Source organism: Microbacterium mangrovi (assembly GCF_000802305.1).
Classification (GTDB): domain Bacteria; phylum Actinomycetota; class Actinomycetes; order Actinomycetales; family Microbacteriaceae; genus Microbacterium; species Microbacterium mangrovi.
This window is the reverse complement of record NZ_JTDK01000006.1, coordinates 171,002-1,085,661: the sequence shown is the minus strand read 5'-3', so window position 1 is coordinate 1,085,661 and position 914,660 is coordinate 171,002. Positions and strand designations below refer to the sequence as shown.

Annotated in this window: 856 protein-coding genes, 9 tRNA genes, 7 pseudogenes and 2 riboswitches (1 of these 874 cut by a window edge); of the genes and pseudogenes, 513 read left to right on the top strand and 359 right to left on the bottom strand. The window is 69.4% G+C overall.

Features of this window, described 5'->3' with window-relative positions:
• Nucleotides 1-114: 114 nt before the first annotated feature.
• Genes LK09_RS08970 through LK09_RS08960 form a run of 3 tightly spaced genes read right to left on the bottom strand, consistent with a single transcriptional unit; the run spans nt 115 to nt 2,721 of the window.
• Nucleotides 115-654, bottom strand: a complete 540-nt coding sequence (locus tag LK09_RS08970; protein WP_039397974.1) for an MOSC domain-containing protein — start codon at nt 652-654, stop codon at nt 115-117.
• Nucleotide 655: 1 nt separating this feature from the next.
• Nucleotides 656-1,519, bottom strand: a complete 864-nt coding sequence (locus tag LK09_RS08965; protein WP_039397972.1) for a PhzF family phenazine biosynthesis protein — start codon at nt 1,517-1,519, stop codon at nt 656-658.
• The gene (locus LK09_RS08960) at nt 1,516-2,721 is read right to left on the bottom strand and encodes an MFS transporter (RefSeq protein ID WP_052226564.1); all 1,206 of its coding nucleotides are present in this window, start codon (nt 2,719-2,721) and stop codon (nt 1,516-1,518) included. The genes LK09_RS08965 and LK09_RS08960 overlap by 4 nt, the downstream gene beginning before the upstream one ends.
• Nucleotides 2,722-2,775: 54 nt before the next feature.
• Between LK09_RS08960 and LK09_RS08955 the strand changes: the two genes are divergently transcribed.
• The gene (locus LK09_RS08955; protein ID WP_231562989.1) at nt 2,776-3,093 is read left to right on the top strand and encodes an ArsR/SmtB family transcription factor; all 318 of its coding nucleotides are present in this window, start codon (nt 2,776-2,778) and stop codon (nt 3,091-3,093) included.
• A 16-nt stretch (nt 3,094-3,109) separates the two neighbouring features.
• Here the strand turns inward: LK09_RS08955 and LK09_RS08950 are convergent, their stop codons facing one another.
• Together LK09_RS08950 and LK09_RS08945 are read right to left on the bottom strand one after the other, a co-directional pair.
• The gene (locus LK09_RS08950; RefSeq protein ID WP_039397971.1) at nt 3,110-4,492 is read right to left on the bottom strand and encodes an NAD(P)/FAD-dependent oxidoreductase; all 1,383 of its coding nucleotides are present in this window, start codon (nt 4,490-4,492) and stop codon (nt 3,110-3,112) included.
• An 89-nt stretch (nt 4,493-4,581) separates the two neighbouring features.
• Complete coding sequence (locus LK09_RS08945) at nt 4,582-6,129, bottom strand: helix-turn-helix domain-containing protein (protein ID WP_039397969.1); 1,548 nt, start codon at nt 6,127-6,129, stop codon at nt 4,582-4,584.
• A gap of 90 nt (nt 6,130-6,219) precedes the next feature.
• Between LK09_RS08945 and gabT the strand changes: the two genes are divergently transcribed.
• The 6 genes from gabT to LK09_RS08915 all read left to right on the top strand — a co-directional run bounded on the left by gabT (nt 6,220) and on the right by LK09_RS08915 (nt 13,899).
• Nucleotides 6,220-7,575 carry a 4-aminobutyrate--2-oxoglutarate transaminase gene (gabT, locus tag LK09_RS08940; protein WP_039397967.1) on the top strand — a complete coding sequence of 452 codons (1,356 nt, stop codon included), beginning with the start codon at nt 6,220-6,222 and terminating at the stop codon, nt 7,573-7,575.
• Between the two features lie 15 nt (nt 7,576-7,590).
• Complete coding sequence (locus LK09_RS08935) at nt 7,591-8,949, top strand: flavin monoamine oxidase family protein (RefSeq protein ID WP_039397965.1); 1,359 nt, start codon at nt 7,591-7,593, stop codon at nt 8,947-8,949.
• Nucleotides 8,946-9,824 (top strand): universal stress protein, encoded by an 879-nt coding sequence (locus LK09_RS08930; RefSeq protein WP_039397963.1) that lies wholly within the window; start codon nt 8,946-8,948, stop codon nt 9,822-9,824. Before LK09_RS08935 ends, LK09_RS08930 begins: the two co-directional genes overlap by 4 nt.
• A 63-nt stretch (nt 9,825-9,887) precedes the next feature.
• On the top strand, nt 9,888-11,354 hold the full coding sequence (locus LK09_RS08925; RefSeq protein WP_039397961.1) for an NAD-dependent succinate-semialdehyde dehydrogenase: 1,467 nt from the start codon (nt 9,888-9,890) through the stop codon (nt 11,352-11,354).
• A gap of 19 nt (nt 11,355-11,373) precedes the next feature.
• On the top strand, nt 11,374-12,735 hold the full coding sequence (locus tag LK09_RS08920; protein WP_039397959.1) for an NAD-dependent succinate-semialdehyde dehydrogenase: 1,362 nt from the start codon (nt 11,374-11,376) through the stop codon (nt 12,733-12,735).
• A 360-nt stretch (nt 12,736-13,095) separates the two neighbouring features.
• Nucleotides 13,096-13,899 (top strand): glycosyltransferase family 2 protein, encoded by an 804-nt coding sequence (locus LK09_RS08915; protein ID WP_039397957.1) that lies wholly within the window; start codon nt 13,096-13,098, stop codon nt 13,897-13,899.
• On the opposite strand, the gene LK09_RS08910 is transcribed toward LK09_RS08915, so the two are convergent.
• Nucleotides 13,850-14,776, bottom strand: coding sequence for an alpha/beta hydrolase (locus LK09_RS08910; protein WP_052226562.1), 927 nt, complete (start codon nt 14,774-14,776; stop codon nt 13,850-13,852). The two genes, LK09_RS08915 and LK09_RS08910, sit on opposite strands and share 50 nt — an antisense overlap.
• Before the next feature lie 35 nt (nt 14,777-14,811).
• Nucleotides 14,812-15,573 carry a hypothetical protein gene (locus tag LK09_RS08905; protein WP_052226561.1) on the bottom strand — a complete coding sequence of 254 codons (762 nt, stop codon included), beginning with the start codon at nt 15,571-15,573 and terminating at the stop codon, nt 14,812-14,814.
• A gap of 263 nt (nt 15,574-15,836) precedes the next feature.
• On the opposite strand from LK09_RS08905, the gene LK09_RS08900 reads away from it, so the two are divergent.
• The 5 genes from LK09_RS08900 (at nt 15,837) to rplA (ending at nt 18,562) form a co-directional block, all read left to right on the top strand.
• Nucleotides 15,837-15,909 (top strand) — tRNA-Trp (locus LK09_RS08900).
• 46 nt (nt 15,910-15,955) lie between these two features.
• On the top strand, nt 15,956-16,234 hold the full coding sequence (gene secE, locus LK09_RS08895; RefSeq protein WP_039397955.1) for a preprotein translocase subunit SecE: 279 nt from the start codon (nt 15,956-15,958) through the stop codon (nt 16,232-16,234).
• 39 nt (nt 16,235-16,273) lie between these two features.
• Nucleotides 16,274-17,299 (top strand): transcription termination/antitermination protein NusG, encoded by a 1,026-nt coding sequence (nusG, locus tag LK09_RS08890; protein ID WP_039398438.1) that lies wholly within the window; start codon nt 16,274-16,276, stop codon nt 17,297-17,299.
• 127 nt (nt 17,300-17,426) lie between these two features.
• Nucleotides 17,427-17,858 carry a 50S ribosomal protein L11 gene (gene rplK, locus LK09_RS08885; RefSeq protein ID WP_039397953.1) on the top strand — a complete coding sequence of 144 codons (432 nt, stop codon included), beginning with the start codon at nt 17,427-17,429 and terminating at the stop codon, nt 17,856-17,858.
• 14 nt (nt 17,859-17,872) lie between these two features.
• On the top strand, nt 17,873-18,562 hold the full coding sequence (rplA, locus tag LK09_RS08880) for a 50S ribosomal protein L1 (protein WP_039397951.1): 690 nt from the start codon (nt 17,873-17,875) through the stop codon (nt 18,560-18,562).
• Between the two features lie 49 nt (nt 18,563-18,611).
• Here rplA and LK09_RS08875 read toward each other — a convergent pair whose 3' ends face one another.
• Nucleotides 18,612-18,896, bottom strand: a complete 285-nt coding sequence (locus LK09_RS08875; protein WP_197060998.1) for an acylphosphatase — start codon at nt 18,894-18,896, stop codon at nt 18,612-18,614.
• 1 nt (nt 18,897) lies between these two features.
• Between LK09_RS08875 and LK09_RS08870 the strand changes: the two genes are divergently transcribed.
• Complete coding sequence (locus LK09_RS08870) at nt 18,898-19,314, top strand: iron chaperone (RefSeq protein WP_231562988.1); 417 nt, start codon at nt 18,898-18,900, stop codon at nt 19,312-19,314.
• 76 nt (nt 19,315-19,390) lie between these two features.
• On the opposite strand, the gene LK09_RS08865 is transcribed toward LK09_RS08870, so the two are convergent.
• Nucleotides 19,391-20,059 (bottom strand): LysE/ArgO family amino acid transporter, encoded by a 669-nt coding sequence (locus LK09_RS08865; RefSeq protein WP_039397947.1) that lies wholly within the window; start codon nt 20,057-20,059, stop codon nt 19,391-19,393.
• Between the two features lie 71 nt (nt 20,060-20,130).
• Between LK09_RS08865 and LK09_RS08860 the strand changes: the two genes are divergently transcribed.
• Complete coding sequence (locus LK09_RS08860; protein WP_039397945.1) at nt 20,131-21,033, top strand: LysR family transcriptional regulator ArgP; 903 nt, start codon at nt 20,131-20,133, stop codon at nt 21,031-21,033.
• A gap of 7 nt (nt 21,034-21,040) precedes the next feature.
• Here the strand turns inward: LK09_RS08860 and LK09_RS08855 are convergent, their stop codons facing one another.
• The 3 genes from LK09_RS08855 to LK09_RS08845 all read right to left on the bottom strand — a co-directional run bounded on the left by LK09_RS08855 (nt 21,041) and on the right by LK09_RS08845 (nt 24,111).
• The gene (locus tag LK09_RS08855; RefSeq protein WP_052226560.1) at nt 21,041-21,541 is read right to left on the bottom strand and encodes a MarR family winged helix-turn-helix transcriptional regulator; all 501 of its coding nucleotides are present in this window, start codon (nt 21,539-21,541) and stop codon (nt 21,041-21,043) included.
• A 2-nt stretch (nt 21,542-21,543) separates the two neighbouring features.
• Nucleotides 21,544-23,277 carry an MDR family MFS transporter gene (locus LK09_RS08850; RefSeq protein ID WP_156138690.1) on the bottom strand — a complete coding sequence of 578 codons (1,734 nt, stop codon included), beginning with the start codon at nt 23,275-23,277 and terminating at the stop codon, nt 21,544-21,546.
• 153 nt (nt 23,278-23,430) lie between these two features.
• A complete protein-coding gene (locus LK09_RS08845) occupies nt 23,431-24,111 on the bottom strand; it encodes a YqaJ viral recombinase family protein (RefSeq protein ID WP_039397943.1) in 681 nt (226 codons plus the stop codon).
• Nucleotides 24,112-24,377: 266 nt separating this feature from the next.
• Here LK09_RS08845 and LK09_RS08840 point away from each other — a divergent pair, with 266 nt between their 5' ends.
• Nucleotides 24,378-25,649 carry a multidrug effflux MFS transporter gene (locus tag LK09_RS08840; RefSeq protein WP_231563001.1) on the top strand — a complete coding sequence of 424 codons (1,272 nt, stop codon included), beginning with the start codon at nt 24,378-24,380 and terminating at the stop codon, nt 25,647-25,649.
• A 24-nt stretch (nt 25,650-25,673) separates the two neighbouring features.
• Here the strand turns inward: LK09_RS08840 and LK09_RS08835 are convergent, their stop codons facing one another.
• Nucleotides 25,674-26,006, bottom strand: a complete 333-nt coding sequence (locus tag LK09_RS08835) for a hypothetical protein (RefSeq protein ID WP_039397941.1) — start codon at nt 26,004-26,006, stop codon at nt 25,674-25,676.
• A 40-nt stretch (nt 26,007-26,046) separates the two neighbouring features.
• Nucleotides 26,047-27,219: a DUF4192 family protein gene (locus tag LK09_RS08830; RefSeq protein ID WP_197060997.1), complete on the bottom strand. Its 1,173-nt coding sequence runs from the start codon at nt 27,217-27,219 to the stop codon at nt 26,047-26,049.
• Nucleotides 27,220-27,430: 211 nt separating this feature from the next.
• Between LK09_RS08830 and msrB (LK09_RS08825) the strand changes: the two genes are divergently transcribed.
• The 3 genes from msrB (LK09_RS08825) (at nt 27,431) to LK09_RS08815 (ending at nt 30,881) form a co-directional block, all read left to right on the top strand.
• Nucleotides 27,431-27,913 (top strand): peptide-methionine (R)-S-oxide reductase MsrB, encoded by a 483-nt coding sequence (msrB, locus tag LK09_RS08825; protein ID WP_039397937.1) that lies wholly within the window; start codon nt 27,431-27,433, stop codon nt 27,911-27,913.
• Nucleotides 27,910-28,455: a peptide-methionine (S)-S-oxide reductase MsrA gene (gene msrA / locus LK09_RS08820; protein ID WP_039397936.1), complete on the top strand. Its 546-nt coding sequence runs from the start codon at nt 27,910-27,912 to the stop codon at nt 28,453-28,455. Before msrB (LK09_RS08825) ends, msrA begins: the two co-directional genes overlap by 4 nt.
• Nucleotides 28,456-28,574: 119 nt before the next feature.
• Complete coding sequence (locus LK09_RS08815; protein ID WP_039397934.1) at nt 28,575-30,881, top strand: FdhF/YdeP family oxidoreductase; 2,307 nt, start codon at nt 28,575-28,577, stop codon at nt 30,879-30,881.
• Between the two features lie 6 nt (nt 30,882-30,887).
• Here LK09_RS08815 and LK09_RS08810 read toward each other — a convergent pair whose 3' ends face one another.
• Genes LK09_RS08810 through LK09_RS08800 form a run of 3 tightly spaced genes read right to left on the bottom strand, consistent with a single transcriptional unit; the run spans nt 30,888 to nt 32,916 of the window.
• On the bottom strand, nt 30,888-31,151 hold the full coding sequence (locus LK09_RS08810) for a DUF6457 domain-containing protein (protein ID WP_039397932.1): 264 nt from the start codon (nt 31,149-31,151) through the stop codon (nt 30,888-30,890).
• Nucleotides 31,148-31,735, bottom strand: coding sequence for a molybdenum cofactor guanylyltransferase (gene mobA / locus LK09_RS08805; protein WP_039397930.1), 588 nt, complete (start codon nt 31,733-31,735; stop codon nt 31,148-31,150). The genes LK09_RS08810 and mobA overlap by 4 nt, the downstream gene beginning before the upstream one ends.
• On the bottom strand, nt 31,732-32,916 hold the full coding sequence (locus LK09_RS08800; protein ID WP_039397928.1) for a molybdopterin molybdotransferase MoeA: 1,185 nt from the start codon (nt 32,914-32,916) through the stop codon (nt 31,732-31,734). Before LK09_RS08800 ends, mobA begins: the two co-directional genes overlap by 4 nt.
• A 37-nt stretch (nt 32,917-32,953) precedes the next feature.
• Here LK09_RS08800 and fdhD point away from each other — a divergent pair, with 37 nt between their 5' ends.
• The 3 genes from fdhD (at nt 32,954) to rplL (ending at nt 34,944) form a co-directional block, all read left to right on the top strand.
• Entirely contained in the window at nt 32,954-33,808 is an 855-nt protein-coding gene (gene fdhD, locus LK09_RS08795; RefSeq protein ID WP_039397926.1) for a formate dehydrogenase accessory sulfurtransferase FdhD, read from the top strand.
• A 217-nt stretch (nt 33,809-34,025) separates the two neighbouring features.
• Complete coding sequence (gene rplJ, locus LK09_RS08790; protein ID WP_039397923.1) at nt 34,026-34,514, top strand: 50S ribosomal protein L10; 489 nt, start codon at nt 34,026-34,028, stop codon at nt 34,512-34,514.
• Between the two features lie 49 nt (nt 34,515-34,563).
• The gene (gene rplL / locus LK09_RS08785) at nt 34,564-34,944 is read left to right on the top strand and encodes a 50S ribosomal protein L7/L12 (RefSeq protein ID WP_039397921.1); all 381 of its coding nucleotides are present in this window, start codon (nt 34,564-34,566) and stop codon (nt 34,942-34,944) included.
• 73 nt (nt 34,945-35,017) lie between these two features.
• Here the strand turns inward: rplL and LK09_RS08780 are convergent, their stop codons facing one another.
• Nucleotides 35,018-36,022, bottom strand: coding sequence for a LacI family DNA-binding transcriptional regulator (locus tag LK09_RS08780; protein ID WP_039397919.1), 1,005 nt, complete (start codon nt 36,020-36,022; stop codon nt 35,018-35,020).
• A gap of 278 nt (nt 36,023-36,300) precedes the next feature.
• Here LK09_RS08780 and LK09_RS08775 point away from each other — a divergent pair, with 278 nt between their 5' ends.
• The 5 genes from LK09_RS08775 to LK09_RS08750 all read left to right on the top strand — a co-directional run bounded on the left by LK09_RS08775 (nt 36,301) and on the right by LK09_RS08750 (nt 42,744).
• The gene (locus tag LK09_RS08775) at nt 36,301-37,629 is read left to right on the top strand and encodes an ABC transporter substrate-binding protein (RefSeq protein WP_039397917.1); all 1,329 of its coding nucleotides are present in this window, start codon (nt 36,301-36,303) and stop codon (nt 37,627-37,629) included.
• 78 nt (nt 37,630-37,707) lie between these two features.
• The gene (locus LK09_RS08770; RefSeq protein ID WP_082008133.1) at nt 37,708-39,045 is read left to right on the top strand and encodes a carbohydrate ABC transporter permease; all 1,338 of its coding nucleotides are present in this window, start codon (nt 37,708-37,710) and stop codon (nt 39,043-39,045) included.
• Nucleotides 39,045-40,022, top strand: a complete 978-nt coding sequence (locus tag LK09_RS08765) for a carbohydrate ABC transporter permease (RefSeq protein WP_039397915.1) — start codon at nt 39,045-39,047, stop codon at nt 40,020-40,022. Before LK09_RS08770 ends, LK09_RS08765 begins: the two co-directional genes overlap by 1 nt.
• A 122-nt stretch (nt 40,023-40,144) precedes the next feature.
• Nucleotides 40,145-42,070, top strand: a complete 1,926-nt coding sequence (locus tag LK09_RS20720; protein ID WP_052226559.1) for a hypothetical protein — start codon at nt 40,145-40,147, stop codon at nt 42,068-42,070.
• Between the two features lie 59 nt (nt 42,071-42,129).
• Complete coding sequence (locus LK09_RS08750; protein ID WP_039397914.1) at nt 42,130-42,744, top strand: GNAT family N-acetyltransferase; 615 nt, start codon at nt 42,130-42,132, stop codon at nt 42,742-42,744.
• 6 nt (nt 42,745-42,750) lie between these two features.
• Here the strand turns inward: LK09_RS08750 and cydC are convergent, their stop codons facing one another.
• The 5 genes from cydC to LK09_RS08725 form a co-directional block, all read right to left on the bottom strand.
• On the bottom strand, nt 42,751-44,385 hold the full coding sequence (gene cydC, locus LK09_RS08745) for a thiol reductant ABC exporter subunit CydC (RefSeq protein ID WP_039397912.1): 1,635 nt from the start codon (nt 44,383-44,385) through the stop codon (nt 42,751-42,753).
• Entirely contained in the window at nt 44,382-46,055 is a 1,674-nt protein-coding gene (gene cydD, locus LK09_RS08740) for a thiol reductant ABC exporter subunit CydD (protein ID WP_052226558.1), read from the bottom strand. The genes cydC and cydD overlap by 4 nt, the downstream gene beginning before the upstream one ends.
• Entirely contained in the window at nt 46,052-47,062 is a 1,011-nt protein-coding gene (cydB, locus tag LK09_RS08735) for a cytochrome d ubiquinol oxidase subunit II (RefSeq protein WP_039397910.1), read from the bottom strand. Before cydB ends, cydD begins: the two co-directional genes overlap by 4 nt.
• A gap of 13 nt (nt 47,063-47,075) precedes the next feature.
• Entirely contained in the window at nt 47,076-48,503 is a 1,428-nt protein-coding gene (locus LK09_RS08730) for a cytochrome ubiquinol oxidase subunit I (RefSeq protein WP_039397908.1), read from the bottom strand.
• 150 nt (nt 48,504-48,653) lie between these two features.
• On the bottom strand, nt 48,654-49,004 hold the full coding sequence (locus tag LK09_RS08725; RefSeq protein WP_039397906.1) for a hypothetical protein: 351 nt from the start codon (nt 49,002-49,004) through the stop codon (nt 48,654-48,656).
• Between the two features lie 56 nt (nt 49,005-49,060).
• On the opposite strand from LK09_RS08725, the gene gnd reads away from it, so the two are divergent.
• A complete protein-coding gene (gene gnd, locus LK09_RS08720; protein ID WP_039397905.1) occupies nt 49,061-50,107 on the top strand; it encodes a phosphogluconate dehydrogenase (NAD(+)-dependent, decarboxylating) in 1,047 nt (348 codons plus the stop codon).
• A gap of 69 nt (nt 50,108-50,176) precedes the next feature.
• Here the strand turns inward: gnd and LK09_RS08715 are convergent, their stop codons facing one another.
• Nucleotides 50,177-51,655 (bottom strand): APC family permease, encoded by a 1,479-nt coding sequence (locus LK09_RS08715; RefSeq protein WP_052226557.1) that lies wholly within the window; start codon nt 51,653-51,655, stop codon nt 50,177-50,179.
• A gap of 166 nt (nt 51,656-51,821) precedes the next feature.
• On the opposite strand from LK09_RS08715, the gene LK09_RS08710 reads away from it, so the two are divergent.
• Both LK09_RS08710 and LK09_RS08705 read left to right on the top strand, forming a co-directional pair.
• The gene (locus LK09_RS08710; protein ID WP_197060996.1) at nt 51,822-52,406 is read left to right on the top strand and encodes a TetR/AcrR family transcriptional regulator; all 585 of its coding nucleotides are present in this window, start codon (nt 51,822-51,824) and stop codon (nt 52,404-52,406) included.
• Nucleotides 52,407-52,429: 23 nt separating this feature from the next.
• Nucleotides 52,430-52,816, top strand: coding sequence for a hypothetical protein (locus tag LK09_RS08705; protein WP_052226556.1), 387 nt, complete (start codon nt 52,430-52,432; stop codon nt 52,814-52,816).
• A 147-nt stretch (nt 52,817-52,963) separates the two neighbouring features.
• Here the strand turns inward: LK09_RS08705 and LK09_RS08700 are convergent, their stop codons facing one another.
• Nucleotides 52,964-53,986 (bottom strand): LLM class flavin-dependent oxidoreductase, encoded by a 1,023-nt coding sequence (locus LK09_RS08700; RefSeq protein WP_039397901.1) that lies wholly within the window; start codon nt 53,984-53,986, stop codon nt 52,964-52,966.
• 77 nt (nt 53,987-54,063) lie between these two features.
• On the opposite strand from LK09_RS08700, the gene LK09_RS08695 reads away from it, so the two are divergent.
• Entirely contained in the window at nt 54,064-54,444 is a 381-nt protein-coding gene (locus tag LK09_RS08695) for a DUF3054 domain-containing protein (RefSeq protein ID WP_039397899.1), read from the top strand.
• Nucleotides 54,445-54,473: 29 nt separating this feature from the next.
• Entirely contained in the window at nt 54,474-55,556 is a 1,083-nt protein-coding gene (locus LK09_RS08690; RefSeq protein WP_039397897.1) for a DNA glycosylase AlkZ-like family protein, read from the top strand.
• A 12-nt stretch (nt 55,557-55,568) separates the two neighbouring features.
• On the opposite strand, the gene LK09_RS08685 is transcribed toward LK09_RS08690, so the two are convergent.
• Nucleotides 55,569-56,996, bottom strand: coding sequence for an O-antigen ligase family protein (locus LK09_RS08685; RefSeq protein WP_039397896.1), 1,428 nt, complete (start codon nt 56,994-56,996; stop codon nt 55,569-55,571).
• Between the two features lie 217 nt (nt 56,997-57,213).
• Here LK09_RS08685 and LK09_RS08680 point away from each other — a divergent pair, with 217 nt between their 5' ends.
• The 3 genes from LK09_RS08680 (at nt 57,214) to LK09_RS08670 (ending at nt 61,898) form a co-directional block, all read left to right on the top strand.
• Nucleotides 57,214-57,537 (top strand): WhiB family transcriptional regulator, encoded by a 324-nt coding sequence (locus LK09_RS08680; RefSeq protein ID WP_082008132.1) that lies wholly within the window; start codon nt 57,214-57,216, stop codon nt 57,535-57,537.
• A 66-nt stretch (nt 57,538-57,603) separates the two neighbouring features.
• Complete coding sequence (locus tag LK09_RS08675; protein ID WP_039397894.1) at nt 57,604-60,498, top strand: glycosyltransferase; 2,895 nt, start codon at nt 57,604-57,606, stop codon at nt 60,496-60,498.
• Entirely contained in the window at nt 60,495-61,898 is a 1,404-nt protein-coding gene (locus LK09_RS08670) for a DUF5719 family protein (protein WP_039397892.1), read from the top strand. The genes LK09_RS08675 and LK09_RS08670 overlap by 4 nt, the downstream gene beginning before the upstream one ends.
• A gap of 38 nt (nt 61,899-61,936) precedes the next feature.
• Here the strand turns inward: LK09_RS08670 and LK09_RS08665 are convergent, their stop codons facing one another.
• Nucleotides 61,937-62,380 carry a hypothetical protein gene (locus LK09_RS08665; protein WP_331454265.1) on the bottom strand — a complete coding sequence of 148 codons (444 nt, stop codon included), beginning with the start codon at nt 62,378-62,380 and terminating at the stop codon, nt 61,937-61,939.
• Between the two features lie 97 nt (nt 62,381-62,477).
• Between LK09_RS08665 and LK09_RS08660 the strand changes: the two genes are divergently transcribed.
• Both LK09_RS08660 and ahcY read left to right on the top strand, forming a co-directional pair.
• Complete coding sequence (locus tag LK09_RS08660; RefSeq protein ID WP_039398413.1) at nt 62,478-62,684, top strand: DUF3499 family protein; 207 nt, start codon at nt 62,478-62,480, stop codon at nt 62,682-62,684.
• Between the two features lie 44 nt (nt 62,685-62,728).
• The gene (gene ahcY, locus LK09_RS08655; RefSeq protein ID WP_039397890.1) at nt 62,729-64,186 is read left to right on the top strand and encodes an adenosylhomocysteinase; all 1,458 of its coding nucleotides are present in this window, start codon (nt 62,729-62,731) and stop codon (nt 64,184-64,186) included.
• 7 nt (nt 64,187-64,193) lie between these two features.
• Here ahcY and LK09_RS08650 read toward each other — a convergent pair whose 3' ends face one another.
• Nucleotides 64,194-65,003: an RDD family protein gene (locus tag LK09_RS08650; protein ID WP_039397888.1), complete on the bottom strand. Its 810-nt coding sequence runs from the start codon at nt 65,001-65,003 to the stop codon at nt 64,194-64,196.
• Nucleotides 65,004-65,017: 14 nt separating this feature from the next.
• On the opposite strand from LK09_RS08650, the gene LK09_RS08645 reads away from it, so the two are divergent.
• From LK09_RS08645 to katG, 3 genes are all read left to right on the top strand, one after another.
• Nucleotides 65,018-66,013 carry a stage II sporulation protein M gene (locus tag LK09_RS08645; protein WP_039397886.1) on the top strand — a complete coding sequence of 332 codons (996 nt, stop codon included), beginning with the start codon at nt 65,018-65,020 and terminating at the stop codon, nt 66,011-66,013.
• A 78-nt stretch (nt 66,014-66,091) separates the two neighbouring features.
• Nucleotides 66,092-66,523: a Fur family transcriptional regulator gene (locus LK09_RS08640; protein ID WP_039397884.1), complete on the top strand. Its 432-nt coding sequence runs from the start codon at nt 66,092-66,094 to the stop codon at nt 66,521-66,523.
• 138 nt (nt 66,524-66,661) lie between these two features.
• Nucleotides 66,662-68,911, top strand: coding sequence for a catalase/peroxidase HPI (gene katG, locus LK09_RS08635; RefSeq protein ID WP_039397883.1), 2,250 nt, complete (start codon nt 66,662-66,664; stop codon nt 68,909-68,911).
• 57 nt (nt 68,912-68,968) lie between these two features.
• On the opposite strand, the gene LK09_RS08630 is transcribed toward katG, so the two are convergent.
• The 6 genes from LK09_RS08630 to LK09_RS08605 all read right to left on the bottom strand — a co-directional run bounded on the left by LK09_RS08630 (nt 68,969) and on the right by LK09_RS08605 (nt 75,162).
• The gene (locus LK09_RS08630) at nt 68,969-69,745 is read right to left on the bottom strand and encodes an aquaporin (protein WP_052226554.1); all 777 of its coding nucleotides are present in this window, start codon (nt 69,743-69,745) and stop codon (nt 68,969-68,971) included.
• A 78-nt stretch (nt 69,746-69,823) separates the two neighbouring features.
• The gene (locus tag LK09_RS08625) at nt 69,824-71,134 is read right to left on the bottom strand and encodes a DUF58 domain-containing protein (protein ID WP_039397881.1); all 1,311 of its coding nucleotides are present in this window, start codon (nt 71,132-71,134) and stop codon (nt 69,824-69,826) included.
• A complete protein-coding gene (locus LK09_RS08620; protein WP_082008159.1) occupies nt 71,135-72,118 on the bottom strand; it encodes an AAA family ATPase in 984 nt (327 codons plus the stop codon).
• Nucleotides 72,078-73,271 carry a DUF4350 domain-containing protein gene (locus LK09_RS08615; RefSeq protein WP_052226553.1) on the bottom strand — a complete coding sequence of 398 codons (1,194 nt, stop codon included), beginning with the start codon at nt 73,269-73,271 and terminating at the stop codon, nt 72,078-72,080. The genes LK09_RS08620 and LK09_RS08615 overlap by 41 nt, the downstream gene beginning before the upstream one ends.
• Nucleotides 73,268-73,921, bottom strand: coding sequence for a DUF4129 domain-containing protein (locus LK09_RS08610; RefSeq protein ID WP_039397877.1), 654 nt, complete (start codon nt 73,919-73,921; stop codon nt 73,268-73,270). The genes LK09_RS08615 and LK09_RS08610 overlap by 4 nt, the downstream gene beginning before the upstream one ends.
• Nucleotides 73,921-75,162, bottom strand: coding sequence for a hypothetical protein (locus LK09_RS08605; protein ID WP_052226552.1), 1,242 nt, complete (start codon nt 75,160-75,162; stop codon nt 73,921-73,923). The genes LK09_RS08610 and LK09_RS08605 overlap by 1 nt, the downstream gene beginning before the upstream one ends.
• A 178-nt stretch (nt 75,163-75,340) precedes the next feature.
• Between LK09_RS08605 and mtrA the strand changes: the two genes are divergently transcribed.
• The 6 genes from mtrA (at nt 75,341) to LK09_RS08575 (ending at nt 82,366) form a co-directional block, all read left to right on the top strand.
• Nucleotides 75,341-76,021, top strand: coding sequence for an MtrAB system response regulator MtrA (mtrA, locus tag LK09_RS08600; RefSeq protein WP_039397875.1), 681 nt, complete (start codon nt 75,341-75,343; stop codon nt 76,019-76,021).
• Between the two features lie 42 nt (nt 76,022-76,063).
• Complete coding sequence (mtrB, locus tag LK09_RS08595; protein WP_052226603.1) at nt 76,064-77,755, top strand: MtrAB system histidine kinase MtrB; 1,692 nt, start codon at nt 76,064-76,066, stop codon at nt 77,753-77,755.
• Nucleotides 77,752-79,452 carry a GerMN domain-containing protein gene (locus LK09_RS08590; protein WP_082008131.1) on the top strand — a complete coding sequence of 567 codons (1,701 nt, stop codon included), beginning with the start codon at nt 77,752-77,754 and terminating at the stop codon, nt 79,450-79,452. The genes mtrB and LK09_RS08590 overlap by 4 nt, the downstream gene beginning before the upstream one ends.
• 109 nt (nt 79,453-79,561) lie before the next feature.
• Nucleotides 79,562-80,266, top strand: a complete 705-nt coding sequence (locus LK09_RS08585; protein ID WP_052226551.1) for a ComF family protein — start codon at nt 79,562-79,564, stop codon at nt 80,264-80,266.
• 134 nt (nt 80,267-80,400) lie between these two features.
• Nucleotides 80,401-81,063, top strand: coding sequence for a ribosome hibernation-promoting factor, HPF/YfiA family (hpf, locus tag LK09_RS08580; RefSeq protein WP_039397871.1), 663 nt, complete (start codon nt 80,401-80,403; stop codon nt 81,061-81,063).
• Nucleotides 81,064-81,160: 97 nt separating this feature from the next.
• Nucleotides 81,161-82,366 (top strand): amidohydrolase family protein, encoded by a 1,206-nt coding sequence (locus LK09_RS08575; protein WP_039397869.1) that lies wholly within the window; start codon nt 81,161-81,163, stop codon nt 82,364-82,366.
• Nucleotides 82,367-82,521: 155 nt separating this feature from the next.
• Here LK09_RS08575 and LK09_RS08570 read toward each other — a convergent pair whose 3' ends face one another.
• The 4 genes from LK09_RS08570 to LK09_RS08555 all read right to left on the bottom strand — a co-directional run bounded on the left by LK09_RS08570 (nt 82,522) and on the right by LK09_RS08555 (nt 88,573).
• The gene (locus LK09_RS08570; RefSeq protein WP_039397867.1) at nt 82,522-84,309 is read right to left on the bottom strand and encodes a DEAD/DEAH box helicase; all 1,788 of its coding nucleotides are present in this window, start codon (nt 84,307-84,309) and stop codon (nt 82,522-82,524) included.
• A 156-nt stretch (nt 84,310-84,465) separates the two neighbouring features.
• Nucleotides 84,466-87,141 (bottom strand): ABC transporter permease, encoded by a 2,676-nt coding sequence (locus tag LK09_RS08565; RefSeq protein ID WP_039397865.1) that lies wholly within the window; start codon nt 87,139-87,141, stop codon nt 84,466-84,468.
• Nucleotides 87,142-87,233: 92 nt separating this feature from the next.
• Complete coding sequence (locus tag LK09_RS08560) at nt 87,234-87,956, bottom strand: ABC transporter ATP-binding protein (protein ID WP_039397863.1); 723 nt, start codon at nt 87,954-87,956, stop codon at nt 87,234-87,236.
• On the bottom strand, nt 87,953-88,573 hold the full coding sequence (locus tag LK09_RS08555) for a PadR family transcriptional regulator (protein WP_039397861.1): 621 nt from the start codon (nt 88,571-88,573) through the stop codon (nt 87,953-87,955). Before LK09_RS08555 ends, LK09_RS08560 begins: the two co-directional genes overlap by 4 nt.
• Nucleotides 88,574-88,763: 190 nt before the next feature.
• Here LK09_RS08555 and secA point away from each other — a divergent pair, with 190 nt between their 5' ends.
• Nucleotides 88,764-91,559 (top strand): preprotein translocase subunit SecA, encoded by a 2,796-nt coding sequence (gene secA, locus LK09_RS08550; protein WP_039397859.1) that lies wholly within the window; start codon nt 88,764-88,766, stop codon nt 91,557-91,559.
• Between the two features lie 62 nt (nt 91,560-91,621).
• On the opposite strand, the gene LK09_RS08545 is transcribed toward secA, so the two are convergent.
• The 3 genes from LK09_RS08545 to LK09_RS20715 are packed head-to-tail and all read right to left on the bottom strand — an operon-like array spanning nt 91,622 to nt 95,515.
• Nucleotides 91,622-93,043, bottom strand: a complete 1,422-nt coding sequence (locus LK09_RS08545) for a YlbE family protein (protein WP_052226550.1) — start codon at nt 93,041-93,043, stop codon at nt 91,622-91,624.
• Nucleotides 93,043-94,590: an acyl-CoA synthetase FdrA gene (gene fdrA, locus LK09_RS08540; RefSeq protein ID WP_039397857.1), complete on the bottom strand. Its 1,548-nt coding sequence runs from the start codon at nt 94,588-94,590 to the stop codon at nt 93,043-93,045. The genes LK09_RS08545 and fdrA overlap by 1 nt, the downstream gene beginning before the upstream one ends.
• A gap of 31 nt (nt 94,591-94,621) precedes the next feature.
• Nucleotides 94,622-95,515, bottom strand: coding sequence for a DUF2877 domain-containing protein (locus LK09_RS20715; protein WP_052226549.1), 894 nt, complete (start codon nt 95,513-95,515; stop codon nt 94,622-94,624).
• A gap of 138 nt (nt 95,516-95,653) precedes the next feature.
• Here LK09_RS20715 and LK09_RS08530 point away from each other — a divergent pair, with 138 nt between their 5' ends.
• Nucleotides 95,654-96,610 carry a carbamate kinase gene (locus LK09_RS08530; RefSeq protein ID WP_039397855.1) on the top strand — a complete coding sequence of 319 codons (957 nt, stop codon included), beginning with the start codon at nt 95,654-95,656 and terminating at the stop codon, nt 96,608-96,610.
• A gap of 61 nt (nt 96,611-96,671) precedes the next feature.
• On the opposite strand, the gene LK09_RS08525 is transcribed toward LK09_RS08530, so the two are convergent.
• Complete coding sequence (locus LK09_RS08525; protein ID WP_039397853.1) at nt 96,672-96,887, bottom strand: hypothetical protein; 216 nt, start codon at nt 96,885-96,887, stop codon at nt 96,672-96,674.
• A 214-nt stretch (nt 96,888-97,101) separates the two neighbouring features.
• Between LK09_RS08525 and LK09_RS08520 the strand changes: the two genes are divergently transcribed.
• Together LK09_RS08520 and LK09_RS08515 are read left to right on the top strand one after the other, a co-directional pair.
• Nucleotides 97,102-98,328 (top strand): pyridoxal phosphate-dependent aminotransferase, encoded by a 1,227-nt coding sequence (locus LK09_RS08520; protein ID WP_039397851.1) that lies wholly within the window; start codon nt 97,102-97,104, stop codon nt 98,326-98,328.
• Between the two features lie 73 nt (nt 98,329-98,401).
• Entirely contained in the window at nt 98,402-98,989 is a 588-nt protein-coding gene (locus LK09_RS08515) for a hypothetical protein (protein ID WP_039397849.1), read from the top strand.
• Nucleotides 98,990-99,016: 27 nt separating this feature from the next.
• Here the strand turns inward: LK09_RS08515 and LK09_RS08510 are convergent, their stop codons facing one another.
• Nucleotides 99,017-99,298, bottom strand: coding sequence for a helix-turn-helix domain-containing protein (locus LK09_RS08510; protein WP_197060995.1), 282 nt, complete (start codon nt 99,296-99,298; stop codon nt 99,017-99,019).
• Between the two features lie 99 nt (nt 99,299-99,397).
• Between LK09_RS08510 and LK09_RS08505 the strand changes: the two genes are divergently transcribed.
• The 3 genes from LK09_RS08505 to LK09_RS08495 are packed head-to-tail and all read left to right on the top strand — an operon-like array spanning nt 99,398 to nt 102,809.
• Entirely contained in the window at nt 99,398-100,060 is a 663-nt protein-coding gene (locus LK09_RS08505; protein WP_052226602.1) for an SAF domain-containing protein, read from the top strand.
• Nucleotides 100,057-101,292, top strand: a complete 1,236-nt coding sequence (locus LK09_RS08500; protein ID WP_052226548.1) for an AAA family ATPase — start codon at nt 100,057-100,059, stop codon at nt 101,290-101,292. Before LK09_RS08505 ends, LK09_RS08500 begins: the two co-directional genes overlap by 4 nt.
• A gap of 26 nt (nt 101,293-101,318) precedes the next feature.
• A complete protein-coding gene (locus LK09_RS08495; protein WP_039397847.1) occupies nt 101,319-102,809 on the top strand; it encodes a sensor histidine kinase in 1,491 nt (496 codons plus the stop codon).
• 61 nt (nt 102,810-102,870) lie between these two features.
• Here the strand turns inward: LK09_RS08495 and LK09_RS08490 are convergent, their stop codons facing one another.
• A complete protein-coding gene (locus tag LK09_RS08490; protein ID WP_039397845.1) occupies nt 102,871-103,119 on the bottom strand; it encodes a WhiB family transcriptional regulator in 249 nt (82 codons plus the stop codon).
• Between the two features lie 249 nt (nt 103,120-103,368).
• On the opposite strand from LK09_RS08490, the gene LK09_RS08485 reads away from it, so the two are divergent.
• Nucleotides 103,369-103,779, top strand: coding sequence for a hypothetical protein (locus tag LK09_RS08485; protein WP_039397843.1), 411 nt, complete (start codon nt 103,369-103,371; stop codon nt 103,777-103,779).
• Nucleotides 103,780-103,807: 28 nt separating this feature from the next.
• On the opposite strand, the gene bcp is transcribed toward LK09_RS08485, so the two are convergent.
• The 3 genes from bcp to aroA are packed head-to-tail and all read right to left on the bottom strand — an operon-like array spanning nt 103,808 to nt 106,732.
• On the bottom strand, nt 103,808-104,275 hold the full coding sequence (gene bcp / locus LK09_RS08480) for a thioredoxin-dependent thiol peroxidase (protein ID WP_039397841.1): 468 nt from the start codon (nt 104,273-104,275) through the stop codon (nt 103,808-103,810).
• A gap of 51 nt (nt 104,276-104,326) precedes the next feature.
• Nucleotides 104,327-105,373, bottom strand: coding sequence for a ribosome small subunit-dependent GTPase A (gene rsgA, locus LK09_RS08475; protein ID WP_039397839.1), 1,047 nt, complete (start codon nt 105,371-105,373; stop codon nt 104,327-104,329).
• A gap of 12 nt (nt 105,374-105,385) precedes the next feature.
• Nucleotides 105,386-106,732, bottom strand: coding sequence for a 3-phosphoshikimate 1-carboxyvinyltransferase (gene aroA / locus LK09_RS08470; RefSeq protein ID WP_039397837.1), 1,347 nt, complete (start codon nt 106,730-106,732; stop codon nt 105,386-105,388).
• A gap of 36 nt (nt 106,733-106,768) precedes the next feature.
• On the opposite strand from aroA, the gene LK09_RS08465 reads away from it, so the two are divergent.
• Together LK09_RS08465 and LK09_RS08460 are read left to right on the top strand one after the other, a co-directional pair.
• The gene (locus tag LK09_RS08465; protein WP_039397835.1) at nt 106,769-107,470 is read left to right on the top strand and encodes a sigma-70 family RNA polymerase sigma factor; all 702 of its coding nucleotides are present in this window, start codon (nt 106,769-106,771) and stop codon (nt 107,468-107,470) included.
• Complete coding sequence (locus tag LK09_RS08460; RefSeq protein WP_039397833.1) at nt 107,467-107,709, top strand: zf-HC2 domain-containing protein; 243 nt, start codon at nt 107,467-107,469, stop codon at nt 107,707-107,709. Before LK09_RS08465 ends, LK09_RS08460 begins: the two co-directional genes overlap by 4 nt.
• Nucleotides 107,710-107,728: 19 nt before the next feature.
• Here LK09_RS08460 and LK09_RS08455 read toward each other — a convergent pair whose 3' ends face one another.
• Both LK09_RS08455 and LK09_RS08450 read right to left on the bottom strand, forming a co-directional pair.
• Nucleotides 107,729-108,610, bottom strand: a complete 882-nt coding sequence (locus LK09_RS08455) for a YegS/Rv2252/BmrU family lipid kinase (RefSeq protein ID WP_269430928.1) — start codon at nt 108,608-108,610, stop codon at nt 107,729-107,731.
• Between the two features lie 23 nt (nt 108,611-108,633).
• Entirely contained in the window at nt 108,634-112,332 is a 3,699-nt protein-coding gene (locus LK09_RS08450) for a multifunctional oxoglutarate decarboxylase/oxoglutarate dehydrogenase thiamine pyrophosphate-binding subunit/dihydrolipoyllysine-residue succinyltransferase subunit (protein ID WP_039397830.1), read from the bottom strand.
• A 170-nt stretch (nt 112,333-112,502) separates the two neighbouring features.
• Here LK09_RS08450 and guaB1 point away from each other — a divergent pair, with 170 nt between their 5' ends.
• The 8 genes from guaB1 to LK09_RS08410 all read left to right on the top strand — a co-directional run bounded on the left by guaB1 (nt 112,503) and on the right by LK09_RS08410 (nt 120,512).
• Nucleotides 112,503-113,963: a GMP reductase gene (guaB1, locus tag LK09_RS08445; RefSeq protein ID WP_039397828.1), complete on the top strand. Its 1,461-nt coding sequence runs from the start codon at nt 112,503-112,505 to the stop codon at nt 113,961-113,963.
• A gap of 251 nt (nt 113,964-114,214) precedes the next feature.
• The gene (locus LK09_RS08440; protein ID WP_039397826.1) at nt 114,215-115,528 is read left to right on the top strand and encodes a hemolysin family protein; all 1,314 of its coding nucleotides are present in this window, start codon (nt 114,215-114,217) and stop codon (nt 115,526-115,528) included.
• On the top strand, nt 115,525-116,586 hold the full coding sequence (locus LK09_RS08435; RefSeq protein ID WP_039397824.1) for a hemolysin family protein: 1,062 nt from the start codon (nt 115,525-115,527) through the stop codon (nt 116,584-116,586). The genes LK09_RS08440 and LK09_RS08435 overlap by 4 nt, the downstream gene beginning before the upstream one ends.
• Nucleotides 116,583-117,485 carry an ADP-dependent NAD(P)H-hydrate dehydratase gene (locus tag LK09_RS08430; RefSeq protein WP_052226546.1) on the top strand — a complete coding sequence of 301 codons (903 nt, stop codon included), beginning with the start codon at nt 116,583-116,585 and terminating at the stop codon, nt 117,483-117,485. Before LK09_RS08435 ends, LK09_RS08430 begins: the two co-directional genes overlap by 4 nt.
• A gap of 37 nt (nt 117,486-117,522) precedes the next feature.
• Nucleotides 117,523-118,758 (top strand): DUF2029 domain-containing protein, encoded by a 1,236-nt coding sequence (locus tag LK09_RS08425; RefSeq protein WP_039398391.1) that lies wholly within the window; start codon nt 117,523-117,525, stop codon nt 118,756-118,758.
• 9 nt (nt 118,759-118,767) lie between these two features.
• On the top strand, nt 118,768-119,070 hold the full coding sequence (locus LK09_RS08420; RefSeq protein ID WP_039397822.1) for a thiamine-binding protein: 303 nt from the start codon (nt 118,768-118,770) through the stop codon (nt 119,068-119,070).
• A 4-nt stretch (nt 119,071-119,074) separates the two neighbouring features.
• On the top strand, nt 119,075-119,800 hold the full coding sequence (locus tag LK09_RS08415) for an NUDIX hydrolase (protein WP_039397821.1): 726 nt from the start codon (nt 119,075-119,077) through the stop codon (nt 119,798-119,800).
• Nucleotides 119,801-119,900: 100 nt separating this feature from the next.
• Entirely contained in the window at nt 119,901-120,512 is a 612-nt protein-coding gene (locus LK09_RS08410; protein ID WP_039397819.1) for a hypothetical protein, read from the top strand.
• A 9-nt stretch (nt 120,513-120,521) separates the two neighbouring features.
• Here LK09_RS08410 and metX read toward each other — a convergent pair whose 3' ends face one another.
• Together metX and LK09_RS08400 are read right to left on the bottom strand one after the other, a co-directional pair.
• A complete protein-coding gene (gene metX / locus LK09_RS08405) occupies nt 120,522-121,727 on the bottom strand; it encodes a homoserine O-acetyltransferase MetX (protein ID WP_039397816.1) in 1,206 nt (401 codons plus the stop codon).
• A 141-nt stretch (nt 121,728-121,868) separates the two neighbouring features.
• On the bottom strand, nt 121,869-122,297 hold the full coding sequence (locus LK09_RS08400) for a hypothetical protein (protein ID WP_156138687.1): 429 nt from the start codon (nt 122,295-122,297) through the stop codon (nt 121,869-121,871).
• Nucleotides 122,298-122,536: 239 nt separating this feature from the next.
• Here LK09_RS08400 and LK09_RS20710 point away from each other — a divergent pair, with 239 nt between their 5' ends.
• Both LK09_RS20710 and LK09_RS08390 read left to right on the top strand, forming a co-directional pair.
• Nucleotides 122,537-123,070 (top strand): hypothetical protein, encoded by a 534-nt coding sequence (locus tag LK09_RS20710; RefSeq protein ID WP_052226545.1) that lies wholly within the window; start codon nt 122,537-122,539, stop codon nt 123,068-123,070.
• 10 nt (nt 123,071-123,080) lie between these two features.
• Nucleotides 123,081-124,022, top strand: coding sequence for a hypothetical protein (locus LK09_RS08390; protein ID WP_039397813.1), 942 nt, complete (start codon nt 123,081-123,083; stop codon nt 124,020-124,022).
• Nucleotides 124,023-124,088: 66 nt separating this feature from the next.
• Here LK09_RS08390 and LK09_RS08385 read toward each other — a convergent pair whose 3' ends face one another.
• Nucleotides 124,089-125,408, bottom strand: a complete 1,320-nt coding sequence (locus LK09_RS08385) for a bifunctional o-acetylhomoserine/o-acetylserine sulfhydrylase (RefSeq protein ID WP_039397810.1) — start codon at nt 125,406-125,408, stop codon at nt 124,089-124,091.
• A 109-nt stretch (nt 125,409-125,517) separates the two neighbouring features.
• Here LK09_RS08385 and LK09_RS08380 point away from each other — a divergent pair, with 109 nt between their 5' ends.
• From LK09_RS08380 to LK09_RS08355, 6 genes are all read left to right on the top strand, one after another.
• Nucleotides 125,518-126,291 carry an SDR family oxidoreductase gene (locus tag LK09_RS08380; protein WP_039397808.1) on the top strand — a complete coding sequence of 258 codons (774 nt, stop codon included), beginning with the start codon at nt 125,518-125,520 and terminating at the stop codon, nt 126,289-126,291.
• Nucleotides 126,292-126,431: 140 nt separating this feature from the next.
• Complete coding sequence (locus LK09_RS08375; RefSeq protein ID WP_039397806.1) at nt 126,432-126,722, top strand: DUF6611 family protein; 291 nt, start codon at nt 126,432-126,434, stop codon at nt 126,720-126,722.
• An 81-nt stretch (nt 126,723-126,803) separates the two neighbouring features.
• Nucleotides 126,804-127,463: a type 1 glutamine amidotransferase family protein gene (locus LK09_RS08370; protein ID WP_052226544.1), complete on the top strand. Its 660-nt coding sequence runs from the start codon at nt 126,804-126,806 to the stop codon at nt 127,461-127,463.
• On the top strand, nt 127,460-127,960 hold the full coding sequence (locus tag LK09_RS08365; protein ID WP_039397804.1) for a phosphoribosyltransferase: 501 nt from the start codon (nt 127,460-127,462) through the stop codon (nt 127,958-127,960). The genes LK09_RS08370 and LK09_RS08365 overlap by 4 nt, the downstream gene beginning before the upstream one ends.
• Before the next feature lie 14 nt (nt 127,961-127,974).
• A complete protein-coding gene (locus LK09_RS08360) occupies nt 127,975-128,667 on the top strand; it encodes a uracil-DNA glycosylase (protein WP_039398386.1) in 693 nt (230 codons plus the stop codon).
• Nucleotides 128,668-128,701: 34 nt separating this feature from the next.
• Nucleotides 128,702-129,307, top strand: a complete 606-nt coding sequence (locus tag LK09_RS08355) for a GNAT family N-acetyltransferase (RefSeq protein WP_039397802.1) — start codon at nt 128,702-128,704, stop codon at nt 129,305-129,307.
• Between the two features lie 4 nt (nt 129,308-129,311).
• Here the strand turns inward: LK09_RS08355 and LK09_RS08350 are convergent, their stop codons facing one another.
• From LK09_RS08350 to LK09_RS08300, 11 genes are all read right to left on the bottom strand, one after another.
• Nucleotides 129,312-129,617 (bottom strand): protealysin inhibitor emfourin, encoded by a 306-nt coding sequence (locus LK09_RS08350; RefSeq protein ID WP_039397800.1) that lies wholly within the window; start codon nt 129,615-129,617, stop codon nt 129,312-129,314.
• On the bottom strand, nt 129,614-130,663 hold the full coding sequence (locus LK09_RS08345; protein ID WP_039397798.1) for a M4 family metallopeptidase: 1,050 nt from the start codon (nt 130,661-130,663) through the stop codon (nt 129,614-129,616). The genes LK09_RS08350 and LK09_RS08345 overlap by 4 nt, the downstream gene beginning before the upstream one ends.
• Nucleotides 130,664-130,717: 54 nt before the next feature.
• Entirely contained in the window at nt 130,718-131,521 is an 804-nt protein-coding gene (locus tag LK09_RS08340; RefSeq protein ID WP_039397796.1) for an ABC transporter ATP-binding protein, read from the bottom strand.
• Nucleotides 131,518-132,312, bottom strand: coding sequence for an ABC transporter ATP-binding protein (locus LK09_RS08335; RefSeq protein ID WP_039397794.1), 795 nt, complete (start codon nt 132,310-132,312; stop codon nt 131,518-131,520). The genes LK09_RS08340 and LK09_RS08335 overlap by 4 nt, the downstream gene beginning before the upstream one ends.
• The gene (locus tag LK09_RS08330; protein ID WP_039397792.1) at nt 132,309-133,208 is read right to left on the bottom strand and encodes an ABC transporter permease; all 900 of its coding nucleotides are present in this window, start codon (nt 133,206-133,208) and stop codon (nt 132,309-132,311) included. Before LK09_RS08330 ends, LK09_RS08335 begins: the two co-directional genes overlap by 4 nt.
• Nucleotides 133,205-134,155, bottom strand: a complete 951-nt coding sequence (locus tag LK09_RS08325; protein ID WP_039397790.1) for an ABC transporter permease — start codon at nt 134,153-134,155, stop codon at nt 133,205-133,207. The genes LK09_RS08330 and LK09_RS08325 overlap by 4 nt, the downstream gene beginning before the upstream one ends.
• Nucleotides 134,152-135,663 (bottom strand): ABC transporter substrate-binding protein, encoded by a 1,512-nt coding sequence (locus LK09_RS08320; protein ID WP_039397788.1) that lies wholly within the window; start codon nt 135,661-135,663, stop codon nt 134,152-134,154. The genes LK09_RS08325 and LK09_RS08320 overlap by 4 nt, the downstream gene beginning before the upstream one ends.
• A gap of 171 nt (nt 135,664-135,834) precedes the next feature.
• Nucleotides 135,835-136,740 (bottom strand): alpha/beta fold hydrolase, encoded by a 906-nt coding sequence (locus LK09_RS08315; RefSeq protein ID WP_052226600.1) that lies wholly within the window; start codon nt 136,738-136,740, stop codon nt 135,835-135,837.
• 62 nt (nt 136,741-136,802) lie between these two features.
• A complete protein-coding gene (locus tag LK09_RS08310) occupies nt 136,803-137,180 on the bottom strand; it encodes a hypothetical protein (protein WP_039397784.1) in 378 nt (125 codons plus the stop codon).
• A 74-nt stretch (nt 137,181-137,254) separates the two neighbouring features.
• Entirely contained in the window at nt 137,255-138,070 is an 816-nt protein-coding gene (locus tag LK09_RS08305; protein ID WP_039397781.1) for an arginase family protein, read from the bottom strand.
• A gap of 10 nt (nt 138,071-138,080) precedes the next feature.
• A complete protein-coding gene (locus LK09_RS08300; RefSeq protein WP_039397779.1) occupies nt 138,081-138,866 on the bottom strand; it encodes a PspA/IM30 family protein in 786 nt (261 codons plus the stop codon).
• A 181-nt stretch (nt 138,867-139,047) separates the two neighbouring features.
• Between LK09_RS08300 and LK09_RS08295 the strand changes: the two genes are divergently transcribed.
• From LK09_RS08295 to LK09_RS08275, 6 genes are all read left to right on the top strand, one after another.
• A complete protein-coding gene (locus LK09_RS08295; RefSeq protein WP_039397777.1) occupies nt 139,048-139,881 on the top strand; it encodes a DUF3097 domain-containing protein in 834 nt (277 codons plus the stop codon).
• A 141-nt stretch (nt 139,882-140,022) separates the two neighbouring features.
• The gene (gene trmB, locus LK09_RS08290) at nt 140,023-140,775 is read left to right on the top strand and encodes a tRNA (guanosine(46)-N7)-methyltransferase TrmB (protein WP_052226543.1); all 753 of its coding nucleotides are present in this window, start codon (nt 140,023-140,025) and stop codon (nt 140,773-140,775) included.
• Between the two features lie 40 nt (nt 140,776-140,815).
• Nucleotides 140,816-140,880, top strand: a riboswitch (guanidine-III (ykkC-III) riboswitch).
• A gap of 10 nt (nt 140,881-140,890) precedes the next feature.
• Entirely contained in the window at nt 140,891-141,211 is a 321-nt protein-coding gene (locus LK09_RS08285) for a DMT family transporter (protein WP_039397774.1), read from the top strand.
• A 114-nt stretch (nt 141,212-141,325) separates the two neighbouring features.
• Nucleotides 141,326-141,472: a hypothetical protein gene (locus tag LK09_RS21440; protein ID WP_156138686.1), complete on the top strand. Its 147-nt coding sequence runs from the start codon at nt 141,326-141,328 to the stop codon at nt 141,470-141,472.
• A gap of 119 nt (nt 141,473-141,591) precedes the next feature.
• Nucleotides 141,592-143,184, top strand: a complete 1,593-nt coding sequence (locus LK09_RS08280) for an AMP-binding protein (protein WP_082008127.1) — start codon at nt 141,592-141,594, stop codon at nt 143,182-143,184.
• Between the two features lie 51 nt (nt 143,185-143,235).
• Nucleotides 143,236-143,308 (top strand) — tRNA-Arg (locus LK09_RS08275).
• A 260-nt stretch (nt 143,309-143,568) separates the two neighbouring features.
• Here the strand turns inward: LK09_RS08275 and LK09_RS21125 are convergent.
• Nucleotides 143,569-144,735, bottom strand: a complete 1,167-nt coding sequence (locus LK09_RS21125) for a site-specific integrase (protein ID WP_082008126.1) — start codon at nt 144,733-144,735, stop codon at nt 143,569-143,571.
• Nucleotides 144,728-145,354, bottom strand: a complete 627-nt coding sequence (locus tag LK09_RS21120) for a hypothetical protein (protein ID WP_156138685.1) — start codon at nt 145,352-145,354, stop codon at nt 144,728-144,730. The genes LK09_RS21125 and LK09_RS21120 overlap by 8 nt, the downstream gene beginning before the upstream one ends.
• Before the next feature lie 115 nt (nt 145,355-145,469).
• On the opposite strand from LK09_RS21120, the gene LK09_RS08260 reads away from it, so the two are divergent.
• From LK09_RS08260 to LK09_RS08225, 9 genes are all read left to right on the top strand, one after another.
• The gene (locus tag LK09_RS08260) at nt 145,470-145,697 is read left to right on the top strand and encodes a helix-turn-helix transcriptional regulator (RefSeq protein ID WP_052226540.1); all 228 of its coding nucleotides are present in this window, start codon (nt 145,470-145,472) and stop codon (nt 145,695-145,697) included.
• Nucleotides 145,698-145,700: 3 nt separating this feature from the next.
• Nucleotides 145,701-146,918: a hypothetical protein gene (locus tag LK09_RS21435; protein ID WP_156138684.1), complete on the top strand. Its 1,218-nt coding sequence runs from the start codon at nt 145,701-145,703 to the stop codon at nt 146,916-146,918.
• A gap of 93 nt (nt 146,919-147,011) precedes the next feature.
• The gene (locus tag LK09_RS08250) at nt 147,012-147,290 is read left to right on the top strand and encodes a hypothetical protein (protein WP_039397768.1); all 279 of its coding nucleotides are present in this window, start codon (nt 147,012-147,014) and stop codon (nt 147,288-147,290) included.
• A 198-nt stretch (nt 147,291-147,488) separates the two neighbouring features.
• Nucleotides 147,489-147,782: a hypothetical protein gene (locus LK09_RS08245; protein WP_039397766.1), complete on the top strand. Its 294-nt coding sequence runs from the start codon at nt 147,489-147,491 to the stop codon at nt 147,780-147,782.
• 396 nt (nt 147,783-148,178) lie between these two features.
• Nucleotides 148,179-148,454, top strand: coding sequence for a hypothetical protein (locus tag LK09_RS08240; protein ID WP_039397764.1), 276 nt, complete (start codon nt 148,179-148,181; stop codon nt 148,452-148,454).
• Entirely contained in the window at nt 148,447-149,316 is an 870-nt protein-coding gene (locus LK09_RS08235; RefSeq protein ID WP_082008125.1) for a zeta toxin family protein, read from the top strand. The genes LK09_RS08240 and LK09_RS08235 overlap by 8 nt, the downstream gene beginning before the upstream one ends.
• Before the next feature lie 236 nt (nt 149,317-149,552).
• Complete coding sequence (locus tag LK09_RS21115; protein ID WP_082008124.1) at nt 149,553-150,614, top strand: protein kinase domain-containing protein; 1,062 nt, start codon at nt 149,553-149,555, stop codon at nt 150,612-150,614.
• Nucleotides 150,615-151,699: 1,085 nt separating this feature from the next.
• Entirely contained in the window at nt 151,700-152,098 is a 399-nt protein-coding gene (locus tag LK09_RS22220) for a hypothetical protein (protein ID WP_407939158.1), read from the top strand.
• Nucleotides 152,099-152,508: 410 nt separating this feature from the next.
• Nucleotides 152,509-155,265, top strand: a complete 2,757-nt coding sequence (locus LK09_RS08225) for an AAA family ATPase (protein WP_039397758.1) — start codon at nt 152,509-152,511, stop codon at nt 155,263-155,265.
• A 104-nt stretch (nt 155,266-155,369) separates the two neighbouring features.
• Here LK09_RS08225 and LK09_RS08220 read toward each other — a convergent pair whose 3' ends face one another.
• The 3 genes from LK09_RS08220 to LK09_RS21420 form a co-directional block, all read right to left on the bottom strand.
• A complete protein-coding gene (locus LK09_RS08220; RefSeq protein ID WP_039397756.1) occupies nt 155,370-156,113 on the bottom strand; it encodes a potassium channel family protein in 744 nt (247 codons plus the stop codon).
• A 198-nt stretch (nt 156,114-156,311) separates the two neighbouring features.
• Nucleotides 156,312-156,452 (bottom strand): hypothetical protein, encoded by a 141-nt coding sequence (locus LK09_RS21425; RefSeq protein ID WP_156138682.1) that lies wholly within the window; start codon nt 156,450-156,452, stop codon nt 156,312-156,314.
• Between the two features lie 9 nt (nt 156,453-156,461).
• Nucleotides 156,462-156,635, bottom strand: a complete 174-nt coding sequence (locus LK09_RS21420) for a hypothetical protein (protein ID WP_156138681.1) — start codon at nt 156,633-156,635, stop codon at nt 156,462-156,464.
• A 97-nt stretch (nt 156,636-156,732) separates the two neighbouring features.
• On the opposite strand from LK09_RS21420, the gene LK09_RS08210 reads away from it, so the two are divergent.
• Entirely contained in the window at nt 156,733-157,053 is a 321-nt protein-coding gene (locus LK09_RS08210) for a hypothetical protein (protein ID WP_039397754.1), read from the top strand.
• Nucleotides 157,054-157,125: 72 nt separating this feature from the next.
• On the opposite strand, the gene LK09_RS20690 is transcribed toward LK09_RS08210, so the two are convergent.
• From LK09_RS20690 to LK09_RS08150, 12 genes are all read right to left on the bottom strand, one after another.
• The gene (locus LK09_RS20690) at nt 157,126-157,572 is read right to left on the bottom strand and encodes a single-stranded DNA-binding protein (RefSeq protein ID WP_052226538.1); all 447 of its coding nucleotides are present in this window, start codon (nt 157,570-157,572) and stop codon (nt 157,126-157,128) included.
• A gap of 36 nt (nt 157,573-157,608) precedes the next feature.
• Nucleotides 157,609-158,097 carry a hypothetical protein gene (locus tag LK09_RS20685; RefSeq protein ID WP_052226537.1) on the bottom strand — a complete coding sequence of 163 codons (489 nt, stop codon included), beginning with the start codon at nt 158,095-158,097 and terminating at the stop codon, nt 157,609-157,611.
• On the bottom strand, nt 158,094-158,483 hold the full coding sequence (locus LK09_RS08195) for a hypothetical protein (protein WP_052226536.1): 390 nt from the start codon (nt 158,481-158,483) through the stop codon (nt 158,094-158,096). Before LK09_RS08195 ends, LK09_RS20685 begins: the two co-directional genes overlap by 4 nt.
• Nucleotides 158,480-160,279: a type IV secretory system conjugative DNA transfer family protein gene (locus LK09_RS08190; RefSeq protein WP_082008156.1), complete on the bottom strand. Its 1,800-nt coding sequence runs from the start codon at nt 160,277-160,279 to the stop codon at nt 158,480-158,482. Before LK09_RS08190 ends, LK09_RS08195 begins: the two co-directional genes overlap by 4 nt.
• A gap of 27 nt (nt 160,280-160,306) precedes the next feature.
• Complete coding sequence (locus LK09_RS08185) at nt 160,307-160,978, bottom strand: hypothetical protein (RefSeq protein WP_039397752.1); 672 nt, start codon at nt 160,976-160,978, stop codon at nt 160,307-160,309.
• Nucleotides 160,979-160,989: 11 nt separating this feature from the next.
• Entirely contained in the window at nt 160,990-162,330 is a 1,341-nt protein-coding gene (locus LK09_RS08180; RefSeq protein ID WP_039397750.1) for a MinD/ParA family ATP-binding protein, read from the bottom strand.
• Nucleotides 162,327-163,931: a hypothetical protein gene (locus LK09_RS08175; protein ID WP_052226535.1), complete on the bottom strand. Its 1,605-nt coding sequence runs from the start codon at nt 163,929-163,931 to the stop codon at nt 162,327-162,329. Before LK09_RS08175 ends, LK09_RS08180 begins: the two co-directional genes overlap by 4 nt.
• Nucleotides 163,931-165,424: an SCO6880 family protein gene (locus LK09_RS08170; RefSeq protein ID WP_039397747.1), complete on the bottom strand. Its 1,494-nt coding sequence runs from the start codon at nt 165,422-165,424 to the stop codon at nt 163,931-163,933. Before LK09_RS08170 ends, LK09_RS08175 begins: the two co-directional genes overlap by 1 nt.
• Nucleotides 165,421-166,848 (bottom strand): hypothetical protein, encoded by a 1,428-nt coding sequence (locus tag LK09_RS08165; RefSeq protein WP_039397745.1) that lies wholly within the window; start codon nt 166,846-166,848, stop codon nt 165,421-165,423. Before LK09_RS08165 ends, LK09_RS08170 begins: the two co-directional genes overlap by 4 nt.
• A 139-nt stretch (nt 166,849-166,987) precedes the next feature.
• Nucleotides 166,988-167,281, bottom strand: a complete 294-nt coding sequence (locus LK09_RS08160) for a hypothetical protein (protein WP_039397743.1) — start codon at nt 167,279-167,281, stop codon at nt 166,988-166,990.
• Between the two features lie 24 nt (nt 167,282-167,305).
• Nucleotides 167,306-167,947, bottom strand: a complete 642-nt coding sequence (locus LK09_RS20680; RefSeq protein WP_082008123.1) for a M23 family metallopeptidase — start codon at nt 167,945-167,947, stop codon at nt 167,306-167,308.
• Between the two features lie 6 nt (nt 167,948-167,953).
• On the bottom strand, nt 167,954-168,661 hold the full coding sequence (locus tag LK09_RS08150; RefSeq protein WP_156138679.1) for a hypothetical protein: 708 nt from the start codon (nt 168,659-168,661) through the stop codon (nt 167,954-167,956).
• Nucleotides 168,662-168,926: 265 nt separating this feature from the next.
• On the opposite strand from LK09_RS08150, the gene LK09_RS08145 reads away from it, so the two are divergent.
• The 20 genes from LK09_RS08145 (at nt 168,927) to LK09_RS08050 (ending at nt 190,702) form a co-directional block, all read left to right on the top strand.
• Nucleotides 168,927-169,178, top strand: coding sequence for a helix-turn-helix transcriptional regulator (locus LK09_RS08145; RefSeq protein WP_039397740.1), 252 nt, complete (start codon nt 168,927-168,929; stop codon nt 169,176-169,178).
• Nucleotides 169,179-169,424: 246 nt separating this feature from the next.
• Nucleotides 169,425-169,847 carry a hypothetical protein gene (locus LK09_RS08140; protein ID WP_039397738.1) on the top strand — a complete coding sequence of 141 codons (423 nt, stop codon included), beginning with the start codon at nt 169,425-169,427 and terminating at the stop codon, nt 169,845-169,847.
• An 87-nt stretch (nt 169,848-169,934) separates the two neighbouring features.
• Nucleotides 169,935-170,369: a hypothetical protein gene (locus LK09_RS08135; protein ID WP_231562986.1), complete on the top strand. Its 435-nt coding sequence runs from the start codon at nt 169,935-169,937 to the stop codon at nt 170,367-170,369.
• Nucleotides 170,366-171,382 (top strand): hypothetical protein, encoded by a 1,017-nt coding sequence (locus LK09_RS08130; protein ID WP_197060993.1) that lies wholly within the window; start codon nt 170,366-170,368, stop codon nt 171,380-171,382. Before LK09_RS08135 ends, LK09_RS08130 begins: the two co-directional genes overlap by 4 nt.
• Nucleotides 171,379-172,557, top strand: coding sequence for an alpha/beta hydrolase family protein (locus tag LK09_RS08125; protein WP_197060992.1), 1,179 nt, complete (start codon nt 171,379-171,381; stop codon nt 172,555-172,557). The genes LK09_RS08130 and LK09_RS08125 overlap by 4 nt, the downstream gene beginning before the upstream one ends.
• 91 nt (nt 172,558-172,648) lie before the next feature.
• Nucleotides 172,649-173,365, top strand: coding sequence for a GntR family transcriptional regulator (locus LK09_RS08120; protein ID WP_039397736.1), 717 nt, complete (start codon nt 172,649-172,651; stop codon nt 173,363-173,365).
• Nucleotides 173,362-173,955, top strand: coding sequence for a short chain dehydrogenase (locus LK09_RS08115; protein WP_039397734.1), 594 nt, complete (start codon nt 173,362-173,364; stop codon nt 173,953-173,955). The genes LK09_RS08120 and LK09_RS08115 overlap by 4 nt, the downstream gene beginning before the upstream one ends.
• Before the next feature lie 3 nt (nt 173,956-173,958).
• Nucleotides 173,959-174,963: an Ldh family oxidoreductase gene (locus tag LK09_RS08110; protein WP_039397732.1), complete on the top strand. Its 1,005-nt coding sequence runs from the start codon at nt 173,959-173,961 to the stop codon at nt 174,961-174,963.
• A gap of 190 nt (nt 174,964-175,153) precedes the next feature.
• The gene (locus LK09_RS08105) at nt 175,154-177,043 is read left to right on the top strand and encodes an APC family permease (RefSeq protein WP_197060991.1); all 1,890 of its coding nucleotides are present in this window, start codon (nt 175,154-175,156) and stop codon (nt 177,041-177,043) included.
• 214 nt (nt 177,044-177,257) lie between these two features.
• Nucleotides 177,258-178,142, top strand: coding sequence for a substrate-binding periplasmic protein (locus LK09_RS20675; RefSeq protein ID WP_052226532.1), 885 nt, complete (start codon nt 177,258-177,260; stop codon nt 178,140-178,142).
• A gap of 13 nt (nt 178,143-178,155) precedes the next feature.
• Nucleotides 178,156-178,896 (top strand): amino acid ABC transporter permease, encoded by a 741-nt coding sequence (locus LK09_RS08095; protein ID WP_052226531.1) that lies wholly within the window; start codon nt 178,156-178,158, stop codon nt 178,894-178,896.
• Complete coding sequence (locus LK09_RS08090) at nt 178,893-179,729, top strand: amino acid ABC transporter ATP-binding protein (RefSeq protein WP_052226530.1); 837 nt, start codon at nt 178,893-178,895, stop codon at nt 179,727-179,729. Before LK09_RS08095 ends, LK09_RS08090 begins: the two co-directional genes overlap by 4 nt.
• Nucleotides 179,730-179,799: 70 nt before the next feature.
• Nucleotides 179,800-181,044 carry an NAD(P)/FAD-dependent oxidoreductase gene (locus LK09_RS08085; RefSeq protein WP_039397731.1) on the top strand — a complete coding sequence of 415 codons (1,245 nt, stop codon included), beginning with the start codon at nt 179,800-179,802 and terminating at the stop codon, nt 181,042-181,044.
• 36 nt (nt 181,045-181,080) lie between these two features.
• Nucleotides 181,081-181,986, top strand: coding sequence for a dihydrodipicolinate synthase family protein (locus tag LK09_RS08080; RefSeq protein ID WP_039397729.1), 906 nt, complete (start codon nt 181,081-181,083; stop codon nt 181,984-181,986).
• Nucleotides 181,983-183,071 (top strand): proline racemase family protein, encoded by a 1,089-nt coding sequence (locus tag LK09_RS08075; protein ID WP_052226529.1) that lies wholly within the window; start codon nt 181,983-181,985, stop codon nt 183,069-183,071. The genes LK09_RS08080 and LK09_RS08075 overlap by 4 nt, the downstream gene beginning before the upstream one ends.
• Nucleotides 183,072-183,102: 31 nt before the next feature.
• Nucleotides 183,103-184,137 carry a proline racemase family protein gene (locus LK09_RS08070; protein WP_039397727.1) on the top strand — a complete coding sequence of 345 codons (1,035 nt, stop codon included), beginning with the start codon at nt 183,103-183,105 and terminating at the stop codon, nt 184,135-184,137.
• 62 nt (nt 184,138-184,199) lie between these two features.
• Nucleotides 184,200-184,964, top strand: coding sequence for an SDR family NAD(P)-dependent oxidoreductase (locus LK09_RS08065; RefSeq protein ID WP_039397725.1), 765 nt, complete (start codon nt 184,200-184,202; stop codon nt 184,962-184,964).
• The gene (locus tag LK09_RS08060) at nt 184,964-185,740 is read left to right on the top strand and encodes an SDR family NAD(P)-dependent oxidoreductase (RefSeq protein ID WP_039397723.1); all 777 of its coding nucleotides are present in this window, start codon (nt 184,964-184,966) and stop codon (nt 185,738-185,740) included. Before LK09_RS08065 ends, LK09_RS08060 begins: the two co-directional genes overlap by 1 nt.
• A 91-nt stretch (nt 185,741-185,831) precedes the next feature.
• Nucleotides 185,832-187,208, top strand: coding sequence for an aldehyde dehydrogenase family protein (locus LK09_RS08055; protein ID WP_039397721.1), 1,377 nt, complete (start codon nt 185,832-185,834; stop codon nt 187,206-187,208).
• A 95-nt stretch (nt 187,209-187,303) separates the two neighbouring features.
• Nucleotides 187,304-190,702: a pyruvate carboxylase gene (locus LK09_RS08050; protein WP_039397719.1), complete on the top strand. Its 3,399-nt coding sequence runs from the start codon at nt 187,304-187,306 to the stop codon at nt 190,700-190,702.
• Between the two features lie 72 nt (nt 190,703-190,774).
• On the opposite strand, the gene LK09_RS08045 is transcribed toward LK09_RS08050, so the two are convergent.
• Both LK09_RS08045 and LK09_RS08040 read right to left on the bottom strand, forming a co-directional pair.
• Entirely contained in the window at nt 190,775-191,227 is a 453-nt protein-coding gene (locus LK09_RS08045) for an SRPBCC family protein (RefSeq protein WP_039397717.1), read from the bottom strand.
• A 42-nt stretch (nt 191,228-191,269) separates the two neighbouring features.
• Complete coding sequence (locus tag LK09_RS08040) at nt 191,270-192,151, bottom strand: MBL fold metallo-hydrolase (protein ID WP_052226528.1); 882 nt, start codon at nt 192,149-192,151, stop codon at nt 191,270-191,272.
• A gap of 87 nt (nt 192,152-192,238) precedes the next feature.
• Between LK09_RS08040 and LK09_RS08035 the strand changes: the two genes are divergently transcribed.
• The 6 genes from LK09_RS08035 (at nt 192,239) to LK09_RS08010 (ending at nt 198,773) form a co-directional block, all read left to right on the top strand.
• Nucleotides 192,239-192,661: a MarR family winged helix-turn-helix transcriptional regulator gene (locus tag LK09_RS08035; RefSeq protein ID WP_039397715.1), complete on the top strand. Its 423-nt coding sequence runs from the start codon at nt 192,239-192,241 to the stop codon at nt 192,659-192,661.
• Nucleotides 192,662-192,902: 241 nt separating this feature from the next.
• Entirely contained in the window at nt 192,903-194,510 is a 1,608-nt protein-coding gene (locus LK09_RS08030; protein WP_082008120.1) for an ABC transporter substrate-binding protein, read from the top strand.
• Nucleotides 194,495-195,457 (top strand): ABC transporter permease, encoded by a 963-nt coding sequence (locus LK09_RS08025; RefSeq protein ID WP_156138678.1) that lies wholly within the window; start codon nt 194,495-194,497, stop codon nt 195,455-195,457. Before LK09_RS08030 ends, LK09_RS08025 begins: the two co-directional genes overlap by 16 nt.
• A 3-nt stretch (nt 195,458-195,460) precedes the next feature.
• Nucleotides 195,461-196,354, top strand: coding sequence for an ABC transporter permease (locus LK09_RS08020; protein ID WP_052226527.1), 894 nt, complete (start codon nt 195,461-195,463; stop codon nt 196,352-196,354).
• On the top strand, nt 196,320-198,029 hold the full coding sequence (locus LK09_RS08015) for an ABC transporter ATP-binding protein (RefSeq protein ID WP_231562985.1): 1,710 nt from the start codon (nt 196,320-196,322) through the stop codon (nt 198,027-198,029). Before LK09_RS08020 ends, LK09_RS08015 begins: the two co-directional genes overlap by 35 nt.
• A 129-nt stretch (nt 198,030-198,158) precedes the next feature.
• Entirely contained in the window at nt 198,159-198,773 is a 615-nt protein-coding gene (locus tag LK09_RS08010) for a TetR/AcrR family transcriptional regulator (protein WP_082008119.1), read from the top strand.
• A 428-nt stretch (nt 198,774-199,201) separates the two neighbouring features.
• On the opposite strand, the gene LK09_RS08000 is transcribed toward LK09_RS08010, so the two are convergent.
• Nucleotides 199,202-200,527, bottom strand: coding sequence for a flavin monoamine oxidase family protein (locus tag LK09_RS08000; protein WP_039397703.1), 1,326 nt, complete (start codon nt 200,525-200,527; stop codon nt 199,202-199,204).
• 249 nt (nt 200,528-200,776) lie between these two features.
• Between LK09_RS08000 and LK09_RS07995 the strand changes: the two genes are divergently transcribed.
• The 4 genes from LK09_RS07995 (at nt 200,777) to LK09_RS07980 (ending at nt 206,157) form a co-directional block, all read left to right on the top strand.
• The gene (locus LK09_RS07995; protein ID WP_052226525.1) at nt 200,777-202,360 is read left to right on the top strand and encodes a class I adenylate-forming enzyme family protein; all 1,584 of its coding nucleotides are present in this window, start codon (nt 200,777-200,779) and stop codon (nt 202,358-202,360) included.
• A gap of 69 nt (nt 202,361-202,429) precedes the next feature.
• Nucleotides 202,430-203,647 (top strand): acetyl-CoA C-acetyltransferase, encoded by a 1,218-nt coding sequence (locus LK09_RS07990; protein ID WP_039397701.1) that lies wholly within the window; start codon nt 202,430-202,432, stop codon nt 203,645-203,647.
• A 12-nt stretch (nt 203,648-203,659) separates the two neighbouring features.
• Nucleotides 203,660-204,421: an SDR family oxidoreductase gene (locus LK09_RS07985; protein ID WP_039397699.1), complete on the top strand. Its 762-nt coding sequence runs from the start codon at nt 203,660-203,662 to the stop codon at nt 204,419-204,421.
• A gap of 71 nt (nt 204,422-204,492) precedes the next feature.
• Nucleotides 204,493-206,157, top strand: coding sequence for a CocE/NonD family hydrolase (locus LK09_RS07980; protein ID WP_039397697.1), 1,665 nt, complete (start codon nt 204,493-204,495; stop codon nt 206,155-206,157).
• Nucleotides 206,158-206,394: 237 nt separating this feature from the next.
• Here the strand turns inward: LK09_RS07980 and LK09_RS07975 are convergent, their stop codons facing one another.
• From LK09_RS07975 to fabG, 4 genes are read right to left on the bottom strand one after another with little or no spacing between them, the layout of a single operon-like run.
• A complete protein-coding gene (locus LK09_RS07975; RefSeq protein ID WP_039397695.1) occupies nt 206,395-207,627 on the bottom strand; it encodes an acyl-CoA dehydrogenase family protein in 1,233 nt (410 codons plus the stop codon).
• A 6-nt stretch (nt 207,628-207,633) separates the two neighbouring features.
• On the bottom strand, nt 207,634-208,644 hold the full coding sequence (locus LK09_RS07970; RefSeq protein WP_039397693.1) for a phosphotransferase family protein: 1,011 nt from the start codon (nt 208,642-208,644) through the stop codon (nt 207,634-207,636).
• Nucleotides 208,641-209,093: a MaoC family dehydratase gene (locus LK09_RS07965; protein ID WP_039397692.1), complete on the bottom strand. Its 453-nt coding sequence runs from the start codon at nt 209,091-209,093 to the stop codon at nt 208,641-208,643. Before LK09_RS07965 ends, LK09_RS07970 begins: the two co-directional genes overlap by 4 nt.
• The gene (gene fabG / locus LK09_RS07960; RefSeq protein ID WP_039397690.1) at nt 209,090-209,851 is read right to left on the bottom strand and encodes a 3-oxoacyl-ACP reductase FabG; all 762 of its coding nucleotides are present in this window, start codon (nt 209,849-209,851) and stop codon (nt 209,090-209,092) included. Before fabG ends, LK09_RS07965 begins: the two co-directional genes overlap by 4 nt.
• A 208-nt stretch (nt 209,852-210,059) precedes the next feature.
• Here fabG and LK09_RS21110 point away from each other — a divergent pair, with 208 nt between their 5' ends.
• Entirely contained in the window at nt 210,060-211,409 is a 1,350-nt protein-coding gene (locus tag LK09_RS21110; RefSeq protein ID WP_082008118.1) for an enoyl-CoA hydratase-related protein, read from the top strand.
• A 52-nt stretch (nt 211,410-211,461) separates the two neighbouring features.
• Here the strand turns inward: LK09_RS21110 and LK09_RS07945 are convergent, their stop codons facing one another.
• The 6 genes from LK09_RS07945 to LK09_RS20665 all read right to left on the bottom strand — a co-directional run bounded on the left by LK09_RS07945 (nt 211,462) and on the right by LK09_RS20665 (nt 217,588).
• Entirely contained in the window at nt 211,462-212,277 is an 816-nt protein-coding gene (locus LK09_RS07945) for an SDR family NAD(P)-dependent oxidoreductase (protein ID WP_052226523.1), read from the bottom strand.
• Between the two features lie 110 nt (nt 212,278-212,387).
• Nucleotides 212,388-213,197, bottom strand: coding sequence for an ABC transporter ATP-binding protein (locus LK09_RS07940; protein ID WP_082008117.1), 810 nt, complete (start codon nt 213,195-213,197; stop codon nt 212,388-212,390).
• A complete protein-coding gene (locus LK09_RS07935) occupies nt 213,194-214,183 on the bottom strand; it encodes an ABC transporter ATP-binding protein (protein WP_039397686.1) in 990 nt (329 codons plus the stop codon). The genes LK09_RS07940 and LK09_RS07935 overlap by 4 nt, the downstream gene beginning before the upstream one ends.
• A complete protein-coding gene (locus LK09_RS07930) occupies nt 214,180-215,040 on the bottom strand; it encodes an ABC transporter permease (RefSeq protein ID WP_039397684.1) in 861 nt (286 codons plus the stop codon). The genes LK09_RS07935 and LK09_RS07930 overlap by 4 nt, the downstream gene beginning before the upstream one ends.
• On the bottom strand, nt 215,037-216,017 hold the full coding sequence (locus LK09_RS07925; RefSeq protein WP_197060990.1) for an ABC transporter permease: 981 nt from the start codon (nt 216,015-216,017) through the stop codon (nt 215,037-215,039). Before LK09_RS07925 ends, LK09_RS07930 begins: the two co-directional genes overlap by 4 nt.
• A complete protein-coding gene (locus LK09_RS20665; RefSeq protein WP_052226522.1) occupies nt 215,978-217,588 on the bottom strand; it encodes an ABC transporter substrate-binding protein in 1,611 nt (536 codons plus the stop codon). The genes LK09_RS07925 and LK09_RS20665 overlap by 40 nt, the downstream gene beginning before the upstream one ends.
• Before the next feature lie 322 nt (nt 217,589-217,910).
• Between LK09_RS20665 and panB the strand changes: the two genes are divergently transcribed.
• Nucleotides 217,911-218,831, top strand: coding sequence for a 3-methyl-2-oxobutanoate hydroxymethyltransferase (gene panB, locus LK09_RS07910; protein WP_082008115.1), 921 nt, complete (start codon nt 217,911-217,913; stop codon nt 218,829-218,831).
• Here panB and LK09_RS20660 read toward each other — a convergent pair.
• Together LK09_RS20660 and LK09_RS07900 are read right to left on the bottom strand one after the other, a co-directional pair.
• Nucleotides 218,828-219,889 (bottom strand): amidohydrolase family protein, encoded by a 1,062-nt coding sequence (locus LK09_RS20660; RefSeq protein WP_052226521.1) that lies wholly within the window; start codon nt 219,887-219,889, stop codon nt 218,828-218,830. The two genes, panB and LK09_RS20660, sit on opposite strands and share 4 nt — an antisense overlap.
• A 15-nt stretch (nt 219,890-219,904) precedes the next feature.
• Nucleotides 219,905-222,304 (bottom strand): glycoside hydrolase family 3 N-terminal domain-containing protein, encoded by a 2,400-nt coding sequence (locus tag LK09_RS07900; RefSeq protein WP_039397676.1) that lies wholly within the window; start codon nt 222,302-222,304, stop codon nt 219,905-219,907.
• Nucleotides 222,305-222,620: 316 nt separating this feature from the next.
• On the opposite strand from LK09_RS07900, the gene LK09_RS07895 reads away from it, so the two are divergent.
• From LK09_RS07895 to LK09_RS07875, 5 genes are read left to right on the top strand one after another with little or no spacing between them, the layout of a single operon-like run.
• The gene (locus LK09_RS07895; RefSeq protein WP_039397674.1) at nt 222,621-223,922 is read left to right on the top strand and encodes an ABC transporter substrate-binding protein; all 1,302 of its coding nucleotides are present in this window, start codon (nt 222,621-222,623) and stop codon (nt 223,920-223,922) included.
• Nucleotides 223,916-224,860: a carbohydrate ABC transporter permease gene (locus tag LK09_RS07890; protein ID WP_039397672.1), complete on the top strand. Its 945-nt coding sequence runs from the start codon at nt 223,916-223,918 to the stop codon at nt 224,858-224,860. The genes LK09_RS07895 and LK09_RS07890 overlap by 7 nt, the downstream gene beginning before the upstream one ends.
• On the top strand, nt 224,857-225,744 hold the full coding sequence (locus LK09_RS07885; protein WP_082008114.1) for a carbohydrate ABC transporter permease: 888 nt from the start codon (nt 224,857-224,859) through the stop codon (nt 225,742-225,744). Before LK09_RS07890 ends, LK09_RS07885 begins: the two co-directional genes overlap by 4 nt.
• Nucleotides 225,741-228,365, top strand: a complete 2,625-nt coding sequence (locus tag LK09_RS07880) for an alpha-L-rhamnosidase (RefSeq protein WP_052226520.1) — start codon at nt 225,741-225,743, stop codon at nt 228,363-228,365. Before LK09_RS07885 ends, LK09_RS07880 begins: the two co-directional genes overlap by 4 nt.
• On the top strand, nt 228,362-229,435 hold the full coding sequence (locus tag LK09_RS07875) for a LacI family DNA-binding transcriptional regulator (RefSeq protein WP_082008113.1): 1,074 nt from the start codon (nt 228,362-228,364) through the stop codon (nt 229,433-229,435). Before LK09_RS07880 ends, LK09_RS07875 begins: the two co-directional genes overlap by 4 nt.
• A gap of 7 nt (nt 229,436-229,442) precedes the next feature.
• Here the strand turns inward: LK09_RS07875 and LK09_RS07870 are convergent, their stop codons facing one another.
• Nucleotides 229,443-230,498: a LacI family DNA-binding transcriptional regulator gene (locus LK09_RS07870; protein WP_052226519.1), complete on the bottom strand. Its 1,056-nt coding sequence runs from the start codon at nt 230,496-230,498 to the stop codon at nt 229,443-229,445.
• Between the two features lie 144 nt (nt 230,499-230,642).
• On the opposite strand from LK09_RS07870, the gene LK09_RS07865 reads away from it, so the two are divergent.
• Nucleotides 230,643-232,163, top strand: coding sequence for a glycoside hydrolase family 43 protein (locus tag LK09_RS07865; RefSeq protein ID WP_082008112.1), 1,521 nt, complete (start codon nt 230,643-230,645; stop codon nt 232,161-232,163).
• Between the two features lie 75 nt (nt 232,164-232,238).
• On the opposite strand, the gene LK09_RS07860 is transcribed toward LK09_RS07865, so the two are convergent.
• The 5 genes from LK09_RS07860 to LK09_RS07840 are packed head-to-tail and all read right to left on the bottom strand — an operon-like array spanning nt 232,239 to nt 236,512.
• On the bottom strand, nt 232,239-232,913 hold the full coding sequence (locus LK09_RS07860) for an SDR family NAD(P)-dependent oxidoreductase (protein ID WP_039397670.1): 675 nt from the start codon (nt 232,911-232,913) through the stop codon (nt 232,239-232,241).
• Entirely contained in the window at nt 232,910-233,956 is a 1,047-nt protein-coding gene (locus LK09_RS07855; RefSeq protein WP_052226518.1) for a zinc-dependent alcohol dehydrogenase, read from the bottom strand. Before LK09_RS07855 ends, LK09_RS07860 begins: the two co-directional genes overlap by 4 nt.
• Entirely contained in the window at nt 233,953-234,813 is an 861-nt protein-coding gene (locus LK09_RS07850; RefSeq protein ID WP_039397668.1) for a fumarylacetoacetate hydrolase family protein, read from the bottom strand. Before LK09_RS07850 ends, LK09_RS07855 begins: the two co-directional genes overlap by 4 nt.
• Complete coding sequence (locus LK09_RS07845) at nt 234,810-235,718, bottom strand: SMP-30/gluconolactonase/LRE family protein (protein WP_231562983.1); 909 nt, start codon at nt 235,716-235,718, stop codon at nt 234,810-234,812. Before LK09_RS07845 ends, LK09_RS07850 begins: the two co-directional genes overlap by 4 nt.
• A complete protein-coding gene (locus LK09_RS07840) occupies nt 235,715-236,512 on the bottom strand; it encodes an IclR family transcriptional regulator (RefSeq protein ID WP_052226517.1) in 798 nt (265 codons plus the stop codon). The genes LK09_RS07845 and LK09_RS07840 overlap by 4 nt, the downstream gene beginning before the upstream one ends.
• 78 nt (nt 236,513-236,590) lie before the next feature.
• Between LK09_RS07840 and LK09_RS07835 the strand changes: the two genes are divergently transcribed.
• From LK09_RS07835 to LK09_RS07775, 13 genes are all read left to right on the top strand, one after another.
• Nucleotides 236,591-238,309, top strand: coding sequence for an IlvD/Edd family dehydratase (locus tag LK09_RS07835; RefSeq protein WP_039397664.1), 1,719 nt, complete (start codon nt 236,591-236,593; stop codon nt 238,307-238,309).
• On the top strand, nt 238,296-241,157 hold the full coding sequence (locus LK09_RS07830; RefSeq protein ID WP_052226516.1) for an FAD-binding and (Fe-S)-binding domain-containing protein: 2,862 nt from the start codon (nt 238,296-238,298) through the stop codon (nt 241,155-241,157). The genes LK09_RS07835 and LK09_RS07830 overlap by 14 nt, the downstream gene beginning before the upstream one ends.
• On the top strand, nt 241,154-241,897 hold the full coding sequence (locus tag LK09_RS07825; RefSeq protein ID WP_039397662.1) for an SDR family NAD(P)-dependent oxidoreductase: 744 nt from the start codon (nt 241,154-241,156) through the stop codon (nt 241,895-241,897). Before LK09_RS07830 ends, LK09_RS07825 begins: the two co-directional genes overlap by 4 nt.
• 81 nt (nt 241,898-241,978) lie before the next feature.
• Complete coding sequence (locus tag LK09_RS07820) at nt 241,979-242,959, top strand: LacI family DNA-binding transcriptional regulator (protein WP_052226515.1); 981 nt, start codon at nt 241,979-241,981, stop codon at nt 242,957-242,959.
• A 99-nt stretch (nt 242,960-243,058) separates the two neighbouring features.
• Nucleotides 243,059-245,158, top strand: coding sequence for a beta-galactosidase (locus LK09_RS07815; protein WP_039397658.1), 2,100 nt, complete (start codon nt 243,059-243,061; stop codon nt 245,156-245,158).
• A 35-nt stretch (nt 245,159-245,193) separates the two neighbouring features.
• A complete protein-coding gene (locus tag LK09_RS07810; protein ID WP_231562982.1) occupies nt 245,194-246,543 on the top strand; it encodes an ABC transporter substrate-binding protein in 1,350 nt (449 codons plus the stop codon).
• A 60-nt stretch (nt 246,544-246,603) separates the two neighbouring features.
• Nucleotides 246,604-247,515 (top strand): carbohydrate ABC transporter permease, encoded by a 912-nt coding sequence (locus LK09_RS07805; protein WP_052226514.1) that lies wholly within the window; start codon nt 246,604-246,606, stop codon nt 247,513-247,515.
• Nucleotides 247,512-248,474 (top strand): carbohydrate ABC transporter permease, encoded by a 963-nt coding sequence (locus tag LK09_RS07800; RefSeq protein ID WP_231562981.1) that lies wholly within the window; start codon nt 247,512-247,514, stop codon nt 248,472-248,474. The genes LK09_RS07805 and LK09_RS07800 overlap by 4 nt, the downstream gene beginning before the upstream one ends.
• A complete protein-coding gene (locus LK09_RS07795; protein WP_052226512.1) occupies nt 248,471-249,952 on the top strand; it encodes a glycoside hydrolase family 43 protein in 1,482 nt (493 codons plus the stop codon). The genes LK09_RS07800 and LK09_RS07795 overlap by 4 nt, the downstream gene beginning before the upstream one ends.
• The gene (locus tag LK09_RS07790; RefSeq protein WP_052226511.1) at nt 249,949-250,893 is read left to right on the top strand and encodes an ROK family protein; all 945 of its coding nucleotides are present in this window, start codon (nt 249,949-249,951) and stop codon (nt 250,891-250,893) included. The genes LK09_RS07795 and LK09_RS07790 overlap by 4 nt, the downstream gene beginning before the upstream one ends.
• 95 nt (nt 250,894-250,988) lie before the next feature.
• Nucleotides 250,989-252,572, top strand: coding sequence for a beta-N-acetylhexosaminidase (locus LK09_RS07785; RefSeq protein WP_039397651.1), 1,584 nt, complete (start codon nt 250,989-250,991; stop codon nt 252,570-252,572).
• A 127-nt stretch (nt 252,573-252,699) separates the two neighbouring features.
• Complete coding sequence (locus LK09_RS07780) at nt 252,700-255,075, top strand: glycoside hydrolase family 2 TIM barrel-domain containing protein (protein ID WP_231562980.1); 2,376 nt, start codon at nt 252,700-252,702, stop codon at nt 255,073-255,075.
• A 52-nt stretch (nt 255,076-255,127) separates the two neighbouring features.
• Nucleotides 255,128-256,699: an apiosidase-like domain-containing protein gene (locus LK09_RS07775; RefSeq protein ID WP_052226509.1), complete on the top strand. Its 1,572-nt coding sequence runs from the start codon at nt 255,128-255,130 to the stop codon at nt 256,697-256,699.
• A gap of 60 nt (nt 256,700-256,759) precedes the next feature.
• Here LK09_RS07775 and LK09_RS07770 read toward each other — a convergent pair whose 3' ends face one another.
• A complete protein-coding gene (locus tag LK09_RS07770; RefSeq protein WP_039397647.1) occupies nt 256,760-258,220 on the bottom strand; it encodes an MFS transporter in 1,461 nt (486 codons plus the stop codon).
• Between the two features lie 142 nt (nt 258,221-258,362).
• Here LK09_RS07770 and LK09_RS07765 point away from each other — a divergent pair, with 142 nt between their 5' ends.
• Complete coding sequence (locus LK09_RS07765; RefSeq protein WP_039397645.1) at nt 258,363-259,031, top strand: TetR/AcrR family transcriptional regulator; 669 nt, start codon at nt 258,363-258,365, stop codon at nt 259,029-259,031.
• Between the two features lie 117 nt (nt 259,032-259,148).
• Here LK09_RS07765 and LK09_RS07760 read toward each other — a convergent pair whose 3' ends face one another.
• Nucleotides 259,149-261,800: a GH116 family glycosyl-hydrolase gene (locus LK09_RS07760; protein WP_082008109.1), complete on the bottom strand. Its 2,652-nt coding sequence runs from the start codon at nt 261,798-261,800 to the stop codon at nt 259,149-259,151.
• A 302-nt stretch (nt 261,801-262,102) separates the two neighbouring features.
• Here LK09_RS07760 and LK09_RS07755 point away from each other — a divergent pair, with 302 nt between their 5' ends.
• From LK09_RS07755 to LK09_RS07730, 6 genes are all read left to right on the top strand, one after another.
• Entirely contained in the window at nt 262,103-263,155 is a 1,053-nt protein-coding gene (locus LK09_RS07755; RefSeq protein ID WP_197061006.1) for a LacI family DNA-binding transcriptional regulator, read from the top strand.
• A gap of 48 nt (nt 263,156-263,203) precedes the next feature.
• The gene (locus LK09_RS07750; RefSeq protein ID WP_039397640.1) at nt 263,204-264,208 is read left to right on the top strand and encodes a LacI family DNA-binding transcriptional regulator; all 1,005 of its coding nucleotides are present in this window, start codon (nt 263,204-263,206) and stop codon (nt 264,206-264,208) included.
• A gap of 96 nt (nt 264,209-264,304) precedes the next feature.
• Nucleotides 264,305-265,012 carry an L-ribulose-5-phosphate 4-epimerase gene (locus LK09_RS07745; RefSeq protein WP_039397638.1) on the top strand — a complete coding sequence of 236 codons (708 nt, stop codon included), beginning with the start codon at nt 264,305-264,307 and terminating at the stop codon, nt 265,010-265,012.
• On the top strand, nt 265,012-266,592 hold the full coding sequence (locus LK09_RS07740) for a xylulokinase (RefSeq protein WP_039397636.1): 1,581 nt from the start codon (nt 265,012-265,014) through the stop codon (nt 266,590-266,592). The genes LK09_RS07745 and LK09_RS07740 overlap by 1 nt, the downstream gene beginning before the upstream one ends.
• A gap of 112 nt (nt 266,593-266,704) precedes the next feature.
• Complete coding sequence (gene araA, locus LK09_RS07735; RefSeq protein ID WP_039397634.1) at nt 266,705-268,207, top strand: L-arabinose isomerase; 1,503 nt, start codon at nt 266,705-266,707, stop codon at nt 268,205-268,207.
• Nucleotides 268,208-268,535: 328 nt separating this feature from the next.
• Nucleotides 268,536-268,757 (top strand): helix-turn-helix domain-containing protein, encoded by a 222-nt coding sequence (locus LK09_RS07730; protein WP_156138676.1) that lies wholly within the window; start codon nt 268,536-268,538, stop codon nt 268,755-268,757.
• 182 nt (nt 268,758-268,939) lie between these two features.
• On the opposite strand, the gene LK09_RS07725 is transcribed toward LK09_RS07730, so the two are convergent.
• The gene (locus tag LK09_RS07725; protein ID WP_052226508.1) at nt 268,940-270,217 is read right to left on the bottom strand and encodes an MFS transporter; all 1,278 of its coding nucleotides are present in this window, start codon (nt 270,215-270,217) and stop codon (nt 268,940-268,942) included.
• 139 nt (nt 270,218-270,356) lie between these two features.
• Here LK09_RS07725 and LK09_RS07720 point away from each other — a divergent pair, with 139 nt between their 5' ends.
• Both LK09_RS07720 and LK09_RS20655 read left to right on the top strand, forming a co-directional pair.
• Nucleotides 270,357-271,325 (top strand): GlxA family transcriptional regulator, encoded by a 969-nt coding sequence (locus LK09_RS07720; protein ID WP_039397630.1) that lies wholly within the window; start codon nt 270,357-270,359, stop codon nt 271,323-271,325.
• A gap of 111 nt (nt 271,326-271,436) precedes the next feature.
• The gene (locus LK09_RS20655) at nt 271,437-272,102 is read left to right on the top strand and encodes a hypothetical protein (protein WP_052226507.1); all 666 of its coding nucleotides are present in this window, start codon (nt 271,437-271,439) and stop codon (nt 272,100-272,102) included.
• A 13-nt stretch (nt 272,103-272,115) separates the two neighbouring features.
• Here the strand turns inward: LK09_RS20655 and LK09_RS07710 are convergent.
• A pseudogene (locus tag LK09_RS07710) lies at nt 272,116-272,378 on the bottom strand (aspartate 1-decarboxylase); the annotation flags it as partial.
• Nucleotides 272,379-272,692: 314 nt separating this feature from the next.
• Here LK09_RS07710 and LK09_RS21415 point away from each other — a divergent pair.
• The gene (locus LK09_RS21415; RefSeq protein WP_156138675.1) at nt 272,693-273,415 is read left to right on the top strand and encodes a hypothetical protein; all 723 of its coding nucleotides are present in this window, start codon (nt 272,693-272,695) and stop codon (nt 273,413-273,415) included.
• A 1,415-nt stretch (nt 273,416-274,830) separates the two neighbouring features.
• On the top strand, nt 274,831-276,519 hold the full coding sequence (locus LK09_RS21105) for an SIR2 family protein (RefSeq protein WP_082008106.1): 1,689 nt from the start codon (nt 274,831-274,833) through the stop codon (nt 276,517-276,519).
• A gap of 1,295 nt (nt 276,520-277,814) precedes the next feature.
• Here the strand turns inward: LK09_RS21105 and LK09_RS21950 are convergent.
• The 4 genes from LK09_RS21950 to LK09_RS07680 all read right to left on the bottom strand — a co-directional run bounded on the left by LK09_RS21950 (nt 277,815) and on the right by LK09_RS07680 (nt 281,133).
• The gene (locus LK09_RS21950) at nt 277,815-278,321 is read right to left on the bottom strand and encodes a tyrosine-type recombinase/integrase (RefSeq protein ID WP_052226506.1); all 507 of its coding nucleotides are present in this window, start codon (nt 278,319-278,321) and stop codon (nt 277,815-277,817) included.
• Complete coding sequence (locus LK09_RS21945; RefSeq protein WP_231562979.1) at nt 278,318-278,806, bottom strand: hypothetical protein; 489 nt, start codon at nt 278,804-278,806, stop codon at nt 278,318-278,320. The genes LK09_RS21950 and LK09_RS21945 overlap by 4 nt, the downstream gene beginning before the upstream one ends.
• Before the next feature lie 106 nt (nt 278,807-278,912).
• Nucleotides 278,913-279,761 (bottom strand): aldo/keto reductase, encoded by an 849-nt coding sequence (locus LK09_RS07685; protein ID WP_039397626.1) that lies wholly within the window; start codon nt 279,759-279,761, stop codon nt 278,913-278,915.
• 13 nt (nt 279,762-279,774) lie between these two features.
• Entirely contained in the window at nt 279,775-281,133 is a 1,359-nt protein-coding gene (locus tag LK09_RS07680; RefSeq protein WP_231562978.1) for an MFS transporter, read from the bottom strand.
• A gap of 181 nt (nt 281,134-281,314) precedes the next feature.
• Between LK09_RS07680 and LK09_RS07675 the strand changes: the two genes are divergently transcribed.
• The 3 genes from LK09_RS07675 to LK09_RS07665 are packed head-to-tail and all read left to right on the top strand — an operon-like array spanning nt 281,315 to nt 283,639.
• Nucleotides 281,315-282,220 carry a helix-turn-helix transcriptional regulator gene (locus tag LK09_RS07675; protein WP_039397624.1) on the top strand — a complete coding sequence of 302 codons (906 nt, stop codon included), beginning with the start codon at nt 281,315-281,317 and terminating at the stop codon, nt 282,218-282,220.
• A 14-nt stretch (nt 282,221-282,234) separates the two neighbouring features.
• Nucleotides 282,235-282,429, top strand: coding sequence for a hypothetical protein (locus tag LK09_RS07670; protein WP_039397622.1), 195 nt, complete (start codon nt 282,235-282,237; stop codon nt 282,427-282,429).
• Nucleotide 282,430: 1 nt separating this feature from the next.
• On the top strand, nt 282,431-283,639 hold the full coding sequence (locus LK09_RS07665) for an MFS transporter (protein ID WP_082008104.1): 1,209 nt from the start codon (nt 282,431-282,433) through the stop codon (nt 283,637-283,639).
• Between the two features lie 27 nt (nt 283,640-283,666).
• On the opposite strand, the gene LK09_RS07660 is transcribed toward LK09_RS07665, so the two are convergent.
• From LK09_RS07660 to LK09_RS07645, 4 genes are all read right to left on the bottom strand, one after another.
• A complete protein-coding gene (locus LK09_RS07660; RefSeq protein ID WP_052226504.1) occupies nt 283,667-284,128 on the bottom strand; it encodes a 3-methyl-2-oxobutanoate hydroxymethyltransferase in 462 nt (153 codons plus the stop codon).
• Nucleotides 284,129-284,483: 355 nt separating this feature from the next.
• Nucleotides 284,484-285,854, bottom strand: a complete 1,371-nt coding sequence (locus LK09_RS07655) for a DHA2 family efflux MFS transporter permease subunit (protein ID WP_082008102.1) — start codon at nt 285,852-285,854, stop codon at nt 284,484-284,486.
• Nucleotides 285,851-286,882, bottom strand: a complete 1,032-nt coding sequence (locus LK09_RS07650) for a zinc-dependent alcohol dehydrogenase family protein (protein WP_039397618.1) — start codon at nt 286,880-286,882, stop codon at nt 285,851-285,853. The genes LK09_RS07655 and LK09_RS07650 overlap by 4 nt, the downstream gene beginning before the upstream one ends.
• A 1-nt stretch (nt 286,883) precedes the next feature.
• Nucleotides 286,884-287,225: a carboxymuconolactone decarboxylase family protein gene (locus LK09_RS07645; RefSeq protein ID WP_039397616.1), complete on the bottom strand. Its 342-nt coding sequence runs from the start codon at nt 287,223-287,225 to the stop codon at nt 286,884-286,886.
• 141 nt (nt 287,226-287,366) lie between these two features.
• On the opposite strand from LK09_RS07645, the gene LK09_RS07640 reads away from it, so the two are divergent.
• The 6 genes from LK09_RS07640 to LK09_RS07615 all read left to right on the top strand — a co-directional run bounded on the left by LK09_RS07640 (nt 287,367) and on the right by LK09_RS07615 (nt 291,497).
• Complete coding sequence (locus LK09_RS07640) at nt 287,367-288,254, top strand: helix-turn-helix transcriptional regulator (RefSeq protein WP_039397614.1); 888 nt, start codon at nt 287,367-287,369, stop codon at nt 288,252-288,254.
• Entirely contained in the window at nt 288,251-288,667 is a 417-nt protein-coding gene (locus tag LK09_RS07635; RefSeq protein WP_039397612.1) for a (R)-mandelonitrile lyase, read from the top strand. The genes LK09_RS07640 and LK09_RS07635 overlap by 4 nt, the downstream gene beginning before the upstream one ends.
• Nucleotides 288,664-289,632, top strand: a complete 969-nt coding sequence (locus LK09_RS07630; RefSeq protein ID WP_039397610.1) for an aldo/keto reductase — start codon at nt 288,664-288,666, stop codon at nt 289,630-289,632. Before LK09_RS07635 ends, LK09_RS07630 begins: the two co-directional genes overlap by 4 nt.
• Nucleotides 289,633-289,708: 76 nt before the next feature.
• Nucleotides 289,709-290,317: a GAF and ANTAR domain-containing protein gene (locus LK09_RS07625; protein WP_052226503.1), complete on the top strand. Its 609-nt coding sequence runs from the start codon at nt 289,709-289,711 to the stop codon at nt 290,315-290,317.
• The gene (locus LK09_RS07620; RefSeq protein ID WP_052226502.1) at nt 290,314-291,072 is read left to right on the top strand and encodes a GAF and ANTAR domain-containing protein; all 759 of its coding nucleotides are present in this window, start codon (nt 290,314-290,316) and stop codon (nt 291,070-291,072) included. The genes LK09_RS07625 and LK09_RS07620 overlap by 4 nt, the downstream gene beginning before the upstream one ends.
• A gap of 65 nt (nt 291,073-291,137) precedes the next feature.
• A complete protein-coding gene (locus LK09_RS07615) occupies nt 291,138-291,497 on the top strand; it encodes a hypothetical protein (RefSeq protein ID WP_039397608.1) in 360 nt (119 codons plus the stop codon).
• Nucleotides 291,498-292,055: 558 nt separating this feature from the next.
• On the opposite strand, the gene LK09_RS07605 is transcribed toward LK09_RS07615, so the two are convergent.
• The gene (locus tag LK09_RS07605) at nt 292,056-292,598 is read right to left on the bottom strand and encodes a PadR family transcriptional regulator (RefSeq protein WP_039397604.1); all 543 of its coding nucleotides are present in this window, start codon (nt 292,596-292,598) and stop codon (nt 292,056-292,058) included.
• 70 nt (nt 292,599-292,668) lie between these two features.
• Here LK09_RS07605 and LK09_RS07600 point away from each other — a divergent pair, with 70 nt between their 5' ends.
• The 3 genes from LK09_RS07600 to LK09_RS20645 all read left to right on the top strand — a co-directional run bounded on the left by LK09_RS07600 (nt 292,669) and on the right by LK09_RS20645 (nt 295,358).
• Nucleotides 292,669-293,280, top strand: a complete 612-nt coding sequence (locus tag LK09_RS07600; RefSeq protein ID WP_039397602.1) for a DUF998 domain-containing protein — start codon at nt 292,669-292,671, stop codon at nt 293,278-293,280.
• A 207-nt stretch (nt 293,281-293,487) separates the two neighbouring features.
• Entirely contained in the window at nt 293,488-294,426 is a 939-nt protein-coding gene (locus LK09_RS07595; protein ID WP_156138674.1) for a helix-turn-helix domain-containing protein, read from the top strand.
• On the top strand, nt 294,426-295,358 hold the full coding sequence (locus LK09_RS20645; RefSeq protein ID WP_052226501.1) for a helix-turn-helix domain-containing protein: 933 nt from the start codon (nt 294,426-294,428) through the stop codon (nt 295,356-295,358). The genes LK09_RS07595 and LK09_RS20645 overlap by 1 nt, the downstream gene beginning before the upstream one ends.
• A gap of 21 nt (nt 295,359-295,379) precedes the next feature.
• On the opposite strand, the gene LK09_RS07585 is transcribed toward LK09_RS20645, so the two are convergent.
• Nucleotides 295,380-295,838 (bottom strand): SRPBCC family protein, encoded by a 459-nt coding sequence (locus LK09_RS07585; RefSeq protein WP_156138673.1) that lies wholly within the window; start codon nt 295,836-295,838, stop codon nt 295,380-295,382.
• 89 nt (nt 295,839-295,927) lie between these two features.
• On the opposite strand from LK09_RS07585, the gene LK09_RS20640 reads away from it, so the two are divergent.
• Nucleotides 295,928-296,575, top strand: coding sequence for a helix-turn-helix transcriptional regulator (locus LK09_RS20640; protein WP_052226500.1), 648 nt, complete (start codon nt 295,928-295,930; stop codon nt 296,573-296,575).
• Between the two features lie 14 nt (nt 296,576-296,589).
• Here the strand turns inward: LK09_RS20640 and LK09_RS07575 are convergent, their stop codons facing one another.
• Nucleotides 296,590-297,810: an FAD-dependent monooxygenase family protein gene (locus LK09_RS07575; RefSeq protein ID WP_039397596.1), complete on the bottom strand. Its 1,221-nt coding sequence runs from the start codon at nt 297,808-297,810 to the stop codon at nt 296,590-296,592.
• Nucleotides 297,811-297,909: 99 nt separating this feature from the next.
• Nucleotides 297,910-299,358: an NAD(P)/FAD-dependent oxidoreductase gene (locus LK09_RS07570; RefSeq protein ID WP_082008100.1), complete on the bottom strand. Its 1,449-nt coding sequence runs from the start codon at nt 299,356-299,358 to the stop codon at nt 297,910-297,912.
• Between the two features lie 215 nt (nt 299,359-299,573).
• On the opposite strand from LK09_RS07570, the gene LK09_RS07565 reads away from it, so the two are divergent.
• The 4 genes and pseudogenes from LK09_RS07565 (at nt 299,574) to LK09_RS22245 (ending at nt 303,740) form a co-directional block, all read left to right on the top strand.
• Nucleotides 299,574-301,031 carry an aldehyde dehydrogenase family protein gene (locus LK09_RS07565; protein WP_039397593.1) on the top strand — a complete coding sequence of 486 codons (1,458 nt, stop codon included), beginning with the start codon at nt 299,574-299,576 and terminating at the stop codon, nt 301,029-301,031.
• 29 nt (nt 301,032-301,060) lie between these two features.
• Nucleotides 301,061-301,576 (top strand): Lrp/AsnC family transcriptional regulator, encoded by a 516-nt coding sequence (locus tag LK09_RS07560; protein ID WP_052226499.1) that lies wholly within the window; start codon nt 301,061-301,063, stop codon nt 301,574-301,576.
• A 133-nt stretch (nt 301,577-301,709) separates the two neighbouring features.
• Nucleotides 301,710-303,200 (top strand): APC family permease, encoded by a 1,491-nt coding sequence (locus LK09_RS07555; protein WP_052226498.1) that lies wholly within the window; start codon nt 301,710-301,712, stop codon nt 303,198-303,200.
• A gap of 211 nt (nt 303,201-303,411) precedes the next feature.
• A pseudogene (locus LK09_RS22245) lies at nt 303,412-303,740 on the top strand (DUF7882 family protein).
• Nucleotides 303,741-303,756: 16 nt separating this feature from the next.
• Here LK09_RS22245 and LK09_RS07545 read toward each other — a convergent pair.
• A complete protein-coding gene (locus LK09_RS07545; protein ID WP_039397589.1) occupies nt 303,757-304,956 on the bottom strand; it encodes a trans-sulfuration enzyme family protein in 1,200 nt (399 codons plus the stop codon).
• A gap of 93 nt (nt 304,957-305,049) precedes the next feature.
• Here LK09_RS07545 and LK09_RS07540 point away from each other — a divergent pair, with 93 nt between their 5' ends.
• Nucleotides 305,050-305,493: an Lrp/AsnC family transcriptional regulator gene (locus LK09_RS07540; protein ID WP_039397587.1), complete on the top strand. Its 444-nt coding sequence runs from the start codon at nt 305,050-305,052 to the stop codon at nt 305,491-305,493.
• Between the two features lie 9 nt (nt 305,494-305,502).
• Here the strand turns inward: LK09_RS07540 and LK09_RS07535 are convergent, their stop codons facing one another.
• From LK09_RS07535 to LK09_RS07525, 3 genes are read right to left on the bottom strand one after another with little or no spacing between them, the layout of a single operon-like run.
• Nucleotides 305,503-306,888 carry an aspartate ammonia-lyase gene (locus tag LK09_RS07535; protein WP_039397585.1) on the bottom strand — a complete coding sequence of 462 codons (1,386 nt, stop codon included), beginning with the start codon at nt 306,886-306,888 and terminating at the stop codon, nt 305,503-305,505.
• A complete protein-coding gene (locus LK09_RS07530) occupies nt 306,885-308,300 on the bottom strand; it encodes an aldehyde dehydrogenase family protein (RefSeq protein WP_039397583.1) in 1,416 nt (471 codons plus the stop codon). Before LK09_RS07530 ends, LK09_RS07535 begins: the two co-directional genes overlap by 4 nt.
• Entirely contained in the window at nt 308,297-309,352 is a 1,056-nt protein-coding gene (locus LK09_RS07525) for a homoserine dehydrogenase (protein ID WP_039397581.1), read from the bottom strand. The genes LK09_RS07530 and LK09_RS07525 overlap by 4 nt, the downstream gene beginning before the upstream one ends.
• Nucleotides 309,353-309,631: 279 nt before the next feature.
• On the opposite strand from LK09_RS07525, the gene LK09_RS07520 reads away from it, so the two are divergent.
• Genes LK09_RS07520 through LK09_RS07510 form a run of 3 tightly spaced genes read left to right on the top strand, consistent with a single transcriptional unit; the run spans nt 309,632 to nt 313,129 of the window.
• Nucleotides 309,632-311,164: an amino acid permease gene (locus LK09_RS07520; protein WP_039397579.1), complete on the top strand. Its 1,533-nt coding sequence runs from the start codon at nt 309,632-309,634 to the stop codon at nt 311,162-311,164.
• 31 nt (nt 311,165-311,195) lie between these two features.
• Nucleotides 311,196-312,377, top strand: a complete 1,182-nt coding sequence (gene alr, locus LK09_RS07515; protein ID WP_052226497.1) for an alanine racemase — start codon at nt 311,196-311,198, stop codon at nt 312,375-312,377.
• Complete coding sequence (locus tag LK09_RS07510) at nt 312,374-313,129, top strand: IclR family transcriptional regulator domain-containing protein (protein ID WP_039397577.1); 756 nt, start codon at nt 312,374-312,376, stop codon at nt 313,127-313,129. Before alr ends, LK09_RS07510 begins: the two co-directional genes overlap by 4 nt.
• On the opposite strand, the gene LK09_RS07505 is transcribed toward LK09_RS07510, so the two are convergent.
• Nucleotides 313,126-313,914, bottom strand: coding sequence for an IclR family transcriptional regulator (locus tag LK09_RS07505; protein WP_039397576.1), 789 nt, complete (start codon nt 313,912-313,914; stop codon nt 313,126-313,128). The two genes, LK09_RS07510 and LK09_RS07505, sit on opposite strands and share 4 nt — an antisense overlap.
• A gap of 90 nt (nt 313,915-314,004) precedes the next feature.
• Here LK09_RS07505 and mmuM point away from each other — a divergent pair, with 90 nt between their 5' ends.
• The gene (gene mmuM / locus LK09_RS07500) at nt 314,005-314,898 is read left to right on the top strand and encodes a homocysteine S-methyltransferase (protein ID WP_039397574.1); all 894 of its coding nucleotides are present in this window, start codon (nt 314,005-314,007) and stop codon (nt 314,896-314,898) included.
• Nucleotides 314,899-314,901: 3 nt separating this feature from the next.
• Here mmuM and LK09_RS07495 read toward each other — a convergent pair whose 3' ends face one another.
• Nucleotides 314,902-315,741: an ADP-dependent NAD(P)H-hydrate dehydratase gene (locus LK09_RS07495; RefSeq protein ID WP_039397572.1), complete on the bottom strand. Its 840-nt coding sequence runs from the start codon at nt 315,739-315,741 to the stop codon at nt 314,902-314,904.
• Nucleotides 315,725-316,450 carry a histidine phosphatase family protein gene (locus tag LK09_RS07490; RefSeq protein ID WP_039397570.1) on the bottom strand — a complete coding sequence of 242 codons (726 nt, stop codon included), beginning with the start codon at nt 316,448-316,450 and terminating at the stop codon, nt 315,725-315,727. The genes LK09_RS07495 and LK09_RS07490 overlap by 17 nt, the downstream gene beginning before the upstream one ends.
• Nucleotides 316,451-316,566: 116 nt before the next feature.
• Between LK09_RS07490 and LK09_RS07485 the strand changes: the two genes are divergently transcribed.
• A complete protein-coding gene (locus LK09_RS07485) occupies nt 316,567-316,911 on the top strand; it encodes a hypothetical protein (protein ID WP_052226496.1) in 345 nt (114 codons plus the stop codon).
• Nucleotides 316,912-316,914: 3 nt separating this feature from the next.
• On the opposite strand, the gene LK09_RS07480 is transcribed toward LK09_RS07485, so the two are convergent.
• Nucleotides 316,915-317,376 carry a MarR family winged helix-turn-helix transcriptional regulator gene (locus tag LK09_RS07480; RefSeq protein WP_039397569.1) on the bottom strand — a complete coding sequence of 154 codons (462 nt, stop codon included), beginning with the start codon at nt 317,374-317,376 and terminating at the stop codon, nt 316,915-316,917.
• Between the two features lie 159 nt (nt 317,377-317,535).
• Between LK09_RS07480 and LK09_RS07475 the strand changes: the two genes are divergently transcribed.
• From LK09_RS07475 to LK09_RS20635, 4 genes are all read left to right on the top strand, one after another.
• Complete coding sequence (locus LK09_RS07475; protein WP_039397566.1) at nt 317,536-317,856, top strand: DUF7882 family protein; 321 nt, start codon at nt 317,536-317,538, stop codon at nt 317,854-317,856.
• Entirely contained in the window at nt 317,856-318,203 is a 348-nt protein-coding gene (locus LK09_RS07470) for a DUF7882 family protein (protein WP_039397565.1), read from the top strand. The genes LK09_RS07475 and LK09_RS07470 overlap by 1 nt, the downstream gene beginning before the upstream one ends.
• Before the next feature lie 189 nt (nt 318,204-318,392).
• Nucleotides 318,393-318,965, top strand: a complete 573-nt coding sequence (locus LK09_RS07465; RefSeq protein WP_039398281.1) for a hypothetical protein — start codon at nt 318,393-318,395, stop codon at nt 318,963-318,965.
• A gap of 266 nt (nt 318,966-319,231) precedes the next feature.
• Nucleotides 319,232-320,194, top strand: coding sequence for a helix-turn-helix transcriptional regulator (locus tag LK09_RS20635; RefSeq protein ID WP_197060988.1), 963 nt, complete (start codon nt 319,232-319,234; stop codon nt 320,192-320,194).
• Nucleotides 320,195-320,212: 18 nt separating this feature from the next.
• Here LK09_RS20635 and LK09_RS07455 read toward each other — a convergent pair whose 3' ends face one another.
• The gene (locus LK09_RS07455) at nt 320,213-321,538 is read right to left on the bottom strand and encodes an NtaA/DmoA family FMN-dependent monooxygenase (protein ID WP_039397563.1); all 1,326 of its coding nucleotides are present in this window, start codon (nt 321,536-321,538) and stop codon (nt 320,213-320,215) included.
• A complete protein-coding gene (locus LK09_RS07450; protein WP_052226494.1) occupies nt 321,535-322,893 on the bottom strand; it encodes an O-acetylhomoserine aminocarboxypropyltransferase/cysteine synthase family protein in 1,359 nt (452 codons plus the stop codon). The genes LK09_RS07455 and LK09_RS07450 overlap by 4 nt, the downstream gene beginning before the upstream one ends.
• Before the next feature lie 156 nt (nt 322,894-323,049).
• Here LK09_RS07450 and LK09_RS22125 point away from each other — a divergent pair, with 156 nt between their 5' ends.
• Nucleotides 323,050-324,531 (top strand): aminotransferase class I/II-fold pyridoxal phosphate-dependent enzyme, encoded by a 1,482-nt coding sequence (locus LK09_RS22125; protein ID WP_039397560.1) that lies wholly within the window; start codon nt 323,050-323,052, stop codon nt 324,529-324,531.
• A gap of 25 nt (nt 324,532-324,556) precedes the next feature.
• Here LK09_RS22125 and LK09_RS07440 read toward each other — a convergent pair whose 3' ends face one another.
• From LK09_RS07440 to LK09_RS07420, 5 genes are read right to left on the bottom strand one after another with little or no spacing between them, the layout of a single operon-like run.
• The gene (locus LK09_RS07440; protein WP_039397558.1) at nt 324,557-326,137 is read right to left on the bottom strand and encodes an NAD-dependent epimerase/dehydratase family protein; all 1,581 of its coding nucleotides are present in this window, start codon (nt 326,135-326,137) and stop codon (nt 324,557-324,559) included.
• A 26-nt stretch (nt 326,138-326,163) separates the two neighbouring features.
• Complete coding sequence (locus LK09_RS07435) at nt 326,164-326,661, bottom strand: DUF6328 family protein (RefSeq protein ID WP_039397556.1); 498 nt, start codon at nt 326,659-326,661, stop codon at nt 326,164-326,166.
• Between the two features lie 54 nt (nt 326,662-326,715).
• Entirely contained in the window at nt 326,716-327,837 is a 1,122-nt protein-coding gene (locus tag LK09_RS07430) for a carboxylate-amine ligase (RefSeq protein WP_052226493.1), read from the bottom strand.
• A 20-nt stretch (nt 327,838-327,857) separates the two neighbouring features.
• Nucleotides 327,858-328,052, bottom strand: coding sequence for a CDGSH iron-sulfur domain-containing protein (locus LK09_RS07425; protein ID WP_039397554.1), 195 nt, complete (start codon nt 328,050-328,052; stop codon nt 327,858-327,860).
• Entirely contained in the window at nt 328,049-329,095 is a 1,047-nt protein-coding gene (locus tag LK09_RS07420; protein ID WP_039397552.1) for an iron-containing redox enzyme family protein, read from the bottom strand. The genes LK09_RS07425 and LK09_RS07420 overlap by 4 nt, the downstream gene beginning before the upstream one ends.
• Before the next feature lie 204 nt (nt 329,096-329,299).
• On the opposite strand from LK09_RS07420, the gene LK09_RS07415 reads away from it, so the two are divergent.
• Nucleotides 329,300-329,506, top strand: coding sequence for a hypothetical protein (locus LK09_RS07415; RefSeq protein WP_039397550.1), 207 nt, complete (start codon nt 329,300-329,302; stop codon nt 329,504-329,506).
• A 13-nt stretch (nt 329,507-329,519) separates the two neighbouring features.
• Here LK09_RS07415 and LK09_RS07410 read toward each other — a convergent pair whose 3' ends face one another.
• The 3 genes from LK09_RS07410 to LK09_RS22170 all read right to left on the bottom strand — a co-directional run bounded on the left by LK09_RS07410 (nt 329,520) and on the right by LK09_RS22170 (nt 331,596).
• Complete coding sequence (locus tag LK09_RS07410) at nt 329,520-330,533, bottom strand: glycosyltransferase (protein ID WP_052226492.1); 1,014 nt, start codon at nt 330,531-330,533, stop codon at nt 329,520-329,522.
• Between the two features lie 167 nt (nt 330,534-330,700).
• Complete coding sequence (locus LK09_RS07405) at nt 330,701-331,186, bottom strand: YciE/YciF ferroxidase family protein (protein WP_039398271.1); 486 nt, start codon at nt 331,184-331,186, stop codon at nt 330,701-330,703.
• Between the two features lie 83 nt (nt 331,187-331,269).
• The gene (locus tag LK09_RS22170; protein ID WP_331454264.1) at nt 331,270-331,596 is read right to left on the bottom strand and encodes a DUF1345 domain-containing protein; all 327 of its coding nucleotides are present in this window, start codon (nt 331,594-331,596) and stop codon (nt 331,270-331,272) included.
• Between the two features lie 194 nt (nt 331,597-331,790).
• Between LK09_RS22170 and LK09_RS07395 the strand changes: the two genes are divergently transcribed.
• Complete coding sequence (locus LK09_RS07395; protein ID WP_039397546.1) at nt 331,791-332,687, top strand: SDR family oxidoreductase; 897 nt, start codon at nt 331,791-331,793, stop codon at nt 332,685-332,687.
• A gap of 38 nt (nt 332,688-332,725) precedes the next feature.
• Here the strand turns inward: LK09_RS07395 and LK09_RS07390 are convergent, their stop codons facing one another.
• The 4 genes from LK09_RS07390 to LK09_RS07375 form a co-directional block, all read right to left on the bottom strand.
• The gene (locus LK09_RS07390) at nt 332,726-333,235 is read right to left on the bottom strand and encodes a glutathione peroxidase (RefSeq protein WP_082008098.1); all 510 of its coding nucleotides are present in this window, start codon (nt 333,233-333,235) and stop codon (nt 332,726-332,728) included.
• A 28-nt stretch (nt 333,236-333,263) separates the two neighbouring features.
• Nucleotides 333,264-333,698, bottom strand: coding sequence for a MarR family winged helix-turn-helix transcriptional regulator (locus LK09_RS07385; RefSeq protein WP_039397544.1), 435 nt, complete (start codon nt 333,696-333,698; stop codon nt 333,264-333,266).
• Nucleotides 333,699-333,766: 68 nt separating this feature from the next.
• On the bottom strand, nt 333,767-334,612 hold the full coding sequence (locus LK09_RS07380) for an SDR family oxidoreductase (protein ID WP_039397541.1): 846 nt from the start codon (nt 334,610-334,612) through the stop codon (nt 333,767-333,769).
• Nucleotides 334,609-335,019: a nuclear transport factor 2 family protein gene (locus LK09_RS07375; RefSeq protein ID WP_039397540.1), complete on the bottom strand. Its 411-nt coding sequence runs from the start codon at nt 335,017-335,019 to the stop codon at nt 334,609-334,611. The genes LK09_RS07380 and LK09_RS07375 overlap by 4 nt, the downstream gene beginning before the upstream one ends.
• A gap of 52 nt (nt 335,020-335,071) precedes the next feature.
• On the opposite strand from LK09_RS07375, the gene LK09_RS21745 reads away from it, so the two are divergent.
• The 3 genes from LK09_RS21745 to LK09_RS07360 all read left to right on the top strand — a co-directional run bounded on the left by LK09_RS21745 (nt 335,072) and on the right by LK09_RS07360 (nt 338,338).
• Nucleotides 335,072-335,707: a TetR/AcrR family transcriptional regulator gene (locus tag LK09_RS21745; protein WP_197060987.1), complete on the top strand. Its 636-nt coding sequence runs from the start codon at nt 335,072-335,074 to the stop codon at nt 335,705-335,707.
• Between the two features lie 33 nt (nt 335,708-335,740).
• Complete coding sequence (locus LK09_RS07365; RefSeq protein ID WP_039397536.1) at nt 335,741-336,628, top strand: LLM class flavin-dependent oxidoreductase; 888 nt, start codon at nt 335,741-335,743, stop codon at nt 336,626-336,628.
• 189 nt (nt 336,629-336,817) lie between these two features.
• On the top strand, nt 336,818-338,338 hold the full coding sequence (locus tag LK09_RS07360) for an HNH endonuclease (RefSeq protein ID WP_052226490.1): 1,521 nt from the start codon (nt 336,818-336,820) through the stop codon (nt 338,336-338,338).
• A 22-nt stretch (nt 338,339-338,360) separates the two neighbouring features.
• On the opposite strand, the gene LK09_RS22120 is transcribed toward LK09_RS07360, so the two are convergent.
• Nucleotides 338,361-338,483 carry a hypothetical protein gene (locus tag LK09_RS22120; RefSeq protein ID WP_269430926.1) on the bottom strand — a complete coding sequence of 41 codons (123 nt, stop codon included), beginning with the start codon at nt 338,481-338,483 and terminating at the stop codon, nt 338,361-338,363.
• Nucleotides 338,484-338,781: 298 nt separating this feature from the next.
• Here LK09_RS22120 and LK09_RS07350 point away from each other — a divergent pair, with 298 nt between their 5' ends.
• The 5 genes from LK09_RS07350 to LK09_RS07330 are packed head-to-tail and all read left to right on the top strand — an operon-like array spanning nt 338,782 to nt 344,021.
• A complete protein-coding gene (locus tag LK09_RS07350; protein ID WP_269430931.1) occupies nt 338,782-340,521 on the top strand; it encodes an IlvD/Edd family dehydratase in 1,740 nt (579 codons plus the stop codon).
• The gene (locus LK09_RS07345) at nt 340,518-341,396 is read left to right on the top strand and encodes a fumarylacetoacetate hydrolase family protein (protein ID WP_231562977.1); all 879 of its coding nucleotides are present in this window, start codon (nt 340,518-340,520) and stop codon (nt 341,394-341,396) included. Before LK09_RS07350 ends, LK09_RS07345 begins: the two co-directional genes overlap by 4 nt.
• Nucleotides 341,393-342,439, top strand: a complete 1,047-nt coding sequence (locus LK09_RS07340) for a LacI family DNA-binding transcriptional regulator (RefSeq protein WP_039397530.1) — start codon at nt 341,393-341,395, stop codon at nt 342,437-342,439. The genes LK09_RS07345 and LK09_RS07340 overlap by 4 nt, the downstream gene beginning before the upstream one ends.
• 2 nt (nt 342,440-342,441) lie before the next feature.
• A complete protein-coding gene (locus tag LK09_RS07335) occupies nt 342,442-343,509 on the top strand; it encodes an NAD-dependent epimerase/dehydratase family protein (RefSeq protein WP_231562976.1) in 1,068 nt (355 codons plus the stop codon).
• A 14-nt stretch (nt 343,510-343,523) separates the two neighbouring features.
• Nucleotides 343,524-344,021 carry a hypothetical protein gene (locus LK09_RS07330; protein WP_039397528.1) on the top strand — a complete coding sequence of 166 codons (498 nt, stop codon included), beginning with the start codon at nt 343,524-343,526 and terminating at the stop codon, nt 344,019-344,021.
• Between the two features lie 9 nt (nt 344,022-344,030).
• On the opposite strand, the gene LK09_RS07325 is transcribed toward LK09_RS07330, so the two are convergent.
• The gene (locus tag LK09_RS07325) at nt 344,031-344,384 is read right to left on the bottom strand and encodes a hypothetical protein (RefSeq protein WP_052226489.1); all 354 of its coding nucleotides are present in this window, start codon (nt 344,382-344,384) and stop codon (nt 344,031-344,033) included.
• Nucleotides 344,385-344,505: 121 nt separating this feature from the next.
• Nucleotides 344,506-344,934, bottom strand: a complete 429-nt coding sequence (locus tag LK09_RS07320) for a VOC family protein (protein ID WP_052226488.1) — start codon at nt 344,932-344,934, stop codon at nt 344,506-344,508.
• 287 nt (nt 344,935-345,221) lie between these two features.
• Between LK09_RS07320 and LK09_RS07315 the strand changes: the two genes are divergently transcribed.
• On the top strand, nt 345,222-345,980 hold the full coding sequence (locus tag LK09_RS07315; protein WP_052226487.1) for a patatin-like phospholipase family protein: 759 nt from the start codon (nt 345,222-345,224) through the stop codon (nt 345,978-345,980).
• A 5-nt stretch (nt 345,981-345,985) separates the two neighbouring features.
• Here the strand turns inward: LK09_RS07315 and LK09_RS07310 are convergent, their stop codons facing one another.
• Nucleotides 345,986-346,810, bottom strand: coding sequence for a hypothetical protein (locus LK09_RS07310; protein ID WP_039397527.1), 825 nt, complete (start codon nt 346,808-346,810; stop codon nt 345,986-345,988).
• Between the two features lie 74 nt (nt 346,811-346,884).
• A complete protein-coding gene (locus tag LK09_RS07305) occupies nt 346,885-347,532 on the bottom strand; it encodes a TetR/AcrR family transcriptional regulator (RefSeq protein WP_039397525.1) in 648 nt (215 codons plus the stop codon).
• Between the two features lie 40 nt (nt 347,533-347,572).
• On the opposite strand from LK09_RS07305, the gene LK09_RS07300 reads away from it, so the two are divergent.
• A complete protein-coding gene (locus LK09_RS07300; protein WP_197060986.1) occupies nt 347,573-348,424 on the top strand; it encodes an alpha/beta fold hydrolase in 852 nt (283 codons plus the stop codon).
• Nucleotides 348,425-348,428: 4 nt separating this feature from the next.
• Here LK09_RS07300 and LK09_RS07295 read toward each other — a convergent pair whose 3' ends face one another.
• The 7 genes from LK09_RS07295 to idi are packed head-to-tail and all read right to left on the bottom strand — an operon-like array spanning nt 348,429 to nt 355,071.
• Nucleotides 348,429-349,322 carry a TIGR01777 family oxidoreductase gene (locus LK09_RS07295; protein WP_039397521.1) on the bottom strand — a complete coding sequence of 298 codons (894 nt, stop codon included), beginning with the start codon at nt 349,320-349,322 and terminating at the stop codon, nt 348,429-348,431.
• Between the two features lie 48 nt (nt 349,323-349,370).
• Nucleotides 349,371-350,555 (bottom strand): prenyltransferase, encoded by a 1,185-nt coding sequence (locus LK09_RS07290; protein ID WP_039397519.1) that lies wholly within the window; start codon nt 350,553-350,555, stop codon nt 349,371-349,373.
• Nucleotides 350,552-350,926: a lycopene cyclase domain-containing protein gene (locus LK09_RS07285; protein WP_039397517.1), complete on the bottom strand. Its 375-nt coding sequence runs from the start codon at nt 350,924-350,926 to the stop codon at nt 350,552-350,554. Before LK09_RS07285 ends, LK09_RS07290 begins: the two co-directional genes overlap by 4 nt.
• On the bottom strand, nt 350,923-352,521 hold the full coding sequence (gene crtI, locus LK09_RS07280; protein ID WP_039397515.1) for a phytoene desaturase family protein: 1,599 nt from the start codon (nt 352,519-352,521) through the stop codon (nt 350,923-350,925). Before crtI ends, LK09_RS07285 begins: the two co-directional genes overlap by 4 nt.
• Complete coding sequence (locus LK09_RS07275) at nt 352,518-353,432, bottom strand: phytoene/squalene synthase family protein (RefSeq protein WP_039397513.1); 915 nt, start codon at nt 353,430-353,432, stop codon at nt 352,518-352,520. Before LK09_RS07275 ends, crtI begins: the two co-directional genes overlap by 4 nt.
• Nucleotides 353,429-354,523 carry a polyprenyl synthetase family protein gene (locus LK09_RS07270; RefSeq protein WP_039397511.1) on the bottom strand — a complete coding sequence of 365 codons (1,095 nt, stop codon included), beginning with the start codon at nt 354,521-354,523 and terminating at the stop codon, nt 353,429-353,431. Before LK09_RS07270 ends, LK09_RS07275 begins: the two co-directional genes overlap by 4 nt.
• Nucleotides 354,520-355,071 carry an isopentenyl-diphosphate Delta-isomerase gene (gene idi, locus LK09_RS07265; RefSeq protein WP_039397509.1) on the bottom strand — a complete coding sequence of 184 codons (552 nt, stop codon included), beginning with the start codon at nt 355,069-355,071 and terminating at the stop codon, nt 354,520-354,522. The genes LK09_RS07270 and idi overlap by 4 nt, the downstream gene beginning before the upstream one ends.
• Nucleotides 355,072-355,233: 162 nt before the next feature.
• On the opposite strand from idi, the gene LK09_RS07260 reads away from it, so the two are divergent.
• From LK09_RS07260 to LK09_RS07175, 18 genes are all read left to right on the top strand, one after another.
• Nucleotides 355,234-355,821 (top strand): MarR family winged helix-turn-helix transcriptional regulator, encoded by a 588-nt coding sequence (locus LK09_RS07260; protein WP_039397507.1) that lies wholly within the window; start codon nt 355,234-355,236, stop codon nt 355,819-355,821.
• A 28-nt stretch (nt 355,822-355,849) separates the two neighbouring features.
• Complete coding sequence (locus LK09_RS21740) at nt 355,850-356,593, top strand: class I SAM-dependent methyltransferase (RefSeq protein WP_052226486.1); 744 nt, start codon at nt 355,850-355,852, stop codon at nt 356,591-356,593.
• Nucleotides 356,594-356,738: 145 nt separating this feature from the next.
• The gene (locus LK09_RS07250; protein WP_039397504.1) at nt 356,739-357,068 is read left to right on the top strand and encodes a PadR family transcriptional regulator; all 330 of its coding nucleotides are present in this window, start codon (nt 356,739-356,741) and stop codon (nt 357,066-357,068) included.
• Between the two features lies 1 nt (nt 357,069).
• Nucleotides 357,070-357,420 carry a DUF1048 domain-containing protein gene (locus LK09_RS07245; protein ID WP_039397503.1) on the top strand — a complete coding sequence of 117 codons (351 nt, stop codon included), beginning with the start codon at nt 357,070-357,072 and terminating at the stop codon, nt 357,418-357,420.
• 28 nt (nt 357,421-357,448) lie between these two features.
• Nucleotides 357,449-358,249, top strand: coding sequence for an ABC transporter ATP-binding protein (locus LK09_RS07240; RefSeq protein WP_039397501.1), 801 nt, complete (start codon nt 357,449-357,451; stop codon nt 358,247-358,249).
• Entirely contained in the window at nt 358,246-359,034 is a 789-nt protein-coding gene (locus LK09_RS07235) for an ABC transporter permease (protein WP_039397500.1), read from the top strand. Before LK09_RS07240 ends, LK09_RS07235 begins: the two co-directional genes overlap by 4 nt.
• 51 nt (nt 359,035-359,085) lie before the next feature.
• Nucleotides 359,086-361,563, top strand: a complete 2,478-nt coding sequence (locus LK09_RS07230) for a phosphoketolase family protein (RefSeq protein WP_269430930.1) — start codon at nt 359,086-359,088, stop codon at nt 361,561-361,563.
• A gap of 58 nt (nt 361,564-361,621) precedes the next feature.
• Complete coding sequence (locus LK09_RS07225; protein WP_039397498.1) at nt 361,622-362,419, top strand: transglutaminase-like domain-containing protein; 798 nt, start codon at nt 361,622-361,624, stop codon at nt 362,417-362,419.
• Between the two features lie 27 nt (nt 362,420-362,446).
• Entirely contained in the window at nt 362,447-364,111 is a 1,665-nt protein-coding gene (gene argS / locus LK09_RS07220) for an arginine--tRNA ligase (protein ID WP_039397496.1), read from the top strand.
• A gap of 17 nt (nt 364,112-364,128) precedes the next feature.
• A complete protein-coding gene (locus LK09_RS07215; RefSeq protein ID WP_039398253.1) occupies nt 364,129-364,905 on the top strand; it encodes an LmeA family phospholipid-binding protein in 777 nt (258 codons plus the stop codon).
• Nucleotides 364,896-366,281 (top strand): LmeA family phospholipid-binding protein, encoded by a 1,386-nt coding sequence (locus LK09_RS07210; protein WP_039397494.1) that lies wholly within the window; start codon nt 364,896-364,898, stop codon nt 366,279-366,281. The genes LK09_RS07215 and LK09_RS07210 overlap by 10 nt, the downstream gene beginning before the upstream one ends.
• A gap of 146 nt (nt 366,282-366,427) precedes the next feature.
• Nucleotides 366,428-367,864 (top strand): diaminopimelate decarboxylase, encoded by a 1,437-nt coding sequence (lysA, locus tag LK09_RS07205; protein ID WP_039397492.1) that lies wholly within the window; start codon nt 366,428-366,430, stop codon nt 367,862-367,864.
• Nucleotides 367,861-369,162 (top strand): homoserine dehydrogenase, encoded by a 1,302-nt coding sequence (locus tag LK09_RS07200; protein ID WP_039397490.1) that lies wholly within the window; start codon nt 367,861-367,863, stop codon nt 369,160-369,162. Before lysA ends, LK09_RS07200 begins: the two co-directional genes overlap by 4 nt.
• A 1-nt stretch (nt 369,163) precedes the next feature.
• Entirely contained in the window at nt 369,164-370,234 is a 1,071-nt protein-coding gene (gene thrC, locus LK09_RS07195; RefSeq protein ID WP_039397484.1) for a threonine synthase, read from the top strand.
• Entirely contained in the window at nt 370,231-371,163 is a 933-nt protein-coding gene (gene thrB / locus LK09_RS07190; RefSeq protein WP_039397482.1) for a homoserine kinase, read from the top strand. The genes thrC and thrB overlap by 4 nt, the downstream gene beginning before the upstream one ends.
• 238 nt (nt 371,164-371,401) lie before the next feature.
• Entirely contained in the window at nt 371,402-373,504 is a 2,103-nt protein-coding gene (gene rho, locus LK09_RS07185) for a transcription termination factor Rho (RefSeq protein WP_039397480.1), read from the top strand.
• 8 nt (nt 373,505-373,512) lie between these two features.
• The gene (prfA, locus tag LK09_RS07180; protein WP_039397478.1) at nt 373,513-374,592 is read left to right on the top strand and encodes a peptide chain release factor 1; all 1,080 of its coding nucleotides are present in this window, start codon (nt 373,513-373,515) and stop codon (nt 374,590-374,592) included.
• 37 nt (nt 374,593-374,629) lie between these two features.
• Complete coding sequence (locus LK09_RS07175; protein WP_231562975.1) at nt 374,630-375,550, top strand: ion transporter; 921 nt, start codon at nt 374,630-374,632, stop codon at nt 375,548-375,550.
• Between the two features lie 9 nt (nt 375,551-375,559).
• Here the strand turns inward: LK09_RS07175 and LK09_RS07170 are convergent, their stop codons facing one another.
• The gene (locus LK09_RS07170) at nt 375,560-376,237 is read right to left on the bottom strand and encodes a response regulator (RefSeq protein WP_039397476.1); all 678 of its coding nucleotides are present in this window, start codon (nt 376,235-376,237) and stop codon (nt 375,560-375,562) included.
• A complete protein-coding gene (locus LK09_RS07165) occupies nt 376,234-377,499 on the bottom strand; it encodes a sensor histidine kinase (RefSeq protein WP_039397473.1) in 1,266 nt (421 codons plus the stop codon). Before LK09_RS07165 ends, LK09_RS07170 begins: the two co-directional genes overlap by 4 nt.
• Nucleotides 377,500-377,648: 149 nt before the next feature.
• Here LK09_RS07165 and LK09_RS07160 point away from each other — a divergent pair, with 149 nt between their 5' ends.
• Nucleotides 377,649-379,013, top strand: a complete 1,365-nt coding sequence (locus LK09_RS07160) for a cation:dicarboxylate symporter family transporter (protein ID WP_052226482.1) — start codon at nt 377,649-377,651, stop codon at nt 379,011-379,013.
• Nucleotides 379,014-379,066: 53 nt separating this feature from the next.
• Here the strand turns inward: LK09_RS07160 and LK09_RS07155 are convergent, their stop codons facing one another.
• On the bottom strand, nt 379,067-379,675 hold the full coding sequence (locus LK09_RS07155) for a TetR family transcriptional regulator (protein WP_039397471.1): 609 nt from the start codon (nt 379,673-379,675) through the stop codon (nt 379,067-379,069).
• Nucleotides 379,676-379,784: 109 nt separating this feature from the next.
• Between LK09_RS07155 and LK09_RS07150 the strand changes: the two genes are divergently transcribed.
• Nucleotides 379,785-380,570: an SDR family NAD(P)-dependent oxidoreductase gene (locus LK09_RS07150; RefSeq protein WP_039397469.1), complete on the top strand. Its 786-nt coding sequence runs from the start codon at nt 379,785-379,787 to the stop codon at nt 380,568-380,570.
• A 161-nt stretch (nt 380,571-380,731) separates the two neighbouring features.
• Here the strand turns inward: LK09_RS07150 and epsC are convergent, their stop codons facing one another.
• Both epsC and cysK read right to left on the bottom strand, forming a co-directional pair.
• Nucleotides 380,732-381,283, bottom strand: a complete 552-nt coding sequence (epsC, locus tag LK09_RS07145) for a serine O-acetyltransferase EpsC (RefSeq protein ID WP_039397467.1) — start codon at nt 381,281-381,283, stop codon at nt 380,732-380,734.
• A gap of 20 nt (nt 381,284-381,303) precedes the next feature.
• The gene (cysK, locus tag LK09_RS07140) at nt 381,304-382,245 is read right to left on the bottom strand and encodes a cysteine synthase A (protein WP_039397465.1); all 942 of its coding nucleotides are present in this window, start codon (nt 382,243-382,245) and stop codon (nt 381,304-381,306) included.
• Between the two features lie 112 nt (nt 382,246-382,357).
• Between cysK and prmC the strand changes: the two genes are divergently transcribed.
• From prmC to LK09_RS07075, 13 genes are all read left to right on the top strand, one after another.
• On the top strand, nt 382,358-383,242 hold the full coding sequence (gene prmC, locus LK09_RS07135; protein ID WP_039397463.1) for a peptide chain release factor N(5)-glutamine methyltransferase: 885 nt from the start codon (nt 382,358-382,360) through the stop codon (nt 383,240-383,242).
• A gap of 56 nt (nt 383,243-383,298) precedes the next feature.
• Nucleotides 383,299-383,988 (top strand): L-threonylcarbamoyladenylate synthase, encoded by a 690-nt coding sequence (locus LK09_RS07130; RefSeq protein ID WP_039397461.1) that lies wholly within the window; start codon nt 383,299-383,301, stop codon nt 383,986-383,988.
• On the top strand, nt 383,985-385,139 hold the full coding sequence (locus tag LK09_RS07125; protein WP_039397459.1) for an MraY family glycosyltransferase: 1,155 nt from the start codon (nt 383,985-383,987) through the stop codon (nt 385,137-385,139). The genes LK09_RS07130 and LK09_RS07125 overlap by 4 nt, the downstream gene beginning before the upstream one ends.
• Entirely contained in the window at nt 385,136-385,630 is a 495-nt protein-coding gene (locus LK09_RS07120; protein ID WP_052226481.1) for a hypothetical protein, read from the top strand. Before LK09_RS07125 ends, LK09_RS07120 begins: the two co-directional genes overlap by 4 nt.
• 107 nt (nt 385,631-385,737) lie before the next feature.
• The gene (gene atpB, locus LK09_RS07115) at nt 385,738-386,583 is read left to right on the top strand and encodes a F0F1 ATP synthase subunit A (protein ID WP_231562974.1); all 846 of its coding nucleotides are present in this window, start codon (nt 385,738-385,740) and stop codon (nt 386,581-386,583) included.
• A 48-nt stretch (nt 386,584-386,631) separates the two neighbouring features.
• Nucleotides 386,632-386,853 carry a F0F1 ATP synthase subunit C gene (gene atpE, locus LK09_RS07110; protein WP_039397457.1) on the top strand — a complete coding sequence of 74 codons (222 nt, stop codon included), beginning with the start codon at nt 386,632-386,634 and terminating at the stop codon, nt 386,851-386,853.
• Nucleotides 386,854-386,883: 30 nt separating this feature from the next.
• On the top strand, nt 386,884-387,432 hold the full coding sequence (locus LK09_RS07105; protein ID WP_039397455.1) for a F0F1 ATP synthase subunit B: 549 nt from the start codon (nt 386,884-386,886) through the stop codon (nt 387,430-387,432).
• The gene (locus LK09_RS07100) at nt 387,432-388,223 is read left to right on the top strand and encodes a F0F1 ATP synthase subunit delta (RefSeq protein ID WP_039397453.1); all 792 of its coding nucleotides are present in this window, start codon (nt 387,432-387,434) and stop codon (nt 388,221-388,223) included. The genes LK09_RS07105 and LK09_RS07100 overlap by 1 nt, the downstream gene beginning before the upstream one ends.
• A 62-nt stretch (nt 388,224-388,285) precedes the next feature.
• Nucleotides 388,286-389,929 carry a F0F1 ATP synthase subunit alpha gene (atpA, locus tag LK09_RS07095; RefSeq protein ID WP_039397451.1) on the top strand — a complete coding sequence of 548 codons (1,644 nt, stop codon included), beginning with the start codon at nt 388,286-388,288 and terminating at the stop codon, nt 389,927-389,929.
• A 5-nt stretch (nt 389,930-389,934) separates the two neighbouring features.
• Nucleotides 389,935-390,831 carry a F0F1 ATP synthase subunit gamma gene (locus LK09_RS07090; protein WP_039397449.1) on the top strand — a complete coding sequence of 299 codons (897 nt, stop codon included), beginning with the start codon at nt 389,935-389,937 and terminating at the stop codon, nt 390,829-390,831.
• Between the two features lie 21 nt (nt 390,832-390,852).
• Nucleotides 390,853-392,304: a F0F1 ATP synthase subunit beta gene (atpD, locus tag LK09_RS07085; protein WP_039397448.1), complete on the top strand. Its 1,452-nt coding sequence runs from the start codon at nt 390,853-390,855 to the stop codon at nt 392,302-392,304.
• Between the two features lies 1 nt (nt 392,305).
• Nucleotides 392,306-392,569, top strand: coding sequence for a F0F1 ATP synthase subunit epsilon (locus tag LK09_RS07080; RefSeq protein WP_039397446.1), 264 nt, complete (start codon nt 392,306-392,308; stop codon nt 392,567-392,569).
• Nucleotides 392,570-392,691: 122 nt separating this feature from the next.
• Nucleotides 392,692-393,450: a YaaA family protein gene (locus LK09_RS07075; protein WP_039397444.1), complete on the top strand. Its 759-nt coding sequence runs from the start codon at nt 392,692-392,694 to the stop codon at nt 393,448-393,450.
• A 33-nt stretch (nt 393,451-393,483) separates the two neighbouring features.
• Here LK09_RS07075 and LK09_RS07070 read toward each other — a convergent pair whose 3' ends face one another.
• The 4 genes from LK09_RS07070 to LK09_RS07055 form a co-directional block, all read right to left on the bottom strand.
• Nucleotides 393,484-395,019: an APC family permease gene (locus tag LK09_RS07070; protein ID WP_039397442.1), complete on the bottom strand. Its 1,536-nt coding sequence runs from the start codon at nt 395,017-395,019 to the stop codon at nt 393,484-393,486.
• A 124-nt stretch (nt 395,020-395,143) separates the two neighbouring features.
• Nucleotides 395,144-396,508 carry an NAD-dependent succinate-semialdehyde dehydrogenase gene (locus tag LK09_RS07065; RefSeq protein ID WP_039397440.1) on the bottom strand — a complete coding sequence of 455 codons (1,365 nt, stop codon included), beginning with the start codon at nt 396,506-396,508 and terminating at the stop codon, nt 395,144-395,146.
• A 106-nt stretch (nt 396,509-396,614) separates the two neighbouring features.
• Entirely contained in the window at nt 396,615-397,322 is a 708-nt protein-coding gene (locus LK09_RS07060) for a PDC sensor domain-containing protein (RefSeq protein ID WP_156138671.1), read from the bottom strand.
• Entirely contained in the window at nt 397,300-398,073 is a 774-nt protein-coding gene (locus tag LK09_RS07055) for a FadR/GntR family transcriptional regulator (RefSeq protein ID WP_039398242.1), read from the bottom strand. The genes LK09_RS07060 and LK09_RS07055 overlap by 23 nt, the downstream gene beginning before the upstream one ends.
• Before the next feature lie 125 nt (nt 398,074-398,198).
• Here LK09_RS07055 and LK09_RS07050 point away from each other — a divergent pair, with 125 nt between their 5' ends.
• From LK09_RS07050 to LK09_RS07040, 3 genes are read left to right on the top strand one after another with little or no spacing between them, the layout of a single operon-like run.
• On the top strand, nt 398,199-399,356 hold the full coding sequence (locus LK09_RS07050; RefSeq protein WP_039397437.1) for a CaiB/BaiF CoA transferase family protein: 1,158 nt from the start codon (nt 398,199-398,201) through the stop codon (nt 399,354-399,356).
• Entirely contained in the window at nt 399,353-400,561 is a 1,209-nt protein-coding gene (locus tag LK09_RS07045; RefSeq protein WP_039397435.1) for an acyl-CoA dehydrogenase family protein, read from the top strand. Before LK09_RS07050 ends, LK09_RS07045 begins: the two co-directional genes overlap by 4 nt.
• Nucleotides 400,562-400,572: 11 nt before the next feature.
• Nucleotides 400,573-402,012, top strand: a complete 1,440-nt coding sequence (locus LK09_RS07040; protein ID WP_039397433.1) for an aldehyde dehydrogenase (NADP(+)) — start codon at nt 400,573-400,575, stop codon at nt 402,010-402,012.
• Nucleotides 402,013-402,018: 6 nt separating this feature from the next.
• On the opposite strand, the gene LK09_RS07035 is transcribed toward LK09_RS07040, so the two are convergent.
• Nucleotides 402,019-402,423 (bottom strand): DUF4870 domain-containing protein, encoded by a 405-nt coding sequence (locus LK09_RS07035; RefSeq protein WP_082008095.1) that lies wholly within the window; start codon nt 402,421-402,423, stop codon nt 402,019-402,021.
• 60 nt (nt 402,424-402,483) lie between these two features.
• Here LK09_RS07035 and LK09_RS07030 point away from each other — a divergent pair, with 60 nt between their 5' ends.
• The 3 genes from LK09_RS07030 to LK09_RS07020 all read left to right on the top strand — a co-directional run bounded on the left by LK09_RS07030 (nt 402,484) and on the right by LK09_RS07020 (nt 405,578).
• Nucleotides 402,484-403,422, top strand: a complete 939-nt coding sequence (locus tag LK09_RS07030) for an aldo/keto reductase (RefSeq protein WP_407939150.1) — start codon at nt 402,484-402,486, stop codon at nt 403,420-403,422.
• A gap of 23 nt (nt 403,423-403,445) precedes the next feature.
• Nucleotides 403,446-404,681, top strand: a complete 1,236-nt coding sequence (locus tag LK09_RS07025; protein WP_039397428.1) for an amidohydrolase — start codon at nt 403,446-403,448, stop codon at nt 404,679-404,681.
• A 168-nt stretch (nt 404,682-404,849) separates the two neighbouring features.
• Entirely contained in the window at nt 404,850-405,578 is a 729-nt protein-coding gene (locus LK09_RS07020) for a sulfurtransferase (RefSeq protein ID WP_039397426.1), read from the top strand.
• Between the two features lie 4 nt (nt 405,579-405,582).
• Here the strand turns inward: LK09_RS07020 and LK09_RS07015 are convergent, their stop codons facing one another.
• Nucleotides 405,583-406,140, bottom strand: coding sequence for a TetR/AcrR family transcriptional regulator (locus tag LK09_RS07015; RefSeq protein WP_082008151.1), 558 nt, complete (start codon nt 406,138-406,140; stop codon nt 405,583-405,585).
• Nucleotides 406,141-406,297: 157 nt separating this feature from the next.
• Here LK09_RS07015 and LK09_RS07010 point away from each other — a divergent pair, with 157 nt between their 5' ends.
• From LK09_RS07010 to LK09_RS06955, 12 genes are all read left to right on the top strand, one after another.
• Nucleotides 406,298-407,038, top strand: coding sequence for an enoyl-CoA hydratase/isomerase family protein (locus LK09_RS07010; protein WP_039397422.1), 741 nt, complete (start codon nt 406,298-406,300; stop codon nt 407,036-407,038).
• Entirely contained in the window at nt 407,038-407,883 is an 846-nt protein-coding gene (locus LK09_RS07005) for a 3-hydroxyacyl-CoA dehydrogenase family protein (protein WP_039397420.1), read from the top strand. The genes LK09_RS07010 and LK09_RS07005 overlap by 1 nt, the downstream gene beginning before the upstream one ends.
• On the top strand, nt 407,880-409,898 hold the full coding sequence (gene paaZ / locus LK09_RS07000) for a phenylacetic acid degradation bifunctional protein PaaZ (RefSeq protein ID WP_052226478.1): 2,019 nt from the start codon (nt 407,880-407,882) through the stop codon (nt 409,896-409,898). The genes LK09_RS07005 and paaZ overlap by 4 nt, the downstream gene beginning before the upstream one ends.
• Nucleotides 409,899-409,926: 28 nt before the next feature.
• Nucleotides 409,927-413,211: an AfsR/SARP family transcriptional regulator gene (locus LK09_RS06995; RefSeq protein WP_039397416.1), complete on the top strand. Its 3,285-nt coding sequence runs from the start codon at nt 409,927-409,929 to the stop codon at nt 413,209-413,211.
• 44 nt (nt 413,212-413,255) lie between these two features.
• Nucleotides 413,256-414,242, top strand: coding sequence for a pyridoxamine 5'-phosphate oxidase family protein (locus LK09_RS06990; RefSeq protein WP_039397414.1), 987 nt, complete (start codon nt 413,256-413,258; stop codon nt 414,240-414,242).
• A 187-nt stretch (nt 414,243-414,429) separates the two neighbouring features.
• Nucleotides 414,430-417,030, top strand: a complete 2,601-nt coding sequence (locus LK09_RS21735; protein WP_052226477.1) for a hypothetical protein — start codon at nt 414,430-414,432, stop codon at nt 417,028-417,030.
• 70 nt (nt 417,031-417,100) lie between these two features.
• Nucleotides 417,101-418,087, top strand: coding sequence for a dipeptidase (locus LK09_RS06980; RefSeq protein WP_052226476.1), 987 nt, complete (start codon nt 417,101-417,103; stop codon nt 418,085-418,087).
• Between the two features lie 71 nt (nt 418,088-418,158).
• Nucleotides 418,159-418,914 (top strand): amino acid ABC transporter ATP-binding protein, encoded by a 756-nt coding sequence (locus LK09_RS06975; RefSeq protein WP_039397412.1) that lies wholly within the window; start codon nt 418,159-418,161, stop codon nt 418,912-418,914.
• A 1-nt stretch (nt 418,915) separates the two neighbouring features.
• Nucleotides 418,916-419,560, top strand: a complete 645-nt coding sequence (locus LK09_RS06970; protein WP_039397410.1) for an amino acid ABC transporter permease — start codon at nt 418,916-418,918, stop codon at nt 419,558-419,560.
• Entirely contained in the window at nt 419,557-420,279 is a 723-nt protein-coding gene (locus LK09_RS06965; RefSeq protein ID WP_052226475.1) for an amino acid ABC transporter permease, read from the top strand. Before LK09_RS06970 ends, LK09_RS06965 begins: the two co-directional genes overlap by 4 nt.
• A 68-nt stretch (nt 420,280-420,347) precedes the next feature.
• Nucleotides 420,348-421,214 (top strand): substrate-binding periplasmic protein, encoded by an 867-nt coding sequence (locus LK09_RS06960; RefSeq protein WP_052226474.1) that lies wholly within the window; start codon nt 420,348-420,350, stop codon nt 421,212-421,214.
• 74 nt (nt 421,215-421,288) lie between these two features.
• Nucleotides 421,289-421,984 carry an IclR family transcriptional regulator gene (locus LK09_RS06955; protein WP_197060985.1) on the top strand — a complete coding sequence of 232 codons (696 nt, stop codon included), beginning with the start codon at nt 421,289-421,291 and terminating at the stop codon, nt 421,982-421,984.
• Nucleotides 421,985-422,005: 21 nt separating this feature from the next.
• Here LK09_RS06955 and paaK read toward each other — a convergent pair whose 3' ends face one another.
• Nucleotides 422,006-423,319, bottom strand: a complete 1,314-nt coding sequence (gene paaK / locus LK09_RS06950) for a phenylacetate--CoA ligase PaaK (RefSeq protein ID WP_039397406.1) — start codon at nt 423,317-423,319, stop codon at nt 422,006-422,008.
• 38 nt (nt 423,320-423,357) lie between these two features.
• Entirely contained in the window at nt 423,358-423,765 is a 408-nt protein-coding gene (gene paaI, locus LK09_RS06945; RefSeq protein WP_039397404.1) for a hydroxyphenylacetyl-CoA thioesterase PaaI, read from the bottom strand.
• A gap of 88 nt (nt 423,766-423,853) precedes the next feature.
• On the opposite strand from paaI, the gene paaA reads away from it, so the two are divergent.
• From paaA to LK09_RS06895, 10 genes are all read left to right on the top strand, one after another.
• Nucleotides 423,854-424,852 (top strand): 1,2-phenylacetyl-CoA epoxidase subunit PaaA, encoded by a 999-nt coding sequence (paaA, locus tag LK09_RS06940; RefSeq protein ID WP_039397403.1) that lies wholly within the window; start codon nt 423,854-423,856, stop codon nt 424,850-424,852.
• 64 nt (nt 424,853-424,916) lie between these two features.
• The gene (gene paaB, locus LK09_RS06935; RefSeq protein ID WP_039397401.1) at nt 424,917-425,237 is read left to right on the top strand and encodes a 1,2-phenylacetyl-CoA epoxidase subunit PaaB; all 321 of its coding nucleotides are present in this window, start codon (nt 424,917-424,919) and stop codon (nt 425,235-425,237) included.
• Nucleotides 425,234-426,076, top strand: coding sequence for a 1,2-phenylacetyl-CoA epoxidase subunit PaaC (paaC, locus tag LK09_RS06930; RefSeq protein WP_039397399.1), 843 nt, complete (start codon nt 425,234-425,236; stop codon nt 426,074-426,076). Before paaB ends, paaC begins: the two co-directional genes overlap by 4 nt.
• A complete protein-coding gene (gene paaD, locus LK09_RS06925) occupies nt 426,070-426,543 on the top strand; it encodes a 1,2-phenylacetyl-CoA epoxidase subunit PaaD (RefSeq protein ID WP_039398230.1) in 474 nt (157 codons plus the stop codon). The genes paaC and paaD overlap by 7 nt, the downstream gene beginning before the upstream one ends.
• Before the next feature lies 1 nt (nt 426,544).
• Complete coding sequence (gene paaE, locus LK09_RS06920) at nt 426,545-427,645, top strand: 1,2-phenylacetyl-CoA epoxidase subunit PaaE (protein ID WP_039397397.1); 1,101 nt, start codon at nt 426,545-426,547, stop codon at nt 427,643-427,645.
• Nucleotides 427,646-427,669: 24 nt separating this feature from the next.
• On the top strand, nt 427,670-428,455 hold the full coding sequence (locus LK09_RS06915; RefSeq protein ID WP_039397395.1) for an enoyl-CoA hydratase/isomerase family protein: 786 nt from the start codon (nt 427,670-427,672) through the stop codon (nt 428,453-428,455).
• A gap of 119 nt (nt 428,456-428,574) precedes the next feature.
• Nucleotides 428,575-430,305: an ABC transporter ATP-binding protein gene (locus LK09_RS06910; RefSeq protein ID WP_039397393.1), complete on the top strand. Its 1,731-nt coding sequence runs from the start codon at nt 428,575-428,577 to the stop codon at nt 430,303-430,305.
• A gap of 17 nt (nt 430,306-430,322) precedes the next feature.
• The gene (locus LK09_RS06905; protein ID WP_039397391.1) at nt 430,323-432,251 is read left to right on the top strand and encodes an ABC transporter ATP-binding protein; all 1,929 of its coding nucleotides are present in this window, start codon (nt 430,323-430,325) and stop codon (nt 432,249-432,251) included.
• 75 nt (nt 432,252-432,326) lie between these two features.
• A complete protein-coding gene (locus tag LK09_RS06900; RefSeq protein WP_039397389.1) occupies nt 432,327-433,160 on the top strand; it encodes a PP2C family protein-serine/threonine phosphatase in 834 nt (277 codons plus the stop codon).
• Between the two features lie 78 nt (nt 433,161-433,238).
• Nucleotides 433,239-436,121 (top strand): FtsK/SpoIIIE domain-containing protein, encoded by a 2,883-nt coding sequence (locus LK09_RS06895; RefSeq protein WP_052226473.1) that lies wholly within the window; start codon nt 433,239-433,241, stop codon nt 436,119-436,121.
• 24 nt (nt 436,122-436,145) lie between these two features.
• On the opposite strand, the gene ald is transcribed toward LK09_RS06895, so the two are convergent.
• Both ald and LK09_RS06885 read right to left on the bottom strand, forming a co-directional pair.
• Entirely contained in the window at nt 436,146-437,261 is a 1,116-nt protein-coding gene (gene ald, locus LK09_RS06890) for an alanine dehydrogenase (protein ID WP_039397386.1), read from the bottom strand.
• Between the two features lie 45 nt (nt 437,262-437,306).
• A complete protein-coding gene (locus LK09_RS06885; RefSeq protein WP_052226472.1) occupies nt 437,307-438,296 on the bottom strand; it encodes an asparaginase in 990 nt (329 codons plus the stop codon).
• A gap of 54 nt (nt 438,297-438,350) precedes the next feature.
• Here LK09_RS06885 and LK09_RS06880 point away from each other — a divergent pair, with 54 nt between their 5' ends.
• Entirely contained in the window at nt 438,351-438,827 is a 477-nt protein-coding gene (locus tag LK09_RS06880; protein ID WP_039398223.1) for an OsmC family protein, read from the top strand.
• Between the two features lie 10 nt (nt 438,828-438,837).
• On the opposite strand, the gene LK09_RS06875 is transcribed toward LK09_RS06880, so the two are convergent.
• From LK09_RS06875 to LK09_RS06860, 4 genes are all read right to left on the bottom strand, one after another.
• Nucleotides 438,838-439,470 (bottom strand): DUF6518 family protein, encoded by a 633-nt coding sequence (locus tag LK09_RS06875; protein ID WP_052226471.1) that lies wholly within the window; start codon nt 439,468-439,470, stop codon nt 438,838-438,840.
• A gap of 216 nt (nt 439,471-439,686) precedes the next feature.
• Nucleotides 439,687-441,201, bottom strand: coding sequence for a glycerol kinase GlpK (gene glpK, locus LK09_RS06870; RefSeq protein WP_039397385.1), 1,515 nt, complete (start codon nt 441,199-441,201; stop codon nt 439,687-439,689).
• A gap of 79 nt (nt 441,202-441,280) precedes the next feature.
• Entirely contained in the window at nt 441,281-442,042 is a 762-nt protein-coding gene (locus LK09_RS06865; RefSeq protein ID WP_197060984.1) for an MIP/aquaporin family protein, read from the bottom strand.
• A gap of 126 nt (nt 442,043-442,168) precedes the next feature.
• Nucleotides 442,169-443,938 carry a glycerol-3-phosphate dehydrogenase/oxidase gene (locus LK09_RS06860; RefSeq protein WP_082008094.1) on the bottom strand — a complete coding sequence of 590 codons (1,770 nt, stop codon included), beginning with the start codon at nt 443,936-443,938 and terminating at the stop codon, nt 442,169-442,171.
• A gap of 112 nt (nt 443,939-444,050) precedes the next feature.
• Between LK09_RS06860 and LK09_RS06855 the strand changes: the two genes are divergently transcribed.
• Nucleotides 444,051-445,085: a sugar-binding transcriptional regulator gene (locus tag LK09_RS06855; protein WP_082008093.1), complete on the top strand. Its 1,035-nt coding sequence runs from the start codon at nt 444,051-444,053 to the stop codon at nt 445,083-445,085.
• Here the strand turns inward: LK09_RS06855 and LK09_RS06850 are convergent.
• From LK09_RS06850 to dhaK, 4 genes are all read right to left on the bottom strand, one after another.
• Nucleotides 445,054-445,758: a lysophospholipid acyltransferase family protein gene (locus LK09_RS06850; RefSeq protein WP_231562997.1), complete on the bottom strand. Its 705-nt coding sequence runs from the start codon at nt 445,756-445,758 to the stop codon at nt 445,054-445,056. The genes LK09_RS06855 and LK09_RS06850 overlap by 32 nt on opposite strands.
• 147 nt (nt 445,759-445,905) lie before the next feature.
• Nucleotides 445,906-446,631, bottom strand: coding sequence for an HPr family phosphocarrier protein (locus tag LK09_RS06845; RefSeq protein ID WP_039397380.1), 726 nt, complete (start codon nt 446,629-446,631; stop codon nt 445,906-445,908).
• Nucleotides 446,628-447,269, bottom strand: a complete 642-nt coding sequence (gene dhaL, locus LK09_RS06840) for a dihydroxyacetone kinase subunit DhaL (protein ID WP_197060983.1) — start codon at nt 447,267-447,269, stop codon at nt 446,628-446,630. Before dhaL ends, LK09_RS06845 begins: the two co-directional genes overlap by 4 nt.
• Before the next feature lie 2 nt (nt 447,270-447,271).
• Nucleotides 447,272-448,264 (bottom strand): dihydroxyacetone kinase subunit DhaK, encoded by a 993-nt coding sequence (dhaK, locus tag LK09_RS06835; protein WP_039397378.1) that lies wholly within the window; start codon nt 448,262-448,264, stop codon nt 447,272-447,274.
• Nucleotides 448,265-448,475: 211 nt separating this feature from the next.
• On the opposite strand from dhaK, the gene LK09_RS06830 reads away from it, so the two are divergent.
• The 3 genes from LK09_RS06830 to LK09_RS06820 all read left to right on the top strand — a co-directional run bounded on the left by LK09_RS06830 (nt 448,476) and on the right by LK09_RS06820 (nt 451,313).
• Complete coding sequence (locus LK09_RS06830) at nt 448,476-449,408, top strand: FKBP-type peptidyl-prolyl cis-trans isomerase (protein ID WP_231562973.1); 933 nt, start codon at nt 448,476-448,478, stop codon at nt 449,406-449,408.
• 80 nt (nt 449,409-449,488) lie between these two features.
• On the top strand, nt 449,489-450,580 hold the full coding sequence (gene dxr / locus LK09_RS06825; RefSeq protein WP_039397374.1) for a 1-deoxy-D-xylulose-5-phosphate reductoisomerase: 1,092 nt from the start codon (nt 449,489-449,491) through the stop codon (nt 450,578-450,580).
• A gap of 43 nt (nt 450,581-450,623) precedes the next feature.
• Nucleotides 450,624-451,313, top strand: coding sequence for a hypothetical protein (locus LK09_RS06820; protein WP_039397372.1), 690 nt, complete (start codon nt 450,624-450,626; stop codon nt 451,311-451,313).
• A gap of 18 nt (nt 451,314-451,331) precedes the next feature.
• On the opposite strand, the gene LK09_RS20625 is transcribed toward LK09_RS06820, so the two are convergent.
• The 4 genes from LK09_RS20625 to LK09_RS06800 form a co-directional block, all read right to left on the bottom strand.
• Nucleotides 451,332-452,561, bottom strand: coding sequence for a GTP pyrophosphokinase (locus LK09_RS20625; protein ID WP_052226470.1), 1,230 nt, complete (start codon nt 452,559-452,561; stop codon nt 451,332-451,334).
• A gap of 13 nt (nt 452,562-452,574) precedes the next feature.
• The gene (locus tag LK09_RS06810; protein WP_039397370.1) at nt 452,575-454,242 is read right to left on the bottom strand and encodes a Mur ligase family protein; all 1,668 of its coding nucleotides are present in this window, start codon (nt 454,240-454,242) and stop codon (nt 452,575-452,577) included.
• A 71-nt stretch (nt 454,243-454,313) separates the two neighbouring features.
• Nucleotides 454,314-455,030 (bottom strand): DUF1775 domain-containing protein, encoded by a 717-nt coding sequence (locus tag LK09_RS06805; protein WP_052226469.1) that lies wholly within the window; start codon nt 455,028-455,030, stop codon nt 454,314-454,316.
• A 138-nt stretch (nt 455,031-455,168) separates the two neighbouring features.
• On the bottom strand, nt 455,169-455,768 hold the full coding sequence (locus LK09_RS06800) for a hypothetical protein (protein ID WP_156138667.1): 600 nt from the start codon (nt 455,766-455,768) through the stop codon (nt 455,169-455,171).
• Nucleotides 455,769-455,832: 64 nt separating this feature from the next.
• On the opposite strand from LK09_RS06800, the gene LK09_RS06795 reads away from it, so the two are divergent.
• Nucleotides 455,833-457,158 (top strand): M50 family metallopeptidase, encoded by a 1,326-nt coding sequence (locus LK09_RS06795; protein ID WP_039397366.1) that lies wholly within the window; start codon nt 455,833-455,835, stop codon nt 457,156-457,158.
• A gap of 18 nt (nt 457,159-457,176) precedes the next feature.
• Here LK09_RS06795 and LK09_RS06790 read toward each other — a convergent pair whose 3' ends face one another.
• Together LK09_RS06790 and LK09_RS06785 are read right to left on the bottom strand one after the other, a co-directional pair.
• Nucleotides 457,177-459,060 carry an anthranilate synthase family protein gene (locus LK09_RS06790; RefSeq protein WP_039397364.1) on the bottom strand — a complete coding sequence of 628 codons (1,884 nt, stop codon included), beginning with the start codon at nt 459,058-459,060 and terminating at the stop codon, nt 457,177-457,179.
• 166 nt (nt 459,061-459,226) lie between these two features.
• Nucleotides 459,227-460,486 carry a low temperature requirement protein A gene (locus LK09_RS06785; protein ID WP_039397362.1) on the bottom strand — a complete coding sequence of 420 codons (1,260 nt, stop codon included), beginning with the start codon at nt 460,484-460,486 and terminating at the stop codon, nt 459,227-459,229.
• 102 nt (nt 460,487-460,588) lie between these two features.
• Between LK09_RS06785 and ispG the strand changes: the two genes are divergently transcribed.
• Together ispG and LK09_RS06775 are read left to right on the top strand one after the other, a co-directional pair.
• Complete coding sequence (ispG, locus tag LK09_RS06780; protein WP_039397360.1) at nt 460,589-461,719, top strand: flavodoxin-dependent (E)-4-hydroxy-3-methylbut-2-enyl-diphosphate synthase; 1,131 nt, start codon at nt 460,589-460,591, stop codon at nt 461,717-461,719.
• The gene (locus LK09_RS06775) at nt 461,716-462,597 is read left to right on the top strand and encodes an alanyl-tRNA editing protein (protein WP_039397358.1); all 882 of its coding nucleotides are present in this window, start codon (nt 461,716-461,718) and stop codon (nt 462,595-462,597) included. Before ispG ends, LK09_RS06775 begins: the two co-directional genes overlap by 4 nt.
• Nucleotides 462,598-462,603: 6 nt before the next feature.
• Here the strand turns inward: LK09_RS06775 and LK09_RS06770 are convergent, their stop codons facing one another.
• Nucleotides 462,604-463,437 (bottom strand): methylase, encoded by an 834-nt coding sequence (locus tag LK09_RS06770; protein WP_039397356.1) that lies wholly within the window; start codon nt 463,435-463,437, stop codon nt 462,604-462,606.
• A 60-nt stretch (nt 463,438-463,497) separates the two neighbouring features.
• On the opposite strand from LK09_RS06770, the gene LK09_RS06765 reads away from it, so the two are divergent.
• On the top strand, nt 463,498-464,244 hold the full coding sequence (locus LK09_RS06765) for a phosphoglyceromutase (RefSeq protein WP_039397354.1): 747 nt from the start codon (nt 463,498-463,500) through the stop codon (nt 464,242-464,244).
• Nucleotides 464,245-464,334: 90 nt separating this feature from the next.
• Here the strand turns inward: LK09_RS06765 and phoU are convergent, their stop codons facing one another.
• Nucleotides 464,335-465,003, bottom strand: coding sequence for a phosphate signaling complex protein PhoU (gene phoU, locus LK09_RS06760; RefSeq protein WP_039398208.1), 669 nt, complete (start codon nt 465,001-465,003; stop codon nt 464,335-464,337).
• Between the two features lie 153 nt (nt 465,004-465,156).
• On the opposite strand from phoU, the gene LK09_RS06755 reads away from it, so the two are divergent.
• Nucleotides 465,157-466,353 (top strand): sensor histidine kinase, encoded by a 1,197-nt coding sequence (locus tag LK09_RS06755; protein ID WP_039397352.1) that lies wholly within the window; start codon nt 465,157-465,159, stop codon nt 466,351-466,353.
• A 2-nt stretch (nt 466,354-466,355) separates the two neighbouring features.
• Nucleotides 466,356-467,039, top strand: a complete 684-nt coding sequence (locus LK09_RS06750) for a response regulator transcription factor (protein WP_039397350.1) — start codon at nt 466,356-466,358, stop codon at nt 467,037-467,039.
• Between the two features lie 64 nt (nt 467,040-467,103).
• On the opposite strand, the gene LK09_RS06745 is transcribed toward LK09_RS06750, so the two are convergent.
• Nucleotides 467,104-467,628, bottom strand: a complete 525-nt coding sequence (locus LK09_RS06745) for a hypothetical protein (RefSeq protein ID WP_039397349.1) — start codon at nt 467,626-467,628, stop codon at nt 467,104-467,106.
• A gap of 145 nt (nt 467,629-467,773) precedes the next feature.
• Here LK09_RS06745 and LK09_RS06740 point away from each other — a divergent pair, with 145 nt between their 5' ends.
• Both LK09_RS06740 and ispD read left to right on the top strand, forming a co-directional pair.
• On the top strand, nt 467,774-468,256 hold the full coding sequence (locus LK09_RS06740; RefSeq protein ID WP_039397345.1) for a CarD family transcriptional regulator: 483 nt from the start codon (nt 467,774-467,776) through the stop codon (nt 468,254-468,256).
• Nucleotides 468,257-468,317: 61 nt separating this feature from the next.
• Nucleotides 468,318-469,538 carry a 2-C-methyl-D-erythritol 4-phosphate cytidylyltransferase gene (ispD, locus tag LK09_RS06735; RefSeq protein WP_039397343.1) on the top strand — a complete coding sequence of 407 codons (1,221 nt, stop codon included), beginning with the start codon at nt 468,318-468,320 and terminating at the stop codon, nt 469,536-469,538.
• On the opposite strand, the gene LK09_RS06730 is transcribed toward ispD, so the two are convergent.
• Entirely contained in the window at nt 469,531-469,995 is a 465-nt protein-coding gene (locus LK09_RS06730; RefSeq protein WP_039398206.1) for a GNAT family N-acetyltransferase, read from the bottom strand. The genes ispD and LK09_RS06730 overlap by 8 nt on opposite strands.
• Before the next feature lie 95 nt (nt 469,996-470,090).
• On the opposite strand from LK09_RS06730, the gene cysS reads away from it, so the two are divergent.
• From cysS to LK09_RS06715, 3 genes are all read left to right on the top strand, one after another.
• A complete protein-coding gene (gene cysS / locus LK09_RS06725) occupies nt 470,091-471,497 on the top strand; it encodes a cysteine--tRNA ligase (protein ID WP_039397340.1) in 1,407 nt (468 codons plus the stop codon).
• The gene (rlmB, locus tag LK09_RS06720) at nt 471,490-472,473 is read left to right on the top strand and encodes a 23S rRNA (guanosine(2251)-2'-O)-methyltransferase RlmB (protein WP_039397339.1); all 984 of its coding nucleotides are present in this window, start codon (nt 471,490-471,492) and stop codon (nt 472,471-472,473) included. The genes cysS and rlmB overlap by 8 nt, the downstream gene beginning before the upstream one ends.
• Before the next feature lie 106 nt (nt 472,474-472,579).
• On the top strand, nt 472,580-473,221 hold the full coding sequence (locus tag LK09_RS06715) for an NAD(P)-dependent oxidoreductase (protein WP_039397337.1): 642 nt from the start codon (nt 472,580-472,582) through the stop codon (nt 473,219-473,221).
• A 12-nt stretch (nt 473,222-473,233) separates the two neighbouring features.
• On the opposite strand, the gene LK09_RS06710 is transcribed toward LK09_RS06715, so the two are convergent.
• Both LK09_RS06710 and LK09_RS06705 read right to left on the bottom strand, forming a co-directional pair.
• Nucleotides 473,234-474,553, bottom strand: a complete 1,320-nt coding sequence (locus LK09_RS06710; RefSeq protein WP_039397335.1) for a DUF4032 domain-containing protein — start codon at nt 474,551-474,553, stop codon at nt 473,234-473,236.
• A gap of 77 nt (nt 474,554-474,630) precedes the next feature.
• On the bottom strand, nt 474,631-475,731 hold the full coding sequence (locus LK09_RS06705) for an ABC transporter ATP-binding protein (protein ID WP_039397332.1): 1,101 nt from the start codon (nt 475,729-475,731) through the stop codon (nt 474,631-474,633).
• A 310-nt stretch (nt 475,732-476,041) separates the two neighbouring features.
• Between LK09_RS06705 and LK09_RS06700 the strand changes: the two genes are divergently transcribed.
• A complete protein-coding gene (locus LK09_RS06700) occupies nt 476,042-477,022 on the top strand; it encodes a DsbA family protein (protein WP_039397330.1) in 981 nt (326 codons plus the stop codon).
• 7 nt (nt 477,023-477,029) lie between these two features.
• On the opposite strand, the gene LK09_RS06695 is transcribed toward LK09_RS06700, so the two are convergent.
• Nucleotides 477,030-477,830: a DUF7507 domain-containing protein gene (locus LK09_RS06695; protein WP_039397328.1), complete on the bottom strand. Its 801-nt coding sequence runs from the start codon at nt 477,828-477,830 to the stop codon at nt 477,030-477,032.
• Nucleotides 477,831-477,975: 145 nt separating this feature from the next.
• Here LK09_RS06695 and LK09_RS06690 point away from each other — a divergent pair.
• The 3 genes from LK09_RS06690 to LK09_RS06680 all read left to right on the top strand — a co-directional run bounded on the left by LK09_RS06690 (nt 477,976) and on the right by LK09_RS06680 (nt 479,080).
• Nucleotides 477,976-478,048 (top strand) — tRNA-Thr (locus LK09_RS06690).
• 34 nt (nt 478,049-478,082) lie between these two features.
• On the top strand, nt 478,083-478,667 hold the full coding sequence (locus tag LK09_RS06685) for an AAA family ATPase (RefSeq protein ID WP_197060982.1): 585 nt from the start codon (nt 478,083-478,085) through the stop codon (nt 478,665-478,667).
• A 98-nt stretch (nt 478,668-478,765) separates the two neighbouring features.
• The gene (locus tag LK09_RS06680) at nt 478,766-479,080 is read left to right on the top strand and encodes a DUF7882 family protein (RefSeq protein ID WP_039398202.1); all 315 of its coding nucleotides are present in this window, start codon (nt 478,766-478,768) and stop codon (nt 479,078-479,080) included.
• Nucleotides 479,081-479,101: 21 nt separating this feature from the next.
• On the opposite strand, the gene msrB (LK09_RS06675) is transcribed toward LK09_RS06680, so the two are convergent.
• Nucleotides 479,102-479,503, bottom strand: coding sequence for a peptide-methionine (R)-S-oxide reductase MsrB (gene msrB, locus LK09_RS06675; RefSeq protein ID WP_039397326.1), 402 nt, complete (start codon nt 479,501-479,503; stop codon nt 479,102-479,104).
• Between the two features lie 71 nt (nt 479,504-479,574).
• On the opposite strand from msrB (LK09_RS06675), the gene LK09_RS06670 reads away from it, so the two are divergent.
• From LK09_RS06670 to groL, 3 genes are all read left to right on the top strand, one after another.
• Nucleotides 479,575-480,588, top strand: coding sequence for a DUF2332 domain-containing protein (locus LK09_RS06670; RefSeq protein WP_039397324.1), 1,014 nt, complete (start codon nt 479,575-479,577; stop codon nt 480,586-480,588).
• A gap of 9 nt (nt 480,589-480,597) precedes the next feature.
• Nucleotides 480,598-480,915 carry a DUF3263 domain-containing protein gene (locus LK09_RS06665; protein ID WP_231562972.1) on the top strand — a complete coding sequence of 106 codons (318 nt, stop codon included), beginning with the start codon at nt 480,598-480,600 and terminating at the stop codon, nt 480,913-480,915.
• A gap of 148 nt (nt 480,916-481,063) precedes the next feature.
• Complete coding sequence (gene groL / locus LK09_RS06660; RefSeq protein ID WP_039397322.1) at nt 481,064-482,683, top strand: chaperonin GroEL; 1,620 nt, start codon at nt 481,064-481,066, stop codon at nt 482,681-482,683.
• Between the two features lie 66 nt (nt 482,684-482,749).
• Here the strand turns inward: groL and LK09_RS06655 are convergent, their stop codons facing one another.
• The 5 genes from LK09_RS06655 to LK09_RS22115 all read right to left on the bottom strand — a co-directional run bounded on the left by LK09_RS06655 (nt 482,750) and on the right by LK09_RS22115 (nt 487,378).
• Nucleotides 482,750-483,037, bottom strand: coding sequence for a WXG100 family type VII secretion target (locus tag LK09_RS06655; protein WP_039397320.1), 288 nt, complete (start codon nt 483,035-483,037; stop codon nt 482,750-482,752).
• A 133-nt stretch (nt 483,038-483,170) separates the two neighbouring features.
• On the bottom strand, nt 483,171-484,787 hold the full coding sequence (locus LK09_RS06650; RefSeq protein ID WP_052226590.1) for a sensor histidine kinase: 1,617 nt from the start codon (nt 484,785-484,787) through the stop codon (nt 483,171-483,173).
• Between the two features lie 137 nt (nt 484,788-484,924).
• The gene (locus LK09_RS06645; RefSeq protein WP_039397317.1) at nt 484,925-485,620 is read right to left on the bottom strand and encodes a response regulator transcription factor; all 696 of its coding nucleotides are present in this window, start codon (nt 485,618-485,620) and stop codon (nt 484,925-484,927) included.
• Between the two features lie 92 nt (nt 485,621-485,712).
• On the bottom strand, nt 485,713-486,666 hold the full coding sequence (locus tag LK09_RS06640; RefSeq protein ID WP_039397315.1) for a DUF389 domain-containing protein: 954 nt from the start codon (nt 486,664-486,666) through the stop codon (nt 485,713-485,715).
• 58 nt (nt 486,667-486,724) lie between these two features.
• Complete coding sequence (locus tag LK09_RS22115; protein WP_039397313.1) at nt 486,725-487,378, bottom strand: helix-turn-helix transcriptional regulator; 654 nt, start codon at nt 487,376-487,378, stop codon at nt 486,725-486,727.
• Between the two features lie 81 nt (nt 487,379-487,459).
• Here LK09_RS22115 and folE point away from each other — a divergent pair, with 81 nt between their 5' ends.
• The 5 genes from folE to LK09_RS06610 all read left to right on the top strand — a co-directional run bounded on the left by folE (nt 487,460) and on the right by LK09_RS06610 (nt 492,931).
• Complete coding sequence (gene folE, locus LK09_RS06630) at nt 487,460-488,056, top strand: GTP cyclohydrolase I FolE (protein WP_039397311.1); 597 nt, start codon at nt 487,460-487,462, stop codon at nt 488,054-488,056.
• On the top strand, nt 488,053-489,273 hold the full coding sequence (locus tag LK09_RS06625; RefSeq protein WP_039397309.1) for an NAD(P)/FAD-dependent oxidoreductase: 1,221 nt from the start codon (nt 488,053-488,055) through the stop codon (nt 489,271-489,273). The genes folE and LK09_RS06625 overlap by 4 nt, the downstream gene beginning before the upstream one ends.
• The gene (gene folP, locus LK09_RS06620; RefSeq protein ID WP_052226468.1) at nt 489,270-490,196 is read left to right on the top strand and encodes a dihydropteroate synthase; all 927 of its coding nucleotides are present in this window, start codon (nt 489,270-489,272) and stop codon (nt 490,194-490,196) included. Before LK09_RS06625 ends, folP begins: the two co-directional genes overlap by 4 nt.
• Nucleotides 490,196-490,906 (top strand): pyrimidine reductase family protein, encoded by a 711-nt coding sequence (locus LK09_RS06615; protein ID WP_052226467.1) that lies wholly within the window; start codon nt 490,196-490,198, stop codon nt 490,904-490,906. The genes folP and LK09_RS06615 overlap by 1 nt, the downstream gene beginning before the upstream one ends.
• Nucleotides 490,907-491,059: 153 nt before the next feature.
• Nucleotides 491,060-492,931 carry a bifunctional metallophosphatase/5'-nucleotidase gene (locus LK09_RS06610; RefSeq protein ID WP_231562971.1) on the top strand — a complete coding sequence of 624 codons (1,872 nt, stop codon included), beginning with the start codon at nt 491,060-491,062 and terminating at the stop codon, nt 492,929-492,931.
• Between the two features lie 98 nt (nt 492,932-493,029).
• Here LK09_RS06610 and LK09_RS06605 read toward each other — a convergent pair whose 3' ends face one another.
• A complete protein-coding gene (locus LK09_RS06605; RefSeq protein ID WP_039397307.1) occupies nt 493,030-493,578 on the bottom strand; it encodes a TetR/AcrR family transcriptional regulator in 549 nt (182 codons plus the stop codon).
• A 70-nt stretch (nt 493,579-493,648) separates the two neighbouring features.
• Between LK09_RS06605 and LK09_RS06600 the strand changes: the two genes are divergently transcribed.
• Nucleotides 493,649-494,065, top strand: a complete 417-nt coding sequence (locus LK09_RS06600) for a hypothetical protein (RefSeq protein ID WP_039397305.1) — start codon at nt 493,649-493,651, stop codon at nt 494,063-494,065.
• Between the two features lie 28 nt (nt 494,066-494,093).
• Nucleotides 494,094-495,260 carry an FAD-dependent monooxygenase gene (locus LK09_RS06595; protein WP_039397303.1) on the top strand — a complete coding sequence of 389 codons (1,167 nt, stop codon included), beginning with the start codon at nt 494,094-494,096 and terminating at the stop codon, nt 495,258-495,260.
• A 7-nt stretch (nt 495,261-495,267) separates the two neighbouring features.
• Here the strand turns inward: LK09_RS06595 and LK09_RS06590 are convergent, their stop codons facing one another.
• The 3 genes from LK09_RS06590 to LK09_RS06580 form a co-directional block, all read right to left on the bottom strand.
• Nucleotides 495,268-496,923: a DNA repair helicase XPB gene (locus tag LK09_RS06590; protein WP_039397300.1), complete on the bottom strand. Its 1,656-nt coding sequence runs from the start codon at nt 496,921-496,923 to the stop codon at nt 495,268-495,270.
• An 88-nt stretch (nt 496,924-497,011) separates the two neighbouring features.
• Nucleotides 497,012-498,733, bottom strand: coding sequence for a helicase-associated domain-containing protein (locus LK09_RS06585; protein WP_039397298.1), 1,722 nt, complete (start codon nt 498,731-498,733; stop codon nt 497,012-497,014).
• A 1-nt stretch (nt 498,734) separates the two neighbouring features.
• Nucleotides 498,735-498,998: a hypothetical protein gene (locus tag LK09_RS06580; protein WP_039397296.1), complete on the bottom strand. Its 264-nt coding sequence runs from the start codon at nt 498,996-498,998 to the stop codon at nt 498,735-498,737.
• A gap of 118 nt (nt 498,999-499,116) precedes the next feature.
• On the opposite strand from LK09_RS06580, the gene LK09_RS06575 reads away from it, so the two are divergent.
• Together LK09_RS06575 and LK09_RS06570 are read left to right on the top strand one after the other, a co-directional pair.
• Nucleotides 499,117-499,497 carry a cold-shock protein gene (locus LK09_RS06575; protein WP_039397294.1) on the top strand — a complete coding sequence of 127 codons (381 nt, stop codon included), beginning with the start codon at nt 499,117-499,119 and terminating at the stop codon, nt 499,495-499,497.
• Nucleotides 499,481-500,047, top strand: coding sequence for a DUF3027 domain-containing protein (locus LK09_RS06570; RefSeq protein ID WP_039397292.1), 567 nt, complete (start codon nt 499,481-499,483; stop codon nt 500,045-500,047). Before LK09_RS06575 ends, LK09_RS06570 begins: the two co-directional genes overlap by 17 nt.
• Before the next feature lie 70 nt (nt 500,048-500,117).
• Here the strand turns inward: LK09_RS06570 and serC are convergent, their stop codons facing one another.
• The 5 genes and pseudogenes from serC to LK09_RS06545 form a co-directional block, all read right to left on the bottom strand.
• Entirely contained in the window at nt 500,118-501,248 is a 1,131-nt protein-coding gene (serC, locus tag LK09_RS06565; protein WP_039397291.1) for a phosphoserine transaminase, read from the bottom strand.
• 9 nt (nt 501,249-501,257) lie between these two features.
• Nucleotides 501,258-502,418, bottom strand: coding sequence for an N-acetylglucosamine-6-phosphate deacetylase (locus tag LK09_RS06560; protein WP_039397289.1), 1,161 nt, complete (start codon nt 502,416-502,418; stop codon nt 501,258-501,260).
• Nucleotides 502,419-502,422: 4 nt separating this feature from the next.
• The gene (gene nagB, locus LK09_RS06555; RefSeq protein ID WP_156138665.1) at nt 502,423-503,214 is read right to left on the bottom strand and encodes a glucosamine-6-phosphate deaminase; all 792 of its coding nucleotides are present in this window, start codon (nt 503,212-503,214) and stop codon (nt 502,423-502,425) included.
• A gap of 17 nt (nt 503,215-503,231) precedes the next feature.
• Nucleotides 503,232-504,176, bottom strand: a complete 945-nt coding sequence (locus LK09_RS06550) for an N-acetylglucosamine kinase (protein ID WP_197060981.1) — start codon at nt 504,174-504,176, stop codon at nt 503,232-503,234.
• Nucleotides 504,173-505,648, bottom strand: a pseudogene (locus tag LK09_RS06545) (sugar porter family MFS transporter); the annotation flags it as partial. The pseudogene LK09_RS06545 and the gene LK09_RS06550, both read right to left, overlap by 4 nt.
• Before the next feature lie 127 nt (nt 505,649-505,775).
• On the opposite strand from LK09_RS06545, the gene LK09_RS06540 reads away from it, so the two are divergent.
• The 6 genes from LK09_RS06540 to LK09_RS06515 all read left to right on the top strand — a co-directional run bounded on the left by LK09_RS06540 (nt 505,776) and on the right by LK09_RS06515 (nt 514,312).
• Nucleotides 505,776-506,501 carry a GntR family transcriptional regulator gene (locus LK09_RS06540; RefSeq protein WP_197060980.1) on the top strand — a complete coding sequence of 242 codons (726 nt, stop codon included), beginning with the start codon at nt 505,776-505,778 and terminating at the stop codon, nt 506,499-506,501.
• 63 nt (nt 506,502-506,564) lie between these two features.
• Complete coding sequence (locus tag LK09_RS06535; RefSeq protein WP_039397283.1) at nt 506,565-507,290, top strand: metal-dependent transcriptional regulator; 726 nt, start codon at nt 506,565-506,567, stop codon at nt 507,288-507,290.
• Nucleotides 507,291-507,547: 257 nt separating this feature from the next.
• Nucleotides 507,548-508,369, top strand: coding sequence for a M23 family metallopeptidase (locus LK09_RS22110; protein WP_269430922.1), 822 nt, complete (start codon nt 507,548-507,550; stop codon nt 508,367-508,369).
• Between the two features lie 209 nt (nt 508,370-508,578).
• Nucleotides 508,579-509,313: a hypothetical protein gene (locus tag LK09_RS06525; protein WP_231562970.1), complete on the top strand. Its 735-nt coding sequence runs from the start codon at nt 508,579-508,581 to the stop codon at nt 509,311-509,313.
• A 1-nt stretch (nt 509,314) separates the two neighbouring features.
• A complete protein-coding gene (locus LK09_RS06520; protein ID WP_039397279.1) occupies nt 509,315-510,853 on the top strand; it encodes a DNA polymerase Y family protein in 1,539 nt (512 codons plus the stop codon).
• A gap of 33 nt (nt 510,854-510,886) precedes the next feature.
• A complete protein-coding gene (locus LK09_RS06515; RefSeq protein WP_039397277.1) occupies nt 510,887-514,312 on the top strand; it encodes an error-prone DNA polymerase in 3,426 nt (1,141 codons plus the stop codon).
• A 36-nt stretch (nt 514,313-514,348) separates the two neighbouring features.
• Here the strand turns inward: LK09_RS06515 and LK09_RS06510 are convergent, their stop codons facing one another.
• The 7 genes from LK09_RS06510 to LK09_RS06480 form a co-directional block, all read right to left on the bottom strand.
• Nucleotides 514,349-515,242, bottom strand: a complete 894-nt coding sequence (locus tag LK09_RS06510) for a carbohydrate ABC transporter permease (RefSeq protein ID WP_082008088.1) — start codon at nt 515,240-515,242, stop codon at nt 514,349-514,351.
• A gap of 1 nt (nt 515,243) precedes the next feature.
• Nucleotides 515,244-516,131, bottom strand: a complete 888-nt coding sequence (locus LK09_RS06505) for a carbohydrate ABC transporter permease (protein ID WP_039397275.1) — start codon at nt 516,129-516,131, stop codon at nt 515,244-515,246.
• A gap of 75 nt (nt 516,132-516,206) precedes the next feature.
• Nucleotides 516,207-517,457 carry an extracellular solute-binding protein gene (locus LK09_RS06500; protein WP_039397272.1) on the bottom strand — a complete coding sequence of 417 codons (1,251 nt, stop codon included), beginning with the start codon at nt 517,455-517,457 and terminating at the stop codon, nt 516,207-516,209.
• A gap of 104 nt (nt 517,458-517,561) precedes the next feature.
• Nucleotides 517,562-518,494: a carbohydrate ABC transporter permease gene (locus LK09_RS06495; protein WP_197060979.1), complete on the bottom strand. Its 933-nt coding sequence runs from the start codon at nt 518,492-518,494 to the stop codon at nt 517,562-517,564.
• A complete protein-coding gene (locus LK09_RS06490; protein ID WP_039397270.1) occupies nt 518,491-519,480 on the bottom strand; it encodes a carbohydrate ABC transporter permease in 990 nt (329 codons plus the stop codon). The genes LK09_RS06495 and LK09_RS06490 overlap by 4 nt, the downstream gene beginning before the upstream one ends.
• A gap of 21 nt (nt 519,481-519,501) precedes the next feature.
• Nucleotides 519,502-520,830 (bottom strand): sugar ABC transporter substrate-binding protein, encoded by a 1,329-nt coding sequence (locus LK09_RS06485; RefSeq protein WP_039397268.1) that lies wholly within the window; start codon nt 520,828-520,830, stop codon nt 519,502-519,504.
• Nucleotides 520,831-520,985: 155 nt separating this feature from the next.
• Entirely contained in the window at nt 520,986-522,101 is a 1,116-nt protein-coding gene (locus LK09_RS06480) for an ROK family transcriptional regulator (protein ID WP_039398183.1), read from the bottom strand.
• A gap of 242 nt (nt 522,102-522,343) precedes the next feature.
• Here LK09_RS06480 and LK09_RS06475 point away from each other — a divergent pair, with 242 nt between their 5' ends.
• Complete coding sequence (locus LK09_RS06475) at nt 522,344-523,252, top strand: ROK family protein (RefSeq protein WP_039397266.1); 909 nt, start codon at nt 522,344-522,346, stop codon at nt 523,250-523,252.
• Nucleotides 523,253-523,261: 9 nt separating this feature from the next.
• On the opposite strand, the gene LK09_RS06470 is transcribed toward LK09_RS06475, so the two are convergent.
• On the bottom strand, nt 523,262-524,245 hold the full coding sequence (locus LK09_RS06470) for an EamA family transporter (RefSeq protein WP_052226464.1): 984 nt from the start codon (nt 524,243-524,245) through the stop codon (nt 523,262-523,264).
• Nucleotides 524,246-524,286: 41 nt separating this feature from the next.
• Here LK09_RS06470 and LK09_RS06465 point away from each other — a divergent pair, with 41 nt between their 5' ends.
• On the top strand, nt 524,287-524,832 hold the full coding sequence (locus LK09_RS06465; protein ID WP_039397264.1) for a CGNR zinc finger domain-containing protein: 546 nt from the start codon (nt 524,287-524,289) through the stop codon (nt 524,830-524,832).
• Between the two features lie 14 nt (nt 524,833-524,846).
• On the opposite strand, the gene LK09_RS06460 is transcribed toward LK09_RS06465, so the two are convergent.
• Together LK09_RS06460 and LK09_RS06455 are read right to left on the bottom strand one after the other, a co-directional pair.
• Nucleotides 524,847-525,542 (bottom strand): response regulator, encoded by a 696-nt coding sequence (locus LK09_RS06460; protein ID WP_039397262.1) that lies wholly within the window; start codon nt 525,540-525,542, stop codon nt 524,847-524,849.
• Complete coding sequence (locus tag LK09_RS06455) at nt 525,539-526,705, bottom strand: sensor histidine kinase (protein ID WP_052226463.1); 1,167 nt, start codon at nt 526,703-526,705, stop codon at nt 525,539-525,541. Before LK09_RS06455 ends, LK09_RS06460 begins: the two co-directional genes overlap by 4 nt.
• A gap of 218 nt (nt 526,706-526,923) precedes the next feature.
• Between LK09_RS06455 and LK09_RS06450 the strand changes: the two genes are divergently transcribed.
• Nucleotides 526,924-527,556, top strand: a complete 633-nt coding sequence (locus tag LK09_RS06450; RefSeq protein ID WP_039397260.1) for a hypothetical protein — start codon at nt 526,924-526,926, stop codon at nt 527,554-527,556.
• 173 nt (nt 527,557-527,729) lie between these two features.
• Nucleotides 527,730-528,506 carry a G1 family glutamic endopeptidase gene (locus LK09_RS06445; protein ID WP_039397258.1) on the top strand — a complete coding sequence of 259 codons (777 nt, stop codon included), beginning with the start codon at nt 527,730-527,732 and terminating at the stop codon, nt 528,504-528,506.
• Here LK09_RS06445 and LK09_RS06440 read toward each other — a convergent pair.
• The gene (locus LK09_RS06440; RefSeq protein WP_197060978.1) at nt 528,460-529,710 is read right to left on the bottom strand and encodes an MFS transporter; all 1,251 of its coding nucleotides are present in this window, start codon (nt 529,708-529,710) and stop codon (nt 528,460-528,462) included. The two genes, LK09_RS06445 and LK09_RS06440, sit on opposite strands and share 47 nt — an antisense overlap.
• Nucleotides 529,711-529,780: 70 nt before the next feature.
• Between LK09_RS06440 and LK09_RS06435 the strand changes: the two genes are divergently transcribed.
• The gene (locus tag LK09_RS06435; protein ID WP_231562969.1) at nt 529,781-530,647 is read left to right on the top strand and encodes a LysR family transcriptional regulator; all 867 of its coding nucleotides are present in this window, start codon (nt 529,781-529,783) and stop codon (nt 530,645-530,647) included.
• A gap of 6 nt (nt 530,648-530,653) precedes the next feature.
• Here the strand turns inward: LK09_RS06435 and LK09_RS06430 are convergent, their stop codons facing one another.
• From LK09_RS06430 to LK09_RS06420, 3 genes are all read right to left on the bottom strand, one after another.
• Nucleotides 530,654-531,637 (bottom strand): TIGR03557 family F420-dependent LLM class oxidoreductase, encoded by a 984-nt coding sequence (locus LK09_RS06430; RefSeq protein WP_039397257.1) that lies wholly within the window; start codon nt 531,635-531,637, stop codon nt 530,654-530,656.
• Nucleotides 531,638-531,967: 330 nt separating this feature from the next.
• Nucleotides 531,968-532,690 carry a Pr6Pr family membrane protein gene (locus LK09_RS06425; RefSeq protein ID WP_197060977.1) on the bottom strand — a complete coding sequence of 241 codons (723 nt, stop codon included), beginning with the start codon at nt 532,688-532,690 and terminating at the stop codon, nt 531,968-531,970.
• A gap of 72 nt (nt 532,691-532,762) precedes the next feature.
• Nucleotides 532,763-532,834, bottom strand: a tRNA-Arg gene (locus LK09_RS06420).
• Between the two features lie 223 nt (nt 532,835-533,057).
• Between LK09_RS06420 and LK09_RS06415 the strand changes: the two genes are divergently transcribed.
• A complete protein-coding gene (locus tag LK09_RS06415) occupies nt 533,058-535,919 on the top strand; it encodes a choice-of-anchor D domain-containing protein (RefSeq protein ID WP_052226461.1) in 2,862 nt (953 codons plus the stop codon).
• A 14-nt stretch (nt 535,920-535,933) separates the two neighbouring features.
• Here LK09_RS06415 and LK09_RS06410 read toward each other — a convergent pair whose 3' ends face one another.
• A complete protein-coding gene (locus LK09_RS06410; RefSeq protein WP_039397255.1) occupies nt 535,934-537,160 on the bottom strand; it encodes a MalY/PatB family protein in 1,227 nt (408 codons plus the stop codon).
• A gap of 70 nt (nt 537,161-537,230) precedes the next feature.
• On the opposite strand from LK09_RS06410, the gene LK09_RS06405 reads away from it, so the two are divergent.
• Both LK09_RS06405 and LK09_RS06400 read left to right on the top strand, forming a co-directional pair.
• On the top strand, nt 537,231-537,716 hold the full coding sequence (locus tag LK09_RS06405) for an Lrp/AsnC family transcriptional regulator (RefSeq protein WP_197060976.1): 486 nt from the start codon (nt 537,231-537,233) through the stop codon (nt 537,714-537,716).
• A 126-nt stretch (nt 537,717-537,842) separates the two neighbouring features.
• A complete protein-coding gene (locus LK09_RS06400) occupies nt 537,843-540,410 on the top strand; it encodes an MDR family MFS transporter (protein ID WP_231562968.1) in 2,568 nt (855 codons plus the stop codon).
• Between the two features lie 64 nt (nt 540,411-540,474).
• Here LK09_RS06400 and LK09_RS06395 read toward each other — a convergent pair whose 3' ends face one another.
• Nucleotides 540,475-540,828 (bottom strand): histone-like nucleoid-structuring protein Lsr2, encoded by a 354-nt coding sequence (locus LK09_RS06395; protein ID WP_039397253.1) that lies wholly within the window; start codon nt 540,826-540,828, stop codon nt 540,475-540,477.
• A gap of 146 nt (nt 540,829-540,974) precedes the next feature.
• Complete coding sequence (locus tag LK09_RS06390) at nt 540,975-541,490, bottom strand: methylated-DNA--[protein]-cysteine S-methyltransferase (protein WP_039397251.1); 516 nt, start codon at nt 541,488-541,490, stop codon at nt 540,975-540,977.
• Between the two features lie 206 nt (nt 541,491-541,696).
• On the opposite strand from LK09_RS06390, the gene LK09_RS06385 reads away from it, so the two are divergent.
• Together LK09_RS06385 and LK09_RS06380 are read left to right on the top strand one after the other, a co-directional pair.
• Complete coding sequence (locus LK09_RS06385) at nt 541,697-545,401, top strand: AAA family ATPase (RefSeq protein WP_156138662.1); 3,705 nt, start codon at nt 541,697-541,699, stop codon at nt 545,399-545,401.
• Complete coding sequence (locus tag LK09_RS06380; protein WP_039397247.1) at nt 545,391-545,585, top strand: hypothetical protein; 195 nt, start codon at nt 545,391-545,393, stop codon at nt 545,583-545,585. The genes LK09_RS06385 and LK09_RS06380 overlap by 11 nt, the downstream gene beginning before the upstream one ends.
• 30 nt (nt 545,586-545,615) lie before the next feature.
• Here LK09_RS06380 and mscL read toward each other — a convergent pair whose 3' ends face one another.
• The 3 genes from mscL to LK09_RS06365 are packed head-to-tail and all read right to left on the bottom strand — an operon-like array spanning nt 545,616 to nt 547,006.
• On the bottom strand, nt 545,616-546,041 hold the full coding sequence (mscL, locus tag LK09_RS06375; RefSeq protein WP_039397244.1) for a large conductance mechanosensitive channel protein MscL: 426 nt from the start codon (nt 546,039-546,041) through the stop codon (nt 545,616-545,618).
• A 60-nt stretch (nt 546,042-546,101) separates the two neighbouring features.
• Nucleotides 546,102-546,395, bottom strand: a complete 294-nt coding sequence (locus LK09_RS06370; RefSeq protein WP_039397242.1) for an FmdB family zinc ribbon protein — start codon at nt 546,393-546,395, stop codon at nt 546,102-546,104.
• A gap of 14 nt (nt 546,396-546,409) precedes the next feature.
• Nucleotides 546,410-547,006, bottom strand: a complete 597-nt coding sequence (locus tag LK09_RS06365) for a 5-formyltetrahydrofolate cyclo-ligase (RefSeq protein ID WP_039397240.1) — start codon at nt 547,004-547,006, stop codon at nt 546,410-546,412.
• Between the two features lie 65 nt (nt 547,007-547,071).
• Here LK09_RS06365 and galU point away from each other — a divergent pair, with 65 nt between their 5' ends.
• The 4 genes from galU to LK09_RS06345 all read left to right on the top strand — a co-directional run bounded on the left by galU (nt 547,072) and on the right by LK09_RS06345 (nt 549,802).
• Nucleotides 547,072-547,956, top strand: coding sequence for a UTP--glucose-1-phosphate uridylyltransferase GalU (galU, locus tag LK09_RS06360; protein WP_039397238.1), 885 nt, complete (start codon nt 547,072-547,074; stop codon nt 547,954-547,956).
• A 17-nt stretch (nt 547,957-547,973) separates the two neighbouring features.
• Nucleotides 547,974-548,612, top strand: coding sequence for a GNAT family N-acetyltransferase (locus tag LK09_RS06355; RefSeq protein ID WP_039397236.1), 639 nt, complete (start codon nt 547,974-547,976; stop codon nt 548,610-548,612).
• Nucleotides 548,613-548,688: 76 nt separating this feature from the next.
• Entirely contained in the window at nt 548,689-549,678 is a 990-nt protein-coding gene (locus LK09_RS06350; RefSeq protein ID WP_039397234.1) for a hypothetical protein, read from the top strand.
• Nucleotides 549,679-549,726: 48 nt separating this feature from the next.
• Nucleotides 549,727-549,802 (top strand) — tRNA-Ala (locus LK09_RS06345).
• Between the two features lie 78 nt (nt 549,803-549,880).
• Here the strand turns inward: LK09_RS06345 and LK09_RS06340 are convergent.
• Complete coding sequence (locus LK09_RS06340) at nt 549,881-551,446, bottom strand: SLC13 family permease (RefSeq protein WP_039397232.1); 1,566 nt, start codon at nt 551,444-551,446, stop codon at nt 549,881-549,883.
• A 41-nt stretch (nt 551,447-551,487) separates the two neighbouring features.
• Complete coding sequence (locus LK09_RS06335; RefSeq protein WP_269430921.1) at nt 551,488-552,912, bottom strand: flavin monoamine oxidase family protein; 1,425 nt, start codon at nt 552,910-552,912, stop codon at nt 551,488-551,490.
• A 200-nt stretch (nt 552,913-553,112) separates the two neighbouring features.
• Here LK09_RS06335 and LK09_RS06330 point away from each other — a divergent pair, with 200 nt between their 5' ends.
• Nucleotides 553,113-553,850, top strand: coding sequence for a TetR/AcrR family transcriptional regulator (locus tag LK09_RS06330; protein WP_197060975.1), 738 nt, complete (start codon nt 553,113-553,115; stop codon nt 553,848-553,850).
• Nucleotides 553,851-553,866: 16 nt separating this feature from the next.
• Nucleotides 553,867-554,985, top strand: a complete 1,119-nt coding sequence (locus LK09_RS06325) for a M24 family metallopeptidase (protein ID WP_039397231.1) — start codon at nt 553,867-553,869, stop codon at nt 554,983-554,985.
• Between the two features lie 24 nt (nt 554,986-555,009).
• Here LK09_RS06325 and LK09_RS06320 read toward each other — a convergent pair whose 3' ends face one another.
• Nucleotides 555,010-555,876, bottom strand: a complete 867-nt coding sequence (locus LK09_RS06320; protein ID WP_039397229.1) for an LLM class F420-dependent oxidoreductase — start codon at nt 555,874-555,876, stop codon at nt 555,010-555,012.
• A gap of 88 nt (nt 555,877-555,964) precedes the next feature.
• Between LK09_RS06320 and LK09_RS06315 the strand changes: the two genes are divergently transcribed.
• From LK09_RS06315 to LK09_RS06305, 3 genes are all read left to right on the top strand, one after another.
• Nucleotides 555,965-557,062, top strand: coding sequence for a C45 family autoproteolytic acyltransferase/hydolase (locus tag LK09_RS06315; protein ID WP_052226460.1), 1,098 nt, complete (start codon nt 555,965-555,967; stop codon nt 557,060-557,062).
• A gap of 48 nt (nt 557,063-557,110) precedes the next feature.
• Complete coding sequence (locus LK09_RS06310) at nt 557,111-558,283, top strand: cation:proton antiporter (protein ID WP_039397227.1); 1,173 nt, start codon at nt 557,111-557,113, stop codon at nt 558,281-558,283.
• A 68-nt stretch (nt 558,284-558,351) separates the two neighbouring features.
• A complete protein-coding gene (locus tag LK09_RS06305; protein WP_039397225.1) occupies nt 558,352-558,876 on the top strand; it encodes a hypothetical protein in 525 nt (174 codons plus the stop codon).
• A gap of 4 nt (nt 558,877-558,880) precedes the next feature.
• Here LK09_RS06305 and LK09_RS06300 read toward each other — a convergent pair whose 3' ends face one another.
• Nucleotides 558,881-560,473 carry an AMP-binding protein gene (locus tag LK09_RS06300; protein ID WP_156138697.1) on the bottom strand — a complete coding sequence of 531 codons (1,593 nt, stop codon included), beginning with the start codon at nt 560,471-560,473 and terminating at the stop codon, nt 558,881-558,883.
• A gap of 371 nt (nt 560,474-560,844) precedes the next feature.
• On the opposite strand from LK09_RS06300, the gene LK09_RS06295 reads away from it, so the two are divergent.
• Nucleotides 560,845-561,057 (top strand): heavy-metal-associated domain-containing protein, encoded by a 213-nt coding sequence (locus tag LK09_RS06295; protein WP_039397221.1) that lies wholly within the window; start codon nt 560,845-560,847, stop codon nt 561,055-561,057.
• Here the strand turns inward: LK09_RS06295 and LK09_RS06290 are convergent.
• Nucleotides 561,033-562,913: a heavy metal translocating P-type ATPase gene (locus LK09_RS06290; protein WP_039397219.1), complete on the bottom strand. Its 1,881-nt coding sequence runs from the start codon at nt 562,911-562,913 to the stop codon at nt 561,033-561,035. The genes LK09_RS06295 and LK09_RS06290 overlap by 25 nt on opposite strands.
• Nucleotides 562,914-562,947: 34 nt before the next feature.
• On the opposite strand from LK09_RS06290, the gene LK09_RS06285 reads away from it, so the two are divergent.
• A complete protein-coding gene (locus LK09_RS06285) occupies nt 562,948-563,424 on the top strand; it encodes a YbaK/EbsC family protein (RefSeq protein ID WP_039397217.1) in 477 nt (158 codons plus the stop codon).
• Here the strand turns inward: LK09_RS06285 and LK09_RS06280 are convergent.
• The 3 genes from LK09_RS06280 to LK09_RS06270 form a co-directional block, all read right to left on the bottom strand.
• On the bottom strand, nt 563,411-564,652 hold the full coding sequence (locus tag LK09_RS06280) for an MFS transporter (protein WP_052226459.1): 1,242 nt from the start codon (nt 564,650-564,652) through the stop codon (nt 563,411-563,413). The genes LK09_RS06285 and LK09_RS06280 overlap by 14 nt on opposite strands.
• Nucleotides 564,649-565,227: an ArsR/SmtB family transcription factor gene (locus LK09_RS06275; RefSeq protein WP_039397215.1), complete on the bottom strand. Its 579-nt coding sequence runs from the start codon at nt 565,225-565,227 to the stop codon at nt 564,649-564,651. The genes LK09_RS06280 and LK09_RS06275 overlap by 4 nt, the downstream gene beginning before the upstream one ends.
• A gap of 89 nt (nt 565,228-565,316) precedes the next feature.
• Nucleotides 565,317-566,081 (bottom strand): IclR family transcriptional regulator, encoded by a 765-nt coding sequence (locus LK09_RS06270; RefSeq protein WP_039397214.1) that lies wholly within the window; start codon nt 566,079-566,081, stop codon nt 565,317-565,319.
• A gap of 61 nt (nt 566,082-566,142) precedes the next feature.
• On the opposite strand from LK09_RS06270, the gene hutH reads away from it, so the two are divergent.
• Genes hutH through hutI form a run of 5 tightly spaced genes read left to right on the top strand, consistent with a single transcriptional unit; the run spans nt 566,143 to nt 572,979 of the window.
• Nucleotides 566,143-567,699, top strand: a complete 1,557-nt coding sequence (hutH, locus tag LK09_RS06265) for a histidine ammonia-lyase (protein ID WP_039397212.1) — start codon at nt 566,143-566,145, stop codon at nt 567,697-567,699.
• On the top strand, nt 567,696-569,360 hold the full coding sequence (gene hutU, locus LK09_RS06260; RefSeq protein WP_039397210.1) for a urocanate hydratase: 1,665 nt from the start codon (nt 567,696-567,698) through the stop codon (nt 569,358-569,360). Before hutH ends, hutU begins: the two co-directional genes overlap by 4 nt.
• Nucleotide 569,361: 1 nt before the next feature.
• On the top strand, nt 569,362-570,591 hold the full coding sequence (locus LK09_RS06255; RefSeq protein WP_039397209.1) for an allantoate amidohydrolase: 1,230 nt from the start codon (nt 569,362-569,364) through the stop codon (nt 570,589-570,591).
• Nucleotides 570,588-571,817: a formimidoylglutamate deiminase gene (locus LK09_RS06250; RefSeq protein WP_052226458.1), complete on the top strand. Its 1,230-nt coding sequence runs from the start codon at nt 570,588-570,590 to the stop codon at nt 571,815-571,817. The genes LK09_RS06255 and LK09_RS06250 overlap by 4 nt, the downstream gene beginning before the upstream one ends.
• 4 nt (nt 571,818-571,821) lie before the next feature.
• Complete coding sequence (gene hutI / locus LK09_RS06245) at nt 571,822-572,979, top strand: imidazolonepropionase (RefSeq protein WP_039397206.1); 1,158 nt, start codon at nt 571,822-571,824, stop codon at nt 572,977-572,979.
• Between the two features lie 34 nt (nt 572,980-573,013).
• On the opposite strand, the gene LK09_RS06240 is transcribed toward hutI, so the two are convergent.
• The 3 genes from LK09_RS06240 to LK09_RS06230 form a co-directional block, all read right to left on the bottom strand.
• Nucleotides 573,014-573,493 (bottom strand): SixA phosphatase family protein, encoded by a 480-nt coding sequence (locus LK09_RS06240; protein ID WP_039398154.1) that lies wholly within the window; start codon nt 573,491-573,493, stop codon nt 573,014-573,016.
• Between the two features lie 122 nt (nt 573,494-573,615).
• Complete coding sequence (locus LK09_RS06235) at nt 573,616-573,927, bottom strand: GIY-YIG nuclease family protein (protein ID WP_039397204.1); 312 nt, start codon at nt 573,925-573,927, stop codon at nt 573,616-573,618.
• A gap of 241 nt (nt 573,928-574,168) precedes the next feature.
• Complete coding sequence (locus LK09_RS06230; protein ID WP_039397202.1) at nt 574,169-575,446, bottom strand: DUF445 domain-containing protein; 1,278 nt, start codon at nt 575,444-575,446, stop codon at nt 574,169-574,171.
• Nucleotides 575,447-575,487: 41 nt separating this feature from the next.
• Here LK09_RS06230 and LK09_RS06225 point away from each other — a divergent pair, with 41 nt between their 5' ends.
• On the top strand, nt 575,488-575,763 hold the full coding sequence (locus tag LK09_RS06225) for a metal-sensitive transcriptional regulator (RefSeq protein ID WP_039397200.1): 276 nt from the start codon (nt 575,488-575,490) through the stop codon (nt 575,761-575,763).
• A gap of 21 nt (nt 575,764-575,784) precedes the next feature.
• Here the strand turns inward: LK09_RS06225 and LK09_RS06220 are convergent, their stop codons facing one another.
• From LK09_RS06220 to LK09_RS06210, 3 genes are read right to left on the bottom strand one after another with little or no spacing between them, the layout of a single operon-like run.
• Nucleotides 575,785-576,885 carry a Gfo/Idh/MocA family protein gene (locus LK09_RS06220; RefSeq protein ID WP_039397198.1) on the bottom strand — a complete coding sequence of 367 codons (1,101 nt, stop codon included), beginning with the start codon at nt 576,883-576,885 and terminating at the stop codon, nt 575,785-575,787.
• On the bottom strand, nt 576,882-577,631 hold the full coding sequence (locus tag LK09_RS06215) for a ThuA domain-containing protein (RefSeq protein WP_039397196.1): 750 nt from the start codon (nt 577,629-577,631) through the stop codon (nt 576,882-576,884). Before LK09_RS06215 ends, LK09_RS06220 begins: the two co-directional genes overlap by 4 nt.
• 11 nt (nt 577,632-577,642) lie before the next feature.
• On the bottom strand, nt 577,643-578,800 hold the full coding sequence (locus LK09_RS06210; RefSeq protein WP_197060974.1) for a Gfo/Idh/MocA family protein: 1,158 nt from the start codon (nt 578,798-578,800) through the stop codon (nt 577,643-577,645).
• A gap of 154 nt (nt 578,801-578,954) precedes the next feature.
• Between LK09_RS06210 and LK09_RS06205 the strand changes: the two genes are divergently transcribed.
• The 6 genes from LK09_RS06205 (at nt 578,955) to LK09_RS06180 (ending at nt 586,698) form a co-directional block, all read left to right on the top strand.
• A complete protein-coding gene (locus LK09_RS06205; protein WP_082008084.1) occupies nt 578,955-580,007 on the top strand; it encodes a LacI family DNA-binding transcriptional regulator in 1,053 nt (350 codons plus the stop codon).
• A gap of 225 nt (nt 580,008-580,232) precedes the next feature.
• Entirely contained in the window at nt 580,233-581,549 is a 1,317-nt protein-coding gene (locus LK09_RS06200) for an ABC transporter substrate-binding protein (protein WP_039397194.1), read from the top strand.
• Nucleotides 581,550-581,595: 46 nt separating this feature from the next.
• Entirely contained in the window at nt 581,596-582,579 is a 984-nt protein-coding gene (locus tag LK09_RS06195; RefSeq protein WP_039397192.1) for a carbohydrate ABC transporter permease, read from the top strand.
• On the top strand, nt 582,576-583,475 hold the full coding sequence (locus LK09_RS06190) for a carbohydrate ABC transporter permease (RefSeq protein ID WP_039397190.1): 900 nt from the start codon (nt 582,576-582,578) through the stop codon (nt 583,473-583,475). Before LK09_RS06195 ends, LK09_RS06190 begins: the two co-directional genes overlap by 4 nt.
• Nucleotides 583,462-585,540, top strand: coding sequence for a GMC family oxidoreductase N-terminal domain-containing protein (locus LK09_RS06185; RefSeq protein ID WP_052226457.1), 2,079 nt, complete (start codon nt 583,462-583,464; stop codon nt 585,538-585,540). Before LK09_RS06190 ends, LK09_RS06185 begins: the two co-directional genes overlap by 14 nt.
• Before the next feature lie 27 nt (nt 585,541-585,567).
• Complete coding sequence (locus tag LK09_RS06180; protein WP_039397188.1) at nt 585,568-586,698, top strand: aminotransferase class V-fold PLP-dependent enzyme; 1,131 nt, start codon at nt 585,568-585,570, stop codon at nt 586,696-586,698.
• A 15-nt stretch (nt 586,699-586,713) separates the two neighbouring features.
• Here LK09_RS06180 and LK09_RS06175 read toward each other — a convergent pair whose 3' ends face one another.
• From LK09_RS06175 to LK09_RS06165, 3 genes are read right to left on the bottom strand one after another with little or no spacing between them, the layout of a single operon-like run.
• Nucleotides 586,714-587,874: an acyl-CoA dehydrogenase family protein gene (locus tag LK09_RS06175; RefSeq protein WP_039397186.1), complete on the bottom strand. Its 1,161-nt coding sequence runs from the start codon at nt 587,872-587,874 to the stop codon at nt 586,714-586,716.
• A complete protein-coding gene (locus LK09_RS06170) occupies nt 587,871-588,626 on the bottom strand; it encodes an alpha/beta fold hydrolase (RefSeq protein ID WP_039397184.1) in 756 nt (251 codons plus the stop codon). Before LK09_RS06170 ends, LK09_RS06175 begins: the two co-directional genes overlap by 4 nt.
• 22 nt (nt 588,627-588,648) lie before the next feature.
• Nucleotides 588,649-589,806 carry an MFS transporter gene (locus tag LK09_RS06165; RefSeq protein ID WP_052226581.1) on the bottom strand — a complete coding sequence of 386 codons (1,158 nt, stop codon included), beginning with the start codon at nt 589,804-589,806 and terminating at the stop codon, nt 588,649-588,651.
• 424 nt (nt 589,807-590,230) lie between these two features.
• On the opposite strand from LK09_RS06165, the gene nrdH reads away from it, so the two are divergent.
• From nrdH to nrdF, 4 genes are read left to right on the top strand one after another with little or no spacing between them, the layout of a single operon-like run.
• Nucleotides 590,231-590,464, top strand: a complete 234-nt coding sequence (nrdH, locus tag LK09_RS06160; protein WP_039398146.1) for a glutaredoxin-like protein NrdH — start codon at nt 590,231-590,233, stop codon at nt 590,462-590,464.
• A gap of 33 nt (nt 590,465-590,497) precedes the next feature.
• A complete protein-coding gene (gene nrdI, locus LK09_RS06155) occupies nt 590,498-590,986 on the top strand; it encodes a class Ib ribonucleoside-diphosphate reductase assembly flavoprotein NrdI (protein WP_039397179.1) in 489 nt (162 codons plus the stop codon).
• Nucleotides 590,968-593,124, top strand: coding sequence for a class 1b ribonucleoside-diphosphate reductase subunit alpha (nrdE, locus tag LK09_RS06150; protein ID WP_039397176.1), 2,157 nt, complete (start codon nt 590,968-590,970; stop codon nt 593,122-593,124). The genes nrdI and nrdE overlap by 19 nt, the downstream gene beginning before the upstream one ends.
• 37 nt (nt 593,125-593,161) lie before the next feature.
• Nucleotides 593,162-594,136, top strand: coding sequence for a class 1b ribonucleoside-diphosphate reductase subunit beta (nrdF, locus tag LK09_RS06145; protein ID WP_039397174.1), 975 nt, complete (start codon nt 593,162-593,164; stop codon nt 594,134-594,136).
• 114 nt (nt 594,137-594,250) lie between these two features.
• Here nrdF and LK09_RS06140 read toward each other — a convergent pair whose 3' ends face one another.
• Together LK09_RS06140 and LK09_RS22105 are read right to left on the bottom strand one after the other, a co-directional pair.
• Nucleotides 594,251-595,012, bottom strand: a complete 762-nt coding sequence (locus LK09_RS06140; RefSeq protein ID WP_231562965.1) for a tyrosine-type recombinase/integrase — start codon at nt 595,010-595,012, stop codon at nt 594,251-594,253.
• Between the two features lie 189 nt (nt 595,013-595,201).
• Nucleotides 595,202-595,258, bottom strand: a pseudogene (locus LK09_RS22105) (Arm DNA-binding domain-containing protein); the annotation flags it as partial.
• 326 nt (nt 595,259-595,584) lie between these two features.
• Between LK09_RS22105 and LK09_RS06135 the strand changes: the two are divergent.
• From LK09_RS06135 to LK09_RS06120, 6 genes are all read left to right on the top strand, one after another.
• Nucleotides 595,585-596,046, top strand: a complete 462-nt coding sequence (locus LK09_RS06135) for a hypothetical protein (RefSeq protein WP_039397172.1) — start codon at nt 595,585-595,587, stop codon at nt 596,044-596,046.
• A gap of 302 nt (nt 596,047-596,348) precedes the next feature.
• Nucleotides 596,349-599,876: a beta strand repeat-containing protein gene (locus LK09_RS06130; protein WP_156138661.1), complete on the top strand. Its 3,528-nt coding sequence runs from the start codon at nt 596,349-596,351 to the stop codon at nt 599,874-599,876.
• Between the two features lie 20 nt (nt 599,877-599,896).
• Nucleotides 599,897-600,781, top strand: a complete 885-nt coding sequence (locus tag LK09_RS21400; RefSeq protein ID WP_156138660.1) for a hypothetical protein — start codon at nt 599,897-599,899, stop codon at nt 600,779-600,781.
• A gap of 549 nt (nt 600,782-601,330) precedes the next feature.
• Nucleotides 601,331-601,543, top strand: coding sequence for a helix-turn-helix domain-containing protein (locus LK09_RS22205; protein WP_407939147.1), 213 nt, complete (start codon nt 601,331-601,333; stop codon nt 601,541-601,543).
• A 246-nt stretch (nt 601,544-601,789) separates the two neighbouring features.
• The gene (locus LK09_RS06125; protein WP_156138659.1) at nt 601,790-602,320 is read left to right on the top strand and encodes a hypothetical protein; all 531 of its coding nucleotides are present in this window, start codon (nt 601,790-601,792) and stop codon (nt 602,318-602,320) included.
• 119 nt (nt 602,321-602,439) lie between these two features.
• A complete protein-coding gene (locus LK09_RS06120; protein ID WP_039397167.1) occupies nt 602,440-602,928 on the top strand; it encodes a hypothetical protein in 489 nt (162 codons plus the stop codon).
• A gap of 238 nt (nt 602,929-603,166) precedes the next feature.
• Here the strand turns inward: LK09_RS06120 and LK09_RS06115 are convergent, their stop codons facing one another.
• The gene (locus LK09_RS06115; protein WP_156138658.1) at nt 603,167-603,907 is read right to left on the bottom strand and encodes a hypothetical protein; all 741 of its coding nucleotides are present in this window, start codon (nt 603,905-603,907) and stop codon (nt 603,167-603,169) included.
• A gap of 238 nt (nt 603,908-604,145) precedes the next feature.
• Nucleotides 604,146-605,378 (bottom strand): hypothetical protein, encoded by a 1,233-nt coding sequence (locus LK09_RS20620; protein ID WP_052226455.1) that lies wholly within the window; start codon nt 605,376-605,378, stop codon nt 604,146-604,148.
• Between the two features lie 136 nt (nt 605,379-605,514).
• Between LK09_RS20620 and LK09_RS21090 the strand changes: the two are divergent.
• Nucleotides 605,515-605,616, top strand: a pseudogene (locus LK09_RS21090) (Lsr2 family DNA-binding protein); the annotation flags it as partial.
• A 205-nt stretch (nt 605,617-605,821) separates the two neighbouring features.
• Here LK09_RS21090 and LK09_RS06105 read toward each other — a convergent pair.
• The 4 genes from LK09_RS06105 to LK09_RS06095 all read right to left on the bottom strand — a co-directional run bounded on the left by LK09_RS06105 (nt 605,822) and on the right by LK09_RS06095 (nt 610,774).
• On the bottom strand, nt 605,822-606,262 hold the full coding sequence (locus LK09_RS06105; protein WP_039397163.1) for a DUF6941 family protein: 441 nt from the start codon (nt 606,260-606,262) through the stop codon (nt 605,822-605,824).
• Nucleotides 606,259-606,636, bottom strand: a complete 378-nt coding sequence (locus tag LK09_RS06100) for a hypothetical protein (RefSeq protein WP_156138657.1) — start codon at nt 606,634-606,636, stop codon at nt 606,259-606,261. Before LK09_RS06100 ends, LK09_RS06105 begins: the two co-directional genes overlap by 4 nt.
• On the bottom strand, nt 606,636-607,025 hold the full coding sequence (locus LK09_RS21395; protein WP_156138656.1) for a hypothetical protein: 390 nt from the start codon (nt 607,023-607,025) through the stop codon (nt 606,636-606,638). The genes LK09_RS06100 and LK09_RS21395 overlap by 1 nt, the downstream gene beginning before the upstream one ends.
• Nucleotides 607,026-607,174: 149 nt before the next feature.
• Nucleotides 607,175-610,774: a phage tail tape measure protein gene (locus LK09_RS06095; protein WP_082008083.1), complete on the bottom strand. Its 3,600-nt coding sequence runs from the start codon at nt 610,772-610,774 to the stop codon at nt 607,175-607,177.
• A gap of 204 nt (nt 610,775-610,978) precedes the next feature.
• On the opposite strand from LK09_RS06095, the gene LK09_RS06090 reads away from it, so the two are divergent.
• Both LK09_RS06090 and LK09_RS06085 read left to right on the top strand, forming a co-directional pair.
• On the top strand, nt 610,979-611,272 hold the full coding sequence (locus tag LK09_RS06090; protein ID WP_039397157.1) for a hypothetical protein: 294 nt from the start codon (nt 610,979-610,981) through the stop codon (nt 611,270-611,272).
• A gap of 290 nt (nt 611,273-611,562) precedes the next feature.
• A complete protein-coding gene (locus tag LK09_RS06085) occupies nt 611,563-611,781 on the top strand; it encodes a hypothetical protein (RefSeq protein WP_039397155.1) in 219 nt (72 codons plus the stop codon).
• A gap of 21 nt (nt 611,782-611,802) precedes the next feature.
• Here the strand turns inward: LK09_RS06085 and LK09_RS22200 are convergent, their stop codons facing one another.
• From LK09_RS22200 to LK09_RS06070, 4 genes are all read right to left on the bottom strand, one after another.
• A complete protein-coding gene (locus tag LK09_RS22200; RefSeq protein ID WP_407939157.1) occupies nt 611,803-612,243 on the bottom strand; it encodes an NINE protein in 441 nt (146 codons plus the stop codon).
• Between the two features lie 282 nt (nt 612,244-612,525).
• Nucleotides 612,526-613,137, bottom strand: a complete 612-nt coding sequence (locus tag LK09_RS06080; RefSeq protein WP_052226454.1) for a hypothetical protein — start codon at nt 613,135-613,137, stop codon at nt 612,526-612,528.
• Nucleotides 613,138-613,165: 28 nt separating this feature from the next.
• A complete protein-coding gene (locus LK09_RS06075; RefSeq protein WP_039397153.1) occupies nt 613,166-613,954 on the bottom strand; it encodes an SRPBCC domain-containing protein in 789 nt (262 codons plus the stop codon).
• A 4-nt stretch (nt 613,955-613,958) separates the two neighbouring features.
• Nucleotides 613,959-614,426 carry an SRPBCC family protein gene (locus LK09_RS06070; RefSeq protein ID WP_039397151.1) on the bottom strand — a complete coding sequence of 156 codons (468 nt, stop codon included), beginning with the start codon at nt 614,424-614,426 and terminating at the stop codon, nt 613,959-613,961.
• Between the two features lie 102 nt (nt 614,427-614,528).
• On the opposite strand from LK09_RS06070, the gene LK09_RS06065 reads away from it, so the two are divergent.
• Nucleotides 614,529-614,981: a MarR family winged helix-turn-helix transcriptional regulator gene (locus LK09_RS06065; RefSeq protein WP_052226580.1), complete on the top strand. Its 453-nt coding sequence runs from the start codon at nt 614,529-614,531 to the stop codon at nt 614,979-614,981.
• Nucleotides 614,982-615,142: 161 nt separating this feature from the next.
• On the opposite strand, the gene LK09_RS06060 is transcribed toward LK09_RS06065, so the two are convergent.
• Nucleotides 615,143-618,088: an aminotransferase gene (locus LK09_RS06060; protein ID WP_231562964.1), complete on the bottom strand. Its 2,946-nt coding sequence runs from the start codon at nt 618,086-618,088 to the stop codon at nt 615,143-615,145.
• Nucleotides 618,089-618,156: 68 nt separating this feature from the next.
• Here LK09_RS06060 and LK09_RS06055 point away from each other — a divergent pair, with 68 nt between their 5' ends.
• The 4 genes from LK09_RS06055 to LK09_RS06040 all read left to right on the top strand — a co-directional run bounded on the left by LK09_RS06055 (nt 618,157) and on the right by LK09_RS06040 (nt 623,448).
• Entirely contained in the window at nt 618,157-618,960 is an 804-nt protein-coding gene (locus tag LK09_RS06055) for a hypothetical protein (protein ID WP_039397149.1), read from the top strand.
• Between the two features lie 60 nt (nt 618,961-619,020).
• Complete coding sequence (locus LK09_RS06050) at nt 619,021-621,570, top strand: ATP-dependent Clp protease ATP-binding subunit (protein ID WP_039397146.1); 2,550 nt, start codon at nt 619,021-619,023, stop codon at nt 621,568-621,570.
• Nucleotides 621,571-621,646: 76 nt separating this feature from the next.
• Nucleotides 621,647-622,669: a 1-aminocyclopropane-1-carboxylate deaminase gene (locus tag LK09_RS06045; protein ID WP_039397145.1), complete on the top strand. Its 1,023-nt coding sequence runs from the start codon at nt 621,647-621,649 to the stop codon at nt 622,667-622,669.
• 11 nt (nt 622,670-622,680) lie between these two features.
• Nucleotides 622,681-623,448, top strand: coding sequence for an LLM class flavin-dependent oxidoreductase (locus LK09_RS06040; RefSeq protein ID WP_039397143.1), 768 nt, complete (start codon nt 622,681-622,683; stop codon nt 623,446-623,448).
• Between the two features lie 53 nt (nt 623,449-623,501).
• Here LK09_RS06040 and LK09_RS06035 read toward each other — a convergent pair whose 3' ends face one another.
• The 8 genes from LK09_RS06035 to LK09_RS06000 form a co-directional block, all read right to left on the bottom strand.
• Nucleotides 623,502-624,767, bottom strand: a complete 1,266-nt coding sequence (locus tag LK09_RS06035) for a sugar ABC transporter permease (protein WP_039397141.1) — start codon at nt 624,765-624,767, stop codon at nt 623,502-623,504.
• Complete coding sequence (locus LK09_RS06030) at nt 624,764-625,549, bottom strand: ATP-binding cassette domain-containing protein (RefSeq protein ID WP_039397139.1); 786 nt, start codon at nt 625,547-625,549, stop codon at nt 624,764-624,766. The genes LK09_RS06035 and LK09_RS06030 overlap by 4 nt, the downstream gene beginning before the upstream one ends.
• 76 nt (nt 625,550-625,625) lie before the next feature.
• Nucleotides 625,626-626,699 (bottom strand): sugar ABC transporter substrate-binding protein, encoded by a 1,074-nt coding sequence (locus tag LK09_RS06025; RefSeq protein ID WP_039397137.1) that lies wholly within the window; start codon nt 626,697-626,699, stop codon nt 625,626-625,628.
• A gap of 174 nt (nt 626,700-626,873) precedes the next feature.
• A complete protein-coding gene (locus tag LK09_RS06020; RefSeq protein WP_052226453.1) occupies nt 626,874-628,082 on the bottom strand; it encodes a sugar ABC transporter permease in 1,209 nt (402 codons plus the stop codon).
• Nucleotides 628,079-628,981 (bottom strand): ATP-binding cassette domain-containing protein, encoded by a 903-nt coding sequence (locus LK09_RS06015; protein ID WP_082008081.1) that lies wholly within the window; start codon nt 628,979-628,981, stop codon nt 628,079-628,081. Before LK09_RS06015 ends, LK09_RS06020 begins: the two co-directional genes overlap by 4 nt.
• Before the next feature lie 8 nt (nt 628,982-628,989).
• Nucleotides 628,990-630,051, bottom strand: coding sequence for a sugar ABC transporter substrate-binding protein (locus LK09_RS06010; RefSeq protein ID WP_039397135.1), 1,062 nt, complete (start codon nt 630,049-630,051; stop codon nt 628,990-628,992).
• A 14-nt stretch (nt 630,052-630,065) separates the two neighbouring features.
• Entirely contained in the window at nt 630,066-631,253 is a 1,188-nt protein-coding gene (locus LK09_RS06005; protein WP_197060973.1) for an ROK family transcriptional regulator, read from the bottom strand.
• A gap of 66 nt (nt 631,254-631,319) precedes the next feature.
• A complete protein-coding gene (locus tag LK09_RS06000) occupies nt 631,320-632,186 on the bottom strand; it encodes an NYN domain-containing protein (RefSeq protein WP_039397132.1) in 867 nt (288 codons plus the stop codon).
• A gap of 21 nt (nt 632,187-632,207) precedes the next feature.
• Between LK09_RS06000 and LK09_RS05995 the strand changes: the two genes are divergently transcribed.
• The gene (locus LK09_RS05995; protein WP_039398128.1) at nt 632,208-632,582 is read left to right on the top strand and encodes a PLD nuclease N-terminal domain-containing protein; all 375 of its coding nucleotides are present in this window, start codon (nt 632,208-632,210) and stop codon (nt 632,580-632,582) included.
• 6 nt (nt 632,583-632,588) lie between these two features.
• Here LK09_RS05995 and LK09_RS05990 read toward each other — a convergent pair whose 3' ends face one another.
• Nucleotides 632,589-633,917 (bottom strand): O-acetylhomoserine aminocarboxypropyltransferase/cysteine synthase family protein, encoded by a 1,329-nt coding sequence (locus LK09_RS05990; protein WP_039397130.1) that lies wholly within the window; start codon nt 633,915-633,917, stop codon nt 632,589-632,591.
• A 68-nt stretch (nt 633,918-633,985) separates the two neighbouring features.
• Here LK09_RS05990 and LK09_RS05985 point away from each other — a divergent pair, with 68 nt between their 5' ends.
• Entirely contained in the window at nt 633,986-634,813 is an 828-nt protein-coding gene (locus LK09_RS05985; protein WP_052226451.1) for a sulfurtransferase, read from the top strand.
• A gap of 6 nt (nt 634,814-634,819) precedes the next feature.
• Here the strand turns inward: LK09_RS05985 and LK09_RS05980 are convergent, their stop codons facing one another.
• The 3 genes from LK09_RS05980 to hrpA all read right to left on the bottom strand — a co-directional run bounded on the left by LK09_RS05980 (nt 634,820) and on the right by hrpA (nt 640,712).
• The gene (locus LK09_RS05980; RefSeq protein WP_039397127.1) at nt 634,820-635,758 is read right to left on the bottom strand and encodes an EamA family transporter; all 939 of its coding nucleotides are present in this window, start codon (nt 635,756-635,758) and stop codon (nt 634,820-634,822) included.
• Nucleotides 635,759-635,763: 5 nt separating this feature from the next.
• Complete coding sequence (locus LK09_RS05975; protein ID WP_039397125.1) at nt 635,764-636,705, bottom strand: quinone oxidoreductase family protein; 942 nt, start codon at nt 636,703-636,705, stop codon at nt 635,764-635,766.
• Nucleotides 636,706-636,782: 77 nt separating this feature from the next.
• Nucleotides 636,783-640,712, bottom strand: coding sequence for an ATP-dependent RNA helicase HrpA (gene hrpA, locus LK09_RS05970; RefSeq protein ID WP_039397123.1), 3,930 nt, complete (start codon nt 640,710-640,712; stop codon nt 636,783-636,785).
• Between the two features lie 78 nt (nt 640,713-640,790).
• On the opposite strand from hrpA, the gene LK09_RS05965 reads away from it, so the two are divergent.
• From LK09_RS05965 to LK09_RS05950, 4 genes are all read left to right on the top strand, one after another.
• The gene (locus tag LK09_RS05965) at nt 640,791-641,621 is read left to right on the top strand and encodes an aldo/keto reductase (protein WP_039397121.1); all 831 of its coding nucleotides are present in this window, start codon (nt 640,791-640,793) and stop codon (nt 641,619-641,621) included.
• 165 nt (nt 641,622-641,786) lie between these two features.
• The gene (gene hisC / locus LK09_RS05960) at nt 641,787-642,875 is read left to right on the top strand and encodes a histidinol-phosphate transaminase (protein WP_052226579.1); all 1,089 of its coding nucleotides are present in this window, start codon (nt 641,787-641,789) and stop codon (nt 642,873-642,875) included.
• A complete protein-coding gene (locus tag LK09_RS05955; protein ID WP_039397118.1) occupies nt 642,872-644,287 on the top strand; it encodes an amino acid permease in 1,416 nt (471 codons plus the stop codon). The genes hisC and LK09_RS05955 overlap by 4 nt, the downstream gene beginning before the upstream one ends.
• A complete protein-coding gene (locus tag LK09_RS05950) occupies nt 644,287-644,766 on the top strand; it encodes an Lrp/AsnC family transcriptional regulator (RefSeq protein WP_039397115.1) in 480 nt (159 codons plus the stop codon). Before LK09_RS05955 ends, LK09_RS05950 begins: the two co-directional genes overlap by 1 nt.
• An 18-nt stretch (nt 644,767-644,784) precedes the next feature.
• Here LK09_RS05950 and LK09_RS05945 read toward each other — a convergent pair whose 3' ends face one another.
• Entirely contained in the window at nt 644,785-646,359 is a 1,575-nt protein-coding gene (locus tag LK09_RS05945; protein WP_039397113.1) for a dolichyl-phosphate-mannose--protein mannosyltransferase, read from the bottom strand.
• Between the two features lie 23 nt (nt 646,360-646,382).
• On the opposite strand from LK09_RS05945, the gene rsmI reads away from it, so the two are divergent.
• The 3 genes from rsmI to LK09_RS05930 are packed head-to-tail and all read left to right on the top strand — an operon-like array spanning nt 646,383 to nt 649,721.
• Nucleotides 646,383-647,201, top strand: a complete 819-nt coding sequence (gene rsmI, locus LK09_RS05940) for a 16S rRNA (cytidine(1402)-2'-O)-methyltransferase (protein WP_039397112.1) — start codon at nt 646,383-646,385, stop codon at nt 647,199-647,201.
• A 54-nt stretch (nt 647,202-647,255) separates the two neighbouring features.
• Entirely contained in the window at nt 647,256-648,830 is a 1,575-nt protein-coding gene (metG, locus tag LK09_RS05935; RefSeq protein ID WP_039397110.1) for a methionine--tRNA ligase, read from the top strand.
• Nucleotides 648,831-648,836: 6 nt separating this feature from the next.
• On the top strand, nt 648,837-649,721 hold the full coding sequence (locus tag LK09_RS05930) for a TatD family hydrolase (RefSeq protein ID WP_039397108.1): 885 nt from the start codon (nt 648,837-648,839) through the stop codon (nt 649,719-649,721).
• Here the strand turns inward: LK09_RS05930 and LK09_RS05925 are convergent.
• The 3 genes from LK09_RS05925 to LK09_RS05915 all read right to left on the bottom strand — a co-directional run bounded on the left by LK09_RS05925 (nt 649,700) and on the right by LK09_RS05915 (nt 654,311).
• Nucleotides 649,700-650,974 carry an MFS transporter gene (locus tag LK09_RS05925; RefSeq protein ID WP_039397106.1) on the bottom strand — a complete coding sequence of 425 codons (1,275 nt, stop codon included), beginning with the start codon at nt 650,972-650,974 and terminating at the stop codon, nt 649,700-649,702. The two genes, LK09_RS05930 and LK09_RS05925, sit on opposite strands and share 22 nt — an antisense overlap.
• A gap of 89 nt (nt 650,975-651,063) precedes the next feature.
• The gene (locus LK09_RS20615; protein WP_052226450.1) at nt 651,064-652,503 is read right to left on the bottom strand and encodes an HNH endonuclease signature motif containing protein; all 1,440 of its coding nucleotides are present in this window, start codon (nt 652,501-652,503) and stop codon (nt 651,064-651,066) included.
• Between the two features lie 353 nt (nt 652,504-652,856).
• Nucleotides 652,857-654,311 carry a sugar porter family MFS transporter gene (locus tag LK09_RS05915; protein ID WP_039397104.1) on the bottom strand — a complete coding sequence of 485 codons (1,455 nt, stop codon included), beginning with the start codon at nt 654,309-654,311 and terminating at the stop codon, nt 652,857-652,859.
• Nucleotides 654,312-654,395: 84 nt separating this feature from the next.
• Here LK09_RS05915 and rsmA point away from each other — a divergent pair, with 84 nt between their 5' ends.
• The 8 genes from rsmA (at nt 654,396) to LK09_RS05875 (ending at nt 661,660) form a co-directional block, all read left to right on the top strand.
• Nucleotides 654,396-655,238 (top strand): 16S rRNA (adenine(1518)-N(6)/adenine(1519)-N(6))-dimethyltransferase RsmA, encoded by an 843-nt coding sequence (gene rsmA, locus LK09_RS05910; protein ID WP_039397101.1) that lies wholly within the window; start codon nt 654,396-654,398, stop codon nt 655,236-655,238.
• A gap of 64 nt (nt 655,239-655,302) precedes the next feature.
• On the top strand, nt 655,303-656,409 hold the full coding sequence (locus LK09_RS05905; RefSeq protein WP_052226449.1) for a DUF2235 domain-containing protein: 1,107 nt from the start codon (nt 655,303-655,305) through the stop codon (nt 656,407-656,409).
• Between the two features lie 10 nt (nt 656,410-656,419).
• Entirely contained in the window at nt 656,420-657,496 is a 1,077-nt protein-coding gene (locus LK09_RS05900) for an aldo/keto reductase (RefSeq protein ID WP_039397099.1), read from the top strand.
• Entirely contained in the window at nt 657,493-658,428 is a 936-nt protein-coding gene (locus LK09_RS05895) for a 4-(cytidine 5'-diphospho)-2-C-methyl-D-erythritol kinase (RefSeq protein ID WP_039397097.1), read from the top strand. The genes LK09_RS05900 and LK09_RS05895 overlap by 4 nt, the downstream gene beginning before the upstream one ends.
• Before the next feature lie 52 nt (nt 658,429-658,480).
• The gene (locus LK09_RS05890) at nt 658,481-659,350 is read left to right on the top strand and encodes an ABC transporter ATP-binding protein (RefSeq protein WP_052226448.1); all 870 of its coding nucleotides are present in this window, start codon (nt 658,481-658,483) and stop codon (nt 659,348-659,350) included.
• The gene (locus LK09_RS05885) at nt 659,347-660,033 is read left to right on the top strand and encodes an ABC transporter permease (RefSeq protein ID WP_039397096.1); all 687 of its coding nucleotides are present in this window, start codon (nt 659,347-659,349) and stop codon (nt 660,031-660,033) included. The genes LK09_RS05890 and LK09_RS05885 overlap by 4 nt, the downstream gene beginning before the upstream one ends.
• Entirely contained in the window at nt 660,030-660,746 is a 717-nt protein-coding gene (locus tag LK09_RS05880; RefSeq protein WP_039397094.1) for an ABC transporter permease, read from the top strand. Before LK09_RS05885 ends, LK09_RS05880 begins: the two co-directional genes overlap by 4 nt.
• Nucleotides 660,743-661,660, top strand: a complete 918-nt coding sequence (locus tag LK09_RS05875) for an ABC transporter substrate-binding protein (RefSeq protein ID WP_039397092.1) — start codon at nt 660,743-660,745, stop codon at nt 661,658-661,660. Before LK09_RS05880 ends, LK09_RS05875 begins: the two co-directional genes overlap by 4 nt.
• A 75-nt stretch (nt 661,661-661,735) precedes the next feature.
• Here the strand turns inward: LK09_RS05875 and LK09_RS05870 are convergent, their stop codons facing one another.
• Nucleotides 661,736-663,565: an ABC-F family ATP-binding cassette domain-containing protein gene (locus tag LK09_RS05870; RefSeq protein WP_039397090.1), complete on the bottom strand. Its 1,830-nt coding sequence runs from the start codon at nt 663,563-663,565 to the stop codon at nt 661,736-661,738.
• Between the two features lie 6 nt (nt 663,566-663,571).
• The gene (locus LK09_RS21390) at nt 663,572-664,348 is read right to left on the bottom strand and encodes a TetR/AcrR family transcriptional regulator (RefSeq protein WP_052226447.1); all 777 of its coding nucleotides are present in this window, start codon (nt 664,346-664,348) and stop codon (nt 663,572-663,574) included.
• A gap of 127 nt (nt 664,349-664,475) precedes the next feature.
• On the opposite strand from LK09_RS21390, the gene LK09_RS05860 reads away from it, so the two are divergent.
• Nucleotides 664,476-665,843 carry a flavin monoamine oxidase family protein gene (locus LK09_RS05860; protein ID WP_039397088.1) on the top strand — a complete coding sequence of 456 codons (1,368 nt, stop codon included), beginning with the start codon at nt 664,476-664,478 and terminating at the stop codon, nt 665,841-665,843.
• A gap of 76 nt (nt 665,844-665,919) precedes the next feature.
• Nucleotides 665,920-666,936 (top strand): flavin reductase family protein, encoded by a 1,017-nt coding sequence (locus LK09_RS05855; protein WP_197060972.1) that lies wholly within the window; start codon nt 665,920-665,922, stop codon nt 666,934-666,936.
• 58 nt (nt 666,937-666,994) lie between these two features.
• Here the strand turns inward: LK09_RS05855 and LK09_RS05850 are convergent, their stop codons facing one another.
• Nucleotides 666,995-668,965 carry a primary-amine oxidase gene (locus tag LK09_RS05850; protein ID WP_052226446.1) on the bottom strand — a complete coding sequence of 657 codons (1,971 nt, stop codon included), beginning with the start codon at nt 668,963-668,965 and terminating at the stop codon, nt 666,995-666,997.
• Between the two features lie 130 nt (nt 668,966-669,095).
• The gene (locus LK09_RS05845) at nt 669,096-669,593 is read right to left on the bottom strand and encodes a MarR family winged helix-turn-helix transcriptional regulator (protein WP_039397087.1); all 498 of its coding nucleotides are present in this window, start codon (nt 669,591-669,593) and stop codon (nt 669,096-669,098) included.
• 67 nt (nt 669,594-669,660) lie between these two features.
• Between LK09_RS05845 and LK09_RS05840 the strand changes: the two genes are divergently transcribed.
• From LK09_RS05840 to LK09_RS05815, 6 genes are all read left to right on the top strand, one after another.
• Nucleotides 669,661-669,732 (top strand) — tRNA-Gln (locus LK09_RS05840).
• Nucleotide 669,733: 1 nt separating this feature from the next.
• Nucleotides 669,734-671,197 carry a bifunctional UDP-N-acetylglucosamine diphosphorylase/glucosamine-1-phosphate N-acetyltransferase GlmU gene (gene glmU / locus LK09_RS05835; RefSeq protein ID WP_039397085.1) on the top strand — a complete coding sequence of 488 codons (1,464 nt, stop codon included), beginning with the start codon at nt 669,734-669,736 and terminating at the stop codon, nt 671,195-671,197.
• Nucleotides 671,181-672,221, top strand: a complete 1,041-nt coding sequence (locus LK09_RS05830; RefSeq protein WP_039397082.1) for a ribose-phosphate diphosphokinase — start codon at nt 671,181-671,183, stop codon at nt 672,219-672,221. The genes glmU and LK09_RS05830 overlap by 17 nt, the downstream gene beginning before the upstream one ends.
• 111 nt (nt 672,222-672,332) lie before the next feature.
• Nucleotides 672,333-672,809, top strand: a complete 477-nt coding sequence (locus LK09_RS05825) for a hypothetical protein (protein WP_039397079.1) — start codon at nt 672,333-672,335, stop codon at nt 672,807-672,809.
• 4 nt (nt 672,810-672,813) lie between these two features.
• Nucleotides 672,814-673,665, top strand: a complete 852-nt coding sequence (locus LK09_RS05820) for an FAD:protein FMN transferase (RefSeq protein WP_039397077.1) — start codon at nt 672,814-672,816, stop codon at nt 673,663-673,665.
• Nucleotides 673,662-675,233, top strand: coding sequence for an FAD-dependent oxidoreductase (locus LK09_RS05815; RefSeq protein WP_039397075.1), 1,572 nt, complete (start codon nt 673,662-673,664; stop codon nt 675,231-675,233). Before LK09_RS05820 ends, LK09_RS05815 begins: the two co-directional genes overlap by 4 nt.
• On the opposite strand, the gene LK09_RS05810 is transcribed toward LK09_RS05815, so the two are convergent.
• Both LK09_RS05810 and LK09_RS05805 read right to left on the bottom strand, forming a co-directional pair.
• Nucleotides 675,227-676,780, bottom strand: a complete 1,554-nt coding sequence (locus LK09_RS05810) for a sensor histidine kinase (protein WP_039397073.1) — start codon at nt 676,778-676,780, stop codon at nt 675,227-675,229. The genes LK09_RS05815 and LK09_RS05810 overlap by 7 nt on opposite strands.
• Complete coding sequence (locus LK09_RS05805; RefSeq protein WP_039397071.1) at nt 676,777-677,511, bottom strand: response regulator transcription factor; 735 nt, start codon at nt 677,509-677,511, stop codon at nt 676,777-676,779. Before LK09_RS05805 ends, LK09_RS05810 begins: the two co-directional genes overlap by 4 nt.
• A gap of 159 nt (nt 677,512-677,670) precedes the next feature.
• On the opposite strand from LK09_RS05805, the gene LK09_RS05800 reads away from it, so the two are divergent.
• The 7 genes from LK09_RS05800 (at nt 677,671) to LK09_RS05770 (ending at nt 685,294) form a co-directional block, all read left to right on the top strand.
• Nucleotides 677,671-679,140 carry an ABC transporter permease gene (locus LK09_RS05800; protein ID WP_039397068.1) on the top strand — a complete coding sequence of 490 codons (1,470 nt, stop codon included), beginning with the start codon at nt 677,671-677,673 and terminating at the stop codon, nt 679,138-679,140.
• A gap of 37 nt (nt 679,141-679,177) precedes the next feature.
• Entirely contained in the window at nt 679,178-679,900 is a 723-nt protein-coding gene (locus LK09_RS05795; protein WP_052226445.1) for an ABC transporter ATP-binding protein, read from the top strand.
• A gap of 199 nt (nt 679,901-680,099) precedes the next feature.
• Nucleotides 680,100-681,335, top strand: a complete 1,236-nt coding sequence (locus LK09_RS05790) for a branched-chain amino acid ABC transporter substrate-binding protein (protein ID WP_039397067.1) — start codon at nt 680,100-680,102, stop codon at nt 681,333-681,335.
• Between the two features lie 102 nt (nt 681,336-681,437).
• Nucleotides 681,438-682,460: a branched-chain amino acid ABC transporter permease gene (locus LK09_RS05785; protein WP_039397065.1), complete on the top strand. Its 1,023-nt coding sequence runs from the start codon at nt 681,438-681,440 to the stop codon at nt 682,458-682,460.
• Nucleotides 682,457-683,644, top strand: coding sequence for a branched-chain amino acid ABC transporter permease (locus LK09_RS05780; protein WP_082008078.1), 1,188 nt, complete (start codon nt 682,457-682,459; stop codon nt 683,642-683,644). Before LK09_RS05785 ends, LK09_RS05780 begins: the two co-directional genes overlap by 4 nt.
• A complete protein-coding gene (locus LK09_RS05775; RefSeq protein WP_082008077.1) occupies nt 683,641-684,594 on the top strand; it encodes an ABC transporter ATP-binding protein in 954 nt (317 codons plus the stop codon). Before LK09_RS05780 ends, LK09_RS05775 begins: the two co-directional genes overlap by 4 nt.
• Nucleotides 684,581-685,294 (top strand): ABC transporter ATP-binding protein, encoded by a 714-nt coding sequence (locus tag LK09_RS05770; RefSeq protein ID WP_039397063.1) that lies wholly within the window; start codon nt 684,581-684,583, stop codon nt 685,292-685,294. The genes LK09_RS05775 and LK09_RS05770 overlap by 14 nt, the downstream gene beginning before the upstream one ends.
• 115 nt (nt 685,295-685,409) lie before the next feature.
• On the opposite strand, the gene gndA is transcribed toward LK09_RS05770, so the two are convergent.
• Entirely contained in the window at nt 685,410-686,867 is a 1,458-nt protein-coding gene (gene gndA, locus LK09_RS05765) for an NADP-dependent phosphogluconate dehydrogenase (RefSeq protein ID WP_039397061.1), read from the bottom strand.
• A gap of 119 nt (nt 686,868-686,986) precedes the next feature.
• Here gndA and LK09_RS05760 point away from each other — a divergent pair, with 119 nt between their 5' ends.
• Together LK09_RS05760 and LK09_RS05755 are read left to right on the top strand one after the other, a co-directional pair.
• Nucleotides 686,987-688,045 carry a D-2-hydroxyacid dehydrogenase gene (locus tag LK09_RS05760; RefSeq protein ID WP_039397059.1) on the top strand — a complete coding sequence of 353 codons (1,059 nt, stop codon included), beginning with the start codon at nt 686,987-686,989 and terminating at the stop codon, nt 688,043-688,045.
• Nucleotide 688,046: 1 nt separating this feature from the next.
• A complete protein-coding gene (locus LK09_RS05755; protein ID WP_039397057.1) occupies nt 688,047-688,544 on the top strand; it encodes a gluconokinase in 498 nt (165 codons plus the stop codon).
• Nucleotides 688,545-688,557: 13 nt separating this feature from the next.
• Here the strand turns inward: LK09_RS05755 and LK09_RS22100 are convergent, their stop codons facing one another.
• Entirely contained in the window at nt 688,558-688,680 is a 123-nt protein-coding gene (locus tag LK09_RS22100; RefSeq protein WP_269430918.1) for a hypothetical protein, read from the bottom strand.
• A gap of 201 nt (nt 688,681-688,881) precedes the next feature.
• Between LK09_RS22100 and LK09_RS05750 the strand changes: the two genes are divergently transcribed.
• The 4 genes from LK09_RS05750 (at nt 688,882) to LK09_RS05735 (ending at nt 694,609) form a co-directional block, all read left to right on the top strand.
• Nucleotides 688,882-689,493, top strand: coding sequence for a 50S ribosomal protein L25/general stress protein Ctc (locus tag LK09_RS05750; protein WP_039398108.1), 612 nt, complete (start codon nt 688,882-688,884; stop codon nt 689,491-689,493).
• A gap of 69 nt (nt 689,494-689,562) precedes the next feature.
• Nucleotides 689,563-690,147: an aminoacyl-tRNA hydrolase gene (pth, locus tag LK09_RS05745; protein ID WP_039397055.1), complete on the top strand. Its 585-nt coding sequence runs from the start codon at nt 689,563-689,565 to the stop codon at nt 690,145-690,147.
• A 45-nt stretch (nt 690,148-690,192) separates the two neighbouring features.
• Complete coding sequence (gene mfd / locus LK09_RS05740; RefSeq protein WP_039397053.1) at nt 690,193-693,807, top strand: transcription-repair coupling factor; 3,615 nt, start codon at nt 690,193-690,195, stop codon at nt 693,805-693,807.
• Between the two features lie 40 nt (nt 693,808-693,847).
• A complete protein-coding gene (locus tag LK09_RS05735; RefSeq protein WP_039397052.1) occupies nt 693,848-694,609 on the top strand; it encodes an SDR family NAD(P)-dependent oxidoreductase in 762 nt (253 codons plus the stop codon).
• Nucleotides 694,610-694,627: 18 nt separating this feature from the next.
• On the opposite strand, the gene gdhA is transcribed toward LK09_RS05735, so the two are convergent.
• Nucleotides 694,628-695,983, bottom strand: a complete 1,356-nt coding sequence (gene gdhA / locus LK09_RS05730; RefSeq protein ID WP_039397050.1) for an NADP-specific glutamate dehydrogenase — start codon at nt 695,981-695,983, stop codon at nt 694,628-694,630.
• Between the two features lie 70 nt (nt 695,984-696,053).
• Between gdhA and LK09_RS05725 the strand changes: the two genes are divergently transcribed.
• The 3 genes from LK09_RS05725 to LK09_RS05715 are packed head-to-tail and all read left to right on the top strand — an operon-like array spanning nt 696,054 to nt 699,283.
• Nucleotides 696,054-696,653: a gamma carbonic anhydrase family protein gene (locus tag LK09_RS05725; protein ID WP_039397048.1), complete on the top strand. Its 600-nt coding sequence runs from the start codon at nt 696,054-696,056 to the stop codon at nt 696,651-696,653.
• A gap of 53 nt (nt 696,654-696,706) precedes the next feature.
• The gene (locus LK09_RS05720; RefSeq protein WP_039397046.1) at nt 696,707-698,392 is read left to right on the top strand and encodes an MFS transporter; all 1,686 of its coding nucleotides are present in this window, start codon (nt 696,707-696,709) and stop codon (nt 698,390-698,392) included.
• A gap of 48 nt (nt 698,393-698,440) precedes the next feature.
• Complete coding sequence (locus LK09_RS05715) at nt 698,441-699,283, top strand: class I SAM-dependent methyltransferase (RefSeq protein WP_082008076.1); 843 nt, start codon at nt 698,441-698,443, stop codon at nt 699,281-699,283.
• A gap of 15 nt (nt 699,284-699,298) precedes the next feature.
• Here the strand turns inward: LK09_RS05715 and LK09_RS05710 are convergent, their stop codons facing one another.
• Nucleotides 699,299-701,971: a phosphoenolpyruvate carboxylase gene (locus tag LK09_RS05710; protein WP_039397044.1), complete on the bottom strand. Its 2,673-nt coding sequence runs from the start codon at nt 701,969-701,971 to the stop codon at nt 699,299-699,301.
• Between the two features lie 66 nt (nt 701,972-702,037).
• Between LK09_RS05710 and LK09_RS05705 the strand changes: the two genes are divergently transcribed.
• From LK09_RS05705 to LK09_RS05695, 3 genes are all read left to right on the top strand, one after another.
• Nucleotides 702,038-703,174 carry a Na+/H+ antiporter NhaA gene (locus LK09_RS05705; protein WP_039397042.1) on the top strand — a complete coding sequence of 379 codons (1,137 nt, stop codon included), beginning with the start codon at nt 702,038-702,040 and terminating at the stop codon, nt 703,172-703,174.
• Nucleotides 703,171-703,818: a MazG nucleotide pyrophosphohydrolase domain-containing protein gene (locus tag LK09_RS05700; protein ID WP_039397040.1), complete on the top strand. Its 648-nt coding sequence runs from the start codon at nt 703,171-703,173 to the stop codon at nt 703,816-703,818. The genes LK09_RS05705 and LK09_RS05700 overlap by 4 nt, the downstream gene beginning before the upstream one ends.
• Before the next feature lie 93 nt (nt 703,819-703,911).
• On the top strand, nt 703,912-705,162 hold the full coding sequence (locus tag LK09_RS05695) for a histidine--tRNA ligase (protein ID WP_039398105.1): 1,251 nt from the start codon (nt 703,912-703,914) through the stop codon (nt 705,160-705,162).
• A gap of 6 nt (nt 705,163-705,168) precedes the next feature.
• On the opposite strand, the gene LK09_RS05690 is transcribed toward LK09_RS05695, so the two are convergent.
• Complete coding sequence (locus LK09_RS05690; RefSeq protein WP_039397038.1) at nt 705,169-705,675, bottom strand: VOC family protein; 507 nt, start codon at nt 705,673-705,675, stop codon at nt 705,169-705,171.
• Between the two features lie 71 nt (nt 705,676-705,746).
• Between LK09_RS05690 and LK09_RS05685 the strand changes: the two genes are divergently transcribed.
• The 10 genes from LK09_RS05685 (at nt 705,747) to LK09_RS05640 (ending at nt 714,600) form a co-directional block, all read left to right on the top strand.
• Nucleotides 705,747-706,523: a helix-turn-helix domain-containing protein gene (locus LK09_RS05685; RefSeq protein ID WP_039397036.1), complete on the top strand. Its 777-nt coding sequence runs from the start codon at nt 705,747-705,749 to the stop codon at nt 706,521-706,523.
• A gap of 88 nt (nt 706,524-706,611) precedes the next feature.
• A complete protein-coding gene (locus LK09_RS05680) occupies nt 706,612-707,898 on the top strand; it encodes a threonine/serine exporter family protein (protein ID WP_052226444.1) in 1,287 nt (428 codons plus the stop codon).
• A gap of 58 nt (nt 707,899-707,956) precedes the next feature.
• The gene (locus LK09_RS05675; protein WP_039397034.1) at nt 707,957-708,409 is read left to right on the top strand and encodes a YdeI/OmpD-associated family protein; all 453 of its coding nucleotides are present in this window, start codon (nt 707,957-707,959) and stop codon (nt 708,407-708,409) included.
• A gap of 31 nt (nt 708,410-708,440) precedes the next feature.
• Nucleotides 708,441-709,139: an O-methyltransferase gene (locus LK09_RS05670; RefSeq protein ID WP_039397032.1), complete on the top strand. Its 699-nt coding sequence runs from the start codon at nt 708,441-708,443 to the stop codon at nt 709,137-709,139.
• Between the two features lie 38 nt (nt 709,140-709,177).
• Nucleotides 709,178-710,458, top strand: a complete 1,281-nt coding sequence (gene eno / locus LK09_RS05665; protein WP_039397030.1) for a phosphopyruvate hydratase — start codon at nt 709,178-709,180, stop codon at nt 710,456-710,458.
• A gap of 44 nt (nt 710,459-710,502) precedes the next feature.
• Complete coding sequence (locus LK09_RS05660) at nt 710,503-711,090, top strand: FtsB family cell division protein (RefSeq protein ID WP_082008074.1); 588 nt, start codon at nt 710,503-710,505, stop codon at nt 711,088-711,090.
• A gap of 53 nt (nt 711,091-711,143) precedes the next feature.
• Entirely contained in the window at nt 711,144-711,686 is a 543-nt protein-coding gene (locus LK09_RS05655; protein ID WP_039397028.1) for a DUF501 domain-containing protein, read from the top strand.
• A gap of 16 nt (nt 711,687-711,702) precedes the next feature.
• Complete coding sequence (locus tag LK09_RS05650; protein ID WP_231562962.1) at nt 711,703-712,962, top strand: S8 family serine peptidase; 1,260 nt, start codon at nt 711,703-711,705, stop codon at nt 712,960-712,962.
• A gap of 22 nt (nt 712,963-712,984) precedes the next feature.
• Nucleotides 712,985-714,454: an NAD(P)/FAD-dependent oxidoreductase gene (locus LK09_RS05645; protein ID WP_039397024.1), complete on the top strand. Its 1,470-nt coding sequence runs from the start codon at nt 712,985-712,987 to the stop codon at nt 714,452-714,454.
• A 73-nt stretch (nt 714,455-714,527) separates the two neighbouring features.
• A tRNA-Leu gene (locus LK09_RS05640) sits at nt 714,528-714,600 on the top strand.
• Between the two features lie 26 nt (nt 714,601-714,626).
• Here LK09_RS05640 and LK09_RS20610 read toward each other — a convergent pair.
• Nucleotides 714,627-716,258, bottom strand: coding sequence for a glycosyltransferase family 2 protein (locus tag LK09_RS20610; RefSeq protein WP_052226443.1), 1,632 nt, complete (start codon nt 716,256-716,258; stop codon nt 714,627-714,629).
• A 147-nt stretch (nt 716,259-716,405) separates the two neighbouring features.
• Here LK09_RS20610 and LK09_RS05630 point away from each other — a divergent pair, with 147 nt between their 5' ends.
• From LK09_RS05630 to ilvA, 6 genes are all read left to right on the top strand, one after another.
• Entirely contained in the window at nt 716,406-717,641 is a 1,236-nt protein-coding gene (locus LK09_RS05630; RefSeq protein WP_039397022.1) for an alanine racemase, read from the top strand.
• Nucleotides 717,638-718,951, top strand: a complete 1,314-nt coding sequence (locus LK09_RS05625; RefSeq protein ID WP_039397020.1) for a D-arabinono-1,4-lactone oxidase — start codon at nt 717,638-717,640, stop codon at nt 718,949-718,951. The genes LK09_RS05630 and LK09_RS05625 overlap by 4 nt, the downstream gene beginning before the upstream one ends.
• 82 nt (nt 718,952-719,033) lie before the next feature.
• The gene (locus tag LK09_RS05620) at nt 719,034-719,603 is read left to right on the top strand and encodes a LemA family protein (RefSeq protein ID WP_039397018.1); all 570 of its coding nucleotides are present in this window, start codon (nt 719,034-719,036) and stop codon (nt 719,601-719,603) included.
• Nucleotides 719,604-719,698: 95 nt separating this feature from the next.
• Complete coding sequence (locus LK09_RS05615) at nt 719,699-720,598, top strand: M48 family metalloprotease (RefSeq protein WP_039397016.1); 900 nt, start codon at nt 719,699-719,701, stop codon at nt 720,596-720,598.
• Nucleotides 720,599-720,624: 26 nt separating this feature from the next.
• The gene (locus LK09_RS05610) at nt 720,625-721,824 is read left to right on the top strand and encodes an AI-2E family transporter (RefSeq protein ID WP_039397014.1); all 1,200 of its coding nucleotides are present in this window, start codon (nt 720,625-720,627) and stop codon (nt 721,822-721,824) included.
• Nucleotides 721,821-723,047, top strand: coding sequence for a threonine ammonia-lyase (gene ilvA / locus LK09_RS05605; protein WP_039397013.1), 1,227 nt, complete (start codon nt 721,821-721,823; stop codon nt 723,045-723,047). Before LK09_RS05610 ends, ilvA begins: the two co-directional genes overlap by 4 nt.
• A gap of 63 nt (nt 723,048-723,110) precedes the next feature.
• Here ilvA and greA read toward each other — a convergent pair whose 3' ends face one another.
• Together greA and LK09_RS05595 are read right to left on the bottom strand one after the other, a co-directional pair.
• Complete coding sequence (gene greA / locus LK09_RS05600; RefSeq protein ID WP_039397011.1) at nt 723,111-723,602, bottom strand: transcription elongation factor GreA; 492 nt, start codon at nt 723,600-723,602, stop codon at nt 723,111-723,113.
• A gap of 77 nt (nt 723,603-723,679) precedes the next feature.
• Nucleotides 723,680-724,078 (bottom strand): DUF4307 domain-containing protein, encoded by a 399-nt coding sequence (locus tag LK09_RS05595; protein ID WP_039397008.1) that lies wholly within the window; start codon nt 724,076-724,078, stop codon nt 723,680-723,682.
• 73 nt (nt 724,079-724,151) lie between these two features.
• On the opposite strand from LK09_RS05595, the gene LK09_RS05590 reads away from it, so the two are divergent.
• Nucleotides 724,152-724,385: a hypothetical protein gene (locus tag LK09_RS05590; RefSeq protein WP_156138653.1), complete on the top strand. Its 234-nt coding sequence runs from the start codon at nt 724,152-724,154 to the stop codon at nt 724,383-724,385.
• Between the two features lie 35 nt (nt 724,386-724,420).
• Here the strand turns inward: LK09_RS05590 and trhA are convergent, their stop codons facing one another.
• A complete protein-coding gene (trhA, locus tag LK09_RS05585; protein WP_082008071.1) occupies nt 724,421-725,134 on the bottom strand; it encodes a PAQR family membrane homeostasis protein TrhA in 714 nt (237 codons plus the stop codon).
• A gap of 99 nt (nt 725,135-725,233) precedes the next feature.
• On the opposite strand from trhA, the gene LK09_RS05580 reads away from it, so the two are divergent.
• From LK09_RS05580 to LK09_RS05570, 3 genes are all read left to right on the top strand, one after another.
• Nucleotides 725,234-726,019 (top strand): isoprenyl transferase, encoded by a 786-nt coding sequence (locus LK09_RS05580; RefSeq protein ID WP_039397004.1) that lies wholly within the window; start codon nt 725,234-725,236, stop codon nt 726,017-726,019.
• A 21-nt stretch (nt 726,020-726,040) separates the two neighbouring features.
• Nucleotides 726,041-727,171, top strand: coding sequence for an aminotransferase class V-fold PLP-dependent enzyme (locus tag LK09_RS05575; protein ID WP_039397002.1), 1,131 nt, complete (start codon nt 726,041-726,043; stop codon nt 727,169-727,171).
• Between the two features lie 242 nt (nt 727,172-727,413).
• On the top strand, nt 727,414-728,760 hold the full coding sequence (locus LK09_RS05570; protein ID WP_052226576.1) for a PhoH family protein: 1,347 nt from the start codon (nt 727,414-727,416) through the stop codon (nt 728,758-728,760).
• A 30-nt stretch (nt 728,761-728,790) separates the two neighbouring features.
• On the opposite strand, the gene LK09_RS21385 is transcribed toward LK09_RS05570, so the two are convergent.
• The 8 genes from LK09_RS21385 to xseA all read right to left on the bottom strand — a co-directional run bounded on the left by LK09_RS21385 (nt 728,791) and on the right by xseA (nt 735,953).
• Nucleotides 728,791-729,219 carry a hypothetical protein gene (locus tag LK09_RS21385; protein WP_156138652.1) on the bottom strand — a complete coding sequence of 143 codons (429 nt, stop codon included), beginning with the start codon at nt 729,217-729,219 and terminating at the stop codon, nt 728,791-728,793.
• 324 nt (nt 729,220-729,543) lie between these two features.
• Nucleotides 729,544-730,197, bottom strand: a complete 654-nt coding sequence (locus LK09_RS05560) for a response regulator transcription factor (protein WP_039396996.1) — start codon at nt 730,195-730,197, stop codon at nt 729,544-729,546.
• Entirely contained in the window at nt 730,194-731,708 is a 1,515-nt protein-coding gene (locus tag LK09_RS21725; protein WP_039396994.1) for a sensor histidine kinase, read from the bottom strand. Before LK09_RS21725 ends, LK09_RS05560 begins: the two co-directional genes overlap by 4 nt.
• A 34-nt stretch (nt 731,709-731,742) precedes the next feature.
• Entirely contained in the window at nt 731,743-733,131 is a 1,389-nt protein-coding gene (locus tag LK09_RS05550) for a class II fumarate hydratase (protein ID WP_039396992.1), read from the bottom strand.
• A 45-nt stretch (nt 733,132-733,176) separates the two neighbouring features.
• Nucleotides 733,177-733,830: a carbonic anhydrase gene (locus tag LK09_RS05545; protein ID WP_039396990.1), complete on the bottom strand. Its 654-nt coding sequence runs from the start codon at nt 733,828-733,830 to the stop codon at nt 733,177-733,179.
• On the bottom strand, nt 733,827-734,465 hold the full coding sequence (locus tag LK09_RS05540; RefSeq protein ID WP_039396988.1) for a DUF4245 family protein: 639 nt from the start codon (nt 734,463-734,465) through the stop codon (nt 733,827-733,829). The genes LK09_RS05545 and LK09_RS05540 overlap by 4 nt, the downstream gene beginning before the upstream one ends.
• On the bottom strand, nt 734,465-734,692 hold the full coding sequence (locus LK09_RS05535) for an exodeoxyribonuclease VII small subunit (protein WP_039396986.1): 228 nt from the start codon (nt 734,690-734,692) through the stop codon (nt 734,465-734,467). Before LK09_RS05535 ends, LK09_RS05540 begins: the two co-directional genes overlap by 1 nt.
• A gap of 10 nt (nt 734,693-734,702) precedes the next feature.
• The gene (gene xseA, locus LK09_RS05530) at nt 734,703-735,953 is read right to left on the bottom strand and encodes an exodeoxyribonuclease VII large subunit (RefSeq protein ID WP_039396984.1); all 1,251 of its coding nucleotides are present in this window, start codon (nt 735,951-735,953) and stop codon (nt 734,703-734,705) included.
• A 65-nt stretch (nt 735,954-736,018) separates the two neighbouring features.
• Here xseA and LK09_RS05525 point away from each other — a divergent pair, with 65 nt between their 5' ends.
• Genes LK09_RS05525 through LK09_RS05515 form a run of 3 tightly spaced genes read left to right on the top strand, consistent with a single transcriptional unit; the run spans nt 736,019 to nt 738,199 of the window.
• Nucleotides 736,019-737,053, top strand: a complete 1,035-nt coding sequence (locus tag LK09_RS05525; protein WP_082008144.1) for a 4-hydroxy-3-methylbut-2-enyl diphosphate reductase — start codon at nt 736,019-736,021, stop codon at nt 737,051-737,053.
• Nucleotides 737,050-737,622 (top strand): DUF6264 family protein, encoded by a 573-nt coding sequence (locus LK09_RS05520; RefSeq protein ID WP_039396981.1) that lies wholly within the window; start codon nt 737,050-737,052, stop codon nt 737,620-737,622. The genes LK09_RS05525 and LK09_RS05520 overlap by 4 nt, the downstream gene beginning before the upstream one ends.
• A 25-nt stretch (nt 737,623-737,647) precedes the next feature.
• Nucleotides 737,648-738,199: an MOSC domain-containing protein gene (locus tag LK09_RS05515; RefSeq protein ID WP_039396978.1), complete on the top strand. Its 552-nt coding sequence runs from the start codon at nt 737,648-737,650 to the stop codon at nt 738,197-738,199.
• Between the two features lie 73 nt (nt 738,200-738,272).
• Here LK09_RS05515 and fbaA read toward each other — a convergent pair whose 3' ends face one another.
• Nucleotides 738,273-739,304 carry a class II fructose-bisphosphate aldolase gene (gene fbaA, locus LK09_RS05510; RefSeq protein ID WP_039396977.1) on the bottom strand — a complete coding sequence of 344 codons (1,032 nt, stop codon included), beginning with the start codon at nt 739,302-739,304 and terminating at the stop codon, nt 738,273-738,275.
• 202 nt (nt 739,305-739,506) lie between these two features.
• Between fbaA and glpX the strand changes: the two genes are divergently transcribed.
• Nucleotides 739,507-740,493, top strand: a complete 987-nt coding sequence (gene glpX, locus LK09_RS05505; protein WP_039396975.1) for a class II fructose-bisphosphatase — start codon at nt 739,507-739,509, stop codon at nt 740,491-740,493.
• Nucleotides 740,494-740,571: 78 nt separating this feature from the next.
• The gene (locus tag LK09_RS05500; protein ID WP_052226442.1) at nt 740,572-740,823 is read left to right on the top strand and encodes a hypothetical protein; all 252 of its coding nucleotides are present in this window, start codon (nt 740,572-740,574) and stop codon (nt 740,821-740,823) included.
• Here LK09_RS05500 and LK09_RS05495 read toward each other — a convergent pair.
• Entirely contained in the window at nt 740,776-742,122 is a 1,347-nt protein-coding gene (locus LK09_RS05495) for a DNA recombination protein RmuC (RefSeq protein ID WP_039396970.1), read from the bottom strand. The genes LK09_RS05500 and LK09_RS05495 overlap by 48 nt on opposite strands.
• Before the next feature lie 46 nt (nt 742,123-742,168).
• Nucleotides 742,169-742,765 carry an exonuclease domain-containing protein gene (locus LK09_RS05490; RefSeq protein WP_052226441.1) on the bottom strand — a complete coding sequence of 199 codons (597 nt, stop codon included), beginning with the start codon at nt 742,763-742,765 and terminating at the stop codon, nt 742,169-742,171.
• A gap of 82 nt (nt 742,766-742,847) precedes the next feature.
• On the opposite strand from LK09_RS05490, the gene LK09_RS05485 reads away from it, so the two are divergent.
• From LK09_RS05485 to LK09_RS21380, 7 genes are all read left to right on the top strand, one after another.
• The gene (locus tag LK09_RS05485; RefSeq protein WP_039396968.1) at nt 742,848-743,474 is read left to right on the top strand and encodes a LysE family transporter; all 627 of its coding nucleotides are present in this window, start codon (nt 742,848-742,850) and stop codon (nt 743,472-743,474) included.
• Between the two features lie 27 nt (nt 743,475-743,501).
• Nucleotides 743,502-744,266, top strand: coding sequence for a class I SAM-dependent methyltransferase (locus tag LK09_RS05480; protein ID WP_039396967.1), 765 nt, complete (start codon nt 743,502-743,504; stop codon nt 744,264-744,266).
• An 11-nt stretch (nt 744,267-744,277) separates the two neighbouring features.
• The gene (gene ychF, locus LK09_RS05475) at nt 744,278-745,351 is read left to right on the top strand and encodes a redox-regulated ATPase YchF (protein WP_039396964.1); all 1,074 of its coding nucleotides are present in this window, start codon (nt 744,278-744,280) and stop codon (nt 745,349-745,351) included.
• 80 nt (nt 745,352-745,431) lie between these two features.
• Complete coding sequence (locus LK09_RS05470) at nt 745,432-746,184, top strand: hypothetical protein (RefSeq protein WP_156138651.1); 753 nt, start codon at nt 745,432-745,434, stop codon at nt 746,182-746,184.
• 379 nt (nt 746,185-746,563) lie between these two features.
• Nucleotides 746,564-746,884, top strand: coding sequence for a hypothetical protein (locus LK09_RS05465; protein WP_039396960.1), 321 nt, complete (start codon nt 746,564-746,566; stop codon nt 746,882-746,884).
• Nucleotides 746,881-747,210 carry a YchJ family protein gene (locus LK09_RS05460; protein WP_039396958.1) on the top strand — a complete coding sequence of 110 codons (330 nt, stop codon included), beginning with the start codon at nt 746,881-746,883 and terminating at the stop codon, nt 747,208-747,210. The genes LK09_RS05465 and LK09_RS05460 overlap by 4 nt, the downstream gene beginning before the upstream one ends.
• Nucleotides 747,211-747,259: 49 nt before the next feature.
• Nucleotides 747,260-747,397, top strand: a complete 138-nt coding sequence (locus tag LK09_RS21380; protein WP_156138650.1) for a hypothetical protein — start codon at nt 747,260-747,262, stop codon at nt 747,395-747,397.
• A gap of 39 nt (nt 747,398-747,436) precedes the next feature.
• Here LK09_RS21380 and LK09_RS05455 read toward each other — a convergent pair whose 3' ends face one another.
• Nucleotides 747,437-748,933 (bottom strand): MDR family MFS transporter, encoded by a 1,497-nt coding sequence (locus tag LK09_RS05455; protein WP_407939145.1) that lies wholly within the window; start codon nt 748,931-748,933, stop codon nt 747,437-747,439.
• Between the two features lie 120 nt (nt 748,934-749,053).
• Between LK09_RS05455 and LK09_RS20605 the strand changes: the two genes are divergently transcribed.
• Nucleotides 749,054-749,695, top strand: a complete 642-nt coding sequence (locus tag LK09_RS20605) for a DUF1345 domain-containing protein (protein ID WP_231562961.1) — start codon at nt 749,054-749,056, stop codon at nt 749,693-749,695.
• On the opposite strand, the gene LK09_RS05450 is transcribed toward LK09_RS20605, so the two are convergent.
• The 6 genes from LK09_RS05450 to LK09_RS05425 are packed head-to-tail and all read right to left on the bottom strand — an operon-like array spanning nt 749,670 to nt 756,215.
• Nucleotides 749,670-750,587 (bottom strand): glycosyltransferase family 2 protein, encoded by a 918-nt coding sequence (locus tag LK09_RS05450; protein WP_052226439.1) that lies wholly within the window; start codon nt 750,585-750,587, stop codon nt 749,670-749,672. The two genes, LK09_RS20605 and LK09_RS05450, sit on opposite strands and share 26 nt — an antisense overlap.
• Nucleotides 750,584-751,729 (bottom strand): cysteine desulfurase family protein, encoded by a 1,146-nt coding sequence (locus tag LK09_RS05445; protein ID WP_407939144.1) that lies wholly within the window; start codon nt 751,727-751,729, stop codon nt 750,584-750,586. The genes LK09_RS05450 and LK09_RS05445 overlap by 4 nt, the downstream gene beginning before the upstream one ends.
• 5 nt (nt 751,730-751,734) lie before the next feature.
• Nucleotides 751,735-752,595 carry a carboxylating nicotinate-nucleotide diphosphorylase gene (gene nadC / locus LK09_RS05440; RefSeq protein ID WP_039396956.1) on the bottom strand — a complete coding sequence of 287 codons (861 nt, stop codon included), beginning with the start codon at nt 752,593-752,595 and terminating at the stop codon, nt 751,735-751,737.
• The gene (gene nadB, locus LK09_RS05435) at nt 752,589-754,118 is read right to left on the bottom strand and encodes an L-aspartate oxidase (RefSeq protein WP_039396954.1); all 1,530 of its coding nucleotides are present in this window, start codon (nt 754,116-754,118) and stop codon (nt 752,589-752,591) included. Before nadB ends, nadC begins: the two co-directional genes overlap by 7 nt.
• Nucleotides 754,115-755,458: a quinolinate synthase NadA gene (gene nadA, locus LK09_RS05430; protein WP_039396952.1), complete on the bottom strand. Its 1,344-nt coding sequence runs from the start codon at nt 755,456-755,458 to the stop codon at nt 754,115-754,117. Before nadA ends, nadB begins: the two co-directional genes overlap by 4 nt.
• A 37-nt stretch (nt 755,459-755,495) precedes the next feature.
• On the bottom strand, nt 755,496-756,215 hold the full coding sequence (locus LK09_RS05425; RefSeq protein WP_039396950.1) for an NUDIX hydrolase: 720 nt from the start codon (nt 756,213-756,215) through the stop codon (nt 755,496-755,498).
• A 99-nt stretch (nt 756,216-756,314) separates the two neighbouring features.
• Between LK09_RS05425 and LK09_RS05420 the strand changes: the two genes are divergently transcribed.
• From LK09_RS05420 to gcvP, 4 genes are all read left to right on the top strand, one after another.
• Nucleotides 756,315-757,493, top strand: a complete 1,179-nt coding sequence (locus LK09_RS05420; RefSeq protein WP_039396948.1) for a MarP family serine protease — start codon at nt 756,315-756,317, stop codon at nt 757,491-757,493.
• Nucleotides 757,494-757,547: 54 nt separating this feature from the next.
• Nucleotides 757,548-757,640, top strand: a riboswitch (glycine riboswitch).
• 222 nt (nt 757,641-757,862) lie between these two features.
• Nucleotides 757,863-758,960: a glycine cleavage system aminomethyltransferase GcvT gene (gene gcvT, locus LK09_RS05415; RefSeq protein WP_039396945.1), complete on the top strand. Its 1,098-nt coding sequence runs from the start codon at nt 757,863-757,865 to the stop codon at nt 758,958-758,960.
• A complete protein-coding gene (gene gcvH, locus LK09_RS05410; protein ID WP_039396943.1) occupies nt 758,957-759,340 on the top strand; it encodes a glycine cleavage system protein GcvH in 384 nt (127 codons plus the stop codon). Before gcvT ends, gcvH begins: the two co-directional genes overlap by 4 nt.
• A gap of 53 nt (nt 759,341-759,393) precedes the next feature.
• Nucleotides 759,394-762,216, top strand: coding sequence for an aminomethyl-transferring glycine dehydrogenase (gene gcvP / locus LK09_RS05405; protein ID WP_231562993.1), 2,823 nt, complete (start codon nt 759,394-759,396; stop codon nt 762,214-762,216).
• A 24-nt stretch (nt 762,217-762,240) separates the two neighbouring features.
• Here the strand turns inward: gcvP and LK09_RS05400 are convergent, their stop codons facing one another.
• Nucleotides 762,241-763,023 carry a CPBP family intramembrane glutamic endopeptidase gene (locus LK09_RS05400; protein ID WP_039396938.1) on the bottom strand — a complete coding sequence of 261 codons (783 nt, stop codon included), beginning with the start codon at nt 763,021-763,023 and terminating at the stop codon, nt 762,241-762,243.
• Between the two features lie 285 nt (nt 763,024-763,308).
• Between LK09_RS05400 and LK09_RS05395 the strand changes: the two genes are divergently transcribed.
• From LK09_RS05395 to LK09_RS05385, 3 genes are all read left to right on the top strand, one after another.
• Nucleotides 763,309-765,114: an ABC transporter family substrate-binding protein gene (locus LK09_RS05395; RefSeq protein ID WP_039396935.1), complete on the top strand. Its 1,806-nt coding sequence runs from the start codon at nt 763,309-763,311 to the stop codon at nt 765,112-765,114.
• A 211-nt stretch (nt 765,115-765,325) separates the two neighbouring features.
• Entirely contained in the window at nt 765,326-766,858 is a 1,533-nt protein-coding gene (locus tag LK09_RS05390; RefSeq protein ID WP_039396932.1) for an ABC transporter permease, read from the top strand.
• Complete coding sequence (locus LK09_RS05385; protein ID WP_407939143.1) at nt 766,855-768,006, top strand: ABC transporter permease; 1,152 nt, start codon at nt 766,855-766,857, stop codon at nt 768,004-768,006. Before LK09_RS05390 ends, LK09_RS05385 begins: the two co-directional genes overlap by 4 nt.
• Nucleotides 768,007-768,074: 68 nt before the next feature.
• Here LK09_RS05385 and LK09_RS05380 read toward each other — a convergent pair whose 3' ends face one another.
• Entirely contained in the window at nt 768,075-768,683 is a 609-nt protein-coding gene (locus tag LK09_RS05380; RefSeq protein ID WP_039396925.1) for a PH domain-containing protein, read from the bottom strand.
• A gap of 44 nt (nt 768,684-768,727) precedes the next feature.
• Here LK09_RS05380 and LK09_RS05375 point away from each other — a divergent pair, with 44 nt between their 5' ends.
• Nucleotides 768,728-770,440: a dipeptide ABC transporter ATP-binding protein gene (locus LK09_RS05375; protein ID WP_039396922.1), complete on the top strand. Its 1,713-nt coding sequence runs from the start codon at nt 768,728-768,730 to the stop codon at nt 770,438-770,440.
• Nucleotides 770,441-770,552: 112 nt separating this feature from the next.
• On the top strand, nt 770,553-772,463 hold the full coding sequence (typA, locus tag LK09_RS05370) for a translational GTPase TypA (protein WP_039396920.1): 1,911 nt from the start codon (nt 770,553-770,555) through the stop codon (nt 772,461-772,463).
• A gap of 141 nt (nt 772,464-772,604) precedes the next feature.
• Here typA and LK09_RS05365 read toward each other — a convergent pair whose 3' ends face one another.
• Nucleotides 772,605-773,153, bottom strand: coding sequence for a helix-turn-helix domain-containing protein (locus tag LK09_RS05365; RefSeq protein WP_039396916.1), 549 nt, complete (start codon nt 773,151-773,153; stop codon nt 772,605-772,607).
• Between the two features lie 66 nt (nt 773,154-773,219).
• Here LK09_RS05365 and LK09_RS05360 point away from each other — a divergent pair, with 66 nt between their 5' ends.
• The 8 genes from LK09_RS05360 to ddaH all read left to right on the top strand — a co-directional run bounded on the left by LK09_RS05360 (nt 773,220) and on the right by ddaH (nt 778,969).
• On the top strand, nt 773,220-773,993 hold the full coding sequence (locus LK09_RS05360) for an AzlC family ABC transporter permease (protein ID WP_052226438.1): 774 nt from the start codon (nt 773,220-773,222) through the stop codon (nt 773,991-773,993).
• Nucleotides 773,990-774,304 (top strand): AzlD domain-containing protein, encoded by a 315-nt coding sequence (locus LK09_RS05355; RefSeq protein WP_039396911.1) that lies wholly within the window; start codon nt 773,990-773,992, stop codon nt 774,302-774,304. Before LK09_RS05360 ends, LK09_RS05355 begins: the two co-directional genes overlap by 4 nt.
• A 23-nt stretch (nt 774,305-774,327) precedes the next feature.
• Nucleotides 774,328-774,720 carry a hypothetical protein gene (locus LK09_RS05350; RefSeq protein ID WP_052226437.1) on the top strand — a complete coding sequence of 131 codons (393 nt, stop codon included), beginning with the start codon at nt 774,328-774,330 and terminating at the stop codon, nt 774,718-774,720.
• A gap of 9 nt (nt 774,721-774,729) precedes the next feature.
• Nucleotides 774,730-775,050 carry a ferredoxin gene (gene fdxA / locus LK09_RS05345; protein ID WP_039396909.1) on the top strand — a complete coding sequence of 107 codons (321 nt, stop codon included), beginning with the start codon at nt 774,730-774,732 and terminating at the stop codon, nt 775,048-775,050.
• Nucleotide 775,051: 1 nt separating this feature from the next.
• Nucleotides 775,052-776,158: a succinyldiaminopimelate transaminase gene (gene dapC / locus LK09_RS05340; protein WP_039396906.1), complete on the top strand. Its 1,107-nt coding sequence runs from the start codon at nt 775,052-775,054 to the stop codon at nt 776,156-776,158.
• A 106-nt stretch (nt 776,159-776,264) separates the two neighbouring features.
• Entirely contained in the window at nt 776,265-777,563 is a 1,299-nt protein-coding gene (locus tag LK09_RS05335) for a citrate synthase (RefSeq protein ID WP_082008067.1), read from the top strand.
• Between the two features lie 3 nt (nt 777,564-777,566).
• Nucleotides 777,567-778,172 (top strand): flavin reductase family protein, encoded by a 606-nt coding sequence (locus LK09_RS05330; protein WP_039396903.1) that lies wholly within the window; start codon nt 777,567-777,569, stop codon nt 778,170-778,172.
• A gap of 35 nt (nt 778,173-778,207) precedes the next feature.
• Nucleotides 778,208-778,969: a dimethylargininase gene (ddaH, locus tag LK09_RS05325; RefSeq protein WP_039396901.1), complete on the top strand. Its 762-nt coding sequence runs from the start codon at nt 778,208-778,210 to the stop codon at nt 778,967-778,969.
• A gap of 61 nt (nt 778,970-779,030) precedes the next feature.
• On the opposite strand, the gene LK09_RS05320 is transcribed toward ddaH, so the two are convergent.
• Nucleotides 779,031-780,470 (bottom strand): MFS transporter, encoded by a 1,440-nt coding sequence (locus tag LK09_RS05320; RefSeq protein ID WP_039396900.1) that lies wholly within the window; start codon nt 780,468-780,470, stop codon nt 779,031-779,033.
• A gap of 150 nt (nt 780,471-780,620) precedes the next feature.
• Between LK09_RS05320 and LK09_RS05315 the strand changes: the two genes are divergently transcribed.
• Nucleotides 780,621-781,187, top strand: a complete 567-nt coding sequence (locus tag LK09_RS05315; protein ID WP_039398084.1) for a TetR/AcrR family transcriptional regulator — start codon at nt 780,621-780,623, stop codon at nt 781,185-781,187.
• Nucleotides 781,188-781,229: 42 nt separating this feature from the next.
• Here the strand turns inward: LK09_RS05315 and dapD are convergent, their stop codons facing one another.
• Complete coding sequence (gene dapD, locus LK09_RS05310; protein WP_039396898.1) at nt 781,230-782,171, bottom strand: 2,3,4,5-tetrahydropyridine-2,6-dicarboxylate N-succinyltransferase; 942 nt, start codon at nt 782,169-782,171, stop codon at nt 781,230-781,232.
• A 62-nt stretch (nt 782,172-782,233) separates the two neighbouring features.
• On the opposite strand from dapD, the gene dapE reads away from it, so the two are divergent.
• The 4 genes from dapE (at nt 782,234) to LK09_RS21065 (ending at nt 786,080) form a co-directional block, all read left to right on the top strand.
• Nucleotides 782,234-783,310, top strand: coding sequence for a succinyl-diaminopimelate desuccinylase (gene dapE / locus LK09_RS05305; protein ID WP_039396897.1), 1,077 nt, complete (start codon nt 782,234-782,236; stop codon nt 783,308-783,310).
• Nucleotides 783,292-784,527, top strand: coding sequence for a hypothetical protein (locus LK09_RS05300; protein WP_231562960.1), 1,236 nt, complete (start codon nt 783,292-783,294; stop codon nt 784,525-784,527). The genes dapE and LK09_RS05300 overlap by 19 nt, the downstream gene beginning before the upstream one ends.
• Before the next feature lie 61 nt (nt 784,528-784,588).
• Nucleotides 784,589-785,827: a glycosyltransferase family protein gene (locus LK09_RS05295; RefSeq protein WP_039396890.1), complete on the top strand. Its 1,239-nt coding sequence runs from the start codon at nt 784,589-784,591 to the stop codon at nt 785,825-785,827.
• An 82-nt stretch (nt 785,828-785,909) separates the two neighbouring features.
• Nucleotides 785,910-786,080, top strand: coding sequence for a DUF3117 domain-containing protein (locus LK09_RS21065; RefSeq protein WP_082008066.1), 171 nt, complete (start codon nt 785,910-785,912; stop codon nt 786,078-786,080).
• 68 nt (nt 786,081-786,148) lie between these two features.
• On the opposite strand, the gene LK09_RS05290 is transcribed toward LK09_RS21065, so the two are convergent.
• Nucleotides 786,149-786,787 (bottom strand): O-methyltransferase, encoded by a 639-nt coding sequence (locus tag LK09_RS05290; protein WP_039396889.1) that lies wholly within the window; start codon nt 786,785-786,787, stop codon nt 786,149-786,151.
• 76 nt (nt 786,788-786,863) lie between these two features.
• Between LK09_RS05290 and LK09_RS05285 the strand changes: the two genes are divergently transcribed.
• On the top strand, nt 786,864-787,253 hold the full coding sequence (locus LK09_RS05285; RefSeq protein ID WP_039396888.1) for a Sec-independent protein translocase family protein: 390 nt from the start codon (nt 786,864-786,866) through the stop codon (nt 787,251-787,253).
• A 31-nt stretch (nt 787,254-787,284) separates the two neighbouring features.
• Here LK09_RS05285 and LK09_RS05280 read toward each other — a convergent pair whose 3' ends face one another.
• Genes LK09_RS05280 through LK09_RS05270 form a run of 3 tightly spaced genes read right to left on the bottom strand, consistent with a single transcriptional unit; the run spans nt 787,285 to nt 790,228 of the window.
• On the bottom strand, nt 787,285-788,424 hold the full coding sequence (locus LK09_RS05280; protein WP_039396885.1) for a P-loop NTPase: 1,140 nt from the start codon (nt 788,422-788,424) through the stop codon (nt 787,285-787,287).
• Nucleotides 788,421-788,939, bottom strand: coding sequence for a DUF1003 domain-containing protein (locus LK09_RS05275; protein ID WP_039396882.1), 519 nt, complete (start codon nt 788,937-788,939; stop codon nt 788,421-788,423). The genes LK09_RS05280 and LK09_RS05275 overlap by 4 nt, the downstream gene beginning before the upstream one ends.
• The gene (locus LK09_RS05270; protein ID WP_039396880.1) at nt 788,939-790,228 is read right to left on the bottom strand and encodes a magnesium transporter MgtE N-terminal domain-containing protein; all 1,290 of its coding nucleotides are present in this window, start codon (nt 790,226-790,228) and stop codon (nt 788,939-788,941) included. Before LK09_RS05270 ends, LK09_RS05275 begins: the two co-directional genes overlap by 1 nt.
• A 68-nt stretch (nt 790,229-790,296) precedes the next feature.
• On the opposite strand from LK09_RS05270, the gene LK09_RS05265 reads away from it, so the two are divergent.
• On the top strand, nt 790,297-790,956 hold the full coding sequence (locus LK09_RS05265; protein ID WP_052226435.1) for a general stress protein: 660 nt from the start codon (nt 790,297-790,299) through the stop codon (nt 790,954-790,956).
• Complete coding sequence (locus LK09_RS05260) at nt 790,953-791,624, top strand: alpha/beta hydrolase family protein (protein ID WP_039396876.1); 672 nt, start codon at nt 790,953-790,955, stop codon at nt 791,622-791,624. The genes LK09_RS05265 and LK09_RS05260 overlap by 4 nt, the downstream gene beginning before the upstream one ends.
• A gap of 9 nt (nt 791,625-791,633) precedes the next feature.
• Here the strand turns inward: LK09_RS05260 and LK09_RS05255 are convergent, their stop codons facing one another.
• From LK09_RS05255 to LK09_RS05245, 3 genes are all read right to left on the bottom strand, one after another.
• On the bottom strand, nt 791,634-793,361 hold the full coding sequence (locus LK09_RS05255) for a gamma-glutamyltransferase family protein (RefSeq protein ID WP_082008141.1): 1,728 nt from the start codon (nt 793,359-793,361) through the stop codon (nt 791,634-791,636).
• A 62-nt stretch (nt 793,362-793,423) separates the two neighbouring features.
• The gene (locus LK09_RS05250; RefSeq protein ID WP_039396872.1) at nt 793,424-794,842 is read right to left on the bottom strand and encodes an aminopeptidase P family protein; all 1,419 of its coding nucleotides are present in this window, start codon (nt 794,840-794,842) and stop codon (nt 793,424-793,426) included.
• 45 nt (nt 794,843-794,887) lie between these two features.
• The gene (locus tag LK09_RS05245; protein WP_039396869.1) at nt 794,888-795,907 is read right to left on the bottom strand and encodes an endonuclease/exonuclease/phosphatase family protein; all 1,020 of its coding nucleotides are present in this window, start codon (nt 795,905-795,907) and stop codon (nt 794,888-794,890) included.
• A 58-nt stretch (nt 795,908-795,965) separates the two neighbouring features.
• On the opposite strand from LK09_RS05245, the gene LK09_RS05240 reads away from it, so the two are divergent.
• The gene (locus LK09_RS05240; RefSeq protein ID WP_039396867.1) at nt 795,966-796,826 is read left to right on the top strand and encodes a PHP domain-containing protein; all 861 of its coding nucleotides are present in this window, start codon (nt 795,966-795,968) and stop codon (nt 796,824-796,826) included.
• A 16-nt stretch (nt 796,827-796,842) separates the two neighbouring features.
• Here the strand turns inward: LK09_RS05240 and LK09_RS05235 are convergent, their stop codons facing one another.
• Nucleotides 796,843-798,342 (bottom strand): DEAD/DEAH box helicase, encoded by a 1,500-nt coding sequence (locus tag LK09_RS05235; protein WP_039396857.1) that lies wholly within the window; start codon nt 798,340-798,342, stop codon nt 796,843-796,845.
• A gap of 178 nt (nt 798,343-798,520) precedes the next feature.
• Here LK09_RS05235 and LK09_RS05230 point away from each other — a divergent pair, with 178 nt between their 5' ends.
• Entirely contained in the window at nt 798,521-799,234 is a 714-nt protein-coding gene (locus tag LK09_RS05230; RefSeq protein ID WP_039396855.1) for a ferritin-like fold-containing protein, read from the top strand.
• A 33-nt stretch (nt 799,235-799,267) separates the two neighbouring features.
• Here the strand turns inward: LK09_RS05230 and LK09_RS05225 are convergent, their stop codons facing one another.
• Together LK09_RS05225 and LK09_RS05220 are read right to left on the bottom strand one after the other, a co-directional pair.
• Entirely contained in the window at nt 799,268-799,558 is a 291-nt protein-coding gene (locus LK09_RS05225) for a hypothetical protein (RefSeq protein ID WP_039396851.1), read from the bottom strand.
• Nucleotides 799,558-799,782: a DUF3107 domain-containing protein gene (locus LK09_RS05220; protein WP_039396850.1), complete on the bottom strand. Its 225-nt coding sequence runs from the start codon at nt 799,780-799,782 to the stop codon at nt 799,558-799,560. The genes LK09_RS05225 and LK09_RS05220 overlap by 1 nt, the downstream gene beginning before the upstream one ends.
• 158 nt (nt 799,783-799,940) lie before the next feature.
• On the opposite strand from LK09_RS05220, the gene LK09_RS05215 reads away from it, so the two are divergent.
• From LK09_RS05215 to LK09_RS05165, 11 genes are all read left to right on the top strand, one after another.
• Nucleotides 799,941-801,281: a replication-associated recombination protein A gene (locus LK09_RS05215; protein WP_231562959.1), complete on the top strand. Its 1,341-nt coding sequence runs from the start codon at nt 799,941-799,943 to the stop codon at nt 801,279-801,281.
• Nucleotides 801,282-801,486: 205 nt separating this feature from the next.
• Nucleotides 801,487-802,116: a 30S ribosomal protein S4 gene (rpsD, locus tag LK09_RS05210; protein WP_039396848.1), complete on the top strand. Its 630-nt coding sequence runs from the start codon at nt 801,487-801,489 to the stop codon at nt 802,114-802,116.
• Between the two features lie 89 nt (nt 802,117-802,205).
• The gene (locus LK09_RS05205; protein ID WP_039396846.1) at nt 802,206-802,409 is read left to right on the top strand and encodes a hypothetical protein; all 204 of its coding nucleotides are present in this window, start codon (nt 802,206-802,208) and stop codon (nt 802,407-802,409) included.
• A gap of 58 nt (nt 802,410-802,467) precedes the next feature.
• A complete protein-coding gene (alaS, locus tag LK09_RS05200) occupies nt 802,468-805,128 on the top strand; it encodes an alanine--tRNA ligase (protein WP_039396845.1) in 2,661 nt (886 codons plus the stop codon).
• Nucleotides 805,125-805,601, top strand: a complete 477-nt coding sequence (gene ruvX / locus LK09_RS05195) for a Holliday junction resolvase RuvX (RefSeq protein WP_039396842.1) — start codon at nt 805,125-805,127, stop codon at nt 805,599-805,601. The genes alaS and ruvX overlap by 4 nt, the downstream gene beginning before the upstream one ends.
• The gene (gene mltG, locus LK09_RS05190) at nt 805,594-807,147 is read left to right on the top strand and encodes an endolytic transglycosylase MltG (protein ID WP_039396840.1); all 1,554 of its coding nucleotides are present in this window, start codon (nt 805,594-805,596) and stop codon (nt 807,145-807,147) included. The genes ruvX and mltG overlap by 8 nt, the downstream gene beginning before the upstream one ends.
• A complete protein-coding gene (locus LK09_RS05185) occupies nt 807,147-807,989 on the top strand; it encodes a shikimate dehydrogenase family protein (protein WP_039398078.1) in 843 nt (280 codons plus the stop codon). The genes mltG and LK09_RS05185 overlap by 1 nt, the downstream gene beginning before the upstream one ends.
• Nucleotides 807,990-807,993: 4 nt before the next feature.
• The gene (gene aroC / locus LK09_RS05180; protein ID WP_039396837.1) at nt 807,994-809,220 is read left to right on the top strand and encodes a chorismate synthase; all 1,227 of its coding nucleotides are present in this window, start codon (nt 807,994-807,996) and stop codon (nt 809,218-809,220) included.
• Nucleotides 809,207-809,761 (top strand): shikimate kinase, encoded by a 555-nt coding sequence (locus LK09_RS05175; protein WP_052226433.1) that lies wholly within the window; start codon nt 809,207-809,209, stop codon nt 809,759-809,761. The genes aroC and LK09_RS05175 overlap by 14 nt, the downstream gene beginning before the upstream one ends.
• Nucleotides 809,758-810,837 (top strand): 3-dehydroquinate synthase, encoded by a 1,080-nt coding sequence (gene aroB, locus LK09_RS05170; RefSeq protein ID WP_039396836.1) that lies wholly within the window; start codon nt 809,758-809,760, stop codon nt 810,835-810,837. The genes LK09_RS05175 and aroB overlap by 4 nt, the downstream gene beginning before the upstream one ends.
• A complete protein-coding gene (locus tag LK09_RS05165; protein ID WP_039396833.1) occupies nt 810,834-811,376 on the top strand; it encodes a GNAT family N-acetyltransferase in 543 nt (180 codons plus the stop codon). The genes aroB and LK09_RS05165 overlap by 4 nt, the downstream gene beginning before the upstream one ends.
• Before the next feature lie 70 nt (nt 811,377-811,446).
• On the opposite strand, the gene LK09_RS05160 is transcribed toward LK09_RS05165, so the two are convergent.
• The 3 genes from LK09_RS05160 to LK09_RS05150 all read right to left on the bottom strand — a co-directional run bounded on the left by LK09_RS05160 (nt 811,447) and on the right by LK09_RS05150 (nt 814,394).
• Complete coding sequence (locus tag LK09_RS05160; RefSeq protein WP_052226432.1) at nt 811,447-812,775, bottom strand: MFS transporter; 1,329 nt, start codon at nt 812,773-812,775, stop codon at nt 811,447-811,449.
• A 12-nt stretch (nt 812,776-812,787) separates the two neighbouring features.
• On the bottom strand, nt 812,788-813,663 hold the full coding sequence (locus LK09_RS05155) for a shikimate dehydrogenase (protein WP_039396831.1): 876 nt from the start codon (nt 813,661-813,663) through the stop codon (nt 812,788-812,790).
• 104 nt (nt 813,664-813,767) lie between these two features.
• On the bottom strand, nt 813,768-814,394 hold the full coding sequence (locus LK09_RS05150) for a TetR/AcrR family transcriptional regulator (RefSeq protein WP_039396828.1): 627 nt from the start codon (nt 814,392-814,394) through the stop codon (nt 813,768-813,770).
• A 70-nt stretch (nt 814,395-814,464) separates the two neighbouring features.
• Here LK09_RS05150 and LK09_RS05145 point away from each other — a divergent pair, with 70 nt between their 5' ends.
• The 21 genes and pseudogenes from LK09_RS05145 to LK09_RS05045 all read left to right on the top strand — a co-directional run bounded on the left by LK09_RS05145 (nt 814,465) and on the right by LK09_RS05045 (nt 839,965).
• Complete coding sequence (locus LK09_RS05145) at nt 814,465-816,303, top strand: bifunctional sugar phosphate isomerase/epimerase/4-hydroxyphenylpyruvate dioxygenase family protein (RefSeq protein WP_039396826.1); 1,839 nt, start codon at nt 814,465-814,467, stop codon at nt 816,301-816,303.
• Nucleotides 816,304-816,340: 37 nt separating this feature from the next.
• Complete coding sequence (locus tag LK09_RS05140) at nt 816,341-816,802, top strand: type II 3-dehydroquinate dehydratase (protein ID WP_039398073.1); 462 nt, start codon at nt 816,341-816,343, stop codon at nt 816,800-816,802.
• 122 nt (nt 816,803-816,924) lie between these two features.
• Nucleotides 816,925-817,485 (top strand): elongation factor P, encoded by a 561-nt coding sequence (gene efp, locus LK09_RS05135; RefSeq protein ID WP_039396823.1) that lies wholly within the window; start codon nt 816,925-816,927, stop codon nt 817,483-817,485.
• 7 nt (nt 817,486-817,492) lie between these two features.
• Entirely contained in the window at nt 817,493-817,903 is a 411-nt protein-coding gene (gene nusB, locus LK09_RS05130; protein ID WP_039396819.1) for a transcription antitermination factor NusB, read from the top strand.
• Between the two features lie 23 nt (nt 817,904-817,926).
• Nucleotides 817,927-821,259, top strand: a complete 3,333-nt coding sequence (locus LK09_RS05125; RefSeq protein WP_039396816.1) for a DEAD/DEAH box helicase — start codon at nt 817,927-817,929, stop codon at nt 821,257-821,259.
• Nucleotides 821,260-821,328: 69 nt separating this feature from the next.
• Complete coding sequence (locus LK09_RS05120) at nt 821,329-822,906, top strand: Rieske 2Fe-2S domain-containing protein (RefSeq protein WP_039396814.1); 1,578 nt, start codon at nt 821,329-821,331, stop codon at nt 822,904-822,906.
• A gap of 74 nt (nt 822,907-822,980) precedes the next feature.
• Nucleotides 822,981-823,703 carry a DUF5995 family protein gene (locus tag LK09_RS05115; RefSeq protein WP_039396811.1) on the top strand — a complete coding sequence of 241 codons (723 nt, stop codon included), beginning with the start codon at nt 822,981-822,983 and terminating at the stop codon, nt 823,701-823,703.
• Between the two features lie 110 nt (nt 823,704-823,813).
• Complete coding sequence (locus LK09_RS05110; RefSeq protein ID WP_039396808.1) at nt 823,814-824,341, top strand: DoxX family protein; 528 nt, start codon at nt 823,814-823,816, stop codon at nt 824,339-824,341.
• 87 nt (nt 824,342-824,428) lie between these two features.
• Nucleotides 824,429-825,019 (top strand): annotated as a pseudogene (gene pyrR, locus LK09_RS05105) (bifunctional pyr operon transcriptional regulator/uracil phosphoribosyltransferase PyrR); the annotation flags it as partial.
• Nucleotides 825,016-825,969, top strand: a complete 954-nt coding sequence (locus LK09_RS05100) for an aspartate carbamoyltransferase catalytic subunit (RefSeq protein ID WP_039396803.1) — start codon at nt 825,016-825,018, stop codon at nt 825,967-825,969. The pseudogene pyrR and the gene LK09_RS05100, both read left to right, overlap by 4 nt.
• Nucleotides 825,970-825,971: 2 nt before the next feature.
• A complete protein-coding gene (locus LK09_RS05095; protein ID WP_039396798.1) occupies nt 825,972-827,264 on the top strand; it encodes a dihydroorotase in 1,293 nt (430 codons plus the stop codon).
• On the top strand, nt 827,261-827,773 hold the full coding sequence (locus LK09_RS05090) for a PH-like domain-containing protein (RefSeq protein ID WP_039396795.1): 513 nt from the start codon (nt 827,261-827,263) through the stop codon (nt 827,771-827,773). Before LK09_RS05095 ends, LK09_RS05090 begins: the two co-directional genes overlap by 4 nt.
• 2 nt (nt 827,774-827,775) lie before the next feature.
• Nucleotides 827,776-828,924 carry a glutamine-hydrolyzing carbamoyl-phosphate synthase small subunit gene (gene carA, locus LK09_RS05085; RefSeq protein ID WP_039398071.1) on the top strand — a complete coding sequence of 383 codons (1,149 nt, stop codon included), beginning with the start codon at nt 827,776-827,778 and terminating at the stop codon, nt 828,922-828,924.
• Nucleotides 828,924-832,211 carry a carbamoyl-phosphate synthase large subunit gene (carB, locus tag LK09_RS05080; RefSeq protein ID WP_039396792.1) on the top strand — a complete coding sequence of 1,096 codons (3,288 nt, stop codon included), beginning with the start codon at nt 828,924-828,926 and terminating at the stop codon, nt 832,209-832,211. Before carA ends, carB begins: the two co-directional genes overlap by 1 nt.
• The gene (pyrF, locus tag LK09_RS05075) at nt 832,208-833,065 is read left to right on the top strand and encodes an orotidine-5'-phosphate decarboxylase (RefSeq protein WP_039396790.1); all 858 of its coding nucleotides are present in this window, start codon (nt 832,208-832,210) and stop codon (nt 833,063-833,065) included. The genes carB and pyrF overlap by 4 nt, the downstream gene beginning before the upstream one ends.
• A complete protein-coding gene (gene gmk / locus LK09_RS05070; protein WP_039396788.1) occupies nt 833,034-833,930 on the top strand; it encodes a guanylate kinase in 897 nt (298 codons plus the stop codon). The genes pyrF and gmk overlap by 32 nt, the downstream gene beginning before the upstream one ends.
• A 112-nt stretch (nt 833,931-834,042) precedes the next feature.
• Entirely contained in the window at nt 834,043-834,297 is a 255-nt protein-coding gene (gene rpoZ / locus LK09_RS05065) for a DNA-directed RNA polymerase subunit omega (RefSeq protein ID WP_039396786.1), read from the top strand.
• Between the two features lie 102 nt (nt 834,298-834,399).
• Nucleotides 834,400-835,593, top strand: a complete 1,194-nt coding sequence (metK, locus tag LK09_RS05060; RefSeq protein ID WP_039396783.1) for a methionine adenosyltransferase — start codon at nt 834,400-834,402, stop codon at nt 835,591-835,593.
• Between the two features lie 43 nt (nt 835,594-835,636).
• Nucleotides 835,637-837,634: a primosomal protein N' family DNA-binding protein gene (locus LK09_RS05055; protein ID WP_039398069.1), complete on the top strand. Its 1,998-nt coding sequence runs from the start codon at nt 835,637-835,639 to the stop codon at nt 837,632-837,634.
• 37 nt (nt 837,635-837,671) lie between these two features.
• Nucleotides 837,672-838,595: a methionyl-tRNA formyltransferase gene (gene fmt, locus LK09_RS05050; protein WP_039396780.1), complete on the top strand. Its 924-nt coding sequence runs from the start codon at nt 837,672-837,674 to the stop codon at nt 838,593-838,595.
• Nucleotides 838,592-839,965, top strand: a complete 1,374-nt coding sequence (locus LK09_RS05045; RefSeq protein WP_039396778.1) for an RsmB/NOP family class I SAM-dependent RNA methyltransferase — start codon at nt 838,592-838,594, stop codon at nt 839,963-839,965. Before fmt ends, LK09_RS05045 begins: the two co-directional genes overlap by 4 nt.
• Before the next feature lie 15 nt (nt 839,966-839,980).
• Here the strand turns inward: LK09_RS05045 and LK09_RS05040 are convergent, their stop codons facing one another.
• Nucleotides 839,981-841,171, bottom strand: a complete 1,191-nt coding sequence (locus LK09_RS05040) for a hypothetical protein (protein ID WP_039396775.1) — start codon at nt 841,169-841,171, stop codon at nt 839,981-839,983.
• Between the two features lie 101 nt (nt 841,172-841,272).
• Between LK09_RS05040 and rpe the strand changes: the two genes are divergently transcribed.
• From rpe to LK09_RS20600, 15 genes are all read left to right on the top strand, one after another.
• The gene (gene rpe, locus LK09_RS05035; RefSeq protein ID WP_039396773.1) at nt 841,273-841,941 is read left to right on the top strand and encodes a ribulose-phosphate 3-epimerase; all 669 of its coding nucleotides are present in this window, start codon (nt 841,273-841,275) and stop codon (nt 841,939-841,941) included.
• 21 nt (nt 841,942-841,962) lie between these two features.
• The gene (locus LK09_RS05030) at nt 841,963-842,226 is read left to right on the top strand and encodes a phosphoribosyl-ATP diphosphatase (protein ID WP_039396770.1); all 264 of its coding nucleotides are present in this window, start codon (nt 841,963-841,965) and stop codon (nt 842,224-842,226) included.
• A gap of 32 nt (nt 842,227-842,258) precedes the next feature.
• Entirely contained in the window at nt 842,259-843,098 is an 840-nt protein-coding gene (hisG, locus tag LK09_RS05025) for an ATP phosphoribosyltransferase (RefSeq protein WP_039396768.1), read from the top strand.
• Nucleotides 843,098-843,862, top strand: coding sequence for an imidazole glycerol phosphate synthase subunit HisF (hisF, locus tag LK09_RS05020; RefSeq protein WP_039396766.1), 765 nt, complete (start codon nt 843,098-843,100; stop codon nt 843,860-843,862). The genes hisG and hisF overlap by 1 nt, the downstream gene beginning before the upstream one ends.
• A 41-nt stretch (nt 843,863-843,903) precedes the next feature.
• Entirely contained in the window at nt 843,904-844,242 is a 339-nt protein-coding gene (gene hisI, locus LK09_RS05015; RefSeq protein ID WP_407939155.1) for a phosphoribosyl-AMP cyclohydrolase, read from the top strand.
• A complete protein-coding gene (locus LK09_RS05010; protein WP_039396761.1) occupies nt 844,239-844,832 on the top strand; it encodes a Trp biosynthesis-associated membrane protein in 594 nt (197 codons plus the stop codon). The genes hisI and LK09_RS05010 overlap by 4 nt, the downstream gene beginning before the upstream one ends.
• 96 nt (nt 844,833-844,928) lie before the next feature.
• Nucleotides 844,929-845,159, top strand: a complete 231-nt coding sequence (locus LK09_RS05005) for a DUF6704 family protein (protein WP_039396758.1) — start codon at nt 844,929-844,931, stop codon at nt 845,157-845,159.
• Nucleotides 845,156-845,932 carry an indole-3-glycerol phosphate synthase TrpC gene (gene trpC, locus LK09_RS05000; protein ID WP_039396755.1) on the top strand — a complete coding sequence of 259 codons (777 nt, stop codon included), beginning with the start codon at nt 845,156-845,158 and terminating at the stop codon, nt 845,930-845,932. The genes LK09_RS05005 and trpC overlap by 4 nt, the downstream gene beginning before the upstream one ends.
• 1 nt (nt 845,933) lies before the next feature.
• Nucleotides 845,934-847,199, top strand: coding sequence for a tryptophan synthase subunit beta (trpB, locus tag LK09_RS04995; RefSeq protein ID WP_052226429.1), 1,266 nt, complete (start codon nt 845,934-845,936; stop codon nt 847,197-847,199).
• Complete coding sequence (gene trpA, locus LK09_RS04990) at nt 847,196-847,978, top strand: tryptophan synthase subunit alpha (RefSeq protein WP_039396754.1); 783 nt, start codon at nt 847,196-847,198, stop codon at nt 847,976-847,978. Before trpB ends, trpA begins: the two co-directional genes overlap by 4 nt.
• Nucleotides 847,979-848,001: 23 nt before the next feature.
• Nucleotides 848,002-848,982, top strand: a complete 981-nt coding sequence (gene lgt / locus LK09_RS04985; protein WP_039396752.1) for a prolipoprotein diacylglyceryl transferase — start codon at nt 848,002-848,004, stop codon at nt 848,980-848,982.
• A 65-nt stretch (nt 848,983-849,047) separates the two neighbouring features.
• Entirely contained in the window at nt 849,048-853,637 is a 4,590-nt protein-coding gene (gene gltB, locus LK09_RS04980; protein WP_039396750.1) for a glutamate synthase large subunit, read from the top strand.
• Nucleotides 853,630-855,096, top strand: a complete 1,467-nt coding sequence (locus LK09_RS04975; RefSeq protein ID WP_039396748.1) for a glutamate synthase subunit beta — start codon at nt 853,630-853,632, stop codon at nt 855,094-855,096. The genes gltB and LK09_RS04975 overlap by 8 nt, the downstream gene beginning before the upstream one ends.
• A 53-nt stretch (nt 855,097-855,149) precedes the next feature.
• Complete coding sequence (gene pyk / locus LK09_RS04970) at nt 855,150-856,598, top strand: pyruvate kinase (protein WP_039396746.1); 1,449 nt, start codon at nt 855,150-855,152, stop codon at nt 856,596-856,598.
• Nucleotides 856,599-856,801: 203 nt separating this feature from the next.
• A complete protein-coding gene (locus LK09_RS20600) occupies nt 856,802-860,557 on the top strand; it encodes a CHAP domain-containing protein (RefSeq protein WP_052226428.1) in 3,756 nt (1,251 codons plus the stop codon).
• 51 nt (nt 860,558-860,608) lie between these two features.
• Here the strand turns inward: LK09_RS20600 and LK09_RS04960 are convergent.
• Nucleotides 860,609-860,691, bottom strand: a tRNA-Leu gene (locus tag LK09_RS04960).
• 68 nt (nt 860,692-860,759) lie between these two features.
• Between LK09_RS04960 and LK09_RS04955 the strand changes: the two genes are divergently transcribed.
• On the top strand, nt 860,760-861,377 hold the full coding sequence (locus tag LK09_RS04955; protein WP_039396744.1) for an ANTAR domain-containing response regulator: 618 nt from the start codon (nt 860,760-860,762) through the stop codon (nt 861,375-861,377).
• A 60-nt stretch (nt 861,378-861,437) separates the two neighbouring features.
• Here LK09_RS04955 and LK09_RS04950 read toward each other — a convergent pair whose 3' ends face one another.
• Nucleotides 861,438-861,863, bottom strand: coding sequence for a hotdog fold thioesterase (locus LK09_RS04950; RefSeq protein ID WP_039396742.1), 426 nt, complete (start codon nt 861,861-861,863; stop codon nt 861,438-861,440).
• Nucleotides 861,864-861,916: 53 nt separating this feature from the next.
• Between LK09_RS04950 and polA the strand changes: the two genes are divergently transcribed.
• Nucleotides 861,917-864,574, top strand: coding sequence for a DNA polymerase I (gene polA, locus LK09_RS04945; protein WP_039396738.1), 2,658 nt, complete (start codon nt 861,917-861,919; stop codon nt 864,572-864,574).
• 68 nt (nt 864,575-864,642) lie between these two features.
• Entirely contained in the window at nt 864,643-866,316 is a 1,674-nt protein-coding gene (locus LK09_RS04940; RefSeq protein WP_039396735.1) for a DUF885 domain-containing protein, read from the top strand.
• A 6-nt stretch (nt 866,317-866,322) separates the two neighbouring features.
• Here the strand turns inward: LK09_RS04940 and LK09_RS04935 are convergent, their stop codons facing one another.
• Complete coding sequence (locus tag LK09_RS04935) at nt 866,323-866,961, bottom strand: phosphoribosyltransferase (protein ID WP_039396732.1); 639 nt, start codon at nt 866,959-866,961, stop codon at nt 866,323-866,325.
• Nucleotides 866,962-867,044: 83 nt separating this feature from the next.
• Between LK09_RS04935 and LK09_RS04930 the strand changes: the two genes are divergently transcribed.
• Nucleotides 867,045-867,824, top strand: coding sequence for an SGNH/GDSL hydrolase family protein (locus tag LK09_RS04930; RefSeq protein WP_197060970.1), 780 nt, complete (start codon nt 867,045-867,047; stop codon nt 867,822-867,824).
• On the opposite strand, the gene LK09_RS04925 is transcribed toward LK09_RS04930, so the two are convergent.
• The 9 genes from LK09_RS04925 to LK09_RS04885 all read right to left on the bottom strand — a co-directional run bounded on the left by LK09_RS04925 (nt 867,803) and on the right by LK09_RS04885 (nt 876,056).
• Nucleotides 867,803-868,366, bottom strand: a complete 564-nt coding sequence (locus tag LK09_RS04925) for a dihydrofolate reductase family protein (protein WP_039396724.1) — start codon at nt 868,364-868,366, stop codon at nt 867,803-867,805. The genes LK09_RS04930 and LK09_RS04925 overlap by 22 nt on opposite strands.
• Before the next feature lie 35 nt (nt 868,367-868,401).
• Nucleotides 868,402-869,157: an amino acid ABC transporter ATP-binding protein gene (locus LK09_RS04920; protein WP_039396722.1), complete on the bottom strand. Its 756-nt coding sequence runs from the start codon at nt 869,155-869,157 to the stop codon at nt 868,402-868,404.
• Nucleotides 869,154-870,020: an amino acid ABC transporter permease gene (locus tag LK09_RS04915; RefSeq protein ID WP_039396719.1), complete on the bottom strand. Its 867-nt coding sequence runs from the start codon at nt 870,018-870,020 to the stop codon at nt 869,154-869,156. The genes LK09_RS04920 and LK09_RS04915 overlap by 4 nt, the downstream gene beginning before the upstream one ends.
• The gene (locus LK09_RS04910) at nt 870,017-870,874 is read right to left on the bottom strand and encodes an ABC transporter substrate-binding protein (RefSeq protein ID WP_039396716.1); all 858 of its coding nucleotides are present in this window, start codon (nt 870,872-870,874) and stop codon (nt 870,017-870,019) included. Before LK09_RS04910 ends, LK09_RS04915 begins: the two co-directional genes overlap by 4 nt.
• A gap of 32 nt (nt 870,875-870,906) precedes the next feature.
• A complete protein-coding gene (locus tag LK09_RS04905; protein ID WP_039396713.1) occupies nt 870,907-871,338 on the bottom strand; it encodes a cupin domain-containing protein in 432 nt (143 codons plus the stop codon).
• Nucleotides 871,335-872,696: an amidohydrolase family protein gene (locus LK09_RS04900; protein WP_052226427.1), complete on the bottom strand. Its 1,362-nt coding sequence runs from the start codon at nt 872,694-872,696 to the stop codon at nt 871,335-871,337. Before LK09_RS04900 ends, LK09_RS04905 begins: the two co-directional genes overlap by 4 nt.
• Nucleotides 872,693-874,132, bottom strand: a complete 1,440-nt coding sequence (locus LK09_RS04895) for an adenosylhomocysteinase (protein WP_052226426.1) — start codon at nt 874,130-874,132, stop codon at nt 872,693-872,695. The genes LK09_RS04900 and LK09_RS04895 overlap by 4 nt, the downstream gene beginning before the upstream one ends.
• A gap of 31 nt (nt 874,133-874,163) precedes the next feature.
• A complete protein-coding gene (locus LK09_RS04890; protein ID WP_039398060.1) occupies nt 874,164-875,474 on the bottom strand; it encodes an MFS transporter in 1,311 nt (436 codons plus the stop codon).
• A 93-nt stretch (nt 875,475-875,567) separates the two neighbouring features.
• Entirely contained in the window at nt 875,568-876,056 is a 489-nt protein-coding gene (locus LK09_RS04885; protein ID WP_039396710.1) for an FBP domain-containing protein, read from the bottom strand.
• 246 nt (nt 876,057-876,302) lie between these two features.
• Here LK09_RS04885 and LK09_RS04880 point away from each other — a divergent pair, with 246 nt between their 5' ends.
• Entirely contained in the window at nt 876,303-876,599 is a 297-nt protein-coding gene (locus tag LK09_RS04880) for a GNAT family N-acetyltransferase (protein ID WP_269430929.1), read from the top strand.
• A gap of 37 nt (nt 876,600-876,636) precedes the next feature.
• Entirely contained in the window at nt 876,637-877,359 is a 723-nt protein-coding gene (locus tag LK09_RS04875) for a transporter substrate-binding domain-containing protein (protein WP_039396707.1), read from the top strand.
• Nucleotides 877,360-877,373: 14 nt separating this feature from the next.
• Here the strand turns inward: LK09_RS04875 and LK09_RS04870 are convergent, their stop codons facing one another.
• Nucleotides 877,374-877,826: a MarR family winged helix-turn-helix transcriptional regulator gene (locus tag LK09_RS04870; RefSeq protein ID WP_039396704.1), complete on the bottom strand. Its 453-nt coding sequence runs from the start codon at nt 877,824-877,826 to the stop codon at nt 877,374-877,376.
• A gap of 93 nt (nt 877,827-877,919) precedes the next feature.
• Here LK09_RS04870 and LK09_RS04865 point away from each other — a divergent pair, with 93 nt between their 5' ends.
• Nucleotides 877,920-878,486, top strand: coding sequence for an isochorismatase family protein (locus LK09_RS04865; RefSeq protein ID WP_039396701.1), 567 nt, complete (start codon nt 877,920-877,922; stop codon nt 878,484-878,486).
• A gap of 56 nt (nt 878,487-878,542) precedes the next feature.
• Here LK09_RS04865 and LK09_RS04860 read toward each other — a convergent pair whose 3' ends face one another.
• Nucleotides 878,543-879,274 carry an alpha/beta hydrolase family protein gene (locus LK09_RS04860; protein ID WP_039396699.1) on the bottom strand — a complete coding sequence of 244 codons (732 nt, stop codon included), beginning with the start codon at nt 879,272-879,274 and terminating at the stop codon, nt 878,543-878,545.
• 452 nt (nt 879,275-879,726) lie between these two features.
• Nucleotides 879,727-880,239: a DUF2087 domain-containing protein gene (locus LK09_RS04855; RefSeq protein ID WP_052226425.1), complete on the bottom strand. Its 513-nt coding sequence runs from the start codon at nt 880,237-880,239 to the stop codon at nt 879,727-879,729.
• Between the two features lie 128 nt (nt 880,240-880,367).
• Here LK09_RS04855 and LK09_RS04850 point away from each other — a divergent pair, with 128 nt between their 5' ends.
• Nucleotides 880,368-882,422, top strand: coding sequence for an acyltransferase family protein (locus LK09_RS04850; protein WP_231562957.1), 2,055 nt, complete (start codon nt 880,368-880,370; stop codon nt 882,420-882,422).
• 54 nt (nt 882,423-882,476) lie between these two features.
• Here LK09_RS04850 and LK09_RS04845 read toward each other — a convergent pair whose 3' ends face one another.
• Nucleotides 882,477-882,818 (bottom strand): DUF7882 family protein, encoded by a 342-nt coding sequence (locus tag LK09_RS04845; protein WP_039396696.1) that lies wholly within the window; start codon nt 882,816-882,818, stop codon nt 882,477-882,479.
• A 252-nt stretch (nt 882,819-883,070) separates the two neighbouring features.
• Here LK09_RS04845 and LK09_RS04840 point away from each other — a divergent pair, with 252 nt between their 5' ends.
• From LK09_RS04840 to LK09_RS21720, 5 genes are all read left to right on the top strand, one after another.
• Nucleotides 883,071-883,790: a hypothetical protein gene (locus LK09_RS04840; RefSeq protein WP_052226423.1), complete on the top strand. Its 720-nt coding sequence runs from the start codon at nt 883,071-883,073 to the stop codon at nt 883,788-883,790.
• Nucleotides 883,768-884,181 carry a phage holin family protein gene (locus tag LK09_RS04835; protein WP_039396693.1) on the top strand — a complete coding sequence of 138 codons (414 nt, stop codon included), beginning with the start codon at nt 883,768-883,770 and terminating at the stop codon, nt 884,179-884,181. The genes LK09_RS04840 and LK09_RS04835 overlap by 23 nt, the downstream gene beginning before the upstream one ends.
• Nucleotides 884,178-884,753, top strand: a complete 576-nt coding sequence (locus tag LK09_RS04830) for a DUF3618 domain-containing protein (protein ID WP_039396690.1) — start codon at nt 884,178-884,180, stop codon at nt 884,751-884,753. The genes LK09_RS04835 and LK09_RS04830 overlap by 4 nt, the downstream gene beginning before the upstream one ends.
• Nucleotides 884,754-884,817: 64 nt before the next feature.
• On the top strand, nt 884,818-885,855 hold the full coding sequence (locus LK09_RS04825; protein ID WP_039396687.1) for a YihY/virulence factor BrkB family protein: 1,038 nt from the start codon (nt 884,818-884,820) through the stop codon (nt 885,853-885,855).
• A 2-nt stretch (nt 885,856-885,857) separates the two neighbouring features.
• Nucleotides 885,858-886,850 (top strand): helix-turn-helix transcriptional regulator, encoded by a 993-nt coding sequence (locus LK09_RS21720; protein WP_197060969.1) that lies wholly within the window; start codon nt 885,858-885,860, stop codon nt 886,848-886,850.
• Here LK09_RS21720 and LK09_RS20590 read toward each other — a convergent pair.
• From LK09_RS20590 to LK09_RS04805, 4 genes are all read right to left on the bottom strand, one after another.
• Nucleotides 886,802-887,209: a hypothetical protein gene (locus tag LK09_RS20590; protein ID WP_052226421.1), complete on the bottom strand. Its 408-nt coding sequence runs from the start codon at nt 887,207-887,209 to the stop codon at nt 886,802-886,804. The two genes, LK09_RS21720 and LK09_RS20590, sit on opposite strands and share 49 nt — an antisense overlap.
• A gap of 45 nt (nt 887,210-887,254) precedes the next feature.
• A complete protein-coding gene (locus LK09_RS04810; RefSeq protein WP_039396684.1) occupies nt 887,255-887,656 on the bottom strand; it encodes a nuclear transport factor 2 family protein in 402 nt (133 codons plus the stop codon).
• 281 nt (nt 887,657-887,937) lie between these two features.
• On the bottom strand, nt 887,938-888,075 hold the full coding sequence (locus LK09_RS21375; RefSeq protein ID WP_156138648.1) for a hypothetical protein: 138 nt from the start codon (nt 888,073-888,075) through the stop codon (nt 887,938-887,940).
• Entirely contained in the window at nt 888,072-888,929 is an 858-nt protein-coding gene (locus LK09_RS04805) for an SDR family oxidoreductase (RefSeq protein WP_039396680.1), read from the bottom strand. Before LK09_RS04805 ends, LK09_RS21375 begins: the two co-directional genes overlap by 4 nt.
• A gap of 132 nt (nt 888,930-889,061) precedes the next feature.
• On the opposite strand from LK09_RS04805, the gene LK09_RS04800 reads away from it, so the two are divergent.
• The 3 genes and pseudogenes from LK09_RS04800 to LK09_RS21055 form a co-directional block, all read left to right on the top strand.
• Nucleotides 889,062-889,958 (top strand): helix-turn-helix domain-containing protein, encoded by an 897-nt coding sequence (locus LK09_RS04800; RefSeq protein WP_039396678.1) that lies wholly within the window; start codon nt 889,062-889,064, stop codon nt 889,956-889,958.
• 76 nt (nt 889,959-890,034) lie between these two features.
• Nucleotides 890,035-891,234, top strand: coding sequence for an MFS transporter (locus LK09_RS04795; RefSeq protein ID WP_052226420.1), 1,200 nt, complete (start codon nt 890,035-890,037; stop codon nt 891,232-891,234).
• 681 nt (nt 891,235-891,915) lie between these two features.
• Nucleotides 891,916-892,128 (top strand): annotated as a pseudogene (locus tag LK09_RS21055) (site-specific integrase); the annotation flags it as partial.
• A 308-nt stretch (nt 892,129-892,436) separates the two neighbouring features.
• Here LK09_RS21055 and LK09_RS04785 read toward each other — a convergent pair.
• The 11 genes from LK09_RS04785 to LK09_RS04735 form a co-directional block, all read right to left on the bottom strand.
• Complete coding sequence (locus LK09_RS04785) at nt 892,437-893,666, bottom strand: IS481 family transposase (protein WP_039396672.1); 1,230 nt, start codon at nt 893,664-893,666, stop codon at nt 892,437-892,439.
• Nucleotides 893,667-893,792: 126 nt separating this feature from the next.
• Nucleotides 893,793-894,221 (bottom strand): SRPBCC family protein, encoded by a 429-nt coding sequence (locus LK09_RS04780; protein WP_156138647.1) that lies wholly within the window; start codon nt 894,219-894,221, stop codon nt 893,793-893,795.
• Between the two features lie 67 nt (nt 894,222-894,288).
• Entirely contained in the window at nt 894,289-897,030 is a 2,742-nt protein-coding gene (locus LK09_RS04775) for an AAA family ATPase (protein ID WP_052226418.1), read from the bottom strand.
• 128 nt (nt 897,031-897,158) lie between these two features.
• Nucleotides 897,159-897,578: an arsenate-mycothiol transferase ArsC gene (locus LK09_RS04770; RefSeq protein WP_052226417.1), complete on the bottom strand. Its 420-nt coding sequence runs from the start codon at nt 897,576-897,578 to the stop codon at nt 897,159-897,161.
• A complete protein-coding gene (locus tag LK09_RS04765) occupies nt 897,575-898,969 on the bottom strand; it encodes an FAD-dependent oxidoreductase (RefSeq protein ID WP_039396669.1) in 1,395 nt (464 codons plus the stop codon). The genes LK09_RS04770 and LK09_RS04765 overlap by 4 nt, the downstream gene beginning before the upstream one ends.
• Nucleotides 898,969-899,709 carry an aquaporin gene (locus LK09_RS04760; protein WP_039396666.1) on the bottom strand — a complete coding sequence of 247 codons (741 nt, stop codon included), beginning with the start codon at nt 899,707-899,709 and terminating at the stop codon, nt 898,969-898,971. The genes LK09_RS04765 and LK09_RS04760 overlap by 1 nt, the downstream gene beginning before the upstream one ends.
• Nucleotides 899,706-900,368 (bottom strand): arsenate reductase ArsC, encoded by a 663-nt coding sequence (locus LK09_RS04755; RefSeq protein ID WP_039396663.1) that lies wholly within the window; start codon nt 900,366-900,368, stop codon nt 899,706-899,708. The genes LK09_RS04760 and LK09_RS04755 overlap by 4 nt, the downstream gene beginning before the upstream one ends.
• On the bottom strand, nt 900,365-900,781 hold the full coding sequence (locus LK09_RS04750; RefSeq protein ID WP_039396660.1) for an arsenate reductase ArsC: 417 nt from the start codon (nt 900,779-900,781) through the stop codon (nt 900,365-900,367). Before LK09_RS04750 ends, LK09_RS04755 begins: the two co-directional genes overlap by 4 nt.
• Before the next feature lie 48 nt (nt 900,782-900,829).
• A complete protein-coding gene (locus tag LK09_RS04745) occupies nt 900,830-901,726 on the bottom strand; it encodes a metalloregulator ArsR/SmtB family transcription factor (RefSeq protein WP_082008061.1) in 897 nt (298 codons plus the stop codon).
• 46 nt (nt 901,727-901,772) lie between these two features.
• Nucleotides 901,773-902,264 carry a GNAT family N-acetyltransferase gene (locus LK09_RS04740; RefSeq protein WP_039398038.1) on the bottom strand — a complete coding sequence of 164 codons (492 nt, stop codon included), beginning with the start codon at nt 902,262-902,264 and terminating at the stop codon, nt 901,773-901,775.
• A 14-nt stretch (nt 902,265-902,278) separates the two neighbouring features.
• Nucleotides 902,279-903,601, bottom strand: a complete 1,323-nt coding sequence (locus tag LK09_RS04735; RefSeq protein WP_039396657.1) for an NAD(P)-binding domain-containing protein — start codon at nt 903,599-903,601, stop codon at nt 902,279-902,281.
• Nucleotides 903,602-903,691: 90 nt separating this feature from the next.
• Here LK09_RS04735 and LK09_RS04730 point away from each other — a divergent pair, with 90 nt between their 5' ends.
• Nucleotides 903,692-904,060 (top strand): ArsR/SmtB family transcription factor, encoded by a 369-nt coding sequence (locus LK09_RS04730; RefSeq protein WP_039396654.1) that lies wholly within the window; start codon nt 903,692-903,694, stop codon nt 904,058-904,060.
• Between the two features lie 84 nt (nt 904,061-904,144).
• Here the strand turns inward: LK09_RS04730 and LK09_RS04725 are convergent, their stop codons facing one another.
• Both LK09_RS04725 and LK09_RS04720 read right to left on the bottom strand, forming a co-directional pair.
• Nucleotides 904,145-904,726, bottom strand: a complete 582-nt coding sequence (locus LK09_RS04725) for a carboxymuconolactone decarboxylase family protein (RefSeq protein WP_039396651.1) — start codon at nt 904,724-904,726, stop codon at nt 904,145-904,147.
• Entirely contained in the window at nt 904,713-905,045 is a 333-nt protein-coding gene (locus LK09_RS04720) for a hypothetical protein (protein WP_039396649.1), read from the bottom strand. Before LK09_RS04720 ends, LK09_RS04725 begins: the two co-directional genes overlap by 14 nt.
• Before the next feature lie 218 nt (nt 905,046-905,263).
• Between LK09_RS04720 and LK09_RS04715 the strand changes: the two genes are divergently transcribed.
• From LK09_RS04715 to LK09_RS04700, 4 genes are all read left to right on the top strand, one after another.
• Entirely contained in the window at nt 905,264-906,244 is a 981-nt protein-coding gene (locus LK09_RS04715; protein WP_039396647.1) for an arsenic resistance protein, read from the top strand.
• Nucleotides 906,245-906,254: 10 nt separating this feature from the next.
• Complete coding sequence (locus tag LK09_RS04710; protein WP_039396644.1) at nt 906,255-906,569, top strand: hypothetical protein; 315 nt, start codon at nt 906,255-906,257, stop codon at nt 906,567-906,569.
• Nucleotides 906,570-906,651: 82 nt separating this feature from the next.
• Nucleotides 906,652-906,996: an ArsR/SmtB family transcription factor gene (locus tag LK09_RS04705; protein ID WP_039396641.1), complete on the top strand. Its 345-nt coding sequence runs from the start codon at nt 906,652-906,654 to the stop codon at nt 906,994-906,996.
• Complete coding sequence (locus LK09_RS04700) at nt 906,993-907,655, top strand: cation transporter (RefSeq protein ID WP_039398036.1); 663 nt, start codon at nt 906,993-906,995, stop codon at nt 907,653-907,655. Before LK09_RS04705 ends, LK09_RS04700 begins: the two co-directional genes overlap by 4 nt.
• 2 nt (nt 907,656-907,657) lie before the next feature.
• On the opposite strand, the gene LK09_RS04695 is transcribed toward LK09_RS04700, so the two are convergent.
• The gene (locus LK09_RS04695) at nt 907,658-908,191 is read right to left on the bottom strand and encodes a TetR/AcrR family transcriptional regulator (RefSeq protein ID WP_197060968.1); all 534 of its coding nucleotides are present in this window, start codon (nt 908,189-908,191) and stop codon (nt 907,658-907,660) included.
• Nucleotides 908,192-908,512: 321 nt separating this feature from the next.
• On the opposite strand from LK09_RS04695, the gene LK09_RS04690 reads away from it, so the two are divergent.
• Complete coding sequence (locus LK09_RS04690; RefSeq protein WP_197060967.1) at nt 908,513-908,995, top strand: DUF2269 domain-containing protein; 483 nt, start codon at nt 908,513-908,515, stop codon at nt 908,993-908,995.
• 6 nt (nt 908,996-909,001) lie between these two features.
• Here LK09_RS04690 and LK09_RS04685 read toward each other — a convergent pair whose 3' ends face one another.
• Entirely contained in the window at nt 909,002-910,255 is a 1,254-nt protein-coding gene (locus LK09_RS04685; protein WP_039396632.1) for an APC family permease, read from the bottom strand.
• 261 nt (nt 910,256-910,516) lie between these two features.
• On the opposite strand from LK09_RS04685, the gene LK09_RS04680 reads away from it, so the two are divergent.
• Entirely contained in the window at nt 910,517-911,701 is a 1,185-nt protein-coding gene (locus tag LK09_RS04680; RefSeq protein ID WP_039396629.1) for a site-specific integrase, read from the top strand.
• A 57-nt stretch (nt 911,702-911,758) separates the two neighbouring features.
• Here LK09_RS04680 and LK09_RS04675 read toward each other — a convergent pair.
• From LK09_RS04675 to dnaG, 4 genes are all read right to left on the bottom strand, one after another.
• Nucleotides 911,759-911,831, bottom strand: a tRNA-Asn gene (locus LK09_RS04675).
• 56 nt (nt 911,832-911,887) lie between these two features.
• Complete coding sequence (locus LK09_RS04670; RefSeq protein ID WP_039396626.1) at nt 911,888-912,661, bottom strand: ATP-binding cassette domain-containing protein; 774 nt, start codon at nt 912,659-912,661, stop codon at nt 911,888-911,890.
• 58 nt (nt 912,662-912,719) lie between these two features.
• On the bottom strand, nt 912,720-913,277 hold the full coding sequence (locus LK09_RS04665; RefSeq protein ID WP_039396623.1) for a GNAT family N-acetyltransferase: 558 nt from the start codon (nt 913,275-913,277) through the stop codon (nt 912,720-912,722).
• A gap of 7 nt (nt 913,278-913,284) precedes the next feature.
• Nucleotides 913,285-914,660 carry the 3' portion of a DNA primase gene (dnaG, locus tag LK09_RS04660; RefSeq protein WP_039396620.1) on the bottom strand. Its footprint extends 493 nt past the window's final position, so 1,376 of the gene's 1,869 nt are visible here — the last part of the coding sequence; its start codon lies off the right edge, out of view; the stop codon is at nt 913,285-913,287.

The window sequence follows — 914,660 nt, the reverse complement described above, 5'->3', positions numbered from 1 at the left end:
ACCCTCCCCGCCTTCACCCTCCCACCCGACCCCCCACCACCCTTCTGAGAACGCGACCCGCTCCGGCCCGTTCAGCGCCCTGAGCCTGTCGAAGGGCGCAACCCCGAGCGGTGATCAGACGCGCGTCAACGGGAAATGCGGGAGTGGGGGCAGCTCGACCTCGACGGTGTCGCCGGGGGCCACCGCGCCGGTGCGCGACACGATGCCCATAACGCCGGCGAGCCTGATCACGTGGCCTTCGGCGTCCGTTGTGACGAGCTGCTTCAGCAGACCCGGCTGAAACTCGTTGATCTGCTGACAGGGGTTGCGCAGACCCGTCACCGTCACGACCGCGTCGCCGAACCGCAGTCGCGCGCCGACGGGCAACGCCAGGAGGTCGACATCCCGCGTCGTGATGTTCTCACCGAGCTCCCCGGGCGCCACGACGTGACCCGCCTCGCGCAGTGCGTCGAACAGCTCTGCGTGGATCAGATGCACCTGGCGCAGGTTCGGTTGCGACGCGTCGACCGCCACGCGGGAGCGATGCTGCACGGTCGCACCGAAATGCGCATCGCCTTCGACGCCGAGCCCCTCGCGAAGCATGATCGCATCGCGGGCCGATTTGCTGAACTCGTGTCCTGCACTCGTGTGGACAGCGACGACGCGGCCGGCCATATCAGTCGAGAACCGAGGCGGTACCGGTGACGGTGATGCCGCCCTCCGCGGGGATGTCGACCTGCAGGATGCTCGGCCGGCCGACGTGCCGCCCCTGGTGGATCGTCACGTGCGCCGGGGGCGTGATGGCGCCGATCGCCCGGAGATAGGCGCCGAGCGCAGCCGCCGCCGACCCGGTGGCGGGGTCTTCGGTCACCCTGCCCACTGGGAACAGGCTGCGAGCCTCGAACTGGTCGAACGTGTCGGTGAGCGCGTGCACGATCGGAACCGCCCCGGTCCACAGCTGTGCGTCCATGAGTTCCCGCACGGCTGTCGGGTCGAAGGAGAACCCGTCGAAGACGGCCTGGTCGCGCACGGCGACGATCGGATGCCAGTTGCCGGCGAACGACTCCTTCAGCGGCAGACGCTCATCGAGGTCCGTCTCATCGAGTCCGAGGAGCCCCAGGAGGGTCGCTCGGATGTCGTCCGCGAGATCACGCTGGTCGGGCCGGACGCTCGTGAAGGATGCCGTGACGGTGTCGCCCGTCTCCTCGGTGGAGATGGTCACCGGCCCCACCATCGTCTCGAAGAGGAACTCTCCGGCCCCCCGCTCGCCCGCCAGCAGGACGGCCGTCGCGATGGTCGCATGCCCGCAGAACGGGACCTCCGCTCCGGGGGAGAAGTAGCGCATCCGGACGTGCCGCGGGTCGTCGCCGATCGCCGGTTCGACCACGAACGCCGACTCCGCGTATCCGAGTTCGGCGGCGATCTGCTGCATCCGATCCTCGGAGAGGGTCGAGGCATCCGGGACGACCCCGGCGGGGTTTCCGCCGCCGGGCTCCGCGGCGAAGGCCGTCATGTGAAGCACGCGCGCGTCGTTCGTCATGATTCCAGACTGGCACGGGATGCCGCGCCGAGGGCAGTCCGGCCCCGATGGCCGGCGAGGAACAGGATGACGGCTCCGGCCGTGGCCACGGCCCCGGCGATCGGGATGAGCACGGCGCCGCCGACGGCGTTGGCGGCGTTCCCGAGCGGGGGAGCGATCGCGATGCCGAGGTACATGGCCGTCGAGAACCACGACAGCGTGAAGCCGGCCGAATCGGGCGCCAGCGACACCAAGCGGTGCTGGATCGGGATGGTGATGGCGAACGCGGCTGCGCCCCACACAGCGAAGACCACGACCAGACCCCAGAACGAACCCTCCAGGGGTGCGATGACGGCCAGGCACACCAACTGGACGAGAAGGGCGCCGACCGCCGCCGCGCGGCTGCCGAGGCGGTCCGTGAGGCCGCCCGCGACCGCGTTCCCGACGACGCCCGCGACGCCGTAGACGAGCAGGAGCAGAGCGAGCAGGCTCCCCGATCCTCCGGTCGCATGCTGGGCGATCACCGAACTGAAGATGTACACGATGTTGAAGGCGGCGACCGTGAGCACGACCGAGACGAGGGTGAGAGCGATGCGGGCGTCGGTGAGCGGGGCGAACCGGGCCCGGATGCTCGCTGCTGCCGGTCGCGGCGGTAGGCGGAACAGCAGCAGCAGCGGAAGCACCGCGACCACGCCGAGGGCGGCGAGGATCCACAGCGGCGTGCGCCACCCCAGGCCGGTGCCGAGGACCGTGCCGAGCGGAGCGCCGAGCGCGGTCGCCAGCGTGAAGCCGGCGCCGACGATCGCGAGAGCGCGTCCCCGGCGCTCGGCGGGGCCGAGCTGCGCGGCGACCGCCGTGGCGACCGGGACGAGGGCGGCCCCGCCGAGCGCGGCGATCACGCGGCCCGTGGCGAACCAGGAGAGCGAGCCGCCGGCGGCGGTCGTCGCCGTGCCGACGGCGAACAGCAGCGCCCCGCAGGCCATCAGCGCGCGCTGCGGAACCCGGGGCAGCAGGATCGCGAGCAGGGGCGCCGCGACGGCCACCACGAGTGAGTATCCGGTGATCGTGTAGCTCACCTCGCCGGCCGAGGTGCCGAGCGACGCGGCGATGTGGGGGAGGAGCCCGGCGATCACGAAGGCGTTGGTGCCGACGAGGAAGAGCGCGCCGGCGAGCACGATCAGACGCGGCAGAGTCCCGCGGTAAGATTGTTCGATCGTCGTCATACGATCAAGGTAGAGCATCGTTCGATGCATGTCAAACAATTAGCGGAGGATGCCGTGGCCGCCGAGACTGCAGAGCCCTATCCCGTTCCGGACATCGGTGAGATCCAGCTCGTCGACGTGCTGCGGGCCGCGGCCGATCCCGCACGTCTCGCGATCATCAGGGTCCTCGCCGACGGCGAACCGCACGCCAAGACCGCCGATCTGTGGGGCCTCGACATCCAGAAGTCGACGCTGTCCCACCACTTCAAGACGCTGCGCGAGGCGGGGCTCACCCGCACGATCGTCACCGGGCGGACGCACTCGATCCAACTGCGCCGCGTCGAACTCGACGACCGCTTCCCGGGGCTGATCGACGCGCTGCTGACCGACTGAGCGGACCCGCGCCCACTCAGTGCTCGCCGGCGATGGCGTCGGCGATGCGGGCGGGCCAGGCGTCCCGGTCCGACCGGCCGGACGCCTCCATCCCGTCGGCCCAGCCGTACGCGGTGTAGATCGCCTGCACGGCCGTCCAGCGCAGCGGCTCCGGCTCCCAGGCCTTGGCGCGGTGGTTCACCCACGGCAGTCGCGTCCGGTCGGTGTCGTTCTTCAGCACCAGGTCGGCGAGGGTGCGCCCGGCGAGATTGGTCGCGGTGACGCCCGTGCCGACGTACCCGCCGGCGTGGCCGAGCCCGCGCACCCGGTCGAACGACACCGTCGCCGACCAGTCCCGCGGAACGCCCAGAACCCCCGCCCAGGCGTGGTCGACCGGCACGTCGGATGCTGCGGGGAAGAACTCCCGCAGGAGCCTCGTCAACGCCGCGATGGTGCGCTTCTGCGTTCGCCCGTCGCTGTCGACGCGCGAACCGTACCGGTACGGGACCCCGCGTCCGCCGAAGGCGATGCGGTCGTCGGCCGTGCGCTGCGCGTACATGTACACGTGCGCCATGTCGCCGAGCGTCTCCCGTCCGTCCCACCCGATCTGCTCCCAGACCTCCACCGGAAGCGGCTGCGTCGCGATCATCGACGAGTTCATCGGGAGCCACGTGCGGTGCTGATCCTTGAGGTTCGCGGTGAACCCCTCGGTCGCGCGGATGACGGCGTCCGCGCGCACCGTGCCGTGCTCGGTCGTCGCGAGGCCCGGCTGGATCTCGGTGACGCGGGTGCCCTCGTGGATGACGACGCCCAGGCGTTCGACGGTCGCCGCGAGTCCCGACACCAGCTTGCCGGGGTGGATGCGCGCGCAGTGCGGATGCCACGCGGACGCGATCGCCCCGGACACCCGCAGACGCGCGGCTGTCTCCGGGGTGTTGTGCACCTCCCAGTCGGTGTGCGGCCACGCCGCCTCGGACGCGATCATCGCGCGCAGACGCGCCAGCTGCGCGGGATTGCGGGCGACGGTCCGCTCTCCGCCCTTGACGATGTCCGCCTGGATGCCCTCGCGCTCGGTGACGGCGATGACCTCGTCGACCGCGTCGTTCAGCGCGACCTGCTGGGCGACGGCGGCATCCCGCCCGTGGGTCTTCGCGTACCGGGCGCGTCCGCCGGTGACCGAGTTCGTGAGCCATCCGCCGTTGCGCCCGGAGGCGCCGTAGCCCGCGAAACGCTGCTCGAGGATCACGACCCGCAGGTCGGGCTGCAGCGTCTTCAGGTAGTACGCGGTCCACAGTCCGGTGTACCCCGAGCCGACGATGCACACGTCGGCCTCCATCGAGCCCGCCAGGGCCGGCCGCGGGGCAGGCGGACCGCCGAGCGTCCGCCACCAGAAAGAGACTTCGCCGTTGATCGTCGTCACCGGTCCAGGCTACGCGCGGTGCCCGGGCCGGGCACCGCGCAGGGTGTCCGGCATCCGGCCCGAGGCGGACGGACTGTGACCGGGACCGATCACTCCACCGGGGGCGAGTCCACCTGCAGCGCGGCCCAGAGCTCGGCCCGGGCGGGGAAGGTGCCGAGGTCGACGCCGAGCAGGCGCTGTGCGAGTGCGACCCGCGCGCGCACCGTGTGCCGATGCACGCCGAGCACTTCCGCGGCGGCGTCGTAGCGGGCATCCTGCTCGAGCCAGGTGTGCAGGGTCTCGACCAGGGCGGTGCCCTCCTCCTCGTCGTTGCGGCGCAGCGGCTCGATGGCGGCGCGAGCCAGAGACCTTCCGGCGTCGTTGCCGAGGGCGGAGAGGATGCCGGATGCCGCGACGTCCGCGAACCGGGTGACGGCGCCGACCGTGAAGGTGCCGCCACGGGTGCGCGCCACCCGCGCCTGGCCGAGCGCGCGGCTGAACTGGTCGTAGCCCGTCCCGCTCGACACCCCGATCCGCGTCCCGAAGGTCTCGGCGAGGTCGTCGAGCACCTGGTCCCGGTCCTCCGGGACGACGAGCACCACGCCCTCGTCGGTGCGGGCGAAGAAGAGGGTGCCGGGTGTCTCGTCCACCCGGAGTTCCAGCCATTCGATGGCCGCGTCGGTCAGGGCCGGGGCGTCCGTCACGGCCACGAGCACGGGCGCCGGCGGCATCCCGCCCCACATCTGCTCGGCGATCCGCTCCGCGAGGCTCGCGTCGTCGCTGAGCAGCGACTGCAGCACACCCGTCCGCAGCAGTGCCCGGGCGCGCTGCAGGCCCTCGTTCTGTTCGAGGGCGAGCCCGGCCATCGCGATCACGGCGGTGACCACGCCGCGTCCCTCCTGGTCGAGGGCCCCGGCGGCGATCGCGATGACGCCGCGCAGGTGTCCGCCGCGGCCGAGGGTCTGCAGCGTGAAGGGGGTGTCGCCGAGGTGCAGCGACGACCCGGCACGCGCGCCGCGGCGGAGCACCCGGCCGACCTCCTCGCCCAGCGCGGTGCGAGTGGCCGCGTCCAGGGCCCCGGCCGGATGCTCGTTCACCAGCGACCCGGCCGGATCGAACAGCCCCACCCAGGTCTCCAGCTGCCGGGCGAGCTCTGCGAGCGTCGCGGTCAGGCCGTTCGGGCGCAGGGCCGCCAGCGAGATGGCCCGCTGGGCGGCCAGCGCCCAGCTGCGGCGGGCGAACGTCTCGGCGGCGATCGCCTCGGCGTTGGCGCGGGCCACCGCGATGAACGGGGTGCGGTACGGCACCTCGAACAGCGACATGCGGGTGGTCCGGCACGCGGCGACGAGCATCGGCGGGATGCCGTCGCGCACCACCTCGGTGCCGAAGCCGAGCGCGACGACGCCGCGCACGGAGAGCCGGTGCACGTACTCCTCGAACGATCGCCGCTGCCAGCCGGCCATCTGCGTGCCCGTGGTGAGCAGCACGAGGCCGTCCGAGAGGAAGGGCGTCGGGTCGGTGAGGTCGGAGTTGTGCACCCACCGGATCGGCGCGTCCCACGCGCCCTCGGTGAGGTTCTCCTCCGCGATCGCGGGGGTCAGATGCAGGTCGCGTCGGGCGAGCAGGGCGCGCAGCGTCGGGGCATCCATCACGGCCATGGGTTCTCCTGTACTTCGCGTACATGAACAGTCGAAGAATGTACGCAAAGTCTAGTGCGAGGGTGGGATACCGCGCTTACTGTCGATCACATGACCATTGCTGACACCACTACGCCCGTCGGCGGCCCCACCCTCCCGCAGGAGCGCCGCCTCGTCACGGCCATTCCCGGCCCCCGCTCCCAGGAGGTCCTGGACCGCAAGTCGGCCGCGGTCTCAGCGGGTGTCTCCCACTCCGTCCCGATCGCCACCGTCGCCGCCGGCGGCGGGGTCATCGTCGACGCCGACGGCAACTCGCTCATCGACCTCGGCGCCGGTATCGCCGTCACCACGGTCGGCAACGCCCACCCGAAGGTCGTCGCCGCGGTGCAGCAGCAGGTCGCGCAGTTCACCCACACCTGTTTCATGGTGTCCCCGTACGAGCAGTACGTCGACGTCGCCGAGGCGCTCAACCGCCTCACCCCCGGCGACCACGCCAAGAAGTCGGCGCTGTTCAACTCGGGCGCCGAGGCCGTCGAGAACGCGATCAAGATCGCCCGCAAGTTCACCGGCAAGACCGCCGTCGTCGCGTTCGACCACGCGTACCACGGCCGCACCAACCTCACGATGGCGCTCACCGCGAAGAACATGCCGTACAAGGACGGCTTCGGCCCGTTCGCGTCCGACGTGTACCGCGCCCCGCTGTCCTACCCCTACCGTGACGGCGGCCTCTCCGGCGCCGAGGCGGCCAAGAACGCCATCACGATGATCGAGAAGCAGGTCGGCGCCGCCAACCTCGCAGCGATCATCATCGAGCCCATCCAGGGCGAGGGCGGCTTCATCGTCCCGGCCGACGGCTTCCTGAACGCGCTCGTCGAGTGGTGCCGCGCCAACGACGTCGTCTTCATCGCCGACGAGGTCCAGACCGGCTTCGCCCGCACCGGCACCATGTTCGTCAGCGAGCAGTTCGGCATCGTCCCCGACCTCATCACCACCGCCAAGGGCATCGCCGGCGGGATGCCGCTGGCCGCCGTGACCGGCCGCGCCGAGATCATGGACGCCACCCACGGCGGCGGACTGGGCGGCACCTACGGTGGAAACCCCGTCGCGTGCGCCGCGGCGATCGCGACCATCGAGGTCTTCGAGAGCGAGGACGCCCCCGCGCGCGCTCGCGCCATCGGCGACATCCTGCTGCCGCGTCTGCGCGAGATGCAGGCCGCCGACCCGCGTATCGGCGACGTCCGTGGCCGCGGTGCGATGGTCGCCGCCGAGTTCGTCGACCCCGCCACCGGTGAGCCGGATGCCGCGCTGACCGCCGCGGTCGCGAAGAAGTGCATCGCCGAAGGCGTCGTCGTGCTCACCTGCGGCACGTTCGGTAACGTCATCCGCTTCCTGCCGCCGCTGTCGATCTCCGACGAGCTGCTGCGCGAGGGTCTGGACGTCGTCGCGGACGCGCTCGCCAACAGCTGACCGCCGAGGGTTCGATTGCGAGACATCACACGCGATGTCGTCGTCGTGGGTGCCGGCGTCGCCGGCACCACGGCGGCGAACGAGCTGCGGAGGGCGGGCCTGTCCGTCGCCGTGCTCGAGGCGCGCGACCGCGTGGGCGGGCGCCTGCGGACCGACACGATCGAGGGCGCGATGCTCGAGATCGGCGGTCAGTGGGTCTCGCCGCACCAGGACGCCCTGCTGCAGGTGATCGCCGACCTCGGACTGGAGACCCTCTCCGGGCACGATGACGGCGACAGCGTGTATGTCGGTCGCACCGGCGAGTCGTCCCGCTTTACCGGCGGGGCGCTCCCGGTCGCCGAGTCCACGCGTGCCGAGATGGTGGCGATCACCGCACGGCTGGAAGAGCTCGCCGCGTCCATCGACCCGGCGGCGCCGTGGGATGCCGCGCACGCGGTCGGGCTCGACGAGATCTCGTTCCAGCAGTGGCTGCGCGCGCAGACCGACGACCGCGAGGCATCCGACGCGATCGCCCTGTCGGTCGCCGGCTCGATGCTGGGCAAGCCCGCGCACACGTTCTCGCTGCTGCAGGCGCTGCACGCGGCGGCGTCGGCGGGCGGATTCGGGAATCTGGCGGTCGCCGGCGCCCGCAGCGCTCGGCGGGTCGCCGGAGGGATGCAGCAGGTTCCGCTGCTGCTGGCCGAGCGGCTCGGCGAGGACGTGCTGCTGGAGCAGCCCGTGCACGAGCTGCGCTGGGACGCCGACGGCGTCTCGGCGGTCGCGGAGTCGGTCACGGTGCACGCCCGCTGGGCGGTGCTGGCCTATGCACCCGTGCTGCACGAGCGCATCACCTTCGTCCCGCCGCTGCCGCGGCACCAGCAGCAGCTCCACCAGCACCTCTCGATGGGATCGGTGCTCAAGGTGCATGCCGTGTACTCGTGCCCGTTCTGGCGGGAGGACGGCCTGTCCGGCACGGCCGTCAGCCCCTACGAGGTCGTGCACGAGGCGTACGACGACACCCGCCCGGGGGAGGCGCACGGCACGCTGGTCGGGTTCGTGTCCGACGTCCGCGCCGACGCCCTGCTGCACCTCGACGCGAACCACCGGCGGGAGCGGGTGCTGGCGTCGCTCGCGCGCTACTTCGGCGATCGGGCGCTGAGCCCGGTCGTGTACCACGAGAGCGACTGGGGGGCTGCGGAATGGACGCGCGGAGCCTACGCCGCTAGCTTCGACCTCGGCGGACTGCACCGGTACGGTGCGGATCTGCGCACCCCTGTCGGACCGGTGCACTTCGCCTCGAGCGATCTGGCCGGAGAAGGCTTCCAACACGTCGACGGAGCGATCCGGACGGGCCGCGATGCGGCCGCGACAATCATCGAAAGGGCACGTTCGTGAGCCACCACATCGTCGTGGGCTACACCCACACCAAGTCCGGCAAGGACGCCGTCGCGCTGGGCGCCCGCCTGGCGCGCGCCACCGGCGCCGTCCTCGACCTCGTCATGGTGCTGCCGACCGACTCGGGCACGCTCGTGCCCCCGGATGCCGCTTTCGACGGCTACCTGCGCGACCAGGCCATGAAGTGGCTGGCGGCGGGCGCCAAGAAGATCCCGGCCGGCGTCGAGCACGCCGAGCACGTGGGCGTCGCCGAGTCCTACGCAGAGGGACTCAGCACCGCCGCCGCGGAGCTCGGGGCATCCCTCATCGTCGTCGGCGCCGCGAACGGAGGCCCCCGCGGCCACCACCGCGTCGGCTCGACGGCTGCCGCCCTGCTGCACTCCGCCGATGTGCCGGTCGCCCTGGCGCCGGCGGGGGAGCGGAAGACGGATGCCACCGCCGCGCTGTCGCGGATCACCGTCGCGATCGGCACCCGTCCCGGCGCCGAGTCGCTCATCGACTCGGCCGTCACCGGCGCGACGCTCACCGGTGCGCCGGTGCGCATGGTGTCGCTGGTGACCGTCGACCTGCCGAGCTCCGTCGACACCGGCGTCATCCGCATCGCGGGCGCCGCACACGCCGAGGACGTCCTCGCCCAGGCTCGCGAGGCTCTGCCCGAGGCGGTCGCGGTCGACGTCCTGGTCGGTCGCGGCGAGAGCGTCGAAGACGCCGTCCGAGACCTCGACTGGCTTCCCGGCGAGGTGGTGCTGGTCGGTTCCAGCCGCCTCGCACAGCCCAAGCACATCTTCCTCGGCTCCACGGCCACCAAGATGCTGCACGAGCTTCCCGTGCCCATGATCGTCATCCCGCGCCGGGCCGCCGGCGCGGAGGCCTGAGCTACACCGAAGAACCTTGCGAACGGCGCCCGCGGGCACCGTTCCGACCCGAAAGGAATCCCCATGACTGCTGCGAACGAGACGGCGCTGCTGGAGCAGGTCAACACCGGCCTGTTCATCGGTGGCGAGTGGGTCGAGGCTGAGGGTGGTCGCACCCTCGACGTGCACGACCCTTCCACGAACGAGGTCATCCGCACCATCGCGGACGCGTCGCCGGCGGACGGCATCCGGGCCCTGGATGCCGCGGTCGCCGCGCAGGAGGAGTGGGCGAACACCCCGGCGCGTCGCCGCAGTGAGATCCTGCGTCGCGCGTGGGAGCTGCTCCAGGAGCGCAAGGAGGACGCCGCGCTGCTGATGACCCTCGAGATGGGCAAGCCGATCGCGGAGGCGCGCGGCGAGGTCGCGTACGGCGGCGAGTTCGTGCGCTGGTTCTCCGAGGAGGCGGTGCGCATCTCGGGCCGCTACGGGATGAACCCGGAGGGCACCGGTCACATGGTGGTCTCGCAGCGCCCGGTGGGTCCGTCGTTCTTCATCACGCCGTGGAACTTCCCGCTGGCGATGGCGACTCGCAAGATCGCGCCGGCCCTGGCGGCCGGGTGCACCGTGGTGATCAAGCCCCCGGCACTGACCCCGCTGTCGACCATCTTCTTCGTGCAGCTGCTCGAAGAGGCGGGCCTGCCCAAGGGTGTCGTGAACGTCATCCCGACCTCGACCAGCGGCAAGGTGTCGGCGCCGATCATCGCCGACCCGCGTCTGCGCAAGCTGTCGTTCACGGGGTCGACCGAGGTGGGCCGTCGCCTGATCGCGCAGGCCGCCGAGGGCGTGCTGCGCGTGTCGATGGAGCTCGGCGGAAACGCGCCGTTCGTCGTGTTCGAGGACGCCGACCTGGACAAGGCGGTCGACGGGGCGATGGCGGCGAAGTTCCGCAACATCGGCCAGGCCTGCACCGCGGCGAACCGCTTCATCGTGCACGAGTCGGTCGCGGACGAGTTCGCCCGCAAGGTCACCGAGCGCGTGAACGGCATGAAGATCGGCCGCGGCACCGAAGAGGACGTCAACATCGGCCCGCTCATCGACACCGACGCGGTCGCGAAGGCGAAGGAGCTCGTCACCGACGCGGTCGGCCGCGGCGCCGAGCTGCGCACCGGCGGCGAGGCGCTTGCGGGTGTGGGCACCTTCTTCCAGCCCACCGTCCTCTCGAACGTGCAGCCGGGCAGCGAGATCCTCCGCGAGGAGATCTTCGGACCGGTGCTCGCCATCGCGACGTTCGCCACCGAGGACGATGCCGTGCGCCTGGCCAACGACACCGAATACGGCCTGGTGTCCTACGTGTACACGCAGGACCTGCAGCGCGGGCACCGGATGATCGAGAAGCTCGAGACCGGCATGATGGGACTGAACGCCGGTGTGGTGTCCAACGCCGCGGCCCCGTTCGGCGGTGTCAAGCAGTCCGGCATCGGCCGCGAGGGCGGCTCCGAGGGCATCCACGAGTTCCTTTCCACGAAGTACACCCTGATCCCTGCCGAGTAAGCAGAAAGAACAGATAACAATGAGCGACTACGCAGTCGTGAACCCGGCCACGGGCGAGACCCTGGCCACGTACCCCACCGCCACGGACGCCGAGATCGCGCAGGCGCTGGATGCCGCGGCATCCGCCTACGCGTCCTGGCGCGAGACCCCGGTCGCCGAGCGCGCCGCGCTCATCCGCCGCGTGGCGCAGCTGCACCGCGAGCGCCGCGACGAGCTCGCCGCGATCATCGTGCGCGAGATGGGCAAGCCTCTGTTCGCCGCGTACGCCGAGGTCGACTTCGCCGCCGACATCACCGAGTTCTACGCGGACAACGCCGAGAAGATCACCGCCGACCAGCCGCTGGACATCCTCGCCGAGGGCACCGCGGTCATCCGCAAGGCTCCGATCGGCGTCCTGCTGGGCATCATGCCGTGGAACTTCCCCTACTACCAGGTGGCGCGGTTCGCCGCTCCGAACCTGGTGCTGGGGAACACGATCATCCTCAAGCACGCCCCGCAGTGCCCCGAGTCCGCGGCCGCGATCGAGAAGATGTACCTGGATGCCGGACTCCCGGCCGGCGCGTACGTCAACGTGTACGCGACGAACGAGCAGGCGGCGGTCATCATCGGCGATCCTCGCGTGCAGGGCGTCTCGGTGACGGGTTCGGAGCGCGCCGGTGCGGCGGTCGCCGAGCTCGCCGGCCGCAACCTGAAGAAGGTGGCGCTGGAGCTGGGCGGGTCCGACCCGTTCATCCTCCTCTCGACCGACGACATCGACTCCGCGGTGGCGGGTGCTGTGGATGCGCGCCTGGACAACAACGGTCAGTCCTGCAACGCGCCGAAGCGCTTCATCGTGGTCGACGGGCTGTACGACGCCTTCCTCGAGAAGTTCACCGCGGCGATGAAGTCCCAGGTCGTGGGCGACCCGTTCGCCGACGACACGACCGTCGGCCCGCTGTCGTCGCTGCCGGCCGCCGAGCGTCTGGCGGCGCAGGTCGACAACGCGGTCGCGCAGGGCGCGACGCTGGTGACCGGCGGCACGCGTGACGGGGCGTTCTACGCGCCCACGGTGCTCACCGACGTCACACCGGACATGGACGTCTACCGCGAGGAGCTGTTCGGCCCGGCGTCGGTCGTCTATCGCGTGGCGGACGAGGATGCCGCGGTGCAGCTGGCCAACGACACCAGCTTCGGGCTGGGCTCGTACGTGTACACGACCGACCCGGCCCAGGCCGACCGCGTCGCCGACAAGATCGACGCCGGCATGGTCTACGTCAACGTGACCCTCGCGGACAGCCCCGAGCTGCCCTTCGGCGGCGTGAAGCGCTCCGGCACGTCGCGCGAGATGGGCCTGCTGGCCGCCGACGAGTTCGTCAACAAGAAGCTGATCCGCGCCAACTGACGCGGCTGACCACAACGGGCTCGGGAGCACGCTCCCGAGCCCGTTTCCCGTGCGGAATGCGCCGACGAGTGTCGTGCGCATGCACAACGAGGCGGGCGTCTCCTTGACCGTGCATCCCGCAGGAGGCCACCCCGGCGTCGCGTTCATCTTCCGCACCGACGAGGTGCCGGCCACCCACGCGGCCCGCGTCGCTGGAACGCTACGAGCGCGAGCACCGTCCGGCCGCCGAGCGCGCGCAACGCCGCGCGGCGCTCGGGGCGTCCTTCCTGGTGCCCAGAAGCGGGGCGGGCGTCGCGATGCGCGATCTGCTCGCGCGGATCATGCGCACGGTGTGAGCGCGGCCCCACTATCCTGATGCCGATGAGCACCCTCAGCATCGTCATCCCGTCGTACAACGATGCCGCGATGCTGCGCGAGTGCCTGACGGCGGTGGCCGCGCAGACGCGGCCTCCCGACGAGGTGATCGTCGTCGACAACGGCTCGACGGACGACACCGCGGCCGTCGCGCGGGCCGCGGGGGCGCGGGTGGTCCTCGAGCCCGTCCGCGGCGTCCTGCACGCCACCGCGGCGGGATTCGACGCCGCCACCGGCGACCTCATCGGCCGGCTCGATGCGGATTCACGTCCGGCGCCGGACTGGGCGGCCCGCGTAATGCACGACTTCGAGGCCGATCCCGGGCTGGACGCGGTGACCGGCAGCGGGGACTTCTACGACTGCGGCCCGTTCTGGCGCTTCGTCGGCAAACGGCTCTATCTGGGCGGCTACTTCACCGCGGTCGGGGCGATCATCGGCCGCGTGCCGCTGTTCGGGTCGAACTTCGCGATCCGGCGTTCGGCGTGGGAGCGCGTCCGGTCCCGGGTCCACCTGGAGGATCCTCGCGCGCACGACGACCTCGACATCAGCATGGTGCTCGAGCCCGACATGACCACGCGCTACGACGGCGCGCTTCACGTGGGGATCTCCGCGCGGCCGTTCGCCACGTTCGACGGGTTCGGCCGCCGAGCGTCGTGGGCGTTCCACGTCATGGGCGTGAACCTGCGCGAGGTCGGCTGGCCGGAGCGTCTCGCGCAGGCGGCACACCGCCGGAAGCGGGCGCGTCAGCGCGTGGCGCTCGTCACGCGGGCTCCGGACGCGTCCGGAACAGATCCAGCATCGCCGCAGTGAGCTGATTCGGAGCCGTCTCGCACGGGCTGTGCCCGGTGTCCAGAACCACCAGCCGCGCGTGGAGATCGGCCGCATACGTCCGGTGTGCGGCCGTGTGCCAGACGTCGCCGGTGCCCGCCACGACCAGCAGGGGGATGCCGGTGGCGCGCAGCGCCGCGGTGCGGTCCGGGGTGTGCTGCATCAGATCGAGGATGTCGCCGACGCTGGACCTTCTGGTCAGATCGAACCGCGCGGCCACGAAGGCGGCACGCTCGGCCGGAGCCCGGTTGACGTTGTGGCACAGCGCCCAGATGAACAAGCCTCCGAGGGTGCGGCCGGACACGAAGGGGCTGATCGGACCGAGCAGCTTGAACCCGCGCAGGGAATTCCCCGGCAGCGGGGGAGAGGACAGCAGCGTGAGGGTCACGAACAGCTCCGGGCGTCGGACGGCCGCCTCGACCGCGACGGTGCCGGCGAACGAGTAGCCCAGCACGTGCACCGGGGACGGGCCGTCGGCGAGGACGGCCAGCAGATCGTCGACGAAGAGGTCGAGCGTGTAGCGATGGCGCTCGGGGTCGATGTGCTCGGGGCCGGCCTGGAACGACTCGTACTGCCCCGCCAGATCGTAGGACTCGACGCGGCAGCCGGCTGCCGCCAGGGCCGGCATCATCAGCGTGAAGTCCTCCTTCGACCCGGTCGCACCCGGGACGAGCAGCACCCGCGGTCCGTCCGCGGGTCCCATCCGCACGCGGGCCAAGCCGCCGCTGGGCGCGTCGAGCACGTCGCGTTCCGCCTCAGCGGGCAGCACGCTCCAGTCGATGGCGCCCAGCTGCGCGTCGCGCCGCGCGGCGTCGGCCAGGAGCACCGCGAACCGGTCGTCGTCGGGCAGCACGCTCACGTCGGCATCCTATTGCCGACGTGAGCGTGCTGTCTTCAGGCCGAGGTCACCGCGGCGAGGTCGGCTTTCAGCTGGGCCATGTTGAACCCCTCGGGGCTCTTGCCGTTCTTGAGGTACTCCCGCGAGACGTAGGCGTAGCTCTCGTCGTTGTACTCCGTGAGGAAGGCGTCGGTCATCGGCTGCTCCTTGCCCCACGTCACGATCACGAGCCGCCCGTCCCGGCGCGCCACGGCGCTGATGTAGTGGCCGCCCTCGATCGGGGAGCCGGGAACGACGTCCCAGGGCTGTCCGGCGTTGAACTGGTCCATCGCGCTCTTCGGGAACCGCACGCCCACGCCGACAGCGCCGAACAGGTACAGCGCCAGCAGGTGCTCCTGCACGTCGCCGGGCGTGAGGGCGAGGTACGCCCCGATCCGGTGGTGCTTGCCGTTCGCGTCGACGATGCCGGTCTTGCGGCGGTAGCTGGCCGCGACGGCCGGGTCCGTGCCCTGGTCCGAGTTCGGATCGGAGGGGTTGTAGCCGGTGATGGCGGAGTAGTTCTTGAGCGCCGCGTCGGTCGACACGGGGATCTCGGAGCTGCCGATCGAGGTCCACAGCATGGTCTCGTGCAGGGCGCCGGCGATCACGCAGTCGCCGACGGAGTCGTTGCCGAGCATCTCCCAGGCGCCGACCTGGCCGTCATGGCCGAAGACGTCGGGCGGCGTCGGCAGCTGTGCGGGCTGCAGGTACGTCGCGAGCTTGAGCTTGACCGCGCCCGGCCGGGCGGGGAGCTTGCCGAGTTTCAACTGTCCAGCCATGACGACCTCCTGGTGTGAGCTGACGAGAGTAGGAGGACGCGCCCGGGCGTCCTGATACGTCCGGATGCCTGCGATCTCACCGATCGCACGGCCCGCGCCGCGCCCGGGCGGGGGGCCCGGTTCGCGACCGGTCGGGGCATGCCGTAGACTTGATCGTGCAGTGATTGTCTGCATTCTTTCGCCGTGCCCGCCATCGGGAGCGGCTCCCGTTCCGGATACGAAGCGGGGTGGGATGCCGGCAGCCTCGAGATCCCCGGGTCTCTAGGGCGGTAGCTCAATTGGCAGAGCAGCGGTCTCCAAAACCGCAGGTTGCAGGTTCGATTCCTGTCCGCCCTGCGCATCAGCACACGCTGGTACAACGAAAGCAATTCAGGTGGGTTCGATGGTCCAGGACGGGTCGAAGGGTGAGGTCGTCACGACGAGTGACGCGCCGCGCGAGAAGAAGCCGGGCGCTTTCTCTCGTATGGCCCTCTTCATCCGCCAGGTGTTCGCCGAGCTTCGCAAGGTCGTCACTCCGACGCGCCAGGAGCTGCTGAAGTACACGGCGGTCGTCCTCGGCTTCGTCGTGGTCATGATGGCCCTCGTCTACGGTCTGGACGTTCTCTTCGTCTGGGTGACGACGGTGGTGTTCGGCACTCCGGGCACCGTCACCGGCGGCTGACGGGCCGGCATCCGACCCCCGAAGGAAAGAGTGACGCACGTGTCCGAACGATATGTCGACGACGCCGACTGGGCGACCGCGGCTGAGCAGTCCAGCGAGGACGACGAGGCGCAGGAGGGCAACGTCCTGCACGCGCAGGAGCGCTCCGTGGACCCCGCCGAGCACTCCGCCCTGCATGTCGTGGACGAGTCCGACGAGGACGAGGGCGACAACGAAGAACTTGACGACATCGAAGACCCGGAGGCTGACGCGATCGTGAACGACGCTCTGAATCTCGACGAGGCTGCGGAGGCGGAGGCCGCCGCAGAGGTGATCAACGACTCCATCGCCGAAGAGGCCGACGAGCGCATCGCCGCGGCATCCGCCGAGGTCGACGCCTACGACGGCCCCGACGTGAACGGCGACGAGGACCGCCCCGGCGTCGGCGAAGACGACGACGAGGACGCCGACCCCTACGACGCCTTCCGCGCCGAACTGCGCTCCCTCCCGGGCAAGTGGTACGTCATCCACTCCTACGCCGGCTTCGAGCGCAAGGTGAAGGCCAACATCGAGCAGCGCAAGTCGACGCTCGAGGTCGAGGAAGACATCTACCAGATCGAGGTCCCGATGGAGGACGTCGTCGAGATCAAGAACGGACAGCGCAAGATGGTCACGCGCGTCCGGATCCCCGGCTACGTGCTCGTGCGCATGGAGCTCAACGAAGACACCTGGTCGGTCGTGCGCCACACGCCGGGCGTCACCGGCTTCGTCGGCAACGCGCACAACCCGACTCCGCTGCGGTTCGAAGAGGCCTTCAACATGCTGAAGTCGCTCGTCGAGGTCCGCGAGGTCGCGACCAGCAAGGCCGGTGCGCCCAAGGCCGCCGCCGCCGCGCAGCGCTCGGTGGTCACCGAGGTCGACTTCGAGATCGGCGAGACCATCACCATCAAGGACGGCTCGTTCGCCGGCCTTCCCGGGTCGATCAGCGAGATCAAGCCCGAGAGCGGCAAGCTCACCGTGCTCGTGTCGCTCTTCGAGCGCGAGACCCCGGTCGAGCTGTCGTTCGACCAGGTCACCAAGCAGTGAGCTTGATCCGGTAAGATAGTTCGGTTGGCCTTTTCGGCCGACGAATCCCACACCACTCCCAGGAACCGCCTGGTCGTGGAAGCGCGCTCGCGGCATCAGCTCCGAGCGCTCGACAGAAGGAAGCACAATGGCACCGAAGAAGAAGGTGACCGGCCTGATCAAGCTTCAGATCAACGCCGGTGCAGCCAACCCGGCGCCGCCGATCGGCCCCGCGCTCGGTCAGCATGGCGTCAACATCATGGAGTTCTGCAAGGCGTACAACGCCGCGACCGAGTCGCAGCGCGGCAACGTCATCCCCGTGGAGATCACCGTCTACGAGGACCGCAGCTTCACCTTCATCCTGAAGACCCCGCCGGCCGCCGAGCTCATCAAGAAGGCCGCCGGTCTGCAGAAGGGCTCCGCCACCCCGCACACGGTCAAGGTGGGCAAGCTCACCAAGGACCAGGTCCGTGCGATCGCCGAGCAGAAGCAGCCCGACCTGAACGCGAACGACATCGAGGCCGCCTCGAAGATCATCGCCGGCACCGCCCGTTCCATGGGCATCACGGTCGAGGACTGAGGGGAATAACGACTATGGCTACCAAGTCCAAGGCCTACCAGGCCGCCGCGGCGAAGATCGACGCCGACAAGTTCTACAGCACCACCGAGGCCGTCGCGCTCGCCAAGGAGACCGGGTCGAAGAAGTTCGACTCGACCGTCGAGGTCGCGCTGAAGCTCTCGGTCGACCCCCGCAAGGCCGACCAGATGGTGCGCGGCACCGTCATCCTGCCCCACGGCACCGGCAAGACCGCCCGCGTGATCGTCTTCGCGACCGGCCCGGCCGCTGAGGCCGCCATCGCCGCGGGCGCCGACGAGGTCGGCGGCGCCGAGCTCATCGAGAAGGTCGCCGGCGGCTGGACCGCGTTCGACGCGGCCGTCTCCACGCCCGAGCTCATGGGCCAGGTCGGTCGTCTGGGTAAGGTCCTCGGCCCCCGCGGCCTGATGCCGAACCCCAAGACCGGCACCGTGACCCCCAACCCGGCCAAGGCCGTCGAGGAGATCAAGGGCGGCAAGATCGAGTTCCGCGTCGACAAGCACGCCAACGTGCACTTCGTCGTCGGCAAGGCCTCGTTCTCGGCCGAGCAGCTGCACGAGAACCTCTCGACCGCTCTCGAGGAGATCATCCGCCTGAAGCCGTCGAGCTCGAAGGGCCGCTACATCCAGAAGGGTGCGGTGTCGACCACGTTCGGCCCCGGCATCCCGCTGGACGTCAACGCGTTCTGACGCTCGCACTGAAGAGGCCCCGCCGTTCGGCGGGGCCTCTTCTGCATGTTCAGGCGGTCGGCAGGATGTCGAAGCCGTCCGCCCCGGTCGGCGGGACGTCCGTCGTTCGGACACTGGCCGGGCGCGCGAAGTGCGGTCCGTGCCGCATCCAGTCGACCATCGCCTCGACCTGCGAAGCGGTCCCCTCGATCTCGGCCTCGACGCATCCGTCGGGTCGATTGCGCACCCAGCCCGCGACGCCGGTCTCGTCGGCGACCCGCCGCATCGAGTAGCGGTAGCCGACCCCCTGGACCTCGCCGGTCACGATCGCGTGCACTCTTCTCACCCTTGCCATTGTGGACCCCGCCACCGGGGACTGGCAGGATGCCGCCATGGGCACGATCGACGACTACCTCGGGACCCTCGCCGAGTCCGACCGGGCGGTGATCGCACACGTGTACGCGGTGGCCGGGGAGGGCATCGAGACCGAGCAGGGAACCAGCTACGCGATGCCGGCGCTGCTGTACCGCGGAAAGGCCCTCCTCGCCGTCATGCGCACCAAGAAGCATCTCGGGCTGTATCCGTTCAGCGGTCGCGTCCCGCTGGTGGTGGCCGACGAGCTGGATTCCCTTGCGGATGTCGGGGTGGAACGGGAGAAGGGGACGATCCGCTTCCAGCCCGAGCATCCGCTGCCCGACGACGTGATCCGCCGGATCGTCGCCGCCCGCATCGCCGAGATCGAAGACCCGGGCCTGCGGCGCTCGCGTCCGTGAGCCGCCCTCCCGGTCCCTGAGCCGCGGCCCCGGTCCCTGAGCGAGCGAAGCGAGACGAAGGGACCCGGCGGTCACATCACGCCCCGACGACGAGATTCACCGCGATGACCGTCATGACGATGGCGATGATCCCGTCCAGGATGCGCCACGCTCGCGGCGTCGACAGCCAGCGACCGAGGAATCGGGCGCCGTAGGCGAGCGCGAAGAACCACAGGGCGCTCGCGCACACGGCCCCCAGCGCGAACCACCCTCGGTCGGCACCGTGGGTCGATGCGATCGATCCGAGGAGGAAGACGGTGTCGAGGTAGACGTGCGGGTTGAGCCAGGTGAGCGCGAGGCACGTGGTCAGCGCTGCGGCCAGACCCGTGCGGGACGCCACCGCCGTCGCACCCGGGCGGGATCCCGTGTCGGCGCGTCCGCCCGCCTGCTCCACGTCGTCGGCCACCGCGAGGGCCTCGCCCGACGGCCGCCAGGCGCGGCGGGCGGCGAGCACCGCATAGCCGAGGAGGAAGACGGCGCCCGCCCACCGCGCCACGGTCAGCAGCCAAGGAACCGTCTGCAGCGCCAGGCCCACGCCCGAGACCCCGAGCAGAATCAGGGCGGCATCCGACAGTGTGCAGACCAGCGCCACCGCCAGCACGTGCTCGCGGCGCAGCCCCTGTCGCAGCACGAAGAGGTTCTGGGCGCCGATGGCGACGATGAGCGAGAGTCCGAGGCCGAGACCGGCGAGGGCGGCGGTGAGCATGCTTCGACGCTACGAGCGGGGACGGAACAAGTACAGCTCATGATTCTACAGATGCATTAGCCTGGCTGTCGATGAAGATCGCGCTCGAGCTTGCCGAGACCCTGGCCGCCGTGGTGGACGAGGGAACGCTGGATGCCGCCGCACGGCGACTGCACATCACGCCGTCCGCGGTGAGTCAGCGCATCAAGACCCTCGAACGGGAACTCGGCCGCGTGCTGCTGGTGCGGTCCAAACCCGCCCGTGTCACCGATGCCGGTGCCGTCGTCGTGCGACTTGCGCGGCAGCTGACGCTCCTCGAGCACGATGCGCGCGCGGCGCTCGGAGCAGAGGAGGACGGCCAGGATGCTCCGGTGACCGTGCCGCTCGCGGTGAACGCCGACTCGCTGGCCACGTGGTTCCTCGCACCCCTCGCGCGGCTCGCCGTCGAGCATCCGGTCTGCTTCGAGCTGCACCGCGACGATCAGGAGTACACCACCGGCCAGCTGGAGGAGGGTCTCGTGATGGGGGCGGTCACCTCGCAGGCCGAGGCCGTGGCGGGATGCAGCGTCACGCCGATCGGAACCATGCGCTATCGGGCGGTGGCCGCGCCGGCCTTCGCCGCCCGCTGGTTCCCGGACGGCGCCACGGCGGGCGCTCTCGCGGCGGCTCCCGCGGTGGACTTCAACCGGAAGGACGAACTGCAGACCGACTGGCTCGTCGCGCGCGGCGTCGACCCGTCCGTTCCGCCCCGGCATCAGGTGCCGTCCTCCGCCGACTTCGCCACCGCCGTCCGGATGGGGATGGGCTGGGGGATGCTGCCGCCGTTCCAGTGCGACCAGGACCTGGCGACGGGAGCGCTGACGTCGCTGGGCGACCCGCCGATCGACGTTCCGCTGTACTGGCAGCAGTGGAACCTCCGCTCCGGCCTGCTCGACGCGGTCGGGGCGGCCATCGTCGCCGAGGGCCGCCGTGCCCTCGCGGACCCCGCGGGCTGAGTGCGGGTCAGGGTGCGGTCGGCGGGGTGGCCGTCCGGAGGGCGTGGAGCAGGCGGGTCAGGGTGCGGATGTCTTCGACGTCCCACAGCTCCAGCGCGTCGATGAGGCTGTGCTGGTGGGGATGCCGGGCGGCGTCCAGCTTCGCGAGCCCGACGGCCGTGGGAGTCACCAGGCTCACGCGGGCATCCGCGGGGTCGGGCGTGCGGTCGATGAGACCGTGCTCCTGCAGCCCGCGAAGGATGCGCGAGATCTGCCCCTTGTCCATCAGCAGTTCGTCGGCGAGCGCCGTCGCGGTGACCGACCCGGCCCGCACGATCGCCGTGAACACCTTGTAGTCGCCGGGCATGAGGCCGGGGCTGAGCCTGGTGGCGGTCTCCGCCACCAGGCGCTGGATCTGGCCCATCAAGGCCGAGAACTCCGCCTCCAGGGTCTGTGCGGCCTCCGTCCGTGCCGGAGACGGCGCCGGCGCGGGACGGGGCGCCGTCTCCGGGGGCGTGTGCGTCAGCATGGTCACTCCGCGCTGAGGCCGGCCTCGCGCGCCTCGCGGCGGGTGAGGGAGATCGGACCCGTGGCGGTCAGCTCCTGCATGGCCTCGGGCACCGAGACCGTCGCGAGATCGGCCTCGGACGCCTGGAGGCGCTCGGAGGTCGTCATCCGGGTGAGGGGCTTGTTGGGCAGGAAGCAGATCGCGATGAGGCTGATGATGGCGAACGGCACCGCGATGAGAAACGAGTGCGAGATGCCCTGCGCGTAGATGTCCTCGAAGATGACCCGCAGCGCCTCCGGCATCGCGGACACCTTCGGGAGGGACCCCGACTGCAGCTGCGCGGCCCAGTGCGGGGCATCCGCACCGAGCGAGAGGAGCGCCTGGGCGAGATCGGCCTTCGCGGCGCCGAGGAGCTCGGCCACCTTGGCGGCGAGCGCGGCGCCCATCACCGAGACGCCGATCGTGCCGCCGAGGCTGCGGAAGAACGTGACGCCCGAGCTGGCGACGCCGATCTTCGACGGGTCGGTGCTGTTCTGCACGACGAGCACGAGGTTCTGCATCGTCATCCCGACGCCGGCGCCGAGGAGGAACATGTACAGCGAGACGAGGGCGAAGTTCGTGTCGTAGTGGATCGTCGACAGCAGCCAGGCGCCGGCGATGAGCAGGACCGACCCGACCACGAGGTACGACTTCCAGCGACCGTACTTGGTGACCAGTCCGCCGATGCCGACGGACGCCAGCAGCAGGCCGGCGATCATCGGGATCGTCATGAGACCGGCCTGGGTGGGCGTGGCGCCCCGCGCGAGCTGCATGTACTGGCTGAGGAAGACCGACGCGCCGAACATCGCGATCCCGGTGGCGATGGAGGCGACGACGGCGAGCGTGAACGTCCGGCTCTTGAAGAGGTCGAGCGGGATCAGTGGCTCCGTGACCACGAGTTCGACGATCACGAAGAGGATGCCCGCGAGGATCGCGCCGCCGACCATGAGCAACGTCAGCAGGCTCCACCAGTCGTTGTTACCGAGGTCCGACCAGTTGTCGAGCTTGTGCGTGCCTGCGTTGGTGACCCAGATGAGAAGGAGCGACACGGACACGGACAGCAGCACGATGCCGAGGTAGTCGATCGAGGTCTTCTTCTTCGGGCGGGACGGGATGTGCAGTGTCTTCTGCACGATGATGAGCGCCACGATCGCGACCGGGAGGGACACGAAGAAGTTCCAGCGCCAGCCCCAGGCATCCGTGATCACGCCGCCGAGCAGCGGGCCGCCGATCGTGGCGAGTGCCATCACCGCACCGAACAGGCCCATGTAGCGACCGCGCTCGCGCGGGCTGATGATGTCCGCCATGAGCACCTGGCTGAGCGCGGCGAGGCCGCCGGCGCCGATGCCCTGGACCGCCCGAGACGCGATCAGCATCTCGGGGTTCTGTGCGAAGCCGGCCGACGCCGTGGCGACGACGAAGATGACGATCGCGAGCTGATACAGCACCTTGCGGTTTGTGAGGTCGGCGAGCTTGCCCCAGATCGGCGTGGAGATCGCCGTGGTGAGGAGGGTCGCGGTGACCACCCACGTGAAGGCCGCCTGATTGCCGTCGAGGTCGTGGACGATGACCGGAAGGGACGACGACACGACGGTGGAGGCGAGCATCGAGACGAACATGCCCAGCAGCAGGCCGGTGAGGGCCTCGAGCACCTGCCGGTGCGTCATGGGCTTGGGTGCGGCGTGCGTGCGATGAGCGCCGGTGGAGGGGGAGGGCATGCGGATCCTTCGTGACGTGGGGCGGATGCCGCGGCGACGCTGACGCGGAAGAAGTTGACGAAAGCAACTGTTGAGCTGAGTCAACTATAGGGCAGTTGTTGATGCGCGTCAACTATCGCCGCCGGCACGGCGCGTGCGACGCGTGCGGCGTCGTCAGTCGGCGAGGGCGAGCGCGCGGTAGGCGTCGCGCGTGGCCTCGCGCTCCGTGCGCCGGGACGACGCCGGAACCCGGTCGGCGTACACGCTGCGTCCGAGTTGCGTGCGACTGTAGAGCTCGTCGATCAGGCAGGTCGCGAGCTTGACCAGCTTGGCGATCTCCACGTCGTCACGGTCGACCCACATGCACCGGGGCTCGTCGTCGACCGGCACGAAACCGTCGTGCTCCTCCCATGCCACGAGGGTCCGCTCCGCCCCGATGACATGCTGCTGCCACCACACCTGGCGCAGATAGTTGCGGGGGATCGACCGCCAGGTCTTGTTGGTGGTCTTGATCTCGGCCAGGATGATGCGTCCGGCGGAATCCTGCTTGATGCCGTCCGGTGTCGCGAGGTGACGCTTCTCGATGACGGCGTGAAAGAGCGCGGAGGACGGTTCGATGCCGTGGGTCGCCGCGACCCAGCGGGCGATCTCGGGCTCACGACGCCGACCGTGGTCGGTGTACGCGTTGCCCGCGAACCCGGATCCGTTCAGCTTCGCCTCCGCGGCGCGGGCGATCGCGCGCTCGGAGGTGAGCGTCGCCACGTCGGTCGCGGTGATCCCGCGGGAGCGGGCACGCAGCCACGCCACCCGGTCGCGCGAATCGGCGATGATGCGCGCTTCGAGTTCGGGGGTCACCCTCCGAGGTTACGCCGGGTCCCGGACACGTGCGGGATGCCGCGCCGGACGGCCACCACCGAGGAGCTGGAATACCGACGCACCTGTTGGTTTTACCCAGGGACGTCCCCTAAACTGGATCGGTTGTGCCTGCCGGTGCGGCGTCATCCCCAGTTCCGAGATCGAGTACGCGTTTGTTCGACACCGCCACAGTTCCCGTCATCCCTTCGCAGCCCGTCCCGCCGGAGGCTCCCCAGCCCGCCGGCGAATCCCTCTACACGGGCTCGATCCCCGTCTCCACGGGGTCCGTCCGGATCGCTCCGGCGCCGCGTTATCCGGGCGACGCGCTCTCCAACGCGCGCCGCACGCTCTACGTGGTGCTGCTGGGTGCACTGACCGCCCTCGGCCCGTTCACCATCGATCTCTACCTGCCCGCGTTCCCCGTGGTGCAGCACGATTTCCAGACCACCGCGGCGATGGTGCAGCTCACCCTCACCGGGACCATGATCGGATTCGGTCTCGGCCAGCTCATCGTCGGACCGCTGAGCGACAAGGTCGGCCGGCGCGTTCCGCTGCTGATCGTGACCGGTCTGCACGTCGCGGCATCCGTCGTCGCCTGCATCGCGCCCACGCTGCTGATGCTGGGCGGGGCGCGCGTCGTGATGGGCATCGGCGCCGCGGCCGGCGGCGTGGTCGCGATGGCGATGGTGCGCGACCTGTTCGGCGGCCGGCGCCTGGTCGTCATGCTCAGCCGGCTGTCGCTCGTGTCGGGCGTGGCGCCGGTGGCGGCACCCCTGATCGGTTCGGCCCTGCTGCTGGTGATGCCGTGGCGGGGGATCTTCCTCGTGCTCGCCGCGTACGGACTCGTGATGCTCGTGTGCTCGCTGTTCGTCCTGCCGGAGACGCTCGTGCGCGATGCGCGCGGTGCGGCCGCGGGCACTCTCACTCTCGGGCAGCGGTACGCCAGCGTGTTCCGCGACCGCGTGTTCGTCGGAGTGCTCATCATCGGGGCGATGGCGTTCAGCGGCCTGTTCTCCTACCTGTCCAGCTCGTCGTTCCTCTTCCAGGACGGCTACGGGTTCACCCCGCAGCAGTTCGGTCTCCTGTTCGCCGCGAACTCGGTGGGCGTCGTCGGCGGTGTCCAGATCGCCGCGCGCCTCGCGAACCGCTACGGGCCGCAGTGGGTGCTGGCGTGGTCGACGGCGGCCCTGGTCGCGTCGTCCATCGCGATCATCGTCACCGACCAGCTGCATCTCGGGATGTGGGGCACGATCATCCCGCTGTTCTTCTTCATGACCGCGTGCGGGTTCACTTTCCCCTGCGGGCAGGCGCTGGCCCTCGACCGGCATGGCGCGGCGGCGGGCACGGCGGCATCGCTGCTCGGTGCGGCCAACAGTGTCGTCGCCGGCCTCGTCTCGCCGATCGTCGGCGTGATCGCGGCCGGATCGGGCATCACCGCGACGACCATGGCGATGGTCATGGTCGGATGCGCGCTGGTCGCCGTGCTGGCGCTCTGGGCGCTCGTGCGTCCGCGGACCGTGCCGATGATGGGGGAGTGAGGCCGCAGCCCCGCTGAGCTGCGATCAGTCGCGGCCCGCGCCGAAGACGTGCCTCGTCAGGGCGTTGACGTCGCGATCGAGGTCGTCGAGGCGCCGGTCGATCCCGCCCAGGCGGGTGTCGACGGCTTCGAACCGCGCGTCGACGGCTTCGAATCGCGCGTTCATCTCTTCGCGCAACCCGTCGAACCGTGCACCCATCTCGCTGCGGACCGAGGTCATCTCGGTGCGGAACTCGCTGCGCAGGCTCACGAACTGCACTCTGATCGTGCGCTGGATCGAGGTCAGCACGAAAGCCAGCGATCCGATGAGAGTCGCGGCGAGCACGCTCACAGCGGTCCAGGCGATCGGTTCACTCATGGGAAGCACCTTCCTATTCTCATCCGGTTTGATCGCGATGTCACTTCTCGCTCGGGGCCGAGCGCCGCCGCGTCCGGCGATCGGTCTCCCCGTACAGCCACGCGGGAGTCGTGTGCTCGAACATCGAACGAAGGGCCGCCGGCAGCGGGTTGCCGGGATCGATTCGGGCCGCTGAGTCGAGGACCTCGAAGGCGGAGACGGTGAGCCCGAGCGCCCACCGCACCCAGGCGAGCGCGCACATCGCCCAGGAGCGGTCGGGGCGCCGGCAGTGCGCAATCGCGCGACCGAGCAGCACGGCGCCCACCTGGAGCCGGTCCGCGGAAGGCACCTGGGCCGTCTTCCCGCTCATGAGCCCGCTGATGCGCTGAAGCTGCGGGTCATCGTCCTGCATCAGAAGATCGATCGGCAGGCATCCTGCTTCTGCCGCCTCCCCTCGGAGCGCCAGCGTGCGGGCCCACGACAGTGACCCGACCTCGCGTCCGAACGCGATCTGCAGCACCGTGCGATCGACCGCGCCCTCGGTGTCGATCTGGGCGAGGAGGTGCGCGAGTGTCTGTGGGCCTGCCTCGGCAGGTTCCCGAGAGAGCGCCCGTTCGAGCAGGTCGACCGGATTCGGCGGCTCGGCGGTGGTCATCCGGCCGAACGCGTCGGTCTCGGCGCCGAAGTCCGCGCGCGCCCCGACGAGCTCCGTGACCCGGCGGGCGAGGTCCGGGTCGGCGATCGGAAGGGCGAAGATCGCGGGATCGAGCTGCCCGTCCGCGGGAATGCGCCGCGCGGCCGTCTCCAGGTCGGAGAGCGGCCAGGGTGCTTCCGGATCTCCGTCGAAGAATGGCATCCACGCATCTGATGCCACGATCGCGGCATCCTTGATGTGGTAGCCCGACGAGTGCAGCCTCTCCAGGAGCAGGGCGAGCCGGGCGTTCCAGGCGGAGACGATCTCGGCGAAGGGCTGGTCGCGGTAGACCGCCACGACGACGTTGTCGCAGAACTCGAGGCGATCAAGGCTTGCGATCACCCTGGACGCGATCCGGTGCACCGAGTCGTCGGTCGGGCTCGGCTCGACGCGCACCCTCACCGCGCGGGTGGCGGTCTTGCCGCTGAAGGGCGCGACGATGATGCTGTCGTCCGCCGGGAGTCCAGCGAGAGCGGGCAGGAACGCGACGGCTTCGGCGGTCGTACTGAGTCGGACGGGGGGCGGTGCGATGTCGGTCATGGATCCCATGGTGGTTGTCCGCCGGGAGCATCTGCGGGCGGGGCCGCGGGGCTGTGGAGAAGTCTTCGTCATCGCCGTCTCGCGCTGCCCTGTGGACAGACGACGGCGCCGAAAACTCACAGCCCGCTCCCAGCGCGGCGGGACCAAAACCCGCGGCATCCCTGTTTCACCTCATGTCGCCGCATCCAGCGGCGCTCATCAGGAGGACATCGTGACCACCGAATACCGCAGGACCACCGAGGCGCTGGAGCGCCTCACCGACGCGCAGTTCCGCGTCACCCAGAAGGACGGCACCGAGCCCGCCTTCCGAAACGAGTACTGGAACAACCACGAGCCCGGAATCTACGTCGACGTCGTGTCGGGGCAGCCGCTGTTCTCGTCGCTGGACAAGTACGACAGCGGCACCGGCTGGCCGAGCTTCACCCGGCCGATCGACGACGAGGCGGTCACCACCAAGACCGACCGCTCGCTGTGGATGTCCCGCACGGAGGTCCGCTCGTCCGGCGCCGACAGCCATCTCGGGCACGTGTTCGACGACGGGCCCCGGAATGCCGGCGGGCTGCGCTATTGCATGAACTCGGCGGCCCTCCGTTTCGTCCCGCTCGCGCAGCTCGACGCCGAGGGTTACGGTTCTTACCGCGCCCTGTTCGAGACCGACACGATCGACACCACAACGGCTGAGGAGGCCTCATGACTGACAACGGAACAGTGACCCGCACCCCCGGAACCGAGACGGCGGTGCTCGCCGGCGGCTGCTTCTGGGGCATGGAGGAGCTCATCCGCCACCAGCCCGGCGTGCTCGACACCCGGGTCGGGTACACCGGCGGGCAGAACGACCACGCGACCTACCGGCACCACCCCGGCCACGCCGAGGCGGTCGAGATCGTCTACGACCCGACCCGGACGTCGTATCGCGACATCCTGGCGTTCTTCTTCCAGATCCACGACCCGTCGACGCTGAACCGTCAGGGCAACGACATCGGCTCGAGCTACCGCTCGGCGATCTTCCCGCTGACGCCGGAGCAGGAGCAGATCGCCCGCGACACCATCGCGGACGTGGATGCCTCCGGCCTGTGGCCGGGCAAGGCCGTCACCACGATCGAGCCCGCCGGGCCGTTCTGGGAGGCCGAGCCGGAGCACCAGGACTACCTCCAGGTCTACCCGAACGGGTACACCTGCCACTTCCCGCGTGCCGGGTGGGTGCTGCCGCGCCGCAGCGAGTCCGCCACGGCGTGACCGACCCGGATGCCACGACCCGCGGGTCGTGGCATCCGTGCATCCGGGCGTCCCGTCCGATGTTGCGCTGAGCGGGAGGGACCGGTCGGAGGCCGGGTGGCGCGGACTACCCTGGAGGTATGGCGACGAAGGCACCCCGGACGGACATCGACGAGTCCAAACTGACCACCTCCGACCCGAAGAAGGTCGCGGTGGGCGTCCCGGCGGTGACGCACGCCCTGCTGATCGCCGAGCAGCAGGCCGGCGTGGTGCGAAGCGCGCGGGCCCTGCTCCGCGTCAACCAGAAGGACGGGTTCGACTGCCCGGGCTGCGCGTGGCCGGAGACCGACCACCGCCACATCGCCGAGTTCTGCGAGAACGGCGCCAAGGCCGTCGCCGAGGAGACGACCCTGCGCAAGGTGGGCCCGGAGTTCTTCGCCGAGCACAGCCTTTCCGAGCTGGAGCAGCACGACGACTACTGGCTCGGCCAGCAGGGACGCCTCACCCATCCGATGATCCTCGACGAGGGCGCCGACCACTACTGCCCGATCAGCTGGGACGACGCGCTGCAGGTCGTCGCCGACGAGATCCGCGACCTCGACGATCCCGACCAGGCCATCTTCTACACATCGGGCCGCACCTCGAACGAGGCGGCGTTCCTCTATCAGCTGTTCGCCCGGGGGATCGGCACGAACAACCTGCCCGACTGCTCGAACATGTGCCACGAGTCCTCCGGATCGGCCCTCAACGAGACGATCGGGATCGGCAAGGGCACGGTGTCCATCGAGGACATCCACGGCGCCGAGCTCCTGATCGTCGCCGGACAGAACCCCGGCACGAACCACCCGCGCATGCTCTCCGCCCTCGAGAAGGCGAAGCAGCGCGGAGCGACCATCATCGCGGTCAATCCGCTGCCCGAAGCCGGGCTCATGCGGTTCGAGAATCCGCAGACGCCTCGCGGCGTGCTGTTGGGCGGCACGAAGCTCGCCGACCAGTTCGTGCAGATCCGGCTCGGCGGCGACCAGGCCCTCTTCCAGGCGATCGGCAAGCACCTGCTGGAGATCGAGGAGCGCGACGGCGGTGTCCTCGACCACGACTTCATCGGCGCGCACACGGCCGGATTCGAGGCGTACCGCTCGGCGATGTCCGAGACACCGTGGTCCGAGCTCGAGACGGCCACCGGCATCCCGGAGCCGAAGCTGCGCCACGTCGCCGAAGCCGTGCGCCGCTCCGGCGCCACGATCGTGTGCTGGGCGATGGGGCTGACCCAGCACAAGCACTCGGTTCCGACGCTGCGCGAGGTCGTCAACGTCCTGCTGCTGCAGGGCAACATCGGGCGTCCCGGGGCCGGGGTGTGCCCGGTGCGCGGCCACTCCAACGTGCAGGGCGACCGGACCGTCGGCATCTACGAGAAGCCCGCCGAGTCCTTCCTCGCGGCGCTCGACCGCGAGTTCTCCTTCACCGCACCGCGCGAGCACGGCCACGACACCGTGAACGCCATCCGCGCCATGCGCGACGGCAAGGCGCGCGTGTTCATCGGGATGGGCGGCAACTTCGTGTCGGCCACTCCCGACACGGAGGTCACCGAGCGTGCTCTGCGAAACACCGGGCTCACGGTGCAGATCTCCACCAAGCTCAACCGGTCGCACGTGGTGACCGGCCGCCGCGCCGTCATCCTTCCCGTGCTCGGCCGCACCGACAGGGACCGCCGCGGAGGCGGGGAGCAGCGCGTCACGGTCGAGGACTCCATGGGTGCCGTGCACACCTCGCGCGGACGCCTCGCGCCGCCCGCCGACGACCTGCTCAGCGAGGTCGCGATCGTCACCCGGCTGAGCGCGCTCGTCTTCGCCGGGCGGGACAACGCGCCGCAGGCGGACTGGGCGGCCCTCGAAGCCGACTACGCGGGCATCCGCACACACATCGAGCACACGGTGCCGGGATTCGACGACTTCGAGCGGCGGGTCGACAAGGGCCGCACGCTGTTCCTGCCCAACGGCCCGCGCGACGCGCGGCGGTTCGCGACGCCCGACGGCAGGGCGCAGTTCACGGTCAATCCGCTGGAGTACCCGCACATCCCCGAGGGGCGACTGCTGCTGCAGACCCTTCGCTCGCACGATCAGTACAACACCACGATCTACGGCAAGGACGACCGCTATCGCGGCATCCACGGCGGTCGCCGCGTCGTGCTCATCAACGCCGAGGACATCGCCGCTCTGGGCTTCGCACCGGACGACGTCGTCGATCTCGTCAGCGAATGGAGAGCCCCCGACGGGCACATCGAGGAGCGCCGCGCCGAGCGCTTCCGCCTGATCGCCTACAGCACCCCGCGCCGCAACGCCGCCGCCTACTATCCCGAGACGAACGTCCTCGTGCCGCTGGACTCCGTCGCCGACGTCAGCGGCACGCCGACGTCGAAGTCGGTGATCGTCCGGCTCGAACGCCGCTGAGCGCGCTCAGTCGGCGTGCCAGGAGCGGGCGAGCTCCGACACGGATGCCACGGCGTCCGCGATCTGCTCGGGGCTCCCGCCCTGGCGCCCCGCGACGAGCCCGGCGACGAACGCGCTGAACGGCGCCGCGGGCCGGGCGACGCCGCGCGCGACGTCGCCGGCGAGATCGAGGATCAGGGCGATGGGCACGTCGGCCGCGCTCAGGCCGAACTTCTCGCGCAGTGCATCGGCCCATTCGTCCAGGGCCTCCGGAGGCAGGTGCTCGCTCATACCGTTCCTTCCCATTCGCGCAGGTCGTCCCACGTGTCGATGTCGGCGATCGCCTCGGGAGCGGCGCGCACGGCGGCGATCGCGAGGTCGTCCATCAGCGCGCGCACCGCGGCGTCGCGTCCGGCATCCGGGATCGCGGATGCCGCCTCGCGCAGCGGCCGGGTGCGGTAGATCCCGGTGAGCCACTGCGGCCGGCCGGAGGCGTCGGCCAGGCACAGGCCGTCGGTGTCGGCCGGAAGCAGGGGCAGATCGCGCAGCAGCTGCTGCACCGCGAGGTCGGGCCGCACCAGGTCGCAGGCGAGGACGAGGGTCCAGTCCGTCTCCGCGGCGGCGGTGCCCAGCACCGCCACGAGGGCGGCGGCCGGGCCGGTGAACGGCGGATCCTCCCGGACCCACGCGACGCCGGCCACGGCCGGATCGGCAGGGTCCGGACCGGCGACGGTGACCGAGGTGCAGCCGGCATCACGCGCCGCGGAGACGGCGCGGGACAGCAGCGTCGCCCCGCCGATGCGCACGCGCGCCTTGTCCGCCCCGCCGAGCCGGGAGCCCCGGCCGCCCGCCAGGATCACCGCCGTGATGCTCATGACACGAGCATCACAGACACGAGGTCGCCCGGGTGCACCACGCCGGTGCGGGCGGGGATGACGGCGTACGCCTCCGCGCGGCCGAGGGCGATGGGGTCGCCGGGAAGCGGGTGCACGCCGTCGTCGGCGACGACGACGGGCCGGTATTCCTCCCGGCCCACGCGCGACGTCCAGCCGGTCGCGACCGGCAGCAGGGTCCGCCGGCGATCGATGCTCGTGCGCCCCTGCATCGCGAGCAGGGCCGGCCGCACGAACACCTCGAACGACACCGCGGTGCCCCCGGGATTGCCGGGGAGGCCGAACAGCAGCGGGCTTCCGGCACCGAACCCCTGCGGTTTGCCGGGCTGCATGCCGACCCGCACGAACTCCATCGCCGCCGCCTGCTTGACCACCTCGTAGGCGCCGGCGCTGATGCCTCCGGTCGTGATCACCGCGTCGGCGCCGGCCGCGGCATCCAGCTCGCGCCGCAGCGCGGCCGGGTCGTCGGGGACCCGTGCGACGTGCACGACCTCGGCGTCGGCCTCGGCGACGAGGGATGCCACCAGCAGTCCGTTGGACTCGTGCACGCGTCCGCGCGCCGCGGCCGTTCCCGGTGACACGAGCTCGTCTCCGGTCGACAGCACCACGACGCGGGGTCGTCGCGAGACCGTCACCTGCGCCACCCCCGCCGCACCGATCGCGGCGAGCTGGCGGGAGCCGAGTCGCGTGCCGGCGACGACCACCACGGCTCCGGCGGCGGCATCCTCCGCGCGCGTCCGGATGTGGCGTCCGCGCCGGGCCGGCGCCGCCAGGACGACGGCTTCGGTGAGCGAGTCGCTCAGTCCGCCGGCGGTGTCCTCGAACGGGACGACCGCGTCGGCGTCGGAAGGCACCGCCGCCCCGGTCATGATGCGGGCGGCCTCGCCCGGCCCGAGCGCGGGATCGGCGGCGGTGCCGGCGGGCAGGTCGGCGACGACGCGGAGCCGCACCGGGCGTGACGGCGACGCATCGCGGACGTCGTCGAACCGGACCGCGAACCCGTCCATGGCGGAGCCGGCGAACGCCGGGATGTCGTGCGGCGCGGCGGCGTCGACCCGCAGGGTGCGCCCGAGAGCCGCGGCGATCGGCAGCGGCTCGGCCGGCAGCGGCCGCACCGCCGCCAGGATCCGCTGCCGGTGCTCGTCCACCCCGATGATGCCCACGCGCCCACCCTACCCACGCGCCGCGTACCCTCGAATCATGGGCAGGATCACGGTGCGAAGGCCCGTCACACGGGTCATGATCGGGGCGGACGCGCGGCGCCGGGCGGACACGCTGGCGGTCGAGGAGCCCCTCGAGATCCGCCTCGCGGGGGAGCCGTTCACCGTCACGATGCGCACGCCGGGGCACGACGTGGAGCTGGCCGCCGGGTTCCTCGTCGGCGAGGGGATCATCTCCCGCAGTGAGCATCTGCGTGCCGCGATCCACTGCGGCGGCCCGGGAACCGGGGGAGCGGACAACACCTACAACGTCCTCGACGTGGGTCTCGCCGCCGGCGTCCCCGTGCCCGCGCGCGACCGCAGCTTCTACACGACCAGCTCCTGCGGAATGTGCGGCAAGGCCTCCATCGAGGCGGTCCGCACCGTGTCCGCGTACGACGTCGCCGCCGATGAGACGAGCGTGGATGCCGAGACCCTCGTGACGCTGCCGGAGACCCTGCGCGCCCACCAGGACGTCTTCGACAAGACCGGCGGCCTGCACGCGGCGGGCCTGTTCGATGCGCGCACCGGCGAGCTGCTCGTGCTGCGCGAGGACGTCGGCCGCCACAATGCCGTCGACAAGGTCGTCGGCTGGGCGCTGCAGCAGGGCCGGCTGCCGCTGGGCGGAACGGTTCTGCAGGTGTCCGGGCGCGCCAGCTTCGAGCTCGTTCAGAAGGCGGCGATGGCGGGCATCCCGATCCTCGCCGCAGTGTCGGCGCCGTCGTCGCTCGCCGTCGAGCTGGCCGACGATGCCGGTCTCACCCTCATCGGCTTCCTCCGCGGACAGTCGATGAACGTGTACACGCGCATGGATCGGGTGACGATTTTGCCCAGCGTGCCCGTTCCCGTAGACTGATCCGAGCCGAAGACCGCCGGTCATCGTGTCACGCGAAAGCGTGATCGATCGAAGCTCTGCATCGCAGGGGCCCGCGCAGGTGACACGAATCGTTTCTCGTCAGAGATCTCCGAGCTCCGTGCGCTTGCGCCGGAGCTCTTTCTTTTTGCGGGGCCAGGCGTCGCCGAGGCTCATCCGCCACCGTCGTGGCGGATGTCGTACCCACCAAGGAGTGACCATGGCGCAGAAGGATGCATCGGTCGCCGAGCTCACGAAGAATTTCGAGGACTCGAGCGCCGTCCTGCTGACCGAGTACCGCGGTCTGACGGTTGCCCAGCTCAAGCAGCTGCGCAACAGCATCCGTCAGGACGCTGAGTACGCCGTGGTGAAGAACACGCTGACCAAGATCGCCGCCAACAAGGCGGGGATCACGGCTCTGGACGACGACCTCAAGGGTCCGTCTGCCATCGCATTCGTGCACGGCGACTTCGTCGCCACCGCCAAGGCTCTGCGTGACTTCGCCAAGGCCAACCCGCTTCTCGTGATCAAGTCGGGCATCTTCGAGGGCAACGCCCTCTCGGCCGACGAGGTCAACAAGTACGCCTCGCTCGAGAGCCGTGAGGTTCTGCTGGCGAAGGCTGCGGGCATGATGAAGGCGACGATGGGCAAGGCTGCCGCCACCATCGACGCGCTTCGCGAAAAGCTGGAGACCGCCGAGGCCGCGTAAGCGACCGGCGTTTTCCTCAGACAAACCCCATCTATCTAGGAGATACATCATGGCGAAGCTCACCACTGAGGAGCTGCTGGACCAGTTCGCTGGTCTGACCCTTGTCGAGCTCAGCGAGTTCGTGAAGGCGTTCGAGGAGAAGTTCGACGTCACCGCTGCCGCTCCCGTCGCCGTTGCCGGTGCCGGTGGCGCGGGCGCTGCTGAAGAGGTTGAGGAGAAGGACTCCTTCGACGTCATCCTCGAGGCTGCCGGCGACAAGAAGATCCAGGTCATCAAGGTCGTCCGCGAGCTCACCTCGCTCGGCCTCGGCGAGGCCAAGGCCGTCGTCGACGGTGCCCCCAAGGCCGTGCTCGAGGGCGCGAACAAGGAGACCGCCGACAAGGCCAAGGAGGCCCTCGAGGGCGCCGGCGCCACGGTGACCCTCAAGTAAGTCTTCCCGACTTCAGCGAAGGCTCCGGATGCTGCGGCATCCGGAGCCTTCTGCTTTGCGCGGGGAGCGGGCGTCAGCCCTCCCGCACGCGGGCCGTGGAGTGGCGCGAGACGAGGCGGGCGCGCAGCGGTTTGACGCCGCCGACGATGGTCGGGTCGGCGATGCGCTGGGCGAGCAGATCCACCGCGAGGGCGCCCTGCTGGCGGGGATTCTGGGCGAGGGTGGTCAGCGAGAACATCTCCGCGTACTCGTGGTCGTCGATGCCGATGACGCTCAGCTCTGCGGGCACCGAGATGCCGAGCCGGCGGGCCGCGATGATGGCGCCGATCGCGACCTCGTCACACACCGCGACGATGCCGGTGGGGCGCTGCTCGGGGTAGCTGAGGAGGTCGACGGCCGCCTCGAATCCGCCGGGGAGGGTCACCGGGCAGGTGACGTGGTGCGCATGCGCCCCCAGGCCCGCGGATTCCATGGTGCGCAGGTACCCCCGGAAGCGCAGTTCGTCCACGTGCGCCCAGTGCGCGCGCGGGCCGCCGAGGAACACGATGCTGCGGTGTCCCAGGTCGATGAGGTGCTCGGTGGCGCGGCGGACCGCGTACTCGTCGTCGATGGCGACGTCGACGCCGGCGATGTCGCCGGAGGCGACGGTGACGACGGGGCGCTCCAGCGACCGCATCATGTCGACGTCGCGATCGACCGGGTCCAGGCCCACCGCGATCAGCCCGTCGAAGCGCCGCTGCGACAGGAAGTCCCGATAGACGATGTCGTGCGACGCTCGGTCGGGGCCCGCGGTGTAGAGCGTGAGATCCAGGCCGTGCTGCAGCAGCGAGTGCTGGATGCCCTCCAGGACCTCGGCGAAGAACCACCGCGTCACGGTGGGCATCATCACGCCCACGGTGCGTGTGCGCCCCGTGGCGAGGCTCACGGCCGACGTCGACGGCACGTACCCCAGGGATGCCGCGGCATCCGCGACGCGTCGTCTGGTGTCCTCCGAGACGTAGCCGCTGCCGGAGAGGGCCCGGCTCGCCGTGGACTTCGACACGCCCGCCACACGCGCGACGTCCGCGATTCCGCTCATGGGGCTCCGTCACCTCCTTCATGGTCCACACCAGAGTAGAACACATCGTTCCACAAAGCAGGAACCGGTTCCATGTTCCTGATTGGCAATGAAAGCGCTCCCATTTGCAATGAGAGCGGTTTCATTCCGGCGGTCTCATAGTTACCGACCTGTGACATGTTCAGGTTGTGGAAGCGGTGTCATATCATCTACGTTGATGACATCGACTTCTGAACGCAAGCGCCGCAGCGCGGGCGATCCGGGATCGACTTGACACACCCACTCAAGGAGGAGAACAGATGGGCAAGGCACACCGGGCGAAACTGCTCGTGCCGATTGCGCTGACCGGTGTCGTGGGCCTCGCGCTCGCGGGCTGCACCGAAAGCGCCTCAAACCCGACGAGCACCGCGCTCAAGGGTCAGACGGTGAACATCTCGGGCGGCATCACGGGCTCGGAGGCCGACGCTCTCCAGAAGTCGTTCGAGCCCCTCGAGAAGGCCACCGGCATCAAGGTCGTCTACACGGGCGACAAGAGCTTCGAGGGCAACATCGTGACGAAGGTGACCGGTGGCTCCGCCCCGGACATCGCGATCGTCCCGCAGCCCGGTCTGCTGCACAGCCTGATCGACACCGGCCAGGTCAAGCCGGGCGACAGCGTCACCGCGGCCGAGGTCGACAAGAACTGGTCGAAGGACTGGAAGAACTACGGCACGTACAAGGGCACGTTCTACGCGGCCCCGATGCTCGCCAACGTCAAGGGCTTCATCTGGTACTCGCCGACGTCGTTCAAGAAGTGGGGCGTGAGCGTTCCCAAGACGTGGGGCGAGCTGCTCACCCTGACCGCGACCATCCAGCAGAAGACCGGCAAGGCGCCGTGGTGCGCCGGCTTCGCCTCGGGTGCGGCATCCGGCTGGCCGGGCACCGACTGGATCGAGGACCTCGTGCTGCGCGACTCGGGTCCGCAGGTCTACGACCAGTGGATCGCCAACAAGGTCAAGTTCACGAGCCCGCAGATCAAGTCCGCCTTCGACGAGGTCGGCAAGATCCTGCTCAACCCGAAGTACGTCAACGCCGGCTTCGGTGACGTCAAGAGCATCAACTCGACCGCGTTCGCCGACGTGGCCGCGAAGGTCGCCGACGGATCGTGCCCGCTGACCCACCAGGCGTCCTTCCTGTCGTCGAACTTCCTGACGGTCAAGAACGCCAGCGGCCAGACGCCCACCGTCGCCCCCGACGGCGACGTCTACGCCTTCGTGATGCCCGGCATCTCCGAGGGCTCGAAGACGATCGAGGGCGGCGGCGAGTTCGTCACCCGCTTCTCGGACAACGCCGCCGTCAAGCGCGTCGTCCAGTACATGGGCACGCCGGAGTTCGCGAACACCCGCGTCAAGCTCGGCGGCGTGATCTCGGCCAACAAGAACGCGGACCCGAGCCTCGCCTCGAGCCAGTTCCTGCAGGACGCCATGAAGCTCATGCAGGACCCGAACACGGTGTTCCGCTTCGACGCGTCCGACCTGATGCCGGCCACCGTCGGTTCGGGCTCCTTCTGGAAGGGCATGGTCGACTGGGTCGACGGCAAGCCCACCAACACGGTGCTCGCCAACATCCAGGCGGGCTACCAGAACTGAGTCGATCGCTCATCCGGGACCGGAGCGCCCGACGCGCCGGTCCCGGGTGAGCATCGGCTTTCTCGCGGAGGGAGAGACATGTCGCAGCTGACCGCTGAGACGACGTCGACGGAGGCGGGCCCGGGGCCCAAGGGCCGTCGTCGTGCGTATTCCCGCAGGACGACAGCGTTCGTCCTGCTCGTGGGCGCCATCCTCATCGTGGCGCTCTTCCTGTTCATGATCATGCAGGGGCCGAACCCCAACGCCCTGGCGGTGTCGCTCGGCTTCTCGCTGAACAGCTTCTTCGTGTGGATCGGCGGGCTCGGCCCGATCGTGCAGATCCCCATCGTCGTGGTCGCCTTCGCGATCGTGGTCGGCATCGTCCTGCTGCTGATCGAGTACGCGCCGCGGTCCGGTCGCGGGTACTTCTGGCTCCGCCTCGCGGCGAGCCTGCTGATCCCGTTCCTGGCCTTCATGGTGCTGCGTCCGTATCAGAACGCGGCGATCTACATCATGGCGATCTCGCTCCTCGCGGGCGGCCTGCTGTTCTTCGCGGACTACCGGTCCCGTCAGGGCGCCGGGTATCTGTTCCAGCTGGTGCTCTTCCTCGCCCCGGCGCTGGTGATGGTGCTGACCGGTCTCATCTACCCGGCCATCGCGACCTTCGTCCAGTCGTTCTTCGACAAGACCGGCACATCGTTCGTCGGGTTGGAGAACTACGGCTGGGTGTTCACGAACCCCGAAGGATTCTGGTCGGTCATCAACACGCTCATCTGGGCGCTGCTGGCCCCCACGTTCTCGACGGCGATCGGGCTCGTGTACGCGGTCTTCATCGACCGTGCGCGCGGGGAGAAGTACCTGAAGGTGCTCGTGTTCATGCCCGTCGCGATCTCGTTCGTCGGCGCCGGCATCATCTGGAAGTTCGTCTACGACTACCGGCAGGGGCAGCAGATCGGTCTGCTCAACGCCATCGTCGTGGCCTTGGGCGGCCAGCCCGTCCCGTGGCTGGACACGACGCCCCTGGTCAACACGATCATGCTCGTGATCGTGTTCATCTGGACGCAGACCGGCTTCGCGATGGTCATCCTGTCCGCCGCGATCAAGGCGGTTCCCACCGAGCAGACCGAAGCCGCCCAGCTCGACGGCGCATCCGCCTTCCAGCGCTTCACCAACGTGACGGTGCCCGGCATCCGCTCCTCGCTCATCGTGGTGCTGACGACGATCACGATCGCGTCGCTGAAGGTCTACGACCTCGTCGCGGTCATGACCGGCGGCCGGTCGAACTCGTCGGTGCTGGGCTTCGAGATGGTCAACCAGCAGCAGCGGTTCCAGAGCTACGGACACTCGGCGGCGCTCGCCGTCGTGCTGTTCCTGTTCGTGCTGCCGCTGATCATTTACAACGTGCGCCAGATGCGCAAGCAGAGGGAGGTGCGCTGATGGCCATCGTCGAAGATGACGCGCCTGTGCGCTTCGGTCGGTCTGAGGCCAGGAAGGTCGCCCGCCAAACTCGGAAGAACGAGAACGAGGCGCAGAAGAAGCTCACGAGCAAGACGGCGACCGTCGTCGCGATCGTCATCGCGATCGTCTGGACGATCCCGACGTTCGGTCTGTTCGTCACGTCGTTCCGCCCCGGCGCCGACTCCTCGGTCACCGGCTGGTGGACGGTGTTCACGAACCCGAGCTTCACCCTCGGCAACTACCAGGCGGCCCTGACCTCGGGCGGCACGGCGCTGACCCTCGGCGAGTCGTTCCTCAACTCGCTCGCGATCACGATCCCGGCGACGATCATCCCGATCGCCCTGGCGTCGATGGCCGCGTACGCGTTCGCGTGGATCGACTTCAAGGGCCGCGGCATCCTGTTCGTCGCGATCTTCGCGCTGCAGATCGTGCCCATCCAGATGGCGCTCGTGCCGCTGCTGAGCCTCTTCTCCCGCGGCCTCACGGTCGCCGGCGTGGGGATCTTCCCGGGGTTCGAGCTGCGGGATGTCTCGCACAGCTTCGCGACGGTATGGATCGCGCACGCGATCTTCGCCCTGCCGCTGGCGATCTTCCTGCTGCACAACTTCATCGCCGAGATCCCGAGCGACATCATCGAGGCCGCGCGCGTCGACGGCGCCGGGCACGGGCAGATCTTCTTCCGGATGATCCTGCCGCTGGCGATGCCGGCGATCGCCTCGTTCGCGATCTTCCAGTTCCTCTGGGTGTGGAACGACCTGTTGGTGGCGACGATCTTCGCCCCGTCGACCTCGCTGCCACTCACCCAGACGCTGAACTCGCTGTCCGGCACGTGGGGTGATCAGTGGTTCCTGCAGTCCGCAGGTGCGTTCATCTCGATCATCGTGCCGCTCATCGTGTTCTTCTCCATGCAGCGGTTCTTCGTGCGCGGCCTCATGGCCGGCGCGACGAAGGGCTGAGCCGGGAGGATCGCACCGCGTTCCAGCCTGCAGGCCCCGTGCTCGCTCCCTCCGGGCGACACGGGGCCTGTGGTGTGCCTGTGCAACTGGCGAGGAGCACCCAGGTGTGCGACGCTTGGGCGATGAGCTCAGTCCCGGAGCACGCTGCGCAGCGTCGCGCCCGCATCCACCCCGTCCTGGCCGCGCTGTTGGCGGTCGTCCTGGCGGTGGTCGGGCTCCTCACTCCGGCAGTGGCGCCGGCCGCGCATGCCGCGGACCTGTCCAAGTTCGACGCGGGCAACATCATCAGCGATGCGGTGTTCTTCCACAAGGACGCCATGACGCAGGCGCAGATCCAGAGCTTCCTCAACGCCAAGGTGCCGACCTGCAAGACCGGGTACACCTGCCTGAAGAGCTATAGGACGCCGACCGGGACTTATAAGCCCGAGAATGTCACGCCCACGAGCCTGCTCTGCACCGGGTACACGGGATTGCCGAGCGAGACCGCGGCCGCGATCATCTACAAAGTGGCGCAAGCTTGCGGCATCAATCCGAAGGTCTTGATTGTCATGCTGCAGAAAGAGCAGGGCTTGGTAACGAGCACCGCGCCGAGCACCTACGCATTTCAGCATGCAATGGGGAACAACTGCCCCGATACGACTGGGTGCACAGGGAGCGGTGGATTCTTCAGCCAGGTCTACTTGGCCGCGCGCCAGCTTAAGCGATACGCGAACCCTCCCGGCACCAGCCAGGACTTCACGTGGTTCCCGGTGGGAGGGATCTCGTACATCCAGTACAACACGAAGACCTCCTGCGGATCGAAGCGCGTGATTATCGCGAACCAGGCCACCGCGGACCTCTATTACTACACGCCCTATGTGCCGAACGCTGCGGCGCTCGCCGCCGGCAATAACGGTTACGGCACCGGGGACACGTGCTCGTCGTACGGCAACCGCAACTTCTACAACTTCTTCACCGACTGGTTCGGGTCCACGCAGGTGCTGCCGTTCGTCGCCGCACCGGTCCCGACGATCTCCGGAACTCTGTCGGTCGGGTCGACCCTGACCGCCAATGCCGGGACGTGGAGCCCGAGCGCGACCCTGAAGTACCAGTGGTACGCCACGAACCTGACGGGCACGACGACCCCGATCACCGGGGCGACGGCATCCACCCTCGTCCTCGGCGCGGCGCAGAAGGACATGGCGATCACGGTGCGGGTGACCGCGTCCAAGGCCACCTACGCGACGACGTCCAAGACCTCTGTCCCCACCCTGCGTGTGGCGACGGCAGCGACACCGACAGTCAGCGGGACCCCGGCGGTCGGATACACCCTCACGGCGAACCACGGCACGTGGACGTCGGGAACGGCGTTCTCGTACGCGTGGTACGCGAACGGCGCCTATATCTCCGGCACGTCCGGCGCGACGCACTCTACGTTCACGCCGACGACCGCGCAGACCGGCAAGAAGATCTCCGTCAAGGTGACCGGCACGAAGACCGGGTACGGCACCGTCGCCCGGGTGAGCGGTGCCACGGCCCTCGTGGCGCAGACCGCCGTGCCGACCATCAGCGGTGTTCGCATGGCCGGCGCCACCCTGACCGCGAACCACGGCACGTGGACCACCGGGACGGCCTTCTCCTACGCGTGGTACGCGAACGGCGCCTACATCAGCGGGACGTCGGGCCCCACCCACACCACCTACAGGCCGACGACGGCACAGGTGGGTCAGACCATCAGCGTGAAGGTCACCGGGACCCTCTCCGGGTACCCGACGATCTCCAGAGTGTCGGCGGCCACGACGAAGGTGGCGCTGACGGCGGCGCCGACGATCGCGGGCACCGCCAAGGTCGGGGCCACGCTGACGGCACGCCCGGGCACCTGGACGACCGGAACCGCGTTCACCTACCGGTGGTACGCCTCGGGGACGGCGATCAGCGGCGCGACCCGGTCGACCTTCACACCCACGACCGCGCAGCGGGGCAAGACGATCACCGTCGTCGTGACGGGGACGAAGGCCGGGTACCAGACCATCTCCCGCGGGTCGGCGGCCACGCCCCGGGTCGCCTGAGCGCGTCGACCGCGCCCCCGCTCGGCGGGCGCGGATCGGCCGCACGTTAGGGTGGGGACATGACCGCCATCCGCCCGTTCCGAACCGGCGACGAAGCGGCGATCGCACGAATCTGCCTCCTGACTGCGGATGCGGGGAAGGATGCGACCGGCATCCTGCCCGACGACGACCTGTGGGCGGCCGTCTTCGCACTGCCGTATGTCGCGCGGCATCCCGACTTCGCCTTCGTCGCCGAGGACGATGCCGGTTCTCCCGCCGCGTACGTCGTCGCCGCACCCGACACGGCGGCGTTCGACGCCTGGTTCCGCGACGAATGGTGGCCCCGCTTCCATGACCGGTGGCCGCTCCCGGCGCGCGCGGATCGTTCACGCGAGGCGGCGATCGTCCGCAGCGCGTGGCGCCGCGGCACGGAATCGTCCGATCCGGGAGAGGAGCAGCTCGAGGCCGCGTACCCGGCCCACCTGCACATCGATCTGCTCCCCAGCCTGCAAGGGCAGGGGCTCGGTCGCCGGCTCATCGACACGATGCTCGACCGGCTCCGGGAGGCATCCGTCCCCGGCGTGCACCTGGGCGTCGACCCCCGCAACACGGGTGCTCAGGCGTTCTACTCACGGCTCGGGTTCGCCCCCCTGCCCGCGCCGCCCGGCGTGTTCGACTACGGGATGTCGCTCTGAGCGCACTCAGCGCGCGAGGCGCACCTCGCGGTCGATGAGGTCGGCCGGAACCTCGACGTGCGAGATGAGCACGATCGTGTGTCCGCGCGCGGCGGCCAGGAGATCACGCAGGAGCGCGTCGGATGCCGCCGGGTCGACGCCGGCGGTGGGCTCGTCGAGGACGAGCACCGGAAAATCACGCAGCAGCGCCCGCGCCAGGGCGATCCGCTGAGCCTGCCCGCCGGACACGAGCGCCCCCCGTTCGCCGACGGGGATGTCCAGGCCGCCGCGGGCGACCGCCCAGTCCCGCAGGCCCACCCGTGCGAGGGCGTCCCAGAGGTCGTCGTCGGCCGCCGTGTCCTTCGCGAAGAGCAGGTTCTGCCGTAGCGACTCGTCGAACAGGAAGGGATGCTGCTCGACCAGGCCCACGGTCTGCCGCACGTCGTCCGGCGACAGGGTGCGCACGTCGGTCCCGCCGATCCGGTAGCGGCCGCCATGGTCGAGGAACCGCACCAGCACGTGCGCGAGGGTGGTCTTTCCCACTCCGCTCGCGCCGGTGACGAGCACACGCTCCCCGGGTGCGACGTCGAGATCGACCGGCGAGAGTGCGGCACCGGTCGCAGACGGCCAGGATGCCGTGACGCCGCGCAGGCGGAGCCCGTCGCCGAGCGGCGGCGCGGTGCCGGTGGGATCGGTCTCCACCGGCAGCTCGGGCGGGGCGGCGTCGGGCACGGTCGCCGCGATCCGGGCGGCCGCGACGCGCACCTGACGCCGCATCGAGAGGGCGAGGGGGAGCGGGCCGAAGACCTCGAACACCGCCATCGGCAGCAGCACGACCACGGCCAGGGCCGGGGCATCCGACGCCGCCAGACCCGGGCCGGCGACGAGCAGGGCGAGCAGCGACGCGGCTCCGGCGAGCACCGACACGGTCCCGGCGATGAGCGCCTGCGCGACCGAGCGGCGCACGACGGCGCGGCGCAGCGCGTCGTCGGCCTCGGCGATGCGGTGCGCGGAGGCATCTGTCGCGTCGAACGCGGTCAGCACCTCGAGAGCGCTGAGCTCGTCCAGCAGGGCGTCCGCCAGCCGCGCGCGCAGGGGTGCGATCTGCCGCTCCGCGCGGGCGCCGGCCGCGGCGCCGACCCACCACGCCACGAGGAACGCGACGACCAGGCATGCGGCGAGCGTCAGCGCCGCGGGCACCGACAGGAAGGCGGTGAACACCACGCTCGCGATCGAGGCGAGGCCGGCGACCAGCACGGGCTGGCGTACCCGCAGCGGCAGGTCCTGCAGCTGCTCCACGTCGTCGACGAGGTTGGACAGCAGCGCGCCGCGCTGCGTTCGCCCCAGCCCGTCGGGTGCGAGCGGGACGAGGCGCCGGACGAGATCGGTGCGCACCACCGCGAGCTGTCCGAGCGCCGCATCGTGCCCGGTGAGCCGCTCGAGGTACCGGAACACGCCCCGCCCGAGCGCGAACGCGCGGACGGCGACGATCACCGCCGATAGGTACATGAGCTCCGGACGCTCCGAGGCCCGCGTGATGAGCCACGCGCTCGCGGCGAGCAGGGCGATGGAGCTGAGCGCCGTGCCCCACCCGGAGAGCACGGCGGGCGCGAACCGGCGCGGTGCGGGCTGGGCGAGCCGCAGGATGTCGCGGGCACTCATACCGTCGCCTCCAGCGGAGCGAGGGTCACGGAGCGGTTCGCGATCGTCGCCGCCGTGCGGCGATGGGAGATCAGGAGGATGCCGGCTCCGCCCGCGGCCTGCGACCGCAGCGTCTGCCACACCGCCCGTTCGGTGTGCGCATCCAGCGCGCTCGTGGGCTCATCGAGGACGAGGATCGCCGCACGGCCGGAGCGCAGCCGGTACAGGGCGCGGGCGAGAGCGACACGCTGCGCCTGGCCGCCGGAGAGCCCGTCGCCGCGGACGCCCAGCACCTGCGCTCCGTCGACATCACGGTCGACGTGCGCGTCGCGCAGGCACGATGCCACCAGTGCGGCATCCGGAGCGGGATCCCCGAGCGCCACGTTCGCGGCGACGGTCCCGGCGATGAGCCCGGGCTGCTGACCCGCCCACGCGATCGCGGCGCGGGCGTTCGGGACGGGGGAGGCTCCGAGGCGGATCTCGCCGTCGTACTCGGCGAATCCGAGCAGCGCCGCCACGACGCTCGACTTTCCGGCGCCGCTCGGTCCGCGCAGCAGGGTGATCTCGCCGGGCGCGACGGTGAGATCGACCGGCGGGAGAAGGCGGGGACCGCGGTGCACCCGCAGGCCTCGCACCGTCAGCGCCGGGGCGGCGGCCGGTGCCCGGAGCTCTCCGCCATGGGCGAGTCGTGCCTCACCGGCGCCCCGGGCGGCATCCAGCAGGGCGAACACGGGTTCGGTGGCGGCCATGCCCTCCGCCGCCGCGTGGAACTGCGCGCCGACCTGCCGCAGGGGCAGGAACGCCTCCGGGGCGAGCAGGAGCACGAACAGCCCGATGCCGAGGGTGAGCTCGCCGCCGAGCAGGCGGAGTCCGATCGTGACGGCGACGACGGCCACCGAGATGCTGGCGAGGAACTCCAGGGCGAACCCGGACAGGAACGAGACCCGCAGCACGCTCATCGTCTCGCGCTTGTAGTCCTGGGTGACCCGCTCGATGGAGGATGCCGCACGCCGCTGCCGACCGAACAGCTTGAGGGTGCCGAGGCCGTTGACGGTGTCGGCGAAGCGCGCCGCGAGCCGGCCCAGGGTGTCGAGCTGGCGGCGCTGGACGGCGCGCGTGGCGAGGCCGATGAGCACCATGAAGATCGGGATGAGGGGGAGGGTCAGCACCACGATGAGGCCGGAGACCGGGTCGGCCAGCGTTATCGCCACGACGAGCACGGGCATCGTGATCGCGCTGGCCACGAGCTGCGGCAGATAGCGGCCGAAGTACGCGTCCAGCGCCTCCAGCCCGTGACCGGCCAGCACGGCGAGCCGCGCCGACCCGCCGTGGGCCGTGATCGCGGCGGGGCCGAGACGCCGCACCGCCGCGGTGAGCGCCGATCGCAGCTGCAGCTGCGCCCGGGCCGCACCCGAGGCGCCGAGGGCGTCGGTGGCGACCGTCAGCGCGCCGCGCAGCAGCACGATGCCGGCCCCCGCCGCGAGCCACGGCGACAGGCGCGCGACCGGTTCGCCGTCGATCGCCCCGGTGAGCACCCGCGTGAGGACCGTGGCGAACGCGATGATGACCGCCGTCTGGACGACGGTCACCAGCGCGCTCCACACGAAGTACGAGCGGGATGCCGCGGCGTAGCGCAGCAGGCGCGGGTCGACCGGCGACCCGGCGCGCCGCGGCTCGGGCGGGCGGGTCAATGCACCGGGACGGCGTTCTCGATGTGCGACCGGGTCACCCGTCGTCGGAAGATCCAGTACGTCCAGCCCTGATAGGCGAGCACGAGCGGCAGGAACACGAGCGCCGCCCACGACATCACCTGCAGCGTGTACAGGTTGCTCGACGCGTTCTCGATCGTCAGGCTGTGCGCCGGGTCGTTCGAGGCGGGCATCACGTTCGGGTACAGCGCGAACCACAGGCTCAGAACCGCGGCCGCGACCGTGACCGCCCCGAAGCCGAACGCCCAGCCCTCGATGCCGCGCAGGTTGCACACGATCGACACGACGAGGCAGACCGCGGCGATCGCGGCGAGGATCAGCACCGCCGGGCTGAAGTGCGCGACGACCGTCCAGATCAGGAACACGGCGGCGACCACGAGCGCGAGCGCCCCCGCGCGGAACGCGAGCTTGCGGGCGTCCTCACGGACCTGGCCGTCGGTCTTCAGAGCGACGAACAGCAGTCCGTTGACGAAGAACAGCAGCAGCGTGGTGAGGCCGCCGAGGAGCCCGTACGGGTTGAGGAGGGTCAGCAGGGTGCCGGTGAAGTTGTGGCCGGCATCCAGCGGCACGCCGTTCACGATGTTCGCGAACGCGACGCCCCAGAGGAATGCGGGCACCGCCGAGCCGATCACGATCATGGTGTCGAATCCGCCCTTCCAGCGCAGCGAATCGCGCTGGTGCCGGTACTCGAACGAGACGCCGCGCAGGATGAGGGTCACGAGGATGAGCAGCAGCGCCAGGTAGAACCCGCTGAACAGCGTCGCGTACCACTGCGGGAAGGCGGCGAACAGGCAGGCCCCGGCGACGATGAGCCACGTCTCGTTGAGGTCCCAGACGGGGCCGATCGTGTTGATCACCTGGCGTCGGCCGACGTCGTCCTTGCCGAGGAACGGCAGGGACATGCCGACGCCGAAGTCGAAGCCGTCGAGCACGAAGTACCCGATGAAGAGGATGCCGATGATCCAGAACCACAGGTGTGCGAGATCCATGATGCGTCTCCTCTCAGTAGACCGTCGTCAGTTCGGCGGGCCCGGCCTCGGCCGGCGCTTCCGGGTCGTCCGGATCGGGCAGCGGATCGGGGCCCTTCTTCACGGTCTTCACGATGAGCCCGAACTCGACCACGAACAGGGCGCCGTAGAGGGCGGTGAACACGATCAGCGAGAGGAGCACCTGCCAGCCCGGGACGTTCGGCGAGACGCCGTCCTGGGTGAGCATCAGGCTGAACACGATCCACGGCTGGCGGCCCATCTCGGTGAACACCCAGCCGACGAGGCTCGCCAGCAGCGCCGTCGGGGCGGTCCAGATCGCGACGGTCCACATCCACGAGGCGACCGGACGCTTGGCCTTGCGGCGGGTCACCCACAGCCCGAGGAGCGAGACCAGCGCGGCGAAGGCGCCGAGACCCATCATCCAGCGGAACGCCCAGTAGGTGATCCAGATGGTGGGGGCGAAATCGGTGAGGCCGGTCCAGGAGAACTGCTGCGCGTACTGGGCGTTGAGATCGTTGATGCCCTCGACGCACCCGGTGAGGGTGTGCGTCGACAGGAGGGCCAGCAGGTACGGCACGCGCAGAGACCAGACCTCGCTGCTGCCGTCGGGCGTGCCGATCGAGAAGAGCGAGAAGGAGGCATCCGCACCGCAGCCGCTGTTGTAGAACGCCTCGGCCGCGGCCATCTTCATCGGCTGGGTCTCGACCATCGCGATGGCGAGCTGGTCGCCGGCCAGGAACACGCCGACGAACGAGATAAGCACGCTCCACAGCCCGAACTTCAGGGCCGGGCGCATCATCTCGACGTTGAGCCCGCGCTTGAGCTGCCACGCCGCTGCGGCGACGACGACCGCGGCCGCGAACATGAAACCGGCGAGCATCGTGTGCGGGAAGGTGGCGAGCGCCACCTTGTTGGTCAGCAGCGCCCAGAGGCTCGTCAGCTCGGCGCGGCCCTGGACCACCTTGTAGCCCACCGGGTTCTGCATCCAGGCGTTCGCCGCCAGGATGAAGTACGCCGAGAAGGAGGCGCCGATCCAGGTGACCCAGATCGTGGCCAGGTGCAGGCCCTTGGGCAGGCGGTCCCAGCCGAAGATCCACAGCCCGATGAACGTCGCCTCGAGGAAGAACGCCATGAGGCCCTCGAACGCCAGCGGAGCGCCGAACACGTTGCCGACGAAGCGCGAGTAGTCGGACCAGTTCATGCCGAACTGGAACTCCTGCACGATGCCGGTGACGACGCCCATCGCGAAGTTGATCAGGAAGATCTTGCCGAAGAACCGCGTCAGGTGGAGCCACTTGGCCTTGCCGGTGCGGTACCACGCCGTCTGGAAGACGGCCACGATCAGCCCCATGCCGAGCGTGAGCGGCACGAAGATGAAGTGATACAGAGTGGTCAGACCGAACTGCCAGCGCGCCAGCGCAAGTGGGTCGAGTACGTCCATACGGGTCCTCCGTCGCGCGGGCCCGCCGTAGCCCTCTGGCCGCCGGTGGCAAGAGCCCGCTACTGGCCTCAGTCTAGGGGGTCGGGCGCCCCCGACACGACGAACCCCGGCCTCGTACGAGACCGGGGTCCGGGAAGCGTGAAGGGCGGATCAGAAGACGAACGCGCTGCCCAGGACGACGATGAGGATGAGCAGGATCGCGATGATCACGCCGACGGTGACGAGGGTCTTGCGGGAGAGCTTGGCGACCCCGAATCCGATGAGGAACGGCAGCGCGACCAGCAGCAGCGACACCGTCCACCAGAACGCCTGGTAGCCGCCCTGCGTCGCCTCCGACAGGCGTCCGGCGAACAGCTGACGGGTGGCGGGGTGCGTCGCGAACGACACCGCGGCCGACAGCGGGACGGCGATGAAAGCGAAGACGATGAGGCCGATCAGCGCCCCCCAGAGCCCCGACTTGTTGCCGAGGGAGAGGGAGTCGTCGGTGTCCTGTGAAGCCATACGATGAGCCTAGCGGGCAGCGTGTCCGCGCGACGGTCTCGAAGCGAGGGGATTTCATGCAGCTCGGAATGATCGGACTCGGCCGGATGGGCGCCAACATCGTGCGCCGCCTGATGCGCGACGGACACGAGGCCGTCGTCTACGACGTGAACGCCGACGCGGTCGCGACCCTGGCGGCGGAGGGGGCGACAGGAAGCGAGAGCATCGGCGACCTGGTCGGGCGCCTGCAGACGCCGCGCGTGGTGTGGCTCATGGTGCCCGCCGGGCTCACCGGCTCCATCGTCGACCAGGTGGCCCCGCACCTCGAGGCAGGAGACATCCTCATCGACGGCGGCAACTCCAACTACCGCGACGACGTCCGCCGTGCCGCCGCGCTGGCGGACCAGGGCATCCGGTTCATGGACATCGGCACCTCCGGCGGCGTCTTCGGCCTGGAGCGCGGCTACTGCCTCATGGTCGGCGGTCCGGACGACGCCTACCGCACGATCGAGCCCATCCTCGCGACCCTGGCACCGGGAGCAGGCGAGATCGAGCGAACCCCCGGACGCACCGGTGAGCTCGCCCCCGAGGAGCGCGGCTACCTGCACACCGGTCCGAGCGGCTCCGGGCACTTCGTGAAGATGGTGCACAACGGCATCGAGTACGGCATCATGGCGGCGCTCGCCGAGGGCCTGAACATCCTGCACAATGCGGACGCCGGCATCCGGTCGGGCGAGCACTCCGCCGAGGTCGCCCCGCTCGAAGAGCCCGAGTACTACCAGTTCGACATCGACACGGCGAAGGTGTCGGAGCTGTGGCGCCGCGGATCGGTGATCTCGTCGTGGCTGCTGGACCTCTCCGCGGCCGCCCTGCACGCGAATCCCACGCTGGACGGACTCGCCGGCCGGGTGTCGGACTCGGGGGAGGGTCGGTGGACGGTCAAGGCCGCGGTGGATGTCGGAGTGCCGGCCCCGGTGCTGGCGGCCTCCCTGTTCGAGCGGTTCGCCTCCCGCGACGAGGACCACTTCGCGAACCAGGTGCTGTCCGCCATGCGCCTGCAGTTCGGCGGCCACCAGGAACTGCCGACCGGCGACGTGCTGGAGGCCGGCGGCTCGCCGAGCTGACCTGCCCCGAGACGACGACGAGGGGGGATGCCGCGATGCGGCATCCCCCCTCGTGCGTGCGACGGGTCGTCAGACCTTGTCGGACTCGGGGGCGTCCTCCGCGGCGGCTTCGTGGCCGTGCGGGATGTGCGGGATCGGAGTGCCCTCTTCGGCCAGCGTCTCCTCCTCCATCTTCATCGTGAGCGGCGTCCGGAAGAAGCGCGTCAGATACATCAGGACGATGAGGCCGATCACCAGCCAGACGCTGCCCGCGATGAGCGCGTCGGCGCTGAGGTTGACCCACAGCAGGATCGTCAGGCCCACGCCGATGCCCGGAAGGACGATGTTGCGGATGATCTGCCAGAAGGTCTTGACCTCCTTGCGGCGGACCGCGAAGTACACGATCACGGTGATGTTCACGAAGCTGAACGCGATCAGCGCACCGAAGTTGATGAGCGAGTACGCCGTGTCCAGCGCCATCGGAATGGCCAGCAGCGACACCAGCCCGACGAGGATCACCGCGTTCGAGGGGGTGAAGAACTTCGGGTGGATGTACGACAGCGTCCGCGACACCCAGCCCTTGCCGTTGCGGGCCATGACGTAGAGCATGCGCGAGACCGACGCGTGGGAGGACAGGCTGGATGCCACCATCGCGCCCATCGACGCGGCCGTGAAGAAGATCTTGAACCACGTGCCGCCGACGGCGTACGCCATGGGGGGAAGCGTCGAGTCGCTGATCAGCTTGTCGTTCGTGAAGCTCGGGTCGTAGTGCTTGGCGTACTGGGTCAGCTCCGTGTAGTTCGGGAAGACCGACTGAGAGAACCACGCGGCCACGAAGAAGATCGCGCCGCCGATGAGCAGTGCCAGCACGATGGCCTTGGGAACCGTGTTCGGGGTCTTCGCCTCTTCGGAGTACATCGTGATCGCGTCGAATCCGATGAACGAGAAGCAGACGATGGTGGCGGCCGTGAGCAGGTTGTTGAACTCGACGCTGTCGTGGAACAGCGGCTTGATCGTCCACGGGGTGCCGTTGCCGACGCCCTGCTGCAGCTGCACCCACGCGAGGATGCAGAACGTCACGATCGCCACGGTCTGGAAGATGACCAGCACCAGGTTGACATTCGAGGTGCCCTTGATGGTCCAGAGATTGAGCAGGGTGATGAACGCGACGTAGATCACCACGAAGATCCATACCGGCGCGTCCGGGAAGAACGACTCGAAGTAGTTCTTGCCGATGAGGGCGTTCACCATCGGCAGCAGCAGGTAGTCGAGAAGCGACGACCAGCCGATCACGAAGCCGACGTTGGGGTGGATGGTCTCGGACGTGTACGTGTAGGCCGAACCCGCCGACGGGAAGACGCGGGTCATGCGGCCGTAGCTGATCGCGGTGAACAGCATGACGACGAGCGCGACGAGGTAGGCGAGCGGAACCAGGTTGGCCGATTCGTCGGCCACGCCTCCGAAGGTGTCGAACACCGTGGTGGGGGTCATGTAGCCGAGGCCGAGACCCACGATGGCCCACAGGCCGAGGGATCGCGCCAGGCGCGGGGAGGATGTCTTCGTTGCCATCAGGCCGTACTTTCTTTTCGGGCGTTGCGACTGCTGCGTCACAACAGACAGTCCAGCGTAAGCGACAGCATTCTCTCAGCAACGTACACGATGGCGAAATCGCGGCGGGGCGATCGCCGTGATGGCGGATGTGGCAAAAGCTGACCGTATGGTCTAAAATCTGACCATGCGGTCAGAATCCGATGCGGCCCTCACCCGCACCCAGCGGGCGCGCCGACGCGACATCATCGACGCGGCGATCGCGGTGCTGTCCCAGGCGGGCTTCGCCGCGGCATCCGTCGACCGCATCGCGCGCGAGGCCGCCACAAGCAAAGGGACGGTGCTGTACCACTTCGGCAGCAAAGAAGGGGTGCTCGAAGAGGTCGTCCGATCCCTCTACGAGGAGGGCGGCGCGTACATGACCGAGCGGATCCTCGCGGCATCCGGCGCGCGCGAGCGACTGCGCGTCTACCTCGACTCCAACCTGCGCTTCATCGCGTCCCGGCCCGAGCACATCACCGCCGTGCACCGCATCCTCGAGAATCAGCCGACCGACGCCGAGGACGACACCGTCGGCCCGCTGCGGCAGCTGCTCGTCGCCGGTCAGGATGCCGGCGAGCTCGGACCGTTCGACGCCGAGGTCGTCGCGCTCATGATCCGGGCGATCATGGACGGCGCCTCCTTCTACTTCTCCACCCACCCCGACCTGGATCTCGACAGACACATCGCCGAGGTCATCCGCATCTTCGACCGCGCGACAGCCGTCGCGTAGCCGTCGTTCCGAAGGAGATCGCCATGTCCGAAGCCGTTGCAGCCACTCCGCTGCGCATCGCCGAGCGCCTCGTGCTCGGCTACGTCGTCCTCAGCCTCGTCACCGTCGTGACGCTGCTCGCCCTGTCGCTGTTCGCACCGCGCGACGTGACCGTCGAGGCCTGGGTGCGCGGCGTCATCGTCGCCGGCACGTCGCTGCTCACCCTGCTGTTCGCCCGCCGGGCGCGCTCCGGGGGAGCGAAGGCGCTGCTGCGCCTGCGCATCATCGTCCTCGTGCTCATCGTGGCGGTGGTCGGCGTGCTGTTCTTCCTGCCGCTGCCGCTGTGGATGGTCATCGAACAGGCTCTGTGCGGCGTGATCCTGGTGGTCGCGGCCATCCAGATCTTCCGTCGCGACGCCGCTGCCGCGTGAGCCCGGGCGCCGCCGGCGCCGATCCGTCACGAATGCCTCGTTGAGCTGGGCATTCGCGACGGATCCGGGAGGGATGCCGGCAAGAATCCGTCGCGAACGCAGCGTGGAACGGTGTGTTCGTGACGGATCCGGCCCGGTGCCGGCGGATCAGGCGCGGGTGCCCGTCCAGCCCAGGGCGGGCGCCACGTGCTTCGCGAACGTCTCCACGACGTGCAGGTTGTACTCGACCCCGAGCTGGCTCGGGATGGTCAGCATGAGCGTATCGGCGGAGGCGAGGGCGGCATCCTGCTTGAGCTGCTCGACCAGCACATCCGGCTCGGCGGCATACGTGCGCCCGAACGTCGCACGACCCCCGTCGATGTAGCCGACCCCTTCGCCCTCCGGGCGCCCGAAGTACAGGGCGTCCTGCTGGGTGACGATCGGGAAGATGCTCCGGCTCACCGAGGTCCGCGGGGTCCCGGCGTGCCCGGCATCCGCCCACGCGGCACGGAACAGATCGATCTGCTCCGCCTGGAGCTCGTCGAACGGCATCCCGGCGTCTTCGGTGAGAAGCGTCGACGACATCAGGTTCACGCCGACCCGGCCGGCCCATTCCGCCGTGTCGCGGCTGCCGGCTCCCCACCAGACGCGCGAGCGCAGGCCGGGGGAGTGCGGTTCGACCCGCTGCAGGCCCCGACCCCCGCCGAACGGCGAGTTCGGGTCGCGCTCGGCCATGCCCTCGCCCTCGATGGCGCGCAGGAACCGGTCGAAGTGCTCGCGGGCGACATCCGCCCCGCGCGGGTCTTCGCTCGGGTAGCCGAACGCCTCGTAGCCGCGCACGACGGACTCGGGTGACCCGCGGCTCACGCCGAGAGCCAGCCGACCGCCGGAGATGAGGTCGACGGCCGCGGCCTCCTCCGCGAGGTACAGCGGGTTCTCGTATCGCATGTCGATGACGCCCGTGCCCATCTCGATGCGCTCGGTGCGCGCGGCGATCGCGGCGAGCAGCGGCATCGGAGAGGACTGCTGGCGGGCGAAGTGGTGCACGCGGAAGTAGATGCCGTCGGCGCCGAGATCATCCATGCCCTGGGCGAGGTCGATCGCCTGCAGCATGGAGTCCTGCGCGGTCAGTTCGCGGCCGCCGCCGAGGGGACCGTAGTGGCCGAAGGAGAGTGTTCCGAAGCGTTGCACGTCAGGGACAACCGGGTGGCCGCGGCATCCATTCCCGCGCATGGAACAGGTTCGGCTTGCGGACATAGGGTGAGGGGGTGAAGACCCGACCCCCGGCCCTCGGCCTCGCCATCGTCCTCGACATCGTGCTCATCCTCCTGTTCGCCCTGATCGGGCGCGCGAGCCACGGCGAGAATGCGATCGCGGGCCTGTGGATCACGGCCTGGCCCTTCCTCGCCGGGGCGCTGGTGGGATGGCTCGCCGGACGCGTCTGGCGTCGCCCCTTCGCGCCGTGGCGCAGCGGACTGTGGGTGTGGGTCGGTGCCCTCGTGGTCGGGATGATCCTGCGCGCCGTGTCCGGGCAGGGCGTCGCGGTCTCGTTCGTGATCGTCGCCGGCATCGTGCTCTTCCTCTTCCTCGTCGGCTGGCGCCTGATCGCCTCGGTCGTCCGCCGCGGACGCGGGTTCCGGCGCCTGTGAATGTCGGCGCCCCGGCGTAGCCTCGCGGCATGACCCACACGCTGAGTCGCGACGACGCGCGGCGGATCATCGTGCGCGCCCAGATGCTCGACGCCCGGCGCCCGGGCGACGTGGTCGAGGTCGCCGAGCAGCTCGCCGTCATCAAGATCGACCCGACCGCGGTCATCGCGCCCGCCCAGCACGCCACGGCGTGGGCGCGCATCGGCTGGGGGTACGAGCCGGGGCAGCTGACCAAGGCGGTGGAAGACGACCGCGTGCTCTTCGAGTACGACGGCACGATCCGGCCGATCAGCGTGCTGCCGCTGCTCGTCCCGCGCATGCGGCACTGGCCGCAGCACGCGCGCGGCCGCGGGTGGATGGAGGCCAACGCGCGGTTCGCCGACGACGTGCTGGCCCGGCTCCGCGCCGACGGGCCGCTGCTGGCGTCCGAGATCGAAGACACCGCCCAGGTCGCCCGGCAGTCCGAGAGCGGCTGGTACGGATCCAATCAGGTGCCGCGCATGCTCGAATCGCTGGAGCGTCAAGGGCGTGTGGCGGTGGTGGGCCGGGAGGGCCGCCTGCGGCGCTGGGACGTGACCGAGCGCGCCTGGCCGAAGGCGCTGCCCGAGTACACCGACGAAGATGCCGCGCGGCTGCTCGACGAGCGCCGCCTGCAGGCGGCGGGCATCGCGAAGGAGCGCTCGGCGTGGACTCCGGTCGGCGCGGCCGGCGAGCCGGCCGTCATCGACGGGGTGAAGGGCAGGTGGCGGGTCGATCCGCAGGCGCTCGCCGCCCTGGACGACGATCCGGGCGGCCGCGTCGCCATCCTCAACCCGTACGACCGGATCCTGTTCGACCGGCCGCGCCTTCGCGACGTCTTCGAATTCGACTACGTCCTGGAACAGTTCAAGCCCAAGGCCGAGCGGGTCTACGGCCAGTTCGCGCATCCGATCCTCGTCGGCGACCGGTTCGTCGCGCTGCTGGATGCCGCGCTCGACCGCACGCGCGAGACGCTGCACGTGACCGCGCTCCACGAGCTCGCCCCCATCGAGCCTGAGGAGATGGAGATGATCCGCGGCGAGATCGCCGACCTGGCCGAGTGGCTGGGGGTTCCGGTCACCGGTCTTCGCTGAAGGAGGCCGGAGTCAGGCCGGGGTGGGCTGCTCGCCGCGTTCGAGCTGGACCGGCTGCTCACCGGGACCCACCCCGACGATCGGTGCCTGTTTGATCTTGAAGACGAGGAGCACCGGCAGCATCCAGCCCCACAGCAGCAGCGGCTCGGATTCGGCGAAGCCCTGCACGAGCAGCATCGTGAAGATGAGCGGCGGCAGCACCGAGAGCGCCGAATACGGGCGGCCGGCGGTGAGATCCCAGCGCGGCCGGTCGACCGCGAAGAACCATGAGCGCCAGATGCCGGTGAGATAGTGCCCGGCCAGGAGCAGCACTCCGATGATGCCCACCTGCATCCACGCGTCGATCCACATGTTGTGTGCCTGCATGACGGACTGACCGTGGTCGACGATCCAGCGGTCGAACGCCGGATCACTCGGCAGCCAGGGGGTCGCGAAGCCCCAGCCGATGACCGGGTGCTCCACGGCCCGCCCGATGACGCCCTGCCAGATCCCGGTGCGCCCGGTGAGCTCGGATGACCGGCCGAGGGCGGAGAGCACGTTGTCGCGCATCAGCCAGGCGCCCAGGATGCCGACGATCGCGACGCCGGTGAACAGGACGTACCGCCGGGTCCGGTCGCCCGGTGTACGCGCGGTGCGCATCACGAGCACCGCGGCGAGCACCGCGGCACAGCACGCTGCGGCCAGGTACACCGTGGCCGAGTCGGCGCGGTAGAGGAGGAAGGCCGCCACGACGATCCATGCGATGAGGAGCGGCCGACGGGGTGCCCGTGCCGCGATCCGGACGGCGAAGACGATGATCGCGACCAGGCAGACGGCCGCCAGCGGGTTGGCGTTGCCGTAGATGCCCTGGATCCGGCCGCCGTCGAACAGGCTCTCCCACCCGTGCCGCATGAGGTTTCCGCGCGACCAGAACACGATCGGGTCGTACGTCGAACCGGGTGCGGGAGGCATGAACTCGGGCAGCAGGGGACCGCGCACGAACACCGAGACGGCGATCTCGAACGCGAGCGACAGGCCCACGCACCATTTCAGTGCGGAGGCCAGCGCCGCGACCACCTCGCGCCAGGTCAGGACGGCGCCGACGAACAGGGCCTGGAGGGTCGTGATCGCAAGCAGAAGCCAGGTGAGCGCGGTGGTTCCGGGCCAGTGCGACCAGATGATCGAGATCCCCGCCCAGACCACGTAGGCGCTGGCGAACCAGGGGAGGCGGCGCCACTGCACGGGCGGGCGCACCCGGACCCAGAGCACGACCGTCACGACGCCGGTCGCGATCGTGAGGATGCCGGAGGCCACCGCGCCGATCGCGTTGATCCATGCGACGCCGGAGAACGCCAGGAACAGGACGAAGATGCACCAGGCGCGCAGCATGAGATGCCCGGTGCGCTCGCGAGCCGGGGGCCCGGGCACCGCGCCGACGGGGTGCTTGGAGAGGACGGCCATCGCCGATCAGGCTACCGTGCCGGGCTGGGGCCGGTCTTGGTCGAGTCACAGGTATTCGATACCGGACCGTTATCGAACGTGATCGGGCGTCCGGCGCGTCGCGAAGGTTCAACCCCGACATGAGGCTTTACCATCTGCGACTTGACCAGATCGAATGACATCGGTGTAATTAGTGCATCGTCCTTTTGCAGTTTCGGGGGAAAGGCAGGGCAACGACATGGCGGCAGCGCAGTATCGATCCGACGTTCCCAGCGACTGGTTCGTCGATCCGATCGAACGCGGAGTCCCTGGTGTTCACCGGGACGCGACCGACGAAGACAATCCGCTCTCGTGGCAGAGCGACGCCCTGTGCGCACAGACCGATCCTGAAGCGTTCTTCCCGGAGAAGGGCGGCTCGACCCGTGACGCGAAGCGCATCTGCGCATCGTGCGACGTCCGCGACCAGTGCCTCGAGTACGCACTGCAGAACGACGAGCGGTTCGGCATCTGGGGTGGCCTGTCCGAGCGGGAGCGGCGCCGCTTGAAGCATCGCGCCAGCTGATCGGATCGGCGATCCCCGGCGCGTAAGGCGGCTTCGACCGGCGCGCGTGCCTAGGCTGGGCGAGCCATGCCCGCCCGTGTACATGCCATCCTGGTCGCCCGACCCGACGCCCGCCTGCCTGCCGCTTCGCACCTGCGCCGCACGCTGACCGCGCTGGGAGCCCAGACGCGCCCGGTGGAGCGGATCACCCTCATCCTGTGCGGTGCCGACACCGCCCTTCGCGCGGCCGCCGCCGAGCACCCCGACATCGAGATCATCACGGCTCCGGCGCAGACACGCTACGCCGACGCCCTCCGCCTCGCCGATTCCACACTGGACGGCGAGGCGGTCTGGCTTCTCGCGCAGGACACGGTGCCGTCCGCGCGGGCGCTGGCCGTTCTCGCCGACGCCCTCGACCGTGCCCCGTCGGTCGCCGTCGCAGCCCCCAAACTGGTGCGTCTGGACGACCCGGCGCGCATCGTGTCGCTCGGTCAGAGCATGACCCGCGGCGGGCGGGCCGTCGAGCTCGCGGCCGACGAGTTCGACCAGGGACAGCACGACGGCGCGGACGACGTCCTCGGCGCCGACGTGCGCGGCATCCTGATCCGGCGTGACGCCTGGGCGGCGCTGGGCGGTCTGGATCCGGCGCTCGCCGGGGCAGACGAGGGACTCGATCTCGGCGTGCGCGCCCACCTCGCCGGCGGTCGCGTCAGCATGGTTCCGGCCGCGCGCATCGCCGTCGCCGGCGACGGCGTCGCGGGCCTCCGGCGGGGGAGGGATGCCCGCACCCACCGCACCTACGCCGCCCGCCGGGCCCAGCTGCAGCGCCGGCTCGCCTACGCGAGTCCCCTCGCCCTCCCGTTCCTCTGGCTGCTCGTGCTCCCGACCGCCGTCTGGCGCACAGCGGTGCTGCTGGTCGCCAAGACGCCGTCCGGTCTGCTGCCCGAATGGGGTGCGTCGGTCGTCGCGTTCGTCCGGGTGGACTCGATCGCCCGCGCCCGCGCGCGGATCCGCCGGTCCCGCAGCGTGCCGTGGGCCCTGCTCGCGCCGCTCCGGCTCACCCCCGCGCAAGCGCGGCATCGCCTGGACGGCGAGTCGGAGGGGCCCGTCGTCGGGCACCCGCGCACCGACCTGCGCTTCTTCTCCGGCGGGGGCGCGTGGGCGGTCCTTGCCGCTCTCATCCTCTCGGTCGCGATGTTCCCCGCGCTGCTCGCGTGGCGGTCGCTCGCCGGCGGTGCCCTGCAGCCGCTGAGCTCGACGGTGTCGCGCCTGTGGGCGGATGCCGCGTACGGCCTGCGACCGCTCGGGCTGCACGAGATCGCACCGGCAGACCCGTTCAGCGCCGTCGTCGCCGTCATCGGCTCGGTCCTGCCCACCGACCCCTCGCGGGCCCTGGTCGTGCTCTGGCTGCTCGCGCTCCCGCTCGCCGTGCTCGGCGGCTGGTTCGCCATGACGCGCATCACCGACCGGCCGCTGCTTCGCATCTCCGGGGGCGTCGCGTGGGCGCTGGCACCCCCCTTCCTCGCCGCCCTGTCGCAGGGGCGTCCGACCGCGGTGATCCTCCATCTGCTGCTTCCCTGGCTGCTGTTCGCCGCAGCGGTCGCCCATCGGTCCTGGTCGGCCGCGGGCGGGGCATCCCTGCTCCTGGTCGCGTCGCTCGCGTGCGCCCCGTCGCTCGCGCCGGCCTTCGCGGTGCTGTGGGTGCTCGCGGTCGTGCTCACCGCCGTGCTGCGCCCCGCCGGCACCACGCGCGTGGTGTGGACCATCGTGCCCGCCGTGGTGTTCGCCGTGCCGCTCGTGTGGCGCCAGCTGCGCACCTCCTCGCCGTGGGCCCTCGTCGCGGATCCGGGCGTGCCGTGGGCGGGCCCCCAGGTGGGCGACAGCGTGCACGGACGCTTCCTGCTGGCCACCGGATTCCCCACCACGGACCCGGGTGGCTGGGGGCTACTGCTCCACGAACTGGGACTCGGCACGTCGACGTGGTGGGTGCCGGTCCTCGTGCTCCCGGTCGCGGTGTTCGCGGTGCTGGCCCCCTTCACGCGTCGCCGGCTGGTCGGGGTGATCCTGCTGGTCGTCGCCGCCCTCGGCATCGGGACCGCCATCGCCGCGGTCGGGATCGCCGCGGCGTCCGTCGACGGACAGGTCGTGCGCGTCTGGGCGGGCAGCGGTCTCAGCCTCGCCTGGGCGGGCGGTCTCGGGGCGGCCCTCCTGACCCTCGATGCGGGTCTCGTCGGCTCCGTCCCCGACTCGACGCGCGCTCGGCGACTGCGTGCACTGCGCGGCGCCGGCGCGCTGGTCATGGTCGCCGCGATCCTCGTCGTGGCCGTGCCGCAGCTCACCGCCCACCTGCGCGGTGTCTCGAGCGTGACCGAGGGGGCGCCGTCCACCCTTCCCGCCTATGTCGCCGCAGCCGGCCGCGGCGACCCCGACACCGGGACGCTCGTGATCGCGCCGCTCGGATCCGACCGGCTCGGAACCACGGTGGTGTGGGGCGAGAGCGAGACGATCGGCGGGCAGTCCACGGTCTGGTCCACCCGGACGCGGCTGAGCGAGTCCGATCGACTGATCGCGACCCTCTCGACGGACCTGGTCAGCTCCGCGGTGGACAAGAGCAGGGCGACCGACCCGGTGCGGGCGCTGGCGGCGCAGGGCATCGGCTACGTGCTGCTGGAACGGCCCGCGGACGAATCCGCGCAGCCTCTCGCGCTGTCGTCCACGACCGTCATGAACCAGAGGGCCGGGATGGATGCCGTCGGCGAAGTGTCCGGCGGCACGCTGTGGCGCATCACCGAGACGGTGACCGCGCGGGCGGAGCCGGGCATGCCGGTCGATGCGCTCTCGCGCGGAATCGCGCTGGCGGAGATCATCGTGGTCGCGGCAGCCCTGCTGCTCGCGGTGCCGACGGCGGAGTCCCTTCGCCGGACGCGCCGGGAGCCGCGCATCGTGGGCCTGCCCGCGCCGTCGAAGGGAGGCGTCCGGTGAGCACCACGCGATCCGCCGTCAACACCGGAGTCCGCCTCGGGATCGCGGTGGTGGTCGTCGCCGCCGTCGTGACCGGCACCGCGCTCGCCGTCGCCGCGGGACTGCCCGGCCATCGGGCGACGCCGGTCTCGACCACCGTGTCTCCCGCCGCCGAATCGTCGGTGCTCGCGTGCGACGGGCCCATCCTGGCGCTCGGCCGGGACACCGCCAGCGCCGGCAAGGTCTCGGTCGCGACCGCGCAGAAGCTGACCTCGGGCTCGGTCCCGGGCACCGCGCCGACCAGGACGACCACGCTCGCGTCACCGGATGTGGCGGGCGCCCAGGGACCGCAGAGCCTCATCACGCCCCCGACCGGCCGCGCGCCGGCGCAGGTCGGCGCGTCGGTGTCGGCTCAGCTGAGCGCGGCCGACCTCAGCGGCTTCGCGGCATCCGCCTGCCAGCCCGCGATCGCCCAGTCCTGGCTCGTGGGCGGATCCGCGGGGACGGGATCCAACGATCTCGTGCTGCTCGCGAACCCGGGCGCGGTGGCGGCAACCGTGCAGGTGACCGTCTACGGTCCGAGCGGTCCGCAGATCCCGCCCGGCGGCGCCGACGTCATCGTCCCCGCGCGCACCCAGCGGGTGATCCCGCTCGCCGGCCTGGCGCTCGGGACGGCGAGCCCCGTCGTGCGGATCGTCTCCTCGGGCGCGCCGGTGCAGGCCTCGATCCAGACCAGCATCATCCGCACCCTCGTCCCCGGCGGCGTCGACCAGGTGTCGGCGGCCGAGAGCGCGGCCAAGGCGCTGCTGATCCCCGGCGTCCGCGTGACCGGCGCGGCGGGGGCGGGGTCCAGCCCGCTTTCCGTGCTGAGGATGCTCGCCCCCAATGCCGATGCCCGTGCGACCGTGACCGTGCGCGGCCCGGACGGCCGCACGGCTCTGACCCGCACGGTGCCCCTGACCGCTGGACAGCCGATCGAGGTCGCGCTCGAGGGCCTCAAGACCGGGACGTACTCGGTGCGGGTCACCGCCTCCGCCGCGGTGGTCGCCGGCGTCTGGAACGCCACCGGCACGGGCGCGGGCGACGACTACGCCTGGAACGCCGCGGCACCGTCGCTCGGCACGACCGCGACGGTCGCCGTCCCGGACGGCGCGGGTGCCGTGCTGTCCGTGGTGAACTCCGGTGCGCGCACCGCGTCGGTCACCGTGAAGCCCGTCTCGGGCGGCCCGTCGCAGACGCTCAGCCTTCCGGCGGGCGGCGCGAAGGACGTGCCCGTGAACCCCGGGACGGTGTACCGGCTGATCCCGCGCGCGGGTGGCCAGGTCGCGGCGGCGGTGTCGTTCGCGTCGGCGCATGCGCTCGCCGCGTTCCCGGTGTGGGCGGCGGATGCCGCGTCGCCGGAGCTGACGGTCTATCCCTGATCAAGACCCGAATCGCGGGAAGCAGGCCGATGCGCCGCTCAGAAGCCGTGGAAGCGGCCGGGACCGAGGTCCCACGGGCTGACCCCGAGGTATTCCGCCGACGCGCGCAGCACCGCCTCCTCGACGGCGAACCGGCGATGCAGGTCGTCGTTGCGGTGCAGGTGCGACAGTCGCTGGATCGGGATGCGGAAGAGCACGATGCGCTGCTCCTCGGGGATCACCTTCCAGCGCTGGATGCCGTCCACGCCCTCGTCGAGGGGCAGGGCCGCGAACTCGTAGCGCACGTCCCGCAGCTCGGGGGTCACCGAGCGGAGGAACTCCGCGGTGCTGCCCGCGATCATGTCGAACCGGTCGATGCGGTTGTCCAGCGGCGGCAGCGGCGGCTTCGTGACGAGGCTGCGCCCGGCCCGCCCGTGCCGATCGTGGCGCGGGGGACGGGGTGCCTGGGCCTGTGAACCGCTCTGCCTGCGCCGCCGCATCATGCGCTCCAGTCTACGGATGCCGGTGCCGGGGCGGATCGGGCTCGACGCGTCGGGTGTCGCCGCAGGTCCGGGCGGCGGAGGCGGTACGGTGGGGGTGATGCGTGAACGACAGTGCTCGAAGGTGGGATGCTCCCGCGAGGCGGTGTCCACCCTGACGTACGACTACGCCGACCAGATGGCGGCGGTCGGGCCGCTGGGGCCGGACGGCGATCCGCATGCGCACGACCTCTGTGCGATCCACACCGAGCGCCTCTCCGTGCCTCGCGGCTGGGTCGTCGTGCGGCACGAGACGCTGCAGTCCTGACGCCCGCCGCGGTGGGCGGTGGGCCGATCTGCGAGAATGGCAGGATGCCGTCTGTCACCAGCGCCCTCGACTACGCCGTCCGCGATCTCTCCCTCGCCGAGGCGGGGCGCCACCAGCTGCGCCTGGCCGAGAACGAGATGCCGGGGCTCATGGCCCTGCGCGAGGAGTACGGCGCCAGCCGGCCTCTCTCCGGCGCACGCATCGCCGGCTCGCTGCACATGACCGTGCAGACCGCCGTGCTCATCGAGACGCTGGTCGCCCTCGGCGCGCAGGTGCGCTGGGCGAGCTGCAACATCTTCTCCACGCAGGACGAAGCGGCCGCCGCGGTCGTCGTCGGCCCGACCGGCACCGTCGCCGAGCCGGCGGGTGTCCCGGTGTTCGCCTGGAAGGGCGAGACGCTCGAGGAGTACTGGCAGCTCGCCGACCGCATCTTCGACTGGTCGGCCGAAGGATTCGACGGCCCGAACCTCATCCTCGACGACGGCGGCGACGCGACCCTGCTCGTGCACCGGGGCGTGCAGTTCGAGAAGGCGGGCGCGGTGCCGGAGGCGACCGATGACGACTCCGAGGAGTACCGCATCGTGCTGGCGACCCTGCGCGCGTCACTGGCCCGTGACCCGCAGCGCTTCACGCGCATCGCCGCCGGCCTGCAGGGCGTCACCGAAGAGACCACCACCGGCGTCCACCGCCTGTACGAGCTGGCCGCGGCCGGCGAGCTGCTGTTCCCCGCGATCAACGTGAACGACTCGGTGACCAAGTCGAAGTTCGACAACGTCTACGGCATCCGGCACTCGCTTCCCGATGGGATCAACCGCGCCACCGACGTGCTGATCGGCGGCAAGACCGCGTTCGTGTGCGGGTACGGCGACGTGGGCAAGGGCGCGGCCGAAGCGCTTCGCGGCCAGGGCGCCCGCGTGATCGTCGGCGAGATCGACCCGATCTGCGCGCTGCAGGCGGCGATGGACGGCTTCCAGGTCGCACGCCTGTCGGATGTCGCCGGCACCGTCGATCTCGTCATCACCGGCACGGGAAACACGCGCGTGGTCACGGTCGACGACATGCTCGCGCTCAAGCACCTGGCGATCGTCGGGAACGTCGGCCACTTCGACGACGAGATCGACATGGCCGGGCTCGCCGCGATCCCCGGCGTGGAGAAGGTCGAGATCAAGCCGCAGGTGCACGAATGGCGGCTGCCCACCGCGCGAAGCATCCTGGTGCTCTCCGAGGGGCGCCTGCTGAATCTCGGCAACGCCACCGGCCACCCGTCGTTCGTGATGAGCGCATCGTTCACCAACCAGGTCCTCGCGCAGATCGAGCTGCACACCAAGCGCGCCGAGTACCCGACCGCGGTCTACACGCTGCCGAAGGCGCTCGACGAGAAGGTCGCGCGACTGCACCTCGATGCGCTCGGCGTTCAGCTGACCACGCTCACCGACGAGCAGTCCGCGTACCTCGGCATCCCGGTGGAGGGTCCGTACAAGCTGGACCACTACCGGTACTGACGCCGCGTCAGGCGGCCGGTTCGCCCGCGGTCAGCGCGGCCAGCCGCTCGTTCTGCAGATGAAGGGCGCGCAGTTCGCGATCGCGCCGCACGGCCACGGCGCCGCGGACGAGCGTCTCCGGGTCGACGGGCGGCAGCGGAGAGACGAACGGCGTGACCTCGGCGGCGAGGAGCTGCGCCTGACGGGTGCGGGCGGCCGGGGCCATGGCGTGCGCCTGCCGGACGAACTGCGCGCATCGGCGCGCGAGGCGATCCGGCATCCGGCTGACGTCCGCGATGTGCTGCCACTGCGCCAGCTCGGCCGGCAGCGGCGGGATGGCGGCGGGGAGCCGGGGCACGCGCGTGCGCTCGCTCGCGGTACCCGCCACCAGGTCGCCGAGCCGCTGGGCACGGGGGGTGAACGCGCCGGTGAGCGCCGCCACGGCCCCGGCCGTCATCCAGATCTCGAAGACGCCGATCGCGGCGCGGATGAGGGCGTGCCGCAGGCCCGACGCGCCGCCGTCGACCCGGACGATGCGGCCGCCGACCGCGAGCTTGCCGAGGCTGCGCCCGCGCGTGGCGGTCTCCACGGTCGCCGGCAGCACCACCGTGCCGCACACGGTGATCGCGACCGTGAGGATGCCGGTCGTGTTCTGGGGCAGCACGCCCTGCGTGATGGCCCAGATCGCGCCGAGACCGAGGACGGCCATCAGGATGAGCGCCAGGAGGACGTCGATGAGGGCGCCGAGGGCCCGCAGGAAGAACCCCAGCGGCTGAACGTCGAGGGCGACGGCCTCGCCGGTGAGCACCTCGTCCTGGGCGTACACGGTCGCGGGCATGGTTACAGTGAAGCATGGACCTCGACGCGCTGACCGCCGCGCGGCAGGACGAGTGGGAGCGGCTGGGGCGGCTGGCCGGCAAGCGCCGCCTGACCGGTGACGAGGTCGACGAGCTCGTCACGCGCTACCGGGCGGCATCCGCAGACCTCGCCGACATCAAGACGTCGGCGGGCCGCACCCCCACCGGCGACCATGTCTCCGCACTCCTCTCGCACGCGCGCCTCCGGCTCACCGGGGGCCGCGACAACCCGTGGCGACGCCTGCCGCGGTTCTTCGCGCGACAGCTTCCCGCCGCCCTCTACCGGGTGCGCTGGACGACCCTCGCGATCGCGATCGCGTTCGCGATCATCGCGACCACCGTCGCCCTGTGGATCTCGGGGGACCCGGCGACGGTCGCCGCGCTGGGCGACAAGGCATCCCTCGACCACTACGCGAACCAGGAGTTCGTGGGCTACTACCGCGACAACCCCGCGGCGGTGTTCGCCGGCACGGTGTGGACGAACAACGCCTGGATCGCGGCGCAGAGCGTGCTGTTCGGCATCACCGGGATCTGGCCGGTGTACGTGGTCGTGCAGAACGCCGTCGGCGTCGGGACGGCGGGTGCCGTCATGATCGCTGCCGGGAAGGGCGACATCTTCCTCCAGTTCATCGCGCCGCACGGCCTGCTCGAGCTGACGAGCGTCTTCGTCGCCGCCGCAGCCGGCCTGCACATCTTCTGGGCGTGGGTGGCACCGGGCCGGCGCACCCGCGGGGAGGCGCTCGCGCAGGAGGGGCGGTCACTGGCCACGGTCGCCGTCGGCCTCGTCTGCTCGCTCGCCCTGTCGGGCATGGTCGAGGGGTTCGTGACGCCGCAGACGTGGCCGTGGCCGGTCAAGGTGCTGCTGGGTGCGGCGGCCCTCGCGCTGTTCCTCGTCTACATGCTCGTCGTCGGACGACGTGCGGCCCGCGCGGGGGAGTCCGGCGACCTCACGGAGTACGAGGCCGGGACGCCGCGACTCGTCGCCGGCTGATCGCTCCGCCCGAACGGGCGACACGCCGACATCCGTCGCGTTCTTTTGAATCACTCAAAAGAACGCTACCGTGGTTGCATGCTCCAACCGCAGTCGCCGACGGATGTCACGCTCCGCGCGGCCGGGCTGCGGGTGACCGGCACGCGCCGGGCGGTCTACGACGCCCTCCGCGAAGCTCCTCACCAGTCGGCCGACGGGGTGCTGGGCCGCATCGCGCACGCCCTCCCGGGGGCCAGCCTGCAGTCGGTGTACAACGCTCTGACCGACTTCGTCGCGACCGGCCTCGTGCGCCGGATCGAGCCGGCCGGCCACGCCGGGCTCTACGAGCTGCGCGTCCACGACAACCACCACCACATCGTGTGCACCGGATGCGGCCGGGTCGAAGACGTCGACTGCGTCGTCGGCCAGGCGCCGTGTCTGGCGCCGTCGGCGACCCACGGGTTCGCGGTGCACACCGCCGAAGTGACCTTCTGGGGGCTGTGCCCCGACTGCCGTTCGCGAGGCGCGTAGCGCGGCCGCCGAACCCGACCAGACCTCCGCCCGCCGACGGGCACCACGCCTGCGCAATGTCGCGCATCCCAGCTCGACGCGCCCGCAAGGGCACCGGACCCGGGAGGGAACGGAATCGAGATCGATGAGAGGAATGACATGACCGATAACGCAGAGAGCACCCTCGACGCCGGGCAGTGCCCGGTGGTCCACGGCGGCTCGGCTCCGGACGAAGCCGTCACCGTCGCGGGCCAGCCGCATCCGACCTCGGGGTCGGCGAACCAGGTCTGGTGGCCGAACCGGCTGAACGTTGGCCTGCTGGCCAAGGATCCGGCGGTGAAGAACCCGTTCGGAGACGACTTCGACTACCGCGAGGCCTTCGCGCAGCTCGATCTCGATGCGCTCAAGAAGGACATCGCCGACACCCTCACCACCTCGCAGGACTGGTGGCCGGCCGACTTCGGGCACTACGGACCCCTCATCGTGCGCATGGCCTGGCACTCCGCCGGCACGTACCGCGTGATGGACGGCCGAGGCGGCGGCGGCACCGGCCAGCAGCGCTTCGCCCCGCTGAACAGCTGGCCCGACAACGTGGGCCTGGACAAGGCACGGCGCCTGCTGTGGCCGGTCAAGAAGAAGTACGGCCGCTCGATCTCCTGGGCCGACCTCATGATCCTGGCCGGCAACGTCGCCCTCGAGACCATGGGATTCAAGACGTTCGGCTTCGCCGGCGGCCGGGTGGATGCCTGGGAGCCCGACAACGACGTCTACTGGGGCCCGGAGAAGACGTGGCTGGGCGATGAGCGCTACTCCGGCGACCGTGATCTGCAGCGACCGCTGGCCGCCGTGCAGATGGGCCTCATCTACGTCAACCCGGAGGGTCCGAACGGTGATCCCGACCCCCTCGCGTCGGCGCGCGACATCCGTGAGACGTTCGCCCGCATGGCGATGGACGACGAGGAGACGGTCGCGCTGATCGCGGGCGGTCACACGTTCGGCAAGACCCACGGAGCGGCTCCCGAGTCGCACCTCGGGGCGGACCCGGAGGGCGCCGACCTCGCAGAGCAGGGTCTCGGCTGGCGCAACGACTTCGGATCGGGCAAGGGGGACGACCAGATCACGAGCGGACTGGAGGTCACCTGGACCTACCACCCCACCCGCTGGGACAACGAGTTCTTCCACATCCTGTTCGCCTACGAGTGGGAGCTCATGAAGAGCCCCGCCGGCGCGAACCAGTGGCGCCCGATCAACGGCGGCGGCGCCGACATGGTGCCCCTCGCGCACAGCGCAGGACGCCGCGAGCCGCGCATGCTGACCAGCGATCTGGCCCTGCGCGTCGACCCGGTGTACGAGCCCATCGCCCGCCGCTTCGCGGAGGACCCGGACGCCTTCGCCGATGCGTTCGCCCGTGCCTGGTTCAAGCTGACGCACCGCGACATGGGGCCGGTGACCCGGTACCTGGGGCCCGAGGTCCCCGCCGAGGAGTTGCTCTGGCAGGACCCGGTGCCCGCGGTCGACCACGAGCTCATCGACGACGCGGATGCCGCCGCGCTCAAGGCGCGCATCCTCGCGTCGGGCCTGTCGGTCGCCGAACTCGTCTCGACCACGTGGGCCGCGGCATCCACGTTCCGCGGCAGCGACAAGCGCGGCGGCGTCAACGGCGCCCGCATCCGGCTCGCGCCGCAGAAGGACTGGGCGGTCAACAACCCCGCGCAGCTCGCCACGGTGCTGGGCGTCCTGGAGCAGGTCAAAGCCGAGTTCGACGCCGCGCAGGACGGCGGCAAGCGCGTCTCGCTGGCCGATCTGATCGTCCTGGCCGGCAACGCCGGCGTGGAGCTCGCGGCGGCCTCCGCCGGGCACCAGGTCGTCGTGCCGTTCCGTCCCGGACGCACGGATGCCTCCCAGGAGCAGACGGACGTGCACTCGTTCGGCTACCTGGAGCCGGCCGCCGACGGGTTCCGCAACTACCTCGGCCCGGTCGCGCTGGAGTCCGGGCTGCCGGCGGAGCACCTGCTCGTCGACAAGGCGAACCTGCTCACGCTCAGCGCACCCGAGCTCACGGTGCTCGTCGGCGGTCTGCGGGTGCTCGGCGCGAACTGGGACGGCTCCGACTACGGCGTCCTCACCGACCGCCCGGGCACGCTCACGAACGACTTCTTCGTGAACCTGCTCGATCTCGGCCACACCTGGCGTGCGCTCGATCCCGGGCAGCACGCGTTCGCCGCGTTCGACGACGACGACGCCCGCGTGTGGGTCGGCACCCGCGCCGACCTCGTGTTCGGCTCGAACAGCGAACTGCGCGCCGTCGCCGAGGTGTACGCGTCGGACGACGCGGAGCAGAAGTTCGTCGACGACTTCGTCGCCGCGTGGACGAAGGTCACCGAGCTGGATCGGTTCGACCTCGTCTGAGGCCCGGGCCCTCATCGGAGCACGCCGCACGGCGGCTCCGGTGGGGGCTCGCGTCGTTCAGGCCGCCAGCGACCGGGTGCCGTCGAAGAGGGCGCGGTACGCGAAACCGGCGACCAGGGCGCCGACGATCGGGAAGACGATGAACACCCACAGCTGGCTGAGCGCCGTGGCTCCGCCGTAGACGGCCGTCGCGAGCGAGCGCGCCGGATTCACCGAGGTGTTGTCGATCGGGATGGTGGCCAGGTGGATGACCGTGAGGGTCAGGCCGATTGCGAGACCGGCGAACCGGGTGCCGCGCACCGGGTGGGTCACGCCGAGGATCACGACGAGGAAGAGCAGGGTGAAGAGGGTCTCCACGATGACGGCCCCGCCGATGCCGAAGCCGGCAGGCGAGAGGGAGTCCCACCCGTTGCTCGCGAAGCCCGCGCCTTCGGCCCGGGTCAGGAAGTCGTTCGGGCCGGACAGCGAGACCAGCACGAGCAGGGTCGTTCCGACGAGTCCGCCCACCACCTGTGCGATGAGGTAGGGCACGACGCGCCGCCACGGGAACCGGCCGGCGGCGGCCAGCCCCAGGGTCACGGCCGGGTTGAAATGGCCGCCGGAGATGGGTCCGAACGCGTACACCCCGACGACGACGGTGAGACCGACGGCGAGAGAGACTCCGACGAACCCCACGCCCTTGTTCGAAGCATCCGTGCCCGCGCCGAATCCGGCCGCGAACAGCCAGGTGCCGATGGTGGCGAGCACCAGCAGGAGCGTGCCGAACGCCTCGGCGACGAGGGCCGCGCCGGTGGTCGACTTCGGCTGCGTCGCGATGGTCGGGGACTCGCTCATGGGGTGAGCTCCTTCGGATCGAGGGAATGAGGCGAGGACGGGGGATCCCCCGGCGAGTTTAGCGACCCCCGGGATGGTTCAAAGGCGGCCGAGAGCCTTGAGCGCCAGATAGCGGTCGGCGATCCGGACCGGGAGGTCATCCGGTGCCGCAGCCACGGGCTCGGCGCCGGCTCGCTCGATCGCCCGCGCCACGCGCCCGGCGTCCGACAGGGTGCGCGCGGTCGCCGCATGGCGGTACGCATCGTCCGCGTCGACGGGAGGCATCGACACGGATGCCTCGGCGACCACGTCGGTCGCGGTGCCGACGAGCACCGTGGCGTGCGCGGCCAGCCCGGGGAGCGCGGAGAGGAATCCGCGGGATGCCTCGGGCTCGTCCTGGGCGGTCAGCAGCACGATCAGCGCGGGACGGACTCCGAGTGCGCGGACCGCCGCGAAGGCCGCATCCCAGTCGGTGTCGAGCAGGCTGGGTTCCACCGGCGCGAGCGCGTCGACCAGAGCCGGCAGGAGGGTCGGACCGTCGACGCGGGAGACGCGCGCCCGCACCAGCCGGTCGAACGCGACGAGGTGGACGTGGTCCCCGGCGTGCTGGGCGAGAGCGGCCAGCAGCAGGGCGGCCTCGAACCCGGCGTCCAGCCGCACGCCGTCCCCGACCCGCGCCGCCGAGGTGCGGCCGGTGTCGACCACGACGACCACGTGCCGGTCGCGCTCCGGGCGCCACGTGCGCAGCATCGTCGTTCCGGCGCGCGCCGTGGCGCGCCAGTCGATCGAGCGGACGTCGTCGCCGCGCACGTACGGGCGCAGGCTGTCGAACTCGGTGCCCTGGCCGCGCACCTGCACGCTCGTGGCGCCGTCGAGTTCGTCGAGCCGCGCGACGCGGGAGGCGAGATGACGGCGCGAGGCGAACGGCGGGAGCACCCGCAGGGCGGCCGGGACGTCCAGTCGGCGCTGCCGCCCGGCCAGTCCCAGGGGCCCGCTGCTTCGCACCGCGACGAACTCGCTGCGGAGCTCTCCGCGCCGTCGGGGCAGCAGCGGGATGCCGAGCGTCTGCGTCTCACCGGGCCCGATGCTCAGCCGTTCGCGACGCAGGGGCGCGCCGGCGGTGGGCTGCCACGCGTCGCGCAGCTGGCCGCGCAGCCTGCGGGGGCCCGTGTTGCGCACCGCGATTGTGGTGTCGACGGGCATCCCGAGGCGCGCCCGGGGCGGGACGGACCGGGTGAGGCTGAGAAGGCGCGGACTTGCCGCGGCCGCGGCATCCAGCGCGGTCGACGCCAGGCACAGCACCAGCCACCCGCCCAGCACCGCCCAGGGCGCCAGGCCGGCGGAGGTCAGCACCACCAGCGGCACGGCGCCGACGGCGACGAGCACGACGAGTCGGCCGGTGACGAACATTCAGATCGGCACCCGGGTCTGCTGCACCACGGCGGCCAGCACGGAATCGACCGAGACGCCCTCGAGCTCGGCGTCGGGGCGCAGCCGGATCCGGTGGCGCCACGCCGGCACCAGCATCGTCTGGACGTGATCGGGGGTGATCGCGGGCGACCCGCTGAGCCAGGCCCACGACTTCGCCGCCGCAAGCAGGGCGGTGGTGGCCCGCGGGCTGACTCCGAGCTGCACCGACGGGCTCTGACGCGTCGCCCGGGCGAGGTCGACCACGTAGGCCAGCACGTCGTCGGCGGCCTGCACGGCGCCCGCCGCCCGCTGCGCCGCCTGGATGACGGCGGCGTCCGCGACCGGGCGGACCACGTCCAGTCGCTGCGGGTCGAACCCGCCGGCGTGCCGGCGCAGCAGCGTGACCTCGGCGTCGCGATCGGGGACGCCCACGGTGAGCTTGAGCAGGAAGCGGTCCTGCTGCGCCTCGGGCAGCACGTAGGTGCCCTCGTGCTCGATCGGGTTCTGCGTCGCCGCGACCAGGAACGGATCGGGAAGGGGACGGGTCACGCCGTCGGCCGACACCTGGCGCTCGGCCATCGCCTCCAGCAGCGCGGACTGCGTCTTGGGCGGGGTGCGGTTGATCTCGTCCGCGAGGAGGACGCTGGTGAACACCGGCCCGGGCCGGAACTCGAACTCGCCGGTGCGGGCGTCGTAGATCAGCGATCCGGTCACGTCACCGGGCATCAGGTCGGGGGTGAACTGGATGCGGGTGGTGTCCAGCCCGAGCGCGCGGCTGAACGAGCGCACCAGCAGCGTCTTCGCAACGCCCGGCACCCCCTCCAGGAGCACGTGGCCCCGGCTGAGGAGCGCCACGAGCAGGCCGCTGACGGCGGCATCCTGCCCCACGACGGCACGGGAGATCTCGTCGCGCACGCTCAGCATGGCGTCGCGGAGGGACTGGTCATCGGTCACGGGCGGTTCCTTCCGGGAGGATCGCCGCATGCACGGCGTTCTCGAGGGCGTACAGACGGGTGGCGAGGTCGACGAGCGCACGGTCGTCGCCGGGCCGGGCATCCACGAGCAGGGTGCGCACGTCGGCGCGGGATCGGCCGGTCACGGCGGCCGCCGCATCGGCGACCTCGCCGGCGGAGGCTCGGCGGCCGAGTCCGAGGGCTGTGGCGATGCGGCGCGCGGCCGCGGCCCGCAGCAGCTCGTAGGCGTGGGCCGGATCGGCGGCGCGCGCGTACAGGTGGGCACGACCCTCCGCGGTCTCGGAGGCGCGCACGGTCACCGGCAGGCGCTCGGCCACGAGCGGACCGAAGCGGCGTCCGCGCCAGATCGCGGCGGCGAGGGCCGTGGCGAAGCCGAGCACGACGAGCGGGGTCACCCAGCCGGGGGTGAGATCGGCCAGGGTCGGCGCGGCGCCGGCATTGCCCCCCTCCGGCGCGAGCCAGACGAGGGTGTCGCGCGCACCGAGGAGGTTGATCGCGAGGGCGGCGTTGCCGTTCTCGCCGAGGTGCTCGTTGGTGAACAGCCGGGTCCCGTCGACGATGGTGTCCTGCCGGGCGCCGTCGGTGCGGGTGACGAGGCCCACGGCGTCGCCCTGCGGGTAGCAGGAGGACGTGTCCGCGCCGGTCGCGCGGAACAGGACGCCCGGAGAGATGCCGCCCGCGCGCTGCGCGGCGGGCAGGGTGCACGCCGGAGAGACCACGCCCCGCCCGTACCCGGCGAGCGTCGCGCCGAAGAGGACCCGGGCGCTGCGGGCCGCGGGGTCGCCGACGACCGTGCCGGCCGCCTGCTTGGTCAGCGCGAGGAGATCGGCGACGGTGAGCGCCGGGCTGTCGGGCAGCCAGAGGGTCGCCGGCGTCTTCTCGAGCGCGTCGTGCGCCGCGACCGGGTCGGTGACGATCTGGACGGTGACGCCGTGCTTCTCGAGGATGCTGACGAGCGCCCGTGCGCCGTCGGCGCCGGTCGAACGGGGATCGAGCGTGCCCTGCGACGTCGACGGCCGCGGCGTGATCAGTGCGCCGAGTCCGACGATCACCACGAGTGCGACGGCGATCGCCGCCCAGCCGGCGATCGCGCGTCCGCGCCGCGGGGCCAGTGCCCCCGCGGGAGCGCCGGTCGGCGTGGGCGTCGTCTGCAGCGCCGTCACGTCGTCGCCTCGGCCGCCACGGTCCGGGATGCCGCGGCATCATCCACGTGCGCCACCCGTGCGTACCTCTCGGCCGTGCCCGGGAGTCGCAGGTATCGCACGTCGTCGAACGCGGTCGCGGCGGCATCCAGCTCGTCGCGCAGGTCGGGCAGCAGGACGGCGGCGCTGCGTGCGAATCCGTGCACGGTGGTGCCCGGAGGGGTGTCGAGCAGGCCTCGTTCGGCCAGTCCGCGGGCCAGCGCGCGCTGACGGAGGATGACCGCGGTGTCCCAGTCGGCGCGGTCCGCCGCGGCGGCGGCCGCCTTGCGCAGCTGCGCGGCGGTGCGATGCTCGACGTCGCCGAACAGCGACGGCTCGTCGCCCGCGGCGGCGCGCCGACGTGCGCGAGGACGGCCCCACAGCACGACGGCGACGATCAGCAGGACGACCAGGACGACGCAGGCGATGACCGCCAGCCAGCGTCCGGAATCGCCGGGGGCGCCCGCGTCGAACAGGTGCAGGAAGAACTCCTGCACGGAACGCGCGAACCGGTCGAACGCCGTCGGGTGCGCGGCGGCGTAGGCGGGATCGCGGAGTTCTTCGCGCGCCCAGCTCTGCGCCGTCGCGCCGTCGGGCGTGAGCGGCGGCGCGGAGTCGGACAGCGGGCGCATCAGCGCGGCGGCGCCATCGGGGGCGGGGGAGCCGCTTCGCCCGGCGTGGGCGGGGTGGCAGCGGGCGCGGCCTGCGGGGGCTGCGGGGGCGGGCCCCAGGGGGCGGACGCACCCTGCGGCGGCGGGCCCCACGCCGGCTGCGGCGGCGGCCCCCAGGGTGCGGGCGGCGCGGCGAGACGCGGGGCGGCGATGCGTCCGATTCCGGCGGTGAACGGGTCGGGCAGGTCCTCTTCACCGGCATCCCGCCGTTCGACGAACGCGAGCAGGTCGAGATCGAGTCCCTCGTGGCGCATGCGGCAGTCCACGTAGAGCAGGCAGGATGCCGTCGACTGGACGATCGACCCGACGAGCTGGATGATCAGCACGACGACCTGGACGATCGCGGACACGACGATCTGCACCACGAGGCCCTGCGTGTCGCCGCCGGTCGGGGCGATGACGCTGCCGGTGAGACTGCCGATCAGCGAGAAGGGCACCGCGACCACCTGGCCGAGGGCGAAGAACGCCAGCCAGATCACGACGATGACGCCCAGTACGGCCCAGAAACGGCGCCGCGTGAGCCGCCAGGATCGTGCGATGCCGCCCATGACCGTTGCCCGTTCGAGCAGGATCGCGGCCGGCACGAGGGCGAGCTTGGCGCTCAGCCACAGCCACACCGGCAGCCCCGCCGTGAGAGCGAGCACGGTCAGCAGGACGCCGACCGCCCATCCTGCCGCTCCCGCGCCGAGGGCCGCACCGACGCCGACGCCGACCGCGGCGGCCAGGGCGACTCCGATCATGGCGGCCAGTGTGAGCAGGGCGGCGTAGCCGATGAGCCGCCAGGCCACCGGACGCACCTGCGCCCAGATCTCACGCAGCGTCGGTCGTTCGGCGAGCACGCCGCGGGCGACGTCGATCACGACGACGCCCTGCACCAGCACCCCGAACGCGCCCATCAGCAGGCTCACCACGACGGCGACGAGCACCGTGACGCCGACCGATCCGGCCATGATCTGGTCGTACGCGCTGGAGCCCGGCTGCACGTTGTCCAGACGCGAGAACATGGCGAACGACACGCCGCCGACCAGCGCGATGCCGATCAGATAGGCGGCGCCCTGCACGGCGAGCGCGAACCCGAGCAGGACCCGCGGGTTGTGCCGCAGCGCGGCGAACGAGCGCCCCAGGATCGTGCCGAATCCGAGCGGGTGCAACGGCACGATCCCCGGGCGGGATGCCGGGGTCCAGGTCGGATATGCGCTCATGGCGACTCCTCGAAGCGTCGTGCGTCCATCGTGACACACGCTCCCGACACCGGCCGTCGAGATCGGCCGATCGGCAGCCTGAACCGCGATGCCGGGTCTCTGGACTAGCCTTGATCCGGAATCTTGGGGACCGCTATCCGCGCGCGCCCCGACGGACGAAGGATGTGTACCCACAGCCATGACTTCACGGATCCTGGTGGTCGACGACGACACGGCCCTGGCAGAGATGATCGGCATCGTCCTCGAGACCGAGGGCTTCGAGGTCGTGTTCTGCGCCGACGGAGCCGAGGCGCTCGACACCTGGCGCGCCGAGGAGCCCGACCTCGTCCTCCTGGACCTCATGCTGCCGGGCATGGACGGCACGGAGATCTGCACGCGCATCCGCGCCGAGTCGGGAGTGCCGATCATCATGCTCACGGCCCGCGCCGACGCCGAAGATGTGGTGGCCGGGCTCGAGGCCGGAGCCGACGACTACATCGTCAAGCCCTTCAACCCGAAGGAGCTCGTCGCCCGGATCCGCACCCGGCTGCGGCCTGCCGTGACCGTGCAGCCCGAGGCGATGCATATCGGCGATCTCGTCGTGGACGTCTCCGGGCACGAGGTGCGGCGGGAGGACGAGGTCATCCCGCTCACCCCGCTGGAGTTCGATCTCCTCGTCGCACTCGCCTCCAAGCCGCAGCAGGTGTTCTCCCGCGAGGCGCTGCTGGAACAGGTCTGGGGCTACCACTACAAGGCCGACACGCGCCTGGTGAACGTGCACGTGCAGCGGCTGCGGGCCAAGATCGAGGCCGACCCCGACAACCCGCGCATCATCACCACGGTGCGCGGCGTCGGCTACCGGGCCGGCCGGTCCCGGTAGCCCAGGCCCCGGGTGCAGGCGACGGAGAGCGGGATGCTGAGGATGCCGCACGCCGAGGAGGCTGCGCCGGGTGCGGCCCAGCTGCGCCTGCGCACCTGGCGGGACTGGCGCGCCTGGCCCGACAACCTCGCCCAGCTGTGGCACCGCTCGCTGCGCTTCCGCACGGTGCTGGTCGCGCTCGCGCTGACCGCGCTGACCATCCTGGTCGCATGCATCTCGATGGCGCTCGCCATCCAGAACGATCTCTTCAACTCGCGCCGCGACCAGGTGCTCTCGGACTCCCGGCGGGCCACCGACACCGCCCAGACGACCCTGGACGACGCGGTCGTGCAGGGCGACCCGGTGCAGATCCAGAACCTCATCCAGTCGGTGGCGCGCTCGATCGCGCAGCAGTCCTCCACGGATCGGATCGCGGTCATCCGCATCAGCACGTCGTCGTCCCAGCTGGCGCTGCAGGACATCCACACCGACGGTCTGGACCCGGAGCTCATCTCTCCCCAGCTGCGCAAGCACGTGCGCTCGTCGACGCGCTCCGACACCCAGTGGTGGCAGTCGGTCGCGCTCCCGGACGGCACCGGTCACACGATGCCGGGCATCATCGTGGGGCAGCAGCTCGTGGTGCCGGACGTCGGCCCCTACGAGCTTTATCTCGCGTTCGACCTGTCCGTGGCATCCCAGACGCTCTCGTTCGTCCAGGCGACGCTGTGGATCGTCGGCACGGCGCTCGTGCTGCTCATCGCAGCGATCTCGTGGTTCGTGCTGCGATCGGTGACCACCCCGATCCGGCAGGCCGCCGACACCAGCGCCGAACTCGCCGCGGGCAACCTCGACGTGCGGCTCGCGGTGCACGGCGATGACGAACTCGCCACGCTCGGCCGGTCGTTCAACGCGATGGCCGACAGCATCCAGTCGCAGATCAAGGAGCTCGGCGACCTGTCGCTCGTGCAGCAGAGGTTCGTGTCGGACGTCTCGCACGAGTTGCGCACGCCGCTGACGACCATCAAGCTCGCCTCGGACGTGCTCAACGACCACCGCGACGAATTCGACCCGGCGATGTCCCGGTCCGCCGAACTGCTGCACACGCAGGTGCAGCGCTTCGAGGTGCTGCTGACCGATCTGCTCGAGATCAGCCGCTACGACGCCGGATCGGTGCAGCTCGAACTCGAGCCCACGAGTCTGGCCCACCTCGCGGAGGACGTGATCGGGTCCATGGCGCAGCTGGCCGAGCAGTTCGGCACCGACGTGCGCCTGGTCGCACCCGGCGGGTACTCGCCGGTCGAGATGGACCCGCGGCGGGTGCGGCGGATCGTGCGCAACCTCCTCGGCAACGCCATCGAGCACGGCGAGGGCAAGCCGATCGTGGTCACCGTCGACAGCGACCAGCAGGCCGTCGCCATCGGCGTCCGCGACTTCGGGATGGGGATGACGCCGGCGGATGCCGAGCGGGTGTTCGACCGGTTCTGGCGCGCGGATCCGTCGCGCAAGCGGACGATCGGCGGGACCGGACTCGGACTCTCCATCTCGCTCGGTGACGCGACCCTCCACGGCGGCACCCTGACGGTGTGGTCGCAGCCCGGCCGCGGCACGAACTTCGTTCTCACCCTTCCCCGTCCGGGTCAGGCATTCGACGGGCGCTCGCCGGTGCCGACCGACCCGGGCGACGAGTCGCCCTCGTTCGACAGTCTGGGAGTGACCCAGCCGATCGTGCTGCCGCGGACGGAGGCGGGCTCATGAGCCGTCGGCCGAATGCTCGCAGGGGTGCGCGGCGCGGGGGCATCCTGATGCTGGTGGCCGTGCTGCTGGGCGCACTCACCGCGTGCGCGGGCCTGCCGACGAGCGGCCCGGTGCAGGAGGGGCTGCCTCCTGGCGCGGTCGCGCCGCCGGACTTCACGTTCACGCCGCAGAAGCCCCAGACCGGCGCGTCCCCCGAGCAGATCGTGCAGGGTTTCATCGATGCCGGATCGGGTCCGCAGGACAACTGGGCGACCGCCAGGCTCTACCTCGCGCCCATTTTGAAGAACAAGTGGGATCCGCGGGCGAGCGTGACGATCGACGACCGGTCCCAGCGGCGCTACGCGAGCCCGAGTAACAACCAGGTGACGCTGACCGCCTCGCCCACCGCGGGGGTGGATGCCACCGGCGCCTACACGCCGTCCGAGGGCGGTCAGACGCCGCTTCCGTTCACCCTGGTGAAGGTCGACGGCCAGTGGCGCATCTCCAAGGCGCCGAACGGCGTCGTGCTCGGCGCCGACCAGTTCGGCAGCGTGTACCGCCAGTACGAGCTGATGTATTTCGACCCAACCTGGAAGTACCTCGTGCCCGACGTGCGCTGGTTCCCGGCCACGAACGCGGTCACGCAGATCGCGAAGGAGCTCATCGACGGTAAGCCCAGTCCCTGGCTGGCCGGCAGCATCGCCAGCGCGTTCCCGGACAACGTCGCGCTGGACCCTCCGTCTGTCGCCGTCGACAGCGGGGCCGCGAAGGTGCCGCTGTCCGGCGGCGCGCTCGCCGCACAGCAGACGACCCTCGACCGGATGCAGACCCAGCTGGAGGCGAGCCTGAAGACCGCTGGCGTGAGCGAGGTCGCGATGACCGCCGGCGGGACGACCCTCGCGGCGCACGCGGTGTCCACGGCATCCACCGCGATTCGGGCGCAGCCGTTCGTGCAGACGGGAAAGGGCGTGGGATACCTGCAGTCCAACGGCACCGGCGTCGACCAGATCCCGGGGCTGTCACCCGCGATCGCGCACACCGGTCCGACCGCGATGCAGATCTCGGCCGACCAGACCACCGCGGCGGTGCGCGATCGCAGCGGTGCGGTGCAGCGGGTTCCGGCCAAGGGGCAGGCACTCCTGCTCGATCATCGCAGCGGCCTCGTCGCGCCGGGGATCGACCCCCAGGGGTACATCTGGAGCGCACCGGCGTCAGCCCCCGCGGCGGTGCACGCGTACAACCCGGCGGGTCGGCAGATCTCGGTGGCGGGCGCCTGGCCGGAGGCATCCCACCTCACGGCGATGTCGGTCTCTCGGGACGGCACCCGGCTCGCGGCGATCGTCACGGTCGGCGGTCAGCCGCAGGTGGAGGTCGCCGGCATCGTGCGCGGCACGGACGGCGCTCCGCAGAGCCTCGGCCAGCCGATGCTCCTCGGCACCCTTCCCGGCAACGGCATCGACCTGACCTGGCTCGACGACACGACGGTGGGCGTCGTCGCCCACGACTCCGCGGGTCTCACTGTCGTCGCGCAGACGATCGGCGGACCGGCGACCGGCACCGCGGGCCCGTCGGGGGCGGCGACGATCGCCGGTTCCACCGGCACGGTGGTGCGTGTCCGCAGCGCCGACGGCACGCTGTACAACCAACGCGGCTCGAACTGGGAACTGGCCGCCGCGGGCATCACCGTGCTGGGCACGGTGCAGGGGCTGCCGCAGTAGCCGCCTCCGGGGGTCCGTTCTCCACAGGCCCGCCGTGTCGCCGCGCCGTCATCCACAGGCGGATGGATGCCACCGGCGCGATCCCGCCTGTTGCCACGATGATCGGGTGATGACCCTCCTTCCGGATGACTTGGCCGCCCGGGCCGTGCCGTCGCTGCGCCGTGCGGCGGCCGACGCGCTCGCACTGATCCTTCCCGTGCACTGCGCGGGGTGCACGACCGGGGGGATCGGCCTGTGCGAGCCGTGTCGGTCGGCGCTGGCGCCCCGGGTGCGCCGGCGACCGGTCGCCGGCTTCGCCGCGCACGCCGGACTCGTCTTCGACGGTCCTCGCGCCCGCACCATCCGCGCGTTCAAGGAGGAGGGGCGCACGGGCCTCGCCCGCCCCCTCGCCGGCGCGCTCCGCGCGGCGGCGGCGGCGGCCGTCGCCGAGTGTCCGCCGGCTGCGGCACCGGGCGGATGGACCGTCGTGTGTGTTCCCGCGTCCCGGGCCGGATTGCGACGCCGGGGCTTCCGCCCGGTCGAACTGCTCGCCTCGCGGGCCGGGCTGCATCCGGCGCGACTGCTGCTTGCGGCACGGGCGACCGGCGACCAGCGGGGCCTCGACCGGGAGGCCCGGCGCCGGAACGTGGCCGGGAGCATGAGAGCCCGCGGGGTGCACGGGCGAGGCATCCTGCTGGTCGACGACGTCATCACGACCGGGGCGACGCTCGCCGAGGCCCGTCGTACGCTCCTGGCCGCCGGTGCCTCATTAGTCGCCATCGCCGCGCTGGCAGCGACGCCACGCCGAGATGAATCAGAAGGAACGCCGAGGTGACGCACACACGAATCATCGGGTGAAATCATTCGCAAAACGGGGTGACAGGGCGGGGAGTCCCGACTACGGTGGGGGGCACACAAGGCGACCGATTGTCCGGTCCTTCCCGGCCGGACCGGAGCAAGGAGGCAAGGATGGAAACCAGCATCGTCGGCGTGGGCGTGAGCATCTCGGATCGGTTCCGCGGAATCGTGGACGAGAAGGCCGCCCGCATCGAGCACCTCGCCCCGCGCGCACAGCGCCTGGACGTGAAGGTCACTCACCGCGCCTACCACAATGGCGAACGCGAGGACTCGACCGTCGAGCTGACGCTCACCGGCAAAGGTCCGCTCGTTCGTGCCGAGGCAGTGGACGGTGACAAGTTCACGGCACTCGACCTCGCCGTCGACAAGCTTTCCGAACAGGTGCGGCGCGCGAAGGACAAGCGCGTCGGTGCCCGCAAGCACCCGCGCGGCGCGCACCTCGACAAGGGCACCGGAGCCATCCACGGAACGGACATCCAGCCGGCGTCCGTCGACGTGCTGCACGCCGTCGCGACCGGCGAGGTCCCGATCATCCGCAGCAACGAAGACGAAGAGGGCTACACGCCCGTCGTCATCCGCACGAAGCACTTCGATGCGGAGTGGATGACGGTGGAAGACGCCGTCGACCGCATGGAGCTGGTCGGCCACGACTTCTTCCTGTTCATCGACGTGCGCACCGACCACCCGAGCGTCGTCTACCGCCGCAAGGGGTGGGACTACGGACAGATCTCGCTCGCGACCGTCGCGCCCCCGGCCGAGGAGCTCGCGTCGTAGGACGGATTCCGGATGCCCCGGGCTGCGGCCCGGGGCATCTTCGCGCGCGCAGCCCCCTCGGCTTGTCGGCGGGCGACCGGCACGGGAGAATCGTCTGATGAATATTCGCAACGTGCGCCCGTGGGGCGGAGAGCTGTCCGATCTCGTGATCGAGGGCCCGCGCATCGCCGGGGTGCGGCCCGCGTCCGCGGACCCGGTCGGCGCCGACGAGGTCGACGGTCGCGGGCGCCTCGCGCTGCCCTCGTTCAGCGACGTGCACGTCCACCTCGACTCCAGCCGGATCGGCTTGCCGTTCCGTCCCCACACGGGACGACCCGGGGTGTGGGGGATGATGATGAACGACCGCGAGAACTGGCGCAAGACCGACGTCCCGCACGCCGAGATCGTGGCCGGAACGCTGGAGCGGATGATCGCCAGGGGAACGACCCGCGTGCGCACGTACGCCCAGGTGGACGTCGACTGCCGTCTGGGCAAGTACCACTCGGTGGTCGCGGCCAAGGAGCGGTTTCGTGACCACGCCGACGTGCAGGTGATGATCTTCCCGCAGGCCGGCATCCTCCGCGAGGAGGGCACCGTCGAGGTCCTCGAGGCGGCGCTCGCGGAGGGCGCGGACGTCATGGGCGGCATCGACCCGTGCCAGCTCGACCGGGATCCGGTCCGGCATCTCGACATCGTTTTCGGCCTCGCCGAGAAGTACCAGGTCGAGGTCGACATCCACCTGCATGAGCCGGGCGAGCTGGGCGTGTTCAGCACGGACCTCGTGCTCGAGCGGACGCGGGCCCTGGGGATGCAGGGCAAGGTGACGATGTCGCACGCGTACGACCTCGGCGGTGTCTCCGAGTCGGTGTCGCGGCGCCTCATCGACGAGTTCGCCGAGCTGGATGTCGCGATGGCCACGGTCGCGCCCTCGGCGAGCAACCAGCTGTCGCTCGTGCGGCTCGTGGAGTCCGGCGTGCGCGTGGGCCTCGGGGAGGACGGCCAGCGGGACTACTGGAGCCCGTACGGCGACTGCGACATGCTCGATCGCACGTGGCAGCTCGCGTTCACGAACGGCTACCGCCGCGATGACCACATCGAGCTGGCGCTCGCGGTCGGCACGATGGGCGGCGCGAGCATCATGTCGCACGAGAGCCCGCGGGTCACGGGCGTCGGCGATCGTCCGGGCGTCGCCGTCGGCGACCGCGCCGACCTGGTGCTCGTGGACGGCGAAACGCCGACGGCGGCGGTGATGGATCGCGGCACGGACCGCACCGTCGTCCACGACGGGCGTATCGTCGCCGACGGGCTGACCGTCATCCGCTGACCGGCCGGGACCCGCCGAGCGCGACGAGACCACGAGGAGCAACCATGTCGTCCGATCTCTCCGACGTGTTCCTCATCGCCGGGCTCGGCACCGTGATCGTGGTGATCGCGGCCGCGTACGCCTGGTGGCGCCGTCGCGGCCGCTGATCCTCGACGTCAGGCGTCGTCGCGGCGGCGCTCGGCGGAGTGGCGGGGCTTGCGCGGGGGACGGTCAGCGCGCTCGGCGCGATCGCCCGAGCGGCGGACGGGAGCACCGGTGTCGAGGCGCAGCTCGATCAGCTTGCCCGAGATCCGGGTGTCGGTGAGGCGCTCGAGGGTCTCGCGCGGCAGGTCCGCCGGCAGCTCGACGAGCGAGAAGTCCGGACGGATCTGGATCGCGCCGAAATCGCCGCGACGCAGGCCGCCCTCATTGGCGAGCGCCCCGACGATCTGACGCGGCTCCACACGGTGCCGCTTTCCGACGGCGATCCGGTAGGTGGCCATGCCCGCGGACGACGGCCGCCGCCGGTCGTCGCGTCGGCCGTCTTCCCGGTCGAAGCGCCCTTCGCGCTCCGCCCGTTCTCCGCGCGCGGGGCGCTCGGGTTCGGGGTCGAGCAGCAGGGGCGACTCGCCCTGGGCGACGACGGCCAGCGCGGCGGCGACATCCGTCTCGGGTACGTCGTGATGGCGCACGTAGTGGGCGATGATGTCGCGGAAGCCGTCGATGCGCTCGGTCTGCCCGAGGGCCTCCGTGATGCGGTCGTCGAAGCGCGCGAGTCGCGTGACGTTGACGTCCTCGGCCGTGGGCAGCTGCATCTGGGTGAGCGTCTGGCGCGTCGCCCGTTCGATGGACCGTACGAGACCGCGCTCGCGCGGCGTCACGAAGCTGATCGCGTCGCCCGTGCGGCCGGCGCGCCCGGTGCGGCCGATGCGGTGCACGTACGACTCGGTGTCGGTCGGGATGTCGAAGTTCACGACGTGCGAGATTCTCTCGACGTCCAGGCCCCGCGCCGCGACGTCCGTCGCGACGAGGATGTCGAGCTTTCCCGACTTCAGCTGGTTGACCGTGCGCTCCCGCTGCGCCTGCGCGATGTCGCCGTTGATCGCGGCGGCCGAGTATCCGCGGGCGCGCAGCTTCTCGGCGACTTCCTCCGTGGCGCTCTTGGTGCGCGCGAAGATGATCATGCCCTCGAAGTTCTCGACCTCGAGGATGCGGGTGAGCGCGTCGATCTTCTGCTGGTACGACACGATCAGGTAGCGCTGCGTGATCGTCGCGGACGTCGTCGTCTTGGACTTGACCGTGATCTCCTGCGGGTCGTTCAGGTACTGCGACGACATGCGCCGGATCGCGGCGGGCATCGTCGCCGAGAACAGCGCGACCTGCTTGGTCGCGGGCGTCTCGGCCAGGATGGTCTCGACATCCTCCGCGAAGCCCATCTTCAGCATCTCGTCCGCTTCGTCGAGCACGAGGTACTTGAGCTCGGACAGATCCAGCGTGCCCTTGTCGAGGTGGTCCATGATGCGCCCGGGCGTGCCCACGACGACGTGCACCCCGCGCCGCAGGGCCGAGAGCTGGACTCCGTAGCCCTGACCGCCGTAGACGGGCAGGATGTGCACGCCCTTCAAGTGGCCGGCATAGCGCTCGAACGCCTCGCAGACCTGGAGGGCGAGCTCGCGCGTCGGGGCCAGCACCAGCGCCTGCGGGGTCTTCTGCGAGAGGTCGAGCCGGTCGATGATCGGCAGGGCGAACGCGGCCGTCTTGCCGGTGCCCGTCTGCGCGAGCCCGACGACGTCGCGCCCTTCGAGCAGGGGCGGGATGGTCGCGGCCTGGATGGCCGACGGGGTCTCGTACCCGACGTCGCGGAGCGCTTTGAGCACCGCGTCGCTCAATCCGAGGTCGGAGAACGTCAGGGCCGGAGGCTCGGAGGGTGCGGCGACTTCGGTCGCGATTTCGTCAGTGGACACATCTCAGGGTAGCTTGCGCGGCCGGGCGGCGTCCGGATGCGGCATGCATCACGCGGTTCCGCCACGCGCCGAGACACGCCTTCGCCGCCGAGACCGGTGCGGCGGTGATCGGTCTCGGCGGGATTCACCTGTCTCGGCGCGAAACGCAGGGACGGTTCACGCGATCGCGGTGCGGCGCGTGAGGTCCGGATGCCGCGGCGGCACGGCCCAGGACACGACGGCGACGAGGGCCGGGAGCCCGAGCGCGAGCAGGATGAGCCACACCCACGGAACGTCCTGAGCGAACCGGAAGTACGTGTTGCCGGACAGGAGCCCCCACACGGGGATGACTCCCGCAATCGTGCCGACGACGGTGCCGATGCCCGCGATGATGCCCGCCTGCCAGGCATTGATGCGTCGGCGCACACCCCGGTTCGCGCCGACGGCGGCGAGTGTCGCATCGTCGGGTCGGCGCTCGAATCGGGCCAGCCCGAGACTGACGGCGCTCGCGCCGATCACGAGCACCCCGGCCACCGCCATGATGAGCCACAGCCAGGGCGCGGCCGGGTCAGGTCCGCGCTCGGCGCGGACATCCAGCGTTCCGGACTCCCCGACCCGCACGTTCTTCGCCGCCGCGGTGAGGCGATCCAGCGTCGGTGTGTCGATCGGACGCGGATAGACGGCCACGACGAACTGGGGAACGACCGTCATTCCGAGCCGCTTCGCGGTGGCGGGGGCGATGACCACCTGGGCGGTCCCGGATGTTCGATCGGCGGCGAATCGCGTGAAGGGCAGCTCGATCGAGCGCCTCGGCCGGGGCAGGTCGCCGGTCGTCCCGGACGGGTTCGTCATGCGTTCCGTGTAGTCGTTCAGCGCACTCGTCGCCCACTCCTGAAGCGTGATCGTGCCCTCCTTGCCGATCGAGGGGTCGCGGGGCGAGCTGACCTGGACCGCGCCACCACGCTTCATCAGGTCCACGATCCGCGCCGGGACCGACACATCGAGCAGCGCGCCCAGCTTGTCGGGGTCGACCACCGACACCGCCCCCGGCGAGACGACGGCGTCTCCGGTCGCACATCCGTTGCACGGCGAAGACGTCGCCCACACGCCGAAGTGCGGGTCGCCGATGCCCGTTCCGGGATCGGTCGGAGCATCCTGCGGAAAGTACTGGACGATCGTGGACGTGGGATTCGTGGGAGCAAGGAGATCGTCGATGGTGCGCAGGGTGGTGGTGGCATGGGAGGCATCCTGTCCCCATGCCGAAACCTGCACGCTGCCGAGCGGGCCGCTCCAGGAGTACATGCGCGAGTTTGCAGCAGACGACGTGGCGGTCGCACTCAGCGCGAATGACGCCAGGAACACGCATACCGCAATCGCTGCGAAGGCGGGGATCACGCGGGACGGATTGGCCGCGGCGTCGCGGCTCGCGAGTCGTGGCGCGAATCCCAGGCGGGATGCCACCCGTGCGATCCCGGTGAGCACCCAGTGCCCGGCCAGCAGCATCCCGATCTGGAAGACGACCGGGCTGAGCACGACCGCCCACAGGGCGATGGACCGCAGCGGCAGCTCGTCCTCGACGGGCTCGTGCAGGTTCAGCGCGGCGAGGGTGAGGCCGCCGACCACCGTGCCGGCGAGTCCGAGGACCATGAGCAGTCCGCCCCAGACAGGGCGGCGGGCGTTCAGCCGGGCCGGCCGACGCGCGCCACGAAGGGCGCCGAGCGTGTCGCCCTTGGTCGCCGCCCGTGCCGGGACGATGGCCGCGACGGTGCCCACGACCACGGCGAAGATGAGGATGCCGAGGAGGACGCTCCAGGGGACCTTGACGCCCCAGTTCCCCCAGAACGTATCGAGCGCCCCGTTGTCGGTGACGGCCAGTACCGCAGCGGCGAGGCCGACGCCCACGGTCGCGCCGACCAGTCCACCGGCGGCGCCGAGCACCGTGCCTTGCAGCAACACGACGCGGAAAGCGTCCGCGGGCGTCGCTCCGACACTCCCGGCCACGGCGAGCGAACGCTGCTGACGGCGTGCGGCGACCGCGAACGCCGCCCCCGCCAGCATGACGACGAGGTAGCCGCAGAAGACCGCGGCAACCGTGCCGATCAGCAGGGCCGTCCAGACGTTCTGCGATGTCTCGTTGTCGCCGCCGTTCGCCGCCCGCGTCGCGAGGTCGCGACCGTACGCGATGAAGCCGGCGTGGTTGAGATCAGCCAGCTGAGCGGTCGTCGGCTGCCAGTCCGGGGTGTACCACCGGGCCAGGCCGGGGACGTCGCCGAGTGCGGACGAGGGCAGGTAGACCTCCTCATCCGATGCGAGCTGGTCCAGGCGCCGCATCGTGCCGCTGATCGTGTAGCCGGCGCCCGAATCCGCGAGAGTGACCCGGTCGCCGATCTTCGCGCCCAGGCGGTCCAGCATGCCGGGCGTCACCATCGCCTCGCTTGAATTCGCCGGCGCCGATCCGCCGAGGATGACGTAGCGACCGCGGAGGGCGGGGTCCCACGCCGGGCCGGCTGTGACCGCGACCTGACCGACCCCGGTCGCCGTCTTGACGAAGAGGGATCCCTGCTCGTGCAGCTCGATGGTGCGGGTGCCGGCGGGAAGCACGCTTGCCGGGCTGGTGGGTGCCGGCCGCTCCGCGTTCGCGGGTCTTCCGTCGGCATCCTGCGCCACGGTGTTGTCATACGGTCGCCGCGGATCCTGTGTGCGCGTCGGATCCGCACCGCCGACGACCTGCAACCACGCCCCTGTCCGACCGAGTTCGAGGTCGGCGCGCTGCTGCGGGCTGGCGATGTGACTTCGAACCATGACCGCTCCGCCGGCGAGTCCGGCGACGGGGAGCGCCACGAGAAGCAGCACGAGCGCGCTCGACCCTTTCGCGCGCCAGACCTGACGCCGCGCCAATCGACCGGCGACCTGCCACCGGGCCCAGGCGCGACCCCGGCCGCGCCTCATCGGGCGCTCGCCGTCAGCAGGGCGTCGGCGGCATCCCGCCGCGACTCATCGATGATCCGACCGTCGCGCAGAAAGACGATCCGGTCGGCCCACGCCGCGTGGCGGGCCTCGTGGGTCACCAGAATCGCGCCCGCACCGGCATCCACCCGTGTGCGCAGCATCCGCAGCACCAGCTCACCGGTGACCGAGTCCAGGGCGCCGGTCGGTTCGTCGGCGAGGATCAGCCGGCGCCCGCCCACCACGGCCCGGGCGATGGCGACGCGTTGCTGTTGTCCGCCGGAGAGGTCGTCGGGGAAGCTGTCGGCCTTGTCTTCGAGCCCGACCGAGGCGAGGGCATCCCGACCCGCACGGCGCGCCACCCGGGCTCGGAAGCCATCGAGCTCGAGCGGCAGCGTCACGTTCTCCTGCGCCGTGAGAGTGGGGATGAGATTGAAGTCCTGGAAGACGAAGCCGAGCGAGCGGCGGCGCAGCTGGGCGAGCTCCTTCGCGGAGGCCGTCGAGAGGTGGCGTCCCTCGACGATCACTTCGCCGCCGGTCGGCCGCTGGAGTCCGCCGGCGATCGACAGCAGGGTCGACTTTCCCGAGCCGGATGCGCCCATGATGGCGACGAGCTCGCCCCGCGCGACCTCGAGGTCGACGCCGGAGAGTGCCGACACGGCGGTCTCGCCGACGCCGTACTGCTGGGTGACGCCGACCAGGCGCAGGATCGGGCCTTTCATCGCCCGGCTCCTGCCGCCGCGTTCTGATCGGTTCGGGCGCTCGGCCGACCGCGCTTCGGACGTGCGGTCGACAGCTCGAGGGCCATGGCGTGCTGCGGATGCAGCGCGAGCCGCTGCTCGGTGTGGTCGAGCCAGCGCACCTCGGCCTCGGCCGTGAAGATCATGGAGTCGATCACCAGCGACCAGGCCAGCTCCTCCGGCCCGTCCGGATCGGGTCCGGCGTACTTGGCCCGGTTGAGTTCCTGCAGCTGTGCGAGCGACGCCCGTCGCTGCGCCTGGATGACGTGGGCGACATCCACGCCCGGCAGCGTCGCCGCGACCGCGAGCTTGATGGCGAGCTCGTCGCGCGTGCCCGCGCTGCGCACCACGGGGGAATCGAGCCATTCGCGCACTTCGGCCCGGCCGGCCTCGGTGATCTGCCAGTAGACGTGGCCCTGGTCGTCGGTGTCGCCCTTCTCCACCAGCCCGTCGCGGTCGAGCCGCTCGAGAGTGTTGTAGATCTGCCCGACGTTCAGGGGCCACGTGGATCCGGTCCGGCGATCGAACTCCGTGCGCAGCTGATAGCCGTAGCAGGGTCCCTGGTCGAGGATCGCGAGGAGCGACTGGCGGACCGACATGATGCCTCCTGGGGTATTCCCGGTATGTAATTGCCGAGTATATACATATCGGGAAATGCAGGATGCACGGCTCTGAGCCAGCACAAAGTCACAGACGGATAACATGGTGATCGTGTGCGCGCGGATGCCGCGCGCCCGCGATTGTGTGCGCGACCCGCCCGATCGCGTCCTGACTAGATGGAGATGCCCCGTGGCGAACCCCTTCGAGAAACTGCTCCGCGCCGGTGAAGGCAAGGTGCTGAGGCGCCTGCAGCAGGTGGTCAAGGCCGTCGCGGCCCTCGAAGACGAATACGCCAAGCTCTCCGACGAGGAGCTGCGCGACGAGACCCGGGTGCTGCGCGAGCGCCACGCCAACGGCGAGACCCTCGACCACCTCATGCCCGAGGCCTTCGCCGCGGTGCGCGAGGCGGCCAAGCGCACGCTGGGCCAGCGCCCCTACGACGTGCAGGTGATGGGCGGTGCCGCTCTCCACCTCGGAAACATCGCCGAGATGAAGACCGGTGAAGGAAAGACGCTGACCGCCGCGTTCCCGGTGTACCTCAACGCGATCGCCGGAGAGGGCGTCCACGTCGTCACGGTCAACGACTTCCTCGCGAGCTACCAGGCCGAGCTGATGGGCCGCGTCTACCGCGCCCTCGGCATGACGACGGGCATCATCGTGTCGGGCCAGACGCCCGAGGTGCGCCGCGAGCAGTACAACGCCGACATCACCTACGGCACCAACAACGAGTTCGGCTTCGACTACCTGCGCGACAACATGGCCTGGCAGAAGGAAGACCTCGTGCAGCGCGGTCACTTCTTCGCCATCGTCGACGAGGTCGACTCGATCCTCATCGACGAAGCGCGCACACCGCTCATCATCTCGGGTCCGTCGTCGGGGGAGGCGAACCGCTGGTTCACCGAGTTCGCGAAGATCGCCCGCACCCTCGAGCCCGGCGTCGACTACGAGGTCGACGAGAAGAAGCGCACCGTCGGCGTGCTCGAGCCGGGTATCGAGAAGGTCGAGGACTACCTCGGCATCGACAACCTGTACGAGTCCGCGAACACGCCGCTCATCTCGTTCCTGAACAACTCGATCAAGGCGCTGGCCCTGTTCAAGCGCGACACCGACTACGTCGTGATGAACGACGAGGTCATGATCGTCGACGAGCACACCGGCCGCATCCTGGTCGGACGCCGCTACAACGAAGGCATCCACCAGGCCATCGAGGCCAAGGAGGACGTCCCGGTCAAGGCGGAGAACCAGACCCTCGCCACGGTGACGCTGCAGAACTACTTCCGCCTGTACGACAAGCTCGCCGGCATGACCGGTACCGCCGAGACCGAGGCGGCGGAGTTCATGTCGACGTACAAGCTCGGCGTGGTGCCGATCCCGACGAACAAGCCGATGATCCGCAAGGACCAGCCCGACCTCGTCTACAAGAACGAGACGGCGAAGTTCGACCAGGTCGTCGAGGACATCGTCCGTCGCCACGAAGACGGCCAGCCCGTGCTCGTCGGCACGGTGAGCGTCGAGAAGAGCGAATACCTGTCGCGGCTCCTCAAGAAGAAGGGCGTCAAGCACGAGGTGCTTAACGCCAAGAACCACGCGCGCGAGGCCGAGATCGTCGCCCGCGCCGGGCGTCTGGGTGCGGTGACCGTCGCCACCAACATGGCCGGCCGCGGAACCGACATCATGCTCGGCGGCAACGCCGAGTTCATCGCCGTGTCCGAGATGAAGGCCAAGGGACTCGACCCGGTCGAGACGCCGGACGCCTACGAGGCCGAGTGGGACGCCGTCTACGGCGCCGTGCAGGAGCGCATCGACGCCGAAGCAGAGAAGGTGCGCGAAGCCGGCGGCCTCTACGTGCTCGGTACCGAGCGCCACGAGTCCCGCCGCATCGACAACCAGCTGCGCGGACGCTCCGGCCGCCAGGGCGACCCGGGCGAGAGCCGGTTCTACCTGTCGCTGACCGACGACCTCATGCGCCTGTTCCAGTCCGGTGCCGCCGAGGCGATCCTGCAGCGCACGAACTTCCCCGACGACGTCGCGATCGAATCGGGCATGGTGACCCGCGCGATCCGCAGCGCGCAGAACCAGGTCGAGGGCCGCAACGCCGAGATCCGCAAGAACGTGCTCAAGTACGACGACGTCCTCAACCGCCAGCGCGAGGCCATCTACGCCGACCGCCGTCACATGCTCGAGGGCGACGACATCGCCGACCGCGTGCAGCACTTCATCGAAGACGCGATCGGCGCGATCGTCGACGACCGCACGGCCGAGGGCAGCAACGAGAGCTGGGACTTCGACGCCCTCTGGACCGAGCTGAAGACCCTCTACCCGGTCGACGTCTCCATCGACGAGGTCGTCGCCGATGCCGGCACGAAGGGCCGCATCACCGCGGCCGGTCTCAAGCGCGAGATCGTCTCGGATGCCAAGGTCGCGTACCGGCGCCGCGAGGACGCCCTGGGCGAGGCGGCGATGCGCGAACTCGAGCGCCGCGTGGTGCTGCAGGTGCTCGACCGTCGCTGGCGCGACCACCTGTACGAGATGGACTACCTCAAGGAGGGCATCGGCCTGCGCGCGATGGCCCAGCGCGACCCGCTCATCGAGTACCAGCGCGAGGGCTTCCAGATGTTCCAGGCGATGATGGGGCAGATCAAGGAGGAGTCGGTCGGATTCCTCTACAACCTCGAGGTCGAGGTGCGCCAGCCGGATGCCGAGCACACCGAGGTCGAGGCGAAGGGCCTGGGCGGCATCCCGGCCCCGGCGCAGGGCCTGGAGTATTCGGCGTCCAACGATGCCGGCGAGGTCGAGGTGCGCAACGACCGCGGCCAGGTGCAGCAGGCGGCGACCGCCCGGGTGCGGGATGCCGCCGCTGCGGCGGCGGCGCAGGCCGCCCCCGAGGTGGAGCAGCCCGTCGAGCGCGGTGCCTTCGGCCAGCCGACTTCGACGGCCCCGGCGACGAACCGCGCCTCGCGCCGCGCGCAGAACCGCAAGCAGTAGGCAGCGACGACGGAGGGGCGGTTCCCGATCGGGAACCGCCCCTCCGTCGTTCGCGGTGAGCGTCAGGCGATGGTGTCCGCGAGGGCGCGCAGCGCCTTCTGGAACGCCTCGACCGGCGGGTGGGTGATGCCCGCACCGATCATGCCGATGCCCGGGTCCTTGTGTGCGATGGCGGTGTTGATGATCGGCAGGATGCCGGTCTCCATGACCTTGCGCACGTCGATGCCGGTCGGCACGCCCATGAAGTCGAGCGCGGGGATGGTCACGTTCGGGTTGTTGCCGGTCGTGATCGCGTTCATGGTGCGCGAGTAGCCCATCGCCTCATCGACGGTGCCGCCGACGAGCGCGACGATCGCGGGCGCGGCGGCCATCGCGAACCCGCCGATGCCGAACGTCTCGGTGATCGCGGAGTCACCCATGTCGAGCCCGGAGTCCGCGGGTGTGTACCCGGCGAACATCGGCCCGACCACCTGCTGCGCGGGTCCGGTGAACCACCGGCCGCCGGTACCGGACACCCGGATGCCGAAGTCGACGCCGTTGCGGGCCATCGTCGTCACGACGGTCGAGTTCTCGATGCCGTTCGCGGCATCCAGCGACGCTTTCGCCGTGACCATCCAGGTCGGGCCGGAGAAGTAGTCCGAGGAGGCGACGAAGTCGAAGACCTCGCGCTTCTCCTTCGTGGTGAAGTCCGTCTCGAGGATGTACGGGGCCAGGGCCTGGATGAGCAGGGTGGTGCCGGCCACGTTGCGGTTGTGCGCCTCGTCGCCCATGTGCAGCGCCTGCGAGAGCATGAGCCGCAGGTCGATGCCGTCGGTGTTGAGCTCCATGGCGGCGGCCAGCACCGGACCGAAGACGTCCCGCATCCAGTTCAGGCGGTCGATGACCGACTGGTCGTTGGCCCCGAAGCGCAGGATCTTCGACAGCTGCTCGGACAGGTTGGTGTACGCGGTGTTGCCGTGAGTGCGGTTGGTGACCTTGTGGACCCACATGCTGGCGCTGGTGACGCCCGCCATCGAGCCGACGGACTGGTGCTCGTGGCACGGGTCGAAGGTGATCTCGCCGGAGGAGGCGAGCGCGAACGCCTCGTCGAGATCCTTCGCCAGGCCTTCGAACACGAGCGCGCCGGTCACGGCGCCCTTCATCGGGCCGGACATCCGGGTGAACTCGATCGGCGGACCGGCGTGCAGGATCGTGGTCTTGGTCAAGCCCGGCACCGTGTCGATCGCCTGGCCGAAGCCCTCCAGGAACGGCTGCGCCGACAGAATGCGGTCGAGGGCCACCTGGTTGGCGGCGTCGATCGTGGCGGCGACCGCCGGGTCCTCGAGGCGACTGAGTGCCGAGATGACCTCGGGGTCTCCGCCGCCCGGCGGCGTCCAGTCCATGAGCACGGGCTCGACGCCCTGGGAGCGCAGGTCGTCGGCGAACATGTCGAGGCCGAGGTTGACCGGCTTGAGGTCGGTGCTGAACAGTTCGTTCACGCTCATCAGTTGTCACCCTTCGCGACGAATTCGCGGGCCAGCAGCCCGAGGTTGGTGGAGGAGGACGCGATGGTCACGCCGGCCTGCTCCAGCTGTGCGATCTGCCCGGCGATCTCCGGGGTGTCGAGGTCGGTGCCGAGCACGTAGCCGAGGATCTCGAGGTGCTGACCGCGGGCGGCCGCCTTGGCCTTGGCCTCGGCGATGGCCGGGATGGTGACGCCCACGGGGTCTTCGTGGGCGCCGAAGCCGAGCACGAAGTCCATGGCGATGACGCCCACCTCGGGGTCCTCGGCCTCCTGCACGATGCGCTGCAGGCGCAGCGACGGGTCGATCATCGGATGCGGACGACCGTTGGTGAAGTCGTCATCGCCCATGTCGAGGAAGGTGTGCTCGCGCGACGCGTCCATCGCGCCGATCCGCAGCGCCGGATCCTTCTGGATGTTGGAGTAGACGTTGTCGTACTTCGCGAGAGCCGCGAACATCGACTCGTCGCAGAGCGTGCCGCCGCAGAAGAGCCCGCGCACGTACTTCTGCTCGGGCGCGAGCCGGGCGCGCACCTGGTCGATGAGCGGCAGGTTGAGGGGATGGGTGTCGAGGGTCGCCTCGTCTGCGCCGGCGGCGACCACGGCTGCGATCGCGAGGGCCTTCGTGCCCTGGACCATCGTGACGCCGGCGTGGCCCGACTCGGTCCGGTCGGAGCCCAGGAAGGTCACGAACACGGGCTTCGAGGCGGCGCCGGCGACGGCGAGGACGCGCTCGGCGACGTCCTCTGCCGGGGGCTTGGAGACGACGACGATGACGTCTGTCCCGGGGTCGGCGTCGAGCGCCGTGATGCCGTCGATCATCGAGATGCCGCCGATCTCGGTGGACAGATCCCGGCCCCCGGTGCCGATCAGCTGCGACACGCCGCCGCCGAAGTCGTGGATGCGCACCGAGAGCTCCTGGCTGCCGGTGCCGGACGCGCCGACGATGCCGATGTTCCCGCGGCGCACGGCGTTGGCGAACGCCAGCCCCGTGCCGTTGATGATCGCCGTGCCGCAGTCGGGCCCCATGACCAGCAGACCCTTCTCGTGGGCGAGGCGCTTCAGGGCGAGCTCGTCCTCGACCGACACGTTGTCGGAGAAGATCATCACGTGCTTGCCGGCGTTCAGCGCCTTGCGGGCCTCGCGTGCGGCGAAGGCGCCGTTGACGGAGATGAGCACGAGGTTGCTGTCGGGTGCCTCCTCGAATGCGCCGTCCAAGGTGCGGTGGCGCACCTGCGCGGACTCGCCGGCGGCTTTGTCCTTGCGTGCCAGGATGTCGTCGACCGCCTGGATCGCCGCCTCGATGGCGTCCTCTCCCGCATCGATGACGATCATCAGGTCGCTCGGCTTCGCGTCGTCGATGGCGGGATCGCTCACGCCGACGTTCAGCAGCACCTCCTTGTTCATCGGCGTCGCCATGCCCAGCAGCGCCTGGGTGACGCCGGCGACGGCATTGGCCTTGGTGCTCATCGACATGAGCGAGACCGAGTCGAGGTAGGTGTTCTTCCTGATTTCGATGTGCCTTGTCATCGTTGTCCTTTCCGGGGAGCTTTTCCGGGCGTCAGCGGGAGCCGTCGCGAAGGGCGGCCTCGAGGTCGAGTGCGAGGCGGATGCCGGTGAGGAGGTCCTCGCCGGACGTGTGGCCGATCTCGCGGACGCGAGCGGCGGCACGGAGGATGCCGGACCGGTCGCCGCCGATGGCGAGCGCGAGGTCGTGGATGCGCTGTCGGGCCCGTCCCCGCAGCGCGTGACGCAGGGTCACGGCAGCCAGGAGGGTGGTGGCGTCGGTGTCGACCGCGGCGATCGCGGGCAGGTGGGCGCCCAGCCGCATCCCGGGCTGGGCGGCGAGGAAGGCGAGCCCGGAGAGGATGTCGTCGCCGGTCGGAGTGAGTCCCTCGCCGAGACCGACGAGGCTCTGCGCCGTGGCCGTCACGGCGGCGGGTTCGCCGTTCAGCACGGCCGTGCGCAGGTCTTCGACCCGCAGGGCGAGGAGCGCAGCGGCGGCGGCTCCGAACGGCGTGGGCGAGGTGCGCCCGGGATCCTCCGCGAGGAGTGCCGAGGCGTCCCTGAGCTGCGCGGTCGGGATGCAGCAGAGGTCGGCAGGGACGGGCATCCAGCCCGCGGCTCCCTCGGCGCGCACGACGATCTCGCCGCCGGGCGCGGGGAGCACGAGCGCCGCGCCGTCGATGCGCACGGGGGCACCGGGAACGACGACGTCGCTCTGCCAGGAAGCCGAGGGCACCCGCACCGTGCCGGGGGCGTCGTCGAGCGAGTCGTCGACGATCGCGACGAGGTCGCCGGCGCACAGCACGTTGACGACGCGCGCGTGGACGGAGTGCACGGTGGCATGGGAGCCGTCCGCGAAGGGGTGATCCGCCGCGCTCTCCAGCGTCTGCGCGAGCGCGGCATCCCAACTGATCGCCTGGGTCGCGATCGGGGTGGCGACGGGGGTCATCGTCTTGTCTCCTGGACGCCCGGAGCCGGGTCTTCGGCTCGGCGCGTCTTTACGTGATGGTGATACAGGTATACCATTTATGCGAATGGAATACCATCCTGGCGCGGGTTGCCAGGTGACCTCGACAAGGAGAACAGCATGCGCGTCGTAGTGGCACTCGGGGGCAACGCCCTCGCCCGTCGCGGAGAGCCGATGACCGCGGAGTATCTGCGCTCGAACGTGAAGTCGACGTGCGAGGCCCTCGCCTCGCTGGCCCGCGACAACGAGATGGTCATCACGCACGGCAACGGTCCGCAGGTGGGTCTGCTCGCGTTGCAGAACCTCGCATATCAGGATGTCGCGGCCTACCCGCTGGACATCCTCGGCGCCGAGACGCAGGGCATGATCGGGTACGTCGTCCAGCAGGAGCTCTCCAACGCGCTCGCCGGACAGCGCGAGGTCGCCGCGGTCATCACGACCACCGTCGTCGACGAGAACGACCCGGCGTTCGACCGGCCCACCAAGCTCATCGGCCCGACCTACTCCGCTCAGGATGCCGCCGAGGCGGCGGCGGAGTACCGCTGGACGATCGCCAAGGACGGCAAGGCCTTCCGCCGCGTGGTGCCCTCGCCCAATCCCATCGCGATCGTCCAGGCCCCGCTCATCCGCCGGCTGCTCGAGGACGGGACCCTCGCGGTGTGCGTCGGCGGCGGCGGGGTTCCGGTGCGCGAAGACGCGAAGGGGCGCCACGTCGGAGTGCAGGCCGTCGTGGACAAGGATGCCGCCAGTGCCGCGCTCGCCGCGGACATCGCCGCCGACACCCTCATCATGCTGACCGACGGCGACTACGTCAGCGAGAACTGGGGCACACCGGAGCAGCGCGACATCCTCACCGCGTCTGCGGACGCCGTCGCCGCCATGAAGTTCGCGGAGGGCTCGATGCAGCCCAAGATCGATGCGGCCATCCGCGTCGCCCGCGCCGGCGGACGCACCCTCATCGGACCGCTCGACCGCCTGGACGACCTCCTCGCGCGCAGGATCGGCACCGAGATCGTGCCCACGCTGCCCGAGGGGATCGTCTGGGTCTCGGACAAGGGCGGCAAGAAGGCCGCCTGAGCCGGCTCACCGGCGTCGCCTTCTCGACTCGGGCGAGGCGGCGCCGCCGCTCGCGGTCCCATCAGCGCACGTGCGCGACGCGGTGGGACCGCGCGGCCTGCCGGGCGGCCTCGCGTCCGCGGATGCGACGCCGCATGGATGCCGCGAAGCCGATGCGGGCCGGTGCGTCGGCGACGCCCAGCTGCTCGGCGTGCCGGCGGCGCAGCGCGTTGGAGCGGTCGAGCTCGGCGGCGCGGTGCTGGTCGAGAAGGGTGGCGGTGTACGCGGTGCTGTTCATCTCATGCTCCCTGGGTGTGGGCCGCCGGTGCTTCCGGAACGGTCTCTGCTGACAGGTACGACGTTCCTCTCTAAGGGGGTGCGTGCTCATCGGGCGGATGCCGTATCTTTCCGGGCACGCGCCTTAGGCGCCCGGGATGCCCCCGCCGCTTCGTCTAAGGCACCGGTCCACGGGACGGTCATTGGCCGCCGCGAGGACTGGATATCCTGAACCGATGAGCCCCCTCCGCCCGCTCGACCAGTCGACCAAGCTGCAGAACGTCCTCTACGAGATCCGAGGGGCCGCGCTCGCCGAGGCCGACAAGCTCGAGGCCGACGGACACACGATCCTGAAGCTCAACACGGGCAACCCGGCGATCTTCGGGTTCGAGGCCCCGTACCAGATCGTGCGCGACATGATCGACGCCGTGCCCCACTCGCACGGCTACTCGGACAGCCGCGGGATCATGTCCGCCCGCCGCGCGGTGGTCTCGCGGTACGAGGAGATCGACGGATTCCCCAAGTTCGATCCCGACGACGTGTATCTCGGCAACGGCGTGTCCGAGCTGATCACCATGACCATGCAGGCGCTGCTGGACGAGGGCGACGAGGTGCTGATCCCGTCGCCGGACTATCCGCTGTGGACGGCCATGACCAGCCTCGGCGGCGGCACGCCCGTGCACTACCTGTGCGACGCCCAGGACGACTGGCAGCCGGTGCTCGACGACATCCGCGCCAAGGTGACGCCGCGCACCAAGGCGATCGTCGTCATCAACCCGAACAACCCCACCGGTGCCGTCTACCGCCGCGAGGTGCTCGAGGGCATCGTGCAGATCGCCCGCGAGAACTCGCTGCTGCTGCTGGCCGACGAGATCTACGACCGCATCCTCTTCGACGACGCCGAGCACATCAACCTCGCGTCTCTCGCCCCCGACCTTCTCTGCCTCACCTTCAACGGGCTGTCCAAGACCTACCGCGTGGCGGGCTACCGCAGCGGCTGGCTCGTCATCACCGGCCCGAAGCGCCACGCGCAGGGATTCCTCGAGGGCATCCAGCTGCTGGCATCCACCCGGCTCTGCCCGAACGTGCCGGCGCAGCATGCCGTGCAGGCCGCCCTGTCCGGCGTCCAGTCGATCGACGCCCTCATCGCTCCCAGCGGACGCCTGCACGAGCAGCGCGACATCTGCTGGGAGGGCCTCGAAGCCATCCCCGGTGTGTCGTGCTACAAGGCGCAGGGCGCGCTCTACGCCTTCCCGCGCCTCGACCCCGAGGTGCACGAGATCCGCGACGACGCGAAGTTCGTCTACGACCTGCTCGTCGCCGAGCACGTGCTCGTCGTGCAGGGAACCGGCTTCAACTGGCCGACGCCCGACCACTTCCGCATCGTGACGCTCCCGGAGCCGCGTGTCCTCGCGGACGCCGTCGAGCGCATCGGCAACTTCCTGTCCTCGTACCGGCAGTAGCCGGCGCCCGGGCCTGCGGGCGGCCTGTGGATGGATTCCGGGGCGGTCCCGGGCGATCACGTACGCTCGGGCCGTGCACTGGGATCACGTCTTCGAAGACCTGGAGGGCCAGCTCGCCGCCGCCCTGGAGACCGAGCAGCGCTCGCTGGCCGCCGAGCAGGAGCGACTGCGCATCGCGAAGCTGAGTCTGCGGGAGCGCTTGCGCTCGGCCGCAGACGGCGCATCCGATCTGGCGCTCGAACTCACCGACGGAGCGCGCCTGTCGGTACGGGTGCTGCTGGTCGGCGAGGATTGGTGCGCGGTCGCCGGAGAGGACCGCCGCACGCTTGTCGTGCCGATCGGCTCGATCGTGTCGGTGGGGATGTCGCGGGCCGACCTGCTCCGCACCGCGGCGGTGACGCCGCCGCGCGGTTCGCGGCTCGTGGAACGGATGGGCGCGGGCTTCGTCCTGCGTGACCTCGCGCGCCGCCGGATGCCGGTCACGGTGCACCTGGGCACCGGGCACGCTCTGTCCGGGACGATCGATCGCGCCGGTGTCGACCACCTCGATCTCGCCCTGCACGACCCGGCAGCGCCCCGCCGTGCGACCGCCGTGCGCGGCATGCGCATGATCCCCCTCGCCGCGGTCGCCTGGGTGCGGCTGGATGCCGGTGACCTGTGACCGACCGCGACGGGCCGGACTGGGCCCCTACACTCCGTGGGAGGTGAATCCGGCGCCCCACACCTCCGGGAAGCTCGCCGCGTTGGACTGGTTCCACAGCGCGATCTGGCGCGCCTCTTCGATCTGCTCGTCGAGGTACTCGACGACGCTCGCCTCGTCGATGCGCCATTGCGGGGGCGAGCCGACGCGGGCACCGCGCAGGCGCCCCTCCATGATCAGCGCGATCACCTCGTCGACGTCGATGCTGAGCGACTCCGCCACTTGGGACGGGGTGATCATGCGCACATTGAACGTCGGACTCTCGGGCATGCATCGATTATCGCGCCGGTGCCGACGATCCGGAATGCGCGGCCCGCACCTGTGGATAACTTTCCGGTCGATCGGGCGATGTGCGTGACGATGGAGGGCATGACCGCGCTGGACTCTTCCCCGTACTCGGACGCGCCGCCCGCATCGCGCCGTGCGCCCAGGCCCCATCGTCCGTGGCGCGATGTCCGGCTGCTGCTCGGAATCGTCCTCATCGCCTCCTCGATCGCCGGGGTGTGGGGTGTGGTGACCGTGGCGCGCCGCACCGCGCCCGTGCTGGTCGCGACGCATCGGATCCTGCCCGGGCAGGCACTCCACGCCGCCGACTTCCGGATCGCGGATGCGGCGCTGGGCGAATCGCGCGACCTCTACCTGACCACGCCGTCGGCCCTGCACGGCGGCGCCGTCGCGACCCGGGTCATCGCTCCGGGCGAGCTCATCGCCGCATCCGCCGTCACGACGACCGAAGGCGCCGCGACCACGACGGTGAGCGTGCACACCGCGCAGGACGTCCCCAGCGACGTCCATGACGGCTCCGAGGTCGACGTGTGGGCGGCGGCGGCCAAGACGCAGGGCGGGTACGAGCGCCCGCAGGTGATCGTGCCGGGTGCGGTCGTGGCCTCCGTCACGCGCGACAAGGGGGTGATGGGCGGCGCGGGCGCGGGCGTCGAACTGGTGGTGCCACGCGACGACGTCGCGGCGCTGCTCGCCGCGATCGCCGACGAGTCGGCCGTCTCGGTGGTGTCGAACGGATCCGGACGATGACGGCCGTCGTGGTCGCCGTGGACGGCGAACGGGGCGCTCTGATCGCCGACCGGCTGGAGCGCATCGGGCACGAGGTCCGCGGGCGTATCGCCCCGCACGATCTGACGGCCGCCGCGACGACCGGCCTCGACGAGGTGCTGCGCGGGTGCGACGTCATCGTGCTCGAGGCGCACCGGCACACGCTCACCGCGGGCGCGGTCGGGCGCTGCGACCGCGCCGGGGCGCGCATCCTCCCGCTGTGCGCGACGGCGGCCGACGAGCGCCGAGCGGCGGCATTCGGCACGGCGGCGCCCCTGCCCATCGATGCCGACGCCTGGACCATCGGCGACGCCCTCGGCCGGGGTCCGGCCCCTCTTCCGGCCGCCGAGGCGCGCACCGGCCGGGTGGTGACGGTGTGGAGCGCCGCGGGCGCGCCCGGACGGACGACGATCGCCACCGAGCTGGCCGTCGAGCTTTCCCGCGGCGGACGCGAGGTCGCGCTGGTGGATGCCGACACCCACGCGCCGTCGATCGCCATGCTGCTCGGCATCGCCGAGGAGGGGCCGGGGTTCGCCGCCGCGTGCCGTCAGGCCGAGCGGGGCCTGCTCGATCAGCGCGAACTCGACCGGATCAGCATCCAGGTGACGGCCGGTGACGGGCAGATCGCGGTGCTGCCGGGCCTGAACCGGGCATCGCGCTGGCCGGAGCTGACGGAGGCCGGCGTGGCCGCGGCGCTGGAGTCCTGCCGCACGTGGGCGCAGGACACCGTGGTCGATGTGGCGTCGTCGTTGGAGCGCGACGAGGAGATCGTCAGCGACCTCGATTCGGGCCCCCGCCGCAATGCCGCCACCCTGGCCGCCCTCGCCGGCGCAGACGCGGTCGTGGCGGTCGTCTCGGCCGATCCGCTCGGGATCGCGCGGTTCCTGAGGGTCGCGGCCGAGATGCGGGCCGTCGTGGGGCAGGCGCCGGTCTCCGTCGTCGTCAACCGGCTCCGTCCCGGCGCGCTCGGCCCGGACGCGCGCGGGCAGATCCGGCGCACGCTGGAACGGTTCGCCGGGGTGTCCGATGTGTGGTTCGTCCCGCTCGACGCTCGCGCGACGGATGCCGCCAGGCTGGCGGCGCGGCCGGTGGCCGATGCCGCACCCCGCTCGGGACTCGTGGGCGGCATCCGGCGCTTCGTCGGCGACGCGCTCCCGACAACGGTGCGACGCTCGGGGGAGCACTCGCGCCGCGTCGCGCGGGCGAGGGAGTGAGGGCGCCGGTCCCGTAGGCTGAGGGAGTGTCGACACTCAGCGAACTCGTCTACGCCCAGGGGCGCTCCAGTGAGGCCGAAGTCGAGTGGTTGCACCGGCTCGCCGGCGACGGCCAGCTCCTCAGCGACCTCGCCTTCGCCGACATCGTGATCTGGGTGCCGACGCCCGACGATTCGTTCATCGCCGTCGCGCACACTCGCCCGTCCAGTGCCGCGACGCTCTTCTACCGCGACATCGTCGGCGACCGGGTGCGGCCGCAGTGGCGGACGCAGGTCCGCGAGGCGTTCAGTACCGGGCAGATCGTCGACTCGGCATCCCCGGACTGGTTCGAAGAGACCCCCACCCGCGTGCGAGCGGTGCCGATCGTGCGCGAGCCCGTGCGCGCCGGCGAACAGCCGTCCGCCATCGGCGTCCTGACCCGGCACACGAACCTGGGCGAGGCGCGGACGCCCTCCCGCCAGCAGATCACCTTCAACGACTGCGCCGACGACCTGTTCGGCATGATCGCGTCCGGAGACTTCCCCGACCTGTCCGCGCCCACCGGTCCCCGTCGCGGCGCCCCGCGTGCTGCAGACGGTCTCATCCGCCTCGACGTCGACGGGATCACCACGTTCGCCAGCCCCAACGCGCTCTCCGCGTTCAACCGCCTCGGCTTCGAGGAGGAGCTCGAGGGCGAGTCGCTGGTCGAGGTGGTCACCGGCATCCTGCCCGAGAAGCACCAGTTCGACGAGTCCCTTCCCGTGGTCGTCGCCGGCCGCGCGCCGTGGCGCACCGACGTCGAAGCGCGCGGGGTGACCGTGTCCCTGCGCACCATCCCGCTGCGCGACCACGGCACGCGCATCGGCGCGATCGTGCTGTGCCGCGACGTGACCGAGATGCGTCACCAGGAGCAGGAGCTCATCACCAAGGACGCGACGATCCGCGAGATCCACCACCGCGTCAAGAACAACCTCCAGACGGTCGCGTCGCTGCTGCGCATCCAGGCGCGGCGCACGCCGTCGGAGGAAGCCCGCGACAACCTCACGCAGGCCATGCGGCGGGTGTCCGCGATCGCCGTCGTGCACGACACGCTGTCGGGGGGCTTGGCGCAGACGGTCGACTTCGACGACGTGTTCGATCGCGTCCTGAAGCTCGTCGCCGAGGTCGCCGCCGGCGCCAACACGCGAGCGCAGACCCGCACCACGGGCCGTTTCGGCACGCTGCCCAGCGAGTACGCGACGCCCCTCGCCCTGGCGCTCACGGAGCTCGTGACCAACGCGGTCGAGCACGGGCTGGCGGGGCGTGAGGGCGAAGTGGAGATCATCGCCGAGCGCAGCGAGCAGCGCCTCGAGGTGCGCGTGCGCGACACCGGCTCGGGCCTGCCCGAGGGCCAGGTCGGGCGCGGCCTGGGCACCCAGATCGTGCGCACGCTCATCCAGGGCGAACTCGGCGGCACAATCGACTGGCACACGGCGCCCGGCGAAGGCACCGAGGTGACCATCGAGGTGCCCCTGCGCTACATCGACCGCGGGGCGTAGTCAGCGAAAACCGCGTCCGGCACGGAGCCGGACGCGGTTTCGTCGTTCGGGGGAGCGGCGCTCAGGACGCTCGACGCGCGCGGGCGGCGCGACGCTTGAGGGCACGGCGCTCGTCTTCGGAGAGGCCGCCCCACACGCCCGAGTCCTGGCCGGTCTCGAGGGCGTACTGCAGGCAGATCTCGGTGACGGTGCACCGGGCGCAGACGGCCTTCGCCTTCTCGATCTGGTCGACTGCCGGGCCGGTGTTACCGACGGGGAAGAAGAGTTCGGGGTCGACAGTGAGGCAGGCGGCCTTGTCGCGCCAATCCATGCGGGTGCTCCTTGGGGTCGGGGGAGTCGTGTCAATCAGTCTCAGAACGCGGGACGCTATTCTGAATGGTGCGCGAGCGGGAGCTCGCCCCACGCCACTGTGGGAGCACACAACTTTTCGATTTTTTCATAGCTCTGCATTCGAATCAAGACTTCGAAGGGGGCTTTTCTGTAGAAGTTGCTGAGCGCTCATGCGCACCGTTGGACGTTCTGCACAACACCCCGCCCCGAATCCCGAAGGAGACCTGGGATGACACACGAGCCTGCCAGCGACCACGCGCCCGGGCGCGGAGCGGCCCGAGCCGGAGCGGTCATCCTCGCCCTGGAGTGCCTCGGCGTGCTGATCCTCGCCGGTGTCCAGGTCGTCGATCTCCTCATCGGGGACGTCGTCGACCCGGTGAGCGGCATCGCCCTCATCGTGCTGACGGTGCTCGGTGCGGCGGCGGTCGGAGCGTTCGCCGCGGCGACATGGCGCGGAGCCTCCTGGGGCCGCTCGGGCGGCATCGTCGTGCAGCTCCTGGTGCTCGCGGTCGCGCTCGGCGCGCTCACCGGCGCCTACGCGCAGCCCCTGATCGGGCTGGTGCTGGCCGTGCCGGCGATCGTCGGACTGGTCGTCCTGGTGCTCGCCGTCCGCCAGGCCGGGGCATCCCGCCGCGATTGAGCCTGCGCGACGCCCCGGGCGTCCGGGGTCAGTCCAGGCCGACCAGCTTGCGCACGCGGGCGACGTGGCCGGTGGCTTTGACGTTGTAGAGCGCGTGCAGGATGCGTCCGTCTTCGTCGATGACGAACGTCGACCGCAGGACGCCCTCGATCTTCTTGCCGTAGTTCATCTTCTCGCCCCAGGCGCCGTAGGCGTCGTGGACCGCGTGGTCGGGGTCGCTCAGCAGGGGGAAGGTGAGCGCGTCGCGCTCGCGGAACTCCCGCAGCTTCTCCTCGCTGTCCCGGGAGACTCCGAGCACGGTGTATCCGGCTCCGGTCAGCGAGGCCAGGCTGTCGCGGAAGTCGCAGGCCTCGGTGGTGCAGCCGGGCGTCATCGCGGCGGGGTAGAAGTACAGCACCACGCGCGTGCCGCGCAGGTCGTGGAGCGAAACGGGGGTGCCGTCCTGGTCGTGGAGAGTGAAGTCGGGGGCGGGGTCGGAGGTCTGCAGAGTCGGCATGGGATCCACCCTACGGCGTGCACAGGCCCGCGGACCGAGCGTCCGGCGAACCTATCGCTCGCGGTCCGCGAAGGTCGCCAGAAGCCGCTGCAGGGAGTCCAGGCGCCCTGGGCCGGTGTCGCCCAGCTCGCCGGCGGCGACCGCCTCGATGATCGCGCAGTCGGGCGCATCGGGCAGGTGCGTGCAGCCGCGCGGGCAGTCCTCGGCGATCTCGGCGAGGTCCGTGTAGGCGGCGAGGATGTGGTCGGGATTCACGTGCCCCAGGCCGAACGAGCGCACCCCGGGGGTGTCGATGACCCATCCGCTGCCGTCCGCGCCGCGGTAGCGCAGGGACACGGTCGAGCTCGACGTGTGGCGTCCGCGGCCGGTGACCTCGTTCACATGCCCCGTGGCCCGGTCGGCGGTCGGGACGAGCGCGTTGACGAGGGTCGACTTGCCCACGCCCGAGTGCCCCACGAACACCGTCGCATGGCCCACCAGTGCGGCACCGATCTCGTCGGTCGGCATCGCGCCGCGGGCGCTCGTGAACACCTGCAGGTCGAGGCCGTCGAAGTGCCGCAGAAACTCGGCCGGGTCGCTCAGATCGGTCTTCGTGACGACCAGGAGCGGACGGATGCCGGCATCCAGGGCCGCCACGAGGTACCGGTCGACCAGACGCGCCCGCGGCTCCGGGTCGGCCGCGGCGACCACGATGAGCATCTGGTCGGCGTTGGCGACGATGACCCGCTCCACCTGGTCGGTGTCGTCGGCGCTGCGGCGCAGCAGGGTCGTGCGCTCCTCGATGCCGACGATGCGCGCGAGCGTCCCGGCATCGCCGGACACATCGCCGACGACGCGCGCCCGGTCGCCGGTGACGATGGGCTGACGGCGCAGCTCTCGTGCCCGGGTCGCCGTGACCTCGTGCTCGGACGGCTCGTCCTCGTCGACGAGCACCGTGTACCGCCCGCGATCCACTCCCAGGACGCGCGCGATGCGCGCGTCCGCATGGGCGGGGCGCCGCTTGGTGCGCGGCCGGTTGCCCTTGGGGTTCGGCCGCATCCGGATGTCGGATTCGTCGAACTCCGGTTCGTCGTCGTCGGGGTCGTCGAGCCAGCTCATCGCGTGCGCGGCTCAGGCCGCGGCATCCCCTGATTCGCCGCCGAGCATCCGCTGCCACAGCTGCGGGAACTCGGGCATGGTCTTCGAGGTCGTGCCGATGTCGTCGACCTCCACGCCTGGCACCCGCAGGCCGAGGAGCGCGCCGGTGGTGGCCATGCGGTGGTCGTGGTGGGCCTTCCAGAGGCCGCCGTGCAGCGGACGCGGGACGATGCGGATGCCGTCCTCGAGCTCTTCGGCTTCGCCGCCGAGCGCGCGCAGGTTGTTCACCAGCGCCGCGATCCGGTCGGTCTCGTGCCCGCGGATGTGCCCGATGCCGTGGAACGTGCTGGGGCCGTCCGCGAACGCGGCGAGGGCGAACAGGGTGGGGGTCAGCTCGCTCGCCGCCGAGAGGTCGAGCGTCACTGCGTGGATGCCGGAGTTCGCGCTGACCGTGAGCGCACGACTCCGGCGGGTGGCGCGGGCGCCCATCTCCTGCAGGATGTCGGGCAGCAGCGCGCCGGGCTGGGTCGAGTGCGGCGGCCAGCCGGTCACCGAGACCTGGCCGCCGGCGATCATCGCGGCCGCCAGGAACGGGGCCGCGTTGGACAGGTCGGGCTCGATCGCGACGTCCTTGCCGCGCAGGGCTCCGGCCGGGACGATCCACTCGGTGGCGCTGGGACGCTCCACCTGGACGCCGCGATGGGCCAGGGTGTCGATCGTCATGTCGATGTGCGGCATGCTCGGCACGCGCGCGCCGGTGTGCTTCAGGTGCAGGCCCACGTCGAAGCGGGGCGCGGCCAGCAGCAGCCCGGACACGAACTGGCTGGAGGCGCTCGCGTCGATCGAGATCTCGCCGCCGCGCACGTGGCCTCGTCCGCGCACCGTGAACGGGAGGGCCCAGTGGCCGCCGTCGTCGATGTCGACGCCGATGTCGCGCAGCGCTTTGATCATCTGCCCCATGGGCCGGTGCAGGGCGCTCGCGTGAGCGGTCAGGGTGACGTCACCGCGCGCGAAGCCGGCCACGGCCGCGACGAACCGCATCACCGTTCCGGCTTGGCCGCAGTCCACCGTGACGCCGCCCGTGAACGGCGCGACCGGCTGGATGCGCAGATCGGTCCCGTGCCCGTCGAGGGCCGGCTCCTCCTCCACCTCCACCCCGAGCGTGCGCAGGGCGTCCGTCATCCGGGCGGAGTCGTCCGAATGAAGGGGAGCGCGCAGGCGACTCGGACCCTCGGCGATCGCGGAGAGAATCAACTCGCGGTTGGTCAGCGACTTGGATCCGGGCACGGTGACGACCGCCTGCAGGGGGCCGGGAGCCACGGGGGCGGACCATGATCCGGCAGTTCGCCGGGTCTTCGGGGAATACTGATCGACGGTCATCGGGTTCTACCATACTGAAACCTCTCAAGGAGCCGAATGATCGCCACCCTGGAACGACGCCCGGATGCCCCGGCATCCGAGCCGTCGCAGTGGCTGCCGAGCCTCACGCCCGTAGACTGGCGCATGATGGAAGAGCAGGCCACGACACCGCACGATGAGGCGGCGCAGACGCGCGCACAGTTCGAAGAGCAGGCACTGCCCTTCATGGATCAGCTGTACGCCGCCGCGATGCGCATGACCCGGAACCCCGCCGATGCGGCCGATCTCGTGCAGGAGACCTTCGTCAAGGCGTTCGCGTCGTGGGCCACGTTCAAGCAGGGCACCAACCTCAAGGCGTGGCTGTACCGGATCCTCACCAATACGTACATCAACATCTACCGCAAGAAGCAGCGGGAGCCCTACCAGGGCGCGATCGACGATCTCGAGGACTGGCAGCTCGGCGGGGCCGAGTCGACCACCTCGACCAGCACCCGCTCGGCCGAGGCCGAAGCGATCGACCGGATGCCGGCATCCGTCGTCAAGGACGCGCTGCAGGCGCTTCCCGAGGACTTCCGCCTCGCGGTGTACCTCGCCGATGTCGAGGGATTCGCCTACCAGGAGATCGCCGACATCATGAAGACCCCGATCGGCACGGTCATGAGCCGCCTGCACCGCGGCAGGCGGATGCTTCGTGACCTTCTGGCCGACTATGCAAAGGAGCGCGGCATCGACACCGCCGCGACAAGGAGCAAGAAATGAGCGACTGCGGCTGCGAGAAGACGAGGCGCGACCTCGAGGAGTATCTGCGGCACGAGGTCTGCACGACCTCGCAGGCTGACATCCGCGAGCATCTGGACAATTGCCCGGGATGCCGCGACGAGGCGCTGGTTTCGCGCACCCTCACCGAGGTGCTCGCCCGGTCGTGCAAGGAGGCTGCCCCCGAGCAGCTGCGCGACATGGTGCTCGAGCGTCTGCGCGACGCGCACGTCACCACCTGACGCGCTGACACGGTGCCCGTCAGTCCGAGAACACGCGCAGGACGCCGGGGAGCACCGAGACGGTGAGGGGCAGTGGGCCGACGGCATCGCCGTCGGCGTACCCGGTGACGCCGTCCGCTTCGATCCGGACCATGCGGGCGCGCTGCATCGACACTTCGCGGATGCGCCAGTGGGTGCCCCGGTACGCACTCGGCAGAAAGCGCAGCATCCGGCGACGGGAGACGTCCCGGACGACGACGAGATCGAGAAGGCCGTCGGCGACGTCTGCATCCGGCGCGATCGGGATGCCGCCCCCGTAGGAGCGACCGTTGGCGACAGCTGCGAGCACGAGGTCATCCGCGATCTCGTGACGGCGGCCGTCGGCATCCGTCCACGTGACCCGGAAGGGTTCGCTGTGCAGCCGGGTGAACTCGGCCAGCAGCGCCAGCGTGTAGCGCGCCTGGCCCCGCGGGTGGCGCATCCGGTTCGCCCGGTCGTTCACCCGGGAGTCGAAGCCGGCCGCGAGGATCGTGCCGAAGAGCACTGACGGCAGCCCGGCGCGATCGACGCGGGCGACATCCACGGCGCGGGTCCGGCCCGTGAGGATGAGCCGGAGCGCCTGATCGACGGAGCGGATCCCGAGGGCGGCGGCGAAGTCGTTCCCGGTGCCGACGGGCAGCACCGCGAGGGGGACCGCGGTGCCGGACAACTCCTGCAGGGCGATGTGCACGGTGCCGTCGCCGCCGGCGGACACCACGGCATCCACCCCCTCGTCGAGGGCGCCGCGCAGCATCCGCGCCGAGTCGGCCGCGTGCACGCCGCCGACGACCACCGCCTCGATGCCCGCCGCCACGAGCCGCGCGACGGCATCTGCCACCGCGCGCCGCGGTGCCCGGCCCCGCGCCGCGGGGTTCACGAGCACCGCGACGCGACGCGGGCGGGCGATCAGAGGCTCAGCGCGGAGCGCAGCAGTTCAGCCGATTGCGCAGCATGCACCTTCGGCGAACCGGTCGCCGGCGACGCCGCGGCCGGCCGCGACACGCGCTTGATGGTTCGTCCGTGCAGGTGCTTGACGACCTCGAGCGAGATGAACGGCCAGGCGCCCTGGTTCTCCGGCTCTTCCTGCACCCACACCAGCTCGGCGTTCGGGTAGCTGTCGACGACGGCGTTGAGCTCGTCCACGGGAGCCGGATAGAACTGCTCGAGACGAACGAGTGCGATCTGGTCGTTCGGGTTCTTGGTGAGCTCGGCCCGCAGATCCCAGTGGATCTTGCCCGAGTGCAGCAGCACGCGCTTCACGTTCTGCTTGTCGAGCGGACGGCTGTCGTCCAGCACGGGCTCGAACCGGCCCTGCAGGAAGTCCTCGATCGGGCTCGTCGCATCCCGCAGGCGCAGCATCGCCTTCGGGGTGAAGACCACGAGCGGCCGGCGCGGCCGGGCATAGGCCTGGCGGCGCAGCAGGTGGAAGTACGACGCCGGCGTCGACGGCCGGGCGACGGTCATGTTGTTCTGCGCGCACATCTGCAGGTAGCGCTCGATGCGCGCCGAGGAGTGGTCCGGTCCTTGGCCCTCATAGCCGTGCGGCAGCAGCAGCACGAGGCTCGACTGCTGACCCCACTTCTGATCGGCGGCGGAGATGTACTCGTCGATGACCGACTGCGCGCCGTTGGCGAAGTCGCCGAACTGCGCCTCCCACAGCACCAGGGCGTCCGGGCGCTCGACGGAGTATCCGTACTCGTAGGCCATGGCGGCGTACTCGCTGAGCAGTGAGTTGTAGACCCAGAAGCGCGCCTGGCTGTCGGAGAGGTTCACCAGCGGGATCCACTCCTGGCCGTTCACGCGGTCGTGCAGCACCGAGTGGCGCTGCACGAACGTGCCGCGCTGGGCATCCTGCCCGGCCAGACGCACGGCGGTGCCCTCCATGAGGAGCGAGCCGAACGCGAGCAGCTCGCCGAAGCCCCAGTCGACCCCGCCCTCGCGGCTCATCTTGACGCGCCGGTCCATCAGCTGCGCGAGCTTCGGGTGCACGGTGAAGCCCTCGGGCTTGTTGACGAACGCGTCGGCGATGGTCTCCACGACATTGCGCGACACCGCGGTGGTCTCCGGCTCGCCGGTGTACGGGTCGAGGTGCGCGGCATCCACCGTGATGATCGGCGACGTGCCGGTCTCGGCCTCGTGCGTCTCCGCGAAGGCGACCTCCAGGCGACCCTGGAAGTCGGCCTTGGCCTTGTCGTACTCCTCCTCGGTGATGTCGCCGCGACCGACGAGCGCCTCCGTGTAGAGCTTGCGCACCGAGCGCTTGGCCTCGATGAGGTTCGTCATGAGCGGCTGCGTCATCGACGGGTCGTCGCCCTCGTTGTGACCGCGGCGGCGGTACGAGACCACGTCGATCACGATGTCGCGGTGGAACTCCTGGCGGTAGCGGTAGGCGACCTCGGCCACGTGCACGACGGCCTCGGGGTCGTCGCCGTTCACGTGCAGGATCGGCGCCTGGATCGTCTTGGCCACGTCGGTCGCGTAGACCGACGTGTGGCCGTCGGCGGGCGTCGTGGTGAAGCCCACCTGGTTGTTGACGACCACGTGGATGGTGCCGCCGGTGCGATAGCCGCGCAGCTGCGACATCTGCAGGGTCTCGACCACGACGCCCTGGCCCGCGAACGCGGCGTCGCCGTGCACCAGGATCGGCAGGTACGTGAACGACCCGATCGGCTTGCGGTCCTGCTTGGCGCGGGCGATGCCCTCCACCACACCGTCGACCGTCTCCAGGTGGGACGGGTTGGCCGCCAGGTGCACGGGAAGCTCCTGGCCGCCGTCGGCCACGAAGGTGCCGTCGGTTCCGAGGTGGTACTTCACGTCGCCGGAGCCGCTCTTGTTGCCGACGGCTGCGAGGCCTTCGAACTCGCGGAAGATCTGGCTGTAGGTCTTTCCGGCGATGTTGGTGAGGACGTTCAGGCGTCCGCGGTGGGCCATGCCGATGACGGCTCCGTCGAGGCCGTCCGCCGCGGCGCCCTGCAGGATCTGGTCGAGCAGCGGCACCAGCGACTCGCTGCCCTCGAGGCTGAAGCGCTTCTGCCCGACGTACTTGGTCTGCAGGAACGTCTCGAACGCCTCGGCCTGGTTCAGCTTCGACAGGATGCGCAGCTGCTCGTCGTGGCCGGGCTTCTCGTACCGGACCTCCATGTTGTCCTGGAACCACTGTCGCTGGGCCGGGTCCTGGATGTGCATGTACTCGATGCCGATCGTGCGGCAGTACGAGTCGCGCAGCACGCCGAGGATGTCGCGCAGCTTCATCTGGCGCTGACCGCCGAAGCCGCCGGTCACGAACTGCCGGTCGAGGTCCCAGAAGGTCAGGCCGTGCGTCTCGATCTCGAGGTCGGGGTGCGTGCGCTGCACGTACTCGAGGGGGTCGATGTCGGCCATCAGGTGGCCGCGGACGCGGTAGGAGTTGATGAGCTCCTGGACGCGGGCGGTCTTGTCGACGCGCTCCGCGAGGTCGACGTTGATGTCCTGCGACCAGCGGATCGGCGCCGTCGGGATGCGCAGCGCGGCGAAGATGTGGTCGTAGAAGCGGCGCTCGCCGATCAGCAGCTGGTGCACGATCTTGAGGAACTCGCCCGAGCCGGCGCCCTGGATGACGCGGTGGTCGTAGGTGCTCGTCAGGGTGATCGTCTTGCCGATGCCGAGGCCCGCGAGCGTCTTGTCGCTGGACCCCTGGAATGCGGCCGGGTACTCGAGTGCGCCGGCGCCCACGATGCATCCCTGCCCGGGCATGAGGCGTGGCACGGAGTGCTCGGTGCCGATGCCGCCCGGGTTGGTCAGCGAGATCGTCGTGCCCTGGAAGTCGGCTGCGGTGAGCTTGTTCGCCCGGGCGCGCTTGACAAGGTCCTCATACGATGCCAGGTATTCGCCGAACGTCAGCGATTCGGCGTGCTTGATGCTCGGAACCAGGAGCGCGCGGGAGCCGTCCGGGCGCGGCATGTCGATCGCGATGCCGAGGTTGACATGCGCCGGGGCGACGACCGAGGGCTTGCCGTCGACCTCCGCGTAGGCCACGTTCTGGCTGGGGAAGTCCTTGAGCGCCTGGATGATCGCCCACCCGATCAGGTGCGTGAAGCTGACCTTGCCGCCGCGCGTGCGACCCATGTGGTTGTTGATCACGATGCGGTTGTCGATCATGAGCTTGGCCGGCACGGTGCGCACGCTCGTCGCGGTGGGGACGGTCAGCGACTGGTCCATGTTGGTGGCCAGCGTCTTGGCCAGGCCGCGCAGCGGAGTGACGACATCCTGCTCGGTCGACGACTCTCCGACCGAGGGCTGCACCTTCGGCGCCTGGGCGGGAATCGGCTGTTCACGGGCCGGTTTCGCGGTCGTGCGAGCGACCGGCTGAGTGCCGATCACCGGGATCGGCGTCGTGGGCGGCGCCGCTTCGGTCGTGGGGGTCGCCGGAGCCGCGGGCGCCGCCGGAGCGGCCGCCCCGGGCGTCGCCGGGGTCGACGGGTGGTAGGCCTCGAGGATGGGCCACCACGCCTTGTCGACCAGGTTCCGGTCTTTGCTGAATTGCTCGTAGAGTTCGTCGACGAGCCACTCGTTGGCCCCGAACTCCCCTTCGCTCGAAGCCCCGACGCCGGTCACCTGGCTCGACACGCTCGATCGCCCGCTTTCATCGCTGAAGAATCATGTTGAACGCCGGCAGAATCTCGGGTCTGTCGGCTGTGCTTCCCAGCGTAGTCCTGTTGACCTGGACGTCTCCCGGCCACGCGCCGCCCACAGCGAACGCCACGTCATAGGTCTTCCGCGTAAATTACCCTGGGAGCATGGAGTTCTACGGCGCCCAGCCCACTGTCGACCTGACCTACTCGGACGTCTTCCTCGTGCCGCGCCGGTCGGCCGTCACCAGCCGTCTCGACGTGGATCTCGCCCCCGGCGACGGCTCGACGGCCACGATTCCGCTCGTGTCGTCGAACATGAACTCGGTCACCGGGCCCCGGCTCGCCGCCACGCTCGCCCGCCGCGGGGGTCTCGGCGTGCTCCCGCAGGACATGCCGCTGCAGGATCTGGATGCCGCCATCCGCTGGGTCAAGGACCAGCCCGTGATGTGGGACACCCCGACCGTCCTCGGATCCCAGACGACGGCTGCCGAGGCATCCCGCGTCCTGCCCTCGATCGCCGGCCACGGCGTCGTCGTCGCGGACGCCCGTCCCGGCACGCCCCTGCACATCGACGATGTGCACGGCGTCGTCTCGGCCGTGCGCCTCGGCAGCGCCCTGCCCGATGCGCGACTCGGGGACCTCGTGCACAGCCGGCCCGTGTCGATCGACGCCGACGACGTCGAGAGCGCACGCCACGCGTTCGACCTGATCGTCGAGGCGGATGCCGAGACCGTGTGCGTGCTCCGCCACGGTCACCTCGTCGGCACGCTGACCAGGCGCACGGCCCTGCGATCGGCCCTGTACCGGCCGGCGGTGGACGCCGACGGACGCCTCATCGTCGCGGCGGCGGTCGGGATCAACGGCGACGTCGCCGCGAAGGCGCGGGCGCTCGCCGCCGCGGGCGTCGACGTCCTCGTGGTCGACACGGCGCACGGTCACCAGGAAGGGATGCTGCGGGCACTTCAGACCGTCTCGGGGCTCGGCCTCGGCATCCCCATCGCGGCCGGCAACATCGTCACCGGCGACGGCGTGCACGACCTCGTCTCGGCGGGCGCGTCGATCCTCAAGGTCGGCGTCGGCCCCGGCGCCATGTGCACGACGCGCATGATGACCGCGGTCGGTCGCCCGCAGTTCTCGGCGGTGCTCGAGACGGCGCAGGCCGCGCGCGAGCTGGGCGCGCACGTGTGGGCCGACGGGGGAGTGCGGTACCCGCGCGATGTCGCGCTCGCGCTCGCGGCCGGTGCGGCATCCGTCATGATCGGCTCGTGGTTCGCCGGCACGATCGAGGCGCCCGGCGATCTGCAGACGGATGCTGCGGGCAAGGTGTACAAGGAGTCCTGGGGCATGGCGTCGACCAAGGCGGTGCTCGGCCGCTTCGGCCGCCTCGACCCGTACGAGCTGGCGCGCAAGGAGCTGTTCGCCGAGGGCATCTCGTCGTCGAAGATCTACCTCGATCCGCTGCGGCCGAGCGTGGAGGACCTCCTCGACATGATCACCTCGGGCGTGCGCTCGTCGTTCACCTATGCGGGCGCGGCGACCATGCCGGAGTTCCACGAGCGCGCCCGCGTCGGCCTGCAGTCGGCCGCGGGCTACGAAGAGGGCAAGGCCCTGCCCGTCAGCTGGTAGCCGCATCGCCTCCCGCCGGGCGCCGGGCACGTGCCGAAACAGGGCGGCGCCGACGAAACGGCGTCGGCGTGGCCCTGTCTCGGCGGCGACGCTCGGTCTCGCGACGCGCCCTGGCCGGCCCGGTCTGCGCCGACAGCGCGCGGATCGAGGGCGCGTGGCGTCCCGCCCGATAGAATGGGGGGCACGATGGACGACCCGCCGAGTTGCAGACGCCCGCCCCACCGCCTCGCCCCCTCAGGGGGTGACGAGTGATGGACTACGTCATGCTGGGCGTGGGGCTTCTGCTCACGATCGGGACGGGATTCTTCGTCGCGAGCGAGTTCGCGCTCGTCAATCTCGATCGTGCTGATCTCGAGGCGCGCAGAGACCGCGGCGAGACCGGACTGAACGTCACGATCGGTGCCCTCAAGCGCACCGCGACGCATCTGTCCAGCGCGCAGCTGGGCATTACGCTCACCACCCTCCTCACCGGTTACACGATGGAGCCGGCGATCTCCAACCTGATCCGCCCGCTCTTCGAGGCGTGGGGGATGCCGGCGGGCGCCGCCGAGCCGGTGGCCGTGATCATCGGCGTGTCGATCGCGACGATCCTGTCGATGATCGTCGGCGAGCTCGTCCCGAAGAGCTTCGCGCTCGCCCTGCCGCGCGCGACCGGGCGCCTGGTGCTGCCGTTCCAGGTCGCCTTCACGGCCGTGTTCCGCCCGGCCGTGTGGGTGCTGAACAGCTCCGCGAACGGCGTCCTCCACCTGGTCGGCGTCGAACCGAAGGAGGAGCTGTCCGGGGCGCGCACCGCCGAGGAGCTCTCCAGCCTCGTGCGCCGCTCGGCCTCGGCCGGCGTCCTGGAGGAGGACACCGCATCCCTCCTCGACCGCAGCCTCAACTTCACCCGCCTCACCGCGGCCGACGTGATGACCCCGCGACCGAGCGTGCATTCGGTCAGCGCGGATGACACGGCATCCGACGTCGTCGACCTCGCCCGCCGCACCGGGCACAGCCGTTTTCCGGTCACCGACGAGTCGATGGACGACATCGTCGGCATCGTGCACCTCAAAGCCGCGATCAGCGTGCCGATCGACCGGCGCGGCGACGTCCCCGCCGCCGCTCTCGCGACCGAGCCGCTGCGCATGCCCGAAGCCGTCCACCTCGACGGCCTGCTGGCGGAGCTGCGCACTCGCGGCTACCAGATGGCCGTCGTCGTCGACGAGTACGGCGGCACGGCCGGGGTCGTCACGCTCGAAGACCTCGTCGAGGAGATCGTCGGCGAGGTCCACGACGAGCACGACCGCCGCACCGCGGACATCGTGCGCACGGGCGGCTCGATCACCTTCCCCGCCGACCTGCGCCCCGACGAACTGCGCGATCGTGCGGGAGTCGAGGTTCCCGAGGGCGAGGTCTACGACACCGTCGGCGGGTTCATCATGTCGACCCTCGAGCGCATCCCGAAGGTGGGCGACGAGGTCCCCGTCGCCGGCGGCGTGCTGACCGTGGCCCGCATGACCGGCCGGCGCATGGAGCGGATCCGCTTCACACCGGTCGCACCCGCACCGGAAGGGGGCGACGAATGAGCGACTGGGCCGGCATCCTCTGGCTTGTCATCCTGCTGGCGTTCAACGCCTTCTTCGTCGGCGCCGAGTTCGCCGTCGTCTCCGCGCGGCGCTCCCAGATCGAGCCCCGCGCCGAGAAGGGGTCCCGCGCCGCCAAGACGGCGCTGTTCGCGATGGAGCACGCGACCCTCATGCTCGCGACCAGCCAGCTCGGCATCACGATCTGCTCGCTGCTCATCCTGAACGTCTCGGAGCCGGCGATCCACCACCTGCTCGAAGGGCCGCTGCACTGGACGGGCATGTCGGTCGCCGCGGTGGAGACCGTCGGGTTCATCGTGACGCTGCTGCTGGTCTCGTACCTGCACGTCGTGTTCGGCGAGATGGTGCCCAAGAACCTCGCGTTCTCGGTGCCGGATCGTGCCGTGCTGCTGCTCGCGACGCCGCTGGTGTGGGTGTCGAAGATCTTCCACCCGGTGATCGTCGCCCTGAACTGGTCGGCGAACGCGATCGTGCGGCTGTTCGGCGTCGAGCCGAAGGACGAGGCGGCATCCACGTTCACGCTCGAAGAGGTCGCCACGATCGTCAGCCAGTCGCGTGCCGAGGGCGTGCTCGACGACACCGCAGGGACGATCGCCGCCGTGGTGGAGTTCACCGACAAGAAGGCGAAGGACTCCGCGGTGCCGCTGGCGCAGATCGTCTCGCTGCCGCAGACGACCACCCCCGAGGAGATCGAGCGGGCCGTCGCCAAGCGCGGGTTCTCCCGGTACGTCATCGTGGATGACGCGGGCATCCCCATCGGGTACGTGCACCTGAAGGACATCCTCCGCGTCGCCGACACGCCGGATGCCGGGCGCGACCGGCCGATCCCCGCCGGGCGGATCCATCGCATGGTGCCGCTCGACGCGGACACCGACCTCGAGGACGCCCTGGCCGCGATGCGCGCCGCCGGCCGTCATCTCTCGCTCGTCACCGGCGCCGACGGCGCGCCGGTCGGCGTGCTGTTCCTCGAGGACGTCATCGAAGAGCTCATCGGCGAAGTCCACGATGCGACGCGCCGGGGCCACGGGAGGCGGACATGAGCGCGACGCCCTGGACGGCGGAGCTGGCCGGCGGCACCCTGCATCGGCCGGACGGGACCGACGACAAGTACACGCGCGGCGTCGTCGGCGTGCACACCGGTTCGGACGCGTATCCCGGTGCGGCCGTGCTGGGCGTGAGCGGCGCGGCGCGCACGGGCGCGGGCATGGTGCGGTACACCGGCCCGGCGCGCGACGCCGTCCTCCGGCAGCGCCCCGAGACCGTTGCCGCGGAGGGCCGCGTGCAGGCGTGGGTGATCGGCTCGGGAACCGACCCGTCCTCCCGCTCCGACGCGGAGACCGACACCCTGCGGGGCATCCTGAGCGGCGGGCTTCCCGTCGTCGTGGATGCCGGCGCCCTCGACCTCGTGCCGGTTCTGCGTTCGGGCGCGGCCGGCGAGGCACCGTGGATCGTGACGCCGCACGCCCGCGAGCTCGCCCGGCTGCGCACCGCGGCGGGCCTGGATCCGGCGATCCCCGCCGACCTCGCCGGCCGCATCGCCCAGGCGACGGAGACGGCCGCGGCCCTCGGCGTCGTCGTGCTGTCCAAGGGGGCGGACACCGTCGTCGCCGAGCCCGGCGGAATGGCGGTGACCGTCGCCGCACCCACCTCGTGGCTGGCGTCCGCCGGCACCGGAGACGTGCTGGCCGGATGCCTCGGCGCCGTGACGGCGGGCGTCGCCGGACGCCGCGGACGTGCGACCGGCAGCGAGCACCTCGACGGTGCCCGCCTCCTCGCGTGCGCCGCCACCGCCGCCTGGCTGCACGGGCATGCCGGTGCCGCGGCATCCGCCCGGCTCGCAGGCCACGCGGCCGACGGCGCGCCGGACGCGCCCATCCTCGCGCTGGATGTCGCCGACGCGCTGCCGTGGGCCGTCGCCCGCGCGCTCGCCGCGGTCTGACCGGTGCGTCACAGGAGGCGTCCGTAGGATGTGGGGCGTGTCGAGGCGGGCAGTGCTCTGGGTGGCGTTCGTCGTTGTGCACGCCCTGGTCGCGGTCCTCGGATTCGTCATGCCCACCGAACCGATGGGCGACGTCTACCGGGTCTACGAACCGTGGTCGACGGCGGCTCTGAACGGCGGCGGCATCGTCGGCATCACCGAGCCGTGGGTGTACCCCCAGCTGGCTCTCGTCCCGATGCTCGCGGCGCACCTGTTCGACTGGGTCAGCGGCACGTACACGGTCTCCTGGGCTGTGCTGGTGACGATCTGCGACGCCCTCGCCTTCGCCGTGCTCGTCGGGCGGGCACGCTCACGCGGCCGCGTGGCCGCCGCCTGGTTCTGGCTCGCGTTCGTCGCTCTCCTCGGGCCCGTGTACATGTACCGACTCGACGCGCTGACCGTTCCGCTCGCGGTGGCCGGATGCCTGTGGCTGGTCGGACGCCCGCTGCTCGGCTCCGTGCTGCTGTCGATCGCCACGTGGATGAAGGTCTGGCCGGCCGCGCTCATCGCCGCCGCCCTCATCGCGGTGCGACGGCGGTTGTCGGTCCTCGCCGGCGCGCTCCTGGTCTCGGCCGTCACGATCGGAGTCGTCGCGCTCGCCGGCGGTGCCGCGTACACGTTCGGGTTCATCGGGGACCAGACCGGTCGCGGGCTGCAGATCGAGGCGCCGGTGAGCGGCCTCTACGTCTGGGCGACCGTGCTGCATGTGCCGGGGGCATCCATCTTCTACAGTCCCGAGATGCTCACGTTCGAGGTCACCGGACCGCACGTGAACGCCGTCATCGCGCTGATGACCCCGCTGCTCGTGGTGGCCGTCGGCGCGATCGCGGCGATCGGCGCCCTGAAGGCGTGGCGCGGGGCGTCCTTCGCGGCTCTCTTCCCCGATCTCGCACTCGCCCTCGTGGTCGCGTTCATCTTCTTCAATAAGGTGGGGTCGCCGCAGTACTACACGTGGATCGTCGCACCGCTCGTGATGGGCCTCGTCATCGAGCGGAGGCGATGGCGCGCGCCCGTCGTGCTCGGGCTCGTGATCGCGGGCCTCACCCAGGTGATGTACCCGCTGATGTACATGGGTGTGCTCACCGGCGACCCGGTCTCGGAGTTCGTGCTCACCGCCCGCAACGTCGTCGTCGGGGTGCTCCTGGTCTGGAGCGTGGCGCGGCTCGTGCGGGTGCGGCCACGCGGACGATCGACGCTCGCGGCATCCTCGTCCTCGCACACCGCGGTCGGGTAGCGTCGAACCATGCTCGTTGCCTTCTCAGTCGCCCCCAGCGGAACCGGACGCGAAGACGGATCGGTGCACGACGCGGTCGCCGCCGCCGTGCGGATCGTCCGCGACTCGGGGCTTCCGCACCGCACGACGTCGATGTTCACCGAGATCGAGGGCGACTGGGACGACGTCTTCGACGTGGTCAAGCGCGCGACCGAGGCGGTGCTGCCGTTCGGTTCGCGTGTGTCGCTCGTGCTGAAGGCGGACATCCGCCCGGGGTACACCGGCGAGATCGACAACAAGATCGAGCGTCTCGAGGCCGCGATCGACGAGTGATGCCGTGAACGACGGACTCGGGGAACTGGCGGACGCCCTCGGTCGTCCGCGGGTCGCGGGCGATGCGGCGGATGCGTCCGTTCCGGTCGCCGGTACCGTGATCGTCGTCCGTGCCGGGGATGCCGGCCCCGAGGTGCTCATGATGGAGCGACCCGATCGCGGCTCGTTCGCGGGCGCCTGGGTGTTCCCCGGCGGCAAGGTCGAAGACGGCGACGCCGGGGCGACCGAGGAGGGGACGGCCCGGAACGCCGGCGTGCGCGAGACGTGGGAGGAGACCGGCATCGCGCTGGATGCCGGATCCGTCGTCACGCTGTCCCGGTGGGACCCTCCGGTCGGCATCCCCACGCGCATCCGCACCTGGTTCTTCGTCGCCCCCGCTCCGGCCGAGGTGACTCTGCGACTGTCGGACGCCGAGGCGGTGCGCGCCGCCTGGGTGCGACCCGCCGACATGCTCGCCCGCCACGGGCGCGGCGAGCTGACCCTGTATCCGCCGACGTGGGTGACGCTGCACGGGCTCGCGGACGCCCCGGACGCGGCGGCACTTCTCGCGGTGGCCTCCGCCCCGGCGCTCTTCGACAGCGTCGCGCGCCGCGACGCGCGCGGCCCATATCTGCTGTGGGCCGGCGACGAGGAGTTCGAGGCCGTTCAGGATGCCCCGGCATCCGGATCCCGCCACCGTCTGCGCCTGGACTCCCTTCCGTGGGTGTACGAGCGCACTTCGGCATCCTGACGCGGCCGAGGTCTGTCCACAGGCGGCGCTGAGGCCTGCGTCATCCACAGATCCGCGCCGGACATCGATCTCGTGGGAGCCGGTCGAGCACGCTGGGGACATGCACGATTCCGCACCGCACGACAACCCCGGGTCCGGTCCGATCGAGCCCTTCGGGCACCTCGAGTCGATGAAGGTGATCGTGCCGCTTCTCGAGTCCCTCCTCGACGACGACATCGACGACGTGAGCATGCCGATGCGCGCGCAACTCGTCATGATGATGCAGTGGCCGGGGCTCCCGCAGGCCGTCTGCGTGCAGACCGCCTTCGGACGCCGCACGGGTCAGCAGAACCTCGAACGCACGCAGCGCCTCATCACCCAGGCGGAGCGGCGCGGGGTCTCCGTCGACGAGCATGTCGCCGACCTCCACGGCGCCGGCACGATCCCGCACGACGACCCGGTTCGGCTGTTCCTCGGCGAATCGTCGCGGCGGCCCGATCCGCGGCGGCTCGAGCGGGGCATCCTGCTGATGCGCGCGTCGGCGGATGCCGCCCCGCACGAACTGCACCAGCCGATGCTCAGCACGATCGCGTGGATGCTGTGGGCGCAGGGGCGAAAAGACGACGCCATGGCGACGCTCGTCCGCGCCTTCGAGATCGATGCGACAGACCCGTTGACCGGCGGCCTGATCGCCCACTTCTCCCGCACGATGCCGGCGTGGCTGACGACGTGACGCGCGTGGTCAGGCGGCGAGCAGGCGCCGCAGGTGCTGGGCGACGACCGCGGTCTCGATGAGGAAGCCGTCGTGTCCGAAGTCGCTCGCCATGACGACGGCACGGTCGCCGTCGAGCGTGTTCGGGATGCTCCGTGCGATCCGGTGCTGCCCTTCGACGGGGAACAGCCGGTCGGAGTCAATGCCGAGCACGAGCGCGGTCGCGGTGACGCGCTTCAGGGCCTCCTCGATGCCGCCGCGGTCGCGGCCCACGTCGTGCGAATCCATCGCCTCGACGAGACGGATGTAGCTGTTCGCGTCGAAGCGGCGCGTGAACTTGTTGCCGTGGAAGTCGAGATACGACTCGACGGCGAAGCGTCCGCCGTGGCCGAGCGGGCTCACCCCGGACTGCCACGATCGCTGGAAACGCTGGTTCAACTCGGTGGGGCTGCGGTAGTTCAGCAGCGCCATGCGACGGGCGAGCGCCAGGCCGCGCGTCGGGCCGTCGCCGTCGCCGGAGTCGTAGTAGTCGCCGTTCTGAAAGCGCGGGTCGATCTGGATGGCCTCCAGCTGCACCGAGTTCAACGCGATCTGGTCGGCGGTGTTCGCCGGGGGAGCGGCCAGGATGCCGACGCGCGCCACCCGCTCGGGCAGGCCGATCGCCCACTCCATCGCGTGCATCCCGCCCATCGATCCGCCGATGACGGCGGCCCACGTGCCGATGCCGAGGTCGTCGGCCAGCAGCGCCAGCGCAGCCACCTGGTCGCGGATCGTGATGTACGGGAACCGGGAGCCCCACTCGCGGCCGTCCGGCGCGATGGTCGCAGGGCCCGTCGAGCCCTGGCATCCACCCAGCATGTTCGGGGCGACGACGAACCACCGATCGGTGTCGATGGCCAGCCCGGGACCGACGAGATCCTGCCACCAGCCGGCGGTGGGATGCCCGGGTCCGGCCGGCCCGCGCACGTGGCTGTCGCCGGTGAGGGCGTGCAGGATCAGCACGGCGTTGCTCGCATCGGGTGCGAGCGTTCCCCATGTCTCGTAGGCGATCCGGATGCTGGGGAGTTCGCGTCCGCCTTCGGTGGAGAACGCCCCGAATGTCGCGAACCGACGGTCTCCGACCGGGTCGCCGTCGCGCCATGCGCCGGTGGCGGGCGGTCGTCCGAGGAGCAGGCGGGCATCGGCCTCCGTGACCGGCGCCGAGGGCACGGTGTCTTCGGAGGTCTGCCAGTCCACTAAAAGACGTCCTTTCGTCGCAACCCGGATTTGAACTAGGCTACCTAGCTCCTGACGGCGGGCTGCTGATGTTACGGCCAGGGCAGGTGCGGTGATTGATCCGCGGTCGATACGCGTTCGGGAGACGATGCCAGACGGTGGTCAGGCGGTTTCGGCCGCGGACTTGGGTTCGAGATCGTCGAGGTGTCCGATCTGCGCCAGGGCCCAATCCACCTGCTCAACCGGGATGGCCCACGTGAGCCAGGCAGTGGATGTGGTGATCCGGAACAGCGGCGCATCGGCATTACGCTCGATGCGGTCGCGCGGCCCTTCATCGCTCGGCGGCAGCGAGACTGCAACCACGGCGATGTCGGCACCGTCGAACCGGATGCGGTCGGGCGCAAGCGTCACGACACCGTGGCGCCACGTCTTCGTGAGGCCCGGCTGCAGGCCGTCCTCCAACCGGATGCTGCACTTCATCTGACCGCGTCGTTGCCTGCGACGTACAGCCGCACTTCGAAACGCTTGGGCGATCCCTTCGCCGATGATGTCTACGAACAGCGTGCCGAGGAGATCGTCGATCAATGCCACATCCCCTCGTATGGGCGGTTTTCCGCATCCATTGTAGGTATCGCATCATCACGCTTCGAGAAGGGCGGTGCCGACTTTCGGCGCACGTGGCAATACAAGTCATGGCACGGCAAGTCTGCCAGTCCATGGGGTCCGTTCTTCCGGATGCCGACCCGGCGCCCGGGACTGTTACGGCTCCACCGCGTCGATGTGACACCGGTGGCGGGTATCACGAGGGCGTCGGGCGGCTCCTCCGGGGTATGGACGCCACCGAGGCCGCAACGCGGGAGCTGCCGCCTGCTGCCGTCGTGCAGCCCCGTCGGTCGTGGCTGCTTGCACTGTGGTTCTGGGTGAGGCGGTACGCGCCGCCGGAGGTCTCCGGAACGGTCACCATGGTGCTCAGCGGAACGGCCGTCGCCGCGCTCGGCGCACCGGCCGTGGTCGTGGGTCTGGTCGCGACTATTGCCGAGAGCGTGGGGTTCTACGCGATCGCGGGCATCGCGGTGTGGCGCGAGCAGCGGCGGAACTTCCCGGCACTTGGCCGACTGCGGATCCTCGCGCGGGTCATCGGGCTGATGCTCGTCGAGTTCGGATCGGCGGAGGTGCTCGACACGGTCCTGGTGCGGCCTGCCTCGCTCACGGTGGCGCTGCTGTTCATCCCGAACGTCGCGGTCGCCCTGGTGGCGGGCAAGGTCGTCGCCGACGTGGTGTTCTACGTGCTCGCCGCCACGGCGTTCCGCGTGACCGAGAAGACGGGCCTGCGGGGCGAGGCGGATGTCGGAGGCCCCGACTAAGGTCGCGGCCATGGACGTCATCGAGTATCTGATGGATTCCGACCCGGCGATCCGCTGGCAGGTGATGCGGGACCTCGCGGATGCCGCCCCGGAGGAGGTCGCCCGGGAACGCGCGCGGGTGGCGACCGAGGGCTGGGGCGCCCGGCTGCTGTTCGAGCAGGCCGCGGACGGCTACTGGGACGGCGGGGTGTACCGGCCGGGATGGGCCGACGAGTCGCGGCCGATGTACGACGCCTGGACGGCGACGCACTTCAGCCTGCAGCAGCTCGCCGACTTCGGCGTCGACCCGGCCGATCCGGCAGTCCGGCAGGCCGTGGCACGGGTGCGCGACAACGTCCGGTGGGACCACGCCGGCGAGCCGTACTTCGACGGCGAGACGGAGCCCTGCATCAACGGCGTGGTGCTGACCCTGTGCGCCTACTTCGGAGAGCCCGGCGAGTCCGTCGTGCAGACGATCCTGTCGTCGCAGCTGTCCGACGGAGGATGGAACTGTTGGGCGGAGTACGGTGCGCGCGTGTCGTCGCTGCATGCGACGATCTGCGTCCTCGAGGGGCTGCTCGCGTGGGAGCACGCCACCGGCGGCACCGAGGCATCCCGCGCCGCCCGTCTCGCCGGGGAGGAGTACCTCCTCGACCGGCGCCTGTTCCGCCGGCGCAGCACCGGAGACGTGATCGACCCGCGCTTCACGATGACGTCGTACCCGGTGCGCTGGTTCTACGACGTGCTGCGCGGTCTCGAGTACCTCCGGCTCGCCCGTCCCGAGGGCGAGCCGCGCGCCGCGGAGGCGGTCGAACTGCTGCGCGCCAAGCGGGGTGACGACGGGCTCTGGAAGCTGGAGAACACCCACGAGGGCCCGACGCTGTTCGATATGGAGGGCGAACGGGAAGGGTTCCCGAGTCGCTGGGTCACCCTCCGGGCCATGCGCGTGCTGCGGTGGGCGGACGCGCACTGAGCGGCCGGCCGGACGACGGATGCCCCGGACCCGAAGGTCCGAGGCATCCGTCCTGGACGGGAACGCTCAGGCGCGCGCCGCCTCCGACACCGCACGCGCGGCGGAGAGGGCCTGCTGCAGGTCGGCCTTCAGGTCCTCGACGTTCTCGATGCCCACCGAGAGGCGGACGAGACCGGGCGTGACACCCGCGGTGAGCTGCTGCTCGGGGCTCAGCTGCGAGTGGGTGGTCGAGGCCGGGTGGATGACGAGCGAGCGCACGTCGCCGATGTTGGCCAGGTGGCTGAACAGCTTCAGGCTGTCGACGAACGCGCGACCGGCGGGGACACCGCCCTTAAGCTCGAACGACAGCACCGCGCCGACGCCCTTGGGCGCGTAGTTGTTCGCTGCGGCGTACCAGGGCGACGACGGCAGACCCGAGTAGTTCACCGAGGCGACGTCGTCGTGGTTGTCGAGCCACTCCGCGATCTCCTGGGCGTTCTGCACGTGGCGCTCGACGCGCAGCGACAGCGTCTCGATGCCCTGGAGGAGCAGCCACGCGCTGATGGGCGCGATGGCCGAGCCGAGGTCGCGCAGCAGCTGCACGCGGGCCTTGATGATGTAGGCCAGCCCGTCGCCGACCGCCTGGGTGTAGACGGCGCCGTGGTACGACGGGTCGGGGGTGGTGAGACCGGGGAAGCGGTCGCTGTTCTCGGTCCACTTGAACGAGCCGCCGTCGACGATGACGCCGCCGATGGTGGTGCCGTGCCCGCCGAGGAACTTCGTGGCCGAGTGCACGACGATGTCGGCACCGTGCTCGAACGGACGGATCAGGTACGGCGTGGCGATCGTGTTGTCGACGATGAGGGGGACCCCCGCCTCGTGGGCCACATCGGCGACGCCGCGGATGTCGAGCACGTTGATCTTCGGGTTGCCGATGGTCTCGGCGAAGAAGAGCTTGGTGTTCGGCTGCACGGCGCGACGCCACTCGTCGATGTCGTCCTGGTTCTCGACGAACGTCGTGTCGATGCCGAGCTTCTTCAGCGTGTACTTGAACAGGTTGTACGTGCCGCCGTAGATGGAGCTGGAGGCGACGATGTGGTCGCCGGCCTCGGCGATGTTCAGCACGGCGAAGGTCTCGGCCGCCTGGCCGGACGACACCAGCAGCGCACCGGTGCCGCCCTCGAGCGCCGCGATGCGCTGCTCGACGACATCCTGCGTGGGGTTCTGGATGCGGGTGTAGATATTGCCGAACTCGCTCAGCGCGAAGAGGTTCGCGGCGTGGTCGGAGTTGTTGAACACGTACGACGTGGTCTGGTAGATCGGCGTGGCGCGCGCATTGGTGACCGGATCGGGCTGGGCGCCCGCGTGGATCTGGGTGGTCTCAAAGCGCCAGTCGTTCGAGGACATCTGCGGGCTCCTATCAGGGATCAGGGTTCGTGTCACCGACATTACGGACGCCCGCACATTCCTGCGATCACCCGGAAACACCGCGTAATCCAGGACCTAGGCTGGGCACATGACTCAGCGTGCAGTGGTGACGGGCGCAAGCACCGGGATCGGCGAGGCGACCGTGCGGACGCTGCGGGACACCGGCTGGGAGGTCATCGCCGTGGCCCGCCGCGCCGACCGCCTCGAAGCCGTCGGCGCCGCCACCGGCGCCACCCCGTTCGCCGCCGACCTGACCCGGCAGGCCGACGTCGACGCCCTCGCCGACTTCGTCCGCGCCACGGGCGGCGTCGACGCGCTCGTGCAGGTCGCCGGCGGGGCGCGCGGGAGCGACCGGGTGGAGGACGGCTCACCGGACGACTGGACGTGGATGTTCGAGACGAACGTGCTGGCCACGCAGCGCCTCGTCGCCGCACTTCTCCCGCAGCTGCGCGAGACGGCGCGGGATGCCGGGCACGCCAGCCTGCTGTTCGTCACCTCGACGGCGGCTCAGCTGGCCTACCCCGGCGGCGCCGGATACAACGCCGCCAAGGCCGGCGAGTCGATGCTGGTGGGCGCGCTGCGCCTGGAGCTGAACGGCGAGCCGCTGCGGGTCATCGAGATCGCGCCCGGGCTCGTGCACACCGAGGAGTTCTCGCTGAATCGCCTGCACGGTGACCGGGACGCCGCCGACCGGATCTACGCGGACGTGCCGCAGCCGTTGCAGGCATCCGACGTCGCCGACGTCATCGCCTACGCCCTGAACGCCCCGGGCCACGTGAACCTGGACCTGGTGACGATGCGCCCGGTCGCGCAGTCCGCCGCACATCTGCTCGCGCGTGGCCCGCTGCAGGTGCGCGACTGACGCCGGCGCGGCAGATGAACCGTCCGCGCGCACGTGAGTGTGAGCAGAGCGTGCGGATGCCGCGAGTATTCGCAGGCGTCCCGTGAGGAAACCGTTTCGGCCCGGGCCGGAGTCGAACTGCGCGGCGCACAGTGGAGCGCATGACCGCTCTGCGCAACCACGGCATCCCCCTTGCACCGGATCCGGTGGCACCCGCTCGCGGGCGCGACGTGCGCCTGCTCGGCATCCATGAGTGGGGCGAATACACCGACGCCGTGGCGCGCTTCGGGGTGGAGCGCCGTGACGTGGTCGTCTTCGCGCCGGGTGTGCCGCTCGCGGATCGGCGGTGGCTGCGGCTGTGGCGCACCTGGCCCGCCACCGGCGTCCTGGTCGGTCTCGCCGTCACGCTCGCGGCGGCGACGGTGATGGCGCCGGGCGGGGCGATCGGGTGACGTGCGAACGCGGTCGACGCCGGTACGCTGAGAGGACTTGTCGGCTTCGGCGCGGGGCGCCACGGATGCGATCGGGCTTTCATGAGCGTTCACCTCGTCGGCGGCGGCTGGCAGGACGAGCCGGACGGCGTCGTCTACGCCGCGTTCGTGCACGAAGCCACGGCGCGGGCCGCGGCATCCGGACGCGTCGTCCCCCGGGTGGCGATCGTCGCGATCCGCGACGACGACGCTGCGGAGCACGCGGAGCGCCTCGTCGGCGCGATGCGGATCGCCGGCCCCGTCGAGGCGGTCGTGACCGCGGTCGGCGAATCCGGCCCCGTGCCGGCCGATGCCTTCGCGGATGCCGACGGGATCGTCATCGGCGGCGGCACGACGCCGGCGTACCGCGACGTGCTCGAGCCGCACTTCGACGTGCTGCGCGACCTCGTCGGCGGCGGGACGCCCTACCTCGGGTTCTCGGCCGGGTCGGCGATCGCCGCCAGCGCCGCCCTCGTCGGCGGGTGGCGCATCGGCGGCGTCGAGGTCGCAGGCGAAGACATCAACGAGGGCCTCGACGAGGTGACCGTGCTCGGCGGCGTCGGACTCATCGACGTGTCGGTCGACGTGCACGTCGCCCAGTGGGGCTCGCTGTCGCGCATCGTCGCGGCGGCCGAAGCAGGATTGATCGAGGCCGGCATCGGCATCGACGAGACGTCCGAACGCGGCGTCGCGGTCAGCACGATCAGCGGAGGGGACCAATGACCGACGAGCGCGAGAACCTGACCTGGGACGGATTCGGCGAGGCGACGCGGGAGATCGCGCGCGAGATCATCGACTCCGGGTTCGTGCCCGAAGTGGTGGTGGCGATCGCGCGCGGCGGCCTGCTGCCGGCCGGGGCCATCGCGTACGCCCTGGGCGTCAAGAACTGCGGCGCGATCAACGTCGAGTTCTACACCGGCATCGGAACGGTGCTGGACGCTCCCGAAGTCCTCCCGCCCGCGCTGGACATGTCGTACCTGGACGGGCGCCGCGTGCTGCTCGTCGACGACGTCGCCGACAGCGGCAAGACCCTCGACCTCTCGGTGCGCCTGCTGAAGGAGCAGGGCGCGGATGTCCGCTCGGTGACGATCTACACGAAGCCGACGACCATCATCCAGCCCGACTACTCCTTCAAGGCGACCTCGCTGTGGATCAACTTCCCCTGGTCGTTCAAGGGCACCGTGGTCGAAGAGGACCAGGGCCTGCAGCCGTCGGCGTGAGCGGTGCGCATCCGATGGCACTGACGCTTCCGGAACTCGCCGCAGCCGGGCTCCTCGATCCTGGCTGGGCGAACGCGCTCGAACCGGTCGCCCCGGACATCGCCGCGCTCGGGGCGCGGCTGCGCGACGTCGTCGCCCACGGCGGACACTACCTGCCGGCGGGCGATCGCGTGCTGCGCGCCTTCGCGCAGCCGCGCGACGGCGTGCGCGTGCTGATCGTCGGCCAGGACCCGTACCCGACGCCCGGGCATCCGATCGGCCTGTCCTTCGCGGTGGATGCCCACGTGCGCCCGATCCCGCGCAGCCTGCAGAACATCTACCGCGAACTGAACGACGATCTCGGCATCCCGCCGGCGGCGCACGGCGACCTGTCGGCGTGGAGCGATCAGGGCGTCATGCTGCTGAACAGAGTGCTCACGGTGTCGCCCGGGCAGCCGGCATCCCACCGCGGCTGGGGCTGGGAGAAGGTCACCGAGCATGCGATCCGGTCGCTCGTCGCCCGCGGCGGGCCGCTGGTCGCGATCCTGTGGGGGAGGGATGCCGCGAACCTGCGGCCGATGCTCGGCGACGTCCCGATCATCGAGTCGCCGCATCCGTCGCCGCTGTCGGCCAGCCGCGGCTTCTTCGGGTCGCGGCCGTTCTCGCGCGCGAACGACCTGCTCGTGCGGCAGGGCGCGCAGCCCGTGGACTGGCGGCTGCCGGCGTAACACCGGCGACATGTCGGAGCGGTAGCGTGGGCGCATGCTTCCGGAGGAATACGAGAAGCGGCGTCGACTGCCGCGGCACCTGCAACCGGCGCCGGAGCCGGAGCGACCGTTCGGATACGTCATCCGCGACGCCGAAGAGGCCGACATCCCGGACATCCGCGCGATCTACAACTACTACGTCACCAACTCGGTCGTCACCTTCGACGAGAAGGAGTGGACGCTCGCGCAGTGGCGCGAGAAGTTCGCCTACCTCAAGAAGCAGCGGATGCCGTTCCTCGTCGCCGAGGGGCCGACGGGACAGATCCTCGGGTATGCGCTCGTGCAGCCGTGGTCGGGCAAGTCCGCGTACCGCTACACGGTCGAGAACTCGATCTACCTCGGTCAGGCTGCCACCGGCAAAGGGCTCGGGCGGGCGATGCTCGAATCGCTCATCGAGGCGTGCCGGGATGCCGGCATCCGCGAGATCCTCGCGGTCATCAGCGACAAGGGCGCCGAGGGGTCCATCGCCCTCCACGAGAAGTTCGGTTTCACCGAGGTCGGGCGGATGGGCAAGGTCGGCTTCAAATTCGGGCGCTGGCTGGGCGTGGTGAACATGCAGAAGAGCCTCAAGCCCACGCGCGGACGACGCGTCGCCCGCTGAGCACTCAGGGCGCGGCATCGGCCGCGGCCTGTACCTCCTCGACCAGCTTCTGCCAGGGCCCGGTCAGCGCATCCTCCGGCAACTCGACGCTGCGGTCGTCGGCCCGGCTCCAGGACACGCTGATCCGCCACACGAACCGGTCAGCGCCCGCACTGTGCGGCGGCGGCTGATCCCACGGGCAGTCGTCGATCAGCGCGATCCAGCGCGGCGCCGCGTCCCCGCCGGCCGCCGCCTCCCAGCGGCGCCGGATCCCGGCGAAACCGCCGGAACGGACGACCGTGACGACGACCGCCGGCTGCGCGTTCGTCATCCCTCGAGTACTCCCACCTGCTTCCACGCCGACCGCACCGCTTCGGTCTCGGCGGCGTCGGCTCCGTAGAGTCCGGTGGACGTCGTGATCGTCGCCTGCGCGAACGCGGCGAAGCCGGCTGAGGGTTCGAGGCTACCCCCGGTGAGGGTGTCGTACCAGATGCGTCCTGCCTTCTCCCACGCGTGGCCGCCGATCGCGCTGGCAGCGAGGTAGAACGCATGATTGGGGATGCCCGAATTGATGTGCACGCCGCCGTTGTCGTCGCCGGTGTGCACGTAGCCGCTCATGGTGGCCGGCTGCGGATCCTTGCCAAGGGCGGGATCGTCGTACGCGGTGCCGGGCGCCTTCATGGAGCGCAGCGCCACGCCGTGGATGCTTGGTGCGAACAGGCCCTCGCCGATCAGCCATGAGGCCTGATCGGCGGTCTGGCCGAGCGACCACTGCTCGGTGAGGACGCCGAACACGTCGGAGACGGACTCGTTGAGCGCACCCGACTGGCCCGAATAGTCGAGGCCGCCGCTGTCTTCGGTGACGCCGTGCGTGAGCTCGTGCGCGATGACCGTGAGGTTGCTCGTGAAACCGCGGAACACCTCGCCGTCGCCGTCGCCGAACACCATGCGCTCCCCGTTCCAGAAGGCGTTGTCGTAGCCGCGGCCGTAGTGGACCGTGGCATCCAGCGCGAGACCTTTGCCGTCGATCGAGTCGCGCCGGTAGGCCTCCCAGTAGAAGTTGAAGGTGGTGCCGAGACCGTCGAACGCCTCGTTGACGGCGGCGTCGGCCACCGGCGGGTCGTCTTCGCGTCGCACCGTGCGGCCCGGCAGGTTCTGGGCGTGACCGGCGTCGGCGATCGTGCGGTCGGGCGCCGGTTCGCTGGTGGCGACGAGGGTGTCGCCGTTCTCGACGGAGAGCTCCAGCTGCGTGCGGGATGCCGGTGCCCGATGCTCGCGCGGCGTCGCGAGGGTCTGCTGCGCGGCGCGCGACGCACGCGGCAGGTCGGTGGCGGCGATGTTCTCCAGCAGGTACGGCGGCACGATCTGGTTACTCATATCGGCACCCTACGTGAGGGCTCGGACACTCCTGTGCCGCAGCCCCGGCCCGGCTCAGATCGTGGGGATGGATGCCAGCAGGCGGCGCGTGTAGGCGACCTGCGGCTGCTGGAGCACCTTCTCGGTGGGGCCCTCCTCGGCGACCCGGCCGTCCTGCATGACGACGACCTCGTCGCACAGGTTCTGCACCACCCCGAGGTCGTGCGACACCATCACGATCGTGAGGCCGTCCCGCGTGCGCAGCGTCTGGAGCTCGGCGAGGATCTGCGCGCGGACCGTGACGTCGAGCGCGGAGAGGGGCTCGTCGCCGACGAGCACCTCGGGACGATGCACGAGCGCGCGGGCGAGGGCGATGCGCTGCCGCTGCCCGCCGGAGAACTCGTGCGGATACCGTTCGGCGGCATCCGCATCCAGCCCGACGTCCGCAAGCACCTCCCGGACGCGCTCGCGGCGGTCGGCGGTCCCCGGCGTGCCGTCGCCCGCCAGCCCGAGCGCCCACAGCGGCTCGCCGACGATCTGCGCCACCCGCTGGCGCGGATCCAGGGAGGCGTAGGGGTCCTGGAACACGATCCCGGTGCGTCGCCGCAGCCAGTGGAGCGCCCGCGCGCCGGCTCGTGCGTCGACGGGGCGGCCGTCGAACTCGACAGAGCCGGAGGTGGCGGAATCCAGCCCGAGGAGGATCCGCACGAGCGTGGACTTGCCCGACCCGGACTCGCCGATGATGCCCACCGACGACCCCGCGCGGACGTCGATGTCGACGTCCGCGAGCGCGGTGGTGAACGTGCGCGGCTGCCACACCCACGTGCGGGGCGCCGAGTAGGTGCGGTGGATGCCGCGGCCGCGCAGCAGGACACTCATCGTGCACCTCCGGCACCGGGGCGCCACAGCGTCGCAGTCGCATCGCGCAGCAGCGCCTGCGTCACGGGATGCGCGGGCGCGTCGAGCAGCCGGGAGACCGCGCCGGCCTCCACGACGCGGCCGTGCGCCAGCACGACGGCGTCGGTGGCGACCTGCGCGAGCACCGCGAGGTCATGGGTGATGAACACGAGGGACATGCCGTCTTCGGCGACGAGCCCCCGCAGCAGCTCGAGGATCTCGGCCTGGATCGTGACGTCGAGGGCCGTGGTCGGCTCGTCGGCGATCAGCAGCCGCGGCCGCGGGGCGAGTGCCATGGCGATCGCGGCGCGCTGCCGCTGCCCGCCGGAGAGCTGGTGCGGATACCGCCGAACGATGCGTTCGGGGTCGGGGAGGCGGACGCGGCGTGCCTCAGCGATCGCACGGGCGGCGGCATCCCTCCGCGACAGACCCCCGTGGATGCGCACCGACTCGGCGATCTGGCGTCCGATGGTGCGGATGGGGTTCAGGGCCGTGCGCGGGTCCTGGAACACGATGCCGAGGTCGTCGCCGCGGAGGCCGGCCAGCTCGCGGTCGGAGACGCCGATCAGCTCGCGGCCCTGCCAGCGGACCGAACCGGATGCCGTGGCGCCGTCGGGGAGCAGACCGAGGATCGCGAGCGCGGTCAGCGACTTGCCCGAGCCGGACTCGCCGATGAGGCCGACCCGGCCCGAATCGGGGACCTCGAACGAGACGCCGTCGACGACGCGGCGGCCGTCGATGTCGACGCACAGGTCCTGGACGACGAGGCTCACGACACCACCTCCGGCTGGTGGGTGCGCGCGCGGCGCGCACTGCCGCGGCGGCGCACGGACAGCGTCGGGTCGGTGGCCTCGCGCAGGGCGTCGCCGAGCAGGTTGAGTCCCAGCACGGTGAACATGATCGCCAGTCCCGGCCACACCGCCGACAGGGGGTGCACGGCCAGATACTGCTGCAGCTGCTGCAGCAGCTGCCCCCAGCTGGGCTGGGTCACCGGTGCCCCGAGGCCGAGGTACGACAGGCCGGCTTCGGCGAGCACCGCGACCGCCATGCCCCACGAGAGTTGCACGATGAACACCGGGAGGACGTTGGGCATCAGGTGCCGGCGCAGGTTCTGGGCGTTCGTGAGGCCCGACGCACGCCCGGCGATGACGAAGTCGGCGTGCAGCACGCGTCGCAGTTCGGGGCGGGCGACGCGGGCGATGCTGACGCCGAATCCGATGCCGACCGCCCACACCACGACCCACAGCGAGCCGCCCCACACCGCGGCGATCATCATCGCGATGATGAGCACGGGGAAGGCGATCAGGATGTCGACGAACACCGCGACCGATTCCCGCAGCCAGCGGGCGGTGAGGGCGCCGAGCACGGCGAGCGCCATGCCGATGACGGTGGCGATGAGCCCGGCCCCGACGGCGACGATCACCGTCGTGCGGGCGCCGGCCATGATCATCGACAGGATGTCGTGGCCGAGCGCGTCGGTTCCGAGCAGGTGCGGCCACGACGGGGGGAGCCACGCGGCCCCGATGTCGGTCTGCAGCGGCGGGAACGGCGTCCACACCAGCGACACGGCCGCGGTGATCACGACGACCGCGACGACGATCAGCCCGAACCGTCCGGTTCCGAGGCTCCACAGGCGCCGGAGGATGCCGGCGCGCGCGTGCGGGGTCATTCCGCCTCCCGGAGCCGCGGGTCGAGGATGCGGTGCACGAGATCGACGACGAACCCGATGAACAGCACGAAGCCGGTGAGCACGAGCAGTTCGCCCTGCACCTTGGGGAGGTCGCGGGCGGTCACGTCGGACACCAGCATCCGCCCGATGCCGGGCAGCGAGAACAGCTGCTCCACGATGACCGCGCCGACGATGATGCCGGCGACCTGCAGCCCCAGCACGGTGATGACTGACAGGCCGACGTTCGGCAGCCCGTGCCGCAGCAGCGCCTGCGTGCGGGTGAGTCCCTTGGCGGCGGCGGTGCGCACGTAGTCCTGGTCGGTCGCCTCCAGCGTCGCGCTGCGCACGAACCGCAGGAGCATGGCGCCCTCGACGACGCCGATGGTCACCGCCGGCAGGATCAGCGATTCGAGGGCGAGGCCGGGGGTGTCCCATCCGCTGCGCGGGAAGCCCTGTGCGGGGAGCCAGCCGAGCCACACCGCGAACACGACGACGAGCATCATGCCCGCCCAGACGACGGGCACGGCGGCGACGGTCTGCGCGCCGGCACTGAGCACGGTGCCGCTCGCGCGGCCGCGCCGCAGCGCCGAGATCACGCCGAATGGCAGGGCGACCAGCAGCGCGACCAGCATCGACAGGATGCCCAGCGGCACGGTGACCTGCGCCTTCTGGGCCAGCTCGTCGAGCACCGGGGTGCCCGTGATGAGCGAGCGCCCGAAGTCGCCGTGGAGGATGCCGCCCAGCCAGTCCAGGTACTGCACGACCAGGGGTCGCGACAGACCCAGCTGCTGTTCGAGCGCGGCGACCTGGGCGGGGGTCCCGTTCGTCCCCACGATCATCTGCGCGACGTTTCCGGGCAGCACCCGCAACGACAGGAAGATCAGCACGCTGGCCACGACCAGCCCCACCACCAGCAGGGCCAGCCGGGTCAGCGCGTACCGGATCACCCCTTGCTCTTGGCGATCTGAGCCAGGTTGATGCGCGAGTTCACGTTGTCGATCGGCATCCCCGTGACTCCGGGCGCGACCGCGACCGGCGGCGTCCAGTTGTACAGCCAGTCCGCGGCCATGTCTTCGGAGACGATCCGGGCGGCCTGCTTGAGGAGGTCGTTCGAGGCTGACTCGCTGGTGGACCGGATCGCCTGGGTGTACAGGCGCTGCACCTCGGGGTTGTCGTACGTGTAGTAGTAGTCCGGGTTGGCCCAGGTGTCGAAGTCGCGCGCCTCGACGTGGTCGACGATGCTGAGGTCGTAGTCCTTGTTCGTGTAGACCTGCGTGAGCCAGGTCGGGAAGTCGACCTGGTTGACCTTGAGGGTGACGCCGACGGCGTTGAAGTCGGACACGAGGATCTGCGGCAGGGTGGTGCCGTACACCGACGGGATCGTGAGCGTCAGCGTCATGTCCTTGGCGCCGGCCGCCTTCAGCAGTTCCTTCGCCTTGCTCGGGTTGTACGGTGCGACCGAGGAGAGGTCCTCGTAGCCGGGATCGAGTTCGGGGATCGGGCCGTACAGGGTCTTGCCGGCGCCGCCGACGGCCTTCACGATCGCGTCGTGGTTGATCGCGAGGCGCAGCGCCTCGCGCACCCGCTTGTCGGACAGGTACTTGTTGTGGCTGTTCATCGCGAGCACGTACTTGTCGGTCGCCTTGCCGTTGGTGACGGCGAAGCCGGACTTCTTCAACTGGTCGTTCAGGGTCGCGTCGAAGCCGGTGACGACGTCGAGCTCACCGGACTGGGCGGCGCTGATCGCGGCCTGATTCTCGGCGATGATGTCGAACGTGACATCCTTCACCTTCGCCTTGTCGCCCCAGTACTTGGCGTAGCGGTCGAGCGTGATGCTCGCGCCCTGGTTCCACGAGCCGAGGGTGAACGGGCCGGTGCCGTTCTCCTTCGTCTTGTAGTCGACCGTGTCGTCCTTCTTCAGGATCGTCCCGGCCCGACCGGTGAGACCGAACAGCAGATTGGCGTCGGGGGAGGACAGCACGACCGTGATCGTCTGGCCGGACGCGCTCACCGACTTCACCGCGGCCAGGTCGGTCGCATTCGCCCACGTCTGGTTCTTCTGATGCTGCTGCAACGACCACACGACATCCTGCGGCGTCAGCGCCTGCCCGTCGTGGAACGTGACGCCGGTGCGCAGATCGAAGGTGTACGTGAGGCCGTCCGGCGACACCGTCCAGGACTTCGCGAGCGCCGGCACGATCTTCTGATCGGTGGTCAGCGACACCAGCCCCTGGTACACGTTGTCGAGCAGGACCTGGTCGAGCGGCGCACCGGCGGTCTCGCGGATGTCGAGGTTGCTCGGCCCGAGGGCGAGCCGGATCGCGACGCTCGCGTTCGGGTCGGGCCGGCCCGTGGAGGATGCCCCGCCCGAGCCGGTGCAGGCGGTGAGGGCGAGGGCGGACGCGGCGACCAGGGCGGCGGCCGTGACGACGAGGCGGCGGGGACGGCGGGACATTCGTGGGATCCTTTCGCGGGCTCGCGTCGCGACGCGCATCGGGGACTGCGCGCGACGATGCGTGTCGATCACCCAGCCTAGGGTCGGAACGACGCGCGCAGGCGGCGATCGTCCCGTTCTGCAACACAATCGTGAGAGATGCGTTTCGTCTCGGTCGCTGCGCTCCCTCGCTCAACGACCGGGGGCGAGGGCAAGGGTGCGGAGGCGCTCGCCGAGTGCGACGGGGAGCTGCTCCTGCACGTTGTGCGTGCTGGCGACGGTCTCGACGGATGCGGCGGGCAGGTGATCTCCGAAGTCGTCGGCGTCGTCCTCGGTGACGAATCCGCGGTCGCCGCGGATCAGCAGCACCGGGACGGTCACAGCGGCGAGGTCATCCCATCCGGAGGCGGCGAGCACGTCGCGCACGGCATCCTGCTCGGCCATCGCGGAGGCCGCCGCGGCGGGGTCGCCGGCGAGTCGGTTGGCGACGTGGGCGAAGTGGTGCTTCCACTCCACCCGGCCGTCGTCGCGCATCCGCGAGTTCAGGAACACACCGCGCGTGGCCGCCTCCCGGCTGCCGCCGAGACCGAAGCTCAGCGCCCGGTCGACCAGTTCGTCACGGCTCGCCCAGTCGGTCGGGCCGGCGAAGAACGCGGCGATCGACTGGGCGTCTCCGGCCGGGTCGATGCCGGGGGTGATGTCGATGACGACGAGTTCCCGGACGAGGTCGGGGCGGGATGCCGCCACCTTCGCGGCGGTCAGTCCGCCCAGCGAATGCCCGACGAGCACCTGGGGCCGGTCGGTCCACGTCTCGAGGGCGGTGATCACGTCCGGCGCGAGGGTCGGGGCGACGTACGCGGCATCCTCCCGCCACGACGAGTCGCCGTGTCCGGGCAGGTCGATCGCGAGGGCGGGGACCCCGGCCGCGAGGAGCGTCGTGTCCCACGTGTGGGCGTTGAGCCCGGCGCCGTGCAGCAGGGTCACGACCGGCGGACCGTCGCCGAAGCGCAGCGCGCTGAGCGTGCGGCCGTCGGCCAGGGTCAGATTCACCCGCGCGGTGCGGGGAAGCGGGGTGCGGATGCCGGCATCCTGCGCCATCGCGGGCAGGAACGAGAACTCGTCGAAATCGTCGGTCACGCGTCTATTCTGGCCCGCGTCCGTCAGAGGTAGTTCCCGTCCTCGAGGCCGGCCTCGATCTCGAACCTGTTGCGCATCGGATCACGACCGGCGAGGGCGTACAGCAGCGGGAAGAGCGCGCCGTAACGGCGCCACTGCCGCACGTGCACGGCCTCATGCCGCAGCACCGCCGCGGTCACCGGCTCGTCGCCGGTCAGGTAGCAGCGGCCCACGCACACCCCGCCGCGGCGGAACGTCGTCCGGGGCATCCCGCGGAACACGAACAGGTCGCCGTGCCGCTCGACGCGACCGGTGCTCCAGAGGAACCCCCACACGGCGCCGACCGCCGTGCCGTACCAGGAACCGACCCGGCTGATGGGCGAATCGAGGAGGAAGCCGGGGATGAACCGGTCGGGGTTCACGCGACGGTGCCTTTGCGTCCGTTCACGCGACGGCGCCTTTGCGTCCGTTCACGCGACGGTGCCTCGGCGTCCGTTCACGCGACGGCGCCGACGAGCCGCAGGATCGCGCCCATGTCGTCGACCGCGGAATCGGGGGAGGCCGGGGCGAATCCGGCGATCGAGGCACCGACGAGCGGGACGCGTTCGCGCAGCGCCCGGATCGCGGCGGCGAGTTCGACGGTGCGGGCGCCGAACGGCGCGGCCATGTTGACCCCGGTGATCTCCGCCGGATCGAGCACATCGAGGTCGATGTGCACATAGACGGCGTCGGCACCGGTCGCGGCGACTGCGTCGGCGAGCGAATCGGCGGCGGCGAGGTCTTCGGCGAACACGAGGCGGATGCCGGCGGACTCGACGAACTCCTCCTCGCCCTGGTCGAGGTCGCGCGCACCCACGAGCACGGCCCGTGTGACGTCGACAGCGGCACCGCGCAGCGACGGCTCGCCCTCGCCGAGCACCGCGCGCAGTGCCATCCCGCCGAATGCGCCGGACGGCGACGACTCGGGGACGTTCAGGTCGCCGTGCGCGTCGCACCAGACCACGGCGAGCGTGGGATGCTGCGCGAGCGCGTGCTCGATCGCCGGCACCGCGACCCCGCAGTCGCCGCCGATCACGACGGCATGGTCGGTGCCGGACTGCAGAGTCTCGGTCAGGAGAGCGCGTACCCGCTGCAGCGCACTGGCGCGCAGAACGCCGGTGTCGAGGGACTCACCAGCCTCGAGCGGCACCTCGATGCGCGTCGTGGTGCTGCGCGGCAGGTCGCCCGCGATCGTGTTCGCGCCGTCGATGAGCAGCATCCCGCGGGCGGAGGGGGAACCCTGCCACTGGGGGACGATGACGAACCGCGTCACCGGGATGCCCTCACTCGCCCGGAGTGTAAGGGGCGGTGGGGGCGTCGATGGCGGGCTGCGACGCGGCCGGTTTCACGGCGGGCTGCTGGCCCGCCTTGAGCGCGGCCAGGCGCATCTCGACCTCGCTGAGTTCGCCGATGTCGTCGAGCGCGTTGAACTGCGCGTCGAGGCTGGATGCCGCGAGCTCCTGCTTGCCGGCGGCGAGGGCCTCCTGGCGACGGATCTTGTCTTCGAACCGGCCGAGTTCGCTGGTGGGGTCGAGGATGTCGACCGACTTGACGGCATCGGCGACCTTGTTCTGGGCCTCGGCGACCTTCTGCCGAGCGACGAGCTCGGCGGCCTTGGACTTCAGCTGCTCGAGCTTGGTCTTCATGCCGTTGAGGCCGTCCTTGAGCTGCTGGACGACCTGGTTCTGCGCGGCGATCTGGGGTTCGACGGACTTCGCCTCGTTCTCGAACTGGATCTGACGCTGCAGGGCGATCTTGGCGAGGTTGTCGAACTTGTCGGCCTCGGGAGTGTTCCCGGTGCCGCGCAGCTGGTCGGCGCGGCGGCTCGCGACGAGCGCCTTGTTGCCCCAGTCGGCGGCGGCGGTCTGGTCTTCGGCGTGGTCGCGCTCCATGAGGCGCAGGTTGCCGATCGTCTCGGCGATGGCGGCCTCCGCCTCCGCGATGTTGTTGGTGTAGTCGCGGATGAGCTGATCCAGCATCTTCTGCGGGTCTTCTGCACTGTCCAGCATCGCGTTCACATTGGCCTTGACCAGTGCTGAGATGCGTCCGAAAATCGACTGTTTCGCCATGGGTCGAGTCTAGGTCGGGGCGCCGACAACGGATAGGTGCGGACGGATGCCGGGGTGTCTCGCGCCGTCGAGCCAGGTTCGCGCCGCCGAGGAAGGGCTGCTGCGCCTCGGTCTCGTCGCGGCGGCCCTGCCTCGCGGTCGCCGCGGGATCGGTGCCGTAGCCTCATCGTCTGGAGGTGGCATGGACGACAGGTACGGCACCGACGTGCTGGCCGCAGGCTGGCGCGAACGGTCGCAGAAGCAGGTGGCGCGCGTGGAGGCATCCCGCGATCTCGTGGTCGAGGTCGCCGAGGACGGCTACTGCGGCGCGGTCGTGGGGCTGTCGCAGGGCCTCGTCGAACTCGAGGACCGCTTCGGCAAGAAGCGGCTCTTCCCCCTCGGACCGGGCTTCCTCGTCGACGGACAGCCGGCCGTGCTCGTCGCGCCGACGCCCAAGGCCGCGCGCGGCCCGGTGCGCACCGCGTCGGGGTCGTTCGCCGCACCCGACTCCCGTGCCCGGGTCGCCCGTCCCAGCCGCATCCTCGTGGAGGGCCGCCACGACGCGGAGCTGGTCGAGAAGGTGTGGGGCGCGGACCTCCGCGCCGAGGGGGTCGTGGTCGAGTACCTGCAGGGCGTGGACCTGCTGGATGCCACGCTCCGCGACGATCCGCCCAGTGCGGAGCGCCGCTACGGCGTGCTCGTCGACCACCTCGTGCCCGGCTCGAAGGAGGCGCGCATCGCGCAGGCCGTCGAGCGCGGACCGCACGGCGCGCACGTGCGGATCGTCGGTCACCCGTTCGTGGACGTCTGGCAGTGCGTGAAGCCGTCGACGCTCGGGATCGAGAAGTGGCCCGAGATCCCGCGCTCCGTCGAATGGAAGGTCGGCGTCTGCCGGGCGTTCGGGTGGCCGGCCGAAGACCAGGCGGACATCGCGCGGGCCTGGCAGCGCATCCTCGGCCGCGTGCGCACCTACCGCGACCTCGAGCCGTCGCTGCTCGGCCGCGTGGAGGAACTCATCGACTTCGTCACCCAGTGACACCGGTTCACGCGCCCTGAGCCTGTCGAAGCGCCCTGAGCTTGGCGAAGGGCCCTGAGCTTGTCGAAGGGCAATACCACTCGGGGGTGTTGCCCTTCGACAGGCTCAGGGCGCAAGGGCAAGAACTCGTAGGCTTGGGGGATGCCCGAAACCCCTGATGCACCGGTGACCGGAGACGTGCCCGCGCCGCGAACGTACCGTGACAAGCCCGTCTCATTCGTGCGGCGCAGCGGCCGGATGTCGGACGCGCAGGAACGCGCGTGGGCCGACCTCGCACCCGCGTACCTGCTCGACGTGCCGCGCGGCATCCCGGGCACCAGCGTCGCCGAGGGATCCCACATCGATCCCGCGCAGGTGTGGGGACGCGCCGCGCCGCTCGTCGTCGAGATCGGGTCGGGTCAGGGCCACGCGATCGTGCACGCCGCGGCATCCCGCCCCGACGTCGACTTCCTCGCCGTCGAGGTGTTCAAGGCGGGGCTCGCGCGCACCATGAAGGATGCCGCCGCGGCCGGCATCCACAACCTGCGCCTCGCCGAGGCGAACGCGCCGGAGGTGCTGCAGCATCTGCTGCCGGAAGGCTCCGTCACCGAGCTGTGGGTTTTCTTCCCGGATCCGTGGCACAAGGCCAAGCACAACAAGCGACGCCTGATCGCCCCGGAGTTCGCCGGGATCGCCGCGGCCGCCCTCGCACCCGGCGGCGTGCTGCGCCTCGCCACCGACTGGGAGGACTACGCGCTGCAGATGCGGGAGGTGATGGATGCCGCGGCGCCCTTCGAACGCGACTTCGCCGGCGACTGGGCCGACCGCTTCGACGGGCGCGTGATGACGGCGTTCGAACGCAAGGGCATCGCCAAGGGCCGCGACATCCGCGACCTCACCTACCGCCTGCGCTGATCTGCCCAGGGGGTGATCAGGCACACCCGGTATCGTGGGAACCGGATCCGCAACAGGGTCCCCGGACGACGGATCAGTACCCGGTGAGCGACAAGACTGGCCATGGAGCAGTCACATGTCATGGGTCATCCTCATCGTCTCCGGCGTCCTCGAAGCGGTCTGGGCGACCGCGCTCGGCAAGACCGAGGGCTTCACGAAACTCTGGCCGACCGTCGTGTTCGGCGTGGGGCTGGTGGCATCCATGGGCGGCCTCGCCTTCGCGATGCGCGACATCCCCACCGGCACCGCCTACGCGGTCTGGGTCGGCATCGGCGCGGCGCTCACCGTCGGCTACGCGATGCTCACCGGCGCCGAGCCGTTCTCGATCGTGCGGATGCTGCTCATCCTCGGCCTCGTCGGCTGCGTCGTGGGCCTGAAACTCGTCGGCGACCACTGACGCCGGTTCCGCGGACGGGACGCCTCGGGGGAGTACCCTGAGCATGTATCTTTCGCGGGCTCGTCACGCTCTTCCCCGTCAGAGCAGGTGCTCGCGATCGACTGGGGAGTCGACATGGAACCGAAGATCTTCAACCACCTGAGCGATCAGGACGACGACGTGCTCGACCACGCCCGGGCGATGCCCCTGGTGCACGGCGATCAGGCCGCGGCGCACCTGCCCGCCGAGAGCCCGGCCGGAGACCGCGAACCCGCGAAGTGACCCGCTAGCCGCGGAGCCGCCGCGAGCGTACTATTGCGCTGTCTCGGGTCAGGCTCACCGCTGGGGAGTGGAACGTCGACCCGGGTTCTACCGCTCGCGTGTGTCCTGGGGAGGCCATCGTGTTCACGAGTCAGTATCCGAAGCTCGAGATTCCGGATGTCGGTGTTTCGGCATTCCTGTTCGACACGCTCGAAGTGGGGGATCTCGACCGCGTCGCGGTGATCGACCCCCGCACGGGCACCGAGACCACGTACGGGCAGCTGCGTGCCCAGGTGAACGCGCTCGCCGGCGCGCTCGCCGCCCGCGGCGTCGGGGTCGGCACGGTCATGGCGCTGCTGTGCCCGAACATCCCGGCGTACATCACCGCGATCCAGGGGATGCTGCGCGCCGGCGCCACGGTCACGACGGTGAACACCCTGTACGGGCCGGACGAGATCGAGGCGCAGCTGATCGACTCGCAGGCGACCTGGATGGTGACGATCTCACCGCTGCTGCCGCAGTGCGCGGCCGCCGCCGCGCGCGTCGGGATCCCGGGCGACCGAATCGTCGTGATCGACGGCGCGCCAGGGCATCCCGATCTGCGAGGCATGATCGCGGAGGGGCGCGGAGCACCCGAGGTGCATTTCGATCCGGCGACGCATGTCGCGCTGATGCCGTACTCGTCGGGCACCACCGGGTTCCCGAAGGGCGTCCTGATGAGCGACCGCAACATCGTGGCCAACACGGAGCAGACGCGGATCGTGCTCGGACCGACCACCGACGACCGCGTCCACGCGGTGATGCCGTTCTTCCACGTGTACGGGCTCATCGCGCTGATGACGATGGCGCTTCGCGGGCGAGCGGCGATCGTGCCGATGGCGCGGTTCGACTTCGTCGAGTTCCTGAGCGACCTGCAGCGGCACCGATGCACCGTGGTGGTGGTCGCCCCGCCGATCGTGGTCGGACTGGCGAAGCATCCGGCCGTGGAGCAGTTCGACCTCTCCTCGGTGACGGTGGTGTACTCCGGCGCGGCGCCGCTCGATGCGGCGACCGCCGAACGGGCGTCGGCGCGCGTCGGTGCGCCGCTGCTGCAGGGGTTCGGGATGAGCGAGCTGAGTGCAGTGGCGTCGGCGATTCCCCGCACGCGCGGGGACCTGCCCGCGAATGCGGTCGGGTTCCTGCTGCCGTCGGAGACCTGCCGGATCGTCGACACGGCCACCGGTGCGGAGATCACGGAGTTCGGCGACGACGGCTGGACCGCACCGGGGGAGCTGTGGGTCGCCGGCCCCAACGTCATGCTCGGCTACCTCGGCAACCCGGAGGCGACGGCGGCCACCGTGGATGCCGACGGCTTCCTGCACACGGGCGACGTCGCCCGGGTGCACCGCGACGGATACCTGGCGATCGTGGAGCGGGTGAAAGAGCTCATCAAGTACCACGGGCACCAGGTCGCGCCGGCCGAGCTGGAGGCGATCCTCCTCGGCCACCCCCAGATCGCGGATGCCGCCGTGATCGGCGTGCAGGATGCCGAGGGCGAGGAGTTCCCCAAGGCGTTCGTCGTGCTCGCGCCGGGAGCCCAGCTGGATGCCGACGACGTCATGGCGTACGTCGCCGAGCGCGTCGAGCCGCACAAGAAGGTGCGGGAGGTCGAGTTCATCGACGTCGTGCCGAAGTCCGCGGCGGGCAAGATCCTGCGCAAGGACCTCCGGCAGCGGGAGGCGGCGTCGGCGTGAGGGTGGAGGTGTTCGGAGGCGTGCCCGGCGACTGGTAGGCTCGTCCGGTACGCCTCCGTAGCTCAGGGGATAGAGCGTTGGTTTCCGGTACCAAAGGTCGCAGGTTCGATTCCTGTCGGGGGCACAGAAAGAAATCCCAGGTGATGCCTGGGATTTCTTGCGTTTGGGTAGCATGCGGAGCGAGCTGAAACGGACGTTCGCCCACAATTTGCCCACATCTGAAACGAAACCTGTGCTCGTGAGAGCGCGCGAGACCACCCGTACGCGATCCAGCGCCCGCAGCTCGACAGGTTCGCCGTGCGTCCTCTCGTATCGCGATCGACGCAGCGCTCAGACCAACGATGAGCGCGCGACAGGCGGGTGGATGTGCGTGGTCAGTCGACCTCACGCGTCCGGACGGGTCACATCGGTGCTTCGTTCCGTCTCCGCGGCTGTTGCCAGAGTGATTGCTCGATCGAGTGCCGATGAGACGGAGTCGAGGTCGTCCGCGAAGAGGTCGGCGTAGACATCGAGCGTCATGGTCGCGGACGCGTGACCGAGCATCCGCTGCACTGCCTTGACGTTGGCGCCGGCCGAGATGGCGAGCGATGCCGCGGTGTGTCGCAGGTCGTGTGGTGTCACGGTGGGGAAGATTCGGTCTGCGGGAATGACGGTTCCATCCGTATCCATGTAGCCGGTATGGATTCGCGCCAGCGCGGGGCGCAGGATCCGGTTACGGAAGTTGCCGTTTCGCAGGACGGATCCGTCGGGGGAGTGGAACACAAGATCGTTCGGGCCACGGCCACGCACCTGCGTTTCGATCATCGGCGCGAGGAAGTTCGGGTATGGCACGGAGCGGCGTGCATGTGTCTTCGGAGTTCCGAAAACGAGCTTGCCGCCGGGCTCGGTCACGGACCGCGCGACTTCGACACGTTGGCGCGAAACGTTGATGTCACGAACCCGCAGTGCGGCCGCCTCACCCCATCTCAGGCCGGTGTAGGCCAGAAACATGATGAGGCCCCCGTAGGGTGTGCATTCATCGGCCAGACGGCGCACTTGAGAGTGGGTCAGGTACCCACGTTCGGTATGCACTCGTCGTGGCAGCGTCACGCCAGCCGACGGGCTCCGCACGATCCGGTTGTCGCGGACGGCGTAATTGAATACGAGCGCCAGGACAGCGAACACGTTCCGCACAGTCTGCGGCGCTCGGTCTGCGGCCAGTTCGCCGACCCATGATTGGATCTCGCCATGGCGCACAGAGGTGAGTTGTTTGTCGCCCCACCGAGGAAGTATGTGTTTGTCGAGCAGATGCCGGTAGCCGGCACGAGTCGTCGGCTTCAACTGCACCTGTCCGCTGTACCACTCCTCGGCAACTTCACGGACCGTGACGCGGGACCGTGCCGGGTCGATGAAGTCACCCCGCGACTTTGAGACGTCGACGCTGGCGAGGAACTCCTCCGCATCCCGCTTCGTGCGGAATCCTCGACGTTCGACCTGTCGGTGATCCGGGGTGCGGTAACGGGCGCGGTAGCGTCGGCCGTTCGCGGTCTTGTAGGGCTCGACGCTACCCACGGGGAGGTCGGCCGGCGGCGTACCCCAATCCTTCGAGACGGCCCGCGTTGCGGGCAAGATGAATCCAGTGGGCAGCCGTTCGGGGCGCCACGTTGAGCTCGCGTTCGATGGCCTTTGCCGGCGGCTGACCAGTCAGCGCTGCAACGCCGTAAACCAGCTGCACAGCGTCCAGTCGGGCCTCGCGCGCTTCGCTCCGCGCCGGTTCGGGCAGGTTGCGACTCTCCGATGTCGCGACGAGCGAGTCAGCGAGCCACTTCGGGAGCAGCCGCCCCTCGGATGCTGCTACTTCCGCCGCAGTGATTGCACCATCGCCCTCGTCGCCGAGGGTGAACGTAACGCAGTGGGGCGACGCGGCCTGCACGACTTCGGCGAGACGGACCTGCCGGAGTTCTGTGCCTGTGACTTCTGCTCCTGTGAGGGAGCGGACGGTGGCCTGCCGAATGACGTAGCGGCCTTCTGCTTGGTCGTATTCGACATCGAGGGTGTTGCCGAGGCCGGTCTGGTCGTCTTCAGCGTCCACCGTGAATCGGGGGACGATGCGCAACGCGGCTCCGATGGGGTGGGTGGCATCCTGCCAACTCACGGGGTTTCCGTCGGGGGTACGCACGTCGATCTTCACCTCCTCAGTCTGCCTCTCGCGTCACGCTTACGCCATTGCTCTTGCTTGACAAAGTAAAACACAGCGAGTAGACCGATGTCAAAGGGTGACGAAGTAACGCACATGGAGGTGCAGGATGGACACCGACATCGAAACCCAGCTGGCGCACCGGTACCTGACGCCGGACGAGCTGGCGGAAGCGCTGCCGACGCTGAGCAAGGCAAAGCTCGCGTACTGGCGGCACGGAGGCGTCGGGCCTCGGTACCGGAAGGTCGGAAAGTCCGTGTTGTACGTGCTCGATGAGGTCATCGAGTGGCTCGAGAGCACGGCGCGACACGGTACCGGCCCGGGGCAGGAGGGCTGACTGATGCTGCGTCCGTTGGTGGGTGGTGATCCGATGCCGGCTTCCTCGGGTCTCGGCACGTCATCCACCAGCGGGCGCCGCGCGTCCACCTCGGAGGGTCGCCGTAGCGACTCGCCCGGGAGCGCGGCGGACCGAGAGGGCTCGGGTCAGGACGCGGCCGATCGATTCTTCCGCCGCTTCCGGAGCGCGAAGGAGCTCACGCAGCTTGAGGGGGAGCGCGGCGACCTGCGAGAGCCAGGTGACCCAGGCGAGACCGAACCCCAGGCGTCTGACAGAGAACGAACACCCGCGCGACTGTTCGATGCCTGGACTGAGGACTGTCGGCGGGCTCGTGCTGCGGATGCGTTCAACCGCTGTGAGATCACTGCCCACGAAGCCGCCGCGCGTAGTCGCGCCCGGGAAGCGACACGGCAGAAGCACCTCCAGGAGGGCAGGGACAGAGATGCGCGGCGCCGCGCAGATCTGGCTCGTGTCGCTAAGTGGCAGGCGGATAACCCAGAGCGCGCCCGCGCGACGAAGGAGCGCTGGGTCCAGAACAACCTTGAGAAGCGTCGCAAGGCGAGCCGCGACTACTACCACCGCAACAAGGAGAAGATCCTCGCGAAGGCGAAGGAGCGCCATCTGACAGACCCGTCGGTGCAGCAGAAGCGGCAGCAGAAGTACCGGCAGGCGCATCCAGACCGGATCGCCGCGACAAGCGCCGCATGGCGCGCCAAGCCGGAAAACAAGGCACGGCACCGGGAAGCCACCCAGCGGTGGGAGGCCCGTGAACGGCGTCGTCGCGAAGTTGGGCTGCCGCCTCGACGCATCCACCGCCGCACGCCTGACGACAGGCGGACCGATGCGGGGAGTGCGGACGAGTTCTTCGCGCGTGACTGGTCACATGTGAGGATTCCCGACGGCCCCCAGCATCGACTTGATCCGACGCCGCCCGCGCTGCTGGATGCATGGGAGTCCGAGTCCGCGCGTGCTCGGCTTCGACACCGCCTCCGCGACGACCCCGAGTTCCGCGAACGCGTCGAGCGGCACCGTAATGCGTTGCAGGACCGCATCCACGCCGAGCAACGTCGCGCAGCTCATCGAGATCGCGTCGACGCCATCGCCCGCGCGGTGAACGACCGGCTCCGCATCGCCGGCCCGCGCCGACGCTCGCCGACCGCCGATCTCGCCGCTCCGAACCAACCCCAACCCGCCCCATCCTCGTCAGGACTGGGACGATGATCCGCCAAATATCCGGCCACATCCGATGGATGACATTCATGATGGACACAACACCATGGATGGCAGCGCCGGCCCGACCCTCAGAAGGTACGCATGAAGCTCGACAGGTCCGAGATCGAAGCGACCATCATGCGCGTCGCGTACGCGTCATTCACCTACTACCCGGCCAAGGCGAGCGACGTCCCCGGCTGGGTGCTCGTCGACGACATCGACTGGTGCATGGAACCCCTCGCCAACCTCTCGACCGGGCTGCAAATCGGGTTCCGCGACCGCATCCGGTTGCTGATCATCGATCCCGAACAGGACAAGCACCTGTTCATCCGCGACCTCTACACCCTCGAGTCGGCCGAATCCAAAGACCGCAGCGAGTAGTAGCTCGCTGGCCGCGACTCACGTCGCGATCGCGTCGGCAAGCGGGTCTTTCGGCTACGAGAGGATACGCGTCCGTGCCCGCCCGTCAAGGGCGCTTCGCGTCGCTGCGCGATGCGGCATCCGCCGCACCCCGGACAGCCGTGCACGGTCGCGTGCATCGGCAGGTGCCGAAAGGCGCGAGCAGGGAAGGAACCCATCATGGACACCATCGATATCACGCCCACACCGGTCGAGCTGGCCGCGATCGCGCAGCGAATCATCACGGCCGCGTACGGGCTCGAGTGCCACGAACTGACCAAGTACCAGGTGATCTGGGCGTGGACCGCAGCGGAGCACGCCGCGGAACGCATCGGAACCCCGATCCAGGATCTGCCGGCACGACTCGGGTGCGAGCTGCTGCGCATGTACCTCAACCGCGCGCACACCATCCCCGACCGGCCCATCACGGCGGAGACCACCTACAACGAGCTCAATCAGCGCATCGCCGGGTAACGCGATGTCCAACGCCGAGACGCCCCGGATCGTGCAGGATGCGGACGACGCGTACGAATCGATCCGGGCCATCAACCACGCCACCATCGCGCCCGACGGCGGTATCCCTGCACCGGCCGTCTACCAAGTGCTCGGGAACCTGAAGACCGCCGTTGGCTACGGGCTCGCGCAGGCACTCGAACAGCTCGCCCGCGCTCTCGGCCAATCGCTCGCTGGCTACGTGTTAGAAGAAGAAGACGGTTCTGACGCCGCGCGTGCGAGACGCACGGAGGGGTGGGGGCAGGTCGACCGGACCCCAGGCTGCCATCGCCCGACATGTAGCGGCCGCGGAACGCCGCCGGCGAGGAGACTTGGGCCGGCCTTAGACTGCACCGAGAGTCGATTTCGGAGGCAGGCATGGCGGACGATGCGCGAGTGCAGTCCGCCTGGCGCCCCGACGACATCGTCGCGTACGAGGAGATGCGCGATCTCGCCGTCGAAACCCAGACGCTGCTGATCGACAGAGCGCGACGGGGAGGCCAGGATGCCGAGGACTCTCGTGCCGAGGCAAGCAATCTGCGGCACGAGACGCTGGCCGTAGATGGCTTTGACCGCAGCGCGATCGACGAGCAAACTCGCCGAATTGCACAACGCTTGATCGAACTTCGCGCAGAGGTCTATCCCGATGACTGATGCCACGCCCACCATCTTTGACGACGAGGTCCGTCCATTTCTGTTTGACGATGTCGCAAGCGGCCTCGCGCGACCCGAATTCACTATCCTGCTTGGGCAGATGGGGGCAGGCAAGTCACGCGCGGTAGCTCAACTACGCGAGACGCAGGCGGGACGGGCACTGGTATTACGATCGGAAGACCTTGCGCCGTTCACCGCGGGCCCGGAGGCAGCGACGCAGATCCGAAAATGGATGGCTGCGGCTCTCGCCCACGCGAAGAAGCAACGAGTTTCTGTCGTCATAGAGGACTCTTTCCGGTCCGCGGCCGATGTGCTCTCCGCGCTCGATACCTTTGCGAAGGACGGCTACAAGGCACGTGTTGTGGCCGTGGCTGTATCGAGAGCGGAGAGCCTGCTCGCTGCGTACTCGAGGGAGTCACGCCGCAATCCCGATCAGGCGGTTGCGGATCATTCCCTGGTGCGTAGCGTCGAAACGGACATGGCTGTCATGGACATGGTCCTGACGGGATTGAGTGAGGACACCGACATCGTTCTGATCTCCGCCGACGGACGTGATTATCGAGTGAACTCCGTACGAGAAGCGGTCCTCGGAACGCGCCGCATCCGCGACGCTCCCCTCTCCAGCCGGCGGGCGGCGGCCTGGATCAGCGAGCTTCGGCGTCTCACCGGTGACGGACGCTCGCGCTCAGCTGCGCTGATGGAGCTGCACCGGGTTGCTCTCGCGGACGTCATCCCTCACCTTCCTCTCCCCGCGAACTCCGCAGCTCGGGCGCAACTTGAGGCCCGCCTTCGCCGTGGCATGAGCGAACTCGAGCGCTCCGAACCGTTGGCGTACCCAGAGGTGCCGCGGCCGACGCGCTGACGTCGCGATCGCATCCTTAGTGAGAGGTCCCAGCCGCGGTTCGTCTATCCAACCAATGTAGCGGCGCTCGCATCGGCGACGTGGATAGACTGCTGAGGAGTGAGTGGCGCGCGGCGTGATACGAGGACGTGCTTTACGGCCCGAGCTCTTTGATGTCTACGAACGCGTCGCCTGTCGAATCGGCGGCGAGCTGGTGTATGGCGGTGGATATGCGGTACTGGGGATAAGGATTGCATATGGATTCAAATGCGAATGCGGCGTTGCACCTTGAAGGGCAGACGCTGCCGAATGGGTGGCTCGTCGGGCCACTTCGCGTGCCCGACGCCGAGGCGACAGGCGGCATCTTTAGCGTGTCATATCCGGTGCGTAAGGCGGATGGGTCGCAAGGATTTCTGAAGGTCCTGAATCTGGCTTATGCGTTCGCATCATTCAATGTAGTGGACGCACTCAAAGACCTCACCACTCAGTTCGCGGCCGAACGAGATCTATGTATCATGTGTGGCGAGAGGCGTCTTGCGAACGTTGTCGTCGCAATTGACCACGGAGAAATTCAGCTTCCTGGATACGTCATCGGGTCCGTGTCCTATATTGTATTCGAACTCGCTACCCACGATGTGAGGCATGCGCTCGCACTCGCGGACAAGGTTGATGACGTCATCAAGCTGGAATACCTGCACAGCATGGCTCTGGGCCTGCGACAATTGCATTCAATTCGAGTTTCCCATCAGGATCTGAAGCCGTCGAACTTTCTCGTCTTTCCGGAACTACCCAATGGGCGTGCGACGGGCAAGCTCGGAGACCTTGGAAGAGCCTTTCGTGCGGACGCTCCGAGTGCTCTCGACCTACTCCCACGACCGGGCGATGGAAACTATGCGCCGCCCGAGCAGCAGTACGAACACGTTTATCCCGACGAGAGAACTCGCAGATACGCTGCTGACCTCTATCAGTTGGGTAGTCTCGCAGCATTCATGTTCACCGGCAGGACGATCAATACGTGGCTCACTGAGAAGCTGGACCCGGCCCATCACTGGAGTCAATGGGGTGACGACTATGAAGCGGTCCTACCCTATCTCAATGACGCTTACGGTGCGGTACTTGACGAGATCGAGTCCTCGCGCTCGGGCGCATTTGCGCACGAGTTGCGAGAAATGATCGGCTACTTGTGTGAGCCCGATGCGACGCGCCGGGGCCATCCAGTAGCCCGCCGCCAGAAGCACGGGAACCCCTTCGCGCTCGACCGTGTAATTACTGCCATTGATCTGTCCAGCCGCCGACTCAGCAGGGGAATCGGCGCATGAGCACGAACTCTCTCAGCGAAGAACGACAGGTCGTACCACGCTGGCGATCCTTTCAGCGATCAACGCGAGGGAAGGGTCTTCAGTCTCTGCGCAGGCCCGCCGACAGGCCCCCGCCCGACATCAGCGCCCTCCGGACTGAGGCCGACCGCAGTGACAACGAGTGGGTCATCGCAGATTACCTCGGCGCGCTGATCTCGTCAGGCCGGTCCACCATCGAGCGGCAGAGCGTCGCTGAGCGTTTAGTTGCCATTACGCGGGACCCGGTTCTTAGGGACTGGGCGAGGAGCGTCGCACAGGACGAGAGTCGCAGCGGAGCGGGATCGACCGCACCATTCGTTCAGGATGCGAAGCAGCGAGCCCAGACCGCGATACCTCGGCTACGCCGACGACTTATTGATCGGCCGCGTGATGCTGTTGCACGCGTCGACCTGGCGCTGGCTCACCTGCTTCTCGGAAACCACCAGCAGGCTCGACGTCAAATGTTTGGGGCACTCCAGCTGGGACCTACCAACCGGTTCGTTGTGCGCGGAGCCGCAACGCTATTTGCAACTCTCGACGAGCCAGATCTCGGCTACTGGGCGCTTACGTCCGAGAATCTCCACCGTCACGACCCGTGGGTGATGGCATCCTCCCTGGCCCTCGCTGGACTCGCGGACCGTCGTGCGGACGTTCGGTCTGCTCGAGAACTCCTCGCTCTCGGTGGATTCTCACCGGCCGACACCTCGGAACTCACAAGTGAGCTTGGCACGCTCGAAGTACTTTCTGGCAAGCGCACGCGAGCGCGTCAGCTCTTTTCGGACTCGCTGGAGGTGCCCAACGACAACACTCTCGCGCAAGCCACCTGGGCATCAGATGAACTCGACCTTGACCTCGGCCTCGACCGCAGCTCCTTGCAGGGCGCCTACGAGGCACAGGTCCGCGCCCATGTCAGGAGCGGTGCATGGGAGGAAGGATTCAATGCCGGGATTCTGTGGCAGACGGACCAGTCCTTCTCGCAGGCTGCCGCGCTGACGACGTCGTTTATCGCCGCTGTCGGACTCGAGGACTATGAGGCCGCGCTCCGCGTCACAGAGGTTGGTCTGCGTGTGAATCCCGGCGATGGTGCGCTGCGAAACAACGCAGCGTTCGCGGCTGCGCAGCTTGGACGGCTGGATGAAGCAGAGCAATACTTGGCCGGGATCGGTTTGCTCGACAATCCCGATGAGGCTCACACCGTTGAGGCTACGCGAGGTCTTATTGCGTTCCGCCGGGGCGATGTCGAGGCTGGGCGTCGTCTGTACGGACGAGCCCGCGATGGATTCGTAGAGTCGAAGTCAGCGCAGCAAGCCGTGATGGCGGTCTTGCACTGGGCTTTGGAGGAGGTTCGCATTAGCCCTCAGAGTCTGCTTGCATTGCTCGAACCGGCGAGAGAGTCTGTGCAGCGATACCCCTCGGCCGAAGGAACTTTGTTGCTGCAGCGGCTTGAGTCGAGGCGACCGGCTTAGTCCAGTGCAGAGCCAGCTGTCCGCGCGGTTAGGAAATCTTGGATCCCAAGATCCTGCTGTGCTCGGCGTTATCTCCCGATCTGAGCACCGCAGGGGCTCGTCATACGTCGGCGCACGTCCGTGACCGACGCTCAGCGGGAGTGGCCGCGAGGTTGCGCACAGCTGTGCTACCCGCGCTGGACCGACCCTCCGATGGAACCGGAGGGTCGGGCGTGGACGAAGTGCATGCACTTCCGACGCACGGAATATACCCAGCGCTATTTGACGAGGGACGGTAGATGATTCGGACCGCTCGCGGGGCACACACCGGACCCGTCGAGGCGTGAGTCAGAGACTGATGCACGCAGGCACTTTGAGTGACACGCGCGTAACCGTGACGGAATTACGCCGTGCCGCGATAGCCTCGGGAGATGCGCGGGGGACTGGAGCGCTGGAAGCGCGGGCTCGGGTCGCACGGGGTCCGTCAGGCCCTCGGCTATGCGTTCGACGGCACCTGCGACTCCCACCTCGATCGGCCTTCGGGCGTTGACGGGCTCGCGAGTTACAGCGGCGACGGCGACGTCGTCCGGTACACGGTCAGCGACGGGTCCATCCAGGCGGACAGACTCGACCCGGTCACGCTCGAGGCATGGCTGAACGGCGACGACCCAGAGACCGGAGAGCACCGAGGTCGGCACCTCGACTCGCCCGATGCCGATCTGGTGTTGGACGGGACGATCAATGCTCCCAAGTCGTTCAGCCTGGCCGTGTTGATCGACGAGGATCTGGCATCTGAATTCGAGGCGCTGCAGGACCGTCTTCGTACCCGCATCATCCTCACCTGGCAGCGGCAGCTGAATGCGCGCCGCGGTGCCGGCGGACGGATCCGCGAGGCCCTGCACCGGGTCGAGGTTGTCGAGTTGCAGCACCGTCGGTCCCGGGCGTTGGATCCGCACATCCACCGCCACTTGTGGCTGAACGTCAAGGTCCAGGGACAGGACGGGCAGTGGTCGAACGTGGACTCCCGGGTCGCGATGAAACTGCACACCGTGATCAACGCCGAAGGCGAGCTCGCCGCCCGTACCGACCCGGAATGGATCACCGCGCTCTCCCGCCACGGCTACACCCTGAACGAGGACGGGGAAATCGCGCAGCTCGCGCACCTGGTACGGCCGCTCTCGCGCCGGTCGACCCAGATCGAAGCGAACAAGGCCACCCATTTGGCGAGATGGCGGGCCGGACATCCCGGTCAGGAACCCAGCCATGATGTGCTGAACCGGATCGACCGGTGGGCGTGGGCCGCCGACCGACCCAACAAACCGCACGACCTCGACGAGACATCCTGGGAGGACCTCACCCGGGATGAGCTCTTGGCCCTCGACCCGACTGTGCTGCAGCCCCGGGCCGTGATCGAGTCCGCGCGGGTTCCGGTTGCGGACTTGGATCGGGACTTGCTGGCGGCGCGTGCTGTGGTGGACGCCGATCAGCGGTCGACCGGGACGGGCGGTCGGTTCAGCCGGTACGACATCCTCGCCGGGGCGATGCGTGCGGTCGCCGCGTCCGGAGCATCCGAAGACCGGGCGATGCTGCAGGAGGTCATCAACGATGTCGCCGCCCGCGCGCTCCTGGACACGGTCGATGTCCTGCACGACGAGAAGGATGTGCCGGCCCACATCAAGCACCTCATGTCCGCGCGCACGGCGGCGTTGAAACTCGACCTCGCGACCCGGTTCGACGAGCTGAACCGGCCCGGCGTGGACATCCCTCCCGACGCGATCCAGCGACTGTCGGCGGAGGTCCTCGAGAACGTCAAGTTGGATCAGGGCCAGGCGGATGCCGCGGCGGTGATCGGCGGCACGCATCGTCTGGTCACCGTCGTTGGCCCGGCCGGCAGCGGGAAGACGACGATGCTGCGCGTCGCGCATGCAGCTCTGGCCCGGCAGCAGCGACGCATGGTCGTGGTCGCGCCCACGAAGAAAGCCGCGACCGTCGCGCAACGAGAGATCGGGGCCGAAGCATCCAGCCTGCATGCTCTCCTGGTCGATCACGGCTGGCGATACGGCACCGATGCCGCCGGCAACGAGGTCTGGACACGACTCCACCCGGGCGACATCGACCAGGCCACAGGGATCACCTACAACGGCCCGACCCGGTACCCGCTCGCACCCGGCGACCGGATCGTCGTCGACGAAAGCGGAATGGTGGACCTGAACACCGCGAACGCGCTCGCTCAGGTCGCAGCCGACACGGGCGCAGGACTCGCAATGGTCGGGGACGACCTGCAGGCAAGGCCTGTCGGGCACTCCGGCGCGATGGCGTGCATGGCACGCCGCTCCGGAGCCGTCGTCGAACTGTCGGACGTACACCGGTTCCACGATCCGGAGTATGCCGCCCTCACCCTCCGCATGCGGCAACCCGCCGGCGTGGAAGAGGCCGCCGCGGTCGCGACCGAACTCGCACGCACGGGGCACGTCCGGCGTGTGGACAGCGAGGATGCCGCAATGGAGGCGATGGTCGACGCCTACTTCGAGCACGCCGGAGCGGGTCGCCGGGTCGCACTCGTGACAGCGACAAACGCGGAGGCGGACGCGGTCAGCGAAGCGATCCAGCACAAACGTCTGGAGCTCGGTCAGCTTCGGCAGGATCGTGTCGCGCTAGGTCTAGGGGACCAGCGGATCCTCGTCGGCGACATCGTGCAAACCAGGCGCAACGACCGCGCCTCCGGGGTGGAGAATCGCGCGACCTGGACCGTCGCCCGGATCAATGCGACATCGGTTCTCCTGGCCTCCACCAGGGACAGCGGGGACGTGCGAACTGTGACGCGCGACTACGTCTGCGAGCACGTCCATCTCGCCTACGCGTCCACCGTCCACGGCATCCAGGGGGAAACAACCAACTTCGCGGCAGTCGGACCCGGAGTCGATGCAGCCGGGCTCTACGTGGGCATGACGCGCGGACGCGACGAGAACGAAGTCATTGTCGTGGCGCGGTCAGAACGTGAGGCCCGAGCGGAGATCGCAAAGTGCCTACTCCGCGGAAGCATCGAGGCCACTATCGACGACTCCACACAAATGGCCAAAGCTGAGCTGCGGCGGGCCGCACGGGAGTCGTCAAATGACAATGAGGCATTGGCACGGAATGCGGCTGCAATGACCAGACGCGGGTCGTTCATCGGCGGAATTGGGTAGCGCGGTCGATAAAAGGGTCGGTCCCCGGTTGCCCTTTCATGCCTCTTTCATCTGCCGAGCCTATTGACAGCTCGCCATGATCGTTACCATCGTTGCCGTCGCTATTAAGCAATATCCGATTCGCGGGTCTGCTTGGACGTCAGGCTTTCCCGGAGTAGGTCTTTGAGCTCGGCGACTTCAGTACGCAGGTCCTCGACCTGCTGCTGAGTTGCGGCGGCAGTCTTGGCTTCCGCAGAGACCTTTTCAACGATCCACGACGCCAGGGTCGCCGTGACGATGCCGATCAGTGCGATTCCCCCGATCATAAGACCAACGGCGACCATTCGGCCCTCGAAGGTGACGGGGAAATAGTCGCCGTATCCGACGGTGGTGATGGTGACGAATGCCCACCAGAGTGCGTCTCCGAGGTTCTGGATGGGGCCGTGGTTGCCCTGCTCGGCATCGAGCACGGCAAGGCCCGCGACGAAGATCGTGAGCAGGGTCGCGCCGATCGTGTAAACGATGACGCGGCCGCGAACCATCGACCCGGCGCCGCGCTGGATGATTGCCAGGATCGTGAGGAAGCGCATCAGCCGGAGCGGGCGCAGCATCGGCAGGATGACGATCGCGAGGTCCAGAAGGTGGTGGATGAACCATCTGCGACGGTTTTCTGTGATCACGAGCCGGACGATGTAGTCGATCGCGAAGATGCCCCAGGTGACCCATACGACTGCCTCAGCCACCGCGGACGCGCTGCCTCGTTCCCGGGCGAGGATCTGCGTCGCGTACGCGACGAGGAAGACGACGGCAGCGATCGTCAGCGGCCACTCGACGGCGCGATCCCAGCGCGCCACGCGATCCCCATACATGCGGGCGAGCGTACTCTTCGGCCACCTGGGCCGACCAGTGCGTAAGCGCAGGCGGGGTGTTGGCTACAGCGCGCGAACGTTAAGGAGCTGGTATCCGTCGGGCACCTGAGAGAGGAGCCCGTCGAGATCGTCGGCTTCGATGTCGGTGGGCTCGTCGCGGCGCGCCATCTTCGCCCGGCTCGTGAAGCTTGTGAAACCCTAGCCCATCTCGATGGGGGCGTCGGTGAGATCCCAGCCTGCCGGTACGGCTGCGCGGACATCGGCGCGTACCTGCTCGAGATCGTCGCCCTCGATCGTGAACTCGCGGACTTCGGAGGGACGGATGCGGCCGATCAGCATCTCACCAAGCTACCGGCGACGGCGGCGCCGGCGAGGAGTGAATTCAAGTACGAGCCTCGCGACAATGATCCCAACCAACAGGACGAGCAGCCATGGGTTGGCGAGAAGCATGTTCCAGACCCCAACGGCGCCATTGAGGAGGGCTTGCCAGAACATCCCGGCGAGGTCGGTTTGCTGGAGCATGACCACATAGTAGGGATCCGAGTGACCGCAGGCCAGGCACGGATCCTGCCGGCACGGTCCAGGACGAAACGTCGGAGGGCGCCGTTACCGTTCCGTCGTGGGATCGAACAGACGATACGCGGCCCAGGTGGACCGGGTAGGCGATGAGAAGTACATCGCCCGTCTCGCCAAGAAGGCGCCGCTGCAGTCGCTGAGCCCGCAGGAGCTGGATCTCGACTATCAGCCGTTGACCAAGAATCCGCGGCCGCAGGTCGTGCGCGCATGGGTGCGGTTTGGTCCCGAGCCGTTTCGGGTGAACTTCGCGGAGGCGGTGATGTGGACCGACTCAGCTGTCGCGATTCGATTCACTGCGTGCGATGTCGAGTATCGATGCTGGGTGTGGTCGAACGCGGTCGACCAACCGAGCGCCGAGGGGTGACGCAGCGACCGCCAGGGTCGCGCGTCCGGTGGGACACGCGTACCCTGGCGGTGTTGCGCTGTTCGTTCCAGTTCAGCGTGCGAGGTTGGCGTCGGTCTCGTACACCGGCGCGGCGTATGGCCCGGTGGCGTCAGCTGCCGGGCCACTCACTCGAGGGGCGTGGTCGACCTGCACCGCGTTGTACTTGAGGGATGCCCCGACGGTGTCGGCAAGGATCTCTCGTGATTCACGGGTGGCGCCGGTCTGCTTGTCGACGTAGCTGCCGAACTTGAGCTCGCCGGAGACGAGCACAGTGTCCCCCTTGCGGAGCGAGTCGGCGACGTTCCCGGCTTGGCGGCCGAACGCCGTGACGCGGTGGAAGACGGTGCCGGCGTCTTCCCACTGGCCGGTGTTCTCGTCGAGGCGCCGGTCGTTGACGGCGACGCTGAACCGGGAGTACTCGACTCCGGACTCTGCGGTGCCGTGTTCGGGGTCGGCGGTGAGGTTCCCCTCGATGGTGAGGGGGATCTTGGTCGACATGGTGTCGACTCCTTCCTGTTGGAGCGCCCGTGGGCGCTATCGGGCGTGAGCCTGGTCGACCCACGCGTCCCATTCGCCTTCGTCCGTGGCGTCCTTCCACGTGCGAGGGGTGCGGTCTCGGTGTCCGTTGATGCACGAGCCCGGGTATGCGGCCTTCAGCCGAGGGCGGGCGATGGCAAAGCGCTCGTGCCATCCGATGGGTCCGAACCCGGCATCGGTGGGGTCAAAGGCCGCTTCCCATGCGGTGCGCAGAGCGGAGAGTTCTTCGACGAGGGCGCCGTGTCGCCACCAGCATGTGGGCACGATGACTTCGGGGATGTCGTACCGGGTGGTGACCCACTCGACCCACTGCCGCAGGTCGTCCCACGTCTTTCGGGCGTCCTTGCCATCCAAGTCGCGCCAGTTGACCGGTTGTCCGCCGAGGGGCTCGGATGATCCGCCCCTGTCGGATGGGTCGAACCCGTCGAGACGGAGCGAGGCAACGAGCTCCTCAATGGGCATGTCTTCGGGATGCTGGTCGGTCATGAGGCCCCCAACCGGACGAGCTTCTGCCGCAGCCGAGCGAGTGCCAGATTTGAGGCGTCGCGTCGACTGCGCATCCGGGCGAGAACGCGGTCTCGTTCGATGAGCCGATGCAGCAGGTCGTGGCAGAGCGGGTGCAGCGGGACGAGGTCCTCGTGCCGCTCCCGGGACACCCACCCGTGCTCGGCGCGGACTACGTGCCGGTAGTCGACGTGGTGCAGCTCGAGCTGCCCAGGCGGCGCGGGCTGACCGCACGCGGCGCAGGCGAGCGGGATGCCGCGCCGGCGAGTCTCCGCGAACCACGCGTCCCGGCGCCGGAACCAGATCCGAGATCGCAGATACTCCGTCCTGTAGGAGTTGCCCCACGCGCGGCGTCGCCGGTTGCTCATGACGGGTCCTCCTCGCCGATCGGGCGCGGCATCGCGGAGCGGGCGGCATAGTCGGATTCGAAGACACCGCGCTGCTCGGTCTCGGCTGAGGCTTTGCCAGCCTTGATGTGGCGTGCGTCCCGTCGTTCGTCCCATCCGGTGAGGTCGAGGAGGACGCCGCGGCGGTTGCGGTAGGCGAGGAGTCCGGCTGCGGCGGGGAGCCGGCGGATCTCGTCCACGGTCATCAGCGGCAACCTGTCGTGGCGCTCCGACATGGAGGTGCCAGCTTGCCGGGTGCTCCAGGATCGTTCGGTGCGGTGCTGTTCCCGCGTGCCGAGGAGCGCTTCGATGTCGCGCAAGTGCTGTACGTGGGATGCCCCGCCGAGGAGGACTTTCGCGGTGGCTGCGGACCAGATGGTGTCGGCCTCCGCGCGGGACCAGGCGGTCTCGGCTTGGGAGAGGGCTTGCAGGACGACGAAGGTGCAGATGCCGCGGCCGCCGCCCTCCGCCATGACCCGTGGGAGTGCAGCCCACCGGAACATGTTGGCGATCTCGTCCAGGATGAGCCCGAGGGGGAGTGGGAGCCTGGCGCCTTCGGAGGCGAGGGCCCGGCGGCGTGCGACTTCGACGACGTCGTCGAGGATCGCGGACAGGTACCCGCCCATCGCACCGGCTCCGGCGCCGGACCCGATCAGGTACAGAGTGTTCTCGGCCTGCAGGAACTCATGAGGGTCGAACCCGGAGCCACGCGCGGGCATGAGCGCTGTCCGGATCTGCGGGATCGCGAGCGGCGCAACGGCGGACTGCACGCCGAACCAGGTGGATGAGAGGAGTTTCTCGTCTCCGGCGAGAACCGCCTCGAGCCCATCCGCCCAGCCGGGTGCGGCGCGGTCTTCCGACCGAAGGATGTCGACCGCGGTATGAGCGAGGGCGGGAGTGGATCCCCATTCGTACAGGTCGGCAACGCTGCGGCCGGACAAGGCGGCGGCGTGCAGGAGGCGGGAAAGGACGGTGCCGGCGACGTCGGCCCATTCCTGGTTTGTGCTGGAGGTGCCCAACGCGGTGCCGGTGACGATAGCCTGCCCGCGTTGCACGGCGACGAGAGCGTCTTCGCACCCGATGATCGGAGAGATCCGGAGGGCACTACGGACGCCGGAGAGTCCTTGCGGGTCGAACACGCGCACCTCACCGCACTTCTCACGCATCCGCATGGTGGCGGTGAGGTTGTCGTTCGTCGTCGAGGTCGTGATGAGGGGCCCCGCCCAGTCGAGGATCGCCGAGATCAGCACCCGGTACCCCTTTCCGGCACGTGGTGGTCCCTCGAGGGCGACGGAGTCTTCGATGGACACGAACACGTCGGTGCCGTGGGCGCGGCCGACGCGCCAGCCGACGTCGGCGGGTTTCACGCCGTGCTGGCCGGGCCGCAGCTGCTTCGCGCGTCTCAGCACCGCGGCCGCGGATAGGTGCTGTCGAATCTCGGTGCGGGTGGCGAACCCCGGCCGGGATCGGATGCCGGCGAGGAACGCGGCATCCGACTCGCGGTACCGCAGGTACGCGAGGTAGCTGGCTATCGCCACGGCGATGAGGGCAAAGGAGAGGATGAGGTCGACGATCCGGATCGGCACCGTGGGAATCGAGCATCCAGCCGGGGCACTGTAGACCGCGGGATTCCCCGTGATGAAGAGGATGAGCCCGGAGTAGGGGCCAGAGCTCACTGGGCGGGCGCCGCAGGCCCAGGACGTGAGGAGCTCAGCGGTGAACGCCGTCAGAAGGGCAATGACGCCTGCAGCTGCGAGCAGCACGGCGAGTGCCCTCATCCAGAATCCGCCGCCGATCATGGCCGGTCACTCCCAGGATGTTCCGAAGGCGGCGTGGTGATATCCCTCTTCGCGCCCGGCCGCGAAGCCGTCTCGGTAGGCGGCGGTTCCAGCGTCCGCGACCCGGGTCTCGATTCCTTGCCGCAGGGCTTCCATGTCGCGAGCGCGCTGGACGTACCGGTCCCATGCGGTGAGCCCGATAGCGACCCAGACGAGCGGCGTGGCGATGAGGATGTCGACCATCAACCCGGGTGTGAGCTGGGCGGGCGGCATGCCGGCCGCGGTCGCAAACACCAGAGCTCCGGGAACGAATAGGCCGGTGCAGATGAGCAGGGCGGCGAGGCCGGAGAGGGTCACGATCAGACGAGCCGCCGGCACGGGTGCGACGGGCGGGACGCCGAGCAGGGCATCCCTGCGACGTGCCGCCTTTAGGTCTTGCATGCGCAGGACGCCGAGCACGATCGCGCACGCCAGCAGACCGCCGGTCACGACGGCACCCGCGACGATCGCCCAGGACCCGTGCGGCGCGATTCCGGTGCCGAGGGTGGTGATGCCTGTGGTTCCGAGGGCGAGCCAGATGAGCGCGACCGCGACCCTGCCCGGTCCGCGGCGCGTGCGGCCGTACAAGGTCGCCGTCGTCCCCGCCGCGGAAGCGACCATGAGGACTGTGCCGGCGACTTGGGCAAGAAGGGTGTCCATGAGACTTCTCCTCAGAACTTCTCCACCGCGTGCGCGGCGGTCTCAACCCACGCCTGTTGGGTGCGCGGACGCAGCGTGCCAAACCTGAGCGCTCCTGCCTTGAGTGCGGGGTCGAACGGGATCACCGTGACAGCCCTCGCGAGATCCCGGAACGTTGCGACGAGCCGCGCCACGTCAGCATTGCCGGTGGGTTCGGCGAGGGTGATGACGACGACCGCATTGCGAGCGAGCATGGCGGAGCGTTCGTCGCGGGCGGCGAGCGCCTCAAGCAAAAGGGCGGCGGACTCAGCGGACTCAGGGGAAGCGAGGGTGGGCACGACGAGCTGCCCTGCCCAGTCGACCATCCGCAGCCATCGGTCGGCGGACTCGTCGTTACCGGAGTCGAACACGACCAGCCGATAGCCGCGGGTGACGGTCCCGACGAGGGTGTCGAACTCCGGCATGGTCAGGCGCTGCTCGGCCGACAGCACACGCGGGTTGGACCGGAGTACGTCGTACCGGTCATCGGTCTGGTGGTGGATGAACGCGGCCATCGCGCTCGTCGGCGCCGCCGTCAGCTGAGGTGCGGCAGCGAGCAGGTCGGTGATGGTCGCTTCGTGGGTGCCTTGCTCGGTGCGCCACCCGAGGGTCCCGCGGGTGTCGTTGTTGTCGAACGCGAGCACTGACCCGCCGCCGTAGCGCGCGTAGACCGCTGCCAGCATGGCCGTGGTCGGGGTCTTCCCAACGCCGCCTTTCCCGTTGACGACGGCGATCATCCGCGGCCCGGCCCACTGGGCCGAGATCAGACGGATCCGCTCAAGACGGGCAACATCCGCCGGTGACGGCGTCCGAACGAGGCCGAGGTTGCGCAGGAAGCCGCGAAACCCACTCGACGGGACCAGCGCTGCGGGAGTTCCTGTGCTGATGAACGATGTCCGGTCCGTAGACGTCTCATTCGGGACGTCGGCGGCCAGCCGCGGCGCGAGTTGTCCGTCACCCTCTGCAGACTTCTCTCCGGCCGGCTCGAGTTCCTCCGGAGTAAGGGCAGGACGACGAGAGTCGGCGGGCGGCGTCGTCGCGCGACCGGAGTTTCGGTCGTCATCGTGTTGCAAATCCACCGCGGGCTGTTCGATGGGGTGGATGTGGCCGTCTGGTTCGACGAGCAGGTGGTGTGCCCCTCGATCGCCCGACGTGGTGAGCTCGATGGTCTCGCCGGACTGCTGGGCAAGGCGCGCTGCGTGCGTGACGACAGCTTGGCGGACATCCTGATCGCCTGCGGGCGTGACGGTGCTGGTGCCGCCGTCACCGTCGATGACCGTCGCGGTGTCGCCGTGGACGAAGACCCGCAGCCCTGGGTTGGTGCTGGTGCTCATGCTGATCCCCTCTCCTGGGTGAGCCATCCATCGACGCTCACATCCGTCTCAGCGATGTCGTTGGGGTCGGGCCACGCGGTCTCGACCCTGTCGGCCAGGTCGATGACCGCGGGCACATCCGCCTCGAGTGGGAGGACCGCGTCGTCGGTCGCGAACAGGTCGTACTCCCACTCGGTGGATGTCGCGAACGCATCGACGAGGTAGGAGTACTGGCCCACGTATGCGAGGAACTGGCCGCGGCCGAGTTGGCGGGCCATGTCGGCGTGCATGGGCGGGATGTTGAGCCGGTCGACTAGTGGGGCTCGTTCTTGGTGGTTGACGTGGAAGATGAACTTGTTCTCGATGTCGCCTGCGATCGAGTAGGCGAGGGATCGTTCCTGGGATCCGTTGGCACCGACGGTGTCGAGGTCGCCCATCTTGTGCAGGATGACGATGTTGCTGATCCCGTAGTGCCGGGACAGTTTCAGCCACTGCTGATACATCTGCAGGGCGGCAAGCGACGTCATGTCACGCCAGCCCTCCTCGCGGACCACGTACCGGGTGCGGTGCGCCGCCCGGTCGGACACGACCGCCTGGATCCACGCGGTCGAGCACACCTGGGTGAGCTGGGCGACGAGGTCACCGCGGGCGAACAGTTCGCTGGTGTCGACGACGACCATCGGGGCATCCTCGTCGAAGGCGGCCGTGGACTCGTCCTCGAACAGCCCGGACAAATCCCCGTCCACGAACCGGCGCAGCACGAACCGGGGCTGCGCAGAAGCCGGCACCAACGCCGGGTCTCCGTCGGTGTCGCCTGACGCGATGACCTCGAGCTGCCGGTGCACCTCCCGCAGCGTCGGCCGGTCATCGGTCGTGCCGATTGCGCGGGCGAGGGCGAGGTGCACGGCCGCGTGCTCCACGGCGGTCAGGCGGGTGCCTGCGAGGGTCTGCTCGATCAGAGAGGTCAGGGTGGTGATGCGGCGTTGCGCGACCATCTGCTCGTGCTGGTCGTCGGTGGTGCCGGTGCGGCGGGGACCCCGGTCGAGGGGGTTGAGGCGTTCAGCGCTCCCGGCGCCGAGGCGGATGATCGACCCGCCGAGCGCTTCGGCCACCTTCACCCACTCACCCTTCGAATCCGATGGCAAAACGACCTGGTGCCCGAACGGCAGCGACCGGCTGGTGAGCATCTTGATCACGGCGCTCTTCCCGGACCGGTACGCGCCAAGGACGAGGATGTTGGTGGAGAAGGCCCCGCGCTCAGTGGTGTCGGCATATGCCTCCCAGGGGGAGAAATGCCAAAGCGCGTCCGCGTTCAGGTCGACGCCGATGACAGGGCCGCGATGACCGAGGCCGGCATCGGCGACGAACGGGTAGATCCCGGCGAGGTGCTGCGAGGTCGCCTGGTGCGGCGGCACGGTCACCTGTGCCAGATTCCAGTAGGAGCGGTCGGCGAGTCCCGGGCCGAACGGGCCCGGAACGGCGGGGTCGGGCAGCCGACGCTCGCGCTTCACGCCCTTTGCGGGGCGTTCCGCCTTGGTGGCGGCGGCGACCTGCTTGCGGGTCGCGCGGCGGTCGGCCGAGGACTGCTGCGCCGGGGTGATGGTGAAGGTCTGCCGGGTCATCACTTCATCCCCATCCCGAGCGGGAGTGCGTTCACCATGAGCGCTTCGGCCTGCTGGCAGTACAGGATCTGGGCTTCCATCCCGGCGCGGGAGAGCGCGTTGCGCACGCCGGCGACCGCCTGGTCGAGGGCTTCCTCGTCGGGTGCGGTGACGGTGAGGTAGGCGCCGTACCGGAACTCGCCGTGCCCGGCGACGATCTCTTCTTCCTGCTTTTCGAGGGCGTTCCAGTCGGCCTCGTCGGCGGCGGACCCGTCGGCGCCGCGCTTGGCGCGCAGCCTCTCGTTGCCGCGCCAGACCCGCTTCTCATCCCGGATCCGCTTTAGCGCCTTCGCGACCGGGACCGGGGCGAGCACGATCGAGAGGATGTGGGTGACGGCTTCTCCGGTCACGGGGTGGCGTGCGAACACGATGGGAGAGATGAACCCGACCGCGGCATCCGAGCGCGGCCACTCGTGGATCCACATGGTGGTGTGCACGCCGGAGTCGGTGACGACGATCCCGTTGCGATGCTTCGGTTCGTCGAGGAACATCGGCCCGATCCCCGAGAGATCGACACCCGCCGTGTCGCCGTCACGGTCCTGAACGGTGGACAGGTACTCCGGGTCGAACGCAGTCCGTGCGAGCGCAGCGATGTCCCGCGGCGTGAGCCAGCGACGGACGGTCACCTTCACTGCGGCGAGAGCTTCGGACACGTTCCCGGCTTCGATCGCCGCGAGCGTCTGGATGGCCCCCTTACCACCGCCCAGAGCCTTCAGCTGCGGTGCGAAGGTGACCAGGTCAAGGGTGAGGGTCAGGTAATTCCGGTGCGCGACCGCGAACCGTTCCGCTGCATCCAACACCTCCTGATAGTTGACCGCAGCGGGGGAGTCCTGGTCGACGTGGAGGCGTGTGGCGGTGGCGCGGTAGTGCTCGCGGGCGGCACGGATCGTGGTCGGGGTGGTGCGCTCCTGAAGGGTGACGCGCTTTATGCCGGTGCGCTGGGTGAACGACGCGAGTACCTTCGCCCACTGCTCGGCCAGGTCGAACCGCTCCGGGGTGTCCTTCATCAAGAACCCCTGCACCTCGAGCTCCGCCGTGATCGACACTGTGCGGTCGTGCGGGCTGTAGGCGGCGGCCATGCCGTCGACTTCCCAGATCCGAAGCGAGGCTCGGGTGCCGGGCAGGTTGATCGTGCCCTCGAGCCGGACGTGCTCAGGCCGATACTGCTGCGTGGTCGCGCCGACCGCGTGGCGGATCTGCTTCGAGACCCACAGGGCCAGCATCCGCGGAGCCGAGAACCCCTGCACGGTGATCAGCGCGGTGATCCCGAACGGCAGATAGATCGGTGCTGCCACGAGGAACCCGAGCGGGCCGAGTCGCAGGACCGCGGTCAGCATCACGAACCCGGCGATGATCAGACACAGAACCTGCCAGCCGTCCAGGCCCATGACGACGCCTTGCCGGGATCGGCGGGGGAGTCGGACCGGGCGCATGCTCTCGTCGTTGGTGCTCATCGCGAGCCTCCTTCAGGCTTCGGCACCGTCCGCAACGGCGGCTGCGGTCGTGGGGCGGCCGGGGCGGGCGCAGACCGCCGCGAGGTGGCGGCGGAGCTCTGCGTAGGCGAATGCGGTGCTGGCTTCTGCGCGGATGCCTGGGCGGTCGGCTTCTTGGACGCGGAATCGTTCGTTCGTCCACTGCCACTGGCGGCGTTGCCGGACGGCCCATGCTTGCCAGAGCTTCCGGCGCTCCCGCCCGGACCAGTAGGGCCGCGTCCCCCCGTGGCGGCTCGCGATGTCGGCGCTCGCCGTGCCGCGGGTACTCCTGCAGGCAGGGAGCCGAGCCGGGTCGGGATGGATGCCGCGGTGCGTGCAGTTCGGGTTCCCATGGCTGCGGCGTGCCCGCCGAGGCGAGACCCGAGGGAATCTGCCGCGACGGCGCCCAGGAAGCTGAACAAGCCGAACACGGCGAACGGGGCGAACGCAATCAGCGCGAGTCCGACCAGGTACGGCCACGAGGCCGGATCCCAGATCGTCTTCACGGTCGCCAGGCCTCGGACGACGAGGGAGAAGAACGACAGCGTCAACGGCCCCGTCAAGAGCAGTACGACGACTGCCGAGATGTATCGAACCACCCACTGCGGGCCGACGGAGCGGGATGGGAACACCATCCAGGCGATCGGCCCGACCATGATCAGCGCGGCGAGGGCCACATTGCGGAACAGGAATACTGCGAGCAGCAGGACCATCCCGATGAGGATGATGCCGTAGAGGATGAATCCGAACACGTAGCCCGCATGCCCGCCGGCCCACATCACGGACTGCATCGTGGAGAAGAGCCCGAAGATTCCGGTGCGGCGGCCGATGATGTCCGACATGAGGTCGTCGATCGACTGCACCAGGTGGCCGATCAACCAGAACGTGAGCGGGACTGCTGGGATTGCGATGAATGAGCGGACCAACGCGCCGACGAGCTGGTCTCGTTCGCGGGACACGACCGCGGCCGTAATGGCCCAGATCATCGACCCGAGCAGCACGATCAGCGTCGCCCACGCCCAGAACGACCACTCGGCGGCGGCCGCGTTCCACAGGCTTCCACCCACCTGGAAGCGCGTGGCATCCAGGATCGAGAACATCAGCGCGGTCGCGAGCAGCGCGGCGCTCCGTCCCCAGTTCTCGAACGTCACGCAGACGAGATCGCCGATGTGGCATCCGAAGTCGACCGTGACAGGACTGCCGCCGGCGGCCTTGATCGCGGCTGCGTGACCGTCGTAGGTCGAGCAGATCGTCGTCGCGGTGCCACTGACGAAGACGTTCAGGTAGCAGTTGGTCTCGCGCACGTCGTGCGGATCGGTCGGCGTGCAGGAGATCAGGTTGCGCTCGCGATCGCACTTCACCGGATAGGCCGGGGCAGACCACGGCTGACCGGTCACCGTATCCATGGGACGCATCCCGGACTGTGCGATGCGCGTGGTCGTCGCTGCAGATCCCGGGGGAGCCGCCGACGCGGGGGCCGCGAGGGTCAGGAGGGCGGCCGTGATGACCGCCGCTCCAATCGCGAAGCGGGCTGGGGTGCGCATGTCAGAACCCGAAATTGAACCCGACGAACCACTGAAACAGGCCGGACACAGAGCCGAGAAGGGCCGCGGCGATGAAGATCCGCAGGACGTTCTCGCCTGCCCAGGTGCGCACGCGCTCGGGGCCGATCGTCTGGCCCGCGAGGGAGCTGATGGCGACGATGAGCATGAGCAGGACCACGATGATCGCGGTAGCCAGGAGATACGACACGAGCAGCTGCAGACCCGACATCCATGGGGCGCCGAAGTTGGGGTTGATCGGCGGGACTTTGACGTCCGCCCAGATTGTGTGATTCATCGCTCTTCCTCCCTGATTGCGATCTCACTTGAGTGGCAGGCCGCGTGCGGCCATGAAGGGTGCCGGGTCCACGGCGACGCCGTGGATGCGGACTTCGAAGTGCAGGTGGCATCCAGTGGAATTGCCAGTAATTCCCTCCGCCCCGAGCGGGGTGCCGGGTCTGACCCGCTCCCCGGTGCTGACCCGGAGAGATCCCCAGGCCATGTGGCCGTAGATCGTCGCGACGCCCCCGCCGTTCTCGATCACGACCGCGTTCCCGTATCCGAAGTAGCTGCCCGCGTGTGTCACGAGGCCGGCCGCGGCGGCGTGCACGGTCGCGCCGCATCCCTGCGACATGTCGTAACCCTTGTGCCACGTCGAGCAGTAGGAGCAGACACGCGAGATATTCGGGTCAGGGCCGAACCCGCGTCCCTTCCAATAGGACCCGACCAGTGGGTACGTCCATCCGCCCTTCGCAACGTGAGCCGCGGGATCCACCGCCGGCGCTTTCGGCACGTCCGCCGAGGTGGCGGTGCCGGATTGCCCGCTGGCGATGAACACCACCGTCAGTAGTGGCACCGCAACACTGAGCACGGTGACGAGGAACATGGTCGCCGCGACGGCCATGACTCGGCGGGCCGTTTTCGACCTGACGATTGTCAGCGTCGCAACGGCAGGGGCGCCCATGATCGATCACCCCTCCAACGCCGAATCGAAGAAGCGAACGACCTTGCAGTCACCTGCCCGCTGCGCCGAACCCGGAGCCGGGACAGAACCAGAACCGCACAGCACCTGCACGCTCACCCGCACCTGGTCATCGTTGGTGACGTTCCCCTGCCGGTACGTCACTGTGACGTCCGCGGTTGCGATCGACATCCCGCCTGGATCGTTCGGCACTGCCATGTATTTGATCGGCCCCGTCACCTTCGCGGTCACGGTGTTCTGATCCGAGCGAAGCTGGGTCCACTGGTCATCGGGCAGCACGACTGATTCGTCCAGGGCGCCGAGGTAGAGCTGCGTCGCGCGGTCTCGATCTGCCTGGGTCTTCCAGCGCGCGTCGGGCGTGAACCAGGTCGCTAGGTAGGCCAAGAACTTGTCGCGCGTGGACTTCGACGGATCGAACGTGGAAGCCGCGGCCAGCGCCGCCCGGACGTACGTCTCCCGATCCGTGGTGATCGGCTCGGGGACCCAGCCATACTGGGTCACCCCCTCATCGACGACGGCAGCCTGCGGTTGCGTCGCCGACGAGGGGGAGGCTGAAGAAGTCGGTGCCGGCGAGGACGGCCTGGCTTGGGGTGCTCCGTTGAGCGTCGCGGCGATGATCGCGACGATGGCGATCAGAAGCACGACGGCTCCGACGGTCGCCCAGATCAGCCCACGTCGTGACATCCCAGTGCTCATCGGAACCACCTTTGCGAGGCGGACGGCGCAGCCTCGCACCTGGCGCGATCGCGGCTGTTTGCCGCGTCGTTGCGAATCATTTCAGCCTCCTAAGTTCCTCTGGTGAACTGTGCCTTGAGGGGATACTATAACGGTACGCTTCAGAAGGGAACCCCTAAATTATTCGCTCTAGCCGGGGAGCTTGCGACACAATGGGCATGTGCCCAGATATGCGAGACCCCTCGACGCCGACAACGTGGAGGACCCCATTAAGGCTCTCGGCAGCATGGTGCGCGCCGGCATCATCGGATACATCAGGAACCACGGCGCATCCACCCGAGGCGAGATCGCCACGGGCACGAGTCTTGCGGTGCCGACGGTCGCGAAGGCGCTTCAGGCGCTGACGTCGTCTGGCATGTTGATCGCCGATCCGCCTCTGGAGCAGGCTGTTCGGGGTCAGCGGATCAAGTACACGGTCAACGACGCCGCGGTGAGCGAGATGTACTTCCAACTCGGAATCGCCATCGGCGAGCTGTAACACGCCGGCCGTACGGTCGCTCTCTCGTTCCATGCGAGGCCCTCTCTGACGATCGAGGGCGTGGACCCTCGTGGCGGTCTTTGAGCATGCTCAATGCACGATGGGTGTCAGCCTTCCACCGCTTCTTCGAGTTCGCAAGGATTGTTTTGAGCATGCCCAACGCGTAGATTGGGCATGCTCAACGCCACGTTGGGCGTGCCCAAATCGAGGCACCGTTCCCTGACCCGAGGGGAATGAGGACAAGACATGACAGAAGAAGAGAGCAAGGCAGCCGCCGAAGACCTGGCGAAGCGTCTTCGGCTGCTCCTCGATGTCGCGATCACGGAGACGGGTGCCGAGCCCACCCACGCGCAGATCGCGGCCTTCGTGCAGGATCGCGGAGTGAATCTGTCTCGCTCGCGATGGACGTACATGGTGAACGGTCACCGCTACGTCCAGGACCGTCGATTGTTTGAGGCTCTGGCTGACTTCTTCGACGTCGACGCCGCGTTTCTGGTGGGCGACGACGACGCACCGATGCCGGCCAGGGTCAGGGCACAGCTCGACCTTGTGCGATCGATGCGGGCGGCGAAGGTCAAGTCTTATGCGGCCCGCACACTGGGGGATGTGTCGCCGGATGCGCTCAAGGCCATCAGTCGTTTTCTCGACGAGGAGTTGAGGCAGGAGTAGCAGCGGCGCCTTCCACCCAAGTAGGGTGGCCGGTGCTTCGGGAGGGAAGTGGTCTTCGTGGACATTGAAGCGACCGTATTGACGGCAATGAGCGAGCTTGACCTCGGAGACGCCTTCACGTTCGACGAGGTCGTCGACGCTGTGCAGAGATACACGGATCGCCCCCTCCGGATCGTCGAACTCACTGAGCTGAACGAGAGTGGCGGCGTGTGTGCCGTCCTCCTCGTGGGGGAGGCCGAGGACGTCGTGGTTCATGCGCGTAGCGAGTCGCTGCTTCATCGGCAGCAGTTCGTCTTGCATGAGCTGGCCCACGTGATTCTCGATCACGGTGATGACCCACACGTGGCTTCTCAGGACGTCTTGCTCCCCGACATCCCCCCGATGACGCGCCGGCGCATCCTTGCTCGCCAGGATCTTGAGTCTGACGACGAAGTTGCTGCTGAAGTCCTGGCGGATCATCTCGCGGCGGGCATCCGGCGATCGGCGTCGTACGAGTCGAAGTTCATGGAGATCTTCGGATGATCCAGATCATCGTCGCCATCGTGATGTGGATGCTCGTCGCGAGTCTCCTCATCCTGCGGAGGGGGCGCGCGGAACGGAGCATCACGTACTCCGCCGTCACGATCGCAGTGGCGATGACGCTCAACATCGATGCCGTGTACGACAGGGTCGACCAGCTGTTGGGTGGCGCCAACCTCGCCACGCTGCTTGCCGATCTCGCGTTGATGTTTGGAATCTTCTTCCTCGGCCGCGGTGTGGTGAAGGTGACCGAATACCGGTCGCGGGCAGTGAACATCGCGCTTGGCGGCATCCTGTTGGCGGTCTCGTTGACCGGAGTGATCGTCGCCTTCGCGCTGATCAAGCGGGGCGAGACGACCACCACGTTCATGCTGGACTACGGAGCGCAGCCGGCGGCGGCAGCGTATTCGATGATCGAGTACGCCTACAACGGAATGGTCGTGACTGTCATGGCCGTGGTCTCTGCTCGAAGGATCGGACAGAGCACCGGAGTTGATCGACTGCCTGCGATCTCGTTGCTGCTCGGCAGCCTGTGTGGGCTCGTCCTCTCGGCCGTGATCATCGTTATGGATCTCGCGCACGTCAGTGGGAATGTCCCGTTAATGGTCGCCCTCGGGGCGGTGTACGGCCCGCTCTTCCTCCTGACCTTCGTCCTTCTCTGTTTCGGCTTGGCGAGCCTGCCAGCAATTCGGCGCGTGCACGCACGAAGCCGTGCGTTGACGACACGTCGACTCGTCACCGCGGTGACGCCTGCTTGGGAACGGGCGAGGCAGGTGCGTCCGAGCGTGGGTGAGCAGGATCTCGGAGCGTTCACCTCTGAAAACCCGGACGCCATGCTCCACCGGCAGATCGTGGAGATTCGGGACGCTGTGTTCGATCCGCGGGTCTCTTTCACACTCAGCGCATCCGAGCGCGAGCTGGTCGACCAAGCGGAAGCTCACCTGACGGGGCAGCCAGTTCGAACGCCACCGAATCGCCCCCGCCCCGGTGTCGGCCAACCGAAGGAGGCGCGATGAAGATCGGCCGGGTTGCTGCGCTGTTTGCGGGTGCCGCTGCTTTCGCGGCGGCCGGCATCGGGTGGATGATTGCGCGGAGGCTCACGGCTCCAGCGTCTGGCCGGGTGTTCGACCTGACCGTTCTAAACGTTCTCCGGGACGAGGAGCAGACAGCAATTGTCCTTGACCGAACCGCGCGGACCGCCGCTGGCGGACGCTACAACCTCTGGCTCGAAGGCGGGGGATGGGTTCATCTTGGCGACGTCATCCACGAGAGTGACTCGACGGTCACTCGTGTGGTTGAAGGCAACGCACCTCTCGAGCTGATGGCAGGGAGTATGGCGTCGTGGAGTGGAATCTACTTCGAGGATCCACGCGACGCGGGCCTGAACGTATCCGACGTCGTGATCGAGACCCCCGTAGGTTCAGCACCCGCGTGGCTCATCGAACCGTCGGGTGGACGCGGGGGGTGGGCCGTTCATATCCATGGGCTCGGTAGCTCGCGAGCGGGAACACTCCGCGGCGTCGAGGTCGCCACGACCGCTGGACTCGTCTCCCTCGTGGTGAGCTACCGCAACGATGGCGAGGGTCCCGCTGACGGAACCGGCCGATCCACTCTGGGCGTTGCCGAGGGGGACGACGTCCGCGCTGCGGTGAGGTATGCGATCGCTCACGGTGCGCATCGCATTGTGCTCTTCGGGTGGTCGATGGGCGCCGTGATCGCGCTCGAGTTGGCGACAGATCCTGAGTTTCACGATGTGATCGAGCGCGTGGTCCTGGATTCACCGGTGCTGGACTGGCGGTCCACGATCGACGCCAACTGCGTGCGGGCGGGACTTCCCGCGTGGTTTGGAGTTCTGGCGCATCCGTGGCTCGAAGTCCGCGCGCTTTCACGGCTGGTCGGATTGCAGACGGCCATATCACTCGACAATTTGGACTGGCTCGGACGTGCGGCACGGCTTCGCGTCCCGACATTGATTCTTCACGGTGTGGCCGACACCTCAACGCCGTACGAAGTGTCGCGTCGCGTCGCGGCAAGCCGTCCAGACGTCGTATGTGTTGAGGGCTTCCTCGCGGAGCACACGATGTGCTGGAACTCAGAGCCCGAGCGGTGGCGACGCATCACACTGAATTGGGTTGCCGTTGGCGACGAGACTGCGTCTCGCTCGGATGGACTCCCGATCTCGGAGATGTAGCGTCGCGGTCGCCTCGCGCGCTACGATCAACGATGTAGTTAGATTGTCATACATTAAGGCACTCCTGGGAGCGCATTGAGGATGGGCGGGGATGAGCACGCACGCTGCTGACGCTCTCGGGCAACGGGGTCCGGCACCCGTTTCATCGGTCTCGCGGAAGGAGGCAGTCGGCATCGAGATCCGGCGATCGATCGTGCTTGGTCGACTGAACCCGGGTGAGAAGCTGACCGAAGCGCAGCTCGCCGCGTCCTTGGGTGTGAGCCGACCGACGGTTCGTGAAGCGCTCATGCAGCTCACGCGCGAGGGGCTGATCGTGCAGGAACCGTATCGGGGGATACGTGTCGCTGAGCTATCGCCTGGGCAGATCCGCGACATCGCCGTTGCCCGCGTCGGCCTCGACATGCTCGCGATCGATGCGATCCTCGCGGATGACAGCGGCCGCCGGCTGCAGATGGTCAAGGATGGCTGGGATCGTTACGGCCGGTTGCCGTTCGACGCGGACCCACTGATTCATCACGACGCCCACCTGGACTTCCACCGGCAGATCTGGGTGGCTTCGGAGAACTACCTGCTCGTGCAGCTCTGGCCAGTCACCGCAGCGCATATGACGATCGCGCTCGCCGAAGACCAAGCCGCTCGTCACGATCCCGCCCGTGCTCATCGAGTGCACGCAGAGCTCATGGATGCAATCCTGACGAAGGACCGCGAAGTGATCCACAAGGCATTCATCGCGCACACGATCGACAGCGCAGACGAACTGATCGCGATGCTGTGGAAGAAGTCGGAATCAGAAGGAGACCAGGCATGACGGTCGTCATCATCGGCGCGTCGGGTCATGTCGGCGCCGCTGCTGCAGCCGCACTGCGTCCGCACCATGACCTGGTGGAGGTTGGCCGCAGCACACAACCGCCTGTGGATCTGGAGCAGCCCGACTCGATCCAGGCCCTGTTCGCGGAGATCGGGAGCGTCGATGCGATCGTCTCCACTGTGGGGCATGTGCCGTTCCTCCCGCTCGAGGACCTCAGCCGCGACGACTACTTGCGCGCGTTCACGGGTAAGGTGCTCAACCAGATCGATCTCGTTCGCATCGCCACGCCCTTCGTGCGTGACGGCGGATCGATCACGCTGACCAGTGGTGTCGTCGGACGGGTTCCGATTGCCGCTGGTGTCGCCGCGGCGATGGCGAACGGGGCGGTCGAGGCATTCGTGCGTGCTGCTGCCGTTGAGCTGCCCCGCGGCATCCGGATCAACGTCGTGAGCCCGAATGTGCTTGCGACCGCCGAGGCGTTCCATTCATCGTTCCCCGGGCTGTCGCCGGTGTCGGACCATGTGGTCGGTCAGGCATTCCGCCGCGCCGTCGACGGATTGTCGACCGGCGAGGTTCTCGCCGCGGACTGACCCATGGGCGTTCTTGACTCGCATGTGTCGTTCGACGAGCTGAGGGAACTCATCTCGACGACCCTCCAGCAGGCGGGCGCCGCGCGATGGGTGGCTGACATCCTCGCGGCCAACTGTGCCGGCTGCGAGCGCGACGGCGCGTTGAGCCACGGCGTGTTCCGCGTCGCCGGCTATGTGAAGTCGTTGGAGTCGGGCCAGACGGATGGCGCGGCCGTTCCGGTGCTCACGAACGTGGGGCCATCCTTTCTCCGCGTCGACGCAGCGAACGGCTTCGCTCAACCGGCGTTGGTCCTGGCGGCCGATACCGTCGATACGATGCTCGACGAGACGGGTCTTGCCGTCGTCGCGGTGCGGGACTCGCACCACTTCAGCGCGCTCTGGCCCGACATCGAGCGATTTGCGGAGCGTGGATTCGTCGCTCTGACGATGGTGGTGGGCGGGACGCGCGTGGTGCGGCCGCGTGGAGCGGTCGAGCCTGTGTTCGGCACTAATCCGCTCGCGTTCGCGACTCCCGTCGAAGGTGCTCCGCCGATCGTCATGGATTTCGCGACTTCTGCGATGTCGCATGGCGATCTGCAGCTCGCGCGGAACGCGGGGCGTCAGGTGTCGCTCGAGGTCGGGACCGGAGTCGGCGGACGCGACACGACCGATCCAGGTGAGATCCTCGCCGAGCGTGGGCTGCTGCCCTTTGGCGGGCACAAGGGGTCCGCACTGTCGCTGATGGTCGAGGTCCTCGCCGGCGCGCTGACCGGTGGAGCGTTCTCGTTCGAAGCCGACGCATCAGCTTCGTCCGCCGGGCCGTCACCGCGCACGGGGCAACTGGTCATCGTCATCGACCCGCGGCGAGGTGCGAACGAGGTATTCGCATCCCGGGTCGCTGCTCTCGCGAACATGCTCCGCGGAGCCGGCGTTTCGCGGTTGCCCGCCGATCAGCGATACCAGGCCCGTGCACGCGTACTGCAAGACGGCATCCCGGTGACGCCCGCTATCTCCGCTCTGTTCGTCTGACCGCGCCAGGAAGCTCACGCCCTCGCCCACATAGGCCGGTGCCCTGGCGAGACGTGCGCATCGCCGTCGTGAGGCGTAATGCTTGACAGATCGTCTGACAATCTGTCATTCTCAAGAAGAGTCATCACGGCAGCAGGCGGGCCCAAGCCCGATCTGAGCAGGAATGATGATCGAGAACGAGGGGGTTCCCGTGTCACGGCAAGCGAACGGCACGACCAATGAGAGCCAGCCGGCGACCGGTGCATTCGAGGTCGCGGACCTCAAGCTGAAGAAGCAGATCAGCCTGTTCGGTCTGATCGCACTGGCCGTCAGTGTCCAGGTCGGCTCAGGATGGCTCCTCGCCACGCTGGCTGCTGCGAGCCACGCCGGTCCGGCCTCCATCATCACGTGGGTGCTCGGAGCCCTGTTCTTCGGCGTCATCGGCATCACGTGGATGGAGCTCGGAGCAATGCTGCCGCGCTCGGGCGCGGGTGTGCGGTACCCCCGACTCACGCATGGGGCATTCCTCAGCTGGTTCAACGGCTGGGGATATCTGATTGCGGCGCTATCGCTCCCGGTCATCGAGGTGCAGGCGGTCATCACCTATATCGGCGGCCACTGGCCTGAGCTCGGATTGCTCGAAGTCCGTCAGGGAGTCACGGTCCTCTCCTGGCCTACCGGGATCATCGCCGGTGTCCTGCTCCTCTTCGTCTTCTTCATTCTCAATTCGTTCGGGGCCAAGCTGCTGAGCGAGTCGAACAAGTACGTCACGATCTGGAAGCTCATCGTTCCGCTGACGACGGCGATCCTCCTCTTCAGCGCGTTCAACTCGGCGAACTTCACGATCGGGGGCGGCTTCTTCCCCTTCGGAGGCGGCGCCGTCTTCAGTGCGCTCGCGGGGGGCGGAATCGTCTTCGCGTACAGTGGCCTGCGCCAGATCCTGGACTTCGGCGGCGAAGTGGTGAAACCGCAGCGGAACATCCCGCTCGCGATCGTCATCGGTGGGCTCATCATCCCCCTCGTCATTTACCTGGCGCTCCAGATCGGCTTCATTGGAGCGTTGAACTGGGATCTGGCCGGTATCAAGCCAGGGGACTGGGCTGCCCTTCTCAACAGCGACTGGGCGTCCGCGCCACTCCTGAATGCTGTGGCGGCCGCCGGCTTCGGATGGTTCTCCGTGGTGCTGCTCACCGATGCCGTCCTGTCCCCGTCTGCGACCGGATGGGTGTGGCTCGGCATCGGCACCCGGAGTGTCTACTCGATGTCGGTCAACAAGGAGCTCCCGGTCGTCTTTCAGCGGATGAACCGTTTCGGCACGCCGATCGTCGCGCTCATCGCATGCACCGCGCTCGGCGTGGTGTTCTTCTTCCCGGCTCCCAGCTGGTACCTGTTCGTCGGCATGGTCTCCATCGCCCTCACGCTGAGTTACGTCATGGGCGGACCAGTGCTCGCGGTGCTGCGGCGCACGGCTCCCGATCTTCCTCGTCCGGTGCGGATCAAGGGCGGGGTCGCATGGGCACTGGCCGGGTTCGTCGCGAGTCTCATGCTGATCTACTTCGCGGGATGGGTGCCGTTGATCAATCTGTTCACGGTGCTGTTCCTCGCCCTGCCGATCTACGGCGCGTACACAAGCGTCAAAGAAGGGTGGAGTCGCATCGCACCGAGCTGGATCCTGTCGGGGCTGTTGTTGGTGGCATGGGTGGTCGTCGCCACGGGCGGTGGATGGCTGGCTACTCTCGATCAGAAGCAGCGCCCCGATGGATGGCCGTTCCCCGTGTACTTCGGGGCCTTCGTTCTGGCCATCGCCGCATTCCTGGCGATCCTCTACGCAATCAGCACACCGACGGGGCGCCGCCATCTCCGTGCCGGAGTCTGGCTCGTCGTGACCCTCACTGCGATCGTCGGCCTCGCGTACTTCGGGCAGTTCGGGCCCCTTAAGAACCCTCCGTTGGGGGGACAATCCGACGTGATCATGATGGCCGCGCTCTCCATCGGCGCATTCTTCTGGGCGGTGCGATCCGGCGGTCCGACCGAAGAGCTGGACGACATCCTGCAAGCTCAGCGCGAGCTGGATGCATCCGACCCGACGACGGCATCCTGAGATCAGGCCGAGGGCCCCTGCGTGATTCGTCACGGAGGGGCCTTCGTCATGTCGCGAGAGCGGTGCGAGCGTCGGGAGGCGGGCCCCCGAAATTGATGGAAATTGCATCTTGCGGGGGGAGTCCGCAGCGCGTAGTGTGGGCCGCACGTCGACAGATTGTCTGACACTCAGGCAATCAGACGCACATCCCGAACCTCCAACGAAGCAGGGTCCCATGACAACCTCAACCAAGACCACCAAGGCCAAGCGGGCCAACCGCAGAATCCTCGCCGTGATCGGCGTCCTCGTCCTCGCTCTCGTGGCCGGGTGGCTCGGCGCCTCCTTGCACGGCACCGGCTCCGCCGCGGCCGCGGGCGGCACGAGTGGCAACGGCGCATGGATCGCGAAGATCAAGCAGCAGGGCGAACTGCGCGTGGGCATCGCATCGGCGCCGCCCATGACCGGGCAGCAGCCCGACGGGACGATGGGCGGCCCCAACGTCCTGCCCCTCCAGCTCCTCGCGAAGCAGATGGGCGTGAAGTTCGTGCCCGTCGCGTCCGACTGGTCGAACATGGTGTCCGGACTTCAGGCAGACCGGTTCGACGTCGCCGCTTACCTCGACTCGACGTCCGAGCGATCCCTGGCGATCCAGTTCACCGTCCCCGTCTACACCTACGAGGGCGCCTTCCTGGTCCGCGCCGACTCCGGCCTGCACAGCGCCAAAGAGATCCTCGCCACGAGGAAGCCGGTCGCCCTCGCTGGAGGCACGTCGTACGAGCCGACGATCACGGCGCTCGCCGGAAGCGTGCTCTCCACCGCCAGCATCCCGAACGCCATCAGCGCGATGAAGGCCGGCCGCGCCGTCGCCGCCTTCGCAGACCTGCCGACGCTCGCGGACGCGGCAAAGAAGGACTCGTCGCTGAAGATCGTGGTGCCGAACCCGACGATCTTCAAGCAGGACTCCAACTACGGCGTGAACGAGAACATCGACGCACGTTCACTGCAGGTGCTGAACATCGCCATCCAGAGCGCACAGAACAACGGCACGCTCAAGGCCGCCTTCGACAAGGCGGGCATCGTGGACCCGGCGAACCTCGGCGACCTGGCGATGAGCAAGTGAACGGCTGCAGCTCATGATGATCAAGACGTATGACTTCGACTGGGGCGTCGTCCAGAGCAACTTCCCCCGCCTCCTGGAGGGGCTGTGGGTGACGATCGAGATCTCGCTGATCGTGATCGTCCTCTCGATGATCCTGTCGATCCCCGTGGCGCTGATGCGGATGTCGCACATCGACGTCGTCCGATGGGCGGCACAGCTCTACATCGAGGTGTTCCGGTGCACGCCGCTGCTGGTGCAGCTTTTCTGGGTCTACTATGCATTGCCTGCCCTGACCGGAATCACGATCCCGGGCCCGGTGTCGGCGGTGATGGCGCTGACGGCGAACCTGACGGCGTTCATGGCCGAAGCATTGCGATCCGGATTCCAGGCAGTGCCCGTCGAGCAGGTCGAAGCCGGGCAGATGCTGCGACTGACCCGTTGGGAGCAGATCCGCTACATCATCGTCCCGCAGGCGCTTCGCCAGCAGCTGCCGGTGATCCTGTCGCTGAACATCTCGCTGTTCAAAGACACGGCGCTGGTGTCGACGATCGCGGTCGCGGACCTCATGTTCACCGCGAACATGATCGCGTCGGAGACCTACCGTTCCCTCGAGATCCTGACCACGGCCGCCCTGATGTACTTCGTCATCGCGTTCCCGGTGTCGTTGATCCTGTCTCGGATCGAGCGGAACATGATGTCGCAAGGACCGAAAGCCCCCGGACTCCTGTCCCGTGTGCTTCCGGGCAACAAGCTGAAGGTGCAGACAACAGCATGAGCAACAAGACTCCAGGGCTGGTCACGACGGCCATCGGAACGCTCGGCGCTCGCGGCACCGACACAGGTGTCCTCTCGGCGGCGATCGGAGACGTGCTGGTCGCAGCGACCGGTCTGCAGAAGAGCTTCGGCGACCGCGTCATCCTCAAGAACGTCGACTTCGGCATGGCGCTCGGTGACATCACCGTGATCATCGGCAAGTCCGGATCCGGCAAGAGCACGCTGCTTCGCGCCATCGCCGGTCTCACCGACCCGGACGAGGGCACGATCGCCTTCGACGGACGGGTCGTGTTCGAAGAGGGCGAGCGCACCGACGACTGGGCCGACGTCGAATCCCACGTCGGCATGGTCTTCCAGAGCTACACGCTCTGGCCGCACATGGATGTGCTCGGCAACATGACGCTCGCTCCTCGCAAGCGACTGAAGCTCTCTGCCTCGGAAGCCGCGGACCGCGCGGAGGTCGCGCTCGGCGAGGTTGGCATGGCCCATCATCTGCGCAGCCGCCCCTCGCAGCTCTCGGGCGGTGAACGGCAGCGCGTCGCGATCGCCCGCGCCCTGATGATGCAACCCAAGCTCCTGCTGTGCGACGAGATCACCAGTGCGCTCGATCCGCCCGTCGCCGCAGAGGTGCTCGACGTCCTCCGGCGACTGAAGGCAGAAGAAGGCCTCGCGGTGGCTCTCGTCACCCACGACATGGCCTTCGCCGCGAAAGCGGCGGACCGGCTCGTCTTCTTCCACGAGGGGGAGATCGCCGTGAACACCACCCCAGACGAAGCGTTCAACCGCAGCACGAACCCCGACCTCAAGAAGTTCGTCGACGCGGTCCGATTCTGACCCGGATGCTGCCGGCCGGTCCGACCGGCAGCATCCACCCCCCACCCACACGAGAGAAAGAAGACCCGAGTTGCACACTGTTGTGATCGGCGGCGGCATCATCGGCCTCACCACGGCCTACCAGCTCGCAAAAGAGGGGGAGAGCGTCACCCTGGTCGACGCCCGCGCCACCGGGCTCGGCGCCGCCGAAGTGAATGCGGGCTGGGTGGTCCCCGCCGACTCGCTGCCGCTCCCGGGCCCCGGAGCCGTCGTCTCGGCGATGAAGTGGATGACCAAGCGCGACAGCCCGCTGTACATCAAGCCGTCGATCAAGCCTTCATTCCTCACGTTCATGCTCGGCATGTTCCGTGCATCCAATGCGAAGGATCAGCGCGCGGGCTTCGCCGCGCACCTGGCCCTCATGGGCGACTCGATCAGCGCGTTCGACGACTACCGCGCCGACGGGATCGATTTCGAGCTGAAGCACAACGGGCTGCTGATGGCGTTCCATGACGACGCGCACATGCACCTGCACCTCGGGTACGCGGACCTCACCGGTCAGTACGGCATCGCGCCGATCAAGATGCTCGGTGACGACGTCCGGGTGCACGAGCCGCTGCTGAAGGACGGGGTGCGCGGCGGACTGTTCTTCCCGAAGGAACTCCACCTCGACCCGCGCGCATTCGGAGCATCGCTGCACGCGAAGCTCGTGGAGATGGGCGTCGAGATCGTCGAGAACGCGCCGATCGACAAGGTGCAGAGAGCCGGCGATCGCATCGTCAGCGTGTCTTCAGGTAGCAGAACGTTCCCGGCCGACAACTTCCTTCTCGCCGCGGGCGCGTGGACCGGTCCAGTGTCCAAGCTGTTCGGGGCAGACCTCCCGATCCGGCCCGGCAAGGGCTACTCGGTCGAGATGTCGCCGTACGGGCTGAAGGGCGCGACCAACCTCTACGACGCGAAGGTCGCCGTCACTCCGTTCGAGGATCGACTACGGCTCGCGGGCACCATGGAGTTCGGTGGTCTCGACGAGAACATCAACCGTGTGCGCGTCGATGCGATCCTCCGCGCTCCGCTCACCTATCTGCGCGACTGGGAACCGCCTGCTGCTGCCGATGTCCGGCCTCAGGCCGGCATGCGGCCCGTCGCGCCCGACGGCCTCCCCGTCATGGGCCGCCTTCCTCGCCTGGCGAACGCCTACGTCGCCGGCGGCCACGGCATGTACGGCGTGACCCTGGCGCCGGCGACCGCGCGCGCCATGAGCACCCTCATCCGCGAGGGCGTCCTCGACCCCGTCCTGCTGCCGTTCTCACCCGCCCGCTTCCGCGGCGGCCGGTAGCAGCACCCAGACCCAAGAAACGAAAGAAGAACTGCCATGACCCGTAAGAATGCCGACCTCGGCGGTGTGCTCGCCGCGATCCCCACCCCCTTCACCGCGGACGGGACCGCCGTCGATGCCGACGGCATCAGAGCGCAGGTCGAGCGCATGGTCGCCGGCGGTGTGGCGGGTGTCGTTCCCACCGGCACCTCCGGCGAGTTCACGAGCCTCACTCCCGAGGAGTACCGAGAAGTCATCAGACTCAACGTCGAAGCAGCTGCTGGGCGTGTGAAGGTCATCGCGGGCGTCGGGCACACCTCCACTGCCGGGGCGGTCGAGCTCGCCCGCTACGCCGAAGAGGTCGGTGCCGACGCCGTGATGGTCGTGCCGCCCTTCTACGACCCGCTCTCGTTCGAGGCGCTCAAAGCGTTCCTGCGAACCATCTCCGATTCGATCGGCCTGCAGATCATGTACTACAACGTTCCCGGGGCGACCGGGATCGCGCTCGACGCCGAGCAGCTCGCGGAACTCGGTGACATCGACGGCGTGGACTACTTCAAGGACACGTCGGGGGACGCCGTTGCTCTGACGGATGTGCTGACGAGCCGCACCAATCGGATCACGGCCTTCAACGGATGGGACACGCTGACGTTCCTCGGCATCACCCTCGGCGCGAAGGGCTCGGTGTGGGGTGTGGCCTCCATCGCCCCGGCGCAGGCCGCAGAACTCTTCCGCGTCATCGCCGAGGAGAAAGACCTGGATCGCGGACGCGAGCTGTGGGCGCCGCTGTGGAACCTCAGTTCCGTGCTCGAGTCGGTGAACTACCCGGCCGGCCTCAAGGCCGCGCTCGAACTCCTTGGCACGCCGGTCGGTCCGGTGCGCGAGCCGATCCTGCCGCTTGCGGCAGACGACCGCGCACGGATCGCCGACGCGCTCCGAGGCCTCGGAGTGCTCGCAGCATGAGCGCCGAGACCGCTGGGGGCGCACCCTTCGCGGTGGAGACCATCGAGGTCCACGCGGAGGGGGAGCCGGGCCGGGTCATCCCGAATGCGGACCGATTCGTTGTCGGCGAGACCATGGCGGAGCGCTTCGACTATTGCGTACGCGAACTCGACGGGCTGCGCGGGCTGCTGCTGCGTGAGCCGCGCGGCTACCCGGCGACGTGTGGCGTCTTCCTGCTCCCACCCGTGAACGCGGGCTCCGACTTCGGCATCGTCGTGCTCGAACAGGGTGGATTCACCCCGATGTCCGGCAGCAACACGATCTGCGCGGTCACCGCCGCGGTGGAGACCGGGATCGTGCCGGTCCGCGGCGCCGAGACCGAGGTCGTCATCGACACCGCGGTGGGCATCGTCCGCGCCACCGCGCACCTCGAGGAACGCGACGGCCGGGTGAAGGTGCGTTCGGTGACCGTGGTGAACGTCCCTGCGTTCGCGGTCGAGATCGACCGGATGCTCACCGTTCGTGAGTTCGGCGACATCCGGGTCGATGTTGTGTTCGGCGGTCAATACTTCGTGCAGCTCGACATCGCCCAGCTGGGCATCGACCTGAAACCGGAGAACGCCAAGCGCATCACGCGGGCGGCTGCGCTCGTGAAACTGGCCGCGCTCGAACAGGTGGCGGTGCGCCACCCGGTCAATCCCGCGATCGACCGGGTCGCGATGATCATGCTGCACAACGGTGACCGTAAGCCGGGCAAGCAGGCCCAGAACGCGAACGTCCTGACGAGCGCCCCGATCGTCGCAGATCGCGAGGAAAGCTGGACGGGCGTTCTCGACCGGTCGCCGTGTGGCACCGGGACGAGCGCGCGGATGGCAGCGCTGCATGCCCGTGGGCAGCTCGGGCTCGGCGAGGACTTCTCGCACCGCAGCATCATCGGCAGCGAGTTCATCGGTCGCCTCGTCGGCGAGACGCGCGTCGGGGACTATCACGCGGTGCTGCCCACGATCACGGGCCGCGGCTGGGTCAGCGGCCGCGCGGTCTGGGAGCTCGACCCGACCGACCCGTACCGCGAGGGATACACCGTCGGCGATATCTGGGCTGCGTAGCCGGTTCCCGTGCCGGATCCCAGGAGGAAGAATGCAGTTTTCCCGAGTGCTCTCGGTTGTTGAATGTCACGCAGCGGGAGAGAGCGGCAAGGTGATCGTGGGCGGCGTGGGTCATGTCCCGGGCGAGACGATGTTCGACAAACGCCGGCATCTCGAATCGCAGATGGACGAGATTCGTAAGCTGGTGCTTTTTGAGCCCCGCGGGGCGGTCTGGCACAACGCGAACATCGTCCTGCCGTCGAACCACCCTGAGGCCGACATGGGGTACGTGATCCTTGAGACTACGGAGTACCCTGCCATGTCTGGTTCCAACACAATGTGCGTCGCGACGGTGCTGTTGGAGACTGGGATTCTCCCGTTGAAGGAACCGGTGACCGAGCTGGTGCTCGAATCGCCTGCCGGGCTCATCCGCGTTCGCTGCGCCTGCGACAACGGCAAAGTCACGAGCGTTCGGCTCGTGAACCAGCCGGCCTTCGTCTACTACCGCGATGTGAGCATCGAGGTGGGCGGTATCGGCACGGTGCGTCTGGACGTCGCGTACGGGGGAATGACGTACGCGATGGCGCAGGCCGAAGAGCTCGGCTTCGCGATCGATCCGTCGGAGGCGCGCGAGGTGTGCGAGGTCGGCGAGCGAATCAAGCAGGCGGCGATCGCCCAGTTGCCGGTCGAGCACCCCGAGAATGCGGAGATCCCCGGGATCACAAATTTTGAGCTAATGGGGCCGCTCCGACGAGAGAACGGTGTGCTCACTGCCCGGAACACGGTTGTGGTCTCACCCGGGCGGTGTGACCGCTCGCCGTGCGGAACCGGCACTTCCGCGCGACTCGCACTTCTGCATGCGCAGGGCCTCATCGAGCCCCGCGAAACCTTCATCCACGAGTCGATCACCGGCAGCCGATTCACTTCGTCGATCGAATCCGTCACTCGGCTCGGTCCGTATCCTGCGGTCGTGCCTGCCATTGCGGGACAGGCCTGGATCACGGGCCTCCATCAGATGGGTCTCCACCCTACAGACCCCTACCCCCGGGGGTTCACCGTCGCTGACACCTGGCTGTCGCCAGCCTGAACACCGCTGATCCCCGCTTGGCAGCGGGATCAGGCATCACACACCATGCCGAAAGGAACAACATGAGCAAGCGCTTTGCGGGCAAGGTCGCCCTGGTCACGGGCGGTGGCGGCGGGATCGGGTCGGCGACGAGCCGCCGGCTTGCAGCCGAGGGGGCGCGCGTCTTCGTGGCCGACGCGGTCGGAGCGAGCGCGGCCGCGGTGGCCGCTGAGATCAGGGATGCCGGCGGCGACGCACAGGAGATCGTGTTCGACCTTACGTCCGCCGAGGCCTGCCGTGCTGCCGTTGCCGCGGTCGAATACGTGACGGACCGCGGCGCGGTCGACGTGCTCGTGAACAATGCCGGCGCCATGCGTCGCGGTGCGCTGTTGGACACGAGCGAGGCCGACTGGAATCTGAGCTTCGCTGTGAACGTCGACGCGCTCTTTCACATGTGCCGAGCCGTGCTTCCCGCGATGATCGCCGCTGGCGGCGGTTCGATCGTCAACACGGCATCCCAGTGGGGGCTCACCCCGGCATCCGGGCACCTCGCCTACAACGTCACCAAGGCGGCGGTCGTCTCCTTCACGAAGAGCCTTGCGCGCGACTACGCGCCGAACCACGTGCGCGTGAACGCCGTGTGCCCCGGCGAGATCCACACGCCCATGCTCGAAAAGGGGATCGCCGAGAAGGGGCGCACGATCGCCGATCTGGACGCGCTCGTGCCGCTCGGGCGCATCGGGCGTCCCGACGAGGTCGCCGCACTCATCGCGTTCCTCGCGTCCGACGAGGCCGAGTTCGTGTGCGGTGCGTGCGTCGAGATCACTGGCGCCCAGGCCGTCGCGTGATGTCCACGGCACAGGGCGAGCTCGTCGGCAAGCGGGCCTTCGTCACCGGGAGCTCGCGTGGGATCGGGCGTGCGACGGCCGCCCTCCTGCACCGACGGGGCGCGAGCGTCGTCGTGCACGCGCGAACCGCATCCGAGCACACCCGGTCGTTGCTCTCCGAGCTCCAGTCTGCAGGAGAACCGAATAGCGGGTCGCGCGTCGCCCTCGTCACCGGCGCGCTCGACGGCGTCGACGATGCGACCGCGGTCTGGGATTCCGCGGTGTCGGCGTTCGGAGGCCTCGACGTGCTCGTCAACAACGCAGGGGCGTGGATTGCCTCAGAGATCGAGTCGGCCGAAGCCTGGCGAGTGGGGTGGGAAGCGAACCTCGGCCTCAATCTCGTGGCACCGTCAGAGCTGTGCCGACGCGCGATCCTCGAATTCCGCGCCGGAGACGGCGGCGTCATCGTCAACCTCGCAAGCCGATCCTCTCACCGCGGGGACGACGCCGAACACCTCGCCTACGGCGCCGCGAAGGGGGGACTGCTGGCCCTCACCAAGGGGATCGCGCGTGGCTACGGCCGCGACGGCGTGCTCGCATACGCCCTGGCGCCCGGCTGGGTCGCGACCGATCTGTCCGACGGTGCGATCGAGCGTTCGGTGCTCGATGCGCTTCCCCTCGGGGAGGTGACGCCCGCCGGCGACGTCGCGGAGGTCATCGCCTTCCTCGCAACGGGGCGTGCGAGGCACGCTACCGGGGCGACGATCGACATCACCGGCGCCGACTACGTCCGGTAACAGCCCCGTGCCCTCCGTTGCGGGGAGCAGACCACGAGAACACGCAGCGATGACATCGCTTCATCGCTCCGAAGACAGGAAACGGAACACCATGGCGAAGTACCGGGTTCAGAACCCCGCGACAGGCGAGATCGTCGAGACCTTCGAATCGGCCACGGATGCAGAGGTCGAGCAGCAACTCGCGGCCGCCGACACCGCATACCGTGCGTGGCGGGACCGGAGCGTGCAGGACCGTGCGGGCGTGGTCAAGCGCGTCGCGGCGATCTTCGGCGAGCGCCGCCAGGAGCTGGCGGAGATCATCGCCATCGAGATGGGCAAGTCCATCGCCGAGAGCCTCGACGAGGTCGACTTCGCGACCGCGATCATCGACTACTACGCGGTCCACGGCCCAAGCCTCATCACCGACTACGAGATCCCGAGCACCATCCCGGGCAAGGCCCTGATCGAGCACCTGCCCATCGGGGCGCTCCTCGGCGTCATGCCGTGGAACTTCCCCTACTACCAGGTCGCACGCTTCGCAGCCCCCAACCTCGTGCTCGGCAACACGATCCTGCTCAAGCACGCCGACATCTGCGCGAAGTCGAACCGTGTGATCCAGGAGATCATGGAGCAGGCCGGCGTCCCGGTCGGCGGGTACCAGGCGCTGTTCGTGTCCCACGACCAGATCGGTCGGATCATCGCCGACCCGCGTGTGCAGGGAGTGTCGTTGACCGGCTCCGAGCGGGCCGGCGCGATCATCGGCGCCCAGGCCGGCGCCCACCTCAAGAAGTGCGTGCTCGAACTCGGTGGCATCGACCCGATGGTCGTCCTCGACTCCGATGACGTCGCCGCCGTCGCGAAGGCCGCGTGGGACTTCCGCACCTACAACGCCGGCCAGGTCTGCAACTCCAACAAGCGCCTGATCGTCATGGCCGACATCTACGACGAGTTCGTCGCAGAGCTGGTGAAGCTCGCCGAGGGTCTGAAGCCAGGCGACCAGCTGAATCTGGGCGAAGGCGAGTACGTCCCGCTGTCCACCCGGGCCGCTGCGGAGACCGTGGATGCGCAAGTGCAGAAGGCCGTCTCCGAGGGCGCCCGTCTGCTCGCCGGGGGAGTGCTCTCCGAAGGCCTCGGCGCCCACTACTCGCCCGCGGTGCTCGTCGACGTTCCTCGCAAATCCGAGTCGTACCGCGAAGAGATCTTCGGGCCGGTTGCGACCGTCTATCGCGTAACCAGCGACGAGGAGGCTCTCGAGCTCGCCAACGACTGCGCACTCGGACTCGGCGGCTCCGTCTTCTCCACCGATGAGGCCCGCGCCGCACGCGTGGCATCCCGCCTCGAAGTCGGCATGGCTCACGTCAACACGATCGCGGCCGAGGCTGCGGAGATCCCGTTCGGCGGCGTCAAGCGCTCGGGCTTCGGGCGCGAGATGGGCCCGGTCGGCATCGGCGAATTCGCCAACAAGCGCCTCTACTTCGTCTCGAAGTAGCTCAAGGAACAGTCGTCGCCCCGCGCTGGATGCGCTGAGGCGACACCTCCCACGACGCCCCGCCGACGGGGCACCAGAAAGGACCCGTACCGCAGATGTTCCGGAAGATCCTGGTCGCCAACCGTGGCGAGATCGCGATCCGCGCCTTTCGCGCGGCCTACGAACTGGGCGCCCAGACGGTCGCCGTGTTTCCGTACGAAGACCGCAACTCCATGCACCGTCTGAAGGCTGACGAGGCCTACCTGATCGGGACGGAAGGGCACCCGGTGCGGGCTTACCTCGACGTCGCCGAGATCGTCCGCGTCGCGAAGAAGTGCGGCGCGGATGCCATCTACCCGGGCTACGGATTCCTCTCGGAGAACCCCGGGCTCGCCGCGGCCGCCGAGGAGGCTGGTATCCGCTTCATCGGGCCCGGGCGGCGGGCCCTGGAGATGGCGGGCAACAAGGTTGCAGCCAAGGAGCACGCGATCGCCGCGGGTGTGCCGGTGCTGCGGTCGACTCCGCCGTCGACGGACGTCGAGGCGCTCGTCGAGGGTGCGGGTGAGATCGGGTTCCCGGTGTTCGCGAAGGCGGTCGCGGGCGGTGGTGGTCGCGGCATGCGCCGGGTCGAACGCGCCGAGGACCTCAGAGACGCACTCGAGTCCGCCATGCGCGAGGCCGAGTCCGCGTTCGGGGACGCGACGATGTTCATCGAGCAGGCCGTGCTTCGCCCGCGCCACATCGAGGTGCAGATCCTGGCCGACAAGTCGGGTGCCACCGTGCACCTGTTCGAGCGCGACTGCTCAGTGCAGCGCCGGCACCAGAAGGTCGTCGAGATCGCGCCCGCGCCGAACCTGGAACCCGCCGTCCGCGACGCCCTGACCCGCGACGCGATCGCCTTCGCGAAGTCGATCGGCTACGAGAACGCGGGCACGGTCGAGTTCCTTCTCGACACCGAAGGTGAGCGTACGGGCGAGCATGTGTTCATCGAAATGAACCCGCGTATCCAGGTGGAGCACACGGTGACCGAAGAAGTCACCGACGTCGACCTGGTCCAGGCGCAGATGCGGATCGCCGCCGGAGAGACCCTCGCCGATCTCGGCCTGACCCAGGACCGGATCCGACTTCGCGGCGCGGCCCTGCAGTGCCGGATCACGACGGAGGACCCGGCGAACGGGTTCCGCCCGGACCTCGGACGCATCACCGCCTACCGTTCGCCTGGTGGTGGCGGGGTGCGTCTGGACGACGGCACGATCAATCCCGGTGGGCACATCAGCCCGCATTTCGATTCGATGCTCGCCAAGCTCACCTGCCGGGGGCGCGACTTCGCCGCCGCCGTGAGCCGTGCCCGTCGGGGGCTTGCTGAGTTCCGAATCCGCGGTGTCGCCACCAACATCCCGTTCCTGCAGGCGGTGCTGGCCGATTCCGCGTTCCAGGCGGGAGACGTTTCCACCTCGTTCATCGAGGAACGACCCGAGCTTCTCACCCTGAACAAGCCGAAAGACCGCGCGACTCGCGCGCTGCAGTACCTTGCCGATGTCACGGTGAATCAGCCGAATGGGGAGCGCCCCGCCGCGATCGAACCCCGGGTCAAGCTGCCCGCCGTGGATCTCGACGCACCCGCCCCCCGCGGTCACCGCCAGCAGTTGCTCGAAAAGGGTCCTGAGCGCTACGCGAGGAGCCTTCGTGAGCAGACCGCGCTCGCTGTAACGGAAACAACGTTCCGCGACGCTCACCAGTCGCTCCTCGCCACTCGGGTGCGGACGCGTGATCTGCTCGCCGTCGCGCCGCACGTGGCGCGGCTCACCCCCGAGCTGTGGTCGGTCGAGGCCTGGGGCGGCGCGACCTATGACGTCGCGCTGCGGTTTCTCGGCGAAGACCCGTGGGAGCGCCTGGCGGCGCTTCGCGATACCCTCCCGAACGTCCCGATCCAGATGCTGCTTCGCGGCCAGAACACCGTGGGCTACACCCCGTACCCCGCCTCCGTGGCGCAGGCGTTCGTCCGTGAAGCCGCCGCGACCGGTGTGGACGTCTTCCGCATCTTCGACGCGCTGAACGACGTGAACCAGATGCGTGTCGCGATCGACGCCGTCCGCGAGACGGGAACCGCCGTCGCTGAAGTCGCGATGGCGTACACCGGCAATCTCCTCGACCCGGCCGAAGACAAGTACACACTCGACTACTACCTGCGTCTCGCCAATCAGATCGTCGCCGCCGGTGCGCACGTGCTTGCGATCAAGGACATGGCCGGGCTCCTGCGTCCTGCGGCGGCGGCGACGCTCGTGACCGCGCTTCGAGACCGCTTCGAACTTCCCGTTCACCTCCACACGCACGACACCCCGGGCGGACAGCTCGCGACGCTGCTTGCCGCGTCTGCGGCGGGCGTGGACGCAGTCGATGTGGCCTCCGCGCCGATGTCGGGGACGACGTCGCAGCCGTCGCTGTCTGGCCTGGTGGCGTCGCTCGCGAACACGGATCGCGACACGGGGCTGTCACAGTCCGCCGTCCTGGCCTTGGAACCTTACTGGGACGCGGTGCGCACACTGTACAAGCCGTTCGAATCCGGGTTACCGTCGCCGACGGGGCGCGTGTACACGCACGAGATCCCGGGCGGGCAGTTGTCGAACCTGCGCCAGCAGGCCATCGCGCTCGGGCTCGCCGACAACTTCGAGAAGATCGAGGACATGTACGCGGCCGCGGACCGGATTCTCGGCCGCATCCCGAAGGTCACCCCGTCATCCAAGGTCGTCGGCGACCTCGCCCTCCACCTCGCAGCGGTCGACGCCGATCCGCAGGAGTTCGAGGAGAATCCGCAGTCCTTCGACATCCCCGACTCCGTCGTGGGCTTCCTCTCCGGCGAACTGGGCGAGATCCCGGGCGGATGGCCTGAGCCCTTCCGAAGCAAGGTACTCGCGGGACGCCAGGCACGCCCGGAAGTCGCCGCCGTGCCGGAGAGCGATGAGGCGCTTCTCGATGGCACCTCCGATGAGCGTCGGGATGCACTTAACCGGCTGCTCTTCCCGCAGCCGACCGTTCAGTTCCACGCGGCCCGTGAGAAGTTCGGCGACCTGTCGATCCTCGACACGGGGGACTACCTTTATGGCCTCGAAGCTGGCAGCGAGCACGCGGTGGACCTCGCGGAAGGCGTGCGCCTCTACGTCGGGCTCGAGGCGATCGGGGACGCTGACGACAAGGGGGTGCGGACCGTGATGGTGCGCGTCAACGGCCAGTTGCGCCCGGTGTTCGTGAAGGATCAGCGGATTTCTGTGGTCGCCCCGGTGGCGGAGAAGGCCGACCGGACGGTTGCCGGGCAAGTCGCCGCGCCCTTCTCGGGCACCGTGACGGTCAAGGCCGCAGTCGGCGACATCGTCGAGGTTGGGCAGCCTGTCGCCGTCATCGAAGCCATGAAGATGGAGGCGGCGATCACCGCACCGGTGGGTGGCCGCGTGTCGCGGACGGCGTTCTCGGGCGTGCGATCGGTCGAGGCAGGTGACCTCGTCATCGTCATCGAGTAGAACGCCGTCCGCGACACATCCGGTGTCGGTGGCAGAGGCACTGTCGTCAACACGGCGATATCGACGGATGACTCAGGCGGTCAGAGACCGGGCGTGGGCGTCGATGCGCGCAAGTTGCTTCGCGTAGACCCGGTGGAGTCTGCGCGGTGCGACGAAACGCTCGACGACGCCTGCAACCCCGGTCTCGCCCGTGAAGGTCGACGTGATGTTCACGAGTGTGTGTGCGTCGTGCGGCGTCACGGTGATCGTCGTGGTGAGACCTGATCCGTTGGTGTCGGTGAGCACGAGGACCTCACCGGGTGCCGGTTCGGTGACGTGCATCTGCAGTTCCCGAGTGCCGCGCGCGAAGTCGATCTTGAACGACACGACGGCGCCGGCCCCCACACCGCCCTGCTCCACCCGAACGTCATAGAACGGCGGCGGGAGGAATCGGGCAAGAAGGCGCATGTCGGCGACACAGTCGTAGACCGTGCCTCTCGGTGCGTTGATGACGCGTTCTGCGGATGCACTGACGATCTCAGGCATGTGTTGTCTCCTCATCTGTGATTCAAGGACAATGCGGGCTCCTCAGGCGTCGACCGGCGTCCACACGGGGCGACCGTCTTCGAAGCGGATGCGGCCGAAGGGCTCCGGGAAGTGGACGGCGAACCCGATTGTGTCGGGTCGCGCAAGTTCGCGGATGAGGCGGTCGCGCAGGTCGATGGCCTGCGTGTGGTCGTAGTCGAAGGTGTTCTGCCACCGCGGGTGTGCGAGTTGAAGCGGTGTGTGGAAGGCATCGCCGATAGCGAGCACTCGGGTGCCGTCCGCATGGATTTCGTAGCCGGTGTGTCCGGCGCTGTGACCCGGGGCGGGCATGACCGTGACCCCGGGAAAGATCTCAGCGCCGGCAGCGATGGTGCGGACATTTGACGCCATCGCTGCGATCATCGGCCCCATTCCCTGTGCCTCGGGGAGGTGGCGCTGGGACCACTCGGCTTCGGCGACGAGATAGGGCGCGTGGCGGAACGCGGGTGCGTCACCGCCGGGTGCGGGATGCCAGGCCCACCCGAAGTGGTCTGCGTGGAGGTGGGTCAGGGCGACTGCCTCGACGTCTTCCGGCGTGCGGCCGAGGACCGCGAGGCTCTCCAGGAGTGCACCTCCGGTGATGACCCCGTACGTGTTGAGCGGCGGCCCCATCGTGATCGGACCAGCCCCGGCGTCGATGAGCAGCGCCCGGCCGTCGCGCTCCACGAGCAGGCCCCCGACACTCGCGGTGAGATGCGTCCCGCCGGTGAGATACCGCGCGTTCTCCCGCCAGAACTCATCGGCCACGTCCGGCATGAGCATCCGGGCGTCGAGGGTTGCCTGGCCGTCGGGTACGTAGCTGAGCTTCGTGTCGCCGAGGGCGAGAGTGCGGATGCCGGACGGGCGCCGGTAACGGTCGGCGTCGGGCTCGGTGGTGTTCGTCATGAGTTCAGACCTCCATGTGGTTATGACATACATGATTATGTAGGATAATAATCATGACGTCAAGTAGTTTGCTAGACTGGACGGGTGATGGAGTTGGACGCGGACGCGTCGTTGCAATGGGAGCTGGGCAAGCTCGTCCATGAGCTCGACATGCAGAGCAACGCGCGAATGCGCGAGCGCGTCGCAGCTCTCGGGCTCACCACTGCGCAGGCGTCGGCCCTGTTCGAGCTGACCGGTCCGATGACCTTGACGGAACTCGCCGGGCGCATGGCCTGCGAACCCTCCAATGCCATCGGCATCATCGACAAGCTCGAGAGTCAGAACCTCATCGAACGACAGCCACACCCAACTGACCGCCGAGCAAAGCAGCTCGCCCTCACGTCAGCCGGAGGCGACCGTCGCGGACAGCTTCTGAAGGTGCTGAACGCGGGGCCGTTCATCACTGGACTTACCAACGCGGAGGCGCAGAATCTCCGACTCCTGCTGCAGCGGGCTCTCGGTCGAGACTGAGGTGGTCGGTCGGCGTCGCGCTCCGATTCGCCCGAACCGAAGAGTCGCCGCCGGGGCGCAGCCGGACGCGGGTGGGTTATCTGAAACTCCTCGTTGACAATCCCTGGAGACGTCTCTAGGGTTATCAACCAAGCGTTGTATAACGATGGATGGATAACTTCTCACCCGAGAATGCTCGGCGCAGTGTTGCGCCGCTCGAGCATCGACCGCTCGAGTTCCCTGACCAGAATCTGAGGTTGTGATGCGTCAACTGCCCTTCCTGAACAGCCCCCACCCGACGTCCGAGATCCTCGTGAACCGGAGGACGCTCCTCCGCATCGCCGCTGTCGGTGCGGTCGCTTCCGTCGCTGGGCTCGCGGGGTGTGCCCCCAGCGCAACCCCTACTTCCAGCGCCAGCGCCGGCAAGCCCCAAAAGGGTGGCGTGCTGACGGTTGGAATGATCAGCGGTGGCAGCGAGGAGACCCTCAATCCCAACAAGCTGGTGACCGGTATCGACGCGGCGCGAATCCAGCAGGTGTATGAGTCCGCATACACCTTCGATAACCAGGGCAATCCGGTCCCCGGTATCGTCGACAAGGCGACTCCCTCCGCAGATGGCACCAGCTGGACGCTCCACGTCCGCGAGGGAGTCACATTCCAAGACGGCACGCCGCTGACGGCCGCCGACATTGCTTGGTCCTACAACTATGTCCTTGATGAGGCGAATGGTGCCTACGGTCGCGGCGATCTGCTGAGCGCGGGCGTCTCGTCTGTCCGTGCCGTGGACAGCTCGACCGTCAAGGTCTCGCTGTCCGCGCCGAACTTCATGCTGACCTTCATCCTCCCGCGCACGCAGCTGGCGATCTTCAAGAACCATGCCGTTCCTGGGGCCAACGGCAAGTTCATCGGTACGGGTCCCTTCAAGCTCGAGCGCTTCGTTGCGGGCGAGCGTGCGGTCTTCCGCGCGTACCCCGGGTACTGGGGTGGGGCGGTCAACCTCGATGGCGTGGAAATCATCTCGCTCGCCGATCCGAGCGCGTTGGCTAGCGCGATCCAGAGCGGACAGATCCTCGCCGCAGCGAGCGTTGGCTACGAACTCGTGGGCACGTTCAAGAACAACCCACAGTTTCACCTGTTCAACGGGCGCTCCGGATACTTCAATGCGTTCGTGATGGACACTCAGAAGGCTCCGTATAACGACCCACGGGTGAGGAAGGCGCTCCGTCTGCTGGTCGATCGCAAGCAGCAGGTGACGAACGCCTTGAGCGGGGAAGGCGCCGTCGCGAACGATCTCTTCAGCTGGTACGACCCGTACTACGCATCTGACATCGAGCAGATCAAGTACGACCCCAAGCAGGCGAAGGCGCTGCTCGAAGAAGCCGGCGTTGCCTCGCAAACATTCGAACTCTTCACTACCGACGGCAGTCCGGGCATGGTCGCCGCCGCCAGCCTCTTCAGCGCTTCGGCCGAAAGCGCTGGCGTCGATGTCAAGATCACCAAGCTCCCGTACGACAGCTACATCGCGATCGCCTACGGCCAGAAGCCATTCTGGTCGACCTACTGGCCGGGTCTGCCGCTTGTGCAGATGTGGGCGAGTACCCTGTCGCCGAACGCGCAGTACCCCGAGACGCATTGGCACAACGCGCAATGGAACGAACTCTTCACGAAGGCGCTCGCCGCTCCCAATGAGGGCAACCGGAAGCGCCTCATGGCTGAGGCTCAGCAGGTCCTGCACGAGGGCACCGGCTACATCATTCCGACGTTCAACAATCAGTCGGACGTCATCCGTTCGAGCGTGGGGGGCATCAAGGAGGGCCCGATGGATCCGTTCGGGGGATATGACTTCCGGACTGCGTGGTTGAAGCACTGATGACGCGAGCGATCCTCACACGAGTGCTCTCGGCGGCGGTGATTATTCTCGTCGTCTCAGCGATCGTGTTCTTCGGACTTGTGGCTCTCCCGGGAGATGCGGCGCAGGCGATTCTGGGCCGCCAGGCGACTCCCGAGCTTCTGTCGCAGTTCCGTGCCGAGCATGGGCTCGACGTGCCCGCGATTCAGCGCTATTTCGAGTGGCTCGGCGGCCTGTTTCACGGAGACCTGGGAACTTCACTCGTCAGCGGGCAGCCGATCGGTCAACAGTTGAGTGGCCGGGTCATGTACACCGTGGCCCTCGCGGCTGCGGCGTCGCTGGTCCTGATCCCGGTGTCCCTCGTACTCGGGTTGTGGTCGGCGACGCGTGCGACCAAGGCGACAGACAACGTGATCAGCGGGTCGACACTCGTGTTCCTGTCGATCCCCGAGTTCGTCATCGGGGCGCTCGTCATCGCGCTTTTCGCGGTGACCTGGCCCCTGCTGCCCGCGAACTCTCTATTCGACTCCACGGTGCCGATCTTCGCCCAGTATCAGTACCTCATCCTTCCCACGCTGACCCTTGTTCTCGCAGCATCGGCGCAGGCGACGCGGATGATCCGGGCAACGATGATCGACGTCCTGCGTTCGGACTACATCCAGATCGCCGAGTTGAAAGGGGTTCCGCAACGGCAGATCCTCTTTCGGCATGCCCTGCCCAATGCACTTGGACCCACGCTGCAGATCTTCGCCTTCACGATCGCATGGCTGGTCGGCGGTGTCGTCACGGTCGAGGTTGTGTTCAGCTACCCGGGTCTGGGCTCTGCATTGGTCGACGCAGTACACAACCGCGACTTCCCCGTGGTATTGGCAATCGTCATGCTTGCCACGGCGGCGTACGTCGTCTTGATCATGCTTGCCGATATCGCGGCGATGGTCCTCAACCCTCGTCTCCGGAAGGCGGCCTGATCAATGCAGACAGGAACGATTGAAGCCGTCGCCGAGAGCGGCCGCGCCGCGGCGCGACCCGTGATGGTGCAGTTCTTCTCCCAGATTGTGCGCTCGAAAACGGGCATCGCCGGTCTTTCTCTTCTCGGCTTGGTGTTGCTGATCGCCATCCTCGGCCCCGTCGTGCGACCGTACGACCCGACGAAGATTGTCGGCGCCCCCTTCTCGCTCCCAGGCGCCGCCCACTGGCTAGGTACGGACACAGTAGGACGCGATGTATTCAGTCGTGTCCTCGCCGGCGGAACGATCCCGATCCTTGTCGCCACGGCCGCCACTCTCGCGGCGTACATCGTCGGGGTGTGCGTCGGAATCACCGCCGGATACGTACGCGGAAGGACGGACTTCTTCATCATCGGCGCTCTCGACGTATTGATGTCGGTTCCGCCGATCATCTTGATCTTCGTGCTTCTCACCGGAGGCGGTACAGACCTGTGGCTGGTTGCTGTAGGAATCGCGATCGTTCTCATGCCTGGTGTCGCGCGCATCACGCGAGCTGCGACGCGCGAGATCGTGAGCAACGAGTATGTGGAAGCTGCGGTTGCGCGCGGCGAGTCACGGTGGTTCATCATCTGGCGCGAGCTCTTACCGAACCTGTGGTCCCCGCTTCTCGCGGACTTCGGCATCCGGATTGCATACGCGGTAGGGATTTACGCAGGGATCGCATTCCTTGGATTTGGTCCGCAACCGCCGACCCCCGACTGGGGCGTAATGATCAACGAGAACAGGAGCGGCTTCTTGATTCAACCGTGGGCGGTGATTTCGCCGGCGATCCTCATCGCAGCGCTGACGGTCTCCGTGAACTGGGTCGCGGACGCATATGTTCGTGGCATTGGACGATCGGCCGTTCCTCATGTCTGATACACGAACAGACATCGTTCTCCGCGTCGATGGGCTGACGGTGTCAACGGATGCTGGGCGCACGATCGTCGACTCCGTTTCCTTCCAACTCGCGGAAGGTGAAATCCTCGGCGTCGTCGGCGAATCCGGGTGTGGCAAGACGACAACCGCGCGTGCCCTACTAGGTAAGGTACGTGCGGGCAGCCGGATCACGGGTGGCGCCGTGATCCTGGATGGGCAGGACCTTCTGACCCTGTCCCCGGAGGCTTTGCGTCGGGTACGTGGCGAGCGGATCGCCTACGTGCCGCAGGATCCGATGTCGAGCCTGAACCCGCGGATGCGTGTCGGAGCGCAGGTCGCGGAAGTGCTGCGTGTTCACCACCGAGCATCCGAGGCGACGGCCCAGCGCATTCAGGACACCTTCGCGGAGGTCGGTCTTCCCAATGCGCGCGACTTTCTGCAGCGGTATCCCTTCGAGCTCTCTGGAGGCCAACAGCAGCGCGTGCTCATCGGGATGGCCCTTGTCGGGCGGCCAAAGGTCGTCGTGCTCGACGAACCGACAACGGGGCTTGACGTGACGACGCAGGCGCGGATACTTGAGCTCTTGCGGGGGCTCAGTAGAACCCATTCGCTCGCCTTCGTGTACGTCAGCCACGACCTCGCGGCTGTCCAGACTTTGGTTGATTCCCTCATGGTGATGTATGACGGCAAGGTGGTCGAGCGGGGCCCGGCTGCCGAGGTCTTCCGTTCGCGATCCCACGAGTACACACAGATGCTGTTCGACGCAGTCCCACGACTCCACGTCAAGAGGGAGTTGCATGAGCTCACGGGGCTCGCGTCCACCCACTCGCGCGGCCCGGAAGGACTCTCATTCCGATCGCTCTCCCGAGAACCTCAGATCGACATCTCGGCCCAGGGGTCCGACGAGAAGACGCCCGTCCTCGAAGCGTCAGACCTCGTCGCCTCCTACGGGCGAGGGAACAAAGCGGTGGAGGTGCTCCACGGTGCCTCTTTCGAGATGATTCCCGGGGAGTGCCTCGCAGTCGTCGGAGAGAGCGGCAGCGGGAAAAGCACTCTTGGTCGCTGCATCGTCGGTCTCCATGAACTGGACTCCGGCTCGCTGCTGCTCGCGGGCGAAAGCCTCGCTCCGCGCGCGCGAGAGCGTTCACGCGCCCAGCGACGGGACATTCAGATTGTGTTCCAGAACCCGGACCGCTCTCTCAACCCCCGGCACACGGTCGCTCAGGCGCTGATGCGACCGCTTAAGCTCTTCGGCACGTCCGAAGGGGCTCGTGCCCGTGCCGACGCGGGAGAGTTGCTGGATCGGGTGCGCCTCCCGACCTCGTACCTCGATCGCTATCCGGGTGAATTGTCCGGAGGAGAGAAGCAGCGCGTTGCGATCGCTCGCGCGCTTGCGGCCGGACCGTCGGTTATCGTGTGCGACGAGGTGACCTCGGCGCTTGACGTATCAGTTCAAGCGTCGGTGATGATGCTTCTCGACGAGCTCCGACAGGATGGTCTCGCGCTGTTGTTCATCACTCACAACCTTGCCCTCGTGAACACCGTTGCGGATCGCGTGCTCGTGGTGAACAAGGGGCAGATCGTCGAGACCGGAGATACAGCGTCGGTCGTAGGCGACCCCCAACACCACTACACCCGCGAACTCCTTGCGGCTGCACCGGATCTTGTTGACTAGGAGGGATGTCCGATGATCCTGAGGTGTGGCTTGTGACTCCACCCGATCCGCGGCCGAGTATATTCACCATGGCGCGTTCGCGACGACGCACTGGTCTCGAACAGCGTCGCACAGACGGAAGGACCGCACATGCCACGTCACGTCGACCATGAATCGCGCAAACGCGACATCGTGAATGCAACGCTCCAGGTACTGGGCGAGTCGGGGACCCGTGGGTTGTCATTTCGCGCGGTGGCGAAGCAAATGGGCGGATCAACCACCATGATCACCCACTACTTTCCGACCCAGACCGAGCTTCTCGACGAGGTGACGGTTCAAGTGCTTGCCGGCTGGAACGCCGACATCCAGGCCCTGGATGCAGCGTCCGACACGTCGCTGGAGCGTCTCCGATCACTGTTGCGGTGGCTGGTGCCTCTGACGGACGTCGGCCTCCGTGACGAGCAGGTGCGCATCCATCTCATCGCAGGGCAACTCCTTGGCGATGAGAATCGGGCGACGTTCAATGCCATGGACCAGACGATTCGCACCCTTCTGCGTAGCCACGTCGCCGATCTGGCGCCTGAGAGCGAGGTAGAGCGGGTCGTTGAACTGCTCCGAGTCACGACGAACGGGGTCGCTCTATCGGTGGTCGAAAACCCGCAGCAGTGGCCGGCCGCGCGTCAGCTCGCGATTCTGGACTGGCTGGTCGAGTCGCTCGGGCTCGCTGGAACGACATCTGTGAGTCGCTCGGTCGCGGCGCAGTGACGAAAGGCAATGGGATGAGCGGAGTGTTGGTGGTGCTTACGGAACCTGTTGAAGGCGCCGAAGCCGATTTCGAGCATTGGTATGAGAACGTGCACGTTCCCGACCTCCTGAGACTTCCGTCAGTGCTATCCGTCCGACGGTTCGCGCTCAATGCGAAAACAGGGAACGGGACAGGCCAGAGGTACCTGGCCGTTTACGAGGTCACGGACACGACTCAGGCGGAGCAGGAGGTCACGCGAGCGGGGGAGACTGGGCAGATGCCGATCTCTGCCAGCCTCGATGGGTCAAATGTTCAGATGGGCTATTTCGATCTGATCTCCGCGCATTAGGCAGGGCATCGCGCGTTCCGGTGGCTTCTGTCTCGTTCAGCCAGAAGGGCGGTTGGGTACCTGTTTGCTCGGGTGCCCAACCGCCTTCTGTGTGACAGCTCAGACGGCGTCAAGCAGGGCTGCGACGGCGACCGCCGCGCGGGCGCCGGAGGAGATCGCGCCGTCAAAGGTGTTGCGGAAGAGGTGATCCTCGATGTCAGCACCGGCAAACGCGATCCGGCCTGCCATCTCGTTCATGACCCGACCGCTCAGCTGCCCCTCACCCGGGTGGTCCACACGGTACGTGCCATCGAATAGCGGGTCGGCTGCCCAATCGTGCGCGTCAACGGCCACGACGTTGGCGTCCGGGAGGTACAGCCGCAATCCGGTTTCGACCGATGCCCGATCGCACGGGTCGAAGTCGTAGATGCCGTGGGCGCCGAATCCGACGAGCAATGAGCGCCCGTCCTCGAGAGTACCCAGGGGAAGGACGGTCACCAGCGGTCCCAATCCGATGCAAATGGGTGCAGGCGGAATGTTGTCGACGATCATGTGAACTTTGATCGCGGAACCCGGATGATTCCTACGCAGCAGCGCTGTTTGATCCGGTGTCATCCCGGGGGTGAACTCGATGCGCCGGAGTACATTCGTCGGCACTGCCATGACGCAGGCTCCGGCGGTGACTTCCGTCCCATCGTCCGTGACCACCCGCACGGTGGAGCCATCGTCGGTCACCGCGGTGACTCGCCTGTTCAGCTGCACCTCGATCTGTGATCCGTCGACCATGCGGTGCAGCAGGTCAGTCGGGCCATCCACGAACATCCGGCTGTCTGAAGACTCGCCGAACATGAAGTACTGGAACGGACTCCCGCCTCCCGCGGCAATGAGCCCGAGGATCCAGAGCATGGACGCAGAATCGGCATCGGCCCCTTCATGGCCACCGATCTGACCGTAGATGAGGTCTCGCACGGACTGGGGGAGCGGACCGATCGGCTCGAAGAACTCGGCTGCGGAGACGTCCAGGTCGGCGAGTTCCTGCTCGTGCAGGGGCGTGTCCGAGCGCAGTCGCGCAGCGGCGTTGTGCAGCCGGATCGCCACGGCTTCAAGCGCCCAGAGATCCCACCAGGGCACAGGAAGTGTGCTACGGGCGCCAGCGGTGAAGAAGTGGGCGCTCGTCGGCACGCCTTTCGAGGGAATGAGGGCAGGCCGGTAGCGCTCCAGCTCGCGCACGACGTTCGTGTGGATGCTCAAGTCAACGTACGCGCCCCCGGCCTCGACAGTGATGTCGGGGTGGTCACGGAAGGCACGCGTGTAAGTCCGCCCTCCGATTCGATTCGCCCCCTCCAGGACGAGGACGGAGAGTCCTCGATCACGCAGGTCTCGTGCGCAACTGATGCCTGCGTATCCGGCTCCGACGACGATGACGTCGTACTCGCTCTCTGACACATCTACCTCCTTTGGTAGCGATGCGCCGGGGACTCATGTCCTTCAGCGCAGCGAATTGGATGATTAGACCACATTTTCGATCTATCGCACTAGTTATACAACTACTGTCGCACTATGATCGCAAGTGCGCCGTGCGTCGTTCCGATCGCGTTGTCTCTCAGTCATCGCGAAGAAGCACATGACGGTGGGCGCGCTGGAACGCCGGCCAGCGGAGGCCGACGATCATCACACGATGTGGAGGAGTGATCCATGACGACAACGGTCGACGTCGAACTCAGCGAGTTCGCCTCATCCTTGCGGGGGCTGTCCATGCCGGCCGCCCTCGACCGAGCGGCGGAGCAGCACGGGGATCGCCGGGCGATCGTGCATGTGGAAGGGGGCGGCCCGAACTTGACGTGGAGTGAGTTCCGGACGCGGGTATCGCAGCTACGCTCAGGCCTGCAGCGCCTGGGCGTGCGCGCCGGCGACAAGGTAGGCGTCCAACTGCGGAATCAGGTGGAGTTCCCTCTCACGTGGTTCGCCCTCGCAGAACTCGGCGCGGCGATCGTTCCGATGAATCCCGGATATACCGAACGCGAGGCTGAGTTCGTCCTCACGGATTCGGAGGCCCGATGGCTGATCGCGGCTGACGATGTCCTCGCTGCATACTCCGATGGCGAGGTGGGCCCCGTTCTGCGGCAGAACATCATCGGAGTTGCCAAACCGGGTGAGCCCGGCCCCGCCTTCGACTCCCTTCTCAACGGCGATATTCTGCCTCTCCGTGAATATCCGGACCACGACACGATCGCCAACATCCAGTTCACTTCCGGGACGACGGGTCTTCCCAAGGGGTGCCTTCTCACTCACCGATACTGGGTGGAGCTGGGGGTGTGGGGTTCGGGATTCTTCGACGTGCAGCGCATCCTCGCAGACCACCCGTTCTTCTACATGCAGAACCAGATGTACCTGATGTCAGCGCTCGCGGGTGGCGGGGCGATCTATGTGACCGCGGGGCTCAGCCGCCGCAAGTTCATGGGATGGCTCGTCGACCACCAGATCGACCTCGCCTGGCTGAGCGAAGGGATGTTGGAGTTCCCCGAGTCGCCGGACGACTCGGCCCTGGCCCTCAAGCGTGCCCCCGTCGATGGGATGCCGCCTGAGGCGATCGCCGCCGTGGAGACTCGCTTCGGACTCCTCGCGCGTGATACCTACGGCAGTACCGAGCTCGGCGTTGGCATCGCAGTCCCGTGGGACCGGCCCGACCTTGCGGCCCGCGGGTCGATGGGATTCTGCTTCCCCACGCGTGAGTCAAAGATCGTCGACGAGAACCTTCGGGAGTTGCCGCCTGGCGAGGCAGGCGAACTGTGCGTCCGTGGCGAGGGCCTGATGCTCGGCTATCACAATCGACCGGAAGTGAACGCGGAGTTGCTCTTGCCCGGAGGTTGGTTCCGCACCGGCGATCTGGTTCGCAAGGACGAGGAGGGTGCCCACTACTTCATCGGACGGCTGAAAGACATCATCCGACGGAGTGGTGAGAACATCTCAGCAGCCGAAGTCGAGCAGCAGCTGATGGCGATGCCCGATGTCGCGGAAGCCGCAGTGATTCCTGTACCAGACGCGGATCGTGGAGAAGAAGTCAAGGCTCTGATCGTCCTGCGCCCGGGCGCCGAGGTGACTGCAGAGACGATCGTCGCGCACGCACGCAACACCCTCGCTCGGTTCAAAGTGCCTCGCTTTCTCGAGTTCCGCGATGAACTCCCGCACACGGGTAGCGGGAAGGTCCGCAAGGCGGAGCTCAAGAGCGAAGACCCCATCAACACGAACACCCTCGACGTGCTGCTCCTGGGCTCGTGAAACTCCAGGGACCCACCGGGCCATCAGCGGCCCACCAAACCCGAGCTATCAGACACCGAAGGAGTGTCCATGCCTGAAGCAGTAATCGTTTCCACCGCGCGTTCGCCGATCGGCCGCGCGAGGAAGGGCTCATTGGTCGACATGCGGCCCGATGAGCTGGCCGTCCAGATGGTGCAGGCCGCACTATCCAAAGTCCCGGCCCTCGATCCGCCGGAAGTCACCGACGTGCTCCTCGGTGTCGGATCCCCTGCTGGGGAGTCCGGTAACAACCTCGCCCGAGTTGTGGCAGTACGGGCGGGCCTGGATTCCGTGCCCGGCGTCACGGTGAATCGCTACTGCTCAAGCAGCCTCCAGACGACGCGCATGGCCTTTCATGCAATCAAGGCAGGCGAGGGCGACGCCTTCATTTCAGCCGGAGTCGAGACAGTGAGCCGGTACGGCTCCGGCTTCGCGGACAACCTCGAGGGGCTGAACCCGATCTTCGACGAGGCACGCGAGCGCACTGCGGAACGGGCTCAGGGCGGGGCTTCGCGTTGGACGGACCCGAGGGAAGCCGGCGACCTGCCCGACGTATACATCGCCATGGGACAGACTGCTGAAAACGTCGCACAGCTCCTCCGGATGTCTCGCGAGGACCAGGATGAGTTCAGCGTTCGCAGCCAGAACCTCGCGGTCCAGCGCCGTGACGAGGGCTTCTGGGAGCGTGAAATTGCACCGGTCACGCTCCCAGATCTGAGCATCGTCGATGCGGATGACGGTCCTCGTCCGGGGACCACCCTTGCATCCGTAGGCGCTCTACAACCCGTCTTTCGTCCCGACGGTACAGTGACGGCGGGTAACGCATGCCCGCTCAACGACGGCGCAGCCGCCCTCGTCGTCGTGAGCGACTCCCGCGCCGCGGCGCTGGGGCTGACGCCCCTGGCGAGGATCGTCAGCACGGCCGTGACCGGACTGTCGCCGGAGATCATGGGTCTGGGGCCAGTAGAAGCGATCCCCGCTGCGCTCCGTCACGCAGGGCTCGGTCTCGACGACATCGATCTCTTCGAGATCAACGAAGCCTTCGCCGTTCAAGCGCTTGGCTCTGCACGCCAGCTGGGCATCCCTCTCGAGAAGCTCAACGTCAACGGCGGGGCGATCTCTCTTGGGCATCCTTTCGGCATGACAGGCGCACGCATCACGTCTACGTTGATCAACTCACTCCAGTGGCACGATCGCCAGTTCGGAGTCGTGTCCATGTGCGTCGGCGGCGGTCAGGGCATGGCAATGGTCATCGAACGGATGAGTTGATGGGAGCCGAAGATGAGAACTAAGAAGCGGTTCGAGGGTAAGACGGCCATCGTCACCGGTGGGAGCAGAGGTATCGGCCTGGGCATCGCGCAGCGACTCGTCGCCGAGGGCGCCCGCGTCGTTCTGACAGGACGTAACGAGAATGCGCTTGAAGAAGCAGTGTCCGCGCTGGGGGGACCGAGCTGCGCTCTCGGTGTCGTCGGTCGCGCCGATGATGTTGAACATCAATGCCGCTCGGTCAGCTCTGCCATTGAGCAATTCGGCAGCGCAGACCTCCTGGTGAACAATGCGGGGATCAACCCGACGTACGGTCCGATGATCGATGTCGAACTAGGCGCCGCGCGCAAGACTGTCGAAGTCAACGTCATCGCGGCGCTGGCGTGGACGCAGCAGGTCTATCGCGCATGGATGCGCGATCACGGCGGTTCGGTGGTGAACATTTCGTCGATCTCGGGTCTCAAGCCGGCACCCGGCATCGGCCTGTACGGTGCGACGAAGGCGATGCTCATCTCCATCACGGAACTGTTGGCGGTCGAGCTAGGTCCGGGCATCCGCGTCAACGCCGTCGCTCCCGGTGTCGTGAAGACGCGGTTCGCCGCGGCGCTCTATGACGGCAAAGAAGAGGAGGTCGCGGCGCCGTACCCGCTTCGACGACTCGGCGAGCCCGACGACATTGCAGATGTCGTGACCTTTCTGTTGTCCGACGAGGCCGGGTGGATGACGGGGCAGACTCTCGTCGCCGACGGCGGCGTAACGCTGACCAGCGGGGCTTGACATGACGACGGGATGTCAGACGCGCCGGCGTGCGAACTCAACCCAACACGAACAACAACGAAAGGAATCTCATGGGTTTCACCATCATTGAGAAGATCTCGGCCGAGGAACCCTCGGAGCGATCGATCGAGTACGCGGTTCCGACGCGAGACGGCTTCCAGCTGGCGACGGATGTGTACCTCCCCGAGAAGGCGACGGCCCACTCGGCGGTCCTCGTTCGCACTCCGTACGACAAGCGAAGCTTCTACACGGGGCTGAAGTTCGAAGCGGAATACTTCACGAGTCGCGGATTCGTGTTCATCGCACAGGATGTGCGCGGCAAGTATGGATCGACCGGTCAGACCATCCCCTACGCGTTCGACGTAGCGGACGCATACGACACCGCTGAGTGGGTCGTGAAGCAGCCGTGGTCTAACGGAAAGATCGGCGTCATGGGCGCCTCCTATTACGGCTTCACAACGTGGGCCGCCGTCGCGTCCGGACACCCGGCGATCCAGGCAGCGATCCCAATGGTCACCGGCGTCGACATGGGGAACGGACACGTTGGCGGTCGTTGGCGCCAGGAAGTCCAGTCGTTCGCATCGCTTAACGACCTGCTGCAGATCTGGACCACGAATGAGGGGTACCTGGCCGACATCGACTGGAGCAGTGGCTCCGTCGAGGAGATCATCGCCGAAGCCCGGGAACAGATTGGCCGCTGCGTAGGTGCGGAGGAGAAACTCGCCCGCACGAAGACGGAGGATTGGTACTCGCCGTACGGCAACCGCCACCCCTACCACACAACGCAGATCCCGGTTCTCCATTGGCAGAACTGGTATGACCCCGGGCTTGCTCCGGACGGAATGCGCGACTGGCGGCACTTCTCATCGCTTCCAGGCTGGAGCAACCTTCACTACCTGCGAGTAGGGTCCGCGGACCACGGGGGGTACAAGCTTGAAGATGTGGGCCGCGGCGACGAGGCCAACCCCTATCTGAACGAAGCTGCGCTCGACGCGAAGATTCAGGAGGAGACGGCGGAGCACGCGGACTTCTTTGATGAGCACCTCAACGGCAGGCTCCCGCTCAAGCCGCGTCCCCGTGCAAAATGGCACGTCGGCCATGTTGGATGGCAGGAGAGCGATCAGTATCCGCCGGACGCCACCATCACGCAGTTCGTCCTGAGCGCGGATCCGTCGGGCCTCCACACACTGGGCAGCCAGGCAGCGGCACCGGAGGACCTGTCCTGGACGCACGACCCGGCCAATCCGGTGCCATCGTCAGTAGACATGGAAGCGCTGTGGTACTTTGTCGCGGCGTACCCGGACGAACGCGACTATGTCGACCGCGCGGATGTCCTCACGTTCCGCACGGCACCGCTTGCGAAGAACCTGGACTTCGCCGGCCAGCCCGTTCTGACTGCCACTGTCGATTTCGAAGGCCCGACGACGCATGTTCACGTCAGGTTGCAGGACGTCGCTCCGGACGGCACTACTCGGCGAATCACTCAGGGCAGAGTCGCGCTGGCTCGCGCCATCGGCGGCTCGTTCCGGCTTCCGCTGGACGACAACGCCTACCGCGTTCGTGCGGGCCACTCACTACAGCTGCAGATCGCCTCGAGTGACTACCCGCACTACGCCGTGCACCCCGGAACCGGCGACAATCTGTACGACATCGAGGCGACGGCGAAGACGGTGCAAACCCTTCGCCTCGGCGGCGTGAGCGCGCGCCTCGAGATGCCGACGATCGATCTCGCATAAGCCCTGCTAGGCCAGCGGGCCTCAGCAGTGAAGGGCCTCCGGCCGGTGTGGGGAGCTCCTCCCTCCCCACGCCGGAGGGGGGCCTTTGCTGTCGCCCAACGACGTCAGGCGATCTGCCGAACAGTCCGATCGAGCGCATCAGCGCGCTCTGGTCGTGAATGCCATTCGACTGTGGCGGCCGACGCGGTCACGTCGAGGCGCCGCGGAGCTCCATGCTCCGCGGCGCCTCGGCTTGCGTCAGACCTCTCGTCGTCTTTCACGCTGCGCCTGGAGTTCCGCGCGCGCCAGAGCATTGAGATGTACTTCGTCAGGCCCGTCTGCGAATCGGAGGGTACGGATGCTCGCGTAGGCGTTCGCAAGCGGGAAGTCCTGTGACAATCCGCCCGCGCCGTGAACCTGTATCGCCTTGTCGAGGATCCACTGTACGGTCGCCGGGGCGGCCACCTTGATCGCCTGAATCTCGGTGTGCGCGCCCCTGTTGCCCACCGTGTCCATCAACCACGCGGCCTTCAACGTGAGCAGACGCAACTGCTCGATTTTCACACGCGCCTGTGCGATCCATTCGCGGACCACGCCTTGCTCGGAGAGCGCTCGGCCGAACGGTTCCCGACCGTCCGCGCGGGCGCACATGAGCTCGACCGCTCGCTCGGCAACACCGATCGAGCGCATGCAGTGATGGATACGTCCCGGACCAAGCCGTGCCTGGGCAATGGCGAACCCATCGCCCTCGCCGGCGATGAGGTTGGACGCCGGCACGCGCACGTCGTTGAAGGACAGCTCTGCGTGTCCGCCGTGATCGTGATCGTCGTACCCCAGAACACGCATCCCGCGGATGACCTCGACGCCAGGCGTATCCCGCGGAACGAGGATCATCGACTGCTGCCGGTGACGATCGGCATCGGGGTCTGTCTTCCCCATGACAACGAAGATCCGTGCACGCGGGTTCATCGCGCCCGTGATCCACCATTTGCGGCCGTTGATGATGTAGTCGTCGCCATCGCGCACGATCCGCGTCGCAATGTTCGTGGCGTCTGACGAGGCAACGTCCGGCTCGGTCATCGCGAATGCAGACCGGATCTCACCGGCCATCAGCGGTTTCAGCCACTCGTCCTTCTGGTGGGGTGAGCCGAACAGATCGAGGACCTCCATGTTCCCGGTGTCTGGTGCCGAGCAGTTCATGGCGGCGGGAGCAAGGTGGGCGCTGCGCCCGGCGATCTCTGCAAGCGGGGCATACTGAAGATTCGTCAGGGCACCGCCCCGGTCCTTCGGGAGGAACAGGTTCCACAATCCGCGCTTGCGGGCTTCGGCCCGGAGCTCCTCGATGATGGGAGCGGAATCCCATGCCCAACGGTCGTCGAGCGCGTCGAGTTGACCCTCGATCTCACGCTCGGCGGGGTACACATGCGTGTCCATGAAGTCCAGAAGCGTGTCCTGAAGCCTCTGGGTCGTCTCGTCGTAGCCAAAGTCCATTCGTTCCTACCTTTCGTCGAGTGCTGCGAGTCCACCATCGAGGAGGACGAGGACGGCGTCCGCGAACCCAGCGGGCACATTGCCCGCGGTCTGTCCGTGTAAGGCGCGGTGACAGATGCCCTCCAAGATTCCTGCCGCCTTGAACGATGCAAGGCCGACGTAGAACGAGAAGTCGGACACATCCCGAGAGCTGGCGGCTGCATACCGGGTGATGATCTCGTCTTCAGAGGGATAGCCCCTGACACCCACGACATCGGGCACGACGTCCGGCAGGGCCTGACCGAGCCGGCCGTAGACGACCATCAGCGCGAGATCGGTCAGCGGATCGCCGAGCGTGGCCAGCTCCCAGTCCACTACCGCGCTGATGCGATCGTCGTCGTCGACGAGGACATTGTCCAGTCGATAGTCGCCGTGGACGATTCCACTTGCAGAGGACTGGGGGATGCGGGATTGGAGGCGTGCGTGAAGTGACTCGGCAGTAGGCAGTTCGCGCGTGAACGAGGCATCCAGCTGCTTCTTCCAGCGGGCGACCTGGCGCGACAGATAGCCCTCCGGGCGCCCAAATGACTGGAGCCCGACAGATGCAATGTCGACAGCATGCAGTGCCACGAGTGCGTCAATGAGCTCGTTTGCTATGACGCGCGTTCGCTCCGGCCCGCGGGCGGCAAGTTCTCGAACGTCTCGGATCGCGTGCCCCGCCGCTCGCTCCATCAGGTAGAACGGAGCGCCCAGCACCGACGGATCCGAGCAGAGCGTGACTACACCGGGCACCGGAACTCGGGTGGGTTGAAGTGCTCGGATGATTCTGTATTCACGCGCCATGTCATGCGCTGTTTCCAGCACGTGTCCGACAGGGGGCCGACGCAGAATCCATGCGTGCGAGCTGTCACGGACGGCGAACGTCAAGTTCGAGTTGCCGCCCGTGATCAATTCGGCCCGAAGTTCGCCATCGAGCTCCACCGCGTTGGCGATCCAGGCAGCGAGTCGGTCGAGGTCCAAGCCGGGCAGGGCACTCATGGCACCAGAAGACTGATCGAGTCGACGACGCACACCGGCCGAGTGCCGCCCTCGAGTTCGAGGGTGATCCTCGAGCGCAAGAGTGTGCCCTTGTCGGACCACGAGGCGGAGAGCAATTCGACGCCTGCACGGACTCGCGAATCCACGGGCAGCGGAGAGATGAACCTCAGCTTGTCAGCTCCGTAGTTCACGTTGATCGAGAACCCCTCGACCGTGAACACCTGCCACACGAGCATGGGCAGGAGGCTCAATGCGAGGTAGCCATGCGCGATCGTCGTGCGGAAGGGCCCGGCGGCCGCTCGCTCCGGGTCGGTGTGGATCCACTGCCGATCACCGGTCGCCTCTGCGAACGCATCGATCTGATCCTGGCTGACCGTATGCCACGGTGAGTACCCGAGATGAGTGCCGATAGAGCCTTCGAGCTCCTCCAGATCGGTGAAGGTCTTCATGCCTTCGGGCCGCCCGCGACGTACAGAACCTGTCCGGACACGAAGCTCGCGTCTTCGCTCGCGAAGAACGACACGGCATGAGCGATGTCCTCGGGGATGCCCGCTCGACCGGCTGGGATGTCTTTGACTACCGCATCCGAGAGCTCACCGAAGGTGATTCCGATCCGCGCCGCAGTCGCATGAGTCATCTCGGTTTCAATGAAGCCGGGTGCGATCGCGTTCGCCGTGACGCCGAATCGTCCAAGCTCGATCGCGGCAGTCTTCGTGAAGCCCTGGATCCCCGCCTTTGCGGCAGCATAGTTCGCCTGCCCTCTGTTGCCGAGCGCGGAGGTGCTGGAGATGTTGATGATCCGGCCCCAGCGCTCCTCGACCATCTGCGCCTGTGCTGCGCGGGTCATCAAGAAGGCGCCACGCAGATGCACGGCCATCACGGTTTCCCAATCGTCGAGGCTCATGCGCACGAGCAGGTTGTCACGAATGACTCCCGCATTGTTCACGAGTACGGTGGGTGCGCCGAGCTCGCGGGTCACCCGTTCGACCGCTTGCGTGACCGCCTGCTCGTTCGTGACATCTATGCCGACGCCGATCGCGCGGCCGCCTGCCTGTGTCATCCGGTCTGCCAGGTCCATGCATCCGCGCTCGTCAAGATCCAGCAGGGCGACGCCCAGTCCGTCTTCCACGAGACGCTGCGCGATGGCTGCCCCGATACCTCGAGCGGCACCGGTAACGATGGCGATTCTTTGTTCAGCGGTCAACATTGACTCCTTCAAGAGTGGGCTGTAGTCGGGCGCCGGTTGGCGCGGCGCGCTCCGGGAGCTGATCAGCGCGCGGGTGCTGTGCCGGACGACGAGATCTTTTCCTGTCACTCTTTGTACAACAGCTGTCGCATTATCGCAAGAAGTTCGATACGCTACCCGAAAAGTACCCAATCGGGTGACACTGCGAAGCGTCACGAGGAGATCCAAGATGCTCGATGAAGAGCGACAGCACGTTCACCTCACGTCGAGTGACGGCGTCGGAACGATTACGCTCGATCGGCCAGAGCGAAGGAACGCGCTCACCGAGGAGATGGTGGACCATCTCGCGGAGGCAGTGGAGCAACTTGCGGCGGACGACAGCATCGGCTGCGTGGTGCTCGCGTCCGTTGGCGACGCATTCTGCGCAGGCGGCGACGTCAAGGACTTCAGCGATCGCGGGGGAGAAGGCGGCTCGGGCGGCGTCGTCGATGTTGACGCAGTCCGGCGGCAACAGCGGCGCCAACGTCAGATCGTCGGTGGACTACGAGCGATGAGCAAGCCTGTGATCGCCTCTCTTCGTGGTGCGGCAGCCGGCGCCGGCATCGGCCTGGCGCTGGCGGCGGATCTCAGAATAGGGACACCCAACACGATGATGGCGTCAGCCTTCGTCGGGGTCGGCCTGCCCGGTGATTTTGGTACCTCGTGGCAGCTTCAGCGGCTACTGGGTCGAGGTCGAGCCGCGGAGATCATGCTGCTGGGCGAGCGCGTCCATGCCGATGCACTGCTTCGCCTCGGTCTGTTGAATCGCGTCGTCCGAGACGGGGATCTCGACCACCACGTCACCGCAATGGCACGGAAACTGGCAAGCGGGCCCCGGACGGCGATCGCCTATGCGAAGGCGAATCTGGAAACTGCGGAGTCTGCAGACCTCCTTGAGGCGATGGATCGAGAAGTCGAGCGGCACAAAGAGTGTGGCGCTGGCGCCGAACACCGGGCAGCCGTCAGCGCGTACCTGACCCAGCGCGGACTGAGCGCGCGCGCAAATCTGAAGCCGTTTCCGACTAGCCGTCAACACCACGACCAAAGGAGTGAACCCATGACGACAACCACCCGGTTCGAGGATCTGCCCAGCACGGTGGGCTCGATCATTGAAGGGGAGCCTTTCCGCCTGTCAGCCGAGGACAGCAGTGCATTCGAGCGTGCCACCTGGCTCGACCGGGCATACCCGAAAGGCGATGTCGACGAGTTTCCGGACGACATCGTCGAGGGCTTCTTCCTCCTGAGCATGCTTGACGCGACGCTCCGCTTCGCTTCGGGCATGGACGACAGCAGCATGTGGGGGTTGAACTATGGGCTGGACAAGGTGCGGTTCATCGCGCAAGTTCATCACGGCGACACGATCATCCCCACGTTCGAGACGCTCGAGGTCGTGCCGAAGGACGAGGGATTCAAGATCCTCCGCCGCTGCATCTTCCGTGTCGCCGGACAGGACACGCCGGCCATGATCGCTGACTGGTGGGGGTATGCGCTCCCCTTGGGAACGGTCGAGAAGGGTCGCGAAGCGCCCGGGGTGGCGTGATGATCATGAGAGCGGGGGCGCGGGTGTCCGGCGGGCACCCGCGCCCCCGCTCTCATGAGTTGATCAACGATGCAAGAAATGCGTCGGCCCGGTCAGCCGCGGCCTGGTAGGCGGCGGCCTGAGCCCGGAGAGCTTGCGTCGCCCCTTCGCCCACGGGGACGCGGAATGGTGCATCGGGTCGGCTGGCGACCGCGACGATTGCGTCGACGCACGCTGTCGCGTCTGCGCTGAGTCCGTGGTGCCAGGCGAGCCACTCATCGAGGTGACGCCAAGCCGCACCGTATCTGCCCTCGTCTGTGCGCGCGACCGCCATCGGCGCTTTCGTCGCCATCTCGGTCCGAAAGGACGCCGGCTCCACCAGGGTGACTCGTACACGTTGCGTCTCGAGCTCCGCACGTAGGGCTTCCGTCGCGCCTTCCAGTCCCCACTTCGACGCGTGATACGCAGAGAACATGGCGAAGGCCGTGAAAGCTGAGACGCTCGAGATCTGGATGACCGCGCCCTCTGCAGCCCGGAGGGCTGGAAGACAGGCGCGCACGAGGGCCATCGCACCCACGATGTTGACGTCCAGGTTGCGACGGTACTCATCGGGCGTGAGCTCCTCCACCGGGCCGAGCATGGCGATCCCGGCGTTGTTGATGAGCGCATCGAGACGACCCCATCGCTCCATGACCGTGGTACCGATCATTTCCACGTCTTCGGCGCTCGTGACGTCGACGTTGACAACATCGAACGCCGCGTCGGGTATCGGCGAACGTGCGGTCCCGAGAACGTCCCATCCGGATGAATGCAGACGATCCGCTGTCATCCGGCCAAGGCCGGATGACACGCCCGTGATCAGGGCCGTACGCCGGTTGTGAGTAGTCATGTCGCCTCCTCGAAGCGTGGAATGTGATGTGTGACGCGGTTGGCATTGCGACGCCTTCCCGTGCCGAGTGAGCTTTCCGGCCCCGCCTCAACCGCAGTACGGTGGACGCACTATGCGGACCGGGGTGGCGACGGCCTCCAGCCCGGCCTCGGAACGCTGGCCTTGAGAAGTCTTGTGTACTCATGTTCGGGGCGGTCGAGAACGTCGGCACATGACCCTCGCTCGACGATGACGCCCGCCTTCATGACGATGACGTCATCGGCGATTTGGCGGATGACGCCGAGGTCATGAGAGACGAAGACGAATGTCATCCCGAGCGACTGCCGTATGTCGGCGAGGCAATTAAGTACCTGAGCCTGCACGGACACATCCAGCGCGGACACGGACTCGTCGAGGACGAGAACCTCTGGCTCCACGGCAAGGGCTCGGGCGATCGCGAGGCGCTGCCGTTGTCCGCCTGAAAGGTCGCTCGGTGTGCGTTCGAGCAGCGCAGGGGTCAATCCGACTTGGTCGCCGAGTTCGGCGATGCGGCTGTCCCGTTGTGCACGGTCGAGGCGATAGTGCATGGCGAGCACTTCGCGGATGCATGCGGTGCCGGTCTGCCGACGATCCAGAGAGGTGTAAGGATCCTGGAAGACCATCTGAACTCGCCGTGCCCACTGCCGGCGCTCGGTGGCGGAGCGAGATGCCGTGGTGCGGTCGTTCCCACACACCTCGATCGAGCCGCTTGTCGCAGTCTCAAGTCCGACGATGATGCGTGCGAGCGTCGTCTTGCCTGACCCGGATTCACCGACGATCCCAAGCGATCCGCCCTTCGACACAGCGAACGTCGCACCCTGAACGGCGACATGTTCGCGCCGGCCACGTCCGTGCCGCATATGGAACACCTTCCGGACATCTCTCGCCGTGACCACATTCATGACGCCGTCCCCCTGAGGTGCGCGCGCGGAATCTCGTGTACCCGGATGCATCTCACGTCCCCCGCGTCGGCCTCTTCGAGCGGCGGCAACGATGTTCGGCACTCATCGGTCGCATAAGGGCAGCGTGGAGCGAATGCGCACGCGTCCGCTGACTCGCTGGCCGATAGCGGAACGCCGGGGATCGCCGGCAAGCGCGCCGCTCGAAAGTCCACCGAAGGTCGAGCTTCGAAGAGCGCACGCGAGTACGGGTGCTGCGCTGCACTCTCAAAGTTCTTCGCTGCCCGCGCTTCGACAATTCGCCCCGCATACATCACGAATACGCGGTCGCAGAGGCCGGCCGCCAGATCCAGGTCATGCGTGATGAAGAGGAGGCCGAGTCCGCGTTCCCGGCGGAGGTCGTCCAGTAGCCCCACGACCTCGGCTTGGGTTGTCACGTCGAGTGCGGTGGTTGGCTCGTCGGCAAGGAGGAGTCGCGAGTTGGCAAGCAGGCTGGAGCAGATCATCACCCGCTGGAGCATGCCGCCCGAGAATTCATGCGGATACTGGGCCATGCGCTCTTCGGCACGCGTGATACCGACGGCTGCCATGGCCGCGATTGCGCGCCGGGTCGCCTCTTGCTTTGAGAGGCCGAAGCTCCCGCGGAGACCCTCCGTGAGGAATGCCCCGATGGTCCGCACGGGATTGATCGCCGCTCGAGGATCCTGAAAGATCATCGAGACGTCGCTGCGCCTGTACGAACGCAGCTCCCGAACGCCCATCGAAAGGACATCTCGCCCCTCGAACTCGATGGTCCCGTCCGCGGTGACGTTTCGACCATGAAGTCGCATGATCGATCGGGCCGTCATCGACTTGCCGGAGCCGGACTCGCCGACCAGTCCAACAGCCTCGCCCCGGGCGATCGACAGGGAGACGTCCTGAATGATCGGGAGAGTCGCGCCCTGCGTCGACGCCGTCACACTGAGGGACCTGATGTCAAGAAGCGTCATCGATTCTTCCCTGAAGCCTGCTCAGCGAGCGACTCGCCGAGGATGTTGACGGCGATCACGGTGATGACTATGAACGCACCGGCAGCGATCGTCTGCCACGGGGCTCCCTGCAGGATCCCGTTCTGTCCCTGCGCGACCATGCTGCCCCAGTCGGCGAACGGTGGCTGGATTCCCAGACCGAGGAACGAGATCGCCGCCAGATCAACCATCGCGTACCCGTATGTGAGCGTCGCAATTGCAGCGAGAAAGCCTGTGATGTTTGGAATCAGGTGCCGGGTGCTGATGGTCGTGCCGCGGAACCCTTGGATGTATAGCGCGTCAACATAGGGGAGTGAGCGCTCAGCGAGCGTAGAGCTCCGTATCAGGCGCGCGGAGTACGGAATGTTGGCGATCGAGATCGCGACGATTGGTGCCCACATCCCCGGACCCACGAAAGCCGCGACAAGAATGGCGAGCAGGATGCCGGGGAATGCGAGCGCGATGTCGATCATCACGCCGATGGTGGAGTCGTATTTTCCCCTTATCCACGCCGCGCTGACGGCGACCACACCACCGATCACGGTGGCTGCGACGGTCACAACCAGTGGTGCGAAGAGGCTGATCCGCGATCCGTAGAGTACGCGAGAGAAAACATCTCGGCCGAGCTCATCCGTGCCGAACAGGTGTTGCAGAGAGGGAGGTGAGTTCGTTGCCATCAGGTCAGTCTCGTTCGGGCCGTACGGGGCCAGCAGAGGTCCGAAGACGGCCAGGAGCACGAGAACAATGAGAATGAGGGTCGCCACCTTGGCCGATGTCGGGCGGCGGCTCACCTTGGCGAACTGAAGTCGGATCAGTGAGGTGACGGGAATCGTGCTCATCGCGTCGCTGCCTTTCGAATCCTCGGGTCGAGGAGCGGGTAGAGAAGGTCGACGATGGTGTTGACGATCACGAAGCCAGCGACGAGCACGAGGGTCACGATCTGTACGACAGCGAAATCCTTCTCGTCGACGGCCTTGATCAGAAGGGATCCCAATCCGTTGACGGCAAACACCTGCTCGACAACGACGGACCCGGCGATGAGGCCCGCGATGGTGATTCCCACGCTCGTCGCGATCGGCACCAACGAGTTCCTGAGGATGTGCGAACCGATGACGCTACGACGCGGTAGACCACGACTAACCGCGGTTTGAACGTGGTCGCGGTTCTTCTCCTCGTTGAACGATGCGCGGGAGATTCGACCTACGTACCCGATGGATGCCAGCGCAAGAGCCACGGCCGGCAGGGTCAGGTGATACAGGCGATCCACGAAGCCACCGCCTGCACCGAAACTCGGAAACCATCCGAGACTCACCGCGAACACGAAAAGCAGAATCGACGATGCGAGGAACGCCGGAACCGCGGCGAGCCCGCTCATTGCCATGACGGAGATGCGGTCGCTGGCTCCGCCACGGAGTGCAGCGAAAAGGCCGATCCCGACGCCCAGGACGATGATGAGCATGCCTGAATACCCGACGAGCATCGCGGTCGTCACCAGTCGCGGTTCGATCAGCGCAACGACCGGCTCTCGCGAAACAAGTGATATCCCGAAATCGCCGGTGAACAAGCCCTGCAACCACGCGAAGTATCGCTGCAGGAATGGTTCATTGAGATGGTAGATCCGGACGATCTCCGCTTGGTCGGCTTTCGAGAGAATGCGACCCCCGGTGATGGCGCCCATCGCTCCTCCCGGGGCCAGGTACAGCGCGCCGTAGACCACAAAGCTGCATACCAGCATCGTGATGACGAGCCGAACCAGGCGGAGAGCGATGATCCGAATCAACGTGCGCCCACCGTTGCGGCCCAGGGATAATACCACTGCGAGAGCGAGCTGACGGGCACGCCTGTGATCCGCTTTCCGAGGAACACTCGGGCATCCAGCGAATACAGCGAGATCGAGTACACGTTCTTATCCACGACCTCTTCTGCCTTGACCGTGGCCGTCGCCCTCTTCGCGTCGTCGGTCGATGCGATCGCTTCCTGCAGATAGTTCGTCCACTCCGAGTTCTTGATGCCCGTGTAGTTGTATGGAGAACCCGGAATGGCCTGGTAGTAGATCTCGAGCGGGTCCGGTGTGTCGACCGTCACGGTACTCATGAATGCGTTCAGCCCAGCCCGGGCGGTCGGGTCATAGAAGAGGTTGGTGTACTCGCTGGCGGGGAAGGACTTGACCTGAATGTCCAGCCCCACACTCTTCGCCGATGCCTGGATCGACGTGGCAACACTGACGACGGATTGGTCATCAGTGCTCACCGCGATCACGATCGGCTGGGTGGGGGCCCCCGCTTCCTTCACCAGTTGGCGGGCCTTCGTGAGGTCCTGCGATGCGCCGCCCGACGCCTTGTAGCCGGCTGCCCAGATGGCCTTGGAGTATCCCCATGTCGGTTCCGGTGCCGCCGTCTTGGTCGGCGCGGCGTATCCACCCAGTAGCCCCCTGGTGATCCCCTGGTAGTCGACCAGTGCTCGAAGCGCCTCGCGGATCTTCGGATTTGAGAGAGGCCCGGTGGTCAGGTCGTTGAACTGCATGCCGACCACCTCAGTTCCCTTGTTCAGGTAGAGGTTGCCGGCCTTCGCATTCACAAGCGGCTTCAACGAAGACACGTTCATGCTCCAAGCGCCATCGACTTCGCCCGTCAGCAGGGCGCTGTTCAGAGCAGAGGGGTCGGGGATGAAGGAGAAGGTGAATGTCTTTGCCCTGGGTTCCAACGCTTTGTCCCAATAGTGAGCGTTCGCCTTGAGCGTGATGCTCTGGCCCTTGTCCCATGACTCCAGTGCGTAGGGCCCCGTGCACATCACACCACCGGCCGCGGTGCCGTAGCTCGAGCCCTTCTGCTCGATGTACTTCTTCTCGCCGACATAGCCGGCGGGAGTCGTCATGACCGATGCGAATAGCGCGTCGGGACTCTTCAGCCTCGCCGTCACCTCGTGGCGGCCAGTGGCCGCGATCGAGGCGACGTTCTGGTACCACAGTCCCCAGTACGACGGGGGTGACGCTTTGAGATTCCTGTTCAGGCTGAACGCGACGTCGTCTGCGGTCAGCGGACTCCCGTCAGTGAAGGTCACTCCGTCGCGGATGGTGTAGACGTAGGTCGTGTCATTCGGTGAGGAGACTTTGGTTGCGAGGCCGGGTGTCGTAGAACCGTCTGGGTTCTGTCTCATCAGCCCTTCGCAGAGGTTTGCTTCGATGAGATTCGACGGGCCATAGTCCCAGTCGTAGATCCAGTCCAGACTCGTCGGCTCCGACCCGGCGACGCCCCAATTGACGGAGTTGATGTCGCCCGATGGTTTCGGGGTCGTCGAGACGTACTGTGACTTGTCCGCCGCAGATTGCGCGCCATCCTTGGATGTGCATCCGGCAAGGACGAGCGGAAGCATGGTCGTGACGACCATCAGGGTCACAATCCTCTTCTTCATGCTGTTGTGCTCCTCTCCAGTGAGGTGTCGGGTATCAGAGTCTGCGGCGTCCACGAGTCAGAGAGGCTAGACGGTCGCGGTGAAGCGTTTGGCAGCACCGCCGTTCGCTCGTCGCTCACCACGGCTTCATCGTTGAGCAGCTTCGGCGTCCGTCGGGACACGTCACGCCGCGCCAGTTGTATAACTAGTGTTGTGTAACCAGTAACATATGCTGCGGGGCGGTGTGGCGCAATCCCCGCCGCGATGAATGTCGTGAGAATCGATTGCCCACGCGGATGGTGCGGCTCCTTGGGGTAACATGCGTTACACAACAACAGACGCCGTCGCTCCCGGTGTCGGAAGGTTTCAAGTGCGCTCCACGGTCTCCCTGTCCTTGCTTGCGGAACTGAAGACGCAGGGGAAGCCCATCGTCATGGTGACCGCATACGACTACGCAACGGCGCGCGTCGCCGATCGCGCGGGCGTCGACATGGTCCTTGTTGGCGACTCCGCTGCGCAGGTCGTTCTCGGCCGCCGGTCCACCGTCGACATCACCGTCGACGAGATGCTGATTCTGGCGGCCGCTGCTCGCCGCGGAGTGGAGTCTGCATTCCTCGTCGGGGACCTTCCGTTCGGATCCACAGAGATGTCCGATGGGCAGGCGGTCGCGACGGCGACGCGCTTTGTCAAGGAGGCGGGTGTGGACGCCGTAAAGCTCGAGGGTGGATGGCCGGAGCGGCTCAGTCGCATCCGCGCGATCGTCGGGGCCGGGATTCCTGTCATCGGGCATGTCGGGCTGACCCCGCAGACCGCCGTCGCTCTCGGTGGGATGCGCGCGCAGGGACGGAGCCCGGAGGCAGCGGCGCGACTTGCGCGAGAGGCGATCGCGGTCCAGGCGGCGGGCGCAAGTGCGCTGGTCATCGAAGCAGTGCCCCGCGCAGTTGTCGATGTTCTCCTTCCTGCGATGTGTATCCCCGTCATCGGAATCGGCGCTGGCGCAGCCGACGGGCAGGTGCTCGTCATGCACGACCTCCTGGGAATCACCGAGGGTGTGATGCCGCGGTTCGTCAAGACATATGCCGAGGTCGGGACGGCAATGGTCCGTGGCGTTGAAGCGTATGCGGCTGACGTCCGCTCCGGCACCTTCCCTCAGAAGGAAAACGATTACAGCGCGAGTGCGGGCGCTGTAGCCGCGGCCCATGACGTGCTGGCCGTGCAGTTGCTCCCGGGGCGGGCCTAGAGTCCGTATACGCGAATCGCGTTCTCCGAGGCCACCTTGCGAAAGACGTCGCGAGTCGTGCTTTCCCATGCCACGGTGAGCAGTTCGCGCGCGATGCATTTACCGGCCAAGCCGCCGAGCTTTGCCATCGCAGCCTGCATCGCGCGTGCCATCTCCGCGTCGAACGCGATCTCCTCCGTTTCTGTGAGAGTCGGGCGCGTCGCCGTCTGAGGCGCGCTCTGCGGCGGCGTTCCCTTCCCGTCAGTGCAACTGCAGTCACTGCCGAACATGAGCTTGTCTTGATGTCGATCGAGGAAGCCGACGGTGAACTCAGGATCTCGTGTGAGCTGGAGAAGAGCCGATGGTGCGCCGAGGTCGCCATACATGTTGGGGTAGTCCCCGAGAAGCCGGTCCGAGAGACCTCCCGCCGGCACCGGGCCGGTCAAGTAGGTTCCGCCGTCCGTGTACCGAGCGTCGATCCCACCCCAGAAGTCCGGCGCGTGACAGATGAATCTGGTCTCGGGGTACTTGCTCAGCATCGACGCGATGCGGCTGAATCCCTTGATCCCGTAGTCCGGTTGGCCCGGCACCGCTGCTTCTTGAAAATGCATCATGACCGGGACATCGAGCTCCGCAGCGAGCGCGTAGACCCGCTGCAGCTCGGGGCCGTCGACCGCGACAGCGCCTGTCGTCTCCGCGAAACCACGCCAGCCCCGACGCTGCTGAGCGGTCAAGACGCTGCGAATAGCCTGGCGTGAGCGGACGGAGATGACTTTGGTCATGTCGAAGGCGTCGCGGTCAGGGTCGTCCGCGAGCGCCGGGAGATCGGAGAGGTATGGTCCCCGAGCCCACCCGGCGACCCGTCCAGGCGCGGACATGGTCAGGCGTGCGAAATCCTCCTGGAAGTCACCGATCGCCAGAACGAGGGCACTCGTGACGCCGGCGCCGTCAAGGTGGTCGATCAGTGAACGGCCATCGGGCCGCTCATGGAGATGGCAATCGATCACGATTTCACCTCGCCAGGGAGTCGACCCATCGTGGACGCGCGGGGTCTCGATCGTCGTGTGCTGTTCCGTCATTTTGAGGCTCCTGATTCAGCGGACCGTCACGTCGGAGAAGAACTTTCGCTCGGCGCTGGTGAGGGGCCGGGGGGCACCCTCAACGCGGAAGGCGCCTGCGATGGCCTTGTCGTCGGAGTCGAGGCCGATGAACCAATCGACGTCCGAAGGCTCGATCACGAATTCACGCGCCAGGTTGGTGTACGCCAGCTGTTCGGCATGGATCTCGAACGTGATCTGCTTCGACTCGCCCGGGGCTAGCTCGACGCGCGCGAAGCCCGCCAGTTGCTGCGCCGGGCGGCTCACGCCCGACGTGTTGGCGCGCAGGTAGATCTGCGGCGTCACGACGCCGGAGCGGCGCCCCGTGTTCGTGGCGAGAGCGTGGATCTGAACTGACCCATGCGTGTCCATGGACTTTTCGCTCTGTACAGACGTCAGTGTGAAGTCAGTGAAGCTGAGCCCGTACCCGAACGGCAGCAGCGGCGAGGCATCCATGTCGAGGTAGAGATGCTCGACCCCGGGGGGCAGGGGATTGCGGTGGCCGCTTCCGGCAACCTTGTGGTGGTACACGGGAATCTGTCCGGTGTGGCGCGGGATGCTGTACGGCAGCTTGCCGCTGGGATTGACCGCTCCGAAGATCACGTCTGCAACAGCCTTTGGTCCGAACGGGCCCCCGTACGTCGAGATCAAGAGCGCATCTGCGCCGAGGACGGAGTCAGGGAGTGTGTAGGCCCGCCCCTGGACCATTACGACGACCATCGGAGTACCCGTCGCCGCCACCGCGTCCGCGAGCCGCACCTGCGCGGCAGGTAGCGCGATGTCCGCAGAGTCGCTTCCCTCGCCCTCAGTGCGCTCGCCGTTGAACCACAGGCTTGCGCCGCCGAGCGCGAGCACAACGACGTCCGCTTCGGCCGCGGCATTCACGGCCTGGTCGAACTCATCGCTGTCCAGGTCGTCGGTGAGGGTGCTGCCGGCCGCGCACACGGTGCTCGAGGCGAATCGCGATACCTCCTCGAACAGCGCACGAGCGTGCAGCGTCGACCGAACGTAGTCGGCCGCCCCGACGGCGGGAAGCAGGCTCTCGTTCCATCGGGCCATGCCGGGGTCGGCGCCCACCATGTTTCCGAGGGCGCCCGAAGACATCGCCGTCATCATCTCCCGGAAAGCCGGGTACGTGTACGTCGGGAACTGAAGTCCGACGGCGTCGGCGTGGGGACCGACGACAGCGATCCGCAGGCGATCGGAGTCGAGGGGAAGGAGGCCGTCGTTCTTCGCGAGCACCACTGACCGCCGTGCGAGCTCCTGCGACAGGCCCCGACCTTCTTCGGCGACCTCGGCGACGTCGATCCGTTCGGCAGGGTAGGGGTTTTCGAACAGACCAACACGGAATTTCGCGGTCAGGATCCGCCGCACAGCGGTGTCGACGAGCTCGACAGCGACGTTGCCGTGTTCGACTTCGCTCACGAGCGTGTCGCCGTATCCGAAGGGGGTGGGAAACTCAGTGTCCAGGCCGGCCGTGATCGCGAGTCGGCCCGCTTCGGCAGGGGTGGTTGCAACCCGCTGGCGGTCCACCATCTGCTCGATGGTCATGTAATCCGAGGAGACGAACCCGTCGAAGCCCAGCGTGCCACGGAGAAGATCAGTCAGGATCTCGCGAGACGCGGCGACCGGGACGCGGTCCACATCCGCGTACCCGTTCATTACCGAAGCGAGGCCGGCATCTTGGATGGCAGCCTCGAACGGGAAGGCAAACACATCGCGCAGCCGTCGAGCACCCGTCTCCGCGCCCGACAGGTTCACGCCACTCTCCGCCAGGCCGTAGGCGAGGAAGTGCTTGGCAGTCGCGATGATGCCGTCGCGCAAATTCTTGCTTTGCAGCCCCCGCGTATACGCCACCGACATGGCCGCGCTGAGGTAGGGGTCTTCTCCATATGTCTCATGGACCCGGCCCCACCGCGGGTCGAGCGCGACATCCATCACGGGCGCCAGCGCCTGGCGGAAGCCGGCACGCCGCATCTGCTGACGAATGATGTCGGCCATCGCCTCCACGAGTTCCGGGCTCCACGTCGCCGCGAGTCCGATCCCCGTCGGAAACACCATGTGCTGCCCGGCGAGAAAGCCGTTGAGCGCTTCGGCATGGATGAGGAGCGGAATGCCCAGACGGGTTCCCTCGATCACACGCCGCTGCATGAGCCCGACCAGGCGGACGAGTTCTGCCGGGTCATCGATCCCGAAGTTCGAAACGTGTCCGGGGGACGACTTGAGAGTCTCGGCCAGTGCTTCCGGCTCCGACCCGTCGGGATTGACGAGGGCCCAGGGAGCCACCGACACGAGCTGGTGGCACTTCTCCTGCAGCGTCATGGCGTGAAGAAGATGGTCCACTCGCGCCTCGACGGGCAGGCTCGTGTTCAGGTGCGCGTGTGCCAGGTCAGACATGTGACTCCCGTGCTTATCGATCGCTCATCCATCATCGGAAATTGCCTGCCGCGGTCGCCAGGCATGAGCCCTACAGGTCTACCCAAGCCCAACCGGAGCGCGAAGGTACGTGCGCAATAATCGTCGGACGCAGACTCTGCCGCGGTGGTGAGCGATGCCCGTGGCGAGCCCGCCCACGCAATATTGCGTGGATCCGAGCTCTGTTCGTTGACATCATTCTCGGCACGAACCTAACCTGATCGTCGTCGTTCTGTAGAACGCTCTACACGCACAAGCCGGGCGACTCGACCCGGCGCTAAGCCCAACGGAGGGTGCAATGAAAATCGGTACGAAAGCAGGCGTCGCGACCATCGCCGCGCTGCTCGCCGTCGGAATCGCGGGATGCTCGAACCCCGTGTCGAACAACTCGGGTGGATCGGGGGGCTCCGCAGCCCCGGCGAAGAGCATCACCGTCTGGCACAACACCGCGGATTCGCCCGCGCTGCTGGATCTCTACAAGAACTTCACGAAGGCGACCGGGATCAAGGTGAACCTGATCGACATCCCGTCGAACTCGTTCGAGACGACCACGCAGACCAAGTGGACCACCGGTGACAAGCCCGACATCATGGAGTACCACCCGACGTCGGCCGCCATCCTGCAGTTCAACCCCAGCAGCTTCCAGGACCTCTCGAACCAGGCCTTCGTCGCGAAGTCTGGTGACCTGTACAAGAGCGCCGGCTCGTACAACGGAAAGGTCTACGCGGCCATCACGCAGATGCCGAGCATCTTCGGGATCTACTACAACAAGGCTGACCTGAAGAAGGCGGGCGTTACCGTGCCCACGAACTTCACAGAGCTCATGAGCGCGTGCAAGGCCCTGGTGGCCAAGGGCATCACGCCGATCTACGAGTCCGGCAACAGCCAGTGGCCGACTCAGATCTTGCCTGCGGCCTACGTCGCCGACAGCAACAAGGGCAACGTGTACGGTCAACAGCTCTTCGAGAACAAGGCGAAGGTGAACGACCCCAACGGGCCGATGGTCAAGGGTATCGAGGCATACAAGGCTTTGCAGAACGCCGGCTGCTTCCAGAAGGACTTCGCGACCGGAACGTTCGAGAAGTCGACCGATGCCGTCTACAAGGGCACCGCGGCGATGACGGCCCTGCACTCGGACGCACTGACCCAGTTCGTCCAGTCGGCCGGTAGCGCGCAGAAGGTGTCCGACGCAGTCGGCTTCGCCGGTGTGTCCGCCACCAGCCCGACGGCCTGGTTCGGTCCGAGCCCCCTCGGCAGCTACTACGCGCCGAAGACCGGCGACGCTGCACGCGAAGCAGCAGCGATCAAGTTCATCCAGTACGCGACCGGCGCGGGCTACCCCAAGCTGATCGAGGAGGGCAAGACGTACCCTGTGATCCAGGGTGTGCCGAACCCGACCGGTCTCGCGCCGATCCAGGAAGAGTACAAGGCGGCCTACGACAATGGCGCCACGATCGGTGTCAACCTTCCCGGATGGGGCACGTTCCCGGCGGAGCTGAGCAAGCTCCTCAACGGCCAGGAGACCCCGATCCAGGTCGCGAACAATATGCAGTCGAGCGTTGAGCAGGCTGCCAAAGCGGCGAGCCTTCCCGGATGGTAATCTCTGCCGTCGAGAAGAACGAGCAGTCGGCTGGGGTGCGCCCGACAGTGCGCACCCCGGCCGGGGCCGGCCGGAATCGCCGTCGCCCGGTACGGTGGATCTGGTTCCTGATCCCGTCGCTCGTCCTGGTTCTCATCTTCTTCATCACGCCGTTCGTCCTTAACATCCCGTTCGCATTCACCCAGTGGACCGCGTACAGCCCTGACATCAAGTTCAATGGTCTGGACAACTTTGCGTTCCTCTGGCAGAACGGAACGCTCCAGAGCGCCGTCGTCGTCACCCTGATCTACGCGGTCGTCGCGATGACGGTGCAGAACGTCACCGCCCTCTCGCTCGCACTCGCGCTGCGCAAGACGACTCGGATCAACTCGGTCTACCGGTCGATCTTCTTCCTGCCCGTGCTGATCTCGCCGCTCGCTGCCGGATACATCTGGCGGGGACTCGTCGACCCGCAGGGGCCGCTGAATGCCGTCATCGCCGTCGTGATCCCCGGATTCCAGTACGCCTGGCTCGGCCATCCGGTCAGCGCACTCGTCACCGTCGCATTCATCGACGGGTGGAAGTGGTCCGGAATCGCAACACTCGTGTACATCGCCGGGTTGAACAGCATCCCCGACGAGCTGATGGAAGCCGCGCAGCTCGATGGAGCCGGACCCTTCAAGCGGTTCTGGCGCATCAGCTTCCCGCTGCTCGCGCCCGCCTTCACTTTCAATATCGCCACCACTCTGATCGGCGCCCTGAGCGCATACGACGTCATCGCGTCGACGACGAGTGGCGGCCCCGGCAACGCGACCACGACCATCAACGTGGCGCTTCAGCAGCAGTTCGGATTGAGCTTCTACGGGACCGCGAGCGCCTTGGGTCTCACCGTGACAATGCTCGTCATCGTGATCGCCGTACCGCTCGTCTTCTGGCTGCGCCGAAGGGAAGTCGCATGACCACACTCACCGCCGCCCGTACGGGCACCGACAGGCCGCCGCGGTCGCGCAATCGGCGCCGGCACATACCGTCCGTCATCAAGTACATCCTTCTGACCGCCTTCGCGATCCCGTGGGTTTTCGTTCCCCTCTGGATGCTGGTGATCAACTCCTTCAAGACACCCGGCGAAGCGGCTCAGCTGTCGCTCGCCTTGCCGACGAAATGGGCGATCACCGAGAACTACACAGCGGTCTTCGTCACCGGAAACTACCTGACAGGTCTCCGCAACAGTCTCCTCGTCGCCATCCCGACGATCTTCGTCGTCCTCTTCCTGGGCTCCCTTGCCGCGTGGGCATATGCGCGCAGCAAGTCGCGGGTCACGCAGCTCTTCTTCTACATCACTGCGCTCTCGATCCTCCTCCCGCCGGCGATCATCCCGACGATCTACGTCTTGAGCGCCTTGCACCTTGACGGTTCCATCGCCGGGTACGCGCTCATGCAAATGGGGACCCGCATCGGCGGCGTCATCTTCTTGACCACGGGTTTCGTTCGGGGGTTGCCCACCGATCTCGAGGAAGCAGCCTCGATCGACGGTGCATCCCGCATGCGGACTTACTTCTCGGTGATGCTGCCCCTGCTGCGACCCATCCTGTTCGTCGGAGCAGTGCTGCTCGTCATCTCGGTCTGGAACGACTTCTTCTTCGGGCTGCTCCTGCTCCGAACGACGGACAACGCCACGCTGCCGCTCACGATGTACTCGTTCGCGAGCGCGGGGGAGCACGGACTTAACTGGAACCTCGTCTTCGCGCACGTGGTCATGACGAGTCTTCCTCTGGTGATCGCCTACCTCTTCGCTCAACGGCAGGTGCTGGCCGGACTGACCGAAGGGTCGTTGAAGGGGTGAGTGCCAACTACAGGCCGTTCGCTGTGACGTTCGAGCACCTCACACCGGCCCTTGGGATCGGCCAGCGCCGCCCGCGGATCTCGTGGATGCTGCCCGCACACGCCGAAGAGCAGCGGGCATACGAGATCGAGGCCACCGACGCGGCCGGGCACCGCCACCACGAGCGTGTGGAGTCGCGAGCCCAGACGCTCGTACCCTGGGCCGGCCCCGACCTCGCATCCCGTGAGCGACGACTCGTCCGGATCCGCACCTTCGGCCCGAGCGGACGTCCTTCCGAATGGAGCGAGCCCGTCCCCGTCGAGGCGGGACTCATGGACACGTCGGACTGGAGCGCGAGCTACATCGCCGCACCCAATGAGGTCGATACGCCAGTCGTGCTCCGTGGAGAATTCGAGGTGGATGCCCCGGTTCGCCGGGCACGTCTCTACGTGGCGTATCGCGGGATGGGGGAGCCGAGTCTGAACGGCGAGGTCGTCACCGACGAAGTCCTGGCGCCGGGGTGGCAGTCCTACGGCCACCGGGAGGTGTACTCGACGATCGACATCACTTCACGGGTCGAGACCGGCCTCAACGATGTGCAGATTGTGCTGGCGGACGGGTGGTTCCGGGGGCGCTTGGGATTCCTGCAGCAGCGTGCGCTCTACGGGGATCAGACCTCCGCGCTCGCCCAGATCGAGCTCGACTACGAAAGTGGAGAGCGTGCCGTCTTTGGCACCGACTCGAGCTGGAGATGGACGACAGGTCCGGTTCGTGCAGCGAGTCTCTACGACGGCGAGACATACGATGCGCGTCTTGCCGGCCGGGATCCGGGAGTAGATGACGCGAGTAACGATTGGGCGCCGGTCGAGGTCCTCGGCTCGGCATCGCACCGACTCGAAGCTCCGGTCGGACCACCGGTTCGTCGAATCGGCACACTCCGTCCGGTCGACATCTTCCGGTCGCCCGCAGACAGGGTGATCGTCGACTTCGGCCAAAACCTCGTCGGCTGGGTTCAGCTGAGTGTGGAAGGCCCATCTGGCACTGAACTGACATTGAGGCACGCCGAGGTCCTCGAGAACGGCGAGCTCGGAACCCGGCCACTCCGCAGCGCTGACGCCACAGACACCTACATTCTCCGGGGCGAAGGGATCGAGTCGTGGGCGCCGCGGTTCACGTACCACGGGTTCCGATACGTCGAGATCGACGGATGGCCGGGCGGCGAACCGACCGCGGATGACATCGTCGCCGTCATCGTCCACACCGATATGCAACGCACGGGATGGTTCAGCTCCTCACACGACGAACTGAACAAGCTCCACGAGAACATCGTTTGGAGCATGCGCGGCAACTTCGTCTCGGTCCCAACCGACTGCCCGCAGCGCGACGAAAGACTAGGCTGGACAGGCGACATCAGCGTGTTCGCGCCAACGGCGACCTACCTGTATGACTGCGTGGGCATGCTCAAGTCCTGGCTTCGCGACCTCGCGCTGGAGCAGCACGAAGACGGCTTGGTTCCGTTCTTCGTCCCTGATGTGCCCTTCACCGAGGAAGTGAAGGATGTGCCAGGGCTCGCCCTGTCCCATGCTGCGGTCTGGGGCGACGCAGCCGTCCTCGTCCCCTTCGCGCTCTACGAGTCGAGCGGCGACCTGCAGGTGCTCGAAGACCAGTACCCGTCAATGAAGAGCTGGGTTGACGGCGTCGCTCGCCTGGTCGACCACTCCAATGTCTGGCGGGACGGCTTCCAGTTCGGAGACTGGCTGGATCCGACCGCGCCGTCCGATGACCCCGCGGCCGGTGCGACGGAGACCGCCCTCGTCGCGACCGGCTACTTCGCAAACTCGGCGAAGCTGCTCGCCCGCGCCGCCGGCCTCACCGGTCGGGAAGCCGACAATCGACACTACGAGCAGCTGGCCGAGTCGATCGCGATCGGATTCCGCGAGAGATTCGTCACCTCGACGGGGCGACTGACGAGTGACACCCAGACGGCGTATGCAATCGCGCTCAGCCTCGACCTCCTCGGCACGCGCGCACAACGCCGCGCTGCATCCGCGCGACTCGTCGAACTCGTCCGCGAGGCCGGTCACACGATCGCAACCGGATTCGTGGGGACGGCTCTCGTCCTCGATGCCCTCGTCGCCGCCGACGCCCTTGATGACGCCTACGCTCTGCTTCTGCAAACCGAGTGCCCCTCTTGGCTCTACCCTGTTCGGATGGGGGCGACGACCGTCTGGGAACGATGGGACAGCATGCTGCCCGACGGTTCGATCAATCCCGGGGAGATGACCTCCTTCAACCACTACGCCCTGGGCGCGGTCGCGAGCTGGTTGCACCGCGTGGTCGGTGGTCTGTCCGCGGTCGAGCCTGGCTGGTCGACGTTCAGAGTTGCCCCGCGCCCGCACGTCCGGATCACTAGCGCCGAGACATCCCACCAGACGCCTTTCGGCGAGGCCGCAGTCTCCTGGCGGCACGACGGTGAAAACCTGCACATCGAGGTCACGGTGCCCAACGGGACGACCGCCGTCTTGGATCTCCCCGGGGAGCCCGCGCGTTACCTCGTGGCAGGTCAGCACGTGATCGACGAGCCGTGGAACGCCGGACGGCGAGACGCCGGCATCCCTCTTGCGGAAGCGGTAGCGCGATGACCAAGCCGACGGAGGCGCAGACCGAGAAATCCGGCTCCACTGGTCGCCTGCAGCCTCCTCGGCGAGCGACCCTGATGGACGTCGCCGACCGCGCCGGCGTCTCCACCGCTGCCGCGTCCAAGGTTTTGCGTGGCGCCTATGGCGTGAGCGACCGCATGCGCGAGCGCGTCCAGACGGCGATGCAGGAGCTGGGATATCGACCCAGCGCTGTCGCTCGCGGTCTGCGGGGCAAGACATACACGGTCGGCGTGATGCTCTCCGACATCCACAACCCGTTCTTCGGGCTCCTGACCGACGGAATTCGGCGCGGAATCGGCTCCGGGGGCTATGAAGTTCTGATCGGCCCTGGTGGGTCGACCCCTCGATCACAGCAGGCGATGATCAACGCCCTCATCGATCGCGGAATGGACGGCCTCATGCTCATCGCCCCGGTGGTCGGAGGCGAGCAGCTGGAACGAACGGGGCGCGAGGTCTCGACAGTCGTCATCGGTCGTCATGGGCTCGGAGCCGCATACGACACCGTCGCTGGTGATGACCGACGCGGGTCCGAGCTCATCGTGGACCATCTCGTCGGTCTCGGGCATCGCGACATCCTTCACCTGACGAACAGACACGAGTCGTTCGACGAGCCGGAGACTCCTGAGCAGGTGCGCGCGGCGGGATACCGGGATGCGATGCGCAAGCACGGCCTGGAGTCAAGGATCGATGTCCGTGAAGCGGCGTGGACGGACACCGGCGGCCGCGAGGTGGCGCGCCAGATCCTGCAGATGCCGGAACGTCCGACCGCAGTGCATGCCGGCGCCGATGTTGCGGCTTTCGGTCTGATGGCGGAACTCTGGCAGGCGCAGATCGACATACCCGGCCAGGTTTCCGTCGTCGGCTACGACGATTCGCCCATGGCGAGCATGCCGCCCATCCACCTGACGACCATCAATCAGAGCGGGTTCCGGATGGGGGAACTCGCGTCCGAGATACTCCTCGAACGACTCGAGGGCCGGAATGAGCCTCGCGCCGAGTTGATCGAGCCGACCCTTGTCCGTCGAGGCACAACTGCAGCGCCATCCAACTAGTCGCGCGCTACTGTGCGTCGGTCTCGGCGGCTGGTGGCTCTTCCAGCGGAAGCGTGGATCCGCGGACGACCAATCTCGTCGGAAGCTCGATCCGGTCGCCCCGGGACTCGTGCCCGGCACGAAGCTGCTCGATCATCTCCACCGCTCGCGCGGCGAGGGCGCGAATGGGCTGATGAACCGTGGTCAGAGGTGGCTCCATATGCGCTGACCGCGCCGTGTCGTCGAAACCGATGACACAGAGGTCGTCGGGGATACTCAGGCCAAGCCGCTTTGCGGCGGTGTAGACCCCGACGGCCATGTTGTCATTGCAGGTGAACACGCCGACCGGGCCGCGCCCGCGAACAAGCGGAGCGAGTTCCTCCGTGAGCGGTCGGGTCGTCCAGTCACTCTTGACAACATTGAAGACGGAACCCGGGACGTGCTCGAAGACAGCGCGCGAAAAGCCGCTCTCACGTGCTCGACCGAACCGGAGCTTCGGCTCGCCCGCCACGCAGATGAAATGAGTGAGGCCGAGGCCGACGAGGTGCATGCCCGCGTCGTAGCCGCCCTGCCAGTTCGTGGTGCTCACACTCTGGAGCTCATTGTGCGGGTCGGAGGCCGGCTCAAGCAGCACGATCGGGATGTTGAGACCGTTGAGCCGTGCCAATTGATTGTGCGTGGGCTGGATGAGCCCCAAGATGACTCCGGCGGGGTGCCGCCGCGCGACGCGGGCGGGCCAGTCGTCTTCCGGGTCGTCCCGCTCGAGGGTCTGGAGCAGGTCGTAGCCCATGCGAGCCGCGGCCTGCCGGGCGCCGACGCTGACTTCGTTCGTGAAGGCGTCGTCGTAGGTGCCGAGGACCAGCTCGATCATCCGCGCGTCCGTCGTGTCCGGTCGCCCGCGAGTCGTCGTCCATCGCGTGTAGCCGAGCGCTCGGGCAGTCTCCTGAATGCGCACGCGCGTCTCGGTCGGCAGATCGCCCTTGCCGGACAGCGCCCGCGAGACGGTGGTGACGGATACGCCTGCGGCTGTGGCGACATCGGCCATCGATGGCCGGCGCCCTTCGGTCGGTGATGTGGTGCTCATCGGTCTCCTTTCACATTATCGCGCAACAGGATCGGCGAACGCCGACACCCAATGGGAGCGTGAGATGGCCGCTCGCTGACGAGCGGTGGTGCGCCCCGTGCTCTCGGTGCCCGGCGCCGCCGTAACGATGGAGAAACAGACCTCATGAATCCCTTGGCCGCAGAACCTGCCAGCCGGCTTGCAAACGACGAGGCTGGGATCATCTCAGCCGCGGAGCATCCCGTGATCGCCGGTATGTATCCCGACCCGACGATCTGCCGGGTGGGGGACACGTATTACCTCGCGACATCCAGCTTCGAGTACTTCCCGGGCGCTCCGATTTTCCGGAGCGACGACCTGACGAGCTGGACCCAGATCGGGCACATTCTGACCCGGCGGAGCCAGTTTCGACATGCGGAAGGCGGGCCGTCGCAGGGCATCTACGGTTCGACGCTTCGACACCACGATGGTCGTTTCTGGTTTGTGACCACCAACGCGAATGAATATGAAGCCGGCCAGCTGATCTTCAGCGCGCCCGATGCGGCGGGACCTTGGAGCGACCCCGTCTACGTGCCCGCCGCTGTCGGCATCGATCCAGACCTGGCATGGGATGGTGACCGCTGCTATCTGACGTGGAAGCGGCTCAGCTTTTCCGAGGGCGACCTGGAGCTTGTGCAGGCCGTCATTGATCTTTCCACCGGAGAGATCGGGCCGGTCGTGCAGGTTTGGCAGGGGGCCGGGATGACTGCGCCCGAAGGTCCCCATCTCTATCACGTCGGCGAGTACTGGTACCTCCTGCTCGCGGAGGGCGGCACTGAACGAGGGCACACTGTGACCGTCGCACGCTCGCCGCACCCGTCAGGGCCCTTCGAACCCTCTCCGGACAACCCGGTGTTCACGCACCGCAGTTCCGGGCATCCCGTCCAGAACGCCGGCCACGCGGATCTCGTCGAGACGACCGACGGCGATTGGGCCGCGGTCTACCTGGGGGTCCGTTCTCGCGGCTCGATTCCGGGCTTCCATGTGCTTGGTCGGGAGACATTTCTGGCCGGAGTGTCGTGGGTGGACGGCTGGCCAGTGTTCGACGAGACCCGCTACCAACTCGGCCCGGCGGATCACGCGTTCGAGGACGACTTCAGTGCGACGGTTCTCGACCAGCGCTGGGTGGTTGCGGGTGGGGAGCCGTCCAACACGGTCTCTGTGCGCCCTGATGGTGGGCTTGAGTTCGCGCGAGCATGGCGGGTGGGCGCCGATCTGCTGTGTGTGAGGCCTCGTGATCTTCGCTGGTCTGCCGAAGCCGATGCTGAGGGCGATGCCGCGCTGGTACTCCGCATTGATGACCGTCATTGGTATGGAGTCGTCGTCCGTGACGGTGTTGGCCGCGTTGAGGCTCGAATCGGTGATCTGGACCAGACGCGTGGCGCGGTTCCCGTTGACGATTCGGTGACGCTGCGAATCGAGGCCGTCTCACCCGGGTCGCTGACTGTGCCGCTCGGTCATGCCGGACCCGATGACATCGTTCTCGCGATCGAATCCTCGGGGACGCGGCACCAGCTCGCCAGATTGGATGGCCGCTACCTCTCGTCCGAGGTCGCATCCGGGTTCACGGGGCGGATGCTTGCGCTGGGGAGCCCCTCCGGTGAAGGTGTCGTGCGAGCGGTGCGATATCGGCCGATCGGTGACTAGTTGCGGAACATCGCGCGCGCAGCGGATTCGCAGCGGTCATCACACTTTTGGTGAGCAGGGATGACCGCTGCCGATTCAATACGTCGCACGTCCGCCGCTGATGTCATAGACAGCGCCCGTTGAGAAGCTGACCGCATCGGATGCGAGCCACGCGACGAGCTCCGCGACCTCATCAGGTCGGCCCACTCGTTTCATCGGAATGAGGCTGGTGATGTGATCGAGGACGTCGGGCGCCGTGTCCTCGTTCATCGGCGTCGCGATCACAGCCGGCGCGATCGCATTCACCAATACTCCTGTCGTTGCCAGCTCCTTGCCGGCGGACTTGGTGAGTGCGATTACTGCAGCCTTCGACGCGGAGTAGATCGACAGGTTCGGATTGCCGTCCTTCCCCGCCATGCTGGCGAAGTTGACCACGCGTCCCCACCCGCGCTCCACCATCCCGGGCACGAAGGCGCGCATGGTCGCGACCGTTCCGAGGACGTTCACATCCAGCACCAGTCGCCACTCGTCAGCGGCCGTTTCCAGAATCGGCTTGTTCGGCCCCACGATGCCCGCGGAGTTGATCAGGATGTCGATCGCACCGATCTCCATCGCGGCCTGACGCAACGCGCTGTCATCCGTGACATCGAGGTGGAGGTCGGCATCGCCGGCCAGGTCCACCGTGATGACCCGTGTTCCGGCCTGCCGGAGTCTGATCGCAACCGCTGCTCCGAGCCCTCGGGCTCCTCCAGTGACGAGAGCCGTTCTCATCGATCTTCCTTTCCAGTCCCGCCGGTGGAGGCGTCATTGAGGCTGACATGAATCTTCGGACCCGGTCCGGCCTGAGTGGGGAGTTCTCCGCGCAGCGCGGCCGCCACATCCTCGAGTGTGACGGTCGCTGCGACGAGAGGGCGAGGATCGACAGCGCCCGAAGCGAACGCGGCGATGACGCCATCAAGAGCGGCGCTGGCTCCGAGGATGCCGACCGCGGTGACGTCCTTGAGCGCGAGGGTGCGCGTGTCGATGGTGCTGGGGCTTCCCGCAAGACCGACATAGACGACGCGTCCCGCGGGCTCCACGAGTTCCAGCGCCTTGGCGGGGAGGGCGGCTGCATTCGAGCAGTCGATCACGGCATCCCAGGGCAGGTCGGGGAGCGACTGCTCGTCCCAGACCGCGTCGAAGTGGAGGGAACGCGCGAATTGCATCGATCCGTTCGACCGCCCCATGAGGTGCACGTCGGCGCCCTCGGCACGCGCGAACATCGCGACAAGGAGGCCGATGGTGCCGATCCCAAGGACGAGCACGCGATCCCCCGGGACAACTTCGGCCGCCCAGACTGAACGCAACGCGTTTCCTGCGGGTTCGATGAGTGCGCCGGCTGCGTCGTCGACGGAATCAGGAAGCGGATGGAGGTAGCGCGCCGGGTAAGCCAACTTCTCCGCCAGGGCTCCCGGGCGCCCTCCCCGGATGCCGAGCTCGGTTCGGTTCTCGCACACGTGATGGCGGCCTTTGGCGCATCGGTGGCACGCGCCGCAGCCGAGCATCGTGTCGCCAGTCACTCGACGACCCACCCAGGATGTCTCCACGCCCTCGCCCACGCCGGTGATGATCCCCATCCATTCGTGACCGAGGCGGATCGGGTACTGCGCGTTGCCATCGTGGAGGTACTGCATCTCCCCGCTGAAGAACTCCGCATCAGTTCCGCACACGCCGGCCCGGCGGACGTCGATGAGAACCTCACCCTGCGCGGGGGAGGGCTCCGGGACGTCCTCGACACCCGCGTCCCTCGGGCCTCGGACGACGAACGCCCTCATCGCGGTGCGACCACGTTCTGGCGCTGCGTGCCGAGGCCCTCGATTCCGAGTTCCATCACGTCGCCTGCCTGAAGCCAGATTTCGGGGCGGAATCCCATGCCGACACCGGGCGGCGTGCCCGTGTTGATCAGGTCGCCCGGCTCGAGCACCATGAACTGACTGATGTAGTGGACGATGAAGAAGGGATCGAAGATCATCGTCGCCGTCGAACCGGACTGACGTCGGACGCCGTTCACGTCCAGCCACATCCCGAGGTCGATGACATCGTCGATCTCGTCCGGGGTGACGAGCCAGGGCCCAGCCGGATTGAAAGTCTCAGCGGACTTGCCCTTCAACCACTGCCCGCCACGCTCCATCTGGAATGCCCGCTCAGACACATCATTGACGAGCGTCCATCCGGCGATGTGCTCGCGAGCGGCCTCGACCGAATCGAGGTAGCTGGTGCGCTTGCCGATCACGATTCCCAGTTCGACCTCCCAGTCCGGCTTCGTGGAACCGCGCGGAATTCGGACGTCGTCATTCGGTCCGACGAGAGTATTCGGTGACTTCGTGAACAAGATCGGTTCGTCGGGGACGGCTTGCCCGGTCTCGGCCGCGTGGTCCGAGTAGTTGAGCCCCACGCAGATGATCTGGTGGGGGCGTGCGATCGGAGCGCCGATGCGCTGTCCGCCCAGGTTCGCCACCCGGCCGTCTGCAATGCGATCGGCGACGAGGCTGCGAATCGCGGCGACACCGTCACCCGCGAAGAACTCTTCATCGAAGTCGGAGACGACATCGCTGAGGTCGACATAGCGGTCGTCGTCGACGAGGACGGCGGGCTTCTCGGCGCCGAAGTCGCCGATTCGGAGGAGCTTCATCTGGTTCCTTGCTTTTCGGTGGTCGGTGTGGGAAGGCCACTCCACAGAGGCTGCGGAAAACCTCGCACGTCGGGGTTGATAGTGAACAGGCGGCCGGAGAGAGGGAACTCTGCAAGCGTCTCGTCCGTGAGGTCCTGCCGAGCCGTGGTGATGACGAGTGTGTCGAGGTCTGGGCCGACGAAGCTGAGGCTCGACGTGTGGGGTGCGGGGACCTCGATGGTGCGGTCAAGAGTGGCGGCCGGACTGTACCGTCGCACCTCTCCGAGACCCCACATCGCGATCCACAGAAATCCGTTCTCATCGATCGTGAGCCCATCGGGAAATCCGGTATCGAAGGTCAGGAAGACCTCACGGGGCCCCGTCGCTCCTGTCGCAACGTCGTATGGACGCCGGTAGACGAGACGGCGCTCCGTGTCCACGTTGTAGAAGAGCCGGCTGTCCCTGGTCCATCCCAGGCCGTTCGACAAGGTCAGGTCGGTATCGATCACGCGCGTGCTGCCGTCACGGTCGATCTGCAGGAGGCGTTCCTGCTCCGAGTGGCCGGAAGACGAAAGGGTGCCGACCAGGAATCGTCCAGCCGGATCTGGCTTGCCGTCGTTGAAGCGTCGCGGCCCGCTCTCGATCGGAGGAAGGGAGGCGACAGCACCGTCGACATCGATCACCAGAAGACGGTGTCGGCCGGCGACGAGCCGGTCACCACGGTCAGAGACTGCGACTGCGCCTGCGGATTCGCCGACTTCCAGCGATTCGAGTACCTCGATCGTGCCATCGTCGCGAAGGACGCCGGACAGCACGTTCCCAGCCGGAATATCGACCCAGAGCACACGAGACCGGACGGGATCCCAGATCGGACCCTCGGCGAGGAAGTATGTCGTGTCGGTGGCTACGACGAGGTCGCCAGTCACGATGTTCGCTCCTGCCATCCCGTCAGGTCGCGGACGACAGCGAGGATCTCGTCGGCCCGCTCCACGAGAGTCGGCAGCGGCGTTCGATACGCAACCGCGCTGACGCTCACGGCGCCGGACGGCTCATTGGGCGACGCGAGGTAGACGGGGACGGCCAGGCAGTTGATTCCGGGCTCGTTCTCTTGGTCGTCCACTGCATAGCCGCGCTCGCGTGTCTCGACCAACTGCTCGTGGAGTTCGAGGGCGCTCGTCGCCGTACGCGCGGTGCGTTGCTCCAGCTCCCGATCGCCGATCCATTCCTCAACTTGGGACAGAGTTAAGAGCCTGGTCGCAAGGAGGGCCTTGCCGACACCCGTGCAGTGCGCGGGGTTGCGTCCACCGACGGTCGACGTCAACCGGACCGCGCCAGTGAGCGGGTCGACCTTGTCGCGGTAGACGACGTCCGTTCCGTCGAGGACAGCGAAGTGGATCGTCTCGTGGAAGCGTTCGGTGAGCCGGTCCAGGAGCGGACGGACTCGGATGTGCTCCGGCCTGGCTTCGTGGTGCGCGAACGCAAGGCGGATGAACTCGTCACCGAGCACATAGTGACCTCGTCCGTCCTGGCTCGCGAACCCGGCCCGCTTGAGCGAGGCCAGAGCACGATGGACGGTCGCCTTCGGGTGCCCCGTTCGATTCACCATCTCGTCCAGCGTGACGCCGGAAGGGAATCCGGCAAGTTCGGTGAGCACCCCGAGCACGCGATCGGTGCCCACGAGCCGCCCGTCGCCGGGAGCGTCGACGTCCTTGCTTGGCATTGGTTGTTGTCCTCCTCGTCGGCCGCCTATGCTAGCAACAGTTCCAGTATTTAGACCACAATTCCGAAAGTTGGAATAATGGTGACGAACCTTCGCACCGCAGAGTGGTACTCCGGCGACGATCGAAATGCGTACATCCATCGGGCGTGGATGCGGCGGGGAGTCCCGGCCAGCGCGTTCGACGGACGACCGCAGATCGCCATCGCGAACACGGCCTCCGACCTCACCCCCTGCAACGCCCACCTCACCGAGGTCGCCCAGTCCGTGAAGAACGGGATCTACGAAGCCGGCGGTGTCCCGCTTGAACTCCCTGTGGTCTCGCTGGGTGAGACCCAGGTGCGACCCACGGCGATGCTCTGGCGAAACATGGCGGCAATGGCCACCGAGGAGATGCTCCGTGCCAATCCCATCGATGGTGTCGTCCTGCTCGGGGGCTGCGACAAGACCATCCCGTCGCTGCTGATGGCCGCCGCATCCGTCGACCTACCGGCGGTGGTCGTTCCCGGCGGTCCGATGCTGACCGGGCACTTCCGTGGGGAGGCGCTGGGGTGCGGCACGGATGTCTGGAGGCTGAGCGAGGAGGTGCGCGGCGGCACCCTGAGCCAAGAAGACTTCATGAAGTCCGAATCGTCCATGATCCGCAGCAAGGGCCACTGCAACACCATGGGTACGGCTTCCTCCATGGCTCTGGTCGCCGAGGCCCTTGGAACGGTTATCCCCGGCCTCGCCGGCACGCCGGCACCCGACGCACGGCTCCTGGAGGCGGCGCACGAGACGGGTCGGCTCGCCGTCCAGCTTGTGGCGGATGACCGCCGTCCGTCGACGTTCCTCACCAAGGCCAACTTCCACAACGCGATCGTGGCGCTCGCCGCCATCGGCGGCTCGACGAACGCAGTAGTCCACCTTCTCGCGATCGCGGGCCGGTTGGGTATCGACCTCACGATCGACGACTTCGACCGCATCGGAGCAGAGGTTCCCCTTCTTGTGAATCTTCAGCCCTCGGGGAAGTACTTGATGGACGACCTGCAGCGTGCGGGCGGATTCCTTGCTGTGCTCCGTGAGGTGCGGGACCTGCTGGACCCGACTGCGCTCACCATCACGGGGAGGCCCCTTGTCGACCACCTCGACAATGCACGTATCTGGGATCGAGACGTGATCACACCAAGGGACGCTCCCCTTCAACCTGCGGCCGGGATCAGCGTCCTCCGTGGCTCGCTCGCCCCCGGCGGCGCCATCATCAAACCCTCTGCCGCGTCCCCACACCTGCTGAAGCACCGCGGCCGGGCTGTTGTCTTCGACAGCATCGAAGACTTCCGTGCGCGCATCGACGACCCGGACCTCGAGATCGACGAAACCTCGATCATGGTCCTGCGCGGGTGTGGTCCGAAGGGCTACCCGGGCATGCCGGAGGTCTCGAACATGCCGTTGCCCAAGAAGCTGCTCGAGCGCGGCGTCCGGGACATGGTCCGGGTATGCGATGGCCGGATGTCCGGGACCGCGTACGGAACCGTCGTCCTGCATGTCACACCCGAGGCGGCTGCTGGTGGGCCGCTTTCCGTCGTACAGACAGGGGATTGGATCACGCTCGACGTGCGTAATCGTCGTCTCGACCTCGACGTTTCTGACGAGGAGTTTTCTGCCCGACGTCCGAATGAAGCAACGCTCGAGGGCTTTGCAGCTCCTCGACGCGGTTGGGAGCGCCTCTACGTGGATCATGTGCTCCAGGCGGACCAGGGCGCGGACCTTGACTTCCTCGTTGGGGCGAGCGGCTCGAAGGTCAGCCGTGAATCACACTGACAAGCGGCTGCGCGAGCCTGACCCGTCGCTGCTCGCGGCGCTGGAAGCAACGAACGTTCCGGTGACGCGACGTGCAACGGACCGCCTGGCTGCGGCGCACGACGCCTCCCACTACCTCCTCACGCCACTCGCGATCGCCACGCCCTCATCGACCGCGGACGTTGCGGCTCTGTTCGCGGTATGCCGCGAACAGGGTGTGTCGTTGACGTTCAGATCAGGTGGCACCAGCCTCAGCGGCCAAGCCGGAACCTCCGGAGTGATGGCGGACACTCGGCGTCACTTCCGCTCCATCGAAGTGCTCGACGAGGGCCGCCGCGTGCGGACCGGTCCGGGCGCAACCGTCCGGGCGGTGAACGCCCGCCTGGCCAGGTACGGCCGAAAGCTCGGCCCCGATCCCGCGAGTGAGATCGCCTGCACGATCGGCGGCGTCGTGTCGAACAACTCCAGCGGGATGTCGTGCGGCACGCACTCCAATACCTATCGGACGCTGGAATCCGCTGTCGTCGTCCTCCCCAGCGGCACGATCGTCGACACCGGTCGCCCGGACGCCGACGAGTTCCTGCGCGTGAAGGAGCCGGAACTCTACTCTGGGCTGCTCCAGCTGCGAGACCGCGTCCGAGGCAATTCGGAATCAGTGGCGGCGATCTCCTCGCTCTATGCGATCAAGAACACGATGGGCTACGGGGTCAATAGTTTCGTCGATCACGATCGCGCCGTCGACATTCTTGCGCACCTCGTTGTCGGCAGCGAAGGGACGCTCGCCTTCGTCGCCGAGGCGACCTTCAACACCCTGGCGATCAGGCCGCATGCGGCCACCGGGCTGCTCTTCTTCCCGGACCTCGCATCCGCGACGGGTGCGCTTCCTGCCCTGATCGCCGCGGGATTCGCCACCATCGAGTTGCTCGACGCCACCAGCTTGCGCGTGGCTCAGCGCGACCCGGATGCCACGGATGAGCTCCGGTCGCTGACCGTCGTCGATCATGCCGCGTTGCTCGTCGAGTATCAGGAGGAGGACTCCGACGGACTCGTTCAGCGCCTGGACGGTGCTCCCGCAGTGTTCGAAGCTCTCGCACTCGACCAATCGACTGAGCTGACTACCGACCCGAAGCGTCGAGCCCAGCTGTGGCACCTTCGAAAGGGGCTCTATACCCAGGTCGCGGGAAACCGACCATCTGGCACGACCGCATTGCTCGAGGACATCGCCGTGCCGGTCGAGCGGTTGTACTCCACATGCGTGCAGCTCGTGGCCTTGTTCGACAAGTACGCGTACGAGGAGTCGGTCATCTTCGGCCACGCGAAGGACGGCAACATCCACTTCCTGCTCAACGAGCGTTTCAACGTGCCCGAGTTGTTGACGCGGTATGAGGCCTTTACGGAAGAGATGGTCGAGCTCGTCCTGAGCCACGGCGGCACCCTCAAAGCCGAGCACGGAACGGGCCGGATCATGGCGCCCTTCGTGCGACGCCAGTACGGCGACGAGCTGTATTCGGTCATGGAGGAGATCAAACGACTGTTCGATCCGGCCGGGCTGCTCAATCCGGGGGTGATCCTGACCTCGTCTCAAGACTCGCACGTCAAGGATCTCAAGACCTCACTGGCAGTCGAAGAGGAAGTCGATCGCTGCGTCGAATGCGGCTACTGCGAGCCGGTCTGTCCCTCTCGGGACCTCACGCTCACCCCGCGGCAGCGGATCGTCCTTCGCCGCGAGATGGCCGAAGCCGAAGCCGCCGGCGACGCCGCGCTACTCCGGGAACTCCAGGCAGAATACGACTACGACGGTGTCGAGACCTGCGCGGTCGACGGCATGTGCCAGACTGCATGCCCCGTACTGATCAACACCGGTGACCTGGTCCGACGGCTTCGCCGTGAGAATCAGAACCGCGCGTCGCGCGCAGGGTGGAGTGCGGCCGCCAAACACTGGGACGTCGTCAGTCGGGCGGGCGGCGCAGCGATGACGGTTGCCGGTGCGTTGCCATCGGCCCTTCCCAAGGCCGCGACGGCCGCAGCACGCACCCTGCTGGGCCGCGATGTCGTCCCCGACTACTCGGCGGAGCTCCCAGGGGGCGGGACGCCCCGCAAGACCATCCCAAGCGCGGCCCCGCACGCCATCTACTTCTCCAGTTGCACGAACACCATGTTCGGCCCGGTCGGCGAATCGGGGGTGAGTGAATCCTTCCTCGCCCTGTGCGAGCGAGCAGGGGTCAACGTCGCCACGCCGGACGATATCCCATCGCTCTGCTGCGGGACGCCGTGGAAGTCGAAAGGGCTCACGGACGGCTACGGGAAGATGCGACGACGCGTCGCAGATTCTCTCCTCCGAGCGACCCGTGGGGGAGCGCTTCCGGTGGTCTGCGATGCCTCGTCATGTACTGAAGGCCTGCGCGTCCTCCTCGACGCAGCAGATGCTATAGGAATCGAGGTCGTCGATGCGGTCGAGTTCGTCGATTCCACGGTCCTGCCCAGGCTAGGAGGCGAACCTCAGAAGGTCTCGTCGGTCACGCTGCATCCAACATGCTCATCGGTGCACCTTGAACTGAGCGGCGCGCTCTCCCGTGTCGCCGAGGCAGCCGCCGAGCGTGTCATTGTGCCCGAGGAGTGGGGCTGTTGCGCATTCGCGGGCGATCGAGGCATGCTGCACCCCGAGCTGACCGCGTCCGCGACCCGTGCCGAGGCGGCCGAGGCCGTCGCAGCGGACACGGACACATACGCATCCCTGAATCGCACGTGCGAGCTCGGCATGACCCGCGCAACGGGCCGCGAATACGAGCACATTCTCCAGGTACTTGACCGCGCGACCCGCGAGACGAACTCCGATCCCATTCCTGAGGCAAGAGGAGCAGGACAGTGAAAGATGAGCTATCCGGACTGACGGGGGTCGTGACCGGTGGATCCTCCGGCATCGGCCTCGCGACAGTTCTCCGGCTGCGCGCGCTGGGTGCGCAGGCGGCGGTGATCGACCGCTCGGTCGACGGAACGGTCGAGGGCTTTCAAGCCGACGTGACGGACAGCGAGTCCGTCGATGCCGCAGTCGAGGCGATCGTCGCCCGGTTCGGCGGCATCGACATCCTCGTGAACAACGCCGGCGTGGGAGCCCAAGGGGCAATCGACGCGAACGACGACACGGAATGGCATCACGTGTGGGATGTCAACGTCGTCGGCCTGGCGCGAACGACACGGGCATGCCTGCCGCACCTGAAAGCATCGCCCGCGGCCTCGGTCGTGAACATGGCATCGGTGGCCGCGACCGTCGGGCTGCAGCAGCGAGCGCTCTACAGTGCGACCAAGGGCGCAGTTGCCGCGCTGACCCGCGCGATGGCCGCGGACTTCCTTGACGACGGGATCCGCGTGAACGCCGTCGCGCCGGGAACGACCGCCACCCCGTGGATCGGGCGGTTGACCGCGGCCTCCGGTGACGCGGACGTCGCGCTCCGCGCGCTGGAGCAACGTCAGCCCCATGGGAGACTCGTGGCGCCAGAGGAAGTCGCCGAAGCCGTCGCGTACCTTGCCAGCCCACGATCGCTCTCGACGAACGGCCAGGTGATCGCCGTGGATGGAGGGCTCACGGCGTTCAAGATCGTCGGTCGATAGCCGGTGTCGCGGCCGCGAAGTCGCTGCGGTCGGTGCGAAACGCGGTAAGAAAGATGCGTGAAGGCTGCAACGATTTATGACGTGGCACGCAAGGCGGGCGTGTCCCACCAGACGGTGACCAGGTACCTCCAGGGGTTCGAGGGTATCCGCCCCTCGACCCGCGAGCGCGTCGCTGCTGCCCTCACCGAACTCGACTACCGGCCCAACTCGGCGGCACGACTGCTGCGCAGCCAGCAGACGAACCGCATCGGCGTCCTCGCAGATCGAATCGACGAGAGCGGGCCGGCGCGCATCCTCAGCGGGGCCGGTCAACTGGCGCACGAACGCGGCTACGTGCTCGACATCGTCGTCGCCGACGGGACCAGTCCTGAGTCGGTGGCCCAGTCCCTCGCCATGCTGACGGAGCACCAGGTGGCGGGCATCCTCGCGACTGCGCAGACACAGGTCGTGTTCGACGTGCTGCGCAACCAGACCGTTCATGCGCCCCTCCTCCTCGAGTCTCAATTCGGAAGTGCAGAGGGCGGCCCGTCCGTCAGTGAGACGACGGGGCGCATCGCGGCCGACTTTCTCCTTGACCTCGGTCATCGTGATATCGGGTATGTCGCCGGCTCGCACCTCTGGCTCGCGTCCGAGGGGCGCCAGCGCGGCTTCGAGACGCGTGTGCGTGAACGGGGCGGCAGGGTCGCCTGGGTGCGTGAGGGCGACTGGTCAGCGGCGTCCGGATATGGGGCCTGGGAGAGTCTCTCCGCTGAAGACCGGTCCGTCACGGCGATCGGCGTCGCAAACGACAGCATGGCGATGGGCCTCATCTCGGCGGCGCATGCGTCCGGACTCGTCGTGCCCGACGACCTGAGCGTGCTCGGCAACGACGACATGGCCGAGGCGGCCTACTTCCTGCCCTCGCTCTCGACAGTGGCGATGGACTTCGAGGGGGAAGGGCGCTTCGTGCTTGACGCGCTGATCCGGGAGATCGAAGGGCAGCCCCCGGTCGCACACTCCCTGCTCGCCGCGCCAGTGGTCGTCGAGCGCGCTTCGACCGCGCCGCTTGTTTCGGCGAAGTAACACCTCCGAGATTTCGCTTGCGCCGACGCCGTCGGGGCGCTAGTGTCCTAGAAATGTTGTCGACAACATTTCGAGGATGTCGACGGAAAGCGGTTATCAATGGTTGCCAACCCGACCTTCTCCGGAGTTCTCTTCGGTGCTGCGTACTACGCCGAGTACCAGCCGCAGGGAACGCTGGAGCGCGACTTTGACCTCATGCAGGAAGCCGGATTCTCGGTGATCCGGGTGGGGGAGTCGGTGTGGTCGACGTGGGAGCCGCGCGAGGGTGTCTTCGACCTCGACTGGCTGCAGCCGGTTCTCGATGCCGCGCACAAGCGCGGAATCGGTGTCGTCCTCGGCACACCGACCTACGCCGTGCCGCCGTGGCTCCAGCGGCTTCACCCGGAGATCGCGGCTGAGTCCCGCACGGGCGTCCGGAACCGTTGGGGTGCTCGGCAGGAGATGGACCAGAGCGAGCCGGCGTACCGGTTCTACGCGGAACGAATCGTGCGCAAGGTGGTCGGCCGTTACGCAAACCACCCCGCCGTGATCGGCTTCCAGGTCGACAACGAACCCGGATTCCAGCTTCCCCACAACGAGCAGACATTTCAGCGGTTCGTAGAGTGGCTGAAGAAGCGCTACGAGACCGTCGACCGGCTGAACCGGGAGTGGGGGCTCGTCTACTGGTCGCACAGCCTGTCGGACTGGGCCGACCTGTGGCGACCCGACGCGAACACCGTGCCGCAGTACCAGATCGAATGGCGCCGATTCCAGGCGACGCTCGCCACGGAGCTGATCAGCTGGCAGGCGGAAATCGTTCGAGAGTACGCCGGGCCCGACCAGTTCATCACGACCTGCCTCTCCTACACCCGGGCTCAGGTCTCCGATGACGAACTCGTGCGGTCGCTCGACGTCGTCGCAGGCAACCCCTACTACAAGATGCAGGACGGCCTTGAGGCGACCGCCGAGGTGCCCCGCGAGGCGCTCTGGTGGCACACCGGAGTGTGGGCCCTGTTCGAGTGGGGTGACCGTGCCTACTCGTCGGCTCAAGCACAGTTCCTCGTCACCGAGACCAACGCGCAGTCCGTCGGAGATCCCTGGCAGAATCACCCGCCCTTCCCCGGGCAGATCAAGCAGGCTGCCTTCGCGCTCCTGGCTCGCGGGGCCCGCATGGTCGAGTACTGGCACTGGCACACGCTTCACTTCGGTGCCGAGACGTACTGGGGTGGCGTGCTCCCGCACAGTCAGGTTCCGGGCCGGATCTACCGCGAAGTCTCGGAGTTGGGCGCTGCCCTGAAGAGCATCGGACCGGCGCTCGACGACTACACGCCCGACGCCGACGTCCTGATGCTCTACTCCACTGACACCAAGTGGTCGTTCGAGGCGTATCCGCCCCTCCCCGCCGCTGGCGGCGGGCCGGACACGAGCGCCTACGCGAAGATCTTCGACGCGTTCTACCGCGGACTGTTCGAAGCCGGCGCGCAGGTTCGCGTGCAGCACATCCGCCAGTTCCTCGCCACTCCGGCCACGGTGCTGGCGGACAAGTTCCCAGTTCTCGTCGCTCCGGCAATCTATGTCGCCGACGACGCGACCCTCGAGCACCTGAATGCGTACGCCGAGGCGGGTGGCCATCTCGTGATCGGCGTACGCACCGGCTACGGTGATGAACTCGCCCGTGCACGCTTCGCGGTTGCGCCGCCGATGCTCTCCGACGCTGCAGGAGTCAGCTACGACGAGTACAGCAACATCGATCGCGACTTCGCCGTGCACGCCCTCGGCGAGATCGAGCTCGAACCGGAGTCGGCCGGTACCGACTGGGTCGAAATTCTCGACGTCCAGACCGCGGAGAAGCTCGTTGGTTTTTCGCGCAATGAGCTTGGGGCGAGGACGGCAGTCAGCACTAACGTTCTCGGAAACGGGCGCGTGACGTACGTGGCGACGGTGCCGAATGTGGCGTTGTCACGGAGCCTGGCGCGCTGGCTCGTCCCGAGCCGTGCGTTGGACGAATGGGCTGCAGGCCCGACCGTGACCGTCTCGACCGGGTCAACATCGATCGGCCGGCTCTTCTTCATCTCGAACTGGTCCGCGGATTGCACAAGCGTCACAACGCCTGTGGCCGTCCGCGATGTCGAGTCCGGCGTCGACCACCCGGTCGGCTCTTCCATACCCCTCGGGCCCCGCACCGCTCTCCTGCTCGAGGCTCCCAACGCGTCCGTCTAGGACGCACCACCCCCTCCCAATCACGGAAAGAGATCATGAGGACACGCAACACAGCAATGCTGCTGGGGACGATCGCGGTCGCGACCGCCGTCGTGCTCACCGGCTGCACCCCCGCGTCGAGCGCCGACACGACCACGACCAAGACGGTCTCGCAGTCTGAAATCGACAAGGCGATGAACACGCCCACGACCATCACCTACTGGACGTGGGTCGACGGGATCCAGAAGTCGGTCGACATGTTCGAGAAGAAGTACCCGAAGATCACGGTCAATGTCGTCAACGTGGGCTCGGGCGCCGATGAGTACTCGAAGCTGCGTGCCGCGCTGAAGTCCGGCAAGGGTTTCCCCGACGTCGCCCAGATCGGCTACGACTACCTCGGCTCCTTCGAGCAGACCAAGAGCCTCCTCGATCTGACGCCCTACGGCGGAGCCGCGCTCAAGAGCAAGTTCACCGAAGCCGCGTGGAACCAGGTCTCCAATAAGACCGGAGTCTGGGCGATCCCCCAGGACTCTGGCCCGCTGGGCAACCTCTACCGGCAGGACATCTTCCAGAAGGCAGGCCTGACCAGCGCGCCCGCCACGTGGGACGACTTCGCCACCGACGCCGCGACGATCAAGGCGAAGACCGGCTCGTACATCACGAACGTTCCGGGCAATGACATGCCCCAGTGGATCGGGTTCTTCTGGCAGGCCGGCGTGAAGCCGTTCAGCTACTCCGGAGGAACGAAGGTCGGCATCGACGTCAACTCCGCCGACGCGAAGAAGGTCATCTCCTACTGGCAGGACCTCATCAAGAAGGACCTCGTCTCGGTTGACCCCGACTTCACCGACGAGTTCTACCAGGGCCTCGCCAAGGGCAAGTACGCGAGCTGGGTCGTTCCGGCCTGGGGTCCCCTGTTCCTCCAGGGAACCGTGAAGAACACGAGCGGACTGTGGCGCGCTGCGGAAGCCCCGCAGTGGACCGCGGGCGCTCACGTCTCAGGCAACTGGGGCGGCTCGTCGAACGCGGTGATGGCCCCGACGAAGAACGCCATCGCGGCGTACGAACTCTCGAAGTTCGTCAACACCGACTTCGACTCGACCATTCACCTCGCCAACGACGCGTCGCTGTTCCCGACCACGAACGACACGCTGACGTCGCCCCAGTTCACCGAGGCGAAGAGCGACTTCTTCGGCGGCCAGAAGGTGAACAAGCTGTACGCGGGCATCGCGAAGACTGTCGACCCCAACTTCGACTTCCTTCCGTTCATGGACTACGCCAACAGCTCGTTCAACGAGACCCTCGGCAAGGCGATCACGGAGCGCGGCGACCTCATCGCCGGCCTCGACGCCTGGCAGAACGAATTGGTCACCTACGCGAAGCAGCAGGGCTTCACAGTCAAGTAGTACGCAGTTCGTCCGGGGGACCGAGCGTCCCCCGGACGAACCCCACCGGAGAAGCCTCACATGAGCACAATCACCACCCGGCGCCGCCCGAGTCGCCTTCACCGCCCCCAAACTGTCGCGGCGTGGATGCTGATCATCCCGTTCCTCGTGGTGTTCGTCGCCATGTTCGTGGTTCCGCTGGCGTACTCGGCCTACCTCAGCCTGTTCACATCGCACCTCGTCGGCGGTGATGTCTTCAGCGGGTTCGCAAACTATGCCCGCGCCCTACAGGACCCCAGCTTCTGGTACGGCCTCGGGCGTGTGATGCTCTTCCTGTTCATTCAGGTGCCCATCGGGCTCGCGCTGTCCATCTTCTTCGCTCTCGCGCTGGACAGCGGACGCGTTCGCGGCGGCAGAATGGCCCGGCTCTTGATCTTCGTGCCTTACGCCATTCCGAGTGTGGTCGCGACCCTCATGTGGGGGTATCTCTACGGCAACGACTTCGGGCTGATCACTCAGATCTTCCACATCTTCGGCCTGCCGAGTCCCGACCTACTTTCACCGAGCAACATCACGGGCTCGACGATGAACATTCTGATCTGGGAGTACGTCGGCTACAACATGATCGTCCTCTATGCCGCCCTGCGCTCGATTCCCACTGAACTCTACGAAGCAGCGGAGATCGACGGTGCGGGTCAGTGGCGGATCGCGTGGAGCATCAAACTTCCGGCTATCCAGCCGGCGATCCTGCTGACCGTGATCTTCTCGATCATCGGCAGCTTCCAGCTCTTCAACGAACCGAACCTGCTCTTCAACATCGCGCCGAACGCCATCGGAACCGACTTCAGCCCCAACCTCTACGCGTACAACGTCGCGTTCAAGAACCAGGACGTCAACTACGCGGCGGCCATCGCATTCCTTCTGGGTCTGCTCATCGCGATCATCTCCTTCGTCGTCCAGACGCGCGCAACCCGAAAGGACCGTCAGTCATGACCGATGTCACGGACCGGGCGACCGCAACTGAAACCATGACCACTGCGGGCCGTCGCAACTCGTCTGGAAATCGCCGACGCAGCGCATTCGGTGGTCGCCGGCGCAGCCCGTGGGGGCGTCAGCGAAGCAGTCTGCTGAGCATCTTCATGTGGATCTCGGTCGTCTACTTCGTCGTTCCGCTGCTGTGGCTCGTGATCTCGACGACGAAGAGCAACACGGACCTCTTCACCACCTTCGGGCTCTGGTTCGGGAACTCGCTCGAGTTCTTCACGAACGTGAAGAACCTCGCCACATTCCAGGGCGGCGTGTTCTGGCAGTGGATGGCCAACACCTTCCTGTACGCGATCGTCAGCGCTGTGGGTGCATCCCTTCTGGCGACCGCCTGCGGATACGCCCTCGCGAAGTATCGATTCCGGGGGAGCTCCGCCGTGTTCGCGGTCATTCTCGGATCGATCATGGTGCCTCTCACCGCGCTGGCGCTGCCCACCTACCTCGTCTTCGCGGCCGGCAACCTGACGGACACACCCTGGGCGATCATCCTGCCCTCGCTCGTCAGTCCGTTCGGTGTCTATCTGATGCGGGTCTATGCCGCCGACTCGGTGGACGACAGTCTGCTCGAAGCAGCCCGCATCGACGGGTCCGGGGAGATCCGCACCTTCGCGACGATCTCCATGCGCCTGATGGCCCCCGGATTCGTCACCGTGCTGTTGTTCCAGCTGGTCTCGACCTGGAACAACTACTTCCTTCCGCTGATCATGCTGAACACGCCGAGCCTTTACCCCGTCACCGTCGGTCTTGCCCAATGGCAGGCGAACGCATCCGCTGGCGGCGGGGCACAGGTTCTCTTCTCGACGGTGCTGACGGGCGCATTCGTGTCGGTCATCCCGCTGATCGTGGCGTTCCTCTTCCTCCAGCGGTTCTGGGTCTCAGGCCTCTCCACCGGAGGCGTGAAGGGATGATCGCCACACGCCCCGTCATCCCGGGATTTCATCCGGATCCGAGCATCTGCCACGTGGACGGCACGTTCTACCTGGTGAACTCCAGTTTCGAGTACGCCCCGGGCGTGCCGATCTTCACGTCGACCGATCTCGTCTCGTGGACGCAGATCGGCAACGTCCTGACGACCGCCGATCAGCTGGACGGGGTCAATGTCCGGCCGTCTGGTGGGATCTATGCGCCCACCCTGCGGCACCATGGCGGGCTCTTCTGGATGATCACGACGAATGTCACCAACGGGCCCGGCCAGATCCTGACAACAGCTGAGGACCCCGCCGGCCCTTGGTCGGAGCCGATGCGCATCCCCGAGGCTGTGGGGATCGACCCCGACCTCGCGTGGGATGAGGACGGACGCTGCTGGCTGTCATGGTCGGGTGAGCAGCCCGTCGCGCAGCACGGCATCCTGCAGGCCCAGCTGGATACGGACACCGGAAGTCTGCTCACGGACCCAGTCGTGATCTGGCGCGGAACCGGCGGCCAGTATCCGGAAGGACCGCACCTCTACGAGCACGACGGGAATTGGTACCTGGTCATCGCAGAGGGCGGCACAGAACGCGGGCACGCGGTCACTGTCGCGCGAGCGACATCGCCCAACGGGCCTTTCTCCGCGAGCCCGTCCAACCCGTTCCTCACAGCCCGAGGAACTGACTGGCCGACCCAGAACATCGGCCACGCGGATCTCGTAGAACTCGCAGACGGCACCTGGGCGGCAGTCTTCCTCGGGGTCCGCCCGCACGGTTCGACACCGGGGTGGCATGTTCTCGGACGGGAAACCTTCGCGACACGGGTTGCGTGGACTTCCGGGTGGCCACGCCTAGGCGACGCGATCGAGCCGGCGGAGGATGCGATCGTCACCGAATCCCTCGGTGCCGATCTGCCTGTCTCATTCGTATCCCCGACAAACGACCCGCAAACTCTGCTTGTTCGCGACCACGGGTCGTGGCAGCTACGAGGGCCACAGGGAACGTTCGTCGGACGCCGCCAGGAGCATCTCTTCACCGTGACGACCGCGCGGATCGGAGCCGGCGGCGGTCTCGAGGTGCGCGTGGATCCGCGGAACCGTCTCACCATCGAAGTCGGGCCGGTCTCGATCCGCGCCGTCGCGCGAATCGGTGACGTCGCGATCGACCTCGGGGAAGCCCTCGGCTCGCAGGACGCGCTCGTCGAGCTGCGAACCGAACCGTCCGATGGCCCGCAGGGCACGCCCGAGTGCGGCCCCGACACGATCGTTGCGCGCTTCTTCGACGGCAGTGGATGGCGGGAGCTCGGACGCCTCGACGGCAGGTACCTGTCGACGGAGGTGGCGGGTGGATTCACCGGCCGCATCGTGGGTGTGACGGTCGTCCAGGGCGATGTCGCGATCAGCGAATTCACCTACACCGGTAGCGACTCGTTCGAGAAGCTCCCTCCTCAGACGATCGAGAGCGAGATACGACGATGAACCCGCGCTCCCAGACCTGTTCCGTCGGTATCGACATCGGCGGAACCAAGACTCAGGCCGTCGCGATCGACCAGTGCGGCGACGTGGTGGGGACCATCTCCCGGCCGACAGAGCAGGGGCCGGCCGCGGTCGTCGAGACGACCGCGGCCGTCTATGAAGAATTGTGCGCTGGGCTCGGCGGCGCGGCATCCCTCGGGATCGGAATCCCAGGGATCGTCGACCCACATGGCCGCGTCATGCACGCCGTCAACGTCGGCCTGAAGGACATCGACCTTGCCGGAGCGATCGAGTCCCGCCTGGGCGTCAGGCCGACGGTCGGAAACGACGTCAGCATGGCGGCACTCGGCGCCGCGCACCAGCCGGGCTCGACCGACTCCCTCGCCTTCCTCAACCTCGGCACGGGCCTTGCCCTGGGCATCGTCCTCGACGGTGCCCTCTACACGGGCGGGACGGCCGTCGCCGGTGAGATCGGTCACCTCCCCGTCGACCCGGCGGGGCCGGTCTGCAAGTGCGGACAACGCGGCTGCCTCGAGCTGTACCTGTCTGGCTCTGCCCTCGAGCGTCTGTGGCCGACGGAGATGGGTCATGCCGCTGACGAGCTCTTCCATGCCGCATCCGAAGGCGATACGAGCGCTGTCGCGATCGTCGACTCGTTCATCGGCCGGCTCGCGTGGGCGGTGCAGCTGATCGCTGTCTCGTTCGATGTGACAGAGGTGATCATCGGCGGCGGGCTCAGTGCCCTGGGGTCACGTCTGCTGTCGCCTCTTCAGTCGCGCCTTCAGGAGGAAGCGTGTGCGTCCGCGTTCCTCCACACCCTTGCGCTGGATGAGCGCGTCGCCCTCATCCCCCTCGGTTACCCCGCCGCCGCCGTCGGAGCCGCGATCGACGGGCTGCGCTGCGCAGAGCGTCCGACTCAGCAGCGACTGCGCACGACCGCGTAGCCGGCCCCACAATGCTCCGCGGAAGTTCCACCGCGGGATCGGACCCACCCCACACAGAGAGAAAGGACTGTGGGATGAAGAGTAGGTACAGAGCAGTGCGTATTCTCGCCGGCGCAATCGTCGCGGCGGTAGCGATTGGCGTCGCCGTGGCGGCGCCAGCGACGGCGGATACCGCCGCCCCAGCGGATGCGCCCATCACGATCCCGGCGCTTCGGTCATGGACCGCTGGCGACGGACAGTACTCCTTCAGCGCCAAGAGCAGGGTGCTCGTCGCCGAGGGAGACATGCCCAAACTCAAGTCAGTCGCGGACCTTCTGGCCTCAGAGCTCGGCAGCAAATACGGTTCCCCGCTCAAGGTCATCGGAAACGACAACTCTGAAGCCCCGGGAGACATCGTCCTGAAGCTTCGCAGCGGTGTACCAGGTATTGGGGACCAGGGCTACCAGCTTTCCGTCGCAAGCAGCATCGTCGTCACCGCGGGAACGGCTGACGGCAGCTTCAACGGAACTCGCACCATCCTTCAGCTTCTCAAGAACAAGAACACCGTTCCTGCTGGTACGTCGACGGACTCGCCGACCTACCCCGAACGTGGGGTCATGATCGACCTGGGGCGCATGTACTTCCCTCTGGACTGGCTGAAGGCGCGCGTTCGCGACATGGCTTACCTGAAGCTGAACACCCTCGCGTTGCACCTCAGCGACGATCAGGGATGGCGCGTGGAGAGCAACCTCGGCCTGCAGTCCGCCCAGTACCTCACGAAGAATGAGATCCGCTCGCTGGTCGCGTACGCCGCAAAATACCACATCAACGTGATCCCTGAAATTGACATGCCCGCACACCTGGGCGCGCTGCTGCTCAAGTACCCGCAGTTCCGGCTGAAGGACAAGGACGGCAACGTGTCCCCGACGAAGATCGACTTCACGATCCCGGCGGCACGCGCCCTGCTGAAGCAGGTCGTCGCAGAGTACCTCCCGCTGTTCCCGGGGGCGTACTGGAATCTTGGGCTCGACGAGTACCTGTCGAACAGCCAGTTCGCGAACTATCCGCAGCTCCTCGAATACGCTCGTGCAACCGTCGGTCCGAACGCCACAGCCAAGGACTCGATCATCGCGTTCGGAAACGAGATGAACGCCTTCGTGCGCAGCCAGGGAAAGACCGCGCGTGCGTGGAACGACAACGTCGGCCCCGGCACCACGATCGAGCTCGACACGAACATCGTCATCCAGTACTGGACTGACTCCGACAGCGAGGACTTCTTCGGTCCGAACGGTCCCTACACGCCGCAGACGCTGCTCGACATGGGCTACCAGATCGTCAACGACAGTCTGCTGCCGACGTATGCGTACCCGACCGGCGGTCAGACACCGCAAATCCACCCTGCGTATCTCTACGATTCGTGGGAGGTCAATCAGTTCTACGGTTACCTGTACTTCGAAGTGAACGGGTCGTACGTCAAGATCCTCCCGACCAAGACCGTGGCTGTCGGTGCACCGGGCCTGCGCGGTTCCATGCTGAACGACTGGAACAGCGGCGGCACGTGGACGCCGGACGAGGCGGCGGCTGACATCTACCCGCGCATGCGGACGATGGCCCAGAAGACCTGGAATTCTCCGCAACTCGCTCCGGACTACACCGAGTTCCAATCGATCATCGATCAGGTCGGATCCCCGAACGACTGATCAGTGATGGACGGTCGCCCGCGCCAGGTTCAGGGCGCGGGCGACCGCCCCCTTTGCGACCATCCCCACGAAGGAGTTCCCGATGGACCGTGTTTCGTTCAACGAAGGCTGGCAGTACCGGTTGAAGGTGAACCCGTTCGACGAGCTCAGCGGGGAGGTGGCGCCCTACGTCGACGTCGCCGTCCCGCACGATGCCCTGATCAGTCGCGAGCGCGACCCGCACGGAGACCCCGCGAACGCCTACTTCCCGAGCGGGACCTACGAGTACCGCAAGGTCTTCAGCGTCCCCGATGACTATGACGGGGACCCGACCGTTCTCGAGTTCGAGGGTGTCTATCGCGACGCCGAGATCTTCATCAATGGGGACTACGCGGGGCATCGCCCGTACGGCTACTCGCTGTTCACCATCGACGCGGGCGAGTTCCTGCGGCCGGGGGAGCAGAACACAATCCGGGTCGAGTGCCGCAACGGCCAAGATTCTCGCTGGTACACCGGTGCCGGGATCTACCGGGACGTCTGGCTGCATACGGCCGGAGCTGTGCACATTCCACCGCACGGAATCCGTGCGAGTTCGACGGACATCGATGACCGCGGTGCGATCGTGGACGTTGCCGTGCAGGTCGTCAACGCGGCGAGACGGCGACGGACTGTCGAGGTCCACGTCCGAGTGCTTGACTACACCGGGGCGGAAGTGGCCTCGGGCATCGCGCCTTGCACGGTCCGACCGGCAGACCGCTCACTGAGCAGACATCGCCTTTACGTGCAGTCGCCCGAGCTGTGGAGCGCTGAAAGCCCCTTTCTCTATACGGTCGAAACGCGCCTCGTGTGCGGTGGTGACGAACTCGACCGGGCGGATGCGGCCTTCGGGATCCGTCGCCTGCAGGTCGACCCGGTCAACGGTCTGCGCGTGAACGGTCAGCCGGTGAAGCTCCGGGGAGCCTGCATCCACCATGACAACGGCATCCTCGGTGCCGCAACGATCCCCGAGGCCGAGGAGCGCCGGATCCGCCTGCTCAAGGACGCCGGATTCAACGCTGTTCGCTCGGCCCACAACCCGATCAGCGTTGCACTTCTCGAAGCGTGCGATCGGCTCGGTATGTACGTGATCGACGAGACTTTCGACATGTGGAACGCCCCCAAAACGAACCTCGACTATTCGCTCGCGTTCCCGGAGTGGTGGGAGCGCGACGTCGAGTCGATGGTCCTCAAGGACTTCAACCACCCGAGTGTGATCATGTACTCGATCGGGAACGAGGTGACCGAAACGGGGTCCGCGGCCGGTGGGATCGCCGGACGTAACCTTGCCGAGAAGGTGCGCTCGCTCGACCCGACCCGATTCGTGACGAACGCCGTCAACGGCCTCCTCGCCGTCATGGATGATGCGAAAGCGATTGCCGCGCAGCGCGGGGCCGAGGCAGACGAAGCCACGGGCATCAACACCCTCATGGCGGGCCCGCTCGAGATCATGAACGAGATAAGCGCATCGCCGCTCGTCACCGAACGCACCGCCGAATCGTTCGGTGTTCTCGACGTCGCCGGAATGAACTACGTCGACTCGCGCTACGAGCTTGACCGCGAGCTGTTCCCGAACCGGGTCATCGTCGGCACGGAGACTTTCCCGACGAACATCGATCGAACCTGGGCCCTCGTCCAGCGGAATCCGCACGTGATCGGCGACTTCACCTGGACGGGATTCGACTACCTCGGTGAGGTCGGCCTCGGCCGCACGCAGTACCTCGCGGAGGGCGAAGATGCGGCTGGTGCGCCGTTCCCATGGATCGCCGGCTGGTGCGGCGACCTCGACCTGATCGGCAACCGTCGTCCGGCTTCGTTCTACAGAGAGATCGTGTTCGGTCTGCGCTCCGAGCCGTACATCGCAGTTCGGCGACCCGCACCCGACGGTCGCGTCGCATCGGGTGGGCCGTGGGCGTGGAGCGACGCCATCAGCAGCTGGACGTGGGCTGTTGAGGAGGGGGCGCCCCTCGAAGTCGAGGTGTACAGCGACGCGAGCGAGGTGGAGCTTGCTCTCGACGGCGAAGTGATCGGAGTGATGCCGGCAGGGCCGGTTCATCGATTCAGGGCTGTGTTCGAGGTTCCGTGGCAGCCCGGCACATTGACGGCGACTGCGATTCGAGGAGGCCGGCGAGCACACGAGACGCGCATCGTGACCGCGATCGGGACCCCCCGTCTGCAGATCGAGGTCGATGGTGAAGAACGCGCCGACGCGCACCTCTTCGCAAGGATCGAACTGCGCGATGGTGCCGGCACGCTGTGCACGGCAGACGAGCGTGAGGTCGTCGTCGACATCGACGGGGACGCTGAGCTCGTTGCCTTCGGCAGCGGCAACCCGGCGCCCATTGGTTCCTACCAGAGCGCGCGGAACCGCACGTTCGATGCGACGGCACTGGCGGTCGTCCGGCGTCGCGGGGGCGGCACGATCAGCATCCGAGTGAGCGCAGAGGGATGCGAACCCGGCGAGATCGCCGTGAATGCGCCTGCGTGACATCCGCGACGCGGATGGCGAAGTCTCCGTCGCAATAAGTAAGGAGTGACAGATGCCTCTAACAGCCGGCCTTGGAATCATCGAGGTCGAGTTGACCAGCGGTCCGACGGCGCTCGATCCGTACCTCGAGATCGATGTGACCGTTGAGTTCCGCGGTCCGGGAGATCGCGTCATCACACGTCCCGCGTTCTGGGACGGCGGATCGACGTGGCGCGTTCGGTTTGCGCCACCCGCCCCGGGGGAGTGGCGCTACATCGCGACCGAGGCGCACTCTGTGGAGGGATTGCACGCGGTGACCGGCACGGTCACAGCCCGAGGCGACGTGGGAGACACCCTCAATCAACGCCAAGGGTTCCTCGAAATCTCATCGGATGGGCGTCACCTCTGCGATTCGGACGGCACACCCTTCTTCTGGCTCGCCGACACGCACTGGCGATTCGCCTGGGAAAGGTGGGACGAGGCGAACAAATCAGGCTGGTCGTCGCAGTTCCGCGACACCGTCGACCTTCGTGTCCGCCAAGGGTTCACCGTGTACCAGAGCAACCTCATGTCCTGGGACCCGCCGCATCCGTGGACCGACGGCGACTACTCGTCGATGGCCCCTGAGTACTTCCGGGACATCATCGACCCGCGGATGGCGTACATCGCCGAGTCCGGCCTCGTGAACGCGCTGGGGTTGGCGTGGCATGACGCAGCGGATACCGATTCGGACGGTCTGGTGCGTCTCGCGCGGTACGTCGTGGCGCGCTACGGCTGTCACCCGATCGTTTGGACGCTTGGTGGCGAGGTGGCCGGCTACGAGCCGGATCTTCGCGACCATCGCATCAGAGTGTGGCGCGAGGTGGCGCTCGCTATCCAAGCGGCCGATGACTACCACCATCCGATCACAGCCCACCTCACCACCGAACGCCCCTTGGCCTCGTACTACCAGGACGAGGACTGGCTGTCGTTCACCCTGAACCAGCTCGGACATGGCGACCTCGACATGCGGGCACATCATTGGGCGGACCATCTCGCCGCGCATCCGGGCCGTCCGATGGTCGAAGGGGAGGCCTTTTACGAGGGCTTGAGGAGTGTCGAGTACACGGGCAGGCGTGTCGTCACGGATGTGATGGTGCGCCAGGTCGCATATCGGGCGATCCAATCCGGCTGCTGTGGCTACAGCTACGGCGCCCAGGGGTGTTGGAACGGGGCGTGGGACGACGCTGAGGCGCAGATGATGTGGGGCGAACTGCCCTGGTACGAGGGAGTTGACCTCGCCGGCGCTGGCCAGCTCGGATATCTTCGTCGGCTCTACGAGTCATTGAACTGGTGGGAGCTGCGACCCGCGCACGACCTGCTCCTCCCATCGTCGTCGATCAACTCGACATTCTTCCCACCGCTGGTGACGGCTGATGAGGAGCGCCGAACGATCCTCGTCTACTTCGCCGAGGCGCACCGTTGGGGTGCGAACGCCGGTACCCTCCGGGGACTTCAATCGACGGCATACCGCCTCGAGTGGTTCGACCCCAGAACGGCAGGACGATCGATCGTCCTCGATGCGACGCCCGAGGCGGACGGCACGCTCATCATTCCCGGTCCGCCCGGCGGAGATGACTGGATACTGATCGCACGAGCACGATGACCGGGGTCCCCGCTCGCGAGTGAATCCCGCGGGCGCGGATCCCGGCCGCATCCGCCCTACTCAGCGCGTGGTCGACGCCCCGGCGCTTTTGCGCCCGGGAAGGAACGAGGCCACGAGCAGGGCGACGACGGATGCCCCCGCGCTCACGGCCATGACGACGCGGAAGGCGTCCTGAGTCGGCACGATTACCGGTCCGAATGCAATCACCATCTGAGCGAGGATCACACCGGCGACCGCGCTGGAGATCGACGTCCCGATCGAACGCATCAGAGTGTTCAGACTGTTGGCAGCCGCGGTTTCGGAGCGCGGAACGCCGCCCATGACCAGAGCCGGCATCGCGCCGTACGCGATCCCGATGCCCCCTCCGATCACGATCGACACCAGGACGAGCTGCCATACCTCGCCCATGAGCACGATGTTCAACCCATATCCGCAAGCGACGACCGCGGCGCCGATCATCAGCGACACTTTCGCCCCTGCTACGCGCGAGATGGCGGCGGAGAGCGGCGCAACCGCCATCATGACGAGCCCCGAGGGCGCCATGACGAGCCCGACCACCAGCAGCGGTTGGCCGAGCCCGTAGCCCGTCGCTGTCGGCGTCTGAAGCAGCTGCGGCAGCACAAGCGACATCCCGAACAGCGCGAATCCGAAGATCAACGACGCCACGTTCGTGAGCAGCACCTGGCGGCGGGCGCTCACGCGCAGATCAACCAGAGGTGCGGGAGTCTGCAGTTCCCAGATCCCCCACACGAGGAGGACGACGAGGGCTGAGACCAACAGGCCGATCGTGAGCGGAGAGTTCCAGCCCCACGCCGAACCCTTCGAGATCCCCAGCAGCAGACAGACGAGTGCAACCGAAAGGCCGACAGCGCCGAGGATGTCGAATCGACCTCCGCTGCGCACACGAGACTCCGGAACAAGCGTCGCGACAAGAGCGAATGCGATCGTCCCCAGAACGGCCGAGACCCAGAACAGTGCGTGCCAGTCGGCCTTGTCGGCAATGAAGGCCGCAGCAGGAAGCCCGAGCGCACCGCCGACCCCGAGGGAGGCGCTCATCATCGCCGTCGCGCTCCCCAAGCGCTCAGCCGGAAGCTCGTCCCGCATGATGCTGATTCCCAGAGGAATCACGCCGGCCGCGAGGCCCTGAAACACCCGGCCGACGACCAGCGGTACCAGGGCGGTGCTCAGCGCACCGATGACCGAACCGACGACAAGTAGCGCGACACTGATCAGCAGCATCCGGCGCTTCCCGAACATGTCGCCCAGACGCCCGACAGTCGGCGTCGCGACCGCGGCCGCGAGAAGCGTCGCAGTCACGGCCCAGGTCGTATCGGTCGGATCCGCCGACAGGAGTTTCGGTAGCTCGGGAATCAGAGGTATGAGCAAGCTCTGCATCAGCGAGACGACGATGCCCGCGAGCGCGAGGACGACGACCAGCCGGACGCGTCGATCGCGTCGGTTCGATTGGTTCTCGTTTGCGCCGCCCGGAATGCTGGCTGGTTCGGTGATCGCTGCGGTCATGTTGATCCTCTCTTGTCATGCTCAGAGTAAGTCAATCAATTGATTGATTCAAATCAGCCCGCACCCACGCCCCGAAGCCGTCGCCCTTCTGGAGATATGATCGTCAATCAGCTGACTGACACATATTCCGGGAGTGCCCCACATGACCGAGACCTCCGATCGACCCGTCACGCGCGACGAGAAGGTAGCCTCCACGCGTTCTGCCATCCTCGATGCCGCCGAGCGCCTCTATGCAGAGCGCGGTATCGGCGCCGTGTCGAACCGTCAGATCAGCGAAGCGGCCGGGCAAGGCAACAACACTGCTGTCAGCTACCACTTCGGCACCAAGGCTGACCTGCTGCAGGCGATCGTTCAGCGCCATCAAGACGACGTCGAGTCGCGACGGACCGTCCTGGTCAACGAGGCGGGTGAAAGGTCTGACGTTCGCGTCTGGGTCAACTGCCTGGTGCGCCCCACAGCAGAGCATCTTGCCTCGCTCGGCTCTCCGACCTGGTACGCGCGTGTCAGCGCCCAGATCATGGCCGACCCCGCACTACGCGAACTCCTCGGCACCGCAGCACAAGCCGCACCGGCGCTGCGCGCAGTGCTCTCCGGCCTCGAGCGCAGCCGACCCGAGTTGCCGCGGATCGTGCGGGAACAACGGGACGTGATGTCGCGTCAGCTCATCACGTACGGCTACGCAGAGCGCGAGGAGGCGCTGGCGGAACAGAGGCCCGGAGTGCGCCGCCATTCGTGGGAGGCATTCACATCCGGGCTCGTCGATGCGGTCACCGGACTCTGGCTGGCACCTTGGACACCCGTTCACTCATAGAGGCTCCTGCGCCGTGGATTCGCGTGCGAAGGCCCCTCCCGAAGACTGACGGACGTCATTCGGGAGGGGCCGGACTAACGAAGCAGGCCGACTCTCATCGCCTGCCTCAGGACTGCATCAGCGACTCGACAACAGGTCCACTACCTGCCATGCGGCGAGATTCCCTTCCCAGCCTGGGTAGAGGAAGGAGCCGGTGTCGTTGGCTTCATAGGTGATCGGGGTGTTGAACTCATACCCGTGCTCAGGCACATCCCACAGCTGCCCGGCGACGGCGGACGCCAGCCCGACGCCATCCGAAACGAGTGTCGGGTTCTGGGAGCGCTTGCCCGCGCCGATCAGGTTCGCGGCGAATGCGTAGTTCGCCTGCGGCCAGATCGATCCGGACGAACCGGTGGCAGAGCCGAGGAGGTTAGCTCCGACCGGACGACCCTGGGGGTCCTTGAGTCGAGAAACGAAGCTGTAGACCGTTTGCAGGTGACGCTCGTAGTGCTCCTGGTTCACGACATCCGGAAGGCCCGCCCGCTCGGCCAGGTACTGGGCCAGGAACGTCGCGATCATCGCATTGTCAGTGCTGTCGGTTCCGTCCGGCAGCGTGTAGCGGTAGTAGCCAGCGTCCGGCAGCCAGAAGAGCTTCTCGAAGTCCGCCTTCGCTGCCGTCAGATCCCCTTTGAGCTTGGCGATGACGGGTGCCGGCTCGCCGACCTGCTGGCCGGCGGAGATCATCGCCTCGGTGGCGAGGATGTACAGGGACGAGACGTACGAGTCGAACCTGTTGGACGGGATGCCGTTGTACGCGTTCGACATGGCCTGAGGGCTGAGGAGATTCGGCGACGGATGGTTCGCCGAGGGAACTTCCGGGAGCGCATAGTCCGCGGGGATCGTCTTCTGCAGGTAGGCGAAGGTCTTCTTCATCGCCGGATACACGAACTTCAAGAACTTCGTGTCGTGATGCCGCTCGGCGTAGTCGTACATGCGGAACACGTTCTCGGCCGGTCGATCCAGGAACCACGAGAGTCCAGGTCCGGAATCCGTGCCCTGGTTCCAGGAGACGAACGGGTTGTCGCCGTCGTTCTCGTTCACGCTGAAGTCCCAAGGGTCCCCATGCGAGGTGCTCGCCATGATCGCCTCAGCCTTGTTCTCCATCCGATCTCGCTCGATGAACGGGAAGAGTTTGGAGTAGACGATGTAGCTGTAGATCCCGATTTCGCCGCCTTGACCCAGGGTGGACAGGCCGCCCGAGTTCGCGTCGAGACCGAGGTAGCTGTGAGTCCCCGGCACCTGCGAGCCGATGCGTTGACCACCGGTGATCACGGGCGCGGTATTGCTGACGAGACCGCCCTCCCAGAGGGCCGTGTGAAAGGTGACATTCGCCAGTTGATTCAAGGCACCTTCCTTCACGGACTCCGGGATCGTCGGTGAGTTGACGATCGGTGACCACCACTTCATGACCTTCGCCAGCGTCTGTTGGCGTGAGATCAGGGCGTCGCGGGCAATGGCGTAGCTCTGGTGGAAGGGATAGCTCCCCGGGACGTAGTCGTTGGTCTTGGTCTCTTTGGCGCCGTAGTAGTTCGTGTAGTGGCGCATCCATACGGTCTTGTTGTTGTCAAAGGACACCTGGGGGAAGTCCCACGTCAGCGTGAACGGGATCGTCTTCACCTCACCCGGCTTCAGCGTCGCGGAAACCGCGATGGCGCCAGCCGAGGATGACGAATCGAGCGGTTTGTCGCCAAGGGAGCCGGTCGCCGTGAAGGGCTTGTACACGTCGGAGCCATCGCCCGAGGCATTCCACGAAGTCGTGTAGCTGAACGATTCGCTCTTGTCGGTCTTGGCCGCGATCGTCCACTCGGACTTGGTGGCATCCGGAGTGTTGTTCGGTGAGTCGGCCGAGAGCGTCACCGCCCGGATACCGTGAGCCTTGTCTTCACGGAACTGGCTGCTCAGGCCCTCGCGCACAGTGGCTGGTTGCGTTCCCACGTGTGCAGCGACATTCGGCATCGTGAACATGGTCGAGATCTTCGCGGTCTGACCCGTCGTGTTGGCGATCCGCACGTCGAAGTTGGCGACAGGCAACGAGCTCAGGCTTTCATCGTTCGCGACGATGGGGGAGTAGAAACGCATGGAGACGTCGGTCTTGAACGTCTTGTACGTCATCCAGCCGAACGGGTAGAGAGCCGAATAGTCGGCGTCACCTTTAGCCAGAGTGTTCCACGCAGGCAGCGGATCGTCCCAGGATCGAGTCGGAAGCGGGTCGCCCTTGTAGTCGACCGCGTGAGAGCCGCCAGTCGCGAGCGTGCGAGTCTCGGCGGGCTGGTCCCCGATCTGCTCGCGGACATGGAAGGCTGCCTGGGGGAGTGCGCGGCTCTCCCACGCCTTGTCCTGGGAGCCTCCGAAGAACCACGGTCCGAACATGCCCGACTGGTTGATCATGAAGCTGCCGGCGCCGATGCCACCGAGCGGAATGCCCATCCCGGGTTCGGTCATCGGGAAGGTGATGCCGGGGTAGGGCCAGCCGGGCGAGTCGGGCTTGCACGCGTAAGGGAGGAACCCAGGCGGGCACGTTCCGGTCGGGATGTCTCCCAGCTCGCGCACGGTCGCAGAGCTCGGGATGTCCCAGCCGGTGGTCGCCGGGGCAGCCTGCGCTGGCGCGGTCGAAAGGCCGGCCGCGACAACCGCAAGCGTGAGCCCCGTGACGACCGTCTGGATGCCTCTGCGGCGGAGGCGTATCCGAGGGGGTTGTGCTTTTCGTTCAGCCGGACTGATCGGCAACATCTCGTGACTCCCATGTCAGTGATTGCGTCGTGCCGGGCGAGGCCGTCATTCAGTTCCTTCTGAACGCCTGTCGCAGGCACAGTGGCATCAGGCTATTGACGGACCAACCGGCGCGCCTCTGCCCGCGGGAATATTGCGCAAGTACGGCGACGACGCCCGCGCCAAGTGGTTCGCTTGGCACACCGTTGCGGGCGGGGCGCGTAGGGCATCGATCGGACCGAGAGGAGTCGATCGGTGCCGCAATCGTCCCTTGTCTCGGCGCGTGTGAAGACATCGGAGGTCCAGAGGTGAGCGATTCGGCGATGCGAACAAGCCCGCCCATTGCACGCGCATCGAGGGGGTCGGTTATCCGACGGGTTGCGAATATGCGCGATGTGGCGGATGCGGCGGGGGTGTCAGTCGGGACGGTATCCAACGTGCTGAATCGGCCGCACTCCGTGTCTCCGAGCACGCGGACACGGGTGCAGGGCGCCATCGACCGGCTGGGCTTCGTGAGGAACGACGCGGCGAGGCGACTTCGCGAAGGGCAGAGTCGCACGATCGGACTCGTCGTCCCCAACCTTCGCAATCCGTTCTTCGCCGATGTCGCCAAGGGTGCAGAGGAGCGTGCACACAAAGCAGGTCTGAGCATCCTGATTGCGAGCAGCGACGATCGGCCAAGCCAGGAAGCAGCTCGACTCGCCCAATTCAGGGAGCAGCGCGTGAGGGGTATTGTCATCGCCCCCGTGGGGTCAGATCCGATTGGCGCCGCGAGCGCGAGCACCGAAAGCGGTCCGTTTGTGCTCGTCGGCGGCGACCATGCGAACCCAACCTGTGATTCCGTCGGGTTCGACGACCGACACGGCGGACGCATCGCGGCGGAGCACCTCCTCAAGCTGGGGCGGCGCAGGCTGCTCTTCATCGGCTGTCCGCCGGGCGTGAAGCAGGTAGCGGACCGGCTCGAAGGTGGAAACGATGCGGTCGCGGACCGGCCCGATGCAGTCTTGGAAGTCATGGCCACGGGCTCGATGACTATCGAGGGAGGGCGGAGAGCAGCCACCGAGATCCTCGAGCGGGCCCCGCACTCACGCCCCGACGCAATCATCGCGGCCAACGACCTGGTCGCGCTCGGCGTCTTGCAGGCGTTGCTGCAGGCCGACCAAGTCAGGGTGCCCCACGACATCGCCCTCATCGGCTACGACGACATCGACTTTGCTGCATCGGCCGCGGTGCCGCTGAGCTCGATCGCGCAGTCCGGACAGCTCCTCGGATCGACTGCAGTCGACATGATGCTGGAAGGGGGGCCGGCGTCGGCACCGCGACAGCACGTGGTTTACCGTCCCGGACTTGTCGTCAGATCATCTACTGACGGCTGAGTGCACGTCGTACGCGCGGACACGAGCCCGTCGCCTAACGTGGGTGCGATGGAAGAGTCGGCGGCACGGGGCCCGCGCGGGCGGGTCGGGGTGCGGGAGGTCGCGGCCCTCGCCGGGGTGTCGACGCAGACCGTGTCGCGGGTGATCAACGATCACCCGGGCATCCGCGCCGAGACCCGGCAGCGCGTGCGCGACGCGATGGGGACGCTGGGCTACCGGGTGAACAACGCGGCGCGCGCGCTCGGCACGAGTCGCAGCCGCACGCTCGGCGTGATCGCGTCGGATGCCACCCTGTACGGGCCGTCGATGGGCATCGCAGCGCTGGAAGCGGCCGCCCGACGCGAGGGCCGGTGGGTGGCGACGGCGTATGCGGATGCTGCGGACGACGCCTCGGTCGACGCGGCGCTGCAGCACCTGCTGGCGCAGGGGGTCGACGGCGTCATCGTCATCGCCGCGCACGAGCACACCGTCGCCGGGCTCGCCGCCCGCACGCCGGGGGTGCCGGTGGCGGCGCTGCACGCCGGACCGGGCGCTGCGCCGCAGGCGGCGGGGGCGGCCCTCGCCGTGCAGCATCTGGCCGAACTCGGACACCGGCACATCGCGCGGCTCGGCGGCCCGGCCGACTGGCTCGAGGAGGATGCCCGGGCGGCCGGATTCACGCGGGCGCTGACCGAGCACGGTCTCACGGCGGGCCCCACGTGGACCGGTGACTGGTCGGCGGCGTCCGGGGCAGCGGTCGCGGGCGACGTCGCGGACGCCCTCGGCGCGGTGGGCGGAGCCACCGCGGTGGTGGTCGCGAACGACCAGATGGCGCTGGGACTCATGGCGGGGCTGGCATCCGTGGGGCTCGAGCTGCCGCGCGATGCGAGTGTGGTCGGATTCGACGACACGCCGGATGCAGCGTTCTACCGCCCTGCGCTCACCACGATCCGCCTCGATCTGGCGGGGGAGGCGCGTCGCTGCGTCGCCGAGGTGCTGGGACTCGCCGCGCCCGCGCCGGCGGCCGCCCCCGAGCTCGTGGTGCGGGCATCCACCGCTGCCGCGGTCGCGTGAGCCCGACAATCTGATCGACCCGCGTCGGGCCGGGGCTTGCCATCCACCGAATGTTACCGGTAACATCGGTCGGGTTCACCGACCGATGGAGGCTTCGTGATCGACGATGATGTGCAGGCGACGATCGCTCGTGTGCGTGAGGACGTCGCCCGGCTGCACGGCGAACTGGTGCGCTACGGCCTGGTCGTGTGGACGGGCGGCAACGTGTCGGGCCGGGTGCCGGGCACCGACCTGTTCGTGATCAAGCCGTCCGGCGTCTCGTACGACGACCTCGACGCGGCGAACATGATCCTGTGCGACCTGGACGGCAACGTGGTGCCGGGCACGCCGGGCAGTGAGCGGGCGCCGTCGAGCGATACCGCCGCGCACGCGTATGTGTACCGGCACATGCCCGAGGTCGGCGGCGTGGTGCACACGCACTCCACGTATGCGGTCGCGTGGGCGGCGCGGGGTGAAGAGATCCCCTGTGTCATCACCGCGATGGCCGACGAGTTCGGCGGGCCGATCCCGGTGGGTCCGTTCGCGATCATCGGCGACGACTCGATCGGCCGCGGCATCGTGCAGACCCTGCAGGGGCACCGCAGCCGTGCGGTGCTGATGCAGAACCACGGCCCGTTCACGATCGGCAGGGACGCGAAGGATGCCGTGAAGGCCGCCGTCATGCTCGAGGACGTCGCCCGTACCGTGCACCTGTCGCGTGAGGGCGGTCTGCTCCGGCCGATCCCGCAGCAGGCGGTCGACAGCCTCTACGACCGCTACCAGAACGTGTACGGCCAGGCCGCGGACACCCGGCGGGACGCCTGATGTCCGCGCCGGCAGAGGCGATCGCGGCCGGACGCGCCGTGCTCGGCATCGAGCTGGGCTCCACCCGCATCAAGGCGTGCCTCATCGGCGACGACCCGGGCGACATCCTGGCCGTCGGCGCCCACGACTGGGAGAACCGCCTGGTCGACGGCCTCTGGACCTACGCGCTCGACGACGTCTGGACCGGCATCCAGCAGGCGTACGCCCGCCTCGCTGCCGACGTGCGCACCCGGTACGGCGTCCCGCTCACGTCCGTGCGCGCCGCGGGTATCTCCGGGATGATGCACGGCTACCTCGCCTTCGACGATGCCGACGAGCTGCTGGTCCCGTTTCGCACGTGGCGCAACACGAACACCGGTGCGGCGGCGGCCGAGCTCAGCGACCTGTTCGGGGTCAACATCCCGCTGCGGTGGTCGATCGCGCACCTGCATCAGGCGGTGCGGGATGCCGAGCCCCACGTGCCGCGGATCGCCTCGCTGACGACCCTCGCCGGGTACGTGCACCGGAGCCTCACCGGACGTCGCGTGATCGGGGTGGGGGATGCCTCCGGGATGTTCCCCATCGACTCCGCCACCGGCGACTACGCGCCCGGCCTCGTCGAGCGGTATGACGACGTCGCCGCGGGCCGGGTCCCGGCCCTGCGCACGCTGCTGCCCGAGCCGCTGCGCGCGGGGTCGCCGGCGGGTGCGCTGACCGAGCCGGGAGCCCTGTTGCTCGACCCGACGGGAGCCCTGCGTGCGGGCGTCCCGTTCTGCCCGCCCGAGGGGGATGCCGGCACGGGCATGGTGGCGACGAACGCCGTCGCCCCGCGCACCGGCAACGTCAGCGCGGGGACGAGCATCTTCGCGATGGTCGTGCTGGAGCATCCCCTCGGCGCGGTGCACGACGAGCTCGACCTCGTCACGACCCCGGCCGGCGACCCGGTGGCGATGGTGCACTGCAACAACGGGGCCAGCGAGCTCGCCGCCTGGGCCGGGCTGTTCGGCCGCTTCGCCGCGGCATCCGGAACCCCGCTCGACCCCGATGCGGTGTTCGACGTGCTCCTGCGGGAGGCGCTGCAGGGCGAGCCGGATGCCGGCGGCCTCCTCGCGTACAACCACCTCGCCGGGGAGCCCATCGCGGGCCTCGCCGAAGGGCGGCCGCTGCTCGTCCGCCGGCCCGATGCCGCGTTCACGCTCGCGAACCTCATGAGGGCGCAGCTGTCCGGCGCGTTCGCGACGCTCGCGCTCGGAATGCAGGTGCTCGCCGACGAGGGTGTGCGCCTGGACCGCCTGTTCGCCCACGGCGGGATGTTCCGCACGGCAGGGGTCGCCCAGCAGCTGCTCGCGGCGGCATTGGATGCTCCGGTCGCGGTGGGCGAGACGGCATCCGAGGGCGGTGCCTGGGGCATCGCCGTGCTCGCCGACTACCTCGCGCACACCGACCTCGACCTCGGCGCGTACCTCGACGCCCGCGTCTTCGCCGACGCCTCGCCGACCGTCGTCGGCCCCGACCCGGTGGATGTCGCCGGCTTCGCCGCGTACCTCGAGCGCTACCGCCGCGGCCTCGCCGTCGAGTCCGCCGCCGTCAGCGCGTTGTGACGTGGCATCGGTGTCGCGAAACCTGCAGATGTCACCGAACCTGCATCCCATCCGCGCATCCGTGCAGGTTTCACCGCATCCGCAGGTTTCGGAACCCCCAAAGGAGCACCCCATGACCCTCTCCACCTCCCTCGACCCGTACGAGGTCTGGTTCGTCACCGGCAGCCAGTCGCTGTACGGCGACGAGACGCTGCGGCAGGTCGCCGAGCAGTCCCGGGGCGTGGCCGCGGGGCTCGCGGACCTGCCCGTGCGGGTCGTGTGGAAGCCGGTGCTGATCGAGCCGGACGGCATCCGGCGTCTCGCGCTCGAGGCGAACGCCCGCGACGACGTGATCGGGATCATCGCGTGGATGCACACGTTCAGCCCGGCCAAGATGTGGATCGCGGGGCTCGACGCCCTCCGCAAGCCGCTGCTGCACCTGCACACGCAGGCGAACGTCGAGCTGCCGTGGAGTCAGATCGACTTCGACTTCATGAACCTCAACCAGGCCGCGCACGGCGACCGGGAGTTCGGCTACATCCAGACCCGGCTCGGCGTGGCCCGCAAGACGGTGGTGGGGCACGTGTCGCATCCCGCGGTGCTCGCGCAGGTCGAGGACTGGCAGCGCGCGGCCGCTGGGTGGGCGGCGTCGCGCTCGCTCAAGCTCGCCCGCTTCGGCGACAACATGCGCTACGTCGCCGTCACCGAGGGCGACAAGACCGAGGCCGAGCTGCGGTTCGGTGTGCAGGTCAACACATGGGGCGTGAACGAGCTCGCCGCAGCGGTGGATGCCGCATCCGACTCGGACGTCGACGCCCTCGTTGCGGAGTACCTGGCGTCCTACGACGTGGCGCCCGAGCTGCTGCCCGGCGCCGAGCGTCACCAGTCGCTCCGCGACGGCGCGGCGATTGAGGTCGGGCTGCGATCGTTTCTCGAGGCGGGCGGATTCGGCGCGTTCACCACCTCGTTCGAAGACCTCGGCGCGCTGAAGCAGCTGCCCGGGCTCGCGGTGCAGCGGCTCATGGCCGAGGGCTACGGTTTCGGGGCCGAGGGCGACTGGAAGACCGCGATCCTGGTGCGGATCGCGAACGTGATGGGGGCGGGTCGTCCCGGCGGGGCATCCCTCATGGAGGACTACACGTACGACCTGGTGCCCGGCGACGAGAAGATCCTCGGGGCGCACATGCTCGAGGTCTCACCCGCCCTCACGACGCAGAAGCCGCGCCTCGAGATCCACCCTCTCGGCATCGGCGGCAAGGACGACCCGGTGCGGCTCGTGTTCACCGCCGATCCCGGGCCCGCCGTCGTGGTGGCGATGAGCGACATGCGCGACCGTTTCCGCCTCGTGGCGAATATCGTCGAGAACGTGGATGCCCCCGATCTGCCGAACCTCCCGGTGGGCCGAGCCGTGTGGAAGCCGCAGCCCGACTTCCACACGTCCGCCGCCTGCTGGCTCGCCGCGGGAGCGGCCCACCACACCGTGATGACGAATAACGTGGGTATCGAGGTGTTTCGCGACTTCGCCGAGATCGCGGGCACCGAACTGGTCGTGATCGACGACGACACCACGGTGCGCGGGTTCCAGCGCGAGCTTCGGTGGAATCAGGCGTACTACCGACTCGCACAAGGACTATGACGGGCAACCATCCACCGCACGGGAGCGCGCTCGGGTTCGAGTCGGGATGCCGGTCGTGCGGGGGATGCCCGCACCGCGGGTCCGAATGGTTCCTGACCTGCGTGGAGGCCTCGATCGCCCGACGCCGGGAGTTCGCATTCGCGGCGCTCCCGATGGATCAGCCGCTTCGCGCGCCCATCCGGGTACTCCGTCGGTCTGGGTCCCCCGGAGCCCGCTGTGGTGGTGGGGCGGCAGGTACACGGGACCCGCAGCGGGTACGCGCGCGGCTGCCGCGATCCCCGCGTATGCGTACCGTCGTGTGCGGAGCCGGTCGCAGGGGATCAGCCCCGTGCCGGCGATGGTTCCCGCCGTGCAAGCCGGTGAGATCCTCGATCGTCTGCGCAGCCGCGGGATGTCGGTGCGGGCGATCGGCGCGCGGCTCGACGTCGGGCGCACGACGATCGGGCGCATCCTCGAGGCGCGCGGTCGTGGTCGCGATGCGCACCTGCTCATCAGCATCCACACGGAACGGAAGATTGCCGGGGAGCAGCTGCCCCCTGTACTGAGCTGATCGCTGGGTAGACGCGGCTCCCGCCTTCGTGCGGGCTCCCGCACCGGTATGGCGTCGCCGGGCCCGGCGCGGACCGCGAGGCGATGCGGGGCACTTACTGGCGACGATGTCGCACGCTCGACGAGAGCTCCACGACGAAACGCCAGGGGTGGTAAGGCCGGTTCGAGCCTCCCGGGCGCGGATCACGGCTTGCCTGAGTCGGCCGAGGGCTCGCCGGCCCGCTGCCGGTCCGCAGCAATGTCTCCACCGCGATCGGGCCACCGATCTCCCCTCGGCTTGGCGAGCCAGAGGAGGAGAGCGCAGGGCAGTATGACGGCGATCGTGTTCGACCCCTGCCATCCCAGCGTCAGGAAGGCGGCGCCGGCGGCGAACGAGACGACGACGGCGGTGGCGCTCCCGACACCCTCTGCGATCGCCTGCAGGCGTCCGCCGCGACCGGGCGGGTAGCAGGAGACCAGGTACGAAGTGCCCGCGACGAAGAGGAAGTTCCATCCCAGGCCGTTCAGCCCGAGGGCGAGTAGCAACTGCACGAAGCTCTCGCCGGATGCCCCGATGATCCCGCCGCGGGCGAGGATGAGCGTGCCGAGAAGGGCGATCACGCGCCGTCCCCACCGTTCCAGCAGCAGCCCCGAGAACAGCGACGGGGCGAACATGCCGACCATGTGCCATTGGATCACCGCGGCGCTCGCTGCGGGCGGGTACGACGCATGTGCGCTTTCGAGCGGACCGATGGCCATGACCAGGGTCATCACCGTCCCCGCGACGGCGAGCGTCGCGAGAGCCGTCGTGAAGTCGCGAGGGCGCTCGACGTCGCGAAGGCGAATCGGTGCCGGCGGGCGGACCTCGCGCGCGTCGCCGGTGCGCTGCGTGCGTGAGTGCCGTTCGACTGGAACGATGGCCGCCAAGATCGGCACGCTCGCCAGGCTGAGCACGGCGACGACGAGATACGACCCCGTGTACAACGAGCCGAAGAGGTTCATCGTGCTGGTTGCGAGCCAGGGTCCGGCGATGGCCGCGATCAGGCCGCCGGCAAGAATAAGCGACATCGCCCGATCCCTCCGGTCTGCGCTGGCCAGATCCGCTCCCATCAGGCGGATGTATCCGCCGGTCGCACGATAGGTCCCGACCAGCGCGGTTCCGGTGCAGAGCATCCAGAATCCGCCGCCGGCGACCGCCCACGCGCAGACCGCCGCGCCGACGGCGCCGACGACCGCACCGCCGATCATGACCGGCGTGTATCCAACTCGCCCGGCGACGAGGCCGGCGAGCACGGCGCAGACTGCGCCGACGAGCGTCATGAGCGCCAGCGGGAGCGTAGCCAGAGCCGGTGACGGCGCAAGGCGCAATCCGACGAGCGCCGTGAGCGTCAGGTCGACGCTCACGGTCGCGTAGTACAGCGCCTGGCATCCGAGGAGTCCCCACGTGGCCCAGTCCTGCCGACGGCGTCGGCCGAGCGGCATGCGATCTCGCTGCGCGGATCTGTCGGAGGTGGGAGGTCGGGTGCTCGCGGTCATGGTGCCTCGTTCCGGTGGTCGGTGGGTGTTCTGTTCACACCGTCACAGGGACGCCGCACTGTCGGCGAGTGGCAGGATAGCCAACATGCACAAATATTCGGCCACTCCGCGACGTGTGGTCGTCGTCGCACCCGAGCGTGTCGTCGCGTTCGACTTCGCGATCCCGTTCGAGGTGTTCAGTCGTCCGGAACTGCAGGGTGCGTACGACGTGGTCGGGTGCGCTGAACGTCCGGGCGTCGTGGCGACGACGACCGGCATCGGACTCTGCGTCGAGGAGGACCTGTCGGTCTTCGCCGGGGCGCATGCGGTCATCGTTCCCGGCCACGACCTGGCGACCCGTCCCTCGGGGGCTCTGCTCCGGGCGCTGTCCGCCGCGCGCGAACGGGGGACACGCGTGGCATCCATCTGCACCGGCGCGTTCCTCCTTGCTGAGGCGGGGTTGCTGGACGGCCGCACGGCGACCACTCACTGGCAGCATGCCGCCCGGCTCGCGGCGGAGTACCCGGCCATCCGGGTCAACCCGAATGTGCTCTACACGGAGGATGACGGGGTCTTCACCAGCGCGGGGGTCAGTGCCGGTGTCGACCTCTGTCTCCACATGCTCGAAAGAGATCTGGGCGCGGCACCCGCGCTCGATGTGGCGCGAAGCCTCGTCATGCCGCGCCACCGGGTGGGGGGCCAGGCCCAGTATCGGCCCGCGCCCCTCGTCAACGCGAGCGGGCCCGTTGCCGAGGTGCTTCGGCTCGTCGCCCAGCGGGCGGGCGAGGTTCGGACGGTCTCGGAACTGGCCCGCAGAGCGAACGTCTCGGTGCGGTCACTCCATCGGCACTGCCTCGAGCTGACCGGATACTCGCCGGGTGAATGGCTGGCTCGCGAGAAGATCTCGCTCGCCTGCCGCCTCCTCGAGGACCCGGCCCTCACGGTCGACGACGTGGCTCAGCGCGCGGGCCTCGGAACCGCCGCCAACCTCCGAGCCCGATTCGCATCCGTCCTCGGAGTCACCCCCACCGCCTACCGTCAGGCCTTTGCTCCGCTGCCGGCTCGAGGCCGGTGACGCTCGCACCTCGGCCGATTTCCGTCCTTTCACGGCTTTCGATGATCCCCTAGAATGGTGAACGATGGCTAATGCAATTAGCTATCGTTCATCACTGTGAAAGGGAAAGACATGGCAGGCCACGACATCTTGACGCGACGGAGCACGGCCGTCTTCTGGTTCCTGTCCGGCGCGTTCTTCGTCGCGTACCCCGCGATCCGGCCGTTCTCGGACGAACGGGGGATGACCGGCGCGGCCGCGTTTGCGTCGCCCTGGTGGCTGGTGGCGCATCTCAGCGCCGTCGCCGCATTCTCGTGCGCGCTCGTCGCCCTGGCGGGCACATATTCGACGGCGCCCACTCATGCCGGAGCGGCGCGCGTCGCCTGGCTGCTCCAAACGCTCGGGATCTGCCTCATCCTTCCCTTCTACGGCGCCGAGGCGTATGGGCTCCATGCGCTCGGGCAGGCTGCCCTCTCCGCGGGCGGACAGGACACGGCATCCCTCGTGTCTCTTGCGTCGGACGTGCGGGGCGGTGCGGGCCTGACGGTCTTTCTCCTCGGCGCCGCGGCCCTCGGAGTGGGCGCGGTGTTCGGGGTGCGGGCGACTGAGCCCATGACCATCCGCCGCTGGGGAGCGATCGTCCTCGGACTGGCCGAGATCCTACTCGTCCCTCAGTTCTTCGCTGACCAGCCGCTCAGAGTGGCGCACGGCATCCTCTTCCTGCTGGGGACGGTGCTTTACGCCGTCGCGCTGCGCCGAGAACAGCCCGCACGGCGCCTGGAAGTCGTCAGCGTCTGACACACTCGTCGACGAGAAGGCGAGCTACTGTCGCGGCGTGTACGAGACGGGCAGCGGCTCCATTCACCTGCATCCTGCCTGACCCAGGGCGGCGTGGATCGTGTACGTCTCGAAGCGGCTGCCGTTGGTCACGTCGACGACGTGGACGAGCTCGTGGGGCAGGATATCCACCGCCTCGAGCAGGTCCGGGTCGATCGTGATCGAGCCAACGTAGTTGAGGTCGCTCGCGGTGATGGTCGCGCGGTCGATCTTCGACTTGAGCATCGTCCCGCGCATCGGGCGCCTTTCGCTGGGAGGGCGGCAGTCCGGATCCTATCGGGCGCCGCATCCCGTGTTACCGAGCGGGACCCGCTGAGCGGCAGCAGTCCGGTCGCGTGACGTTGCGTCGCTGGACCGATAGCATGCGGGCACCGAGTTCGCTGGGGCGCTCGGATGAAGAGGTGAAACTGATGGGGAATGGCCCGCGGGACTGGAGTCCGTCTGGCGACTGGGACGAGAGGTCCGAGTCGAACTCGACCCCGTCATTCGACAGCCATCCACGGGACTTCCCGGCACCGCGGTCACATGCATCGGGGCGAACGATCCTCTCGTTGCTGTTCGGTGTCGGCGCCCTCGTGCTGACCCTGGCGCCGGTGTGGTCGAACCCGCCGGTGCATCTCGCGTGGACGACGGTGGGTCTCACAGCCGTCTATTTCGGTGTTGCTCACCTGTCCCGACGTCGGCGCGGTCTCGCGCGAGGCAGGGTCATCGCATCGGTTGGAATCGGATCTGGCATCTTGGCGACGGGCTTGCTTGTGTGGGGTGTGCTCTCGGCCGAGTTTCCCGCCATGCCGCAGCCACCCCAGGCGGCCTTCGCCGGTGCGATGGCCGTTCATGTGGCTCCAACTTCGCCCGCATCGCCCACGCCAATGACCTCGTCCGGTCCGTACGCTTCCTCGCAGCGGTCGTCGCCGGATCACGCGTATGAAACGCGAACGGGGCGGGTGGTGCCATCAGTTCCGGACGCGACCACGGTCGATCCGGCATATCAGCTGCAGGCCAATCTCGTCGTGACCGCGTACAAAATCTGCACCGGGCTCAACGGTTACCGCACCAAGCTCGGCGCGCTCCCGGAATCCCTCACGGTGAGCGACGACGGGAGGATCAGCGGTCCCGGCGGCACTCTCTCGGTCGTGTTGCCCGCGTACATGCGGATCAGCTATGTCCCGAATGCGCCGGATGGGACCGCATACGTCACGGTCGCCGACTCCGAGTCCGGTATGGCAATGTCCTGCGTCAAGTCCGGTGAACAAGGATGGATCGCCAACAACTGATGCCATGGGTTGCGACGCTCAGAGCGCAAGTCGTGATGCGATTCGGGCTCACTGCTTCTCTATCCGAATGGTGGTCGTGGTGCCGAGGGCGCTCGCACTGTACGACAGTTCACCGTTCGCGCAGGTGAACTCGTTGGTCGCGTCCGTTGACGCGAGCATCGCACTGTCCGCTGCCCCGTCCGATTTGACCTCCTGACAACGCTCTCGTCCCGGTTCGCGCCGTTACCCGATCACGCCCACTTCTTCATCCGCACGGTAGTCGCGCCGCCATTAGCGCTGGCGCCGTCGGATAGTTCGCCGATGGAGTAGGTGAACTTCTTGGATGCATCCGACGAGGTTAGCATCGCGCTGTCGGTCTTGGCCTCGTCCCGCGGCGACACGAACGTGAACGAATCCTTGCCTTTCGTTGTCGAAGGACGCAATCCGATAGACAGAAGGTGTTGCGCCGCAATCGCTCACCCATTTGTGGACGGCTGTGAACTATCTGAGTGGCGCGCGTCGGTGCGACGAACTTGTTGTGGATACTCATATGCTCGATTCGCCCGAGAGAAGGGACCTTTCGTGGAGAGAGAAATCTGCGCCTGCTGTTGCCTGCGGGCGGCTCCGCAACGCGTCTCGGAGACGGACAAACGACCGCAGATCTGCACCGAATGCGCCAAGCACTGGTCCGACCCGGAGCGACGGGATCGCCAACACTTGCAAGTCTGGCGGCGGCACGCCACCGAGATGCAACAGAGCTACGAAGTTCGGATCAGCAACATGCTGGATTCCCGTGAGGCACTCGAAGCTCAACTCGCTGAAACGAGGGTCCGGCTAGCCGATGCGGTCAAGTCGATCAGCAACGCGTTCTTTCAGGCACCAATCGGCGACCTACGCAATGCCATCGAAACCGACGTCGTCAGGCAAGAGCACAACAGGGTCGAGGCCGCGTATCGACTCCGGAGTCGCGCGATGGCAGTCCTGTGGAGGATCGACCAGGGACACAACACCCTGAAATCCAAGGATGACAGGACCTGCTCATGCGGGCTACCAGCCGAGCGGTGTGGCGTCCTTCGCGCGCTATCACCGATCATCGAAGAACTCGACCGCTGGGAAGACGATCAGAAGCAACGACTCCTCGCGGGGAAGACCCATGGGCTGCCGCGAGACCATCCGACGGCGATTGCGGAGGAGCGAGGACTTAGCATCACGTGGAAGGGGCCCGGTAGCCCCTACGCTGACCGCTCTCCCAACAGTCATGGGGCGCCCCGGGCTCGTTAGTCAGCTCCAGGCTCTCAAGGCCAGGGCGCGCCAGTCGGTGTTCGTAAGGTGATCGCGTCTCGTCCGCGCGGTGGCTGCTTCGTGATTGCAGCGGCGGCGCTCGCCAGTAAGCGACTGTTGACCGCCGGGCGCGGCTGCCGCTTAAATAGAGCGCAATGGTTACACACACTCCTTTCTTCCTGCGTGACGCTGCGACACTTGACGCGATCGATGCAATTTCCGCTGCGGACGACATCGTCGTCTACTGTGGTGCGGGGGTATCAATCGACAGGACCGGCCTCTCTTGGCCAATGATGATCGACGGCGTGTTCAACGAGGCAAAGAACCGAGATCGTCGCAACAGGGAGCGCGACCACAAGACTCTGGAACTGATCTTGAATGGGATCAAAGACCAGCCCCAGCGGGCATCCATCATCTCGCAGTTCTTCACTGAAGGTAGGCACCTTAGCGCGAGAGACTTTCTAACCCCCAAGTTGCAGCAGGTCTTGTACGAGGATAACGGGTGGAGTGAGGGCCTTCTGCTGCGGCACCTCGTTAGGCTCGCTATCAACGGGGTGCTCCGCGTCCACAGTCTGACCATCCTTACTACGAATTACGACACGTACATTGAGGAAGAGTTCGACGGGGTGTACGAACGACTCGTTCGGACGATTGCCGAAGTTGGCGGAAGTCAGAGCGTGCCCGGGCTCGAAGTATGCGTGGCTGACAACGATCCACTTAGTACGGCGTGGCACTCTCGCATAACGCATGAGCCCCATCGGACTGACGCGAAGGTAAGGCTCGTGTACCTCCACGGCCGGGTCCCACGCGCTGGCGGTGCATCTGAGGGTACGATCGTGTTCGATGAGCGCAGCTATTCGGACACGCGCGCGGCGGTCGCCGACCACATCACAGAAACGATCAGGGGTCGAGCCCTTCTCGTTCTCGGCGCAAGCCTGACGGATGGGCCTCTCATCGAGGCGCTTGGAAGGACTGCACAGGGCGCCGAGGGCCGGTTCGCTCTCGTGCGTCCGGACTTGCCGCAGTTGGACCCAAGCCCGGTAACGGAATACACCTCACACGGTGCGAAACATCACGTCACCGAAGAGGACGCGAAGCGGATTCTGGCGTACCGCGGGCAACACCTAGGGGTTAAGGTACTTCACCCACTGGGCCACTCTCAGACCGCACAATTTGTCCACGAGCTCGGAATTGCAATTAGGCTGCACCGGAGCACGAAGAAACAATATCGAGCAGCGAAAACGGACTTCAGCTATGAACGCAGACTCCAGAGATGGGCGAATGATTGGGGCTCGAATCATCGCGCTCCCGGTGATGCGCACCAGTACCTCGCAGACGCGCTGAAGAATCAGATCGTGACGAGGATTCCGGAGAAGGATGGGGAGAACGCATCACTGAGACTAGAAGTCTGGGTTCGGATGCGTCCAGGGACTGCGAATCGAACACTGACCTTGTTCGCGAACTCAACGGGACCCTTCCTCATCGAGGATCATCTTCTTCGCCGTGAGGAGATTTCATCGACATCGACGAACGCGTCGGTGTGCACCCTTCTGATGGGTAAGCCGCAGGTAAATACGCTGTCGGACCTTCGCGGCGAAGTCCCTCGCCCGACCCGATGGACAACCTTCCTAAGCATCCCCATCTACCTACACGTGCGACGAGAGATCAGCAAACGGACGTTTTCAGGAATTGTGCCCACGGGCGTCGTTACTTTGTGTGGGCAAGGTGAGAGCCGCCTTGCTGAGCGAATCGAAGAAGACATGACGCTTGAACAGATCGACGATCTCAAGGCGGCGATGATTGATGCGGGTCGCGATCTGCTGCGCCCTCTGAATTGGCTCTAGGCAGACCCATTGCCGTCGAGTTCAACGGACTCGGTCGAACTCATCAGGTCGGCAAGGTCGCTCTCGCGATCCAGCACCGACGCAACGCCGGGCTCGTCAGATACCACCAGCAGTCCTCCACCCATGGGTTGCACGTCACCTCTATGGACATTCAACCACGAAGTGGGTAAGTGCGGCGTGACTTTGTCCAGGTCTCCTGACGAGCGGGATCATGGTCCGCGGTTCCGCAACGAATCCTGTCGGATACCGGGGCCGCGCTGAGCCGTCCCACCCGGATACGCTCGGCCAGCTGGTCATCTCCGGGTGCTCCCTCGGTGCGGAAACGATCACCGGAAAGCCTTACAAGGCAACTACGCAGGGTTAGAACTAGCGGCTCCACGAGCCCTGTTCTGATTCCTCTAAGAGCAGCATCTGGGCGGCACGCTCGACCAACTCCGGTTTGCCAGGTCGACCAGTTCGTCATGGCCTGACCTCGCCAGACGCTGCCAGGCCGTATCCCCAGTGAGCGAGGGATGCCACACCGCTTGCCGTCCCGCCGCGGCCGGCGACCCGTAACCCACATCCCCGAACCGGGCAAGGATGTCCGGATCTGAATGGGTCCCCGACAGCGGCTTATCGATTGCCGCGGCATCCGATTCGGCCTCGGCGGAGAACCTTCGCGAATCATTCGGTCCGTGTGCCCGACGCCAGCAGGTGCAAATCTCGGCCCGTTGGCTCGCGGCTCGGCCCCTTGCCCACAACTGTTGTCGGCGCTCCGATCAATCCGGCCACGTCCGCGCGCCAGAGCGATGCGCGAGGAGCCGTATGACCTAGATGACCGGCCCACTGACGACAACGCAACCACAGGCATACTTCCCGTTGGTCCGACGGTCAGAGCATCGTGGGCGTGCCCAAAATTTGCCCACATCTGGTTCGAAACGAGGCCTGGCGAACTCGTGTCGCCTCCATCCAACTTCACCTGAGATCCGCGTGATTCCGCGGAAAATCGGCCCAACCGCATCCAAATCAACCGAAGCCAAACCCGCCGATTCGGATTCCGGTACCAAAGGTCGCAGGTTCGATTCCTGTCGGGGGCACAGAAAGAAATCCCAGGTCATGCCTGGGATTTCTTGCGTTTGCGGCGAGGGTGAAGGGCGGCCGAAAGGGTCGCCCCCCACAAATCCCCCACACCAGTTGACGTGCACACCGGCGGATCGGGGTGTGTGCATGGACGGGCGTAGCACGGCGTGAGCCATAACTGGCAGCTCGCGCAGTTCGTTACCGGCGGGGATTCGCCTGCGGTGCGTGCATGTCGCCTACCTCGACAGGCCCGGAGGGCCGTATGGCACAGGGAATGTGACGCCAGTGCTCGCCGCGGCCGCACTCTCCAATGCATTGGAGACCTCTTCGAGATCGTCGGCGAAGAGGTCGGCGTAGACGTCGAGTGTCATCGTCGCGGAGGCGTGTCCGAGCATCCGCTGCACTGCCTTCACATTCGCCCCGGCGGAGATCGCGAGAGATGCGGCGGTGTGGCGGAGGTCGTGCGGCGTGATCCTGGGGAACGTGGGATCCGGTGGGATGCGGTCACCCGCAGACGTCGTGTAGCCGCTCTGGATGCGTTCGATGGCGGGCTCGAGGACGCGCTGGCGGAAGTTGGCGTTGCGCAGCGGCTCGTTCTCGGGGGAGCGGAACAGCAGATCGTCGGGTGCACGTTCGGCGCGCTGCCAGTCGATGACTGGTGATAGGAGCGCGGGGTACGGGACGGAACGACGGGTGTGCGTCTTTGGCGTGCCATAGACCAGCCGTCCACCCGGTTCAGTCACGGCGCGAGCGACTTCGATGCGACGTCGTTCGGCATGGACGCTTCGTCTCGGATCTTCCTGAGCGCATCGTTGAAGCCGTCCGAGCACCCGCTCGCACCGGCGATCCTGTTCACGCTCAATCTGGTGATGGGCTTTCCCTCGACCCGGTCGGCGACTGCCGCGGCAAACCTTTCCTGGTAGCCGCGGGACGTGTCGTTGTTGTCGGGCATCAGGCCGGCCTTGACGTCGCTCACCGTGTTCGCGGTGAGCGTCAGCGTGACGGTGATGTACGACGGCGCACCCCCGTACACGCCACGGACGGTGTAAACGCCATCCCTGTACTGAGTGCCGGTCGGGCTCTCGCCGCCACGAGGTGTGGTGGTGGGCTGAGGCGATGGCGACCTCGCGTCAGCAGCGTTGCTGCTGGCGCAGGCGGTCAGGGGCAAGATGACGGCGAAGGACGCGGCGGCCCCGATCGCCGTGCGGCGGAAGCTCTTCGATGTCATGAGTCAGTGTCTCCGGGGATGAGCCGCCGGGTTGCCCCCGCCGCTGGCGAGCAGCATCCTTCCGGAAGCTCCTTTTGCGGACGGCGGGGTCGCCCTGGCGGGGGTTTCAGCCGAGACGGCGTGCGCTGAGCCAGCGAACCATGTCGGGGGCGGCGTGGTCGAAGAACTGGGACTCGCCAGTGTGGAGCTCGACGATCCGAGCCATCTCGTCGTCGCTGAGTTCGAAGTCGAACACGTCGATGTTCTGCGCCATCCGGTCCGGGTTGACGGTCTTGGGGATGACGACGACCCCGCGCTGGATCATCCAGCGCAGCACGACCTGCGCGACGGACTTGCCGTGCGCGTCTCCGATAGCGGTCAGGGCGTCGTTGGTGAACAGTCCGTTCTTGCCTTCAGCGAACGGTCCCCAGGACTCGATCTGAACCCCTTCGCCCTTCATCAGCTCTTGGTAGTCGACGTTCTGCCGGAACGGGTGAGTCTCGATCTGGTTGACGGCCGGGACGGTCTCGTTATTGATGATGAGGTCGAGCAGCTGGTCGGGGGCGAAGTTGGACACGCCGATCGCGCGGGCGCGGGCGTCGCGGTTGAGCTTCTGCATGGCCCGCCATTGGCCGTAGTAGTCGCCGAACGGCTGGTGGATGAGATAGAGGTCGACGTAGTCGAGGCCGAGCTTGGTCGCGGACTGGTCGAACGCGCGGGTGGTGTTCTCTTCGGCGGGCTGGTCCTGGATCCAGAGCTTGGTTGTGATGAACAGTTCTTCGCGCGGGATGCCGCTGGCCTTGATCGCGGCGCCGACGGCCTGCTCGTTGTTGTAAGCGGCGGCGGTGTCGATCGAGCGGTAGCCGGCGGCGAGGGCTGCTTCAACGGCCTGCTGCGTAGGGTCGTTGTCGACCTGGAAGACGCCGAAGCCCAGGATCGGCATTTCGACGCCGTTCTTCAGGGTGACGGTGTGCATGAGTTGTTGCCTTTCAGTGGAGGTTGATGGCGGCCCGGCGTGCTGCCAGGTCGGCGGGAAGGATGAAGACGAGGGTCAAGACCAGGGCGACACCGACCATGACGGCCGCTCCGGTGTACGCGTCCGCGACCCGGTCCGCGAGGGTCGCGGCGCCGGCTCCGGCAGCGGTGAGTGCGGCGACGCCGAGGGTGCTGCCCAGTTGGTGGGCGGTGTTCACCAGCCCCGACGCGGCGCCCGCGTCTTCGGCGGGTGCGCCGGAGATGCCGGCGGCGGTTAGCGGGCCGAAGCAGAGACCCTGTCCGATGCCGAACAGTGCCAGTGGCCCGGCGAACCCCACAAGGTACGGGGTGTCGGGGGTGATCTGGGCCAGCCAGATGAGCCCGGCGAGGACGATACCGATGCCGACGGCGACCAGCCAACCGTTCCCGAAGCGGCGAGTGAGCCGGGCGACGAACAGCGAGACACCGAACTGAAGCAGACTCATGGGAAGGAACGCGATGCCGGTCTGCAGCGGTGTCCATTTGTAGACGCCCTGGAGGAACTGGGTCGTGAAGAAGAAGAATCCGATCCCGGCTCCCGCGAACAACAGTCGGGTTGCCGCAGCACCGCTGCGTTTCCGGCTGGCAAACAACCGCAGGGGCATGATCGGCTGCGCGGCGCGCCATTCGTTCAGCACGAAGACCCCGAGTACAACCACACCGATCCCAAGCGGGATGAGGGTGCCCGGGGCACTCCAACCGTTATCGCCGCCCTCGACGATTCCGTAGACGAGGGAACCCATCCCGATGGTGGAGGTAATGGCGCCGAGCACATCGAAGCGGCCCCGGACGATCCGGGAAGGGGCAAGGAAGCGGGACGCGAGGACGATCATGGTGATCGCGATCGGCACGTTGATGAAGAACCCGACGCGCCAGCTCAGAAGCGACGCCAGGGCACCGCCGACGACAAGACCGACACTCGCGCCGACCCCGGCGGTGGTGCCGTAGGCCGCGACCGCGCGGGTCCGCTCTCGCCCCGGCGCAAACGTTGCGGTGATCAGCGACAGCGACGACGGGGCGACGATCGCAGCACCGACGCCCTGGAACGCACGAGCTGCGATGATCCACGTCTCAGACTGAGCTGTGCCCACAAGGAGGGAAGCGAGGCCGAACAGCGCCAGGCCGACCATGAACACTCGGCGACGGCAGAGGAGGTCACCGGCGCGGGCACCGAGCAGGAGCAGCCCGCCGAAGACGAGCGTGTACGCGTCCTGGACCCACGAAAGAGCGGCAGGCGTGAGTTGCATCGCCTCCTGGATCTGGGGGAGCCCGGTGAAGATGATGGAGTTGTCGAGCACGATCATGAAGTAGCTGACCAGCACGATCGCCAACACCGCTCGTGGGTGCGCTGCCGATTGGGGGTTTCCTGAGGTTGGCTTGGGAGCGGTTGGCTGGGTGTGGATGGTCGCTGTCACGTATCCAGTTCAACGCCGATCCTTCGCGTGAGGGAGTGACGGGTTAACCGTGTACTGACAGTCAGTCGCTGAACTGCGCGGGTCGTCGTAGCGTGGCGGCATGGACAACAGGGACGAAGTGAGCGAGTTCCTTCGCACCCGCCGTGATCGCCTGACCCCCGAGCAGGCGGGCATCATCGGCGGCGGCCGTCGGCGGGTGCAAGGGCTCCGCCGCGAAGAGGTGGCGATGCTCGCCGGAATGAGCAGCGACTATTACGCGAAGATGGAGCGCGGCAACCTCGCCGGTGTGTCCCCGGAAGTGCTCGACGCGCTCGCGCGTGCCCTCCGCCTCGACGAGGCAGAAACCGAACACCTGCACGACCTCGCCCGCGCCGCAGGCCCGGAGCCCATCCGTCGACGTCCTCGTTCCGCAGCTCCCACGACGATTCGACCCAGCCTCCAGCGATTCCTCGACACGAACACCGCCACACCGACCGTCATCCAGAACCGACGCAAGGACATGGTCGCGGCCAACCCGCTCGGGTACGCCCTGTTTTCACCGGTGTTCTCAGACCCGGCCAACCAGCGCAACAACGCCCGGTTCACCTTCCTCAGCCCCGCGTCGCGGACCTTCTACACCGACTGGGAGCAAGGCGCCGACAGCATCGTCGCGTCCATGCGCACCGACGCGGGGAAGAACCCGCATGACAAAGACCTCACCGATCTGATCGGCGAGCTGGTCACGCGCAGCGATACCTTCCGGGTCCGCTGGGCGGCTCACAACGTCAAGCCGCACCGCTCAGGCAGCAAACGCCTCCACCACCCCGACGTGGGGGACCTCGAGTTCGAGTTCGAAGGCATGGAGCTGCCTGGTACTCCCGGCTGGATGCTCTACGCCTACACCACTCAGCCAGGCTCGTTCACCGAAGAACGAATTGCGATCCTCGGCAGCCTCGCTGCCACGCCACCCCCGGTAGCGGTGGACGAGGTCAGCGCTCCGAGCGCCCATCAAGACGACAACGCCTAGGAAGGGGAAGCTCCATGTCAGGAGAACCCCCCGTCGCCCCGAAGCTGATCCGCGAACACGCACCGAACCTGGCCGACCCCGCGGACATCGTCAAAATCTCCTCCGTCGCCGGTCGAACCGCCCGCGCCGGCAGCGCCTTCGCGCTGTCCCGTCCCCGGCACCTGGTGCTTAACGAGATCCTGCTCGGCCGGGCGAACGAGGCGCTCTGACGTGGAATCCACCACCTCAGATGAAGACCCAACGCGCAAAGTGCGGGCGGTCTTCGTCCAGGGGTCGGCGTTCGCGTGGGGTCTGCAGTTCGCGTTCCTGAACACGGCGCTCGCGTTACTGCTCTCCACTCTGCTGGGAGCCTCGAACGCCGAGATCGGACTCGCCCTCGCGCTGTACAACGCCAGCGGGTTTGCAGCGGCGATCCTGATTCCGATGCTTGCCGACCGGCGTGGAAGCTACCTGGGTTGGATGCTGGTGTGCGGGGTTCTCACCCTGGCGACCGCTGCGTTGCTCGCGTTCAGCACCTCGCTCGCCCTCGCAATACTCGGCCTCGTCGTCCTCGGCGGTCCGGCCGCGGTGGGGTCATCGCTGTTCTTCGCTTACCTCCGCGCCGTCGGGACCGGCCATCGCGCCGTCATGAACACGCGCGCGATGGTCTCGTTCGCCTGGGTCGCTGGGCCACCCGCCGCGATGCTCCTCGCGGGATGGCTTGGGATCCGCAGCGTCTTGCTCGCCATCGTCGTCATCGCTCTCGCCGGCCTGGGAACCGTCATCGGACTCCGCCATTCCAGCGAAACGCCGAGTCGACGCGAGGCAACGGGAGACACGCCGTCGACGGCAACGTTCTCGCGGGGGCGGGTCATCGCGATCGTCGCGGCCTTCGTGTTGCTGCAGGCGACGAACGCCACCACGACCTCCGCGATGACCCTGTACGTCGTCGACTCCCTCCACGCGCCCGCGCTCTGGGGCGGCATCGCGCTCGGCGTCGCTGCTCTCGCGGAGATCCCCGCGCTCATGCTGCTCGGCCGCCTCAGTGACCAATTCGGCCAGATCCCCCTGTTGCTGTCCGGTGTTGCCGTCGGCGTGATCTACTTCCTCCTCATGACGATCGTCCGCGACCCGATCGCCCTGGTCGCCGCGCAGCTGCTCAACGCCTGCTTCTTCGCCGCCGTCGCCGGGATCGGCCTCACCCTCTTCCTCGACATCATCCCCAAACCCGGCCTCGCCTCCGGCCTTTTCACGAACACGCGACGAGTCGGCGCGATCGTCTCCGGCGGCATCTTCGCCCTCGCCAGCGCATCCGCCGGATTCTCCGCGGTCTTCCTCTTCTGCGCGGGCCTCACCGCTATTGCCCTGGCCGTCACGTTCCTTGCGGCCCGGACCCGACCATACGACCCACACGTCCGAGACCGCCGTCGGGGCAGGTGAGATCGCTCATGCTGAGGCGGCGCCACATCATGCGTCGCCTCGCCGTTTCGTCTCGCGCTCAGGGACGAGCAGTGTGCGCAGCCGCGCTACCTCGTCGGGGGTCGTCGCGTAGCTGCGCACCTGTGCGGGATAGGTGCTGTCTCGAACGTCGGCAGCGAAGGCAGAAACCTCAGCGATCATGTCGGAGCACACCCCGGCGCACCGCTTGACGAAGCGTGCGGGTGAGCCGTCCCAGATGCCGAGGAGGTCGTGGAAGACGAGCACCTGCCTGTCGGCGCCGGCGGCGATGCCGATGCCCGGGATATCGAGCGCGGGCATGATGACGTCAGTCACATGACGGGATCGCTCGAACACGAGGACAAAGGATCCCGCGTCCTGCAGAGCGCGTGCGCTGCGCGCCAGTTCGAGAGCGTCCTCCGCCGTGCGGCCTTGGGTGCGATACCCGCCGATTGCGACGGCGGTCTGCTGCGTGAGCCCTCCACTGTCCACGGCATTCAAGGTGAACGACCGACGCCGCGGTCGGCGGCCTCGGGGTCGACGCTGCCGGACTGTACGTCGGAATGACCCGAGGTCGCAGCAGCAACGAAGCCATCGTCATCGCCCGATCGCGGCGGCAGCTTTGGTCTGCGGTGACGGGGTCACCGTGCCGGCATCTTCCCAGTGGCCGGTGTTCTCGTTCAGTCGCCGGTCGTTGACGGCGAAACTGAAGCGGACGTTCTCGACTCTGGATTCCGGGGTGCCTTGCTCGGGGTCAGCGGCGAGGTTCCACTCGATGGCAAGTGGGGATCGTGGTCGACACGGTTCGACTCTTTCCGGTTGGATCGCCTGCAGATGATCTGCGCCACTATCGCTTCAACTGGAGCGCGGCGATGGTGGTGGCGGCTGTGATCGCGCCGGCGATGAGCATGCTCGCTGTAACGCCCGCGGTGTACGTGTTGCTGGACAGGAGAACTCCGAACACCGCGACTGCGAGTGCTCCGCCGACTTGTCGGCTGGTGTTGAACACGCCCGATGCCACGCCGCCGCGTTGTGCGGGCACGCTTCCGAGCAGGATGCCGGTGGTCGGCGGCATGACGAACGGTCCTCCGATCCCGGTGAGCATCATGAGCGCGGCGATGGCCCAGAACGGGGTCGCGGGCGGCAGCAGCGCGATCGATACGAGCCCCGCCGTCATCAGGGTTAACCCGACGACCACCAGCCGTTTGCCGCCGACCCGTTCGATGATCCACGGCGTGAACGGGGTGAGCACCAGTCCTGTCAGCATCATCGGGAGAAACACCAGGCCCGTGCTGAGCGGGGTGAGTCCGCGTTCTTGTTGGAGAGCGAGACTCATCACGAAAGGCAGACCGTAATAGCCGATCATGAACCCGAATCCGATGAGCATGGGGATCAGTGTGTTGCGGTCCCGGAACAGGCCGTGCGGGATCATCGGATGTTGCGCCCGGCGCTGCCACAGCACGAACCCGACACCGGCGACCAGGGCGATGGTGAGCGCGACAATCACCTGTGGTGCCGTGAAACCGGCCTGCCCGCCTTCGATGACGCCGTAGGTGAGCCCGCCCATCGCGAGGATTCCGGTGGCCTGGCCTGCCCAGTCGAACGGGGCGGAGTGCGTGCTGGTCTCGACGCTGCGGAGGATGAGGATCACGGCCACCATGCCGACCGGAAGATTCACGAGGAAGATGAGACGCCAGCTGAGCAGCGTCAGCAGACCGCCGAGCACCGGACCGGCAGAGGAGGCGACTGCGCCTCCCATCGCCCAGACAGCGATCGCACGCGCGCGGCGGCGCGCATCGTCGAACGCATGGTTGAGAAGCGCCATCGACGACGGCATCATGGCAGCCGCGGCCACGCCTTGCGCAATCCGGGCGGCGATCAGAACCTGAAGGGTGGGCGCGAGTCCGCAGGCGACGGACGCGACCACGAACAGCGCGGTTCCCCCGGCGAGCACCTGGCGCGCACCGAACCTGTCGGTGAGGGAGCCGGAAGACAGCAGCAGGGCCGCGAACATGAGCGTGTATCCGTCGACGACCCATTGGATCCCGGAGATCCCGCCGCCGAGTTCTGTCTGGATGCGGGGGAGCGCGACGTTGACGATCACCGCATCCAGCGTGATCACGAAGAAGACGAGCGTCGCCGCCACCAGGGTGGTGGTGCGCCGCGCGGGGTGCCCGGCGGGAGGGGATGTCAGCGCCGGGAGGGTGGGGGCGGTCATGGACCGTCCGGGGTGAGGAGGACCTTGATCGCGCGTCGCTCGTCCATCGCCCGGTATGCCTCGGCGGCCTGGGAGAGTGGCAGGGTCAGGTCGAACACCTTGCCGGGGTCGATCTCGCGCCGCCAGATCCGTTCGATCAGGTCGGGCAGGAATCGGCGCACCGGGGCGGGGCCGCCCATCAGGTGAACTTCCGCGTAGAACAGTTCTTCGCCTGGGAGCTCGACGCCGTGGGCGACGCCGACGAATCCGACGTGCCCGCCGGGGCGGGTAGACCGGATCGCCTGCAGCATGGACTCCTGGGTGCCGACGGCTTCGATGACGGAATGCGCACCGAGGCCGCCGGTGAGCTCTTTGATGCGGGCGACACCTGCATCTCCGCGTTCTTCGACGATGTCGGTCGCGCCGAACTCCCGGGCGAGGTTCTGTCTGGATGCGTGTCGGGACATGGCGATGATGCGCTTCGCGCCGAGCTGTTCGGCGGCGAGAACAGCGAGCAGCCCGACGGCGCCGTCCCCGACGACGGCGACGGTCTTGCCGGGTCCGACCTCGGCGGCGACGGCACCGAACCATCCCGTGCCGAGGACGTCGGACGCGGCGAGCAGTGAGGGGACGAGGTCCGGGTCGGGCATCCCGGGGGTTGCGACCAGAGTGCCGTCGGCGAGCGGCACCCGCAGGAGCTCGGACTGTGCGCCGCCTGCTCCCACGAACTCGAGATGCATGCACCGGGACTGGTATCCGGCCTGGCAGATCTCGCACGTGTTGTCCGACGCGAAGAAGGATCCCACGACGAAGTCGCCGACCTTGACGTTGTGGACGGCGGCGCCGACCTGCTCGACGATGCCGACGTACTCATGGCCCATGGGCGTTGGTTGCGTCACCGGGTTGATCCCGCGGTAGTCCCACAGGTCGGATCCGCAGACGCAGGATGCCGTCAATCGGATGATCGCGTCTGTGGGCTGCTGGAGGCGCGGGTCTTCGCGGTGTTCGTAGCGGACGTCGCCGGGGGCGTGGATGACGGCTCCGTACATGTCAGTCCTCCCCGTGCGTGGCGAAGATCTTCTTCGCGACGGTCATGGCGCTCATCCCGTTCGGCCATCCGGTGTAGAACGCGAGTTGCAGGATCGCCTCTTTGATTTCGTCCTCGGTGAGCCCGTTGCGGCGGGCGAAGTCGAGGTGGAAGTTCAGCTGCTCGGCCTTGCCCATCGCCGTGAGCGCCGCGACGGTGATGAGGCTGCGGTCGCGTTTGCTCAGCCCCGGCCGATCCCATACCTCGTCGAACAGCACCCGGTCGGTGTAGTGCACCATGCCCGGGGCGAAGTCGCCGAACGCGTTGAATCCGCCGTTCCAGCCGGTGCTCTCGGTATCGGTCATGATGTGGTCTCCTCGTCTGAGATGGTCGGGGGATTGTTCTGACTCCAGTGAATCCGGCTCTCTTCGGGCGAGGCAGTCCCTCGTGAGGGATGTACTGGCAGGGCATCCCTCAGCGTCTCCGCACGGCGTAGCGTCGGAGCCGTGGACAACCGGATCGAAGTGCGCGAGTTCCTCACGACGCGTCGCGCGAAGCTCACCCCGGAGCAGGCGGGGCTGACCTCCGGCAGCAATCGCCGGGTTGCCGGGTTGCGTCGCGGGGAGGTGGCGATGCTCGCGGATGTGAGCGTCGAGTACTACTCGAAGATCGAACGGGGAGACATCGCCGGGGCATCCGACATCGTCCTGGATTCGATCGCACGCGCCCTGCAATTGGATGACGCGGAACGGGAGCACCTGTTCGATCTGGCGCGTGCTGCCAACGGGCCGGCGGTGGTGGTGCCGCGCCGGTCACCGAAGAACTGGTCACCGCGGCCGGGTCTGCAGGTGGCACTGGATGCGATCACCGGTGGTCCGGCGTTCGTGCGGAACGGGCGGATGGACATCCTCGCCACGAACATGCTCGGGCGCGCGTTCTACGACCAGGTCTTCGACGGCCCCGGCGAGGGCAATCTCGCCCGATTCAACTTCCTGGACGACCGCTCGCACGAGTTCTACCCGGACTGGGAGGCAGCCTCCGACATCAGCGTGGCGATCCTGCGCACCGAAGCCGGACGCGACCCGCGCGACAAGCGGCTGCATGACCTGATCGGTGAGCTCTCCACCCGCAGCGATGCGTTCCGGACCCGGTGGGGCGCCCACAACGTGCGCCGACACGGCGCGGGCACGAAGAACTTCCACCACCACGAGGTCGGCGACCTCACCCTCACCTACGAGGGACTGGAGATGACGGCCGAGCCCGGACTCTCCTTTCTCATCTACACCGCAGAACCCGGCAGTCCCTCCGAGGAGCGCCTCAAGCTTCTCGCCAGCTGGGCAGCCAGCGGAGCCCGGACGACATTCGAATCGCAGGAGACGGAGAATCACGCATGAACCTCGAACCGAAGCCCGCAACCACCATCGGCCCCGCCGATCGGTTCACCGGGGCGGTCTACGTCGACTCGATCGCCGTGCCGAAGGATGCCGGTCAGCGCATGATCGTCAGCCGGGTCAGGTTCTCGCCCGGTGCCCGGACCGCGTGGCACGCGCACGGCCGCGGCCAGACCCTGCACATCACGCAGGGCGTCGCACTCATCGGGACGCGCGATGGCACGGTCATCCGTGCCACCCCCGGCCAGACCGTCTACACACCACCCGGGGAGGAGCACTGGCACGGCGCGACCCCGGAGGACTTCATGGAGCACCTGGCGATGCTGGACGACCCGTCCGGATCCCCGGACGACGACGGCTGGCGCGAACACGTCACCGACCAGGACTACCGCGCCGCGGCGGCGGATCAGTCATGAAGTACACCCGGCTTGGAAACACCGGGCTCCGGATGCCGCGCATCGCGCTCGGCTGCATGAGCTACGGCGACCCGACACGGGGGTTGCACAACTGGACGCTCGACGAAGACGCAGCATCCGCCTTCTTCCGTCAAGCCGTTGAACTGGGCATCACGCTCTGGGACACCGCCAACGGCTACCAGCAGGGTACGAGCGAAGAGTATGTCGGCCGCGCGATCCGACGGTTCTCCCGTCGCGAGGACATCCTGATCGCCACCAAGGTGTTCGGGAAGATGCACGACGGCCCGGGCGGGTCAGGGCTGTCTCGCAAGGCCATCCTCGAGCAGGTCGACGCGTCGCTGGCACGGCTCGGCACCGACTACATCGACATCTACTACATCCACCGGTTCGACCCGGACGTACCCGTCGAGGAGACCATGGAAACGCTCGACGGGCTGGTGCGGGCGGGCAAGGTCCGGTATCTGGGAGCGTCCAGCATGTGGGCGTGGCAGTTCGCGAAGCTGCAGACCGCGGCCGCTGTGCACGGCTGGACGCCGTTCTCGGCGATGCAGGACCAGTACAACGCGCTCAAACGCGAGGAAGAGCGCGAGATGATCCCCCTGTGCGCCGACCTGGGCGTCGGCCTCGTCCCCTACTCGCCGAACGCGAAGGGCCGGCTCGCGAGGCCCCGCGGTGTCGAGACGGATCGGTCCCGCACCGATGCGGTTGCCAAGGCGTTCGATTCGGATGTCGATGGGCCCGTGATCGACGCGGTCGAGGCCGTCGCCACCGAACGCGGCGTGTCCATGGCCCAGATCGCACTCGCCTGGGTGCTGAGAAACCCCGTCGTCGCCGCCCCCGTCGTGGGGGCGACGAAACCCCACCATCTCAGCGACGCCGTCGCCGCACTCGACGTCGAACTCACCGACGACGAGGTGACGCGGATCAGCGAGCCGTATGTGACGCAGCCACCGTTCTGGTGGTGAAACCGGCCCCCAGGCCGGGCCGACCGCGACCGATGATCACGGGCTTGACAGGGGCGTCCCCACCCGCCAGTTTCCCGTGACCGGTGCAGCCGTTTCCACGTTGGGCGACGTCCTGGCCACCGAAACGCTCGCGGCGACCGACTCGCAGGCCGCACGCCTGGACGAGGTCCAGTTCGACCTGGGTGAGGGTCCGTGTTGGGATGCCGTGCGGTCGGGCCGCTCCGTGGTCGAGCCGGAAGTGGCGGACAGCGGGATGACCCGCTGGCCGGCGTTCTCGGCCGCGATTCGCGACGACGGGGTGTGCTCGATCTTCGCGTTCCCGCTCATGGTCGGGCCCCTGAGGCTCGGGGCCGTGGACCTCTATTCACTGGATTCGGTGACGCTCGACGGCCGCCAGGTTCGCCAGGCCTCGGCCATGGCGGACGTCATCGGGAGGAACGTGCTGAGGCAAGCACTGCGATCGCTCGAAGATCTCCAGCCCGTCGCGGACGCACACAGTCGCCGCGCCATCCAGGCGACCGGCGTCGTGCTCGCGCAGCTCAACGTGTCCGCCGAGGACGCCCACCTGGTTCTGCAGGGTCACGCCTTCGCGACGGGACGATCCATGATGGACGTTTCGAAAGATGTGCTCGATCGCACGCTTGCGTTCCACTACGTCGGCGATCGGATCGAGGTGACTTCATGACCGACATTCTCCGGGAGGCGCAGCTCTTCCAGACCTTCGCGAAACTGGCAGACACCCTGGTCGACGACTACGACGTGGTGGAGCTTCTGCAGTCCCTCGTCGACTCCTGCCGGGACCTGCTGTCGACGACCTCGGCCGCCGGCATCCTCCTCGCCGACACCGACGGCGAGTTGGAGCTGGTGGCTTCGACGAGCGAAGGAACGCGGCTCGTCGAGACGATGCAACTGGGCGCCCAAGCCGGGCCGTGCATCGAAAGCTTCCGCACGGGCACTGCCGTCTCCGTCCCCTCGATCCAAGACAGCCCACCGGAATGGGCCGCGTTCCGCGAAAGCGCTCTCACCTTGGGTTTCGCCTCCGCAGAGGCCATTCCCCTCCGGCTCCGCGACGTCACGATCGGGACCCTCAACCTTCTGCGCTCCGAGAGCGGCGCGGCATCAGAGACTGATCTGCTGGCCGCCCAGGCATTCGCCGACGTCGCGACGATCGGCATCCTTCACGAGCGGACGCTGAGGGAGTCTGAGGTACTCGCACAGCAGCTGCAAGCGGCTCTGAACCACAGAGTCGTCATCGAACAAGCCAAAGGCGTCGTCTCGTACACCAACAACGTGCTCATCGATGAAGCGTTCGAGATGATCAGGGATTATTCCCGGCGACACGGGCTGCCGATCACGGAGGTCGCGGGAAGGATCGTCCGGCGGGAGCTCCACCTCCCCTCACCACGGAACACCGGGTCGGGACACTCGCAGCAGTCGTAGAATCGGAAGATCGACGCCCCGGACCCTGGTGTCGTTCCAGCGAACGACTATGTGGGAGGGACGGTATGAAACTCCTGACCAACAGCGCGGGGTCCTACCTCACGGGCGACGACATCGCGGACGCCGTCATGGCGTATGGCCGCGCGCTTGTCGAAGAGCAGTGCGCGGCGGTCGTCGACGTGCCATTTCTGAATTCCGCCGGCTCCGACCAACGAGTCCAGCTGACGGTCGGGTGGGGGATCGCGCTGAACGCGATCTACCCCGTGGAATCGCCCTCCGAGCTCGTTGACGATGCCACGGTCGACCACCTGAAGGATGAGACGGCCAGATTGGTGAAGGAGGCCTCGCCGTCCGGTGATGCACCGTTCGCCGAGCCGAACGTGGCGTGGCTGCCCGATCAGTGCAGCTTGGTCGACTGCTTTTGATCTGCTGGGCGCGCGCTCGGTTCGGAGAGAATCCATCCCGACACACTCGGCCACTGAGGCAGCGGCCCGTGAACGTGTCTGTTCAGGCCGCACGCCGGTTCTTCTCGTTGTCAAGGGTCTAACAGTCGTGTGGCACGACGCGTGATGCTGAGTCCGCTGAAGGAGGCGGAGATGTTCACGCCAGGACATTGGGTCATGACCCGGGAAGGCGTCCGCGGTCGTGTCGTGGCTCTTTGCGCGGACCATGTGCCGAGGCGCATCTACTCGGAGGACGTGTGCGTGCCCGCGTCCGTCGTGCTCCTCGAAACCGGGGAGATGAGGTGGTTCCCGGACAGCGCTCTGACACCGCTGACGAAGGGTCCGGAAGATTGGCACGAGCTGGATGTTCCTTTGGAGACCATCGTCACCGCTCCTGACAGCGACGCTCGGTGATCGTGCCGGGCAGGGAGGAGATGCCCCTCGGCGATTCCATGTTCCATGCGCGCGAGCGGACGCGTGGAAGGCGCGGCCACGCGTCCCCCACGCGAGGAGTCCGGGGCACAGCCACGGCGGAGGAACTCACGGTGCCAGAGGGCTGTCGGGGTTCTGGGCGACCCGGGTCCAGAATGCGATGTACTCCTGCTCGTAGGCGACGCCGATGCGCAGCGGTGCGAGCTGGAAGGCGAGCTCGGGGCGATAGCCGTGGCGCTCGAGGAGTCTCTCGTACTTCACCTTCGCTGCCTGATGAGCCGTGATCTGCGTCTCGGCGAGTGCGACGATGTCTTCCGTCGTGGAGATCCCGCCGAAGAAGAGTTTGAGCAGTGCAGGATCCCGGATCTCAACGTCGGATGACGCGGGGTCGGCCAGCCACGCGTCGAGGGCCGCGCGTCCCCGCGGATTGATGGTGAATACGCGCTGCCTGCGACCCGTCTCTGCTTGCTCCTCGTCGACGAGGCCGAGCTGTGCGAGCCGCTGCGGCTCGCGGTACAGCTGAGCGTGGGGAAAGGTCCAGAAGAAGCTGATCGACATCCCCACGAGCTTTTTCATCTCATACGACGTCGACGGCCCGCGGGTCGCGAGGACCCCCAAGACCACGTAGCTGATCGGATTCAGTGAGGGCATTGACAATCGGTCGTCCAAGATGGATGATGCTTTCGTTCAGATGGTCTGATTCATACTATCAGGAGCTCTCATGCCAAGAACACCCTCGGACACGCGGGTCCGGATCGCACTCGTCATCGCCTACGCCGGTGCGACCCTCTACGTCGTCCTCATGGCGGTCCTTCACGTCGTACAGCCGGGACTGATCGACGACGGCACCATCAGTAAGTACGCGCTCGGTCCCGGCGGCTGGATGCTGCAGGCCGCATTCATCGCCGCCGGCGCCGGCTACGCGGGCGTCGCGCTCCTGTGGAGCGGCGCGCGAGCGATCCTTTCGTGGGTCACGGCGGCGGCGTTTCTCGTCATGGGCCTGTTCGTGATCGATTCCGTCGGGCCGACCGAGGTCGTCAGTATCCACGGGGCCCTGCACACCGGCGCGTTCTTCGTCGTTGTGCTCCTCACCACCGTCCTGATGTTCCTGCACCGAGGGCGGACGGACTCGGCGTGGCTTCGCACCCTTCCCTTCCTCGCTCCAGTCCTCGTCCTCGCAGGATTCTTCATCCCGGGTCTGGTCGGTGCCGTGCTCTTCCGGGCATGGACTCTCAGCCTCGTGCTGTGGGTCATTCTCACTGCGCGGGAGCTGGCTCGTGCCGGTCGTCGCGGAGCGGCATCGACGCCGGCGCACTCGATCTCTGGTGCATGAGAAGGTCGTGAGCCGACACGACTCGCGAACGAGCCGAGCACACATTCCGAGTGACATCCTCCGCCGCCGCATCAGGTCGGGTCTTGCGCGATTCGGCTAGCGGCGTAGCTTGGTTTGAGAGGCCGCGTGGCCGACGCGTGGCGGAGCATCAGAGCCGGCGAGGTGGCCGGGAGGGCGGCGGACGTCGTGACCGTGCAGCGTTTTGCGGTGAGCACGCGGGATCCCGATGTCTCCGCGGCGACGGTCAAGGAGATGTTCGGCAACCCGATCCGTTTCGAGTCCGATCCGGCCCGGGACTTCGCGTTCGCGGTCGACGGCGTGGTGCTGGACAGCGGTCTGACGGTCGCGACCATGTTGTTCCCCACCGCGGCCGCTCTCGATTCCGGTGAACTGCCCGATTACACGGTGTCCGTGATGGAGGGCGACATCCGATGGCACGGGAAGGACACGGTCAAGCGGATCACGGCGCCCTTCATCGTCCCGCCGGGCACCGGCACCCGCCTGCGCTGGACGTCGACGAGAACCCTCAACGTCGGGTTCCCCGCAGACCGGCTCGCCCCGTACACCGGGGGACCCAACCCGAGCATGGCAGCTCTGAACAGCGAGAACGCCGACACCCGCGTCGTGGAGGCGGTGGTGCGGATGCTCAACGCCACGCTGCTGTCAGCGCCAGACGTCCTCGACGATCCGCTCATCCACGCCAACGCGCTGGAGACACTCATCGCCGCGATCGCGGCGACGTACCCCATCGTCCGAGAGGCGACGGAGCACGCACTGTCGACGGCTCTGCGTCGAGCGATCGCCTACATCGACGAGCACCTGGCGCAGCCGATCACCGTCGCGGCCGTCGCCGAGGCGGCCCGGATGTCCGTCCGCGGTATCCAGGCGCTGTTCCAGCGCGAGCTGGGAATCAGTCCCCTGCAATACGTCCGCCGGGAGCGACTCGCCGCAGCCCGTGCGGAGCTGCTTGTCGCCACCGAACCGGGAGTCGTGGCTCTCATCGCGCGCCGATGGGGCTTCGCCCACCCCTCCCGATTCGCGGCGGACTATTTCGCGGCCTTCGGCGAGCACCCCGGTTCGACTCTCCGGGAGCAGCCGAAAGCGGCGCGGGATGCCATGACCGCCGATTCTGGAGGGGGCGACTGATGGCGTACTCGAGCATGACGTTCAGTTCGTCCGACCCGGGCGTGAGCGAGCAGTGGCTGGCCGACGTGTACGGTGCGGTCGCCCTCGACCGCGGCTTCGGGCGGTTCTCGCAACGAATCGCCGGCGACGAGGATTTCTTCGTGGCCCGGTCGCACTGGGACGGCGTGATGGGGTCCACGGTCGAGATGGATTGGGTGGTGATCATCAACGCTCTGGCCCCGAGCCCGTGGGAGAGCCGGGATGGCGACGGCGACCTCGCCGCCGCACCGGCGCTCTTCCGTCCCGGCATCCCGTTCTCCGCCTGCAGCGACCAGGGCACCCAGCTGGCCGCCTTCGACCCTCGTGCGTTGCAGCGGACGGCTCGCCTCCTCTACGCGGACGACGATCTGACTGTCGCGTTCGACGGCGCCGAGCCGGTGAATCCGCAGGCGGGGGCGCAATGGCTCGCGGTGCTCGGTCTGATTCAGGGCGACGTCGACGTGGGCCTGCTCGACAACGAGCTGGTCCGCGCCTCAGCGAGCCGTCTGCTGAAAGTCGCGGCGCTCGAGTGCTTCCGGCTGACGGGCGACCGGCACGAGCGGCACGTCTCGGCGGAGCGCCGGATGCAGGTCTACCGCGTCGGAGTGGAGTTCCTGCACGAGTTCGCGTCCCTCCCCATCACCGTCGAAGACGCGGCCGACGCCGCGGGCGCTTCGGTCCCCGATCTCGTGGACGCGTTCCGGGCGCACCACCCGCAAGCCGCCTCACCGGCCGCGGCACTGCGCCACGCCCGCCTGGCAGCCGCCTACGACGACCTGCTCGCCGGCGATCCCACGCGCGGCGACACGGTCCGCGACATCTCGCTGCGCTGGGGCTTCTCCTCCCCGAGCCGGTTCGCGGCCTGGTTCCGGGCCGCGTACGGCGTCAGCCCGAAGTACGTCCTCGACCGCTGAACGCGCGGAACGTTCCCGCGGCTACTGCTCCAAGAGCGCTTTCGCCCGGTCGAGTGCGGACATCTCCGCGTCCATGCTCTTTTGGACCGGGCCGCCCATGAAGATCTTCTTGAGCCCGCTCACTTCGGCATCGAGCGCGAAGGTCACGGTCGTGCCGCCCTCGGCCGAGGCGAACGTGAAGCCACCGGTCGGGCGGACAGGACCGCTCACCGTCGTGAACGCGTAGCGCGTCGGAGCGGTGTACTCCGTGATCCGGATATCGGCATCGATCGACCGGCCACCCGGCCCCGAAACGACCTGGTGCACGGTCGCGCCGACACGCGCCTCCCCGTCCGCGCGCATCTCCTTCACCCCCGTCCGCCACTTCAGGTCGTTCGCGGGGTCGGTGAAGAATGCGAACACCGTCTCGATCGGGGCGGCGATCCGAATGGTGCGGGTGGCGGATGGCATGACGCCAGTATCCTGCGCCGCGGACGCCACGTCGACCCTTGCGCCCGGGGGAGACCGGAGTAGCGTGGCGGGCGACGAGATCGCCGGGGCAACCCCGTGATCGCGATGGGGTGAGGATCATGCTCCAGAAGACCGCGGACGAGACGTTCGACCGCGACGCGGCCACCGCGGCCCTGCTCGAGGTCCTGCGACCAGACGTTCGCGCCGTCGTGCGTGAAGCGCTCGTCGACGAGCCCGCGACCCTCGACCGGACAGCGGCCAGGCCGGTCTCTCCCGAGATGGAACGGCTGTGGCTCGCGACCACCGCCCTCTACCGAGACCTCGTCCTGCAGTCGGAGATGTCCGGCAACGTGCTGGTTCGGCAGGAAGCCACTCGCGCGCTGATCGCCACCGCGATCGCTGTGTTCGGCTTTCAGGGACCCGGCGAGTGGACGGCATCCGCCCCGGCGGCGGCGCGTCGCGCACGCAGCTACATCGACGAGCACCTCTGCGAACCCATCACCGTCCACGACGTCGCCGCGGCGGCGCGACTCAGCGTCCGGGGTGTGCAGTACGGGTTCCGGAAGGCCTACGGAATGTCGCCGATGGCGTATCTGCGCGCCGAGCGGTTGGCGGCGGTGCGCCGTGACCTCCTGGCTGCCGATCCGGTGGCCGGTGCCACGGTTGCCGGGATCGCGCGACAGTGGGGGTTCGCGCATCTGGGGCGCTTCGCGGGCGCGTACCGCGACGCGTACGGGGAATCGCCCAGCCTCACGCTCGGAACCTGAGCGGGTGACCGAGCTCAGTAGATGTGCAGCTGGGAGAGCAGCCCGTTCGTGTCGTCGACGACCTGCAGCAGATCCTTGTTGTGCTTGATCATCTGGCTGCGCATGTAGACGCGGAGCCACTGCTGACCCATGAACGTCTCGTAACGCTCGAAGACGACACCGAGGGGCAGCCGGGTGTTCGCGAGGTGCCCGGCCAGGTGGAACGCGCACTCGAAGCCGAGCGAGATGGACTGGAAGTACGGCGACCCGATCGCGGCATCCCCCAGCAGGAACACCGGGGTGCGCGCGAGCGCGTGGTCCTCACCGGAATCGTGCCAGCGGCGGGACGTCGTGTTCCATGCGTGGTACACGTTGAGCGGGATCCGGACGATCTCCAGGTCGCCGACGACGTTGCCGGGGCTCTGCTGCTGCATCCGGCTGATGAACCCGTCCATCGACGTCGCGATGAGCGGAAAGTTCTCGCGCAACCAGGCGCCGCTGAAGCGCGACGGCATGGCCTCGAATTCCGCTCGGCTGATGCTCACGATGCCGGTCACGTGCGTGACGTTGCCGTCGTAGCTGGTCCTCTTGACGGACGGGATGAACTTGTAGCCGGTGTTCTCGAGATTCTTGTAGTACTTGCAGAACTCGTCGCACTCGAACGGTGCGTCGTAGAGGAAAGTGATCATGAGCGCGTGCTCGAGATTGAGCAGCCACGTGTTCGCGCCCCGCGTTCCGGACTCGTCGCCGACGGCCAGCAGATCCCGCAGGACGGCGTGCGTGCCGCCGCAGTCCACGATGACGTCGTGCGGCTCCGCGAGTGCGAGTGCGTCCTCGCCACTGACATCGGCGAAGACGAACTCGACGTCCCCGGAGCCGCGCGAGCGGATCAGCTCACTGAGACCGCGTTCGATGGTCTTGAGCGGGACGAAGCCCTGCGTCCACTCCTGCACGAGCGCCCGCAGGTCGGAGGCGACGGTGTGCCGGTAGGCGAGACGCGTCTCCAACTCGACGCGGTCGAAGATGGCCTCGACGTGCTGACCGTCGATCGTGTCCGCCCGATAGCTCTCGATGGTGTCCGCCAGGAGATAGGGCGCCAGCGTGACCATGCGGTTGCGCGTGTACTCCGGCCGTTTCTCGTAGACCCGCACCCGCTGACCGGGGACGGACTGCAGCAGTGCCGCCAGGAAGAGACCGACCGGACCGCCGCCGATCACATGGACGGTGCCCTGCGCACGTTCCGAGGTGCCAGCCACGGGAACTCCCTCGCCGTTGAGGCCTCTCGGATGCCCGAGGCCCGACGCTAGAATGGTACCGCTCCCGGGATGCCGCGACCAGAGGCGCGGTGAGCTCCGTCACGAGTCGAAACCGACCTTGCACTTCTGCAGCATCCAGAGCCACAGGCCCCGGCGTCCTTCGCGGCGGTCGGACCGCGCCATCATCGCCGAGGTGAACCGGATGGCGGGCCAGACGAACGGCTCCGGCGGGAAGGGGAGGGGGCGCTTGCGCACCAGCTTCGTCCGCGAACGCTCGGTGTCTTCCCCGTTGAGCAGGTCGAGCATCACGTCGGCAGCGAAGCGCGTCGCCGCGACGCCGAGACCCGTGAAGCCGGCTGCTGCGGCGACCTGCCGGTGCCCGGCGAGCGTGAAGAACGAGAAGAACCGGCTGCAGGTGTCGATCATGCCGCCCCAGGCGTGCGTGTACTTCACGTCGGCGAGCTGCGGGAAGAAGACCCCCATGTGCACGGCGAGGCGCTCGAACGTCGACTCGCTGATGTCGTATTCGGGCTTCACTCGTCGTCCGAAGTGGTAGACGGCGTCATACCCGCCCAGCAGCAGCCGATCCCGACCGGCCGAGTCCTTGAGCAGACGCATGTAGTGGAAGCGGCTGTTGAGGTCGGTGACGCCCTGCGCCTTCTGCCACCCGAGGGCGGCCCGCTGATCCGGGGTGAGCGGTTCGGTCACGATCGCGTAGTCGTACACGGGGACGGTGAACAGCCGGGTGCGTCGCAGCAGCGAGCGGAATCCGTTGGTCGCGAGCACGACCTGGCGCCCGGTGATGCGGCCGTGCGATGTCTGCACGACGACCCCGCGGCCGTGCCCGAGGCTGCGCAGGCGCGTGGCGGCGGTGTTCTCGTGGATGCGGACGCCCAGCGCGACACAGGCATCCGCCAGTCCGCGGGCGAGCTTCACCGGATTGAGGACGACCCCCTCCTCCGTGGCCCAGCCGCCGACGCGGGCAGCCGCCGTACGGACCTCCGCCTGGAGCTGGTCGTCGGCGAGGACCCGCACCGACGGGTCGGTGGCGGCGAGCCGCCGGATGGCGGCCTCCTGGTGCGGTTCGGTGGCGAGCTTGATCACTCCATGGGGCTGCACGTCGCAATCGATGCCGTACCGGTCGAGCGCGGCGAGCAGCTCGGCCAGGTTCTCCTCACCCAGACGGGCGAGCAACGGCTCCTCACCCGGCAGATGCGTGCTCGCGTTGGATCGCCCGTGGGTGAGGCTCGGCTCGCAGAAGCCGCCGTTCCTGCCGGATGCCGCCCACGAGACCCGGTGCGCCTCGATCAGCACCACGTCGAGGTCCGGGTAGCGCTCTTTCGCGCGCAGCGCCGTCCACAGCCCGGTGTAGCCGCCGCCCACCACGACGAGATCCGCGGAACTCTCGCCGGCCAGCGGCGGCGCCTCCACGGGAAACCCGAGATCGTCGAGCCAGAACGAGGTTCGCTTGGCCTCGGACAGCAACGCCCTCGCGCGGCTGCGGTCCGATTGCTGCTCGGCCACTTCGAAACTTGTCAGACGCTCCACGTCTCGCGATCCTTCCGTCGGTTCGATGCATCCGGCGCCCGCACGGCGCCGATGCGTCCACAACCATAGCGGGAGGAATATGTCGAATCCGCAACCAAAATAGGCAGAAGAAAACAGGTCGTTAAAAAGGTGACCAAAGACTTGCGCAGACGACAACCTCGTGTCTAGGTTTGCTGAGCATCACACATGCGTCAACGACGACAGGAGAACGCGCCATGTATGCCCAGACCCTCACCGCCACGCCACAGCTGTTCATCGACGGGGCCTACACCGATGGCACCGGAAGCGAACGCTTCGAGGTCATCAGCCCCGCGACAGGCGAATTCATCGCCGCGCTCCCGGTGCCCTCACGAACCGACCTCGACCGTGCCGTCGCCGCGGCCAACCGTGCGCAACGCGAGTGGCGCAAGGTCGGTGTGTGGAAGCGCGCCGAGCTCTGCCACCGCATCGGCGACAAGCTCGCCGAGCACGTCGAGGAACTCGCCCTGCTGCAGACCCTCGAGCAGGGAAAGCCCATCAGCGAGTCGCGCGCCGACGTCACCGAGGCCGCGCAGCTTTTCCACCTCCACGCGGAGGACGCCCTGCGCCTCTACGGTGAGACGATTCCCTCGTCCGACACGAAGAAGCGGATGCACACCTGGCGTCAGGCCGTCGGCACGTGGGCGATCATCACCCCGTGGAACTTCCCCCTCCTGATGTTCACGGAGTTCGCCGCCCCGGGGTTGGCGACCGGCAACGCGCTCGTCGTGAAGCCGCCGATCCACACCTCGCTCACGGTGCTGAAGGCGATGGAATACCTTGCCGAAGCCGGCCTGCCCGAGGGACTCGTCAACATCCTGCCGGGCGAGGGGGCGTTCGGCTCCCAGCTCGTCTCCCACCGCGGGATCGACGCGATCGGCTTCATCGGCTCGTCGGCGACCGGCGCGAAGATCCAGGCCGCGGCAGGCCTCAAGCGGTCCGTCATGGAGTGCTCCGGCAACGGACCCGTCGTCGTCCTGGACGACGCCAACATGCAGCGGGCGGCGAAGGCGGCTGTCGACTCCGCGTTCTACTGCGCCGGCCAGGTGTGCTGCGCCACCGAGCGGGTGATCGTCCACCGCGACGCCCACGACTCCTTCGTCGACGCGGCCCTCGCGTATGCCAGGACCGTCAAGCTCGGCAACCCGTTCGAGGAGTCCACCAACCTCGGTCCGCTGAACAACGAGGGCGTCGCGGCCAAGATGGACCGGCACCTGGCGGAAGCTCGCGCCCACGGTTTCGACGTGCTGCTCGGCGGCGGACGCGCGCCCGGCTTCGCCACCGACCTGTACTACGACTTCACCATCGTCGACGGCGTCACCGAGGACGCACTGCTTTCGCGGGAGGAATCGTTCGGGCCCGTGCTGCCCATCATCACGGCGCAGGACGACGACGATGCGCTGCGGATCGCGAACGCGGATTCTCTGGGTCTGCAGTCGGCGGTCTTCACGCGCGACATCGCCCGGGGCTACCGCTTCCTCGAGGAGCTCGAGACCGGCCAGGTGCTGCTCAACGAGTCGAACGGCTGGTGGGACATCAACATGCCGTTCGGCGGCGCGGGCGGCAAGGGCACCGGTTGGGGGCGGATCGGCGGGATGTACACGCTGCACGACATGACCGACCTGCGCACGTCCGTCATCCACATCGGCGATTGAGGCTCGGCGGACGACGATAGCCTGTGACGATGGATGCGACCCCCGGCCTCGACGACCTCGATCTGAAGATCGTGGCCGCGCTGCAGATCGACGGCCGGCGTTCGTTCAGCAACCTGGGCGAGGAGCTCGGGGTGCCTGCCTCGTCGATCCGGTACCGGGCGAAGCGCCTGCAAGATGAGGGCATCCTGCAGGTCGTCGGCATCGCGAATCCGCTGGCGATCGGATTCGATCTGCTCGCGATCGTCGGTGTCCGCACCAGCCCCGGAACCGCGCGGGACGTGTGTGCCGCCCTCTCGGCGATGCACGAGTCGAGCTACGTCGTCATGACCTCCGGCCGCTTCGACGTGCTGGTCGAGGTGATCGCCCGCGACATCGCCGACATGACCGACGTCCTGCAGAACAAGATCGGCTCCGTCCCCGGAGTGCTCTCCACCGAATCGTTCTTCGTGCTCGAAGTCGCGAAGCTCGCGTACGGCTGGGGCGTTCCCGCGATCGAAGGCCTCGCCGCGGACTCCTCCGCACCGGGGACGCCGACAGCCGACTGACACCCCGTTCGGGGACGCCTGCCTCGACGGCAGGCGTCCCTTCGGCAACGCCCGTCGTCGCCGCCCGGCGCCGCGCAGGCATCCCTCGCCGCGCCCTCCGGCGCGCTCTGCGACACCCACGAAAGGTATTCCCATGTCCACGTCCGAGCCTGAATCACTTCAGGAGCCCACCCACCAACTCCAGGCCGGTGGAATCAGCGCCGCAGGCGTCGCCGTCATGGCGGTCGCCGGCAGCGCGCCCGCCTACACGATCGCGGCGACGACCGCGACCCTCATCGCCGTGGCGGGCGTCGGCGCACCCGCAGCCCTGCTCTGGTGCGCGATCCCCATGCTGGGCATCGCGTGGGCCTTCCTCTACCTGGGCCGCGCAGACGTCAACGCCGGTGCCACCTACTCGTGGGTCGCGCGAGCCCTGCACCCCGTCCTCGGGTTCCTGTCGGGGTGGGCGATGGTCATCTCGATGATCCTGTTCATGCTCGCCGCGGCCCTGCCGGCGGGGTCCATGACGGTGTCGCTGTTCGCACCGGACCAGGTGGACAACGTGGCGCTGGTCACGACCGTGGGCGCCGTCTGGTTCGTCGTGATGGCCTGCCTGGTCTACTTCGGCGTGCACATCACCGCCCGCGCCCAATGGATCATGGGGATCACCGAGGTCGGCATCCTGCTCCTCTTCGGAGTGCTCGCGCTGGTTCGCGCCGCGACCACTGCCCACGCCGGGCTGACATTCTCGTGGAGCTGGTTCGGGTTGTCGCATCTCGCAGGACCCGGCGTATTCGTGGCCGCAGCCCTGGTCGCCGCCTTCTACTTCTGGGGGTGGGATGTCAGCTCGAACCTCAACGAGGAGGCGGTCGACGGCCACAAGTCCGCGGGCCGGGCGGGGCTGATCGGCGTGGCCATCGTCTTCGTGCTGTTCGAGATCTACACCGTCGCGGTCCTGACGTTGATGTCGACCAAGTCGATCGAAGCCAACAGCGCCAATGTGCTCAGCGCGCTCGGCGAGATCATCTGGCCCGGCATCGGTGGCAAGCTCCTGCTGCTCGCCTTCGCGCTGTCCACGATCGCCACCCTGGAGACGGCCCTCGTCCAGGTCACCCGGACGCTGTTCGCCATGGGGCGCGACAACACCATGCCGCGCGCACTCGGGCGGGTGCATCCGCGATGGAAGACGCCGGCCTTCGCCACCGTGGTCGTCGCGGGCGTGTCGCTGGTGCTGTTCGTCGGGTCGAACTTCCTCGGCAGCGTCGCGGACATCATGACGAACGCGATCTCGTCCACCGGCCTCCTCGTCGCCTTCTACTACACGCTCGCGGGCGTCGCGGTGGTGGTGGCGTACCGGCGCGTACTCACCAAGTCGCTCAAGAACTTCCTCCTCATCGGCCTGTGGCCCGCGCTCGGAGCCGTCTTCCTCGGTTGGGTGTTCGTCGCCTCGATCCCCAACAACGCGCCGGTCGTCAACATCGTCGGTGTCGGGCTGATCGCGCTCGGCTTCATCCCCCTCGCGATCTTCTCCCGTCGGGCGAAGACGTACTACTCGCGACGCCCGCTCGAGCTGCCCGCCGAATTCGAGACCGCAAACCCGTCGAACTCCGCTGAGCCCGCAATGCCGGGTGCAGTCTCGGACTGACGTCCTCACGAGAACGAGAAGAGACCTGGTGATCCGGGTCTCTTCTCGCTCACGGAACGGTTGCGCGACGGGCGACCATCTTGCGCTTTTCGGATAGGGCGAGGATGCTGGAAGGCGGAACCGCCCAGAAGAGTAGGTCGTCCGCAGCCGGGCCAATGCCTCCGTCACCCGCTGCCGACGGGGAAGCGCGGAAGCACCTGTGGAGCCTCCCATGGGACGGCTGACCTACGAGCACGACATCAGGGTGGAGTTCGAAGACCGACTGCTCCTGCACCTGCAGCAGGTGATCACCAACAAGCTGCGCCGCGACGAGCCGTTCGTGTTCACGTGGCGGGACGACCCCAGCCTGGCGACGGGCGCACGAGCGTGTGGATCCACGCGCACTCGTCGCTGACCTACAAGTACTACGGCAGCCGGCGCCCGACCCTCAATCGCAACTGGCTCGAAGCCCTCGGGGGGGTCACGGCCAACTCGCCCGAAGGGCTCCACGTCGTCCCCGAGCCCGCCGAGGACCCGCTCGACCGCATCGAGGGGCCGTGAGGTCGGAAGCGGCGTTTCAGAAGGTGGCGTCGAGCGCCGCGTCGAGGTCCGCGAGCAGATCGGACGTCTCTTCGAGGCCGACGGACAGCCGGAGATGACCGAGGCGCCGGAAGGGATCCGGGTACGTCGCGACGCGACCGCCCTCGGTTCCGGTGTGCACGATGAGCGAGTCGTCGTGTCCGAGGGAGAACCCCGAGGTGATCAGGCGGAGGTTGGCGACGAAGCGGTTCTGGACATCGGGATCGCCGTCCACCGCGAACGCGAGCATCCCGCCGAATCCCCGGTCGCCGAACTGACGCCTGGCGAGCTCGTGGTCGGGATGGGACGGCAGCCCGGGGTAGAAGACGTACGCGACGCGCGGGTCTGCGGCGAGGCGCTCGGCGACCGCCTGGGCCGAGGCGGTGTGCTGGCGGAGACGCAGCGGCAGCGTGACCGATCCCCGGTGGATCTGCCAGGCGTTGAACGGCGAGATGATTCCCCCGACATCCACCATGGCGTCTGCCTTGATCGGCTCGATCAGCTCGCGGGAGCCGATCACGGCGCCGCCCATCGCATCGCCGTGTCCGTTGATGTACTTCGTCAGCGAGTGGACGACGAGGTCGGCGCCGTCGCGCAGCGGGCGGTACAGCGGCGGGGGAGTGAAGGTGGAGTCGACCATGAGGATCGCTCCGGCCTCGTGGGTGATCGCCGCGATCGCGGCGACGTCGGCGACCTTCGTCGTCGGATTCGCGATCGCCTCGATGCAGACGAGCCGCGTGTTCGGGCGCATGGCGGCGCGCACCGCGTCGAGATCGCCCACGTCCACGAACGTCGCCTCGATCCCGTAGCGGCCGGGGAGCAGCTCGGTCCACAGGCGCCACGTCGCCTCGTAGGTCACGTCGCTGACCACGACGTGGTCACCGACCCGGACGTGCGTGAAGAACACGGCGTGCAGCGCGGCGACGCCGGAGGCCAGGGCGACCGCGTCCTCGCCGCCGTCGAGAGCGGCGAGCTTCTCCTGCAGCGCCTGCTGGTTGACGCCGGTGTTGCGGGTGTAGAGGCCGGGCGCCGTCGCCGACCAGCTGATCTCGCTCGGGTCGTCCGGCAGGGCGTAGGAGTTCGCCATCACCAGCGGCGTGCGCAGCGCCTTCGTCGAGTCGAGGAGGTTTCCCCCGTGCACGGCGAGGCTGAGGTCGGACAGGGTGCCGGCGCGTTTCCGGTCGGGACGTTCGGACATCGGAATCCTTGAGACGAGGGTGAGCGGTGGATGCTGGTTACGGTAGCGTGTGGGATTGGCAATTGCAATTGCTGATAATGCACGGAGGACTGAATGGCGAACTCGCACCTCGACGAGATCGATCTCCGGATCGTGGAGATGCTGACCGCGAACGCGAGGACCCCTCTGGCGTCCGTCGCGCTCCAGGTCCACCTCTCCCGGAACGCTGTCCGGCAGCGCATCGAGCGGATGGAGCGCGACGGCGTCATCGCCGGCTACACGGTCGTGCGCGGTTCGTCGGCCGCCCGCCAGGTGACGGCGATCGTGATGATCTACCGCGCTGACCGGATGCGCGACGACCGCGTCGTGGCCGAACTGCGGCGCATCCCCGAGGTCGTGCGATGCGACGTGCTCTCCGGCGAGTACGACCTGTTCGTCACGCTGCAGGCCGACTCGATGGATCGCATCGGACAGATCTGGGAACAGGTCGCCGCGATCCCGGGGGTTGCGAACACGGTCACCGCGGTCTCCCTCACGCGCGCGATCGACCGGAGCTGACCGGGCGGGTCAGCCGGCCCCGGCCAGGAGCCGGCCGACGTCCGCACCGGAGAGGTCCGCGTGCGCCGCCACGGCATCCGCGATCGGCTCACCGGTGCGCAGTGCCTGCGTGGCCGCACGCGCGGCGGCCTCGTAGCCGATCACGGGGACCAGTGCCGTCACCGCCCCGACCGCGTTCGCCGCATTCGCGGCCAGGACCTCCTCATTGGCGAGGATGCCGTCGACGCACAGCACGCGCAGGATCCGCGCCCCGTTGGTCAGCCACGCGACCGACTGCAGCAGCGAGTGCGCGATGACCGGCTCGAAGGCGTTCAGCTGCAGCTGTCCGGCCTCGCCGGCGATGCCGACGGTCACGTCCGCGCCCATGACGGCGAACGCGATCTGGTTGATGGTCTCGGGGATGACCGGGTTCACCTTTCCCGGCATGATCGACGACCCGGCCTGCCTCGGCGGCAGGCGGATCTCCCCGAGACCGGTCTGCGGTCCGCTTGCGAGCAGGCGCAGATCGCTGCTGATCTTCGACAGCTTCACCGCGCACCGCCGCAGCAGGCTGGATGCCGTCAAGAACGCGCTCGTGTCCCAGCTCGCCTCGAACAGGTGCGCGGCAGCGGTGATCGGCAGCCCGGAGAGTTCACCGAGGTGGTTGAGGACCCGCTCCCGGTAGCCCTGGGGAGCGGTGACGCCGGTGCCGATCGCGGTGCCGCCGAGGCTGCATTCGAGCAGCAGCGGCACGACCTCCTCGAGGCGCTGCACGTCTTCGCGGATCGCGACGGCGAAGGCGGTGAACTCGTCCCCGAGCCGCATGGGCACGGCATCCTGCAGCTGCGTGCGCCCCACCTTGCCGATGGCACCGAAGGCCATCCCGCGGTCCGCGAACGCCCCGGCGAGTCCGGCGAGCTCGGCCCGGAGCCCCTGGATGCCGCGGGTGACGGCGATCCTGATCGCGGTGGGATAGACGTCGTTGGTGGCCTGGCTGCGGTTGACGTCGTCGATCGGATGAACGACGTCGTACCGCCCGCGGGAGAGACCGAGGCGCTCGAGGGCCGCGTTGGCGACGACCTCGTTGGCGTTCATGTTCGAACTCGTGCCGGCGCCGCCCTGGATGACGTCCACGACGAACTGATCGTGCAGCTCGCCGCGCCGCACCCGCTCGCACGCGTGCGCGATCGCGTCGGCCGTGGCCGCCGGCAGCAGCCCCAGCTCGAGGTTCGCCGCCGCGGCCGCCTGCTTCACCGTGGCGAGCGCCTCCACCAGAGCGGGATGCCGCCCGATCGGCGTGTCGCTGATCGGGAAGTTCTCCTGCGCCCGGGCGGTGTGGATGCCCCAGTAGGCGTCCGCGGGAACGCGGAGCTCGCCGAGGGAGTCCCGCTCGACGCGGAAGGAGGCGGCGGTCATGCGTTGATGCAGATGACCTTGGGCTGGGTCATCTCCTCGTAGGCGAACCGCACCCCTTCGCGGCCCATGCTCCCGTACTTCGCGCCGCCGAACGGCATGCTGTCGACGCGGTAGTCCGACGAGTCGTTGATCATGACGCCGCCCGCCTCCAGCTGCTCCGACACGCGCAGCGCGCGCCCGAGGTCGCCGGTGAACGTCGCGGCGTGCAGCGCGTAGTCGATCTCGTTGGCCTGCAGGATCGCCTGCTCCTCGGTGTCGAAGGGCGACAGCACGACGACGGGGGCGAAGGCCTCGTCGGCCCAGAGCTCGCACGAGAACGGAACGCCCTCGACGACGGTCGGCCAGTAGACGGATCCCTCGCGTCGGTGCCCGGCCAGGACGCGCGCGCCGGCGGCGACGGCATCCGCGACGACCCGCTCCGCGCGCTCGGCGGAGGCCGGGGTGATCATCGGCCCCACATCGGTGGCCTCGTCCGAAGGGTCGCCCGCGCGCAGCGCGACCGTCTGCGCGACGAAGCGCTCCCGGAACCGCGCGTAGATCTCGCGCTCCACCAGGATGCGCTGCGCGCCGACGCAGTTCTGCCCGGCGGCCCAGAAGGCGCCCGAGACGCAGGCCTCGACGGCGGCATCCACATCGGCGTCGGCGAACACGATCACCGGCGCGTTGCCGCCCAGCTCCATCGCGAGCTTCTTGAGACCCGCATTGCGGGCGATCGCCTCGCCGGTGGCGAAGCCGCCCGTGAACGACACCATCCGGACATCCCGCGCGCTCACGAGCGCCTGCGCGAGGTGCCGGTCGCCGTGCACGACGGTGACGATCTCGTCCGGCAGGCCGGCGTCGATCAGCAGACCGACGAGGAACCGCGCGGTCAGGGGAGTGAGCTGCGACGGCTTCAGGATCACCGCGTTGCCGCCGGCGATCGCGGGGCCGATCTTGTGGGCGACCAGGTTCAGCGCGTCGTTGTACGGGGTGATCGCGACGATGATCCCCAGGGGCTCGCGGGTGAACCAGCCGCGGCGGCTCTCGGATCCCTCGAACGCGTCGAACGGGATGACCTCGCCGGCGTCGGAGCGGGCGGCGTCGGCGGACAGTGACAGGGTCATGGTCGCGCGCCGCACCTCCTTGCGCGCCTGCCGGATCGTCTTGCCGGCCTCTCGCACGATGAGGTCCGCCGCCTCGTCTTCCCGCTCCCGCAGGAGCGTGGCCGCGCGGGCCAGGATCTCGTGGCGCGCGAAGCGCGACAGCGACCGGGAGAGTGCGTACCCGGTGCGGGCGCGGTCGAGCAGGGCGTCGAGCTCGGCCGGGTCGTTCTCCGCGACCATGCCGATCGTCGCCCCGGTGTAGGGGTCGGTCACGATCAAGGACGGCCGGCCGGCCGCGGCGGGTTCGACGGCCAGGACGGTGTCGCTCATTCGGATGCTCCGATCATGCTGCGCTGGTGCGCGTCGATCGCGATGATGTCGGACAGCAGGGCGTAGGCGGTCTCCATGCGCCCGGCGCCGGGGCCGGAGACGGTGACCGTGCCGAGCAGATCGGTGTCGAACGAGACGGCGTTGGTCGGGCCGCTGACGCTTGCCAGCGGATGGGTCGAGGGAAGGGCCACCGGCTCGACGGTGGCGACGACGTTCCCGTCGGCATCCCGGGATGCCGAGCCGATCAGCTTCCAGCGGCTCCCGCGGGCGGCCGCGTCGATGATGTCGGCCGCGCTGACCTCGGAGATTCCGCGGCGCTCGACGTCCGCGGTGGTGATCTGCGCGCCGAGGATCTCGTTGGCGAGGATCACGATCTTCAGCTGGACGTCGGACCCCTCGATGTCCGCGGTGGGGTCGGCTTCGGCGTAGCCGAGCGCCTGGGCCTCGGCGACGGCGTCGTCGAGCGTCATCCCGCTCTCCATCTGGCCGAGGACGTAGTTGCTCGTCCCGTTCAGGATGCCCTGGACGCCGTTCACCCGCAGGCCCTTGAGCGTCTCGCCGGCGAATCGCAGGATCGGCGTGCCGCTGACGACCGACCCCTCGTACTCGAAGGTGACGCCGTGCGCGGCGGCGAGGCGGTTCAGCTCGGTGCCCGCCAGCGCGACCGGTCCCTTGTTGGTGGTGGCGACGCTCTTGCCGCTCTCGATCGCCGCGCGGACGTGGGAGACGGCCGGCTCGCCGTCGAGCGGGTTCGTGAACGTGGCCTCGACGACGATGTCCGCCGTCGTGTTGCGGATGACGAAGTCGTTCTGCGGGACGGCCGCCCCGCCCGGCCGTCCGGCGAACGTGTCCATCGGCGACATCGCGAACACCTCGCCGAGATCGATCCCGTCGGCCTGCATGAGGGAGCCGAGACGCAGGTCCGTGATGGCCACGACGCGCAGCGCGAAGCCGAGCTGATCGGTGAGCTCGTCCGCCCGCTCGTGGATGATCTGGGCGAGCGCTCGGTTCACGCCGCCGAAGCCGATCAGCGCGATGTCATGACGGTTCACGTCGGACTCCTTTGTAAAGTCGGGGGGGAGGGACCGATCCAGTCTCCGGAACCGCCGTGTCGGCCCGCGCCTGTCAGAACGGCCGGGGAGCATGTCGATTCGACCGCGCCGCCGCCCGTTCGCCCGATTCCGTTCGGACGCCGTGTTCGTCGCGTCGAACCCTTGCGCGGGGGTCGGCCGCCGGGTAATCTCCCGGAAATATCCCCCGTGCAGTATTCACACAATGTTGTGATGATCAAGCACGCCATTCCACCCGTGACCCGATTGGTGACTCTTCCCATGAGCCAGACATTCCAAGAGGCAGAGCTGCCCAACGCTCTGCCTCACACCACCGCCACCCAGGTGCCCCTGCGCCGGTTGCAGCGTTCCATGGACGCGCGGCACCTGGTCATGATCGCCCTCGGCGGCGTGATCGGATCCGGGCTGTTCCTCAGCTCCGGCTACACGATCAGCCAGGCGGGCCCGCTCGGCGCGATCATCGCCTACCTCGTCGGAGCGCTCGTCGTCTATCTGGTGATGGCGTGCCTGGGCGAGCTGGCGATCGCGTACCCGGTCTCCGGCGCCTTCCACATCTACGCCGCGCGGTCGATCGGGCCCGCGACCGGGTTCACCACCGCGTGGCTGTACTGGCTGTGCTGGGTCGTCGCCCTCGGCTCGGAGTTCACCGCCGCCGGCATCCTGATGCAGCGCTGGTTCCCGCACGTCGACGTGTGGGTGTGGTGCCTCATCTTCGCCGCGGGCCTGTTCACCATCAACGCGATCTCCGCCCGCGTCTTCGGTGAGCTGGAGTTCTGGTTCTCCCTCATCAAGGTCGTCGCGATCGTCGCCCTGATCGTGCTCGGCGGCGCCGCGATCTTCGGCATCACCCCGCTGTCGACCGAGCACCCGCCCGCCGTGCTGCTGAGCAACTTCATGACCCCGAACGGGCTGTTCCCGCACGGCGTCGGCGGCGTCGTCGTCACGACCCTGGCCGTCTTCTACGCGTTCAGCGGGTCGGAGCTCATCGGCGTCGCCGCCGGCGAGACGAAGGACCCCGGAAAGAACATCCCGCGTGCTCTGCGCTCGACGGTGTGGCGTCTGCTGATCCTGTTCGTGGGCTCCATCACCGTGATCGCCGCCATCCTGCCCTACGACAAGGCGAGCGTCACCAGCAGCCCGTTCGTCGACGTCTTCCACTACGTCGGCATCCCGTACGCGGCGGACATCATGAACTTCGTCATCATCACGGCGCTCCTCTCGGCCGGCAACAGCGGTCTCTACTCGTGCGCGCGGATGCTGTTCTCGCTCGCCGAGGAAGGCCACGCGCCCAAGCCCCTGACCAAGCTGACCCGCCGCGGCATTCCGCTGGTCGCCCTGTGCGTGAGCATCGTGCTCGGGCTCGTGTCGCTCATCTCGAGCGTCATCGCGCCCCAGACCGTCTACCTGGTGCTCGTGTCGATCGCCGGATTCGCGGTGGTGGCGGTGTGGATGTCGATCGTGGCGTCGCAGTTCTTCCACCGGCGGAAGTTCCTGCGGGAGGGAGGCGACCTCGCGTCGCTGCCGTACCGTACCCCGCTGTATCCCGTCCTGCCGATCGTGACGTTCCTGCTGCTGCTGGTCTCGGTGGTCGCGATCGCGTTCGACCCGACCCAGATCGCGGCGCTGTACTTCGGCATCCCGTTCGTCGGCCTGTGCTACCTGTTCTTCTGGTGGCGCTACGGACGACGTGGCGCGAAGGCCGCGGCGACCGTGTCCGAGGAGGCGCCCGTCGACGTGGCGGACGACCCCGTCGCGGAAGAACCCGCGACCGGGCCCGGCGCAGGCCTGCGCTGACAGAGGCCGGACGAGGAGCCGAGGACCGACGATGACCGCGACGCCGACCTGCATAGAGATCGACACCGCCGCGATCGCCCACAACCTCGGGGCGGTGCGGGACGAGCTCGGGCCGCACCTGCCGCTGTGCGCTGTGGTGAAAGCGGACGCATACGGCCATGGCCTCGACCTCGTTCTGCCCGTCCTGCTGTCGTTCGGCGTCACCGCGATCGGGGTGACGTCGAACGACGAGGCGGCTGCGGCCCGTGCGGGCGGATTCCGCGGCCGCATCCTCCGGCTGCGCACCGCACTCCGCGAGGAGATCGAGGACGGCGCCCGCCACGACATCGAGGAGTGGGTCGGCGGCGGACGCCACGCCGAGGTCGTCGCGGCGGCCGCGCGCGCCGTCGGCGGCAGGATCCGCATCCACGTCTCGCTGAACTCCACCGGGCTCAGTCGCGACGGCATCCACGGGACCACCTCCGACGCCGCCCGGTCCGAACTGGAGCGGATCGCCGCCGACCCGCACCTCCGGCCGACCGGCGTGTGCTCGCACTTTCCCTGCGAGGATGCCGATGACGTCGCAGACGGTGCCCGGACGTTCGCGGAGGAGTCCCGGCGTGCCGCCGCGATCCTCGGCGGGAGGCGGTCGCCGGGAGTCGAACGCCACTGCGCGACGTCCTTCGCCGCGCTCACCGTCCCCGCCTCCCGGTTCGACCTCGTCCGCATCGGTGCCGCGCTCTACGGCGACACGTCGGCGTCGGGCGTCGACCTCCGGCCCGCCATGCGCGTCGTCTCCCGGATCGCCGCCGTCAACGACTACCCGGCCGGCAGCACGGTCGGGTACGACCGCACGCATCGGCTGCGGCATCCGTCTCGGCTTGCGGTCGTGCCCCTCGGCTACGCGGACGGCTACAGCCGGGCGCTCGGCGGCCGCGCGCACGTGCTGATCCACGGCACGCCGGCCCCGGTCGTCGACCGGCTGGCGATGAACACCCTCGTCGTGGACGTGACGCAGGTGCCGGAGGCTCGCATCGGAGACGACGTGGTGCTCTACGGACGCCAGGGCGACGCGACGATCTCGTCTCTCGATCTGGAACGGGCGAGCGGGCAGATCGCCGCTAACCTCTATACAGCGTGGGGGCGGCTGAGCCGCCGCGTCGTGGCCGAGGGCACGGCGCATCGCCCGAGAGCGAACGCCGAGACCGCCGATGAGATCGTGACGACCCGATGAGCCAACCGTCCTCCTTCCTGCAGGGCCTGACGCTGATCGATGCCGTCGTGCAGCGCGAGCGCTCGCGCCGCCTGGCCCACAACGCCTCGCGGCTCTCCGAGGCCACCGGCATCGAGCGCAGCCGCGTCTCCCGCCTGACCCACGAGCTGCGCGAACTCGGATTCCTGGAGCGGGATCCCGCGGCCGTCTTCAACACGGGCGACGCGTACTTCCGGACCGCCGGCGTGCTCAACCAGCCGTGGCTGCGCGCGGCGCGCAGCGAACTTCGCCGGCTCGCGACCGGACTGGGCATGTCGGCGCAGATCGCGGCGGCCAGCGGCGCCGGTGCGCTCCTGCTGCGCTCCGAGACGCCGGGCGACCTGCTCGCCTCCTACCTGCATCCCGGAATGACCACCCCGATCTGGTGCACCGGCGCCGGCCGCGCGCTCCTGTGGGAGTTCTCCTCGGCCGAACTGGAAGACCTTCTCGGCGGCGTCCAGTTCGTCGGCGTGGGCGGCCCCGGGGCCGCGCGGTCCACCGCCGGCGTCGAGGCGCTCCTGGTACGCGACCGGGCGCGGGGAATCGTGATCGCCGAGGAGGAGTACGCGGAAGGCGTCTTCGAGTACGCGCTGCCGATCCACGACGGCGCCTGCGTCGTCGCCTCGATCGCCGTCGCGGGCCGGCAGTTGAGCGCCCGCCGCTCGCGGGAGGCGCAGAGCGCCCTCGCGGACGTGCAGTCGCGGCTCGTCGCCCTGGCGTCCCGCGCGGACTAGGAGCCCGCCGGGGCGCCGAGCGCGATCGAGAGCTCGGCGGCCGCGGCGACGCACACCTGCGCGAGCGCGGCGGTCCGCGGTTCGAGCGACGCCCGCTCGCCGACGATCTGGACCGCGGCCACGACCTCGGCGCGGAAGTCCCAGACCGGAGCCGACACCGAGTACAGGTCGGGTTCGGCCTCCTGGTCCACGATCGCGTATCCCCGCGCGCGGCTCCTCTGCAGCCGGGCGAGGAAGTCGTCCACCGACCGCGGGGCGTTCGGCCCCTGGCTGCGGAACTCCGTCTGCGCGAAGACGGCACGGACCTCGTCGTCCGACGCATCCCAGAGCACGGCTTGTCCGGCGTCGCTGCAGAAGGCGGGGTAGGCGCGCCCGATCCAGGAGCCGATCATGCCCGACCCGGAAGGGATGCTCTCGACGACCGTGACCGTGCTGTCGCCGGCGAGGACACCCAGGAAGCAGGGTTCTCCGACCGTGGCGGCGAGGGCATCCATGATCGACAGGCCGACCGTGCGCAGCCGGCCGTCGACGAGTTCCTGGGCGGTGGCGTACCACCCCCAGGAGAGGCGGTATTTCCCGTCCGCGTCCTTCTCGGCCAGATCCTGTGCGGCCAGCGCGGACAGCGTCCGGGAGACCTGCGACCGCTCGCGCCCGAGCGTGCGGGCGATCTCCTGCACGGATGCGCCGCCGTGCCGGTCGGCCATCAGGTCGGCCAGGCACGTGATCACCTCGAGGCCGCGGCCCATGCTCGACAGGGCGGGAGGAGCCTCGGTGGATCGGGACATGCCACGAGGGTACCCGAGCGCCGAGCACGCTCGGCGGCGCACCACCGTCTCACGGCGAGCACCACGCTGGACGGATGCCACGATGGACTCATGAGCACTTCCGCACGGGTGACGATCCTCGACGGCGGCCTGTCGACCGCCCTGGAGCAGCAGGGCGTCGTGGTGGACGGCGCGCTGTGGACGGCACGGCTTCTCGCCGAGGAGCCCGAGCAGATCGTCCGTGCCCATCGTTCGTACTTCGCCGCCGGCGCCCAGGTCGCCACGACCGCGACCTACCAGGCGAGCGAAGCAGGGTTCCGTGCAGCCGGCTTCGACGCCGACACGGCGCGCGAACTCGTGGCGCGCGGAGTCGCGGTCGCTCGCGAAGCGCGTGACGCGTCCGACTCGCCCGCGGACCTCCGCGTCGCCGCGTCGGTGGGGCCCTACGGGGCCGTCCTCGGTGACGGCTCCGAGTATCGCGGCCGGTACGGCGTCTCGGCGAAGAGACTGCGAGACTTCCACGGCCCTCGTCTCGACATCCTCGCCGCGGCCGGCCCCGACCTGTTCGCCGTCGAGACGATCCCCGACCTCGACGAGGCGGTCGTGCTCGTCGAGCTCCTCGACGAGATCGGGCTGCCCGCATGGTTCAGCTACTCCGTCCGCGGGGAGGAGACCTGTGCGGGCCAGCCCCTCAGCGAGGCCTACGCGGCGCTGGCCGGCTGCTCGGCCCTCGTCGCGGCGGGGGTCAACTGCTCGCGCGACACGGATGTGCTCGGCGCGGTGGAGACGGCGGTGCGGCAGACCGGGCTTCCGGGGATCGCCTACCCGAACCGGGGCGGTGTCTGGGACCCGGTCAGCAAGACGTGGTCCGAAGAGCACCCGTTCGACGTCGCCCTCGTCGACGCGTGGATCGCCGCGGGCGCGACGTACATCGGCGGATGCTGCGGGTACGGACCCTCCGACATCGCGGCGCTCACCCGGCGCGTTCAGGTCCGGGCATCCTGACGGTCAGACCTCGGCGACGGCGCGGGTGAGTTCGGCCGGAATCTCGCGGGCGAGGAAGCCGATCCCGGCCCGCTCGGTGAGCCGATCGCCCGCGCGGGCGTGGGCCCAGCTGCCCCACACCGCCGCCTGGGCGAGCGGAACACCGCGCGCGACGAAGCCGGCGATCGCGCCGGCCAGGACGTCGCCGCTGCCCGACGTCCCGAGCCCGGGGCCGCCCGCGCGCACGCGCCAGGACGTGCCGTCCGGGGTCGTGATCTCGCCGTAGCAGGTGACGACCGCGCGGTAGCGGCGGGCGATCTCGCCCAGGTCCGGGTGCTCACCGTGCGTCGGCTCCTGCCCGAGGAGGATCGCGGCCTCCTCGCGATTGGGAGAGAGGACGAGTTCGTCGGGCAGCGCGTCGCGATCGATGTGGGGGAGGACGCCGAGGGCGAAGGCATCCAGGACCATCCGGCGCACACCGCAGCGGGCCACGGCGAGCAGAGTCTGTCGTGTCCCTTCGGGGTCGTCGAACCCGCAGCCGACCAGCGCGGCACCCGCCGACCCGAGCGCGCCGCGCACGCGGTCGCCGAGATCGTCCTCGGGGTCGACCGGCAGGGAGTGGACCGCGGCCTCCGGCATCACGACGCCGAGCTGCCCCTCGATGGAGGCCGGAACCACCACGGCGAGCCGGCCGGCCCCGACGCGCAGCGCCGCTTCGCCGGCGAGGAAGACCGCGCCGGGGGAGCGGCGTGAGCCGCCGACGACCATGACGTCGCCGCGCGACTTCTTCGACTCGCCCGGATCGGGCAGCCCCCACCCGCGCAGCAGGTCGGGGGTGACCTCGCTCTCATTCCGGTTCGACATCGGCACTCCCGGGATGGACGGTGACCGGCGCGCCCTCGACCTGCAGGTGGCCGACGTCGGAGAAGTCGCGCAGTTCCCAGCCGGCGGGGGTGCAGGTCAGGTGGGTCACCGACGCATTGAGCACGGTGTGGGATGCCGCGAATTCCAGGAGCTCCGGTTCGTCGAGGCGGAGCAGGACGAAGAGGGCGAGCATGACCACGGCATCGTGGGCGACGAGGAGTCCGCCCCCGGAGCAGCGGGGGAGCTCGTCGCCGAAGAAGGACCGCAGGCGCAGGGCGACGTCCGCCCACGACTCGCCGCCCGGCGGCCGGTGGTAGAACTTGCCGAGGTGGCGACGCCGCTCGGCTTCCTCCGGGTGCCGCGCGGCGACCCCGCGGCGGGTGAGGAGATCGAGGATCCCGAGTTCACGGTCGCGCAGCCGCTCGTCCGTGACCGTGGGCGCTGCGCCGGCATCCTCCGCGCGGGCGATCTCGAGCGTTTCGCGCGCGCGCCGATAGGGCGAGACCCAGCACATGCCGACGGCGTCCGCATGCGCGGACCACCAGCGGCCGAGCGCCGTCGCCTGCTCGCGGCCGGTCGCCGACAACGGGACGTCGGCGTCGCGGGTGTCGATCGGGATGCGCTCGAGCCCGGTGCGTTCCGCGTGGCTCGCCGCGACGTTCGCGACACTCTCCCCGTGTCGCACCAGCCAGAGGTCGGTCGCCGTCATCCCCACAGACTAGGAATCCCCGCCGTCGACATCGACCGGGTTGACAACGCACGTGTCGTCAGCCACGACAGCGATGTAGCCTGGCCGGGATGCAGCCTGGCCGGAGGGAGGCCGGAATGTCGTTCCGGAGCATGCGAACGCTGGAGTCGTGGCTCGACGAGTTCCTCGCGCTCGGCTACGCGTTCGACGGCGACGTGCGGGTCGTTCCGCAGGACGGCGCAGAGGATGCCAACACCGGCCTCGTCGTGGTGCAGATCGCCGACCCGCCCACGGTGATCTCGATCCAGCCGGAGCCTCAGAATCCGATGCGGTGGATGGTCACCCTGGAGCCCCGGGAGTCCGCGGTGACGCTGCCCGCGCCCCAGGTGCTGAACTTCGCAGCAGAACTGTCGGTGCTCGCGGCGCTGTGCGCGTTCCTGCAGGCGAAGTCCCTGCAGTTCGACGGGTTCGATCACCCCTGATCGTCAGCGCGGGGATGCCTGGCCGGTGGCCACGGACGCGGCGTTGGTGTACTCGTCGAGGGCTGCCGCGAACTGTTCGACGAGGTCCTGGTCGCCCGCCTCGGCCGAGGCGAGGTGGAAGGCGTCGTCGAACCTCGTCAGCGCCGACCAGGGCGGAGAGCTGAGATCCACCGTGGCGGTGAGGCGGTTGACGCGGCGGTCTTCGGCATCCACATCGCGGCGCGCGGCGCCCCGACTGACCAGTCGATCGATCAGCGTCGTCACGCCGGCGGATGTGATGCCGAGGTAGGCGGAGAGGTTGCCGGGACGGGTGCCGGGATGATCGGCGATGAACAGGAGCGCGCGGGCGTCGAGTTCATTGATGCTCAGCTCGCGTCGCGCGGCGATCAGCGCGGTGCTGCGCGACTGCAGATATCGCTGCAGCGCCTCGGTCAACGGGGAAGCGCCCCGTCCGTCCGGTTCCATGCCGCCCCCTCCGTAGCGTGCCTCGGTCCCAGGCTATCAGACACTTAGCGTCCTTGACTTTTAAAATATTTATCTAAATATGCGAAATAAAGTGTAGACTGCTCGTGAAGCACCCCGGGAGCCGCGTCCATGGCACCCGGCCACGATCGGAGGAATTCCATGGGCGTTCTCTACTACTCGGCCGCCCCGCCGGTCGTCATTCCGGATCGGCTGCTGGCCCATCTGAAGATCGTCATCACGGCCAAACTGCGCCGTGATGAGCGGTTCACGCTCTCGTTCGCCCCCTCGGACAGTGACGCCGGCGCCACGAGCACGATCTGGCTCGGATCGGCGATCCCGCTGCGGTTCGAGTTCGACGGCGACCAGCCCGAGGCGCTGGATCCTCTCGTGCTGCAGCAGCTCGCCGCGGAGGCGAACTCCACCCGGGGTATCGTCCTGCGGCTCGAGCCGGCCTCGGTCCCCGCGCTGGCAGGTGCATGATGGGCAAGCTCACCTACGACAAGACCGTCAAGGCCGACTTCGAGGATCGTGCGCTCACGCACCTGCAGATCGTGATGGTCAACAAGCTCCGCCGCGGCGAGCCGTTCATGTTCAGCTGGAAGGACGACGCCAGCCTCGGCAACGGACGGACCACCATCTGGGTGCACCCGTCCGTCAGCCTGGTCTTCAAGTTCTACGGCTCGCGGCGACCCGACGTCAATCCCGCCTGGATCGAAGCGCTCGCGCAGACCGCCAACGCCCAATTCGGCCTCTACCTCGTTCCCGAACCCAGCGGGCCTGCCGCGTCGCGGTCGGACGAGCACGACATGCTCGCGGTCGGCGCCTAGCAGACGAGGCCGTCCGGGGTGTTCGCGCATGAAAACACGTGGCCCTGACATCGGTCAACCCCCTGCACCCGATTCGGAGAGGCTGCCTACGGTGGCCGCTCAGCGAGGGCGCCGAGGACCGGTTCCCTCGGTCCAGAAGTGGCGGACGGTCACGAATCGTCCGCCGCGTTCGCGACGAAGGGAATCATCATGCGCAAGAAGCTGCTTGGCGGAGTGGGAGCCGCCGCGCTCACCGCAGCACTCGCATTCGGAGCGGTCATCCCCGCTCAGGCGGCCCCGGCACCGGTCGTCCACTCACAGGCAGTCGGCGCCCCGACGAGGGCCGCCGTCCAACCCGCGCAGATCACGCAGACCATCACGAACACGGCCGGACAGGTCATCGGCACGTTCACCGGAACGTTCACACCGACGGGGTTCACGTCGCAGAACGGGCAGCTGAACGTCAACGGTCTGCTCAACGGCACCGTGACGAACGCCGCAGGACAGGTGCTCGCCACCGTCACGAACCAGGCGACCAGCACCACCGTGACCAACGCGGCCGGCCAGAACAGCTGCAAGATCCTGAATCTCGTCCTCGGCCCGCTGCACCTCGACGTGCTCGGACTGGTCGTCGACCTGAATCAGGTCAATCTCAACATCACGGCCGTTCCGGGCGCGGGCAACCTGCTCGGAAACCTGCTCTGCTCGGTCGCCGGCCTTCTCGACAACGGGAACGGCGTGAACGGGCTGGCCAACATCCTGAACCACCTGCTCGGCCTGTGATCAGACGGGGCATCGACGGTTCGCCGGCGAACCGCTGACGACCGCAGTCACGAGCGAAGCCCGGATCCACCCGATGGTGGTCCGGGCTTCGCTCTGTTCTGCGGCGCCGAGCCGAGCGACCGCAGGAAGCAAGCTGACGATTCCCTGACGTTTTCCGTCCCACGGGTCTGCTTTCGTCCCCCGGACCGCAAACTGGAAGACTGCCAAACGCCAGGCCCCCGGCAGTCCCGCCCGACCGAAGGCCTCCGATGACCTCTGTTCCCGCCGTGACCGATCCCGCAACGCCCACCCCTCCCTACCTCGAGGAAGACCTCGCCACCGACGACATCGGTGTTGCCGACGCCATCCTGCAGCGCCTCTACCCGGTGGCTCATTTCCGGGAGTCCCGCGGCCCGTTCCGGCTCGAGCAGACCACCCGCGGGGCCGGCGGCATCACGTTCGTGCGCTTCAAGACCGAGTCGTGGATCGACAACGCCGTCGAGTTCGAGCAGATGGTGGGTTTCGGCTTCGTGCTCGGCGGAATGTACGAGGCCCGGACGGGCCGAGAGCAGCTCGATACGACACGGCCGTTCCTGTTCCGGCCCGGGCCCGCATCCGCCACCTCGGAGCAGATCGACATCATGCTGGTCAACATCGACCTCGATGTGCTGACGAGGTCGGTGCTGCAGCGAGCCGGCGTCGACGAGGGACGACTGAGCCTGTGCTCGACCGCGCCGGTCTCCGAGGCGATGCGTCGGCACTGGACCCGCACCGTCGGGTACACCTGGACGAGTGTTCTGCAAGAACCAGAGGTGTTCCGCAACGATCTGGCCCGCTCGGGCGCTCTCGAAGCGGTCCTCGCGACGGCGACCGCGGCGTTCCCTGTCGAGGTGCTTCATGCCGGCCGGGCACACGATGCGGTCGCCGTGTCGCGCGCGGTCCGGATCGCCCGGGAGTACATCGAGCATCACGCCGATGCGCCGCTGACCGTGGACCTCATCGCCCGGCAGGCGCACGTCTCGGTGCGGGCGCTGCAGAACGCCTTCCGGCGCGATCTCGACACCACCCCGCTCGCCTACCTTCGCCGGGTGCGGCTCACCCGCGCCCGAGACGAGCTCCTGGACGGGGGCCTCGGCACCGTGTCGGTGGCCGACGTGGCCCGCCAGTGGGGCTTCACGAACCTCGGCCGGTTCGCTGCCGAGTACGCCGCGCTCTTCGGCGAGAAGCCGTCGCGGACGCTCCGGAGCTGACCCGCGACCGGCCCCGGCTCAGAACTCGGCGAGGTTCTCGCGCAGCCCGCCCGGTCCGAACCGCTCGCGGAGGATGCCGCGGCGGCGCAGCACAGGCACGAGCTCATCGAGGGCGCGGTGGATCGTCACCGGGTGCAGGTCGCCCGAGAAGATGAGGCCGTCGTTGTCGGCGTCGTCGCCGAGCGCCTGGATCACGTCCGCGATCTCCTCCGCCGTGCCGACCGTGCCGCCATGGCCGTCGGTGATGCGTCCGAGGCGGGCCTTGCCGGCGAGGATCTCGCGCAGCGGGACGCCGTCGAAGGCCTCGTGGGTGCCGAGCAGCCCGCGGATCGTGCCCTTGGACACGTGATCGCCGAACACGGCCGGATCGAGCGGCCGGTCGAGGTCGAGCGCAGTCAGATCCGTCTCCAGGTCGCTCGACCACGCTTCGGCGATCTCGAGCAGCACCTCCTCGTCGGGGGCGAGCGAAGCCTGCACGATCCGGTCGGCCTCCTCGGTGCTGGCCGCGACGATCGGCTTGAACACGAACAGCACCGCGATGTCGTCGGGCGAGCGGCCGTGGGATGCCGCCGCCTCGTGGACGCGGGAGCGGTAGGCGCGGATGGTGGCCACGTCGAGGTTCGACAGCGCCAGCTGGATCTCGGAGTTGCGGCCGGCGAAGTCGATCCCGCGCGGCGAGCCGCCGGGGGAGGCGACGATCGGGTCTCCGGCGGGCAGGGGTTCGGCGTTGAGCGGGCCGTCGAACGAGAAGTACTCGCCGCGGTGCTGCACGGCGCGGATCTTCGATCCGTCGGCGTAGACCTGGGTCGCCGGGTCGGCGATGAGTGCTCCGTCCTCCCAGCTGTGCCAGAGGAGGCGCAGGGCATCCAGCCACTCCTGCGCGCGATCGTACGCGGCATCGTGCGGCAGGCGTTCGGTGCCGAAGTGGTGGGCGCTGCCGACGTCCGTGACGACGTTGAGGCCGAGGCGGCTGCCGCTCAGATGCTGCAGCGACGCGAACTGGCGCGCGGCAAGGTACGGCGGATACGACGCCGGGTTGGCGGTGGGGATGACGCCCAGGTGCTGCGTGGCGGCGAACAGGTAGGGCGCGAGCGTCCACGGGTCGTGCTTCGGCCCGCCGTACGCCTTGCGGACCCGCAGGTTCAGCGTCGACGGCGTGATGCCGACCGACAGGGCGTCCTCGATGAGCACGAAATCGAAGCCGGCCTGCTCGAGCTCGCGCGCCGACTGCTGGTAGAGGTCGGGGCGCTGCCAGGCGTAGTTCCACTCGTGGTACGGCCGGGCCCAGCCGTGCGGGCCGAACCCGCGCGAGAGGAACCATCCGAAGTGCTGGGGCTTGGTCATGTCAGTCCTGCTCGCTGAAGGAGGTCGGCGGCGGTCGCGGTGGCGAGAGCCTGGTCGAGGTCGGCGATGAGGTCGTCCGGCTCTTCGAGACCGATCGACAGGCGCAGCAGCCCCGGCCCGATCCCGGCGTCGGCGAGTTCCGCCTCGTCGCGCAGCACGTGGGTCGTGGTCGCGGGGTGCAGCACGAGCGAACGGGTGTCGCCGAGGTGCGTCATCCTCGTGAACAGCCGCAGGCTGTCGGTGAACGTGCGCGCCGCGTCGCGGCCACCGCGGACGGTGACGGCGAAGACGGCCCCCTGCCCGTGCGGAAGGTACCGGCGCGCGAGGGCATGGTGCGGGCTCGAGGGCAGCCCGCTGTAGTCGACGGACTCGACGGACGGATGCCGCTCGAGCCACTGCGCGAGGCGCAGAGCGGTCGCGGACTGGCGGGCCACGCGCAGGGAGAGCGTCTCGATGCCCTGCAGGATGAGGAACGCGTTGATCGGCGACGGCACCGGGCCGAAGCGCATCGCGACCCGGCGGGCGTGCTCGAGGAACGCGACAGCGCCCGACCGTTCCACGAGCGTGCGGCCGTCGACGCCGCGGTGTGCGGTCAGCTGCGGATACCGCCCGCCCGTGTCGTGCCACGGGAATCGCCCGCCGTCGACGATCACTCCGCCGAGCACGGTGCCGTGTCCGGCGAGGAACTTGCTCGCCGAATGCACCACGATGTCCGCGCCGTGCTCGAGGGGGCGGACCAGGTACGGCGTGCCCAGCGTGTTGTCCACGACGAGCGGACGCCCGTGCCGGTGCGCGACCTCGGCGACCGTTGCGATGTCGAGCACGTCGTTCTTCGGATTCGGGATCGACTCGGCGAACAGGACCTTGGTCTCCGGCCGGATGCCGGCCGCCCACGCGGCCGGGTCGGTGTGGTCGCGCACGAACGTGGTCTCGACGCCGAGGCGCGCCAGGTCGTCGCGCAGCAGTTCGCGGGTGCCCTCGTAGAGGCTGCCGGAAGCCAGGACGTGATCGCCGGCCGAGACGAGGGCGAGGATCGTGGTGGCGACCGCCGCCTGCCCGCTGCCGACGAGAAGCGCGCCCCGTCCCGACTCCAGGTCGGCGATGCGCCGCTCGGCCGCGGCGCTGGTCGGGTTGCCGACGCGGGAGTAGCTGAACCCGTCGTCGGTGCCGGCGAAGCGCTCGTGCCCCTGCTCGAAGTCGTCGAACACGAACCCGGCGGTCAGGTGGATCGGCGTGGCGCGCGGCCGGTACGGTCCCTCCGGTTCGAACCCCGCGTGCACCTGCCGCGTCGAGAAGTGCAGACGCGGGGCGGAGCCGCCGGCATCGGGCCGTGCGGGGGAGTCGGAGCGGGGCATGCCGCCACGATAGGGGGCGGTCGCCGCGGCATCCGGCGAGCGTCGTCACGCGGCGTCACCCGGGCGTCACGCAGGGTAACCCGGCCGCGCATACGGCCCCGATCGGGGATGCGCAAGCCCCCTGTCGCACCGCCGCCGCCGGCGTAGACCGGCGTCATGGACCACTCGATCGCCCCCGTGCTCGACGCGCTCGCCGACTACCGTCGCCTCGACCGCTACGGCTTCACGCCCCCCGGCCACCGGCAGGGACGCGGTGCCGATCCGCGCGTGCGGGACGTGCTCGGCGGGGCGCTCGCCGTCGACGTGCTCGCCACCGCGGGCCTCGACGACCGCACCTCGGGCAACGGGTACCTGCAGCGGGCGCAGGACCTGATGGCCGACGCCGTCGGCGCCGACCGGGCGTTCTTCCCCACGTGCGGGAGTTCCCTGTCGGTGAAGGCATCCATCCTCGCCGTCACGCGCGGGCAGGGCGACATCCTGATCGGCCGCGACGCGCACAAGTCCGTCGTCGCCGGGCTGGTGCTCTCCGGCCTGCAGCCGCGCTGGATCGACGTGCGATACGACCGGGAGCTGCACCTGGCGCATCCGCCGTCGCCCGCCGCCGTCGAGGAGATGTGGCAGCGGTATCCGGATGCGTCCGCCGCTCTGATCACGAGCCCCACGCCCTACGGCACCTGCACGGATCTGAAGGCGGTCGCCGACATCTGCCACTCCCACGGGAAGCCGCTCATCGTCGACGAGGCCTGGGGTGCGCACCTGCCGTTCCACGAGTCGCTGCCGACGTGGGCGATGGACGCCGGCGCAGACATCTGCGTGGTCAGCGTCCACAAGATGGGAATCGGCTTCGAGCAGGGCTCGGTCTACCACCTGCAGGGAGGACTGGTCGATCCGATCCGGCTGAAGCAGTGCGCCGACGTGCTGGCGACGACGAGCTCGAACGTGCTCCTCTACGCCGCGATCGACGGCTGGCGGCGGCAGATGGTCGAGCACGGCCACGACCTCCTCACCCGTGCTCTCGACCTGACGGAGCGCTTCCGCGCCGCAGTCGACGCGATCGACGGGCTGCACGTGCTCCGGGACGAGCTCCTCTCGGCAGAGGCCTCCCACGACCTCGACCCGCTGCACGTGCTCATCGACGTCAGCGGACTCGGGGCCTCCGGCTACCAGGTGGCCGATTGGCTCCGGGCCGAGCACCGGATCGACATGGGCATCAGCGACCATCGCCGCGTGGAGGCGACCCTGTCGCAGTGCGACGACGACGAGACGACGGGGCGGCTCCTGGACGCCCTCCGGCTGCTTCCGGATGCCGCGCGGCAGTGGCGGCCCGGGCCTCCGGTGGTTCTGCCGGGGGAGTCGGCGTTCGTCCCCGAGCAGGCGCGCGCTCCGCGGGAGGCCTTCTTCGGCCCGGTGGAGGCCGTCCCCGCGACCGAAGCCGCCGGCCGCATCTGCGCGGAGCAGCTGACCCCCTACCCGCCGGGGATCCCGGCGATCCTGCCCGGCGAGGTCATCGTCGCCGAAGTGGTCGAGTATCTGCGAAGCGGTCTGGCCGCGGGCATGGTCATCCCGGACGCGGCCGACCCGACGCTGGAGACCGTCCGGGTCGTCCGGGACGTCCCGGACGGGGGTCTCGCCGCCTGAGGCGCGCAGGCTCGCGCGCGCCGGCTCACGCCGTCTTCGGACCGACGCGGAAGGCGGCCGGCGCGACCTCCTGATGCATCGCCTCCAGCATCCTGAGCTGCCGCCGCGCCCGGTCGGCGAGGTCGCGGAACACCGCGGGCGGGAGGGCGAGCTCGGGTCCGAGCTCGCCGAGGGTCTCCCAGCCGCTCAGCTTTCCCACGACCGCGCTGCGCATGAGTTCGATCTCGAGCACCGGTGTCATCGGAGAGCCGGAGATCCGGCCGTTGATCTTCAGACGCCCCACCCGCTCGCCGAGCCAGCCCAGCGCCTCGCGGGAGCGGCGCCGGGGGATCGCGAGGAGCGTCATCAGATCCGCCAGGAGCTGCCGCTCCTCCTCCACCTCGGTGGCGAGCACTCCCAGGGGAGCGCCGATCGACGTCTTCCGGTAGGCGGACGCCATCCTCTGCACGCGCTGGAGTCCGACCGTCGACCCGACCAGATGCTCGGACAGATACACGGAGAGGATGTCGCCCTCGATTCCGGTCGGCAGGCGGGAGGGATGCCGCCTGCCGAACGGCGATCGCGGCCGCGTCGGTGCGTGAAGCGGCGCGCTCGCAGCACCCGTTCCGTCCGCCATGCCGGTCAGCATCTCCAGGAAGGTCGCCCGCGCGTCGTGCCGGGGATGCCAGTCGAGCTCGGTGCGTGCCCGCGAGGTGTCGATGACCGGTGCCGACATCCCCAGATCGAGCCAGCCCGGGTCGGCCGCGACGGCGTGTGCCCGCCACGCCAGATGGAGCGGCGCCCGAAGCGGGCGGGCGGGGACCGGCAGGTAGCGGCCGTGGCTGAGGACGTCGGCGATGTCCTGTGCGGACAGCACCCCGTCGGCGGCGATGTTGAAGGCGCCGGATGCCCGGCGGTGCAGCATCAGCCGGTACGCCTCGGCGAGGTCGTCCGCGTGCACGACCTGGAGCCGCAGGCCGGCGGGCAGCGCGGCCACGGGCAGGGATCCGGGCCGCAGCAGGGCCGGAGGCAGCAGCCCTCCGACGAACAGGCGGGTGATCTCGGCACCCGCTTCGGAATCGAAGACGAGCGCGGGGCGCACCCGGGCGACGGTGAGGCCGCGCTCCTCCGCCTCGTCCAGCACCGCCTCCTGGGCGGACTTGTCAGCGGAGTAGTGGGCCGACGGGATGCCGCCGGTCGGCCACGACTCGTCGCGGGGCACGTCGTCGACAACCCCCGAATACGCCCCGACGGAGGAGGCGCACACCAGGTGTCCGACGCCCGCGCGGAGGCAGGCGTGCACCACCCGACGCGTGCCCTCCACGTTCACGCGCCGCAGGAGGGCGCGCTCGTGGTTGGGCTGGAGGATCCAGGCCAGGTGCACCACGGCATCCGAACCCGCGAAGGCCGCCGCCAGACGATCGATCACGTGGTCTTCCTCGGCTTCGTCGACGACCGGCATCGCGAGGTCGACGAGCTCCCACCGGGCGGCGTCGTAGGGCTCGATGGTCCCGTCCGGCGAGCGGCGTGCGACGGCGGTGATCTGCTCGACGTCCGCGTCGTCGCGCAACGCCCGGAGAAGGGCCGTGCCCGCGTTGCCGCTTGCGCCGGTGATCGCGACTTTCATGTCTTCGCTCCTTACCGTCGTCCGGATCAGCGGCGTTCGTCTTCGACGGGGTCGTCACGCAGGGACAGCGGGAACATCAGCAGCCATACCCCCATGGCGACGGCGACGACCGCGGCGGCGATGATCCCGGCGGCGAGCGAGGCGACCACGTCGAAGAGGAAGAACACGACGCCCGTCGTCAGGGTGGCCACCAGCACGACGGTGAACACCAGCAGCCGGTTGGTGAGGGTGACGAGGCTGGACTTGCGCCGCCGACGGAAGAGCGCGCGATGGACGGCGACCGGCATCATCCCGAGCACCGTCGTCCCAGCCGCCAGCAGGACGAGGACCAGGTAGACGGTCTTCTGATACGGAAGGAGGGAGTGGAAGGACTGCTGGAAGGCGACGGTCAGCAGAAAGCCCGACAGGATCTGCGACCCCGTCTGGGTGACGCGGAGCTCCTGCACGAGTTCCTGCCAGTTGCGGTCCGCGCGCTCATTGGGCGTCTCCCCGCGTCCGTCGTTCTGAGTCCCGGGATCTTGCATCGCACTCCGCTTCCGGTGCTGGGTCGGTCTGCGTCGATGGTCGGCGTCCGCGCGTCAGCTCGGGAGGCCCTTGACAGCAGGGGGCCGAGCGGGTTCGGCCGGCGCCTCGTCGCCCACGCCGGCGAGTCGCTCACGGTAGAGGGCCGCCAAGGCACCCGTGCCGCGTCGGCGCGCCGCACGCTGCAGCTGCGCGCCGCTGACGCGGCGTTCGAGCAGCCTTTCCACGGCGCAGGTTTCGCCGCCGCCGAGCAGCGCGGGAGCGATGTGGTCGTGGAGGGCGCGGAGCACCTCCCCGGCCGGTGCGAGTCGTCCGGAGAGCGGGTGGACCAGCATGCCCCCGACGCCGTCCCGGGCCGCGTGCCACAGCGCGGCATCCGCGAACTGATCCGTGAGCGTGCCCGGTTCGTCGCCACGGAGACCCGCCGTGACCAGAGCGCGGACGATCGCGGCCAGCGCCGCCGAGGACGACGCGTCCAGCTGCGCGTCGCAGATCCGGACTTCGACGGTCGGGAACCGAGCCGAGAGGCGGACGACCCAGTTGAGGGCGCCGGCATCCGAGGTCGCCCCGATGCCCATCAGCGCCTCGAATGCCCGATCGTACTCGGCGGCGTCCCGGAAGCGTGGCGGGATGCCGTTGGTGGTCCACCGCCGCGAGTGGATGGCTCGCCAGCTGTCGTACCCGGTCTCGCGGGCGTTCCAGAACGGGGAGTTCCCGGACAGCGCGAGGAGCACCGGGAGCCAGGGTCGCAGAGCGTTCGAGGCCCGGATGCCGGCGTCTCGGTCGGGGATCCCGACGTGGACGTGCAGCCCGTTGATCTGGTGGTCGCCGGCCAGGCCGCCGATGTCCGACGCGATGCGCTCGTACCGCTCGTCCGCGCTGACCATCGCCGCGGGCCCCGGCCGGAACGGGGTGCCGGTCCCGGCCGCCACCACTCCGGCGGCCGCCGCCCAGCATCCGAGTCGCCGGCGGAACCCGAGCAGCGCCGCGCGTGCCTCGGCGAAGGATTCGCACACCGGGGTCGCGAACTCCACCTGCGAGCGGAAGAACTCCCGGGCGACCGCACCCGAGTCCGACCCGCCGAGGTCGTCGACGGCCTCCGGCCCCAGCTCGACGGGCCGGAGGCTCGCCGGATCGAGGAGCATGAACTCCTCTTCGATCCCGAACGTCGTGCTCACGGTGCGACCTCCGGCCCGCGCTACTCGGCTTTGAATCCGGTCACCTTGTGGGTGCCGTCGCAGAACGGTTTGATCGTCGACATCCCGCAGCGGCACAGCGCGACCGTGCGCCGGCGCGCGGCGATGGGGGTGCCGTCCGCGGTCACGAGCTCCACGTCGCCGCGGACGATCAGGGGACCGTCCGGATACGGGCTGATCGTCGGCCGGTCGCTCATGTCGCTTCTCCGTCCGCACCCACCAGAGCGGATCGACCGCTCTGCCAGCACTCGAGCACGTGCTCCGCGACGAGGCTGTCCACCGTCAGGCAGGCCACCGCGCCGAACAGGATGTCGGGCAGGAGTTCCGGGTGGTCCTCTGCGAGTGCGCCGGCGAGGTCGCGTCCGGCGATCTGCTCGTGCACCGCGTCCGCTTCGACGTGCTCGTCGAAGTAGTCCGTGACGTCCTCGCCGAACCCCAGTCGGCGCAGCCCGTCGCCGTACAGCCGGTTCGGGATCGACGACGTCATCTCGAACGCGGCCAGGTGCCCGACGATCGCCCCGACCAGGCGCCGGTTGAGCCCGAACATGGACATCATGTTCAAAGACGCCAGCGTCACGGCCGGGACGACATCCACGTACGCGCCGTACCGCTCGTCGAGCCCGGCTCCTCGCATCGACTTCGCGAAGATCTCGGCGTGCACGCGGTCGGCGCGGCCCCCGCCGTATTCGTCGGCCTGGATCTCCACCAGCGCCGCCTTCGCCCGCCCGCGCAGCCGCGGGATGGCCCAGGAGTGCGGGTCGGCTTCGCGCAGCGTGTAGATCGACCGGAGCACGAGGAACTCCAGGGCCTGTTCCCGCGTCGCCTTCTTCGCCAGGAACCGCGTCAGACTCGAGCCCGTGTCTTCGGACGTCACCGCGAACAGCGTCGACGCCACCGCCCCGACGGTGGGCTCCGGCAGCGGGTGGTGCGGCACGGCACGGCGGATCGCCTGCTCGAACGCGTGCTCGAGCGTCGCCCGGACTTCGAGCAGCCGGCCGTCCCACTCGCGCCGGGCGTCCAGCGTCGGGATGGACCCGTAGGCGAGCGCGTACAGGGTGAAGAGGGCGAGCTGGATGTCTCCGTCGCGGAGGATGTCGTCCGTGGACTCGACCGCCTTCGCCGCGGCTTCCGCGAGGTCGACGTCGGGCTCTCCGTTCAGGTCCCGAAGCAGAGCGGAACTGAGCGGCCCCCGTGCCGTGATGCCGTGGATGCCGACCGGGTGGGTCTGCGCAATGCTCATGCGACTCCTCTCGATGCTCCGAAGATGGCATCGCCCGGCCGCCGGCAGGAGGGCCTTGACGTGCGCGAGCGAACGGAATATGGACCGCCGGTGCCCGATCGCGCAGTTCCCTGGACAGGTTGCGAATCCCCGCCCGCGCCGGAGCAAGACTGGGTAACGTGACACTGAGGCCGTCGATGGGCCGGCCTCGACGGGGGTTCCGCGATGAGCGTCGAGATGTTGTTCGGAGGGCAGTCGTTCACGATCGCCGGCCGCAGTGTGGCGGACGTGCAGGCCGAGATCGACGGCATCCTCCTGTCCGGGATGCCCGGGTGGGTGCAGGCCTACGACGGCCATGGCGGCCGCTCGCAGAGCCTCCTGCTCATCACCCCCGGCGTGTCCGTCGCCCTCGTCGAGTTCGCGGAGGGGTGAGCGCGCGAGATCGTCAGGGTGTTCCCGCTTCCGTCGATCCTGCGGCGACGAGGTCCGCGCTCTCGCCGACCGTCTCGACGACCCCGGCGAGCACCTCGTCCCACCGCGCCAGGAACCGTTCCAGCCCGTAGCGGGCGAGCACGTGCTCGCGGGCGCGGGTGCCTGCTTCGCGCGCGAGGTCCGGGTCGTCGAGGAAGGTGCGCGCCGCACGGACGAGTTCGTCGACGTCCGCGGACAGAACGCCTGCCCCGGGTGGCACCGCCCGGGACGCCTCGGTGGCGGCGACGGCGATCACCGGCATCCCGAGCGCCATCGCCTCCAGCAGCGACAGGCTGAGCGAGGTCCAGCGACTCGGGTGCAGGTACAGCCGCCGGCGCGGCAGCTCGTGGACCAGCCGCCCGGGTGCGAGATCGCCGCCCGCGCAGACGTCCGACCCGGGAGCGAGCTCGTCGCAGAACCGGTCCGCGCCGATGCCGTAGAGGTCGACCGGGGCGATCCTGCCGAACTGCGGCAGCAGGTCTGCGCCCACGACCCGGCTGCGGCGGGACGGCTCGTTCACGACGGCGGCGATCCGGCGCAGCTCGCCGGTGTAGCGATCCCCGGGGTCCGGGACACCGTGCTCGATCACGGTGGTCGCCGCGCGCCCGCAGTCCCAGAACAGTCGGTTGAAGTGCGTGACGTGGACGATCGGGATGCGGGTCTGCTCGGCGAGGGGATGCCGCGACCCGACCGCCGACGGCCACGGGGCGTCGGGCTCGAGGTACACCGCGGGAAGGTCCCGGCCGGGGACGCGCCCGGTCAGCCGCTCGGTGAGTGCGATCTCCTCCGGTCGCTGCAGCACGACGACGTCGATCTCCTCGTCGCGCAACGCGGAGGAATCCACCTCATGGGCGTGCGGCCAGCGGCGGCCGGCCAGCCCGCGTCCCCATTCGGACCGCTCCTCGTCGACGGGGATCAGATACTGGTGCGATCCCTGCACCAGGCAGGTCGCGTAGCCTGCGTGCACGTGCCAGATCAGCACTCTCATGGGGTCATCGTGGAACCCGCCGGCGGATTGTCGCGAGGGTCTTGCAGAAGGCGGTGAAGCGGTGCACAATCACGCGCGTCGGGGTCTGCTGGTCGGGTTTCGTGCCCGGGTCGCAGACGCGGCGGGGCCCCGGCGGGTGCGTCCGCCCGCCGGGGCCCCGGATCCGGTCAGACCGCCATCGCGTACTGCTTCGCCTTGGCGACCAGCTCTTCGCTCGTGTGCTGCTCCTGTGCGAGGTTGGCCCGGAGCAGGTCCACGACCCTCGTCTGGCCCATGCCTTCCGCGGCCGCGATGAGGGCCTCGTAGGCGGCGATCTCGTAGTGCTCGGTGCCGAGCGCTGCGGCGACGGCCACCGAGTCGACGAGGTTGTCGCCGCTCTTGCGAATCAGCGCGCTGCCCTCTTTCGCGAGTCCCTTCGTCGTCTGGCTCGGCTCCAGGTCGGCCGACAGGCCGAGCTCGGAGCAGACCGCCTGAAGGTTCTCGATCTGCTGACGCGTCTCGCCCGCGTGGTGGCGGAACATCGCCTTGAGCTCCGAGGAGTGCGCCGCTTCTTCGAGCTCGCCGAGCATCTGGAGCGAGTCCTCCTCCATGCTCAGCGCGGACCCGAGTCGGTACTCGAACAGTTCCTGGGGGGTGTCGAAGTGCTCGAACATGCACATCCGCCTTTCTGTTGGGTCAGGCGAGACTCGCACCCGGGCCGGGCCGATTCTTCCCCCTTGACAAACCCGCCTCGGGCTCACCCGCCTCCGCCGCCCCCGCCCGACGACGTGGACAGACCGACGACCAGGTTCACCGTCGTGGCGAGGATGACTGATCCGAACAGGTACGACAGCAGCATGTGCTTCAGCACGACCCCGCGGATCGTGCGGTTGCGCAGGTCCGTGTCGGAGACCTGGAAGGTCATTCCGACCGTCCACGCATCCCACCCGATGACCGGTGCGTTCGCCTGCGCACCCAGGAGCGCCGCCGCCGCACCCACCGCGCCGCCGCCGGCGGCCATGACGATGACCCGGGTCCGTGCCTGATGCCTGACCCCCGGACGGGACTTTCGATCTTCCGGCATCACGGCCTCCTTCTTCGGCATCCCCGGCTCATCGCGCGGCGTCGGGACCCGTCGTCATGCGCCGATCGTCGGGATCGGGATGCCGCGGCGACGAGGCCCTTGACAGCGAGCGGGGCCCCTGCTTCTTTGTCAAGCCCCCTGCCGGGCGGCCGTGGTCGCCCGTAGCGTCGGCCAACCGACGAGAAGGAGGAACCATGCCCGAGACCCAGTACACGTTCGACAACCCGGTCGACCGCTATCCGCACATCCGACCGCCGGAACGGCAGGTGCCCGAACCCGGGCGGGACAGCGAGCTGGAGCCGCCCGCCGACCACGGCGAGGGCAGCTACGCGGGCTCTTCTCGGTTGGAGGGACGACGCGCGATCGTGACGGGCGGCGACTCCGGGATCGGAGCAGCGGCGGCGATCGCGTTCGCGCGCGAGGGCGCGGACGTCGCCCTCGTCTACCTGCCGTCCGAAGAGGAGGATGCCGGCAGGATCGCCGAGCTGATCCGCGACGTGGGGCGCCGGGCCGTGCTCATCCCCGGAGACCTGACCGACCGGGCATTCTGCGATGAGGTGGTCCGGCGCGCGGTGGAGGAGTTCGGGGGCATCGACATCCTCGTCAACAACGCCGGCAAGCAGATCTTCTGCAAAGACCTCGCCGACCTTCCCGATGACCAGTTCGACCTCACGATGAAGACCAACATCTACGCGATGTTCTGGCTCACCAAGGCGGCGCTGGCGCATCTGGGGCCGGGCGCCACGATCATCAACACGACATCGGTGCAGGCGTACCTGCCCAGTGAGCTGCTCGTCGACTACGCGACGACCAAGGCGGCGATCAACGCGTTCACGAAGGCGCTCGCCCAGCAGCTTGCGCCCCGCGGGATCCGGGTCAATGCGGTCGCCCCGGGCCCCATCTGGACGCCGCTGCAGCCCAGCGCCGGACAACCGCCCGAGAAGCTGCCGGACTTCGGATCGCAGACGGCGATCGGTCGCCCCGGCCAGCCGGCCGAGCTCGCCCCGGCCTACGTCTTCCTGGCCTCGGCGGAATCCAGCTATGTGGTCGGCGAGACGCTCGCCGTCACCGGCGGGATGCCGACGCCCTGATCATCGCGCCGGCGCCCCGGCGCCCCGGCGCCCCGGCGTCACTCCGGCAGCGCGGCCTCGATCGCTGCGATGACCTGGGGGGCGTCGGGTTCGGTCCGCGGGCTGAAGCGCGTCACGTGTCCGCTCGGGCTGATGACGAACTTCTCGAAGTTCCAGGTGATGCGGCCGGCCTTGCCGTCCTCGCCGGGCACCGTGGTCAGCCGCTGGTAGATCGGGTGGGCGTTCTTCCCGTTGACGCGGACCTTCTCGGTCATCGGGAACGTCACGCCCCAGGTCGCCGAGCAGTACTCCTCGATCTTCTCCGCCGTGCTGAGCTCCTGCAGGAACTGGTTGCTCGGGAAGCCGACGACGGTGAAGCCGCGGTCGGCGTAGCGGCGCTGGAGCTGTTCGAGCACTTCGTACTGCGGGGCGAGCCCGCAGCGGGAGGCGACGTTGACGACGAGCGCGGCGCGCCCGTCCACGAGGTCGCCGAACGTGGTGTTCTGACCCCGCAGGGTGGTCACGGGGATGGCGGCGAGGTCGATGCTCGACCCGGAGTCCGTGGTCATGTGCGTCCTTTCGATGGGTGCGTCGTCGTCACGCTTCGACGGCGGTCTCAGACGCGGTGACGGCCAGCATCGTCGCGGTGAGGCTGTGGAGGGTGCCGATGAGGGCGGCGGCGGACTGCTCGTCGGGGAGTCCTGTCCCGGTGGCGATGCGGCGCGGGATGTGTGCGAGTTCGGAGCGCAGCTGGACGCCGCGCGGGCCGAGGACGACGGACACGACGCGTTCGTCGGCGGACCGGCGCTCTCGCCGGATGAGGTCGGCCTGCTCCATGCGCCGAAGCATCGGGGAGAGCGTCCCGGAATCCAGCTGCAGCTGATCGCCCAGAGTGGTCACGGTCTGTTCGCCCTCGATCCAGAGGGTCACGAGCACCAGGTACTGCGGGTACGTCAGACCCCAGGGTTCGAGGAGGGTGCGATACGCGCGGGTCGTCGCGCGCGTCGCCGCATAGAGCGCGAAGCACACCATCTCATCCGTCACGGCCACGCACAAAGGATTTCACACAATCGAATTGTGCACAACTTGGTTCGGGTCGTTCAGGATGCCTGTCCGACGAGGTCGTGGCTGACCAGCCACGGGTACCGTGCCCGGGCGGGCGCCGGATCGTAGGCGAGGTCGGTGGTGTCCATCGCGAGGGCCTGGCGCATGAGACGGGCGATCGCGGGACGCACGGGTCGGACTGCGACGGCGCCGACGCGCAGCATCGCCCGAGGGATGTGCCGCGGTCTCGATGAGCCGGTCGCCCAGGCGGCGAGTTCGTTCATCGTGACGTTGCGCGGCCCGCCCACGTCGATCACGTGGCCGCGGAGCGCGGGATCGATCGCCGCGCGGACGACAGCTGCAGCGACATCCACGACGGAGACGACGTTGATGGGGTTCTCGCCGCGCCCGAAGACGACGGGGCGTCCGGAGGAGCCCACGGTCTGACGGAGCACGTCGCGCCACAGCTCGGCGAACAGGGCGCTGCGGACGATCGTCCACTCGAGTCCGGCGGTGTCGCGTGCGGCACGTTCGGCGACCGCCTTCATGCGTGCGATCTCGATCGGGCTGTCTGTGCGCGCGCCGATGATCGAGACCAGAACCAGCCGTGCCCCGGCGGCTCGGGTGGCGGCGATGAGTCGCAGGTTCCCGTCGCGGTCGACCTCGGCGGGGGACTGGCCGGCAGACGGATCGAGCCCGTTGATCGCCGAGATCACCACGGTCGACCCGGCAACGGCCTCTTCGATCGTCGACGGATCGCGCATGTCGGCGGCGACGAACTCCGCGCCGGCCGGCACTTCCCGGGAGTGTCGCGCGACGGCTCGGACGGGGAGGCCCCGCGCGGCGAGGTCGGCCGTGACCAGCTTCCCCAGCCGACCGGTGGCGCCGACGACGGTGATCATGGCCCGACCCGTCGGTGCACGTCGTCGTCGACGGTCCCGCTGTCGTGCTCGACCTGCTCGAGGTAGAACCGGCACGCTCGAGCGTGCTCGATGCCGGCATCCTCGTCGACCTCGAAGATCGCGACGCCCCGCATGTCGTGGGCGGCTCCGTCGCGGCGGGTTCCCCACATCCGCCACTCGGTCCATCGCGACGGGCCATCGTCGGTGCGTGCGACGACCTCCGCGCGAAGATCGGGGACTCCCGCGAAGATCTGAGACCAGTTGGTGCGAACCTGAGCGCTGCCGCGGAAGTCGCGGCTCGGATGAACCGGCATGGTCAGCCGGTAGTCCTCCGCGAAGCAGTCCACCAGTGCATCCAGGTCGTGTGCGTTCGTCGCCGCGCAGATCCGGTCGATGACATCGTCCATCGCAACTCCCCAGTATTGGATACAGGCACCTGCATTGATTATGATGGTGCGCGTGACGGCGCGAGAAGTCAAGAGGCGGTATGACGCGAGTGGACGCCGCGCGGCTGCGCATGATCGGCGCGTCCGCATCATCGACGCGGCTCGGGCCCGCTTCCTGGCCGAGGGCTACCATGCGACGACCATTGCGGAGATCGCCGCGGATGCCGGGGTCTCGACCGAGACGGTCTACAAGGCGTTCGGCAGCCGCGCCGGGCTGGTCGAGGCGATCTGGACCACGGCACTCGAAGGTGAGGGCGATCGCCCCGCCGAAGTGCGGTCCGATGAGGGCGCGACGGATGCCCCGACCGCCGAGGCCCTCCTTCGCCATTGGACCCGGATGGCCGTGGAGGTCTCGGCCCTTGCGGCCCCCGTCTACCAGCTCGTCCGTACGGCGGCGGTCACCGACCCCCAGGCGGCGCACCTGCTCGAGCGGATCGACGCGACTCGTGCGGAGCGGATGACCCACAACGCCGCGTACCTCGTCGACGGCGGGAACCTTCGGCCCGAACTGACCGCCGATCAGGCACGCGACATCCTCCTGTTCGCGACCGCGGAGATGTACCCGGCTTTCGTCGACCGTGCAGGCTGGAGCCCGGAGGAGTACGCCGATCTGCTCTACCGGTTCCTGCGGTCCGCTCTGCTGCGCTGAGTCCCGGCCGAGGGTTGCTGGCATCATGAGGGCATGAGACGGGTCGGCACGATCTTCAGTCCCTATGTCAATGCGCCCGAGCGGCTGCGTGAGGCCGTCGACGCGGCTGAGGCATCCGGCGTCGCCGAACTCTGGATCTGGGAGGACTGCTTCCGGCACTCGGCGTTCGCCGTGGCGTCCGCGGCGCTGGCCTGGACCGATCGCCTTCGCATCGGGATCGGCATCTCGCCGATGCCCCTGCGGAATGTCGCGGTCACGGCCATGGAGATCGCGACGATCGAGCGGCTGTTTCCCGGTCGACTGCTGCCCGGTGTCGGCCACGGCGTCCAGTCCTGGATGGGGCAGGTCGGTGCGCGGGTCGCATCGCCGCTGACGCTGCTGCGGGAGTACGTCCCGGCGCTGCGAGATCTGCTGGCGGGGGAGCAGGTGACGGTCGGCGGCCGGTACGTCACGCTCGACGGCGTGCGGCTGGACTGGCCGCCCGAGCGGGCCCCGCTCGTGTATGCCGCGGCGGAAGGGCCGAAGACGCTGCACACAACGGGTGGCGTCGCCGATGGTGTCGTGCTGGACAGTCGGCACACCCTCGCCGAGCTGTCGCGGTCCATCGACCGGGTGCGCGCGGGACGACAGGAGGCGGGGCGGACGGGTGACGCCGATATCGTCGCGTACGTCGTGACCGCGTTCGGTACCGATGCCCGCGCCCGCGCCGTCGCGTCGCTGGACGACTCGGTGTACGGAGGGCTGGACTCCGACGACAGTGCGGACCGCGTGCTGGCCGGCTCGGTCGAGGAGGTCGCTGCCGGGGTCGAGCGTTTGTTCGATATCGGGGTGGAGGATGTCGTGCTGCAGCCGACGGCCGACGCTGAGATCGAAGCGTTCTCCGCCTCGGTCGGCGAGGTGGCGCGTCTGGTGGGTCAGTGACGCCGGCCTCCTGGTGTCGTGATGCTATTGCGGGCTGAGCTTGTCGTCCCCCGCGCCCTGAGCTTGTCGAAGCCCGATGCCACCCGGGTGTCCGACGGGATGCGAGCGGGTTTGCTGCAGAGTATTAGATCGTTCTTATGTTCGAGACTATCCCTTGTGCATCACGCTTGCGTTGCGTAGGCTTGTGGCATGGTCGAAGTCACCGTCACTCATCTGGAACCGCTCGTGGAGGCGGTGCAGAGTGTGGATGCCGGCTGGCTTTCCGCGCTCGGTGGCGGGTTTCCGTCGGCGGTGGTCGATGACGATGTGGAGGCGATGACCGACGCGGGTCTGCTCGCGGTGAACGAAGCACTGGCGGGGTTGGGCCGTCGGGTGCAGGCGTTGCAGGCGCGCATCGCGCACGGGATCAGCCGACGGTCGGCCCGGGAACTGGGTGCGGATGGGTTGGCGCGGAAGGCGGGGTTCCGGTCGGCGGAGAAGCTGATCGCGGCGACCACGGGTGGTCATGTCGGGGACGCGAAGAAGCTGGTGCAGGTGGGGGATGCCACCGCGGGGCGGATGACGTTCAGTGGGGAACGCGCCCCCGCAAGGCACCCGCACGTCGCGACCGCGGTGGAGGCGGGGGTGTTGAGTGTGGCGTGCGCGGGCGCGATCACGACCCTGCTGGATCGGGTGGCGTGCCGGGCCGACCGGGCCCTGCTCGCGCAGGCGGAGCAGACCCTGGTGGAGCAGGCGGTCGGGTTGTCGCTGTCCGAGCTCCAGGTGGTGTTGCGGCGCGCGGAGGCGTGGCTGGACCCGGACGGGCTCGAACCCAAGCTCGAGAACCTGCGGGATGCCCGGTTCTTGAGGATCTGGGAAGACCAGCACGGCATGATCAACCTCGACGGACGCCTGGACCCCGCCACCGGCGCCCCCATCAAAGCCGCCATCGACGCCCTCGTCACCGCGCAGATCCGCGCCCTGCGCGGCCACAACCACCCCGACGGCGACGGAGCCGATGGTGACGGAGGGTGGAGCTGGAGCGACAGTGGCAGCCCCGGCACGGATGCCGGCGACTCGCCCGCGGCCGGTGCGAGCACGGGTGATGCCGGTGCGGGCGATGCCGGTGCTGCGGGTGTGGGTGGGCCGGTGGAGCGGCGCACGATCATGCAGCTGCAGGCCGACGCGCTGTCCGCTCTCGCGAAGATCGGACTCGGCTCCGACAATGCTCCCGCCCCGCTGGCGACCACGACCGTGGTGGTGCGGATCCCGCTGGAAGCCCTCACCACGGGGGTCGGGGTGGCGACCATCGACGGCATCACCCAACCCGTCGACGCCGGCACCGCCCGACGGATGGCGGCGGACGCGGAGATCATCCCGATCGTCCTCGGGAGCAAGAGTGAGGTCCTCGACTACGGCAGGTCCCGACGGTTGTTCTCCAAAGCGCAAAGGATCGCCCTGGTCGAACGCGACGGCGGATGCGCGTCCTGCGCCGCCCCACCGGGCATGTGTGAAGTCCACCACCTGACCTGGTGGTCCCACGGCGGCAGAACCGACCTGGACGACGGCATCCTGCTGTGCACCAGCTGCCACCACACGATCCACACACACGACTGGGACATCCGCATCGATCACACCGGCGTGTGGTTCACCCCACCCGCCCACATCGACCCCACCCGCACACCCCGGCGCGGCGGACGACGCCGACACGACTACCAACCCGCCGCCTGACACCCATGACCGAGGAGTTGGGTCATCCAGAAGCGGAGTCTCCGTCGAGCGCGCGCAGCGTGTCCTCTTCCGCAGCGTTCTCGGCGACCAGCTGCTCCTCCGTCGTGCGGCTGCCGCCGACCGGGGCACGGTCTGACGACCGCATCGACCGCCCGTTCTTCCGATCTGCCTCCGGGGGCTTCGGGGTCGAAGCCCGCGGGTTGTCCTTGTTCATGGCGTCTCCCATCGACCTGGCCCCGCAGCCACCAGGAAAGGCGACTGTACAACTCGTCGAGCTCGCACGGAACCCCCTCGACGCGCGTAAGCCGTGGTCCGCCGCCCGACCCCGGTCGGCGAGTGCGCGCTTGACAGGCAACTCGGCCCTCCCTAACCTGTGGCCGTACGCCGAAACGAATCGTGAATCCGGCGAAAACTTTCGTGGCACCGAGTCGTGTCGCAGGCACATCACGACCGAGGCGAAGGAGCCGGGACGCATGGTCCGATCACAGGGCTGGTACGGAGGCGACGGCCGAGACCCGTACATCCACCGGGCATGGATGCGGCGAGGGGTCCCCGATCACGCGTTCGACGGGCGCCCGCAGATCGCGATCGCCAACACCGCGAGCGATCTGACACCGTGCAACATGCACCTGAACGAGGTCGCCGAGTACGTCAAGCAGGGCGTCTGGGAGGCGGGCGGCGTCCCCGTCAATCTGCCGGTCGTGTCGCTCGGCGAGACCCTCGTCAAGCCCACCGCGATGCTGTGGCGCAACATGGCGGCCATGGCGACGGAAGAGATGCTGCGCGCCAACCCGATCGACTCCGTCGTGCTCCTCGGCGGCTGCGACAAGACCATCCCGGCCCTGCTGATGGCGGCGGCGTCCGTCGACCTGCCCGCGGTCGTCGTGCCGGGCGGCCCCATGCTGAACGGATACTTCCGGGGCGAGCGCATGGGATGCGGTACCGGCGTGTGGCAGCTGTCCGAGGAGGTGCGCGCGGGCACACTCGCGGCCGCCGAGTTCGAAGCCACCGACAAGACCATGATCCGCAGCAAGGGCCACTGCAACACGATGGGCACGGCATCCACCATGGGGCTCATGGCCGAGGCGCTCGGCATGACCATTCCCGGTGTCGCCGGCACCCCCGCGGCCGACAGCAGACTGCTGGAAGCCGCGCACACCTCCGGGCGGCTGGCGGTGGAACTCGCCCTCGAAGACCGCCGGATCTCCCAGGTCATCACCCGGCAGTCTTTCCACAACGCGATCGTGGCGCTTGCCGGGATCGGCGGCTCCACCAACGCCGTCGTGCACCTCCTGGCGATCGCCGGACGACTCGGCATCGAGCTGACGCTGGAGGACTTCGACCGGATCGGCGCCCAGGTGCCGCTGCTGGTCAACCTCCAGCCCGCGGGAACGTACCTGATGGAGGACCTCTTCCGCGCGGGAGGATTCCTCGCCGTGCTCGACCAGCTGCGTGACCTCCTGGATCCGTCGGCCACGACCGTCACGGGCCGGGCGCTGACCGACTATCTCGGCATCCAGCAGGTGTGGGACCAGGACGTCATCGCTCCGCGCGGGGAGCCGCTGCAGGATGACGCGGGCATCGCGGTCCTGCGCGGCAATCTCGCTCCGCGCGGGGCGATCATCAAGCCGGCGGCGGCGACGCCCGAACTGCTCGTCCACACCGGTCGTGCCGTCGTCTTCGACTCGATCGAAGACGTCCACGCCCGCCTGGACGACCCCGACCTCGACGTGGATGCCGACTCGGTGTTCGTGCTGCGCGGCTGCGGGCCGAAGGGATACCCGGGGATGCCCGAGGTCGGCAACATGCCGCTGCCGCAGAAGCTGCTCGCGCAGGGCGTGCGCGACGTCGTGCGCATCAGCGACGGACGGATGTCGGGGACGGCCTACGGCACGGTGGTGCTGCACGTCGCGCCGGAGGCCGCCGCAGGCGGACCGCTCGCCCTGGTGCAGGACGGCGACCTCATCACGCTCGACGTGCCGGCGCGGCGCCTGGACCTGCTCGTCGATCCGGACGAGTTGGCGGCACGGACCCCATCGCAGCGACAGGTCGACGCGTTCGCCGTGGCGGATCGCGGGTGGCAGAAGCTGTACATCGAGCACGTCCAGGGCGCCGACAGCGGCGCCGACCTCGACTTCCTGGTGGGGTCGAGCGGATCCGACGTCACGAGGGAGTCGCATTGAGCACCACGACCGGCGGCGCACGGCCGCACACCGCCCTGGCGCGCATCGAGTCGGCCGGTCGGATCCTCTGGACGGTCCGCCGCGACGACGAGTACTCGCCGCTCGGTTCGACCCTGTCGGAACTCCTGCGGCTGCCCGCACACGAGGCCCGCGACCGGGTGGAGCGGGCACGGGGCGCGCTCGTCCGGCCAGACCGGGTGCTCGCGCCCATCGATCCGCCGCAGGAGGTGTGGGCGGCCGGGGTCACCTACGCACGCAGCCGCGACGGTCGTATCGAAGAGGCCACCGACGGGACGCCGTACGACCGCGTCTACGAGGCCGAACGACCGGAACTGTTCTTCAAGGCGACCGGAACGCGCGTGGCCGGCCCCGGGGAGGACGTCGGGGTGCGCGCGGACTCCGCCTGGAACGTGCCGGAGCCGGAGCTCGGCCTCGTTCTGGATGCCACCGGCGCCGTGTTCGGCTACGTCGCGGGCAACGATGCATCGAGCCGGTCGATCGAGGGGGAGAACCTCCTCTACCTGCCGCAGGCGAAGGTCTACACCGCGGCGTGCGGTCTCGGCCCCGAGATCGTGCCGGCCTGGCTGGCCGAGCCTCCCTTCGCGATCGCGCTCGAGATCCGCCGGGACGACGCCCTCGCGTTCCAGGGCTCCACGTCCACCGATCGGCTGGCCCGCCGCCTCGGCGACCTCGCCGACTGGCTGTTCCGAGGGCTCGACTTCCCCGACGGCGTCGTCCTGCTCACGGGCACGGGCATCGTTCCGGATGCCGACTTCACCCTGCTGCCCGGAGACCAGGTCGCCGTGGACATCGCCGGGATCGGCCGGCTGGTGAACGGGGTGAAGCAGGTGGGCCGTCCCGCGCGGCGCGCATGAGCCCGACGAGCGAGGACGCGGCCGTCGCGCCGGCGAGCCGGGCCACGCTTTCGGAGGTCGCCGCGCTCGCGAACGTGTCGGTGGCGACGGTCTCGAAAGTCCTCAACGGTCGCACCGGGGTCTCCGACGAGACGCGGAGCCGTGTCGAGTCGCTGCTCGGCGAGCGCAACTACAACCGGCGTGCGAGTGCGTCGAGCACCGCCCCGCTCATCGAGGTGCTCTGCTTCGAGATCGACAGCCCGTTCGGCGGCGCGGCGATCGCCGGCATCGAACGCGTGGCGAGCGAGCACGGGATCGGCCTGGTCGTGTCCGCGGCGCAGGACTCCCACCTGCCCGGCCCCGGGTGGGCGGATGCCGTGCTGCGCCGGCAACCCCGCGGGATCATCCTGGTCGCGGCCTTGCTGCCCGACGACGACAGGGCGCGACTGCGCAGCCGCAGCATCCCGGTCGTGGCGATCGATCCGTACGGCGCTCCCGCGACGGATACGCCGTCGATCGGCTCGGCCGATTGGAACGGCGGGTTCCATGCCACCCAGCACCTGATCGGATTGGGGCACCGCCGCATCGCCATCATCACCGGTCCCGACAGCATGCTCGCCTCGACGGCCCGGCTGTCCGGCTACCGCGCGGCGCTCGACGCGGCCGGCATCCCGGTCTCACCGGACCACGTCCGGTACGGCGAGTTCCACCGCCAGGACGGATTCGTCGAAGGCCGTGCGCTGCTGTCGGGCGACGACCCGCCGACCGCGATCTTCGCGTCGAGCGACATCCAGGCCCTCGGCGTCTACGAAGCAGCTCGCGTGCTGGGTCTGCGGATCCCCGAGGACGTCTCGATCGTCGGCTACGACGATCTGTCGATCGCGCAGTGGGCGGGCCCGCCACTCACGACCGTGCGGGTTCCGCTCGCCGAGATGGCCGAGCAGGCGTTCCAGCTGGTGACCCGGCTCCACGATGAGCCCGAGCTCGCGTTCACCCGGGTCGACCTGGCCACCTCGCTCGTCGTCCGCGAGAGCACTGCCCCACCCCGACCCCGAGGAGACTGAAAGTGCCACTTGTTCATGACGCCGCCCCGCTGCAGGTGCTCTTTTTGGGCGGCAGCGGCACGATCAGCGCGTCGTGCGTTCGGCTCGCCGTCGCGACCGGCATGACCGTGACCGTGCTCAACCGCGGTGCGACCACGACCCGCATCCTGCCGCCGGAGGTCGAGCAACTGCGCGCCGACGTCTCCGACCCGGCGTCGGTGCGCAGCGCCCTCGGCGAGCGGTCGTTCGACGCGGTGGTCAACTTCCTGTCCTACGACGAGGACGACGTCGACCGGTGGGTCGACCTGTTCTCCGCGCGCACGGCGCAATACGTGCACATCAGCTCTGCCTCGATCTATGCGAAGCCCGTGCGGGTGACCCCGATCACCGAATCGACGCCGGTCGGGCCGAACCCGCCGCTGCCCTACGCGACGGCGAAGTGGCGGGCTGAGCTCGCCCTGGCGCGGGCGTATCGCGAGCAGGGGTTCCCGGTCACCGTGATCCGCCCGTCCCACACGTACGACGACGCGAACCCGCCGCTGCCGGGCGGCTGGACCGTGATCGACCGGATCGCGCGCGGTGCCGTGATCCCCGTGCACGGCGACGGCACCTCGCTGTGGACCCTGACCCACGCGGAGGACTTCGCGCAGGGCCTGGTCGGTCTGCTGGGCAGTGCGCGGGCGGTGGGGGAGACCTTCCACATCACCGGCGACGACGTGCTCACGTGGGATCAGATCTACGGCCTGTTCGCGGCCGCGCTCGGCGTCGAGCCCCGTCTCGTGCACGTCGCGAGCGAGCTGTTCCCGGTGGTCGCGCCCGAATGGTTCTGGTCGGGCGAGTTCGTCGGCGACCTCGGTCACTCCGCGGTGTTCGACAACACGAAGATCCGGCGGTTCGTCCCCGGATTCGCCCCTCGGCTGACCTTCGAGCGTTCGGTGCGGCGCATGCTCGAGTGGCGGTGCGCCCACCCCGAGCTCGCCCGCGGCGACCTGTCCACCGAAGAGGTGCTGGATCGCGTGGTGGATGCCGCACGGGCGGCGCGCCAGGTCTTCGCCGACCGGGCGCCCGCCGCGCAGGAGGGCGCCTCCTGACCTACCATGGCGCCATGGACGACTACCTGTGGGTGCTCAAGAGCGCCGAGAAGGACCTCATGCGGGAGGTCGAACCGGAGCGCCTGAACGCACTCGACGAAGAGGAACTGCTCGCACTCCACAAGCGGGTGCGCAAGGCCCGCAACAAGCACGTGAAGAATGCCCGGCGCAAGGCGGCGGCGGAGATCGCCGCGCAGGGCGACCGCGGACTCGCCCGCAAGAAGGGTGCGAAGAGCCGGGTGCGTGCGGAAGCGTTCGAAGAGGCGCTCGCGGTCGTCTCGGCACGGCTCGCGGAGGTGGCGCACGCCCGCGCCGAGGCGCTCAAGCAGGAGCGGCTCGCCCGCGCGGCGGCGAATCAGAACAGCGGCCCCGATTCATCCAGCTCAGGCGACGGCAAGGTGTCCGACAGTGGTCGCACCCGCTCGCACGAAGAGAGCCCGCGCAGCCGCAAGCGGGACGCATCCTGGCAGGCGGAGGGCGCACGCAAGCAGGCGAAGCGGGATTCCCGCTGAAGACGCTCGTCAGCCCTTGAGGATGTCGGCCCGCGCGGCCGCGCGCTCGTCGGCGGAGATCACCCCGCGGGCGAAGAGGTCGTCGAGTTCGGCCAGGCGCGACTCGATCGTCCGCGGCGCCGGGCCGGCTGCGGGCGTCGCGGCATCGGCGGGCCGGAGCAGTTCGCTGTCCATGGCCCGCGTCACGAGCTGTGCATCGACGGTCAACGGGTCGTAACCGGCGCGCTTCACCGCGCTGTACCGCTTCACCGCGACGACCACCGTGAAGATGAGGATGGCGACGAACACGATGCCGAAGAGCGCGAAGAAGACGCCGAAGGCGCCGTCGAAGAGTCCGCCGCCCGTCGAGTCGAGAGGATCCATTCCCGCATCCTACGGACAATCGTCCGGCCGCGGTGCCGGCCGGCACGAAGTACCGGCTCGGCATGCGGTGCACCTCCGTCATGCACGCCCTCGCGCAGGCACGAGGCGAGGCGGAGCGGATTCAGCCGGCCATGCCGGCGCGCATCTTCTTCGCCATCTCCATCATCTCGGCCGACACTTGGCCGATGGCGATGATGTTCCCCTCGCTGTCGCTGAACCAGGCGCCGCGCTCGCCGCCGAGGTCGGCGACGCCGTCGACGGTCTTCAGCCCGGGCAGGTCGTAGTCGTGGAAGACGACCCCGTTGGTGCGCAGTGCGGTCATGTCGCGGTCGAGGTCGTCGGTCACGAGGTTGAACGCGGTGTTCTGCGCGGTCCCGGCGAAGGTGGTCTCGTACACCAGCACGACCGTGCCGCCGATCTCGTAGAACACGTTGCCGGACTCGGTGTCGGTGTACACCGGATCGCGGCCGAGAACATCGTGCCACCACTTCTGCGCTCGGCCGATGTCGGCCGCCGGAAGGACGGCCGTCGCCATCAGGTTCTCGAACATGATGATCCCCAGTCCGGGGGCGTTGTCACGCGCACGCCGGCCCAGCAGAGTTCCACGGGCGATTCGGGCGCGCGGGTGTGGTCCCCAGGGCGAATTTTATCCCCGCGCGTGGCTTCCCGAAAGAGCGCGGGAAGGATTGGCCGCATGACGGTCTGGGCGGACACGGCCCCGTCGGCACAGGGCGAAGTCCCAGGTGCCGCTCCGGATACTCCCCGCCGGCCCAGAAGGTCGTCCGAGGGCGCCACACTAGCTTCATAGAAAGAGCACACGGACAAACAGGAGACGCGATGACGGATGACCCCACCCTCGGACTGGTGCTCGGCGGTGGCGGCGCATTCGGCGCGGCGCACGTCGGCGTGCTCCAGGTTCTCGAAGAGCGCGGCATCCGGCCCGGCATCGTCACCGGGACGAGTTCGGGCGCGCTGGTCGCCGCGGCCTACGCGGCGCGCGTCGATCACCCGGCGATCGAGAAGGCGGCCCGCGCCTTTCGCTGGAGTTCGATCGCGCGCTGGTCGTTCCGTCCCCGCTGGGGTCTGCTCGACACGCACGCCGTCACGGACGCCGTGCACGGCATGTTCGGGTCCGACCCCCTCATCGAGGAGTTCGATCGGCGTTTCGGCGCCTTCGCGACCGACCTGCGCGCCCGTCGGGGCGTCGTCCTCGACCGGGGTCCGCTCAGTTCGGCGCTGCGCTCGACCATCGCCGTGCCGGGCCTCCTCCCGCCCGTGCGCCGGGACGGACTCCTCCTCGCCGACGGCGGGATGATCGACAACGTCCCGGTGGGTGCGGCCCGCACCCTGGGCGCTTCCCGCACGATCGTCGTGCGCCTGCACGCCAAGTGGGAGAACGTGCGCATGATGCGCACCGTCACCCAGACCGCCGAACTCACCGCCGACCCGTCGGTCGTGCTGATCCAGCCGGAGATGGAGCGCATGGCGCAGTGGACGATGTCCGACGTGCCGCGGCTCATCGCCGAAGGGCGTCGCGCGGCGACGACCGCGCTGGATGCCGCTGCGGAGCGGGACTCCACGCTGACCGCCGCCTGAGCGGATCAGCCCGCGGACCCGGCCGGATCCTCGTACTCGGCGGTCTCCGCGTCGAAGACCATCGGGTGATCCGGGTCGCTGCGCACCCGCATCCGGCCCTCCGCATCGCGTTCGACGACCACGGCCGATCCCTCCACGGGCACCCGCCGCGGAGTGGTCTGCATCGTGACCACAAGCGTCTCGCGGCGGTCGCCGTCCGGATACGTCACCATCACGTCGGTGAAGAGCGGATTGCCGGCATCCCACCCGTGGGGGGCGGGAACGGACACGATCGTGCCCGGGACGCTGCGGGCGGCGGGCGCAGTGCGCGCCTCGCGGCGGGATCGCCGGATCGACAGGACCAGCCCCACGATGCCGGTCGCGGCCGCCGCGGCACCGACCGCGGTCGGTTCGACGACGTACGGCAGGGCGGCGCCGGCGGTCTCGTCCTGGACGAGGTCCGTGCCGACCAGCAGCCACCAGCCGGCCAGGAACAGGCCCGCGCCGAACACGGCGAGGCAGAGCCAGACGCCGACGATCGTGCGATGGAACTCGTCGGCGACGGTCGCGCCGAGGGCGTAGAGGGCGATGAGCGACAGGATGCTGCCCGCGATCATGGCGACGGTGGTCCAGAGGACTCCCGCATCCTGCCGGGTCAGTGCCAGCAGGAACGCGAACACCGTGACGGTGCACACGACCGTCGTGAGAATCGCGCCGACCACGTATCGGGCGCGGAATCGCCCGGGGGTCGCACCGCCGCGCCCCGCAGATATCTCGTGCGCGGTCGAACTCACCGTGAAGGCCGGAACGTCTTCCCAGTCGAGTGGGCCGCCGGCATCGGGTTGTGCCATGGCATCCCTCCTCAGCCGATCGTAGGCGCGATCGACACCGGAGAGGCCGACACGCCGCGCTCGCCGCGCTCGGACTATTCGTAGGCGCTCAGCGTCGGCGGCACGGGGTCGGCACCGGCCGCGTCGAGCACCGCCGTCATCCCGGCCGCGGCGACGCGGTACGGCGCGTCCGACCCGGTGAGAACCGAGCGGGCGTTGGACAGCTCATACAGCGCGAGGAGGGTGAACGCGACGGTCTGCGCATCGCCGTGGCGGAGCTCGCCCCGCTCGAACGCGACGGCGACCTGACCCTGGAGATAGCCCTCCCACTGCGCGATGTGCGTCTGGAGCGCCGTGCGGACGGGGCCGGGCTTGGAGCCCATGTCGGCCACGCACGCCTGGAAGAAGCACCCGCCGGAGAACACCCGCCCGCGCGAGTACGCCAGCAGCGCCGCGAGGAGGGCGGCGACGCGCGGCAGGCCGCGGGGCACTCCGCCCGCCGGTTCGACGACCTCACGCCGGAACACGTCGGCCGCCTCGTCCACGGTCGCCAGCTGCAGAGCCTCCTTGGTGCCGAACAGCGTCGAGATGCTGCTCTTGCTGCGGCCGGTGGTCTCGGCGAGGAGGCCGATCGTGACCCCGTCGAGCCCGACGGTGGTGGCGAGGTCGGTCGATTCGGCGAGGATGCGGCGGCGGGAGGCCTCGCCGCGCGCGCGGCGTCCGTCGGTCTCGATCGTGCTCATGGGATTAACTATACGCACGATCGTATGTATAGTTTGGATCATGCGCACACGTTTGCTCGATATCGCCTTCCGGACGATGCCCGAGGTCACGGCCCGCGTCGCGGCGGGGCTGATGCTGCTTCCCGGCCGACGCATGGCCGTGCGGCCGGAGGAGCGGCCGGTGATGGACCGCGCCCGCACCACGACGGTCGACGCGGGGCGCCACCGCATCCGCGTCCACCGCTGGGGCGACGGCGAGCGTCGTGTGCTGCTCGTGCACGGCTGGAGCGGGCGGGCCGCGCAGTTCGCTGCACTGGTGTCTCGCCTCCAGCCCGGCGCCACCGTCATCGCCTTCGACGCTCCGGCCCACGGGGCCTCGCGCGGGATGACCGCCGACATCGGGATGTGGATCGAGGCGATCCGCGTGCTCGACGAGGCCGTGGGCGGCTTCGATCTGGTGGTGGGCCACTCCTTCGGGGGACTGGCCGTGCGCCGCGCGAGCCTCGCGGGCCTCGTGCACGGGCGGATCGTGTCGATCGCCGCACCACCGTCGACGGATGCCGTGATGAAGGCGTATGCCGCACAGGCCGGACTGCCGGATGCCGTCGCCTCCGGGACGAACGATGCGCTGGCCCGTCGCCTCGGCCCGGTGATGGCGTCCATCGCGATGGACCGCTCCCGTCCGGCCGCCGGAACCGCGGCAGCGCTCCTGGTCGTCCACGACGACGCCGATCGGGCGGTTCCCCCGGTCGCGGCCGACGCCGTGGTCGCCCACTGGCCCGGTCCCTCCGCGCTGCTGCGCACCACGGGGCGCGGGCACAACGGCATCCTGGCCGCTCCCGACGTGCTCGACGCCGTCGTCGCCTTCGCCGCAGCGCCGGCCGAACCGGCTGCGGCGAGCCCGCGCGGCTGACGGGTCAGTCCGACAGCGCCTCCGCGATCGCCGACGCCGCGGTCGCATGGGTGAAGGCGAACCCCGATCGGGTCAGGACGTCGGGCACGACGTGCGCGTCCGGGAGCAGCAGCGAGTCCGCGGCTCCCGGGCCCAGGGCGATCCGCAGCGCCCAGCTCGGTGCGGGGACGACGAACGGGCGGTGCAGGCGGTGGGCCAGCTCGTGACCGATCTCGAACGCGGTCGTCGCCTGGGGGCCGGCCAGGTTCACCGGACCGGTGAGTCCGCGGTCGATGATGTGGCGGATGCCGCGCACCTCGTCGGCGAGGGAGATCCACGGCCAGATCTGCCGGCCCGTGCCCACCGGACCGCTCACGCCCCACTGGGTGAGGGTGATGAGGGGCTTCAGCATGCCGTCGCGGTCCATCAGCGGAGCGGTGCGCAGCAGGGCGACGCGTTCGCCCGTCAGCGCCGCCTCGGCCTCCCAGGCGGCGCTGAGACGAGCGAGGAACGTCGTGCCCGCACCGCTCGCCTCGGTCAGCCGCGCACCCGGCCGGTCGCCGTAGTAGCCCACCGCGGAGGCCGACACGAGCATCGGGGCATCCGGCCCGAGACCGCGGATCGCCGTGGCGAGGGTCCGGGTCGGGTCGATCCGCGACGAGCGCAGCAGCTCACGGTAGCGGGGCGTCCACGGCAGCCGCCCGACGCTGGCCCCGTTGAGGCCGACCACGGCCCGCGCCCCGGCGAGCACGGCCGGGTCGAGCTCCTCCGCTCCGGGAGCCCACTCGACCTCGTCGGCCGCCCGCGGCGCACGCCGCACGAGCGTCGTGACCGGGACCCCGTCTGCGCGCAGCGACGCGACCAGGGCGCTCCCGATCAGGCCGGATGCCCCCGACACCACGATTCGGTCCGTCGACATCGCCCTCCTCCTTCCGCTTCGGGCCCGTCCGGCGACGGGCGTGGACACTCACATGCCTCGGGATGACGCCCAGGCCAGGATCATGATCATGGTGGCGAGAAAACCTGTGACGTAGTTGATCCAGAGGAACCGGCGCCAGGCGCGGTTCGTGGTCTCGGCCGCAGCCTCGGACACCCGGAAGTACGGCGCGCAGTTGACGATGTACGGGACGGCGAGGATCGCGGCCAGCGGGCCCGGCCAGGGGGTCGTCAGCATCAGCAGGCCGCTGGCGACCCACAGCACGAGAGCGAGGCGGACGGTGCGCGCGGCGCCGAAGAACGTCGCGATCGACCCGATCCCGGCATCCCGGTCCGGCTGGATGTCCTGCACGGCCCCGAACGCGTGCGCCGCCATTCCCCACAGGAAGAACGCCGCGAGCACCGTCACCGTGGCCGCATCGAACGATGCCCCGGCGAGGGTGAGCCCGACGACCGCGGGACTGACGAAGTGCGTGCTGGAGGTGATCGAGTCGAGCACAGGACGCTCCTTGAAGCGCAGCCCCGGCACCGAATAGGCGACGACCGCGAAGGTGCTCACGGCGATCGCCGCCCAGGAGGCGGGGCCGCCGACCGCGACCAGGACGATGAGGAACGGCACGTTGACCGCTGCCACCAGCCAGAGCAGCGGCCGGTGCAGCCGCGGGGGAAGCAGGGCGCCCTCGATGCCGCCCTTGCGCGGGTTGGCGAGGTCGGACGCGTAGTCGAAGACATCGTTGATCCCGTACATGGCCAGGTTGTAGGGGATGAGGTAGTAGAGGGCGCCGACCGCGAGCACCCAGTCCACCCGGCCGGTCGTGAGCAGCATGGCCGCGCCGAACGGGAAGGCCGTGTTGATCCAGCTCACCGGCCGCGAGGCGACGAAGGCGTGCCGCAGCAGGTCGCCCGCACGGATGCCGTCGGTCTTCGTCAGGAGCGCCCACAGGGGCGGCAGCAGCACGACGGCGGCGACCGGGTAGCCGAAGTCCTCGACCGGCGCCGCGCCGATGCGGATGCCGGAGATCAGCGCGGGCGCGTAGTCGAAGAGCCCGGCGCCGATCATCAGGCTGTCGAACGCCGCGGTGAGGACACCGAGTCCGAGCCCGGCGACCCCCACCGCCGCCCAGCGCACTCCTCCCGGACCCGTCGCGCGCCGCACCACCGCGGCGAGCACCGCCGCGCACGCCAGAAAGCCCACGGTGAGGGCCGCATCGGTCACCGGCGCACCTGCCGCTCTCGCGCCGGCAGCCCGCGTCGCTCCCGCATCCGCCGCTCGCGTGCGGCGAGCAGACGATCGGCGCCGGTGTACAGGACCATCGTGGTCTGCACCAGGAACACCAGGAACACCGGTTCCTCGAGCGGCAGCGCGGGGGCGAGCAGGATCCCCGTCGAGATCGCCGCCGATCCGTGCCGGAAGATCCCCGTCGCGATTCCGGCCGCATCCCACAGCAGCAGGAATCCGGTGCCCGCAGCGGTCACGAGCGCCGCCGCGGCGGCGTCCCGCCAGAAGAACAGGCGGAACCGCCGATCGATCAGCAGCATCCCTCCCATTGCGAGCACGAGGCACAGCAGGTACACGGGCGACGTCATCCGGCCCTCCCCGCCGGGACCCTGCGCGGCACCGGCTGCGTCGGCCCGGCGGAGGAGTCCCCGCGGATCCGCTTCAGCACGAGTTCCGCGCTGATCAGGCACATCGGCACCCCGACCCCGGGCGCGGTCGTGGCCCCCGCGTAGTAGAGGCGATCGACGCGGGACGACTGGTTGCGGGCGCGGAACATCGCGCTCTGCCGGAGGATGTGCGACGGCCCGAGCATCCCGCCCCGCCAGGAGTGGTAGTCGTTCGCGAAGTCCGCGGGTCCGAGCGTCTCGCGCACGACGATCCGCTGCCGCAGGTCGGGGATGCCCGCCCACGCCGCGATCCGGTCGATGGCGGCATCCACCGCGCTCTCGATCGCCGGATCGCCCTGCCCGTCCGCACCGCCCGCGCCGAGTCCCGGGTCGGCGGGCACGGGGATCAGCACGAAGAGGTTCTCGTGACCGGGTGGGGCGACGCCGGGCTCGGTGGCGCTCGGTTTGCAGACGTAGAGGGACGCCGGATCCGGGACGGACCCCGGGAGGCCGAAGATCGCGTCGAACCCGGCGTCCCAGTCGCGGGCGAAGAACAGGCTGTGGTGACCCAGCTCGGGGAGCTCACCGCGGACTCCGAGGAGCGCGATCACCGCACCGGGTCCGCTCTCGCGGGCGCGCCACCACCGCTCCGGGTAGGTGCGGGCATCCTGCTCGAGCAGCACCGTCTCGGTGTGATGCAGGTCGGCCGCCGACACGACGTTGTTCGCGTGCTGCAGATGCTCGGTGCCGGACGCATCCCGCCACCGCACCCCGGCGACGGCGCGACGGCCGTGCTCCTCCTGCGTCAGGATCGCCGTCACCTCCGCCTCGGTGACGATCTGCACGCCGGCGTCGACGGCGAGTGCGGTGAGCCGTTCGACGAGGCCCCAGAACCCGCCCATCGGGTAGCGGACCCCGTCGTCGAGGTCGAGCGCGCTCATCAGGTGGTACATCGCCGGCGCGCGGCGCGGATCGGTGCCGAGGAACACCGCGGGGTACTCGAGCACCTGCCGCAGCACCGGGTGCGCGAAGCGCCGCGACACGAAGGCGTCCAGCGACGTACCCAGCAGAGAGAGCAGGCGCGGCATCGCCCGGAGCACGTCGGCGCTCAGCAGGGAGCCGGGCGCGGTGAACGGGTTGTAGAGGAAGCGCTCTTCGGCGAGCCGGGAGGCGTGCGCGGCGGAGGCGACGTGGTCGCGGAGGATGCCGGCGGTGCCCGGTTCGAGTCCGTCGAACACGGCGGCGATCCGGTCGGTGCCGAACGGGATCGTCACCGCGGGTCGCCGGCCGCCCGCTCCGGGTTCGGCGAACACGGTGTACCCGGGGTCGAGGAGACGCAGATCCAGCTGCTCCGCCGATGACGTGCCGAGAAGCTCGAAGAAGTGGTCGTACACGCGCGGCATGAGGAACCAGGAGGGCCCGGTGTCGAAGCGGAAGCCGTCGCGTTCGAGGATGCCGGCCCGGCCGCCGAGGCGCTCGCCGCGTTCGAACAGCTTGACGTGGTGTCCTTCGTGGGCCAGCAGTGCGGCGGTGGCCAGGCCCGCCACGCCGCCGCCGATGACGCTCGTCCAGGTCATGACACGCGCTCCCGCCCGACATCGAGGGCCGCCCGGGTGAACAGCCACGCCTTCTGCGCGGCGGGGACCCGGATGCGCCGCTCGTACAGCTCGGCGGCGGGGGTGCGCGCGAGCCGGTCGGTGAGCCGGGAGAACAGCAGCAGGGCGCTGGTGACCGCAAGGCGCGCGTCACGGGGAAGCAGCGGGATCGCCGCCTCGGCGTCCGCCAGCTGCGCGCGGATGACCGCGACCCAGCGCTGCTGCTCCTCGGCGTCGATCCGACCGTTCGCGCTGAGGTAGCTGCGGCCGAGACGCTCGGTGTCGTCGGCCAGGTCGCGCAGGAAGTTCACGTTCTGGAACGCTGCGCCCAGGCGCCGGGCGCCGTGCTCGAGGGTCGTGAGCTCGTCGGGCGTCCGGGTCGCGTCGCGGAGGAAGACCCGCAGGCACATGAGGCCGACGACCTCGGCGGATCCGTACACGTAGGTGCGGTGCGCCCGCTCGTCGAACCGCACCACGGGGTCGGCATCCGCGCATTCCGCCGGCGGCAGGTCGGCGCGCATCGAGGCGAAGAACGGGCGCACCAGGCCGGCGTCGATCCCTGCGGCGCGGGCGGTGTGCGCGAACGCGTGCACGATCGGGTTGCTGCTGTACCCCGACGCGATCGCGTCGCCGGTCTCCGCCTCCAGGCGGCTGAGCGCGAGATGCTGCTGCTCCGGCGGGATCCCGGCCTCATCGGTCGCGCCGTCGACGAGTTCGTCGGCCACCCGCACGAGCGCGTAGACGTTGCGCACGTGGGTGCGGTGGCGCGGGCCCAGGAGCCGGCACGCGGCCCCGAACGAGGTCGAATAGGCGTCGATGATCCGCCCGGCCGCCCGTTCCGACGCGGCGGTGTACCGATCCAGGGCGCCGGCGTCGTGCGCGGCGCCGGTCATGAGCGGCGTCCTTCGAGCGAGGCCGCGAGCCCGTCCAGGAAGCCGGCGAGCGGTGCGGGGATGCCGGACGAGGGTGCCGCCATGAGTTCGCGCGCCGCGTGCATCTCGTCGCCGATGAGAGCACGCACCGCGGTCTCGGCCCCGCAGTCCCGCAGCCGCCGCCGCAGGGCATCCGCACGCTCGGGGCTGAGCTGCGGGTCGCCGAATCCATCGGAGATCTGCGGCCACGCGTTCATCGCCCGCGCGCTCGCGATGATCGCGGTCTCCTTCCCCTCGCGCAGGTCGGATACGGCATCCTTGCCGTGCTCCTGCGGGTGGCCGAACGTCGAGAGCAGGTCGTCCTGCAGCTGGAACGCGAGACCGAGGTGGCCGCCGATCCGGCCGATCGCGTCTTCGACCGGGGCATCGGCGCCCGCCAGGATCGCCGCGGCGCGCAGCGGGAACTCGACCGTGTACGTCGCCGTCTTCAGCCGGCTCATCGTCAGCACCGCGGGCAGGTCCGCCTCGCGCACGCGGTCGCTGAAGGCGACGTCGAGGAGCTCGCCGAGCATCGAGTCCGACACGGTCCGGTCGACGAGGGCGAGGAGGCTCCTGCGCACCGGATCGGGGAGCGGCTCGGCGGCGAACACCTGGTGCGCGGCGCTGAGCATCAGGTCGCCCATCAGGATGCCGTTCGCCTCCGCCCAGTGCCGCGCACGCACGGCGCCGCCTGCCGCGGCTTGGCGTTCGGCGAGGATCCGGCCGATCAGGTTCGGTCGCCCGCGCCGGATGAGATCGCCGTCGAGAACGTCGTCGTGAAGCAGGAAGGCGAAGTGCAGCAGCTCGATGCCGGCGGCGATCCGCACCGCGGACCGGCGCGGCACCGGGGGCGTCCCGATCCCGTCCGCCAGCGCGTCGAACGCGCCCAGGAGGATCCGTGGTCGCAGCAGCTTTCCGCCGCGCACGCAGTCGGCAGCGGTCTCCCAGAGCTCGGCGAGCGGGGAGCCGGAGGCGACGGCGTCGAAGGTGCGCGCCGCCATCAGCCGGGCGAGCTCGGCCTCCAGTTCCGCCGTCGGAGAGGGACGCACGGGGGTGTCGGTCGTGATCGTCATCGGAGCACTCCTTCCAGGACTCCCGCCGCGGACAGCTGGACGACCTGTTCCCGCATCCACGGACTGAAGACGAAGGGAGTGGAGGCGATCGCCGCCCGGAGGTCCGCGGGCGAGATCCAGGCCCACTCGGACACCTCGTTCGGCGACGGGGTGAAGGGGCCGTCGAGGTCCGCCACGTAGACCGGGCAGATCTCGTTCTCCATGACACCGCGTGCGTCCACGGCGACGTACCGGAAGCGGGGGAGCACCAGCCGCAGCCGCGTGATCTCGGCGCCGAGCTCCTGCCCTGCGCGCCGATGCACCGCCGCCTCCTGCTGTTCGCCGGGCGCCGGGTGCCCGCAGAAGCTGTTCGTCCAGACGCCCGGCCAGGTCGCCTTCTCGAGGGCGCGGCGGGTGATCAGCACCTCCCCGGAGGCGTTGCGCAGGTAGCAGGAGAACGCGAGATGGAGTGGGGTGCGAGCACCGTGCACGGTGTCTTTGGCCGCCGCGCCGATCGGGTTGCCGTCGTCGTCCGTCAGCACCACGAGCTCGGGAATCGGGTCCGGCATCGCTGCCCCTCTCAACATTCATTCTGGCTTGTAATTCATCCTGGAATATTATCGCTTACGGGGTATAGTAACCCTAGAGTTAATAAATGCAAGGGGGATTTTCGCGGCGGTGCTCGTCCGCGTCATCCGTCGCCTCCTTCCCCCGAAACGTAGGATCGTGACATGGCGGAAAAGGGCGCTCGGGCGGCCCGGCAGGACTCGATCTCCGAGAACCTGTACGAGGTCGATTCCGCCGACCCCCGAAGTCAGCTCGTCGACCGATCGGGCCTGAAGCCCGAGGAGGTCGCCCAGATCGGACGCCTCATGAAGGCCATCGCCGCCCTGCGCGAGACCGAGAAGGCGGTCGCCGAGGCGTCCCAGCGGTACATGCGGCTCAGTGCGGTGGACATGCGCGCCCTCCACTACCTGATCATCGCCAAGCATCAGGGCGATGTCGTGTCGCCGGGGATGCTGGCCGGTCACCTGGGGATCTCGGCAGCCTCGACGACCAAGCTCCTCAACCGGCTCGAGAACGGCGGGCACATCGTGCGCGCCGTCCATCCGCTCGATCGGCGGGCGTTCGCGATCGAGGTGACGCCCGAGACCGAGGCCTCGGCGATGGAGACCGTCGGGCGCCAGCAGTCGCGGCGCTTCTTCGCGGCCGCACGTCTCACGCACGACGAGCGGGAGGTCGTGATCCGGTTCCTCGAAGACATGGCCCGCGAGATGTCGCTGACCGGCGTCGACTGGGCGGGCGACGCGCACGGGTGAGAGCGCCGGGCGGCGCTACGGTGAGACCGTGGACAAGGCGCCGTACGCCCGCTCGTTCCTCGATGCGGGGGAGGAGTACGAGCGCTATCGTCCCGGATTCCCTGCCGGCGCGGTCGCCCTCATCGCGCCGTCGCCGGTGGCCGGCATCCTCGATCTCGGCGCCGGAACCGGAAAGCTCACCCGGGAGCTGACCGGTCTCGCCGACACCGTGTACGCCGTGGATCCGTCCGAGCCGATGCTCGCCCAGCTCCGGCGGATCAGTCCGACGGTCGATGCGCGCCTGGGAACGGCCGAACAGATCCCGCTGCCGGACGCCTCGGTCGATCTCGTCACGGTGGCGCAGGCGTTCCACTGGTTCGACCGCGACGCCGCGTGCGCCGAGATCCACCGGGTGCTGCGGCCGGGCGGCATCCTCGCCCTGGTCTGGAACACGACGGATGCCGATTGCGCCTGGGATGTCGCGTGCGGCCGGATCGCGCACCCGCACCTCGAGGGCGACGAGCCCAGCCAGGATGCCGACCCCGCCCACGACGACCTGCCCGGCTTCGCGCCGGTCGATTCCGGCTGGGTGCGCTGGAGCGAGGACCTCGCCCGCGCCGACTACCTGCACCGCTGGGCCACCGTCAGCTCGATGATGATCGCGTCGGAGTCCGAGCGCGCCGAGCGGCTCGCGCGGATGGACGCCGTGCTGGATGCCGACCCGACCACGCGCGGCCGCACGTCGCTGCAGCTGCCCACGGCCACCGAAGTCCTCGTCTACCGCCGAGCCTGACGCCGGATCGCCCCGCGCGCTGAGCCTGTCGAAGCGCTGTTCCGGCGCGCCCGGAAAAAGTTTGCTACTTGGTGTTGCCAAGTACTGGTGCTCTGTGTCACTATGTAGTGGTAGTCAGCATCACCAAGTACCGAAAGGGGGCGACATGGGAAAGCAGCAGACCGAGATGCTCAAGGGCGTTCTCGAGGGCATGGTCCTCGCGATCCTCGCGGAGCATCCCGCCTACGGGTACGAGATCACGTCCCGTCTGCGTGACCTCGGATTCACCGACATCGTCGAGGGAACCGTCTACGCGCTGCTCGTGCGCATCGAGCAGCGCGGGCTCGTCGACATCGAGAAGGTGCCGAGCGAGAAGGGCCCGCCGCGCAAGGTCTACACCGTCAACCGCGACGGCTACGACCAGCTCGGGGAGTTCTGGACCACGTGGAACTTCCTCACCGACCGCATCAACACACTTCAACCGAAAGGGCAGTGACATGGCCAACTGGATCGAGACCCTCACCGGATCTCTGGAGCAGAAGAAGCAGTACAAGCAGCAGCAGGCGCGCATCGAGGCGCTCGCCGAGCCCTACCGCACGGCGGCGAAGGCCTTCCAGCGGTACTTCATGTACTACGGCGGCGTCACCGACGGCGAGACGCTGCTGCAGATGGGCGAAGACCACGTCGAGCTGTGGGAACGCGCCGCCGCCGACCGCACCCCGGTGCGCGAGATCGTCGGCGACGACCCGGTCGAGTTCGCCGAGTCGTTCGCCCGTGCCTACAACTCCAAGCAGTGGATCGACAAGGAGCGTGCCCGCCTGACCAAGGCGATCGACGGCATCGCGTGATTCCACCACCATCGAACGGGAGACCACCATGACCACCCTCACGAACCCCGCCATCAGTGTGCGGGGACTGGAGAAGTCCTTCAAGGAGGTGAAGGTGCTGCGCGGCGTCGACTTCGACGTCGACCGCGGCAGCATCTTCGCCCTCCTCGGCTCCAACGGAGCCGGCAAGACCACCGCCGTGCGCATCATGGCGACGCTGCTCCACGCGGATGCCGGCGACGTCACGATCGAAGGGTTCGACGTCGCCGCCCAGTCCGGCCAGGTGCGTGCGGCGATCAGCCTCACCGGCCAGTTCGCCGCGGTCGACGAGATCCTCACCGGACGCGAGAACCTCATCCTGGTGGCGAAGCTGCGCCACCAGAAGGATGCCGCCCGCATCGCGGACGACCTCCTCGCGCGATTCGATCTCACCGAGGCGGGCGGACGCAGGACCTCCACCTACTCCGGGGGGATGCGGCGCCGCCTCGACATCGCCATGAGCCTCATCGGCGAACCGTCCGTCGTGTTCCTCGACGAGCCGACCACGGGCCTGGACCCGCAGGCCCGTCTCGAGGTGTGGGACACGGTGAAGAAGCTCGCCGCCGCCGGCACCACCGTGCTGCTGACCACGCAGTACCTCGACGAGGCGGAGCAGCTCGCCGACCGCATCGCGATCCTGCACCGGGGTCGCATCATCCAGAACGGCACGCTCGCCGAGCTCAAGGCCCTGCTGCCGCCGGCCAAGGTCGAGTACGTCGAGAAGCAGCCGACCCTCGAAGACGTCTTCCTGACGCTCGTCGGCGACGACGGCACCGAGCAGGAGAACACCGAGAAAGTGGAGGAATCATGAGCACCGCAGTCGCACCGGCATCCGCCCGGACGCACTTCTTCGCCGACACGGCCGTCCTCACCGGCCGCTCGCTCAAGCACATCACGCGCAGTCTCGACACGATCATCACGACCACGATCATGCCGATCGCGTTCCTGCTGCTGTTCGTGTTCGTCTTCGGCGGCGCGATCAAGTCCGGATCGAGCAACTACACGACGTACCTGCTGCCGGGCATCATGCTCATCACCGTCGCCTCCGGCGTCGCCTACACCTCGTACCGACTGTTCATGGACCTGCAGGGCGGCATCTTCGAGCGGTTCCAGTCGATGCCGATCGCGCGGTCCTCGGTGCTCTGGGCGCACGTGCTGACCTCGGTGATCGCCAACCTCGTCTCGGTGGTCGTGGTGATCCTCGTGGCGCTGCTGATGGGCTTCCGGTCCGGGGCGAGCGTGGGGGCGTGGCTGGCGATCGGCGGCATCCTCACCGTCTTCACCCTGGCACTGACCTGGATCGCGGTGATCGCGGGGCTGTCGGCCAAGTCGGTCGACGGTGCGGGCGCCTTCGCCTACCCGCTGATCTTCCTGCCGTTCATCAGCTCCGCCTTCGTGCCGACGTCGACCATGCCGGGTCCGGTCCGCTGGTTCGCCGAGTACCAGCCGGTCACCTCGATCGTGGACTCGATCCGGAGCCTGCTCACCCAGCAGCCGGTCGGCGGCGACCTCTGGATCGCCCTGGCCTGGTGCGTGGGCCTCCTCGTGATCGCGTACGTCGTGTCGATGGCGATCTACCGCAAGCGGTTCTCGTGAAACCAGCCCCCGTTCGTTGAGCGAGGAGCGAAGCGACGAGACGAAACGCACATCCATGCGTTTCGTCTCGCTTCGCTCGCTCAACGACCGGGGTTCCGCAACCCCGCTGCGCCGAGGCGCGCGTTGCAGGAGAATCGCCCCATGTCCACTGACGAGAAAGTCCTCCGTGAGATCGACGGCTGGTGGCGGGCGGCCAACTACCTGAGCGTCGGGCAGATCTACCTGCTCGACGACCCCCTGCTGCGCCGGCCCCTCACCCGGGACGACGTCAAGCCTCGACTCCTCGGTCACTGGGGCACGACGCCGGGACTCAACTTCCTGTACGCGCACCTCAACCGCGCGATCGGCGAACGCGACCTCGACACGATCTTCGTCACCGGACCCGGCCACGGCGGCCCCGGAATGGTCGCGAACGCGTACCTCGACGGAACCTATTCGGAGACGTACCCGCACGTCGGCCGCGACGAAGACGGCGTGCGCCGCCTCTTCCGCCAGTTCTCGTTCCCCGGCGGCATCCCGAGCCACGTCGCCCCCGAGACGCCCGGGTCGATCCACGAGGGCGGCGAACTCGGCTACTCGCTCAGTCACGCGTACGGCGCGGCGTTCGACAACCCGGAGCTGCTGGTCGCGTGCGTCGTCGGCGACGGCGAGGCCGAGACCGGGCCGGCGGCCACCGGGTGGCATTCGAACAAGTTCCTCGACCCGGTGCAGGACGGCGTCGTCCTGCCGATCCTGCATCTGAACGGGTACAAGATCGCCAACCCGACCGTGCTCGCGCGCATCCCCGAGGACCGTCTGCTCGCCCTGTTCCGCGGCTACGGGTACGAACCCGTCCTGTTCACCGGCGGCTTCGACGACGAGGACCCGCTCGAGACGCACCGCCGCTTCGCGCAGCTCCTGGACGGCGTGCTCGACGACATCGCCCGGATCAAGGAGGATGCCCGGGCCGGCCGGTACGCACAGGGCGACCCGGAGACCGCGACCCCCGCGTGGCCGATGATCATCCTGCGCACGCCGAAGGGGTGGACGTGCCCGGAACTGATCGACGGGGTCCGGATCGAGGGCACCTTCCATTCCCACCAGGTCCCGCTGCCGAGCGCTCGGGACAGCGCAGACCATCTCCACGTGCTGGAGGAGTGGATGCGGTCCTACCGGCCCGACGAGCTGTTCGAGGCCGACGGATCGCCGGCCGCGTTCGTCCGGGAGCTCGCCCCGGCCGGGCCCCGGCGGATGAGCGCCAACCCGGTGGCCAACGGCGGCGTGCTTCGCACCGAGCTCGCCCTCCGCGACTTCCGGGAGTTCGCGGTGGACGTCCCCGCACCCGGGGCCACCACGTCCGAGGCGACCGCGGTGCTGGGCTCGTGGCTGGCGACGGTGATCGAGGACAATCCGACCACCTTCCGCATCTTCGGTCCCGACGAGACGGCATCCAACCGGCTGGCGCCGGCGGTGTACGCCGCGACCGACAAGCAGTGGAACGCGGTGATCGAGGCCGACGACGAGCACCTCGCCCGGGCCGGGCGCGTGATGGAGGTGCTCAGCGAGCACCAGTGCGAGGGGTGGCTGGAGGGGTACCTGCTGACCGGTCGCCACGGCCTGTTCAACTGCTACGAGGCGTTCATCCACATCGTCGACTCGATGTTCAACCAGCATGCGAAGTGGCTCAAGGGGACCCGCGACATCCCGTGGCGGCGGCCGATCTCGAGTCTCAACTACCTGCTGTCCAGTCATGTGTGGCGCCAGGACCACAACGGGTTCAGCCATCAGGATCCCGGATTCATCGACCACGTCGTGAACAAGAGCGCCGACGTCGTGCGGGTCTACCTGCCCTTCGACGCGAACACGCTGCTGTCGACCTACGATCACTGCCTGCGCACCGTGGACTACGTCAACGTGGTCGTGGCGGGCAAGCAGCCGGCGGCGAACTGGCTCACCATGGACGAGGCGGTGCTGCATTGCACGCGCGGCCTCGGCATCCTCGAGTGGGCGGGGACCGAGGTCGAAGGACAGCTGCCCGACGTCGTGCTCGCGGCCGCGGGCGACGTCCCGACGCTCGAAGTGCTCGCCGCCGCGCAGCTGCTGCGCACCGAGATCCCGGACCTGAAGGTCCGGGTCGTGAACGTCGTCGATCTGATGCGGCTGCAGTCGGAGTCCGAGCACCCGCACGGGTTGCCCGACCGCGAGTTCGATGCGATCTTCACCGCGGACCGGCCGATCATCTTCGCGTACCACGGCTATCCGTGGCTCATCCACCGGCTCACCTACCGCCGTCATGGGCACGACAACATCCATGCGCACGGCTATCGGGAGAACGGGACCACGACCACGCCGTTCGACATGGTGATGCTCAACGACCTCGACCGGTACGCGCTGGTGATCGACGCCATCGACCGGGTTCCCGGCCTCGCCGCGCGGTGCGCGGGGCTCCGGCAGCGGATGCAGGATGCCCGGGTTCGTGCGCGCGACTACACGCGCGCGCACGGCGAGGACATCCCGGAGGTCGCCGACTGGTCCTGGCAGACCGGGTGAGCGGCCCGGCCGCCGCGCGCGGACGGATGCCGGGGTGCCGACCCCGTAGGATGCTTCGGTGACGCGCATCGCGACGGCCGACATCGACCTGCAGACAGCGGCGTCCGTCGACCTCATCTTCCAGATCGCCGTGCGCTCGGACACGGCGCTGCGCAACGAGACGCTCACGTTCACGCAGAACGGGCAGGTGCGGCATCCCACCGTGCTCACCGCGCCGGACGGCACGCGGTTCCACCGGCTGCGCAGCGAGGAGGGCCTGCTGCAGGTGCGCTACGCCGCCGACATCGAGCCCAGCCCGTCGGCCGCGGCGGTCGACGAGCTGGAGCTCATCGACTACGTGCGCCCCAGCCGGTACAGCGAGTCCGACGCGCTGTTCGCCCAGGCGCGGCGGCAGTTCCGCGGGCTCGGCGAGGCCGATCTCGTGCAGGCGGTGTCCGACTACGTGCACGACTCGCTCACGTACACGTGGGGAAGCTCGACCGGCACCGACAGCGCCGTCACCGTGCTCGCGAAGGGCCAGGGCGTCTGCCGGGATTTCGCGCACGCGGTCATCGCGCTGCTGCGGGCGATGGACGTCCCGGCGCGCTACGCCGCGTGCTACGCGCCCGGGCTCAGCCCGATGGACTTCCACGCGGTGGCCGAGGCGTACCTCGACGGGGCCTGGCACGTCGTCGACGCGACCCACCTCTCGAACCGGCACGGCCTGGTGCGGATCGCGACCGGCGCGGATGCCTCGGACTGCGCGTGGCTGAGCTACCACGGCGGCGCCGTGTCGCTGCAGTACCTCTGGGTGAACGCCTCCAGCGATATCGAGCTGCCGTTCGATGATCATTCGGGTCTCGTCCAGATCGCGTGAATCCGGCTCCCATAGACTGGACGGTCTATGGATCCTGAAGCCCTCTCCGCAGCCCTGCTCGACGTCATCCGCCCGCTTGCGGAGCAGCGACGACCCGGCGCGATCGAGGGCCTCGCGGCATCCGACCTGCCGCTGGACCGGCCGAAGAACCGCGACCACGGCGACTGGGCCTCCAACGCGGCGTTGAAGCTCGCCAAGCAGCTCGGCGCCAACCCGCGCGAGCTCGCCGGCGACATCGCGGCGGCCCTTGCCGAGACCCCGGGCATCGCGAGCGTCGAGGTGGCCGGCCCCGGCTTCATCAACATCCGGCTGGATGCGGCGGCCGCCGGCGCGCTCGCCAAGACCATCGTGGATGCCGGTGCCGCCTTCGGCACGAACGAGTCGCTCTCCGACAACGTCATCAACCTCGAGTTCGTGAGCGCCAACCCGACCGGCCCGATCCACCTCGGCGGCACGCGCTGGGCGGCAGTCGGCGACTCGCTGGCCCGCATCCTCGCCTCGCAGGGCGCGCAGGTCACCAAGGAGTACTACTTCAACGACCACGGCGCCCAGATCGATCGGTACGCGCGCAGCCTCGTCGCCGCGTACGAGGGGCAGCCCACGCCCGAGGACGGCTACGGCGGGGCGTACATCGCCGAGATCGCCGCGCGGGTCGCGGCGACGTACGACGGCGACCTGGATGCGCTGAGCGCCGAAGACCGCCAGGAGGTGTTCCGCGAGATCGGCGTCGAGCTCATGTTCGACGAGATCAAGCAGACCCTGCACGCGTTCGGCGTCGACTTCGACGTGTACTTCCATGAGAACGACCTGCACACGTCCGGTGCCGTCGAGCACGCCGTCGACCGGCTGCGCGAGCTCGGCCACATCTTCGAGCAGGACGGCGCGATCTGGCTGCGCTCGACCGATCTCGGCGACGACCGCGACCGTGTCATCATCCGGTCCAACGGAGAGCCGGCCTACTTCTCCGGCGACCTGGCCTACTACCTGAACAAGCGCGAGCGCGGCTTCAACCGCTGCATCATCATGCTCGGCGCCGACCACCACGGGTACGTCGGGCGCCTGCAGGCGATGTGCGCGGCCTTCGGCGACCAGCCGAACGTGAACCTGCAGATCCTCATCGGCCAGATGGTCAACCTCGTCAAGGACGGCCAGCCCGTGCGCATGTCCAAGCGCGCGGGCACCGTGGTGACGCTCGACGACCTCGTCGAGATCGTCGGGGTGGATGCCGCCCGCTACGCGCTGGTGCGCAGCTCCACCGACTCCAACCTCGACATCGACCTGGACGTGCTGCAGAAGCGCACCAACGACAACCCGGTCTTCTACGTGCAGTACGCCCACGCCCGCACGCACAACGTGGCGCGCAACGCCGCGGCGTCCGGGGTCGACCGCTCCGAGTTCGCCCCCGAGCTGCTCACCCACGCGACCGAGTCGGCGCTCCTGGGCGCGCTGCAGGAGTTCCCGCGCATCGTCGCCTATGCGGCCGAGGTGCGCGAGCCGCACCGCATCGCGCGGTACCTGGAAGAACTGGCGGGACTCTTCCACCGCTGGTACGACAACTGCCGGGTCATCCCACTGGGCGATGCACCGGTCGAGGCCGTGCACCGCACCCGCCTGTGGCTGAACGACGCGACAGGTCAGGTGCTGCGCAACGGGCTCACGATGCTCGGGGTGAGCGCTCCGGAGCGCATGTAGGGGGAGAGGACCACATGATGACGACGGACACGTCGCCCCGCCGGCGCCGGTGGCCCTGGGCCGTCGCGCTCCTCGTCGTGATCGGCCTCCTCGTGGCCGCGTGGTTCATCGCGGACTCGCTCGCGCGGGGCCTGGTGACCACGGCGGTGCGCACCGCGGTGATCCAGAAGCTGCACCTGCCCGCCGACCAGCCGGTCGACGTCGACATCGAAGGCATGGTGATCCCGCAGCTCATCGGCGGCACGTTCCACGACGTGCGGGTCGCGAGCGACGACGTGCCCATCGGCGACACGGCGGCCGATGTCGCGGTGCAGCTGAAGGATGTCGAGTACCGCGGCGCCACCCCCGGCAAGATGAGCGCCGGAAACGCCACCGTCACCCTCACCGAAGCGCAGCTGCGCAGCCTCGCCACCGGCATCCACGGGATCGACCCGTCATCGATCGGCCTGAAGGAGCCGGATGTCACGGCATCCACCCGGCTGAGCCTGTTCGGGGCTTCGATCGAGGTCGGGATCGGGCTGAAGCCGTCGGCGAAGTCGGGTGCGCTCGTGCTCACGCCCGCCTCGTTCACGGTCGGGAGCGCGACACTGAACGCCTCCGACCTGGCCGGCCGGTTCGGATCCCTCGCCGACCCGATCACCCAGCCGCGCAGCATCTGCATCGCCGACAAGATCCCGGCCGGCGTGACGCTCACCGGCGTCCGGGTCTCCGGCGCCACCCTGGTCGCGGACTTCGCCATCGACGGCGACCTGGCGGTGGACGCCGCGCTCCAGCAGAAGGGCTCGTGCTCTTGAGGATCGGCGACGACGAGAACCCGAAGACGCAGCCGCTGCCGTCTTCCGGGGATGCGACGCCCACCGAGCAGTTCGCCCCGCTGCCGGTCACGATGCCCCTGCCGGCGAACGTGCCGCCTCGGCCCGGCAGCGTCCGCCCTGGTGCGGACGCGACGGGGGACGGGGCGGGTGAGACGCCCGCGGCGGACGACACGCCTGCGCCGGACGCGACGCCTGCGCCGGAGAGTGCTCCCGCGGCCGAGGAGCCGGCGGCGCCCTCCAGCCTGGATGCCCCGACGCAGGCGATCTCGCCCATCGGGCCGGCGACCGCGCTGCCGGCTCAGAAGCGACCGACGAGCACCCGGCCGAAGCAGCTGGCGTGGTCGAACCTGCCGAACTCGGAGCCCATCCCGCTCGGTGCGGTCGCCGGCGGGTTCGACGTGACCGGGACCCATCCGACGCTTCCGCCGGTCTCCTCCTATACGGCGGCGATCGCGGCCGCTGCGACCGGCGCGATGACCGCGCCGACGGCGACCGCCCCCGCCGCGTCGCCGGCCGCCGAGACCCCCGAGACCTCCGAGCCGGACGCGCCACCGTCCCCGGCGGCGAAGAAGCGTCGCCGCCGCCGGGCCGTCATCGTCACGCTCGCCACGACCGCCGTGGTGCTCGTCCTCGTCGGGGTCGCGGCCGCGATCGGCTGGCAGGTCGCCGAGACCCACGCGTCGTCGGTCGTCAAGCAGACCGTGCAGCAGAAGGTCGACAAGGCGCTCGGCCTGCCGGCATCCCACCCGGTCGCCGTGACCTTCGACGAGCCGGTGCTGCCCCAGACCTGGGCGGGCAAGCTCGACACCCTCACGTTCACGGTGGCGGGCGTGCCGCTCGTCGGCACGACCGGCACGATCACGATCCACGCCACCGACGTGCCCACGAACGGCACGGGCGTGCCCGCGACCGCGGAGGCCAAGGTGCGGCTCAAGCCCGATGCGCTGCAGTCCCTCGTCTCGGCGAACCGGACGACGCTCGGGCAGATCCTGCCGGAGACCGTGAAGGTCGACGGGAACCGGGTGACCGTGTCGCTCAATCCGGCGCAGTTCCTCAGCGGCGTCTCGTTCACCGAGGTGCTGAAGGCGAGCATCGAAGGCGGCAACCTGGTGCTCACCCCCGAGGAGTTCATCGTCGGCGGCCTGCCGATGTCGGCCGACACGGTGCGGGCGCGCTTCGGCGGACTCGCGCAGGGGATCCTCGCGTCCCGCACGATCTGTCTCGCCGACACGCATCCGGCGGGCATGACGCTCAAGGGGCTGGACGTGAAGAAGGATGCCGTCGTGGCCGACTTCGACGTGCAGCCCGGCATCCTCACCGACCCGGCCCTGCAGGCCAAGGGCACCTGCAAGTGAGCAGGCCGCCGGGCGGGCGGAGTCGCACGAATGGGGCCCGACCCGGCGATTCGATAGACTGACACCGCCCGACGCGCATCCGCCGCCGCATCCGCAGCGCAGCGTCCCGGGCACCGCGCTGCCGCATCCCACCGATTGGTTCCTCGTTGTCCGCACCCGCCTCCCGACCGGCGCCCCTGCCGGTTCCGGAAGACATCGCTGCTCTCGACCCCGCCGTCTGGCCCGCGTCCGCCAGGCGCGACGCCCGGGGGGTCCTCCAGGTCGGGGGAGTGGATGCCACCGAGCTCGCGGAGCGCTTCGGCACACCGCTCTACGTGCTCGACGAGACCGAGGTGCGCGAGCACGCACGGCGCACGGTCGCCGCGTTCCGCACCGCGGCCGCACGCCACGGCGCCCTGGCCCGCGTCTACTACGCCGGCAAGGCGTTCCTGTCGACCGAGGTCGTGCGCTGGGTGACCTCCGAGGGCATGTCGGTCGACGTGTGCTCGGGCGGCGAGCTGGAGATCGCGCTGGCCGCCGGCATGGAGCCCGCCCACATCGGCTTCCACGGCAACAACAAGAGCACGGCCGAACTCGAGCGCGCCGTCGAGGTGGGCGTGGGCACGATCGTGCTCGACAGCATCATCGAACTCGAGCGCCTCGCCGCGATCGTGCAGCGCCACGGCTACACCCAGGACGTGCTGCTGCGGGTGCGCAGCGGAGTCCACGCCGAGACGCACGAGTTCCTCGCGACCGCGCACGAAGACCAGAAGTTCGGGATCGCGATGGAGGACGCGCCGGCGGTCGTCGCCCGCATCCGCGAGATCGAAGGTCTGCGGTTCCTCGGCCTGCACTGCCACATCGGCTCCCAGATCTTCGGCGTCGCCGGCTTCGCCGAGTCGGCGTCGCGCCTGGTCGACCTGCACGCCGAACTCCTCGCGGACGGCCCGGTTCCGCTCCTCAACGTCGGCGGCGGCTTCGGCATCGCGTACACGTCCGCCGACGACCCGAACACGATCGAGGAGCTCGCCGCGGGCATCGCGAACGCGGTGGCGCAGGAGTGCGAGGTGCGCGGCATCCGCGTTCCCGAACTCGCCGTCGAGCCCGGCCGGGCCATCGTCGGCCAGGCCGGGGTCACCCTCTACGAGGTGGGCACCGTCAAGCCGGTGCTCCTCGAGGGCGGTGAGGCGACGCGCACCTACGTGAGCGTCGACGGCGGGATGAGCGACAACGCACGTCCGGCCCTCTACGGCGCCGACTACACCGTGACGCTCGCCTCGCGCGACGGCGACGACGAGCCCGTGCTGGTGCGCGTGGTCGGCAAGCACTGCGAGTCCGGCGACATCGTCGTCGACCGCGGCTACCTGCCCGCCGACATCGCCCCCGGCGACCTCGTCGCGGTGCCCGCGACCGGCGCCTACTGCTTCTCCCTGGCCAGCAACTACAACTACGTCACCCGCCCCGCGGTCGTCGCGGTCGCAGACGGCAGAGCGCGCGTGATCGTGCGCGGCGAGACCCTCGCCGACCTGCTGTCGCGCGATGCGGGCATCCTCCCGGAAGGAACACGAATGCCTGAACAGAGCGAGCGGAGCACGACGAAGTGACCGACAAACGACGACTGCGCGTGGCCCTGCTCGGAGCAGGCTCGGTGGGATCCCAGGTCGCGGCGCTCCTGCGCGAGCACGCCGACGAGCTGGCCGAGCGCTCCGGCGCCGAACTCGAACTGGCCGGCATCGCGGTCCGCAACCCGGACGCCCCCCGCAACGCGGAGCTGCCGCGGGAGCTGATGACCACGGACGCCGAGACGCTCATCGTCGGCTCCGACATCGTCATCGAGGTCATGGGCGGCCTCGAGCCGGCGCGCTCGTACGTGCTGCAGGCCATCAACTCCGGCGCCGACATCGTCACCGCCAACAAGGCGATGCTCGCCACGCACGGCGCCGAGATCTTCGACGCCGCCGACCAGGTCGGGGCCTCCGTCTCCTACGAGGCCGCCGTCGCCGCCGCGATCCCGATCATCCGCCCGCTGCGCGACTCGCTGGCCGGCGACCGCGTCAACCGCATCATGGGCATCGTCAACGGCACGACCAACTACATCCTGGACCGCATGGACCGCGAGGGCGCCGACTTCGGCGAGGTGCTCGCCGACGCCCAGCGCCTCGGGTACGCGGAGGCCGACCCGACCGCCGACGTCGAGGCGTACGACGCCGCGCAGAAGGCCGCGATCCTCGCCTCCCTCGCCTTCCACACCACGGTGCCCCTCGAGGCCGTGCACCGCGAGGGAATCACCGGCATCACGAAGGGCATGATGGATGCCGCGCGCCATGCCGGCTACGTCATCAAGCTCCTCGCCGTGTGCGAACGCCTCGCCGACCGCGCCGACGGCGAAGCCGTCTCGGTGCGTGTCTACCCGGCCCTGGTGCCCCGTGAGCACCCGCTCGCCAGCGTCCACGGCGTCAACAACGCCGTGTTCGTCGAGGCGGCCGCCGCCGGGAACCTGATGTTCTACGGCGCCGGAGCCGGCGGCCTGCAGACCGCGTCGGCCGTGCTGGGCGACGTCGTCTCAGCCGCCCGCCGCCACATCGCCGGCGGAGTCGGCGTCGGCGAATCCGCGCGGGCACATCTTCCGGTCGTCGCCATCGGCGAGATCGTCACCCGCTACCAGGTGACGCTCGAGGTCGACGACCAGGCCGGGGTGCTGGCGACCGTCGCCGGCATCCTGAGCGACGGGCGCGTGTCGATCGCCACCGTCGAGCAGACCGTCACCGAGGAGGGCCGTGCGCGGCTCGTCATCGGTACCCACCAAGCTGTCGAACAGGATCTGAACGAGACCGTCGGCCGACTCGCCACGAGCGGAGTCGTCGAGCGCGTGGTTTCCGTCCTGCGTGTTGAAGGAGATTGAAATGGCCCATGTCTGGCAGGGAGTCCTGCGCGAGTACGCCGACCGTCTCGGCGTGACCGAGTCGTCCACCGTCGTGACCCTGGGGGAGGGCGGCACGCCGCTCCTGCCCGCGCCCGCGCTCTCGCGTCGCACCGGCGCCGACGTCTGGGTGAAGTTCGAGGGCATGAACCCGACCGGGTCGTTCAAGGACCGCGGCATGACCGTGGCGCTGTCGCGGGCCGTCGAGCACGGCGCGAAGGCCGTCATCTGCGCCTCGACCGGCAACACCTCGGCCTCCGCCGCGGCCTACGCCGCGCACGCCGGCATCACGGCCGCAGTCCTGGTGCCCGAAGGCAAGATCGCGATGGGCAAGCTCAGCCAGGCCGTCGCGCACAACGGCAAGCTCATCCAGCTGCGCGGAAACTTCGACGACTGCCTCGAGATCGCGCGCGAGCTCGCCGAGCGCTACCCCGTGCACCTCGTGAACTCGGTCAACCCCGACCGCATCGAGGGGCAGAAGACGGCCGCGTACGAGGTCGTCGAGCAGCTCGGCGATGCGCCCGACTTCCACTTCATCCCCGTCGGCAACGCCGGCAACTACACCGCGTACACCCGCGGATACCGCGAGGAGGCCGAGCGCGGCGTGTCCACGCGCATCCCGCGCATGTTCGGCTTCCAGGCCGCCGGTTCCGCGCCGCTCGTGCGCGGCGAGGTCGTGAAGAACCCCGAGACCATCGCCACCGCCATCCGGATCGGCAACCCGGCATCGTGGAACCTCGCCCTGGAGGCGCGGGATGCCACGAACGGCTGGTTCGGCGCCGTCGAGGACGACCGCATCCTGGCGGCGCAGAAGATCCTCGCCGGCGAGGTCGGCATCTTCGTCGAGCCCGGCTCGGCGGCCAGCGTCGCCGGTCTTCTCGACCGCGCCGAGGCCGGCGTGATCCCGGCCGGGTCCCGCGTGGTGCTCACCGTCACCGGTCACGGCCTCAAGGACCCGCAGTGGGGCCTGCGCCAGACCGACGGCACCACCGCCGAGCCGATCGTCGTGGACGCCGTGACCACCGAGGTGGCCTCCGTGCTGGACCTGGCGTGATCGAGCCCGGCCGCACGGTCGTCGTCCGCGTCCCCGCGACCAGCGCCAACCTCGGCCCCGGCTTCGACACGCTCGGCCTCGCGCTGAGCGTCTACGACGAGATGTCGGTCACGCGGCTGGAGGGCGACGCCCTCGAGATCGAGGTGACCGGGCAGGGCACCGAGGAGGTGCCGCGGGATGCCAGTCATCTCGTCGTGCGCGCGATGGACCACGCCTTCCGTGCGGTCGGCCGCACCCGCCCCGGCATCCGCCTGAGCGCGCACAACGTGATCCCGCACGGGCGCGGCCTCGGATCGTCCGGCGCCGCGGTCGTCTCCGGCCTGCTGGCCGCGAAGGGGCTCTTGGAGGGCGAGGTCGAACTCGGCCCGGAGCTGCTGCTGAAGCTGGCGACCGAGCTGGAGGGGCATCCCGACAACGTCGCTCCGGCGCTGTTCGGCGGCCTCACCATCGCCTGGGTGGACGAGTCCGGCCCGCAGCACAAGAAGCTGCTCGTGGACCGCGGCGTCGCGCCCCTCGTGCTCGTCCCCGAGTTCACGATGTCCACGAAGGAGGCGCGCACCTACGACCCGCAGCAGGTGACGCGCGAAGACGCCGTGTTCAACGTGTCGCGGTCCGCCCTGCTGATCGCTGCCCTCACGCAGAGCCCGGAGCTGCTGCTGGCGGCCACCGAAGACAAGCTGCACCAGAGCTATCGCGCCCAGGCCATGCCCGAGACCGACCGTCTCGTGCAGTCGCTGCGACGCGCCGGGTTCGCCGCCGTCGTGTCGGGCGCGGGCCCGAGCGTCCTCGTGCTGGCCGACGGCCCGGGGCGGCGCCTCGAAGCGGCGGCCCTGGCGGAATCGGTCACCCCCGATCCGTGGGAGGCGCTGCCGCTCGCGGTCGACTTCCTGGGCGGCACGGTGCGTCCTGCCGAGGCCCTCGGCGGCTGAATGCCGGTCTGCGGACCGGACAGTGGTAAAGTATCGGAGTACACGGAGGATGCCGCGAAGCCGCAAGGCGAGCGGATTCTGACCTCCATCGCAATCTGCGAAAGCCTCCCGTACAGCTTCCGTGAACGACGCGAGCGGTGTGACCACCCCGGTGCCACCGCTCCCATCGAGCGGAATTCGCGCCGTCTGGCGCACGGACGGGCGTGCCTGAATTCACACATTTCACAAGGGAGAACTCGTGGAGTCCATCTCCGAGATCCACAACGCCGACGCGCCCGCTGATGAGAGCGTCGACACCAACGAAGAGCTGACCGCCGACCAGGCCGTCGCCGAGGCGGATGCCGCCGACGAGGCCGCCGCGGCCGAGGAGGCGACCGAGCAGGATGCCGAGGTCGCCGAGCCCCTCGCCGAGGTCGAGGCCGAGCTCGAGCAGCCCGCCGAGCCCGTGACCGAGGCCGCCCCCGCGGCCGAAGAGACGCCGGCCGTCGACGCCGAGCAGGTCCTCGAACTCGAGGAGCCGGTCAAGAAGGCGCCGCGCAAGCGCGCCCCGCGCCGCGCGAAGACCGACGTCATCACGCCGTCCGAGGCGCCCGCCGCCGAAGAGCCCGCCGCCGTGGCGGATGCCGCGTCGACGGACGCGCCGGCCGAATCGTCCGAGGACGCCGCACCGGCTGAGGCCGCTGTGGCCGAGGCGCCGACGAAGCCCGCGCGCGCCCCGCGTCGCCGCAAGGCCGCGCCGGCCGCCGAGCCCGCCGAGGCCGAGCCCGCCGCCGAGGCGCCCGCCGCCGACGCTTCGGCGGACGCGACCGAGGCTCCTGCGGAGGCGCCCGAAGCCGAGAACGTCGAGGCCGACGCCGCCGAGACCGCCGAGGGCGAGCAGCCTGCGCGCGGTCGCAACCGCAACCGCAACCGCAGCCGCAACCGCAACGCGAAGGACGCGGCGCAGGCCGACGCCGACGCGTCCGAGACTGCCGACGAGCCGCAGGCGGCCCCGCAGCAGAACCAGCAGGGCGGTCAGCAGAACCAGCAGGGCGGCCAGAACGGCGGCCAGCAGAACCAGCAGGGTCAGAGCGCCCGCAGCCGGCAGCGCAACAAGCGCCGCGGCGCGGCCAACCAGAACGCCGACGAGTTCGAGACCGAGATCGGCGAGGACGACGTCCTCATCCCGATCGCCGGCATCCTCGACGTGCTCGACAACTACGCCTTCGTGCGCACCACCGGCTACCTGCCCGGTCCGAGCGACGTCTACGTGTCGCTCGGCCAGGTCAAGAAGTACAACCTGCGCAAGGGCGACGCGGTCGTGGGCGCCATCAAGCAGCCGCGCGAGGGCGAGCAGTCCAGCCGCCAGAAGTACAACGCGCTGGTCAAGGTCGACGCCGTCAACGGCCTTTCGGTCGACGACGCCGCCGCGCGCGTCGAATTCGGCAAGCTGACCCCGCTGTACCCGCAGGAGCGCCTGCGCCTGGAGACCGCGCCCGAGAAGCTGACGCAGCGCATCATCGACCTCGTGGCGCCGATCGGCAAGGGTCAGCGCGGCCTCATCGTGGCGCCCCCGAAGGCCGGCAAGACGATCGTGCTGCAGCAGATCGCCGACGCGATCGCGAAGAACAACCCCGAGGTGCACCTCATGGTCGTTCTCGTCGACGAGCGCCCCGAAGAGGTCACCGACATGCAGCGCTCGGTGCGCGGCGAGGTCATCGCCTCCACGTTCGACCGTCCCGCCGAAGACCACACGACAGTCGCCGAGCTCGCCATCGAGCGCGCCAAGCGCCTGGTGGAGCTCGGCCGCGACGTCGTCGTGCTGCTGGACTCGATCACGCGCCTCGGCCGTGCCTACAACGTGTCCGCACCGACGTCCGGACGCGTCCTGACCGGTGGCGTGGACGCCTCGGCGCTGTACCCGCCCAAGCGCTTCTTCGGCGCCGCGCGCAACATCGAGAACGGCGGATCCCTCACGATCCTGGCGACGGCTCTCGTGGAGACCGGCTCGAAGATGGACGACGTCATCTTCGAGGAGTTCAAGGGCACCGGCAACAGCGAACTGCGCCTGTCGCGTCAGCTGGCCGACAAGCGCATCTTCCCGGCGGTGGACGTCAACGCGTCCAGCACCCGTCGCGAAGAGATGCTGATGTCCAGCGACGAGGTCAAGATCACCTGGAAGCTGCGTCGCGCCCTCGCCGGCCTCGACCCGCAGCAGGCTCTCGAGGTGGTGCTGGGCAAGCTCAAGGAGACGCAGTCCAACGTCGAGTTCCTCGTGCAGATGCAGAAGGCCGTCCCGGTGCCCGAGCGTGACGGCCGCGGTGGCGGTCACAGCCACGGTCACGAGAACAGCATCCGGTAAGGCCCGTCGTGTTCGACGCTGTCGGGCCGCTGCTCGAGGAGCACCGGGCCGTCGAGCAGGAGCTGAACGACCCCGCGGTGCACGCCGATCCGGCGCGCGCCAAGCGAGTCAACCGGCGCTACGCCGAGCTGTCGCGCATCGTCAAGGCCCACGAGGACTGGCAGGCGGCATCCGATGATCTGGATGCCGCCCGCGAGCTCGCCCGGGAGGATGCGGCGTTCGCCGACGAGGTGCCCGCGCTCGAGGAGCGCCTCGCCGCCGCGGCGGAGAAGCTCCGGCGTCTGCTGATCCCGCGGGATCCGGACGACGCCCGCGACGTGATCATGGAGATCAAGCAGGGCGAGGGCGGCGCCGAGTCGGCGCTGTTCGCGGCGGACCTGCTGCGCATGTACCTGCAGTACGCCGCGTCCAAGGGATGGAAGACCGAGCTGCTCGAGCGCAACGAGTCCGACCTCGGCGGCTACAAGGACGTCCAGGTCGCCATCAAGGGGTCCTCCAGCGACCCCGCCCAGGGCGTGTGGGCCCACCTCAAGTACGAGGGCGGTGTGCACCGCGTGCAGCGCGTGCCGGCGACCGAGTCGCAGGGGCGCATCCACACGTCGACGACGGGCGTCCTGGTCTTCCCCGAGGTCGACGAGCCGGACGAGATCGAGATCAACCAGAACGACCTCAAGATCGACGTGTTCCGTTCCTCCGGTCCCGGCGGTCAGTCCGTGAACACGACCGACTCCGCGGTGCGGATCACCCACGTGCCCACCGGCATCGTGGTGTCGATGCAGAACGAGAAGTCGCAGCTGCAGAACCGCGAGGCCGGCATGCGCGTGCTGCGCGCGCGGCTGCTGGCCAAGCAGCAGGAGGAGCGGGATGCCGCCGCCTCCGACGCGCGACGCTCGCAGATCCGTGGCATGGACCGCTCGGAACGCATCCGCACCTACAATTTCCCGGAGAACCGCATCGCGGATCACCGGACGGGATACAAGGCCTACAACCTCGACCAGGTGATGGACGGCGCACTCGAGCCCATCATCGAGTCGGCGATCCACGCCGACGAAGAGGCACGCCTGGCCTCCCTCGCCGGCGAAGACTGAGCGTCACCCCGCGACGACGGCGGGGGAAGGGGACCACGTGGCCAGGAGACGGGCGCCGCGCAGCGAGATGAAGAACACCGTCTACGAGATCTTCGTAGGGCTGCTCTCCATCCTTTCGATCGTCAACATCGCGCTGGATTACATCTTCCGCAACGATCAGTCGCTGCAGATCGTGCTGGCCGTCATGGACGGCCTGTTCAGCGTGATCTTCCTGACGGACTTCATCTATCGGATCACCACCGCGCCGTCCGCCTCGCGATACTTCTTCCGGCAGTACGGCTGGGCCGACCTGCTGGCTTCGCTGCCGTTCCAGGAGCTGAAGATCCTGCGCCTGTTCCGGGTCCTGCGGGTGGTGCGGCTGCTGCGCAAGCTCGGCCCCGGCGCGATCTGGCGCAGCATCACGCGCGATCGGGCCAACAGCGCGCTGATGACTCTGCTGCTCATGGGCATCCTGGTGCTGCAGTTCGGGTCGCTCGCGATCCTGCGGGTGGAGCAGTACGCCGAGGGCGCGAACATCACGACGGCCTCCGACGCCCTCTGGTACACGATCGTCACGATCTCGACGGTCGGCTACGGCGACCACTTCCCGGTGACGAATCCGGGCAAGTGGATCGGGACGCTGATCATCATCATCGGCGTCGGCATCTTCGGCACCTTCACCGGCTATCTGGCAAACGCGTTCCTCGGTCCGTCGAAGAAGGACGAACCGGTGCCCGCCGAGGGGGAGGCCCCGCTGCTCCCGCAGCCCGATGCGAGCCACACGGCCGCGGGCGTCGCCGCGGGTGGCGCGGCAGGAGCGGTGACCGCCGGTGCAGCCGCCGGAGACGGCGATGCGCCCGCCCCCACGGCGACGACCGGCTCTGCCCAGGCGAACGCCCGCATCGCGGAGCTGCTCGCGCAGTCCGAGCAGGCCCTCGCGGAGGCGCGTCGCATCTTCGCCGAGAGCAGTCGCGAGTAAGCCGCCGGGTCACCGCCAGCGGTACTCGGTCTCCGGGCGTCCGGGGGTGCCGTAGCGCGGGGCCCGCACCGCCCGACCGCTCTCGGCGAGGTGCTCCAGGTACCGGCGTGCGGCCACGCGTGACATCCCGAGCGCGGATGCCGCCTCACGCGCAGACAGGGCGCCGGTCGTGCGCAGGACCTCGCTCACGGCATCCAGGGTCGCCGCGGACAGGCCCTTGGGAAGGGGGAGCGGTGCCGCGGACGGATGAAGGGCACCCAGCAGTGCGTCGATCTCCGACTGGGTGACCGCGCCTGCCGACTCGAGCGCGCGCCGGCGGGCATCCCGGTACTGCGTCATCCGCTCCCGGAACAGCGGGAACGCGAAGGGCTTCACGAGGTACTGGCTGACGCCCAGGGCCGCCATGGCCCGCACGACCTCGGCGTCGCGGATGGCGGTGATCGCGATCACGTCCACCGCCGACGCCCGCGCCCGCAGCTGCCGAAGCACATCCAGCCCGCTGCCGCCCGGCATCGTCACGTCCAGCAGGACGAGGTCGATCTGCAGGTCGCGGTCCACGAGCGCCGTCAGCGCGGCACGGGCGCTGGAGCACTCCGCGACCACCTCGAATCCTTCGATCCGCTCGACATACGAGCGGTGCAGCTCGAGGGTGAGCGCCTCGTCGTCGACGAGGAGCACGCGGATCACCTCTTGCTCCCCGGGAGCGTGACGCGGAACGTCGTGGGCGGTCCCGGCTCGAACTCGATGCGCCCGCCGGCACCCGAGACGACGGAGCGGGCCAGCGCGAGGCCGACGCCGCGTCCTTCGGTGCCGGCGGGCTTGGTGGAGAAGCCGTGCTCGAACATGCGCTCGCGCATCTCCGCGGGGACGCCGTCGCCGCTGTCCGACACGAGGAGCACGAGTCCCGCATCGTGGGGTGCCAGTTCGACCCGCACCCACCGGGGAGCACCTCCGGCGGCGGCCGCGTCGAGCGCGTTGTCGATGAGATTGCCGAGCACCGCGACGGCGTCGACCGCCGGCAGGCCCGACGGCGGGGTCTCCGGTGCGATCTGCGCCGTCCACTCGATGCCCTGTTCGCGCGCCTGGGCCGCTTTGCCGAGCAGGAGTGCGCCGATCGCCGGGTCGCCGGTGCCGCGCGCATTGACGAGGTCGACGAGTTCCTGACTCTGCCGTGCCGTCTCGGTGAGGATCTCGACGGCTTCGTCGGCGCGCCCCAGTTCGATGAGCGCGACCGCGGTGTGCATCCTGTTGCCGTGTTCGTGCGTCTGCGCGCGCAGTGCCTCTCCCAGCGTGCGCGTGGACTCGTACGACGCGACGGCGTCGCGGATGCCCCCGGGGGGAAGGTCTCCGGCGAGCCGGCGTGTCGTGCGGCGGGCGACGAACGCGAACACGAGGCCGGCGAGCAGGAGCGCCAGAGCGACGGCGATCGCGAACGGCAGCCGAGGAAGGAGGCTGCTCGTGATGCTGCGCACCGTCACGCCGACCGAGACCCAGCCGACGAGGGCGCCATCGACCCGGATCGGTGCGATCGTGCGGACGGACGGTCCGAGGGTTCCGGTGACCTCCTGCGTGAGGGGGTGCGGGGTGGCCGGGATGGTGCCGATGTAGTGCTTTCCGATCTGCGTCGGGTCGGGGTGGGTGACGCGGATGCCGTCCGGCGTCATGATCGTGATGAAGTCCACCGCCGTGCTCTTGCGCATCGCTTCGGTCATCGGCTCCAGGCGCGCGGTCGCCTGCGCGGGATCGGCCTGCAGTGCCGACGCGACGCCGGGCGCGAGAGCGATCGTCGCCGAGGTGCTGCGGGTGAGGCTCTCCGCGTCCGAGCGCACCGCCTGCCGCGCATCGAGGACGAGGGCCGTGGCGAGCACGGCGACGACGAACACGACGACGATCGCGACGTCCGTGAAGACGGTGGTCGCGGCGCTGCGGGTGCGGACGGTGCGGGTCATGCTGCGTCCAGCGTGCCAGAAACCGCCGGCTCCCGGCCGAGACCAATACGACCGCAACGACGGTCGGCGGCCGGTGCCGGCGCACAGTGGGGGAGCCACCCCGAGGGGCGGCATCCGGCACCGAACACCGACGTTCCCTGGAGGCGACGATGACTCTCTTTCCCCGCACGACGACGACCAGGCTCCCGCAGCCGCGCAGGCGCTGGGACAAGCACACGTGGCTCTACCTCTCCGTGATCCTCGCGGTCGTGCTCGGCTGCGTCGTGGGCCTCGTCTGGCCGGATGCCGGCATCGCACTCAAGCCTCTGGGCGAGATCTTCGTCGCCCTCATCCACCTGATGATCGCCCCGATCATCTTCTGCACGATCGTGCTCGGCGTCGGTTCCATCGCGAAGGCCGCCACGGTCGGCAAGATCGGAGGGCTCGCCCTGGTGTACTTCCTCGTGATGAGCACCGTCGCGCTCGCGATCGGACTCGTCGTCGGAAACATCATCCAGCCCGGCAGCGGGCTCCACATGACCGGCGCGACCTACGAGGCATCCGGGGGCGCGGAGTCCCTCCATGACTTCATCCTGGGCATCATCCCGACCACGTTCTTCTCGGCGTTCACCGAGGGCAACATCCTGCAGGTGCTGTTCCTCGCGCTGCTCGTCGGGTTCGCGCTGCAGAAGATGGGGCCCAAGGGCGTGCCGATCCTGTCGGTGGTGACCCAGCTGCAGAACCTGGTGTTCCGGATCCTCGGGATGATCCTGTGGGTGGCGCCGCTCGGCGCGTTCGGCGCGATCGCGGCGGTCGTCGGCAGCACCGGTGCGGCCGCGATCTGGAACCTCGGCCTCTTGATGGTCGCGTTCTACGTGACGTGCTTCCTGTTCATCGCGGTCGTGCTGGGAGGCGTGCTGTTCGCCGTGGCGCGCATCAACATCTTCGCACTGATCAAGTACCTCGCCCGCGAGTACCTGCTGATCGTCGGCACGTCGTCGTCGGAGGTCGCACTGCCGCGGCTGATGGCGAAGATGGAGCACGTCGGCGTCTCGAAGTCCGTCGTCGGGATCACGGTGCCGACCGGCTACTCGTTCAACCTGGACGGCACGGCCATCTACCTCACGATGGCGTCGCTGTTCATCGCGGCGGGAATGGGCGAGCCGATGGCGATTCCGCAGCAGATCGGTCTGCTGGTGTTCATGATCATCGCGTCCAAGGGCGCCGCCGGGGTGACCGGTGCCGGGCTTGCAACGCTCGCCGGCGGACTCCAGGCCTATCGGCCGGACCTGGTGAACGGTGTGGCGGTCATCGTCGGGGTCGACCGGTTCATGTCCGAGGGGCGCGCGGTCACCAACTTCACCGGCAACGCCGTGGCGACGGTGCTCATCGGCACCTGGACGCGCCAGTTCGATGCGGAGCGCGCCCGCCGCGTCCTGCGCGGCGAGGAGGCCTTCGACGAGCCCACCCTCGTCGACGACGATGCGCACGGCGCCGCACCGGAACGCGACGCCGCGGTGCCGCAGCGCGTCTGACGGCGTCCCGCCACCGGCCCCGCGTGCGTCTCGCATCGGGGCCGGTGGCGTGATCAGCGGGATGCCGGCGACGGGCTCAGCGCGCGGAAGCAGCGCACGGCGAGATCCGCCGGGGGTGCGGGGTCGTCGGACGGCGCCCACAGCTCGAACGCGATCCGGATGGCGGACGTCGCCGCCGCGGCCATGAGGTGCAGGTCGACGGCCGACGTGCGCGGAGACAGCTCGTGGAGGATCGGCAGCAGCCGGGCCTCGGACTCCCCGTTGACCCGGTACCAGACCGCTGCCAGGGCGGCATCCTCGCCGCACGCGAGCAGGAGTCCGCGGGTGAGTGCCAGCCCCTCGTCGCCCGGGGGCGCGGTCAGCGTGCGCCGGATGGCGTCGGCGACGGCGTCTTCGAGCGACATGCCGCGGGGCGTCGCGGCCAGCAGTGCGCGCCACCCCTCGGCGCCCACGGTGAGCAGCGGTGCGACGGCCTCCTCCTTGGTGCGGAAGTAGCGGTAGAACGTGCGCAGGGCGATGCCCGAGGCCGCGGCGATCGCCTCCGCAGTGGTGGCATGCGCCCCGTTCGCCGTGAACAGGCCGGCCGCGGCGCGGGCGATGATCAGTTCGGTCTCCGCCTTGCGTCGCTGCGTCAGTGTCGGCGTCGGCTGCTTCTCCGTCATGTCCCCAGGATACGACCGAGTGCGCAACGTGCACTAGTGGCACGATGTGCCAGACAGGCGTATCGTGTCGGATATCGCGCCGGAAGGCTGATCAGAGAGGATGACGCGAATGAACCGTTACGAAGGACGCCGTGTGCTGGTCACCGGAGGAGGCTCCGGGATCGGGCAGGCGACCGTGCTGCGGATGCTGGCGGAGGGCGGCCGGGTCGTGGCCGCCGATATCAGCGAAGCCGGCCTGGCCGACACCGTCGCGAAGGCCGGGGAGGCGGCATCCCGCCTCACCACCGTCGTCATGAACGTCGGAGACGAGCAGTCCGTGGTCGCGGGCGTCGCGGCGGCCGTCGACGCGCTGGGAGGCCTGGACGCGCTGGTGAACGCCGCCGGCATCCTGCGGTCCTCGCACACGCACGAGACGAGCCTCGAGCAGTTCGAGCAGGTGCTCCGGGTGAACCTCGTCGGCACGTTCCTCGTCATCCGCGAGGCGATTCCGGCCCTTCGGTCGGGCGACGGCGCGGCCGTCGTGAACTTCAGCTCGACCTCGGCGATGTTCGCGCACCCCTACATGGCGGCGTACGCGGCCAGCAAGGGCGGCATCCAGTCCATGACCCACGCGCTCGCGGTCGAGTACGCCAAGGACGGCATCCGCTTCACCGCGGTGCAGCCGGGCTCCATCTCGTCGGGCATGACCGACGGCAGCGGTCAGAGTCGCCAGTCGGCCGGCCCCGGTCTTCCCGAGGACGCCGACATGATGCTGTTCATGAAGCTGCAGCCCGCCCTCGGCCAGGGCTTCGCCGGGCCCGAGACGGTCGCGTCGGTCGTGGCGATGCTCGCCAGCGACGACGGTCGGTTCATCACCGGTACCGAGGTGCGCATCGACGGCGGCACCCACATGTGACCTGCCGCGCCGAGGCACCTCGTTCCACCGACAAGATCTGCGCCGCCAGCGTGCCGTTCTTGTCGGTTGAGCGCGGAGGCGGCTCGTTCAACCGACAAGATGTGCGCCGCGAGCGTGCCATTGTCGTCGGTTGAACGGGGGCCGTCCGCCGGATGACCTGCTCAGATGAAGTACTCGGGGGCGGCCAGCTCGGCGCGGGTCTCCACGCCGACATGACGCGGGCGTGCCTTGGCGGGGATGCCGACCACGACCGAGTCGGGCGGTGCGTCCCGCGTGACGACCGCGTTCGAGCCGACGGCGCTGTGCGCTCCGATGGTGATCGGCCCCAGCACCTTCGCGCCCGAGCCGACGACGACGCCGTCTTCGAGCGTGGGATGCCTCTTGCCCTTGTTCCACGTGCGCCCGCCGAGCGTGACGCCGTGGTAGAGCATCACGTCGTCACCGATCTCCGCCGTCTCGCCGATCACGACGCCCATGCCGTGGTCGATGAAGAAGCGGCGGCCGATCGTCGCCCCCGGGTGGATCTCGATGCCGGTGAGCCAGCGCGTGAGCTGCGACCCGGTGCGGGCGACGAAGCGCCAGCGGCGCAGCCACAGGGCATGCCAGACGCGGTGCGCCCAGATGGCGTGCAGCCCGGGGTACAGGAGGGCGAGCTCGAGGGAGCCGCGCGCGGCAGGATCCCGCAGCTTCGCCGCTGCGAGATCCTCCCGCATTCGTCCTGCGACAGTCAATCTCAGTCCTGTTCGCGCAGGTCCTCGAACAGAGCCGTGGACAGGTAGCGCTCGCCCGTGTCGGGCAGCACGACGACGATCTTCTTGCCTGCGTTCTCCGGGCGCTTGGCGACCTGGATCGCCGCCCACGCGGCGGCGCCCGACGAGATGCCGGCCAGGACGCCCTCCTGGGCGGCGAGGGCGCGCGACGTGCTGATGGCGTCGTCGAACTCGACCGTGACGACCTCGTCGTAGATGTCGGTGTCGAGGATGGGCGGCACGAAGTTCGGGCCGATGCCCTGGATCTTCGCCGGCCCCGGGGTGCCGGTGGACAGCAGCGGCGACGCCGTGGGCTCGACCGCGACCACCCGCACGCCGGGCTTGCGCTCCTTGAGCACCTGGCCGACGCCGGTGATGGTGCCGCCGGTGCCGATGCCGGCGACGAAGATGTCGACCTGGCCGTCGGTGTCGCGCCAGATCTCCTCGGCGGTGGTCTTGCGGTGGATGGCCGGGTTGGCCGCGTTCTCGAACTGGTGGGCGAGCACGGCGCCGGGCGTCTCGGCGGCGATGCGCTCGGCCTCGGCGACGGCGAGCTTCATGCCGCCGGCCGGGTCGGTGAGCACGAGCTCGGCACCGAAACGGGCCAGCAGCTGCCGGCGCTCGACCGACATGGAGGACGGCATCGTGAGGATGACGCGGTAGCCGCGGGCGGCGCCCGCCAGCGCCAGGGCGATGCCGGTGTTGCCGGACGTCGCCTCCACGACGGTGCCGCCGGGCTTCAGCTCTCCGGCCTCCTCTGCCGCATTCAGGATGGCGATGCCGAGGCGGTCCTTGACCGACGAGCCGGGGTTGAAGTACTCCAGCTTCGCGTAGACCTCGCCTTCCGCGCCGTCTGTCGCGCGGTTGAGGCGGACGAGCGGCGTGTTGCCGAATGCGGTGGTGATGTCGGAGTGGATGCCGGGCATGGCGGGCCTTTCCTGAAGCACAAGTCGGGTGGACAGCGCCAGCCTAGGCCGCGGCTCGCGGGCGCGGGGCATTGTGACGTCGTGCGACGCCTGCGCCCGCGAGAATGGAGGGATGCCGCATCCCTCCGACGCCCCGTCCCGCGTTCGCCTGTCCGACCTCCTCCGCGAGGCCGCGCAGGCCCTCGCCGCCGCCGGGGTCGCCGATCCCCAGGTGGATGCCGAGCTCCTCGCCGCCCACGTTCTGGGCATCGGCCGCGGCGAGGTGCAGGCGGCATCCATCCGCGGAGACGGAGTGGGGGAGCCCGACCGCACCGCGTTCGACGGCCTTCTCGCGCGGCGCGTGGCGCGCGAGCCGCTGCAGCATCTCACCGGCACGGCGCCGTTCCGGCATCTCGAGCTGCGGGTCGGGCCCGGGGTCTTCGTTCCCCGGCCCGAGACTGAGGTGCTCGCGCAACTCGCGATCGACGCGCTGCGGCAGGTCCCGTCCGACCGTCCCGTGGCGGTCGACCTGGGCTCGGGCAGCGGCGCGATCGCGCTGGCGATGGCGACCGAGGTCCCCTACGCCCGGGTGCACGCCGCCGAGCTCTCCGCCGAGGCGATCGCCTGGACGCGCCGCAACGTCGACGCGATCGCGCCCGACGTCGTGCTCGTGCAGGCGGACCTCGCCGATGCGTTCCCGGAGCTCGACGGAACGGTGGACGTCGTCGCCTCGAACCCGCCCTACGTGCCCGACGACGCGATCCCGCGCGATCCGGAGGTGCGCCTGTTCGATCCGCCGCAGGCTCTCTACGGGGGCGCGGACGGCCTCGACGCCGTCCGAGTCCTCAGCCGCACCGGCCTGCGTCTCGCGCGATCGGGTGGGCTCATCGCGATCGAACACGGAGAGTGGCAGGGGGAGGGGGTCCGTGGCATCCTGACCGCGGACGGCTGGCGTGCCGCCGCCACCCACCCCGACCTGACTCTGCGCGACCGCGTCACCACCGCGATCCGGCCATGACCGCGGCGGCGCCTTCGCAGGGCGCTCCGAAGCACTCTCGATAGAATGTGACCGAAATGTCCTCACTCTTTGACTGCGCCGACCAGACGCAGCTGCTCACCGGCATGCGCCAGGCGCGGCAGGCCGTCGGTCGCGGCGACCTCATCGTGCTTCCCACCGACACCGTCTACGGCATCGGAGCCGACGCCTTCAACGCCGTCGCCGTCGGCCGCCTCCTGGCAGCGAAGGGCCGCGGCAGGCAGCAGCCGCCGCCGGTGCTGGTGGCCGGTCGCACCACGATGCAGGCGCTCGTCGCCGAGGTGCCCCTCGCCGTCGAGGACCTCGTCGACGCGTTCTGGCCGGGCGGCCTGACCATCGTCCTGCCGTCCCAGCCGTCCCTGACGTGGGACCTCGGCGACACGCACGGAACCGTGGCGGTGCGGATGCCGGCGCATCCGCTCGCCCTCGAGCTGCTCGAGGAGACCGGCCCTCTCGCCGTGTCCAGCGCCAACCTCACGGGGCAGGCGGCGGCGATCACCGCGTTCGACGCCGAGGCGATGCTCGGCGACAGCGTGTCGGTCTACCTCGACGCGGGGCCGAGCCTCACCGGCATCGCCTCGACGATCGTCGATGCGACAAGCCTCGTCGGGGGCGAGGAGCAGGTCGTCCGGGTGCTCCGCGAGGGTGCGATCAGCCGGAAGCAGCTGCGCGAGGTCGTCGGCGATCTGCTCGAGCCGGACCCCGACCCCGCAGACGATGCCGCGTGAAGCAGTACCTGTTCACGGTCCTGCTGACGGCCACCGTCACACTGGTCCTCTCCTGGTCGGTCTGGCAGATCGCCCTCAAATTCAAGCTGTACCCGGGCATCCGCGCCCGTGACGTGCACACCACGCCGACCCCGCGCCTGGGCGGCATCGCGGTGTTCCTCGGCATCGCGGCCTCGATGGCGGTCTCGGCGGGCAATCCGTACTTCTCGATCATCTGGTCCGATCCGCAGCAGATGATCGCCATCCTCGCCGCGATGACCCTGACGGTGCTCGTCGGCGTCGCCGACGACATCTGGGACCTCGACTGGTTCATCAAGCTGGGCGCTCAGTTCCTCGCCGCCGGCATCGTCGTCGGCTGGGGCCAGCTCCAGCTGTACGCGCTCCCGATCGGCGGGATGACGGTCATCTCGGGTCCCGTCGGATTCGCCATCAGCGTGCTCGCGATCGTCGTCGTCATGAACGCGGTCAACTTCATCGACGGCCTCGACGGACTCCTCACCGGCGTCTGCCTCATCGCCAACGCGATCTTCTTCGTGTACTCCTATCTGCTGGTGCGCGACATCGGAGCCAGCACCTACTTCAACCTCGCCTCCTTCCTCGCGGCCACCCTCGTCGGCGCGTGCGCCGGGTTCCTGCCCTTGAACTGGAGCAAGGCGAAGATGTTCATGGGGGATGCCGGCGCACTGCTGATCGGCCTGCTGATGGCGACCTCCGCCCTGGCCATCACCGCGCAGTGGCCGACGGTCACCAGCGAAGACCTCGGCCGCTCGCAGCTGCTCGGTGCCTTCATCCCGATCCTGCTGCCGATCGCGGTGGTCATCCTCCCGCTCATCGACTTCGGCTCCGCGGTCGTCCGGCGCCTCTGGGCGGGCAAGTCCCCGTTCTCGCCCGACCGCAAGCACCTGCACCACCGGATGCTCGACATGGGCCACAGCGATCGTGCCGCGGTCCTCATCTTCTACGCATGGACGGCCATCATCGGCCTCGCCGTGCTGCTCATGTACCTCGCGTCCCGTCAGGGCTGGCCCGGAGCGTATTGGATCGGCGTCGCGTACGGCGTCGTCGGCGCCGCGGCCTGCCTGGTGGTGACGATCTCTCCGCGCAAGCGTCGCAGCCGCAAGCGCGTTCCCCGACCGGAGGCCGCGCTATGACCGCTGACCCGAACGCCCACCCGAACGTCAATGCGATCCTGCGCTCGACACTGCGCTGGAGCCTTCTCATCGAGGGCGCGCTGGCCGTGGTCGCCGCGCTCATCGGCTGGGCCGTGGCCGGCGCCGACGGCGTATGGAGCGCCCTGGTCGGCGTGCTCATGGCCGCGGTCTTCCTCGGCCTCACGGCGGTGACCATGCTGATCGGACAGCGCGTGGGCGGCGGTGAACTGCTCTCGACCGCGTACTTCGCGATCGTCCTGGGCGGCTGGTTCGTCAAGGTCGTGATCTTCTTCGTCGTGCTGCTGACCCTGCGCGGGCAGCCGTGGATCGCCCCGTACGTGTTCTTCTTCTGCGCCGTGGCGGGCGTCCTGGTGTCGCTCGTGGTGGACATCGTCGTCTTCGCGCGAGCCCGCGTGCCGTACGTCGGCGAGGTCGCGCTGCCCACGTCGAACCCCGAGGAGAATTCCTCGGACGACCGCCCAGGTTCGTGAACCTGAAGATTTCTTGATAGGCTTGCCTTGGCCGTTGAGACTGGGTGCACCACGGGTGCGCGCAGGGTACCGGCTGAAAACCTACTCGCTGTCGCACCGGCTTTCCGGTGCCCCGAAGCCGGAGCCTCACGCTGTTTACTCACGTCGCTTCACTGATCGCCAACGCCGCGACCGATGACTCCGGGTTTCACGGCCCGTCCATCGACGACTTCTTCCCGCCGGCTCTGCTCTTCGAAGGCACTCCCTTCGAGCTGAACCGCATCATGGTGATCCGCCTGCTGGTGGTCGTCGTGCTGATTCTCCTCATGTGGCTCGCCACGCGCAACATGAAGATCGTCCCGGGCCGCGGCCAGGCTGCGTTCGAGTTCCTCTTCATGTTCGTCCGCAAGGGCGTCATCTTCGACAACCTCGGCGAGGAGCGCGGTCGTCGCTACGAGCCGATCATCATGACGTTCTTCTTCACGATCCTCGGCATGAACCTGGTCGGTTCGATCCCGGGTCTGCAGATCGCGGGAACAGCGGCCATCGGTCTGCCGGTCGTCATGGCGATCATCGCGTGGGTCATGTTCATCTACGCGGGCTTCAAAGAGAAGGGCTTCCGGTTCCTCAAGGACTCGCTCTTCCTTCCGGGTGTGCCGTGGCCGCTCTACTTCCTGCTGACGCCGCTCGAGTTCCTGTCGACCTTCATCGTCCGCCCGGTCACGCTGGCACTGCGACTCACGATGAACATGGTCTCCGGCCACATGCTGGTCGTCCTCTGCTTCAGCGCGACCCAGTTCTTCTTCTTCACGGTGCTCGCGAACGGCAACCTGCTGGGCCTGCTCGGATTCGGCTCGTTCGCATTCGGCGTCGCCTTCACGGTTCTCGACCTGTTCGTCGCCGCGCTGCAGGCATACGTCTTCGCCATCCTCTCCGCCATTTACATTCAGCTGTCGGTCGCTGAAGAGCACTGATCACCAGATCCGAACTCTGAAGACCCCCTTCGAAAGGAAACCCGTTCCGTGAACATCGTCGGACAACTCGCCCCGCTCGCCTTCGGTCTCGCCGTCATCGGCTCCGGTATCGGCGTGGGCATCATCGTCGGTAAGACCATCGAGTCGGTCGCCCGTCAGCCCGAGCTCCAGGGCCGCCTGTCGAGCCTCATGTTCCTCGGTATCGCACTGACCGAGGCGCTCTGCTTCATCGCCATCGCGGTCGCCTTCATCCCGTTCCCCAAGCCGTAATTTCGGCCCGCTAAGCACAAGGGAGTCTGAATGCACAGCGCATTCGTCCTCATGGCCGCGGAGAGCCAGAACCCGATCATCCCCACGCTGCCGGACCTGATCTGGGGCACGATCGCGTTCTTGATCGTTCTGGTCTTCGTCATCTGGAAGATCCTGCCGAGCATGAACAAGGCGCTCGACGCCCGTGCCGACGCGATCGAAGGCGGCATCAAGCGCGCCGATGAGGCGCAGGCCAAGGCCACCGCAGCCCTCGAGGAGTACACGGCCAAGCTCGCCGACGCGCGCGGCGAGGCCGCTGCGATCCGCGAGCAGGCTCGTGCCGACGGCGCGAAGATCCTCGCCGAGCTGCGTGAGAACGCTCAGGCCGAGGCCGCTCGCGTCACCGCCGCCGCCCACGCTCAGATCGAGGCCGAGCGCCAGACCGCGTTCGTCTCGCTGCGCAGCGAGGTCGGCACCATGGCGATCGATCTCGCTGGCGGCGTGATCGGCGAGTCGCTCTCCGACGACGCGAAGGCACAGGCGGTCGTGGACCGCTTCCTCGCCGAACTCGAGGTCCCCGAGACGGCAGGGAAGGCGTAATGGGCAGCGCGACCACTCAGGCCGTCGCCGCGTCCACCGCGGCGCTGGATGCCGCGCGGGGCGTCGACCTCGGGGTCGCGCGTGAGCTGTTCGCAGCCGCGCGTGCCCTCGGCGACTCGTCGCAGCTGGCCGGCGCCCTCGCCGACTCGGCCGCGTCCGTCGAGGCACGCTCGAAGGTCGTCGCCGACGTCTTCGGCCCCGCGCTCTCGTCGACCGCCACGCAGCTGATCTCCGTCGCCGCCACCCAGTCCTGGTCCGCTCCGGCCGACCTGGTCGACGGCGTCGAGGAGCTCGCTGTCCGGGCGGCGGCGAAGGCCGCCCCGGAGGCCGACGTGGAGGGCGAGCTGTTCGCCTTCTCGCGCGTCGTCGCCGCGAACCCGGAGCTCGAGCTCGCGCTCGGCAGCCGCCTCGGCGACTCCGACGCGAAAGGCGACCTCGTCCGCTCGCTGCTCACGGGGCGCGCGAGCGACGCGAGCATCCTGGTGGCCTCGTCCCTCGTGCGTCAGCCGCGCGAGCGCCGGGTGCGCGACCTGCTCTCGCGGGGGATGCGGCTCGCCGCAGCCCAGCGCGGTCGCACGGTCGCGACGGTCTACACCGCGGTGGCACTGGGAGCAGACCAGCAGCAGCGGCTCACCGCCGCGCTGGCATCCCGCTACGACACGCAGGTGTCGCTGAACACCGTGGTCGACCCCACGATCGTCGGAGGCCTGCGCGTGCAGATCGCCGACGACGTCATCGACGGCAGTGTCTCGACCCGGCTCTCCGAGCTGCGCCAGAGACTGGCCGGCTGACAGACTTTCCCGCCGCGACGGCGGAGATTTCGGGGCCGCGGCCCCACGAACGAAGGAAGACAATGGCAGAACTCTCCATCAGCCCCGACGTCATCCGTGACGCGCTGAAGGACTTCGTCGCGGCCTACGAGCCCACGGGCGCTGCGGCGACCGAGGTCGGCACCGTCGTGGACGCCGCCGACGGCATCGCCCACGTCGAGGGCCTGCCGGGCGTCATGGCCAACGAGCTCGTGACGTTCGCGGACGGCACCAAGGGCCTGGCCCTGAACCTCGACGAGCACGAGATCGGTGTCGTCGTCCTCGGCGACTTCGCCGGCATCGAGGCCGGTCAGCAGGTCACCCGCACCGGTGAGGTGCTCTCGGTCCCGGTGGGCGACGCCTACCTCGGCCGTGTGGTCGACCCGCTCGGCCAGCCGATCGACGGCCTCGGCTCCATCGCCAGCGAGGGCGTCCGCGCGCTCGAGCTGCAGGCGCCCGGCGTCATGCAGCGCAAGAGCGTGCACGAGCCGCTGCAGACCGGTGTCAAGGCGATCGACGCGATGATCCCGGTCGGCCGCGGTCAGCGTCAGCTCATCATCGGCGACCGCCAGACCGGCAAGACGGCCCTGGCGATCGACACGATCATCAACCAGAAGGCCAACTGGGAGTCCGGCGACGAGAACAAGCAGGTCCGCTGCATCTACGTCGCGATCGGTCAGAAGGGCTCCACGATCGCGTCCGTCAAGGGTGCGCTCGAGGACGCCGGCGCGATGGAGTACACCACCATCGTCGCCGCTCCGGCCTCCGACCCGGCCGGCTTCAAGTACCTCGCTCCCTACACCGGTTCGGCCATCGGCCAGCACTGGATGTACGGCGGCAAGCACGTCCTCATCATCTTCGACGACCTGTCGAAGCAGGCCGAGGCGTACCGCGCCGTGTCGCTCCTCCTGCGCCGCCCGCCGGGCCGCGAGGCGTACCCGGGTGACGTCTTCTACCTGCACTCGCGTCTGCTCGAGCGCTGCGCGAAGCTGTCCGACGAGCTCGGCGCCGGTTCGATGACGGGCCTGCCGATCATCGAGACCAAGGCGAACGACGTCTCGGCGTACATCCCGACCAACGTGATCTCGATCACCGACGGCCAGATCTTCCTTCAGTCCGACCTCTTCAACGCCAACCAGCGTCCCGCGGTCGACGTGGGCATCTCGGTCTCGCGCGTCGGCGGTGACGCTCAGGTCAAGTCGATCAAGAAGGTCTCCGGCACGCTCAAGCTCGAGCTGGCCCAGTACCGCTCGCTCGAGGCGTTCGCGATGTTCGCGTCCGACCTGGATGCCGCCTCGCGGCGCCAGCTCGCCCGCGGCGCGCGTCTGACCGAGCTGCTCAAGCAGCCGCAGTACTCGCCGTACCCGGTGGAGGAGCAGGTCGTCTCGATCTGGGCCGGCACCAACGGCAAGCTCGACACCATCGAGGTCGAGGACGTGCTGCGCTTCGAGAAGGAGCTGCTGGATCACCTGCGCATGAACACGACGGTGCTCGACACCCTGCGTGACACCAACGTCCTGGACGACGCCACCGTCGCCGAGCTCGAGAAGGCGACCGACGCGTTCCTGCTCGAGTTCCAGGGCAGCACGTCCGAGGGCGTGGGCGCCGAGAAGGTCGGCGCCGCGGATGCCGGTGACGTCTCGCAGGAGAAGATCGTCAAGGGCCGTCGCGCCGGCGCGAGCGAGTAAGGATCATGGGAGCGCAACTCCGGGTCTACAAGCAGAAGATCGCCTCTGCCCAGACGACCAAGAAGATCACGAAGGCGATGGAGCTCATCGCGGCTTCGCGCATTCAGAAGGCCCTGGGGCGGGTCAACGCCTCGGGTCCGTATGAGCGCGCGGTGACCCGTGCGGTCTCGGCGGTGTCCACGTACTCCAACGTGGACCACCCGCTGACCCGCGAGCCCGAGCAGGTGCGTCGCTCCGCGATCGTCATCTTCTCGTCGGATCGTGGTCTCGCCGGTGCGTTCAACTCGCAGATCATCCGCGAGGGGCTGGAACTGGCCGAGCTGGTGCGCTCGCGCGGCAGCGAGCCGGTGTTCTACCTGATCGGCCGCAAGGCCGTCGGGTACTTCCAGTTCCGTCGCGTCGCGCACGTGCAGGACTGGGTGGGCGACACCGACAGCCCGCACTTCCACACCGCGGAAGAGATCGGGCGCGTCCTCGTCGAGGCCTTCGACAAGGGCGGCGCGGACGGCGGGGTCGACGAGATCCACCTCGTCTTCAACAAGTTCGTCAGCATGATGACGCAGGCTCCCGAGTCTGTGCGTCTGCTGCCTCTCGAGGTCGTCGAGCCCGACGACCACGAGAGCGCGACGGCGTTCCCGATCTTCGAGTTCGAGCCGGACGGCGTCGAGGTGCTGGACGCGCTTCTGCCGATCTACATCCAGAGCCGCATCTTCAACGCCCTCCTGCAGTCCGCCGCGTCCAAGCACGCGGCGACGCAGAAGGCGATGAAGTCGGCCAGCGACAACGCCGACAAGCTCATCACCGACTACACCCGCCTGCGCAACAACGCGCGTCAGGCGGAGATCACGCAGCAGATCGCCGAGATCGTCGGCGGGGCCGACGCTCTGGCGTCGGGCAAGTAAGACCATACGAAAGAGAAGACAATGACTCTCACCGCACCGGACGAGCAGGCGACCGCGGTCGTCGGCCGCGTCGCGCGGGTCACCGGGCCCGTCGTCGACATCGAGTTCCCGCACGATGCCATCCCCGACATCTACAACGCGCTGAAGACCACGATCACGATCGGCGACGAGTCGACCGAGATCACCCTCGAGGTCTCGCAGCACCTGGGCGACGACCTGGTTCGCGCCATCTCCCTGAAGCCGACCGACGGCATCGTCCGCGGCCAGGAGGTGCGCGACACCCACGGCCCGATCACGGTTCCCGTGGGCGACGTCACCAAGGGCAAGGTGTTCAACGTCACCGGCGAGATCCTCAACCTCGAGCCCGGCGAGACCGTCGAGATCACCGAGCGCTGGGGCATCCACCGCCAGGCGCCGTCGTTCGACCAGCTCGAGTCCAAGACCGAGATGTTCGAGACCGGCATCAAGTCGATCGACCTCCTGACCCCGTACGTGCAGGGTGGAAAGATCGGCCTCTTCGGTGGTGCGGGCGTCGGCAAGACCGTCCTCATCCAGGAGATGATCCAGCGCGTGGCGCAGGACCACGGTGGTGTGTCGGTGTTCGCCGGTGTCGGTGAGCGCACCCGTGAGGGCAACGACCTCATCGGCGAGATGGAAGAGGCGGGCGTCTTCGACAAGACCGCGCTCGTGTTCGGCCAGATGGACGAGCCGCCGGGGACGCGTCTGCGCGTCGCGCTGTCGGCCCTGACGATGGCGGAGTACTTCCGCGACGTGCAGAAGCAGGACGTGCTGCTGTTCATCGACAACATCTTCCGCTTCACGCAGGCCGGTTCCGAGGTGTCGACGCTCCTCGGCCGTATGCCGTCCGCGGTGGGTTACCAGCCGAACCTCGCCGACGAGATGGGTGTGCTCCAGGAGCGCATCACCTCGACGCGCGGTCACTCGATCACCTCGCTGCAGGCGATCTACGTGCCCGCCGACGACTACACCGACCCGGCGCCGGCGACCACGTTCGCCCACCTCGACGCCACCACCGAGCTCTCGCGTGAGATCGCGTCGAAGGGTCTGTACCCGGCGATCGACCCGCTCACCTCGACGAGCCGCATCCTCGACCCGCGCTACATCGGCGCCGACCACTACCGCGTGGCCACGGCCGTGAAGCAGATCCTGCAGAAGAACAAGGAGCTGCAGGAGATCATCGCGATCCTCGGTGTCGACGAGCTCTCCGAAGAGGACAAGATCACGGTGTCGCGTGCGCGCCGCATCCAGCAGTTCCTCTCGCAGAACACCTACATGGCGAAGAAGTTCACCGGTGTCGAGGGGTCCACGGTCCCGATCAAGGAGACCATCGAGTCGTTCGACGCCATCGTCAAGGGTGACTTCGACCACGTCGCCGAGCAGGCGTTCTTCAACGTCGGCGGCATCTCCGACGTCGAAGAGAAGTGGGCGCAGATCCAGAAGGAGAACGCCTGACATGGCTTCGCTGTCCGTGAGTCTGGTCTCGGCCGAGCAGGAGGTCTGGTCGGGTGAGGCATCCCTCGTCGTGGCCAGGACCGTGATCGGCGAGATCGGCTTCATGGCCGGTCACGAGCCGGTGCTGGCGATCCTCGCCGAGGGCGAGGTGCGCATCACGCGCGAGGACGGCACCAAGGTGATCGCCAACGCACAGGACGGCTTCCTGTCGATGGCGGACAACGAGGTGACGATCGTCGCCGGCTCCGCCGCGCTGATCGCCTGATTCAGGCCGTCTCACCTTCGGCCGGTCCTCGAGGCCGCTGAAGGCCGAAAGACGCCGGGCATGCCCCGACCGCGAGGTCGGGCCTGCCCGGCGTCTTCGTCTGTGCAAGAGAGGAACGACGGATGCTGGTGCTGCTGCCCCCGTCCGAGACCAAGCATCCGGGCGGCCGCGGTCGCCCGCTCGATCTGTCCCGGCTCGCGCTGCCGGCGCTCACTCCCGAGCGCGACGCCGTGATCGATGCGCTGGTCGCGCTGGCCGCCGATGAGGAAGCGTCCGCGCGCGTGCTGAAGCTCAGCGACCGGCAGCGCGGTGACATCGCCCACAACGCCGCGCTGCGCACCGGTCCCACGATGCCGGCCGTGTACCGCTACACGGGCGTGCTCTTCGACGCGCTGGATGCCGCGACGCTGGATTCGTCCGCCCGCCGCTGGCTGGGCGGCCACGTGATGATCCAGTCCGCTCCGTTCGGCCCCGTCGGGGCGCTCGACCCGATTCCGGCGTATCGGCTGGGAGCGGGGACGTCGGTGCCGGGCATCCCGGCCCTGCGGCGGGTGTGGGCGGCGGCAGTGGAGAGCGCTCTGGCGGCCCGCGCGCCGCGGTTCGTCCTGGATCTGCGCTCCGAGGCGTATGCGGCCCTCGGCCCGATCCCCGCGGGTGTGCCGAGCGTGTTCCTGCGTGTGGTGACCGCGGGGGAGGACGGCACCACGCGGGCCCTCAACCACTTCAACAAGCATGCGAAGGGCGAGCTGGTCCGTCTGCTCGCCAGCAGCCGGCCGCGGATCTCTGGGATCGCCGGGCTGCAGGCGTGGGCCGCGGCATCCGGCCTCGATCTGCGCGCCAGCGCCACGCAGAAGCCGGGTGAGCTCGACCTGGTCGTCTAGGTCGGGCCCACCCGGCTGCCGGTGCGATCCCTCCTACGGGGTCGGGGCGGACTCGCTCTCCACGGTGCGGTTCGCACCGGTGCGCGCCCGGATCGCCTCGGCGACGGCGATCGCGTCGCCGGCGGGGGCGTGCGACAGTCGGTCGGGACGGGCGCTGAACAGGTAGATGAGACCCGTTCCCAGGACGACGGCGAGACCGATGAGCACGATCCAGTCGGTGAAGAAGTTGCCGGTGGCTCCGGGCTGGATCAGCAGCCACATCGCGAAGAGGCCATAGGCGAGCGCGACGATGTTGACGATGATCCCGGCGCGGCCGAGCGAGAACGGGCCGGCGGGCTTCCAGCCCTTGAAGCGCTGGCGCAGGGATGCGAGCACCACCATCTGGAAGGCGACGTAGATCCCGAGCACCGCGAACGCGGTCACCGAGTTGAGGATCGCCTCGTTGAAGAACACGAGCACCGAGATCAGCGCCGGCACCGTGCACGCCACGATGAGCGCGTTGGCGGGGATCTTCGTGTTCGGCGTGACCTTCGACAGCCAGCGGTGACCGGGGATCATCCCGTCGCGGGCGAACGAGTACAGCAGACGGCTGGCAGCTGCCTGCAGGCTGAGCACGCACGAGATGAACGCGGTGACGGCCACGACGAGGAAGATCTTCGCCCCGACCGGGCCGAGGGTCGACTCGAGGATGCTGGGGATCGGGTCGGTGTCCTTGCCGGAGACGATCGCCGGCAGGTCGGGAGCGGCGAGCACGTAGCCGCCGAAGGAGAACAGCGCCGACACGCCGCCGACGAGGATCGTCATCATCATGGCGCGCGGGATGCGGATCGCCGGGCGGGCGACCTCTTCGGCGACGTCGCCGCAGGCCTCGAAGCCGTAGAAGAGGAACAGACCCGCGAGGGCGGCACCCAGGAACGCGGTGACGTAGCTCCCATTGCCTTCGACGCCCATCGTGTCGAAGAAGATGCTGAAGGGCTGCTTGCGCTGGAAGATCAGCAGGTAGAGGCCCACGCCGATGACGCCGACGAGTTCCGCGGCGAGACCGATCTGCGCGACGCGCGCCATCGTCTTGGTGCCGGTGAAGTTGAGCGCCAGCGCGACCAGCAGCAGCGCGAGCGTGAGCACCAGCGTGGTCAGCGGCGTCGAGGGGATCGAGAACAGGCTGCCGAGGAATCCGGATCCGTACTGTGCGACGGCGGTGATCGTGACGATCATCGCCCAGATGTAGACCCAGGCGGCCATCCAGGCGTACCGGCGACCCCACAGGCGACGCGCCCAGGGGTAGATGCCGCCATGGATGGGGTACTGCGAGACGACTTCGCCGAAGACCAGCGAGACGAGCAGCTGCCCGGCGCCGACGATGAAGATCCAGAAGATCGACGGGGGGCCGCCGACCGACAGCGCGACGGCGAACAGCGAGTACACGCCGACGAGCGGGGAGAGGTAGGTGAAGCCGAGGGCGAAGTTCGCCCACAGGCTCATCGAACGGTTGAAGTTCTCCTGGTAGCCGAGGACTTCGAGGTGGGCCGTGTCATCGAGCGACGCGGACTTTGCGGGTTCGGAAGACATCAGTGTCTTGCCTCTTTCGGGTGGGTGGTGCTGCGGGATGCACGACGCCGCCCCGCGACGGAGGCGGCGCCGTGCATCCCCTTGGGGGGATTCGGGTGATCCCGGGCTTCGGGCAGGGAGAGCCTCAGCCGATGCGGATCATCTTCTTGTTGACGAACTCGTCGGCGCCGAAGCGGCCGAGCTCCCGGCCCGAGCCGCTGCGCTTCACGCCGCCGAACGGCAGCTCAGCGCCGTCCGCGCCGACGACGTTCACGAAGACCATGCCGGCCTCGATGGCGTCCGCCACGCGCAGGGCCTGGTCGGCATCCGTCGTGAACACGTACGAGCCGAGGCCGAACGGCGTGTCGTTGGCCAGGGCCACCGCCTCCTCCTCGTTCTTCACGCGGAAGACCTGCGCGACCGGGCCGAAGAACTCCTCGTGGAAGGCGTCCGAGCCGGGCTTGACGTCGGTGAGGATCGTCGCGGGGTACCAGGCGCCGTCACGGGTGCCGGCGCTGTGCACGGTCGCGCCCTGGGCGACGGCGCGATCGACCTGGTCGGTCAGGATGTCGGCGGCCTTGAGGCTCGACAGCGGACCGAGCTCGGCACCCGGCTGCGACGGGTCGCCGAAGGTGATGCCGTCGACCGCCGCGCGGAACTTCTCCAGGAACGCGTCGTACAGGTCGTCGGCGACGATGAAGCGCTTGGCCGCGTTGCAGGCCTGCCCGTTGTTGTCGAAGCGGCCCACGACGGCGGCCTGCACGGTCGCGTCCAGGTCGTCGGTGGACAGGAGGATGAAGGGGTCCGAGCCGCCCAGCTCCAGCACGACCTTCTTGAGGTAGCGGCCGGCGATCTCGGCGACGGCGGCGCCGGCGCGCTCGGAGCCGGTGAGCGAGACGCCCTGCACGCGCGGGTCGGCGATCACGGTGGCGATCTGGTCGTGCGAGGCGTAGATGTTGACGTACGCGCCCTCGGGGAAGCCCGCATCCAGGAAGATCTGCTGGATCGCCGCGGCCGACTCGGGGCACTGCTCGGCGTGCTTGAGGAGGATCGTGTTGCCGATGATCAGGTTCGGGCCGGCGAACCGGGCGACCTGGTAGTAGGGGAAGTTCCACGGCATGATGCCCAGCAGCACGCCCAGCGACGAGCGGCGCACGAACGCCGAGCCCTCGCCGGCGAGCAGCTCGATCTTCTCGTCCGCGAGGAGCTTCTCGGCGTTGTCGGCGTAGTACTCGTAGATCGCGGCGGAGAATTCGACCTCGCCGACGGCCTGCTCGAGCGGCTTGCCCATCTCGCGCACGATGATGGCGGCGAGCTCGTCGACACGCTCGTTGTGCAGCTCGCCGACACGGCGGATGAGCGCAGCGCGCTCGGCGACGGTCGAGGACTTCGACCAGCCGCTGTGCGCCTCGGACGCTGCCGTGATCGCCGCCTGGAGGCCTTCGTCGGTGAGCCCTTCGTAGGTCTTGACGGTCTCGCCGGTTGCGGGGTTGATCACCGCGTAGGTCATGGGGTTGCTCCTTCGGTTCCACGCGGCGGGCGTCGCCACACCGCGAACTCACTAAAACATATACCAGCGAATGATTGAGCGGGAGTGCGAATTCCGGATCCGCCGCTCACGGAGCCGGGACGATCGCGAACGGAGCGGTCGCGCACGCGAATCGCGCGGCATCCGCGGGGACGAGGGATGCCACCGGCATCCCCGGCGCGGTCGAGACGATGACCCGGCCGTGTTCACCCACGAGCGCCGCAGGCTGCTCCGCGCGCAGCAGAGCGGGCAGCACTTCGCGCTCCAGGCGGCGCACCGCGACATCGGCGCCGACGACGCCCGCGACGGCCCCGTCACCGGGAAGCCGTACCGGCGAGGTGAAGGTGAGCATGTACTCGCAGGTGCACAGGTGGTCGACGAAGGGTCCGGTGACGTGCGCCTGGAAGGTCGTCGTCGGCACCCGGAACCACTCCAGCGACCGGAAGTCGCGCAGGTACTCCGTGTAGCCGCGGGTGGACAGATCCAGACGGGTCGGCTCGGTGGTGGCGCCGAGCACCGGGTTGTCCTCGAGCGGTCCCAGCCACCAGGCGAAGTGCACGCCGCGCGTGCCGAGCACGTCGGCGTCGGCGATGAATCCGGCGCCGGTCAGCAGGGCGTCGTCGGCGGCGAGCGCGGGGAGCACGAGCGCGGCGACGGTCTCGTCGAGCTCGGCGGCACGCGGCTCGGTCGCCAGGGTCTCCTCGATGCGGGTGCGCCAGTCGTCCAGCTGGGCGAAGACGCCGCGCACCGTGTCGTCGACGAGGGTCACGAGGTCAGGCGCTGAGGGGCTCGTCACGGCCGGTTCCCTTCTCGAGGGCCGCCTTCGCGACCAGCACGCGCGCGGTGAGCAGGCCGACGAGGGTGGCGGCGGCATCCCGCGCCCGGGCCGGGCGTCCCTCGGCGATGGCCCGCACGATCCGGCGGTTCTGCGCGAGCGCGTCCTGCCGCAGGTCGGCGGAGGCGAGGCCGAGCAGCAGCACCGGTCCGAGGTCCGCCTGAAGCCGGATCTGCTCGCGCACGAGACGGGGAGACTGACTCAGCACGGCGAGCTCGAGGAAGAACCCGCTCTGCGTGGTGCGCGCCGAGGCGGGGTCGTCGAATCCGGCGTCCTCGAGCCAGGCGGACAGCCGCGGGGCGTCGAGCGGAGCCGCGCGATCCGCCGATCTCTCGGCGGCCGCGCCGATGATCGCGGTGAAGTAGACGCCCATGTCGTCGATCTCGACCTGGCTGAGGGCGCGCAGGCGGGTGGTGAGGAGGCCGTTGTGCTCGGCATCCTCGTCGACGGCGACGAAGCTGCCGCCGTCGCGTCCGCGCCGGGTCTGCACGAGGCCGGCGTCGCGCAGGATGCCGAGCCCCTCGCGCACGGTGATGACGGCGACGCCGAACCGGCGGGCCAGTTCGGGCTCGCTCGGGAGGCGCTCGCCGGGGGCCAGGACGCCGAGCGCGATGCCGTCGGCGAGGCGCTGCGCGACCTGCTGGGCGCGACCGGCGTCGGAGAGCTGCGCGAACACCGCTTCGCGTGCGCCGGGGCCGACCTTGGAGGACACGTGCTTCACGATAGCCGAGCGGTTCGGGGAGGCGGGGGTTTCGCCACGATAAAGATTCGGAATAGGATGAATTACGTCGCGACGCTGCATCGCCGCGTCGGACACCCTGCGCAGAAGGAGGAACGATGGCTGAAGCCGCATCGGGCGGAGTGCTCTCGGGCATCCGCGTCGCCGACTTCTCCCGCGTGCTGGCCGGCCCCTACGCCACCATGACCCTCGCCGATTTCGGCGCCGACGTCATCAAGATCGAGCCGCCCGCCGGCGACGACACGCGGCACTGGCGTCCGCCCGTGGATGCCGACGGGCAGGCGACCTACTTCAACAGCGTCAACCGGGGCAAGCGCTCGGTCGCCATCGACCTCGGCAGTGCCGAGGGGCGCGCCCAGGCGCAGCAGCTCGCGGCAACGGCCGACGTGGTGGTCGAGAACTTCCGGCCCGGCGTGATGGACAAGTTCGGCCTCGACTACGCGAGCGTGCAGGCGGCGAACCCCGCCGTCGTGTACTGCTCGATCACCGGTTTCGGTGCGGGGGAGGGCGCGGCCCTCGCCGGATACGACCTGCTCGTGCAGGCGGTCGGTGGGCTGATGTCGATCACCGGCGCACCCGACGGCGAGCCGGCGAAGGCGGGCGTGGCCCTCGTCGACGTGCTGTGCGGCCAGAACGCCGTCTCCGGCATCCTGCTCGCGCTGCGCGAACGCGATCGCACCGGGGCCGGGCAGCGCGTCGAGGTGAACCTGCTGCACAGCCTGCTCTCCGCCCTCACCAACCAGGCCTCGTCGACGCTGCAGACCGGCGCCGCTCCGCGCCGGCTCGGAAACGCGCACCCGTCCATCGCGCCGTACGCCGTCTTCCGCGCGGCCGACCGGGACCTCGTCATCGCCGTCGGCAACGACAAGCAGTTCGCGGCGCTGTGCGGCGCGCTCGGCCTGCCGGAGCTCGCCGCCGACCCGCGCTACGTGTCGAACACCGACCGGGTCGCGCACCGCGACGCGCTCGCCGCCGACCTCGAACGGGGCCTGTCGACGGCTCCCGCGGCCGACTGGGCGACGCGCCTCGCCGCCGCCGGGGTCCCGGCCGGACTCGTCAACGACGTCGCCGAGGCCATCGACTTCGCGGCCGGACTCGGACTCGACCCCGTGGTGACCCTCGGCGCCACCCGGACGATCTCCTCTCCGATCGGTCTGTCGGCCACCCCCGCCGTCCCGCACACCCCTCCGCCCGCCTTCGACGCCGACCACGGCGCCGCCTGGCACCGACCCCTTCCGCAAAGGAGCGACACATGACGACCGCACTCTTCACCCCGAAAGCACCGAGCATCGACGCCGTCTTCGACTTCGACGCCCTGCTCTCGGACGACGAGCGCGACTGGCAGCAGCGCGCCCGCCGGTTCGCGCAGGAGAAGATCAACCCCGTCATCGAGGACGACTTCGAGAACGCCCACTTCCGCACCGAGCTCATCCCGCAGCTGGGCGCCGAGGGATTCCTCGGGATGCACATCAAGGGATACGGCTGCGCGGGCGCGGGAGCAGTGGCATACGGTCTCGTCTGCCTCGAGCTCGAAGCCGCCGACAGCGGCTGGCGCACCTTCGTGTCGGTGCAGGGGTCGCTCGCGATGAGCGCGATCGCCAAGTACGGCTCCGAGGAGCAGAAGCAGCAGTGGCTGCCCGGGATGGCCAAGGGCGAACTGGTGGGATGCTTCGGCCTCACCGAGCCGCAGGGCGGCAGCGACCCGGCCGGCATGACCACGACCGCGCGCCGCGACGGCGACGGCTGGGTGCTGAGCGGCGCCAAGCGGTGGATCGGCCTGGCATCCCTCGCCGACGTCGCCGTCATCTGGGCGAAGGTCGATGACCCCGAGTTCGGCGAGGGCGGACGCGCGGTGCGCGGATTCCTCGTGCCGACCAGCACGCCCGGCTTCACGGCCACCCCGATCCCCGGCAAGCTGTCGATGCGCGCCTCGGTGCAGTGCGACATCGACCTCGACGACGTGCGGCTGCCCGCCGACGCGATCCTTCCCGGCGCCGAGGGGCTGTCGGGTCCCTTCGGCTGCCTCAACGAGGCCCGCTACGGGATCATCTGGGGCGCCATGGGTGCCGCGCGCAGCTGCCTTGAGGCCGGCCTGTCGCGCTCGCTCACCCGCGAGGTGTTCGGCAAGCCGATCGGCGCCAACCAGCTCACCCAGGCCAAGCTCGCCGACATGTTCGTCGAGGTGGAGAAGGGGATGCTGCTCGCGCTGCACCTCGGCCGGCTCAAGGAGCGGGGCGCGCTGACCCCGGCCCAGATCTCGGTCGGTAAGCTCAACAGCGTGCGCGAAGCGCTGGAGATCGCCCACCAGACGCGGTCGATCCTCGCCGGCGACGGGATCACCAACGCGTTCCCGGTCATGCGTCACGCGAACAACCTCGAGTCGGTGCGCACCTACGAGGGCACCGACGAGATCCACCAGCTCGTCATCGGCCGCGCCCTCACGGGGCTGGCCGCGTTCTGAAGGGGGCCGCGATGACCACCGCCGAAGAGACCGTCGACCTCGCCGTCCGCGCCGCCGCGGCATCCGGCCTCGCCGCATCGACCCGCGCGGATCGCGCCCGCTGGCTGCGCGCCGCGGCCGACGCGCTGCAGGCCGCGAGCGCGGAGCTCGTCCCGATCGCGCAGGCCGAGACGCACCTGTCCGAGGCGCGCCTGTCGGGCGAGGTGGTGCGCACCGCCACCCAGCTGCGCTTCTTCGCCGACGTCATCGAGGAGGGCTCGTACCTCGAAGCCACCGTCGACGCCCCGGACGCCTCGCTGCTGCCGCCGCGCCCGGACCTGCGGCGCATGCTGCGTCCGCTCGGCGTGGTCGCGGTGTTCGCGGCATCCAACTTCCCGTTCGCGTTCTCGGTGGCCGGCAACGACACCGCCTCGGCGCTCGCCGCCGGCTGCCCCGTCGTGCTGAAGGCGCACCCCGGTCACCCGGAGCTCTCGCGGCGCGTGGCCGACGTCGTGCGCGGGGCGATCCGGGATGCCGGCGGCCCGGCCGATGCGCTGGTGCTCGTCGAGGGGATGGACGAGGGCCTGGCGCTGGTGCGGCATCCGCTCGTCACCGCCGTGGGTTTCACCGGATCCACCCGCGGCGGCCGGGCGCTGTACGACATCGCCGTGTCGCGGCCGGCTCCGATCCCGTTCTACGGCGAGCTCGGATCGATCAACCCGGTGGTGGTGACCCCCGCCGCCGTGGCGGAGGACCCCGCGGGTCTCGCGGCGGGCCTCGCCGGATCGTTCACGCGCGACGGCGGTCAGTACTGCACCAAGCCGGGGCTCGTGTTCGTGCCGGCCGGCACGACGTTCGAGACGGAGCTGGCGACCGCGGTCGCCGCGGCTCCCGGGCAGCAGCTGCTCACGGCCGGGATGACGGGCGCGTTCGCGGCCGGTTCCGACGAGCTGGCCGCACGCGCCGACGTCGAGGTGATCGCGGTCGCGGACGCCGAGGGCTCGGCGCCCATCGTCGTGGCCACCACCGCTTCGGCGTTCCTCGCCGAGCCGGAGGTGTTCCAGCAGGAGCACTTCGGTCCGCTGACCCTGCTCGTCCGGTACGACGACCCGGGCGACCTGTCCCGTGCCCTCGCCGAACTGGAGGGAAGTCTCACCGGCACCGTGCGCACCGCCGCATCCGACGATGACGCGCTCGTCGCGGAGGCGACCGTCGCCCTCGGGCGAGTGGCCGGGCGAGTGCTGTTCAACGGGTGGCCGACCGGCGTGGCGATCGCGTGGGGGCAGCACCACGGCGGTCCGTGGCCGTCGTCGACCGCCTCCGTGCACACCTCGGTCGGGGCCACCGCGATCCGCCGGTTCCTCGCGCCGATCGCGTATCAGGACGCACCTCAGGCCGTGCTTCCGGCCGAGCTGCGCGACGGCAACCCGGCCGGGATCCCGCGACGGGAGGACGGCGTCCTCGTGGCGTGAGCGCCGTTACTTGATGAAGCGGAAGTTCAGCGGGTAGCGGTAGCTGCCGCCGTTGTTGATGGTGACGCCGGCGATGATCGAGAAGATCACGTTGACGACCCACCACAGGAACGGCAGCCAGCCGATCAGTGCGGCGAGGGGCCAGAGACCGCTGGCGAAGAGGATGCCGGTCAGGATGGTGACGACGATCCAGAGTCCCACCTGCAGGATCGTCCAGGTGATCTGCCAGTTCAGGGCCTCTTTGGCTTCGACGTTGGTCCGCGGGCCGCGGTCCTTGAGGATGAGCCAGATCAGCAGCGAGGGCAGGAAGCCCACGATTCCGCCGATGTTGGCCCACATGGCCGCCTGTTTGTCGGCTTCGGGAGACAGGGGCTGCGCGGCAGCCGCCGGGGGAGGTGTTTGGTCGCTCATACCTATTAGTGTGGCGGAATGGGCGTTCTTGATACACGGGTGGTGGGAAATTCCGGACTGATGGTTTCTGCGGTCGGTCTCGGCTGCAACAACTTCGGCCGGACCGGCACCGTCACCGAGACGCTCGAGGGCACGCGGGCGGTGCTGGATGCCGCGATCGACGCCGGCGTGACGTTCCTGGACACCGCCGACATCTACGGTGCGACGCCGGGCGCCAGCGAGACCCTGATGGGTGAGGCGCTGCGCGGACGCCGCGATCGCGTCGTGGTGGCGACGAAATTCGGGCACAACGCGTTCGCGACCGCCCAGCTCGGCGGCGCGATGGCATCGCGCACCTACATCCGCCGGGCGGTCGAGGCATCCCTGACCCGTCTGCAGACGGACTGGATCGACCTCTATCAGCTGCACACGCCCGATGCCACCACGCCGATCGACGAGACGATCGACGCGTTGGACGACCTGGTGCGCGAAGGAAAGATCCGGTACTTCGGGCATTCCAACTTCGCCGGCTGGCAGATCGCGGAAGCCGAGTTCACCGCACGAGGCCGCGGCGGGTCGCGCTTCGTGTCGGCGCAGAACCACTACAGCCTGCTGGCCCGCGGAGCCGAGCGCGAGGTGCTGCCGGCGGTGCGGCAGTACGGGCTCGGATTCTTCCCGTTCTTCCCGCTCTACAACGGCCTGCTCACGGGCAAGTTCACCCGCAGCGGCGGCCCCGACGACAGCCGCATCATGCGCCAGCGTCCGCACCTTTGGCAGAACGCTCCGTGGGATGCCCTCGAGGCGTACCAGGCGTTCTGCGACGAGCGCGGCATCACGATGCTGCAGGCGACCTTCGGGTGGCTGCTGGCCCGCCCCGAGTTGTCCAGTGTGATCGCCGGTGCGACGCGTCCCGAGCAGGTGCGGGCGAACGCCGAGGCGGCGGCAGCCTGGACGCCGACCCCCGACGACCTGGCCGCCATCGACGCGCTCTTTCCCCTGCCGGAGGACCCGGCCGCGTAGCCCTTGCGGCGTAGGTTGGACGCATGGCCCGCATCCTCGCCGTCACCGGCGGTCTCGTCGTTCCCGTCAGCTCCGATCCGATCCCGAACGGCACGGTCGTCGTCACCGATGGGGTGATCACCGCGGTCGGCGGGCCGGAGACACCGGTGCCGGCCGGTGCGGAGGTCGTGGATGCCACCGGGAGCCGGGTGACGCCCGGGTTCGTCGAGGCGCACGGACACCTCGGGGTGCACGAGGACGGCGAGGGCTGGTCGGGCAACGACACCAATGAGATGACCGACCCGAACGGTGCCCGCTTCCGGGCCATCGACGGGATCGACATCGAAGAGGTCGGATTCCGCGACGCGCTGCGCGGCGGGATCACCACCGTCGTCGTCAAGCCCGGGTCGGGCAATCCGATCGGCGGACGCACGGTCGCCGTGAAGACGTGGGGCGGCCGCACGGTCGACGAGCAGGTGCTCGCCGCGGACGTCTCGGTGAAGTCCGCCCTCGGCGAGAACCCGAAGCGAGTGTGGGGCGACAAGGGCAAGACGCCGGCGACGCGTCTGGGCGTGGCGTCCGTGCTGCGTGACGCGTTCGTCGCGGCGCAGAACTATGCCGCCAAGCGTGCGGCGGCGGAGGCGAAGGAGGAGCCGTTCGAGCGCGACCTCGGCAAGGAGACGCTGGCCGCCGTGCTCTCCGGCGAGCTGCTCTGGGACCAGCACTGCCACCGCCACGACGACATCGTCACGGCGATCCGCATCGCGGAGGAGTTCGGGTACACCCTCGTCGTCAACCACGGCACGGAGGCGCACAAGATCGCCGACGTGCTCGCCGAGAAGGACATCCCGGTCATCTTCGGGCCGCTGCTCACGTCGCGGTCAAAGGTGGAGCTGCGCGACCGCGCGATCGGAAACCTCGCCCTCATCGCCGAGGCCGGCGTGAAGGTCGCCATCACGACCGACCACCCGGTGGTGCCCATCGATCAGCTGCGCCTGCAGGCGATCCTCGCGGTGCGCGACGGGCTGCCGGCATCCACCGCGCTCGAGGCTCTGACCGTGAACCCGGCCGACATCCTGCGGCTCGGCGACCGCGTGGGCGCCCTCGAGCCCGGTCGCGACGGCGACCTCGTGGTGTGGTCGGACGACCCGCTCGCGGTGGTTGCGCGCGTCGAGCGGGTGTTCATCGAAGGGCGCGCCGTCTACGAGCCGGGTGACGACGGCGAACCGCGCGTCGTCGAGCGGTGGTCGCGCTTCGGCCGCTCGTCCTGGATGCGCTGATCCGCCCTGATCCGTCACGATCGCACGGTTCGCACCACCGTTCGTGACGGATCCTCGGAGGTGTCCCAGCCGGATCCGTCACGATCGAACGCCTGAACCGGCCGTTCGTGACGGATCTGTCGGGGGCGGACCCGGGCCTCCACAGCCAGCTTCCGTAGGCTGGACGCCGTGGCATCCGTTCTCAACGTCTCGGCGTACCTGTTCACGCACCTCGACGACCCCGCCGGGCTCCGGCCGGTGCTGCGCGAGCGCGCGGATGTCGCAGGGCTGAAGGGCACGATCCTGCTCGCCGAAGAGGGCATCAACCTCTTCCTCGCCGGTGACGCGGACGCCGTGCGCGGCTTCGTCGACGCCCTGCGCGCCGACCACCGGTTCGCCGCCCTGACCACGAAGGAGAGCTGGTCCGACGACCAGCCCTTCGGACGGATGCTCGTCAAGGTCAAGCGCGAGATCATCCGGATGGACCACCCGACGATCCGGCCCGAGGCCGGCCGGGCACCCGCCGTCGCCCCCGAGACGCTGCGCCGCTGGCTCGACGCCGGCGCCGACGACGACGGCCGCGAGGTCGTGCTGCTCGACACCCGCAACGCGTTCGAGGTCGACTACGGCGCATTCGCCGGCGCCGTGGACTGGCGGATCGAGCGGTTCACGCAGTTTCCGGATGCCGCGGCCGGCGCAGCCGAAGACCTGCACGGCAAGACGGTCGTGAGCTATTGCACCGGCGGCATCCGCTGCGAGAAGGCCGCGATCTACCTCCGTGAGATCGGCGTCGACGCGTACCAGCTCGACGGCGGCATCCTCGGCTACTTCGAGCAGGTCGGCGGCGCCCACTGGAACGGCGAGTGCTTCGTGTTCGACGAGCGCGAAGCGCTCACCTCCGGCCTCACGCCCCGATAGGCCCTCAGGCCTCGGCGTCCGGGGTCCGCAGGCCGTCGAGGGCGACCGCGACCACGTCGTCGGCGAGGCGGTCGGCGGTCTCGGGGCCGCCCGGCCGGTACCACTCGACGATCGAGTTCACGGTGCCGAAGAGCAGCCGCGCAGCGACGGATGCTTCGATGTCGCTGCGCACCGAGCCTTCGCGCTGGGCATCGCGCACCAGTCCGGCGATGCGCTGGTCGAACGACCGGCGCCGGTCGAGGGCGCGCCGTTCGACCTCGCTGTTGCCGCGCACGCGCAGCAGCAGCGTGACGTGGGGGAGCTCGGCGACGAGCACGTGCACTGCTCCGCGCAGCACGGCCGCCAGCCGCGAGATGGCAGTGCCGGTCGTCGCCTCGGGGGTGACGAGCACCGCCTCGAGCGGACCGAGCGCGCGCTCGAGGGAGGCATCCAGCACCTGCTCCTTGGAATCGAAGTGGTGGTACAGCGCGGCCTTGCTGAGACCGAGGCGTTCGGTGAGGGCCGCGACCGACGTGGCGTCGTAGCCCTGCTCGTTGAAGACGCGCACCGCGCCGGACAGCATCTGCTCGCGGTCGTAGCCGGGGCGCCCGCGGCGGGCCGGGGCGGGTTCGTCGACGTCGGTCACCCGGCCAGTCTGACACCGAGACGGCCGCGGTTGCCGGGGGCGCGCGAAGTCTGCGATGATTACTGAACGATCGGTCGGTAATCAGGAGGCGAGGATGTCCCAGTCCACACTGCGCGTCGACGCACGCGCGGATCGCGTGGTCGCGACGCTCGACAGACCCGCCGCGCGCAACGCGATCGGCCAGGAGCTTGTCGACGAGCTGCACGCCCTGTGCGCGCAGCTGGAGGCCGTCCCGCGCGTGCTCATCCTGACCGGATCCGACGGCGTCTTCGCCTCGGGCGCCGACATCGCGCAGCTGCGCGAGCGCACCGCGGGGGACGCCCGCGAAGGCATCAACATGCGCGTGTTCACCCGCATCGCCGAGCTTCCGATGCCCGTCATCGCCGCCGTCGACGGGTGGGCGCTCGGCGGAGGAGCAGAGCTCGCCTTCGCCGCCGATCTTCGCCTGGGCACGCCGCGCACGCGGATCGGCAACCCCGAGACCGGGCTCGGCATCCTGCCCGCGGCGGGCGCGACGTTCCGCCTCCCCGCGATCGTCGGCCAGGCGCGCGCCGCCGAGCTGCTGCTCACCGGCCGCATCCTGGATGCCGCCGAGGCGGTGGACTGGGGCATCCTCTCGTCGCTCCACGAGCCCGAGGCGCTGATGGATGCCGCCCACGCCCTGGCCGATCGCATCGCCGCCAACGACCCGCTCGCGACCCAGTACACGAAGCGGGCGCTCGCCGCGCCGCGGGACGCCCATCCGCAGATCGAGTACGAACTGCAGGCCGAACTGTTCGAGCGGCCCGAGAAGCGGGAGCGCATGACCGCGTTCCTGGAACGGCGGAAGAAGTGATGAGCGGGGTTCCGCAGAACGTCGGCGTGATCGGCGGCGGCCGGATGGGCGCCGGCATCGCGCACGCGTTCCTGATGGCGGGTGCCCGGGTGCACGTCGTCGAGCAGGATGCCGGGGCGGTGGCGGCCGCGTCGGATCGCGTACGCGGACTGCTGCAGGGATCGCGGGAGCGGGGGATGCCCGTTCCCGACGACACGGCTTTCACGCTCGGCACGGATGCCGCGGCCTTCGCCGAGTGCGCGCTCGTGGTCGAAGCCGTCCCCGAGGATCCCGGTCTGAAGGCCGCAGCACTCACACGCGCAGAGGCGGCGATCGGCGAGTCGGCGGTGCTGGCCACGAACACCTCGTCGCTGTCGATCGGCGAACTGGCGGCCGTGCTTCGCCGCCCGGGCTCGTTCCTCGGAATGCACTTCTTCAACCCGGTGCCGTCGTCGAAGCTGGTCGAAGTGGTGCTCGGCGCGCAGACCGATGCGTCCGCACGTGAGCTGGCGACCGGCTGGATCGAGGCCCTCGGCAAGACCCCGATCGTCGTGCACGACGCCCCGGGATTCGCGTCCAGCCGCCTCGGCGTCGCCCTCGGGCTCGAGGCGATCCGGATGGTCGAGGAGGGCGTGGCATCCGCCCCCGACATCGACCTCGCGATGCAGCTCGGCTACGGGCATCCGATGGGACCGCTGCGCACCACCGACATCGTCGGCCTCGACGTGCGGCTCGCGATCGCCGAGGAGCTGCATGCCCGGCTCGGCGACAGGTTCGCCGCGCCGGACCTGCTGCGGCGGATGGTCGCCGAGGGACGCCTCGGGCGCAAGAGCGGACAGGGATTCTACGAATGGAGCGAACGATGAGCGCCGTGCTGCCGAGCTACGTGAACGATGCCTGGGTCACGCCCGACGATCCGGACGCCGCCATCGTGCGGGACGCGTCCACGGGCGCCGAGGTGTGCCGCGTGTCGAGCCGGGGGATCGACCTGGCCGGAGCGCTCGCCTACGCCCGGGAGATCGGCCAGCGCAGCCTCGGCGAGCTCACCTTCCACCAGCGCGCGCTGCTCCTCAAGCAGTTCGCGCTCGCCCTCAGCGAGCACAAGGACGAGCTCTATGCGCTCTGCGCGAAGGGCGGGTCCACCCGGCGCGACGCGATGATCGACGTCGACGGCGGCATCGGCGTGCTGTTCACCTACTCGTCGAAGGGCCGGCGCGAGCTTCCCAATGCCCAGGTCGTCGTCGACGGACCCGTCGAGCCGCTGTCGAAGGACGGCTCGTTCTCCGGGCAGCACATCCTCACCCGGCTCCCGGGCGTCGCGGTGCAGATCAACGCGTTCAACTTCCCGATGTGGGGGCCGCTGGAGAAGTTCGCCCCCGCGTTCCTCGCCGGAGTGCCGAGCCTCATCAAGCCGGCCACCCCCACCGCGTACGTGACCGAGGCCTGGGTGCGGATCCTCGTGGACACGGGCCTCGTCCCGGCCGGGTCCCTGCAGCTGGTCAGCGGGGCGATCCCGGGTCTGCTCGGGCAGCTCCGCCTCGGCGACCTGGTCGGCTTCACCGGAAGCGCCTCGACGGCGGCGCGTCTGCGTGCCGAGATTCCCGGCGATGTGCGCTTCACGGCGGAGACGGACTCGATCAACGCATCGGTGCTCGGTCCGGATGCCGCGCCGGGCACGCCCGCCTTCGACGCGTTCGTGCGGCAGCTTTTCACCGAGCTGACCGCGAAGACCGGACAGAAGTGCACGGCCATCCGTCGCGCCCTCGTCCCCGAAGACCGCATCGGCGCGCTCGTGGACGCCCTCCAGACCGTGGTCGACAGTCGTGTCGTCATCGGCGACCCGCGCGACGAGGGCGTCACGATGGGGCCGCTGGTGTCGCTCGAGCAGCGCGACGAGGTGCTGCGGAACGTGCGCCGCCTGCAGGATGCCGGCGGTTCGCTGCTGCTCGGCAGCACCGACGCTCCCGCGGATCTCGACGCGCAAGGAGCGTTCGTCGGGCCGGTGCTGCTCGGCTTCGGCGACGCGTCCGTGCCCGCGGCGCACGAGGTGGAGGCCTTCGGTCCGGTCGCGACCGTGCTGCCCTACCGGACCCTCGAGGAGGCCGCCGAGATCGTGGCCCGCGGCGGCGGGTCGCTGGTGACCTCGCTGGTCACCGACGATCCGGGAGTCGCAGCATCCTTCGTGAGCCGCGCGTCCGCGTACAACGGCCGTGTGCTCGTCCTCAGCTCGATCAACGCCCGCACGTCCACCGGTCACGGGTCGCCCGTTCCGCACCTCGTGCACGGCGGACCGGGCCGCGCCGGAGGCGGCGAGGAGCTCGGCGGCATCCGGGCGGTGCTGCACCACATGCAGCGGACCGCGATCCAGGGATCGCCGGAGATGCTCACCGCGATCACCGGCGTGTGGCACGAGGGCGCCGCCACGGACGTGGCGCGGCATCCGTTCCGCAAGTCGCTTCGCGAACTGCACCTCGGCGACCGGTTCGAGAGCGGCCCGCGCGAGGTGTCCCTCGCCGACATCGAGCACTTCGCCGAGTTCACCGGAGACACGTTCTACGCCCACACGGACGAGGAGGCCGCGGCGGCGAACCCGTTCTTCCCCGGCCGGGTCGCACACGGCTACCTGCTGGTCTCGTTCGCGGCGGGCCTGTTCGTCGACCCGGCGCCTGGTCCCGTGCTCGCCAACTACGGGCTGGAGAACCTGCGGTTCCTCACGCCCGTGTCGCCGGGTGACGAGATCCGGGTGACCCTCACGGCGAAGCAGATCACGCCGCGCGAGACCGACGAGTACGGCGAGGTGCGGTGGGATGCCGTGCTTCGCAACCAGCGCGACGAGATCGTCGCGACCTACGACGTACTGACCCTCGTCGCGAAGGAATAGGCACGCGACCAGGGCGTACGATGGCGCCGTGCGGCTGAACGTCCTCGGTCCGATCGAGCTCGTGGCGTCGGGGCAGGCGGTGGAGGCCGGCCCTCCGAAGGAGCGCGTGCTCCTGGCGCTGCTCGCGATGCACGCCGACCGCGTGGTGCCGGCCGAGGTGCTCATCGACCGGCTGTGGTCGGGCTCTCCGCCGCCGAGCGCCCGCGGCAGCCTGCACGTCTACGTCTCGAATCTGCGCGCGCGACTGGAGCCCGGCCGCCCGCGAGGGGGGACGCCGCGCATCCTCGTCGGCGCCGCCGCCGGATACGGACTCATGACCGAGCGCCTCGAGCTGGATCTCGGCCAGTTCGAGGCGCTCGTGTCGGCCGGCGCGACGCATCTCGCCGCCGGACGCAACAGCGAGGCCGCGACGGCACTGACCTCCGCCCTCGGACTCTGGCGGGGCACGCCGTTCGCCGACGCGCGCGCGGCGGAATGGGCTCAGCCCGAGATCGACCGGCTCGAGGCGGCGCGGCTCGACGCGATCGAGAACCTGTGCGCCGCCGAACTCGAACTCGGCAGGCAGGGCGACGTCATCGCCCGGCTCGAGCCGCTTCTGCACCGGCATCCGCTGCGGGAACACGCGTGGGAGCTGCTGGCGCTCGCGTACTACCGGTCGGGCCGCCAGGCGGATGCCCTCACGAGCGTGAGCGGCATCCGGCGCCGGCTCGCCGACGAGCTCGGCATCGATCCGGGCCCGCGCCTGCAGGCTCTCGAGGGCGCGCTCCTCCGGCAGGATGCCGCGCTGTTGCCGACCCCGCCGGAGACCCGCGCCCACGCCGCCGCGGCGGACCTCGCACCGGCGCGAAGCTCGGAGGCCGCACGCCCGGAGGACCGCTTCGTCGGCCGCGCGGCCGCGCTCGCCGCTTTGGAGGAGGCGCTGACCGAAGCGCGCGCCGCCGGCCGGGTGGTGCTCGTGGACGGTGAGCCCGGCGTCGGCAAGACCGCGCTCGTGCGGCGCTTCGCCGGAGGCGTCGGCGTGCGCGTCGCGTGGGGCGCGAGTCCTGACCACGAGTCGGCGCCCGCCCTGTGGCCGTGGGAGCAGATCCTGCGCGGCCTCGCCGCGAGTGCGCCGGAGGTCACGGTTCCGCCTCCGATCGCGGCGTTCCTCGCCGGCGGCCTCGAGGGGAGTCCGGCCGCCGATGTGCCCGGGCAGCGCTGGCGGTTCTTCGAGGCGGTCGGGGGATTCCTCGGGTCGCTCGCGCCGGCCGTCATCGTTCTCGACGATCTCCACGCCGCCGATGAGGCGACGCTTCGCCTGCTCGTGCATGTCGCCGCGACGGCCACGCCCGGGCTCCTCGTCATCGCGACGCTCCGGCGGCTCGACACGGAGGCGCTGGGGCGCACCCGGGCGGAGCTGGCGCGGCGGGGCGCGCGGCACGTCGAGCTCGAGGGCCTGACCGTCGAGGAGACCCGGCAGCTCGTCGCGGAGATGTCGGGCGCCGACCCCGGCTCGCATCACGCGAGCTCGCTGCGAGTCCGCACGGGCGGCAACCCGTTCTTTCTCATCGAGGTCGCCCGCGCGGGCGACGCTGTGCCGCCGGGCGTGCGGGACGTCGTGCGCCGGCGCGTCGAGGCGCTGGGCGCCGAGACGACGCACCTGCTGGAGATCGCGGCACTCGCGGGCGGCGAGTTCGAGCTGGACGTCGTCGCGGAGGCGTCCGCACAGGACCCGGACGACGTCGGCGCGACGCTCGAACGCGCCACTGCGGCCGGTCTGATCCGGGAGATGCCGGACCGCGTCGGCCTGTACGGGTTCGCGCACACGCTGGTGGCGGATGCCCTGCTGTCGCGGCACTCGCGCCTGTGGCGGGCGCGGGGGAGCGAGCGAGTCGCGGCGGCTCTCACCCGCCGCCATGGCGAAGACGCGGGGCATGCGGCGGCGATCGCCCGGTGCTGGCTGGCGGCATCCGGGCTCGGTCCGGCCTCGGCGCGGCAGGCGCTGGAGTTCTCCGCGCGCGCCGCGAACGCGGCGCTGGCACGGCACGCCCCCGAAGACGCGGCGAGCCTCTGGCGGGATGCCCTCGGAGTGGCCGAGACGGCCGGTGCTTCGACCGAAGAGGCATTCGAGCTCGCGGTCGGCCTGGCCGAGAGCCTTTATGCGGCCGCGCGGTTCGACGACGGCTATGCGGCGGTGGAGCGGGCGCTCGTCCTCGCCGGCTCCGATGCCGTCCGAGCGGTGCGGGTGTGCGACATCGCGATGGGACACGGGCTCTGGGTGCCGTTCCGGTACGGATCGGATGTGGGCGCCGTCCGCGCGGCCATGGACGACGCCGTGCGTGTCCTGGTGCCGAGCGATCCGGCGTGGTCGACCGCGCAGGCGGTTCGCGCCGTCGTCTTCGCCCACACCGGCGACACCGATGAGGCTGAGACGGTGTCGGCTGCGGCGGTGGCCGCGGCAGACCGCGCGGGCGATACCGTGCACGTCCAGCGGATCCTCCATCTGCGCCTCATCGCCCTGCAGGGTCAGGACACCGCGCAGCAGCGCGCGGACACCGCACGCAGACTGCTCGCGATGCCCGGCCTCGCGCCGCATCTCCGGGTGATCGCGCAGCTGCAGCTGGTCGTCGCGCACACCGCGCATGCCACGGTGGCCGCGGCGCGGGAGCTGCTGGCCGAGATCGACGGGCAGCTGGCCGAGCTCCACAACCCCGCCCTCCTGCTTCAGGCGGCGGTGGCGCACGTCGGGCTCGATCTGTTTCAGGGGATGCCGGAGCCCCTGCGGCATCTGGAGCCCGTCGAGGAGGTTCTTCCCTTCACGGACGTCGCCTACTTCGATGTCGCGATGGTCTCGATCAGGATCGCCCAGCTGTTGCAGGCGGACGCCCTCTCCACGGAGGCGGGGTGGATCGAAGAAGTGCACCGGCGCACCCGCGGCGCCGGAATCGCGTCCGTCCTCGCGTTCGCCTGGGCGGGCGCCGGCGAGATCGCGCGGGCCCGCGCGCTGCTGCGGGAGACGCCGCTGCCGCCCCGCGACTACCAGTGGGCAGCGGCGGCCGCGGCGCGCCTCCTGGCCGCGATCCGCCTGGACGAGCGCGATCTGGTGCGGGACATGTACGACCTGCTGCGGCCGTACGCCGGGATGCTGCTGGTCAGCGGCACGTGCACCACGATCGTGGGTTCCTATGACGGGCTCCTCGGCGAGGCACTGCTCGCTCTCGGAGACCGCGACGGAGCCCGCATCCACCTGCGCAACGCCGTGCGCCTGCTCGAGGCCGCCGGTGCGGACTTCTGGTTGACGAGAGCGCGCCAAGCGCTCGCCAACTGTCTGTGAAGAGCGAACGGGCACCCTGTTTCCCACCAGTGGGGAGACAGCACATGAGTACATCCGAATCGCACGAACGCACCGCCGGCGCGACGATGCCGGCCTGGGTCGGCGAGATCTTCGATCGCGCCCTCGTCTGCGAATACGCGTCGCTGACGCGCGACGGCCGCCCCGTCACGTGGCCGGTCACGCCCTATCTCGGCGCGGACGGGACGATCGACGTGAGCACGGGCCTCACCTACCCGGACAAAGCGGAGCGCGCTCGCCGCGATCCCCGGGTCGCGCTGCTCTGCGCAGGTGCCGGGGACGAGGCCCCGGTCGTCCTCGTACGGGGCCGCGCAACGGTCCGCGACGCGGACCTGCAGTCGAACACGGACCGCTACGTGCGCGCGTCGATGCAGAAGACCGGCGCGGGCTTCCGGGGGATGCCGTGGTTCCTGGTGAAACGGCTCGGCTGGTACTTCGCGCGGATCTGGGTGGAGGTGACTCCGGAGCAGGTGTGGTGGTGGCCGGACGGCGACCTGGCGCGCGCTCCCGAGGTGTGGATGCCGGACGTCCCGCCCCTGGCGCCCGACTCCGATCCGCGCCCGGCCGGCCGACGGCTGCCGAGCCGATCGGTCCCGCCCGCGGAATGGCAGCCGTTCGCCGACCGTGCCGAACGGCTCGGCGCGCCGACGATCACGGGGGTCGCGGACGGGATGCCGCTGGCATTGCGCGCCCGCGAAGTCGTGCGCACGCCGGACGGCTTCGACCTGACGCTGCCGGCCGGCATCCCGCTGCCGGACGGCCCCGTGTGTCTGACGTTCCACCGGCATGGACCCGAGATGGAGTGGCAGGAGAACGTCGTGCTCGTGGGCACGGCCACCGCGTTCGGCGATCGCGTGTCGGTGCGGGTGGACCGGGCGCTGAACGATTGGAGCCTCGCCGGGACGCCGCGGGACCGCAGCCGCTCCTTCCTCGGGCAGGGCCGGATGCTCAAGCGGCGGCTCGTGGCCGAGGCTGCCCGACGCGGTCAGCCCGTCCCGCTCGTGCGACGCTGACGACCCGCACCCGCGTTCCCCTCTTCTCGCAGCCCTGCGCCCGTGTGCCGGCGTGGACAGCGTGCGGAAGAGATTGCGAAGAAGCCCTTCTCCTCGAGGGCGGGCTTTGCTACGCTCGTCTCATCGTCAACAGATTCTTTATGACTGTCTAACATGCGTTGACGTTCTGAGAAAGGCACCGTGCGAAGTGGCACACAACACAGCGAAGTACTACTCCGATCCCGACCTCGTGATGGACCCGCGCAACCTCGGCGCGATGCAGCCCAACCGCCTCTCGGCCTCGCGCAGCTTCCTGTCCAAGATGATCGGTGAGAACTGGACGATCGACCGCGACGAGTTCGAACTCGACGCCCGCGGCAACGGTCGCGCTCGCTACACGGTGAGCGCGCCCGGCGGCGCGATGACGTTCCTCGCGTTCCTCAAGCAGCCCTCGGGCAAGAATCGCACCGGCCGGATCATCGGCACAGCGTGGGACATGAGCGGGGCCCTGATCGACGGGGTCGCCTCGCCGGAGGACGTCGCGGCGACGGAGCGTGAGCTGCCTCGGCTCTACGAAGGGCGTGCCACTGCGAACACGCTCGTCTGGTTCCGCTCGAACCAGAGCCTTCGCATCTTCCGCTCGGTGCGGCAGTCTCTGGCCCGCGGCGAGCAGCCCGACGTCCGGGAGCTCAAGCGCGTGGGCTACATCATGCGCAACACCGGCCTCGACGGCAACGGGACGTTCGGGACGATGCCGTTCGCCGCGATTCCGAAGGGGCACCCGCTCGGCACGTCGTATCACGCCCAGATGCTCTCGGCCTACCTCATGCGCGAGCTCTCCGTGGACCTGGTCGAGGAGCTCGCCCGGCTCGACGCCCCCCAGACCGCGGTCCGGCTGGAGCCCTCCGTCAAGCGCCTGATCGGGGTGGGCAACGGGTCCGCGCTCGGGCTCGCGATGCTGGTGTACAACCGTCCTGTTCTCGTGAACGCCTACATCTCGGCATTCCTGAGGGTGCTCGATCACGTGCTCACGGACCCCGCTGTGGCCACCGGCGACAACCTCGCCCGCCTGGAGGAGCTCCTGGACCGAACGATCCGCTATCGCACGTTCCTCACGACGTCGTACCGGTTCTTCACCTCCAACATGGAGATCGTGGGGGACCTCCGCCGCATCCGCACCCAGGTCCGCGCCGCCCGTCGCGGCGAGGTGTCGGCGGCAGTCGATGAGTCCGTGCTGGGTGCCATCCACCGCTCTGTCGCCCCGCGCGTCAGCAAGGAGGCCCTCCACTCGTTCGACACCCTGCTGCTCGAACTGGTCCCCGAGTTCTGCGACGCGGTCGCCGCGACCGATCTCGACTTCGCGGAGCAGCTCGACCTCGACCCGTGCCTCGCACTCGCCGACCTGCGCGCGGTCATCCAGGAGCAGTACGGCTGGGCGCTGCGGATGCCGCTCAACGACGAGCACTTCCGCGATCGCGTCTGGTACCAGTCGCGGGCCGCCGAAGAGCCCCGCTCCGGGCCCCGCGAGGAGGTCCCGCACGCCCATGAACTGATCCCCAGCTATCCGACGATGATCCGGGCGCTCCTGGCCGCGGTCCGCGACACCGAGTCGTCCGCGGATCCCGATGAGCACACCGTCGGGGCGCTCGTCGGCCGGCATCCCGAACTCGAGCACATCACCCGGCTCGTCCTGGGGCTGCAGGACAAGCCGTATGCCGTCCCGCACGCGGACCCGCACGACAGCGACTTCATCCCGGTCTGGGTCATCCGCTTCGTCAACGCCTTCATCCACGGACTCGACCGCACCGAGGACCACATGGGTCGTGACGTGCGCGGCATCATCTTCGAATCTGCTCCGTTCCGCGACGCGATCGCCGGGTCCGACCCGTCGGGCTGGTGGTGGTCGTACCAGACGCCCGTCGGCGCCGCCTCCGCGGTTGCGCCGTCCGCGTCCCGCCCGGTGCTCGAGCAGGTTGCCGCGCCGCCGGCCGACCCGGCAGCCGAGAGTGCCAAGCTGACGCCGACCGACACGCCGATCACCCCGCCCGGCGAACACGCGACGGCGACGATCGACATGAAGCTCCGAGAGGTGCGACTCATGGCCGGGCGCGCCTCCCAGGCAATCAACGTGCCTGAGGGTTCGTGGCATGGCGCCCGCGACTTCGTCACCACGGCCATTGCGGCGGACCGTGAAGCAGCAACCGCGTTCGGCGACCTTCTCATCCGCGCCATCGATCCGACGACCGCGCTCGCCGCACCGTGGCGCTCGCCGGAGGGTCGGTCCGAAGAGGGCGTGCTCGTCATCGACAACCACGGCCAGAGCCTGCTCGCGACGGGTCATGTCCTGGTGAACCTCATCGGGGCGCGGGCGGCCGAGAAGCCCACACCGTTCCGAGTGGTCGGCGCTCGGGCAGACCACGCCGTGCCCGGCATCGCACTCGCGCTGGCGCGCTACGGCATCCGGCTCGATGCGCGAGCGGATGACGCGACGCACACCATCAGCGGGACGGTCGTCCGCGCCGTGCAGCCGAGCGCGCTGCGGGACGAGTACGCCGCGGTCGTCGGGCACTTCGCCCGGCACGGGCGCACGGTCGACGCGGCGACGTTCTGGAACATCTACTACCGCGGCAATGCGGGCCTGGATGCCGATACCCCGATCTCCCGGCAGCACACCGGCGGGACCGTGCTCGACGTCATCCGTCCGGGGGAGCGCATCACCAAACAGTTCAGCATCGAGGAGCTGCACCTGCTCACCGATCCTGACGAGTTGGACAACCAGCACTTCGCCGACCTGGTCGCCGCACACTGAGCGGCCCGCCGGCCGTCGGCCGGCCGGGCGGCCGGCGAACCGAACCTCACCGAAGAGAAAGAAACGCACAATGCTGTACGTCGACAGTCTGCTCTGCACCCCGCTGGAGAAGGAACGCCGCGATCACCGGCCCGCCCTCGAGGAGATCGCGAAGGGGCGCGTGGGATGCATCACCGTGACCGTCGGGTTCTGGGAGGACGCGACCGAGTCCATGGATCAGCTCGTCAAGTGGCGGTACATGGCAGAGGACAACGCCGACCTCGTCGAGATCGCGTACACGGCCGACGACATCACGCGCATCGCGGCGTCGGGTCGGTGCGCGATCCTGCTGGGGTTCCAGAACGTCGCCTTCCTGCAGGGCCGGCTCGGATACGTCGAGCACTTCGCCCGCATGGGAACCCGCGTCGGACAGCTGACCTACAACATCCAGTCGGACATCGGCGGCTCCTGCTACGAGCCGTCGGACTCGGGCCTGACCCGCTACGGCAAGTACGTCGTGCGCGAGATGAACCGCTGCGGCATGGTCGTCGACCTCTCCCACGTGGGCAACACGACGACGATGGATGCCATCCGGCACTCGACCGAGCCGGTCGCCATCACGCACTCGAATCCGTCGTCGCTCGCGCCGCACGCACGCAACAAACCCGATGACGTGCTCGACGCGCTCAAAGACAACGGCGGCGTGATCGGGCTCTCGGTCTACCGCAACATCGTGGGGGAGTACACGACGGCGCAGAAGTGGTCGGAACTGGTCGCGTGGACCGCGGACCGCATCGGTGTCGACCACATCGGGATCGGCACCGACTTCGACCAGACCGGTGGCATGGACTACCTCGAGTGGATGCGGCAGGGACGCTGGGCGCGCGAGATCCAGTACGGTGCAGGATCGAAGTCGAACTCCGGCCCGCAGCCCAAGCTCGGCTGGTTCGACGACCCCTCCCAATTCCCCGACGCCGAGGCCTGCCTGCGCGACCGGGGCTTCGACGAAACGGAGGTCGCGAAGATCATGGGCGGCAACTGGCTGGACTTCTACCGGCGCACCTTCAAGGCGCTCTGAACCGAACAGATCCGAACGGAACCGCAATGTCACTCACACAACCACTTCCGCGTGAAGGAGGTGCATCCGCGATGGATGCGTCTTTCGTCGAGGCCACATCGCTGACGAAGCGATTCGGCGACCACGTCGCCGTCGACGCCGTCGACCTCCAAGTGCGCAAGGGCGAGGTGATCTCGATCATCGGTCCCTCCGGCGCCGGCAAGTCCAGCTTCATCCGCTGTCTGAACCTCCTCGAGGTGCCCGATCACGGCGCGCTGCGCATCGGGGATGCGGCGATCGACTTCAGTGCCGGGCGGCCCTCGCACGCGCAGGTGCGTGCACTGCGGGCTCGCACCGGCATGGTCTTCCAGTCGTTCAACCTCTTTCCGCACTTCACCGCGCTCAAGAACGTCGCGCTCCCGCAGATGCGCGTGCACAAGCGCTCCAAGGCCGAGGCCGAAGAGCGCGCCATGGCGGAGCTCAGCCGCGTGGGGCTCGCGAGCAAGGCGAACGCCTATCCCGCCGAATGCTCCGGCGGACAGCAGCAGCGCATCGCGATCGCCCGCGCGCTCGCAATGGACCCCGAGCTGATGCTCTTCGACGAGCCGACCTCCGGTCTCGATCCCGAGATCGGGGCCGAGATCCTCCAGGTCATGCGATCGCTCGCCGCGGACGACATGACGATGCTCGTCGTCACGCACGAGATGGAGTTCGCCCGGCACGTGTCGCATCAGGTCGCCGTGATGGTCGACGGCGCGATCATCGAGCAGGGCAGCCCGGAGGCGATCATGTCCGATCCCGGGCACGAGCGCACGCGCCGGTTCCTCTCGGCCGTCCTGGGGCGATGAGATGCTCGACATCCTCACCTACATCGCCCTGGGTGCGACGTGGACCATCGCACTGACCCTCGGGTCGGCGGCGATCGGCATCGTCCTCGCGGTGCCCCTGCTGGCGCTCGCACGCAGTCGCTTCGCGGTGGTCCGGGGAATCTACAGCGCCATCGTCCATGTGGTGCGCGGAGTGCCCACGCTGGTCTGGCTGTTCCTCACCTTCTTCGGCGTCGGGCAGCTGGGGATCACCCTCACTCCGGTCACGGCATCCCTGCTCACGCTGTCGGTCATCGCCACGGCCTACATGGCCGAGATCTACCGCGGAGGGATGCAGGCCATCCCCGCCGGTCAGTGGGAAGCGGCGGGTGCGCTCAACTTCGGGCGGCTCGCCACCCTGCGCGACATCATCGGGCCGCAGCTGTTCCGCGCGGTGAGCCCGTCGGTCGCGACCCAGATCATCGGGCTGCTCAAGGACTCGGCACTGGTCTCGACCATCGGGGTGACCGATCTCGTGTTCCGGGCCGGTGTCATGACCCAGTACCACGCGCACGGGCTGTTCATGTTCGGGTTCGCCGGGCTGATCTATCTGCTGCTGAGCCTGCCCATCGCCCTGTTCTCCCGGAGCATCCACGCCCGCATCACGAGGAAGTACGCGATCGCATGAACGACTTCTCCTGGCTGTACACGTGGCCCCAGTACATCCCGCAGCTGCTTCCGGGTCTGTGGGTGGCAATCCTCATGACGGTGATCGCGTGCGTGGGCGGCTACATCCTCGGGTTCTTCCTCGCACTCCTGGTCGAATCGCCCTCGCGCATCGTTCACCACGTGGCGATCATCATCGTCGAGCTCGGTCGCGGCGTGCCCATTCTCGTGCTGCTGTACGTCTTCTATCAGGGGCTGCCGCAGCTGGGCATCCTGCTCGATCCCGGCCCCGCCGCGATCGCCGGCCTGATGTTCTCGGCGGCCGGATACTCGTCCGAGATGATCCGCGCCGGTTTGAACGCGGTTCCGAAGGGGCAGATCGAGGCGGCCGATTCGCTGTCGCTCCGCACGATCGACCGCTATCGGTTCATCGTGATCCCGCAGGCGGCGCGCATCTCGATCCCGCCGTTGGTGAACCTGACCATCATCATCTTCCAGGCGACCTCTCTGGCGACCGTCATCACCGTCCCCGAGATCATGCAGCACGCGGACGTCATCGGATCGGTCACGTTCCAGTACATGTCCGTGTACGTGGCGGCCGGCGTCCTCTACCTGTGCATCACCATCCCCGGTGCCATCCTCAGCGGCTCCCTGGAGAAGCGCATGAACGGACGGCCGACCTCGGGCCGTCGGACGGTCCGAGCCCTCATCCCGGGCGTGCGCGAGCCGCAATCCGTGTGAGACCCGGTCCGCCGGCGACGCGCGTCCCCGAAAACGAAACCCCACCCCACCCGACGAAGGAGTCATCCATGAAGAAAGCCCTGCCCCTCGCCGCACTGACCGTTGCGGCCCTTCTCGCCCTCACCGGCTGTGACAGCACTCCTCCGGGCGCAGCCGCCGGCGCGACGGGCGCGACGAAGGACTGCACCCCGCGGGATGCCGACCTGAAGACCATCTCCACCGGAACGCTCACGGTCGCGCAATACGACTACGTGCCGTTCTCGATGTCGGATGCACCCGGAAAGCTCACGGGCCTCGAGGGCGATGTGCTGACCAAGTTCGCGCAGGCCGAATGCCTGACCCTGCAGATCAACAAGGGCGACGCGGCGGCGATGATCACCTCGGTCTCGACCGGACGTGCGGACACGACGCTCGGCTCTTGGTATCGCACCGCGGAGCGCGCCAAGGTGGTGCGTCTGTCGGCTCCGGTGGTCACGTCGCCGCTGTCGGTGGTCTCCAAGAACGAGATCGCAACGGTCGACGAGCTCGAGAAGGCGAAAGTCGGCGTCGGTCACGGACTCGTCGGTGTCGACAAGCTCCAGGCGCTCCTCGGCAGCAGCCTCAAGCTCTACCAGAACGACGACGCGGTCTACGACGACCTCAACGCGGGACGCATCAACGCCACCGTCGGCGGGTTCATCGCCGCGAACCAGTACCTGAAGAAGCACGACATGACGGGGTACGAGGTGACGGTGCTCCAGTCGGATGAGCGGCTTCCCGCAACCGTGCAACCGGGCCAGACCAACTTTCCCGTGAACCTCCAGAACGCCGAGCTCGGCGAGGCGATCGACAGCTATATCGCCGAACTGCGCGCATCCGGCGAGCTCGACAAGATCGCCGAGAAGTACGGCCTCGACCCGAAGGTGATGCATCCCGCGGCACCCAACCTGCTCTGAGCGCCGAGGCGGCGCACGGCCCGGCAGCGACCCGCTGCCGGGCCATTCCTCCGAGTGATGGGAATATGAGCGGCATGAGCCTGCAAACCGTGTCCAAGACGATCAAGGTCCTCGAAGCCTTCCTGCAGTTCGACGGGGGCCGGGCGAGCGTCTCGGGAATCGCCCGGGAGCTGGGCTGGTCGCGCGCGGCTGCGCATCAGTACGTCTCAACCCTCGCCGAAGGGGGCTGGCTGCAGCAGGACGAGGAGCGCGAGTATCGCCTGTCGCCGCGGGCCGCCGTGTTCGGCCGGTTCGCGATCGAATACTCGGCCATTCCGCCGGAGGTCTCGCGGCGGATGGAGCCGCTGGTGCAGCTCCTCAACGAACCCATCTCGTTCGCCGTCCTCAACGGCAATGAGGCGATCATCGTGGAGCGGCACGAGCCCAAGCGCCCGTTCGCGATCACACAGGCGGCCGAACCGCACCTCGAACTGCGCACGTCGGCGTCGGGCATGGTGCTGCTGGCGTTCGACGCGCATGTGGACCGGGCACGATTCACCGATATGGGCGACACCCTGGCCGCGGTGCGCGCGAGCGGCTACGCCCAGTCGCACTCCGAGTGGATGGGCGATGTGGTCGACGTCGTCGCGGTGCCGATCATGCTCGGGCAGGAATGCCTGGGTGCCCTGAGTGTGATCGCTCCGTCCGGACGCTTGGACATTCCGCTGGCCCGGGACACCCTGCTGCGCTCTCGTCGGGAGATCGAAGCGGAGATGTCCGGCGACGCCTGAGTGCGCGTGGGCCGGCGTCACTCAGCGCAGGTCGTACACGCGCTTGTACTTGCCCTCCGAGCGGGGGAGCGCGCCCGGCTCCTCCAGCACGATGTCCACCGTGGTGCCGATGTGCTGCTTGATCCGCTTCTGCAGCACGACGGCCGCGGCCTCGCACGTGGCGCGGTCGAGCGAAGGATGCCGTTCGATGCGCACGGTGAGCGCGTCCATGTGTCCGGGGTGGGTGAGCTCCAGGATGAAGTGCGGGGTGAGCTGCTCGATCCCGAGCACGAGCTCCTCGATCTGGGTCGGGAACAGGTTCACGCCGCGCAGGATGATCATGTCGTCGTCGCGGCCGGTGACCTTCTGCATGCGGCGCATGCCCGGCCGGGCGGTGCCCGGCAGCAGACGCGTGAGGTCGCGCGTGCGGTAGCGGATCACCGGGAAGGCCTCTTTGGTGAGCGAGGTGAACACGAGCTCGCCGAGCACCCCGTCGCCGACCGCGGCCCCCGTTTCGGCGTCGATGGTCTCGGGGAGGAAGTGATCCTCCCAGATGTGCGGACCGTCCTTGGTCTCGACGCACTCGTTCGCGACGCCGGGACCCATGACCTCGCTGAGGCCGTAGATGTCGACGGCGTCGAGGTCGAATCGCTCCTCGATGGCGGTGCGCATCTCGTTCGTCCACGGCTCGGCGCCGAGGATGGCGACCTTCAGGGACGTCGAGCGGGGATCGATCCCGGCGGCCTCGAGCGCATCTCCGATGGTGAGGAGGTAGCTCGGCGTGCACGAGATGGCATCCGGCCGGAAGTCGTTGATCAGCTGCGCCTGCCGTGCGGTCTGCCCGCCGGAGATCGGGATGACGGTCGCCTCGAGAGCCTGGGCTCCGTCGTGCAGGCCGAGGCCGCCCGTGAACAGGCCGTAGCCGTAGGCGTTGTGCAGCAGCATCCCCCGGCGCACGCCGGATGCCCGCAGCGACCGCGCCACCAGGCTCGCCCACCGGTCGAGGTCGCCCTGCGTGTATCCGACCACGGTGGGGCGTCCGGTGGTGCCGGAGGACGCGTGGATGCGGCGCACCTGGTCCATCGGGACGGCGAACATGCCGAACGGGTACGACTGGCGCAGGTCCTCCTTCGTCGTGAACGGGAGCTTTCGCACGTCGTCGAGTTCGCGGATGTCGTCGGGATGCACGCCGGCCGCATCGAACTTGGTGCGATAGAGCGGGACGTTCTCGTACGCGCGGCGGACCGTGCTCTGCAGGCGCTCGAGCTGGAGCTCGCGCAGTTCGTCGATGCTCAGGCGCTCCTCCGCATCGAGGTCGGCGGCGTCGGGAGCGGAGACGTGGTGGGCGGCGGTCATGTGGGATTCCTCTGCATCGGGGCGATCCGGGCGAGCTTTCAGAGCGGGCGGTTGGTGGTGAACGAGCGACCGCGGAACTCCGCGACGACGTCGCCGGTCTCGTCGGTGACGGTGACGTCGTAGAGACCGTTGCGACCGCTGCGCACGCGGCGCACGGCGGTCGCGGTGAGCGTCTGCCCGGCCGTCGTCGACTTCAGGAACGCGATGTCCGCGCCGGCGGCGACGGTCACCTTCTCGTCTTCGTTGCACGCGTATGCGAACGCCGTGTCGGCGAGGGCGAAGACCATGCCGCCGTGGGTGATGGCGAAGCCGTTGGTCATGTCGTCGCGGATGAGCATCGACATGACGGCGCGTCCGGGCTCGTTCACCTCGATGCGGATGCCGAGCGCCCGCGCGGCGCGGTCGTTCTGCATCATCGTGTGCGTGGAGCGGGTGGCGTCCGGCATCCTGTTCTCCTTCGAACGTGTGCGTCTGTGCCAGAGTATGCCATAATTACTGAACGAACGGTTGGTATTTCCGGACGGAGGGTCGACGATGACCGAGACCATGACGCCAGACGCGCAGGCCGAGCTGCAGGCGGAGTTCGACGCGCTCATCGCCGCCGATCAGCGCATCGAGCCGCGGGACTGGATGCCGGACGCCTACCGGCGCACCCTCATCCGGCAGATCTCGCAGCACGCGCACTCCGAGATCATCGGCATGCAGCCGGAGGGCAACTGGATCACGCGGGCTCCGAGCCTCAAGCGCAAGGCGATCCTGATGGCGAAGGTGCAGGATGAGGCGGGCCACGGTCTGTACCTGTACGCGGCCGCGCAGACGCTGGGCATCGCCCGCGACGTGATGACGCAGCAGCTCATCGACGGCAAGGCCCGCTACTCGTCGATCTTCAACTACCCGACGCCGACGTGGGCCGATATGGGGGCGATCGGCTGGCTCGTGGACGGGGCCGCGATCTGCAACCAGGTGCCGCTGTGCCGGGCGTCGTACGGTCCGTACGGGCGGGCGATGGTGCGCATCTGCAAGGAGGAGTCGTTCCACCAGCGGCAGGGCTTCGAGATCCTGCTGACGCTCATGCAGGGGAGCGAGGCGCAGCGCGAGATGGCGCAGGATGCCGTGAACCGCTGGTACTGGCCGAGCCTCATGATGTTCGGGCCGCCCGATGACGAGTCGCCGAACTCGGCCCAGTCGATGGCGTGGAAGATCAAGCGCTTCTCGAACGACGATCTGCGTCAGCGGTTCATCGGGATGCTCGTCCCGCAGGCCGAGGCGCTGGGAGTCACTCTGCCCGACCCGGAGCTGCGCTGGGACGAGGAGAACGAGCGCTGGATCACCAGCGAGATCGACTGGACCGAGTTCCAGGAGGTGCTCGCCGGCCGCGGCCCGATGAACGCGTACCGCCTGCAGCACCGTCGCGACGCCCACGAGGACGGAGCCTGGGTCCGCGAGGCCGCCGCGGCCTACGCCGAGAAACGGTCGCCCCGCGAGCGAAGCGAGACGAAACGCGGCGCCGAGTCCGATCGAGAGGCCGCCTGATGCACGGAGTCCTGCGCCCTGAGCTTGTCGAAGGGCAAACCACCCCCGATCGAGAGGCCGCCTGATGTCCGCACCCGGTTCCGACTCGACCCGCACGGACGCCCCCGAGGTGTGGCCGCTGTGGGAGGTGTTCGTGCGCGCCTCCCGTGGCCTCAGCCATGTGCACGTCGGCTCGCTGCACGCGCCGGATGCCGAGATGGCGCTGCGCAACGGCCGCGACCTGTACACCCGCCGCGGCGAGGGGGTCTCGATCTGGGTGGTGCCGTCCGAGGCGATCACCACCAGCGACCCGGCCCACAAGGGCGCCCTGTTCGAGAGCGCGGCCGGCAAGAACTACCGGCACGCCAAGTACTACACCGCCTCCGAGGGGGTGCCGCACCTGTGAGCGAGACCACCCAGACTGATGGCGTCCACGTCACCGTCGACGAGATCGCTCTGTCCACCGAGCTCGCCGGCGGCGACGGCGTCGCACCGTCCGCCGACGTCGCGGAGTACGCGCTGTGGCTCGGTGACGACGCACTGATCCTCGCCCAGCAGCTGGGCGCCTGGATCGCGCGGGCCCCCGAGCTCGAAGAGGACGTCGCGCTCGGCAACATCGCCCTCGACGACCTCGGCCACGCCCGCAGCCTGCTGCGGTACGCCGGAACCTGGGACGGCCGCAGCGAAGACGACCTCGCCTACTTCCGCGACGAACCCGACTGGCGCACCGCGTGGCTGTTCGAGCAGCCGAACGGCGACTTCGCGCACACCATCGCGCGGCAGCTGGTGGCATCCTGCTTCCAGTTCGAGCTGTACACCGCGCTGCAGCGCTCCACGGACGCCCCGCTCGCGGCGATCGCGGCCAAGGCGGTCAAAGAGGTGGAGTACCACCGCGATCATGCCGTGCAGTGGACGCTGCGCCTCGCCGACGGCACGGAGGAGTCCCGCCGTCGGATGATCACCGCCGTGACCGACATCTGGCCGTACGTCGACGAGCTGTTCCGCGACGGGCCGCTGATCGAACGGCTCGAGAAGGATGCCCCCGGCGTCGCCGTTCGTCCCTCGAGCCTGCGCGGCCGGTTCGACGAGGTCATCGCCGCCGTCTTCGCCGAGTGCGATCTCGAGGTGCCGGACGTGCCCCCGAGCTCCGCGGGCGGCAGACGCGGCATCCACTTCCCGGCGATGGGCTACCTGCTCGCCGAGATGCAGGTGCTCGCCCGGCAGCATCCGGGGGTGACCTGGTGACCGCGTGGGACGTCGCATCGACCGTGGCCGACCCGGAGATCCCGGTGCTGTCGATCGCCGACCTCGGCGTGCTGCGCGAGGTCCGCGAAGACGGCGATGCCGTCACGGTCACGATCACTCCGACCTATTCGGGATGCCCGGCCATGGAGACGATCCGCGACGACCTGGTGCTCGCCCTGACCGCCGCCGGCTTCGCCCGGGTGGACGTGCGCACGGCCCTCGCCCCCGCCTGGACGACCGACTGGATCACCCCGCGCGGGCGCGAGGCGCTCGCCGCGTTCGGGATCGCGCCCCCGGGTGCGGTGACCGAGCGCCGCGGGCCGATCCCGCTGCGGCTGTCGGTGAAGTGCCCGCGCTGCGGATCCCTGGACACCCGGGAACTCGCCCGGTTCGGCTCCACCTCGTGCAAGGCGCTGTACCAGTGCCGGGCGTGCGACGAGCCGTTCGACCACTTCAAGGCGCACTGACATGCCGGCGCGAGGACGCTTCCATGCCCTGACGGTCGCCGATGTGCGACCCCTCACCGACGACGCCATCGAGGTGACCTTCGCCGTGCCGGAGGAGCTCGTCGACGACTACCGCTACCTGCCCGGGCAGAACGTCGCGCTGCGGGCCCGGATCGACGGCCGCGAGGTGCGCCGCTCGTACTCCCTGTGCCGGGCGCCCCGACCCGGCACGGCGACAGGACCCGGCGAGGTCAGCGTGGCCATCAAACGCGACCCCGGGGGCCGGTTCTCGGCCTGGGCGCACACGGAGCTGCATCCGGGGACCGTGCTCGACGTGATGAGCCCGCAGGGCACGTTCACGACCCGGCTCGCCGAGCTCGAGGGCACGCACGTGGCGGGCATCGCCGCCGGGTCGGGCATCACCCCGCTGATGGCGGTCGCGACCTCCGTGCTGGAGGCATCCGACACGTCCCGGTTCACGCTCGTCTACACGAACCGGTCGCAGACCGACGTCATGTTCGCGGACGAGCTCGCCGACCTGAAGGACCGCTTTCCGGCGCGGCTGACGCTGCACCACGTGCTCTCCCGCGAACAGCGAGCGGCGCCCGTCCTGTCCGGCCGCATCGACGAGCCGAAGCTGCGGACGATCCTGGACCGGCTGCTGCCGCCCGCGACCGTCGACGAGTGGTTCCTGTGCGGCCCCATCGAGCTGGTGCAGCTGTGCCGGGACGTGCTCGAAGACGCCGGCGTGCCGCGCGAGCACATCCGCTTCGAGCTGTTCACCACGGGGGAGGACCACGAGCAGCCGGCCCGTCCTGTCGCGGTGCGCGCGGACGAGCCGACCTACGCGCTGGATTTCACCCTCGACGGCCAGAGCAACCACGTCGACAGTCCGCTCGTCGCGCGCGAATCGCTGCTCACCGCGGCGCTGAGAGTGCGTCCGGACGCCCCGTACTCGTGCTCGGGCGGGGTGTGCGGCACGTGCCGGGCGCGCCTGGTGCAGGGCTCGGTGACGATGACCGAGAACTACGCGCTCGAGCCCGACGAGATCGAGCGGGGTTACGTGCTCACCTGCCAGTCGCACCCCACGACCGACCGAGTCGTGGTGGACTACGACAGCTGACCGACGACCGCTCAGGAGGATCGCATGATCGAGCTCGACATCCGTCCCGTGGCCGATGACGTCCAACTCGCGATCGTGACCCTGGACGCCCCCGACAAGCTCAACGCCCTCGACGTCGAGGGGCTCGAGGAGCTCGCGGCCGCGTACGCGGTGGCCGAGTCGTCCGGCGTGCGCGCCCTGGTGCTGCGCGGCGAGGGGCGGGCGTTCTGCGCCGGGCGGGACATCGCCGGGGTGGATGCCGCCACCGACGACGTGTCCGGGTACCTCGACGGTGCGCTGGCTCCGCTGCTGCAGACCATGGCCGCGTTCCCCGCGCCGACCTTCGCGGTCGCGCACGGCGCGTGTCTGGGGGTGGGACTCGGGCTGCTGATCGCGACGGACGTCGTCTACGTCGCCGACACGGCCAGGATCGGCTCGCCGTTCGCCGCGCTCGGAGCCGCGCTGGATTCCGGCGGCCACGCCCTGTTCTACGAGCGGCTGGGCGCGCATCGCGCCCTCGACCTGATCTACACCGGACGACTGATGACCGGGGCGGAGGCGGAGACCGCGGGACTCTTCTCCCAGGTCTTCCCGGCGGACGAGGTCGAGGAGGCCACGATCGCGGCCGCCGAGACGGCCGCGGTCGGCGCCACCCAGGCGTTCCTCGCCTCCAAGCGCATCATCCAGGAGCTCCGCGACGAAAGGCTGGGGCTGTGGGCCGCCCTCGCCCGAGAGAACGCCGCGCAGGTCGCCCTGCAGGCGACCGCCGACTACCGCGAGGGCTTCGCCGCCTTCACCGAGAAGCGCAAGCCGGTCTTCCGCGGCGAGTGATCCGCGGTTCGCTGACAGCGCACGCGTCCGGCTTCCGGCATCCGCCGGGTCGGCGTTAGGTTTGTTGACGCACCGCAACGATCGGCCGCCGCCGGGGGCGTGCGTGCAGGAAGGACGCCATGCTCGGCAAGCTCCTCGTTCGCTATCTCAGCCCCGCGTGGGCGCTGATGGTCGGCGTCCTCGTCTTCCAGATCGCGCAGTCTCTGGCATCCCTGTGGCTGCCGACGCTCAACGCCGACATCATCGACAAGGGCGTCATCACCGGCGACATCGGCTACATCTGGCGCACCGGCGCGCTGATGCTCGCGGTGAGCCTGGCGCAGATCGTCTGCTCGATCGTCGCCGTGTACTTCGGGTCGCGGCTGGCGATGGGGATGGGACGCGACCTCCGGCACGACCTCTTCCGCCGCGTGGTGTCGTTCTCCCAGCGGGAGGTCGGCGCCTTCGGCGCCCCGTCGCTGATCACCCGCAACACGAACGACGTGCAGCAGGTGCAGATGCTGGTGCAGATGTCGGCGACCCTGATGGTCTCGGCGCCCATCCTCGCGATCGGCGGGGTGATCTTCGCGATCAAGCAGGATGTCGGGCTGTCCTGGCTGATGCTCGTCTCGGTGCCGGTGCTGCTGATCATCGTGTCGCTCATCGTGGTGCGGATGGTGCCCGCGTTCCGGTCGATGCAGCGCCGGATCGACCGCGAGAACCAGATCATGCGCGAGCAGCTCACGGGCATCCGCGTGGTGCGTGCTTTCGTTCGTGAACGGCAGGAGCGCGCCCGGTTCACGCAGGCCTCGGCCGACGTGCGCGACACGGGCCTGCGGGCCGGGAACCTCATGGCGATGATGTTCCCCGCGGTGATGCTGGTGCTGAACGTCTCCTCGGTCGCCGTGATCTGGTTCGGCGCGTTCCAGGTGCAGGACGGCAGCGCCCAGATCGGCACGCTGTTCGCGTTCCTCACGTACCTCATGCAGATCCTCATGGGCGTGATGATGGCCACGATGATGTTCGTCATGATCCCGCGGGCGGCGGTGTGCGCGACCCGCATCGGCGAGGTCCTCGAGACGACGCCGTCCGTGGCGGTGCCGGCGAGCCCCGAGGATGCCCCGGCACCCGTCGGCCGCATCGAGTTCGACCACGTCGATTTCGCGTACCCCGGAGCCGACGACGCGGTCCTGCACGACATCAGCTTCACGCTGGAGCCCGGCACGACGACGGCGATCATCGGATCGACCGGCTCCGGCAAGACGACCCTGATCGGTCTCATCCCGCGGCTGTTCGACGTGACGGCGGGCTCGGTCACTGTCGACGGCGTGGACGTGCGCGACTACGACCCGGACGAACTGTGGAGGCGCGTCGGCCTCGTGCCGCAGCGGGCGTTCCTGTTCAGCGGGACCGTGGCATCCAACCTCCGCTACGGCGACGAGGAAGCGACCGACGACGACCTGTGGCGGGCGCTGGAGATCGCGCAGGGGCGCGACTTCGTGGAGAGGATGCCGGAGCAGCTGGAGGCGCCGATCGCGCAGGGCGGCACCAACGTGTCCGGCGGTCAGCGGCAGCGGCTCGCGATCGCCCGCGCCCTCGTGCGAAACCCCGAGGTGTACATCTTCGACGACTCGTTCTCCGCCCTGGACCTGCGCACCGACGCGGCCCTGCGACACGCGCTGGACACCCGGCTGCCGGATGCGACCAGACTCGTCGTCGCGCAGCGCGTGTCGACGATCCAGCACGCCGACCAGATCCTCGTGCTCGACCACGGCCGCATCGTCGGCATGGGCACGCACGACGAACTGGTCTCGTCCAACGACACGTATCGCGAGATCGTGGACTCCCAGCTCTCGGTGGAGGCAGCGTGAGCGGCCCGCGCGGACCCATGGGCGGGCGGATGACCGCGCCCGGCCAGAAGGCGCAGAACTTCGGTCCGAGCGCCCGGCGCCTGCTCGGCACGCTGCGGCCGGACAAGTGGCTCCTGGCGCTCGTGCTGATGCTCGGCATCCTGAGCGTCGGGATGAACGTGCTGGGGCCGAAGCTCCTCGGCGCCGGCACGAACGTGATCGTCGACGGCTTCGCGTCGATGCAGTTCCCGAGCGGCATGACCCAGCAGCAGGTGATCGACCAGCTGAACGCCGCGGGCAAGACCCAGCAGGCGCAGACGCTGCAGTCGATGGACTTCGTGCCGGGTGCGGGTATCGACTTCCACAAGCTCGCGCTCATCCTCGCGGCGGTCCTGGCGCTCTATGTCGCGGCGAGCATCTTCTCGTGGCTGCAGGCGCGCATCCTCAACGGGATCGTGCAGCGGGCGATGCACCGCCTCCGCATCAGCGTCGAGGACAAGATCCATCGTCTTCCGCTGTCGTACTTCGACGGCATGCAGCGCGGGGAACTGCTCAGCCGCGTCACCAACGACGTGGACAACATCGGGCAGTCGATGCAGCAGTCCCTGTCGCAGGTGGTGATCTCCCTGCTGACGGTCATCGGCGTGCTGGTGATGATGTTCGTCATCTCGCCGGTGCTCGCGGTGATCGCGCTGGTGACCGTCCCGCTCTCGCTCGTCGTCACGATGGTCGTCGCCAAGCGCTCGCAGAAGCTCTTCGTGGCGCAGTGGGGTGCGACCGGCCGCCTCAACGCGCGGGTGGAGGAGACGTACTCCGGGCACTCCATCGTCAAGGTGTTCGGTCACCAGAACGAGGTCGAGGCGGAGTTCGACCGCGAGAACGACGCGGTCTACCGGGCGAGCTTCGGCGCGCAGTTCGTGTCCGGCCTGATCATGCCGATCATGATGTTCATCGGCAACCTCGTCTACGTCGCGATCGCGGTCGTCGGAGGCGTCATGGTGGCGAACGGCGCGATCTCGATCGGCGACGTGCAGGCGTTCATCCAGTACTCGCGGCAGTTCACCCAGCCGCTCAGTCAGCTGGGATCCATGGCGAACCTCCTGCAGTCCGGGGTCGCCAGCGCCGAGCGCGTGTTCGAGCTGCTCGACGCGCCCGAGCAGGATGCCGACCCGGAGCCGGCCGCGACGGTGTCCGGGCAGGCGTCCAGCCTCGCGTTCGACGAGGTCGAGTTCCGGTACACGCCCGACAAGCCACTCATCCATGGACTGAGCCTGTCGGCGGAGCCGGGCAGCACCGTCGCGATCGTGGGCCCGACCGGCGCCGGCAAGACGACGCTGGTGAACCTCATCATGCGCTTCTACGACGTCGATTCCGGATCGATCACGCTGGACGGCGTGGACACCCGGCGAATGACGCGCGACGACCTGCGGGCGCGCACCGGCATGGTGCTGCAGGACACGTGGCTGTTCTCCGGCACGATCCGCGAGAACATCGCCTACGGCGATCCGGATGCCTCCGAGGAGCAGATCCTCGCGGCGGCACGGGCCGCGTACGTCGACCGCTTCGTGCACGCCCTGCCCGACGGGTACGACACCGTGCTCGACGACGAGGCCGGGAACCTCAGCGCGGGGGAGCGGCAGCTGGTGACCATCGCCCGGGCGTTCCTGTCCGATCCGCGCATCCTCATCCTCGACGAGGCGACCAGCTCCGTCGACACCCGCACGGAGCTGCTCATCCAGCGGGCGATGTCCCGGCTGCGCGCCGACCGCACATCGTTCGTCATCGCGCACCGCCTGTCCACGATCCGCGACGCCGACCTCATCCTGGTGATGGAGGACGGCGGGATCGTCGAGCAGGGCACCCACGACGAACTGCTCGCCGCCCGCGGCGCGTACTGGCGGTTGTACAACGCCCAGTTCGAGGCGGCGGTCAGCGACGACGAGCAGGACGCCGTGGGTGTGGCCTGACGGCGCGCCGCGGGACCCGTGCCCTAGGATGTGAGGACGCCGCGAAACCGCGGCGCCGGAAGCGAAGGACTGGGTGTGCCCGACGTAACCACACGGTTCCACACCGTCTCGCTGCAGGACGGCGACCTGGAGCTGTCGTGGGCGGCGGTCACCGACGTCGGCAAGCGGCGCGACAACAACCAGGACGCCGTGCTCGCGCAGTTCCCGCTGTTCATCATCGCCGACGGAATGGGCGGCCACATCGGCGGTGAGATCGCGAGTTCGCGCACCGTCGCGCGCATGGAGGCGGTCGCGAGCGGGGCGAAGGTGACGCCGCGCGAGATCGAGAAGGCGATCAAGCTCGCCGTCAAGGACATCGCGTCCCACCCCGGCTCGACCGACGACGGCACCGGCACGACCCTCACCGGCGTCTACCTGGATCTCGGCGGTCTCGTGCCGCACTGGGTCACCCTCAACATCGGCGATTCCCGCGTGTACCTGCTCCGCGACGGCCGGCTGGCCCAGGTGACGACGGATCATTCCGTCGTGCAGGAGCTGATCGCCGCCGGACGGCTGTCGCCCGAAGAGGCCGAGTCTCACCCGTACGGAAACGTGATCACCCGCGCCGTCGGGCCGAGCGACCACGTCAAGCCCGACTACGTGCGCCTGGACGTCGTCGAGGGCGACCGGTTCGTGGTGTGCTCGGACGGGCTCACCAAAGAACTCACCGACTACGGCATCCAGCACTTCCTCGGCGAGCACGCCGACCCGGGCGAGGCGGTCGCGGCGATGCTCGAAGCCGCGCTCGAGAACGGCGGCCGCGACAACATCTCGATCATCGTGCTCAACGTCGGATCCGCACCCGGCGAAGACGCCGAACCGGATGACGAGTCCGACGACGACGAGTCCGACGCGGATTCCGCAGCCTGACGGCCCGCCGACGCGGAGTTATCCACAGGCGCCGCACGCGAGTGGCGCCGGCGGCACCGCGCCTCGTTGACTGGAGGCATGAGTTCGCCGTCCCCCTTCACCCCGACGCTGTCCGGTCGCGTCCTCGGCACCCCCGGCTCCGCGGCGCCTGACCTGCTCGGGGCGCCGCGCTTCGGGAGCATGGCGGAGCCGTCGGTCGACGAGCCCCTCCGGCTTCCGGATGCCGCCGAGCCGCCGCGCCGCGGGCCGCTGCCGCTGCTGGCATCCCTCGTCCCGGTGCTGGGCTCGCTGGTGCTGTGGGTCGCGACCGGCTCGCCGTTCATGCTGTGGTTCGCCCTTCTCGGCCCGGTGATCGCCGTCGCGACCCGGCTCGACGGCCGGCGCACGGCTCGGCGCGACGCTGCCCGCCGACGCGCCGAGGCCGAGGCGGCACGGTCGCGGGTGTCTGCGCGGGTCGCCGAACGGCACGAGCGCGAGCGCGACCGCCTCTGGGCCGGCCACCCGGACGTCGCGACGGCCCTCGGCGCAGGCGTCATCTGGACCGGCACGGCCGAACGCCGGCAGTCGATCGTCGTCGGCTCCGGGCGCCGCCCGAGCACGGTCCAGGTGTCCGGGGGCGCCGGAGACCCGGATTCCGCGGCCCTCCGGGCGCGCGCCGCCGTGCTCGAGGACGCCCCGGTGACGGTGCCGGCCGGCATCGGCATCGCCGTGGTCGGCCCCGCCGTCGTCGCGGCGGCCGTCGTCCGCGCCCTCGCCGCCCAGGTGCTGCTGGCCTCCGCTCCCGGCGACGTGCGGATCGCCGGCGACCCGCACGACGAGTCCGGTTGGCTGCAGGATGCCCCGCACGCCCGATCCGCGACCGGCACGACACTCGTCTGCGGGATCGCCGGCGAGACACCGGTCGAAGGCGACATCGTGCTCCTGCGGGTTCCCGACGGGATGCCGGTCCCGCCGCGCTGCGGCGCGGTCCTGGCTCTCACGGGAATCGACCGCGCGACCCTCACCGTCGGCGCCGATGCGGCAGAGGTCGGCGTGGAGGCGATCTCGCTCGCGCAGGCGCAGGAGCTGACGGCCGAGCTCACGGCGCGGGCCGCGGCCGTGTTCGCGGGCACGGATGCGACGGCCCCGGCGACGCTGGCCGAGCTCGTCGGCGGCGCAGGTCCGGCGGAACCGTCGGGTTCCGACTCCCTGTGCGCTGTCATCGGGACGAGCGGCCGCACGCCGTTCGTCCTCGATCTGGTCGTCGACGGTCCGCATGCGGTCGTCGTCGGGATGACGGGCGCCGGAAAGAGCGAGTTGCTCATCTCCTGGGTGACGGCGCTGTGCGCCGCCCACGGCCCCGATGACGTGACGTTCCTGCTCGCCGACTTCAAGGGCGGCACCGCGTTCGACGCTCTCCAGCAGCTTCCGCACGTGACGGGGGTCATCACCGATCTCGACGGCTCGGGCGCACGCCGCGCCCTGCAGAGTCTCTCGGCCGAGCTGCGCTGGCGCGAGGCGCAGCTCGTCCAGGCGGGTGCTCGCGACATCCGTGACGAGCGTGTGACGATGCCGCGCCTGGTCGTCATCGTCGACGAGTTCGCCGCCCTTCTGGCCGAGCATCCCGAACTTCAGGCGGTGTTCACGGATGTCGCCGCCCGAGGCCGGGCGCTGGGCATGCACCTGGTGCTGGGCACGCAGCGGGCCGCGGGGGTGCTGCGCGAGTCGCTGCTGGCGAACTGCCCGCTGCGCATCTGCCTGCGGGTCGCCGACGCCGCCGACAGCCGCGCCGTGATCGGCACGGATGCCGCCGCTGCGCTCCCCGGGGGCGCCGACGGTCGCGGTGCGGCATTGGTGCGCAGGGCGGCGGATGCTGCACCGGTCTCCGTGCGCGTCGCGCGCACCGACGCGGCCCTGCTGACCGAGGTGGCCCGGCGGCACCCGCTCGCCGAGACGCCGCGGCGCCCGTGGCTGCCCGAGCTTCCCCGCCAGCTCGCCCTCGCCGACGTCCCGGATGCCCCGGACGGCGCCGTCGTACTGGGCCTCGCAGACGATCCGGAGAATCAGCGTCAAGTCCCCGTGCTGCTGGGCGAGCGCGGCCTGCTCGTCGTCGGGCGCGCCGGCAGCGGCCGGAGCACCGTGCTGGCGACGATCGGCGCCCAGGTCGTCGACCGGCTGCGGGTGGAGATCGCGACCGACCCGGAGGGTGGGTGGGACGCGCTCTCGGAGCTGGCGTCCGACGACCCGTGGGGAGAACCGTCGGCGGCGCCCGGCAGCGTCGTGCTCATCGACGACCTGGATGCGCTGCTGGGCGGCCTCCCGCCCGATTACGCGCAGGCGGCGGCCGAGCACCTCGAACGGTTCGTGCGCGGCGCGGCCGGGCGCGGCATCCGCGTCGCGATCACCGCCGCGCGCGTCTCGGGGGCGGTGGCCCGCATCGCGGACGCCGTGCCGCGCCGGGCGATCCTGGCCACGGGGTCGCGCATGGACCACATCGCAGCCGGAGGCGACGCGCACGACCGGCTGCCGGAGACACCGGGGCGCGCCGTGCTCGACGGGCAGATGATGCAGTTCGCGCAGACCGCGCCGCGGCGGGCGGCCGCGCCGGCGGCACCGGCGGTGTGGCAGCCCGCAGACGCGATCACCGGGGTCGTCGTCCGATCGGGAGCCCGGGCGGGGCTGGCGCGGATCCTCGACGAGCGGGGTCTCGCGACGTGCACGGTGGACGAGTTCGGGGAGCATCCGGCCGCCCGGGCGCCGCTGGCCGTCATCGGCGACCCGGATGCCTGGCTGCGAAACTGGCGGGCGCTGGCCGAGGTGCGCGGTGGACACGATCTGCTGATCGATGCATCCTGCGCGGCGGAGTATCGCGCGCTCACCGCCGATCGTGAGCTGCCGCCCTACTGCACGCCGGGCCGCAACCTGGCCTGGTTCATCCGATCGGGCGGTGCTCCCCGGCGGGTGCAGCTGCCGCGCCGGTGAGCCCGGCCGGGCCGGTTCGGCCGATCAGGCGAGCGCCTCGGCCAGGGCGACGGGCGTCAGCCCGTGCGCGGCCGCGACGCCGGCGTTGACGACGGATCCGGCGTGGGTGTTCAGGCCTGCCGCGAGGGAGGCGTCCGCGCGCAGAGCGTCCTTCCAACCGTGGCGCGCGATCTGCCGGATGTAGGGCAGGGTCGCGTTCGTCAGCGCGGAGGTCGACGTGTTCGGCACCGCACCGGGCATGTTCGCGACGCAGTAGAACACCGAACCGTGCACCCGGAAGGTGGGATCGTCGTGCGTGGTCGGGTGGGTGTCTTCGAAGCATCCGCCCTGGTCGACGGCGATGTCCACGAGCACGGAGCCCGGCCGCATGCGCGAGACCATGTCGTTGGTGACGAGCTTGGGCGCCTTGGCGCCCGGGATCAGCACCGAGCCGATGACGAGATCGCTGTCCTCGACCGCGCGGTCGAGGTCGAGCGGGTTGGATGCCGCCGTCTTCAGGCGGCCCTGGAAGTGGTCGTCCAGGTAGCGCAGCCGCGCGATGTTCGTGTCGAACACCGTCACGTCCGCCCCGAGCCCGGCTGCGATGACGGCCGAGTTCGCCCCGGCGACGCCGCCGCCGATGACGGTGACCCGGGCGGGCCGCGTGCCGGGGACGCCGGACATCAGCACGCCGAATCCGCCCGCGGACTTCATCAGCGTGTGCGCGCCCACCATGGGCGCCAGGCGTCCGGCGACCTCGCTCATCGGCGCGAGCAGCGGCAGGCTGCCGCCCGGGAGCTGCACCGTCTCGTACGCGATCGAGGTCATGTCGTCGGCGAGGAGGTGCTCGGTGAGCGGGCGGTCCGCGGCGAGGTGCAGGTACGTGAACAGCACCAGGTCGTCGCGGAAATACCCGTACTCGCTCGCGACCGGCTCTTTGACCTTCAGGAGCAGCTCGGCGCGGCCCCACACCTCGCCCGCGTCGTCGAGGAGGGTCGCTCCCGCGTCCGCATATTCCGTGTCGGGCATGGACGAGCCGATGCCGGCACCGCGCTGCACGAACACCTGGTGGCCGGAGGAGACCAGGTCGTGCACGCCCGCGGGTGTGAGCGCCACGCGGAACTCGTTGTTCTTGACCTCGGTGGGGACACCGATTCTCATGGCTGTCGTCTCCCTCTCTCCGCTCGACGGTGAGCGGGGCCTGGATCAGAACGCGGGGCGGATCCTGCCCACGTCCTGCCCGCCGCCGTAGACGGTCAGCGGAAGTCGTTCGACGGTGTCGGCGACGGCGGCCGGGTCGAGGGCACCGGCCAGCTCGAGCAGCCGCAGGCCGACCGCGGCGCTCGCCCGCGAGGACCCGTCGAGGGTCTTGAGCGCGACGGTGGTGCCGCCGGGGGCGACCATGATGTGCACACCCTCGGCGCCGACCTTCGAGAAGACGCCGAGGCGCTCCATGATGACGGTGTCGTCGCGTCCGGGTCCGGCGATCGTCCAGGGGTTGTCGCGGACGGCCTGCACCAGGTGGCCGGCACTGCGATGCAGCGCGAACGGCGAGGTGGGCGACGAGGTGCCGATCCGCTGGACGGCCTTCGCGAGACCGGACAGGCTGATCGCGTGCACGGGCGCACCGCAGCCGTCGATCGCGGTGGCGGCGACCCGCTCGCCCGACAGGCGCTCGGTCAGTTCGCGGATCTGCACCTGCAGCGGGTGCACCGGGTCGAGGTAGGTCGTCGGGTCCCAGCCGGCGGTCTTGCACGTGAGCAGCATGGCGGCGTGCTTGCCCGAGCAGTTCATGCGCACCCGCGCTGCCGAGTAGTGCTCGCGCACCATCTCGTCACGGGTGGCGCGGTCGCCGGGCCAGTCCGGCGGGCAGCCGAGGTCGTCCTCGCCGAGCTCGGCGGCTTCGAGGATGCTGCGCACCACGGCGACGTGGGCGTCGGTGCCGGAGTGGCTCGCCGTCGCGAGGCCGAGCTGGACGCCCTCGAGCGGTGCTCCGGCGGTGAGGCACGCGAGGGCCTGGATCGGCTTCAGCGTGGACCGCGGGAAGATGAGCGCGGAGACGTCGCCGAGCTGTCGTGCGACGGTGCCGTCCGCATCGAGGACGATCGCTGCGCCGGCATGCCGTGATTCGACGAAACCGCCTCGTTCGACGGTGGCGAGTTCGACGGCGGATGTCACGGAGAAGGTCTGCGGCACGGTCTCCAGCCTATCTCCGGGCGGCCCGGAATGCCGGGTGGCAGACTGTCGGACATGCTGGGTGAGCACGTGTACGCCGTCCGATCGTCGTGGACCGGAAATCGCGGGACGGGAACGAGCGGGTACCGCGACTACGACCGCCTCGTGAGGATGTCGATCGCCGGGAAGCCCGATCTCGAGGCCTCCGCCGACAAGCCGTTCCGCGGAGACCCCGCGCGCTGGAATCCGGAGGACCTCCTGGTCGCGTCCCTCAGCGAGTGCCACCTGCTGTCCTACCTGCACGCGTGCGTGACCGTCGGCGTCGTGGTGGTCGCGTACGAAGACGAGGCGTCCGGGACGATGGTCGAGGACGGACGCGGCGGCGGGTCGTTCCGTGAGGTCGTGCTGCGACCGCTGGTGACGGTGGCCGATGCGTCGATGACGGATGCCGCGCAGGCCGCGCATCACCAGGCCCATGAATGGTGCTTCATCGCGAACTCGGTGAACTTCGAGGTCCGCGTCGAGCCCCGGGTGCGCGTCGCGGGGGACTGAGTTCCGATCGCTATCCGGCGGCGAACACGCTCCACCCGACGGCGTAGACGAGCGTGCCCACGAGCCACACCGCGAGCACGAGCACGATCTGCGGCATCCGCAGCCTCCGCCGCCAGAGCACCAGCGCCATGAACAGCACTGAGAGCACGATCTCGATGATCCAGTAGACCGGGCTCGTGGTGTCCGCGATCGCGTTAAGCGCCCACACTCCCTCGCCGAGCAGGACGGCGCACAGGGGAGTGACCGCCAGTGCCCGCCACAGCGGCGTCCCGTATCGCGCGACCGAGGCGGATGCCCCGACCAGCGGCCCGACGACGAGTCCGATCCGGGTCCAGACCGAGGCGAACGGCTCGGCGTAGAAGTGCCCCCGCCATGCCGAGACCACGCCGTACCCCTCGTTGAGACCGACGAAGGCGACGGCCCCGAGGACCGCGCCGAGGAGGGGATGCACTCTGCTCGCCCAGACGAGGAGGAAAGCGAGCAGCGTCCAGCCGCCGGCCGAGTTGCTGAACGAGCTGGCCCACGCCGGGAGGTACGTCTGCCCGAAGCTCGTCAGGCCACCCAGAAGAAGGGACCCGGCGAGGACCACGACGATCCCGACGAGGGCCGAGCGCCACGTCTCCCGGTACCACGATGCACGCATCCCTCCACGTTATCCGGGCCCCGGGAAACCGCGCCGCACCGCACCGCCCCGGCGTCCCGCCGGCCCCGTGCGTCCCGGTTGTTCCGCTGTCCTGGAATGCCGGACCGGAGGCGAAACAGGACAGCGGAACACCGGAGTCCGGCGCAACACGCGAACGGGGCTCCGCGGTCGAAACCGCGGAGCCCCGCACATGGGCAGTCTCAGTGCACCGGTCGGTCAGCGCACGTCGTCGTCGACCCACTCCATCGACTTGGTGACGGCCTTCTTCCACAGGCGCAGCTGGCGGTCGCGCTCGGCCTCGTCGAGCTGCGGCGTCCAGCGGGCGTCCTCCTGCCAGTTGGCCGAGAGGTCGTCCAGTCCCGACCAGAACCCGACGGCGAGGCCGGCCGCGTAGGCCGCGCCGAGCGCCGTGGTCTCCGCCACGACCGGCCGCACCACGTCCACACCGAGGATGTCGGCCTGGAACTGCATGAGCTCGCTGTTCGCGGTCATGCCGCCGTCGACCTTGAGCTCGGCCAGGTTCACCCCCGAGTCGGCGTTGACGGCATCCAGCACCTCGCGGGTCTGGAAAGCCGTCGCCTCGAGCGCGGCCCGGGCGATGTGGCCCTTGTTGACGTAGCGGGTCATGCCGACGATCGCGCCGCGGGCGTCCGCACGCCAGTACGGGGCGAACAGGCCGGAGAAGGCCGGCACGAAGTACACGCCGCCGTTGTCGTCGACGGACTTCGCCAGCGCCTCGACCTCGGGGGCCGAGCCGATGATGCCGAGCTGGTCGCGCAGCCACTGGATGAGCGAGCCGGTCACCGCGATCGAGCCCTCCAGCGCGTAGTGCGCCGGCTGGTCGCCCAGCTTGTAGCCGAGGGTCGTGAGCAGCCCGTTCTTGGAGTGGACGATCTCCTCACCCGTGTTGAAGATGAGGAAGCAGCCGGTTCCGTACGTGTTCTTGCTCTCGCCGGGCGTGAACGCGGCCTGACCGAAGGTGGCCGCCTGCTGGTCGCCGAGAATGCCGGCGACGGGCGTCTCGCGCAGCAGCGACGATCCGTGCACGGTGCCGTAGACCTCGGACGACGACTTGATCTCGGGAAGCATCGAGCGCGGGACGCCGAAGACCTCGAGGATGTCGTCGCGCCACTGCAGCGTCTCGAGGTCCATGAACAGAGTGCGCGACGCGTTGGTCACATCGGTGGCGTGCACACCGCCGTCGGTGCCGCCGGTGAGGTTCCACAGCACCCAGCAGTCGGTGGTGCCGAAGAGCAGGTCGCCGGCCTCCGCCTTCTCGCGGGCGCCGGGGACGTTCTCGAGGATCCAGGCGATCTTCGTGCCCGAGAAGTAGGTCGCCAGCGGGAGGCCGACGATCTGCTTGAACCGCTCGACGCCGCCGTCCGCGGCGAGGCGGTCGACGATGTCCTGCGTGCGGGTGTCCTGCCAGACGATCGCGTTGTACACGGGCTGGCCGGTGTTCTTGTCCCACACCACCGCGGTCTCGCGCTGGTTGGTGATGCCCACGGCTGCGATGTCGTGCCGGGTGAGGGTCGCGCGGCTGAGGGCCTGACCGACGACCTCCTGAACGTTGCGCCAGATCTCGTTGGCGTCGTGCTCGACCCAGCCGGGCTTGGGCAGGATCTGCTCGTGCTCGAGCTGCCCGGTCGAGACGATGCTGCCCTTCTTGTCGAAGATGATGGCGCGACTCGAGGTCGTGCCCTGGTCGATCGCGATGACGTAGTCAGCCATGACGTCCTTGTCTTTTCGTGAGAGGGATTGCGGGGGGAGGATGCCGGTGCCGGGCGGCTGCCGCGGCACCGGCGGGTCATCACCCGAAGGTGGTCAGGTGCAGGAGCACCGGGGAGAGCGCCGCCGCGATGGCGCCGCCCACGAGGGGGCCGGCGACCGGCACCCACGAGTACGCCCAGTCGCTCGAGCCCTTGCCCTTGATGGGCAGGATGGCGTGGGCGATGCGCGGACCGAGGTCACGGGCGGGGTTGATGGCGTAGCCGGTCGGTCCACCGAGCGAGGCGCCGATCCCGACCACGACGAGCGCGACCGGAAGGGCCGACAGCGGGCCGAGGCCCCCCGGCGTGCCGATCTTGGCGATGCCCCAGTCGCTGAACGCGAGCACCGCGAAGACCAGCACGAACGTGCCGATGACCTCGGTGATGAAGTTCCAGCCGTACGAGCGGATCGCCGGGCCGGTGGAGAAGACGCCGAGCTTGTTGGCCGGGTCGGGCTCCTCGTCGAAGTGCTGCTTGTAGGCGAGCCAGCACAGCACCGCGCCGATGATGGCCCCGAGCATCTCGCCGGCGGTGGCGACGAGGAACATCAGGAAGGTGATCTTGCCCGCGATCAGCAGGCCGAGACCCACGGCCGGGTTGAGGATCGCGCCGCTGTAGGCGGCGGTGATGACGCCCACGAAGACCGCGAGGCCCCAGCCCCAGTTGACCAGGAGGAAGCCACCCGCGTTGCCCTTGGTGCCCTTCAGGGCGACGTTCGCCACGACGCCGCAGCCGAGCAGCAGCAGGAGCGTGGTGCCGACCACCTCCGAGAGGAAGTAGGTTCCGAGATTCACGACAACCATGTCGTCATTGACCTTTCTGTCCAGTGGTTGGGTGCGGCACGTTCGCCGCGGGGAGCCGCACGCGGCCCTTCCTGAAAGCTAGCCGTGTGCGGCGCCGGGCGATAGGCGCCCGGCGTGCACATCGGTTCAGGATTCGGCGCCGACGGCCCCGGAATCCGCGCGGTTCTGCGCGGATGTGCTCGCATCGTGCCCCTCGGGCGTGACGCCGGGGCCGGTGAGGGACACCCGGTGCGCCGTGCGCAGGGCCGCGGTCGCGTGCGCGATCTCGGCATCCACCGCGGCGGAATCCCAGCCGAGGGGTTCGGCCACCGACTCGGCGACGTCGCGCAGCGTGCCCTCGGACATGCCTCCGGTGAAGGCGAGGGCGGTGCGCCGAAGCAGGATGTCGATGAGGTGCACGGGCTGCTCGGTGGCCGCGAGGTGCGCCAGCTCGGCGCGGTAGTAGCCGGGGGCGTGCGGAAGCGGTTCGGCCCCGACCGGGAGCGCGGCGAGGACTTCGGTGGCCCGGGTGCCGTACCGCGACAGCATCCGCTCCACGAGCGCCTTGTCGTGTCCGCCGGCGTGGGTCGTGATCCAGGTGCGGCGCGCCGATTCGGTGAGCGGGTAGCCCTTGCCGCCGCCCACGGGGACGCCGGCCGTGCTCACGGTGTGGTCCTCGCCGAGCTCCTGCATCGCCTCGGTCGCAAGGTGCTCGGACAGGGCGCGGAACGTCGTCCACTTGCCGCCGACGAGGCTGAGGGTCGGGGTGCCGTCGAGGGTGCCGGGCACGATGCGGTAGTCCCGCGACACGAAGCCGGGTGCGGTGTCGTCGTGGCGGGGGAGCGGGCGGATCCCGGAGAACGTGTAGACGATCTGGTCGCGATCGAGCCGGATGCCGGGGAAGACGTGGCGCACCAGGGTGAAGAAGTAGTCGATCTCGTCGTCGGTGCACACGACGTCCGAACGCGGGTCCGCGTCGATGTCGGTCGTGCCGACGAGGACCCGGCCCTTGAGGGGGTAGATGAGCACGATGCGGCCGTCGGAGTGCTCGAAGAAGATCTCCCGCCCGCGCGTGGCCGCCAGCAGCTCCTCGTTGTCGAGCACGACGTGCGAGCCCTTGGTCCCGCCCATGAACCGCGTGGGGGCGCCGAGCGCATCGTTGGTGAGGTCGGTCCACTGGCCGGTCGCGTTGACGACGACCTTCGCGCGGATGTCGAACTCCTCGCCGGTGATCTGGTCGCGGACCGTCACCGCCCCGTCCTTGGAGCCGACCGCGCCGAGATAGTTCGCCGCGCGCGCCCGGTCGCCGCCCGCCTGGAGACCGTCGTGGAGCACGTCGAGGGCGAGCCGCTCGGGGTCGTGCATCGACGCGTCGTAGTACGTGGCGGTGTACTTCACGTCCCGGTTCATCTGCGGGAACGCCGCGAGGGTCTTCCGCTTGCCGACGAACACGTGCCGCGGCACCGAGCCCCCATTGCGCGAGAAGGTGTCGTAGATGATCAGGCCGACCTTGATCAGCAGGGCGCCGCGCTCATTGGGCTTGCCGCGGCCGTGGGTGACCAGCAGACGCCACGGAGCCTTGAGGATGCCGGACCACGTCTTGAAGATCGGGATCGTCGTCTTCAGCGGGCGCACGTAGTGAGGAGCGGTCTGCAGCAGGGCGTTGCGCTCGGTGACCGCCTCGTTCACCAGCCGGAACTCGCCGTTCTCCAGGTAGCGCACGCCGCCGTGCACCATGTGGCTCGAGGCCGAGGAGGCGCCGGAGACGAAGTCGCCGCGCTCGACCAGGGCGACGTCGACGCCCTGCATCGCGAGGTCGCGGAACGTCGCGATCCCGTTGATGCCGCCGCCCAGGATGAGGACGTCGGCGGTCGGCCGGTCGCGGAGGGCTTCGACGGAGGCTCGTGTGGTGGTCACAGTGCGGTCCCTTCATTGGTGCGCTTGACGCTAGATTGTCTCTGTCGGAATAGTTTTGCAACCCCAGTGCACATATGTGCAGGCCGGTCGCGGGTGGCAACGAGCCGAGAGGATGCCGATGCCCGACTTCACCCAGGACCGCCTGCGCGACGCGCTGCGCGCGGCCCAGCTGTACTACCTGCAGGACCTCACGATGGGGGCGATCGCGCACGAGATGCACGTCTCGCGCTCCTCCGTGTCCCGGCTCATCTCGCTCGCGCGCGAGACCGGCCTGGTCGAGATCAACGTCCACTCCCCGCACGAGGCGCGCAGCCAGCTCGAGCAGCGCTTCGCCGATCGTTTCGGCGTGCGCGTGCACGTCGTCCCGACCCCGGAGCGCATCACCGAGGTCGAGCGGCTCGAGCGGACGGCGCTGTCGGCGGCGCGGATCCTGGCATCCGCGATCGACTCCAACATGACGATCGGCGTCGCCTGGGGCTCCACGCTGTCGGCGGTGACGCGCCACCTTCCCGCGAAGACGACGTTCAACACGCAGGTGGTGCAGATGAACGGTGCCGCCAACGTGCGCACGTCGGGCATCCCGTACGCCGGTGAGATCCTCGCGCGGTTCGCCGACGCGTTCGGCGCCGGCGTGCACCCCTTCCCGGTGCCGGCGATCTTCGACGACCCCGCCACGAAGGAGGCGATGTGGCGGGAGCGCTCGGTGCGCCGCGTGCTCGACCTCCAGGCCAGCACCAACCTGTTCGTGTTCGGTCTGGGCTCGCCGCACGCCGACGTGCCGTCGCACGTGTACTCCGGCGGCTACTTCGATCCCGAGACGCTCGCCGAGATCGACGCGATGGGGATCGTGGGCGACTGCGCCACCAACTTCTTCCGCATCGACGGGTCGACCGAGGGCATCGTCCTCAACGACCGCTCATCGGGCCCGGACCTGGACACCGTGCGCCGCATTCCGCACCGCTTCTGCGTGGTGTCCAGTCTGTCCAAGGCGGAGAGCCTGCGCGGCGCGCTCGCCGCCGGCATCATCACGGAACTGGTCGTCGAGGAGTCGCTGTGCCGCCAGGTTCTCGAAAGCGCCGGTCCGCGGCCGGGCACGGGCTTTCGGGCGAGCGCCGTCAGCGGCGCTCGTGGGGGAGGGCCTGCTTGATCCGGTCGATCGGGTTCTGCGCCGGGGGCTCGTTGTAGACGCCGGCGAGTTCCTGCCCCGACAGCTCGTGGATCGCCGCCATGATCGCGTCGGTCGCGAGGCGACGGGCCTTGCCCGACGATGCCGGACCGTAGTGGCTCACATCGATCGGCTCGCCGAAGCGCACCCGCACCCGCGGCTCGCGCTTGGGCATGCTCGCACCGACCGGCATCGCCTCGTTGGTGCCGATGAGGCCGACCGGCACGACCTTGGCGCCGGTCTGCAGCGCGAGGAACGCGACGCCCGTCCGGCCCTTGTAGAGTCGCCCGTCGAGCGACCGGGTGCCCTCCGGGTAGAGGGCGACGGCAAGGCCCTCCTCGAGCATCTTCTGGTGCTGGTCGAGCGCGTCGAGCGCGGCCTGGCCGGCGCCCCGCCGCACGGGGCTCGCGCCGACCGCGGTGAAGAACGTCCGTGAGGCCCAGCCCTTGAGCCCGGTGCCTTCGAAGTAGCTCGACTTCGCCAGGAAGTGCACCTGACGCGGGGAGGCGACCGGGATCGCGATGGAGTCGATGAAGGACATGTGGTTGCTGGCGAGGATGACGGCGCCCTTCTTGGGCACGTTCTGCTTTCCCTCGATGATCGGCCGGTAGATCATCCGCACGAGCGGCGCGACGATGGCGCGGCTCAGCCACATGCTGAAGGCGTGCCGATTCTCCTGTTCCGGGGCTTCGGGCAGCTCGTCGGGTTCGGCATCGCCCGCGGGAGTGGTCATCGGATCAGGGTACCGCCGAATCCATTCCGACGCGGGCATACGCCTGCGTCAGAGCGGGTTTCCGGGGCCTCAGAGCTCGCCGAATCCCTCCTCGATCTGCTCCCGCAGCGCGGCCAGTGCGGCATCCGCCTCCGCGCCCTCGGCGCTCACCCGGATGCGATCGCCCTGCCGCACGCCGAGGGCCATCAGCTCGATGATGCTGGCCGCATCGACCGGCGCGGCGTCGGAGTCCAGCCGCGCCACCCGGATCTCGGCGTCGAATCCGCCGGCGGTGGTCACGAATTGGGCGGCGGGGCGTGCGTGCAGCCCGGAGGGGTTGCGCACCACCGCCTCGAACGAGGACGCCTCCGCACGCGCGGGCGCCGCGGGCGTGTCGCCCGGGGCCTCGGGCTCGGGCCCCAGCTGCTCCTGCTTGGGTCGCAGCGCCCGCAGGGTCTCCGCCCGCACCGCGGCGACGTCGGCACCGGCGGCCGCGGTGACGACCGCGGCGATGAGCCCCTCCACGAACGGGCCGGCCGACAGCAGCACCGGCGCCCGCGAGGTCCGCAGTTCGAGGGCGAGCTCCGTGCTGAGGATCGCGGAGCCGAGATCCATCACGACGAGCACCTCCCCTGCCTCGGCGGCCTCGTCGATCGCGGCGGCGATCGCCGTGGCATCCGTGCCGATGCCGCTGTCGGCGGTGCCGGCGGCGACCAGGACCGCCGGCGCAGTGGCGCCGCCCATCTGCAGGGCGAGCTCCACCGCCGCCTCCGCCAGGGGCCGGCTGTGCGAGACGACGACGATCGCCGTGGTCATGCACCGGCCCCGAGCACGTCGCGCAGAGCCTGGAACAGCAGGGCGGAGGACGCCGCACCCGGATCGGTGTGGCCGGCCGAGCGCTCGCCGACGTAGCTGGCACGGCCCTTTCGCGCGATCATCGGGGTGGTGGCATCCCGTCCGGCCTCGGCGGCGGCGAACGCCGCCGAGGCAGCCTCGCCCGGCGACGCGCCGGACGCCGCCTCTCGCTGCCACGCCTCGATCGCCGGCCCGAGCGCGTCGATCATCGTCTTGTCGCCCGGCTGCGCCTTGCCGCGGCTGATGACGCCGTCCAGCCCGGCCCGCAGGGCGGTCCCGAACGAGACGAGGTCGAGCTCGGACTCCGCGCCCGCGGTCATCCCCAGCCGCAGGAAGAACGTTCCGTACAGCGGCCCGCTCGCCCCGCCCACCGTGGAGATCATCGTCATCGCGACGCCTTTGAACAGGGCTTCGGCCGTGGTCGGGGGCGTGGCGCCGATGGCGGCGAGAACCGCGGTCATGCCGCGATTCATGTTGAGTCCGTGATCCGCGTCGCCGATCGGCGAATCGAGCTCGGTCAGTTCGGCCTGATGCTCGGTGATGAGGGCGGCGTAGCCGTTGATCCAGGCGGTGAGTCCCTCGACGGTGATCGCTGCCATCGTCACGCTCCCCAGCGCAGGCCGGCGGTTTCGACCGGGGCGTCCCACAGCCGCAGCAGCTCGTCGTCGGCTTTCACGACGGTGAGGGATGCCCCGGCCATGTCGAGGCTCGTGATGTAGTCGCCGACGAGGATGCGCTTCGCATCCACCCCGCCCGCGGCCAGCAGGGGCGCGATCTCCCCGTAGAGCAGGTACAGCTCGATGAGGGGCGTGCCGCCGAGGCCGGAGAGCATCACGATCGCCGGGCCCGACGCGTCGAAGTCGTGCAGAATCGGGTCGACGAGCATCCGGGCGATCTCGCGCGCGGAAGCGAGCGCCTCGCGGTGCCGGCCCGGCTCGCCGTGGATGCCCACGCCCACCTCCATCTGGTCGTCGGGCAGCTCGAAGGTGGGCTTGCCGGCGGCGGGGACTGTGCAGCTGGTGAGGGCGACACCCATGGATCGCCCGTTCGCCGACACCTTCTCGGCGAGCGCCTTGACGGCATCCAGGTCCTGGCCCGCTTCGGCCGCGGCGCCCACGATCTTCTCGAGGATGACCGTCGTGCCCACCCCGCGCCGCCCGGCCGTCCACGTGGAGTCCTCCACGGCGACGTCGTCGGCGACCACCACGGATTCGACGCGGATCCCCTCGGCGGAGGCCAGCTCGGCAGCCATCTCGAAGTTGAGCACGTCGCCGGTGTAGTTCTTGACGATGTGCAGCACGCCGGCGCCGCCGTCGACGGCCTTGGTCGCGGCGAGCATCTGGTCGGGCGTGGGGGAGGTGAAGACCTCGCCGGCGCATGCGGCATCGAGCATCCCGGGCCCGACGAACCCACCGTGCATGGGCTCGTGTCCCGACCCGCCGCCGGAGACGAGTCCGACCTTTCCGCTGCGGGGCGCGTCGGCGCGGAGGATGACGCGATTGTCGAGGTCGACCCGCACGCCGGGCACGGCCGCCTGGACTCCGCGGAGGGCGTCGGCGAGCACCGTCGTCGGGTCGTTGATGAACTTCTTCATGTGCTCTCCTTCGAGTCCGCGAGCGCGCACGCGCCGTCACGGTCGAATATTCCGCGTCGCCGTGCCGCGGTCAAGGCACTCAGTGACCGCCTCGCGCGCTCTCAGCTGGATCATGAGAGAGTCAGTGACAATGGGTTCACACCCCCGTCCGCGATCTTGAGGTTTCTCCGTGCGTTTTCGCCGTTCGATCTTTGCTCTGTCCGCTGCTGCCGTGGCGGCCCTCACCCTGGCCGGCTGCGCGTCGTCCACGAATGCGTCCTCGTCATCGGCGTCGCCCAGTGCGAGCGCCGCGACCAACCTGTGCGACGCGAAGGTCCCCTCCGGTTCGGCGTCCGACTCCGTCAAGGTCAGCGGCAAGGTCGGCGACGCGGCCACCGTGTCCTTCAAGAAGGGCGTCACCGCGTCGAACATCCAGAGCACCGTCGTCACGAAGGGCTCCGGACAGCAGCTGAAGTCGGGCGACCTCGTCGAATTCGCTCTCACCGAGTACAACGCGAAGACCGGTGCGAAGAACGGCGCCATCGGTCAGACCGACGGGTCGCTGCTGCCGCAGCAGATCTCCGCCGACAGCGTGCTCGGAAAGGTCCTCGGCTGCGCCACGGTCGGCACGCGGGTCGTGGCCGTCATGCCGGGCACCTCCGCCTCGTCGTCGGGCTCGGCGACCACCCAGGCGAGCGTCGACGTCATCGACGTGAAGTCCGTCGTTCCCACCGCGGCATGGGGCAAGGCGCAGCCGGCCGAGGCCGGCATGCCCACCGTGAAGCTGGCCGCGAACGGCGAGCCCACGATCACGGTCCCCAAGACCGCCGCGCCCAAGACCACCAAGGTCGCCGTGCTGAAGAAGGGCGACGGAGCCACCGTGCACAGCGGCGACACCGTGCTCGTGCAGTACACCGGCGTGCTCTGGAAGGACGGCAAGGTCTTCGACTCCAGCTGGAAGAACGGCTCGCCCGCGTCCTTCGCCACCGACAAGGTCGTGAAGGGCTTCGGCAAGGCGCTCACCGGCGCCACCGTCGGGTCCCAGGTGCTCGTGGTGATCCCGCCGGCCGACGGCTACGGGTCGACCGCGCAGGGCTCCATCCCGGCCAACTCGACGCTCGTGTTCACGATCGACATCCTGGGTGTGCAGCACGCCCGCGGGTGACGATCCCACCCTGCCCGAACGGCCTCGCGAGAGTTCTCGCGGGGCCGTTCCGCTTTCCCGCCGGCGGTTAGGCTGGCCGGATGCGACGCGTGCTCATCCTCGGTTCGACAGGCTCCATCGGCACCCAGGCGCTCGACGTCATCCGGGCGAATCCGGAACGGTTCACGGTGGTCGGACTCGCGGCGGGATCCAACCGCGACGCCGTGGCCGCGCAGGCCGCGGAGTTCGACGTGACGCACACGGCATTCGGAGCCGCGGAGGCCGAGCAGCTGGTCCGCGAGGTCGAGTGCGACGTGGTGCTCAACGGCATCACCGGGTCGGTGGGTCTCGGCCCGACGCTGGCGGCGCTCGAGGCAGGGCGCACGCTGGCCCTGGCCAACAAGGAGTCGCTGATCGTCGGCGGAGACCTCGTCACCGCGCTCGCCGCGCCCGGCCAGATCGTCCCGGTCGACTCGGAGCACTCCGCCATCGCCCAGGCGCTGCGGGCCGGGACCGCGGGCGAGGTGCGCCGGCTCGTGGTCACCGCGTCGGGCGGCCCGTTCCGCGGCCGCACGCGGGAGCAGCTCGCCGACGTGACCCCCGCCCAGGCGCTGGCGCACCCCACATGGGACATGGGGCGCGTGGTCACGACGAACTCGGCGACGCTCGTGAACAAGGGCCTCGAGGTCATCGAGGCCCACCTGCTCTTCGACGTCCCCTACGACGCGATCGACGTCGTCGTGCATCCCCAGTCGGTCGTGCATTCCATGGTCGAGTTCGTCGACGGCTCCACGATCGCGCAGGCGTCGCCGCCCGACATGCGGCTGCCCATCTCCCTGGGACTCGACTGGCCGAACCGGGTCGGCGGCGTGGGCGTGCCGATCGATTGGACGGCACCGGCATCCTGGACCTTCGAACCGCTCGACGACGACGCCTTCCCCGCCGTGCGCCTGGCCAAGCAGGTCGGGCGTGCCGGGCGCACCTACCCCGCGGTCTTCAACGCCGCCAACGAGCAGGCGGTCGACGCGTTCCACGAGGGCCGGCTCCCGTTCCCCGGCATCGTCGACACCGTCGCGCGCATCGTCGACGCGCACGAGCCGCCCGCCGAGCTCAGCCGAGCGACGCTCGCCGAGGCGGAGCGCTGGGCGCGGGCCGCCGCCGACGCCGTGATCGCGGCGGGCCCGGCGCGCTGAGCGGCTCCGGCCCCGTTCGCACGAAGCGGGTTAGGGTGCGCTCATGGTGGATCGAAACGAGCGCAGCGCGACACCGGAGCATCGTTGGCCCGTGGCCGTCGCGATCGTCGTCGCACTCGCCCTGTACACGTTCCTGCCGAGCGACCTGTTCGCCGTCCAGCGCTACATCGTCGTCGCGATCGGCCTGGTGCTGCTCGTCCCGCTGATCGTCATCAATCCGCACCGGTACACGCGGGAGACGCGGGTCTCGCGCATCGCCGAACTGGTGCTCGCCCTCGTGATCGTGGTGGCGAACCAGCTGACCCTGGTGCTGCTCATCGTGCAGCTCGCACACAAGTCGAACAGCGGATCGCCCCTGCTGCTGGCATCCCTGCAGGTCTGGGTGACCAACGTGATCGCGTTCGCGCTCGTCTTCTGGTGCATCGATCGGGGCGGCCCGGTCGCGCGGACCACGATTCCACGGGCGAAGATGCGCTCCGCCGACTTCCGGTTCCCGCAGGACGAGAACGCCGGAAACGTCATCGAGGTCGCGCGGGGCTCGTCGGAGAAGAGCGACTGGGTGCCGACGTTCGTCGACTACCTCTACTTCTCCTTGAGCAACTCGATGGCCTTCAGCGCCACCGACACCATGCCCCTGACCACTCGCGCCAAGGCGCTGATGGCCCTCGAGTCGTTCGCGGGGTTCATCATGCTCGCCCTGGTGATCGCGCACGCCGTCGCGCAGATCGGCTGATCAGCGCAGATCGGCTGATCAGGGAGCCAGATCCAGGCGGTGGGGCGATTCCGGGGCCGCACCGGCCGGATACGCCTGCGCGCGGTAGCGCTCCCGGATGCCGATCGCCGACTCCTCGGGATGCTCGACGAGATAGCGTCCGACGTCCCGGTACTCGGACAGGCGCCCCTCGCCGACGGCGGTGAAGTGCCACTCCGAATCCTCCTGCCGGTGCAGGAGCGCCAACGCGGTCCAGTACACCCCGACACCCGGGAACGCGACGACGGGCTCGTCGGTCTCCCGGACGGAATCGGGCCGGGTCAGCTGCTGGGAGACGTCTGCGCAGACGATCGCCATCCGCAGTCCGAGCTTGCCGTCCTGCTCGGCCAGTGCCTGCTCCAGCTTCTCGCGCGAGTCCAGCATCGCCACGTGCACGGCGCGTTCGACGTCGCGCAGATAGTTCGCGGGCTTTCCCGGGCGCAGGTCGAGCGCCGCCGCGATCTGGTCGTCCAGGGCGCGCGAGGTGCGATCCGAAGCGATCAGCCGCTCGACGAATCCGGTCTCGTCGTCGGCTTCGGGTTCGGGTTCGGGCAGCGCGGGCGGCCGGTCCAGCGCCAGCTGGTCGCGGATCACCTCGAGCTGCTCGTCGGCGTTCTCGATGAGTGCGGCGGTGAGGGCGAACCGGCGACGGATCGGGCGGGGCAGGGGCAGCCCGCTCTTGTAGACCAGATCGTGCTCGATCTCCGCCCAGCCGTGCTCCAGGATGCTGCGGATCTGGATCTCCACGATCGCCGCCGACAGCGGCGGCGGCTTGCGCTGGTCGCGCAGGATCGACGGGAGATTCTCGTCGGCCACGGCCCACGGCATCGTCGCGACGAACTGGATCGACCGGTATCCGAACTCCTGATCTTCGAGGAGCGCCGCCTTGTCGGCGTACGTCCCCTCGTGCACGCGCAGCAGTTCGCGCACGATCTGCTCGACCCAGGTCGCATCGTCGCGGAAGTACGTGATGATGCGCACGCCGAGGGTGTCCTCGATGCGGCCGAGCGGATCTGTCTCGGCCTTCTCCCTGAGCTTGTTCTCCAGCGACTCGCGGGTCTTCACGCGCGGTTCGATCGCGTGCAGGTGCACACGGTCGTCGGCCCCGATGACCTCGGTGAGCCGGCGCGTGAGCTCGTGGATGTTCTGCCGGTACTCCGGCAGGAGCTCGTCGTAGCGGCGAAGGTCGGCCTCGATCCGGGCCTCGTCGTCGGGGGTGAGCGGCGTCATCGGCGCTTCTCGGTCAGCGCCCCGACGAGGGGGCGGTGCGCCATTCCCGTGCGGGGTCGGAGAGCGGGGTCTCGTCGTCCGGGTACGGCACGGGCCAGTGCGGCTCCGGAACCGGCCAGCCGGCATCCCGCAGCGCACGCCGGGCGAGCTCGCGGGCCGAGTACGGCGTGCGGATGCCGCGGATGTCGCGGTAGTCCTGGTGGCCGGGGCCGCACCACAGGATCGCGTCGCCCTCGCCGACGAGGCGCACGGCCTCGATGATCGCCCGCTCGGGCGGGGAGAACTCGTGGAGTTCGGTGGCGGTGCCGGCCCGGCGCGCACCCTCCAGGAGCGTCGCCCGGATCGAGTCGGGATCCTCGAAACGCGGGTGGTGGTCGGTGACGATGAAGATGTCGCTGCCCTCGGCGCCGGTCCGGCCCATGTCGAGACGCTTGGTGGCATCCCGGTCGCCGTCGGCGCCCATGAGGAACAGCACCTTGCCGGGCGTCACGTGGCGCACCGCGGCGAGGGTCTTCTCGAAGGCGTCGGGGGAGTGCCCGAAGTCGACGTAGACGGCCGGCCCGCGGTCGCCGGACACGCGCTCGGTCCGGCCGGGGAGGTACGCCTCGATGCGGCCTCCGTCGAGCGCGGCGACCAGTGCCTCCCACGTGTAGCCGCCCTCGAGCAGCATCACGATCGCCAGGCCCGCGTTGGCGGCCATGTGGCGTCCGATCGTGGGCACCACGGTCGTGAGCGAGCGGCCCCCGGGGCCGTCCAGGCGGAACGTCGTGCCGTCCTGGCGCTCTTCGAGGATCTGCACGGTCCAGTCGGCTGCGGCTCCCGGGTCGGCGGCGATCGCCGGGCAGACGATCGTCACGACCGGCACCTCGCTGCGCGCCGCCACCTCAGCGCCTGCGGTGGAGTCCAGCGAGATCACGCCGCGGCGGGAGCGGTCGGGGCGGAACAGCTGCAGCTTCGCCTCGAAATACTCCCGCATGTCCGCGTAGTCGTCGAGGTGGTCGTGGCTGAGGTTGGTGAACCCGGCGACGTCGAACATCAGGCCGTCGACGCGATGGCGGCTGAGTGCCTGCGCGCTCACCTCGACCGCGACGGCCTCGACGCCGCGCTCGCGCATCAGCGCGAGCAGGGCATGGAACTCGGATGCCTCCGGCGTGGTCAGCCGCGAGACGATCACCTGGCCGGCGATGTGGCGCTCGGCCGTGGAGCTGAGGCCGGTGACCACCCCGAGCTGGGAGAGGATGCCCTCCAGCAGATGCGACACGCTGGTCTTCCCGTTGGTGCCCGTGGTGCCGAACAGCAGGGGCAGTTCGTCGTCGGCGCCGGTGCCGTAGACCCAGGCGGAGAGGTCGCCGAGCACGGCGCGCGGGTGGTCGACGACGACGATCGGCAGGCCGGCGGATTCGGCGATGTCGGCGCCGGCGGCATCCGTCACGATCGCGACGGCGCCCTTCTCGGCGGCGGACGCCGCGAACTCGGCGCCGTGCCGGTTCACGCCCCGGATGGCGACGAACGCCTCCCCGGGTCGGAGGTCGGCGGTGGCCAGGGTGACGCCGGTGAGGGTCACGCCCTTCGTCAGGCCGCGGGTGGAGGTGCCGAAGCGCGCCGCGAGATCGTCGAGGGAGCGCACGGGGGGCTGCTCGGGTCGGAGGACGGGAGGCAGGTTGGAAGCAGGGGTTGCCATGGTGCCTCCATCCTCGCATTGTCTGTCGTTCGGGGACACCGCGCACCGGCGGTGTCCACGAACGACGACGGCTACTTGCGGCGACGGACGACGGAGACGACCAGGGCGGCGATACCGGCCACGAGCCCGCCCGCCGCCAGCCAGCGCGCCACCGGATCCGGCTGGTCGTCCGAGCGCGACGAGGTCGTCTGCTGCGGTTCCGCGCTCGCCGAAGGGGACGCGGACGAATGGGCGACATCATCCTCGTCGCCCACGCCCTTCGCGCCGACGGCGAGGGTGGGGGCAGGGGTGTCCAGGGACTCCGGGTCCTGTCCCGTCTTGGGGATCTGCGTCCAGGAGGTGCTGCCCTTCTCGCAGGTCTGCACGACCGGGAACGAGATCTGCTTGCCGGCAGCGCTCGAGCTGAACAGCACGTCCAGCGAGACCGCGGCCGAGGTATCGGTGGGAATGGGCTGCCGGGCCACGAAGGTGACCTGCGTGGGCAGGCCGTCGGCCCCGTCGGTGCGATGGATCGTCCAGCCGCCGTCGTACACGGGCATCGTGCTCGCGACGCCGGCGGGGATGCGGATCGCCAGGGCCGTGGTGGGGGAGCCGTCGCAGCCGTGGTGGAACTGGAACGTCAGACGGGTGGTGCCGCCTGCCGGTGCGGTGGCGGGGCTCACCTCCACGTGGGCGGATGCCGCCAGCGGCACGGCCAGCGCGAGGGCGCAGCCTGCCGTCACGCCGGCTGCGGCGAGCAGCGTGCGGCGGGCGCGCGAAGGGGACGTTTTCAGGGTGTTGCCGTTCATGGAGGTTCTCTCGTGTCGGGTGCGCGACCACGCGATCGACGGGCACGGGCGCGCACGAACGGATGCCTGGCGAAGTGCGGCATCCGGTGCTTCAGGGGAGTCGAACGACGACGGCTCCCGTTCACACGAGAGAGGTCGTCAGACCCGCACCGGGGGACCGCGCCCGCGCACGGCCGGGAGCAGGGCGCCCACGAGGGTCTGCGGATGCCGAGCGGCCAGAGTGCCCGCGATCCGCACCGCGAGGGGTCGGAAGGCGTGACGCAGCAGTGCCGGCCAGATCATCGCGGCGACCGCGTGCAGGAGACGCTCGCCGTGGCGGAGCATGAGGATCGCCGCCACGGCGGCGAGGGCGTGCATCACGAGCATCGTCGGTTCGAACAGGCCCAGCAGGGGCCCGGAGGCATCCATCGCGGCCATCGTCGCGGGCGCGGCGGCTGCGCCGGGCAGGACGCCGTGCACGTGGGAGACGGGTCCGGCGAACGCGGCGGACATCCCGAACACGGCGAAGACGAGGTGATAGACGGCCTGCGACCCGAGAACCGCGAGCGAAGAGCGCACGGCCCCGGCGCGCCGGCCCGTGAGCAGCAGAGCGACCGGCAACGACAGCAGGGCGGCGATGAGCAGCACGGTGGGCGCCGGCGCTCCGCCCCCGCCGAGCGTATGCGCGGCGGCGGCGAAGAGAGTGGTCAGCGCCGACGTCGAGGCGGCACGGAGAGCCCGCGCCTGTCGTGGAGTCACCGGTCGCATCCGTTCCACCCTATGCGCACACCGGACTCAAAGCCCCACCGCGTACCCTGTCCGGGTGACAGTCATCGCCTTCATCATCGGGATCCTCCTCATGGTGGTCGGCCTTGCCGTGTCCATCGCACTGCACGAACTCGGCCACCTCGCCCCGGCGAAGCTGTTCGGGGTGCGCGTCGGCCAGTACATGATCGGTTTCGGCCCCACCCTGTGGTCCCGCCGCAGGGGCGAGACCGAGTACGGCATCAAGGCGATCCCGCTCGGCGGCTACATCTCCATGGCCGGGATGTACCCGCCCTCGCCGAAGGGGTCGGGCGACGGCCGCGCCGGCGGCGGATTCTTCGCCACGATGGTGCAGGACGCCCGCGCCAGCAACGACGAGACCATCGCGGGCGACGAGGACCGCGTCTTCTACAAGCTGCCGGTCTACCAGCGCATCATCATCATGCTCGGCGGGCCGGTCATGAACCTGCTGCTCGCGATCGTCCTGTTCGCGATCGTCTTCAGCGGGTTCGGCGTCGCGACCGCGACCACGACGGTCTCGTCGGTGAGCCAGTGCGTCATCCCGGCGTCCGAGAACCGCACGACCTGCCGTGCGAGCGACCCGGAGGCGCCCGCCGCGGCAGCCGGACTCAAGCCGGGCGACACGATCGTGTCGATCGACGGCACCGCGGTCTCGTCGTTCGACCAGGCCTCCGCCATCATCCAGCGCTCGCCGAACACGCAGCTCACGTTCGTCGTCGAACGCGACGGGCAGCCGGTGACGCTGCAGGTCACGCCGATGCTCGCCCAGCGCGCCGTGACCAACGCGCAGGGCGTGGCCGAGCACAACGCGGACGGCACGGTCAAGACCGAGAACGTGGGGTTCGTCGGCATCGGGCCCACGTCCGAGATGCAGCGACAGCCGATCCTCGCGGGGCCGCAGGCCGCGCTCCAGAACGTCGCCCAGGTGGGCGGGCTGATCTGGCAGATGCCGGTGAAGGTCTACGAGACGGCGGTGACGGTGGTCACCGGCGGTGAGCGATCCGCGGACAGCCCCATGTCGATCGTCGGCGCCGGCGTGCTCGCCGGAGAAGTCGCCTCGGCCGACGTGCCGGTGTCGAACCGCATCGCCGGCTTCCTGAGCCTGCTCGCGTCGCTGAACATCGCGCTGTTCGTCTTCAACCTGGTGCCGCTGCTGCCGCTGGACGGCGGGCACGTCGCGGTGGCCCTGTGGGACGGCGTCAAGCGCGCCTGGGCGCGGCTGTTCCGCCGCCCGCCCCCGAAGCCGGTGGATGCCACCAGGCTCGTGCCGGTCACCTTCGTGGTGGTCGTCGCCCTGATCGTGATGGGCGGCGTGCTGATCCTCGCCGACCTGGTGAACCCGGTCAGCCTGCTCGGCCACTAGCCGGGAGGCCGGCGGCGGTCAGGCCAGCGCGTCCTCGGCGAGGCGCTGCAGCGTGTGCAGGCCGTCGCGCGACAGGATCGACTCCAGGTGTCCCTGCACCGACGCGAAACCGGGGCCGCGCAGCGCGTACACGTCTCCGGTGACCGGATCGGACGAGACCTCGGCGACGCCCACCTGCGTGGTGCCGGGTGCGACGTGGGCCGTGAACGTGTTGTAGAAGCCGATCGAGACGTCCTCGCCGAACACCGGGACGATCTTCTGCAGGCCCTGATGCGGCGAGGCCAGCGGCACCAGGTCGATGCCGAGCGAGTCGGCGAGGATCTGGTGGCTGAGGCACACCGCGAGGATCGGACGCCCGGCGTCCACGCGTCGCGCGACGACCTCGCGCATGCGGCGCATGCGGCGGCTGTCCGGGTCGCGCGGGTCGCCGGGGCCGGGGCCGGAGACCACGAGCTCGGCGGCGTCGAGGTCGTCGTCGGTCACCTCGTTCCACGGCAGGATCCGCACGTCCAGGCCGAGGTGGCGCAGCTGGTGGGCGAGCATCGTCGTGAACCGGTCTTCGGCATCCACCACGAGTGCTCCGTGGCCGCTGAGCGGCGCGGGGGCGTCGGTGCCCTGCGGGTTCAGCCAGAACGGCGCGAGGCGCGAGTTGCGGGATGCCAGCAGCTCGGCGATCTCGGGGACGGCGGCGAGCCGGGGGCGCTCGGCCGCCGGCTCGTCGACGTCGGCACCGCCGTCGCGGGGCACCGCGCCGATCGCGCCGAGCACACCGGCCGCCTTCCCGTGGGTCTCGCCGACCTCGCCGTCGGGATCCGAGTGACGCACCAGCGTCGCGCCGACGGGGACGCGGAGCCGGCCGTCCACGAGGTACGCGGTGCGGATCAGGATGGGCGCATCCAGATCGTGGGTCTGCTCGCCCACCGCCAGCGTCTCGCGCGGGGTGAACAGCGCGGCGACGCCCGAGTAGTAGCCGCGCGGCTCTCGCTCGTGGCGCTGGATGACCGTGCAGGCGTTCTGCATGGGGGAGCCGGTGACGGTCGGCGCGAACATCGTCTCGCGGAGGATGTCGCGCGGGTCCAGGCGGCTGCGTCCGCGCAGCATGTACTCGGTGTGGGTGAGCCGGGACATCTCCTTGAGGTGCGGACCGGTGATGCGGCCGCCGTCGGAGCAGACGGCGCTCATCATCTTGAGCTCCTCGTCGACCACCATGAACAGCTCCTCGGTCTCCTTCGTGGAGCGGAGGAACTCGCTGAGCGTCTCCACGGTCGACCCGCCGGCCGGATGGCGGAACGTCCCCGAGATCGGGTTCATGGTCACGATGCCGTCCCGGGCGACGACGTGCGCCTCCGGGCTCGCGCCCACGGCGACGTGTCCGGGCGTCACCACGAGGAAGGTCCAGTACGCCCCGCGCTCGTGCTCCAGGAGGGCCTGGAACCAGGTGAGCCCGGCGGTCAGCGGATCGGCCTCGACGCCGGCGGTGAAGTCGCGCCGGATCACGAAGTTCGCACCCTCCCCGCGTCCGATCTCGTCCGAGATCACCTGCCGCACGATCGCCGCGTAGTCCTCGTCGGAGAGGTCGAATCCGGCATCGGTCAGCGCGACGGGAGAGGATGGGAGCTGCGCGATCGCCGTCTCGCGGTCGATGGCGGTGTGTTCGTCGACGATCAGGCAGCGCAACGGGGCGCCGTCGTCGTGGCAGGCGAACCCGCGTTCGCGCACCTGCCGGTACGGAACGAGGGCGAGCACCTCGCGCGGCGTGCCGGCGGCATCCACGAGGGGGATGTCCGCGAGCAGATCGACGTCGACGACGTCGCCGAGAAGCACCTCGACGGTCGAGGTGTCACGGGCGAGCAGGGCGAACGACGGACGGTCTGCGATCAGCTCGGGCAGCGAAACGGTCATCGCCGGCCTTTCTTGGGTCGGGCGGTCGTCGCACAGAGAGAGACCGCCACCGGGGCGGTCTGGGATACGCGAACGCACACCGCCTCAGCGGGTGTGCCACCAGGCGCGGTTCGCGTGCATGCCGGAAGACTAGCAGACCGGCGCAGGCCCCTTCGGCGGGGGCCGGTCACCGAACGCGTGCGCGCTCGAGCACCTCCGAGGCGTGGCGCCACCCGCCCAGCTCGTAGCCGACGACGATCACCGCGGGCGAGCAGGCGATCAGCACGAGTCCGACGCCGAGCGACGCTCCCAGCTGCACCGCGATCACCGCGACCGCGAGCATGACGACGCAGCCCGCGAACATCCAGACGTGGAACGGGTCGATCTCGCGCACCATCAGCGAGTAGATGACGAACAGCATCACCTCGAACACGAGCACGGGGGCCGCGACCGCCCACGTCGCAAAGACCGCGCCTGCTTCGCCGTGGTGCGCGATCGCCTGCGCGGCGACGTGGAGCCCCGCGCCCACCCCGATGATCGAGGCGAACACGAAGATGTGCAGGTACCCGAACACGAACGGCCGCGGTCGCCGCCCCGCGAGCAGGTCGCCGAAGGGCGTCAGGAAGTACGTCCACCACAGGCCGAACACCAGGGCCGTGCCGCCGAACGCGAGAAGACCGGCCTCGACGCTCCAGCCGTACTGCTCCACCCCGGCCGAGATCGCGAGGATCGTGCCGAGCACGACCTCGCCCAGTGCGATGATCACGAGCAGCCCGTAGCGTTCCGCGATGTGGTGCGGATGCCACGGCGTCCCTGTGCCGGAGCGCGTTCCCGGCGCCGTGGCCTTGCGCTCGGCGATGACCGGCCCGACGAGCTCGATGACGAACCCGACCATCACGATCGCGAGCGTCGGCCACAGCGGCAGATTGACGAAGATGAGCGTGACCCAGAAGATCTGGGCCAGCGCGATGTTCGCGGCATACGACAGGGCGACGGCGCGGTGCGCGGGGTCGTGCCTCGCCGCGCGCAGCCAGAGCGCGATGGCGGCGACGCGCATGATGACGTACCCGGCGACCAGGACCCGGTTGTCCAGGACGACCCCCTCCTCGATGGAGGCGAACACCGGCGGCACCCCGAGGGCCAGCACGAGCACCCCGAGCATCTCGACGAAGGTCGCCAGGCGGAAGAACAGGTCGTCGTTGTCGTACGCCGATGCCAGCCACGAGTAGTTGATCCATGCCCAGATCACGCCGAATGCAGTGAAGAGGAAGCCGACCACGGCGGTGCCGACCTCGCCCGCTTCCAGGTAGTGCGCGGTCTGGGACGAGACCTGAGCGAACGCGACCGCGAAGGTCAGATCGAAGATGAGCTCGAGCGGGGTGGATGCCCGGTGCGCTTCGTTCGGGTCGCGCCCGACCATGCGCGTGAGGCGGTGCGGCATGCTCATGCGGGCAACCTACCGGACGGTGTGCGGATCCAGAACGGGCGAACTCGGCCCGGACACGGGTCGTGGAATTAGGCTGGGGAGGTGCCAGCCGTGAATCTCGGGATGCCGAGCGTCCCCGAAGTCCTCGCCCCGCGTCGCAAGAGCCGCCAGATCCGGGTCGGCAAAGTGCTCGTCGGCGGGAACGCCCCGATCAGCGTGCAGTCGATGACGACGACGCCGACCACGAACATCAACGCGACCCTGCAGCAGATCGCCGAGCTGACCGCCTCCGGGTGCGAGATCGTCCGGGTCGCCGTGCCGTCGCAGGACGACGCCGACGCGCTGCCGATCATCGCCGCGAAGAGCCAGATCCCCGTCATCGCCGACATCCATTTCCAGCCGAAGTACGTGTTCCAGGCCATCGACGCCGGCTGCGCGGCGGTGCGCGTGAATCCGGGCAACATCCGTCAGTTCGACGACAAGGTCGGCGAGATCGCCGCGGCGGCGAAGGCCGCCGGGGTGTCGCTGCGCATCGGCGTGAACGCCGGCTCGCTCGACAAGCGCCTGCTGGAGAAGTATGGCAAGGCCACGCCCGAGGCGCTCTGCGAGAGCGCCGTGTGGGAGGCATCCCTGTTCGAAGAACACGACTTCCACGACTTCAAGATCTCGGTCAAGCACAACGACCCGATCGTCATGGTCAAGGCCTACCGCCTGCTCGCCGAGCGCGGCGACTGGCCGCTCCACCTCGGCGTCACCGAGGCCGGTCCCGCCTTCCAGGGCACGATCAAGTCGGCGACCGCGTTCGGCATCCTCCTCTCCGAGGGCATCGGCGACACCATCCGCGTCTCGCTGTCGGCTCCGCCCGCCGAGGAGGTCAAGGTCGGACACCAGATCCTCCAGTCCCTCAACCTGCGCGAACGCAAGCTCGAGATCGTGTCGTGCCCGTCGTGCGGGCGCGCCCAGGTCGACGTGTACTCCCTGGCCGACGCCGTCACCGAGGGGCTCAAGGACATGACCGTGCCGCTGCGCGTCGCGGTCATGGGCTGCGTCGTCAACGGTCCTGGCGAGGCGCGCGAAGCCGACCTCGGGGTCGCCTCGGGCAACGGCAAGGGGCAGATCTTCGTGAAGGGGCAGGTCATCAAGACCGTCCCGGAGGCCGACATCGTCGCGACCCTCATCGAGGAGGCGAACCGCATCGCCGACGAGATGGGTCCGGATGCCGCCCCCGGCACGGCCCAGGTGGTCACCGCGTGACCACCGAGCTGAGCGGGACCCGCGTCACCTTCCCCTCGGGCGCCACCACCGGCAAGGCCACGGTCGTGCACGTCGTGGACGCGGCATCCGGCGCTCTGGTCGTCCTCGACGAGACCCCGTTCCATCCCGTCGACCACACGTGGCCCGATCAGCCCGGCGACACCGGCACCCTCGAGGCCGGGGACGACGCCGTCGTCGTGGCCGACACGGTGATGGCGGCGCTGTCGGACGAGGGCGAGTTCGCGGTCGGAGCCGACATCCCCGTGCGCCGCGGCACTCCCGGCTGGACGTGGCTCGTCGCTCACCGCCTCGACGTGCCGGCTGTGCCGGCCCGGCTCGCCCCGGGAACCGGGGTCACCGCATCGGTCGATCGCGCGCGCCGGGCGGCGCTGTCCCGCGGTCACACCGCCTGCCACCTGGCCTCCCTGGCCCTCGACGCCGCGCTCGCCGACCTCTGGCGCAAGGATCCCGGGGCCGACCCGCTGGGTGCACCGGCGTTCGATGCGCGGGCGAACCAGTCCAGCCGCATCGTGCCCGACGGGAGCGTCGACGAATACCGGCTGGGGAAGAGCCTGCGCAAGGCGGGCTTCGACACCGACGCCTTGGCCGCGGTGCTCGCGGATCGCGAGGCGGCCGTCAACGGGATCCTCGCCGGGTGGGTCGTCGTCGGTTCGTCGGCGATCAGCCGCATCGAGACCGAGGGGCCGCTGATCACGGATCGGCGCACCTGGACCTGCCGGCTGGTGCCGGGCGAGGCCCGCATCCTCTGCGGCGGCACGCACGTCGACTCGCTCGCCGCCTTCTCCGCCATCACGGTGAGCTTCGACCTGAGCGACCCGCAGCTGCTGGTGATGACCACGACCGCGGTCGCGGCCTGATCCGGCTCACAGCGGGCGGACGAGGTCCCAGGGGACGGTGAGCTCGCCGAGGCGCCAGCGCGCCTGACCCAGCAGCGGCCAGCCCGCGTCGGCCATCGCACCGAGGGCCGTTCGCCAGCGGTGCACGGGGCCGAACGGCGCGACCGCGGAGGCCCGATCCCACTCGGCGTCGAGCGCCGTCAGCAGCGCATGCACGCCCTCGTCGGGCACGTTGCGGTGGATCAGGGCCTTCGGCAGGCGCTCGGCCGCGATCGAGGGACGCTGGAGCCCGGCCAGCCGCAACGAGATCGTGAGGCTTCGCGCCGCAGCATCCGGGCCCACCTCGATCCAGGTCGAGACCCGGCCGATCTCGTCGCACGTCCCCTCCACCAGCATCCCGCCGGGCGCGAGACGCTCGGTCATCCGATGCCAGGCGTGCCGGACATCCCCCTCGTCGTACTGCCGCAGCACGTTGAACGCGCGGATGATCGTCGGGCGGCGGGGCGACGGCACCTCGAATCCGCCGCGCCCGAACGCGACCCGGGCGCCCGGAGCGAACCCGGTCGTTCCCGATCGGACGGCCTCGAGCTGCTTGGTCGCGCGGACCACCCGGGTCGGGTCGATCTCGAGCCCCAGCACCTCGACGTCGGGCCGCACCGCCGACAGCCGCGACCACAGCTCCAGCGGGGTGACGGCGCTCGCGCCGTAGCCGAGGTCGACGACCAGCGGATGCCGGTCGGCGCGGCGCAGCACCGGGTGGCGGGCGATCCAGCGGTCCACCCGCCGAAGCCGGTTGGTGCCGGTCGTGCCCCGGGTGATCTGCCCGACGGGCTTCGCGCCGCCGCCGGGACCCTGTGCCATGGCATCCATCATCCCAGGGCGCGAAATGTCCGCGTCATCCGCCGCCGCTAGCATTGAGGCATGACCTACACCCTGATCCTGCTGCGCCACGGGCAGAGCGAGTGGAACCAGCTGAATCTGTTCACCGGGTGGGTGGATGTGCGCCTTTCCGACCAGGGGAAGGCCGAGGCCCAGCGCGGCGGCGAGCTGCTCGCCGAGGCCGGCATCCTCCCGGACATCCTGCACACCTCGGTCCTCAGCCGCGCCATCCAGACCGCGGACATCGCGCTGGATGCCGCCGACCGCCTGTGGATCCCGGTGAAGCGCTCCTGGCGCCTGAACGAGCGCCACTACGGTGCGCTGCAGGGCAAGGACAAGGCGCAGACCCTCGAGGAGTTCGGAGGCGAACAGTTCATGCTGTGGCGCCGCTCCTTCGACGTGCCGCCGCCCCCGCTCGACGACGCCTCCGAGTTCAGCCAGGTGAACGACCCCCGCTACGCGGGGATCGACGGCGAGATCCCGCGCACCGAGTCGCTCAGCCTCGTCATCGACCGCATGCTGCCGTACTGGCACAGCGACATCGTCCCCGACCTGCAGGCGGGCAAGACGGTGCTCGTCACCGCGCACGGCAACTCCCTGCGCGGTCTCGTCAAGCACCTCGACGGCATCAGCGACGCCGACATCGCCGAGCTGAACATCCCCACCGGCATCCCGCTGGTGTACCGGCTCGACGAGAACCTGCAGCCGCTCGGGCCCGGGGAGTACCTCGACCCCGAGGCGGCCGCCGCCGGTGCCGCCGCCGTGGCCGCGCAGGGCGCCAAGAAGTAGCGCACGACCCCGCACGAACGAAGAGGATGCCGCACCCCCTGCGGCATCCTCTTCGTGGTCTGAGCGGGCCTCGGCCCGCGAGCGGCGGCTCTACTGGAGCGGCTCGAACTCGGTGTCCGCGTTCCAGTCGCCCGTCGCGAGGTACACGACCTTCTTCGCGACCGACACGGCGTGGTCGGCGAAGCGCTCGTGATAGCGGCTGGCGAGGGTGGCATCCACCGTTGCCGCCGCCTCACCGCGCCAGCTGTCGCTGAGCACCTTCTCGAACACGGTCGCGTGCAGCTCGTCGATGTCGTCGTCGGCGTTGCGGATCGCGTCGGCGAGGGTGAGGTCCTGGGTGCGCAGCAGGTCGGTCAGCACGCGGGCGACCTCGACATCCAGCTCGCCCATCTTCGTGAAGGTCGACTTCAGCCCCTTGGGGATGGCCCGCTCCGGGTAGCGCATGCGGGTCAGCTGGGCGATGTGCTCGGCGATGTCGCCCATCCGCTCCAGCGACGCGCTCACGCGCAGGGCGGTCACGACGATGCGCAGATCCCGTGCGACCGGCTGCTGGCGGGCGAGGATCTCGATCGCGAGCTCGTCGAGCTGGTTGGCGCGCTCGTCGATCACGCTGTCGGCGTCGATCACCTCTTCGGCGAGTTCGACGTCGCTCGTGCCGAACGCGGTCGTCGCCTTCTCGATCGCGATCGTCACGAGCTCGGCGATCTCGACGAGTCGCGTCTGGACGTCTTCGAGAGACTGGTGGAAGACTTCGCGCATCGAATGCACCACTCCTGTTTCCGGTTCGGGGTCACTGGCATTGAACAGGCGCCAGGTTAACGAATGGTGCCGACTCGGTGAACAGTCGTCCTCGGCGGGTCGTCTCCGGGATTTCCGTCCGATGCACGTTCGTGACGCCCCTACGCTGGTGACATGCACACCCCCCAGCTTGCGTTGCTGTCGCTGCTGGTCGGGCTCATCCTCGGCATCGCGGGCGCCATGGTGACCGTCGCAGCGTATCGCGCCCGTGACCGTGCGCGCGAGGAGGTGTCGCCGCGGCTCTCCGACAGCGCAGCCGCGATGCTGGCCGCGCTGGACGAGCCGGCGGTGGTCGTCGACGCCTCTGTCACGGTCGTCGCGTCGTCGCCGGCAGCGGCCGTGTTCGGCATCACCGACGGTGCATCCGTGCCCATCCCCGAGCTGCGCGCACTGGCGCGCGGGGCGCGCAGCGGCACCGCCTCGGATGGCGGGGTGACCCTCACGCTGCGGCGCACGGTGCCTCCGGTCGAGGAGCGGACCGTGACCGTGATCGCGCGCGAGATCACCCCGCGCCTCGTCCTTCTGCTCATGCGCGACATCACGGCCATCGAGCGCATGGAGCAGATGCGCCGCGACTTCGTCGCGAACACGAGTCACGAGCTGAAGACCCCGGTGGCCTCGATCAGCCTCCTCACGGAGGCGATCCAGGCGGCCGCCGACGACGCCGACCAGGTGCGCTCCTTCGGGGCGCGCCTGCAGACCGAGACCGATCGGCTGGTCGCGCTCACCGATCGCGTGATGAACCTCTCCCGGCTCCAGGGCGTCGACGAGGCCATGCGCATCACCGACGTGTCCATCGACGAGGTGGTGGCCGCCGCCGTGGCGAACAACTCCGTGACCGCCGACGCCGCCGACGTGCGGCTCGTCGTCGGCGGGGCGACGGGTCTGCGCGTTCCGGGCGACGCCCGGGTGCTCGTCGACGCCGTCGGCAACCTCGTCTCCAACGCCGTCGCCCACTCGCCGGCCGGCTCCAGCGTCGGGATCGGCGTGAAGGATGCCGACACCGCCGTGGAGATCACGGTGACCGACCGGGGCGAAGGCATCGCGCCCGCCGACCAGGAGCGAATCTTCGAGCGGTTCTACCGCTCGGATCAGGCGCGTTCGCGCCGCACCGGCGGCACCGGCCTCGGCCTGTCGATCGTGAAGCACGCCGTGCAGCGCCACGGCGGCGAGGTTCGGCTGTGGTCGAAGCCGGGCCGCGGGGCGACGTTCACCATCCGCCTGCCGCGCGTGGCTCCTGTGGCGAAGAAGCCGAAGCAGGCGAAGAAGACCAAGAAGCCCAAACCCGAACGCACGACCCTTGGAGAGTGACGATGACCCAGGTGCTGATCGTCGAGGACGAGCCGGATCTCGCCGAGCCCCTCGCCTTCCTGCTGCGCCATGAAGGATTCCAGACGCGTGTCGTCGAGGATGGCAACGAGGCCCTGCGCGTGTTCCGCGCCGAGGGCGCGGACATCATCCTGCTCGACCTGATGCTCCCGGGGATGCCGGGCACGGAGGTGTGCCGGCAGATCCGCGCGATCTCGAAGGTGCCCATCGTCATGCTGACGGCGAAGGACTCCGAGATCGACATCGTGGTGGGGCTGGAGCTCGGCGCCGATGACTACCTGACCAAGCCGTACTCGACCCGCGAGCTGCTGGCGCGCATGCGCGCCGTGCTCCGTCGGGCGGAGGTCGCGGAGGAGGAGCTGGAACCGGACGTGCTGCGCGCGGGGCGCGTGACGCTCGATGCGGACCGGCACGCCGTGACGGTGGGCGGCGAGGAGATCTCGATGCCGCTGAAGGAGTTCGAGCTCCTGGAGGTCCTCATGCGCAACGCCGGCCGGGTCCTCACCCGCGGACAGCTCATCGACCGCGTGTGGGGCGCCGACTACTTCGGCGACACCAAGACGCTCGACGTCCACATCAAGCGCATCCGCTCCCGGATCGAGGAGAACCCCGCCGAGCCGACGATGGTCGTCACGGTGCGCGGTCTCGGCTACCGCTTCGAGGACTGAGGGACGGCCCGCACGACGAAGCGCCCGGCTCGATCGAGCCGGGCGCTTCGTCGCGTTCAGAGTGTCACGGGGTCGGGGTCGCTCCCGGCGTGGCGATGCCGGTCGGGGTGACCTGCGGGGTCGGCACGAGGCCGCTGTAGTAGCCCTCGTTGTCGTTGAGCACGGGCACCTCGGCGACGACGGGTGCGGCGCTGCCCGACTGGAACGAGATCGCGACGGTCGAGCCGGGACGTGCGCCGAGGCCGTCGAGGCGCAGCGGCTCGGCGTTGGCGCCGAGGCTCTTGACCGTGTTGGCCGGCACGTCGAGGGTGAGCGAGTTCGCCGTGGAGCCCTCGCCGAGCTGGATCGTCAGCGTCTCGGGCTGGTCGGTCGGGTTGATGACCGCCGCGACCAGGTTTCCCGTCTCGCCGGTGTCGGTGATCACCAGAGCGTTGCGGATGAGCACCGGAGCCCCGTGGTCGGGGATGTTGAGCCCATCGGCCGGCGAGTAGGGGATCAGCGTGGCCTGAGGGGCGGTCATGGCGCACCCGCTGGTGCCGAGCATGACGGCGGCGCCCAGGGCGACGGCTGCGACGAGACGCGATTTCACTGTTCCTCCTGCAGGGACGGCGTGATTGTCCTTTGCATTCTATGGGGTCCGGCACGCGTCATGTGGCACGGCCCAGGGGGCGGGCGGCGAACCTTAGTGCATCGCGGCTGTGGTATTCTAGAGTTTGCCGAAAGGACTTAACTGCATGCTTTTTGAGGTTGGCGAGACGGTCGTCTATCCGCACCACGGGGCCGCAACGATCATCGAGGTCAAAGAACGGGTCATCAAGGGCGAGACCAAGAAGTACCTGAAGCTCAACGTCACGCAGGGCGATCTCATCATCGAGGTCCCTGCCGAGAACGTCGACCTGGTCGGCGTCCGAGACGTCATTGGCAAAGAGGGACTCGATCGCGTCTTCGAGGTGCTTCGCGCACCCTTCACCGAGGAGCCGACCAACTGGTCGCGCCGCTACAAGGCGAACCTCGAGAAGCTCGCGTCGGGAGACGTGATCAAGGTCAGCGAGGTCGTCCGCGACCTCTGGCGCCGAGACCAGGACCGCGGCCTGTCCGCGGGTGAGAAGCGGATGCTGGCGAAGGCCCGTCAGATCCTCGTCTCCGAGCTGGCCCTGGCCGAGAAGACCGACGAAGAGCAGGCATCGCTCGTGCTCGACGAGGTCCTCGCTTCCTGAGCCTCCCTTCCGGCTCCGCCGCAGGCGCATGGCGCTCGCGGCATCCGGGTAATCTCGTGGCGTGAGCATCACTCCCGTCCCACGAATCGCGATCATCGTCGTGGCCGCGGGCTCCGGCACCCGGCTGGGTGCGGGAGCACCGAAGGCCCTCGTCGGGATCGGTGCGCGCAGCATCCTGCACCGCGCGCTCGGCAACGTGTTCGCGGCGCCGTCGGCGCAGGTCGTCGTGGTCGCGCCCGCGGGTCACGAGGGCGAGGCGCTCACGGAGGCTCGGGATGCCGCACCCGACCGTGCCGACCTGGTGACGGTGGTGACCGGCGGCGCGAGCAGGCAGGCATCCGTCGCCGCCGGACTCGCCGCCCTCTGGGGCGACGTCGAGATCGTGCTCGTGCACGACGCCGCGCGCGCTCTGACGCCCGCCGACGTCTTCGAACGCATCGTCGCCGCCGTGGCGGCGGGGAGCGCCGCCGTCGTGCCCGTGCTGCCGGTCGTCGACACCCTGAAGCGGGTCTCGGGCGGCGTCGTCGCCGGCGCGGTCGATCGCGACGAACTCGCCGCGGCCCAGACCCCGCAGGGGTTCCGCCGGGACGTCCTGGAGACCGCCTATCGCGTGGCCGACGACGAGTACACCGACGACGCGGCCCTGGTGGCGGCGGCCGGGCATCGCGTCGACACCGTCCGCGGCGACGAGCGCGCGTTCAAGATCACGACGCCCGCCGATCTCGAGCGCGCCGCACGGCTCGTCGCGGACGGCGGCGAGCCGACGCGGGCGATCAGCGCACGGAACGACGAGCCGGCTGTGCCGCACGCTCAGCCCCGGGTGGGCATCGGCACCGACGTGCACGCCTTCGGCGGCGCCGGCACTCTCTGGCTGGCGGGTCTGGAGTGGCCGGGGGAGCCGGCCCTCGCCGGGCACTCGGACGGAGATGCCGTCGCGCACGCGATCGTCGACGCCGCGCTCTCCGCCGCGGGGCTGGGCGACATCGGCACCCACTTCGGCACGGCGCGCCCGGAGTTCGCCGGTGCCCATGCCGACGCCTTCCTGCGGCGCACCGCGGAGCTCGTCCGCGAAGCGGGGTGGGCGGTCGGCAACGTCACCGTCCAGGTGCAGGCGAACCGCCCGCGCTTCGCGCCGCGGCGTCACGAGGCCGAGCGGGTGCTGTCCGCCGCGCTCGGCGCGCCGGTGACGGTGGGCGCGACCACGACCGACGGCCTCGGCTTCACCGGCCGCAGCGAGGGCGTCTCGGCCACCGCCGTCGCACTCGTCGTCCCCGTCAGATGAGGCGGCGCATGAAGATCGACAGCGGGTCGGCGACGTAGCCCTCGAAGGGGCCGCACTCGATGAACCCGGCGCGCTCGTAGAGGTGCCGTGCTGCGACGAAGTCGTCCGTGGTCCCGGTCTCCAGCCACAGGCTGGTCATCCGGCGCTCCTTCGCGACCTCGATCAGATGCTGGAGCAGCGCACGCCCGACCCCTTCGCCGCGGAAGGAGTCGCGCACGCGCATCGACTTGATCTCGCCACGATGGGATTCGAGCTCTTTCAGCGCGGCGACGCCGGCGAGCTCGCCCCGGGACCACGCCGACCAGACCGTGATCGAGGGCTGGGCGAGCTCGTCCAGCCCGAGCGCGTGGACGCTCTCGGCCGGGGTGTCGGCGTGCATCGCGTCCAGGTGCGCGGTGATGAGCGCACGGGTCGCGTGACCGGTGAGGTCGTCGGGGCGGATCTCGATGACTGACATCGCCACGATCATCGCAGACGCCCGTTTCGCGCACGTTACGCGACCGGACGTCCTCTGCCCGGAATCGCGCAGGGTCCGGCCGGTAGGCTGGAGGGATGACACTTCGGCTCTACGACACGCGCGCGCAGGCGCTGCGCGATTTCGTGCCCGGCGACCCGGAGAACATCACGATGTACGTCTGCGGGCCGACGGTGCAGTCGGGGCCGCACATCGGGCACGTGCGCGCCGCCGTCAGCTTCGACGTGCTCCGCCGGTGGCTGGCCCACCGGTTCGAGCGCGTCACCTTCGTGCGCAACGTCACCGACATCGACGACAAGGTGCTGAACAACGCCACCGCTGCCGAGCCGTGGTGGGCGCTGGCGTACCGCATGGAGCGGGAGTTCACCGACGCCTACACGGCGGTGGGCGTGGATGCCCCGACCTACGAGCCGCGGGCGACGGCGTCCATCCCGCAGATGCAGGAGCTCATCGCGCGTCTCATCGACGCCGGGCACGCCTACGCCTCGGCGGGCGACGTGTACTTCGACGTGCGGTCGTGGCCGGCGTACGGCGAACTCACGCATCAGTCGGTGGACGCCATGGAGTCCGCGGCCGACGCCGACCCCCGCGGCAAGCGCGACCCGCGGGACTTCGCCCTGTGGAAGGGAACCAAGCCGGGCGAGCCGGAGGACGCATCCTGGGACTCCCCGTGGGGAGCAGGACGCCCGGGCTGGCACATCGAGTGCTCCGCCATGTCGCGACGGTACCTGGGCGCCGAGTTCGACATCCACGGCGGAGGGCTCGACCTGCGCTTCCCGCACCACGAGAACGAGCTCGCCCAGTCGACGGCCGCCGGAGACCCGTTCGCCCGCTACTGGGTGCACAACGGGCTCGTCACCGTCGGCGGCCAGAAGATGTCGAAGTCGCTGAACAACTTCGTGCTCGCGGCAGACGTGCTCGCCGAGCACGACCCGCTCGTGGTCCGCTACGCCCTGGTCGCCGCCCACTACCGCTCCAGCCTCGATCTCAGCGAGGCCAGCTGGGCGGAGGCCTACGCCGCGCTCGGACGCATCCGCACGTTCCTCGAGCGCGTGCTGCGCGCCCGCAGCGAGAAGGGCTGGTTCGTCTTCGGGCCGGGTCTTCCCGAGGCGTTCGTCGCCGCCATGGACGACGACCTGGGCGTGCCGCAGGCGCTCGCGGTGCTCCACGAGACCGTGCGCGCCGGCAACGCCGCGTTCGACGCGGGCGACGAGGACACCGTGCACCAGGCGTTCGACCAGGCGATCCTGATGGCCGGCATCCTCGGCATCAACCCCCTCGACCCGCGATGGAACGCGGGCGGCACCGGCGCCGAGGCATCCGCCCTGGACGCCCTCGTGCGCACGATGATCACCCAGCGCGCCCAGGCGCGCGCTGACAAGGACTGGGCGGCGGCCGACCGCATCCGCGATGCGATCGCGACGGCCGGCATCGCCCTGGAAGACACCCCAGACGGAACGCATTGGAGTCTGATCGATGGCTAAGCCGACCCGCCCCGGAGCGGGCAACAGCAAGAAGAAGGGCGCGACCAAGGGGTCCGGCGGCAACGGTCGCAAGTCCCTCGAGGGCCGCGGCCCGACCCCGAAGGCGGAGGACCGCGCCTGGCACGTCGCCGGCAAGCGCAAGGCCGCCCAGGAGCGGTTCGTCGCAGCGGGCGGCCGGCCGAAGCAGCGGCAGGCGAACGTCAACCGCACCTCGAAGCCGCGTCAGAACGACGACACCGAGACCGTCACCGGACGCAACAGCGTTCTCGAGGCTCTGCGCACCAAGATCCCCGCGACCGCGTTCTACATCGCGCAGCGCGTCGAGATGGACGACCGCGTCAAGGAGATGCTGTCGATCGCGCATCACCGGGAGATCCCGGTGCTGGAGGTCACCCGGCCCGAGCTCGACCGGATGGCCGGGTTCGACGGGGTGCACCAGGGCGTGGCGCTCAAGGTGCCGCCGTATGAGTACGCGCACGTGCAGGACGTCCTCGAGCAGGTCGTCGACCGCGGCCAGACGCCGCTGTTCGTCGCCCTCGACGGCATCACGGATCCCCGCAACCTCGGCGCCATCATCCGCTCCACGGCGGCGTTCGGCGGCCACGCCGTGATCGTGCCGCAGCGTCGCTCGGCGAGCGTCAACTCGGCCGCGTGGAAGACGAGCGCCGGTGCGGCCGCGCGCATCCCGGTCGCGGTGGCGGGCAACCTCACCTCGACCCTGAAGGACCTCAAGAAGCAGGGTGTGTTCGTGCTCGGCCTGGACGGCGGCGGCGACGTCTCGCTGCCCGACCTCCAGCTGGCCGACCGGCCGGTCGTGATCGTCGTGGGGTCCGAGGGCAAGGGGCTCTCGCGCCTCGTCACGGAGACCTGCGATCAGATCGTCTCGATCCCGATCTCGTCGGCGACCGAGTCGCTGAACGCGGGGATCGCGGCATCCGTCGCGCTCTTCCACGTGTCGACGGTCCGCGCGGCCTGACTCGGTACGCACGGAGTTTGACTTCGAGCGCAATCGGCGGAATGCCTCGGCCCGACGTGCGTTGAAATCCCTGGATGCCGCCACCCGGGCGGCGAAGGAGTGAAGCATGGCACGCATCGTGGTCATCGGAGGAACCGGCTACGCCGGAGGGAACATCGTCGCCGAGGCGGCGGCGCGCGGGCACGAGGTGGTCTCGATCTCGCGCACGGCACCCGAGGAGCCGGTCGAGGGGGTCGTCTACGTCGCAGGGAACGTGCTGGAGATCGACTCGATCGCGGACGACCTGACCGGCGCGGACGCCGTCATCTCGGCGGTGGCACCGCGCGGCGACATGTTCGACCTCGGACTGGATGCCGTCCGCGTCCTCGCCGACCACCTGACCGGCACCGACACGCGACTGGGCGTGGTCGGCGGCGCGATGGGCAGCCTGTCGGCTCCGGGTGGTCCGCGGCTGTGGGATCTCGGCGTTCCCGAGGAATACCGTCACGAGGCCAAGGTCGGCATCGACACGCTGGAGCTGCTGGAGGCATCCGACGAGGGCCTGGACTGGTTCCTGGTGCACCCGCCCAAGGTCTTCGGCTCCTGGGAGCCCGGTGAGCGCACCGGCAGCTACCGCACCGGCGGCGAGGTCGTCGTCGAGGATGCCGAGGGCAACTCCTACATCTCCGGCGCGGACTTCGCGGTCGCCGTCGTCGACGAGGTCGAGAAGGGCGCCCACCGCCGCGCCCGTTTCACCGTCGGCTACTGAGCGCGCCGCCGCTCAGACGAGATCGCGCCAGTCGATCTCGTCGTCGTCGGTGTCGTGTGTCGCGATGTCTGCGGTGATCACCGGCAGCGCCATCGTCTCGGTGGGCGGACCCATCACGGTCGCCTCATCGCGGCGGTGGCGCAGCTCGGTGTCGATGTAGCTCGACAGGGCCTCGGCGAGGGGGATGCTGCGACTCTGCTCCTGGGCGCGGAACCACCGGTGCTCGAGCACCTCGTGGAAGACCTGCGCGGGCTCGAGCTTCGCGCGCAGCTCCCACGGGATCGCCCGCACGACGGGCTCGAAAACGCGCGTGAGCCATTCGTGGGCGAGTCGCTCCTCGTCGTCGGACTCGGAGGCGCGGGACGACGTGCGGCGCAGCCGGTACTCGTCGAGGTCGTTGAGCAGCCGTCGCGCCTGGTTCTCCTCGACATCGAGCCCGGTCAGCCGGATGAGGCGACGCTGGTGGTGTCCGGCGTCCACCACCTTCGGCTGGATGGACACCCGCTCGCCGTCAGCCGTCGTCTGGATCGCCATCTCGCCGATGTCGAACCCCAGGGCGTTGAGGCGTTCCACCCGCTCGGTGAGGCGCCACGCCTCCGACACGCTGAAGGTCTCGCGGTCGGTGAGCTCGGCCCACAGCGAGTAGTAGGCGGACATGATCCCGTCGGCGATCGCGAGCGCGTCGGCGCCGCCTTCGAGGCGTCCGCCGGCGGCGAGATCCATGATCTCGCCGGCGATGTTGGTGCGGGCGATGTCCAGATCGTGCATCCGCTGGCCGGGGGTGAGGCCCGCCTCGTGGAGTTCACCGGTCTCGGCGTCCACGAGATAAGCGGCGAAGGCGCCGGCATCCCGACGGAAGAGCGTGTTCGAGAGCGAGACGTCCCCCCAGAAGAAGCCGACGTTGTGCAGGCGCACGAGCAGCACCGCCAGGGCGTCCACGAGGCGGGTGGCCGTCTCGGGACGCAGCACCTGGGTGAACAGCGCACGGTAGGGGAGCGAGAACTTCAGGTGCGCGGTGACGAGTGCCGCCGGAAGCGGGTTCCCGTCGGCATCCTCCCGTCCGTCGATCACCGCGACGCGGTCGACGCACGGCACGTCCAGGCGGGCGAGGCTGCCGAGCATGTCGTACTCGCGCCGGGCCATCTCGGCGGTCGTCTCCTTGATCGCCACGACGCGCTCGGACAGGTTGGCGAACCGCACGAGGTGTCGGGAGATGCCCTTGGGCAGGTACACGATGTCGCGGCTGGGCCAGTCGGCCAGGGGCGTCCGCCAGGGCAGCACGAGCAGCCCCGGATCGATCGAGCTCGCCGTGATGGTGAGTGCTTCGGTCACCGCATCCTCCCGGTCGGTGAAAGAACGAGGCGGCGCGGTCGAGGTCTCCCTCGCCCGCGCCGCCTGGTCGGATCCGGTTACGCCGAAGCGATCGCCCGGTCGGTGAGGCGGTCGCCCGACTCGATGTCGAACACGTGCACGTGGCCGGGGACGGGGGTGAGCACGACCTGCTCGCCCGCGTTCGGGTGGTTGCGGCCGTCGACGCGCGCGACCAGGTCGGTGCGCTTGCCGTTGATCGTGGTGTGACCGTAGAGGTAGCCGTCGGCACCGAGCTCCTCGACGAGGTCCACGGTGACGCGCAGACCCTGGCCGTCGTGGGAGACCTGGATGTCTTCGGGGCGGACGCCGATCGTGACCTCGGAGCCGTGCGCCTTGCCGAGGGTGTCCGCCTCGACGGGGACGATGAGGTCGCCGAAGCGGACGCCGCCCTCGGCCAGGTCGACGCCGAACAGGTTCATCGCGGGGGAGCCGATGAAGCCGGCGACGAACACGTTCTTCGGCTTCTCGTACAGGTCGCGCGGGGTGCCCACCTGCTGCAGGAGTCCGTCCTTGAGCACGGCGATGCGGTCGCCCATGGTGAGCGCCTCGGTCTGGTCGTGCGTGACGTAGACCGTGGTGACGCCGAGCCGGCGCTGCAGCGAGGCGATCTGGGTGCGGGTCTGCACGCGCAGCTTCGCGTCGAGGTTCGACAGCGGCTCGTCCATGAGGAACACCTGCGGCTGCCGGACGATCGCGCGGCCCATGGCGACGCGCTGACGCTGGCCGCCCGAGAGGGCCTTCGGCTTGCGGGTCAGGTACTGCTCGAGGTCGAGGAGCTTCGCGGCCTCGAGGACGCGCGCGGCGCGCTCGTCCTTGCCGACGCCGGCGATCTTCAGGGCGAAGCCCATGTTCTCGGCGACCGTCATGTGCGGGTAGAGCGCGTAGTTCTGGAAGACCATCGCGATGTCGCGGTCTTTCGGCGGGACGTCGGTGACGTCGCGGTCGCCGATCAGGATCCGGCCGTCGTTGACCTCTTCGAGGCCGGCGAGCATGCGCAGGGACGTCGACTTACCGCAACCGGAAGGGCCGACCAGGACGAGGAACTCACCATCCCCGACTTCGAGGTTGAGCTTGTCCACCGCGGCACGGGTGCCGCCGGGGTAGAGCCGGGTCGCGTTGTCATAGGTGACGGACGCCATTTTCTCTTCTCCTTCACCGGCAGGTACGTGCCGGACGATCCGTAGTGAGGAATGAGCGGGGGCTCCCCGCACGCCCACCGTTGGGCGTTCGCATCAGTATGACATGGATTGCGATGTGCTGACGTCGGGCCGGACACCGGTCGGGGAAGTGCGCACTGACGGCTCGGTGGCAGGCGCCGTCTGGGCATTTCACAGCCTGTCTGTCTAGCATCGGAGTCATCGCTTCCCCCCAGCGATCCGCACGGCGGACCGGCTCGATCCGACCGGCGTGCCCGAGATTTCCACCCTGAGGTTTGCGTCGAGAGGTTCCATGTCCAGCGACCAGTCACCGAACGTGCCCGATCAGGGAGACCGTCGTCAGGCGGTGCGCGAGAAGGCGCAGCAGGTGCGGGCCAAGCAGTCACGAGCGCGACGCATCCGTCGCGCGTCGCTCACGACTGCGGTGGTCGCGGTGGTCGGCGTGGTGGCGGTGGCGGTCACCTGGACGGTCACGTCGGCGGCATCCAAGCCCGAGCTCTCACCGGCGCACGTCACCGAGGGCGGCTTCGAGGTGACGGCGGTGAAGGGGATGATCGGCAGCGACGCCGCGTCGGTTCCGGCATCCACCCCGAGTCCTGCTGCGGGCAAGCCGACGAGCAAGCCCACGGCTCCGGCGTCCTCTCCGAAGCCGAGCGGCTCGGCCACGGCACAGGCGGGGTCGGTCGACATCCGCGTCTACGTCGACTACCTGGCGCCCGGCGCGGCGCAGTTCCAGTCGGCCAACGCGGCCCAGCTGACCAAGTGGGTCACCCAGAAGGCGGCGACCCTCACCTACTACCCGGTGGCGATGCTGACGCCGAAGTCGAACGGTACGAAGTACTCGCTGCGCGCCGCGAGCGCGGCCGCGTGCGTCGCGACGTACTCGTCCGACACGTTCTTCGCGTACAACAACGCCCTGCTGACCCGTCAGCCCGACCAGGGCTCCGACGGTCTCTCCGACCAGCAGCTCGCGGACCTGGCGATCGCGTCGGGTGCCGCGTCGCCCAAGCCGGTGCGCTCCTGCATCGAGGGCGAGGACTACGCATCGTGGGTCAAGGCGTCGACCGACAAGGCGCTGGCCGGGCTTCCCGGCACCAAGGACGTCGCACTGACCTCGGCGCCGATGATCCTCGTGAACGGTCAGCCGTACGTGGGTGCGCTCAGCGACCCGAAGGAGTTCGCGCAGTTCGTGCTCACCATCGCGAGCGACTCGTACTACAGCTCGGCCTCGCCGTCGCCGACACCGAGCCCCACGGCCACCGCGAAGAACTGACGCCGCCCTACGTCCCGAGCGCGGTCGTGGTGTGCTCCGGCTCCGACCGGACCACGGCGCCGTGGGGCGGTCTGCCCGTCGCGGTCGCGGCGGAGATCACCGACTTCGCGTCGAGGTCCTTGCCGACCAGCTGGTAGTGGGAGGTCGCCGTCGCGACCTCTCCGGCCTTGAGCTCGCCCGGCACTCCGGGCCAGACGTAGTCGACCGCCTTCGGCGGCGCGACCGAGTCGGAGACCGCGACATCCGTGAGGGCGTCGGTGCCGCTGTTGGTCACCTTGAAGTGGTACGTGATCACGTTTCCGGTGGTGGCCGGGTTCGTGAGCTTCGAGGCATCCGCCGTCTTGCTCAGGAGCAGTGTCGACGCGCCCGGCCTCCCTTCGCTGCCCTTCGCCGCCTGCAGGATGGCCGACGTCGCAGTCTCGTTCGCCTTCGTCGCGAAGTAGAACGCCCCGGCGCCGCCGACGGCGGCGATGACCGCGCCGACCAGCATCTTCTGCAGTCCGCCGTCGTTCCCGCCGAAGGATGCCGCCGTGAAGATGAGCAGTCCCGCCGTCAGACTCACCGCGAGCCACGAGCGGACCACGCTGTTGCTCGCCCGGCTCTTGTTCTTCGCGCTCGGCCATCCGTAGATCAGCAGGGCGATGAGCGCGACGAGCATCGCGCCGCACAGCGCCCAGATGAGGCCAGCGGCATTGAGCGCGGGGCCGAGGGCATCGGCAGGGCTCGGAGACGGCGACGGTGAACCGCCCGGGTCCACGGCACCCGCGACGTGCGCCCACACGAGGACGTGTGCACTCGAAGAGACCATCAGACACCTCCGCTTGCCGTCGGCGACTTCCCCAGTGATGGATAGCCGGATCATAGACCCGCCGATCCGGGGGTGCAAGAGGGTCAGTGTGCGGGGGCGGTTCGCCGACGCCCTAGACTCGAGGGTGGTCCGCTCCGCGGGCCTGGCCGGCTTGGCGCAATTGGTAGCGCACCGTACTTGTAATACGGGGGTTGCAGGTTCAAGTCCTGTAGCCGGCACCGCAACGCCCGGGAGGGAGCGACCCTCGCAATCATGATCGCAGCCACGCCCGAGCAGATCCGCGCCGCGCCGAGCACCCCCACGATGTTCCTGGTGGTGGGGCTCCCCGGTGCGGGGAAGACCACCCGTGCCGAGGAACTCGCTGCCGCGGCCCACGCGCTTCGACTGACCGCGGACGAGTGGCACATCTCCTTGTTCGGCAACGTCATCGGCGATTTCCAGCGTCCGGGTGGCGAGCGGTGGGTGCTGGAGGGTCGGCTCATCTCCGTCGCCCTCCAGGCTCTCCGGCGCGGGATGAGCGTCGTGCTGGACTTCGGGCTGTGGGGTCGCGACGAGCGATCGGCGCTGCGTTGGCTGGCGCGATCGGCCGGGGCATCGTGCCAGGTGGTCTACCTGCCGGTCGACAAGGACCTCCAGATCGCCCGGATCGTCCACCGCCAGGCCACGGCACCTGACGAGACGTTCCCGATGAGTGCAGCCGATGTGGACCGGTGGCGCGAGCAGTTCCAGGCGCCCGATGCTGCCGAACTCGACGGCGGCGAGATTCCCGCTCCTCCACCGGGCTGGCAGAGCTGGCCGGAATGGGCTGAAGACCACTGGCCCACCTGTACGCTCTAGCAACACGGTCGGGGCATTGCGGTTGCGCGCGGGTGGGAGGACCGTTGGCAGTGGCGGGCGCGATCACCGCGGCCGCGACTGCGAGAGAAGGCCCCATCATGGGGAGGTTCAGCTACAACCACGCGTCCCGGACGTACTTCGACGACCGGACGCTGATGCACCTGCAGGTGGTGATCAAGGACAAGCTCGCCCGCGGCGAGCCCTTCAACTTCACCTGGATGGAAGACGCGAGCCTGGGCGGCGGGCGCATGACGGTGTGGATCAACCAGGCATCGTCTCTGCAGTTCAAGTACGACGGCCCCCGGTCGGAGAACCTCAACCGCGCCTGGCTGGAGGTCCTCGCCCAGTCGGCGAACTCGCCGGACGGCCTGCGGGTGATCCCGGAGCCGCCGGAGGATCCCGTCGCCGGATGACCGGGCGCGTCACACCTCGCGTCAGTCCTCGGCGGTGAACTCCAGGGAGATCGAGTTCATGCAGTATCGGTCGCCGGTGGGGGTGCCGAACCCGTCGGGGAACACGTGACCCAGGTGCGAGCCGCAGTTCGCGCAGCGCACCTCCGTGCGCTCCATGCCCAGGCTGTCGTCGCGCAAGAGCTCGACGGCGTCGGGCCGGATCGACTCGTAGAAGCTCGGCCAGCCGCAGTGCGAGTCGAACTTGGTGCCGCTGCGGAACAGCTCGGCACCGCACGCCGCACACGTGTACAGGCCGGCGCGGTCCTCGTCGAGCAGCTCACCGGTCCACGGGCGCTCGGTGCCCGCCTGCCGCAGCACTGCGTACTGGGCGTCGCTGAGCTCCTCGCGCCACTGGTCGTCGGTCTTGTTCACGGAATACGTCATGGGGGCCTCCGACACCCATTCAACCCGACCGCGCCTCGGAGTGTTCCCGGGGCACGCGACAGAATGGACGGATGACCGATGCCGACGCCACCGGGGAACGCTACGCCCGCTTCGCCCGTGACGAGGCGCCGGGTCGCTCGGCGCTGTACGCCGACTGGGCGGCGGGAGCGGCATCCGATCCCGCCGTGCTCGCCGTGCTCGCGCGCATTCCGGCGTCCCACCGGCAGCCGCCGCTCGTCTTCGCGGTGACCCGCCTGCTCGGCGCCCCCGAAGCCCCGTTCCCGGAGTGGGCGGGGTGGCTGCTCGCCCACGCGGACGCCGTCGTGGCGGAATGCGGCCGGCGAACCGTGCAGACCAACGAACCCTTGCGCAGCGCCGTCCTGCTGCCGGCGCTCAGTCTCCTGGAGGGCCCGATCGCGCTGCTCGAAGTCGGCGCCAGCGCCGGGCTGTGCCTCTACCCCGACCGGTACTCCTACCGCTATCGCGGGGCGGAGGGCATCCGGTCCGTCGACCCCGCGGACGGGCCGACGAGAGTCGTGCTCGACTGCCGGGTCGAGGGGGCGCCTCCCGCGCGGATGCCGCAGATCGTCGCCCGCCACGGCATCGACCTGCAGCCGCTGGATGCCCGGGATCCGATGGACCGCCGCTGGCTGGAGGGACTCGTCTGGCCGGGTGAGGACGGGCGCGTCGAGAGGGTGCGTGCGGCCCTCGACGTCGCTGCGGCCGATCCGCCCTCCCTCGTCGCCGGAGACGCCGCCGACCTCATCCCCGAGGTCGCCGCGCGCGTGCGACGGGCCGCACCGGAGGCCACCTTGGTCGTCACCACCCCCGGCGTCCTCGCCCACGTTCCGCGGGCGGGTCGTGAGCGGATCATCGCGGCGGCTCGCGAAGCCGGGCGCTGGATCACCCTCGACGCCCCGTCGCTGCACGACGCCTGGACCGAACCGGTCGACGTCGACGCCTGGCCGCGCGACGGGTTCGCCCTCGCGCTCGACGGGGACGTGCTGGCCGCCGTCGACCCGCTCGGCGGCTGGATCCGCTGGGCATCGGAGCGCCGCGCTCCGGTGGCCGGAGGCGCGGGTTAACGTGAAGTCGTGACCTTCCCGCACCTGATCGACGCCCCGGCACCGGGACGCCTCGGCGAGCGCGAGCGGAGCATCCTCGAGTTCGAGGCCGACTGGCAGGACCGTGCCGGCGGACGGCACGACGGAGGCAAGGAGGAGGCGATCCGGGCTCGGCTCGGTCTGACGCCTCCGCGCTACTACCAGCTGCTCGGCCGGGTGATCGACACTCAGGCGGCGCTGGCGTACGACCCCGTGCTGGTGGCTCGTCTGCGTCGCCTGCAGGAGTCGCGGCGCGAGCAGAGCCGAGCGCGCCTCGGCGGCGCACAGCCCGGCAGCGACCGCCGCTGACGGCCGGACGCCCGCCGTCGACCCGGTCGTGCGGCGTTCCGCGTCGCGGGTGTTTGCACTCGGCAGGGGAGAGTGCCAGAATGGCGTTAGCACTCGCGTTCGTCGAGTGCTAGAACCCCAAAGCGAACGTCCTGGAGGGACGACACACATGGCAAAGATCATCGCTTTCGATGAGGAGGCCCGTCGTGGCCTCGAGCGCGGCCTGAACACCCTGGCCGACGCCGTCAAGGTGACGCTGGGCCCGCGCGGTCGCAACGTCGTGCTCGAGAAGAAGTGGGGCGCCCCCACGATCACGAACGACGGTGTCTCGATCGCCAAGGAGATCGAGCTCGACGACCCGTACGAGAAGATCGGCGCCGAGCTGGTCAAGGAGGTCGCCAAGAAGACCGACGACGTCGCGGGCGACGGTACCACCACCGCCACCGTGCTCGCCCAGGCGCTCGTGCGCGAGGGCCTGCGCAACGTCGCCGCCGGCGCCGACCCGATCAGCCTCAAGCGCGGCATCGAGAAGGCCGTCAAGGCTCTCACCGAGCAGCTGCTCGCCGACGCCAAGGAGGTCGAGACCAAGGAGGAGATCGCCGCCACGGCTTCGATCTCGGCCGGCGACTCCGAGATCGGCGGTCTGATCGCCGAGGCCATCGACAAGGTCGGCAAGGAGGGCGTGGTCACCGTCGAGGAGTCCAACACCTTCGGCACCGAGCTCGAGCTCACCGAGGGTATGCGCTTCGACAAGGGCTTCCTGAACCCCTACTTCGTCACGGACCCCGACCGCCAGGAGGCCGTGTTCGAGGACCCGTACATCCTCATCGCGAACCAGAAGATCGGCAACATCAAGGACCTGCTGCCCGTCGTCGACAAGGTGATCCAGGACGGCAAGGAGCTCGTCATCATCGCCGAAGACGTCGAGGGCGAGGCGCTCGCGACGCTGGTGCTGAACAAGATCCGCGGCATCTTCAAGTCGGTCGCCGTCAAGGCCCCCGGCTTCGGCGACCGCCGCAAGGCTCAGCTCCAGGACATCGCGATCCTCACCGGCGGCCAGGTCATCACCGAAGAGGTCGGCCTCAAGCTCGAGAACACCACGCTCGACCTCCTCGGCCGCGCGCGCAAGGTCATCGTCACCAAGGACGAGACGACCATCGTCGAGGGTGCCGGCGACCAGGCGCAGATCGAGGGTCGCGTGACCCAGATCCGTCGCGAGATCGAGAACACCGACAGCGACTACGACCGCGAGAAGCTGCAGGAGCGCCTCGCCAAGCTCGCCGGCGGCGTGGCCGTCATCAAGGCGGGCGCGGCCACCGAGGTCGAGCTCAAGGAGCGCAAGCACCGCATCGAGGACGCCGTCCGCAACGCGAAGGCGGCCGTCGAGGAGGGCATCGTGCCCGGTGGTGGCGTCGCGCTCATCCAGGCCGGCCAGAAGGCGTTCGACGGACTCGCCCTCGAGGGTGACGAGGCCACCGGTGCGAACATCGTCAAGGTCGCCATCGAGGCTCCGCTGAAGCAGATCGCCCTCAACGCCGGTCTCGAGCCGGGCGTCGTCGCGAACAAGGTCGCCGAGCTCCCCGCGGGCCAGGGCCTCAACGCCGCGACCGGTGAGTACGTCGACATGCTCGCCGCGGGCATCAACGATCCGGTGAAGGTCACCCGCTCGGCGCTGCAGAACGCTGCGTCGATCGCCGGCCTGTTCCTCACCACCGAGGCCGTCGTCGCCGACAAGCCCGAGAAGGTCGCGGCGGCTCCGGCCGACCCGACCGGTGGCATGGACTTCTGATCCACGCCCCTCGCACAGGGATGCCCCCGACCGTCACGGTCGGGGGCATCCCTGTTTCTGCGGCCCTCAGCGGAACAGCCCCGCCGTGACGGCTTCCGCCTCGGCATACTGGCGACCGGCGCCGGCCAGTGCCGTGTTGATGCCGGCGAGCGACTCCTCGACCTGATGCTGGGTGGCGCGCCATTGGTCGACGACATGCTGGAACGCTGTCGAGGCGGTGCCCGTCCACGAGGACTGCAGGCTGACCAGCTGCGACATCATCGACTGCGTCTCGGTCTGGAGGCGTTCGATGGTGCCGCGGACGGCGGTGTGGGCGGTGAGGACGGCGTCGGAATCGACGGCGTAGACGGCCATGGTGGCTCCTTTTCGTTGAGGTGGCACCACGTTACGAGCATGCGCCGCCCCGGCGTCCGCGCCGATCAGGGCGCTGTGGAGGGGAGCGGGATGCCGCCCGGACCCGGCCGCCTGTGGACAGCCGGCGGCCTCGTCATTCGATGCCGGGCAGGTCGAGCCGGTCGATCGGCTGCGTCTCGATGGACAGCTGCGCCGCACGCGCGGCGTCCTCGGCGAGGGGGAACGCGATGCGGAACGTCGCACCCCCGCCGGGGGTGTCGAGCACCTCCACCGTGCCGTGCAGCGCCTCCACGATCGAGGCGACGATCGCCAGGCCGAGCCCTGACCCTCCGGTCTCGCGCGTGCGCGAGTTGTCCGCTCGCCAGAAGCGCTGGAAGATCTGATGCTTGATCTGGTCGGGGATGCCCGGTCCGTGGTCGATCACATCGATCCAGCCGATCCGCGCGGCTTCGTCGAGACCGACACCCAGTTCGATGGGCGAATCGTCGGGGGTGTAGCGGCGGGCGTTCGCCAGCAGATTCGTGACGACCTGGCGGATGCGGTTCTCGTCGCCGAGCACGATCGGCTCCAGACCGACCGGTGGCTCGGGTGCAACAGGAGCAAGCGCCTCGGGCGGCAGTGGCTCGATGGGGCCGGTGGACCCGCGCGGGCGACGGCGCAGCAGGCTGCGGGCACCGGTCAGCCCGCCGCTGCCGGACCGGCGCTTGGCGCCGGGCCCCGGGGGAGCGGGCGTGGGTGCCGCCGGAGCGTGCGATCGCGTGCTGTTGTCGCGGGTGGAGTCGACAACCCGGACGACGCGCGAGCTGACGGCGCGCACGTCCAGGGCCGCGTCGTATGCGATCGGACGCAGGTGCACAGCGACGAGCTCGACCTCTTCGCGGCGCTCGTCGAGGCGGGTGAGCGCGAGGAGGTCTTCGACCATCACCCCCATGCGGATGGCCTCCTTCTCGATGCGCTCCATCGCCTGCGCGATGTCTTCGTCGGAGCTGATCGCGCCCATGCGATAGAGCTCCGCGTAGCCGCGGACCGTCACGAGCGGAGTGCGAAGCTCGTGGCTGGCATCCCCGATGAACCGGCGCATCTGCCGCACCGTGGCATCGCGGGCGCCGAGCGCGGCATCCACTCGGCCGAGCATCGCATTGATGGCGAGCTTCAGCCGGCCGACCTCGGTGTGCTCGGGCTCGATGTCGGTGAGGCGCTGGCTGAAGTCGCCCGCTGCGATCGACATGGCCGTCGACTCGACCTGCCCGAGGCTGCGGAACGCGAGCGTGACGAGCCAGCGAGTCCCGACGGCGCCGAGGATGATCGTCAGCATCGCCAGCACGCTGTAGATGCCGAGATACGTGGCGAGGATCTTGTCGCCGGTGGTGGTCGGCAGAGCCACGAGCTGCGTGTAGAGCGCCGTGGACCCGGGCACAACGAACGTCGAGACGCTGGCGCGGAAGCCGGACCCGTCCGTGCCGTCGAGCGAGAATGCGTCGGTGCCGCGGACGGCCGTCTCCTGTGTGGGAAAGGACTCGGGGAACACCGGCTGATCGGAGCCGTCCGGCACCGCCGTCGCAAGCTGCTTGCCGCGGGCGTCGTAGATCGCGACGGAGTAGTTGACGCCGGGGGCCTTCGACTTGGCGGTGAACGTGGTGGTGCCGTTCTCGGTCTTCGCATCGAACGTCGCGCTCCACACGTCGACGTTGGACAGCTGCTCCACCTGGGAGTCGAGGCTGGCATCCAGCGCGCTGCGCAGGAAGACCATCGTCCCGAGGCCGGCGACGAAGAGGCCGACGATCAGCACCGCGACGGTGACCCCGGTCACCTTTCCGCGCAGGCTGACGCCACGCCACCAGCCGGTGACGGCATCCGGACTTTCGCTCAGGGGCCGACCTCCGGTGTTCAGGCGGGCTTGCTGCCGGTCTTCAGCATGTAGCCGAAGCCGCGCTTGGTCTGGATGAGCGGCTCCGACGAGTGCGGGTCGATCTTGCGCCGCAGGTAGGAGATGTAGCTCTCCACGATGCCGGCGTCGCCGTTGAAGTCGTACTCCCAGACGTGGTCGAGGATCTGTGCCTTGGACAGCACGCGGTTAGGGTTGAGCATGAGGTAGCGCAGCAGCTTGAACTCCGTGGGGCTCAGTTCGATCTGCGCATCGCCGACGAAGACGTCGTGGGTGTCTTGATCCATCGTGATCTCGCCTGCGCGGATCACCGACTCCTCGTCGACCTGCATGGTGCGACGCAGGATCGCCTGGATGCGGGCGACGATCTCGTCGAGGCTGAAGGGCTTGGTGACGTAGTCGTCGCCGCCGGCGTTGAGCCCGGCGATCTTGTCTTCGGTCTCGTCCTTCGCCGTGAGGAACAGGATCGGCGCGGTGTACCCGGCGCCGCGGAGGCGCTTGGTGACGCTGAAGCCGTTCATGTCGGGGAGCATGACGTCGAGGATGATCAGGTCTGGCTCTTCCTCGAGCACCGCCGAGATCGTCTGGGCGCCGTTCGCGACGGCACGCACCTGGTAGCCGGCGAAGCGGAGGCTCGTGATGAGGAGGTCGCGGATGTTGGGCTCATCGTCCACGACGAGAATGCGGGCTGCGGTCATGGCACCTAATATGCCAGTCCCCGGGAATCTGCGGGGGATGTATGCGGCGCGTCCAGTGACTGCATAGGGAGTGCAGAGAGTGTCGGATGCCGTCAGGATGCCCGGCCCTGCGGCGCCGGACGACGTGCGCGACGGCGTGCGAGACGGACCTGGACGGCGAGCGTGAGGGTTCCGGCGGTGACGATCGCGACGAGGTTGACGACCAGCTGCATGAGCGAGGTCCCGACCGTGCCCCACTCGTGCGAGGCGATCGCGAGACCGGCCGCCCCGGCCGCCGGGATGGTCGTCACCGAGATCAGCACGCCGATGAGCGCCCCCGACTTCGCGGAGGTGAGCGACAGGATGCCGGCGATGCCGGCGAGGAAGCCGACGATGTAGCTGAGCGGATCGGGCTGCCAGATGAACGAGGTGGCGGGCAGGGGCTCCGCGAACGGATTGGGCGGGAAGATGTGCAGCCGCATCATGATCCAGGAGAACGGGATGGCGATGAGGATGCCCGCGCCGTAGCCGGCCAGCAGGGCCAGGGCGGAGCGGCCGACCACCGACGCACGCCGCCGGACGACGCCGACGGCGATCGCCGCGAGCGGTCCGAAGTCGGGCCCGACGACCATGGCGCCGACGATGAGGATGGGCTGATCCGCGACGACGCCGACGGCCGCGATCAGCGTGGCGATCACCATGAACATGATGTAGGTCGTCGAGATCTGCGCCTCGTCGCCGGCCCGGGCCTCGACCTCCTGCCAGACGACCGCGTCGTCGTCGCTCCCGAAGATCGCCGCACCCGTGGTGGTCGCTGTACGCGAGAGCGACAGGTCCACCGGGGTGATGGAGATCGATCCGACGGCATCCAGTCCGGCTCGATGGAGGGCGGCGAGGAGGTCGGTGGCGTCGGCTCGGGTCACGTCGCACAGGATCACGTCCCCGCGCGGGTCCGCTCCGGCATGCGGAAGCCGGATCACGTTCGACACGGCCTCCGCATGGTCGGTGAGCACGTCGTCCACGGTGAGAGCGAGTGCCGGCGGCACGATCATCTCGAAATGCAGCACGCGTTCAGTCTGCCGCCCGGCCCGGTGCGGAGTTCTGAGGCACGCGGTGTCCGTACGGTCACGTCGTCGCGGCCCGGACGGTGACGCAGCAGCGGCCGTCCTGCGGTGTGAGGGCCGGGGTGCGTTCGTCGCCCGTGGCTGCGGCCATGCCCTCGATGAGGCAGAGGTTCGCCGAGCAGATGAGGTCGGTGTGGCGCTGGGCGAGCACGTGGAACGGACAGTTCTCGAGGAGGATGCCGCCCGTGCCGTCGTCCTGGGGCGCGTACCCGCACGACGTCAGGGCCTGCTCGAGGGAGTCGGATGCCGACCCGAGCTGTGCGCCCGTGCGGTGGGCGACTTCGCCGAGCGCGGCGCGGACGCTCGTGCCGGCGGCATCCGCCTGCTCGACGGCGGCGGCGAGGAGGGCGCCGGCGAGCTCGTAGTGGCGTTCCGGGATGCTGGCGGCGAGCTCGGGCACGGTGGTGTACAGGCGCGCGGGTCGTCCGGCGCCGGGGCCGCCGCGGCCGGGCGGTCTGCGGCTCGTCGCGGCGAGTGCTCCGGCGTCGACGAGTCTTTCGAGATGGAGCGCGACCGTGCTCCGGGGGAGCCCGAGGGCGTTGGCGGCCGCATCCCGGGTGACCGGCCCGCCGGCGTCGGCGACGAATCGGTAGAGGCGCCGACGCACCGGGTCGTTCAGTGCCCCGACCGCATCGAGGTCATTGCGCGGTGCCATGAGGTCAGCATACCACTCTAAAAACAAAAAGATTGACTTTATTCGAGCGCCGTCGTACCGTCAGGACAGAAGGGAGCCGCCATGACCTCCACCGCCACCCTCCACGCCGTCGAGGACGACCCGGTCGATCGGGCGCGGGCGATGAGTGCCGTGGCAGATCTGCTCATCGCCCTCGGCTACGACGTGGCCGACGAACACCTGGCGGACACCCCGCGCCGCGTGGTGGACGCACTGATCGACATGACCACGTCGCACCCGTTCGTGATGACGACCTTCCCCAACGACGAGCGGTACGACCAGCCCGTCGTCGTCCGCGGCATCCGGTTCACATCCTTGTGCGAGCACCACCTGCTGCCGTTCCGCGGAGAGGTCGACGTCGCCTACCTGCCGGGAACCCGGCTGGTCGGGCTGTCCAAACTCGCCCGCGTCGTGGAGCGGCATGCCCGGAGGCTGCAGGTGCAGGAGCGAATGACGGTGCAGATCGCCGACGATCTCGAGGAGGCGCTCGACCCGCGCGGGGTGGCGGTGGTCGTGCGCGCAGAGCACCTGTGCATGTCGATCCGCGGTGTTCGCACTCCCGGCGCCGAGACCCGCACCGCCGCCGTGCGCGGTGCGTTCCAGAACGATCCGGAACTGCGCTTCGCGCTTCGGACCGAGACCTCGGGGAGGATGCCATGACCCATCACCTCATCGTCGGCGGAGGCCTCGCCGCCGCCACGGCCGCCGAGACGCTGCGCACCGAGGGGTACGACGGCGACATCACGATCGTGACGGAGGAAGGCCACCCGCCGTACCAGCGGCCGCCGCTGTCAAAGGGCTACCTCGCCGGGCGCGAGGGCCTCGACGCGGTGATCCTGCATCCGCGGCACTGGTACGCCGATCACGGGATGACCCTGCGGACCGAGACGACGGTCGTGACGATCGACCCGGACGCGCACCGCGTGGAGTTGGGCGACGGCGAGCGGGTCGCCTACGACGCCCTCCTTCTCGCGACCGGGTCGAGCCCGCGCCACCTGCCGATTCCGGGGGCCGACCTGCCGGGCGTGCACACCCTCCGCCGGCTGGACGATGCCGACGCCCTCGCGAGCGCACTCCGGGCGGGCGGGCGCCGTCTCGTGCTCGTCGGATCCGGATGGATCGGTCTGGAAGTTGCGGCGACGGCGCGTGAACTCGGAAACGAGGTCACCGTGCTCGAACGCGACCCGGTACCGCTTGCGCCCGCGCTCGGCGTCCGGCTCGGCGCGGAATTCGCCCGGCTGCACACCGAGCACGGAGTGGACCTTCGGACGTCCGTCGGCGTCGAGGGGATCGCGGGGACGGATCGTGCGACCGGCGTCGTGGTCGACGGGGAGACGGTGCCGGCCGATCTCGTGCTGATCGGCGTCGGCGCGGTGCCCAACACCGGGCTCGCCGAGCGGGCGGGACTCCAGGTCGACCGCGGCATCCTCACCGACGCGAGCCTGCGGACGAGCGCCCCCGACGTCTTCGCGGCGGGCGACGTCGCCAACGCCTGGCATCCCGTGCTCGGCGGGCGCCTGCGAAGCGAGCACTGGGCGAACGCACGCACTGCCGGCCCGGTCGCGGCGCGCGCGATGCTGGGCCAGGATGCCGTGCACGACGGGATCCCGTACTTCTACACCGACCAGTACGACCTCGGGATGGAACTCTCGGGGTACGCCCCCCTGATGAGTGATGCCGAACTCGTCATCCGCGGTGATCTGGCCGCCCGCGAGTACATCGCCTTCTGGGTGCGCGAGAACCGCGTCGTCGGCGGCATGAACGTCAACGTCTGGGACGTGAACGAGAAGATCCAGGATCTCGTGCGCGCACAGTCGCCGGTGGATGCCGCGGCCCTCGCCGACCCCTCCGTCGCGCTGGAGGAACTCGCCGGATGACCGCCCCCGTCCCGCACGACACCCGTCCGGCGCAGCTCACTCGGAGTCGGACGACCCCCCTTCGCGCCGGGCGGCACGTCTTCGACCTCCGCCGCCGGATCGCGGTGATGGCGATCGTCAATCGCACGCCTGACTCCTTCTACGACCGGGGCGCGACGTTCGCCCTGGACGCGGCCGTCGCGGCGGGGATGGCCGCGTTCGACGCCGGCGCCGACATCGTCGACGTGGGCGGGGTGAAGTTCGCCCCCGGCCCGGCCGTGCCGGTCGACGAGGAGTGCGCGCGCGTCGTGCCGGTCGTCGAGGCGCTGTCCTGCCGGGGAGCGGTGAGCGTCGATACGTTCCAGCCCGAGGTCGCCGCGGCCGTGATCGCCGCCGGTGCCTCCATCGTGAACGACACGACGGGTCTCCGCGACCCGCGGATGGTCCAGGTCGTGGCCGGATCGGATGCCGCGATCGTCATCGCGCACAGCCTCGCCGAGCCGCGCACCCCCTACCCCGAGCCGCGATACACGGACGTCGCGCGCGAGGTGCGTGCTCAGCTCGACCACCGGGTGGCGGTCGCGATCGCGCACGGAGTCCCGCGCGACCGGATCGTCGTGGACCCCGGGCACGACCTCAACAAGAGCACCCGGCAGACCCTCGAGCTGACGCGGCGCCTGGGCGAGCTGTCGGCCCTGGGGCTTCCGATGCTCGTGGCTCTCTCGAACAAGGACTTCATCGGCGAGACCCTCGACCGCGATCGCGGGGACCGGCTTGCCGGCTCTCTCGCCACGGCCGTGTGGTGCGTGACGCAGGGGGCTCGACTCGTGCGCGCACACAACGTGCGCGAGACCGTCGACGCGATGCGGATGATCGAGGCGGTCCACGGATGGCGGGAACCCGTCCGCGAAAGGCACAACACCCCGCCGCAGGGAGACGACTGATGCCCACCCGCTCCGAACTGCTGGATGCCTACGCGCTGCCCGACCGGGCGCGGCCGCGGATCAGGGTGAACTTCATCACGAGCGCCGACGGAGCCGTGACTCTCGGCGGACGCAGCGGGCCACTGGGCGGGGCGACGGATCGGACCCTCGTGCAGGTGCTGCGGACGATGGCCGACGTCGTGCTGGTCGGCGCCGGCACCGTGCGTGCCGAGGGGTACGGCGGTCTGCGTGTCGCCGACGAGGACGCGCGGTGGCGCCGCGCGCACGGGCTCGCCGACCCGCCGGCGCTCGCCGTCGTCAGCGGCACGCTCGACCTCGACCCACACGACGCCGTGTTCGCGGACGCGGTGCGACGACCGGTCGTGCTCACGACCCAGGCGGCAGCGGCCGCTCGCGGACGGCTGTTCGCCGACGTCGCGGACGTCGTCGTGGGCGGCGCGTCGACCGTCGATCTCCCCGCCGTGGTTTCCCTGCTCGCCTCCCGCGGCTGGACCCAGACGCTGTGCGAGGGTGGTCCGACCCTGTTCGGCGCGATGCTGGATGCCGGCCTCGTCGATGAGGTGTGCCTGACCGTGGCGCCGCGCTTCGTGGGCGGCGACGCCACACGGATCGTCCGCGCGGCCGCCGAAGCGGACCGGGAGTTCGGGGTGGCAGGCATCCTGCACGACGACGACGGGTTCCTGTTCGTGCGTTATCGCCGTCCGAGCTGAGGAGCGTCGGCGGTCACGGAATGTTCACGAGCGTGTCGCAGCAGGGTCTGGTCACGGCGACCCCCGCACCCTAAGCTGAACGAACCTTGAGCGCGTCTTAAGAGACGCATGAATATGACGGGCGACCCAGCCCGCAATCTGAGGAGGATCCCTGTGCGTACACGCACGAGTTCGTTCAGGCGCCTGAGCAGAGGAGCGGTCGTCACGGCCGCCGCTACGGCGCTGGTGGTGGCGGGGGCGAGCGCATCCGCGTCGGCCGCGCCCGCAACGGGGCCGAACACGCCCAACGGCCCGACGGTGGACATCCAGCTGCTGTCGTTCAACGACTTCCACGGCAACCTGGAGGCGCCCAGCGGCTCCAGCGGTCGCCTCGTCGTCGGGCACGCGCTGCCCGCCGGCGCCACGAAACCGGTCGACATCACCACCGATTCGTTCGAGAAGCCAGGTGTGGGCGGGGTCGAGTACCTCGCGACCCACCTCGCGCAGGCGCGCAAGGGTCACGAGTACTCGCTCACCGTCGCCGCCGGAGACATCATCGGCGCCTCGCCGCTGCTGTCGGGTGCGTTCCACGACGAGCCGACGATCCTCGCCATGAACGCGCTCAAGCTGGATGCCTCGGCCGTCGGCAACCACGAGTTCGACGAGGGCTACAAAGAGCTGCAGCGCATGCAGAACGGCGGCTGCATCGACGACGGCGACGGCCTGAACAACCAGAACTCGTGCCCCGACGGCACGACGTTCCCGGGTGCGAGCTTCGACTACCTGGCCGCCAATGTCGTCAACGAGAAGACGGGTCAGTCGATCCTGCCCGCCTACACGATCAAGAACATCAAGGGAGCCAAGATCGGCTTCATCGGGATGACGCTCAAGGACACCCCGTCCATCGTCACCGCGGCCGGCGTCGCCGGCCTGCAGTTCACGGACGAGGTCGCCACCGCGAACGCGCTCGTGCCGGTGCTCAAGTCCAAGGGGGTCAACGCCATCGTGGTGCTCATCCACCAGGGCGGAGTGCCCGGCCAGCAGACCTGGTACGGCCCCGACAACAAGCCGTATCAGGTGAGCCCGTCTTACGACGCCGCCTGCGCCGGCGGTGCACAGCTCGACCCGACGAGCCCGATCATCCCGATCGCGGAGAAGCTCGACCCGGCGATCGACATGATCGTGTCCGGGCACACGCACCAGCCGTACGTGTGCGACATCAAGGACCCGGCCGGCAACGACCGCATGGTCACCTCGGCATCCTCGTTCGGCCGCCTCTACACCGACACGACCCTGACCTACGACAAGCGCACGCAGGACATCGTGCGCACCTCGGTGAAGAGCGCCAACATGCTCGTGACCCGCGACGTGGCCAAGGACCCGGCCGAGACCGCGATCATCACGAAGTACAAGGAGTTCGTCAAGCCCATCGCGAGCAAGGTGATCGGCCACATCACCTCCGACGTGACCCGCAGCGCCAACGCCGGCGGGGAGCAGCCCCTCGGCGACCTGATCGCCGACGCGCAGCTGGCCGACCCCAGCGTGATCGGCAGCTACGGCAAGCCCGACATCGCCCTGATGAATCCGGGCGGCATCCGCACCGACCTGACCTTCGGCGCATCGTCCTGGGGCGAGGCGCCCGGAGACGTCACCTTCGAGGAGGCGTTCACGGTGCAGCCCTTCAACAACTACCTGGTCTCGCTCGACCTCACCGGCGCCCAGATCAAGGACCTGCTGCGCGAGCAGTGGAGCGGGGCGAACGCCGGCAGCGGCAAGAAGATCCTCCAGGTCAGCAAGGGCTTCGCGTACACCTACTCGGGCACGACGCTCGGCACCGTCACCCTCAACGGTGCCGCCCTCGACGACGCCAAGACCTACCGGGTGACGACGAACAACTTCCTGGCCGGCGGCGGGGACAACTTCCCGACCTTCCTGGCCTCGAAGAACGTCTACTTCGGCGGTCTCGACATCGACGCCTTCGCGGCATACCTCAGCGCGAACAGCCCGTACACCCCGGGTGCGCTGGACCGCATCACCGCGAACTGATCCCGCGGAACGCGCAACCCCGGACGGGCCCGTCCTCCTCGGAGGGCGGGCCCCAATCGTGTCCGGCCGCGCTGATCCTTGCGGCGCGGGCGTGACCGTCAGCCGGCCAGCGCTCCGCGGAGCGCGAGGTCGATCGACTCGCGCACCGGCATGTCCGGCGCCACGGTGAGACGGTTGACGATGAGACCGGCGCACAGCGCGAGGAGGGTGCGGGCGGAGCTTTCGGGATCGGGAGCCCCGAGGTCGGCGAGCCGGTCGCGCGTCCACTCTTCGAAGAGGCCGCGCTGCGTGCGCATCACGGGGAGGATGCCCGGAGCGGCCGTCACCTCGAGGAACAGCGCGTAGCGCGCTCGCGTGCGGGTGGCGTTCAGACCGGTGGCGCTTTCGAGCATTCCGCACAGGGCGTCCGCCACCTCGTCCGGGGTGTGCGCCGGGGCCATCGCCGCGGTGAGTTCGGCTCGTTCCTGTTCGGCGATCCACACGAGCACCCCGGAGAGCAGTGCGTCGCGCGTGCGGAACCAGTTCGAGGTCGATCCCTTCGGGAGTCCTGCCTCGGCGTCGACTCGGCCGTGTGTGAGCGCCCGGACGCCCTGGTCGCCGACGACCCGGACGGCCGCGTCGAGTGCACGGTCTCGCGTTTCTGCCATGGATCCGACACTACCAGCAGTTACTAGAAACGTAGTGACAACCTACTGCAAACATAGTAGAGTGTCGCCTGTGGGATACGCGGTGCTCGGGGCCTGGACGGTCCAGGCGGTCGTCGGAGTCACGCTCTTCGTCGGCTGGCTGCGCCATGGGCGCGGTCATAGTGCGCGGCCGATCGTGACGCACGCCATCACGATGGTGTCGTTCTCGGTGCCGTGGATCGCGTTCCTCGCTACGGGCCTCCCCCTCTGGGCATGGGTCGGCTTCGGCATCCTGCTCGTCTTCATCGGCTTCGGAGATTACGCGGTCGTGCAGCGCACGCGGGCGGTGCGCGGCGAGACCAATCCGGGTCTGCGCGACGAACTGCTGGCGGTCAAGGCGGCGCTCTCCGGACGATTCGGGGGCAGGCTCGTCTTCCACGCGCTCTGGTCCCCGGTCGTTTTCTTCGGATCGCTGGGCGTCGCGATCGGCGCGACGGTCGCCGCGTGAGAATCATGGACACCGCGGGGAAGGCATCATGACGCCCACGGACCGGCGCCGCGCGATCGTGATCGGGGCGGGGCTCGGCGGGCTGGCCGTCGCTGCGGCGCTGCACCGCCGCGGCTGGACGGTGGGTCTGTACGAGAAGTCCGCGGTTCCGGGCGCGGGGGGCGCGGGGCTGGCGATCGCGCCGAATGCCCTGCGAGCACTCGACACGTTCGGGGCAGGGGACACCGTCCGTTCCCTCGCCGCGCTGAGCGGTGACGGGGGACTGCGCCGCCCCGACGGACGCTTTCTGGTGCGGACCAGCGCGGAGGCGGTGCGGGCGCGGTTCACAGATCAGATGGTCGTCCTGGAGCGCTCGCGCCTGGCAGGCATCCTGCGCGATGCCGCATCGGACGTCCCGCTGCACGCCGGCACGGCCGCCACCGTAATAGAGACCGGCGACGGCCGCCGCCCGGCCGTGGTGCACACGGCGACCGGTGCGGAAGAGGCGGAACTCGTCGTTGCGGCAGACGGCATCGGCTCTGCCGCGCGCGCGGCGATGTTCCCCGAGCACCCGGGGCTCACCTCGACCGGCTGGACCACCTGGCGGTTCGTCATCGACTCCGCCGTGCCGGTGCAGCCCGGGGAGACCTGGGGTGCGGCGGGTCTCGTCGGACTGGTCCCGCTTGCCGGCACCCGGACATACGTCTATGCGGCCGCCAATGCGCCGCGGGGAGGTCGCGCCGTCGACGAACGCGCCGAACTGCTGCGGCGGTTCGGGAGCTGGCACGCACCGATCCCGCAGCTCGTCGAGTCGGTCGCCGCCACAGAGGTGCTGCGAAACGACATCGCGGAGCTGGCCGCGCCGCTCCCGGCGTTCCATCGCGGCCGGGTGGTACTGCTCGGCGACGCCGCCCACCCGATGGGGCCCTTCCTCGGACAGGGAGCCTGCCAGGCGATCGAGGATGCCGTCGTGCTCGCGCACGTGGTCGAGAGCGAGCGCGGCCTGGATGCCTACACGGCCGCCCGGCAGCCGCGGACCTCGGACATCGTGCGCAGGTCGCACCGGATGGGCGCACTTGCACTGCTGCGCATCCCGCTGTTGCGGGCGCTGCGGGACACGGCGCTCTCCGTTGCCGGGCACGCGTCCCCGGATACGGCGATCCGCCAGCTCATCTCCGTGGTCGACTGGTGGCCGCCGACCGAAGCACCGCGCTGACCGTGTGTCAGGCTGCGAGCTTCTCGGCATCCAGGATCGTGTACGCGTATCCCTGTTCGGCCAGGAACCGCTGACGGTTCTGGGCGAAGTCCTGGTCGACGGTGTCGCGGGCGATGAGCGTGTAGAAGCTCGCGGTGTGCGCGGACTGCTTCGGGCGCAGCAGACGGCCCAGGCGCTGCGCTTCCTCCTGGCGCGACCCGAACGAGCCGGACACCTGGATCGCCACGGAGGCCTCGGGCAGATCGACCGAGAAGTTCGCGACCTTCGAGACGACGAGCAGGCTGATCTCGCCGTTGCGGAACGCGCCGAACAGCTGCTCGCGCTCGTCGACCGGGGTCGCGCCGGTGATCTTCGGCGCGTTCAGGGCCTCGGCGAGCTCGTCGATCTGGTCGAGGTACTGGCCGATCACGAGGATCCGCTCATCGGGATGCCGCTCCACGAGCCGGCGCACGACGTCGATCTTCGCCGGGGCCGTCGCCGCGAGCCGGTAGCGCTCGTCGTCGGCGGATGCCGCGTACTCGAGCCGATCGCCGGCGGGAAGATCCACCCGCACTTCGTAGCAGGCCGCGGGGGAGATGAACCCCTGGGTCTCGATCTGCTTCCACGGCGCGTCGAAGCGCTTCGGGCCGATGAGGCTGAAGACGTCACCTTCGCGGCCGTCCTCGCGCACCAGGGTGGCGGTGAGGCCCAGCCGGCGCCGTGCCTGCAGGTCGGCGGTCAGCTTGAACACCGGGGCGGGGAGCAGGTGGACCTCGTCGTAGACGATGAGTCCCCAGTCGAGGGCGTCGAGCAGGGCGAGGTGGGCGTACTGTCCCTTCCGCTTGGCGGTGAGGATCTGATACGTCGCGATCGTGACCGGCTTGACCTCCTTCACCTGCCCGGAGTACTCGCCGATCTCCTCCGGCGTGAGGCTCGTGCGGGCAAGCAGCTCATCGCGCCACTGCCGGGCGCTGACGGTGTTGGTCACAAGGATGAGCGTCGTCGTCTTGGTCGCGGCCATGGCCGCCGCGCCGACCAGCGTCTTGCCCGCGCCGCAGGGGAGCACGACCACGCCGGATCCTCCCTCCGAGAACGCCTCCACGGCCGTCGCCTGATACGGGCGCAGGTGCCACCCGTCTTCGGCGAGGTCGATCTCGTGCGGGGTTCCCGGCGTGTACCCGGCGAGGTCTTCGGCCGGCCAGCCGATCTTCAGCAGCTCCTGCTTGATGTGGCCGCGCGCCCACGCGTCGATGACGAAGAGGTCGGGGCGCGGGTGGCCGATGAGCAGCGGAGCGATGCGCTTGTTCTTGGAGACCTCGGTGAGGACGGCGGCATCCGTCGACCGCAGCACCAGGGCCGGTTCCTCGCCCTCGTGCACCGCGGCGCGCTCGATCACGAGGCGCCCGTAGCGCTCCACGGTCTCGCGGATGTCGATCGACACCGACGGGGGCACGGGGAACCGCGACCAGCGCTCGAGGATGCCGAGCATGTCGTCGGCCTGGTGGCCCGCCGCCCGGGCGTTCCACAGGCCGAGGCGGGTGATGCGGTAGGTGTGGATGTGCTCGGGGGCCCGTTCCAGCTCGGCGAACATCGCCAGTTCGTGCCGCGCGGACTCGGCATCCGGATGCGCCACCTCCAGCAGTACGGTGCGATCGCTTTGCACGATGAGGGGTCCGTCAGCCATAACGAGCCAGTTTACCCGGGCTCGGTGTGCGGGCTCCGCCGCGACCCCCGGATGACGACGGACGACCGGTCAAGGGCCCGTCGCGGGGTCACGCCGGGCGAACGCTCGCGATCGAGGCGAGCGGCACGGTGCGCTCGACATCGGCGGCGCGGTCGAGCCCGCGGAAACGGCCGCCGCCGAGGCCCTGGGCCTCGACCTGGAGCTCCCGCGTCGACCCGTCCGGCAGCAGCACCGTCAGGATCACCGGTGCCCGGAGCCGGACGGCCTGGTCGAGTTCGCGCTCGAGCCACGCGGCATCCGAGTCGCCTCGTCCGGCGAGGAGGCGCTCGGCGAGGGCGCGGCGGTCGTCGCCGGTCGGGGCATCCTCCGGATCGACGAGCGGGCGCCGGCGGTTCAGCGGCTCGGGGCGGCCGTCGGCGTCGAGCGCCACGACGCGGTAGCGCGCGTCGGCCAGCGACCAGAAGACGGCGTCCCGCGAGACGCGCGACGTCAGTGCGTCGCCGGACTCCTGCAGTCCGAGCGGGCGCAGGGTGCGATCGACCAGGAGCATGTCGAGCAGGTGCGGGTCGTCGCCGTCGATGCGGGCGCGACCGGTCGGGGCGTCCGTTCCGACGCGCAGCACGCCCCGCGCGGACGTGACCTGATCGATCAGGTAGTCGAGCGGTTGCGGGATGCCGGTCAGCGACAGGGCGCCGAGGAACTCGCGCAGCGTCTCGGCGGTCTCGCCGAGGGCGACGGCCCCGGCCAGAGACTGCTCGCTGAAGCGGTAGGTGGAGGCCTGCGCCCGCGATTCGCGCTCGGCCATCGTGCGCAGGCGCAGGTCGAGCGCGGGCTCCAGCGGACCCGGTGCGATCGCCGAGAGGTCGGCCTGAAGGTAGATGCCGGCGATCTCGGGCGTCAGCATCGCGGCCAGGGCGCCGGCGTCGAGACCCGCGGCGGAGCCTGAGGCGGCGGTCGGCCGCCAGACGCCGGCCGACCAGGCCGGCGCGGAGCCGTCGGCGGTGAGCAGTCCCCACCGCACGAGCACGCGGCGCAGCGCCTCCGCGCGGACCGGTGCCGACGGGTCGAGCGGGAGGGACCCGGCCCACGCGTCGGGCGGAAGGATCCGACCTGTCCGGTCGCGGGGGAGGAGCGCGACCAAGCCCGTGGCGACCTCGACCCAGCGGGCGACGGCATCCCGCATCAGCCAGGCGTCCCCGACGACCGTCAGGCGCCACTCCCGGTCGCGCAGCACCACGAGCCGCGCTGCCGCCGCCGCCGTGATGAGGTCGTCGAGATCGGATGCTTCCGCGATCACGCCCTCGTCGACGAGGTGACGGCGGTCGGCGGCCGTCACCGACTCCGCCGCCGTCGTCGTGAGCGGGCGCACGCGACTGGCCGCCAGGATGTCGGCGAGGGACGCCACCGCGGCGGCGGCGCGCTCGGCCGCGGCGCCCGCCTCGGGCTGGTCGGCCGCGGCGGGGTCAGCCGGCGCGGAGACCGCCGCGAAGGCGTCGGGATGGGCCGCCCGGGCGGCCTCGAGCCGGGCGGCCACCGCCGCATACGGTGTGCCGTCGGAGCGGGCGAGTGCGAGGGCGGCCGGGCGGGCGGCGGGCGTACCGGCCGCCAGCGCCCGGAGATCGTCGCGGGAGAGACCTCGCAGCGCGGAGTCGATCGAGACGGGATCCAGCAGCGCCTCGGCCGCATCGAAGGCATCGATCCAGGTCACGGACGCGGCGACGCCGCGATCGACGAGCAACTCGGCGAGGGCGTCGGCATCCATCCCCGACAGGCGGGTGGCCAGTGCGCGCTCGTCGGAGGTGCCGGTCACGTCAGCGGCCCCTGTTGGCCCGTGACCTCCGCACGAAGCTCGAGAGCACCACGAAGATCAGCATCGCGAATCCGAGGATCGGCGCCGCGTAGACGAGGACGCCCACCACGCGCCAGAAGGGCGTGTTGAAATGGGCGCCGGCCGGGGTGGCGATGATGATCGCGAAGAAGCAGATCACGGACAGCACGAGCAGGGACAGGCCCGTGATCGCCAGGATGCTGTCGATCCGGCGTGCCGGGAGATCGCTCTGCTGCGGTGCACTCATCCGCTCAAGCCTACTCGGCGCTGGGATGCCTGCAGTGTCGTAGGCTGGAATGCCGGGCTCGATCAGAGTTCCGGCACGTTCCCCCTCCGCGCGAGCGGATCGATTCAGCGAGGTCACGATGCCCACCGGCAAGGTCAGGTTCTACGACGAGGAGAAGGGCTTCGGCTTCATCTCCTCCGACGACGGTCAGGACGTCTTCCTGCACGCCACCTCCCTGCCCCAGGGAAGCACGGTCAAGCAGGGCTCGCGCGTCGAGTTCGGCATCGCCGACGGCAAGCGCGGTCCGCAGGCCCTGTCGGTGCGGGTGCTGCAGGCGCCGGTGAGCCTCGCCAAGAAGTCGCGCACGCCCGCCGACGACATGGCCGTGATCGTCGAAGACCTGGTGAAGCTGCTCGACACGATCGGCGGCGACCTGCGTCGCGGCCGCTACCCCAGCGGCTCCCACGCCAAGAAGATCGCCGCAGTCCTGCGCAAGGTCGCCGATGACTTCGACGCCTGACAGCGACGCGCTCGCGGTCGCCGCGCACGATGTGGCGCTGGCCGCGCTGCACGAGATCACGACGCCGGCGAGCGTCGGCGAGGCGGCCGGTTACGGCGTCGAAGCCGACGGCACGGTGTCGCTGCGGTTCGTCAACCGGCTGCCGGGCTACCCGGGCTGGTTCTGGACGGTGAGCATCGGCCAGGTCGAGGATGCCGAGCCCACGGTGCTCGAAGCCGAACTGCTGCCCGGCGATGACGCCCTGCTCGCTCCGGACTGGGTGCCGTGGGCGGACCGGCTCGCCGACTATCACGCGCACCAGGCGGAGCTGGCCGCCGCGGCGGCCGAAGCGGAAGCCGACGACGACGAAGACGACGAGTCCGACGAGGACGCGGACGACGAGTTCGACGGCGACGACCTCGATGACGAGGACTCGGACGACGAGTTCGACCGCGACGATGAGGATCACGAGGACGACCTCGACGTCGACGACCTCCACGACGACGACGACGTCGACGGCGTGGACATCGACGCCCTCGGCGAGGCCGAGCCCCAGCTCGCCCAGGACTGAATCGGTCCTCCGCCGCACGCGACGAGCGCCCGCCGAGTCCTGCTCGGCGGGCGCTCGTCTCGGTCGCGGGTCAGTCCGCGAGCCGCTCGATGACGTGGTCGACCGCGCGGATGAGCGTGCGCACGTCCGCCGGATCGATCGAGACGAACGTCGCGATGCGCAGCTGGTTGCGGCCGAGCTTGCGGTACGGCTCGGTGTCGACGATGCCGTTGGCGCGCAGCGTCTTGGCCACGGCCGCGGCGTCGACCGTGTCGTCGAAGTCGATCGTGACGACGACGGGGGAGCGATCGGCGGGGTTCGCGACGAACGGGGTCGCGACCTGCGACGCCTCGGCCCATTCGTACAGCGCTCCGGACGACTCGCGGGTGCGTGCGTCGGCCCAGGCGAGCCCGCCGTTCGCGAGCATCCACTCCAGCTGGGCGTCCATGAGCACCAGGGTGGACACCGCCGGGGTGTTCAGCGTCTGGTTGAGTCGCGAGTTGTCGACCGCGTTCTTCAGGCTGAGGAACTCGGGGATGTAGCGGTCGGATGCCGCGACGCGCTCGATGCGCTCGATCGCGGCGGGGGACACCGCGGCGAACCACAGGCCGCCGTCGGACGCGAAGTTCTTCTGCGGCGCGAAGTAGTACACGTCGGCCTGGTTCAGGTCGACGTCGATGCCGCCCGCGGCGCTGGTCGCATCGATCACCGTCAGCGCGCCCGCGTCGCCCGCGACCCGCTGCACGGGGGCCGCGACGCCGGTCGAGGTCTCGTTGTGCGGCCACGCGTAGACGTCGACGCCGGCGACCGGCTCGGCGACGGTGCGGGTGCCGGCATCCACCTTGCGCACGTCCGGCGCCTGCAGCCACGGGGCCGCCGCCGCGGCGGCGAACTTGCCGCCGAATTCGCCGAAGACGAGGTTCTGCGCGCGGTTCTCGATGAGGCCGAACGCCGCGGCGTCCCAGAACGCGGTCGAGCCGCCGTTGCCCAGGATGATCTCGTAGCCGTCCGGCAGACGGAACAGGTCGGCCAGGTGCGCGCGCACGCTCCCGACGAGGTTCTTCACGGGCGCCTGACGGTGCGAGGTGCCCAGCAGCGCCGCGCCCGGACCGGCGAGCGCGGCGACCTGCTCGGGGCGCACCTTCGACGGGCCGCAGCCGAACCGGCCGTCGGCGGGGAGGAGATCAGCGGGCAGGGTCAGCGACGTGGCATCCTGGGGCATCCTCTGATTCTAGAGGCGCGCTCCGGACGCCTCCGCCGCGTGAACCCGCGTGACGCGGAGGCTCTCGTCGAGCACCACGAAGTCGGCGCGCAGCCCCGGGGCGAGGTCTCCGACGTGCGCCCAGCCGATCGCGTGTGCCGGCGTGGTCGCGGTCTGCCGCACCGCCGCGGTGAGCGCAGCGTCCGGGTCGGGGCCGTCCAGGCCGCCGCCCGCGTGCACGGCGGCGCGGAAGAGCGCGTCCATCGTCGTCGTGCTTCCGGCGATCGTGTCGGTGCCGGCGATGCGGGCGACCGCGTCGCGCACCTCGACGCGCAGCTCGCCGAGCGTGTACTGGCCGTCGCCGAGCGCGGCGGCGGCCATCGCGTCGGTGACCAGGGCCACGCGGTGGGCGCCGGCGGCATCCAGCGCGTGCCGGTACAGCTCGGGATGCAGGTGCGTGCCGTCCGCGATCATCTCGATCGTCACCCGCGGGTCGCCGAGGAGCGCCACGACGGGTCCGGGGTCGCGGTGATGGATCGGCCGCATCGCGTTGAACAGGTGGGTGGCGACCGTCGCCCCGGCATCCACGGCGGGGGCGACCTGCTCGTACGAGGCGTCCGTGTGACCGACCGCGGCGATCGATCCGGCATCCACCGTCTGCCGGATCGCGTCGAGGGCGCCCGGCAGCTCCGGGGCGAACGTGATCATCCGGATCGTCCCGTCGGCGCGGGCGAGGAGGTCGGCGAGCTCGCCCCCGTCCGGGGCGCGCAGCGCGGCCGGGTCGTGGGCGCCGCAGCGGTCGGGGCTGATCCAGGGGCCTTCGAGGTGGATGCCGTCGACGACGCCCTCACGGACGAGGCCGGACAGGAGGTCGACCTGGGTGCGCAGCCGCTGCGGGTCGGCGGCGACGAGGCTGGCCATGCTCGTCGTCGTCCCGTGCGCGAAGTGCGCCGCCCGCGCCCGCCGCACCGAGGCCTCGTCGAGGTCGGTGTAGTCGCCGCCGCCCCCGCCGTGCACGTGCATGTCGACGAAGCCGGGCACGACGGTGGCGGCGCCGAGATCCGCGTCGGGAGTGCGCGGCGGGACGCCGCTGCCCACGGCGACCACGGTGCCGTCGGCGCGAGTGTCGATCCAGCCCGGAGAGTGCACGGCGGTCGCGGTGACCACCCGTGCGGCGCTGATCAGGGGCATCCGCTCAGACCTCGTATCGCTGCCACTCGGGCAGGTTCGCGAACGTGTGCCGGTAGTAGTCGGTCAGCGTCAGGCGCGCGGCGGCATCCTCGTCGATCACGACCGTGGCATCCGGGTGCAGCTGCAGCGCGGATCCGGGGCACATGCTCGACAGCGGTCCTTCGACCATCGCGGCGACGGCGTCGGCCTTCGCCGCCCCGGTCGCGACCAGCACGAGCCGGCGGGCGGCGAGGATCGTGCCGAGTCCCTGCGTGAGGCAGTGCGTGGGCACCTGGGCGAGGTCGCCGTCGAAGAAGCGCGCGTTGTCCTCGCGGGTGCGCGGCGCGAGCGTCTTGATGCGGGTGCGGGAGGCGAACGAGGAGGTCGGCTCGTTGAAGCCGATGTGCCCGTTGGTGCCGATCCCGAGGATCTGGATGTCCACCCCGCCGGCCTCGGCGATGAGCTGCTCGTAGTCCGCGCACGCGCGCGCGATGTCCGCGGCCGCCCCGTCGGGGACGTGGACGAGGGCGGGGTTGAGGCCGAGTCGGTCGGTGACCTCGCGCCGGATGACGCTGTGATAGCTCTGTTCGTGGGCGTAGTCGATGCCCACGTACTCGTCGAGGGCGAAGGCGCGGACGGCGGTGAAGTCGAGTTCGCCGGCGGACTTGCGGTGCTCGAGTTCCGCGTAGATGGCCAGCGGGGACGAGCCGGTGGCGACGCCGAGCACGGCGTCGGCCTTGGTGCGGACGACCTTCGCGATCTTCGCGGCGGCGACGGCGCCGACCTCGGCCGGGGTGGGGACGATGACGATCTGCATGATGGGGCTTCCTGTGTTCAGAGAGACGGGGTGAGGAGTTCGGCGGCCAGGCGCACGGCGCCCGAGACGGGAGCGGCGGTGAGGATCTCCAGGTCGTGGATGCCGCGGACCGCGAGGCGTTCGCGCACCGCCTGCTGCAGCAGCGGCTGATGGACGGCCTGGCCGCCGGCGAGGACGACGGGTCCGGGCATCCCGAGCCGGTACGCGACGCTCGTGGCGATGTGGGTGAGGGCGTCGGCCGCGGCGGCCACGATCGCGGCGCTGACCGGTTCGCGGTCGGCCGCGAGCTCGAAGACGACCCGGGCCCGGCCGGCCCAGTAGCGGCGCTCGGGGTGGGAGTAGAAGTGGTCGAGGATGTCGGCCGGGTCCTGCAGTCCGCAGTCGGCGGCCAGCTGCTGCGAGAGCCGGTCGGCGGGCTCGCCCAGATCGACCCGTTCCAGGGCGTGCCGCACGGCCATCCGGGTCACCCAGTACCCGCTGCCCTCGTCGCCGAGCAGGTACCCCCAGCCGCCGGACCGGGCGGTGTGCCCGTGGGCGTCGCGCCCCCAGCCGGCCGAGCCCGTGCCGGAGATCACCGCGATGCCCGTGGTGCGGCCGGCGGCGGCCAGCAGCAGCTCCGAGTCGTGCACCACCCGGATCGCCGCGTTCGGCGCCCGCAGCGTGAGCAGAGCACGGAACCGCTCTTCGCCGCCGGGGGAGTCGGCCCCGGCGACACCGGCGCAGATCGCGGTGATCGGGGCGTCCCCGAGCTGCGCGAACACGATGCCGAGCTGGCGGGACGCCTCCTCGACGCCGACGGATGCCGGATTCGCGGAGCCGGCCAGGATGTCGGCGTGCACCGTCGCGCCGTCGCTGAGCACGGCGTGCGTCTTGGACCCGCCCACGTCGATGCCGAGCACGAGGCCCGCCCCGACGGGACCGGTGGATGCCGGCCCCGTCGGTGTCCCGTGATCGGGGATCACGCGTCGCCCCGGCGGGCGGCGGTCTCGGAGGACGGGGCGGCCTTCGGCCACTTGCCGCCGTTCTCCCAGAAGAGGCGGATGTCGTCGAGCGGGCGCCCCTTGGTCTCGGGGGCGAACTTCAGCACGAACAGGAAGGCGAGGACTGCGAACCCGCCGAGCACCGCGAAGGTTCCGCCGCCGCCCAGGATCTGCAGCATCGGCAGGAACGCGACGCCGACGATGTAGTTGGCGACCAGGTCGCTGGTGAGCATCGTCGACGAGCCGGCTCCGCGCAGGTGCGACGGGAAGGTCTCGCCGGCGTATACCCAGACCAGGGCGCCGAAGCCGCACGTGAAGCCGATGTTGAAGAGCATCAGGCCGATGAATCCGAGGATCGCGTAGCCGCTGGAGAGGTGGATGTCGGTCGGGTCGGTCTGACCGGCGGCGCCGACGGCGAAGGTGTAGACCATGATCGCGCCGGCGGCGATCATGATGCCGATGCCCGTCAGGAGCACGGGGCGACGGCCGAACTTGTCGACGACCGACATCGACACGAAGACGGCGATCAGGCCGGCGACCTGCACGAGGACGGGGATGCCGAAGATCGCGGCCGTGTCGGTGGGGGGAAAGCCCATGGCCTTCACGATCTGCGGGCTGTAGTAGACGATCGCGTTGATGCCGGTGATCTGCACGGCGAATCCGAGGCCGATGACGAACAACAGGGCGCGGCGATACGGACGGGTGGTCATCTGCCTGAAGATCGACGCTCCCGACTTCTTCTTCTCCTGGGCCTCGCGCAGGTCCTGCTCCATGCTGTCGAGCTCGGCGTGGGTGTCGGTGTCGGGGTCGATTCGCTCGAGCACGCGGGCCGCGTCGTCGCGGCGACCGCGCATCATGTACCAGCGCGGTGTGTCGGGAGCGCGCAGCAGCAGCAGCGTGATGAGGATGCCGGGCACGGCGGCGAGCCCGAGCATCAGGCGCCAGCTGCCGAGGCCGGCGAGGGCCCACGCGACGAGGTACCCGAGGATGATGCCGGTGACGGTGGCGACCTGGTACATGACCAGCAGCGCGCCGCGGATCTTGATGGGGGAGGACTCGGCGACGAACATCGGCACGACGACGATCGAGATGCCGATCGCGAGGCCGAGGAGCACGCGGAAGATCGCGAGGGAGGCGACGCTCCACGCGAGCCCCGACAGCAGCGAGAAGGCCGTGAACAGGATCGCCACCAGCACCATCATGCGCTGACGGCCGAAGCGGTTGGCGAGCCAGCCGCCGGCGAGGGCGCCGGCGATCTCGCCGAAGATCACGTACGAGGTGAGCAGTCCGAGCTCCGCCGGCGACGTGATGTGGAAGTCCTTGGCGATGAAGTCGAGGGCGCCGCCGATGTTCGACGAGTCGTATCCGTAGATGATGCCGACGGTCGCGGCGGCCACGGCGACGAGGACGGCGAGCCTCGACGAGTGGCGGATTTCTTTCAGAATGCCCACTTTGGCTCCTTCTGGGTTTCCGGCGTTGGTTCGTGCGGGTCAGACCATGGTCTAGACCAATTCGTGGGTCTAAGATTGGCATAGACCAATTTGGTTTGTCAAGATGGTGATCAAATTACGGAGGCGGCCCATGCGTGTCCCCAAGTACTACGCCTGCAAGGTGCGCCTCCTCGAGCTCATCGGCGGCGCGGCGCCGGGAACGATGCTGCCCACCGAGCGCGAGCTCGCCGACCTGTACGGCACCTCCCGCACCACCGTCCGGCAGGCGCTCACCGAGCTCGTCGCCGAGGGGCGGCTGGACCGGGTGCAGGGCCGCGGCACGTTCGTCGCCGAACCGAAGCTGGTGCACGTGCGCCAGCTGACGTCCTTCAGCGAGGACCTGGGCGCCCGCGACACCCGCAGCGTGCTCGTCGAGATGGCCGACGAGGTTGCGGATGCCGAGGCTGCCGCGCATCTCGAGGTCGGCGCCGGTGCGGCGGTGCAGCGCATCGAGCGCGTGCGCTGGGTGGGGGAGGAGCCGCTCGCCCACGAGACGGCCCGGCTGCCCGCGGAGTTCGCCGTCTCGGCCGCGGAGCTCGCCGAGCACGGGTCGCTCTACCGGACGCTGCGGGACCGGCGCGGGGTGACGATCGCGGGCGCCGACGACGAGGTCGAGACGGCCCTCGCGACGCCCGAGGAGGCCGCTCTGCTGGGCACCGAGGTCGGTCAGCCGCTGCTCGTCGTCCATCGCACGGCGTGGGACGAGCACGGCCGGATCGTGGAGTGGACGCGGTCCGTCTTCCGGGGCGATCGGTTCCGCTTCCAGGCGCGGGTCGGGGCGCGCCCCGCCGGAGACCGGGCGCCGGTCGCAGGATAGGCTGGATCGGGGGCGTCACCACCGGCGTGCGCCCTGCGAACGCCGAGCACACGAGACGAGCACATGGCTGACCTCATCGACACCACCGAGATGTATCTGCGCACCATCTTGGAGCTCGAAGAAGAGGGCATCCCGCCGCTGCGCGCCCGCATCTCCGAGCGTCTCGGACACTCCGGACCCACCGTCTCGCAGACCGTCGGGCGCATGGAGCGCGACGGTCTCGTCGTCGTCTCCGAGGACCGCCGGCTGCTGCTCACCGACGACGGCCGGCAGAAGGCCGTCGACGTGATGCGCAAGCATCGCCTGGCCGAGCGCCTCCTGAGCGACGTCATCGGGCTGGACTGGGCGTACGTGCACGAAGAGGCCTGCCGCTGGGAGCACGTGATGAGCGAGCTCGTTGAGCGTCGCCTGGTCGAGCTGCTCGGGCACCCCACCGAGTCCCCCTACGGCAATCCCATTCCGGGGCTCGACCTGATCGGCGACGCGCCGACGACGGTCACGTTCGAAGAGGGCGTCACCGGCCTCGTTCGGGCGCTCGATGCGGCGGGGGGTCCCGTGCGCGGCACGGTGCGCCGCCTGGCCGAGGTCGTGCAGGTCGATCCCGAGCTGCTGCGCCAGCTTCGCGAGGCCGGCGTCGTTCCCGGCGCGACCGGGGATTTCCGGTACAGCGAGGGCTACGTCCTCGTGCAGATGGACGGCGTCGAGGACGGCTTGGAGCTGCCCGTGGAGGTCGCATCGCATCTCTTCCTGCTCGACGAGGACGCCGCGGTGCGTCGCGTCGGAGCGTGACAATTCCGTTACCTTCCGGTACCGTGGAACGCGTCCACAGGCGAAATCCCCGCCGACGGACCCCGCGCCGAGGTCTTCCCAGCTCGTCATCGGCACGGTGACGTCAGAGCGGCATCCCGAAACGTCACGGGCCGCACCCGAGCAGATTTCCGACGAGCCTGCCTCCCACGCGCACTGCGCCGACGGAGTCGCAGAGGCCGCGGAGGTCACGTTTGACTGAAGAGAATCCCCAGATCGTTCCCCGAGATGAGCGGGCGGTGACCCGGCGATCCACCAGGATCGCGACGACCGGTCCGGCGACCGGCACCCGTTCCGCTGCGAAGCCGGCACGTCGTCGTCGCGGACCCCTGCGCAGCCTCGCGGTCTACGGCATCATCGGGGCCCTGGTGCTCGGCGTGGCGATCCCGGCGTACAGCGCGCTGCAGCAGCCCGCGCAGGCGCGGACGATCCAGCAGGTCGCGAACGCCGACGCGCAGGAGCTCGTCGTCGCCTCGGGTGCCACGCAGGCGCCGCTCTCCCGGGACTCGTATTCGGCCACCACGGGCGACTCCATCGCCAAGGCCAAGGCCGAAGCGGCCGCCGCCGCCCGGGCGAAGGCCGCCGCGAAAGTGCAGACCGCGTCCTATTCGACCTCGAGCACGTCGAGCACCGTCACCTTCGCTCCGGGCTCCGGCACGTTCCGCTGGCCGCTGACCCACGTCGACCATCTCGGCGACGGCTTCATGGCGCGCGGTGGCGAGCACATGGGCGTCGACCTCCTCGACCCGGCGCGCACCCCGATCTATGCGGCGACCGACGGCGTGGTCAAGGTCTCGAGCGAGAGCTACTACGGCTACGGCGTGGCGGTGGTCATCTCGTCCAGTGCGGGCGGCAAGTCCCTGGACACGGTCTACGGGCACATGACCTACGGCAGCCGGGTCGTCTCGGTCGGGCAGAGCGTCAAGGCCGGTCAGCTGATCGGACTCGTCGGCAGCACGGGGCGCTCCACGGCGAACCACCTGCACTTCGAGGTGCACATCAACGGCACCCCGATCGACCCGTACCAGTGGCTGCTCGCCAACGTGGGGCCGATGCCGTAACCCTCCGTTCCCCTTCTGCGCGCGGCGCGGTGTGATCCGATTCACACCGCGCCGCGCGTTTTTCGTCCCTTCTCCCCGTCGCGCGGCCGAAAGGCGGCGCATTCGAACAAAACTTATGGAAGTCGCCCGTCTGGATGTCGGAGGGGAGCGATAACGTCGAAGCCTCGATTGACGCAGTAGAACATCAGTTCTATTCTTGAAGACGGGGAATGACGATGGAACAGGCGATGGCGGTGCTGGATGCCGCACCCGTGCGCACCGGTGGCGACGCGACCTCACGCATCGCCCATCTGCGCTCCCGCGTCGAGCAGGTGCAGGGGCGGCGGCTGGGGGCATCCGTGCTGCCGGTGCACCCGGCGCTGTCCGACCTCCTTCCCGGCGGAGGACTCCGGGCCGGGGCGGCCTACACGATCGGCCCCTCGACATCGTTGCTGCTGGCTCTGCTGGCCCGGCCCTCGCAAGACGGCTCGTGGTGCGCGGCGGTGGGCATGCCCGACCTCGGGATCGAGGCGGCCTCCCAGCTCGGCGTCGAGCTCTCGCGGCTCGTGCTCATCCCCGACCCGGGCGAGCGCTGGCTCGCCGTGACCGCCGCCGTCGCCGATGTGCTGCCGGTCGTCGCGACCCGACCCCCGGGGCGGGTGAGCGAGGCCGAGGCATCCCGCCTCGGCGCGCGCCTCCGGGATCGCGGCACGGTGCTGCTGGTCCAGGGAGTCTGGCCCCAGGCCGAGGCCGCGCTGAGCATCGCCGCCCCCGAATGGTCGGGGCTCGGGGCGGGGTACGGGTACCTCACCGAGCGCGTCCTCACGGTGACGGTCGAGAGCCGCCGGTCGCCGGTGCCGCGTCGGGCACGACTCGTGCTGCCCGATCCGTCCGGCGGGCTGCGCAGCCAGAGCCCGGTCGCGCGCCCGCAGGCCGCCGCCTGGACCGAGCGGGCGGTGGGCTGACATGGTCCGCAGTCTCGTGCTCTGGATCCCCGACTGGCCGGTCGTGGCCTGGGCGCGAGCGTCCGGGAGCGAGGCGGGACCGGTGGCCGTCGTCGACAAGAACATCGTGGTCTCGTGCTCGGCATCGGCACGGGCCGACGGCGTGCGCCGCGGTCAGCGCCGGCGCGATGCACAGGCCCGCTGCCCGCGACTGGAGATCGTGGCATCCGACCCCGATCGCGACCAGCGGGTGTTCGCGCCGGTGGTGACCGGCATCGAAGAGCTGGCACCCGGGGTGCAGATCATCCGCCCGGGGCTGTGCGCACTGCGCGCCCGGGGGCCTGCCCGCTACTACGGGGGCGAGGCCGAGGCCGCGGAGGTGCTCGTCACGGCGCTGGCGATGGCGGGGTTCCCGGGGGCCCGGGCGGGGATCGCCGACGGTCCGTTCACGGCCGAGCAGGCGGCGCGCGCACACCGTTCCGGTGCGGAGGTCTCCGGCAACCCGGCGGTGCGCGTCGTCCCCGAAGGGGAGGCGGGCTCCTTCCTCGCCCCGCTTCCGGTCACCACGGTGGGCGATCCAGAGCTCACCCATCTGCTCGCCCGGCTGGGCGTGCACACGCTCGGCGCCTTCGCCGCGCTCGAACCCGACCGAGTGCGCGAGAGGTTCGGCGAGCGGGGGGTGCGGCTGCACGATTTGGCCGCCGGAGCCGATTCCCGGCCGGTGCAGCCGCGGACCCCGCCGCCCGAACTGCACCGCGAGGTCGCGTTCGAGCCGCCGCTCGAAGACGCCTCGCAGGTCGCGTTCGGCATGCGCATCGCCGCCGAGGAGTTCCTCGACCGGCTCGGCGGCCATGGTCTCGTGTGCACCGAGCTGAGGGTCGGCATCCTCGCCGAACGCGGAGAGACCTCCGACCGGGTGTGGCTGCATCCCGGGTCCTTCGACGCGGCGGCGGTGGTCGATCGGGTGCGCTGGCAGCTCGCCGAGGCATCCGACCTGCGCAGCGGAGTGGTCCTGGTGCGGCTGGACCCGGCCGCCGTGGATGCCGCCTCCCACCATCAGCCGGCGATCTTCGGATCAGGAGCAGACGAGAAGGTGCACCACGCCCTCTCCCGCGTGCAGGCGATGCTCGGGCACCGGGGCGTGCTCACCCCGGTGATCGAAGGAGGCCGCTGGCTGGGGGAGCGCCAGACCCTCGTGCCGTGGGGAGACCGCGTCGAGTCGAAGCCGGATGCCGCCCGCCCCTGGCCGGGGAGCCTCCCGCCGCCGCTCCCGACGACGGTGTTCCCCCGGTCGCTGCCGGTCGATGTGGTCACCCGGTCGGGCGATGTCGTGGTGGTGGACGAGCGCGGCACCCTGTCGGGCGAGCCCGAGCTGTTCGCGCAGAGCGGCAGGCGTCGCGAGATCGTGTCGTGGGCGGGACCGTGGCCCGTCGACGAACGCGGGTGGGATGCCGATCGCCGCCGGGTCGCGCATCGGTTCCAGGTGGTCGATGCCGAACTCACCGCGTGGCTGCTGGTCTGCGAAGACGGAGCCTGGAGCGCGGAGGCCCGCTATGACTGATGCGAGCCGCCCGGGCGAGAGCGGAGTCCCCTGATGGGCTTCGACAACCCCTCCATCCCGTGGTCGGAGCTGGAGCGCACCCTCAGCGACAGGCGGCGGCCCCGCGACGTGCCGGCGGACGCCGACGGCGGCGACAGCCCCGCCTGGTCGCACAAGCGCGGTCCGTACGTGCCGCTGCCGATCGATCGCCCGGCCGACGCCGTGCCCTACGCCGAGCTCCATGCGCATTCGTCGTACTCGTTCCTCGACGGGGCGTCCTCTCCGGAAGAGCTCGTCGAAGAGGCCGAGCGCCTCGGGCTGCATGCGCTCGCGGTCACCGATCACGACGGCTTCTACGGCATCGTGCGCTTCGCCGAGGCGGCGCAGTCCCGCGGGATCAAGACGGTGTTCGGGTCCGAGCTCTCGTTGCGGATGCCGACGGAGCGCCGGGGGCAGGCCGATCCCGCCGGCGCCCACCTCCTCGTCCTGGCCCGCGGCGAAGAGGGGTATCACCGCCTGGCTTCGGCGATCACCCGCGCCCAGCTCGCCGGAGGCGAGAAGGGGCATCCCCGTTACGACCTCGAACAGTTGGCACAGGCCGCCGGCGGCCCGGACTCCGGGCACTGGGCCGTCCTCACCGGATGCCGCAAGGGCGCCGTCCGGCAGGCGCTCGAGGGGCGCGGGCTCATCGCCGGTCCGGACGCGGCGGCCGCCGAACTCGACCACCTCGTCGCGCTGTTCGGACGACAGAACGTGTACGTCGAGCTCATCGACCACGGCGACCCACTCGACACGACGCGCAACGACGCACTGTGGCAGCTGGCGCAGGATCGGGGGCTCCCGGTGCTGGCCACGAACAACGTGCACTACGCGACGCCGCAGCGCCGGCACCTCGCCGCGGCCGTGTCGGCGGTTCGTGCGAATCGCAGCCTCGACGACCTCGACGGATGGCTGCCCGCCCACGCGGCGGCGCACCTGCGTTCCGGGGCCGAGATGCAGGCGCGCTTCGCCCGATACCCCGGAGCGATCGAGCAGACCGTGCGTCTGGCCGACGACCTCGCGTTCCCGCTGCGCACCGCGCGTCCCGCCCTGCCGAAGCTCGACGTTCCGGCCGGGCACACCCCGATGTCCTACCTGCGCGAGCTGGTGCGCGACGCGGTGCCGCACAAGTATCCGGATGCCACCCCCGAGCATCTCGCCCGCATCGAGCGCGAACTCGACGTCATCGAGTCCAAGGACTTCCCGGGGTACTTCCTCATCGTGCACGGCATCGTGCAGGAGGCCCGCCGACGCGGCATCCTGTGCCAGGGGCGCGGCTCCGCCGCCAGCAGCGCGGTCTGCTATCTGCTCGGGATCACCGCCGTCGACGCCATCCTGTACAACCTGCCGTTCGAGCGGTTCCTCTCGGCGCTGCGCGAGGAGGAGCCCGACATCGACGTCGACTTCGACGCCGACCGCCGGGAAGAGATCATCCAGTGGGTGTACGGGGAGTACGGGCGCGAACGCGCCGCACAGGTCGCCAACGTCATCCAGTACCGCCCGAAGAACGCGGTGCGCGACATGGCGCGTGCACTGGGCTTCTCTCCCGGCCAGCAGGATGCCTGGTCGAAGCAGGTGGAGCGCTGGGGCGCGTCCCTGTCGACGGCGGGCGGCCACGACATCCCCGACCAGGTGCTCGAGTACGCCGGCGAGATGCTCAAGGCGCCGCGGCATCTCGGTATCCACTCCGGCGGCATGGTGCTCACCGAGCGGCCGGTGGGCGAGGTGGTGCCGATCGAGCACGCCCGGATGCCGAATCGCACCGTGATCCAATGGGACAAGGACGACGCGGCCTGGATGGGGCTGGTGAAGTTCGATCTGCTGGGGCTCGGCATGCTCGCGGCCCTGCAGCACTGCTTCGACCTGGCGGCCGAATCCACGGGTGAGCGCTGGGAGCTGGCGACCATCCCCAAAGAAGAGCCGGCCGTCTACGACATGCTGTGCCGAGCCGATGCCATCGGGGTGTTCCAGGTGGAGTCGCGGGCCCAGATGGGCCTGCTCCCGCGCCTGCAGCCGCGGGAGTTCTACGACCTCGCGATCGAGATCGCGCTGATCCGTCCCGGTCCGATCCAGGGCGGCGCGGTGCATCCGTACGTGCGCCGCCGGCGCGGCCAAGAGAGGGTGTCGTACCCGCATCCCAAACTCGAGCCGGTGCTGAAGCGCACCCTCGGCATCCCGGTGTTCCAGGAGCAGCTCATGCAGATGGGCATGGCGGTGGGCGATCTCAGCCTCGAAGACGCCGACCTGCTGCGCCGGGCCATGGGCTCCAAGCGCGGGGTGGAGCGCATCGAGTCGCTGCGCAAGAAGCTGTTCGACGGCATGGAGCGGCACGGCATCACGGGGGAGGCCGCGGACGGCATCTACGCGCAGATCCAGGCGTTCGCGAACTTCGGGTTCGCGGAGTCGCACTCGCTGTCGTTCGCGCTGCTCGTCTACGCGAGCACGTGGCTGAAGCTGCACTATCCGGCAGGGTTTTTGGCCGGGCTGCTGCGGGCGCAGCCGATGGGCTTCTACTCGCCGGCATCCCTCGTCGCCGACGCCCGCCGGCACGGCGTCGAGGTGCGTCGTCCTGATCTGCACGCCTCGGGAGCGGATGCCGGGCTGGAGCCCGTCGACGCGGACCGCGACCGGGTGGTGACCGGGCGGGATGCCTGCACCCAGCGCCTCCAGCCTGCGGTCGGCGACTTCGATCCGGACGCCCCCGACGAGACCGCCGGGCATCGTCGGGACGGCGGGTTCGCGGTGCGGCTGGGGCTGGCCTCGGTCACCGGGATCGGCATGCCGATGGCGCAGCGCATCGTGGCGGAGCGCGAGGCGCACGGCCCGTACCGCGATCTGCGAGACCTGGTGCGCCGCACCGACGCGACCAGCGCGCAGCTCGAGGCGCTCTCGACCGCCGGCGCCTTCGAGTGCCTCGGGTTGTCCCGGCGGGAGGGGATCTGGCTGGCCGGTTCCGCGGCGCAGGACCGCGCGCGCTATCTTCCCGACTCGGTGGTGTCGGTGCAGCCGCCGCTGTTCGCCGATCCCACCGACTACGAGCGGCTCGCCTCCGATCTGTGGGCGACGGGCGTCTCCACCGACGACCACCCCCTCGCGCACGTGCGCGAGAGCCTCGACGAGCGCGGGGTGCTGCTGTCCTCGCAGCTGCAGCACCACGAGTCCGGGCGTCGCGTCGAGGTGGCGGGGCTCGTCACCCACCGGCAGCGGCCGGCGACGGCGTCGGGCATCACGTTCCTCAACCTCGAAGACGAGGCGGGGCTGGTGAACGTGATCTGCTCGCAGGGGATGTGGACGAGGTACCGGCGCGTCCTGCGGGACGCGCCGGCCCTCATCGTGCGGGGGATGCTGGAACGGTCGGTCGAGGGGGTCGTGAACGTGCTGGCCGATGCCGCGGTCGATCTGCGCGTCGGGGTCGCGCACACCTCCCGGGACTTCCGGTGATGCACTGCCCGCTCGGCCGTGCACCACCGGAAGCGTCTATTTGATCGCCCCGGCGGTGAGCCCCGAGACGACGCGGCCCTCGATGAGGGCGAAGAGGATGATCACGGGGATGGTCGCGATCAGCGACCCCGCGAACAGGTGCCCCCAGTCCACGGAATACTGCCCGATGTATCCATTGATCGCGACGGTGAGCGGGCGCTGATCCGGGTCGGAGGCCAGGCTCAGCGTCAGCGCCACGAGGAACTCGTTCCAGGCACTGATGAACGTGAAGATGAGGGCGGTGACGATGCCGGGCATTGCGAGCGGGATCGTGATGCGAAGCAGTGCGCCGAACCGGCTGAGCCCGTCGACCATGGCCGCCTCTTCCAATTCGACGGGGATCGATGAGAAGAACGCGTTGAGGATCCAGACCGAGAAGGCGAGGTTGAACCCCGCGTTGATGAGGATCAGGCTCATGATCGTCGGCAGACCGAGGTCGATGAACTCGCGCTGCAGACCCACCAGCATCGCCGCGGGCTGGAACATCTGTGTTGCGAGCACGAGCAGCAGGAACAGGGTGCGGCCGCGGAACCGGCGCCGCGCCGAGTAGTAGGCCGCCGGGAGCGCCACGAGGAACACGAGCAGCGTCGCCCCGCCGGCGACCAGCAGAGAGGTCTGCAGGTTGCCGCCGAAGCCGGTGGCCCAGATCGTCGTGAAGTTCGAGAAGCTGAAGCTCTTCGGAAAGAGGTTCTGGTCGAGGAGTTCGGCCGGGGTGCGGCCCGCGACGATGAACATCTCGATGTAGGGCAGCACGAACAGGATCGCGATGAGGTAGGCGACGATCGCGATGATCGCGGTGCGAAGCGTCCGGGAGCGGCGTGCCCGCCGGCGGCGCGGCGAGACGGCGACGGTGTCCTCGTCGGTGCGCGGGGGTGCGGTGAGGGCGGTCATCTCAGTCCACCTGCTCCTTCCAGCGGGTGACTCGGAGGTAGATCAGCACGATCAGGATCACGAGTGCGAAGTTGATGACCGACATGGCGGCGGACTCGCCGACGTCGCCCTGTTTGAGGGCCACCATGAAGGTGGTCGTGGTGCTGGTGGCGTAGCCGGGGCCGCCGCCGGTCATCTCCCAGATGATGGGGAACGAGTTGAACACGTTGATGACGTTGATGAGGGTCGCGACGAGGATCGCCGGCCGCAGCAGCGGCAGAGTGATGGTGGTGTACCGGCGCCACCCGTTCGCCCCGTCGAGGGATGCCGCCTCGTAGATGTCCTCCGGGATCGACTGGAGTCCCGCGAGGATCGCGTAGGTCGAGAACGGCAGTGAGACGAACACGGCGACACCCATCATCCACGCGAACGCCGTCATCGGGTTGCCGAGCCAGGATGCGGCCGTGGAATCGAATCCGCCGAGCAGTCCGAGGTCGTGCAGCACCACGTTGATGGCGCCCGAGTGCGGGTCCAGCATCCACCGGAAGATGAGGGCGGTCATCATGACCGAGCACGCCCACGGCAGGATGAGCGCCCAGCGCGCGACGCGGCGGAGGGGAAAGGCCTGGTTGAACAGCTGGGCGAGCCCGAGTGAGAGAAGCATCGTGACGGCGACCACGCCCACCGTCCACAGGACGGTGCGTTCGAGAACGCCCGGGAAGGCCGGCTCGGCGAAGAGCTTCAGGTAGTTGGCGACGCCGTTGAAGCCGGCGACGAAACCTTCGCCGCCGATGTGCTGGAAGGACGATTCGAGCATCACGACGACGGGCCACAGCACGACGACGGCGATGAGGGCGACGGCGGGCCCGACCCACAGCACCGGTGCTGCGGACTGGCGGAGAGACTTCATTGTGTCCTCAGGAGTTGGGGTTCCACGGAGGGGGAGGTGTCCCGGGGCGCGGAGCCCCGGGACACCGTGCGGGGCCTACTGGCCCGAGGTGGCGGTCTGCTGCAGCTGGCCGAGGACCGTCTTGGGGTCCTCGGTCACCGCGGTGCCGATCGTCTGCTGGATCTTCGTCTTGGTGTTCGCCCACGCGGTGTCGCTGGGGTACTGCACCGACTGCGGCAGCGCCTTCAGGAACGGCCCGAAGATCGGGTCGGATGCCAGCGCCGTGACGGCGGTCTTGGTCGCCGGGAGCAGCATGTACTCCTTGTCGAACTGCAGCTGGTACTTGTCCCGGTAGGTGAAGTCGAGGAACTTCTTGATCTCGGCCTGGTGCCCATTGGGCTTGAACGCGGCGACGTTGTCGCACACGCCCAGGGTGGTGCTCAACGCCCCGGTCTTGCCGGCGATCGGCACCGATGCCCAGTCGCTGTCGGCGAGCTTCCCGGCCGACCGGATGATCGGGATGAGCGCCGGCGAACCGTTGATCATCCCGACCTGGCCCTGCGCGAACTTCTGCCACAGGTCGGTGCGGTTCACGGTGCCCGGGTTGGGCTCGGTGAGGCCGGCGCTGACGAGCGTCGTCAGGTAGTCGAACGTCTGGACGTTCGCGGCGCTGTCGATCGTGTACTTGCCGCCGGTCTGGTAGCCGCCGCCGTTGCCCAGCATCCACAGCAGCGACTCCGCCTGTGCTTCTTCCGGGCCGAGGGGCAGACCGAATCCGGTGGCGCCCTTCGCCTTGATCTTGGCGGCATCCGCCTTCACCTCGTCCCACGTGGTGGGCGGGTTCGCGATGCCGGCCTCCTGGAACAGCTTCTTGTTGTAGAACAGCGTGCGCGAACTCGTCGTGAACGGCATGCCGTACTGCGTTCCGTTGTAGGTGCCCTGGGCCTTGAAGGTGTCCAGCAGGTTGTCCGGCTTGGACAGCACGTCGCTCGCTGAATAGAGCAGGCCGTCCTGCGCGTAGTTCGAGAAGTAGTCGCCCTCGGTCACGTCCGGGTACTGCTTGTTCTGCACCATCGTCTGCACCTGCTGGTCGAAGTTCGTCCAGGGGATCGAGGTGATCTTGACGGTGATGTCGGGGTTCTGCTTGTGGAAGGCGTCTGCGATGCCCTGCCAGTACTTCGCCGACGCGTTGGACGGGCCGGTGCCGTAGTCGGCGACGACCACCTTGAGGGTGGTCGCGCCGCCGGCGGATCCGCTGCCGCCGCTGCATCCGGCCAGTGCGACGGCCGTCGCGGCGGCGACTGCGGCGACGGCGGCTGCGCGCCGAGGGGTGAACACTCGCTTCATCGGAAGTTTCACTTTCTCTGGGGTTCGGTCGGCGCGATGCCGCGCCGATCCTCCCCGCCGGCTCGTTCCGGCGGGGACGCGGAGGGCCGCAGGAGCGGCAGGGGTCAGCCCTTCACGGCGCCGGACGCCATGCCCTGCACCAGGTTTCGCTGGATGATCAGGAAGAAGATCACGACCGGCAGGGCGAACAGCACCGAGGCCGCCATCTGGCCGCCGTAGTCGACGCCCGTGTTCGGGTTGGTGAACGACGCCAGCCAGATCGGCAGGGTGTACATCGTCTGATCCTTCATGAACGTGTACGCCAGGATGTACTCGTTCCACGCCGAGATGAAGGCGAAAACGCTCGTGGAGATCATGCCCGGCAGCACCAGCGGGAACAGCACGCTCCACATGACGCGCCAGGTGCTGGCACCGTCCATCATCGCGGCTTCCTCGACCTCGACCGGGATGGCCAGGTAGAACCCGCGCAGGGTCCAGATCGCGAACGGCAGCACGGATGCCACGTACGCGAGGATCAGTCCGGGGTACGAGTTCAGCAGGCCCAGGTTGTTGAAGATGAGGAACTGCGGGATCAGCAGGGCAGGACCGCCGAGCACCATCTGCACGGCGAGGATGATCACCAGGATCGTGCGGCGCCCGCGGAAGCGGAACCGGCTGAGGGCCGCCGCGGCGAACAGGGCCAGCAGCGTCGCGATGACGATCGCGCTGAGCACGACGATGAGGCTGTTGCGCAGCGACATCCAGAAGCCCGGCTGCGTGAACGCGGTCACGAAGTTCTGGAACGTCGGGTGCAGCGGGACGAAGTGCGGCCGCGACGACATCGACTCCGACTGCGGCATGAAGGCCGTGTTGATCATCCAGTACACGGGGAAGATCCACACGACGCTGAACAGCACCGCGAGGGTGTTCGCGACGGGATGCCGCTTCTTGCGGCGGCGGGTGACCGTGCGGGTGGCGGCGACGCGCTCGGCGCGGGATCCGCCGGTGGTCATCGTGCGCGTCGCGGCGATTTCGGTGGACTGGGCGGCGGTGCTCACAGGTCTTCCTCTCCGGAGCGCAGCAGGTTGCGGATGTAGACGGAGCTGAGCACCAGCAGCATGATCACGGTGATCACGGTGATGGCGGCACCGGTGCCGATCTTGAACGTGTTGAAGGCCTTCAGGTAGGCCCAGATGCCGAGCGTGGCGGTGGAGTTGTTCGGTCCGCCCTGTGAGATCAGCCAGATCTGGTTGAAGAGGTTGAAGTCCCAGATGATCGACAGCACGGTGACCAGCAGGATCGTCGGCTTCAGGTAGTTGAGGACGATCGAGAAGTAGATGCGTCGTTCACTGGCGCCGTCGATGCGGGCGGCTTCGATCATCGACGTGTCGATCTGGGTCTGTGCGGCATAGGTGGTGATGGCGATGAACGGCACCGCCTGCCACACCACCAGCATCCAGATGTTCAGCAGGGCGAGCCAGGTGGTGCTGGTCCAGGAGAGCTGGGTGAGGTCGCCGAAGACGTGCAGCTGCGTGAGCAGCCAGTTCACCACGCCGTAGGTGGGCTGGAAGAGCCAGTTCCACACCTGCGCCGATGCCACGTTGGGCATGGCCCACGCGAAGATCAGCACCACGGTGACGATGTAGCGCATGGCGCGTCCGAGACGGGTCATGAGGTCGGAGACGGCGACGCCGATGACGATGCTGCCGCCGACGAGGGCGATCGTGAAGAAGATCGTGAGGAGGGTGGACCACCAGAACTGGGGGTCGTCGAAGATGGTGATGTACTGCTGGAAACCGACCGCGTTGACCTCGCCGGTGAACAGGGTCCGCTGGTTGTAGTCAGTGAACGATGTGACGACGAGGAAGATGATCGGCACGATGATCAGTGCGGCGATCACGATCCCGGCGGGGGAGAGCATCCAGAACGGCGCGCTGCGCGACTGGGTGCTGTACCGGCGACGGGCACGGGGCCGCCGCCCCCCGGAGGGGGCGGCGGCTGCGGTGCCCTCGCCTGCGATGAGGCTCGCAGGGGAGGTGCTCATGGTTGTCCGTTTCGGGAGGGATTACTGGTTGAGCGTCGTGTTGACGGTCGAGTCCCACGAGCTGGCGGCGTCGGAGACCGACTTGCTGCCCGAGGTGACCGACTGGAAGAACTGCTTCATTCCCGGGTCCTCCAGCGACGCCCAGTTCGGCGAGGCGGGGGTGGACTTGGAGTTCTGCGCGGCGGTGAAGAACGCCTTGTTGAGCTCGGACACCTTGCCGCTGTCGACGGCCTGCTTGGAGGCTTCGACGCTGTTCGGGATCCAGCCGTCCTTGCCGAACACGAAGCCCGACTGGATGGACGGCGACGCGGCGATCTTCACCCAGACGCGGGCGAGGTCCTGCTGCGAGCTCTTCGCGGCGATGCCCCAGTCGGAGCCGCCGAGCATGACCGGCTGGTTCTTGCCCGAGACGCCCGGCATCGGGAACGAGCCCAGCTTGTCGTTGGTCAGCTTCGGGTTGTTCTTCTGGATGACGCCGATCTCCCAGCCGTTGGCGATGATCGTGGCGGCCTTGCCGTTGGCGAACACCTGGTCCTGGTCGGGCTTGTCGGTGTTCAGCGTCTGGCTGCCCTTGGACGAGTAGGTGTTCTGGAACGTCTTCCACTCGTTGAGGCCCGACTGGGCCTCGCTCGAGGAGAAGCCGGCCGACCACTTGCCGCCGGACTGCGTGGCGATGTTCCCGCCGGCATCCCAGACCCACTGCATCCCCGCGTACCAGTACTGGCCGGGGAGGTAGAACGACGAGAAGTCCGAACCGGGGTTCTTGGCCTTGATCTTGTCGAGGTCGCTCTTGAGCTCGTCGTAGCTCGTCGGCGCAGCGGTGATGCCCGCGGCGGCCCAGAGGTCCTTGTTGTAGATCACCGAGCGGGTGCCGGCGAACGACGGCACGGCGTACAGCTTGCCGTCGACGGTCGCCGGGTCGACGAGACCGCCGAGCCAGGTCTGACCCTGCTGGAGGTCCTTCTTGTAGCTGGTGAGGTCTGCCAGACCGCCCGACGCGGCGAAGGTCGGCACCATGGTGTTGCCGAGGTCGAGCACGTCCGGCGGGGTGCTGGTGGCCAGCGCCGTGGTGATCTTGGTCGAGATGTTGGCCCACTGCTGGGTCTCGACCTTGACGGTGGCGCCGGTCTCCTTGGTGAACTCGTCGTTGATCGCCTTGAGCGTGGCGTCCGACAGGTCACCGGACATCGACCAGACGGTGAGGGTCTTTCCCTTGCCGTCGACCTTGCCGATGGTGCCCGACGAGCTCGTGCTGCCGGTGCCGCCGGAGCCGCTGCCGGAGCAGGCGCTCAGCGCCAGAGCGGCGGCGACGCCGACGGCACCGACGGCGACGATGCGTGAAGTGCGCAATGTATCTCCTAGGTGTCAGACGCGCGGGTGCGCGTCACTGTTTTGTGAGGGGGACAGGGTGTGGGTGGGCGCGCAGGGCGTCCGGGGTGCGCCGGCACGGACACCGGACGCGACTGGGCTGTGGGCCCAGACGATGGCGGGGGCGGGGGCGGGGATCATGAGATCCTCAGTTCCGCGGCGAGGACGAGGGCGGTCGCCCCGCGCAGTGCGAGCTCGTCGGTGTGTTCGGCGAGGCTCATCTGGAGAGCGCTTGAGACATCGGGCAGCGTGCGGGTGCGGATGGTCGCCAGCGCGGCATCCAGGAACGGCCCCTCGAGGAGATCGGCGGGTCCGGCCACCACGATGGCGTTCAGGTTGAGCGTCGCGACGACGGGCGACAGGGCGATGCCCAGGGAGCGCCCGGCATCCCGGAGCACCTGCTCGCGGTCGTCGGTCGCGGCCAGGCGCCGACGCAGGTGCGGCACGGCGATCGCCCGCTCGAGGCATCCCCGGCGTCCGCATGCGCACATCTCGCCGTCGTCGTCGACGGTCACGTGGCCGATCTCGCCGGCGCCGAACTGGTCGCCCTCCACGAGGGCGTCGGCCAGGATGAGCCCGGCGCCCACGCCGTGCTCGATCGCGATGGTGAGCAGGCTCTGACCCGGGGCGCGGCGCTCGGTGTGGACGGCGAGAGCGGCCGCGTTGGCGTCGTTGGCGATATGCACGGGAACGCTCACTTCGCGGGCGAGACGCGTGCGCAGGTCGAGGTCGTGCCAGCCGAGGTTCGGAGCCGCGCGCACGACGCCGGCGTGGTCGATGATCCCGGGCGTGGCGACGCCGATGCCGAGGAGCCGCACCGTCGAGCGACGCACCAGGTCGCGCAGCAGGGAGACCGCGATGGTCACGGCATCCTCCCCGCGTGCACCCGCGGTCGGCTGGGACGCGCGGTGCACGATCTCGCCGCGCATCGTCGTGATGGCGCCGACGAACACGCCGTCGACGGACAGGTCCAGCGCGATGACGTGGTAGGCGCGGTCGTCGAGGCCGATGAGCTGGGCGGGCTTTCCGACGCGGGCGTCGGTGCGCTGTCCGTGCTCGATGATGAGGCCGTCGGCGGTGAGGTCGGCGATGACGTCCGACACGGTCGCGCGGGTGAGCCCGGACTGGCGGGCGAGGTCGGCACGGCTCAGCTCGTCCGAGTGGAAGAGCAGCTGCAGCAGCAGCGACCGGTTGTGCCGGCGGTTGTGCTCGGGCAGTGACTTGGAGGTCACGCGAAGCTGGGCGGTGGACATGTTCACCTCGATCCGTTGTGCGTCGTTGCAGCGGGGACATGATCCCTGCATCCGTCAGTTTGTTAGTACAGTATCCTTCCGAATGGTTTGTCAAGTCCCGAACCATAACTGATCGGTAACGGGCGAGATTTCCCGGAGTTTCCCACGCGGTGGCACCGCCGGGTTGCTCCGTTCCATGTTTGTAAGCTTTACTAACTTGCGTGTTCCGAACGGACGGGGCACGAACCCACGGAGGGCGGACAGTGAGGATCGGTCTCGATATCGGCGGCACCAAGACGGATGCCGTCGTCCTTGCTCGCGACGGGCGTGAACTCGCCCGCGTGCGCCGGCCCTCGGGGTTCGGCGCGGACGAGGTCATCGCGTCGGCGGACATCGCCGCGCGCGAGGCCGTCACGCAGGCGGGTGCCCGGCTGTCCGAGGTGACGAGCGTCGGGGTCGGCATCCCGGGCGTCATCGACGAGGCGACCGGTCGCGTCCAACACGCGGTCAACCTCGGTGTGGCAGACCTGCATCTGGCCGAAGTGCTCTCCGCGCGGCTGGGCGCGCCCGTGTTCGTCGAGAACGACGTCAAGGCGGCATCGCTGGGCGCCTGGCACCTTCTGCACCTGTCCGGGTCGGCGGCGCTGCTGAACTTCGGCACCGGCCTCGCCGCCGGGGTCGTCGTCGACGGCCGCCTCTGGCGCGGTGCACGGGGCACGGCGGGTGAGATCGGTCACGTGCCCGTCGATCCCGCCGGCGTCGCCTGCTCGTGCGGGCAGGTGGGATGCCTGGAGACGATCGCCTCGGGATCGGCCATCGCCCGCATGTGGCCGACGTCCGCCGCCCTGCCGGCCCTCGACCTGTTCGACCGGGCCGACGACGGGGACCCGGAAGCCGCGCGCGTGCGGGACGTCTTCGTCGGGGGAGTCGCGCAGGCGGTCCGGCTGCTCACCCTGTCGGTCGACATCGAGACGGTCGTGATCGGCGGCGGTCTGAGCGCCCTCGGCCGCCGGCTCCACGAGCCGGTCCTGGACATCTTCGCGCAGTGGGCCCGGTCCTCGGCGTTCCTGGCATCCCTGGACCTCGCGGAGCGCACGCGGATGCTGCCGGCGGATGCAGCGGTGGCCGCGGTGGGCGCGGCGATGCTCGGGACCGTTCCCGAATTCGCGTGAACCGGCGCGTCAGCTCCGGCTGACGCTCTCGGCGACCAGTCCCTCCGCGGTGCCGGTCGTCGCCACGGCCGGGCGTTCGCCGAGTCGCAGCACGATGATGCCGGCGAGCACGAGACCCCCGCCGATCACCTGCACGATGGTGGGCGTCTGGCCCAGCAGGATCCACGCGAAGCCGACGGCGAAGACGAGTTCGAGGATGCCGACGAACGACGCCAGGCGCGATCCGAGCCGGCGCACGGCGGCGATCCCGGCGCTGTAGGCGATCCCTCCCGAGATCACGCCGAGGGCGAGGATCGGCACCCACCACGGCACGTCGCCGCCGGCGAAGGCGACCGGCGCCGCGCTGGCGCCGAGCGGGAGGAGTCCCGTGGCGGCGATGACGAGCAGCATCACCGAGCCCAGTACGAGCGATGCCGCGGTGAGGGCAGTCGGCGGCACCCGGCTGGGGTGGGCGGCCAGGAGATAGAAACCGGCGCCCCCGATCATCGCGAGCAGCGCCCACAGAACTCCCGGAAGGCTCAGCCGCGTGCCGGCGAGGAGGCCGAGCACGAGCACGAGGCCGACGGCGACGATCACGGCGCCCACGGCGGTGACCGCGGTCGGCCGCTCGCCGCGCCGCATCCACAGCCAGAGCACGATGGCAGCGGGTGCGGTGTACTCGATGAGCAGGGCGGGGCCGACCGGCATGTGCTGCACGGCGCTGAAGTAGCCGAGTTGCGCGAGCGCCATCCCGAACGCGGAGTACGCGAGCACGAGTCGCCAGTCCTGCAGGAGGGTGCGCCACCGGCCGCGCAGATCTCGGACGGCGAAGGGTGTGAGGCAGACCGCGCCGATCGCCAGGCGCAGGATCACGACGGTGATCGGGGTCCATCCGGCCGACAGCAGGCCGTCGGCGAGGGCCCCGGAGAGTCCGAACGATGCCGCGGCCACCAGAGCCACCAGGAGCCCGACGCGCGGGACGCGAGCGTGTGCGTCATGCGTCATTGTGCCCATGACATATGACTCTAAATCCACCGCGGTATGATGTCAAAGCAATGTTTGCTCCTGACACCCGCTCGATGCTGCAGGCGGCCGTGGAACTCGTGAACTCCGCGTCCGATCCCGACACGCTCGTCGACTCCGCCGACGTGCGCGCCTGGGCGCGCGCCCACACGTACCTGCCCCGCTGCGACGGCACGGCGGACGAGCTGCGGGCGATGCGAGCGGTGCGGGCCCCGCTGCGGGCCCTGCTCACCGCACCGCGCGACGAGGCGGCGGAACTGGTCAACGACATCCTCCGCGAACTCGACGTGCATCCCCAGGTGGTCCGCCATGACGAGCAGGACTGGCATGTGCACCTCGTCGGCGCGGATGCCCCGCTCGCTCAGTGGGTGCTCGGCGACACCGCCTGGGCCATGATCGATCTGCTCCGCGAGGACGAGCTGTCGCGGATCGCGGTGTGCGCGGATGCGACCTGCGACGGGCTGGTGCTGGACCTCTCGCGCAACCGGTCGCGCAAGTTCTGCAGCACGCGCTGCGCGAACCGCAACGCGACTGCGGCCTTCCGCTCCCGGCAGCGGGCCGCGGCATCCACGGACTGACGCGGTCGCCGGCCTCAGTCGCGCGCGCCCGCCGCGGAGTCCGGGGTGGCGGCGTCGACGAATCCATGCTCGTAGGCGTAGATCACCGCCTGCACCCGGTCGCGCAGCTCCAGCTTCGCCAGCACGCGGCCGACGTGCGTCTTGACCGTGGTCTCCGACACCACGAGGGTCTCGGCGATCTCCGCGTTCGTCAGGCCGCGGGCGAGGAGGCGCAGGATCTCCTGCTCGCGGGGCGTGAGCTGGGCGTACCGCTCCTCGGTGGCGAACGTCGCCGGCGACCGCCGGAGGAAGGCCGCGATCATGCGGCGGGTGACGCTGGGTGCGAGCAGCGACTCCCCGGCGTGCACCGAGCGGATGCCCGCGACCAGGAGCTCGGGCTGCACGTCTTTGAGGAGGAAGCCGCTGGCGCCGGCCTGCAGCGCGTCGTACACGTACTGGTCCATGTCGAACGTGGTCAGCATCACCACGCGGGTGCCGTCGCCGATCAGCGGGTCCGCCACGATCCGGCGCGTGGCCTCGATCCCATCGGCGCCGGGCATCCGCACGTCCATCAGGACGATGTCGGGCTGCAGGAGCCGGGCCCGCGCGACGGCGTCGTCGCCGTCGACGGCGTCGCCGAGCACCTCCAGGTCGGGTTCGATCTCGAGGATCATCCGGAAGCCGCGGCGAACCAGCGCCTGATCGTCGACGATGAGGATGCCGATGCTCATGGGGTTCCTCCGCTCGGGACCGCCGGCGCCGCGCCGTGCTCGTCGGGCAGGCGGGCGATGAGCTCGAATCCGCCGCCCTCGCGTCGCCGCGCGACGACGGTGCCGCCGTAGAGCGCGACACGTTCGCGCATCCCGAGAAGTCCGTGGCCCGGTTCGGGATGCGGATCGCCGCCCTGACCGTCGTCGCGGATCGCCACGACGGTCTCCCGTTCGCCGCGGCCGACGCTCACGTCCACGTGCTGCGGGGTCGAGGCATGCCGAAGCGCGTTCGTCAGGCCCTCCTGGACGATGCGGTAGGCGGTGAGGTCGAGACCGGGGGGCAGGCCGGCGCATCCCTCGTCCACGCGCAGCGACACGGGAAGGCCCGCGTCTCGGAACTTCGCCACGAGGGCGTCGACCTGGTCGAGCCCGGGCGCGGGATGCCGGTCGAGGTCGTCGTCGTCCTGCCGCAGCATCCCCACGACGCGGCGCATCTCCGTCATCGCTTCACGCCCGACCGCTTCCACCGTCTCGAGCGCCTGGCGCTCCTGCACCTGGTCGGGTGTGAGCCGCCGGCGCACCGCGGACGCCTGCACCGTCATCACGCTCACGCTGTGGCCGATGACGTCGTGCAGCTCGCGGGCGATGCGGTTGCGCTCCTCGACCGTCGCCCGCGCTTCGCGCTCCCGCTGCACCGCGCGCCGCTGGGCGGCATGGAGCACCTGGCTGCGCACCAGCGCGCCGATGAGCCAGGCGACGACCCACGGGCCCATCCAGCCGAGCTGCTCGACCCGCATGAGCGGGGTCGTGATCGTCGGGTCGAATCCGTCCCACACGATCCACAGCAGCGCGATGAGGACCAGCCCCCACCAGGAGCGCCGGCGGTCCACGTATCGTCCCACCGAGTACCCGGCGATGGCGCCGGGGGCGGCGACTCCGAGGCCTTCCGGCGACCCGAAGATCGCGAACTCGACCGCGCTGACCGCCACGATCGCCGCCAGGCACCAGAGCGGCGCGACGCGCCGGATCACCAGCAGCAGTCCGGTCACGACGTACACCGCGGCCTCGGCGGCGGGTGGCCCCTGCCGGTGCGTCGAGTCGACGCCCCAGAACGCCTCCGCGACGCCGGCCGCGGCGACGGCCACGGCGATCGCGATGTCGAAAGCCCAGCTTCGGCGCTTCACGCACTCACCGTACGACTCCGCCCGCGCCCGCGCATCCTCCTCACGCAGGATCTGCCCGTCGTCACCGCGGAGGACGACCTCCGCACGGAGGAGCCGCGGCCGCCTCGTCGGACGACGAGAAGATCGTCTGCGGTCACGACGCGCCGGAACCCTCCCGGCTCGTACGGTTCGGAAAGCACCCGAGATCCGGGCGCCTCATCCTCTGGGGAGGAATCATCATGTCCGTTTCGACCGTTCCGCGCTGGGCCGGCATCGGCCTGCTCGTCTACACCCTCGCGACCCTCGTCGCGTTCATGTTCTCCGGTGCGCCCGGGGGCGACTACGCCGACGCCGACGTCCTCGCGTACATCGATCCGGCGCACGCCGTCACCGCCTTCGTCGCCTGGTACGTCGCCGCGCTCGGTGCCCTCGCCCTGGTGGTCTTCGGCGCGGGTCTGCGGCGGCTGCCCGGCATCGGCCAGCCCCTCGCCGCCCTGGCGACGGTCGGTGCCGCTCTGAGCGTCGCCGGCTCCCTGCTCGCGGGCGGTGTCGCGGTGGGCATGCTGGAGGGCGGCGCCGCGGTCCGTGAGCAGACACCGCACACGGCCGTCTATCTGGCGACGGAGATCGGGCACCTCATGGCCGCCTGCGGACCCGCCCTGTGCGTCGGCGTGATCGTCATCGTGCTCGCGATGCGCGGACGGATGCCGATCTGGCTGCGGGTCGTCGCCGTGTTCGGGGGCGTGTGCGGCATCCTCGCCCCGTTCTACTTCACGTACTTCGCCTACGTCCTGGTCATGGTCGTCATGAGCATCGCTTTCCTGAGCGGTCGGGCGACGCGGTCCCGGCTGCCGGAGCCGTCCATCGTGTGAGCACCGCGACGCGCGATCGGCCCCTCGGACCACCACGGTGGCCGGGGAGCCGATCGGCGCGTCATGCCGACTTCCCAGCTTCGCGCTCTCGCGGAGACGGGGAGGCCGGATCTAGGCTTGCGTGCGCGACGCCGCCACGGGGGCCGGCGATCCCCGGATGAGCGAGGTGGCGAATGGTCTGGCGTTCCTTGATCGCATCGGTGTCGGCTGCGGGGCTGGCGGCGGCAGCGCTGCTGGGCCCGGTGGCCGCGGACGCGAGTGCGATCTCCCACAAGCCGCGGGTTCCCGCGAACGCGACGCACGCCGGGAACCTCGGGTGGGCGTCGTCCAACTGGTCCGGGTACGCGGTGGCATCCGCCGGCACCCCGTTCACGTCGATCACCGGCACCTGGAGGGTGCCGTCGGTGTCGGCGACGAAGACGGCGAGCTACTCCTCGAACTGGATCGGGATCGACGGTTTCAACAACTCCAGCCTGATCCAGACCGGCACCGAATCGGACTACTACAATCGCGCGGCGCACTACGCGGTGTGGTGGGAGATCCTTCCCGCCGCGGAGACCCCCATCACCACGATGACGGTGAGTCCGGGTGACCTGATCAACGCGTCGATCAGCCGCGGAGCGGGCGGAGTCTGGACGATCACCATCGCCGACGCGACGACGGGTGCGAAGTCGACGACGACCCACGCGTACAGCGGTCCGCTGACGTCGGCGGAGTGGATCGAGGAGGCGCCGAGCATCGGGGGCCGGGTGGCGACCCTTGCGCACTACGGCTCCGCGACCTTCGACCCCGGCACCGTCAACGGAGCTTCTCCCGGTTTGACCGCCTCCGACGGCGGCGCGATGGTGCAGCACGGGGTGCAGGTGTCCACCCCGTCCGCTCCGGACCCGGCCAAGGACGGCTTCAGCGTGTCGTACGGATCGACCGCCCCCGCCGCTCCGACGACCTGAGCGCGGCGACGAGGATTCCCGAGACGGCGGCCATCACGAACCCCAGTCCGGTGATGGCCGCCCAGCCGCCGGCCGACCACAGCGAGGTCGACGCCGCCCCGGCGACCGTGCTTCCGAGGTAGTACACGAGCAGGTAGGCGCTGGATGCCCCGGTCGTGCTGCGGCCGGCGCGGTGCGCGGCGTCGACCACCCAGGCGCTGAGGACGCCGTGGGTGCCGAGGAATCCGAAGGTGAGGATGCCGAGGCCGACGAGCACGGTGGGGAGCGCGCTCGGGATGAGCACGGCGACGGCGACGGCGAGCAGGACCGCCCCCGCCCCGGCCGTGGTCCGCCGCGAGAACCGCGTGCTCACCAGGCGGAAGACGGCCGGGGCGAGGATCCCGATCGGATAGGCGAGGTAGACGAGCGCCTCGGAGGCGCCGAGCGTGAACGGCGCCGCCTCCAGGCGGAAGGCGACGGCGTTGTAGACGCCGACGAAGACCGCCATGTTGACGCCGCCGAGAAGGCAGAGAAGCGCGGTGCGCCGATCGGCCAGCGCCCGGAAGGTCGCGCCGAGATCCCCGGAGGCGCCCGCTGTGCGCACGGTGTTCTCTCGCCCGCGGAGGACGACCACGACGAAGACGCCGATGAGCACCGTCACCGCCCCGAACAGGTAGGTGGGCAGGCGCCACCCGCCGACCGCGGCCAGTGGACCGGGGAACACCCGGGCGAGGGCTCCGCCGACGGCGGTGGCGGCGATGTAGGTCGCGTTCGCGCGCGCGTGGGCATCCTCGTGGATGCGCTCGCGCAGGGTCGCCAGTGCGATGGAGGGGAAGCCCGCGAGGGCGATCCCGGCCGCCGCCCGCGCGGCCAGGAACAGCGGCCAGGACGGTGCGAAGGCGCCCAGCAGGCTGAGCGCCCCGGCGATCACGAGGGAGGCCGCCATCACGCGCGTCCGGCCGAGGCGATCGGCGAGGGGTCCCGTGATGACGAGGCCGGCGAGCATCCCCAGCGTGCACACCGACAGCGCCAGCCCGGAATCCGCGGGGGCGACTCCGAAGTCGTGCGCGAGGGCCGGAAGAAGCGGCTGCACGTAGTACAGCAGCGCGAAGTTCACGAGGCCGCCGGCGGCGACGACGAGCATCGTCGTCCGGTAGGCGGAGGTCCGCGGCCGCAGGAGGGCGGGGGCGACGCGCACGGGAAGCGTCGAGGGAAGACCGGTCACCCGATCGAGGTTGACAGCGAGAGCTCGATCCCCATAATGATTCAAACAGGACAATTGATGCGCAGAATGCATGAGTGCGATGGATGAGCAGACGCTGCGGGTGTTCCTTCTCCTGGCCGAGACGGAGAACATGCGGGATGCCGCCGCGATCCTGCACGTGAACCAGTCCAACGTGTCCCGGAGCCTGGCGCGGCTCGAGGAGCACACCGGCGGCGAGCTCTTCGATCGTCGCGGCCGCCGCCTGCAGCTCAACCGGCGCGGGGCGCTGTTCCGCGTCGAGGCGGAAGCGGTGCTGCGCGCCATCGAACATGCCCGGCGGCGGCTGGACGCGTTCGGGTCGCAGGTGGCATCCGTGCGGATCGGATTCCTCCATTCCGTCGGCCGGTGGATGCTGCCGCCCGCGATCGCGGCGTTCCGCACCCGGCGCCCCGACGTGCACGTCGACGTGCGGCAGGGATTCGGCCCGGAACTCTACGACTGGCTCTCCCGGGAACTCATCGATGTCGTCCTCGCGGCCGCGCCGCTGCGCACCGTCCCGGGCGTGCACTGGGTCGACCGGGCGGGGGAGGACCTCATGCTCGCCGTCCCGGCCGGACACGCGCTCGCCGACCGTGCCGACATCGTGCCCGCGGATCTGCGCGGGATGCCGTACATCGGCTTCTCCCCGGCGACCGAACTGCACGCGGTCATCGCCCGGCTGCTGCCGGATCGCGTGCAGATGACCTACGAGGGCAGCGAGATCGAGACGATGCGCGCGCTGGTGGGTGCGGGCCTCGGCGTCTCCATCCTCCCCGTGCGCCCCGGACGCACGGATGCCGGCATCGCCTACGTCCCCCTTCGCACGCCGATCCAGCGCCGCCTCGGCGTCGCATGGAGCGAAACATCCCGGCGGGAAGCCCACGTGGCCGCCTTCATCGAGGCCACCCGCTCGATCTGACGAGGCTCAGTCCGCGGCGAGGGAGCGCAGCCGCTCGAGCAGCGGTCCGGCGGCTTCGTCGAGGAAGCGCTGCTGCAGCTCATCACCCACCTGCACCAGGGCGATGTCGGTGAAGCCCGCTTCGAGGTAGGGCTGGACGCTCGCGGCCAGGGCGTCCAGATCGGGGCCGCAGGCGATGGACGACGCGACGTCCTCGCGCCGGACGAACCGGCTCGCCGCCGCGAATCCTGCCGGTGTGGGAAGATCCGAGTTCACCGCCCAGCCGCCGCCGAACCAGCGGAACTGCTCGTGCGCGCGGTCGATCGCGGCATCCCTGTCCGGCCCCCACGAGATCGGGACCTGACCGATCTTGCGGGATCCCGCCGCGGATCCGGCGCGCGCGGCATCCCAGCCCGACACCAGCCCGGCGTCGGGCTGAACGGCGATCATGTGGTCTCCGAGCGGAGCGAACAGGTCGATCGAATCCTCGCCGGAGACGGCGATCCCGATCGGGACGCCGCCGTCCGGCGCGTCCCAGATGCGCGCGGAGTCGACCCGGAAGTACTTCCCGCCGAACGTCGTCAGCTCGCCGGTGTGCAGCGCCCGGATGATCTGCACGGCCTCGGCGAGCATGTTCTGTCGCACGTCGACCGACGGCCACGCCCTGCCCACGACGTGCTCGTTGAGATTCTCGCCCGAACCCACCCCGAGGGTGAACCTGCCGTCGCTGAGCAGTTGCATGGTCGCGGCCTTCTGCGCGACGACCGCCGGGTGGTACCGCATCGTCGGGCACGTGACGTAGGTCATGAGCCCGACCCGCTCCGTTGCCTGAGCCACCGCGCCGAGGACCGACCATGCGTACGGGGCATGTCCCTGGCTCATCAGCCAGGGTGAGTAGTGATCGCTCGAGACCTCGAAGTCGAAGCCGGCATCCTCCGCTGCCCGTGCGTAGCCGACCAGCTCCCGCGGACCGCTCTGCTCCGTCATCAGCGTGTATCCGAACCGTGTCATGGTGGCTCCCTCCCGGGTTCGATCCATGCCACGGTGGCGGACCGAATGGGAAAGGCGAAGGGGCTTGCCATTCCCCCCGGAACCGGTTATCGACACGTCTGATTCGGTGATCTCCGAGACTTTTGCCTATGGCACCGTTCAGTTTGCGACATGAGGTCGCTAGGTGATTCCTTCGCGTTGACAGAACCCTTCTTGTGCCCCTAGCGTGCCGTACGCACCCTTTCCCAGTGGGTGCTTCCCAAGAGCCCCCGGTCGCATCGATCCCCAGAGATGCGACCGGGGGGCTCGACCCACCGAGACCGCGGGCCCGATTCACCTGGAACCTGCGGGTCAGGCCTCGGCGTCCACTGCGCCGGCCGAGACGCCCGACCGAGCGGAGACACGTCGCATTGCGGCGCGGCCGAGCAGCCGGTCGACCGCGACGTACACGAATCCGACCGCCAGGAGCGCGACGGTGAGCAGGGCGATCTGCACGGCGACCCCGCCGACGCCGAGGGTTGCGACATCCATGAACGGGTAGGGGTAGGTCGTCCCGGCGACGAACTCGACCCCCGCCGCTCCGGCGGCGAACGCCCACACCAGGTAGGCGTAGGGGATGAGCGCCCACAGCAACGGGTCGTACCAGCGCATCCGCCCCTTCGGAGTGAAAAGCAGCCAATCGGCGATCACGAGGCACGGCGTCACGATGTGCACGAGGTTGTCGGTGAGCGTGAAAGGCTCGTAGGCGCCCGGCTGGGCGAAGGCCACCGGCACGAGCACCACGAGGTAGATCAGCATCGTGACGGTGATCGCCATCATGATCGCGCCCGCCCAGCGCGCCGACGGCGTCGAGCTCCCGCGGAAGCCGTGCCGGGACAGGTCGATGATCGTGACGACGACGGCGAGCAGCATCCACACGAGGCAGAGGACATTGCTCTGGACCGTGTAGAAGAGGAAGGCCTTCGGGGTCGGTTCCGGTGTGAGCAGATTGCTGACGCGCAGGATGCCGGTGGCGATGAGCACGACCGCCACGAGACGATAGGCGAGTGCGACGGGTCGCAGTGCGATGAGCATGGCCTCAGCGTAGACGCGGGAACACGCAGTCGACACGACGTGGGCGGGCATCCGTGGAACCCGACAGACCGGTGCCCCTGGAGGGACTCGAACCCCCAACCGTTTGCTTAGGACGCAACTGCTCTTCCATTGAGCTACAGAGGCCAGGCCGGTCAATTGTAACGGTGCCGCGGGCGCGCGGCTGAATCCGCGCGGATCGCCCGTTGCCCTGGGCATGCCTCCGGGTCTATCGTTCTCTCAACCGCGCAGCGACGCGGATCCTGCCGACGACCCGAATCGTCCGCAGGGCGACTCTTCTGGGGAAGAGGCACACATGGGGAGTGATCGGCGCGCCCGAACGCGCCTGGATGGGGCCGTATCGGCGATCGTGCGACCGGCCGCCTGCGCGCTCGCCGTTCTCGTCGTGCTCGCGGGCGTGCTGACGGGGACGGCGCCGAGCCGCGCCGTCGATGAGACGGTTTCGCACGACGCGCTGCGCACGGGGTGGGATTCGAATGAACCGCGGCTGACTCCGACCGACGTGACCGCCTCCGATTTCGGCAAGCTGTTCGCGACGCAGGTCTCCGGCCAGATCTACGCCCAGCCCGTCGTGTCGCACGGCGTGCTCCTGGTGGCGACCGAGAACGACCAGGTGTCGGGGCTGGACCCCGTCACGGGAGCCGTGAAGTGGCAGCGCAGCGTCGGGCCGGCCTGGCCTGCGGCCACGCTCGGCTGCGGCGACCTCGCCCCGAACGTCGGGATCACCGCCACCCCGGTCGTCGATTCCGCCACCGGCACCGCCTACTTCACGGCCAAGGTCAACGACGGCGCGACGGCGGCGTCTCCGCACTGGTACCTGCACGCGATCGACATCACCACCGGGGCCGAGCGTGCCGGTTTCCCGACCACGATCGCCGGGAGCCCCTCGAATGACCCGGGCCACCCGTTCAATCCCGAGACCGCGATGCAACGGCCCGGGCTCCTGCTGCTCGGCGGCGTGGTGTACGCCGCGTTCGGCAGCCACTGCGATCACGGCCCCTACGTCGGGTACGTGGTCGGAGTGAACGCGACGTCGGGGGCCCAGACGACCATGTGGTCGACCGAGGCGGGCTCGGCGAGCCAGAAGGCCGGCATCTGGCAGTCGGGCGGCGGAATCGTGTCCGACGGCCCCGGGCGCCTCTTCGTGACCACCGGAAACGGGGTGTCCCCGGCGCCGAGCCCGGGAAGCTCCCCGCCGAACCAGCTCGCCGAGTCGGTCGTGCGCCTCCAGGTGAACCCCGACGGACGGCTGTCGGCGCGGGACTTCTTCAGCCCCGTCAACAACACCAACCTGGATCGGGACGACAGTGACTTGGGGGCGGCGGGACCGGTGGCGCTTCCGGACGGCTACGGCTCCGCGGCGCATCCGCATCTGCTGGTGCAGGGCGGCAAAGACGGACGGATCTTCCTGCTCGACCGCGACGACCTGGGCGGAATGGGCCAGGGTGCCGGGGGGACGGACAAGGTGCTGCAGGCCCTGGGACCCTACCGGGGGATGTGGGGGCACCCGGCCTTCTGGGGCGGGAGCGGCGGCTACGTGTACACGATCACCAGCGACGGTCCGCTGAGCGCCTTCCAGGTGACGAAGACGGCCGCAGGGATGCCGGCGCTCGCTCTGGTCGGACAGACGACGGACACCTGGGGGCACACGTCCGGTTCGCCGGTCGTGACCTCCGACGGGGCGACGTCCGGGTCGGCGCTCGTCTGGGCGGTCGACAACCCCGGGACGAATGGAGTCGGTGCGTCGCTGCGGGCGTACGACGCGGTCCCGGTGAACGGCGTCCTGGCCCTGCGCTACTCGATCCCGATCGGGACGGGGGCCAAGTTCTCGGTGGCCGCGACGGATGCCGGCCGCGTCTACGTCGGCACGCGGGACGGGGTCGTGTACGGAGTGGGACGGCCGACGACCTCGCCCCTCACCGGCTCCGGCACCGACTTCGGGTTCGTGGCCGTGGGCAGCACGGCCACGGCGAACGTCACGGTCACGGCGGCGAAGTCCGTGACCATCCAGAGCGCGGCGACCACCGGACCGTTCTCGATCGGGACCCCCGCGCCCACCCTGCCGGTGACCCTCGCGGTCGGTGACACGGTCACGATCCCCGTGACCGCGCAGCCCACCGCCACGGGCGCGGCATCCGGCACGATCGAACTCACGACCGACGCGGGTCCGGTCAGCTTCGGCCTACAGGTCACCGGCACCGCGCCCGGCCTGTCGGCCGCACCGACCGCGCTCGATTTCGGGATCGTCCCCACCAGCGCGCGCGTGACCTACACCGTGAGCATCGCGAACACCGACTCGGTGCCCGAGACGGTGTCGGCGGTCACCGGGCCGTCGGCGCCGTTCACGACGGTGATGCCGGCCGTCGGCACCGTCATTCCGGCCGCGGCCTCGATCTCTCTGCCGGTCACCTTCGCCCCGACCACCGCGACCGGCGGCCCGGTGAACACGACGCTGGTCGTCGCCACATCCGCGGGATCGGTCACCGTCCCGATCAGCGGCACCGGTGTCGTGGGAGCATCGCACCTGGCGATCGGACCGATGTCGATCGCGTTCGGGGCCGTGCCCGCCGGCACGGCGGTGCGGCGGTCGTTCACGATCCAGAACACCGGCAACATCGTGCTGACGATCATGAAGGCTGCGCCTCCGACGCTTCCGTTCACCGCTGTCTATCCCATCGCCGAAGGCCAGCAGCTGGAGCCGGGCGACTCGCTGTCCGTCCCGGTGCAGTTCGCTCCGACGAAGGGCGGTACGTTCACCGGCACCTACATCGTGACCGGCGACGACGGCACCGGTGCGAAGACGATCACCCTGACCGGCACGGGCGTGCCGCGCGGCCCGATCCGCGGGCTGAACGGATCCTGCGTCGACGTCCGTCACTCCTCGACCGTGAACGGGACGATCGTGCAGACCTACCGGTGCAACGGGACCGCTGCCCAGATCTGGACGCTTCCGGCGGGGCACACCGTCCGGGCGTTCGGCAAGTGCCTGGACGTCTACCACTCGGCGCGGACGAACGGCGCGCGGGTCGACCTGTGGTCGTGCAACGGGACGGGGGCGCAGGTCTGGGTGCTCGGCACGCACGGATCCCTGCGCAATCCGCAGTCCGGGAAGTGCCTGACGGATGCCTCGGGGCGCGGAACATCCAGCGTGGCGCTCGTCATCCGCACCTGCACCGCCGCGGCGGCCCAGACCTGGACGATCCCGCACTGACCGGAGCCTGTGACTCAGGCGTGGACGGCTCGCCCCATCCGGGCGACGGCCTCGCCGAGGATCTCGGACGAGGTCGCGAAGTTGAGCCGGACGTGACCTGAGCCCCCGGACCCGTACACGTGTCCGGAGCTGAGGGCGACGCGGGCACGATCGAGGAACATCCGCGCGGGACCGGCCAGGTCGGAGACTCCGTGGCATCCCGCGCCGGCGGTTCGTTCGTCGGGGAACGGGCCGAGCGCGCGGCAGTCGAGCCACGCGAGATAGGTGCCCTCCGGCGTGGTCATGCCCACCTCGGGCAGATGCTCGGCCAGCAGCCCTCGCAGCTGTGCGCGGTTCTCCGCCAGCCCGCCGAGCAGGGCGTCGAGCCAATCGCCGCCGCGCTCCAGCGCCGCGGTGTGGGCGATGACGCCCAGGTGACTCGGCCCGTGCGCGAGCGCGCCCGGGATCGCGGCGAGGTCGGCCGCCGCGGCCGGGCCCGCCATCGCCACCGCCGCCTTGAGCCCGGCAAGATTGAACGCCTTGGATGCCGAGGTCAGTGCGAAGGCGTCCTCGGCTCCTGCCACCGACAGGTACGGGGTGAACCGGGCGCCGGCGAGCACGAGCGGAGCGTGGATCTCGTCGGAGATCACCCGCACGCCGTGACGGTGGGCGACGGCTGCGACCTCCTCGAGTTCGCGACGGGTGTGGACCGTGCCGGTCGGATTGTGCGGATTGCAGAGCAGGAAGGCCGGTCGCCGGCTGCGGCGCGCGGCCGCCGCGAACGCGGTGTCGAGGGATTCCGGGTCCAGGCGCAGGTCGGGGCCGAGCGGGGCCTCGCGGACGAGGCGGCCGGTGTGCTCGATGAAGGCGAAGAAGGGCGAGTAGGCGGGGGAGGCGATGACCACCTCGTCGCCCGGGTCGGTGACGATCCGAAGCAGTTCGGCGATGCCGGTCATGACGTCGGCGACGACGCGTGTGCGGCCGACATCCAGACCGTCCCATCCCCAGCGTCGGCTCGCGAAAGCGGCCAGCGCCTCGGCGTAGCGCGTGCCCGCGGGGTACCCGGTGTCGCCGGCGGCGATCGCTCCCTGCAGGGCATCGATCACGACCGGTGCGAGCGGCACGTCCATCTCGGCGACCCACAGCGGGATCACGTCGCACGGATGGGTGACCCACTTGGTGCTCGTGCGCTCCCGCAGCTGAGCCAGCGAGAGCCGGCCGAGCGGGTTCGCGACGCGCGCGAGGGTGGATGTCGGGACCATGCCGCACAGACTATGCAGGATCGGGCGCAAAATGGTTGTCTATCCTCGCACTTGACCGGAGAATGAGGCAATGGAAACTCGCCTGGATGCCGTCGATCGCAAGATGCTTGCGATCCTGCAGGACGAAGGGCGCATCACGCTCACCGAACTGGCCGGCCGCCTTCCGCTGAGCGTCTCGCGCTGTCAGCGCCGGCTGCGCGAACTCGAGGCCGCCGGCGTCGTCACCGGGTACCGCACGACGGTGGATGCCGCGGCCGTCGGGCTCGGATTCGAAGTGCTCGTCTTCGCCACCCTCGGCGACCTCGGCGAACTGGCGGACTTCGACCGGATGCTCGCCGACCTGCCCCAGGTCGTCGAGGCGCAGCGGCTGTTCGGCGATCCGGATTACCTCATCCGCATTGTGGCGCCCGATCTGACCGCCTATCAGCGCCTTTATGACGACCACCTGACGCGCCTCCCGGGAAAACCCCGGATGGTGTCGACAATTGTCATGAAGCACGTCGTCGAATCCCGCGCACTGCCTCTTCCTGAGAAGGCGCAGGCGCGTCAGGACTAAGATTGAACGTTCGTGGCCTGAGACCTGGTTTCACCGCCGCCCACGGACCCCGACTCGCGAGGACCCATGTCAGATACTGCAGTGAAGAAGCCACGGACTGGTTCGCATCGGATTGCGGATCCGGTGATGACCCACCGTCAGATCCTCTTCGTGATCTTCGGTCTCATGGCCGGCATGTTCCTGTCGGCGCTGGACCAGACGATCGTCGGCACCGCGATCCGCACCATCGGCGACGATCTGCACGGCCTGAGCCAGCAGGCGTGGGTCACCACGGCCTACCTCATCGTCTCGACGATCGCGACCCCGATCTACGGCAAGCTGTCCGACATCTTCGGGCGGCGGCCGCTGTTCATCATCGCGATCGTCATCTTCGTGATCGGCTCGATCCTCGCGTCGTTCTCGCAGTCCATGACGCAGCTCGCGTTCTTCCGCGCGGTGCAGGGCCTCGGCGCCGGCGGCCTCATGTCCATGCCGCTCGCGATCATGGGCGACATCCTCGCGCCACGTGAGCGGGCGAAATACCAGGGCTACTTCCTCGCCGTGTTCGGCGTCTCCAGCGTCATCGGCCCGCTCGTGGGCGGCCTGTTCGCCGGCGCCGAGACGATCCTGGGCATCGCCGGCTGGCGCTGGGTGTTCCTCATCAACGTGCCCATCGGCATCCTCGCGCTGATCATCGTCCTGATGTTCCTGCACGTGCCGCGACATTCCCGCCACTCGGTGCGTATCGACTGGTGGGGGGCCACGACCGTCATCATCGCGCTCGTGCCGCTGCTGCTGGTCGCCGAGCAGGGCCGCGTCTGGGGCTGGGACTCGCCGATCGCGATCGCCTGCTACGTCATCGGCGGGCTCGGCATCATCGCCTTCGTCATCGCCGAGACGCTGATGAAGGACGACGCGCTCATCCCGCTGAAGCTCTTCCGGTCTCCCACATTCTCCATGGCGACCGTCATCGGCGTCCTCGTCGGCTTCGGCATGTTCGGCGCGATGATGACCCTGCCGCTGTACCTGCAGATCGTCCTCGGTTCGTCACCGACCGAGAGCGGCTTCCAGCTTTTCCCGATGATCCTCGGCATGATGATCGCCTCGATCGGGAGCGGTCAGATCATCTCCCGCAGCGGCCGATACCGCGTCTTCCCGGTGCTCGGCACGGCGTTCCTGGCGGGCGGCTACTTCTGGCTCACGCATCTGCAGTACAACACGGGATACTGGTTCATCGCCGGCGCGATGCTGCTGCTCGGCCTCGGCCTCGGCCAGCTGATGCAGACGCTCACCATCGCCAGCCAGAACTCCGTGGAGCCCCGCGACATGGGTGTGGCCACGAGCGCGTCGACCTTCTTCCGTCAGATCGGCGGAACGCTCGGCACCGCGGTGCTGCTGTCGCTGATGTTCACCGTCATCCCGGCGAACATCAAGACGACTTTCGCCGACACCGACACGCTCACCCACGCGCTCGAGGCGGCGTTCGATCCCGCCGTCGCGACCGACCCGGCCAACGCGGCGATCATGGAGCAGATCTACACTCCGATCACGACCAAGGTCACCAAGCAGGTCACCGATTCCGCGAATGCGACGATGGCGGCCGCGCAGCAGAAGGCGAAGGATGCCGTCGACGCGCAGGTGAAGGCCGGCCAGATCCCGGCCGACCAGCAGCAGCAGGCCGAGCAGCAGGCGGTCCAGCAGGCGACGGATGCCGTCACCCAGGCCATCGAGAAGAACATCCCCGGGTCGAAGGTCGCGTCCGACGGCACGGTCACCCTCGACCTCTCGAAGCAGGAGGACCGCACGGCGTTCGTCGCCTCGATCGTCCCCAAGATGAAGTCGCAGTTCTCGAAGGGCGGCAACTCCACCTCGTTTAGCTCGAGCGCGATGGATGACACGTCGTTCCTGAACGGAGCCGACCCGCGCTTGAGCAAGCCGGTGCTGCAGGCGTTCACGATGTCGATGGTCACGGTCTACTGGGTGGGCCTGTTCGTGATGGTGATCGCGTTCATCCTCGCGCTCTTCTTCAAGACGCCGCCGCTGCGGCAGAAGTCCGCACTGCAACAGGCTGCCGACGAGGATGCCGCGATCGCGGCGAAGCAGGCCGCCGACACGATGGGCGGCCTCGTCGAACCGATGACGTCTCCCGTGCGCGTTCCCCAGGCGGCGGACGTTGACGCGTCCGGCGCCCAGCCGGCAGTCGTCACCCTCGGCACCGCGACGGCTCTCGCCGAACGAGAGGACGACCTCGACGCCGAGCCGGAGGCGGAAGAAGCCGCGACCGAGGAGAACGCGATGGTGGCGGAGCCTGAGGCGTCACCCGCCGAGGAAGCCCCGCCCGCGAAGCCGGCGGCTCCGGTGGAGGAGGCTGCGGTTCCGGCGGACGAGACAGCGGTGATCGCGGCGGCCGAGACGGCGGCAGCGGGCGAGCACGGACCGGCCGAACCGGTTGCCGCGGCCGAGGGGCCCGACGTACCCGACGATGCGGGGGAGTCCGCCGGTGAGCCCGCGCAGTCCGCAGACCCCGTTCCGGCGCCCGAGGAGCCGACGCTCAAGCCGGCGCCGTCGACCGCTGATCCGTCCAAGGTGGAGACCGGACCCCTCGAGGTGATCGGTTCCGACGGTCAGGTGCGCCTCATGACCCGTCGCGAGGCGCGCGAGGCGCTCGAGGCCATGCAGAAGGAACAGAAGAAGCAGAAGAAGCAGAAGCGCTGACCTGCCCGGAAACGCGTTCGGCCCCGCTCGGTGGAGCGGGGCCGAACGCTTTTGCGTCGAGTCGTCAGTGGGCTGCCTCGTATGCCTGCTGCACGGATGCCGGAATGCGTCCGCGCTCCGAAACGGTGAAGCCGTTCTCGTTCGCCCAGGAACGCACCGCCGCATTCTCGGAGGCGTTGCTGCGCGCCGAGCGACGACGCGGCGCAGCGGCGCGCGTGCCTGCGGCTTCCCGGCCCACGCTGCGCCCCGCGGCGATGTACGCGGCGAATGCGTCGCGCAGGGCGGCGGCGTTCGCATCGGTCAGATCGATCTCGTATGCGCGGCCGTCGAGGGAGAACAGAACGGTCTCGCCTGCTCCGGGTTCAAGGACGGTTCCGTCGAGGTCGTCGACCAGCTGGTGGATGATTTTCTTGGCCATGCGATAGACGATATCGAATGGCGCGCCTCGACGACGACGCGCACGCCGATGTCTTTCCGTGAATCCATTGTGAACGTGTGTCGATCGGCAAAGTCATTGCAGCGGATTTCGACGATTCGCTGCTTTCGGGTCATCGACAATTTCGACTAATCGGTGGATTCGCGTTCGAGGTCGAGGAGGAATGCCTTCGCCTCGGGATGCCGGCCGTATTGGCCCACGGAGCCGTCGGAACGTACGACTCGATGCACCGGGACCACGATCGAGATCGGCGTGGTTGCGCAGATGGAACCGACAGCGCGGGCCGCGCGCGGCTTGCCCGCGCGCATGGCGATCTCGCCGTACGATGCCGTCTGACCGTAGGGGATGCGGGTGATCTGCTCGAGGGTCCGCGTGCCGAACTCGGTGGTGCCGGTCAGATCGAGGAGCGCGTCGAAGTCGCGTCGTTCGCCCGCGAAGTACTCGTCGAGCTGGGTGGTGACCGCCGCGGCCGCCTGTTCGTCGTGCTCGACGGGCATGCCGAGGCGATTCTCCGCCCCGAGCAGGAGCGCGGTGACGTCGTCTCCGTCGTCGATGATGTCGAGGGCCGCGAGGCCCGCGTCGGAGAAGATCAGCAGGGCGTCACCGACCGGGGTCGGATGGATGGCGAATGCGGCGCGTTTCATGGGTCCATCCTGGCGGGCGTGCGGCGGTGCACGGGCGCGACCATCGGCAACTGTGGACAGATGCGCCCGAGGCCGTGAAATCGCACGCCTGTGGACGAAGATGCGGTGCGTGTCCCATTGATCTGCGCCACACGGAGAAGGAATACCGCCGGTCCCAGGTGCGGCCGCTTAGGCTGGACCGTGTGTGGCGAGCAGAAGGAAACGTCGTGGCGGGCGGCGAAGACGACCTGCCCGACGTGACCCCTGACGCCCTCGGCGTCGCCGAGCCGGGGGTGACGGTGGTGCACGTCGCGGAGGCCGAGCGGGTGCGAATTCGCGAACAGGCGAGCGAACTCGGAGGGGCATCCACTCTGCTGCATTTCGTCGATTCCGCGGATTCCGGAATCGAGATCACGAAAGCGCACCCGGGGAGCCTGCCTCAGCTTCTCACCGGCCGTTCGACGCTGCTTTCCAATCTCTTTCGCGACGAAGTGGCGCTGCGCACGGCACGACTGGCCGCGGAGCGCTTGACCGCGAAGAACGTGGAGCTGCGGACAGCGCGCGGACTGGAGGCGGTCCGCCTGGGCGTCGGGCTGGCATCCTGGCCCGAAGAGACCGAGACGTTCACCGCGCCGGTGCTGCTCCGGCCGACGGCGATCCGCCGCCACCACCGCGACTTCGAGGTCAAGCTCAACGGCGCGTTCACCGTCAACCCCGAGCTCGTCCGCATCCTGGCGCTCCATCACGGCGTCGAGCTCGACGGGCAGCGCATCGCCGCGCTCGCGTACGACGGGCGCGTGTTCAAGCCGCAGCCGGTCATCGACTACCTGCGTGCCCTCGCCGGGCACATCCCCGGGTTCACCGTGGTGCCGCGCCTGATCGTGGGAACCTTCGCGGACGTCGGCGCGACCATGCGCCGCGACCTCCAGGACCTCGACCACCCCATCCTCAACGCCCTGGCCGGGCACGTCGACGACCGCGAGCACCTGTCGCTGCGGCGTCCCGCGCCCGCCGCCCCCGGACCCGACGAGCGGACGCCGGCCTCGGACAACCTGCTGCTGGACGCCGACGCCGAGCAGGAGGCGGTGCTCGCACGCATCGTCGACGGCCAGTCGATCGCCGTGCACACCCCGCCGGGCACCGGCGGCACGCAGACCGTCATCAATGCGCTCGGCGCGCTGATCTCCGACGACAAGCGGGTCCTGGTCGTGAGCGCCCGTCGGGCGACGCTCGACGGCATCCGTCACCGGCTGGCGGGCGTGGGCCTGGACGGTCTGGCGATCTCGCCCGGACACGTCCGGCGCGACTTCATCCGCGCGATCGGTCGCAACGAGAAGGCCGAGCAGCCCAAGGTCGCCGAGATCGACGAAGCGCTGGTGCGTCTGCGGGCCGTGCTGCGCGACTACCGGGGCGCGCTGGCAGAACCCGGCCGGACGCTCGGCGTCTCGGCGCTCGACGTGGTGCGCCGACTGGCCGAACTCACCGCCTCGGGCGACGTGCCGCCCACGCGCACGCGTTTCGACGCCGAGACGCTGCGCCGGCTCTCGGGTGCGAGGGATGCCGCGGCCGACAAACTCGCTGCGGCGGCCCGGCTCGGGGAGTTCCGGTTCGGTCCGGACGATTCCGCGTGGTACGGCGTGTCGTTCGATTCGACCGAACAGGCCCGCAGCGCCCACGGCCTGGCCGGAAAGCTCCACCATCACGACGTGCCGGCGCTGCTCGAGCGCGGCTACGAGCTCATCGCTCAGACACGCCTGCGGCCCTTCCGCAGCATCGACGAACTCGGGGTGTACCTGCGGATGCTGCAGGGCATCCGCGATTCGCTGGACAAATTCCTTCCGGTCGCCTTCGAGCGACCGCTGGACGACCTCATCAAGGCGCACGGCTCGCGGCGGGACGCGCCCGCGATGTCCGGGCGCGATCGCCGCCGGCTGAAGCGCCTGGCGCGCGAGTACGTGCGCCCCGGGGTGCACGTGGCCGACATGCACGAGGCGCTCGTCCGCATCGATCTGCAGCGGGCCCAATGGGCCGAGCACGCCCTGGCCGGCGTCGCGCCGGAGGTGCCCACCGGCATGGCGGACGTGCACGTGGCGTGGCAGCGGGTGGATGCCCAGCTGTCCGAGCTCGACGGCATCCTGAGCCGCCCGCGCACCCTCGCGACGCTCCCGGTCCAGGATCTCGTGCGCACTCTCGCAGGGCTGGCGGCCGACTCCGCCTACTTCGAGAACCTCGTCGAGCGCGCGGCGCTGCGGGCCGAGCTGGCCGCCATGGGGCTCGAGCCGCTCCTGCTCGAACTCTCCGTGCGGCACGTTCCCGAATCCGACGTGCGGCAGGAACTCGAGTTCGCCTGGTGGCAGTCGGCGCTCGATCATCTGCTGCGCACCGACAAGGCGCTGCTCGGGGCGAACACGTCGGTCGTCGACCGGCTGGAACGCGACTTCCGTCTCGTCGACGAGGCGCATGCCGCGGCATCCGGACCCCTGCTGGCGGCCCGGCTGGCGACGCAGTGGCGCATCGGCATCGTCGACAACGAGCGCGAGGCCGACCGCCTGAAGCGGGCGCTGACGTCCGGCTCCGTGAGTGCGCGGGCCGTCGTCAGCGTGGCGCCGAACCTGGTGCGCACGCTCGCTCCGGCGTGGATCGCATCCCCCTACGACGTGCCCCTCATCCCGGAGTCGCTCGAGTTCGACGTGGTGATCATCGCGGATGCCGCGGCGGTCTCGCTCGCCGAGGCGGCGCCCGCGCTTCGCCGCGCGCGACAGGTGGTCGTCTTCGGCGATCCGGTCACGCAGAAGCCCACGCCGTTCCAGGTCGCCTCCGGCCCCGCGCCGCGCGTCCCGGCGGACGCCGACGACACGGAGCCCTTCGACGAGGTGAGCGTCTTCGAGCGCCTCGCCGAGCTGGTGCCGGTCGAGACCCTCACCCGCAGCTACCGCGCGGGCGGAGAGGACCTCGCCGAACTCGTCAACGACGCGTTCTACGGCGGCGAGATCGTCTCGCTGCCCTGGGCGGGCTCCTACCTCGGCCGCGGCAGCCTCGGCGTCGACTACGTCGAGGGCGGGACGGGCGTGCCCGACCCGGAGACCGGCGCCGTGGAGAGCCCGGATGCCGAGGTGGCCCGCGTCGTCACGCTCGTCGTGGAGCACGCGCTCAACCGCGGCCGCGAGTCTCTGATGGTGGTGACCGCCAGCCGCAAGCACGCCGAGCGCGTGCGCGCCGCGGTGGGCACGGCCTTCGCCGGACGATCCGACGTCGCGGATTTCGTGGGGCGCGACACGGCCGAGCCGTTCGCCGTCCTCACCCTCGAAGACGCCGTCGCCGAAAGCCGCGACCGCGTCATCTTCTCTCTCGGCTTCGGCCTCACCCGCCACGGCCGGGTGCTCACCGACTTCGGCGACCTGTCCAGCCCCGACGGCGAACGCCTGCTGACGGTCGGGATGACCCGGGCGCGTCGTTCCATGGTCATTGTGTCGTCGATCCGCCCGTCCGCGTTCGACGAGGGGCGCCTGGAGTACGGCGCGGCCACCCTCATGGCGGTGCTCGGCGGAATCGCCGCCCGTGCCCGCGAGGCGCGGCTCGAAGACCTCGCCGATCCGCTCACCCGGGCGCTCGCCCGGGAGCTGCGCCGGCTCGGCGTCTCGGTCGACGTGAACTATCGCGGACTCCTGCCGCTGGTCGCCCAGCACGACGGCAAGGCCGTCGTCGCCGAGAGCGACCCCGAGACCGTGGGCGAGTCGCTGCGCGAGTCGCTGCGGCTGCGGCCCCAGATCCTGCGCCGCCTCGGCTGGCACTATGTGCGCGTCCACGCGTTCGACCTGTACAGCGATCCGGCGCAGGTCGCGCTCCGCGTCGCGGCGCTGCTCGGCATCACGCCGGAGGCGCCTGTCGTCGACCCCGAGACGCAGCCGCTGGACTTCGGCGATGGCTCCTGACCGGGCACCGCGCCAGCACGTCGAGAAGGTCGCCGGATCCCGTCGCGCGCGGCTGACGGCCGCGCCCGGCACGACGGGGGAGCCGCGTCCGGCCGATGAAGACCGCGGGGCCGAAGCATCCGCCTCGTCCGATTCGGGACCCAACGACGAGCGCATGAAGAGGGACGTCCCACCCCACTACTGAGGAGGGACGCCCCGTCGGACGCGGATGCCGCTACTCGGTGCGCTGCTGCGCGGCCAGGAGGTCGCGGATCTCGATCAGCAGCTCGGTCTCGGTGGGCGGCACCTCCGGGTCGGGGAGCCCCGCCGCGGCACGGGCGGCGGCACGCTCGCGCATGTGGTTCATCGGCAGGACGAAGACGAAGTACACGACCACCGCGACCGCGAGGAACGTGATCACGGCGCCAAGGACGGCACCGAATTTGAACTGGGCCGGGTCGGTGTGCGGAACGATCGCGGGCACCGTCCAGATCAACGCCTTGTCGAGGCTGCTGGCCTTGAAGACGAGGCCGATCAGCGGGTTGATGATGCTGCTGACGATGGTGTTGACGATGGCGGTGAAGGCTGCGCCGATGACGACGGCGACCGCGAGGTCGATGACGTTGCCGCGAAGGATGAACTCTTTGAAGCCCTTGAGCACGGGTTTTCCTCCTGGAGGTTCCGGATGCGACCGGTCGGCCGCGACCGAAAGGCTACCGGGTCAGGAGGCGGCGGGCGTGGAGGAAGTGCCGGAGGCCGACGAGCCCGATGACGAAGACGAGGACGACGAAGACGAGGAAGACGACTCCGTCTTGCCCGCCGCGGGCTTCGCGGCGCCGGCACGCGAGTCGGTGCGGTAGAACCCGCTGCCGTTGAAGGTGACGCCGATCGAGCCGTACTCCTTGCGGAGCGCGCCGCCGCAGACGGGGCACTCGGTGAGGGTCGGGTCGGAGAACGACTGGACCTGGTCGAAACGGTGGCCGCACTGCTTGCAGGCGTAGGCGTAGGTCGGCATGGAGGCCTTTCGGATCAGCGCCGGCTCGGCGCGAGGGACACGATGCGGGTCGGGGTGACGACGCCGGTGACCGGCTGGTCGAGCTCGTCGGCGGGCACCTCGTCGAGCAGTTCGGAGTCGTAGACGACGGCGTACACCGGCGGGCGGCGGGCCATCGATCCGAGGGTCTTGTCGAAGTATCCGCGCCCCCAGCCCATCCGCATGCCGGCGGCGTCGACCGCCGCCGCGGGGATGATCATGAGGTCGACGTCGTTCACGGCGATCGGCCCGAGCAGATCGCCGGTGGGCTCGTCGATGCCCAGGATGCCTTCGACCACGTCACCGCCGGGGACGGCGACGGCCCAGTCCAGCAGCCCGTCGGTGCGGCTGATCGGAAGGAGCACGCGGATGCCGCGGGCCAGTGCCGCGTCGATGAACGCGCGGGTGCCCGGTTCGGTCGAGGTCGACAGGTAGCACGACACCGATCGGGCGCCGTGCTGCTCCACCAGGTGTTCGAGCTGCTCGTGGATGCCGCGGGCCGCGGCATCCCGCGCGTTCTCGGACATCACGCTGCGCCGCTCGCGCAGCTCGGCGCGCAGGGCGCGCTTGTCTGCCTGGATCGCGTCGGACATGCTGTCGAGTCTAAAGGAGGGGCCGAGAGCGCGGCGGAGTCCTCCTCGGTCGATAGCATGGGCTCATGTCTCACAAGCCCTTCAAAGCGGTGATCCCCGCGGCCGGCCTCGGCACGCGCTTCCTTCCGGCCACGAAGGCGATGCCCAAGGAGATGCTGCCGGTCGTCGATAAGCCGGCGATCCAGTACGTGGTCGAAGAAGCCGTGGATGCCGGCATCGACGACGTGCTCATCATCACCGGTCGCAACAAGGCGAACATCGCGAACCACTTCGACTCGGTGCCGGAGCTCGAGCTCAACCTCCGCAACAAGGGCGACGACGCGCGTCTCGAGTCCGTGCGCCGGGCGAGCGACCTCGCCGACATCTACACGCTGCGCCAGGGCGAGCCGAAGGGGCTCGGCCACGCCGTGCTGCGCGCCAAGCGGCACGTCAGCGACCACCCGTTCGCGGTCATGCTGGGCGACGACCTCATCGACGCGCGCGACCCGCTGCTCACCCGCATGCTCTCGGAGTACGACCGCCACGGTGCGACCGTCATCGCCCTCATGGAGGTGGACCCCGAGCACATCCACCTCTACGGCGTGGCCGAGGTCGAGCACACCGACGAAGAGGACGTCGTCAAGGTGGTCGGCCTGGTCGAGAAGCCCAAGGCCGAGGACGCCCCGTCCAACCTCGCCATCATCGGCCGCTACGTGCTCAACCCGGCGGTCTTCGACGTCCTCGAGCACACCCAGCCGGGCAAGGGCGGCGAGATCCAGCTGACCGACGCGCTGCAGGTGATCGCCGCCGACCCCGAGCAGGGCGTCTACGGCGTGGTCTTCCGCGGCCGCCGGTACGACACCGGCGACAAGGTCGGCTACATCAAGGCCATCCTGCAGATGGCGGTCGACCGCGACGACCTGAGCGACGAGCTGCGCCCGTGGCTGCGCGACTTCGCGTCCGAACTCTGACCACCCGAGAGGAAGACGTGGATCTGGCGGCGCCCCAGTCGCACGGGAACGTGAGCATCCGGCTGATCAAGTCGAAGGATGCCCGCGTCCTGCAGCACGAGCTGATGGCCAATCGCAACTGGCTGCGGCCGTGGGAGGCCACGAGTCCCGACGGTCCCGTCTCGTTCGACATGCGCCTGGGGATCCGCCGCCTGCTGCAGCAGTACCGCGACGGGGTCGGCGTCCCGTTCGTCATGGAGTGGGACGGCGAGGTCGTCGGGCAGCTCAACGTGTGGGGCATCGCCCGCGGCTCGCTCGCGTCGGCGACCATCGGCTACTGGGTGAGCGAACGGTTCGCGGGGCGCAACATCACGCCGATCGCGGTGGCGCTGGCCACCGACATCTGCTTCCGCGAGCTGCGCATCCACCGCATGGAGATCTGCATCCGGCCCGAGAACAAGGCGAGTCTGCGCGTCGTGCAGAAGCTGGGCTTCCGCTACGAGGGACTCCGTCGCCGCTACATCCACATCGACGGCGACTGGCGCGACCACTATGCGTTCGCGCTCGTGCGCGAAGACGTCTACGAGGGGGTTCTGCAGCGCTGGCTCGCCGGACGCGCGCCCGAGGATGCCGCGACGATTCCACCCTCGGATCGCGATCAGAACGACGAAAACTGAACTTCATCTTGAAGTCGAGACTCCGACACGCCGGAGATCGTCGGAACCAGCTGTTGACCTGGCCTACCGTGGATGCATGGGTGGGCAAGTACTTGGCGGGGGAGTGATCATTCTCGTCGCCGTCGCGTTGTGGCTGCTGTATCTGCTGCCGTCCTGGGTCCGCCGGCATCAGTACCTGACCGCGGAGCGCAATGCCCTGCGCCTCAACCAGGCGCTGCGCGTGCTCGCCGAGACGAGTGAGACGCCGGACGAGGTCACCTTCGAACTGAACACCCGCACGGCGTTCGTGCAGCAGCGTGCCGCGCGGCGGGCGCAGGCCGCGCGCGAGGCCGAGGCCAAGAAGGCCCAGGCAGAGGTGGACCGCGCCGCGCAGCGCGCCCAGGCCGAGCGCGACGCCCACGCGAAGCGGTCGCAGGCCGAACGCGACGCGATCGCCCGGCAGGCCCTGATCGAGAACGAACGGGCCCAGCGCGAACGCGAGCTCATCGGCCTCGAACGGGCACGCGTGCAGCGGGCGGCGGCGTCTGCTCGTCCGGAGGCGCGCCGCGCGCGCGCCCGGATGCGTGCCCGCACGCTCGTGCTGTCGCTGTGGGTCCTCGCCCTCGTCTGCGCCGGGCTCGGGCTGTGGAGCCTCGTGGCGACCGGTTCCGCGCTGCTGCTGTGGATCGCGGCGGCAATCGTGGGCAGCACGCTGTGGCTGGGGGTGCGCGTCGCGCACCTGCGGGCCCGGCGCCCGGCTCCGCAGATGGCGGCTCCGTCCGTCGCGACCCGCGAGCCGGCCCCGGTGCAGGACGTCTCGCTCGTCGATGAGCGCGCCTGGTCGCCGCGCACGCTGCCGAAGCCGCTGACGGCCTCGCAGGGCTCGCAGGCGTCCGCCGTGCTCGACGAGGCGGATGCCCGGGAACGGCTTCGTCAGGCCGCACTCGAAGAGGCGATGCGTGAGCGCGCCGAGCAGCAGCGTCCGGTGGCGATCGACTCGATCCGGCAGGCGCCGGCCGGCACGCTCGACGACGCGGCGATCGAGGCGCACTGCCGCGAACTCCTGCAGAAGCGCGCGGCCGGCTGACCGTGTCCGGAGGGCCCGTCGAGCCGTGATAGGCTCATTGAGGTTCAAGGGCCTGTGGCGCAGTTGGTAGCGCGCTTCGTTCGCAATGAAGAGGTCAGGGGTTCGAATCCCCTCAGGTCCACCAAAGAAACGCCCGGTCAGCCGCACGAAAGTGTGCCGACCGGGCGTTTGCTTTCTGTCCTCGGTACCGGTTCGTCCGGCGTCAGAACGGCCAGATGAGCGGCACGACCAGAACCGCGAAGGCGAGGAAGAACAGGGCCAAGGGGAGACCCAGCTTCCAGTAGTCACCGAACCGGTACCCGCCGGGCTCCATCACCATGAGGTTCGCCGGCGTGGCGATCGGCGTCAGGAACGCGGCGGTCCCGGCCACCGTCAGCGCCATCATGAACGGCGTCACCGACGCATGGAGCTCGTCCGCCACCGCGAGCGCGATGGGCGCGATGATCAGCACAGTCGCGACATTGCTGATGAGCTGCCCCAGCGCGATCGTGAGGATGCACAGGGCCAGCAGCGCCACGGTTGGGCCCGCTCCGGCGATCGCGGACAACAGGCCGCGCGCCACCAGGTCGGCGGTTCCCGTCTCGGTGAAGGCCGTCGAGAGCGGGATCATGCCGGCGATGAGGATGACCGTGGTCCAGGAGATCGAGTGATAGGCCTGTGGCACCGAGACCGCCCGTGTGAGCACGAGCGCGCAGGCTGCCAGCAGTGCGACGACCGCGGGTGGGAGGAGCCCCGTCGCGAGGAGTACGACCATGATCCCGAGCACGACGAGGGAACGCGTCGCTCCACGACCGAGCGGGACCGATCGGCGAAGCCGTGCGGGCGGAGTGTCGACGACGAGCACTCCGGGCTCATCCGTCCGGCGCGTGAGATCGTCCCAGGTGCCCTGCAGAAGAAGGGCATCTCCCGCTTGCACAGTGAACTCCTGACCCTTCAGCTGGTCGTCGCCGCGGCGGGCGGCGAGCACGACGAGGTCGCCGGCGGGAGTCGTCATCCCGGGGCACAGCCGCTCGCCGATGAGCGGCGAGCGCGGCGCGACCACGACCTCGGTGACCCCGGTCGTCGGATTCAGGAGCGCGCCCGTGTCGAGGCTCAGCGCGTATTGGTCGCGCAAGACACGCGCGTGGCGCGCGAGGTCGGTGGGCATGAGTGCACCGGCGCGATCGGGCAGGAGGTGCCGCCCGAAGAGCAGCATGATGACGACCGTCCCGACGAGCAGCGGCAGTCCGGCGAGTGCGAACTCGAAGAAGCCGAAGTCGCGCCCGCCGTGCTCCGCCGCCATCTCGGAGACGATGATGTTCACCGGGGTGCCGGTCAGGAGCAGGAGCGACCCGGCATGCGCCGCGAACGCCAGGGGGATGAGCAGCTGTGACGACGAGATGCGAGCGCGTGCTGCGACGACCACCACGAGCGGCAGCAGCGCGGCGACTGCCGCATTGATGCTGATGACGGCCGTGACGAGTGCGACGAGCAGCGAGATCGCGATGAGGAGCGACGACCGCTTCGTCCCGGCGCGCCCGATGACCTTCTGCGCGGCCCAGACAGTGACGCCCGAGGCATCCAGCGATTCACTCACGATGAAGAGGGCGGCGATGAAGATGACCGTCGGGTCGCCGAACCCCGCGAGTGCCTGCGGCAACGTCAGCACACCCGTGAAGAACAGCGCGAGCGAAACCCCGATGGCCACGACACCGAGCGGGACCCGGTTGCTCATGAACGCGAGTACCGCCAGCGCGAGGACCACCAGTGTGGCGACGACCGGGTCCACGTGGCTCAGACTATGTCATGAACGAGGGCCCGGCCCGACGGTCACCCGTCGGCGCGCAGACCGGCGCTGATGCGGGCGGCGGTGTCGCTGCCGATGCGCACCCCGCCGTCGACGTGCAGGTAGCCGGCGCCCTGGATGTCGGAGCTGGCGAAGAACAGCGGGCCGACCGGCTCGTTCTGCAGGTGGCCCCACCGACTGAGGCCACCGAGCTCCCAGCTGGCGGCGTACGCGCCGCGGGTGTACTCCTCGCTGCCCCAGTCGGACAGGTAGAACGCGATCGGATGCCGGGCATCCTCGCCGAAGTAGGCGGCGAACGACTCCAGCACGGCCTGCTTGCGCTCCGCCTCCGGGAGGGCCCAGGTCTGGTCGGCGCGCTCGCTCACGATGAAGCCGACGAGCGTGCCGTGGTCGCTGCCGTGAAGGGTGTTGTCGTACACCTCGCAGACGCGCTCGTGTGAGGCGAAACCGGTGCCGGAGAGCCCGCGCTCGCGCCAGAACGGCGTCTCGTAGACGGCCTGCGCCTTGATCACGAGTCCCATCGACTGGTGCTGGTGCGCGATCTGGCGCATGCGGGGGAGTGCGGGCGTGTACTCGATGGTGGAGTACAGGTTCGGCGGAACCGCGAGCACCGCATAGCGGGCGCTGACGGTCACCCGTTCGCCGTGCGCGGTCACGGATGCCGGCCGGCCGTCGCCGGCATCCGACCACTCCACGTGCCGGACGGGCGTCGACAGGTGCACGACGTCGGGACCGAGTTCGTCGGCGATCTGCTGCGAGACCGACTGCATTCCGCCCACGACGCGCTCATCGAGCAGGATGCCTTCGTCGATGAGATGCTCGAACTTCTCGGCCGACGCGACCATGAGCATCGCCTGCAGCACCGAGAACGTCTGCGACGGCTTGGTGAGCATCCCCGCCGCGATGTAGTGGTCGACGATGCGCGCCGCCTCGTCGTCGTCGGTGAGGGATGCCAGCCACGAGCTGAACTGGATGTTGTCGAGCTCGGCGGCGCGCGGGTGCCGCCACGGCTCGGCGGCGTCGATCTCGGCGGCGAGGGCGTCGAGGGCCGTGACGAGCTTGTCGATCTCGGCGAGCGTCTCGGCGCTGACCGGGAAGTCCCCGCGGAACTCGTGCCGGACGCCGTCCCGCGTGATGTACACCGAGTTGCCGTCGCGGTAGCGCGAGTAGGTCTCCTTGCCGAGCTCCTTGAGCAGGGCGATCAGAGCGTCCTGATCGGACGAGACCCACTGGCCGCCGATCTCGAAGAACTCGCCGTCGACGGTGTCCGACCAGGTGCGGCCGCCGACGCGGTCCCGCGCTTCGAGGACGGCGACGCTGTGCCCGGCTTCGACCAGGCGCCGCGCGGCCATGAGGCCGCTGATCCCGGCGCCGATCACCACCACGTCGCGCTGCAGCACGGCGGGGGCGGCAACGTCGGTCGCCGCGGCGGGGGTGAGGTCGTTCACGAGGTGTCCTTTCGACGGTGCAGGCCGGGGCCCGCTCGTCGGGGTGCCTCATCGCGCCTGCGGCGGTGCCCCTCGATGCTAGGAAGGACCCATCGGCCCGGGCCAGCATCCGGAGTCCGTTGTTCATTTAGCTGGGATGGACCCGCTGGAATACGGCCGGTGCAGTGCAGGCCGTGTTCATTTTCGCGTACCGTGGAGTGGTGAAGACCTCGCCCCCACCCGGCCGCGGACGCGGCCGGCCGCGGACCGCGGTGATCGACCGCGAACGGATCGTGGACGCCGCCCTCGCCCAGCTGCGCGCGGACGGACTCGAGGGTCTCACGATGCGCTCGCTCGCGGACCGCCTCGGAGTCGCCGTGAGTGCCCTCTACAACCACGTGCCGTCGCGCGCGGCCGTGCTGGCGGCCGTCCAGGAGCGGTTCGTGACCGGGCTCGACGTCTCCGGGTTCGGGTCGGTCCCGCTGCGCCAGGCACTCGCCCGCTGGGCCTGGAGCTACCTCGGCCGGCTGCGCGAGCAGCCCGAGCTCGTCCCGGTGATCGTGGCCGTCCCGGTCGCCCAGGCCCCGCGCACCTCGGCCATGTACCAGCGGGTCGTCGGCGGGTTCTCCGCGGCGGGCTGGCCGCCGGAGAGCATCATCGCCTCGATGAGCATCCTGGAGACGTTCATCTTCGGCGCCGCACTGGACACCCCAGGCCCCGACGACGTGTATGCGCCGCACGATCCGGCGCAGTCCCCGCTGCTCGCCCGCACCTACGAGGCGTTCGCCGATGCCGTCGGCGACAGTCGAGCCCGCCCCCACGACGTGGTCTTCGCGATCGGGCTCGACGCCACGCTCACCGGCCTGCACCAGCTGTGGGCCTCGGGTCGCGGCTGGGACGCCGTCGTGGTGCCGTCTCGCCCGGCGGCCGCACCGGCATCCCCCATCGGCTCCGCGTGACGGGCATCATGGCTTCATGAGCGACGATCGATTCACCGCATCCGTCTACCTCCGCCGGATCGCCCGCGCCCGGGAGCTGACGGGCGAGGCGGGTCTGGACGCCCTGATCGTCGCGCCGGGGCCCGACCTGCAGTACCTCGTGGGCTCGCGCGCGCAGACCTTCGAACGGCTCACCGCGCTGGTGGTCCCGGCCGGAGGGGACCCGTTCGTGGTCGCTCCGACGATGGAGCGCGCCGCGCTGCGCTCCTCCGCCCTGGCCGACATGGGCGTGGAGGTGCGCGAGTGGGTGGACGGCGACGATCCGTACGCGATCGCGCTCGGCACCACCGCGCGTGGCCGCCTGCGCCTCGGGTTCAGCGAGGCCACCCCGGCGCTGCACGTTGTGCCCCTCGCGACCGCGGCGGGCACGCCTCCGGAGCTGGCGACCGGTGTGCTGCGACGTCTGCGGATGCAGAAGGACGCCGCGGAGATCGCCGCTCTGCGGCAGGCCGCCGACGCCATCGACCGCGTGCACGCGCGGGTGCCGGAGTGGCTGCGCCCCGGCCGGACCGAGCGGGAGGTGGCGGCGGACATCGCCGCGGCGATCGTCGCCGAAGGGCACGAGGCGGCGGATTTCGTGATCGTCGGCTCCGGGCCGAACGGCGCGGACCCGCACCACGAGGTCAGCGACCGGGTGATCGGCGTCGGCGAGACCGTCGTCGTCGACATCGGAGGGCCGGTGCCGCTCGGCTACAACTCGGACAGCACCCGCACGTACGCGACCGGCGACGTTCACGACGACGTGCGATCGGCGTACGACGCGCTCGAGCAGGCGCAGCGCGCGGCGGTCGCGGCGGTGCGCCCCGGGGTGACCGCCGAGAGCGTGGATGCCGCCGCCCGCGACGTCCTCCGGGCCGCGGGGCTCGCCGATCGCTTCCTGCATCGCACCGGGCACGGCATCGGACTCTCGGTGCATGAGGAGCCGTACATCGTCGCCGGCAACGAGCTCGAGCTGCAGCCCGGAATGGCCTTCAGCATCGAGCCCGGCGTCTACTTCGCGGGCCGGTGGGGCGCCCGCATCGAAGACATCGTGGTCGTCACCGACGACGGCGTGGACGACCTGAACCGTCGTCCGCACGGGCTCACCCGGGTGTGAGCCCGGCCGTCGCAGGCGAGCGGTTCACAGCTCGGCCAGGCGCGGCACGACCTCCGCGGCGAGGCGCTCGGTCGAGCCGACCTGGTCGTTCGGCCGGACGCCCATGACCACCAGGTCGATGCCGAGCCGCGACCACTCCTCGGCCATCCGCCAGTACTCGGCGCCGGTGGGGTCGAGCCGCGTGGTGATGATCTGCTTCTCGATCGCGTCGTAGTCGGTGCCGAGGGTGTCGCAGTGGCGGCGCAGCACGTCGAGCAGGTGGGCCACGGTCTCGGGCTCGTAGGCCGTGAGGTTGACGATCTGGGCGTACTGGGCGGCGATGCGCAGCGTCTTGCGCTCGCCCTTGCCGCCGATCATGATCGGCGGATGCGGGTGGCCCACGGGCGCGGGGGAGTTGAGCGTCTCGGCGAGCGAGTAGTGCGTGCCCTCGTAGGCGGCGGCATCCGGACCCCACATCTGCAGGGCGATCTGGAGCGCTTCCTCGAGGCGCTCGAAGCGCTCCGAGATCGCCGGGTAGGGAACGCCGAGTCCGTGGTGCTCGCGTTCGTACCAGGCGGCGCCGAGACCGAACACGGCCCGGCCGCCGCTCAGCACGTCGAGCGTCGTCGCGATCTTGGCGAGGAGGGCCGGATGCCGGTAGGTGACTCCGGCCACGAGGGGGCCGAGGCGCATGCGCGAGGTCTGGCCGGCGACGAAGCCGAGGGTGGTGAACGCTTCGAGCATGGGCTGCTCGGCGGGGCCGGCCGCCTCCATCTGGAACCAGTGGTCCATGACCGTGAACTGGTCGAAGCCGCCGGCTTCGGCGACCTGCGCCGTGCGGGTGACGAGGGAGGCGATGTCGGACGAGGGGCCGGGGGTGGTGTAGTTCCAGAGGTGGATGCCTGAGCGCATGGCGTCAGGCTACGCCCGCCGCCGATGCCGCCAGGCCGCGGTGCTATATTGAGCACGCATTCAATAGAGCGGCGAATCAGGAGCACCCGTGTCATTCCCCCGTCCCGAGAACCGGCTGCACGTGAGCACCGCGGCGCGCGACCCCCAGGCGCGCGGACGCCAGCGAGGCGAGGCGCTGCGCGGCATCCTCCCCGGTGCGATCGACGCCTACGACCGGCTCTTCGCCGCCGGCGGGCTGGATGCCGCGACCGTGCGCTCGGACGCCGAACGCGCGCTTGACGCCGTCGCCGCACACCGAGGCGGTCTGGCGGAGCAGATCGCCGGCGTCGCCGCGGGTGCCGGTGTCGACCCGTGGCGGGTCGCGGCCCTCAACGCCCGCACCGAGATCCTCGCCCGCAGCCGCGCCGTGCCGCCCGGCGAATGCTCCACGGTGGTGCGCTCGCTCCCTGACGCCGCCGTGGCGGGCGCCACGCGCAACGTCGGCGTGCAGACCTGGGACTGGCACGCCGAACTCAGCGACTACTGGCACACGCTGGACGCCGACGGCGGGGCGCACCGTTATGCCGGGATCACGGAGGACGGCATCCTCGCGAAGATCGGCGTGAACGGCGCGGGCGTCGCCCTGCACTTCAACATCCTCGGTCACACGCTGGACGGCGTCGGCGGCATCCCGATGCACGTGCTCGCAGCGCTCGTGCTTGAAGAGGCCGAGGATGCCGCGCACGCCGTCGAACTCGTGCGCGAGGCGCCGATCGCCTCCTCGGGCTCGTTCCTGGTCTTCGATCGCGATCGAGCGGTGCTGCTCGACCTCAGCCCGGTCGGCGTCTTCGAGGCGCCCGCCGTCCTGCCCGGAATCCGCGTGCGCACCAACCACTTCCTCACCGCGGAGCCGGCTGCCGCCGAGAAGACGACGTACCAGCCGGACTCGGGGGAGCGGTACGGGTTCCTCGTCGACCGGCTCACTGCGTCGCTCCCCGAGACGCCGGAAGCCATGCTCGCCGAGTTGATCACGGGCGAGGGCGAACCCGCGCTCACGTGTCTTCCGGCGCCGGATGCCCGTCTCGGCGAACGGTGGGCGAGCCTGGCGACGGTGATCTTGGATCCGGCGCACCGGGAGGCGCGCGTTCTCGACGGCACCCCCGCCGAGCACGCCGTGCGTCCCTGGCACGTCCTGCACGCCCGGTAGCGCCGCGCGTCGCTGTCCGCGGGTGCGCCTTCGGACTAGCGTTTCGCCATGACCTTCGCGACACTCGCGCTCATCGTGCTGGCCGGCCTCCTCGGGCCGCTGCTGAGCGCACGGCAGGGGTGGCACATCCCCGTCGTGATCGGGGAGCTGGCCGCCGGTCTCGTCATCGGGACGTCCGGCCTGCATCTGGTGGATCCGGCGGACCCGACCCTGACGTTCCTCGCCGAGATCGGCTTCGGTCTGACCATGGTCGTGATCGGCTCGCACATCCCGGTGCGGGATGCCGCGGTGCGAGCCGCCGTCGGACGCGGGCTGCTCGGCGCGCTGCTGGTCGGCATCGTCGCAGCCGGGCTCGGCGTGGGGATCGCCGCGCTGATCGGATCGGCGCACGCGGCGCTTTACGCCGTGCTCCTGGCATCCTCGTCCGCGGCGCTCGTGCTGCCGATGCTGCAGTCACTCGGAATCGGCGCGGAGCGCGTGCCGCGCCTCGTCGCCCAGATCGCGGTCGCCGACATCGCCTGCATCGTGGCGCTGCCCCTGGTCATGGAGCCGTCGCGCGTGCTCACCACGGCCCTCGGGGCGCTCGCGATCACGGTGATCGCCGTCCTCGCGGGCATCGGCCTGCACCTTCTCACCCGCAACGGGCTGCGCGCGCGGATCCACGCGTTCTCCGAGCGGCGGCGGTTCGCGCTCGAACTGCGCGTGAGCCTGCTCGTGCTGTTCGTCCTCGCCGCGATCGCCCAGCTGACGCACGTGTCGGTGATGATCGCCGGCTTCTCGGTCGGGCTCGTGCTCGCCGCGGCCGGCGAGCCGCGGCGCCTGGCCCGCCAGCTGTTCGGAATCACCGAGGGGTTCTTCGCTCCGCTCTTCTTCGTCTGGCTGGGCGCATCGATCGACCTGCGCGCGTTCGCCACGCATCCCGAGATGATCCTCCTCGGCGCGGCCCTGGGAGTCGGCGCGGCCGTCGCCCACCTCGCGGCCCGCGCGGCCGGGCTGCCGTGGGTGCAGGCGGTCGCGGCGTGCGGGCAGCTCGGCGTCCCCATCGCGGCGGTGGCGCTCGGCATCCAGACCCGGGCCCTCGGTCCTGGCGAAGGCGCCGGAATCCTCCTCGGCGCGCTCATCACGGTCGCCATCGCGACCGCAGCGACGTCGCTGGCCGCACGACGCGGGGGTGCCGCCCCGACGGATCGGACCAGCGCCCCCGCGCCCGGCGCGGCGTAGCTCTGGCCTCCTCCAGTTCCTGGTTTGCTGGAGGCAGTCCCGGCCGATTCACCGATCGGAGGACACACATGGGTGAACGTGAGATGGCCGCGCGCGATCTTGCGCCGGGCGAGGCGCGCCGGATCCGCGATGACGTCGTGGCGCGAATGGGCGAAGCCGAGGCGGTCGCCTACATCGTGACGGACCCGGGCTATTTCTCTGCTCTCGTGGATTTCCCGCTCCCAGACACCGGTCCTTCCTACGTATGGACCGGTGCCTGGGAGCAGTCCGACGACACAGTTCGCAGCCCTCCGCTGCTCAGGATCGGGGTCAGTCCCGCCACCGGAAAGGAGATCGATCGACTCCGTCACCGCATGGGCATCACAACCGGACAGCCGCCCAGGCCTTCGCAGTGGGACGGCGACAGAACGCACGTTCTGCTTGCCGCCCACGGCGGCCGCGGATTCGCGCAGTTCATCGATGGGACCGCTTACGTCCTCATCGTCGCGACGGCGACCGTTCCGGACGACATTACGATCAGTAGGCTCCGTGATCCTGCACCGCTCATCGAGCGATGGGCCGCACTGAGCGGGAGCATCCCGGCCGTCGATTGACGCCTCAGGCCACGGCGGCCTCGCGGGCGCGGAGGTCCTTGCGGAGGATCTTGCCCGCGGTCGACTTGGGGATCTGGTCGATGAACTCGACGCGGCGCACCTTCTTGTGCGGGGCGACGTTGTCGGCGACGAAGGCCATGACCTCCTCGGCGGTGAGTCCCGAGTCGGGGCGCGCGACGACGAAGGCCTTCGGCACCTCCTGCTTCTCGTCGTCGAGCACGCCGATGACGGCCGCGTCCATCACCTTGGGGTGACTGAGCAGGAGCGCCTCGAGCTCGGCGGGCGCGATCTGGTAGCCGTGGTACTTGATGAGCTCCTTGGCGCGATCGACGATCGAGAAGTAGTCGCCCTCGTGGTAGACGGCGACATCCCCGGTGTGCAGGAATCCGTCCGCGTCGAGGGTGTCGGCGGTCGCCTCGGGCTTGTTCAGGTAGCCGAGCATGATGTTGGGTCCCCGCATCCAGAGCTCCCCGCGCTCGGTGACGCCGTCGGGGCCGATCTCGGTGATCTCCTCGCCGGTCTCCAGGTCGACGATCTTGGCCTGCATGTTCGGCAGCAGGCGGCCCACCGAGCTCACCGGGATGTCGGTGGCTTCCACCGGGATCGCGTGCGACACCGGGCTCGACTCGGTCATCCCGTACCCCTGCAGCACGTGCGCGTGGATGCGGTGGCCGGCGGCCTCCGCGGTCTCGGCATCCAGTGGGGCCGCTCCCGAGAAGACGGTGTGCACGGTCGAGATGTCGTACTGGTCGACGATGGGGTGCTTCGCGAGGGCGACGGCGATCGGCGGTGCGATGTAGAGGTAGGTGCACTTGAACCGCTGGATGTTCGAGAGGAACTCGACAAGGTCGAACTTCGGCATCGTGACGAGGCTCGCCCGCTGGCGCAGAGCGAGGTTCAACAGGACGGTGAGCCCGTAGATGTGGAAGAACGGCAGCACGGCCAGGACGCGGTCGGAGGCTTCCAGATCGAGGCTCGCGCGGCACTGCTGCACGTTCGCGACCAGGTTGCGATGCGTGAGCATCACGCCCTTCGGGATGCCGGTCGTGCCCGACGAATACGGGAGCACGGCGATGTGCTCCGCGGGGTCGAAGCTCACCGCGGGCGTGGCGTTCTGCTCGCCGATCAGCTGACCGAGCGAGGGATGCCCCTCCGCCCCGTCGATCACGATGACACGGTCGGCCGGGATGCCCACGGCCTCGGCGGCCGCGGTCGCCTGCGGGAGGAACGGACTCACGGTGACGAGCCAGGTGGCCCCGGCATCCCGCAGCTGCTTCTCGATCTCGCCGGCGGTGTACAGGGAGTTGATCGTGGTCACGGTCGCTCCCGCCCGGAGCGCGCCGTGCATCACGGTGGCGAAGGCGGGGACGTTGGGGCAGAGGAGTCCGAGCACGGTGCCGACGTCGACGCCGCGCGCGGCGAGCGCCCCGGCGAACGCGTCGATCTGGCCGCGCAGCGCACGGTAGGTCGTCTCGGTGCCCGAGGACGGGTCGATGAGGGCGACGCGGGCGAGGTCGTCGTCGTCGAGGCTGCCGAACAGATAGTCGTAGATGCTCAGCTCGGGGATCTCGACATCCGGGTACGGGCTTGTGAACACGTTGGGGGCTCCCATTCGTCGTGCGTCGTCGCAGGCGGGCACCGGCATCCTCGCCGGTGCCCCCATCATGCCACGCGCCCTCCCCGTGACGGAACTGAGTTCCAGGGATGGCGGAACTCAGTTCCGAACCGGGGGCAGGCTCCCGGGCCGAGGCCTGTCGGCTTCGCTCGTCACGATGCGCACCCGGGTCCGCGTTTCATGACGAGTGAGGCTCGCTTTCCGGATTCGCTCGTCACGATGCGCACCTCGGTCCGTGCTTCGTGACGAGTGAGGGACCGGCAACGAGGGTGCATGGAGCGGGACCGGGCCGGATGTCGTACACTGAGTGAGTCAGTACCCCCAGGGGGTATAGGTATCAGAGAGGCGAGGCGATGACCACGATCGAGTTCCAGGTGACCGGCATGTCGTGCGGGCACTGCGAGGCATCCGTGCGCAGCGAGGTCGGCGCGGTCCCCGGCGTGGCCTCCGCCGAGGCGAGCGCAGCCACCGGCCGGCTCGTGGTCGAGGCCTCCGGACCGGTCGATGAGGCGGCCGTCATCGCCGCCGTCGCCGAAGCCGGCTACACCGCCGCCCGTGCCGCCTGAACCGGCGCCGTCTCGAGGCCGGTCGGAGGCCCGGTCAGTGCCCGCAGGGCGTACAGGATCGTGGCGAGGTCGACGCCCTCCTGGATGAGCGCCCCCGCCACGGCGGGGATGACGCCGGTCGTCGCGACGAGCATCAGCACGATGCTGATCGAGATCCCGATCCAGATCGCCACGTAGGCGACGCTGAGCGTGTGCTTGCCGATCGCGACGACGTCGGCCACCTTGGCGAGCGAGTCCGCGAGGATGACGGCGTCCGCCGCGTCGCCGGCCGCGGTGGAGCCCTTGGCGCCCATCGCGATGCCGATGTCGGCCGCCGCCAGCACGGGCGCGTCGTTGACGCCGTCGCCGACCATCAGCACGGGGCGCGGGCGCAGGCCGGCGGCGAGATGCACCTTGTCGGGCGGAAGCAGCTCGGCGTGGACGTCGTCGATGCCGACCTCGTGGGCGACCGCCTCCGCCGTGGCCCGGGCATCGCCGGTGAGCATGGACACGCGCTGCACGCCCCGGGCGCGCAGCCACGACACGACCGAGCCCGCTTCGGGGCGCGGATCGTCGGCGAGCACCAGGACCCCGGCGAACCGGCCGTCGACGGCGACGTACACGGCCGCCTCGCCCGAACCGATCTCCTGGCGCACGGTGTCGGGTGCCAGGGAGGCCACGTAGGCGGGTTTTCCGACGACGACCGAGCGGCCGCCGATGCGGGCGGTGACCCCGTTGGTGGCGACCTCGCTGGCCTCGTCGGCCGGTCGCAGCGGGATGCCGCGGGCGTCGGCGGCGCGGCGGATGCCGTCCGCGAGCACGTGGCTGGAGTACTGCTCCGCGGATGCCGCCAGAGCCAGCAGCTCGTCGGCATCCAGTCCTGCCGGGTGCACCGCGACGAGGTCGGGGCGCCCGGCGGTGAGCGTGCCGGTCTTGTCGAACGCGGCGGAGCGCACCCGGGCGAGCTGCTCAATGATCGCCCCGCCCTTGACGATCACGCCCGCCTTGGCCGCCCGGGACAGGCCGCCGAGGAACGCGACCGGCGCGGCGATCAGCAGCGGGCACGGCGTGGCGAGCACGAGGACCTCGGCGAACCGGGTCGGATCACCCGAGATCGCCCACGCCGCACCCGCGATGACGAGCGAGACCGCGGTGAACGGGATCGCGAAGCGGTCCGCCAGGCGCACGGTCGGGGCACGGTCGTCCTCGGCCTGCTGCACGAGCGCGACGATCTGCTGATACTGGCTGTCGGCACTGCGGCGGGTGGCGCGCATGCGCACCGCTCGCGACCCGTTGACCGATCCGGAGAGCACCTCGTCGCCCGCGGATCGGTGCACCGGAAGGCTCTCGCCGGTGAGGGAGGACTCGTCGAAGGACGCCTCGGGGCTGAGCAGCACGCCGTCGACCGGCACGATCTCGGACGGGCGGATCAGCAGCACGTCGCCGATCGCGACATCGTCGGCCGCGGCATCCTGGACCTCGTCGCTGTCCGAGTTCGGGTGCACGAGGACGTGGGCGATCTGGGGCGAGCGGTCGAGCAATGCGGACAGCTCCCGCTTCGCGCGCCGGCCGGCGTAGTCCTCCAGGGCCTCCCCGCCGGACAGCATCAGCACGATGACGAGCGCGGCGATGTCCTCGCCGACCGCGAGCGTGGCGATCATGGCCACCACGGCGAGGACGTCCAGGCCGACATGACCGCGCAGCACGTCGCGGATCATGCCGATGATCGTCCACGCGATGATGATCGAGACGTAGACGACGGCGATCCAGTGCGCCGTGCGAAGGTATCCGGCGGCGTTCAGGGCGAGGACGAGCACGAGCACGAGCACCGTGATCCACACGACCGGGAAACGGGCGAACCACCGCAGGAACGACATGCCCTCACTTTGGCAGACGCCCTAGGCTGGCGGAATGACCACGCACCTGCCCGTTCGAAGCCGACTCGTCCACGACGCGCTGCGCGCTGCGGACATCTCCGGCGAGATCGTCGTGCTGCCGGACTCGGCGGCCACCGCCGCCCTTGCCGCAGCGGCGCTCGGGGTCGAGGTCGGAGCGATCGCCAACAGCCTCGTGTTCTGGGCCGACGATGCGCCGCTCCTGGTGATGACCAGCGGTGCCCACCGGGTCGACACGAAGCTCCTGGCGGAACGCATCGGCTCCGGCAGGATCGCCCGCGCCACGCCCGACCAGGTCCGCGAAGCCACCGGGCAGGCCATCGGCGGGGTCGCCCCGACCGGGCATCCGGCGCCGATCCGCACCTACGTGGACGAGGCGCTGGCGGCGTACCCGGAGATCTGGGCGGCGGGCGGCACCCCGCACACCGTGTTTCCGCTCACCTACGACGAGCTCGTGCGCCTGACCGGCGGCGACGTCGTCAAGGTCGACTGAGGGCGGTCTTCGCGGGCGCCGGGCGACGCAGCCAGACGAGCCCCACGACCCCCGTGCAGAGGTAGAGCGCCGCCTGCACGTCGAGCAGGGGCTGCAGCAGGCCCGGGATGCCGGCGAGCCCCGCGATCAGGATGCCGGCGGCCTGACCCACGGCGGCGATCAAGCCGAGCGCGGCGAATGCCGCAGGAAGGCTGCGGGCCGGCGCCGAGGTCTGCAGCACGCTGACGACCCCGGTCATCATGACGACCCCCGGTGCGCCGACGACGGCGAAGAGCACCACGTAGGGCCACAGCTCGGTCGTCAGCCGCGGCAGGTTCCACGTGATCAGAGAGAGCAGGCCGAAGGCGAGGACGCTGCCGACGGTGAGCGCCCGCGGCGTGGCGCCGCGGGCGAGGAAGCCCAGTGCGAGGCCGGCGAGGATCGCCCCGACGGCCTGCACCCCGCGCAGCACCCCGACGTCGGCGGCGGTGCCCTCCAGCGGGCCCGTCACGAACAGCAGGAACAGCACCAGGAACATGCCCTGGGCGACGCTCGCGAGGGAGACGATGAGGAACACGGGACGCAGGGGCAGCAGACGGAAGGCGGCCAGGACGCCCGGAGTGGCATCCGTCTCCGCCTCGGGCGCCGGCGCGATGCGGCGACCCGCGCCTCGCGGCAGCGACGCGATGAGCACGGCAGACACCACGAAGCTCGCCGCGTCGACGGCGGCGACCAGGGGGAGCCCGCCCGCAGCGAGGGCCACCCCGCCCAGCGGACCGCCGACGAGCCGGCCGAGGTTCTGCCCGAGGCCCACCAGGCCGTTCGCCGAGACGAGCTGATCCTCGTCGACGAGCGCCGGCAGGAGCGAGTTCTTCGCCGGTTCGAACAGGGCGGCGAGCGACGCGTGCGCGGCGATGACGACGTACACGATCGGAAGCTGCGACGCCTCGTGGACGAACACCAGGGGCACGAGCGCCAGCGCCTGCCCGAGGTTCGTGCACACCATGAGCAGGCGCCGGTCGAAACGGACCGCGAGGCGTGCGGCCACGGGGGCGAGCACCACCGTCGGCGCGAGTTCGAGGACGAACGCGAGGGAGGCCCCGGCCGCCGACCCGCTGAGACGCAGGACGACGAGGGGCAGCGCGACGAAGAGGAACCAATCCCCGGTGTCCGACACGACTCCGGCCAGCCACAGACGGCGGAACGCGGGCGCGGCCAGCGCACTGCGCGCCCGCTGTGCGCCGTTCATGTCCTCGGCTTCCCGAACGTCGGCCGCGGGAACGCGAGGAGAGAGAGTTCCGCGATCGCGGCATCCTCCGGGGCGTCCGTGCGGGTGGCGGCGATGTAGGGGCGAACGAGCGCATCGATCTGCTCGATGAGCGCACGCAGTTCTGCGGGGGTCACCCGCACTCCGTAGTTGAGGTGTGCGTCCGCCTCCCGCCACTGCGGGTCGAGCGAATCGCGGCTGCGCAAATGCTCCCGCGCGAGCTGGTACTCCAGCTGCAGCGAGGCCGCGATCAGGTCGGTGGCCGTCGCGGCCAGGTCGGGGTCGGCGGCGTCGAGCGGGGTCTCGAGGCCAGTGACGGTGGCACGCCACGGCCGTTCGCGGCCGTCCTCGGTCTCCGCGGTCTCGACGAGGCCGTGGCGCGCCAGCACACGCAGGTGGTAGCTGCAGTTGGAGGGGGAGTCGCCGACGGCCCGGGCGCAGGCCGACGCGGTCGCTGGCCCGGCCGACATGAGGTAGCCGAGGAGATTCAGCCGGAGGGGGTGCGCGAGCGCCTCCAGGGCCTCCGGGTCGTCGAGACGGCGACGGTTCTCGTCCATGACGGCATCCAATCCTGAAAGAGCATTTCGAAAAGTGCTTTCAGAATACGACGGGACGAAGGGAAGTAAAAGGGTCTTTCAGAAACTGATCACCGGCCGTAGAGGCGCCGCTGCAGCTCCGCGGCGGCGGAGCGCACCGCGGGGACGAGGGATGCGGCATCCTGCGCGGCATCCTCGGCCCAGGTGGTCGCGACCGCGGCCACCGGCCAGCCGGCATGGTCGAGCACGGCCACGCCGACCGAGCGAAGGCCGAGCGTGATCTCGCCGTCCTCCGAGGCGTAGCCGTCGGCGCGCACGCGGCGCAGCACCTCGCGCAGCGCTCCCGGTGTCGCGGGCCCGTGGCCGGTTCGGTCGGTGAAGCTCGCGGCGTCGGGGAACAGCGCGCGGATCTGCGCCGCCGGCAGCGCCGCGAGCATCGCGCGTCCGGTCGCGGTCAGGTGGGCGGGCAGGCGCACGCCCACATCGGTCACGAGCGCCGGACGCCGGGGCGCGCGCTCCTCGACGATGTACACGACGTCGCGTCCGCTCATGATCGCCAGGTGGGCGCTCTCGCCGGTGCGGTCGGCGAGCGTGGCGACCAGGCGCCGGCCGAGCCGGGCGATCGGCTGCTGGCGGCTGTAGCCGCCGCCGAGCTCGAACGCCGCCGTCCCCAGGCCCCAGCGGCGCTCCGCGGGGACGTGCACGACATAGCCGTGCTGGGCGAGGGCGTCGAGCAGGTGGTAGACGCTCGAGCGCGGGATGCCGAGCGCCTGCGCCATCGCCGCCGCCGGAACGGGGGCCGGCTGGCGGGCGAGGTACGTGAGGATCCGGAGGGTCTGATCGGCGGCCGGAACCTGCGGTGGTTTGTCTGTCATCCCAGACACATGATGCCACAAACCCCTCGCGCCGACACCTGCCGCGGTGTGGAATCAGAACATGACCACCACCGCTCCCGCCTCCGTCGTCGTCGTCGGGGCCGACGTCCTCACCCCCGCCGACGTCGTCGCCGTCGCCCGCTTCGGCGCCCGCGTCGAGATCGCCCCCGCGGCGCTCGAGCGCGTCGCCGCCTCCCGCGCCCTCATCGAGGCGCTCGCCGACGACCCCGTGCCGCACTACGGCATCTCCACCGGCTTCGGCGCCCTCGCGACCAAGTTCATCGAGCCCGAGCGGCGCGTGCAGCTGCAGCGCAGCCTGATCCGCTCCCACGCGGCCGGCACCGGCCCCGAGGTCGAGCGGGAGGTCGTGCGCGGCCTGCACCTGCTGCGCCTGCAGACCCTCGCCACCGGGCGCACCGGCGTGCGCCCGCTCGTCGTCGAGACCTACGCGGCCATGCTCAACGCCGGCATCACCCCGATCGTGCGCGAATACGGCTCGCTCGGCTGCTCCGGCGACCTCGCGCCGCTGTCGCACGTGGCGCTGGCCGCGATGGGCGAAGGACGCGTGCGCGACGCCGCCGGCACCGAGCAGGATGCCGCCGACGCGCTCGCCGCGGCATCCATCGCGCCGGTCGAGCTGCGCGAGAAGGAGGGCCTCGCCCTCATCAACGGCACCGACGGCATGCTCGGCATGCTGCTGCTGGCGCTGCACGACCTGCAGACCCTGTTCGACACCGCCGACCTGGCGGCGGCCCTCTCGGTGGAGAGCCAGATGGGCACCGACGCGGTGTTCGCCGCCGACCTGCAGGCGCTGCGCCCCCAGGTCGGGCAGGGCGCCTCGGCCGCGAACCTGCGCGCGCTGCTCGCGGACTCGCCGATCATCGCCTCGCACAAGGGGCCCGAGGACGGCCGCGTGCAGGACGCGTACTCGCTGCGGTGCTCGCCGATCGTGCACGGCGCGGCTCGTGACACCGCCGACCACGCCCGCACCGTCGCCCTGCGCGAGCTCGCCTCGGCGGTCGACAACCCCGTCGTGACCGTCGACGGCCGCGTCGAATCCAACGGCAACTTCCACGGGGCGCCCGTGGCCTACGTGCTGGACTTCCTCGCGATCGCCGTCGCGGACCTGGCATCCATCTCGGAGCGCCGCACCGACCGCGCCCTCGACGTCGCCCGCAACCGCGACCTGCCGCCGTTCCTCGCGCACGAGGTCGGGGTCGATTCCGGCCTGATGATCGCGCAGTACGCCGCGGCCGGCATCGTCTCCGAGCTCAAGCGCCTCGCGGTGCCGGCATCCGTCGACTCCATCCCGTCGTCCGCCATGCAGGAGGACCACGTCTCGATGGGCTGGGCCGCCGCCCGCAAGCTCCGCCGCGCCATCGACGGTCTCTCCCGCGTGCTCGCGGTCGAGGTCGTCACCGGCTGCCGCGCGCTGGACCTGCGCGCCCCGCTGCAGCCCGGAACCGCCACCGGCGCCGTGCGCGACCTCGTCCGCACCGTCGTCCCCGGCCCAGGGCCCGACCACTTCGTGTCGCCCGACATCGAAGCCGTCACCGACCTCGTGATCAGCGGCGCCGTCGCCGCTGCCGCCTTCACCAACACCAAGGAGAACCGATGAGCACCTCTGCCGAGACCCGCGTCGTCCGCGCTCCCCGTGGCTCCGAGCGCACCGCGAAGAGCTGGGGCGCCGAAGCCGCGAAGCGCATGCTGATGAACAACCTCGACCCCGAGGTCGCCGAGCACCCCGAAGACCTCGTGGTGTACGGCGGCACCGGCCGCGCGGCGCGCAGCTGGGCCGCGTACGACGCGATCGTCCGCACGCTCGACGAGCTCGAGCCCGACGAGACGCTGCTGGTGCAGTCCGGCAAGCCGGTCGGCGTGTTCCGTACCCACGAGTGGGCGCCCCGCGTGCTGATCGCCAACTCGAACCTGGTGGGCGACTGGGCCACGTGGCCCGAGTTCCGCCGCCTCGAGGACCTCGGCCTCATGATGTACGGCCAGATGACCGCCGGCTCGTGGATCTACATCGGCTCGCAGGGCATCCTGCAGGGCACGTACGAGACCTTCGCGGCCGTGGCCCGCTCGCTCGGCAAGGAGTCCCTGAAGGGCACCCTTTCGCTGACCGGCGGTGCCGGCGGCATGGGCGGCGCGCAGCCGCTCGCCGTCACGCTCAACGACGGCGCCTGCCTCATCGTGGACGTCGACGAGTCGCGCCTGGCACGACGCGTCGACCACGGCTACCTCGACGTCTACTACACCGACCTCGACGAGGCGATCGCCCGCGCGGTCGCCGCGAAGGAGGCCGGCGAGGCCCTCTCCGTCGGCATCGTCGGCAACGCCGCGGAGATCTTCCCGGAGCTCCTGCGCCGCGAGGTCCCGATCGACATCGTCACCGACCAGACGAGCGCACACGACCCGCTGGCGTACCTGCCCCTCGAGGTGTCGTTCGAGGACTGGAAGGCCGCCGCAACCGCCGATCCGGAGCTGTTCACCGAGCAGTCGCGCAAGGCGATGGCCGCGCACGTCGAGGCGATGGTCGGCTTCCTCGACAAGGGCGCCGCGGTCTTCGACTACGGCAACTCGATCCGCGCCGAGGCGAAGCTGGGCGGCTACGACCGCGCGTTCGCCTTCCCAGGCTTCGTCCCGGCCTACATCCGCCCGCAGTTCGAAGAGGGCCGCGGCCCGTTCCGCTGGGCTGCTCTGTCGGGCAACCCGGAGGACATCTACAAGACCGACCGCGCCATCGCGGAGCTCTTCCCCGAGGATGCCGCGCTGCACCGCTGGCTGGAGAAGGCCGGCGAGAAGGTGCACTTCGAGGGACTTCCCGCCCGCATCTGCTGGCTGGGCTACAAGGAGCGCCACCTCGCCGGACTCAAGTTCAACGAGATGGTCGCATCCGGCGAGCTGGAAGGTCCGATCGTGATCGGCCGCGACCACCTCGACTCCGGATCGGTCGCGAGCCCGTACCGCGAGACCGAGGCCATGAAGGACGGCTCGGACGCCATCGCCGACTGGCCGCTCCTGAACGCCCTCCTGAACACCGCCTCGGGTGCCTCGTGGGTGTCGATCCACCACGGCGGCGGCGTCGGCATCGGCCGCTCCATCCACGCCGGCCAGGTCACCGTGGCCGACGGCTCGGAGCTGGCGGCGCAGAAGATCGAGCGCGTCCTCACCAACGACCCCGGCACGGGTGTCATGCGGCACGTGGACGCCGGCTACGACCACGCGAAGGACATCGCCCGCGAGCGGGGACTGAAGGTCCCCATGCTGGACGCCTGACATGACGGTGCGCGCGCGCTCCAGCGTCGCAGCCAGGATGCGCGAGATCGCCGACATCGGCCGCGACCCGGTTCGCGGTGGATACTCCCGGCACCTGCTGGATGACGCGGATCTGGCCCTGCGGGCCTGGTTCCGCGGGTCCGCGGCCGACCTGGGACTCGAGGTCGAACAGGACGGCAACGGCAACCTGTGGGCCTGGTGGGGCGCGCGCGGGCCGGATGCCGTGGCGACCGGCAGCCACCTCGACTCCGTCCCCGGCGGGGGCGCGTACGACGGCCCGCTCGGCGTCGTGAGCGCCCTCGAGGCGGTCGCTCAGCTGCAGGCAGCCGGCTTCCGGCCGGCGAGGCCCGTGGCCGTGGTCGCCTTCGCCGAGGAGGAGGGGAGCCGCTTCGGGCTTCCCTGCCTCGGGTCGCGGCTGCTGGTCGGGGCATCCGACCCCGCCGCCGTCCGGGCGCGCAGCGATCCCGACGGGATCACGTTCGAGCAGGCGTGGCGCGACGCCGGCCTGGACCCGGCCACGCTCGGGGCCGATCCGGCCCGGCTGGCGGACCTCGGCGCGTTCGTGGAGCTCCACGTCGAGCAGGGTCGGGACCTCGAGGATCGCGGGATGCCGCTCTCCGTGGCGTCGGCGATCATCCCGCACGGCCGCTACCGGCTGACCGTCGACGGCGAGGGCAACCACGCCGGGACCACGCCGATGGCCGGGCGCCGCGATCCGGTCGTGGCCCTGGCGGCGGCGATCCTCGCGGTCCGCGACACCGCACGCGCGGCCGGACCCGCCGCGCGCGCCACGATCGGCCGCATCCAGGTCACGCCCAACGGCACCAATGTGATCGCGTCCCGCGTCGAGGCCTGGCTCGACATCCGTGCAGCCGAAGACGACGACGTGCGCGCGCAGCTCGCGGCAACGATCGAGGCCGCCGGCCGTGCGGTCGCGGCGGAAGGCTGCGTCCTCACCGTCGCCGAGGAGTCCTTCTCGCCCATCGTCGCGTTCGACCCGGCTCTCACGGACCGCATCGCCGCCGTGCTCGGCGGCGTCCCGGCGATCCCCACCGGCGCGGGCCACGACGCGGGCATCCTCGCCGCGCACGTGCCGACGGCGATGGTGTTCGTGCGCAACCCCACCGGGGTGTCGCACGCGCCGGGCGAAGGGGCGCGCGACGAGGACTGCGAAGCCGGTGCCCGCGCGCTCGCGGATGTGCTGCGCGACCTCGCGGGGGACGCCTCATGACCGCATTCCACTGCGCGCTCGCGCTCGTTGCTGGCCGGTTCGTGCCCGGGGTGCGCATCGAGACCGAGGACGGTGCGATCACCGGAATCGACCAGGGCACCCACGCCCAGGCCGGCGACGTGCAGCTCACGACGGTCGTGCCCGGCTTCGTCAACGCGCACTCGCACGCCTTCCATCGGCTGCTGCGCGGCCGCACCCACGACGACGGCGGCGACTTCTGGCAGTGGCGCACCCGCATGTACGCCGAAGCCGGCGCGCTGACCCCCGACGGATACCGCGACCTCGCGACCCGGGTGTTCACCGAGATGCGGGATGCCGGCTACACCTCGGTCGCCGAGTTCCACTACGTGCACCACCGGCCGGACGGCACTCCGTACCCCGCCCACGACATGGAGATCGCACTCGCGGACGCCGCGGCCTCGGCCGGCATCCGGCTGCTCCTGCTCGACACGGTGTACCTGCGCGGCGGGGTGGGCGCCCCGCTCGCAGAAGAGCAGCGGCGGTTCGGCGACGGTGACGTGCACGGCTGGCTGGCCCGCTGGCACGCGCTGCGCGACGCCCTGGCGGGGCATCCGCTCACCGAGCTCGGTGCCGCGGTGCACTCGGTGCGGGCGGTCGAGCCGACCGACCTGGCCGCGGTCGCGGCGGGACTGCCGGCCGAGGTGCCGCTGCACGTGCACGTGTCCGAGCAGCCCGCCGAGAACGAGCAGTGCCTGGCCGCCCACGGGGTGACGCCGACCCAGCTGCTCGCAGCCCACGGCCTGGTCACCGAGCGGCTGTCGGCCGTGCACGCGACGCACCTCACCGACCTCGACATCCAGCTGCTCGGCGCCGCCGGGGCGACGATCGTGATGTGCCCGACGACCGAGGCCGACCTCGGCGACGGGATCGGGCCGGCGCCCGAGCTGCTCGCGGCGGGTGCGCGGCTGGCGATCGGATCGGACCAGAACGCCGTGATCGACCCATGGGAGGAGACCGCGCGGCTCGAGCTCGACCAGCGGCTCCGGCTGCAGCGGCGGGGCGTCTTCTCGCCGGCGCAGCTGTGGCGAGCGGGGTCCGCGACCGACGGATTCCGGGTCGGGGACGCCTTCGACGCGGTCGAGGTCGACACCGGCTCGACCCGGACGTGGGGTGCCGACGTGCACCAGCTGCCGCTCGTCGCCCGGTCCGGCGACGTGACCGCGACGATCGTGGCGGGTCGCATGACCCGTCCTCAGGAGAGGTGAGCCCATGCTGATCACGAACATCGGCGAACTGACGACGAACGTGCCGATCGGGGACGACCGGTGCGGCACCCTGACCGACGCCGCCGTGCTGATCGAAGACGGGTTCATCACGTGGGTGGGTCAGGCCGCCGACGCTCCGGCGTATGCGGAGGTCGTGGATGCCGGCGGCCGCGCCGTCATCCCCGGCTTCGTCGACAGCCACAGCCACCTGGTCTTCGCCGGCGACCGCGCGGACGAGTTCGAGGCGCGGATGACGGGCGTGCCGTACGCTGCCGGCGGGATCCGGCGCACCGTGACCGCGACCCGTGCGGCATCCGACGAGGAACTGCGCGAGCGTCTCGCCGCGCTCGTCGCCGAGAGCGCGCGACAGGGGACGACCACGCTCGAGGTGAAGACCGGCTACGGCCTGACGGTCGCCGACGAGGCCCGGGCGGCGCGGATCGCCGCGGAGATCACCCCCGAGGTGACGTTCCTCGGTGCGCACGTGGTCCCCGCCGAGTACGCGGATGCCCGGGACGACTACGTCGACCTCGTCACGGGTCCGATGCTGCGCGCGGTCGCGCCGCACGCCAAGTACATCGACGTGTTCTGCGAGCGCGGCGCGTTCACCGCGGACGAGGCGCGCCGCATCCTCGCCGCGGGGATCGCGGCGGGTCTCATCCCGCGCATGCACGGCAACCAGCTCGGCCCGGGGGAGGGCGTGCAGGTCGCCGTCGAGATGAGTGCGGCGTCCGTCGACCACTGCACCTTCCTGAGCGACGACGACGTGGCGGCCCTCGCCGGGTCGAACACGGTCGCGACCCTGCTGCCGGGCGTCGAGTTCTCGACGCGGCAGCCGTACCCGGATGCCCGCCGCCTGATCGACGCGGGCGCGACCGTGGCGATCGCCTGCGACTGCAATCCGGGTTCGTGCTTCACCAACTCGATGCCGCTGATGGTGGCCCTCGCCGTGCGCGAGATGCACATGACGACCGCCGAGGCCGTGTGGGCGGCGACCGCGGGCGGCGCGCGGGCGCTTCGCCGCAACGACATCGGGGTGATCGGGCCGGGCAAGCGGGCGGACCTGGTGCTGCTCGACGCCCCGACCCGGGTCCACCTGGCCTACCGGCCGGGGGTGCCGATCATCGAGCGCGTGTACAAAGACGGCGTCGTCATCGCCTGAGCGGCCGATGGGCGCCGCGATGGCCGGGGAACGGCTATCGCGGCGTCATCAGCTCCCACTCGTCGGGCTCGACGGAGTCGATCACCGGCCAGTCCGATTCCTGCCACGTGAACCGGGCGATCGCGCAGGTCGGCATCCGGTCGATCCGCTCGGCCGACAGGGCGTAGGCGAGGTCGCTCATCCCGGGGTCGTGGGCGACGATGAGCACCGACTCGGCTCCGGCGAGCCCGGCGGTCTCGATCGCGCGCAGCAGGGTGGGCGCGGGTGCGCCGTAGAGCTGACGCTGAAGGTCGATCTCGAGCCCGAACTCGCCGGCGAACGCCTGCGCGGTGGTGCGGGCGCGCAGCGCCGTGGACGACAGGATCACGTCGGGGCGGAACCCGGTGTCCGCCAGCCGGGCTGCCTGTGCGGGCGCGTCCCGCGTCCCGCGCTGATTGAGGGGACGGTCGTGATCGGGCAGGTTCGGGTCGCCCCAGTCGGATTTCGCATGGCGCACCAGTGCAACGCTGATCATGTTCTGCATCGTCCCACGGCCGCCCTCGTTTCGCCCCCGGTCGTTGAGTGGGCGCAGCGAGTCGAATCACGTGGTGCCCCGGTCGTTGAGCGAGCGCAGCGAGTCGAAACGCGTCGTGCGTCTCAGCCCTCCGTGGGCACCCGAGCAGCCGTTGCTCGCCGGTGGCGGGCGCTCCATCCGCGAACGGCCTCGAAGCCGCCCTCGATCAGAGCCTTCCGCTTCGCATGACTCCAGCCCTGGATTCGCTTCTCCCACAGGAACGCATCTTCGAGCCGTTCGAACTCGCAGCACCAGGCCAGCTCGACCGGGAGGCGACGACGGGTGTACGCGCTGCCGTGAACCGTTGCATGCTGGTCGAGGCGTCGCCGGAGATCGTTCGTGCTGCCGACGTAGTACGTACAGTCTGCGCATCGCAGGATGTAGACGTGAGCCATCGCAGGACTCTATGCCCGGGGTCCGACGTTCGGAACGTGACGCGTTTCGTCTCGGTCGCGCTTCGCGCGTCCTCGCTCAACGACCGGGTGTCGCTCCCCGGTCGTTGAGCGAGCGCAGCGAGTCGAAACGCTTGGCCTGCTGGGATGACGTTTCGTCTCGGTCGCGCTTCGCGCGTCCTCGCTCAACGACCGGGTGTCGCTGCCCCCGCGGTCGTTGAGCGAGCGCAGCGAGTCGAAACGCTCAGCCCACCGGGATCAGCGCGTGGGCGACGGTGAAGATCACCAGGCCCGCGATGGCGCCGACGATCGTGCCGTTCAGGCGGATGTACTGCAGGTCGCGACCGACCATGAGCTCGATCTTCTCGGTCGTCTCGGCAGGATCCCACCGTTCCACCGTCTCGACGATGATCGACGCGATGTCGTGACGGTAGCGGCCCACGGCGGCGACGGCGGCATCCGTCAGCCAGGTGTCGACGCGGTGCTGCAGGGCCGGGTCGGCGGCGAGGCGCGCGCCGATGTCGGCGACCGCGCTCACCGCCCGGGACCGCAGGGCGCTGTGCGGATCGCCGAGCGCGGTCAGCAGGCCGGTCTTCGCGGCATCCCACGCCTGCGCGGCCAGTTCCCGCACCCGCGGCGAGTCGAACACCGCGCGCTTGGCGCCCTCGACCCGGGCGATCATCGCAGGATCCTCCTGGAGCGCGCCGGCGAGCCGGTCGAGATAGCCGTCGATGGCGGCCCGGGCCGGATGCTGCGGGTCGTCCTGCACCGCCTGCACGAACCCGACCGCCTCGCGGTACACCGTCTCGTCGACGAATCGGTGCGCGACCGACGGGACCCACGAGGGCAGCCGGCGCGAGACCAGCCCGTCGAAGGCCGCCCGATTCGCGTCGAGCCACGTGGCGACGCTGTCGACAGCGAGGTCGACGGCGGCCCGGTGCGCGTCCGCGGCGACGACGCGTTCGAGCCACGCGCCCGCGGCCGGGCCCCATTCGGGCTCGAGGAGGTGTTCTCGGGCGAGCTGCTCCAGGACCTCCTGCACGTCGTCGTCGCTGAGTGCGCGCAGGATGCCGGAGGCGACCCCGGACGCCTCCTGCACGACCCGCGCGGCGTGCTCCGGCTCGGCCAGCCACGTGCCCAGCCGCTCCGCCATCGGCGTGGCGGCGAGCTTCGTGCGGACCGCGTCGGTGGACAGGAAGTTGGTCTCGACGAATTCGCCCAGGCTCCGCCCGATCTCGTCCTTGCGGGTGGGGATGATCGCGGTGTGCGGGATCGGCAGCCCGAGCGGATGCCGGAACAGCGCGGTGACCGCGAACCAGTCCGCGAGCGCGCCCACCATGCCGCCCTCGGCTGCGGCGCGCACGTACTGGAGCCAGGTCACCTGCGCCTCCAGGGCGAACGAGATCGCGAACACCAGCGCCAGGCCGATGAGGGCACCGAGGCAGACGGACTTCATGCGCCGGAGCGCCCGGAGCCTTTCCCGGTCGGCCGGGCTCAGCAGGGAGGTCGGAGTACGCGGCATCCGGTCATCCTTGCACTGTCTGCGGCGAGTAGCCTGGCTGGGTGATCGACGACATCAAGAAGCGTGCCAAGCACCGCACCGCCATCATCGAGGGCCAGGTGCGCGGGCTTGCGAAGATGATCGAGAACGACGAGTACTGCATGGACATCATCGGTCAGTCCCGTGCGATCCAGAAAGCCCTCGAGTCTCTGAACAAGCTCATGCTGGAGAACCACCTGCGCACGCACGTCACGCACATGTTCGAGGAGGGCGGCCAGGAACGCGACCAGGCCGTGACCGAGCTGCTGAAGGCGTTCGACTTCGACTCCCGCTCGTAGCGCCGGTCCTCCGGCCGGCGGCTACCAGGAGTCCGGGGCGGAGCCGAACGGCACCGGCGCCGGACGCTCGACCGAGCTGCGGATGTCCACGACGCGGTGCTCGGCGCCAGCGACGAGCACGCTCTCCATGACGTCGAGGACGTGGAACGCCAGCTCGCCGGAGGCCCGGTGGGGGCGGTCGGTCGCGATCGCACGCGCCATGTCGGCGAGGCCGAACCCGCGCCCCGCATCGGCGTAGCCGGCCGATTCGGGTACCGCGGTCCACTCGCGTCGCTCGGCCGTGTACACCTCGACCGGGTCGGAGAACCGGTTCGGGTCGGGCACGGCGATCGTGCCGGCCACGCCGTACACCTCGAACAGCGGGGCGCGGGATGCCCACACCTCGAAGCTGACGGTCACGGTCGCGGTCACGCCGTTCGCGTGCTCGAGGATCGCCGTCACGTGGGTGTCGACGTCCACCGGGACGCCCTGACCGGCCTGCGGACCGGTCGCGACGAGGCGCTCGCGGGCGGACCGGGAGGTCACGCCGGTGACGCGCACGACGGGTCCGAAGAGAGTGATCAGCGCCGTGACATAGTACGGGCCCATGTCCAGGAGCGGTCCGCCGCCGGCTTGGTAGTAGAACTGCGGCGCGGGATGCCAGAGCTCGTGGCCGGGCGCCGTCCAGTGCACGGAGGCCGCGACGGGCGCGCCGACCGCGCCGCTGTCGAGCAGGTCCCGAGCGGTCTGGATGCCGGTGCCGAGCACCGTGTCGGGGGCGCTTCCGACCCGGAGTCCGCGCTCGCGGGCCAGGTCCAGCATCGGCGCCGCCTCGGCGGTCGACATCCCCAGCGGCTTCTCCGCGTAGACGTGCTTGCCGGCCTGGAGCGCCCGCGTGCCGATCTCGACGTGCGCGGCGGGGATGGTGAGGTTCAGCACCGCGTCGATGTCGTCCGAGGCGAGCAGCTCGTCGACCGAGCGCGCGGCGACGTCCTGTGCTTCGGCGACCGTCGCGGCGCGGGCGGCATCCATGTCCGCCACGGCGACCAGGCGCAGGCCCGGAAGCTTCGGGAGGTTCTCGAAGTACTGCGCGCTGATGTTGCCGACGCCGACGATGCCGATGCGCAGCGGCTCCGCGGTCATGACGCGGCCTCCTCGTTCTCGCGCGGCGCGGGCAGCTCGGACCCGCGCGCGGCCCACAGCATGCCGCGCTCGATGATGCCGCGCACGTTCGGATCCTCGACGACCTCCAGCCGGTGGCCGGGGGCTGAGACGAAGATGCGGCCGCGGCCCCACTGCCGGGTCCAGATCGCCGGTGCGGTGACCGGGCGGTCCCAGGCATCCCACGGCCGGACGGTCTGCGTGGTGGTCGCCAGGACGTCGTTGTACTCGTCGCTCAGGACCCAGTACTGCTCGGTGAGGAGATCGAAGTCGGCGACGCCGGCGGTGATCGGATGCCGCTGCCCGAGGGGCGTGATGTGCACCGTGTACGGGATGTAGTTGTCGGACTGCTCGCCGGACAGCTCCTCGGGCGCCGCCTTGGACGCGTGGTGCGCGAACTGGCCGCCGATCATGTGGAGGTAGTCCGCGCTGTTCCGATACGAGTCGGCGATGCCGCCGTGCCACCCGGCCATGCCCGTGCCGGCGCGGACGGCGGCGATGAGCCCGGCCAGTTCGTCCTTCTCGATGGTGTTCATCGTGTTGACCTGCACGATGAGGTCGACGGTCGACATGTACTCGGCGTCGGTGTAGACGGCGGTGGAGTCCTCGATCCGCACGGCGAAGCCGTTCGCCTCGAGGAAGGGGAGGAACAGCGCGGTGGTCTCGACGGGCTGGTGCCCGTCCCATCCGCCGCGAACGATGAGCGCATTGCGCGTGGGGTGCGACATGGTCTCCGGGCCTAGTCGGTGGTGGACTGCCAGGCGGAGGAGTTCTCCGCGGAGGCTTCGATGGCGGCGAGGACGCGCTGCACCTGCAGCGCGTCGGCGAACGAGGGGCGCGGCTGCTCGCCGGCGGCGATCGCGGTGACGAGGTCGACCACCTGGTGAGTGAAGCCGTGCTCGTAGCCGAGGCCGTGTCCGGCGGGCCACCAGTTGCCGACGTACGGATGCACCGGCTCGGTGACGATGATGCGGCGGAAGCCCTGGGCATCCGCCGCATCGGCGGCGTCGAACCACTGGAGCACGTTGGACTCCTCGAAGTCGAACGCGAGAGATCCGGCCGTCCCGTTGATCTCGATGCGGACGGCGTTCTTGCGGCCGAGGGCGAATCGGGTCGCCTCGAAGACGCCGATCGCCCCGCCGTCGAACCGTGCCGTGAAGGCGGTGGCGTCGTCGACCGTGACGGGGCCCCGGGCCGCGTCCTGTCCGGTGGCACCGTGTCCGCCGAGGCCGACGAAGTCGCCGCCGACCGGGCGCTCGGTGACGAACGTGTGCATCAGGGCCGAGACGCCGGCGATGCGCTGACCGGTGAGCCACTGGGCGAGGTCGATGCTGTGCGCGCCGATGTCGCCGAGGGCTCCGCTTCCGGCCTTGTCCTTGTCGAGGCGCCAGGTCAGAGGTGCGTCGGCATCGCTCAGCCAGTCCTGCAGGTACTGCGCGCGCACGTGCCGGATCTGTCCGAGGCGGCCTTCCTGCACGAAGCGCCGGGCGAGGGCCAGGGCGGGCGTGCGCCGGTACGTGAAGCCGCACATCGCGAACACTCCGCGCTGCGCCGCGGCTTCGGCGGCGGCCGCCATCTCCTCGGCCTCGGCGACGGTGTTGGCCAGCGGCTTCTCGCACAGCACGTGCTTGCCGGCCGCGAGTGCCGCCACCGCGATCTCTCGGTGCGTGTCGCCCGGGGTGCAGATGTCGATCAGGTCGATGTCATCGCGCTCGATGAGGCGCCGCCAATCCGTCTCGACCGAGCCCCACCCCATCCGCTCCGCCGCAGCCTGCACGCGCTGCTCGTCGCGGCCGACGAGCGCCGTCATCTCGGGGGTGAGAGGCAGATCGAAGAACCGGTGGGCTGTCCGCCAAGCCTGCGAATGCGCGGCGCCCATGAAGGCATATCCGACCATTCCGACCCGCAGTAGTTGTTGTGACGGCACCGTCACCCTCCCGCAAAGTTGCGCAACTCGGGACGGACGTCACCGAGATTCTTGAGTCTGGCACGGCGGAAGATCGGAAATCAAGCCCCTGGAAGCCTATGCAAGTTGCGCAAGTAGTGGCATCATGGCCCCCATGACGGACGAGGGCGGTGCGGTGACCCTGGCGGACATCGCCGCCCGGGCCGGCACGACGGTGCCCACCGTGTCCAAGGTGCTCAACGGACGCTCGGACGTGTCCGCCGAGATGCGCGATCGCGTGCTTCGGATCCTCGCCGAGACGGGATACCGCCGGACTCGACGGCGCGGGTCCGCCGCACCGCCCGATCTCCACCTGGTCGACCTCGTGATCAGCGGCGTGGAAGGCTCGTGGGCGAACCTGGTGCTGAGCGGTGTGGAGCGCGCCGCCTCGGGCGCCGGTCTCGACGTCGTCGTGATGCTGGCCAGGGACGTCGGCCCGCGCAGCTGGCTGGAGCGACTGCTCGCGCGTCCGTCTCGTGGTGCGGTGCTGGCTCTGGTCTCGCCCACCGCCGGTGAGCTGGCCGCCCTCCGGGCCGCCGGCATCCCGATCGTCCTGCTTGACCCGGTCGCTGCACCGGCCGCCGACGTCCCGAGCGTGGGAGCGTCGAACTGGGCGGGCGGTCACGCCGCGGGGCGGCATCTGCTCGAACTCGGTCATCGATCGTTCGCGGTGGTCGCCGGCCCGCCGGGTCATCTGTACAGCCAGGCGCGTCTGGACGGCTTCCGCTCGGCGCTGGCCGCGGACGGCGCTTCGCTCGACGCGTCACGGGTCGTGCACGCCGGCGGGGGAGCCGACGATGTCGCGATCGGCTGCCTCCTCGATGCGGCCGACCCGCCGACCGCGGTCTTCGCGTGCACCGACCCCCTCGCCCTTGCGGTGTATCGGGCGGCCGCGGAGCGCGGCATCCGGATCGGCCGCGAACTGAGCGTGGTGGGGTTCGACGACCTGCCCGAAGCGGCCTGGACGACACCGGCGCTGACCACCGTGCGACAGCCTGTCGCCGACATGGGCGCGGCCGCGCTGCGGATGCTGCTGCGGCTGCGTGACGACCCCGAGACGACGGCTCCCCGCGAGGAGCTCGCGACGGAGCTGGTGGTGCGCGAATCCGCCGCAGCGCCCCTCGATGTGCACGCGGAAGGAGATCTGTTACCGAGGTGAGACCATCCGCCGGGTGCAAATCGCCCAGGGGGAGATAGGCTCCATTCCGCGAATGGGAGCGCTTGCATAGCTCGGTGACCTAAATGTTGACAAGCACAACAAAGCACTGGAAACTAGAGCGCACCTCGATGACGTGGGAGCACGGCGCGAGGCTGCAACGTGCACCAGCAGTTCGACGGAGAACGAGTTGCCCGCCAGGGAAGGCGGGCACGGAAGGAGTCCCAGATGACATCCGAATCGAAGGCAAGCGGTCTCACCCGGCGAGGCTTCATGGGCGTCGCCGGCACGGCGGCCGCCGCGACGCTTCTGGCGGCGTGTACCCCCGGAGGAGGCTCCTCGTCCTCCGGTGCCAAGCCCATCAAGTTCTGGAACATGCCGTGGGGCGCCCCGACGGCCTTCCCGAACGAAGACAAGGCCATCGTCGCGGCCTACAAGCCCAAGAAGGGCCTGCCGACGGTCACCTACCAGCAGATCCAGTGGGCGAACTTCACCCAGACGTTCACCACCGCGGTGGCGGCCAACACCAACCCGTCGGTCAGCTCCGGCGGTGGGACCACCGCGTTCCTGTTCGAGAAGCAGGGCAAGATCCACTACGCCGACAACGTCATCGCCAAGGAGTGGGCGTCCAACGGCATCAAGGACGACTTCCTGCCGGGGCTGCTCGACACCATGAAGACCGCCAACGGTTATGCGGCCGTGCCGTACAACCTCGACATGCGGCTCTACTGGTACAACAAGCAGCTCATGGACAAGGCCGGCGCCTCGCTGCCGACCACCTGGGACGAGTTCGAGGCGGCCTGCAAGGCGCTCAAGAAGATCGGCGTCTACGGCTACGGCACGTACTCGGGCGCGGGCGCCTTCACCGGCGGGCACACCCTGGTCGCGCACATGATCAACAACGGCGGCGGTCTGTTCGACAAGGACCAGAACGTGGATGTCGTGACCGACGCGAACATCCAGGCGATGGAGTGGGTCCTCGGCCTCGTGAAGAACGGGTACGTCGATCCGCGCAGCGCCACCTACACGTCGGCGAACGCCTACTCGCAGATGAACGCCGGCAAGTTCGGCATGATCTGGGACGGCGCCGGCACGCCGGCGAACGTCAACGCGTCGGTCGCGAGCAACCTCGTGGTCGGGGACCCGCTGGTGGGCCCGTCCGGACAGAAGGGCGCGCTGTACTTCCCGAACAACATCTTCATGTTCAAGAACACGACGAGCGTGGAAGGCTCGGAGGCGTTCCTGAACTACTACTACCAGAACATGAAGACGCTCTGGACGAAGAAGACAGGCATCGGCCTTCCTCCGCTCAAGTCGATCGCAAAGGAAGCGTACGCGGACGACCCTCAGGCGACGAAGATCATCGAGACCTGGCAGCCCATTTCGAAGACCTGGGGTGCCCCGGGACAGAACACGGTGTTCTACAACGTCACCAAGGTCGATGGAACCCAGCCGATGATCGCGTTCGCGCAGAGTATCCTCGGCGGCAACACGACCGCGAAGGCGGCGCTCACGACGCTGCAGAGCGCGCTCGAGTCCGCGTGATCGGGCAGTCTCGCCCGGTGACGCAACCGCACAGAGGGGAGTCGCAATGACAGCGAACGCCGCGGAGGGACTGAAGAGAGCAAGACGTGGAGTGGGGGTGGCCGGCCGTGGTCCGGCCGCCCCCGCGCCGCGCGGGCCCAATGGCGGGCGAACGACCCTCGGCCGGTCCTGGCCGACGCTGTCGGCGTTCGCGCTGCCGTCGCTGATCCTGCTCATCCTTCTCAATCTCTTCCCCGTCATCTATGCCTTCCTGCAGTCGCTGCAGAACGGCACACCATCGACGCTGCCGTGGGAGGCGGACTTCGTCGGTCTGCAGAACTACGTCACCGTCCTGACATCGCCGCAGTTCTGGCAGGCGGCCGAGTTCACGTTGATCTTCACGATCGTCGGCGTCTTCGGCTCGTGGGTCGTCGGTCTCGGACTCGCACTCCTGCTGCGCACGAAGATTCCGGCCAACACGACCTTCAAGGTTCTGCTCCTGCTGCCGTGGATCGTCCCGATCGTCGTCTCGTCGACGGCGTGGAACTGGCTGGTCGCAACGCCGCAGAGCCCGCTGCCGATCATCTTCTCGTGGTTCGGCATGGACAACGTGAACTTCCTGGGCGACCCCCTGCTCGCTCAGATCCTGGTCTGCATCTTCAAGGTCTGGATCAGCTTCCCGTTCATGATGATGATGATGTCGTCGGCCCTCGCGTCCGTCGACACCAACGTCTATGAGGCGGCGAAGGTCGACGGCGCGGGCAGCTGGCACACGTTCACGGGCATCACGCTGCCGATGATCTCCCGGACCACGTACATCTCGTGGATCCTCATGACCATCTTCTGCGTGAACGACTTCCCGACGATCTTCCTGCTGACCCAGGGCGGCCCGGTCAACGCGACCACCACCCTCATCGTGCTCGCGTACCAGTACGCGTTCCAGAACCTGCAGACCGGAATCGGCACCGCGATCGCGTTCATCATGACCGCCGTGCTCGTGGTCATCTCGGTGGTGCTCTACCAACAGATCAAGAAGGTGAACATCGAATGAGCCAGATCCTGCATGGCGACTCGCAGGCGCCCGTCACCCTCGGGGGCCTCGAGAGCAAGGGGAAGAGCGGGAAGGCGGACCTCTCCACGGGGGAGCGCGGCAAGTGGTGGCGCTTCCTCCTGATCCTGGTCATCACCCTCCTGATCATCGCGCCGATCATCGCCGTGGTCGTGCTGTCGACGCAGCCCAGCCAGTCCACGAGCACCGCGACCGGATTCACGTTCGCGAACTACGTCTACGTCTTCACCCAGACCGACGTGCTGCTGTGGCTGAAGAACAGCCTCATCGTCGCGCTCGCCACGGTCATCGTCGCGGTGGCGGTCGCCGCCCCCGCCGGCTATGTGCTCTCGCGGGTGCGCAACCGTCTCGTCTCGGGGTATTCGCTCATCCTGTTCGTGATCCAGTCGCTCCCGGTGGTCACAGCGGTCATCCCGCTGTTCATCACCTTCTCGGTGCTGGGGCTGACCAACACGCTCGCGAGCGTGGCGATCGTCTACATCGGCTCGACGATGTCGGTGGCGATCTGGATGATGGCCGCGTATATCGACTCCATCCCGATCTCCCTCGAAGAGGCGGCCTGGATGGACGGGGCGAGCGTGTTCGGCAGCTTCACGCGGATCGTGATGCGCAACTCGCTGCCGGGCATCCTGTCGACGGCGATCTTCTCGTTCCTGCTGGCCTGGAACGACTACCTGATCGCGCTGATCTTCCTCCAGGACCAGAGCGTGTACACGCTGCCGAAGGGCCTCGAGACGTTCTTCCAGCAGAACGCCACCGACTGGGGTTCGGTCATGGCCGTCGCGGTCGTGATGATGATCCCGCCGGTGATCGTGTTCGCCTTCCTGAACAAGTACTTCAGCGTCGGCGGCATCGGCGGTTCGCTTGCCGGCCGGTGAGTCCGCGGAAGGGCGCGACGGATTCCGTCGCGCCCTTCCGACTCTGCGGGCAGCCGTCGACCGGATCATCCCGGCCGACGCATGGCCGTCGGGCTGGGTCGGGGGAGTGGGGGCGTATCTGACCGATGAGGACGGACCGGCCCATCGTGATCTCGCCTGGGCGCGACCGCTCCTGGAGGCGCTCGCCGGGCGGCTGGATGCCGCGGCTGCAGGGGACGGGGCCGGCGGGTTCGCCGAGCTGCCCGTTCACCGCCAGGACGAACTGCTCGCCGGCGAGTCCGCAGCGGCGGAGTTCGAGGCGCTGCGCCGGGTCTGCTGGGAGGGGTACTACGCGGCTGCCGACGGACGGAGCCCGGCGGGCCTGGAGATGGTCGGCTACCGCGCCGTGCCGCCCGGCGTGGACCCGATCGACCCGGCACTGCCCGCCACGATCTCGCCGCGTCAGGTGGCCGCGCGCTACGACGCGATCATCGTCGGCACCGGGCCCGGCGGCGGTGTCGCCGCACAGGTGCTCACCGAGGCAGGGCGCCGGGTGCTGCTCGTGGAGCGTGCGCCGCTGCTGCCGAACTCGGCCCTTCGCGGCGATCACCTGCACGGCAAACGCAACGCCGTGTATTGGCCGACGGTCGGGCCGGGGCAGGGTCATCCGCGTCTGATCCGAGCCGGCGACCACGACGAGGTCGTCGACGGCACCGGCGACGCCGGACCATACGGCCTCAATGCCGACGTCCTCGGCGGGGGGACGCGGGTCTGGCAGGGCATGTCGTGGCGATTCCTCCCGGAGGACTTCGCGATGGCGAGCGAGTACGGCAACCCGGAAGGCGCGAGCCTGGCGGACTGGCCCGTCGACTACGACGAGATGGAGCCGCACTACACCCGGGCCGAATGGGAACTGGGCGTCGCCGGCGAGACGGGCGCGCTGACCCGGCGCACACCGCGCTCGGCCGGGTATCCGATGCCGGCGATGGGCACCGAACCGGCGCGTGAGCTGCTCTCGCGCGCCGCTGAGCGACTCGGCTGGGGCTGGGGGCCGATTCCGCTCGCGATCAACAGCGTGCCGCACGACGGTCGCCCGGCCTGTGTGCGCTGCCCGCAGTGCGTCGGCCACGCGTGTCCGGTCGATGCGAAGAACGGCGCCCACAACACCTTCGTGGCACGGGCTGTGGCGTCCGGCGGGTGCGATCTGCTCGTCGACGCCGAGGTGATCGAGGTGCGCGACGGCCCGAGCGGTGCCGGAGTCACCATCATGGCGGACACGTCGGGGGAGCCGGTGACCCTGACGGTGAGCGCCGATGTCGTCGTCGTCGCGGCGGGAGCCGTCGAAACGCCCCGGCTGCTGCTGGCCAGCGGCATCGGCAATGACCACGTCGGACGCCACCTGCACGACCATCGCTTCACCACGATCGTGGGAATGGTGGACGAGCCCGTGAAGCCCTTCATCGGGCCCGGGCATTCGATCGCCACCTTGGACCACGTGCACGCCGGGAGCATCCCGTGGGGCGGCGGCGTGCTCGTCGACCTCATGGGTCTGCTTCCGCTCACGTCGGCGATGGCGCCCGCGAACGAGGGCGTTCCCGCCTGGGGCGCCGGCCACAAGCAGTGGATGCGCGACGGCCGGGCCCACGTGTTCGGGGTGTTCGGGATGGGGCAGGAGATTCCGATGCCGGTCTCGCGGGTGACCCTCGCGGGCCAGGTGCGTGACCGATGGGGTCGACCCGGCGCCGCACTGCGCAAGAACGTGCACGCCGCGTCCCGTCTGGTCGAGGACGGCATGGCGGTCGAGGGCGCGCGCTGGCTGGATGCCGCCGGGGCCCGCGCCGTCCGTCGTCTGTCCGGCCCGGCGACGGCCTCGGCGGCGGGCGAGCACTCGTGCGGCACGATGCGGATGGGCGATTCGCCCGAGCATTCCGCCACCGACGCCGGTGGCCGCGTGCACGGAACGCGCCGGATCTACGTGTGCGACTCGTCCCTGCATCCCACCAACGGCTCCGTGAACCCGACCTTGACGATCGTCGCGAACGCATTCCGCGTGTCGCAGCGCCTGGTGGAGGCCTGGCCGCGGTGAGCGACGGCATCGTGGGATGCTGGGCGCATGACCCTTCCCCACGCTGACATCGATCCGGACGGCCTTCTCGAGTACTCGGTGGTCTTCACCGACCGCTCGCTGAACCACATGTCGCAGCGGTTCATCGCGGCGGCCCGCGAGACCCTCGACATCCTGCGCAGCACGTACGGAGCCGACAGCGTCGCCCTCGTGAACGGCGGCGGCACCTATGCCATGGAGGCGACCGCGCGCCGTCTGGCGACGGGCCGCCGCGCGCTCGTCGTGCGCAACGGGCTGTTCTCGTATCGGTGGTCGCAGATCCTCGACGCGGGGTCGATCGCCGCCGAGACGACGGTCTGCGCCGCCCGCCCCACGGGCGACGGACATCAGGCGCTCTGGGAGCCGGCACCCATCGACGAGGTCGTGGCGGCGATCCGCAGCCAGGGCGCGGGGATCGTCTTCGCGCCGCACGTGGAGACCGCGGCGGGCATGCTGCTGCCCGACGCGTATGTGCGGGCGCTGGCGGATGCCGTGCACGAGAACGGCGGACTCCTCGTGCTGGACTGCATCGCGTCGGGCGCGATGTGGGTGGACATGGAGGCTCTCGGAGTCGACGTGCTGCTCAGCGCCCCGCAGAAGGGATGGAGTGGCACGCCCGGCGTCGGCTACGTCATGCTCAGCGCGGCGGGGCGCGCGGCTGTGGAATCGGGCACGACCACGAGCTTCGCCGTCGACCTCGGCACGTGGCTGAAGATCTCCGACGCATACCGCGACGGCAAGGCGGCGTACCACGCGACCATGCCGACCGACTCGATCCTGCACAACCTGGGTCAGATGATCGAGACCACCGGTCGCGGCCTCGACACGCTGCGCGGGGCGCAGCTCGACCTCGGCGCGCGGGTCCGGGACCTGCTCGCGGAGCACGGCCTCCCCTCGGTGGCCGCAGCCGGATTCGCCGCCCCGAGCGTCGTGGTCGTGCACACGGACGACCCGGGGCTGCGCACCGGCTCGTCGTTCGCCGCCCACGGGATCCAGGTCGCCGCGGGCGTTCCCCTGCACTGCGGTGAGCCGGACACGTTCTCGACCTTCCGGGTCGGGCTGTTCGGACTCGACAAGCTCGGCGACGTCGACGGCACCGTCACCCGGCTCGCCGCCGCCCTCGACCGGATGGGCGTCTGAGTCGAGGCCGCCCGCTCAGGACGGCAGCGGGCCGAGCCAGGCGCTCGCTGCCGTCGAGTGCGCAGATTCCGGGTCGGAGGGGTGGAAAATCCCGGCCAGCACGTCGCGGTACAGCCGGCTGAGCTCGTTGCGGGTGAAGTACGACGACCCGCCGGCGGTGAGCATCGCCTCGTCGACGACGTGCTTGGCCATCGTCACGGCGCGGTGCTTGACGCCGGACAGCAGCGTGAACCAGCGCGCGCCGTGGTCGACCCCGGCATCCACGTCCGCGCAGAGCACAGAGAGCTGAAGGGGGAGCGCGTCGTACGCCAGCGCCATCCCGGCGATGCGCCATCGGATGTCGGGATCCTCGCTGAGGGGACGGCCCGTGCGCTTCGAGGTGCGTCGTGCGGCGGCCTCGACGGCGAGGTCGAGGGCGCGTCGCGCGACGCCGGTGTACACCGAGGCGAGGAGCAGCTCGAACACGCTGAAGATGCCGAAGACGATCGGATCGGCGCTCGGGCCGGCATCCACCCGGCGGACCACGTGCTCCGGGAGAGCCACGACGCCGTTCAGCTCGGTGGTGCGGCTCTGCGTGCCGCGCATGCCCATCGTGTCCCAGTCGTCGCGCGTCACGACGGCGTCGGATCGCGGGACGAACGCGTAGACGAGCTTGGGACCGTCGGGTGAGGTCGTGTCGAGCCCGTGGAGCCCGAGCCTGGTCCACACCGGCCCGAGCGAGGTGAAGATCTTGCGCCCGGTGAAGACGTATCCGCCGTCGGGCAGCGGCACCGCGTCGGTGTCGCTGCCGAACAGCACCAGGTCGTTGCCGGCCTCGCTGATGCCGAACGCGTACACCTCGCCGGCGGCCGCCCCTTCCTGGACGAACCGCAGCGAGTCGATTCCGCGATCGCCCATCACCTTTGCGACGCCCGTCCAGACCAGGTGCATGTTGACAGCGAGGGCGGTGGCCGGGGATGCCGTCGCGAGCCGCTGCTGCAGGAGCGAGACCTCGGCGAGTTCGAGGCCCGCGCCGCCCAGCTCCGCCGGAACGAGCACGGCGAGGTACCCGGCCTCGCGGAGCTCGTCGAGGTCCTGCTGCGGGAACACGTTGTCGTGGTCGACCTGGGCGGCCCGCGACCGGATGCGCTCCAGAAGGTCGTCGGGAAGAAGGACGGCGGGGTCGAAATCGCTCATCGGAGTGCCTCCAGCAGCTGGGTCATGGCCTGTTCGGGCTTGTCGCGGTGCAGGGAGTGGCCGGCTCCAGGGACGACCGACATCGAGAAGGCGGGATTGCCGAGCACCTCCTCGGCCGTGCGGCCGTGGAACAGCGAGGACACCTCGGGGTCGGCCGCGATGACATGCGTCGGAACGGTGATCGCGGCGGCGGCGTCCCGCACGTCCCAGGTCTCGTTCTGCACGCCCACCTGTTCGATCGCCCACCGGCTGCACCGCCGCAGGGCATCCGCCTTGAGCTCGACGTCGAGTTCGTGCCAGTGCGGGTTGACGCTGCGGATCGCGTCGACGCCGGGCGCGGAGGCGGATGCCGCCTGACCGGCGTTCACCTCGGCGCGCTGGTGGTCGTCGAGATGGATCGCGGGATCGACGAGCACGAGCCGGCGCGCCCAGCGCGGATGCCGCGCGCTCGCCAGCGTCGCGGCCGCCCCGCCGAGGGAGTGCCCGATCACGAGGTCCCAGGATCCGGCGTGGTCGGGATGCGTGTGCTCGAGGTCGGAGGCGAAGGCGTCGAGGCGGTAGTCGAGGGCGCGCGGCGCGTCGCCGTGCCCGCGCAGGTCGACCGCCTGCGCGAACCAGCCGGCGTCGGCGAGCGTCAGCCCGAACCGCCACATCAAGGCGCCCGTCGAGCCCAGGCCGTGCGCGAGGAGCGCGTGCCGGGAGGATGCCGGGTCTCCCCAGCTCAGCCGGGGCAGGGTCACGGGCGAGACCATCGGTGCTCCTTTCGCCGCGGGATCACGGCAGGTGGACGGGTTCTGTGTCCGGGATCGGGCTCGCGTCGCGGAACCGCAGGTCCGGGAAGCCGCGCACGAAGACGACCGACACGACGAGGCCGACGACCGCGAAGGCGGTCGCGGTGAGGAACGCGCCGACGGGCCCGGCCCCGTCGATGAGGAACCCGGCGATCGCCGATCCGGCGGCGGCGCCGATCAGCTGGCCGGTGCCGATCCACCCGAAGGCTTCGGCAGTGTCGCTGAACTTCACGCTCGCCGAGGTCATCGCGAAGAGCACGGCCAGTGCGGGCGCGATGCCGATGCCCGCGACCACGAGCGACCCGCCGAGCCACCAGACGTTCAGTGAGACGAGGGTGAGGGCGAGACCCGCCGTAAAGATCGCGAGGCGGCGGGCCATCGCCCAGCGGCTGATCGGGATGCGTCCGGAGAGCAGGCCTCCGGCCAGGCTGCCGAGCGAGAAGACCGCCAGGACGATGCCGGCTTCGGCTCCGTCGTGCCCGAAGGTGGCCACGACGCCCGCTTCGACCGAGGCGCAGGCGCCGATGAGGAGGAATCCGACGACGGTGGCCAGCAGCACGGCGGGCCGCAGCAGCACGCGGCCGAACGCCCGGCGGCTGCGCGGGATGCGCACGCGGCCGACTTCGGGGGACAGGATGAACCAGGCGCCGCCGCCCAGCAGGATGAGCACGATCATCAGCAGCCCGGCGACCGTGCTGATCTGCGTGGACACGAAGGTCACGACCACCGGGGCGACGATCCAGATGATCTCCTGCAGCGAGGCGTCCAGCGAGAACAGCGGCGTGAGCTGCGTGGAGTTGACGAGCTTCGGGTAGATTGTGCGCGCGGCGGATTGCACCGGAGGGGTGGCGAGCCCGGCGAGGGCGCCGAGCACCACGTACACCGGGAGTACCGGCGGGACGAATGCGAGGGCGGTGATGGCGACCGCGCACACGATCGTGGTGAGCGTCAGCACCGGACGCATGCCCCAGCGGCCCATCCAGCGACTGGTCACCGGCCCGGCGATCGCCTGGCCGACCGAGGCCGCCGCCAGGACCAGCCCGGCCTCGCCGTACGAGCCGGTGGTGTGCTGGACGTGCAGCAGCACCGCGAGGCTCATCATGCCCATGGGGAGGCGCGCCGTCAGCTGCGCGGCGATGATGCGCGCCACGCCGGGGGAGCGCAGAACCTCCCGGTATCCCGAACCTGCCACCCCTCCACGCTAGCGATCCGACCCGACGTTCGCGCACTGCGCCACGACACGCCGGAGCGACGCCGCGACACGCCGGGGACGCTGTCAACCCCCGAATCCGATGTCGGACCCTGCGCGTAGCGTTCGCACTGTGGAGGGATGCCCTCCGGCGCCGCCGGAACCGCAGGAATCCGGCCCTGACGGCGGGTTCCCGACTGTGGACGGATTCGTGGAGAAGTTGTGGGGGAGTTGGGGAATGCGGTGGAAAACTACACAGTTGTAACTACTAGCCCTAGTGGTGCTTCCTCCCGCCCGTACCCATATGTAGTATTGGAGCTCCGGTGGGGGATAAAACCGGAACAACGTCTGAACAATGAGGGGAGAGCTGGTCGACATGGCGATCACCGTCTACACGAAGCCTGCATGCGTGCAGTGCAACGCGACCTACCGTGCGCTTGATTCGAAGGGGATCGAATACGAGGTCCACGACCTCTCGCAGGACCCGGCCGCTCTCGAGCAGGTCAAGGCCCTGGGCTACCTGCAGGCGCCGGTCGTCGTCACCGACGAAGACCACTGGTCGGGCTTTCGCCCCGACAAGATCGACGAGCTCGCCGCTCGTCTCGCCTAGCCTTTCGACGGCTCTCGAGGACCGGAGCGGCTCATGACCGCAAGTGTCTTGTCGAGGCGTGAGAACGCTTCGGTCCTTGCCGCGACACCTCTGCTCGTGTTCTTCTCGAGCGTGTCCGGCAACACGGCCCGCTTCGTCGAGAAGCTGGCCGAAGCGCACGATGCGGAGCATCCTCTGCGCAGCATCCGCATCCCGCTTCGTCCGACCGACGAGCCACTCGTCGTCGACGAGCCGTTCGTCCTCGTGACCCCCACCTACGGCGGGGGACAAGGACGCGGCGAAGAGCGCGGAGCGGTTCCCAAGCAGGTCATCCGCTTTCTCAACGACGAACGCAACCGCAGACTCATCCGCGGAGTGATCTCCACGGGCAACAGCAACTTCGGCGAGCACTTCGGTCTCGCCGGCGACATCATCAGCCGCAAGTGCCACGTGCCGCACCTGTACAGGCTTGAACTATTCGGCACGCCAGAAGACGTGGAACGCGTCAACAGCGGATTGGAGCGATGGTGGAAGCAGCACTGACGGAGGCGGGCTTCAAGACCGACGCACGCTTCGAGGGCATGGACTACCACGCCCTCAATGCGATGCTCAACCTCTACGGCGACGACGGCAAGATCCAGTTCGACGCCGACCGGCGCGCCGCGCGGGAGTACTTCCTGCAGCACGTCAACCAGAACACGGTGTTCTTCCACTCGCTCAAGGAGCGCCTGGACTACCTCGTCGAGAAGGAGTACTACGAGGGCGCCGTCATCGACAAGTACCCGTTCGAGTTCATCAAGGAGCTCAACCAGCGCGCGTACGACAAGAAGTTCCGGTTCGACACCTTCCTCGGCGCGTTCAAGTACTACACGAGCTACACGCTGAAGACCTTCGACGGCAAGCGCTACCTCGAGCGGTTCGAGGACCGCGTCGTGATGACCGCGCTCGGGCTCGCCGACGGCGACCAGAAGCTCGCCACCGAACTCGTCGACGAGATCATCGCCGGGCGGTTCCAGCCCGCGACGCCCACGTTCCTCAACACCGGCAAGGCCCAGCGCGGCGAACTCGTCTCGTGCTTCCTGCTGCGCATCGAAGACAACATGGAATCGATCGCCCGCGGCATCAACTCCGCCCTGCAGCTGAGCAAGCGCGGCGGCGGCGTGGCGCTGCTGCTCTCGAACATCCGCGAGGCCGGCGCACCCATCAAGCAGATCGAGAACCAGTCCTCGGGCATCATCCCGGTGATGAAGCTCCTCGAAGACAGCTTCAGCTACGCCAACCAGCTCGGTGCCCGTCAGGGCGCGGGCGCGGTGTACCTGTCGGCGCACCACCCGGACATCATGCGATTCCTCGACACCAAGCGCGAGAACGCCGACGAGAAGATCCGCATCAAGACGCTGTCGCTGGGTGTGGTCGTGCCCGACATCACGTTCGAGCTCGCGAAGAACAACGAAGACATGTACCTGTTCTCGCCGTACGACGTCGAGCGCGTCTACGGCGTGCCGTTCGGTGACGTCTCGATCACCGAGAAGTACCGCGAGATGGTCGACGACGCCCGCATCAAGAAGACGAAGATCAATGCGCGGCAGTTCTTCCAGACGCTCGCCGAGATCCAGTTCGAGTCGGGCTATCCGTACATCATGTTCGAAGACACGGTGAACCGCGCCAACCCGATCAAGGGCCGGATCAACATGTCGAACCTCTGCAGCGAGATCCTGCAGGTGAACACGCCCACCACGTACAACGACGACCTGTCGTACAACGCGATCGGCAAGGACATCTCCTGCAACCTCGGCTCCATGAACATCGCGCTCGCGATGGACGGCGGAGACCTGGGCCGCACCGTCGAGACCGCGATCCGCGCGCTCACCGCCGTCAGCGACCAGAGCCACATCTCGTCGGTGCGCTCGATCGAAGACGGCAACGACCGCTCGCACGCGATCGGCCTCGGGCAGATGAACCTGCACGGGTACCTCGCCCGCGAGCACGTCCACTACGGCTCCGAAGAGGGCATCGACTTCACGAACATCTACTTCTACACGGTGCTGTTCCACGCGCTGCGCGCATCGAACGCCATCGCGATCGAACGCGGTCAGACCTTCGACGGGTTCGCCGACTCGACGTATGCGTCGGGCGAGTTCTTCGACAAGTACATCGAGCGCGAGTGGGCCCCCGAGACCGAGAAGGTCAAGGAGCTCTTCGCCGGCATCCCGATCCCGACGCAGGCCGACTGGACGGCGCTGAAGGCCTCCATCCAGCAGCACGGCATCTACAACCAGAACCTGCAGGCGGTGCCCCCGACCGGTTCCATCTCGTACATCAACAACTCGACGAGCTCGATCCACCCGATCGCGTCGAAGATCGAGATCCGCAAGGAAGGCAAGCTCGGTCGCGTCTACTACCCGGCTCCGTTCATGACGAACGAGAACCTGGAGTACTACCAGGACGCGTACGAGATCGGCTACGAGAAGGTCATCGACACGTATGCCGCCGCCACCCAGCACGTCGACCAGGGCCTGTCGCTCACGCTGTTCTTCAAGGACACCGCCACCACGCGCGACATCAACAAGGCGCAGATCTACGCCTGGCGCAAGGGCATCAAGACGATCTACTACATCCGCCTGCGGCAGATGGCCCTCGAGGGCACCGAGGTCGAGGGTTGCGTCAGCTGCATGCTTTGATGCGCTGACCAGGGATTATTCGAGACAAGGGACGAAGATGGCTGAAAAGCTGCAGCTGCTCGATCACGTGCAGGCGATCAACTGGAACCGCATCGAGGACGAGAAGGATGTCGAGGTGTGGAACCGCCTCACCGGCAACTTCTGGCTGCCCGAGAAGGTGCCGCTGTCCAACGACATCCAGTCGTGGAACACGCTCACCCCCGAAGAGCAGACCCTCACGATGCGGGTGTTCACCGGCCTGACGCTGCTGGACACCATCCAGGGCACGGTGGGTGCGGTGTCGCTCATCCCGGATGCCGTGACCCCGCACGAGGAGGCCGTCTACACGAACATCGCGTTCATGGAGTCGGTGCACGCCAAGAGCTACTCGTCGATCTTCTCGACCCTGTGCTCGACGAAGGACATCGACGAGGCGTTCCGCTGGTCGACCGAGAACGTGAACCTGCAGCGCAAGGCGCAGATCGTCATGGAGTACTACCGGGGCGATGAGCCGCTCAAGCGCAAGGTGGCCTCCACGCTGCTGGAGTCGTTCCTCTTCTACTCGGGGTTCTACCTGCCGATGCACTGGTCGAGCCGCGCCAAGCTCACCAACACCGCCGACATGATCCGCCTCATCATCCGTGACGAGGCCGTGCACGGGTACTACATCGGCTACAAGTTCCAGAAGGGGCTCGAGCAGGTCGACCAGGCCACGCGCGACGACCTCAAGGACTACACGTTCTCGCTGCTGTACGAGCTGTACGACAACGAGGTGCAGTACACGCAAGACCTCTACGACGGCGTCGGCCTGACCGAAGACGTCAAGAAGTTCCTGCACTACAACGCGAACAAGGCGCTCATGAACCTCGGCTACGAGGCCATGTTCCCGTCGACGGTCACCAACGTGAACCCGGCGATCCTGTCGGCCCTGTCGCCGAACGCCGACGAGAACCACGACTTCTTCTCAGGGTCGGGCTCCTCGTACGTCATCGGCAAGGCGGTCAGCACCGAAGACGACGACTGGGACTTCTGAAACATCCTGGTCAGAAGCAATAACTGACAGACAAGAGACCCCCGGTAGTTCGCTCCATTAGGAGCAGCTCGCCGGGGGTTTCGTCGTGTTTGCCCACATTTTGCCCACAATCCGTCAGGCAGTCGCATCCTCGCGGGCGCGACTCATCGCCGCAGCCACGGCGTCGAGGTCATCGTCAAACAGCTCGGCGTATACGTCGAGCGTCATCGCTGCCGAGGCGTGGCCGAGCATGCGCTGAACCGCCTTCACATTCGCGCCGGCGGAGATCGCCAACGAAGCCGCGGTGTGACGCAGGTCGTGAGGGGTGATCCTCGGGAACACGGGATCGACAAGCTGCACGTCCTTCACGGCGTGCACGAACCATCCGCTCGATGCGTGCGGGTACGGCACAGGGATCTTGCCATCGCCGAACACGAAGTCGTCCGGGCTCTTGCCCTCGCAGGCGCGGGCATACGCGGTCACCAGATGTGGCGGCATCGGTGTGTCGCGCCCGTGTCCAGACTTTGGCGTTCCGAACTCGTAGGTACCGCTCACGAGCACAGCGTTCTCTTCAACGCGTATCCGCTTGCGGAGGAAGTTCATGTGGCGCACGCGAAGAGCGACGGCCTCGCCCCAACGATGCCCCGTGTACGCCAAATGCTCGGCGATCAACTGATTCTGAGATTCGATGGCCTCGACGAACGTTGCGACCTGAGCGTGAGTGAGATAGCGATGCGGCTTCTTCACTTTGGCTGGAAGCTGTAGATCTTTCGTGGGCAGGCTCGCGATGATGCCGTCACGCTGTGCGATCGCGAGGATGCTAGAGAGCACGAACACTGCGCGCCGTACTGTCTGCGGCTTGCGCCGCTTGCTCAGGTCCGCGATCCAGTCATCCACTTCGCTTGGGCGGATCGAGATGACAGTGCGAGTGCTCCACTTCGGTGCGACATGATTGCGCCAAGCCGCCTCCATCGTCGTTCGCGTTGAGGGCTTCCGGAGTGCAAGCCGTCCTCCCTGCCACCGTTCGGCGAACGTTCCAACGGTCTGGCGCCCGAGGGTCGGGTCGACGTATGTGCCGGCTGCGGTTGAGACTGTTACCGAGGCCAAGAACAGTTCGGCATCCCGCTTGGTCTTGAAACCGCGTTTGTCGGTCTGTGACTTGTCCGGCTTCCGATACCGAACGCGGTACCGCTTGCCTCCTGCTGTTTCGCTCGAGCGCTACGACTCGGACCCGAAGCTGTCGACGCTGCGTCGGTACGCGAACGCCGTCGGCGCTCTCGTTGAGCACAGCGTGCGAATCGACCGAGGGCAATCATTGGCCCTCGCCGACGCGTCGGTGCGTCGTGAATCGGCCACGGGCACTGAAGTGCGCACGACGGTGAAGGTCGCCAAGCGAGCCCAACCCAGACCACTTGACCCCTGGGTCGCATCGGATTCGAAGCGCACCGAGTTCGCCATGGTCGCTTGAGGTGTCCGAGATTCGCACCATACCGACGGATGACGAGATCGCCGCGATCCACAATCTGATCAAGCGATCAGCGTTGGCGGCGGTCGAGTTCCACGAAGTCTCTGCCACGCGGCTCGATGAGAATCGGCAGCGCGAAGAGAACGAAGATGCTGTCGACGTGTCGCTCACCGCCGAGCACTTCATCGGGGACGGTCGTTTCGGAATTCGACTCGTCGTCAAGCTCTACCCCTATATGGGCGAGATCGGCGTGACGGTCGCCGGCGAGTACGAGGTCTCCGACGCCGAGCCGATTGACGATACTGCCGTACGTGCCTTCGGCAACGAGGTCGGCGTCATGACGCTCGTTCCATACCTTCGTGAAGCAGTCTCCTCGCTATCAACCCGTGTCTTTGGAAAGCCGCTACTGATGCCGACTTTCGAGCGAGGAGCCGTCGGCTTCGACCTTGGGGCGGTCGAGAAATAACAGGTGGTTGCCGAAGGCAGCGCGACGCGGGTAGGGGGCGTCGCGGAGCCCGCGGGCACTTCGGTCGACGAGTGAGTCGCGCCTAGATCCCCTGGGTAGCCGAGCAGCGCAGACGTGGGATGCATGGCATCCTTCGGTTCCGTGCTCGATTGAGGATTTGCCCGGATCGGCGCATGCGTCACGGCAGGATTTGTCCAGACTGCTTGCAGTCGGCTATGTTGCTGCTCTTGGGGTTCTCCCAGGTTTGATAGTTCGCCCGGTACTCATATGTCCGGGATGTGCACGCTCTGGGGGAGTGCTTCATGCATCTGGTTTCACGTCGTCTCGTTCGGACGCTGTTGCTTCCGTTCATTCTGGTTGCCGCGCTGTGCGTCGGCTTGATTCAGCCGGCGACCGCTGAGGCGGCAGCGATGGGCACGGCGGGTCTGTTCGTGCCGGTGCAGGGCCGTCTCGTGTCGACACTGGCCGGTACGGGGACGACGAAGGCGCCCCTGGCGGCGAACACTCCCCGCACCATCCAGGCCACCGGCGCGGCGGGTCTGCCGTCGACTGGTGTTGCGGCCATCCTGGTGACGTTCACGGTCGTTGACCCCACTGTGACCGGTCAGGCGTCCGTTGGTCCGGCGGACGGTGCGCTGAGCGGGGCGATGCGGTACCCGGCCGGGGAGGCCACCTCGAACAGCGCGATCGTGCAGCTCTCTGCCTCCGGCCAGTTCCAGATCCGGACAACGACGGCGACGAACGCGAACATCGACGTGCAGGGCTACTACACGTCCGGATCGGGCACCGCGGCCGGCGGCTATGTTCCTCTTGACTTCGCACGCACAGTCGACACGCTCGCCGGTGTTGGGTTGCCGAAGGCCACCTTGGCCGGCTCGTCGACTTCGACGATTCAGGTCACGGGGACCGGCGGGGTGCCTACTGGGGCCGCGGCTGTGTTCGTGAACTTCGAGGTTCAGAACACCGACAATACGACTGCCGGCAACATCACGGCCTACTCGGCATCAGCAACCCGGCCGACGAACACCCTCAACTTTGGCAAGGGGAAGACGTCGTTGAGCACGATCGTCCCCCTGGACGCGAACGGCCGAATCAAGGTGTTCGTGTCCGCCGGTGTCACAATCAACCTCCTCATGGACGTTGAGGGGTACTTCACGAAGGGCTCCACAGCGTCCTCGTCCGGCGCGATCTTCACCGCTAAGGCCGCGAAGATCTACGACACTCGTACAACCACGCCCGTGCCCTCGTACGGCTCGGTCACCATCCCGATCGGTGGTCTGAACGGGCTCCCCACGGTCGCCCAGGGCCTGTCCGCGATCACTGTCAACGTCACTGCGAGCAACGTTGCCGACGCGACCTACGGCAGCTGGGTTCGCCTGTATCCCTCGGGGGAGGCGGAACCCCAAGGCGTCGCGACCTCGTTCAACAGTGGGCCGGCAGGCTCGGCGACAACGAACCTCGTCACGGTCGAGGTCGGAGCCGATGACGCAATCGTCCTCCACAACGTCTCCACCGTCGCTGTTGACTACATTCTCGACCTCGAGGGCTGGTACAGCTCCTCCAACCCTGACCCCACCTCCCCTGAGGTCACCGGCTCAGGCGGGAGCTTCAGGAGCACCACTGGACGCCTTCCCACGGTGACACTTGCGGCGAACGTTCCGAAATCGGTGCAGATCGCAGGACTGGTCGGCATCCCCACCAGCGGCGCAGGGGCCGTATCGCTGACTGCGACTGTCGCGAGTACGTCCGCGCAGGGAACGTTGAATGCGCAGGCCACCGGTGACCCGGCCTGGTCCCAGGTTTCCGTGTATGGAACTGTTCCGGGAGCGACGTCAAACGCAGCCGTTCTCGCGATTGGTGGCGATGGGACCATCACCTTCCAAGCATCAAGCGCTGTCAGTCTGACCCTGGATGTGCAGGGGTACTACACCACCGTCCAGGACGGCACCCCTGCGCCGGGCGGGTTTAGCCCGGTCGCCGGTTCCCGAATCGTAGACACGCGCAGCGGTCTCGGCGTGCCGCTGGCAAAGATCGCACCCGGCGGGAGCGTCACCATCCAGGTAGGCGGAAAAGGTGGTGTGCCTTCCAATGCGCAGGCAGTGGTCGCGAACTTCACGGTGATCAACAGCGGTGGCACCAACGGCGGGTATGTCACCCCGTACACGGCGGGCACCACGCGGCCTGCTACGTCGCTGAACTACACAACCGGAGCCACTACCGCCGCCGGTGCGCAGGTCTCTCTTAGCCCGGATGGAAGGATCACGGTCGCTAATCCCGGAGCGACGAGCGATAGCGTCGACCTCGTCGTCGACATTGAGGGATATTTCGCAGTCGCCGACGGTTCGAGCGGACAGTTCACACCCGCGACCGGTCGCATCTACGACTCCAGGGTCGCGCCGAACGTGACCATCGGGCCGGACCAGACCATTACGGTGCCGGTTAGCGGGTTCTCGGACGTGCCTTCCACCAAGCACGGACTCTCCGCTGTGGTCGTCGCACTCACCGTGATCGACAGCAGCAGCTCCAGCGGATACACCCGCGCGTGGGCGTCCGGCGCGACTGAGCCCAACCCGTTCAGCTCGCTGAACTATCCCGCCAACTCGGTCCGCACTAACACCATCACGGTCCCGGTTGGTACTGACGGCGCAATCAAGATCCACAACATCGGAAGCGCCACGGTCGACTACGTCCTCGACCTCCAAGGCTGGTACAGCAGCCCGCCTAAGCCGGTTATCAGCTGTCCCGACCCGTACTCGCCTCGGAGTTGGACGAAGGCCATTCCGGTGTCTCCCATCAGCTGCACGATCACAGCGTCGGGGACGGCCGACAGTACCCTCACTTACACGGTCGACGATGGCGATGATGTGGTGGTTTCCCTGAGCGGCGTCGCGCCGACGTCTGTCGCCTTCTCAGTCGACGCGGTAGGGGGGGACCATGTCATTACCGCTTCGTATGGCGACGGAACCGATCTCAATCTGTCCGCGGATTACACCTTCACACTCGGCGACTGGACTAAGGACAAGTTCGTTGGGCTCCCTAGCGACGCGGGCTCTGCTGCTCTGGCACCCGTTCTCGCTGTCTCCCCAGACGCATCGGGCCCAAGCTTCCTGCCGGAGGACGCTTCTCGGACATATTCGGTCAGCGCGTCACCCGACATGAGCAACCCGATCGTGGTCAGCGACGCGCTTGTGGACTCGTTCACTGTTCCAGATGGACTTCTGACGGGCGGTAAGACCTACTACTGGCGCGCACTCATCGCGGGCGCCATCGATTACGACGGCCACGTGGCCAGCGTGTATACGCCGACATGGTCGTTTACCGCGGATTCAGCAGTGACCGAGTCCGACCCCACGGCTGGGCTGGACAGCGTTGTAGGTACTGGACCGTCTCCGTACATGCCCGAGTCCGACCCGGGCAACGGTGTGCAACCCTTGTATGCGCAGTACGGTCAGTGCACTCTTTACGTTCCGTACCCGCACCTACGGAAGTCGGGCGGATATCAGACTGTGGGTGTGAAACCGTTGACGTATTGCCCGCTCTTGTTGATGGGCACGAGTGTGTCAAATACCACGAGGATGTACTGGGTTCGGGACTTTGGGATCAAGAGTTGGGACGTTCAGACCGGACCAAAGTTCGTCAGCTACGGTGCAACCACGTGGTACGACACGAGGCGTAGCCGGTACGAGCAGACGAACGTGGTGATCCAGTGTCACGGTACCGGCGGAACGTGGTGGATTGGGAAGACAACGTCCAACGACGTTGAGCGTGCCCGCCGCTACTACACGTCCGCAAGTTCCATTCACCGGTGGCTGGAGTGCGGGGCGTACTGATGCATGACCGGTTCTGGCTCATGGATGAGTACTTCTGGACGAAGCGTGAGAGACTCACGTCATATCTCGCGTTCACCCAGAGTGGTGGGACCAGCAGCGATGCGGACGCGGCCGCGGGTCTAAGTGAAGAGCGCGTGTGGGAAGGAATTCACACATACGCTCAGGACGAGCCCTACTTCTACTCAGACGCGACATGGGTCGACGATCGAGTGACCGCGGAGGACGTCGAACAAATCAAGGCGGTTCTTGATCGCCTGGGGATCTCGGCCTGGTGGGACTCGCCGGTCGCGCGGGATGACCAGCAGGCGGTGCGGCTGTTGGGAGGAATTCATCGTCCTCTACCATTCCCGCCGGACGGTGATCCTGCCAGCGACTTGCGCGATTGGGTGCACGAAGCCCAGACCAGCGGCGGCGACGGCACTTGGTGGACGCCCCCTCTGGGACGGAACGTCGTGATGACGAGCCGTAGCCGTCCATTCGCACCTGCCGTGGCCCTCGTTGGTGGGGAAGACGAGCTCGGTTACGGGCGAGCTGATGTCTACTCGGCATCTCCGATCTCTCCGGATGCGCGGATCTACGAAATTGCGTGCGGTGAGGACTGGTTGAATCTCGTGCGTGTTGCCCCTGCTGACGTTACTGTGTCACGGGTATCAAACTGGGGCAGGTTCGATCGAACGGCGCGCTGGTACCTCCCCAACTGGGTTGAACTCTCCGCGGTCTACGACGCCGTGCATCTCACCGTCAATGCGTACCTCGATCTCTCCGGCATTCCGCAGGAGTGTCCGGGGGGCTTCACGATGATCACTGGGTGGGGCGCGGATGAGACCTACTGGCTGAATGCCCCCGCGGTCGTTTGGAACGGCCCACGACGGGTTGCTCGGCAAGGTGGCATTTACTGGGGCTGAACCGGAAGCCGGACGTGGAAGCCAAAGGCACTCTTCACGCGACGCTTCCGCGGTTGGTTCGGCGTCTGGCCCGGGCTGGGTGCACTGATTTCTTGGGCGGCTTGCCTGGGTCCCATCATCGGCGCGTGTGGTGGCGTCGCTGCGCCCGCATCCGCCCAACTGCTGCTTGCGCCCGCGGCAGCGGATCGTGCGCGCTCATGCGCCCGGTCCGTTGGGGCAACGCCCAGCGTCGGATCCTGGAAATACACCCCGCAAATCGCCGCGGGTGATCCATAGGCGGATGCCCAGAATAAGGGCGCTAATCAGGACGCTGAGCACCGCCGCGGCGACCTTGGCGAGGACGTCGGTCCGATCGACTTTGCGCGTCATGAGGCATCACTTACCGGCGGCCGGCCTACCTCCTTCGCCAGCTCGGCAGCGAGCTCCTCGGCGTTTTGGGCTCCGCTGATGTTGATCACGTGCGGGCTCGGCGAGATGTGCGAACACCAGTCAGCTGGGAAATTCCAGACATAGGCCGTTAACCAGCGAGGGCGGCGCAGCGCGGCAACAATGGGCCGTATGGGCAGACGTCTTCTGTCGGACAACGACGCGATCCTGTCGCCGGCACAGGTGGCTGCGCTCATCGGGCGACATGTCGAGACCGTGACGCTTGCTCTGCGAAATGGGGAACTGAAGGGCAGTCAACGCGAGGTTGGTGGCTACTGGTACATCAGGCGCGAGGATGCGATCGCTTGGGCGCTTGGAGGCGCCGCCTCGAACTAGCCTCGCGCCGCTATTGGGGATGGGCGCGGCTATTGCTCTGCGCGGCTTCACGATTCCGTCAATCACCGGAGGCTGGTTCCGTCCGAGCGTGCCGCCGCATCGCAGGCGAGCGGTGCCGACAAACTGTAGGCATGAGCCCTACCGCAGCGAGCGTGCTCTCGATTCTCACCGTCGCGAGCCCCGCGACGTCATCGTCTGGGGCGCCACTGCGCCCCAACCTCGGCGCTCGATCCGACGATGCAGGTCTTGCTCACTATCTTCGGCGCGGCCCTCGTCACCGCTGGCGCCGGGTTCGCAGGAGCGGCGATCCAGGGGCGTCGCGAGCATAACCGGTGGGTCCGACAGGAACGGCTCGCCGCGTACCTGAAGTTCCTATTCACTGCCAACGACATGTGGGACCTGGTCAATGAGCGAGAGAAGGGGAGCGCGGAGACCAAGAGGCTGCAAGCCGAGCCGATCGAGGCCAGGAACGCTATCGCCACTGCGCCCCCAGGTGAGGAGCGCGACAGACTTCTCGAACGAATTGCGCACCTTCAAGCGGATCTGGATCGCAACATTGCAAAGATCGACATGCGCCTTGAACGATGGCATGCGATCGACGCGAAGCGAACCAAAATGTTAGTGCCGCTGGACTTTCTCGGGCCGACCGACGTCGCGCAAGCTGCTCGGCGGGTCGCGTTCGCGATCAACAACGACCCCGACGCGATCTCCTGGAGACTCGTCAAGACCCAAGCCGCCATGCGTCGCGCCTTGGGCATCAAGGCAGGACATCGTTGACCGCCTAGGGTAGCGGTCCGGCGACCCGTCGAGGGGACCGCGGTCCCACCGTGGCAAATTCCGGCGGCTGGTGTGCGCGTCTCTTCGATTCTTCCTCTCCAGACCGCCAAACTACCCCCATGAGCCCGACTCTGACCGCCGCGTTGCTCGGCGCCGCCGCAGCAGGCCTGTTCGCCCTCTTCGGCGCCTGGGTCCAGGGACGTCGCGAGCACGTCAAATGGCTCCGGGAGAAGCGCTACGACGCCTACACGAAGGCAGAAGCGCTCTTCATCAACATCTCGATGCAGCTCGTCCACCTCGACGAGCTCAAGAAGCGAGTATCCGCTGTCACTGAGACAAACGATCCGGCTGAGATTGCGGAGGAGACCGACCGTGGCAAAGCGAAGGTCCGCTCGATGATGGACTCAATGGCCACAGACCTGACAGCGATCACGATCCTCGGACCGGAGCCAGTTACCCTCGCCGCGAAAAGCCTCGCTCAGGCCTCTGCCTTCGGAGACCAAGCCGCCATCCAAGAAGCCGACCGAGCGCTTCTCACCGCCATGCGCGTCGCGCTCGGGTCTGCTCGCCGGCCCTGGTACAAATTCTGGGCACCGAAGGGGTACTAGCCGACCAGAGGCGCTACGCCCGTATCGCGAGCAGCGCCCCGGACTAAACACTCGTCGAGGAGGAGCTGAGACGAGCCTGCCGCTGTAAGCCGCGTCCGGCCGCAGGATTCATAGAGTCCGGTCGGCACTTGATCGATTCAGATGCTCGCGGGTACTGCCTCGCGTTCGCGATCTCGCACCGTCTTCCATAACGACAGGAACTCCTTCCTGGCTTCAGTGAACTGCTTATTGGTGCGGGTTAGGGTGGCGGGCCCACAGAGAATTTGCTTGCCACCCCAGACGGGAACAGCACGAGTGGCGGAATCAACAGCACGGCTCCGGCCGCCAGCGTCCCCCACATTCCGAGGCCGGCAGCGGAGGCCACGCTGTAGATGCCTAAGAGAATGGCGAAGCTTCGGATGGCTATGCGTTCGAGCAGGCCATCCTGTCTCAGTGCGAGCCACCACATCCAGGCCGCAACCACGACGGTTGCGGCCAAGACACTTTCTGCGAAGGCCACATTGAAGGGTGTCCACCCAGAGGCTGCGATCAAGAAGGGGGCGATGAATGGCAGCGTGAGGATGCTGATCGTGACTGGCCTTCGCCACTTCGCCGGCTGACCGCCCGACATTATTGTCCAGCGTTCGATGCGGTCCCTCGTCCTCCGCGCTTGCCTCAAGGTCGACGCTGCGGCGCGGAGACGCTGCTCGACTGTGCCGATCGAAGCACGAGATGCGAAAAGGGTGACCAACAGGATTGCGGGAGCAGCGAGGAGCACGCCCATGCCCGAACCGCCCGGCGTGATGCCCGGCACGAGGTAGGCGAACAGCACCCACAGAGCCCAGGACATGAACACACCGGCTGAGAACGCTGATGCGAGCCCGATCGCCGACCTCAGTTCCGCCGCCTCCGCGGGCAGTACGCGGTCTTTCGCGTGCGGATCGCGCCAGTTAGGCAAGATCACAACTGCCAGTCCAGCGACGAGCGCCGTCAGATACATCGGCAACACCCAAGAGGCCGCGTTGTCCGCAGACTGAAGAACTGTATTGACGATGGCAACAAAGTGTGCAGTGTCTGGAGACGCCGGGGCTCGCCCCGAGAGCATGTATGTGAGCATGAGCGAGCCGAGGAAGGTCACTAGGGCGATCACCAAGACTCGCCACGCGGAATCCGCGATCGTGGTTAAGTCATCAGGTTGCTTTGGTCGTGGCGACAAGGCATGCCCCCCTCTTTCGTGGTTAGGCTGGCAAGGTGTGGTCCGGCAGCACGACCGGCACGAGGTTGAGCATGACGACGCGGGCTCTATCACGCTGCGCGCGCATCTCGAACGCGTTTCGGGCCTCCCCAACGAAGCGCTCGTGCATGTGGATGGTCGATTCTGCCTTCTCAATGACGGACGTGATGTCCTTGCGAGCCCGTATGAACAGGATCATCGCCACTCTGGTAGCCCGCCACACCGTGTACCGCTCTAGCAGCTGCGTCAGTCCGTCCGCGAACGCCTGTTCGCCCTTCCAAATCTTGCACTCTCCGATGAACGCGTCGTGATCGCGCCAACGCAAGAGGATGTCCGTTTTACCGCCGCCGAGAAACGTCTCGCCGGTTGCGGCTCCTCGCCAGTTCGCGTTGAAGAGGAAGAGCAACACGTCGCGGATACTCTCTTCATCTTCTCCAATGAGCTGATTGGCGGTGCGAGGCATCCGTTCGAGCGCTTTCGAGAACGCCACGATCGTGGCAACCAAATCATCAGCGATCTCAGCCGAGAGTGAAGGCTCGGGCTTGCCCAGTTCAACGGCCCGCGCGGCAGTGGCAGGGGTCAGCAACTGTGGCGTCAGCGGGATTTCGAGATGAGAGTTCTTGACGGGGGAGAGCGGGATGCCAGCCATTGAGGCCTCAGCTACGAAGGCAGCGCGCCGCTCGTGCATCGGCCCGACGATGCTCTCAACGACCCCACGTAGCTCCGCGCGCTTGGTACTGATGACGTCGTTCGCAGCTGCTACTGCGACGCTCAGTCGTTGAAGCCAGACGTCTCTCGCCCCAGATAGGTCGTTGCCGAATTGGAGTTCGGATGGAATAGCGGCCGTATCGATGTCGTCGTAGAGGTCGAACGACGCACACAGTTCACTGAACCCTTGCCTGTGCCTCGTCTCATGAATGTAATCACCGGGAAGCTGATCCACCGCACCGGTTGCCCGAACTTGCACACGAATCTTCAACACGACGGTGTTTGCCGAGACATCCGCGTCAGGAACCGGAGACACGTTGACGGAGTCCATCCAGAACGAGTCTCTGTGAAGCACGACGTCCTTCGCTGCGCACGCCTCAACGAGTCCCGCGATCAGGGAGTCTCGATCGATTGTGTCAAGCTCACTGTTGGTCACGGACTGGCCTGCGCGCCGGGCCTCGTCGAGTCGGTCTTCGAACCTCGTCTCGTGATCATTCGGGATGCGGTGTGGATCGATCACGAACTTCATACTGTCAGGAGGCGGGCCTCTGTGCGGTCTGCGCCTGCGCTGTGTCGCCGTTCGCTGCGCCTGGTAGGAGTTAAGGTATCCGCATGGCGCGACTCCCGCCAGGAGGAAGCCCCGCTCGTCTTCCTCAGGCAACAATGCCGCAATCCGAGAGTGGGCGAAGGCGAACGGTCTTGCGGTGTCCGAGCGCGGGCGGGTTTCTGGGAACGTGATTGCAGCCTACGAAAAGGCGCACGCCTGATCGAGACTAGGGTCCGCGCCGTCGACAGGGTGCAAGACTCTCCGCCTGTCATGATTTGCTCGTGCGGCGTCGCCGAAGACTCCGACCGAAGGACCCCGCCCAGCGCCGCTGTCGGGGCGGGCTGAGCGGGGGCAGTGGGAACTGTAACACGAAAGAGACCCGGCTCACCTCCTCGTCATGAGGGGTGAGCCGGGGCTCTTAGTCGCTATCCGAGATTCGGACTTTCGTCGCTGGCGGTTTCCGGAGCAGGCACTTTCACCGCACGGATCGGCAAGACTGTCGGATCGAGCCCTGCGACCGTCAGAGTCACCAGGTACTGGCCCTCGCGTGGGATCAGCGCGCGCACCACCACGGTGATTGGGACGTAGCTCGGCATGCTGAGATCCACCGTGTCGTTGAAGCGGCCTGCGATCGTAGAGCTTCCACGCCAGATCTCCTCACCATCGGCGTCACTCAGAACTACTGAGAACGGCACCTTGATGTCGCCCCCCGCGACCGGCTCGATATCTAGCATTCCGGCCAGCATGAATCCCACCTCAGCGGGATACTCCGCCTGGAAGAATTGTGTAAGCCCAGCCGACACGACGGTGAGCAGACCCTCTCGAACGGTGGCGAAGTCCGCAAGCGTCGCCATCAGCAGTCTCACGCGGCAACGCTCGCAGCGATGCGCACTTCAGGAGAGCTACCACGTGAAGTCGGCATCGAGAACGACCGGAAGCGGCTCCCCTTCGTCACCATACGGTCGATGGGCGGTGCGACGACAAACGCGCCCCATGCGATGCTCAGGTAGACGAGCTGGTGTTCGTCGTCGATGGCCTCCACCCGCCCGTTCGAAACGAAGTCACCATCATCGCTGTCCGGCTGTACGGCGATCACGTGCTCACCAATCGTCGGGCGGCCAGACAGCTCCTCCAGCCCAACGACGGTCCAGGCCGGGTTGCGACGGGTCACCCGGTTCGGGTTAACAACCACGCGACGAATCGACTGGCTCGACAGAACATGTCCGGACAATGCACCCATCACAGCCTCACTCTCTCTCGCGTGCCGAATACGGTTTCAAGTGACACGATAGTAGCCTCGCCTGCCGGTCGTCCAAGGATCAGATCATGATGGTCTGGGGGCGGCTCGGACAGCTCGAGCTTGAAACCCTTCGCTTCGAGCTCTCCCTCCGTCACCACCGCAAGCCATTTCGCGTTTCGGACTGCCTTGACACTGGAGCGAAGTCGATCGAGCGTGTCCCCGATCTCACCGCCGTCATGTCGAACGGCAAATACGGAGATCGCCGGGTCCGGGTCGACCTCGCCGTCCGCCAACTTCACGCGACGATCAACATCGATGTCCGTCGCGATCTGTTCCCGATCCCAGCGCCATGCTCGACCCACGAGCAGCTCACCGGGACCAAGGTTCATGCTGCTGACTGTAGCGGAGGGGACCGTAGGAGAGCACCAGCACCAAACGGCGAAAGAACCCCGCCACATCCGAGGCAGCATCGAGAGTCTGGAGGCCGCCGGACGCCCGATCCGGGGGAGAAGCCAACCCCTTGTCGGTGTCCCTTCCATCAGAACCTCCTGGCGTCGTAGTTGGCACGGTTGGACCCGCGCACGGCACGCGAGAGTTCGCCGCGGGTGATCTCCAGGCTCGGGCCGTAGTACGCGATCCTGCGGGCGAGATCGTCGATGTCACGCGGGTCCATGCGCCCCGATCCGGACTGGGAGAAGTTGAAGCCCTTGCCGCTGCGGAATGCATCCTGGAGGAATGCGAGCGTCTGCGGTGTCGCGTTCGCTGTTGCCTGTGCATCGAACACGAACTCACGGCGGTGCGTGACGCCAGCGATGTCGTCGACGCTGCCATCACCCGTGTAACCACCGCCACGATAGGAGCCGGAGTTGATCTTCTTCGTCAGTGCGTCAATCTGCTGCTGAAGGTCGTACTTGCGGCTGATCTGCGAGTCCGTGCTGACCGTCTTCATCGCGCCGAGGCTGGACTGGAGCGCACTGATCTTTGCGACGATCGCCTGCCCACGTGCGAACTTGGCGAGCGAGTCGGAGTTTACGGATGCGGTGACGGGGATCTTGTACCCCTTGCCGTTGTTGGTGACCGATGCAATGTGCGCCTTGAGTTCGTTGAGGGCCTGAATGGCCGGGTTCGCATTGGCACGCACGTTGACGTTCTTCGGCACGCCATTGATGGCGACGGTCATGTCATTGAACGAGACGGTGTACTTCTGCACTTCGGTGCGGCTGAATCCGAGTTGCGTGGCCTGCCGCAGGAACTCCTGCTTGGCCTGTGCGACCTTCTGCTTGAGCACGTCCTGGCCGACGCCGGATGCTGCCAACTTGGTGATGTAGTCCTGGTAAGAGCCGACCAACTGGAGCAGTGCGGCACGATTCTGGATTGCTGCGTCCGAGTTGCCCTTGAGCGATCCAGATGCCTTCGCCTGGGCGTCCTTGATGTCGGACTGAGAGGAGGCGATCTGGTTGTTGATGTCGGAGATACCAGCGCGCAGCGAGTTCGCTTGCGTGTTGTCGCCGTACAGGACGGCGATCTTGACTTGGTACTCCTTGGTCTGCTTGTCCGAGGTGAGCGAGCGGATCTTCGCCTGTGCGTCGACGATGGCTTTCTTGGCGTCATCGACGTTCTTCTTGATTGCGTTCCACCCGGAGGCGATCGCGTCGAGACCTTCCTGCGGCCCGAACCGGATGTCGGTCGCACGCTTCATGACGGTGCTCAGGTCGTTCGAGTAGTCGACGAGCGTGCGAATCTGGACCGCGGCCTTGGTGGCGGTGTCGGCAACCTTCTTAGTCCCCCCGACAGCCTTATTGGAGGCGTTGAGGTTCTCCTGGAGTTTCTTGTTGAGTGCGTCGACGGAGTTGCCGTAAGTGTTCGTGGCCTCGGTGGTCGGGTCGACGGAGGACTGGACCTTCTGCTGATCTGCGACCCACTGATTGAACGACGCGTGCGCGTGGCCAGCGGCCTTCTCGATGTCCTCGCCAGTCTTGAGGATGCCCTTGGAGTAGTCCTTAAACGCCCCGCCGCCAGGGAGCGCCCCGAGTGCGCCAGTGATCGAAGAGACGAGCCCGTCGAACGCCGCAGCCGACTTGTAGACGAGGTCGATGAAGAAGTTGACCGGACCCTGTGCTTCAGTCATTGCGGCGCCGAAGTCAGTGAACAACTGGATGACGTACCCGAGCCCGACCGCGAGCGCGCCGACGCCGGTGGCGACCAGGGCGCCCTTGAAGACCTTCAGGCCCGTGGACGCCGTCTCGGTGGCGGGTGCGATGCCGAGGAGAGAGGCGACGAACCCATTTGTACTCGTTGCCGATTCCCGTGCCGCGACGGAGAAGAAGCTGACGGCCGAGCGGACGGCAAGAAGCGAGGCGGCTCCGAGCGCCGCGATCCCGACCACCGATGCAAGTACCGCAACGAGGGTGCCGACTCCGGTGACCATCTCGACTACGAACTTGCCGAATGGCGTCGCTGCGAAGTCCGAGAGCACATGAAGGAGGTCGGTCAATTGGGTGAGGAGTGCCGCGACCGCGGGGCCGAGCGACGTGCCGACCGTGGCTCCGAACTCCTGGAGCGCGTTGAGGAACAACTGCCATTTGGCCGCTACCGTGTCGAGCACGATCGCGTACTGGCGATTCAGTTCGGTGTTCTGCGTGTAGCCCTGCTTCGCGAGGCCCATGTACTGCGTGAACACCTGCTGGTTGCTGGACAGGCGTGTGAACGTGTCCGAGACGCGCAACTGGGAGAGGCCGAGGGTGTCGAGCGCTTTGGTGACATTGACGATGTCGCCTTGATTCTTCAGTCCGTTGAGGAACGCCTGGAAGACCTCGACGCCTTTGCCTGCTCGAACCATAGCCGAGAGTTTGTCGGCGGCGATACCGGTGATGAGCGAGAACGCTTGAAGCTTCTGCCCGTTCGAGGTGATGAGACTCGCGATCTGCTTCGAGCTGAGCCCCGTCGCATCGGAGAGCTTCTTCATGCCGTTGGCGCCACTCTGGGCGAGCCGGAGAACCTCACCCTCGGTCTTGCCCGACATGGAAGCGAGCTTCTGGAGGTTAGCGTCACCATCGGCGACCGCCTTGTTGAGTGTGCCGAAGTACGTGGTGAGCGACCCGCGCGCACGCTCAGGGGCGACCCGCAACTGGGCAAGTGCGCCGGCGAGCCCGACCACCTGGTATGCGTTGAAGCCTGCCTGCTTGGCCTGCTGACCGATGTCCTTGGTCATCGACAGGATGTCCGCATCGGTGGCGGCACTCTTCCGACCGACCAACTCGACCGCGGAGGCGAAGTTGGAGTACTGCCTGCCCGTGAATCCGAGGATGGTTCCGAGCGAGCCGAACGCCTTCGCAGACTCCTCGGCACTGATGCCGGACACCGTCGAGAACTTCGCGATGGTCTGCGTGGTCGCAACCAACTGCGATGCAGGAACGCCGAGCTGGTTCGCCAGGGTGGAGATTTTCGCGATGTCGCCGAACGACTGTGGAATCTGCCTGGTGAGGCCGATCAACTGGCCCTTGAGTTTCGCGGCAGACCCGTCGCTGGTCTCGTCCATCGTGCGGCGCACGTTCGCGAACGACCAATCGAAGTCCGTGCTCGCCTTGATCGCACCGACGCCGAGCGCAGTGAGGGCGACGGCGGTAATGGTAGCCGTCGTGGCGACGTCGTAGAGTGCGTACCGCGCACGAGGGGCGGTGGAGGAGATGCCATTGAGGGCGTTGTTCGCCTGCGAGTACGCGCTGATCTGGTTCGCGTCGACCGCTGCGGTGTACGCCTTCTTCTGCTCGGCGGTCATCGCGTTCACGGAGGTGTTCGCGGGGAAGGCCTTGGCGCCGAACTTCTGGAGGTACTGCTGTTGCGCGGCTTCGCGGGTGGCCTGGGTGACCGACTTGATGCGCGCTTCCATGACGCCCCACGCGGTCGATGCGACCTTGGCGTCTGCGGCGGATGCCTTTGCGGCAGTGCCGGTGGCGTTCAGTTCGGTGCGGAGACCTGCGGCGATCTTCTGGACCTGCGACATGGCGCGGCCCATGTTCTCGGTTTCCCGAGTGGTGACCTGTTCCCCTTCTTGAATCTTGGAGAAGAGGTTCTCCGCTTGCGCAGCACTATCGACAATGAACTTAAGTCGGGCGACGGCACTCAGATCTTTCGCCATGTCGCCCCTTGTATTGCCGGTAGGTGTCCTTCAATTTTAATTGTTCAGGAGGCGCCTTAAGCCGGAAATGAGTAGGCGGATGGCATTCATCGGCAAGGGCAAATGCCCCGATGCCGTGGCATTTGCGACGAAATCTTCTGGCCTGAACGCGGGCTGTTCTGCATCCAGGGGCTGACGGCACGTTTGGCGGATTGAGGCAGACGAATGCGTGCGGCCCCGTCGTGGGTGGCCCAGATTCGGGCAACCGTGGCGGCTACGGTGTGGCAGAGGGTACTGGGGCCCTCGACGATCAACTGGGGATCGGTGTCTGGGATATTTCTTCCACTCATCTTGTTCTGTGGGTTCATCGGGTTCGTCGGTATGGGGTTCGTCCTGCTTCTGGGTGGGCAGAGCAAGAAGAGCCAGGAGTACCTGCGGCAGAAGAACGCGGAGGATGCACTGTTGCGGGAGGCTGAGTTGAAGCGGGCTCGGGAGGATCTGGGGCGCACGGAGGACTGACTTTTTACGTCAATGCGCGCATTGCGCGTGCGCCAGTGTGCGCGCAAAATGATCTCCGTGACATCGCGTACAATCTGGGATGTTTCAGCCCAAAGCCACCGCGACTAGTGCCGGCAGTCGATCGCGCGGTCTCTTTGGTCCCACTGGAATAGCGTGAATTGGTGCAACTGGATGCAACTTACCTATTCACCATTAGGCCATTCTCTGCTACCATTGCAGTAACAACACGAAAGCGTCCCGGCGATAGCGGCAACTATCCCGGGACATGACCCCGATTCGGAGGAATCGAGATGTCTACTACTGTATACGAGTTTGACGGCGGTCGCTCGGTCGATATCGATGCACGCAACGACCAGGACGGAGACGTAGTCTTCGTGACGACGTTCAGCGAATCGCTCCGGGGACGCGTGGAGGATCACGCCTACGCACTCGACCGGGCCGAGTTCATCCGCGCAGTCTGCGCCGAGTTCGGTCTCATCGATCCTCTTGAGGTACTGCTCTCTGTGTAGCGCCTCAGCCACGCCCCGGGTCTAGCGATTGCTGGCCCGGGGCGTGATCTGCTTGGTAACCGCTCGGAGGTTCGCATCAGCGACAAGCCCGGGCAAGACGCACAGATCGACAATGAGCCAGACCACTAGCACGGCAAGCGGGATCAGCTCTCCGTGTACTGGGATGAGCGCCCACGTTCCAATCCAGAGCAGCAGTAGGGTGGTTGCGGTCCACGGCATCCCGAGATAGAACCGGTGCGCGCCGATGCCGCCTAGCAGCAGCAGAAACGCGTAGGCGGCACCGACGGAGCGCTGAGGTATTAGTGGGCCATAGGGTGCGACTTGCGGTGCGGTGCGCGCGTGTGGCGCCGGGGGTGCATACTGACCGGTCCACTTCGTCCCGTCCCACCATTGCAGCGTGCCAGGCATCACGTCAGGCGTTTGTGACAGATACCAGCCCGGAGGCGCCGAGCGTGGTTGCATACTCATGCTTCAGATTCAGGCAACATCCCCATGTCCCTGCCTTCCCCAGTTGGGAACAGTATGGTGCAATCACCGGCCGGCCGCCACGGGGTCAGGACGTCAGCCAATCGCCCACATTTTGCCCACAACTCAAGTGACCATATGCACGTTCTGTAACCTTCCGCGCGTTCTGTTCCCAGTGATCACGGCCAAGAGAATTGGCACCCGCATGGTGAAAAGGACCCTCTTAGAACCACGACTTCTTCTCGGGGTCGGGCTCCTCGTACGTGATCGGCAAGGCGGTCAGCACCGAAGACGACGACTGGGACTTCTAGGGTCACCCCGCGCGAGGAACGGTGCGGCGCAGGCGATGCTGAGCAGCAGCATCAGCCCGGTGACGAGGGCGACCACCCACGCCCCTCGGGGCGTCGTGATCGGCAGACCGGGGATGATGGCCGGGGTCGCGGCGAGGCCCGCGAGCCCGGCCAGCCACAGTGCGCCGAGCACGATGCGCAGCCACACCGGTCCGCGCTGCCCGAGGGCGAACCCGCCCAGAAGGGCGATGGCCACGACTCCGACGGCGCCGCCCCCCAGCCCCGTCGTGAACATCGTCACCAGCGCGCCGGGTCGGAGCAGCGGCACCACCGCTAGCGGAGCGACGGCGAACGCGAACCACGCCGACGCCCGGCCGCTGCGCGCGCGCTGCCATCCGAGGGCGAGCAGCGCGCCGGACAGGGCTCCCGGGGCGAGGATGGCGCCGAACGTTCCCCACCAGGTGAACTGGGAGTCGAAAGCCGCGATTTCGACCATGTAGGCCCGCAGCGCCGCGGCCCAGGTCAGACCGGCGAGCGCTCCGAGGACGATCCCGCCGGTGCCGCCGAGCACCCATCCGATGGCACCGTTTCCGGTCCGCATGTACGCACTGTACTGCGATCCGACGCGCTCAGGACCCGGGCGCCAGTGTGCGAGCGAGGGCGTCCAGGAGCTGTTCCCACCCGGGTTGGAGTCCCGCGACTGCCGGCGCGGCGCCGGGGCGCAGATCCGACACGGCGATTCGCAGCGTGAGAGTGGTCGCTGCCGCTTCTTCTGCGAAGGTCACGGTGTGTCGGGCGGCGAACAGCGGAGTGCCCTCGGCGTCGATCGGGGCGAGTTCGAACACCAGGCGTCGGCGAGGCTGCACCTCCTCGACGCGGCCGATGGATTCGTACCGCGCGCCGCCGCCCTCGCTCAGCACCAAGCGGATCGGTGCGTTCGTCCGGGGCGCGATGTCGAACACCTCGGTGTCGAAGTGCGGCGGTGCCCACCATCGGGCAGCCTGGGCGGCGTCGGTCCACGCCGCCCAGACGGCATCGACGGAGGCGGGCAGATGTCGCACGAACGTCAGGACCCGGGCGTCGTCCTCGTCCGATCGGTGTGATTCCTCGCGCCGGATGGCGGTCTCGTACTCCTCGAGCACGGTGTCGTCGGCGTCGGGCGTGCTGAGCGCCGCGAAGAACGCCGACAGCGTCGACATCGCCTCGCGGTCCAGGCGTGCGACGCGCCGTCGCCCGAGCTTGTGGACGCGGATGACGCCCGCTGCTTCGAGCGCCTGGATGTGCTTCGTCGTCTGCGGCTGCAGCGCGCCGATGCCCGCGGCGACCTCGCCGACCGTAGAGGCGCGCGTCGCCAGCAGTTCGACGATGCGGAACCGGGTCGGCTCGGCGAGGGTCGCGAGCAGGTTCTGGACCTCCACGCAGTCAGTCCCGGGCGACGAGGGCGGCGAGGTTGTCGAGCTCGTTCGCGCGTCCGGCCAGGAGCCGCTCGGTCCAGACCTCGTCGTGCATCGGCTCGACGTGCATCACGATCCGGGTGCCGTCGCCGTCGGGGGAGAGCTCGACGACCGTCAGCTGTTCATAGGGCTCGTGGTCGGGCACGAAGTCGATGACGGACCGGTAGGCCAGCCGCCCGGGGGCGTCGATCTCCGTGAAGTACTTGCGGGATTCGGTGGCCACCGGCATCCCGTACTGCTCCATGAACGCGATCTGCTCGGGCGCGACCGCGGTCATGGTGTAGCGGAGCTCGCCGCCCGGCTGCAGATCGAGGGTGGTGACGTCGGTGCGGAAGCCCTCGGGCGCCCACCACGACGAGATGCCCTCGGGGGTCGTCCACAGCTCCCAGACGCAGGCGGGGGTGGCAGTCACGGTGCGTTCGATGATCTCGCTCATGCCGCCAAGATACATTCGCCATGGCGAATATGTCAAGGGTCGCTCTGTCATCTCGACGTGGCGGCCGCGCGCAGCAATCCCACCGCAAGTAGCATGGGGCGCATGCCGAACCGTCCCGAGGATGCCGCGTCCCAGCCCACGACGCCGGACCGCCCGTTCAGCCCGGTCATCGCACTCCTCACCGTTTCGAGCGTGTGGGACTCGCATCTCGGCGCGGCCTTGAAGCCCCTCGGGCTGACGACCCGCAAGTACGGGCTGCTCGCGCACATCCGCGCGACTCCCGACATCTCGTTCTCGGAGCTCGCGCGGCGCTCGCAGATCACCGTGCAGACCGCGCACACCGCCGTGCACGCGCTCGTGGACGACGGCATGGTCGCCGACGGAACGGCGATTCCGGGAGCCCCGTCACACCTGCGCATGACCGACAAGGGCGCGAAGGCGCTGGCCGACGCGGATGCCCGCCTCGCCGAACTGGATGCCGGCCTCTCCGCCCAGGCGCCGGCATTCGCGGCGGCCCTCAAGGGGATGCACGAGGAGCCGGTCGGAGGGCAGTAGGACGGGTCGGCATCCTGCGCGCCACCCTCGGCTGGTCCTGGGCGGTCGCTGCGGTCATCGGTGCCGTCGGGGTCGTCGTGGTGTTCAGCGGATTGCTGCTGGCGGGCCCTCCCGGAACCTGGACGACCGCGGGATCCTGACCCGCCGCAGCGGATCGCCGATCACCAGCCGGTTTCCAGCACGCGGGTCAGCGCCGCGATGAACTCGTCGGCGCTGTCCCGCGTGAAGCACATCGGCGGCTTGAACTTGAGGACGTTCTGGTGGTCGCCCGTCGGCTGGATCATGACCCCGAGGCGCCGCAGGCGATCGCAGATCCGCGCCGTCTCCTCGGTGGCCGGTGTCCACGACTCGCGGTCGCGGACGAACTCGGGCCCGAGGTAGAAGCCGTACCCGTGCACGGTGCCGAGGATCGGGTACCGCTCGCCGAGTTCGGTCAGGCGCTGCTTCAGGTAGGCGCCGACCTCGGCGGCGTTCTGCTGGAGCCCCTCGTCGCGGATGACGTCGAGGACCGTCAGGCCGACGACCGAGGACACCGGGCTCCCGCCGGCCGACGAGAAGAAGTAGCCCTGCGATCGGTAGCTCGCCGCGATCCGCTTCGACGTGATCACCGCGCCGAGCGGATGCCCCGCGCCCATGGCCTTCGCCACGGCGACGATGTCGGGCACGGCATCCTGCTGCTGGAAGCCCCAGAACCACTCGCCGAGGCGCCCGTACCCGACCTGCACCTCGTCGGCGACGGCGACGCCGCCACCGGCGCGCACGGCCGCGTACACCGCCTTCAGGTAGCCGTCGGGAAGCGGCATCCCGCCGGCGTTGCCGAAGATGCTCTCGGCGAGGAAGGCGCCCACCGGGGTGCCCGCCTCGGCGAGCCGGTGCACCTCCGCGACGGCGTCGTCCGCGTAGCGCGCCGCCTCGGACCCGCGATACCGGCCGCGGAACGGGTTCGGCGCCTCCACGGTGTGCACCCACGCAGGCCTCGTCTCGAGCGCGTGCGGGTTGTCGGCGACCGATGTCGAGACGGCATCGGACAGGTAGGTCCAGCCGTGGTAGGCCTCGGCGACGGCGAGGATGTCCGGCCGGGACGTGTGCGCCTGCGCCAGCCGGAGCGCCAGGTCGACCGCCTCGGATCCGCTGTTGACGAGGAAGACCTGGTCGAGGCCGTCGGGGAGGGTCGCGGCCAGGCGCTCGGCGAACTCCACGATCTGCGGGTAGTGGAAGCGCGAGTTGGTGTTGATGAGCCGCCACTGCGCAGCCACGGCCTCGACGAGCCGCGGGTGGGCGTGGCCGATCGAGCTGACGTTGTTGAGGGCGTCGAGGTACACCCGTGCATCGGCGTCGACGAGGTACTCCCGCCAGCCGCGGACGATCACCGGCGGGTCGGCGAAGTAGTGCTCCTGCACCTCGGCGAGGCTGCGCTCTCGCCGCCGGAGCAGTTCGCCGGCATCCGCGGGCGCGGATGCCGGTGCCACGGCGTCGCCGAAGACCACGGCCGTCGGGTCGGCGACCACGGCCCGCCAGGCCGCGGCCGTCTGCGCGGTGACCGCCTCGGGCACGTCGATGCCGGCCTCGGCGAGGGTCACGCGCACCGTTCCGGTGATCTCCGCGACGGGGTCGCCTGCGGCGACCCGCTCTCCCGACCGGTCGGCGACGTGGCCGCGGTGCGCCGCGGTGATCCGCAGCACGAGTCCGCCGTGCGGGGCGCGAAGCTCCAGGCCCTCGTCGACCAGCTCGATCTCTCCCGCCCAGGGCGCGGTCAGCACGGCCGGCCCCGCGACGGTCACATCGATGCCCGGGACGACCACGGCGGCGGCATGCTGCCCGGGGTGGGCCCGGCTGAGGCGGGGCTCGGCGAACCGGGTGACGACCGTCGCCGCGCCGGCGGCGAGGGTCTCCTGCGCGAGGACGTGCTCGATGTCGGGTTCCAGCCAGCGGCCCTCGTCCAGTGCCGGGCTGGCAGGGGAGAGGTCGACGACGGCGACCGGGCCGGCGAGCATCGGCTGCGCCGCCGGGACGGACGGTGCGGTCACGGGGACGCCGGCGGCCTGCCGCACGAGGGCCGTCGCCACCGGCAGCGGCAGCGAGGTCGCCGCGGCCAGGATGAGCTGCTCATGCAGCAGGTTCTCGGCCGCATACGCGTTGCCGGGATCGGTGCGCAGCACGTGGTGAGCACTGGCGACCAGGACCGCCCCGCGAACGGCCACCAGCGGCCAGAGCACGTCGAGCTCGTCGTCGGTCAGCGGCAGCACGCGCTGATACGCCGTCACCGCGGCCAGGGCGTCGGCGACACTGACGCCGTCGTGGTGCAGGATGCCGGTCAGCGTGATCGCGAGTTCGCCCACGCGCCACGTGCGGCCGAGGTCGCCGAGGTCGATGACGCCGTCCGGCATCCGTCCGTCGGTGGCCACCACGTTGTCGTCGGTGAGGTCGCCGTGGATGACCTGCTGGGGGAGCGAGGCGGCGACCGGAGCGATGCGGGCCCAGGCGGCATCCGCGGTCTGCCGCAGGTGCCGGCGCAGGTCGTCGTCGGCGACCGAAGGAAGGAGGTCGGCGAGCACGGCGGGTGCATGGCGGAGATCCCACTGGTTGTCCCGTTCGGTCCCCGGATGCCGCCAGCCGGCCAGGGCCGTGTCCACCGATGCGGCAAGCGTTCCGAAGCGGGCGATGACATCGGGGGCGAGGTAGCCGCTGCCGCCGAGGGTGTCACCGGACAGGAACGGCAGCATGCGCGCGTGCGCGGTGCCGCCGTCGGGGGTCGTCACCGGGCGCACCGTCGTGCCGTCGGAGAACGTGCGGGCGAGGGGCACCCGCACGCCGGCGCGGGACCCGATGAGTCCGGCGGCCCGGGACTGCGCCTCGAGTTCGGCGGGATCGGTCGCCGGGTTCGCGATCTTCAGGAGGAGCCGGTCGGCCGCCCCGGTGTCGATCACGAAGTTGAGGTCCTGGTTGCTGCCCAGGGAGTGTGCGGTGCCGACCACCCCGAAGAGGTCCTGTGCGAGCCGCGCCGCCTCGTCCTCGCCGATCTCGGGCGGCGGCGCCTGGACCAGAGTGGAACCGGTCGCGGCGGCCGAGGCGGACGGGTCGGATGAGGGCTCGTGCGGCATGGGCATACCGGTCATTGTCTCTCACGGGCGCGTGTCCGCGTGCGATGTCGGGTCGTCGCGCCATGATGGGGCCCATGCAGCTCACGAGCACCTCCACCCAGCGCACCTACCGCTACGTGCGGCTGGGCCTCGTCGGTGCGGCGGTCGCGCTCGGCATCGCCGTCGTGCAGGTGCTCGTCACCGTGGGTCCTGTCCCGTCGATCAGCGCCACGTTCTACACGCCCGCCCGCGGCATCTTCGTCGGGGTGATGTTCGCGATCACCTTCGCCCTGGTCGCCCTCTCCGGCCACAGTTGGGAGCAGGTGCTGCTCGACCTCGCCGCCCTCTTCGCCCCGGTGATGGCGATCGTTCCAACCACGGTGGGTGCGGGCGAGATGCCCGGCGTCGATCCGGGATGCCCCGGCCGCTGCGTGCCGGCGGCAGAAGTGCCTGCGATCGCCTTCGGCATGACGACCCTGGTGATCATCGCCGTGCTGGCGATCGCGACGGCCGCCGTCCTCGCGATCGTGCAGCACACGATCAGTGGCGTGAAGGCGCTCGCGCTCGCCGTCGCCGCCGTGATCGTGGCGGGCGGGGAGTGGTGGGCGCTCGCCGACCCGGCCGGGTTCGCGCAGCACGCCCACCTGGTCGCAGCGGTGTGCTTCTTCACGCTGCTCGGCCTCACCGCGGTGGTCTCCGCCGCGGCCGCGACGCGCGGCTGGCGTGTGACGTACGCGATCATCGCCGCCCTCATCGCGATCGATCTCGTCTGGCTGGCATTCGTCCACGCGGCGCTGTGGGGAGAGACGATCGCGCTCGTGCTGTTCCTCGTCTTCTGGCTCGCCCAGACCATCGAGCGGTGGAATGAGGTCGACCCGGGAATACTCCCGGCACGCTGACGTTGAACTTGATACAAGACGACTCAAGTTGGGTCGCCGCAGTATCAGGAGGCACGCGAGATGTCCGAAAACGTCACACCCCCGCACGAGGGCGCCGGCGCGTTCGAGGAGTTCCTCGCCCGATATCTCGCGGGAGAGCGCCAGCGGTCAGAGCAGCGCCCCATCGACATCGGGCGGTTCCTCAGCGCGCGCACGCAGCAGGTGCTGCAGGCGTCCGCACAGTTCGCCCTGCAGCGCGGCCAGCGCGAAGTCGATGCGCTGCACGTTCTGCACGTGCTGATGCAGGATGGCGAGGCGAAGGATGCCGTCGCCCGCCTGGGCATCGACCCGGGCGCGATCGCCGCGGCCGTCGAGTCGCGGCTGCCGGCAGCATCCGACCCCGATGAATCCGACGGGGCCGCCGTGATGCCGTCGGTGCAACGCGCGCTGTTCCACGCACTTCAGGTGGCCCGCTCGGCAGGATCCACCTACGTCGACCCCGAGCACGTGTTCTTCGCGCTCGTCCTCGGGCAGGACACCCCGGCCGGGCAGGTGCTCGCCGCCGCGGGCGTGACCGCCGAGGCGCTGATTCACGGGATGCGCGAGCCCGTCGCCCCGGCCGCCGCCGCTCCGGACGCCGCCGCCGACGCCGGCGGGGAGACGCCGATGCTCGACAAGTTCGGGACCGACCTCACCGAGCGCGCCCGCGCCGGCGAGCTCGACCCGGTCATCGGGCGCGCCGACGAGATCGAGCAGGCCATCGAGATCCTCAGCCGCCGCACCAAGAACAACCCGGTGCTGATCGGCGAGGCGGGCGTGGGAAAGACCGCCATCGTCGAGGGGCTCGCCCGGGAGATCATCGAGGAGCGGGTTCCCGAGCAGCTGCGCGGCAAGCGCGTCGTCGCGCTCGATCTCGCCGCGATGATCTCGGGCACGCGGTTCCGCGGCGACTTCGAAGAGCGCCTCACCACGACGATGGACGAGATCGCGGCGCACCGCGACGAGCTGATCGTGTTCGTCGACGAGCTCCACACGGTCGTCGGCGCGGGTGCCTCCGGCGAGGGCGCGATGGATGCCGGCAACATCCTGAAGCCGCGCCTGGCGCGCGGCGACCTGCACCTCATCGGCGCCACGACCCTCAGGGAGTACCGCACGATCGAGAAGGATGCCGCGCTGGAGCGCCGCTTCCAGCCCGTCAAGGTGGGGGAGCCCTCCGTGGGCGACACGGTGCGGATTCTGCACGGCCTGAAGGACGCGTACGAGAAGCACCACGCCGTCAGCTACACCGACGACGCGCTGCAGGCGGCCGCCGAACTGAGCGACCGCTACCTTCCCGACCGCGTGCTGCCCGACAAGGCCATCGACCTCATCGACCAGGCCGGCGCCCGCCTGCGGCTGCAGCTGGGCGTGCAGCAGGATGCCGCCTCGCTCCTGCAGCGGCTCGCCGACCTCGAGGCCGACAAGAACCAGGCCGTGGATGCCGAGCACTACGAGGACGCGTCCCGCATCCGCGACGAGATCGCCGCCGTCCACACGAAGCTGGCGGAGGTGTCCTCGCGCGAGCGCGCACACGACGCCGTCGTGGACGAGCCCCAGATCGCGGGCGTCATCAGCCGCGCCACCGGCATCCCCGTGGCGCGTCTCACCGCGACCGAGCGGGATCGCCTGGCCGGCCTGGAGGACGAGCTGCACGCGCGGGTCGTCGGACAGGACGACGCGGTCAGCGCGGTGGCGAAGGCGGTGCGCCGCGGGCGCACGGGCATGGGCGACGCGCACCGGCCGACCGGCTCCTTCCTGTTCCTCGGCCCCACCGGGGTCGGCAAGACCGAGCTCGCGAAGGCGCTCGCGCAGTCGCTGTTCGACGACGACCAGGCCGTGATCCGCTTCGACATGAGCGAATTCGGCGAGCGGCACACCGTGTCGCGGCTGGTCGGAGCCCCTCCGGGATACGTCGGGTACGACGAGGCGGGCCAGCTCACCGAGCGGGTGCGACGGCAGCCGTACTCGGTCGTGCTCTTCGACGAGATCGAGAAGGCGCACCCCGACGTGTTCAACCTGCTCCTGCAGGTGCTCGATGACGGGCGCCTGACCGACGGACAGGGACGCACGGTCGACTTCCGCAACACGGTGATCGTCATGACGTCGAACCTCGGCAGCGAATTCCTCGCCTCACGAAGCGGTGCGATCGGGTTCACCACGGCGGGCCGCGAGTTCGCCGAGGACGATCTGCGCGACCGGGTGATGGGGCGCCTGCGCGAGCAGCTGCGACCCGAGTTCCTCAACCGCATCGACGAGATCGTGCTGTTCCGTCGCCTCGACCCCGTGCAGCTGCACCGCATCGTCGGGCTCATGCTCGCCGAGACCGCCGGGCGCCTCGCGGCCCGTCGGATCGTCGTGGAGGCGACCGATGCCGCCGTGCAGTGGCTGGCCGAGCACGGGTACGAGCCCGAGTTCGGGGCGCGTCCGCTGCGGCGTCTCATCCAGCGCGAGGTCGACGACCGCATCGCGGACCTGCTCGTCGCGGGCGCGCTCGTCGAGGGCGGCGCGGTCGCGGTGGATGCCGCGGACGGCGTCCTCCTGGTCACCGCGCGCGCGGTCGAGGAAGCCGCCTCGGTGCCGCACGCGGCGTGACATCCCGATCGGAGGCTGTGCCCGGATCCCAGGATCCGGGCACAGCCTCCGTCGCATCCGGTGGCAGACTGTCGCCATGGCGCTCGCTGACTTCTCCCGGTACCCGCTGACGTTCGGGCCCAGCCCGATCCACCCCCTCGACCGGCTCACGGCCGAACTCGGGGGCGCACGCGTGTGGGCCAAGCGCGAGGACGTCTCCAGCGGTCTCGCGTACGGCGGCAACAAGGTGCGCAAGCTCGAGTACATCGTGCCCGACATCCTCGCCTCCGGCGCCGACACCCTTGTGTCGATCGGCGGGGTGCAGTCGAACCACACCCGTCAGGTCGCCGCCGTCGCCGCGCACCTCGGCCTCAGGGCCGTGCTCGTGCAGGAGCACTGGGTCGACTGGCCGGACGTCACGAACGACCGCGTGGGCAACATCATGCTGTCGCGGCTGATGGGCGCCGACGTGCGGCTCTCGTCCGCCGGGTTCGGCATCGGAGTGAAGGACTCCTGGCGGGAGGCGCTCGCCGAGGTCGAGCTCTCCGGTGGTCGCCCGTACCCGATCCCCGCCGGCGCGAGCGAGCATCCGCTCGGCGGACTCGGCTTCGCGAACTGGGCGCACGAGGTTCGCGAGCAGGAGGATCAGCTCGGCGTTTTCTTCGACACGATCGTGGTCTGCGTGGTGACGGGCTCGACATACGCCGGCATGGTGGCCGGCTTCGCCGACCTGGCGACCAACTTCGGGGACCGCCCGCGCCGGATCATCGGGATCGACGCGTCGGCGACGATCGAGGAGACCCGCGCCCAGGTCGCACGGATCGCCCGGGCCACCGCTGAGCTCATCGGCCTCGGCCGGGAACTGCGCGACGACGAGATCGACGTGCGCGAGGGCTGGGCGGGTGATCTGTACGGCATCCCGGTGGAGTCGACGGATGCCGCGATCCACCTGACCGGCCGCCTCGAGGGCGTCATCCTCGACCCCGTCTACGAGGGCAAGTCGATGGCGGGGCTCATCGATCTGGTGCACGACGGGGTGATCCCGCGCGAGTCGAACGTGCTGTACGCGCATCTCGGCGGCCAGCCCGCGCTGAACGCCTACGCCGGCCGATACCACTGAAGGGCGCGACCATGACGAACACCGCACACCTGTCGATCGGCGTCGCCGGATCCCTCGGACCCGAACGCATCGCCCGGATCGCGGGAGCGGTCGAGAGCGCCGGCTTCCACGCACTGTGGGTGAACGACACCCCGGGCGGCGATTCGCTGGCCGCGCTCGCGGCGGCGGCCGAGGTCACGGATCGTCTCGTGCTGGCGACCGGGGTCCTGCCGGTCGACCGGCGGCCCGCCGCGCAGATCGCCGCCGAGGCGGCATCCCTGCCGCAGGACCGCCTCGTGCTCGGAATCGGATCCGGGGGGACGCGCAGCGGCATCCTGGCGGTGATGCGGGCCGCCGTCGCCGACCTCCGCCGGGACACGGGGGCGAGGATCGTGCTCGGCGCGCTCGGACCGAAGATGCGTCATCTCGCCGCGACGGATGCCGACGGCCCGCTGCTGAGCTGGCTGACCCCCGAGGTCGCCGCCGCGCAAGCCTCCGAGGCGCGGACCGCGAACGCGGACGTGCGCGTGTCGCTGTACGTGCGCGCGGCGCTCGACGACGCGGCCGTCCCGCGCCTGGACGAGGAGACGGCGAGGTACGCGTCGTACCCGAACTACGCGGCCAACTTCGCGCGACTCGACATCGCGGCGAGGGCGACCGTGATCGCGCCGACGGACGCCGCGGACCGTCTCGGCGCATACCGTCGCGCGGTGGACGAGGTGGTGCTGCGGGCGATCACCGCGGGCGACGACGACGCCGACTACCTGCGGTTCGTCGACCGCGCGTCGGCTCTCCTCTGAACGCGACGGCGGCCCGGATCGAGGACCCGGGCCGCCGTCGCGCCGAAACGCGCCTACGCTCTCGCGCCGCCGCTGCGCAGCCGCGACAGGGCATCGACCGTGGCCGCGAGGATCAGCACGCCGCCGGTGACCAGCAGGTTGATGCCGGACGGCAGGTTCAGCAGACCGAGGCCGTTGGTGATCGCCGCGATCACCAGGGCGCCGAGGGCCGCGTGGATGAGACGACCGCGCCCGCCGAAGAGGCTGACACCGCCGACGACGGCCGCAGCGACACCGCTCAGCACGATGTCACGGCCGGCCGCGGCATCCACGTTGCCGATGCGGGCCACGTCGAACAGCTGCGAGACGACCGCGAGCGACGAGCAGACGACGAACGCCGACCACTTGACCCACCGCACCTTGACACCCGACCGGCGGACGGCTTCGGCGTTGCCGCCGATGGCGTACAGGTACCGGCCGAACTTGGTGCGGTCGAGCACGAACGTGCCGATCCAGAGGATCGCCAGCACGATCGGGACGATCATCGGCACGCCCTGCACCGGGATGATCGACTGCGAGCGGTTGAGGTTGAGGAAGTAGACGACGACGCCGCCGATCACCAGGATGACGCCGAGCTTGATCCACACCAGCGAGATGTCGCGGTTGGGGACGCCTGCGCGCGTGCGGCGCGAGCGGTCCCAGAACGACATGCCGCCCGAGACCGCGAGCACGACCAGCAGAAGGACCCAGCCGGCCCAGACCGGGAGGTTGCTGTTCATGATGGCGCTGATCGCGGGCACCTGCATCTGGTACAGGCCGCCCGACCCGATGACGACCAGGGCCAGGCCCTGATAGCCGAGGAACAGACCCAGCGTGACGACGAACGACGGGATGCCGACGCGCGCCACGAAGAAGCCGATCACGGAGCCGGTCACGATGCCGAACAGGAAGCCGACGATGAGCGCGATCGGCCACGGGATGTGCGCGACGTCGTTGAGCACGACGAACAGCGCCACGCCGACGCCGCCGGTGACGCCGGCGGACAGGTCGATCTCGCCGAGCAGCAGCACGAAGACGAGCGCCATGCCCAGCATCACGAGGCTCGCGGCCTGGTTGATGAGGTTGGCGAGGTTGCCCGCGGTGAAGAAGTACGGGCTCAGGATCGAGAACAGGATCGACAGGACGACGAGTCCGCCGATGGCGGGGAGCGCGCCCATCTCGCCGCCCCGGATCCGCTGCCACCAGGCGTCGATCTGGTCGCGCAGGCCGCCCTCGACGCCGCTGCCGATGAGGTCCGAGGCTACCGGGTCCGGTGCCGCCTCCGTGCGCTGGACGGTCATGCTGCGCCGCCTTCCATGTTGATGGTGGAGGTGCCGATGTGCGGGACCGTGGTCTTGGTGCCGGTGATGTAGCCGACGATGTCGTCGCGAGTCGTGTCTGCGGTGTCGATCTGCACGACCATCTGGCCGAGGTACAGCACGGCGATGTCGTCCGCCACCTCGAAGACGTCCGCGAGGTTGTGGGAGATGAGGATGACCGCGACTCCCTGCTCGCTCAGCCGCTTGACGAGGTTGAGGACCTGCTCGGTCTGCGCCACGCCGAGCGCAGCGGTCGGCTCGTCGAGGATCACGACGCGCGCCTTCTTCAGCACCGCGCGCGCGATGGCGACGGTCTGCCGCTGGCCGCCGGAGAGGCTCGAGACCTTCTGCCGCACGGACTTCACGGTGCGCACGGAGAGCGACCGGAGAGTGTCGGATGCCTCCTTCTCCATGCGGCCCTCGTCGAAGGTGCCGGTGCGCATCTCCTCGCGGCCGAGGAACATGTTCTGGACGATGTCGAGGTTGTCGGCCAGGGCGAGGTCCTGATACACGACCTCGATGCCGAGTGCGCCCGCTTCGCGGGGCGTGTGCAGGTCGTGGTGCTGACCGTCGATGCGCACCTCGCCCTCGTCGTAGGGCTGGACTCCGGCGAGGCCCTTGATGAGCGTGGACTTTCCGGCGCCGTTGTCGCCGACGAGGGCGGTGACCTTGCCCGGGTGGACACGGAGATCGACGCCCTTGAGGACGCTGACGGGGCCGAAGGACTTCTTCACGCCCACGAGTTCGATGATGGGTTCTGGCATTGCTCGCTTCCCTGCGATCAGATGCGCGGGGAGGGCGCCGCGCGTGGCCGCGCGACGCCCTCACCGTGGCGCGGTGTTACTTGACGCCGTACTTCGTGCAGGCGGCCTGCAGTTCGGCGGTGTTGCAGATGTCCGACGCGGACGCGTCGCCGGCGGCGACGACTTCCTCGACCTCGTGCGGGCCCACGGACTTCGGGGTCACAGCGATGTACGGGGTGCCGTCGGCGAGCTTCTGCGTGTACTGCGGCTTGTTGCCCTTCAGGAGTGCGATCGCCACGGCGGTGGCGGCGTCGGCCTCGAGCTTGACCGGCTTGTAGACCGTGCCGGTCTGCCAGCCGAGCAGCACGTTCTGAAGACCGGCGACGCTGGCGTCCTGGCCGGATACCGGCACCTGACCCGCCTTGAAGCTGTTCTTCAGCACCGAGATCACGCCGGCCGCGTTGGTGTCGTTGGCGACCCAGACCGCGTCGACTTTGCCGCCCTGCGAGGTCAGAGCCTGCTGGAAGTTGGTGGCCGACTTGGACTGGTCCCAGACACCGGCGGGCTCAGCGGCGGGCTTGATGCCGGCCTTGGACATCACGGAGTCTGCGCCGTCGTGGAACATCTTCGCGTTGTTGTCGGTCGGGTCGCCGCCCATGTAGATGACCTTGGCGGTCTTCGGGTCCTTGTGGAGAGCCGTGAGGCCGTCGACGATCATCTGGCCCTGGAGCGCGCCGACCTTGACGTTGTCGAACGACACGTAGTAGTCCGAGCCGGTGAACGAACGGTCGTAGGCGATGACCGGGATGCCCTGCGCCTTGGCCTTCTTCGCGACGCCCACCGCGGCGCCGTTGTAGTCGACGAGGATCATCACGCCGCAGCCCTTGGTGAGCTGCTGGTCGCCGATCGTGGCGTACTTGCTGGTGTCGCCCTGCGCGTTCTGGATGTCGGCGGTGAAGCCGGCCTTGGTGAGACCCTCGTTGAGGTACTTGCGGTCGAAGCTCTCCCAGCGCGGCGAGGAGGCCGAGTCGGGGAGGATCACGCACGCGCGCTTGCTGGCGGCGTTCGCGGTGGAGGTCGAGCCCCCGCCTCCTGAGCCGGAACAGCCGGCCAGCAGGAGCGCACCGGCACTGACCAGAGCCGCCGCAGCCAGGATGGAAGACTTCTTCATCTTTCGCCTTTCGTCTTTGAAACGCAGATCCGGCGCCGCGCCCCAGTGAGCGAGCAAGGTCTGCTGAACAGATACTCATTCAAAGGTATCCCTGGCGTCAAGTCTTGAACGTAACGCTTTGGCAACGCCGGTTCACGCGTTCGTTCAGTGAACGCAATGAGCCGGTGAGATCCGTCAGCCGCGACCGGTGGCGGCGCGCGTGCGACGCGACATGGCGTCGATGATGACCGCCAGGACCAGCACCACGCCGGTGACCATGTAGCGCACCGAGGAGTCCAGGTTCAGCAGGGTGAGGCCCGACGAGATCGACTGGATGACGAGCACTCCGATGAGCGCCGAGTAGGCCGACCCGCGCCCGCCGAACAGGCTCGTGCCGCCGATCACGGCGGCGGCGATCGCGTTCAGGTTCGTGTCTCCGACCCCGGAGCTCTGATTGGCGGCGGCCAGATGCGCGGCGGCCAGGATGCCGCCCAGCGCCGCGAACGAGGAGCACAGGGCGAACGCCGACACGAAGATGCGGCCGACGCGGATGCCGGCGCGTCGGGCGGCCTCCTGAGAGCCGCCGACGGCGTAGATCGCGCGCCCCCATCGCGTGCGCGTGAGCAGGATGTCCATCGTCACCACGAGGGCGAGGAAGAACACGAACATGACCCCGACGCCGCGGGACAGGTTGAGGTACCAGGTGGCGCCGAGGAGCAGCACGAGCAGCACCCCGCCGCGCACGCCGATCGACAGCAGGCTCTGACTGTCGAGGTTCGCGGCCGCGCGTCTTCGGGCGAGCCGGACGCGCGATCCGACCGACACCGCGACGGCCGCCACCACGAGGACGTACGAGGCCCACGCGGGAAGGAACATCCGCTGGGCGAACAGGACGATCCACGACGTGAACGGAAGATTGATGGACCCGGTGTCGCCGAGGACCTTCAGCTGCAGCCCGAGAAAGCCCAGCAGTCCCGCCAGGGTCAAGATGAAGCTCGGCACGCCGAACCGCGTGAAGATGAACCCGTAGAGCAGGCCCGCGCACAGCCCCGTGGCGATCGCGGCCGCGATCGCGAGCACCGGATTCCACTGCAGCTGCACGAAGGTGACGGTCAGCACCGCGGCGGCCAGACCCGACACCGACCCCACCGACAGGTCGATCTCTCCCACCAGCAGGACCACGACGACCCCGAGGGCGATCGTGCCGATCGCAGCGCACTGCATCGTGAGGTTGACGAGGTTCGTGCTGGAGAGGAAGACCGGGTTCAGGGTCTGGAACACGGTCCAGATGACCGCGAGGCCGACGATCACCGGGAGCGGGCCGAGATCGCCTCCGCGGATGCGCGCGACGACGAGGCTCGCGGCCTCCTGGATGCGTCCTGTGCTCGGCTGCTCGTCACTCATCGCTCCTCGCCCCCGTCCGGGCGGCCGTCCCGCCGTCGCGGCGGGAACCTCCGGTCGGTGGGCAGCGCGATGATGTTGGTGTCGCGCGGAACGACCGGGGGCGGCGGAGGCGGTGGGGTCGGGGCGGCGGACGGCGTGCCGGGACGGCGGCCGGACGCGTCGGTCGCCCCGGTGATCGCGGCGATCAGGATCTCCGTGGTGACGTCCGCCACGTCGTAGACGCCGTTGTTGCGTCCGAGTCGCAGCACGACCACGCGGTCGGCGACCGCGAGCACGTCGGCCATGTTGTGGCTGATCAGGATCACGCCGTGCCCGCGCTCGCGGAGGCGCTCGATGAGGTTGAGCACCTCGGCGGTCTGCGCCACCCCCAGGGCGGCGGTGGGCTCGTCCAGGATGACGATCCGCGGATCGCCGATGAGTGACCGTGCGATCGCCACGGTCTGCCGCTGGCCGCCGGAGAGCGACGCCACCGGAACCCGCACCGAGGGCACCTTCGCGGCGAGCTCGCGCAACAGGGTCCAGGTGCGCTCCTCCATCTCGACCTCGTCGAGCAGGCGTCCGTCGACGAGCTCGCGCCCGAGCCACAGGTTGGCCACGACGTCGAGGTTGTCGCACAGCGCCAGGTCCTGGAAGACGGTCGCGATCCCGAGCGCCTGCGCGTCGGCGGGGGAGCCGATCGTGACGTCCGTCTCGTCGAAGGTGACCGTTCCGGCATCCGGCGGGTGCACGCCCGCGAGGATGTTCACCAGGGTCGACTTGCCGGCGCCGTTGTCTCCGACCAGCGCCACGACCTCGCCCTCGTCCACCCAGAAGTCGACGTCGGTGAGCGCCTTGACCGCACCGAAGTGCTTGCGGATGGCGTGCATGGTCAGCACGCGGGTGCGGGTTCTCGAGGCCATCGTGTGCCCTACCGTATCCCGGCTCGCGCGCACGCCTGCGCATACGCCGGAGTGCAGATGTCCTTCGCGGTCCAGAAGCCGTTCGCGATCACCGTGCTCTCGATGTTGCCCACCGTGACCGGAACGGGCTCGAGCAGGGTCGTGGGCGTCCCGTCGACGGTCGTCTGCCCCGTGACCTTGCGGCCCTCGATGAGATCCACCGCGACGTCGGCGGCCCGCTCGGCCTGGGGCTTGAGCGCCTTGTAGACCGTCATGTACTGCTGTCCGGCGACGATGCGCTGCACGGCGGAGAGCTCGGCATCCTGACCGGTGACCGGAGGGATCGGGGTGACGCCGGCTGCGACGAACGCCGCCACCGCACCGCCGGCCACGCCGTCGTTCGCGGCATAGACGCCCGTGATCCGGTTGCCGTACTGCGCGATCTGGCCGGCCACCCATTCCTGCGCCTTGTCCGGGCTCCAGCCGGGGGTGTCGAACTCGGCCAGCACCTGCAGGCCGCTGTTGTCGAGCACACGGTGGGCGCCGTCGCGGAATTGCCGCGCGTTCGTGTCGGTGGGGGAGCCGTTCACGACCAGGATGCCGCCGCGCGCCTTGCCCGCCGCGCTCAGTGCGTGCACCAGGGCCGTGGCCTGCTGCATGCCGACCTTCTCGTTGTCGAACGAGACGTAATAGGCCAGCCCGCCGCCGGAGATGAGGCGGTCGTAGGAGATGACGGGCACGGATTGGGCGCGGGCTTCGGCGACGATGCTCGCGGCGGCGTTGGAGTCCACCGGGTCGAGCACGAGCACGCGAGCTCCGGCGGCGAGGGCCGATTCGGCCTGCTGCTGCTGCACCGCGGCGTCCTGCCCGGCGTTCGCGTAGAGCACGTCGTAGTGCCCGAGTTCCGCGACCCGCTTCTCGAAGAAGGGCCGGTCGAAGGTCTCGTAGCGCGCGGTCTTGCTCTCCGGGAGCAGGAGGGCGATCTTCGGTTCGCCCGATCCCGTCGAGCAGGAGACCGCGGATGCCGCGACCAGCACCCCGGTCGCGAGGGCGGCGATGGCGCGCAGGAGTGTGCGGAACCTCTGGTGCATGGATCGATCCGCGATCACGCCGATACGGCGGCGACGTCGGCGGCGACGGACACGTGATCCAGGGCGACGGCGATCGCGCCGCGCGTCTCGGCCCACTCGCCGAACGTCGTCTCGACGATCTCGGGGAGCCCGGCGGCGGTGGGGAGCGCGGTGCGCTCCAGAGAGTGGCGCATGGGCGCGATCAGCGTCTCTCCGGCACCGGCCAGTTCACCGCCCACCACGATGAGCTCCGGGTCGAAGAGGTTGCACAGGCTCGCCGTCGCGATGCCGATGTGGCGGCCGGCGTCGGCGATCACGCGCCGTGCGCCGGAATCGCCGTCCTCCGAGGCCTGGATGAGATCGCTGAGGCGCGGCATCCGCTCGGCCGGCGGGAACAGGGCCAGCAGGGCCGGGCCGGCGGCGTAGGTCTCGAGGCATCCGCGATTGCTGCAGCGGCACACCGGGCCGTTCTCGTCGATCGTGACGTGCCCGATCTGCCCGGCCTTGCCGTTGACGCCGCGGAACAGGTCGCCGTGCACGACCAGGCCCGCGCTGATCGTGTGCCCGACGCGGATGTACACCGTCGAGGCGGCCCCGCGGCCGGCGCCCTCGCGCGCTTCCGCGAGCCCGCCGAGGTTCGCCTCGCTGTCGGCGAAGACCGGGCGGTCGATGCGCGCCGACAGGCTCGCCGCGATGTCGACGCCGTCCCAGCCGCGCAGCAGCCCGGGGGTGGAGATCATGCCCGTGCGGGGATCCAGGGGCGCGGGGACCGCGAGGCCCACCGCGAGGAGGTCGGACACGCTCCCGCCGAGGGACTCCATCATGTCGCTCAGCAGCAGGCTCAGCCGGTCGAGTTCGGCGTCGTGGCGGTGGTCGACGGGGAGCGGGAGCGTCGTCTGGCTGACGACCGTGCGGGTGGCGTCGGCGATCGCGATGTGCAGGCTCCGCGAGCTGTAATGCACGCCGGCGACCAGACCCACCTGACGGGCGAGCGACACGAGCGTCGCCCGGCGCCCGCTGCGGGAGGTGAAGGAGGTGTGCAGGATGCCGCTGGCGGTCAGCTCCTTGACGATGTTCGACACCGTGGCAGGGGACAGGCCCGTGCTGCCTGCCAGCTCGACCTGGGTCAGGCGCCCGTGCCTCTTGAGCGACTCGAGCAGTCGCGCCCGATTCGCTTCTCGGAGGGACGTCTGCGAGCCGGGAGGAATGTTCCGGCGTACCACAGTGACACTGTACCGGACGGCCTCTGCGCCGACCGGGGGTTTTCGATGGCGGGGCTGTCAGTGCCGTCAGCGTTTGGCGGGCACGAGGCGGATCTGCACGATATTGCCCGACTCGTCCATCTCGGCGATGTCGGCATGCGCCTTCAGGAAGTCAGAGAACGACCGGTGCCCGAGGGCCCTCTCGCTGAACGACGGGTCCAGCCGCTTGATGAGGTCCTTCACCGCGCTGGCATGGCGCCACTCGTCGCCACCGTCTTTGTCGGCTTCGAGGCGCAGGGCGCGTTCAAGCAGTGCGCCGCCGGGGTCGGCGGGCTGCTTGGCCCGTCGCGTGCGGGAGGCGGGTGCATCCTTCTTCTCGGCCTCGGCGATGGCCGGCTTCACCCCCGGCAGCGAGTCGTAGGCGTCGAACCTGTCACAGGCGGCCGCGAGGGACTTGGCGGTGGAGCCGGCCACGCCCACTCCGACCACGTACCGGCCCAGCCGCTTGCAGCGCTGCGCCAGCGGCACGTAGTCGCTGTCGCCGGCGACGATCACCACGTGCGTGAGATCGGGGAGGCGGAACATGTCCTCCACCGCGTCCACGGCGAGGCGGATGTCGGCCCCGTTCTTGGCGTAGGCCGCCGCCGGGAACAGCTGCACGAGGTCGACGGCGCGCGCCACGAGCTGCGAGCGGTACTCGGCGTTGACCGGCGAGGACCAGTCCGCATATGCGCGGGTCAGCACGAGGGTGCCGAAGGATGCCGCGTAGTCGATGATCGCGCCGACGTCGATCGTCGCGTTGGACAGCCGCTCCAGGCTCTCCGGATCGCCGGCGGCGATCTTCTGCCGGTCACGCGAGTACGAGTTGCGCCCGTGGACGCGGTCGTACCAGCTCATGACGATGTTGTCGAAATCGAGATACACCGCGACGCGGGCGTCCTGGGAGTCGGCCATGCATCCAGTATGGTCGGCGTCATGTGGATCCTGTCGCTGCTCATCCTCGCCGCAACGATCTTCGCGATCGTCGACATCGTGCTGCGCGACGAGGACGCGATCAAGCATCTGCCGAAGATCGCGTGGCTGTTCCTCGTGATCCTCATCCCGGTGCTCGGCACGATCCTGTGGTTCACCCTCGGTCGCGAATGGCCCGAGCGGGCCCCGCGCCCGCAGCCGCGTCCCGCGAGCGCACCGGTCGTCCCGCCGGCGGCGCGGGCGGGCGCCGCGGGCGATCCCCGCTCCACGGAGCAGCAGCTGGCCGACCTGGAGCGTGAGATCGAGGAGGACCGGCTGCGCGCCGAACTGGCACGCCGGCGCCGCGACCAGAAGGATGCCGGCCCCGACGCGTCGTGACCGAGATCAGGCCGCGGTGAGGGCCTGATCCAGGTCCGCGACGAGGTCGTCGGCGTCTTCGAGGCCGATCGACAGCCGCACGGTCGTCCACGAGATGCCGGCATCCGCCAGCTGCTGCGGCGTCATGTGGCTGTGGGTCATGGATGCCGGGTGGGCGACGAGGCTGCGTGCATCTCCGATGTTCGCGACCAGTCTCAGCACCCGCAGGCGCGCGATGAACGCCTCGACCGCGGCGAAGTCGGCTTCGGCGTCCCCCCTGGAGACGAGGTCGAACGAGAACACCGACGCGTTGCCGCGCGGCAGGTAGGCGGCGCTGAGCGCGTTCCACCGGTTCCCGTCGAGGCCGGGGTGGTGCACGGCGGCGACGGCGGGGAGCGTGGCCAGGTGCTCCGCGACCCGCTGCGCGGACGCGCTGTGCCGCGACATCCGCAGGTCGAGCGACTCCATGCCCTGGAGCAGCTGGAAGGCGTTGAACGCAGACAGCGACGGGCCCAGATCGTGGGAGTACTTGGTCTTCACGAGCGAGATGTACGGCGAACCGGACTCCCCGAATCGCTCGACCAGGCTCTTGCCCGGAACGCGGGCGTACGACTGCGTGAGCTGCGGCCACTTCTCCGGCTCCGCGGTGAAGTCGAACGTGCCGAGGTCGACGACGGCTCCGCCGAGGGAGGTGCCGTGCCCGCCGAGGAACTTGGTCGCCGAGTGCACCGTGATGTCGGCGCCGTGCTCGCCCGGGCGCTGCAGGTACGGGGTCGCCACGGTGTTGTCGATGACCAGCGGCACGCCGGCCGCGTGGGCGAGGTCGGCGACCGTGCGCACATCGAGCACCTGGGCGATCGGGTTGGCGATGGACTCGGCGAAGAAGGCCCGGGTCGAGGGGCGCACCGCATCCCGCCAGGCCTGCGGGTCGTCCTGGTCGACGAGGGTGGTCTCGATGCCCCAGTCGGGGAAGGTGTCGGTGAGGAGGTCGACCGTGCCGCCGTAGAGCTGGGCGGCCGCCACGATGTGCCCGCCCCGGCCGGCGAGGGCGAGCAGCGCCAGGGCGACCGCCGCCTGTCCGGACGCCACGCCCGCGGCGGCGATGCCGCCTTCGAGGGCGGCGACGCGCTGCTCGAACACCGCGACCGTCGGATTCGCCGCCCGGCTGTAGATGTCCCCCTCGCGCTGCAGTGCGAAAAGTTCACGCGCCTGGGTGAGCGACGTGAACTCGAAGGCGTTCGACTGGTAGATCGGCGGGATGGCCGTGTGCGAGACCGCACCGGCCGTGTATCCGGCCTGCACCTGCGTCGTCGCGAACGAGGATGCGGCGGGGCGACAGTCGGGGGAGTCGGGCATTCGCCCATTCTCGCGGATGGGCCCCCGCGCACACCCGGGTATGTGACGTCGTGTGTCATCGTGGGTGGGTGAACGTGCTGATCGACGCCGCGACCCTCAATGCCCTGCCCGATGTGTGCATCCTCGACGTGCGTTACCGTCTCGACAAACCGGACGGCCGCGACGACCACGCAGCCGTGCACATCCCCGGGGCGGTGTACGTCGATCTGGAGACCGAGCTGTCGCAACCCGGCGCACCAGGCGACGGGCGGCATCCGCTGCCGACGCTGCCGGTGCTGCAGGCCGCCGCGCGGCGCTGGGGCATCCGGCCGGGACAGAAGGTCGTCGCATACGACGCGGGCACGTCTCTGGGCGCCGGCCGCGCCTGGTGGCTGCTGCTGGCCGCGGGCATCGCGAACGTGCAGGTGCTCGATGGAGGGCTGCGGGCGTGGACCGACGCCGGTTTCGCGGTCGAATCCGGCGAATACGTTCCGGAGCCGAGCCGGATCGAGCTGTCGGACTATGTCTTCCCCGGCGGTGCCATCGACATCGACGAGGCGGCCGCGTGGCCTGGCCACGGCGTGCTCGTCGACGTGCGGGCGGCAGAGCGCTTCCGCGGTGAGACCGAGCCGATGGATCCGGTCGCCGGGCACATCCCGGGGGCCGTCAACCTTCCGGCGTCCCGTTACGTCGACCCGGCGTCCGGGATGTTCGCCACCCCCGCGGAGATCCGGGCCGCGTTCGCCGAGGTCGGCGCGACCGGCGATCGGCCCGTGGCGGCATACTGCGGGTCGGGCGTCACCGCGGCCCAGGCGGCTCTGGCCGCAGCGATCGCCGGTCTCGACGTCGCGGTCTACCCGGGCTCCTGGAGCCAGTGGTCCAACACCCCGGGCAGGCCGGTCGCCGTCGGCGAGTGACGTGCGTCAGGAGGCGCCGAGCAGCACGGACGCCACGACCGCGAGGACCACGCCGGCCAGCTGCATCACGGTGAGCCGCTCGCGCAGCACGATCCAGGCCAGCACGATGGTCGAGACCGGATAGAGGTTGTTGAGCACGGCGACAACCGCGAGGTCGCCGGTGTGCAGGGCCATCATCACGGCCGCGTTCGCGACCGCGGTGAACGCGCCGGACGCGACGCCGAGCTGCACGCCGACCGCCGTCTTCGCCGGCACGGTGCGGATCGCGCCGCTCGCGACGCCGACGTCCGGGCCGTGCGGCGTTCCCACGGCATCCCCCGGAGCATCGAGGCTCGCCAGCCATCGCCGGACGGGCCGGACCACGGCCGCGACGGCGACCAGCAGCAGGAGGACGAGAGCGGACACGCCGCTGTCGAGGAAGGCCGGGATCAGATTCGACGACTCCGGCGGCACGTCGAGCGCGACGATGCAGAATCCGAACGAGAGCCCCGAGATGATCGTATACAGCAGGGTGCGTCCTCGAATGCCGCCGCTGCTGCCGCCGCCGGCGGATCCCGCCAGGACCGAGCCGACGATGGCGAGGGCGATCGCGACCCAGGCGAGGGGGCTCAGCGCCGCCCCGAACACGACCGACCAGAGCACCGGCACGGCCGAGTTGAGCAGCGCGATCAGCGGGGCGATGAGGGAGATCGGACCGGCGGCGAGGGCGGCGTAGAACGTGAGGAAGCCGGATGCCGCGAACAGCCCGGCCAGCGAACCCATGACGAGGGTCGTCGCCGACCACTCGCCGCCGGTGAACATCAGGACGATCGCGAGCAGGACTGCGGCGACGGACGTGCTGGTGACGGTCGTCGGCAGCACGCGCCAGCGTCGGGCGGACAGACCGCCGAGGAAGTCGCCGACGCCGTAGGTGACGGCGGCCGCGAGAGCGAGGAGGACGGGCATGGCGGTCAGGGGAGGAGGGTGACCTTGCCGTCGACGCCCGCGTGCACGACGCGGTGCGCCTCGGCGGCCTCGGCGAGCGGGTAGGACGGACCGAGTTCGACCGAGAACGCGCCGGCGGCCATGAGCGCCAGCGTCACCGGCATCGCCTCGTCGCGCCACGCGAGCTGCTGCCGGGTGAGCGGGTGCGGCGCACCTCCCGAGTAGGCCTGGATGCCGAGGCCGGCGGCGTCGGCGCCGCGCACGAGCGTGGCGATCCGGTCGCCGTCGGCGAGGAGCGCCAGGGATGCTTCGAGCGCCTCGTCGGTCCCGGCGGCATCGAGGATCACGGTCACGCCGGACCCGGCCGTGTCGCGGACGCGTTCCACGAGGCCCTCGCCGTAGACCAGGGGGGTCGCACCCAGCGACCGGACGCGGTCGAATCGACGCGGCGACGCGGTGGCCAGCACGCGCGCCCCCCAGAGCATCGCGAACTGGATCGCGGCCTGCCCCACGGCGCCGGAGCCGCCGTGGATCAGGAGCGTGTCGTTGGCGGTGACGTCCAGCGACCGCAGCGCCTGGTACGCGGTCGCCGCCGGGATGCCGATCGCCGCCCCCTCCGCGGCGCTGACGCGCGGCGGCCGCGGAAGCGCCGACGAGACCGGGACGACGACGTCGGTGGCATACAGGCCGGTGGCGCCGAACAGGACCACTTCGTCGCCGACGGCGAAGCCCTCGACGCCGGATCCGACGGCGGTGACGTGGCCCGCCCCGTCCGAGCCGGGCCGCCGCGGGGTGGTGATGGCGCCGGTCTTTCGCAGCCCGCTGCGCTGCTTCCAGTCGATCGGGTTCACCCCCGCCGCCGTGATGCGCACCGCGAGCTCGCCCGGCCCGGGGGCCGGTGTCGGCACCTCGACGAGGGTGAGCACCTCGGGGCCGCCGAACTCGGTGTACTGGATCACGCTGGCCATCGCACGAACCCTTCGTCGCTGTTTCTGTACCGGCTGGACGCCATCGCCCAGTCTATGGGGAGCGCCGCCGGAGCAGGCTATTCGCGCAGGGCCTTCTGGATCCGCTGCAGCGACACGGGCTCGGCGGTGCCGAGCGTCTGGGCGAACAGGCTCACCCGGTACTCCTCCAGAAGCCAGCGCGTGTGCACCAGCGCGGCGGGGGTGTCCGGCGTCGTCGGGATCGTGCCGCCCGCTTCCGCGTACAGCGTCGCGGCGCGTTCGAATTCGGTCTGACGCTGCCGGTCGCGCCCCGGCGCCTCCGGCAGGCCGTTCACCCGCATCAGGGCGGCCTGGAGGTACCGGGGCAGATGCTGCAGGCGGGCCGATCCGGTCGCCGACACGAATCCCGGGTGGATGAGGCCCGCCAGCTGCGCCTTGACGTCGTTCAAGGCGGCGAGCAGGGTGAGCGCGTTCTGCCCCTTCACTGCGCGTTCGACGTCGCGGTGCAGGGTGAGGATGCGGGCACACAGCGAGACGAGCTGGAAGAGGTCGTCCACGACCCGGGCGCCGAAGTCGTCCCGGACGCGCGCGAACGCCTCCGCCGACCGGATCGGAGCGTTGCCGGCGTCGCTGATGCAGCGGTCGGCGACGGCGGTGCGGGCATCCTCGACGAGTGCGCGCGCCGAGGAGTACGGCGACGCGGCCAGCGCGAGCTTCTCCGGCGCGGTGAGGTGGTCGAGGACGTAGGACGCCGGGGAGGGGCTCGACAGCAGGAGCAGCCGGCGCACGCCCGCGCGGGTGCGGGATCGCGCGGCATCCGGGCTCGCTTCGATCCGCACGCTCACACTGGTGCCGTCGTCGACGAGTGCGGGGTATCCGCGCACCACGCCTCCGGCCACCTTCGTGTCGACGACGTCGGGCAGCGAGCCGAAGTCCCACGTGGTCAGGCCGGTCCGCTCGACGACCGCGGCAGCGAGAGCCGCCGGGGCCGACGTCGCGGGAGCGGCCGGTCCGCCCCGGCGTGGCGTCGTGGCGGTGAGGGACCGCGAGACCGCGGTGCGGGCACGATCGGACAGCCGGCGCTGCAGCGTCGCGAGGTCCCGGTCGGCACCGGCCGCGCGTCCGCGCTCGTCGACCGCCCGGAAGGCGATCCGCAGGTGCTCCGGCACGCGGTCCATCTCGAAGTCCGCCGGCGTCACCGGCTGGTTCGCGACCCGCTGGATGCGTGCGGCGAGCGCCTCCCGCAGCGTCTTGGGCGGTGCGCCGTCGTGCATCTCCGGCCCGTCGGCGGCGAGTTCCTCGGCGAACTTCGCGGCCCAGTCGGCGGCGGGGACCACGTGTCGGCGGATCGCCTTCGGGAGCGCCCGGATGAGCGCGGCGATCAGTTCGTCGCGCATCCCCGGCACCTGCCAGTCGAATCCGTCGGGCCGCACCTGCGCGAGGAGGGCCAGGGGCACGACGGCGGTCACGCCGTCATCCGGGGCGCCGGGTTCGAACCGGTAGGCGAGCGAGAGCACCTGGTCGCCCTGGCGCCACCGCGTCGGGAAGTCGCGTTCGTCGGTGCGGGCGACCTCGTCGCGCAGGTCGGACTCGGCCATGTCGAGCAGGCGCGGCGTGCGAGACGAGGCATCCTTCCACCAGGTCTCGAACGAGCGCACGTCGAAGACGTCCGACGGGATGCGTGCGTCATAGAACGCGTACACGGCCTCGTCGCCGACGAGGATGTCGCGCCGGCGCTCGCGCTCCTCGATCTTCTCGAGCGTGCGGCGCAGCTCGAGGTTGCGGCGCCAGAACGCGGTCAGGCGCTTGTCCAGGTGCGCCGGCTCCCATTCCCCGTCCACCAGCGCATGGCGCAGGAACAGTTCGCGCGCGAGCGGACGGTCGATGCGGGCGAGCTGCACCCGGCGGCGCGGGATGATCTCCACCCCGAACAGCGTGACCTTCTCGGCCGCGACGGCGGCGCCGGCATCCTTCGACCAGTGCGGGTCGCTCAGGCTGCGCTTGGCGAGGTCGCCGGCGAGCGGTTCGGCCCACGCCGGATCGATGACCGCGACCGTGCGCCCGTAGAGGCGAGAGGTCTCGACGAGCTCGGCGGCCATGACCGCCTGCGCGCGCGTGCGGCGCAGGGCGGACCCCGGGAACACCGAGAACGTCGTCCCGCGCGCACCGCGGTACTGCGCCTGCGGCCGCCGTGCGTCGGACGCCTTCGCCGCGCGCTTGTCCTTCGCGGAGCTGCTTTGCCGCTCGTCGAGGATGCCGATGTGCGAGAGCAGACCGGCGAGCACGGCGCGGTGGATCTGGTCGCCCTCCTGGCCGGGAGCGGATGCCTCGCCGGAGGTCGGGGTGTCGCGGACCCGGAGCAGGGACTGCAGCTGGCGATGCACGTCGAACCACTCGCGCACCCGGATGTAGTTGAGGTGCTCGGCGCGGCAAAGACGCCGGAATGCGCTCGATCCGAGCTCGCGCTGATTCTCGCGCAGGTGCTCCCAGAGCTTCAGGATGCTCAGGAAGTCGCTGGTCGGGTCGGTGAACCTCGCGTGCAGTCGGTCGGCTTCGTCCCGCTTGTCCTCCGGGCGCTCGCGGACGTCCTGGATGGACATCCCGGCGACGATCGCGAGCACCTGGGGGAGCACCCCCGTGCGGCGGGCCTCGAGGAGCATGCGGGCGAACCGCGGATCGATCGGCAGACGCGCGATCTCCCGGCCCAGGTCGGTGAGTTTGGCGCCCCCGCCGGCACGCCCGGGCTGGACCGCGCCGAGCTCGGTGAGCAGGTCGAGGGCGGCCTTCACGCCGCGGGAGTCCGGGGGAGTGAGGAACGGGAAGGATGCGACATCCCCGAATCCCAGGGCGAGCATCTGCAGCACGACCGCCGCCAGGCCGGTGCGGAGGATCTCGGGTTCGGTGAACTCCGGGCGCGCGTCGAAGTCCGACTCGGCGTACAGGCGGATCGCGATGCCCGGGGCGGTGCGGCCCGCGCGGCCGGACCGCTGCTGCGCGGACGCCTGCGAGATCGCCTCGATCGGCAGCCGCTGGATCTTGCTGCGGTTGCTGTACCGCGAGATGCGCGCCGTGCCGGTGTCGACGACGTACCGGATGCCGGGGACGGTGAGGCTCGTCTCGGCGACGTTCGTGGCCAGGATGACCCGGCGGCGCAGGCCCGCGACCGTGGACCGCTCGAAGACCCGGTGCTGCTCGGCGGCGGACAGCCTCCCATACAGCGGCAGGACCTCCGTGGGGGCGGCATCCTTCGCGTACAGGCCGCGCACCGCGTCGGCGGCGTCGCGGATCTCCGCCTCGCCGGGAAGGAAGACCAGCACGTCGCCGGGCGCCTCCCGGTCGAGCTCCCGCAGCGCGCCGGTCAGCGCGTCGATGTCGTCGCCGGTCGCGTCCGCCTCCTCACCGGCCTGATCGACCGGCGGGCGGTAGCGGATCTCCACCGGGTAGGTGCGGCCGGAGACCTCGATGACCGGCGCGGGCACCGGGTCGCGGCCCTCGCGGCCGGGCGCCGCGAAGTGCCGGGCGAAACTCTGCGGGTCGATGGTCGCCGACGTGACGATGACCTTCAGGTCGGGGCGCTTGGGCAGGATGCGGCGGAGGTACCCGATGAGGAAGTCGACGTTGAGCGAGCGTTCGTGCGCCTCGTCGATGATGATCGTGTCGTAGCGGCGCAGCAGGCGGTCGCGGTGGATCTCGTTGAGGAGGATGCCGTCGGTCATCAGCGCGACGCGCGTGTCGGCGGAGACCTTGTCGGTGAAGCGCACCTTGTACCCGACGGCGCCGCCGAGCGGCACCTCCATCTCCTCGGCGATGCGCTCGGCGACGCTTCGGGCGGCGATGCGGCGCGGCTGGGTGTGCGCGATGGCCGTGCGGCCTAGCTCGAGGCAGATCTTCGGCAGCTGGGTCGTCTTGCCGGAGCCGGTGGCCCCGGCCACGATGACCACCTGGTGGTCGCGGATGGCGGCGGCGATCTCGTCGCGCGCTGCGGAGACGGGCAGCTCGGGCGGGTAGGAGATCACGGGCTCGGACATAGCCTTCGATCGTATCAACGCTGATTCCCCCGTCTTCTCGCCGCGCTCGTCACCGTTCCGGCTCCTAGGCTGGAGAGCATGACGGTTCCCGACATCACACTCAATGACGGATTCACGATTCCCCAGCTCGGCTACGGCGTCTTCCTCGTGCCGCCGGCCGACACGGAGCGGGCGGTGAGCGAGGCCCTGGACCTCGGCTACCGCCACATCGACACCGCCGCCATCTACGGCAACGAGGAGGGCGTGGGCCGTGCCATCGCGGCATCCGGAATCGCCCGCGACGACCTGTTCGTGACCACCAAGCTCTGGAACGACCGGCACGACGGCGACGAGCCGGACGCCGCCATCGCCGAAAGCCTCGAGAAGCTCGGCCTCGACCACGTCGATCTGTATCTCGTGCACTGGCCGACGCCGGCCAAGGACAACTACGTGCACGCGTGGGAGAAGCTCATCGCGATCCGCGAGCGGGGTCTGTCGCGCTCGATCGGCGTGTCCAACTTCCTCGCCCCGCACCTGCAGCGCGTCATCGACGAGACCGGGGTCGTGCCGGCGGTCGACCAGATCGAGCTGCACCCCGCGTACCAGCAGCGCGACGTCACCGGCCTCGCCGCTCAGCACGACGTCAAGATCGAGGCGTGGGGGCCGCTGGGCCAGGGCAAGTACGACCTGTCCGCCGAGGCGCCCATCGCCGCCGCCGCGGCCGCCCACGGCAAGTCCCCGCAGCAGGTCGTGATCCGCTGGCACCTCCAGCGCGGCCGTATCGTGTTCCCGAAGTCGGTGCGCCGTGAGCGCCTGGCCGAGAACCTCGACGTCTTCGGCTTCGACCTGACCGAAGCCGAACTGACCGCGATCGACGGCGTCGACCGGCCCGACGGGCGCGTCTCGGCGCACCCGGACGAAGTGAACTGATCGACCGGCGACCCGCATCGGACTGGACAATCCGCCCAGTCCGATGCGGGTTCTGTTCGTCAGTCTGTGCGTTGTGTTCAGCAAACAGTGGGCCGATTGCCTCGCGGCATCCGCTTCCCTAGGGTGGCACTCGCCGTTGTCACCGCACGCAAGGACGCTCACACGATGACCACCCTCCACACCCGCCCCGGCCTCGAGGCGATCCCCGCCTACCGGCAGGGACGCGCCGCCGCCCCCGGAGCATCCAAGCTCTCGTCGAACGAGTCGCCGCATCCGCCGCTGCCCTCGGTGGTGCGCGCCCTGCAGCAGCAGCTCGGCGGCATCCACCGCTACCCGCGCATGAACGCCCCCGAGATCATCGGGCGTCTCGCCGAGCGCCACGGCGTCGATGTCGCCCAGGTCACGGTGGGCGCCGGATCGGTCGAACTGGCCGCGCAGCTCATCCACGCCGTCGCCGGCGTGGGCGACGAGGTCATGTTCGCGTGGCGCTCGTTCGAGGCGTACCCGTCACTCGTCCGCATCGCCGGCGCCGTCCCCGTCGAGGTGCCGCTGGATGCCGACCACCGGCACGATCTGGACGCGATGCTGGCCGCGATCACCCCGCGCACGCGCCTGATCTTCGTGTGCAACCCGAACAACCCCACCGGCACGGTCGTCGGCGCCGCCGAACTCGAACGTTTCGTCGCTGCCGTCCCGCGCGACGTGCTGGTGGTGATCGACGAGGCGTACGTGCACTTCGACCGCACCGACTACTTCGTCGGCGCCCACCGCGGCGCCGGCGTCGAGCTCTTCCGCCGCTACCCGCACGTCGCCGTGCTGCACACCTTCTCGAAGGCGTACGGTCTCGCCGGGCTCCGCATCGGCTACGCGATCGCGCCCGCGGACGTCGCGGACAGCCAGCGCAAGGTGGCGGTGCCGTTCGGGGTCACCGAACTCGCCCAGTCGGCGGCGGTCGCGTCGCTCGACGCCGAGGCCGAGCTGGCCGAGCGCATCGACGAGGTCGTCGCGCAGCGCGAGCGTCTCTTCGCGCTCCTGCAGGATGCCGGCTGGCCCGCCGTCCCGAGCGAAGCGAACTTCATCTGGGTCCCGGCCGGTGATCGCGCCGTCGAACTGGACGAGCTGCTCCAGGCCGGCGGCGTGGTCGCCCGCACCTTCCCCGGCGAAGGCGTGCGGATCTCATCCGGATCGGCATCCGACATCGACAGGGTCGCGGACGCGCTGGCCCGCACCGCACGCACGGAGGCGTCCGCATGACCGAGGTACCCGTCACCACCACGACCACCCGGGGACTGCACCCCGGTCTGACCCGCCGCCAGATCTCCATGATGGGGCTCGGCGGCGCCATCGGCGCCGGGCTCTTCGTCGGCTCCGGTCAGGCGATCAGCATCGCCGGGCCCGCTGTGCTGATCTCGTACCTCATCGCCGGGACGATCGTCGTGCTCGTCATGACGATGCTGGCCGAGATGGTCGCCGCCAACCCGAGCTCGGGCGCGTTCAGCTCTTACGCCCAGAAGGCGATGGGCCGAAGCGCCGGCAGCGCGGTCGGCTGGCTCTACTGGATCCAGCTCGTCGTCGTGATCGCCGCCGAGGCGACCGGCGCCGCGGGCATCACGGCCGGATGGGTGCCGGGCGTGCCGGAATGGGCATGGGTGCTCGTCTTCGTCGCCGCGCTGACCGTGGTGAACCTGTTCGGCGTGCGCAACTACGGGCGCTTCGAGTACTGGTTCGCGGCGATCAAGGTCATCGCCATCATCGCCTTCCTCGTGGTGGGCGTGTGCGCGATCTTCGGCCTCATCCCCGGCCACCCGGCGACCGGATTCTCCAACCTGTACGCCCACGGCGGGTTCTTCCCCACCGGGATCGCCGGCATGGCGGGGGCGCTGCTGATCGTCGTGTTCGCCTTCGGAGGCACCGAGGTCGTCGCGATCGCGGCCGCCGAGTCCGACGACCCGTCGCACAACATCCGCCGCATCGTGCGGCAGGTGATGGTGCGGATCCTCGTCTTCTACGTCGGATCGATCTTCGTGATCGTGACCGTCCTCCCTTGGAACGACCCCGCCGTGAAGGCGGGTCCGTTCTCGGCCGTGCTCGCGACCCTCGGGCTGCCCGGCGTCGACCTGGTGATGTCGCTGATCGTCGTCATCGCTCTGCTGTCGGCGATGAACGCGAACATCTACGCGGCATCCCGCATGGCGTTCTCGCTCGGCGAGCGGGGCCTCGCGCCGCTCGTGGCGACGCGGGTCAGCGTCTCCGGGGTTCCGCGCGTGGCGGTGCTCGCCTCGGTCGCGTTCGGCTTCGTCACGGTCGTGCTCAACTGGCTGTTCCCCGACGCGGTGCTTCCGGCGCTGCTGAACGTGGTCGGCTCGACGCTCCTGGTCATCTGGACCGCGACCGCGGTGTCGGAGATCATCCTGCGCCGTCGTGCGGATGCCGCCGGCGTCGCACTGCCGATGCGGATGTGGGGCTTCCCCTGGCTGTCGATCGTCACGCTCGTGCTGCTGGGCGGGATCATCCTGCTCGCGATGCTCGACGAGGCCGCCCGGATCCAGCTGCTGCTGACCATGGCCCTCACGGTCGCGCTCGTGGTCATCGCGCGCCTGACCCGCGGCTCGTCGCGGCCCGGCGTCGTCCGGGAGCAGCTCGAGGAGCCTGCGGAGCGGCGCTGATGGAACTCGACCGGCTCGACGCCGCACTCATCCGGCTGCTCACCGACGAGCCCCAGCTGCCCGTGCTCGAGTGCGCGCGGCGGCTGGGCGTGGCCCGCGGAACGGTCACGAGCAGGCTCGCCCGCCTGCACGAGGGCGGGGTCGTCGAGGGCATCGTCCCGCGCGTCGAGCCGCGTGGGTTCGGATTCGCCCTGACCGCGTTCTGCCTCGTCGAGATCGATCAGAAGATCGGGCACGACGACGTCGCCCGGTCGCTGGCGGAGGCGATCCCGGAGATCATCGACATGTACACGGTGACGGGGGCGAGCGACATGCAGCTGCGTGTCGTCGCCCCCGACGCCGAGCTCATGCAGGACGTCCTGGATCGGATCGCCCTCGTCCCGGGCGTCGCGCGGACGGCATCCTCCATCGCCATGCGCACGCACTTCGCCGGGCGGACGATGCCCCTCGTGGAGCACGTCGTCAGCCGGCTGCCCTGATCGATCGGCTGCGCCGAGTCAGACCCAGGTCGACATCCAGTTGTGCAGGCGCCAGTACTCGTACGGCACCTCCATGCCCGTCCACACCGGATACCAGAACGCCGACACGAGCGTCACGATCACGAGGTACACGACGACGACGCGTTGACCGGCGAGTCTGCGCCGGTTGTCGGCATCGGGTCTGCCCGCGATCTCCCGCAGGGCGAAGGCGAGCGCGAGCAGCAGGAACGGCAGCATCGCGATCGTGTAGAACTGGAAGATCGTGCGCTGCGGATACTGCAGCCACGGCAGGTAGGTCGCCGCGATACCGGTCAGCACGAACGCGTACTTCCAGTTGCGGCGCAGCACGAAGGCGATCAGGAGGAAGATCGCCGCTGCCACGCCGCCCCACCAGATGAGCGGATTGGGGATGCTGGAGATCGCCTGCACGCAGCCGTTCGCGTCGCCGCAGCCCTTCTGCTGCGACCAGTACATCGACGTCGGACGGATCAGAAGGGGCCACTGCCAGGCCGGACTCTGATAGCTGTGCGGCGTCGTCAGCGAGACGTTGAACCGGTACATCTCCTGGTGGTACAGCCACAGGCTCTGCAGCGGCAGCGGCACCCAGGAGAACAGGCCGGTCGCCGGATGCGCGTCGGCCGCGTGCCGGTCCCAGCCCTTGTCGGTGACGAGCCACCCCGTCCATGACGCGAGGTAGACCACGAACGCCACCGGCACCGACACCAGGAAGGAGGCGAGACCCTGCCGGAGCCCGTCGAGCGCCCAGAAGTCCACGCCCAGGCGGCGCCGCGCCAGCATGTCGGTCACGATCACGTAGATCCCGACGGCGGCGATCAGGTAGAGGCCGGACCACTTCACCGCGGTCGCCGCACCCGCCGAGACGGCGGCCGCCATGAGCCACCACCGGCTCCACATGACCGGCCCCCAGCGCACGGCGCCGTCGTCGTCGGCGCGTGCCGCGATCAGGCCGGCCAGACGCCCGAGCTGACGTTCGCGGTCCAGGAGCACGAACCAGAACGTGAGCAGGATGAAGAAGGTCAGAATGCCGTCGAGCAGGCCGACGCGGCTCATCACGATGCCGACGCCGTCGATCGCGAGGAGGAACGCCGGGATCGTCGCGAACACGATCGATCCGGTCAGGCGCTTCGCGACGAAATACAGCAGCAGCACGGTCGCGGTGCCGGCGACGGCCACGCTGAACCGCCAGCCGAACGACGAGTCCGGGCCGAACAGCCACATGCCGACGCCCATGATCCACTTGCCCAGCGGCGGGTGCACCACGAAGCTGCCGACCGCCGTGTAGAGGTCGGTGTGGCCGCGCGCGAACGCCTCGTCGACGTTCGGTGGCCAGGTGCCGGGATACCCGAGGTTCCACTGGCTCCAGGCATCCTTCACGTAGTACGTCTCGTCGAAGACGATCGCGTGCGGATGCCCGAGGTTCACGAACCGCAGGAGGGCCGCGAGCAGCGTGACCAGGGTCGGGGCGAGCCAGCGCCACAGTCGCCGCTGTCGCGCGTTCGCGCGGACGCGGACGGCCCAGCGGTCGTACAGCGAGGGCTTCGTATCGGGGATGAGCAGGTCGGCCGTCGCCATGCCCTCCAGCCTATGCTGGGCTCGTGATCATCCTCGCGGCGACGCCCATCGGCAACCTCGGCGACGCATCCGTGCGCTTGCGCGAGGCGCTCGAGAACGCGACCGTCGTCGCCGCGGAGGACACCCGCACCACCCAGCGGCTCCTGGCCGCGCTCGGCATCCGGAACCGCCCGCGCCTGCTCGCCCTGCACGACCACAACGAGAAGGATCGTGCCGCGGAGATCGTCGCGATGGCGAGCACCGATGACGTGCTGGTGCTCAGCGACGCGGGGATGCCGACCGTCAGCGACCCCGGTTACGGCGTCGTCGCGACGGCCGCCGAGGCGGGCGTCACGGTCACCGCGATCCCCGGTCCGAGTGCCGTCGTCACCGCACTCGCGGTGGCCGGGCTCCCGACCGACCGCTTCACCTTCGAAGGATTCGTCGCCCGCAAGCCGGGGGAGCGCCGCAGCGCGCTGCGGGGCCTTGCCGCCGAGCCGCGCACGATGGTCTTCTTCGAGTCGCCCTCGCGCGTCGCCGCGACCCTCGCCGACATGGCCGAGGCCTTCGGCGCCGACCGGCCCGCCGCCGTGTGCCGGGAACTCACGAAGCTGCACGAGGAGGTGCGCCGGGGCGGGCTCGGCGAGCTCGCGCAGTGGGCGGCGGACGGCGTGCGCGGTGAGATCGTGGTCGTCGTCGGCGGAGCCCCCGCGCGGGTGATCGACTTCTCGGACGCCGTCACCCAGGTGCTGGAGCTCGTCCGCGGCGGGACGCGGCTGAAGGACGCCGCCGGCGAGGTGTCCGCGCACACCGGTCATTCGTCGCGTGAGCTGTACCAGGCATCCCTCGCCGTGCGCGGCTGACGCGCGCTTCGTCATCCGGAATTGCGCGGCATCCGCACGAATTAGACTCGTCGGGTGACATCCGGCGACTCGTTCTACATCACGACACCGATCTACTACCCCAGTGACGTGCCGCACATCGGCCACGGCTACACCACCGTGGCCGTCGACACGCTCGCGCGCTGGCACCGCCAGGCGGGTGACGACACCTGGATGCTCACCGGCACCGACGAGCACGGTCAGAAGATGCTGCGTGCCGCGGCGGCCAACGGCGCCACCCCGCAGGAGTGGGTCGACAAGCTCGTCGCCGAAGCGTGGTTCCCGCTGCTGCAGACGCTGAACGTCGCCAACGACGACTTCATCCGCACCACGCAGCCGCGCCACGAAGAGCGGGTGCAGGCGTTCGTCCAGGCGATCTACGACCGCGGGTACATCTACGCCGGCGAGTTCGAGGCGCTCTACTGCGTGGGGTGCGAGGAGTTCAAGACCGAGTCCGAGATCGTCGACGGCACCGGCGAGTTCGAGGGGCTGAAGGTCTGCGCGATCCATTCGAAGCCGCTGGAGCTGCTGCAGGAGAAGAACTACTTCTTCAAGCTCAGCGAGTTCCAGGACGCCCTGCTGGACCTGTACAAGAACACGCCCGACTTCGTGCGCCCGGATTCGGCACGCAACGAGGTCGTCTCGTTCGTCAAGAACGGCCTGAAAGACCTGTCGATCTCGCGATCGACGTTCGACTGGGGCATCAAGGTGCCGTGGGACGACAGCCACGTGATCTACGTCTGGGTCGACGCGCTGCTCAACTACGCCACCGCGATCGGCTACGGCGCCGACGAGGAGGAGTTCGGCCGCCGCTGGCCGGGCTACCACGTGGTCGGCAAGGACATCCTCCGCTTCCACGCGGTCATCTGGCCGGCCATGCTGATGGCTGCCGGCCTCGAGGTTCCGCGCGGCGTCTTCGCGCACGGCTGGCTGCTCGTGGGCGGCGAGAAGATGTCCAAGTCGAAGCTGACCGGCATCGCGCCCACCGAGATCACCGACGTCTTCGGGTCGGACGCGTACCGCTTCTACTTCCTGTCGGCGATCCCGTTCGGACACGACGGCTCATTCTCGTGGGAGGACCTCTCCGCGCGCTACCAGGCGGAACTCGCGAACGGCTTCGGCAACCTGGCATCGCGCACGATTGCGATGATCGAGCGCTATTTCGAGGGAATGGTTCCGCCGGCGGACGCCTACACCGCGGGAGATCTCGAGATCCAGCGGATCGTCGCGGATGCCGCGCGGTCGGCGGATGCCGCCGTCGAGCGATTCCGGATCGACGAGGCGATCGCGGCGATCTGGACGATCGTGGACGCCCTGAACGGCTACATCACCGAGAACGAGCCGTGGGCGCTGGCGAAGGACGACGCGCAGCGTGCCCGGCTCGGCACCGTGCTGTACACGGCCTCCGAGGGGCTGCGGGCCCTGGCGGCGCTGCTGTCGCCGGTCATGCCGATCTCGACCGAGAAGCTGTGGATCGCGCTCGGCGCGGCCGAGACGATCGGCCGGCTGTGCGACCAGCCGCTGCGCGAAGCCGGGACGTGGGGCGTGCTGCGCCCGGGCACCAGCGTGAACGGGCTCGCGCCGCTGTTCCCGCGCGTCGAGCAGAACTGATCCGGCATGCCCGACGATCCGTCGAACTACGTCCGGCACCGGGAGAAGGGCTCGCGCGACCTCACCTATCCGGCGTCGCCCGAGCCGCTCCCGGTGGCGGTGTACGACAACCACTGCCACCTCGAGATCCAGGACGGCGACGAGCCGCTCACCCTCGAGGCGCAGCTCGACCGTGCGGCCGAGGCCGGGATCGCCGGTGTCGTGCAGGCCGGCGGTGACATCGACTCCTCCCGATGGTCGGCTCACGCGGCGGCATCCCACCCGCGCGTGCTCGCCGCGGTGGCGATCCACCCCAACGAGGCTCCGGCCTACGCCGAGGCCGGACGCCTCGCGGAGGCGATCGGGGTGATCGACGAGCTCGCCGCGCAGCCGCGCGTGCGTGCGATCGGCGAGACCGGGCTCGACTTCTTCCGGACCGGGCCCGAAGGACTGGCGGCCCAGCACGAGAGCTTCGAGGCGCACATCGCGCTCGCGAAGAAGCACGGGATCGCGATGCAGATCCACGACCGCGATGCGCACGACGCCGTGCTGGAGACGCTGCAGCGGGTCGGGGCGCCCGAGCGGACCGTGTTCCACTGCTTCTCCGGCGACGACGCGATGGCCCGGATCGCCGCCGATCGCGGCTACTGGCTGTCGTTCGCCGGGAACATCACGTTCAAGAACGCGCAGAACCTGCGCGACGCGCTCGCGGTGACGCCGCGCGACCGCATCCTCGTCGAGACGGATGCGCCCTTCCTGACGCCCGTTCCGCACCGGGGGCGCCCCAACGCGCCGTACCTCGTGCCGGTGACGCTGCGGTTCATGGCGGGCGAGCTCGGGATGGACCTCGCGGAGCTGTGCGAGCAGGTCGCCTCAAACACCGTCGAGGTCTACGGCTCGTTCGAAGGCTGAAGCTCCGGCCCGTCGACGACCGGTTTCGCGGCCGTGATGTTCGAGATCGACTTCCAGACCAGCGCGAGCGTGATCGCCGATCCGGCGAACGCGAACCACCAGGGTGCGGTCAGTCCCCAGACCTGGGCGATGGCACCGCCGAGGGCCTGGCCGACGACCATGCCGCCGAAGACGCCGACCATGTTGACCGATGCCATGCGGCCCTGCAGCTGCATCGGCACGAGTCGCTGGCGGACCGTGGTCGAGATGGTGCCCCACACGAAGGCGTACGTGCCGAAGACGAACATGACCATGAGCGCGACGATGCCGGACGTCGTCACGGCGAAGGTCAGGTGCATGAGCACCTCGAGCGTGAGGCACACGCGCATGAGTGTCGCGAACGAGACGTGCTTCTCGAGCCAGCCGAAGGTGGACACGGCGAGGAGGCCGCCGAGAGCGGATGCCGTGGTCAGGGTGCCGTAGCCGACTTCTCCCATGTGCAGTCGATCGGTGGCGTACAGCACGAGGACGCTCCACGGGGCGGACCACGTGACGTTGAACACCAGGATGATGACGACCAGCGTCCGCACGGGCGGGTTGTGACGCAACCAGTGGAGACCTTCGCGGATCGGGTGGGCGGAGGCGCCGGAGGCGGGTGCCGCGTCCTCGTGCGCGGGAACGGGTGTCCGTGCGATGCGTGAGACGAGCACGACGGCGAACAGCACGCACACGACCTGCACGAAGAACGGCCAGAACGAGCCGAGCGCGAAGAGGAAGGCTCCGAGCGGGGGACCCGCCATCTGGTTGGCGACCACGTAGCCGGCCTGCATCCGGGCGTTTCCGATGCCGAGGTCGACGGGGCGGATCATCATCGGCAGCAGCGTGTTGCCGGCCGAGTCCGCGAACACCTCGGCGGTCCCGTAGAGGAACGCGGAGGCCAGCACCAGCCAGATGGTCGCGTGACCTGTTGCGAGGAAGATGCAGAGCACGCCGATGACGACGCCGCGCAGACCGTTGGCGACCATCACGAGGCGCCTCCGGTCGTGGCGGTCGGCGACGGCGCCGGCGTGCAGGCCGAACAGCAGCCAGGGGAGATACTGCAGCATCGCCCCGGCAGCGACGAACACGGGGGAGTGCGTCATCGAGGCCAGCAGCAGAGGAGCTGCCGACAGAGCGATCCCGTCGCCCAGGTTGCTGGTCCAGAAGGCGCCGAGCAACCACCGGAAGTCGCGTCCGAGGCGCGGCGGCGCGACGACATCCAGGAGGTTCGGCATCCCTCCATCGTACGAAGGGCGTCCGACAGTGAGAGGCACCCGCCTCCTCGGATCCGTCGTGCCGCGGTGACGGTCGTCTGGCCGGCCGGTCAGAAGGGCGCGGGGCTCTCGACTGCGCGGTGGGGATCGATCCGTGTTGCGTGGCCCGATGGCCGTCCGGGTGGTCGGCTGGGTTGTCCGGGTGGTCGGTCGGGGGTGAATCGGACGGCGGCGGGGGGTCGGGTGCGGTACCCGCGGCGAGTCGGGGATGTGAACTGCAGGATGCCGCCGGGGAGTTGCTGCACGGTCCAGTCGGTGTGGTGCTTGACGGTGTGGTGGCGTTCGCACAGGCAGGCGAGGTTGCACAGGGCAGTGGGTCCGCCCTCAGCGTGTGCGGTGGTGTGGTCGATGTCGCACTTTTTGGCGGGGCGGCGGCAGCCGGGGAACCGGCAGGTCTCATCCCTGGCTTGCAGGAGGCGTCGCATGGCGGTGCAGGGTCGGCGTTTGTCGACGGTGACCGGGGTGCCGGTGGTCGGGTCGGTGAAGATCCGGTACCAGTCGTCCGATCCGCCGGCGAGGTGTCGGGCGGTGTCGTCGTCGACGAGACCGGCGCCGGGGATCTGTGCCCCGCCGGTGGTGGTGCCGGCCAGGGTGGAGGCGGGGATGGTCAGGTGCACGGTGGCTTGGATGGCGCCGAGTGCATCGCGGTGTTCGGTGGTGGTGCCGTGCCCGTCGGGGACGTTGGTGAGCATCAGGTCCAGGGCGACATCCGCCATGATCTGCGCCCTCGTGCGCTCATCCGGAACAAACTCTGCTGCTTCGGCGTCGTCGCCGATGTCTTCCGCGGCCGCCTCGGCCGCGGCGGCGGTGTCGGCCTGGTTTTGGGTGTGGAGTTCGGTGGCGATGTCGGTGAGCCGGTTGTAGGTGCCTTCGATGTGGGCGGTGGGGCCGGTGATGATCAACTGCCCCACCCCCGGCTCCACGCTGCGTTTGCGCACCGACCGGCGTTGCACGGCTTCCTTGATCCGGGCCTGGGTGCCGTCCGGGTCGAGCCGGTCCACCAGCACCCCGAGAGCGTCCTTCAGTTGAGCGGGGGTGAGCTCTGCGGCCAGGTCGATCGCGTACCGCTCGTACTCGGCCCGGATGTCGGGGTCGTCGATGACGCCGCCGACATCCGCGATCGTGGTCGCGTGCTGCGGGGACACGTTGCCGTCGCTGACCTCGTACATGGTCTCGGTGAACAGGGTCATCAGCACGTGTGCCTGGTTCACCCGGGACGCCACCTGATACTCGGACAGGCGCAGCGCGGCGGCGATCTCGGCATAGATCTCCCGCATCGCCAACTGCGACGCGGACACCACCGCCCGGGTGTCGGCCTGCTGGGCGCGCTCGTGTTCCCGCCGTCGCACCAGGGCGGCGACCCCGGCGAAGAAGTGCGTCTCGACCGCGAAAGCGGACGCGGCCCGGGCCCGCGCCGCCCCCAGATCATCGACCAGCATGTCCAGGTCGGACAGCACCGGGGAGAGCCCACCGTGTGACGTGTCGGCCATGGTGCCCCCTTCGATCCGTTGGAATGTTCGAACTCGATACCTCCACACTATCGAACATGCATCCAGACTGCAAGCGGGTTGCAGCACATCTTGGGCGACACGTTCGGGGCGAGCGTTTCGTCTCGCTTCGCTCGCTCAACGACCGGGGGACGCGGGGCGTTTCGTCTCACTGCGCGGTCCCTGAGCGCCCTTCGTCTCGCTTCGCTCGCTCAGGAACCGCGAAGCGCGGCGGGTCGTGCCGTCATCCGCACACATCACCGCCATGCGGACCAGCCTGCCCAACCCGCAGAGGGCGTTTCGTCTCGGCGCTCGACGAACGATGGCGGCGACCTGATATGCCGGGCGGAATCCGGCTATGCGGTGGTCTGCGGCTTCCGGAGGAACAGATTCTCGGTCTGCTCCAGGTCGACGCCCTTGGTCTCGGGGATCTTCACCGCGACGTAGACGAACGAGAGCAGCGCGAACAGGGCGTAGATGCCGTAGGTGGCCGACAGATTCCAGGTCGACATGACCGGGAACGTCACCGTCACGAGGAAGTTCGCAATCCACTGCGCGCCGGCGGCGACGCCGAGGGCCTTGCCGCGGATGCGGCTCGGAAAGATCTCGCCCAGCAGCACCCAGACGAGCGGGCCCCACGAGGCGCCGAAGCCGATGACGAACACGTTCGCCGCGACGAGCGCGATCGGGCCCCACGGTGCCGGCAGGGTGACGGCGCCCGAGGCATCCGTGACGGAGAACGCGAAGCAGAGCGCCATGAAGCCGAGCGACACGGTCATCAGCACCGAGCCCGTCAGCAGGATGGGCTTGCGGCCCCACCGGTCCACGAAGAAGATCGCGATGAGCGTGACGAGGACGTTGACGATTCCGGTGACGACGCTGATGCCGAACGACGAGCTCTCCGCGAAGCCGACGGACTGCCACAGCGTCGTCGAGTAGTAGAAGATCACGTTGATCCCGACGAACTGCTGGAACACCGACAGGATGATGCCCGCCCAGACGATGCCCTGCAGCCCGAACACGGGGCCCCGCAGGGAGACACCGGCATTGCGGCGATCGGCCTCGATCCTCTCGGTGAGCTCGGTCATCGTCGTTTCCAGTTCGGATGCCGGCATGAGCGTCGCGAACACCGCGCGCGCCTCGGCGTCGCGGCCCTTCGTGATGAGGAACCGCGGCGACTCGGGCACGGTGAACGAGAGGATGCCGTAGATCGCAGCGGGGATGACGCCGACGATGAACATCCACCGCCACGCGTCCAGCCCGAACCAGAACGGGCTGTCCGCCGTGCCCGCCGACCACGCGAACACGGCATCCGACAGGAGCGCCACGAAGATGCCGAGGGTGATCGCGAGCTGCTGCAATGAGGCGAGGCCGCCGCGGATCTGCCGCGGCGCGATCTCGGCGATGTACGCCGGCGCGACGACCGATGCGATGCCGATGCCGAGACCGCCGATGATCCGCCAGAACGCGAGGTCCCATACCGAGAAGGCCAGACCCGCACCGAGCGACGACGCGAAGAACAGCACGGCGCCCAGCAACATGACCCGGAGGCGACCCCAGCGGTCGGCGAGGTTTCCGGCGATCACGGCGCCCACGGCGCACCCGAGGAGCGCGATGGCCACCACGAAGCCGGTGATGACGCTGTTGAGCCCGAAGTCGGACTGGATCGAATCGACGGCCCCGTTGATCACCGACGAATCGAAGCCGAAGAGGAACCCGCCCACGGCGGCCGCGACGGCGAGTCCGACGGCGCGCTTTCCGTACGGGCTGCGCAGCGAGAAGGTTCCTGTGGAAACACCGTCCGAACTCATAGTCGCCACACTAGCCACGCATGGCGGCGTGCGACGCCTCGCGGTCGGCGCGTCGAAGCCGTCGGCTCCGGGCAGAATAGGGGGATGGTCGATCTGCTGGGCGCTGCCGAGATCCGTTCCCTGGCCGCCGAGCTGGATGTCACCCCGACGAAGAAGCTCGGGCAGAACTTCGTCGTCGACGCGAACACCGTGCGAAAGATCGTCCAGGTCGCGCGCGTCCAGGAGTCCGAGCGCGTGGTCGAGGTGGGCCCCGGGCTCGGCTCGCTGACCCTCGCGATCCTCGAGACGGGGGCGTCGGTGACGGCCGTCGAGATCGATCACCGGCTGGCCGAACGCCTGGCCCGGACGGCGCAGGCCCACGGCGTGCCCGCCGATGCACTGACGGTGGTGGATGCCGACGCCCTCCGGGTCACAGAGCTCCCCGGCGAGCCGACGGTCCTCGTCGCGAATCTGCCCTACAACGTGTCGGTGCCCGTGCTGCTGCACTTCCTCGAGACCTTCCCGTTCCTGCAGCGCGGCGTCGTCATGGTGCAGGCCGAAGTGGGGGAGCGCCTCGCAGCCGCCCCCGGGTCGAAGATCTACGGCGCTCCGAGCGTGAAGGCCGCCTGGTACGGACCGTGGCGGCTCGCCGGAACGGTGTCCCGGCACGTCTTCTGGCCGGTTCCGAACGTCGACAGCGTGCTCGTGGCGTTCGAGCGGGATGCCGAGCCGCGGGGGTCCGAAGCCGAGCGACGGCGCGTCTTCGCGATCGTCGACGCCGCCTTCGGCCAGCGGCGCAAGATGCTCAGGCAGGCGCTGTCGCCGGTTCTCGGCGGGTCGGCCGCTGCGGCATCCGCGGTCCTCGAGCAGGCCGGGGTCGATCCGACCGCGCGAGGCGAGCAGCTCACCATCGACGACTTCGTGCGGATCGCGCGCGTCGCTCCCTGAGCGCCGCGTATCAGCGAGCGGCGGTCGATCCTCCTGTGGGCAGGACTCACCTCAGGAGGACGCCATGGCGCGCAATCTCGTGCTCTGCCTCGACGGCACCGCGGGGGAGGTGCGATCGCGCCGCACCGATTCGAACCCGGTGCAGACCTACGACCTGCTCGATCTGTCCGACCCGCACAAGCAGATCGCGTTCTACTCGGCCGGAGTGGGCACCGAGGCCGCGCCCGGCGCGTGGGGTCCGTTCGCCCGCTGGCTGACCCGGATGGGCGGCCTGATCTGGGGCAAGGGACTGCGCGCGAACCTGGGCGACGCGTACCTGTGGCTCGTGAAGAACTGGGAGCCCGGAGATCGCGTGTTCGTGTTCGGGTTCAGCCGGGGCGCGTTCACCGCCCGTGCCCTCGTCGGAATGCTGCGCACGATCGGTCTGCTTCGTCGCGGCACCGAGAACATGCTCCAGTTCGCGGTCGCCGAGTACGCGCATCCGGGCGGCTCGGAGAACGTGAACTGGGCCAGGATCGATCGCTTCGTCGACGTGTTCTGCCGCCACCCCGACGGGCATCGGACCATCCCGGTGGCCTACCTCGGTATCTGGGACACCGTCAAGGCGCTGGGCCTGGCCCGCTTCGCCCCGTCGTGGCCGTTCACCCGCAAGCTGCCCAACGCGCAGCGCATCCGGCATGCGGTTTCGATCGACGAGCGCCGGCGGCCGTTCCGGGAGAACCTCGTCGACCCGTCGCATCCGAACTGCGAGGAGGTGTGGTTCGCGGGCGTGCACGCGGATGTCGGAGGGACCTACGCCGACGACTGCCGGCTGTCCACGATCACCCTCCGCTGGGTGCTCGAGGGGGCTCGTCAAGAGGGGCTGCTGCTGAAACCCGTCGGGCCGCCCGACCTGGTGGGAACGCTGTTCGCGGGGTTCCCGCCGACGGACGCGACCGCCCTGACGCACCGCAACGGGGCGGGATGGGATCTGCTGATCCCGCGGCGCCGACCCATTCCCGCGCGGGCGAACGTGCACGCCACGGTCCGCGAGCGGATGGCCGCCGTCCCGGCGTACCGTCCCCGGATCCCCGAGGGAGCGGTGTGGGTGGATGCCGGATGGGCGGCGGCGGCCGCCGCCGACACGGCCGGGGCGTCGTCCGCCATGACGGATGCCGCCGGGGCACGCTAGCCTCGACAGCATGACTGATTCGCGGCTGTCCACCAGGGTTCCCGATCTGCATCGTCCGTATGCGGCTGCGCCCGATCGCTACTCGCGCGTCGGTTATCGCCAGGTGGGCACCTCGGGCCTGTTCCTGCCGCCGATCTCGCTCGGGCTGTGGTGGAACTTCGGCGACAACATCCCGATCGACAACCAGCGCACCCTTCTGCGTCACGCCTTCGACAGCGGGATCACGCACTTCGACCTGGCGAACAACTACGGTCCGCCGTACGGCTCGGCCGAGAAGAACTTCGGCCGCATCTTCTCCGAGGACTTCCGCCCGTACCGTGACGAGCTCATCATCTCGTCCAAGGCCGGATGGGACATGTGGCCGGGGCCCTACGGCGAGTACGGCTCCCGCAAGTACGTCCTCTCCAGCGCCGAGCAGTCCCTCACCCGCATGGGGCTGGACTACGTCGACCTCTTCTACTCGCACCGCTTCGACGACGTCACGCCGCTCGAGGAGACGATCGGTGCGCTGGACACGCTCGTGCGCCAGGGCAAGGCCCTGTACGTCGGCATCTCGTCGTACAGCGCCGAGCGCACGGCCGAAGCGGTCGTCATCGCGCGGAGCCTGGGGACGCCGCTGGTCATCCACCAGCCCGCCTACTCGATCCTGAACCGCTGGGTGGAGGACGGCCTCACCGGCGTCCTGGACGAGACGGGTCTGGGCGCCATCGCCTTCACTCCGCTCGCCCAGGGTCTGCTCACCGACAAGTACCTGGGCGGCGGCGTCGCCGAGCGTGCGCAGAAGCGCGGCTCGCTGCCGGACTCGCCCCTCTCCGACCACGGCCTCGCGATCGTGCGGGGGCTCGACGTGATCGCGAAGGAGCGCGGACAGACCCTCGCGCAGATGGCGCTGCAGTGGGTGCTGCGCACGCCCACCGTGGCATCGGCGCTCATCGGCGCGTCCCGGCCGTCGCAGCTGGACGAGAACCTCGCCGCACTGTCGGGCCCTGCCTTCTCGGAGGAGGAGCTCGCCCGGATCGACGTGCTCTCGTCGGGTCTCGGCGATGAGGACGACGTGAACCTGTGGAAGGTGTCGGCGACGCTGTGAGCGAGGCGCTCGCCCCCTCGAGCGTGCACGTGCGCGCCCCCGGCAAGATCAATGTGTTCTTCGCCGTGGGCGGCCTCGGCGACGACGGCTACCACGAGGTGGCGTCCGCGTATCAGGCGGTCTCCGCGTACGAGGACATGTGGGCGTCGCCGTCGGATTCGTTCACGATCGAGGTCTCCGGGTCCGTCGACGTCGCCGGCGTCCCGCTGGGCGATCGCAACCTCGCGATCCGCGCCGCACGACTGCTCGCGGACCGGTGCGGGGTGGATGCCGGCGTGCACCTGCAGGTCCGCAAGGGCGTGCCGGTCGCCGGCGGCATGGGCGGAGGCTCGGCGGATGCCGCGGCCGCCCTGGTCGCCTGCGACGCGCTCTGGGGCACCGGCTTGACGAGTGCTCAGCTGCAGGCACTCGGCGCGGAGCTCGGGGCGGACGTCCCGTTCGCGCTGATGGGCGGCACGGCGATCGGCCTCGGGCGGGGCGAGCAGCTGAGTCCGGCGCTCGCGCGCGGCCGGTTCGACTGGGTGATCGTGACCTCCGGCGACGGCCTGTCCACGCCGGAGATCTATCGCGAGCTCGACGAGTACCGTGCCGACCACCCCGAGTCGTTCCTCTGGGCGGGTGCGTCGCCGCAGGTGTTCCCGCCGGTGCTCAAGGCGCTGCGCACCGGCGACGCCCGTCTGCTGGCGGCCTCGGCGTCGAACGAGCTGCAGATCGCCGCCATCCGACGCCGTTTGGAACTCAACGACGTGCTGCAGCTCGGACATGACGAGGGCGCACTCACCGGCCTCGTGTCCGGGTCCGGTCCGACGATCGCGTTCCTGACCGAGGACGAGTCGTCCGCCATCGACCTGCAGATCGCCCTCAGCGCCGCCGGGCACACCGCTCTGCATGTGCACGGGCCCGTGCCGGGAGCACGTCTGCTCGCGAGCTGACCGGCCGGTCGTCCGCGGACGTATTCCGACCTCGTGGGTCATCTCCGCCCGGATGTCGGAGGGGTGGGCTACGTTTGGTCAGGTGGCAGATGGCATCGAATTCCGAGCGGTCGGCAAACAGTTTCCGGGCGGCGCGCAAGCCGTGCGGGACTTCTCCTTGACGATCCCCGCCATGCACACCACGGTCCTGGTCGGGTCGAGCGGGTCGGGCAAGACCACCCTGCTGCGCATGATCAACCGCATGGTCGAGCCGACGGCGGGCAGCATCCTGATCGACGGGGTCGACATCCACGATCGTCCGGCTGTCGCCCTGCGGCGCAGCATCGGTTACGTGATGCAGAACTCCGGCCTGCTCCCGCACCTCACGGTGCAGGACAACATCGCGACCGTCCCGGTTCTCACCGGCACGCCGCGGCGCGCGGCGCGCGCTCGCGCACGCGAGCTCATGCACACCGTCGGGCTCGACGACGCACTCGCCACGCGCTACCCCAACCAGCTCTCCGGCGGCCAGCAGCAGCGCGTCGGAGTGGCGCGAGGGCTCGCCGGCGATCCGAACATCCTGCTGATGGACGAGCCGTTCGGCGCCGTCGACCCGATCGTGCGCGACGAGCTGCAGCAAGAACTGCTCCGCATTCAGCGCGACGTGCGCAAGACGATCGTGTTCGTCACCCACGACATCGACGAGGCGTTCCTCCTCGGTGACCAGGTGGTCATCCTCGAGACCGGCGCCCAGATCGCACAACTCGGCACGCCCGACGAGATCATCGAGTCTCCCGCTTCCGAGTTCGTCTCGAACTTCATCGGTGCCGACCGCGGGCGCCGTGCACTGAGTCTGCGAAAGACGCCGCACGGCACGGTGGTGGTCGACGGCCGCGGGCGTGCTCAGGGCGCGCTCGTCGACGACCCGACGGTGGCGACATGAGCTGGGTTCTCGAGAACCTGGGGCTGATCTGGCAGCTGTCACTCGAACACGTCCGGCAGAGCATTCCGCCGATCGTGCTGGGGCTGGTGATCTCGATTCCGCTCGGCTGGCTCGCCTGGCGCTATCGGCTCGTCCGCGAACCGGTGCTCGTGATCACCGGCATCCTCTACACGATCCCGTCGCTCGCGCTGCTGATGATCCTCCCGGTGGTGCTCGGCATCAGCCCGCTCAGCGAACTCAACCTCGTCGTCGCGCTCACCCTCTACGCGATCGCGCTGATGACGCGCAGCGTCGCCGACGGGCTCGAGTCCGTCGACCCCGACGTGCGCCTCGCCGCCACAGCGATGGGTTACGGCGCGTCGCGGCGGTTCTTCACCGTGGAGCTCCGACTCGCCGGTCCCGTCATCCTCGCCGGTCTCCGGGTGACCGCCGTCAGCACCGTCGCCCTGGCCACCGTGGGAATCCTGATCGGCGTGCAGAACCTCGGCTACCTCTTCACCAACGGGCTGCAGCGGCAGATCGTGGCCGAGGTGCTGTCCGGCGTCGTCGCGGTCATGATCATCGCTCTGATCTTCGATGCCCTGCTGGTCGGGGCCGGTCGCCTCGCGATGCCCTGGCAGAGCGCCGACAAGACGCCCCGGGGCTCGCGCCGCACGCGGATCATGCTGGAGGCCGGCTCGTGAACCTGTTCGCACAGGCGTTCGCATGGATCTTCAGCGACAAGTCCCCGTACGACCCGATCTCGACGGCGCTGGCGGTGCATCTCGGACTGACCGCAGCATCCGTGGCGGTGGCGGCTGTCATCGCGATCCCGGCCGGCTGGGCGATCGGGCACACGGGCAGAGCCCGCAACGTGGCGGTCTCGATCTCCGGCGCCGCGCGGGCGGTGCCGTCGTTCGGGCTGTTCATCCTGCTCGTCGTCGTGATGGGCGTGATCCACTACACCGCAGCGGCGGTCATCACCTTCGTGCTGCTCGCGATCCCGTCGATCCTGGCCGGCGCCTACAGCGGCTTCGAAGCCATCGACCGGCGCGTGGTCGATGCGGCGCGCGCTGTCGGCATGACGGAGTGGCAGATCCTGTGGCGCGTCGAGGTGCCCCTCGGTCTGCCCCTGCTCGTGGCCGGCATCCGCTCCGCCGTTCTGCAGGTCATCGCGACGGTCGTGATCGCCGCCTACGTCGGTCTCGGCGGTCTCGGCCAGTACATCCTCGCCGGGCTCCCGCTGCAGCGCATCGACATGGTGCTGGGCGGTGCGATCGTGATCGCCGTCGTGGCCCTCACCATCGACCTCCTGTTCGCGCTCCTGCAGCGCGCAGTCGTCCCGCGCGGGGCCCGCAAACTCAAAGTCTCCACCTCACGACGCCAACGACTCCCATTGGAAGGTGCAACATCATGAACATCATTCGCAAGCGCGCGCTCACCGCTGCTGCGGTGGTCGCCATCGCCGCAGCAGGTCTCGTCGGCTGCAGCTCCGGCAACCCGCTGTCCAGTCCGACGAGCTCGTCGTCTGGAAGCGCGGCCGCCGGCGCCGTCGTCATCGGCTCGCAGGCGTACCCCTCGAACGAGATCATCGCCGAGGTGTACGCTCAGGCACTCGAGGCCAAGGGCGTCAAGGTGACGCGCAAGTTCAACATCGGACAGCGCGACGCCTACATGCCCGCCGTCAAGAGCGGCGAGATCCAGCTGTTCCCGGAGTACACCGGCAACCTGCTGCAGTACTTCAAGCCGAGCGCCACCGAGACCGACCCGCAGGGCGTCTACACGGCGCTGAAGGCGGCGCTGCCGTCGAATCTCGCCGTCCTCGACATGGCGACCGCCACCGATCAGGACTCCTACACGGTCACCAAGGCGTTCGCCGACAAGTGGCACCTGACCTCGATCGCCGACCTGGCGAAGGTGACGGTGCCGCTCACGGTGGGCGCGAACGCCGAGTTCGCCGACCGCCCCTACGGCCCGAAGGGCGTCAAGAAGACGTACGGCGTCACGGTCGGGTTCAAGGCGACCGGAGACACCACCGAGCAGGCGCTCGTCGCCGGCACGGTCAACATCGCCGACATCTATACGTCGAGTCCCAAGATCAAGACGGACAAGCTCGTCGTGCTGCAGGACCCGAAGGCGCTCATCCTGTCGTCGAACGTGGTTCCGCTCGTCAACAAGAGCGTTTCCGACAAGGTCGGGTCGGTCATCAACGCTGTGCAGGCGAAGCTCACCCCCGACGTCCTGGTCGAATGGAACGTCGAGAACACCGTCGATCAGCAGTCGGCGGCGCAGATCGCGACCAAGTGGCTCAAGGCGCAGGGCCTGAGCTGACCTCCGTCCGAGCGTACGTGAGGCCGGCACGCATCGCGTGCCGGCCTCTCCGTTCCACATCCGATCGCGGAATGCTCAGCCGAGCTGTTCGGTCAGTTCGAACCAGCGCAGCTCCAGCTCTTCGACCTCGGTCTCCCGCGCCGTGATCTCCGCCATCCGCTCACCGAGGCCGACGTAGTCGGACTGGTCGTGATCGACGAGCGCGTGCTTGCGGGTGTCGATCTCCGTCGCGAGCTTCTGCATCCGTCGCTCAAGCGCGGTGAGCTCCTTCTCTGCCGCGCGTCGGTCCGCGCCGGCGAGCACGGGCGCCGATGGGGTCGAGCCCGAGGCGACCGGTCCGGACGCGCCGGGGCGGCTCGGCTCAGCGTTCTCCTGGGCCGCGCGCAGACGCAGGTACTCGTCCACGCCGCCCGGCAGGTGCCGGAGGTGGCCGTCGAGGACGGCGTACTGCTGGTCGGTGACCCGTTCCAGGAAGTAGCGGTCGTGCGACACGACGAGGAGTGTCCCCGGCCACGAGTCGAGGAGCTCCTCGAGGGCGGTGAGCATGTCGGTGTCGAGGTCGTTCGTCGGCTCGTCGAGGATCAGCACGTTCGGCTGCGTCAGAAGGACGAGCAGCAGCTGCAGTCGCCGCTGCTGGCCGCCGGAGAGGTCTTTGACCGGCGTCGAGAGCTGCGCGCTCGAGAAGCCCATGCGCTCCAGCAGCTGGCCGGGGGTGAGCTCCTGCTCCTTGGATCCCGATCCGAACGTGTAGGTCGTGCGCAGGCGTTCGAGCACGAGGCGCACGGGAGAGTCGAGGTGTTCGTCCAGCTCGTCCATGCGCTGGGTGAGCGTGGCGACCTGCACGGTCTTGCCGCGTTTGACCCGGCCGGACGTCGGTGAGACGGTCCCGTCGACGAGTCCGAGCAGCGTCGACTTGCCCGCGCCGTTGACGCCGAGGATGCCGGTGCGCTCGCCCGGCGCGATACGCCACTCCACGTCGCGGAGCACGGTCCGGGGCTGGTCCGCTCCGGATGCCGGGTACGTGACGCCGGCGTCGAGCAGGTCGACGACGTCCTTGCCGAGCCTTGCCACGGCGAGGGAGCGCAGGGCCACCGGGTCGCGCAGTTCGGGCACGTCGGCGATGAGGGCGTTGGCCGCGTCGATGCGGAACTTCGGCTTCGAGGTGCGCGCCGGGGCGCCGCGGCGGAGCCAGGCGAGCTCGCGCCGTGCGAGGTTCTGGCGCCGTGATTCGATGGCTGCGGCCTGGCGGTCGCGTTCGACGCGCTGCAGGATGTACGCGGCGTAGCCGCCGTCGAACGGCTCGACGATGCGGTCGTGCACCTCCCACGTCGCCGTGCAGACCTCGTCGAGGAACCACCGGTCGTGCGTCACGACCATCAGTGCCCCGGCGTTCGGTGCCCAGCGGCCCTTGATGTGGCGAGCCAGCCAGGCGATGGCCTCGACGTCGAGGTGGTTGGTCGGCTCATCGAGAGCGAGCACGTCCCAGTCGCCGGCCAGCAGCGCGGCCAGCGCGACCCGCCGCCGCTGTCCGCCGGAGAGCGTTCCGATTGCGGCATCCCACGGGAGGCCGCCGAGCAGTCCCGCGATCACGTCGCGGATCCGGGCGTTTCCGGCCCATTCGTGCTCGGCGAGGTCGCCGACGACAGCGTGGCCGACGGTCTCGGCGTCACCGAGCGTGTCCGACTGTTCGAGCACCCCGACGGTGACGCCCCGGCGCATCGTGACGCGTCCGGCATCCGGCTCGCGCGTGCCGGCCAGCATTGCCATCAGCGACGATTTGCCGTCGCCGTTGCGGCCGACGATGCCGATGCGATCGCCCTCGTCGACGCCGAGGCTGACGGAGTCGAAGACGACCTTGGTGGGGTATTCGAGGTGCAGCGCCTCGGCGCCGAGAAGATGTGCCATCGCTGATCAAGCGTAGTTCGCGGGCGGCGGCGGGCTCGCGTCGATGTCGCCCGGCCAGGTCCCGGCTCCGGGGCAGTCCACACCCGCCGCCGCGGCGAACGCATCCACGATCGCCATCGCGCCGCGTTCGAACGACTCGCGGCCGACGCCCGACCGCGTGTACGAGTGGGCATCCTCGGAGCGCTCCAGGAGCACGCTCGTGAACGTCGGCGCGGACGGCTCGAATCCGGCCGTGTCGAAGATGTCGTCGGGGGCGCTGACGTCGTAGGCGGATCCGTAGACGAAGCTCTCCAGCGCGACGATGAGCGCGAGCACCCGGTCGCGCGGCCAGCCGACGTCGACGAGCGCCCCGACGACCACCTCGTACATCGCGAGGGTCTCGGGTGCCCCGGTGATCGGCATCGTCGCGATCGCGTGCACAAGGGACGTGTGCCGGGCCATGAGGTCGCGGTACGACGTCGCCCAGGCGAGGAGCGCGTGCCGCCACGGGTGCGGCCCCGCCTCTCCGGCCGCGACGGCGCGCCGGATGCCGGCGAGCTCGGTGTCGTCGATGCCGGCCATCAGGCGGTCCTGGACGCTGCGCATGATGTCCTGCTTGGACCGCGCGTGGTTGTACATCGCGCTGGGCGTCACGTGCAGGTGCTTTGCGAGCGAGGCGATCGTGAGCGATTCGTACCCCTTGGTGCGCACGATCGCGAGCGCGGCGTCGGTGATGCCGTCGCGGGTCAGGATGCGTGAGGTCGGGCGGCCCGCGCGCCGATGCGGCTGGGTCGTCTCTGGCACGGCGTCTCCTCGCTGGGTCGGGCCGGCGGGACGGCGCCGGTGCTGACACATCGTATCTGCTACATTAAATAAACGACATTCATTTATGTCGGGATCGCAGTCGATCCCACGAACAAGGAGTGGAAACATGCAGACCATCGAGCGCGACGTCGTCATCATCGGCGCCGGACCCTCGGGCCTGAACGCGGCGCGTCGTCTGACCGCGGCCGGCAAGTCCGTCGCCGTCCTCGAGGCGCGCGACCGCGTAGGCGGCCGCACCTGGAGCGACGTCCGCGACGGCGGCTGGTTCGAGATCGGGGGCCAGTGGATCTCGCCCGACCAGACGGCGCTGCTCGACCTCGTCGCCGAGCTCGGCAAGGAGACCTACTCGCGCTACCGCGACGGCGATTCGATCTACGTCGCCGCCGACGGCAGCACCACGCGCTTCGCGAGCGACCTGCCCGTCAGCGCGGAGACCAACGCCGAGATCGACCGCATCGCCGCCATCCTCGACGATTACGCCGCGCAGGTGGGGGCGTCGGAGCCCTGGGCGCACCCGCTGGCGGAGGAGCTCGACAAGATCTCGTTCATCGAGTGGCTGCACAAGCAGTCCGACGATGAAGAGGCCGTGCAGAACATCGCCATGTGGATCGCGGGCGGCATGCTCACCAAGCCCTCGTACGCGTTCTCCACCCTGCAGGCCGTGCTCATGTCGGCATCGGCCGGCTCGTTCTCGAACCTCCTCGACGACCACTTCATCCTCGACAAGCGCGTCGTGGGAGGGATGCAGTCGGTGTCGATCGCGATCGCGGACGAGCTCGGCGATGACATCGTGTTCCTGAACAATCCGGTGCACACGCTCGAGTGGACCGACAACGGCCCCGGGGCGGCAGCATCCGTGACCGCCGTCGGCGCCGAGGTGACGGTGCGGGCGCAGCACGCGATCGTGGCCGTGCCGCCGAACCTGTACCACCGCATCTCGTACAACCCGCCGCTTCCGCGAATGCAGATGGTCGCCCACCAGCACGTCTCGATGGGTCTCGTGATCAAGGTGCACGCCACCTATGCAACCCCCTTCTGGCGCGAGAAGGGGCTGGCCGGCACGGTCTACGACCACGCGGGACTCGTCCAGGAGGTGTACGACAACACCAACCACGGCGACGAGCGCGGCACCCTGGTCGGCTTCATCTCCGACGTGAAGGCCGAGGCGATGTGGGGACTCGACGAGGACGAGCGCAAGCGCGTCATCCTCGAGGGGATCGCGCGGTCGCTCGGTGACGAGGCGCTGACGCCCGAGTCCTTCTACCTGTCCGACTGGGGCAACGAGGAGTGGACGCGCGGCGCGTACGCGACCAGCTACGACCTCGGCGGTCTGCACCGCTGGGGCGCCCTGCAGAACCAGCCCGTCGGCCCGATCTACTTCGCCTCCAGCGACATCGCGGGCGAGGGCTACCAGCACGTCGACGGCGCGGTGCGCATCGGCACGGCGACCGCCGAGCGCGTCCTCGGCGCCTGACGGCCACGCCCGGGTGAGCCCCGTCCCGGGGGACGAGGCTCATCCGGGTTCGCCGATCGGGCGCTACGGTCGGATCATGGGCGCGCCTCGGATCCACCACATCGCGATCACCGACGACTGGGACATGAGCGAGCTCGCCGGCGAGTACGGCGCGGCCACGCGCGGCGTCGCCTACGAGCCGGGCGGGCACATCCGCGCGACGACCGCATCCCGCGTGCAGGAGGTCCTGGACGAGCGATACGCCGATCTGCATCTGCCGCTCACGCTCGTCACGCTCGACCCGGGCCGGCTCGAGGACGCGGGGATTCCCGTCGAGGTGGATGCCGACGGCACGGCGCGCATCCTCGGGGAGATCCCGCGCGACGGGTCGGGCGTCGTCGTGGAGACGACGGCCCTGCAGTACGTCGACGGCCGCTGGCGGGCGCCCGCGCTGGATGCCGCCGGCGCCGACCTGCCGGAGCCGGACGACCACGTGGTCATCGAACCGGAGACGCTGTATATCGGCACGCCGGCGTTCCTCATCGTGACGGCCGACGTCGACGGCCGCCCCAACGTCGCCCCGGCGTCGTCGTACTGGGCGCTCGGGCGGATGCTCGTGCTGGGGATCGAGACCGAGGGGAAGACCGCCGACAACCTGCTCGCCGGAAGCGACCTCACCGTCAGCGTGCCGTCGCCCGACCTCTGGCCGGTGATCGTGCGCCTCGCGACCCTCACCGGGCGGAACCCGGTACCGGCCGCCAAGGCGCATCGCTATCGCTTCGAGCCGGACAAGTTCCCGGTCGTCGGGATCACGCCGCAGCCGTCCGATCTGGTGGTGCCGCCCCGCGTCCGCGAGTGCCGGCTGCAGTTCGAAGCGCGCACGCGCCGACTCACCCCGGCGGTGGACGGCGGCTACCTGATGGTCGAGGCGGAGGTGGTCCGCGTCCACGCCGCTTCGTCGATCGTGCGCGAGGACCGTCACGGGGAGCTTCAGGTGGACCCGGCCCGCTGGCATCCCCTCGTGTACGCGTTCCGGCATTTCTTCGACCGCGGCGACGAAGTCGGCTGGCTGGCGTCGAGCCGGACGGCGCCGCACGCGCCCGTCGTCGACTGAGGGGGAGACGGCGCAGCGCCCCGGGCCGGAGCCCGGGGCGCTGCGCTCGGGCTGCGACTCAGTGGTGCGCGTGCTCGGAGTGGTCGTGCTCGGAGTGGTCGTCCCCGCCGTGGCCGGCCCCGGGCGTGCAGTGGTCCATCGCGGTGCGCGGGGCGTCGATCGACGGGTTCTGGTCGAAGAACCCGAACGGCTTCAGCCAGAACGAGATCGTGTCCGCCGGCATGATCGGCCAGTCCTCGACACGCGTGATGTGGTGGATGCCGAAGTTGTACCAGAGCACCACGTCTTCGTTCACGAGGTTCTCGTCGTCGGCGATCCAGGCGCTCATCCCGTTGTGCAGGTCGTCGACGGCCTGCGTGGGGTAGTCGCCGGCGGGCCAGAACTGGTCGTCGTGGTGCTTGGTCACCCACAGCGTCTTGCCGATGACCGGGTTGCGCTTGAGGATCGGCGACGACTCGTCGAACATCGACGGGAAGGATGCCGACGGCACGATCTTGTACGCGACCGGCGACCCCCACGCGTTGAGCTTGTTCGGGTTCTGCACCTTCCAGGTGCGCTGCTTCTCCCAGCTGTAGACGCGGCCCGCCTGCGACTCGCTCTCCACGACCGTGGCGCGGGTGTTCAGGTCGAGCCCGAACGGGTTGGTGTCGCTGATGGGCGCGGGCATGGAGTCCGACTCGACGACCGTGTTCTCGCCGCCGTCGACGTCGAGGTCGAGCCGGGCGATCAGGAAGTGCTGGTGGAAGGGCGCGTAGGTGCGCTTGTCGATCGTGGTGCCGGTCGCCGAGGAGTCGCCCTCGTGCTCCATGGGGGTCGAGACCATGATGCCGGTGGCGCGCACCTCGCACTCGATGTTGCCGTCCTGGTAGAAGCGCCAGTAGATGAGGTATTCGTAATTGGCGACGGTCGCGTGCGCCGAGACGACGAATCGGCGCTGCCGGCGCACCTCGGTGCCGGCATCCGGGTCGACGTGCTTCCACAGCACCGCGTTGTCCTCCTCGTGGAGGCACACCGCGTTCTTGATCGTCCACGGCTGCCCGGCGGTGTCCGGGAGCGTCGCGTCGAGGTAGGTGATCTCGCCGAGGCAGTCGCAGCCGAGCTCGAGCGACGTGCACATGTACCCGAGGCCCCACTCGCCGATGTCGAAGGCGGTGCGACGGTAGTGGTCGAAGCTCGAGTCGCGATAGGGCACGATCATCTCGGCGAATGACATCCGGTAGGCGATATCTCGTTCGGTGCCGTTGTCGTCGAACGAGACCTGGTAGATGACCGGTCCTTCGCGATAGTTGAAGCCCACCCGGAACTTCCAGCGGTCCCACGAGATGGTGCTGCCGTCCACGAGGAACGAGACGCCCTCGGGCTGCACGATCTCCAGCGGCTTGATCTCCGCCTCCCGGGTCTGGATGCCGCGGATCTCGGGAACGTACTCGGCGTCGACCTCGGGGAACCCGTAGTCGTGGTGGTCCTCGATCTCGAGCACCTCGAGGGTGTTCATGTCGACGATGATCTTCAGGCCGCTGACCGGGTGCGCGTAGGGGTTGCCGTCCTTGGACGCGCGCCGCCAGAGATCCACCCAGCCGAGCCGGCGGTCGCGCCACTGATCGGGGATGACCGCCCCGCCGTAGGTCCACACGTCGAACAGGACGAGGTCGAGGTCGGTGATCCCGCGGGACGCGAGAGCAGCCCGGACCTCGGGGTTCTCCTTCATCGCGTGGTCGCAGTCGTGGTATTCGTCCAGCGTGAAGTTCGGCGTCACACCGGGAATGTGCTGCCACGATTCGACGGTGCCGGAGGTGAGGTCGACGACGGCCTCGTGCACCTCGTTCGTCTGCTTCTTCCACAGCACCGACAGCGAGCGGCGCACGATCGGGTCGCCGTCGCGCCAGGCCTTGACCTCGGCCTTGGGCGGCTCCTTCAGGATGATCGAGGCGTAGCGCCAGCCGGCGTCCACGCCCTTCTGCTCGGCGAGGATCGCGGCGGTGCGCGAGAACTCCTCGGCACTCAGGGAATCCAGCGGATGTGCGCCCATTCTCTGCTCCTTGGGTCAGGCGTGCGACGGCCGCCGCACGCGTCCACTCTGGCACGACACGGGCCGCGGGCGCAGGCGTACACGGCGGCGAAGTCGCGCCTGCGACACGCCGTGGCGGCCAGTCGGCGCGTCAGACGTCGAAGCCCAGGCTCAGCTTGCGCAGAAGTCCCGCGAGGCGCTCCTGATCGGCCCGCGACAACCGCGCCAGCAGCGCCTGCTCGGCATCCACCAGGCGGGTGATGGCCGCATCCACGCGGATCCGTCCGTCGGGCGTGAGGATGACGAGGATGCTGCGGCCGTCGGCCGGGTCGGCCTCCCGTCGCACCAGGCGCCGGCCCACGAGCCGGTCGATGCGGTTGGTCATCGTGCCGCTGGAGACGAGGGTCTGCTGCAGCAGCTGCTTGGGGCTGAGCCGGAACGGCTCGCCGGCACGCCGAAGTGCCGAGAGGACGTCCCACTCCCACGGCTCGAGTTCACTGCGACGGAACGCGGCCCGGCGCGCGAGATCGAGGTGGCGCGACAGCCGATCCACGCGCGACAGGACCTGCAGGGGGGAGAAGTCCAGATCGGGCCGCTGGGTGATCCAGGCCTCCACGATGCGGTCGACCTCGTCGCTCTCGGATGTCACCCCTTCATTATCCTGCCGAGGCGTCTGGCAGACTGGGACGACGTGACTTCCCGCCGGGCGGTCGCGGTCCGCCGTGGTGTAATGGCAGCACGACAGCCTTTGGAGCTGTGAGGTTCAGGTTCGAGTCCTGGCGGCGGAGCATGAGTTCTGTCATCGTCAACAGCCAGCTCGCCGTCGTCGTCCTCGCCGCCGGCCAGGGGACCCGGATGAAGTCGCGCACCCCGAAGGTGCTGCACTCGATCGGCGGGCGCTCGCTCGTCGGCCATGTGCTCGACACCGCCGAGGGCCTCGCGCCCACCGAGATCGTGGCCGTCGTCCGCCACGAGCGCGACGCCGTCGCGGCGGCCATCGTCGCCGCCTCGCCCCGCACCCGCGTGGTCGACCAGGACGAGGTGCCCGGCACGGGCCGTGCGGTGCAGCAGGCGCTGGACGCGCTCGACGGCTTCGACGGGGACGTGCTCGTGCTCTCCGGCGACGTGCCCCTTCTCGAATCGGACACGCTGGCCGCGCTCGTCGCCGAGCACCGGCAGGCGGACGCCGGGGCCACCCTGCTGTCGGCTGTCCTCGATGACGCGACCGGCTACGGACGCGTCATCCGTGCCGACGCAGGCGAGGTGGTGCGCATCGTCGAGCAGAAGGACGCCACTCCCGCGGAGGCGGCCGTGACCGAGATCAACGCGGGCGTGTACGTCTTCCGCGCCGGCCCGCTGCGCACGGCGCTCGCGCAGGTGGGCACCGACAACGCGCAGGGTGAGATGTACCTGACCGACGTCATCGCGCTCCTGCGCGCCGCAGGGCACGCGGTGGCGGCCTCGGTCGCGCCCGACGCCCTCGTCGCGCTCGGCGTCAACGACCGCGTGCAGCTGTCCGAGGCGGGCGCACTCCTGAACGCACGCACGGTGCGCCGCTGGCAGCTCGCCGGCGTCACTGTGCAGGACCCGGCATCCACCTGGATCGACGTCACCGCCGATCTGGCCGCCGACGTCACGCTGCTGCCGAACACCCACATCCTGCGGGCGACGACGATCGCCGCGGGCGCCGTCGTCGGACCGGACACGACCCTGGTGGACTGCGAGGTGGGGGAGGACGCCACGGTCCGCCGCACCGACGGCACCCTCGCGGTGATCGGCGCGGGTGCGACCGTCGGTCCGTTCTCGTATCTGCGTCCCGGCACCGTCCTCGGCGCGCGCGGGAAGATCGGCACCTTCGTCGAGACGAAGAACTCGACCATCGGCGAGGGCAGCAAGGTGCCGCACCTGTCCTACATCGGCGACACGACCATCGGCACGGGGGTCAACCTCGGCGCCGGCGCGATCACGGCCAACTACGACGACATCACGAAGCACCGCACCGAAATCGGCGACGAGGTGCACACCGGCTCGCACAACGTCCTGGTGGCTCCCGTTAAGATCGGAGACGGTGCGAAGACCGGGGCAGGGGCCGTCATCCGCAAGGATGTACCCGCGGGTGCCCTGGCGCTGAGCGTCGCGCCCCAGCGCAACATCGAGGGCTGGGTGGAGAAGAACCGAGCGGGGACGGCCGCCGCGGACGCCGCGGCTCGGTCCCGGCCTGCACAGAAGGCGGACGATGGGTCGCAAGGGTAAGCAGAAGACCGTCGACCTCGACCGGGCGAACGACATCGCTCCGGGGCTCGAGGTGAAGACGCGCAAGCGTCTCGTGGTCGTTTCCGGCAGTTCGCATCCCGAACTGGCACGGCAGGTCGCCGAGCAGATCGGCACGGAGCTCGCTCCCACCGAGCACCGGGTGTTCGCGTCGGGCGAGCTGTACGCGCGCTTCGAGGTGTCGGTGCGCGGCTGCGACGTCTTCGTCGTGCAGTCGTTCCGCGGATCGGTGAACCAGCAGATCATGGAGCTGCTCATCATGCTGGATGCGCTCAAGCGCGCGTCCGCCAAGCGCATCACCGTCGTGGTCCCGTACTTCCCGTACTCCCGCCAGGACAAGAAGGGCCGCGGTCGCGAGCCGATCAGCGCGCGCCTCGTCTCCGACCTGCTCCGGGCGGCGGGCGCCGACCGCGTCATGTCGGTCGACCTGCACGCGGCGCAGATCCAGGGCTTCTTCGACGGTCCCGTCGACCACCTGTTCGCCAAGCCGGTGCTGCTGGATCACTTCGAGAACAGCCTGAGCGCGGCCGACCGCGCCAAGCTCACCATCGTCTCGCCGGACGTCGGCCGCGTGCGCGTCGCCGACACGTGGAGCGACAGCCTGGACGCCCCGCTGGCGATCATCCACAAGCGTCGCGACCCGAAGGTCGCCAACCAGGTCTCCGTGCACGAGATCGTCGGCAGCGTCACCGGCCGCGTGTGCCTGCTGGTGGACGACATGATCGACACCGGCGGCACGATCGTGAAGGCCGCCCAGGCCCTCAAGGAGAACGGGGCCGAGCGTGTGATCGTCGCCGCGACGCACGCGGTGTTCTCCGATCCCGCCTCCCAGCGCCTGCAGGACGACTCGATCGACGAGGTCGTCGTCACCGACACGATTCCGCTGCCCGAGGACGTCCGCTTCCCGAGCCTCACCGTGCTCCCCATCGCACCGCTCCTCGCCCGCGCCATCCACGAGGTGTTCGAGGACGGCTCGGTGACGAGCATGTTCGACGGGGCCGCCTGAGCGCCGGAGCCGGTTCACAGCTGCGGCAGATCCTCCGGAGAGTCCCGCGTCGTAGGCTGACGCGGGGCCTTCCTTTCGCCCGCATCCGCCATCCGTTGCGAGGAGACCGCCATGACCCGCCCCGCCCGCTTCGCTCTCGCCCTGGCCGGCACGGCGGGAGCGGCGATCGCGCTCGCGGGCTGCGCGACGGCCACGACCTCCAATGCCGATTCGGCAGCGGGGACGGGCGGGGGGACGACCGGCTCGGCGAACTTGTCGCAGAGCCCGGCCCCGACCGCTGACGCCGGCGCCGTCTACCGGAACGGCAGCTACACCGCGACGGGCACGTACCACACGCCGCAGTCGGTCGAGAAGGTCACCGTGACCCTCACCCTCGACCGGGACACGGTCACCGCGGTGCGGGTGACCGGCGATCCGCAGACCTCCGAGACTGTCCACTATCAGGGCGAGTTCGTCGCGGGGATCTCTCAGGCGGTCGTGGGGAAGAAGATCGAGGAGCTCGCCGTGACCCGCGTGGGCGGTTCGTCGTTGACCAGCGCGGGCTTCAACGACGCCCTGGCCGCGATCGAGGCGCAGGCGAAGGGCTGAGACTGTGCCGTCGGTATGGCGGTTCGACGCGATCGGCACTGTCTGGTCGATCGAATCGGACTCTCCGGTGGCGGACAGCGCGCGAGCGCGCATCACCGAGCTGATCGACGGGTTCGACCGAGACTGGTCGCGGTTTCGCAGCGACTCGCAGGTCTCGGCGCTCTCGGTCGGCGGGAGCATTCCCGCACCTGCAGACACGGACGCGATGCTCGCGCTGTACGCCGAGGTGTCGGACGCCACGGACGGCGCGGTGAATCCGCTCGTCGGCGGCTCGCTGGAGCGGCTCGGGTACGACCGCGACTACAGCTTGCGGGCTCAGCCGCCGATTCCCGCGCCCGATTGGCGGGCCGTGCTGCACTGGAAGGGCGGCATCCTGCGCCTCGATGAGCCGGCGACGATCGACGTGGGCGCACTCGGCAAGGGTCGGCTCGTGGATCTGGTCCTCGACGAACTGGCCGGCACGCTGTCCGGCGGAGTCGTCGTGGACGCCGGGGGAGACATCGCGGTGCGCGGGATGCCGCAGCGCGTCGCGCTGGAGCATCCCTTCGACCGCACGCGCGCCATCGGGGTCGTCGAGCTGGCCGACGGGGCGCTGTGCTCGTCGGCGGTGAACAGGCGCGCGTGGGGCGACGGGCTCCACCATGTCCTCGACGCCCGGACCGGCATCCCGGTCGATGCGGTCGCCGCGACCTGGGCGCGGGCCGACACCGCGATGCGCGCCGATGCCGCGGCGACGGCGCTGTTCTTCGACGGCGGGCCGGAGCTCGCGCACCGCTGGGACGTGCCGTGGGTGCGGATGCTGACCGACGGCCGTGTGCAGTGGTCTCCCGGCAATGAGGCAGAGTTGTTCGTGTGATCGCAGCCCTGACCGCCACCTTCAATCGTGTCTTCGCCTTGCTCGGGCGGTTCTCGATGTACCGGCTGGTGCTGCTCGAACTCGCGCTCCTGGCCGTCATCTCCCTGCTGCTCTCGTTCGGCGGGCTCGTCTCACCCGGCTGGGCCGACCTGGTCGTGACGGCGGCGGTGCTGGCGGGCGTCTGCGCCGGGGTGGATGCCGCAGCCCAGCGGATCGTGCGCCTGCCGTGGCGCGTCGAGTCGTCGCTGATCACGGCGGGCATCCTGCTGTTCGTGCTGCGGCCCACGATCCAGCCCCTGGGACTCGTGGGCATCGCCCTCGCTGGGGCGGTCGCCTCACTCTCCAAGTACGTGCTGGTGTGGCGCGGGCGGCACATCTTCAACCCGGCGGCGACCGGCGCCGCCGTGCTGACCCTCGTGGCATCCCTGTCGGGCGTCTCCGATCTCGGCACGTCCGCGTGGTGGGTGGGCACCCCGACGCTCGGGCCGATCGTGCTGCTGCTCGGCATCGTCATCGTGTGGCGCGTCGAGAAGCTGCGGGTCGTCGGCCTCTTCGTGGCCACGGCCCTCGTCGTCGGGACGATCTCGATCGCCGTGCAGTATCAGGCGGCCGGCAGTCCGTGGGATCCGGGTGCGATCTTCTGGCAGCAGCTGTGGTCGTCGCCGGTGCTGTTCCTCGGCGCGTTCATGCTCCCGGAACCCCTGACGCTTCCCCCGCGCCGCTGGCAGCAGCTGATCGTCGCCGCCGTCGTGGGCGTGTTCCTCGGCTGGTCCCCCCAGATCGGGGAGTTCCCGGTGAGTCTCGGCGCCGAGCGCGCGCTCCTCATCGGCAACGCGGTGGCGTTCGCATTCACACTGCGCCAGGCGGTGCGCCTGACTCTCGCCGGCCGGCGAGAGCTCACCCCCACGGTGCAGCAGCTGACCTTCACAACCAGGCGCCGGCTGGAGTTCAGCGCGGGGCAGTACCTCGAGCTGGACGTTCCGCACCGGCGTCCCGACGCACGCGGCACCCGTCGCCCGTTCAGCATCGTCTCGGCGCCGGAGGATCTCCCCGAGGTGCGGATCGCGTTCCGGGACGGGCGCGGCCCCCAGTCGACCTTCAAGCGCGCACTCGCCGGTGCAGGCGCCGGCGACGTGCTGGCCGCCACCGGGATCTGGGGCGACTTCGTGCTGCCTCGGCACCATTCCGAGCCACTGCTGATGGTGGCCGCGGGGATCGGCGTCACGCCGTTCGTGTCGCATCTGCGCCACATCATGGCCTCCGGCGACCGGCGGGACGTCGTCCTGGTGTACGTGGTCTCGGAGCTCGCCGAGCTGGCCTACCGCGACGAGATCGCCGCGGCCGGCGTGCCGGTGATCGTCTTCATGCGCGATGACCCCGGTGCCCTGCCGGACGCGTGGACGTGGAGCGGGGGAGTGCGGCTGGATGCCGCGCAGCTGCCGATCGCGGTGCCCGATCTCGCGGCGCGCCACGCCTACATCTCGGGTCCTGCGGGGCTGGTCGCCGATCTGGCGCCGGCTCTGGAGAAGGCGAAGTCGATCACGACCGACGCGTTCAGCGGCTACTGATCCTCGGCCGGTGTCCCGCGCGTGGGGATGCGCACTTCGAAGGTCGTGTCGCCCGGGGTGCTGCGAACCGTGATCACGCCGTGGTGGGCCTGGACGATCGCGCGGGCGATCGACAGCCCGAGCCCGGTGCCGCCGGTCTTGCGGGCACGTGACCGGTCGGCGCGGGCGAACCGCTCGAACAGCTCCTCGGCGACCGAGGGATCGATCCCGGGCCCGTCGTCGTGCACGGTGATCACCGCGTCCGAGCCGATGCGCTGCAGACGCGTCGTGACAGCGGTTCCGGGCGGGGTGTGCGTGCGCGCGTTGCCGAGGAGGTTCGCCAGCACCTGGTGCAGCCGCGACGCATCGCCGGAGATCTCGATCGGCACGTCGTCGACGTCGAGCTCCCACGTGTGCTCGGGACCCGCCGCCTGCGCGTCCGCGACGGCCTCCACGCACAGGCGGGTGAGGTCGACCGAGCCGTAGACCAGCTCCTGACCCTCGTCGAGTCGCGCGAGCAAGAGCAGATCCTCGACCAGTGTCGTCATCCGCAGCGACTGCGCCTGGATGCGCTCCAGTGCCTGCTCTGTCGTCTCGAGGACCTCGGGACCGTGCGATCGCTGCAGGGATCGCAGCGACAGCTCCGAGTAGCCGCGGATGGACGCCAGGGGAGTGCGCAGCTCATGGCTGGCATCGGCGACGAACGACCGCATGAGCTCTTCGTTGCGCTGACGGGCGGTCAGCGACGAGCTGACGTGGTCGAGCAGGGTGTTCATGGCACGGCCCACCTGGCCGATCTCGGTGCGGTCGTCGGTCTGGTCCTCGGGGACGCGCTCGAGGATCGACACCGATCCCTCCGACATCGGCAGAGCGGCGACGTGGGCGGCCGTGTCGGCCACCGCGCGCAGCGGCTGCAGGCCGCGGCGGATGATCAAGGCGATCGCGACGCCGAGGAGGAGGAGACCGCCCGTGGTCACGAGGACGACCGTCGTGAGGATCTGCGCGACCGTCGCGCTGACCTCCGAGGTCGGGAGACCGACGAACGCGTAGAAGCCGTTGCCTCCGTTCGCGCCGTTGCTGCTGCGGAGGGTGACCCGGTAGGTGTCGACTCCGGGAATCCGCACGGTTGCGAATCCCTGACTCGCCCCGGGGGCCGCCGCCGCGACCGCGATGGCGTTGATCTCGGCACTCGTCAAGCGTCGCACCGTGTTGTGCTCGTCGATGTACGCGCCGGACAGGCCGCCCGCCTGCGTGTTCAGGATGAGCAGGGTGCCGGACGGGTAGTAGTGGCCGGTCGTGAGCACGTCGTAGGCGGTGGGCGGCCCGCTGACGAGGTCCTGCGGCGGTTCGAGGAGCGACACTCGCATCTGATCGGCGGCGGCGGCCACCCGGCTGTCGAGGTTCGTGGCGAGGATCTGACCGAGGATCGTGCTGGTGGCGAACGCCACGGCGACGAGAATGAGGGCGACCATTCCGATCACGGTGACCATCAGGCGGGTCTGCAGCGTCAGCACTCGTTTACGGCGCTGACGCTGCGGGGCCTGCGCGACCGGGGTCGCCGCCGTCACTGCGGTGCTTTGATCATGTAGCCGACGCCGCGGACCGTGTGGATGAGCGGGTCGCGGCCGGCGTCGATCTTCTTGCGCAGGTACGAGATGTAGAGCTCGACGACGCTGGACCGGCCCCCGAAGTCGTAATTCCAGACGCGGTCGAGGATCTGCGCCTTCGACACGACGCGACGCTGGTTGCGCATGAGGTAGCGCAGCAGCTCGAACTCGGTCGCGGTGAGCTCGATCTCCGTGCCGGAGCGGTCGACCTCGTGGCTGTCCTCGTTGAGGGTGAGGTCGCCGACGCGGAGGATGGGCTCCGCCTCACCGGCGCGGGCGGTGCCGGCGCGGCGCATGAGACCCCGCAGACGCGCCACGACCTCTTCGAGGCTGAACGGCTTGGTGACGTAGTCGTCGCCGCCCGCCGTGAGGCCGGCGACCCGGTCGCTCACGGAGTCCTTCGCCGTGAGGAAGAGCACGGGCACGTCGTCCCCGCTGCGGCGCAGGCGCTGCAGCACGGACATGCCGTCGAGGTCGGGCATCATGATGTCCAGGACCATGGCATCGGGCTCGAACTCGCGGGCGACCTGCAGGGCCTGGAATCCGGATGCCGCCGTGCGCACCTCCCAGCCCTCCATCCGGAGCGCCATCGACAGGAGGTCGGTGAGCATCTGCTCGTCGTCGACGACGAGGACGCGGGGGGATGTTCCGTCGGCTCGCTGAAGCGTCTGTGTGGTTGCCATGGCGGTCATGTCTCGATTCTCTGCGTGCTGGCTCGCAGATCACTCTGGTTTCTCCTATGAGACGACTGTGAGTTCGGGCTCATCGTTCTTGCATAGGACGCGCTGGATGCGCGCATCGATTCACAACATAGCTTGCCGGAGACCGCAACGGGAAGAGCGAGGAGAGACATGTACTGGACCTATCTCAGGCGGGAGCTCGGGGGCCGACGCAAGCAGACCGTGATCGTGGCCGCCGGGCTTGCGATCGCCATCGCGCTCGTCGTGGTGGTGACATCGCTCACGGCGGGCGTGCGCGATGCGCAGAAAGCGACGCTGCAGTCCGTCTACGGGGTGGGAACGGACCTCACCGTCACGGGCGCTGCGCAAACTCCCGGTTCGGGCGGCACGGGCGGGCAGCGCTTCGACTTCCGGCAGGGCGCGGGATCGAGCTCCGGCGGGACCACGACGGTGAACCAGTCGCGGCTGACCACCGAACCGGGACGCAGCACCCTGAGCAGCGCGACGGTGAAGAAGGTCGCCGCGGTCGAGGGCGTTTCCGGGGTTTCGTCGTCGCTGAGTCTTCGCAACGTGACCTTCAACGGCCAGCTGCCGACGCGGTCGGGACAGAACGGCGGGTACGGCCAGGCCGGCAGCGCCCCGCAGCAGGGCGACACGTCGCAGTCGCAAGGGGGGCCGGACGGCGCCGGCGGGAGTAGCTTCAACGTCGACTCCTTCACCGTGCTCGGCATCGACACCACGAACACGACCGTCGGGCCGCTCACGTCGGTGAAGGTGAGCTCGGGCCGTCAGCTGACCTCCGCGGACGCGTCCGCGGACGTCGCCGTGGTTGATGCCACCTACGCGAAGTCGAACAGCCTCACGGTGGGTGGCACGATCGACGTCGGCGGCACGAAGATGAAGATCGTCGGCATCGTGGCATCCTCGTCGGCGAGCGCCGACACCGCCTCGAACGTGTACATCCCGCTCGCCGTGGCGCAGAAGCTCGCCGGCACCGGCAGCGTCGTCTCGACGATCTACGTGACCGCATCGTCGGCCGCCGACATCACCGCCGTGCAGAAGGCGATCGAGACCGCCGTCCCGAAGGCGACGGTGAGCTCTCAGGCCGATCTCGCCGCCACCGTGTCCAGTTCGCTGTCCGGTGCGGCATCCCTCATCACGAACCTCGGCACGTGGCTCGCGATCGTCGTGCTCCTGGTCGCGGTCGTGCTGGCGGTGCTGTTCACCAGCTCGGGCGTCGCGCGGCGCACCCGCGAGTTCGGCACCCTGAAGGCCATCGGCTGGTCCAACCGCCGCGTCGTCGGCCAGGTCGCCGGAGAATCCGTGATCCAGAGCATCATCGGCGGCCTCGTCGGGCTCGTCCTGGGGCTCGCCGCGGTGATCACGATCAATGTCATCGCCCCCACGGTCTCCTCCGGCTCCTCGCCGGCCGGTGCGGGCCCGGGCGGCGGCCCCGGCGGCGGCTTCACCCGCCTGGCGCAGGCCGCGGCGAGCGAGATCACGCTGCACGCTCCGGTCACCGTGTGGATCCTGGCGGCCGCGGTCGGACTCGCGGTGCTGGCCGGCCTCATCGCGGGTGCCTTCGGCGGGTGGCGCGCCGCCCGGCTCAGCCCCGCCGAAGCACTGCGCGCGGTCTCCTGATCGCAGACGAACCCCGGACCTGAACGGAGAACACGGAATGACCACGACAGAGATCCAGCCGGCGCCGCCCGAGGGCGTGTCGACCGGGCACGTCTACCGACTCAGCGGAGTCACGAAGACCTACACCACTCGCGGGAAGGCGGTGCCGGCCCTGACCGGCGTCGACCTGCGGATCGAGCGCGGCGACATCGTCGCGATCCAGGGACCGACCGGCGGCGGCAAGTCCACGCTGCTGCAGCTGCTCGGCGGGCTCGACCGGCCGACCGCGGGGGAGATCCTGCTCGGCACGGACGACCTCGCCAAGGCGTCACCGGCGCAGGTGGGACGATTGCGTGCTCACGAGCTGGGGTTCGTGTTCCAGGGCTTCAACCTGATCCCGACCCTCACGGCGGCGGAGAACGTCGACACCGGGCTGGAGCCGCTCGGCCTGAGCAGGCCCGAGCGGAACGAGCGGGTGGCGCAGGCACTGGCGCATGTCGGGCTCGCCGACCGCGGGGATCATCGCCCGTCCGAGCTGTCCGGCGGGCAGCAGCAGCGCGTCGCGATCGCCCGCGCCATCGTGAAGCGGCCCAAGGTGCTCTTGGCGGACGAGCCCACCGGCAACCTGGACGAGCACACGCGGGACGAGATCCTCGCATTGCTGTTCGGACTGGCGGACGAGGGCCTCACGCTCATCATCGTGACGCACGACTCCGCCGTCGCGGCCCGCGCGGGACGCCGTCTGCGCCTTGCGCGGGGGACGGTCACCGAGCTGCATTGACGCCCGGGGCGCCTGCGGGGCGGGACGGACGAGCGGTCCGTCCCGCCCCTCTCTGCGTGCGGCGTGTCGTTTGTGACGATTTCGAAACGGCGTCCGTTTATGTGCTGTGAATCCGCTCCCAGAAGGGTAGTGTCACTCCCACCCTGACCGTCGGCGTCGACAGCACGGCACGACGGCCACCCATCTGGAAGGCGATTACATGCTGCGAAAGACGACACTGGCAGGAATCTCCGCTGTGGCGGCAGTCCTCCTGCTCGCCGGCTGTGCGAACCAGTCGAGCCCCAACTCCACCTCGACCTCGGGATCGAGCACCGGATTCGCCGCGGCGAGCAACACCCCGGTCATCACCAAGATCGACACCCCGCCGAACCCTGTCCTTCCGGCCGGAGACGGCAAGGCGAAGTGCTCGGGCCTCACGCTCGCGTACGTCGGGGCGGAGACCGGCCCGAACGCCCAGCTCGGCATCAACATCTACAACGGCGTGCAGCTGGCGATCAACCAGCACAACCAGGCCAACCCCGGTTGCCAGGTCGCGTTCAAGAAGTTCGACACCGAGGGTGACCCGCAGAAGGCCACCGGCCCGGTCACGCAGGCGACGAACGAGAAGGACATCATCGGCGTCATCGGTCTGCCCTTCTCCGGCGAGTCGAAGGCGACCGGGAACATCTTCCAGCAGCAGGGACTCGTGCACATCACGCCCTCCGCGACGAACGTCAAGCTGACCACCAACGGCTGGACCACGTTCTTCCGCGGCCTCGGCAACGACGGCGTGCAGGGACCGGCTGCGGCGAAGTTCCTCACCGACCAGCTCAAGGCCAAGAAGGTCTACGTCGTGCAGGACGACTCCGACTACGGCATCGGCCTGTCCGGCTCGGTCCAGCAGGGCCTGGGCAGCGCTCTCGCCGGTCTCGACAAGGTGACGACCGGTCAGAAGGACTTCTCGGCCACGGTCTCGAAGATCAACAGCGCCAAGCCGGACGCGGTCTACTACGCCGGCTACTTCCCGGAGGGTGCGCCGTTCGCGCAGCAGCTGGTCAACTCCGGTTACAAGGGCATGTTCGTCGCGCCGGACGGCACGAAGGACCCGCAGTTCATCAAGCTCGCCGGCAACGCGTCCAACAACGCGTACTTCACCTGCCCCTGCATCCCGGGTGAGCTGATCACGTCGTTCGCCGACGCGTACCAGAAGGTCGCGGGCGCGGCCCCCGGCACGTACTCCATCGAGGGCTACGACGCCGCGACCGTCATGCTCGCCGGCATCGACAAGGGCAACACGACGCGTGCCGACCTGCTCAAGTGGGTCAAGAACTACGACGCCGACGGCCTGAGCAAGCACTACAAGTGGGACTCCACCGGCGAGCTCCAGGCGCCGACCGTGTACGGCTACAAGGTCGAGGGCGGCAAGATCGTCCCGATCGGTCAGATCGGAAAGTAGCGGTCCGAGCTCGGATGCCGCGGCGGGCACCTCCCGCCGCGGCATCCCTGAGCCCCGCAGTCCCACCCCTCCCTGCGGATCCCACTCTCAACCGGAGTTTGCATGCTCGATCTCGTCCTCGCCGCAGCCCCCGGCGGCCACCTCTTCACCGACAATTCCTGGATCACGTTCGACGTGAACGCCCTCGCCCAGAACTTCTGGGCGGTCACCTTCGCCGGACTCACGTTCGGCGCCGTCTACGGCCTCATCGCCGTCGGCTACACGCTCGTCTACGGCGTGCTGAACCTCATCAACTTCGCCCACTCGGAGGTGTTCATCGTCGGTGCGTACGGCGTCGTAATCACCCTCACCTCCCTGGGCTTCGGACCGAACGCTCCCACGCTCGGTCTGCCGGCACTCATCGGCGACCTCCTGCTCGCCATGGTCGTCGGCATGATCGCGTCCGCCCTGACGGCCCTGTTCATCGAACGGGTCGCCTACCGCCCGCTTCGCAAGCGCAACGCACCGCGTCTGGCCTTCCTCATCACCGCGATCGGCATGTCCTTCGCGATCCAGTACGCGATCTTCATCATCCGCGGTGCGAACGCCGAGTCGAGTGTCACGATGTACATCCCGACGCCCGTGTTCGACGTCTTCGGCACCATCATCACGAGCCAGCAGCTGATCATCGTGATCTCGGCCGTCGTCCTGATGGTCGCGACCGACACGTTCGTTCGCCGGGGTCGGACCGGCCGCGGCATCCGCGCCGTCGCACAGGATCCCGACACTGCCACCCTGATGGGCGTCAGCAGAGAGCGGATCATCATGATCACGTTCATCATCGGCGGTCTGCTCGCCGGTGCCGCGGCCCTGTTCTACGTGATGATCGTCCCGTCGGGCGTCATCTACAACGGTGGCTTCGTACTGGGCGTCAAGGCCTTCGCCGCCGCCGTCCTCGGCGGCATCGGAAACATCCGCGGCGCGCTGCTCGGCGGCCTGCTGCTGGGCCTGATCAGCAATTACGGACAGATTCTGCTGGGTGACGCGCAGTGGGCCGACGTCGTGGCGTTCGTCGTCCTGGTCCTCGTCCTGCTGGTGCGGCCCGAGGGCATCCTCGGCACGACCCTCGGAAGGAGCAAGGCATGAGCAGTCTCGACGGACCGCGCATCGAGCCCGATGCCGAGGCGGCACGCGAGCTTCAGGACACCGAAGCCAACAGCAGCCGCCGCCGTGGTCCCCTTCAGGGCTTCCGCGAACGGTGGAACGAGCTGCCGCGGCAGGCGCAGTGGGCGTGGATGATTCCGGTGGTGATCATCGCCTACGCGATGCCGTACCTGAACTTCTTCCCGATCACGACCGAGCCGGGCAACGACTGGCCGATCACGCTGTTCACGATGTCGATCTACGCGCTCGTCGCGGTGGGCCTGAACGTCGTCATCGGCTACACCGGCCTGCTGGACCTCGGGTACGTCGCCTTCTTCGCGGTCGGCTCGTACACGGCGGCCATGTTCACCAGCCCGGACTCGCCGCTCGCGCACATCCCGTACCTGTGGACGCTGCCGCTGGCGATGGTGATCACGGCGACGTTCGGCGTGATCCTCGGCGTCCCGACCCTCCGCCTGCGGGGCGACTACCTGGCGATCGTCACGCTCGGGTTCGGTGAGATCGTGCGCATCCTCGCGACCATCATCCCCGCGATGAAGGGGCAGGTCGGGTTCTCGTCCGTCGGGCATCCGCCCGGGGGCACCCCCACGCAGCCGCTGTTCTCGAACTCGACCGGCGTGCCGTGGTACTGGCTGACGATCACCGTCATCATCATCATCATGCTGCTCGTCGGAAACCTCGAGCGCAGCCGCGTGGGACGCGCGCTGATCGCCATCCGCGAAGACGAGGATGCCGCCGAGACGATGGGCGTGCCGACCTTCAAGTACAAGGTCTGGGCATTCGCGATCGGCGCGATGGTGGGCGGCCTGTCGGGTGCCCTCTTCGCCGGGCAGATCGGCTTCGTGAACAACCAGAAGTTCGACGTCCAGACCTCGATGCTCTTCGTCGCCGCCGTGGTCCTCGGCGGCGCCGGCAACAAGGTCGGCGCCCTGCTCGGCGGCGCGATCGTGGCCTACATCCCGCTGCGGTTCACAGCCATCGCGGACTACAAGTACTTCATCTTCGGCATCGCGCTGGTGCTGCTGATGATCTACCGCTCGCAGGGCCTCGTCCCGGCCAAGGTGCGCCTGCTCGCGTACGCCCGCCGTGCCCTGAAGCTGACTCCGCCGCCGCCGACGCGCGGCGCGCGACACGAACAGGCATCCGCCGAGGGAGGTGCGGCATGACCGAAGACGACAATGCACCGGTCTTCGGGCGCGAGACGGGCGATGCTCCCGCCGACCAGACGACGACGTCCTCGGAGACCGACGAACTCGTCGGCCAGGGGACGCTCGATGTCCCCGACGATGCCACGGAGGAATACACCGCGGAGTCGGAGCGCGACGTCGAGGTCGCGGTCGGCGAGAAGCTTGTCGAGGTGCGCGGTCTGACCGTCAAGTTCGGCGGCCTGCTCGCCCTCGACGACGTCTCGTTCGACATCAAGCGCGGCGAGATCCTCGGACTCATCGGCCCCAACGGCGCGGGCAAGACGACCTGCTTCAACGCGATGACCGGCGTCTACCGGCCGACCAGCGGCGACGTGCTCCTGGAAGGCGTGTCGCTGAAGGGCCGCAAGCAGCACCACATCACGCGGATGGGGCTGGCGCGCACGTTCCAGAACATCCGCCTGTTCGGTGAGATGACCGCCCTCGAGAACGTCGTGGTCGGGCTGGACGCCCGGCACCGCACGTCGGTGCCCGGCGCGGTGGTGCGGGTGCCACGCCACGTCCGGGAGGAGAAGTCGGCGATCGACCGCGGCATGGCGCTGCTCGACTTCGTCGGGATCGCCCACCAGGCGAATCACCAGTCGCGATCGTTGCCGTACGGCTCGCAGCGCCGACTGGAGATCGCGCGCGCGCTCGCGACGGACCCGAAGCTGCTGTGCCTGGACGAGCCGGCCGCCGGCTTCAACCCCGCCGAGAAGGAGGAGCTCATGGCCCTCATCCGGCAGGTCCGGGACCAGGGGTACACGGTGCTGCTCATCGAGCACGACATGAAGCTGGTCATGGGTGTGACCGACCGCATCGTGGTGCTGGAATTCGGCCGCAAGATCGCCGACGACCTGCCCGCCGCCATCCGCGCCGATCCGCGCGTGATCGCCGCCTACCTCGGGGAGCCCGAAGATGACGCTGCTTGAACTGAAGGACGTGTCGGTCCACTACGGCCGCATCCAGGCGCTGCGCGACATCTCGTTCAGCGTCGAGGAGGGGGAGATCGTGTCGCTGATCGGTGCCAACGGCGCCGGGAAGACCACGACGATGCGCACCATCTCCGGACTGCTCAACCCGTCGGCGGGCTCGATCACGTTCGACGGCCAGGACATCACCAAGATGAAGGCCCACATCCGGGTCGTCAACGGCATCTCCCAGGCGCCCGAGGGCCGAGGCATCTTCCCCGGCATGACGGTGCTGGAGAACCTCGACATGGGCACGTTCGGGCTGAAGTCGAAAGAGGGCGTGCCGGAGTCGCTGGAGCGGGTGTTCTCGCTGTTCCCCCGTCTGGAGGAGCGCAAGAAGCAGCTCGGCGGCACCATGTCCGGCGGCGAGCAGCAGATGCTCGCGATCGGCCGGGCGCTCATGTCGCAGCCGCGCGTGCTGCTGCTCGACGAGCCGTCGATGGGGCTCGCACCGCAGTTCATCCGCCAGATCTTCTCGATCATCAAGGAGATCAACGAGCAGGGCACGACGATCCTGCTCGTGGAGCAGAACGCCAACCAGGCTCTGGCTCGTGCGCACCGCGCGTTCGTGCTCGAGACCGGCGAGATCACGAAGTCGGGCACCGGCAAGGAGCTGCTGGCCGACCCGTCGATCAAAGAGGCGTACCTCGGCGTCGGCTAGGTCCGGCCGGCCGGCCGGTCGTTGAGCGAGCGACGAAGGAGCGAGACGAAACGCAGCGAGGATCAGTTGCGTTTCGTCTCGCTTCGCTCGCTCGACGACCGAAGGGGGTCCGGGGTCAGTGCGAGGAGGTCGCGGGGGCCTCGGTGCGGTCTCCGGACCAGTTGGTGTGGAACGTGCCGTCCTTGTCGATGCGGCGGTAGGTGTGCGCGCCGAAGAAGTCGCGCTGGCCCTGGATGAGGGCGGCGGGGAGCCGGTCGGCGCGGAGCCCGTCGTAGTAGGCGAGCGACGAGGAGAACGCGGGGGCGGGGATGCCGGTCGCCGCCGCGTTCTGCACGATGCGGCGCCAGGCATCCTGCGCGCGCTGGAGCGCCTCGACGAAGTACGGCGCGGTCAGCAGCACCGTGAGGTCGGGGGTCTGGGCGTACGCGTCGGCGATGCGGTTGAGGAACTGCGCGCGGATGATGCAGCCGCCGCGCCAGATCCGCGACACCGCCCCGAGGTCGATGTTCCAGCCGTACTGCGCCGCGCCGGCGCGGATCTCGCCGAAGCCCTGCGAGTAGGCGACGATCTTCGACGCGAACAGAGCCAGGCGCACGTCCTCGATGAAAAGGTCTGCGTCGGCGCCGGTCGCGGCGACCGTCGCGGACGGTCCGGGAAGCGACCCGGACACGGAGCGCTGCTCGGGGTGGCTGGACAGCGACCGGGCGAAGGTGGCCTCCGCGATGCCGGAGACGGGCACACCCAGGTCGAGGGCGGTCTGAACCGTCCACGCCCCGGTGCCCTTCGCTCCTGCCTGGTCGAGGATGACGTCCACCAGCGGCCTGCCGGTCTCGGCATCCACCTGGCGCAGCACCTCGGCGGTGATCTCGATGAGGTACGACTCCAGCTCGCCGCGGTTCCACTCGGCGAAGATCTCCGCGATCTCGGCCGGCGACTTGCCGGTGCCGCGACGGATCAGGTCGTACGCCTCGGCGATGAGCTGCATGTCGGCGTACTCGATGCCGTTGTGCACCATCTTCACGAAGTGTCCGGCACCGTCGTGACCGACGTGGGTGACGCACGGCTCGCCCTCCGCGATCGCGGCGATCGAGCGCAGGATCGGGCCGAGGGTGGTCCACGACTCGTCCGACCCGCCCGGCATCAGCGACGGGCCGAGAAGGGCACCCTCCTCGCCGCCGGACACGCCCATGCCGACGAAGTTGATCCCGGTCGCGCGCACGGCCGCCTCGCGCCGGCGGGTGTCGGTGAACAGGGCGTTGCCGCCGTCCACGATGATGTCGCCCGGCTCGAACACCCGCACCAGCTCGTCGATGACGGCGTCCGTGCCGGCCCCGGCCTGCACCATGATGATCGCCGTCCGCGGCACCGTGAGCGCCGCCGCGAACTCGTCGTACGAGAACGTGCCCACGAAACCGGCCTCGGGGTGCTCGGCCAGCAGGTCGTCGGTGCGGCCCCGGGAGCGGTTCAGCACCGCCACCGTGTTCCCCTCGCGCGAGGCGAGGTTTCGGGCCAGGTTCGAACCCATGACAGCAAGGCCGACGACGCCGACGTTCGCAGAGGGGGTGGAGGTCATGAAGTGCCTTTCGGTGGGACGGTTCAGAAGTCCATCAATCAGGATGCCACGTCCGCCCGGACGGCGTTCGGCCAGAATGGGACTGTTGCGGAATGGGACGGCATCCGAGAGGCGGACACATGACGACGGCGACCCGAGGGCTTCGAGCAGTCGTGGCCGTGCCCCTGCCGGAGGAGCTGTGCCGACTCATCGAGGAGCTCGAGCCGCGGGTGGACCTGGTGCGGGACCACTCCCTGACGCGGCCGATGCGCGGCCCGGCGGACTGGACGGGAGACCCGGACTTCGTCCGCACCCCTGATCAGCAGCGCCGCTTCGAGGCGATGGTCGATTCCGCGCAGGCGCTGTTCGGCATCCCCGACGTGGACCCCGAGGCGCTCGCACGCACGGTGAGGGCGAATGCAAACCTCGAGTGGGTGATGACCACCGCCGCGGGCGGGGGAGCGCAGGTGAAGGCCGCACACCTCGACCGGGCGGCACTGGAGCGCATCGTGTTCACCACGGCCGCCGGAGTGCACGGCGGGACCCTCGCGGAGTTCGCGGTCTTCGGTCTGCTGGCGGGCGCGAAGGACCTCCCGCGGCTGCTCGCGGACCAGCGCGACAAGAACTGGCCCGACCGCTGGGAGATGCGGCAGCTCGAAGACCTGACCGTGCTGGTGGTCGGCCTCGGCGGGATCGGCGCCGAGACGGCGCGACGGGTGTCGGCGCTCGGCGCGACGGTGTGGGGAACGACGCGCAGCGGCGACCCGGTGCCCGGGGTCGACAGGCTCGTCCCGATCGAAACGCTGTCCGAAGCCGTCACGATGGTCGACGCGATCGTCGTCACGCTTCCCGGAACCGCGCAGACCCACCACCTGATCGACGCCGGCGTGCTGGCGGGCGTGCGAGCGGGCACGATCCTCGTGAGCATCGGCCGCGGCACGGTCATCGACGAGGCTGCGCTCCTGCCGGCGCTCGACGACGGCCGGATCGGATTCGCCGCACTGGACGTGTTCGAAAGCGAACCGCTTCCTGCGGACTCTCCGCTGTGGACGCATCCGCGTGTGCTGGTGAGCCCGCACACCGCGGCCCTCAGCAGCAGAGAGGCGGAGCGGATCGCGCGCCGGTTCGCCGAGAACGCGGGCCGCCTGCTCGACGGGGCGCCGCTTCGCAGCGTCGTCGACACGGTGGAGTTCTACTGACGTGAGTGCGAACCTCCGCCACATCGTGGTCGCCGGCCCGAGCGGGTCGGGCAAGTCCTCCGTGGGCCGCGCGCTCGCGGACCACTTCGGTCTCCCGTTCATCGACGGCGACGACCTGCATCCGGCGGCGAACATCGCGAAGATGTCTGCGGGCACCGCGCTCGACGACGCGGATCGGATGCCGTGGCTCGACATCGTCGCCTCGACGCTCGCCGCCGCCTCCGAGGGCCTGGTCGTCGCATGCTCGGCCCTGGCACGCCGATACCGCGATCAGATCCTTCGCGGGTGCCCGGACGCCATGTTCATCGAGCTGCGCGTGCCGGCCGCCGAACTCGAACGCCGGATGCTCGCGCGCAGCCACTTCATGCCGCCGGCCCTGCTGCGCTCCCAGCTGGAGGCGTGGGAGCCGCTGGGCGAGGACGAACCGGGTGCCTCCGTCGCCGCGGATCAGCCGATCGCGGACGTGGTGGCCGAAGCGGTGGCGGCGCTCGAAGACTGAGCGCCGTGCGGTGTCACTCCTTGCGGTACGCCTGGCGTCCCATGTAGAAGTAGGCGCCGACCGTGGTCACGAGCCCCCCGAGGGCGATCAGGCCGATCACTCCCATGATGATGTTCGACGAGGTCTGCGCGTCCATTGTTCCTCCGTGGTCGGGTGCGTCTCTCATCGTAGCGGGGCGCTGGTAGACTTGAGTGAACTTCGGCGAGGGGTGCCTTCTGGGCGCCCGTGATCGACGCGGTGGATGATGCTCCGGCTTTCCTCACGCGTGCGCGTTCGAGTCGAATCCCAGACCATCCGCGTCGAGCCTCACGGCCGGCGCCTCTTCAAGGAGAACCTCATGTCGGAAGACAACAAGGTCCACGCCGAGCTGCGTGACAACTTCGGCAAGGGCTTCGCCCGTCGCCTGCGCGCGGCCGGCAAGATCCCCGCCGTCATCTACGGTCACGGCACCGAGCCGGTCCACGTGGCCCTTCCCGGCCACCAGATGTCGCTGCTGATCCGCCGTGCCAACGCGGTGCTCGAGCTCGACGTCGACGGCACGGAGCAGCTGACGCTCGTCAAGGACGTCCAGAAGGACCCGGTGCACCAGGTCATCGAGCACATCGACCTCCTCGTCGTGAAGAAGGGCGAGAAGATCGAGGTCGAGGTCCCGGTCGTCGTCGAGGGCGAGTCCGCTCCCGGCACCATCGCCAACCTCGACGCGACGTCGGTCACGCTGGCCGTCGAGGCCACGCACATCCCCGAGCACATCGTGGTCTCGGTCGAGGGTCTCGAGGACGGCACCCACGTCACCGCCGGCGAGCTGTCGCTGCCCAAGGGGGCTGCGCTCGTCTCCGACGCCGAGCTGCTCGTGGTCGCGATCTCGGTTCCGGCCGCGACGATCGCCGCCGAGGACGAGGAAGAGGCCGAGGCTGCCGCCGAGGTCGAGGCCGAGGCTGCCGCCGAGTAATTCGGACACACGAATTCGAAGAGGGGGTGCGGGCGACCGTTCCCCCTCTTCCCGTCTCTGGAGGATGACATGGCCGACACGTGGCTGGTGATCGGGCTCGGCAACCCCGGACCGCGCTACGAGCTGACGCGGCACAACGTCGGCCAGCTCGTCGTCGACGAACTCGCCGCCCGGCGCGGGGAGGCGTTCCGGTCGCACCGGGCGAACGCCCGCGTGGCGGAGACCTGGCTGCGTCCGGGAGCGGCGAAGATCGTGCTCGCCAAGCCGAACACGTTCATGAACGTCTCCGGCGGCCCCGTCGCGGGGCTGGCGAACTTCTACGGCATCCCTCCCGAGCGCATCGTCGTCGTGCATGACGAGCTCGACATCCCGTTCGACACGATCAAGCTCAAGATCGGCGGGGGGCACGGCGGACACAACGGCGTCCGCGATGTCGCGAAGGCGCTCGGAACGCCGGACTTCCCGCGCGTGCGCGTCGGGATCGGGCGACCGCCGGGCCGTCAGGATGCCGCGGACTGGGTTCTCGACCCGTTCAGCGCCGCCGACCGCAAAGTGCTGCCGATCCTCGTCTCCGACGCTGCCGATGCCGTCGAGCAGCTCGTCGAGGAGGGCCTGCTCGCCGCCCAGCAGAAGCACCACGCACCTCGCGTCTGAGGCCTGCGCCCCGCCGATGTCGTAGGGGCGCCGTAGACTCGTCCGGTGACAGTTCCCGGGATTCCGCGCGCCCTCGCCCAGGCTTCGACGCTCCGGGAGGTGCTGGATTCGGCATCCTTCGACCAGTCGATCGCCGCGATCGAGGGCATCACGGCCCCGGCCCTCGCGGCGCTGCTCGCCCGACGCGCGGCCGCAGGCGCACCGCCCGTCCTGCTCGTCATCACCCCGACCGGGCGCCGTGCCGACGCCGTCGGACCGGCCCTGGAAGCACTCGTCGCCGGCGCGACCGTGCTGCATTTCCCGGCGTGGGAGACGCTGCCGCACGAGCGGCTCAGCCCGAGCGCCGAGATCGTGGGGCGGCGCCTGGCGGTGCTGCAGCGCATCCGCGAGTGGAACGCGGCGGACCCGGCCGAGCGTGGTCCGCTGATCGTCACGGCCTCGGTTCGCGCCGCACTCCAGCCGTTCGCGGCGGGTCTCGCCGACGCCGTGCCGATCGTGCTCGCGACCGGCGCCCGCGGCCACGACCTCGGTCAGATCGCCGCCGAGCTGGTCGAACGCGCCTACCACCGTGTCGACATGGTCTCCCGCCGCGGAGAGTTCGCGATGCGCGGCGGCATCCTCGACGTGTTCCCGCCGACGGCCGACCATCCCGCGCGGATCGAGTTCTTCGGCGACGAGGTCGACCAGATCCGCGCGTTCTCCGTGGCCGATCAGCGCAGCCTGCCCGGTGACGTCGAGCGGGTCGAGCTGCTGGCCGGTCGCGAGCTGCTGCTCACCGAAGCCGTCCGCGAGCGCGCGCTGATCCTCAGCGAGCAGTTCCCGGGTCTGCGCGGCATGCTCGAGAAGATGGCCGAAGGGATCCCCGTCGAGGGGATGGAGTCGCTGACGCCGGCCCTCGTCGACGCCCTCATCACCCTCGTCGACGTGCTGCCCGACGAGGCGGCGGTCGCGCTGCTGGACCCGGAGCGGTCCGAGACGCGCGCGGTCACGCTCGCCGACACCAACCGGGAGTTCCTGGAGGCCGCGTGGAACGCGGCGACCGCGGGTGCGCAGACCCCCATCGACCTGGGCGCCGGCGACTTCGTCAGTCTCGACCGCCTCGCGGAGATCACCCGCGAGCACCGCGGTGTGTGGTGGACCTTCAGCGCGTTCGATTCGGGAGCGGCCGACGCGGCATCCGAGGGCCTCATCGAACCGGCGGCCGGCTCTGCCTCCGCGCGGATCCCGGCACGCAGCGTGCCCTCGTTCCAGGGCAACGTCGACGGTGCGACCGAACACATCGGACACCTGCTGCACGACGGCTGGGCGGTCGTCGTCACCGCCTCGGGGACGGGCCTGGCCGACCGCGCCCGCGACGTGCTGGCCGAGCGCGGCATCGCGGCACGGCGGGTGGATGCCGTGCACGAGGCGCCCGAGCCCGGCGTCGCGCACATCGTCGTGGCATCCCTCGAGCGCGGCTTCGAAGCACCGGACGCGAAGCTCGCGGTGCTGACCGAGTCCGAGTTCTACGGACGCACGATCAGCGGCGACTCGCGCGTCGTCAAGAAGCTCGCCTCCCGCCGGCGCAGCGTGGTCGACCCCCTGCAGCTGAAGGCGGGCGACTACGTGGTGCACGCGACCCACGGCATCGGCAAGTTCGTCGAGATGCAGCGCCGAGAGGTCTCCAGCGGTGGCCGCAACGCGGTCAAGACCACGCGCGAGTACCTCGTGCTCGAGTACGCGGCCTCCAAACGCGGGCACCCGGGAGACAAGCTCTTCGTGCCCACCGACCAGCTCGACCTGCTCTCGCGGTATGTCGGGGGCGAGGCGCCGAGCCTGTCGAAGATGGGCGGCAGCGACTGGGCACAGGCCAAGAGCAAAGCGCGAAAGGCCGTGCGCGACATCGCGGTCGAGCTCGTCAAGCTCTACTCCGCGCGGATGGCGTCCAAGGGGTACGCGTTCGGACCCGACACGCCCTGGCAGCGCGAACTCGAAGAGGCGTTCCCGTTCGCGGAGACGCTCGACCAGCTGCAGACCATCGACGAGATCAAAGCGGACATGGAGAAGCCGATCCCGATGGACCGGCTGCTGTCCGGCGACGTCGGATTCGGCAAGACCGAAGTCGCCGTCCGCGCCGCCTTCAAGGCGATCCAGGACGGCAAGCAGGTCGCCATGCTGGTGCCGACGACCCTGCTGGTCAAGCAGCACCTCGAGACGTTCAGCGAACGGTTCGCCGGGTTCCCGGTCAAGGTGCGGCCGCTGTCGCGGTTCCAGACCGACAAGCAGGCGCGCGACACGATCGCAGGGCTCGCGGACGGCACGGTCGACATGGTCATCGGCACCCACCGGATCCTCACCGAGAAGATCCTGTTCAAGGACCTGGGTCTGATGATCATCGACGAGGAGCAGCGCTTCGGCGTCGAGCACAAGGACGCGCTGAAGAAGCTCAAGACCAACGTCGACATCCTCGCGATGAGCGCGACGCCGATCCCGCGCACGCTGGAGATGGCGGTCACGGGCATCCGGGAGATGTCGACCCTGCAGACGCCGCCGGAAGACCGGCATCCCATCCTGTCTTACGTAGGCCCGCGCAACGACAAGCAGATCGCCGCGGCCATTCGCCGCGAACTGCTGCGCGAAGGACAGGTGTTCTACGTCCACAACCGCGTGCAGTCGATCCAGCGCGTCGCGAGCGAGCTCGCGGAACTCGTCCCCGAGGCGCGCATCGTCGTGGCGCACGGCCAGATGGGCGAGCATCACCTCGAGCAGGTCGTCGACGACTTCTGGGAACGCAAGGCCGACGTGCTCGTGTCGACCACGATCATCGAGACCGGGCTCGACATCTCCAACGCCAACACGATCATCATCGACCGGGCCGACAAGTACGGGCTCAGCCAGCTGCACCAGCTCCGCGGACGCGTCGGACGCGGGCGGGAGCGCGCGTACGCCTACTTCCTGTACGACGACGCGAAGCCGCTCAGCGAGACCGCGGCCGATCGCCTGGAGACGATCGCGGTGAACAACGAGCTCGGCTCGGGGATGCAGGTCGCGTTGAAAGACCTGGAGATCCGCGGCGCCGGAAACCTCCTCGGCGCCGAGCAGGCCGGGCACATCGCGGGCGTCGGATTCGACCTCTACCTGCGCATGATCGGCGAGGCCGTCGCCACATTCCGCGGGGAGGAGAACGACGGCCCCGTCGAGCTTCGACTCGAGCTCCCGGTGCACGCCCGCATCCCCGAGGACTACATCGACAGCGAGCGGCTGCGGCTGGAGGCCTACCAGAAGCTCTCGGCGGCTGCGGCGGTCACCGCGAAGGACGACGCGATCGACCACGTCGTCGACGAGCTGCGCGATCGGTACGGTGAGCTGCCGGCGCCCGTGGAAGGACTCGTCGCGGTGGCGCGCCTCCGGCGGCGGGTGGGGCAGGCCGGACTCACCGACGTGGTGGCCATGGGGTCGAACCTGCGCCTGGCGCCGGCGCGTCTGCCCGATTCGATGCAGGTGCGCCTGCAGCGGCTCTACCCCAAGGCGAAGATCGTCGCCGGAGGGGAGGCGGTGCTCGTCCCGCTTCCCGTCGTCGACGGCGAGATGCCCGCGGATGGCGCGCTCCTCGAGTGGGTCGGCGCATTGGTCGGCCAGCTCTGGCCGGCGAAGGATGCCCCGGTCACCGCCGCCGTCTGAATCGGCCCGGACCGGATCGGGTCGCCGCTAGTCTGGCCCGGTGAGACCACTCGAAGGAACCGTCGCCCTCGTCACCGGAGCATCGAGCGGAATCGGCGAGGCGACCGCACGCGCGCTCGCTGACGACGGCGCCGCCGTGGCGCTGGTCGCGCGTCGCGGTGACCGGCTCGAGGCCCTCGCCGCGTCGATCGGCGACGCGGGCGGTGAGGCCCTCGTGGTGGAGGCCGACATCACCGACCGCGCCGCGGCGGATGCCGCCGTGGCGGCGGCGATCGCACGCTGGGGCCGCTTGGACATCCTCGTGAACAATGCCGGCGTCATGCTCCTCGGGCCGATCGCGGACGCGCCCCTCGAGGAGTGGGACCGGATGCTGGAGATCAATCTCCGCGCCGTGCTGTCGATGACGCACGCCGTGCTGCCGCATCTGCTCGCGGCGGCGGAGCTCGGCCCGCGGCGGGTCGCGGATCTCGTGAACATCTCGTCGACGGCGGGACGCCAGGTCAAGCGCGGCTCGGCCGTCTACAACCTGACCAAGCACGGCGTCGGCGCGTTCAGCGAGTCGTTCCGCCAGGAGTTCAGCCGCCGGCACCTGCGCGTCGGCGTCGTCGAACCCGGCGCGGTTCGCACCGAGCTGCGCGACCACCTGCGTCCGGAGATCCGGGCGGTCCAGGCCGAGCGGATGGCGGCGATGGAAGCGCTGGAACCGTCGGACGTGGCCGACGCGGTCCGCTACATCGTCACGCGACCACGCCACCAGATGATCAACGAGCTCCTGCTGCGGCCCACCGAACAGGACGACTGAGACGCCCGCCCCGACGGGTCAGATGACGCCCTGCGCCAGCATGGCGTGCGCGACCCGCTCGAACCCCGCGCAGTTCGCGCCGACGACGTAGTCGCCCTCGTGACCGTAGCGGCGCGCGGCCTCGAACGAGGCGTCGTGCACGCCGAGCATGATCTCGTGCAGGCGGCGTTCGCTGTCCGGGAAGTTCCAGCGCTGGCGTGATGCGTTCTGGCTCATCTCCAGGGCGGAGGTCGCCACGCCGCCGGCGTTGACGGCCTTTCCCGGTCCGAACAGCACGCCGGCATCCTGGAAGGCCGCGACCGCCTCGGGCGTGCTGGGCATGTTGGCGCCCTCCGCGACCGCGCGGACGCCGTTCGCGATGAGCGCCTCGGCATCCGCGGCGTCCAGTTCGTTCTGCGTGGCCGACGGGATCGCGACATCCATCGGCACGTTCCACGGCCGTTCCCCGGGCACGAACCGTGCGCTCGTGCGGTGCTCGACGTACTCGGCGATCCGGCCCCGGCGGACCTCCTTGATCTCGCGCAGGAGGCCGAGATCGATCCCGGCGTCGTCGACGACGTACCCCGAGGAGTCGGATGCCGTCACCGGCAGCGCGCCGAGCTGGCGCGCCTTCTCCATCGCGTAGAGCGCGACATTGCCCGACCCCGAGACGCCGACGCGTCGGCCCGCGAGGGTCTCCCCGTGGACGGCGAGCATGGCCTCGACGAAGAAGACCGCCCCGTAGCCGGTGGCCTCGGTGCGCACCTCGGCGCCGCCCCACTGCACGCCCTTGCCGGTGAACATGCCGGACTCGTGCCGATTGGTGATCTTGCGGTACTGCCCGAAGAGGTAGCCGATCTCCCGCGCGCCGACGCCGATGTCGCCGGCGGGCACGTCGGTGTGCTCGCCGAGATGCCGGTAGAGCTCGCTCATGAACGACTGGCAGAACCGCATCACCTCGGCGTCCGACCTGCCGTGCGGGTCGAAGTCGCTGCCGCCCTTGGCGCCGCCGATGCCCTGTCCGGTGAGGGCGTTCTTGAAGATCTGCTCGAAGCCGAGGAACTTGATGATCGACAGGTTCACCGACGGGTGGAACCGGAGCCCGCCCTTGTACGGGCCGAGCACCGAGGAGAACTGCACGCGGTAGCCGCGGTTGACCTGGAGGCGCCCGGTGTCGTCCACCCACGGCACCCGGAACATGATCTGCCGCTCCGGCTCGACGATGCGCTCCAGGATGCCGGCACCTTCGAACTGCGGGTGCTCTTCGAGGACCGGTGCGATCGATTCGAGCACCTCGTGCACGGCCTGCTGGAACTCCGGCTCGTGCGGATTGCGCTTCTGAACGGACTCGAAGACGTCCTCGACGAGGGTGGGCGCGGTTCTCAGGTGGGGCATGGCTGCCACTTTACCGACGGTCAGAATCGTGTGACGATCGCGGATCCGCGACGGGCGCTACGGTGAACACATGCAGTTCGAGCACCTCGGCGCGCGCCCGCGCATCCACCCGTCGGCCGTGATCGCGCCCACCGCCGTCATCAGCGGCGACGTCACGATCGGCCCCGACACCCAGGTGCTCCACGGCGCCGTCATCACGGCCGAAGGCGGCCCCATCACCATCGGCGCGAGCGTCATCGTCATGGAGAACGCGCTGATCCGGGCCTCGGCCATCGACCCGGTGCACATCGGCGACCATGTGCTCGTCGGCCCGATGGTCAGCATCTCCGGCGCCGTCATCGGCGACGAGGTGTTCCTGGCGACGGGAACCCGGATCTTCAACGGCGCCCGGATCGGCACCGGCAGCGAAGTTCGGATCAACGGCGTCGTCCACCTGCGCACCGTGCTTCCCGAGAACACGATGGTCCCGATCGGGTGGGTCGCCGTCGGCAACCCGCTGCTGATCCTGCCGCCGGACCAGCACGAACGGATCTGGGAGGCCCAGAAGGAGCTGGATTTCACCGGGTACGTGTTCGGGCTCGACCGCGAGACGCCCGACCTCATGACGCAGCTCACGGAGCGGTACGGGCGCAGCCTGGCGCGGCACTCCGCAGACCGCCAGATCGACTAGCGCGGCACGCGGGCGCCCTGGTCGCCGGCCGGGCGAGCCCCTAGAGTGCACGCATGGGTCCGCGCGGGAGTCGGCGGCGGTTCGGCGAGGCCGCCGCCGCGTTCGCAAGCAACTGGCGCAACCCCAGCCTGCGTCGGGCCCAGCTCAGCTTCTTCGCGGCCTGGGGCGCCGAGTGCGCGTTCACCGTGGCGCTCAGCGTGGTCGCCTACAACGCGGGAGGCGCGCTGGCCGTGGGGCTCGTCGGGCTCATCACGATGCTGCCCCCGGCGTTCCTGACCCCGCTGCTCGCCCCGCTCGCCGATCGCGGGCGTCGCGAGCGCGTGCTGTCGGTCGTGTCGAGCCTGCGCGGCATCGCGATGGCCACCGCCGGGGTGACCGTCGCCCTCTCCGGGCCGGTGCAGATCGTGTACCTGCTCGCCGCTGTCTCCGCGGTGCCGGCGACGCTGTTCCGTCCCGCGCAGTCCGCACTGCTGCCGACTCTGTGCCGCACCGGGAGAGAGCTCGCGAGTGCGAACGTCGTGCGCGGTCTCCTGGATTCGACGGCGAGCCTGGTCGGACCGCTCATCGCCGCGGTGCTGATGGCGCTCGCCGACGTGGCGACGGTGATGGGTGTCGCCGCCGCTGCCGCGTTCTGCTCCGCCGTCCTGGTGATCGGACTCCGCTACGAGGCGTCCCCGCCGGACGCGCCGCCGACGCGCCCGGCGCTGCTGCGCGAGGCGGCCGAGGGGCTGGGTGCGGTCGGGCACCGCCCGGATCTGATTCTCGTCCTCGGCCTGGCATCCGCCCAGACCCTGACCCGCGGAGCGCTCACCGTGTTCTCGGTCGTGGTGGCGGTGCAATTGCTCCAGATGGGCGATTCCGGCACGGGTGCGCTGATGGCGGCGTTCGGCGCCGGGGCGGTGATGGGCTCACTGGCCGCGTCCGTGCTGGTGGGCACGTGGCGGCTGGGGGCGTGGTTCGCGCTCGGCGTGGGCCTGTGGGGGCTGCCGATCGCGCTCATCGGCGTGTTTCCGCAACAGGCGAGTGCGCTGACCCTCCTCGCGGTGGTCGGCATCGCCAACGCGTTCATCGACGCCGCCGGGTTCACGCTCATCGGCCGTCTGACGCCCGACGCCGTCCTCGCCCGGGTCTTCGGCGTGCTGGAGAGCCTGGTCGCGATCAGCATCGGGGTGGGTTCCATCCTCACGTCGGCCCTCATCGTGTGGCTCGGCGTCCAGGGCGCGCTCATCGCCATGGGTCTGCTCTGTCCGATCCTGGCGGTGGCCTCCTGGTGGCGCCTGCGGACCCTGGACCGCTCGGTCGACACGCTGGACACCGAGATCGCCCTGCTCCAGCGCGTGCCGATGTTCGATCCGCTTCCGCTCCCCGCGATCGAACAGCTCGCGCGGGGTCTGGAGCCGGTCACCGTGTCGGCGGGCGACACGGTGTTCGCCGCGGGCGACCTCGGGGATCGCTACTACGTGATCGAGGCGGGGGAGGCCGAGGTGCGCGGCGCGGGCCGGGTCGTGGCGACCCTCGGCCCGGGCGACGGGTTCGGCGAGATCGCCCTGCTGCGGCGCACTGAGCGCACCGCGACGATCGTCGCGCGGTCCCGGCTGGAGCTGCGGGCCCTCGCGGCGGAGCGCTTCACGACGGTGGTCCTCGGGTTCACGCCGAGTGCCGCGGCGGCGGAGGAGGCGGTGGCGGGCGAGCTGGGCCGCTATTCACCGTCCGATCCGGAGGAGGATGCCACCGAGTGACGTCGGCGCCCTGCCGGGACGCCGCGCGCGCCGCTACGCTCTGATGCCGTGAACGGTGATTCGACGAAGATCTCCTGGGACTCGGCGCGGAAGGCGAACCTGGCCAACTGGAACGACCGCGTGCCGCTGCATGTCGACGGCTACGGACTGGATGCGTTCGATGACCCCGACCACATCTCCAGCGTCGTCGCCGACGACCTGGAGGCGCTCTCGCCGTTCCTGCCCGGCGGGGTCGCCGGGCTCGACGTGTGTCATCTCCAGTGCCACATCGGCACCGACACGATCTCGTTCGCACGCCGCGGCGCCCGCGTCACCGGTCTCGATTTCTCGCGCCCGGCTCTCGACGCCGCGGCCGAGCTTGCGGACAGACACGGGATTCCGGCGACGTGGGTGGAATCGGACGTGCTCGACGCCCGCAGCGTGCTCGAGGGTGATTTCGACCTCGTCTACACGAGCATCGGCACCATCGTGTGGCTGGCCGACCTCGATCGGTGGGCGGCGCAGGTGGCAGCCCTCCTGCGTCCCGGGGGCACGTTCTTCATCCGCGAAGGGCACCCCGCGCTGTACGCGCTCGACGAGTACCGCGACGAGCTCGTCCTCCGATACAACTACTTCGGCGACGGCTCCCCGCTGCAGTGGGATGAGCCGGGGACCTACGTCGGGGACGGCACCGTGGCGCACGCGCGCACCTATCAGTGGCCGCACCCGGTGTCCGAGACCGTCAACGCCCTGATCGGCGCCGGCCTGCGCATCCTGCGCCTCGACGAGGGGCGCACCCTGCCGTGGCGATTCGCCGACCGCATGGCCGAGCAGGGCGAGGACTACGTGTGGCCGGACGGCGAACGCGATCGGGTCCCGTGCACCTACACGGTCGTGGCCCGCAAGGTCTGAGCGGGCCGCGACCGGTCACCCGGTGTTCTGGAGTCCGGCCGCCACCCCGGAGACCGACAGCAGCAGCAGGCGCTGCAGCTCGGGATCCGCCGGTGCGTCCTGCGGTGCCTCGCGAAGCGCGCGCAGCGCCCGCAGCTGCAGCAGCGAGAGCGCGTCGACGTAGGGGCTGCGCAGCTTCACGGCCCGCTGCAGGACCGGCTTGTTCGCCAGCAGCTCGCCGCCGCCCGTGATCCGCACCACCCAGTCGCGGGTGAGCGCCATCTCATCGAGCACGAGCTGCGCCAGGTCGTCGCGGTCGCCCAGCTCGAGGTAGCGGCGGGCGATGCGCTCGTCGGTCTTGGCGAGGCTCATGGCGACGTTGTCGATGAGCGTGCGAAGCAGCGGCCAGTCGCGGTAGGCCTGGCGCAGACGAGCCTCGTCGCCGACGGCGTCGAGGGCGGTGCCGAGGCCGAACCAGCCGGCGAGGTTGATGCGCGCCTGCGTCCAGGCGAACACCCACGGGATCGCGCGGAGGTCTTCGAGCGACTCGACCGACAGGCCGCGGCGAGCCGGACGGGAGCCCAGCGCGAGCAGGCCGATCTCCTCCATGGGCGTCACCGTCGCGAACCACGGGGCGAACCCGGGCGCCTTCACGAGCTCGAAGAACCGCGCGCGGGAGGTCCGGTCCATGGTGGCCGCGACGTCGGCGTAGCGTTCGGCGGCCGCGCTGTTGCGCTGCTCGTTCGACGGCGAGGATGCCAGCAGCACCGCGGCCGCCACCTGGTCGATGTGGCGCATGGCGATCGCCGGCTCGCCGTACCGCGCGAAGATGACCTCGCCCTGCTCGGTGAGCTTGAAGCGCCCGTCGACGGAGTGCGGCGGCTGCGCGAGGACGGCGCTGTTCGCGGGGCCGCCACCGCGTCCGAGGGCGCCGCCGCGACCGTGGAAGAGCGTGAGCTCGATGCCGGCATCCTGCGCCCACGCCGCGATGAGCGCCTGCGCTTCGTAGAGCGCCAGGTTGGCGGCGACCGGACCGACGTCCTTCGAGGAGTCGGAATACCCGAGCATCACCTCGAGCCGGCGCCCGGTCTCCTCCAGCCGTGCGGCGAACGCGGGATGGGTGACGATCTCCGCGAGGATGCCCGGTGCCGCCTGCAGGTCGGCGAACGTCTCGAACAGCGGGATCACGTCGAGCACGGGCGGCGTCCCGGACGGGCCGACCGCGTGGCGCGCGAGCCGGTGCACGGCGTCGAGGTCGGCGGCGGACTGGGTGAACGAGACGATGTACCGGCCCGCGGCGCGCAGGCCGTACCGCTGCTGGATGTGCGCGATCGCGCGGAAGACGTCGAGCACCTCCTCGGTCTGCTCGCTGATCGGGGCCCCGGAATCCAGTTCGGCGAGCACCGTGCGGTGCACGGCCGAGTGCTGCCGGACCTCGAGTTCGGTGAGGTGGAAGCCGTACGTCTGCACCTGCCAGATGAGCGACTGCAGTTCGCCGTACGCGTGCCGGGGCGCGCGGGCGTCCACGAGGGAGCGCTGGACGAGGGCGAGGTCGGCGAGCAGAGCGTCGGCGTCGGGATAGGCCAGGTCGGCGTCGCGGGTGCGCGTCGCCCCGATCTTGCGGGCGATGAGAAGCAGCACGCGCCGGTGGGGTTCGTCCGGCGAGCGCTTGGCGATCTCGGCCGCGGCATCCTCGTCGGAGTCCTTGAGCCGGCGCCAGAGGGCCTCGACCTCGGCGGACGGCGGCGTGGATACCGCATCGAGTGTGAGGGTGCGTCCGATGCGGGTGGCCGCACGTTCCAGGCCGAGGAGCACGTGCTCGCTGGCGATCGCGGCGGCTTTGCGGGTCGTCGCGGCCGTGACGAACGGGTTGCCGTCGCGGTCGCCGCCCACCCAGGATCCGACCCGGACGAACGGGCGCACGACGGGCTTGCGGCTGCCGGCGGCGATGCCCTGCAGGGCGTCGTCGATGCGGCGGTAGACCTTGGGGACGGCCGTGAACAGCGTCTCGTCGAAGACGGACATGATCGTGTGCACTTCGTCGGTGGGGCTGGGCTTCTGCGGACGCAGGGGAGCCGTGCGCCAGAGCAGATCGATCTCGGCGAGGATGCGACGCTCCGCGCGGCGCTGGTCGGCCCCGTCGCGCGCGGAGTCCTCGTACTCGGCGAGCAGGCCCGCGACGCGGCGGATGCTGCTGGACACGGCGCGGCGGCGGGCCTCGGTCGGGTGGGCGGTGAACACGGGGTGGAAGCGCAGGTTCCGCAGACGCTCGAGGGCCGTGTCGTCGCCGACCTCGGCGGCGAGCCGCACGAAGGCGGCGGCGACCGAATCGGTGGCGTCCTCCTTCTCGGGGCGCCCGTCGCGCTCGCGCAGCACCCGCACCCGCTGGTGCTCCTCGGCGAGGTTCGCGAGGTGGAAGTACACGGTGAAGGCGCGCGCGACCTCGTCGGCGCGCTCGGTGGTGAACGACTGCGCGATCTGCTCCGCGCGGGCGAACGCCTCCGGCGTCTCGTCGGTGTACGCCTGGATGGTCGCGACGCGCAGGCGCTCGACGTCCTCGTACAGGCCGGGGGTTCCGCTCTCGCGCAGGACACGGCCGAGGAGGGTGCTGAGCAGACGCACGTCGCCGCGCATCCGCTCCGGAATCTCGTGACCGGCCTCATATCGTCCGACGAGGTCAAGGGCTTCGGTGGGGGTGGGTTCACGCATCGCGTCCAGCCTAGCCAGCCCCGCGTTACCGGCTCGTGTCGAAGGCGGCTCGTTACGATGGGGGCGATGATGGTCCTCCGCTCCGAGCGTTTCGCCGCCGCGCTGCTGCTCGTGGCGGCCGCGGTCGGCCTGCTGGTCGCCAATACGTCCGCGGGGCCCGCCGTGCTCTCGTTCTCGCACACCGACGTGGGTCCGGCGCCGTTCCACCTGTCAGTCGCGCACTGGGTGCAGGACGGCCTGCTGGCGATCTTCTTCTTCGCGGTGAGCGTCGAGCTGCAGTTCGAGCTGACGCGGGGCGAGCTGAGCAACGTGCGCCGGGCCGTCCAGCCGGCGATCGCCGCGCTGGGCGGCGTCGTCGTCCCGGTCGTGATCTACCTCGCGGTCACCGCCGGGCACGACGTCGCCGCCGGATGGCCCGTGCCGACTGCGACCGACGTCGCGTTCGCGCTGGGAGTGCTCGCCGTCTTCGGGCGCGGCCTGCCCGGCGGCGTCCGCGCATTCCTCCTGGCGCTCGCGATCATCGACGACATCGTGGGAATCGTGCTGATCGCCGTGCTCTACGCGTCCGACCTGCGGTGGGGAATGCTCGCCCTGGCGCTCGTCGCGGTGGCGGTGTTCGCGGTGCTGAGCCGCATGCTGGGCGGCCGCGGGCACGTCCCGATCGCGGTCGCGATGGGCGTCGTGGCGGTCGCCGCGTGGTGCTTCATGTACCTGTCGGGCGTGCATCCGACGATCGCCGGGGTCCTCCTGGGCCTCGCGATGGCGCAGGGACCGGCCCTGCGCACCCGCCACGCGCTCGAACCCTGGATCAACGCGCTGATCCTGCCGGTGTTCGCCTTCTTCGCCGCGCTGGTCGTCATCCCCGCCCCCGGAGAGGGTCTCTCGTGGGCGTTCTGGGGCGTTCTGGTCGCTCTGCCGGTCGGAAAGCTGGTCGGCATCAGCGGGGCGGCGTGGATCTCGCAGCGCACGATCGGCCGCCACGGCGAGCAGTTCGCGGTGCCCGACCTCGTCGCGGTCGCCGCCCTCGGCGGGATCGGATTCACCGTGTCGCTGCTTCTGGCGTCGCTCGCGTTCGCGGGCAGCGCGCAGGATCAGGATGCCGCGACCCTCGGCGTGCTGGCCGGATCGGTCGTCGCGCTGGTGCTCGGTGCGGCACTGGTCGCGTGGCGCGCCGCCGTCGCGCGCCGAAAGGAGATCGTATGAGCGAGCCGGATCCCCTGCGGGCCGCCGCAGAGGTGATGCATGAAGTCCGCGACCGCTGCGTCTGGACCCAGCAGATCACCCACCGCGACCTGGTGCCGTATCTCGTCGAGGAGAGCGCGGAGGTCATCGACGCGGTCGAGGCGGGGTCCCGCGCCGACCTGCGCGAAGAGCTCGGCGATCTGCTGTGGCAGGTGCTGTTCCACTCCGAGATCGCGTCACGCGACCCGGACGACCCGTTCGACATCGACGACGTCGCCCGCGGGCTCACCGAGAAGATGGTGCGCCGGCATCCCCATGTCTTCGCCGGCGAGACCGCGGAGACCCCCGAACAGGTGCTCGTGCTGTGGAACGCCGCCAAGGCCGCGGAGAAGCGCACGCGAACCAGCGTGCTCGACGGCGTGAGCGAACACATGCCGTCGCTCGCGCTGGCGCAGAAGCTGACCGGGAAGGCCGCGCAGGTGGGTGTCCCGGTGCCCGACGCGGGGGCGGCCGAGGCGGGTGTCGCCCCGGCGTCCGAGGCCGAGCTCGGGGATGCGCTGCTTGCGCTGGTGGCCGCCGCGCGCGCGAACGGGTGGGACGCGGAGCGTGCCCTGCGCGAGCGACTCCGGAGCCTGGAGCGCACCATTCGCGACGCGGGCGCGTGACACCCGGGCGGAGGGGCGCGCCCGGGGCGATTCGGGAGGGCTCCGCCGACCTGGAACAATGAGGGGGTGGCATCCGTGAACCCGCCGCGCGGCATGCGCGACTTCCTCCCCGCAGACAAGACCCGCCGCGAGCGCGTGCTCGCCGTCATCCGCGAGCGCTACCGTGCGCATGGTTTCGACGAGATCGAGACTCCGGTGATGGAGGAGTACGACCGTCTGCACGCGGGCCTGGGCGCCGACAACGAGAAGCTCGCCTACAACGTGCTCAAGCGCGGGCTGGATGCCGAGGCGATCCGCGCCTCGGCCGACGACCCCGCGAAGCTCACCGACCTCGGGCTGCGCTACGACCTGACCGTGCCGCTCGCCCGGTTCTACGCGAGCCACCGGGGCGAGCTGCCGACCGTCTTCCGGTCCATCCAGATCGCCCCCGTGTGGCGGGCCGAGCGCCCGCAGAAGGGGCGCTACCGCCAGTTCGTGCAGTGCGACATCGACATCATCGGCGATGCCTCCTCGCGGGCCGAGGCGGAGCTCGCGGTCGCGACCCTGGACACCCTCGACGCGCTCGGGCTCGACGGCGGCAGCATCCGCATCAACGACCGGCGAGCGCTGGACTGGATGCTCGACGCGTTCGGGTTCCCCGTCGCCGACCGCCCGGGGGTGCTCATCACGATCGACAAGCTCGACAAGATCGGGCCGGAGGGCGTGGCGGCGGAGCTCCGCGACCGCGGCGCCGTGGAGAGCGCCGTCGCCGCCTTCGAAGCCTTCCTGGTGCGACCGGTGACGCTGGAGTACAACTCCTACGGGGAGCGGCAGATCCGCAAGGCGCTGCCCGACGGGGCGCCGGACGAGATCGTCGCGCACCTCGTGGGCATCGGGCAGGCGGTGGCTGCCGCGCGCGGCACGCTCGAGATCCCCCTCGTGTTCGATCCGTTCCTCGTGCGCGGCATGGGCTACTACACCGGCACCATCCTGGAGCTGGCGCACCCCAGCGTCGGCTACTCGCTGGGCGGCGGCGGACGCTACGACGGCATGATCGGGCGGTTCCTCGGCCAGGACGTCCCCGCCGTCGGATTCTCGATCGGCTTCGAGCGGATCGTCGACCTCGTCGCCGACGCCGCCGCCGACGGCGTCGACGCGGTCGTGCTGGTGCACGACCGCGACGTCCCGGTCGGCGAGCTCGTCGCGCACAAGACGCGCCTGATCGGGGCCGGGGCCCGCGTCCGGCTGGAGACCCGCACGAAGAACCTCAAGGCGCTCCTGGAGAGGGCCGCCGCCGACGGGTACACCGCGTTCGCGCTCGTCTCCGCCGGCGCCGACGATCTCGAGCTGAAGCCGCTCGCCTGAGCCGGATCAGCCGGCCGACATCGACGCCGCCCACTCGGCGACGCGTGCCGCGGACTCCTCCTCGGACAGATCCTCGACACGCGTCATGATCGACCAGCGCACGCCGAAGGGGTCGCGGATGCTGGCGAACCGATCGCCCGACACGAACGTCGACGGCTCCTCGCGGACGGTCGCGCCGGCGGCCACCGCGCGCTCGGTGACGGCATCGACGTCGGGGACGTAGAGACCCATCGAGTAGCAGTCGTCGTCTCCGTCCGGTGCCGGGACCAGTCCGTAGGCGGGGGAGGGCTCCCCGATCTGCAGGATGCCGGTGCCGAAGTCGAGCCCGGCGTGGACGACGAGCCCGTCGAACTCGGTGACGTCGGTGACACGGGCGCCGAACACGTCCCGGTAGAAATCGAGGGCGCCGCGGGCGTCGCGGATCGCGAGGAACGGGGTGAGGCTGGTCGCGACGTTCGGCCGGCCGTCGGTGGTGTGGCGGCCGGTCGCGCCGGTGATGTTGTTCGTGGTCATGGTGCGAATCTACGAAACGTCCCGCGGGGAGGCTTGGAGATTCGCGCCACATCTGTGCCAGGCTCGAAGACATGGCCGGGCAGACGCCGGACGCCACCCGGGGCGCGCTCTACCCGGAGCGGCTTCCCGAATTCACGCGCGTCCCGGCGACGGGCGACACCGCCGAGCTCGTCGAGTGGTTCTGGATTCCGGTGTGGGATCTGCCTGCAGGGGAGCGGTCGCCGCAGCGGACCCTCGCGTATCCCGCGGCGAATCTCGTCGTGGAGGACGACACGCTGACGCTCTGGGGGCCGTCCTCCCGGGTGGCTCGCCGCGACCTCACGGGGCGAGGGTGGGCCGTGGGTGCGCTGCTTCGGCCCGCGGCGCTCGCCGCCCTGTGCGCGCAACCGGCCGACCTGGTGGACGGACACGTGCGGCTCGATGCTCCCGAGCTCGTGGCCGCCGTCGGCCGGGTCATGCCGCAGGACCTCCCGGGAGCGGTCGGGATCCTGTCGGAGTGGATCGGTGCGCGGGCGGGCACGCCCACGGGGGAGGGCCGGCTCGCGAACGAGATGGCGCGGCTGCTCATGACCGACGCCACGGTGCTCCGACTCGAGGATGCCGCCGCCAGGCTTTCGGTCTCGCCGCGGACGCTCCAGCGGCTCGCGCACCGCACCGTCGGGATGCCGCCCGCGGCGATGATCCGCCGTCGGCGCCTCCAGGAGGCCGCCCAGCGCGTGCGCGAGGAGCCTGCGGCATCCCTCGCCGCGATCGCCGTCGAGCTCGGGTACAGCGATCAGGCGCACCTCGCCGGAGACTTCCGCACGGTCCTCGGCCTCACGGCGACCGAGTACCGGGCGGGACGATGACGGCCTGCGGACCCGACGGCGCTACGCTGAGGCGCTGAGAGCGCGGGCACCGGCCCGCCGTCCGGAGACGAGCACAGCGGAAGGGCCGATGACGAGTCCGACACGAGACCCGGCGACCCCCGAGGAGACGGCGCTCGCCGCGATGGGGGCGCTGCTCCTCGAAGCCGAGCTGTCCGTCACCGACGTCCGCGAAGCGCTGCTGCAGATCTGGCCGGCGTCGAGCACGGAGCCGGCACCCCCGGTCGCCGTCCTCCCGGCGGCCGTCCTGGTCGGCAGCGCCGGCGCACAGCCCGGGACGGCCATGGCGATCGTGCCGTCGCAGTCGCTCACGATCCGGCAGGGCGCGCACGCCATCCGGCTCGCCCACGGCCTCGCCGGTGGCGGCATCCGGCTCGACGGGGCCGACGCGCGGATCCGCGCGATCCGGCGCATGCGGCTCGCGCACCCGGACCTCGCGTGGGTGCTCGGCAGCGCGCTCGTCTCCGGCGGGCTGTCCCTGGTCTTCCGCTGCCCGTGGTGGGCCATCGCCGCCTCGACCCTCGTGGGTCTGCTGCTCGCCGTCGTCACCGCCGTGATGGGCCGGGTGCGTCCGGCCGCCGCGCTCGTGCCCTTCGTCGCGGCGTTCCTCTCGACCACGGCGATGGCGGCGATCGATGCGCTCCTCGGCCTCGGACCGATCCCGCTGTTCGCCGTCTGTGCGCCCTTCGCCATCCTCGTGCCCGGTGCGCTCATCACCAACGCCCTGCTGGAGCTGACCGCGACCGATATCGTGACGGGCTCGGCGCGGCTGATGTACGGCCTGATCGTCCTCGGGTTCATGTACGTCGGCATCGTCGCGGGCAGCACCGTCACCGGAGTCCACGTGGACGAGCGCTCGTCGAGTCTGGTCGGTGAGACGATCGCCGGGTCGGCCGGTCCCGGCTGGGGCGCGGCCCCACCCGCGTCCGTCGCCTGGGTCGGCGTCGTGGGTCTTGCTCTGGGCGTGTGCGTCGCCTTCGGCTCCGGCATCCGTCTCGCGGTGGTGAGCGTGGTCGTCATGCTGTGCACGTACGGCCTCCTGACCGTTCTGACGCCGGCCTTCGGAGCCCCGGTCGCGACCGGCGCGGTCGGCGCCGTGCTGTTCGTGGCCGCGCGGCTGCTCGAACGCATGCCCCTCGGAGTGCCCGCATCGGTCATGTTCCGACCCGCGTTCCTGCTGCTCGTGCCGGGCACGGTGGGGCTGGTCGCGCTCGCCTCGCTGGGGTCCTCGTCCGCCGAGGCCGCGGTGCTGACCTTCGTCAGCCTGTGCATCGGGGTGAAGGCCGGGTCGGTGATGGTCGACACCGACTGGGCCGGCGCATTCCGGCGGCGGATGCCGCGGCGGTACCGCCCCTGAGGCGCGAGGCGGCCGGGGTGCTTGACGCCGGCGGGGGTCGATGGGTCAGGATCGGGGTATGAGTGTGCACCTTCGAGCCGTCCTCGCCCCGCAGGGTCCGGCGACGGCGATCGAACTGACCGACGCCCAGGTCGCCGAACTCGGCGGCGGCAAGCGCGCCGCCGTCCGGGTGACGATCGGCGACCGCTCCCTGCCGCTGCGCCTGGGGGTGATGGGCGGCAAGAACCTCATCGGGCTCTCCAAGGCGGCACGGGCAGACCTCGGCGTGGAGATCGGCGACACCGTCGACGCGGTGATCGAGCTGGACTCGCAGGATCGCACCGTCGAGGTGCCGGAGGATCTCGCCGCGGCCCTCGACGCCGATCCGGCGCTGCGCGCCGCGTTCGATGCGCTGAGCTACACACAGCGCAAGGAGCACGCCCGCGCCGTCCAGGATGCGAAGCGCGCCGACACTCGGGAGCGCCGGATCACGGCCGTCGTGGAGCAGCTGCGCGCCGCCGGCCGCCCTTGACGACACGAGGACCCCGCGACACCCTGAGGGCATGACCGAACTCACCCTGGATGCCGCACGTCGCCTGGACGCGTACTTCACCGCCACCCTCGTCGGGCACGACGAAGCGCTCGAGCGTGCGGTGGCCGATCAGGATGCCGCGCACCTCCCGTCGATCGAGGTGGCGCCGGTGAACGGCAAGCTCCTCCACCTGCTGGCACGGATTTCGGGGGCGCGGCGCGTCCTGGAGATCGGGACCCTGGGCGGCTACTCGACGATCTGGCTGGCCCGCGGCATCCCGGCCGACGGCACCGTCACCACGATCGAGGCCGAGCCCGCCCACGCCGCCATCGCGCGCGCGAGCCTGGAGCGGGCCGGGGTCGGGCACAAGGTCGACATCCGGCTGGGGCGTGCCGCCGAGGTGCTGCCGACCCTGGCCGGTGACTACGACCTCGTGTTCATCGACGCGGACAAGGAGTCCAACACGATCTACCTCGACTGGGCGGCCCGCCTCGGGCACCCGGGCACGGTCGTGGTGGTGGACAACGTCGGTCGCGGGGGAGACGTGGCGGATCCGGAGGTCACCGCGTCGCACGTGACCGGAACCCGCGCCGGCCTCGTGATGCTGGGCACGGACCCGCGCTTCGACGCGACGGCGCTGCAGACCATCGATCGCAAGGGGTGGGACGGCGTCGCGATCGCCGTGCTGACGGATGTCGCCGACGTGACGGGCGACGACATCGCGCCCTAGACTCGGAAGCCCACCCCTCCAAACGAAGGAGCCCACCTGTGGCACTGATCGAGGCTGTAGGCGCTCGCGAGATCCTGGACTCGCGCGGCAACCCGACCGTCGAGGTGGAGGTGCTCCTCGACGACGGCATCGTGCAGCGTGCGGCCGTTCCGTCGGGCGCGTCCACCGGAGCCTTCGAGGCGTACGAGCTGCGTGACGGCGACAAGAGCCGCTACGGCGGCAAGGGCGTCCTGAAGGCCGTCGACGCGGTGATCGACGAGCTCGGCCCCGCGATCGAGGGCATCGACGCTTCCGAGCAGCGCGTCATCGACGAGATCCTGATCGAGACCGACGGCACGCCGAACAAGTCGCGCACCGGCGCCAACGCGATCCTGGGCGTCAGCCTCGCGGTCGCGAAGGCCGCCGCCGACAGCGCCGACCTGCCGCTGTTCCGCTACCTGGGCGGACCGTCCGCGCACATCCTCCCCGTTCCGCTGTTCAACGTCATCAACGGCGGCGAGCACGCCGACAACGGCATCGACATGCAGGAGTTCTTCCTCGCCCCGATCGGTGCGTCCAGCTTCGCCGAGGCGCTGCGCTGGGGCGCCGAGACGTACCACGTCCTCAAGGGCGAGCTGAAGGCGGCCGGCTTCAACACCGGCCTCGGCGATGAGGGCGGGTTCGCCCCCGACCTGCCCAGCAACCGCGAGGGCCTCGACTTCCTGGTGCGCGCGATCGAGAAGGCCGGGTTCACTCCGGGCTCCGAGATCGCGGTGGGCCTGGACGTCGCGGCGACCGAGTTCTTCGACAACGGCGTCTACCGCCTCGAGAACAAGGACTGGACGGCCGCCGAGCTCACCGAGTACTACGTCGGGCTCGTGAACGACTACCCGATCGTGACGATCGAGGACGCCCTCGCCGAAGACGACTGGGATGCCTGGAAGGCCCTCACCGACGCGCTCGGCAAGAAGGTCCAGCTCGTCGGCGACGACCTGTTCGTCACCAACCCGGAGCGCCTCGCGAAGGGCATCGACCTCGGTGTTGCGAACTCGCTGCTGGTCAAGGTCAACCAGATCGGCACTCTCTCCGAGACGCTGGACGCCATCAGTCTCGCGCACCGGTCGGGCTACACCACGATGCTCTCGCACCGCTCCGGCGAGACCGAGGACACCACGATCGCCGATCTCGCCGTCGCGGTGAACTCGGGTCAGATCAAGTCCGGTGCGCCTGCCCGGTCCGAGCGGGTCGCGAAATACAATCAGCTTCTGCGGATCGAAGAAGAGCTGGGGGATGCCGCCGAGTTCATCGGCGCGGCAGCCTTCCCGCGTTTCGGCAAGTAAGGCCTGATCAGCACTAAGAAGCATCGATACGAGAGGGGAGTCGAATGAAACGTCCGGCTCCCCTCTCGGCATCCGGGGGCACGTCCGGGGCCCGCGCCAAGTCCGCCGGCGGATCGCCGAAGCCGGCATCCGGCAGGACGACGCCGGCATCCGCGCGTCCGCCCCGCACCGGTCGTCCTCAGCCGGCGAAGAGCCCCGCACGCCGGGTGGATGTGCGCGGCTGGCTCGGCGGCCTCCGTCTGTCCGGATTCACGGTCATCATGCTGGGCCTCGTGATCCTCGCGGTCTGCGTGCTCGTCCCGACGGTCTCCACCTACGTCGGGCAGCAGCAGCAGATCGCCGCGCTGCAGCACTCCGTCCGCGTCACCAAGGACGACGTGGCGGCTCTCGATCAGGAGCGCTCCCGCTGGAACGACCCGGCGTACATCACCACCCAGGCCCGCGAGCGCCTCTACTACGTGAAGCCCGGCGACGTCGTCTACCTCGTGATCGACGATCTTCCGGCTGCGCGCCTGCCGCAGGAGCAGCGGGCGGTGAGCAGGTCGGTCGAGCAGACCAGAACCGACTGGACGTCGCAGCTGGTGGCGTCGATCGCCGCGGCCGGCACCGCACGGGTGGCGGTGCAGAAGTAGCGCCGTCCGGTCGGGATGCCGGGTGAGTGCACGGGTGTCGATACCCTGGACGGGTGACGACACCGCCTTTCGCCCCGCTCGCCCCCGCCGACATCGCGGTGCTGCGCAGTCAGCTCGGTCGTGAGCCGCGCGGAGTCGTGGGGATCGCCGCGCGGTGCATCTGCGGCAACCCGACCGTCGTCGCGACGGCGCCGCGTCTTCCGGACGGCACCCCGTTCCCCACCTTCTACTACCTCACGCATCCGGCCGCGACCGCGGCGATGTCGACGCTCGAAGCCGAGCACGTCATGCCCGAGCTGCAGGAGCTGCTCGCCGACGACGACGTGCGCGCCGCCTATGAGGCCGCCCACCTCGCGTACCTCGCCGACCGGGCTCAATTCGGTGAGGTCCCCGAGATCGCGGGCATCTCCGCGGGCGGGATGCCGACCCGGGTCAAGTGCCTCCACGCCCTCGCCGGACACGCGCTCGCGGCGGGTCCGGGTGTGAATCCCATCGGCGATGCGGCCCTTGCCCGATCGCCCTGGTCGCCCGCGCGCTGCGTGTGTGCGGAGCCCGGCGCCGCACTCCGCCCCGAGCCGACCGCCGAGGCGGAGTAGCCCGATGCGGCGGGGGATGCTTCTGGCGATCTCGGGCATCCTCGCCGTGCTCGTGCTCACCGGCGCCGCTCCGCCACCCGACGACCCGGCCGACCCGGTTCGCAAGGCCGAGTACTGGCTCGACAGCACCGCTGTGCGCGACGCCTGGCGGGTCACCCAGGGCCAGGGTCAGACGATCGCGGTGATCGACACCGGGGTGGGGCGGGCCGCGCAGCTCGACCCGGCGGTCCGCGGCGGCACGGACGAGTCGGGTGTCGGGTCGTCGAACGGCCGCACGCCGGTCGGAGCGGTCGATGCCGACCACGGGAGCTGGGTGGCGTCGCTGATCGCCGCCCAGGGCGAATCCGACGGCTCCGGCATGATCGGTGTCGCACCGAAGGCGAAGGTGCTGTCCGTCTCCCTCGGGTTCGGTTCCTCGTCGAGCGTGCCGTTCGCGGAACAGGTCGCGAAAGGCATCCGCTGGGCCGTCGATCAGGGGGCGAGCGTGATCAACCTGTCGTTCACCACGAACTCGCCGGAATGGGATCCGAGCTGGGACGACGCGTTCCTCTACGCCTACCAGCACGACGTCGTGATCGTGGTCGCCGCCGGAAACCGCGGATCGGGCACCGCCCGGGTCGGTGCCCCCGCCACGATTCCCGGGGTGCTCACCGTGGCGGGGGTCACGCGCACCGGTTCAGCGAGCCGTGAGGCATCCACCCAGGGGATCACCATCGGCGTCGCCGCACCGAGCGAGGAGCTGCTCGGGATCTCGGCGGACGGCCAGACGGTCAGCTGGGAGGGAACGAGCGGCGCGGCGCCGATCGTGGCGGGGATCATCGCGCTGGTTCGTGCCGCCCACCCGCACCTCGACGCGAACGACGTCATCGAGCGGGTGATCCAGACGGCGCGGCGGGCGCCGCCGCAGAAGCAGGTTCCGGATGCCACGTACGGTTACGGCATCGTCGACGCCGCGGCCGCCGTGTCCGCGTCCGGCATCCGGCATGTCGACACGAACCCGATGGGAAGCCTCGTCGACTGGATCCGTCTGCACCGTCGCGCCGAGGCGGTGCCGGTGCCGGAACCGAGCCGGGCGCCGGCGACGGTCGCACCGCTGCCGCCGGCCACGGACGTCGGCGACAGCGAGTCGGTGCTCCTGCCGACCGCCGAAACCCTGCGTTACGGCACCATTCCGCTGGCCGGTCTCACGGTGCCCGCTATACTCGTTGTGTTCGGCATCATCGTCGCTGTCCGACGCATCAGATCGGCGCGTCACTCGCGTACGCCGAACAATTGATCCCGCGAGGAGTCCCCCCACCGTGAACAGCGCACAGACCACTGCGCCCAGAATCCTGATCGTCGGCGGCGGCTACGCCGGCTTCTACACCGCCTGGAAGCTCGAGAAGCACCTGCGCAAGGGCGAAGCCGAGGTCACCATGGTCGACCCGCTTCCCTACATGACCTACCAGCCGTTCCTGCCCGAGGTCGCGGCCGGCGAGATCGAGGCGCGGCACGCCGTCGTCGGCCACCGTCGCCACCTCAAGCGCACCAAGGTCGTCACGGCCAAGGTCACGGCCATCGACCACGCGAACAAGACCGCGACCATCACGCGGGCCGACGGCGTGAGCTGGCAGCACGAGTACGACCAGATCGTCGTGACCGCCGGCGCCGTCTCGCGGACGTTCCCGATCCCGGGCATCGCCGACAACGCGATCGGGCTCAAGACGATCGAAGAGGCCGTCGCGATCCGCGACCGCATCCTCACGAACTACGACCGCGCGGCCACGATGCCCGCCGGTCCCGACCGGGATCGCCTGCTGACCGTGGTGGTCGTGGGCGGCGGCTTCGCCGGCATCGAGGTCTTCGCGGAGCTGCGTGCTCTCGGGTCCGCGCTGCTGAAGAACTACCCCGAGCTCACGTTCGAAGACACGCACTTCCACCTGATCGAGGCGATGGGCCGCATCATGCCCGAGGTCTCGCTGAAGACGAGCGAGTGGGTGCTGAAGAGCCTCGCCAAGCGCGGCGCGAACGTGCACCTGGACACGCAGGTCACCAGCGCGGTCGACGGCAACGTGGAGCTTTCGACGGGAGAGACGATCTCGACCGACCTCATCGTCTGGACCGCCGGTGTCATGGCGAACCCGACCGTGGTCCGCGGCAGCGACCTGATGGTCGAGGGCCGCGGTCGCATCCAGACGCGTCCCGACCTCCGCGTCGGTTCCGAAGACGAGATCATCGAGGGCGCCTGGGCGGCCGGCGACGTGTCCGCCGTTCCCGACCTCTCCGGTGGCGGTGTGGGCGGCATGTGCGTGCCCAATGCGCAGCACGCGGTCCGTCAGGCCAAGCTGCTCGCCAAGAATCTCGTGGCGGTTCTGCGCGGCGAGGAGCCCAAGCAGTACTTCCACAAGAACCTCGGAGCCGTCGCAGGTCTCGGCCTGTACAACGGCGTCTTCCAGTCCGGCAACATCGCCCTCAAGGGCTTCATCGCCTGGTGCGCGCACCGCGGTTACCACGGGCTCGCGATGCCGTCGTGGGAGCGCAAGTGGCGTGTCATCGGCGACTGGTGGCTCGACTTCTGGCTGGGCCGCGACAACGTGAGCCTCGAGGCGATCCAGTTCCCGCGTGCGGCGTTCGAGGAGTTCGCCTCCCGGCCGAAGCCGAAGGTCGAGGAGGCACCCGCTCCCGAGGCGGCTGCTCCGGCGCCGGCGATCACCGACACGGTGAAGGTGCAAAAGCCCGCCGAGAAGCCGGCGAAGCCGAGCACGGCGAAGGCCACGGCCGCGAAGTAAGCGACCTCCGGATGCCGCAGGGCCCGTCTGAGAAGATGGACACTGCGGCATCCGTCGTTTCCGCAGACGTCCGGCCCCCGTAGCCCAATGGCAGAGGCAGGCGACTTAAAATCGCTTCAGTGTGGGTTCGAGTCCCACCGGGGGTACCGAGTCGACTCGAGGTCGGGCGCACTCACAGCACGAGGGCCGCGACGACCGCGCACAGCACGGTGATCGCCGCCGCCCGGAGTGTGATCGTGCCGGGATGCCGCCACACGATCGCCCCGGCGTGCGCCCGCACGCTGCGGCGGCGGCTGAGACCGTCCGCGACGTGTCCGGCGCCGACGAGGACGGCGGACGCGGCGATCGCCACCCATTCGCGCACGCTCGCGGCGCGCGGCGTACACGTCGCGAGGACCAGCAGCTGACGGACGGCCGTCCCCCCGCCGCCCGTGGACCTCACGGCCAGCGCGATCGTGATCGCACCCGCACCCGCGACGAGCAGGGTCGCGGCCCCCGGTGCCCCGGTCAGCGCGCACACGAAGGCGGCGACGGCGAGGATCGGCGCGACCGCGGCGCCCGTCTGACGCGCGAAGAGCACCGGGGTGCGGCCCCAGTCCGCCAGCTGCCGGTGCAGGCGACCGCTCACGGCGGTCACGCGCAGTGCCGCGTGCTGGAGGCGGCGGATCCGCGCCACGCGTGGCGTTCGCGCTGCCCGACCGTTCGGGAGGGGCTCGTCTGCGCCCAGCAGAGCCACGGCACGTTCGAGCGACTCGGGCGAGACCAGGCCGGCCAGGGCGGTGGACCCGGGGACGCCCTCGAGGTCGGCGGCGACGGTGAGCCGCATCGCGTCCTCGGCGCGGAGGAACTCGGCGGGCGTGGCCACCACGGCCAGCGCGGTCGGCCAGCGCCACGCCGCGGGGACCCGGGCGACGATGTCGGCCGGCATCGCGTTCGTCAGCGTGTCGCGCACGGCGGCGAAGAATGCGTCGCGGCGACCCGCCGGCATCCAGCGGACCGCGTCGGAGTGAAGTCGGCCCACGAGTTCGATGCGGACCCAGCGGGAGAGGTAGGCATCCCTCTCCGGACCGGGCTCCCGGGCGTCCATCACGATCGTGATCGCCCGCGCGAGGTCGTGATAGTACGTCTCGGGATCGTAGGTCGAGAAGCCGGCGCCGGCGCCGTCGCTGCGGGCCACGTGCACGTAGACGTCGGAGTCCGCGTAGACCGACACCCGGTGCGCCGAGGTGTAGGCCGCGCTGACGAACAGGTGGTCCTCGACGCGGCGCGCCGACTCGTCGAACCGCAGGCCGGTCTCGGTGAGGAACGCCCGTCGGAACATGGCGTGTGAGGTCATGCTGTCGGGAAGCGGCACCTGCGGCGCCCGCGCATCGCGGACCGTGCGCCGGAAGAGCACGACGGGCACCTTGCGCCCCACGCCGCGCATTCGCCCGACGACGACATCCGAGCCGGCCTCCCGCCCGAACCGGACCAGATCGGCGAGCGCGGTGGGGGTGATGCGGTCGTCCGCGTCGACGAACAGGATGAATTCGGAGCCGGACGCGTCGGTGCCGACGTTGCGCGGACGGCTCGGCCATCCGGAGTTGGGCTGGTGGATGACGCGCGCCCACGGGCGCTCGGCGCACCACCGGTCCAGGGCGGTGCCGGTGCCGTCCGTGCTGCCGTCGTCCACGAGGATCGCGTCGTGGCCGTCGTCGACCGGCGACTGCGCGTCGAGCGCGTCCAGGAGTGGCCGAAGGAACGGGCCCGGGTTGTAGACCGGGACGACCACGCTCACGGCGGGCCGGGTCTCGTGCGACGTCACGCGCTGAGTGTATGACCGGCGGGGCCGTGCTGTCCCTGCACGGCAGGCGTTCTTCTCGGGCGCCGAGGGCCGTTCGATGGTACTCAGTCCCACGTTCATTGAACCTGCGTTCCTCGCGTAGGCTGGGCGGGTGCAAAGGAGCAGCCTGTGAACCTCGATCTGCTGTTGTCGGCCCCACACAACGGTCATCTGTGGGATGACGAGGCGTACTGGCCGGCGATGACCGAGGCCGTCGCGGGGGAGTCCGGCGCGATCGCGACCATCGACCTGGCCGCTCTCCGCTACAACGCGCTCGACATGGCCGTGCGCGCCGGCGGCGTCCCGATCCGGCTGGCGAGCAAGTCGGTCCGGGTGCGGGCCGTGATCGACGCGGCGCTCGCCCTTCCCGCGTTCCGGGGCATCCTCGCCTTCACGCTGGCGGAAGCCCTGTGGCATGCCGAGCTCGGCCACGACGACATCGTCCTCGGCTATCCCACGGCCGACCGGGCCGCGCTCCGGCGCCTGGCGACCGACCCCGAGGCCGCCTCGCGGATCGCGCTCATGGTCGACGACCTCGCCCAGCTCGATCTGATCGACGCCATCCTGCCCCCGCAGGAGCGCGAGACGATCCGACTCGCGATCGATGCCGACGCATCGTTCCGCTCTGCGGCGCTCGGGCACATCGGCGTGCGCCGCTCTCCGCTGTTCGACGACGAGGACGTCGCTCTGCTGGCCCGGGCGATCTCCCGACGCGCCGGGTTCCGGATCGTCGGCCTGATGATGTACGAAGCGCAGATCGCCGGCCAGCCGGATGCCGCCGGCACCGCACAGGATGCCGTCATCCGGTGGATGCAGGGACGCTCGACGGACGAGCTGCGCGCCCGGCGTGCGGCGATCGTCACGGCGCTGCGGGAGATCGCGCCGCTGGAGTTCGTCAACGGCGGCGGCACGGGCTCGCTGGAGCGCACCTCGGCCGACCCGTCGGTGACCGAGATCGGCGCCGGCAGCGGCCTGTTCGCCGGAACCCTCTTCGACGGGTATCGCGCCTTCCAGCCCGCACCGGCGGCGGCATTCTCGCTGGAGGTCGTCCGCAAGCCCACCGAGGACATCGCGACCGTCCTCGGCGGCGGGTGGATCGCGTCCGGGCCTCCGGTGGCCTCCCGGCAGCCGAAGCCGGTGTGGCCGGCGGGGCTGCGCACCCTCGGCCGCGAGGGCGCCGGCGAGGTGCAGACCCCGCTGCAGGGTGCGGCCGCCCGCGACCTGCGCGTCGGTGACCGCGTGTGGTTCCGGCACGCGAAGAGCGGCGAGCTCGCGGAACGCGTCGACCGCTATCTGATCGTGGACGACGGCCGCGTCGTCGGCGACGTTCCCACCTATCGAGGCGAAGGAAAGGCGTTCCTGTGACACGACCAGGCGGGCAGTGGCGGAACTGGGGACGATCGGCGAGCGTCCGGCCGCAGCGGGTGGAGTTTCCCGATTCCGTCGGCGCGGTGCAGCGTGCGGTGGTCGCGGCGGCCGCCCACGGGATGAAGGTGAAGGCGGTCGGAGCCGGCCACAGCTTCACCGGCATCGCGGTCGCCCCCGGTGTGCTCCTGGACCTCACGGACCTGACCGGCGTGGTCGACGTCGACCGGGACCGGTCGCGGGTCACGCTGCGGGCGGGGACGCGGCTGCATCAGATTCCGTCCCTGCTTCAGCCCTACGGCCTCGCCATGCAGAATCTCGGCGACATCGACCGCCAGTCGATCTCGGGCGCGATCTCGACCGGCACCCACGGCACGGGGGCAGGCTTCGGGGGCATCGCCACCCAGATCGTGGGGGTGACCCTCGTCACCGCGGACGGCGAGCTGCTGCACGTCGACGAGGAGGAGAACGCCGACCTGCTTCCGGCGGTCGTCGTCGGGCTGGGCGCCCTCGGCATCCTCGTCGAGGTGACGATCCAGTGCGTGCCCGCGTTCGCTCTGGCGGCCGTTGAACACCCCGAGCCGCTCGACGAGGTCCTCGAATCGCTCGATGCGCGTGTCGCATCGGCCGACCACTTCGAGTTCTACTGGTTCCCGCACACCGACGTCGCCCTCACCAAGACGCAGACCCGGATGCCGGCTTCGACCGCCCTGCGACCGCTTCCGAAGGTCGGCAAGTGGATCGACGAGGAACTGCTCTCCAACGGGGTCTATCGTCTGGTCTGCGCCGCCGGGACCGCCGTTCCCGGCATCATCCCGCCCTTCTCGCGCCTGGCCGTGCGCCTGACCGGCAACCGCGAGTACACCGACCTGTCCAACCGGGTCCTCACCCAGAACCGCAACGTGCGCTTCCGCGAGATGGAGTACGCGCTCCCCGCCGAGAACGTCCGTCCCGCCTTCGAAGCGGTCCGTGCGCTCATCGCCGAGCAGGGGCTTCGCATCTCGTTTCCGATCGAGGTGCGCTTCGCGGCGCCGGACGACCTGTGGCTGTCGACGGCCCACGGCCGGGCATCCGGCTACATCGCGGTGCATCGTTACTGGCGGGAGAACCCGACGTCGTACTTCACCGGCGTCGAGAAGATCATGACGTCGTTCGGCGGCCGCCCGCACTGGGGCAAGATGCACACGCAGGATGCGGCATCCCTGCGCGAGCGCTACCCGCGCTTCGACGACTTCACCGCGCTGCGCCACCGGCTCGACCCGACGCGCATGTTCGCGAACGCGTATCTGCAGCGCGTTCTCGGTGAGTAAGCACTGAGAGAACGATGCGCGCTCCGCGTCCGGCGGGGCAGCGCCGATAGACTGACGGCAACCTGGAACGGAGACCTCTGCAATGTGGGAATGGCTGATCCCAGTCCTGATCGTCGTCGCGATCATCGTCATCATCGGGATCTACCTTTGGGCGACGTACAACTCCCTCGTGCAGCTGAACGTGCGCGTCGATGAGGCGTGGAGCGACATCACGGTGCAGCTGAAACGCCGCGCCGATCTGCTGCCGAACCTGATCGAATCGGTCAAGGGCTATGCCGCCCACGAGAAGGCGGTGTTCGAGAACGTCACGCAGGCCCGCGCCGAGACGCTCGGCGCCTCCAGCCCGGCGGATGCCGGTGTGGCCGAGGGGCACATGCAGCAGGCGCTGCGCTCGATCTTCGCGGTCGCCGAGGCGTACCCGCAGTTGCAGGCGAGCCAGAACTTCCTGCAGCTGCAGTCCTCGATCACCGACACCGAAGACAAGATCCAGGCATCGCGGCGCTTCTACAACGGAGGCGTGCGCGAAATGAACACGAAGGTCAAGACCTTCCCGAACAACATGTTCGCGAAGCGTCTGGGCTTCGGGGAGCGCGAGTTCTTCGACGTCGTCGATGCGGCGGCGATCTCGGAGCCTCCGCGCGTCCAGTTTTGACGCGAGACGCATCACGGTCGCGCAGCGACCGTGATGCGTCTGCGGCTCACGCGTGAGCGAGCCGCAGACGAGCCGAAACCCGAAGGGCACCTCCCGTGTATTCCGCCATCGCGCGCAACAAGCGCAACACCTGGTTCATCCTGATCGGCTTCGTGATCTTCATCGGCGTGCTCGGCCTCCTGGCCGGGTGGCTGATGTCGAACAACTGGTGGGTGACCGCGTTCGTGCTGCTCGGCGCCGCCGGCTATGCGGCGGTCCAGTACTTCGCGGCATCCGGCGAGGCGCTCGCCCTGGCCGGTGCCTTCGAGGTGACCCAGGCGGACGCCCCGCGTTACTGGCGCATCGTCGAGAATCTGTGCATCACGACGGGCTCGCCGATGCCCCGTCTCTACGTGGTCGAAGACCCCGCCCCGAACGCGTTCGCGACCGGCCGCAAGCCGGAGCTGGCCGCGATCACGGTCACGACGGGGCTCTTCGAGATCATGACCGATCGCGAACTCGAGGGCGTGCTCGGGCATGAGCTCGGACACATCCGCAACTACGACATCCGGGTCTCGATGCTCGTCTTCGGGCTCGTGGTCGCGGTCGGACTCATCGCCGACATCATGCTGCGGATGGCGTTCTGGGGCGGCGGACGCCGCAGCAACGACAACAACGGCGGCGGGCAGCTGCAGGTGCTGTTCCTGATCTTCGGGATCGTGGCGGCGGTGCTCGCCCCGATTCTCGCCGGGGGCGTGCAGGCGGCGATCTCCCGCCAGCGGGAGTACCTCGCGGACGCCACCAGCGCCCTCACGACGCGCGACCCCGACGGCCTGGCCTCGGCACTTGCCAAGCTGCAGGATCACGCCCGGCCGCTGGCGCGGGTGAACACGTCGATGGCGCACCTGTGGATCGCGGATCCCCTGCGCCCCAATGCCCTCGAGCGCATGTTCTCGACCCACCCGCCGATTCCCGATCGCATCGCCCGCCTGCAGGACATGGGCGGCAGGTTCTGACCCGAGGCGGGCCATAGACTGGCCAGATGACCGGTCCCGACAATCCGCCGCCCTCACGGTGGCGTGAGGCCAGGCGTGACCGACGCATCGTCGGCACGGTCCGATCCGAGAATCCCGAACTGGTGCCGCACGGGCTCATCGTCGCGACCGCCTATGTCTGGCGGATGCTCGTGCTGGCCGCCGGGCTCGGCGTGCTCGTCTGGCTCGTCATCCAGCTGAAGCTGCTGGTGGTGCCGCTGCTGATCGCCATCCTCGTGACCGCGCTGGTGTGGCCGGCCTTCTCCTTCATGCTGCGCCATCGGGTGCCCCGGTGGGCCGCCATCGCCGTGACCGTGATCGGGGCCGCGGCGATCGTGGCGGGCCTTCTGGCGCTCGTCGTGTGGCAGGTCACCCAGCAGTGGGCGTCCGTCCAGGAGCGCACCCTGCAGGCGATCGACAACATGCGCACGGTCCTCGCGACGGGCCCGCTGCACGTCACCGATGCCCAGATCGACGGCGTCATCACCCAGGTCGTCGACTTCATCCAGCAGCAGGCGCAGGTGCTGTGGACGGGCGCTCTGGCGATCGGCGCCACGGTCGGCCACATCGCGACCGGCGCCGTCCTCGCCCTCTTCGTGCTGCTGTGCCTGCTCGCCGACGGCGCGGGGATCTGGCGATGGACGACGAACCTCTTCCCCCGTCGCGCCCGGCCCGCGGTCGACGGAGCAGGGCGCGCCGGATGGCGGACCGTCGTGGACTACGCCCGCACGCAGCTGCTCGTCGCGACGATCGACGCCATCGGCATCGCCGCCGGTGCGGCGCTGCTCGGCGTGCCGCTGGCGGTCCCGATCGGCGTGCTGGTGTTCCTGGGCGCCTTCATCCCGATCGTCGGAGCGGTCCTGACCGGGACGGTGGCCGTCTTCCTCGCGCTGGTCTACAACGGCTGGTTCATCGCGCTGTGGATGCTCGTCGTCGTTCTCGGCGTGCAGCAGCTGGAAGGGCACGTCCTGCAGCCGCTCCTCATGGGCTCCGCGGTCAAGGTGCACCCGCTGGCGGTCGTGCTGGTCGTCGCCGGCGGCGCGATGATCGCCGGCATCCCGGGCGCGCTGTTCGCCGTGCCGATGGCGGCCTTCGTCAATGTGGTCGGCGTCTACCTCAGCGAACGCGCGTGGGAGACAGGACAGGATCTGCGCGGCGCCGATCTCATCTGGAGCACGGTGCCGCGGCTCAAGAAAGGTGACGAATGAGCTTTCCCACGCTGGCCGACTATGAGGATGCCGCAGCGACCCTCGCCGGAGTGATCTCCGACACGCCCGTCGACCGGTCGCAGCACCTCTCCCAGGTGCTCGGCGCGCCGGTCGTCCTGAAGCTCGAGAATCTCCAGCGGACCGGATCGTTCAAGATCCGCGGTGCGGTCAACCGCCTCTCCAAGCTCAGTGCCACGGAGCGCGCGCGCGGCGTCGTGGCGGCCTCGGCCGGCAACCACGCCCAGGGGGTCGCGCTCGCGGCCCACCAGCTCGGCATCCCGGCGACGATCTTCATGCCGCTGGGCGTGCCGGTGCCGAAGCTCCTCGCCACGCGGGGATACGGCGCCGACGTCGTGCTGGCGGGGGAGACGGTCGAGACGCCGCTGCTGCGGGCGGCCGAGTTCTCGGAGCAGACCGGCGCCGTGTTCATCCACCCGTACGACCACCGTGACGTGATCATCGGCCAGGGAACCCTCGGACTCGAGCTGTGGAAGCAGGTCCCCGACCTCGACACGGTGATCATGGGCATCGGGGGCGGCGGGCTGATCGCCGGCGTCGCCGGGGCGATCAAGGCGCGCGCCGCGGCCGAAGGGCGGAAGGTCCGCATCATCGGCGTGCAGGCGGCGAACTCCGCGCCCTACCCCGTCTCACTCGCCGCGGGCCACCCGATCGAGCTCGAGACGACGCCGACGATCGCCGACGGCATCGCGGTGCGTCGACCCGGCGACGTGCCCTTCGAGATGATCCGCGCACTCGTCGACGACGTGGTGACCGTCACCGAGGACGACATCGCTCGCGCTCTCCTCGTGCTCCTGGAGCGCGCCAAGCAGGTGGTCGAGCCGGCAGGCGCCGTGGGTGTGGCCGCGATCCTGTCCGGAAAGATCAAGCCGACCGGGACCACCGTCTCGATCCTCTCCGGCGGCAACATCGATCCGCTGCTGCTGCAGCGGGTCGTCGCGCACGGACTGGCGGCATCCGGCCGCTACATGACCCTGCGCATCCCGCTTCCGGATCGGCCCGGGCAGCTGTCCCGGGTCTCCGAGCTCCTCGCGAAGGTCGGGGCGAACGTCATCGAAGTGCTGCACACCCGGCACGGGCAGGGACTGCAGATCAGCGAGGTGATCCTCCAGCTGAGCGTCGAGACGCGCGGGGAGGAGCACCGGGCCGAGGTGATCCGCACACTCACCGCAGCCGGCTTCGCCCCGTCGGTCATGCCCGACTGACAGGTCCCCGCATGCGACGAGCCCCGCCCCGGATCACCGGGACGGGGCTCGCGCGGCCCGGGGCTACTGGCCCGAGTAGGTCTCGACCTTGATGATCTCCACGGCGATGGACCGGCCGTTGGGAGCCTGGTACGTCGTCTTCTCGCCCTCCTTGAGACCGAGGATGGCCGCCCCGAGCGGGGATGCCTCACTGTAGACGTCGAGCTCGCTGTCGGCGGCGATCTCACGGCTGCCCAGCAGGAAGACCTCTTCGCCGCCGGCGACCGTCGCAGTGACCACGGTGCCGGATTCGACGACGCCGCTGGACTGCGGGGCCTCGCCGACCTTCGCATCCTTGAGCAGCGCCTGCAGGGTGCGGATGCGGGCCTCCATCTTGCCCTGCTCGTCCTTGGCGGCGTGATACCCGCCGTTCTCCTTCAGGTCGCCCTCTTCGCGCGCGATCTCGATGCGCTTGGCGATCTCCTCACGGCCGACGGTGGAGAGCTGCTCCAGCTCTGCGGCGAGGCGGTCGTGCGCCTCCTGGGTGAGGAATGTGACGGGAGCGTCGTTCGACACGTCGGTCTCCTTCGAACATCGGATATGAAGGACGCCCCGGTGGTTGTACCAGGGCGTCGGGAGGGCGTCCGGCCAGCCTAAGGCACCCAGCAGGAGTTCACCAAACCTGTCGTGGCGCGTCCGACCGTGGGGATCTGCTCGGTCAGAGTGCGGTTGTGCCCCGCCGGGGATGCGGGGTACTCGATGACCCGCCAGCCGACGATGCCGTGATCGGTGTCGTCCGCTTCGAGGACGCATGCCACACGGGCGCCGGCCGGTGCCGTGAGCTGGAAGGTGATCGTCGTGGAGGACGCGTCGACCACCTTGTACGAGGTGGCGGTCGCGCCCACGGAGTTCGACTGGTTGCCGAACGACATCCACGCGATCACCCCGATGATGACGGCGATGACGATGCCGGAGAGCACGGTCGACCGGATGCGGGACGTCCTCGCCCGGGTTCGGCCGTAGCGCTCGTCGAGCATGGCTTGCGTCGTCATCGGTTCTCCATCGGCAAGTTAGGCTTGGATCAAGGCTAAGCGCTGCGGCGCGGATCGAGGACACATGCACCCTATGCTCACCGCACTGGCAGCGGCGACGCCGAGTCCGTCCCCGACCGGACCGAACCCGACGTTGGTGACCCCGGGCGCCGTGGGGTTCACGATCATGCTGTTCGTGGCGCTCATCGCGGTGCTTCTCGTGTGGGACATGATGCGCCGCATCCGCCGCGGGCGCTACCGCGCTCAGGTGCGCGAGGAACTCGACGCCGAGCAGGCGGAGTCCGGCGACGCCGAGCCGCGCGGCTGAGACACGCCACCCCGCGCAGGACGCGTGTGCGCGTCTCAGCCGGCGTGGTAGACGGGGTTCATCGCGATGAGCAGGCACGCCGTCCAGTGGCAGGCGAAGGCGAGCACCGTGCACACGTGGAAGATCTCGTGGAACCCGAACACGGACGGCCACGGATTCGGGCGCTTGAGGGCGTAGACGACTGCGCCGAGCGTGTACAGGATGCCGCCCGCCGCGATGAGCACGACCATGGCCGCATTGGCCTGGTACAGCGGGACGATGTACATGATCGCCGCCCACCCCAGCACGATGTAGAGCGCGACGTACACCCACCGGGGTGCGCCGAGCCAGAACACGCGGAACAGGATGCCGGCGATCGCTCCCGACCAGACGAGCGACAGCAGGAGGACGGCCTGGCCCGTGGGCAGGGCGAGCACGGCGATGGGCGTGTAGGTGCCGGCGATGAGAAGCAGGATGTTCGCGTGATCGATCCGGCGGAAGACGGCCTTCGTGCGCGGCTTCCACGGGATGCGGTGGTAGAGCGCGGAGTTCCCGAACAGCAGCAGCGAGGTCAGCGCGAAGACGGCGCACGACCATTTCGCGGCCGGTCCGTCGGCCAGGCAGATGAGCACGATGCCGGCGGCGACCGCGATCGGCGTGATGGCCGCATGGATCCATCCGCGCCATGCCGGTTTGAGCTCTGCGACGACCGCGCCGGGTGCTCCGATCGGAAGCGGGTTTCCGGTGACGCCGGGCGGTATTGCGCTCATGTCCAGAGCATACGCGCGGCGATATTCCGTCAGCGGTACATAGCCTGTGCAGCGACTGTGTGCGGGGTGTCGGCGGAGCGCGCACGGTAGCGTAGAACCGTGACGTCTGCCGAGTCGAATGAAGGCCGCGGCCCGCTGTATCGGCTGTACATCAATCGTCTCCGTCGGCGTCTGCCCGCCGAGTCCGTGCCGCATCACGTCGCCATGATGATCGACGGCAACCGGCGCTGGGCGCGGCAGCTCGGCTATTCGTCGGTCGCGGACGGCCATCGTGCCGGCGCGGCGAAGATGCGCGAGTTCCTGGAGTGGTGCGACGACGTGGGCGTCCGCGTGGTCTCGCTCTACCTCTTGTCGCTCGACAACCTGACCAAGCGCGACGCCCAGGAGCTCAAAGACCTCCTGGAGATCATCGCCGAGCTCGCCGAGAGCCTGTCCCGGGTCCGCGACTGGCGTGTCCAGCACGTCGGACGCGCCGAGGCGCTCCCGCCGGACCTCGCGCGGGTGCTCGCCGCGGCGGAGGAGCGCACCCGGCAGAACACCGGTCTCCACGTCAACCTCGCCGTCGGTTACGGAGGGCGGGGCGAGATCGTCGACGCGGTCCGCAGCATCATCCAGCAGCACGACGAGCGCGGGGGAACGCTCGAAGAACTCGCCGCGAGTCTCACCCCGGAGCAGATCGGCGAGCACCTCTACACCGGCGGGCAACCGGACCCCGACCTCGTGATCCGAACGTCGGGGGAGCAGCGTCTGAGCGACTTCCTGCTGTGGCAGTCCGCGCACAGCGAGTTCTACTTCGTCGAGGCGCTCGGCCCCGATCTGCGCGAAGTCGACTTCCTGCGGGCGATCCGGGACTACACGCGTCGGAACCGGCGGTTCGGCGGCTGAGCGGCGTGCCAGAATCGAGCGGTGACTGATCTCGCATCGTTTCTGGTGTCCTTCGAGGAGGAGCCGGGCTATCTCGACTGGGCGCGCTTCGGACCGCTCTCTGCGTCCGTGCGCAGCGAACTGCTCGCGGATGCGGAGCTGCTCGCCACCGGGCGCCGGGCGGGCATCGAACTCGTCGCCGAGGGGGAGGGGCGGGCGCGCGAGCTGATCGGAGAGCTCACCGGCCGTCGCGCCGACCACGTCGCGCTGCAGCCCTCGACGGGGGCCGGGCTCATGCAGGTGCTCTTCGGTCTGCGCGGCGGCATCCTGCTGAGCCGCCGCGAATTCCCGGCGTTCCCGATCGCGGTGCAGCGGGCCGCCGACGCCTTCGGCGTCGCCTCGCCGCACTGGATCGACCCGGAGGACGGATTCGTGACGGTGGATGCGGTGCGCGAAGCGCTGACGGATGACGTGGTCGCCGTCGGCGTCTCCCTCGTCGACTACCAGACGGGGTACCTCGCCGACCTGGCGGGGTTGCGCGAGGCCATCGGCGACCGGCTCCTCATCGTCGATGCAGTTCAGGGGTTCGGCACGGTGGATGTCGACTACTCCGCGGCCGACGTGGTGTGCGGGAACGGCTACAAGTGGCTGCGCGCCGGGCGGGGAACGGGGTACTCCGTCTTCAGCGACCGTGCGCTCGATCGGCTCGCCCCGGTCTTCTCGGGAGCAGCCGGGGCCGCGCCGGAGGCCGCTGCGCACGCCGGCAGCCCGGCGCCCGCGGCCGCGCGAAGCGCCCGGGGCTTCACCGTGGGGCGCGACGACGAGCTCGCCGTCACCCGCCTCGCGGCGGCGCTGACCGAGATCCGGGATGCCGGGGTCGGCGCGATCGCCCGGGAGGTCACCGACCGCGCCGACGCGCTGCTCGCCTGTGCCGATCGGTACGGCATCCCCGTCATCACGCCGCGGGATACCGCCCGCCGCGCCGGCATCGTCACCCTCGAACCCGCCCCGTCGGACGCCGCGCGTCTCGCTGCGGCACTGACCAACAGCGGCCTGACGGTGACCGCTCGGGCCGGTCGGCTGCGCCTGGCCGCGCATGCGGGAACCGGTGCGGACACCATCGCGCTCCTCGACGACGCCCTGGCCGCGTACTCGAGCGATCAGGTCTGGTGACCCGGTCCGGCGACGGTCCGCGACGGGAATTCATCGATCTGTAACAGACCGGATGCGTGTCGGCCGCCCTTTCGGGGTCGGATCGGACGTAGGTTGCCGGTATCGGGCATCGTGTCCGATCGGGTCGGCCGGACGGAAACGACTCGGAGCCGCCGGCAGCCTGAGAGCGTCCGGGACGCGTCCCGGGTGGGGAGCCGGTTGTGACCGCACAGGTTGAACTGAACGGGCCAGCAGAAGCTTCGATCCGCGAGGAGGTCCCGGCCACCGGGCACTCGCACGAAGCCGGGACGCCACAGGGGGTGCGGACGTACGTTCTCGACACGTCCGTGCTGCTGAGCGACCCCGGGGCCTTCTTCCGCTTCGCCGAGCACACCGTGGTGGTGCCGCTCGCGGTGATCGTCGAACTCGAGGGGAAACGTCACGACCCCGAGCTCGGCTACTTCGCCCGGCGCGCGCTGCGACACCTCGACGACCTCCGGATCGAGCACGGACGCCTGGACATGCCGATGCCCATCGGCGACGGCGGCACGCTGCGGGTCGAACTCATCGACGCGGACGCCGGGGCGCTCCCCGGTGGGATGCGGCTTCGCGACAACGACACCCGCATCCTCGCCGTCGCGGCCACCCTGGCCCAGGACGGAGAGGACGTCACCGTCGTCTCGAAGGACCTGCCGATGCGCGTGAAGGCGTCGGCTGCGGGGCTGTCCGCCGAGGAGTACCGCGCCGACCAGGTCATCGAGTCCGGCTGGACCGGCGTCGCCGAGCTCTCGATCTCGGGCGACGAGATGAGCGACCTGTACGAGACCGAGATCGCCTCGAGCGATGCCGTTCGCGGGATGCCGGTGAACACCGGCCTGGTCATCCACTCCGAGCGCGGGTCGGCGCTGGGCCGGGTCACCGACGCCGACGGGCAGTACCGCCTCGTGCGGGGCGACCGTGACGTCTTCGGCCTGCACGGACGAAGTGCGGAGCAGCGTCTGGCGATCGATCTGCTGCTGGACCCGTCGGTCGGCATCGTGTCGCTCGGCGGCCGCGCCGGCACCGGCAAGTCGGCCCTGGCGCTCTGCGCGGGACTGGAGGCCGTCCTGGAGCGGCAGCAGCACCGCCGGATCGTGGTGTTCCGGCCGCTCTACGCGGTGGGCGGTCAGGAACTCGGGTATCTGCCCGGCGACCAGGCCGAGAAGATGAGCCCCTGGGGGCAGGCGGTCTTCGACACCCTCGGATCGGTGGTCTCCGGCAACGTCGTCGAAGAGGTCATGGCGCGCGGCATCCTCGAGGTCCTGCCTCTCACGCACATCCGCGGACGCACACTGCACGACGCGTTCGTGATCGTCGACGAGGCGCAGTCGCTCGAACGCAACGTGCTGCTGACGGTGCTGAGCCGGATCGGGCAGAACTCCCGCGTGGTCCTCACGCACGATGTCGGTCAGCGCGACAACCTGCACGTCGGGCGTCACGACGGCGTCGCCTCCGTGATCGAGACGCTGAAAGACCACGAGCTGTTCGGCCACGTGACGCTGACGCGCTCGGAGCGTTCGGCGGTCGCGGCACTCGTGACTCGGCTGCTGGAGGCGGGCGAGCTTTCGTGACGGCTGTGCGTCGTCAATGTGAGAAAGGTCTCACGCCGAAAACGACGAATCACCCCGCGAAGTGCGCGATGATTGAGTGACGGCGCGGGTGGTCGCGTCTGCCGAAAAGGGGAGAGAAAACCAAGTGGAATCGCGGCACTCGATGGTGATCGGCGGCGCAGCCGTCGCGGTCATCACTCTTGCCGTGGCGTCCGCCGTGACGATCACCGATGCCGCCGCTCTGCGCGACAGCACGGGGCAGGCACTGGCGGCATCCACGATCACCCTCCCGGCAGGCTCGGTCACCACGGCGACGCCGAAGCCCAGCACCGCTGCGGCCGGCACGTCGTCCACGCCCTCGAAGAGGACTTCGACCACGGCCGAGCTGGTGCCGGCGCCGGAAGCCGCGACAGTGTCCGCACCGGTGTCGCATCCGGCAACTCCGACCGAGACGGATTCGTCCTCGTCGGCGGTTTCCAAGCAGGCGTCCGCCGGACACCCCGCGCAGGCGCAGACCTCCAAGTCGAAGTCCAAGCACCACGGTCGAGGCAACGCTTCGACCGAACAGAAGACGATGCATCCGCGCGCTCTGCAGCGCGTCGCACAGGCCCCCGTCCTCGTGACGGGTCATGAATCCGGCAAGAAGGAGTCCCCCAGCTCCGCAGCCGGATCGAAGAAAGGGCAATCGCCGCACTCCCCAGATGCGCGCGATTGACGGTTGAAGTCCCCAGCTTCAGCCACTCCAGCTCCCGGTGTCCCCAGCACCGGGAGCTTCTTCGTTGCGCCGGCGACGCGCGCGGCGGACTACTCCCAGCGGTAGCCGGCGCCGCGAACGGTCGTGATGCGCCCGTGGCCGAGTTTGGTGCGCAGATATCCCACGTAGACGTCGACGACGTTGGAGCCGGGATCGAAATCCATGCCCCAGACCTGTCGGAGGAGGTGCTCGCGGGAAAGGGTCTCGCCGGCGTTGCGCATGAACTCCTCGGCCAGTGCGAACTCCCGCGCGGACAGGTCGACGTCGCGCCCGTTGATACTGGCACGACGAGTCGCCGGATCCAGCAGGAACCCGTCGCGCAGCAGGGGTCCGCGCTGCACCTCCGCCTCACGCAGCCGCGAGCGCACGCGCGCCAGAAGTTCATCGACGGTGAAGGGCTTGCGCACGTAGTCGCTGGCGCCGGCATCCAGACCGAGCACCGTGTCGTGGGTGCTGGTGCGGGCCGTCAGCATGATGATCGGCATCCGCAGGCCGTCTGCGCGCAGCGTCTGCAGCACCTCGAAGCCGTCCATGACCGGCAGGCCGACGTCGAGGAGAACCAGGTCGATGTCGCCGCGACGGGCGCGCGCCAGGCCTTCGGCGCCATCTTCGGCGATGACGCTCTCGTAGCCGGCGTGCTGGAGTCCGCGCGCGACGAACGACGCGATGTGCGGCTCGTCTTCGACGATCAGGATGCGGGTCATTCCACGGCCTCTCGTTGTAGGAGTACGTCGCCTGCGCGCACGGGCGACGGGAGATGTTCGGCGCGCAGGGGCAGCGCGATCGTGAAGGTCGCTCCGCCGCCGGCCGTGTCGGTGACGGCGACCGACCCGCCGTGCGCACGCGCGATCGCATCGACGATCGCGAGCCCCAGTCCGGAGCCGCTGATCCCGCGGCTTCCGCCGGCGCGGTCGAAACGTCGGAAGATGCGATGACGTGCCGCCGGAGGGATGCCGGGCCCGTGGTCGCGCATCCACAGATGCACGTGTGAGCTGTCGGCGTCGCTGCCGAGGTCGATCGCGCTGCCCTCGGGGGTGTACTTGGCGGCATTGTCGGCGAGCTGCAGCCATGCCTGCAGCAAGCGGTCGGCGTCGCCCGCCACGACGCCGTTGTAGATCGCGGCGATGGCCCACGTGTGTCCGGGGATGACCGCGACGAGGTCGCCCATCCGCCGGGTGAGCGCCGTGACGTCGACATCCGAGACGGTCAGGACGTCGGCGCCCTCGACCGAGGCGAGCGCATCGATGTCCTCGACGAGCCGCGTCATCCGGTCCAGTTCGGCGATGCCGATCTCGCGCGTCGATCGGACGTCGTCGGGGTCGGTCGCATCCATCACCTCGAGGTGTCCGCGGACGATGGTGATGGGTGTCTTCAACTCGTGCCGGACGTCGTCGAGCAGCTGTCGCTGCACGTCGACCGAGCCCTCGAGGCGGTCGAGCATCGAGTTCACCGTCCGCGTCATGGCGGAGATGTCGTCGTTGCCCTGCTCGGGGATGCGGGCCCCGAGGTCGGTGAGCGTGATGGCGTCGGCGGTGTCGCGCAGGTGGCGGATCGGCGACAGCAGGCGTCCGACCACGAACCACCCGACCGTGCCGATGGCGGCGAGCATGACGAGGGCGGCCAAGGCGTAGGTCAGGGCCGACGCACTGACCGGTGCGAGCTCTCGGTCGAGATTGACGGCGCGCACGTAGACACCGCGCTCCGGATCGCCCGGCTTGGTCACGGGCACCGCGATGTAGCGGAGCGCGCCCTGGGGCGTGGTGGCGGTGCCGCGCACGGCGGTTCGCGCGGTCCTGGTCTCGGCGACGACCCGGTGGATGAAGGCGGTGTCCCGCGAGATGTCGAAGCCGGACAGCGTGGTGGGCCGGTAGCGGGCCGTCCCGTCGATGAGGGCGAGCGAAGCCTCGTTGGGACCGGGGACGAGCAGGCTCACGGCGTTCTTGAGGTACAGATCGACCGACGGGTAGTCGCGGATGTTCAGCGGGGTGGCGGGTGTGAGAGCGGGGTCGGGTGCGACCGTGGGAGTCCCGGCCGCGGCGACGGACTGGAGACTCGAGACCTGTGAATCCAGGCGCTTGTCGATGTCCGCGAAGGCGCGCTCCCGCTGCACGATGAACGTCACGCTGCCGACCACCGCCAGGCCGATGCACGCGACCGCGAGGATCGCGCCGAGGATGCGGGCACGGGCCGAAACCGGCTGACGTGTGCTTTCCACGGCGCGATCCTCGCTTCGGAGGCCGATCGGCGGATCAGCCTGCGTGCGTCATCGAGAGCAGATCGAGGCGGGAGTCGAGCTCCGCCTCGGTGATCTCGCCACGCTCGACGTATCCGAGGTCGATCACGGCCTCACGGACGGTGATGCCCTTGGCGACGGAGTGCTTCGCGATCTTCGCGGCCGCCTCGTAGCCGATGACCTTGTTCAGCGGCGTCACGATCGACGGCGACATCCCGGCGAAGGCCGCGGCACGCTCGACGTTCGCCTGCAGGCCGACGATGGTCTTGTCCGCGAGCGCGCGCAGTGCGTTCGACAGGAGCCGGATGGACTCGAGCAGGGCCGTGCCCATCACCGGGATCGCGACGTTCAGTTCGAACGAGCCGGATGCGCCCGCCCACGCGACGGTCGCGTCGTTGCCGATGACGCGCGCGCACACCATGAGCGTCGCCTCCGGGATGACCGGGTTGACCTTGCCGGGCATGATCGACGAGCCCGGCTGCAGGTCGGGGATGTGAAGTTCGCCGAGACCCGTGTTCGGGCCGGAGCCCATCCAGCGCAGGTCGTTGTTGATCTTCGTGAGCGACACCGCGATGGTGCGCAGGGCGCCGGATGCCTCGACCAGGCCGTCGCGGTTCGCCTGAGCCTCGAAGTGGTCCTTGGCCTCGGTGATCGGCAGCTCGGTCTCCGCCGCGAGCAGGGCGATGACCTTCTGCGGGAACCCGAGCGGCGTGTTGATCCCGGTGCCGACGGCCGTGCCGCCGAGCGGGACCTCGGCGACGCGGGGGAGGGCCGCCTGGACCCGCTCGATGCCGAGGCGGATCTGGCGCGCGTAGCCGCCGAACTCCTGGCCGAGCGTGACCGGCGTGGCATCCATGAGGTGCGTGCGCCCGGACTTGACGGCGTCCTTCCACAGCTCGGCCTTGTCTTCGAGGGCGACGGCGAGGTGGTCGAGGGCGGGGATGAGGTCGTCGATGAGCGCCTGCGTGACGGCGATGTGCACCGAGGTCGGGAAGACGTCGTTGGACGACTGCGACGCGTTGACGTGGTCGTTCGGGTGCACCGGCGCGCCGAGGCGGCGCGTGGCGAGGGTCGCGAGCACCTCGTTCATGTTCATGTTGGAGGACGTGCCGGAGCCGGTCTGGTACGTGTCGACCGGGAACTGGTCGTCGTGCACGCCGGTGATGACCTCGTCCGCGGCACCCGCGATGGCTTCGGCGATGGCACCGTCGAGCACGCCGAGTTCGGCGTTCGCGAGTGCGGCGGCCTTCTTGATGCGCGCCAGCGCGGCGATGTGCGTCGACTCGAGACCCTTGCCGGAGATCGGGAAGTTCTCCACGGCGCGCTGCGTCTGCGCGCTGTAGAGGGCGGATGCCGGCACCCGCACTTCACCCATGGTGTCGTGCTCGATGCGGTATTCAGTCATGCTCGTGCCTTCCTGCGGCCGTGGCCGCGCGTGTATGCATGCGATTCAGAGCCCCGCGTCGGAGATGGGCCCGATGATGATGTGCGGTTCCGCGCGTCCCTCTTCGAGACGGTAGTTCGCGCCGACGATGGCGAGGCGTTCTTCGGCGACGGCGCGCGAGACGACCTCGGAGGAATGCAGCATCTCGGCGATCGTGTCGCGGAGATGCTCGCGCCCGACCTGCTCGGCATCCACCGTGAGCGGGGTGCTGCCGGGCTCGGCCCGCATCACCCGGTGGACGGCGGGGACGATCGGGGCGATGAGCCGCCAGACGTGCGCGGGAAGCTCCGGGGCGTCCTGGCGGGTGCTGTCGATCGAGGCGCGCACCGCACCGCATTCGTCATGCCCGAGCACGACGATCAGCGGTACGTCGAGAACCGCGACGGCGTACTCGATGCTGCCCAGGACCGACTCGCCGAGCACCTGGCCCGCATTGCGGACGACGAAGAGATCGCCGAGTCCCTTGTCGAAGATGATCTCCGCGGCGAGGCGCGAGTCCGCGCATCCGAAAAGCGCCGCGATGGGGCGCTGCCCGGCGGTCAGTTCGTGGCGGCGTTCGACGTCTTGAGAAGGATGGCGCGGCTCGCCGGCGACGAACCGCTCGTTGCCGGATCGCATCGCATCCCAGGCCTGCTGCGGCGTCGGACGGACATCGTTCATGAGGCTCCTTCACGCAGGGCGCGGATCTGATCGGTCAGGGCTTTCGCGGCGGTGGCCGCGCTCGTCGGGTCGGTCGCGCCGTAGATGAGCACGCGGTCCTTGCCGGCCGTCGTGCCGAGAGCATACGAGATGTTGCCCGCCTGCTGCGGATCGCTGATGACGTAGCGGGTCCAGTCGATTCCGTCGATGGCGACCGTCCCGGTGCTCGGCGCGTTGTGCAGCAGACGCGCCACCCATGCGCTGTCTGCGCCGAACCCCTGGGCGACGTTGAGGAACCCCTGCGAACCGGGCAGGTAGGTGATGGTCCAGGTGGGGATCTCATCGCCCGACATCGCCGCGGCGTTCACGTGCCAGGACGAGGGAACCTTCGGCACGATCGGCGTGGAGCCGTAACCGGAGGCCACGCGCTGCGCCTGTGCGGCGACGTCGATCTTCTCCGGCGCCGTGATGTTGCCGCGCGGCACCATCGCGGTCACCACGAAGACGATCGCGAGCGTCGCGATGAGCGCGGCGATGAGGTTTCGGAAAGTCTGGCTCGAGCGGTAGATCCGGGACGACTCGGCCTTGCGGGTCGCAGTCTCGTCGGGGGTCTCGGGACGGCCCAGTTCGGCGACGATGCGGGGTCCGGATGCCATCAGGCGTCGCCCTCCGCAGGGCCCCGGGCCGCGTCGAGTCGGCGGCGTGCGCCGACGAGCCACTCATCGCAGCGATTCGCGAGGGCCTCGCCGCGCTCCCAGAGCGACAGCGACTGCTCGAGGGTCGGTGCGCCCTGTTCGAGCTCGGCGACGACGTGCATCAGCTCGTCGCGCGCCTGCTCGAACGTCAGGGTCGCCACATCCGCGGCGCCGTTCGCTTCGGTCATGTCCACCAGTCTACGGGCCCGCCGATTCGGCGACTTCGCCCGTCGACACGGCTCCGACCGACCCGTGCTCGACCGTGACGGTGAGCTCGGCCCCCGCCGGCGCCTGCGCGGCCGAGCGGAGGATCGTGCCGTCGGCGAGGTGCGCGATCGCGTAGCCGCGGGCGAGCGTCGCACCGGGAGCCAGGGCGCGCAGGGTGGCGCGCAGCTCGCCGAGCTGGCGCCCGCCGGTCTGGAGCCGCCGGTCCGTGGCGTCACGCCCGCGGTCGACGAGCAGCTGCAGCTCCTGGGCCCGCGACGCGATCATCGTCTCGGGGGAGCGCAGCACCGGCCGGGATCGCACGTGTTCGAGGCGCTCCTGGTCGTGGCGGATCCGCTGGGTGAGCACACGCAGCATCCGGGATCGGCACTCCGCGACGAGCGCGCGCTGCTCGGCGACGTCGGGAACCACGCGCTTGGCGGCGTCGGTCGGGGTCGAGGCGCGAAGGTCGGCGACGTCGTCGAGGAGTGGATGATCGTTCTCATGGCCGATCGCGCTGACGATCGGCGTGGATGCCGCCGCCACGGCGCGCACGAGTCGCTCATCGCTGAACCCGAGCAACGTCTGTGGGTCGCCGCCGCCGCGCGCGATGATGATGACGTCGACGTCCGGATCGGCGTCGAGCTTCGCCAGCGCCGCGAGGTTCTCCGGGACGCACCGATCGCCCTGGACGGCCGCGTGGATCGTGCGGAACCGGACGTGCGGCCAGCGCAGCTCGGCGTTGCGGTGGATGTCGCGCTCGGCATCCGACTTCTCTCCGGTGATCAGTCCGATGCAGTGCGGGAGGAACGGCAGGGGTTTGCGCCGGCTCGGATCGAACAGGCCTTCGGCGCGCAGCTGTGCGCGCAGGCGCTCGAGTCTCTCGAGCTGCTCGCCGAGACCGACGTGCCGGTAGGTGGAGACCGTGAAGCCGAACTCGCCCGTCTTGACGAAGTAGTCGGCCTTGACGCACAGCACGACGTGGTCGCCCACCTTGAGATCCGCTCCGAGCCGGCGGCGGGTCGTCGCCCACACCCGGAAACCGATGTGCGCGTCGCCGGTGGCGTCCTTGAGCCGCCCGAAGACGTGGCCGCCGCGCACGTTCCACGACGTCACCTCGCCCTCGACCCAGACCGAGCCCCACCGCTCGATGAATCCGTGGATGGATTCGTTCAGCCGGGCGACCGACGTGGGGGCGTCGGCCGTGGAGTCGCGGGGCGCGACGGTGGCTGCGGTCGTCGTCATGGTGCCTTTCTGACCGGGCGCGGAGGGGCGCACCGTAGAATCGGAGGGTGACCGTTCAGCTCTCGATGCCCCGTGTCCCGCAGGTTCGCGGGCGGCTCAAGGATATCTCGGTGGGTGGCCCCAAGCGGGTTCTGCTCGCCTCCCCGCGCGGATACTGCGCGGGGGTGGACCGGGCCGTCGTCGCCGTCGAGAAGGCGCTGGAACGCTACGGGGCGCCGGTGTACGTGCGCAAGCAGATCGTGCACAACATCCACGTCGTGACCGAGCTGGAGGCGAAGGGGGCCATCTTCGTCGACGAGGTCGACGAAGTGCCCGAGGGCAGCCACGTGGTCTTCAGCGCCCACGGAGTCGCGCCGACCGTGGTCGAGGCGGCCTCCGACCGCGGCCTCCACGCGATCGACGCGACCTGCCCCCTGGTCACCAAGGTGCACCGCGAGGCCGTGCGTTTCGCGCGCGACGACTTCGAGATCCTGCTCATCGGCCACACCGGCCACGAAGAGGTCGAAGGCACGGCCGGCGAGGCGCCCGATCATGTCACGGTGGTGAACTCGCCCGAAGAGGCGGACACCGTCGAGGTGCGCGACCCCTCCAAGGTCGTGTGGCTGTCCCAGACGACGCTCTCGGTCGACGAGACGATGGAGACCGTGCGGCGCCTGCGCGAGCGGTTCCCCGAGCTCCACGATCCGCCCTCGGACGACATCTGCTATGCGACCCAGAACCGCCAGGTCGCGATCAAGAAGGTGGCCCGGGACGCCGACCTGGTGATCGTGGTCGGATCGGCGAACTCCTCCAACAGCGTGCGCCTCGTCGAGGTGGCCCTGGAGCACGGCGCCAAGGCCGCGCACCGGGTCGACTATGCGAACGAGGTCGAGCAGGCGTGGCTCGAGGGGGTCGAGACCGTGGGCGTCACGAGCGGCGCCTCCGTGCCGGAGGTGCTCGTGCAAGAGGTGCTCGAGGCCCTCTCGGACGCCGGCTACCGCGACGTCGAGCAGGTGCGCACCGCCGAGGAGGACCTCATGTTCTCGCTGCCGAAGGAACTCCGTCAGGACTCCTCAGGGCAGCGCGACGAGCGCGCACTCGGCGGACGGGGACGCGGATGACCGACCCGAACGGTGACCGGCGTCCGCGGCCGCAGTTCGGCGAATACGCGACCCCCGAGCAGCAGCGGGCGCACATCCGTGAACCCGCGTCCGAGCCGCCCGCTCCGCCGACTCCGGGCGCACCGCCGTTCTCCCGTATGCCCCCTCCGGCCGTGCCACCGTCGCCCTCGGGCCGGGCACAGCAGGTCGCACAGCCGCACGCTGCCGACCGGCTCGTCAGCTTGATGCTCCTGGGTTTCGGCGCGGTCAACGTCGTGCTGTCGATCCCGCAGTTCCTCAATCTGTCGGCGCTCGCAACCCAGACGATGGCGCTCCAAGGGATCCCGGGGACCTTCACCAACACGTCCGCCGCCCAGGTGTGGGGTGTCGTCGCCACAGTGGTGCTCATCGCGGGCTACCTGTGCACGCTCACCCTGTCGCTGCGTCGTCTGCGACGAGGGAAGATCGCGTGGTGGGTGCCGCTCGCCGGTGCGGCGGTGACCTACGCCGTCGTGTTCGTCTGCGTGGTGGTTCCGCTGTTCGGCGACCCGGCCATCTCCGCCTACCTTCTGCAGAACCGCGGTGGCTGAGCCGTTTGCCCCGCAGGGTGGCGGGATGCCCCGGCTTCTCGCCGTCTGCGCCGTTCGCCGGCTGCACTCCGATGCGGGAGCCGTCGGTGTGACGGCCATCGACAAGGCGCCCGCCGCGGGCCGTGTGCGCGTCGGGCCGTATGGCGTCTACGCGGACGTCCAGGCCGACCGCAAGCACCACGGAGGCCTCGATCAGGCCGTGTACGCGTACGCGCAGGAGGACGCCGACTTCTGGGCCGGGGAACTCGGCCGGGACATCCCCGCGGGGATGTTCGGGGAGAACCTGCGGGTCGCCGGCCTCGACGTGAGCAACGCCCGGGTCGGTGAGATCTGGCGCATCGGCGAAAGCGTCGAGCTTCAGGTGACCCTGCCGCGCACACCCTGCCAGACCTTCGCCCGCTGGATCGGCGGCGAGGACGAGCGAGGGTGGGTGAAGCGCTTCTCCCGCGAGCGGCGCCTCGGCGCCTACCTGCGCGTGGTGCGTAAGGGCCGGATCGAGGCGGGCGACGAGATCGCCGTCATCCCCGCGCCCGCGGACGCGCCGACGATCCTGGACATCTACCGCGGACCGGAGTGACGGCGACGATCCATCGCGGTGGAAACGAGGGATGCCCCCGGTCGTGGCGACCGGGGGCATCCCTCGTCTGGGCTCAGATGCTCTGCGAGTGTCCGTGCGAGCCGAGCTGCTGCGTCGCCTCGACGACACGGGCGGCCATCGCGGTCTCGGCGATCTTGCCCCACGCGCGCGGGTCGTACGCCTTCTTGTTGCCGACCTCGCCGTCGACCTTCAGCACGCCGTCGTAGTTCTGGAACATGAACCCGGCGATCGAGCGGGTGAAGGCGTACTGGGTGTCGGTGTCGATGTTCATCTTGACGACACCGTTGGAGACGGCCAGTGCGATCTCTTCGTCGGTGGAGCCCGAACCGCCGTGGAACACGAGGTCGAGCGGCTTCGGGCCGGTGCCGAACTGCGCGGCGATGCCCTCCTGGATCTCGCCCAGCAGCTCCGGGCGCAGCTTCACGTTGCCCGGCTTGTAGACGCCGTGGACGTTTCCGAACGTGAGGGCGGCGATCCAGCGTCCGTTCTCGCCCAGGCCGAGGGCCTCGACGGCCTTCGCGACATCCGCGGTGGTGGTGTAGAGCGCCTCGTTGGAGCCCTCGTGCTTGACGCCGTCCTCCTCGCCGCCGACGACGCCGATCTCGACTTCGAGGATGGCGTTGATGTTCTTCATGCGGGGGAGGAGCTCCTGCGCGATGGAGATGTTCTCGTCGAGCGGGACCGCCGAGCCGTCCCACATGTGCGACTGGAAGATCGGATTGCGTCCGGCGCGGACCTCCTCCTCGGAGGCTTCGATGAGCGGCAGGACGAAGTCGGCCAGGGCCGGCTTCGGGCAGTGGTCCGTGTGGACGGCGACCGTGATCGGGTAGTTCTTCGCGACCTCGGTCACGTAGCGGGCCATTGCGATGGCACCCGTGGCGCGCGCCTTGACGGTGTGACCGGCGAAGTAGTCGGCGCCGCCGGTGGTGACCTGGAGGATGCCGTCGGAGCCGGCTTCGGTCAGGCCCTGGAGGACGGAGTTGATGGTCTGCGAGCTGGAGACGTTGATCGCGGGGTAGGCGAAGCTGCCTGCCTTCGCGCGGTCGAGCATCTCGGCGTACTGATCAGGGGTGGCGACGGGCATGGTCCTCGGCTCCTTGGCAGGCTCAGCGGGGAGGGTTCAGAGAGGGCGACCGCGGCTGAGCGCCGGGCGTCCTCGGCCCACTCTATCGGGCTGCGGCTTGCGGGCGCTTTTCGCGGCCGAGACGATAAAGATCGGCAAACATTACAACCGCCCGGCACGCGTACGCCCTGGTTGCCGGAAGCACGCTCGATAGGCTGGCCTCATGGTGAGCCTGACTGCCGATATGAGCCCGTTGCACCCCGACCGCAACCTCGCGCTGGAGCTGGTGCGCGCCACGGAGGCGGCGGCGATCCGCGCCACGCCGTGGGTCGGTCGAGGCCAGAAGGAGGTCGCCGACGGTGCCGCGGTCGACGCGATGCGCGCCTTCCTCACCACGGTCAACTTCGACGGAACCATCGTCATCGGCGAGGGCGAGAAGGACGACGCGCCCATGCTCTTCAACGGCGAACGCGTCGGCAACGGGCAGGGGCCGCAGTGCGACATCGCGGTCGACCCGATCGACGGGACGACGCTGACGGCCGCCGGCCGCAACAACGCGATCTCGGTGCTCGCCGTGTCGGACCGCGGCACGATGCTCGATGCGTCGAGCGTCTTCTACATGGACAAGCTCGTCACCGGGCCGGCCGGAGTCGGGGTGGTCGACATCCGCCTGCCGATCGGCGAGAACATCCGTCGGCTGGCGAAGGCCCTCGGCAAGCCGGTGTCCGAGATGGTGGTCTCCGTGCTCCACCGCCCGCGCCACGACCAGCTCATCGAGGACATCCGCGAAGCCGGCGCCGGTACCCGCCTGCTGAGCGACGGCGATGTCGCCGGCGGCATCAATTCCGCGCGGCATGACAGCCGCACCGACATGTGCGTGGGCATCGGCGGCAGCCCGGAGGGCATCGTGACGGCGTGCGCGATCAAGGCGCTCGGCGGACACATCCAGGGCATCCTGGCGCCGCGCAACGACGAGGAGCGTCAGCGCGGGCTGGATGCCGGTCTGAAGCTCGACACCGTCTACGAGGCGGACGACCTGGTCAAGGGCGACAACACGATCTTCGTCGCCACGGGTGTGACGGACGGGCAGCTGGTTGCCGGCGTGCAGCGCCGCGGGGAGTACATCTTCACCGAGAGCGTGGTGCTGCGCGGCAAGTCGGGGACCCTCCGCCGGATCTCGTCGGAGCACCTCGTCTCCAAATGGCTGTGAGGAGCGCGCCATTCACACACCACGCAGGGTCGCCTGCCAGAATCGATGGTGGACTCGTCGACACGGCAGGAGAATGACATGACGCAGCCGGACTCCGACAGTTCGCCCCGCACCGGCGCACAGGCGGTCATCGCCGATGCTCTGGCCCGCCGGACGGGTGCCGCCGCCACCCCGACACCGCCGGTGGATCCGGCTCGGCGGCCTGACGTGCTCTTCCGCGTGCGGCGTGAGCCGAATCAGCCGGTGAGCGCCTGGTGGATGATCGGCGCGTTCCTCTTCGTCTCAGTCGGTGCGGTTCTGCTGCTCAACTTCGTGCCGGGCGGGCACTGACCACGGTTCCTCGTCGGCGAGTCGTGCACGGAGGTCGCCCACCTCGGCCAGCGTCGTTGACTGCTCCTCGTCGAGCACACCGTCGAGAAGCTCCGGTGCCGTGACGCGCCGTGGCTGCTTGTCGATCGGTGTCACCGGCACCAGCGCGTCGATGCTCGCCTCGTCGATGCCGGGGAAGCGCCGTGCCGTCGTGAGCACGCGGGACTCGAGGGAGCCGACGAAGCCGTTGTAGGCATCCACGGTGCGTTCGATGGCCCGTCGCATCTTGTCGGCGTGGCCGGCGAGTGCGCCGAGCCGCCGGTACAGCTCGGTGCCGAGGTCGAAGAGCTCGCGTGCCTGGGCGGAGACGTCCTGCTGTGTCCACGTGTACGCGACGGTCTTGAGCACAGCCCAGAGGTTGACCGGCGAAGCCAGGGCGACACGCTTGGAGAACGCGTAGTCGAGCAGTGACGGATCTTCTTCGAGCGCGGCGGCGAGCAGGGACTCGCTCGGGATGAAGCAGATGACGAACTCGGGACTCGAGCTGAGACCGAGCCAGTAGGTCTTGCGGGCGAGGGCGTCGATGTGGCTTCGCACGGCCTTCACATGGCGAGCGAGCAGTTCGCGGCGCCTCTGCAGCTCGGTGCCCTGGGCGGTGAGCGGGATGGCGCTCGCTTCGAGGTAGGCGTCGAGGGGGGCCTTGGCGTCGACGGCGAGCGCCTTGTCGCCGGGGAGCCGGATGATCATGTCGGGGCGCCCGGCGCCGGAATCGGACGTGATCGAGGTCTGCAGGTCGAAGTCGACGTATCGGGTGAGGCCCGCGGCTTCGACGACCCGGCGCAGCTGCGTCTCGCCCCACACGCCCCGGGTGGCGCCCGAGCGCAGGGCACCGGCAAGGGATTCTGTCGTCGCCCGCAGTGCTTCGCCGGCGTCGTGCTGGGCGCGGAGCTGTTCTGCCAGGGCTCCGTATTGGTGGTGCCGATCTCGTTCGAGGTCCACCACCTTGCGCTGCATCGCGTCGAGCGACTCCTGGACCGGGGCGAGGGCCCGCAGCACGCTCTGCTCGCGGCGCTCGCGCTCTTCGCGCAGCGCGTCATCTGCGCGGGCGGCGGCGGCCATGTCGCGCGCGGCCTGCCGCTGGTGATCGAGCTCTGCGCGAAGAGCCGCGGCCTCCGCTTCGGCGGCGGCGGCACGTTCGCCGAACGCCGCGCGTTCGCGGGCCGCGCGTTCTCCGGCGCGGGCGAGCGCGAACGCCCAGCCGGCGACGGCGCCCGCGATGAGGCATCCGATGACCAGCAGCAGAACTGTCAGTGCGTCCATGGCCACAGCATGACAGCAGGGTCCGACATCGGAGGGTTCGCGCCGGTCAGGCGGCCACCGCGGCCCGATTCCGGCCGGCGCCGATCGTCCCGAACGGCAGGGCGTGCGCAGCCGCGAGCTCGCCGATCGTCGTCGCCTGCGCCCGGCGGGCGGCGTCGATGATGATGGCCGCGCACGCTTCGGCATCCTCCGTGGCGTCGTGGTGGGCGAACTCGCGGTGTCCGGCCGCGGCGGCAGCCAGAGGCAGCCGGTGCGACGGGATGTCGTAGGTCTTCCGCGAGACCTTTACGCTGCAGAGGTAGCGGTACTCCGGGACCTCCGCGCCGGTCGCGTCGCAGCTGGAGCGGAGCACCGCCATGTCGAAGCCCGCGTTGTGTGCGACGAGCACGTCGGTTCCCGCGAATGCGGTGAGCGCCGGGAGCTGCCGGGTCCAGGTCGCAGCCCGGGCGACGTCCGCCGGACGGATTCCGTGGATGCCGACGTTGATGTCGAAGAACGCGTCGTGGCCGGCCGGCGGACGGATGAGCCACCCAGTGCGGGCGACGACGCGACCCGCGCGGACGCGCACCAGGCCGACCGCGCAGGCGGAGGCGTTGCTGGAGTTCGCTGTCTCGAAATCGATCGCAGTGAAATCCAGGGGCATGAGACAAGCCTCGCCGCCGGGAGACGCTCGGCCGGGAGGCGCGCCGCGGTCCGGGCCGCCGCGCCCTCATACAATTGAGCGAGTGACTCTGACCGTCTGGATCTCCCTGCTGACCGCCTGCATCGTGATCAGCTTCACTCCCGGGGCCGGAGCCGTCAACACGATGACGAACTCCCTCAACGAGGGGTGGCGGCGCTCGATCTGGGGGGTCGTCGGCCAGCAGCTGGCACTCGTCGTGCACGTCGTCATCGTGGCGGCAGGGCTCGGCCTGCTGGTGGCGCGCTCGCCTCTGCTCTTCGGGGTGATCCGGTATCTCGGCGCGGCCTACCTGGTGTACCTCGGGGTGCGGCTGATCCTGGCGCGGCCGGTCGCGGTCGCCGAGGACGATGACACCCCGCGCCGGCCGGAGAGCGCCCTGTCGATGATCCGCCGTGGATTCTGGGTGAACCTGCTCAACCCGAAGGCGATCGTGTTCTTCGTGGCCTTCGTGCCGCAGTTCATCGACCTCGGTAGACCGGCTCTTCCGCAGTACCTCATCCTCATCGTCACGACCATCGTGGTCGACGTCATCGTGATGTGGTTCTTCTTCGCCCTCGCGGCGAAGCCGTTCGGCCGGTTCGCTCGCACGATGCCCGGCCAGCGGATCCTGAACACGATCTTCGGCTCGCTGTTCATCGGTGTGGCGGCGCTCCTCCTGTTCATCCACTGAGACCGTCGGCCGATTACTGTCAGGACCATGGCGACGCGCGATGAGATGGCCCGCTCCTTCGGGGGCGCAGCGGGGGACTACGAGGCAGGTCGCCCGGGATACCCCGCCGATGCGGTCCGCTTCCTGCTCGACGGGCTGGGAGAGCACCCCCGGGTGGCCGACGTCGGCGCGGGAACCGGCAAGCTCACGCGGACGCTCGTCGACCTGGGCGCGGACGCCGTCGCGGTCGATCCGGATGCCGGGATGCTGCGCGCGTTGCAGACGGCGCTGCCCGGTGTCCCGGCGTTCGTGGGGACCGCGGAGCAGCTGCCGCTCGACGACGCGTCAGCCGATGCGCTCGTGTTCGGGCAGGCATGGCACTGGGTGCGCGTGGCCGAGGCGTGCGCCGAGGCCGGTCGCGTGCTCCGCCCGGGTGGGAGCCTCGGTCTCATCTGGAACCTCCGCGACGAAAGCGTGCCGTGGGTGGCCCGGATGACGGCGATCATGCACCCCAGCTCGGCGGAGCAGATGCTCGCGGACGAGGGGCCGGAGATCGCGGCGCCGTTCACCCGCCCGGAAACGCGCACCTTCGGCTGGCGCAGGAGGATGACGAGGCAACAGCTGTTCGCCATGGTGCGTTCACGCAGCTACATCATCACCGCCGAACCCGCCGAACGTGCTCGGATCGAGTCCGAGCTCGGTGGCCTCTTCGACGAGATCGGAGCCGTGGATGCCGAAACCGTCGAGCTGCCCTACGTGACCAAGGCGTTCCGCGCACGCCGCGAGGCGGGTTCGGAGCCGTCCGTCTCGTAGACTGGATTCCCGTGGCTCTCACCATCGGAATCGTCGGACTGCCCAACGTCGGCAAGTCCACCCTCTTCAACGCCCTGACCAAGAACCAGGTGCTCGCGGCGAACTACCCGTTCGCGACGATCGAGCCCAACATCGGGGTCGTGAATCTGCCGGACGCGCGGCTTCAGCAGCTCGCCGACGTGTTCCACAGCGAGCGCCTCGTGCCCGCGTCGGTGTCGTTCGTCGACATCGCCGGCATCGTGCGGGGCGCCTCCGAGGGGGAGGGGCTGGGCAATCAGTTCCTCGCGAACATCCGTGAGGCTGACGCCATCGCCCAGGTCGTACGCGGTTTCGCCGATGACGACGTGGTGCACGTGGACGGTGCCGTCAACCCGCAGAACGACCTCGAGACCATCAACGCGGAGCTCATGCTCGCCGATCTCCAGACCCTCGAGAAGGCGATCGCCCGCTACGAGAAGGAGGTGCGCGGCCGCAAGACCGAGCCGGTCGTCCTCGAGACGGCGATCGCTGCCAAGGACTCGCTCGAACGAGGCATCCTGCTGTCGGCATCCGGCCTGGACCTGACGCCGATCCGCGAACTCGGACTGCTGTCGGCGAAACCGTTCATCTTCGTCTTCAACGTCGACGAGGCGGTGCTGACGGATGCCGACCGCAAGGCGGAACTCGCCGCTCTCGTGGCGCCTGCGCAGGCTGTCTTCCTGGACGCGAAGATCGAGTCGGAGCTCATCGACCTCGACCCGGAGGACGCCGCCGAGCTGCTCGCCTCCACCGGTCAGGACGAATCCGGCCTCGATCAGCTCGCGCGGATCGGCTTCGACACGCTCGGTCTGCAGACGTACCTGACGGCCGGCCCCAAGGAAGCCCGGGCGTGGACGATTCACAAGGGCTGGAAGGCCCCCCAGGCTGCCGGCGTGATCCACACGGACTTCGAGAAGGGCTTCATCAAGGCCGAGGTCATCTCGTTCGATGACCTCCTCGAGCTCGGGTCGGTGGCCGAGGCACGGGCGCACGGCAAGGCGCGACTCGAGGGCAAGGACTACGTCATGCAGGACGGCGACGTGGTGGAGTTCCGCTTCAACAATTAGGCGCCTCGAATCAACGAGATCGTGCACGCAAGCGCGCGATCACGGCAGACATCGCGCTTCGGCTCGGGCGCCACTTCTGAGTGGCACCGCAGTTCTGGCTCAATCTGCAGACGCAGTATGAGCTGGAACGACGATCTGCCAACATGAGCGTCATGTCCACAGCCAAGGTCAGGACCACCTTCACCGCCCTCGCACTGGCCACTCTCGCACTTGCCGGATGCACCGCCACCGCACCCGACGCCGGGCCGACGCCCGAGGCATCCACTCCGGCTGCCGCCAAGCCGGCGACCGAGGCCACTCCGACGCCGGAATCGACCGAGCCGGCAACCTGCGACGGCATGTCCGAGGTCGTCAGCTCCACCGATGACTGGAGCTGGGCGCGACAGTCGCCTCTCCGGGATCTCGGCACACGAGAGTTCGCGCGCGGCAAGGTGACGCTCGATGACCACGGCAATCCCTCGACATACACCGTCGCTCCCGGCGACGTCGAGGCCGTGATTGCAGAACGGCTGTGTGCGTACCCGAACCTCGACTCGATGAACCACGTGCGCATGATTCAGTCAGGGCAGGTGCTGTGGCTCAACCCCAATCCCGACACTCCCTGGGTGCCGTACTTCAGCCCGATGGACGCGGGAGCCGGGTTCAAGCAGATCCCCTACCAGCGGGCGATCGAGTCCGCGGGCGCAGCAGTCGATGCGGGCGACATCGACGCTGTGCGAGCGATCTGGAATGACACGCTCAAGGGCATGTTCGCGAACCAGGGCACCATCAACGCAATCCAGAAGGTGGTCGACTCGGGCGACCTCGACGCGCTACGCCAGCTCTTCTCCTGACCTCAGCGTCGGCGCTCGCGACGGGGCCGAGTTCCGGGACGCGAAGCGTCCCATCGACGGCTCCGAGGATCTCACCTGGACCGCACAGGTCGTTGATTTGCTGGCCCGAACGCGTCGCGTATTTGCGTCGCGGCTTGCGCCCAGGGCGGAATCATGCCTGTGTTCGCCGCCGGGACTCTGTGGATATGCGCCTCTGCGCCGCGACTTGTCTACAGGGAGGCGGCTCGACATGATCGGTTGACAGGACCGGCGTCACCGATCTGCGTCGGAGTTGTCGCGGGTCCGTCCCGTCGACCCAGCCGGTTCGGTCGCTGCATCCCGCCGTGCGTAGTCTGGACAGAGCCCTCCTCTCCGTACTGCAAAGGAACACAGGAACCTCATGACCGAGCTCGTGGTCGAAGTACATGTGCCCCTCGTTCCCCAGCCGGGGGTGAGCGCGGACGAGTATCCGTTCCCGTGGATCGAGACCGTCGAGGAGTTCCTCCAGGGCCTCGAGGATTCGGGCCGGGGCGAGACGTTCGATGACGGGGAAGAACTCGACGACGAATACCTCTTCTTCGTGTGGCAGGCACCGGAATCCGAGCTGATCGCTCTTGCGCGGCGGATCGCGGACCTGCCGGGCGTGCCGGAAGGCGTGTACGCGGTCGTCACGGACACCGAGTCCGAGCAGATGGGCGTCGGCCGGCGGGTCGAGCTGTGACCGAACCGGACGAACCGTCCACCGCCGAGGGTCTCATGCGGTCGCGCTTCGCGGCATTCAAACGAGGGGATGCCGATTGGCTGCTGCGCACGTGGCATCCGTCGACGCGTCCGCGGTCGCTCGACCTCACCGACAACCCGCGGTGGCGAGGTCTGCAGATCGTCGACACCGCAAGCGGGGGAGCAACGGACAGCGCAGGCGTGGTCGAGTTCCGTGCCACGTATCTGCAGGATGACGGCGGAGTCGGCGTGCTCCACGAGCGGTCGCGTTTCGTCCGGGAAGGCGACCGCTGGTTCTACGTGGACGGCGACATCCGCGACGAGTGACCCGCAGGCGTCTCGACCCCGGCTGGTCGAGCGGACGTAGCATGGATCCATGTCCGCCACCGAGCATGCCGATCAGACCGAGCCCGCTGCCGCCCCGCCGCTTCAGGCTCCGCCGCTGCCGTCGCCGCTCAGCATGATCGCGGACGGTGCGACGTGCTCCCTCGACGGGACCTGCACGCCGCTCTGAGACCGCGTCCGACCCGGCGTGGCCGGGCCGGACGATTCGTCAGTGAACCGGCGCCGCTTCGAGGTCGTCGGCCGGCTTGCGGATCAGGAACGCACCGACGATGAGCGGCAGCGACGCGATCGCGGCGATGAGGAAGGCTGCACGCGCTCCGGCGGCTCCGGCATCCACCGGGCTCCCGCCGTGCGATGCGGAAACCGCGGAGAACACGGTGATCATCAGCGCGATGCCGGCCGCCCCGGCGACCTGCTGCACGGTGCCCAGCACCGCGCTGCCATACGAGTAGAAGCGGGGCTGCAACGACGCCAGGGACGCGGTGAACAGCGGCGTGAACGACAGTGCGAGCCCGATCGAGAGCACGGTCTGCACGCCCGCGATGATCCAGACGCTCGTCGACGCGCCCACGCTCGAAAGGACCCACAGCATCGCGCTGGTGATGACGGCACCGGGCACGAGCAGCACGCGGGTTCCGCGGCGGTCGTAGATGCGACCGATCACCGGACCGGCCAGCCCCATGGCGAGCGCACCCGGCAGCAGCACGAGCCCGGTCACCGTTCCGTCGGCGCCGACGACGTTCTGCAGGTACAGCGGGAGCACCGTGATCGCCCCGAAGAAGGCCACCGACATGAGCGCCATCTGGGCGATCGACAGCGAGAAGTTCGCGGAGCGGAAGACGCGCAGGTCGAGCAGCGCGTCATCGCGGCGCTGCAGGACGAGCTGACGCCAGACGAAAAGGCCCAGTGCGATCACGCCGATACCGAGCGAGACGGCGAGCGTGGTCACTGCGACTCCGTCGCCCGCGGTGGAGCGCGCGACCTCGCCGATCTGGCTGAGACCGAAGACGAGGCCGCCGAACCCGAACGCCGACAGGATGATCGACAGCACGTCGATGGGCGCGTGGGTCTTCTCACCGAGGTTGTGCACCCAGCGAGCGCCGACCGCGAGGGTGACGAGCGCGATGGGCAGGACGATCGCGAAGATCCAGCGCCAGTTGAGGTGATCCAGCAGCAGGCCGGACAGGGTGGGGCCGATGGCGGGGGCGAGCGAGATCACGATGGTGACGCGGCCCATCATGCGCCCGCGCTGCGCCGGCGGCACGACGGTCATGAGCGTCGTCATCAGAAGCGGCATCATGATCGCCGTGCCGGACGCCTGCACGACGCGCGCCGCCAGCAGCATCCCGAAGCCGGGGGAGACGAGGGCGATGAGCGTTCCGAGCGAGAAGAGGCTCATCGCGGTGACGAACACCGCACGCGTCGTGAAGCGCTGCAGCAGGAACCCGGTGATCGGAATCACGATCGCCATGGTGAGCATGAAGCCGGTCGTCAGCCACTGCGCCTGGTTGGCGGTGATCGACAGATCGTTGATGAGGTGCGGGATCGCGACGCCCATCGTGGTCTCGTTGAGGATCGCGACGAAGGCCGCGGCCAGCAAGAGCCAGATCACCCGGGCTTCACGTGGCGCGAGGCCCACGCCTCCGCTGCGGACGGGGGTGGATCCGGTCTCGGGGTTCAGTGCGGTGTCAGCGGTGGCGGCCACGGTCGTCTCCTCTGGAAGCGTAGGAAGCCGCGCGGTGCGGCACACGCAAGATAACAGCGGGTTCCGACATCGCATTCCGCGATCGCATGAAACCATTCTGATATGTCCCCGGATGATTCCGTGCCCACTGTTCCGCTGCACCATCAGGTGCGCACGCGATTCCTCGTCTCGCTCGTGGCCGGCACCATCGCGGCGGCGGTCGTCATCCCGTTCCTGGGCGTCGCGGCGGGACTCCTGTGCGGCTGGGCGATCCTCGCCGCCGTCAACACGACCTGGGTCCTCGGGCTGATCTGGCCGATGGGCGCGGTGCAGACGCGCGCCCATGCGACCGCGGAGGACCCCGGCCGCCATCTGGCGCGTCTCATCGCGACCGTCGGCAGCGTCGTGAGCCTCGGCGCCGTCGGAGTGGTCCTCGTCGAGGCGAAGTCCGCTCCGGCGCCGATGGGCTTCATCCTGGCGCTCATCGCGCTCGTGAGCGTCGCGGCATCCTGGGCGCTCATCCAGACGGACTACACCCTGCGCCTCGCGCACGTCTATTACACGGACCCGGTCGGCGGGATCCAGTTCAACCAGGAGGAGGACCCGATGTACACGGACTTCGCCTACATCTCCTTCGACGTGGGCCTCACCTACCAGATCGCCGACACCAACGTGACGCGCAACGACATCCGCCGCGTGGTCATCGCCCAGTCGCTCCTGGGCTACCTGTTCGGCGCCGTCATCCTGGCGAGCGTCATCAATCTGCTGGCAGGACTCGGCTGAGCCACTCCGTGAACCCGCGAAGCTCCGCGGCGTAGGCGGGATCCGGGTGAGTCTCGGCGATGGCCGCCAGCGGCGGCAGGTCCATCGCCCGGATGAGGCGCACGCGGGAGGCCACCGCGTCCGCCATGCCCGCGTGCTGCAGCACCTCGATGCCGGCGCGCAGGGCCGCGAGATACTCCCGCAGCACCGGGAGGGTGTCCTTGCCCTGGGTGATCGAGCTGCCGTCGGCCCGCTCACGCCATTCCACGACGACGTCCGGGATGACGTCGAACGCGGACGCGTGGGTGTACAGCTGCTGCGCGACGATCTGGTCCTCGTAGAGGCGCCCGTCCGGAAAACGCAGCCCGGTGCGGTGCCACAGATCCATACGGCTCACCTTCGACCAGGCGACGATGTTGCCCGAGGCGTCCGGGTGCTCCGCGAGCGACGTGGCGGTGCGCTCCGGTGCCGTCGCCGCCGCGACCCACGGCTGGACTTCGCCGGACGAGTATTCTCCGGACGCCGTGGGACGCAGCCGCACGTAGGCGCCGGCGACCGCGTCGCTGCCCGTCCGCTCGATGGTGCCGACCAGACGTGCCAGCGCGGTGGGGCGCATGCGGTCATCGGCGTCGAGGAATCCCACGAACGGGGTCTCGACGAGCTCCAGGCCCGAGTTGCGCGCCGCCGAGAGCCCGCGCCGCCGGTCGTGGTGGATCACCTGGAATCGGTCGTCCTCGGCGGCGGCGGCATCGAACAGCGCACCGGTGCCGTCGGTGGACGCATCGTCGACGAGGATGGCGCGCCAGTCCGTGCGCGTCTGGGCGCGCAGTGATGCGAGCGCCTCGGGGACGTACGGGGCGACGTCGTAGCCGGGCACGATCACGGTGACGGCGGGGCCGGGGGGAGTGGTCACCCGTGGGATTGTACGGCCCGGACGGATGCCGCGACGCTCTCGGCGACGTCATCCAGCGACATGCGCAGTCCGTGCGGGAAGGTGAACCGCACCGCCGTCTGCGCCACTTCCGGTGGGATGCCCAGCGCGACGAGCACGTGCGACGGCTCGTCGCTGCCCGCGGCACAGGCCGAGCCGCTCGAGGTCACCACACCGCGGCGCTCGAGTTCCAGGAGAACGGCCTCGCCGCTCGTGCCCGCGAACGTGAACGACGCGCTGCCCGGCAGTCGGCGAGTGGGATGCCCGGTCAGGCGGGCGTTCGGGACCGTCTCCAGCACCCGCCGGATGAACGCGTCGCGGACGGCGGCGACCTGGACGGCATCCTCCGCGCGCTCCGCTTCGGCGAGTTCCAGGGCGGTCGCGAGGGCGACGGCGCCGGCGACATCCTGCGTACCGCTGCGCCGCCCGCGTTCCTGCCCGCCGCCGTGCATCACCGGCTCCAGAGGAAGCCGGCCGCGGACGACGAGAGTGCCTGTCCCCTGCGGCGCCCCGACCTTGTGTCCGGCGATCGACAGGGCGTCCGCGCCGGTGCCGTGCAGCGGCAGCCATCCGGCCGCCTGGACGGCGTCGGTGTGGAACGGCACGCCGCGTGCGCGCGCGACAGCGGCCAGCGCCGGGATGTCCTGCACCGTGCCGATCTCGTTGTTGGCGTAGCCGATCGACACCACCGCGGTGTCGTCGCGGAGCGCCGCCGCGAGGGTGTCCGGATCCACGAGGCCGCCGGCGTCGACCGGGAGGATCGTGACGTCGAACCCGTGCAGGCGGGTCAGATGGTCGCACGACGCGAGAACGGCTTCGTGCTCGATCGCGGAGGTCACGACGTGGCGGGCGCCGCGCCGCAGCATCGCCCCCAGGGCGAGACCCTTCACGGCGAGATTGTCGGCCTCGGTCCCGCCCGACGTGAAGACCACGTCGCCGCGCCGCACCCCGATGATGTGCGCGATCCGGGCCCGGGCGTCTTCCAGGGCGGCGGCGGCCTGCTCGCCGACGGTGTGGTGACTCGACGGATTGCCGTACCGCTCGGTCAGGTAGGGCGCCATCGCGGCGACCACCTCGGGCCGGACGGGCCCGGTGGCGGCGTGATCGAGGTAGCGCAGGGGCATGCGTATCAACCGCGTTCGTCGATGCGGATGTCGAGACCGAGATCGAGCGCGCGGGCGGAGTGCGTGAGCGCGCCGACCGAGATGACGTCGACGCCCGTCTCGGCGATGGCGCGCACCGTGTCGAGGTTCACGCCGCCGGACGCCTCGACGATCGCGCGACCGTCGACCTGCGCGACGCCGGCCCGCAGCTCGTCGAGAGAGAAGTTGTCGAGCATGATCGTGCCGATCCCTGCGGCGAGCACGGGCTCGATCTGGTCGAGTCGGTCGACTTCCACCTCGACGTGCGTCGTGTGCGGAAGCGAGGCGATCGCCGACTGCAGGGCCTCGGTCACCGACAGTCCGCGGCGGGTGAGCACGGCGAGGTGGTTGTCCTTCGCCATGACGGCGTCGGACAGGGTGCGGCGGTGATTGTGGCCGCCGCCGTCGCGCACCGCCTGCCGCTCGAACGCGCGAAGCCCCGGCGTGGTCTTGCGGGTGTCCGCGATCCGCGCGCGGGTGTGCGACACCTCGGCGACGTACGCGGCGGTGAGAGTGGCGATCCCGCACATCCGCTGGGTGAAGTTCAGCGCTACCCGCTCGGCGGTCAGCACGCCGCGGGCTGGGCCCACCACTGTGGCCAGCACGTCGCCGGCCGCGAAGAGCTGCGCGTCCGCGATGGCGGGCACGACCGTGATCGCGGGGTCGGTGAGGCGGAACGCGGCGGCGAAGACCGCGCCCCCGGAGAAGATCCCGGGTTCGCGGGCCACCAGCAGCGCGGTGGCCTCGGCATCCTCCGGGATGAGGGCCTCGCAGGTGGCGTCGCCCCACGGGGCGTCCTCGTCGAGGGCCGCGCGGACGCCGCGCTCGAGCACGGCTGCGGTCAGCATGCGGTCACCAGCTCCCGATCGGGCGACAGACGCACGGGATCCGCGTCGGCCAGATGATGGGCGCCCAGCGACACCCGGCGACGCCGTGCCGCATCCACGACGAGCACGGCCACGTCGAGGAGGTCGGCATCCTCCACCTCCGCCACCGTGCGGCGGGGGAGCGGGTGGGCGCTCCAGGCCGACAGCACAGCGGCCGCCCGGTCGAGCCCGGCGCGCGTCCGCAGGGCGCCGGCGTCCTCCCACATGAGCTGCTGAAGCGCGGCGCGCGAGAACGGCGCAGCGTCGACCGCCGGGGCGGGCAGCGGCGCGACCCGCGGCGTCGTGGCGACCGGCCACCGTGCGCCGGCCGCATCGGCGGCGAGGACGGCGCCGGCGCGAGCGCCGAACACCGCACCTTCGAGCAGCGAGTTCGACGCGAGCCGGTTCGCCCCGTGCACGCCCGTCCGCGCGGTCTCACCGACCGCGTAGAGGCCGGGCACCGAGGTGCGGCCGTCGAGGTCGGTCACCACGCCGCCCATGAGATAGTGGGCCGCCGGTGTCACCGGGATCGGCTCGAGCCCCCAGTCCAGGCCGCGGGCGCGGACGGCGGCATCGATCGTGGGGAACCGGCGGCGGAGGAACGCGCCCCCGAGCCGGGTGGCATCCAGCCGGACGGGGTGCCCCGCCTGCGCGGCCATGCGGCGGGTGACCGCCCGGGTGACGACGTCGCGCGGGGCGAGTTCGCCGTCGGGGTGCGTCTCGAATGCGAAGCGCGCTCCGTCGTCGTCGATGAGGGTCGCTCCCTCGCCGCGGACCGCTTCGGACACCAGGAACGGCGCGCCGACGGCCAGGACGGTGGGGTGGAACTGGACGAACTCCATGTCCTGCACCGCCGCTCCGGCACGCGCGGCGGCAGCGATCCCGTCGCCGGTCGCCGCCTCCGGGTTGGTCGTGTGCGCGTAGAGCTGCCCGGCCCCGCCCGTGGCGAGGACCACGGCGTCCGCAGCGAGCGTCTCGCGTCGGCCCTCGGCGAGGATCTCGACGCCGCGCACCCGGCCGTCCTCGACGAGGAGGTCGACGAGGCACGCGTGCTCGCGGATCCGGATGCGCCTGTCGCGGACGGATGCCGCCAGGGTGCGCTCGATCGCGGCGCCGGTGGCGTCTCCGCCGGCATGGACGATCCGGGGCGCGCTGTGGGCGGCTTCGAGGCCCCAGCGGAGGGCACCGTCGTCGTCGCGGTCGAAGGGCACCCCGAGCGCGATGAGGTCGCGCACCCGGTCGGGTCCTTCGCCCGTGAGCACCGCCACGGCGCGGGGGTCGTTGTGGTCCGCGCCGGCGACCATGGTGTCGTGCGCGTGCGCGGCGGACGTGTCACCGGGGCGCAGAGCCGCCGCGATGCCGCCCTGGGCGGCAGCCGTCGCCGAGTCCTCGAGGACGCCCTTCGTCACGATCGTGACGGTGCATCCGGCCTCGACGGCGCCGCGCGCGGTGGTCAGCCCGGCGATGCCGGAACCGACCACGACGACGTGCACCGGGCTCGTCATGACGCGTTCTCCCACGCCGCGGCCGGGGCGGCCGGGGGCTTGGCGGCGAGCATGCGCTCGAGAGAGACCCGGGCCGGGTCGGCGACATCGGCCGGGACCTGGATGCGGTTGACGATCTCACCCGCGACCAGGCTCTCCAGCACCCACGCCAGATACCCGGGGTGGATCCGGTACATCGTCGAGCACGGGCAGATGACCGGGTCGAGGCAGAAGATCGTGTGCTGCGGGTATTCGGCCGCCAGGCGCCGGACGAGGTTGACCTCGGTGCCGATGGCGAAGACGGTGGGCTCGGTCGCCGCAGCGATCGCCTTGCGGATGTAGTCGGTCGACCCGGCCTCGTCCGCGGCGTCCACCACGTCGGCGGGGCACTCCGGGTGCACGATGACGCGCACGCCCGGGTGCTCGGCGCGCGCCTGATCGATCTGCGCCACCGAGAAGCGCCGGTGCACCGAGCAGAAGCCGTGCCAGAGAATGACCCGCGCATCGTGCAGCTCGTCCTCGGTGGCGCCGCCGAGCTCACGACGCGGGTTCCACAGCGGCATCCGCTCCAGCGGCACCCCCATCGCCTTGGCCGTGTTGCGGCCGAGGTGCTGGTCGGGGAAGAAGAGCACCCGGCGTCCGCGCTCGAACGCCCACTCCAGGACGGTCCGCGCGTTCGACGAGGTGCAGACGATCCCGCCGTGCCGGCCGACGAATCCCTTGATCGCCGCCGACGAGTTCATGTACGTGACGGGGACGACGGGCACGAGCCCGTCGGCACCGGGCGTGTCGAGGTCGCCGTAGAGGTCCTCGAGCTGCTCCCAGCACTCCTCGACCTCGTCGATGCTCGCCATGTCGGCCATGGAGCAGCCCGCCGCGAGGTTCGGCAGGATCACGGCCTGGTCGGGGCCCGAGAGCAGATCGGCGGTCTCGGCCATGAAGTGCACGCCGCAGAACACGATCGCCTCGGCGTCGGTGTGGGCCTTGGCCGCGTTGGCGAGCTGGAACGAGTCGCCGACGTAGTCCGCGTGCTGGACGACCTCGTCGCGCTGATAGAAGTGGCCGAGCACGACCACGCGCTCGCCGAGGGTCTGCTTGGCGGCCGTGATCCGCTCGGAGAGCTCGGCGTCGGTCGCGTCGCGGTACTCCTGCGGCAGCACCCCCTGACGGGGCGCGCCGGCCGGGATGACGTCGCCCATCGACGAACCCGGGCCGTAGCCGGGGCGCGCGTCGAAGTCCCAGGGGCCCGCGGCGAGGTCCGTGGTACAGGTCGCGCCGGTCCCGGAGCCGGCGACGATGGCCTGGATCTCGCGGTCGACGGACGCTGCCGCACGGGTGAGGGTGAGCGGGGTGGGGGACATGTGCTGCTCGATTCTGCGGTCTCTGTGCGAGAGGGTCTCAGTTGGCGGGGATGGTCGGTGCGGCGCGAAGGGGGCCGGGGTCGGCCAGCTCGACGTCGCCGTTGTAGCGGTACAGGCGGGCGGGACGGTGGCTGCCGGTGCGGTGGCCGTCCGTCGGGATGACGGTTCCGGACGCCTCGACCTGGCGGCGGAAGTTGGCGGGGTCGAGGCGCCGGCCGAGGATCGCCTCGTTCACCTCGCGCAGATCGGCGAGGGTGAACAGCTCCGGCAGCAGGCCGTGCGCGACCCGGCTGTAGCCGACCTTGTTGCGCAGGCGCCAGAGCGCGTAGGTGATGATCTGGTTGTGGTCGAAGGCGAGCGTCGGCAGAGCGGACGCGTCGAACCAGAGCACGTTCTCGGGCGGATCCACCGCGGCCGCCAGCTGCGCGTCCACCTCGTCCGATCGCAGCAGGGCCCAGTAGACGATCGAGACGACGCGGGTGGGGGACCGGTCGACGTCGCCGAAGGCGTACAGCTGCTCCAGGTAGCTGGGCGAGAGCCCGGTGGTCTCCGCGAGGGTGCGGGATGCCGCAGCATCCAGCCCCTCGTCCTCGCCGAGCCATCCGCCGGGAAGCGCCCAGAGGAACTCGTGGGGCTCCCGCGTGCGGCGCACGAGCGGCAGCACGACGGTCAGTCTGCCGTCGGGCGTCGGGTGCCGCCGCAGCGTGAGGATGACCGTGGAGACGGCCACGCGGATGCCTGATTCGGTTCGTGTCATTCTGACTCTAAGGTTCGGGAACGATCCGAGCTTAGAGTCATCAGTACCCGAACGTCAACCGCCCATCACGCTCACAGACATGATTCGTACGCTTCCAGGGTGCTGATCGTCGACCTCCTGCTCATCGCGATCCTCGTGCTGGCCGTCCTCGGCGGGGCGACCCGGGGGCTCGTGGCCAGCATCGGCGCGCTGGTGGGCCTCGTGATCGGCGGAATCGCCGCCTACTGGCTCTCACCACTGCTCGGCGCGCTGGTCGCCGAACCCGTGTGGCGCGCCGTGGTCATCGCGGGCTCTGCGATCGGGCTGCTGATCATCGGCACCTCGCTCGGCTCCGCCGTCGGCATGACGCTGCGACGCGGCGTCGATCGTGCGGCGCCGCTGCGGGTCGTCGACCGCATCCTCGGGGGCGCGGTGAGTCTCGTGATCGCCGCCCTCGCCGTGTCGCTGGTGGGCACGACGATCGCCACCACCGGCATCCCGACCGTCTCCTCGGCGGTCGCGTCGTCCCGTGTGCTGCAGACCATCGACGACCTCATTCCGAGTCCCGTGCAGGCCGGGATCGCGCAACTGCGCGGCGCGGTCGTCGCCGGCGGGATCCCGTCGCTGGGCACCCTGCTGCAGCCGCAGCCGGTGGCGCCGCAGCGCCCGGTCAATCTGTCCGATCCCGACATCCAGCGGGCCTCCACCTCGATCGCGCGCATCAGCGGCACCGCGTACGCGTGCGGCGAGAGTCTCACCGGCACCGGATTCGCCGTCCGCTCCGACGAGATCGTCACCAACGCCCACGTGGTCGCCGGGGTGGACGCGCCCGTGGTCGAGCTCCCCGGACGCGGTGCACTCGACGGAAAGGTCGTGTACTTCGACCCGGAGAACGACATTGCGGTGATCCGCGTTCCGGGCATGGGCGCCACGCCGCTGCGCGTCTCCTCGACGCTCGGCGCCGGGTCGGCGGCCGTCGTCGCCGGCTACCCGTACGGCGGCCCGTTCACCACGGTGGATGCCGCCGTGGAGTCCGTCGGGTCGGTGCGCGTCCCGAACATCTACTCATCGCGCGAGGTGCTGCGCGACATCTACGCCCTGCAGGCCGTCGTACGGCCGGGCGACTCCGGCGGCCCGCTGCTCACCGGCTCGGGAACCGTCGCCGGCATCACCTTCGCACGCGACGAGAAGAACGCCGATCGCGGCTACGCCATGACGAGCACGATGCTCACGCCGGTCATCTCGAAGGCGGCCTCGTCGACCGCTCCCGTCTCGACCGGCCACTGCACGACCGGGTGATGCGTGCGGCCCGTCCGGCCGATAGACTGGGCCCCGCAATTGAAGACAGGCCGCATGACGTGTGCGGGAGAGTCCGGACGCCGATCCGGACACCGAAGGAGCAAGCCTCCCCGCCAATCTCTCAGGTCCGTGTACCGCACCCGTCCGGCCGCTCTGAAAAGTGATTTCGAGCGGAGCGAAGAAACCAGGTTTGAGCGAGGCCCCGGGCCGAGCCGAAACCCTGGTAACCCGCCTCCGCGGGTCTCCGACCATCCGCACGGAATCCGCCGACGGTGAAAGCCGGGTCCGCCCGGTGAAGCTCTCAGGCCCATGACAGAGGGGGAGTGCAGGTGAGATCGTCGCCTGTGCCCGAAACCGTCCGGAGCCGCCATGTCAGAACCCCGCTTCACGCCCCTGCGAGACCGCCACGAGGCGCTCGGGGCATCCTTCACCGATTTCGGCGGCTGGATGATGCCCGTCCGCTACACGTCCGACCTCGCCGAGCACCACGCCGTGCGTCAGGCCGCCGGGCTGTTCGACATCTCACACATGGCCGAGTTCGAGGTCGCGGGAGCCGGCGCCGCCGACTTTCTCGACTACGCCCTCGCCGGGCGGCTGTCCGCGCTCGCCGTCGGCAAGGCGAAGTACTCGCTCGTGCTCGCCGACGACGGCGGCATCATCGACGACGTCATCGTCTACCGGCTCGCCGACGAGCGGTTCCTGGTGATCTCGAACGCCGGCAACCGCGCCGACGTCGCCGCGGCCCTGGCCGCGCGCGTGACGGACGGCGCGAGCGTCGTGGATGTCAGCGACGACTATGCGCTCATCGCGGTGCAGGGACCCCGGGCCGAGGAGATCGTGCGGGCGACGCCGGGACTCGACATCCCGGAGCTCGACGACCTCAAGTACTACGCCTGGGTCTCCGGCTCGTTCGCCGCCGCGGAGGTGCTGGTGGCGCGCACCGGATACACCGGCGAAGACGGCTTCGAGCTCCTGATCCCCACCGGCCGCGCCGATGACCTCTGGGACGCCCTGCTAGTCGCCGGCGAACCCTTCGGGCTCGTTCCCGCCGGGCTCGCGGCCCGCGACACCCTGCGTCTGGAAGCCGGGATGCCGCTCTACGGCCATGAGCTCTCCCGCGACATGAAGCCCGCTCAGGCCGGGCTCGGCCGCGTCGTCGTCGATGCCAAGGACTCCTTCGTCGGCAAGGGCGAGACAGACCCGGCCGCCGACGCCCCGGTACTCGTCGGCCTCGTCGCCGAGGGCCGCCGCGCCGGGCGCGCGGGTTACGCCGTCACGGATGCCGAGGGCCGCCGCATCGGCGAGATCACCAGCGGCGCGCTCAGCCCGACCCTCGGCCACCCGATCGCGATGGCCTTCGTGTCACCTGAATTCGCCGCCGGCGACCGCCCCCTGTTCATCGACGTCCGCGGGACGCAGATCCCTGCGACCGTCACCGCCCTGCCCTTCTACCGGAGAAGCAAATGACCGACCTCACCGCCCTGTCCTACACCGCCGAGCACGAGTGGGTCGCCACCGGCGCCGATGTCGTGACCATCGGGATCACCGACTTCGCCGCCGACAAGCTCGGTGACGTCGTCTACGTCGACCTCCCCGCCGTCGGGACCGAGGTCACGGCCGCCGAGGTCTGCGGCGAGATCGAGTCGACCAAGTCGGTCGGCGAGCTCTACGCCCCGGTCACCGGCACCGTCGTCGAGATCAACGACGCCGTCGTCGACGACCCCTCGCTCGTGAACGCCGAACCCTTCGAGGGCGGGTGGCTGCTGCGCATCCAGGTCGCCGCGGGGGCCACCGACGGTCTCCTCGACCGGGCGGCCTACGAGGCGCTCACCGGCGGCGAAGCGTGACCGCGGCCTTCACCGACCGTCACATCGGCACGGACGCCGCCGCCCAGCGGGCGATGCTCGATGCGCTCGGCTACGAGAGCGTCGACGCCCTCGTGGAGCGAGCCGTGCCGGCATCCATCCACGCCGTCCCGCGCGCGACGAGCACCATTCCGGCCGCGGCCACCGAGGCCGAGGCACTGGCCGAGCTGCGCGAGCTGGCATCCGCCAACCGGGTGGCGCGCCCGATGATCGGTCTCGGTTACTACGACACGTTCACCCCGTCGGTGATCTCGCGCAACGTGCTCGAGAATCCGTCGTGGTACACGGCGTACACGCCGTATCAGCCGGAGATCTCGCAGGGGCGCCTGGAGGCGCTGATCAACTTCCAGACGATGGTGACCGACCTCACCGGTCTCGCCACCGCGAACGCGTCGATGCTCGACGAGTCGACGGCGGTCGTGGAGGGGATGCTCCTGGCGCGCCGCGCGGCGAAGTCGCGCTCGAACGTGTTCCTCGTCGACGCGGACGCCCTGCCCCAGACCAAGGAGCTGCTCGCGCAGCGCGCCGCGGCGGTCGGGATCGAGCTGCGGGAGACGGCGTTCACGCTGTCGCTCGACGCCGACCTCGACGTCTTCGGCGCGTTCGTCCAGTACCCGGGCGCGTCCGGTCGGGTCTGGGACCCCTCCGAGGTCGTGACCGCCGTGCATGCGCACAACGGCCTCGTCGTGATGGCCGCCGACCTGCTGGCGCTGACCCTGCTGCGGTCGCCGGGCTCCCTCGGCGCAGACGTCGCCGTGGGCACCACGCAGCGCTTCGGCGTGCCGCTCGGCTTCGGCGGCCCGCACGCCGGCTACATGGCCGTGCGCGCCGGGCTCGAGCGTCAGCTGCCCGGGCGCCTCGTCGGAGTGTCGCAGGATGCCGCCGGCCACCCCGCCTACCGCCTCGCGCTCCAGACCCGCGAGCAGCACATCCGCCGGGAGAAGGCGACGTCGAACATCTGCACCGCGCAGGTGCTGCTGGCCGTGATGGCGGCCATGTATGCGGTCTACCACGGGCCCGACGGGCTGCGCCGGATCGCGAGCGAGACGGCGCAGAAGGCGCAGGCCCTCGCCGAGCGGCTGCGGTCCTACGACCTCACGGTCACCGAGGAGTCGTTCTTCGACACGATCCGCGTCGTGACGGCCGGGCCCGCGCAGCGCGTGGTGGACCGAGCCCGGTCGAAGGGATATCAGCTCTTCCTGGCGGACGAGGCCACCGTCGGCGTGTCGGTCGACGAGACGACGACCGCGGACGACCTCGCAGCCGTGGCATGGGCGTTCGGCCTCCCGGAAGCCGACGAGCACGACGTGCGCGACCTTCCGTTCGCCGAGGCGACGCCGATCGCCGGGGTGCCTGCGAAGCTGCGCCGCGCCGACGCGTACCTCGAGCATCCGGTGTTCACTTCCCACCGGTCCGAGACGGCGATGATGCGCTACCTCAAGCAGCTCGCCGACCGTGACTACGCGCTCGACCGCGGCATGATCCCGCTGGGCTCGTGCACGATGAAGCTGAACGCCGCGACCGAGATGGCGGCGGTGTCGTGGCCCGAGTTCGCGAAGGTCCACCCGTTCGCGCCCGAGCACGATGTGCACGGCTACCTCACCATGATCGAGCAGCTCGAGTCGTGGCTGGCCGAGGTCACCGGCTACGACGCGGTGTCATTGCAGCCCAACGCGGGCTCGCAGGGCGAGCTCGCCGGTCTCCTCGCGATCCGCGGGTACCACGACGCCAACGGCGACGATGCGCGACGTGTCTGCCTCATCCCGTCGTCGGCGCACGGCACGAACGCCGCATCCGCGGTTCTCGCGGGGATGCGCGTGGTGGTCGTCGCGTGCGACGACGCGGGCAACGTCGATCTCGACGACCTGCGCGCCAAGATCGCCGAGCACGCCGATGCCCTCGCGGCCCTCATGATCACGTACCCGTCCACGCACGGCGTGTACGAACAGGACGTGGTCGAGATCACTCAGGCGGTGCACGACGCCGGCGGCCAGGTGTATGTCGACGGTGCCAACCTGAACGCGCTGCTCGGCTACGCCCGCTTCGGCGATCTGGGCGGCGACGTCTCGCACCTGAACCTGCACAAGACGTTCGCCATCCCGCACGGCGGCGGCGGACCCGGCGTCGGCCCGGTGGCCGCCAAGGCCCACCTCGCCCCGTTCCTGCCCTCGCACGGGATGGCGCAGCGCGCCGATCACGCGGGCGGTTTCGTGTTCGAGGGTGGCCCGATCTCCGCCGCACCGTACGGGTCGGCGGGCATCCTGCCGATCTCGTGGGCCTACGTCCGAATGATGGGCGCGGCAGGCCTGCGGGATGCCACGGCGGCCGCCGTGCTGGCCGCGAACTACATCGCGTTCCGGCTCCGCGACCACTATCCGGTCCTCTACACGGGCACCGACGGCCTGGTGGCGCATGAGTGCATCCTCGACCTGCGGCCCCTGAAGGACGAGACCGGCGTGACGGTGGACGACGTCGCCAAGCGCCTGATCGACTACGGTTTCCATGCGCCGACGATGTCGTTCCCCGTGGCCGGGACGCTGATGGTCGAGCCGACCGAGTCGGAGGACCTCGCCGAGCTCGATCGGTTCGTCGACGCGATGATCGCGATCAAGGCGGAGGCCCTGCAGGTGGCGGCCGGTGCGTGGCCCGCCGACGACAACCCGCTCGTGAACGCGCCGCACACGGCGCAGGCGGTCATCGCGGGGGAGTGGACCCAGGCGTACTCGCGCGAGGTCGCCGTCTACCCGGTTCCGACGCTCGTGCGCACCAAGTACTGGCCGCCCGTGCGGCGCATCGACCAGGCATACGGGGATCGTCACCTCGTGTGCGCGTGCCCGCCTCCGGAGGCGTTCGAGTAATCCGCGTGTCGCGCTCCGGCCGGGCTACTTGAACACGCCCGGCCAGAGCGCGACGGCCAGCGGATACCCCACGAACGAGGCGGTGTCCAGCAGCGTGTGGGCGACCACGAGCGGCGCCGTCCGGCCCCAGCGCCGATAGGCCCAGCCGAAGACGACGCCCATCGCGAAGTTGCCGAAGAACGGGCCGATGCCCTGGTAGAGGTGGTAGCTTCCGCGGACGAGTGCCGAGGCGACGATCATGGTCCATGATCCCCAGCCCAGCTGCTTCAGCCGGGTGAAGAGGTATCCGACCATGATGACCTCCTCCTGCAGCCCGGACCGGACCGCGGACAGGATCAGGACCGGAACCGTCCACCAGGCCGTGTCGAGCGGGGATGCCTGGACGGAGACCGTGATGCCCGCGAGGCGACCGACCGCGTAGAGGGCGATGCCGGGGATGCCGATGCCGAGGAACAGCACTGCGCCGCCGGCGAGATCGCGCCCTGGACGGGTGAGGTCCAGGCCGATGCGGCGAAAGCCGCTGCGCCCGGGACGCCACAGCAGGTAGATCGCCAGCGCCACCGCCATGAGCGAGAAGACGATGTCCAGGAGCTGATACGTGACGTCGAGCCACGGCACCGGGGACTGGGACTGATTCAGCGCGGTGCTCTGCTTGCCGAGAGGCGTCGGCGCGGCGAGACGCTGCACGAGGGTGAGGATCGAGTAGACCGCCGCCTGCCCGAGCGACAGCCCGAGCACGATGGCGATCTCCCACCGGATCGCCGCACGTTGCGACGGGGCGAGGACGTCCTCGTGGGGGAACGGCACCCGGGAGCTTCGGGGCGGCGCGGAGGCGGTCACCCTTGAATCCTGCCACCCGCGCGCGGATTCCCCCGTCGGTGCGGTGATCGCGAGGCCGCGAAACTGGGAGTGACATGAGACGGCGTCGCAATCTGCCTGGAACTCGGTGTCAGTTGGCCTAAAGAGGTCACCATCCGGTAACGGCTATGTGTTCTGTGTTGCAGGGTGCCTGAACCGCGCTTAGTTTGTATGTATCTCGTGCGGACGATCCCGAGGCTGGCGTTCGTCTGCGCACACCCCACAGGAGGAAAAGTGAAACTCAAGCGAACCGTCGTCGCGGTTGCAGCCGTTGCTGCGACCGGCGTCGTCCTCGCAGGTTGCTCAGCACCCAAGGGCAGCACGATCAACGAGAAGACATCGCTGTCTGTCGCGTCGAACTCTGCTGTCACGTCGCTGAACCCGCTGGTGGCCAACCAGTACAGCACGTACAACTCGAACGTCGCGTACATGTTCCAGGCACTCGGCTTCAACTACTACGACAACACGCCCAAGCAGGTCGACAACACCAAGCTCGGCACGTACAAGCAGATTTCGTCGAACCCGCTGAAGATCCAGTACACGATCAACAGCGACGCCAAGTGGAGCGACGGCGACCCGATCAACGCCGCCGACATCCTGATGCAGTGGGCCTCGAGCATCACGAAGTACAACAACCCCAAGTCCGGCGCGAACTTCGGCTCCGTCAACGCGGGCAGCGGTCTCGACGGCATCACCAAGGTTCCGGAGATCTCCAACGGCGGCAAGACGGTCACCGTGACCTTCGACAAGCCCTACGTCGACTGGAAGCAGAACCTGCTCTCGCCGAACCTGCCGGCGCACATCGTGTACCAGGAGGCGTACCCCGACAAGAAGCTGTCGAACGCCGACGCCGACGCCGCGGTCATCAAGGCCTTCCAGGACGACAACACCGCCGAGATCACGGCGATGGCCAACGCCTGGCAGACCAAGTGGGTCGTGGACAGCATGCCCAGCGACAAGAAGCTGCTCGTGACCTCCGGCCCCTACCAGGTGTCCGCGTTCGTCAAGAACCAGTACATCACCCTGACGAAGGTCCCCGGCTACAAGGCCGGCCCGGAGCCCAAGGTCGACAGCATCACCGTCCGCTTCATCACCGACCCGACCGCGCAGATCCAGGCGCTCCAGAACGGTGAGGTCGACATCGTCTACGGTCAGCCGACCACCGACACGCTCGGCTCCATCAAGAAGAGCCAGGGCGTCAAGTACACGCAGACCGAGGCGGCCTCGTACGAGCACGTCGACCTGCACATGAACAACGGCGGTCCCTTCGACCCGGCCACCTACGGCGGCAACGCCCAGAAGGCCCTCGAGGTGCGCCAGGCGTTCCTGAAGACGATCCCGCGTCAGGAGATCGTCGACAAGCTCATCAAGCCGCTGAACCCGAACGCGAAGCTCGACAACTCGACGATGTTCCTCCCGGGCACCCCGGCGTACGACGCTGCGGTCAAGGTCAACGGCATGAGCGCGTACGACAACGTGGACATCGCCGGCGCCAAGGCCCTGCTGCAGAAGGCCGGGGTCACCAACCCGACCATCCGCTTCGCCTACCCGACCGACAACCCGCGTCGTGTCAGCGAGTTCCAGCTGATCCAGCAGTCGGCCCAGCAGGCGGGCTTCACGGTCAAGGACGTCGGCCAGCCGGCGGCGACCTACTTCCCGGCCCTGGCCACGTCGAAGGCGTACGACGCGTCGCTGTTCGCATGGCAGTACACGTCGCTGGCCTACACCGGCAACCAGGCCGCGTTCCAGACCGGTGGTTCCTCGAACTACCAGGGCTACTCGAACAAGGCGGTCGACGGCTACTGGAACCAGCTGCAGTACAGCACGGGAACCGAGGCGGACAACAACGGGCTGCTGACCAAGATCGACACCCAGGTGGTGGCGGATGCCGCGACCACGACGATCTTCCAGTTCCCCGACCTGACCGCGTGGTCGACCAAGGTCGACAACGTCAGCGACAACCCGATCGGCGTCCAGGTGTTCTGGAACTTCTGGGAGTGGACCTCGCAGCACAAGGCTTCGTCCTCGTCCAGCAAGTAAGCCACCGAGCCTGACCCGAGAGGTCATGGCGCACTCTGAGTGGGGCGCTGAGGCAGCACATCTGCCTCAGCGCCCCACCCACGTGTCCGGCGCACGATTCATAGCGTGTGCCGATATCTCAAACCCCCTCGATCGGGGTACGTTTATGGGCGGTATCCGCGGTACGACACGATCGTGACCCGCTCTGCCGTCTCACCCAGAAAGGCCCAACATGGTCGCATTCCTCACCCGGAGGTTCCTTGCGTCGCTCTTGGTGCTGCTGATCGCTTCGTACATCGTGTACATCCTGACCTGCTACTCCGGCAACCCCCTGCAGGATCTGATGGAGAGCAACGCGAAGAACAAAGATCAGCTGATCGCCCAGCGCGTGGCGTATCTGCACCTCGACATCCCGCCGTTCCTCCGTTACTTCCTGTGGCTCGGCGGCATCCTCGCCGCCTTCACCGGAAACTTCACCCTCGGACTGTCGAACTCCGGTCAGCCCGTGACCGCGCAGCTCGGCGCTGCTGCAGCATCGACGCTGCACCTGGTGCTGACGGCGACGATCGTCGCCATCATCTTCGGCGTGATCATCGGCATCACGACGGCGCTGCGCCAGTACACGGCGTACGACTACGGAGCGACGCTGCTGTCGTTCCTGTTCTTCTCGCTGCCGATCTTCTGGCTCGCGGTCATGCTCAAGCAGTACGTGGCCATCGGTTTCAACAACTTCCTCGCCGATCCCGTGATAGCGACATCGACGATCATCGTGCTGTCGTTGGTGTCCGGGGTGATATGGCTCGGCATCATCGGCGGGAACTGGAAGCGGCGCCTCATCGTCTTCGGCGTCGCCGCCGTCGCCACCGGCGCCGTCCTGACCTTCCTGTCGGTCACGAAGTGGTTCGACGACCCGAGCCTGGGCATCGTGGTCATCACGGTCATGGGCGTGGGCTTCGCGTTCCTGGTGACGACGCTGTCGGCGGGCCTCGAGAACCGCAAGGCGCTCTACTCGGCCCTCACCGTCGTGGTGATCGGCGCCGCGCTGTACTACCCGCTGCAGTATGTGTTCGCCTACATGAACCTGTGGATCATGCTGGTCCTCGCGCTCGTCGCCATCGCGGTGGGCATCGTCGTCGGCCTGCTGTTCGGCGGGGCCGACAAGTGGGTCTCCGCGCGCACCGCCGCGATCACGGCCTCCCTCATGGGGCTCACGATCATGCTCGACCGCTACATGCAGGTGTGGAACATCTACTCGAACGCGAGCTCCATCAACGGCCGGCCCATCGCCACCATCGGTGCATCCACGCCGGGCCTGTCCGGTGACTTCTGGGTCTCCGGCGTCGACCAGTTCGCCCACATCCTGCTGCCGACGCTGGCCCTGATGCTCGCGTCGCTGGCCGGCTACAGCCGGTACTCGCGGGCGAGCATGCTCGATGTGATGAACCAGGACTACATCCGCACGGCGCGGTCCAAGGGCCTCACCGAGCGCACCGTCGTCATGCGCCATGCGTTCCGCAACGCGCTGATCCCGATCGTGACGATCATCACGCTCGACTTCGGCGCTCTCATCGGTGGCGCGATCGTGACCGAGAACGTGTTCAGCATCCAGGGCATGGGAAATCTGTTCAACGAGGCGATCACGCATACCGACGTGAACACCATCATGGGCGTCTTCCTGGTCACGGGCATCGCCGCGATCCTCTTCAACGCGATCGCCGACGTCGTGTACTCCGCTCTCGACCCACGAATCCGGGTGTCCTCATGACAGACAACAACCCTCAGGACCCGACGGGTCTGAACGACAACATCCCCCGGATGCGGAGCGATTCCACGTTCCCGGGTGGCGAATCGACCGACCGCGGTCTCGACGTCTCGGCCGAGATCACCGGCGCCGTCGAGCGCAGCGAGAACGCGATCGAGATGAAGGAGGTGGAGGGCCTCAGCCAGGGGAAGATCATCTTCCGCCGCTTCATCCGTCACAAGGGCGCGATGATCTCGCTGGTCATCCTGCTGCTGATCGTCGTGCTCTCCTACAGCGCCGTCGGAATCCACGCGCTCGGCCTGAACATCCCCGGCTGGTGGAAGTACAGCTACACGCAGATCAACCCGATCGTCAACAACACCCAGCCGACGCTGACGCTGTGGCCCTTCAGCCTCGGCGAGCACCCGTTCGGCCAGGACGAGGTCGGCCGCGACGTGTTCGCCGAAGTGATGCGCGGCACGCAGCAGTCGATCATGATCATCGTGGTCATCGGCCTCGTGTCGACCACCATCGGCGCCGTGGTCGGCGCGTGCGCGGGCTACTTCGGCGGCCGCATCGACGGTCTGCTCATGCGCATGACCGACATGGTCATCATCGTTCCGCTGATCCTGCTGGCCGCGATCGTCGGTCGCTACGCCGCCGGGTCCGGATCGTTCGTGCTGGCCCTCATCCTGGGCCTGCTGCTGTGGACGTCGCTGGCCCGCCTGGTGCGCGGCGAGGTGCTCGCCCTGCGCGAGCGGGAGTTCGTCGAGGCCGCCCGGGTCGCCGGCGCCTCCAACCGCCGCATCATGTTCAAGCACATCCTGCCGAACGCGGCCGGTGTCATCATCGTCTCGGCGACGCTGACGATGTCCGCCGCGATCCTGCTCGAGGCCGCACTGAGCTATCTCGGTCTCGGCGTGCAGCCGCCGGACGTCTCGCTCGGAAGCCTGATGAACCTCTATCAGAACGCGTTCGAGACCCGGCCGTGGCTGTTCTGGTACACGGGTGTCTTCATCATCCTCATCGCGCTGACGATCAACTTCATCGGCGACGGCCTGCGCGATGCGTTCGACCCGCGTCAGCGGCGCGTCCTCAACCGCAAGGCGAAGGCGGCGCAGACCGCCGCGCGGGAGAAGCCGTCGACTCCGCAGCCCGAGCCCGCTGCGTGATGACCATGCCGATGCTGCGCACCCCGGCCGCGCGACGCACCCGCGTCGCCCGGCCGGTGGCGCGGGCGTCAGATCAGGATGCCGGCCAGCGTCGCGACAGCGAGCACGCCGACCACGGCCAGCTGCCACACATGCCACGTGACCTTCACCCCGGTGCCCTCGACCGCACGGCTGTCGAGGTGGCCGTCGCGCTGCAGCTGCTCCCAGTAGCGGCGGATGTTCAGGGCGGCCAGGCCCGAGTCGGAGTTCGGGATGTCCCCGAGGCCGACCGTGCCCCCGGCGTAGCTGGATTCGGGCAGGTGCGACAGATCGGTCCGCGTCGCGCGCATGGTCGACATGCGGCTCGGCGCCGGAGCTGCCCAGGCGGTGTACTTCGCATCGCGGGTGCGGATGGTGAGCGAGTACTTCGTGTCGACCGAGACGATCGCGGGCCAGCTGATGCGCACCGAACGGGCGATGTTCACCAGGGTCACTCCGCTGGCCTCGACGGCGACGGCCGGCATCCAGAACAGCATCCAGCACAGGAATGCGGCGAGCAGGAACGCGGGCGTGTAGCGCAGCGCTGTTCCGGCATCGCCGAGGACGATCAGCGAGACGATGCAGATCGCGACGATCGTCCAGACGAGAATGCACAGAATCAGGCCGAATCGCGGCCGCAGGACGACGGGTTGAGTCACGTGTTCATGGTGACACACGGCCCGGCGAAAGGAATTTGAGCGTCATGAGCGCAACGATCGACACGGGCATCAAGCCCGTCCTGAAGATCAAGGACTTCGGGGTCGACTTCTGGGTGGAGGGCACCTGGTACCCGGCGGCCATCGACATGGAGTACGAGGTCATGCCGGGGGAGGTGCTCGCCATCGTCGGCGAGTCCGGATCCGGCAAGAGCTCGAGCTCGATGGCCCTCCTCGGTCTGATGCCCCCGAACGGCCGGATGCACGGCAGGATCGAGTTCGCGGGCAAGGACATCAGCCGGGCGACGCCGTCGCAGCTGCGCCGCATGCGCGGCGAAGAGATGGCGGTCATCTTCCAGGAGCCGATGACGGCGCTGAACCCCGTGTACACGATCGGGTTCCAGATCGTCGAGATGCTGCGCGTGCACAAGTCGCTCGCGCCGAGCGCGGCGCGGGACCGTGCGATCGAGCTGCTGCAGCTGGTCGAGATGCCCAACCCGGAGGTCTCGGTCGACAAGTACCCGCACCAGCTGTCGGGCGGCCAGCGTCAGCGCGCCATGATCGCCATGGCCCTGGCCTGCGACCCGAAGCTGCTGATCGCCGACGAGCCGACGACGGCCCTGGACGTCACCGTCCAGGCCGAGATCCTCGACCTCATGCGCATCCTCCGCGAGAAGGTGGATGCCGCCATCGTGCTGATCACGCACGACATGGGTGTCGTCGCCGACATCGCGGACAAGATCATCGTGATGAAGGACGGGCGCATCGTCGAGGCCGGCGAGATCGTGTCGGTGTTCCAGGAGCCGCAGCACCCGTACACGCAGCAGCTGCTCGCGGCGGTGCCCAAGCTCAGCCTCGAGCCGGCCCAGGAGCATGTCCCGACGCCGGAAGAGCGCACCGATCAGCCGGTGCTGCGCTTCGAGGAGGTCGTCATCGAGTACCCGAAGCGCGGGCGCATCCCCGCCTTCCGTGCGGTCGAGAACGCGACCTTCGAGATCTACCCCGGCGAGGTCGTGGGTCTGGTCGGCGAGTCGGGCTCCGGCAAGAGCACGATCGGCCGCGCGGCCGTCGGCCTCCTGCCGGTGCACTCCGGCATCCTCGCTGTGAACGGCCACAACATCGCGGGCATGAGCGCGAAGGAGCTGCGCACCGCCCGCCGGCACATCGGAATCGTGTTCCAGGACCCCGGGTCGTCGCTGAACCCCCGCATCCCGATCGGCGAGAGCATCGGTGAGCCCATCATGCTCGCCGGCGAAGCCAAGGGCGGGGCGCTCAACAAGCGCATCGAGAAGCTCCTCGACGACGTCGAACTGCCGCGCTCCTTCCGCAACCGCTACCCGCACGAGCTGTCCGGCGGCCAGCGCCAGCGCGTCGGCATCGCCCGTGCGATCGCGCTGCGCCCCCCGCTGCTGATCGCCGACGAGCCGACCTCGGCCCTCGACGTCTCGGTGCAGGCCCGCTTCCTGACGCTCCTGCAGAACCTGCAGGAGGAACTCAAGTTCGCCTGCCTGTTCATCACGCACGACCTCGCGGTGATCGACGTCCTCGCCCACCGCATCATCGTGATGAACCGCGGCAAGCTCGTCGAGCAGGGCACGAAGGACCAGGTGCTCCGCAACCCGCAGGACCCCTACACGCAGCGCCTGATCGCAGCAGTCCCCGTGCCGGACCCGATCCTGCAGCGCGAGCGCCGCGAACAGCGTGCGCAGCTGCTCGGAAAGCGCGGCGACGCTCCGACGGCGGAGGAATCCGCGTCCTGATCCGGCGGCGATGACCTGGACGCGCGCTCTGCCGGGCGCGCGTCCAGGTCTGCTTGGTAGGCTGGTGGGTGGCCCGCATCCGGGCCGCCTCCCCGATCTCAAGGACACCGTCATGGCGCATGCCCTCCGCCCGGATCTTCGCAACGTCGCGATCGTCGCACACGTCGACCATGGCAAGACCACGCTGGTGGATGCCATGCTGCGTCAGACCGGTTCTTTCGGCGAGCACGCGCACGTCGAAGAGCGCGCGATGGACTCGAACGACCTCGAGCGTGAGAAGGGCATCACGATCCTCGCCAAGAACACGGCGATCACGTACAACGGCGTCCACACCGACGTCCCGGTGACCATCAACGTCATCGACACCCCCGGCCACGCCGACTTCGGCGGCGAGGTCGAGCGCGGCCTGTCCATGGTCGACGGCGTCGTGCTCCTCGTCGACGCCAGCGAGGGCCCGCTGCCGCAGACCCGCTTCGTGCTGCGCAAGGCCCTCGAGGCCAAGCTCCCCGTCATCCTGCTGGTCAACAAGACCGACCGTCCGGACGCGCGCATCGCGGAGGTCGAGGAGGAGAGCCACGACCTGCTGCTCGGTCTCGCGTCCGACCTCCACGAGGACGTCCCCGACCTCGATGTCGACGCGCTCCTGGACGTTCCGGTGGTCTACGCGTCCGGCCGCGCCGGAGCGGCATCCCGCACGCGTCCGGCCAACGGAGACCTGCCGGACAACGACGACCTCGAGCCCCTGTTCGAGGCGATCCTCGAGCACGTGCCGGCGCCGTCCTACGACGACGAGGCCCCGCTGCAGGCGTGGGTGACCAACCTCGACTCGTCGCCGTTCCTCGGGCGCCTCGCGCTGCTGCGCGTGTTCAACGGCACGCTGCGCAAGGGCCAGACCGTCGCCTGGGTGCGCCACGACGGGACGCACTCGAACGCCCGCATCACGGAGCTCCTGAAGACCCGCGCCCTCGAGCGCTACCCCGCCGAAGAGGCCGGCCCCGGCGACATCGTCGCCATCGCGGGCATCGAGGAGATCACGATCGGCGAGACCATCGCCGACCCGGAGGACGTTCGCCCGCTCCCCGCGATCCACGTCGACGACCCGGCGATCTCGATGACGATCGGCACGAACACCTCGCCGCTGGTCGGCAAGGTCAAGGGGCACAAGCTCACCGCGCGCATGGTGAAGGACCGCCTCGACCGGGAGCTCATCGGCAACGTCTCGCTCAAGGTCGTCGACATCGGCCGCCCCGACGCCTGGGAGGTCCAGGGCCGCGGTGAGCTGGCCCTCGCCATCCTCGTCGAGAACATGCGCCGCGAGGGCTTCGAGCTGACCGTCGGCAAGCCCCAGGTGGTCACCAAGAAGATCGACGGCAAGACCTACGAGCCCTTCGAGCACCTGACGATCGACGCGCCCGAAGAGTACCTCGGCGCGATCACCCAGCTCATGGCCGCGCGCAAGGGCCGCATGGACACCATGACCAACCACGGCACCGGCTGGGTGCGCATGGAGTTCATCGTGCCGTCGCGCGGCCTCATCGGCTTCCGCACCGAGTTCCTCACGACCACGCGCGGCACCGGCATCGCCAACGCGATCTCGCACGGCTACGAGCCGTGGGCCGGGCACATCGTGACGCGTCAGAACGGCTCGATCGTCGCCGACCGCTCGGGCGTCGTGACGCCGTTCGCGATCATCGCGCTGCAGGAGCGCATGTCGTTCTTCGTGCAGCCGACCGAAGAGGTCTACGAGGGCATGGTGATCGGCGAGAACTCCCGCGCCGACGACATGGACGTGAACATCACCAAGGAGAAGAAGCTCACCAACATGCGCTCCTCCACGGCCGACACGTTCGAGTCGATGACCCCGCCCCGCACCCTCTCGCTGGAGGAGTCGCTCGAGTTCGCCCGCGACGACGAATGCGTCGAGGTCACGCCCGAGAAGGTGCGCATCCGCAAGGTGGTGCTGGATGCCACCGAGCGTGGCCGCGCCGCCGCGCGTCTGAAGCGCCAGGACGCCAACGCCTGACGCGTCGCGTCGTCGATCCGTCACGAATGCACCCCTGAACGGGTCGTTCGTGACGGATCCCGTGCGTGTCGCCCGTTCGATCCGTCACGATGGCACCCCACATGGGTGCGGTCGTGACGGATCTTCGGCGTTCGGGGGCGCTCAGCGCAGCTCGGAGATGAGCACGGCCGAGGTGCCGGGCTCGAGCGCCTCGAACACGTGGCCGGCATCGCCGGGATACGAGAGGTAGTCGCCGGGACGAAGCTCGGCGGCCGCGTCGGCCGGCCCGACCAGTGCCCGTCCGGCGATCAGCACGACGTGTTCGGTGGTGCCGGCCTGGTGGGGGAGCGAGCGCCGCGGCACGCCCGGCTCCGCCTGCAGGATGTAGAGGTCGCGCCGCGCCCCGGGCGGGCACGCGGAGATCAGCGTGGCGACGTACGGCGCCGCCGCCGAGGGAACCCCGGCATGGGCGTCGGCGCGGATGAGCGTGGGGACGTTGACGCGCTCTTCGACGAACGCGGCGAACGGCAGGCCCAGGGCATCCGCGATCGCCCACAGCGTCTCGACACTCGGCCCGGTCGTCCCGCTCTCGAGCTGGGACACCGTGGCCTTGGACACGCCGGCTCGTCGTGCCAACTCGGACACCGAGAGACCGGCCGCCTCGCGTTCGCGACGCAGGGAACGGGAGATGCGGGCTCGGAGGTCATCCATCCGGCCAGTATTCCAAACAATCGTTCGGCTTGACAGACGCGTCGCGCTCTGTTCAGAATGATTGACATGCGTTCAGAGGGCCGAACGGGTGACCGGGGTGAGGACGACGGGGACCGGACCGAGTCCCGCCGTGCCGTGCGGGCGGGCCTCGGAGTGGCGCTCGCGACGAGCGCGTACGGGATCTCCTTCGGCGCGCTTGCCGTGGCATCCGGACTCACTGTCTGGCAGGCGTGCGTCCTGAGCCTCCTGATGTTCACCGGCGGGTCGCAGTTCGCGTTCGTCGGAGTCATCGCCGCCGGAGGGCTGGCAGCGGCCCCCGCCGCGATCGCCTCCGCTGCGCTGCTCGGCGTGCGCAACGTCGCCTACGGCATGCGCATGGCCCCGGTGATCGGCACGACTCTGTGGCGTCGCGTGGCCGCGATGCCGTTCACGATCGACGAGTCGACCGCCGTCTCGCTCGCGCAGCGGTCGAGCCGCGCCCGCACCCTCGGCTTCTGGGTGACCGGGATCGGCATCTACGTGGGCTGGAACCTGACGACCCTCGCCGGAGGCCTTCTCGGCGACGTCCTGGGAGACCCGAAGAAGTACGGGCTGGATGCCGCGGCGGCGGCCGCCTTCCTGGCGCTCCTGTGGCCGCGCCTGCGCCGCCGGCAGGCGATCGCGGTCGGCATCGCGGCCGCGGTGGTCGCGACCGCCCTCACTCCCGTGCTGATGCCCGGTCTTCCGGTGCTCATCGCGGCGGTCGTGGCGATCGTGGTCGGATGGTTCAACTGGCTCGGCGCGGCCGACACGCCGCCGCCCGAGCCCGACGACGTCCCGGAGAGGGAGGGACTGCCGTGACGCTCTGGAACGCGGTGCTGCTGGCATCCATCGTCTGTGTCGCACTGAAGGCGATCGGATACCTCGTGCCCGCGCGCCTCATCGAGGCCCCGCGCACCGCTCGGATCACCGACCAGCTCACGGTCGCCCTCCTGGCCGCGCTGGTGGCCGTTCAGACTCTCGGTGCCGGGCAGGCGATCGTCGTGGATGCCCGCGTGCCGGCCGTGCTCGTGGCGGCCGGACTGCTGATGATCCGGGCGCCGTTCCTCGTCGTCGTCATCGCGGCGGCCCTCGTCGCCGCCCTCCTGCGAATGCTCGGCTGGGCCGCCTGAGAGGGATGCTTAGACTGAAAGGCGTGACGCTGTCCCGCATCCTCGGCTGGTTCATGGCTCTCGTCATCGGCGCGGTGTACGGCACCGCGGCCACCATCACGCACGGCTACCGCCTCGGCGGGTGGCCGGTCGGCCTTGCCATCGCGATCATCGGGGCCGCGGCGATGCTGCTCGCCGTGCGCCTGCTCATCGACGACCGCTGGGCGACGCTCGCGTGCGGGGCCGGCCTGCTGCTGGCGACCGCCGTCTTCGCGCAGGAAGGGCCGGGCGGTTCGGTGATCGTGCCGAGCGGTACGACGGACGCCATCGCCGGGATCAACCTCGGCATCGTGTGGTTCGTCTGCGCGTTCGCGCTCGTGCTGGCGGCCGTCCTCTGGCCCGACACGAAACGTCACCGGGCCGACGCCGCGAACTAGACTGGGTCCGTGACTTATGTGATCGCCTTGCCCTGTGTGGATGTCAAAGACCGCGCCTGCATCGACGAATGCCCGGTGGACTGCATCTACGAGGGCGAACGCTCGCTCTACATCCACCCGGACGAGTGCGTCGACTGCGGCGCCTGCGAGCCCGTGTGCCCGGTCGAGGCGATCTACTACGAAGACGACCTGCCCGACGAGTGGCAGGACTACTACAAGGCCAACGTGGAGTTCTTCGACGACCTCGGGTCGCCGGGTGGGGCCGCCAAGGTGGGCGTGATCCACAAGGACCACCCGATCATCGAGGCTCTGCCGCCGCAGGACCACTGACGTGGGGGTCGCCGACCTCGCCGAGTACCCCTGGGACGCGGTCGCCCCGTACGCGGAGCGGGCCCGACGGCACCCGGACGGAATCGTCGACCTCTCGGTCGGCTCGCCCGTCGATGAGACCCCGCAGCGGGTCCGCGACGCACTCGCGTCCGCAACCGATGCGCACGCGTATCCGCAGACGGTCGGCACGCCGGCGCTGCGCGAGGCCATCGTCGACTGGTACGCGCGCCGGCGGGGCGTCGTGGGTCTCAGCACTGCACAGGTTCTCCCCACGGTCGGCTCCAAGGAGCTCGTGGCGCTGCTTCCGCTGCTGCTCGGGCTCGGGCCCGGCGACGTCGTCGTGCATCCGCGTGCCGCTTATCCGACCTACGCGGTCGGCGCAGCCCTCGTCGGCGCGACCGCGGTCGCCGCGGACGATCCCGCCCAGTGGCCGGAGGGTGCGCGCCTGATCTGGGTGAACAGCCCGGGAAACCCCGACGGGCGGGTGTGGGATGCCCGATCCCTGGCATCGGCTGCGGCGAGGGCGCGGGAGCTCGGAGCCGTGCTCGCGGGCGACGAGTGCTACGCCGAACTGGGCTGGGATTCGCCCTGGGACACCGAGCCGATCCCCTCGGTGCTGGACCCGCGCGTGACCGATCCGACGGCGTCCGGCATCCTGTCGGTCTACTCGCTGAGCAAGCAGTCGAACCTGGCGGGCTACCGCGCGGCGTTCCTCGCCGGAGATGCGCAGATCGTCGGTCGGCTGCTCACCGCCCGCAAGCATCTCGGGCTCATGGTCCCGGCGCCGGTGCAGCACGCGATGGTCGCAGCCCTGCAGGATGACGCGGATGTCGCAGTGCAGAAGGAGCGCTACCGGGCGCGACGGGACCTGCTCAAGCCCGCGGTCGAGGCGGCAGGCTTCCGGGTGGATTCCAGCGAGGCCGGGCTGTACCTGTGGGCGACCGAGGGGCGGGACGCGTGGGAGAGTCTGGACCGGCTGGCCGACGCCGGGATCCTCGCCGGGCCCGGTCATTTCTACGGTGCCGGGTTCGGCCAGCACGTTCGATTCGCACTGACCGCGCCGGACGAGCGGATCGCCGCCGCGGCCGCCCGCCTTCAGTCGCTCTGACGCCCAGTGTCCGGAGGGGCTTCGCAACGCCGCTAGGCTGGAACGGCGACCCCGGTGACGCCGGAGATCGCATTCCGTCAGCCACCCCCATCCGCAAGGAGGCGCCGTGAGCACTGCAGTGAACGAGCCCGACAAGGCGACACTGACTCTGAACGGCAAGACCGTCGACCTGCCCGTGCTGCGGGCCTCCGACGGCACCCCGAGCGTCGACGTGTCCTCGCTGACGCGCCAGACCGGTCACACCGCCCTGGACTACGGCTTCGTCAACACCGCAGCCACGAAGTCGGCGATCACGTTCATCGACGGGGATGCCGGCATCCTGCGCTACCGGGGTTACCCGATCGAGCAGCTGGCGAAGAACAGCACCTACCTCGAGGTGGCGTGGCTACTCATCTACGGCGAGCTTCCGACGTCGTCGCAGCTCGAGGAGTTCGACAACAACATCCGGCGGCACACCCTGCTGCACGAGGACCTCAAGCGCTTCTTCTCGGCGCTTCCGCACACCGCACACCCGATGTCGGTGCTGTCCTCGGCCGTCTCGGCTCTGTCCACGTACTACGAGAACCAGTCCGATCCGCACAACCCCGAGCACGTCGAGCTGAACACGATCCGGATGCTCGCGAAGCTCCCGGTCATCGCGGCCTATGCGCACAAGAAGAGCAAGGGGCAGGCGTTCCTGTACCCCGACAACTCGCTGAGCTTCGTCGACAACTTCCTGAAGCTCAACTTCGGCGTGCTGAGCGAGCCGTACGAGGTGAACCCGGTGATGTCCCGGGCGCTCGAGCGTCTGCTGATCCTTCACGAGGACCACGAGCAGAACGCCTCGACGTCCACCGTGCGGCTGGTCGGATCGACGGGTGCGAACCAGTTCTCCTCGATCTCGGCCGGCATCAGCGCGCTCTACGGTCCGCTGCACGGCGGTGCGAACGAGGCCGTCCTCGACATGCTGCGGCAGATCCGCGAGTCGGGTGAGTCGGTGCAGCGATTCGTCGAGCGCGTCAAGAGCAAGGAAGACGGCGTGAAGCTGATGGGCTTCGGGCACCGCGTCTACAAGAACTACGACCCGCGCGCCCGTCTCGTCAAGGAGTCCGCCGACGAGGTGCTCACCGAGCTCGGCGTCAGCGACCCGCTCCTCGACCTCGCCAAGGAGCTCGAGGAGATCGCGCTGCACGACGACTACTTCGTCGAGCGCCGGCTCTACCCGAACGTCGACTTCTACACGGGCGTGATCTACAAGGCGATGGGTTTCCCGACGCGCATGTTCACCGTGCTGTTCGCGATCGGCCGGCTTCCCGGCTGGCTGGCGCAGTGGCGCGAGGCCGTCAGCGACCCGCAGACGAAGATCGGCCGCCCGCAGCAGCTGTACATCGGCGCTCCGCGGCGTGACTACCCGGGCGCCGTCTGACCCGTGCACTCGTATGAGCCCCGGCACGGCCATGGGCTCGCGCACGATCCGCTGAACTCGATCGTCGCGCCGCGGCCCATCGGCTGGATCTCGACGGTCTCGACCGCCGGGGTGCGCAACCTCGCCCCGTACAGCTTCTTCAACCTGTACAGCTACCGGCCGCCCATCGTGGGCTTCACGAGCACCCGCTGGAAGGACTCCGCCGAGAACGCGCGTCAGACGGGGGAGTTCGTCTGGAACCTCGCGACGCGTCCCCTGGCCGCGCCGATGAACGCGAGTTCGGCCGAGGTTCCCGCCGACGTCGACGAGTTCGCGCTGGCCGGCCTCGACGGCGTCCCCTCGGTGCTCGTCGCCCCGCCCCGGGTCGAGGGGAGCCCGGTCTCCTTCGAGTGCCGGGTGACGCAGCAGATCAATCTCAACGACGTGAGCGGGGCCGCCACCAAGGGCTGGCTGACACTCGGCGAGGTGGTCATGGTGCACATCAGCGAGGACGCCCTCGTCGAGGGCGCCTACAGCACGGTCGCGACGCATCCCATCCTGCGCGGCGGCGGACCCGTCGACTACTTCGAGATCACCGCGGATGCGCGGTTCGGGATGAAGCGACCCTGATCGGGCGCGCGCTCCCGGTCTGGGAGAATGAAGCCATGTCACGTCTTCTCGTCCGTCGTCCGTCGCCGCGTCTCGCCGAGGGCGAGCTGACCCACATCGAGCGCGTCCCCGTCGACCCCGACCTCGCGCTCTCGCAGTGGCGCTCCTACGTGGACGTCTACCGGTCCCGCGGGTGGGAGGTCATCGAGATCGAGGCCGCCGACGAGCACGCGGACGGCGTGTTCGTCGAGGACGCCGTCGTGATGTTCGGGGATGTCGCCGTGATCACCCGGCCGGGCGCGGACTCGCGCCGAGGGGAGACCGTGAGCGCCGCGGAGACCGTCGCCGCGGCCGGCATCCCCGCCCTCCGCATCGAGGCGCCGGGCACCCTGGACGGCGGTGACGTGCTGAAGGTCGGGCGCACCGTGTACGTCGGTCAGACCCTGCGCACGAACCCCGAGGGGATCGAGCAGCTGCGGGCGCATCTCGCGCCGCGCGGCTGGAACGTGGTGGCCGTCCCGGTGACGAAGGTGCTGCACCTCAAGTCCGGCGTCACGGCCCTTCCGGACGGCACCGTCGTGGGCTTCGAGCCGCTCGTGGACGACCCCGACGTGTACCCCGACTTCCTGGCCGTGCCCGAGGAGCACGGCACCGCCGTGGTGGTCCTGGATGAGAACACGGTGCTGATGTCCTCGGACGCTCCGCAGACCGCGGAGCTCTATCGTGGGCGCGGGCTCGAGGTCATCACCACGCCGATCTCCGAGTTCGAGAAGCTCGAAGGCTGCGTCACCTGCCTGTCGGTTCGCGTGCGCGACTGACCGCGACGAGCGCGACGGGCCGGAGGAGCGATCCTCCGGCCCGTCGTTCTCTGCGTCATCGTCATGCGGCGTCGAGAAGCTGCTCCTCGGGCCGGTCCGCGGTCGGTGCGAGCGGCACCGGCGCTCCGGTGCGCCGCGGGGGTCGCACCGCGAGCACGATGACCGCGGCCACGACGGCCGCGGCGGCGAGGGTCAGCCAGGCGACGGCGTAACCGCTCTGGGCGGGCGCACCGCCGGGATTCACGGAACCGAACACGACCGCGGTGGTGAAGGCGGAGCCGATTGCCGAGCCGATCGTGCGGAGGTTGGCGTTGACGCCGGTCGCGATGCCCGTGCGGTCGGCCGGCACGGTCTCGACGATGATGCTGGCCGCCGAGGCGTATGCCAGGCCGATGCCGAGCCCGAAGACGCCGCCGGCGACGGCGAGCTCCCAGATGGCGCGGTGCTCCACGACGGCGAAGGTGACGCCGCCCGCCATGAACAGCGCGCCGAGCGCCATCATCACCCGGAGCGGGATGATCCGGGCGATCGCCCCGGTCGCGAAGCCGACGCTGGACATGCCGACCAGCAGCGGCAGGAGCGCGAGGCCGGCCGCCTGCACGTCGAGACCGAGCCCCCAGCCCGAGGCGAGCGGGGTCTCCAGGAACTGCGGCAGGTAGCCCCAGAACCCGAAGGCCGCCGCGCCGATGAGCAGCGCCGCCGCGTTCACCGGCCAGATGGCCCGGGCCGCCATGAGGCGCAGGTCCACCAGGGGCTCGGCCGAGCGCAGTTCGGCGATGGCCCATGCCACGATCAGCACCGCCGCCAGCACGAAGAGCCCGATCGTCAGGGGGGAGCCCCAGCCCCAGCGGGCGCCGGAGCTCAGCGGGACGAGAAGGGCGATGAGCCATCCGGACAGCAGGAGGGCGGACAGGACGTTGACCTTCCCGTGCGCGCGGATCCCGACCGCGGGCACCAGCATGACCGTCAGCAGGATTCCGGCGACGGCGGCGACGAACGGGACGGCGAAGATGCCTTGCCAGCCGAGGAGTTCGGCGAGGGGGCCCGCCAGGACGCTTCCGGCCGCGCCCCCGATGCCGATGATCGCGCTGGTGGCGCCGATGGCGCCGGTGAGGCGTTCGCGGGGCATGACGTCGCGCAGCAGGCCGAATGCGAGCGGGAAGAGGGCGCCGCCGACGCCCTGGAGCACGCGTCCGACGATGAGCACGGGAAGATTCGGGGCGAAGGACGCGACGATGTCGCCGACGGCGACGACTCCGAGCACGCCGAGGAAGGTGCTCCGGCGTCCGCGGAGGTCGCCGATGCGCCCGAGCAGGGGAGTGGCGACCGCGGCCGCGATCAGCCAGGCGGTGATCGTCCAGGACGCGGCGTCGGCGGTCACTCCGTAGTCGGAGGCGATGAGGGGGATGACGGGGATGACGAGGTTCTGCAGCAGGGCGAGCGAGGCGACGCTGATCGCGATCGCGGTGAACGCCGCCCGGGGGGTGTGAGTGGTGGGCATCGACAGGCCTTCCGAAGGAGTGCGGATCCGGTGAATGCGAGGTAAAGTGGAAGTGGGTCTCCGAGCGGAGTCACCCTCCGGTTAGAGATTAACGGAGGATGCCTCCGTTTCGCAAGCCCTCTTCGTCACTGATTTCCGAAGGTGGTCCTGATGCCGGTCGCGGAGCGCGTTCCCGCCCTCGAGGCGCGTCGTCCGAAGCGCGCGGACGCCGCACGCAACTTCGACGCGCTCGTCGCCGCCGGACGCGCGGCGTTCGCCGAGCAGGGCTCGACGGCATCCCTCGACGACATCGCTCGTCGTGCGGGCGTCGGCATCGGCACGCTGTACCGCAACTTCGCGACTCGCGACGACCTCATCGAGACCCTCTACCTCGGCGAGGTGGATGCGCTCGCGGATGCCGCCGACGAGCTGGCAGTGCTGGAGCCGTGGGACGCTCTGCGCGCCTGGCTGGACCGCTTCGTCTCGTACGTCGGAACCAAGCACGCGCTGCTCGACGGTCTCAACCGCGAATCCACCGTGCTCGGCGAATGCCGGGCGATCATGCTGAGCGCGGGGGAGCCGTTGCTGGTCCGCGCGCAGGAGGCCGGCGAGGTCGACCCGCAGATCACGATCGGGGACGTCGTCAAGCTCGTGTCGGGCGTGGCGGCGGTCGCCTACGAGGACGCCGCGCAGCGCGACCGCGTGCTGAACCTCGCGATCAACGCGATTCGCATCTGAGACCGCCCGGGCGCGCGACGCCGGCGCGTTCGCGCCGGGACGTCAGGCGTGCAGCGCCTCGTTGAGCGTGACCCCGACGCCGTCGCGTCGGACCGCCTCCACGGCCCCCGACAGCGAGTTGCGGCGGAACAGGATGCCGTTCTGACCGGAGAGCTCCGCCCCCTTGACGGTCGGGCGGGAGCCATCCGCCCGGACGGGCTGATCCGCGAGCACGATCTTGGACCCGGCCGTGACGTAGAGGCCGGCCTCGACGATGCAGTCGTCGCCGAGCGAGATGCCGATGCCCGCATTCGCCCCGAGCAGGGTGCGGGCTCCGATGGAGACCCGGTGCGTGCCGCCGCCGGAGAGGGTTCCCATGATCGAGGCTCCGCCGCCGATGTCGCTGCCCTCGCCGACGACGACGCCCTGCGAGATCCGGCCCTCGACCATCGAGGAGCCGAGCGTCCCGGCGTTGAAGTTCACGAATCCCTCGTGCATGACCGTCGTCCCGGGGGCGAGATGCGCGCCCAGGCGGACCCGTGAGGCATCCGCGATGCGCACGCCCGCGGGAACGACGTAGTCGGTGAGGCGCGGGAACTTGTCCAGACCCTGCACCTGGATCCCGGCAGCCTGGAGCTGCGGGCGCAGGCGGACGAGGTCGTCGGGGTGCACCGGTCCGGCGTTGGTCCATGCGACGTTGGGCAGGTGGGCGAAGACGCCCTCGAGGTTGACCTCGTTGGGCTTCACCAGGCAGTGCGAGAGCACATGGAGACGCAGGTAGGCGTCGGCGGTGGACACCGGCGCGGCATCCAGATCGATGTCGACGACGACGACCTCGGCGCGCACCGCCCGGCGCGGATCGGCCGTCGCGGACGCAGCGAGGGCAGTGGTGTCGGGGTCGGCGGGGGCGGAGCCGAGGGCCGGCTGCGGGAACCAGGCATCCAGGACGGTGCCGCCGTCGGCGATCGTCGACAGTCCGATTCCCCACGCGCGGCGCTCACTCATGCCATCCAGGCTACTGGGCCCGCCCACCGGGACCGTCCGTGTGACGCCGATAGACTCGGGGGATGCCGGAGCTTGATCTGTCCGCCTCGTCCGTCGACCTCACCCGTGCGATCTGCGACGTGCCCAGTGTCTCCGGTGACGAGAAGACGCTCGCCGACGCCATCCACCGCGCGATCGGCGCACTGTCGCACCTCGACGTCCACCGCGACGGCGACACGATCGTGGCGCGCACCGATCGCGGCCGCGGACAGCGCGTCGTGATCGCGGGCCACATCGACACCGTGCCGATCAACGCCAACGTGCCGGTCCGCGAGGTCGACATCGACGGCGTCCCGCACCTCTGGGGACGCGGCACCGTCGACATGAAGGCCGGGGTCGCCGTGCAGCTGAAGCTCGCGGCCGAACTCGTCGACCCCCGGATCGACATCACCTGGATGTGGTACGACCACGAGGAGGTCACGGCGGATCTGAACGGTCTCAACCGTCTTTCGCGGACACGACCGGACCTGTTCGCGGGTGATTTCGCGATCCTCGGGGAACCTTCGAACGGCGAGGTCGAAGGGGGATGCAATGGAACGCTTCGCGCGGTCGTGCGCACCCACGGGGTGCGGGCGCACAGCGCGCGGGCCTGGATCGGCGAGAACGCGATCCACCACGCCGCCCCCGCCCTGATGCGCCTGGCCGAGTACCGACCCCGCAACGTGACCGTCGACGGTCTCGTGTACCGCGAGGGCCTGAACGCCGTCCGCATCGACGGCGGCGTGGCCGGGAACGTGATCCCCGACCTGTGCGAGATCGAGGTCAACTACCGCTTCGCCCCGAGTCGGTCGCTGGCCAAGGCCGAGGCGCACGTCCGCAACGTGTTCGAGGGTTTCGACGTCGAGATCACGGACGGCGCCGAAGGCGCGCGCCCGGGTCTCGACGCCCCGATCGCCCAGGAGTTCGTGGCCGCCGTCGGCGCGACGCCGAAGCCGAAATACGGGTGGACGGACGTCGCACGCTTCTCAGCACTCGGCGTTCCCGCGGTCAACTACGGTCCCGGTGACCCGCATCTGGCCCATCACGACGAGGAGCGCGTTCCGGTCTCGCAGATCGAGACCGTGGAGCGGAGCCTTCGCGCGTGGCTGACAGCTTCTTGACCGCCGAGGCCGAGCGCACGCGCACGTCGCGCTGGCAGGCGCTTCCGGCGTGGATCCGGATCGGCATCCTCTACCTCGTCGCGCGGCTGATCACGACGGGCATGCTCGCCGCGGCATCCGCGATGTCCGGACCCCGGTCACGGTTCGGCGTGTCCCCGGGGATCGGCAACCTCATGCTGGGCTGGGACGCCCAGTGGTACTGGTTCACGGCGCTCAACGGCTACCCCACGACGCTCCCGCTGACGGATACCGGCCAGGTGGCGGAGAACCAGTGGGCCTTCATGCCCGTCTACGCATATCTTGCCCAGATCATCGGCACCCCGGTGGGATCGTGGGGCGTCGGGGCGGTCCTCATCTCGCTCGTGGCCGGCTACCTGTGTGCACTCGTGCTGCACCGGATCTGGCGCACCCGGCTCGAGCCGGACGCCGCGATGTGGGCGGTCGTCTTCTTCGTCTCGGCGCCGCTCGCGGCACTGTTCGAGGTCGGATACGCCGAGGCGCTGGGCCTGCTGTGGCTCGTCCTGATCCTCTGGTGCGTGGTGCGGCGCCGCTACGGGTGGATGTACCTGCTCATCCCGCTCTTCGGCTTCACGCGACCGGGCGTCCTCGCCCTCGCGCTCTTCCTCGGCCTGTTCGGGATCTGGCGCTTCGTCCGTCGTCGCACCGAGCCCCTGCACGCGGCCGAGGTGGTTCACATCGTCGTACTGGCCGCGTGGGCTGCCGTGGTCGGGTTCGCGTGGCAGGTCATCGCGGGGCTGGTCACCGGCGACGCGAATGCCTACCTGACGACCGAACTCGCCTGGCGGCGCAACTGGCTTCCGGACTCGACCTCCGCCTTCGCGCCCTTCGACGGTTTCCTCCAGGGCGTCGCCTTCTGGTTCTCGACCTGGGGGCTGAGCGCGACGGTGGCGTACGTCGCACTCGCCGTGCTGGTCGTCGCCATCGCGGCACTGCTGATCTTCGAACCGCACGTCCGGCGCGTCGGTGTCGAGGTGCGGCTCTGGTCGGCGAGCTACCTCGTGTACCTGTTCGCGGTCTTCTTCCCCCAGTCGAGCATCTTCCGGCTGCTGTTCCCGCTGTCGCCGCTCTGGGGTGCGCTGGCCGTGCCGCGCTCGCGAGCGTGGCGCGTGGTCGTGCTGGTGTGCTGCCTGGTCGGCCAGTCGCTGTGGATCTACAACATGTACGCACTCGGCGACACCTATTGGCGCATTCCCTGACACACGGACGTCCTGTCGCGGGTCGGGCCAACTCCCAGGCGCCTGTTCTTACACTTCTGGCGTGACAGAAGTCCGGGCGCTTGCGCCGACTCTCGACGGATCCCGCAACGCACGTCGCCGTCGGTTGCCCGCGTGGGCATGGATCGGCGTGTGGTACCTCCTCGCCCGTGGAGTCACCACCCTGTTCTTCGCGGGGGCTTCGTTGCTGTCGGGCCCGCAGTCCCGGCTGGGAGACCACCCGGGCGTCCTGCGGTATCTCCTCGCGTGGGACGCCGTCTGGTATCGCCGGGTCGCCGAGCACGGATATCCCGCCACGCTTCCGCTGACCCCACACGGTGAGGTCGCGGCCAACACCTGGGCATTCATGCCGCTGTATCCGACCCTTGCCAAATACCTCGGGATGCCGCTCGGCGCTTGGGGTGCGGGCGCCCTCGTCATCTCGCTCGTCGCCGGCTACCTCACGGCGCTCGTGCTGCACCGCATCTGGCTGATGAAGATGGACGAGAGCGCCGCGATGTGGGCGGTGGTCTTCTTCGTGTCCGGACCGCTCGCGGCGCTGTTCCAGATCGGCTACGCGGAATCGCTCGGGGAGCTGTTCCTCGTCCTGATCCTCTGGGGCGTGCTGGCCCGCCGCTACGCCTGGTTGTACCTCTTCATCCCTCTCCTGGCGGCCACGCGTCCACTCGCTTTGCCGATCGCGCTGTTCCTCGGGCTCTACGGCATCTGGCGAGTCTGGCGGCGGCGCGTCGAGCCCCTCCCCGCGTGGGAGCTCGTCAACGTCTGCCTGCTGGCGGTGTGGGCCTTCATCGCCGGGATGGCGTGGCAGGTGATCGCGGGGGTCGTCACCGGATCGAGCAGCGCCTATGTCGATACCGAGACGGCCTGGCGCGCGAACTGGACCCACGACATCCGCGCGAGCTTCGCTCCGTTCGACGGCTTCGTGCAGGGGATCCTCCTCGGCGTGGCGCACCTGCACCTTCCGGCCGTACTCGGATACGTCGGCCTGGCGGTCGGGGTGCTGGCCGTCGGCGCGCTTCTGCTCTTCGAGCCGCACGTGCGCCGCCTGGGCGTGGAGCTTCGACTCTGGAGCGCGAGCTACGTCCTCTACCTGCTCGCCGTGTTCTTCCCGCAGTCGAGCCTCTTCCGGCTGCTGTTCCCGCTCTCGCCTCTGTGGGGAGCGGCGGCGGTGCCGCGTTCGCGCGTCTGGCGGATCGGAGTGCTCGTCGCGTGCCTCGTTCTTCAGGCGCTGTGGATCTACGACATGTACGCGCTGGGCAACACCAAATGGCGGGTTCCATGAGCTGACCGGCCCGCCGGATTTCAGGGCCGCCGCGCACCCAGGATAAACTAAGGAATCAGACCACTAACGAAAGGGAGCGCCGATGGCAGCCATGAAGCCGCGTACCGGAGATGGGCCGATGGAGGCCGTCAAGGAAGGGCGCCTGATCATCGTTCGGGTTCCCCTCGAAGGCGGCGGTCGACTCGTCGTCTCGGTGAACGACGACGAGGCGAAAGAGCTCTACGACGTGCTCGGTGGCGTGGTCAACGCCTGAGCGCAGAACGCGACACGAAGAAGCGGCCGGTCGGATGACCGGCCGCTTCTTCGTGTCGCGGCGGGTGCCTAGAGGGTCTCGGTGACCGTGGTGAGCTGCAGGAGCCCCTCGCCGGTGGTCGAGAGAGCGGCGATGACCGCGGGGGAGGTCTGGGTCTCGTGGATGAGGGTGCGGTACGCGGTCGTGACCGCGTCGCGCTTGACCGGGTCTGCCACGGCGCCGCCGCGGAGGACGCGGGGAACGAGGACCATCCCGCCCGGGCGGACGAGGCTCAGCCCGTGCTCGACGTACTCGAGGACCCCCTCGGGATCGGCGTCGATCAGGACGATGTCGTAGGACGCCTCGTTCATGCGCGGCAGCACGGTGGCGGCCCGGCCGGTGATGAATCGCGTGCGCGCCGCCGGAACGCGTGCCTGCGCGAAGGCCTGACGCGCGACGGCGAGATGCTCCGGCTCGCTGTCGATCGTGGTGAGCACGGCTCGCGGTGCGCCGTGCAGCAGCCAGAGTCCGGAGACCCCGGCACCCGTCCCGATCTCGACGATGTTCTGGGCGGCCGAGACGGCGGCCAGGAGCGCGATCTGGGCGCCCAGCGCGGCGCTGATCGGCGCGGCGCCGAGTTCGAGGGCATGCGCGCGCGCCCGGGTGATGTGCTCCGGTTCGACGGTCGCTTCCGCCACGAAGCGCGCACTCGCGTCGTATTCGCCCATCCGTTTGACCTCCTCACACACTCTACGCGGCGAATTCATCTGCTCCCGGCCTCCCACGGCAGGTAATCTGTATCTCATGATGTTCGGCCTGACCGTTGAGAAGCTCCTGGTGATCGGTTTGATCGCCGCGATGCTTCTGGGGCCCGAGCGGCTCCCCAAGTATGCGGCCATGCTGGCGCAGTTCACGGTGCGCGCCCGCGAGTTCCTCAACGGCGCCAAAGACCGCATGCGCGAAGAGATGGGCGAGGACTTCGACGACGTGGACTGGCGTCAGCTCGACCCGCGCCAGTACGACCCGCGCCGCATCATCCGCGAGGCCCTCCTCGACGACGCACCGGTCGCCGCATCCGCCAAGAGCGCAGCGCCGTCGCCGACCCTCGACCCGCCGGAGTCCGCCCCCGAGTCGGCGGCTCGCGCGACCTTCGTGCCCGGCAAGGTCCCGCCCTTCGATCTCGAAGCCACCTGACCGGGGCTCGGTTTCGCCACCGCCTGCGAGATCAGCGGACGGAGACATCCAGCCGGCGGCCGGCAAGACCCCGGCCCTGCGACGCGATGGTCGCCGCCAGCGCGTCGATCGCCCGCGCGGCGGCATCGTGCGGCTCGGCGATCACGACCGGCGCTCCGCGATCACCTGCTGCGCGCAGAGCCGCGCTGAGGGGGATCGAGGCGAGCAGGGGCACCGGTTCGCCGTCGGTCGACAGCTGATCGGCGACCGCCTGCCCGCCGCCGCTGCCGAAGAGGTCGAGCACGGTCCCGTCCGGCAGCGCCAGCGGCGCCATGTTCTCGACCACGCCGATGACCCGCTGCCCCGTCTGCCGGGCCACGAGCCCGCTGCGCACCGCGACGTCGGCGGCCGCGGCCTGCGGGGTGGTGACGACGAGAACCTCCGCGTGGGGGAGGAGCTGGCCCACCGTGATGGCGATGTCGCCGGTTCCCGGAGGCATGTCCAGCAGGAGGATGTCCAGATCGCCGAAGAAGACGTCGGTCAGGAACTGCTGCACGGTGCGGTGGAGCATCGGTCCGCGCCAGGCGACCGCCGAGCGCTCTTCACCCTCCCGCAGGAACATCCCGATCGAGATGGCCTTCACGTCGTGCGCGATCGGCGGCACGATGAGGTCGTCGATGCGGGTGGGGCGGGTCACGTGTCCGTCTTCATCGGTGAGACCGAGGATGCCGGGGATCGAGAAGCCGTGCACGTCGGCGTCGACGAGGCCCACCCGGAGCCCGCGTCGGGCGAGGGCGGCCGCCAGGTTCGCCGTGACCGACGACTTGCCGACACCGCCCTTGCCGCTCGTGACGGCGATCACGCGGGTGAGGGAGTCCGCCGTGAAAGGCATGCGCCGGGCACCGCGCAGCCGCTCGATGAGGTCCGCGCGCTCGGCCGGAGACATCACCGTGAGCGTCAGATCGACGGCATCGATGCCCGCGACCGATGCTGCGGCATCCCGGACGTCCCGCTCGATCCGATCGGCGGCGGGGCAGCCGACGATGGTGAGCGCGACCTCCACGTGCGCCGTGGTGCCCTCGGCGGTGACGGCTCGGATCATTCCGAGTTCGGCGAGGGGACGGCGCAGTTCGGGGTCGCTGACCGCGCCGACGGCGGCGCGGACGCTGTCGCTGAGGCTCGGGCCCGTCATGAGGCGGTTCGTCCTTGCTCGCGGGCGTCGAGCTGTTCGAGGAACGTCCGCAGCTCCACGCGGAGGACATCCCGGGTGACGGTGTCGCCGGTCATGTCGCTGAGCGCGAGCCGCAGGGCCACGATCTCGCGCGCCAGGTACTCGGTGTCGGCGAGGTTGCGCTCCGCACGCTGACGATCCTGTTCGATCTGCACGCGGTCACGGTCGTCCTGCCGGTTCTGCGCCAACAGGATGAGGGGCGCGGCGTACGACGCTTGCAGCGAGAGGATCAGCGTGAGGAGGGTGAAGTTGGTCTTCGCCGGGTCGAACTGCCACTGCGGCGGCATCCAGATGTTCCACGTCAGCCAGACGGTCACGAAGATCGTCATCCCGATGAGGAAGCCAGACGTGCCCATCGCCCGCGCGAACGCCTCTGAGAAGCGGCCGAAGCGATCACTGGACTGCGCGGGCCGGGCCCGCCGCGATGAGAGCCCGCGCGGTGCATCGAGGGATGTCTGCCGGTTCGTGCGGGCCATCAGCGCCTCCTTGGAATACTCGCAGTGTCAGTGGGAACGGGATCGGGTTCGGACCGGGAGTCATGAGATCGCCAGTCCTCGGGGAGGAGGTAGTCGAGAACGTCGTCGACCGACACCGCGCCCACGAGGCGATGAGCCTGATCGATGACCGGCAGCGACACGAGGTTGTAGCTGGCGAGCATGCGCGCGACCTCCGCGGCGGACGCCGTGGCGGGGACCGGGTCGAGCGTGTCGTCGATGATCGCGCCGAGGCGCTCGTGCGGCGGGTAGCGCAGCATCCGCTGGAAGTGCACGGTGCCCAGCAGGCGGCCCGTCGGAGTCTCGTACGGCGGCAGGGTCACGAAGACCGCCGCAGCCAGTGCCGGGTGCAGCTCGTGGCGTCGGATGAGGGCGAGTGCCTCGGCGACCGTGGCATCCGCCGACAGGACGATGGGCTCGGAGGTCATGAGACCGCCGGCGGTGTCCGGGTTGTACTTCAGGAGGGCGCGGATGTCTTCGGCCTCTTCGGGCTCCATGAGCTCCAGCAGGCCCTCGCGCTGCTCGTCCGAGAGCTGGCCCAGGACGTCCGCGGCGTCGTCCGGCTCCATCGCGTCGAGGATGTCGGCGGCGCGCTCGTCGTCGAGCGATTCGAGGATGTGCACCTGCTCGTCCTCGGGCATCTCTTCCAGAGCATCCGCGAGCCGGTCGTCGCTGAGCTCGTCGACGACCTCGAGAAGGCGATCGGCGGGCAGATCCAGCAGCGTGTTGGCCAGGTCGGCCGGCTTCAGATCGGAATAGCTGGCGATCAGCTGCTCGGCGGACTGGGCCTCACCCGGATTCTGCTGCTCGCGCACGTCGCCCCACTGGGCGAACGTCGTGGGGCCCTTGGCGAACGGCGAGGCGGTGGTCTTCGGCTTGCGCAGGAACAGCTGACCGACGTCCCACTCGCCGAGCCGGTTGCGCTCGATGGCGACGTCCTCGATGACGGCGTACCCGCTGCCGTCGCGGAAGTAGACCTTGCGACCGAGGAGTTCGGCCATGACGCGGACCTCGCCGCCGCGCTGCTCGAAGCGACGCACGTTGATGAGGCCGGTGGTGATGACCTGCCCGGTGGCGATCGAGGTCACGCGCCCGATCGACATGAAGACGTGGCGCCGCCCGGGAATCTCGGCGATGAGGCCGATGACCCGCGGAGGAGCGTCGTTGCGATAGACGACCACGACGTCGCGGACCTTGCCCAGCCGGTCGCCGGCGGGGTCGAAAACCGCGCACCCGGCCAGGCGCGCCACGAAGACCCTCTGCGTGCTCACTCGCTCAAGCGTAGTCGGACGAGGCGCACCGCAGATGAACCGCGCGCCCCGCATGCGAGGATGGAGCCATGAGTATGTCGGGCCCGGGCCGGAACAGCACCGAGACGGGCGAGATCGTCGCAAGCTTTCCCGCGTACGAGGGCGCGCAGAAGGCGGTGTCCACGCTGATCTCCGCGGGCGTCCCCGCCCGCGAGATCGCCATCGTCGGCAGCGGCCTGCGCTCCATCGAGCGGGTCACCGGGCGCCTCGGGTACGCCACCGCGGCCCGCCAGGGCGCGATGAACGGCCTGCTCCTCGGCCTCATCTTCTCGGCCATCTTCGTGCTCGGCACGCCGTCGGTGCCGATCTCCGCCTTCGTCGGCGTGATGTTCATCGGCATCGCGCTGGGCATGCTGCTGAGCATCATCGGCTATGCGCTGATGCGACGCCGGCGCGACTTCGCCTCGGTCACGCAGGTGCTGGCCGACCACTACGACGTCACGGTGCTTCCCACCAGCATCCACCGTGCCCGGCAGATCCTGGGCGCCGGCCCCGCCGCACCCGTCGTGCCGCCCGCCTCGTCGTCGAGCACCCCGCCGCCGAGCGCCCCGCCGCCCACCGGTCAGGAGCCGCCTCGCTACGGCGAGCGGCTCGCACCGCCTGCCGTCCCCGGGGTCGAGCCGGAGGCGGCGCCCGAGGCAGAGCCGCCCCAGGGGCCCGACGAGCAGCCGCCGCGCCCGGGCGAATGAGCCCCGACGAGCGCCGCATCCGCGTCGACCTCGCCGCCGGCGCGGTCGACGTGAGCGCGGCGGTCACCACGGCCGATGCCGCCTGGGCGGCGTACGTCCTCACGCACGGCGCAGGATCGCGCTACGACAGCCCGTTCCTCGTCGACCTGTGCGCCGCACTCGCCCGGCGCGGCGTCAGCACGCTGCGCTTCAACCTGCCCTACGCCGAGCTCGGACGCCGGGTGCCGGGCCCCGCCGCGCACGCGGTCACGGCCTGGGAACAGGTGCTGGCTTCGGCGGCGTTCGGCGATCTTCCGGTTTGGGCGGGCGGTCGCTCCTACGGCGGGCGCATGGCCTCCCTGGCGGCCGCGGAGGGGCGCATCGCGCCGGCCGGTCTCCTGTACCTCAGCTACCCGCTGCATCCGCCCGGGAGACCGGACAAGCCGCGCGTGGAGCACCTCCCGCGCATCACGCAGCCGCAGGTGTTCGTGTCCGGGCGCACCGACCCGTTCGTCGTGCCGCACGAGCAGCTCGAAGAAGCCGTCGCCTCCTGCGCCGATGCGCGCATCGTCTGGGTCGACGGCGACCACAGCTACAAGGTCGGGGGTCAGAAGCGCACGTCGGCGCAGATCGTCGACGCGATCGCCGACGTCGTCGTCGCGGCCCTCAGACCCGCGACCGCGGGCTGACCGCGAAGGTCACCGGCCGGCGGCGTACCCCAGCATCCCGCGGGGGTTCGCCGCCGCCCACAGCCGACCCGTGCGGCGGTCCACGCCCACGGCGCACAGCCTTCCCAGCGACCAGTCGCCGGACACCGCCACATCGTGGCCGCGGGCCCGGAGCCCGTCGATGACGTCGACCCCGATCCGCCGCTCCACGACGACACCGGCCGGGGTCCACGTGCGCGGCCAGAAGGAGTCGATGAAGGCGGTCGTGTGGAGCGCCGGCGCGTCGATCGCCTGCTGCGGCGTATAGCCGCCGACGAGCATCCGGAGCAGAGCGGGCAGCTGCCACTGGTCCTGCTGGTCGCCGCCGGGTGTCCCGATCGCCATCGCCGAGTCGTCCGTGAGCACGAGGGTGGGCGTCAGCGTCGTGCGCGGGCGCGCGCCCGGCCGCAGCGCGGAGGGTGCGGCCCCGTCGAGCCAGGTCATCTGCAGTCGCGTGCCCAGGCAGAAGCCGAGCGCCGGGATCGTCGGCGACGACTGGAGCCATCCTCCCGACGGCGTGACCGCGACGATGTTGCCCCACCGGTCGACGACGTCGATGTGGCAGGTGTCGCCGCGGGTCTGGCCGGTGGGTGCGACCGTGGGCTCGCCGACGCCGAGCGAATCGTCCTCGTCGGTCTGATCGCCGATGACGAGCGGAGGGTGGAAGCCGCGGACGCCAGCCGGTGCGCCGGGCCGCCAGGCGCGCGACGCCTCGGCTCCGATCTGATCCCGGCGGGCGGACACGTACGGGGGCGTGAGCAGAACGGAAGCGTCGACCCCGTCGCCGAAGAATGCGTCCCGGTCGGCGAGGGCGAGCTTGAGCGTCTCGACGATCGTGTGCGCGCCCTCCGGGCGGGAGGGGTCCAGCTTCTCGTCCGGAAGACCGTCGAGGACGGCGAGGGCCTCCAGGAGTGCCGGACCCTGCGTCCAGACGCCCGCCTTCGCGACGGTGCGACCGCGAAAGCGGACGGTCACCGCCTCTTCGAACGATGCCCGGAAAGCCGTGACGTCCGACGCGCGGATCACTGCGGCGTGGTCGGCGCCGTCGGAATGCCGGTGCGGCGTCGCGAGGAACGCGGCTGCCTCCCGGCCGACCGTCTCGGCCCAGAATGCACGGGCCGCGTCGATGGCGACGGCCCGGTCGGCGGCCGGCGCGGCGGCGTCCACGAGACCCTCGAGCAGCCGCGCATAGGCGTGGTAGCGCACCACGTCGCCGTCGGCGGGCATCGCGCCGTCGGGCAGCCACAGCTCCGCGGAAGACGGCCAGTGATCACGGAAGAGTCCGGCAACGCGCCCCAGCGTCGCGGCCGCGGAGGCCGACAGCGGCACTCCGGTGCGCGCGTACTCGATGGTGGGGGAGAGGACATCGGCGAGCGGCATCCGTCCGTGGTCCCGAAGGAGCAGCAGCCAGGCATCCACCGCTCCCGGGATCGCCGCCGCGAGCCCGCCCGCGCCGGGGACGAGGTCGAGGCCCTCGGAGCGGAAGTGCTCGATCGTGGCCCCGGCGGGTGCGGGGCCCTGCCCCATCAGAACGCGCGGCGTGACCGGCGCGTCGGCGGTCGCGAAGATGCCGACGAGGTCACCGCCCGGGCCGTTCAGGTGCGGCTCGACGAGGTGCAGCGCGAATCCGCCCGCCACCACGGCGTCGAACGCGTTGCCACCGCGCTCGAGCATCGCCTGTGCGACGCCCGTGGCGATCCAGTGCGTGGACGCGGCCATGCCGAACGTGCCCGTCAGGGTCGGGCGGGTGGTGAAGTCGGCCGGGGGCGTGAAGCCGTCGCTCACCGCGCGTCCGAGCGCACCCGGGCCACCCAGGCCTCGACCTCGTCGGCCGTGCGCGGGATGCCGGCGGAGAGGTTCTCCACCCCGTCGGCGGTGACCAGGACGTCGTCCTCGATGCGCACGCCGATGCCGCGGAGCTCCTCGGGCACGGTGACGTCGTCGATCTGGAAGTACAGGCCCGGCTCGATGGTGAACACCATGCCCGGGGTGAGGACGCCGTCGTAGTACATGTCGCGCCGCGCCTGGGCGCAGTCGTGCACGTCGATGCCGAGGTGGTGGCTGGTGCCGTGCACCATGTAGCGGCGGTGCTGTCCGCCCCGGTCCGCATCGAGTGCCTCCTCGGCGGTGACAGGGAGCAGGCCCCACTCGGCCGTGCGCCGCGCGATGACGCCCATCGCCGCTTCGTGCAGCTCGCGGAACCGGATGCCGGGCCGCGCGATCGCGAAGGCGGCGTCCGCGGCCTCGCGGACGGTCTCGTAGACGCGGCGCTGCACGGGCGTGAAGGTCCCGGCGACCGGGATGGTGCGGGTGATGTCGGCCGTGTAGAGGCTGTCGATCTCGACCCCGGCGTCGACGAGGATCAGGTCGCCGTCGACGACCGCGCCGTCGTTGCGCGTCCAGTGCAGGTAGCAGGCGTGCGGCCCGGAGGCGGCGATGGTGTCGTAGCCCTCGCCGTTGCCGTCGGAACGGGCGCGCTGGTGGAAGACGCCCTCGACGATGCGTTCGCCCCGCTCGTGCGCCTGGGCTCGGGGGAGCTCGCGGATGATGTCGTCGAAGCCGCGTGCGGTGACGTCGACGGCGAGGCGCATCTGGGCGATCTCGTAGTCGTCCTTGACGAGGCGAAGTTCGGACACGGCGCGGGTCAGATCGTCGTCCGCGTCGACCACCAGGTCGTCCTCGGACGCGTCGAACGAATCGATGTGCGCCGTGTCGATCGCGAGGTCTGCGGCGACGCCGGCGAGCGCGGGCCGCGGACCGATCCAGAACTCGCCGACCTGCGCGTCGCTGTAGAACTCGGTCGTCGTCCGGTCGGCACGCTCGCGGAAGTAGAGCGTCGCGGAGTGGCCGGACTCCGTGGGATCGAGGACGAGCACCGAACCCGGCTCGGAGTCCGCTCCCCAGCCCGTGAGGTGAGCGAACGCGGAGTGGGCGCGGAACGGGTAGTCCGTGTCGTTGCTGCGCTGCTTGAGCTCGCCGGCCGGGATCACCAGGCGCTTGCCGGGGAATTCGGCCGAGAGACGGGCCCGGCGCGCGGCGGCGAACTCGGCCTGGGGGCGCGCCGGCGGCGTGGTCTCGGGACGGGCGGCCCACCCCACCGAGATCGTGTCGAGGAAGCCCTGCGGGAACGGCTGGCGGCGGTTCGTGGTGCCGCTCTTGTGCTGGGTGGATTCGGTGACGGCGTCAGCGGCGGAGTTCATGCCTCCAGTCTCGCACCGGCCGGCCGCTTCGGCGTCCGACGCCGGTCAGCCGACCGGGTCGAGCTGGACCACCAGCGGGCGGTGGTCGCTGCCGGATCCGTCACGCGAGCGCAGTACGAGCGAGCCCGCGACCTTCCAGTTCGGCGTGGCCATCACGTGGTCGATCGGGGCTCCGGCGAGAGCGGGCAGCTTCGTCGGCCAGGTCCCGACGCCCCCGTTGCCCGTCTGGGACGCGGCATCCCGGCACCGGCCCATCGTGCCGCCGTCGACCCCGTACCCGGTCATGTGGTCGAGGGTGGCGTTGAAGTCTCCGGAGACGATGACGTTCGCCGAGGCGCACTGGTCGGCGATCCACTGCAGGTCGTGCCGCCAGCCGGCCATCGCCACACGCCGCGGGGCGACGGCATGCGCGGCCACGATGATCGGGCCCTTGCCGTCCGTGGGCATCGCCACGGCGCTGGGCACGGTCGAGGTGTTGCTCGTGCCGTGGACGGAGGACTCGATCACCGAGTAGGTGCCGAGCCGGGGGCTGATGAGGATGGTCGTGGAGCTGGCATCCCAGCCGTGCTCGCCGTACTGCGTGTGGTACGCCCACATCCGGTGGCCCATCGTGCGCATCGCGATCGCGACCTTCTCGCCGGTGGCGATGGTGGTCTCGGGCAGGGTGACGACGTCGGCATCCATCGCGACCGCCGTCTGCGCGATCGTCTCGGGCGACGTGGCCTCGCCGGCGGTGTTCCACTCCATGACCCGGATGGCGCCGCCGCTCTTGGTCGGCAGCGCGTCCGTGCCCGTTCCGCGGGAGAACACCACCGCCGCGTTCGCCGCGCCGGCGACGAGGGCGATGAGCGCCAGCGCGGCGGCGAACGCACGGATCGGCCGGACGAACAGGAGCAGCAGCGCGACGACCAGCAGCACGGCGAAGCCGGCCGCGACGAGCCCGCGGAAGGACACGATCTGAGCGAAGGGGAGGGTCCGCTCGAGGTGGAACAGAGATGGCCAGGTGATCACCGCCGCGCCCACTGCGCACAGCAGAGCGAGGACGATTCCGAGCAGCCGCAGCACGTCCGCGACTCTATGTCAGCAGCCTGTGAGATGAGCGGATGCCAGTACTGTCGGGGTTATGACTCCGCAGCGATTCCGAGGGCCGGCAGACCTGCACCTGCACTCGCAGAACTCCGACGGCACGGAGTCTCCCGCGGTGGTGATGGATGCCGCCCATGCGCACGGCATCCGCACGGCATCCCTCACCGACCACGACACCACGTCCGGGTGGGCCGAAGCCGCCGGACGCGCCCGCGAACTCGGCATGACGTTCATCCCGGGAATGGAGATGTCGGCGAAGTACGGCGGCCGAAGCGTGCACGTGCTCTCGTACCTCATCGACCCCGAGGACGCCGACCTGGGGGCGATGATCGCCCGGGTGCGCGAGTCCCGCGAGAAGCGGGTGTCGGTGATGGTGGAGCGGATCGGCGTCGACTACGACCTGACGTGGGCCGACGTGGTGGCCAAGACGACCGACGGAGCGACCGTCGGCAGACCGCACATCGCCGACGCGCTCATCGCGCGGGGCATCGTGGCCGATCGCACGGAGGCCTTCGCCGACATCCTGCACCCGCGCAGCGACTACTACGTCTCGCTGTTCGCACCCGACCCGCTGACGGCAGTCTCGCTCGTCGTGGGGGCCGGGGGAGTGCCGATCATCGCCCATCCGGCAGGGCGGGCCGGGCTGCTGCCGGTAGACCTGCTCGAGCGCCTCGTCGAGGCGGGGCTGGCGGGCTTCGAGGTCGGTCACCGGGAGAACCGGGAGCCGGGGCTGACGCGCCTGGGCGAGCTGGTCGCCGCCCACGATCTGATCGTCACCGGATCGAGCGACTACCACGGAGCCGGCAAGCCCAACCTTCCCGGCGAGAACACCACGTCGGACGACATGGTGCAGCGCATCATCGACCGCGCCACGGGAAGCGCGCCGGTCTACGCCTAGACCGACGCGCCTTCCGTCAGGATCCTGCCGGAGCGCTTCCGCCGGTCGGGCGGCGACGCCGGCGACGACGCGCGGCGGCCGGCTTGCCGTCGTGGTGCTCCTTGCCCTGGCCGTCGTGCGTGCCAGCGCCCTCGGCCGGCTCGTCGGCGGACGCCGGCGCGGACCCGGACTCGGAACCGGATGCCGCCGACTCCTCTTCGAACGTCGAGCCGACACGCTCCGATCCGGTGCGGCGGCGGCGACGGCGACGCGTGCCGCCGGTGGAGGCGCCCTCTTCCGCGGCGTCCGCGGCGCTCGGCGGCGCGGTGCGCACGGGCGTCGTCTTGGGCGCCGTGGCGATCCGGCCCTTCGTGCCCTCGGGGATGTCGAGGTCCGTGTACAGGTGCGGGCTGGACGAGTAGGTCTCGGTGGGCTCGGGCTGGCCGAACTCGAGGGCGCGGTTGATCAGCGCCCACTTGTGGAGGTCTTCCCAGTCCACGAACGTGACCGCGACGCCGGTGCGACCGGCGCGACCGGTGCGGCCGGCGCGGTGCAGGTACGTCTTGTCGTCGTCGGGGATGGTGTGGTTGATCACGTGCGAGACGTCGTCGACGTCGATGCCTCGGGCGGCGACGTCCGTCGCGATGAGCACGTCGCGCTTGCCGGCCTTGAAGGCGGCCATCGAACGCTCGCGGGCCTCCTGGCTCATGTCGCCGTGCACGGCGGCCGCGTTGAAGCCGCGATCGCCGAGTTCGTCGACGAGCTTCTGCGCGGCGCGCTTGGTGCGGGTGAAGATGACCGTCTTCTCGCGACCGCGGGCCTGCAGGATGCGGGCGATGACCTCGTCCTTGTCGAGCGAGTGGGCGCGGTAGACCAGGTGACGGATGTTGGCCTGCGTGAGCCCCTCGTCGGGATCGGTGGCCCGGATGTGGATCGGGTCGGTCATGAACCGGCGCGCGAGCGCGATGATGGGTCCGGGCATGGTGGCCGAGAACAGCTGGGTGTGGCGGACCGCCGGCAGCTTCTGGAAGATCTTCTCGATGTCGGGGAGGAACCCGAGGTCCAGCATCTTGTCGGCCTCGTCGAGGACGACCTCCGTGGCGTTCGACAGGTCGAGCAGACGCTGCCCGGCGAGGTCGATGAGACGGCCAGGGGTGCCGACCACGATCTGCGCGCCGGCCTTCAGCTGGTCGATCTGGCCCTCGTACGCCTTGCCGCCGTAGATGGCCACCACGCTCGTGGACCGGTTCGACGTGAGCATGTCCATGTCTTCGAACACCTGCACGGCCAGTTCGCGGGTGGGCACCACGATGAGCGCCTTGACGCCCGGTTCGGGGTCGAGCCCGAGGCGCTGGACGACCGGGATGCCGAAGCCGAAGGTCTTGCCGGTGCCGGTCTTGGCCTGGCCGATGATGTCCTGGCCGGGAAGCCCCAGCGGGATGGTCTGCTCCTGGATGGGGAACGCGTCCTGGATGCCGCGCGCGCTGAGCGCCTCGACGATGTCCTGGTCGACGCCGAGGTCGGCGAAGGTCGTCACGATTGCTACCTGTTCGGTGAGGGGGCGGCGCAGCCGCCCGGCGTTGGATCCACGCCCTTCTCGAACCGCAGGCGCGGGGCCCCGATCCGATGCCGGGGCATCCCGATTGTAACGGAGCGGCCACGATCCGCCCGGTTCGGCCCCGTCGGTGCGGGTGCGTGTTCGTTAAGCTGAGGGGATGTTCGAGTGGCTGACCCGCCGTGCTCCGGCGTCGCGCACGCTGCGGCTGCGGTCCCGCGACGAGGCCGGCGATGCCGTCCGCGTGGCGTTCGAGACCCTCGCCCCGGACGTCGACACCTACCTCGGCCAGGCGGCGTACCTGCAGCTCGGATACTTCGAGACGCTGAGCCACCTCATCGCGGAGCTTCCCGCGCTCGGCGACAAGGAGGCGCTCTCGCGCGCGGCGGGCGCCGCGCTGCGCAAGCACCAGGCGCTGGTCGTGCTGATCCGGGAGCGTGGGGGAGACCCGACGGAGCTCATGTTCCCGTTCCGCGAGCCCCTCGACGAGTTCCGCGAGGCGACGCAGGGCGTCCGTCCCGAAGAGACGATGCTGACGGTCCATCTGACCGCGGGCCTGCTCGACGACTTCTACAACCGGCTGGCGGTCACCTACGGCGAGGCCGGTCGCAAGGTCGCGCGGATCCTGCAGGCCGATGACGACCGCGAGGCGCTGGTGGCCATCCTGCTGTCCCGGATGGCGGAGGACCCGCAGTGGCAGTCGCTCCTGGCCCTCTGGGGGCGGCGCCTCGTCGGCGACACGCTCCTGGTCGCGCGCGGCGTGCTGCGTCTGCAGTCGGCGGACGCCGACGACGAGAAGCGCGTCGACCCGATGTTCACGGACCTGATGGCCGCGCACAGCCGCCGCATGGAGGCGCTGGGGCTCGCCGCCTGACGCGGTCTCACGCGTCGTGAGATCGCGGCGCGATCAGCCGAGTCCGAGGCGTTCGCGCTCGCGCTGGTCGTGGGCGGTGCGCACGCGGGTCAGGATCGGGATCACGACGAAGCACACCACGGCGGGAGCGACCAGCGATGCCACCCACAGCCAGCCGTTCTCGACCGTGAGGCCGGCCCAGGTCAGGGCCAGCCAGACGGCGCCGCCGACCACGGCGCCCAGGACCGGCCCGAGGGCGGGTCCGCGGGTGTCGCGGCCCGGCAGCGCGAAGTGCGCGGCCAGGCCCCAGCACGCCCCGAAGAGCACGCCGAGGATGATCTGCATCAGGCGACGAAACCGACGCGGCGGACGTCTTCGGTGCCGAGCTCGACGTAGGCGAGGCTCGCCGTGGGCACGATGTACGAGTTGCCCTTGTTGTCGGTGAACGACACGTGGGCGGCCGCGGACTCCAGCGCGTCTCCGACCGACTTGCGCACGGTGTCGGCGGAGTCGTTGGTCTCGAAGTTGAGCTCGCGTCCAGTGTTGGCGATGCCGATGCGAATCTCCACGGAGTGCAGCCTTTCTGGGCGGGGATCAGGATGCCGGTGTCCGGCGACATCGCCAGCCTACGACACGGCGTGCGACGGCCCGGCCGCCCGCGGTCACGCCGTGGGCGAACACGGCACGCTCCGCGTCCGACGTCGGAGCCCGCGGATAGCCTGGTGGGGTGACCGTCCCCTCCGCGCTCTTTCCCGGGCAGACCCCGCTCGCGGTGCGGATGCGGCCGACGAGTCTCGACGAGGTCGCCGGTCAACGGCATCTGCTCCGGCCCGGCGCGCCCCTGGTGGCCCTCGCCGACCCCGACGCCACGGTCGCGGCATCCGTCTCGGTGATCCTCTGGGGGCCGCCCGGAACGGGCAAGACGACGCTCGCGCAGGCGATCGCGCGCTCCTCGGGGCGTCGGTTCGTCGAGCTCTCGGCGGTCACCGCCGGGGTGAAGGACGTCCGCACCGTCATGCAGGACGCCCTCGACCAGCGCGACCTCTACGGCGTGTCGACGATCCTCTTCCTCGACGAGATCCACCGCTTCACCAAGGCTCAGCAGGACGCGCTGCTGCCCGGCGTCGAGAACGGCTGGGTCGTCCTGATCGCCGCGACCACCGAGAACCCCTCGTTCTCGGTGATCTCGCCGCTGCTGTCCCGCTCGCTGCTCCTGACGCTCCAGCCGCTGTCCGACGACGACCTGGGAGTCCTCATCGACCGGGCGGTCTCCGACCCGCGCGGGCTGGCGGGCTCAGTCACACTCGACGAGGCCGCGCGCGCGGCGCTCGTGCGGCTGTCCTCAGGCGACGCGCGCCGCGCCCTGACCGGCCTCGAAGCCGCCGCGGCGTCCGTGCAGACGGCCGCGGCCTCGGAGGGGTCGCCGAACGAGGCGGTGGTCACCGCCGACACCGTGGCCCAGGCCGTCGACAAGGCGCTGCTGCGCTACGACCGCCAGGGCGACGAGCACTACGACGTCATCAGCGCGTTCATCAAGTCCATCCGCGGGTCCGACGTGGATGCCGCGATGCACTACCTCGCACGCATGATCGAGGCCGGCGAAGATCCGCGCTTCATCGCCCGGCGCCTCGTGATCAGCGCCGCCGAAGACATCGGCCTGGCCGATCCGCAGGCGCTCCAGATCGCCGTGGCCGCGGCCGACGCGGTCGCCTTCATCGGGATGCCGGAGGGCCGGATCCCGCTCGCCGAGGCCACGGCGTATCTCGCCACGACGGCGAAGTCGAACGCCGCCTACGTGGCGATCGACCAGGCCATCGCCGATGTGCGCGCGGGCGGCTTCGGCCGGGTTCCGGTGCATCTGCGCGACGCGCACTATCCGGGGGCCAAGCGTCTCGGGCACGGCAAGGGCTACGTGTACCCGCACGACAGCGAACTGGGGGTGTCGCCGCAGCAGTACCTGCCCGACGACCTGCGCGGCCGCCGGTACTACGAGCCCACCGCCCACGGTCAGGAGCGCGATGTGCAGGCGCGTCTGGAGAAGATCCGCCGCATCCTGAACGCCGACTGAGGCCGGCTCGCAGGTTTGGTAGACTTGAGCGGCTCGAAACTCAGTTTTCGGGCATCCCCCTCCTCCTGTCTGTCGATCGACGGAGCATTCTTTCGCTTGACGGAGACCGTGCGGTGCGCCCCGGCGTGCGGATCGTGCGGGCGGAGTCGGGCGATACGTCCGCGAGCCGTGAAAGACACGGCCGCGTGAATGGAAGGAACACTTCGTGGCAACGAAGTCCCAGGACCGCCGCAAGGTCCGCCTGTCGCGTGCGCTCGGCGTCGCGCTGACCCCGAAGGCCGCGCGCTACCTCGAGAAGCGTCCCTACGCTCCGGGTGAGCACGGCCGCACCAAGCGCAAGCAGGACAGCGACTACGCCGTCCGCCTTCGCGAGAAGCAGCGTCTGCGCGAGCAGTACGGCATCCGCGAGAAGCAGATGCGCAACACCTTCAACGAGGCGCGCCGCAAGGACGGCCTGACCGGTGAGAACCTGGTCGAGCTGCTCGAGATGCGCCTGGACGCGCTGGTGCTCCGCGCCGGCTTCGCCCGCACCACCGCGCAGGCTCGCCAGCTGGTCGTGCACCGTCACATCATGGTCGACGGCGAGCTCGTCGACCGCCCGTCGTTCCGTGTGAAGCCGGGTCAGCTCATCCACGTCAAGCCCCGCTCGGAGGGCACCGAGCCCTTCCAGGTCGCCGCTGCCGGTGGCCACGCCGAGGTTCTGCCCCCGGTTCCGGGCTACCTCGAGGTCGAGCTCGACAAGCTCCACGCGCGTCTGGTGCGTCGCCCCAAGCGCGCCGAGGTGCCCGTCACGTGTGACGTGCAGCTCGTCGTCGAGTACTACGCAGCCCGCTAAGAGGCAGCACTGCACGAGGGCACCGGGAACACCCGGTGCCCTCGTCGCGTCTGGGGCGTTCGTCCACCGAATTCGCCTACGATGGGGGGATGCAGAAGCTGGTGTGGTTCGTGGTGGGCGTCGCAGCGGGATTCGTCGCCGCGCACTTCGTGGACCGCGACCCGCGCGGCCACGTCGCCCTCGCCACGCTGGACGCCCGGATGAACGAGTTCGCCGACCGCGTCGGCGACGCCTACCGCACCCAGCAGGATCGGCTGTCGGCGTCCGAGCCGTCCGCCGCGTCCGCCGACTGACACCTCTCGCTTCCGCGTCCCGCGGGAGTTCCGTGCCCGACCCGAGGATTCGCACGCCATGAAGACCGCTGACATCGCCCAGCGCTACCTGGACTACTTCGAGAAGAACGACCACGTCGTCGTCCCGTCCGCGTCGCTCGTGAGCGACGACCCGTCGATCCTCTTCACGATCGCGGGCATGGTGCCGTTCATCCCGTATCTGACCGGTGTGGTCCCGGCGCCGTACAAGCGTGCCGTCGACGTGCAGAAGTGCATCCGCACCAACGACATCGAGGAGGTCGGCCACACCGCCCGGCACGGCACCTTCTTCCAGATGCTCGGCAACTGGTCGTTCGGCGACTACTTCAAAGAGGGCGCGATCGAGTACGCCTGGGATCTGCTGACCCGCTCGGAGGCGGACGGCGGTCTCGGGTTCGCCGAGCGCGACCTGTGGGTGACGGTCTACCAGGACGACGACGAGGCCGCCGGGTACTGGCGCAAGATCGCCGGCCTGCCGGAGGAGCGCATCCAGCGCCTCGGCCGCGAGGACAACTACTGGACCACCGGTCAGCCGGGCCCCGCCGGCCCCTGCTCGGAGATCTACTTCGACCGCGGACCCAAGTACGGCCGCGACGGCGGACCGGCCGTCGACGACAACCGGTTCACCGAGATCTGGAACCTCGTGTTCATGCAGTACGCGATCACGAACGTGCGGTCCAAGACCGAGTTCGACATCGTCGGCGACCTGCCGCAGCAGAACATCGACACCGGCATGGGCCTGGAGCGCGTCGCCTTCATCAAGCAGGGCGTCGAGAACATGTACGAGATCGATCAGGTGCGACCGGTCCTCGATCGCGCCTCGGAGCTGTCCGGCCGCCGCTACGGCGCCGTCCACGAGGACGACGTGCGCTTCCGGGTGATCGCCGACCACGTCCGCTCGTCGCTCATGCTGCTCTCCGACGGCGTCACGCCGTCCAATGAGGGCCGCGGCTACATCCTGCGCCGCCTGATGCGCCGCACCGTCCGTGCCATGCGCCTGCTCGGGGTCGATGCGCCGACGTTCCCGGAGCTGTTCGCGGCGTCGCGCGACGCGATGAAGGATGCCTACCCCGTCGTCTCGGACGACTGGGCGCGCATCTCGCAGTACGCCGTCGCCGAGGAGGAGACCTTCCTGCGCACGCTGGCGTCCGGGTCGACGATCCTCGACCTCGCCCTCGACGACACCAAGAAGAAGGGCGGCACCTCTCTCGGCGGTGCCGACGCGTTCCTGCTGCACGACACGTACGGGTTCCCCATCGACCTCACCCTCGAGGTCGCGCAGGAGGCCGGTCTCGAGGTGGACCGTGCGGCGTTCGACGAGCTGATGGCCGAGCAGAAGGCCCGGGCCAAGGCGGACGCCAAGTCCCGCAAGCGCGCCCTCGCCGACCAGAGCGTCTACCGGGACTTCCGCGCCCAGGGCGAGACGGTCTTCACCGGCTACACCGAGATGGAGACCGGCTCGACGGTGCTGGGGCTGCTGGTGGACGGCCTCCCGGCCGACCGCGCCGTGCAGGGACAGATCGCCGAGGTGATCCTCGCCGAGACCGCCCTGTATGCGGAATCCGGCGGCCAGGTCGCCGACAAGGGCGTCATCGTCGGACCCGGTTACGAGCTCGAGGTGCTCGACGTGCAGAAGCCCGTTCCGGGGCTCGTCAGCCACACCGTCGAGGTGACGGCGGGGGAGGTCGCGGTGGGCCAGCCCGCCACGAGCGTGGTGGATGCGGCGAACCGCCGGGCCGCGCGCCAGGCGCACTCGGCGACCCACCTGGTCCACGCGGCGCTGCGCGACACGCTCGGCAAGACCGCGACCCAGGCCGGTTCGCTGAACCGTGCCGGCTACCTGCGGTTCGACTTCGCCTGGGGTCAGGCGCTGTCGGCCGAGACCAAGACCGAGATCGAGGAGATCGCCAACAACGCGGTGCGCGACAACCTCGAGGTCACCACGCGCATCATGCCGCTCGACGAGGCCAAGGCCCTGGGCGCGATGGCCCTCTTCGGCGAGAAGTACGGCTCCGAGGTGCGGATGGTCGACATCGGCGGCCCCTGGTCGCGCGAACTGTGTGCCGGGACGCACGTCGCCTCGAGCGCCGAGGTCGGTCTCATCTCGCTGGTCGGCGAATCGTCCGTGGGAGCTTCCAATCGCCGCGTGGAGGCCCTGGTCGGACTGGACGCCTTCCGCGACCTGGCGGCCGAGCGCACCATCGTCTCGCAGCTGACGTCGGCGCTGAAGATCCCGCGCGACCAGCTCCCCGCCCGCATCGCGGAGCTGTCGGCGAACCTCAAGGCCGCCGAGAAGAAGATCGCGGCCTTCGAGCAGAAGGCACTGGCCGACCGCGCACCCCAGCTCGCCGCGACGGCGACCGTCGTGGGCGGCACGCGGGTGGTGGCGCAGAGCATCGGCTCCGCCGCGTCGGGCGACGACGTGCGCACCCTCGCGCTGCAGGTCCGTGACCGTCTCGGGGCCGACGCCGCGATCGTGGCCCTCGGCGCCGTGGTCGGCGAGCGGCCCGTCGTGATCGTCGCGACGAACGAGTCCGCCCGCGCGGCCGGAGCGAAGGCCGGCGTCCTGGCCAAGGCCGCCGCCGCGGTGCTCGGCGGAGGCGGCGGCGGCCGCGACGACGTCGCTCAGGGTGGCGGCGCGGATGCATCCGCGCTGGATGCCGCCCTCGCCGCCGTCACGAGCACGGCAGCGGGCGCGTGACGTTCCGTCGCGGCATCCGTCTGGGAATCGACGTGGGCAAGGCGCGCGTCGGTGTCGCCCGCTGCGACCCGGACGGCATGCTCGCGACGCCTCTGGAGACCGTCGCCCGTGCCGAAGAGCCGGTGCGCCGCATCGTCGCTCTCGCGCAGGAGCACGAGGCGATCGAGCTCGTGGTCGGGCTGCCGCTCAACCTGAGTGGCGACGACACGCCGTCGACGCAGGATTCCCGCGATTTCGCAGGCGCCCTCGCCGACGCGTCCGGACTGCCCGTGCGTCTGGTGGACGAACGGCTCACCACCGTGACCGCTCACCAGGCGCTGCGCAGTTCGGGCAGATCCCAGCGCAACTCGCGTAACATTGTGGACCAGATCGCGGCGGTCGTCCTCCTCCAGCATGCGATCGATGTCGAGAAGCAGACAGGTCGCGCCCCCGGCGATCTCATCTCACGCGCAGCACCCCCCCACCATGGCTGACACACCCCACGATCCCCAGATGCCCGAATCGTCGACGCCGACGCCGGATGCGGCGGCTCGTCCCGCGCCCGCAGCGCCGGGGTCCCGGCGCGCCGCACGAGAGGCGGCCGCCCGGGCCGCCGCCGCGGGTGCGGCATCCCACCCGGTGGACCCCGCTGCCGCACACCCGGCGACTGCTGCATCCACCCCCGCCGCACCCGCCCCGGACGCCGGTGCGGCATCGCGTCCGGCGGCCGCCACGCGTCCCGCCCCGCAGAACCCGCACCGGGCGGACCCGCCCACGCGGGCATTCGACTTCTCCGCGGAGGCCCCGGCGCCGCGGTCCTACGCAGCACAGGACGCCCCCGCGATGGCGCGGGAGTCGTACCACGCGGCCCTCGCCACGGCGGAACGGCCGGTCGAGGACGACGCATTCGCCCAGCTGCTCTCCGGTGAGGATCACGCCGTGGATGACGTGCAATGGATCACCCCCCAGCCGCCGCGCAAGCGCCGGCGCTGGATCGGCTGGACGATCACCCTGGCCGTCATCGTCGCCCTCGTGCTGGGCGGCGTCTGGGTCTGGAACACGTACACCCCGCAGTTGAAGAACCTGTTCGGAACCGCAGCTCCCGCCGACTATCCCGCCGGAAAGGCGCACGGCGAGGCGATCGTGACGGTGAACTCCGGCGACATCCCGTCCACGATCTCCTCGACGCTTTACAAGGCCGGAGTCACGAAGAGCTCCAACGTCTTCTACCAGATGCTCTTGGACACCGGGCAGAACCCCACGTTCTACCCGGGGGTGTACAAGCTCCAGAAGGAGATGACCGCCAAGGCCGCCCTGTCGGCCATGGCGGACTCGAAGAACCGACTCGATCACTCGGTCGTGCTGCCGGAGGGTCTCACGCAGTCGCAGATCCTGCAGCGCGTGTCGACGGGGCTGAACATCAAGCTCGCCGACCTTCAAGCGGCCGTGAAGAACCCCAAGGACTACGGGGTGGACGCGCCGTCACTCGAGGGCTGGCTCTTCCCGGCGCTGTACACGTTCAACCCCGGCACCTCCGCGCACGATGTGATCAAGACGATGGTCGACCGCATGAAGCAGGAGCTCTCGGATGCCGGGGTGGCGGCACCCGACCAGCAGAAGATCCTCACGATCGCCTCGATCGTGCAGCGCGAGGCCCGCCAGGCGCAGGACTTCCCGAAGGTCGCCCGCGTCATCGACAACCGCCTCGCCCAGGGCATGAAGCTGCAGATGGACTCCACCGCCCAGTACGGATACGGGTCGCTGCACAACGGCACGGCGAGCTCGTCGTCCGCCGCGCTGAACGACCCCAACCCGTGGAACACCTACGTCCACACGGGCCTGCCGAAGGGGCCGATCTCGAGCCCGGGTGCCGCGGCCATCGCTGCCGCGCTGAACCCGGCCGCGGGCAACTGGCTGTACTTCGTGACCGTCAACATGAACACCGGGCAGACCGTGTTCTCGTCGAACTATGCGGACCACCAGAAGGCCATCAGCCAGATGCAGGCGTGGTGCAAGGCGAACCCGAACTCGGGCTGCTGATGCCCGCACACCTGCAGGTGTGGGGGGACCCGATCGCGCACAGTCGTTCCCCTCAGCTTCACGCGGCAGCCTATGCGGCCCTGGGCCTGGACTGGACGTATGACCGGCGGCAGGTGGATGAGGCATCCTTCGTGACAGCCCTCGCCGGCCTGGACGAAAGCTATCGCGGCCTGTCGCTGACCATGCCGCTCAAAGGCGTCGCGCACGCGGCGGCCCGGACGCGCGACCGCCGTGCGGCGCTGACCGGCGCCGTGAACACCCTCCTGCTGAGCGCGGACGGCCCGCACGGCTTCAACACCGATGTCGGGGGCATCGTCCGCGACCTCGGCGAGCAGGGCGTCTCGGCGGTCTCCGAAGCGCGGATCGTCGGCGCCGGCGCGACGGCGACGTCGGCCCTCGTGGCGCTCGGCGAGCTCGGAGCCGAGGGCGTCCTCGTCAGCGCGCGCCGCCCGGAGGCGGCCGAGCCGCTCGTCGGGCTCGGAGAACGGCTCGGCATGCGCGTGCGCGTGGAGCCTCTCGGAACCCCCTCGGCGGGCGAGCTCGAGCTGACCGTCTCGACGCTCCCGGGCGGCGCGGCGATCGCGCCGCAGGACGCCGACGCGCTGGCGGCATCCGGAGGACTCCTCTACGACGTCGTCTACGGACACTGGCCCACCGCACTCGCCGAGGCCTGGGAGCGCGCCGGGGGTCGGGCCGTCGCCGGATCCGGGATGCTCCTGCAGCAGGCCCTCCTCCAGGTGCGGATCTTCGTCCAGGGGGACGCCGAAACGGCACTGCCCGGCGAAGATGACGTTCTGCAGGCCATGCGCGACGCGGCCGACGCCGCGCGCATGGGAGACTAGACGAATGCTCCGCGTGCTCACGGCCGGCGAATCGCACGGCCCCGAACTCGTCGCCGTCATGGAAGGCCTGCCCGCCGGCGTGCCCATCTCCCGCGCCGCGATCCAGGCCGATCTCGCTCGCCGCAAGCTCGGTTACGGGCGCGGCTCGCGCATGAAGTTCGAAGAGGACGAACTGACGCTCTCGACGGGCGTGCGCCACGGCCTGAGCCTCGGCAGCCCCATCGCGCTGCGCATCGGCAACACCGAGTGGCCCAAGTGGGTCGAGGTGATGAGCCCCGAGCCGGTCGAGCTCACCGAGCGGTCGCGCGGCCGCGGCGCGGCGCTGACGCGTCCCCGCCCCGGGCACGCCGACCTCGTCGGCATGCAGAAGTACGACTTCGACGAGGCCCGCCCGATTCTCGAACGGGCCAGCGCCCGCGAGACCGCCGCGCGCGTCGCGCTGGGTGCGATCGCCCGGTCCTTCCTCGGCGAACTCGGCATCCGGCTCGTCAGCCACACCACCGCGATCGGTCCGGTCGCGGTGCCGGCGGACGCGGCGATCCCCGGGCCGGACGACGTGGACGCCCTGGATGCCGACCCGGTGCGCTGCTTCGACAAGGCGACCAGCGGCCTGATGGTCGCCGAGATCGACGACACCCGCAAGGAGGGCGACACCGTCGGCGGCGTCGTCGAGGTGCTGGCGTGGGGCCTGCCGCCCGGGCTCGGATCGCACGTGCAGTGGGACCGCAAGCTCGACGGCAGGATCGCGCAGGCGCTGATGAGCATCCAGGCGATCAAGGGCGTCGAGATCGGCGACGGCTTCGAGACCGCGCGTCGCCGCGGGTCGCGCGCCCACGACGAGCTCTTCGTCACCGACGACGGCATCACCCGGTCGTCCGACCGTGCGGGCGGGATCGAGGGTGGCATGTCCACCGGCACCCTGCTGCGGGTGCGCGCCGCGATGAAGCCGATCGCCACCGTGCCGCACGCGCTGCGCACGGTCGACATCGCCACCGGCGAGACGGCATCCGCGCACCATCAGCGCTCCGACGTCTGCGCCGTCCCGGCCGCCGGTGTCGTCGCCGAGGCGATGGTCGCGATCATCCTGGCCGAGGCAGTGCTGGAGAAGTTCGGCGGCGACAGCGTGGGCGAGACCCGGCGCAACCTGCAGGCGTACCTGGAGGCGATTCCGGAGGGACTGCGCACGGCCGACGCCTCGGATGCGGCCCTCCTGCAGCATGACGACGCCTGACCCGCGCGCCCTGGTGCTCGTCGGCCCGATGGGCGCCGGCAAGACCAGCATCGGCCGCCGCGTGGCGCGCACGATGGGGCTCACGTTCACCGACACCGACAAGGTCGTCGTGCGCGATCACGGACCGATCCCGGAGCTGTTCACGCGCCTCGGCGAACCCGGGTTCCGCGCCCTCGAGCGCGCCGCCGTCGTGGAGAGCCTCGCGCGGGGCGGCGTGGTCGCCCTCGGCGGGGGAGCCGTGCTGGATGCCGGCACCCGCGCCGCTCTGGCCGATCATCGAGTCGTGCTCCTGACCGTGTCGCCGCGTGTGGTGGCATCCCGCATCGCCGGCGCCGAGCGGCCGCTCCTGAACGGCGACGAGGACCCGGTGGAGCGCTGGCAGCGCATCTTCGCCGAGCGAAAGGCGGTCTACGAGGAGGTCGCCGACGTCACCTTCGACACGTCGTCAGGACCGCTCGCCGACGTGGTGACCGCGATCGTCGCGTGGGCGCGGCGATCCGAGAACAGCAACAGCGGCAAGATCGCGAAGGAGCAGGGATGAGCGAGACGACCATCAGCGTGGCGGGGACCCCCGGATACGACATCACGATCGGACGCGACATCCTCGACCGGGTCGGCGCCGCACTGCCGCCGGCGGCCCGCAAGGTGCTCGTCGTCCACCCGCCCACCCTCGCGGCACGCGCCGAGCAGCTGCGCGATCGCCTGGCCGCAGACGGCTCGCGGCAGGTGCTCCTGGCGGAGATCCCCGACGCCGAGCAGGGCAAGCGGATCGAGGTCGCCGCGTTCTGCTGGCAGGTGATGGGGCAGGCGGACTTCACCCGCACGGACGCCGTCGTCGGCTACGGCGGGGGAGCGGTGACCGACCTCGCCGGTTTCGTCGCCGCCACCTGGCTGCGCGGCGTCGCGGTCGTCCAGGTGCCGACGACGGTGGCGGGCATGGTCGACGCCGCGATCGGGGGGAAGACCGGCGTCAACACCGCCGAGGGCAAGAACCTCGTGGGCGCCTTCTGGGCACCGCAGCACGTCGTGTGCGACCTGCGCGAACTCGAATCCCTGTCGCACAACGAGGCCACCGCCGGCTTCGCCGAGGTCGTCAAGGCCGGCTTCATCTGGAGCCCCGAGATCCTCGACCTCATCGAAGCCGACCCGGAAGCGGTCGTCGACCCGGCCTCGGACGCGTTCCGGCGCTGCGTCGAGCTGGCCGTCGACATGAAGGCGAAGGTCGTCGGCGAGGACTTCCGCGAGGGCGGGCTGCGCGAGATCCTCAACTACGGGCACACCCTCGGCCACGCGATCGAACACGCCGAGCGCTATCGCTGGCGTCACGGCGCAGCCGTCTCGGTGGGCATGGTCTTCGCCGCCGAGCTGTCGCGCCTGGCCGGCCGGCTGCCGGACGCCGTCGCCGCCCGCCATCGCGAGATCCTCACGACGCTGGGTCTTCCGACGTCGTACCGCGCGGGCGCCTGGCCCACCCTGCTCGCGACGATGCAGCGCGACAAGAAGGCCCGCGGCGGGATGCTGCGCTTCATCGTGCTCGACGACCTCGCCCGCCCGAGCGTCATGCAGGCGCCGGACGAGTCGCTGCTGTTCGCCGCCTACCAGGAAGTGGGGGAGTGACCGCTCCCCAGCCGACCACGGTGCGCCGCGTGCGCGCCGACGAGTGGGAGCGGGTTCGCGATCTCCGGCTGGAGGCGCTGCGCGATCCCGCGGCGCCGATCGCGTTCCTGGACACCTCCGCGCACGCGGCCGTGCAGCCGGCGTCGTTCTGGATCGGCCGGACCACGGCGGCGGCGACGGAGCGCACGGTCGCGCAGTTCGTCGCCGAGCGCGGCGGCGAGTGGGTCGGCTCCGTGACGGTCATCGTGCGCCCGGCGGGAGCCCCGGACCATCTCGGTCGTCCGGTCGAGGCGCGGCGGGCGGATGCCGTCGGCGTCTACGTCCGGCCCGACAGCCGGGGCGACGGCACGATCGACCGGCTCTTCGCCGCGGTCCTGGAGTGGGCGCGCGGCGCGCACGTCCCGACGCTGTCGCTGGACGTGCACGTCGACAACCTCCGAGCACAGGGTGCCTACCGTCGCGTCGGATTCCGGTCCACGGGCGAGGTCTCGGCCGGTCCGATCGGCGACGAACTGCGGATGGCGCGCGCGGTCTCCTGACGACGAGCGCCGACGTGGCCGGAAACGACCGCGGCCGCGCCCTGTCGGACGCGGCCGCGGTCGGTGTCGCTCAGGCGGCGACGGGATTGGCCCGAGTGACGTTCTCGCCGAAGGTGCCCAGCTGCGCGGTCGGGATGTCCTTCGTCTCCCGCGCGGTGAGCGCGCTGACTGTCGCGATCACGCAGATCACGGCCGTGAAGACGCTGATCACGACCCATCCGCCCTGCTGGACGCCGCCGAGCGCCGTCACGATGGACGGGGCGAAACCGGCCATCAGGAAGCCCAGCTGGGTGCCGATCGCCACACCGGAGAAGCGGACCCGCGTGCTGAACATCTCGGCGTAGAACGAGGGCCAGACCGCATTCGCGGCCGCATACCCGCACGAGAACGTCAGGACGGCGAGGGCGAACGTGAGCACCTCGCGGCCCGGGCCCATCGAGAGCATGTAGAACGGCATGAGCACCGCCGACGCGAGCGCGCCGTAGATGAAGACGGGCTTGCGGCCGATCCGGTCTGCGAGGGTGCCGAACAGCGGCTGCGTCGCGATGGCGACCAGGTTCGCGACGACCACGAGCCACAGCGTGATCGCTGCGTTGAGACCGACCTCGACGCCGTAGGCGATCGCGAGGTTTCCGAAGACCGTGGAGACGGCGGCGATGAACGCACAGCAGATGACGCGCAGCACGTCGCGCCAGTGGTCGCGAAGCAGGGCGATGAGCGGGATCCGGGAGATCCGGCCCTCGGCCTTCGTCTCTTCGAACTCGGGCGTCTCGTGAAGCCCGCGCCGGATCACGTACGCGACGATGACGACGACGGCGCTGAGCCAGAACGGGATGCGCCAGCCCCACGTCAGCTTGATGGAGTCGGGCATCGCGACGATGGGGATGAGGATGAGGGCGGCGAGGATCTGCCCGCCCTGGGTGCCGGTCAGCGTCCACGACGTGAAGAACGCCCGCCGGTCATCCGGAGCGTGCTCGAGCGTGAGGGAGGACGCCCCGGCCTGCTCGCCGGACGCCGAGAGCCCCTGCAGCAGCCGGCAGACCACCAGGAGCGCAGGCGCCGCCCAGCCGATCTGCTCGAAGGTCGGCAGGCAGCCGATCGCGAACGTGGAAAGACCCATCAGCAGCAGGGTGAAAAGCAGCACCCGCCGGCGGCCGATGCGGTCGCCGAAGTGACCGATGAAGACGGCTCCGACGGGACGGGCGATGTAGGCGAACCCGAAGGTCGCGAACGACATGACCAGGGCGGCCTGGTCGTCGGACGGGAAGAAGATCTTCGGGAAGATGAGGGCGGCCGCCGACCCGAAGAGGAAGAAGTCGTAGTACTCGACGGCGCTGCCGAGAAAGCTCGCGACAGCCGCCCGGACGGGCGTCTTCCGCGGCGCTGCGGTGGTGGACATGGGGAGATTCTCCTATCGGACGAGCTCGTCGGCGGCGACGAGACGGTGGAAGTGGCCGATCATGCGATCGGCGTCAGGGCGGATGCCCGTGATCAGCTCGAACGCGTCGGCGGCCTGGAAGACGGCCATGCGGCCGCCGTCGAGCGTGCGGCATCCCGCTGCGCGCGCGGCCTTCAGCAGCGCGGTCTCGAGAGGCCGGTACACGATGTCGGCGACCCAGAGATCGCTGCGCAGCAGCGCCGGCGGGAACGGGATTCCGGGGTGGTCGTGCATCCCGGTGGGGGTGCAGTGGACGACGCCGTCTGCATGGGGGAGGAGGCCGGGGAGGGCCCCCGGATCGGACGCGGAGACGTCGGCGCCGTGGCGGGCGGTCAGGTCGGCGGCCGCCTCGGCGGCGCGCTGCACGTCGACGTCGACCACGGTGAGGTGTCGGACGCCGGCCCGCAGGAGCGCATCCGCGACGGCGGATCCTGCTCCGCCCGCGCCGATCAGCACGACGTCGTCGAGCGCGGCCCCGGGAAGCCCGGTGCGAAGCGCTGTCTCGAACCCCGTCGTGTCGGTGTTGTGACCGACGAGGCCGTCATCGGTGAACAGCACCGTGTTCACCGCGCCCAGCTGCGCCGCCACCGGATCGATGCGGTCGAGATACTCGATGACGAGTCGCTTGCACGGATGCGTGATGTTGAGCGCGTCGAAGCCGAGCCGTCGAGCCCACGTGAGGATGTCCGGCAGCTGGTCGGGGACGAGGCCGAGGACCGACAGGTCGATCGGGCGGTAGAGGTAGTCGAGCCCGAGGGCGCGGGCCTCGGCCATGTGCATCGGCGGCGTCAGCGACGGGGTCACGCCGGTGCCGACGAGGCCCACGAGATACCGGTGCGGTTCCGTCACGAAGAACTCCCTCGTTCACTCTTAATGTACTAACCAGTACGTACGGAGTGAATCACGCGCAACCGAGCCTGTCAAGGCCGGGGGAGGAGAATGCGCAGTGCGCGTCAGCGCGCGGTGAGCCAGGCGACGACCACGTCGCCGATCATGGCGCGCAGGTGCGCGCGTCGATCCGGGGAATCCAGGTCGACGTCGAAGAGGTAGCCGAACGTGTACCGGTTCGCCACCTGGAAGACGCAGTACGAGCTGATGAGCAGATGGACGTCGAGGGCGTCCACGTCGCTGCGGAAGGACCCGGCGGCACGGCCGCGGGTGAGGATGCCGTCGAGTTGGGTGACCGCGGGCTGGGCGACCGTCCGCAGCGAGTCGAGCCGCCGGATGAACTCGCCGCGGTGGATGTTCTCGATCGCGACCAGCCGGATGAAGGCGTCGTGCGTGACGTGGTGGTCGAAGGTCAGCTCGGCCAGCTGCCGCAGGGCGGCGACGGGGTCGGTGTGATCGACGTCGATGGCTCGTTCGGCCTCGCGGATGCCGAGGTACGCCTGCTCGAGCACGGCGAGGTACAGCTGCTCCTTGCCGCCGAAGTAGTAATAGATCATCCGCTTGGTCGTGCGGGTGCGCTCGGCGATCTCGTCCACGCGCGCGCCGGAGTAGCCGGATTCGGCGAAGACCTCGGTCGCCACGGCGAGCAGTTCTGCCCGGGTGCGTTCGGCGTCGCGTTGCGCTGGTGCCATTTCGTCAGCGTATCGAATGGCCGCCGGCCGCCCTTCCCGCCTAATGTACTGCCTGGTACATTAGGTGCCCATGAAGACTTCGATCGCGACCGTGTGCATCAGCGGCACGCTCGTCGACAAGCTGCACGCGTGCGCGGCGGCGGGATTCGACGGCGTGGAGATCTTCGAGCCGGATCTCATCGCCGCGCCGGAGAGCCCCGAGGAGATCCGCGCGCTGGCATCCCGCCTGCACCTGTCGCTCGACCTCTACCAGCCGATGCGCGACGTCGAGGGGGTCGACGAGGCGGAGTTCGCCCGGGTTCTCCGCCGGGCCCGGGCCAAGTTCGAGCTGATGGCGCGCCTGGGCATGGACCTCGTGCTGTGCTGCAGCAATGTCGCGACCGCGACGATCGACGACGACGCCGTGAGCGCCGCGCAGCTGCGTCGGCTCGGCGACCTCGCCGCCGAGTACGGCATCCGCATCGCGTTCGAGGCACTCGCCTGGGGCCGGTTCATCGACGACTACCGGCGTGCGTGGCGGGTGGTCGAACTGGCGGACCATCCCTCCGTCGGGGTCTGCCTCGATTCCTTCCACATCCTCTCCCGGGGGCACGACCCGGCCGCGATCGAATCGATCCCGGGCGATCGCATCTTCTTCGTCCAGCTCGCGGACGCCCCCGCCCTGACGATGGACGTGCTCTCCTGGAGCAGGCACCACCGGCTCTTTCCCGGCGAGGGCAGCTTCGACCTCGCGGGCTTCGTCGCGCACATCGTGCGCACCGGGTACTCCGGCCCGCTGTCGCTGGAGGTGTTCAACGACACGTTCCGGCAGACCGACGTGCGCGAGACCGCGGTGCACGCGCACCGCTCGCTGCGCTGGCTCGAGGATGCGGTCTCCCGGCGACTCGGGGCGGACGCCGACGAGCGGCTCGCCCGCCTGCCGGAGCCGGAGCCGCCGACCGGCTTCGACTTCGTCGAGATCAAGGCGGAGGACACCTCGGCCGTCGAGGTCCTGCTCGCACAGCTCGGCTTCACCGCCCGCGGGCGGCACCGGACGAAGCCGGTGACCCTCTGGAGCGCGGGGCGGGCTCGAGTGGTCCTCAACGAGCAGCATGCCGCAGGTCAGGCCCCTCACCTGGCCGCCCTCGGAGTGGCCGTGCCGCACCCCGATCGTCTTGCTGCGCGCGCCCGGGAGCTGGGCACGCCGAGCGCGTTCCGGCGCACGTATGCCGCCGAACAGGCGCTGGACGCCGTGCGAGCACCGGACGGCACCGAGATCTACTGGGTGGGAGCCGCGGCAGGGGAGCCGGACTGGACCACTGAGTTCGAGCACGGACTGCCCGACGCGGCCGAATCCGGCGCGTCGGGCGTGCACGCCATCGACCACGTCAGCCTGACCCAGCCGTGGGAGTCGATCGACGAGGCGGTGCTGCTGCTCGGTGCGGTGTTCTCCCTCGATCCCGCGAGCTCGACCGACGTCGCGGGCCCGCAGGGTCTCGTGCAGAGCCGCGTCATGACCGCGCGCGACGGCGATGTGCGGATCGCGCTGAACGTCGTCCCGACGAGCCTCGCGCACGCGGGCGAGGGTCGCCGCGGCCTCCCGCAGCACGTCGCGTTCCGATGCGGAGACGCCCGGGCGCTCGCCCGGTTCGCGCGCACCCGGGGTCTGCAGGTCCTGCCGATCCCCGACAACTACTACGAGGATCTCGCGGCGAGGTTCGATCTCGCCGACGACGACCTCGCCGAACTGCGCGCACTAGGGATCGTGTACGACCGCGACGACGCCGGCGAGTATCTGCAGTTCTACACGCGGATCGTCGGCGACGTGTTCTTCGAGTTCGTCCAGCGTCTGGGCGGCTACGACGGCTTCGGCGCCGGCAACGCACCGGTGCGGCTGACCGCGCAGGGCGCCGGACGTGACCGCACCTGAGGGCGGCGTCACGGGGGTGCGCTGGTATCGTGCCCCCGTGACATCCACTCCTCGCAGGCTCCTCCTCGTCAACGGCCCCAACCTCAATCTGCTCGGCGTCCGCGAGCCGGACATCTACGGGACCGAGACGCTCGCCGACGTCGAAGGGCTCGTCGAGCGCACCGCGGCCTCGCGCGGGTTCGACGTGCGCAGCGTGCAGAGCAACCACGAGGGCGTCCTCATCGACGCGATCCACGCAGCCCGGGAGGACTGCGCCGGCATCGTGATCAACCCCGCAGGCCTCACCCACACGTCGGTGTCGCTCGCCGACGCGCTGAAGGCGGTCGCGCTTCCCGTCGCCGAGGTGCACATCTCCGATCTGTCCTCGCGCGAGGGATTCCGTCAGGTCTCGTACGTGCGCGACGTCGCGGTGGTGCACGTCATCGGGGAGGGCATCTCGGGGTACGCCCACGCGGTCCTGCGGCTCATCGACGTCGTCACGGGGCAGGCCGACGGCTGATCCTGCCGCGGCGACAGCACGTTCGCATCCAGCCCCTTTCCAGCCCCGGCCAGGTCATCCCGTAGAATGGGATGTTGGGCGCCTTCTCGCCCGCGAACTTCACGAAACGGAACAGTAGACCCATGGCATCCACCGCAGACATCAAGAACGGCGTCGTCCTCAACATCGACGGTCAGCTCTGGAGCATCGTGGAGTTCCAGCACGTCAAGCCGGGCAAGGGCGGCGCGTTCGTCCGTACCAAGATGAAGAACGTCCTGTCGGGCAAGGTCGTCGACAAGACGTTCAACGCCGGCGCGAAGATCGAGATCGAGAACGTTGACCGTCGCGACTACCAGTACCTGTACAACGACGGCGACAGCTTCGTGTTCATGGACACGAGCGACTACGACCAGATCAACGTGCCGGCCGCCACCGTGGGCGACGCGTCGCACTTCCTGCTCGAGAACCAGATGGTCACCATCGCGCTGAACAACGGCAACGCGCTCTACGTCGACCTCCCCGCCTCGGTCGTGCTCGAGATCACCTACACCGAGCCGGGCCTGCAGGGCGACCGCTCCTCCGCCGGCACCAAGCCCGCGACGCTCGAGACGGGCTACGAGATCCAGGTCCCGCTGTTCCTCGAGACCGGCACCCGCGTCAAGGTCGACACCCGCACGGGCGACTACCTCGGTCGCGAGAAGTAAGCCGGGCGTGAGCGCTCGGACCAAGGCGCGCAAGCGCGCTCTCGACATCCTGTTCCAGGCCGACGTGCGCGGCGAGGACATCCCGGTGATGCTCGCCGTGGAGGCCAAGCGCGCGGCGACGGAGCCCGCACGCGAGGCGTCCTGGCTGTACGCGCGCGACATCGTCGACGGCATCATCGACAACTCGGACGTCATCGACGAGCAGATCACCGCCGCGGCCAAGGACTGGTCGATGGCGCGGATGCCCACCGTCGACCGGGCGCTGCTGCGCATCGGGGTGTGGGAGATCCTCTACAACGACCAGGTTCCCACCGCCGTCGCCATCGACGAGGCCGTGGAACTGGCGAAGGAGTTCTCCACCGACGAGTCCGCCTCGTTCGTGCACGGCGTCCTCGCGCGGGTCGCCCGGTCGAACTGACGGGAGCAGCACCCGTCCTCGCAGTGAACGCACCGTTCGTCGAGCCCGACGCCATCCGGCGCCAGGCCTGGGGCGGTGCGTTCACGCGTGGGACCCAGTACTTCCACGACGGAGCCGTCCGCGACGTCCGATGGGACGCGGACGCACGGACGATCACGGGGGATGTCGCCGGCAGCAACGCGCGGCGCTACCGCTGCGTCGTCCGCTTGCTCGCGAACAGCGACGGCATCGATTCCACCCGCTGTTCGTGCCCCATGGAGGCGGACTGCAAGCACGTCGTGGCGACGCTGCTCGCCTCCAATGCAGGTCGGCTGCGCAGCAGGCTGCCGCAGCCCGCGGATCTGCCGGGCGCCGCGCCCGGAGGATACCCACGGCCCGTCGCGCCCGAACCGTCCCGGGGCACCTCCTGGCGTGATCTGATTCCGGCGACGCCGAGCGCCTCGCCCGGTGGGACGAAACATCCGCTCGCGCTCGGCGTGGAACTGCGGCACCGGGTGCAGCGTTCGACCCGCAGTTGGGCCCCTCCCACGGTCGAGGCGGTGACGCCCCGGGTGCTCGCCACGTCCCCGACCGGCCTGCTGGTCGGGATGCGGCCGCTGATGCGCAGCCCCAGCACCGGCAGGTGGATCCAGGGCCAGGTCTCGTGGGATGCCGTGCGCCGGCCGGGCGGCGGGTACGACGACGCGCACGCCCGATGGATGGCCGAGCTCTACAGCATCGCCCGCGATGTCCGCACCGGCGCGGTGTTCACCGACGTGTCCGACTGGCTGACCCTCGACACCGCCGAATCCGGGCTGCTGTGGTCGCATCTGGCCGCCGCCCGCGAGCTCGGTCTGCCGATCGTCAGCACCCGCAAGGACGCCAGCGTCGTGCTCGCCGACGAGCCGGGGTCGGCCACGCTCGAGATCTCGCGCGCGCCGGGCGGCGGGCTCCGTCTCACGCCGCGCATCACGATCGACGGCGTGCTGTACGATCCGGCGCACGTGCGTCCGGTGGGAAGGACCGGAGTGTACGCGTTCACCCCGGACCGGCCCCACATCGCCCTGACCCTGGCGGCCGTCCCGCTGGGCGCGACGACGGCGGCCCTCCTCGGCCGCACCGAGCCGGTCGTGGTCCCGCCGGAGGACGTCGACGAGTTCGCCCGGTCGGCTCTTCCCCGGCTGCGACGAACCGGAAGCGTGGTGGCCGGCGCGGGCTACGAGCTCCCCACACCGGAGCCGCCCCGCCTGGTGCTCGAGGTGGCCCATCTGCCCGGACACACGATCGAGCACGTGCTGCGGTGGCGGTACGGCACGCGATCGGTCGCCTACGAACCGGACCCCGCGGACGATCTCCGTGATCCCGAGGCGGAGTCCGCCCTGCGCCTCCGGGTCGAGGAGGCGTGGGCCGACGCCGCCGACCTGCCGTTCGCGGCATCCGGCCTGCTCCACGACACGGACGCTGCGCGATTCGCCGTGCACGTCGTGCCCGCGCTGCGGGCGATCGACGGCGTCAGCGTCCTTTCGACCGGGACTGCCCCGGACTACCGCGAGCTCACCGACGCGCCGCACATCGCGATCTCGACGGTGGAGTCGACGGATCGCGACTGGTTCGACCTGGGCGTCGTCGTCACGATCGACGGCCGCCGTATCCCGTTCGGGGCTCTCTTCACGGCGCTGTCGCTGCGCCGCAAGAACATGCTGCTCGCCGACGGCGGCTACTTCTCGCTCGCGCACCCGGCGCTGCAGCAGCTGCGCGACCTCATCGACGAGGCGGCGGAAGTGGTCGAGTGGGATGTCGACACCATCCGGGTGAGCCGCGCCCAGGTGGACTTCTGGGAGGAGTTCGAGGACCTCGCCGACGAATCCACCGCCGCCGTGTCGTGGCGTGCCACGGCCGAAGCGCTGCGCAGCGTCGGCTCGATCGAGCACACCGACGCGCCGGCCGGCCTGAACGCGCGGCTGCGCCCGTACCAGCAGACCGGCTTCGACTGGCTCGCCTTCCTGTGGCGGCACCGGCTCGGCGGCATCCTCGCCGACGACATGGGCCTCGGGAAGACCCTCCAGATGCTCGCCATGGTCCAGTACGCCCGCGAGGCGGGGGAGTCCCGCCCGTTCCTCGTCGTCGCCCCCACCTCGGTGCTCAGCACGTGGCGCAGCGAGGCGGCGAGGTTCGTGCCCGAGCTGGAGGTCGCGGTGCTGGACGCCACCAGCGCGAAACGCGGGCGCACGGTGGCGGATGCCGCAGCCGCGGCGGACCTCGTGGTGACCTCCTACACGCTGGCGCGCCTCGATGAGGACGAGTTCGCCGCGGTCGAGTGGTCGGCGCTCGTCCTCGACGAGGCCCAGTTCGTCAAGAACCCGCGCACCAAGCTGCACCGCGCGGTGAAGTCGTTCTCGGCGGACGCCGTGTTCGCGATCACCGGAACCCCGATGGAGAACAGCCTCACGGAGCTCTGGGCGCTGCTGTCCCTCACCGCGCCGGGCCTGTTCGCCTCGGCGCGCGCCTTCCGCGAGGACTACGTCGGACCCATCGAGCAGGGGAAGGTCCCGGAGAACCAGGAGGGAGCGGCCTACCGCGAAGCGCGCCTAAACCGGCTCCGCCGGCGCATCCGCCCGCTGGTGCTGCGCCGGACGAAGGAGCTGGTGGCCTCCGACCTCCCTCCCAAGCAGGAGCAGGAGCTGCTGATCGACCTTCGTCCTGCGCACCGTGCGCTCTACGACGCGACGCTGCAGCGGGAGCGCCAGAAGGTGCTGGGTCTTCTCGACGACCTCGACCGCAACCGGTTCATCGTGTTCCGGTCGCTGACGCTCCTGCGCATGCTCAGCCTCTCGCCGGCCCTGATCGATCCGGCGCACGCGGCGATGCCGTCGGCGAAGCTCGACGCCCTGCTCGAGCAGCTCCCGGACCTGGCTGCGGAAGGCCATCGTGCCCTCGTGTTCAGCCAGTTCACCTCCTTCCTCGATCTGGCCGAGGACCGCCTGCGGGATGCCGGCATCCCCTTCACCCGTCTCGACGGCTCCACGCGGGACCGCGGCGGGGTCGTGGACGGCTTCCGGGAGGGCGACGCCCCTGTCTTCCTCATCAGCCTGAAAGCCGGCGGATTCGGTCTCACCCTCACCGAAGCCGACTACGTCTTCCTGCTGGACCCGTGGTGGAACCCGGCCGCCGAGGCACAGGCGATCGACCGCACGCACCGCATCGGCCAGCAGCGCCACGTCTTCGTCTACCGGCTCATCGCGGCCGGCACGATCGAGGAGAAGGTCCTCGAACTCCAGCGGCGCAAGGCGCGGCTGTTCCAGTCCGTGATGGACGACGACGCCCTGTTCGCGCAGGCGCTGGATGCCGACGACATCCGCGGGCTGTTCGACGCCTGACGGCGTGCGCCCCGGGGGCGTCCGGATGCCTCCCGGTAGACTCGGAACGCCAGACACGGGAGGAACCTCATGCGAATCACCGGCCTCGGACATGCGGGCATGTTCATCGAGACCAAGGGCGGCAGCATCATCTGCGACCCGGTCATCGGCCCCAGCTTCTACGGCTCCTGGTTCCCGTTCCCCGACAACCGCGCGCTCGACTGGGAGCGATTCGGCAAGGCCGACTTCCTGTACATCTCGCACCGCCACCGCGACCACTTCGACCCCGCGCTGATGCACAAGTACATTCCGAAGGACATCAAGGTGCTCCTGCCGGACTATCCGACCGACGACCTCGAGCAGGACCTGCGCCGGCTCGGCTACGAGAACATCGTCTACACGCAGGCGGGCGTGCCGCTCCAGTTCGGCGACGTGAAGATCATGGTGACGCCGCTGCGGGCGCCGAGCGACGGCCCGATCGGCGACTCGTCGCTGTCGGTGGACGACGGCACCGCCAGCATCCTCAACCAGAACGACTCGCACCCGCTCGATCTCGAGAAGCTGCTCTCGTTCTCCAAGCCCGACGCGTACTTCACCCAGGTGTCGGGCGCCATCTGGTGGCCGATGGTCTACGACCTCCCGCAGGACGCCAAGCAGAACTTCGCCAAGCTCAAGCGCGACGCGCAGAACAAGCGGGCGATGTACTACATCGAGAAGGTCGACGCCGAACACGTCTTCCCGATGGCCGGTCCGCCGATGTTCCTGCGCGAAGAGCTGTTCCGCTACAACGGCTACGGGCTCGACAACGACGCCATCTTCACCGACCAGCGGCAGTTCCTCGCGCACATGGCCGAGCTTCGCCCGCAGCAGAAGGGGTACGAGTTCGTGCCCGGCACGCAGGTCGACATCGACGGCGGCGAGGTGACGGTCACCCAGACCCTGTACACGCAGACCGAGATCGACCGCATCTTCGACGACAAGTGGAACTACCTCGCCGAGCAGCGCGACAGCCGTCAGGCCGAGGTGCAGGCAGAGGAGGCGTCGCGCGCCGCGGTGCTGCCGCCTGCCGAGATGCTGGCCGCGATCAAGGAGTGGTGGGAGCCGCTCCTGAAGAAGTCCCGGACGATCCGTCTGGGCGTCGGCGGCAACGTGCGCTTCCGCATCGGCGAGCTCGATCTCGTCGTGGACTTCCCGAAGGCGAAGGTCCGCGAGTACGCCGGCGAGGAGTGCATCTACTGGTACACGATCCCCGCCGACCTGGTCTCGACGAACATCCGCGACCACGAGATCGACTGGTCCAACTCGATCTTCCTGTCGATGCAGTTCCAGGTGGGTCGAAGCGGCAAGTTCAACGAGTTCCTCACCACGTTCCTGAAGTGCCTCTCGACCGACCGCATCGAGTACGTCGAGAACTGGTATTCCGAGCAGACCGACCAGACCGAGGACATCCAGCTCGAGGACTGGGTCGTCCAGCGCCGTTGCCCGCACCTGCGCGCCGACCTGTCGAAGACGGGCCGGATCGAAGACGGTGTGCTCACGTGCAGCATGCACGACTGGAAGTGGGATCTCGCCACCGGCAAGTGCCTCAGTACGCAGGGGCATCCGATCCGCGCATCCGTCGCCGAGGGGGACGCGATCACGCGGGAAGCGACGATCCCGGCCGCCTGAGGCGACTGCGCGCGACCGGCACCGGGGCGCAGCACGCCTGGTAGCGGACCGACCGCGGGCCTACACTCGCGAGTGTGTTCGCGTACGACCCGCAGATCGCGGCCGCGGTCGCGCAGCGGCCGGACACCATCCCCGAGGTGCTGTCGGTCATGCGAACGGTAGACGGCCTGACCGCAGACGGCGACGGCCTCAAGTGGTTCAACGGCCTATACCTCACGGTGACCGAGGCGGTTCATGCCCAGGTGTCGACCTCGGGACTCGCGGACCCCGGATTCATGGCCGCGCTGGATGTCGAATTCGCGGGGCTGTACTTCTCCGCGCTGCGCGGCTTCCTGGCGGGTCATCCGATCCCGGGATGCTGGCAGGTGCTGTTCGCGGTGCGCGCCCAGACGCGGCTCACCCGCATCCAATGCGCGCTGGCTGGAATGAACGCCCACATCAACCACGACCTCGCCCTCGCGATCGTGAGCACCAGCGCGGCGGCCGGCGTAACGCCCGACCACGACTCCGGGCGGTACACGGACTTCACCGCGCTGAACGCCACTCTCGACGGCCTGATCGAGACGGCCAAGAAGCAGCTGCAACTGCGCCTCCTCGGTGACGAGGTGCCGCAGTTGTCGGTGCTGGAGGACACGATCGCGGGGTGGAGCATGAGCGCCGCGCGCGAGAACGCCTGGAACAACGCCGAGATCGCCTGGCGTCTGCGGCCTGTGCCGTTGCTGACAGATCGGTTCGAGCATGGCATCGACGGTGTCGCGACCGTCATCGGCAAAGCGCTGCTGGTCCCGCTTCCCTGAGCGCGGTCCGGATTCCGTGCGCTGATGGCGCGACGTATCAAGCCACGACCGTGGGGCTCTTCTTGAACAGTTCGCACAACGCGAACGTCCAATCGATGAGGAGTCCTACAATGACCACCCTTCCAGTCCGTCCCGGTTCGCAGATCTCGCGGACACGGGCACACGAATCCGCCTGGTCCGTCGCCGCTCGGACGACAGGCCGGGTCGAGGGAGGCACGAAAGTGCTGCTCGAGCGCTGGTCGATCCCCACGCTCCGCGTGGCGCTCGGCTTCGTCTTCCTCGCCTTCGGGGTGCTGAAGTTCTTTCCCGGCATGAGCCCGATCGAGGTACTCGTGGGACGCACCTGGAATGCGCTGACCTTCGGCATCGTCAGCGGCTACCCTGCGATGGCGCTGACGGCGGCGATGGAGTCGCTCGTCGGCCTCCTGCTGATCGTCGGAGTGTTCCAGCGATTCGCCCTCGCTGTCCTCGCGGTGACGTTCGTGGGCATCCTCTCGCCGCTCGTCTTCTTCACGGGCGAGCTGTTCACGCCGGCACCGACCCTCACCGCGCAGTACATCGTCAAGGACGTCGTGCTGATCGCCGCCGCGATGGTCGTCGCCTCCCGCGCCCTGCGACCGGCACCGGCGCAGCGCTGACGCGGCGGAGGGCGGGCGGTGCGGACGCGGTCCGCACCGCCCGCCGCTGCAATTGGGATACCGAAATCCGTCCGCAGCGCCGGGTAGACTGACCGGGCAACCCAGCAACCTTTAACCGCGTCCGAGAGGCGCAGAAGGGAGCGTCGGATGAGCACACGAACAGTGCTGCAGGCTGCCGACATCCAGCGAGCGTTGACTCGGATCTCGCACGAGATCCTGGAGTCCAACAAGGGGCCGGACGGACTCGTGATCCTCGGCATCCCGACCCGCGGCGTCACCCTCGCGCGCCGCGTCGCCGCACTCCTGACGGAGATCAGCGGAACCCCCGTGCCGGTGGGCAGCCTCGACGTCACGATGTACCGCGACGACCTGCACCGCAACCCCACGCGCACGCCTCAGCCCACGGAGATCCCCGCCGGCGGGATCGACGGTAAGACGGTCGTGCTCGTCGACGACGTGCTCTTCTCCGGTCGCAGCATCCGCGCCGCGCTCGACGCCCTCGGCGACATCGGACGCCCCTCCGTCGTGCGGCTGGCGACCCTCGTCGACCGCGGTCATCGCGACCTGCCGATCCGTCCCGACTTCGTCGGCAAGAATCTGCCGAGCTCTCGCGAGGAGCGCGTCAACGTGCACCTCGCCGAGATCGACGGCTCCGAAGAGGTGACGATCGGCTCATGAGGCATCTGCTCGACACCAAGGACCTCACCCGTGCCGAGGCGATCCGCATCCTGGACGTCGCGGAGGACATGGCCGACACGCAGCAGCGCGAAGTGAAGAAGCTTCCCGCGCTGCGCGGAAAGACCGTCGTCAACCTCTTCTTCGAGGACTCCACGCGCACGCGCATCTCGTTCGAGGCCGCCGCTAAGCGGCTCTCCGCCGACGTCATCAACTTCTCCGCCAAGGGCTCCAGCGTCAGCAAGGGGGAGTCCCTGCAGGACACCGCGCAGACGCTCCAGGCCATGTCCGCCGACGCGGTCGTCATCCGCCATGCCGCGTCCGGCGCACCGCGCACGCTCGCGGCGAGCGGATGGATCAGCGCCGGCGTCGTGAACGCCGGAGACGGCACCCACGCCCATCCCACCCAGGCGCTCCTGGACGCCTACACGATGCGCAAGCGGCGTTACGGCGCCGACAGCCGGGGCCGCGACCTGCAGGGCTTCCGGGTGACGATCGTGGGCGACGTCCTGCATTCGCGCGTGGCGCGCTCCAACGTGTGGCTGCTGCAGACCCTCGGCGCGGACGTGACGCTGGTCGCGCCGCCGACGCTCGTGCCGCAGGACGTGAGCGACTGGCCGGTGCAGGTCGGTTTCGATCTGGATGCCGCGGTCGCCGAGGGCCCGGACGCGATCATGATGCTGCGCATCCAGCTCGAGCGCATGCACGCGGCGTTCTTCCCGAGCGAGCGGGAGTATGCCCGCACGTGGGGCCTGACGCCGGACCGCCTCGCCGCACTGCCCGACGACACGATCGTGATGCATCCCGGGCCGATGAACCGCGGCCTGGAGATCTCGTCCGAGGCCGCCGACTCTCCGCGGTCGACGGTCCTCGAACAGGTGACCAACGGCGTCTCCGTGCGCATGGCGGTCCTCTACCTGCTGCTTTCCGGGTCGAACGAGAACGAGGAATGACGATGACCGAGAACCTGCTGTTCCGCGGAGCCCGCATCGAGGGCGGCGACGCCGCCGACATCCGCGTCGAGGGCGGCCGGATCACCGAGATTGGCAGCGGCCTCGACGCGGGCGCCGCCCGGCCGATCGACGTGCAGGGACACATCGCGCTGCCCGGTCTCGTCGACCTGCACACCCACCTCCGCGAGCCCGGCTACGAAGCGTCGGAGACCGTCCTGACCGGCTCCCGGGCGGCGGCCGCCGGCGGCTACACGGCCGTGTTCGCGATGCCGAACACGTCACCGGTCGCCGACACGGCGGGCGTCGTCGAGCAGGAGCTGGCCCTCGGCGAGGCCGCGGGCCTCGTCACGGTGCAGCCGATCGGCGCCGTCACGATCGGACAGAAGGGCGAACGGCTCGCCGAGCTCGGTGCGATGGCGACCTCCCGCGCCCGCGTCCGCGTGTTCAGCGACGACGGCTTCTGCGTCTGGGACCCGCTCATCATGCGCCGCGCGCTCGAGTACGTGAAGGCGTTCGACGGCGTCGTCGCCCAGCACGCGCAGGACCCGCGACTGACCGAGGGCGCGCAGATGAACGAGGGCCGGGTCTCGGCCGAGCTCGGCCTGGCCGGCTGGCCCGCCGTCGCGGAGGAGTCGATCATCGCGCGCGACGTGCTGCTGGCCGAACACGTCGGCTCGCGCCTGCACGTGTGCCACCTGTCCACCGCGGGCTCGGTCGACATCATCCGCTGGGCCAAGCGGCGCGGCGTGAACGTCACCGCCGAGGTGACGCCGCACCACCTCCTGCTGACGGACGAGCTGGTGCGCGGCTACGACGCGCGCTACAAGGTCAACCCGCCGCTCCGACGCGATGAGGACGTCCAGGCCGTGCGCGAGGGACTCGCCGACGGCACCATCGACATCGTCGCCACCGATCACGCGCCGCACCCGACGGAGGCGAAGACCTGCGAGTGGCCGGCGGCGGCGAACGGCATGGTGGGCCTCGAGTCGGCACTCCGGGTGGTGCATCAGGCGATGGTGCAGACGGGCCTGCTGGACTGGGCGGACGTCGCACGCGTGATGTCGCGGACTCCGGCGGCGATCGGCCGCCTCGAGGGCCACGGCCGCCCGATCGCGGTGGGGGAGCCCGCCGAGCTGACCTTCTACGACGCGGACGCGAACGGCGTGTTCGCTGCATCCGACCTGCGCGGACGCAGCCGCAACTCGCCCTACCTCGGACGCGAACTGCCCGGAAGCGTCCGCTACACCGTCCACGGCGGTCGCCTGACCGTCGACGCCGGCGAGGTCACCGCATGAGGTGGGTCGCCGTCGTCGGGATCGTGCTCGTCGTCGCACTGATCTTCTTCCTCATGTGGCGCGGCTGGCGGCGTCGCACCCAGCGCGATGCCGAGCTCACCGCTCCGTTCGCGGAGCTGCCCGAGGGCGCCGCCGTCACGGCACGGTTCTCCGGCTTCTACGTCGCCACCACGGCGCACGACGAGCCGCTGGAGCGCCTCGCCATCGGCGGGCTCGCGTTCCGCTCCACGATGGACCTGACCGTGACGGATGCGGGTGCGGCACTGGATCTCCCCGGCCTCGAACGGGTCGTGTTCACCCCGCAGCGCATCCTCGCCGTCGACCAGGCCACCGTCGCGATCGACCGCGTCGTCGAGAAGGACGGCCTGGTGCGCATCGTCTGGACGACGCCGCAGGACGTCGTCGTCGACACCTATCTGCGCGCCCAGGACGCCTCGGCCCGCCAGGTCGCCGACGCCGTCCGCGCCATCTCACCCACAGCATCCACCTCCGACGGAAGCGACGCATGACCATGAGCTTCACCACCGACCCCGCCGTGCTCGTCCTGGAGGACGGCACCCGGCACCTCGGGCGCGCCTACGGCGCCCGCGGCACCACCCTGGGCGAAGTCGTCTTCGCCACCGGCATGACCGGATACCAGGAGACCCTCACCGACCCGTCGTACGCCGGGCAGATCGTGCTGCAGACCGCCCCGCACATCGGCAACACCGGCATGAACGCCGAAGACCCCGAATCGCGTCGCATCTGGGTGGCCGGGTACATCGTCCGCGACCCCTCCCGCGTCGTCTCGAACTGGCGTGCGGACGAGTCCCTCGACGCCGCGCTCACCCGCGACGGCATCGTCGGCATCAGCGGCATCGACACCCGCGCCGTGACCCGGCACATCCGCTCCGCCGGCAGCATGCGCGGCGGAGTGTTCTCGGGTGCGGATGCCGCCCTGGACCCGGACGAGCAGCTGCGGGTCGTCCGCGAGGGCCGGCAGATGGCGGGGCTCAACCTGTCCGCGGAGGTGTCGGTCGCCGAGGTGCAGGTCACGGCGGCCACCGTCGAGCGCCTCGGCAACCTGGCCGTGCTCGACCTCGGCGTCAAGCAGGCCACCATCGACAATCTCGCCGCCCGGGGATTCGACGTGCACGTGCTGCCGCAGAACGCGACGTTCGACGACATCCGCGCCGTCGACCCGGTGGCCGTCTTCTATTCGAACGGGCCCGGCGACCCGGCCGCCTCCGGCGACCACGTCGCCCTGCTTCGCAGCGTGCTCGACGAGGGCCTCCCGTTCTTCGGGATCTGCTTCGGCAACCAGCTCCTCGGCCGCGCGCTCGGCTTCGACACCTACAAGCTCCCGTTCGGCCACCGCGGCATCAACCAGCCGGTGCTCGACAAGGCGACCGGCCGCGTCGAGATCACCGCGCACAACCACGGCTTCGCCGTCGACGCCCCCCTGGACGGCGAGACGCAGAGCCCGGCGGGCTACGGCCGCGTCGAGGTCAGCCACGTCGGCCTCAACGACAACGTCGTGGAGGGCCTGCGGGCCCTCGACATCCCCGCCTTCTCCGTGCAGTACCACCCGGAGGCGGCGGCAGGACCCCACGACGCCAACTACCTCTTCGACCGATTCGCCGACCTCGTGCGCGATCACCAGCAGAAGGACGCGAACTAATGCCCAAGCGCCCCGACATCAACAGCGTCCTCGTCATCGGCTCCGGCCCGATCGTGATCGGCCAGGCCTGCGAGTTCGACTACTCCGGCACCCAGGCGTGCCGCGTGCTCCGCGACGAGGGGGTGCGCGTCATCCTCGTCAACTCCAACCCGGCGACGATCATGACCGACCCGGACTTCGCGGACGCCACCTACATCGAGCCGATCACGCCCGAGGTCATCGAGACCATCATCGCCAAGGAGAAGCCCGACGCGATCCTGCCGACCCTCGGCGGGCAGACGGCGCTGAACGCCGCCATGGCGCTGCACGCGCAGGGGATCCTCGACAAGTACGGCGTGGAGCTCATCGGCGCGAAGGTCGATGCCATCCAGAAGGGCGAGGACCGCCAGATCTTCAAGGAGCTCGTCATCGAGGCGGGCGCCGAGGTCGCGGCATCCCGCATCGCCCACACGATGGACGAATGCCTGGCCGCCGCCGAAGAGCTGGGCTATCCGCTCGTCGTGCGGCCGTCGTTCACGATGGGCGGCCTCGGCTCCGGGTTCGCGTACGACGAGGCCGATCTGCGCCGCATCGCGGGCGCCGGCCTGCACGACTCGCCCACGAACGAGGTGCTCCTGGAGGAGTCGATCCTCGGGTGGAAGGAGTACGAGCTCGAGCTCATGCGCGACACCGCAGACAACACGGTGGTCGTCTGCTCGATCGAGAACGTCGACCCGGTGGGCGTGCACACCGGCGACTCGATCACCGTGGCGCCCGCGCTGACCCTCACCGACCGCGAGTACCAGAAGCTGCGCGACATCGGCATCGACATCATCCGCGCCGTGGGCGTGGACACCGGCGGCTGCAACATCCAGTTCGCGGTGAACCCCGAGAACGGCCGGATCATCGTCATCGAGATGAACCCGCGCGTCTCCCGGTCGTCGGCGCTGGCGTCGAAGGCCACCGGCTTCCCGATCGCGAAGCTCGCCGCGAAGCTCGCGATCGGCTACCGGCTCGACGAGGTGCCCAATGACATCACGCAGGCGACGCCGGCGAGCTTCGAGCCGACGCTGGACTACGTCGTCGTCAAGGTGCCTCGCTTCAACTTCGAGAAGTTCCCCGCGGCCGACACGACCCTCACCACCACCATGAAGTCGGTGGGCGAGGCGATGGCGATCGGGCGCAACTTCACCACCGCGCTGAACAAGGCGCTGCGCTCGCTCGAGAAGCGCGGCTCGAGCTTCCACTGGGGTCCCCAGACGCGGTCGGTCGACGAGCTGCTGCGGATCGCCGAGGTTCCCACCGACGGCCGCATCGTCTTCGTCCAGCAGGCGCTGCGTCTCGGAGCGACGGTGGAGCAGGCCTTCGAGGCCACCAAGATCGACCCGTGGTTCCTCGACCAGATCGTGCTGATCAACGAGGTCGCGGAGTTCGTCCGCCAGGCACCCGAGCTGGATGCCGCGACCCTGCGCGTCGCCAAGGAGCACGGACTCTCCGATGCGCAGATCGCGCAGCTGCGCGGCCTCGGCGAGGCCGAGGTGCGCGGCATCCGCCACGGGCTCGACGTGCGTCCGGTGTACAAGACGGTCGACACCTGTGCGGGGGAGTTCCCCGCCCTCACGCCGTACCACTACTCGAGCTACGACGCCGAGACCGAGGTCGCGCCCTCCGAGCGCACCAAGGTCGTCATCATCGGATCGGGGCCGAACCGCATCGGACAGGGCGTCGAGTTCGACTACTCGTGCGTGCACGCCTCGTTCGCGCTCGCGGCGGCCGGCTACGAGACCGTCATGGTCAACTGCAACCCCGAGACCGTGTCGACCGACTACGACACCTCCGACCGCCTCTACTTCGAGCCGCTGACGCTCGAGGACGTGCTCGAGGTGCTGCACGCCGAGGCGCAGTCCGGCACCATCCTCGGCGTCGTCTGCCAGCTCGGCGGCCAGACCCCGCTCGGCCTCGCGAAGGGCATCCAGGACGCCGGCTACACCATCCTGGGCACGAGCCCCGAGGCGATCGACCTCGCCGAGGAGCGTGGCCTGTTCTCGGGCATCCTGGACGCGGCCGGCCTGGTCGCCCCGCGCCACGGCACCGCGATCGACGTCGAGGGCGCCGTCGCGGTGGCCGAGGACATCGGCTACCCGGTGCTCGTGCGCCCGAGCTTCGTCCTGGGCGGTCGCGGCATGGAGATCGTCTACGACACCCCGTCGCTGCGCGACTACTTCGTGCGCGTCGCCGACCAGGCGATCATCGGGGAGGGGATGCCGCTCCTCGTGGACCGGTTCCTCGACGACGCCATCGAGATCGACGTCGACGCGCTGTTCGACGGCGACGAGCTCTACATCGGCGGGGTCATGGAGCACCTCGAGGAGGCGGGCATCCACTCCGGCGACTCCAGCTGCACGCTGCCGCCGGTGTCGCTCGGCCGCACCGAGATCGACCGCGTCCGGGAGGCGACGCGCGGGATCGCCGAGGGAGTCGGGGTGCGGGGTCTTCTGAACGTGCAGTTCGCCGTCAGCGCGGGCGTGCTCTACGTCATCGAGGCGAATCCGCGCGCCAGCCGCACCGTTCCGTTCGTCTCGAAGGCGCTCGGCATCCCGCTGGCCAAGGCCGCGTCGCGCATCATGGCGGGCGCGACGATCGCCGAGCTGAAGGCGGAGGGCCTCCTCCCCGAGGTCGACGGGTCGCGGGTGCCGATCGACGCGCCGGTGGCCGTCAAGGAGGCCGTGCTGCCGTTCAAGCGGTTCCGCACCGCCGAGGGCGCCACCGTGGACTCCGTCCTCGGTCCCGAGATGCGCTCGACGGGCGAGGTCATGGGCATCGACCGCGACTTCCCGACCGCCTTCGCCAAGAGCCAGGCCGCCGCCTACGGCGGCATGCCGCTGTCGGGAACGGTCTTCATCTCGGTCGCGGACTCGGACAAGCGCGCGGTGATCCTGCCGGCGCACCGCCTGCAGCAGCTCGGCTTCGGCCTCGTGGCCACCGAGGGGACCGCCGAGATCCTCTCGCGCAACGGCATCGACGTGTCGGTGGTCCCGAAGTACAGCGAGACCCAGGTCTCGGGAGAACAGAACATCGTCGACCTCATCAACGCGGGTTCGATCGACATCATCGTGAACACCCCGAGCGGCATGTCGGCGCGCGCCGACGGCTACGAGATCCGCGCGGCGGCGGTCGCCGCCGACAAGGCGCTGTTCACGACCATCGCGACGCTCGGCGCCGCCGTCAGTGCGATGGATGCCGCCGGCGACGGGTTCGACGTCCGCAGTCTGCAGGAGTTCGCGCTCGATCGGGCCGCCCGCGCATGACCGGGTTCGGAGAGCGCGTCCGCGCCGTCTTCGCGGCGCAGGGCCCGCTCTGCGTCGGCATCGACCCGCACGCCGCGCTGCTGGCGGACTGGGGCCTGCCGGCCTCGGCCGCCGGCGCGCGGGAGCTCGGGCTGCGGACGGTGGCGGCCGCCGCCGGCCGGGTCGGCATCGTGAAGCCGCAGGTGGCGTTCTTCGAGCAGTACGGCTCCGCCGGGTTCGCCGCGCTGGAGGCGGTGACCCGGGCGGCCCGGGATACCGGGCTCCTGGTGATCGCGGACGCCAAGCGCGGAGACATCGGATCGACCATGGCGGGTTACGCGCGCGCCTGGCTCGAGCCCGGCTCGGACCTCGAGGCCGACGCGCTCACCGTGAGCCCCTATCTCGGTCCCGATTCGCTGGCCGAGACCGCCGCGTTCGCGAAGGCGCACGGCAAGGGCCTGTTCGTCCTGTGCGCCACGAGCAACCCGGAGGCGACGGCCCTGCAGGCCGGCACGGTGGGCGCCGGGACGACCGCCCGGTTCGTCGCCGACCGGATCGCGGCGCTCGACACGCGCGAACCGCATCTCTGGGGAGATCTGGGGCTCGTCGTGGGCGCGACAGTCCGCCGCGACGATCTAGGCTTGATGCAGGGATTCGACGCGACCGCGCCGATTCTCGCGCCCGGATTCGGTGCGCAAGGGGCCCGACCCGAGGACCTCGAGCGCATCTTCGGTGACCTGTCCTCGTTCGTCATCGCGAGCGAGAGCCGCAGCATCCTGTCCGCCGGTCCGGATCGGATCGCCGAGGTCATCACCGCGCGCGCCGAGCTTTACACGAGGAGCCATGGCCGAACACCAGACGCCACCCGAGGTTGACCGCGTCGCCGCATCCCAGCGCGCCGTCGCCGCACGTCGCGCACGCGCGAGCCTGAAGCGGGACCTGTCCGCACGAGTCGTCTCGCCGCAGGAGGTCATGCGCCGAGCAGCGGCGGACCCCGCCGGGCCTGCGGGCACACTGCGCGTGCCCGATTTCCTCACCGCGCTGCCGGCCATCGGCGAGAGCAAGCGCGACCGCCTGCTCGCCGAACTGCAGATCGCAGCCGTCAAGCGTCTCGGCGGGCTCGGCGTCCGCCAGCGCGCGGCGCTGGGCGCTTGGCTCGACGACCGCTTCCCGGAGCCCGTGGCGCGCCCCGGCCGCAGCCGCCTGCTCGTGCTGGCCGGTCCGACCGCCGTCGGCAAGGGCACCGTCGCGGCCCAGATCCGGGCCGAGCACCCCGACATCATGCTCTCCGTGTCGGCGACCACCCGCGCTCCGCGTCCCGGCGAGGTCGAGGGGGAGCACTACTTCTTCGTCGACGACGCCGAGTTCGACCGGCTGATCGACGCGGGTGAGCTCCTCGAGCACGCGACCGTGCACAACAAGTACCGCTACGGCACGCCGCGCGGCCCCGTCGACGCGGCCCTCGCCGAGGGGCGCACCGTGCTGCTGGAGATCGACCTGCAGGGAGCCCGTCAGGTGCGCGCGGCCGAGCCGTCGGCGGCGCTGGTCTTCCTGCTGCCGCCCAGCTGGGACGAGCTCGTGCACCGGCTGGTCGGTCGCGGCACCGAGGGAGACGAGGAGCGCGCCCGCCGGCTGAAGACCGCACGCGTCGAGCTGGCCGCACAGAACGAGTTCGACTTCCGCGTCGTGAACGAAGACGTCGCCTCCGCTGCGGCCGAGGTCGCCGCGCTCGCGCACTGAGAGACCCGCCCCGGGCGATCTCACACCGGCATCCCGTAGACTAGGCGGATGCTTTGCGCGCTCCGGCGCGCTCACCGATCATCATCAGCACGGACATCCAGGAGGTTCCCCCATGGCCGGCACCAACGAAGGCATCATCGACCCGCCGATCGACAGCCTGCTCGAGAAGGTCGACTCGAAGTACCAGCTCGTCATCTACGCATCCAAGCGGGCGCGTCAGATCAACGACTACTACTCCGACCTGCACGAGGGCAACCTCTTCGACAACGTCGGGCCGCTCGTCGACTCGACCATCGAGGACAAGCCGCTCACGATCGCGATGCACGAGATCCACGAGGACAAGCTGCGGCTGCGTCACTCGGAGTGATCCTCACCGGGTGACCTGTTTCACCCTGTGAACGAGGGCGGTCGCGATGTCGGCCGCCTTCGTCATACTTGCTGAGTACCGCGACCGAGCCGAGGAGCCACGATGTCCGATCTGCGCCTGTTCACCTCCGAGTCCGTCACCGAGGGCCACCCCGACAAGATCTGCGATCAGATCTCCGACAGCGTGCTCGACGCGATCCTCGCGGCCGACCCGCGCGGCCGCGTCGCCGTCGAGACCCTCGTGACGACCGGGCTCGTGCACGTGGCCGGGGAGGTCTCCACCAGCGCCTACGTCGAGATCCCCGCCATCGTGCGCGACGTGGTGAACCGCATCGGGTACACGTCGAGCGAGACCGGATTCGACGGCGACTCGTGCGGTGTGAGCGTCTCGATCGGCGCCCAGTCCTCGGACATCGCCTTCGGCGTCAACAAGGCGATGGAGCGCCGGGAGGACGGGTCCGAGGACCCGCACGACTTCCAGGGCGCGGGCGACCAGGGCATCATGTTCGGCTACGCGACCACCGAGACGCCGCAGCTCATGCCGATGGCCATCTGGACGGCGCACCGCATGTCCGAGCGCCTCACCGAGGCGCGCCGGTCAGGTGAGCTGCCGTTCCTGCGCCCCGACGGCAAGACCCAGGTGACGCTGGGCTACGACGGTGCCACGCCGCGCACGGTCGAATCGGTCGTCCTGTCCACCCAGCACCACCCGGACATCTCGCAGAAGGCGCTCCGGGCCGCGGTCCGCGCCGAGGTCATCGACCCCGTGCTCGAGGCCACCGGGCTCGAGCTGCCGGACGTCACGTTCTACATCAACCCGGCGGGGCCGTTCGTGACGGGCGGCCCGAAGGGCGACGCCGGGCTGACGGGTCGCAAGATCATCATCGACACGTACGGCGGAGCCGCTCGCCACGGCGGCGGCGCATTCAGCGGAAAGGACCCGTCGAAGGTCGACCGTTCGGCGGCCTACGCCATGCGCTGGGTCGCGAAGAACGCGGTCGCCGCGGGTCTCGCCGATCGCCTCGAGGTGCAGGTCGCGTATGCGATCGGCAAGGCGAAGCCGGTCGGGCTCTACGTCGAGTCGTTCGGCACCGGCCGCGTCAGCGACGAGGTCATCGTGCAGGCGATCCGCGATGTCTTCGATCTGCGCCCGGCGGCGATCATCGAACAGCTCGACCTGCTGCGCCCGATCTATGCGCAGACCGCGGCCTACGGCCACTTCGGGCGCGAGCTCCCCGACTTCACGTGGGAGCGCACCGACCGCGCCGACGATCTGCGTGCAGCCGCCGGGCTCTGACACGGAACCCGCGGACGCTGTGGGCGAGGGGGGTCCGCGCCGCGTGGCGCGGGTGGTCGTCGACTCGCCGCTGCCGCAGCTGGACCGGCTGTTCGACTACGCGATCCCCGACGAGCTCGCCGCGGCCGCGGTGCCGGGCGTCCGGGTCAAGGTTCCGCTGCGCAGCGCCGGCCGGATGCTCGACGCGTTCATCGTCGAGGTCGGGGAAGAGGACGCCGCCGACCGGCCGCTGTCTCCGCTCGACGAGGTGGTCTCGCCGGTCGAGGTCCTTCCGGCGAGTCTCCACACTCTCGTCCGCCGGGTCGCGGACCGTGCGGCCGGCTCGGCGAGCGACATCCTCCGCCTCGTCATCCCGAAGCGGATGGTGCGCGCCGAGAAGGCGTGGCTCGCGCGCGAAGACGACACGGATGCAGACCCCGTCCCCGCGCCCGCGCTCGAGGCGGCGCGCGGCGTGCTCGATGCGTTCCCCACGCTGCGCGAGAAGCTGGCCGCGGGGGAGCGCGTCGCGGTCTCCGCTCCGCCGCGAACCGTTGCGGTGGATGCCGCGCCGGGGGAGGCGCCGCGCACCGTGGGCGCGTGGGCCGTGCTCCTGGCGTCGGCGGCGATCGAGACGCTCGCTGCCGGCCGCAGCGCGGTGCTGGTCGTCCCCGATCATCGGGATCAGGCGCAGCTGGAGGCCGCCCTCGCCGACCGGGTCGACGGCGACTTCCTCGTGCGCGACGACGCCCGCAGATCGGGTCCCGAACGGTACGCCGCCTACCTGCGGGTGCTGTCGCCGCGACCGTGCATCGTGATCGGCAACCGCTCGGCCGTGTACGCGCCGGCGCACGACGTCGGTCTCGTCGCGCTGTGGGACGACTCGGATCCCCTGCTCGCCGAGCCCCTCAGCCCGGGGGTGCACGCGCGCGATGCCGCCCTCGTCCGGCAGGAGCTCGAGGGGTGCGCGCTGCTGTTCGCGGGCCACACCCGGTCGACGGACGTGGAGCGGCTGGTCGGCATCGGCTGGGTCACCGAGGTCCGTGCCGCCCGTCCCGCCCGTCCACGCGTCGTGCTGAGTGCGACGACGGCCGACGACGCGCCCGGCCGCCGCGTTCCGTCGGTGGCCTACGCCGCCGCACGTGAGGCGCTCGCCCACGGCCCGGTGCTGGTGCAGGTCGCCCGCCCCGGGTATGCGCCGTCCCTGGTCTGCGCGGAATGCCGCCGACCGGCGCGCTGCGCGCACTGCGGCGGTCCGCTGCGCGCGAATCGCCGTGGTGCGGTCCCGGTCTGCGGATGGTGCGGGCTGAGCGCCGCGGACTGGCGCTGCCCGCACTGCCGCAGCGACCGGGTGCGGATGGGCTCGTCGGGCAGTGAACGCACCGCGGACGAACTCGGGCGGGCCTTCCCGAACACCCGCGTCATCGTGGCCGACGGCGCGCACCCGGTCGACCAGGTCGACGAGCGCCCCGCCCTGGTCGTCGCGACCCGCGGCGCCGAACCGGTGGCCGTCGGCGGCTACCGGGCTGTTCTCCTCCTCGACGCCGACCGCATGCTGCAGGCGGACGATCTGCGCACGCCCGAGCACTGCCTGCGCTGGTGGTCCAATGCGGCCGCGCTTGCCGCACCGGACGCACCGGTGCACCTGGTGGCGGTCGCCGGTCCCGTCGCCCGGGCGCTGGCGACGTGGTCGCAGCCCGCATACGCGCGAGGGGAGCTCGCCGAACGCGCCCCGCTCCTCATGCCGCCGGTCGCGCGGGTCGCGCGGCTGGAAGGGCCGCTCGCCCAGGTCGACGCCGCGCTCATCGCGCTGCGCAGCGATGTTCCCGACCTGCCCGACGAAGCCGTGCTGGGACCGGTCGCACAGCAGGACGACACGGGCGTCGTCCGCGCCCTCGTGCGATTCGACTACCCGCGCGGGCGCCTCGTCGCCGAGTCGCTGCGCGCCTCCGTGATCCGCGCCGCGCTGCGCACCCGCAGCCGGCCGAAGGCGGCCGGGGGAGCGAGCCGGGCCCCGGGCAATACACTCAGAGTCCGGCTCGACATCCCCGATCCGGAGCTCTAGGCATCCGCCGCCGCCCCTTCCCAACCCGAGGAGTTCGATGCGCCTGGTCTTCGCCGGCACCCCCGTTCCCGCCGTCGCCTCGCTGCGGCGTCTGGCCGCGTCCGCGCATGACGTCGCCGCGGTCGTGACACGCCCGGACGCACCACTGGGGCGCAAGCGGGTCCTCACCCCGTCGCCCGTCGCGGCCGCCGCCGACGACCTCGGGCTGCCGGTGATCCGCGCCGCGCGCCTCGATGCCGCCGCCACTGCGCAGATCACCGAGCTCGAACCCGACCTCGGGGTGATCGTCGCCTATGGCGGGCTGGTGCGCGAGCCGCTGCTGTCAGCGCCGCGGCACGGGTGGATCAATCTGCACTTCTCGCTCCTGCCCGCGTGGCGGGGCGCCGCGCCCGTCCAGCACGCGCTCATCGCGGGCGACCGCGTGACGGGGGCGAGCGTGTTCCAGTTGGTGCCCGAGCTGGATGCCGGAGACGTCTTCGCCGAGCGCGAGTACGCGGTGCCGGAGGCATCCACCGCGGCCGACGTGCTCGCAGCACTGGCCGAGACGGGCGCCGAGCTGCTGGCCGACGTGGTGGACGCGATCGCCGCGGGCACGGCGAGCGCGCGCCCCCAGGTGGGGGAGCCGAGCTACGCGCCCAAGCTCACGATCGACGACGGCGCGCTGGACTGGTCGCTGCCGGCGGCCCGGATCCTCGACCGGTTCAGCGGCGTGACGCCGGAACCCGGCGCGCACACGAGCGTCGCCGGTCAGCGCCTGAAGATCCTCGCCGCCGAGGCCGCACCGGAGGGCGCGGAGTCGCTGCCGCCGGGCCGGATCGCTCAGGTCCGCGGCGGCATCCTCATCGGGTCCGCCACGGCCCCGGTGCTGGTGACGCGCGTCCAGCCCGCAGGCAAGGGCGCCATGGCGGCCGCCGACTGGTGGCGGGGCGCGCGCCTGGACGAAGCGGTGGCCGGCGCATGAGCGTCGCTCCGGCCCGTCGGGTGGCCTACGACACGATCCGGGCGGTGACCGGCTCGGACGCCTACGCGAACCTGCTCCTGCCGAAGTCGATCGCCCGGGCGGGCCTCAGCGGGCCGGATGCCGGCCTCGCCACCGAGCTCACCTACGGAACCCTGCGCCGCATGGGCACGTACGACGCCATCATCGCCGTCGCCGCCGACCGGGAACCGGCCCGCATCGATCCCGCGGTGCTGGACGCGCTGCGCCTTGGTGCGCACCAGCTGCTCGCCACCCGCGTCGCCGCCCACGCCGCCGTCAACGAGACGGTGGAACTGGTCGCGTCGGCGACCCGCGGGCGCGGGCCGGTCGGCTTCGCGAACGCCGTCCTGCGGAGGATCTCGCAGGCGTCGTTCGCGGAGTGGATGGTGCGCGTCACCGAACTCGCCCGTTCGGACGACGAGCGCCTCGGCCTGCGGTCCGCCCACCCGGTGTGGGTGCTGCGCGCGTTTCGCCGGGCCCTTGCCGCGGAGGGACGCGTCGACGAGCTCGACGCGCTCCTCGACGCCGACAACGTCTCACCGCGCGTCACGATGGTGGCGCTGCCGGGGCTGGCCGACATCCCGGCCGACGCAGAGCGGGCACCCTACTCGCCGATCGCGTTCCGCGCCCCGGGCGGCGATCCGCAGCCCATCACCGAGGGATCCGCCGGCCGCCTCCGGGTGCAGGACGAAGGATCCCAGCTCGCCGCCCTGGCGCTGAGCCGTGCGCGGCCGGTGGCCGCCGGCGAGCGGTGGCTCGATCTTTGCGCAGGACCGGGCGGCAAGTCGGCGCTGCTGGCGGCGGAGGCCCTCGCCGGGGGTGCGTCCCTGGAGGCGAACGAGCCGGTTCCCGCCCGGGCGGGGCTGGTCCGGCAGGCCCTCGCCGCGGTGCCGCTGAAGGTCGAGGTGTCCGAGGAGGACGGACGGGAGCGCGCGGCGAACGCCCCGGCCGCCTACGACCGGATCCTCGTCGACGCGCCGTGCACCGGACTCGGTGCGCTGCGCCGCCGGCCGGAGGCGCGCTGGCGCAAGCAGGCATCCGACGTGCGCGACCTGTCCGCGCTGCAGCGCGAGCTGCTGGCCGACGCGCTGAGTGCGGTCAAGCCCGGCGGCATCGTCGCCTACGTCACCTGTTCGCCGCACCTGTCGGAGACGGCGGCCGTGGTCGCCGACGCGATCGACGCCGCCGGGGGAGCCGTGCAGGAGCTGGACGCCCGCGGCGTGCTGCAGGCCGTCGTCCGCGAGCCGCTCGACCTCCCGGTCCCGACGAGCGGTGCGGGGCACGCTCAGCTGTGGCCGCATCGGCACGGGACCGACGCGATGTTCATCTCGCTGCTGCAGCGGGTCCGCTGATCCGCAGCGCGCGGGTCACTGCGTGGGCCAGGTGACCGCCGGCGGCTGCGTGGACATGTCGACCGCGGGGCCGCGCAGGTAGGTGGCGCTGCCGTTCGCGATCTGGCACGTGCCCTTCGCGCCCCCCTTGACGCAGCGCACCGTCACGTTGACCGGCCCGATGGCGTCGGTGGCGAGCTTGACGCCGTCGCTGGCGGCCGCGTTCGGCTTCACGGCGGCAAGCGTCGCCTTCGTCCCGGCCGGCAGCGACCGCTGCACCGTGCCGTCGACGAGGGTGGTCCCGTCGGACAGCTTGGACGGAAGCGTCAGACCGCAACCGGTCTTGAGCTTCTTCGAGGAGATGCAGCCCTTGACGTCCTTGTCGATCGCGAAGCGGTAGCTCTGCAGGCCCGCGGCGGTCAGCTGCGGCTTCGCCGAGGCGAGGCTCACGGAGGTGGCGGCATCCTTGACGGTCACCGTGTCCTGACCGGTCACGGCGAACCCGGGGGTCGTCGTGGTGAGGACGTAGGTGCCGGGGAAGGCGTCGAGTTCGGAGCTTCCGGCGAGCCCCACGCCGTTGACCTGCAGCTTCATGCCGGTGAAGCCGGTGATGGATGCCGTCACCCGACCGGTGCCGTCGGTGATCAGCCAGCTCCCGGCCTTGCTCTTGTGGACGGCGAACTGCGCGGAGACCGGTGTCGCCCCGAGCTTGTAGGTGGCGGAGACGTTCATCGCATCGGCGCTGCCGGCGTCGCCGGTCGGGGTGACGACGGCGATGGCGGTGAGCGGGGCCGCGGTGTTCGAGGACTTCAGCACCGCGTCGGTGAGCAGGGTCCGATCCAGGGTGCTCGCGTCCGACAGCTGCGCGAGCGCACCGCCCGCGTCGGCGGCGGCCACCGCCTTCAGGTACTTGGAGACCGAGGCGGCGGCATCCTCGCGTGCGGCCTGCGCTCGGGCGGAGCCGGACCAGACCACGATCCCGACGATCACGGCGGCGACGACGATCACCGCGGCCACGATGATCGCGATCAGCGCGCCCCGGCTGAGACGACGCCGCGGCTTCGCATCGGCTCCCGCGGGGGGCTCCTCGGCTCCCGCGATGAGCTCTTCGGCTCCGGCCGCGGTCTCGGGTGTCGTCGCGGCGGGCACGCCTTCGGGCGCCGGATTCTCGGTCGGATTCGGTTCGTTCTCGGGGTTCTGGTCGGCTGCGCCGGTCTCGTGGTCCATCGTGCTCGTGCCTCCCGGTCGATGCTGGATGCCTGATCCGACCCTACCCGCGTGCACCTGTGCGCTGGGGGAGAGCCCAGCGGCACCGACATAATGGTGCTGTGGCCGACGACATCCGCATCAATCCGAGCATTCTCGCCGCCGACTTCGTGAACATGCAGTCCGAACTCGCGCGGATCGCGGGTGCGGACTTCGTGCACGTGGACGTCATGGACAACCATTTCGTGCCCAACCTCACGTTCGGCCCGCAGATGGTGGGGCGCATCCAGGAGACGAGTCCGATCCCGCTGGACGTGCACCTGATGATCGCGGACCCGGACCGGTGGGCTCCCGGCTACGCCGAACTCGGAGCCGCGTCGGTGACCTTCCACCTCGAGGCGGCCGCGGAGCCGGTCGCACTCGCCCGGCGTCTACGCGACATCGGCGCGCGCGCCGGCGTCGCAGTCAAGCCCGCGACGCCCGTCGAGAGCCTGTTCGATCTGCTCGACGACTTCGACCAGGTTCTGGTGATGACGGTCGAGCCGGGTTTCGGGGGGCAGTCGTTCATGCCCGAGATGATGCCGAAGCTGCGCCGGCTGGCGGATGAGGCGAAGCGGCGCGGGTCCTCGGTCTGGCTTCAGGTCGACGGCGGGATCGCGCCCGGCACGATCGAGCAGGCCGCCGACGCGGGTGCCGACACGTTCGTCGCCGGGTCGGCGGTCTTCGGCGCCGGGGACCCGGACGCCGCCATCGCGTCGCTGCGTGACGCGGCCGCGGCGCACCGTCACTGACGGAGCCGGTACCCTGGACAGGTGAAGACGTTCGACGAGTTGTTCGCCGAGCTCGCGGTGAAGATCGCAGAGCGACCGGAGGGATCCGGCACTGTTGCAGAGTTCGACGCGGGCGTCCATGCGATCGGCAAGAAGATCGTCGAAGAGGCGGCCGAGGTGTGGATGGCCGCCGAATACGAGTCGACGGATGCCGCGGCCGAGGAGATCTCGCAGCTGCTCTACCATCTGCAGGTGCTCATGCATGCGAAGGGCCTGACCCTCGCCGACGTGTACCGCCACCTGTGAACGCATCCCCACTCTGACCGAAAGACTTCGTCATGCTGCGCATTGCCGTGCCGAACAAGGGCTCGCTCGCCGAGACCGCCGCCCAGATGCTGTCCGAGGCCGGATACACCGGCCGTCGCGACGCGAAAGACCTCTACGTCTCCGATCTCGCGAACGACGTCGAGTTCTTCTACCTTCGTCCCCGTGACATCGCCACCTACGTCGGATCCGGTGCGCTGGATGTCGGGATCACCGGCCGCGACCTCCTGCTGGACGTCCGCGGCCGTGCCCGCGAGATCGAGGCGCTCGGCTTCGCCGGGTCGACGTTCCGGTTCGCCGGCCCTCCCGGGCGCTTCCGCGAGCTGAACGACCTGCAGGGGCTCCGGGTCGCGAGCGCGTACCCCGGCCTGGTGGACGCCTACCTCGACGAGCACGGCATCGGCGTGGACATCGTGCCGCTGGACGGCGCGGTCGAGTCGGCCGTGCAGCTCGGCGTCGCGGATGCCGTGGCCGACGTCGTCTCGACGGGCACCACGCTGCGGCAGGCGGGCCTGGAGATCTTCGGGCCCGTGCTGCTGGAATCCGAGGCGGTGCTGATCCAGGGCCCCCACGAGGCTCCCGGGGTCGACACGTTCCTCCGTCGGCTGCGTGGCGTGATGGTCGCGCGACGGTACGTCATGATCGACTACGACCTGCCGGCGAATCTCGTCGAGCAGGCCGTGGCCATCGCGCCGGGCGTCGAATCGCCCACGATCTCCCCGCTGCGCGACCCGGAGTGGGTCGCCGTGCGGGTGATGTGCGCCCGGGGCGAGGTCAATCACGCGATGGATGCGCTGTACGAGCTCGGCGCGCGCGCGATCCTCGTCACGGCCATCCACAACGCGAGGCTCTGATGTCTCTCGTGACCCGTGTCATCCCGTGCCTCGATGTGGCCGCCGGTCGCGTCGTCAAGGGGGTCAACTTCGAGAACCTGCGCGACATGGGCGATCCCGTCGAGCTGGCGGCGCTGTACTTCGCGCAGGGCGCGGACGAGCTGACCTTCCTCGATGTCACCGCGACGGTCGAGGAGCGTGCGACCACCTACGACGTCGTGCGGCGGACGGCGGAGCAGGTCTTCATCCCGCTCACCGTCGGCGGCGGCATCCGCAGCACCGAGGACGTCGCCCGGCTGCTGTCGGTCGGCGCGGACAAGGTCGGCGTGAACTCTGCCGCGATCGCGCGCCCGGCGCTGATCGACGAGATCGCCGATGCCTTCGGGGCCCAGGTGCTCGTGCTCTCCCTCGACGTGAAGCGGTCGCCGCGCACCGACTCCGGCTTCGTCGTCACCACGCACGGCGGGCGCACCGAGACCGATCTGGATGCGCTGGAGTGGGCCCGTGAGGCCATCGAACGCGGCGCGGGGGAGCTTCTGGTCAACTCCATCGACGCCGACGGCACCAAGGCGGGGTTCGACATCGAGCTCACCGGTCTCATGCGCGAGATCTCCAGCGTGCCGGTGATCGCGTCCGGGGGAGCGGGGGATGTCTCGCACTTCGCGCCCGCGGTGCACGCAGGCGCCGACGCCGTGCTCGCGGCATCGGTCTTCCACTCCGGCCAGATGACGATCGACGACGTGAAGCAGGCGCTTCGCGCGGATGGGATCGAGGTGCGACTGTGACCGCCGATTCTTCTCCGGTCCCTGAGTCCGTCGAAGGGCGCATCGCCCAGGTGTCGTTCAACGACCAGGGGCTCGTCGCGGCGATCGTGCAGCAGTGGGACACTCGCGAGGTGCTCATGCTCGGCTGGATGGACGCCGAGGCGCTGCGGCGCACGCTCACCGAGGGCCGCGTCACGTTCTGGTCGCGTTCCCGGCAGGAGTACTGGCGCAAGGGCGACACGTCCGGGCACATCCAGCTGGTGCGCGGAGCGCGCCTGGACTGCGACGGCGACACCGTCCTGCTGCAGGTCGAGCAGATCGGCGCCGCCTGCCACACCGGCACGCGCACGTGCTTCGACACTGTGGACCTGGAGCCGGCCGTGACGGACGCGACCGCATGATCGCGCGCGCTCGCCTCCTCGCGGTCGTCCTCACCCTCGTCTGCGGCGGACTCGGTGTCATCGCGTCGACGCAGCCCTGGTTCACCGTGCAGCTGAGCGGCGCCGCCGCCCACAGCCTCGCGGTTCCCGGGTCCACTGCCGTCCCCGTGCTCGCACCGCTGAGCCTCGCCGCACTCGCCCTCGGGGCCGCGCTGTCGATCGCCGGAACCGTGCTGCGCATCGTGTTCGGCGCCCTCGAGGTCGCGATCGGCGCGCTGCTGCTGATCGCCACGTGGCCGGTCGCGGTGGACCACCCGGTGAGCGCGGTCGCGCGCGTCGTCACGACGTCGACCGGGATCACCGGCGACGCCTCGGTCGCGGCGCTCATCGCCCGCATCGACGCGTCGGCGTGGCCGTACGTCGCGCTGGTGCTCTGGGTCCTGCTCGTGCTCGTCGGCGTGTTCGTGCTGGCGACCGCTCGCCGCTGGCGCGCCGGCGGACGCCGGTACCGGACGGATGCCGCCCCACGGCCGTCCTCGGGACCGCTCGACGCGGTCGACTCGTGGGACGACCTGTCCCGCGGCGACGACCCCACCGATTCCGGCCGCTGAACCGGCGACGCGATTCGCGCGCCGGGGAGGGGCCGCCTCCACCCGCTAAACTGGCCGCGGGCACATCGCCCGCCAGCCCGGACTTCAAGGAGCCCCATGTCGAACCCCATCGCAGACCCCGGCCACGGACACTCGCCCGCGGCGTGGGCGATGGTCATCATCATGCTCGCCGGCGTCGCCTTCGGCACGCTGTTCTTCTACCTTGAGCTGCCCGCGCTGGTCTGGGCCTCGGTGGTCATCATCGTCATCGGCCCCATCGTCGGGTTCGCCATGAAGAAGGCGGGCTACGGGGTCAACGGTCCGAAGTACCAGCCCAAAGAGCATTGAACCTCCTCGCCGACCTCACGGACGGAGCCGTCGAAGACGCCGCACAGCGTGAGCTGACCCGGCCCCTCGCAGACGTCGAGCGCGCCGCGCTGGCGCAGGTCCCGGCACGCGATGCGCTCGCGTTCCTGGCACCGGGCGAACGCGTCAAGGTGATCGCCGAGGTCAAGCGCGCGAGCCCCTCGCGGGGAGACCTCGCCGGCATCCCGGACCCGGCGCACCTCGCCGCGCTGTACGAGCAGGGCGGCGCCTCGGCGATCTCCGTGCTCACCGAAGGACGCCGGTTCAAGGGGACCCTCGCCGATCTCGAGGCCGTCAAGGCGCGCGTCGGGCTCCCGGTGCTGCGCAAGGACTTCATCGCGACGCCGTATCAGGTGCTGGAGGCCCGCGCCTCCGGCGCCGACCTGGTGCTGCTGATCGTCGCGGCGCTCGACCAGCCGGTGCTCGCGGAGCTGTTCGAACTCATCGGCCAGCTCGGTATGACGGCGCTCGTCGAAGCGCACTCGGCCGACGAGGTCGATCGCGCCGCCGAGCTCGGCGCTCGGCTCATCGGCGTCAACGCCCGCGACCTGACCACCTTCGAGATGGACCGCGACCTGTTCGGCCGCCTCGCCGACCGAATCCCGGCGGATGCCACCAAGGTCGCCGAGTCCGCCGTGCTCGCACCGGCCGACGTCGCTCACTACCGCAGCGCCGGAGCAGATGCCGTTCTCGTCGGTGAGGCGCTCGTGACCGGCGACCCGGTCGCCACACTCCGATCCTTCCTGGAGGCCTGACATGCCACGTACCGAGCGACTGGAGGGAGCCGAAGTGCCGACCGACATCGGTTCGCTGCGCGCTGCACACGGCCCGTTCTACGGCGAGTTCGGCGGGCGCTACATGCCCGAGTCCCTGATCGCCGCGATCGACGAGCTCACCGAGGTGTACGAGCAGGCGATGGCCGATCCCGCATTCCTCGCGGAGTTCCGCCACCTGCTGGACACATACGCCGGACGGCCGTCGATCATCACCGAGGTGCCGCGGTTCGCCGAGCACGCCGGCGGCGCGCGCGTCTTCCTCAAGCGGGAAGACCTCAACCACACCGGTTCCCACAAGATCAACAACGTGCTCGGTCAGGCGCTGCTCACCAAGCGGCTCGGCAAGACGCGTGTGATCGCGGAGACCGGGGCCGGTCAGCACGGCGTGGCCACCGCCACCGCCGCCGCGCTGTTCGGCATGGACTGCACGATCTACATGGGCGAGGTCGACACCGAGCGCCAGGCGCTCAACGTGGCCCGCATGCGGCTCCTCGGCGCCGAGGTCGTGGCGGTCAAGACCGGCTCGCGCACGCTGAAGGACGCCATCAACGACGCCTACCGGGACTGGGTGGCGTCGGTCGAGACGACGAACTACATCTTCGGCACGGCGGCGGGCCCGCACCCGTTCCCGGCGATGGTGCGCGACTTCCAGAAGGTCATCGGCGAAGAGGCGCGCGCGCAGCTGCTCGACGAGGTCGGGCGCCTGCCCGACGCCGTCGTGGCATGCGTGGGCGGCGGCTCGAACGCGATCGGCATGTTCGACGCGTTCCTCGACGACGCCGACGTGAAGCTCTACGGGGTGGAGGCGGCCGGCGACGGCGTCGACACCGACAAGCACGCCGCCTCGATCGAGCGCGGACGCCCCGGCATCCTGCACGGCGCCCGCACCTACGTGCTGCAGGACGAAGACGGCCAGACCATCGAGTCGCACTCGATCTCCGCCGGACTCGACTACCCCGGCGTCGGCCCGGAGCACTCGTGGCTGTCCGCGATCGGGCGCGCCGAGTACATCCCGGCGACCGACGACGAAGCGATGCAGGCCCTGCGCCTCCTCAGCCGCACCGAGGGCATCATCCCGGCGGTCGAATCCGCCCACGCGCTGGCGGGAGCGCTGCGCATCGGGCAGGAGCTCGGACCCGACGGCGTGATCGCCGTCTGCCTGTCCGGCCGCGGCGACAAGGACATGGACACCGCCGCGCGGTATTTCCACCTGTACGACGACGCCGACCAGGGGGCCGGAGCATGAGCCGTATCGCCGACATGCTGGATGCCGTCGAGGCCGAAGGCCGCGGCGCGTTCGTCGGCTACCTGCCGCTCGGGTACCCGGACCTGCGCACCAGCATCGAGGCGGCCGTGACCCTCGCCGAGAACGGGGCCGACATCCTCGAGCTCGGGCCGCCCTACTCCGACCCGGTGATGGACGGCGCGATCATCCAGGAGGCGACGCACACGGCCCTGGCGAACGGCTTCCGGCTGCGCGACCTGTTCCCCGCGGTGAAGGAGATCACCGAGCGCACCGGCGTCCCCGTGCTGGTGATGACGTACTGGAACCCGGTGGTGCAGTACGGCGTGGACCGCTACGCCGACGACCTGGCCGCGGCCGGCGGGGCCGGGCTCATCACGCCCGACATCACGCCGGATGCGGCCGCCGAATGGATCGCCGCCTCCGAGCGCACCGGGCTCGACCGCGTCTTCCTGGCAGCTCCGACCTCCACGGACGAGCGTCTCGACCTGATCGTGCGGGCGAGCACCGGCTTCGTCTACACGGTGTCGACGATGGGCATCACGGGGGAGCGGGCGCAGCTGGATGCCGCGGCCCGCACGCTCGTGGCGCGGCTGCGCGACCACGGGTGCGAGCACGCCTGCGTCGGCATCGGCATCTCCAACGCCGACCAGGTCGCGGGCGTCCTCGACTACGCCGACGGGGCCATCGTCGGAACCGCTCTGGTGCGCGCCCTGCGCGACGGCGGCCTGGACGGCCTGGCGGCCACCGCCCGCGGGCTCGCCGCCGGTACGTCGGCCTGATCCGAGCGCCTAGACTCGACACCATGACGTTCGCCCCCACGAGTGCGCTCTCCGGCGTGCTCGCCAGCATCCCGAGCCCGTCGGTGAGTTACTTCACGGTCGGACCCTTCACGATCCACTTCTACGCGCTGTGCATCATCGCCGGCATCATCGTCGCGACGCTGATGACCAACCACCGGCTCAACAAGCGCGGAGCCGAGAACTGGGTCGTCATCGACATCGCCCTTCCGGCGGTCGTGCTCGGGATCATCTGCGCGCGCATCTACCACGTGGTGACCCACTGGTCGTTCTACTTCGGTCCCGGGGCCAACCCGTGGAGCGCGTTCGCGATCTGGCAGGGCGGCATCGCGATCTACGGTGCGCTCATCGGCGGCGCGATCGGCGCGTACCTCGGGTGCCGTTGGCGCGGCATCCGCTTCTGGACCTTCGCCGACGCGCTGGCGCCGGGCCTCATCATCGCGCAGGCCATGGGGCGGCTGGGCAACTACTTCAACAACGAGCTCTTCGGGCTGCCGACCGACCTGCCGTGGGGCCTGGAGATCCAGTCCACGAACCCGGCCTTCCCGGCCGGTCTCGCCGCGGGAACCCTCTTCCACCCGACGTTCCTGTACGAGATGATCTGGAACCTCCTCGGCGCGGCCGTGCTGCTCTGGGCGGGTCAGCGCTTCACCCTGCAGTGGGGGCGCCTGTTCGGCCTGTACCTGGTCTGGTACAGCGCCGGCCGCATCGTCTGGGAATCGATTCGCATCGATCCGAGCGACGTCTTCCTGGGCCTGCGAACGAACGTTTGGGCCGCAATCTTCGGTGTGATCATCGGTCTGGGCATCATGATCGTGCAGAAGCGACGCCACCCGGGTCTCGAACCGTCGCCGTACATGCCCGGACGCGAGCCGCGGGGCAAAGGTTCGGTACAATCGCAGAACACCCCCGAGTACGTGGACGTGAGCGAGCCTCCGTCCGAGGAGGCAGAGAACCGCGCAGCCACAAGCGCCGCCGCTCCGTAACACTGCCTCAGTCCCCACTGGGCCGATGGCGTCCCATTTGAATGATCAATATGAGGACGGTACCCATGGCACCCAGTCCCGGCGACCTCTCGTCGTTCTCGGCTGCGCAAGCCTCCGCCCCCGCGAAGCAGGGCATGTACAACCCGGCATTCGAAAAGGATGCCTGCGGCCTGGCGATGGTCGCGACGCTGCGCGGCACGGCGGGCCACGACATCATCGACCTGGCGCTCACGGCGCTGCGCAACCTCGAGCACCGCGGTGCGATCGGGTCGGATGCCGGCACCGGAGACGGCGCAGGCATCCTGACCCAGATGCCCGACGCCTTCCTGCGCGCCGTCGTCGACTTCGACCTGCCCCCCGTGGGCGAGTACGCGGCCGGGATGATCTTCCTGCCGCGCGACGATGCGGCGCGCCTCGCGCAGAAGGAGGGCGTCGAACGCATCGCCCGCAGTGAGAACCTGACCGTTCTCGGCTGGCGCGAGGTGCCCACCGAAGACGAGCACCTCGGCAAGCTCGCGCACGACGCGCGGCCGGCGTTCGAGCAGCTGTTCGTGTCGCGCCCGAGTGAGGGGACCGAGCCGGCGCTGTCCGGCATCGCCCTCGACCGGCGCGTCTACCGTCTGCGCGTGCGGGCACGCAATGAGCTCGACGCGTACTTCGTCTCCCTGTCCAGCCGCACCCTCGGCTACAAGGGCATGGTCACCACCCTGCAGCTCGAGCCGTTCTACCCCGACCTCCAGGACGAGCGCTTCGCGTCCGAGCTGGCCGTCGTGCACTCGCGGTACTCGACCAACACCTTCCCGTCCTGGCCGCTCGCGCAGCCGCTGCGGATGCTCGCACACAACGGCGAGATCAACACCGTCGGCGGCAACCGCAACTGGATGCGCGCGCGTCAGTCGCAGCTCGCCAGCGATCTGCTCGGCGAGATCGAGCCCCTGCTGCCGGTGTGCACACCCGGGGCGAGCGACTCGGCGTCGTTCGACGAGGTGCTGGAGCTGCTCACGCTCACCGGGCGCAGCCTGCCGCACGCCATCATGATGATGGTCCCGGAGGCCTACGAGAAGCAGGCCGACATCACCGGCGACCTGCGCGCCTTCTACGAGTACCACTCGATCCAGATGGAGCCGTGGGACGGGCCCGCCGCGCTGATCTTCACCGACGGCACGCAGGTGGGGGCGACCCTCGACCGCAACGGCCTGCGTCCCGGCCGCTGGACCGAGACCACCGACGGCCTCATCGTCATCGGCAGCGAGACGGGCGTGCTCGATTTCGCGCCCGAGCGCATCAAGCGCCGCGGGCGACTCCGCCCCGGACGCATGTTCCTCGTCGACACGGCTCAGGGCCGGATCATCGAGGACGACGAGATCAAGCGCGACCTCGCCACCCTGCACCCGTGGCAGGAGTGGCTGGATGCCGGTCGCGTGCGCCTGCGCGATCTTCCCGAGCGCGAGCACATCGTGCATCCGATCGCCTCGATCACCCGTCGTCAGCGGACCTTCGGCTACACCGAGGAAGACGTCCGCATCATGCTGACGCCGATGGGGCAGACCGGCGCCGAGCCGCTCGGCGCGATGGGCAGCGACACGCCCGTCGCCGTCCTGAGCGATCGCCCGCGCCTGCTGTTCGACTACTTCACGCAGCAGTTCGCCCAGGTGACCAACCCGCCGCTGGACTCGATCCGCGAAGAGGTCGTCACGTCGCTGACGATCGGCCTCGGCCCGGAGCGCAACCTCCTCGACTGGGGACCGGACCACACGCGCAACGTGACCCTCGACTTCCCGGTCATCGACAACGACGAGCTCGCGAAGATCCAGCACATCCACACCGCGCTGCCGGGCCGGACCTCCGTGACGATCCGCGGCCTCTACCGGGTCGAGTCGGGCGCGGCGGGCATGAAGCGCCGGCTCGAGCAGATGTGCAAGGAGGTCGACCAGGCCATCGAGGACGGCGCCGAGTTCATCGTGCTCAGCGACCGCGACTCCAACAAAGACCTGGCGCCGATCCCGTCGCTGCTCATGGTCGCCGCGGTCAACCACCACCTGGTGCGCAAGCAGACCCGCATGAACTGCGGTCTGATCGTCGAGGCCGGCGACGTGCGCGAAGTGCACCACGTCGCGACCCTGCTCGGCTACGGCGCGTTCGCGGTCAACCCGTACCTGGCGATGGAGACCGTCGAGTACCTCGTGCGGGCGGGCTTCATCACCGACGTCACGCCCGAGAAGGCCGTCAAGAACCTGATCTACGCGCTCGGCAAGGGCGTGCTGAAGATCATGTCCAAGATGGGCATCTCCACCGTGTCGTCGTACGCCGGCGCCCAGGTGTTCGAGGCCGTCGGCCTGTCCGAGGAGTTCATCGACGCCTACTTCACCGGCACCGAATCCAAGCTCGGCGGCGTCGGGCTGGAGGTCATCGCAGCGGAGAACGCCTCGCGGCACGCCTATGCATACCCGGAGGATGCCGCCGTCCGCGCCCACGAGCGGCTGTGGACCGGCGGGGAGTACCAGTGGCGCCGTGACGGCTCGCCGCACCTGTTCAACCCCGACACCGTGTTCCGGCTGCAGCATTCGACGCGCACCCGGCGGTACGACATCTTCCGCGAGTACACGAAGCTCGTCGACGACCAGGCCGCCGAGCTGAAGACCCTGCGCGGTCTCTTCCGGCTCCGCACGGGTGTGCGCCGGCCGGTGCCGATCGACGAGGTCGAGTCGGTGGCATCCATCGTCAAGCGGTTCTCGACGGGCGCGATGAGCTACGGCTCGATCTCCCGCGAGGCCCACGAGACGCTCGCCATCGCCATGAACCGGCTCGGGGCGAAGTCGAACACCGGCGAGGGCGGCGAAGACGTCGACCGGCTCCTCGACCCCACCCGTCGCAGCGCCATCAAGCAGGTGGCATCCGGGCGGTTCGGCGTCACGAGCCTGTATCTCACCGAGGCCGACGACCTGCAGATCAAGCTCGCGCAGGGCGCCAAGCCCGGTGAGGGCGGACAGCTGCCGCCGACGAAGGTGTACCCGTGGGTCGCGCGCACGCGTCATGCCACGGCCGGCGTCGGGCTGATCTCGCCGCCGCCGCACCACGACATCTACTCGATCGAGGACCTCAAGCAGCTGATCTTCGACCTGAAGCGGGCCAACCCCGCCGCGCGAGTGCACGTGAAGCTCGTCAGCCAGTCCGGGATCGGCGCCGTCGCGGCCGGGACGGCGAAGGCCCTGGCGGACGTCATCCTGGTGTCCGGACACGACGGCGGAACGGGCGCCAGTCCGCTCAACTCGCTCAAGCACGCCGGGACGCCGTGGGAGCTCGGCCTGGCCGAGACCCAGCAGACGCTCATGCTCAACAGCATGCGCGACCGGGTCGTGGTGCAGGTCGACGGACAGCTCAAGACCGGCCGCGACGTCATCATCGGCGCCCTGCTCGGCGCCGAGGAGTTCGGATTCGCGACCGCGCCGCTGGTGGTCTCCGGCTGCATCATGATGCGCGTCTGCCACCTCGACACCTGCCCCGTCGGCGTCGCGACGCAGAACCCGGTGCTTCGCGAGCGCTTCACGGGCAAGCCCGAGTTCGTCGTGAACTTCATGGAGTTCATCGCCGAAGAGGTGCGCGAGTACCTGGCCGACCTCGGATTCCGCTCGCTCGACGAGGCCGTCGGCCACAACGAGCTGCTGGACACGATGGATGCCGTCGCGCACTGGAAGGCGAAGGGGCTCGACCTGGCGCCGATCCTCGACGGCCCGGAGTTCGCCGACGACGAGCCGCGGCGCAACCTGCGCGGTCAGGAGCACGAGCTCGAGAAGCACTTCGACGTGCAGCTGATCGAGCGCGCTCAGGACGTCATCCAGACCGGCGGGCACGTGCGCATCGCCCTCCCGATCCGCAACACGGAGCGTGCCGTCGGCACGATGCTGGGTTACCACGTCACGAAGGCGCGCGGTGAGAACGGCCTGCCGACCGGATCCATCGAGGTCGACCTCACGGGTTCTGCCGGCCAGTCGTTCGGGGCGTTCCTCCCGGCGGGCATCATGCTGCGTCTGGAGGGCGACTCCAACGACTACGTCGGCAAGGGCCTGTCCGGCGGAAGCATCGCGATCCGTCCGCCGCAGGCCGCCACCTTCCCGGCCTCGGAGAACGTCATCGCCGGCAACGTCATCGGCTACGGCGCCACGCAGGGCACGCTGTTCCTGTCCGGCGTCGTGGGGGAGCGGTTCCTGGTGCGAAACTCCGGCGCCACCGCGATCGTCGAGGGCGTGGGCGACCACGCGCTGGAGTACATGACCGGCGGCCTGGCCGTCATCCTCGGGGAGACCGGGCGCAACCTCGGCGCCGGCATGTCCGGCGGGACCGCGTACGTGTACAAGCTGGACCGTGAGCGGGTGAACCGCGAGGCGCTGTCCTCGGGCGAGCTGCAGCTGGGTGCGCTCGGCACCGCGGATGCCGAGATCCTGCGGGACCTGCTCGAGCGGCACGTCGAAGAGACCGGATCGGAGCTGGCGGCATCCCTGCTGGCCGACTTCGAGACCGAAGTGGATCATTTCGTGCGGGTGCTCCCGCGCGACTACGCCGCCGTGCTGGAGACCCGGCAGGCGGCCGTCGAACAAGGACTGGACCCCGACGGCGATGTCGTCTGGACCCGCATTCTGGAGGTGACGGGTGGCTGACCCGAAGGGCTTTCTGAAGGTGACCGAGCGGGAGCTTCCCGCCCGGCGCCCCGTACCCGTACGCATCCTGGACTGGAAAGAGGTGTACGAGCCGGGCGACTCGGCCGTGCTCCGACGGCAGGCCGGACGCTGCATGGACTGCGGCATCCCGTTCTGCCACAAGGGATGCCCGCTGGGCAACCTCATCCCGGAGTGGAACGACCTGACCTGGCGCGGCGAGGGCCGTGCCGCGAGCGAGCGCCTGCACGCGACGAACAACTTCCCGGAGTTCACCGGGCGGCTGTGTCCGGCCCCGTGCGAGAGCTCCTGCGTGCTGGGGATCAACCAGCCCGCGGTCACGATCAAGCAGATCGAGGTGTCGATCGTCGACGAGGCCTTCGGCAACGGCTGGATCGAGCCGGAGCCCCCGGGGCGCCTCACCGGCAAGACGGTCGCGGTCGTCGGCTCGGGGCCGGCCGGTCTCGCCGCCGCCCAGCAGCTGACCCGCGCCGGGCACACCGTCGCGGTGTTCGAGCGCGACGACCGCATCGGCGGCCTCCTGCGGTACGGCATCCCCGACTTCAAGATGGAGAAGCGTCACATCGAGGCCCGGCTGCGTCAGATGCAGGACGAGGGCACCCGCTTCCGCGCCGGCGTGGAGATCGGCAAGGACATCTCCTGGAGCGACCTGCGGGCCCGCTACGACGCGGTGGTCATCGCCACCGGCGCCACCGTTCCCCGTGATCTGCCGATCCCCGGACGCGACCACGACGGCGTCCACTTCGCCATGGAGTACCTCGTCGAGTCGAACCGCGCCACCGCGGGCACGCACGTGCCCAACCAGATCACCGCGCAGGGAAAGCACGTCGTCGTCATCGGCGGGGGCGACACCGGGGCCGACTGCATCGGCACCGCGCACCGTCAGGGCGCGCTGAGCGTCACCAACCTCGCGATCGGACGCCGGCCCGCCGCGGAGCGACCTGACCACCAGCCGTGGCCGATGATGCCGACCGTCTTCGAGGTGCAGTCCGCGCACGAGGAGGGCGGCGAGCGCACGTACCTCGCCTCGACCGTCGAGTTCCTCGCGAACGACGCCGGTGAGGTGCGGGCGCTGCGGGTCGCCGAGACCGAGTTCGTCGACGGGCGCCGCGTGCCCAAGAGCGGCACGGAGCGCGAGATCCCCGCAGACCTGGTGCTCATCGCCATGGGCTTCACCGGCCCCGAGCGCACCGCGATCGACGAGCAGCTCGGGTCGGTGTTCACCGACCGCGGGAACGTGCAGCGGGACGACGACTACCAGTCGACGACCCCCGGCGTCTTCGTGGCCGGCGACGCGGGTCGCGGCCAGTCGCTCATCGTGTGGGCGATCGCCGAGGGCCGTGCCGCGGCCGCGGCGGTGGACCGCTACCTGATGGGCGAGACCTCCCTGCCGGCGCCGGTCAAGCCCACCGATCTCGCCATCGGATTGCAGCCTGCGTAGGCTGGGCCTGGCACATTTTCTGCTTGCCTTCTGAACCAACCCCTGGAGCACCCTTGAGACGCGCGAAAATCGTCGCAACCCTCGGCCCCGCAACCGACACCTACGAGATGGTCCGCGCGATCATCGACGCGGGTGTCGATGTGACCCGTTTCAACCTCAGCCACGGCGACTACTCCGTGCACGAGAACAACTTCAACAATGTCCGCAAGGCCGCCGCAGAGGCGGGCAAGCCGGTCGCGATCCTCGTCGACCTGCAGGGCCCGAAGATCCGTCTCGGCAAGTTCGCCAAGGGCCCGCACGAGCTCAAGGCCGGCGACATCTTCAAGATCACCGTCGACGACATCGCCGGAACGAAGGAGATCTGCTCGACCACGTTCAAGGGCCTGCCCCAGGACGTCAAGCCCGGCGACTTCCTGCTGATCGACGACGGCAAGGTCCGCGTCAAGGTCGTGGACTCGGACGAGACGACCGTCACCACCGAGGTCATCGTGGGCGGCCCGGTGTCCAACAACAAGGGCATCAACCTCCCCGGCGTCGCCGTGAACGTCCCCGCCCTGAGCGAGAAGGACGAGCAGGACCTCCGCTGGGCTCTCGGCGCCGGCGCGGACATCATCGCGCTCTCGTTCGTCCGCGACGCCAAGGACGTGCAGCGGGTCCACGTCATCATGGCCGAAGAAGGACGCCACATCCCGGTGATCGCCAAGATCGAGAAGCCGCAGGCGGTCGAGAACCTGGAAGACATCATCGACGCCTTCGACGGCATCATGGTCGCCCGCGGCGACCTCGGCGTCGAGCTGCCGCTCGAGGCGGTGCCGATCGTGCAGAAGCGCGCGGTCGAGCTGTGCCGTCGCATGGCGAAGCCGGTCATCGTCGCGACCCAGATGCTCGAGTCGATGATCGAGAACCCGGTGCCGACCCGCGCCGAGACGAGCGACGTCGCCAACGCGGTGCTCGACGGCGCCGACGCGGTCATGCTGTCGGGCGAGACGAGCGTGGGCAAGTACCCGGTCGGGGTCGTCGAGACGATGGCCCGCATCATCGAGTCCACCGAGGACCACGGACTCGACCGCATCCACCCGCTCACGACCAAGCCCAAGACCCAGGGCGGCGCGATCACGCTGGCGGCGATGGAGGTCGCGGAGTTCGTCGAGGCCAAGTACCTCTGCGTCTTCACCGAGTCGGGCGACTCGGCCCGTCGCATGTCGCGTCTGCGTCCGAAGATCCCCATGCTCGCCTTCTCGCCGCTCGAGGAGACGCGCCGGCGCATGGCGCTGACGTGGGGCATCCGCTCGACGCTCACCGAGCACGTCGCGCACACCGACCGCATGTTCATCCAGGTCGACGACTTCCTCATCTCGGAGGAGCTGGCGAACGTCGGCGACAAGGTCGTCGTGATCTCCGGTTCCCCTCCCGGGATCATCGGGTCGACCAACGACATCCGCATCCACCGGGTGGGCGACGCGGTGCACGGCGCCGCGCCGATCTACCGAGCCGAGTCGTAGGACCGCAAGCACCGAGCCGATCGGGGATGCCGCATTTCGCGGCATCCCCGATCGGCATTTTCGCGCTTATACCTGTTGCTGGTGTGATCAGTGGTGATATTGTTCGGCGTGTCGCCCGATTGGTTTTCGCCGTGTCTTTGCTGAGAAACTGGTGCGACACGTCGACAGGTCGGGGGATCATGCGTCAGTTGCGTCGGAGTCTGGTGAGTGCGCTCGCAGTCATCGCAATCGTGCTCGGGGGAACGGTGGCGCAGTCCCTGTCGGCCCAGGCGCTCACCTGGTACGGCACAATGTGCAAGGGCTTCACGGCGTGCACGGCCGCCGGTTACGGCAACGCCGGGTACGCGGCGGTGTACACACAGAGCTTCTGGTACATGTACAGCGGGCACAACTGCACGAACTACGCCTCGTACCGCCTGCAGAAGCGCGGCATCGCGGACTTCATCTCCGCCGGTCACGGCAACGCCACCGATTGGGGCAGCCAGGCGCAGGCCAAGGGCATCACGGTGGACCGGACGCCGGCGCCCGGCGACATCGCATGGTGGACGTCCGCGGCGATCGCCCCGCTCGGGCACGTCGCCTACGTCGAGTCCGTCAATGCCGCGGCCGGCACGTTCGTCGTCTCCGAGGACAACAGCAGCCTCGACTTCGACTGGCGCACGTACCGGATCTCCGAGGTGTCCGGGTTCATCCAGACGAGCACGATGGGCGCGGTCGTCGGTGTTCCGCAGGGCGGCACGACCTCTCCCGCGGCGACGGTCCGGTCGGCGACGCCGCGCATCACCGGCTCGGCCGTCGTCGGACAGACCGTCGCCGTGAAGGACGGCGCGTGGTCACCTGCCCCGGTCACCCTCAAGCACCAGTGGTACCGCAACGGACAGTCCATCGCGGGGGAGACGGGCACGACGCATCGTGTGGTCGCGGGGGATGCCGGTCAGAAGCTGACGGTCGTCACCACCGGGTCCCGGACCGGCTACACCTCGGCGACGGCGCTCAGCCCCGCGGTGGTTCCCGTCAAGATGCTGACGGCATCGCCGTCTCCGGTCATCTCGGGCGACGTCACGCCCGGCTCCACCATCACGGCGAAGCCGGGCGCGTGGGCGCCCGCGCCGGTGACCCTCGCGTACCAGTGGTCGCGCAACGGCGCCGCCATCGCCGGGGCGACGAGTGCCTCCTACAAAGTGCTCGCGACCGACCTCGGCGCATCCCTCACCGTGCGCGTCACCGGCTCGAAGGCGGGATACGGCACCGTCGCCCGGCTGAGCGCCGCCGCCGTGGTGTCGCCGCCGTTCACCGCCGCGCCCACGCCGACAGTGTCGGGCACGCCCGTGGCCGGAGCCAAGCTGACGGCCACGACCGGCGCGTGGGCGCCGGCCCCCGACTCTCTGACCTATCAGTGGTACCGGTCGGGTGCGGCGATCCCGGGTGCCACGGCATCCGCCTACACGGTCGCCGTGGCGGACCGCGGGACCGCGCTGACGGTCGTGGTGACCGGGCGCCGGTCGGGATACGCGACGACGACCCGCACGAGCGCGCCGATCGCGGTGCCTCGTCTGCTGACCGCCACCCCGGTGCCCGTCGTCAGCGGCATCCGCGCGGCGGGAGCGCTGCTGACGGCGCAGCCCGGCGCCTGGACTCCGGCGCCCGTGACCCTGTCCTACCAGTGGCTGCGCAACGGCATCCCGGTCGCCGGCGCCACCGCGTCGTCGTACCGGCCGCCGGTGAGCGACGTGGGGGCGTCGATCACCGTCCGGGTGACGGGTTCGAAGAGCGGATACCTCACCGTCGCGAAGACGAGCGCCGCCGTGGTGCTGCTGAAGCCGCTGACGGCAACCCCCGTACCGCAGGTGACCGGCTCCGTGACAGCGGGCTCGGTCCTGACGGCGCAGCCGGGGACGTGGGGGCCGGCACCGGTCGCCCTGTCCTACCAGTGGTACCGCGATGGGGCCGCCATCGCCGGGATGACCGCCGCGACCTACCAGGTCGTCGTCGCCGACCGGGGCAGCACCCTCACGGTGAAGGTGACCGGCAGCAGGGCCGGGTTCGCCACCGTCACCGAGACGAGCGCGGGCAGAGCCGTGCCGCGGGTGCTGACCGCCACGCCGACGCCGCAGGTCACCGGCATCCCGACGATCGGCTCGACGTTCACCGCCCGCCCGGGCACGTGGGCACCGGCCCCCCTGACGCTGACCTACCAGTGGTATCGCGGCGCAACCCCGATTCCCGGCGCGACGTCGGCGACGTACCGGGCGGCGGCAGCGGACTTCGGCGCGTCCATCACCGTCCGGGTGACGGGGTCCAAGCCCGGATACCTCACCGTCACGAAGGCGAGCGCGGGCGTCGTGGTGCTCAAGGCGCTGACCGCGACCCCGGTGCCGCAGATCAGCGGCTCGCTGACCGCCGGGTCGGTCCTGAGCGCGCAGCCCGGCGCCTGGGGCCCGGCACCGGTCACCTTCACGTACCAGTGGCTGCGCAACGGCGCCGCGATCGGCGGAGCGACCGCCACGACGTACCGGGTCACCCCCCTCGACCGCGGCACCACTCTCTCGGTGCGAGTGACGGGCGCCAAGTCCGGCTACCTGAGCGTGACCAGACTCAGTGCGGGCCACGCCGTGCCCCGTGTCCTGACCAGCACGCCGACTCCGGTCATCGCGGGTTCGCCGGCCATCGGATCGGCCCTCACCGCACTGCCCGGCACCTGGGCCCCCGCCCCGGTGACGCTGACATATCAGTGGCTGCGCAACGGCGTGCCGATCGCCGGAGCGACGGGAGCGACCTACCGGTCAACGCTCAGCGATCTCGGCGCGTCCGTCTTCGTGCGGGTGACAGCATCCAAGGCCGGCTATCTCACGGTCACCAGGACGAGCGCGGGCGTCGTCGTGCTGCGGCCGCTCACGGCGACCCCGGCGCCGCAGGTCACCGGCTCACTGACTGCGGGGTCGGTCCTGACCGCGCAGCCGGGCGCGTGGGGACCCGCGCCGGTCACCCTCGCCTATCAGTGGTTCCGATCGGGGGTGGCGATCCCCGGCGCCACGGGCCGGACCTACACGGTGGCGGTCGCCGACCGCGGCACCGTGCTCACCGTCGGAGTCACCGGCAGCAAACCCGGGTACCTGACCGTGGTCACGACCAGCGCCGGCCTGTCCGTTCCCCGGGTGCTGACCGCGACGCCGGTGCCGACCATCGCCGGAACGCCCGCGATCGGCGCGACGCTGACCGCTCAGCCGGGCACTTGGGGTCCGGCGCCGGTCGCCCTGACCTACCAGTGGCTGCGCGACGGGGTTCCGATCGCGGGCGCGACGTCGGCGACGTACGGGTCGTCGAGCGGCGATCTGGGCGCCTCGATCGCTGTTCGGATCACCGCGACCAAGGCCGGCTACCTCACCGTCACCCAGACCAGTCCGGCCGTGGTGATGAAGCTGCCGCTCACGGCGACGCCGGTGCCGCAGATCAGCGGGACGCCGACCGCGGGGTCGGTCCTCACCGCGCGGCCCGGCGCGTGGGCCCCGGCGCCGGTCGCGCTCACGTACCAGTGGTACCGGTCGGGGACGCCGATCGCCGGCGCCACGAGAGCGACGTACACGGTGACGGTCGCCGACCGCGGCACGACGCTCGCCGTCAAGGTCACCGGCGCCGCGCCCGGTTACGCGACCGTCACGCAGACCAGCGCAGGTCTGGCCGTGCCCCGGGTGCTGACCGCCACGCCGACCCCCGTGATCGCCGGCACGGCCGTCGTGGGGGCGACGCTCACCGCGCAGGCGGGCGCGTGGGGTCCGGCACCGGTCGCCCTCCGCTACCAGTGGCTGCGCAACGGCGTCCCGATCGCCGGGGCGACCACCTCCGCGTACAAGGTCGCGACCGTCGACCGGGGCACCACGATCGCGGTCCGCGTGACGGGTGGCAAGGCGGGATACCTGAGCGTGACGAAGACCAGCGCGGGCAAGTCGATCCCGAGGTAGGCGCCGCGAACGCCGACAGGGCCACCCTCCGGGCGGCCCTGTCGGCGTCGGTACCGGTGATGGGAGTCGAACCCACACGCCCTCTCGGGCAACCGAGTTTGAGTCGGTCGCGTCTGCCATTCCGCCACACCGGCGTACCAGCATCCGACACTACCGCACCCGCATGCAGGGGCCTCTCGTACGCGTTCGCTAGGATGGGAAGGTGACTGACCAGGAGCAGAGTCCCGCAGCAGCCCCCGCCCCCCGACGCGTCGTCGTCGCGGAGGACGAATCGCTCATCCGTCTCGACATCGTGGAGATCCTTCGCGACAACGGATTCGACGTGGTGGGCGAGGCGGGCGACGGTGAGACCGCAGTACAGCTGGCGACCGAGCTGCGCCCCGATCTCGTCATCATGGATGTCAAGATGCCGCAGCTCGACGGCATCTCGGCGGCCGAGAAGCTGAGTAAGAACCACATCGCGCCCGTCGTGCTGCTGACCGCCTTCAGCCAGAAGGAGCTCGTCGAGCGTGCGAGCGAGGCGGGGGCACTCGCGTACGTCGTCAAGCCCTTCACGCCGAACGACCTGCTGCCGGCGATCGAGATCGCCCTGGCCCGCTACGACCAGATCGTCACGCTCGAGGCCGAGGTCGCCGACATGGTCGAGCGCTTCGAGACCCGCAAGCTCGTCGACCGCGCCAAGGGTCTCCTCAACGAGAAGATGGGCCTTTCCGAGCCCGAGGCCTTCCGCTGGATCCAGAAGGCGTCGATGGACCGCCGCCTGACGATGCAGGACGTCGCCAAGGCGATCATCGAGCAGCTCGCCCCGAAGAAGGGCTGAGCCCCCGTCACACGACGATGCCGCCGAGTGGATCACCCGGCGGCATCCTTCGTTTCGGCTTCAGGCGGATGCCGGGAGGTCTTTGATCAGGTTGGTGATCCGGATCGTGGAGAGCCGGCGTCCCTGCTCGTCGGAGACGGCGATCTCGTGGACGGTCATGCTGCGGCCGAGGTGGATCGGCGTGCAGACGCCGGTGACGACGCCGGAGGTCGCCGAGCGGGTGTGCGTCGCGTTGATGTCGATGCCGACCGCGAGCCGCCCGGGACCCGCGTGGAGGTTGGCGGCCATGGAACCGAGGGACTCGCCGAGGACCACGTAAGCACCGCCGTGCATCAGTCCGACCGGCTGCGTGTTGCCTTCGACGGGCATCGTCGCCACGCATCGCTCGAGCGAGAACTCCACCCACTGCAGACCCATCTTCTCTGCGAGGGCGCCCATTCCGCGCGCCATCGCCCAGTCGATTCCGGGGCTGGTGGTCTCGGGCATCGTGTCTCCGCTCGGCAGAACTCGGTGTCGGTGGCCCCGGCTAGGCTTGCGGGGTGACGGACTCCGCAAAGCCTACCCTTCTCGTCGTCGACGGCCACTCGCTGGCCTACCGTGCCTTCTACGCCCTCCCCGTGGAGAACTTCTCGACGAAGGACGGACAGCACACGAACGGCATCTACGGATTCCTCTCGATGCTCGTCAACCTCATCAAGGCCGAGCGTCCGACCCACATGGCGGTCGCCTTCGACACGTCGCGGCAGTCGTTCCGCACCCGCGAGTACACCGAGTACAAGGCCAATCGGTCGGAGAGCCCCGCCGAGTTCCGAGGACAGATCCCGCTGCTTCAGGAGTGCCTCGCGGCCATGAGCATCCATGTGCTCCAGAAGGAGGACATCGAGGCCGACGACATCCTCGCCACGCTCGCCACGCAGGGCGCCGAGGCCGGCTACGACGTGCTGGTCTGCTCCGGCGACCGCGACACGATCCAGCTCGTCACCGACGAGGTCACGCTGCTCTACCCGAACGTGCAGGGCGTCTCGCAGCTCAAGCGGTACGACCCGGTCACCGTTCAGGAGCGCTACGGCGTGCCGCCCGAGCAGTACCCCGACATCGCCGCGCTCGTGGGCGAGACCAGCGACAACCTGCCCGGCGTGCCCAAGGTCGGCGAGAAGACGGCGGTCAAGTGGCTCACCCAGTTCGGGTCCCTCGATGCGCTGCTCGACGGCGCCGACACGATCAAGGGGGTCGTCGGCGGCAACCTTCGCGAGCACATCGAAGACGTGCGCCGCAACCGCCGTCTCAACCGTCTGCTGCGCGACGTCGAGCTGCCGCTCGGCCCTGCCGACCTCGCCGTGCAGCCCATCGACGCGCAGGCCGTGCGCGACATCTTCGCGCGACTCGAGTTCAAGACTCTGCTGCCCCGCGTCTTCGAAGCGACCGGCGTGGAGCCGCAGATGGCTGCGGCGGCATCCGGTCCGCAGGTGGCCGCCCCCGTGCCGGTCGACCTGTCGGCATCCGGCCTCGCCGACTGGCTGGCCTCCGCCGAGGGCGAGGTCGGCGTGACCGTCCTGGCCGAGGGCGGCCTGCCCCGGCGGCTCGGGTTCGCCACGATCAGCAGCAACGGCGATCGGCCCCTGGCGGTCGAGTCCGGCTGGAACGACGAGGTCGCGGCGGCCGTGCGCGACTGGTTCGCCTCGGACGCCGTCAAGACGTTCAGCGACGCGAAACCGCAGATCAAGGCTCTCAGTCGGGCGGGCATCACGACCTCGGGCATCGGATTCGACACGATCATCGCGGGGTGGCTGGTCCGGCCGAGCTTCCCCGACAAGTCGCTCGGTCACCTCGTCGACCGTTATCTCGACGAGAAGCTCCCCGAGGCCGACCCCACGCAGCTCGTACCGGAGACCGAGGGCGCGACGCCGGGGCAGCTGTCCTGGTTCACCCTCCGCGTCGCAGACGCCCAGCGGGCCGCGCTGCCCGAGGGTGTCGCCTCGGTCCTCGCCGACATCGAACTGCCGACGCTCTCCACCCTTGCCGCCATGGAGCTCGCCGGCGTCGCCGTCTCGCATCCGAAGCTGGCGGAGTTCAGCGCCGAGCTGGGCGTGCGGGCCGACGCGATCGCCCAGGATGCCTACGCGGTGATCGGCCGGGAGGTCAACCTCGGCTCGCCGAAGCAGCTGCAGGAGGTGCTCTTCGAAGAGCTCGAGCTGCCGAAGACGCGCAAGACCAAGACCGGCTATTCCACGGATGCCGCGGTCCTCGCCGATCTGCAAGAGACCAGTCCACACCCGTTCCTCGACCTGCTCCTGCAGCACCGTGAGGCGACCAAGCTCCGGCAGATCATCGAGTCGCTGGATGCCGCCATCGGCGCCGACCACCGCATCCACACCACCTACGTGCAGACCGGCAGCCAGACCGGCCGCCTGTCGAGCACCGACCCGAACCTTCAGAACATCCCCATCCGCTCCGACGAGTCGGGCCGCATCCGTGCGGCGTTCGAAGTGGGCGAGGGCTACGAGACGCTCCTGACGGCGGACTACTCGCAGATCGAGATGCGCATCATGGCGCATCTGTCGGGCGACGCGGGCCTCATCGAGGCGTTCAACTCGGGTGAAGACCTGCATCGGTTCGTCGGGTCGCGCGTGTTCGCCGTCGAGCCGGCGGAGGTCACGCCGTTCATGCGCACCAAGGTCAAGGCGATGTCCTACGGCCTGGTCTACGGCCTGTCGGCCTTCGGCCTGTCCAAGCAGCTCCGGATCGAGCAGGCCGAGGCGAAGCAGCTGATGACCGAGTACTTCGCCCGGTTCGGCGCCGTCCGCGACTACCTGCGCTCGTCGGTGCTCGCCGCGAAGGAGGTCGGCTACACCGAGACGATCTTCGGACGCCGCCGCCCGTTCCCGGACCTGTCCAGCCCCAACCGCGTCCTGCGCGAGAACGCCGAACGCGCCGCCCTCAATGCGCCCATCCAGGGCAGTGCCGCCGACATCATGAAGATCGCGCTGTTCCGCATCCACGACGAGTTCACGGCCGAGGGGCTCCGTTCGCGCATCCTGCTGCAGATCCACGACGAGCTCGTCGTCGAGGTCGCACCGGGGGAGTGGGATGCCGCCGAGCGCATCGTCCGCACCCGCATGGGCGATGCCGCCGAACTGTCGGTGCCCCTCGACGTGCAGATCGGCCGGGGCGCGAACTGGGACCTCGCCGGTCACTGACCGCGCCCGGTTGCGGCATCCAGTTCCGCGATTGGCGGGACCGGGTGCCGTTTCCGTAGGCTGGAATGATGAGTGATTCTTCCCGCACCCCGACCCCGGTCGATCAGATCGCGGACGCCTGGGTGGACACCCTCGCCGAGAAGGTGCCGACGCTGGCGACCTACATCGGCCGTTCCGAGTTCAACGACCGGTACGGCGACTACTCACCGGCGGGCATCCAGGACATCGTCGACGCCACCCGCAAGACGCTGTCCGAGCTCGAAGCGGCGACGTCCGTCGACGCCGTGGACGAGGTCACCAAGGCCGACCTCACCCGCGAGCTACGGCTCAACCTGGAGGTCGCCGAGGCGCGCTGGGATCTGCGCGACCTCAATGTGATCGCCTCCCCGGCCCAGGACATCCGCTCGGTGTTCGACCTCATGCCCACGGCGACGGTCGAGGACTGGGCTGTCATCTCCCGTCGTCTCGGCGGAGTCCGCGGCGCGATCGACGGCTACATCGAGACCCTCCGCGAGGGCATCGCGCAGGGTGTCGTGCCCGCACGCCGTCAGGTGGAGGAGGTCGCCACCGAGATCGGCCGCTACCTCGGGGACAACGGGTTCTTCGCGACCTTCACCGGCAACGCCGCTCCCGACGAGGGCCAGCTGCCGGCATCCCTCGCCCGCGACCTCGCCGACAACTCGAACGCCGCACGCGTGGCCTACGACCGCCTGTCGACGTTCCTCGGCAGCGAGCTCGCGCCGGTCGCCGGCGACCGCGACGCGGTCGGCCGCGAGCTCTACGCGCTGCACTCGCGCCGCTTCCTCGGCGCGACCATCGACCTGGACGAGACCTACGAGTGGGGCCGCGAGGAGCTCGCCCGGATGGTCGCCGAACAGACCGCCATCGCGCACGAGATCAAGCCGGGCGCATCCGTCGAGGAGGCCGTCGCCCTGCTCGAGGCCGACGAGTCGCGCACGCTGCACGGCACCGAAGCGCTGCAGCGCTGGATGCAGGAGACCAGCGACCGGGCCGTCGAGGAGCTCGGTCGCAGCCACTTCGACATCCCCGAGCCCATTCGCCGGCTCGAGTGCATGATCGCGCCCACGAATGAGGGCGGCATCTACTACACCGGCCCGACCGACGACTTCTCGCGTCCGGGCCGCATGTGGTGGTCGGTGCCCGAGGGCGTCGACACCTTCGACACGTGGCGCGAGCTGACCACGGTGTACCACGAGGGCGTGCCCGGGCACCACCTGCAGATCGCGGAGGCGGTCTACAACCGCCATGAGCTCAACTCGTGGCGCCGACTGCTCGCGGGCAGTTCGGGCCACGCCGAAGGGTGGGCGCTGTACGCGGAGCGGCTGATGGAGCAGCTCGGGTACCTCGAAGACCCCGCCGATCGCCTGGGCATGCTCGACGGGCAGCGCATGCGCGCCGCACGCGTGGTGCTCGACATCGGCGTTCACCTCGAGAAGCCGCGTCCGGACGGCGAAGGCACGTGGGATGCCGCCTACGCTCTCGACTTCATGCGCCACAACGTCAACATGTCCGACGCGTTCATCCGGTTCGAGGTCAACCGGTACCTCGGGTGGCCGGGCCAGGCGCCGTCGTACAAGGTCGGCCAGCGCATCTGGGAGCAGGCACGCGACGACTACCGCGCGCGTCAGGGCGACTCGTTCTCCATCAAGGAGTTCCACAAGCGCGCGCTCGGCATCGGCGGCGTCGGACTCGACACGCTGCGCGAGGCTCTCGCGCGCTGACCGGCGTCACTCCGAACCGCCGCGGAGGTCGTGGGACAGCAACTCCACGACCTCCGCGTCGGTCGTCTGGGTGAAGTCGGTGTAGAACTGGCCCACCGCCCAGAAGTCCCGGACCGGCTGCAGACAGATGTACTCGTCGACGACGCCGCGAGTGGGACGCCAGCGGGCGGGGGCCACCGGGACGGCCAGCACCACCCGTTCCGCGCCACGCCGACGCAGCTCCTGGCAGGCGGCGGTCGCGGTCGCCCCCGTGGCGACACCATCGTCCACCACGACGGCCGTGCGCCTGGTCAGGTCGATCTGATCCGGCGCGAAGATGCGGACCCGGCGGCTGAGCTCGACGCGCTCCAGGTCCTCGATGAAGTTGAGCTGCTCCGGCGTCACCATGGACGTGCGCACCGCATCGGGGTTCAGGACGGTGACCTCCTGCGCGATCGCCCCGATCGCGAACTCCATGTTCGAGGGGGCGCCGAGCTTGCGAACGACGACGGCCGCCAGAGGTGCACCCAGCGACCGGGCGACCTCGGCTCCGGTCACGACACCCCCGCGCGGGATGCCGAACACCACCGCGTCCGCGAAGGCCTCCCGGTCCAAGAGCCCGGCGAGCTCCCGGCCCGCCGCAGCCCGGTCGGCGAAGATGGCCATGACGCCACACTATGCCCGTCTCAACGAGGGAGGTCGCGTCGCCGCGCACGGAGGACGCATCCGGTCGGTCGTAGGCTGGAGGGATGGCAGCAGTGCGCTTCGTGGCAATCGGGGACTCCTTCACGGAAGGGGTCGGCGATGAACTCCCCGACGGTCGCGTGCGAGGCTGGGCCGATCTGGTCGCCGAAGGATGGGCCGCAGCCTCTGACGAGCGGGTCGAGTACGCCAATCTGGCGATCCGCGGCAAGCTCATCGCCCCGATCGTCGCAGAGCAGCTCGAGCCCGCTCTGGCGCTGAAGCCGACGCACCTCTCGTTCAACGGCGGCGGCAACGACATGCTGCGCCCGCGCACCTCGATCTCGCACGTCACCGACCTCTTCATGCACGTGGTCGAGCGCTGCGAGGAGGAGGGCGTGCAGCTGATCGCGCTCTCCGGGGCGAATCCGTCGGGACAGCTGCCGCTGCGGCCGGTCATCCAGAAACGCGGCGACCTGTTGTCGGAGGCCGTCGCCGCACGGCTGCGGGATTACCCGGAGGTCGTCACCGCGTGGAACTGGCCCGATCGGGAGCTCGCCACCCCGCCGTACTGGTCGGAGGACCGCCTGCACATGAACGCACGCGGGCACCACCGCGTCGCCGCCCGTGTGCTCACAGCGCTCGGCGTCCCCGTGCCGACCGGCTGGTGGTCGCTGCCGGAGCTGACCGACATCCGGAGCCTTCGCGGGTTCGGATATTACGCCGAGCATGTGGGTCCTTGGATCAGGCGCCGCCTGACCGGCACGTCATCGGGAGACGGCCGCGAGCCGAAGTACGGCGCCTGGACCCTCATGGTGCCCGCAGATCAGGCAGACGACACCCGGTAGCGCAGCTCGGCGAACGGTCCGCGCTTGGTCGCCTCGAGGAGCTCGAGACGATCCGCGCCGATCGTCCGCGGCATGAGCGGTTTGCCCGCGGTCAGGGTCGCCGGCGCGAACGTGACGACCAGCTCGTCGAGGAGTCCGGCATCCGCGAACTGTCCGGCGAGGTCGCCACCGCCCACGACCCAGACGTCGCGCCCGGCTGCGGCCTCGCGGATCGTCTCCCAGTGGTCGGTGACGGGCCCCGACACGAAGCGGACGTCGGCGCCCGGAACGGCCGGCAGGGTGCGGCTGGTGAAGACGAAGGTGGGGCGCGCGCCGTAGTACGCCGGCCACTTCTCGGGGTGGGCGGTGAGGTCTTCGTGCCGGACGACCCACTCGTAGGTCGACGAGCCCTGAACGAGCACTCCCACGCCGTCCAGGAATCGCTCGAACTCCTCGCCGCCGCTGTCGCCGCCGGGCACGGCGAACAGCCACTCGAGCGAGTCGTCGGAGTCGGCGAGGAAGCCGTTGAGAGTGGACGCGGTCAGGAACACGGTGCGGCTCATGGCCCCGACGCTAGCAAGCGCCTCCGACATCCGCCTCAGTGGTGGACGCGGGCGAGGAACTCCGCCGTGGCGGGGTGCTGCGGCGCACCGAAGATCTGCTCGGGCGTGCCCTGCTCGACGAGCACGCCGTCCTTCAGGAAGACGACGCGGTCGGCGACCTCGCGGGCGAACGACATCTCGTGGGTGGCCATCAGGATGGTCGTTCCGCGACCCTTCAGATCCCGGACGAGATCGAGCACCTCGCCCACCAGCTGCGGATCGAGAGCGCTGGTGATCTCGTCGAGGAGCAGCAGCTCGGGCTCGGTGAGGATCGCGCGCACGATGGCCACGCGCTGCTGCTGACCGCCGGAGAGCCGGTCGGGATACTCCGCCGCCTTCGCGCCGAGACCCAGCGTGTCGAGCAGCTTCTGCGCGCGGGCGCGGGCCTCGTCCTTCGGGATGCCGTGCACGCGTCGTGCGGCGAGAGTCACGTTGTCGATGACGCTGAGGTGCGGGAAGAGGTTGAAGTGCTGGAAGACGACGCCGATGCGGGCGCGCACCTTGTCGGCATCCACCCGTGGGTCGGTGATGTCGTCGCCGCCCAGGAAGATCTGCCCGTCGTCCACCTGCTCGATGAGGTTCATCGTGCGCAGCAGCGTCGACTTTCCCGACCCGGATGCGCCGATCAGCACGACCACCTCGTGCGGCGCGACGGCCAGGTCGATGCCGCGCAGCACGTCGTGGTCGCCGAACCGCTTGCGCACGCCGCGCGCTTCGACCACCGGAATGGTCGCGGTCTCGAGCACGGTCATACGATGCCTCCGGCCTGTTCGCGCTTGTTGAGCTTCGCCGTGAACGTGTCTGTGAGTCGGATCATCGGCCAGCTGAGGATCACGAAGAAGATGCCCGCGACGATGTACGGGGTGAAGTTGTACGTCTCCGCCACCTGCAGCTGGGCGGCGCGGATGGCATCCACCGCGCCCAGCACCGAGATGAGGCCGACGTCCTTCTGCATCGAGACGAAGTCGTTCATGAGCGCCGGGACGACCTTGCGCACGCCCTGCGGGATGACGACGATCCGCAGCGTCTGCCCGTGGGTGAGTCCGAGCGAACGCGCCGCGACCCGCTGCGACGGGTGCACCGCCTCCATGCCGGCGCGCAGCACCTCGGCGATGTAGGCCGAGTAGCTGATCACGATGGCGATCGTGCCCCAGAACACCGGAGGCATCCGCGGGAAGATCATCAGCGCCGGGATGCCGAAGCCGACCAGATACAGGACGATCAGCAGCGGGACACCGCGAAAGAAGTCCGTGTATGCGGTGGCCAGCATCCTGAGCGGAAAGAACACCGGACCGCGCAGGGAGCGCAGCACCGCCAGCACGGTTCCGACGATCGCCACGCAGATCGCCGAGACGATGAGCACCTCGATGTTCAGGAGCAGGCCCTGGAAGATCGCGGGGATGCTCGCGAGCGCCACCTTCGGGTCGAAGAACGTCTCGCGCACGGCTGTCCATCCGGGCGTGTTGACGATGACGACGACGAGGACGACCGCGACGACGATGCTGCTGACCAGCGCCGTCAGCACCGAGCGTGTCGTGGCACGGCGCCGCAGCGCGCGGCGGTTCAGCTCGAGATCACTCGGCTGCCACGCCGGCGCGGTGAGGGTCTCGCTCACTTGAGCACGGGCACGTTGACGGCGTCGCTGAGCCACTTCTTCTCGAGGGCGGCGAGGGTGCCGTCCGCGCGGAGCGCGTCCACGGCCTTGGTGACCGCAGCGGTGTTCGGCGAGTTCTTCGGGAGGACGAACGCGAACTCGTCACCGCCGTTCGCGTCCGCGAACTGGCCGACCACGACACCGTTCTTCAGCTGGGCCGCGGTGACGTAGAACGCACCCGGGAGGTCGGTGATCATCGCGTCGATCTGGCCGCTCTTGAGTGCCAGCACGACGTCGTCGACCGAGTTGTACACGGCGAGGTTGCCGGTGCCGAGCTCCTTCTTGGCGACGGTGTAGTTGGTGGTGCCGCTGGCGACGCCGACCTTGGCCTTCGAAAGGTCGGCGACGGTCTTGGCGGAGGCGGCCGGGGTCCCCTTGGTGGCGACGACGGCCTGCGTGGTGGTGTAGTACGGCGACGAGAAGTCGACGGCCTTCTTGCGCTCGTCGGTGATCGAGAACTGCTGGATGTTGAGATCCCAGTCCTTCGGTCCGGGAGCGATCGCGGCCTCGAAGCCGGTGCGGGTCCAGAGGATGTCCTTGCCCGTGTAGCCGAGCTTCGCAGCGACGGCGTTCGCGACGGCGCCCTCGAAGCCCTTGCCGTTGGCCGGGTCGTTGTTGATGAACCAGGGCTCGTAGTCGGGGTCGCCGGTGGCGATCGTGAGCTTGCCGTCGGTCGTGGTCTGAAGCGCGGTGCCGGCCGAGTTCGAGGCGGCGGGGGCAGCCTGGGACGAACCGCTGCAGGCGGAGAGGGCGATGGCGGCGGCGACGACCGTGGCGACCACGGCGGCACGGCGAAGGGCGGGGGCGAACGACACGGGGTGCTCCTGGGAAGGCAGTAAGGGGGCTCTTACATCGTACGGGAGTCGGCCAGACGCCAATCGGCGAAGTCGAAACCGGGCGAAACAACACACGAGACGAGCACTTCCTCGTCGTCGAGCGGATGTGCGGCCTGCCAGACGCCCGCGGGGACGAGCACCTGCGCGGCCTGACCGGGACCGAGCACGACGGGCGTCGGCGCCCCCGGCGCATCGCCGTCGCCGCCGAGGCTGAGTTCGAGGCGGCCGGGGCCGTGCCAGAGCCACAGTTCGTCGCTCACGACGACATGCCAGTCGCTGTGCTCACCGGGACGAAGCAGATAGTGGATGCAGGTGGCGGCAGGCCGCGGGCCGTTCGGGGTCTGCACTCCCGCGGGGCTCGTCCACGTGCGTCGGAACCAGCCGCCCTCGGGATGCGGCTCGAGGTCGAGGCGGTCGGCGGTGGCGGGGCGGTCGGCGGTCACAGGGCGGCTCCTGAGGTCTCGGAGACGGGCGCGGCGAAGTCGGGGCGCGCGAACCGGAGCCGCCCGGCGATGACGGTCGCCACCGCGCACCCGCCGCCGGATTCGACGAGGTCCGCGATCGCGTCCGGGCCGGCCGCCACGTCGAAGAACGCGAGGTCCGCGCGCGCTCCGACGGCGAGGTACCCGGTGCGGCCGGGGCCGACGTCGATGCCCATGGCGTGCGCGCCGCCGATCGTCGCGGCACCGAGGAGCCGGGTGTGCAGGTCGCGGTCGGTGTAGTCCTGCGCCCGTGCGATCCGGGCGAGCTCCGCGACGTCGGCGAGCACGTCCAGGGACGGGCTGGACGAGAGCGAGTCGGTGCCCACCGCGATCGCGTTGCCCTCTTTCAGATAGGCGGCGATGGGCGGCTCGTCGAGGCCGATGACCGCGTTCGAGCGCGGGCACAGGGCGACCGTCGTGTGCCGCTCGCGCAGCACGGCCCGATCGCGCGCTGTCATGTAGACGCCGTGGGCGATGTGGCAGTCCGGACCGAGGACGCCGAGCTGGTCGACGAACTCGGTCGCGCTCGTGCCGAATCCGGCCTGACGCAGCTCCTGGAAGCTCCCGAGCCCTGCGGTGTGCCAGGCATCCGGCTTCTCGTGCGCGAACTCGTTCTCGAACGCCGCCTCGCCGAGGTGGATGTGGATGCGCCCGCCGCGCTCCCGGACGATGTCGGGGATCTCCAGCAGCGGCTCGATGTCCAGCGAGTAGGGGGCGTGCGGCGACAGGCCGGACCCCGGAGGCGTCGGCAGGGCGTCCAGGGCCTCTTCGACCTGACGACGACCCGTGCGCGCCCACTCGGCGTTGGTCCAGCTCATGACCTCCCAGTACGTGATGCCGTGCAGCCCCGCGTCGTGCAGCGCCGACGAGGCCGCGGCATCGGTCACGATGTCCGCGACGGCGGTGGTGCCGGAACGGATCATGCGCTGTGCGCCGTCGGCGGCATCCTCGCCCCACGGTCGCCCCGCGTCGTAGACGGGGTTGAACGCCTTCGCCCAGTCGTCGAACCCGTGGTACCGACCGCGGCCGACCTCGGCCATGCCGGTGTACTGCAGATGCGAGTGCGCGTTGACCAGGCCCGGGGTGAGGATGCCCGGCCAGTGGATCTCTTCGGCCGTGAGTCCGCGCTCGGCGAGCGAGCGGCGCACCCAGGCGCGTTCGCCCACGTGCAGGATGCGGCCGTCGCGCACGGCGACCGCGCCGTCGACGATGGGCGGCGCGGTGATCGGTGCGACGAGCCCCGCGGAGTAGAGGGTGACCGGGCCGCCCGGATCCGGGGGAACGGGGCCGGTCGCCGACGGGCTGTGGGCGGGACTCACTCGGCTGCCTTCCGATAGCGGCGCGAACGCCATTCCTGCTGCGCTTCGATCTGGTGGATTCCGCGGGTGCCGACGTCCTCCCCGCGCGCAGCGAGGGCGGCGCGGGCGACGGCGGCATCCGCTTCCGGCGGGAAGCGGTGGACTCCGGCGGCGAGGGGGGCGGCCAGGAGCTGCTCGACCGCGGAGAGCTGCACCGCGAACGACAGGTCCATGATCTCGATGGGGTTGCCCTCGGCGGCCGCGAGGTTGACGCATCCGCCGCGTGCGATCAGGAGTGCTCCGTCGCCGACACGGTCGAGGTGGGGGAGGGGAGTGCCCTCGGGTGCGAACGGGCGGAGCATCCGCTCGTCGACGTCGACCTCGTCGGGGACGCCGCCGGCGACCGCGACGATCCCGGCGACCCGCAGCGTCTCGGTGTCGACGGTGTGCGCGGCCCCGGTGGCGGAGACGACCAGCGCGCCGGGGGCGAGGTCGTGAAGCAGGCCCGTGCGATACCCGTCGTGGGCGGCCCGGAGGGCGCGCACCGGATCCGTCTCGGTCACGGCGACATCCGCGCCGAGCGCGCGCAGGTGAGCGGCGACCCCTTCGCCGACGGGACCGTAGCCGATCACCACCGCAGGCTGGTTCCTCACCGTCATCCCGGCCGCCTCGAGCACGTCCGCGATGGCGAACACGCAGGACTGGCCGGTGCCGTACCGGTTGTCGAAGGCGGTCTTCATCGGCGCGTCGTTCACGGCGACGACGGGGAGCTCGAGGAGGCGGTCACGTTCCATGAGACGGAGCGGCGTGAGCCCGCTCGTGGTCTCTTCGGCCGCGCCGCGCAGCGTGTGCGCGAGGCCCTCCTCGTGGGCGAGACGGATCAGATGCGAACCGTCGTCGAGGAGGAGGTCGTGGCCCCGGGCGAGGAACGCGAGCGCGGCCGCCCGCTCGGCAGCACCGGAGAGGGCCGGATCGCCGTCCACCGGGATGCCGCGTTCGCGCAGCACCTCCGCCACGGCGACGTCGATCTCGTCCGGGTGCGCGTACACGGCGACGGAGGCGCCCGCATCGCGCAGCAGCAGCGCGAGCTGCGCGGTCTTGGGCTCGAGCACCATCGCGATGCCGATGCGGATGCCGCGCACGGTACCCGCGTCGCGCAGCCGCGCCGCGACCGCGTGCGAGACCGGCATGTGGGCGCCGGCGAAGTCGACGCGATCGGCCGCCGCGACCCGCTCCGGAAGCGCGCGCCCGTCGAGGGTGATCTCGGGATCGCGTCCGGGTGCGAACCGCACGCCGCGGTCGCCCGCGCGGGCGCCCAGCCGGACGAGGAGCTCACGCAGGGCCTGCGCGACCGGATCCGTCCCGTCGACGGCGATCGTGCGGCCCGCGATCAGCAGATTGGTGTCGCGGGCGAACCGGCGCACGAGTCGTTCGGCGGACCTGTGGGCGTCGTTCACTGAATCAGCGTAAACGGTGCGCGGCGCGTTCTCAGCGCCACCAGTGCAGCCCCAGACGCCGACGCGTGCGGTGGCGCTCGCGGATGATGAAGAACACGCCCACGGACCAGATCGGCACCTGCGTGAGGAACGCGAGACGGAACGCGCCGAGGTTGTAGGTCTGCGGTGTCCCCGCCCCGAGAAGGTCGAGCGCGACGCCGATCAGGAAGATCGCGATGAGTGCGGCGAGGAATCCGCCGACGTTGGTGATGCCGGTCGCGGTGCTGAGGCGATGGCTGGGATTGAGCATCCGCGCGACGTCGAACGCCACCATCGACGCCGGGCCGCCCGTTCCGAGCGCGACCGCGAGGAGGATCAGCAGCCACAGCGGTGCAGGACCGGGCCAGGCGATCACCGTGCACCACATGATCACCTGCACGAGCACGGTCGGCAGCACCAGGTTGCGCGAGCGCTGATTCGGCACGGCCGTCGACAGCGCGCCCATCATCGGGCCGAGGGCCATGCCGACGACCACATAGACCGTCGTGACCAGCGACGCCTGCGCGGGGGTCAGCCCTTCGCCGGCGGTGAGGAACGGGATGCCCCACAGCATGATGAACGCCGTGCCGGCGAACGGGGTGGTGAAGTGCGTCCAGAAGGCGAGCCGCGTGCCGGAGTTCGCCCAGGCCGCGCGCAGGCCCACGCTCGTGTCGATCGCGGAGGTGACCGTGGAGATCGCCCCGGTGTCGGTGTCGACAGAGACATCGGCGGCCCGCTCGGGCGGGCGGTTGCGGATCACCGCGAAGACGAGGATCGCGAACAGGGCGCTCAGGCCCGCGACGCTCCCGAACGCGATGGTCCACGTCGTCGCGTGCAGCAGGGCGGCGAGCGGGATCAGGGCGACCAGCTGCCCCGCCTGACCGACGAGGCCGGTGACCTGCACCATCACCGGGCCGCGCTGGGCGGGGAACCAGAGCGCGATCAGGCGCATCAGGCTGGGAAAGACCGCGGCATCCCCGGCACCCAGAAGCATGCGGGCGAAGATCGCCACCCCGACGTTCGGCGAGAACGCCATGAGCAGCTGACCCACTGCCATGAGCGTCATGCCCACGGTCATGATGGGCCGCGCGCCCACGCGATCGAGCAGCACGCCGACGGGCAGCTGCATGAACCCGTACACCGCCAGCTGCAGGACCGCGAACATCGACAGGGTCGACGCATCCGCATGGAATCGGTCGGCGGCATCCAGCCCCGCGGCGGACAGCGAGGTGCGGTTCGTCACCGCGAGCAGATATGCCGCGACCCCGACGGCCCAGATGATCCACGCGCGAGTCGTTGGTCCGGGTGCGTGGGTGTCGGGCATGTGGGCGGGCGCCTCCTCGGTCACGCCCACCCTACGCCCGCGCCGTGGGCGGATTCATATTCCGCCCACGGCATATATCCCGGGAAGGGCGCGTCAGGCCGTGGAGCGAAGGTCTTCCGCGAAACGGCGGACGTTCTCGCGCAGGGCCTCGATCCGGCGTCCGCGGGCGGCCTCGATGTCGTAGCCGAGATACGCCGGGGGCGGGGGCTTTCGCACGTTGGCGGAGCACTCGAACTGCTCGCATACGAGGGTCCCGACCGTGTTGCCGTTGCGCCCGGACGCCCCCGCGCGCTTTGCCGCGAAGAACACGACGTCGTTGGGCAGGGTGACGTCCTCGCACCACGCGCACTGCGGGCGGGTGCGGGCGCGCTGGTCGCCTTCGCGCAGCAGGATGCCGACCGGCCCGTCATCGGTCGGGATCACGATGTAGCCGGTCTGCGCGAGCTTGGGGTCGCGCCAGCCGAGATAGTCGAGGTCTTCCCAGGTCAGCGATTCTAGGGCGGGCATGGGGATCGCCTTGCGTTCGCGCTGAGACACATTGAGGAACGACGCGCGGATGGTCTTCTCGTCGAGAGGAAGCATGATGAGTTAGGTCCTTCGAGTTCGACGCCCGGGCGGACCGCCACGGGCGCGGGGGGAGATGGGTGCACGACTCGCACCCGCATCACATCGCCGAGCGATGGGCAGCGGGTGCGGGGCAGGATCATCTCGTCTCGGCGCACACGGCGCCGACGACCTCCTGACGCCCGACAGGCATCGAAGAACAACTCACGGGTCGAGCCTACCTCGCGACCCTGAACGACGCCCACCGCCTGGCCGCGGGTCGTTCTGGACGACGACGAGGTGGTCGGCTTCGTCATGGCGAACTGGGATCCGGACGAACCGATTCCGGAGTTCCGCGGCGGAATCTGGAGACTCAACGTCGCCAAGAGCGCCCGCGGGCGAGGCGTCGGCCGTTTCGCCGTCGCCGGCGTGGCGGAGGAGGCGCGACGGCGCGGCTACGACCGCATCACGGTGCTCTGGGTGCCCGGCCCCGACGGACCGGAGCAGTTCTATCTCAGGTGCGGATTCCGCAAGACGGGGGACCTGCTCTTCGGCGAGGTGGTGGGGGAGCTCCGACTCTGAGCTCGGGCCCGGATCTCGAGGATGCCAAGATGGGTGCATGCCGGATGCCTCGATCGTGAAGAGTCTCGCACCGACCGGGACGCTGCGTGCGTCGATCAATCTCGGCAACCCGGTGCTCGCGCAGGGCACGGCATCCGCACCCGCCGGCGTCACCGTCGACCTGTCCCGCGAGATCGCCACCCGGCTCGGGGTTCCGGTCGCGTTCTCGTGCTTCGACGCCGCGCGCGACTCCTTCGATGCGCTGCGCACCGGCGCCGCGGACGTCGGATTCCTCGCGATCGAGCCTGCCCGCGCAGAACAGGTCCGGTTCACCGCGCCGTACGTCCTCATCGAAGGCGTCTTCGCCGTCCCCGATTCGTCCCCGGTCGCCGACGCCGCCGGAATCGATCAGGACGGCATCCGGATCGGCGTGAAGGAAGGATCCGCGTACGACCTGTTCCTCACGCGGACGCTCACGAATGCACAGCTCGTCCGAGGCCGCGAGTCCGTGGAGGTGTTCCGCGCCGAGGGTCTCGAGGCGGTCGCGGGCATCCGCCAGCCGCTCAGCCGCGTCGTCGCCGACGATCCGTCGCTGCGGCTGGTCGAACCCGCGTTCATGCAGATCCGTCAGGCGGTGGCCGTCACACCCGACCGGAGTTCCGCCGCGCGGGCATTCCTGCACGACCTGGTGGAGGAGCTCAAGGAGAACGGCTTCGTCGCCGACGCGCTGCGCCGCGCGGGTCAGGATGCCACCGTCGCCGGCCCCGCGCCGCGGGCGTAGCCGGCTCAGCTCGATCAAGACCGGGGAGCGCCCCCGCCGACGAGCGCACGGAGCGCCTCGCGGAAGCGGGCATCCTGTTCCGCGCTGAGGGGGGAGAGGAACGCGGCCTCGGCATCGGCGAAGGCCGCGGCTGCCTCCCGATAGGTCGATCGCCCGACGTCGGTCAGCCCGATCGCGTTGCGCCGGCGGTCGCGAGGATCCGGCGTCCGCCGGACGACGCCCTTCGACTCCAGAGCATCGATCACCGCGACCATCGTGGTGGGATCGATTCCGAGGATGCCGGCGAGCCCCTGCTGCGACAGTGGCTCACCCGCGGCGAGCACCCGCAGCACCGCGAACTCCTTGCGGTCGACTCCGGACGGCAGGAGCGCGGCGTCGACCAGATCCGTGAGCCGCAGGTGCGCCTGCTTGACGAGGTATCCGAGCGTGTCGCGGGGCGATCCTGGGTGCGGCGGGGGACTGGGCATGGCCAATCGTATCTCAGGCAAATCATCAGTAGTACGAACTATTGTTTTTGCGAACCACCTGTTCGCGGCGGCTGCTGCACGAAGGAGAACCCCATGAGCATCGAGCTCGACCCCACGCCCGCGCTCGTCGTGATCGACCTGCAGACCGGCATCCTGAGCTATCCGACGGCGCACCCGATCGAGCAGATCGTCGGCAATTCGGCCCGGCTGGCGGACGCTTTCCGGGCGAAGGGGCTCCCGGTCGTGCTGGTCAACGTCGTCGGCACGGCGCCCGGGCGCAGCGATCGCGGCAAGGCGACCGGTCGGGTCGGCGGCCAGGAGCTGCCCGCTGCGGCGACCGTCCTGGTTCCGGAGCTCCGCCCGCAGCCGAGTGACATCACCGTCAGCAAGCGATCCCTCGGAGCGTTCCTCACGACCGACCTGGACGCACAGCTGAAAGCTGCGGGAGCCACCCAGATCGTGCTCACCGGGGTCTCCACGACCTCGGGCGTGGAGTCGACGGCGCGGTCCGCCTTCGACCTCGGGTATCACGTGGCGTTCGTGGTGGATGCCATGACCGACAACCTCGAGGCGCACGACGCGTCGATCGCGCATCAGTTCCCGAAGCTGGGGGAGCTGGGCACCACCGACGAGGTGCTGCGTCTGCTCGACGCCCGCTGACATCGGCCGGATCCGGGCCCGGCGCACCGCAACGGCGGCACGCCGGGCCCTTCGTGTCAGCGCAGGTGCCGCTCGAAGAAGCGGCCGGCATCCTCGCCCGCGAAGGCGGGGACGCCCGTGTGTCCGCCCATGTTGGCCTGCAGCGTCTTCTCCGCGGAGCCGAACGCGTCGAAGAGGTCCAGCGCCATCCGGCGATCGTTCCCCTCGTCATCCCACTGCAGCAGCACGTGCAGGGGGATCGTCACCTGGGGGGCCTCCGCCAGGATCGATCGCGGCACGTAACTGCCGGCGAACATGCCGGCGGCGACGACGCGCGGCTCGATCCGGGCGAGCCGGGTCGCGATCGCGATCGCACCGCCCGAGTGGGCGACGGGACCGCCGATCTCGGGCAGAGCGAGCAGCGCGTCGATGGTGGCGATCCATTCCGGCACCGCCGCCTCGACGAGGGGGAGGATGAGACGGTCGACGAGGTCGTCCGTGACGGGGGCTCCGGAATCCAGGACGTCGATGAGCTCGGCCCGCACCTGCCGGGCGGCAGGGGAGCCGGGTCGGTCTCCGGCCCACGGGAGCTCGATCGTCGCCGTGGCGAAGCCGGATCGGGCGGCGCTTCGCGCACGACCCAGCAGTCGTGGATACATCCGGCCGACACCGCCGGGGTGTCCGAGGAGGATCAGGGGAGTGGGCTCGGACGCCGTCGCGGGAGTCCAGAGAATGCCGGGAACGCCGTCGAGCGTGAATTCGCGCTCGAGGAGATCGCCGTCGAGGCGGGTTTCTGAAGTGAAGTGCATGGTCGTGCCTTTCGGGATTGCCTGAGAATCGGCGCTCCCGGACGACCTATCGCCCGACCGTGACCTCAGAGAGGAGCACCCATGTCGTCGTGTTCATGGGGATCACCTCCTCGATCTCGTTGCACAGCCTCGGCGAGTCTAGCAGGACACAGCCGGCGAATAGGGTGGCAGCATGTCGCAGATCAAGTCGAGGTGGGTGTCGGTGGTCTCGTCGTGGCTGACCAATTGGGCGAGGTGAGCGCGTTTCGTCTCGCTTCGCTCGCTCAACGACCGGGGGCGCGTATTACTGCGTCGGGGAGGTCCGGCCGATCGTTGAGCGAGCGACGAAGGAGCGAGACGAAACGCAGCGTGCCCGAGATGGGGCGGTTCTCCGAGGCGCCGGATTTCGAGCTGACATAATGGGCATTATCGGTATCAATCCGCTTGTCGTGGGAGGGGGCTCGCCGAGGTGCTCATGCCGGCAGGGCGTACTCGCTGCCCGTCGGAGTGCGCTCGACGAGTCCGGCATCCACCAGGTACCGGCGCAGCGCGGCGACGTCGTCGGTGTGTGCTGACAGCCGATCGTTCATGTCGGTCTCGGCGACGACTTCGCCGGGCCGCAGGACGGTCCGTGCGACCCAGCCGAGCAATTCCAGACGCTCGGCCGGACGCGCCGGATACTGAACGATCCGTTCGTCGCGGAGGAACCGCTGGATGCCGGTGGGCCTGCTGACGGCGACGCGGCGCAGCGTCTCGGCGAACACGTCGGCGGCAAGAACGACCTCGCCGTCGAACTCACGGATGAGTCCGGCGTTTTCGAGCTGACTGCGCACATGCGAGCGACGGGACGGCGAAAGCCCCACGAACGGATCGTCGTCGACCTCGAGCACGAGACGCGCGAAGACCCGGCGCGCGTCGTCGTTCGCCAGCGCGGCCACCAGCGGCCGCCAGTGCGCCGACGCGGAATCCGGCTCCGACTCCCCCATGTCGCACATCCTTTCGAAGATACCGACGAATGTCCAGGATACCTCACGGCCTCTCCCCCGCAGCGGAGCCCTCGGCGGACACCTGCGCGTCACCTGCCGCTCACCTCCTCTGACTACCGTGACCGCTCGTGGCGCGCCGATTCCTCCCCGAAGTCCAGATGCTGCGCGCTGTCGCCGTTGGTCTGGTCGTCGTCTACCACCTGCAGCCTCGCGCGCTCCCGGGCGGGTTCATCGGCGTCGACGTCTTCTTCGTGATCTCCGGCTACCTCATCACCGGCCATCTTCTGCGGGAGTTCGATCGGGCAGGCCGCATCAGCCTGCCCGCATTCTGGGCCGCGCGGGCCCGCCGCATCCTCCCCGCCGGCCTCCTGTGCATCGTGGTCACCCTGGCGGCCGCCTACATCGTGTACCCGCCGACACAGTGGCCCGCCCTCGGTCTCACCGGGATCGCAGCCGCGCTCTCGGTGCTGAACTGGCTGCTGGCCGCGCAGTCCGTCGACTACCAGTCCTCGCTCAACGCGGCCACTCCACTCCAGCACTTCTGGTCGCTCGGCGTGGAGGAGCAGTTCTATCTGCTGTGGCCCCTGATCGTCCTCGCCGCGTGCCTGATCGCCGCACGACGAGGGCGCCGCGTGATCGTGGCGGTCTTCGCCGTCGTCATCCTCGCCAGTCTCACATTCAGCATCCTCGAAGGCCGCGCCCAGGACCCGGCCGGCTACTTCCTGACGACCACGCGCGCGTGGGAACTCGCGATGGGCGGGATGATCGCGGCGGTCCTCCCCCGCATCCGGATCCCGGAGCCCGTGCGTTCCCCGCTGTCTCTCGCCGGCCTGGCGACCATCGCCGCCGGCGCCGTTCTGATCACCGGGGACATGCCGTTCCCGGGCGCGCTCGCGCTCGTCCCCGTGCTCGGCGCCGGCGCGGTCATCGTGGCCGGCAGCACCGAGGGCCGGTTCTCCCCCGCCCGTGTGTACGCCTGGCGCCCGGTGCAGCGACTCGGCGACATCTCCTACTCCCTCTATCTGTGGCACTATCCGCCGATCGTCTTCTTCGCCGTGATCGTGGGGCGCGCCCCCGGCTGGGCATGGAGCATCGTCCTCGGCGGCGCCGCGCTCATCGCGGCCTGGCTCAGCTGGCGGTTCATCGAACTGCCGACCCGGCGCAGCGCCTGGCTGGCAGGGCGCTCGCGTCGCGGGCTCAGCATCGGCGCGGCGGCCATCGCGTGCACGGTCGTGATGGCCGTCTCACTGCCGATGGCCGCAGCGGGCACCGAGGCGAAGTGGGCACGGGCCGCTGCCGCCGCGAGCGCGCGCGGGGTCGAAGGGGCAGCCGCGATGACGCCGGCCGCAGACCGCTACTTCGCCAACGGGACCACGGCGATGACGCCGGCACCGTCGGTCGCGCACACCGACCAGGAGACGGTGATCCCGGGGGCCTGCATGGCCGTGCCCAAGGCGACCGGCACACCGGTCTGCGTCGCCGGCGACCCGCACGGCGCGGTGCGCGTCGCTCTGGTGGGCGATTCGCACGCGAACATGCTGGCACCGGTCGTCGTCGCGATCGCCAAGGAGCGCGGATGGCGGGTCGAGACGCACCTGCACGCCTCGTGTCCCTTCAACCTCGAGGAGCGCAAACTCGAGATCCGGGGTGGATCGATCTGCCGCGGACCCAACGAGGCGACGCTGCGGTCGCTCCTGGCCGACCCGCCGGACATCGTGTTCACGGCGAACTGGGCGTCGGGCGACTTCGCGGAGACCGACACCGGACAGGCGCCCGGCGTCGCCGGGTACGCCGCGATCTGGAACAAGCTCGCCGCAGCGGGCAGCGCGGTCATCGCGTTCAAGGACACCCCGAAGCCGCGGTCGAACCCGCTCGCCTCGGACTGCCTCGCCGTGCACTACACGACGCCTCAGGACTGCGGGATGCCGCGCGCGAAGGCGTTGCAGGGCCGAGGCATCGCGGAGAAGGCGCAGAAGCTCGCGCCCGAGGTGCACATCGTCGATCTCACCGACCGCCTCTGCGGCACCACGACCTGCCCCGCCGTCATCGGCAACGTCGTCGTGTACCGGGACTCGAACCACCTCACCAACACGTTCGTGCGCACACTCATCCCGTTCGCCGCGCGGCTGATCCTGCCGGGGCTCGTCGCCCAGGCGGCATCGGGCAGCAGGACCATCGGCTGATCGCCACGGGCCCCGGGCGTCCGTCCGGGACCGCGCTGTCCCGGACGGACGCGGTCACGACGCGCGCAGCGGCAGGATCGCCGGCGCCTCCGGAGTCTCCATGTGCTCCGAGACGAGCTGGATGCCGCCGGAGGTGTTCGCCGAGTCGGCGAGCTCCTGGATGTATTGACGGCTGAGGGTGGGCGCTTCGGGCTCGTCGAAGACGAATCGGAGCGGGATCGACGGGTGCAGCCACACCGTACTGCGACCGCGAATGTCGTCGTCGGGATGCTGCCACGACAGCGTGAAACTCTCTCCGCGCCGCAGCTTCGTCGCGATCACGACCTTCAGATGCGCGAGCGCCCGGTCCTCGATATGGATCGGCGTCTCGGCGCCGCCGTAGTACATCGTTCCCACGTCCGGAATCTACCTGCGCCTTCCCCCGCGGCCCGCCTCGGGGAGCGGTCCGGCGCGGGTCCGTCGTTCCGCGGACAGGTGGAGGAGGTCCGTCGACGCTTTGCGGCCAGCACGAGCGTGCCCGCGGCGTGGGCGAGGCAAGGCGGCAACTTAAGGCACGACGCCGGTCGAAGGCAAGCCCTTTCTCGCAATCGGTTGATTGGCGCAGGGTGGTCTGCACCGACCCGGACGGGTCGGCGAGGAAGGGGCACCATGTCAGAAAGCACGGAAGACGTGTTCGGCTCGGCGCCGGACGGGCAGACCGGTGCGGCCGGTCCGGTCGACACCGCCAAGGCGGAGGCGGCCGAGGTCAAGGACACGACGGTGGATGCCGCGAAGGATGTCGCGCACACCATCAAAGGCGAGGCCGGAGCCGTGCTCGACGAGACGCGAGCCGACGTCACGCACCTGTACCACCAGACCCGCCGTGAGATCACCGATCAGGCGGCGCTCCAGCAGCAACGGCTGAGTGAGGGACTGCACTCCACCGCGGACGACCTCCAGGCGATGGCCCGCCATGGGAGTTCGGCCGGAATCGCAGGCGACGTCGTCCAGCGCATCGCGGCCCGCCTCGACGGGGCGTCGACCTGGTTGTCCGTGCGCGATCCGCAGGGAGTCGTCGCCGAAGTGAAGTCGTTCGCGCGGCGCCGTCCGGCCGCGTTCATCGCCGGAGCGCTCATCGTCGGCGTGGTCGCCGGCCGGCTGACGCGCGCACTCGCCTCGTCGAACGACGCGGATTCCGACCTCGCGAACCGAAGGACGACGCCGGTCACGACCCGCCGCCTCGCGGCGACGGCATCGGCGCCGGGCCCCGGGCGCTCGGACGGGCTCGGCGGGGGCGATGTCTCCGCGGCCGCCGATGCGCCGCTGTACACCGAAACGGCGTCCCGCCACCGCGGCGAGGTGAGTGATGACCGATCAGACACCTTCTGAACGTCGCGCCGAATCGGCATCCCTGGGCGAGCTGCTCGGCGACGTCACACGCGATCTGTCCACGCTCATGCGTCAGGAGGTCGAACTGGCGAAGGCCGAGCTGAAGGATTCGGCCGTCAAATCGGCGCGCGGCGCGGGGTTGTTCGGCGGCGCCGGATACGCCGCCTCCATGACGCTGCTGTTCCTGTCGCTCGCACTCTGGGCGGCTCTCGCGCTCGTCATGGGGTGGGGCTGGGCCGCGGTGATCGTGGCGATCGTATGGGCGATCGTCGGCGGCATCCTCTTCATGGTCGCCCGAGCCCAGCTCAAGAAGGTCCGGGGGGTCCCGCAGACCGTGGAGACGCTGCAGGAGATCCCACCCACGCTCAAAAGGAATGAGGAGAACCGATGACCGATTCACCAGACGCCCTCCGCGCCGAGATCGAGCGCACCCGGGGCGCGCTCGGCGCCGACGTCGACGCCCTCTCAGACAAAGTCAATCCGGCCAAGATCGCAGACCGTCAGACCCGCCGCGTGCGGGCCGCCTTCGGCTCGCTGCGCGATCACGTCATGGGAGCCGCCGACGATGCCGGCACCGGACTCGGGAATGCGGCGTCGGACGCGGCCGGGAGTGTCTCGGACGCGGCCCACCACGCGCGGGCGAAGGTCGAGGGCAATCCGCTCGCGGTGGGGCTCATCGCCTTCGGCGCCGGTCTTCTCGCGGCGTCGCTGATCCCCGCCTCGAACGCGGAGCGGCGCGCCGCGGCGGCCGCGAAGGAGCAGGCCCAGCCGCTTCTCGATGAGGCCGCCGACGTCGCGAAGGACATCGCCGACGACCTGCGGGGGCCGGTGCAGGATGCCGTCGGCGCCGTGACCGACCGCGCCAAGGCGGCCGCGCACACCGTCGCCGGCGAGGCGGCTGCCGCCGGCCAGGACGTCAAGGACCGCGCCGAGCAGGCGCGCGACAACGTGCGGGAGAGCTGACAGAGGTCGACACGGGGAGGGACGCGGAACAGCCCGGCGTCCCTCCCCCGTTCAGGAAGAGATCATGACCGAGACCAGGACACGGGACGAACGGCATCCCGAAGAGGATCACGAACCCGACTCGCCGGCCAAGCTCGACAGGCGCTCGTGGGGCTACGTGGCCAAGCGCACCATCCGGGAGTTCTCCGCGCACCAGTGCACGGATGCCGCCGCGGCACTGACGTACTACGCAGTGCTCTCGCTGTTTCCTGCGCTGATGGCCGTGTTCTCGTTGCTCGGCGTGGTCGGCCAGCGCGATCAGGCCGCCGCCGCCGTCCTGGGCGTGGTCCGGAACGTCGCCCCCGGTGGCGCCGCCGCGACGCTGCGCGGACCCATCGAACAGCTCGCCCATGCTCCCGGCGCCGGCTTCGCCCTGGTGAGCGGCATCGTGATCGCGCTCTGGTCGGCCTCCGGCTACGTCGGGGCGTTCAGCAGGGTGATGAACCGCATCTACGAGATCGACGAGGGCCGGCCGTTCTGGAAGCTGCGCCCCATGCAGCTGGTCGTCACGGTGATCACGGTGGTGCTCCTCGCCGTCGTGGCCGCATCGCTCGTCCTCTCCGGTGGCGTGGTGGACGCGGTCGGAGGCGCGATCGGGGCGGGGCCGACCGTCCGATTCGCCTGGAGCATCCTCAAGTGGCCGCTGCTGCTGATCGTCGTCATCTTCCTCGTCGCCGTCCTCTACTACGCGACCCCGAACGTGAAGCAGCCCACGTTCCGCTGGATCAGTCCCGGTGCCACCCTGGCCATCGTGGTGCTCGCGATCGGCACCCTCGCCTTCGGCCTCTATGTCGCATACTTCTCGCACTACGACCGCACCTACGGGTCGCTCGCCGGCGTCATCGTGTTCCTTCTCTGGTTGTGGATCGCGAACCTCGCGCTGCTGTTCGGGGCCGAGTTCGACGCGGAACTCGTCCGCGGGCGCCAGCTCCAGGCCGGCCTCGCCGCCGAGGAGGAGATCCAGCTGCCGCCCCGCGACACGCGCCGCAGTGACAAGCAGGATGCCGCGGCGGACAAGACGGTGCGGGAGGGCGCGGAGATCCGACGCGCCCACGAGGAGTGACCGTGCAGCCCCCGTCATCCGGCGGAGCGTCGACGAGCGACTCCGAAGCCGTGCCGCCGCCGTACCAGGAGGAGTCGTTCGCGACCGACGACATCGCCACCGCCGAGGCGATCGTCCAGCGCGTGTACCCGATCGCACGCCTGCGCGACTCGCGGCGGCGCTTCTGGTTCGAGCAGACCACCCGCGGAGCCGACGGCGTCACGTTCGCCCGGTTCAAGATCTCGTCCTGGATCGACATCGCTGTGGAGTTCGAGCAGGTCGCGGCCTTCGGGCTCGTCCTCGGCGGACGCTACGCCGCGACGTCACGCAGCGAGAACCTGGACACCGCGCGGCCGTTCCTGTTCCGGCCCGGACCCGGAGCGAGCACGTCGGAGCACCTCGATCTCCTCATGGTCAACGTCGACCTGGAACGGCTCACGAAGACGGCCGCGCGCCGGCTCGGTGTCGACGAGGCGCGGCTGGACTTCGCGGGTACGTCGCCGATCTCCGACGCGATGCGGCAGCACTGGGTGCGCACCGTCGGGTACGCCTGGCGCAGCGTCGTGCAGGAACCCGAGGTGTTCCACAACGACCTCACCCGCACCGCGGCGTTCGAAGCCGTCGTGGCCGCGTCGACGGCGGGCTTCCCCATCGAAGTGCTCCATCCGGGCCGGATGCGCGACTCGAGCGGCCTGTCGCGTGCCGTGCGCGTCGCGCGCGAATACATCGAGCATCATCCGGCAGAGCCCCTGACAGTCGATTCCATTGCACAGCAGGCGCACGTCTCGGTCCGCGCTCTGCAGAACGCCTTCCGGCGGGAACTGGAGACCACTCCCCTCGGCTACCTGCGTCGCGTCCGGCTCATCCGCGCACGCGACGAACTCCTCGACGCGGAGCCCGGTCAGGTCAACGTCGCCGCGGTCGCCCGCCGGTGGGGGTTCGCCAATCCGGGGCGGTTCGCCGCCGACTATGCGGAGCTGTTCGGAGAGAAGCCCTCGCGCACGCTGCGCCGCTGATCGCCGGGTGGTTCGGTCAGCCACGGCAGGAAGTGATCGCAGTTGTGGTCGGCTCCGCTGCGAACGGTGACCGCCTGCCGCCACACCGTGGTGGAGCGGGTCCCGCCGCCCTTCAGCGACCACCACTCGAATTGCACGACCCGGTCGTTCCACGCGGCCGCCTCCCCCGGCAGGCGCCACTGGCGCCCGTCGGTGAAGGGCACCCAGGCCCAGACCTGCGCGCGCCGGCCGAACTCCAGCGGGTGCGGCCCGAAGGCCGCCTCCGGGAGATTGATCGGCTGCGGGCGCGTGTCAGCGACGCGCCGCCGCTCGTCCTGCGCGGCGTCGTGCTGAAGTTCGTATCTGCGACTTCGGGTCACGCTTCATAGTAGATCGGATGTACGAGACACGCCCACGCCGGAGCGTCACACGCGCGGATTCTCCTGCGGTTCGGATCCGCCCCAGTACAGCCACTCCCACCCGTCCTCCGTGCGTCCGAACACGCCGGTGGTCCAATACGGCACGTGCTGGGATTCCCCGTCGACGCGGACGACGACGTGACCGAGGATCTGAGCCCACGCGACGTCCCCGCGATGCCACACCTTCACGTCTTCGACGTTCCACGCGAGCGCGGCGGAGGCGATGGACTCGGCCACGGCGCCCACCTGTTCCGGACCGTACATGAGCTCGCCCTGACCGGAACCCGCGACGGCCATGTCCGCGGCGGCGAAGAGTGCCGCGACGTCACTGCCGGGCGTGGACATCGCCGAGTAGGTGCGCTCGATCAGTGCGCGGACGGCGGCGGTGGTCTCGGGATCGCTCTCCATGGACACAGGGTAGTGTCGGGCACGCTCACTGCAGTGTTGCGCGCTCGGCGGACAGCACCTTCCGAAGGCTTCCCCTTCGTCCCGGAGCACATCCGCTTCCCCATTGATCACGAGGCCCGGCACTGCGCGATCGTGAGACGGACACGAGGATCAACAGACTCAACACGGCTCATCCCTGACAGATGGGCCCAGAAGTGTCAGGACCAAACGGGCCAAAAGCGTCAGGGAACTATTGACGCAGAAGTGTCAGGGATCTCCTGACACATGACGGAGGTCGCCCGTCACGGCCTCGGTGCCAGCCGGCGCGGCGCCTGGCCGTCGGTTTGAACGTGCACCCGGTGGCCGTCGGCGAGGCCGCGGCGGGCGACGTGGCGGCCGATGCCGCCCACGAGGAGACTCGAGAGGGTCTGGCCGCTCACTGGTCCTCCTTCGGCGTCGGCGCGAGCCCCGCGAGCGGACCGTAGAAGTGGGAGGCGGTGCTGCCGCCGTCGATGAGGATGTCGCTGCCGGTGATGAATGCGCCCCGCTCGGTCATCAGCAACTCGCCAACGGTGCCGATCTCGTCGGGGGTGCCGGCGCGGCCCGCGGGGGCGAGCTCGATCATCCGCCTGTACCCCGCGCCGTTCGCGCCGTTCAGCTCGTCGCGGGCGAGCGGGGTGATGACGATGCCGGGGCTGATGGCGTTCACCCGCGCCCCGCGCTCACCCCAGCGCACGGCCTCGGCCTGGACGCGCAGCACGTTCGCCCGCTTGGACACCTGGTACGCATGCAGCCCGTCGCTGAACTGGTCGGGTGCGAGCATGGGAAGGGCGAGCAGCTCGTCGACGGGTGTGCTCGCCAGCGCGCGGTCCTGCTCCATGGTGAGCGCGGGCAACCGATGACCGGACTGGGAGGCGATGACCACGGCCGATCCGCCCGCGGCAATCACCCGGCCGAACTCCTCCAACACCAGGGCCGTGCCGTACAGGTCGACGTGCAGAATCTGCTCGATGGACGCCTGACTGGCCGAGACGCCGGCCGAGTGGATCACCCCGGTGACTTCGCCGAGGCCGGCCGCGATCTGGACCAGCGCGTGCACCGATTCTCGCGAGGAGACGTCCACCACAGCCGTGCTGGTGTCGAATCCGGCGTCGGCGAGCACCTGCGCGGCATCCTCGGCATTCTCCTGGCGCACGTCCGCGAGCAGCACGTGCGTGCCCGCACCGACACGGCGGAGGATGGCCTGCCCGATAGCGCCGGCTCCGACCACGACGTTCACGCTCTTCCTGTTCATGCTGCCTCGATATCTCGCCGCTGGATGGGTTGCTTCCATTCCACGTCATGCGGGCGGGCAGTACCAGGGTCGGGCCTTCCATGTACTGGCAGTACACCCCAGCGAGCCCCGGACCGCCTTAGCGTTGACGCCATGGAGCACTCACGAGAGGTCGCGGACTTCCTGCGCAGCCGACGCGACAACGTCACCCCTGCGCAGGCCGGCATCGTCGGTGGCGGCCGCCGCCGTGTGCCCGGGCTGCGCCGAGAGGAGGTCGCCACGCTGGCCAACATCAGCGTCGACTACTACGCGAAGATGGAACGCGGCGAATTGCGCGGTGTCGCTCCCGAGATCCTCGACGGTGTCGCCCGTGCGCTGCTCCTCGATGAAGCCGAGACCGACCACCTCCACGACCTCGCCCGCGCCGCTGACCCGCACCCGTCCCGCAGCCGCAGGGCTCGGCCCGAGCAGACCGTCCGGCCCAGCCTCCAACGATTCCTCGACGCGGTGACAGGCGCTCCCGTATGGGTCCGCGACCGCCACATGGACGTTGTCGCCGCCAACCCGCTCGGCCGTGCGCTGTACCGATCGATGCTCGAGGACGCTGACGGACGGGGCAACACCGCACGGTTCGTCTTCCTCAGCCCCGCGGCCCGGACCTTCTTCCCAGATTGGGAGCGGAACGCGGACGACGTCGTCGCCACCCTGCGCACCTACGCCGGGCAGAACCCGCGCGACAAGGGCTTGACCGACCTGATCGGCGAACTCGTCACCCGCTCGGACGCGTTCGGACAGCGCTGGAGCGCTCACAACGTCCGCCACCATCGAACCGGCACCAAGCTCATCCACCATCCCGAGGTCGGCGACCTCGAACTGACCTACGAGGGCATGGAACTGCCCGGCAACCCCGAATGGTCCATGTTCGCCTACGCCGCCGAGCCCGGCACACCCTCAGAAGAGCGCCTCAAACTTCTCGGCAGCATCGCCGCGACGTCGGAGACGGAAGTCAAGAGCGGGCACACAACGGTGTTCAGCCACGAGGGCCACTGATCTGTCCGGTGCTCCGCCACAACCACGCGACGCAATGTCTCGACCCCGAAGAACCTGAACCGCACCGGACCCAGCTGTGAACGACGCCGCAACCGCCTCCCCGCCTAGCCGGCAACTGAAGCTTCTCGCGCAGACCTCGGCGTTCGCGTGGGGACTCCAGTTCGCCTTCCTGAACCCGGCGCTGGCGCTGCTACTGTCGACGCAGCTGCGCGCCACGGACGCGCAGGTCGGACTCGCCCTCGCGCTCTACAGCGCAAGCGGGTTCGTCGCGTCCCTCCTGATCCCCGCCTGGGCGGACCGCCGCGGAAACTACCTCAGCTGGATGCTGGTCTGCGGTGCGCTCACCGTCGCGTTGGCCGCCGTTCTCGGGTTCACCGGGTCGCTGCCCGTCGCGATCATCGCTCTGATCGTGCTCGGGGGACCCGCCGGCGTCGGAGCCTCGCTGTTCTTCGCCCAACTGCGCGCCGCGGGGCTCGGCCGCGCCCAGATCCTGAGCACCAGAGCGATGGTCTCCGTGTCCTGGGTGGCGGGCCCGCCGCTGGCCATGGTCCTCGCCAGCATCGCCGGAGTGCAGTCTGTGATCGTCGCGATCGTGGTCGTGTCAACGGGCGGAATGGTCTCGATCCTGCTGCTCCGCCGCGCCAGTCCGCCCGCTGAGCCCGCCGCGAGCGGACCCACCGAGGCGGCCATGCCGCTGTCGAGGACCCGAGTGGCCGGCATCATGATCGCCTTCGTCGCGCTGCAGGCGACCAACACCGTCGTCACCTCCGCGATGGCACTGTTCACCGTCAACTCTCTGCACTTGGCCCCGGTCTGGGGTGGAGTGGCGCTCGGCGTCGCGGCGCTCGCGGAGATTCCCGCGCTGCTGCTCCTGGGACGGCTCACCGGCAAGTACAGCCAGATCACATTGATCGTCGTGGGCTGCGCGGTTGGCGTCGCATACTACGTGGTGATGGCGATCGTCCGGGACCCGATCGGGTTGGTGGCCGCCCAGCTGCTCAACGCTTGGTTCTTCGCCACCGTCACCGGCGTCGGCCTGACCCTCTTCCAGGACGTCATTGCCCGGCCTGGGCTCGCCTCCGGTCTGTTCACCAACACCCGCCGCATCGGAGCCGTGCTCTCCGGCGGGATCATCGCCCTCGCCGCAAGCCCCGCAGGATTCCCCGGAGTCTTCCTCTCATGCGCCGCCCTCACAGCCCTCGCGCTGATCATCACTCTGATCGTCGGTCGCTCCCGACCGTCCCTCGTACAGACCGCGCCCGAGACTTCGGAATAACCGGAGCGCCCCACGAAGGGGAGAATCATGTCTGGAGTCAGCTTTGATGCCCGCGTCATGGTCATCACTGGCGCATCGTCCGGGATCGGCGCGTCCACGGCCGGGCTTTGCACGCCTCGGGCCACCGCGTCGCCCTCCTCGCCCGCCGCGCCGAAACCATCGCCGATGTCGCGTCGTATCCGGCCGCCACCTTGCCGAGAATGGTGCCCATGTCGTCCGCTTCGATCTCCGTGGGCTCACGTGGTTCGAACGTGATCGACCACTCCAACGCCGTGTTGCGTGGCGGGGGCTCGACGACAATCTCTGTTAGGCGAGTCGGGGAGCCCTTCGTCCCGTTTGGTTGAGCGGAGCACTTCTCAAGGCCGCTACGGATGCTGGCGGCCATTTGCCTGGAAGAGTCAGTGGTGGCCTCGATGTGTCCGGGGAGTAGGCACTGAGCGGTTTCGGTTCGTGCGTCGCGTTCGGATCGGGCGATGACGAGTCTTGATTCTGATCGCAGCCTCGGGTCATTCGCACGTATAGCCCGGCGTCGACGCCGGGTCCGACAACGGCGGCATCGGTCGTCTCCCCGGTGGAGCCCGTGGCCAGTGGCCGCGTATGCGAGACGGACGTGTTCCCCGACATAGTTCACTGTCATCGGCCCGGCCGGGAGCGGGAAGATGACAATGCTCCGAGTCGCACAGGCACACCGCCGCGTCCCTCGCGAACTCGGCGGGCGCGAACGTCAAGGCGTTACAGCGCATGCTGGGACACGCCAGCGCTGCAATGACGCTCGATACCTACGCGGACCTTTTCGACGACGACCTCACGCGGGGTGCTCTGCTGCACATGTGGGCAGACGACGCTCTCAAGCCCGTCGCCACCTCAAGCGGCGACTGCGGTCCTAGACCCTAAAACCCCAGTTCAGGCACGAAAAAAGGCCCGAGGGTGGAGCCTCGGGCCTTCGCTCCCCCACTTGGACTCGAATCCGAATCCGGGCAATCCAGTTCGGTGCAGTTCGATGTGGTTTGGCCGACAATCCGCGAATTCACGCGGATCTCGCCTGGAGTTGAGTGGACTTGGATCGAGCTCACCGGGTGGAGTTTTGGTACGGATGTGGGCAAATTGTGGGCAGACGCCGAATTCAAGCCCAGAGGAACGCATGTGATGTATCAGGACATCTCTGACGTTTCTGTATCAGGACATCTCTGACAGTTGATGTATCAGGACATCTCTGACGGTCGGATGGGTGCGCGGCCGCGAGGGCGACCGTTGCTGACGTAACGGATCCCGGGTTCGGGCCAGGGGTGTTCGATGATGAGGGTGCCGGAGAGGTCGAAGACTTGCACGGTGGGGCCGGTGTCTTGGACGCGGACGTGGTCGCCAGCGAACGCGCGTCCGAGTCCGAATCGGATGCCGCGGAACTCGACTGAGCCGCTGTCTTGGACCTTCTTGATCCGGACGTCCTCCGTTGGTTCCGGGGTCGCGGTGTGCGGGGTCGCCGGTCGGGGTGGTTCCGCGATCGGGGTGGCGTCCCAGGCTTGCTGCGGGGTGATCCTGCCCGGCAGGGCCTGGTGGGGGCGCTGGGAGTTGTAGATGGTGTCGAACGCGTCGACCTGGGCCTGCAGGTCCTCGAGGGTGCCGGCGAGGGGCTGTTTGTCGAGGTATCGGAACAGGGTCTGGTGGAATCGTTCGTTCTTGCCCTGCGTGGTCGGCTTGTACGGTTTCCCGGTGATCGGCTCCACGCCGAGGGAGCGCAGGTAGACCACGAGCTGTCCGAGCACGCCGCGGCGGGACGGGTTCAACGCGGCCCCGTTGTCGGAGAGCAGTCGCTGCGGGACACCGCACGCGGTGATGCCCTTCTTCACTACGATGATCGCGCCCTCGGACGTTTCACCCCAGGCGACGTGGGACGCGACCGCGTACCGGGAGTGGTCATCGATGAGTTGGAAGATCACGCATTTGCGTCCCCCGGTGAGGACGTACTCGGTGCCGTCCAGCTGCCAGCACGCGTTCGGTGCGGGATAGACGAATCGGCGGTACGACGCCCGTGGCTTCTTGCGCGGTTCCATCTTCGCGACCCCGGCGTCTCGGAAGATGCGTGCCAGGGATGCCGTGGACGGCACCGGTTCCATTCCAAGAGAGCGCATCTTCTCGTGCACGCTGACCGGTCCGTGATCGAGCCCGGACTGCTCCAACGCGGCCCGCACCGCGACCGCCTGCCGGGCGACCTCACCTGCCAGTTTCGACGGGCTCTGCTTCGGGCGTCTCGAGCGCGGCTCCAACGCCGCCGCCGGCCCGTCCACGATCGCTCGTTTGCGGATCGCGTAGAACGTCTCCCTCGAGATCCCGTGCTCCACACAGAACGTCGTCACCGAGCCGCGGGGCGCGTCCGCGGGCCACTGCGTGATCGCGAGACGGACACGAGGATCAACAGGCTCAACACGGCTCATCCCTCACAGATAGGCCCAGAAGTGTCAGGACCAAACAGGACGAAACCGTCAGAGAACTAATGATGCAGAACTGTCAGGGATGTCCTGACACATGACAGCCCAGAGGAACGCACCGAAGAGCGTGAACTACTCCTCTAGGAGGGCCGCCGCCTTCTCGAGGCCCGACACTTCGCTGTCCATGCTCTCCTGAACGGGACCGCTCGTGAGGAGCTTCTTCAGCCCCGTGAGCTCGACGTCGAGTGCGAACGTCACGCTCGTGCCGCGCTCCGTCGTCGCGAATGTGTAGCTGCCTTCCGGGCGAACGGGACCGCCCACGGTCTTGAAGGCATAGCGTGTGGGAACGGTGTACTCAGTGATCCGGATGTCGGCGTTGATCGGCCGGTTGCCGGGCCCGGCGATGACCTGGTGAATCGTGCCGCCGACGCGCGGTTCGCCGTCCGCGCTCATCTCCTTCACCGCGCTTCGCCACTTCATGTCGTTGGTGGGGGTAGTGAAGAACGCGAAGACGGTTTCAATGGGCGCGGCGACCTCAATGGTGCGGGTGGCGGTAGGCATGGCGTCAGTATCCCCCACGACCACGGACAGGTCGATAGCCCTCGCGGAGCTCGCCGCGCCCAGCGAGCTATGACGTCGTAGGCATGCTGTGTCTCCGACCCTGGGGCGGATCGTAGCGCGACGGATCCCACGATCGAGCTGCTCGCTGGACCTCCGCGATCGCCTTTCGCCGAGAGTCCGCGATCGTGGCCTCAAGAGAAGAGCGCAGCAGCGTCCTTGCGACATCGACATAGGCGGCCGCGTCGGCCTGCGCTACGACAAGGGCGACGTTGGATTCGCGGCCACGCGTCATGCCGACATACAGACCGGCGGCGTCGACGCCGGGACCGACGATCGATACGTCCGCTGTCTCACCTTGGATGCCGTGCACCGTGGTGGCATAGGCCAGATGCACGTGCTGAGCGACGTACGCGTCCGACACGACGCGGACGTCGGTGGCGTCGCTCGTGGATGCCAGTCTCATGTTCGTCCCGTTGATCTGGTCGACGATCCAGGTCGCACGATTCTGCACTCCCGTCGCCCTGTCATTGCGTCGGGTCTGCACGACATCGCCGACCAGCAGCCTCTGCCCGTCGAGCCCGAACGCCACCGGATAATCGAGCAGCTGGCCGGCATCGAGACGGCTCCGTTGGATCGCTTCGTTGATCAAGTGCGCATCGGAGTTTGCGGCAGTGACCAGAGCGACGCGCTTGCCCGAGCGGCTGTGCAGGACGTACGCCTCGACCATGGCCCGACACGCGGCCTCGTCGGACTCAACCCGTCGGACGCTCCCCCGCTTCGCGAGCTGCAGCGCAACCGTCGCGGCTTCCTCCGGCGTGACGCAGTTGCGCATGCGGAGGGTGAGGGCGGCGTACTCCGGGTCATGGAACCGGTGCACGGCGGACATTTCGACAACGGCACCTGAACGGCGAGCCATGCACGCCATCGCCCCGGAATGCCCCACCGGGCGGGCTTGCCTGTCGTCGCCGACCATCACGATCCCAGCGCCGGTCTCCTCCGCCACGACCGCGAGAGCGTACGCGGTCTGCAGATCGACCATGCCCGCCTCGTCCACCACGATCCGATCCCCCGCTCCCACCGGGTATTGCGACGGCCCGTCGTAGATGCGTCCGCTGGCGGGGTCCGTCTGACCTGCGCGGAGACGAGTCCACACTTCTTCGCGGGCGGGGTTGGTCGTATGGCGCCAGCCGTGATCGAGAAGCAGGGCGTGCAGGCTCGACGTGGCGGTGCCGATCTCCCGCGCGGCGACGGTGGCCGCCTTCCTCGTGGGGGCAACGATGACCATGCGACGGCGCTGCTGGGTGAGAGCGGCGTGGGCAAGGCGGAGCATGGTGGTCTTGCCGCTGCCAGCCGGGCCGATAATCGTGACCAGCTGGTGTGAGCCTGCGATCGCTGCTGCGGCATTCACCTGCCCCTCGTCGAGGGTCATGTCTGCGGGAAGAGTTCGAGCAGCGAAGCGGATCATCTCCTCGTGTGGGATGTCCGCACCAGGTCGGCTCAGGGCGTCGAACTTCGCGACTAGATCGAGCTTCAGGGTGGCAGTGTGCGCAGACATCAGGTGCTTGATGTGCGCGGGGACGTCGGCTTCGTCGTGCAGCAGGTCGACTGTGTCGTTGAGCGCGCGAGCGGTGACGTCGTCGATGACCTCCTGCAACAGTGACCGGTCAGCACAGACCCGAGTCGCCGCAACGGCGCGCATTGCTCCGGCGCGCACGTCGTACCGGCTGAAGCGGCCTCCAGAACCTGTGGAACGATTGTCGGCGTCAACGATGGCAAGTGCCGCCAAGAGATCGCGATCCAGGTCCGCGGGTGCGACCGTCGCCGGCTCGATCGGGTTGCGATCCCCAAGCACTTCTGGGTCCAGTGCGGCGACCTCGCTCCGGGCCCGCTGCTCCCATTCGGTTTCATCGAACAGGTCGGGTTTGTTGGGTCGGCCGGACGCCCACGCCCACCGGTCGATCTGATTCAGGATGTCCCGGCTCGGTTCCTGCCCCGGGTGTGCGGCCCGCCACCGCGCCAGGTGCGTCGCCCTATTCGTCTCGATCTGGTTCGACCGCCGCGACAGCGGTCGAACCAGGTGAGTGAGCTGCGCGATCTCACCGTCTGCGTTGAGGGTGTACCCATGTCGGGCGAGCGCAGCAATCCAGTCCGGGTCGGTGCGGGCGGCCAGTTCGCCCTCCGCGTTGATCACCGTGTGCAGCTTCATCGCCACCCGGGAGTCCACGTTGGACCATTGCCCGTCGTCGCCTTGCACCTTGACGTTGAGCCAGAGATGGCGGTGGATGTGTGGGTCCAGTGCGCGGGAGCGGCGATGCTGCAGCTCGACGACTTCGATGCGGCGCAGGCTCTCGCGGATGCGTCCGCCAGTGCCGCGCCGAGCGTTCAGTTCCCGCTGCCAGGTCTGGATCACGCGGGTCCGGAGTCGATCCTGCAGCGCCTCGAACTCTTCGGCAACATCCTCATCCAGCAGAGCTGCGATGCTGAACGACTTGGGTGCGTTGATCGTTCCGTCGAGCACGAGATCCGCGGCAGGAGACTCCAACCTGCGTCCACGGTGCTCGCGCGAGTCGGGATCGTCCCCGTTCAGCCAGGTCTCGAGGTGCGACGCATCGAGGAGATCTTCGGCGAGGCCGTCGTCGGTCACGACGTACCGCGTGACCTCGCGATCGCCGCCGTAGCGGGCTGCGCCTTCGATGCCTGCGGTGTGGTCGATGTGGGAGTCGCAGGTGCCGTCGAACGCATAGCCGAGGGCTTGCCGCACGCCATGTGACGCGACGCCTCGTTTCCAGCGTTCCAGTCCCCCACGCATACGTTGGAGGTTACGCCCAAATGCGTTAGTGCGTCATGATTATGCGCGTGTCACTCGAAGTGCCTGCGTGCATAGCTCCTCTTCTCGATCCTCTCCTTGCTTAGTGCTTGGCTCGCTCCCCCGGTGGTCTACCTCTGTTGACCTGGGTATTGTGCCTGTGATCCGTGCGTGAGGTGGTTGATCTGCTCATGGATCTGGTCTCGGAGTACTCGAACTCCCGCAAGGTCCCAGTTCTCCGGGTTCGGGAACTCCCACCCCACGAGTTCGCCCGCCACCGGCCCGGGCAGCGTAAGCCCGGGCTTCATCGTCACCACGACGTCCGCGTCCTCGAGGTCGGCGGCGGTGACGGCACGCGGCAGCGCGCCCTGGATGTCGATGCCGAGTTCACCGAGTGCCGTCGCGACCTCGGGGCTGATCCGGTCTGCCGGGGCGATGCCAGCACTGCGGGCGTCGAACCGGCCCGGTGCAATGTACTCGAGCAAGTGCGCGCCGAGCTGGGAGCGGCCGGCGTTGTGCTGGCAGAGGAAGAGGACGGTGGGGGCTGTCACGAGCTCGCTCCGACCGGGGTGAGGGCGTTGGCGCGGGACCAGGCCTGGGTGGCGACCTGCACGGCATCCCACGGGGATCCGAGCGGGGGCGTGTAAGACAGGTCGAGTTCGGAGACCTGTTCCACGGTGAGTCCGGCGTGCAGGCCGGTGGCGTAGGTGTCGACGCGTTTCGCGGTTTCGGTGCCGAGTCGTCCGATCAGCTGCGCGCCGAGCAGGCGTCCGGTCTGCGTGTCGCCGGTGATGCGGATGCTGATGGGCTGCGCGCCCGGGTAGTAGCGCTTGTGGTCATCCGCCGCCGCCTGGACGGTGCGGGGCCGGAACCCGGCTCCGGATGCTTCGTGGTCGCGGAGTCCGGTGCGGGCGGCGACCAGGTCGAAGACTTTCACGACCTGGGTGCCGACGGACCCGGCGAATCGTGCGTTGCCGCCGAGGGCGTTCTCTCCGGCGACGCGGCCCTGCTTGTGGGAGGTGGTGCCCAGCGGCAGGTACGTGCGGCCGAGCAGGCGGTGGTGGGTGATCACGCCGTCGCCCGCGGCGAACACGTGGGGGATGCCGGTGCGCATCTGCTCGTCCACAACAACCGCGCGACCCGCGCCGAGCGTGGCACCGGCCTGTTCGAGGAGGGCGGTGTTGGGGCGCACGCCGACGACGGCGAGCACGAGCGGGGCGGTGTGGGTGACCGGCTGCCCGGCCCGGGTGCCGTGCGCAGTGATCCCGGCAGGAGTCTTCTCGATGCGGTGGACGGTGGTGCCGGTGTGCACGTCGACACCGTGCCGTTCGAGCTCGGTCCGCACCTGGCCGGCGAGTTCCGGATCGAGGGTGGAGAGCACTTCGGATCCGCGCTGCAGCTGGGTGACCTGCATCCCGCGGGCGGTGAACGCTTCGGCCATTTCCAGACCGACGTAGCCGGCGCCGATGATGATCGCCGACCGCGGGTCCTGCTCGTCGAGCTGCCGTTGCAGGGCAAAGGTGTCGCCCATGGTGTGGATGACGTGAAGGCCGTCGTCCGGTCCGAGGTCGTCCATCCCGGCGATGCCCGCGTAAGACGGCAGTGCTCCGGTTCCGACGACGAGCTCGTCGTACCCGATCTGTTGCTCGAGACCGTCCTGGTCGCGGACTGTGAGGAGTTTGCCGGGGACGTCGATCGCGGTGGCGAAGGTGTTCAACCGGAGGGCCATCCCGGCCGCTTCCAGGTCGCCGTGGGTGCGGTGCGCGAGGGACTGCCACGGGGAGACCTCGCCGGTGAAGTAGTACGGGATGCCGCAGATGGAGAAGTTCGGGTAGGCGTCGGCGACGACGACCGTCACGTCGACGGTGGGGTCGAGTTCGCGGGCGCGCAGTGCCGCGGAGATCCCCGCGTCGCTGCCGCCGATCACTGCGATATGAGTCATCAGGAAGCTTCTTCCATATCGGAGGGAACGAGCGCCACCGCCGGAACGGTGGTGGTCGATGTCGTGGGGAACAGCAGCAGGGTGAGGGCGATCCCGATGGCGGCGCCGACGAGTTGCGCGGCCAGGTACGGGAGGACGGAAGCAGGTGCGATGCCGGCGAACGTGTCCGTGAAGATGCGCCCGATCGTCACGGCCGGGTTCGCGAACGACGTCGACGAGGTGAACCAGTACGCGGAGCCGATGTACGCGCCGACCGCGGCCGCGATCTGCGGCAGTGTCGCACAGGCACGACTGAGCCCTGCGATCAGCAGCACCAAGCCGGCCGTCGCGACGACCTCGCCGAGCAGCGTGCCCGGTGTCGCACGCTGGGTGGCGGAGATCACCGTCGGGACGGAGAACATCGCGTTCGCCAGCACCGCCCCGGCGATCGCACCGAGTACCTGGACGGCCATGTAGACGGCGAGATCGCGACCAGGAAGCCCGGTGTGGTCCCGGCGGCCGAGGACGGCATCCATCAGAGAGACGACAGGGTTGAAATGGGCCCCGGAGACGGGGCCGAGGAGCAGGATCAGCACGGCGAGGCCGAATGCGGTCGCGATGCTGTTTTCGAGCAGCCGCAGCCCGGTGTCGGCGGAGAGCCGCTGCGCGGCAATCCCCGAGCCGACGACGACGGTGACGAGCAGGCCCGTGCCGAGGAACTCGCCCAGCGCGCGCCGGGCGAGGGCAGGACGGGCGGTCACGAGATCGTCGTCGTCGGCTGGACGTGCAGGTCGGAGAGGAGCTGCTCGACGTGGACCTGGATCTCGTCGCGGACGGCGCGGATGCCGTCCAGGTCGAGCTCGGCCGGGTCGGCGAGCTGCCAATCCAGGTACCGCTTGCCCGGGTAGAGCGGACACGCATCCCCGCAGCCCATCGTGACGACCGCATCCGCGGCGCGGACGACATCGTCGGTCAGGGGCTTGGGGAACTCCTCGCTGAGGTCGATTCCGGATTCCTCGAGCACTGTCACCACTCCGGGGAGCAGCCCGGAGGCGGGCTGGGAGCCTGCGGAGCGCACGTGCACGCTGTGACCGGCGAGTTGCCGGGTGATCGCGGCGGCCATCTGGGAGCGGCCCGAGTTCTGCACGCAGACGTAGAGGATCTCCGGCACCGGCTTGTCGACCAGGCCGCGCGACTGGGCCAGAGCGGTGAGGCGGTCGCGGGCGAACTTCTCGGCCAGCGCAGGCAGATGGGAGGTGACGGTCGCGGTGCGGGCCAGCGCCGTGTACGACTCGAACACGACCCGTTCCACCGTCTCCTCACCCACCAGCCCGGTGAAATGCTCGGCAAGGCGTTCGGAGGCCCGGTGCAGCACACCGTCGGGCGACAGCAGGCCTTCCTGCCCGCGCCCGGTGGTCATGCCGCACCACCGGCGGGGAGGAGTTCGCCGATCAGGGTCTCGACGCGGGCGCGGATCTCGTCGCGGATGCGGCGCACGGTGTCGGCGTCCTGCCCGGCCGGGTCGTCCAGCACCCAGTCCTCGTACCGTTTGCCGGGGAGGATCGGGCAGGCGTCGCCGCATCCCATCGTGATGACCGCATCCGACTCCTTGACCGCTTCCACGGTGAGCAGCTTCGGGGTGTTCGATGCGATGTCGATGCCCTCTTCGGCCATCGCTGCGACGGCGACGCGGTTGATCTGGTCTTTCGGCGCGGAACCGGCCGAGAGCACCTCGATGCGGTCGCCGGCGAGGTGCTGCAGGAATCCGGCCGCCATTTGGGACCGGCCCGCGTTGTGTACGCAGACGAACAGGACTGTGGGCTTGTCGTTCATGGTGGTCTCGCTTCCTCTTACGAGAAAGCATAGACCAGTATCTATAGATCAGGGAATGGGTCGTGCAGGCGAGGCGGGGAGCAGTTCGGCGAGGAGGGCGCGGACGCGCTTGTCGATGTCGTCCCGGATGCCGCGGACCGTGGCGAGAGGCTTGCCGACCGGGTCCTCGAGGTCCCAGTCCAGATAGCGGCGGCCGGGATAGATCGGGCAGGCGTCGCCGCATCCCATCGTGATCACGACATCCGCCGCGCGCACGGCTTCGTCGGTGAGAGGCTTGGGGAACTCTCCGCCCAGCGCGACACCGATCTCGTCCAGCGCGGTGACGATCGTGGCCCGCACGTCACAGGCAGGTGCGGATCCGGCAGTGCGCACGGTGACCCGGTCGCCGGCGAGCTGGCGCAGGATGCCCGCGGCCAGCTGCGACCGGCCCGCGTTCTGCACGCACACGAACAGCACGGTCGGCGTCTCCGCGCCCTGGTCGGCGCGCCGAAGATCATCCAGGCGGGTGGCGGCGAATGCGGCGGCGCGGGAAGCGAGCAGGGGGCCCGCGTTTGATGCCAGGAGACCGCGGGACTCCGTGAGGTATTGACTGACGGTCTCCGGGCTGAAGGTTCCGCGGTAGCGGGTCTGCAGATCCGCGGTCACCCGATCCCAGTCCGGTTCCTCTGCCGGGCTCGGCGTCCCGAGCAGCGCGCTGATCCGGTCCGCCTGGTCGGGATTGATCGAGTACCAGACCCGGCGCCCTTCCGGCTCCCGCACCACGAGCCCCTCGGCGTGCAGCGCCGCCATGTGGTGGCTCACTGTCGGCTGCCGCAGCCCGAGCTGGTCGGCCAAGCGGCTGACCATGGCACGACCGTCGGCGGCATCCCGGATCAGTTGGATGATCCGGGAACGAGTCGGGTCGGCCAGCACCGTCAACGCGGACCCCTCCACCTCCGATTCCATAGATGGCAGTCTATGCGGAGCGTGGGTGATCGGTCGCGAAGCGGTGTCAGGTGCCGTTCACGCCGGAGCGACGCTCGACGAGCACAGTGTCCCGCCAGGCGTCGGCGTGTGGGCCGAGCAGCGACCGGGAGACGCGTTCCCGGGTGCCGATGATCCGGAATCCGGCGTTCTCGTGCAGGCGGATGCTGGCGGTGTTCTCCGGGAAGATGCTCGACTGGATCGTCCAGAACCCGGCATCGTCGGCCGCCGCGACGAAGGCGTGAAGCAGCAGCGTGCCGATGCCCTCACCCTGATGGTCGGGGTGGACGTACACCGAGTGCTCGATCACACCCCGGTACGCTTCCCGGGCCGAGACCCGGGAGGCCGCTGCCCACCCGACGACGGTGCCGGTCGCGTCGGTCGCGACCAGGCGCGGGGAGGGGACCTTTCCTGCGTCGAACTGCTCCCAGGAGGGAGTCGTGGTCTCGAAGGTGGCTTCGCCTGCGGCGATGCCGGCGGCGAAGATTTCCTCCACCGCCGGCCAATCGCCCGGCAACATGGTCCGGATGCCGGTCACGAGCAGCAGGACCCGCCGCTCGAGTCGCCGGTGGAGCAGACGCCTGTCGCGGGGAGCACGAGCTGCACCTGCGACGCGGCGTTCAGGTCGCCGTCCAGCCAGGCGGTGACCGAGCGGACCTGCTCGTAACCGGTGGTAAGCAGGAATGTCGGCGCCCGCCCGTAGGACTTCATGCCGACGATGAAGAACCCCTGCTCCGGGTGCTTCAGCTCCTGGAACCCGTGCGGAGACACGGTGCCGCAGGAATGCAGGTTCGGGTCGATCAGCGGCGCGAGGCGCTTCGGGGCCTCAACGATATCGTCCAGCTCGAGACGCACCTCGCGGAGCATGTCCAGATCGGGACGGAACCCGGTCGCCGCGACGACGAGGTCCGCCTCAACCACGGCCGATTCGCCACGGCGGGTGCCGACCAGCCGGATGCCGGCCGGGTCGGTGGGTTCGAGGCGGGAGATCTGGAACGAGTCGACCACGTCCACCACGCCCGATGCCACGAAGCGTTCCACGCGGGTGCCGAGCTTGGCGCGTTCGGGTAGCTCATCGTCCGCGGAGGACGACACGCGGATCGCGGAGGGGTTGCGGATCAGCCACGTCACCCGGGTCCTCGGCTCGTCCCGGGCCAGCTTGCCGAGCCCGATCAGGGTGTTCGCTGCGGAGTGCCCTGCCCCGACGACCACGGTGTGCTTGCCGGCGAACCGGGCACGATCTGCGCCGAGGACATCGGGCAGCGCGTGGATGATCCTGTCGCGGACCTTGTCGGCGCCGAGTGGCGGGAGTCCGGATGACGCGAGCGGATTCGGGGTCGTATATGTGCCGGACGCGTCGATCACTGCACGTCCCGTGATCTCCTCCACGCGGCCGTCCGCGTGCTCGACACGCAGGAGGAACGGCGCGCCGGCACGGCCCGCAGTGCGGGTGCGATCCATCCCGTCCCGGGTCACGGCGACGACCTTCGTCCCGTACTGGATGCGGGAACCGATCTCCGGCAGCTCCGCCAGCGGGGCGAGGTACTCGTCGACGAGTTCCTGCCCGGTCGGCGCCCGGCCTTCTGCCGCGGAGAGCGCCCATCCCGATGCTTCGAGCAGGCGGCGGGAGGCGGGGTCGATCAGGTGCCGCCACGGTGAGAAGAACCGGGTATGCCCCCACAGCCGGATCGACGAGGCGGCCTCGGCCCCGGCCTCCAGGATCGTGAAGTCGACGCCGCGCTCGACGAGATTCGCCGCCGCCGCGAGCCCGACCGGCCCGGCGCCGATGATCAACACCGGCAGGGTCGCGAGCCGGTCATCCACGACGGGACGAGGGGTGATAAGGAGCAATGTCACGAGAGACCTCCGCGAAGGGATATTGATGAACGTCGATGTTCAGTATGTGCCGCTGTATCGACATCTGTCAATATCGATTATGCTCGATGCATGGTCACGATGCTCGAGGTCACCGACGTCACCGCGAAAGGCGCGGCATGCTGCGCGCCGCTCGTGAAAGAACCACTCGGTCAGGCCGACGCGGAGCAACTCGCGACCACCCTGAAGGCTCTCGCCGACCCCGCTCGGCTGCGGCTGCTGTCGATCGTCGCCTCCAGCGACGGTCAGGAGGCGTGCGTGTGCGATCTCACCGAACCGATCGGGCTGTCGCAGCCCACGGTCTCGCATCACCTCAAGGTGCTCACCGAAGCCGGCTTCCTCACCCGATCCAAGCGCGGCACCTGGGCCTACTACCGACTCGTCCCGGAATCGCTCGACCAGGTATCAGCGCTACTCGTCACCGCACAATCGGGCGCGTGACCCCGGGCGGGTCGCCACCGTCCAAGCTTGCCTCTGCGCACTCCAACCGTGCCCGCTACGTTTTCGCCGTCGGAGCGTGCGACATTATCCGTATCCGCGGCGAAGGAGCATCCCGGCGGCCTTTGCGAACTCCGCCGGCGTTGGCATCTCAAAGCCCAACGCGTTGGCGTAGCGGGTGATGATGTTGAAAATCGCGCACACCGCGGCGGCGTCGCTCAGCTCCTGCTGACTCACTCCCGCATCCAGCACCGCACGCGCGTCCTCCACGTTCAGCGCGCTGGGGTTCCGGGTCATCTTCTCGAGAAACACGAGAGTGGCACGGTATTTCTCATCGATCGGGGCAGTGGTGTAATCGGCGAGCACGGCCGACACGATGGCGTCGTCCATTCCTCTGACGGCGATCGCACCGTGCGCGCCCACACAGAATGGGCAACTGTTCCACAACGCCACCATCGCCGCCATGAGTTCACGCTGCGATACCGACCAGCTGCTCGGCCCGCGCATGACCTTCTGCGTCCACTCCCCCAGGACCGGTCCGACGAACTTCCGGTCGTAGAACGCGACCCGCGCAGCATCTGGCAGTCGGTACCCGGCGAACCGGGAAATCATCCCGATCATCAGCCGGTGCCCGACTGAATCTCCCCGCGCCACCTCAGGAAGCCTCACGGCCGGCCTCCTCGATCACCCTCGATGCGACGTCCCACCGGACGAGACCGGCCCCGACGCTGGCAGAGAGAATGACCTCGAACGCCGCCACCTCCGACCCGACAGCCTCGCGAACGTCAGCGACCAGCGCGTCGGTGACGCGAGACGACGCAGATCCGACCAGGCGTGCGAGGTCACCGACCGGGAATGGAAGCTCGGCTTCGTGTCCCGCCCCGACAGTGGACGCGCCCTCACGGATCGCCTCGGACGCGGTGCCCGAGTCGCCCACTCGCGATCGCAACCTGTCAGCGAGCACGTCGTGCGATTCATCAACTGCCACCCTCCGAACCTACGCCGACCCCTGCAGCGTGGATCTGATGAACTCACTCAGCTTGACATCGGACGAGTCGTCGCGAGCGTCGGCGGAGCCGGAATCGCGCCCCGACCCGTGGGCGAGATCCGCAGACCCGCAGGCGCGCAGACCGACAGGTGCACAGCCTGTCGGCCCACGTGCAGGCCGGACTCCATGCCGGGCGCGGACCGGCCATGCTGAGGTGTATGGAGAGGTTGGTCGCGTGGTGGGATCGGCGCCAGGTGGTGCTGTATCTGGCTGCAATCGTCATGGGCGCTGTGGTCGGACTGCTCATCCCGGCGGTCGCGCATCCGTTGGAGCGTGCGATCACTCCGGTGCTTGGCCTGCTGCTGTTCGCGACGTTCCTCGGTGTCCCGTTCGCGCGGTTCGGGCGCGCGTTCCGCGACTGGCGGTTCCTGGGGATCGTGGTCGTGGTGAACTTCATGATCGTCCCGATCGTCGTGTTCGGGTTGAGCCGGTTCGTGGCGGGAGATGCCGCCCTGCTGGTGGGTGTGTTGTTCGTGTTGCTCACGCCGTGCGTGGACTACGTCATCGTGTTCTCGGGATTGGCGGGCGGCGCGCGCGATCGTCTGCTTGCTGCGACGCCGATCCTGATGGTGCTGCAGATCGTTCTGCTGCCGGTGTACCTCTGGCTGATGGCGGGTCCCTCCGTGGTGTCGGCGTTCGATCCACGTCCGTTCGTGCAGGCGTTTCTCCTGCTGATCGCGCTGCCGCTTGTCCTGGCTGCCGGCGTGCAGCTGCTGGCCCCGCGGTTTCCTGCCGGGCGGGCGGTCGAAACGATCATGGCGGCGGCAATGGTGCCGTTTATGATGCTCACGTTGGCCGTCGTGGTGGGCTCTCAGGTCTTCCAGGTGAGCGGTTCGCTGCACGAGCTGCTGATCGTCGTCCCCCTCTTCGTGGTCTTCGTTCTGGTGGTCGCCCCGGTGGGGGCAATCGTGGCCCGGATGGCGCGGATCGACATCGCCGGCCGAAGAGCGGTGACGTTCAGCGGGGTGACGCGAAACTCTCTCGTCGTGCTCCCGCTCGCCCTAGCACTGCCGGCGGCGTTCGCGCTCGCGCCGCTCGTCGTTGTCACGCAGACGCTCGTCGAGCTGTGCGCGATGGTGGTCATGGTGGCGGTCATTCCTCGACTGATCACCGGCGCCGACGCCGCCGGGCAGCGGTAGAGTCGGCGGCATGAGCGAATTCCCGCCGCTCCCGCTGGTTCCGGTCGCGTGCACCCTCACCGAGTCGGATGGTGCAACCCAAGCAGCTGCGTGGCGGTCGTTCAACTCCGAGTTCCGGCGAGACGTACACCGGGAACCGGGGCGCCTCACCATCCGCTACGCCGATATCGACGACGCCGCGGATCGGCTCATGGAACTCGTGGGTATGGAGCAGAAGTGTTGCTCGTTCGCCCGTTGGCAGGTCGAACGCGGAGACCAGCTGCTGGAGCTCACCGTGACCGGCAGCGAGGCCGGCATCGCCTCATTGATGGTCCTCGCGGCTTGACCCCAGCACTCGCGCCCGGCAGTCGGACGGTCGAGGAGCCGCTGGGAACCCGATAGTACAGGGCTATCTGTACTATCGAGGGATGGTGTCTCCCGCTTCCCCGGCCACGGTCACGCACATTGCGGCGCTTGCCCGGTTCGGTCACGCCCTGTCGGACGCGACGCGCACCGGCATCCTGCTTGCTCTTCGTGAGGCACCCGCGTTCCCGTCGGACCTCGCCGACGCGTTGGGTGTGTCTCGCCAGGTGATGTCCAACCAGCTCGCCTGCTTGCGCGGCTGCGGCCTGGTCGAAGCGATCCCGGACGGCCGTCGCACCTGGTATCGGCTCGCCGATCCGCACATCGCGCCGGCACTGGACGAGTTGCTGCGGGTGACCCTGTTCGTCGAACCGGGCTGCTGCGCCGGCGAGGAGTGCACCTGCGCATGATGTCCACCATCTCCACCGCGCGTCGTGCCGTGCTGCAGCGTCGCATCCGCTGGATCGTCACGGCGACCATCGTCTACAACCTCGTCGAAGCCGTCGTCGCGATCGCTGCGGGCAGCGCCGCGTCGTCCGGGGCGCTGATCGGCTTCGGCCTGGACTCCACGATCGAAGTCCTCTCGGCGGCGGCCGTGGCCTGGCAGTTCACCCGGCGAGACCCGGAACGTTGGGAGAAGCCGACGCTCCGGGTGATCGCGCTCGCGTTCTTCGCCCTCGCCCTCTACGTCACGGTCAGCTCCGTGTCCACTCTGCTCGGTGCGATCGAGGTGCAGCATTCGCCGGTCGGGATCGTGCTCACGGCATTGAGTGTGGTGATCATGCCGTTCCTGTCGTTCGCCGAGCGGCACGCCGGCCACGAGCTCGGATCGGCCACCGCTGTCGCCGACTCGAAGCAGACCCTGATCTGCACCTACCTCTCCGCGGCCGTGCTCATCGGACTGTTGCTGAACAGTCTGTTCAGCTGGTCGTGGGCCGATCCGATCGCCGGCCTGGTCATCGCGGTCTTCGCGATCCGGGAGGGAATCGAAGCCTGGAAGGGCGACACCTGCGCCACCTCGGTCGGGATGCTGCTCGAGGACGAGGATCACTCCGGCCACGACGACTGAGCTCAGCTGCCGCCGCCCCGCAGACCCGAAGTGATCGTGCGGATGAGCCCCGCCTGAGATGAGCGGGGCAGCTGCCCCGAGGCGCCCAGCGCCGCAACGCAATACGCCGCCAGCTCGGGTGCCGCCACGTCGCCACGGACTTCACCCGCGCTCTGCGCGGACTGGATGACGCGGGCGAACAGCGCAGCGAGCTTGGCTTCGTGAGCTTCGTAGTCGCCGCCGCTGTGCAGTAGTCCGTGGAGGTCCGGACCACCGTTGCGGGCCCGTTGGAATGCGATCTCGGCGTACCGCTCCAGAAGACCCGTCAAAGCGGTTTCGGCATCGGGCGCGGCATCGACGACGTTCTGAAGTCGCTCGAGATGCGCCTCGACGCGTTCGCCGTGAGCAGTGACGAGGATCGCCTCGACGCTGGGGAAGTTCTTGTAGAGCGTCGCTCTGGACACGCCGGCGCGTTCGGCGACATCGGCCATCGTGATCGCCAGGGGTCCCTTTTCGTGCACGAGGCTCCACGTCGCATGCATGATCGACGTGCGCACGTCGCGACGATGGTCACCGAGAGTCTCCTGCCAGGGCTTCGCCATACGAAAACTATACAACCTGTCCGGTGCTATACACTCTGTCACGCTATGCACAAACTGTTCATGGAGGAGCTATGACCGATCCCGATGCCACGCCACCGCCCCGCCCCGATGGGTCTGGGCTCTCCTCATCGCCATCGTCGTAGCTGTTGCAGCGGTGGTGATCGTCCACCTCCTGTTCGGCAACGCCATGGCCGGCATGCACGGCGCCCTGGTCGCGCCCACCGGCGCGAGGCTCTGGGCCGCATGACCTATTCGCCACCAGTTCGGCGACTTGTGTTGGCCATCCATCTGACCGCATCCGTCGGCTGGATCGGCGCGGTCATCGCCTATCTCACTCTCGCTTTCAGGCCGCTGACCACCAGCCGGATCCTGGATCTTCGGAGCGCCTGGATCGCCATGGCTCTGATCGGCTGGTGGGCCCTCGTTCCCCTCGCCCTCGGCTCGCTCGTCACCGGAGTCGCACTCTCCCTGGGCACGAAATGGGGACTGCTGCGGCACTACTGGGTCTGCTTCTCATTCGTCGGGACCATCGTGCTGACCGGGGTTCTGATCGCCCACATGCCCACCGTGGATCGCCTGGCACAGACGGCCCGCACCGCGACCGCCGATCAGGTATTTGCCCTGCCCGCTGATCTCGCGCATCCGCTCGTGGGTCTCGCGCTGCTCATCGGCATCCTGATCCTCAACGTATACAAGCCGAAAGGCCTGACCCGCCGAGGATGGCGAACGTCCACCCGGGCCGAGGTACCGCAGCGCTAACCACGATCAGCGGTTCGTCACGCGAAGGCGGATCGCGCGGTATGCGGCGCCGATCACAAGAACGACGATGCCGCCGGCGATCGACCCCCACGGAAGGGTGGCGACCAGGAGGATGCAGCCGGCGGCGCCGATGACCTGCAGCGGCTGGGGAAAGCGGCGGTGTTCCGCGTCTTGCCGGTACGCGGCGATGTTCGCGACCAGGTAGTAGAGGAGCACTCCGAAGGACGAGAACCCGATGGCGGCGCGGAGGTCGACCGTCAGGATCAGGACGGAGACGATCGCGGCCACAGTGAGTTCGGCCCGGTGCGGCACCTGGTAGCGAGGATGCACCGCCGCAAGCCACCGGGGCAGGTCGTCGTTGCGGGCCATCGCCAGGCCGGTCCTGCCCACCCCGGCGATCAGGGCGAGCAGGGCGCCGAGCGCGGCGGCCGAGGCGCCGACACGGACGATCGGACCGGTCCACGCCCACCCGCCGATGCCCGCGACATCCACAAGGGGTGCGGATGATGCGGCGAGACGTTCCGACCCCAGCGTGGCCAGGGCCGCGACCGCGATCACGAAGTACACGACGAGTGCGAGGGCGAGCGCGATCATGATCGCGCGGGGGATCGTGCGCTGGGGCGAGCGCACTTCTTCTCCCATGGTGGCGATGCGGGCATACCCGGCGAATGCGAAGAACAGCAACCCGGCGGATTGGAGCACGCCGTACCATCCGTGCTCACCCAGGCCGCCCAGCAGATTGGCGGGCGAGCCCTGCCCCGATAGGGATGCGGCGACGACCACGAGCCCGAGCACGGCAAGGACGATGACGACGATGATCTTCGCCGCCGTTGCGGTCTTGGTGACGCCGAACGAGTTGACGATGGCGAGAACCAGGACCGCGACGATCGCGACGACCTTCTGCCAGTGCGGTGGGGCGACATAGGCCGCGAACGTGAGGGCCATCGCGGCGCAGCTCGCGGTCTTGCCGACCACGAACGACCACCCGGCGAGGTAGCCCGGCCATTCCCCGAGCTGTTCGCGCCCGTAGACGTAGGTGCCGCCGGATGTCGGATACTGGGCTGCCAGCTGCGCCGATGCGGTCGCGTTCATGTAGGCCACGCCGGCCGCAATGGCGAGGCCGATCAGGAGGCCGGATCCGGCAGCTGCGGCAGCGGGCGCGAACACGGCGAACACACCCGCCCCGATCATCGACCCGAGCCCGATCGCGATCGCATCGACCAGCCCGAGTCGGCGGGAGAGCGGGCCTGCGTTCGTCACGGCGACTCCCAGCGGATCTCATCGAAAGGGCAACCGCCCTCCGTCGACCCCGAGTGCAGCCTGGCAGCGGAGAGCCGCAGGGCCGACCCTACCGGCGGTCGGGCCGTCGCACAGCACAACTCACATCAATCTGCGTAAGATTGTCGACGTTTGACATCTGTCTCCTCTTGGTGCTTAGCTGTGCCACGACTTCGAATCCGACGTGCTCAGGGTGCTCCGGGATCCGGCTGCACACCTGGCGACAGAAGGAGGCATCCGCTGATGGGTAGCGTCGAGCCATACGAGACGGTCAAGGGGCGCAGATATCGCGTTCGCTACCGCACGCCGGAGAACAAACAGACCGACAAGCGGGGATTTCGAACCAAGCGTGATGCGGACCTCTTCCTCGCGTCTGTTGAACTGTCCAAAGCGCGGGGCGAGTTCGTCGACGCTGCGGCTGGGCGAGTAGTCCTCGCCGAGCTTGCTCGTGGATGGCTCATATCGCAGCAAGCACATCTGAAACCCTCCTCGTACGCGTGGGTGGAAGGCGGCTGGCGGGTCTACGTCGAACCGAAGTGGGGTGCTGTGCGAATCTCGGAGATCCAGCACTCGAGTATCCAATCCTGGGTGGCGGCCTTGACCGCCGGTACCGCTCCGTCAACCAAGAAGGCGAGCAGCCCGCTGAGTCCGTCGACCGTACGGCAGGCCTTCGGAGTGCTCAACTCCATCCTCGAAGTCGCTGTCCGCGATCGGCTGCTGTTGGCGAACCCCGCGAAGGACGTGCAACTCCCGCGTAAGGTGCGCAAGCGTCGCCAGTATCTGACCCATGCGCAGGTGGAGCGCCTCGCGGTCGCCTGTGGCGATGAGGGCCTGTACGTGCTGTTCCTCGCATACACCGGTCTCCGATGGGGTGAGATGGTGGCGCTCCGCGTGCGTGATCTCGACATGCTGCGCAAGCGCGTCTCGGTCCAAGAGAACGCCGTGCGAGTGAACGGGCAGATCGCGGTTGGAACACCGAAGACCCACCACGCACGGTCAGTGCCGTTCCCGGAATTTCTCGCTGGTCCTCTCGCCACGTCATGCGACGGTAAGGCCCGCGACTCCCTGGTGTTCGGCAATGGGCGTGTCTACCTGTCGCAACCCACGCACCGCGACGCGTGGTTCACCCGGTCAATGCGCCAGCTGCGCGAGTCAGATCCTTCTTTCCCGGCTGTCACCGTTCACGATCTGAGACACACTGCGGCGTCCCTTGCGATCTCGGCGGGAGCGAACGTCAAAGCAGTGCAACGAATGCTCGGGCACGCCAGCGCCGCGATGACGCTCGACACGTACGCGGACCTCTTCGACGACGACCTCGACGCTGTTTCTGAGGCGCTCGACGCGGCTCGCTCTGCTGCAAATGTGGGCAAATTGTGGGCAATCGAGGCGCCCAAGGCCATCGCCGCCCAGACATCGACCGTGCGATAGGCGAGAAATCCCAGCTCAGAAGCTAAAAAGGCCCGAGGGTGGAGCCTCGGGCCTTCGCTCCCCCACTTGGACTCGAACCAAGAACCTGCCGGTTAACAGCCGGCTGCTCTGCCAATTGAGCTATGGAGGAATGTTCCCCGCCTGCGGCGGGACAACCATTACAGCTTAGCAGACGGGGAGGGGTGCCTATGACGCGATCACGGCCCGATCGGCCGACGGAGACCACACGAGATGGTCCGTTCCGTGGCCGAACGCGACAGCGTGCCCGTCGTGCAGAACGAGCACGTCGGCATCCAGACGGGCGATGACGTCGTGCTCGGACGTCACCACCAGACACGCCAGCCCGGCCGCCCGCCGCCGGGCGAGCGCCTCGCACACGAGCGGGCGCGCGGTGACGTCCACCCCGGCCAGCGGCTCGTCGGCGATCAGCACGCGCGGGTCGAGCATGAGGGCACGGGCGAGCGCGACCCGCTGCCGCATCCCGGCGCTCAGCTCGTACGGCATCCGGTCCGCGACCCCGAGCGCGAGCCCGAGTTCGTCGAGGAGGCCGGCGACGCGGAGCGAGACGGCGCGGCGATTCACGCGGCGCTGCCGGCTGAGCAGCGGATCGGCCACGATCTCGGCAACGGTCAGGCGCGGCGGCAGCTCCGCGCCGGAGGTCTGCCCGACATAGCCGGTCGCGAAGGTCAGCCGACGCCGGAGCCGCGCGGACTGACCGACGCGCACCCCCGCGACCATCGCCTCTCCCCCGGCCACCGCGGCGGCCTGTTCGACCCCGGCGAGCGTCGCCGCGAGGGTCGACTTGCCCGAGCCCACCGGACCCATGACCGCGAGCGCCGCGCCGTCCGCGAGCTCGAAGCTCACGCCGTCGACGACGCGCTGCGACCGGCCGGCGGACGTCTGCGCGATCGACAGGTCCGTGCAGCGGATCGCGACGTCGGCGGCAGCGGTGCGGACCATGGTGCCATCCTGCCTGGTTCCGGGGGCAGGCGCCAGCAACGCGCCTCCGCGTCGGAGGTCACGTCGCCGGGCGATCCACCTCGAACAGGGCGCACGTGGTGTTGTAGAACCGGTCGGTGAGCCCGCGATCGCGCATGCCGATGCGCCGTGCGACGGCCTGCGAGGCCCGATTGTCGGGGTGGGTCACGGCGAGGACCCGGACGAGGCCCCCGCGCCAGGCCTCCTGCAGCATCCGGGCTGCCGACTCACTCGCGATGCCGCGCCCCCAGGCGTCCGGATGCAGGTGCCAGCCGACCTCGGTCTCGCCCGACGGTGGCAGCGGTTCGGTCTCGGCCGAGGCCGGCAGCGACTTCAGCAGCACCGATCCGTACCGGTGTCCGGTGGCGAGATCGGTGACCGCGAGCACACCGGGAAGCCCTGGGATGCCGGACTCGGCCGTCGCCCAGCGCTGTGCACGTTCGAGCGCCTCCGCCCGGTCGGCGACCACCCGGGGCTCACGGCCGATGTACCGCTGCACGTCCCACCGCGCGTACATGTCGAAGAGGAAGTCGACGTCGGCGTCGCTCGTCGTCCACGGGCGAAGCAGCAGCCGGGCGGTCTGCAGGGTCGTGGTCATCGCGGGTTCACTCCTCGTCGAGCAGACGCTGGCGCTCGGCATCCAGCTCGCGCAGCCGCAGCCGCACGGCCCGGCCGCCGTCCGAGTTCGCCGGGATGCGCTGCACGGCTCCGAGCAGTTCCTGCTTCTCGGCGTCGAGGCTGCGCCGGACGAGTTGCCGGGCCATCGCGCGGGTGGAGGCCACCGCATGCTCGTCGTCCCGTGCCGGGAACTGCGCGGTGAGGAGCTCTGCCGCGAGACTCCGGTACGGCTCCCGCACCGAGGAGACCGCCTCGACCGACCACCCGGTTCGCTCCGGGTCGCACGCGGCGATCACCTGGCGGACGGCGTCCAGGGCCGGATGCCGGAACGGCTGCGCGGCCGCGCGGTCGAACTCGGAGCGGTCCAGCCGGTGGCCGAACTGCAGGAGTCCCATCAGCGCGTCGCGCTCGAGAGCGGCCTCGAACGGCAGCGAGGCCATCGTCACGCGCTCGATCGGCGGTGCCGGCTCGGCCGCGGCATCCGCGACCGGCGTCGCGAAGCGGCGCGGGCCGTCCGCCTCTCGGGAGTCCGCACGCCGTGCCGCCGACTTGACGGCCCGGTGGACCTCGTCGGGGGCCATGCCGATGCGCCGCGCCAGCACGCGCTCGTACTCCGCCCGGATGATGTCGTCGCGGATGCCGGCGACCACCTCGGCCGCGGAGCGCAGCGCCCCGACGCGTCCCTCCACGGTCGCCAGGTCGAAGCCGCTCAGCCGCTGGTCGATGACGAACTCGAACATGGGCACCTTGGTGTCCATGAGAGCGCGCACCGCGCCGTCGCCGCGCTTGAGACGCAGATCGCACGGGTCCAGCCCCTCCGGGGCGACCGCCACGTAGCTCTGCGCCTTGAGGCCGCGCGTCTCCGCGAAGGCGCGCACCGCCGCCTTCTGTCCGGCGGCATCCGGGTCGAACGTGAACACGACCTCGGCACCCGAGTCGTCGCCCATGACCCGCCGCACGATGTTCATGTGCTCGGACCCGAACGCGGTGCCGCACGTCGCGACCGCGGTCGTGATGCCGGCCAGGTGGCACGCCATGACGTCCGTGTACCCCTCGACGACGACCACCCGGCGGGGGTCGCCGCGGGAGATGTCGCGCTTGGCGAGATCGAGCCCGTACAGCACCTGCGTCTTGCGGTACAGCGTCGTCTCGGGCGTGTTGAGGTACTTGGGGCCGTTGTCGTCGTCGAACAGGCGACGGGCGCCGAACCCGACCGTCTGGCCCGTCACATCACGGATCGGCCAGATGACCCGCCCGCGGAAACGGTCGTACACCCCGCGCTGCCCCTGCGACACCAGACCGGCGGCGAGCAGCTCGTCACGGCTGTAGCCCTGGGCGGTGAGCGCGTCGAGCATGTGCGACC

Coding starts and splice junctions, on each gene's coding strand:
- LK09_RS08970 (WP_039397974.1), bottom strand. CDS start 654: ATGGCCGGCCGCGTCGTCGCTGTCCACACGAGTGCAGGACACGAGTTC.
- LK09_RS08965 (WP_039397972.1), bottom strand. CDS start 1,519: ATGACGAACGACGCGCGCGTGCTTCACATGACGGCCTTCGCCGCGGAG.
- LK09_RS08960 (WP_052226564.1), bottom strand. CDS start 2,721: ATGACGACGATCGAACAATCTTACCGCGGGACTCTGCCGCGTCTGATC.
- LK09_RS08945 (WP_039397969.1), bottom strand. CDS start 6,129: ATGGCCGTGATGGATGCCCCGACGCTGCGCGCCCTGCTCGCCCGACGC.
- gabT (WP_039397967.1), top strand. CDS start 6,220: ATGACCATTGCTGACACCACTACGCCCGTCGGCGGCCCCACCCTCCCG.
- LK09_RS08925 (WP_039397961.1), top strand. CDS start 9,888: ATGACTGCTGCGAACGAGACGGCGCTGCTGGAGCAGGTCAACACCGGC.
- LK09_RS08920 (WP_039397959.1), top strand. CDS start 11,374: ATGAGCGACTACGCAGTCGTGAACCCGGCCACGGGCGAGACCCTGGCC.
- LK09_RS08915 (WP_039397957.1), top strand. CDS start 13,096: ATGAGCACCCTCAGCATCGTCATCCCGTCGTACAACGATGCCGCGATG.
- LK09_RS08905 (WP_052226561.1), bottom strand. CDS start 15,573: ATGGCTGGACAGTTGAAACTCGGCAAGCTCCCCGCCCGGCCGGGCGCG.
- secE (WP_039397955.1), top strand. CDS start 15,956: ATGGTCCAGGACGGGTCGAAGGGTGAGGTCGTCACGACGAGTGACGCG.
- rplK (WP_039397953.1), top strand. CDS start 17,427: ATGGCACCGAAGAAGAAGGTGACCGGCCTGATCAAGCTTCAGATCAAC.
- rplA (WP_039397951.1), top strand. CDS start 17,873: ATGGCTACCAAGTCCAAGGCCTACCAGGCCGCCGCGGCGAAGATCGAC.
- LK09_RS08875 (WP_197060998.1), bottom strand. CDS start 18,896: ATGGCAAGGGTGAGAAGAGTGCACGCGATCGTGACCGGCGAGGTCCAG.
- LK09_RS08865 (WP_039397947.1), bottom strand. CDS start 20,059: ATGCTCACCGCCGCCCTCGCCGGTCTCGGCCTCGGACTCTCGCTCATC.
- LK09_RS08860 (WP_039397945.1), top strand. CDS start 20,131: ATGAAGATCGCGCTCGAGCTTGCCGAGACCCTGGCCGCCGTGGTGGAC.
- LK09_RS08855 (WP_052226560.1), bottom strand. CDS start 21,541: ATGCTGACGCACACGCCCCCGGAGACGGCGCCCCGTCCCGCGCCGGCG.
- LK09_RS08850 (WP_156138690.1), bottom strand. CDS start 23,277: ATGCCCTCCCCCTCCACCGGCGCTCATCGCACGCACGCCGCACCCAAG.
- LK09_RS08835 (WP_039397941.1), bottom strand. CDS start 26,006: ATGAGTGAACCGATCGCCTGGACCGCTGTGAGCGTGCTCGCCGCGACT.
- LK09_RS08830 (WP_197060997.1), bottom strand. CDS start 27,219: ATGACCGACATCGCACCGCCCCCCGTCCGACTCAGTACGACCGCCGAA.
- msrA (WP_039397936.1), top strand. CDS start 27,910: ATGACTGACAACGGAACAGTGACCCGCACCCCCGGAACCGAGACGGCG.
- LK09_RS08815 (WP_039397934.1), top strand. CDS start 28,575: ATGGCGACGAAGGCACCCCGGACGGACATCGACGAGTCCAAACTGACC.
- LK09_RS08810 (WP_039397932.1), bottom strand. CDS start 31,151: ATGAGCGAGCACCTGCCTCCGGAGGCCCTGGACGAATGGGCCGATGCA.
- mobA (WP_039397930.1), bottom strand. CDS start 31,735: ATGAGCATCACGGCGGTGATCCTGGCGGGCGGCCGGGGCTCCCGGCTC.
- fdhD (WP_039397926.1), top strand. CDS start 32,954: ATGGGCAGGATCACGGTGCGAAGGCCCGTCACACGGGTCATGATCGGG.
- rplJ (WP_039397923.1), top strand. CDS start 34,026: ATGGCGCAGAAGGATGCATCGGTCGCCGAGCTCACGAAGAATTTCGAG.
- rplL (WP_039397921.1), top strand. CDS start 34,564: ATGGCGAAGCTCACCACTGAGGAGCTGCTGGACCAGTTCGCTGGTCTG.
- LK09_RS08780 (WP_039397919.1), bottom strand. CDS start 36,022: ATGAGCGGAATCGCGGACGTCGCGCGTGTGGCGGGCGTGTCGAAGTCC.
- LK09_RS08775 (WP_039397917.1), top strand. CDS start 36,301: ATGGGCAAGGCACACCGGGCGAAACTGCTCGTGCCGATTGCGCTGACC.
- LK09_RS08770 (WP_082008133.1), top strand. CDS start 37,708: ATGTCGCAGCTGACCGCTGAGACGACGTCGACGGAGGCGGGCCCGGGG.
- LK09_RS08765 (WP_039397915.1), top strand. CDS start 39,045: ATGGCCATCGTCGAAGATGACGCGCCTGTGCGCTTCGGTCGGTCTGAG.
- LK09_RS20720 (WP_052226559.1), top strand. CDS start 40,145: ATGAGCTCAGTCCCGGAGCACGCTGCGCAGCGTCGCGCCCGCATCCAC.
- LK09_RS08750 (WP_039397914.1), top strand. CDS start 42,130: ATGACCGCCATCCGCCCGTTCCGAACCGGCGACGAAGCGGCGATCGCA.
- cydC (WP_039397912.1), bottom strand. CDS start 44,385: ATGAGTGCCCGCGACATCCTGCGGCTCGCCCAGCCCGCACCGCGCCGG.
- cydB (WP_039397910.1), bottom strand. CDS start 47,062: ATGGATCTCGCACACCTGTGGTTCTGGATCATCGGCATCCTCTTCATC.
- LK09_RS08730 (WP_039397908.1), bottom strand. CDS start 48,503: ATGGACGTACTCGACCCACTTGCGCTGGCGCGCTGGCAGTTCGGTCTG.
- LK09_RS08725 (WP_039397906.1), bottom strand. CDS start 49,004: ATGGCTTCACAGGACACCGACGACTCCCTCTCCCTCGGCAACAAGTCG.
- gnd (WP_039397905.1), top strand. CDS start 49,061: ATGCAGCTCGGAATGATCGGACTCGGCCGGATGGGCGCCAACATCGTG.
- LK09_RS08715 (WP_052226557.1), bottom strand. CDS start 51,655: ATGGCAACGAAGACATCCTCCCCGCGCCTGGCGCGATCCCTCGGCCTG.
- LK09_RS08710 (WP_197060996.1), top strand. CDS start 51,822: ATGCGGTCAGAATCCGATGCGGCCCTCACCCGCACCCAGCGGGCGCGC.
- LK09_RS08705 (WP_052226556.1), top strand. CDS start 52,430: ATGTCCGAAGCCGTTGCAGCCACTCCGCTGCGCATCGCCGAGCGCCTC.
- LK09_RS08690 (WP_039397897.1), top strand. CDS start 54,474: ATGACCCACACGCTGAGTCGCGACGACGCGCGGCGGATCATCGTGCGC.
- LK09_RS08685 (WP_039397896.1), bottom strand. CDS start 56,996: ATGGCCGTCCTCTCCAAGCACCCCGTCGGCGCGGTGCCCGGGCCCCCG.
- LK09_RS08680 (WP_082008132.1), top strand. CDS start 57,214: ATGGCGGCAGCGCAGTATCGATCCGACGTTCCCAGCGACTGGTTCGTC.
- LK09_RS08675 (WP_039397894.1), top strand. CDS start 57,604: ATGCCCGCCCGTGTACATGCCATCCTGGTCGCCCGACCCGACGCCCGC.
- LK09_RS08665 (WP_331454265.1), bottom strand. CDS start 62,380: ATGATGCGGCGGCGCAGGCAGAGCGGTTCACAGGCCCAGGCACCCCGT.
- LK09_RS08660 (WP_039398413.1), top strand. CDS start 62,478: ATGCGTGAACGACAGTGCTCGAAGGTGGGATGCTCCCGCGAGGCGGTG.
- ahcY (WP_039397890.1), top strand. CDS start 62,729: ATGCCGTCTGTCACCAGCGCCCTCGACTACGCCGTCCGCGATCTCTCC.
- LK09_RS08650 (WP_039397888.1), bottom strand. CDS start 65,003: ATGCCCGCGACCGTGTACGCCCAGGACGAGGTGCTCACCGGCGAGGCC.
- LK09_RS08645 (WP_039397886.1), top strand. CDS start 65,018: ATGGACCTCGACGCGCTGACCGCCGCGCGGCAGGACGAGTGGGAGCGG.
- LK09_RS08640 (WP_039397884.1), top strand. CDS start 66,092: ATGCTCCAACCGCAGTCGCCGACGGATGTCACGCTCCGCGCGGCCGGG.
- katG (WP_039397883.1), top strand. CDS start 66,662: ATGACCGATAACGCAGAGAGCACCCTCGACGCCGGGCAGTGCCCGGTG.
- LK09_RS08630 (WP_052226554.1), bottom strand. CDS start 69,745: ATGAGCGAGTCCCCGACCATCGCGACGCAGCCGAAGTCGACCACCGGC.
- LK09_RS08625 (WP_039397881.1), bottom strand. CDS start 71,134: ATGTTCGTCACCGGCCGACTCGTCGTGCTCGTCGCCGTCGGCGCCGTG.
- LK09_RS08620 (WP_082008159.1), bottom strand. CDS start 72,118: ATGCGGCGATCCTCCCGGAAGGAACCGCCCGTGACCGATGACCAGTCC.
- LK09_RS08610 (WP_039397877.1), bottom strand. CDS start 73,921: ATGCGCCCGCTGTCCGACTCCGCGCCGCCGCTCACGCCCGACGGCGCG.
- LK09_RS08605 (WP_052226552.1), bottom strand. CDS start 75,162: ATGAGCGCATATCCGACCTGGACCCCGGCATCCCGCCCGGGGATCGTG.
- mtrA (WP_039397875.1), top strand. CDS start 75,341: ATGACTTCACGGATCCTGGTGGTCGACGACGACACGGCCCTGGCAGAG.
- mtrB (WP_052226603.1), top strand. CDS start 76,064: ATGCCGCACGCCGAGGAGGCTGCGCCGGGTGCGGCCCAGCTGCGCCTG.
- LK09_RS08590 (WP_082008131.1), top strand. CDS start 77,752: ATGAGCCGTCGGCCGAATGCTCGCAGGGGTGCGCGGCGCGGGGGCATC.
- LK09_RS08585 (WP_052226551.1), top strand. CDS start 79,562: ATGACCCTCCTTCCGGATGACTTGGCCGCCCGGGCCGTGCCGTCGCTG.
- hpf (WP_039397871.1), top strand. CDS start 80,401: ATGGAAACCAGCATCGTCGGCGTGGGCGTGAGCATCTCGGATCGGTTC.
- LK09_RS08575 (WP_039397869.1), top strand. CDS start 81,161: ATGAATATTCGCAACGTGCGCCCGTGGGGCGGAGAGCTGTCCGATCTC.
- LK09_RS08560 (WP_039397863.1), bottom strand. CDS start 87,956: ATGAAAGGCCCGATCCTGCGCCTGGTCGGCGTCACCCAGCAGTACGGC.
- LK09_RS08555 (WP_039397861.1), bottom strand. CDS start 88,573: ATGTCGGTCCGCCAGTCGCTCCTCGCGATCCTCGACCAGGGACCCTGC.
- LK09_RS08545 (WP_052226550.1), bottom strand. CDS start 93,043: ATGAGCGTGAACGAACTGTTCAGCACCGACCTCAAGCCGGTCAACCTC.
- fdrA (WP_039397857.1), bottom strand. CDS start 94,590: ATGACAAGGCACATCGAAATCAGGAAGAACACCTACCTCGACTCGGTC.
- LK09_RS20715 (WP_052226549.1), bottom strand. CDS start 95,515: ATGACCCCCGTCGCCACCCCGATCGCGACCCAGGCGATCAGTTGGGAT.
- LK09_RS08530 (WP_039397855.1), top strand. CDS start 95,654: ATGCGCGTCGTAGTGGCACTCGGGGGCAACGCCCTCGCCCGTCGCGGA.
- LK09_RS08525 (WP_039397853.1), bottom strand. CDS start 96,887: ATGAACAGCACCGCGTACACCGCCACCCTTCTCGACCAGCACCGCGCC.
- LK09_RS08520 (WP_039397851.1), top strand. CDS start 97,102: ATGAGCCCCCTCCGCCCGCTCGACCAGTCGACCAAGCTGCAGAACGTC.
- LK09_RS08510 (WP_197060995.1), bottom strand. CDS start 99,298: ATGCCCGAGAGTCCGACGTTCAATGTGCGCATGATCACCCCGTCCCAA.
- LK09_RS08505 (WP_052226602.1), top strand. CDS start 99,398: ATGACCGCGCTGGACTCTTCCCCGTACTCGGACGCGCCGCCCGCATCG.
- LK09_RS08500 (WP_052226548.1), top strand. CDS start 100,057: ATGACGGCCGTCGTGGTCGCCGTGGACGGCGAACGGGGCGCTCTGATC.
- LK09_RS08490 (WP_039397845.1), bottom strand. CDS start 103,119: ATGGATTGGCGCGACAAGGCCGCCTGCCTCACTGTCGACCCCGAACTC.
- LK09_RS08485 (WP_039397843.1), top strand. CDS start 103,369: ATGACACACGAGCCTGCCAGCGACCACGCGCCCGGGCGCGGAGCGGCC.
- bcp (WP_039397841.1), bottom strand. CDS start 104,275: ATGCCGACTCTGCAGACCTCCGACCCCGCCCCCGACTTCACTCTCCAC.
- rsgA (WP_039397839.1), bottom strand. CDS start 105,373: ATGAGCTGGCTCGACGACCCCGACGACGACGAACCGGAGTTCGACGAA.
- aroA (WP_039397837.1), bottom strand. CDS start 106,732: ATGACCGTCGATCAGTATTCCCCGAAGACCCGGCGAACTGCCGGATCA.
- LK09_RS08465 (WP_039397835.1), top strand. CDS start 106,769: ATGATCGCCACCCTGGAACGACGCCCGGATGCCCCGGCATCCGAGCCG.
- LK09_RS08460 (WP_039397833.1), top strand. CDS start 107,467: ATGAGCGACTGCGGCTGCGAGAAGACGAGGCGCGACCTCGAGGAGTAT.
- guaB1 (WP_039397828.1), top strand. CDS start 112,503: ATGGAGTTCTACGGCGCCCAGCCCACTGTCGACCTGACCTACTCGGAC.
- LK09_RS08440 (WP_039397826.1), top strand. CDS start 114,215: ATGGACTACGTCATGCTGGGCGTGGGGCTTCTGCTCACGATCGGGACG.
- LK09_RS08435 (WP_039397824.1), top strand. CDS start 115,525: ATGAGCGACTGGGCCGGCATCCTCTGGCTTGTCATCCTGCTGGCGTTC.
- LK09_RS08430 (WP_052226546.1), top strand. CDS start 116,583: ATGAGCGCGACGCCCTGGACGGCGGAGCTGGCCGGCGGCACCCTGCAT.
- LK09_RS08420 (WP_039397822.1), top strand. CDS start 118,768: ATGCTCGTTGCCTTCTCAGTCGCCCCCAGCGGAACCGGACGCGAAGAC.
- LK09_RS08410 (WP_039397819.1), top strand. CDS start 119,901: ATGCACGATTCCGCACCGCACGACAACCCCGGGTCCGGTCCGATCGAG.
- LK09_RS20710 (WP_052226545.1), top strand. CDS start 122,537: ATGGACGCCACCGAGGCCGCAACGCGGGAGCTGCCGCCTGCTGCCGTC.
- LK09_RS08390 (WP_039397813.1), top strand. CDS start 123,081: ATGGACGTCATCGAGTATCTGATGGATTCCGACCCGGCGATCCGCTGG.
- LK09_RS08385 (WP_039397810.1), bottom strand. CDS start 125,408: ATGTCCTCGAACGACTGGCGCTTTGAGACCACCCAGATCCACGCGGGC.
- LK09_RS08380 (WP_039397808.1), top strand. CDS start 125,518: ATGACTCAGCGTGCAGTGGTGACGGGCGCAAGCACCGGGATCGGCGAG.
- LK09_RS08375 (WP_039397806.1), top strand. CDS start 126,432: ATGACCGCTCTGCGCAACCACGGCATCCCCCTTGCACCGGATCCGGTG.
- LK09_RS08370 (WP_052226544.1), top strand. CDS start 126,804: ATGAGCGTTCACCTCGTCGGCGGCGGCTGGCAGGACGAGCCGGACGGC.
- LK09_RS08365 (WP_039397804.1), top strand. CDS start 127,460: ATGACCGACGAGCGCGAGAACCTGACCTGGGACGGATTCGGCGAGGCG.
- LK09_RS08360 (WP_039398386.1), top strand. CDS start 127,975: ATGGCACTGACGCTTCCGGAACTCGCCGCAGCCGGGCTCCTCGATCCT.
- LK09_RS08355 (WP_039397802.1), top strand. CDS start 128,702: ATGCTTCCGGAGGAATACGAGAAGCGGCGTCGACTGCCGCGGCACCTG.
- LK09_RS08350 (WP_039397800.1), bottom strand. CDS start 129,617: ATGACGAACGCGCAGCCGGCGGTCGTCGTCACGGTCGTCCGTTCCGGC.
- LK09_RS08345 (WP_039397798.1), bottom strand. CDS start 130,663: ATGAGTAACCAGATCGTGCCGCCGTACCTGCTGGAGAACATCGCCGCC.
- LK09_RS08340 (WP_039397796.1), bottom strand. CDS start 131,521: ATGAGTGTCCTGCTGCGCGGCCGCGGCATCCACCGCACCTACTCGGCG.
- LK09_RS08330 (WP_039397792.1), bottom strand. CDS start 133,208: ATGACCCCGCACGCGCGCGCCGGCATCCTCCGGCGCCTGTGGAGCCTC.
- LK09_RS08320 (WP_039397788.1), bottom strand. CDS start 135,663: ATGTCCCGCCGTCCCCGCCGCCTCGTCGTCACGGCCGCCGCCCTGGTC.
- LK09_RS08315 (WP_052226600.1), bottom strand. CDS start 136,740: ATGGCGCAGGATGCCGGCATCCGCACCCCGCTTCCCCGCACCGCGCGG.
- LK09_RS08300 (WP_039397779.1), bottom strand. CDS start 138,866: ATGGCGAAACAGTCGATTTTCGGACGCATCTCAGCACTGGTCAAGGCC.
- LK09_RS08295 (WP_039397777.1), top strand. CDS start 139,048: ATGGACGACAGGTACGGCACCGACGTGCTGGCCGCAGGCTGGCGCGAA.
- trmB (WP_052226543.1), top strand. CDS start 140,023: ATGCCCGAAACCCCTGATGCACCGGTGACCGGAGACGTGCCCGCGCCG.
- LK09_RS08285 (WP_039397774.1), top strand. CDS start 140,891: ATGTCATGGGTCATCCTCATCGTCTCCGGCGTCCTCGAAGCGGTCTGG.
- LK09_RS21440 (WP_156138686.1), top strand. CDS start 141,326: ATGGAACCGAAGATCTTCAACCACCTGAGCGATCAGGACGACGACGTG.
- LK09_RS08260 (WP_052226540.1), top strand. CDS start 145,470: ATGGACACCGACATCGAAACCCAGCTGGCGCACCGGTACCTGACGCCG.
- LK09_RS21435 (WP_156138684.1), top strand. CDS start 145,701: ATGCTGCGTCCGTTGGTGGGTGGTGATCCGATGCCGGCTTCCTCGGGT.
- LK09_RS08250 (WP_039397768.1), top strand. CDS start 147,012: ATGAAGCTCGACAGGTCCGAGATCGAAGCGACCATCATGCGCGTCGCG.
- LK09_RS08245 (WP_039397766.1), top strand. CDS start 147,489: ATGGACACCATCGATATCACGCCCACACCGGTCGAGCTGGCCGCGATC.
- LK09_RS08240 (WP_039397764.1), top strand. CDS start 148,179: ATGGCGGACGATGCGCGAGTGCAGTCCGCCTGGCGCCCCGACGACATC.
- LK09_RS08235 (WP_082008125.1), top strand. CDS start 148,447: ATGACTGATGCCACGCCCACCATCTTTGACGACGAGGTCCGTCCATTT.
- LK09_RS21115 (WP_082008124.1), top strand. CDS start 149,553: ATGGATTCAAATGCGAATGCGGCGTTGCACCTTGAAGGGCAGACGCTG.
- LK09_RS08225 (WP_039397758.1), top strand. CDS start 152,509: ATGCGCGGGGGACTGGAGCGCTGGAAGCGCGGGCTCGGGTCGCACGGG.
- LK09_RS08220 (WP_039397756.1), bottom strand. CDS start 156,113: ATGTATGGGGATCGCGTGGCGCGCTGGGATCGCGCCGTCGAGTGGCCG.
- LK09_RS21425 (WP_156138682.1), bottom strand. CDS start 156,452: ATGCTGATCGGCCGCATCCGTCCCTCCGAAGTCCGCGAGTTCACGATC.
- LK09_RS21420 (WP_156138681.1), bottom strand. CDS start 156,635: ATGCTCCAGCAAACCGACCTCGCCGGGATGTTCTGGCAAGCCCTCCTC.
- LK09_RS20690 (WP_052226538.1), bottom strand. CDS start 157,572: ATGTCGACCAAGATCCCCCTCACCATCGAGGGGAACCTCACCGCCGAC.
- LK09_RS20685 (WP_052226537.1), bottom strand. CDS start 158,097: ATGACCGACCAGCATCCCGAAGACATGCCCATTGAGGAGCTCGTTGCC.
- LK09_RS08195 (WP_052226536.1), bottom strand. CDS start 158,483: ATGAGCAACCGGCGACGCCGCGCGTGGGGCAACTCCTACAGGACGGAG.
- LK09_RS08190 (WP_082008156.1), bottom strand. CDS start 160,279: ATGAGGGCACTCGCCGTGCTGCTCGCAGCTGCAGGCGTCATTGCCCTT.
- LK09_RS08185 (WP_039397752.1), bottom strand. CDS start 160,978: ATGGACACCCTTCTTGCCCAAGTCGCCGGCACAGTCCTCATGGTCGCT.
- LK09_RS08180 (WP_039397750.1), bottom strand. CDS start 162,330: ATGAGCACCAGCACCAACCCAGGGCTGCGGGTCTTCGTCCACGGCGAC.
- LK09_RS08175 (WP_052226535.1), bottom strand. CDS start 163,931: ATGACCCGGCAGACCTTCACCATCACCCCGGCGCAGCAGTCCTCGGCC.
- LK09_RS08170 (WP_039397747.1), bottom strand. CDS start 165,424: ATGAGCACCAACGACGAGAGCATGCGCCCGGTCCGACTCCCCCGCCGA.
- LK09_RS08165 (WP_039397745.1), bottom strand. CDS start 166,848: ATGGATACGGTGACCGGTCAGCCGTGGTCTGCCCCGGCCTATCCGGTG.
- LK09_RS08160 (WP_039397743.1), bottom strand. CDS start 167,281: ATGAATCACACAATCTGGGCGGACGTCAAAGTCCCGCCGATCAACCCC.
- LK09_RS20680 (WP_082008123.1), bottom strand. CDS start 167,947: ATGGGCGCCCCTGCCGTTGCGACGCTGACAATCGTCAGGTCGAAAACG.
- LK09_RS08150 (WP_156138679.1), bottom strand. CDS start 168,661: ATGAGCACTGGGATGTCACGACGTGGGCTGATCTGGGCGACCGTCGGA.
- LK09_RS08145 (WP_039397740.1), top strand. CDS start 168,927: ATGGTGCGCGCCGGCATCATCGGATACATCAGGAACCACGGCGCATCC.
- LK09_RS08140 (WP_039397738.1), top strand. CDS start 169,425: ATGACAGAAGAAGAGAGCAAGGCAGCCGCCGAAGACCTGGCGAAGCGT.
- LK09_RS08135 (WP_231562986.1), top strand. CDS start 169,935: ATGAGCGAGCTTGACCTCGGAGACGCCTTCACGTTCGACGAGGTCGTC.
- LK09_RS08130 (WP_197060993.1), top strand. CDS start 170,366: ATGATCCAGATCATCGTCGCCATCGTGATGTGGATGCTCGTCGCGAGT.
- LK09_RS08125 (WP_197060992.1), top strand. CDS start 171,379: ATGAAGATCGGCCGGGTTGCTGCGCTGTTTGCGGGTGCCGCTGCTTTC.
- LK09_RS08120 (WP_039397736.1), top strand. CDS start 172,649: ATGAGCACGCACGCTGCTGACGCTCTCGGGCAACGGGGTCCGGCACCC.
- LK09_RS08115 (WP_039397734.1), top strand. CDS start 173,362: ATGACGGTCGTCATCATCGGCGCGTCGGGTCATGTCGGCGCCGCTGCT.
- LK09_RS08110 (WP_039397732.1), top strand. CDS start 173,959: ATGGGCGTTCTTGACTCGCATGTGTCGTTCGACGAGCTGAGGGAACTC.
- LK09_RS20675 (WP_052226532.1), top strand. CDS start 177,258: ATGACAACCTCAACCAAGACCACCAAGGCCAAGCGGGCCAACCGCAGA.
- LK09_RS08095 (WP_052226531.1), top strand. CDS start 178,156: ATGATGATCAAGACGTATGACTTCGACTGGGGCGTCGTCCAGAGCAAC.
- LK09_RS08090 (WP_052226530.1), top strand. CDS start 178,893: ATGAGCAACAAGACTCCAGGGCTGGTCACGACGGCCATCGGAACGCTC.
- LK09_RS08080 (WP_039397729.1), top strand. CDS start 181,081: ATGACCCGTAAGAATGCCGACCTCGGCGGTGTGCTCGCCGCGATCCCC.
- LK09_RS08075 (WP_052226529.1), top strand. CDS start 181,983: ATGAGCGCCGAGACCGCTGGGGGCGCACCCTTCGCGGTGGAGACCATC.
- LK09_RS08070 (WP_039397727.1), top strand. CDS start 183,103: ATGCAGTTTTCCCGAGTGCTCTCGGTTGTTGAATGTCACGCAGCGGGA.
- LK09_RS08065 (WP_039397725.1), top strand. CDS start 184,200: ATGAGCAAGCGCTTTGCGGGCAAGGTCGCCCTGGTCACGGGCGGTGGC.
- LK09_RS08060 (WP_039397723.1), top strand. CDS start 184,964: ATGTCCACGGCACAGGGCGAGCTCGTCGGCAAGCGGGCCTTCGTCACC.
- LK09_RS08055 (WP_039397721.1), top strand. CDS start 185,832: ATGGCGAAGTACCGGGTTCAGAACCCCGCGACAGGCGAGATCGTCGAG.
- LK09_RS08050 (WP_039397719.1), top strand. CDS start 187,304: ATGTTCCGGAAGATCCTGGTCGCCAACCGTGGCGAGATCGCGATCCGC.
- LK09_RS08045 (WP_039397717.1), bottom strand. CDS start 191,227: ATGCCTGAGATCGTCAGTGCATCCGCAGAACGCGTCATCAACGCACCG.
- LK09_RS08040 (WP_052226528.1), bottom strand. CDS start 192,151: ATGACGAACACCACCGAGCCCGACGCCGACCGTTACCGGCGCCCGTCC.
- LK09_RS08035 (WP_039397715.1), top strand. CDS start 192,239: ATGGAGTTGGACGCGGACGCGTCGTTGCAATGGGAGCTGGGCAAGCTC.
- LK09_RS08030 (WP_082008120.1), top strand. CDS start 192,903: ATGCGTCAACTGCCCTTCCTGAACAGCCCCCACCCGACGTCCGAGATC.
- LK09_RS08020 (WP_052226527.1), top strand. CDS start 195,461: ATGCAGACAGGAACGATTGAAGCCGTCGCCGAGAGCGGCCGCGCCGCG.
- LK09_RS08010 (WP_082008119.1), top strand. CDS start 198,159: ATGCCACGTCACGTCGACCATGAATCGCGCAAACGCGACATCGTGAAT.
- LK09_RS07995 (WP_052226525.1), top strand. CDS start 200,777: ATGACGACAACGGTCGACGTCGAACTCAGCGAGTTCGCCTCATCCTTG.
- LK09_RS07990 (WP_039397701.1), top strand. CDS start 202,430: ATGCCTGAAGCAGTAATCGTTTCCACCGCGCGTTCGCCGATCGGCCGC.
- LK09_RS07985 (WP_039397699.1), top strand. CDS start 203,660: ATGAGAACTAAGAAGCGGTTCGAGGGTAAGACGGCCATCGTCACCGGT.
- LK09_RS07980 (WP_039397697.1), top strand. CDS start 204,493: ATGGGTTTCACCATCATTGAGAAGATCTCGGCCGAGGAACCCTCGGAG.
- LK09_RS07975 (WP_039397695.1), bottom strand. CDS start 207,627: ATGGACTTTGGCTACGACGAGACGACCCAGAGGCTTCAGGACACGCTT.
- LK09_RS07970 (WP_039397693.1), bottom strand. CDS start 208,644: ATGAGTGCCCTGCCCGGCTTGGACCTCGACCGACTCGCTGCCTGGATC.
- LK09_RS07965 (WP_039397692.1), bottom strand. CDS start 209,093: ATGAAGACCTTCACCGATCTGGAGGAGCTCGAAGGCTCTATCGGCACT.
- fabG (WP_039397690.1), bottom strand. CDS start 209,851: ATGTTGACCGCTGAACAAAGAATCGCCATCGTTACCGGTGCCGCTCGA.
- LK09_RS21110 (WP_082008118.1), top strand. CDS start 210,060: ATGCTCGATGAAGAGCGACAGCACGTTCACCTCACGTCGAGTGACGGC.
- LK09_RS07945 (WP_052226523.1), bottom strand. CDS start 212,277: ATGACTACTCACAACCGGCGTACGGCCCTGATCACGGGCGTGTCATCC.
- LK09_RS07940 (WP_082008117.1), bottom strand. CDS start 213,197: ATGAATGTGGTCACGGCGAGAGATGTCCGGAAGGTGTTCCATATGCGG.
- LK09_RS07935 (WP_039397686.1), bottom strand. CDS start 214,183: ATGACGCTTCTTGACATCAGGTCCCTCAGTGTGACGGCGTCGACGCAG.
- LK09_RS07930 (WP_039397684.1), bottom strand. CDS start 215,040: ATGAGCACGATTCCCGTCACCTCACTGATCCGACTTCAGTTCGCCAAG.
- LK09_RS20665 (WP_052226522.1), bottom strand. CDS start 217,588: ATGGTCGTCACGACCATGCTTCCGCTCGTCCTTGCCGGATGCACATCC.
- panB (WP_082008115.1), top strand. CDS start 217,911: ATGCGTTACACAACAACAGACGCCGTCGCTCCCGGTGTCGGAAGGTTT.
- LK09_RS20660 (WP_052226521.1), bottom strand. CDS start 219,889: ATGACGGAACAGCACACGACGATCGAGACCCCGCGCGTCCACGATGGG.
- LK09_RS07900 (WP_039397676.1), bottom strand. CDS start 222,304: ATGTCTGACCTGGCACACGCGCACCTGAACACGAGCCTGCCCGTCGAG.
- LK09_RS07895 (WP_039397674.1), top strand. CDS start 222,621: ATGAAAATCGGTACGAAAGCAGGCGTCGCGACCATCGCCGCGCTGCTC.
- LK09_RS07890 (WP_039397672.1), top strand. CDS start 223,916: ATGGTAATCTCTGCCGTCGAGAAGAACGAGCAGTCGGCTGGGGTGCGC.
- LK09_RS07885 (WP_082008114.1), top strand. CDS start 224,857: ATGACCACACTCACCGCCGCCCGTACGGGCACCGACAGGCCGCCGCGG.
- LK09_RS07875 (WP_082008113.1), top strand. CDS start 228,362: ATGACCAAGCCGACGGAGGCGCAGACCGAGAAATCCGGCTCCACTGGT.
- LK09_RS07870 (WP_052226519.1), bottom strand. CDS start 230,498: ATGAGCACCACATCACCGACCGAAGGGCGCCGGCCATCGATGGCCGAT.
- LK09_RS07865 (WP_082008112.1), top strand. CDS start 230,643: ATGAATCCCTTGGCCGCAGAACCTGCCAGCCGGCTTGCAAACGACGAG.
- LK09_RS07860 (WP_039397670.1), bottom strand. CDS start 232,913: ATGAGAACGGCTCTCGTCACTGGAGGAGCCCGAGGGCTCGGAGCAGCG.
- LK09_RS07855 (WP_052226518.1), bottom strand. CDS start 233,956: ATGAGGGCGTTCGTCGTCCGAGGCCCGAGGGACGCGGGTGTCGAGGAC.
- LK09_RS07850 (WP_039397668.1), bottom strand. CDS start 234,813: ATGAAGCTCCTCCGAATCGGCGACTTCGGCGCCGAGAAGCCCGCCGTC.
- LK09_RS07840 (WP_052226517.1), bottom strand. CDS start 236,512: ATGCCAAGCAAGGACGTCGACGCTCCCGGCGACGGGCGGCTCGTGGGC.
- LK09_RS07835 (WP_039397664.1), top strand. CDS start 236,591: ATGGTGACGAACCTTCGCACCGCAGAGTGGTACTCCGGCGACGATCGA.
- LK09_RS07815 (WP_039397658.1), top strand. CDS start 243,059: ATGGTTGCCAACCCGACCTTCTCCGGAGTTCTCTTCGGTGCTGCGTAC.
- LK09_RS07810 (WP_231562982.1), top strand. CDS start 245,194: ATGAGGACACGCAACACAGCAATGCTGCTGGGGACGATCGCGGTCGCG.
- LK09_RS07805 (WP_052226514.1), top strand. CDS start 246,604: ATGAGCACAATCACCACCCGGCGCCGCCCGAGTCGCCTTCACCGCCCC.
- LK09_RS07800 (WP_231562981.1), top strand. CDS start 247,512: ATGACCGATGTCACGGACCGGGCGACCGCAACTGAAACCATGACCACT.
- LK09_RS07795 (WP_052226512.1), top strand. CDS start 248,471: ATGATCGCCACACGCCCCGTCATCCCGGGATTTCATCCGGATCCGAGC.
- LK09_RS07790 (WP_052226511.1), top strand. CDS start 249,949: ATGAACCCGCGCTCCCAGACCTGTTCCGTCGGTATCGACATCGGCGGA.
- LK09_RS07775 (WP_052226509.1), top strand. CDS start 255,128: ATGCCTCTAACAGCCGGCCTTGGAATCATCGAGGTCGAGTTGACCAGC.
- LK09_RS07770 (WP_039397647.1), bottom strand. CDS start 258,220: ATGACCGCAGCGATCACCGAACCAGCCAGCATTCCGGGCGGCGCAAAC.
- LK09_RS07765 (WP_039397645.1), top strand. CDS start 258,363: ATGACCGAGACCTCCGATCGACCCGTCACGCGCGACGAGAAGGTAGCC.
- LK09_RS07760 (WP_082008109.1), bottom strand. CDS start 261,800: ATGTTGCCGATCAGTCCGGCTGAACGAAAAGCACAACCCCCTCGGATA.
- LK09_RS07755 (WP_197061006.1), top strand. CDS start 262,103: ATGCGAACAAGCCCGCCCATTGCACGCGCATCGAGGGGGTCGGTTATC.
- LK09_RS07750 (WP_039397640.1), top strand. CDS start 263,204: ATGGAAGAGTCGGCGGCACGGGGCCCGCGCGGGCGGGTCGGGGTGCGG.
- LK09_RS07740 (WP_039397636.1), top strand. CDS start 265,012: ATGTCCGCGCCGGCAGAGGCGATCGCGGCCGGACGCGCCGTGCTCGGC.
- araA (WP_039397634.1), top strand. CDS start 266,705: ATGACCCTCTCCACCTCCCTCGACCCGTACGAGGTCTGGTTCGTCACC.
- LK09_RS07725 (WP_052226508.1), bottom strand. CDS start 270,217: ATGCCGCTCGGCCGACGCCGTCGGCAGGACTGGGCCACGTGGGGACTC.
- LK09_RS07720 (WP_039397630.1), top strand. CDS start 270,357: ATGCACAAATATTCGGCCACTCCGCGACGTGTGGTCGTCGTCGCACCC.
- LK09_RS20655 (WP_052226507.1), top strand. CDS start 271,437: ATGGCAGGCCACGACATCTTGACGCGACGGAGCACGGCCGTCTTCTGG.
- LK09_RS21105 (WP_082008106.1), top strand. CDS start 274,831: ATGGTTACACACACTCCTTTCTTCCTGCGTGACGCTGCGACACTTGAC.
- LK09_RS21945 (WP_231562979.1), bottom strand. CDS start 278,806: ATGACATCGAAGAGCTTCCGCCGCACGGCGATCGGGGCCGCCGCGTCC.
- LK09_RS07685 (WP_039397626.1), bottom strand. CDS start 279,761: ATGCACACCGTCACCCTGAAGAACGGCGTCGAAATGCCGATCCTGGGC.
- LK09_RS07675 (WP_039397624.1), top strand. CDS start 281,315: ATGGACAACAGGGACGAAGTGAGCGAGTTCCTTCGCACCCGCCGTGAT.
- LK09_RS07670 (WP_039397622.1), top strand. CDS start 282,235: ATGTCAGGAGAACCCCCCGTCGCCCCGAAGCTGATCCGCGAACACGCA.
- LK09_RS07655 (WP_082008102.1), bottom strand. CDS start 285,854: ATGACCGCCCCCACCCTCCCGGCGCTGACATCCCCTCCCGCCGGGCAC.
- LK09_RS07650 (WP_039397618.1), bottom strand. CDS start 286,882: ATGTACGGAGCCGTCATCCACGCCCCCGGCGACGTCCGCTACGAACAC.
- LK09_RS07645 (WP_039397616.1), bottom strand. CDS start 287,225: ATGACCGATACCGAGAGCACCGGCTGGAACGGCGGATTCAACGCGTTC.
- LK09_RS07635 (WP_039397612.1), top strand. CDS start 288,251: ATGAACCTCGAACCGAAGCCCGCAACCACCATCGGCCCCGCCGATCGG.
- LK09_RS07630 (WP_039397610.1), top strand. CDS start 288,664: ATGAAGTACACCCGGCTTGGAAACACCGGGCTCCGGATGCCGCGCATC.
- LK09_RS07620 (WP_052226502.1), top strand. CDS start 290,314: ATGACCGACATTCTCCGGGAGGCGCAGCTCTTCCAGACCTTCGCGAAA.
- LK09_RS07615 (WP_039397608.1), top strand. CDS start 291,138: ATGAAACTCCTGACCAACAGCGCGGGGTCCTACCTCACGGGCGACGAC.
- LK09_RS07605 (WP_039397604.1), bottom strand. CDS start 292,598: ATGCCCTCACTGAATCCGATCAGCTACGTGGTCTTGGGGGTCCTCGCG.
- LK09_RS07600 (WP_039397602.1), top strand. CDS start 292,669: ATGCCAAGAACACCCTCGGACACGCGGGTCCGGATCGCACTCGTCATC.
- LK09_RS20645 (WP_052226501.1), top strand. CDS start 294,426: ATGGCGTACTCGAGCATGACGTTCAGTTCGTCCGACCCGGGCGTGAGC.
- LK09_RS20640 (WP_052226500.1), top strand. CDS start 295,928: ATGCTCCAGAAGACCGCGGACGAGACGTTCGACCGCGACGCGGCCACC.
- LK09_RS07565 (WP_039397593.1), top strand. CDS start 299,574: ATGTATGCCCAGACCCTCACCGCCACGCCACAGCTGTTCATCGACGGG.
- LK09_RS07560 (WP_052226499.1), top strand. CDS start 301,061: ATGGATGCGACCCCCGGCCTCGACGACCTCGATCTGAAGATCGTGGCC.
- LK09_RS07555 (WP_052226498.1), top strand. CDS start 301,710: ATGTCCACGTCCGAGCCTGAATCACTTCAGGAGCCCACCCACCAACTC.
- LK09_RS07545 (WP_039397589.1), bottom strand. CDS start 304,956: ATGTCCGAACGTCCCGACCGGAAACGCGCCGGCACCCTGTCCGACCTC.
- LK09_RS07540 (WP_039397587.1), top strand. CDS start 305,050: ATGGCGAACTCGCACCTCGACGAGATCGATCTCCGGATCGTGGAGATG.
- LK09_RS07535 (WP_039397585.1), bottom strand. CDS start 306,888: ATGACCGCCGCCTCCTTCCGCGTCGAGCGGGACTCCCTCGGCGAGCTC.
- LK09_RS07530 (WP_039397583.1), bottom strand. CDS start 308,300: ATGAGCGACACCGTCCTGGCCGTCGAACCCGCCGCGGCCGGCCGGCCG.
- LK09_RS07520 (WP_039397579.1), top strand. CDS start 309,632: ATGAGCCAGACATTCCAAGAGGCAGAGCTGCCCAACGCTCTGCCTCAC.
- alr (WP_052226497.1), top strand. CDS start 311,196: ATGACCGCGACGCCGACCTGCATAGAGATCGACACCGCCGCGATCGCC.
- LK09_RS07510 (WP_039397577.1), top strand. CDS start 312,374: ATGAGCCAACCGTCCTCCTTCCTGCAGGGCCTGACGCTGATCGATGCC.
- LK09_RS07505 (WP_039397576.1), bottom strand. CDS start 313,914: ATGTCCCGATCCACCGAGGCTCCTCCCGCCCTGTCGAGCATGGGCCGC.
- mmuM (WP_039397574.1), top strand. CDS start 314,005: ATGAGCACTTCCGCACGGGTGACGATCCTCGACGGCGGCCTGTCGACC.
- LK09_RS07495 (WP_039397572.1), bottom strand. CDS start 315,741: ATGTCGAACCGGAATGAGAGCGAGGTCACCCCCGACCTGCTGCGCGGG.
- LK09_RS07490 (WP_039397570.1), bottom strand. CDS start 316,450: ATGACGGCGACCGACCTCTGGCTGGTGCGACACGGGGAGAGTGTCGCG.
- LK09_RS07485 (WP_052226496.1), top strand. CDS start 316,567: ATGTCGTTCCGGAGCATGCGAACGCTGGAGTCGTGGCTCGACGAGTTC.
- LK09_RS07480 (WP_039397569.1), bottom strand. CDS start 317,376: ATGGAACCGGACGGACGGGGCGCTTCCCCGTTGACCGAGGCGCTGCAG.
- LK09_RS07475 (WP_039397566.1), top strand. CDS start 317,536: ATGGGCGTTCTCTACTACTCGGCCGCCCCGCCGGTCGTCATTCCGGAT.
- LK09_RS07470 (WP_039397565.1), top strand. CDS start 317,856: ATGGGCAAGCTCACCTACGACAAGACCGTCAAGGCCGACTTCGAGGAT.
- LK09_RS07465 (WP_039398281.1), top strand. CDS start 318,393: ATGCGCAAGAAGCTGCTTGGCGGAGTGGGAGCCGCCGCGCTCACCGCA.
- LK09_RS07455 (WP_039397563.1), bottom strand. CDS start 321,538: ATGACCAAGCCCCAGCACTTCGGATGGTTCCTCTCGCGCGGGTTCGGC.
- LK09_RS07450 (WP_052226494.1), bottom strand. CDS start 322,893: ATGCCCCGCTCCGACTCCCCCGCACGGCCCGATGCCGGCGGCTCCGCC.
- LK09_RS22125 (WP_039397560.1), top strand. CDS start 323,050: ATGGACCACTCGATCGCCCCCGTGCTCGACGCGCTCGCCGACTACCGT.
- LK09_RS07440 (WP_039397558.1), bottom strand. CDS start 326,137: ATGAAAGTCGCGATCACCGGCGCAAGCGGCAACGCGGGCACGGCCCTT.
- LK09_RS07435 (WP_039397556.1), bottom strand. CDS start 326,661: ATGCAAGATCCCGGGACTCAGAACGACGGACGCGGGGAGACGCCCAAT.
- LK09_RS07425 (WP_039397554.1), bottom strand. CDS start 328,052: ATGAGCGACCGGCCGACGATCAGCCCGTATCCGGACGGTCCCCTGATC.
- LK09_RS07420 (WP_039397552.1), bottom strand. CDS start 329,095: ATGAGCATTGCGCAGACCCACCCGGTCGGCATCCACGGCATCACGGCA.
- LK09_RS07415 (WP_039397550.1), top strand. CDS start 329,300: ATGAGCGTCGAGATGTTGTTCGGAGGGCAGTCGTTCACGATCGCCGGC.
- LK09_RS07410 (WP_052226492.1), bottom strand. CDS start 330,533: ATGAGAGTGCTGATCTGGCACGTGCACGCAGGCTACGCGACCTGCCTG.
- LK09_RS07405 (WP_039398271.1), bottom strand. CDS start 331,186: ATGTTCGAGCACTTCGACACCCCCCAGGAACTGTTCGAGTACCGACTC.
- LK09_RS22170 (WP_331454264.1), bottom strand. CDS start 331,596: ATGCCGGAAGATCGAAAGTCCCGTCCGGGGGTCAGGCATCAGGCACGG.
- LK09_RS07395 (WP_039397546.1), top strand. CDS start 331,791: ATGCCCGAGACCCAGTACACGTTCGACAACCCGGTCGACCGCTATCCG.
- LK09_RS07390 (WP_082008098.1), bottom strand. CDS start 333,235: ATGACCACGGACTCCGGGTCGAGCATCGACCTCGCCGCCATCCCCGTG.
- LK09_RS07385 (WP_039397544.1), bottom strand. CDS start 333,698: ATGGTGTGCTTCGCGCTCTATGCGGCGACGCGCGCGACGACCCGCGCG.
- LK09_RS07380 (WP_039397541.1), bottom strand. CDS start 334,612: ATGATCACCGTCGTCGGCGCCACCGGTCGGCTGGGGAAGCTGGTCACG.
- LK09_RS07375 (WP_039397540.1), bottom strand. CDS start 335,019: ATGGACGATGTCATCGACCGGATCTGCGCGGCGACGAACGCACACGAC.
- LK09_RS07365 (WP_039397536.1), top strand. CDS start 335,741: ATGAGACGGGTCGGCACGATCTTCAGTCCCTATGTCAATGCGCCCGAG.
- LK09_RS07360 (WP_052226490.1), top strand. CDS start 336,818: ATGGTCGAAGTCACCGTCACTCATCTGGAACCGCTCGTGGAGGCGGTG.
- LK09_RS22120 (WP_269430926.1), bottom strand. CDS start 338,483: ATGCGGTCGTCAGACCGTGCCCCGGTCGGCGGCAGCCGCACGACGGAG.
- LK09_RS07340 (WP_039397530.1), top strand. CDS start 341,393: ATGAGCCCGACGAGCGAGGACGCGGCCGTCGCGCCGGCGAGCCGGGCC.
- LK09_RS07330 (WP_039397528.1), top strand. CDS start 343,524: ATGGACGACTACCTGTGGGTGCTCAAGAGCGCCGAGAAGGACCTCATG.
- LK09_RS07325 (WP_052226489.1), bottom strand. CDS start 344,384: ATGGATCCTCTCGACTCGACGGGCGGCGGACTCTTCGACGGCGCCTTC.
- LK09_RS07320 (WP_052226488.1), bottom strand. CDS start 344,934: ATGTTCGAGAACCTGATGGCGACGGCCGTCCTTCCGGCGGCCGACATC.
- LK09_RS07315 (WP_052226487.1), top strand. CDS start 345,222: ATGACGGATGACCCCACCCTCGGACTGGTGCTCGGCGGTGGCGGCGCA.
- LK09_RS07310 (WP_039397527.1), bottom strand. CDS start 346,810: ATGGCACAACCCGATGCCGGCGGCCCACTCGACTGGGAAGACGTTCCG.
- LK09_RS07305 (WP_039397525.1), bottom strand. CDS start 347,532: ATGAGCACGATCGAGACCGACGGACGCCGCGCGCGCGGCGAGGCCTCC.
- LK09_RS07300 (WP_197060986.1), top strand. CDS start 347,573: ATGCGCACACGTTTGCTCGATATCGCCTTCCGGACGATGCCCGAGGTC.
- LK09_RS07295 (WP_039397521.1), bottom strand. CDS start 349,322: ATGTCGACGGACCGAATCGTGGTGTCGGGGGCATCCGGCCTGATCGGG.
- LK09_RS07285 (WP_039397517.1), bottom strand. CDS start 350,926: ATGACGTCGCCCGTGTACCTGCTGTGCCTCGTGCTCGCAATGGGAGGG.
- crtI (WP_039397515.1), bottom strand. CDS start 352,521: ATGACCTGGACGAGCGTCATCGGCGGCGGCGTGGCGGGCCTGGCCACC.
- LK09_RS07275 (WP_039397513.1), bottom strand. CDS start 353,432: ATGACCGGCGCCGCGCACGACGCCGGCGCCCTGGATCGGTACACCGCC.
- LK09_RS07270 (WP_039397511.1), bottom strand. CDS start 354,523: ATGACGATCACGACCGACACCCCCGTGCGTCCCTCTCCGACGGCGGAA.
- idi (WP_039397509.1), bottom strand. CDS start 355,071: ATGCCGGACCCGATTCCCGAGCTCGTGGTGCTGACGGACGACGACGGC.
- LK09_RS07260 (WP_039397507.1), top strand. CDS start 355,234: ATGGCGGAAAAGGGCGCTCGGGCGGCCCGGCAGGACTCGATCTCCGAG.
- LK09_RS07250 (WP_039397504.1), top strand. CDS start 356,739: ATGGGAAAGCAGCAGACCGAGATGCTCAAGGGCGTTCTCGAGGGCATG.
- LK09_RS07245 (WP_039397503.1), top strand. CDS start 357,070: ATGGCCAACTGGATCGAGACCCTCACCGGATCTCTGGAGCAGAAGAAG.
- LK09_RS07240 (WP_039397501.1), top strand. CDS start 357,449: ATGACCACCCTCACGAACCCCGCCATCAGTGTGCGGGGACTGGAGAAG.
- LK09_RS07235 (WP_039397500.1), top strand. CDS start 358,246: ATGAGCACCGCAGTCGCACCGGCATCCGCCCGGACGCACTTCTTCGCC.
- argS (WP_039397496.1), top strand. CDS start 362,447: ATGGATCCTGAAGCCCTCTCCGCAGCCCTGCTCGACGTCATCCGCCCG.
- LK09_RS07215 (WP_039398253.1), top strand. CDS start 364,129: ATGACGACGGACACGTCGCCCCGCCGGCGCCGGTGGCCCTGGGCCGTC.
- thrC (WP_039397484.1), top strand. CDS start 369,164: ATGGCCCATGTCTGGCAGGGAGTCCTGCGCGAGTACGCCGACCGTCTC.
- LK09_RS07165 (WP_039397473.1), bottom strand. CDS start 377,499: ATGACCCGCACCGTCCGCACCCGCAGCGCCGCGACCACCGTCTTCACG.
- LK09_RS07160 (WP_052226482.1), top strand. CDS start 377,649: ATGACTCTCTTTCCCCGCACGACGACGACCAGGCTCCCGCAGCCGCGC.
- LK09_RS07155 (WP_039397471.1), bottom strand. CDS start 379,675: ATGACGGAGAAGCAGCCGACGCCGACACTGACGCAGCGACGCAAGGCG.
- LK09_RS07150 (WP_039397469.1), top strand. CDS start 379,785: ATGAACCGTTACGAAGGACGCCGTGTGCTGGTCACCGGAGGAGGCTCC.
- epsC (WP_039397467.1), bottom strand. CDS start 381,283: ATGCGGGAGGATCTCGCAGCGGCGAAGCTGCGGGATCCTGCCGCGCGC.
- cysK (WP_039397465.1), bottom strand. CDS start 382,245: ATGCCCGGCATCCACTCCGACATCACCACCGCATTCGGCAACACGCCG.
- prmC (WP_039397463.1), top strand. CDS start 382,358: ATGCCGCATCCCTCCGACGCCCCGTCCCGCGTTCGCCTGTCCGACCTC.
- LK09_RS07130 (WP_039397461.1), top strand. CDS start 383,299: ATGTCCTCACTCTTTGACTGCGCCGACCAGACGCAGCTGCTCACCGGC.
- LK09_RS07120 (WP_052226481.1), top strand. CDS start 385,136: ATGACCGCTGACCCGAACGCCCACCCGAACGTCAATGCGATCCTGCGC.
- LK09_RS07105 (WP_039397455.1), top strand. CDS start 386,884: ATGCACAGCGCATTCGTCCTCATGGCCGCGGAGAGCCAGAACCCGATC.
- LK09_RS07100 (WP_039397453.1), top strand. CDS start 387,432: ATGGGCAGCGCGACCACTCAGGCCGTCGCCGCGTCCACCGCGGCGCTG.
- atpA (WP_039397451.1), top strand. CDS start 388,286: ATGGCAGAACTCTCCATCAGCCCCGACGTCATCCGTGACGCGCTGAAG.
- LK09_RS07090 (WP_039397449.1), top strand. CDS start 389,935: ATGGGAGCGCAACTCCGGGTCTACAAGCAGAAGATCGCCTCTGCCCAG.
- atpD (WP_039397448.1), top strand. CDS start 390,853: ATGACTCTCACCGCACCGGACGAGCAGGCGACCGCGGTCGTCGGCCGC.
- LK09_RS07080 (WP_039397446.1), top strand. CDS start 392,306: ATGGCTTCGCTGTCCGTGAGTCTGGTCTCGGCCGAGCAGGAGGTCTGG.
- LK09_RS07075 (WP_039397444.1), top strand. CDS start 392,692: ATGCTGGTGCTGCTGCCCCCGTCCGAGACCAAGCATCCGGGCGGCCGC.
- LK09_RS07070 (WP_039397442.1), bottom strand. CDS start 395,019: ATGTCTTCCGAACCCGCAAAGTCCGCGTCGCTCGATGACACGGCCCAC.
- LK09_RS07065 (WP_039397440.1), bottom strand. CDS start 396,508: ATGACCTACGCGGTGATCAACCCCGCAACCGGCGAGACCGTCAAGACC.
- LK09_RS07050 (WP_039397437.1), top strand. CDS start 398,199: ATGGCTGAAGCCGCATCGGGCGGAGTGCTCTCGGGCATCCGCGTCGCC.
- LK09_RS07045 (WP_039397435.1), top strand. CDS start 399,353: ATGACGACCGCACTCTTCACCCCGAAAGCACCGAGCATCGACGCCGTC.
- LK09_RS07040 (WP_039397433.1), top strand. CDS start 400,573: ATGACCACCGCCGAAGAGACCGTCGACCTCGCCGTCCGCGCCGCCGCG.
- LK09_RS07035 (WP_082008095.1), bottom strand. CDS start 402,423: ATGAGCGACCAAACACCTCCCCCGGCGGCTGCCGCGCAGCCCCTGTCT.
- LK09_RS07030 (WP_407939150.1), top strand. CDS start 402,484: ATGGTTTCTGCGGTCGGTCTCGGCTGCAACAACTTCGGCCGGACCGGC.
- LK09_RS07025 (WP_039397428.1), top strand. CDS start 403,446: ATGGCCCGCATCCTCGCCGTCACCGGCGGTCTCGTCGTTCCCGTCAGC.
- LK09_RS07015 (WP_082008151.1), bottom strand. CDS start 406,140: ATGCTGTCCGGCGCGGTGCGCGTCTTCAACGAGCAGGGCTACGACGCC.
- LK09_RS07010 (WP_039397422.1), top strand. CDS start 406,298: ATGTCCCAGTCCACACTGCGCGTCGACGCACGCGCGGATCGCGTGGTC.
- LK09_RS07005 (WP_039397420.1), top strand. CDS start 407,038: ATGAGCGGGGTTCCGCAGAACGTCGGCGTGATCGGCGGCGGCCGGATG.
- paaZ (WP_052226478.1), top strand. CDS start 407,880: ATGAGCGCCGTGCTGCCGAGCTACGTGAACGATGCCTGGGTCACGCCC.
- LK09_RS06990 (WP_039397414.1), top strand. CDS start 413,256: ATGAGTACATCCGAATCGCACGAACGCACCGCCGGCGCGACGATGCCG.
- LK09_RS06980 (WP_052226476.1), top strand. CDS start 417,101: ATGCTGTACGTCGACAGTCTGCTCTGCACCCCGCTGGAGAAGGAACGC.
- LK09_RS06975 (WP_039397412.1), top strand. CDS start 418,159: ATGGATGCGTCTTTCGTCGAGGCCACATCGCTGACGAAGCGATTCGGC.
- LK09_RS06970 (WP_039397410.1), top strand. CDS start 418,916: ATGCTCGACATCCTCACCTACATCGCCCTGGGTGCGACGTGGACCATC.
- LK09_RS06965 (WP_052226475.1), top strand. CDS start 419,557: ATGAACGACTTCTCCTGGCTGTACACGTGGCCCCAGTACATCCCGCAG.
- LK09_RS06960 (WP_052226474.1), top strand. CDS start 420,348: ATGAAGAAAGCCCTGCCCCTCGCCGCACTGACCGTTGCGGCCCTTCTC.
- LK09_RS06955 (WP_197060985.1), top strand. CDS start 421,289: ATGAGCCTGCAAACCGTGTCCAAGACGATCAAGGTCCTCGAAGCCTTC.
- paaK (WP_039397406.1), bottom strand. CDS start 423,319: ATGACCGCCGCCCACCACGTCTCCGCTCCCGACGCCGCCGACCTCGAT.
- paaI (WP_039397404.1), bottom strand. CDS start 423,765: ATGCCGGACGCCACCCGCTCCACGCACACGATGATGCAGAACGACCGC.
- paaA (WP_039397403.1), top strand. CDS start 423,854: ATGACCGAGACCATGACGCCAGACGCGCAGGCCGAGCTGCAGGCGGAG.
- paaB (WP_039397401.1), top strand. CDS start 424,917: ATGTCCGCACCCGGTTCCGACTCGACCCGCACGGACGCCCCCGAGGTG.
- paaE (WP_039397397.1), top strand. CDS start 426,545: ATGCCGGCGCGAGGACGCTTCCATGCCCTGACGGTCGCCGATGTGCGA.
- LK09_RS06915 (WP_039397395.1), top strand. CDS start 427,670: ATGATCGAGCTCGACATCCGTCCCGTGGCCGATGACGTCCAACTCGCG.
- LK09_RS06910 (WP_039397393.1), top strand. CDS start 428,575: ATGCTCGGCAAGCTCCTCGTTCGCTATCTCAGCCCCGCGTGGGCGCTG.
- LK09_RS06905 (WP_039397391.1), top strand. CDS start 430,323: ATGGGCGGGCGGATGACCGCGCCCGGCCAGAAGGCGCAGAACTTCGGT.
- LK09_RS06895 (WP_052226473.1), top strand. CDS start 433,239: ATGAGTTCGCCGTCCCCCTTCACCCCGACGCTGTCCGGTCGCGTCCTC.
- ald (WP_039397386.1), bottom strand. CDS start 437,261: ATGAGAATCGGTGTCCCCACCGAGGTCAAGAACAACGAGTTCCGCGTG.
- LK09_RS06880 (WP_039398223.1), top strand. CDS start 438,351: ATGCTGGGTGAGCACGTGTACGCCGTCCGATCGTCGTGGACCGGAAAT.
- LK09_RS06875 (WP_052226471.1), bottom strand. CDS start 439,470: ATGCGTGCATCGTGGTACCGGGAGACGTGGCGCTCGGCCCTCGTCGGG.
- glpK (WP_039397385.1), bottom strand. CDS start 441,201: ATGGCTGACTACGTCATCGCGATCGACCAGGGCACGACCTCGAGTCGC.
- LK09_RS06865 (WP_197060984.1), bottom strand. CDS start 442,042: ATGGTTGTCGTGAATCTCGGAACCTACTTCCTCTCGGAGGTGGTCGGC.
- LK09_RS06855 (WP_082008093.1), top strand. CDS start 444,051: ATGCCGATGCCCGACTTCACCCAGGACCGCCTGCGCGACGCGCTGCGC.
- LK09_RS06850 (WP_231562997.1), bottom strand. CDS start 445,758: ATGTGGCTGAGCCGCGCCATCGTCGCGCCGCTCGTGCGGATGATCTAC.
- LK09_RS06845 (WP_039397380.1), bottom strand. CDS start 446,631: ATGACCACGGCGATCGTCGTCGTCTCGCACAGCCGGCCCCTGGCGGAG.
- dhaL (WP_197060983.1), bottom strand. CDS start 447,269: ATGGCAGCGATCACCGTCGAGGGACTCACCGCCTGGATCAACGGCTAC.
- dhaK (WP_039397378.1), bottom strand. CDS start 448,264: ATGAAGAAGTTCATCAACGACCCGACGACGGTGCTCGCCGACGCCCTC.
- dxr (WP_039397374.1), top strand. CDS start 449,489: ATGCGACGCGTGCTCATCCTCGGTTCGACAGGCTCCATCGGCACCCAG.
- LK09_RS06820 (WP_039397372.1), top strand. CDS start 450,624: ATGGTGGATCGAAACGAGCGCAGCGCGACACCGGAGCATCGTTGGCCC.
- LK09_RS20625 (WP_052226470.1), bottom strand. CDS start 452,561: ATGACGCCGCTCACCCCCGACGACGAGGCCCGGATCGAGGCCGACCTT.
- LK09_RS06810 (WP_039397370.1), bottom strand. CDS start 454,242: ATGGCAACCCCTGCTTCCAACCTGCCTCCCGTCCTCCGACCCGAGCAG.
- LK09_RS06805 (WP_052226469.1), bottom strand. CDS start 455,030: ATGAACGGCAACACCCTGAAAACGTCCCCTTCGCGCGCCCGCCGCACG.
- LK09_RS06790 (WP_039397364.1), bottom strand. CDS start 459,060: ATGACCGTTTCGCTGCCCGAGCTGATCGCAGACCGTCCGTCGTTCGCC.
- LK09_RS06785 (WP_039397362.1), bottom strand. CDS start 460,486: ATGAGCATGCCGCACCGCCTCACGCGCATGGTCGGGCGCGACCCGAAC.
- ispG (WP_039397360.1), top strand. CDS start 460,589: ATGCCGAGCGTCCCCGAAGTCCTCGCCCCGCGTCGCAAGAGCCGCCAG.
- LK09_RS06770 (WP_039397356.1), bottom strand. CDS start 463,437: ATGGCACAGGGTCCCGGCGGCGGCGCGAAGCCCGTCGGGCAGATCACC.
- LK09_RS06765 (WP_039397354.1), top strand. CDS start 463,498: ATGACCTACACCCTGATCCTGCTGCGCCACGGGCAGAGCGAGTGGAAC.
- phoU (WP_039398208.1), bottom strand. CDS start 465,003: ATGCGCGAAGTCTTCCACCAGTCTCTCGAAGACGTCCAGACGCGACTC.
- LK09_RS06755 (WP_039397352.1), top strand. CDS start 465,157: ATGCACACCCCCCAGCTTGCGTTGCTGTCGCTGCTGGTCGGGCTCATC.
- LK09_RS06750 (WP_039397350.1), top strand. CDS start 466,356: ATGACCCAGGTGCTGATCGTCGAGGACGAGCCGGATCTCGCCGAGCCC.
- LK09_RS06740 (WP_039397345.1), top strand. CDS start 467,774: ATGCTTTTTGAGGTTGGCGAGACGGTCGTCTATCCGCACCACGGGGCC.
- LK09_RS06730 (WP_039398206.1), bottom strand. CDS start 469,995: ATGTCAGTCATCGAGATCCGCCCCGACGACCTCACCGGTCACGCGACC.
- cysS (WP_039397340.1), top strand. CDS start 470,091: ATGACACTTCGGCTCTACGACACGCGCGCGCAGGCGCTGCGCGATTTC.
- rlmB (WP_039397339.1), top strand. CDS start 471,490: ATGGCTAAGCCGACCCGCCCCGGAGCGGGCAACAGCAAGAAGAAGGGC.
- LK09_RS06715 (WP_039397337.1), top strand. CDS start 472,580: ATGGCACGCATCGTGGTCATCGGAGGAACCGGCTACGCCGGAGGGAAC.
- LK09_RS06705 (WP_039397332.1), bottom strand. CDS start 475,731: ATGGCGTCCGTCACCTATGACAACGCGACCCGGCTCTACCCCGGCGGC.
- LK09_RS06700 (WP_039397330.1), top strand. CDS start 476,042: ATGTCCAGCGACCAGTCACCGAACGTGCCCGATCAGGGAGACCGTCGT.
- LK09_RS06695 (WP_039397328.1), bottom strand. CDS start 477,830: ATGGTCTCTTCGAGTGCACACGTCCTCGTGTGGGCGCACGTCGCGGGT.
- LK09_RS06685 (WP_197060982.1), top strand. CDS start 478,083: ATGATCGCAGCCACGCCCGAGCAGATCCGCGCCGCGCCGAGCACCCCC.
- LK09_RS06680 (WP_039398202.1), top strand. CDS start 478,766: ATGGGGAGGTTCAGCTACAACCACGCGTCCCGGACGTACTTCGACGAC.
- msrB (WP_039397326.1), bottom strand. CDS start 479,503: ATGACGTATTCCGTGAACAAGACCGACGACCAGTGGCGCGAGGAGCTC.
- LK09_RS06670 (WP_039397324.1), top strand. CDS start 479,575: ATGACCGATGCCGACGCCACCGGGGAACGCTACGCCCGCTTCGCCCGT.
- groL (WP_039397322.1), top strand. CDS start 481,064: ATGGCAAAGATCATCGCTTTCGATGAGGAGGCCCGTCGTGGCCTCGAG.
- LK09_RS06655 (WP_039397320.1), bottom strand. CDS start 483,037: ATGGCCGTCTACGCCGTCGATTCCGACGCCGTCCTCACCGCCCACACC.
- LK09_RS06650 (WP_052226590.1), bottom strand. CDS start 484,787: ATGGTCTTCCTGCGCAGCGCGCTGGATGCCAGCCTCGACTCCCAGGTG.
- LK09_RS06645 (WP_039397317.1), bottom strand. CDS start 485,620: ATGACCGCAGCCCGCATTCTCGTCGTGGACGATGAGCCCAACATCCGC.
- LK09_RS22115 (WP_039397313.1), bottom strand. CDS start 487,378: ATGGCACCGCGCAATGACCTCGATGCGGTCGGGGCACTGAACGACCCG.
- folE (WP_039397311.1), top strand. CDS start 487,460: ATGACCTCCACCGCCACCCTCCACGCCGTCGAGGACGACCCGGTCGAT.
- LK09_RS06625 (WP_039397309.1), top strand. CDS start 488,053: ATGACCCATCACCTCATCGTCGGCGGAGGCCTCGCCGCCGCCACGGCC.
- folP (WP_052226468.1), top strand. CDS start 489,270: ATGACCGCCCCCGTCCCGCACGACACCCGTCCGGCGCAGCTCACTCGG.
- LK09_RS06615 (WP_052226467.1), top strand. CDS start 490,196: ATGCCCACCCGCTCCGAACTGCTGGATGCCTACGCGCTGCCCGACCGG.
- LK09_RS06605 (WP_039397307.1), bottom strand. CDS start 493,578: ATGGCAGAAACGCGAGACCGTGCACTCGACGCGGCCGTCCGGGTCGTC.
- LK09_RS06595 (WP_039397303.1), top strand. CDS start 494,094: ATGACGCCCACGGACCGGCGCCGCGCGATCGTGATCGGGGCGGGGCTC.
- LK09_RS06590 (WP_039397300.1), bottom strand. CDS start 496,923: ATGGCTGACGGACCCCTCATCGTGCAAAGCGATCGCACCGTACTGCTG.
- LK09_RS06580 (WP_039397296.1), bottom strand. CDS start 498,998: ATGAGTGCACCGCAGCAGAGCGATCTCCCGGCACGCCGGATCGACAGC.
- LK09_RS06575 (WP_039397294.1), top strand. CDS start 499,117: ATGCCCACCGGCAAGGTCAGGTTCTACGACGAGGAGAAGGGCTTCGGC.
- LK09_RS06570 (WP_039397292.1), top strand. CDS start 499,481: ATGACTTCGACGCCTGACAGCGACGCGCTCGCGGTCGCCGCGCACGAT.
- serC (WP_039397291.1), bottom strand. CDS start 501,248: ATGCCCCAGGATGCCACGTCGCTGACCCTGCCCGCTGATCTCCTCCCC.
- LK09_RS06560 (WP_039397289.1), bottom strand. CDS start 502,418: ATGCCCCTGATCAGCGCCGCACGGGTGGTCACCGCGACCGCCGTGCAC.
- nagB (WP_156138665.1), bottom strand. CDS start 503,214: ATGCAGATCGTCATCGTCCCCACCCCGGCCGAGGTCGGCGCCGTCGCC.
- LK09_RS06540 (WP_197060980.1), top strand. CDS start 505,776: ATGCGTGTCCCCAAGTACTACGCCTGCAAGGTGCGCCTCCTCGAGCTC.
- LK09_RS06535 (WP_039397283.1), top strand. CDS start 506,565: ATGGCTGACCTCATCGACACCACCGAGATGTATCTGCGCACCATCTTG.
- LK09_RS06525 (WP_231562970.1), top strand. CDS start 508,579: ATGACGATGGAACAGGCGATGGCGGTGCTGGATGCCGCACCCGTGCGC.
- LK09_RS06520 (WP_039397279.1), top strand. CDS start 509,315: ATGGTCCGCAGTCTCGTGCTCTGGATCCCCGACTGGCCGGTCGTGGCC.
- LK09_RS06515 (WP_039397277.1), top strand. CDS start 510,887: ATGGGCTTCGACAACCCCTCCATCCCGTGGTCGGAGCTGGAGCGCACC.
- LK09_RS06510 (WP_082008088.1), bottom strand. CDS start 515,242: ATGACCGCCCTCACCGCACCCCCGCGCACCGACGAGGACACCGTCGCC.
- LK09_RS06505 (WP_039397275.1), bottom strand. CDS start 516,131: ATGAAGTCTCTCCGCCAGTCCGCAGCACCGGTGCTGTGGGTCGGGCCC.
- LK09_RS06500 (WP_039397272.1), bottom strand. CDS start 517,457: ATGAAGCGAGTGTTCACCCCTCGGCGCGCAGCCGCCGTCGCCGCAGTC.
- LK09_RS06490 (WP_039397270.1), bottom strand. CDS start 519,480: ATGAGCACCTCCCCTGCGAGCCTCATCGCAGGCGAGGGCACCGCAGCC.
- LK09_RS06480 (WP_039398183.1), bottom strand. CDS start 522,101: ATGTCCACCGCCCAGCTTCGCGTGACCTCCAAGTCACTGCCCGAGCAC.
- LK09_RS06470 (WP_052226464.1), bottom strand. CDS start 524,245: ATGGGCACAATGACGCATGACGCACACGCTCGCGTCCCGCGCGTCGGG.
- LK09_RS06465 (WP_039397264.1), top strand. CDS start 524,287: ATGTTTGCTCCTGACACCCGCTCGATGCTGCAGGCGGCCGTGGAACTC.
- LK09_RS06460 (WP_039397262.1), bottom strand. CDS start 525,542: ATGAGCATCGGCATCCTCATCGTCGACGATCAGGCGCTGGTTCGCCGC.
- LK09_RS06450 (WP_039397260.1), top strand. CDS start 526,924: ATGTCCGTTTCGACCGTTCCGCGCTGGGCCGGCATCGGCCTGCTCGTC.
- LK09_RS06445 (WP_039397258.1), top strand. CDS start 527,730: ATGGTCTGGCGTTCCTTGATCGCATCGGTGTCGGCTGCGGGGCTGGCG.
- LK09_RS06435 (WP_231562969.1), top strand. CDS start 529,781: ATGAGTGCGATGGATGAGCAGACGCTGCGGGTGTTCCTTCTCCTGGCC.
- LK09_RS06430 (WP_039397257.1), bottom strand. CDS start 531,637: ATGACACGGTTCGGATACACGCTGATGACGGAGCAGAGCGGTCCGCGG.
- LK09_RS06425 (WP_197060977.1), bottom strand. CDS start 532,690: ATGCTCATCGCACTGCGACCCGTCGCACTCGCCTATCGTCTCGTGGCG.
- LK09_RS06410 (WP_039397255.1), bottom strand. CDS start 537,160: ATGGTCCCGACATCCACCCTCGCGCGCGTCGCGAACCCGCTCGGCCGG.
- LK09_RS06405 (WP_197060976.1), top strand. CDS start 537,231: ATGGAAACTCGCCTGGATGCCGTCGATCGCAAGATGCTTGCGATCCTG.
- LK09_RS06400 (WP_231562968.1), top strand. CDS start 537,843: ATGACCCACCGTCAGATCCTCTTCGTGATCTTCGGTCTCATGGCCGGC.
- LK09_RS06395 (WP_039397253.1), bottom strand. CDS start 540,828: ATGGCCAAGAAAATCATCCACCAGCTGGTCGACGACCTCGACGGAACC.
- LK09_RS06390 (WP_039397251.1), bottom strand. CDS start 541,490: ATGAAACGCGCCGCATTCGCCATCCATCCGACCCCGGTCGGTGACGCC.
- LK09_RS06380 (WP_039397247.1), top strand. CDS start 545,391: ATGGCTCCTGACCGGGCACCGCGCCAGCACGTCGAGAAGGTCGCCGGA.
- LK09_RS06370 (WP_039397242.1), bottom strand. CDS start 546,395: ATGCCGACCTACGCCTACGCCTGCAAGCAGTGCGGCCACCGTTTCGAC.
- LK09_RS06365 (WP_039397240.1), bottom strand. CDS start 547,006: ATGTCCGACGCGATCCAGGCAGACAAGCGCGCCCTGCGCGCCGAGCTG.
- galU (WP_039397238.1), top strand. CDS start 547,072: ATGTCTCACAAGCCCTTCAAAGCGGTGATCCCCGCGGCCGGCCTCGGC.
- LK09_RS06350 (WP_039397234.1), top strand. CDS start 548,689: ATGGGTGGGCAAGTACTTGGCGGGGGAGTGATCATTCTCGTCGCCGTC.
- LK09_RS06325 (WP_039397231.1), top strand. CDS start 553,867: ATGAGCGACGATCGATTCACCGCATCCGTCTACCTCCGCCGGATCGCC.
- LK09_RS06320 (WP_039397229.1), bottom strand. CDS start 555,876: ATGCGCTCAGGCATCCACCTCTGGAACTACACCACCCCCGGCCCCTCG.
- LK09_RS06310 (WP_039397227.1), top strand. CDS start 557,111: ATGACCTTCGCGACACTCGCGCTCATCGTGCTGGCCGGCCTCCTCGGG.
- LK09_RS06305 (WP_039397225.1), top strand. CDS start 558,352: ATGGGTGAACGTGAGATGGCCGCGCGCGATCTTGCGCCGGGCGAGGCG.
- LK09_RS06295 (WP_039397221.1), top strand. CDS start 560,845: ATGACCACGATCGAGTTCCAGGTGACCGGCATGTCGTGCGGGCACTGC.
- LK09_RS06290 (WP_039397219.1), bottom strand. CDS start 562,913: ATGTCGTTCCTGCGGTGGTTCGCCCGTTTCCCGGTCGTGTGGATCACG.
- LK09_RS06285 (WP_039397217.1), top strand. CDS start 562,948: ATGACCACGCACCTGCCCGTTCGAAGCCGACTCGTCCACGACGCGCTG.
- LK09_RS06280 (WP_052226459.1), bottom strand. CDS start 564,652: ATGAACGGCGCACAGCGGGCGCGCAGTGCGCTGGCCGCGCCCGCGTTC.
- LK09_RS06275 (WP_039397215.1), bottom strand. CDS start 565,227: ATGGACGAGAACCGTCGCCGTCTCGACGACCCGGAGGCCCTGGAGGCG.
- LK09_RS06270 (WP_039397214.1), bottom strand. CDS start 566,081: ATGACAGACAAACCACCGCAGGTTCCGGCCGCCGATCAGACCCTCCGG.
- hutH (WP_039397212.1), top strand. CDS start 566,143: ATGACCACCACCGCTCCCGCCTCCGTCGTCGTCGTCGGGGCCGACGTC.
- hutU (WP_039397210.1), top strand. CDS start 567,696: ATGAGCACCTCTGCCGAGACCCGCGTCGTCCGCGCTCCCCGTGGCTCC.
- LK09_RS06255 (WP_039397209.1), top strand. CDS start 569,362: ATGACGGTGCGCGCGCGCTCCAGCGTCGCAGCCAGGATGCGCGAGATC.
- LK09_RS06250 (WP_052226458.1), top strand. CDS start 570,588: ATGACCGCATTCCACTGCGCGCTCGCGCTCGTTGCTGGCCGGTTCGTG.
- hutI (WP_039397206.1), top strand. CDS start 571,822: ATGCTGATCACGAACATCGGCGAACTGACGACGAACGTGCCGATCGGG.
- LK09_RS06240 (WP_039398154.1), bottom strand. CDS start 573,493: ATGATCAGCGTTGCACTGGTGCGCCATGCGAAATCCGACTGGGGCGAC.
- LK09_RS06235 (WP_039397204.1), bottom strand. CDS start 573,927: ATGGCTCACGTCTACATCCTGCGATGCGCAGACTGTACGTACTACGTC.
- LK09_RS06230 (WP_039397202.1), bottom strand. CDS start 575,446: ATGCCGCGTACTCCGACCTCCCTGCTGAGCCCGGCCGACCGGGAAAGG.
- LK09_RS06220 (WP_039397198.1), bottom strand. CDS start 576,885: ATGACCGCGGAGCCGCTGCGCATCGGCATCGTCGGCGTCGGCAACATC.
- LK09_RS06215 (WP_039397196.1), bottom strand. CDS start 577,631: ATGTCGCACCCCACGCGCAATGCGCTCATCGTTCGCGGCGGATGGGAC.
- LK09_RS06210 (WP_197060974.1), bottom strand. CDS start 578,800: ATGGTCGGATATGCCTTCATGGGCGCCGCGCATTCGCAGGCTTGGCGG.
- LK09_RS06205 (WP_082008084.1), top strand. CDS start 578,955: ATGGCCCCCATGACGGACGAGGGCGGTGCGGTGACCCTGGCGGACATC.
- LK09_RS06200 (WP_039397194.1), top strand. CDS start 580,233: ATGACATCCGAATCGAAGGCAAGCGGTCTCACCCGGCGAGGCTTCATG.
- LK09_RS06195 (WP_039397192.1), top strand. CDS start 581,596: ATGACAGCGAACGCCGCGGAGGGACTGAAGAGAGCAAGACGTGGAGTG.
- LK09_RS06190 (WP_039397190.1), top strand. CDS start 582,576: ATGAGCCAGATCCTGCATGGCGACTCGCAGGCGCCCGTCACCCTCGGG.
- LK09_RS06180 (WP_039397188.1), top strand. CDS start 585,568: ATGACCCTTCCCCACGCTGACATCGATCCGGACGGCCTTCTCGAGTAC.
- LK09_RS06175 (WP_039397186.1), bottom strand. CDS start 587,874: ATGAGCGATTTCGACCCCGCCGTCCTTCTTCCCGACGACCTTCTGGAG.
- LK09_RS06170 (WP_039397184.1), bottom strand. CDS start 588,626: ATGGTCTCGCCCGTGACCCTGCCCCGGCTGAGCTGGGGAGACCCGGCA.
- nrdH (WP_039398146.1), top strand. CDS start 590,231: ATGGCGATCACCGTCTACACGAAGCCTGCATGCGTGCAGTGCAACGCG.
- nrdI (WP_039397179.1), top strand. CDS start 590,498: ATGACCGCAAGTGTCTTGTCGAGGCGTGAGAACGCTTCGGTCCTTGCC.
- nrdE (WP_039397176.1), top strand. CDS start 590,968: ATGGTGGAAGCAGCACTGACGGAGGCGGGCTTCAAGACCGACGCACGC.
- nrdF (WP_039397174.1), top strand. CDS start 593,162: ATGGCTGAAAAGCTGCAGCTGCTCGATCACGTGCAGGCGATCAACTGG.
- LK09_RS06130 (WP_156138661.1), top strand. CDS start 596,349: ATGCATCTGGTTTCACGTCGTCTCGTTCGGACGCTGTTGCTTCCGTTC.
- LK09_RS21400 (WP_156138660.1), top strand. CDS start 599,897: ATGGATGAGTACTTCTGGACGAAGCGTGAGAGACTCACGTCATATCTC.
- LK09_RS22205 (WP_407939147.1), top strand. CDS start 601,331: ATGGGCCGTATGGGCAGACGTCTTCTGTCGGACAACGACGCGATCCTG.
- LK09_RS06120 (WP_039397167.1), top strand. CDS start 602,440: ATGAGCCCGACTCTGACCGCCGCGTTGCTCGGCGCCGCCGCAGCAGGC.
- LK09_RS06115 (WP_156138658.1), bottom strand. CDS start 603,907: ATGTATCTGACGGCGCTCGTCGCTGGACTGGCAGTTGTGATCTTGCCT.
- LK09_RS20620 (WP_052226455.1), bottom strand. CDS start 605,378: ATGAAGTTCGTGATCGATCCACACCGCATCCCGAATGATCACGAGACG.
- LK09_RS06100 (WP_156138657.1), bottom strand. CDS start 606,636: ATGGGTGCATTGTCCGGACATGTTCTGTCGAGCCAGTCGATTCGTCGC.
- LK09_RS21395 (WP_156138656.1), bottom strand. CDS start 607,025: ATGAACCTTGGTCCCGGTGAGCTGCTCGTGGGTCGAGCATGGCGCTGG.
- LK09_RS06095 (WP_082008083.1), bottom strand. CDS start 610,774: ATGGCGAAAGATCTGAGTGCCGTCGCCCGACTTAAGTTCATTGTCGAT.
- LK09_RS06090 (WP_039397157.1), top strand. CDS start 610,979: ATGCGTGCGGCCCCGTCGTGGGTGGCCCAGATTCGGGCAACCGTGGCG.
- LK09_RS06085 (WP_039397155.1), top strand. CDS start 611,563: ATGTCTACTACTGTATACGAGTTTGACGGCGGTCGCTCGGTCGATATC.
- LK09_RS22200 (WP_407939157.1), bottom strand. CDS start 612,243: ATGCAACCACGCTCGGCGCCTCCGGGCTGGTATCTGTCACAAACGCCT.
- LK09_RS06080 (WP_052226454.1), bottom strand. CDS start 613,137: ATGCGGACCGGAAACGGTGCCATCGGATGGGTGCTCGGCGGCACCGGC.
- LK09_RS06070 (WP_039397151.1), bottom strand. CDS start 614,426: ATGAGCGAGATCATCGAACGCACCGTGACTGCCACCCCCGCCTGCGTC.
- LK09_RS06065 (WP_052226580.1), top strand. CDS start 614,529: ATGCCGAACCGTCCCGAGGATGCCGCGTCCCAGCCCACGACGCCGGAC.
- LK09_RS06060 (WP_231562964.1), bottom strand. CDS start 618,088: ATGCCCATGCCGCACGAGCCCTCATCCGACCCGTCCGCCTCGGCCGCC.
- LK09_RS06055 (WP_039397149.1), top strand. CDS start 618,157: ATGCAGCTCACGAGCACCTCCACCCAGCGCACCTACCGCTACGTGCGG.
- LK09_RS06050 (WP_039397146.1), top strand. CDS start 619,021: ATGTCCGAAAACGTCACACCCCCGCACGAGGGCGCCGGCGCGTTCGAG.
- LK09_RS06045 (WP_039397145.1), top strand. CDS start 621,647: ATGGCGCTCGCTGACTTCTCCCGGTACCCGCTGACGTTCGGGCCCAGC.
- LK09_RS06040 (WP_039397143.1), top strand. CDS start 622,681: ATGACGAACACCGCACACCTGTCGATCGGCGTCGCCGGATCCCTCGGA.
- LK09_RS06035 (WP_039397141.1), bottom strand. CDS start 624,767: ATGACCGTCCAGCGCACGGAGGCGGCACCGGACCCGGTAGCCTCGGAC.
- LK09_RS06030 (WP_039397139.1), bottom strand. CDS start 625,549: ATGCCAGAACCCATCATCGAACTCGTGGGCGTGAAGAAGTCCTTCGGC.
- LK09_RS06025 (WP_039397137.1), bottom strand. CDS start 626,699: ATGAAGAAGTCTTCCATCCTGGCTGCGGCGGCTCTGGTCAGTGCCGGT.
- LK09_RS06020 (WP_052226453.1), bottom strand. CDS start 628,082: ATGAGTGACGAGCAGCCGAGCACAGGACGCATCCAGGAGGCCGCGAGC.
- LK09_RS06015 (WP_082008081.1), bottom strand. CDS start 628,981: ATGGCCTCGAGAACCCGCACCCGCGTGCTGACCATGCACGCCATCCGC.
- LK09_RS06010 (WP_039397135.1), bottom strand. CDS start 630,051: ATGCACCAGAGGTTCCGCACACTCCTGCGCGCCATCGCCGCCCTCGCG.
- LK09_RS06000 (WP_039397132.1), bottom strand. CDS start 632,186: ATGGCCGACTCCCAGGACGCCCGCGTCGCGGTGTATCTCGATTTCGAC.
- LK09_RS05995 (WP_039398128.1), top strand. CDS start 632,208: ATGTGGATCCTGTCGCTGCTCATCCTCGCCGCAACGATCTTCGCGATC.
- LK09_RS05990 (WP_039397130.1), bottom strand. CDS start 633,917: ATGCCCGACTCCCCCGACTGTCGCCCCGCCGCATCCTCGTTCGCGACG.
- LK09_RS05980 (WP_039397127.1), bottom strand. CDS start 635,758: ATGCCCGTCCTCCTCGCTCTCGCGGCCGCCGTCACCTACGGCGTCGGC.
- LK09_RS05975 (WP_039397125.1), bottom strand. CDS start 636,705: ATGGCCAGCGTGATCCAGTACACCGAGTTCGGCGGCCCCGAGGTGCTC.
- hrpA (WP_039397123.1), bottom strand. CDS start 640,712: ATGTCCGAGCCCGTGATCTCCTACCCGCCCGAGCTGCCCGTCTCCGCA.
- LK09_RS05965 (WP_039397121.1), top strand. CDS start 640,791: ATGACGGTTCCCGACATCACACTCAATGACGGATTCACGATTCCCCAG.
- hisC (WP_052226579.1), top strand. CDS start 641,787: ATGACCACCCTCCACACCCGCCCCGGCCTCGAGGCGATCCCCGCCTAC.
- LK09_RS05955 (WP_039397118.1), top strand. CDS start 642,872: ATGACCGAGGTACCCGTCACCACCACGACCACCCGGGGACTGCACCCC.
- LK09_RS05950 (WP_039397115.1), top strand. CDS start 644,287: ATGGAACTCGACCGGCTCGACGCCGCACTCATCCGGCTGCTCACCGAC.
- LK09_RS05945 (WP_039397113.1), bottom strand. CDS start 646,359: ATGGCGACGGCCGACCTGCTCATCCCCGATACGAAGCCCTCGCTGTAC.
- LK09_RS05930 (WP_039397108.1), top strand. CDS start 648,837: ATGCCCGACGATCCGTCGAACTACGTCCGGCACCGGGAGAAGGGCTCG.
- LK09_RS05925 (WP_039397106.1), bottom strand. CDS start 650,974: ATGCCGAACCTCCTGGATGTCGTCGCGCCGCCGCGCCTCGGACGCGAC.
- LK09_RS20615 (WP_052226450.1), bottom strand. CDS start 652,503: ATGGCCGACACGTCACACGGTGGGCTCTCCCCGGTGCTGTCCGACCTG.
- LK09_RS05915 (WP_039397104.1), bottom strand. CDS start 654,311: ATGAGTTCGGACGGTGTTTCCACAGGAACCTTCTCGCTGCGCAGCCCG.
- rsmA (WP_039397101.1), top strand. CDS start 654,396: ATGGTCGATCTGCTGGGCGCTGCCGAGATCCGTTCCCTGGCCGCCGAG.
- LK09_RS05905 (WP_052226449.1), top strand. CDS start 655,303: ATGGCGCGCAATCTCGTGCTCTGCCTCGACGGCACCGCGGGGGAGGTG.
- LK09_RS05900 (WP_039397099.1), top strand. CDS start 656,420: ATGACTGATTCGCGGCTGTCCACCAGGGTTCCCGATCTGCATCGTCCG.
- LK09_RS05890 (WP_052226448.1), top strand. CDS start 658,481: ATGTCGGAGGGGTGGGCTACGTTTGGTCAGGTGGCAGATGGCATCGAA.
- LK09_RS05885 (WP_039397096.1), top strand. CDS start 659,347: ATGAGCTGGGTTCTCGAGAACCTGGGGCTGATCTGGCAGCTGTCACTC.
- LK09_RS05875 (WP_039397092.1), top strand. CDS start 660,743: ATGAACATCATTCGCAAGCGCGCGCTCACCGCTGCTGCGGTGGTCGCC.
- LK09_RS05870 (WP_039397090.1), bottom strand. CDS start 663,565: ATGGCACATCTTCTCGGCGCCGAGGCGCTGCACCTCGAATACCCCACC.
- LK09_RS05860 (WP_039397088.1), top strand. CDS start 664,476: ATGCAGACCATCGAGCGCGACGTCGTCATCATCGGCGCCGGACCCTCG.
- LK09_RS05855 (WP_197060972.1), top strand. CDS start 665,920: ATGGGCGCGCCTCGGATCCACCACATCGCGATCACCGACGACTGGGAC.
- LK09_RS05850 (WP_052226446.1), bottom strand. CDS start 668,965: ATGGGCGCACATCCGCTGGATTCCCTGAGTGCCGAGGAGTTCTCGCGC.
- glmU (WP_039397085.1), top strand. CDS start 669,734: ATGAGTTCTGTCATCGTCAACAGCCAGCTCGCCGTCGTCGTCCTCGCC.
- LK09_RS05830 (WP_039397082.1), top strand. CDS start 671,181: ATGGGTCGCAAGGGTAAGCAGAAGACCGTCGACCTCGACCGGGCGAAC.
- LK09_RS05825 (WP_039397079.1), top strand. CDS start 672,333: ATGACCCGCCCCGCCCGCTTCGCTCTCGCCCTGGCCGGCACGGCGGGA.
- LK09_RS05805 (WP_039397071.1), bottom strand. CDS start 677,511: ATGACCGCCATGGCAACCACACAGACGCTTCAGCGAGCCGACGGAACA.
- LK09_RS05800 (WP_039397068.1), top strand. CDS start 677,671: ATGTACTGGACCTATCTCAGGCGGGAGCTCGGGGGCCGACGCAAGCAG.
- LK09_RS05795 (WP_052226445.1), top strand. CDS start 679,178: ATGACCACGACAGAGATCCAGCCGGCGCCGCCCGAGGGCGTGTCGACC.
- LK09_RS05790 (WP_039397067.1), top strand. CDS start 680,100: ATGCTGCGAAAGACGACACTGGCAGGAATCTCCGCTGTGGCGGCAGTC.
- LK09_RS05785 (WP_039397065.1), top strand. CDS start 681,438: ATGCTCGATCTCGTCCTCGCCGCAGCCCCCGGCGGCCACCTCTTCACC.
- LK09_RS05780 (WP_082008078.1), top strand. CDS start 682,457: ATGAGCAGTCTCGACGGACCGCGCATCGAGCCCGATGCCGAGGCGGCA.
- LK09_RS05775 (WP_082008077.1), top strand. CDS start 683,641: ATGACCGAAGACGACAATGCACCGGTCTTCGGGCGCGAGACGGGCGAT.
- LK09_RS05770 (WP_039397063.1), top strand. CDS start 684,581: ATGACGCTGCTTGAACTGAAGGACGTGTCGGTCCACTACGGCCGCATC.
- gndA (WP_039397061.1), bottom strand. CDS start 686,867: ATGACCTCCACCCCCTCTGCGAACGTCGGCGTCGTCGGCCTTGCTGTC.
- LK09_RS05760 (WP_039397059.1), top strand. CDS start 686,987: ATGACGACGGCGACCCGAGGGCTTCGAGCAGTCGTGGCCGTGCCCCTG.
- LK09_RS22100 (WP_269430918.1), bottom strand. CDS start 688,680: ATGGACGCGCAGACCTCGTCGAACATCATCATGGGAGTGATCGGCCTG.
- LK09_RS05750 (WP_039398108.1), top strand. CDS start 688,882: ATGTCGGAAGACAACAAGGTCCACGCCGAGCTGCGTGACAACTTCGGC.
- pth (WP_039397055.1), top strand. CDS start 689,563: ATGGCCGACACGTGGCTGGTGATCGGGCTCGGCAACCCCGGACCGCGC.
- gdhA (WP_039397050.1), bottom strand. CDS start 695,983: ATGCCCCACCTGAGAACCGCGCCCACCCTCGTCGAGGACGTCTTCGAG.
- LK09_RS05725 (WP_039397048.1), top strand. CDS start 696,054: ATGCAGTTCGAGCACCTCGGCGCGCGCCCGCGCATCCACCCGTCGGCC.
- LK09_RS05720 (WP_039397046.1), top strand. CDS start 696,707: ATGGGTCCGCGCGGGAGTCGGCGGCGGTTCGGCGAGGCCGCCGCCGCG.
- LK09_RS05710 (WP_039397044.1), bottom strand. CDS start 701,971: ATGCGTGAACCCACCCCCACCGAAGCCCTTGACCTCGTCGGACGATAT.
- LK09_RS05705 (WP_039397042.1), top strand. CDS start 702,038: ATGATGGTCCTCCGCTCCGAGCGTTTCGCCGCCGCGCTGCTGCTCGTG.
- LK09_RS05700 (WP_039397040.1), top strand. CDS start 703,171: ATGAGCGAGCCGGATCCCCTGCGGGCCGCCGCAGAGGTGATGCATGAA.
- LK09_RS05695 (WP_039398105.1), top strand. CDS start 703,912: ATGCGCGACTTCCTCCCCGCAGACAAGACCCGCCGCGAGCGCGTGCTC.
- LK09_RS05690 (WP_039397038.1), bottom strand. CDS start 705,675: ATGACCACGAACAACATCACCGGCGCGACCGGCCGCCACACCACCGAC.
- LK09_RS05685 (WP_039397036.1), top strand. CDS start 705,747: ATGGCCGGGCAGACGCCGGACGCCACCCGGGGCGCGCTCTACCCGGAG.
- LK09_RS05680 (WP_052226444.1), top strand. CDS start 706,612: ATGACGAGTCCGACACGAGACCCGGCGACCCCCGAGGAGACGGCGCTC.
- LK09_RS05675 (WP_039397034.1), top strand. CDS start 707,957: ATGAGTGTGCACCTTCGAGCCGTCCTCGCCCCGCAGGGTCCGGCGACG.
- LK09_RS05670 (WP_039397032.1), top strand. CDS start 708,441: ATGACCGAACTCACCCTGGATGCCGCACGTCGCCTGGACGCGTACTTC.
- LK09_RS05660 (WP_082008074.1), top strand. CDS start 710,503: ATGAAACGTCCGGCTCCCCTCTCGGCATCCGGGGGCACGTCCGGGGCC.
- LK09_RS05650 (WP_231562962.1), top strand. CDS start 711,703: ATGCTTCTGGCGATCTCGGGCATCCTCGCCGTGCTCGTGCTCACCGGC.
- LK09_RS05620 (WP_039397018.1), top strand. CDS start 719,034: ATGTGGGAATGGCTGATCCCAGTCCTGATCGTCGTCGCGATCATCGTC.
- LK09_RS05610 (WP_039397014.1), top strand. CDS start 720,625: ATGACCGGTCCCGACAATCCGCCGCCCTCACGGTGGCGTGAGGCCAGG.
- ilvA (WP_039397013.1), top strand. CDS start 721,821: ATGAGCTTTCCCACGCTGGCCGACTATGAGGATGCCGCAGCGACCCTC.
- LK09_RS05595 (WP_039397008.1), bottom strand. CDS start 724,078: ATGACGACGCAAGCCATGCTCGACGAGCGCTACGGCCGAACCCGGGCG.
- LK09_RS05590 (WP_156138653.1), top strand. CDS start 724,152: ATGCTCACCGCACTGGCAGCGGCGACGCCGAGTCCGTCCCCGACCGGA.
- trhA (WP_082008071.1), bottom strand. CDS start 725,134: ATGAGCGCAATACCGCCCGGCGTCACCGGAAACCCGCTTCCGATCGGA.
- LK09_RS05560 (WP_039396996.1), bottom strand. CDS start 730,197: ATGACCCGCATCCTGATCGTCGAAGACGAGCCGCACATCGCGTCGTTC.
- LK09_RS05550 (WP_039396992.1), bottom strand. CDS start 733,131: ATGACTGAATACCGCATCGAGCACGACACCATGGGTGAAGTGCGGGTG.
- LK09_RS05545 (WP_039396990.1), bottom strand. CDS start 733,830: ATGAACGATGTCCGTCCGACGCCGCAGCAGGCCTGGGATGCGATGCGA.
- LK09_RS05540 (WP_039396988.1), bottom strand. CDS start 734,465: ATGGCATCCGGACCCCGCATCGTCGCCGAACTGGGCCGTCCCGAGACC.
- LK09_RS05535 (WP_039396986.1), bottom strand. CDS start 734,692: ATGACCGAAGCGAACGGCGCCGCGGATGTGGCGACCCTGACGTTCGAG.
- xseA (WP_039396984.1), bottom strand. CDS start 735,953: ATGACGACGACCGCAGCCACCGTCGCGCCCCGCGACTCCACGGCCGAC.
- LK09_RS05525 (WP_082008144.1), top strand. CDS start 736,019: ATGCCCCGTGTCCCGCAGGTTCGCGGGCGGCTCAAGGATATCTCGGTG.
- LK09_RS05520 (WP_039396981.1), top strand. CDS start 737,050: ATGACCGACCCGAACGGTGACCGGCGTCCGCGGCCGCAGTTCGGCGAA.
- LK09_RS05515 (WP_039396978.1), top strand. CDS start 737,648: ATGCCCCGGCTTCTCGCCGTCTGCGCCGTTCGCCGGCTGCACTCCGAT.
- fbaA (WP_039396977.1), bottom strand. CDS start 739,304: ATGCCCGTCGCCACCCCTGATCAGTACGCCGAGATGCTCGACCGCGCG.
- glpX (WP_039396975.1), top strand. CDS start 739,507: ATGGTGAGCCTGACTGCCGATATGAGCCCGTTGCACCCCGACCGCAAC.
- LK09_RS05500 (WP_052226442.1), top strand. CDS start 740,572: ATGACGCAGCCGGACTCCGACAGTTCGCCCCGCACCGGCGCACAGGCG.
- LK09_RS05495 (WP_039396970.1), bottom strand. CDS start 742,122: ATGGACGCACTGACAGTTCTGCTGCTGGTCATCGGATGCCTCATCGCG.
- LK09_RS05490 (WP_052226441.1), bottom strand. CDS start 742,765: ATGCCCCTGGATTTCACTGCGATCGATTTCGAGACAGCGAACTCCAGC.
- LK09_RS05480 (WP_039396967.1), top strand. CDS start 743,502: ATGGCGACGCGCGATGAGATGGCCCGCTCCTTCGGGGGCGCAGCGGGG.
- LK09_RS05465 (WP_039396960.1), top strand. CDS start 746,564: ATGACCGAGCTCGTGGTCGAAGTACATGTGCCCCTCGTTCCCCAGCCG.
- LK09_RS21380 (WP_156138650.1), top strand. CDS start 747,260: ATGTCCGCCACCGAGCATGCCGATCAGACCGAGCCCGCTGCCGCCCCG.
- LK09_RS05445 (WP_407939144.1), bottom strand. CDS start 751,729: ATGCCCCTGCGCTACCTCGATCACGCCGCCACCGGGCCCGTCCGGCCC.
- nadC (WP_039396956.1), bottom strand. CDS start 752,595: ATGCTGACCGCAGCCGTGCTCGAGCGCGGCGTCCGCGCGGCCCTCGAC.
- nadB (WP_039396954.1), bottom strand. CDS start 754,118: ATGACGAGCCCGGTGCACGTCGTCGTGGTCGGTTCCGGCATCGCCGGG.
- nadA (WP_039396952.1), bottom strand. CDS start 755,458: ATGTCCCCCACCCCGCTCACCCTCACCCGTGCGGCAGCGTCCGTCGAC.
- LK09_RS05425 (WP_039396950.1), bottom strand. CDS start 756,215: ATGACACGAACCGAATCAGGCATCCGCGTGGCCGTCTCCACGGTCATC.
- gcvT (WP_039396945.1), top strand. CDS start 757,863: ATGTCAGAACCCCGCTTCACGCCCCTGCGAGACCGCCACGAGGCGCTC.
- gcvH (WP_039396943.1), top strand. CDS start 758,957: ATGACCGACCTCACCGCCCTGTCCTACACCGCCGAGCACGAGTGGGTC.
- gcvP (WP_231562993.1), top strand. CDS start 759,394: ATGCTCGATGCGCTCGGCTACGAGAGCGTCGACGCCCTCGTGGAGCGA.
- LK09_RS05390 (WP_039396932.1), top strand. CDS start 765,326: ATGGTCGCATTCCTCACCCGGAGGTTCCTTGCGTCGCTCTTGGTGCTG.
- LK09_RS05385 (WP_407939143.1), top strand. CDS start 766,855: ATGACAGACAACAACCCTCAGGACCCGACGGGTCTGAACGACAACATC.
- LK09_RS05375 (WP_039396922.1), top strand. CDS start 768,728: ATGAGCGCAACGATCGACACGGGCATCAAGCCCGTCCTGAAGATCAAG.
- typA (WP_039396920.1), top strand. CDS start 770,553: ATGGCGCATGCCCTCCGCCCGGATCTTCGCAACGTCGCGATCGTCGCA.
- LK09_RS05365 (WP_039396916.1), bottom strand. CDS start 773,153: ATGGATGACCTCCGAGCCCGCATCTCCCGTTCCCTGCGTCGCGAACGC.
- LK09_RS05360 (WP_052226438.1), top strand. CDS start 773,220: ATGCGTTCAGAGGGCCGAACGGGTGACCGGGGTGAGGACGACGGGGAC.
- ddaH (WP_039396901.1), top strand. CDS start 778,208: ATGTCACGTCTTCTCGTCCGTCGTCCGTCGCCGCGTCTCGCCGAGGGC.
- LK09_RS05320 (WP_039396900.1), bottom strand. CDS start 780,470: ATGCCCACCACTCACACCCCCCGGGCGGCGTTCACCGCGATCGCGATC.
- LK09_RS05315 (WP_039398084.1), top strand. CDS start 780,621: ATGCCGGTCGCGGAGCGCGTTCCCGCCCTCGAGGCGCGTCGTCCGAAG.
- dapD (WP_039396898.1), bottom strand. CDS start 782,171: ATGAGTGAGCGCCGCGCGTGGGGAATCGGACTGTCGACGATCGCCGAC.
- dapE (WP_039396897.1), top strand. CDS start 782,234: ATGCCGGAGCTTGATCTGTCCGCCTCGTCCGTCGACCTCACCCGTGCG.
- LK09_RS21065 (WP_082008066.1), top strand. CDS start 785,910: ATGGCAGCCATGAAGCCGCGTACCGGAGATGGGCCGATGGAGGCCGTC.
- LK09_RS05290 (WP_039396889.1), bottom strand. CDS start 786,787: ATGGGCGAATACGACGCGAGTGCGCGCTTCGTGGCGGAAGCGACCGTC.
- LK09_RS05285 (WP_039396888.1), top strand. CDS start 786,864: ATGATGTTCGGCCTGACCGTTGAGAAGCTCCTGGTGATCGGTTTGATC.
- LK09_RS05280 (WP_039396885.1), bottom strand. CDS start 788,424: ATGACGGGCCCGAGCCTCAGCGACAGCGTCCGCGCCGCCGTCGGCGCG.
- LK09_RS05275 (WP_039396882.1), bottom strand. CDS start 788,939: ATGGCCCGCACGAACCGGCAGACATCCCTCGATGCACCGCGCGGGCTC.
- LK09_RS05265 (WP_052226435.1), top strand. CDS start 790,297: ATGAGTATGTCGGGCCCGGGCCGGAACAGCACCGAGACGGGCGAGATC.
- LK09_RS05260 (WP_039396876.1), top strand. CDS start 790,953: ATGAGCCCCGACGAGCGCCGCATCCGCGTCGACCTCGCCGCCGGCGCG.
- LK09_RS05255 (WP_082008141.1), bottom strand. CDS start 793,361: ATGGCCGCGTCCACGCACTGGATCGCCACGGGCGTCGCACAGGCGATG.
- LK09_RS05250 (WP_039396872.1), bottom strand. CDS start 794,842: ATGAACTCCGCCGCTGACGCCGTCACCGAATCCACCCAGCACAAGAGC.
- LK09_RS05240 (WP_039396867.1), top strand. CDS start 795,966: ATGACTCCGCAGCGATTCCGAGGGCCGGCAGACCTGCACCTGCACTCG.
- LK09_RS05230 (WP_039396855.1), top strand. CDS start 798,521: ATGTTCGAGTGGCTGACCCGCCGTGCTCCGGCGTCGCGCACGCTGCGG.
- LK09_RS05225 (WP_039396851.1), bottom strand. CDS start 799,558: ATGCAGATCATCCTCGGCGTGCTCTTCGGGGCGTGCTGGGGCCTGGCC.
- LK09_RS05205 (WP_039396846.1), top strand. CDS start 802,206: ATGCAGAAGCTGGTGTGGTTCGTGGTGGGCGTCGCAGCGGGATTCGTC.
- alaS (WP_039396845.1), top strand. CDS start 802,468: ATGAAGACCGCTGACATCGCCCAGCGCTACCTGGACTACTTCGAGAAG.
- mltG (WP_039396840.1), top strand. CDS start 805,594: ATGGCTGACACACCCCACGATCCCCAGATGCCCGAATCGTCGACGCCG.
- LK09_RS05185 (WP_039398078.1), top strand. CDS start 807,147: ATGCCCGCACACCTGCAGGTGTGGGGGGACCCGATCGCGCACAGTCGT.
- aroC (WP_039396837.1), top strand. CDS start 807,994: ATGCTCCGCGTGCTCACGGCCGGCGAATCGCACGGCCCCGAACTCGTC.
- LK09_RS05175 (WP_052226433.1), top strand. CDS start 809,207: ATGACGACGCCTGACCCGCGCGCCCTGGTGCTCGTCGGCCCGATGGGC.
- aroB (WP_039396836.1), top strand. CDS start 809,758: ATGAGCGAGACGACCATCAGCGTGGCGGGGACCCCCGGATACGACATC.
- LK09_RS05160 (WP_052226432.1), bottom strand. CDS start 812,775: ATGTCCACCACCGCAGCGCCGCGGAAGACGCCCGTCCGGGCGGCTGTC.
- LK09_RS05150 (WP_039396828.1), bottom strand. CDS start 814,394: ATGGCACCAGCGCAACGCGACGCCGAACGCACCCGGGCAGAACTGCTC.
- LK09_RS05145 (WP_039396826.1), top strand. CDS start 814,465: ATGAAGACTTCGATCGCGACCGTGTGCATCAGCGGCACGCTCGTCGAC.
- efp (WP_039396823.1), top strand. CDS start 816,925: ATGGCATCCACCGCAGACATCAAGAACGGCGTCGTCCTCAACATCGAC.
- LK09_RS05120 (WP_039396814.1), top strand. CDS start 821,329: ATGCGAATCACCGGCCTCGGACATGCGGGCATGTTCATCGAGACCAAG.
- LK09_RS05110 (WP_039396808.1), top strand. CDS start 823,814: ATGACCACCCTTCCAGTCCGTCCCGGTTCGCAGATCTCGCGGACACGG.
- LK09_RS05100 (WP_039396803.1), top strand. CDS start 825,016: ATGAGGCATCTGCTCGACACCAAGGACCTCACCCGTGCCGAGGCGATC.
- LK09_RS05095 (WP_039396798.1), top strand. CDS start 825,972: ATGACCGAGAACCTGCTGTTCCGCGGAGCCCGCATCGAGGGCGGCGAC.
- LK09_RS05090 (WP_039396795.1), top strand. CDS start 827,261: ATGAGGTGGGTCGCCGTCGTCGGGATCGTGCTCGTCGTCGCACTGATC.
- carA (WP_039398071.1), top strand. CDS start 827,776: ATGAGCTTCACCACCGACCCCGCCGTGCTCGTCCTGGAGGACGGCACC.
- carB (WP_039396792.1), top strand. CDS start 828,924: ATGCCCAAGCGCCCCGACATCAACAGCGTCCTCGTCATCGGCTCCGGC.
- pyrF (WP_039396790.1), top strand. CDS start 832,208: ATGACCGGGTTCGGAGAGCGCGTCCGCGCCGTCTTCGCGGCGCAGGGC.
- gmk (WP_039396788.1), top strand. CDS start 833,034: ATGGCCGAACACCAGACGCCACCCGAGGTTGACCGCGTCGCCGCATCC.
- rpoZ (WP_039396786.1), top strand. CDS start 834,043: ATGGCCGGCACCAACGAAGGCATCATCGACCCGCCGATCGACAGCCTG.
- metK (WP_039396783.1), top strand. CDS start 834,400: ATGTCCGATCTGCGCCTGTTCACCTCCGAGTCCGTCACCGAGGGCCAC.
- fmt (WP_039396780.1), top strand. CDS start 837,672: ATGCGCCTGGTCTTCGCCGGCACCCCCGTTCCCGCCGTCGCCTCGCTG.
- LK09_RS05045 (WP_039396778.1), top strand. CDS start 838,592: ATGAGCGTCGCTCCGGCCCGTCGGGTGGCCTACGACACGATCCGGGCG.
- LK09_RS05040 (WP_039396775.1), bottom strand. CDS start 841,171: ATGGACCACGAGACCGGCGCAGCCGACCAGAACCCCGAGAACGAACCG.
- hisG (WP_039396768.1), top strand. CDS start 842,259: ATGCTGCGCATTGCCGTGCCGAACAAGGGCTCGCTCGCCGAGACCGCC.
- hisF (WP_039396766.1), top strand. CDS start 843,098: ATGTCTCTCGTGACCCGTGTCATCCCGTGCCTCGATGTGGCCGCCGGT.
- LK09_RS05010 (WP_039396761.1), top strand. CDS start 844,239: ATGATCGCGCGCGCTCGCCTCCTCGCGGTCGTCCTCACCCTCGTCTGC.
- LK09_RS05005 (WP_039396758.1), top strand. CDS start 844,929: ATGTCGAACCCCATCGCAGACCCCGGCCACGGACACTCGCCCGCGGCG.
- trpB (WP_052226429.1), top strand. CDS start 845,934: ATGCCACGTACCGAGCGACTGGAGGGAGCCGAAGTGCCGACCGACATC.
- trpA (WP_039396754.1), top strand. CDS start 847,196: ATGAGCCGTATCGCCGACATGCTGGATGCCGTCGAGGCCGAAGGCCGC.
- lgt (WP_039396752.1), top strand. CDS start 848,002: ATGACGTTCGCCCCCACGAGTGCGCTCTCCGGCGTGCTCGCCAGCATC.
- gltB (WP_039396750.1), top strand. CDS start 849,048: ATGGCACCCAGTCCCGGCGACCTCTCGTCGTTCTCGGCTGCGCAAGCC.
- LK09_RS04950 (WP_039396742.1), bottom strand. CDS start 861,863: ATGCCCGAGACCACCAGCCCCGGAATCGACTGGGCGATGGCGCGCGGA.
- LK09_RS04940 (WP_039396735.1), top strand. CDS start 864,643: ATGAGTGATTCTTCCCGCACCCCGACCCCGGTCGATCAGATCGCGGAC.
- LK09_RS04935 (WP_039396732.1), bottom strand. CDS start 866,961: ATGGCCATCTTCGCCGACCGGGCTGCGGCGGGCCGGGAGCTCGCCGGG.
- LK09_RS04930 (WP_197060970.1), top strand. CDS start 867,045: ATGGCAGCAGTGCGCTTCGTGGCAATCGGGGACTCCTTCACGGAAGGG.
- LK09_RS04925 (WP_039396724.1), bottom strand. CDS start 868,366: ATGAGCCGCACCGTGTTCCTGACCGCGTCCACTCTCAACGGCTTCCTC.
- LK09_RS04920 (WP_039396722.1), bottom strand. CDS start 869,157: ATGACCGTGCTCGAGACCGCGACCATTCCGGTGGTCGAAGCGCGCGGC.
- LK09_RS04890 (WP_039398060.1), bottom strand. CDS start 875,474: ATGCCCGACACCCACGCACCCGGACCAACGACTCGCGCGTGGATCATC.
- LK09_RS04885 (WP_039396710.1), bottom strand. CDS start 876,056: ATGCTTCCTCTCGACGAGAAGACCATCCGCGCGTCGTTCCTCAATGTG.
- LK09_RS04875 (WP_039396707.1), top strand. CDS start 876,637: ATGCCGGATGCCTCGATCGTGAAGAGTCTCGCACCGACCGGGACGCTG.
- LK09_RS04870 (WP_039396704.1), bottom strand. CDS start 877,826: ATGCCCAGTCCCCCGCCGCACCCAGGATCGCCCCGCGACACGCTCGGA.
- LK09_RS04865 (WP_039396701.1), top strand. CDS start 877,920: ATGAGCATCGAGCTCGACCCCACGCCCGCGCTCGTCGTGATCGACCTG.
- LK09_RS04860 (WP_039396699.1), bottom strand. CDS start 879,274: ATGCACTTCACTTCAGAAACCCGCCTCGACGGCGATCTCCTCGAGCGC.
- LK09_RS04855 (WP_052226425.1), bottom strand. CDS start 880,239: ATGGGGGAGTCGGAGCCGGATTCCGCGTCGGCGCACTGGCGGCCGCTG.
- LK09_RS04840 (WP_052226423.1), top strand. CDS start 883,071: ATGTCAGAAAGCACGGAAGACGTGTTCGGCTCGGCGCCGGACGGGCAG.
- LK09_RS04835 (WP_039396693.1), top strand. CDS start 883,768: ATGACCGATCAGACACCTTCTGAACGTCGCGCCGAATCGGCATCCCTG.
- LK09_RS04830 (WP_039396690.1), top strand. CDS start 884,178: ATGACCGATTCACCAGACGCCCTCCGCGCCGAGATCGAGCGCACCCGG.
- LK09_RS04825 (WP_039396687.1), top strand. CDS start 884,818: ATGACCGAGACCAGGACACGGGACGAACGGCATCCCGAAGAGGATCAC.
- LK09_RS04810 (WP_039396684.1), bottom strand. CDS start 887,656: ATGGAGAGCGATCCCGAGACCACCGCCGCCGTCCGCGCACTGATCGAG.
- LK09_RS04805 (WP_039396680.1), bottom strand. CDS start 888,929: ATGAACAGGAAGAGCGTGAACGTCGTGGTCGGAGCCGGCGCTATCGGG.
- LK09_RS04800 (WP_039396678.1), top strand. CDS start 889,062: ATGGAGCACTCACGAGAGGTCGCGGACTTCCTGCGCAGCCGACGCGAC.
- LK09_RS04785 (WP_039396672.1), bottom strand. CDS start 893,666: ATGAGCCGTGTTGAGCCTGTTGATCCTCGTGTCCGTCTCGCGATCACG.
- LK09_RS04780 (WP_156138647.1), bottom strand. CDS start 894,221: ATGCCTACCGCCACCCGCACCATTGAGGTCGCCGCGCCCATTGAAACC.
- LK09_RS04775 (WP_052226418.1), bottom strand. CDS start 897,030: ATGCGTGGGGGACTGGAACGCTGGAAACGAGGCGTCGCGTCACATGGC.
- LK09_RS04765 (WP_039396669.1), bottom strand. CDS start 898,969: ATGACTCATATCGCAGTGATCGGCGGCAGCGACGCGGGGATCTCCGCG.
- LK09_RS04755 (WP_039396663.1), bottom strand. CDS start 900,368: ATGACCACCGGGCGCGGGCAGGAAGGCCTGCTGTCGCCCGACGGTGTG.
- LK09_RS04750 (WP_039396660.1), bottom strand. CDS start 900,781: ATGAACGACAAGCCCACAGTCCTGTTCGTCTGCGTACACAACGCGGGC.
- LK09_RS04745 (WP_082008061.1), bottom strand. CDS start 901,726: ATGGAATCGGAGGTGGAGGGGTCCGCGTTGACGGTGCTGGCCGACCCG.
- LK09_RS04740 (WP_039398038.1), bottom strand. CDS start 902,264: ATGTTGCCGGGCGATTGGCCGGCGGTGGAGGAAATCTTCGCCGCCGGC.
- LK09_RS04730 (WP_039396654.1), top strand. CDS start 903,692: ATGGTCACGATGCTCGAGGTCACCGACGTCACCGCGAAAGGCGCGGCA.
- LK09_RS04715 (WP_039396647.1), top strand. CDS start 905,264: ATGGAGAGGTTGGTCGCGTGGTGGGATCGGCGCCAGGTGGTGCTGTAT.
- LK09_RS04710 (WP_039396644.1), top strand. CDS start 906,255: ATGAGCGAATTCCCGCCGCTCCCGCTGGTTCCGGTCGCGTGCACCCTC.
- LK09_RS04705 (WP_039396641.1), top strand. CDS start 906,652: ATGGTGTCTCCCGCTTCCCCGGCCACGGTCACGCACATTGCGGCGCTT.
- LK09_RS04700 (WP_039398036.1), top strand. CDS start 906,993: ATGATGTCCACCATCTCCACCGCGCGTCGTGCCGTGCTGCAGCGTCGC.
- LK09_RS04680 (WP_039396629.1), top strand. CDS start 910,517: ATGGGTAGCGTCGAGCCATACGAGACGGTCAAGGGGCGCAGATATCGC.
- LK09_RS04670 (WP_039396626.1), bottom strand. CDS start 912,661: ATGGTCCGCACCGCTGCCGCCGACGTCGCGATCCGCTGCACGGACCTG.
- LK09_RS04665 (WP_039396623.1), bottom strand. CDS start 913,277: ATGACCACGACCCTGCAGACCGCCCGGCTGCTGCTTCGCCCGTGGACG.